Below are 922746 nucleotides of genomic sequence, written 5' to 3'. Positions count from 1 at the left end.
AGAACGCCAGCGCCGCGGTGGTCAAGCTGCACACCAGCGAAGCCGCTGCTCGCGCAGCGTTGGCCGAGCTGGCGCCAGGCCTGCGCATCATGAGCGCCGGCCAGAGCATCGAGATTCTCAAGGGCATGGGCTTGCCGCAGGACATTTCCAGCCGCTTCGGCCTGGCCGGAATGCAAGGCAGCCACATCATCGGCCATACCCGCATGGCCACCGAAAGTGCGGTGACCATGGAAGGCAGCCACCCGTTCTCCACCGGCGCCGACCTCTGCCTGGTGCACAACGGCTCGCTGTCCAACCACTTCCGCCTGCGCCAGGAACTCAAGCGCGAGGGCATCACCTTCGAAACCGACAACGACACCGAAGTGGCCGCAGGCTACCTGACCTGGCGCCTGCAGCAGGGCGACAGCCTGGCCCAGGCGCTGGATGGCGCCCTGCAAGACCTCGACGGTTTCTTCACCTTCGCCATCGGCACCCGCAATGGCTTTGCGGTGATCCGCGACCCGATCGCCTGCAAACCGGCGGTGCTTGCCGAAACCGACGACTACGTCGCGATGGCCTCGGAGTACCAGGCGCTGGCCAGCCTGCCGGGCATCGACAAGGCCAAGGTCTGGGAACCTGCGCCAGCCACCCTCTACGTCTGGGAGCGCGAAAGCGCCTGATCACCGAAGCCAATTACGGGAGACCTGCATGAAGACCATCGACCTTTCCAGCGCCTCGGTGCGCGTACTCAACCAATCCCTGCATGGCGAGGTGCAAGACCGCGAATGGCGGGTGACCCGCCCTGACGGCAAGCACAACCTTGCCGTGGGCATCAACACGGCAGTGTCCGTGGATATCGAAGGGCACGCCGGCTACTACTGCGCCGGCATGAACCAGAAGGCCAGTGTCACCGTGCACGGCAACGTCGGCGTCGGCGTCGCCGAGAACATGATGTCTGGCTCGGTGCGGGTCAAGGGCAGCGCTTCCCAGGCTGCGGGCGCCACCGCCCATGGCGGCCTGCTGGTGATCGAAGGCGACGCCGGTGCCCGCTGCGGAATATCCATGAAGGGCGTCGACATCGTGGTCGGCGGTAGCATCGGCCACATGAGCTGCTTCATGGGCCAGGCCGGGCGGCTGGTGGTGTGCGGCGATGCCGGTGATGCCTTGGGCGATTCGCTCTACGAGGTGCGCATCTACGTCAAGGGCAGCGTCAGCTCGCTGGGCTCGGACTGCATCGAGAAGGCCATGCGCGCCGAGCACCTCGAAGAGCTCAAGGAGCTGCTCAACCGCGCCGGCTTTGACGAAGACCCAAGCGCCTTCAAGCGCTATGGCTCGGCGCGCCAGCTGTACAACTTCAAAGTCGACAACGCCTCCGCGTACTGATCCAGGAGCATTCCCATGAGCGATAAATCCCAACCGGTACTGCGTGAGTCGGCCACCTTCGATCGCCTGACCATCCAGGAAATCCAGCGCGCCGCCGAAACCGGCATCTATGACATCCGCGGCGGTGGCACCAAGCGCCGCGTACCGCACTTCGACGACCTGCTGCTGCTTGGCGCCAGCGTTTCGCGCTACCCGCTCGAAGGCTACCGGGAAAAGTGCGGCACCGACGTGGTGCTGGGCAGCCGCTTTGCCAAGAAGCCGATCCACCTGCAGATCCCGGTGACCATCGCCGGCATGAGCTTCGGTGCGTTGTCGGCCAACGCCAAGGAGGCCCTCGGCCGTGGCGCGACCATCGCCGGCACCAGTACCACCACCGGCGACGGCGGCATGACCCCGGAAGAGCGCGGCCAGTCGCAGCACCTGGTCTATCAGTACCTGCCGTCACGCTACGGGATGAACCCGGATGACCTGCGCAAGGCCGATGCCATCGAAATCGTTCTGGGGCAGGGCGCCAAACCGGGCGGTGGCGGCATGCTGCTGGGGATGAAAGTCACCGAGCGGGTCGCCGGCATGCGCACTCTGCCGATCGGCGTCGACCAGCGCAGCGCTTGCCGTCACCCGGACTGGACTGGCCCGGATGACTTGGCGATCAAGATTGCCGAAATCCGCGAGATCACCGACTGGGAAAAACCCATTTACGTGAAAATCGGCGCCAGCCGCCCGTATTACGACGTCAAGCTGGCGGTCAAGGCTGGCGCCGATGTGATCGTCCTCGATGGCATGCAGGGCGGCACGGCGGCGACCCAGGAAGTGTTCATCGAGCACGTCGGCATCCCCATTCTGCCGGCCATCCCCCAGGCCGTTCAGGCCCTGCAGGAGATGGGCATGCACCGCAAGGTGCAGCTGATTGTCTCTGGCGGCATCCGCAATGGCGCCGACGTGGCCAAGGCCATGGCGCTGGGGGCCGACGCGGTGGCCATCGGCACGGCGGCGTTGATCGCCCTGGGTGACAACCACCCGCGGCTGGACGATGAGTTGCGCCAGATCGGTTCAGCCGCCGGCTTCTACGACGACTGGCAAAACGGCCGCGACCCGGCCGGCATCACCACCCAGGACCCAGAACTGGCCAAGCGTCTTGACCCGGAGGAGGCCGGCCGGCGCCTGGCCAACTACCTGCGCGTGCTGGTGCTGGAGGCGCAGACCATGGCTCGCGCCTGCGGCAAATCGCACCTGCACAACCTCGACCCGGAGGACCTGGTGGCGCTCACCGTCGAGGCCGCCGCCATGGCTCGGGTACCGTTGGCCGGCACCCACTGGGTACCGGGGCAAGCCCAGTACTGACCTTTCGGATACCGCCGGCCTTGTGCCGGCGGTTTGCATTTGCACAGGAGTGAAACCATGAAGCACCTGACCGTTGCTCTTTCGCTGTCGCTGCTGGCGCCGCTGGCCAATGCCGCACAGCCGACCCTGGATACCGGCAATACCGCCTGGATGATCTGCGCGGCGATGTTCGTGCTGTTGATGTGTATTCCGGGGCTTGCCTTGTTCTACGGCGGCATGGTGCGGGCCAAAAATCTCTTGTCGGTGTTTACCCAGCTGTTCGCCGTGGCGGGTGTGATCGGAATGCTCTGGGTGCTGTATGGCTACAGCCTGGTGGTCGACACCACAGGCATGGTCGAGGGCGAACTGACGGTGAACAGCTTCGTGGGTGGCCTGGGCAAGGCGCTGATGCTCGATATCGGCCATGACAGCCTGGTCGGGACCATTCCGGAAGGGGTGTTCGCGGTGTTCCAGCTGACCTTCGCCATCATCACCCCGGCGCTGATTGCCGGCGGCTTCGCCGAGCGGATGAAGTTCAATGCGTCGCTGTTGTTCATGGCGGCCTGGTTCACCCTGGTGTATGCGCCGATCGCGCACATGGTCTGGGGCGGACCGGGGGCGTTGATGGTCAATTGGGGCGTGCTCGATTTTGCCGGCGGGACTGCGGTACACATCAACTCCGGGGTGGCGGCCCTGGCTGCGGCGATCATGCTCGGCAAACGCAAGGGCTACCCGCACGTGGCGATGCCGCCGCACAACATGGGGTTTACCCTTATCGGCGCGGGACTGTTGTGGGTGGGTTGGTTCGGCTTCAACGTGGGTTCGGGGCTGGCGGCCAATGAAGGCGCCGGGGTGGTGATGCTTGCGACGATGATCGCCGCCTGTGCGGGGATTGTCGGCTGGCTGCTGACCGAGAAGCTCACTCATGGCCGGCCGACCGCGTTGGGTGCGGCCTCCGGGGCGCTGGCGGGGTTGGTCGGGATTACCCCTGCGTGTGCCTATGTCGGGCCGTTGGGGGCGTTGGTGATTGGCCTGGTGACCGGGGCGGTGTGCTTCTTTGCCGTGACCCGGCTGAAGCAGGCGCTGGGTTACGACGACAGCCTGGATGTGTTCGGGCTGCATGGGGTTGGCGGGATGGTCGGGGCGTTACTTACCGGCGTGTTTGCCGCGCCGTCGCTGGGCGGTTATGTGGAAGGGGTGACGCCGCTGGCGCAACTGCTGGTGCAGCTCAAGGGCGTGGCGTTTACCTTCGTCTACTGCTTTGTGGTCAGCTGGGCAATCCTCGGCGCAATCAAGCTGGCAATCGGCTTGCGCGCGACCCGTGAGGAGGAAGAGCAGGGCCTTGACCTGGCCGAGCACAATGAGCGTGCGTACAACCTTTGATCCGAACGCAGTGATTTGCGCACATCCTGTAGGAGCGGGCTTGCCCCGCGAACACCGGCCAAGCCGGTGCCATACCCCAGGGGCAACCGGGCTGGCCTCTTCGCGGGACCAGCCCGCTCCTACAGAGCAGGTGGCGTTACCTGGAGCCTGTGCTCAGCGCGGCGCCATCAAACAGCAGTCGCCAACCTGGCACTGGTTTGCCGACGACGATAGGCACTGTCACGGCTCGCCAGCCACCAGTACAGCGGCGAAGTGATCACCAGCCCGACCAGCCACGACAGGTCCGCACCGTTGATATGCTCGGACACCGGCCCGACATACAGCGGCGTGTTCATGAACGGGATCTGCACGATGATGCCCACCGCATAGGCCAGCAGCGCCTGCGGGTTGTAGCGGCCGTAGATACCGCCATCGACCTTGAAGATCGAGTCGATGTCGTAGTCACCTTTGTGGATCACGTAGAAGTCGATCAGGTTGATCGCTGTCCACGGCACCAGCACCACCAGCAGCACCAGGACCATGTCGACGAAGTGGCCGATGAAATCCGCCGAAGCGAAGATCGCCACCACACAGCACGCCGCCAGGACGATCAGCGACAGCACCGCACGGCTCTTCGCGGTCGGGATCCAGCGGTAGGCGAAGGTCTGGATCAGGGTAATGATCGACAAAACCGCGCCATACAAGTTGAGCGCGTTGTGGCTGATCACGCTGAGCAGGAACAGCACCAGCATCAGTGGGCCGATTGCGCCGGTGGCGAGTTTGACCGCGTCCATGGTGTCCATCCCGGCCGGGATTGCCAGCACCGCCACCGCGCCAAACACGAACGACAGGCTCGAGCCCAGCGCCGAACCGAGGTAGGTGGTCCAGAAGGTCGAGGACACCTTGACGTCCGCCGGCAGGTAGCGCGAGTAATCCGACACGTAAGGGGCAAAGGCGATCTGCCACAGCGCCGCGAGCGATACGGTGGCCAGCCAGCCGGCGAGGTTGAAGCCGCCGCGGGTGAGGAAGTCGTCACTCTGCACGTGGGTGAAGATATAGCCGAAGCCGACCACGATGCCGATGCCCAGCACCCAAGTGCCAATGCGGTTGAGCACATGGATGAAGCGGTAGCCGATGATACCGATGATGCCCGAACCCAGCGCGCCGACGACGATGCCCACCGGCACCGGAATTGACTCGGCCACCCCGTGCAGTGACTTGCCCGCGAGGACGATGTTGGAGGCGAAGAAGCCGATGTACATCACCCCGGCGATCACCACCACCAGTAGCGCACCGAGCGAGCCGAACTGGGCGCGGCTCTGGATCATCTGCGGGATGCCCATCTGCGGGCCTTGTGCCGAGTGCAGCGCCATCAGCACGCCGCCGACCAGGTGGCCGACGAGGATGGCGACGATGCCCCAGACCAGATTCAGGTGAAACAACTGCACGCCCAAGGCGCCGGTGACGATTGGCAGCGGCGCGATGTTGCCGCCGAACCACAGCGTGAACAGATCCCTTACCTTTCCATGGCGGTCCTGCGGGGGCACGTATCCGATCGTGTGTTTTTCTATGAGAGGTGCCGAATTGGCTGCACTGGTCATGACTGACTCCAAGGCAAGGAGGGGCATCGGGAAGGGCCCGGGTACGTGCCGGCAAGGGGCGACGTGTTCTTGTTGGAGGGATGATGCGGGCTGCGCGGGGATCGAGAAATTAGTAAATATGTGCTCATGAACCTTAAAAAACCTAAGGCTGACAAAAGGTTAAGAGGCGAGTGGTAGCAAAGAGCGGGCCAGCGCAGCGCAGCCCGCGCGGCTGCGGGCCTGGCGCTGTGTCCCGCGCGGAGGGGGGAGCCGAAAGGGTGCATGGGCGGACCCCATGCACCCTGATATTGCCTGGCGGCGGATCAGCCCAGCAGCCGCTGCACGGCGTAGGTGATCGCCAGGCCGCCGAACACCAGCCACAGGTTGAGAACCGCACCGGTGGCCAACGCCCGAGGCCCGGCCTGGCGGATCTGGCTCAAGCGGGTTTCCATGCCCAGCGCCGTCATTGCCATGGTCAAGGCAAAGGTGTCGAGCTGGTTGGCGCTGTGGACCACAGTGGTCGGCAGTACCTGCAACGAGTTGACCAGCACCAGTGCGATAAAGCCAAAGGCGAACCACGGCACGGCGACCTTGCCCTTGCCTTGCGCCAGGCCTGGCTGGCGCGAGCGGCTGATCCACACGCCGACCACCAGCAGTACCGGCACCAGCAGCATCACCCGGGTCATCTTGACGATGGTCGCGACATGCGTGGCCTCGGCGCTGACGTTGCTCGCCGCACCCACCACCTGGGCCACTTCATGCAGGGTGCCGCCGAAAAACAAACCGACGCCCAGCGTATCGAGCGGGATCCAGCCGCTATTGACCAGCAGCGGGTAAAGCAGCATCGACAGCGTGCCGAACAGCACCACGCTGCCCACCGCCATCGCGCTCTTGTGCGGCTGCGAGCGCAGCGCCGATTCGAACGCCAGCACCGCGGCGGCGCCGCAGATGGCACTGCCGGCGGCGGTCAGCAGGGCCGTATCGCGGTCCAGCTTGAACAGCCGCATGCCAACCCAGAGTCCGATCAGCAGGGTACTGCCGACGATCAGCAGCGACACCGTCAACCCCGACCAGCCGACCTGGGCGATTTCCTGCAGGCTGACCCGCAGGCCGAAGCCTGCCACCGCGATGCGCAGCAGGCCGCGTGCGCAGAAGTTGATGCCCGTGGCCCAGCTGTCGGGCACACCCTGGCGTAGGGCATTGGTGTACAGCATACCTGCCAGGATGCCGACGATCAGCGGGCTGATGCCCAGATTGGCCAAGGCGGGCAGGGCGGCCAGCTGGCTGACGGCCAAGGCGAACAAGGTTACAAAGAGGATGCCGTTGAGCCGCCCGCGGGTATCGCGGGTAGGCCCAAGGCTGGGGGTTGCTGGGACCGTGGCCATGTGTGTCCTCCGATCAAGGTAGGTGTGTATGGCCTTACGTTAATTCAGTTATAAGCTTATAAAAAATCGTCATTTGATATGCAAAATATCCGCTCAGCTGATACTTTGAATTCATGACCCCGGAACAACTGATAACATTCGCCACCGTTGCCGAGCACGGCAATATCAGCCACGCGGCCGTTGCCCTGCACCTGTCGCAACCGGCTGTGTCCGGTCAGCTCAAGCTGCTGCAGGAAGAATTCGGCGAACCGCTGTACCAGCGCGCCGGCCGCGGTGTGCGCCTGACGGCGGCCGGGCAGCAGCTGCTGGCCCACGCCGAGCGCTTGCGCGAGACCTTTCGCCAAGCCCACGCCTTGCGCGACGCACTGCGTGGACTCGAGCGCGGCACCTTGCGTATTGGTGCCAGCACCACCCCCGCCAGCTATCTGTTGCCGTACCTGATCGCCGATTTTCGTCAGCGTTACCCGGACGTGGTGGTGACCACTACCAACGGCAACAGCGCCGAGATCGTCGCCGCGCTGGATACGCTGGACATCGCCCTGATCGAAGGCCCGCCTGGCCAGGAATTGCCGTTGGGCACCGGCATAACGCCGTGGCGCGAGGATGAGATCGTGGCCATCGTGCCCGCTGCGCACCCGCTTGCCGATGTTGACGGCGCGCAGACGCTGGAAGCGCTCGGGGCCTATCCGCTGGTGCTGCGCGAGAGTGGTTCAGGGGTGCGTCAATTGGTCGAGCGTGCGTTTGCCCGCAGTGGCGTGGCGATGCGGGTCGGTCTCGAGATCGCCGGGGTGGAAGGGGTCAAGGAAGCGGTGCGGGCGGGGATGGGGGTGGGGTTCGTCTCGGCCATGTCCATTCGCCATGAAGATGGCATGCTGCGCCGGTTGCGCATTGCGCCTGAGCCGTTGACGCGGCGCTTTTCGATCTTGATGCCGCATGCGGCTACACCGTCACGGGTGGCGGCGCGGTTTCTCCAGCTGTGCGTGGACGTCTGAGCCGCAGGCGATGATCGGTGGGGCCGGTAAATGGCCTCGCTAGCGGTTGCGTGGAGTGTCCAAGGCCGGAGACCAGACGCCATGACCGCAGCGCTCGCAGGTGAGCGAGTCATGCGCCTGGTGATAGGCAGGAAAACCACAGCCCACGCAGCAATAGAGGCCGGCACCCGGCGGCGAGGTGTACTCCGGGCGATGCTCGAGGGGCAGTACCGACAGACCCGGCCGGGTGTCCTCTGGCCTGTAGAAATACAGACTGAGCTCTCCGTCGGTTTCCAACAGGCCCAGACGTACTTGGCCCAAGTGCTCCACACCTTGCTGACGCAACTCCATGAACAGCTCATTTGCGGAAATATTCATGTTGCGCAGCGAGTGGATCTCATACATCCCGTCCTTCGCTACCGTTATCGGCAGCCCGTCTATCCAGGCTTCGCAGGCTTTGTTGCGCTTCATGAGAAAGACAGTGCCGCGATACAGGAGCAGCAGCGTAACGAAGACCAGAGCCACCGGCAGCATTGGCACATCTTCGTAGAAGGTCACGTCGCCTGCGGCGGAGCCAAGCGTCAGGATCACCACCAGCTCGAAGCGGGATAGCTGCTTGATGCCGCGCCGGCCACTGAACTTGAGAAAGAAGAACACGGCCAGAAATGCCGCCAGAACGCGCAGTGCGACCTCCCAGAGAAAGGTCAAGGGCAACTCGCCCAACAACATCCGTTGCAGATCGAATGACGCCATTCGCTTACCCATTCCCTGTCATCCATTGGGTGGAGGGCTGGCGGTTCTGGTCAAGAGTCATCAGCCCATCCATGACTAAGACAACAGTGAACAGGGCTCGTCTCACTGTGAGGCGATCATTGTTGCAGGTCATCAGTCATAATCGGCCATCCGCCAAAGACAGGAATGTTATGAATCCTTACCTACAAGAAGTCATTGACCTGCACGTAATGATCGAGGCGCTCTTCGCTAAAGGGGACGGCCAGGTTGAAGCCATGCTCGAGCGGTTTCACCCCGACTTTTCCATGATCACCCCGACCGGTGTCCAGGTGAGCCTGCAGGAGGTTGCAACCCTGTTCACTCAACGTTCCGGCAGCCAGCCTGGACTGATCGTTGCGGTGACCGAGATGGAAACATTGGCACAGTGGCAGGAGGGCGCCGTCATCCGCTATCGGGAGACACACTACCTGCCTGCCCAGGATGCGAAGACGCGGATCTCGACTGCACTGCTAAGCCATCAAGGCGAGCGCGTTCTGTGGCGTCATCTCCACGAAACCTGGGCGGCTAATCCTGCATAGCAGTTACCGACTGACTGCTATCTCACATAACGGACTCTCAACAAGCGCCTGTGCAGTCCAGACCGAATCTGCGTCGACGAGCGCGAGGGCAGGGCGTCAATAAGGATTCAGTCGCTCTCCGGCAACGCCAGCTCAGTGAGTACCGGGTTTTCCGTCTGCCAGGCGGTCATGGCGAATCGCCTTGTGGGGGCTATCGTTGCTGGTCTGGGCGACGACTACCGACTGAGGGCGGTGCCATGAATACTAGTGACTTACTCGAGCAGTTACTCCGGGCCGGGCAACGCTCGCAAGCACAACCCGGGAGCGGCGGCAGGTCAGCGCAAGATGGCCTGGGCGGTTTGGGCGGTTTGTTGGGCGGTCTGCTTGGCGGCGGCGGTGCAGCGAGTGGCCGTGGTGGCCTGGGTGGTTTACTCGGTGGTCTGTTGGGTGGCGGCAGCAGCAGCGCTGGCAGCCCTACCCAGGGCCGCACTACCAGTGGCACCAACTACGCGGCCCTGGCGTCGTTGGGCATGATGGCGTTCAAGGCCTATCAAAGCTGGCAGCGCAATCAGGCGGCAGCCCCGCAACAGGCCCTGCGCACCGTCGATCAATTGTCCGGCTCCGAAGCCGAGGGTCACAGCCATGCCATCCTGCGTGCACTGATTGCGGCAGCCAAGGCTGACGGTCGCATCGACCCGCAGGAAGAACAGTTGATCCACGCTGAAATCAAACGTCACACCGGCGACCCGCAACTGCAGCAATGGCTGGGTCAGGAAGTCAGCAAGCCACTTGACGCTGCCGAGGTGGCACAGTCGGCTAATGACCCGGCCATGGCCGCGGAAATGTATCTGGCCAGCGTGATGCTGGTGGATGACCAGCAGGCTGCAGAGCGGGCCTACCTTGATGAGCTGGCCAGCGCACTGCACATCGATCCGGCATTGCAGGTGCACCTGGAACAGCAGGCCAAGGGAACCGTCTGACCGGGCGCAGATGCCTGCGTTCATCTGCGCCAACACGAGCAAGGCCCACGAGAAACCGGGAGGCCAGGTCAGCCCATACATCGCGGGGCGACGCCAGTCCTGGAATGAGAATGACGTCGGTCCTTTTGTTCCGAATTGGCAGTACCGTTTCCCTCTAACCTCGCCTGAGCCCGTGATGGACTCAGGCGCGGCGTAGAAGATTATTTCAGCTGGGCGACCAGTGCCTTGGCCACACCTTCGGAACTTGCCGGGTTCTGCCCGGTGACCAGCTTGCCGTCTTCGACGATGAATGGCGCCCAATCGGGGCCCTTCTGATAAAGCCCGCCCAAATGTTGAAATTCATCCTCGATAAGGAAGGGCACCACGTTGGTCAGCTCAACGGCGGCTTCTTCGCCATTGGTGAAACCGGTCACCCGACGGCCTTTGATCAACGGGGTGCCATCAGCCGCTTGCACATGGCGAAGCGCGCCAGGGGCGTGGCAGACGAAACCAATGGGCTTGCCAGCCCGCTCGAACGCCTCGATCAGACTGATCGAGGTTTTCGACTCAGCGAGATCCCACAAAGGACCATGCCCACCTGGGTAAAACACCGTGTCGAAATCTTTCTCGCTGACCGTATCGAGCCTGACGGTGTTTGCCAGCGCCTGTTGCGCAGCCGCGTCGTTGTTGAAGCGGTGCGTCATGTCGGTCTGGAAGTCGGGCAGCTCACTCTTTGGGTCAAGCGGAGGTTGGCCACCCGCAGGCGACGCCAGCACAACCTCGGCACCCGCGTCTTTGAACACATAGTAGGGAGCGGCGAACTCTTCGAGCCAAAAACCGGTCTTCAGGCCGGTGTCGCCCAGTTGGTCGTGCGATGTCAGTACCATCAGAACTTTCATTGAATTTTCCTCAAACGCTGCGGGTTGGTCTTCGGTATCGAGGTCGCGGGAAGCATAGCGTGCCATTGCTCCCCGCCGACCGCCTCAGAAGTCCTGGGAGGTGGGGCGAAGGACGATTTCATTGATGTCGACATCCGCCGGCTGCTCGATCGCAAAGGCAATGGCGCGGGCAACGGACTCCGCCGGGATGGCGTGCTTGTAGAATTCAGCGACAGCCTGTGCGCTTGCTTCATGACCGCTACCCAGTTTCAGCTCGGAATCAACCGCGCCCGGTTCGATGGTGGTGGTACGAATGCTTCTGCCCACCTCATGCCGCAAGCCATCCGAAATCGCGCGCACGGCATACTTGGTACCGCTGTACACCGAGCCGCCGGGGCTGAACACCTTGATACCGGCAACCGATGAAATGTTGATGAAATGCCCCGCGCCTTGCTGCTCGAACAGCGGCAGCGCCGCGGCAATGCCATACAGCACGCCTTTGATGTTGATGTCGATCATCCGATCCCATTCATCAACCCGCAGTTCAGAAATAGGCGCGATGGCCATCAGGCCGGCGTTGTTGATCATCACGTCCACACGACCAAAGATGTCCACCGCGTGCTGGACGAGGGCGACCAGGTCTTCACGGCGGGTCACGTCCACCTGATGCGCCGTGGCTTGCCCACCTGCGGCTGTGATGTCTTTGACGATCTCATCCAGACGGTCTTCGCGACGCGCCGCCAGTACGACTGATGCCCCTAGGCTAGCCAGGTGGCGAGCGGTAGACTCACCCAGACCGCTGCTGGCGCCAGTGATTACGACTACCTTGCCTTCGATACCCTTGCCCATTTCAGTAACCTCAGTGAGTGGAGATGGATCGATTATGAGTTGTCATTTAGTCACATTGAATGGAATATTTAGGATTTGAAAATTCCAAAATATGGATTTATACGATGCTGAACCGGCTAGAGATGGTCAGAGTCTTTCTGGTAGTCGCTGACTGTTCGTCCTTTCGCGAGGCCGCGAACCAGTTGGGAACCTCTGCGCAGAAGGTCACCCGGGCGGTGCAGGAGCTCGAGCGGCTGATGGGCGAGCCTCTGTTCCACCGGAGCACGCGACAGATGAGGATTACCGATTTCGGCAGAAGCCTGGCCCAGGAGGCCCGCGCTGCTGTGGACGGCTTCGATCAGTTGTTCGTGAGAGCGAACGACGATGGCGACGAAGCGATCATTGGACGGGTGGGGCTGACTGCCCCCCATGCGATCGGCAAGCTCTACCTGACGCGGTTTCTCGCTGAGTTGCGCAGACAGCATCCAAGGCTGAGCATCGACCTTTCGCTGGATGATGAGTTGACGGACTCGGTGGTATCGAAGATCGACATCGGGATCCGCGTGGGCACTGTCCGGGATCGCCGATTCGTTGCCCGAACGGTTGCGAGTGTTCCGTTGAAGGTCGTTGCCACACCGCAGTTGATTGCCAGTGCAGGCATGCCCTCGGACCTTGATCAGCTGAAAGCGCTGCCCTTGTCCTTGCTTCTGGATCGCAGGTCCGGGCGGGGTTGGCCGTGGATGTTCTCGAACGAAGCGAGCTTCGTGCCCGAACAACCTGGCTTCACCTGCGATGACCCGGAGACGGAGTTGGAGATGGTCCTTCAGGGTGGCGTGTTTGCCCAGATGCCGCTGTACCTCGCCCAGCCGCATTTGTCCCAAGGCACCCTTGTTGAGGTGCTGCCGGACTACGCGCCGCAGCCACTCGAGCTGGTGCTCTATCGGACACGTCCCGGGCAGGTGCCGCGGAGGATAAGGCTGGTGTATGACTTCTTGCTGGAGAAGCTCAGTGACCAGCGCTTGTTTCCAGGCGGCGTACCAACGTTTGGCAGTACGCGTTAGGGCCTGGCGTTGGCTACCGCTAAGGGGCGGCCGTCCTTGAGCTGGGCAAGCTGCAGGTCCAGCGCGGCTTCATCGGCGCAGAGGATAACCCCTGTGCGCGACAGCTCGGTGCACGCCGCCTCAGCGCCCTCAGCAGTCAACGCGCGGCAGGCCGGTAGGTATAACAACACGGTAAAGCCTGCCTCGTGCAGTTGCCGGGCAGTGGTCCGTACGCAGTAATCCAGGGCCAGGCCGCCAACAATCACCACGCTGACCTCATGCACCTTGAGGTATTCGATGACGCCGGTGGAGCGGCGTTCAGCGAGGTCGTGGTAGCACGCGCCGTAAGGGTGCAGATCAGGCTCGATGCCTTTCCAGACGAAGTAGTCATAGTCGATTGGCGCGGGCAGCCCTGCGAGCAATTCGAAACCCGGCGTGCCGGGCACGCAGTGACTGACCCAGGTGAGGTCGGCATTGGCCAGTGTCAGGGGTTGCAGCATCTGGCTGGCTTCGGCAACCACCCAGACGGCGTTGGCCGGGTGGGCGTCCTTGCTGCCCAGGCGCACGCTGGCGCGGCGGGCCATGGTGTTGAGTGCCGGGACGATCTGGTTGCCGCCGGGCACCGGCAGCTCCAGTGGCGCGTTGGCGGTGAAGCCATTCTGTGCGTCGACGTCGAAACTGGCGATGTTCATCATCAGGCTCCTTGGCTGGGTTGGCCCTATATTTTATCTGGCCGAAGTTGGGGCGACCTCAGCAGCTTTTACGGCATACGCCGCGTGAGTGGTGATGGATCTACGCCGAGAGGTAATCGTCCGCAGATTTGACGGTGGCATAGCCGAACTCGAAGGCAGCCATCATCGCCGCATGGGTCTGAGCCGCAGGCACACTCACACCGCCAAAGGTGAGGTCCAAGGTGGCACAGGCATCATGCAGCACAGTGACCGGATAACCCATGTCCGCCGCAGCGCGGACTACGGCGTCGATACACATGTGGCTCATGGCGCCGATGACTACCACTTCCTCTACATTGGCGGCATCCAACTGCTGCTTGAGGTCAGTTCCTCTGAACGCATTGATGTGGTTTTTTACAATCACTGGCTCATCACCGACAGGCGCGACCGCTGCCTGAATCTGCGCGCCGGCAGACCCTTTGGCAAAGATTGGAGCCGCCTCGGTTTCGGATTCATGGCGGATGTGAAAAACGGGAATACCGGCATCGCGCGCGTGGCTGATCACCCGGATAGCATTCGCGACAGCCCCTTCGATGCCGGTCAAAGGCAAATTACCGGTGGGCAGATATTCATTTTGCAAATCAACTACTACAAGTCCGCGTGTCATGAGCGATCTCCAGGCAAATTATCAACGTGATGGTGTCGTGGGGGCTGAAGCTGCTTGTGGGTAAATAAGGCCGCGTCCGCTGCGGCTAATCAGGCCTTGATCAGAATCTCATTCAGGTGCGGTCTTCCGGAACATCTATACGATAGCTGGGCATCGGCTTCTGCTGAGGAAGCGTTTTGATATTCAGGGGGAATAGTGTAGTGCGAGACGAGTTTGCCCGACGTTTTCCTGAGGTTCGTTTCAGGCCCGAAGTGCTCTATGTCAGCGCCGGCAACATAATCACCTCTGCCGGCACCGTGGCGGCAATCGATTGTTCTCGCGGATGAACCCAATGCGCAAGGCGAGTGGCGATGCGCATGCGGCTGATTCCCCGGTCAGTTCATTCCGAACTTTGCTAGCGTTGCTTGAAGCCCCAATAGCTCAATTGTGCTCACGCCGGATTCAATGCCGTGCCGAATGCCTTCTTCCTTGTCCTCTCGTGCGTGACTGAGTTGAATCACTTCCTCGACCCGGTGCTGCTCCACGACCACCAGGCCGTCACGGTCACCTACCAAAATGTCGCCCGGATTGATCAGAACGTTGCCTATCACCACGGGTACGTTGACTTTGCCAGGTTGGCATTTGTTAGTGCCTTTAATGCTCAAGCCGCGCGCAAAGGTCGGGAAACCCATTTCGATGATGGAATCGGCATCACGCACGGCACCGTTGATGACCAGGCCGACGATCCCCAGGCGTTGTGCGGCAAGCGTCAACAGGTCGCCCCAGGGGCCGGCTTCGGTGAAGCCCTTCGCATCTACTACCAACACGTCGCCGGGCTTGGCTTTGGTCAGTGCGTAATGGATCGCCAGGTTGTCATCAGGACGGCAGTCGACAGTGAGCGCCGGGCCGCAGAGCCTTAGGGAAGGGTTGATCGAGTGAATACAGCTGTCGAGGGCGCCTGATTGGCCTTGCGCCTCGTGAATGGTGGCCGAGCCGAGCTTTTTCAGTGCATCGATTTGTTCTTGTTGAATAGGCATGGCGATATCCATTTGTTCTGATCTGTTACACGACAAGACCATGGCTTGAGCAGTGGGCCGCCATGCTTGCGTGATGGGGGGACAAGCCAGTCACGGCTGCTGCTGAATACAATAAAAGTACAATGCCTGCCTTGCAAACAATTTCCGTACAATCGATCGATGTGCTGGCGATAATACGCGTCAGGGGGCGTGCCAAAGGCAGGCTCAGGCAGTTGAGATGATTGCTTTTGAGCGGTCGGACAGGGGGAAAGCAGAGGCATGGCTACTGAGCGAATTTATGAAACGCTGCGCAACCGCATCATTGCCGGGCAGTACGAGCCCGGCACTCAGCTCAAAGAAGAGCCGCTGAGTCGCGAATTCGGCCTGAGCCGAACGCCGGTGAGGGCCTCGCTCAAGCGTCTCGTGGAAGACGGCCTGGCCGTGGTTGAAGCTAACCGTGGGGTTTTCATTGCTGGGTGGACAGGGTGGGATGTGGAGGAAATGTTCAGCCTTCGCGAGCTACTGGAGCCGCATGCCGCCATGCTTGCAGCGCAGCGAGCAACACCGGATGACGTTCAGCAACTGCATCGGATCAATGAGGATATGGCACGAGCCATCAGCCAGGGAGGGGAGAGCATCCAGGTGCGAGTGCAGGCTGCGAACAAGGAATTTCACCATCAGTTGCTGGACGCTGCTCGCTCCCAACGGCTGAAGTCGATGCTGTTCACGCTCATCGATATGCCGGTGATCACCCGTTCCTTCTTCCTCTACGACACCGCTGATTTCGCCCGCAGCCTGCAGCAGCACCTGGACATTACCTACGCGGTGCAGATAGGTGATGGAGAGCTTGCGAGTCAGGCAATGAAGACTCACATCCGGATGGCTTACCGGCGCTTCATGGCGCATCGGGCGGAAAGCACAGTCGAAAAATAAAAATACAATCCAAGAACAATCCGGGTTATATTGGCTCCATAACAACAATGTTGGAGGAGCCATGCGCCCATTTCCCTTCAGTAAGGCCTTGAAGCTGCCCGCCTCGCGGCGCCTTGGCCTGTGCTACGCCTCTCTCACATGCCTGTCGCTTCCTCGGGCTGGAGCAGACAGCGATCATTTGTGTTCGTTTGGCTTCTGCCACCCTCAGGAGCAGGGCCAACGTTTTCGCTTATCACCCCATCCCCCTTCGTGATCTTCAGTCGGCGCAGCCACTGATGCGCGCCCGATTCTGAGAGATCCAAAAACCACTTAGCGCGCGGGAATACGCCCGGGGGCGAAGTGTTGCTGCACTAAACTGAAAGTTAAAGTTAGAAACCCGCAACCTTTAATAATAAGAGCAGGTGTAGGTATGAAAACCGGTATTGATATATCTGAAAAGCCGTCTCGGTTCCGCTGGGTAGTCGCGGGCTTGTTCTTCTTGGTTTACACCGTGGCGTCTGCCGATCGCGCAAACTTGGGCGTTGCACTTCCGTTCATTCGTGAAGAATATCCTATGACCAATGCCGAGGCTGGAGCGCTGTTGAGCGTATTCCTGCTGGCGTATGCATTGGCACAAATCCCATCGGGTTTCGCCTCCAGCAAATGGGGTGTAAGAAAGATCTTCTCGTTTTCGATGATTGCAACTTCGATCTTGACCGGCTTGATGGGCACCGTCAGCTCTGTGATCGGACTCAAGGTATGCCGTTTCTTGCTCGGTATCGCGGAAGGTCCCTTGCCGATCGGGATTGCTGCGACCATCAACAACTGGTTTCCGGCGAAGGAGAAGGGCACTGCAACCGGTATCTTCCTCGCTGCTGTGAAATTCGGCCCGGTGCTGGTACCGCCGCTGTGTGTCGCAATCGTTGCAATGTGGGGGTGGCGAGAAATCTTCTACTTCTTCGCCATTCCCGGTATTGTGCTGGCGGTCATGTGGTATTTCATGGTTGCCAATCAGCCTGTAGAAAGCAAGTTTGTGAATGCCAAAGAGCTGGAGTACATCACCGACGAAGCTAACAACTCCATCACCCAGCAAAACACCACGGTGGCTCGTGACTTCAAGAAACTGGATAAATTCATCCGCGTTTCTCCCGTCACCCCAATCAACACCAGCAAAGAACTGTTTCGCTCTTGGAATATTATTGGTTGCTCGTTGGGCTACAGTTTTCAGGTGGGTATCTCCATGATTCTACTTTCATGGATTCCTACTTATCTGGTCAGCGTTAAAAACTTCTCGATGATGAACATGGGGTTTGTGGCGGCTGCACCTTGGGTGGGTGCGATTTTCGGCAATCTGCTGGGTGGCATTCTTTCCGATCGCGTACTGGGCAAACGTCGCAAGCCAGGCATGATGCTCTCGGCATTGGCAACCGCCGGCATGATGTATGCCTTGATCAATTCACCAAATGACCCGCTGCTGTATGCCGGCTTGATGTTCTTGACCGGCACGCTGATCAGCGTTGGATATTCCTCGTACATGGTCTATCCGATGGGCCTGGCATCCAAGAAGGTCTTCCCGGTCGCGAGCTCAATCGTCAATACGGGCGGTCAGCTTGGTGGTGCCGCAGCACCTTTCCTGGTCGGTTTGTTGCTGGACAGCTATGGCTGGTCGCAAGTCTTCCTGTGCATGGCAATCGCTTCGTTTGTCAGTTTCCTGATTTTGCTGACCATCAAAGAGCCGGTGCCCGCGGCCTCCCCGGTGAAGGACACTTCTGATGAACCTGTGCAGCAAGCGCAAATGAAACCGTCCAATAGCTAATCGCCAACTCGGCGCTATTCAAGCTGTAGCTCAAGCGTGTGAAGTTTTTAAGAGGAACTTGAAATGACTGGATCGTTCAAGGCGCATGTGTGTCGCCTGGATCTTTGGATCAACCCTGTTTTCGATGAAACGCTGGCGCGCAATCCGGACGTTGTTGTTGAAGTGGCGTCGAGTGATCCGTCGTGCGCAGCCACCGAGAAAACCCTTGCTGACGCCCATGTTTATCACGTGTGTGCGGCGAAGGATGATCTGCCAAAACGCTGGTGGGTAAATTCGGATCTGATCGAGGCAAGCCCCAATCTGCTATGCGTTTCAGCCGGTGGTGCCGGGTATGACACAGTCGATGTCGAGGCCTGTACCAAAGCGGGTATCCCGGTGGTCAACCAAGCGGGAGCAAACGCTCATTCGGTGGCCGAACACACGTTCGCGCTGCTTCTTGCTGTTATCAAGCGGGTAGTCGAGTCCGATCGGATGCTGAGGACAGCGTCTGGCTTCAAGCGTGAAGACCTGATGGGGGACGAGATCCACGGTTGTACCATCGGCCTCGTCGGTATTGGCGAAATCGGAACTCGCACTGCCAGGATTGCTGCCGGTTTTGGCCTAAAGGTTCTGGCCTACGACCCCTATGTTGCCGAGGAGGACGTTCGCGCTCGGGGCGCTGAGCCGGTCAGCCTCGAAACGCTGTTGAAGCACAGTGATTTTGTTTCGCTGCACTGCCCTCTCACCGCGCAAACCCGGCACATGATCGGTGCTGAACAATTTGCAGTGATGAAGCCAGGGTCGGTCTTTATCTCTACGGCCCGCGGCGGTATTCATGATGAGATTGCGCTCTACAAGGCACTCAGCTCCGGACGCCTGCGCGGTGCTGGCCTTGACGTGTGGGAGGTGGAACCACCTCCCCACGAAGCGCCGCTGTTGAGCCTGGCAAACGTGGTTGCCACTTTCCACACTGCCGGGGTCAGCCACGGCGGGCGTCGAAACGTGGCGCGTTCATCCGCTGAGCAAATCCTGATGATGTTGGAAGGGGTGCGCCCCCCACACCTACTCAATCCTGAGGTCTGGGAGCGTTTCATGAAACGACGCGAACAAATCCTCGGTCACGCGAGCAAGCTTGAGTCGGTTTGAGCCAGGGTAGGGACTGGTGCGAATAGCCCTGCCTACCTCATGGCGCAATCCGTCAGAGATGGTTTTGCGGACAAAAGAAAGCCCGCTGCTAGGCGGGCAAGGTCTATCACACGTAGGGATAGCTAAAGACTGCCGAAACGGGCGTGAAAATTGAGTGAAAGAAAAGTCTTCACAGTGTGATGGCGGGTTAAAGCAACCACGCCGTTCAGAGGTGTGTACAGGCTTGCCGAAGGGCTAGGTGAATTAGCTTGCTGTAACCATCGTCGTTCATCGGCATGAAACCTGGACGGACAAGAAATTGCGTGTTGTTCTATGGGTGAGCGGCGGAGGCTGTGATAATGGGTGCAATCACAAGGGCCATGTCATGCTGACCATCTCCAATAACGTGCATCTGCCGGATGCCGACATCGAACTGACATACATCCGCGCGCAAGGCTCGGGTGGGCAGAATGTCAACAAGGTGTCCAGCGCCGTGCACCTGCGCTTCGACATTCCAGCCTCGTCGCTACCCGAGTTTTACAAGGAGCGGCTGCTGGCGCTGCGTGACAGCCGCATCACCGGCGACGGCGTGTTGATCATCAAGGCCCAGCAGTATCGCACCCAGGAGCAGAACCGCGCTGACGCACTGGCGCGTCTTGCCGAGTTGATCATCGCTGCCGGCAAGACCGAGAAGAAACGCCGCCCCACCAAGCCCACCCTCGGCTCGAAGACCCGCCGCCTCGAAGGCAAGGCCAGGCGGAGCAATGTCAAGGCGGGTCGGGGCAAGGTGGAGTTCTAGTGTTGGTGGTGGAACGTTGCTGGCAAGTCTCAGTTCTGGGAATGCCACTACCGCCTGAGTGAGATCATTAGGATGCGCATCGCCAGATGGCTCATCAGCAACTGCTCATGAATCCCTCGCAGAGAAAACGCCCAGGCGCGAAGGTAAGCCCAAGTGCTGAGGCCCGCCATGGCGAGCCTCTACCGTTAGGCTTGTGGATTGAATTTTCCCTAGCCTCATCAGCTCATAGGAAAGTAAGAACAAGGAGGGGGCCTCAATTGATGTTGGGGGATTCCCGGTAGATGCTGAAGGTGCAAAACGTTTTGAATCTGGCCCAGTTGATTGGAGGTTTCGCCATGCAACCGAAGACCGAAGGTACTGAAGAGAAGGGGCCAAGCGACGTCCCCTTCATCAACGACCCGGAAAAGCCCACCTCGCCACCGTTGAATGACGCTGACGCCACGGATGCTGCCGAGGCAGAAGAAGACATTCAGGACGACGGCGAATCAATTTAGCCAGGGGCCGATCAATAGCCCTACAACCTAGCCTCAAACCTTCAGCCATCAGATTGTTCTTCAGGCGGCACCTGACCTTCGGGCCAATCTGGAGCTTCAGTCTCCGGCTCTGGTACCGGTTCACCGGGATTGTGCGGGATTGGGTCTACGTAAGGATCGAGTGGTCGGGGGATATTGTCTTGCTTTGGATCGGCCATGGCGTTTACACCTCGTGGCATGAATGACTGTTCAAGACGTTAGGCTGCTGTCGGGAGCCCCCGTTCATTTTCATCAATCCAGTGGCGTTGGTCGAGATGAGTGGGAATGACTGGGGCATGCGCGGGGAGATGATGAGTCAGAGCTTCACGACGAGGGTCGATCAGCTCTGGACAGTGCCGTGCAAGTAAAGTCAGAGTTTAGCGGTATGCCGGGTCGCACCTTGGTTGATGATAATTTCCTACTGAACCGAGCGGCTGTTCGTGTTCATTGGAGCTTGGGTGGCGGGACGGTGCAGGTGCGACCCGGTAGGATCGTTGATCTGAATGATGTTGCCGCGCTGCCAGCCATCCGCGTCGGGATCAGTTGCCGGGATGGCGATATCTGCCCGTTGAGCTTTGGTTTTTATCGCATCTACATCCAGACGCCGATTTCGCTGTTCGACCATCGTCGCATCAGCCTGGCCATCTGCAGTGAACCCCATCATCAACTGCGGAACACCCACAGGCAGAGCTTTGTCCTGATCTGTGTGCCAGGTATGCCACGTCTTGCCATAAGTGTGCGCGAGCCGTTGCATTAGGGCATGTTCAGCTGGGGCAGGTATTCCGGGGGCGATCAGTTGCCCAGAGGAAACCTCATACCCATGGCTGTGCCACATGGCCTTTTCCTTGGTTGGCAGCTCAGCAAATAGTTTCTCGTCGATAATGTATTCGACGCCCATGATCTTCGCATCCTTCCTGTTGCCATCGAAGATAACGCACTGGATAACGTCCTCATTCAGGATCGAGCAGTAGTGGTGCGCCTCCATCTGCACGTCGGGATGGCCGTTGTAAAAGTGGAAGCCATCCAGGTAGGCATTGATGGCCTCAATGGGCGGTTTGGACTGCAGCGTCGCAGCACCGGCTTCCAGTAGCTTGGTCGTCGCTGACTCGGGCCTGCCCGGTGTATCCACCGGAGATCTTGTCTCTGGAGCGGCGCAGGCCCACAGAAGGCTGCAGGCGATAGGGAGAGATAGAGATTGCAGATGCTGTCGCATGAGAAAGGCTCTGGCTGATTTCAGTAGAGGACACTCTGGTTCTCTCGTTAGGACAGTCCAGCAGACGAATGGCTTATGCCAGTACAAGTTTGCGGGCAAAAGAAAGGTTCTTCACGGATTGGCAGGGACTATGGGGCTGGGTCTTGTGGGGTGGGGGCTTATCCATTTGATGTGGTGACTTTTCGGGCCCCTTCCGCCCTTACGGCGGGTCACTTTTTTTCTTGGAAAAAAGTAACCAAAAACCGCTCGCTCCGTCATCCGGCCCTCCGCTGCGCTGCGGGTCCCCTCGCTTCGGTCTTGCTCCGGGAGGACCGCGCTGTACGGCCCCTCCTGGGCCTCAGCGCTTTCCGGCCATCCATGGCCTCCACCTCCCTGCGCAAGACCTGCGCTCGGCCTCCTGAAGTCGCTGGTAGATCAAGAGCCAGATCAAGATCAAGATCAACAGCCAGGGCAACGGCTGGCGAATCGCTGCGCTCTCGCTTTGTTTATTTACCAGCGGTTTTGTGGGGTGGCTGGCAGGGCTGCGCCCTGCGATTTGAGTTGCCAATACCGGCCTCTTCGCGGGGCAAGCCCGCTCCTACAGGGATTGCGCCTTATTCACAATCTGCGCAATCCCTGTAGGAGCGGGCTTGCCCCGCGAAGAGGCCCGAATATTCACCACCCATGCCACTATAAAAAACAGCGCCAGCCCAGACGCCGCCCGTAACTTGGCGACTTCAGGAGGCCGAGTGGAGGTCTTGCGCAGGGAGGTGGAGGCCATGGATGGCCGGAAAGCGCTGAGGCCCAGGAGGGGCCGTACAGCGCGGTCCTCCCGGAGCAAGACCGGAGCGAGGGGATCCGTAGCGCAGCGCAGGGCCGGATGCAGGAGCAGGCGGTTTTTGGTTACTTTTTCCCAAGAAATCGGCATAGGGGGCAGCCCTCTAGCCGCGCCCCTGCCACACCACCCGGCATGCGGGTCCGCACCGGGCGGTTCGAGAACTCCAGATCAGATCAGGCGGGGTAACCCCATCCGGTCAAACCAGGCAACCGTCAGTACGCCATGAATCAGGCCGGCACTGTTATGCCATACCCTATGGCTCTGCGCCGCAGTCTGTGCAGCCAACTTGGGGCTGGCGCCCATCTTGCGCACTTCACGATAGATCGTTCTGCCGGTTCTCCATTGCTTGAGCTGGATCGCCCTGAGCCTTCGTCGTATCCACCCGTCCAAACGCCTCCACATCGCGGTGGTTTGCGACAAGCCGAAGTACGCTTTCCAGCCCAGTAGGTAAGGTCTCAACCCCTCAATCACCTGCTCCAGACTTCGACCACCATTACGTTTGGTCAACCCCCGGATCCGTTGTTTGAAGGTCTGTAACGCCTTGGTTGTTGCCCAGCGTCTGATCTTGCCTTGCGCTGACAGCCAGAAGCCGTACCCCAGAAACTTTCGACCAAACGCACTGCCAACCGCGCTTTTGCCTTCGTTCACCCGCAGCCCAAGACGACCGTAAAGGCGTCGGAGCAGTGCCATCACCCGCAAGCCGGCTTTGGGGCTTCGAACGTAAACGTTGGCATCATCCGCATACCTGACGAAGCGATGACCCCGTCGCTCCAGCTCCTTGTCCACCTCATCCAGCACCACGTTCGCCAACAGGGGTGAAAGCGGACCGCCTTGCGGCGTCCCCTGTCGGTCCACCACTATGTCCTGGCCGATCAGCGTCCCGCAGTTCAGGTAGGCACGGATCAGGCGCAGTACGCCACGATCAGTCACCGTCCTGCTCAGCCGGGCGATCAGCAAGTCATGCTGGACGCAGTCGAAAAACTGCTCAAGGTCCACGTCCACCACGATTCCACACCCCGAATGGATGTGTTGCTGCGCGGCCAAAACAGCTTGGTGCGCGTTGCGACCGGGGCGAAAACCATAGCTGTGCTCACTGAAACCAGGATCCAGCAAAGGCTGGAGGACCTGCAGCAGCGCCTGCTGGATGACCCTGTCCGTGACCGTCGGTATACCGAGCTTACGCTCGCCACCGCCCGGCTTTGGGATCAATACCCTACGCACCGGCGCTGGCCGGTATTCACCCGCCAGCAGTTGCCGACGGATCAGCGGCCACGCCGTTTTCAGGTGCTCTACGGTTTCGTCGATCGTGAGACCGTCTACACCTGCAACACCTTTGTTCGAACGCACCCGCTTGAGTGCAAGCAATAGATTTTCTCTGGTCAGGGCTGCTTGCAGCAGCCCTCCATCTGTGGGGTTTGGATCATGTCGCGGACAGCCAGCTTCAACGCTGGAGCCGCGCGCCAGGGATTCACCCCTCTTCGTCGACTCCCGCCCCGAGTTACCAGGCATCTGTTGCACGGCCGGCTGTATCTTCATGTCAAACCACTTTCCTTCTCGTTCGGCCCTTCGCTGTTAAACAGCTACTACGACCTCTGCTGACTTCTCGCTCCGGCTCACACCGTCGTCCTTTCGGACACAAGGCGAGATCTCCCCGGGTAAGAACGCCATCCTTCACCTCACAACCGCCGCATTTACGTATCCGGCCTTTAGGCCACAAGAGCTTCGCAGGCACTTGGCTGCTCGCCCTGACCGAATACGCCTCAGATGCGATTCGTGTACCTCGGCTCAAGGTTTATGCTCCACGCTTCCTCCCCACAGTCGGTCGCCCTTCTGCAGTTGCGCTTCGCTTCGCTCGCTGTGGCCAGCTCGCGGGAGGACTTGCACCTCCAGGATGGCGCCCATGCCGGGCGCACAAGTGACCCGCCGTAAGGGCGGAAGGGGCCCGCAAAGTCACCACATCAAACGGACAAGCCCACAATTCCTAGGCCCGTCAGCCAGCCAAGCCAATCCCGCAAAAATTTTTAAGAACCAAAAGAAAGCCCGCTGCTAGGCGGGCAAGGTCTATCACGTAGGGATAGCTTTAGTGTCCCGTAGACGCCGTGAAAATTGGGTGAAAGAAAAGTCTCTGTATTGTGATCATCGCGACATGCCTCCCGTAATGCTTATAGCGCTTCGGTTCCAGCGTAAGATACGTCTGAGACAAGCCTGACTCCGGGTGCTGGAAAGCAGATCTCAGATTGCAAATACTGCGGGGTTTGGGAGTTTTCAGATTTGTGAGGCCAGCGGCATGTATCCACGAACCCCAGATGGTCGCTATTTTGTAGTCAAAGGCAAGCTATGGCGCTGTAGCGATCCCGCGCTGTCCGATGCAGAGCGTCAGCGTTTGGTGGACGATCTCATGAAGGCACGGCGATCCGTGAAGCAAGCGAAAGCTTCGGATGATGCCAAGCAGCTTCGTGCCGCACGCTCGCAGGTAGACGCGGTTAAGATAGCGTTAGGAGAGAGGGGCTCTGTGTGGTGGAACGATGGCAGCCCAGATTTCAATCGTTGCCAGGCAATCAACACGCCCTACGCTGAATGGTACCGCTCCTTAGATACTCAACTATGCGCCAAGAAAACGCCCGGGTGCCAAGGTAAGCCCAAGTGCTGAGGCCCGCCGTGGCGAGCCTCGTAATATCATTCAAAGGATGGGCTTGCCGCCGGTCACGGCGTAGCGCGAACCGGAGATGTAACTGGCCTCATCAGACCCCAACAAAACGTAGATCGGGGCGACTTCAACCGGCTGCCCTGGCCGTCCCATCGGGTAGCCTGAACCAAAGTTCCTGACCGCCTCATCAGGCATGGTGGCCGGGATCAGCGGTGTCCAGATCGGGCCAGGCGCCACACTGTTGACCCGAATGCCCTGCTTGGCCAGCAACTGCGCGAGGCCGGCACTGAAGTTGGCGATGGCGCCCTTGGTAGCGGCATACGCCAACAGGCTGGGGGAGGGGTCATCGGAGTTGACCGAGCTGGTGTTGATGATCGAACCGCCCTTTGGCATCGAGGGCAATGCCCGCTGGCAAATGCGGAAGATGGCGGTGATGTTGGTATCGAAGGTCTTCAGCCACTCATCATCGTTGATTTCATCCAGGGTCTCATGAGCCATCTGGAACGCAGCGTTATTGACCAGAATGTCGATGCGGCCAAACTGTTCTACCGTCTTGTCGACGATGTCATAGCAGTGCTGTTTCTGTGCCAGGTCGCCGGGTAGCAGGAGGCATTGGCGGCCGGCAGCTTCGACCCAACGCGCGGTTTCCTGGGCATCTTCGTGCTCATCCAGATAGGCAATGGCAACGTCAGCGCCTTCACGCGCATAGGCAATCGCGACCGCGCGCCCGATGCCGCTATCGGCACCGGTGATCAAGGCGATTTTGCCTTCGAGCCGATTGTTGCCGATATAGCTCTGCTCACCGCAGTCTGGATACGGCTCCATCTTGCGTTGCGAACCTGGAACGCTTTGCGCTTGGGAAGGAAATGGTGGAGTAGGGTAGTCGCTCATAGTGGGAAGCTCCTGCTGTAGGCACGGCAAATGGGGCAGTACGGACGAGGCTAATTCAGCCTGCCAACGCCTTGATCAAGTGCTCATTGAAGGCGGGAATATCATCCGGCTGGCGGCTGGTAATCAGATTGCCATCCACCACCACCTGCTCATCCACCCACGTGCCGCCCGCGTTACGAATATCGTCCTGCAATGTCTTGTAGCTGGTCATCCTTTTGCCTTTGACCAGGCCGCAGGACACCAACAGCCAACCACCATGGCAGATGACTGCCAGCGGCTTGCCAGCCGAGTCATGGCTTTTCACCAGCTTCTGCGCGCCGGGGATCAGCCGAATCGTGTCGGAATTCTGCACGCCGCCAGGCAGGACCAGCGCATCGTAGAGGTCGAGCTGGGCATTATCGAAGGTTGCATCCACGGCGAACTCGTCGGCGGGCTTGTCATGATTCCAGCCGCGTACCGTGCCGTCTTTGTCACCCAGAATATCGACAACCGCACCGCTGTTTTCCAAGGCTTCACGGGGACCGGTCAGCTCTACTTGTTCAAAGCCATCGGTGACCAGAAAGGCCACACGCTTACCGTTCAGTTGGGCATTCATCATTTCATCTCCTACTTGCGATAAACCTCAAATAGGGGCCTATAGCGAGCACGGAAAGTTCCTGCGCAACGCTCAGTGGTGCCTCTTAGTGCGGCTACATTGACCTTTCGCATAACTGCAGCTCATCAAGTCGTCCTCGGAAATGTCGCTGTATGCAAGGCGAATGGGCCCGTAACCTTTTCCCTGGAGCTGGATACACCAGCTACGAACAATAAGAGGCTATTCAATGTCTGCATTCGCGTTTTCCGGTGTCAATTTGGCCATTACCACTCCGTTCGATGCGCACGGCAAGATTGACTACGCGCGTTTCGAGCAGTTGCTCGAACGTTATATCGCGGCAGGTGTGCATGGGGTTGTGCTGAGCTCCGGAACCGGTATGCATGTGTATCTGAGCAAGGATGAATCCAAACAACTGGTGGCCTTCGGCGCCAAGGTCATCAACGGTCGTGCGCGGGTGATCGCCCAGACGTCTGCGCTGCTGGTTGAGGAAGTAGTCGAGCGCACCCGCCATGCCAAGGATCAGGGTGCTGACGGTGTGATGGTGCTGCCACCGTTTTTCGAGGGGCCGACTGATGACCAGGGCATCGTCGATTTCTACTCCAGCGTGTCCGAAGCCGGCCTGCCAATCATCGGCTACAACGTGCCTCAAGCAGTTGGCGTTGAAGTGACGCCGTCGCTGTTCAAGAAACTGAGCGAGATTCCCAACTTCGTATCGGTGAAGGACAGTAGCGGCGACTTGGCAGCTCAAGCTTCGTTGGTACGCACTGGCCTGCCAACCATGAACGGTGCTGACCCCCTGGCACCCTACGCGTTGTTCGCAGGTGCAGCCGGGCTTATCTGGGGCGGTGCAAACATGGCGCCGAAGACTTGTGTTGCATTGGTCAATGCCGCCCACGAGCACAACTGGGAAGAGGTGCAGCAGATCTGGAAATCCCTGGCGCCGGTGATGTCGCTGATCTGGCAAGGTGACTACGTTCAGTCTGTTTACGCGGGTGCTGAGATCATGGGTTATGGCGCAGGTCATCCACGCCGTCCCTTGGCACGCCTGCCTGAAGAGAAAATTGCGATGCTGCGTGAGGCCTTGGACCCTCTTATGGAGCGCGAATTGGTGATGGCTTTGTAGGCCTCCCGTCCCAGCCTGCACCACCACTGGGCCAGTGCGTGAATGGGGATCAGGGCAGGCGCAAGGCTCGCTCGATCCCACCCAATAACAGGCTCTCCATTAACTCAAGCCCTTGAGTGTCCGGCAAGCCGCGCCCCTGCAACCACCCCGGCAGTTGATTGAGCAAAGTCGCCAGCACGTGCCCAGTCGCCGCCAGCGCTTCCCCCGACAACCGCGTCTGTGGTGCGATCAAGTGCAGCAAGCCGGCCTCATAACGCTTGCGCAATAGCGCCAGGCTGGTCTGCTGATGTTCGTCCAGGCAACACAGGTCGCGCTCGGCCAGGCGAAACTGCAATGGCCGCTCGGCATGCAAGTGCCAGTGCGCAGCAATCAGGCAGGTCAGCACCGGCTGGCCGCGCAACAGCGCCCGCCGGCCTTGCTCAAGGGTTGCCTGCTGCTCTTCGTACAACTCTTCGATCAGGTCGAAGAGCAGATCCTGCTTGCTCGCAAAGTGGTGATACAGCGAGCCGGGAGTCAGACCGACATGCGCCGCCAGCTCGCGCATGCTGACCTGGCCAAAGCCCTTTTCGGCGAACAGCGCCATGGCCTTGTCGCGCCGCTCTTCGAAGTTGGCACAGCGTAGGGCGGCGTTGACGGACATGGCGCGTACTCCTCAGTAGGTGAAGAAGCCGCGGCCGCTCTTGCGCCCAAGGTAGCCGGCGGCAACCATTTCCTTGAGCAGCGGCGCAGGGCGGTACTTGCTGTCGTTGAAGCCCTCGTGGAAGGCCTCCATGATCGCCAGCAGGGTGTCCAGGCCAATCAGGTCGGCCAACGCCAGTGGGCCAATCGGCTGATTGCAGCCCAGGCGCATGCCGGTGTCGATGTCTTCGGCGCTGGCCAAGCCTTCCTGGCGAACGAAGATCGCTTCGTTGATCATCGGCACCAGGATGCGGTTGACCACGAAGCCTGGGCGGTTGCCTGCGGTGATCGGTGTCTTGCCCAGCTTCTCGGTCACCAGCAGGGCTTGGGCGTAGGTGCTGTCGCTGGTCTGCAGGCCGCGGATGATCTCGACCAAGGCCATCATCGGCACCGGGTTGAAGAAGTGCACGCCGATGAACCGCTCGGGCTGCTCGATGCTGGCGGCCAGCTGGGTGACCGACAGCGACGAGGTGTTGGTGGCAATCAGGCAGTCGGCAGTGACATTGGCCGCCACCTGCTTGAGGATGCGCAGCTTGAGCTCGAGGTTTTCCGTGGCGGCTTCGATCACCAGTTGTGCGCTGCTCAGTGCCGAATACTCGGTGCTGGTGCGAATGCGCGCCCTGGCGGCTTCGGCCTTGGCGGCGTCCAGCGTGCCTTTGCTGACCTGGCGCTCGAGGTTCTTGGCCAGGGTCGCCACGCCGCGTTCCAGTGCGGCGTCGGAGACGTCGATCAGCAGCACTTGGTAACCGGCCACCGCACACACCTGGGCGATCCCGTTACCCATGGTGCCGGCGCCGATCACGGCAATGTGTTCAATGCTCACGTTGACTCGCTCCTCAAACGCGTTCGAAGACAACGGCGATGCCTTGGCCGCCGCCGATGCACATGGTGGCCAGCGCGTAGCGGCCCTGGATGCGCTGCAGTTCATGGATCGCCTTGGTGGCGATGATCGTCCCGGTAGCGCCCACCGGATGGCCGAGCGAGATGCCCGAACCGTTCGGGTTGACCTTCTCCGGGTCGAAGTCCAGTGCCCGGGCAACCGCGCAGGCCTGGGCGGCAAAGGCCTCGTTGGACTCGATCACGTCGAGGTCGCTGATGCTTAAGCCCGCTTTTTCCAGGACCTTCTGCGTGGCAGGAATCGGGCCCAGGCCCATCAGCGCAGGCTCGACCCCGGCGTGTGCGTAGGCCACCAGGCGTGCCAACGGCTTGAGGCCAAGACGGCGAACCGCGTCGCCGGTCGCCAGCACCAGACCGGCGGCGCCATCGTTGATCCCGCTGGCGTTGCCGGCGGTGACGCTGCCGTCTTTCTTGAACACCGGCTTCATCGCCGCCAGCTGTTCAGCGGTGACATCGCCGCGCACATGCTCATCGACCGAGAACTGCACGCTGCCCTTGCGGGTCTTCACCTCCAGCGGGACGATCTGGCTGGCGAAGCGGCCTTCGGCGATAGCGCGGGCGGCGCGCTGCTGGCTGCTCAGGGCCAGCTCATCCTGCATCTGGCGGGTGATGCCATGCTTGGCCGCGACGTTTTCGGCCGTGATGCCCATGTGGAAGTGTTCAAATGGATCGTGGAGCACGCCAACGGTGTAGTCGATGCCCTGCAGGTCGCCCATGCGCGCACCCCAGCGGGCCTGCTGCAGCAGGTAGGGGCCGCGGCTCATCGATTCGGCGCCGGCGGCCAGGGCCACGTCGGTGTCGCCCAGAAGCAGGCTTTGCGTGGCCGATACAATCGCTTGCAGGCCCGAGCCGCACAGGCGGTTGACGTTGAAGGCGGGGGTTTCCTTGGGGATCCCGGCGTTCATCGCCGCCACCCGGCTGAGGTAGGCGTCGCGTGGCTCGGTGGGAATCACGGTACCCATCACCACATGGCCGATCTGCTCGGCAGCCAGGCCCGAGCGCTCGATCGCAGCGCGGCTTACCGCCGTGGCCAGGTCAGCCAGTGGCAGGTCTTTGAGGGCGCCGCCGAAGCCACCAATGGCGGAACGGACGGCACTGACGACGTAGATTTCTGGGCTGCTCATGTGGGGCTCCGATTGCGAAAACATGGCGGGATGAGGCCTGGCTCTGCGAGAATGGCGGCCGTCTCCGATTGACACGAGTCTAGGCAAAGCCTGCGGCCCGGCCTATGTCGGATCTGCTCATTGAACCTGGCATTTTTTGCCACTCAACCCAGACAGCGAACCCCTGCCATGCGCGATAGCGATTCGGTCGCGGTGTACTTTCTCAACGCCATGTTGCACGCCCTGCGCGAACGGCCGCAGCTGCGCGATGAGCATTTACGTGCCGTCGGCATTGACCCGGCTGTGCTCGAGCAGGCCGAGGCGCGCGTGCCGGCCAAGGCCTTTGCGCAGCTTTGGCTGGTGCTGATCCATGCGCTCGACGATGAGTTCTTTTGCCTCGACCGACATGGCATGCCGCTGGGCAGCTTTGCCCTGATTTGCCGAGGGCTGATCCAGGAGCCAAATCTGGAAAAGGCCTTGCGGCAGTGCCTGGGCAACTTCGGCCTGTTTTTGCGCGATTTGCGCGGCAGCGTGAGCGTGCGCGGTGGGCGTGCGGTGATCAGCGTGCAGTCCTCGATCGAAGACCCATTGACTCGGGCCTATGCCGAGGAAACTTACTTGGTGCTGGTTGTCGGCTTGCTGTGCTGGCTGGCCGGTCGGCGCATCGTCATCGACCGCACCGAACTGGCCGTGCCGCGCCCGGCTCAGGAAGATGACACGCTGTTGTGGGGCGCGGACCTGCGCGTGGGCAGCGGGCGTACCGAAGTAGAGTTCGACAGCGCCTACCTGCGCCTGCCGGTGGTGCAGGACTTGCCCGCACTGAAGAGTTTCTTGCGTACCGCACCGCAAGGCCTGGTGATCCGTTTTCGCAACCAGAATGGCTTGGTGGCCGAGGTCTATCGGCACTTGCGCACGCGCCGCTACGGGCAGTGGCCGACGTTGACTGCCTTGGCGGTGTTGTTGGGCCGCAGTGCCAGTAGTTTCCGTCGCCAGTTGGAGCGCGAAGGGCGCTCGTATCAGCAGATCAAGGACGAGGTGCGCCGGGCCATGGCCTTCGAGCGCCTGCGTGAAGGCAGTTTGAGTATTGCCGAAATTGCCGAGCAGACTGGCTTTCAGGAGCCCAGCGCGTTTCACCGCGCGTTCAAGAAGTGGACGGGGCAGAGCCCGGGGAGTTACCGCTCGCACCTGATTAGCCGCGAGCGGTAAGCTTGACTCAGTCTTGCAGTGTCGCCGCCAGAGCCTTGACCCTTTGCAGGTCTGCGTTGGCGACCTTGGCCACGCCCGCGCCATAGTCGGCATCGGCCTTGTACAGGAACGACAGGATGATGTGCTTGCTGTCATCATCGGCCGCTGTCAGCGACTGGCCGAAGCTGTTGATCAGGTCGCGGCGGTCTTTGCTCGAGTACGCGCGGTACAACTCGCCCGCCTGTTTGAAGTTCTGGCTACGGGCGATGGCGTGTTGCTGGGTGCTGCCGGTCAGAGGCAAGGTGCTGGATCGCGATTCAGGCGAGGTGCTCAGGGGATGCAAACGGCTTGGCTGATAGTTGACCATTCCTTGGGTACGGCCAGAATTGGCCGCGCCATCCTGCAAGCCATTGTTGACGGCTGCCCGCGGCTGATTAATCGGCAAGCTCGCGCCGTTGGCCCCTACGCGGTACATCTGGGTGTCGGCATAGGAGAACAAGCGACCCTGCAGCAGGCGATCTTCCGACGGCTCGATCCCTGCTATCAGGTTCGACGGCGCCAGGGCGACCTGCTCGGTCTCTTGGAAGAAGTTGCCGACGTTGCGGTTGAGGGTCATCTGGCCAATCCGACGTTCGGGGACATCAGGCCAGATCTTGGTCGGGTCTAGCGGGTCGAAGTCGAAATCGCCAAGCTGCTCGGGACGTAGGGTCTGGATATACAGGTCCCACTTCGGATGTTCGCCACGGTCGATGGCGCTGACCAGGTCCGCAGTCATGTGGTTGAAGTCCTTGGCCTGGATTTTCTCGACCGCCTTAGGGTCGAGGTTCTCGCGGCCTTGCAGGGTCTTCCAGCGAAACTTCACATAAGTTGCCTCATCCTGGGCGTTGACGAATTTGTAGGCGTGCACACTATTGCCGTCCATATGTCGGTAGCTTTTCGGTGTGCCTTCGTTGGAGTACAGCAGGGTCAGGGTGCGGGTAGCCTCGGGCATGTGCGAGAACAGGTCGAAACGGCGTGCGTCATTGCCAAGATTGTTGCGTGGATCGGGCTTGAAGGCATGGACCATGTCGGGGAACTTGATTGCATCGCGAATGAAGAAGGTCGGGAAGTTGTTGCCCACCAAGTCCCAATTACCCGTGCTGGTATAGAAACGGGTGGCGAAACCGCGCGGGTCGCGCAGGGTTTCTGGCGAGTGCAGACCGTGTACTACCGAGGAAAAACGCACAAACACCGGGGTGCGCTCACCTGGGGTAAATAGCGGCGCGCGGGTCAGTGCAGAAAGGTCTTCAAAGGCGATGAATTCGCCATGGGCGCCGGTACCACGGGCGTGCACCACTCGCTCGGGAATACGCTCGCGGTCAAACCGCTGCAGCTTCTGGATCAGGTGCACGTCCTGCAACATTACCGGGCCGTTGGCACCGGCGGTTTGGGCGTTCTGGTCATCGCCGACCGGCGCGCCATTGGCGCGGGTCAGCGACGCGGCCTGCAGGCTGTTGCTGGCGAGCAAGACGGCGCAGAGTAGGGTGGCCAGGTGCAGGGGGCGTAACGTTGGCATTGGGGTAGACCCTTGTTGGATGGGGCTGCAATGCTAAGTATGATTTTTCACCCCTACCGCCCGTGTGCTCAGCGCGTGCTGTGCGATTTTTCGCCGCTGCGTGTCAGGCCGACACCATTGGCCTCCTGCCAATTCCGCGCATTGCCAGGAGACCAATGGTGCCATTCAGGCGGCCACTGCACGGCATCCAATCTCTTCATTTCAGCTCGGGCGCCGTAGCCGGGATAATGCGGTTTCAGCATCAGGAGTACCGATCAATGTCCAACGAACAGTTCATGCGCGAAGCCCTCGACCTGGCCCGCGCCAATATCCACGCCGGCGGCCGGCCGTTTGGCGCCGTACTGGTGTACCAGGGGCAGGTCCTGGCGCGCGCCGTCAACGAGATCCACAGCACCCAGGACCCGACCAGCCACGCTGAAATGCAGGCCATCCGCAAGGCCGCGCAAGCGCTCGGTCAGGCACGCCTGGACGGTGCTGAAATCTTCGCCAGCGGCCATCCGTGCCCGATGTGCCTGGCTGCAATGCACCTGTGCGGCATCAAGCGAGCGTGGTTTGCCTACGACAACAGCGAAGGCGAGCCCTTTGGCCTGTCGACTGCCGAAGTGTATGCGCAGATGGCTCGGCCGCCCCAGCAGCAGAGCCTGCCGCTGCGCTCGCTGAAACCCGCCGGCGAGGCGCATCTTTACCAAGAGTGGCAGCAGGCGACGAAGTCCTAACTGACAGGCATTGGGTCAGCGGCCGGTCCTGCCGGTATCAATCCCAGGCCGGCGAGGGAAGGGGATCAGTATGGCGGGCGGGGGCTAAGGTGATACAGCCCCGTTGACGCATGTGTGCTTTGACTGAAAAGCAAAAGTCAGCGTTCCAGGCGATCCCCTGGTGGACCCCTCAGAGCCTTACCGTACTCACGGTGATGTAACCCTTGTCGGGCACCGCGATGCGAATCACCGTCTCGTCATCCGGCACCTTGCGCTTGATCTTGATCTGCACGCCATCCACCGCTGCGGCACGCATATGATTGCGAATGGCCCGGCCAGTGGAGTCGAAGAAGGCTTCGCTGGCCAGCAGTTCGATGCGTTCGATCAGCTGGCGTGTGTGTTCGTCGGTGGCGCAGAAGAACAGCACCCCGGACAGGTGCGGGTCGTCGTCGGGGTTGCATATATCGTGGGCCAGCAGTTGGCGCAAGGTGTGGCGCAGCTCGGTGGTGCATTGATACTGGGAAAACATGGCGATGCCTCCTCTGCAACAGGTAGCTGCCAGACCACAGCGGGCTGGCGGCCGAAATGTCATCCAGTGGCGATCATGTTTTCGCAGGGTGGCAGGAGCAAGTAGGGCGATTCTGTTACCGCTGTGGGAATTTTCTTAATGAGTTCACCGGTAGGGGCAATCACACAGGCTGTGGGCGACGCAAAGGCTTTGGCGCAGGCCTGCCCGGCAACACCGCCGCTTGCAGATCCTTGCCTACCTGATGCTCGAACACCAACCCCTCATCGACCACCCGGTCCTCGACGATCTTGCCTGCGTCCAACACCACCACACGCTGGCAAAAATAACTCACCAGGCTCAGGTCATGGCTGATCAGCACAAACGCGGTACCGCTCTCTCGGCGTAACGCATCCAGCCGTTGCAACAGCTGCAACTGCAGCACCCGATCCAGATTGGACAAAGCTTCGTCGAGCACCACCAACTGCGGCGAGATCGCTAGCGCCCGAGCAATATTGGCGCGTTGCAACTGGCCGCCACTCAGCTGTTGCGGCAGACGCTCGGCGTGCTCGGCGCGCAAACCCATCTGTTCGAGCAATTGCAGCACCCGATCACGGCGCGCCGCCGGGTTCATGTCGCTCAGGTGACGCAGCGGCTCGGCGATGCTCCAGCCGATCGTGCGCTGCGGGTTGAACGCGCTGGGCGCATCCTGGAACACCAGCTGCACGGCACGCTGAAAGTCCCGCGCCGGCTCGCCGCGTAACTGGCTGACATCCTTGCCGGCAAAGCACACCTGACCCCGGGTCGGTCGCTCCAGGCCAAGCAGCAGCCTGGCGAGGGTGCTCTTGCCGCTGCCGCTGCTGCCCAGCAGGCCGATTGACTCGCCCGCCATCAGTTGCAGGTCGATGCCATCAAGCACTGGTAGCCAGCCGCGCCTGCGCAGGAGGCCACCGGTGCGATAGCCGTGGTCGAGATGGTGCACCTGAAGCAGGCTCATGGGTGACTCCCGGTCAGTATTCGATGGGCTTCGAGCAAGGTCTGCGCGCTGCTGCTCAGGGGATTGTCGAACAGCGCCTCGGCGCGCTGGCGTTCGACAATACAACCGGCCTCCATTACTACTACCTGCTCGGCGCAACGGGCCACCACGCCCATGTCGTGGGTGACCAACAGCACGCCCAGCCCATGCCGGTCGACCAATGTCATCAGCAGGTCGAGAAAACGCGCTTGGCTCAGGGCGTCGAGGTCACTGGTCGGTTCATCCGCCAGCAGAAACGGGCTCTCGGCCATCAGGGCCAGGGCAATCATCATGCGCTGCAGCATGCCGCCACTGAGCTGGAAGGCGAACGATTCGAGCACCCGCTGGCGGTCGCCGAGGCCGACCGCGTCCAGGCAGTCTTCCATCCGCTGGCGAGCGGCGGCGCCGCTGATGCCGCGCAGTTTCAACGTCTCCAGGCCATGGCTGGCCATGCTGCGCACTGGGTTGAAGGCGCTGCGCGGGTTCTGCAGGACCAGACTGGCCAGGCCACCGCGAACCTGCGCCGGGTCGATCAACTGGCCATCCAGGGTCAGTTCACCGGCCGTGCGCAGCAGCCCCTGCGGCAGCAGATCAAGCATGCCCAGGCAACTGAGCGACTTGCCTGAGCCGCTGCTGCCGACCAATGCGCAGACTTCGCCACGGCGTAGTTGCAGGTCTACCCCACGCACCAACGGGCCTGCTCGCCCGTTGATCTGCAGGCCGCGGATTTCCAAGCATGAAGCAGCCACTTAGCGCGTCTCCTGGGTCGGGTCGAGGCGGTCGCGCAAGGCGTCGCCAAGCAAGTTGAAGGCCATCACCGAGAAAAAGATCATCAGCCCCGGCAGCAGCAATAGCTGCGGATGGGTCCAGATGAACTCCTTGGCATCGTTGATCATTACCCCCCATTCGGCGGTCGGCGGAGTCACCCCAAGGCCCAGGAACGACAGCCCGGAGACGTGCAGCATCATGTGGCCGATGTCCATGGTGGCCAACACCAGCAACGGCCCGGCGATGTTCGGCAGTACATGCTGGCGCAGGCGGCTCCAGCGCGAGGCGCCGGCCAGGCGCGAGGCCAGCAGGTACTCGCGGCCGCGCTGGGCGATGACCAGACCACGCACCATGCGCGCGTACCAGGCCCAGTGGGAGAGGGCGATGGCCAGTATCACATTGCTCAGGCCAGTGCCCAGCAGGGTGACGAAGAAAAACGCCAGGACCAGGGTCGGGAAGGTCATGAACATGTCGCACAGACGCATCAGCAGCAGGTCGAGCTTGCCGCCGACGAAGCCCGCCACCCCCCCGATGAGCAGCCCCAGGGCCAGCACCAGGGCCAGCGTCAGCATCACGCTGCCCAGCGACAGCCGGGTCCCGACGATCAGCCGCGAGAGCAGATCACGGCCCAGGTGATCGGTGCCCAGCCAATGGCTGGCGTTGGGCGCGAGGAGGCGCTGGCCGAGATCGACCAGGTCCGGATCGTGCGGGGCCAGCCACTGGCCGAATAGCGCCAGGAGCACCAGCAGGCCGACCAGGACGCTGCCCAGCAGCAGGCTGTAGTTGCCTTTCAGTGGGGTCTGGCGAAGGAGGGCTACCACACTCATGCACTGACCCCCTGCAGACGGCTGCGTGGGTCGAGCCAGGCATAGCAAACGTCCACCACCAGGTTGCACAGCATGAGCAAGCCGGTCAGCAGCAAGGTGAAGCACTGCATTACCGGGAAGTCACGATTGAGAACCGCCGACACTGCAAAACGGCCGACACCCGGCCAGGCAAAGATGGTCTCGATCACCAGCGCGCCGCCGATCAGCTCGCCAATGTGCATGCCGGTAGCGGTTACCAGCGGCAGCCAGGCATTGCGCAGGATATGCCCGCGCCAGACGCGCCGCTCCGGCAGGCCACGGGCCCGGGCGTAGGTGACATGGCGCTGGCCGCTGGCTTCGAGCAGGCTGGCACGCAGCAGCCGGGCATTGATCGACATCGACATCAGGGCGATCGCCAGCACTGGCATGACCAGGTGCCCGGCGCTGCCACGGCCAAGCGGAGGCAGCCAGCCGAGCCACAGCGAGAACAGCGCGATCAGCACAAATGCCAGCCAGAAATTGGGCATGGATACGCCAAGAAACGTCACTGCGCGCACCGCATGATCGGGCCAGCGGCCCTGCCAGCGGGCGGCGATCAGCCCCAGCGGAATTGACAGCAACAGGGTGCAGGCGAGGGCCAGGCCACCCAGTTGCAGGGTCGCGGGCAGGTAGTACAGCAGGTCGTCGAGCACCGGCCGACCGGTCAGGTAAGAGATACCAAAATCCAGCTGCAGGGCATTGCACAGCCAGCTCCAGTACTGCACGTACAGCGGGCGATCGAGGCCCAGCGCCTGGCGGACTTCGGCGATGGCAGTGTCTGTCGGCGGGATATGCGACAGGCGCAGGTAGTCCAGTGCCGGGTCGGTGCTGCCCAGGTGCAGCAGCACGAATACCAGCAGCGACACCGCCAGCATCACCGGCACCAGTAACAGCAGGCGCAGAAGGATATAGCGCAGCATCGGTCAGTGCTCCCGGGTCGGTGTCATGGTTTCGAACGGCACGTCGAACAAGGTGCTGCCGAACTTCACGTTGCCCACGGTATTGCGGCGCACGCTGATCGCCGTGAGGTACGAAATCGGCAGGTAGACAGCTTGTTCGTGCAAGGTTGTGAGGATGAAGCGGTACTGCGCGGCACGTTGTTGTTCGTCGGTACTGGCCAATACCTGGGCGATGCGCTGGTCCAGCTCGTCCTTGATGGCCAGGCCGCGTTGCGCCATGTAGTCGGCGTGGCCGGCATAGCGCATGGAGCTGACGAACGAGTGCGGGTCGTAGGGCGCGCCCCAGGTGTCGGCGAAGATCATGCCGAAGTCACCGTCGCGCTGGCGTCGCACCAGCGCGCCATCCTCGACGGCGCGTAGCTCGATCTTGATACCGAGCTTGGCCAGCTCGCCTTGGAACACTTCGGCGAGGCTCTTCTGCAAGGCGCTGGTGCCGAGGAACACCAGTTCGATCGACAGCGGCTCGCTGTTTTTGCTGCGCACCGAAGCGCCCGCGGCGAGCGTCCAGCCAGCGCGGTCCAGTTCGTCGGCGGCGAGGGCAGGGTCGTAGGCGTAGGGCTTCAGGCCGAGGTCGGCGTAGGGCATGTTGGGCGCGAACAGGGTGTCGGCACGGGGCTCCAGGCCGTAGAGGATCTTGTCGATGATCGCCTGTTTATCCAGCGCGTGGTTGATGGCCTGGCGTACCGCCAGCTCGCGGGTCGGGCCACGGCCGGTGTTCATTGCCAGGGTGCGGGTGGCCAGCGGGGCAGACAGCGCAGTGGCGAAACCGTGCTCGCGCAGGCGCACGAAGGTGCCAGCGGTGATCTCGCCAGCGGCGCCCTGGATCAGCTCCAGTTCGCCAGCTTGCAGGGCTAGCGCGCGGCTGTTGGGGTCGGGGATGACCTTGACCAGGACTTCGCCGTAGGCGGGTTTCGGCCCCCAATAGTCAGGGTTGCGGGCGAAGCGATCAAACTCGCCGAGGCGGCTCTCGACGCGCATCCACGGGCCGGTGCCGGCGGGTTGTCCGGGTTTTGCCAGGGGCGAGGCAAAGCGCAACGGGCGGACCTGGGCCAGCTCCATCAACGTCGGGTAATACGGATGCTTGAGCACCAGGCGCAGGGTCAGCCGGTCGGGCGCTTCAACGTGGTCGAGGGTGGTCACCAGCTCCATCCAGCGGTGGCGCTGGCTGTTGGCCAGGACTGCATCGAGGTTGGCCTTGGCGGCCAGCGCGTCGAACGGCGTGCCATCGCTGAAGCGCACGCCATCGCGCAGGGTGAAGGTGTAGCTCTTGCCATCGTCGGAGATCTGCCACGCGGTGGCCAGCCAAGGCTGCAGTGATCCGTCTGCGCTGTAGCGCACCAGCGGTTCATAGACCATGGCCTGGGCGTACATCTGGTTCGGCGCATAGCCGCGTGGGTCGAGCGGGCCGGCGTTGACCGGCCACGAATAGACCAGCGTCGGGCTTGGCCCGGTCTCGCTGGCGGCGTGCGTGCACAAGCTGGCGGCCAGCAGGCATAGGCCCCAGAGGGCGGGCTTTCGTTTGTCTGGCTGCTGCTTCACACTGCGTCCCCCACTTCACGGAGGCCGTAGCCTAGAGAGGGGTGGGTATGATGTCTAGGCAGAAACTTCTTACTGGAAGTAACAAAATGCAACGGATTACCGTCACGCTGGATGAGGAACTGCTCGACGTTATTGATCGGCGGGTGGCAGAGCATGGTTACCAGGGGCGTTCGGAGGCGATTCGTGATCTGCTGCGCAATGGCCTGCAGGCATGCGAGCCCTTGGCCGAGACGGCGCCATGCGTGGCGGTGTTGAGCTATTTGTATGATCACGAGACCCGCGAGTTGCCCAAGCGCCTCAACCAGACCTTCCATGCCCACCACGACCTGACCCGCTCGACCTTGCATGTGCACTTGGATGCCGGGCATTGCCTTGAAGTATCGGTGCTGCAGGGGGCCAGTGGCGAGGTGGTCGAGTTGTCGCGGCAGTTGATGTCGGAGCGTGGGGTGGAGCATGGCCATGTGCAGGTCATGCCAGCGCCGGTCAAGGGTTAGCGGCTGGGCTGTTGCTGAGCAGTCCTTTTGCCACCGATGTTGCGCTAGGCAACCCATCGAGAAACGCTGATATCTGCTTGTTGCCCCGCAGGTGCACCACTGGAATCTGCGGCCCGATGGCCAAGCGATTCGCCTCGATGCCGGGCCGATAACCGCGATCAAAGGTCCAGACAAACTGCAGGAACGCCCGGTCCAGTTTTTCGCTGCAGCCCACCGGCAGATCAGCCCGTGGCCGGTTCAGCACACTGCGCAGAATGACCCGCCTGAGGCAGGTGACACGCGGTGTGCCGAGCCAGATGACCAGGTCCGCCCGCGGCAGCCTCAGGTCGAACGTGCGCCGCGAATAATTGCCCTCGCAGACCCAGGCCTCTGCCGCCACGGCGCTGCGCACCCGGGTGCGGAATGTCTCGGCATCGGGCTCCACCCAGCCCGGCTCCCAGAACAGCCGGTCCAGATGGATTACCGGCAGATCGAGGCGTTCGCCGATGGCGCGGGCCAGGGTCGACTTGCCGCTGCCGGCGTTGCCGAGAATCACGATGCGTTGCATGAGCGCGTCCTTGCTGCAAAACCGGCAATGGTAAAGGGGCGGGCTGGAAGTGAGAAGCTTTGGCTCTTGGCTGTAGAGCCGCGGCCGGCATAGGGCGCGCAGATGCATCGTTTTTTGTCTTATTAGCCATCGGTCCTACGGGTATGGATCAGATTTTCCCTATACCTTGTAGTCCATTTCCGAATCATCCTTTTACCGCGGTTATGCCATTGCAAGTGCTCTTGAGTGCGTCCTAGTCTCTGCCGGTCGTTGCCTTCAACGACCGGCTTTGACAGGCCGTCCAATCTCTAGAACACGTGCACGTCTATGGCGGTGGTACGTGGGGCACCTCGCGTGCGCCGAGTTTTCTAGAGTCCTCGGTCTGTCAACCCACGTATCACTGCCACCCACCTGTTTGACGGCAGGCTGATGGCGGTCCACTGACTCTAGAGGTGTACATGTTGAAGATCGTCCCCGATCCACCCCATTCCAATCCTCTTCCTCAATCCCTTGAAGACACGCTGGTCCAGGCCTCGGAGTTCGTGCTCTGTGCCTATGCCGTCGCCCATCAATCGATGTTGTTACTGGCCAAATCGCCGGGCTCGATCATGCTGCTGACCGTCATGCACGAACTGCAGTCGGTTCGCGCGCTGGTGGAGTCGGCGTTGGCGCAGGTGCAACTGCGAGATCAGGCGCAGATGCATACGCTGCATTGACTGGTTTCTTACCTTAACGAAGAGGTGTTAGTGAGGACCCTGGGGGCTGCTGCGCAGCCCATCGCAGGACAAGCCAGCTCCTACAGGATTTGTGCCGATTTCAAGCACGGCGCCGAACCTGTAGGAGCCAGCCCAGACACCAAAAAAACCAAGAGGATTGAACATGCACAATGAACCGCCAGTAGTCATTGGCAGACTGGGCTGGACCGTAGGCGCAGCAACCTGCCTGGACGGAGTCGTCGAAGGCAAACGACTGTTCCGGGTCGAAGCCGGCAACTGTTGCGATCACGCCCTGGAGCAAGCCTCCGTGCTGCTCGACAGCGCCCGTCGCGCCTCATTCATCGGCGTCATGGAGAACGACGCCGTATTGGTATGGGCTTCGCACTTCCTCAGCGAAATGGCCAAGGCGCTGATGGATGATGCGCATATGGGATTGAACAAGAACGTCTAGCGTGTCGCTCTCGACAGGCACTCCCTCACTTGGCCAGTGCCTGTCACGCCAACTCACTAGGCGCCGAACTAAACTTCAAACACCTTACTGCGCCGCTTGAGCACCAGGCTCAGGGCACGCCCACGGACTCACCCGAGCCGCGTGGTTGATCTGCCTGGCCAGCTCCTTGATGTTGCCCTGATGCGCACTGACCACGTCATCGATCGCGGCACCGGCAGGGGTCTGCAGCACAGTGCGGCAATTCAGCGTTGCGCCGCCGCCGCGCAGGCGCCACTTGGCATCGATCAGGGCGTACTGGCCAGGCACCGAGTCGAAACGCTGGACGATGATACGCACCGACGTCCTGCGCGCCGTATCGGCGCTATACAGCTGCTCGGCCAGCGCACTGCGCAGTTCGTCAGCCAGGCTCGCGCCCCACCACTGGGTTTCGAGAATAGCCAGGCCGCTGGCGCCCTGGCGAATGACGATCTGCGCCCGGTCGACTTGCGGCGGTACGCTGACGCTTTCGATGTCGATCTCGCTACCCACAGCATGCCGCGCGACGTCGGTGGGGGTGAGGGTATGAAATGCGATCGGATCACTACGGCACGCACTCAGTATCGACAGGGTCATCAGCGCGATGAATTTCAGGCGGCATGTCATGCTGTTCGCTCCTGCGCTCAGTTGCGGGGCGGGCCTTGCAGGTCGATCGGCGCCGCGTTGTTGGGTCGGCCGCGGATCAGCGACTCCGGGTTGCGTCCAAGATAATCGGAGAGTTCTCGCAACGAGCGCGACATGCGTCCAAGCTCGTCGAGGGTCTCGCTGAGTTTCTCCCGTTGCGGCGAGTCTTCGGCCAACGTAGAGCTGGCCGCTTGCAGGGTCTTGCTGACGTCCGCCAGGGTGGTCTGCACACTGGGCAGGGTGCGGCTGTTGAACTGGGTCAGGCCCTTGCGCAACTCAAGCAGGTTGCCGTCAAGGTTGCTGGCAATGCGCTCCACCGGCAGTTTGTTGATTTTTTCGACCATTGCCTGCAACTGCTCCTGGAGCATTTCCAGGCTGCCCGGCAAGGTGGGAATGGCGATGGGCCTGGCATTGAGGTCGAAGTCCACTTTGGGCGCTTTCGGGAAGAAGTCCAGGGCAATGTACAGCTGGCCGGTGAGCAGGTTGCCGTTGCGCGCCTGGGCGCGCAGGCCGTTGTCGACGAAGGTGCTGAAAATGTGCGCAGTGGCGGCGATGTCGTCGGGGTTGTGGTTGAGCGCCTTGAGCAGTTTTTTGTGCGCCTGGCCGAGACGTTGCGGATAGACCACGATGCCAACGTTGATCGGAAAACTGCGCTTGACCTCGTCGAAGTCGAGATTGACTGAGACCACCTTGCCAATCTCCACGCCGAGAAACTCGACCGGCGCATCGACCTTCAGTCCGCGCATGGCCTGGTCGAAGCGCAGGGTCAGGTATTGCGCGCGGCCGTTGGGTGGGGCCAGTGCACCTTGCTGGTCGGCGAACAGCTCGAAGGTCTTGTCTTCCGCGGCTACGGTGTCGTTGGGGCTGTAGTCCGGTGCCCGGAAGGCGATGCCGCCGACCAGCAGTGTGGTCAGCGATTCGGTCTTTACCGCAAAGCCGTTGGCGCCCACGTTGACGTCGATACCGCTGGCGTTCCAGAAGCGGGTGTTGTCAGTAACGTAGGCATCGTTCGGGGCGTGAATGAACACTTCGATGTTGACCCCTTTGCCATCGGCATCCAGTGCATACGCCACCACCTGGCCGACCGGGATCTTGCGGTAGTACACCGGCGAGCCGATATCCAGCGAGCCGAGGTCCTGGGTGTGCAAGGTGAAGCGCTTGCCGGGCTCGCCATAGGTGATCGGTGGCGGGTTTTCCAGGCCCTTGAAGTGCTTGGCACGGCTGTTCGATTGGCCGATGTCGGCGCCGATGTAGTCGCCGGAGAGCAGTGTGTCGATGCCCGAGACGCCACCTGCGCCAATGCGCGGGCGCACCACCCAGAACTGCGAGTCTTCGCGAGTGAAGCCTTCGGCCTGTTTGTCCAGTTTCACTGTGGCGTTGACGCTGCGTTGGTCATCGCTCAGTTCGACATGGGACACGTGGCCGATCACCACGCTGCGGTATTTGACTTCGGTCTTGTTCGCGGTGAGGCCGCTGCCAGTCTTGAAGTTGAGGGTAATGGTCGGGCCTTCCTGCAGCGTGTTGTGAATCACCAGCGAGATGCCCACCAGCACCGCAACAATTGGCACGATCCATACCAGCGAAACGCTGAAACGGCGCGTCTTGATCTCCGGACGGGCAGGTTCGCGGGGTGTATCAGGGCTGGCTGACATCGTCCGTGGACTCCTCCGAGGATGGTGCTGGCCAGATCAGCCGAGGGTCAAAGCTCATGGCTGCGAGCATCGTCAACACCACCACCATGCCAAAAAACAGAATGCCCGGGCGCGGTTCGATATCGCCCAAGGCCTGGAACTTCACCAGCGCTGCGACCAGGGCCACCACCAGCACATCGAGCATAGACCAGTAGCCGATCAGCTCGACGAAGCGGTACAGCTTCGAGCGCTCCTTGCACGCCCAGGCACTGCCGCGCTGGACTGTCACCAGCAGCAGCGAGAGGGCGACGAACTTGACCCCCGGCACGGCGATACTGGCGACGAAGATGATCAGGGCAATGTCCCATGCCCCATGCTCCCAAAATTCCAGCACGCCGCTCATGATGGTGCTGTCGGCGGCGTTGCCGAGCATGGTCGTATTCATCACCGGCAGCAGGTTGGCCGGCACGTAGAAGGCCAGCGCGGCCAGCAGGTAAGCCCAGCTGCGGGTCAGTGAATTGACCTTGCGCCTGTGCAGCGGGGCGTCGCAGCGCGGGCAATGCTGCGGCTGCTGGCGCATGTCGCAGGCCAGCCCGCAACTGTGGCACAGGCACAGGTCGAGCTCGCTGGCGGTTGGCGGGCGGCTCACAGGATCTCCCACAGGTCGCGGATGTCGCGCCCGGCGATGCGGATCAACAACAGGCTGAGCACCGCCAGGGCGAACAGGCCCAGGCCGGGTAGCACGTCGAGCATCCCGGCCAGTTTGAACACCGCGACCATGGCCCCGAGCAGGCACACTTCAAGCATGCTCCAGGGCCGCAACGTCTCCAGCCAGCGCATGCAAAGCTTGAAGCCTGGGGCGCGGCGGTCGGCCAAGGCAAAGCTCAGGACCCAGATGAGCAGGGTCAACTGGAAAGCGGGGGCGATGATGATCGAGATTGCCGCGACCATGGCCATGAAGGTTATCGGCCCTTGGCTCAGTGCCAAGACCGAGTCCCACAGCGTGGCGCTGTTTTTCAGGCCCTGCAGGCTGATGCTCATGACGGGATAGAAGTTGGCGAACAGCCACAGCACTGCCGCCGTGAGGCTCAACGCCAGGCGCTGGTCTACCGCCAGGCCGTTGTAGCGCTGGAGCACGCCTGCGCAACGCACACACAGGGCTTTCTGATGCTTGGCGAGCGGGGCTTTCTGGTACACACAGTCGCAGTGCTCGCAGATGATCAACTGGGCGGTGCTGGCCATGGTCGCCCTCGACGCAGGCGTGGGTGGGCTGGGTTCAGTGAATATAGAAGTGGTGGCTCAATCGGCAACTTTTCAGTGGGCTTTTATCGCGGGGAGTGCGTCCCTATTGCGTGGGTTGCTCAAGGCTTGGGGGTGCTTTGCGCCCCTTTTCGACTGGTCCGGCGCCCCGACTTGCCCCGCGAAGAGGCCAGTCCAGCCACCGTGGTGGATGGCACCGGCTTCGCCGGTTTCGCGGGGCAAGCCCGCTCCTACAGGATTTCGCTATATCAATGAGTTAGCGTCAGTTCTACTAGTGATGCGGTGAAGAACAACGTCGGCAACCCCGCCGCATACCCTGTAGGAGCGGGCTTGTCCCGCGAAGCGGCCAGTCCAGCCACCGTGGTGGATGGCACCGGCTTCGCCGGTTTCGCGGGGCAAGCCCGCTCCTACAGGATTTCGCTATATCAATGAGTTAGCGTCAGTTCTATTAGTGATGCGGTGAAGAAAACGTCGGCAAACCCGTCGCATACCCTGTAGGAGCGGGCTTGTCCCGCGAAGAGGCCAGGCCTGCCACCGTGATGTATGACACCGGCGCTGCCGGTTTCGCGGGGCAAGCCCGCTCCTACAGGTTTGTGCTAAATCAATGAGTTAGCGTGAGTTGGGAGAGGGCTGCCGCCATCAGTTCAGCGCGCTCTGCAAAAACGGCGCCGTGCGGCTCTGGCCAGACTTCGCTACATCCTCGGGCACACCGCTGACCACCACCTTACCGCCGGCAGTCCCTGCCCCCGGCCCGATATCGATCACCCAATCACTCTGCGCCACCACCCGCATGTCATGTTCAACCACCACCACGCTATGTCCGCCATCGACCAGGCGGTTGAGCTGTAGCAGCAGCCGATCGACATCCTGCGGGTGCAGGCCATTGGTCGGCTCGTCCAGTACATACAGCGTCGCGCCGCGGGCACTGCGTTGCAGTTCAGTCGCCAGCTTGATCCGCTGCGCTTCACCGCCCGATAACTCGGTAGCCGGCTGGCCGAGGCGCAGGTAGCCGAGGCCGATGTCCTGCAGCACCTGCAAACTGCGGCGGGTCGCAGGCTGTTCGGCAAATGCCTGCAGGGCCTGGTCGACGGTCATACCCAGCACATCGGCGATGGTCATCCCTTGCCAGGTCACGGCCAGGGTTTCGGGGTTGTAGCGGGCGCCGTGGCAGGTGGGGCAGGGTGCATACACACTGGGCATGAACAACAGTTCGACGCTGACAAATCCCTCGCCCTCGCAGGTTTCGCAGCGGCCCTTGGCGACGTTGAACGAGAAACGCCCGGCATCGAAGCCCTGCGCCTTGGCCTGGTCGGTGGCGGCGAACAGTTTGCGCACGTGATCGAACAGCCCGGTGTAGGTGGCCAGGTTGGAGCGCGGCGTGCGCCCGATGGGCTTCTGGTCGACCTTGACCAGGCGTTTGAGCGAGGCCAGCCCGGCGACGATCTGGCCGCTGCTGGTTGCTTGCGGTTGGTCTTCCAGGCTCTGCTCTTCCGGTTCGGCAGTCTGCTCGGGCTGGCCGAGGTGGGCGCCGACCAGTTCCAGCAGGGCCTGGCTGACCAGGCTGGACTTGCCAGAGCCGGAAATACCGGTCACGGCGGTGAAGCAGCCCAGCGGAAACTGCGCGTCGAGGTTATCCAGGTTATTGCGGGTGATGCCTTCCAGGCGCAGCCAGTCCTGCGCGGCTCTGGGCTGGCGTGGGGCAGATGCCTGGTCATTGAACAGGTAGGCGCGGGTGCGCGACTGCTCGATCTGTGCGAGGCCAGCAGGCGGGCCGCTGTACAACACCTGCCCGCCATGCTCGCCGGCGGCGGGGCCCACGTCGACCAGCCAGTCGGCGCGGCGCATGGTGTCCAGATCATGCTCGACGACGAACACCGAATTGCCGCTTTGCTTGAGCCGCTGCAGGGCGGCATACAGCGCTTCGCTGTCGGCGGGATGCAGGCCGGCCGAGGGCTCATCGAGTACATAGATGACGCCGAACAGCTGTGAATTGAGCTGGGTGGCCAGGCGCAGGCGCTGCAACTCGCCCGAAGACAGGGTCGGTGTGCTGCGCTCCAGCGCCAGGTAACCCAGGCCGAGATCGATCAGGGTATTGATGCGCTCCAACAGTTCAGCGGCGATACGCTGGGCGGCCAGGCGCTTTTCCAGCGACAGGTTGGGCGTGTGGCGCACATCCGGGCCGCCGCTGTGGGCCGGCTTGCCCTTGGCCGCGCGTTGCTGGCGCGCCTCGCGGGTCTGTTGATGGGTGAGCGTCGCACCGCTTTCGTCTGGGTGCTGCAGGTACGCCGGTGCGGCGACGGCGCGCAGGACTTCGGCCAGGTCCTGCAAGGGCAACTGCGACAGTTCGGCGATGTCCAGCTCGGCAAAGGTCACGCTCAACGCTTCGCGTTTCAGGCGTTTGCCGGCACACAGCGGGCAGGGGCTGGGGCGCATGTACTGGGCGACGCGCTTGCGCATCTGCGCGCTCTGCGAGTGCATGAACGTGTGCAGCACGTAACGTCGCGCGCCACTGAACGTGCCTTGGTAGCTGGGTTCGAGCTTGCGTTTGAGCGCAGTGCGGGTCTGTGCCGGGGTGAGGCCGGCGTACACCGGCACTGTCGGGGTTTCTTCGGTGTAGAGAATCCAGTCGCGCTGTTTTTGTGGCAGGTCGCGCCAAGGGATGTCGACGTCATAGCCGAGGGTCACGAGGATGTCGCGCAGGTTTTGCCCCTGCCAGGCCATCGGCCAGGCCGCCACTGCGCGCTCGCGAATGGTCAGCGACGGGTCGGGGACCATGGTGGCCTCGGTCACTTCATAGACCCGTCCCAGGCCCTGGCACTCCGGGCAAGCGCCCTGCGGAGTATTGGCCGAGAAGTCTTCGGCATACAGCATCGGCTGGCCGGCCGGGTAACTGCCGGCGCGCGAATAGAGCATGCGGATCGAACTCGACAGGGTGGTGACGCTGCCGACCGAAGAGCGTGCGCTGGGCGTGCCGCGTTGCTGCTGCAAGGCCACGGCCGGCGGCAGACCTTCGATGGCGTCCACGTCCGGTACGCCGACCTGGTCGATCAGGCGCCTGGCGTAGGGCGCAACCGATTCGAAATAGCGGCGCTGGGCTTCGGCGTAGATCGTGGAAAAGGCTAGCGAGGATTTGCCGGAGCCGGAAACACCGGTGAACACCACCAGCGCGTCGCGCGGGATATCGACATCGACGTTCTGCAGATTGTGCTCACGGGCGCCACGCACCCTGACGAAGCCGGATTGCTGCGGCTGGCTGGGGAAGGGCTTGGCGCGGGAGGGCATGACGTTGTCCTTGAGGGGAAAGGTTCTACCTTAGCGCGTTCTTAAGTGAACAGCATTAGGGCTTGCCCGGCGAAGAGGCCGGTCCGGCCACGGTGGTGGATGGCACCGCCTTTCGAAGGTGCGCTGCGGGCGGAGCAGACGCAACTCGTCAGCCGACCGTCAACGCTGTTGAACCTCGCCCACAGCATCTGACTCCACCACTGGCAAGTCCCTGTTTAAACCGGTACTGATGAGGTGCTGAATGAACGCTATCGAACTGCTGGTCAATGACCACAAGACCGTCAAGAAGCTTCTTGAAGAACTGTCCGCGACGACCGAACGCGCCCTGAAGAAGCGCGCCGAGCTACTGGCGCGCCTGGAACATGAGCTGCAGGTGCATACCGCCATCGAGGAAGACATCCTCTACCCGGCGTTGAAGCAGGCCGGCGACAAGGAAGACGCCAAGATGTATTACGAAGCCAAGGAAGAACACCGCACCGTCGACGCCTTGGTGCTACCTGACCTGCTGCACACTCAACCCGATACCCTGGAGTTTTCCGGGCGGGTGAAGGTGCTCAAGGAACTGCTCGAGCATCACATTGAGGAAGAGGAGAGTGAGCTGTTTCCGCGGGCCAAGGAGTTGTTCGACAAAGCGATGCTGGACAAGCTCGGGCAGGCGATGCAGGCCCAGAAGAAGCTGCTCAAAGGCGATCGGCGGGCTGCCTGAGTAGGCGTATCGAGGTCGCTGGAGGATTCCAGCGCTGCGCGTCCTTGCGCAGGCGGGCAGGGTGTAGGAATCAGAAGCTGTATTTGGCGGTCAGCATCATGTTGCGCGGGTTGCCATAGGTATCGCCGCCGTACTGCCACGAATTGGAGATGGACGAGTAGTACTTCCGATCAAAGATATTGTTGGCGTTGAGCTGCAGGTCCAGGTGCTGGTTTACGCGGTAGCCGGCCATGAGGTCGGTGACCGCGTAGGCGCCCTGTTCAAGCCGGTAGTTGCTGCCGTCCGCCACCTCGAAATCGTTGTACATGCGGCTCTGCCAGTACACGTTACCGCCAATGCGCAGCTTCTCCAGCGGGCCTTGGAAGTGGTAAGTGGTGGACAACTTGAACAGGTGCTCAGGCGTATCCGAGTCGTACTTCTGGTTGACCTTCTCCGGGTTGGCGGCATCCTTGATCGTGTGCAGGCGGGCGTAGGTATAGCCGGCGCCAATCTGCCAGTTGTCGGTCAGGGCGCCCTGCAATTCGAGGTCGATACCCTGGCTGCGGATTTCACCCGAGGCCTCGTAGCAGGAAAGCTGCGGGCAGTTCTCTACGAATATCTGCGTTGCACGGTTTTCCTGGTCTACTCGGAACACGGCCATGCTGGCGTTCAGGGCGCCGTCGAAGTACTCGCCTTTGATACCGATCTCGTAGTTCTTGCCCACGATCGGCTTGAGCGGTGAGCCCGAGGTGTCCTTGGAGGTTTGCGGGGTGAAGATGTCGCTGTAGCTCAGGTAGACCGAGTGATGTTCATCCAGTTCGTAGACCAGGCCGGCGTACTTGGTCACGTTGCGGGTGACTTTGTAGTCCGAAGCGTCATCGCCGCCATGCAGGTCATAGTCGTACCAATCGAGACGGCCACCCAGGATCAACTTCAGCGGGTCGGCCAGGCTCAGACGGGTCGTCATGTACACGCCATCCTGGGTGATGACATCGCGGATGTCGTCTGTGCGAACGAAGTCTGGCTTACCGCCATTGAGTGGCCAGTTGGTGTCATACGGGCTGTAGTCGTGCTCGGTCATATCGACCATGCGTCGACTCGCCCCGACCACCAGTTCATGGGTGCGTCCGAACGCTTGAAACGGGCCACTGGCAAAGGCGTCCACGCCTGCCTGTTTCTGATCGTAGGAGGCTTGGTAGACGGTCCGGCCCAGTGATTGATCCTGCGCCCAACGCGACTGATAGGAGCCCGAGAACAGGGCATCCTGCTCGGTGTAGTTGGCGTTGACCTGCAGCTTCCAGTCGTTGGCCAGACGCTGGCGAACTTCGGCGAACACGGTGTTGTTTTCCTGGTCTTTGTTCTCCCAGTCAGTGCCTGGGTTGTACGACCGCGGCAGGTCGAGGTGATGGCCGTCAAGGCCGACCATCGAGGCACCCCAGAAGTAATTGGTCTTGTCCTTTTGATTGGAGAAGCCAAAGGTCAGGGTCGTGTCCTCGCCCAGGTCTGCCTCGGTGACTGCGTAGAACAGGCCGTGATTTTCTTCGACGTTGTCGATGAAACTGTTGCTGTCGTTGTAGGACGCCACCACTCGCCCGCGCAGGGTGCCGCTGTCGTTGAGCGGGCTGGAGGCGTCGATCTCGCCGCGGTAGTTGTCCCAGCTGCCAGCGGCGCCGGTGAGGGTGACTTTCTGCTCGGCCAGCGGACGCTTGCGAACAAAGTTGATAGCCGCCGACGGGTTGCCGGAACCTGTCACCAGGCCGGTCGCCCCGCGCACCACTTCAACCCGATCGAACATCGCCAGGTTGGGCTGCGCCCCGATTACCCAGCCGGTATAGCCCGTGGGGATGCCGTCGTACATCAGGTTGTCGATGTCGAAGCCCCGCGCTGAGTAGGCTTGCCGGCCAGGGCCGCTGGATACATCAAGAAACAGCCCGGGGGTCGCCTTGACCACATCGTTGACGCTGGTCATTGCCTGGTCATCCATGCGCTGGCGGGTGATCACGGTTACCGCTTGCGGCGTCTCGCGCATGCTCATGGGCAGTTTGGTCGCGGTCGACATGGAGCCCGTGGTGTACGAGCGGGTGCCCTCAGTGGTGCTGCCCAGCGCGTCGGAACTGACCTCGATGGCACCGAGTTCCATGACTGCTGGGTTCGCTTGCGCCGCTTCCTTGGGCTTTGCGGCATCGTCAGCCATTGCCGGGGCCATCGTGGCCATGCAGATAGCAGCTGCCAGTAAATTGCGTGAGGGGCTGAAGCGGCGTTGCGAAGAGGGGCGCGACATGAGCAGCGGTTCCTGACCAATTGATAGCAAATAATTCTGCGTCTGAGAATGATTAGCAATTAGTGTGTCAGGATTTGTCGCAGCAAAAAAGACCAGCGCGCCAATTTTTTTGATGAATTTTTCACATTTGTGATGCAAATGGATGGTTTTTAGAGCTGGCTGGACGCCTGTGAGTGGCGATTTTGGCATTTTCGCGGGCAAAAGCAGCACCGCCCTCTGTGGCAAATTCTGTCCTGCACCAAACCTAAAAGTGAGCGCGATCGCTGTGGGAGCGGGCTTGTGTCGCGAAATGAGGGCGAAGCCCTCACCAGCTGACTCACAACCAAAAAAATTCCCAATGCGGGTAATCGCCAGTTGTCCTTACCAGACCTGCACGGTTGTTTGGCGCAATTGGAGAGATGAACCCAAGGTAGCCGTGACCGGATTGCAGTGGGCGAACGGATCGTATCTGGAGGTGATGCCGGTGAGGGCTGCGCCCTCATTTCGCGACACAAGGCCGCTCCCACAGTGAACGCGCCAACTTTCAGGTTTAGGCGCTAAGCGCCCCCACGTTCAAATCAACCCTGAGACCGATCAGCCGGACCAACGCTTGCACTGATCCGTTTGCCTACCTGTTGCGCCACTTCCGCCGCCTGCCCATCGCGCTGCTTGCCCTGGCGCGCCAAGCCCATCAACTGCGGAATCAGCATGCCTTCAGGCAAATGCCGCCAGAACCGCCCAGGCATGTGCAGGCGCAATGCGTCGGGGTTGAGCCGCGCCGGATTGAAGGTATGCCGGTAATAGGTACGCCACAGGTCCGCCCCCGGATCATCGGCATGCCGCGCCCACTGCCGCCACTGCTCAGGACAGAGCCGATGGTAGTCCAAGGCCTGGCCATCGAAGCGCACCGCATCACGGTCGGTGGCGATCAACCAGCGCTGCCGCCCCAGGCGATCGGCAAAGTGGCCGCTGGCGCTTTCGAGGATGTCATGCGCCGGCTCGTGGTAGGCCACCAGGTCCAGCTGCAATTGCGCCGCCAGCGCTTCGGGCAAGGGCACGAAGCGGACGAAGGCATGCAGATGATGCGCTTCGCGGCTGACCTGTTTGATCCGCCGGTGCAGTTCGCTGCCCAGGCGATCACCGGCGAGCATGGCCGTACGATCGCCATGGGCGACGCGCCAGAGCACTTCATAGAGCAGGTTCCAGCGCTGCTCGCCGCGATAGCGCGCGGCCTGTTCAAGCAGGGTCAGCAAGGCTGCGGGTACCTTCGCCCGAAACGGTCCGGGGCCCTCGGGCAAGGGCGTCGGCACTGCCAGCAAGTCATCCATGGGGCCTTGCGCCCAGCTCACCTGGGCAGGGTCGATGCCATGCCCGAGCAGGCGCCGCGCCTGTTCGCGCCAGGTGCTGAAATGCCCGTCGCAGTCGAGCGCAATCATCCCCACAGCCCCATCTGCACCGGCGCTTGTGGTTCACGCAGGCGCTCGCGCAGCAAACCGCTGCGCAGTTCAGACTGGGCAGGGCGGTAATCGCTGGTGACGATGAATGGCCGCGCCTTGTCCAGCACGCAGCGCAGCTGGATCAGGTCGTCGTAGCGGATGCGCCGTTCGCGACGTAGCGCCACCAGGCGCTCGACGCTACGCAGGCCAATACCCGGGATGCGCGCCAGCAGGGCCGGCTCGGCACGGTTCACGTCCAGCGGGAAAACCTCGCGATTGGCCAGTGCCCAGGCAAGCTTGGGATCGATGTCCAAGGCCAGGTTGGCGGCCTGGCTGAACAGCTCGCCAGCCTTGTAGCCATAGCCGCGCATGAGGAAGTCGGCCTGGTACAGGCGGTGCTCGCGCAGCAGCGGTGGTGCGGCCAGGGGGACGCTGTCGGGGCTGTCCGGGATCGGGCTGAACGCTGAGTAGTAGACGCGCTTGAGGCCATAGCCTTGATACAGGGATTCGGCATTACCCAGCAGGGTGCGGTCATCGGTGTCGTCGGCGCCCACGATCACCTGGGTACTTTGCCCGGCCGGGGTGAAGCGTGGCGCGCGTGGTTCGCCAGCAACGGCCAGCTGACCGCGGTGGATAGTGCCCATTGCCTGGCGAATGGTGTGCGCGTGTTTTTCCGGCGCCAGGCGCTTGAGGCTGGCATCGGTCGGCAGTTCGACGTTGACGCTCAGGCGGTCGGCCAGACGGCCAGCCTCTTCGATCAACAGCGGATCGGCATCGGGAATGGTCTTGAGGTGGATATAACCGCGAAACTCGTGTTCTTCACGAAGCAGCCGTGCAACCTGAATCAGCTGCTCCATGGTGTAGTCGGCCGAACGGATGATGCCCGAGCTGAGAAACAACCCACTGATGCAGTTGCGCCGGTAGAAATCCAGGGTCAAGCGCACCACTTCCTCGGGGGTGAAACGCGCGCGTGGCACGTTGCTCGAGCGGCGGTTGACGCAGTATTGGCAGTCGTACAGGCAGAAGTTGGTGAGCAGCACTTTAAGCAGCGAGACGCAGCGACCATCGGGCGTATAGCTGTGGCAGATGCCCATGCCGTCGGTGGCGCCCAGCCCGTCGCGACCGCGCGAGCTGCGCTTGGGTGCGCCGCTGCTGGCGCACGATGCGTCGTACTTGGCGGCATCGGCGAGGATGCCGAGTTTGGCGATGAGCTGCATGTGGGCTACTCGAAATACTGAATATTCATACAGTATTTGCAGATGGTGTTTGTTGCAAGTGCCTGTGGTCGTCTGGGTGAGCCTTTCGCGGGGAGGCGCCGTTCCTGGCAATGCCCGAGCGAATTGCTCAGCTAAGCTTGAACCCAGGTTAAATCTGACGGAGCACGGCATGGAGCCCCACGCAGAGCAGATCGAGGCCCGCAGCGCCTCGCAGGAGAAGACATGAACATCACGATCAAATCAAAACTGGCACTGGCCGGCATGACCCTGACTTTGGGTATGCTCAACGCCCAGGCGGCGGACACCAAGCGGGTCGATGTGCTGTTGGTGGGCGGTGGCATCATGAGCTCGACCCTGGCCATCTGGCTCAATGAACTCGAGCCGGGCTGGTCGATGCAGATGGTCGAGCGCCTGGACAAGGTGGCCGAAGAAAGCTCCAACGGCTGGAACAACGCCGGTACCGGCCACTCGGCATTGGCCGAACTGAACTACACGCCCGAGAAAGACGGCAAGATCGACATCAGCAAGGCGATAGAGATCAACGAGTCGTTCCAGATCACTCGGCAGTTTCTCGCCTGGCAGGTCAAGAGCGGAGTCCTGAAGAACCCACGCTCGTTCATCAATGCCACGCCGCACATGAGTTTTGTCTGGGGCGATGACAACATCCGCTTCCTGAAAAAACGCTATGAGGCGCTGCAGGCAAGCCCGTTGTTCCGCCCCATGCAATATTCCGAAGACCCAGGGCAGATCAAGCAATGGGTGCCGCTGATGATGGAAGGCCGCGACCCCAATCAGAAGCTTGCCGTGACCTGGACGCCGATCGGCACCGACGTCAACTTCGGTGAGATCACTCGCCAGTACGTGGGCTACCTGCAAACCCGGCCGAATTTCGACTTGAAGCTGTCGAGCGAGGTCGAGGACATCAGCCGCAACGACGATGGCTCCTGGCACGTCGAATACAAAAACCTCAAGGACGGCAGCAAAGCCGCCACTGACACCAAGTTCCTGTTCATCGGCGCAGGCGGCGCGGCGCTGCCACTGCTGCAAAAGGCCGGTATCGACGAAGCGAAGGACTACGCTGGCTTCCCGGTCGGTGGCTCGTTCCTTGTGACCGACAACCCAACGATTGCCAAGCGGCACATGGCCAAGGCGTATGGCATCGCCTCGACCGGTGCGCCGCCGATGTCGGTGCCGCACCTGGATACGCGAGTGCTCGATGGCAAGCAGGTGATCCTGTTTGGCCCGTTTGCCACGTTCTCCACCAAGTTCCTCAAAGAGGGCTCGTTGCTCGATCTGTTCGCCAGCATGTCTACCCACAATGTCTGGCCGATGATGCGCGTGGGCGTGCGTGAGTTTGATCTGGTGCAGTACCTGGTCGGCCAGGTGTTGCAATCGGACGATGATCGCTTTGACGCGCTGAAGACCTATTTCCCCAATGCCAAGCAGGAGGACTGGCGGCTGTGGCAGGCTGGCCAGCGGGTGCAGATCATCAAGAAGGACAAGGACCTGGGCGGGGTGCTGAAGCTGGGTACCGAAGTGGTCGCCTCCAAGGATGGCAGCATTGCCGGCTTGCTCGGTGCTTCGCCGGGCGCTTCGACGGCGCCTCCGATCATGCTCGACCTGATGCAGAAGGTGTTCAAGGACAAGATGGCCTCGGCGCCGTGGCAGGCCAAACTGCACGAAATCATTCCATCCTACGGGATGCGCCTGAATGATCATCCGGACGAGGTCGAGAAAGCGTGGGCGTACACCAATGAGGTGCTGCAACTGGCGGTACCGGTGAACGCTGCGACGCCTGTGGCAACGCCGTGAGGTACAGTTTCGGTACAGTAATGTGTATCTGAATAATTTCAGGTAACTGTATGGGTAGGGGTGGGGTGCCGCTCAGCTACTGTGCTTGCACCTCTTACCCCGATACAGCGAACTTCGCCATGCTTGCCTCATTCGACCTGCTGACAGCCTTTGTGCTCTTCGCTTTCGTTTCCTCGATCACCCCGGGGCCGAATAACACCATGCTGCTGGCGTCAGGGGTGAACTTCGGTGTGCGCCGTTCGATCCCGCATGCCATGGGGATCAGTATCGGCTTCATGGTTCTGGTACTGGCAGTCGGTTTTGGCCTGGGCGAGGTGTTCAAGGCATGGCCGCCGCTGTACACCATCCTGCGCTATACCGGCGCCACCTACCTGCTGTACCTGGCCTACAAGATCGCCACCTCCGGGCCGATTTCCGCCAGTGACCGTGGCACCGCCAAGCCGATGAGCTTCTTGGGTGCAGCGGCGTTTCAGTGGGTCAACCCGAAAGCCTGGGTCATGGCAATCGGCGCCATCACCACCTACACCCCGGCCCAAGGCTATGTGCTCAATGTGATCGTGATCGCGGCCGTGTTCGCCCTGGTCAACCTGCCTAGCGTGGGCGTTTGGGTGATGTTTGGCAGTGCTTTGCGCAATCTGTTGCAGAATCCGCGCTGGCTGATGCTGTTCAATGTCCTGATGGCCCTGCTGCTGGTGATTTCCCTGTACCCGCTGCTCTTTGTAGAATCGGCGTTTTCCTGAACCGATAAGTGCAGCTGACTGATGCAATTGATTCCCTGGTCCTACGAGTGCGCCGAAGGCTTCACCCTGCGCGGCTGGCGCTCGCCCGCCAGTGGTCGGCCGTTGCTGCACTTCTTGCATGGCAACGGTTTTTGCAGCCTGGTTTATCAACCGTTGCTGATGCGCCTGGGGGAGCACTTCGACCTCTGGCTGAGTGATGCCCAGGGGCACGGCGACAGTGATCACGGTGGCCCCTTCCTTGGCTGGAACCGTACGGCGGCGTTGGCGCTGGAGGCCTTCGAGGCAGGCCGCGGCGAGTACGCTGATGTGCCCCGGTATGCACTGGGGCACAGTTTTGGCGGCGTGCTCACGGGCTTGATCCTGGCCACTGAAGGCCAGCCGTTCCAGCGCGCGGTGCTGCTCGATCCGGTGTTGTTCAGTCGGCGCATGATTGGCGTAATGGGCGCGGCGACGATGTTTGGCTTGCACCGACGGCACGGCTTGGCGCGCAAGGCGGCAAGCCGCCGCAGCCACTGGCCTGACCGTGACAGCGCATTGGTCTCGTTGCAAGGCCGGGGCATTTTCAAGGGCTGGACCGATGAGGCGCTGCTGGCCTACGTCGAGCATGCCATTGGCGATCACGGCGAAGGCGTGGTGCTCAAGTGCCGGCCCAGCCGTGAAGTGGAAATCTTCAGTTCGTTTCCGCAGCGGATGTGGTCAAGCCTGGCCGCGATCAGCACACCGACCTGCATTCTGTATGGCGAGCAGACCTATCCCTTCGTGCCGCGTTCGGTGCAGCGACTGGCCGCGATCAATCCGGCGGTGAGCGCGCAGCAGGTGCCGGGTGGGCACTGTTTCATGCAGGAACACCCCGCAGCGACCGCGGAGCAAGTGCTAAGCGCACTGCGCAGCTGACGGCTACCTGGGAAACGCCGCTGTTCCTGTGGGAGCGGCCTTGTGTCGCGAAAGGGCTGCAGAGCAGCCCCGGCAATCTCAAAGCAGACGCAACGTGTGGAGTACCTACGCCGGATCGCCCTGCTAAAAAAGCTCACCATAGTTGGCAAAAATGTCCATTTCGCGACGACAGCTCTCATATTCTCGCGCGAACGACACGCTCGGATTACATACCCTGACGCTCCCCCCAGCAAGGAGCCCAGGCAATGAATCAGGCGGTAACCCCAGATCCGCAAATCGCCGTCGAAAATGCCGCGCGCAGCCGTCGCCAACGCTGGCTGCGCTACTCCCTGGCCGGCTGCGCAGGCCTGTTGGTCCTGGGCTACGCCACCTATTGGTGGCGGGATGGACGCTTCCTCGAGCAGACCGACGACGCCTACGTGCGCGCCGACTGGGCGCCGATCAGCGCGCGGGTCAGTGGCTACGTGGCCGAGGTTCAGGTGACCGAGAATGCCCGGGTCAAAGCCGGCGACGTGCTGGTGGTGCTGGATGCGCGCGATTTTCGTGAGCGCCTGCACAGTGCCCAGGCCCACCTGGCGGTCAGCGAGGCGGCGGTGCAGGTGCAGCGCATGCGCCTGCGCGGCTTGGCGGCCGAGCAGCGCGAGCAGCTCCAGGCCATTGCCCACGCCGAGGCCCAGCGCGGTGGCAGCCGCGGCGAAAGCCAGCGCGCCGAGGCAGACTGGCAGCGTTATCAGCGCCTGGCCGAGTGGCAGGCTGTCAGCGTTCAGCGCATGGAACAGGCCAAGGCCACCCGGATCCAGGCCCACGCCTTGCAACGTGGCGCCGACGCCGAGCTGGCCCGGCAACACGCGCGCAAGCAAGTGCTGGATGAGCAGGGGCTGCAGTTGCAGGCCGAGCTCGAGCAGCGTCAGGCCGACCTTGAGCAGGCCCGCTCCGCGCTTGAACTGGCTCGCAGCGCGTTGGCCGACACCGAGATTCGTGCGCCCTTCGACGGCGTGGTCGGCCAGCGCAAGGTGCGTCAGCAGCAGTACGTGACCCCGGGTCTGCCGTTGCTGGCGGTGGTGCCGGTCGAGCAGGCCTATGTCGTCGCCAACTTCAAGGAAACCCAGCTTGAGCATCTGCGCCCAGGGCAGCCGGTACAGCTCGCCGTCGATACCTTTGGCCAGCACTGGCACGGCAAGGTGGACAGCGTGTCACCAGGCTCCGGCGCTGTGTTTGCGTTGCTCCCGCCCGACAACGCTACCGGCAACTTTACCAAGATCGTCCAGCGCTTTCCGGTGCGTATCCAGCTTGATCCGACTGCGGGCGAGCGCCCTCCGTTACTGCCGGGGATGTCGGTAACCGCCACCGTCGACACCCGTGAGGCGGACAATGAGCGCTGAGGACAAGGTTTCCACCCGCGCCTGGGTGGCGGTGATCGGTGGTCTGTTCGGCTGCTTCATGGCGGGCATGAACGTCCATGTCACGAGTGCTGCGCTGCCGGAAATCGAGGGCGCGCTGGGCGCCAGTTTCGAGGAGGGCTCGTGGATTTCCACCGCCTACCTGGTGGCGGAAATCAGCATGATTCCGCTGACCGCCTGGCTGGTGCAGGTGTTTTCCCTGCGCCGGGTGATGCTGGTCGGCTCGGCGGTGTTTCTGGTCAGTTCGGTCAGTTGCGCCCTGGCGCCGAGCCTGCAGGCGATGATCACCCTGCGCGTGATCCAGGGGGCCTCGGGGGCAGTCCTGATTCCGTTGTCGATGCAACTGATCATCACCGAATTGCCGGCCAGCCGGATTGCCTTGGGCATGGCCTTGTTCAGCCTGTCCAACAGCGTCGCTCAAGCTGCCGGGCCGTCCATAGGCGGCTGGCTGACCGACATGTACTCATGGCGCTGGATCTTTCTTCTGCAGCTACCGCCCGGGGTGGCCTTGCTGGCGGCGGTGGCCTGGTCGATCAGGGGCGAGGCGGGTGACCGCAGCGCCCTGTGCAAGGCGGACTGGCTGGGCATCACGGCCATGGCCCTGGGGCTTGGCGCCTTGCAGATCGTGCTGGAGGAGGGTGGGCGCAAGGACTGGTTCGACTCGCCCTTCATCGTCGGCTTCAGCGTGCTGGCGGTGGTCGCCCTGGCACTGTTCATCCAGCGTCAGCTATGGGGCGAACGGCCGTTCATCAACCTGCGCCTGTTGGCCAGCTATAACTTCGGCGTGGCGAGCCTGGCCATGGCGATATTTGGCGCGGCCACCTTCGGCCTGGTGTTTCTGGTGCCCAACTACCTGTCGCAAGTGCAGGGCTACAGCGCCAGCGAGATTGGCAAGAGCCTGATCGCCTATGGCATGGTGCAGTTGCTCTTGGCGCCGCTATTGCCACGGCTGATGCGCTGGCTCAACGCCAAGCTGCTGGTGGCAAGCGGGTTCGCCATCATGGCCCTGGGCTGTTGGCTGGGGGCGCACCTGACCGCAGACGCCGGGCGCAATGTCATCATCCCCTCCACGGTGGTGCGGGGAATCGGCCAGCCGCTGATCATGGTCGCGTTGTCGGTGCTGGCGGTGAAGGGGCTGGACAAGGCTCAGGCCGGCTCGGCGTCGGCGCTGATCTCGATGCTGCGCAACCTCGGGGGTGCGCTGGGTACGGCGTTGCTCACGCAACTGGTGTCGCAACGCGAGCGCTTTCATTCAGTGCGGGTGGGCGAGAGCCTGACGCTGTTCGACAGCGCCTTGCAGCAGCGCTTGCCGGGCGGCATGCTCGACCCGCAGTCGCCGCAAGTGATGCAGACCTTGGCCCTGATCGACCAAAGCGTGCGCGAACAGGCGTACCTGATGGCCTATTCCGATGCGTTTTACCTGGCCTGCATGGCGTTGCTTGGCTGCGCCTTGGCGGCATTGTTGCTGCGCAGTCGCTAGGGCTATCGACCTGTTGCGCAGGCTCGGTCACTATCCACGGCTCACCGCTCACCGCTCAGAGGACCCATGATGAAGCGTCCCGCCATTGTGCCGCTCGCCGAAAACTACCGACACGGAGAGCGGATCGCTGCCCACTGCCATGACCGGGCGCAACTGATCCATGCGCTCAGCGGGGTGATCACGGTCAACTCACGCCAAGGCAGTTGGGTGGTGCCGCCGGGGCGTGGGGTGTGGGTTCCGGCGGCGGTGGAGCATGACCTGAAGATGGCCGGGGCGGTGCAGATGCGCACCTTGTTCGTAGATCAGTCAGCGCGGCCCGAGTTGCCGTTCGCGTGTCAGGTAATCGAGATTTCGCCGCTGTTGCGCGAGCTGATCATCTGCGCGATGGACATTGCTCCCGATCATCTCCCAGAGGGGCGTGATGCGCGGATCATGCAGTTGATTCTCGACGAGATCCGCGTGTTGCCGGTGTTGGCACTGCATGTGCCGAGCCCGGCCGATCGACGCTTGCTGGCGCTGTGCGATGCCTTGCGCGAGGTGCCGGGAGAGGACTGGAACCTGGCGCGGGCGGCGGCGCACAGCGGGCTCAATCCGCGCACGCTGACGCGGAGTTTTCAGCGCGAGACGGGTTTGAGTTTCGTGCAGTGGCTGCGCCGGGTGCGCTTGTTGGCCAGCCTGGATGCGTTGGCGGCGGGGCGCTCGGTGCTGGAGGTGGCGCTGGACTTGGGCTATGACAGCCCGAGCGCATTCAGTGCAATGTTTCGGCGCACGCTGGGTGTGTCGCCGTCGGGGTATTTCGGGCGCGATGGCGGCTAGGGCTTAGCCTGTGGTCATGAATGATCTTTTCTGGAGGTGATGCCGGTGAGGGCTGCGCCCTCATTTCGCGACACAAGGCCGCTCCCACAGGGACCCCTACAGACTGCGCATCATCATCGCGCCAGCCCCGAGCGCCGCTCGCGCAGCGCCTTGGCCACCTCGGCCTCGATCTCGTAGGCCGGACCTTCCAGCTCGTCGTAGTTGCGGGTATAGCGCCGGGCGAATTCAACTACCCCGAGCGCTTGATATTGCTGCACATGCTTGAGCTCATGCGCCCATAACGCAACGTTGTCTTCGGCATCACTGGCATGGCGGAAGATGATCGTGTCGATCAGCGTCACGGCATTCACATCGGGATTCTGCAGCATCGCATTGGCGGCGCTGACCTGCTGCGCGTCACCTACCCGAAAGCGTGCCGTGTCGAGCACGGCGAAGTCGTACCAGGCTTCCAGTTGGGCGCGGATATGCAGGGGGACCGGCTCGGTGCCCTTGGCTGCAGCCTCGTCGCGGGCCTGCTGGAGGGCGAAGGCAAGGCTCGAGGACGCCATGCGCTCGACATCCTTGAGGATCTGCCCGGTCTGGCCAGGGTCGATCGGGGCGCAGAAACACCCCAACAGGCAAACTTGGTACTGCCCGGGCGGGCAGGCGTTATCGGCCAGGGCGGGCAGTGCCAGTACCAGGCCCAGCAGCAGGCTAGCGCGTTTCATCCGCTACCCTGTCATGGAGGTTGCGACTTGCCTTTGGCACCTGGTCTCGAACCTCTTCGCTGGCCTGAATGCGGCAGGCGATCATACCATGGGGTTCGGATGCTCAATGATTGCTCAGCAATGGAGGTACCCGTGGCAGAACAACAGAAAGTGGTCCTGGTGATCGGCGCCGGTGATGCCACCGGCGGCGAGATTGCCAAGCGCTTCGCCCGTGAGGGGTATATCGCCTGTGTGACCCGTCGACAGGCAGACAAGCTGCAGCCGTTGCTGGATGAGATACGCGCAGGCGGCGGCCAGGCCCATGGTTTTGGCTCCGATGCGCGCAACGAGGAGGACGTGGCCACCCTGGTCGAGACCATCGAGCGTGACATTGGCCCGATCGAGGCGTTTGTGTTCAATATCGGCGCCAATGTGCCGTGTGGGATCCTCGACGAGACCCCGCGCAAGTTCTTCAAGGTGTGGGAGATGGCCTGCTTTGCCGGTTTTCTCACCGCTCAGGCGGTAGCCAGGCGCATGGTGACCCGCGAGCGCGGCAGCATCCTGTTCACCGGGGCCACCGCCGGCACCCGCGGTGCGGCCGGTTTTGCCGCGTTCGCCACGGCCAAGCATGGCTTGCGGGCGCTGGCCCAGAGCATGGCGCGTGAGCTGGGGCCGCGCAATATTCACGTGGCGCACGTGGTGGTGGACGGCGCGATCGACACCGCCTTCATCCGCGACAACTTCCCCGAGCGCTATGCCCTCAAGGACCAGGACGGCATTCTCGATCCGGCGCATATCGCCGACAGCTATTGGTTTTTGCATGCCCAGCCGCGCGATGCCTGGACCTTCGAGCTGGACCTGCGCCCGTGGAACGAGCGCTGGTAACTCCCTCAGTTTCACAAGGATCGAACCATGACCAAGTGTGTTGAATTCTTTTTTGATCTGGGCAGCCCAGCGAGCTATCTGGCCTGGACGCAACTGCCAGGCCTCTGCGCGCGGCGTGGCGCGCGTCTGGACTATCGACCGATGCTGCTCGGCGGCGTGTTCCAGGCGACGGGCAACGCATCGCCGGTAATGGTCCCGGCCAAAGGTAAATACATGCTGCTTGACCTGCAGCGTTTTGCCCAGCGCTATGGTGTGCCGTTGGGGCTACCGCCGGGTTTCCCCATCAATACGCTGGGGCTGATGCGCGGGTTGATTGGCACTCAGTTGCAGGCGCCGGAGCGCTTTGAGGTATTGCTGGAGGTGCTGTTCAAGGCGCTTTGGGTTGAACAGCGCGATCTGGCCGAGGCGGCGGTGCTGGATGAAACGTTGGATCGGGCTGGCTTTGATCCGGCTTGGTTCAGGGCGCTGGCCGGTGATGCTGCCGTCAAGGAGGCGCTCAAGCAGGTGACCGAGGAGGCGGTGACGCGCGGGGTATTCGGCGCGCCAACCTGTTTTGTCGAGGGGCAGATGTTCTTTGGCCAGGATCGGCTGGATTTTGTCGAGCAGGCGTTGCTTTAGCAGGCCAGGCCTCTTCGCGGGGCAAGCCCGCTCCTACAGGATTTGTGAGCACCTTGCCCCTGTAGGAGCGGGCTTGCCCCGCGAAGAGGCCGGCCCTGCCGATCAGCTGCGCCAGACCGGCTGCAGCGCCTCATCAAGCGCCCAATGCGCCTGACCCGGCTGCAGCCGCACGCCGCCGACCCAGCGCTCTTGGCCAATCAGTTCCAGGCCATACGCATGCCCGGCCAACACGCGCTCGCCCTCTGCGGTCAGGCTGATCGTTCGCTGCGGCCATTCACGCTGACTGGCGTCCTCGGCAATGAGCGGGCGCGCTGCATCGATCAGGGGCCGCAGCAGGGCATGGAACATCAGGTCACCCAGATAAGGCAGCGGCTCGCGCTCCATCATCAACACATCGAAGGCCTTGCCCATCGGCAGCGGCCCCCTGTCACGCAGGATCTGCAGGGTCAGGCGTTCGGTGAGGGACAGGCCATCGACACTGCCGGGCAGCTCTTGCAGTTGCCGTAGCAACGCCGGGCCGAGCAACGGCAGGGCGTCGTGGCGGGCATGAGCCAGCGCCGCGAAGGCCTGGGGAGAGGGTGCGCGATAGGCCGCCCACGCGTCACGCGCCAGCCTCAGCATTGCCGCCGTCACCGGCTTGCGCTGGGGCCACAGCCAGGCCAGCAGCTCCGGCGCCAACTGGCCGATGCCAAGAAAGCGCTGTACCCCGGGCACTTGGTCAATCTCGATCAGGCTGAGGTTGGCCGGGACCTCTTTGAGCTCAGCCAGCACGCGGATCAGAAACAGCTGGTCATAAGCATCGGCTTCGCACCAGAGTACCCCAGGCAGTTGCTGGCCGAGCCTGGCCAGGGCGGCATACTCATCATCCTGGCGCTGGCGCACCTGCCCGGCGTCGAGGTTGAACACCTGGCTGATGTAGCTGGTGCGCACTGCGCTATAGCTGGGTTCGTCCAGCAGCGGCACCGGCCCCATGCACAGCGGATCGGCGTACATGCGCAACTGCCCCTTGAACCCGGCCAGTTGCAGGCTGTGCTGGATATCGTTGCCGCAGCGCCAATGGCAGGTGTCGGGGGTGTCACTGGCGACAAAATCGGGATGGGCGAGGGCGAACGCGAGGGTGTCGCAGTGCGCCTTGAGCTTGGGCCAACTGGCAAAGCCCAGGTCGCGGGCGATCAGGTATTGCGCATCGGCCAGCTGGGCCGGGCGCTCAGGCGCAACGTTGGGCAGACGCGGGTCGCCCTCACCATTGCGCAGGCGGCGCAACAGCGCCTTGGCACGTTTACGTTGCTGTTCGAGATTGACCCGGCCGTTATCGGGCAGGTTTTTAGCTGGCATACGAACTCCTTGGCGAGCCTTGTCCGCTGTCAGGCTGGAGTCGTCATGAGCGATGTACCAAGCAGGTTCCTGGGCGCAGCCCTTTCCGCGGACGGGAGGCGTTGGAGCACGCCGTCGCAGACTATAAGGGCCTGTCGGCGATGATTCAAGCCAGGGCCAGCAGTCGCTCGAGCTGAGTGCGCTCCCAGATGCTCAACAGCTCTACCGGGTTGGTGCCGTAGCGCTGCCAGGCGCCGACGTTGCCGTCGACGCCCTGCGGGCTGCGACACGCGAGGCAGTGCGCCAGGCCCTCGCTGTCGAAGCACAAGGTCAGTTGCCAGCCAGCGCTGCGCACCTCGACCTGGCCATCGCCATGGCGGGCACAGACCAGCAGCGGATGCACGCCAAGCGCTGCATCGCGCAGGCACTGGTAGACCTCGCGGCTGGTCGGCACGGGCATGGCGTCGGTCAGAAGTTGGCCGGGGTATTGGCGCTGATGATTTCGGCCTCGTCCTGGCCGATGTTCTTGAAGCTGTGGGCGAGGGTGGTGGGGATGTAGTAGCCATCGCCGGAGTTGAGCACGCTCACCTGGCCATCGACCCACAGCTCGATGGTGCCACGGGTGACCAGGCCACACTCTTCGCCTTCGGCATGCACAATTGGCTCGCCGGAGTCTGCGCCCGGGGCGTACAGCTCACGGAGCATGCGCATCTGCCGGCCTTCGACACTGGCGCCGACCAGCAGCATGCGCAGGCCATTGCGGCCGAGGTCAGGCTGGTCGCCGCCACGAAAGACGAAACGCTCTTCACGCACCGGCTCGTCGAAGCTGAAGAATTCCGCCAGGGACATCGGAATCCCTTCGAGCAGTTTTTTCAAGGAGCTGACCGAAGGGCTGACGCGGTTCTGTTCGATCTGCGAGATGGTCGAATTGGTCAGGCCACTGCGGCGGGCCAGTTCCCGTTGGGAAAGGTTGTTGCGTTCACGCACCAGTTTGAGTCGTGTCCCCGTGTCCATAGCCGCCTTTTTAGGTGAAAGTCTTCAGAGGTGTAAAAAATAATTAGCGACGCATTAAAACACACTCTAGACGGCAGCGCGCTGTGCCTGTCAGCGCCGTGCTGCAGCGGGCATCGGCCATAGGCCGACCAGCAGCAACAGCAGTGCCACCGCCAGAAATGGCAAGCGCGGGTCAAGAGCGTAAACCAGAGTGCCAGCCAGCGGCCCGATCACTGCGCCCATGCCTTGGGCGGCGCCGATCGAGCCGGCGGTGGCGCCTTGCTCGGAGGCGTGCATGGCGTTGGCAGCCAGGGCGGAGAAGGCCGGGAAGACAAAGCCCATGCCAGCGGCGGCGATGAAGAAAGCCGCCCACAGCCATTCGGCGCTGGCCGCGAGCGAGGCCGCCGCGAAGCCCAAGGCTGAGATGCTGGCGCCGACGCGGATCATCTTCAGGGCTGGCCACTCAAGCCGACGCAGGAGAATTTGCGACAGCATCAAGGCCACGCCGACCGTGGTCAGCGCGATGCCTGCGACCTGGGCCGCTTCTGTAGAAGGCAGCCCCAAGCGGTCAAGTGCGAAAAAGCCGACCGTGATCTGCGATACGGTCACGCTGAGCATTGCACTGAACGCCACCAGTAATGGCCGGCGCAGGCGCGGGTCGCCGAGGCGAACCGGATTGGGCGCATGGTTGTGAGCCAGCGGTTGTGGCTTGAGCTTGAACAGCAACACCAGGAAAGCCGTTGCGGGCAAGATCGACATGATCCAGAACGGCATGCTCAGGCTGTGGCGGGCCAGCAGTGCCGCGACTGCCGGGCCGAGGACCAGGCCGACGGCATTGGCCGCGCCCAGTGATGCCATGGCGCGGGCGCGTTGCTGTGGTTCAACGTGATCAGCCACCAGGGCGTTGGCGGCCACCGGCAAGGCGGCATAAAAGGCACCGATCATGCCCCGTGCCAGCATCAGGCCGAGAAACGCCAGGGATGCGCCCGGCAGCCAGTGCAGGGCGCCGTCGATGAACAGGCACAGCAGCCAGTAGGCCAGGGTGAAGCCGGCGCTGCCCAGCAGCAATACCCGGCGTCGGCCGTAGCGGTCGGCGGCGCGTCCCCAGGGACGCGCCAGCAGCACCCAGACCACCCCGGCCACGGTCACTGCCGCGCCGGCTTGCCAGGTGGCCAGGCCCAGCAGGCGGGCGATCGGGCCAATGAGGGCAACGAAGGCCATCATCGACATGGTGCAGGCCATGTTCACCAGCAGCAACGGACGCAAGTCCAGGGTGCTGGCGGGTTTCAGGGAAGCAGGATCCTTTGCGGCAGTCATGGGCAGTCCAGGGCAGTACGACGAAATGAGCGCCGATCTTAGTAATAATTATTTACATCTGTCGACCCCGCCAGTGCTCATTCACCGCGACGCAGAGGCCCTGGCCACATGCTACGCAAGACGCCATCGCGCCGCACCAGTGCGTGCATCAGTGCCGCGCCGAGGTGCACTAGCACCGTGGCGAACAGCAGGTAGCCAGCCCAGCCGTGGGCCGTCCGCAGCACTGCATAGAGCTGCAGGTCATGGGGAACGATTGCCGGCAGCTGCAGGGGGCGCGGATAGCCGCCAGCCGAAAGCATCGCCCAGCCCAGCAGAGGCATGCCTAGCATCAAGGCATACAGCAGCACATGCGAGGCCCCGGCAGCCAGGCGCTGGAGGGCGGGCAGGTCAGCGGGCAGGGGCGGATGTGGCAGGGCCAGGCGCAGGCCGATGCGCAGCACCACCAGCACCAGCAATGCCAGGCCGGTAGCCTTGTGCAGTTCGACCAGCAGCGGATGGCGCAGTGACAGGTCGCCGACCATGCTCACGCCGATGAACAGCATGGCCAGGATGAGCACGGCCATCAGCCAATGCAGCAAGCGGGCGAGGGGGTGGAAAACAGTGGGTTTCATGGGCGGGTTCCTGTGCTCAGCGATTCACGGCTGCGGCGGTTGAATGACTCTGAGTAGGCCGCCGAGCGGGCTGCCAGGATCGGATCGTCAGAGGGCTCGATCCCGCTCGGCAGGATCAGCGGATCGAAGTTCAGGTCACGGCAGGCGCCTTGCTCGGGCGCATCGACGCTTTCGATGACCAGGGTGCCGGCATCGATGCTGCGCCGCTCTGCCGGCCAGGGATGGGCGGGGTCGTCGATCGGGTCACCGGGTTCGGCCAGGACCAGTCGCAAGGTCCAGCGCAGTGGGCCTTGCTCCAGGCGGCGTTGCAGGTCGTGCTGCAGATAGCGGTTGTCGTCGACCTGGGCGGGCAGGGCGGCGAATGGCGTCTGCGCTTCGACTTGCCAGCGCACCGGATGCGCGTTGCCGTTGGCGTCGATCAGGCGGAAGGCATTGATGCTGTGGTAGTTGGTGCTGGCGAAGCTGTCGCTGGGTTTATAGGACGCTGCCCACTGGCGAAACGCCGCGCTCTCCGGGTGAGCGGCGAAGAACGCTTGCATCCGCGCAGGGTCGGCCTTGCCGGTAGCCGGGTCGGGGGTCATCGCCAGGACCTGTTGGTAAAACGCCTGGGGCGTGCTGATCGCCAGAACCGGCGGGTTGTTCATGCCGGTGCGCCAGATCTGGCCATCGTCGCTGGCAAACTGCAGGGCCAGGCTGCGTACTGGCACGCCGGTGTCAGGCGTGGAGGGGTTGGCCCCGCCGATGGCGAAGCGGCCGATAACCGCCACCCGCGGCTGCTGAAACACCCGCGCGCTCGAGACTGAGGCCGCCAGCCCGCTGCTCTGGAAGTAACCCGCGACACACACGCCCTTGGCGTGGTTCTTGCGGTATCCCGGATGGTGGCCGGCCTGCGCTTCGAAGGTATCGATGATGCGTTGCGGGGTCAGCTCCGGGCTGCCGATCCAGCCGGCGGCATAGGCGAAACCGGCGCCCAGGGCGAGCAGGCCGGCACCGATCGCGGCCAGGCGCAATGCTTTGGCAGGGCCGTGCAGGGGAGTGGTCATGGTTCAGGTCCGGGTCAGTGAATGTGCGGGTACGACGCACCAGTGAGAAACTTATTCCACGCCAGTGGGAATAGATTTCGTGACCGCGCGTCTGCCCCTTACACTGACTGCCCACGGGGCCGGAACCTGACCATGCACGATCTGGACGAACACCAGTGGCGCGAGCTGCTGCAGCGCCTGCGCCGCTTTGCCTTGTGGCTGACGCGCGAGCCGGGCAGTGCCGACGACCTGGTTCAGGGGACTGTCGAGCGCGCGCTCAGCCGCGGCGACCAACAACGCGAGGCAGATGCCCTGCGCGCTTGGCTGTTCACCATCCTCTACCGATTGTTTCTCGACGGTAAGCGCCGCGAGCGTCTGCATCGGCGCTGGCTGGCCTGGTTCGGTGGGGCGCACGACAGCGGCGAACCGGTCGGCGACAACACCGAGAACATCATCCTCGCCCAGGCTGACCTGCAAGCATTTGCCCGGTTGTCGGCGGAGCAGCGCGCCTTGCTGTTGCTGGTCAGCGTCGAGGGCTTGAGTTACAAGGAGGCCGCCCTGGCCTTGAGCATTCCCATCGGTACGGTGATGTCGCGGCTGTCGCGGGCCCGTGCCGCGTTGCGTGAACTGACCGAGGGCAGCCCTAAGCCCCCGGCCTTGCGGAGACTGAAATGACACGCTTGATCCCTACCGAGGACGAGTTGCACGCTTACGTCGACGAGCGCCTGCAGCCTGCGCGCCGCGCTGAAGTACAGACGTGGCTGGCGGCCAACCCGACCGAGGCGGCGCGTATCGAAGCCTGGCGCGACGATACCCGGCGTTTGCGCGCGGCGCTGGCAGGCCTGGGCGATCTGGCGCCTGCGCCGCAGCTGGAACTCGGTCAGTTGCGCCGACGCTTGCGGCAACGGCGGCTACGGCGCCTGGGCACGGCCGCAGTGCTGTTGTTGACATTGGGTGTCGGCGGCCTGGGGGGGTGGCAGGCGCGGCAGGTGACAATGGTCGCCAACGATCTGCCGATGGCCGATGCGGTGCAGGCGCACCGGATGTTCGTGACCTCCACTGCGCTCGACATCCAGGCCAGCGACCCGGCCACGTTGCAGGCCTGGCTGGGCAATCACTTCAAGCGTGTCGGCCAGTTGCCTGACCTCGCCGGTTACGGTTTCCAGCCGGTCGGTGCGCGCCTGCTCAGCAATGAACAGGGACCGGCGGCGCTGCTGGTGTTCCAGGATGGTCAGGGCGAGCGGATCAGCCTGTTCATGCGCTTGCCCGGTGAGCGCTTCGAGAAGATGCCCAGCGGCCAGCGCACCGACGGTCAGCTAGAGGCGCGTTACTGGTCGCACGGCGCCTATAACTTCGCCCTGGTCAGTGCGGCGGATGACAGCCGCAGTGACTCGGTGCGCCAGATGCTTGGGGTCAGCCTCTAGCGATCAGGCGTGGGTGGGATGAACCCAAGGTGGTCGTGACCGGATTGCAGTGGGTGAACGGATCGTATCTAGAGGTGATGCCGGTGAGGGCTGCGCCCTCATTTCGCGACACAAGGCCGCTCCCACAAAGGCCGCTGTCTTGCACAAAACCTAAAAGCTGGCGCGATCATTGTGGGAGCGGCCTTGTGTCGCGAAAGGGTCGCGCAGCGGCCCCAGAATGCTCAGCCTTGCATTGCTTCAATCAATGCCCACAGACGAGGGTCATTGAAGTCGTCGATCACCAGCTGCGCGCCAGCCTCGTGCAAGCGCTGCGGTGATTGCGTAGTAGCAATGCCGACGGTAAAGATCCCGGCGCCACTGGCCGCCTTGACCCCAGGCAGCGAGTCCTCGAACGCCAACGACTGTGCGGCGTCGGCACCCAGGCGCTCCAAGCCGGTCAGGTAGGGCAGCGGATCCGGCTTGGGCCGGGCCAGCTCATCGGACACCAACACATGCTCGAAACGCTGCTCCAGGCCCATGGCCGCGAGCATGTGTTCGGCATTCAAGCGCGGTGCGTTGGTCACCACGCACACGCCGATCCCGTGCGCCTGGGCATGATCGAGCAGACGCAGCAGGCCAGGCATCGGCTGCAGATCGGGTGCCATTTCCCGGAACAACGCCTCTTTGCGCTCGGCCAGCGCCTGGCATTGCTCGCGGCTCGCCGCCGGAAACAGCTCGGCAAACAACTCACCATTGGAGCGACCGCTGACCTGGGCATCGAACTGCGCCTGGCTGAGCTGGCGGCCGTCATGCTCGTGCAGCAATTGGCGGAAAGCCTGCAGGTGCAGGGTATCGGTATCAGTGAGGGTTCCGTCGAGATCAAACAGCAGGGCAGTCAGCATCGGGTATCCAAAAGACAAAACGGCAATCCTCGGCATGATAGCCAAACCTGACGACGAAGGGGGCTGTTCAGTGCGCGCCAAAAAGAGTACAAATGTGCTCCATGGATAATATGACTCCCAAACGCCGTGCCATCCTCGCCTTTATTCGCGAGCGCATCAGCGAACACGCCCAGCCTCCGAGCCTTGCCGACATCGCCGAGCGTTTCGGCTTTGCCTCGCGCAGCGTGGCACGCAAGCACATTACCGCCCTGTGCCAGGGTGGCTACATCGAAGTCACGCCCAACCAGGCGCGGGGGATCCGCCTGGCCGAGCCACTGCGCCGGCCAGAAATTCTCGAGCTGCCGGTTCTGGGGCAAGTGGCCGCCGGTGCCCCGATCGGCCCTGACCTGGATATCCACGAGCAATTGCTGCTCGACCCGAGCCTGTTCCGCCGCACCCCTGACTACCTGTTGAAAGTACGCGGCGAGTCGATGGTCGACGATGGCATCTTCGATGGCGACCTGGTCGGCATCCGCCAGCAAGGCGATGCCCGTGATGGCCAGATCGTGGTCGCGCGGCTGGACGGAGAGGTGACCATCAAACGCCTGCAACGCACGGCTGCAGGGTTTCGACTGCTGCCGCGCAACCCCGCCTACGCGCCGATCGAGGTAGGTCCAGAGCGAGAGTTCTTCATCGAAGGGGTGTTCTGCGGCCTCCTGAGGCGTGACTGATGGGCGCGGTGGTCGATCTCGACGGCCTGCTCGACCAGCGCCGGATCTGGCGTGGCCGGCAAACCCAGTTACGGCCGCTGGGCCTGCAGCCGACCGGGCATGCCCACCTTGACCATCGCCTGGCCGAAGGCGGCTGGCCCGCCGCGGCACTCAGCGAGCTGCTTCTGGCCAACCCTGGCTGCGGTGAGTTGCAGTTGCTCTGGCCGAGCTTGGCGCGTCTCACCGCTGAAGGCGGGCGGGTCGTGCTGGTCGCACCGCCGTTCATCCCTTTTGCGCCCGCCTGGCAGGCGGCGGGCGTCGACCTGCGCTGGTTGGTCCAGGTCGAGGCCGACGCCAATGACGCTCTGTGGGCTGCCGAGCAGTGCCTGCGCTCTGGCAGTTGCGCGGCGGTCCTGTGCTGGCCCGAGCGCGCCGACGACCGTGCCTTGCGTCGCTTGCAGGTCGCTGCCGAAACCGGCCAGGCCCTGGCCTTTGCCTGTCGGCCGCAGCAGGCTGCGCACAACCCTTCACCGGCCGCCTTGCGTATCGCCATCGACAGCCGGCCAGCACAGTGGCGGGTGCTCAAGTGCCGCGGCGGCATGCCGCCTGCTGCGCCCATTGCCTGCCCGGCTTGGGGGTAGCGTGCCATGCTCTGGGCCTGCATTCTGTTCCCGCAGCTGGCGCTGGACAGCGTCCTGCGTGAACGCGACGATCCCGACACAGCGCTGGTGCTGATTGGCGGCCCGACCCAGCGTCGGGTGCTGCAATCGGTCAATCCAGCCGCGGCCGACCTGGGGCTGAGGGCGGGGCAAACGCTTACCGCCGCCCGGGCCCTGGCCGACGGCTTCACCTGCATCGAGGCCGACCCGGCGCGGGTCGCCCAGATCGAGCAACTGTTGGCAGCGTGGGCCTATCGCTTCAGTGCCCAGGTCAGCCTGCAGTATCCACGCGCCTTGCTGCTTGAAGTCGGTTCCAGTTTGCAACTGTTTGGCCCCTGGCCACTGTTCGAAGCGCGTTTGCGTGACGAACTGGATGCCTTGGGCCTGCGCCAGCGGATTGTCGTCGCCAGCAATCCGGTGGCGGCACGCATGCTCGCCAACGCGCATGATGGCCTGGCCGTGACCAGCGCTGATGAAACCGTTGCTGCACTGCGCAATTTGCCCATTGGCAAGATCGGACTGCCCAGGGATGCCGCCGAAGCCTTTGCCCGGATGGGCCTGCGCCGACTTGGCGAGCTGTTGGCCTTGCCGCGCGATGCGCTGGCCCGGCGGTTCGCCGCCGAGGTGCAACTGCACCTGGATCAATTGCTCGGTCTGCGCACGCTTGGCCTTGAGTATTACGTGCCGCCGGATCGCTTCGAGGCGCGGCTGGAGCTGAACTTCGATGTCGAGTCGCATCAGGCCTTGTTGTTCCCCCTGCGCCGGATGATTACTGACCTGGCGGCATTTCTGGGCGGGCGTGACTGTGGGGTGCAGCGCTTTGAGCTGCATCTTGAGCATATTGAAGGCCCGGACACGCTGCTCAAGGTCGGCCTGCTGGCGGCCGAGCGCGATGCGGCGATGCTCTTCGAGCTGGCTCGCGGCCGGCTGGAGCCACTGCGCCTTCGCGCACCGGTGCGAAGCCTTCGCCTGTTGGCCGAGGACCTGCCTGCGTTCGTTCCGCAGCACCAAGCCCTGTTTGATCCGCGGGCCAAGCAAGCGCAGCCATGGCAGCAACTGCGCGAACGCTTGCGTGCGCGCTTGGGCGATGATGCGGTGCAGGGCCTCTGCGCCGAGGCCGATCACCGCCCCGAGTGCGCCTGGCAACTGGGCGAGCAGGGTGCGTGCGGGCCGTTGCAGGTCTCCCCCGGCAGCCGTCCTGGCTGGCTGCTGGCCGCGCCGCAGCGGCTACCGGAGGGTTTCGTGCAGCGCCTGAGCCATGCCGAACGGATCGAGTCGGGCTGGTGGGACGGTGCTGATGTGCGCCGAGACTACTACCGCATAGAGACCCACGATGGCCTGCGTGGGTGGGCCTACCAGGACCTCGCCGATCCTGGACCGTTATGGCTGCAAGGCTGGTTTGCATGAGCAGCGTGGGCTATGCCGAGCTGCACTGCCTGTCGAACTTCAGCTTCCAGCGCGGAGCTTCGAGCGCTGACGAACTGTTTCGTCGCGCCCGTGAGCAGGGCTATGAGGCCTTGGCGATCACCGACGAATGCACCCTGGCAGGCATCGTGCGCGCCTGGCAGGCGGCCAAGGAGCAGCAATTGCGGCTGATCGTCGGCAGTGAGCTGCGGGTGCAGGACGGCCCTAAACTGGTGTTGCTGGCAGAAAACCTCAGTGGCTACCAGAGCCTGTGCGCGCTGATCACCCGTGCTCGGCGACGGGCGCAAAAGGGCAGCTACCAGGTGCTGGCCGAAGACCTGCAAGCCCACCGCCACGGCTTGCTGACGCTGTGGGTCCCTGATGACCTGGCCGACCCGCTGCCCGGGCAGTGGCTGCATGCGCTGTTCGGCGAGCGGCTGTGGTTGGCCGCGCACCTGCACCGTGGCAGTAACGATGCACTGCGTGTCGAGCAGCTGCGGGCACTGGCCGACCAGTTGCAGATCCGCGCCGTGGCCTGCGGCGATGTGCACATGCACAGCCGCGGCCGACGCGCCTTGCAGGACTGCATGACCGCCGTCCGACAGCACTGTAGCGTCGCCGATGCTGGCCGTTACCTGTACCCCAATGGCGAGCGCCACCTGCGCAGCTTGAGCCAGCTCGCCGAGCTTTATCCGTCGCAGTGGCTGGCCGAGAGCCTGCTGATTGCCGAGCGCTGCCGTTTCGACCTGAGTGAACTCAAGTATCAGTACCCCCGCGAGCTGGTCCCGCAGGGGCAGACGCCTGCCAGTTGGCTGCGCCACCTGTGCCAGCAGGGTTTGCCCAAGCGCTGGCCGGCAGGCGCCAGTGCCGAGGTGCAGGTGGTGCTCGACAAGGAACTCGCGCTGATCGAAGCGCTGGGCTACGAAAGCTATTTTCTTACCGTGCACGACATCGTCGACTTTGCCCGCAAGCAGGCCATCCTCTGCCAAGGGCGGGGTTCGGCGGCCAACTCGGTGGTGTGTTTCGTGCTGGGTATCACCGAACTCGACCCCATGGAGCACCACCTGTTGTTCGAGCGCTTTCTGTCGCGCGAGCGCAATGAGCCGCCAGATATCGACGTCGACTTCGAGCATGACCGGCGTGAGGAGGTGATCCAGTATGTGTTCCGCCGCTATGGCCGCCACCGCGCCGCGCTGACCGCGGTGGTCAGCACCTATCATGCCGCCGGTGCGGTGCGCGACGTCGCCCGGGTGCTGGGCCTGCCGGCCGACCAGGTCGACGCCTTGGCCAAATGCTGTGGTCGCTGGAGCGACCGCATCCCCGACGCCGAGCGCCTGGCCGAAGCCGGCTTCGAGGCGCAGAGCCCATCGCTGCGGCGGATCCTGGTCTTGGCCGGAGAGCTGATCGGTTTCCCTCGGCACTTGTCGCAACATCCCGGTGGCTTTGTCATCAGTGAGCAACCGCTGGACCAGTTGGTGCCGGTGGAAAACGCCTCGATGGCGGAGCGCACGGTGATCCAGTGGGACAAAGATGACCTCGACCTGATGGGCCTGCTCAAGGTCGATGTGCTCGCCTTAGGGATGCTCAGCGCCTTGCGCCGCTGTTTCGACCTGATTGCCCAGCATCGTGGCCGTCGTCTGACCCTGGCGAGCATTCCTGGGGAAGATCCTGCGACCTACGCCATGATCAGCCGCGCCGAGACCATGGGCGTGTTCCAGATCGAGTCACGGGCGCAGATGGCCATGCTGCCGCGGCTGAAACCGAAAACGTTTTATGACCTGGTGATCGAGGTGGCGATTGTCCGGCCTGGGCCGATCCAGGGCGACATGGTCCATCCGTACTTGCGCCGACGCCTCGACCTTGAGCCGGTGACCTATCCCTCGCCAGCGTTGAAAGCGGTGTTTGAACGTACCTTGGGCGTGCCGTTGTTCCAGGAGCAGGTGATGGAGCTGGCTATGGTCGCCGCCGACTATACGCCCGGTGAAGCTGACCAGTTACGCCGCAGCATGGCTGCCTGGAAGCGCCATGGCGGGCTCGAGCCGCACCGTCAGCGGTTGCTCACGGGCATGCTGCGCAATGGTTACGAACTGGCCTTTGCCGAGCGTATCTTCGAGCAGATCAAGGGCTTTGGCAGTTATGGCTTTCCTGAATCGCACGCTGCCAGCTTCGCCTTGCTGTGTTACGCCAGCAGTTGGCTTAAGTGCCACGAACCGGCGATCTTCACCTGCGCCTTGGTCAACAGTTGGCCGATGGGCTTCTACAGCCCGGACCAGCTGCTGCAGGAGGCCAGGCGTCAGCGCATCGAGGTGCGTCCGGTGGATGTGATGCACAGTGAGTGGGACTGCACGCTGGAGCCGCTGGAGCAGGGCGAGCTGGCCATCCGCTTGGGCTTGAGACAGATCCGCGGCTTTGCCGAGGTGGATGCGCGGCGGCTGGCGCAGGCCAGAGCGCAGCGTCCTTGGCGCGATGTCGAGGACCTGTGCCTGCGTGCCGGGCTCGACAGCCGCGCGCGTGCGCGGCTGGCTGATGCCGGCGCCTTGCGCGGCTTGGCCCGCGACCGGCATCAGGCGCGCTGGCAAGTGGCGGCAGTGCAGGCGCAATTGCCGTTGTTTGCGGATGTGCTGAGCTTGCCTGAACAGGCCGTGGCGCTCCCAGCGCCGACGGTAGGCGAAGACCTGGTGGCGGACTACGCCACGCTGGGTACTACCCTTGGGCCGCATCCGCTGAGCCTGCTGCGATCCCGGCTGCGGGCGCTAGGTTGTCGCAGTTCGGGCGAGTTGGCGGGCGTCGAGCATGGCGACAGCATTGCCGTGGCCGGTCTAGTGGTGGGCAGGCAACGGCCGCAGACCGCCAGCGGCGTGACTTTCGTCACCCTGGAGGACGAGGCGGGCATGGTCAACGTGGTGGTCTGGCGCGAATTGGCTGAGCGCCAGCGCCGGGCGCTGGTGGGCTCGCAGTTGCTCAAGGTTAGCGGACGGCTGGAGCAGGAGAATGGCGTCATGCACCTGATTGCCCGGCGCCTGGAGGACGTCAGCGGGCTGCTGCAGGGGCTGGATGTGCGCAGCCGGGATTTTCATTAGCGCTAACAGTGCTGGCCTCTTCGCGGGGCAAGCCCGCTCCTACAGGTTCTGCGTACTCTGTAGGAGCGGGCTTGCCCCGCGAAGAGGCCGGCACTGGCTCAGACCATCGCCAGCCGTTGCTTGCGCGTCGGCGGCGCAAACGCCTGGTCAATCGCCCGCAGGTCTTCTTCATTCAGTTTTAGCCCAGCCGCGGCCGCATTCAACTCAACATGCCGCGGATCGACCGCCTTGGGAATGGCGATCACGCCGTCATGCCGTGTCACCCAGGCCAGGCTGACCTGAGCCGGGGTTACCCCATGCCGCTCAGCGATTTCTGCCATCAGCGGATGCTTGAGCAAACGCCCTGCCTGGGCCAGCGGGCAATAGGCCATGATCGGCAGAGCCTGAGCCTGGCTCCAGGGCAGCAAGTCGAACTCGATGCCACGCTCGCTCGGGTTGTACAACACCTGGTTGGTCGCGCAGGCGGGATTGTCCAACTCACGCAGATCATCGACATCAAAATTGGACACGCCCCAATGACGGATCTTGCCTTGGTCGCGCAACCGCTCGAAGGCTTCGACGGTTTCCGCCAGGGGGTACTGGCCACGCCAGTGCAGCAGGTAGAGGTCGATGCAGTCAGTCCGCAGGCGCTTCAGGCTGCGCTCGCAAGCCAGGGGCACGCCGCGTTTGCTGGCGTTGTGCGGATAAATCTTGCTGACCACAAAGACCTGATCGCGGCGCCCGGCGATCGCCTCGCCGACCACTGCTTCAGCGCCGCCCTCGGCATACATCTCGGCCGTATCGATCAGGTTCAGGCCGAGCTCGATCCCTTGCTGCAGGGCTGCAACTTCGGCGGCCCTGCGCGTTGGGTCTTCGCCCATGTACCAAGTGCCCTGGCCGATGGTCGCAACGCTTGAACCTGCAAGTTTTACGGTACGCATGTCACCTCCTGTGGGGGGTATGGGTAAGCACGACGTCGAGCAGCGCCACGGCGGCGGCTGAGAGTTTGTGGTCATCCACGGCGATCACGCCAATGCGCCGCTCCACGCACGGTTCGACCAGGGCCACACAGCGCGCGCCCAGCTCCTGCATCTGCTCGATGCACAGCGCAGGCACCGCACTCACGCCCAGGCCGTTGGCAACCATGCGCCCGACCGTCGACAACTGATGGCTCTCGAACGCCACCGTCAGCTTGCCGTGCCCAGAGGCCACGTGCTGCTCAAGCAACAGGCGCACAGCAGATGGCCGCTGCAGGGCGATGAAGTCTTCGGCGAGCAACGCCTTCCAGCTGACCTGGGCTTGCCCGGCCAGTGGGGAGTCGGCCGGTACCACGGCGACAAAGCGATCCAAATACAGCGGATGAAAGCGCAGGCCGTCGAGGTTGTCCGGTTCGAAGCCGATGCCCAGTTCGACGCGCCGATGCCGGACCAGTTCCAGTACCTGCTCGTTGATCACGTCATGCACCGTGACGTTGACCCGTGGATAGCGCTGGCGAAATACCTTCAGTGACTGCGGCAGGAGGTTGCCGGCAAACGAAGGCATGGCCGCCACCGAGACCCTGCCTAACTGCAGGGTGAAGCGTTGGCGAAGCATCTCTTCGGTGTCGTCCCAGTCGGCCAGCAGCCGCCGGGCCAAGGGCAGCAGCACCTCGCCTTCGGGCGTCAGGCTGACGCTGCGGGTGGTACGGGTGAGCAGGGCGCCGCCGAGGTTTTCTTCGAGGGCCTTGATGGTCAGGCTCAGGGCCGGTTGCGATACATGCAAGTGCTCACTGGCTTGGGCAAAGCTTTGGTACTTGGCCACGCTGACAAAAGCGCGAAGCTGTTTGACGTTCATGCGACGCTGGACCTTTGTTTTGGAAAAGTAATCAATCAATGATTAAAACAAAATTAACAAATCAGTGGCCAGCGGTGAAGATGGCCGCACGCACCAACAACGATAAAGGCGGATCAGCATGGCCGGACTGGACAAGCGCGTTGCAACCTACCAACAGGCCCTCGAAGGCCTGACCGACAACATGACAGTACTGGCTGGCGGCTTCGGCCTGTGCGGCATCCCGGAAAACCTCATCGCCGAGATCAAGCGCCGCGGCGTGAAGGGCCTGACTGTGGTTTCGAACAACTGCGGCGTCGATGGCTTTGGCCTGGGCGTTCTGCTCGAAGACCGCCAGATCTACAAGATGATCGCGTCGTATGTCGGTGAAAACGCCGAGTTCGAGCGCCAGCTGCTCAGTGGTGAGCTTGAGGTCGAGTTGACCCCGCAAGGCACCCTGGCCGAGAAGATGCGTGCTGGAGGTGCTGGCATTCCGGCGTTCTACACCGCCACCGGCTACGGCACCCCGGTTGCCGAAGGCAAGGAAGTGCGCGAGTTCAACGGCCGCAAGTACATCCTTGAAGAGGCCATCACCGGCGACTTTGCCATCGTCAAAGGCTGGAAGGCCGACCACTACGGCAACGTGGTCTACCGCAACACCGCGCAGAACTTCAACCCGCTGGCTGCCACCGCCGGCAAGATCACCGTGGTCGAAGTCGAAGAAATCGTCGAGCCCGGGGTGCTGCTGCCCAGCGAGATCCACACCCCAGGGATCTTTGTCGACCGAGTCATCGTCGGCACCTTCGAAAAGCGTATCGAAAAGCGCACCGTCAAGGCCTGAGCGCCGTCCACAGAACAACAAAGAGATCCTGACCATGGCACTGACCCGCGAACAGATGGCTCAACGCGTCGCCCGTGAACTGAAGGACGGCTACTACGTCAACCTCGGCATCGGCATCCCGACCCTGGTCGCCAACTACGTCCCTGCCGACATGGACGTGATGCTGCAATCGGAAAACGGCCTGCTCGGCATGGGCGAGTTTCCTACCGAGGGCACCCTTGATGCCGACATGATCAACGCTGGCAAACAGACCGTCACCGCCCGCCGCGGCGCCTCGATCTTCGACTCGGCGCAGTCGTTCGCGATGATTCGTGGCGGCCATGTCGACCTGACCGTGTTGGGCGCCTTCGAGGTGGATGTCCAAGGCAATATTGCCTCGTGGATGATCCCCGGCAAGCTGGTCAAGGGCATGGGCGGTGCCATGGACCTGGTCGCGGGCGCCGAGAACATAATCGTCACCATGACCCACGCCTCCAAGGACGGCGAATCGAAATTACTCTCGCGCTGCAGCCTGCCGCTGACCGGCGCCGGTTGCATTCGCAAGGTGCTGACTGACCTTGCTTATCTGGAGATCGACAACGGCGCCTTCATTCTGCGCGAGACGGCGCCGGGGGTAAGTGTCGAGGAGATTATCGAGAAGACCGCCGGCAAGTTGATCGTGGCGGATGACGTGAAAGAAATGACCTTCTGATTTCATCTTGAAGGTCAGTAATGCTGGGGGCGCTGCGCGCCCCTTTCGCGACACAAGGCCGCTCCCACAAAGGCGAACCGCACCGTTCTTAAGACATGCGCTATCCCTGTGGGAGCGGCCTTGTGTCGCGAAAGGGGTGCGCAGCGCCCCCAGCAGTGCTGGCTTACATGATGAAATCCAAAGGTGACGCAAAGACCTTGAAAGGGATGGTGCTAAGACCTTGTTCAGTTATTGATTGTTAAATCGATAATTATTCTCAAAGGAGAATCGTTTTCGTATGAATGCCGGCCTTTCGGCAGCACAGGACAATCATCAAATCGAACAAGGAGTAAGGCAGCGATGTTCGCGCCACTAAGCCGTTCCATGACCCTCACCCTGGGTCTGTGCGCTACCGTCATCAGTGCGTCCAGCCAGGCCGAAGAGACCGAAGCGAGGTCTCAGGACGGGGTGCTGGAGCTAGGTTCCACCGAAGTCCTCGCCCAAGGCTTGGGCAGCACCACTGAAAACAGCGGCTCCTACACCACCGGCAGCATGAGCGCAGCCACGCGCCTGAACCTGTCGATCAAGGAAACCCCACAGTCAGTCTCGGTGCTCACCCGCCAGCAGCTCGACGACTTCCAGCTCGATACCCTGTCCGAGGCGATGGCCCGCGTCACCGGGGTGACCGTGCAACGCAACGACTCGGAGCGCCCGAGCTACTACTCGCGCGGCTATGCCATCAATAATTTCCAGATTGATGGGATGCTCAACACCTTCTCCGGGCTCAAGTCGGACTCCGACACGATCATCTATGACCGGATCGAGGTGGTACGCGGTGCCACCGGCCTGACTACCGGCGCGGGCGATCCGTCCGGCACGATTGCCATGGTGCGCAAGCGGCCGACTCATCAGCTGGCGGTCAAGACCGGGGTGAGTGCCGGCAGCTATGACAACTATCACAGCTATCTGGATGTCGGCGGCCCGCTCGGCTGGGACGGGCGCCTGCGAGGGCGGACGGTGCTGGCTTACCGGGACAGCAAGTCCTACATGAACAAGTACGCCAGCCAGCGTGAAGTGGCGTACGGCATCCTTGAAGCGGACCTGACCGACACTACCGTGCTGGCGGTGGGGTATGACTATCAGAACAAGCATGTCCAGGGCGCCACCTGGGGCACCGTGCCGTACTGGAACGCCGACGGCGGTAAGGCAAATCTGCCGCGCTCGACCAGCCTTACGGCGCCTTGGTCATCCTGGCCCCTGAAAGACCAGACCGCTTTCATCACCCTCGACCAGCAGTTGCTCAACGACTGGAAGCTCAAGGTTGCCTACACCCATCGGCAAAGTGACACCGATGGCAAGATGTATTACGGCGGCAACGGTTTCCCGGCGGCAGACGGCAGTGGCATGACAGCGTGGTCCACGCACTTTGCCGGTGAAGAGAAGATGGACGCACTCGACTTCAACGTGGCCGGGCCGTATCAACTGCTTGGCCGCAGTCACGATTTCATGATGGGCTATGGCATTGCCGAACGGCGCAATCGCTCACCCTTGTTCGCCGGCAACAACGCCCCCGCGGGCTACCTGCAGATCCCCGACTGGCAGCACCTAGGCGGCGTACCCAAGTTCAGCGACTACGACAGTGGTACCGACTCTTCGCGCAGCAGCACCAAACAGAAAGCCGGCTACATCGCCACTCGGCTCAACCCCACCGACCGCTTGCATTTCGTCCTCGGCAGTCGCTATGGCAGTTGGGAGAGCGAGAGCAAGTCCTGGCGTTACGACACCTCGATGAATGTGGTTGCGGGTACGCCGAGCAAGCAGACCCAGAATGACCAATGGACGCCTTACGCGGGCGTGCTGTATGACCTCACCGACCAGTACACCGTGTATCTCAGCTACACCGACATCTTCAACCCGCAGACGGCCAAGGATGTCAGCGACCAGTACTTGGAACCGATCGTGGGCAAGGTCTATGAGCTTGGCCTCAAAGGCAGCCTGTTCGATAACCGCGCCAACCTGACCACAGCAGTGTTTCGCAGCAAGCAGGACAACGTGCCGGAACTGGACGACTCGGTGCCGCTTGGCCCTAATGGCGAGCAGTACTACAAGTCCGGCGGTAAAGGGGTTGTGGTCGAAGGGTTCGAGGCGGAGATTGCCGGCGAGTTGCTGCCTGACTGGCAACTGAGCCTGGGCTATAGCTATACCCATGCGGCCACGGCGACCAAGCAGCGCAAGAATACCGAGCAGCCGTTGAACCTGGTGCGTTTCTCCAGCACGTACAAAGTCTTACCGCAATTGACCGTGGGCGGCAGTCTTGACTGGCAGAGCGCCACCTACGGCAGCGGCAATCGCCCGGTTGGGCGAAATGCTGACGGTGCAATCATTACAGCCAAGGACCGGATCAACCAGCAGGCCTTCGCTTTGGTCGGGCTGATGGCGCGCTATCAGGTCGACGAGCACCTGACGGCGTCATTGAACGTGAAGAACCTGTTCGACAAGCATTACTTCAACAACGTGGGTTTCTATAACGGCGTGTATCAGGGCGAACCACGCACGATGCTGCTGAGCCTGGACTGGACCTTGTAGCCGCGCGGGAATACCAGCGCTCATGTTGACTGCGCCCTGGCACTTAACGTCCAGGGCGCGGTCACAGCCCGGTATCTATTCAATCAGGAGCTGTAATGAAGAAGATTTCACTGTGTGTCGGCGCCGCCTTGCTTACCAGCCTGGTGGGTTGCGCCGCCAACGAAACCCTCGATACCAGCCGCCTGACCAAGGTCGACGAGAACCACGCCAACCTTGAAGCCAATGGCACGCGCTATACGCTTGACAGCTACATCATCCCATTCAACCAGCCGTACTTCATCAGCGTGCAGCGTGACGACGGCAAGCCGCTGAGCATTGCCGAGGCGGCGGCGGTTGCCCAGCCTTACATCGAGCCGCGTGGCTGTACGCAACCGCTGGCACGTCGTCCGGATCTGGACAAGAGCAACGCCAGCAAGACGCAGTGGATTGTTGGCGTTGAGTGCTGAGTTGCGGCCCTTTCAATGTCTTTGAACGTTCCGGCGCCCCGGCAAGGCCGTTCCCGCAAAGCCAAACCGTGCTGCTCATGAGCCGTGCGCTGTCCCCGTGGGAGCGGCCTTGTGTCGCGAAAGGGCTGCAGAGCAGCCCCGCTTTGTATTTAAATGCGCAGACGCCCCAGCGCCTGCGTTCGGTTGGTCCGCAGCAGGCACAGTTGCTGGTAGTGGTGCAGGGCGGCGAATGGGGGCAGGGTGATGATCGAAGTGTCGCGGTTCTGGCGTGATCCGGCGTTGCCCTTTGTCGAGGCTCGGCGGGTGGGTGATGGGCGCCAGGTGTGTTATGCCGCGCACTCGCATGAGAGCTTTTCTCTTGGGGTGATCACAGGCGGGCGCAGTACCTACGTCAGTGGCGCTAGCCATCGGGAAGTGGCCGCTGGTGCCACGGTGCTGATAAGACCAGGGGTAGTGCACAGCTGCAATCCGATCGAGGGTGAACCATGGTCTTACCTCATGCTGTTTGTCGACCTGCCATGGTTGCAGGGGCACGGTTTCGCGGTGCCTGAGGCAACGCTGAGTACATCGCCGACGCTCTACAGCAGATTGCTGCAGGTGTTCGGCAGTTTGTTCGATGCGCAGATGCCAGACCGTGAGGCTGCGCTGGCAGCATTCTTCCAGGCCCTGCCGGAGTATCTGGATGGCGCCGCAGTGCCAGGCATTGACGACCATCCGCGACTTGACGCCGCTGCTGCGTTTATCCGCAGCCACCGCCTTGATCCATTGACACTTGAAGACATCTGCGCTGCTGCCGGGCTGTCACGCGCTTACCTGATCAGAGCCTTCCGCCAACGCTTTGGCCTGACACCCCATAGCTACCTGATTGATCAGCGGGTCCAGCATGCGCGAGGCCAGTTGCGCCTGGGCCGAGCGATTGCCGATGTGGCGCTGGAGGCGGGGTTTGCCGATCAGGCGCATTTGCAGCGGGCATTCAAGCAGCACCTGGCCGCGACGCCTGGGCATTATCGTAAAGCTGATTGATTTAGTGGAACCCTGTAGGAGCGGGCTTGCCCCGCGAAGAGGCCGTAACAGCCAGCCGATCCCCTCAAACCAGCACCAGAAACAGCGCACTGGCAACCAACAGCCCAGCCAGCGTTCGATTGAACCAGCGCATATGCCGCGGGTTGCCCAGATACTGGCGAATCACGCTGCCGGCCCACGCCCAGCTCGCAATCGATACAAAGCAGATCGGCCCGTAGATCCAGGTGAACAACCAGAGCAATTGCTGCTCTCCACCGGTATAGGCACCCACGCCAGCTACTGCGGCCAGCCAGGCCTTGGGGTTGAGCCACTGCATGGCTGCGCCATGCCAGGCCGTAGGCGCGGGCCGCTGTCGCTCGCTGCCTAGCTCACCGTCGTCAGCGGCCAGTCGCCACGCCATGTACAGCAGAAACAGCACGCCACCCCAGTGCAACAGCCGACCGATCAGCGGCCAGCGCAAGAGCAGTTCGTGCAGGCCCAAGCCAACGATCACCAGCAGCAGGCAGAAGCCCAGGGTCGCGCCCGCGGCATGCTTGAGGCTGGCCCGCAAGCCATGCCGGGCACCGCTGCCCAGCGCAACCATATTGACCGGTCCGGGTGAAATAGAAGCCGCCAGGGCAAAGGCGGCCATGGACAATGAAAGGCTCATGGCGAGTGTCTCGTGTTGTCGAAGGTTGCCTATGTTGCTGCGCCAACGGAGCAGGGTATTGAAGAAAAATAGTTCTCCACGGATTGTGGGGGAGGTGATCTGCTGGCTGGCTTAGGAATTGTGGGCTTATCCATTTGATGTTGTGGCGCCACTGGCCTCTTCCGCCCTTACGGCCATCCCTTTCAAGGTCTTTGAAATTTGGTCTGGCTTGAGTGAGCCGGGGGCGCTGCGCACCCCTTTCGCGACACAAGGCCGCTCCCACAGGGATAGCGCATGTCTCAAGAACGGTGCGGTTCGCCCTTGTGGGAGCGGCCTTGTGTCGCGAAAGGGGTGCGTAGCGCCCCCGGCATTGCTGGCCTACATGATGAAATCCGACGTTAACGCAAAGATCTTGAAAGGGATGACCCTTACGGCGGGTCACTTTTTTTCTTGGAAAAAAGTAACCAAATCCGCCTGCTCCTGCATCCGGCCTCCTGAAGTCGCGAAGTTACGGGCGGCGTTTAGGCTGGCGTTGTTTTTGATAGTGGCATGGGTGGTGGATATTCCGGCCTCTTCGCGGGGCAAGCCCGCTCCTACAGGATTTGCGACGAATTCAAAATTTGCGCAATACCTGTAGGGGCGGCGGTGCGGCGATCCGACTTGTCCCGCGAAGAGGCCGGTACTGCCAATGCAAATCGCAGGGCGCAGCCCTGCCAGCCACACCACAAATCCGCTGGTAAATAAACAAAGCGAGAGCGCAGCGATTCGCCAGCCGTTGCCCTGGCTGTTGATCTTGATCTTGATCTTGATCTTGATCTTGATCTTGATCTTGATCTTGATCTTGATCTTGATCTTGATCTTGATCTTGATCTTGATCTTGATCTTGATCTTGATCTTGATCTTGATCTTGATCTTGATCTTGATCTTGATCTTGATCTTGATCTTGATCTTGCTCTTGATCTACAGCGACTTCAGGAGGCCGAGCGCAGGTCTTGCGTAGGGAGGTGGAGGCCATGGATGGCCGGAAAGCGCTGAGGCCCAGGATGGGCCGTACAGCGCGGTCCTCCCGGAGCAAGACCGGAGCGAGGGAACCCGTAGCGCAGCGGAGGGCCGTATGATGGAGCCGAGACCTTTTTGGTTACTTTTTGGGGCGTTTGCCAAAAAGTGACCCGCCGTAAGGGCGGAAGGGGCCAGTGGCGCCACCCCATCAAATGGATAAACACCCAATCCCCAGCCCCAGCCCCAGCCCCATCCTCCCCGCCAATCCGTGAAGAACCATAAATCCCCCCGGCTTTGCAGGCATGGCACATTGCTTACAGGTTTTGTAATAGTTTCCCGCTGTCAGAAAAACCTGCTTCGCTTGTAGGATCTGAGTCCGTAATTTCATTCAAGGTATGTATGAGCACCTTCTCGGAGCCCCCCAGTTCCTGGCCGTCCCGGCCATCCTTCCGCCGTCCCCGTGACGCCTCTGCCGTGAGTACCCGCTAATGGAATGGCTAGCCGACCCCACGGCCTGGCTGGGCCTGCTGACGCTTATCGTCCTCGAGCTGGTACTGGGCATTGATAACCTGGTGTTCATCGCCATTCTTGCCGACAAGCTGCCACCGCATCAGCGTGACCGTGCGCGGGTGATTGGTTTGAGCCTGGCGCTGATCATGCGCCTGGGCTTGCTGGCAAGCATCTCGTGGATGGTGACCCTGACCGAGCCGCTGGTCGATATCCTCGGCAAGAGCTTCTCCGGCCGCGACCTGATCATGCTGTTCGGTGGTGTGTTCCTGCTGTTCAAGGCCACGATGGAGCTGCATGAACGCCTTGAAGGGCATGTTGCGCAGACCTCCGGCACTTTGCGCCATGCTGCGTTCTGGCCCATCGTGGCGCAGATCGTCGTGCTTGATGCGGTGTTCTCCCTGGATGCGGTGATCACTGCCGTAGGCATGGTCGAGCACTTGTCGATCATGATGATCGCGGTGATCTTCTCGATTGGCATCATGATTGTTGCAAGCAAGCCGCTGACCCGGTTCGTCAATGCCCACCCGACAGTGATCATGCTGTGCCTGGGCTTCTTGATGATGATCGGCTTCAGCCTGACCGCCGAAGGCCTGGGTTTCCATATCCCCAAAGGTTATCTGTACGCGGCGATCGGCTTCTCGATTCTCATCGAATTGTTCAACCAGTTGGCCCGTGCCCGCCGCAAGCGCAGCCTGCAGGAGCATCGTCCGCTGCGTGAGCGCACCGCGCATGCGGTACTGCGCCTGCTCGGCGGGCGTCGGGTAGAAGCCGACGAGGTGGGTGAGGAGATTGCCGACATGGTCGAGGGCGGTGAGCAGCACGTGCTGTTCGACCGTCGCGAGCGGGTGATGATCAGCGGCGTATTGCACTTGGCCGAGCGGCCGATCCGCACGGTGATGACGGTGCGTACCGAGGTGGATGCGCTCGACCTGGCGCTGCCAGCCGAAAGCATTACCCAGGCGCTGGCCAACTCGCCTTACTCGCGTCTGCCGTTGATTCGTGATGGTCGCATCGAAGAACCGTTAGGCTTCGTGCACAAGAAGGAGCTGCTCAAGGAGCTGTTGGGCGGTCACCAGCCCGACCTCGAGCGCCTGGCGCACGCGCCGCTGAACCTGCTGGAAAGCTTCAGTATCCTCAACGCGCTGGAGCAGATGCGCAGCCAGTCGACGCACATCGCGTTCGTGGTCAATGAGTTCGGTGAGTTCACCGGCTTACTGACCATGACGGACATTCTCGAGTCGATTGCCGGTGAGTTACCCGACGCCAGCGAGGTCGAGGGGCCGGCGATCATCGAAGAGCACGATGGCTTTGTCGTCAATGGCGCCTTGAATCTCAGTCAGGTCCAGGCGCGGACCGGCTTCAGCGCCCGCGCCACCGAGGACTACCAGACCCTGGCAGGCCTGGTGATGAGCCTGCTCGATCGCCTGCCGGTAGTCGGCGACTGTTTGGCCTGGAACGGCTGGACCATGACCGTGATCGCCGTGGAGGAGCGTCGGGTGCGTCAGGTGCGTCTTACACCGAGTTGCGACGCTGGCGCAGCAGGTGCTTGAAGCCTTCAAGCACCAGCACCAGCACGGCCGCCCAGATCGGCAGGTAGGTCAGCCACTGGTCGGGGCCGATGGTCTCGCCCAGCAGCAGGGCGACGCCGACCAGCAGCACCGGTTCGACGTAGCTGAGCAGGCCGAACAGGCTGAACGGTAACAGCCGGCTGGCGAGTACATAGGCGATCAGGGCGCAGGCACTGATCGCCCCGAGCAGCGGAATCAAACCGTACAGCCCGGGATGCGCAGCCAGATCGGCACCTGACAGCGGGCCCTGGATCACGAAGTACAAGGCCCACGGCAGCAACAGGCACATGTCGCACCAGAGCCCACCCAGGTGATCGGTGCGGCAACGCCGGCGCAGGATGAAGTAGATCGGGTAGCCGGTCATCACCAGCAGGGTTTCCCAGGCGAAACTGCCGTTCTGCAACAGCTCGTGACCAACCCCCAGTGCTGCACAGCTGACTGCGACCTTCTGCAGTCGCGACAGGCGCTCGCCATAGACCAGCCGCCCGGTCATGACCATGGTCAGTGGCAGCAGGAAGTAGCCCATCGACACCTCCAGGCTGCGCCCGTGCAACGGCGCCCACAGGAATAGCCACAGTTGCACGCCCAGCAACCACGACGTACCGACCATGCCCAACAGCAGCAGTGGCGTCTGGCGGATCCTGGCGAACAATTCGCCGACGTGCTTCCAGTCTTTGCTCACCAGCATGAACAGGGTCAGGCAGGGCAGGGTCAGCAGGGTGCGCCAGCCAAAGATTTCCTCGCCATCGAGCGGCGTCAGGAGCGAGGTATAGAAGTACATCACGGCGAACAGACACGACGCCATGACCGATGAAACAATGCCTTTTGACACGAATGCCTCGGTTACTTGAGATGAGCGGTTGGATCAGCCGCGCATGATCTCAGGGCTCGCCTCCTGCGGCAACCGGGGTTTCCCGGCAAGGGCTTGCAGGAAGTCGTCCAGCGGCATCGGCCGGGCGAACAGATAGCCTTGCTGGAAGTCGACCTGGTGGCGCGCCAGGTAATCACGCTGGGTTTCGCTTTCCACCCCCTCGGCAACGATTCCCAGGCCGAGCTTGGCCGACAGCTCGATGATGCTGTCGAGAATGTGCTGGGACAACGCATCGCCGCCGATCATGGCCACGAAGCTCTGGTCGATCTTCAGGTAGTCGACCTTGAACTGGCGCAGGTAGTTGAGGCTCGATTGACCGGTGCCGAAATCGTCCAGGGCAATCATCACCCCCATTTCATGCAGTTTGTCGAACAACTCCAGGGCCGTCGGCGTGGCTTCGATCAGCTTGCGTTCGGTCAGTTCCAGGGTCAGCACCACCCGGCCCGGTGGGAAATGCTGGAGGAACATCCGGCAGTCATCGAGCAGGCGCAGGTCTCGGCAGTGATCCGCAGTGATGTTGACACTGATGTGAAAGCCGTCTTCGAGCAGGCTGGCGTAAGGCGCCAGGCCTTGTGCCGTACGCAGCATCAGGGCGCGGGTCATGGCGACGATCTGCCCGCTGTGCTCGGCGTAGGGGATGAACAGGTCGGGGCGTACCAGACCTTCGCGGGGGTGATTCCAGCGCATCAGCACCTCGGCACCGGCCCAGCGGTAGTCGCCCTTGCGTACCACCGGTTGGAAGTACGGCAGGAATTCATCTGCCTCCAGCGCGCGCTCGAGCTCAGCGCGCGACGACGAGGCGCGGCGGATCTGCCAGCGACTCACACCGCCCGCCAGGACGCCCAGCACGAGCAACAGGCTGAGCAGGGCAGGGTAGTGCGTACGCATCAGCTCTGCGTGTTTGCCTGGGCCATAACCGCCGGACACGCTGAACGGGTAGCGAAGCGACGCTTGTAGCACCGCTGCGCTGGCTGGCGGAAGGGGGATTCCCTGGTGGACGACGCCATCCTTGCCCATCCAGTGATCGCCGACCCTCAGTTGCAGTTGCTCATCCGGGCCGATCAGGCGCAGGGCGGTGAGCAGGTGATCACCGTCCACTGTGGTGATCGCGCTGTTCCCCCCGGCGCTGGCGCGGTAGACCAACAGGGGATGACCGGGCGTCACCGAGTTGCCATCCATCAGCCATAGACGGCCGTCGGTATAGTCAGCAGCGTTTACCGGCTCTTGGTAGTCGCCGAACAGCGAGTTGCAATAAAGGGTGTCGCGCTCGACCAGATTGGTCGAGCGCACGAAGGCATTACGGGTGACTTCACTGCGCAATGCCACCTGGATCTCTGCGCAAGGCCTCCCGGCAAGGGGCAGCAACGCTTGCGCAGCTGCAGACAGGCTGTCGAGGATCCGCTCGACGTGTTCGACCACCTGGCGCGCGGTGGCCTGACTGTTAGCCTGCAGCTCCCGGTCGATTTGCCAGTGCATGATCAGCAAACCGCACAGCATCGGCAACACGCCGATGACCCAGGGCAGCCAGGTGCGCCAGCTCCAGTGGGCGGGACGTTTAACCGAAAGCGGCATGCTGGCCTAGTCTTGTCAGAGAGAATGTCGCTGATGATAGCCGCTCGTCGGCTCAGCGCTAGAACTAATGCGCGACAAACCTATTTACGCCATATAGAATCCAGTTACGAATACAACAATAAGGTCTTCTTCGCTGGAAGATCAAACCGCCGAAAATGGATCCCTATGACATACCATGGGTTCAAGCTGATCATTGGTGCCTTCCTCGCCCGCAGCGTGCGCGGTATCCCCTGTTCGCCTCCTCGCTCGTCCGACATCCGATAGCAACTGACCACCTGTTATTACGCTGCAGATGAGGACACGAACATGGCTGATATCTTCGAAAACCCGATGGGCCTGATGGGCTTTGAGTTCATTGAGCTCGCCTCGCCGACCCCGGGTGTGCTGGAACCTGTATTGCAGATTCTCGGCTTTACCCATGTCGCTACGCACCGCTCCAAAGACGTGCACCTGTACCGTCAGGGTGACATCAACCTGATTCTCAATAACGAACCCAAGAGTATCGCCTCGTACTTTGCCGCCGAGCATGGTCCGTCGGTGTGTGGCATGGCATTCCGGGTACGTAATGCGCACGAAGCCTACGCGCGTGCCCTTGAGCTGGGCGCTCAGCCGGTGGAAATCGAAACCGGACCGATGGAACTGCGCCTGCCGGCGATCAAGGGTATTGGTGGGGCGCCGCTGTACCTGATCGACCGCCATGAAGAGGGCAGCTCGATCTATGACATCGACTTCACGTTCATCGAAGGGGTCGAGCGTCATCCGGTCGGTGCCGGCCTGAAAATCATCGATCACCTGACCCACAACGTCTACCGCGGACGTATGGCCTATTGGGCCGGCTTCTACGAGAAGCTGTTCAACTTCCGTGAGATCCGTTATTTCGACATCAAGGGTGAGTACACCGGCCTGACCTCCAAGGCCATGACCGCTCCGGACGGCATGATCCGCATCCCGCTCAACGAGGAATCGTCGAAGGGGGCGGGGCAGATCGAAGAGTTCCTCATGCAGTTCAATGGCGAGGGCATTCAGCACGTGGCGTTCCTTACCGATGACCTGCTCAAGACGTGGGACGCTCTCAAAGGGCTGGGCATGCCTTTCATGACCCCGCCGCCGCAGACCTACTATGAAATGCTCGAAGAGCGGCTGCCTGGTCATGGCGAGCCGGTCGATCAGCTGCAATCGCGTGGCATCCTCCTTGATGGCGCCTCGGACTCCGGTGACAAACGCCTGCTGCTGCAGATTTTTTCAGGAACCCTGCTTGGCCCGGTGTTCTTCGAGTTCATCCAGCGCAAGGGCGATGATGGATTCGGTGAAGGCAACTTCAAGGCATTGTTCGAGTCCATCGAGCGTGACCAGGTGCGTCGCGGCGTGCTCAGCACCGATTGAACCTCGGGCGCACCCCGCGCGCTGTCTAGGCGGCGGGGTGCCGCTGCTTGCTGCGGCCTCTAAAGATACCCCAGTAAGTAATCGCCGCAGTGAGCAGGCCTACCAAGGCTAGCGACGGCAACACCTGCAGGATCGATTGACGGGCTTCCCTGGCGGTATGTCCGTCTGCGTAGCCGACCTTGACGCTGTAGTCGTGACGGCTTGACTGCACTTCCTGGAAGAATTCCGTCTGCGAGGGTCGCTGCGCGTCGCGGCTGTCGCCCAGCGTCCAGATGAACTTGTCATCGAACTCTAGTAACAAGATCAGCTTGTCCTGAAACCCATGCAGTTCGTTGCGCAACTCGATGCCATAGCTGGTGGCAATAACGCCTGGATCGGTATTGGCGAGGCGGTATTCGACTACCACTCCATTGGGGGTCGAGGGCGAGTCGAAATTCAAGCGCAGGTTGCGGCCCGGGGCAAACTCGACGGGGTAGGGCGCAAGCATCGGCAATGTGCCGCAATATACCTGGTCACCTTCAGTCAACATCAATGAGCGGATACGTGGATCTCTAGCGGCCTGGTCGATCAGGTCGCCGCGGACCTTGTCGCATGCCGAGCCGCTGAAGCGGACGGCCTCGCTGGCGGCCGAGTGCAGGTTATCCAGGACCCGATCGATGACGAAGAGGGCTTCGTGCGCCGATACCCGAGCGTTTTCTTCAAGCTTTTTTTCCAGCTGATACATCATCACTGTCAACCCTGAAGCTACCGGTACCAGCCCGATGGCCAGAATCAGCAGCAGCTCGAGCAAGCTACGTCCCGCATGCATGAATTTCGACATCGGCTTTCAGCCCTCCGCTCCAGTACTGTCCATGGCCGGACAGCTTGCATCTGAGAGTAAGGAGAACCGAGTCTGCAGGCTGTAGGCTGTTTGCCGGTCAGAGAGGGAAAAAGTGGCCGCTGGCTGTCGAAGTCAAGCCGCCCGCTGCAAGGTTTCCAGCACCTTCTTGGCGACCAGTGCGCTGGATGCCGGGTTTTGTCCGGTGATCAAGCGGCCATCGCAGACAACGAACTCGGCCCAGGGATCGTCGTGCTTGCGGTACGTGCCGCCTTTGGCGGCCAGTTCGTTTTCGGTGAGGTAGGGCACCACCTTGTCCAGTTCCACCAGCTTTTCTTCGGTATTGGAGAAGCCAGTCACTTCACGCTCCCTGACCAACAGGGTGTTGTCGCTGAGCTTGATGTTCAGCAAGCCCACCGCTCCGTGGCAGACCGAGGCAATGACACCGCCCTTTTCATAGATGCGGCGCGCCAGGTCCTGCAGCGGCACATTGTTGGGGAAGTCCCATATCACGCCATGGCCGCCGGTGTAGTAAATGGCGCAATAGTCGTCGGCCTTGGCCTGGCCAGGACTGAGTGTGCTGCCCAGGCGGTTGAGGAACGCCTTGTCGTCATACCATTGCCAGTCCAGGTCAGGCGCCATCTCCAGGCTCTTGGGGTCGATGGGAACATAGCCGCCGTTTGGGCTGACAAAGTCGACGGTGTAGCCCTGGCCCTCTACCTCGGCGACAAAATGCACCGCTTCGCCCAACCACAGGCCCGTCGCGCGGTTGATCGTCGGGTACTTGGCGGTGTTGGTCAGCACTACCAGGATTTTCTTGCTCATGACCACGCTCCCATTGACAGCGAAGGGCCCGGGTAGCGCCGGGCGCAGAGAAAACCTCATCAGCATAGCTGTCGCGTGGGCTTACGCCATGCACAGGTAGCCAACACGTGCAGCCCTGCACAGCCTTGCTGGCTATCATTGCAGAAAGTCGTCTACAGGCAGATGATGCCTGCTGGGGCAGCAAGCCAGCTTTCTCAAGGATTGAAGTCCGTGGTCGATAAGGGTAATGAATTCGGCGCTCTCGCGCAGGTGGTCCATCTGGCGTCAGGTGAGTCCTGCGACGCCGTCAATGAGTCGATAAGTCGTTACGACTGGAGCAAGACGCAACTGGGCGCGCTCCCTCACTGGCCACCAGCGTTGCGCATCGCCGTCGACATGATGCTGCTCTCGCCATTCCCCTCTGCGCTGGTGTGGGGCACAGACCTCACGGTGATCCACAATGACGCCTACCTGAGCGTGCTGACGGGCCCTGATCCGGTCTTGGGCCGCGCATTCGACACGCTATGGAGCGATCACTGGCCGGCCATCGGGCCTTGGGTGTTCAAGGCGTTGGCGGGCAAGGCCGGCTTTGTCGACGACGCGCCGGTCAGCATCTGTTTGCCGTACGGCAGCGGCCATGCCTGGTATGCCTTCAGCTACACCCCGGTCAGGGATGACCAGGGGCAGGTGGCGGGTTTTCTGCACACTGTGATCGATACCACGGAAAGCGTTGAAACCATTGACGCCTGGAGAAAACGGGCGCTGGCCTTCGAAGAGCAGATCGCCCGCTCCCTGGCTGATCGTGATCACATCTGGCAGCTGTCGCACGATGCAATGATCGTGGTCAGCCCTGAGTTGCGTCTGCAGGCGGCCAACCCTGCCTGGTGCCGGATGCTCGGCTGGCACGAGGGGCAAACCACCGGCATGGCGATCATCGACCTGGTGCATCCAGCCGACCGGCTCGAAGTGTCCTCGGCGGCGCTGGATGTGCTGCAAGGGCGCGGCGCCGATCAGGTCGAAACGCGCTTGCGCCATCGCGATGGGCATTACCGCTGGTTCCGCTGGAGCGCGCGGCGGGAGGGCGATATGCTCACAGCCGTGGGCCGCGACATCAGCCAGGAGCGCGAGGACGCCCTGCGCCAGACCGAGACGTTGCTGCGCAACAGCCAGCGCATGGGCGCGGTGGGCCAACTGGCGGGCGGCATGGCCCACGAAATGAACAACCTGCTGTCGGGCATCGGTGGCAGCCTGGAGTTGCTGCAGTGGCGGTTAGTTCAGGGGCGTCTGGAGCGGATCGACAACTATGTGCAATTGGCGCGCGATTCGGTGCAGCGGGCCATGACCCTCACGCATCGCTTGCTGGCCTTTTCCAAGAATCAGCCACTGTCGCCCAAACCGCTGGAAATCAACCACCAATTGCTCGCTCTGGAGCCACTGTTGCTGCAGACGCTGGGCCCGGAGATGCACTTGCAATGGCAACTGGACGTTGCGCCTTGGCGAGTGCGTCTGGACCCTTGCCAGCTGGAGAATGCCCTGATCAATCTGTGCGCCAACGCCCGCGATGCCTGCGTGCCGTCGGGCACCCTGATCATTCGCAGTACCAACCAGCGCCTTACGGCTGGCGGTCCTGCCGACAAAGGCCTGCCGGCGGGCGACTACGTGACCCTGCAGTTTGATGATGACGGCCAGGGCATGACTACAGAAGATGTCGCACGGGCGTTCGAGCCGTTTTTCACCACCAAGCCCGTTGGCAGAGGTGCAGGGCTAGGGCTGTCGATGGTGTATGGCTTCGTGCACCAATCACAGGGGCATGTCTGGATCGAGTCAACCTTGGAGCAGGGCACTCGTGTCACCCTGATGTTTCCCCGCTGCCTGGAGGAGCCCGAGCAAATACCACTGGCCGAGCCTGTGCAGGCACTTGCTGCTGGGCGCGGTGGGCGGTTGTTGCTGATCGATGACGAAACCAATCTGCGCCATTTGATGAAAGAAGCGCTGGTCGACCATGGCTTTGAGGTCTGCGATGTAGCTGACGCCAACGCGGCGATGGCGCAGTTCCGGCATGGCGGTGAGTTCGACGTGGTGATCACTGATATTGGCCTGCCCGGCGGCTTTAGTGGGCGCCAGCTCGCCAAGGCCATGCGCATGCTCCAGCCGCAACAGAAGATCCTGTTCATCACCGGTTTTACCGACCAGCCTGTTGAGCAGCATCTTCTCAACGAGCCTGGTACGGCATTGATGCTCAAGCCGTTTTCCCTGAAGGTGCTGGTGGGCCAAGTGCAACAGCTGCTCACGGTGGAGTGAGAGGGTGTTCTAGCGCTTGCCGAGGATGCGCGCTACGCGTTCCTGCAGATGAGCGAGCTCGAAGGGTTTGCAAATCAGCTGCATGCCGGGTTCGAGAAAATCCTCGCGAGCCATGGCGGTTTCGGCATAGCCGGTAATGAAGAGCACGGGCAAGTCTGGCCTGAGTTTGCGGGCGATCTCCGCCAATTGCCGGCCGTTCATGCCAGGCAGGCCGACATCGCTGATCATCAAGGCGATCGGCTGCGGTGACTGCAACACCTGCAGCGCTTCGTTGGCATTGCTGGCCGTGCGACAAGACAGACCATCCTCAAGCAGCGCCTCGGACAGCAACTGACGAACGTGCCGGTCGTCTTCGACCAGCAGCACTTCGTGGCTGGCGCCGACGGCAGGCGTGGGCGCCGCAACAGCGGGCTTGGCTGGGGTGTTTTTGGGCTGGTGACGCGGCAAGTACAAATCAACCTGAGTGCCGTGCCCGCTCTCGCTGTGGAGGGTGACATGACCACGTGATTGCTTGCTGAATCCATAGACCATCGACAGCCCCAGGCCGATACCCTGGCCAACGGGCTTGGTGCTGAAAAACGGTTCGAGCGCGCGTTCCAAGGTGCTTTGCGACATGCCATGGCCAGTGTCGCTGATGCGCAGCCGCAAGTAGTCCCCGGTGTGTAGCTGCACGCCACTGACAGAGCTGCTATCAATGTGCTGATTGCTGGCCACGATGGTCAGTTTGCCACCGCTGGGCATGGCTTCGCAGGCATTGAGCAGGAGGTTGTCCAGCGCCTCCTGTAGTTGGCCACGGTCTGCTTCTACCGGCCACAAGTCCGAAGGCACGTGCAACTGCAACACCACTGAGGGACTCAAACTGGCGCGCAAGTTTTTCGGGTCGAGCATTTTGCGCAGGTTGACGCTGCGGCTCTCCAACGATTGTCTGGACGAAAACGCCAGCAGCCGATGAGTGAGTCGGGCGGCGCGGGCAACGGCTTCCTGGCCCATGTTCAATACCGTGGGGAGTTTTTCCATGCGGTCATTGCGCACGTGCCGTTCTATCAGCTCCAGGCTGCCGCCAATGCTGGTCAGCAAATTGTTGAAGTCGTGTGCGACACCGCCGGCCAGTTGCCCAATCGCTTCCATCTTGCGTGCCTGGTGCAACGCCTGGACCTCGTCGTGGCGTTGCTGAGCGTGTGTTTCCAGCTGCTGGTGCAGTTCAAGCAATTGGTCGCGGGCAACATATTGACGTCGACGCGCACGCAGCGCTGATTGGCTCAGGTTGAGCAGTTGGCTGTCGTTGAAGGGTACGTGCAGTAGTATCAGGTTGCCCAAGCGCTCTCGCGGCGGCCCGGTGGCGGCAACGTGACTGCCGCCGATGAGCACAATGGGCAGATCAGACCACTCTGGCTGGCCATCGATAAATGCCTGCAACGGTGATTGCTGGTCGTCCGACAAACTCTCCTCAGCGACGATTGCAACGCCCACACCCTCTGCCAGCCAGCCCCCCAAACACGCGATATCGCTGGTGCGCCGGCAACCAATTCCGGCGGCCGCAAGCATCTTGCTGGCGTCCTCGCCCATCCGTGCGGGGGCCAGAATCAACGCACGTTCGTCGAGGGGCAACGAAGCGGCCAAGGGGATTCTCCTGAAACAGTGGCAACAATGGGCATGGCGGGAATTACTCTGCCGTCTAACCACTGGACCGCGACCGCTCAGGCAGGGTTCAAAACTGTTTGTGGCAATTCGTCAGAGGCCTTGCTGGAGCAGCGGGTCATCCGGGTTTTGCCGTTCCAGCTCGGCCAGGAGTACCTGGACATTCTGTAACTGGCCAGTCTCTTTCCAGTAGCTGATCAGTAGCACCCGGGCTTTGCGATTTGCCGGCTGCCGAGCCAGCAACGTTTCCAACTGTTTTTGCGCTGCTTCGACCTGCTCCAGTTTATGCAGCGTCTCGGCCAGCGCGTAACGGTAGGTGTCGTTGTCGGGCTCAAGTTCGACAGCGCGGGAGAACGCCAGCAGGGCATATTCGGGTTGTTCGTGGCGGATCAGCCAAAGGCCTAGCTGGTGCTGGAGAAAGGCCGAGTCCGGGCGCAGTGCCAAGGCCTTGGCCAGTACCTGGCGAGAGGCATCGTGCTGGCCCTGGCGTTCCAGTAGGCGAACCTGGGTGGCCAAGGCGTCGAGGTTGTCCGGTTCTTGCGCCAGGCTTCTTTGCAGCGCTGCCTGTGCTTGGGTGTATTCGCTTTCGTGCAAGTAGAGTCTGGCCAGGTGGACCTGCGCTGCGGCGTCGTCGGGTTGGGTATGCAGGGTTTGCTGGTACTGTTCGAGCGCCTGCTGCAGTGGACCGAAGTACAGGCCGATGGCGTCGGGGTCAAGGCCGAGCAGGGCATCCACGGCGGCAAAGCGCACGCTCTGGTCGTCATCTTCCAGCAGTGGGCCGAGGACCAGGCTGCGTTGGGCGGCGGGCAGTAGCCGGCGGATGCTGGTGATGGCCGCGCGGCGCACCAGCGGATCGCCGTGTTGAAGGTCGTGCTTGGCCAGTTCGAGTGCTTTTGGCGAAGGGTAGTTGGGCAGTTCGGCATACAAGGCTGCCCGCCGAATGGGGGCCAGGTCGTCGCGCTGCAGCTGTTGGTAGAGCACTCGTGCAGCGCCGGGTTGGCCATTGTGGGCTTGGCGCAAGGCTTTGGCGTAGCTGTGCGGTGGCAGGTTTGGCGCGCTGCTGGGGGCGTCACTGCGCGACAGGTAGCCGATTACGGCCGATACCAGGATCAGGAGCAGGAGGGCGATCAGGTAGCGGCGGTGTCTGGGCATCGGGTGGTCCGGTGAGGCAGGAGGGGATGAGCTTGGGGCAGCTTGGAGGCAATTGCAATGTTGGTTGGAGTGGATGGCGCCGGGCTTTGGGGTTGTGGGGTTATTCATTTGATGGGCGATCGAGCAAGACTGGGCTGGCGTTGTTTCGACAGTGGCATGGGTGGTGGATATTCGGGCCTCTTCGCGGGACAAGTCGGATCGCCGCACCGCCGCTCCTACAGGATTTGCGCCGAGTTCAAAATCTGCGCCAATCCTGTTGGTGCGGCGGTGCGGCGATCCGACATGCCCCGCGAAAAGGCCGGTACTGCGCCGAATTCAAAATCTGCGCAAACCCTGTAGGAGCGGGCTTGTCCCGCGAAGAGGCCGGTACTGGCGATGCAAATCGCAGGGCGCAGCCCTGCCAGCCACCCCACAAATCTGCTGGTAGATAAACAAAGCGAGAGCGCAGCGATTCGCCTGCCGTTGCTGTGGCTGTTGATCTTGCTCTTGATCTACCAGCGACTTCAGGAGGCCGAGTGGAGGTCTTGCGCAGGGAGGTGGAGGCCATGGATGGCCGGAAAGCGCTGAGGCCCAGGATGGGCCGTACAGCGCGGTCCTCCCGGAGCAAGACCGGAGCGAGGGAACCCGTAGCGCAGCGGAGGGCCGGATGCAGGAGCAAGCGGTTTTTGGTTACTTTTTTCCAAGAAAAAAAGTGACCCGCCGTAAGGGCGGAAGGGGCCATTACAGCCACTACATCAAATGGATAAGCCCCCAATGCCAAAGCAAGCCCAGCCCAGCCGACAGATCCCCCCAACAGTCAGTAAAAACCCCAAAAAAAAGCCCCGCAGGCCAACGCCAGCGGGGCAAACGGTTGGGGGAGGAGCCAACCAAAGGAGTCGTTGAAACCGTCGCGCCGAATTACCTCGCGCTAGCAACCGTCTCAGGCTGCCAGCCGCCACCCAGAGCCTTGTAGATCGCAACAATGCCGCGATACAACTCCACCTCGCCTTGCGCCTGGGCATCCTCGGCACTCAGCCGCTCGCGCTCGGCATCGAGCAACACCAGATAATCCACCGTCCCTTCGCGATAGCGAACCGAGGCCAACTCAGCAGCCCTGCGACTGGCATCGCTCTGGCGCATCAGGGCCAGCAAACGCTGCTGGCGCTTGCCGTAATCACTGAAGGCATTCGACGATTCTTCCAGCGCCAGCAGCACTTGCTGCTCATAGCTCGCCAAGGCCCCTTCGGCATCCGCCTTGGCCCCGCGCAAGCGGGCGCGCACGCTACCCAGGTCGAACGCCGCCCAGGTGATGCTCGGGCCAAGCGCCCAGGCATTGGCGGCGGACGAACCGAGCTGCGAGCCGCGCGCTGCAGTAAAGCCGAGGAAGCCGCTCAGGCTGACCCGCGGGAACAGGTCAGCCGTCGCTACGCCGACATTGGCTGTGGCCGCCGCCAACTGCCGTTCAGCACTGCGCACGTCTGGGCGACGGCGCAACAGCTCACCTGGATCACCCACCGGCAGCGCCTTGACAATCGCAGGCAACTGCTTGGGCGACAGGTCGACGCTGAGCGCGTCGGGACGTTGCCCAAGCAAGGTGGCGATGCGGTTGCGGGCGCGTACCTGTTCAGCCTGCAACTGCGGCACTGTCGCTTCCACCGCCGCCAGGCGGGCATCGGCGCGGACCACGTCGAGCTCGTTGCCCACGCCCGCATCGCGCAGGGTCTCGGTGATGCTGCGCGAGTCTTGCTGGGTCTTGAGGTTGGCCAAGGCGATCTTCTCGCGCAGTTGTGCACCGCGCAGTTGGCCATAGGCATCCACCAACTCGGCAATCAGGCTGACCTGCAGCTGTTGCAGGTCGGCTTGGGCCGCGGCCTCTTGCGCCTCGCTCGCCTCGATCTGGCGCTGGATACGGCCGAACAGGTCGAGCTCCCAGGCCATGTCCAGGCCCAGGTCATAACGCTCGCTGTTGACCCGGCGTTCGGTCTGGCCAGGGATCTGGCCCTTGCCGAGGTCACTGCTGGCGCGGCTGCTGACCACTGGCAAGGTGTCGTTCTCGGCATCCTCGCGGATCGAACGGGCCGCCTTGAGCCGGGCAAACGCCACGCGCAGGTCACGGTTGCCTTCAAGCGAGGCCTGCACCAGCTGGTTCAGCGCAGGGTCGTCGAACTGCTTCCACCACACGCTTTCAAAGCGGCTGCGGTCGAACGCATTGGCCTGCTGCTCGTTGTCCAGGTGGGCCGGCGCAGTGGCCGGTGCCTGGTAGTCCGGGCCCACCGCGCAGGCCGCCAGGGCCAGCGCGAGCAGGCTCGGCGTCAAGGGTTTGAGCAGGTTCATGCGTGGTTCTCCAGCGGCTTGGCGTGCGCGGCCTTGCGGGCCTGGCGACGTTCGACGAAACGGCGGATCAGGAAGAAGAACACCGGGGTCAGGAACAGGCCGAACACGGTCACGCCGATCATCCCGGAGAACACCGCGACACCCATGGCATGGCGCATCTCGCTACCGGCACCGGACGAGAACACCAGCGGTACCACACCCATGATGAAGGCGATCGAGGTCATCAGGATCGGCCGCAGGCGCAGGCGGCAGGCTTCCAGTACTGCGGCCAGCGGATCGAGGCCCTCGGTCTGTTTGTCCTTGGCGAACTCGACGATCAGGATGGCGTTCTTGCACGCCAGGCCCACCAGGACGATCAAGCCGATCTGGGTGAAGATGTTGTTGTCGCTCCCCGACAGGATCACCCCGGTAATGGCTGAGAGCAGGGTCATCGGCACGATCAGGATCACCGCCAATGGCAAGCTCCAGCTCTCGTACTGCGCTGCCAGCACCAGGAACGCCAGCAGTACGCAGAGCGGGAACACCAGCAGCGCGGTGTTGCCGGAGAGGATCTGCTGGTAGGTCAGGTCGGTCCACTCGTAGGTCATGCCGTTAGGCAGTTCAGCCTCGAGCAGCTTCTCGATGGCAGCCTCGGCCTGTCCGGAGCTGTAGCCGGGTGCTGCGGCACCATTGATTTCGGCCGTGATGAAGCCGTTGTAGTGCATGACCCGGTCCGGCCCCGAGGTGTCGCTGACCTTGAGGAAGGTCGCCAGCGGGATCATTTCGCCAAGGTTGTTGCGCACCTTCAGCTGGCCAATCTGTTCGGCGTCGAGGCGGAACTGCTGTTCAGCCTGGACGTTGACCTGGTAGGTCCGGCCAAAGCGATTGAAGTCGTTGGTGTACAACGAGCCCAGGTAGATCTGCAGGGTATCGAAGATATCGTTGATGGCCACGCCATGGGTCTTGGCTTTTTCCCGGTCGATGGCGGCATCGACCTGCGGCACGTTGACCTGATAGCTGGTGAACAGGCCGGCCAGTTCAGGCACGTTGTGGCTCTTGGCGATGATGTTCTGGGTTTCCTGGTACAGCGCCTCGTAGCCCAGGTTGCCGCGGTCTTCGATCTGCAGGCGGAAGCCGCCGATGGTGCCCAGGCCTTGTACCGGTGGCGGTGGGAAGATCGCGATGTAGGCGTCCTGGATATCAGCGAACTTGGCGTTCAGCGCGGCGGCGATGGCCGCTGCTGACTGGCTTGGGTCCTTGCGCTCATCGAACGGCTTGAGGGTAGTGAACACAATGCCGCTGTTGGGGCTGTTGGTGAAGCCGTTGATCGACAGGCCCGGGAAGGCGATCGAGTCGGCAACGCCAGGCTGCTCCTTGGCAAACTCGCCCATGCGTTTGATGACCGCTTCGGTACGGTCCAGGCTGGCCGCATCCGGCAGTTGGGCAAAGGCCACCAGGTACTGTTTATCCTGCGGTGGGACGAACCCGGTGGGCGTCGACGAGAAGCCGAGGTAGGTGAGCACCATCAACCCGGCATAGACGAACAAGGCGATGCCGCTGGAACGGATAACCCGGCTTACCCCGCCGACATAGCTATTGCTGGCGCGCTCGAAGAAGCGGTTGAAGGGCGCGAACAACCAGCTGCCGAGCAAGCGTTCGAGCAGGCGCGAGAAGCGGTCCTTGGGCGCGTGGTGTTCCTTGAGCAGAACGGCGGCCAGCGCGGGCGACAGGGTCAGCGAGTTGAACGCCGAGATTACCGTCGAGATGGCGATGGTCAGGGCGAACTGCTTGTAGAACTGACCGGTAAGGCCAGAGATGAACGCCGCCGGGACGAATACGGCACACAGCACCAACGCAGTAGCGATGATCGGCCCGGTCACTTCGCTCATGGCCTTCTGGGTCGCCTCGAGCGGCTTCAGGCCCAGGCCGATGTTACGTTCGACGTTCTCCACCACGACAATGGCGTCATCAACCACGATACCGATTGCCAGGACCAGGCCAAACAGTGACAGCGCGTTGAGTGAGAAGCCGAACAGGTGCATCACGGCAAAGGTGCCGATCAGCGAAACGGGGACCGCCAGCAGCGGAATGATCGACGCGCGCCAGGTCTGCAGGAACAGGATGACAACCAATACGACCAGGATCAGCGCTTCGAACAGGGTGTGCACCACGGCCTCGATCGAGCCACGGACGAACACCGTAGGGTCGTAGGCAATGCTGAAGTCCATGCCTTCCGGGAAGCTCTTCTTCAGCTCGGTCATTTTCGCCCGGACGTCATCGGAGATCTGGATGGCATTCGAGCCGGGGCGTTGGAAGATCGGCAGGGCCACTGCCGGCTGGTTGTTGAGCAGCGAGCGCAGCGCGTATTGGCTGGAACCGAGCTCGATTCGGGCAACGTCCTTCAGGCGGGTAATCTCGCCATCGGCGCCTGCGCGGATGATGATGTTCTCGAACTCTTCTTCATTGACCAGCCGCCCCTGGGTGTTGATCGACAGCTGGAAGCTGGTCGAGCCGGGGGCGGGCGGTGCGCCCAGTTGCCCTGCAGCCACCTGGCGGTTCTGCTCACGAATGGCGGTGACCACGTCCGTGGCGGTCAGGTTGCGCGAAGCGGTCTTGTTCGGGTCGATCCAGACCCGCAGCGAATAGTCGCCCATGCCGAACAGCTGTACGTCGCCAACGCCGTTCAGTCGCGCCAGTTCATCCTTGATATTGAGGATGGCGTAGTTGGACAGGTAAAGCATGTCGTAGCGTTGGTCTGGCGAGGTCAGGTGCACGACCATAGTCAGGTCGGGCGAGGCCTTGTCAACGGTGATACCGATACGCGTGACTTCTTCCGGCAGTTTGGGCTGGGTGCGGGTCACGCGGTTCTGTACCTGCACCTGCGCGTTGTCCAGGTCAGTGCCCAGGGCGAAGGTAATGGTCAGCGTCACCTTACCGTCGGCGGTGGATTGCGAGGACATGTACAGCATGTTCTCGACACCGGTAATGGCCTGCTCCAGCGGCGCGGCAACCGTTTCACCGATGACCTTGGGGTTGGCGCCGGGGAAGTTGGCGCGCACCACCACGGTTGGCGGGACCACTTCCGGGTACTCACTGATCGGCAGCTGGAACAGCGAGATGGAGCCGGCAATCAGCAGAATCAGCGAGAGCACGGCGGCAAAGATCGGCCGTGTGATGAAGAATTTCGAGAAGTTCATCGGTGTTTTCCCTTAACCGCGCGGTGCCTGGGCACTGGCGACTTTGACACTGGTGCCGGCCACGCTCGGCGCCGGGTTGCTGGCCTCGAGGGCCTGGCGCTGACGGTCGAGGGTGGCGAGGGTCTGCTCGCTGGCCATGGCCGTTTCTTCAGGCGTTACCGGCGAGCCAGGGCGCACCCGTTGCAGGCCCTTGACCACGATGCGGTCTTCCTTGGCCAGGCCGCTACGGACGATGCGCAGGCCTTCGAGTTTTGGCCCCAGCTCGACGGCGCGGTAGGCAGCCTTGTTGTCCTTGTCCATGACCAGCACGAACTTCTTGCCAAGGTCGGTGCCGACCGCTTCGTCGTTGATCAGCACGGCGTCGTAGGTGGCGCTGCCGACCAGCTTGAGGCGGGCATACAGGCCGGGGGTGAACTGGCCATCGCGGTTGTCGAACACGGCGCGGCCGCGGATGGTACCGGTGCGCGGGTTGACCTGGTTGTCGACGAAATTCATCTGGCCCAGGTGCGGGTTGCCGGTTTCGTTGCTCAGGCCCAGGTACACCGGGGTGCTCTGGCCGCGTTGGCCGTCGCGAGCCAGTTGGCTGTACTTGAGGTAGACCCGCTCGTCGGCATCGAAATAGGCGTAGACCTTGTCGGTGGAGACCACCGAGGTCAGCGGCGTGACGTCGGCGGTGACGATGTTGCCTGCGGTGAACTCGGCACGGCTGACGCGGCCGCTGATCGGCGCGGTGACGCGGGTGAAGCTCAGGTTGAGACGGGCGAGGTCCAGTTGCGCCTGGATCGCCGCGACTCCCGCGCGGGCTTCGGTGGCGGCGCTGCTGCGCGACTCGGCCAGCTCGGCGGATATAGCATTGCTGTCGCGTAGGCGCTCACCGCGGCGAGCTTCGTTTTCGCTGCGCACGGCGGTGGCGCGGGCTTGTTGCACTTGTGCTTCGAGGCGGCGGACCTCAGCCTGGAACGGGCGTGGATCGATCTGGAACAACAGGTCGCCCTTGTTCACCTTGGCGCCTTCGGTGAAGCCGACCAGGTCGATCTGGCCGGAGACGCGCGGCCGCACCTCGACGGTTTCTGGGGCTTCAAGGCGACCGGTGAACTCGTCCCATTCGTTGATCGGTTGCTCGATCACTTTGGCTACGGTCACCTTGGGCGCGGCGGGCGCCTGTGCGACATCGGGGGTTTTACCGCAGGCAGCGATCACCAGCACTGCCAAGGCAGCGAGGGGATAGCGCAAGGGTTTGAGTGATTGTTCCATGGAGAAATCCGCCAATGTATGGATAGTGGGCGGATTCTGCTCGGCGCGCGCGCAAGGAACGAATCGAATGAGGCGAAGGTTATTATCACGCAGAATGATAGGTGGGGATTGCTCATCGATAATGGGCATGATTGGCAGCGGCTGCGAAGAGGCTTCTGTAGTGCGCGGGCTGACTTAATTGCATGCAGCGCACTTGCGGGGTTTGTTCTCTGCGCGACAGCTACTTTCAACGCGATAAGGTTGTCCTGTGAATACTGATGTTCGACACCCCGCAGCCCTGGCCATTGTCGGCCTGGGCGTGCTGCAGATCCTGGTCTGGGGCGGTTCTTTCTTCATCCTGGCGGTCATGGCCGAGCCGATCATGCGCGAGACCGGCTGGGCCAGTCAGTGGGTCTATGGCGCGCTGTCGCTAAGCTTGATGGTCTCGGCTTTGCTGGCGCCGTTGTCCAGCCGACTGGTGGCCCGTTACGGCGGTCGGCCGCAGCTGGCCGGTAGTGGTGCGGTAGTGGCGCTGGGGCTGCTGATCATGGCTACCAGCCATGGCCTGCCGCTGTTCCTGCTGGCTTGGGGGGTGATCGGCGTTGGCATGGCAATGGGTTTGTACGAGGCGCTGTTTTCTACCCTGGGTGCGCTTTACGCCGAGGGTGCAGGCCGGGCAATCACCGGTATCATACTGATCTCGGGCTTTGCCTCGACCCTGTCGTGGCCGGCAGTGGCCCTGGCTATCGAGCACTTCGGCTGGCGTCAGGCCTGCGTTGCGTATGCCTGCGTGTTGCTGGTAGTGGTAGCACCGCTGTACCTGAAAGTGCTGCCCAAGGGCGGCCAGCGCGAGCCAGCAAAGCGTGCCGCCAGCCATCAGGACGGCACGGTGGACCGACGGCTGTATCTGCTGTTGACGGCCATTTTCGCCCTCGGCGCGATCATCATGACTGCGGTGGCGGTGCAATTGGTGGCGGTGCTTCAGGGCCTCGGCCACTCGCTACCTGCCGCAATCGGCCTGGCGGCGATGCTTGGGCCGAGCCAGGTGGCGTCGCGTGTTCTGCAGATCATCGCCGGCAAGCGTCATCCGATCTGGACCGCGCTGATCTCGGTGAGCCTGGTCGCACTAGGGTTGTTGCTGGTGGCCTTCGCACCTGGCGTCACTGCTATCGGGTTGCTGATCTTTGGTTGCGGCAATGGCCTGCGGGCGATCGTGCGTGGCTTGCTACCGCTGGCCCTGATGCCGCCGGCCCAGTACGTATTGCTGATGGGGCGCATGTCGCGGCCATCGCTGATCGGCCAGGCCCTGACGCCACTGGTGGGTGGCTATCTGTTCGAGCATTTTGGCGCGATGGGCGTGCTCGCGACCTTGTGCGTGCTGGCGCTGGCCAACGTCGTGCTGGTACTGGTGGTGCTGCGTCAGGTGCGTAGCCGGTCAGCCTAGGCAAACTATCATCAGGACATAGGCAAATCCTTTTCCGCCCAGCCGCCGGCCAGGCTGGGGCTAAGGTAAGGTGGCAGGAATAATTCGAGCGCGCCGTGAACGGCGCCAGAGAGGTGCCTGTGGCTTCCTATACCCTGCGTCAACTGAAGTACTTCGTCACCACGGTGGAGGCCGGTAGTGTCGCTGAGGCTTCGCGTCAGCTGTACATTGCCCAGCCGTCGATCTCGACCGCGATCAAGAGCCTGGAAGAGAGCTTCGGCGTGCAACTGTTCATCCGCCACCACGCCCAGGGTGTCTCGCTGACGCCCAGCGGCAAGCGCTTTTACGCCAAGACCAAGTCGCTGTTGCAGATGGCGCACGAGTTCGAGCAGAACGCCCTGGCCGACAACGACACGGTGGCCGGGCAGATCGATATCGGCTGCTTCGAGACAGTGGCGCCGCTCTATCTGCCGCGCTTGATCGCGGGCTTTCGCGAGCGTTACCCGGGGGTTGATATCCGCTTGCGCGATGGCGAGCAGCAGGAGTTGATCCAGGGGCTGACGGCGGGCACGTTTGATCTGGCGTTTCTTTACGATCACGACCTGGACGGCACGATTGAGGCCGAACCGTTGATGCCACCGCAGAAGCCTTATGTGCTGTTGCCGGAGAAACACCGCTTTGCCGGGCAGGCGCAGGTGTCGTTGCGCGACCTGTGTCCGGAGCCGATGATCCTGCTCGACGTGGCGCCTAGCCGAACTTACTTTGTCAGCTTGTTCAATGAGCTGGGGCTGACGCCGAACATCGTCTTCAGTTCGCCGTCGATCGAGATGGTGCGGGGGATGGTGGGGCAGGGCTTTGGTTTTTCCCTGCTGGTGACCCGGCCGCATTCGGAATGCACCTATGACGGGCAGCGGCTGGTGATGGTGGATATTGCCGAGCCGGTGACTCTGTCGGGGCTGGCGGCGGCGCGCTTGAAGCGGGTTCAGTTGACCAAGCCGGCGCAGCTGTTCGTCGAGTTTTGCCGTGAGGAGTTGGCCAGGCTTTAGGGGGTGGTGGGGTGGAGTGTGCACCCAGGATATGGTTTTGCGTCACCTTCGGATTTCATCATGTAAGCCAGCAATGCCGGGGGCGCTGCGCACCCCTTTCGCGACACAAGGCCTGCGCAGCGGCCCCGGCGAGCTCAAGCCAAAGAAAAATTCAGAAAAATGCAGAGACCTTGAAAGGGATGGCCGTAAGGGCGGAAGGGGCCATAAGCGTCACCACATCAAATGGATAAGCCCCCCCCCGCTAGCGTCACCACATCAAATGGATAACCCCACAATTCACACCTGATCCGGCACCACTGCTATTACGTCAATCTCCATCAACCACTCCGCCTGGGCCAACCCCGCCACCACCAGCCCGGTAGAGATCGGGAACACCCCCTTGAGCCACTTGCCGACTTCCTGGTACACCGGCTCGCGGAAGCGCGGGTCGGTGATATAGGTGGTGGTCTTGACGATGTGCGACATGTCCGAGCCCGCTTCTTCAAGCAGTTGCTTGACGTTTTTCATCGCCTGCTCGGCTTGCGCGCGCGGGTCTCCCAGGCCGACCAGGCGGCCCTCGAAATCGGTCCCGACCTGGCCCCGCACATACACTGTGTTGCCAGCGCGTACTGCCTGGCAGAGGTCGTTGTCCAGCGACTGGTTGGGGTAGGTCACCTTGGTGTTGAACATGCGAACGCGAGTATGGGTAGGCATCAGTGGGCTCCGAGGGTGCTGACGTTACTGATCGAGGATTGAATGTCCTGGTCCTGCGCAGCGCGCTGATCGCGGTCGCGGTAGGCCAGATAGGTGCGTTGTGTGGCGATGTGCCCGGCGACATGCTTGGCGTCGTGCCACACGCCCCAGATGAACGACGAACCACGGCGCGACAACCACGGCAGGCCGAGGAAGTACACGCCTGGCTCTCTGGATACGCCGCGCTGATGCACCGGCTTGCCGTTGGCGTCGAAGGTATCGACCTGCAGCCAGCTGAAGTCGACGCCATAGCCGGTCGCCCAGATGATGCTGGTCACGCCGGCCTGGGTCAGGTCCAGTTCGAGGATCGGCTGGCTGATGCAGGCAGGATCGGCCAGGCGCGTGCGCGCCTCGGGCTCCTCAGGCAGATCGAGGCCGTTGCGCTCGATGTAGGCATCGGCAGCATCCAGCAAGGCCAGGTAGTTTTCATCGCCGCGGCGAATGTTGTCGGCCAGGTTGTCCTGGAAACGCACCTTGCCGTCTTCGAACGACTGGGTCAGGCCGACCAGGGTCATGCCTTGATGGGCGAGGGCGCGGAAGTCCACGGTATGGCCGCCGCGGGCGCCACTGACGGCGATGGTCACGTGCTCGCGGCCAGGCTTGGCAATTTCTGCATCCCATTCACCCAGCACGCCCAGCCACCAGCAGAAGTCGCGGTTGCGGTAGGCGCGCGGTGGGCGGTCGTGGGCGCCCACCGAGAGGTAGACCTGGCGACCTGCGCGCATCAGTTCTTCGGCGATCTGCACGCCGGAGGAGCCCGCGCCGACTACCAGCACCGCGCCCTCAGGCAACTGCTCGGGGTTGAAGTAGGCCGCCGAGTGGATCTGATGCAGGCCTTCATCCTTGGGCGCGATGGCCGGGATCACCGGGCGCTGGAAGGGGCCGGTAGCCGCGACCACGCGATTGGCGCGGATTGTCCCTTGGTTGGTCTCAATCGTGAAGCCTGGGCGGTCGGCGTTGCGGACCACCTTTTTTACCTCGACCCCGGTGCGCACTGGCAGGTTGTAGGTGCGCACATAACGTTCGAAGTAGTCGGCGACCTGTTCCTTGCCGGCGAAGGCGTCGGCGTCGAGGTCGAATTCCAGTCCTGGGAAGCGGTCGTGCCACACCGGGCCGTTGGCAACCAACGAGTCCCAGCGGCCAGTGCGCCAGGCTTCGGCGATGCGGTTACGCTCCAGCACCAGGTGCGGGACGCCGAGTTTGCTCAGGTGTTCGCTCATGGCAACCCCGGCCTGGCCTGCGCCGACCACCAGTGTGTCGATTTCGATCGTATTGAATGTCATGTCTGAGCCCTTCTTGGAAGGCGGTTGTATTCAGGTCGGTGGGTGAACCGCCTTTGCCTGGAGCCAGACTAGGGACGCGCTTCGAATGGCGAAAATACTATTTAGTTAAGGATTGCCGATAGTTTGGCGAAGGCCTTGTCGGGCGTGGGCTGCAGGGATGCTCTTGTGCTATTTCCACGCGTGGATTTGCGGCGTGGTGTGCTGTGCGGCAGGTTTTTGAATGTGTGCCGACAGGACCGGCCTCTTCGCGGGGCAAGCCCGCTCCTACAGGATTTGTGTCGAGCACAAAGACGGGATATTCCCGAATCCTGTAGGCGCGGGCTTGCCCCGCGAAGAGGCCGGTCCTGTCGACAAAACCCCAAATCGGCCGCCTGCATGCTGGCTACGCGCGGGCATAGTTTTTTCCTCTTCAAGGGCGAGGAAAAAGGTGGTTTCGTGGCCCCGCGGGTTCTGTTCAGAATGCCTGCAACTGCCCGCGAAAGTTGTCTTTCGCAGCGCTAAGCACACAACAGGAGCTGCACATGACCTTCTCTATCATTGGCCGTTGCCAGGAAACCGGCCAGGTCGGTATCGCCATCAGTTCGTCGAGCATTGCCGTGGGTGCGCGGTGCCCGTGGGTGAGAGCCGGTGTGGGCGCTGTCGCTACGCAGAACATTACCTTGCCGGCGCTGGGGCCGCAGATCCTCGATGCCCTCGAGCAGGGCCAACTACTGCCGGCCGCAGCGCTGGAGCGGGTGCTCAGCGCCAATGGCTGGAGTGAATATCGCCAGGTGACGGTGATCGACAGCCAGGGCCAGGTCGCGTTGTTCACCGGCAAGGAAGCCTTGGGCGTGCACAACGCGGTTGCCGGCGAGCAGTGCGCGGCAGCGGGCAATCTGTTGTCTTCGCATGAGGTGATCGAAGCGATGGTCGCGGCATTCGAGCAGGCGGGCGGGCATCTGGCTGATCGCCTGCTGGCGGCGATGCATGCGGCGGTCAAGGCTGGTGGCGAGGCCGGGCCCATCCATTCGGCGGCGCTGAAGATCGCCGGTGAGCTGACCTGGCCGCTGGTTGACCTGCGGGTCGACTGGGCCGAGCAGGACCCTATTGGTCAACTCGACGGCCTGTGGCAGGCCTACCGCCCGCAGATGCAGGATTACGTTACCCGCGCACTGAACCCCACCAGTGCGCCGAGCTATGGGGTGCCGGGCGATGAGTGAGCTGACCAGTCGCGAGTTGCTGGCACGCCTGATCGGTTTTGCCACCGTCAGCCGTGACTCCAACCTGCAGTTGATCACCTTCATTCGCGACTATCTGGCCGGGCTGGGGGTGCCCAGCGAACTGTTTCATAACCGCGAAGGCACCAAGGCCAACCTGTTCGCGACTATCGGGCCACTGGACCGTGGCGGCGTGGTGCTCTCCGGGCACACCGACGTGGTGCCGGTCGACGGCCAGGCGTGGACGCTCGATCCGTTCAGCCTGAGCGAACGCGACGGGCGCCTGTACGGCCGTGGCGCGGCTGACATGAAAGGCTTTATTGCGTCGGTGCTGGCGGCAGTCCCGGCGTTTCTTGCCCAGCCGTTGCAGACACCGCTCCACCTGGCGTTTTCCTACGACGAAGAAGTAGGTTGCCTGGGTGTGCGCTCGATGCTTGAAGCCCTCCAGCAGCGGCCACACAAGCCACGGCTGTGCCTGATCGGCGAGCCTACCGAACTCAAACCGGTACTGGGCCACAAGGGCAAGTTGGCCATGCGTTGCCAGGTACAAGGGGCTGCCTGCCACTCGGCGTATGCGCCGTATGGGGTTAATGCCATCGAGTACGCGGCGCGCTTGATCGGCAAACTTGGCGAGATTGGCGATGCCTTGGCCGAACAGCAGGATGCACGTTTTGATCCGCCGTTCTCCACCGTGCAGACGGGTGTGATCAAGGGCGGCAGGGCGTTGAACATCGTGCCCGAGGAATGCGAGTTCGACTTCGAAGTGCGCGCCTTGCCGGGCTTTGAGGCACAGGGTGTGGCCGATCAGTTGCAGACTTATGCCGAGGCTGAGCTGCTGCCGCGCATGCGCGCGGTGAATGCCGCCAGCGAAGTTCGGCTGCTGCCGCTGAGCGCCTATCCCGGTTTAGCCACGCCACAGGACAGCGAAGCGGCTCGACTGGTCGCGTTGCTCAGTGGTTCAAGTGAGTTTGGCACCGTTGCGTTCGGTACCGAGGGGGGGCTGTTCGATCAGGCCGGGATACCGACTGTGGTCTGTGGGCCTGGGAGCATGGAGCAAGGGCACAAGCCGGACGAGTTCGTCAGTATCGAGCAGTTGCAAGGCTGTGATGCGATGTTGCTACGCCTGCTGGAGTATCTCAAGAGCGGTTGATAAGGGGCGTCAGTACCGGCCTCGCAAAGAGGCCGACACTAGCGCTACATCAACTCAGGTCAGAAGCTCGCCTTGACCTGCAAACCCACCACCAGCGCGTTATCGATGTTGGTTCCGGAGAACGCCCCCGGCTCGATGATGTATTGCACATCCGGGCGCAGGTTCAGCCATGGCGTGGCCTGATAGCCGTAGCTCAACTCGATCAACTGCTCGGCACTGTCGATATCCGGGAAGCCCTGGCCGCTGGCCAAGGCAGCGTCTTCCAGCACATCGCGGCTACGCGGATTGGGCACCGCACGGCCATAGCCCAACGCCACGGTGTCCCGTGGACGCCCTTCGAACGGCTTGTACAACACCACGCCCGCGCCATACCACTTGGTGAACGGCGAGGCAGCCTTGCTCGATGCCGAGTACTGACCAAATGCATGCAGGCTGCGTCCCGGCGAGCTTGGGTCGTTCCACACGGCCTGGTCGATCAGCAGGTAATGACCGCCGCGGCCAGCCACTTCGTCGCTGCTGCCAATGCGTTTGACGTTGGAGCTGTCGTAGTAGTAACCCAGCTTGTACTCACCCGGCAGCTCGCCCTGCAGCTTGTACACGAGCTCCACCGGCACCACGGTACCTGTGGTGTGCTTGGGGCCCAGATGCCAGGCGCGGCTGGAGTTGCCGTTGCTCTCGGGGTCGACGTTGAACGCCGCAACCCGCAACTGCCAGGCCGAAGACAGGTCGTACTTGACCCGCGCACCGAGGTGGGCGTTGGGGTAGTTGGTCCAGCCACTGCCACCGGACATGTTCAGCGGGTGACCGCAGAAGCCGGCGTTCATGAAGTTGCAGAGAATGCCGCTGTCCAGCCCGCCGAGGTCGTTGCCCATGGCCATGTAGCCGAGCTTGACGTTCAACGCCGGGGTGAAGTTGCGCTCATAGCTCAGTTCGGTCAGGCGGGTGTACAGGCCACCGTAGTTTTCCTGGATGGGCAGACGGTTGCCGACCAGGTCTTCGGAGGCGCTGTTGCCACGCCGGTCGTTGATGCTCAACTGAACCTTGCCGCCGTTTTCCAGGCCGTACAGCTTGGACAGGTCGAACTGCACGCCGAGCTTGACGTTCTGCGAGTAACGCGCCGAGCGGTGCAGGCCGCCGTGGGCGTTGTAGGCGGTTTCACCACTGTAGTCAGCGGTGAACTTGACGCCGTCTTCTTCGAGCTGGTGACGCAGGCCGCCCCAGTCACCGGTGAGGGTGCTGCGGTTCATCAGGTCGGCTTCTGCCAGGGCGCTGGTGCTGGCCAAGGCCATCAGCAGGCCAGCGGTGAGACGGGTAGGGGTGAAGTGCAAAGCGGAGGACATTGCGCGGCTTTCCTGGGAATTGCAGGGTGTCATTGAGGGCCTCTTCGCGGGGCAAGCCCGCGAAGAGGTCAAGCGTGGTTTACGGCAGGGCGTAGGAAATCACGTAGTCGCCGCGGTCGGTCGACTGACGTGCGCCACCAGCGGTGATCACCACGTACTGTTTGCCAGTCTTGGGCGAGACATAGGTCATCGGGCCACCCTGACTGCCAACCGGCAGACGGGCTTTCCAGACTTCTTCACCATTGGCGCTGTTGTAGGCGCGCAGGTAGAAGTCCTGGGTACCGGCGATGAACACCAGGCCGCCTTGGGTGGACAGGGTGCCGCCCAGGGTTGGCAGGCCGACCTTGATCGGCAGGTGCATGCGGATGCCGAGCGGACCGGTGTCTTCAACCGTGCCGACCGGAACCTGCCAGGCAACCTGACGGGTCTTCATGTCGATGGCGGTGAGCGTACCGAACGGCGGCGCCTGGCACGGAATACCGGCGATCGACAGGAAGCGGTTCTTGTTCACCGCATACGGCGTGCCTTTGAGCGGTACCGCGCCCATGCCGGTGTTCAGCGCTTCGCCACCACCAGCGGCCTGGCCTTGGTTCTGCGACGGAATCATCTGGATCCACAGGCCCAGGCGCATGTCGTTGACGAAGATGAAGCCGTGCACCGGGTCTGTCGAGATGCTGCCCCAGTTCATGCCGCCCAGCGAACCCGGGAAGCTCAGCGACAGGTCGGTACCCGGCGCGGTGTACAGGCCGTCGTAGCGCATCTTCTTGAAGTCGAGACGGCACAGCAGCTGGTCATACGGGGTAGCGCCCCACATGTCCGACTCGGTCAGGGTCTGCGCGCCGATCTGCGGCATGCCGACAGACTTGGGCTGGGTTGGCGAGTACGGCTCGTTAGGAATGTTGCTCGGCTTGACCGGCACTTCGTCGACCTGGGTCAGCGGCTTGCCGGTGGCGCGGTCGAGGACGTAGATCTGCCCGGCCTTGGTGCCGATGACTACCGCAGGTACGGTCTGGCCGTCGTCCTTGGTGAAGTCGATCAGGCTCGGCTGCATCGGCAGGTCGAAGTCCCACAGGTCGTTGTGAACGGTCTGGTAGACCCACTTCTCGTTACCGGTGGTGGCGTCCAGGGCCAGTACCGAGGCACCGTAGGTGTGGTCCAGCTTGCTGCGCTCGACGCCGTAGATGTCGGTGGACGACGAGCCCATCGGCAGGAACACGGTGTTCATCGCCGGGTCGTAGGACATCGGCGCCCAGCTGTTCGGCGTGCTGCGCACATAGGTGCTGCCGTCGGCGGGTGCGTTGCGGTCTTCCGGGTTGCCCGGATCGAACGCCCAGCGCATTTGCCCGGTGATCACGTCAAAACCACGGATCACGCCACCCGGCATGTCGGTCTGGACGTTGTCGGCGATACGACCGCCTACCACCACGGTGGTGCCGGCCATCAGTGGCGCCGACGACAGCTGGTAGTAAGAGTCCGGCACGTTGCCCAGGCCGGCCATCAGGTTGACCTGGCCGTTGTCGCCAAAGCCCTGGCAGAACTCGCCAGTGTCGGCGTCGACTGCAATCAGGCGACCGTCGATGGTGTTGGTCAGCAGGCGGCGCTGGCAGTTGGCACCGGCGGCGACGCTGGCCACGGTGATCGGCGAGCTGTTGGGTTGGGTCGGCTGGGCCAGCGGCGCGCTAGCGTCGAAGTAGGCCATGCCGCGGCAACGCTGCCAGACCTTGGACTGGGCGTTGATAGCGTTCTTCCACAGCTCTTTGCCGGTGTCGGCATCGAGTGCGATCAGGTTGTTGTGCGGGGTGCAGATGAACACCTTGTTGCCGACCTGCAAGGGGGTCAGCTGGTCTTCCGCGCCGTTGCCGTCGCTCTCGGCCACGTCGCCGGTGTGGTAGGTCCAGGCGACCTTGAGCTTGTCGACGTTGTCGCGGTTGATCTGGTCCAGCGCGGCAAAGCGGCTGCCACCTTCGGTATTGCCGTAGTGCGCCCAGTCTTTCTGCGCTTTTTCAGGCTCGACCGGGGTCATGCCTGGGCCTTTGCCAGTAGGCGCAACGCTTGGGTGAGCGACGAACATGTTGCCTGCGGCGATCACTACCGCCACGCCCAGCACCGCGGCTACGCCATAGGCGCCACGACCGCTGTTGCCGCCATTGGCGCGCACCAGCATCGGGTAGACCAGGGCCACCACCACGCCAATCGCGGAGAACATGAACAGCCGCGAGAACAGTGGCCAGAACACCAGGCCAGTATCGGCCACGGCCCAGATCGCGGTGCCGAGCAGGAATACAGCAAACAGCCAGGCACCCGCGGTCTTGCGGCGGGCGATGAGGATACCGGCGATGGCCATGGCCAGGCCGCCGATCAGGAAGTACCAGGAACCGCCCAGGCCGGCCAGCTTGATGCCGCCAGCAGCCAGGAGGAGGCCGAGCAGGGCGATGACAACGCCCAGGCCGACCAGTATGAATCTCGAGGCACCAGAGGTGCGCGGTGTGTCGTTCATGCCAAGGATCTCGCAGGTGGAATGAGCACAGTTTAAGCCCTTAGCAAGCTAATTAACAAGTTGGTACATTATCCGATAGGGCTGATTGTCGCAGGGTTCAGCGTGCCAATATGCTCGTAAAAGCCTAGATCAAGCAGAGAATTTGTCAGTAAAAAGCCTGGTTCTCGATTTGTGAAAATTTCGCGAATACGACGTTGGTCTAGCTTCTGTAACCCGCCATTCAGCGAGCGAGGGACGGGTTCGGCTTGTAGAACAGAAACAACCTGGTCTCGGCCGTCTTGCGGTAGGCCTTGGCCCAGTCGGGCCGAACGGAGCGGTCGTGGAAGTACAGCGCACCGTGGGTGGGGTCCTTCAGTTGCTGGTTGAGCGCCTTGCGCGCGATCTCCTTGGCAACGTCGTAACGGTCCTTTTCCTCGACCTGGTCGGGGCGCCCGTCGCACCACCAGGAAAACTGGCAGCTCTTGCTCTCGACACCTTGCTTGACCACCCCACAGATGGTGTCGGGGAAGCCGTCATGCCCAAGCCGGTTGAGCACCACGCTGGCCACTGCGCTCATGTCCCGGGCGTCGGCTTGCTTGGCCTCCCAATAGATGGTGCGGGCCAGGCAGGTGATGCTGTCATCCATCGGGGCTTGGCCACGGGGGTCGACCGCCTTGACCTCGCCTGGAGAGAGGGTCTCGCTCTTTTTCGGCGGCGGCGCCTCTTCGACGACTTTTTCCTCGAGCGCTTGCGCCTTGTCTTCAGCCATGGCGGCCTGGGCGCTGTCGGCGGCGTGGAGCGGGCCTGCAAGCAGGGTCAGGGCCAGGCCGAACAGCATCCACGAGAGGCGCATGATTGTGCTTCCGAAGGGTGAACTGAGTCTCAGTCTAGCTGGAGGAAATCAACTCAGGGTCAAGCTCAGCATCAATGGCAGGGTCAGCGCGGCGACGACGGTCTGCAAGGCGATGATGGTCGCCATCAGGGGCGCGTTGCCGCCCATCTGCCGGGCCATGACGTAAGAAGAGGACGCCGTCGGCAGGGCCTGGAACAGCACCGCCACCACGGCGGCCTGGCCGCCCAAACCGAGCAGCCGGCACAGGCCCCAGGTGGTCAGCGGCAACACCAGGAACTTGAACAGCGACGCCGCCAGCAAGGGTCGCACCTGCTGGCCCAGGCGGGCGCCGCCCAAGGCTGCGCCGACGCACAGCAGACCGAGTGGCAACGCGGCCTGGCCGAGCGCCTTGACCGTGGGCTCGAGCCCCGGCGGCAGGCCGACGTTGCTGACCCGCAACAGCATCCCGCCCGCGCAACCGATGATCAGCGGGTTGGCAAAGATCGCCTTGAGGATCGTCGCCGGCGAACTGTGGCGGGCGCTGAAACGGGCGAACACCAGCACGCAGAGGAGGTTGACCAGTGGCACGATGGCGGCATTGGCCACCGCCGCCAGGGCAATCCCGGCGCTGCCATAGAGGCCGGCGGCCAAGGTCGCGCCAATGTAGTTGTTGAAACGCACGCCGCCCTGAAACACCGAGGTGAAATCTGCGCCGTCGTGGTTTACCGCGCCTTGGTAGAGCACCAGCAGGGCAGCGCCGAGCACGGTCGAGAGCATCAGCACGCCGACCATGCCCAGTATCGGCACGCCATCCAGGTTGGCCGTAGCCAGGCCGTGAAGAAACAGCGAGGGCAATAGTACGTAATAGCTCAAGCGCTCTGCGCCGGGCCAGAAACCCTCGGCGAGAAAACCGCGCACCCTTAACCAGGTACCCAGGGCAATCAGCGCGATGATCGGAGCCAGGGTGGTCAGCAGCAGGTCTAGCATGGGCGGGATTCCGTGGTCGGGTATCGGTAGTGACCACGCGGGCGAGGTCCCAGAGGGTAGGCCCCTAGTGTCGAGTTTTGCGCTGCGAGCAGCAAGCCTCTGGGCGTAGCAGGGCGCTGGAACCTGCGCTCAGCGCTGGCCAGGAACGCCTTCTGGCTGGGATCTACCACGGGCTGCCGGGATGCTGTGGGGTGCCTGTACGCAAGGCGTGCAGCGATACCACCAGGAGAGAGCCCCGATGCCCATTGACGTGAGTTTTATCTATTTCAGGAATTTCCGCTTCGACGGCAAGTTTCACATCCGATGTACCGGCAATGACCTGCATAAAGTCAGGAGTATTCGTTATGAGTTGAAAAGAACGGGGCCCGACGGGCTGCAACAGCTGGATGCTGTCAGGGCCAAGTCACATGCCCGCACAGGCTCTCTGGCTGATTATGGCTGCCCGGCAACCTTGAGCTGTGACGAGCAACCCGGTACCTACAGTATCCATCCGGTGATCAGGCTTACGGACAAGGAAATCATTGCACTGGACCTTCCCAGTGACGTCGATGGACTGATCCGCCCACCCGCGTTGACCCTTGAAATCGGGCCGGAAGAATCGAACAGGAGCGTGTTGGACAAGGTGCCGCTATATGGTGCCACCGGGCGACGCAAGCGTGCTGTGCAGCGCGCTAGCGACGAGGCATTTCCACTCGTAGGAGAGGGTGAGCGATATCCGCCTCTGGTGCTCAAGTTCACCACGGATGGCTACCAGCGCTTGCGGGAAGAGCTTGAGCCTGGGTCCAATTCATTGCTAGTGCGCCGCTGGCCCAAACTCAACCAGGTTCTTCAGCTGCAGCCTTTTCTCGACCCGCAGGAGCGCGGCAACGCAGCCTTGAGCGCGCTGAGTGACTACTACTGCCTCATCCAGCCCGACAGCATGCTCAATGACACCTTTATAGCCTTGCTCCAGACGCTGTCCGCCCTTGATTACATTGAATCCATCGAGTTCGCCACACCGCCAGTGGACACGCCGAACCCGCTGTTGATTGGCGCAGCCATACTTGCGACGTTGCTCACCGGCGCGATTGTCAAGGCGGGTAACAATGCCAATGAAAATGCCCGTCCAACGCCTGACTTCGAGGCCTTGCAGGCCTACCTGGATGAGCCGGGCAGGCGCTACAGGGGGATGAATATTCGTAAGGTTTGGCAGCAGCAGGCAACGGGCAAGGGCGCTCGGGTGCATTTTTCCGATGCAGGCCTGTATCCCGAACATGAAGAGCTGCGCAGTCACCCCAACCTTAAGATCGTCGGGCTCGAGCCCAATACCGATCCCGAGCACGGAACGGCGTCGTTGGGCATCTTGATGGCCAAGGCAAACGGGTTCGGAGTGACGGGCATCTGCCATGAAGCGGAGGTGTATTTCTACAACAGTGAGGCCCACGACTCGCATGGATACCCGCAGACGTTGAAAAACATGCTTGCGAATGTGAAAGCCGGCGACATCGTCGCAATCAATCGGCAGACCGCCAACATCAATGTGCTTGGCACCTTTCTGCCTACGGTGCATCAGCAGGCGTGGTGGGATGCGATTCAGGCCCTTACTCAACGCGGCGCGGTGGTGGTTGCAGCAGCCTGCAACGGCACTGGCGTAAGTGACCCCAAGGTGGGTACCCACAGAGGCTATGGTGTCGATCTTTCCCATTGCAGCTTCTTCGAAGACCACGGCGATGCCGGCGCTATCCTGATCGGCGCTTGCCAGTCATGGGATGGCAAACCTCATCAATACTCCAACCATTCCTATCGATACCGCATGCTCAACGCTTGGGGCGATAGCGTGGTTACCCTGGGCTACGGTGCTCTGCAGCATAAGCCCGATCACGTCAGAGACTACACCGACAACTATGCCGGTACCTCCAGTGCTACACCACTGGTTGCCGGGGCTTTGAGTCTGATCCAGTCGTATGCGATGGAGCAGCATCATGTGTATCTGAACGCCAATCAGCTGCACTTGCTGGTGATGCAGTCGGGTTACCAGGATGCGACCTTGCCCGATACCCAGGTGCTGCCAATGGGCAACCGGCCAAACGTGCACGCCGCGATGGTTCTGCTCGACCAGATCCTGGGGGGCGGCAGGTTCCATCCAAGGCGCGACGAACTCTGACCCGTAGCCGTGCCCCGCACAGTGCCGCCTGGCACGGCGCGGGCCAAGGCTCACACGCGGAACTGATCCATCAGCCCCTGCTGCTGATTGGCCAGGCTGTTGAGCGACTGGCTGACCCGCGCCGACTCATTGGCCTGGCCAGACAGCGACTCGGTCACGTCACGAATGGTCGCGACATTGCTGTTGATCTCTTCGGCGACCGCGCTCTGCTCTTCGGCGGCCGAGGCGATCTGCAGGTTCATGTCGCTGATTACCGTGACCGCCTGGCCGATGCGTTGCAGCGCGGTCACGGCCTGGCCGACCTGCTCGACACCGCCTTGGGCCTGGCGGTGGCTGCTGTCCATGGCGCCGACCACTTCACGGGTGCCGGCCTGCAATGCTTCAATCACCTGGCGCGTTTCTTCAACCGACTCCTGAGTGCGCCGGGCCAGGTTGCGCACTTCATCGGCGACCACCGCAAAGCCGCGTCCGGCCTCGCCGGCACGGGCCGCCTCGATGGCAGCGTTGAGCGCGAGCAGGTTGGTCTGCTCGGCAATCGAACGGATCACCTCAAGCACCGAGCCGATCTTCTCGCTGTTTTGCGCCAACCCTTCGACCTGGGCCATGGCGCCGCTCATGTCGGCGGCCAGGGCATCGATGCTGTCGGTGGTACGGCCAATCACTGCCAGGCCTTCGCGGGTGGCCTGATCTGCTTCGCGCGCGGCCTGCGCCGCCTGGGCAGCACTGCGGGCGACGTCCTGGGCGGTGGCGCTCATCTCATGCGACGCGGTCGCCACCTGGTCGACCTGGCGGTATTGCTGCTCCATGCCGGCGCTGGTCTGGCTGGCGATGGCGGCAGACTGGTCGGCGGTGCCGCGTGCGGCCTGTACCGAGCGTTTGACCTCGGCGATGGTCGGCTGCAGCTTGTCCAGGAAGCGGTTGAACCAGCCGGCCAACTCGCCCAGTTCGTCGTGCTTGTCGTACTGCAAACGGCGGGTCAGGTCGCCTTCACCACTGGCAATGTCCTTGAGCATGGCGGCCACACCGAGGATCGGCCGGGTCACGCCGCGGGCCATCAGCCAGACAAGCAGCAGGCCGGCAATCGCCGCCGCCAGGCCTAACCCCAATTCAAGCAAGGTGCCACTGGTGTTGAGCGTGTCGAGTTCTTGTTTCAGCGCTTCGGCCGGGCCGGTCAGGGCGTTTACCGGCACGTCGAGCAAGACCCCCCACGGCTTGGCGTCCGGAATCGGCGGGAATGCCGCAAGCACCTTCAGGCGTTGCTGGGCATGCACCACCTGCAGCCTGCCGTCGGCCAGCTTGCCTACCAGCGCCGCGCCCTGAGCCGGGTCGACCTGCTCCAGGCGATGAGCCAGCTTGCTCGCGTTGGCACTGTAGCCTGCGAGCAGCCCTGCCGGGCTGATGATGCCGACGGTAGTACGGCCCTCATAGAGGTTGCGGCTGGCTTCCTGGCTGAGCGCCTGCAGGCTGTTGAGATTGATGTCGATGGACAGGGTGGCGATCACCTTGCCCTTGACCGACAGCGGGAAGACGATGCTGGTCATCATCACCTGCTGGCCGTCGATGGCATAGAAGTACGGCTCGACCACGCAGACCTTGCCCGTGCTGCGCGGGCAGACCCACCAGGTATTAGCGGGCTGGCCACTGGGGCCGACCTCGGTGTTGGCCATGTCGTGCTCGGGGAGGGCCATTGAGGTCAACTGACCGGCGCGCGGCTGCGACCAGTACAGGGCAAACCGTCCGCTTTCGTTGCTGCCCAGCGCTTCCTGGCCGGCGAACAGGCTGTCCTTGCCATCCAGGGCACCCGGCTCGAATACCAGCGACAGGCCGAGCAGGTCAGGGTTGGCCTGCAACGCACTGCGCACCTGCTGGGTCATGTCTTCGCGCAGGTCGAAGGCATCGAGGTAGCGCTTTTCTGCCTGCTCGCGCAGGAACAGCACCTGGCGAGCGAAGCCGGCACCATACTGGTAGGCATCCATGAACTGTCGGCGGATGTTCAAGGCCTGGACCTCGCCTTGCGACTCGATACGCGCCTGGGCCGATTCAGAGAGCATCTTCATGCTGCTCGCCTTGACCAGGTCGGAGCTGTGGTCCATGCGGTACAGCGATAGGCCGACCAGCAAGGTGACGATGCTGGCCAGGCACAGGCCGGCGAGCAGGGTGATCTTCCACTGGATAGACAGTTGTCGCGAAGGCATTTGGGGAGAGTCCCTTGTAATAGGTCTGCAGACTATGTCGGCGCTGCTGGATTTTTCTTTATTCAAACGATCAACATAAATTTCCCGGCGCCGGTCGCGGTTTTTCTCGCCGCGCGCAAAGGCGCCGATTTGACATCTGCCGACCCGGCCCTCAGAGTGTGCGCCCTTCAGAACATCACCCCCTTGGTCCGGCCGCTGCCAGCGTGCAGCCTGTCGCCGGAACCGTCGCTTTTTGTCTGTCGTAACGAGGTAAACCACACCATGAATGCAGTCATTGCCGCGGTCGGCATCATGCTGATATTGAGCCTGTCCCGCGTGCATGTGGTCATCGCCCTGATCATTGGCGCGCTGACTGGCGGCCTGGTCGGTGGGCTGGGCATTGAAGGTACGTTGAAGGCGTTCAACGGCGGCCTCGGTGGCGGTGCCACCGTGGCGTTGTCGTATGCGCTGCTTGGTGCCTTCGCCGTGGCGATTGCCAAATCCGGCCTGGCCCACGCCCTGGCCGATCGCGCCCTGGCGATGATCGACCGCCAAGGCCACAGCAACGGCGGCAAGCTCAAGTGGCTGCTGATTGGCCTGATGTTGGTGGTGGCGGTGTCATCGCAGAACATTCTGCCGATCCACATCGCCTTTATTCCGCTGCTGGTGCCACCGCTGCTGTATGTGCTGACCCGGTTGCGCATCGACCGGCGGCTGATCGCCTGTGTGATCACCTTTGGCCTGATCACGCCGTACATCTTCTTGCCGGTCGGTTTCGGCAACATTTTCCTTAATGAGGTCCTGCTGGCCAATGTAGGACGGGCCGGTGTCGATGTCAGCTCAGTCAATGTCACCCACGCAATGGCCCTGCCGGCGGCTGGTATGCTTGCCGGTCTGCTGGTGGCGGTGTTGTTCAGCTATCGCAAGAAGCGTGACTACGATCTGACGCGGATCGAGCAGGTCGAGCAGGTAGGCGTCAGCTACAACCCGCTGAGCCTGCTGGTGGCGGGACTGGCGATCGGCGCGGCGTTCATCGTTCAATTGTGGCTGGATTCGATGATTATCGGGGCCATGGTTGGCTTTCTGATCTTCTCGCTGTCGGGCATCGTACGTTGGAAAGACTCCGACGACCTGTTCACTGAAGGCATGAAGATGATGGCCATGATCGGCTTCATCATGATCGCCGCGTCTGGCTTTGCCGAGGTCATGAAGGCCACTGGCGAGGTCAAGAGCCTGGTTGAAACGTCGGCGCAGTGGATCAACCACAGCAAGGGGATCGGCGCCTTGCTGATGCTGCTGGTCGGCCTGCTGGTGACCATGGGCATTGGTTCGTCGTTCTCTACGGTGCCGATCCTGGCGGCGATCTTCGTGCCGTTGTGCGTGCAGTTGGGCTTCGATCCTCTGGCAACCGTGTGCATCGTGGGCACTGCCGGGGCCTTGGGTGACGCCGGTTCACCGGCATCGGATTCGACCCTGGGGCCAACCTCGGGGCTCAACGTGGATGGCCAGCACCACCATATCTGGGACACCGTGGTACCCACCTTCATCCACTACAACCTGCCATTGCTGGCGTTTGGCTGGGTGGCGGCGATGATGCTCTGAGGCGCGCTGTCAGCCTTTGTGGGTGAGGGGCGTGATGCGGTTGAGGACGGTACTGCCGTCCTTGCTGCGGGTCAGGTAGATCGGCAGCACCTTGGGCAGGTTGTCGACCATGCGCTTGACTTCGCGGGTGTTGTACACGCCGCTGACGCGGATTGCACCAGTGCTCTCGTCAGCCAGCAGCAGCGGCTTGTCGAGGTAGCGGTTGATCACCGGCAGCGCCTGGGTCAGGCTCAGGTTATCCAGCACCAGTTTGCCGCTGCGCCAGGCGAGGCTGTTGTCGACATCGTCGCTTTGCGCCAGGGCTGGCTCGAAATCACCCCTGTGGTAGCTGGCCTGCATGCCGGGGCCGAGGCGGTAGCCACCGTCGGCGCCATGGCTGCTGACCAGCACCGAGCCTTCGATCAGGGTCACCTTGACCAGGTCGTCGTACTTCCAGACATTGAACTGGGTGCCGGTGACGCGGGTCTGGCCCAGCCCTGCGTGGACGATGAACGGGTGCGCGCTGTCGTGGGTGACTTTGAAAAAGGCCTCGCCTTTGCTCAGGGTAACCTGGCGTCGGTCCTTGTAGTTCAGGTAGCGCAGTTCGCTGTGCAGATTGAGTTCGACGACGCTGCCATCGCTCAGTTGCACCGTGCGCACCTGGTCAGCGGTGTCGAAGTGCTGATAATCATTGGGCAACCAGCCTTGATCCCAGCCAATCCAGCCTGCCAAGGGCAGGACGAGGAGGGCGATCGCTGCGGCTGAGGCCAGCGGACGCCAGTTGCGTGCAGCTGGCTGGCGGCGCTGTTGCGGGTTCAGCGTAATCACGTCTGCCTGGCGTGGCAGCAGGTCGGCGGTCTGCCAGATCTCCTGCATAGCCCGATACTCATCGAAATGCCGTGGGTCGGCCGCCAGCCACAGGTCGAAGGCCTCGCGCTCGCCCGCCGTGCAATCATCGGCGTGCAGACGCATGCACCAGTGCGCAGCGGCATCGGTGATGGCATCGTCTTCGTTGGGGATGAAGCGGTCGTGGTTCATTGCGGCTCCCGGTTTTGCGCATTCTACTCCTGCCAGGAGCTCGCGAGAACCGAGATAATGGCGAATGACTATCAGATGCGAGATATTTCGTCTGCTTTTCGCCGTAATCGGGCAGGGTGCCGGCGCCGTCTCCGGCAGCCCTGCGTCTTGGCTCATAGCCATCAAGCTGACGTTAGCTCAGCTCCAGCCAGATCGGCGCATGGTCGGACGGTTTTTCCATCGCGCGCAATTCATAGTCCACACCAGCAGCCTTCACCTGTGGCAGCAGGCCTGCGGAGGCCATGATCAGGTCGATGCGCAGGCCGCGCTTGGGCTCGTCCTCGAAGCCACGGCTGCGGTAGTCGAACCAGCTGAAACGGTCGGACACTTCTGGGTGCAGATGACGGAAGCTGTCGACAAGGCCCCAGCCCTTGAGGCGCTCCATCCACTCGCGCTCCTCCGGCAGGAAGCTGCACTTGCCGGTCTTCAGCCAGCGCTTGGCGTTGTCTGGGCCGATGCCGATATCGCAATCCTGGGGTGAGATGTTGACGTCGCCCATGACTACCAACGGCTGTTGATTGTCGAACTGGTTTTCGAGCAAGGCCTGCAGGTCGTTATAGAAGCGCTGCTTGGCGGGAAACTTGGTGGGGTGGTCGCGGCTTTCCCCCTGCGGGAAGTAGCCGTTCATGATGGTGATGGGGGTGCCATTGGCGTCGGCGAAGATGCCCCAGATGAACCGCCGCTGGGCGTCTTCTTCGTCGCTGGCAAAACCTTTGACCAGCGACAGCGGTGCCTGGCGCGAGAGCAGGGCAACACCGTAGTGGCCTTTCTGGCCGTGGTAATGCACGTGGTAACCCAGCGCCTGGACATCCGCCAGCGGAAATTGCTCGTCGCTGACCTTGGTTTCCTGCAGGCCGATCACGTCTGGCTGATGCTTCTCGATCAGTGCCGCCAGCTGGTGCGGGCGGGCGCGCAGGCCGTTGATGTTGAACGAGACGATCTTCATGGCAAGCCAATCCTGATAAAACCGGGGATGCTAGCGGACATCGGCCGCCACCACCAGCGTGGCGCCCTTCGGCCTGCGCTGCTAACGTGCGCGAAGAGGTGAACGAACTGCGCTGCGCCACCTCCAAGGCACTGTATGCCCATTCCATGGAGGATTGCCCGCAATGCCCGAAAACTCCCCCGCAGCGGCCACCACCTGTCTGCTCGACGCAGGCTACCGCCGTGAAGTGCGCTCGTTGCTCTATCAAGCGTATCGCCACGAGCCGACCTTTGCCTATTTGTTCGAAGCCCAGCGCCCAGGCTACGAGCGGCGTTTGCGGGTGATGGTGCGCGAATGGGTGCGCCAGCATTTCGCGTTGCAACTGCCTGCAATCGGGGTGATGGTCGACGACCGTCTGGTCGGGGTGGCGCTGATCGTGCCGCCCCTGCGCAGGCTGGGCGTGGCCGACAGCTGGCTGTGGCGCTTGCGGATGATCCTCGGCACCGGCTTGCGGTGCACGCGGCGCTATCTGGACTATCAGGCGGCGTTGGCCGGCTGCCTGCCATCGGACCAGGTGCATGTGCTGCCGCTGCTGGGGGTACACCCGCAGTACCAAGGGCAGCAGTACGGCGAGCAATTGTTACAGGCTGTGCACGACTGGTGCGCCGATGATCCTGGCACCCAAGGCGTGGTGCTGGATACCGGTGATGCCCATTATCTGGCGTTCTATGAGCGTCAGGGATACCAGGAAATCGGCGAAATTGCGCTGGGGCCGATTCGCGAGCGGGTGTTTTTTCATCCCAACCCTTTATCTTCCAAGCCAGTAATCGCGTGACCTGCGTGGTAGAGCGCTGCCATGAGCGGCGAGCTCTGGTAGCATGCCCCGCATGACGTATTCAGGAAGATTGACCTGGGGCCTGATCATCCTGGCCGCCAGTAGTACCGTATGGGCCCAGAGCGAATTGCTGGTGCGGGTGAAACCCGCCAACAAGGCGCTCAAGGCGAATGTCGAAGGTTATATCGGTAGCCTGGGCGACCGTGACGAAGAAGCCTTGCTTCGCTTCAGTCGCGGTGCCGAGGAGCAGGCGCGCAAAGCTGTCCAGGCCCTGGGTTACTACCAGGCGCAGATCGACACCGAGGTCAAGCCGCCTGCCGACAAGGACAAATCAGCGCAACTGATCATCCGCATCGACCCCGGTGAGCCGGTGCGCCTGCGCAACGTGACCGTACGCATCGAAGGCCCGGCCAGTGAGCTCAAGGCATTTCGCGTGCCGGACAGCAAAGCGTTACGTGCGGGCGAGCGGCTCGACCATGGCATCTATGAGGACGCCAAGCGGCTGATCCAGAATCAGGCGTCGCGCTACGGCTACTTCAGCGGGCGCTTCAGTCGTCAGCGCCTGGCGGTTGATCCCCAGGCCGGCGTCGCCGACATCGAACTGGTCTACCAGAGCGGCCCGCGCTATCACCTGGGCGCGGTGAAATTCGGCGGCGATACGCCGCTGGACGAAGACTTGCTGCAGCGCATGGTCTCGTTCAAGCCGGGTACCCCATACGACTCCGAACTGATCGCCGAACTCAACAACGACCTGCAATCGAGCGGTTACTTCGAAGGCGTGCGGGTTGATGCTGCGCCCACCGCGGCGGTGGCTGAAGAGATTCCGGTAGAGGTCCGCCTGGAAACCCGCAAGCCGCGGACCATGGGCTTGGGCCTGGGCTTCTCGACGGACGTCGGGCCGCGCGGCAAGGCCAACTGGACGCGTCACTGGGTCAACCCGCAAGGCCACAGTTATGGCTGGGAAGCCGAGTTGTCAGCGCCACGGCAAAACGTCGGCCTGTGGTACGACGTGCCGCTCGACCCACCGCTCACCGACAAGTTGCGCTTCGCCGGCGGTTACCAGAATGAAGAGATTGCCGGCACCGACACCGTCAGCAAGCTGCTCACCGTCGGTCCGGAGTGGCACAGCAAGCTGCCCAGTGGTTGGCAGCGGGTGATCTCGCTGAAGTATCAGCGCGAAGAATACAAGCTGGGTGATGACTCGGGCTTGAGCAACCTGTTGATGCCGGGCGTGAGTTTCTCCTATGTGCGCAGTGACAATCGGCTCGATCCGCATAACGGCTACCGTTTGCAGTTCGACCTGCAGGCGGCCAAGGAGGGGTTGGTCTCCGACACCAACCTGCTGCACGGCAATGTCCTGCTCAAGGGCCTGACCACCCTCGGCCAGAACCACCGTTTCTTGGGTCGGGTGCAGTTTGGCGGCAGCGCCACCAATGGCTACCAGAAAAATATCCCGCCCTCGCTGCGCTTCTTTGCGGGCGGTGACCAGAGTGTGCGTGGCTACGATTATCAGACCCTGTCGCCCAAGAACAGCGATGGCGACCGCATTGGTGGCCGCTACATGGTCGCCGGTAGCGCCGAGTACCAGTACTCGGTAACCGAAAAATGGCGTGTGGCGACGTTCATTGACCAGGGCAACGCCTTCAATACCCTGGAGCTGCCCAGCCTCAAGACCGGTGTAGGCATTGGTGTGCGCTGGGTGTCACCGGTTGGGCCGCTGCGGCTGGACCTGGCCAAGGCGCTGGACGACGATGGCGGTATTCGCCTGCACTTCTCGATGGGGCCTGAGCTGTGATGCGTGTGTTCAAATACGGTGTACTGGGCCTGCTCGGGCTGATTGTGCTGATCGCCTTGAGTCTGGCGTTGCTGCTCGGCACTCAGGCGGGCAGCCGCTGGGCGTTGGGGCTGGTACCGGGGCTGGAAGTGGAAAACTTCCAGGGACGCCTGGGCGGGACCTGGCAGGCCAGTCGTGTGAGCTGGCTCGACGGCGCCAGCCGAGTCGAGGTGCAGGCCGCGCAACTGGCGTGGTCACCGCTGTGCCTGTTGCGTGCGACCTTGTGTATCGAGCGCCTGCAGGCCGAGCGGGTCGACATGGCCTTTGCCCCTGGCGAAGCGGCGGCCGACAGCGGCCCGTTGCAGCTGCCGGCGCTGAACCTGCCGTTGGCGATCGAGCTCGGCGAGGTCAAGCTTGGCCAACTGCGCCTGGATGGCAGCGACCTGTTGGGCGACCTGCAACTGGCCGCCCACTGGACGGTCGAGGGCTTACGGATCGACCATCTGCAGCTGCAGCGCGACGACCTGCACCTGAACCTGCAAGGCAATCTGCAGCCGCAGGGCGATTGGCCGCTACAGCTTGACGGCACCGTGCAATTGCCTGCTGTGCAAGGCCAGGCCTGGCAACTGGCGCTGACCGCCAAGGGTGAACTGCAGAAGACCCTCAACCTCGAGGCCACCAGTAGCGGCTATCTCGACGCCCAGCTCAGCGGCCAGTTGCAAGCCCTGGCCGAGCAGCTGCCGGCCAAGCTCAGTATCCGTTCCGACGCATTCAAGCCCGCCGCTACGCTGCCCGATACCTTGCAACTGAATCAACTGCGGCTCGAAGCCGAAGGCGACCTGCTCAAGGGCTATCAACTGGCCGGTACGGCCAGCCTGCCCGCCGAGCAGGGGCCGATCGCCCTGAACCTGGCCGGTCGGGTCGATGCCAAGGGCGCTCAACTCGCTGCGCTTGACCTGAACGCCAGCGACGCGCAGCGGGTCAAGTTGCAAGCCAATGCCGACTGGCAGCAGGGCCTGGTGGCCGACGCGCAGATCGACTGGCAAGATTTCCCCTGGCTGCGTCTGTACCCGCTGGAGGAGGCGCCACAAGTCACCCTCAAGCGTTTCAATGCGCAGGTGGCCTACCGTGACGGCAACTATAAAGGCGCGTTCAACGGTGACCTCGATGGGCCTGCCGGCGCCTTCAACCTGACCAGCCCATTCGAGGGCGATCTGCGCCAGGTCCGCTTGCCCCAGCTGGCATTGACCGCAGGGCAGGGCAAGGCCGCTGGAAGCCTGGCCCTGCGCTTTGCCGACACCTTGGCGTGGGATGTCGACTTGCAGTTGTCGGCGCTCGACCCGGCCTATTGGCTGGCCGAGCTGCCCGGCACGCTCGCCGGCCCGCTGCGCAGCAAGGGTGAATTGAAAGACCAGCGCCTGCAACTGCAGGCACAACTTGACCTCAAAGGCCGTCTGCGTGGCCAGCCTGCGCTGCTCAAGGCCGAAGCCGAAGGCGCCGGTGACAAGTGGACCCTGGGCGCCCTGGCGGTGCAGTTGGGCGATAACCGCATCAATGGCAGTGGCAGCCTGCAACAGCGCCTGGCAGGCCGTATCGACCTGGATCTGCCGCGGCTCGGCCAGCTCTGGCCACGCCTGCAGGGGCAGGTAAAGGGACGGCTGGACCTGGCCGGGACCCTGGCAGCACCGCAAGGCACCCTGAACCTGCAAGGGCAGCAACTGGCCCAGGCCGAAAATCGCCTGCAGCGACTCGACCTGGATGCGCGCCTGGACAACGCCCAGCGCGCTCAGATCACGCTCAAGGCGGCCAATATCCGTCTGGGTGAGACCGCCCTGGGCAATCTTGACGTTACGGGCAAAGGCGACATCCGCCAACAGGCCATGACCTTGGCCCTAGCAGGGCCGCAGCTCAAGCTTGACCTCGCCCTCGACGGACAACTGGCCAAGGGCGACTGGCGCGGTCGTCTGGCCACTGGACGCATCCAGGCCGGCGGCCAGGATTGGCAATTGCAGGCGCCGGCACGGCTGCAGCGCCTGGCCAGCGGTCAGCTGGACTTCGGCGCCCATTGCTGGCGCTCGGGCCAGGCCAGCCTGTGTGGCGAAGACCAGCGCCTGGCGCCGGAGCCGCGCCTGCGCTATCACCTCAAGCAGTTCCCGATCGACAGCCTGGCCCAATGGCTGCCGAAAGACTTCGCCTGGCAGGGCATGCTCAATGCCGACGTCAACCTGGACATCCCGGCCAGTGGCCCCAAGGGCACGATTCGCGTCGATGCCAGTGGTGGCACGCTGCGGGTACGTGACGCCGAGCGCTGGGTCGACTTCCCCTACCAGGTACTGCGCCTGGACAGCACACTGGGCCCACGGCGGGTGGACACCACGCTCAACTTCCGTGGTGAGCGGCTCGGTGAGCTGATGCTGTCGACGCGCCTGGACCCGCTGGGCAAGAACAAACCGCTGTCGGGCGACTTCCGCCTGTCTGGCCTGGAACTGTCGGTAGCCCGGCCATTCCTGCCGATGGTCGAGCGTCTGGCCGGACAGCTCAACGGTAGCGGGCGCCTGTCCGGCTCGCTGTTGGCGCCGCAGGTCAATGGCAATCTTGCCCTCACCGGCGGCGAAGTCAGTGGTGCAGAGCTACCGGTCAGCCTCGAGGGGCTGTCCTTGCAAGCGCTGATCGCTGGCGAGCAGGTACAGCTGCAGGGTGACTGGCGCAGTGGTGCAGCTGGCCGAGGACAATTGAGCGGTAACCTGACCTGGGGCCAGGCGCTGGCGATGAACCTGCGTCTGCAGGGGCAACAACTGCCGGTCACGGTAGAGCCCTATGCCACGCTGGATGTCGCCCCCGACCTGAACATCAGCCTGGCCGGTGACAAGCTTGCGGTGACCGGCAAGGTGCTGGTGCCCAAGGGCGAGATTACCGTGCGCGAGCTGCCACCTTCGACCGTCAAGGTCTCGGAGGATACCGTCATCATTGGTCACCAGACCGAAGAGGGTGCGCCACCGATGGCCGTGGCCATGGATATCGATGTCGAGGTTGGCCAGGACAAGCTGTCGTTCAGCGGCTTTGGCCTGACCGCCAACCTGCGCGGCCATGTGCACATCGGCGATAACCTGGATACCCGTGGCGAACTCAGCCTGGCCGACGGCCGCTACCGCGCCTATGGCCAGCGCCTGACCATCCGCCGGGCCAGGCTGTTGTTTGCAGGCCCTCTCGACCAGCCTTACCTGGACATCGAAGCGATCCGCCAGGTCGATGACGTGATCGCCGGTATTCGCTTGAGCGGCAGCGCCGAACAGCCGAACACCACCGTCTTCTCCGAGCCGGCCATGAGCCAGGAGCAGGCCCTGTCCTACCTGGTGCTCGGGCGTCCGCTGGGGACTTCCGGAGAAGACAACAACATGCTTGCCGAAGCGGCGCTGGGCCTGGGCCTGGCGGGCAGTGCCGGGCTTACCGGCAGCCTCGCCTCGAACCTCGGTATCGACGACTTCCAGCTCGATACCGAAGGCTCGGGCAACAGCACCAGCGTGGTCGCCAGCGGCAACCTCACCGAAAAACTCAGCCTGCGCTACGGGGTGGGGGTATTCGAACCGGCCAACACCATCGCCCTGCGTTACAAGCTGAGCAAGATGGTCTACCTGGAGGCGGCCAGCGGGCTGGCCAGTTCGCTGGATATCTTCTACAAGCGGGACTTCTGATCGGCGCTGGGTGAGGCCTCAGCGCTGCTTGACGGCAGGCGTCGCGGTGAGCTGCCGCGGTGCCCGCACTGCTTACGAGCGCTAATGGCTTGCAGCTCATACGGGCGCTGCGGGTGATATTTCAGTAGGTGGCTAGAAAGGGATTGGTATTCTGTACCGAGTGTTCAATTGTCTCGCAACTCCACAGCTGTATGAATGGCTGGCTCGTAGAGGGCGGTCCAACCCAATGACTAATGGAGTGACACACCTGCTCAAGGCATAGCTGATAGTCGCCAGCCTCGGGGGTGCGTCCTAGTTTCAAAGGTTGCACGGGCGGCAGAGTGCGCTGGAAGTGCCAACTGCCATTTTCCAGTCGAGCATCATCGGGTATCTCCATGCCCGCTCCATTACCTCGAATCCTGGCTTCTTCCAACACCAAGCCTTCGCGGGTGAGGCGGTAGTCTTCCTCCCAGCGTATTTTCTCGATGCTGTGATTCCACGCTAGCGTGAAATGGGACATCGGCAGTTGCGCCCAAACGCCGTCATCCAACCCCAGGCACAAGCCGATCATGCATTCGCCGTCCTTGCGTGCCTGGACCTCCAGACATGCTGCAGTAATACCAAAAGCCCAAGCACGAAACCGATCTCGTCGGTCAGCGGCAGCGCCACGATCAACAAGGCCCCCGCGCCCAGACTCAACAAGCGCTCCCAGATTGCCATTTTCTGTTGCAGGTAACCGGTGGATGCAACTCCCCAGAGGCCTACTGCCAAAATGGTCTTGATCACCATGTAGGCCGTCATCCACAGATTATCACTCTGCAGCATCAGTGCCGGGTTATAGACCGCCATGAACGGGATGACGAAACCTGCCAGTGCAATGCGTACCGCCCACAGGCTGATCTTGAATCCACTTTCTTTGGCGATGGGGGCTGCGGCGAAACAGGCGAGAGCGACCGGTGGGGTCAGATCGGCGAGGATACCGAAATAGAACACAAACATGTGCGACACAATCAGCGGCACGCCCAGCTCCAAGAGCGCAGGGGCTGCGATTGAGCTGGTGATGATGTAGTTGGGAATGGTTGGAATACCCATGCCCAACACCAAGCAGGTGATCATCGTCAGTATCAAGGACAACAGCAGGTTGTCCCGGCCAATCGCTAATATGTAACCGGCAAAGGTTGAGGCAACGCCCGTGAGCGAAACGATGCCGATGATTACCCCCACCAGCGCGCAGGCGATCCCCACCGGAACCGCATGCCGTGCACCTTCGACCAACGCGTGCAGGCAGATGGTCAGGGTTTCGCGGCCGCCCTTGATAAACCAGCAGAACAACATCAGCGCCGCAACGACCGCAAAAATCACGCCGATACCGAGTTGAAAAAAGCCTGTGCATAGAATGCCCAGCGCAATCCAGAACGCACAGCGTAAGCCGAAGCTTTGCACCCTGAGAATGATCGCGGAGCCTAGAATGACAATGGCGGTCAAGGCTAACCCGACCATACCGGAGAACAGTGGGGTGCGCCCGGAAAACAGCAGGTAAACCAGCACCACTAGAGGAATCAGCAGGTACCAGCTTTCCTTTACCGCGCCGAATGCGCTGGGGCATTGGTCTTTGGGCAAGCCTTTGAGGTTGGAACGCTTGGCCTCCAGGTGGACCATCCAGAACACCGAGCCGAAATACAGCATGGCGGGTACCAATGCCGCTTTGGCAATATCCACGAACGGCACATTGATGGTTTCGGCCATTATGAAGGCAACCGCGCCCATTACTGGCGGCATTATCTGGCTGCCCATGCTGGAGGTAGCTTCCACGCCGCCGGCAAATGCAGCCCGATAACCAAAGCGCTTCATCAGCGGGATGGTGAATTGCCCCGTGGTCACGACGTTGGCAATTCCTGAGCCAGTAATGGTCCCCATCAACGCGGACGAAGCGACGGCAACCTTGGCCGGCCCTCCCAGCTTGTGGCCGAACAAACCCATGGCGAAGTCGGTGAACAGCTTGATCATGCCTGCTTGCTCCAGGAAAGCGCCGAACAGGATGAACAAGAAGATATAAGTAGCCGAAACGTAGGTTGGTGTTCCGTATAGCCCTTCAGTGCCGAAGGACAGTTGATTGATGATCTGGTCGAAACCATAGCCCCGATGGGCCAGTTCGCCGGGCAAGTATTCACCAAACAAGCCGTAGGCCAGGAATAACCCACAGATAATTGGCAGTGCAATGCCCATCACCCGCCGGGCGGCTTCGAAGATCAGAGCGATCAGCAGCACGCCGATCACCATGTCGGCTGGCGTCAGGTCGCCGGAGCGCTGGATGAGATCTGCCTCGAACACCCATTGATACATGGCGGTGACGATGCCAGCCACGCCGAGCAGCCAGGCCAGCGGTTGGAAGGGACGGGCCTTGCCATAGGCCGGATAGCTGAGGAATACCACCCAGAGCAGGAAACCGACGTGCACCGCGCGCAGCACTTGGCTTGAGATGGGGGAGAAGGCTGCGGTGACGATCTGGAAAATCGAAAACAGCAACGCTACGTAAAACAAGGTTTTTGGCCAGTCTCGCGGGTTCGCGGAAATACCCTGATGCTCACTCATTGATTGCCTGCCTCATGGCCACACTGGAAGGAATCGACGGCGCAGTGGCAATACAACCCACTGCGCTGGTGCAGCTACAGCGCGCCCTTTTCCTTGTAGTAGCGTTCGGCGCCTGGATGCAGTGCAATTGGCAGATTCTTGGCTGCGCTGTCCAGTTTGATGTCCTTGGCTGCCGAATGTGAGTTACCCAGCCGTGGCAGGTTTTCAAACAAGAGCTTGGTCATCTCGTAGACAACGTCGTCGGACATGTCTGCGCGGGTAACCAGTATGTTGGTGATTGCAACCGTCGGCACCGCATCGGTTTGTCCGTCATATGTATTGGCCGGAATCATTTCGCTCTGATAGGCCGCGTTGCCAATCTTCGTGACCACCTCAGGCGGGATCGCGACGTAGTTGAGGGGCATGACAGAGGCCAGGTCGCGAATGGCCGCCATGCCCAGCCCTGACGATTGCAGAGTCGCATCCAGTTGCCTGTTCTTGATCAGTTCGACGGACTCGGCAAACGGTAGGTACTGCACTTTACCCATGTCCTGATAAGTAAGGCCCGCAGCTTTGAAGATCGCACGGGCGTTCAGCTCAGTACCAGACTTGGGTGCTCCGACCGAGATCGTCTTGCCTTTGAGATCAGCCAGCGACTTGATCCCTGATTCCTTGCTGGCAACAATTTGAATGTAGTTGGGGTAGGCCCCGCCAAGGGCCCGCAATTTGGTCAGCGGTGTCTTGAAACCTGCCTCCTCCACGCCATTCTTGGCATCGGCAACCGAATCGCCCAGTGCCAATGCTAGCTCGCCTCGACCAGCCTGCAGCAGGTTCAGGTTCTCCACCGAGGCCTTGGTGGCTTGGACCGAGGTCTTGGCGCCGGCAATGCCATCGCTGTAGATCTGCGACAAGCCGACCCCGATCGGGTAGTAAACCCCGCTGGTTCCGCCGGTGAGAATGTTGATGAACACTGGCGCGGCCTGAGCTGTGGTGCTGACTACCAATGTGGTGGCGACCAGCAGGGCGAAGCGTGTCTTTACTCGCATGGGGGACTTCTCCGTCTTGTTATGTTTTTATGCAGAGTGATTGCACTGTAGTTGATGCAAGCGCCGAAGGTTGCGGGCAGTCGAGATCAACTCATACCCAGCCAGGCCGGCAGGACCAGTGAAATCCAAGGTACATAGGTAACCAGCACCAGAAACAGCAGCAGAATCATCAACCATGGCATCGCCGCTTTTATGGTCGCGGGTAATGACATCCCGGTCACTGCCGAGGTGACAAACAGGTTCAGTCCCACCGGCGGTGTGATCAGACCGATTTCAAGGTTGACGACCATGATGATGCCGAGGTGTATCGGGTCGATGCCCAGTTTCATGGCAATGGGGAAGAGAATCGGCGCCAAGATCAGTATTATCGCCGACGGCTCCATGAACGCACCGGCAATCAGCAGTACGATGTTGACCACCAGCAGAAAGGTCACGGGAGTCAGGCCCGCGTCGATCACCCAAGCGGTAATCTGTTGTGGAAGCTGTTCGGTGGTCAGTACATGGGCGAAAAGCATGGCGTTGGCGATGATGAACATCAGCATGATGCTTAGCTTGGCGGACTCCAACAAGACTTTGGGCGTTTCACGAAACGTCAGGTCCTTGTAGACGAACAAGGCAATAAACGCAGAGTAAACCGCCGCAACAGCCGCAGCCTCGGTTGGCGTGAACATCCCTGAATAGATGCCACCCAGAATGATGACCATCAGCAACAAGCCCCAGATGGCCTGGCGCGCCGTACCCAGCAGCTCGCGCAATGTTGCGCGCGGCAAGGCGGGCAGGTTTTTCTTAACGGCGACGATATAGATCGCCACCATCAGCGCTGCTCCCAGAAGCAGGCCTGGCACTACACCAGCGATGAAGAGCTTGCCGACGGATGTCTCAGTGGCAGCGGCATAGACTACCATTACGATCGAAGGCGGAATCAGGATGCCAAGCGTACCGGCGTTGCAGATGATGCCTGCACCGAACGCTTGCGGATAACCTGAACGGACCATCCCGGCAATAGCGATTGATCCCACTGCAGCCACGGTCGCCGGGCTGGAGCCGGAAAGGGCGGCGAATAACATGCAAGCCAGTACTGCGGCGATGGCCAGTCCGCCGCGAATATGCCCGACACAGGCATTGGCGAAGTCGATCAAGCGGCGGGCAACACCTCCGGTGGTCATGAAGGCGCCGGCGAGCAGGAAGAACGGAATGGCCAGCAGGGTATAGTGCTCCGAGGTTTCGAACAGCTTGATCGCCAGCGAACGTACCGAGTCGGGGCTGAAGAAAATGATTGTCATGGAGCCTGCAAGGCCGAGTGAGATAGCGATGGGCACACCGATGAACATCAGGACGAACAGGGCTACGAACAAGAAAGCAATGGTCATGGCTTGTCATCCTCGTGCTCGGCGAGCTTTAGCGCGTCAGCTGCTTCATCGGCCAGGCCAAGGCCAGTCTGGTAGTTGCGCAAGATGCGCACAAGGATTTCGGCGAAACGGATAAAAACCAGGGCAAACCCCAAGGGCACAATCAGCCCGATATGCCACTGCATGACGCCAAAGTGGCCCAGATCCTCGGCGCCGATACTTGCAATCATCAACGTCTGAATCCATTCAAAGCTGGCGACACTGAGCAATCCTGCATAGGTCAGGCAGCACAAGCAGGCCACGGTACCGATGAACTTCTGAACCGGCCGGCTGGTGAGCTTGACGAGTGCATCCACCCCGATATGCCCAGCTGTGCGCACGCCATAGGCCAGCCCGAAAAAGATCAGCCAGCCAAACAGCGCCTTGGTCAGCGCGGTGCTCCAGGTCATGGCTTGAGCCATTGCCATTATTTCGTCGCCGATGGCGAACAACGGGTCGCTTGCGCTGGGCCAGTGCTCGGCAAGCCAATAGAAAAGGCTGTAAAAATTGTTGATGATCACGTAAATGAACGTGACCAGCGTCATGGCGGCCAGAAGGAAGACGATAAAGGCTTCCTCGAGGTGCTCCCAGATTCGCCGAAGCGCTTTCATCGATGGCATCTCACGTCGAGTGGCGACTGGCAGACACCGCCCCAGCGGCATCTGCCTTGCGATCATTGAGCCTTGTTGGCGGCTTCGGCGGCCTGGATCAGTTCAGGGCCGATATCGCCTTCGAACTTTTTCCAGACCGGTTTCATCGCGTCTCGCCATTGTTCGCGTTGCTCTGGGGTCAGGACGATGATTTCAGTGGTTTTCGCCGTGAGGATGCGTTGCTTGTCACTGTCGTTGAGTTGCTCTGCTTCTTTGTTCACCTGAGCAGTGACTTCTACGACGATCTTGTCCAGTTCGCTGCGCACTTCCGCCGGTAACCCGTTCCAGAATCGGGTGTTGGTGATCAGCATGTAGTCCAGCACACCGTGGTTGGACTCAGTGATGTACTTCTGCACCTCATGCATTTTCTGGCTGTAGATATTTGAGTAGGGGTTCTCCGCCCCATTCACCACGCCGGTCTGCAACCCTTGATACACCTCGGCAAAACTCATCTTGCGCGGGTTGGCGCGGACAGCCTTGAACTGCTCTTCGAGTACAGCGGAGGCCTGCACCCGGAACTTCAGGCCACGGGCATCGGCGGGTACCTGCAGTGGCTTGTTTGCGGACAGCTGCTTCATCCCGTTGTGCCAATAGGCCAGGCCGGTAATATTCTTGCTTTCCATCGACTTCAGCAGCCCTTGTCCCTGTGGGCTCAACTGAAAGCGGTTAACCGCAGCGATGTCATTGAAAAGGAAGGGCAGGTCGAAGAGTTGCAGGGATTTGGTGTACTGCTCGAACTTGGCCAGGGAAGGCGCGATCATCTGCACGTCGCCAAGCAATAGTGCTTCCATCTCCTTGCCGTCGCCAAATAACGAGGAGTTCGGATAGACCTCGACCTTGACCTTGCCGGTCAAGCGTTCCTCTACCAGTTTCTTGAACAGCAGGGCGCCTTGTCCCTTGGGCGTCTGGTCCGCGACCACGTGCGAGAATTTGATGATTACCGGATCTGCCGCATAGGCAGGGCTCAGGGTTCCTAGCGCTAACGCGCAGGTGAAAACGATGGATAGAGATTTGAGCATCTAGAGAATCCTCTCATTTTTATTTTTCCCTCGGTGCTACGCCGTGCGCACATTGGCGTATCAGAACAACAGTCAGTTTAGGCAGAAAACCGTAAGTTGCAGGGTAATGACCAGCGCCCGATGAGTATCCGGTGTTCACATCGCCCAAGGTGATTCTGTAAACTGCGCATGGGTGCTAGCCGCGTAGGGTGGTGAGGCAGGTTAAAAGTAACGCCGGTCGGGCCGCCGCGCGCGAGTGACCTTGCCTATGCAAACAGTAGAATTGTCCCGTGCTCAGCAACTGGCCCAGCGAGCGTTTGCCAATCTAGAGCGCTTCCTCCATATCGAAGCGGTCAGCGGCGTCGTGCTTTTAATCACCGCCATAGCGGCGTTGGTCTGGGCCAACTCTCCGGCCGCTGGCAGCTACGAAGCCTTATGGCACACCGCCGTGTCATTCGGCATTGGGTCGCACGTTGTCTCGCAGTCCCTGCATTTTTGGATCAATGACGGCTTGATGACCATTTTCTTCCTGGTTGTGGGCATGGAAATCCGCCGCGAGATCCATGAAGGCGCCTTGTCCAGCCTGCGCCAGGCGACATTGCCTATGGCTGCGGCAATGGGTGGCGTAGCAGTCCCTGCGCTGCTCTACTTGGCATTCAATCATCAAGCACCGCAACAAAACGGCTGGGCAGTGCCCACCGCCACCGACATTGCGTTTGCGGTGGGCGTGTTGGCACTGCTGGGCAAGTCGATCCCGTCGAATATCCGTGTGTTCCTGCTGGCCCTTGCCATCATCGACGACATCATTGCCGTCCTGATCATCGCCTTCTTCTACTCGGGCGGATTGGATTACTCAGGATTCGCAGTGGCTGGAGTAGGGCTCGCAATGGTCATCGGCCTGCAGAAAATCGGAGTCGGGTCAGCCTATGCCTACATTCTTCCAGGCCTCGTGACCTGGGGCGGAATTTTGATGACGGGTGCCCACCCTACGCTGGCCGGTGTGATTCTCGGGATGATGACCCCCGTCGTCGCAATGCCGATGCGCGAGCGGCCACTGGACGCGATCGGACGATTTACCGGTGAGCTGATGGGTAGCGCAAAGGCACCGGAGCAGGGCGTCAACGAATTAATCGATCCACTCAAACGACTGCGCTTGGCTCAGCGCGAGCTTTTACCGCCGGTAGTTCGGATTCAAAGTGCACTACACCCTTGGGTGGCGTACGCGATCATGCCGCTGTTTGCGCTGGCCAATGCGGGGGTCAACCTGCAGGGCATTGACTTGTCCAGCGATGCGCCACATTGGGTGATGCTGGGTATCGGTATTGCACTCGTGGCGGGTAAACCGCTCGGGGTGCTGGGCGTGAGCTGGCTGATGGTCCGGCTGGGCTGGTGCACATTGCCAGCGGGTGTTACCTGGACCGGGGTCATCCTTATCGGCTTGCTAGCCGGCATCGGCTTCACCATGTCGATCTTCATCGCCACCCTGGCGTTCGCCGATGCCAACTTGCTCGGCGCGGCTAAGGTAGGCGTGCTTTGCGGATCGGTAATTTCTGCTGTTGTGGGTATCGCTTGGGGAATTATCAGAGTTCGCCGAAATCATTCAGACTGCGCCAAGACAATCTAACGTTGTACGCTGCTACAAATCTTTTGTGACTCTGGAGCTGCGGTGTAACAGGAGATGACAGATCGCTGCAATCTCCCGTTATGCTAAACGGCCGTTTGAGGAAACCATGAACTATGTCTGCCGACGAATATTGCCGATCTGGCGCAGGCTCAAGCCATATTTGTCGGCCAACAAACTGCGCGACAAGCCATCGGCGCTTTCTTGCTGGATCTGCTGATTGCGCAACTGGCGCATGAAGTGGTCGGGTTTGGGAATCTCCAGGGCGACACCGGCGAAACGTTTGATCAACGCATCCAGTGCAGCGGCCGGGAGGACGTCGGCAAGCTTGGTGCGTTCACGGTGCTTGGGGATGTACTTGGGTCGGCCGCCATAGACGCTGGTCAGCAGATAAGCGTTGTCGATGCCAATGCAGTCAATCAAGGACTGCAGCGAATGAGGCAATTGGGTAATGTCGATGCGCGCAAGGTCTGGCAGTTCCATGTGAGTCTCCCTCAGGGATGATGGCCTGGCGCTGCGTGGGCATCCATGGCTGGCCCAGGCAGCGGCCACCTGGCTCGGCAGGTGGCGGGGTTGATTGTCGAATAGCCGCAAACAGCCTAGCTAGGCGCCAAGCGGGCCGGCCCTTGTAGCTCCCGTGAGCACGCCGTGCAGGCAACGATGGCCGCTGTTGTAGGAAGAAGCCTCAGCGCCAGCTCGCAAGCCGCGATTTCTGGCCAGGCAGTCGCATAGTGGCGTCCATGGGTAGCATGACCCTCGATTGCGCGTGCAGTGGCTATGCAAGTGAGGTGGGGGGGGAAGGCTGCGTTTGCCAGGAAATGCTCGCCTGAGGCAGATAGCGATGTATCATTGCGCCGGCTCGTTGCGAGCCAAATGCCTCTGATGTTGCAAGGAACTATCGATGACACACGTGCAGCGCCTGAAATACTCGATCCTGATCATTGTCGTGGTACTGGGCATGATGCTCGGCCTGTCCTATCTGCAGAAGCAGGGGACGATCAGCGAGCAGACCTTCCAGTACGCGGCTATCGCCATTGCGGTGGTGGTCGTGGTGATCAATGGCCTCCTGCGGCGCAAGGTCAAGCCCTGAGGGAGGCGGCCGGCCCATCCTGGCCGGCCATGTGCTCAGCGTGCGAACGGTTGCTCAAGCACGGCCCGCGCCTGCGGGTTGAGGCTGTAGCACTTGTCGCTACCCAGGTTGATCACGCCTTCGGCACACAGTCGTTTGAGCACCTCGCGCACGCTCAGGAACGACAGCGGGATATCGAGCTGCTCGAGTTGTGCGTGAATACCACGTACGCCGATGCTGCGGCCGTTGCGGTCTGCCGCATGCAGCGCGTCGATCACCTTCAGGCGGATCAGGCTGGTGCGCAGGCCATAGGTGCGCAGCAGTTCGCGAATCAGTTCATTGCCCAGGCGCTCTTCGCCCTCGGCGATGCTGCGGCCGCTAGTGTTGCCGCCCGTGCTGCGAACGACCGCGAGTGACGGTTGTGGCTGGTACATGTGAATGCTCCTTTTCGTGGACTGTCCCGAATTCATGGTTGCCTCACTTATAAAGACGAATGAGATTGAAAAAACTGCAGCATCGGGCAAAAAAAAATCCCCTGGTGCTGTTGAAGACGTTGCAAGGCGCTGTTCGGCGTAAAATTTTCATCAAGCCATTCGTCTGAAGCGGGATGACTCCAGAAAACGAGGATTGCCCGTGAACACTCTTTCGCGCCCCAAAACCGGCCTGTGCCTGGCTGCCGTCCTGGTCGCCAGCAGCCTGGCTGCCCAAGCCCGCGATGCCGCCGGTGTAGCTACCGCCGAGATCCGTCGGACCAGCTTTGGCGTGCCGCACATCCTGGCCAAGGACGAGCGCGGGCTGGGCTATGGCGTCGGCTATGCGTACGCTCAGGACAACCTCTGCCTGCTGGCCAACGAGGTGCTCACGGTCAATGGCGAACGCTCGCGTTACCTGGGCCCAGAGGGCAAGACCGTTGAACAGCGCAACAACCTCGACAGCGACCTGTTCTTTACTTGGTTGAATACCCCGACCGCAGTGAGTGGTTTCCTGCAGGCCCAGCCACCCCGTGTGCGTGAGTTGCTCGAGGGCTATGCCAGTGGTTTCAATCGGGCCTTGGTCGAGCGCAAGGCCCAGGGCCTGCCGGCAGAATGCGGGGCAGGCGACTGGGTGCGACCGCTGACCAGCCTTGATCTGGTCAAACTGACCCGGCGCTTGCTGGCCGAGGGTGGTGCCGGTCAGTTTGTCGAAGCCTTGGTCGGTGCGGCGCCGCCCAAGCTGGCGGCGCAGCGCCCCGCGGCGGACTTCAGCGTGGCCCTTGAGCGCCAGGCCAAGTTCGCCATGGAGCGAGGCAGCAATGCCGTGGCGGTCGGCGCGCAACGCTCGGCCAATGGTCGCGGGCTGTTGCTGGCCAATCCGCATTTCCCCTGGGTCGGCGGCATGCGCTTCTATCAGATGCAACTGACCATCCCTGGCCAGTTGGATGTGATGGGCGCCGCGTTGCCTGGCCTGCCGGTGGTAAATATCGGCTTCAATCGCCACCTGGCCTGGACCCACACCGTGGATACCTCCAAGCACTTCACCTTGTATCGCCTGGAACTCGATCCGAAGGACCCGACCCGCTACCTGCTCGATGGCAAGTCGCTGCCACTGGCTCGGCAAACCTTGACCGTTGCGGTCAAGGGCACGGACGGCAAACTCAGCCAGGTCGAGCGTCAAGTCTATGCGTCCAGTTTCGGCCCGGTGGTGCAGTGGCCGGGCAAACTCGACTGGGATAACCGCCACGCCTACAGCCTGCGTGATGCCAACCTGGACAACACGCGGGTGCTGCAGCAGTGGGACCAGATCAACCGCGCCGAGAGCCTGGATGGCCTGCAGGCGTCGGTAGCGCAGTTGCAAGGCATTCCGTGGGTCAACACCCTGGCGGTGGACGCCGCTGGCCAGACGTTGTACCTGAACCAGTCGGTGGTGCCCTATGTGGACCAAGACCTGTTGAGCCAGTGCAGTGATCCGGCAGCGGGCTCGCGACTGGTGGTGCTGGACGGTTCACGCAGTGCCTGCCAGTGGAAGGTCGACCCGCAAGCGGCCCAGCCGGGGATCTTCCCCGCGCACATGCTGCCAAGCCTTGAGCGCCGCGATTTCGTGCAGAATTCCAACGACCCGGCGCGCATGGCCAATCCGGCGCAGCCTCTGACCGGCTTCTCGCCGTTGATCAGCCGTGACGATCAGCCGTTGGGCATGCGTGGCCGCTTCGCCCTCGAGCGCTTGCAGGGGAATGGCAAGCTCGACGTCGCGCAGTTGCAGCAGATGGTGCTGGATGATGAGGTTTACCTGGCCCGTCTGGTGCTGCCGGATTTGCTCAACTGGTGCAAGTCGGCTGCTGCTGATGTGGCGCCGGTGTGCACCAGCCTGAGCGCCTGGAATGGCAAGGCCGACCTCGACAGCGGAGTCGGCCTGGTGCATTTTGAGCACATCATGACGGCGCTGTCTGAGCATCCACAAAGCTGGCGGGTAGCGTTTGACCCGGCGGATCCGCAGCACACCCCACGCGGGCTCGCCGTGGAGCAGGCAGCGGTGGCCAAGCGGGTGCATGAGGCGGCGCTGGCTTCGCTGCAGCAAGTCGCCAATGCCGGGCTACAGGCTGACAGCCGGTGGGGACAGATCCAGCAGTCTGCCGATGGCACGCCGGTGCCGGGTGGGCCGCAGGCGCTTGGTGTATACAACGCCATGTACAGCGTGCCGGTGGGGCAGGGCAAGCGCTTGGTGGTCAGCGGTACCAGCTACCTGCAACTGGTCAGCTTTACCGATCAAGGGCCGCAGGCCCAGGGTTTGCTGGCGTTTTCCCAATCCAGCGAGGCGGCATCGGTGCATGCGGCGGACCAGACGCGGGCGTTTTCTGCCAAGCAGCTGGCGCCAATTCCGTTTACCGAAGCGCAGATCAAGGCAGATCCGCAGTATCGGCAGTATGTGATCAGCGAGCGGGACAAGGCAGCAGTGGCCAGCAGCCGTTGATGGGCTGAGCCAGTACCGGCCTCTTTGCGGGGCAAGCCCGCTCCTACAGGGTCAACGCAGGCCCTGTAGGAGCGGGCTTGCCCCGCGAAGAGGCCGGTATTGACCAACCCTGAACTGCCGCCTCAAGAAAACTCGAACGGAGCCAGCTGAAAGCCCTGTTCATCCACCTGCAACGCCCAGCCCCGCCGATCCCAGTCGCCCAGAACGATCCGTCGTGCCGGCGCGCCATCCACCATCAGCTTGTGAATCGCCGGCCGGTGGGTATGCCCATGAACCAGCGTACGCACGCCATGCGCCGCCATCACCTGCGGTACCTGCTCAGGTGTGACGTCGACAATCTCGGTGTTCTTCATGCGCGTCTGCGACTGGCTTTCGCTGCGCAGTTTGCGGGCAAGCTTGCGTCGCGTGCTCAGCGGCAGGTGCCGCAGGATCCACAAGGTGAGTGGATTGCGCAGGTAGCGGCGCAGCTTCATGTAGCCCACATCGCGGGTGCACAAGGTGTCGCCGTGCATCAACAAGACCGCCTCGCCGCCCAGCTCGACCACGCTCGGGTCGTCGAGCAGGGTGCAGCCCGCCGCCTTGCAGAAGTCCTGACCAATCAGGAAGTCACGGTTGCCATGCATCAGGTAGATCGCCGTACCGCTGTCGCTCAGCCGGCGCAAGGCCTGGCAGATCGACTGCTGGAAGGGCGTCATGGCGTCATCGCCAATCCACGCTTCGAAGAAGTCGCCAAGGATGTACAACGCCTTGGCATGCCGCGCGCGGCCGTCGAGCAGATCAAGAAACGCCCGGGAAATATCCGGGCGTTCTTCTTGCAGGTGCAGATCAGAGATCAGCAGAATCACTCAGATGATCTCTGCTTTCTCGATGATCACGTCGTCTTTCGGCACGTCTTGGTGGCCGGATTTGGAGCCGGTGGCAACGCCTTCGATCTTGTCGACGACGTCGGTACCTTCGGTCACTTTACCGAACACTGCGTAGCCCCAACCCTGCACGTTCTTGCCGCTGTGGTTGAGGAAATCGTTGTTCGAGGCATTGATGAAGAACTGCGCGGAAGCCGAATGCGGCTCCATGGTACGGGCCATGGCGATGGTGTACTTGTCGTTCTTCAGGCCGTTGTCGGCTTCGTTCTGGATGCTGGCACGCTTGTCACGCTTCTCGTTCATGCCTGGCTCGAAACCGCCGCCCTGGATCATGAAACCCTTGATCACACGGTGGAACACGGTGTTCGTGTAGTGACCAGCGTTGACGTACTCGATGAAGTTAGCCACGGTGATCGGGGCTTTATCGGCATCCAGTTCGATGACGATGTCGCCGTGGTTGGTGCTCAGTTTGACTTTGGACATGCTGAAACTCACTCTTTCAAGGCATTCGGAAAAAGGCTGCACAGGTGCGCGCTTAGACACCTGACGCTGGATCGGGCGGCCGCGGCACACGTGCGCGGCGGCCATTTTGCCGCAATCGCGACAATTAGCAGCGATAAATCGCGCCACTTTGTCGGCGCCCGGCTGTCAGCAGCTTGACTGCTTCGGCTATGATAGGCCCTTTGATTCAATCGGCCTACCCAGGCCGAACACGTGCATTCAAGGATCCTATGAGCAAGCCCACTGCCGACAACGCGCCCAACGCCGCTGCCAAAGGCGCTCCCGCCGTCCCTGCGAACTTCCTCCGGCCGATCGTCCAGGCCGACCTGGACTCGGGCAAGCACAGCCAGATAGTCACCCGCTTCCCGCCGGAGCCTAATGGTTACCTGCACATCGGCCACGCCAAGTCGATCTGCGTCAACTTCGGCCTGGCCAAGGAATTCGGGGGCGCCTGCCACCTGCGTTTCGACGACACCAATCCGGCCAAGGAAGACCAGGAGTACATCGACGCCATCCAGAGCGATGTCAAGTGGCTGGGCTTTGAGTGGACCGGCCCGGTGCGCTATGCCTCGCAGTACTTCGACCAGTTGCACGACTGGGCAGTGGCGCTGATCAAGTCGGGCAACGCCTACGTCTGCGACCTGACCCCCGAGCAGGCCAAGGAATACCGCGGCAACCTGACCGAGCCGGGCAAGAACAGTCCGTTCCGCGAACGTAGCGTCGAAGAAAACCTCGACCTGTTCGCGCGCATGAAGGCGGGCGAGTTCCAGGACGGCGAGCGTGTACTGCGTGCCAAGATCGACATGGCTTCGCCGAACATGAACCTGCGTGACCCGATCCTGTACCGGATCCGCCATGCCCATCACCATCAGACCGGTGACAAGTGGTGCATCTACCCCAACTATGACTTCACCCACGGCCAGTCCGACGCGATCGAGGGCATTACCCACTCGATCTGCACCCTGGAGTTCGAAGGTCATCGTCCGCTGTACGACTGGTTCCTCGACAACCTGCCGGTGCCGGCGCATCCGCGCCAGTACGAGTTCAGCCGCCTCAACCTGAACTACACGATCACCTCCAAACGCAAGCTCAAGCAGTTGGTCGAAGAGCAGCACGTGCACGGCTGGGACGACCCACGCATGTCGACCCTGTCCGGCTTCCGCCGCCGTGGCTACACCCCAGCGTCGATTCGCAACTTCTGCGAGATGATCGGCACCAACCGTTCCGACGGTGTGGTCGACATGAACATGCTCGAATTCAGCATTCGTGACGACCTCGACCGCACCGCGCCTCGCGCCATGTGCGTGCTGCGTCCGCTCAAGGTAGTGATCACCAATTACCCTGAAGGCCAAATCGAGAACCTCGAGCTGCCCCGCCATCCGAAAGAAGACATGGGTGTACGTGTGCTGCCGTTCGAGCGCGAGCTGTACATCGACCGCGACGACTTCATGGAAGAGCCGCCTAAAGGCTACAAGCGCCTGGAGCCTAACGGTGAAGTGCGCCTGCGCGGCAGCTACGTGATCCGCGCCGACGAGGCGATCAAGGACGCCGACGGCAATATCGTCGAGCTGCGCTGCTCGTACGACCCGGACACCCTCGGCAAGAACCCTGAAGGGCGCAAGGTCAAGGGCGTGATCCACTGGGTCCCGGCGGCCACCAGCGTCGAATGCGAAGTGCGCCTGTACGATCGCCTGTTCCGCTCGGCCAATCCGGAAAAGACCGAGGAGGGCGGCAGCTTCCTGGACAACATCAATCCTGATTCGCTGCAGGTGCTGAGCGGTTGTCGTGCGGAACCTTCCCTGGGCAATGCCCAGCCTGAAGACCGTTTCCAGTTCGAGCGCGAAGGCTACTTCTGCGCCGACCTGAAAGACACCCAGCCGGGCCGCCCGGTGTTCAACCGCACCGTCACCCTGCGTGACTCCTGGGGTAGCTAAGGAATCGCCGTGCTTAACATCTACAACACGCTGAGCAAGACCAAGGAAGCCTTCAAGCCGCTGGATGGCAACAAGGTGCGCATGTATGTCTGCGGCATGACCGTGTACGACTACTGCCACCTGGGCCACGGCCGCAGTATGGTCGCCTTCGATCTGGTCACGCGCTGGCTGCGCAAGAGCGGCTACGAACTGACCTACGTGCGCAACATTACCGACATCGACGACAAGATCATCAACCGCGCCAACGAGAACGGTGAGTCGTTCGAAGCGTTGACCGCGCGCATGATCGACGCGATGCACGAAGACGAGCGTCGTCTGAGCATCCTGCCGCCCGATCTCGAGCCGCGTGCCACCGACCATATTCCTGGCATGCACGCGATGATCCAGACCCTGATCGACAAGGGTTACGCCTACGCACCGGGTAACGGCGACGTTTACTACCGGGTGGGCAAGTTCGTCGGTTACGGCAAGCTGTCACGCAAGAAGATCGAAGACCTGCGCATTGGTGCGCGGATCGAGGTTGACGAAGCCAAGCAAGACCCGCTCGACTTCGTCCTGTGGAAGGGCGTCAAGCCGGGCGAGCCGAGCTGGGAGTCGCCATGGGGCCCGGGCCGTCCGGGCTGGCACATCGAGTGCTCGGTGATGTCCACCTGCTGCCTGGGCGAAAGCTTCGACATTCATGGTGGCGGTAGCGACCTGGAGTTCCCGCACCACGAGAACGAGATCGCCCAGAGCGAAGCGGCCACGGGCAAGCAGTACGCCAATGCCTGGATGCACTGCGGCATGATCCGCATCAATGGCGAGAAGATGTCCAAGTCGTTGAACAACTTCTTCACCATTCGCGACGTGCTCGAGAAGTATCACCCGGAAGTGGTGCGTTACCTGCTGGTGGCCAGCCACTACCGCAGCGCCATCAACTATTCCGAAGACAGCTTGCGCGACGCCAAGGGTGCGTTGGAGCGCTTCTACCATGCACTGCGCGGCTTGCCGCGGGTGGCTGCGGTAGGTGGCGAGGAGTTTGTCGAGCGCTTCAGCGTGGCGATGAACGACGACTTCGGTACACCGGAAGCCTGCGCTGTGCTGTTTGATCTGGTGCGTGAGATCAACCGCCTGCGCGACACTGATGTCCAGGCTGCCGCTGGCTTGGCCGCACGCCTGCGCGAGCTGGGTGAGGTGCTTGGGGTGCTGCAACTGGAGGCCGATGACTTCTTGCGCGCAGGCGCTGAAGGCAAGGTCGATGCGGCTGAAGTGGAGGCGCTGATCCAGGCGCGTCTGCAGGCACGTGCCGACAAGAACTGGGCGGAGTCTGACCGCATCCGTGACCAGATCACCGCGATGGGGGTGGTGTTGGAAGACGGTAAGGGTGGTACTACCTGGCGTCTGGCTGACTGATCCTGCCAGTGGGGCTGCTTTGCAGCCCATTCGCGACACAAGGCCGCTCCCACAGGGATCTCGCAACGCTCAGGCCTGCGCTACCCTCTGTGGGAGCGGCCTTGTGTCGCGAAAGGGCCGCAAAGCGGCCCCACTGTTTTACACGGCCAGCGGACAGTGCAGAACAAGCTTCGCCCCGCCTAACTCACTCTCGCCGATCTCCAGCCCAAACCCATGCAGGTCGACGATCGCCGCAACGATCGACAGCCCCAGCCCGAACCCGGGGTGGCGGTGGCCTTCGTCACTGCGGTAGAAGCGCTTCAACACTGCCGTACGCTCCTGTTCGGGAATCCCCGGCCCGCTGTCTTCTATGGCAATGTGCACGCCGCTGGCGTCCTGACTCGCCAGGATCCTCACTTGGCCATGCTCAGGCGTGAACTTGATCGCATTGCCCACCAGATTGGCCAGCGCTTCGAACAGCAGTTCTCGGTCACCGTGCAAGGCGGCCAGTTGTGCCGGCTGCTCCAGCACCAGGCGGATCGCCTCATCCTCTGCCAGCGGCAGATAGAAATCATGTAGCTCCACCAGCAGCGCATGCGGGTCTAGCTGGACAAACCCGGCGCGACGCTGGCGGTCTTCCAGCTCACTGATGCGCAGCAGGCCACGAAAGCGTGCCATCAGGGTGTCGGTCTCACCGATTGCCTGGTCGAGGGCCTCGGCCTGGGCAGAATCGTCACCGCTTTGCTGGCGGATCCGGTATAGCTGGGCGCGCAAGCGGGTCAGCGGCGTGCGCAGGTCATGGGCAATGTTGTCACAGACCCCCTTGACCTCATGCATCAGCCGCTCGATGCGGTCGAGCATGGCGTTGACGATGGCGGCGAGCATGTCCAGTTCATCGCGGCGGGCCGACAGCGGCAGGCGGTGGGTGAGGTCGCCAGCAACGATCAGCTCGGCGCTGGCCTGAACTGCACGGATACGCTTGAGCGGGCGGCGGCGCAGCAGGTACCAGCCGGCGAACCCCGGGATCAGGGTCAGGGAAATGCCCCACAGCAGCGCATCGAGAATGATCCGCGTGACCACGAACAGTGAGCCGTTGTCGCGCAACAGCACCAACCAGCGCCCGTCCTGGACCTTGATGGCGACAGCATCGCAGCTGTCGCTGATCATGCGCGGGTCTTCGCTGTCGAGGCAGTGCTTGAGTTCATGCACCTTGCCATCCAGACCCAGCTCTGGCGGGAGGCTGCGGATACGGCCGCCAATCGGCTTGAGCTCGGCGTCGAACAGGCCGTAGGCATCGAAGCTGCGCTCTTCAAAGGCCTGGCTGGCGATCAGTGCATCGTCCAGCTGCTTGCCGCTCATGTGGGCGAACAGATGCTGGCGTTGCAGCATGGAGTGACGGGTGAGCTTGTTCAGGTAGCTGGACACCTCGAAGTACAGCACGCCCATGAGGATGCTGCTCCAGGCTACGAAGAGAAAGCTGTACAGCGCCAGCAGGCGGCTGGTGGACGAGCTCCAGCCCTTAGACGGGTTCAGCAATGGCATAGCCCGAGCCCCGTACGGTACGGATCAGCGGCGACTGGCCGGGGGAGTCGATCTTCTTGCGCAGGCGGCCGATGTGCACATCGATCAGGTTGGTGCCAGGGTCGAAGTGGTAACCCCAGACTTCCTCGAAAATCATCATCCGGGTGATCACCTGGCCGGCATGGCGCATCAGGTATTCGAGCAGTTTGTATTCAGTGGGCAGCAGGTTCAGGGTCTGCTCGCCGCGCCGGGCCTCATGGCTGATCAGATCCAGTTCGAGGTCGGCGACCTGCAGGCGGGTCTGGGTCATCGGCACGCTGTTGCGCCGCAGCAATACCTCGACCCGCGCGGCCATCTCGTCGGAGGCAAATGGCTTGGTCAGGTAATCGTCTCCGCCAGCGCGCAGGCCGCGGACCCGTTCATCGACATCGGACAGGGCGCTGATCATCAGGATCGGCGTGGCGATCTTGAGATTGCGCAGGGTGGTGACGATGGTCAGGCCATCGACCTCGGGCAGCATGCGGTCCAGGGTGATCAGGTCATAACCACCGGCGATGGCCTTGGACAGGCCCTCACGGCCGTTGTCGGCCCACTCCACTTCAAGACCGTGGCTGGACAGTTCGGCGACGATTTCCTGGGCGGTGACGGCGTCGTCTTCGATGGTCAGTACGCGGGTCATGCTGGTTCCTGGGCGGCGAAGGGAGATTGGATTGTGCCAAAGAATAGACAACCGGCGATTTAAGAAAAATTCATCTGCGCGCAAACGCAGCGCGGGGCAAGCCCGATCTCCGCACAACCTGCTGTGGCAGGGGAGAGAACCGGCTTGCCCCGCGCTTTAAGCGCAAGCGCGATCAGGCGACTTTGACGATCCAGCCCGCTGGCGCTTCGACGTCACCGCTCTGGATGCCGGTCAGCTCGGCGTAGAGCTTCTGGGTCACCGGACCGACTTCGGTTTCGCTGTGGAATACATGCAGCTTGCCGTTGTACTGGATGCCGCCGATCGGGGTGATGACCGCCGCCGTACCGCACGCGCCCGCTTCAACGAAACGCGCGAGGTTGTCGATCTCGACGTCGCCTTCGATAACCTTCAGGCCCAGGCGTGACTCGGCCAGTTCCATCAGCGACAGGCGGGTGATACCCGGCAGCACCGAGGCCGATTTCGGCGTGACGAACTCGTTGTTGGCGGTGATACCGAAGAAGTTGGCCGAACCGACTTCCTCGATTTTCTTGTGGGTCAGCGGATCGAGGTAGATACAGTCGGCAAAGCCGGCTTTCTTGGCTTCGTAACCCGGTTGCAGGCTGGCCGCGTAGTTACCACCGACCTTGGCTGCGCCAGTGCCCTGCGGGGCGGCGCGGTCGTAGTCGGAGATGAGGAACTTGTGCGGGGTCATGCCGCCTTTGAAGTAGGAGCCGACCGGGATGGCGAAGACCGAGAAGATAAATTCTGGTGCGGTGCGCACGCCGATGTTGTCACCGACGCCAATCACGAACGGGCGCAGGTACAGCGCACCCTTGCCGTGCGGCGGGACAAAGCGCTCGTTGGCCTTGACCACCTGCTTGCAGGCTTCGATGAACTGTTCGGTTGGTACGCGCGGCATCAGCAGGCGGTCGCAGCTGCGCTGCATGCGCAGGGCATTCTGGTCTGGACGGAACAGATTGATGGTGCCGTCCTTGCAGCGGTAGGCCTTCATGCCTTCGAAGCATTGCTGACCATAGTGCAGGGCAGTCGAGCCCTCGCTGATGTGCAATACGTTGTCTTCGGTCAGGGTGCCGTTGTCCCACGCGCCATCGCGAAACACGGACAGATAGCGCTTGTCAGTCTTGATGTAGTCGAAGCCAAGCTTGTCCCAGTTAATCTCGTTACTCATGACACCCTCTTTGTCTTGCAGATGCCTGATCGCTCAGGCTGCTGTTATTTGCGCACCTCGCCACGATAATACATCCGTGGCGGATCGGAAACGCCCAGTCATAGATTCCGCCTCTTGGTCTAGCGCGAAGCAGGCGCCGCGGTGTATGGCACCGGCTGCGCCGGTGTTCGCGGGGCAAGCCCGCTCCTACAGGGTAAGCGCCATATTTACGGGCATTTACCGCGCCGCGCTGTCAGCCCCGCAGAAATCCTGTAGGAGCGGGCTTGACCCGCGAAGGGGCCCGCACAGACATGACAAAGGCCGACGCTCTAACCCAGCTGCAGATAACCGTTGAGCTGCAACCGATGAAGAAACACCAGATCATGGGAAACCACCACCAGCCCCCCGCGAAACGCCCCCAGCATGAACTCCAAAGCCTCGAGGGACGGTAAGTCCAGATGATTGCTGGGCTCATCCAGCAACAGCAGGTCCACTGCCCGCTCGCCATACAGCACGGCTGCCAGCGCCGCCTTGAGCCGTTCTCCACCGCTGAGCAGGGCGCTGGGCAAATCAATGCGGCTGGCGTCCAGGCCTAGCTGGGCAAGGCGGGTACGCAGCTCAGCCTGATCGAGCCCCGGGTTGGCCCGGCGCAGATGATCAAGCGTGCTGTGGTCGGCGGCGAGCACACTGCAATGCTGGTCGAGCAACACGCTTTCGCCGGTCAGGCGCACGCTGCCTGACGCCGGCTGCAGCGTGCCGTGCAGGACCTGCAGCAGGGTGGACTTGCCTGAACCATTGGCGCCGGTCACGGCCACCCTCTCGCCGCTGCACAGGCGCAGGTTGAGTGGGCCTGACTGGCCTCTGGGTAACTGCAGGTCGTGCACCGCCAATACTTCCCGGCCCGGATGCCGGTGTGCCGTGGGCACCTGCAGAATGATCGGCTGGTCGCGCCCGACTTGCCTGGCAGCCAGGCGCAGTTGCTCGCTCAAGTGTGCTTGAGCTACCCGCTGATCATGGCGCTGTTTGCCTGCGGTCGCCTCGCTGCGTTGCTGCTGGCGGTCAAGCAGGACCTTTGCCTGGTTAGCCTGCTTGGCATGGCGCCCGGCCCGGGCTTGATGGCGCTCCAGGCTTTCGCGCTGGCGTTGCAGGTCTCGGGCTTGCAGCTGACGCTGGTGCTTCAAGCGAGCTACTTCCTGTTGCGCACAGCGCTGTTGCTCAGCCTTGTGCGCTGCATAAAAAGCATGGTTGCCGCCATAGCTGCGCAAACCTTGCGGGCTCAACTCGACAATCCGCTGCATTTGTTCGAGTAGCGCGCGATCATGGCTGATCACCAGCAGGCCTTTGTGCCACCCCTCGAGCATCGCCAGCAGTTGCCGCCTGGCCTGGTGGTCGAGATGGTTGCTGGGCTCGTCGAGAACCAGGTAGTCGGCTTGGCTGATCAGTGCCCCGGCCAGCGCCACGCGCATCGCCTGGCCACCGCTGAGGCAGGCGGCCTCGCGTTGCAGGTCGATTGCTGCCAGGCCGCAGCGGGCAAATTGTGCGTGTAGTTGCTCGCGGATATCCCACCGCTCGCCCACCGTTTCGAAGTCCGCGGGATCGACACTGCCCGCTTCGATGCGCTGCAGCGCTGCCAACACACCGCCCACCTGAGCCAGGTCGGCCACACGGATGCCGGGCGTGATCAGTTGCTGCTGCAGGTGGTGCACCCGGCCATGGCGCAGGCAACGCCCGCTGCTCGGCTCGCGCATGCCGGCGAGGATCTGCCCGAGCAAGCTCTTGCCCACGCCATTGCGCCCGACCAGGCCGGTACGGCGCTGGTCGAAGGATTCATTGAGATCGGTAAACAGGGGGCGGCCATTGGGCAAGACCAGGGTGACGCTGTCCAGCGTCAGGATCGACGTATTCGTCATGCATAACTCCACTCATGCCGCGACATCCCCAGGCTGAAGCAGGGGGCTGAAGGCTGGCCGTCGAGGTGACGGCGGCATTAATGGCGCATTGGACGAATACCTCGTGAAGGGGAAGTGGCAGGGTAGTGGATGCCGGCGCGCGGGTAAAGCACCGCTCGGCTCAGCGCCGTAGCAGGCGTTTGCCCCAATCGCCAGCGTGGCTGCGGTTGCAGGCCTCTTCACTGTCGAAGCGCACATGCCAAGCGACATGGTCCAGGCGTATGCCGGCCTGATCGAGCGCCTGTGCCGTGAGGTCGAGCATGCGTGCCTTGGCGCTGGCGGCCAGTGCAGCGTTCTTGTCCGCCTCGCCTTGAAACACCCAGGTGATCCTCAGGCTGGCGGGGAAGTCGTCAGGCTCAAGCCGGTGGGTCAACCAGACGAAACCGCTGATTTCGCCCTTGGCGGTTTCGCAGGCGTCGGTCAGGCACACCACCAATTCACGCTCCAGGCGGGCGATGTCGCGCTTGCTCAAGGTGGCGGGGGCGAGTGGCATGAGGCTTCCTTACACAGATAAATGAACGTAGCCGCACTTTAACGCATTTGTCCTCAGCGTTCTGGATTGCCCAACAAGCACTGAAACGGGGCCGATAGCCGCCCCTCGATTGTGCGTCGCGCACGCCTGTGCCCCTTGCCAGAGCGGTTTCATCTTCATTCACCTGTCCAGTTGGCCCGCAACCTGCAATATCCAATCAGCAAATATTGATCAAGTGGTCAGGCCTCCCGCACGCACTGCCGGCGGCCGCTCCACCAGGCGGCCGTAAGGCCACGGATTTCAGGGGCTTCAGGATGTCTTTGGCGCAACAGCTGCACTATCAGGACGACGACGCGGGGTGGAGCGCTCACCTGCAACTGCGCTTCGTCCAGCGTGATGGCGTGACCCGCCTTGGTGCGCGCCGGCATTTTGGACCTCTTTTGGTGCAGCGACCGTTTTATCCGGAAGGAGCGCCATGCCATGTCTACGTCCTGCATCCTCCCGGTGGCATCGTCGCGGGCGACCGACTGGAACTGGACATTCATCTGGAGCCGGGCAGTCACGCCTTGCTGACCATGCCGGGCGCCAGCAAGTTCTACCGCAGCATCGGCCCGACTGCGCGCCTGCAGCAACGTTTTCACCTCCAGGCCGGCAGCACGCTGGAATGGCTGCCGCAGGACAGCATCGTCTTCTCCGGCGCGCGGGCCAGCCTGGATAGCCGTTTCAGCCTTGAGCCAGGGGCGCGCCTGCTGGCCTGGGAGACGCTGTGCCTGGGCCGCCCGGTGATGAACGAGCGCTTCAGCCAAGGTGCCCTCGACAGCCGCCTGCGAATCGAGCTGCCAGGCGACCCCGGCCTGCACGAGCGCCTGCGTATCGAGGGCGGTCAGCTGGCGAAACTGGGCGGCCATCCCTTGGTGGCGACATTTTGCGCCGCGCCGGCCGACCAAGCCCTGCTCGAACAGGTGCGGGGCCTGCTGGACGAATTGGGCAACCCTGCTGGGGCCACTTTGCTAGGCCAACTGCTGGTGATCCGCCTGCTCGATCATGACAACCAACATCTGCAACATACCCTGCAGCGCCTCTGGCATGTGCTGCGTCCGGCCGTTCTCGGCCTGACGCCATGCCCGCCGCGCATCTGGGCCACCTGAGAGAGACGCCGTGGAGCTGACCCCGAGAGAGAAAGACAAACTGCTGCTGTTCACTGCCGCGCTGCTGGCCGAGCGCCGCCTGGGCCGTGGCCTCAAGCTCAATTACCCGGAAGCGGTGGCGTTGATCAGCGCTGCAGTGATGGAGGGCGCCCGCGACGGTCGCAGCGTGGCCGAGCTGATGAGCCTGGGCCGCGAAATGCTCAGCCGCGAGCAGGTGATGGCGGGCGTCCCCGAGATGATTCATGACATCCAGGTCGAAGCGACCTTTCCCGATGGCACCAAGTTGGTGACCGTCCATGACCCTATCGTCTGAGGAGATGCGCATGATTCCCGGAGAAATCCAGGTCGCCGCCGGCGATATCGAGCTCAATGTGGGCCGCGCCACCGTCAGCGTCAGCGTGGCTAATCATGGCGACCGGCCGGTGCAGGTCGGGTCGCACTATCACTTCTACGAAGTCAATGACGCCTTGGTGTTCGACCGCCAGCCGACCCTCGGCTTTCGCCTGGACATCCCCGCCGGCACCGCCGTGCGTTTCGAGCCGGGCCAGGCGCGCACCGTGCACTTGGTGGCGTATGCCGGCAAACGCGAGGTCTATGGCTTCCAGGGCAAGGTGATGGGACCGCTGGAGGCGATGCTATGAGCCGTATTTCCCGCCGGGCCTACGCCGACATGTTTGGCCCGACCGTTGGCGACCGTGTCCGACTGGCCGACACCGCGCTGTGGGTAGAGGTGGAAAAGGACTTCACCATTTACGGTGAAGAGGTCAAGTTTGGCGGCGGCAAGGTGATCCGCGATGGCATGGGCCAAGGCCAGATGCTCTCGGCCGAGGCCATGGACCTGGTCCTGACCAACGCCTTGATCATTGACCACTGGGGTATCGTCAAGGCCGACATCGGCGTCAAGCATGGTCGTATTGCCGCGATTGGCAAGGCCGGCAACCCCGATGTCCAGCCAGGCGTGACCGTGCCGGTCGGGCCGGGCACTGAGGTGATCGCCGCCGAAGGCAAGATCGTCACCGCCGGTGGCATCGACTCGCACATCCACTTCATCTGCCCGCAGCAGGTCGAAGAGGCCCTCACCAGCGGCGTCACTACCTTCATCGGTGGCGGCACCGGGCCGGCCACCGGCACCAATGCCACTACCTGCACACCAGGCCCGTGGTACCTGGCGCGAATGCTCCAGGCCGCCGACAGCCTGCCGATCAACATCGGCCTGCTGGGCAAGGGCAATGCCTCACGCCCTGAAGCGCTGCGCGAGCAGATCGCTGCGGGCGCCGTCGGCCTCAAGCTGCACGAGGATTGGGGCTCGACCCCGGCGGCGATCGACTGCTGCCTGGGGGTGGCCGAAGAAATGGACATCCAGGTGGCCATCCATACCGACACCCTCAACGAGTCGGGCTGCATCGAGGACACCCTGGCGGCGATTGGTGATCGCACCATCCATACCTTCCACACCGAAGGTGCCGGTGGCGGCCATGCGCCGGACATCATTCGCGCGGCGGGACAGGCCAACGTGTTGCCGTCTTCGACCAACCCGACCCTGCCGTACACCATCAACACCGTCGACGAGCACCTCGACATGCTGATGGTCTGCCACCACCTCGACCCGAGCATTGCCGAGGACGTCGCCTTTGCCGAATCGCGCATTCGCCGCGAGACGATTGCCGCCGAGGACATTCTTCACGACATGGGCGCGTTCGCCATGACCTCTTCCGACTCGCAAGCCATGGGCCGGGTCGGTGAAGTGGTGCTGCGCACCTGGCAGGTGGCGCATCAGATGAAGCTGCGCCGCGGCCCGCTGTCGCCCGACAGCGATTACAGCGACAACTTCCGGGTCAAGCGCTACATCGCCAAGTACACCCTCAACCCGGCGCTGACCCACGGCATCGCCCACGAAGTGGGGTCGATCGAAGTCGGCAAACTGGCTGACCTGGTGCTCTGGGCGCCGGCGTTCTTTGCCGTCAAGCCGGCACTGGTGATCAAGGGCGGGATGATCGTCACCGCACCCATGGGCGATATCAATGGTTCGATCCCAACGCCCCAGCCTGTGCACTACCGGCCAATGTTCGGCGCGCTCGGTGCAGCCCGGCATGCCACGCGCATGACCTTCCTCTCACAGGCCGCAATGGACCGTGGCCTGGCCGAGGAGCTCAACCTGCGCAGCCTGATCGGCGTCGCTCATGGCTGTCGTCGGGTACGCAAGGCCGACATGGTCCACAACTCCCTGCAGCCGCAGATCGAAGTCGACGCGCAAACCTATCAGGTGCGCGCCGACGGCGAGTTGCTGGTGTGCGAACCGGCCAGCGAACTGCCATTGGCCCAGCGTTATTTCCTGTTCTGAAGGAGCAAGCATGATTGTCCTGACCCGCCGCATCAGCGAAGCCGACAGCGTCAATGGCGCTGTTACCGGTACTGTCACCCTGAATGTCGACAGCCGCATCAAGAGCCGCCTGCGGGTGACCCTCGACGATGGCCGCGATGCCGGCTTGATGCTCGAACGTGGTCACCTGTTGCGTGGCGGCGAACTGCTCGCGGACGCCCAGGGCACGCAGTTGATACGCGTGCTGGCCGCGCCTGAGGCAGTGTCCACCGTGCGTTGCGCCGACCCGTTACTGCTGGCCCGGGCGGCCTACCACCTGGGCAACCGCCATGTGCCGCTGCAAATCGAGACGGGCCTGCTGCGCTACCAGCACGACTACGTGCTGGACGACATGCTACGCGGCCTTGGCCTGAGTGTGGACGCCGAGCAGGCGCCGTTCGAACCGGAGGCGGGCGCCTACCAGAGCGCGCCGCATAGCCACAGCCATAGCCATGGCAACGATCATCCGTTCGTACGTTTGCCCGCCCATTCCTGAGGAAGCATTGATGAAAAAGACCCTTGCCCTGGCGCTGTTGCTGGTCGCGCTGCCGGCCTTCGCTCACCCCGGCCACGATGCCAACCCGCTGCACGACGGCCTCCTGCACCCACTGACCGGCCTCGATCACCTGCTGATGCTGCTCGGTACCGGCGTGCTGGCAGCCCTGACCGGACGCAGCCTGGCCTTGCCGTTGGCAACCTTGGCGGCGATGTTCGGCGGCGCTGTGCTTGGCCATCTGCTGGGGGGAGTAATCGGCATGGAGACAATGATCATCGCCTCTCTGCTGGTGGCCGCAGGCGCGTTGCTGGTGCCTGGCCGTCAGGCACTGCTGGCGCTGGCCATGCCGCTGTTTGCCCTGTTCCATGGTTGGGCCCACGGCGTAGAAGCCACGCCGAGTGCGTTCTGGCTGTTCAGCGCCGGCTTTGTCACCGTCAGCGCTGTGCTGCTGGCGGCCGGCTTTGCCATGGGCTGCCTGCTGCGTCGCCACAGTGGCCTGCAAAAAGCCTTCGGTGGCGGCCTGCTGGCCGGCGCTGCTGTCGTGCTGGCCGGTTGATGAACAGCGACCTGGCGCTGCTGCGCCTGCTGCAACTGGCAAGCCCGGGCTTGCCGGTCGGTGGCTTTACCTATTCGCAAGGCCTGGAGTGGGCGGTCGAAGCGGGCTGGGTGACCACCACCGCGAGCTTCTGTGACTGGCAGCGCGAACAACTGCACGACACCCTTGGTTATCTCGACTGGCCGGTACTGGCGCGCTTGTACCGCGCCTGCCAGGCCAACGACGCCGAGGCATTCAAGCACTGGAGCGAGTTTCTCCTGGCCAACCGTGAAACCGCCGAGTTGCGCCTTGAAGAGCGCCAGCGCGGATATGCCCTGGCGCGCCTGCTCGACGGCTGGCAACTGGGGCAGGACCCAGCCTGGCGGCCAACGCTTGAACTCAGCCAACTGGGCGGCATGGCCTGGCTTGGCGCGCACTGGTCGATCCCGTTGCGCCAGCTTGCCCTGGGCCTTGGCTTTGCCTGGCTGGAGGGCGCGGTGATGGCTGGGGTCAAGCTGGTGCCGTTCGGCCAGCAGGCGGCGCAGACAGTGCTGCGCGACCTCGGCGAGGCGCTGCCAGCGGTACTTGATCACGCCTTGAATCTGCACGACGAGCAACTGGGTGGCGGCCTGCCGCTGCTGGCGATTGCCTCGTCGCGTCACGAAACCCAATACACCCGATTGTTCCGTTCTTGAGGACTGCCAACATGCAAAGTTATCAGCAACCCCTGCGCGTCGGTGTCGGCGGCCCGGTCGGCTCCGGCAAGACCGCGCTGCTCGAAGCGCTGTGCAAGGCCATGCGTGATCACTACCAGATCGCCGTGGTCACCAACGACATCTATACCAAGGAAGACCAGCGCATCCTGACCGAGGCGGGCGCCCTAGAGCCGGATCGTATCGTCGGCGTCGAAACCGGCGGTTGCCCGCACACGGCGATCCGCGAGGACGCCTCGATGAACCTGGCGGCGGTCGAAGGCCTGGCGCGCAAGTTTGGCAACCTCGAAGTGATTTTCGTCGAGAGCGGCGGCGACAACCTCAGCGCAACGTTCAGCCCGGAACTGGCCGACTTGACCATCTACGTGATCGACGTCGCCGAGGGCGAGAAGATCCCGCGCAAGGGTGGCCCGGGCATTACCAAGTCGGACTTCCTGGTCATCAACAAGACCGACCTGGCGCCCTACGTTGGCGCGTCGCTGGAGGTGATGGAGCGTGATACCCAGCGTATGCGGCCGGAGCGGCCGTGGACCTTCAGCAACCTGAAGAAGGGCGATGGCCTGCAGGCGGTGATCGACTTTATTGTCGAGCGCGGAATGCTCGGGGTGCGTGGCTGAAATCTGATAGCCGGGCTGCTTTGCCGCCCATTCTAACCGGTGCGGTGATCCGACTTGCCCCGCGAAGAGTTCGGTCCAGCCACCGTGGTGTATGGCACCGGCTCTGCCGGTTTCGCGGGGCAAGCCCGCTCCTACAGGGGCCCGCTAATCAATGAGTTAGCGTGCATTCTGTGAGAGCGGTCTTGTCGAGGCGAACCGGTCGGAGAAGCGCGCGCAGCATTCCCGGCATTCTGAAAATCGCCAGCTATTGGCGCTGGCGCAAGAAGCAATTAGAATCACTCGCATTCAAGTAGCCAAGCCCCAGCGTGCCCTCGAATGCCTGACTCCGCCGCGGCACCTCAAACCTCTATCAGTTCACTCTACCGTGACCATCGCAGCTGGCTGGAAAGCTGGCTGCAGCGGCGCCTGGGCGACCGCTGGGCGGCGGCCGACCTGGCCCAGGACACTTTCGTCCGGGTGCTCGCTGCGCAGCAGGCGCACGCCTTGCCGAGCCTGCGCGAACCGCGCGCTTACCTACTGACGGTAGGCAAACGCCTGCTGGTCAATCACTACAAGCGGCGCAGCCTCGAGCGCGCCTACCTGGAGGCCCTGGCCAACCTGCCAGAAACGGTGATGCCATCACCTGAGCAGCGCTGGTTGCTGCTGGAAACCCTGCATGCGTTGGATGAACTGCTCGACGGCCTGCCGCGGCCGGTGCGCCAGGCGTTTCTCTGGTCGCAGCTGGAGGGTATTGACTACGCCACCATCGGCACGCGCCTGGCCGTTTGCGAGCGCACGGTCAAACGCTACATGGCCAAGGCCTACGAACATTGCCTGCTGGTGGAACTGTGAGCGCCCAGATCGATGCCCAGGCGCGTCAGCTCGCGCGTGAGGCTGCACAGTGGCTGGCCTTGCAGGATGCTGGTGAGCTGGACGCCGAGCGCGCCGCGGGGCTAGCTAATTGGCGTGCTCGCAGCAGCGCGCACGAAGCACTCTGGCAGAAGGCCGAAGCACTGCGCCAGCGCTTCAGCGCCATCCCCGCGCCACTCGCCGTGGCCTGCCTGGACCGGCCTGATCCGCAGCGGCGCAAGCTGCTCGGGCAAGCCTTGGCGCTCGGCGCACTGGCACCGTTGGCCTGGGTTGGCTATCAGCAGTTGCCAATCCAGCGCTGGAGCGCCGACCTGGCTACCGCCACTGGCGAGCGCCGTACTGTGCAGTTGGCGGATGGCAGTCGGCTGCAGCTCAATACCGCCAGTGCGGTAGACCTCGCGGTAGCCGACGGTCGCCAGCAGGTCCAACTGCTGCGCGGGGAGATCGCAGTCGACAGCAGCGGCCCGCTGCTGGTGAATGTTCCCCAAGGCCGGGTGCTGGCGCTGGGGGCAAGTTTCTGTGTTCGCCTGCAAGCGCAGGGGTGTCTGGTCTCGGTAACGGCAGGTGAGGTCAGCCTGCAACCTGTGCGCGGTGCCCACCTGCGCCTGCAGGCAGGCCAGCAAGTGATGCTCTCGGGCACTGGCGCCGGTGCGCTGCACGCTTTCGACGCGCAGCAGCCGGGCTGGCGCCAAGGCCTGCTGATCGTCGACAACCAACCGCTCGGCGACTTCCTGCGCGAGCTTGACCGTTATCGGCCGGGTTTGCTGCGCTGGGACCCCATGCTGGAACGGCTGGCAGTGACCGGCACCTTCCAGCTTGACGACAGCGAGCGGATCCTCGCGTTGCTGGCCGCCAGCCTGCCCGTAGAGGTGCATTACCGGACACGCTACTGGGTCACGCTGGCGCCGCGAAAAAAACTTGCCTGAGGGCTGTCCCCTTTATCAGCCTCGCTTGTCATCAGATGCATTCCTACCCAAAACAAGAGTGCTTCGGATGTCGCCCAACCCCTTGCTTCGCCCCCTCACTGTGCAACTGCTGCGCGCGGGTCTCGTGCTGGCCTTGGGGCTGCCCGGCGCAGCCTGGGCTGAAGAGACGTCGCGGCGCAGTTATCAGGTCCCGGCTGGGAGCCTGAGCTCAGCCCTGACCCGTTTTGCCGGTGAGGCAGGCGTCAGCCTCTCGGTGGACCCGCAACTGGTGGCCGGGCGCAGCAGTGCCGGACTGAGCGGCGAGTTTGCCGTGGAGGAGGGTTTCAACACGCTGCTGCGAGGTTCTGGGCTGGTGCTGCTGCCTGCCGGCAACGCAAGCTATACCCTGGTGCGCCAGGCACCAGCGGATGACGCGGCGCAGCTGCTGCCGACTACCACCATCAATGGCCAAGGGGTGACCACGGGCACTGATGCGTATGCCGGCGGCCAGGTCTCGCGGCGGGGCAAGTTGGGCATGCTCGGCGAGCGCGACTACATGGAAACACCGTTCAACATGACCTCCTACACCAGCGAAGTGTTGCAGGAGCAGCAGGCCAGGACATTGGCCGATGCGGTCGCCAACGACCCCTCGGTGCGCAGCACCAACCCCGCTGGCGGGCGCTTCGAGCAGTTCTCGGTACGCGGCTTGAGCCTGTACAACAGCGATGTCGCCTACGGTGGTTTGTATGGCGTGCTGCCCACCTATTCGATTGATATGGAGATGGTCGAACGGGTGGACATTCTCAAGGGCCCCGGCGCCTTGCTGGGCGGCCTGGCACCCAACGGCAGCGTCGGCGGCGGGGTGAACATCGAGCCCAAGCGCGCTGGCGACACGCCGATCACCGAGTTCACCGCGCTGTATGCCTCGGCCGGGCAGGGCGGCGGCCATGTCGACATCGGCCGGCGGTTTGGGGCCGAGCAGCGCTTTGGCCTGCGCTTCAATGGCGTGCGCCAGTCCGGCGATACCGAGTGGGACCACCAGAGCGTCGAGCGCGAGGCCGCGGTGCTTGGCCTGGACCTGCGTGGCGAGCGCACGCGGCTGTCGCTGGACGTCGGCCATCAGACGCGGGATGTCGATGCGCCGATGGAGCGGGTCGGCCTGGCTGCCGGGGTAGAAGTGCCAAACGCCAAGGATGTGCATGAGAATTTCGCCCAGCCCTGGACCTACTCCCGGGCCAAGGACACCTTCGGCGCCCTGCGTGGCGAGTACGACCTGAGCGATAACTGGATGGTCTATGGCGCTGTCGGCGCGCGCAAGGGCGACTATGACTTCCTCCGGCATGCCGTGGTGGTGGCCAACGACAGCGGACGCTTCACTGTCAGCCCACGCGCGTTTCAGCGTGAAGAAGAGGTGCGGACCGCTACTGTCGGTGCGCGCAGTTGGTTCAACACCGGCGCCGTCGGGCATACCCTCAATGTCAGCCTCAACCGCTTCGACATGACCTTCGACAACAGTGGCGCCCGCTACGCCAGCGGCATCAGCAACCTCTACGACCCGGTTACCCTGGCGCAACCTGCCGCCGCTGGCCAACCCGACAACCCGACCCACACCGAGAGTGTGCTTTCCAGCCTGGCCGTGGCCGACACGTTGAGTTTTGCCGATGACAGCGTGTTGCTGACACTGGGCGCCCGTCTGCAGCGGGTCGAAGTCGACAGTTCGGCGCCGGGCGAAGCAGATCAGGTCTATGACGAGCGTGCCACTTCGCCGGCGCTGGGCCTGGTCTGGCGGACCAGCGAGCAGCTGTCGTTGTATCTCAATTACATGGAAGGCCTGACCCAGGGCCAGGTGGCGCCGGAAACCGCCGCCAACGCCAACAAGGTGTTCGCGCCGTATCGCAGCAAGCAGCTGGAGTTGGGTGCCAAATACGACCTGGGCACCTTCAGCGCAACGCTGAGCGTGTTCCGCATCAACAAGCCGTCGTACTACACCGACGCGCAGAACAACTTGCGCGCCGACGGCGAGCAGCGCAACCAGGGCGTGGAGCTGAACCTGTTTGGCGAGCCGCTCGAAGGGGTGCGGGTACTGGGTGGGGCGATGCTGCTCGACGCCGAGCAGACCCGGACCGCCGATGGTCGCTTTGACGGTAACCGGGCGATTGGCGCACCGATCGTCAATGCCAACCTTGGCATGGAGTGGGACCTGCCTGCGGTGGCCGGCCTTACCCTCAGTGCTCGGGTCATTCATACCGGTAGCCAGTACCTGGATGCAGCCAACCAGCAAAAAGCTGATGCCTGGCAGCGCTACGACCTGGGCGCGCGCTACGCGCTAAAGCTGGCCGGCAAGGACGTCACCTTGCGCGCCAGCGTCGAGAACGTGTTGGACAAGGCGTATTGGGCATCGGCGAATGTGCCTGAGGGCACAGCGACTGGCTTGACCCTGTCCACCCCTAGAACGTGGCTGGTGTCGGCGACCGTGGGCTTCTGAGGCAAATGTCCTACTTGTAACGCGAATGTTTCTGACTGTGGCTGGATGGAATCGCTGGCAACCTTGGCAGTCCTATCTGTAGTGCCAGTTGTTCCAGGCGAATGGCTGTGCAACGGCATGACACCAAACTTCCCCCGAAGGAGATGACACATGAAAGCACTGCTACTGACGGCCCTGATGGCCAGCGCTGGCCTTGCCCAGGCGGCCCAGACGGTGGAGTTGACCTTGGCGGGGCCGGATGGCCCAGGCAAGTCCATCGGCACGGTGAGCATCGAGCAGAACAAGTACGGCACGTTGCTGACGCCTGATCTCAAGGACTTGCCGGCAGGCGTGCATGGCTTCCACCTGCACCAGAACCCGTCTTGCGCTCCCGCAACGGAAAACGGCAAGGCGGTACCGGCAGGTGCTGCCGGCGGCCATTGGGACCCGGACAAGACCAATGCCCACAAGGGTCCGTATGACGACAGTGGGCACCGGGGCGACTTGCCGGCGCTGTACGTCGGTGCTGACGGCAAAGCGACCTACCCGGTGCTGGCCCCCCGGCTGAAGGCGTCTGATTTCAAGGGCCATGCGCTGATGGTGCATGCCGGTGGCGATAACCATAGCGACCACCCCGAGAAACTGGGCGGTGGTGGCGCGCGGGTAGCGTGTGGTGTCGTGCAGTGATTTAAATGATTACTTCCGGGGGCGCGTTGCGGCCCTTTTCGACCGGTCCGGCGCCCCGCAAGGCCGCTCCCACAGAACGAACGCTAACTGATTGATTTAGCAGAACCCTGTAGGAGCGGGCTTGTCCCGCGAAGAGGCCAGTCCAGCCACCATGGTGAATGGCACCGGCTTTGCCGGTTTCGCGGGACAAGCCCGCTCCTACAGGGGGCCAATAAATCAATCAATAGTGTTAGTTCCGTGAGAGCGGCCTTGCCGGGGCGCCGGACTGGTCGGAAAGGGCTGCAAAGCAGCTCCAGAAGCCATCAGTTGGTTTAGCCTTGCAGCACCCGGAATCCATGGGTGCCATCGCGCTCCAACTGGGCAACCAGGCCAAACTCCCAATCCAGATACCCCTGCATTGCCTCACGCGGATTGTCGGTACCCTCATAAGGCCGACGATAACGATCGCTGCGCGGCACGGCCAGATGGCTTTCGCCACTTCCCAGCGGCAGGTCGGCAGCAATCCAGCGCGCGGTACCGCCCTCGAGCAGATACACCGGCGTGTGCGTCAGCGCCTGCAGGTCGACCGCGGCAAAGCGCGCCAGCAGGCTGCTACCGCAGGTCAGCACATACCGCTCGGCCACCGGCAGATGCTCCAGCGCGGCCGGTAACTGGGCGCGAATAGCCCAATGCGCACCGGGGATGTGCCGCTTCACGTAGTTGGCACTGGCGGTGAAGTCCAGTACCACCGTGCCAGGCTCCTTGAGCCAGGTCTGCAGCTGCTGAACGCTGATCTCAGTGACTTGCGCCAGGGCGGGCAGCGGTGCCTGCCACTCGCCAGTCTCGCTGAAATCTGCCGCCGATACGCCCTCCAGCACCGCCACCTGCCAGCCCAGCTGAGCCAGCCAGGATGCGCTCATATTGGCGCGCACGCCGTCATCATCGACCAGCACGATCCGCGCACCGCGCACACTGGCAACGTGATCCGTCTCCTGTACCAGTTGCCCTCCGGGGACCGAACGGCTGCCCGGCAGATGCCCTTCGAGGTATTCCTCAGGGGTACGTACATCGAACAGGTAGGTGGTACGCGCGGTTTCTGCCTGCCAGGCACTCAGGCCCTGGCGATCAAGGCGCAGCACACCGGCCTGGTCAGCTACCTTGCGCGCCTGCTGTGCGGCATTGCTCCGGGTGCTCTCGGATACCTCGGCAAAGCGCTGTTGTTGACCGTGCGCCAGTTGCTGACCGGCCAGGGTCCAGCCGATGGTGCCGTTGCGCAGGGCGGCTACCGGGTTGGCGATGCCAGCGTTGAGCAGCGATTGAGTGCCGATGATGCTGCGCGTGCGGCCGGCGCAATTGACGATCACCTGAGTGCATGGGTTGGGCGCCAGTTCTGCCACGCGCAGCACCAGCTCTGCTCCCGGTACACTGATCCCGCCGGGAATGCTCATGGTCTGGTATTCATCGAAGCGCCGCGCATCGAGCACCACCACATCGGCCTTGGCTTCAAGCAATGCCTGGACCTCTTCGGCAGCCAGGGAGGGGGTATGGCGTACGCTTTCGACCAGCTCGCCGAACGCCTTGCTCGGCACATTGACGTCGCGGAACAGTTCACCGCCGGCCTCGCGCCACCCCGCCAGGCCACCTTCAAGCAGGGCCACATCGCTGTAGCCCAGCGCCAGCAAGCGCTCTGCGGCGACGCTGGCCAAGCCTTCGCCATCATCGTAGACAATGATGCGGGTGTCGCGCCGCGGTACCCGGGCAAAGATTTCCAGTTCGAGCTTCGACAACGGGATGTTCGCGGCAAACAGCGGATGCTCCTGGGCGAACGGGTCTTCCTCGCGCACATCGATCAGGGCCAGTTCTTCCTGGGCGAGCAGGGCACTGCGGATAGCGTGAAAACTGCGAAGGGTGGCTGTGCTCATTGGGCAGGGTTCTCTTTGGACAGGTCCCAGATATTGGGCAGAAGGGTATTGGAATAGCCGGAAATAAACGCCTTTTCGCTGCCGTCCACCGCATACACGGCGCGATGTACCGCACCGATATTGGCGCCATAGACGTGAATGCTGATCGACACTTGATCGTCGAAGGCGTTATGCACCTGATGAACATCGCCAATGCGTGGCGACACCGCTTCGACATGGCCAGGGTCAAGGCGCACCGGCGCCCCGGCAGGCAGCAGGCCGTCCTGTTCACTGCGGGCGAACCCCTGGGAGTATTCGGCGCCGCGCAACATGCCGATCAGGCCCCAGACCCGATGGTCGTGGATGGGCGTGCGCTGACCAGGGCCCCAGACAAAACTGACCACCGAAAAACGTTGCCGAGAATCGCAATGCAGCAGGTATTGCTGATAGCGATCCGGGCTTGGCTGGGCGAGCGCTTCGGGCAACCAGTCATCTACCGCGACCAGGCTGGCCAGCAGGCCTTGGCCGCGGTCGAGCAGGGTGGCCTCGTCGGGGTTCTGCTCGATCAGGTCGGAAAGGGCGCCGATGAAGTGGCGCAGGCGCTCCAGGCGTAAAGGTTGGCTCATGGTTCAGGCTCGGCTGACGGTTTGCGACCACCCTAACAACTGGCTGAATATTCTCAAAATGCAAAATATTCATAAGCTAATATGCAAACAAAGCATTTACAGGTACGTATTTTTGTTTTGAAATCTACGCATGTCAAAGGCATGAGGTTATGCCTAAAACGAATTTCACAGGGCATCATTAACCAAGTTAGATTATAAAAAGTCGATTATTTAGATTCAAAAGGCATAGCCAAGCTATCCGAATCAAGCCCCCAAGTGACGAGACCGCACGCGCGGATCGGCCTGATATGCCCCAAGTGGCATCTGGAGACGAACGTGCGTTATCTGAAAAAATTGGCCGCCGGCGTGTTGGCCAGCTCGCTGAGTTTTGCCGCCGCCGCGCAAACCCTGGTGGTCGGCGACCAGAGCTTCAACACCCGTGCCGTGATGGAAGCCGCCGGCGTGCTCGAAGGCCTGCCTTATACCCTCGAGTGGAAGCAGTTCACCGCAGGCTCCCCGGTTGCCGAAGCGCTCAATGTCGGCAGCCTCGACATCGGCCTGCTCGGCGATGCGCCGCCGTTGTTTCTCGGCGCCCTGGGGGCGCCGATCAAGGTGATTGCGGTGACACGGCAGAACCTCGGCGGCGTGGCCATCCTGGCGCGCAAGGATTCCGACATCCATAGCCTGCAAGACCTGCGCGGCAAGCGCGCGGCGATCTGGAAGGGCTCCTGGAGCCAGCAGCTGCTGTTCGCTGCCCTGGATAAAGCCGGCGTCCCGCGTGACTCCCTGGACCTGCGCTATCTCAGTGCGCTGGACGCCTCGCATGCGCTGGATGGCGGTTCGGTCGACGTGATCGCCACCTGGGAACCCTATGTCACCCAACAGGAGCGCCAGGGTGCGCGCGTGTTGGCCACGGCAGAGGGGCTGATCCCGGCACAGAGCTTCGTGGTCGCCAACGCCAAGTCGGTGGACGACAAGCGCGCGCAGATCAGCGACTTCCTCCAACGCTTGAAGAAAGCCCGGGACTGGACCTTGAGCGATCCGGCCAACACCCAGGCTTATGCTGACGCCTGGGCCAAGCGCACCCGCGCCGACAGCGAGATTGCCCGGGTCTGGTTTGCCCGGGCGCGCACCGACGTCGCCGCACTCGACCCGCAGGTGATCACCAATGCACAGAAGACCGTGGACTTTTTCGCGGGGCTCGGCTTGATCAAGTCATACCCAGCCGCCAGCCTGTTCGACACCTCGTTCGCGGCGGCCCTGCTGCCTGCTGCTGCCCAGGCGCAACAGGCTGAGGTGATTCGTACCGCCCAGGCCCATACCGAATAATCCGCAGGAGCCGCACATGAGCAAGAGACAGATCAAGCTGGGCGCGCTGACCATGGGCTGCGGTGGCCCGGGCCGGCACAACCTGTGGCTTGACCCGCAGTTACCCGCCGATGCCAGCGTCAATATCGACTGGTACATCGACATCGCCCGGCAGGCCGAGGCAGCGCTGTTCGACCTGATGTTCATTGTCGACAGCCAGTTCATTACCCCGGGTTCGCCGTCGCACTACCTCAACCGGCTGGAACCACTGACCCTGCTCTCGGCGCTGGCCGTGAGCACGCGACACATCGGCCTGGTCGGTACCCTGACCACCTCGTACAACGAGCCCTACAACGTAGCCCGCCGTCTGGCCTCGCTGGACCTGATCAGCAAAGGGCGCGCGGGCTGGAACGTAGTCACCAGTGGTGACGCCGGCACCGCCGGCAACTACGGGCGTGACGAACACTACGACTACGACACCCGCTACGCCCGCGCCCAGGAGCATGTGCAAGTAGTGCAGGGTTTGTGGCACTCCTATGAAACGGACGCGTTCCCCCGCGACCGTGCCAGCGGGCGCTTTCTCGATCCATCCAAGCTGCATGCACTGAAGCACAAGGGTGAGCACTTCTCGGTGGTGGGGCCGCTGAACATCCAGCGCTCGCCGCAGGGCCAGCCGGTGATATTCCAGGCGGGTGATTCCGAGCAGGGCCGCGCGTTGGGCGCAGCCACCGCCGACGTGATCTTTACCCACGCCGCGAGCATCGAGCAGGGGCAGGCGTTCTATCGCGACGTCAAAGCCCGCGCCGAGCGCCTTGGCCGTGACCCGGAGCAACTGCTGGTGCTGCCCGGTGCCGAGATCTACGTGGGTGACACCGATGAGCAGGCACGCGAGATCGAGCGCCACTATCATCAGCTCGATCACAGCTTCGAGCTGGCACTCAAGGAGTTCGGGCGCAACTTTGGCTGGCATGACTTCAGCCAGTACGAACTGGACGCGCCGTTCCCGCAGAAGAGTCTGGAGGCTGCGCGCAGCAGCTTCTTCACCAATGCCAAGCGGATTGCCGATCAGGCCCGAGAACAAGGCTTCAGCCTGCGCCAAGCTGTCGAGTTCGGCCGCCAACTGCGCCCAGGGGCATTTGTCGGCTCGGCCGAAACCGTCGCGGCGAAGATGACCGAGTGGTTCGAGGCGCGCGCGCTCGATGGGTTCAACATCTATCTTGGCCACCCCGAGCAGTTCAAGCGCTTCACCGCAGAGGTGGTGCCATTGCTGCAGGCGCGTGGGGTGTACCGGACTGCCTATGAAGGGACCACCTTGCGGGAAAGTCTTGGCCTTGAGATTGAGCAATTCGCTTCAGTTTGAGACGCTTTTGTCGTTCTATTGATGGGACGATCAATGCCATTTCCTCCATCTACCGCAGTATTGCATTCATAGGTAAGGTTATCCCCAGTCAAGAGAGGAGACTTCTCATGAAAAAAATCCTGGGTATTCAGCAGAACCCGAATGCTCACTGGGTAGGCGATGGCTTCCCGGTGCGCAGCCTGTTCACCTACGACGACCTGGCCAAGCACATCAGTCCATTTCTGCTGCTGGACTACGCCGGGCCTCATCAATTTACCCCGACCGACGCTCGCCGCGGCGTCGGCCAGCACCCGCACCGTGGCTTCGAAACCGTGACCATCGTCTATCAGGGTGAACTGGAGCACCGCGACTCGACCGGCGCCGGAGGCCTCATCGGCCCTGGTGACGTGCAGTGGATGACCGCTGCCAACGGCATCATCCATGAAGAGTTTCACTCGCCGGCCTTCGCCCGCAGCGGTGGCGCACTGGAGATGGTCCAGCTCTGGGTCAACCTGCCGGCCCGCGACAAGCGCGCCGCAGCGGGTTACCAGACCCTCCTCGCCAGCGACATCCCGCTGCTGGCACTGGCAAACGATGCCGGTAGCCTGCGGGTGATCGCCGGCAGCTACCTGGGCCACGCCGGCCCGGCGCGGACCTTCACCGCGATGGACGTCTGGGACCTGCAGCTCAAGGCAGGGGGGCAGTTGCAACTGCCGATCGCCGACGGTCGTAACGCCGCGCTGGTGGTATTGCGTGGCAATGTCCGGATCAACGCTGAACGGGATGCCGGGCCTGCCAGCCTGGTGCTGCTGGAGCGCGCGGGTGAGCATGTTCAGCTCGAGGCACTCGACGATGCCGTCGTGCTGTTGCTCAGCGGCGAGCCAATTGACGAGCCTATTGTCGGCTATGGTCCGTTCGTGATGAACAGCCAGGCAGAGATCGCTGAGTCGTTTGATGACTTCCATGCCGGCCGCTTTGGGCAGATGGCAGGTCACGAAGACGCCGCCCGGCATTGACCTTCGACCGCCCGTCGTTTGCTCCAGCCAGTCGAACGAACGGTCGCCGGCCATCGGACATCTTCCACTAAGGTGCTAGAGGATTGCTGGTGCACAGATTGTCCTGGCGAATGGACCTGCGACAGGACATGCGCACTATCAATTGGCGTCTAGCCCCCAAACGGCGTAATTACACACAACAGGCCATCCTGGAAAGAGAGGGTCGTACCATGTCGTTGATTGGTGTTTCGATGCTGGAAATGCGGCAAATCATCGAACAGGCCTGCCTGCCTGATCGGTGTGAAGTGATTTGCCCTGACGGGACCAACCTGACCATTCGGCTGGGTGAGGGGCAGAGCCTCAAGGATTGCGTGACCCTCAAGGATGTCCCACTCGCTAGCCTCAACAGCTGCCGTGATCTGGCAGGGCTGGTTGCGCAACTGCGCGCCGAACAGCGCCTGGCCCATCACGTGAGCGCTGCCAAGGCAAGCGCCTGATCACCTCCCGGTGCCTCGGTCAGCCAAGGCTGGCCGGGCGCATCTGTTGTTCAGCGCAGCTCGAGTATCAGGTTTAATCCGCCATCACCGCATTTACTGTGGTCACCTACCACGCCACGGTAACTTCGCCCTTCCCAGGTAAAGGCCACACTGTGGGCGCAATCAAGTTTTGCCGGGATCGGTGGCGACACGTGCAGCCGCAGGGCAGGGCAACCGCGCAGGGTCATGGTGGCGACTTGTACCTGGCATTGAGCGCGGTGCGCCACCGGGCCGAGAAAGGTATCCCGAACGTAGTCCAGTTCCAGATTAGCGCTGAGCGCGCGGTAGCGAGTATTCATGGCTCATGATGCTTTTGGACGAACATGGGCAGCTCCTTGCGAAAAGGTGCGGACATGAAGGTTTTGAGAGTTTTAGCGGATAGTTGTTCAACTTGATTACAGGCAGTCCAAGGTTGAATCGCCCAGCCTGCAGCGCCCGGCATAGAACAAAGCCCGCAACACGCCGCATCACAAAGAGGCAGTTCGGGCGCTCGCTGCGCACCTTGAACACGATAGCGGTAGAAACGCAAAGCCCGCCATCAAGGCGGGCTTGCAGCTAGCAGCCTGGGCTCAACGGTTGGGGTTGAGGGTCAGGTGCACGTGGCGGTTGACGTCTTTGTACAGCAGGTAGCTGAACGGGCCTGGGCCGCCGGAGTAGCAGGCTTGCGGGCAGAATGCGCGCAGCCACATGAAATCACCGGCCTCGACCTCGACCCAGTCCTGGTTGAGGCGGTAGACCGCCTTGCCTTCCAGGACATACAGGCCATGTTCCATGACGTGGGTTTCCGCGAACGGAATTACGCCGCCCGGCTGGAAGGTCACGATGTTGACGTGCATGTCGTGGCGCATGTCGGCCATGTCGACGAAGCGGGTGGTTTTCCAGGCGCCGTCGGTGCCCGGCATTTCGATGACCTGGGCCTTGTCGCGGTGGGTGACGAAGGAGGCCGGCAGGTCCAGGCCTTCAACCCGCTGGTAGTGCTTGCGCAGCCAGTGGAAGGTGACGTTGGACTTGCTGTGGTTGCGCAGGCTCCAGACGGCGCCGGGGGCGATAAAGGCATAGCCGCCTGGGGTCAGGGTGTGGTTGGTGCCTTCCAGGGTGATGTCGAGTTCACCCTCGACGATGAACAGCACTGCTTCGGCATTGGTGTCCAGCTCAGGACGCTCGCTGCCACCCTCGGGCGCCACTTCAACGATGTACTGCGAGAAGGTCTCGGCAAAGCCAGTCAGCGGGCGGGCGATGACCCACATGCGCATCTTGTCCCAGAACGGCAGGTGGCTGGTGACGATGTCACGCATCACGCCCTTGGGGATCACGGCGTAGGCTTCGGTGAACATGGCACGGTCAGTCAGCAGCTCGGTCTGAGCCGGGTGCCCACCGTGGGGGGCGAAGTAGGAATGATTCGACATGGACAGTCTCGACTTGTTGTTCTCTCCCCGTGCCGGAAACCGCACCGGCCGGTGCGCCGCAGGGGATGCACGGACAGGATAGGGTCCGTGCATGGCCATCCACAAATTAAATGTTGAAATACCCGCTATTTGATTACTGAATGTGAACCTGGCGCCCGGCATGCTGTTCAGGCAGGTGATCACCCTGGCCGAACAGCTTGTGCCGTAGCGTGCCGTCCTGGTAGCCCTGGCGATAGCGGCCACGGCGTTGCAACTCGGGGATCAACAAGTCGACGACGTTGCGCAGGTCGTCTGGTTGTACGGCATAGGTCAGGTTGAAACCGTCGATGCCGGTCTGGTCCAGCCAGGTCTCCAGTTGGTCGGCAATGTCACTGGCCGATCCCACCAGTACCGGGCCACGACCACCGAGGCCGATGAATTCGGCGGCCTCGCGAACCGTCCAGCGGCGCGTCGGGTCAGCGGCGGTGAACGCTGCCAGCGCGGCGCGTCCGGCATCGTTTTCGACGTATTCGATCAGCGCATCCGGATCGAGCCCGGCGAAGTCGATGCCGGTCCAGCCAGACAGCAGGGCCAGCGCGGCATCGAGGTCGACATAGCGTCGGTACTCGGCGAACCGCGCTTCGGCTTCCTCGCGGGTGGTGCCGACGATCAACAGGGCCTGGGCATAGATCAGCACTTCGTCACGGCCGCGCCCGGCCGCCTCGCTGGCCTGACGCACGCCGTCAGCATAGCGGCGCAGTACCGTCGGCGATGGCCCACTGATGAATACGCACTCGGCATGTTGCGCGGCAAACGCCTGGCCGCGCGCCGAAGCGCCCGCCTGGAACAGCACCGGGGTGCGCTGCGGTGACGGTTGGCAGAGGTGCATGCCGGGCACCTGGAAGTGTTCACCGGCGTGGCGAATCGGGTGTACCCGCGAAGGCTCGATGTAGCGACCGCTATCGCGTTCGAGCACCACCGCATCGTCTTCCCAGCTTTTTTCCCACAATTTGTACAGCACTTGCAGGTATTCATCGGCCAGGTCGTAGCGTTGGTCGTGGCCGAGCTGACGGGGCAGGCCGAGGTTGCGGGCGGCGCTGTCCAGGTAGCCCGTGACGATGTTCCAGCCGACTCGGCCGTTAGTCAGGTGGTCGAGGGTCGACATGCGTCGGGCGAACGGGTAGGGGTGCTCATAGGTCAGTGAAAAGGTCACGCCAAAGCCCAGGTGCTCGGTCACCCCGGCCATGGCCGGGACCAGCAACAGCGGGTCATTTACCGGCACTTGCACGCCGCCGCGCAGGGCGGCGTGCGGCCCGCCCTGGTAGACGTCATAGATGCCCAGCACGTCGGCGATGAACAGTGCATCGAACAGGCCGCGCTCGAGCAGGCGGGCGAGGTCGGTCCAGTAATCCAGGCGATTGAACGCCACGCTGGTATTGCGCGGGTGGCGCCAGAGACCGGGGGACTGGTGGCTGGCGGCGTTCATGCTGAAGGCGTTGAAGCGGATCGGGCGCGACATGCGAGGCATCCTTTGGCGCGGGGCGTAAGTCAGGGCAGCACGGCGGTTGGGTAGACCGCGTCAGCCACGCTGAGCTTGTGCGGGATCAGCCCCAGGCCCTGGAAGGTATCGGCCAGTTTCTGTTGCTCGGCGACGATCTGCGAGGTAATCGCCACCGCGTTGTAGTTGCGGCGTTCGCTGGCCACTTCGAGGATATTGGCGTTGATCCCCAGTTGCGGCGCGAGCAGGCTGGCGACCTCGGCTGGCTTGGCGTTGGCCCACTGGCTGACTTTCGACAGTTCGCTGAAGAAGGTCTTGAGCAGCTCGCGGTGCTGGTCGGCGAAGCTGGCGGTAGACAAGTAGAAGGTGCGGTTGTTGGTCAGGCCACTGCCATCGCGCAGGTTCTTCAGGCCTGGCTGGGCTTCGGCGGCGGCGAGGAACGGGTCCCACAGGGTCGAGGCCTGGACGCTGCCCGACTGCAGGGCGGCGACGGCATCGGCAGCGTTGTTGACGTAGGCGGGGGTGATGTCCTGGTAGGTCAGGCCGGCTTGCTGCAGGGCCACGGCCAGCAGGTACTGGGCATTCCAGCCGCGTCCGGTGGCGACCCGCTTGCCTTTGAGGTCCTGGATGCTGGTGATGTGATCCTGCTCGCGCACAACCAGGCCGATGCCGCGTGGGTAGGGTTGCTCGGCGGCCAGGTAGACCACCGGCTTGCCGGCAGCTTGGGCGAACACCGAGGGCGCGTCTGCCGCATGGCCGAGGTCGATGGCGCCCGTGCTGAGGGCTTCGAGCAGTTGCGGCCCGGCGGCGAACTCGTGCCAGCTGACTTTTACCCCTTGTGGTGCCAGGGCTTTCTCAAGGGCGCCACTGCCCTTGAGGATGTTGACGCTGTTGAACTTCTGGTAGCCGATGCGCAAGGTCTTGGCGTCATCGGCGATGGCGTTGGACCACGGCAGGAGGGCACTGGCAACGCTGGCCAGCAGGCCGCCGAGCAGCAGGCGGCGAAGGGGGGAGAAGGCACGGTTGGACACGGGAATCGCTCCTGGGCGGGGGGCTGGGAATGTGTGATCCAGCGTAAGGAGATGGCCCGTTGCTTTCAATTTTTTAATTCCATTTGGTTAGATTGTTTTGTTCTTTTTATATCCTTTTGTGTTGGTAAGGGCGGCCTTATCTAAACGACTAACGTCAGCTCATTGATTCAGCGCTCCTACAGGGCACCTGCCGCATTCACCACTGTGTTCTCTGCGCGACGGCGCAGCCCAAAGGGGGTTAGCGGTGCTCTCCGGGGACTTGCCCAGCGAAGGCGCTCGACATTTTTTTCACATCCCCTTGCTAGGATCGCCACCATTCAGAGGAGTCAGTGGATGGTGCAGGTTTTGCGCATGCGTGGTGTACGCATACTGTTGGGCACGACTGCCGCGGTCGTGGTCAGCGCGCTGGGTTTTTTCGCCTGGCAGGGTTTCTATCCGGTCCAGGCCGGCGAGGGCTGGCAGGTCAAGGTCCTGCATACTTCTGTTGCCAAGGCCGCTTCGCTGCTACCGCTGGCTGACGGCAGCCTGCTGGTCAGTCGCGAACTGGACGACGGCCGCGGCAGCATTATCAAGATCACCGCGCAAGACGATCGGGTCGTGCTGGTCGAGGGGCTGTCCAAGCCCGATGGCATGGTGGCCGCCGAGGGTGGTTGGGTGTTCAGCCAGGAGGGCGGCCGGGCACCGGTCAGCCTGCAGCGAGACGGCCAGATCACGCCGTTGTTCGAGGGCGAAAGCGTGCAAGGCCTGTGGAACGACGGTGAGCACCTCTACGCGATCGAAGACCGTCGCGGCAATGGCCGGCTGATGCGCTATGACTGGCGCAGCGGCCAGCTCGACGTACTGCGCTCGGGCTTGAGCGAAACCGAAGGCCTGACTCGCTGCGACGATGGGCGACTGCTCTATACCGAAAAAGCGGCGGGCAAGATCCGCGCGCTCAGCGATGACGGCCAAGACCCGGTGGTGGTCGACAACCTGCGTAATCCAACCTTCCTGATGTGTGACCAGCGCGGCTTGTGGATCAGCGAGGACTCGACCCACCGCGCGCGGCTGTTGCGCATCGACGGCGACGGCCAGCGGCACACCATGTTGACCTTCCTCAAGGCGCCGCAGGCCATCGTCGCCGATGGCAGGGGTGGCTACCTGCTGGCCGAGGGCGGTCGTAATCGCGTCCTGCAGCTGACCCCGCCGGTCACCGCAGACACTGCCCAGATTACTTCCGGACAGCCGGCCAGGGTGCGTTGAGTGATTCTTCGGCGATCAGCAACAAGGACTGCGGTACCGGGCTCTGCGGATGCTGTGGCTCCTGCAGGCTGCTCAGGTTCAAGCCAGCCATGTCCAGCGCAGTGAGCCAGCTGGACAGGGTCCGGAAGTACCAAGGCATCGGCTGCCACTGGCCGCTATAACCGGCGAAGGTTTCTTCCCGCCAGCCGTCCTGGTAGTCGCCGTTGGCAACGCTCCAGGGGTGCAGGGTCTGAATCACCAGCGCACCGCCAGGCCCGAGCAGCCCGCGCAATGCCGCCAGTAGCGGGATGATGTCCTGGTGGAGCAGGGCGAAATTGGCGCTGATCAGATCGTAGCCCTTGCCAATATCCATGTCGCCATCGACCACCTGCGCGTAACTGGCCAGGTGCACCGGGTCCGCCCCTGCTGCCTGGGCGGCCGCTACCAGGGTGGCATCGCCATCCACGCCGACAGTTTCGATACCGCGGTCTGCCAGTGCCCGCAATAGCCAGCCCTCGCCGCATCCCAGGTCCAGTACCCGATCAGGTTGACGGCCGAGTATGGCCAGCAGGATCGCCTGGTCAGTGACCTGGCGGCGGCTCTCGATCGCGCCGCTGCGGATGGCAGTGATCCAAGCGTTGGCGTTGTGTTGCCAGCTTTGCTGAAGAGTGGTTTCCGGGGCGGGCATGGGGGATCCGGCGTCGAGGTGATGTGTGCCAGCTTAGACCCGATGCTGGCCGGTGACGATGCTCGCGACAAGCGCTGTCTGCCCCTCAGCGCTATACTCGCCGCCCGTTTCACAGATATCCGAGTATTCCGATGGGCCTTTGCACAACCGCCACACCCGAACCGCGCCGCCTGGGCGCGCCACTTATCGCCCTGGCCCTGCTGCTGGCCGGTGCTTGGTTTCTCAATCTCAACGCTGGCTTCAAGCAGGTACTGCTGCTGATCGTCGGCGCGGCGCTGGGCCTTACCCTCTATCACGCCGCCTTCGGCTTCACTTCGGCCTGGCGGGTGTTCATCACTGAACGGCGCGGCGCGGGCCTGCGTGCACAGATGGTCATGCTGGCCCTGGCCGTGTTGCTGTTCTTCCCGGCACTGTCGGCGGGCAGCCTGTTCGGCAACCCGGTGACCGGTCTGGTGGCACCCGCCGGGGTGTCAGTGGTGTTCGGGGCGTTCATCTTCGGTATCGGCATGCAATTGGGTGGCGGTTGTGCGTCTGGCACGCTGTTCACTGTGGGCGGCGGCAATGCGCGGATGCTGGTGACCCTACTGTTCTTCATCATCGGTTCGGTGACGGCCACGCATCACGCCGACTGGTGGTTCGCGTTGCCATCGTTCCCGGCAACCTCGATCGTCCAGGCCTGGGGCGTGGCGCCGGCCCTGCTGGTGAGCGTGGCAGTGTTCGGCCTGATCGCCTGGCTGACGGTGGTGCTGGAAAAGCGCCGATACGGCCAGCTCGAAGTGCCCGTGGCCAGTGAAAATCAAGGCCTGCGGCGCTTCCTGCGTGGGCCTTGGCCGCTGGTCTGGGGGGCGATTGCCCTGGCACTGCTGAACTACGCGACCTTGGCTCTGGCAGGGCGTCCGTGGGGGATCACCTCGGCGTTTGCCCTGTGGGGGGCGAAAACCCTCAGCGGGCTGGGCGTGGACGTCGGCAGCTGGGTGTTCTGGCAGGCACCGGCCAATGCCAAGGCCCTGGCCGCGCCACTGTGGCAGGACATCACCACGGTCATGGACATCGGCATCGTCCTCGGCGCGCTGCTCGCCGCAGGCCTGGCGGGGCGCTTTGCGCCGAGCCTGAAAATACCGTTGCCTTCGCTGGTCGCCGCCGTCATCGGTGGGCTGCTGCTGGGCTATGGCTCGCGGTTGGCCTACGGCTGCAACATCGGCGCCTACTTCAGCGGGATCGCCTCAGGGAGCGTGCACGGTTGGCTGTGGTTGGTTGCGGCGTATGCTGGCAACCTGATCGGTGTGCGCCTGCGGCCGTGGTTCTTTGCCGGTGAGCGCCGGGCACCGGCGTTGAGTGGCTGCTGATTCGCGCTAGTCCGACGGGGAGCATAATTGCTGCGCCTGGTGCAGAAATGATCTGCAGTAGCCCTAATTGCTCAATGCCTATGCACTGATTAGCCTGAATACATCGTTTATTCCTTCAGGAGATCAGGCATGACCACGCGAATCTTGCTGACCGACACCGGTAGCGCTGAGGTGATGCGGCTGGAGTCCCTGCAGCCGCAAGCGCCTGGCCCAGGCCAGGTCTGGCTCGAGCAGAGTGCAATAGGGGTAAACCCGCTGGACGTCCTGCAGCGCAAGAGTGGCGCAGGCTTGAGCCTGCCAAGCGGCCTTGGCCTGGAGGGTGCCGGGCGGATTACCGCCGTGGGTGAGGGCGTCGAGAACCTGCAGGTCGGAGATCGGGTTGCTTATGCCACTGGCCCCTTGGGTGGATACTCCAGCGGTCGCTTGTATCCTGCCGAGCGGCTGGTCAAGCTGCCGCCGTCGATCAGTGACGAGCAGGCGGCAGCTGTACTGTTCAAAGGGATCACCGCCCAGTATCTGTTGAAGACCACATACCCCGTAGGCCCAGGTAGCCAGGTGCTGATCTATGGTGCTGGCGGCGCCCTCGGCCAGTTGATGGTGCCGTGGGCCCGGCACCTCGGGGCGAGGGTGATCGGCGTGGTGTCCAAGCCCGACAGCGTCGAGCGCGCTGCGGCGGCGGGCTGCGAGCACGTGCTGGTGTTCGATGCCGAGCGGCTCGCTTCGCAGGTCCGGGCCCTGACTGACGGAAAAGGTGTGGACGTGGTGTATGACGGCGTAGGCAAGGTGTCATTCAACGCTTCGCTGGACGCCTTGCGCCCGCGCGGCCTGCTGGTGTCGTTCGGGGCCACCTCGGGTGCACCAGACCCCATCGAGGTGGCCACACTCAATACCAAGGGTTCGCTGTACTTGACGCGGCCATCGCTCGCGGCACACACGCACACTGTTCAGGCGTATCAACAACGTGCGACAGATGTGCTAGAGGCGGTCGTCAGCGGTATCATCCAGCCGCGCATCTGGCGGCGCTATCCGCTGGCCGACGTGGCCACGGCCCATGCCGACCTTGAGCAAGGGCGATCGCAGGGTGCGCTGATCCTGATCCCTTGATCGCCGCCAACGAGCCTTGCCATGGATTCTTTCGACAGTCGCCGAGCCGACGAACTTGCCACCCTGCTGGCGCTGCACGAGCACGGCTCGTTTGCGGCGGCCGGTCGCCAGCTGGAGCGTCACCCTTCGGTGCTGTCGCGCCGGCTTGGCGCGTTGGAGCAGCGCTTGGGCATCCGCCTGGTCGAGCGTACTACCCGTCAGTTACGCTTCACCGATGAAGGCGAGCGCCTGGTGTCACGTTTGCGCCAGGCTAGCCGGCTGATCGAGGAGGCTGAACAGGAGGCCGCCCAAAGCGCCGCCACGGTGCGCGGGCGCCTGCGCCTGGCGCTACCGGCAGCGATGGGCCGACGCTGGTTGAGCGGGCTGTTGGCCGATTTTGTCCTGGCTCATCCGCAGGTCATGCTAGAGGTTGAATATTCGGATCGTTTTGTCGATCTGGTGGGTGAGGGATTCGATGCCGCCATTCGCATAGGCGAGCTGGCCGACAACCGTCTGGTGGCAAACAAGCTCTGTGATCACCTGCGCATCCTCTGTGCGGCGCCAGCGTACCTGGCGAACCATCAAGCGCCGCAATGTCCAGCTGATCTGGAGACGCACAATTGTCTGGGGTTCAGTGGCTTGCGTTCATTTCCGGAGTGGCGCTTGACGGCGGGCGGACGGCAGCAAAGCGTCAAGGTCAGTGGTTCATTACGCGGCAACGACAATGAAGCGTTGCTGGAAGCGGCGCGCCGGGGTGTAGGGATTATTGCCGGGGGCGACTGGCTCATGGTCGAGGACCTGGCGACGGGCAGGCTTGTTCGGGTTTTGCCGCAGTGGCAGCTGGATGTGGCGGCGGGGATCTACTTCGTGCGGCCGTCAGCGCGGTTGAATACAGCGGCGCTGGGGGTATTCAAGGAGTGGCTGGAGCGACATTTCCAGGCGGGAGCGCCTTGGCGAATGATAGAGGAATGCTAGAAACTAGGTCAGATAAGATCTTTAACCTACTGATAAATATCGTTAACTTCCTTCGCTCCCTTTCCGGCCGGTCCGCACCCCGGCAAGGCCACTCCTACGGCATATCGCGCAGTCTTTGAGGCATGCACCGTCCCTGTGGGAGCGGCCTTGTGTCGCGAAAGGGCTGCGGAGCAGCCCCAGCACCCTCAAGACAGCCCAAGATGGCTGTGCATGCCCGCGAAGCCCTGAATATCCAATCTAACTAATTGATAAATAAAGGTTAACGCTTCGCCACAGCATGCTGCACACACTGCTCATAATACGTCTGCTTGATCGCAGCAGGCTTCAACCGCGAGCGACTGTTGTACGTCTGCTCGGTAATACCGAAGGCGGTCATGCGCATCCAAGGCTTGGCAAACTTGCGCGCCTGCAGCCGTTTGCGCGTCGCATACAGATTGACCCCGTTGAGCTTGGCCTGCTGCGCCTCTGCGGCAATCTGCGCGCCCCAGCCACAAACATGACGATCGTTCTTGCTCAACGCCCGGGCCTGGGCGCCAAAGGCGAGCGTGGCCAGCAGGCAGCCGGCCATGGTTGCTAGAAAAACCCGCATGCTGCTGTCCTAAGCTTATGAAGGAAAACGAAGTTTGCCTTCAGTTGATTCACTTGGGGGCCAGCAATTTGCCGTCAAATGAAGTGCACGTACAGCAGCACTTTAGCGGTCGGGTATTTCGCCGGGGCTACAGATAAAAACCGCAACGCATGTATGTGATCGTACAACTGCATGCGCTATCATGACGCTTGTCTTTCAAGGTGAAACACAAGGCAATGACAGAGCAGCAGGTACAGGCAAAGACCCGGCGCAAGCCGCGCAGTCTGGCCCAGGAACTGGTCACAGTGCTGACCGAACGAATTCGCAGTGGTCAGCTCAAGCGCGGCGACAAGCTGCCGACCGAGTCGCAGATCATGGCCGAAGAGGGCGTCAGCCGCACCGTGGTGCGTGAGGCGATCTCTCGGCTGCAGGCTGCAGGCCAGGTGGAAACCCGCCATGGCATCGGCACATTCGTTCTGGATGCGCCGGCGGGAGGCGGTTTTCGCATCGACCCGGCCACCGTGGTCACCTTGCGCGAGGTGTTGGCGGTGCTGGAGTTGCGTATCGCCCTGGAGATCGAGTCGGCCGGACTTGCCGCGCAGCGGCGTGACGATGAGCAACTGGCCGGCATGCGCGCAGCCCTTGATGAGCTCAACGAGGGTGTCGCGCATGCGTCCGATGCGGTGTCGGCGGACTTCCAGTTCCACCTGCGCATCGCCCATGCCAGTGGCAACCATTACTTCGCTGACATCATCAACCACCTGGGCACCAGCATCATTCCGCGCACGCGGTTGAACTCGGCGCGCCTCGCGCATGACGACCAGGCGCATTACATGAGCCGACTGAGCCACGAGCATGAGGCGATCTATGAAGCGATTGCCCGGCGCGACAGCGAAGGGGCGAAGATGGCGATGAGGATGCACCTGGCCAACAGCCGCGAGCGTTTGCGCCAGGCGCATGAGGCGGCTGAAGCGCAAGGGGCCTGAGGCTTGCCGGTACAGCCCATACGTCTTCAGCATCGACATGAAAAAGCCCCGCGCATGGCGGGGCTTTTTTATGGTTCTTCATGGATTGTTGGGGGCGATGATCTGTTGGGCATGGCTGGCTTTGGAATTGTGGGCTTAGCCATTTGATGTGGTGGCTTTTCGGGCCCCTTCCGCCCTTACGGCGGGTCACTTTTTTTCTTGGAAAAAAGTAACCAAAAACCGCTTGCTCCATCATACGGCCCTTCGCTGCGCTACGGGTTCCCTCGCTCCGGTCTTGCTCCGGGAGGACCGCGCTGTACGGCCCATCCTGGGCCTCAGCGCTTTCCGGCCATCCATGGCCTCCACCTCCCTGCGCAAGACCTCCACTCGGCCTCCTGAAGTCGCTGGTAGATCAAGAGCCAGATCAAGATCAAGATCAAGATCAACAGCCAGGGCAACGGCTGGCGAATCGCTGCGCTCTCGCTTTGTTTGTTTACGAGCGGATTTGTGGGGTGGCTGGCAGGGCTGCGCCCTGCGATTTGCATTGGCAGTACCGGCGTCTTCGCGGGACAAGCCCGCTCCTACAGGGATTGCGCCAAATTCAAAATCGGCGCTGTTCCTGTAGGAGCGGGCTTGTCCCGCGAAGAGGCCCGAATATCCACCCCAACTGCCACTTTCAAAAACAACGCCAGACCAGACGCCGCCCGTAAATTCGCGACTTCAGGAAACCGGAGCGACGCAGTGAAGGGCCGTATGATGGAGCAAGCGGTTTTTGGTTACTTTTTTCCAAGAGAACAAGTGACCCGCCGTAAAGGCGGAAGGGGCCAGAAAACCCCGCAATATCTTCAGCATCGACATGAAAAAGCCCCGCACATGGCGGGGCTTTTTCATTACTCAACGCTTACAGCGAAGCGTCGCTCCACTGGCCATTGACCAAGCGGCGCAGACCCAGCGGGTTGCCATCCTTGAGCGCCTCAGGCAGCAGCGCCTGTGGGTAGTTCTGGTAGCACACCGGGCGCAGGAAACGATCGATGGCCAAGGTGCCGACCGACGTGCCGCGTGCATCCGAAGTGGCCGGATACGGCCCGCCGTGGACCATGGCATCGCACACTTCAACGCCGGTCGGGTAACCGTTGACCAGGATCCGACCGACTTTCTCCTCCAGCAGCGGCACCAGCCAGGCAAACGCTTCGAAGTCCTCCGGCTCGCCGATCAGGGTTGCGGTCAGCTGGCCACGCAGGCCCAGCAGGGCAGCGCGCAGTTGCTCGTTGTCCTTGACTTCGACCGCCACAGTGGTTGGGCCGAACACTTCTTCCTGCAGCAGCGGGTCGGCATCGACCAGCAGGCGCGCATCAGCCTTGAACAGCTGGGCACGGGCTTGGCTGCCTTGTTGTGGCTGGCCTGCCAGATGCTCGATACCCGCGTGGGCCTGCAGGTGCTCAAGGCCGCTGACGTAGCTACGCAGGCCGCCGGCATTGAGCAGGGTCTGGCCCGCCTGAGCGTCCAGGGCTTGGCCGACACTGGCCAGCAGGGTGTTGAACTCAGGCGATTGCAGGCCGATCACCAGGCCAGGGTTGGTGCAGAACTGGCCTGCGCCGAGGCACACCGAACCGGCCAGCTCGCGGGCGATGGTTTCGCCACGTTTGGCCAGCGCACCCGGCAGGATGATCACTGGGTTGATGCTGGACATTTCGGCGAACACTGGGATCGGCTGCGCGCGCTCGGCAGCCATACGGCACAGGGCGTCGCCACCCTTGAGCGAGCCGGTAAAGCCGACGGCCTGGATTGCCGGGTGCTTGACCAGCCATTCGCCGACACCACCACCAAAGACCATGTTGAACACGCCTTTGGGCATGCCGGTACGTTCAGCCGCGCGGCTGATGGCACAGCCGACCAGGTCAGCGGTGGCCATGTGGCCGCTGTGCGCCTTGAACACTACGGGGCAACCCGCGGCCAGGGCCGCTGCGGTATCGCCACCGGCGGTGGAGAAGGCCAGTGGGAAGTTGCTCGCACCAAACACCGCGACCGGGCCGACACCAATACGCATCTGGCGCAGGTCGACGCGTGGCAGCGGCTGGCGATCAGGCAAGGCCTGGTCGATGCGCGCACCGAGGAAATCGCCACGGCGCAGAACCTGGGCGAACAGGCGCATCTGGCCGCTGGTACGGCCGCGCTCACCCTGGATGCGGGCGGCAGGCAGTGCGGTCTCGCGGCAGACGATGGCGACAAAAGCGTCATCCAGTTCGTCCAGCTCTGCAGCGATGGCGTCAAGGAACTCGGCGCGGCGCGCTGGCGACAGCTGGCGGAACTCGACGAAGGCCGCAGCGGCGGCACGTGCGGCCTGGTCTACTTCACATTCGGTGGCTTGGGCAAAGCTGAAGGGCAGGGCCTCGCCGCTGGTGGCATCGAGGCTCTGCAGGCGCTGTGGGCCGGCGGCGCTGCGCTGACCGGCGATGAAGTTGTGGCCAAGAATCTCAGGCATTGGGTGCTCCTGTGGAAAGGTAAGTGAACAGGCGTCGATACTTTTCATTCAGGTAAATCAGGTAATCGGCGCCGGGTTGAACAGGGTGATGTCGTTGTGCAGCTTGTGCTGCTCGGCCCAGGTCTGCTTGCGTCCGCTGGCCACGTCCAGGTAATAGTGGAACAGCTCCCAGCCGAGCTCTTCGATAGTGGCGCGGCCGGTGGCAATGCGCCCGGCGTCGATGTCGATCAGGTCGGGCCAGCGCTGCGCCAGCTCGGTGCGGGTGCAGACCTTGACCACCGGCGCCATGGCCAGCCCATAGGGCGTACCGCGGCCCGTGGTGAACACGTGCAGGTTCATTCCGGCCGCCAGTTGCAGCGTGCCGCAGACAAAGTCGCTGGCCGGTGTGGCACAGAAGATCAGGCCCTTGCGCTCGATCCGCTCGCCAGGGCCAACCACGCCCTGAATGGCGCCGCTGCCAGACTTGACGATAGAGCCGAGGGACTTCTCGACAATGTTCGACAGACCGCCTTTCTTGTTGCCTGGCGTGGTATTGGCGCTGCGATCAGCTGCGCCTTGTTGCAGGTAGCGGTCGTACCAGTCCATTTCGCGGATCAGGGCGTCGGCGACTTGCGGGGTTTCGGCACGGGAGGTGAGCATGTAGATGGCGTCACGCACTTCGGTGACTTCCGAGAACAGCACGGTGGCGCCGGCGCGCACCAGCAGGTCGGCGGCATAGCCCAAGGCCGGGTTGGCCGTGATCCCAGAGAAGGCGTCGCTGCCGCCACACTGCATGCCGAGGATCAGTTCGCTGGCCGGGACCGTCTCGCGGCGGCGCTGGTCGAGCTTGATCAGGCGCGCTTCGGCCAGCTCCATGATCTGCTCGATCATTTCGACAAAGCCCAGGCTGGCGTCTTGCAGGCGGTACAACCACGGTTCGCTGAGGTCGACCGAGGGATCGTCTTCATGCATGACCTGGCCGGCCTGCAGCTTCTCGCAGCCGAGGCTGATCACCAGCGCTTCGCCGCCAAGGTTTGGGTTACGGGCCAGGTTGCGGACGGTGCGGATCGGGATATAGGCGTCGCGGGCGTTGATCGCCACGCCGCAGCCGTAGCTGTGGGTCAGGGCGACCACGTCGTCGACGTTGGGGTATTTGGGCAGCAGCTCGTCACGAATGCGCTTGACCGCGTGGTTGAGCACGCCGGTCACGCACTGCACGGTGGTGGTGATGCCGAGAATATTGCGAGTGCCGACGGTGCCGTCAGCGTTGCGGTAACCCTCGAAACTGAAGCCATCCAGGGGCGCAAGTGGCGCTGGCACGGCATCACAGCGCGGCAGGCTGTCCAGCTCAGGGGCGGCGGGCATGGCCAGTTGGCTTTCCTGGACCCAACTGCCTTTACGCAGGTCTTCCAGCGCATAGCCGATGATCTGCCCGTAGCGACGCACGGGCTCGCCTTGCTTGATCTCGCCGGTGGCGACCTTGTGGCTCTGCGGGACGCCCTCGACCAAGGTGAGGCCATCGGCAAAGCGGGCGCCTTCGCCCAAACCACCATCATTGACCACCACGACCACGTTGTCGTCATCGTGCAGGCGGACGTAGCGGGGCGAGTCGGAATGTTCGATCAACTGCATGATTAGGCCCTTCTTATCGTTCTATCAGGCTTTGTACAAACGCCCGCACCTCGGTCAGCAGGTGCAGGCGTGTTCACTCAGTGGCGTGCGCTTGCCAGTTCGTTGCTGGCAGGCGGCGTCGGAGCGGGTTCATCGTTGGGCACGTCGCGTAGCTCGATCCGTTTGATCGGACCGACGATCACCAGGTAGCTGAACACCGCCACCAGAGCATTGGCGCCGACATACACCAGGGCCCATTTGAACGAGCCGGTGGCGCTGATGATGTAGCCGATGACGATTGGCGTGGTGATCGAGGCGATGTTGCCGAAGGTGTTGAACAGCCCACCCGAAAGGCCAGCGATCTGCTTGGGCGAGGTGTCCGCAACCACGGCCCAGCCCAGTGCGCCGATGCCTTTGCCGAAGAATGCCAGGGTCATGAAGCCGACCACCATCCATTCCGCGTCGACGTAGTTGCAGAAGACCATGGTGGTCGACAGCATCAGACCGCAGACAATCGGCAGCTTGCGCGAGAAGGTCAGCGAGTGGCCACGGCGCAGCAGCCAGTCCGACAGGACCCCGCCGAGCACGCCGCCAATGAAGCCGCAGATTGCCGGCAACGAGGCGATGATGCCTGCCTTGAGGATGGTCATCCCACGTTCCTGCACCAGGTACACGGGGAACCAGGTCAGGAAGAAGTAGGTGATGGCGTTGATGCAGTACTGGCCCAGGTACACGCCCAGGAGCATGCGGCTGGTCAGCAGTTGCTTGACGTAGCCCCATTTCGGGCCATCGTTGCCACGCTTCTGGTCCATGTCGACCAGGCCGCCATTCTGCTCGATGTGCTCAAGCTCGGCCGGGCTGATTCGAGGGTGCTGACGCGGGTTGTAGATGGTCTTCAACCAGACCATGGAGAACACGATGCCGAGCACGCCCATCACGACGAAGACGTGCTCCCAGCCGAAGCTGAACACGATCCAGCCCATGATCGGGGCGAACAGCGCGGTGGCGAAATATTGCGCCGAGTTGAAGATCGCCGAGGCCGTACCGCGTTCCGCTGTCGGGAACCAGGCCGCGACGATGCGGGCATTGCCCGGGAACGAAGGTGCTTCGGCGAAACCGACCAGGAAGCGCAGGGTGAACAGGGTAACCACTGCCCAGGCTACAGGCATGCCACCGACAAAACCTTGCAACAGGGTGAACAGTGACCAGGTGAAAATACTGAACGCGTAGACGTTCTTGGAACCGAATCGGTCGAGCAGCCAGCCGCCAGGGATCTGACCTGCCACATAAGCCCATCCAAAGGCAGAGAAGATATAACCGAGGGTTACGGCGTCAATGCCTAGGTCTTTCTGCAGGCTGGAGCCTGCGATGGCGATGGTGGCGCGGTCTGCATAGTTGATCGTGGTCACCAGGAACAGCATGAACAGGATCAGGTAGCGTACATGCGTTTTTTTAGTCGCTTGCATGCTGGGTACTCCCACTAATTATTTTTGTGCGGGCTAACGAGTTGTGACCGGAGCCAGGGTATCCCCGGCTCCGGTTCGCGGCTTTGGCAGGCCGCAGGGTCGCTTATTGCGGGCCCATCTTGTCCATCAGGGCGGCGAGCATTTCGTACTCTTCGCCGGTCAGGTCGGTCAGCGGCGTGCGCACTGGGCCTGCGTCGTAACCGGCGATCTTGGCGCCAGCCTTGACGATGCTCACGGCGTAGCCGGATTTGCGGTTACGGATGTCCAGGTACGGCAGGAAGAAATCGTCGATCAGCTTGTTGACGGTGGCGTGATCTTCACGGGCGATGGCGTGGTAGAAGTCCATCGCAGTCTTCGGCACGAAGTTGAACACCGCCGAGGAGTAGACCGGCACACCCAGGGCTTTGTAAGCAGCAGCATACACTTCGGCGGTTGGCAGGCCACCCAGGTAGCTGAAGCGATCGCCCAGGCGGCGACGGATCGACACCATCAGTTCGATGTCACCCAGGCCATCTTTGTAACCGATCAGGTTCGGGCAGCGTTCGGCCAGACGCTCGAGCAACGGAGCGGTCAGGCGGCAGACGTTACGGTTGTAGACCACAACGCCGATCTTGACCGATTTGCACACGGCTTCAACGTGGGCGGCAACGCCGTCCTGGCTGGCTTCGGTCAGGTAGTGCGGCAGCAGCAGCAGGCCTTTGGCACCCAGACGCTCGGCTTCCTGAGCGTATTCGATGGCCTGGCGGGTAGAACCACCGACGCCAGCGAGGATTGGCACCGAATGCTCGCAGGTGTCGACTGCGGTCTTGATCACTTGGCTGTATTCGCTGGCAGCCAGGGAGAAGAATTCACCGGTACCGCCGGCAGCGAACAGGGCAGTGGCGCCATAGGGTGCGAGCCATTCCAGACGCTTGATGTAGCCGGCCTGGTTGAAGTCGCCCTGGGCATTGAAGTCGGTCACTGGGAACGACAGCAGGCCGTGGGAGAGGATGGATTGCAGTTCAAGTGGATTCATTGTTATTGGCATCCTATGGCGCTTTTTGGGTGGAGAATCAATGTGAGAGGTAAGTTATCGTACAACTTGTACGATGACTAGCCCCCTGGTGCATTTTTTTTATTGGATTGGGGCTGAAGGGGGTGTTGGGTGGGCTGACGTCTTCGCGGGGCAAGCCCGCTCCTACAGGGGTGGCGGCGTTCTTAAGGCCCCTGTAGGGGCGGGCTTGCCCCGCGCAGAGGCCGGTTTCGCCAGCGTGAAACTGATGGTAATAGGGGGGGCGACGACTGGAGGGAGTCAGTCGTCGTATGTCTTGGTGGGAGGGGTAAAAAAGATCGCAGGGACAGGCACAAGCTCGCCACCCGTTGCTACGGGAAGTGTTCTGGGACCAGCAGAGGGTGACCGCAGAAGCGAGGGCGGCCTTGCGCCGCCCCGCGATCAAAACTAACGAAGCGTAGTGTCAGGCCGCCTGATGGCGTTTGCTGACCTGGGCCTTGCGGACCTGGGCGCGGCAGGCGTCGCCAAAGGCCTTGAACATCTTGATCGAATCCGGGTTTTGCGCCGCTTGCCATTCGGGGTGCCATTGCACGGCAAACAGGAAGGGCGAGATACTCGGCCCGTGGATTGCCTCGACCAGGCCGTCTTCGGCCACGGCGATCGGCTCGAGGCCTTCACCGAGGTTGCGCAGGCCCTGGCCATGCAACGAGTTGACGCGAATCTGGTCGGTACCCAACGCGTCACGCAGCCAGCTGCCCGGCTTGATCGTCACGTTATGGACCTGAGCGTATTGCACGTCGACCGGGTCTTCCGGGTTTTCCCGGTGATCGTTGAAGCCCGGCTCGGCGTAGACCTTCTGGTAGATGTCGCCACCCAGCGCCACGTTGATCTCTTGCATGCCGCGGCAAATACCGAAAATCGGCAGGCCGCGGGCGAGGGCCAGTTGCACCAGAGGGATATCGAACAGGTCGCGCTGTTTGTCCTGGGCCTTGCCAGGGGTCTCGTTGTCCTGGCCGTAGAGGGCCGGGTCGATGTTGCTGCCCGCGCCGGTCAGGTAGACGCCGTCAGCCAGGTCGAGGTAGCGCTCGAGGTCTTCGGTGCCACAGCAGGTGGGCACCAGGACTGGCATGCAGTCTGCGAAGTCGACCAGGGGGGTGATGTATTTGTGGGTCATGACCTGATAGTCATGGCCTTTGCGCTCTTGACTGCCCATGGTCATCAGGACGACGGGTTTGCGCAGGGAAGGTTGCTTGTTGCCAATGTTGCTGTTGGACATATGTCACCTTGGGACAGGTGCTTCCTGTCGTTGTTGTGCAGGCGCACGGCCTTGGCCTTGTATGCGACCTGGGGCTCCGAGCACTGCCGGCTCGCAGGGGAGACGATGCCGGTCGGGGCTTACTCATAGCTTGCCAGAGCCGTTTAATATGTCAAACGAGTGGCACACGGTTAAATGCCTGTTTTGGGGCGGTGTAGGGCGGCGGGGCCTTGGCTGGCAAGGGTTTGGCAGGGGATTTGGTAAATATATTTAACGATGCAGTTGGATCATTGCAGCGGCGCAATGATCCGGGCGTTTTTAGACAGTAAGGGCCTGTTCACCGGGCAAGATGCTCACAAATCCTTTAGGAGCGGGCTTGCCCCGCGAAGAGGCCAGCACTGTCTGCATCAATGCAGGATCTGCTTCAGGAAGGCCTGCGCCCGAGCCGTCTGCGGTTGGCCAAAGAACACCTGCGGTGGGCTGTCCTCGATGATCTGCCCACCTTCAAGAAACAGCACACGCTCCGCGACCTGCCGGGCAAAGCCCATTTCATGGGTCACGCAGAGCATGGTCATGCCGGTATCTGCCAGCTTCACCAGGACATCCAGCACTTCGGCGACCATTTCCGGATCCAGCGCCGAGGTGGGCTCGTCGAACAGCATGATCCGCGGCTTCATGCACAGTGCCCGGGCGATAGCCACGCGCTGCTGTTGGCCGCCGGAGAGTTGGCTGGGGTATTTGAGCGCCTGGCTCTCGATGCCGACCTTGCTCAGGTACATCCGCGCCCGCTCCTCGGCATCCTTGCGCGACAGCCCGCGCACGCTGGTGGGCGCGAGCAGGCAGTTGTCGAGCACGCTCATGTGCGGGAACAGGTTGAAGTGCTGGAATACCATGCCGATCTCACTGCGGATCTGCGCCGCTTGGCGCTGATTGCTGGCCAAGTCGACCCCAGCCACCTTGACCGTACCCTGTTCGGCGACTTCCAGACGATTGATGCAGCGGATCAAGGTCGACTTGCCCGACCCGGAGGGGCCGCAGAGCACGATCCGTTCACCTTCGCGCACCTGCAGGTCGATATCGCGCAATACATGGAAGGCACCGTAGTGCTTGTTCAGGCCCTCGATGCGGATCAGCACCGGGCGCGGGTCGGGTTCAGGGATGATGCTGGCGAGGCTGAGCGTGGCGGTCATAGTGTTGTTCTCCCGCTGGGATGGTTTAGTCGAAGCGTGCAGCGCTGTAGGGTGCCGGGTCGGTGAACGGTGCTTCGCCGGTGACCAGTTCGGCCAGCAAGCGGCCGCAGACCGGGCCAAGGGTCAGGCCGTGATGGGCGTGACCAAAGTTGAACCACAGGCCCTTGTGGCGGGAGGCTGGGCCGATCACCGGGCGCATGTCCGGCATGCACGGGCGGCGGCCGAGCCAGGGGGTGTCATCCAGGCGTTCGCCCAGGGCCGGGAACAGCTGTCGGGCCAGGGTTTCGCAGCGGTTGAGCTGGATCTCGTTGCCCGGCGCATCGCTGGCGGCGAACTCGATCCCGGTGGTCAGGCGCACGCCGCGCGCCATCGGCGCCAGTACGTAGCCGCCCTGGGTATCGCAGATCGAATGCTGCAACTGGGCGTCATCAAGGGTCGCGTAGTGCATGTGGTAGCCGCGCTTGATCCCCAGCGGGAAACGGTAGCCAAGGGGCGCATACAGCTCGGCGGACTGCGGCCCGAGGCAGGCCACCACTTCGTCAGCGCTGATTGGCCCGCGTTGGCTGTCGACCTGCCAGTGGCCGTCGACCTGACGCAGGCTGCGCGCATCGCCCTGGATAAACTGCCCGCCACGCTTGACGAAGAGTGCGGCGTAACCGCGGGTGAGGCCGCCAGGGTTGCTGACGGTCTTCGGGTCGAGCCAGTGGATACCGCCGATCACGTCGTTGCCCAGGCGCTGCTCGCGGGCCTGCAGTTGTTCGCGTTCGAGGATCTCATAGCGCAGGCCATAGCGGGCGAGGCCCTTGACCTCAGCCTTGGCCTGGGCGAACAGGGCCGGATCGCGATACACCTCGATCCAGCCCTTGGCCTGGACCACTGCAGTCAGCCCTGCGGCTTCGATCAGCGCATCGTGCTCTTCGACGCAGCGCTGCACCAGCGGCAGCATGTCGGCCGCCGCAGCGGCCAGTCGGCTGGGCGCCGACTGGCGCCAGTAGCGCAGCAGCCACGGCGCCGCCTTGGGCAAGTGCAGCAGGCTGTAACGCACGTCGGGCTGGCGGTTCAGGCCATAGCGCAGCAATGCGCCGACACTGCGCGGAAAAGCGTAGGGGATGACGCTGGAGCGCTCGATCAGCCCGGCATTGCCATGGCTGGTGCCGCTACCCGGCGTGTCGCGGTCGATCAGGATCACCTGGCGGCCGCGCGCTTGCAGGTGCAACGCGGTGCTGACGCCGACGATACCGGCGCCCAATACGATGGTCTGGCAATACATGGAGCGTATCCTTCGGTCAGTTCAGGTGGCGGCCCAGGCGGGCTTCCAGGTGTTTCAGGGTGCGCCGGACGATTTCCACGATCAGCAGGTAGAGCACGGCTGCCCACAGGTAGATCTGAAAGTCGAAGCTGCGTGAAAAGGCCAGCTTGGTCACGCCCATGAGGTCGTAGATCGTCACCAGCGAGGCAATCGCGCTGGCCTTGATCATCAGGATCAGTTCATTGCCCAAGGGGCCGATGGCCACCAGCAACGACTGCGGCATGATCACCTTGAAAAAAGTGGTCGAGCGTTTCAGGTTCAGTGCCCGAGCGGCTTCGTATTGCCCTGGGGCGATTGCCAGCAGACTGCCGCGGAAGATCTCTGCCTGGTAAGCCGCGGTGTTCAGGGTGAAGGCGAGCAGGGCGCAGTACCAGGCGTCGCGGAAGAACCACCACATGCCCAGGTCCTGCCAGAAGCTCTTCAGCGAGCCGAGGCCGTAATACAGCAGAAACAGTTGCGCCAGCAGCGGCGAGCCGCGGAAGAAGTAGATGTAGCCGGCAGCCAGGCGGTTTACCAGTGGCTGCCTGGACATTCGCGCCAACGCCAGCAGCAGGCCAAGTACCGCACCGAGCGTGAAGGAAATCGCCACCAGCTTGGCGGTTACCAGCAGGCCATCGATAAAGCGTGGCCCATAGCGCTCGAGCAGCTGCGGGTCGAGCACCATGCCCATCAGTTGTTCCAGGCTCATGCACGTGCTCCTTGCAGGTGGCGGCTGCAGCGCCGTTCAATGAAGGCGAAGACCCGCCCCGAGAGCGCCGAGAACAGCAGGTAGCCCAGGCAGGCGACGCCATAGAAGAACATCGGCTCCTTGGTGACGCTGACGGCCAGGTTGGTCTGGCGCATCAGGTCGACAAGGGAGATGGTCGATACCAGCGAGGTGTCCTTGAGCAGCGACAGCCAGTTATTGGACAAGCCAGGCAGAGCGATGCGGGTCAGTTGCGGCAGGACTACCTTGAAGAACCCGGTGCGCTTGCTCAGGCCCAGCGCAGCGCAGGCCTCCAGCTGACCCTTGGGCAGGGTCTTGAAGGCCGCCAGCCAGATTTCGCTGGAGAATGCGGCGAACACCAGGCTGAAGGCGATCATTGCGGCAAGAAAGGTATTGATCAGTACCTCGCCTTCATAGCCCATCGCGGCCAGCAGGTTTTGCGCGGCAATCTGGCAGCCGTAATAGATGATGAGCAGGGTGAGCAGTTCGGGCAGGCCGCGGAATACGGTGGAAAAGGTGGTTGCCCAGGCCCGTGGCAGGCGCTTGCGTGAACGCGCCGCCATGGCGACAACCAGACCCAGCGGCAAGCCGATCGGCAGACAGGCGAGGGCAAGCGACACGGTGACCAAGGCGCCGGCGAGCAGCGCCTGGCCCCAGCCACCGCTGGCAAAGGACAGCAAGGACAGTTGATCGAGCATGGGTGAATCCCCACTGAAAGAATGGGCCGACCCCGCCAACAGGCCAGCCCTGACAGGCAGCGTCAGTGACAAAGCGTGTGCACAGCGCCAGTCGGCAAAGGCTCAGTTATAGATGTCGAATTCAAAGTACTTGCTGGCGATCTTCTGATACGTGCCGTTGGCAACGATTTCGCCCAAGGCCTTGTTCAGACGCTCGCGCAGCGCCTGGTCATCCTTGCGCACGGCAATTGCCGCATCGGCCTTGGTCTGGTTGACGTCACCAAGGATCCTGCAGCAGTCCTGGCCGTTCTTCTTGTGCCAGTCGAGCAGTGGAAACTTGTCGGCGATCACCCCGTCCAGGCGCCCGGCAGCCAGGTCGGCGTTGGCCTCGTCCATGGTCGGGTAAAGTTTCACGTCGGCGCCGGCCTTGGCGTACACGTCTTCGGCATAGATGGCTTGGGTCGATGACGACTGGGCGCCAACGGTGTAGCCCTTGAAGTCCGTCTGGGCGTCGCTGATCGGGCTGTCCTTGGCGACGGCGACGGTCAGTGGAGTGCGGTAGTAGTGGTCGGTGAAGGCAATCTTCTTGCGCCGTTCTTCGGTATCGATCATTGAGGCGACGACGGCATCGTATTTGCGCGCCATCAGTGCCGGAATGATCCCTTCCCAGTCTTGCGCGACCAGCGTGCACTCGACTTTCATCTGCTCGCACAAGGCATGGGTGATATCGATATCGAAGCCATGCAGGGTGTTATCGGCATCGACATAGTTGAAGGGCGGGTAGGCGCCCTCGGTGGCGAACCGCAGGGTCTCGGCGCTCGCAGCGCCCGCCAGCAACAGGGCACACGCGCCCACCACAGTCATGGTCTTGTTCATCTCGCACCTCTAGGGTTGCACGCTTGCTATTGTTGTTTGTCCGCTGGCCACGAGGTGTAGCCGACGAATTCGTTATGTAGAGCGGCAGTTGCTTCCAGGCGTTTTTCAACATCAGGCCCGAGTTTCTTGCAGACCTCGTTGACCATCAGGTGGACCCACGACAGCATTGCCGAGGTGGATTCCCAGAACAGATTGAACTCGGTGGGGATGCGAAACACCTCGTCGGCGTTGGCCTCGGCCCATTCACAGAAGGTGTCGGTCACCAGTGTGACCGGGATGCCGGCCTGGCGTGCCTTCTGGCACAGCAGCAGGGCGTGGCGGGAATAGCGGCGCGCCTCGAACACCACCAGGGCGCTGTTGTCGGGGTTGCCCAGCAGCACTTCGCCGAAGTGGCCGGCACTGCCATCAACGGCCTGCACACCGTCGCGCAGGTAGTGCAGCAGATGGGTCATGCACTGGGCGACGCCGCGCTCGGTCTGAAAACCGGCGATAAATACCCGTGGCCGCTGCGCCAGACGTTCGGCGACCTGATGCCAGGCCTCGCTGCGGCTGTACTCATGCACGCGCACCAGGGCGGCGATTTCCAGTTCGAGGCTGCCAGCGCTTGCGCTGTCATCGTGGGTCTGGCGATATTCCTGCAGGCGGTCACCCACCAGCCACGGACCATCACCGAGATCGCTCTGCAGGTCCTGCTTGAGCGCCTTGAGGTGGGCATAGCCAAGCGAGCGGCAGAAGCGACCGACGCTGGATTCACTGACACCGAGCTTCTCAGCGATGCTGGCCGAGGTCTGGAATGGCAGTTCGTGGAGGTTGGCGAGCATGTAGCTGGCGATCGTCCGGCCAGAGGCGGCTGCGCTGTGCAGGCTGCTCTCGAGGCGTTGCTTGATCGACTGGCTCATGGCGTACTCCGGGGTGGGTGAGGCGTGCAATAGAAAATGGATCTTTTCTGTCACCAAGTCAACATTTGACAGATACCTGTCACATCCGTGAAAGTTTTTGTCATTGCCAACGCTGCGCTTCCAATAAAGTCAACAAAGGAGCTTCAGATGTCCGCACCTACCACCAGCCCCCTCGTGCGAATGCCCTTCGCCGAATTGCAGGGGCTGCTGCAAGCTATCTTCCAGCGCCATGGCTGCAGCCCATCGGTAGCAGAGGCGCTCGCCGACAACTGCGCCAGTGCGCAACGTGATGGCGCCCATAGCCATGGGGTATTCCGGATTCCGGGGTATGTCTCGACCCTGGCCAGTGGCTGGGTCAATGGCCAGGCCGAGCCGCAGGTGAGTGACGTCGCCTCCGGCTATGTGCGGGTCGACGCCGGCGGTGGCTTCGCCCAGCCGGCGCTGGCGGCGGCCAGGCCACTGCTGGTAGAGAAAGCACGCAGCGCTGGCATTGCGGTGCTGGCGATCCATAATTCGCACCATTTCGCCGCACTCTGGCCGGATGTCGAACCCTTTGCCGATGAAGGGCTGGTGGCCTTGAGCGTGGTCAACAGCATGACCTGCGTGGTACCGCATGGTGCGCGCAAGCCGTTGTTCGGCACCAACCCGATTGCTTTTGCCGCGCCGTGTGCCGACAGCGACCCGATTGTGTTCGACATGGCCACCAGCGCCATGGCTCATGGCGACGTGCAGATTGCCGCGCGCGAGGGGCAGCAGTTGCCGCCGGGCATCGGCGTCGACGCGCAGGGCCAGCCCAGCTGTGATCCCAAGGCGATTCTCGAAGGCGGTGCGTTGCTACCGTTTGGCGGCCATAAGGGCTCGGCGCTTTCTATGATGGTGGAGCTGTTGGCGGCGGCACTGACTGGCGGCAACTTCTCCTGGGAGTTCGACTGGGCAAGCCACCCAGGGGCGAAGACGCCGTGGACCGGGCAACTGCTCATCGTCATCGATCCAAGCAAGGCCGAGGGCGATCGTTTTGCCCAGCGCAGTCGCGAGCTGGTCGAGCAGATGCAGGCGGTCGGGCTGTCGCGGCTGCCGGGCGAGCGGCGTTATCGCGAGCGTGAGGTGGCGGCGCGCGAAGGGGTAGCGGTGACCGAGCAGGAGCTGCACGCGCTCAGGGCATTGCTCGCCTGAGCGAGCGTTGAGGCGGGGTCGTGCGCGTCTGCACAGACCCTCTTGCACTTAGGTGATGTTCCTTGAGGCCGACTCCGGGTATCCTCGCTGAAGCCTTTTTTGAACTGTTCTGATTCAAGGAGCTGTGCGCTGTGTTCAAACATGTCGATGCCTATGCTGGTGATCCGATTCTTTCGCTGATGGATACCTTCAAGGCCGATCCGCGTGCCGACAAGGTCAACCTGAGTATCGGCCTTTACTACGATGAAGCCGGCGTCGTGCCGCAGCTGGCGGCGGTGGCCGAGGTGGAAAAGCGCCTGGCCGGGCAGCCTCACGAGGCGTCGTTGTACCTGCCGATGGAAGGTCTGGCCAGCTACCGCCAGGCGATCCAGGCGCTGCTGTTCGGTGCTGACCACCCGGCCGTGACCGGCGGGCGTGTGGCTACCGTGCAGACGGTTGGCGGCTCGGGTGCGCTGAAGGTCGGTGCAGACTTCCTCAAGCGCTACTTCCCGCAGGCCGAAGTCTGGGTCAGCAATCCGACCTGGGACAACCACCGGGCGATCTTCGAAGGGGCAGGCTTCAAGGTTCACACCTACCCGTACTTCGACTCGGCTACCCGTGGCGTGGATTTCGCCGGCATGCTGGCAACCCTGCAAGGCCTGCCGGAAAACAGCGTGGTGCTGCTCCACCCGTGCTGCCACAACCCGACCGGCGTCGACCTCGATCAGAGCCAGTGGCAACAAGTGGTTGAAGTGGTCAAGGCGCGTCAGCTGATCCCGTTCCTCGATATCGCCTACCAGGGCTTTGGCGAAGGCTTGGTGGAAGACGCCTACGCCATTCGTGAAATGGCCCGGGCCGGCGTGCCGTGCCTGGTGAGCAACTCGTTCTCGAAGATCTTCTCGCTGTACGGCGAGCGGGTAGGGGGCCTGTCGGTGGTCTGCGACGATCAGGGCACTGCCCAGAGCGTGCTCGGCCAGCTCAAGGCGACCGTGCGCCGCAACTACTCCAGCCCGCCCAATTTCGGCGCGCAGCTGGTGGCTGGCGTGCTGGGCGATGCTGAACTGAATGCGCAATGGGTGGCGGAAGTCGAAGTGATGCGCAAGCGTATCCTCGAAATGCGCCAAGGTCTGGTTGATCTGCTCGGCGAACTGCTGCCGGGCCAGGACTTCCAGTTCTTCCTGCGTCAGCGCGGCATGTTCAGCTACACCGGTTTCAGCGTCGAGCAAGTGCGCCGCCTGCGCGACGAGTTCGGCGTGTACCTGATCGACAGCGGCCGGGTGTGCATGTCGGGCCTGCGTCCGGCCAACCTGCGCCGTGTGGCCGAGGCGTTCGCCGCAGTCCAGCGCTAACCGCCTTCGCAGCCCGCTCCACGTCCTGTAGGAGCGGGCTGGCCCCGCGAAGCGGCCAGCCCGATCACCGCGAATGCATGGCACCGGCTTTGCCGGTGTTAGCGTGCCAAGCCAGCGCCTGCACGCCTGGCACGGCTGCTTTGGCCCTATTTCACACCTCGCTTGTCATGACAAGTGCAACCGTCCCTCGGACGGGGCTTCGCAAGTGCCACCTTTCAGTGCACAATCGCGCCCCTCTTTTTCGGTTGAGGTGTGCGATACGTCTGTTTCGCCACTCTCAGCCTGTTGCAGTCTTGCGAGTGGAGTTGCACCCGGATGAACGAGCAGGCCCCTAGCGTTGAACAGCGCTTCGAAGAAACAACCACTGCCACCCTCGGCAGTTGGTCGCGTCACGATACAACCTGGATGCTGGGCCTGTTTGGCACGGCCATCGGTGCAGGCACGCTGTTCCTGCCGATCAACGCCGGCCTCGGCGGCTTCTGGCCATTGCTGATCCTGGCGATCCTGGCCTTCCCGATGACCTATTACGCACACCGCGGGCTGACCCGCTTTGTCCTGTCCGGGCGCGGTGGCGACATCACTGAGGTGGTTGAAGAGCACTTTGGGCTGAAGGCCGGTGCACTGATCACCGTGCTGTATTTCTTCGCCATCTTCCCGATTCTGCTTATCTATAGCGTGGCGCTGACCAATACCGTCATCAGCTTCATGGAGCACCAGCTGCACATGACGCCGCCACCGCGGATGCTGCTGTCGTTCGTGTTGATCCTCGGCCTGCTGGCGATCGTGCGCTGCGGCGAGCAGGCCACGGTCAAGGTCATGAGCCTGCTGGTCTATCCGTTCATCGTCGCCCTGGCGCTGCTGGCGCTGTACCTGGTGCCGCACTGGAGCGGCGGTATTCTCGACACCGCGATGCAGGTGCCGACCGGTTCGGCCTTCCTGCACACCGTGTGGCTGGCGATTCCGGTCATGGTGTTCTCGTTCAACCATTCGCCGATCATCTCGGCCTTCGCCGTCGACCAGAAGCGTCGCTATGGCGAGCATGCTGATGAGCGCAGCGGGCAGATCCTGTCGCGCGCTCACCTGTTGATGGTGGCCATGGTGCTGTTCTTTGTCTTCAGCTGCGTGCTGACCCTCGACAGCAGCCAGCTGGCTGAGGCCAAGGCGCAGAATCTGTCGATCCTGTCGTATCTGGCCAACCACTTCAACAACCCGGCCATCGCCTTTGCCGCACCGCTGATTGCCTTTATCGCTATCGCCAAGTCGTTCCTCGGCCACTACATCGGTGCCAGCGAAGGCCTCAAGGGCATCATCGCCAAGACCGGCTTGCGTCCGGGCGCGAAAGCGCTGGACCGTGTGGTCGCTGCGCTGATGCTGGTGGTGTGCTGGATCGTTGCCACGCTCAACCCGAGCATCCTTGGCATGATCGAGTCGTTCGGTGGGCCAGTGATCGCGGCGATCCTGTTCCTGATGCCGATGTATGCGATTCGCAAGGTGCCGTCGATGCGCAAGTACAGTGGGGCGATGTCCAACCTGTTCGTGGTGTTCGTTGGTCTGGTGGCGATTACTTCGGTGATCTATTCGCTGTGGGGCAGTCTGTTTGCCTGATGGCTGAGACTGGCTGAACAAGGTGCCTGGGTCGCTTGGAGCGGTCTGGGCATTTTTTTTGGCGGGGACGATGGGCTGGGGTTGGGGCTTTTAGGATGGGGGGCTTATCCATTTGATGGGGTGGCTTTTCTGGCCCCTTCCGCCCTTACGGCGGGTCTTTTTTTTCTTGGAAAAAAGTAACCAAAAACCGCTTGCTCCATCATACGGCCCTTCGCTGCGCTACGGGTTCCCTCGCTCCGGTCTTGCTCCGGGAGGACCGCGCTGTACGGCCCCTCCTGGGCCTCAGCGCTTTCCGGCCATCCATGGCCTCCACCTCCCTACGCAAGACCTCCACTCGGCCTCCTGAAGTCGCTGGTAGATCAAGAGCAAGATCAAGATCAACAGCCAGGGCAACGCCTGGCGAATCGCTGCGCTCTCGCTTTGTTTATTTACCAGCGGATTTGTGTGGTGGCTGGCAGGGCTGCGCCCTGCGATTTGCATTGGCAGTACCGGCCTCTTCGCGGGGCAAGCCCGCTCCTACAGGGATTGCGCAAATTTTGAATTCGGCGCGATACCTGTAGGAGCGGGCTTGCCCCGCGAAGAGGCCCGAATATCCACCACCCATGCCACTATCGAAGATAACGCCAACCCAGGCGCCGCCCGCAACCGGGGGAGCCAGGGCAACGGCAGGCGAATCGCTGCGCTCTCGCTTTGTTTATTTACCAGCGGATTTGTGGTGTGGCTGGCAGGGCTGCACCCTGCGCTTTGCATTGGCAGTACCGGCCTCTTCGCGGGGCAAGCCCGCTCCTACAGGTACAGCGCCGAATTCAAAATTGGCGCAATACCTGTAGGAGCGGGCTTGCCCCGCGAAGAGGCCCGAATATCCACCACACCTGCCACTATCCAAGACAACGCCAGCCCAGACGCCACCCGTAACTTGGCGACTTCAGGAGGCCGAGTGGAGGTCTTGCGCAGGGAGGTGGAGGCCATGGATGGCCGGAAAGCGCTGAGGCCCAGGATGGGCCGTACAGCGCGGTCCTCCCGGAGCAAGACCGGAGCGAGGGAACCCGGAGCGCAGCGGAGGGCCGGATGCAGGAGCAGGCGGTTTTTGGTTACTTTTTTCCAAGAAAAAAAGTGACCCGCCGTAAGGGCGGAAGGGGCCAGTGGCGCCACCACAGCAAATGGATAAGCCCACAATCCTTAAGCCAGCCAGCCAGCCAGCCAGCCAACCATCTCCGTCAACAATCCATCAATAACCATTGTTTTGAGACCCGAACCGTTCAATTGTCCACAAAAACTGTCGGGCAATAGAACAATTTCCATCGTACCCATAGGCTTGCGGGCCTCTTCATGCTTAACTCAGTGTCCTTTTCAAACACCCGCATAAGGATTCCGCTCATGGCTCAAGTGACCCTCAAAGGCAACCCGGTACAAGTCAACGGCAACCTGCCCCAGGCTGGCGCCCAGGCCCCGGCCTTTTCGCTGGTCGGTGATGGCCTGGCCGACAAGTCGCTGAAGGACTACGCCGGCAAGCGCAAGGTGCTGAACATCTTCCCAAGCGTCGACACCCCGACCTGCGCCACCTCGGTGCGCAAGTTCAACGCCCAGGCCAACGAGCTGGCCAACACCGTCGTGCTGTGCGTTTCGGCTGACCTGCCGTTCGCCCAATCGCGTTTCTGCGGCGCTGAAGGCTTGGAAAACGTCCAGAACCTGTCGACCCTGCGCGGTCGCGAGTTCCTCGAAAACTACGGCGTGGCTATTGCTGACGGCCCGCTGGCCGGTCTGGCCGCCCGCGCGGTAGTGGTGCTGGACGAGAACGATAAAGTGCTGCACAGCGAGCTGGTCGGCGAAATCGCCGAAGAGCCGAACTACGAGGCCGTCCTGGCTGTCTTGAAGTAAGACGACCCAAGGGGCGCTTTGCGCCTCTTTCCGGCCGCTTCGGCGCCCCGGCAAGGCCGCTTCCACAGGTTGGCGCAGCTCATCAGACTTGCGCAGTAACTGTGGGAGCGGCCTTGTGTCGCGATGGGCTGCGCAGCAGCCGCGACGGCCTCTGAGCAACACCCTGTAATGGCCTGGACACTGTTCCAGGCCGTTTTCATTTAAAGTTCATCGTTTTAGCAACGTCAGCCAAGGTAAATGCCGGGTAAAGCCACTTTGCTAAATCGATACCAGTGATTATCGTTCACCCTCCCAAAGTCGTCGTTTCCGAACAAGGTCTGTTCAACCCATGCAAGCTTCCGTCTCCCGCTCCCCTCGTCGCTGGCTCATCGGCCTGCTGATCCTGCTCCTGGTGGCCTTGTTGGCCTGGTGGCTGTGGCCCGCCGCATCGAGCCAAAAGGAACAGGCCGAGCGCACGGGCAAGAATGGTCGTCCAGGTTTCGGCGGCTCCACCGAAGCGGTGCCGGTTCGTGTCGAGCCTGTGCGCGTCGGTGACTTCCCGCTGTACTACAAGGCGCTGGGCACGGTGACGGCTAACAACACCGTCAATGTCCGCAGCCGCGTGGCCGGTGAGCTGGTCAAGATCCACTTCAAGGAAGGCCAGCAGGTCAAGGCTGGCGATCTGCTTGCCGAAATCGACCCGCGCACCTATCGGATCGCCTTGCAGCAGGCCGAAGGCACCCTGGCGCAGAACCAGGCGCAGTTGAAAAACGCCCAGGTCGACGTGGCCCGCTACAAAGGCTTGTATGCCGAAGACAGCATCGCCAAGCAGACCCTCGATACCGCCGAAGCCCAGGTAGCGCAGTTCCAGGGGCTGGTAAAAACCAATCAGGCGGCTGTCAGCGATGCGCGCCTGAACCTCGAATTCACCCAGATCCGCGCGCCGATCAACGGCCGCGTGGGCCTGCGCCAACTCGACCTGGGCAACCTGGTGGCAGCCAACGACACTACCGCGCTGGTGGTGATCACCCAGACCGAGCCGATCAGCGTTGCCTTCACGTTGCCGGAGACCGAGCTGACCACCGTCCTCGAACGCTACCGCGGTGGCGCTGCATTGCCGGTCGAAGCCTGGGACCGCAGCGACAGCAAGCTGCAGTCCACCGGCGTACTCGGCAGCCCCGACAATCAGATCGACACCACCACCGGCACGCTCAAGTTCAAGGCCCGCTTCGATAACAAGGATCAGGCTCTGTTCCCCAATCAGTTCGTCAACGTGCGCCTGCTCGCCGACACCCTCAAGCAGGTGGTGATGGCCCCAGCAGCGGCCATCCAGTTCGGCAACGACGGCACCTTTGCCTACGTGGTCAACGCCGACAACAAGGTCAATGTGCGCAAGCTCAAGGTAGGCGCCAGCGATGGTGAGCAGAGCGTGATCCTCGAAGGCCTGGCCGCCGGTGATCGCCTGGTGCTGGAAGGCACCGACCGCCTGCGTGAAGGCAGTGTGGTAGAAGTGGTCGAAGACAGCTCGCAAGTACCGACCACCCCCGGCCAGCACCTGCAAGGCCAAGACGCCAATGGCGCGATCGAAGCAAGCAAGCCGGGCAAGGCGGGCGCATGAACCTCTCGCGCCTGTTCATTCTCCGCCCGGTCGCCACCACGCTGAGCATGCTGGCCATCGTCCTGGCCGGCCTCATCGCCTACAAGCTGCTACCGGTTTCGGCGTTGCCGCAGGTCGACTATCCGACCATCCGGGTCATGACTCTCTACCCCGGGGCCAGTCCGCAGGTGATGACCAGCGCGGTCACCGCGCCCCTGGAGCGCCAGTTCGGCCAGATGCCCGGCCTGACCCAGATGGCCTCGACCAGTTCGGGCGGTGCGTCGGTACTGACCCTGCGCTTCAGCCTGGACATCAACATGGACGTTGCCGAGCAACAGGTGCAGGCCGCGATCAACGCCGCCAGCAACCTGCTGCCCAGCGACCTGCCGGCGCCACCGGTGTACAACAAGGTCAACCCGGCCGACACCCCGGTGCTGACCCTGGCGATTTCTTCCAAGACCATGCCGCTGCCCAAGCTCAACGACCTGGTCGACACCCGCGTGGCGCAGAAGCTTGCCCAGATCAGCGGCGTCGGCATGGTCAGCATCGCCGGCGGCCAACGTCAGGCGGTGCGGATCAAGGTCAACGTCGATGCCCTGGCCGCCAATGGCCTGAACCTGGAAGATGTGCGCACCCTGATCGGTGCCTCCAACGTCAACCAGCCCAAAGGCAACTTCGACGGCCCGACCCGGGTGTCGATGCTCGATGCCAACGACCAGCTGCGCTCTCCCGAGGAATACGCCAACCTCATCCTCGCCTACAACAATGGTGCGCCGCTGCGCCTGAAGGACGTTGCCGAGATCGTCGATGGCGCCGAGAACGAGCGCCTCGCGGCCTGGGCCAATGAGAACCAGGCGGTGCTGCTGAATATCCAGCGCCAGCCCGGTGCCAACGTCATCGAAGTGGTCGACCGGATCAAGCAACTGCTGCCGTCGATCACCGACAACCTGCCGGCCGGCCTCGACGTGATGGTCCTCACCGACCGTACCCAGACCATCCGCGCCGCGGTTACCGATGTCCAGCACGAACTGCTGATCGCCATCGTGCTGGTGGTGATGGTCACGTTCTTGTTCCTGCGCCGGGTCAGTGCCACGATCATTCCGTCGATCGCAGTGCCGCTGTCGCTGATCGGCACCTTCGGCGTGATGTACCTGGCCGGGTTCTCCATCAACAACCTGACCCTGATGGCCCTGACCATCGCCACAGGCTTTGTGGTGGACGACGCCATCGTCATGCTGGAGAACATTTCCCGGCATATCGAGGAGGGCGAGACGCCCATGCAAGCGGCGCTCAAGGGCGCGCGGCAGATTGGCTTCACCTTGATCTCGCTGACCTTCTCGCTGATTGCCGTGTTGATCCCGCTGCTGTTCATGGCCGACGTGGTCGGCCGGTTGTTCCGCGAGTTCGCCATCACCCTGGCGGTGGCCATCCTGATCTCGCTGGTGGTCTCGCTGACGCTGACGCCGATGATGTGCGCGCGCCTGCTCAAGCGTGAGCCCAAGGAAGAAGAGCAGGGCCGTTTCTACCGCGCCAGCGGCGCCTGGATCGACTGGCTGATCAAGCACTATGGGCGTGGCCTGCAGTGGGTGCTGCGTCATCAGCCGCTGACCCTGCTGGTGGCGGTCGGTAGCCTGGTGTTGACCGTGGTGCTGTACATGGCGGTGCCCAAGGGCTTCTTCCCGGTGCAGGACACTGGTGTTATCCAGGGTATCTCCGAGGCTCCGCAATCCACCTCGTTCGCCGCCATGAGTGAACGGCAGCAGGCGTTGAGCAAGGTCATCCTGCAGGATCCGGCCGTGCAGAGCCTGTCCTCCTACATCGGCGTGGATGGCGACAACGCCACCCTTAACAGTGGTCGCCTGCTGATCAACCTCAAGGCCCACGGCGATCGTGATGTGACCGCCACCGACGTGATCAACCGCCTGCAGCCGCAGGTCGACAAACTGGTCGGCATCCGCCTGTTCATGCAGCCGGTGCAGGACCTGAGCATCGAAGACCGCGTCAGCCGCACCCAGTACCAGTTCAGCCTGTCGTCGCCGGACGCCGACATGCTCTCCGAGTGGAGCGGCAAGCTAGTCCAGGCCCTGCAGCAGCGCCCGGAGCTGAGGGACGTCGCCAGCGACCTGCAGGACAAAGGCTTGCAGGTGTACCTGGTGATCGACCGCGACATGGCCAGCCGCCTGGGGATCAACGTTTCGCAGATCACCAACGCCCTGTATGACGCGTTCGGCCAGCGGCAGATCTCGACCATCTACACCCAGGCCAGCCAGTACCGGGTGGTCCTGCAATCGCAGACTGCGGCCAGTATTGGCCCGGCGGCGCTCGAGTCGATCCACGTCAAGGCCAGCGATGGCGGCCAGGTGCGTCTGTCGGCGCTGGCGCGCATCGAGCAGCGCCAGGCGCAGTTGGCGATCTCGCATATCGGGCAGTTCCCGGCCGTGATGATGTCGTTCAACCTGGCCCACGGCGTCGCCCTGGGTGAGGCGGTCCAGGCCATCGAGCAGGTGCAGCAGGAGATCGGCATGCCGATTGGCGTGCAGACCCGCTTCCAGGGCGCTGCCGAAGCGTTCCAGGCCTCGCTGTCGAGCACCTTGCTGCTGATCCTGGCGGCCGTGGTGACCATGTACATCGTGCTGGGCGTGCTCTACGAGAGCTACATCCACCCGGTGACGATTCTTTCCACGTTGCCCTCGGCGGCGGTCGGCGCCTTGCTGGCGCTGATCCTCAGTGGCAATGACCTGGGCATGATCGCGATCATCGGCATCATCCTGCTGATCGGCATCGTCAAGAAGAATGCGATCATGATGATCGACTTCGCCCTCGAAGCCGAGCGCAACCAGGGCATGACCCCGCACGATGCGATCTACCAGGCGGCACTGTTGCGCTTCCGGCCGATCCTGATGACTACCCTGGCCGCGCTGTTCGGTGCGGTACCGTTGATGCTCGCCACCGGTTCTGGCGCCGAGCTGCGCCAGCCGCTGGGCCTGGTCATGGTCGGGGGGCTGCTGGTCAGCCAGGTGCTGACGCTGTTCACCACGCCGGTCATCTACCTGTACTTCGATCGCCTGGCACGCCGCTGGCGCCCGGCCACTGACACGAAGCAGGCAGAGGCATGAACCTTTCCGGTCCATTCATCCGCCGGCCAGTAGCGACCATGCTGCTGAGCCTGGCGATCATGCTGCTGGGCGGTGTCAGCTTTGGTCTGCTGCCGGTGGCGCCGCTGCCGCAGATTGACTTCCCGGTGATCGTGGTGTCGGCCAACCTGTCCGGTGCCAGCCCCGAGGTCATGGCGTCTACCGTGGCCACGCCGTTGGAGCGCAAGCTTGGCGCCATTGCCGGGGTTACTACCCTGACCAGTAGTTCCAACCAGGGCTCTACCCGCGTGATCATCGGCTTCGAGCAGGGGCGCGACATTGATGGCGCAGCGCGCGAGGTGCAGGCGGCGATCAACGCCACCCGCAACCTGTTGCCGAGCGGCATGCGCAGCATGCCCACCTACAAGAAGATCAACCCGTCCCAAGCGCCGATCATGGTCTTGTCGCTGACTTCGGATGTGCTGCAGAAAGGCCAACTGTATGACCTGGCTGACACCATCCTGTCGCAGAGCCTGGCCCAGGTCAGCGGGGTAGGGGAGGTGCAGATCGGCGGCAGTTCGTTGCCGGCAGTGCGCATCTCGCTGGAGCCGCAATTGCTCAACCAGTACGCGCTGTCGCTGGACGAAGTGCGCACTGCGGTGGCCAATGCCAACCAGCGCCGACCGATGGGCTTTGTCGAGGATGCCGAGCGTAACTGGCAGGTCCGCGCCAATGACCAGCTGGAAAAGGCCAAGGACTACGAGCCGCTGGTGATTCGCCAGACTGACGGCTCGATCCTGCGCCTGGCCGATGTGGCTACGGTCACCGACAGCGTCGAGAATCGCTACAACAGCGGTTTTTTCAATGACGAGAGCGCGGTGCTGTTGGTCGTCAACCGGCAGAACAACGCCAACATCATCGAAACCGTCGAACAGATCAAGGCGCAACTGCCGGCCTTGCAGTCGTTGCTGCCGGCCAGCGTCAAGCTGAACATCGCCATGGACCGCTCGCCGGTGATCAAGGCCACCCTCAAGGAGGCCGAGCACACCCTGCTGATCGCCGTAGTTCTGGTGATCCTGGTGGTCTACCTGTTCCTCGGCAACTTGCGCGCCTCGCTGATCCCCAGCCTCGCGGTACCGGTGTCGCTGGTGGGTACCTTTGCCGTGATGTACCTGTGCGGCTTTTCCCTGAACAACCTGTCGCTGATGGCCCTGATTCTCGCCACCGGCCTGGTGGTGGACGATGCCATCGTGGTGCTGGAAAACATCTCCCGGCATATCGAAAAGGGCGAACCGCCCATGCGCGCAGCGTTTATCGGCGCCAAGGAGGTCGGTTTCACGCTGCTTTCGATGAACGTCTCGCTGGTCGCGGTGTTCGTCTCGATCCTGTTCATGGGCGGCATTGTGCGGGGCCTGTTCCAGGAGTTTTCGATCACCCTCGCGGCGGCGATCATCGTCTCGCTGGTGGTCTCCCTGACCCTTACGCCAATGCTCTGCGCACGCTGGCTCAAGCCTCACCAGCAGGAGCAGAACCGCCTGCAGCGCTGGAGCGACAGGGTTCACCAGCGCATGGTCAGCGGTTATGACCGCAGCCTCGGCTGGGTGCTGCGCCATCGGCGCCTGACCCTGATCAGCCTGCTGGTGACGATCGGTGTCAACATCGCCCTGTACGTGGTGGTGCCCAAGACCCTCATGCCGCAGCAGGACACCGGCCAGTTGATGGGCTTTATCCGTGGCGATGACGGCCTGTCGTTCACGGTGATGCAGCCCAAGATGGAAATCTACCGCCGCGCATTGCTTGCCGACCCCGCCGTGCAGAGCGTCGCCGGTTTCATCGGCGGCAACAGCGGCACCAACAACGCCATGGTCCTGGTGCGTCTCAAGCCGATCGCGGAACGCAAGATCGATGCCCAGAAGGTGATTGAACGCCTGCGCAAGGAGCTGCCCAAGGTTCCCGGCGGCCGCCTGTTCCTGATGGCCGACCAAGACCTGCAACTGGGTGGTGGTGGCCGCGACCAGAGCAGCTCGCAGTATCTCTACACCTTGCAGAGCGGTGACCTGGCCGCGTTGCGCGAGTGGTTCCCGAAAGTCACCGCTGCCTTGCGCGCCTTGCCCGAGCTGACCGCCATCGACGCCCGTGATGGTGCCGGTACCCAGCAAGTGACCCTGGTGGTCGACCGTGACCAGGCCAAGCGCCTCGGGATCGACATGGACATGGTCACTTCGGTACTCAACAACGCCTACAGCCAGCGGCAGATCTCGACCATCTACGACAGCCTCAACCAGTACCAGGTCGTGTTGGAGATCAACCCCAAGTACGCCTGGGACCCAAGCACCCTGGAGCAGGTCCAGGTCATTACTGCAGACGGCGCCCGTGTGCCGCTGTCGGCCTTCGCCCGTTACGAGAACAGCCTGGCCAACGACCGCGTCAGCCACGAAGGCCAGTTCGCCTCCGAAGACATCGCCTTCGACGTTGCCGAAGGCTATAGCCCCGACCAGGCCATGGCTGCGGTCGAGCGCTCGGTGGCCAAGCTCGGCTTGCCTGAAGACGTTATCGCCAAGCTCGGCGGGACCGCAGATGCCTTCGCCAAGACCCAGGAGGGCCAACCGCTGATGATCCTCGGCGCGCTGGTGCTGGTGTACCTGGTGCTGGGGATTCTCTACGAGAGCTACATCCACCCGCTGACCATTCTCTCGACCTTGCCGTCGGCGGGTGTCGGCGCCTTGCTGGCGATGTACGTCACCGGCGGTGAGTTCAGCCTGATCTCGTTGCTGGGGTTGTTCTTGCTGATTGGCGTGGTGAAGAAAAACGCCATTCTGATGATCGACCTCGCCCTGCAGTTGGAGCGCAACGAAGGCCTCAGCCCCGAAGAGTCGATCCGTCGCGCCTGCCTGCTGCGCTTGCGGCCGATCCTGATGACCACCATCGCCGCCATCCTGGGTGCCTTGCCGCTGCTGCTGAGCAATGCCGAGGGTGCGGAGATGCGCCAGCCACTGGGCTTGACCATCATTGGCGGCCTGGTCTTCAGTCAGGTCCTGACCCTTTACACGACGCCTGTGGTCTACCTCTACCTCGACCACCTGCGTCATCGATTCAACCGTTGGCGCGGTGTGCGCACCGACGCTGCACTGGATACCCCGCTATGAATTTTGCCCAGACTCCACTTCATCGTGCCCTGCAGCAGCTGGGCCGCGGGCGCGGCTCGCGCCTGATCGGCGCCAGCCTGTGCGCATTGCTGCTCAGCGCCTGTAGCTTGAGCCCGGACTATCAGCGCCCGGAGCTGAGCACTCCGGCGCAGTTCAAGCAGGCCGAAGGCTGGACCCAGGCCAAGCCGTCCGACGCCATTGCCCGTGGTGCCTGGTGGGAGCTGTACGGTGACGCCGGTCTCAATACCCTGGTCGAAGAACTCAACCGCAGCAACCAGACGGTCGCTCAGTATGAGGCGCAATACCGTCAGGCCAGCGCACTGATTCGCAGCAGTCGCGCCTCGTTGTTCCCCAGCCTCGACCTGTCGGCCGGCAAGACCCGCTCCGCGCAGGGCACCGGCAGCAGCAGTTCGAGCCTGTCGAACAACAGCAGCGGGATCCGCAACACCTACAATGCGCAGCTTGGTGTCAGCTGGGAAATCGACCTGTGGGGCAAGCTGCGCGAGACGCTCAATGCCGACGAAGCCAGCGCCGAGGCAAGCTTTGCCGATCTTGCGGCGATGCGCTTGAGCCTGCAGTCGGAGTTGGTGCAGAACTACCTGCAGTTGCGCGTGATCGACGAACAGAAACGTTTGCTTGAAGCCACCGTGGCAGCTTATGAGCGTTCGTTGAAAATGACCGAGAACCAGTACCGTGCCGGTGTTTCCGGGCCGGATGCGGTGGCCCAGGCACGCACCCAGTTGAAGAGCACCCAGGCCGACCTGATCGACCTGATCTGGCAGCGTGCGCAGTACGAAAACGCCATTGCCGTGCTGATGGGCAAGGCACCGGCCGATTTTGCCCTGGCCGACAGCAAGTCGATCCCGGCCTTGCCACAGATTCCCGTGGCACTGCCCTCGCAGCTGCTTGAGCGCCGTCCCGACATCGCCTCGGCCGAGCGTAACGTGATGGCGGCCAACTCCACTATCGGTGTGGCCCGTGCGGCGTACTTCCCGGACCTGAGCTTGAGCATGAGTGGCGGCTATTCCAGCAGCAGCTTCAGTAACTGGATCCAGCTACCCAACCGCTTCTGGTCGGTGGGGCCGCAATTGGCGATGACCTTGTTCGACGCCGGCAAGCGCAGCGCCGAGGTCGACCGCACTGTCGCGGTCTACGACCAGACCGTGGCGCAATACCGCCAGACCGTGCTCGACGGGTTCAAGGAAGTGGAAAACTACATGGTGCAGCTCAAGGTCTACGGCGATGAGGCCGGGGTGCGCCAGGAGGCTCTGGATGCCGCGCGCGAGTCGCTGCGCTTGACCGAGAACCAGTACCGCGCTGGGTTGATTGGTTACCTGGATGTAGTCAACGTGCAGGCCACCGCCTTGAGCAACGAGCGCAGTGTACTCAACCTGCTGCAAGGGCGGCTGGTTGCCAGCGTGCAGTTGATTGCGGCCCTCGGCGGCGGTTGGGATACCCAGCAGGCGTTTGCCGAACAAGAGTGATTATGCCTCCGGGGCCGCAACGCGGCCCCAGGATCTCTGCTAAAAAGTCAGTTCAGCAACGCCGGCTTTAGCGGGACCATGGTGTGCACTGTTCCGGGATATTGGATCCATTATGATTCGCTAAAACCCCGTGCGTTTCGGCAAAGCTTGAGTACAATCATCGGCTTTTGCCCGGGGCTTTGCCTCCCGCCGCTGGAACTCGACATGCTGATCGGTACCTACTCCTCCTCGCTGGTGTTGATCTCGCTGTGCGTGGCGATTTTGGCGTCCTACACCGCCCTCGACCTGACCGGGCGTATCGCTACGGCCAAAGGCCGGGCGGTGCACCTGTGGATGGGTGGAGGTGCACTGGCCATGGGGGTCGGCGTCTGGTCGATGCACTTCATTGGCATGCTCGCTTTCAGCCTGCCGATCAGTCTCGGCTATGACCTGGCTCTGACGGCGCTGTCGCTGCTGATCGCGGTGCTTTCTTCAGGCTTTGCCCTGTGGTTGATCAGCCAGCCAACGCTGCCCTGGCTGCAATTGGGCTTTGGCGCGCTGATCATGGGGGCCGGCATCAGCAGCATGCACTACATGGGCATGGCGGCCCTGCAGATGCAGCCGGGTATCGACTACGACCCGACGTTGTTCAGTGCCTCGCTGGCCATAGCGGTGGGCGCATCGGCGGCGGCCCTGTGGATCGCCTTCCGCCTGCGCAAACACACGCCCTATGTGCGGCAGATCCGCGGTGCGGCCGCCGTGCTGATGGGGATTGCCATCGTCGGCATGCACTACACCGGCATGGCCGCCGCGAACTTCCCGGAGGGAAGCTTCTGTGGCGCGCTCGATGGCGGGCTGAGCGGCTCCGGTCTGGATTATGTGGTGCTGATCACCACCCTTGCGGTGCTGGCCATGGCGTTGCTGACCTCGGTGCTCGACGCACGCATGGAAGCGCGTACCGCCGAACTGGCGCGCTCGCTGACGCTGGCCAACCAGGAACTGACGCAACTGGCGCTGCACGATACCCTCACCGGATTGCCCAACCGTACCTTGTTGGCGGACCGTATCGACCAGGCCATCGGTAAAGTAGCGGAGCAGGGTGGTTGCTTTGCGCTGATGTTCATTGATCTGGACGGTTTCAAACCGGTCAACGACGCCTTTGGTCACCACGTTGGCGACCAGTTGCTCAAAGCGGTTGCCACACGCCTGCGCGGCCACCTGCACAGTCAGGACACCCTGGCGAGGATCGGCGGCGACGAGTTCGTCCTGTTGGTCGAACTGCAGGAGCTGGAGGACGCCATGGACGTGGCGGTCAAGCAGGTCAACCTGGTATCGCGCCCGTTCCGCATTGCCGAACATGACCTGCAACTCACCGCCAGCTTGGGTATCGTGCTCTACCCCGGTAACGGTCTCGACCAGTTGGAACTGCTGCGCAACGCCGACGCGGCGATGTACCACGCCAAAAACGCCGGCAAGAACGGCTACAGCTTTTTCGACGTATCGATGAACAGCAACGCCCGTCAGCAGTTGCAACTGCTGCAGGACATGCGCGCAGCCGTGGAGCTGGGCCAGTTTCGCCTGCATTACCAGCCCAAGTACGACGCCGCCCTGCGCCAGCCCATTGGTGCTGAGGCACTGCTGCGCTGGGAGCATCCGCAACAGGGCTTGCTGCTGCCTGACCGCTTCATTGGTTTGGCGGAGAAGACGGGTTTGATCATCCCCATCGGCGAGTGGGTGCTGGATGAAGCGTGCCGGCAGATGCGCCAATGGATGCAGCAGGGGCACGAGGAGTGGCGCATTGCAGTCAACCTCTCGGCTATCCAGTTCTGTCATGCAGGCCTGGTCGACAGCGTTGCCCGGGCCCTGCAGAGTAATCAGCTGCCGGCTAATCGGTTGACCCTGGAAATCACCGAAACCACTGCCATGCGCGATGCCGATGCCAGTTTGACAGTGCTGCAGAAGCTCTCCGACATGGGCGTGGACATCTCCATCGACGACTTTGGCACCGGCTATTCCAGCCTGATGTACCTCAAGCGCCTGCCGGCCAACGAATTGAAGATCGATCGCGGCTTCGTCCGTGACCTGGAGCACGACAGCGATGACGCCGCGATCGTCTCGGCGATCGTCGCCCTCGGCCAAGCGCTGGGCTTGCGCATCGTTGCCGAAGGTGTGGAAACCGACCGCCAGCAAGAGTTCCTGACGCGTTTGGGCTGCGACTCTTTGCAGGGTTACCTGATGGGCAAGCCGGTGCCGGCGGAGCAATTCATGGCAGGGCTGATGGAAGTGCGAGAAAAGGAAGTCAAACCGGTTTAACCAGCATCACGCAAGGTAAACAACGGCACAAACGCCGCCATTTCATCCTCAACCGCCTCAATGATGCGTTCGACGTCAGCAGCCGCCATGATCGCGGAGCAGGGGATGCCGGCGATGGCCAGGACGGTTTCACCCGTGCTGCGATCGAACAGCCGGGCGATCATGCTACGCGGCGCGTCCATGTTGGCCTCGAAACCGAGCGGGTGGAAGTGCCAGCGCATCACTTGGCAGGCGTTGGGGAACGTCATCTTGTTCATTGCCAGCCTCCTTGTTCCAGTTATCGAACAGAGTGATCGCGAGGCGCCGCATCGGGCCGTCGGACTGTAACGATAGCATCTGCCAAGGCAGTGTCTCGCAGAAAACATGACAAATGTACGAATGCTTGACCTCGGTCACAGCCAGCCCTGGCAGGGGTGGCAATGGGGGGTTGCCTGGCAAACGTTTTCGTCTGGCGGCAGTAGTGGTCTGCCGTCGGCGACGATTTGCGTCATCGGCCTGCACGCTAGCGGCTTTCGGACCAACGGTCAGGCGTTGGGATCAGCCGAGCAAGCCAGCGGCGATGTTGATAGTGATGCCGAGGATCGCCGTGTTGAACACGAAACCCACCAGTGAGTGGGCCAGGACCACCCGGCGCATTGCGCGGTCGGCGACGCCGACATCCGACGTCTGCACCGCGACGCTGAGGGTGAATGAGAAGTAGTGGAAGTCCCAATAGTCTGGGTTGCGTTCGCCTTCGGCAAAGCGCAGCGGCGGTTCGGCTTGCTTGCTGGTGTAGAACAGGCGCGCATAGTGCAAGCTGAAGATACAGCCAATCAATAGCCATGAGCCGGCCACTGTCAGCACGGTATAGAGGTAATGCAGGGCCAGGGCAGTCCCCTCCAGGCTGCGACTGACGCCCAGTTGCAACACCACAGCAGCGAGGCTGGCGATCGCTGCGATGCACACGGTGAACAGTACCAGCCCCGCATTTTCGTCCTCGATCTGAGCGACATTGCGCACCTGGGCCAGGCTGGCCGTGCAGGTCAGCCAGCCAACCAGCAGCAGATAAAGCCAGACGCCCAGGTTCCAGCCGGCGAGCAGGTGCTGGATAAGATCCTCGGCAGGAATCAGCCAGCCGCCAATGATCCCCGCCACAGTGGCGATGCTCAGGCGGGGGTGGGTGCGGGTCAGGCGGTGCAGAGCCATGAGGCCTCGTTGGCAGCGTATTGTGAACTCCACTCTAGACCACCGTTGCGCGCTGTTCGTTGGATATGGTCTTTGTGGGTACAGCCTTGCGGCGCGCCGGAGCGGTTGCGATGGGCTGCGCAGCAGTCCCAGGATGTTTCGGGTACCATTAACCTCCTTGCCATCCATAAAATTCTTGAATATCAAGATGATGGCAGTGCATCGGGTCATATTGACCTATTGTTTCTGTTGTCCGGCCGACTTCGTCGAGTCGGCTGGACGCGCTTTACGCTCCCGTCCACCGCTGGAGCTCCGTTACAGGATTCACGTTTTGTCCGACTTCCTGCACAACCCTCTGCTGCAGTACCTGGCCCGGCTGGCACCGTCCAGCCAGTTGACCATGCGCTACATCCTTCAGGATGCCGCTGACCGGCTGGGCTTTGTCGATTGCGATATCGCTGATGTGCCATGGCACCGGCTCGAACCAGGCCATGTGATTGCCCTGGTAGCGGCGCTGCGCAGCGATGATTACGCGCCCAATACCTCGTCGCTTTACGTCAACGCGGTGCGCGGGGTGATGAACGAGGCCTGGCGCCAGGGCTTGATCGATCATGAGCAGTTGCTACGCATCCGTGAGGTCAAGCCTGCAACGGGCAGCCGGCTGCCGCCGGGGCGTAACCTGCGCCGCAGCCTGATTCGTGAACTGATGGACGTGTGTGCTGCCGACCCTCGGCCCCAAGGCGTGCGTGATGCAGCGATCATTGCCCTGTTGTACGGCACCGGCATGCGTAAATCGGAGTCGGTCGACATCGACATTGTCCAGGTGGATTTCGCCGGTCGCAGCCTGCAGGTGGTAGGCAAGGGTAATCGCCAGCTGGTCAAGTACGCCCCGGCCTGGGCATTCGAGAAACTGCAGGCGTGGCTGGATCTGCGCCGGGCGCAACTGGCCGAAGGTGAGGCAGACGACAGTTTTCTGTTCAATCGCATCCGCCGTGGCAATCACATCACCCGAGCACGGATCACCAAGCACGCCATTTATTACATCGCTCGGCAACGAGGCGCGCAGGTCGGTGCGAAGATCATGCCGCATGATTTTCGCCGGGCGTTCATTACCCGTGTAATCGAAGAGCATGACCTGTCGATTGCGCAGAAGCTGGCGCACCACGCCAATATCCAGACCACGGCGGCCTATGATCGGCGCGATGACAATGAGCGGCGGCGGGCGGTGGACCGGTTCGATTATTGATCGGTATGGGCAGTGCTGGCCTCTTCGCGAGGCCAGCACAGGTATCACATCACGCGACGTCTACGAGCACGATCTCGCTGTCCTCGATCGCCGTTACCGTCAATACCGCTTCCTGCTCAATGGCCAAACCGTCGCGGGCATTGACCCGCACCCCATTGACCTCGATTGCACCCTTGGCCGGAACCAGGTAGCCGCGGCGGCCCGCCTCGAAGCGGTATTCGGCGCTGTCCCCAGCCCGCAGGGTGGCGGCTACCAGGCGAGCGTCGGCACGAATGCGCAGGCTCTCTTCGTCGCCATCCCGGCCGCTGGCCAGCGTGACGAAGCCCTCACCACGCTCCCCTTTAGGAAAAGGTCGGGTACCCCAGGACGGTGCATCACCGACACGCTCCGGGACGATCCAGATCTGGAAGATCCGCGTATCGACGTTCTCCAGGTTGTACTCGCTGTGGACGATACCGCTGCCTGCGCTCATCACCTGCACGTCACCGACTTCGGTCCGGCCCTTGTTGCCCAGGCTGTCTTCGTGGGTAATGGCACCTTCACGCACATAGGTAATGATTTCCATGTCGCGGTGCGGGTGGGGTGGGAAGCCGCTGCCAGCCGCGATCAGGTCGTCGTTCCAGACCCGCAGGTTGCCCCAATGCATCCGCGCCGGGTCGTAGTATTCCGCGAACGAGAAATGGTGATGAGCATCAAGCCAACCATGATTCGCATGGCCAAGGCTGTTGAAGGGTCGCAGTTGCAGCATGATCGTGCTCCATGAGTGGTTGGAATGGGCCAATGATGCATGCAATAAAGATCGAAAATAAGCGTAAATATCGGTTAAAAATGATCGTATTGATAGATATGTTGGCGTGTTGTGCTTTATGCGATTCATCGCCTAATGGTCTGATCTGCAAGCATTAGCTGGCGATTTCTCGCAGATGCGGCGAACATTAGCCGCTGATTCAATTTTCAACGGAGTGACCGTGTCGCACCAGCCCCCAGCCCCCGTCCAATTGACCCCGCCCGCCCAGTTGCCCTGGTTTCGCCGCCTGGCTGCACGTTTGCTGGGCCGCGGCCTGACCCGGCTGCAAGCACAACACCGAGACTCCTGGTTTCTCGGCCAGGCCAGCGGCCTGCGTACGGGACATGCCGATGGTGTGCGCGAGGGTTTCGAACAGGGGCGAGTCGAAGGCTTTGACGCGGGCCGCCAGGTGCTGGTGATCCGCGACATCCGCCCGGAGCACGCCAGCGTGCCTGGTGAGGACGACAAGCTGTTCGAGGACTGGCGCCTGCCGCTGACGGCAGAGCTGAAAAAGCGCTTCAAGGCCGATGTCGCCCAGCGTCTTCCGGCCGAGGCGCAACCCAGCGCCGCGCAGTGGAAGCTGATCTTCAGCGATACCCCGTCGACCTGCGTCGTGGCCGGTGCCGGTGCCGGCAAGTCGACTTCGTTGGTACTGCGCATCCTGCTGCTGCGCCACTACTTGGGCTACGAACTCGATGCCATGACGGTGGTGACGTTCACCCGCGAGTCGCGCAAGGACTTCATCAAGCGCCTGCTGCAGGTGTTTGCCCTGTGGCAGGCCAATCTGCCCGCCGCCAATGCTCGCGAACTGGTGCGCACCTTTCATTCGCGGATCCTGCCGCTGGTGCGCAGCCTGCCAGGCTTCGGTCAACTGCGTGCATTCGAGACCCTTGGCAATGAGTTGCCAGCCGGTGGCGAGGCCGATGCCGACAGCAATCCGTTCGACCTGCGTCTGAACGACGCCCAGCGTCAGCAGCTGAACCTGTGCTACCGCGATGTGCTGGCCGCCAGCCCGCGTTTCGCTGAGCTGATCGCTAGCCTGCGCCGTGAAGCCCTGCAACTGAAACCGCTGGACCCGGACCATCCCGACGTACAGAAGCGCGTCCAGGTGACTCAGCTGGCCGCACAGCGCGATGAGGAATTGTGTGATGTGATCGAAGACCTGTGGTTCGCCGCAGGCGCCTGGCCAATCAAAGGTATCGAGCCGTGTCGCGAGACGGTGGAGATCCGCGGTAGCCGCTTTCATGTGCAAGGTCGGCTGGAAGGCTCGGATGCTTGGGTGGTGTTGGGCTTCGACCCCTCGGAGAGCGCCCAGTACCAGCGACCTGGCGCCAAGCTCGCGGTGCGTGCCGAATGGGCCGTAAAACGGACACTGTTTCAAGCTTTCTGCGATAAGCCACTGATTTGGCTGGATAACTACGCAGCAGCAAAACGCCTTGCGGCCTCGTTGGCTGGGGATGCAGTGGCAGGCCCTGGCTTCGAGTACAAGGTCAAGGGCGAACTGGCAGCGACGCCGTTACTGGACGCCTTTGTCAGTGCTGCAGGCTTTATCGAGAACCTGGGCTTGGATGTCGGGCGCGCGGTGTCCGCCATGAGCTTCCCACCGGGCGACAGCGACGCGCTGTTTTTCGAAGCACTGGCGATGTACTGGAAAGCCCTTGAAACGCACCTGATGGCACAGTCGCCACCGGTGATGACTTACAACCGGATGTTTGCCCTGTTCGGCGAGAACAACCCGGAAAACCTGCAACTGCTGCCCGACCCGCTCCTGCGACCGCTGGCGCACCTGATGATCGACGAGTTCCAGGATGTTTCGCCACAGATCGTCAGCTGGCTGCGCGCCAGTCTGGCCGAGATCCGCCGGCGCGGGCCTGCCATGCACGTGGGGCGCACCGCCCAGCATGCCTCGCTGCTTTGCGTGGGTGATGACTGGCAGTCGATTTATGGCTGGCGGGGCAGTTCGCCCAAGTACTTCATGGAGTTCACCAAGGCATTCCCATCGCCCGCCAACACCCGGGTGATGCTGGTGGAGAACTACCGCAGCCAGCAGCAAGTGATCGATGCCGCCGAGCATCTGGTCAAGGGCGCGCCCGCCATTACCGGCAAGAAGGCCAAGGCCAGTGGCTTGGCTGCAGAGCTGCCGGTGTCGCCGGTAAAAGTGTTTGATCGCGACGAAGCCGCGCTGGGGCAGACCTTGATCGAGCACTATCAGCGCGGCGAATCGGTGATGATGTTGTTTCGAAAAAGCATCGATAAGCTATTGATTTCAGAGCATATAAAGTCTGTAGTTAATGTGGATTCTAGCTTGCCTGTCGAGCAGCGCAGGCTGCGGCAACTGACTTATCACAGTGCCAAAGGATTGCAGGCTGACGCGGTGTTCATGCTCGGTGACTGCCAGTACCTGACCAGTTCGCCTTACAAGAATCAGGTCTACCGCCTGGCGGGACTGGGCCGTGCCGGGGATGCCCAGGCATTTGACACGGCGCAGAAAGAAGAGGTGCAACGCCTGGCCTACGTGGCAGTAACCCGTGCGGTCAGGCATTGCTATTGGCATGTTGAACCGGTCAGCGGCGAAGCAGCCAAGCTGCCCCGTGCGTCCAGTCAAGTGGATGGCCGGCAGGCCTTCTTCGAAGACCTGCGTGGCCTCTAGCACTCAAGGCAAGGTGGTCTGCAGGCCGCGGGTAAGGCTGTCGAGAAGTCCCTGTTCGACCACTTTCTGCTCGGCCAGCAAGGCGTCCAACGCCAACTGATACTGGGCTGAGTTGAGCTCGACCCGCTGCAGTGCACCTTGGCTATCGCGCAGCGACAGACCCAGTACATCCTGCAGGGTCTTGACCAGCGAAGACGAGAGCGAGGTGACGGGCTCGGCGTCCTTGTCGAGGCAATAGTCCAGGTAGTCGAGCCCGTCCCGCCAATAGTCGGTAACCGCCTCGAACTGCGGTGCATACTGCTGGCGAAGGGTGCGCTGCCAGCTCGGTTGCTCGATCATCCATGCGCGGCGAGCATCCCGGTCGAGGTCCAGGCGACGAATCTCTGCCGTAACGTTGCGGAGGATCTGGGGTGTGAGCTGTGCGGTCTGTTCATACAGCATGCCTGCGCTGGGCTCCGGGTAGTCCAATGCTGAGGCCAGCCGTTGGCGCAAGGCCAGGCGAATTTCTATGTCGTCCACCAGCGCATCGATCAGGTCGCCGTCTGGCACTGCCTGAACGTCGTCGAGCGGGTCAAGGGCTGGCAGATTACTTTCGTTGCCAGTGACCTGGGCTTCCTGCAGCGCGGCCTTGCGGATCGTGCGGCGCAAGGCGATCCGCTCGGCCAGGGTGTCTACCTGAGCACGTCGATACAGTTTGCCGTACAGCGCCAGCTGACTTGCGACCGGGCTGTCACTGATGCTGGCGTGGTAGGTCAGCAGGCGGATCTCCAGGGCGCTGAATGCATCGGCCCCGGCATCGCCGCAGGTCGGTGGAAAGGCCTGGGCCAGGTCATTGAGGTCTTGGCGCAGGGTGTCATCCTGTGCAGCCTGCTCTAGCAGGTTCCACACCCGACCGTTCAACGCTTCAGGCTGTCGCTGTGCTTCGGCGGAGTGGCTCAGGCGCTCCAGAACCCCGGCCAGGTCGCTGTTCTCGCTCTGTTCGAAGAGTGACGCCCAGAGCTGCTCTCGGGCGGTAGACGCGCCTGTGCGCCACAGGGTCTGCCAGTCTGGCATTTCAGCTTGGTGCTCGAAGACATTCACCCCTGTGGCGAGCAAGCGTGACCGGGTTTGCTCAATCATGTCGTTGTAGCTGAAGCGCCAGCGGCGGCCCGGCAGGTGCGCCGCGAGGTCTCTGGCAAAGGGGGTCCTGAGCACGCTGGCCAGGTCAGGCAGGGTGTGGATGCGATTGAACGACAACTCAAGGGTCCGCAACTGATACTGCGGCTGGCTCATCAAGGTGGTCAGGCCGTCGGGCCAGGCCTGCAGGTCACAATGGCTCATCGACAATTCGCTGAGACGGGCCATGTAACGTAGATCAGGTGCCGTCTGCAGTGGGTTGAAGTCAAGATTGAGTGCACGCAGGTGGATCATGTCCTGAAACCGTTGCGCTAGCGTCTGATCAAGCGCGATGCGGTTGTTGGAAAGGACCAGTTGCTCAAGCTGCAGGCTCCCCAGCAGGGTGATGTCGGCCTCACTGAGCTGGATGCTGTTTCGGCGCAGGTCGAGTCGGCGCAGCCGGGGCATCATGCGCAGGACATGCCGTGCCTCGTTCGACAGGGTCGTCAGCGTGGTTTGAGTGATCGACAGTTCAGTCAGCTTGGGCGTTGCTAGCAGCGCCTGGATCAATGCGTTGGCATCCAGCCGGGGGTTGCCGGTGACGTGCAATCTTTCAAGGTTCGGGAAGCAAGCGAGAAACTGTCCTTCAACCCGTTCAAGTACCTGCGCTTCAATGTTGAGTGAGCGAATGTGGGGAAAGCGCGCTGTCAGTGGCGGCAGTTCTGCGAGGCGCATGCGCTCCAGGGTCAGGCTGTCGCGAGTGTTACCGCCCTCGCGACGCCAGGCGTGCCGGAGCACTTCGGCGCACTGCTGGCGTTCTTCCCGCTCGAGGATGTCCGCCGCTGCATCCACCCAGCGTCTGAGGCCCTGCTCAAGCACGCTGCGCTCAGTCTCCAGCTGGCGGATGGCGTTGGCGATATCGTTTGTCTGGGCAAGCTCAACCTGCAGCTCACTGAGCTGATGGCTATCCAGCTCTGGATACAACATTTGCAGGCGTCGAGCTGGGGCGGTGCCGGTGCGCCTTGGCACCCCGCGACCGCTCAGTGGATAGCCCAGACGCCCATGGCTCAGGCGCAACGGCGAGCGGTAGCCGGGTTGAATGGGTTGCTGACCGATCAGCCGCGCCGCCTGCGCCCGGTCATTGGCGGCGGCCTCGAACAGCAACTCGCCACTCAGCCCTGGGTTGTCGGCTTGCAACCCCTCGATCAACAGGTCGCTGTCGGCAGTGGCCAGTGCTGGCTGGTACAGCCCAAGGATCGCCCGATCAAGACGCAGCTGCGCCTGCAAGCGACGTGCTTCCTCCAGGACGCGCAAGGGAATGCGTGCAGATGCAGACGCTATTTGCTGGCGCTCAAGCACAGACGCATGACTGACCACTTCTTCGATGATCAGCGACGGCAGGCCTGGGAACTGTCCGCTCAGTCGTGTTCCGGCAGCTGTCGGTGCGGGTTGCTGGCGCTGATAGAGGCTCTGGGTTATACCCTGACGTCGTTGCTCGAGGTGGTCTGCCAACCGATTCTGTAGCGCCTGGCTTCGCGCGTTGGGCGCTAGTGACGTGTCGCTGAAAACGGCCGGATCCTGCAGCTGAGCGAGGACAGCCTCTGCCAGCTCGCCGTTGTCCAGTTCGGTGCGACTGATCTGCACGAATACATCGCCCGACTGTGCAGGTAGCCGGCCATAGCGCGTGGCTTCCCCCCAGCGCTCGGGGCCATGGAATACTTCGATGACATGGTTTTCAGGCCAGCCTGGCAGTTCAACCAGTGCGGGTACGGCAAAGTTCTTGTAGGCGGCCAGCGGGCGGGCATGGCGTACATGCTCGATCATCAGGCGCGCCTGGCGTTCAGCCTTGAGCCGCGCCAGTGCATCTTCGAATGCGGCGGGCAGCTTCGTCCCGGACAGATACAGCCGTTGCAGCACACCGTCGTCGAACGGGCCGCTGCGCCAGGCATGCTCCAGTGCTTGCTGGCTGAGATCGTCATCAAGCCGGCCCAGGCGGCGCAGCAATGTTTGCCGATCCCACTCCAGCGGCGAGTCGTCGGCCAGTCGCCAGGCACCGGCGCCGTTATCGGCCAGCGGCGGGGCGTAGGCCAGCGGCGCCTGCGGGTGGCGAACTCGCCAGGTACCGTCGTGGTCTTGGAACTGCTCGCAAAGCGTGCCGTCGATCCGCGCGTAAGTGCGCCCGTCGATGTGGTACTGGCCGCGCGCATCCGGACTTTGCAGGGCGGGAATTTCAATCGGGCTTGCATAGCCCTGTAGCGTGGGATGCCACAACCGTTCGCGGTTACCGATACGAATACTGCGCATGGCATCGACGAAGCCCGATGCCTTGAGTGCCGCCCCCCCGCCGCCCACGGCGCCAACGACTGCCAGGTTCAGCAGCACTGATTGCAACTGCGCCAGCGCCTCGGCGTTGTCGCCTTCTTCCCAGGCCTCGATGCCATGGAACACGCTGCCCATGATCTGCGCTGCACCGATGGTCAGCATCAGTGGGTTGAGCACAGGCACGCACATGGCGGCAACGTTCAGCAGCGTCAGGCCGACCTCCAGCCAGTGCTCGAGGCGCTCGAGGCGTACCCTGGCATCAACATCGGCAGTGGGCACTGCGATTGTCCGGGCATCGGCCTTGATCCGCTCGACATGGCTGCGTTCCAGGTGCTGCCATGGCTGGCTGGGTAGCAGCTCGTCTGAGCTTTGCAGGTGGATGTGGGTTCGAGATATCAGTTCCTCGCCGCTTGAGTTGTCGGCGTTTGTGAACAACGCGCGCTTCAGGCGGGTCATCAGCTCGGGCTGGACGGCCCGTGGGGCGAGGGCTACGAAGTACTTGCGAAAAGCCTCATCAAGCAGCTTGCCGCGCATGTGCTGGAACACTTGCCCCAAAGAAATGAACTCCCTGAGCGGATCGTCAGCGCCTGGCAAGTAAAGGATGACCGGATCATCCTTGCCGTTTTCGGCCGGTGCTATCAGTAGCATTTCGTGGATGGGGATGCCGAACAGCGTGATTTGCCAGGTGCGCAAGGGACGTCGCGCGTAGTCGGGCGCTGGTGCATTACCGCAGAGCGCATGCAGGGCGGCCGAAGCAGGCAAGGAAATCAACTCCTTGAGCCTGGCGATGCGGGTTTGCACGCGGAATTCATCGCGGCGAGCCCGAATGGCCAGCGCCTGGATCTGCTCGGCGGCGGTACCGTGGTAAATACTGGCCAGGTGGTCTTGATAGCGCTGGCCCAAATCCAGATCCCGACACTGCTCGATGAAGTCAGTCAGGTTCAGCCCGGGCAGCGCGCTGAAGTCGGTGCGGCTGACTTGCAGGCCACTCAGGCGTGTGGTGTCGCTCAGGCCTTCGAAGTTGTGGAGCGCAGCTTCTAGCAAGCTGCGCAGTTGCGCTTGGCCGCGGGGGATGATCGGCAGTTGTTCGCTCGGCACGTTAGGGCCCGAGGGCAGGCCGCCTGGCTGCTGTACCTGGGTCGGTTGAAAACGGTACTGCGCCTGAGTTACCGGTACGTCAATCGCCAACCGCTGCTGCAGTAAAGGCGTGCAGAACGCACTGATGCCCTGAAGGTCGGCTAATAGCGCCTGCAGATCCCGGAGCGTTGCGTCGCGCTGGGCAATGGCCCGGCGCAGCGCTTGCTGGTCAAGCTCTGCAGCCGTGGTGAACCAGTGGTAGGGGTTGCCGTCCTTGTCCAGGTAGTCCTTTTGCAGACGTTGCACGAACTGGCCGATCTGGTCTTTGGGCAGTTGCTTGCTCCACGCAGGCAAACTCCTGGTGATCTGGGCGAGGTGGTAGGGAAGGGTGTGGGGCATGGTCGAGCTCCTGGTCTATGTGGTGGTCATGGAGCCAGACCGTCGCCGGGTTGGTGCGATACATAGGTAGCGCCGTGCAGGCGTCGCTGACGTGCAAGTCACCGTCGGTCAGGGGCCAGCAGGCGGGTGCTGCCTGAGCCATGGTAAATCGCCGGCCTGACTCGCAGGCGCCAGGCAACAGCCAGGGAGAGAGCCCATGCGTTCGCAGTTCAGTCCCAAGGACCACCTGCTCGATCTCGACGGTATCGAGATCGCCGTGCGCAGCTGGGGGCCGGAAGACGGTATTCCGGTCCTGGCCTTGCACGGCTGGTTGGACAACGCGGCCTCGTTCGAGCGTCTTGCTCCGTTGCTCGATGGTTGCTTCGTGGTCGCCCCGGACCTGGTCGGCCATGGTCGGTCGGACCACCGACGGCACGACAGCGGCTATTACCTGTGGGAGCACGCCGAAGACATGTTGGCGGTGGTCGACAGCCTCGGCTTCAGCCAGTTTCACGTACTTGCCCATGGCATGGGCAGCGGCATCGCGACACTGCTGGCCGCATTGACCAGCGGCATCGCCAGCATGATCCTGCTCGACGGCATGGGCGCGCCGTTTACCGTCGCCGAGGATCAGCGGGTGCAGCACCTGGCCAAGGCCTATCGGCTCAAGCGCCTGGTGCGGCGTAGCCGGCTGCAAGGCTTCAGCGAGCCGGACGGCAGTCAGTTCGACAACCTTGAGGCGGCGCTGCTGCAACGGCGCAGTCGCCTCGATGGGAGCTTGTCGGACGACGCTGCACGGCTATTGGCAATGCGTGATCTGCTGCAGGTCGGCGACGGCTATTGCTGGCGTCATGATCCGCGCCTGGTGCTCCCCGAGCCCATGCCCCTGACCGAACGTGAGGCGTGCGAGCTGCTCGGCCAGGTCAATTGCCCGCTGTACCTGATGCTTGGCCGCCAAGGGGTGTTTGCCGGCGACGGTTTCGCCCGGCGTGAAGCAGCCTTGCCGCGACAGGCGAAAGTCTCCTGGCATCCGGGCGGGCATCATTTGCACCTGGAGGCGCCCGATCGGGCGTTGGTCGATCAGATTCTGCGGGTCTTGGCCCGCCACGAACAGGGTTCACTGCAGCGCTTGGTCAACGAGTAAAACTGTCCTGCCGGCTGGCGAGTGGATATCCCCGCAAAGCCGATTATGCTTGAGCTTACCTTGCTGCGATCCGAGGCGGTTCGCTTCGTCGTGCTTCGCGCATCCGTGATCCAAACAAGCCCAAGGGCCAGGGTGCGGTGTTTTATCTATGAGGTACTCCGGCCTACAAGAACAAGACGGAGGCAACCCATGGCGGTAATCGACAGCACATCGGCGGGCAATACGCCCAAACGCGGCATCACCCGGGAGGAGCGTAAGGTCATCTTCGCTTCTTCCTTGGGCACCGTGTTCGAATGGTACGACTTCTATCTCTACGGCTCACTGGCAGCGATCATCGCCAAGCATTTCTTCGCCGGCGTCAACGAGACCACTTCCTTCATCTTCGCCTTGCTGGCATTTGCCGCAGGCTTTGCCGTGCGACCGTTTGGCGCGATCGTGTTCGGCCGCTTGGGCGACATGATCGGGCGCAAGCATACCTTTCTCATCACCATCGTCATCATGGGCTTGTCGACCGCCGTGGTCGGCTTATTGCCCAGCTACGCCACCATTGGCGTAGCGGCGCCGGTCATCCTGATCACCTTGCGCCTGCTGCAAGGGCTGGCGTTGGGCGGTGAGTATGGCGGTGCGGCTACCTACGTGGCGGAGCACGCGCCCAAGGGCAAGCGCGGGTTCTTCACGGCCTGGATCCAGACCACCGCGACCCTCGGCCTGTTCCTGTCGTTGCTGGTGATCCTTGCCTGCCGTACGGCGATGGGCACCGAGGCCTTCGAGGCATGGGGCTGGCGGATTCCGTTCCTGCTGTCGATCCTGCTGCTGGCGATCTCGGTGTACATCCGCCTGCAACTGAATGAGTCTCCGGTGTTTCTCAAAATGAAGGCGGAGGGCACATCCTCGAAAGCGCCGCTGACCGAATCCTTTGCCCGCTGGGACAACCTCAAGGTAGTGATCATGTCGCTGCTGGGCGGCACCGCCGGGCAGGCGGTGGTGTGGTACACCGGGCAGTTCTACGCGCTGTTCTTTTTGCTGCAGACGCTCAAGATCGATCCGCAAACCGCCAACCTGCTGATCGCCGGCTCACTGCTGATCGGCACGCCGTTCTTCATCGTGTTTGGCAGCTTGTCCGATCGTATCGGGCGCAAGAAGATCGTCATGGCTGGCTGTATCATTGCCGCTTTGACCTACTTCCCGATCTTCAAGGCGCTGACCGAGTACGGCAACCCGGACGTGTTCGTCGCCCAGGAGCAGAATCCGGTGGTAGTGGTCGCTGACCCGGACCAGTGTTCGTTCCAGTTCGACCCGGTGGGCAAGGCCAAATTCACCAGCTCTTGTGACCTGGCGAAAACCCTCCTGGCCAAACGCGCGATCCCTTATCAAAACGAACGGGCCGAGCCCGGCAGCGTGGCCCAGATCCGGATCGGCGAGCGGGTCATCCCCAGCTTCGATGGCAGCAGCCTGGCGGCGGCCGACTTCAAGGTCCGTAACGATGCGTTTACTGCCACCCTCGGCGGCGCGCTCAAGGAAGCGGGTTACCCCGAAAAGGCCGATCCGGACAAGATCCACTACCCGATGGTGCTGCTCCTGCTGACCATTCTGGTGATCTACGTGACCATGGTGTATGGCCCGATCGCCGCATGGCTGGTGGAGTTGTTCCCGGCGCGCATCCGCTACACCTCGATGTCACTGCCGTATCACATCGGTAACGGCTGGTTCGGTGGTTTCCTGCCGACCGTGGCCTTTGCCATGGTGGCCGCCACCGGGGACATCTACTACGGGCTGTGGTATCCGATTGTGATCGCAGTGATGACAGCGATCCTTGGCATCCTGTTCCTGCCCGAGACCAAGGACCGCGATATCACCTGACGTACCGGGGGGGGGGCAGTAACGACGCCTTCGCGGGGCAAGCCCGCTCCTACAGGATCACCTAAATCCTGTAGGAGCGGGCTTGACCCGCGAAGGCGTCAGTGATCAGCCCAAGTCGCCGCGCAGCGTAAAGGCATAGCCGGTGTCGACAGCCGAGGCATCGCCCCGGCTCCAGGTCTTTTTCAGTACGAACTCGAAGGTAGGTTCGTAAAGCCCGTCGCGCTGGACCGCACCGGCCAGCACTTCGACGTTGTACCAGCCATTGTCCAGCTCGATGATCGGTCGATTGGGTGCCTGATAACGCGCCAGCAGATCACCCAGGGTCTTGTTGGTGAAGTGCTGGAGAATGCGCCAGGTGAACAGCATCACTGCGCGGTTCTCCACCCTCAGCACGTAGCCGCCTCGGCGGTGCTGCAGGCGGCTGCCTGGCTCGAGCAGGGCGGGCGTCTCTTCGTCGACGCTGAAGATGATCGTGTAGGGCAGGTTTTCAATGCCAGCCAAGGGCAGCACGACACCTTCGAGCACCGCTCGATCGCCACTGTCGGTGTGGGTGAACTCGTAAGCGAGATCGTCGGGCAGGTCGTTTTCCTGTTTGAAGCGCGCCAGCAACTGGATGTCACCCAGCAGAAAATAGTCAATCAGGTCGTTGAGCACTTCGCTGAATTCGTAGCGCATGGTGGTTTCCTTGTTGTGGCTGCGCTGAGGGGCGTTGGGGCTGTAGCGGAACGCTCGGTGGGTGGCGTTGATCACTGGCGTCGCCCTGGCCGGCGATCAGGCACTCGCCAGCCAGCACGACAAATGACTCAATGACGCTGGGCGATCTGGATCAGGTTGCCGCAGGTATCGTCAAATACCGCGACGATGACCGGGCCGAGGTCGGTGGGTGCTTGACGGAACTCGACGCCGGCCTTGCACAGGCGGGCGTACTCGGCGTGGATGTCGCGCACGGCAAAAGAGGTGGCGGGTATGCCGTCCTGTTTGATCGCAGTCTTGAAGGCCTTGGCGGCCGGATGCGCGTCGGGTTCGAGCAGCAGTTCGACGCCATGGGGGTCGTTGGGTGAGGTGAGGGTAAGCCAGCGGTGCCTGCCCATGGGCACATCGTGTTTGGGTTCGAATCCGAGAACGTAGTGGTAGAAAGCCAAGGCCTTGGCCTGATCGTCGACAAGAATGCTGGTGACCACAATCTTCATGGGGCACGTCCCTCTGTGACGGGTATTATTTTTCTTAGAGTAAAGACGCTCTGGCGCAGTTCACCAACAATTACCCGCTAGCGGCCCCATCGCGGCGATCACCACGACGGGGCCGGGCCCCTCAGCCGGAGTGCGCGATATGCCCATCCTGCAGCTCATCAACCGGGTCTTCATCGCCCGGCATCGCGGTAATCACGCTGAAATCGCTGACTTCAACTTCGCCACCGCCGTAGCCCAGCAAGTGGAAAGAAAACGCCTTGCGCAGTGACGGGTTGTCAAAGCTGAACTCCAGCTCCATGGGTTCGCCGGCAGTGACTGCAATCTCATCGGGCAAGCCCAGCGGCACGTCTTGCTCGAACTCTTTGGCCTTGAGCTTGATGTAGGCTGTGTGTTGCGGATCCAGCGCGCGCACCTTGACCCGCACCCGGGTATGCGAGCCTTCGGGCATTTCCAGGTATTGCGCACCGATCAGGTTGTCCGCCCAGTCGTCGCGAATGCTTGGCTGCAGGGCAATCGCCGAGGGGCCGCCGAACTGGTAGCGCAGGTTGAGCGGCGTCTGAAGCAGCGATTGGTCGAGGCTGGCTGCCAGGTCACTGATCTGCTGGCCGATCATGCCTTGACCACGGCCCAGGTACTCGGCCTTGTCAGCGATGAATCCCTGACTGGCATAGCGCCGGCAGCGCTGCTGGAAATCGCACTCGGTCAGCACGCCCTGGCCATCGTGGTAGCGCAGCATGCCGTTGGTAAAGGCGATCATCTCGCGGCCTGTGTCGTAGTCGCGCAGCAGTGAGCGGCCGCCCAGTGCAGCCGGGATTGGCAAGGCGAAGTAGTCGAGCAGCGAGGTGGTGAGGTCGATGTGGCCGTAGGTGCCCTTGTTCAGGCGCGGTAATTGCGCCTGCTCTGGCGCGAGGATCAGGTTGAAACCCCAGGACGAGGCCAGGCGCACGCCGTCGATACCGTGCGATTCGTCGGAGGTAATCACTACCAGGGTGTCTTTCAGTACACCTTGGCGTTCGAGATTGTCGAGAAAGTTACCCAGTGCGTCGTCCAGGTAGGCCACCGCCGCCTGTTTGGGCGTGTCGTAACGCTGCAAATAATCGTCCGGGGCCGAGTAGGGCTGGTGGGTGCCGACGGTCAGCAGAGTGAGCATCCACGGTTGCTTGGCCTTGCGGAGCTGGCTGACATAGTCTTGCGCGCCTTCGAAGAACGCCCGGTCATCCTTGCCCCACGGGAACTCCAGGTAATTGTCGTTGCTGAACCACTCCAGCCCGTGCACCGACTCGAAGCCGATGTGCGGCATGATCCGGTCCTTGGCCATGAAACGCAGGCCAGCACCCTGCAGGTAGTGGGTGGCAAAGCCGGCCTGGCGCAGCTGCGCCGGCAGGCAGGCCTGGTTGCGCGCCTCCTGGGTCAGCAGCTCGACGCCCTTGGGGGTGCCGTTGGCCAGTTTGTCGTAGTCGCCGCAGAGCATGGCGTACAGGCCGCGGATGGTCTGGTGGGTGTGCAGAACATAGTCGGGCGTGTTCATGCCGCGCTCGGCCCAGCGGCTGAGGTTGGGCATCAACTCCTGGTCGAAGCGGCTGTGCAGCGCTTCTCGATTGGCCCGGATGTAGGCGCCGGGGATTCCCTCCAGGGTAATCACCAGCAGGTTGCGGGCACTGCCGGGCGCGTCGATCAGCTTCTGCCCATTGAGGTCGGACTGGGTCAGGCCGTTGCTGGACAGCGGCGGTACCGGCAGGTCATCACCGATCCAGCCGCTGGCCTTGCGTTGCAGATCGCCGACAGCGGCAGAGAGCAACTGGTGCGGCAAGTTGTACTGGCGCCATTGATCGGCGTCCGACGGCAGCAGGTGCTGACTGGCCCAGTGCGCACCGAGCAGCAGCACAGGCACTGCCCAGGCCGTGCGCGGCAATGCTGCGGCATTCTGGCGACGGGCGTGGTTGCGGGTCAGCAGCCAGGTCAGCAAACCGGCAGCAAGGGTCCACGGCAACCAGGGGTGGGCGAGGGCGCCACCGGTGGAGTTCTCCATGAACTGCGGATCGACCAGGTAGCCCAGGTCGGCCGCGGTAGGCAGCCGGCCGACGGCGCTGACCAGCTCGGCTGAAGCGATCAGGAGCACGCCCCAGGCCAGCAGGACGGGCAACGCCAACCACCAGGCACGGCGCTGTAACAGCAGGACCAGCAGGCTGCCGATCGCCAGGTCGGAAAGGTATCCGAGCGGATTGGACCAGCCCAGCAAGGCGCGTACGCCGAGGGGTATAAACAGCACCAGTGCTGCCAGGCTGATGAGCCGGGCGCGGGGGTGGCCGAACATGTTCTTCACAAAAGCGTCCTTCTTGCCATGAAACCGTCACACAAATCTGCTGAATGATAACAGGGACGGGGCGAGAAGGCCGGGCAGACAAGCCAGGTAACCAAAAACGCCGGCCCGAGTCGGGCCGGCGCTGGCCAAAGGGTCAGAAGTAGTAGGGGAATTTCAGGCTGAAGGTAAAGTCTGGCGCGTCGTCGGTAAGGCCGATCGACAGGTTGGGCACGATGGTCAGGTTGTCGGTCGCGGCCAGGGTCAGACCGACATTGAAGTTGGCCGCGTTGTAGTCGCTGCTGGAGATTGACTGCCAGTCGCCGCCATCGGGCCTGATCTTGCTCTTGCGGGCAAACTGGTCGGTGACCGAGAACGACATGCTCATCTTCTCGTTCAGGGCAAAGGCAATACCGGCGCCAATCTGCCAGGAGTCGCCGAGCTTCACATCACCGGGGACTTTACTGCCCTCCTGGGCACTGATGTCGCTGAACGAGTCCTGCATGTTGTAGGTGTAGGAGAGGCTGCCGAAGAGCACCGCCGGGTCGAAGGTCTTGACCAGCGAGATACCCGGTGTGATCGCCCAGACACCGTTACCGGTCGGCAGGCTCTCAGGCACTGACAAGTTGTCGTTGGTGGGGTCGCTGACCAGCTTGATGCCGTAAGGGTCATCGCCGGTCGGCGCCTTGACCCGCAGCGTAACCACCGCGTCAGGCAGACTCTCCGACTCATCGAGAAACTTGTAGGCCACGCCGAAGTTGATGTCGCCGATGGTGGGGTCGCGGGTGACGGTAGCATCGGAAGTCACCGGGCCGGCTCCACCTGCGCCGCCAGAAGAATACGTCGATTCGCGGTAGACAACCGGCACGTTTATGTCGAACTGCCAACGTTGATCGAGGTTGTAGCGCGCAGTCAGGTCAAGGGTCCAGTTGTCGGCCTTGATCCGGTCGAGGTTGATCTGGCCGAGAAAGATCGAGTCAAGCGCCAGGAACCCGTTGAGGGTCAACGCCCGCGTATCGTAGTGGGTGTAGGTAATGCCGGTTTCGACACTGAACTTGCCGCCACCAAAGAAGCCGCTGGCTTCGTCGTACAGGTTGGACACGCTCTGAGCGGGCTCGGAGTCGTCCTTGAGCGATTGGCCATAACCACTGCCAGAGGTTCCAGGCGCCCCGGAGGCCACCGTCTGGGCGCCCTTGACGCCTTCGGCGGGGGACTTGGTCAGGCGTTTGGGAGCAGGGGCTGCGGGGGCTTCTTCAACTTGCCGAACGCGTTGTTCGAGGACCATCAACGCATTCTGTTGAGCTTCGTAACGCTGTTTCAACGCCATGAGTTCTTGTTTTAGTGCTTCGACCTGAGGGTCCGGTGCTGCGTAAAGCAATGTAGCCGGGGTCAGGCTACTCAAACATACGATAGCTCTGATCGTTAACGATGAATGCATGGGGTTAGCCGTCCCTTCTGACTACATATGATGAGACTGAGCGTAGATCAATATCCTAGAGCGCGAAGACCTTTGAGCTGATCAAGGTTGCCGTTCATGGAGGCCGCAGTCGGCACGTTTTCCCGCATTACCACATTCAGTGAAGTGACGTTGCTGACCTGGTTGCCACCTCCCAACAACGTGGTGTTCTGCATCAGCCCACCCTGGGCCAGGCGCTGCACAGTGCTGCCCTGATTATTGTTGGCGACGATATCAAGCTGCACGCCGTTACCGGTCGAGGACACGCTCAATGAGCCCGCGCCATTGGCGCCGGTCAAGGTCGAACCTGCGGTCAGGATTTGCCCTTGGGCTGGGCTGGCGGGCGCTTCATTGCCCTTGCTGACATTGATGTCGACATTGTTGTAGGCGGTGTTGTTATCGCCGGCAGCGCGCACCACCTGGGTAACGCCTTCGGTCGTGTTGAGGCCACTGCCACCGGTGACAATGCCGGTGCCCGGATTCGCGCTAGCGTTTTGCGAGATCGCCGAGCCGGTTGCTTTGTCATCGATCATCGACACATAGAACTCGGGCTTGATCGTTGATTGCTGAATCTGCATCGAGGAGGTTGCGCCGATGACATCGCCCTGGGCATTTTGCCAAGTGCTGGTCATGACCACGCCGAAACTGACGATGCGCCCCGGCATCACGTAGCGGCCACGCAGGTTGGCCAACTCCTGGTCTTTCAATTCGATCGGCTTGAGTGTCTGGGCCTGGGTCGGCAGGCTGGTGGCCAGGCAAAGCACGGCTACCCAGATGGAGGTTTTCATTGGAGGCTCCCGGAGCGTCGTGCTCCTTATGATTAGAAGAAGTCGCTTTGGATGAATCCGAAATCCATCAACTCTGCGTCTTGCACCGGGCGGAAGTTGTCGATGCGGTTTTTCGCGGTCAGTGGTAGCGGTGGGTCGATCAAGACATTGTTCTTGTCGTACCCCTGGCCGATGACGGCGAAGATGATGCCGTTCCAGCCTTTGACAAACTCTTCAACCTTGAACCGTTTATGGCCGAGTACCGGATCACCGATATAGGCCCAGCCTTTGTCGACTTTTTGCAGGACGACAAAGTGTTTGTAGCCGCGGATGTCCATCAGGACCACCACGGGAATACGGATATCGTTCAAGCTTTCGGGCGTCACCTTGTAACCCCGTGCGCGCATGCCCAGGCTCTCTACGTAGCGCTTCATGTCGAGCATCGAGAAGCCTTGGGTGCGGACCAGGTCCTGATCGGCGTGGGCCAGCATGCCTTCGATGATCTGGTGCTCGTCCACGTCCAGCCAATAGGCCTGGCGCAGGATGGTTCCCAGTGCAGCGGCGCCGCAACTGAAGTCGGTTTTCTGTTGCACCAGGTCGGCAAACTTGCGTTCACGGATACTCTGGATGGGCTTGAACACCACGGCCCCTCCCGGCATCACCGAAAGTGGCATTTGAGCGGCTTCGCTCAGGCTGGCCATGCAAAGCAAACATGCCAAGGCGATAATACGCATGATCGAAAGCCTTCAGGTTCGGTTGAAAAAAGGCCCCCCGAAGGGGGCCTCCAGGCCAGGCCAATCAGAACGATTGGTTGGAAATGGCCAGCGAGTTGCTTTGCTGGTTGCCTACACCCGACGCCACGTTGACGCCGACGTTGCCGTTGCTGCCATTCACCGAACCGCTCAGGGTTGCGGTGTTGGTCACAGGGTTAGCCCAGCCGGTAGGAGTCAACACTTGGAAGGAGATCGTGTTGCTCAGGTCGTACGAGTTGGCCTCGCTGTAGCTTTTCGAGATGGCATCCGACGACTCGGAAGCCTTCTCGATGGCTTTTTCGAACGAAGAAGCGGCCGATTTTGCGTAGGCAGACTCATGCGCCTTGTCGTAGGAAGAATCCTGCGACTTGGTGTACGAAGCGTCAGTCGACTTGGCGTACGAGGAGTCATACGATTTCTCGAACGAAGCGTCGAATGCGTTCTCACGAGCGGCATCATACGAAGCGTCGAGGTCTGCACTCACCGAACCGCTGGACTCCGAGCTGCGAGTGCGGTCGCCACGGCCAAAGTTGACGGTGTTCGACCGGGCGGCTTCGTAAGAAGCATCCAGCGAGGCGGTCAGAGAACCGCTGCTGCTGGCGCTCGAGCTGCCGCTGACAGCGCCGCTGGCATCTGCGCTATTGGAGCCGCTGGCATCGAAGCTGTGTGAGCCACTGGCATCGGAGCTGTTGGACCCGCTGGCGCTCCAGCTGTTGGAACCGCTGGCATCGTAGCTATTGGAACCGCTTACGTTGAGGCTCGAAGACGAGCTTCTGTCCACGCTTGCATCGAAGGTGCCTTCACGAGAGGACGAGCCACTGGTGGAGGTAGTGAGGGTAATGGTGTCGAGACGGTAGGTCCGGTCGGCGTTGTTGGTCACGGTCAGACCAGGGCCATCCTGATCAGCTCGGGCAGTGGCGGTCGAGCTACCCACGCCGGCTGCGGCGTTGGCAATCGCCATAGTGTTTTTCTGTTGGTTCAGGTCGCCGCCGGCAATGTTGATGCCCAGGTTACCGTTGCCGCCATTGGCAGACCCGCTCATGACCGCGGAGTTTTGCGTCGACCAGTTGTTGACGGTGTTGCGGTTGCTGGTTTGCGTCACGGTGGCGGTGGCTGAGGCATCGCCGAAGACGAAGCTGTTATCCAGGCTCGCCTCGGAGGCTGCGTTGGCGATAGCCGCCGCGTTATCTTGCTGGTTGCCGCTACCTGCCGCGACGTTGACGCCGACGTTGCCGTTCGCGCCGTCACCAGAACTGCTCATTTCAGCAGAGTTCTCGGTGCCGTAGTTGGTGATGGAGTTGCCGACGCTGCGCTGCGAGTCTATCGCCCGGGCAGTTGCGCTGACTTCCAGCATCCGTACGCGAGGGTCATTGTTGTTATTGTTGTTGCCGTGGTTTCCACGACGATCGTTGTCAGCTTGTACAGCAACAGCCATGACCGCAGCAATTGCGAAAACCAGAGGCTTGAGTGCCATCGAGGGTTTCATGGTGATTCTCCGTACTGTGTTTTAGGTTAAGTGTTGTTATTACCTGCGTGGGTCAATCCGCGACCCGGACGCTCAGGGTGTTACCCATTCGGTTACCCACCCCTGCGCTCTGATTCAACTGAATCACCCCGCGGCTACCGGTGAATGCCTGGTCACTGGTAGTGACCTGGCGATAGCCAGGTGTAGAGTCAGTTGCGTCGGAGTTGTTGAGCAGCGCCACGTTCTGTTGCAGCAGGACGCTGTCGTCGATTGATTGCGGCTGGGCACTGACGCTGATGCGTAGTGCGTTGGCTTGCTGGTTGCTGGCGCCTGAACTCTGGTTGACGCCCAGGGCGCCGTTACCTCTGCTGAAGGCGTCACCCTGGATGCTCGACGTAGCCTCCATGTTGGGGTCGACGACTGTGTGCAGGCGCTGACGGATCTGGGTGCTGGCGCTGGCGTCCTGGCCAATGGCGATCGCCCTTGCGTTGGCCTGTTGCTGCAGGTCACCGGCGGCCTGGTTGACCGAGAGGTTGCCTTGGTACTGCTTGCCAGAGCTGTCGATGGTCGCGGTATTGATCACGGGAGGTTGGGCGAGGGCCGGTGCACTGCACAGCGTGGCCAGAATCAGCAGCGTATGCCTCATCTCATTGGCCTCCCTTGAGGATGTCGAGGGTGCCAAGGCCTTTTTGCAGGCTTGAATTGACCATGTTGGAGATGCCGTTGCCGGAGCCTGAGCCGCGCCCACCCGCCAGGTTGGGCAGTTGGGTCTGGTTGCCGATATTGCCGCCCAGGTTGTTGGTCTGTTGGGTAATCATCGAACTGATGCCCGCACCGCTGCTGATGCTGGCGAAGTCGCCGTCAGTCAGCTCGTTGGTCTGCTGAATGATCTGCGCGGACGGGTTGGCGTTGACGGTGACCGGGTTGGGATCGGGAATGAGCGGGGCGCGCACGGCGTTGCGTGTCTGCACGTCGCGGATGATCAAGATCCGGCCGTCTTGTTCGGCCTGAACAGGCAAGCTCAAGCTTGATCCCAGTGCACAGCCGACCAGCAGGAGGCGATAGATGCCTTTGTCCAGTTTCCCCACGATGGCAATTCCTTCTTCAGTGCGCTGTGCCTAGTCAGCGTTGCGAAGAAGAGAGCAGGAGCTGTGCCGCTTTTTGTTATTGCTTGGCAATCAACGCGTTACAGCTTCTTACGGGGATGCGGAGGGCTTTTGCTGTATCACTGATGAGACAGGTTTTCAGTGCTCAAGCGCCTGAACCGGCACTGCACTTGCTTGAAGGGCTTTTTGCGCAGGGTGTTTCACAGGCTTAACACTGCCCCCGAAACTGCGCGTTGCTGCGCAATTGCGGGGACTATGGCCCATGCACCTGTGTCGCTGGCTTAACACTCGGTGGGGCAAGCGGGGGATTTTTCCCCCAGCAAGCGCTGTACAGCGTTCAGTACAGCAGCGCTGCGCTGGGGCCAATCGCCGCCGATGACCTGTACAGGTTGCTGGTGGCGTTGCAACCAGGCAAGGCTGTCATTGAAAAACGCCTGGCGGTGACTCAGGTCGGGCTGGCAACGCTGGCCATCGGCGACCCAGCTGACGCCCGCAGGATCAAGCAACAAGTGCAAATGGTAGGTGCGATCGAGCAACGCCTGCTCGATCCAGGCCGGACAATCGTCAAACAGTGCCCGACTCCAGAGCAGGTTGCTCAGCAGGTGGGTATCGAGGATCAGCAGTTCAGGCTGATGGGCGCGGGCGGCGTCTTCCCAGGCCAACTGGCCTCGGGCGATCGCCGGGATGTCCGCATAGCAGGTGTCTCTGCCTTGTTCGTCGATAAAATGACGCACATATTCACCGACCAGTTCACCGCCGAAGTGCGCCTGGATCTCACCGCTGAGCCAGCTCTTGCCGCTGGACTCCGGGCCGCACAGCACCAGGACCTTCATGCCTTCACCAACGCCGGGTCACGACGCCATTCCAGCCAGCCGCGCACGGCAATCAGGGTGAGCACGGCGAACAAGCCAGCAGTGAAGTACAACTGCTGGTGCAGGTATTGGCCGATATAGACGACATCGACCACCATCCACAGCGGCCAGCATTGCAGGCGTTTTTGCGCCATCCACAGCTGCGCGACCAGGCTGAAGCCGGTGAGGGTGGCGTCGAGCCAGGGCAGGGCGGCGTCGGTCCAGTGAGCCATGGCGGCCCCCAGGGCGAGGCTAAGCAGCACGCCGACAGCCAAGCCAGCGAACACCGCCGGGCGCTCCAGCCGTGATACCTGGCGGGCATCTTCGACCCGCCCTGGGCGCTTCCATTGCCACCATCCGTACAGCTGCAGCACGGCATAGGCCAGTTGCAGCAGCGCGCCGGAATACAGCTTCACCGCGTAGAACAGCCAGGCATAGATCACTACCACCACCAGGCCGATCGGCCAGCACCAGGCGTTCTGTTTGACGGTGAGCCAGACGGCGATCACGCCGAGTACGGCGGCGATGAGTTCAAGGCCGGACATCGGCGATCCTTGGGCAGGGAAAGGGCGCGATTGTAGCGTGTGGGGTAGGGCGGTGTAAGGGGCATCCCTTCAAGGTCTTTGAGATTGAGTCCCACAGGTCTAGGGCATGCTTCAAGAGCGGCGCGGTTCGCCCTTGTGGGAGCGGCCTTGTGTCGCGAAAGGGGCGCGCAGCGCCCCCAGTATTGATGAGACCTCTAGACCCTGAATTGGCGTAGCAACTGTTCAAGCTCACTGCTCAATTGCGCCAAGGCGACCCCGGCATCGCTCGAATGCCGCGCCGCTTCTGCAGTTTCCAGGGATAGCCCGGCTGTATCGGTAACATTGCGGTTGATCTCTTCAACCACATGCGACTGCTGCAAGGTGGCGCTGGCGATGGAGGCATTGAGCGCGGTGAGGTTGTGCAGAACCTGGCTGATCGCATCCAGGCTTGAGCCAGCCTCGCGCGCCTGCTCGACCGTCTGGCGCGAGGCTTCGCTGCTGGTGTCGATGGCCCTGACCGCCGCCTCGGACTGGCCCTGCAGGTGCTCGATCATGGTCTGGATCTCGGCGGTTGACTGCGCCGTACGCTGCGCCAGCAAGCGTACCTCGTCGGCGACCACGGCAAAGCCCCGGCCCTGCTCGCCAGCCCGGGCGGCTTCGATGGCTGCGTTCAAGGCCAGCAGATTGGTCTGTTCGGCGATCGAACGGATCACCTCCAGCACGCCGCCGATCTTGTTGCTGTGCCCGGCCAGCTCACGAATCACCTGGACCGCCTGCTCAATGGTGGCAGACAGCCGATCGATCTGCTGCAGGCTGCCATGAATGGCCTGTTGACCATGGCTGACCTGATCCTGGGCAGCGCGCATCTCGCCTGCCGCCTGCTCGGCGTTCTTGGCCACGTCCTGCACGGCATAGGTGACTTCGTTGACCGCCGTCGCTACCTGGTCCATCTGCAGCGACTGCTGGGCACTGCGCTGTTGCGCCTGGGCCGCGTTGTTACCTACATGACCGGCAGACTGGCCGAGGGCATGGGCCGCGCCCTGCAACTGGCCGATCACCCCCTGCAGCTTGCCGTTGAAACGGTTGAAGTGTTCACCGAGAAAGGTGATTTCGTCGCGGCCGTGGGTATCCAGGCGGCGGGTCAGGTCGCTTTCGCCACTGGCGATGTTGCCCATCGCCTGCACTGCCTGCTGCAGCGGGCGGGCAATGCTGCGGGCGATGAGCATCACCAGCAGGGCCATCAACATGGCAATGCCCAGGCCCAGCAGACAGGCGTCGCGGACTTGGCGGGCGAACTCGGCCTGGACATCGTCGATGTATACCCCAGAGCCGATGATCCAGCCCCAAGGCTTGAACAATTGAATGTAGGAGGTCTTGGCCACGGGCTCGCTGGCCCCCGGTTTAGGCCAACGATAATCGACCGGGCCGGCGCCCTGGCTGCGCGCCAGGCTGACCATCTCGTTGAATACGGCAAAGCCATCCGGGTCGCGAATCGCCGACAGGTCCTGGCCATCGAGTTTGGGGTTGGCCGGGTGCATGATCATCCGCGGCGCCAGGTCGTTGATCCAGAAGTAGTCGTTGTGGTCGTAGCGCAGCTCGCGTACCACCTGCAAGGCCTGCTGTTGCGCAGCCTCTCGGCTCAGCGTGCCGGCGGCTTCCAGACCTTGGTAGTAGCTCAGGATGCCGGCGGCGGTTTCTACCACATGCTGGGTCTTTTCTGCCTTGGCCCGGTACAGGTCACCGTGAATCTGGCGCAGCATCAGCAACCCCAGCACCACAAGCATCGCCACGGCTACCAGCAGGATCAGCCACAGGCGCCGACTGATCGACATCGACCTCAAACTCTTCATCAACAGGCCACTCCGCAATTGTTGTTTTTATTGAGGTGCATCCAAGCACGCTTTGCCGCAGCCCTACACTCGACCAACGGCTAAGTGTCTGCCGCGACATTCCATGATGTTTGTGCGCATGCCTTAGTCAGGTCTCTCTGATAGCATCTCGGCCGCGCAAGATGAAACCTTTAGCCATTGCGAACTTTTCGACTGGCAATGCGACCAACAGACGCTGTAAAACAGCCGGGCCGTGTGCGGCACTACTCGTAAATAAAGAACAAGGGGCCTGCCCAGAGCAGCGCTCCATCGGGGGAATGATGGATTTTTGGAGTGCCTTTCAGGCAATCATCTTAGGCGTCGTCGAAGGGCTGACCGAATTCTTGCCGATCTCCAGTACCGGCCACCAGATTATCGTGGCGGACCTGATCGGCTTTGGCGGCGAGCGCGCCATGGCGTTCAACATCATCATCCAGCTGGGCGCGATCCTGGCCGTGGTGTGGGAATTCCGCCGCAAGATCCTCGACGTGGTGATGGGCCTGTCCAGCCAACCGCCGGCACGGCGCTTCACGGCCAACCTGCTGGTGGCATTCATGCCGGCGGTGGTACTCGGCGTGCTGTTCGCCGACTTCATCCACCATCACCTGTTCAACCCGATCACCGTCGCCGCAGCGCTGGTGGTGGGCGGGGTGATCATGCTCTGGGCCGAGCGCCGCGAACACCGCATCGAGGTCGATCACGTCGATGACATGCGCTGGACCCACGCCCTGAAGATCGGCCTGGTGCAGTGCCTGGCGATGATCCCGGGTACTTCGCGCTCCGGCTCGACCATTATTGGCGGCCTGCTGTTCGGCCTGTCGCGCAAGGCCGCTACCGAGTTTTCGTTTTTCCTGGCCATGCCGACCATGGTCGGCGCCGCGGTGTACTCGGGCTACAAGTACCGAGACCTGTTCCAGCCAGCCGATCTGCCGGTGTTTGCCATCGGCTTCGTGGTGTCGTTCATCTTTGCCATGATCGCCGTGCGCGCGTTGCTCAAGTTCATTGCCAACCACAGCTACGCGGTGTTTGCCTGGTACCGCATTGTCTTTGGCCTGCTGATCCTGGCGACCTGGCAGTTCGGCTGGGTCGACTGGTCGACGGCGCAGGGCTGACATGGCCAGAACGCAGGTGAAGTCGCAGGGTGACAGGAGCCGGGTGCAGGGCATACGTCATGTGCGCTTGAAGCTGTTGGCCCTGCTGGTGCTGTGCCTGCTGCCAGGCTTGGGCGCCGCGCAGATGGCCTGGAGCGGGCAATCGTGGCTGGCGTTGGCGGCGTATCCGTTGCTTAGCCTGATCAGCCTGCTGCTGTATTGGCAGGATAAACAGCAGGCGCGTACCCAGGCCAGACGGACCCCGGAGAAGGTGCTGCATGCCAGCGAGCTGCTGGGCGGCTGGCCAGGGGCGTTGCTGGCGCAGCAACTGTTTCGGCACAAGACGCGCAAGCTGTCATTTCAGCTGACGTTCTGGGGCATCGTCGCGCTGCACCAGATGGGCTGGTTCTATCATCTGTTCTGGGCCGGGCGCTGATAAATACAGTGCCCAGCCCATCCCTCACATTAATAGTCCCACCTGCAGCCGCTTGGGCAAGCGCCCGACCACCAGCTGATGTGAGCGCTTCAACAGCTCACACAGCTCCCCCCGCCCCATGGCATAAGGCGGTGCCACGCTGATCCAGCGCGCGCGTGCCAGATAAGGCGCCGGGCGCACCCCTGGGCGGTCGACGTAACCCAGAAACAACGCATCATCCACCTTGAACGACAACCCCGCTCCAGCCAGGTCGAGCACGGCGAACATCTTGTTGCCCGCCACCGAAAACACGCGGATCCCGCCCCACTTGTAATCTTCCCGCGCGCCCGGCAGCTCCAGGCAGAACGCCGCCACCTGTTCCGCGGTCATCTTCCGCTCAGACATAACGCTCTCCACACGCTTCAAACGAAGCCGCCAAATGATCAATCCACACCCGCACCGCCGGCAGCACGCCGCGTCGATGTGGGTACACCGCTTGCAGCCAGCCCCCAGGCAGCGACCATTGCGGCAACAGCCGGACCAGTTCGCCGCGCTCCAGCTCTTCTTCGCAGTACATGCTCGGCAGGGCAGTAAAGCCCAGCCCCGCCAATACGGCGGCCTTGCGTACGACAAAGTCATCAATCGCCAGACGCGGCTCGAGGGCCAGCTCCTGCTGGCGTCCGCCAGGGCCGATCAGGCGCAGGTGCACCAGGCGATCGGCTTCGGCGGCGCCAAGTACTGGCAGGCCAGACAGCTGCGATGGATCGTTCAGGCCTGCGGCAAACCCCGGCGCCGCCACCAGGTGCATCTGCGCCTGGCGCAGGCGCCGGGTGACCAGGGCCGGGTCTTCATCGCCCAGGTCGCGCACACGCAGTGCGACGTCGATGCCTTCGGAGATCAGGTCAACGCGGCGATTGAGCAAGACCATGTCCAGTTGCACCAGGGGGTGAAGCTCCAGAAAACGGCTGATCACCTGCGGCAGAAACGCGTGGGCAAGGGCAACCGGGCACGACACCCGCAGGCGCCCGCGCGGCTCGCTGGTCATGCTGGCCACCGCCTCATCGGCCATTTCCGCCTCCAGCAGCATCGCCTGGCAGTGGTGCAGGTAGCGCTCGCCGACGGCGGTCAGCTTCAACTGGCGAGTGGTGCGCTGCAGCAAGCGCGTGCCCAGACGCTCTTCCAGCTCGGCAATGCGCCGCGACAGGCGCGACTTGGGGATGCCCAAGAGACGGCCAGCGGCGGCGAACCCGCCGGCTTCGACTACCCGGGCGAAGTAAAACAGGTCATTGAGGTCTTGCATGTGACGGTCTCATTGTTCCATCTGTAGGACAAACTAATGCATTTTTGCTGACTTATCAGCTATTCGATTGTTCTATAGGATTCTCTCCATCGTGATCGCCCACTGCTGCGGTCTTCATTACAGGAGAGTCCCATGAAACTGTTGCACATCGATTCGAGCATCCTCGGCGACAATTCCGCCTCCCGCCAGCTCAGCCGCGAAGTGGTCGAGGCCTGGAAGGCTGCTGATTCCAGCATCGAAGTGGTTTACCGTGACCTGGCAGGCGATGCCATCAGCCACTTTTCTGCCGCCACCCTGGTAGCCGCAGGTACTCCAGAAGAAATGCGCGATGCCGCGCAAGCGTTCGAGGCCAAGCTGAGCCAGGAAACCCTGGACGAATTCCTCGCTGCCGACGCCGTAGTGATCGGTGCGCCGATGTACAACTTCACCGTACCGACTCAGCTCAAGGCCTGGATCGACCGCGTCGCTGTCGCCGGCAAGACCTTCCGTTACACCGAAGCCGGCCCAGAAGGCCTGTGCGGTAACAAGAAAGTGATTCTCGTGTCCACCGCAGGTGGCCTGCACGTTGGTCAGCCAACGGGCGCCGGCCATGAAGACTTCCTCAAGGTGTTCCTCGGTTTCATCGGCGTCACCGACCTGGAAATCGTCCGTGCCCATGGCCTGGCCTACGGCCCTGAGCACCGCAGCAAAGCTATCGACGCAGCCCAGGCGCAGATCGCAGGCGAGCTGTTCGCCGCTGCCTGATTGCCATACCTCTAAAAAAGCCGGCTGAAGCTTCACGCGTCAGCCGGCTTTTTTCATCCAGTTTTCATCTGCTACCGCACACCCTGGCTCTATGCTGGCGCTATCCTTCCGCCTCGCGGGGAGACGCCGCCGATGAACCGTACCTGCATGCTCTTGGTCTTGCTCCTGGTCGGCGTTCTGCCGCGAGCCGAGGCCGCTGGGTGGGTCGCGGGGCTGCATCGGCTGCAATTGGCCGACCCGCTCGACGCCCGACCCATGCAGGCACTGGCGTTCTATCCGACCCGCGCGGCAACCCACAGCGTCCGTATCGAAGGCTACCCGTTACGCGTCGCCGAAGAAGCGCCAGTGGCGTTGGGGTCGTTCCCGTTGCTAGTCGTGTCGCATGGCAACAGCGGCAGCCCGCTGGCCTTGCATGATCTGGCCACGGCACTGGCACGGCAGGGCTTTGTAGTGATCGCGCTGACCCACCCTGGCGATAACCCCCGCGACCCGAGTCGCCTGGGTACGCTGAGCAACCTCTATGGACGGCCGCTGCAGGTCAGTGCGGCAATCAGCGCTGCCCGCTCCGACGGGTTGCTTGGCCCGTATTTGAATGACGGCAAAGTTGGCGTGATTGGCTATTCCGCTGGGGGCGAAACCGCATTGATCCTGGCGGGTGCCCAGCCGGACCTCGATCGCCTGCAACGTTACTGTCAGGAGCGGCCCAGCGATGCCGACGCCTGCAAGACTCACGGGGTATTGATCGCCGATCGTAGCGAGCTCACTGCGCATGCCGACCCGCGCGTGGGCGCGGTCATGCTGATGGCACCGCTGAGCCTGATGTTTGGCCGCCATGCGCTGAGTGGCGTACACGTCCCTGCGTTGATCTACAGCGGCGACAACGATCAACTGCTGACGTTGCAGCACAACGCCGACGCCTTGGCGCGCAAGCTGCCGGTGACCCCGGATTACCGCCTGCTGGCCGGTGCCGGGCACTTCGTGTTCATGGCGCCTTGCGATGCCGAGCAACACGCGCGCATGCCGGCGCTGTGCAAGGATGCCGAGGGTGTCGATCGGCGCCAGATCCATCGCTCGTTGCAGCGCGAAAGCGCTGATTTCTTTACGCAGGCGTTGGGCGCGCCAGCGTCTGCTGAACGCTCAGCCGCGGCGGCGACTGCGAGCGAGCAGAAGCACCAGGCCAACCCCTGAGAGCGCGAGCAGGGCGGCGACGGCGAAGATCGAGGCATAGCCCAGGTACACGGCCGCCGCGCCCATCACCGGCCCGGCGATAGCCAGGGCCAGGTCGAAGAACACCGCGTAGGCACCCAGCCCGGCGCCGCGGCTGCTGGTGGGTACCTGTTTGATCGCTTCGACGCCCAAGGCCGGATATACCAGTGACAGGCCAACTCCGGTCAAGCCCGCGCCAATCAATGCAACTGCCGGCACTGGGGCCAGCCAAAGCAGGACAAGGCCGACCACTTCGGTTGCCATGCAGCTCACCGCCACCGCGTAGCCGCCAAAACGGTTGACTGCATTGACGAACAGCAGCCGCGAAATAATGAAGCAGATGCCGAATGCGCTCAGGCACAAGGCTGCCCCGGTCCAGCCACGTTCGAGGTAATAGAGGGTGACGAAGGTGGTCAAGGTACCGTAGCCAATCGACGCCAGCATCAAGCCCAGCCCGCACGGCGCCACCCGGACAAAGGCCGACCAGAACGGCAGGCGCTCGCCGCGCACCACGATCACGTCGGGCCGCGTGCGCAGGGCGAGCCAGCCGAGGCCGGCCAGCACTGCCAGCAGTGGTCCGAGTACGCTGAAGTCCAGGCCATCGACCAACAGCACGCCGACAGGAGCGCCAATGGCGATGGCACCGTACGAAGCGATGCCGTTCCAGGAAATCACCCGCGCGGTGTGCTCGGTACCCACTTGATTGATGCCCCAACTCAAGGTCGCGACGCCAATCAGCCCCTGGGCAATACCCAGCAGCAGGCGGCCCCCGAGCAGTAGCGCCAGGCTCACCCAGGGCAGGCTGGTGGTCCAGGCCGACAGCAGGGTCAGCAGGCCACAGCCGACGATGCCGCACAGCCCGTAACCGATCGCCCGCTTGCCTCCCAGGCTGTCCGCCACCCGTCCGGCAAAAGGCCGACTGAGCAGGGTGGACAGGTACTGCAGGCCGATGGTGACGCCGGCGATTATCGCGCCGAAGCCCAGTTGGTCGTGCACATAGCTGGGCAGCACCGCGATCGGCAAGCCGATGCAGAGAAATGCGATGAAGGTATACAACACGATCGAAAGGATCTGTCGGGTGATGCCGGTGGTATTGCTGGGGGAGGGTGCTTGCGCGGTCATGGGCTCTTTCGCTGGAAGGCGGTTGGGCGTGAAACCATGATGGCCGTTGTGCGGGAGAAATGAAAGCAGGCTAACTAATTAATCCTGAACGCGGCGCTTTCGACGCATGCGCTGTCGCAACTGTTTTGCACTAGGCCTCAACCTGGCGCGATCACTGTGGGAGCGGCCTTGTGTCGCGAAAGGGCCGCACAGCGGCCCCCAGGCAATCAGCCTTAAACCACGACGCCCTGACTGCGCAGGTAATCGTCGTAGGTCCCGCTGAAGTCGACCACACCTTCAGGCGTCAGCTCGATGATACGGGTAGCCAGCGACGACACGAACTCACGGTCATGGCTGACGAACAGCAGGGTGCCCGGATAGTTCTCCAGCGCCAGGTTCAGCGCCTCGATCGATTCCATGTCCAGGTGGTTGGTCGGTTCGTCCATTACCAGCACGTTGGGCTTTTGCAGGATCAGCTTGCCGAACAGCATGCGACCTTGCTCACCACCGGAGATGACCTTGACCGACTTGAGGATCTCGTCGTTGGAGAACAGCATCCGGCCCAAGGTACCGCGAATCATCTGCTCGCCCTGGGTCCACTGGCCCATCCACTCGAACAGGCTGACATCGTCTTCGAAGTCGTGGGCATGGTCCTGCGCGTAGTAACCGACTTCAGCGCTGTCGGTCCACTTGACCGCACCGGCATCCGGTTGCATCTCGCCGACCATGGTCCGCAGCAGGGTGGTCTTGCCGATACCGTTGGGGCCGATGATCGCTACGCGCTCGCCGGCTTCGACGGTGAAGCTGAAGTCCTTGAACAGGATCTTCTCGTCGAAGGCCTTGGCCATTCTCTCGATGGTCACCGCCTGACGGTGCAGCTTCTTGTTCTGCTCGAAGCGGATGAACGGGCTGACCCGGCTCGAAGGCTTGACCTCGGCCAGCTGGATCTTGTCGATCTGCTTGGCCCGCGAAGTGGCCTGCTTGGCTTTGGAAGCGTTGGCCGAGAAGCGGCTGACGAAGGTCTGCAGCTCGGCGATCTGCGCCTTTTTCTTGGCGTTGTCGGACAGCAACTGCTCGCGCGACTGGGTCGCAGCGGTCATGTACTCGTCATAGTTGCCCGGGAACAGGCGCAGCTCGCCGTAGTCCAGGTCAGCCATGTGGGTGCAGACGCTGTTGAGGAAGTGCCGGTCGTGGGAAATGATGATCATGGTGCTGTTACGCGCCGTGAGAATGCTTTCCAGCCAGCGAATGGTGTTGATGTCCAGGTGGTTGGTCGGTTCGTCGAGCAGCAGCACGTCCGGATCCGAGAACAGCGACTGGGCCAGCAGCACACGCAGTTTCCAACCCGGAGCGACTTCGCTCATCGGGCCGTAGTGTTGTTCCAGGGGGATACCCAGGCCCAGCAGCAGCTCACCGGCGCGCGAGTCGGCGGTGTAGCCGTCCATTTCGGCGAACTCGGTTTCCAGTTCGGCCACGGCCATGCCGTCTTCTTCGCTCATTTCTGGCAGCGAATAGATGCGATCACGCTCGGCCTTGACCTTGAACAGTTGCTCGTGGCCCATGATCACCGTATCGATCACGGTGAATTCCTCGTAGGCGAACTGGTCCTGGCGCAACTTACCCAGGCGGGTGTTCGGCTCCAGCATCACCTGGCCGCCGGACGGCTCCAGGTCGCCGCCGAGGATCTTCATGAAGGTCGACTTGCCGCAGCCGTTGGCGCCGATCAGGCCGTAGCGGTTGCCGTTGTTGAATTTGACCGAGACGTTTTCGAACAGCGGCTTGGCGCCGAATTGCATGGTGATGTTAGCGGTAGAAATCAAGTGCTTGTCCTGCGGGGGTTCCAGAGGTGTATTTAGGCCCTCGAGTCAGTTTTGGGCCAATTTTGGGCCAATTCGATTCGGGGCGGCAGCTTCTCCAGCTCCCTCCAGTCCGAGGAGGAGCTGATCCATTTCGCGTAGGTAGAGAGCAACATCTCGACGCTGTGGCCGAGCTGGTTTGCGATGAACGCGGGGTTCATCCCAGCCATAAGGCACATGGTTGCGTAGGTGTGGCGGGTGTCGTACTGCCGACGTTCACGGATGTCCAGCGCCTTGAGCGCTGCTTTGAAGTGGCGGATTGTAACACTTGGCTCGTTGATCCACAGCCCACCTTTGCTCGGTTGGAATACGAAAGGGCTATCAGGGTGCGCAGACTTAGACGCCATCCGGCGCAGTTGGGCCATTCTTCTCGCCTGCGCGAGTGCATTGAGAGCGCGCTCATCCAGAAGAATCACCCTCTGGTGCTTGGTTTTAGTCCGGTCTTCAGGTTTCGCTTGACGATGATGCGACGACTCGGCGTCGACGAAAGCCATCCCGCCGCCGTAGCAGCCGATGTCTTCACGCCGAGCACCGCAGTCGGTGTCGATCGTCACCGGGAAGCTTTGAGGCATATGCTCAGGGATGAGTAGAATGCGGGATGCTAAATTGGAGCGCTTCTCATGGAATGGCCAAGCTGCGTGCAAAACGCAGAGAAAGTAGTCAAAGCGCTAGGCTTCTGGCCAGGATTTCACGATGCAGAAATTATTTCGGTATCAGCGTCCAGAAGCGGGGTTGGGTCCCCGACTTCATCGTCCGCCCGATTGTGCGTCAACGTTCGCTACTACAAGGGAATTAACCAAGGGACAGAAAACTACGAAGCAGTTTGCTTCCAAAGTCTCTTGATCGAGTTGTTGTTCTACGATTTGCATTCCTTTTCTGTTGAAGACTTCAACCACCAGAATGTCATTGACTCAATTGAATTTGCGCGAACGGACGACCACGCGATTGAAGTCAGTATCAGCTCCATCTTCGGCTTTGGCGGAGTAATCAGATGCGCGCGGGTTGAGGTAGGGGATGTTACGACCCTGATTTGAACGCTATCTAGCCCTTGGCCAGCGCCTCAGCCTTCAGCGAGGAATACGCTACGCCATCCAGCGCGCTGTCCTCGTGGAACTTGTCGGGATTCTGCCACTGGTGAACATCAACGGCAGTACGGCGCACCCAAGTTCACCCAGGAAGGTCTCCCCAAGCTGCGCGGACACGCTCACGGCTTTCTCCATGCATGCGCCGCCCTCCGTGGTCGGATGCGGCATGGTGGTACGTGAACTTTTTTGTATAGCGTCGTCTACATTGGAGGGGAGATCCCCTTTCTGAGAGTACGGACATGCTCAAATCGAAAACATTGATCTCGGTGCTTACAAGCCTTGTTTTAATCACAGGCTCGGTCGGCGTATTCGCTGACCCCGGTAATGGAAAAGGGCAAGGAAACGGAAAGGGAAACGCTCAAAATTCTCAAGGCCACGGCAACCAAGGTAGCGGGGCGAAGGGAAAGAGTTCAGGACACAATGACTGGGATCACGGCCCGAGTATTGATCGCGGTGGCGTCCTGAACGTACTGAACAGCTACCACAATTATTGGAGTCCAGGCCCAGCATTACCGCCTGGCATCCAGAAGAACTTGGCACGAGGAAAACCGCTCCCCCCTGGCATTGCCAAAAAGCTCGACGGCAGACTTCTTGGCCATCTACCGCGCTACGATGGCTATGAGTGGCAACAAGCTGGAACAGACTTAATTCTCGTTGCCATTGCCACAGGCATAATCTACGAAGTGATAAATGGGGCGCTGAATTAGGCTTGGCGACCAATAGCCTCATCCCCCGGGTCCTGCTGAATCATCATCATGCGCTTCCGGTCGAACACCAGGGCCAGGCGTTGGTCAAGCGTCGAACTGAACGCCTGACAGGTCAACGAGGTGGCGATTGCGCGCAGCCTGCATCTCCGTCACGATGCGGGCGCCGAATGATCAGCTCAAGGATTGAGACCTATGAAAAGGACTTTGAAAGCAGGCCTTCTAGGAGCATTTCTGGCAGCCAGTGCCGCGTATGCTGATGTTGGACGAGAAGAAGCCCTAGATGAGGCGGTCCGTCAGTTTGCGGTGAAGGTAGAGGCCGAGTGGCATCAGTGTCTGAAGAATCCGAACACTCGCACGACGCACGACAGTGATCTATGCCTGTTAACGATGGTGCGCGTGAGTAACGAGAGGGTCGAACAGAAGTATCAGGAAAAAATGGTAAAAGCTCAGCATATGGCTGAGCATCCTGACAGACTTGCAACCTATGAGACGGTCCCGTCCATGCTGAAAGATTCTCAGACGCTGTGGAAGCAATATGTCAAAGCTGACTGCGACGGAATTTACGCAGAAAGTGCAGCTGGAACTGCTCGCTCAGGGTATGCCCTGTTTTGCCAATATAAACATGCGATCCAGCGTCTTCATGCACTGGATGAGTGGTTCTGACCACTCCCTTTGGGTTCGCCCTTTAACCATCAGCCGTTAATGGCGTTCTTTGCGGAGCAGGCATGAGCAATGTAACTCCAATTCACGGTACCTGATGCGAATCTCGGGCGACAGCATGGAGGGCGCTCAGGAGAAGGGGGCTGCTGGCACGGGCTACGCCCGTGTTCGCGGGGCAAGCCCGCTCCTACAGGATACGCGCTGCATTTACGGGGGTTGTTCTCCTGGTGTGGCAGCATTTTATGGGGCCGTGCCTGATCCCAACCCCTGGATTATCGATCTCCTTTGGAGCCCGACCTATGTGCCGGCTTTTTATGAGCCGCCCGTCGAGCCCAAGGCACTTCATGCCAAGCCAATTTTCCCAATCGTATGCGCAGATATCCTGCGCCTGATACGGGAGAACTGTCATGGCAATCGACCACAATGGCCCCGACGCTGCGTACCCTGGACCAGCCGAGGGAAGTCCAGATACAGGGCAATCTCACGGGTCTGGATTGGAAAAAACCGCATCCGAGCCTAAGCAGGGCGTCGGCGAGGCTTGGTCAGAGAAGCGGCCTGCGGACTGGAATCCTCCCCCGGGCAACCCGGGCTCTGATCAAGACGCACAAGTTCCGCGTGATAACGGCACTGCGCGTACTGAGGAGGCCAAAGCGCCGGACCCGACTGAGACCGGTGGTGAGGTCCCGCTGTCATCGGACGACGCTGCCCCCATCGAGGAAGAGATGAAAGATGTGGACACCAACAACTCAGTGTCCAGTGAGCATCCACAAAATCGATGAGCTCGTCATATGTCTCGTCAGGTCCTGATGAGGGACTGCATCCGAACGAGGTACGCAGCAATGACCAGTAATATGCAAGCCCAAGCCAGCACCAATCCAGACATGCCCACTTCACCAGATCCAGAGGTGGACCCCGACCGGCCAACCGTTCCTGATCCTGATGATGATCCGCTCATGAACGAGGAAAAGGGCGGTGACCGTCCTTTGGACGATGAAAACCCTGCCTTGGATGAGGATCTGCCCAAGGAATAAGTCACGCTGCATAGGCGTCAATATCAGCATAGGGATTGTGCACAATCGCATCTGGCGCGAAAAGGCGACGCGTTCATCGTGGGAGCCACTGTGCAGGTGGTTTGTGTTCATCTGTCTGAACTGCCTGCCAGGAGGACTGCCCAATGAATATCACTCAGAGGGTACCGCCATGACAGAGCAGAAAAACGACCAGAAAGACAGCCAGGTACCGGCCCACTCCACAGAAGAGGAGAGAGCACGGTTAAAGGATAAGAACAAAGACCAAATCCCGCCTGGCGCGGAATGACGACCGATCAGCGTCAGTCGTGGTGGGGCTGTAGAGCAGCCCCAGCGTACTCAAGCAAGACGCAATTGCAAAAGGCCTTGCCTGAATGCAGGCGCCCCCGACGATCGGTGAAGACTCTAATTTTTCGGGTAGACGCTGATCAGAGCAGAAATAATCGTACTGTCCTGATCATCCAGAGTGACCCGTGGATTTTGAGAAGAGCGGCTGATCTGGAACGCACCCTCAGCGGTTTTGAAGGCGCGCTCAATTGCCTGATTGCCTGCGCCGCTGTAGAGCACCACCTGGGTGCCGGAGATGTCTTTTAACAGCGCTAGTTGCTTGATCTGCACTTGAACGCCCGCCTTGGTCAAGGCCACCGCGATTTGTTTGGCGTACTGCAATGCTTCGGCATCGTTCTTGACAATGGTGAGCAGCACAGCCGGCTTTATTTTTTGCTCAGCCAGCTCGGATGCGAGGGTCTTGAATGCGGTTTGTGTCTGCTCAGTCAATTTTCGAGGTTGCAGGCTGGCTACAACCCGTAGCCGTTCCTCTTTTTCAGCTTCCAGCCGTGCTGCCATTTCAACCGTCTGCTGCCTGAGCGCTTCGCTCTCCAGCCTTGAGAGGGCCGCAGTATCATGGGCCTCGGCAATGGCCTGGCTGGCTTGCGCAGTGGATTTTTCAGCATGGCGGCTTTGAACTTCAGAAGCCATATGCGCCACGATGACTGCGCTGGCCGAAATTAACGCCGCGATGATTGCGGTCACCGAAGCAATGGTGTGTATAAGGCTGGCGGTATGGGGTGAAATGTCTGGCATGCGTCAATTCTTGATGGTGATTGATTTCAATGCTTCATCATCTTTTTTCGCTTTTTTGTAATGCGCAGTTTGGATAACGACAAGACGGAGTCTGTGGTGTGCGCTGTCAGAAGATAAAAGGCGAAGAAACATGACCCTCCATGGCAGAGTGCCATATTTCTTCGCGGCTAGCGATACGTCGGATTGAATTCGACAAATAGCCATAGCCTGCAAAGGTCGTCACCCGTCCTCTTTTATGGGCATTACAGACTCCAGGAGACGGGCTATTTCACTGCCCGCAATCGCTGATCCGTCGATCGACAGGTGTGTATTGTCGGAGTAGATCAGCTTTCCGTCGAGGGTCGGACCACAGATGCCCTGTGGGCAAAGTGATGTAGCAGGGTCGACGAAGTGGGTGGCGTCCATGCCTGCAACGGCTTGCTTGATGGCCTTATTGGTACGGAACGTTTCGCTGGTGCGTGGAGGGTAGGTAATAAAGTCATTGCAAGGTTGATGGAGATACGCAGGCCTGAGCAGGCATTCGGCAACGGACTTGTCTGCGGACAGGAATGGCTGGCTGCCGACGATTATCAAGGGCCTGGAACCCGCATCTGCACGCAGCGACTGCACGGCTTCAAAGATGAGCTTTTCGAATTCAGTGTCATTGTCAAAAGTGACTTTTTCGCCCGATTCCTTCACCAGAATGTCTTTGTATCCGGTCCAGTGCAGTGCGAAGATCATCGGCTTATTGTCGTTGGCCATCATGGTCATTGCCTGCCGATAACGTGTAAAGCAGTCGCGGCGTGGCTGATTATTCTCGAGTCGGGTGTACTGCCCCGAGAGAAAACAGCCATGGGTAAACAGCCCGAGCAGAGCGATCCCTTTTGGCTTCAGCTCCGTGTCGAGTCCGCTGGCATATTGAAGGGAAAAACTGTCTCCTAGGATGTACGCATCAAGACCATCCTGCTTGCCCAGCAGTCCATCAAGCGGGTAGCCATAACCGCCATAGCGCTCAGTACGATAGGTGGCCGGGTCGCTCTCGGCTACAACGTAGTTTTGGTTGATTCGTTGCGGCATACCATTGGTTGTCACGACATACCAAGAGGCGGTATACATGACGACCGCCAGTGCCACAGATGTCGCATACCGAGCCCTATTGGACGCTACTCGAGCAGGCATGAATCGGGTTTCAACCAACGTATACATCGCCCAGCCCGCAAGGATGGATGCCGCGCACAGTGAAACGCTTTCGACCAGCGAAATGTCACGGAAAATAAAATACTTATAAAAGACTGCAATCGGCCAATGTACCAAATAGACAGAGTAGGAAATCAACCCTATCCATACCACCGGTTTTGCGCGTAGCACGGCTCCCGCCTGTGCTCGACCGCAGTGGATGCACAGTGCTGCCCCAATGCACGGCGCGAGTGCATTCCACCCTGGGAACGCAGAAGTCGCGTCGAGCAGCAGCGCTGACCCTACTATCAATGCCAGCCCCAGCCATAGAAGACCGGACTCGGTGAGCGGACGTGCGCGGTACTTGCCGGCAAACACCATGAACCCGCCAATGGCAAGTTCAAACATGCGAAACGGTACCAGGAAATACGCAGCCGTTGCGTCCACGGTCAGCATGTACTGAGAGGCGAGCAGGGAGGCAGCGGTCAAGGCAACCAGCAGCCACACCAGAAATCGTTCTGAGACTTTCAATGACGCCCATACCACCACGGGCCAGACAAGATAAAACTGCCATTCTGCCGCGAGGGACCACGTATGCAGCAGTGGCTGCGTGTGCGCCGAGGCATCGAAGTAGCCCGAGTTGTTCCAGAAGAAAAAGTTTGAGGCGGAAAATACGGCATATCCTGCGGACGCCGCGAGTGAGGCGAAGGATGCCGGGTCCATCAGGATGCCGCCAGCGATGAGGCAGCATGCAACGGTGGCGATAAGTGCGGGATGCAAGCGGGTGAGTCGGCGTGCATAAAAATCGACAAACGAGAATCTACCCGAAGCGCAGCCCCCTTTGATAACTTCTGTAATGAGGTATCCGGATATAACAAAGAAGACGTCTACTCCGACAAATCCACCAGAAACACCAAGGTCGAAATGGAACAGTAAAACCAGCATTACAGCGAGTGCCCTGAGGCCATCAATGTCAGGCCGGTAGGCTATTTTTGTTTTTAGCGTGTTCATGGATATCCCTATCGGTGCTACGTTATGCGGGCGATAAAGGCGCAAGTTCCTGGGCGCCGGAAGCAGCGTGTTTTAAACGGTGTTTGCAAATAACGGTAATCAACGTGGTTGTAGGCGAGCAGTGTAGCTCGAAGTTTAAATCCTTGCGCGCGTTGCTGCCCGGCGATACTAGTGCTAGCCTCGCGCTCTTTTGGCGAGGGATCGCAATGACCAACACGCTGCTGACCGCCGCGCTTGCGGCTCTCTGCCTCCTGACCTGCTCATCGGCATCAGCCTGGTCCAAACAAGGCGAAAAGCTGATCTTCGAGGGTGGAGAGGTCAGTCACTGTTCAGCGTTAGCCATGGATGCAACCTCGATCATGCTTGGCAGGCAATCGAATGAGCCGCCTGTCTACCCGCATGATGAATATGAGGGACCCTCGGCGGCGACATTGACTTCGCGAGACATGTTATCCCGCATGGTGCTTACCTATCCGACACGTGATAACGAAGTCGAGAAGCACAAGGACCTCGAACACTTCGTCAACACAGTCAGGGGTATGTGCGTGAAGGCATACATTGAATCCGTGCCTCAGACCCCTGCCAATTAATCGTTCGTGGTTCGCGCCCATCCCCGTCGGACCTTTTGACTTTGCGCCAATAGGCGCTACTTGGCAGAGTCGTCGCCGCGGGTCTGCACCACTCGGAGAGCCAGGCAGGGCGACGAGGTGTTTTGGCGGCAGGCTGGAACGATTAGCCTCTTCGCCACTCTAGATAGACCGTCCCCCAGCAAGGGGCATGTAAGCGCTGGCTATAGCCATTCCAAGGAGCGGAAAACGATGAGTGTCACTTTACGCTGTCTCAACTGTGACAGTGAGCGGTTGGTCAAACCGGCCAGGCTGCACAAAAAGTCGATCATCAGTTGTCGCGACTGCGGCGAGATTGGTCATTACGGGGTGCTGGTGGAGGCGGCGGGCATGCGCCTGTTGGCCGATATCCAGCACAAGCTCGCTGTGCTAAAGGCCGGGTAAGCCATGCTCAGGTTCAGCAAATCGCCATTTTACCTGGTGAGCGTTCCGCTCATTGCCATGGGCGCCGCGTTCGCGGCTGTAGGCGTATCGGGTCAATCAGCCTTCGGTTGGACGGCGGCAGGGCTGCTGATGCCCGGCGCTGTCTTGCTGATCTGTGGCGCCCTGCGCCACCGTAGGCAGCAGCAGTCGCGCCACTAGAATGAGCCTTGCCGTCTAACGCACCTCACACGTCCACTTGTGATTGCAGCGATAGGGCGTGCGCGTAAACCTGACCTGTACCAGGCGAGTCAGGCCGCGCTTGGCCAGAACTTCAGTGAGTTTGGTGAGTGTCTCTGCTTCGATAGTCATCGCTGTTACCTCTTCAGATTCCCGTACTCATAGTTGTCGACTTGACGGGCGCTCGCAGAATTCAATCCGATTCATCCACGCTGGAAGACAAGGCGGCCACAAAGCGCATGCATGGGCCCGGCTGAATGGGTACAGTGCCAACCGAACCCGCCACCAGGAACGCCCCATGTCCAACGCCTTCACCCTCATGCAATCACCCGTCGGCACCCTGACCCTGGTCGCCCGTGGTGAGCGGTTGGCGGCAGTGCTGTGGGAGCACGAGCGGGCAAACCGGGTGCGTCTGGGCGAGCTCCACCGCGACGACACGCACGCGGTGCTGCAACAAACCGCGCGTCAACTGGGAGAGTATTTTGCTGGCCAACGGCAGCGCTTCGAGTTGGACCTGGACTTCGCCGGTACTGACTTTCAGCGTCAGGTGTGGGCGGCGCTGCTGACTATTCCGTTCGGCGAAACCCGCAGCTACAGCGACATCGCCCGACAGATTGGCAACCCCACCGCAGTGCGCGCGGTGGGCGCTGCCAATGGGCGTAACCCGATTTCGATCATCGCGCCGTGCCATCGGGTGATCGGCGCTTCTGGCAGCCTGACGGGTTTTGCCGGTGGGCTGCAGGCCAAACAGTATCTGCTGGCCCTGGAGGGCCGCGAGAGCCTTGCCTTGGGCCTGTGATGGCGCGCTCAGCTAAGCCACAGCGCCACCAGGCACAGCCCCAACGCCACGCAGCTCCCCGCCAACAGCGTGTAATGGTGGTGAGCACGCCGCGCCTGTTGCGTCACCTCGCGCAAGTACTGACCCGCTGGCGGGGCATCGGGGCGATGCCGCAGCCCTTCGACGAGGTCTGCCAGTCGGCCACGGATCAGCAGGCCGACCACGTACCAGGTGCAGGCATAACCGGTCATGGCCAACAGCAGGTATCTCATGCCGGCACTCCATCGAGCAGCACCACCTCAGCGCTCATACTGGCGGTGTCGAGCACTACCAGCCCTTCGCTATGCTCATCCAGGCATGCCAGCAGCTGTCCGTGCTCGTCCCAGCAGGCAGAGCTGCCCGCACCGACGAAGGTGTCCGCAGGGCCGACGCAATTGGCCATCAGCACGGGAATGCCCAGCCGCTTGGCCACCTGCGGGTAGTGCTCGAAGCCTTCCCGGATGCCTTTGGTGGTTTTTGCCACGCTGACCAGATAGACATCAGCGCCGAGCTGCCGGGCTTGTTCGGCATGTTCGAGAAACATTGACTCGTAGCAGATCGCCGGCGCGATCCGCCGTTGCGCGGCGGCGAATACCAGCGGTTGGTTGCCGGCCACAAAAAACGGCAATTCGTCCGCGTGCAGACGCTGCTTGGCGTACGCCAGCCGAGGCGCGCCCGGTCGCAACACCGACATGCCGATCTGCACGCCATCGGCTGCGGACACGGGCAGCCCTAGCGCTACACTGATGCCGTGGCGGTCGCACAGCGCCTGCACCGGATCGAGCAGCGATGAGTCGGCGGGCTGCGCCAGTTCGCGGGCAAGGGTCGGTTCGTAGCCGCTCAGGGACAGTTCGGGAAACACCACCAGGCGTGCGCCCAACTGCGCCGCGTGCTCGATGCATTCCAGGTGACGGCGCAGGTTGCCCGTCAGGTTGCCTTTGTCGGAGGCCATTTGCACGGCGCAGAGTTTCATCGTGGATCCTTCCTTGGCGGCGGTGAAGGGGGGAGGATACTATCGGCCAGATCGCTTGCACCAGTGCGATCTGGCCGCATTCAGCGTGCGCCAACTGCCTGACTGAACATGCTCAGGACGTCGGTTTCGCCGCAAAACGCTGGCGGAGTCAGTCGTCCAGCATGGCCTTTTCCGCATACCGGCGATCGCTGCTGCTGACCTGATGACCTGCACGGTCTAGGTAGCTTGTGCCATGCTGTTAGATGCCAGCACCACCAGTGCGGCACAGGCGAGGGCAGTACGCATGATGCAGCTGCGGGTGATGACTGCTTATTGCTCCATTCTACGTCTGGGCCTGGCGCAGTAGCAGAGGGCCGTTGCAATGAACCGTTTTCAGCGTGTAGCCGTCAACCGCACAGGCCGCGACTTGGCCGTGGGGGATATCCATGGACATTTCCAGCGTTTGCAGGCGTGCCTGGAGCAGATTGAGTTTGATCCGCAGGTCGACCGCTTGTTCAGTGTCGGCGACCTGGTTGATCGCGGCCCTTACAGCGAGCAGGCGCTGGAGTGGCTGGGCCAGCCCTGGTTTCATGCTGTACAGGGCAATCACGAGGCGCTTGCCGTGACCTACCTGCACGGTGGCCGGCTTGATCTGGATATGTACCGTGCGGCTGGTGGCGGCTGGTTTCTGGATCTGGCCAGCGCCGAGCAACTGCGCTTTGTCGAGATTTTTTCAACCCTGCCAGTCGGCATGGAGGTCGCCACGGCCAACGGTTTGGTCGGTCTGTTGCATGCCGACAGCCCGTTCGCGGACTGGTCGACCCTGCGCGCAAGCCTTGAGGACGATGACGATGACGAAGTGCGCGAAATTTGCCAATGGTCGCGACGGCGCTTGCGTGAGGGTGACACGCATGCGGTAGCCGGGCTGCATGCGCTGCTGGTCGGTCATACGCCGGTGCTGCAGGTAAAGCAGTTGGGCAATGTCTGGCACCTGGACACCGGCGGCTGGAGCAGCGGCCATTTCAGCCTGCTCGATATCAATCGCCTGGCCGTGATCAGCCCATTGCCAGATGAACGAGCACCGCACTGGCGAGCAGGATCAACATGACACCCGAAGCGCGTTCCAGCCAGGGCAGGGCGCGGGTAAACCGGCGCAACACGCGGCGGTTGCCAATGGCGGCGGCGACCAGCAGGTCCCAGAGCAGCACGATCGCGAACATCCAGCTGGCGTAGGCCAGTTTCCAGGCGCTGCTGCTGGCGGCGAGCATGCTGGCCAGGCTGGCATAGAACAGCGCGTTCTTGGGGTTGAGGATGCCCGAAGCGAAGCCCATGCCCAGGCTGGCCAGCCAGCCTTGGGTCGAGTCGGCGTTGCCCGCGTCAATCGTGCCCAGGCCACTGCGCCCGGCGTGGCGCAGAAACAACCCGCCGATGTACAGCAGATAGGCGCAGCCGGCCAATTGCAGGGCGATGAACAGTGCGCTGCCATCCTTGAGGATCGACACCCCGGCGAACGCTGCGCCAATGAACACGCCGTTGGCCAACGCGATACCCAGGCAGGCCCCGCTGGCGACCCGCCAACCTGCTTTGACCGAGGTGCGGGCGACCAGGAAGAAGTCTGGGCCAGGTGATAACAGCGCGAGAAAATGGGCGGTGGCGACGATCAGGAACTGCTCCATGGGCTGTGGCTACTCCGAAGTGGGAGGCCGCAGTCTGGTGCTTTGAGGCGTGGGGGTATTGAAGATTATTGCGTGGTTTTGTGGCTGCCTGAGAGGGCCTCTTCGCGGGTCAAGCCCGCTCCTACAGGGGGCAGGAGTCGATGGCTACCGACGCCCGCGATACTGCCCAGGGGTAACCCCGGCATGCGCCTTGAACACCCGCTGAAAATGGCTCTGGTCGGCAAACCCTAGCCGGTAGGCCACCTCGGCCAGCTCAAGGCCCTCACGCAGCAGTTCGCGCGACTGGTTGATCCGTGCGTTGAGCAGATACGCATGGGGCGTCAGCCCGGTGGCAACGCGAAACGCACGGATCAGTTGATAGCGCCCCATGCCTGCGGTGCGGGCAAGGCTGTCGAGGCTCAGTTCAGCCAGTTCGGCGCGCTCGATATCGGCGACAAGTTCGCGCAGTGCCGCGCCACTCAACCCGGGAGCAGGCGCGGCATCTGCCGTCGAACAAGCAGAAAAGTCATGGTCGCCGATGAACTCCACCAACGCCGCCTCCTTTTCTACCGCGCTGGCAGCGGAGAACAACAGCGCATTCAGTGCGCAGAACTGTCGGTACAGCGCGGCCGACCGACTGATACGCGCCGGTTCACCGCTGGCCCCCGCCACACTGCCCGACTCCAGGCGCAACCGCTGCAACCACTGCGCATCGATATGCACCATCTGGTAGCTCCAGGCCTGCCCCGGCTCCGGGTTGCAGGCATGGACACGTTGCGCCGGTACCAGCACCAGAGTGCCGGGTGTGAGCCGTTGCTCGCCCTTGCCCGCGCCGCTGAAGCGGCTGTAGCCGGCGTCGACGGCACCAATGGAAAAGGTCGGATGGCTGTGCGCCTTGTAGCAGGCACGGCTGTGACAGGCACGGCGGCTTTCAACGAAGGGCAGGGCCGGATCGTGCCAGATTTCACTGTGGATGGAATGCATGGATCGCCTGCCTGGCCTTGAGTACGCAAGCTGCAGTCTAACCGCCCAGCCACTGTTCCGGCCATTTGTCCCGTCACTGTGCTTGACGTCATGCGCCAGCAGCAGCGAGGCTGCGCCGGTCCTGAAGGAGAATAACAATGGACCTGTCGAGCCTGCTGCTGTTTATCCCCGCCTGCTTCGCCCTGAACATGGCGCCGGGCCCCAACAACCTGCTGTCGCTGCACAACGCCAGCCGTTACGGCCTGCGCACCGCCTGCGTAGCGGGTGGCGGGCGGATCATCGCCTTCAGTGGCATGATCGCCCTGGCCGCGGCCGGCCTGGCGGTGGTGCTGCATACCAGCGAATACCTGTTCCTGACGATCAAGCTGGTCGGTGCCGCGTATCTGTTCTACATCGCCTGGCAGCTGTGGCGGGCGCCAGTGGGCGAGGCGATGGTCGCCGCTGATCAGCCACGCGGCGCCTGGCGCCTGGCCCGCCAGGAGTTCTGGGTGGCAGCAGGCAACCCCAAGGCGATCTTGCTGTTCACTGCCTTCCTGCCGCAATTCGTTTCGATGGACAGCGCCACGCCCGTCAGCGAACAGTTCCTCTGGCTGGGCCTGCTGTTCCTGTTGCTGGAGTGGGCGGCGATCGCTATCTATGCCGGGCTAGGCGCGTACCTGCAACGCTGGTTCAACCAGCCTGGGCCGCGCCGCATATTCAATCGGGTGAGCGCGTCACTGCTCGGTTGTGCCGGCCTGGGCCTGTTGGCGGCACGTCGCTAGAACTGCCAACGAACGCCCAGATTGACGCCGCTGCTTTCCTGCTGGCGGCTGTCGAGGTTCGTGCTGTACTGAACCCCTGCGTGCAGGCTCAGGGCTTGGCTGACCTGGGCCACCACGCCGCTTTCTAGCTGCAGTGAGGTGTAACGGTAGTCGGTCTTGATCTGGTCGACGTCATCGAAGATCAGACTGTCGCGGCCGCCATCGCCGTGCCACAGGTTGATTTGCGCGTAGGGCTGCAGCAGACGATTGCCGGAGGTGCTGAAATCGCCTTGCAGGCGTGCGCCAACCCGGGCGGTCAGCTCCACCTGAGCCTCATGGGTGACCCGGGAAATGCCATCACTGGCGCTGTTCAGCGCGACTTTTTGCGCGATCAGTTGCGCCTGCGGCTCCAGGCTCCAATGCTCGGACAGGGTGAACGGCTGACCACCCTCCAGTGAGGCCGTCCAGACGTGACCATCAAGCGTGAGCGATTGGCCTCGACTGGAGCGTGCGCGGCCATCGAGATCGGTATATTGCAGCACCGCATCAAGGTAGCCACCTTGCCCGCCGACCAGTGTCCAGTAAGCACCGACACTGTCACCATCCAGTTTCAGGTCGCCCACGCTGCGGTCTTGCTGAGCCAAAGCGAAGCCTTTGACATCGGCCTCGAGCCGGCTATGGCTGACGTACAGGCCAACGTGCTGGCGCAAGCCGCTGTCACTGACATGCACGAACAGGTCCTGGCCCACTTTGAACCCATACAGGTCGCCATCCAGGCTCGGGCTGACGGTGCCCGTCCATTGCTGGCGCAAGGTGCCGCCGTAGGCTTGGCCCCAACTGCCGGAGAGGCCCCCCTGGCCGCCGAGCAGTCGTTGGTCGCCCTGGCGCTGATGGAAGGTGCCCAGGGCTTGCCGGGCGATGATTGCCGCGCCACGTGGCGCAACGGCGTAGACAGGAACCTCCGGACGGTACAACGCCAGGCTCTCGCCCGCTACGGGGGTTGGCAGGTCGGGCTGGCCGGGCGCAGGCGCGGCGATGGGCGGGGATACTGCGGGCTCGACCGGTTGCTCGGGTTGCTCGGGCTGTCCGGGTTGCTCAGGTTGCTCAGGTTGCTCAGGTTGAACCGGGTCCACTACGGCGGGGGGAGGCGCTGCCACCAGGGTCGAGCGCAGGTACCAGCTGTTTTCACTGCCAGCCGTGACGCCGCCCTTGAACAGCCGATAGTCAAACGCACCGGCAGAAAGAACCTGGGTCTGGACGAAGGCACTGGCGCTGCTGGTTGCCCCGTCCCGCGCTTCAACTACCTGGATACCGTCTGCGCCGGTCGCCGCGCCAGCGCCGCCCAGGTTGTTCACCAACAATGCGGTGCTGCCGTCGATGCTGCCCTGGCTGACAACCAGCCGATCGGACGCTGCACCATCACCTGCCAATACACTGTTCAGGCGTAATGTACCGTTGTCGCCGTGATAATTGCCCACGATCAACAAGCGGCCTTGAGCATCGTTACCCCGGCTCAAGTCGATCGTCCCTGCATTGTTCACTGTTGTCGCCTGACCCGCCAGGAAGGGCGCAACGCTACCCTGACGTGAAACCAGCGTGCTGCTGCCGTCAATCTGCAGCACGCCCGTGCCTGAGACTGAGTCGCCTAGCGTCAAGCTGTCATCCAGTGTGAGCTGGCTGGCGTTTATCAGCGAAATCTGTTCGAACAGGCTATACAGCGCGCCGCGCTCAGGTTGGCTTGCGTCGAAGGTCAAGCTGTCGATGCCTTCACCGCCGTCGATGGGCGTGGTCAGGGTCGCGGCCTGCAGCCCTCGGACCAGCGCAATGTCATCACCGCCGCCCAGATCGACCCTGCCGGCGATGCTGCCGCCGTCCCAGGTAAATTGGTCGTTGCCCACGCTGAGGAGGATATCGCCACCGATCTGACCACCGTGCACCAGCACCCGGTCATCGCCACCACTGACAGAAATATTGCCGCCGATGGTGCCGGCGAAAATCTCCACGTAGTCCCTGTCGAAGGCCGTGATGAGGTTCCGGTCGATACTGCCGCCGCGCATGATGAAGGTGTTCTGGTCCAGGCGCATGTTGACGTTGCCGATACGCCCGGCGTCCATTTCGGCGTAGTCACCGCTGTCAAAGGTGCCCACGATCCAACCGCCGTTCATGTAGAACGTGTCCAGGCCATCACCTTGATTGACACCGCCCTGAATGACGCCGCCACTCATCCTGAAGTCATCGATGCCCGCGCCCTGCTGGACATTGCCGCCAATCAGACCGGACGCCATGTCGATGCTGTCGCGTCCGCCACCGAAGGTCACGTTGCCACTGATCTCGCCGCTACCACCGGGGGGCAGTTGCAAGCTGTTATCGCCCTCAGTGTCTGTAAGCGATCCGGCCGAGCCGCTGTCGCAGACATGGCTGTCGTTGCCAGGTCCTGGGCTGAAGCTGCAGGCTGCCTGCGCGCCCGGTGTCGCCAGGCTCAGGAGAGGAAGGCTGGCGAAAGCGAGAAGAGTACGGACATTACCCATGGTGACCCCCAGTGCGCTCGGTTTTGGCCGAGTTGTATAGAGGTTAGTAGGCGGCTGGCAACTGACAAAACTGATGGGTGGCTATGTGCCACCCAGCTTTAGTCGCGGTAGAACACCTGTACCAGGTGATAGCCAAACTTGGATTTGATCGGGCCGTGGATTTCGCGCAGGGCCTTCTTGAAGATCACCTGGTCGATCGAACCGACCATCTGCCCCGGGCGCACTTCGCCGAGGTCGCCGCCGCGCTTGCCGGAAGGGCAGGTGGAGAACTTCTTGGCCAGCACATCAAAGGCCTCGCCCTTGGCGATACGTTGCTTGAGCTGTTCGGCTTCGGCAGCGGTCTTGACCAGGATGTGGCGGGCTTGAGCTTTCATGGGACACCTGTGTATCGGGCAAAAAAGGGGGGCATTATGCCTGATCGCGCAGCTCCGCGCGGTCGCGGAATTGCTCCAGTGCTTGCGGATTGGCCAGGGCATCGGTGTTCTTTACCGGCTGGCCATGGATAACATTGCGGATCGCCAGTTCGACCAGCTTGCCGCTGATGGTTCGCGGGATGTCCGTGACCTGGGCAATCACCGCCGGCACATGCCGAGGCGTGGTGTACTGGCGAATGACCTGGCGAATGTGTTGGCGCAGGGCGTCATCCAGTTGCAGTCCTTCGCGCAGGCGGACGAACAGCACCACGCGCACATCGTCCTGCCATTGCTGGCCAACGGCGACGCTTTCCAGTACTTCTTCGACCTTTTCCACCTGGCGGTAGATCTCCGCCGTACCGATGCGTACCCCACCGGGGTTGAGCACCGCGTCGGAGCGGCCGTGGATCACCAAGCCGCCGCTGGCGCTCTGCTCGGCATAGTCGCCTTGTGCCCAGACGCCGGCAAACTGGCTGAAGTAGGCGGCGTGATAACGGCTGCCATCGGCGTCGCCCCAGAAGCCCAAAGGCATGCTGGGGAAGTTGCGCGTGCAGACCAGCTCGCCTTTCTCGCCGGTCACCGGCTGGCCTTGCTCGTTCCACACCTCGACAGCCATGCCCAGGCCCTTGCACTGGATCTCGCCGCGACGCACCGCCAGCAGCGGGTTGCCCAGGACGAAACAGGAGACGATGTCGGTGCCGCCCGACATCGACGCCAGGCACAGGTCGGCCTTGATCTTGCGGTAGACGTAATCGTAGCTGTGCGGTGACAGCGGCGAGCCGGTCGAGAGGATCAGCCGCAGACGCTCGAGGCGATGGCTGACTGCCGGATGCACGCCGGCCTGCTCCAGCGCGGCCAGGTACTTGGCGCTGGTGCCAAAGGCACTGATCGCCTCGGCGTCTATCAGGTCGAGCAGGCGCTCGGGGCCAGGATGGAACGGTGAGCCATCAAACAACACCAGGGTGGCGCCCACTGCCAGGCCGCTGACCAGCCAATTCCACATCATCCAGCCGCAGGTGGTGTAGTAGAACAGCACGTCGTCAGCTTTCAGGTCATTGTGCAGGCCGTGTTCCTTCAGGTGTTGCAAGAGCACCCCGCCGGCGCGGTGGACGATGCACTTGGGCACACCCGTAGTGCCGCTGGAGTACAGGATGTACAGCGGGTGATCGAACGGTAGCGGGGTGAAATGCGGCTCGCCGCCGGGCTGGTAGAAGTCGTCCCAGACGCTGACGCGCGCTGCCGTGAACTGTTCGGGAGCGATCTGGCCGTGGGTATAGGGCACGATCAGCAAGTGCTCAAGGCCGGGCAGCTCGCTGACTACCTGGTTGATCTTGTCGGTCTGGTCGATGGCCTTGCCGGCGTATTGGTAGCCTGCGCAGGCGATCAGCAGCTTGGGCTCGATCTGGCCAAAGCGGTCGATGATGCCGTGTACGCCGAAATCAGGTGAGGAGCTGGACCAGACTGCGCCAATGCTGGCGCAGGCGAGCATGGCCACCAGGGTTTGCCAAGTGTTGGGCATCACTGCGGCGACGCGGTCGCCGGGTTGGATGCCGCAGGCTTGCAACGCACGCTGAAACCCCGCCACATGCGCTGCCAGCTGGGTATGGGTGAATGTCTCACGCATGCCGTCTTCGCGAATGGCGACCAGCGCGGGGCGGTCGTCGCGACGCGACAGCAGGTGTTCGGCGTAGTTGAGGGTTGCGCCGCTGAACCAGCGCGCCTCGGGCATGTGCGGGCCTTCTTCGAGCACCTGGCTGGCAGGGGTGTGCCAGCGCACGTGGAAGTACTCGGCCAGGGTCTGCCAGAAGGCCGCGCGGTGCTCGATGCTCCAGCGGTGCAGGGCGGCATAGTCGTTGAGCTGGAGATTGAAGCGCAGGTTGACCCGCCGGCGGAAGGCATCCATCCGGCTGGCTTCGATCCGCGCCGTCGTCGGGCGCCAGAGCACATCGTTCATGCGTTTATCTCCGGGCTTTGTGGGGGCATGGTCGGGCCTCTTCGCGGGGCAAGCCCGCTCCTACAGAATCGGCGCAAAACCTGTAGGAGCGGGCTTGCCCCGCGAAGAGGCCCGCCCTGATTCACTCTACTTTAGCCTTTTGTACGTCCTTGGACGCCGACCACACGCGATAGCGCACTTCGACCCCTTCCGGCACATACACCACCACCGGCAGCTTGCTGTTGTAGCGCAGCATGAAACCTTCGCCAACCACCGGCACGAAGGCTTCGGTCTTGTTCCCGTCCGGGCAGGCCATCAGCGTCGTTGCTGGGCCGCCGACCTTGTTCAGGCGGTAGTAGCTATAGCCCCAGCCATCCAGGGTCTGTTCTTCCAGGCTACCGGCCAGGCGCTGTCGATTGCAGTCGACCTGCAGCGTTTTGCCCGCCAGGATTTCCAGCTTGAAGGCCGATTCATCAGACTCCTCGGGCAGGTGGATCACCTGCCGGCTAAAGCCTTTTTCAGCCTCGGGGTAGGGCGCGACGTCCTTGAGTGTGGCGGCCTGCGCGCACGTGGCGGTGGCCATGGCCAAGGACAGCAACGCGGTTAATGGGAATGGGCGCATACGGCCTCCTTGCGAGTGTGAGAATTGCGCGAGCGTGCCAGGCCTGAGGCCCACGTTCACTGGGCCAGCCAGCCGCCATCGACGTTCCAGGCGGCGCCGCGGACCTGGCTGCCAGCCTCGCTGCAGAGAAACAATACCAGTTCGCCAAGGTGCTGGGGCGTGACGAAGGCGCGCGAGGGCTGCTTCTCAGCCAGCAGATCCTCCTGCGCCTGCAGCGGATCGACACCTGCAGCGGCACGAGCGTCGATCTGCTCCTGCACCAGCGGGGTCAGTACCCAGCCTGGGCAGATCGCGTTGCAGGTGACGTTGCTGGTGGCGGTCTCCAGGCCCACCACCTTGGTCAGGCCGATCACGCCGTGCTTGGCGGCCACATAGGCGGCCTTGCCGGTCGAGCCGACCAGGCCGTGGACCGAGGCAATATTGATGATCCGCCCCCAGTTGCGCGCGCGCATCCCGGGCAGGGCCAGGCGCGAACCGTGGAATACCGCCGACAGATTGAGCGCGATGATCTTGTCCCAAGCCTCGACAGGAAACGCCTCGACCGGCGCTACATGCTGGATGCCGGCATTGTTGACGAGGATATCGACGCTGCCGAACTCGCGCAGCGCGAAAGCGAACAAGTCTTCGATCTGCGCCACGTTGGAGAGGTCCGCCGGGTGATGAGCCACCTTGACCCCCTGCCGAGCGATCTCGGCCAGGGCTGGCTGCGCATCGCCGAAGCCGTTGAGGATGATGTTCGCACCGGCTGCCGCCAGCACCTGGGCAATACCCAGGCCGATGCCGCTGGTGGAACCGGTAACCAATGCAGTCTTGCCGTTCAGAGTCATGCAACGCTCCTTGGAATACCTAGGATTAACAACTGACGTTTCTCAAGCCCGTGGATCGAACGCCTCGCGCAACGCATCGCCAATGAACACCAGCAGCGACAGGATCAAGGCCAAGGCAAAAAATGCCGTAAAGCCCAGCCAAGGCGCCTCCAGATGCTGTTTGCCCTGGGTGACCAGTTCGCCCAATGAGGCGCTGCCGGCAGGCATGCCGAAGCCGAGGAAGTCCAGCGCGGTCAGGGTCGTGATAGCGCCAGTGAGCATGAACGGGATGTAAGTCAGCGTGGCGTTCATGGCATTCGGCAGGATGTGTCGCCACATCACCTGGCTGTCCGCCAGGCCCAGCGCGCGCGCGGCCTTGACGTATTCCAGGTTGCGCCCGCGAAGAAACTCGGCGCGCACCACGTCGACCAGCGTCAGCCACGAGAACAGCGCCATGATGCCCAGCAGCCACCAGAAATCCGGTTCGACAAAGCCGCTGAGGATGATCAGCAGGTACAGCACCGGCAGCCCCGACCAGACCTCCAGCAAACGCTGCCCGAGCAGGTCGACCCAACCGCCGTGATAGCCCTGCAAGGCCCCCGCGAGCACACCGATCAGCACGCTCACCACGGTCAGGGTAAAGGCGAACAGTAGCGATACCCGCGTGCCATAGAGCACCCGCGCGAGTACGTCGCGCCCCTGGTCGTCGGTGCCCAGCCAGTTGCTGGCGCTCGGCGGGCTAGGCGTCGGTACCTGCAGATCGTAGTTAGGCGTGTCGGCGCTGAACGGGATGGGCGCGAACAGCATCCAGCCGCCCTGGTCGGCGATCAGTTGGCGCACGTACTGGCTGCGGTAGTCCGGCTGAAACGGCAGTTGGCCGCCGAACTGTTGCTCGCTGTAGCGTTTGAGCGCCGGCACGTACAGCTCGCCCTTGTACGACAGCAGCAGCGGTTTGTCATTGGCCACCAGTTCGGCACCCAGGGTCAGCAGCAACAGCCCGGCGAACAGCCAAAGGGAAACCCAGCCGCGTCGGTTGCCGCGAAAGCGTTGCAGGCGGCGACGCGATACCGGCGAGAGCATCAGTGCGCCCTCGCGTCGAAGTCGATGCGCGGGTCGAGCGCGGTGTAGCAGAGGTCGCCGATCAGGCGGATCAGCAGCCCGGCGAGGGTGAAGATGAACAACGTGCCGAACACTACCGGGTAATCCCGCGAAACCGCCGCTTCATAGCTCATGCGGCCCAGGCCGTCGAGCGAGAAGATCACCTCGATCAGCAGGGAGCCGGCAAAGAACACGGTGATCAGCGCCTGAGGTATCCCCGCCACGACCAGCAGCATGGCATTGCGCAGCACATGCCCGTACAACACCCGCCGCTCGCTGAGGCCCTTGGCCCGGGCGGTGACCACGTATTGCCGGGAGATCTCCTCGAGAAAGGCGTTCTTGGTCAGCAGGGTCAAGGTGGCGAAGCCGCCGATTACCAGGGCGCCGACCGGCAGTACCAGGTGCCAGAAGTAGTCGGCAACCTTGCCCAGCAGGCTCAGTTGATCGAAGTTGTCCGAGATCAGCCCGCGCACCGGGAACCAGTTCAATGAGGTGCCGCCGGCGAACAGCACGATCAGCAGCAGCGCAAACAGGAACGAGGGCAGGGCATAACCAATCACGATCAAGGCGCTGCTCCAGGCATCGAAGCGGCTGCCGTGACGCACTGCCTTGCGGATGCCCAACGGGATCGACACCAGGTAAGTGATCAAGGTCGCCCAGAATCCCAGCGACAAGGTCACCGGGAGTTTTTCCAGGATCAGGTCGGTCACCTTGGCACCGCGGAAGAAACTGCTGCCAAAGTCGAAGCGGGCGTATTGCCCAAGCATCAGCCATAGCCGCTCGGGCGCGGTCTTGTCGAAACCGTATTGGCGTTTGATCTCGTCGATCAGCTTCGGGTCGAGGCCGCGGGTGGCCCGGGATTCGCTGTGCAGGGTCTCGGCCTTGGCACCTGGGGCGCCGCCGCCGAGCCCCTGCAGGCGCGCCACCGCTTGTTCAACCGGGCCGCCAGGCGCGGCTTGGACAATGGCAAAGTTGACCAGCAGGATCGCCAGCAGTGTCGGAATGATCAGCAGCAGGCGACGCAGGATATACGCGGTCATGGCGAGGTCTTCCGGCGTTCGGCCATCTGCTCGTTGGTCAAGGCGGTAGGGCTGAGCTCCCACCAGGTGTCCAGGCCTTCGTCATAGGCGGCTTGCACCTTGGGCAGGCCGAAGCGGTTCCACCATACGGTCGAGCTGCCCGGTGGATAGTAGTTGGGGATCCAGTAGTAGTTCCACTGCAGGACCCGGTCCAGCGCGTGGGCATGGCGGAGCATGTCGGCCTGGCTGCTGGCACGGACCAAGCCGTCGAGCAGCGTGTCCACGGCCGGGTCCTTGAGCACCATGAGGTTGTTCGAGCCTGGATCGTTGGCGGCCGCCGAGCCGAAATAGTTGTACTGCTCGGAGCCGGGCGAAAGTGTCACCGGGTAGCCGGTGACGATCATGTCGTAATCGCGCGCCATCAGCCGGTTGACGTACTGCGAGGCGTCGACGTTGCGGATGTTCAGGGTGATGCCGATCTGTGCAAGGTTGCGCTTCCAGGGCAGCAGCAGACGCTCCAGCCCCGACTGGCCATTGAGGAAGGTAAATTCGAGCGGTTCGCCCTGGGCGTTCACCAAACGGTCGCCGTCGGCTCGCCAGCCGGCGGCCTTGAGCAGTTCCAGGGCCTGCAATTGTTGCGGGCGAATGATTCCCGAAGCGTCGGTCACTGGCGCAGTGAAGACCTTGCTGAAGACTTCATCGGGTACTTGCCCACGCAGTGGCTCGAGCAGCTTGAGCTCTTCGGCGTCGGGCAGTTCACGCGCGGCCAAGGGCGTATTGGAGAACACACTTTGCTGGCGGATATACAGGTTGCGCATCATCTGCCGGTTGCTCCACTCGAAGTCCCAGAGCATGCCCAGCGCCTGGCGCGTGCGGCGGTCGGCGAACATCGGCTTGGCCAGGTTGAAGACGAAACCCTGAGCCACTTGCGGTTTGCCCGGGCCTAGATGCGCGCGTTGCAGGCGGCCATCGTCCAGCGGCGCGCCGTTGTAGCCGATGGTGAAGGCGGTGGCGGAGAACTCGCGGTTGTAGTCGAAGCCGCCCCCACGCAGCACTTGCCGCGCGACCTCGGTGTCACCGAAGAACTCGAGGCGGATGCGTTCGAAGTTGTAGCGACCGCGGCTGACCGGCAGCTCCCGCGCCCACCAATCAGGGTCGCGCTCGAAGGTGATGCTGCGGCCATTGTCGATCCGGCCAATGCGGTACGGGCCGCTGCCGACCGGCTTGCTGAAGCCGGCGCCGCTGGCGAAGTCGCGCGCTTGCCAATCGTGCTCGGGCAGCACTGGCAGGCTGGCGAGGTCCAGTGGCAAGGTCCGGCCATGTGGCTGCTTGAAGTCAAAGCGCACCCGCTGCGGGCTTTCTACGGTGACCTTGGCGACCTCGGCGAACTGCGTGCGAAACTTCAGGCTGCCCTTGCTCATCAGCAGCTCGAAGGTGAAGCGCACATCCTCGGCGCGCACCGGTTTGCCGTCAGCAAAGGTCGCGCGCGGGTCGATCTCGAAGCGCAGCCAGGCGTCTTCAGGGCCACGCTCCATGCGCCGGGCGATCAGGCCATAGACCGTGTAGGGCTCGTCAAACGAACGCACGGCCAGCGGCGCGTACAGCCAGCCGTCGACTTCAGCGACGCCGACGCCCTTGTCGATATAGGGGAGGATATGGTCGAACTGGCCAATTTCGAGTGCCGAGCGGCGCAGGCTGCCGCCTTTGGGCGCGTCCGGGTTGACGTAGTCGAAATGGCGAAAGGATTCGGCGTAGCGGGGTGCTTCGCCGTACACCGTCAGGGCATGGGATGGGGCTGCGCTGGCCGCACATGCATGGACCAGCAAGAGCGCGCCGAGCGCGCCCATGCCCCAACCCTGCAGCAGACGCAAGAAGGAATCAGTCCTGGCGGCTGGTCACTTCAAGCAGGTGGTAGCCGAACTGGGTCTTGACCGGGCCTTGCACGACATTGATTGGCGCGCTGAAGACCACGGTGTCGAATTCCTTGACCATCTGGCCTGGGCCGAACGAGCCCAGATCACCGCCCTGGCGGCTGGACGGGCAGGTGGAGTTGGCCTTGGCGACTTCAGCGAAGTCCGCGCCAGCTTCGATTTGGGTCTTGAGCTCGTTGCACTTGTCTTCGCTGCTGACCAGGATGTGGCGGGCGGTGGCTTTAGCCATGGGAAACTACTCCTTGAGTGAAAAACGCAAGCCTAGCGCACTTGCCGCTCGATTGTCTCGCTTGCCGCGTGCGCCAGACGCTCTGCGGCCTGGCGCAGCATGGCCTCGGTGGCGCTCCAGCCCAGGCAGCCGTCGGTAATCGACACGCCGTACTTCAAGGCACCCTTGCCCAGTGCCTGGCAGCCGTCGAACAAGTGGCCCTCGAGCATCACCCCTACCAGCGAGGTGTCGCCGGCCAGCCGCTGCTCGAGCACGTTTTCGAACACGGCCGGCTGGCGGCCTGGGTCCTTGCCGCTGTTGGCGTGGCTGCAGTCGACCATGATCCGCGCCGCCAGGCCGACCTTGGCCAGGCCCAGGCGCGCCTGGGCGACGCTGTCGGCATCGTAGTTCGGGCCCTTGTGGCCGCCACGCAGGACCAAATGGGTATCCGGGTTGCCCAGGGTCTCGATGACTGCCGGGAAGCCCTGTGCGTCCATACCGAAATGACGGTGCGGGTGTGCGGCACTGCGCATCGCGTCGCAGGCAATGCCGATACCGCCGTCCGTGCCATTCTTGAAGCCTACCGGCAGCTCCAGGCCACTGACCATCTCACGGTGGATCTGCGACTCGGTGGTGCGCGCGCCAATGGCAGCCCAGCCGAGCAGATCGTCGAAGTAACCCGCGGCCATCGGTTGCAGCAGTTCGGTGGCGATCGGCAGGCCACGCTCAAGCATGCTCAGCATCAAGCCCCGCGATAGGGCGATACCGGCGTGCATGTCGTCGCTGCCATCGAGGTGCGGGTCGTAGGCGAGGCCTTTCCAGCCGACCGTGGTACGTGGTTTTTCCACGTAGGCACGCATGACCAGCAGCAGTTGCCCATCGACCTCGCGGCTGAGCGCGGCCAGCCGATCGGCGTACTCCAGGGCTGAGCGTGGGTCATGGAGCGAGCACGGGCCGACCACCACCAGCAGACGTGAGTCGCGGCCTTCGAGGATGTTGCGGATGGCTTGGCGGTGCTGCAGGACTTGCTGGGCGAGTTCGCTGCTCAGCTGCATGCTGTGCTTGAGCTGGTGCGGGCTGGGCAAACGCTGGCTGACGGCGGTGTTGGCGGCGAGCGGTTGGGTCAGGGGCAGGGCGAGAGTGGAGGCTTGCATGGCGTGTATTCCCTGGGCGGACAGCGGGTTCAGGCCCGCGTGGTCGGCCCTATCGAGGTGTTCGACAGATCGTCAAATTGGGTTCTTGTGCGGCATTGCCACCGGAAATCGACCGAACGGAGGCGGCAGGCTGGCCCGAACGGGATTGGCTAAATCGCCAGGCAACGGTGTTTGCGTAGTAATAAGTGGCGTAGTTCATGGATGTGTCCTCAGTCTGAATCGGTAAAAGTGTGAAGGCCTGGAAACGCAAAACCCCCGGTCGGGGAGCCGACCGGGGGTTGAGTATTCTCGTATTCGGCGGCCCCTCGAAGAGTGGGCGCCGTTGGGGTATCAGCGGCGCCTAGTGGCTAAACCAATACCCAAAATAAAAGCCTGGAGCGGATGTGCAACCGACAGCGGCCAGCACGCAGCGCGCGGTGCGTGCGGTGTGGTGGGCGGTGTTGAGGATGCTGTGGGGCATGTTGCTCTCCAGTGAATGAGCCCGAGCTTACTGCACCTGCAACAGGTTGTTCAATGGGTAAATGCTATTGCATCAATCATTTCTACCGCAGCGAATGCTTCGCGGGACAAGCCCGCGAAAAGCTCCGCTGCTTCACGCCACTACAACGGGTAGTGCTTGAGCTCGCGGGCAATCAGCATGCGCTGGATCTCGCTGGAGCCTTCGTAAATCTGGGTGATCCGCGCATCGCGGTAATAACGCTCTACCGGATAGTCTTCCAGGTAGCCATAGCCGCCATGCACCTGAATGGCCATCGAGCACACCCGCTCAGCCATCTCCGAGGCGAACAGTTTGGCCTGCGAAGCCTCAGACAGGCACGGCTTGCCGGCACTGCGCAAGCGTGCCGCATGCAGGATCAGCAGCCGCGTGGCATTGACCTGCACCTGCATGTCGGCCAGCAGGTTGGCGATGCTCTGGTGCTCGTTGATCGGCTTGCCAAACTGGATGCGCTCGCGTGAGTAGACCAGCGCGGCCTCGAAAGCAGCGCGGGCGATCCCCAAGGCTTGCGCAGCGATGCCGATGCGCCCGCCTTCAAGGTTGGACAAGGCAATTGCCAGGCCCTTGCCGCGCTCGCCGAGGATATTGGCGGCAGGGATGCGGCAGTTGTCCAGGCTCACTGCGCAGGTATCAGAGGCGCGGATGCCCATCTTGTGCTCGCTGCGGTCGACCTTGAACCCCGGGTTGTCGGTCGGCACCAGAAACGCCGAGAGGCCTTTTTTGCCAAGCTCCGGGTCAGTCACTGCGAAGATGATCGCCAAGCCTGCGCGGCGGGCGTTGCTGACGAACTGCTTGGCGCCGTTGAGCACCCACTCACCGTCAACCAGCTCGGCCCGGGTCCGCAGGTTATGCGCCTCGGATCCGGCCTGCGGTTCGGTCAGGCAGAAGCAGCCAATGACTTCGCCGCTGGCCAGGCGCGGTAGCCAGGCCTGTTGCTGCTCGGGCGTGCCGTAGGCCAACAGGGGGCCGCAACCGACCGAATTATGGATGCTCATCAGGGCACCGGTAGCACCGTCCCCGGCGGCGATCTCCTCGACCGCCAAGGCGTAGGCGACGTAATCGGTGTAGCTGCCGCCGAATTCTTCCGGTACGACCATGCCCAGCAGGCCCAACTCGCCCATCTTGCGCACCACGCCATCATCGATCCAGGCGGCCTTTTCCCAGGCCTGTGCATGCGGCGCGATTTCGCCACGGGCAAAGTCCCGGGCCATGTCGCGGATCATGATCTGCTCTTCGCTCAGTTCCAGGTCTTGCATCTGTGTACTCCCAGGCTCACAGCCCTTCGAAGAATTGTTCGACCCGTGACCGCTGCAGGGCAGCGAGGCTCGGCGGATTCCAGCGTGGCTGCTTGTCTTTGTCGATGATCAGGGCGCGTACGCCTTCGATGATGTCGCCATGCTCGAACCACTGGCGGTCCAGTTTCAGCTCCATCGCGAAACAGTCTTCAAGGCTCAGATGGCGACCGCGGCGCAGCATCTCCAGGGTAACCGCCATGGCCAGCGGCGAGCGGCTTTCCAGCTGGTCGGCGGTGGCCATGGCCCAGGCGTGGCTGTCGCCAATGGTCACCGCGCGCAGTTGCTCGATGATGCTGGCCAGATCGGGCAGGGCAAAGAAGTGGTCGATCACCGGCCGTAGTCTGGCCAGGGGCGCGTCGTCGAGTACCTGGGTACCCAGCTTGGCGAGCAGGCCCTGGAGGTCCTTGAGCGGATGCTCGCCAAGGTTGATGCGCTCCAGGCCTGCATCGAGGTCGGCCAGTTTGTCGCTGGCCAGGTACCAGTCGGCGAGGCCACAGTACAGCGCATCGGCGGCCTGAATCTGGCTGCCGCTGACGCCCAGGTAGGTGCCCAGTTCACCGGGAATGCGCGACAGGAAATAGCTGCCGCCGACGTCCGGGAAGTAACCGATCGCCGTCTCGGGCATGCCCAGGCGACTGCGTTCGGTCACGATGCGCAGGTCGGCGCCTTGCGCCAGGCCCATGCCGCCGCCGAGGGTAAAACCGTCCATCAGCACCAGCACCGGCTTGCGGTAATGGTGGATGCACAGGTCGAGGGCATACTCTTCGACGAAGAACGTTTCATGCAGCGTGCTGCCGGCCTTGTAGCTGTCATACAGCGAGCGGATATCGCCGCCGGCGCAGAAGCCCTTGGGGCCTTCGCCGCGCAATACCACGGCCTGCACCTGCGGATCATCCGCCCAGGCATCGAGGCTGCGTCGCAAGCTGCGCACCATGTCCAGGGTCAGCGCATTGAGCCCGGCAGGGCGATTCAGGGTGAGGTGGCCAATCTGATTACGGACATCGGCCTGCACGTGTTCCGTGGCCGAGGTGTGAGCGTGCGCGGTCATCGCGTTCTCCCTGCTTTGTTATTGATTTTCCAAGTGAAGTTGGGCGGGCGCTGAAGGGTAATACGATCCTGTCATGCGAATATGCCCTGCACAATCGACAAATCTGCAGCGTCTGCGTGCATTTTTGCCATAAAGATGCGCCTTGCGGATAGGCTTTTGCCACCTGCTAGTGCGTCGTTTGCGGTATGCACGCTTCCCGCCGTAAGGGGCAGGTCTTTCAAGGTCTTTGAGACTTCGGCCTGAGTAAGCCGGGGCTGCTTTGCAGCCCTTTCCGACCGGTCCGGTGCCCCGGCAAGGCCGCCCCCACAAGGGCGAACCGCGCCGCTCTTGAGGCATGCGCTATACGTGTGGGAGCGGCCTTGTGTCGCGAAATGAGGGCGAAGCCCTCACCGGCATCACATCCAGATACGATCCGTTCGCTTACTCTAATCCGGTCACGACGGCCTTGGGCTCTAGATGTCGTTCACCTGCATCGCCACCTTCGGCTCAAAACCCGCTTGAACGCTTCGCCGCCAGCACACTCCATTACAGACAACTGCTGTATCTTCGAACAGACCTGCCCCCGGAAGCCCCGCCATGCTCATCAGCCTGCTGATCTTCCTGTTCACCCTCGCCGCCATGGAAGGGGTGGCCTATCTCGCCCATAAATACATCATGCACGGCTTTGGCTGGGGCTGGCATCGCTCACACCATGAGCCGCGCCAGGGATGGTTCGAGAAAAACGACCTGTACGCCGTGGTGTTCGCAGGCTTGGCGATCGTGCTGATCGCACTGGGTAATGCCGGTTGGTATCCGCTGCAATGGATCGGCGCCGGGATGACCGCCTACGGCGCGCTGTATTTCATCGCCCACGACGGCCTGGTGCATCACCGCTGGCCGCTGCGCCTGGTACCGCGAAGGGGTTATCTCAAGCGTCTGTACCAGGCTCACCTGATGCACCATGCGGTGCAGGGCCGGGAGGGCTGTGTGTCGTTCGGGTTTCTCTATGCGCCCTCGGTGGAGCGCCTGCGGGCGCAGCTGCGCGCGCGGCATGGCGGGCCATTGCGTCCTGCGCGCGAGGACGCTGCCACAGCCCCGGGTCACGCGGCGGGTAGCGATGCCGGTGGCGAGTAACGGCTCGCCACAAGCCGCAAGCCACGGCGGCGAGCTTCTCCAGCTTTGAGGTCGACAGGCGCCCATCCCAAGCGCGTGCACCCGCACGGCGAAGCTTGACCCCGATCTGCCGATAGACCAGCGCCGCCGTCGCCACTGCCCAGGCCGAGCGCCAGGGCAGGGCGTGCAGGCCGGCCTGGCCGCTGGCGTAGTACGGCTCGGCGTGCTCGACCAAGCGGTGCGCCAGTTGCGCCAGGGCAGGCCGATGGGCGGGATCGGTCAGGGCGTTGGCGGGGATGCCGGCTGCCTGCAGCCAGTCTTCGGGCAGGTAGCAACGGCCGACGTTGGCGTCATCGATGATGTCCCGGGCAATGTTGGTCAACTGCATCGCCAAGCCCAGGTCGCAGGCGCGATCCAGCACCCGCGGATCGCTTGCGCCCATGACCCGCGCCATCATCAGGCCGACCACGCCGGCCACGTGGTAGCAGTAGCCGAGGGTCTCTTGCAGGCTGAAGTAGCGCTGAGCGGTGACGTCCTGGGCAAAACCCTCCAGCAGCTCGAAGGCTTCCTGGCGAGGAATGGCGTGCTGCCGGGCGACCTCACGCAAGGCGGCGAAGGCCGCCTGATTGACCTCGGCGCCGCGACAGGCCGCGTCGGTCTGTTGCTGTAGCTCGTGCAAGCGCTGGCGGGCCTGGTCCGGCGCAAGGGCTACGGCGCCGTGGCCGGCCTGCTGACCGTCGATCACATCGTCGCAGTGTCGGCACCAGGCATACAGCAGCATCGCGCTACGGCGGGTCGCTGGCTCGAACAGGCGCGCCGCTGCGGCAAAGCTTTTCGAGCCCACGGCGATGCTGCGTTCGGCGTGGGCCAGCAAGGGGTCTTGCGCTGTGTTGCTCATGGGTGCAGGTCCTCCAGCATCAGGCCGGCCGTGGCCTTGGCCGAGGCAATCACCCCAGGCACCCCGGCGCCGGGATGGGTGCCAGCACCCACCAGATACAAGTTGGGCAACTGCGCGTCACGGTTGTGCGGGCGGAACCAGGCACTTTGGGTCAGCGTCGGCTCAAGGGAAAACGCCGAGCCCAGGTGCGCATTGAGCTGCTCGCGAAAATCCAGAGGGCTGAATGTGCGGCAGGTCACCAGGTCGTTGCGCAGGCCCGGGATGTAATAGCGCTCCAGGTAGGCCAGGATGCGGTCACGGTACAGCGGCGCCTGCACCGTCCAGTCGACGGGCGCATTACCCAGGTGCGGTACCGGTGCCAGCACGTAATGACTGGAGCAGCCCGCTGGAGCAAGGCTGGGGTCGGTAGCGCAAGGGGCATGCAGGTACAGTGAGAAATCCTCGGGCAGTGCCGGACCGTTGAAGATCTCCGAGATCAGATCTCGGTAGCGCGCCCCGAAGCACACGGTGTGGTGGCGCAGTTGCGGTTGCGCGCGGCTCAGGCCGAAATGCACCACGAACAGCGAATTGCTGAAGCGCTTGCCCTTGAGCCGCTGCCCTTCCTGCCGGCCGCGTGGGTGCTGGCCGAGCAGCTCGGCGTAGGTATGCACCACATCGGCGTTGGAGGCGACTGCATCGGCCTGCCACTGCCGGCCGTCATGGCTACGGGCACCGGTCAGGCGCCCGGCGTTGGTGTCGAACGTGGCCACGTCGGCGTTCAGTTCGAGCGTGCCGCCCAGATCCTGAAACAACCTGGCCAAACCCTGGACCAGGGCGCCGGTACCGCCCCGGGCAAACCATACGCCCCACTCGCGCTCCAAGGCGTGGATCAGGCTGTAGATCGAGGACGTGGCGAAGGGGTTGCCACCCACCAGCAAGGCATGAAAGGAAAACGCCTGGCGTAGCCGTTCATGGCGGATGAACCGCGACACCACTGCGTAGACGCTACGCCAGGCCTGCAACCGGGCCAGCTGCGGGCCGGCCTGGAGCATGTCGCGAAACGACAGGAAGGGCACTGCGCCGAGCTTCAGGTAACCCTCGTCGAGCACTGCTCGTGAATAGGCGAGAAAGCGCCGGTAGCCGTCGACATCGGCCGGTTCCAAGGCATGTATCTGGCGCTCCAGATGGTCTTGGTCATTGCCATATTCAAAGTAACTGCCGTCTTCCCAACACAGCCGGTAGAACGGGCTGACCGGCAGCAGCTCGACATAGTCCGCCATCGGTTTGCCGGCGAGGTCGAACAGCGCCTGGATCGCGGTCGGGTCGGTGATCACCGTGGGGCCGGCATCGAAGGTGAAGCCCTGGTCGTGATAGACGTAGGCGCGACCTCCCGGCTGGTCGCGTTTTTCCAGCAGCGTGGTGCGCACGCCGCCCGCTTGCAGGCGGATGGCCAGGGCCAGCCCGCCGAGGCCGGCGCCGATGACCAGCGCGGATTTGCCTTGGCTCATGAAGGGGTCTCGTCAGGGGTAGGGAAATGTCGTGGCGAATGCCGCAGCGCCGCCCGCAGGGCTTGGTCGACCGGCACCGGGGGTTTGCCACTGAGAATGCGCAAGCGGTCACGCCAGTGGCTTTGCCCTGCATAGAAGCGCGCGATCAGCGGCTCAGGCAGCCGATAGAAGCGTTGCATGACCTGCCAGCGCTGTTGCGGGCGCCCGGCCAGGAACAACATGCGGTTGAGCAGGCGGTAAAATCCTTGCTGCTGCCAGCGTTGCTTGAGGTAGTGCTGCAGGTCGCGGGACAACTGCGGCGCATCGTCCAGCGGTTGGCGCGCCAGCCAGTCAGCCAGGCGTACGGCCTCCGGCAGCGAATAGCCGGTGGTGCAATGAAACAAGCCCGCACGCAGCCCTGACAACGGCTGCCCGGCATGTTGCGCAGCCCAAGCGTCGAAGTCGCCGGCCAGGGTAATCGGCAGTACGCCTTGTTCTTCACGCAGCAGCTGTTCGCTGGCCCAGCCGCGTACGGTGAGGTAATCGCTGATGTTGGCGCGCATCTGCGCCGGTGTCGGTGCATCGCGCTCGACGTAGTGCGTGTCTTCGATCAAGACGGTATCGGCCGTGAACGGCAACACATAGACAAACCGATAGCCAGCACCTTGGGCCACACGGGCATCCATCAGGATCGGCGCGACCAGGCCATGCGGCTCGCGCAGGCGCAACAGCTGGCCGAGAAACGCCTGTTGGCCCAGTACCCGATGAGGACTGGCTTGCGCGCCGCGCCCGTCGATCACCAGCTTTGCCTGTAGCTGCTCGCCGTCGGTCAGGGTGACCTGGCCTGGGCCCAGCGACTGCACGGTGCACCCGGTGCGCAGGGCTGGCCCCAGCAGCGGCGTGATGACCTCGGCAAAGCGCTCACTGGTAATGCTCGCGTAACCACTGTCGAGCCTGCGCGACAAGTCTGGGAAGTGCACGTGATAGGCCGGCCAGCGCTTGACCACCAGCGGCTCCAGCCAATGTTGCTGGAGCGGGTCGAGGTCTTGCTGATGGAACGACCAGGTATGGTTGCCGCCCAGGCTGGTGTGCTGCTCCAGGCACAGCACATCCAGCTCGGGGCGCAGCTGCTGCAGCCGCCATGCGATCAGGCCATTGGCCAAGCCACCACCGGCGAGGATCAGGTCATGCGCCATGGTGATCCTCCGCCAGCACCGGCTGGCGGGTGCGCAGTGCGGTCTCGATGATATCGGCCGCTTTTTCAACGCCGCCGGCCGTGGCCAGTTCGGGTTCCAGCAGGGCCAGGCCCGGCATTGGCTCGTCGAGCAGACGGGTCAGCGCGGTGGCAATCGCGGCGACGCTGCTATGGCGCGAGAGTGCCAGGCCAAGCCGGTGATAGACCACGCGGGCGGCGACGCCTGGCTGGTCAAAGGCGATTGGCAGTACCAGCAGCGGCGTTGCTGCGGCGATGGCGTCCATCACGGTGTTCAGGCCGCCGTGGCTGACGACCACATCGGCGCGCCGCACAGCCCACTGCTGCGGCGCAAAATCGGTGACGACCGTGGCGCCCAGTTGCATCAAGCGTGCTTGCTGAGAGGTTTCCAGACCGCCGCAATGGGCCAGCAGCAGCTGCACGTCGAGCAGGCGACAGGCCTTGGCAATACGCGCGAACAGGCCGAAGCGGTGCCCCTGCAGAGTCCCCAGGCTGGCGAACACCAGCGGTTTGCGTGCATCGAACGACCAAGCGCCTTCGGCCTGCTCGGCGGCACTGCGCAGAGGCCCGACGGCATGGAAATGCGCTGGCAGCGCGTGCCGGGGAAAGTCAAAGCCGGCAAGGGTCTGGCTAATCTGGGCCAACGGCGAAAGGCAGTCGTGCAGCCCGCCCCGGGGTGGCAATCCCAAGCGCAGTGCGGCGGCTTGCAGCGCCTGGGTCAAGGGTCTCATCAGCCAGTCATGGACCTGGCAGCTGCCTTGGTAGAGCTTGAGGGCATGCGCGTCGCGGGCGAACTTGAACGGCATTACCGGCAGCGGCACGCCCTCTTCACGATTGACCGGCAAGGCGCAGGCGATCGAAATGAACGGCAGCTCGAGGGCTTCTGCGGCCAGTGCGCCGGCTGGCTCCATCTGGTCACACAACACCGCGTCCACGGTGTACGCGGTCAAGGCGTCCGGCAGCTGTGCGCTGAGCATGGCGCTGGTCTTGGCCAACTGGCGAATCAGCCGGCGCAAGCGCCATGGCCCGGCGGGGTTGGCCGCCAGCCGTAGCGTCTGCTCAAGGCTGCCCGGTGGGTGGCTATCCAGACCCAGCGGCTCGAAGCCGATGCGCGGGTCGTTGAGCCAGCGCTGGCTGTCGGCCTGCTGCATGAAGGTCACTTGATGGCCACGCTCCAGCAGCGTCGCGCCCAAGGCCTGCAATGCCTGGAAGTGGCTGGGGTAGGGCGGCGCGACTACGGCAAAATGGCTCATGCCGGGTCCAGGCGGTTGGCCTGCAGGCGCGCGCGGCGCAGCTCGGCCAGGTTGCGCGAGCCGGTACAAAAACAGACGATACGCAGTTGCCGCAGGATGACCTCGAAGTGCGCCAGCACCGCCTCGGTAGATTCGGTTGCCGCCTGCAATACCCCAGCGGCCTGGCCTACCAGGTCAGCCCCGAGCCGGATTGCCTTGGCCGCATCGATACCGTCGCTGATCCCCCCTGAAGCAATCAACGGCACGTTCGGCAACGCCCGACGCAAGGCCAGCAAGCACTGCGCGCTGGGGATGCCCCAGTCGGCAAAGGCCATCGCCACTGCGCGGTCGGCGTCGGTGTTGGCGCGCTGCGCTTCCACCGCCGCCCAACTGGTGCCACCGGCGCCCGCCACGTCGATCATATGCACTCCGGCCTCGACCAACGCTCGGGCGACTGTGGGCGAAATACCCGCGCCGACTTCCTTGACGATTACCGGCACCGGCAGCTCGGCGGTGAGTGCCGCGATACGCCCCAGCACGCCGCGCCAGTCCCGGTCCCCCTCCGGCTGGACAGCCTCCTGCAGCGGATTGAGGTGAATGATCAGCGCGTTGGCCTGCAGGCTATCGACCGCGCGCCGGGCCAGATCCAGCCCATCCGCCTCCCGCAGTTGGGCGGCGCCGAGGTTGGCCAGCAACGGAATGTCGGGCGCCAGGCGGCGTAGCTCACCGGTCAGCCCCTGATCGTTGCCGGTGCGCAAGCTGACCCGCTGCGAGCCTACGCCCATGGCAATGCCCAGCGTCTGGGCGGCTTCGGCCAGATGCTGATTGATCCGGCTGGCACGCTCGGCGCCGCCGGTCATCGAGCTGATCAGCAGTGGCGCGCGCAGATCCATGCCCAGCAATGACGCACCTAAGTCGATCTGCTCCAGCGCCAGTTCCGGCAGGGCGCAGTGCTCGAAGCGAATCGCCGACCAGCCTGGGTCCTGGCGCGGCCCCGCTGGCGTGGGCGCCAAGACGATATCCAGGTGGTCGTCCTTGCGTTGACTCAGGAAGCTTTTCTTCATGCCGGCTCCAGTGCCAGGGAATCATCGAGTGGCAAGCGGGGTCAGTGCTGGTATACGAGTTGTACAACGTAACTGTTTTGTACAGCTAAGCTCAAAACCAGTACCTCGTCAGGCAACGACCCACTGTCAGTCGTTCCCTCAACCTGCGGCCTGTGCGCCGCGCCGCTCAGCAGAGGCAAGGATGACGACTATCGCGCAACCGCTCCCGGCCGCCGACACAGGCCTCACTGAACATATCGCTCATTTGCAACACACCCTGGAAGCCCGTCTGGACGCGCTGTTGCCGCTCGGCCAGGAGCGTGACCTGCTTGCCGCGGCCATGCGTGACAGCACTCTGGCACCGGGCAAGCGCTTGCGTCCGTTAATGCTGATGTTGACCGCCGAAGGGCTTGGTGCGTGCCCGCGGGCAGCGCTGGAGCTGGGTTGTGCGGTGGAGATGGTACATGCCGCCTCGCTGGTGCTCGATGACCTGCCGTGCATGGACGATGCCGCCTTACGGCGAGGTCGCGCCACCTTGCACCGGGCATTTGGCGAAGACGTGGCGATTCTGGCGGCGATCGCCTTGCTCTCGCGCGCGTTCGGCTTGCTCGCGGCTATCGAGACTGTTGCGCCGGCGACGCGCAGCCGGCTGGTGGCGATCCTTGCCGAGGCCATTGGTGCCCAGGGGCTGGTCAAAGGGCAGTTGCAGGACTTGCGCGAGGGCAGCCAGGCGCGCAGCGCCGAACAGATCGCCGAGACCAACCGGCTGAAGACCGCGGTGTTGTTCGGGGCGATCATGGACATGGCCTGCCAGCTGGCCGGTTCACCGGTGGGGGTGCGCGAAGCATTGCTGAACTTTGCGGGTGAACTGGGCCAGGCATTCCAGCTATATGACGATTTGCGCGACCTTGATCCAGCGACGGGCAAGGACCCAGGCAAGGATGCCGGCAAGTCGACGCTGGTCGCGGTGTGCGGCGAGAGCCGTACCCGGGAGCAGTTGCTGGGCCACTTGAACACTGCCGAGCACTACCTGGAGCAGGCGTTCATGGGCGAGCAGGCATTGGCGAGCCTGTTGCGCAAGGTGTTTGGCCGTGTCGAGGCTGGCCGTTGTTGAGCGACTTCCCATGCCCTGCGGGGGCGGGCTTGGCCTCACCCCAAAGGGTGATGGTCGCCGCGCCCACTAACTGAAACAATCCCCACCATCCCCTCTGGCAGCGACCAAGACCGATGAGCAAAGACCGCCTGAAGTCGCCCGACTGGCATGCGCGCATGGCCCTGGCCATCGATGCCATCGGCACGCCTGGCTTCGTCGACGCGCTGTTCGCTGCGCTGACCTGCCTGGCCCCGTCACAGGCCATCACGGTGTTTCTCTATCCCCACAAAGGCCTGCCCTCGGCGCTGTTCGAAAAAGACGCAGAGGGCCCCTGGCTGCCCGAAGGCAATGTGCAGAAATACCTCGAAGGCTACTACCTGCTGTGTCCGTTTTACCGTGCCTGCATGGAAGGCATCACCCCTGGCTGCTATCGGCTGAGTGATGTCGCGCCGGACCACTTCAAGCGCAGCGAGTACTACCTCTCGTTTTATCAACACGCGCATCTGGAGGACGAGCTCAACTACCTCATTCCTCTCGATGCACACCTGACCATCGCAGTCGCCTTGGCCAGCACGCGGCGCCTGGCCAACCAGCAGGTGGCGGACCTCAAGTGCGTGGCGCCGTGGGTGCAGGCAGTGGTGCGTCGGCAGTGGGCGTATCTGAATGCCGAGGCGCTTGGCGGGCGTTTCGAGAGTGCCCTGGGGCGGCAGATCAACGCGGCGCTGAACAACTTCGGTTCGTCGTTGCTTACCGAGCGTGAATGCCGCATCGCCCAGTATCTGCTACGCGGGCATTCGACGCGGTCGCTGGCTGAGCGTTTGGGCATCAGCGAAGACACGGTCAAGAGCCACCGCAAGAACCTCTACAGCAAGCTCGACATTGCCAAGCAAGCCGAGCTGTTTTCGCTGTTCATCGATTCGCTGGCGCAGGCGCAGGAAGGGTTGAGCAAGGATCCGCTGGAGAGTTATCTGCGTAGGCGGTGAGGTTTGGGGCGAGCTTTCAAGGGCTTCGCGTGAACGCATGATTGCGTTGTCACGCGAGCAATGCCGGGGCCGCTGCGCAGCCCAATCGCGACACAAGGCCGCTCCCACAGGTACACCTCCAATCAGGAGGCATGCGCGGGACTTGTGGGAGCGGCCTTGTGTCGCGAAAGGGCCGCGTTGCAGCCCCAGCATTGGTGGCCTCAATACCGATAGCAGAGCCTTAGAACGTGTAGGCAATCCCGGCCTGCACCGTACGCGGCGCGCCCGGGTAGGCGTACGTGTTGAACGCGCCTTCGTCATAGCCCTTGTTGAAGACGTTCTTCACGTCCAAGTTCAGCCGCACATGCTCGTTGAGCTGGTAGAAACTGAGCAGGTCGACCACGGTGTACTGTTCCATGGTGTAGGTGACGGCGGCGGTCTGGCCCTCGCGGTCATCCACGTGCTTGATGCCCACGCCCAGGCCGAGACCCTTGGCCAGGCCATCCTGGAACTCGTAGGTGTTGAGCAGGCTGAAGCTGTTACGCGGGATGTTCGCCAGACGGGTGCCTTTGGCCAGGGTGTTGTCCTCGGTCACCTCGGCGTCGACGTAGGCGTAGCCACCGATCACCCGCCATTCAGGGGTAATGTTGCCGGCGATGTTGATGTCCAGGCCGCGGCTGCGTACTTCGCCGGCAGCGATGCTGTAGGTGCCGGTAGGATCTGCCGGATCGCGGGTCAGGACGTTTTCCTTGACGATGTGGTAAATCGCGGCATCCACGCTGAGCTGGCGGTCCAACGCTTCCCACTTGACGCCCAGTTCGTACGACTTGCCTTTTTCCGGGTCGAAGCCGCCACCTTGAAGGCTGGCACCACTGTTGGGCTTGAACGAACGCGCGGTGTTGGCGTACACCGCGACGGTGTCGGTCAAGTCATAGATCAGGCCGAAGCGAGGCGTCACGGCATTTTCGGCCTTGCTGAAGTCTCGAGTCGTGCTCAGGAAGTCGTCATAGTCATGTTCGAACCGCTCAAAGCGAACACCGGCCAAGGCCTTGAGGCGCTCGGTCAGGGCAACCTGATCCTGGACGAAGGCAGCCCAGGTCTTGAGGTTTTCTTTGTCATACGTCGTAGGGGTGGCGTTCAGGGCAGGGCGCGGCTGGCCCAGCACGGGGTTATAGATATCGATTAGGTAGGGGGCCGACGAACGCTGGATGATCGACTTGTAGTCGTAATCCTCGTACTCGATGCCGGTCAGCAACGTATGCGCAAATCCTGCGGTATCGAAGTGGCCAGTGAGGTTGAGCTGGTAGTCGCGGTCGGTCCATTCCAGCTTGCGGTAGTTGAAGTTGCGTTGCAGGGTGCGGCCGTCAGCGGGGGCGCCGTTGGCCTCGACCGCGTTGCCCTTGAGCGTGCCGTCCAGCCATTGCATACCACCGGCCAGGGTCCAGTTGTCGTTGAGCAGGTGCTCGAAGCGCAACTGGGCCATGTTGTTGTCGTTGTGCAGCAGGTTGTCGCTGCCTTTTTCCCAGATATTGGTGTCACGCGAGGCGCTGCCGCTTTGCGTCGTGTAGCGGGTCAAGCCACGGTCGAGTGGGTGGTTGTTGCGCATGAAATCGCCCTCGAAGACGATCCGCGTGCTGTCGGTGGCCTGCCAGCTAAGCACCGGGGCGACGTCATAACGCTCGCTCTCGACGTCATCACGGAAGCTCTCGCCGCCTTCACCCAGTACGTTCAGGCGGTAGGCCAGGCGCCCGTCTTCGCTGAGCGGGCCGGTGGCATCCAGAGTTGCGCGGTGCATGCCCTGGTCATCGAACTGGCTGCCCACGGTAACCTTGGGTTCGGCCAGCGGTTGCTTGCTGACAACGTTGAAGGTGCCGCCGGGATCGCCACGCCCGTAGAGGCTTGTGGCAGGGCCGCGGATCACTTCGAGGCGTTCGACGGTGTTGGCGTCCGGGGCATTGGGATAGCCGCGGTTGATCGGGAAGCCGTTGCGGTAGTACTCACCGGTGGTAAAACCACGCACGGTGACGGTGGTCAGGCCCTGGCCGCCGAAGTTGTTCGCCCTGCCCACGCCCCCGGCGTAGTCCAGCGCATCCTGCAAGCGGGTGGCGCCGGTGTCTTCGATGACATCCTTGGGTACCACACTGATCGACTGCGGGGTTTCATGCAGCGCGGTGTCGGTGCGTGTCGCACTTGCCGAACGTGTTGCCTTGTAGCCGACCACCGGGCCGTCGGCGCGTTCGCGCTCGCTGATGGCATCGATGTTGACGGCTTGCAGCTCCAGCGGCTCTCGGGTTTGCGAGTCAGCTAGCACGGACGGGGAGATTGCGTTTAGGAGGAAGAAAGAAACGAACGCACGGCGCATGGACGGTACGATCCTTGGAAGGGTGGGAAAGAGCGCGGATCATATCTGGTAAGGATTATCATTTACAGCTGTATTTGGTGTACCAGCGTACCAGTGTGCGAGCCAGGATTTTCGCGAAAGAGAGTACCGCGAAGGTGGAGGTCGCCGAGCACACTCGCTCAAGGGGAACACCACCTTCGCGGTCGATACAGAACTTGTAGGAGCGGGCTTGTCCCGCGAAAGCGCCCGTATGCCAACGCAAATCAAGACTGACTGCGCAACTTAGCCAAGTGTCATTGGCATCTCCCAATGCGGAATACGAAATGTCCTGAGCCCCCATCCATATAAACACTGCGTTTGCGTTATCTAATTATATTCGGAAACTTCCTACTTTCTCTTCGGAGCTGTCTGGCGGGTAACTTTTCTCCGCTCATGTAACTATCGCACTTGTTCCTTCAACTTCCAGATGTCTCGGCTTCAGCGCCTTCTAACGGGGGGATTCCATGTTTGCATCAACTAATTACGCGAGCAAGCCACGCAAGAAGGTCGGTCATGAGTAGCGTGAACTCGGCCAACTATCTGCTGATTGATGGCGTGTTGCGCCCCGATGCCTTGTCGACGTTGTATCAGCGCACCGAAGCCCTTGAAATCGAGCCGTTGTACCTGAAAACGCGCTGGGCTGCAGTGCACGACCTGGGGCCCATCCTGGTCTCGATTCAGGGCGCGACAAGTCTCATCGACGAAACACTCGACACTGCCGCCGGCCGACCTGATGCGAGCCTGCTGCACAGTGACGCATCGATCGGCAGCCTCGCAGACCACCTGCGATGCTTCATCGCCCCGCCTGATGTTCTAGGTGGTAACGGCTTGCTGCGGTTTGCCGACCCACTGGTGACACGCCATTGGCTCGACAGCTATCAGGGCGCCCACCTGGATGCGGTGCTTGGGCCGATAAGTACGTGGCACGTACCGGAAACAGTCCATGCCTGGGAGCGTTCTGAGCGGCCTGTGTGGCGAAGTTTTTCTCGTCAGGCAACTCACCCGGTGACGCTTGATAGCCTCGGCATGCTGGGTGAAAGCCAACTGAGCGCGCTTGATCAGGCCGCCCGCTGGACGCTCATCGAGCAACTGTACCGAAGCCTTTCAGAGAACTATCCACGACATTTGGCGCGCATTGATAAAGATCAGCTGAGCCACTGGTTCAACGAGCGGTTGGATCAAGCGCAAGCCTGGGGCCTTGGCAGCGAGCGCAGTGTTGCGATCTGGGTGGAATGCAGTCTGTGCTGGGGTGATGACTTCACCTCCAGCCCTGATGGTCCCTATCGGCAATGGCTGGCGCGCACGCCTGACGCTCACAGGATCGCCCCAGAACTGCGTATCCAGCAAATGGATATCTATTGCCAGTCGCTCGAACTTAACAAGGACGCGTGATGCACAAGACAGCTACAGAAGCCCAGTTAAAACAGGCTCGGCGTAATCAGCAATTTACCAACGTCCCTATCGGAAGCGGGCAGTGCCCCTGGAAGCACGCGGAGGTGGCGATCTTCCCGGTCCGTTATGCCCTGGACGAATCCCCCCTGGAAAAAGACAGCAACCAAGGCCCGCACGCGCTTCCCCGCGACTGGCCGCGCCCATCACCGGCCTTGCAAACCCGCAGCTACACCCTGCGCCAACTGCGCGACGGCTGGGTTTACGTCTGGAACGAGGTCGAGCAGACCTTCCATGAGTACCAGGTCAGCGGCTGGTATTTCACCCGGCACATCTGGACTGACGCCCAGTTGAATCAGGACGTGCGGCACAACCCGGGCGAAACCCATCAGTATCTGCTCTATTCACGCCGCAGCCGTCTGCGGATCGCCTATTCGCCTGTGCAGTGGACCTGGCGGATGTGCGAGTTGATGCGCAGCAGCGCGCCAGGGCAGCGCCCATGGATGCGCGAAGTCGATCTGCCGACGTTTTGCGTGAACGGCCAGGTTGCTCACGGCGACATGATCACCGCGCTGGGCAAGAGCGTCGCCGACATCCTCGTCACCGGCGAAACACCCCCTGACTTCACCAGCACGCTGTTGCCGACCATTGCTACAGAGCCAGACGCCCCTTTCAAGGCGGCGTTTGAAGAGGCCCTGGTGCGCGGCTGGGTACCCGAACAGGACACCGCCCTGTTTGTCGCCCTGGATGATCCGTTGGCGATCGTCGATGACCTGACCATGAACCTGACTGGGCGGCTGCTGGAGCAAAGCCAGTTTGAAAGCCAGCACCAAGATCAGCTGCAAAGCGCCATTACAGTACAGCGGCTGTGTGGTTTCGATACCGATGCGTTCACGCCCGAGACGATCACCGATCCATTTGAACGCCAGGCCTATGCCGATGACCTCTACACCCTGCTGTATGCCTACGATGCCCTAGAGAACACCAAGAATCTGGTGGATGCTGACTATGAATGGGTGGTGGAGGCTAGAGATAGGGGGACCGTCGAATCCGCACACGCTTTCAAGCGCACATGGGGGCATTTACCGGATCAAGCCAAATGGGGGGAGGCCCTCGAAGAGTGGAACGCCAAGCGCCTGTGGCGCGAAGACGTCCGTTTTGAAGAGATGCAAAAATACCTGACGCGGACCACCGCCGAGGCGCAACGCCTGAGTACTCATTGCCAGCGTAGTGAGCAGGATCTGCTGGCGTGGCTGAATCGGTTGCAGCCTTTTGCCGAAGTTATCTACTACGACACCTGCAACGAAGCGCAAGCCAGCCAACTGCTGAACATGGCGCATGCCCTCTACACCGTATTGGGCAATGGCGAGGCTGGCCAAGCGTGGTTGTGCAAGCAGGCTACCCGCCCCAGCACGTTGTTTGGCACGGCCCTGTTCAACTTCAATCCAGAACTCGCGACATTGTTCCGCACCGTGTCGCACAACTTCAGCACTACCGGCGCACTTGACGACCAAGGCCGCCAGGGCGATGGCAGCTCGCCGGCCCTTACGCTCACTTCACCAGGCGATGTCACCAGCGTCGCCACGCGCGCCAATGAACTCAAAGCGGTGCTGGATCTACAAGCCGTTCGCGACAGCAAGCTCTACAACGACATGAGCAGTGCCGCCAAACAGGCCATGAGCACCCTGATCCAGGTTGCCAACCATCAGGCCAGGGAGGCCTGGCACGGCCTGAGCGGCCTGTTGTTGCCGGCGATGAAGCACGAAGCCGCGCTGACCCTCGCGCTCCCTCAAGTGCTGATCTCCACCGAGATTTCCAGTAGCACCCGGCTGGCCTTCAACCCCACCTTCCAGCGTGACTACCAAGCCTGGTTAATGGAGGTCGTCACCATTGAAAGGAGGATACAAGGCGCCAAACGGGTCTTGCAGCGCCCGGGTAAAGTTCATGATCAGCGCGCCGCACGCCTTGCGTTGCCGGCACATGAAGAACAACTGAGACACCTGTTCATGAGACGTCCCAATCAGCTGGTCGCAACAGCGGCGGGGAAAACGCGTGTGCCGGTGAGCTTGGCGCAGCTCAACAGTTGGCTTGGCGACCTCGGCCAGGCCGAGGTACGCACGCAACACAAACTGATGGGCACCGAGGATTACCAGAGGCGCACCAGAGCCTGGATGGACCAGAACCTGGGCAATGCCCTGCCAGCCTTGTTGGTTGGGTTGAACGCCTGGAATCTCTACAGTAGCGCGCAGAAGGCGCAAAACGATGGGCGATTTACCGCCGATGAGTGGCGCACGGTGGCGGCCAATGCGGCTTACACGGGCAATGCGTTGGCAGCGCTGTGGGTGGGGCCTGCGTGGAGTCGGGCGGGGAAAATGTCTGCTGAAGTTGGACACAAGACTCGAAGTTTGGCTCAGGCAGCCTATAAAAACTGGCTTTCGCTAGTTGAAGAGGCGATCACAAAAGGCGAGGCGGCAAAGGCAGCAACCGCCAGTGAGTTTGCAGCGTTCTCCAAGCGCCTAATTTGGCGCACGATCACGTGGGCAACATTGGGAGCTGTCGCGACTGGGCTTGAGGCTTGGCAGGTTTACAAAGATGCCGATGCTGCTACCAGTGCAACAGAGAAGTCGCTGCTTGAATGGAAGTCTAAAATCCTCGTTGTAATGTCGCTTACCTCAGCAGGCCAACTTATTGGGGCAGGACTAGGTTATTGGTTACGCTATGCATGGGTAATGTCGACACCCGTAACAATCGCTTTACTGCTCCTCGGTATCGCCTATCTGTTGGTCACCATGGCCGCCAATCGCTACAAGCGCGAGGGTTTGCGGCTGTGGTTGTACCGGTGCAGTTGGGGGCGCGGGGCAAAGCCTGAATGGTTGGGAGAGGCCGGCCATTCCCAGCAGATGATCGCTTTATTGGAAATACTGCAGCGCCCCACCTTAACGGGAAAAGTGCTGTGCTACAATACCGAGCGGATGCCAACAAGATGGCTTGGCTTCTGGATTCAGATACAGGTGCCTAATGCACTGGCGGGTAAAGTGCTGACTTTAAAACCGGAGCTGGTTTATAAACGTTACTTTTCAAAGAATGATGACCTGCACATCCTGCAAGACAGCTTTTGCGGTCAAATGCTCAACGGCAACTGGGTCGATCCGAAGCAGCTAGGCAAACTGCCTAGCGTCCGCGCAAGCAACATCACTCCCGCTGACTTCAGCTACAGCACAAGCGATCAGCATCGTCTTTGGCAGGTCTGGATTAACGTGCCAATCGCCCACCCGACTATTGAAATGGAAATCAAATATCCAGCCGGGACATATCAGCGCGGTGATAGGCGCGGCTATATGTTCCGCTTGGCGCTAGGAGCGAGCACTAGCGAAGCCGATCGGCTTAATGATGCCTTTAGTGAAGAGCTCACGGAGGAAAGCGGCATTGTGCTGATCAATAATGACATCCAATCATTGCAGCTGATCGTCCCTAACGCAATTAATAGCGAGCCCAACGATGTTTAACCTTGTAAAGGCTCCGCAGTTGCCGCCACAGCTGAAGTGGAAATATGCAGGCGAGCCAGAGCTACTGATGTGGACGATACGCGCACGAAATTACAATACGTTCGTGGCTAACTGCATGTTTGCGTTCATGCAGGTGCTGATAGCAGGCGGAGCATACTTTGTGTTTTCTATTAACGCCTCTAGCGACTCTTTAATTGATCGGGTGATGTCCGGTCTAGGGGTTCATGTTTTTACATCCCTGATTATTCTTAGTATGACCCACCAGCGTATGAATTTTGCCTATCGCATCACTCAGTCAGGGGTAGAGTACTGTGAATGGAAGGATTTTCCAAAGTGGGCGCTGAAGACGATTAAATGGACGGCCGGTATAACAGCGGTCATTCTTATTTTTATGGCGACGATTGATCCGAGTTTTCTGCTTGGCGCACTGATCGGTCCAGGAGGGATGGGGCTGACGTACCTGGCCATGGCAAATTCAAAAAGCTATCAGGCCATGCACACTGAATACCATCACCACTTTCTCCACTGGTCGGAGCTGACGAAACTAACAATTGCAATAAATCGAGTGATGGCAGAGGTGCGCTACAGTGTACCGAAGGTAGGTTCCCCTTATATGACCACTGGTAGCCTTTACGTCTTTTTCAAACGACAAGAAAAAGACCAGGTCGTAACGACTTTAAAAAAGCATCTCCTCCCTAGTACCCCATCAGTCACGGGTAAGGTGGACGTCTTGAACTAGTGAATAGCGATCTGCGCATAGGTTTCGCAAAGCACCCGGCGGAGGCGGCTGAGGTGCTTTGTGATTTCGGAGGCAAGACAAAACCGGCAGACGTTAGCCAAGGCTCCCAAACGCAGAATGACGTTGGCAGGTCTGGATTAACGTGCCGATCGCCCACCCAATCATTGAAATGGAAATCAAATATCCAGCCTGGATATATCAGCGCGGTAATAAACGAGGCTATATGTTCCGCTTGGCGCTAGGGGCCAGTACTAGCGAAGCCGATCGGCTTAATGATGTCTTTAGTGAAGAGTTCACGGAGGGAAGCGGCATTGTGCTGGTCAATAACGACATCCAACCATTGCAGATGATCGTCCCTAACGCAATTGATAGAGAGCACTACGATGTTTAAATTTATGAAGGCTCCTGAGTTGCCTCCGCAGCTTCAGTGGAAGCATGCAAGCGAGCCCGAAGTGCTCGCGTGGAAAATTCGAGCACGAAATTACAATACTTTTATCGCCAATACGATGTTTGTATTCTGCTTTTCTATAATAGTGGCGGTGTCAATATATCAATATCTCGACATGAGGGATGATCCTGTTTTTGCCGGCGTGATGGCATTGATGTTATTCATTGTGGTGACTGTGGCATTGTTTTCAATGACCCATCAGCGCATGAATTATGCTTACCGTATTACACGGTTAGGTGTGGAGTATTGCAAGTGGAAAGATTTTCCGAAATGGGCGCAGATGACTGTGAAATGGATAACTGGAATTTCAGCGATTCTTTTCATCTTCATGGCCACCATTGATCCAACTTTTTTAATTGGCGCCTTGATCGGGCCTGGCGGTATGGGGCTGACATATATGGTAATGGCTAATTCTAAAAGTTATCGGGATTTACATACTTCATATCACAATAATTTCTACAAGTGGTCGGAGCTCACCAAAGCAACCATTGCAACCAATAGGGACATGGTAGAGGTGGCTTACAGTGTACCGAGGGCGGGCTCTGTCTTTATGATCACAGGAAGTCTCTACGTGTTTTTCAAGCGAAAAAATAAACAGCACGTGGTTGAAGTGTTCAAAGAGTATTTGCCGTCCGATGTGCTTACTGTAGTTCGTAAGGTAGATGTTCTACATTATTAGTAAAGTGGGGCTAGTTTGGTTGAGTGTATGGCTAGAGACTTGATCCGATCACTGCAGCTGATTGTCCCTGACGCAATTGATAGCGAGCATAACGATGTTTAATCTTGTAAAAGCTCCGAAATTGCCACCGCAGCTGAAGTGGAAATATGCAGGCGAGCCAGAGCTACTGATGTGGGCGATACGCGCACGGAACTACAATACATTCGTGGCTAACAGTATGTTCGCATTTATGCAGCTGGTGATAACAGGGGTCGCGTTCATTATTTTTTCAAATCACTCGTCAAACGATAGCTTTACTGTTCGGTTTTTAATCGCTTTAGGGTTTCATATATTTCTATCATTGACTGTTCTCGGTATGACCCACCAACGAATGAATTTTGCCTATCGACTGACCCGGTCAGGGGTAGAGTATTGTAAATGGAAGGATTTCCCAAAGTGGGCACTGGTGACACTAAAGTGGATGACTGGCATCGTAGCGATTATTTTTATCTTCATGGCGACGATTGATCCGAGTTTTCTGCTTGGTGCACTGGTTGGTCCAGGAGGAATGACGCTGACGTACCTGTCCATGGCAAATTCAAAAAGCTACCAGGCCTCGCAAACAGAATACCATCATCATTTTCTCCGATGGTCGCATCTGACTAAACTAACCATTGCCACCAATCGCGATATGGTGGAAGTCGATTACAGCATACCTAGACCAGGCAATCGTAGGACTACCTGGAGCCTTTACGTTTTTTTCAAGCGACAAGAAAAAGACCGGATTGTAACGACTTTCAAAAAGCATCTCCTCCCTAGTGCCCCTTCAGTCACTGGTAAGGTTGACGTGTTGAATTAATGAAAAAGGTAGCGAAGGGTTTACAGAGTAAAGCGGCATTGTGCTGAATAATAACGACATCCACTCATTGGGTTGATCGTCCCTAATTCAATTGACAGCGAGCGCCACGATGATTGCCCTCATGAAGGTTCCTGAGTTGCCTCCGCAGCTCCAGTGGAAGCGTGCAAATGAACTCGCGCTGTTGGAGTGGACCCTACGGGCACGGAATTACAATACATTCGTGGCTAACTGCATGTTTGCATTCCTGCAAATACTGATAGTGGGTGGTGCCTATATTGTGTATTCCAATTTCACGCCAGGCGAAGGGTTTATAGCTCGAGTTCTAGTCAGTCTAGGGTTCTATTTATTTATTTTCCTGACTGTACTCGGCATGACCCACCAGCGCATGAATTTCGCCTATCGTATCACTCAGTCAGGAGTGGAGTACTGTGAATGGAAGGACTTTCCAAAATGGGCGCTGACGACGCTGAAGTGGATGACTGGCATCACAGCGATTATAAAGTCATCTTCCACCTGATATTTCCGTTAACCTGTGTAAGGTAGATGTTTTGCATTGCTAACATTTTGGGCACTCAATCGGCTTGGCGCATGGGGCGCGCGCGCCACCCAACAGACACCGCCACAAAAAAGCCTGATTGCGCCCAGCTAAGGTGCAATCAGGCCGTTACTACCCGCCAGCCAATCAATGCGGCGCGCGATGAATCGTCTTCAGCAGATCCTCCGGGCTGATATGCCCAACCACCTGCGCCACGCCACTCCCCGGCGTCGGCAAATCAATGATGTGCGATTTCATCTTGCCCACCACATGCATCTCGCACGGCTTGCAGTCAAACTTCAGGGTCAGTACTTCATCTCCCTGAATCAACTGCATCGGCGCCACCTTGGTGCGTACCCCGGTAACTCCTTTGGCCTGCTTCGGGCACAGGTTGAAGGAGAAGCGCAAACAGTGCTTGGTGATCATCACCGGCACCTCGCCATGCTCCTCATGCGCCTCGTAGGCCGCATCGATCAACTGCACACCATGGCGATGATAGAAATCACGCGCCTTTTGGTTGTACACGTTGGCCAGGAACGACAGATGCGACTCAGGATAAACCGGCGGCGGGCTGGTCTCAGCCTTGCGCCCGCCACGTGGATGAGCCTTGACCCGTGCTTCGGTCAGCGCCTCGATCGCTTCGCGGCGCAGGGCCTTGAGCTGCGAGTTGGGGATGAAGAACGCCTGCGGCGCATCCAGCTCGATGGCACTGGCGTGGTACTGGGTGGTGCCCAATTGGCCGAGCAGGTCGTGCAACTGATCAAGCGCTTGCTGGGGCTTGTTGGCCTCGCCAAACGGTCCATCAAGGCCGACGCTGACCGACACGCCTTCCTCACTGGTTGCCGTCAGCTGCAGGCCTTGCTCGCGCAGCACGGCCTGCCAGGCAACCGCCACGCGCCGCTCGGCGGAGGTGCGCTGCAAGGCCTGCTGCCAGTTGTGGTCGAGGTTGCGCGACAGCGGGTGATTCGGCCGCAGGCGGTACATGCCGTCGGGCATCTCGTTGGGCTCGACGCGGTAGCGATAGCGCGCCTGGCCGTCTTCCTCGAACTCGCCCTTGAGCTCGGCGATGTTGGCCCGGAAGCCCACCACGTCGCGCTTGACCAGCACGTTGAGGCCGTCACCGTTGCTCAGTGGCACCTCGGTGACCACCTGCAGGTCGCGCTTGCCGACTTTCTCCACCACGCCCACGTGCAGTCCGGTGAAGGTGGGCGAGTCGAACGCGCCGATGTCGATCTTGCGGTCGCTGACGAAATAGTCGGTGCTGCCGCGGTGGAAGGTCTTGTCCGGGTCCGGCACGAAGAAGTGCTCGGTGCGCCCGCTCGAGGCGCGCGCCTTGGCCGGGCGGTCTTCGAGGATCGCGTCGAGCTCTTTGCGGTAATGGGCCGTGATGTTTTTCACATAGCCCATGTCCTTGTAGCGGCCCTCGATCTTGAACGAGCGCACGCCAGCGTCGACCAGGTCACGCAGGTTGGCGGTCTGGTTGTTGTCCTTCATCGACAACAGGTGCTTCTCGAAGGCGACCACGCGGCCCTGATCATCCTTGAGGGTGTACGGCAGGCGGCACGCCTGCGAGCAGTCGCCGCGGTTGGCGCTGCGCCCGGTCTGTGCATGAGAGATATTGCACTGGCCGGAGAAGGCCACGCACAGCGCGCCATGGATGAAGAACTCGATGGCAGCATCGGTCTCGCTGGCGATCGCGCGGATCTCTTGCAGGTTCAGCTCGCGGGCCAGTACCAGTTGGGAGAAGCCGGCCTGATCGAGGAACTTGGCTCGAGCCAGGGTGCGGATGTCGGTCTGGGTGCTGGCATGCAGCTCGATCGGCGGAATGTCCAGCTCCATCACCCCGAGGTCCTGCACGATCAGCGCGTCGACGCCGGCGTCGTACAGCTGGTGGATGAGCTTGCGTGCCGGCTCCAGCTCGTTGTCGTGGAGGATGGTGTTGATGGTGGTGAAGACCCGCGCATGGTAGCGCCGGGCGAACTCCACCAGTTCGGCGATTTCGCCGACTTCGTTACAGGCATTGTGCCGCGCGCCGAAGCTCGGGCCGCCGATATAAATGGCATCAGCGCCGTGCAGGATGGCTTCGCGGGCAATCGCCACGTCGCGGGCAGGGCTGAGCAGTTCCAGGTGATTCTTTGGAAGGGACATGTCGTTATTTTTTCGGGCTGTCACGGTTAGGCGCGCATTGTAGCGGTGAATTGGGCTGGCGGCACCTTTGGCCTGCCCGATGGAGCTCGGCACCGCTCGCGGTATTGCTTTGAACGCCCGCCCAAGCCCCCCGGTCGTACCTGAAAAACAGAACCCGACTGACCGTGAGGCCTGACCATGAGCGACACTCCACCGGACTACCCGGGCCAGGCAATTCGCCTGACCCTCAACGGCGCACCCAGACAATTGCAGGTGCAGCCCTGGTTGACCTTGCTCGACCTGCTGCGCGACCAGCTCGACCTGATCGGTACCAAGAAGGGATGTGATCACGGCCAATGCGGCGCCTGTACCGTGTTACGCAACGGCCGCAGGGTCAACGCCTGTCTGACCCTGGCGATCATGTGCGACGGCGATGAGCTGACTACCATCGAAGGTGTCGCGCAGGGCGAGACCCTGCATCCGCTGCAACAGGCCTTCATCCGCCACGACGCCTTCCAGTGCGGCTACTGCACGCCAGGGCAGATCTGCTCGGCGCTGGGCATGGCCGCTGAAGGACGCGCGCACAGCCGCGCCGAGATCAAGGAAGCCATGAGCGGCAACCTGTGTCGCTGCGGCGCCTACGGCAACATTCTCGATGCCGTGGAAGAAGCCTTGCCCCTGATGCAGACGCAGGGAGGGCCGCGCTCATGACCCCGTTCAACTACAGCAAGCCCGCCACTGTCGACGAGGCGCTTGGCCTGGCGGGGCCGCAGGCGCGGTTCATTGCTGGCGGCACCAACCTGCTCGACTTGATGAAAGAAAACCTCGTGCACCCCCAGCACCTGATCGACATCACCGGCCTGCCGCTCGACCAGGTCAGCGAGACCGAGGATGGAGGCCTGCTGATTGGTGCTCTCGTAAGCAATGCAGACCTCGCCTGGCACCCGTTGATCGAACAGCGCTACCCGTTGTTGGCCCAGGCCATCCTGGCGGGGGCGTCGCCGCAGCTGCGCAACATGGCCAGCACCGGCGGCAACCTGCTGCAGCGCACGCGCTGCTATTACTTCTACGACGCCAGTACGCCGTGCAACAAGCGTGAACCGGGCAGTGGCTGCCCGGCGCGGCATGGCCTCAACCGAATACACGCGATCCTCGGTGCCAGCGAGGCTTGTGTCGCCGTGCACCCCTCCGACTTGTGCGTGGCGCTGGCGGCGCTTGAGGCGGTGGTGCATGTACGGGGCAAGGCGGGCGGGCGGCAGATTGCCTTCGCCGACTTTCACCGGCTACCCGGCGATACGCCAGAGCGCGACAGCCAATTGGCCGATGACGAGCTGATTACCGCCATCGAGCTGCCCCCACCGCGTTTTACCCGCCACTGCCACTACCTCAAGGTCCGCGACCGGGCCTCGTACGCCTTCGCCCTGGTTTCGGTGGCTGCCGCTCTCGAGTTGGACGGCGAGCGTATTGTTGACCTGCGCCTCGCGCTGGGCGGCGTCGCGCACAAGCCATGGCGCGATCTTCAAGTGGAGCAGGCTCTGCGCGGCCTTCCGGCAAACCACGAGAGTTATGCCCGTGCCGCGACCATGCTGCTGGCCGGCGCCCAGCCATTGGCGCACAACGGCTTCAAGCTGCACTTGGCCCATCAGGCGATCATCCGCGCCCTCGCTACAGCCGCTGCCACGCCGGGAGTTGTCTCATGAAAACCTCAGAACGCGCCTGTGGGCGCGCCATGGACCGCGTCGACGGCCCCGCCAAAGTTACCGGCCAGGCCCGCTACGCCGCTGAATACCCGCAGCCGGGACTGCTGCAGGGCAGCGTGGTCTGCAGCAACGTGGCCAGCGGACGCATCCGCGACATCGATTGCCAGGCTGCGCTCGCCTTGCCGGGGGTGGTGGCGGTCTTGCACCACCTGAACCGACCACCTCTGCCGTGTGACGACGACCAGTACAGCGATGCCGATGCTGCTGACGGTTCGCCGTTCCGCCCATTGTTCAATGATCGCGTGTTGTACAGCGGCCAGCCCGTCGCCCTAGTGGTCGCCGAAAGCCTTGAGCTGGCGCGTCATGCGGGTTCATTGCTGCGCATCGAGATCGAAGCCAGCCCACATCAGACCGACCTGCTGGCAGCGCTGCCGCAAGCGCACACGGCCCCCGCTGACCTGCCCAAACCACGTGGCGATTTCCAGCAGGCGTTTGCCGCCGCTGCCATCAAGGTCGACGCCCGCTACTCGACGCCTGTCGAGCACCACAACCCGATGGAACCGCATGCCTCGACCGTGGTTTATCGCGAGGACGGCAGCCTGGAGATCCACGACAAGACCCAGGGCACGCAGAACTGCCGTGACTATCTGCACAAGGTGTTTGGCCTGCCGAAGAAAAACATTCGTGTGTTCGCCGCCTATGTCGGTGGCGCCTTTGGCTCGGGCCTGCGCCCGCAATACCAATTACCGCTGGCGGTGATGGCGGCCTTGCACGTGCAGCGTTCGGTACGGGTCAGCCTGACCCGACAGCAGATGTTCACCTTCGGTTATCGCCCGCGCACCTTGCAGCGACTCGAACTGGGAGCGGACCGCGAAGGTCGGCTGCAGGCCATCCGGCATCAGGCGACCGGGCAGACCTCGCGTTTCGAGGACTTCACCGAGCATGTGGTGGAGTGGAGCGGGATGCTTTATCGCTGTGACAATGTGGCCATGGACTATCAACTGGTGCCACTGGATGTCTACACGCCCCTGGACATGCGCGCGCCCGGGGCTGCACTGGGTTTGATCGGCCTGGAGTGCGCCATGGATGAGCTGGCCGTGCAACTGGCGCTTGACCCCGTCGAGCTGCGCCGGCGCAACTTTGCTGACAGCAATGGCAACGAAGGTAAACCTTACTCGAGCAAGGCCCTGCTGGATTGCTATCAGCAGGGCGCCGAGCGCTTTGGCTGGAGCAGCCGCGACCCACGCCCACGCAGCCGCCAGGAAGGACCTGATCTGATTGGCTGGGGCATGGCCGGCGGCGTCTGGGAAGCGCTGCAGATGAAGGCCAGTGCTCGCGCACGCTTGGATGGGCGTGGCCATTTGACTGTGAGCAGTGCGACTACTGATATCGGTACCGGCACCTATACCGTGATGACCCAGATTGCCGCTGACGCGATGGGTGTGGCGCCTGCCGATGTGACCTTCTTACTGGGTGATTCGGACCTGCCCACAGCACCGTTGCAGGGTGGCTCGTTCACGGTCTCGTCGGTTGGTTCGGCGGTACGCCAGGCCTGTGAAGTGCTACGGGCCAAGCTATGGATGGCGGCATGCGGGTGTTATCCCGAGCTGGCCCGCGACAAGGCTGAGCACATGGTCATTGTCGATGACCATCTGCAGGTCGGTCGGCGCCGTTATCTGCTGAGCGATGTATTGGCCTCGCTGCCTGGGGGGTGCCTTGAAGCCAAGATCGACGCCGAACCGGATTCCAGGCGTGAAGCCTTTGCCACGGCCACGCATTCGGCGGTGTTTGTCGAGGTGCGGGTGGATGAGGCGCTGGGTACTGTCCGGGTGAGCCGCGTGGTCAGTGCGGTGGCGGCAGGCAGGGTGATCAACCCCAAGACTGCGCGCAGTCAGATTCTTGGGGGCGTGGTCTGGGGGCTGGGCATGGCCCTGCATGAAGAGACGCTGAGCGATCACCCGCTTGGGCGGTTCATGAACCACAGCCTGGCGGAGTATCACATCCCCGTGAACGCTGATGTCGGCGAAGTGGAGGTGATCTTTGTCGATGAGCCGGATGACATCGTCAATGCGCTGGGCTCGAAGGGGGTGGGGGAGATTGGTCTGGTGGGCGTGGCGGCGGCGGTGGCCAATGCGGTTTACCATGCCACGGGCAAGCGTTTGCGGGATTTCCCGTTGACGGTGGAGAAGGTGCTCGGCTGAGCATCGCCTGGGGCTGCTTTGCAGCCCATCGCGGGGCAAGCCCGCTCCTACGGGTTTTGCGGTGCACGCACAAAGCGTGAACGACACCCCATCCTGTAGGAGCGGGCTTGCCCCGCGAAGAGGCCAGTCAATCCACACCCTCTAGAACTGATACTCCAGGCCCGCACCGGCATACCACGACCGACCTGGCGCCGCTTCGTAGAAGCGTCTATTCGTTATGTCACCGATGATTACGGATCCGACGTATTGGCGGTCTAGCAGGTTGTCTAGACGCACCAACTGGTGAAACGTCCAAGGTCCGTAGTGCTGTTCAAATCGCGTTCGCCAATTGAACACGACGTAGCTGGGCGCAGCCTTAAAATCGTTGCTGTCTTCGACATAGACCTGGCTTCGGTACTGACCTTCCAAGCCCATACTGATGCCAGCGCGAGGTTTCCAGATCAACTCGCCAAACAAGCTGCTGCGTGGCACACCGGGCAGGTAGTTGCCCTTTTCGATGAGGGTTCCGTTCTGTCTGAAGTCCTCGTCGTAGGTTGCATGAAGCAGGGTATAAGCGAGGTTCGCCTGCCACTGCTCGTTCAACTCTCGCTGCACACTGAGCTCCAGCCCACGACGCAGAGTCTTCCCCGCATTGTCATAGCTGGTACGACCATTATTGGACCCAGAGATTACGATCTCGTCCTGAGTCCTGATCTCGAACACCGCAGCATTGATCCGCGTACGCTCGTCGGGCTTGGCCTTGATACCCACTTCGTACTGGGTGCTGGTAGAAGGCTTGAGGCCAAAGTTGAAGCCCTCAACGGCACCCGGCGCATAGGCCATCTCAGCCTGAGTCGGTGTCTCGAACGCCTTGCCGGCACTGACGTAGCCGTGCAGTTGCGGAGTAAACGCATACATCACCGACAGGGTCGGGGTGGTGCGCTGGTACTTTTTCGAGCCGCTGGCGTCGCCATTGCTCAAGTAGTGGTCATTGACCTCCATCTCCATGCTGCTGTGACGCACTCCGGCGTCCACCGTCCAGCGGTCCAGCTCCCAGTGGGCCTGCAGATACGGGTCAAGGCTGGTGGCAGTGTCCTTCTCGTCACGGCGCAGTTCGCCCTTGACGCCCAAGGTGTCGCCGCTGAAATTCTGGTAACCACGCCGGTCATCGCGGCTACGGTCGTAGTCGGCGCCGGCGGTCAGGGTCAGCGCGCCGAAGGCGACATCGACCGGCTGAATCCAGCGCAAGGTGCCGCCGTGAAACTCGCGGTCGAAGTCGACTACACCACCGCCGCGCTCGTTCGGCGGGGTGCCTCTGGGAATCGACAGGTACTGAATCACACTGCGCTTGCCGGCGTACAGGTTGAACTGCAAGGTCGCATCGCCGAAGTTGCGCTCATAGTTCATCCCCACCTGTTGATGGTGGATGCTCTTGCGCGTGTTGTACTCCTCGGCCCGCGTGCTCACCGAGCGCGGATCGTCCTTGTAGCCTTCCCAGGTCTGGCCCAGCGGATCCTGCGTGCCATTCTGCTCCAGGCTGCTGAAGATCAGCGCAAGGCGGCTGTCATCATCAGGGCGGACATGTACCTTGGCAAAGGTCTGGTCACGGCGGGCAGCGCTGTGATCACGGTAGCCGTCGGTGTCCAGCCGCGACGCATCGAGGACAAACCCGGCCTGGTCGTTGCCACCTTCGCCATACACATGGTTCTTGTTGAAGCCATCGCTGCCGAAGGTGGTCTCAACGCCAACCTTGGGTGGCCCGGCGCCGTCGCGGGTGAACATCTGGATCACGCCGCCGGCGTTGCTGCCATAAATCGCCGAGGCAGGTCCGCGCAGGACTTCGATGCGGTCGGCGACGTCGAGGTTGAGCGAGGCTGCCTGACCCTGGCCGTCCGGGGTGCTGGCCGGAATGCCGTCGCTGAGCAGCTTGATCCCGCGGATACCGAACGCCGAGCGGGCGCCGTAGCCGCGCGACGAGATCTGCAAGTCCTGGGCGTAGTTCTGGCGGTTCTGCACCACCAGGCCAGGAATACGGTTAAGCGCCTCGGACAGGTTGACGCCCAGCTGGCCGTCGCTGATCTGCTCACGCTCGACGGTGTCGATGGAGTAGGGCAGGTCGAAGCTGGCGTTGGGCGCGTAGGTGCCGGTCACCACCATCGGTTCGAGGAGGGTGAAGGGTGGGGCCGTCTCGGCATGGGCGAGGGAGCACAGGCCGAGGGTTGGGAGTAAGACGCAAAGGTGACGCATTGAGGGCTTCCTGCTGTGTAACTTTGGAGATATCAGCCCTTGGCCGCCATTGCGGTCACTTCAACACGCATGCCTTCCACCGCCAGTGCAGCCACGCCAACCGCGGCCCGGACCGGCCATGGCTGGCTGAAGAAGCGCTGGTACACCTCGTTGAACGCCGGACGGTCGGCCATGTCGGTGAGGTAGATGGTCAGGTGCAGGACACGGTCCATCGAGCTGCCCGCGCGCTCCAACGCCACCTTCAGCGCCTGCAGGGTGCATTCGCTCTGTTCGACGATGCCGCCCAGTTCCAGACTGCCGTCGGCGCGGGTGGGGATCTGGGTGCTCACCAGCAGGCCGCCAAAGCCGGTCACGTCCGACGAAATCGACTCTGGATCCGGGTCCGGAATGTAGGTGATGTCTGCATTTGCCATGGGAATGTTTGCCTTGCAACGGAAGGAAAGCTGCAAGCGTACTTGAGCCGGCAGAGCCGGTCGAGCCGCCAGAGCACGCCCGCTCAGCCAGGAGAATTGAAATAGCCGCCATTGACGGTCAGAATCGCGCCCCATTTGGCCGAGCGCGCTGTGCCGGTCGTAGAGAAGGAACAACGGTTGAACGAACAGACTTTGTCGATGCGCCTCGAGCGGGTGGCGGCCCACGTGCCGGCCGGCGCGCGGCTGGCCGATATCGGCTCCGACCATGGCTACCTGCCCGTGGCATTGATGCTGCGCGGGCTGATCGAATACGCAGTGGCGGGCGAGGTGGCGCAGACGCCGTTTCATTCCGCTCAGCGCAACGTGCGCAAGAACGGCCTTGATGAACAAGTGACGGTGCGTCTGGCCGACGGCCTGGCGGCCATTGCGCCTGCCGACCGGATCAACGCGATCAGCCTCTGCGGCATGGGCGGCGAGACCATGTGCGAGATCTTCCAGCGTGGCAAGCAGCACCTCAATGGGCAGGAGCGGCTGATCCTGCAACCCAATGGCGGTGAGCGTGAACTACGCACGTGGCTGATGGAAAACGGCTACCAGATCGTGCATGAGGAGTTGTTGCGGGAAAACCGTTTCGACTACGAAATCATCGTCGCCGTGCCTGGGGTGGCAACGCACTATACGGTTCAGCAACTGTTTTTCGGGCCACGTCTGCTAGAAGAACGCAGCGAGCCGTTTCTGGCCAAGTGGCGGCGCGTGCTGCGCCAGCGCCAGCAGACCTTGGCGCACTTCGCCCATGCCCAGGAGGTTCCTCAGGACAAGGCGCGTGAGTTTGCCCGGCAGGTCGAATGGATCAACGCGGTGCTTGGCTGAGGGCGATGGTCGCCACGCCAGGCGCCTCACATCTGCGAGCAGTTGCCCATTTCGCGGAAGTTGACGTCGTGGCGCTGGCCTTGGTGGTCGACGTAGACCATGTGCGCCGTGCCCACCTGGCAATCGGCGATGTCGCTGGCCGGGGTGATCGAGATAACTTTGGCAACGTCCAGCGGCATGCCGTATTCGTAGGTTTGCGAAGCGTCTGACGGTGCTTGATCAGCGTACGCACCTACCGATGCAACGGATGCGAACAGTGCAAAAAGGGCGATTGAGGCTTTCATGTCTGGCTCCTTGTGAGGTATTACCAATGATGTATTCATTGGTGATCCACAATAAAGGGGCTATCCCGTGATAGATTCCTGCCCGGGACGTACGAATAAGACTGAAAGGAGCGGACCCTGAATGGACATGCTGCATGCCATGCGAACGTTCTCCCGCGTAGTGGAGTGCGGCAGTTTTGCGGCCGCCGCCAATGCCCTGGATATTTCCGCGGCGCAGGTATCACGGATTGTTGCCGAGCTTGAGAACCAGTTGCAAACCCGCCTGCTGCACCGCACCACGCGGCGTTTACGCATGAGCGAGGCTGGCGAGCGGTTTCTCGAGCGCTGCCGGCAGATCATGCTGCTCACCGAAGAGGCCATGGACGAAGCCCGTGGCGCCCACCTGACGCCGCGCGGTCGCCTGCGTTTTCACTCTACCCATGGCCTGGGCATGCTGATGATGCCGTTGGTGGCTGCTTACAAGGCAGCCTGCCCTGAAGTGGTGATGGAGCTGACCCTGTCGCAGCGCAATCCGGACCCGCTTGATGAGGGGCATGACGTGGTGATTACCGTCGGCCGCGGCTTGCCTGATTCGCAGCTGATCGCGATTCCGTTGGGGAGCATCTACAGCATCCTCTGTGCTTCACCGGAGTACCTCGCCCAACATGGCGTGCCGCAGCGCCCCGAAGACCTGCACGAGCATGTCTGCCTGCGCATGGGCGACCCGTTGTTCGAGGAGGACTGGGCGTTCGAGCAGTCAGCGGACAAGTGCGTGATCCTGCCTCAGGACACGTTCCTGACCAATGTGGCTGACGCCATGTTGCAGGCCACCGAACTGGGCATGGGCATTGGCTTGATCCCCTATTACTCGGCGAGCAAGGCGATTGCCGAGGGGCGGCTGTGTCGCTTGCTGGCGCCACACCGGCTGCGTCAGCGGGAGATTTATGCGATCTACCCGTCGCGGCATTATCTGGATGCCAAGGTGCGAACGTGGCTGGATCTGCTCAAGGAGCAGTTACCGCTGATGTTCAAGGCCCATGAAACCGTGGTGGATGATCCGCGTTATTCGCGTTGAGTGGAGTGTACCCCTCGAAACCTGTAGGAGCGGGCTTGCCCCGCGAAGAGGCCCACTGCCCCTCCCATCGATCAATGCCCATAGCGCCCGACAATGCTCTGCCCGCCCAGAGCATGATTCTGCAACGCATCCAGCAACCCCTGCCGATCCAACCCCTCCGGCAAACTGCCAGGCGCCAGGTCAGTAGCAATCAGCGTCAGCGCATAGTGATGCGGGTTGTCTCCCGCCGGCGGACAGGGGCCACGGTAGGTCAACATCCCGCGTGAATTACGCCCCACCGTCACCGCTTTGGTGGTCTGTCCGGCGCTGCCTTCTTCCAGGTTGCCGTGCTCCGCGTCGATGTTGTAGGCAACCCAATGCACGACCCCGAGGCCCTTGCCGCCATCAGGGTCAAACATCACCAGCGCGACTGACCGCGTCCCGGCCGGCAGGTTGCTCCAGCTCACCTGCGGCGTGCGCTCTTCACCACTGCCGCACGAAGTGTCTGGACCGACCTGTTTTAGCGCAATCACGCCGCCATCGGTGAACGAAGCCGACTCCAACGTCAGTGCACCGCTGTCAGCCTGTGCCGTCAGGGCGACAAGACTGAGCGCGGCAGCCAGCAAGCTACCTGGAAACGTCATGTAAGGGCCTCCAGCAACGAATTAGCGGCTGTCGCTGTCTTCAGCGGTGCCGCCCGAGCTGCCTGCGCCAGTTCCGGTAGCCTCACCGGTATTGTTCGAGCCACCGGTGGTACCGTCTGCGGCATCCGAGTCAGCACCGGTATCGCTGCTGTCGTTGTCCTTGCCACCTGGGCTGTTGACGCTGCTGCCGTCGCCTGCGGTTTCGCCTTTGGGGTGCTCGCCGTTGGCGTGCTCTGCGCTGGGCTTGGTGTTGTTCATGTCAGTGGCTGCGATGCTGGCGGTGGAGGCGATGCCCAAGCACATAGCAAGCAACAGGGGAAGCGGACGAATGCGGACCATGGTGAATCTCCTGTAAGGATGATCTTCATGCATTCGGCCGTTCGGGGCGGGGCAGGGTGCCCGTCAGGCGACGAGCGGTCGTCCGCGTGCTCCGCGAAGCGTCAGGCGCGTTCGGTCGAGGGCGTCGCTGCCTGGGTTTCTGCCATCGACGGATGCTCCTGCACCGCATGCATCAACTCCTCGGTCACGCGCAGCTCGGCGCCGCTGTTTGAGAATGTCGCCGACGGCGCAAAGGGCGCCGGATGCTCGGGCGCCGGACGCTTGCCGCGCCGCCAGAGGAAGAAGCTCACCATCGCCAGGTTGATCACGGCAAAGGCCCAGAATAGACCGACTTCGCCGTAGGAGGTCATCACCGGCGAGATGGCCAGCGGGGCCATCGCCGAGCCCAACGAGTTGATCAACAGCAAACCCTGGATCATCGGCACCAGCGCATCGGCGGGCGCGCGGTCGGCGGCGCTGCTGACCGCCACTGGATACAGGGCGAATACGCCACCGCCGAGCAGGAACAACATGGCCGGCAGCACCACCGAGTCGGAGGGCAGGAAGGCGATCACCACCGACAGCACCGTACACAGCGCGGCCAGCGCGATCAGCACATCCTGGCGGTCCTTGCGGTCTGACCAACGCCCGACCGGGTACTGCAGGAGCATGGCGCCGAGGATCACCCAGGCCATCATCGTGCCGACTTCGCCGACGTCCAGGCCGATCCGTTGCAGGTACAGGGGCAACAGCGCGTAGATCCCGGCAATGGCGACACCCGAGCCGAAGCAGCCGACCAACCCGGTCGGCGCGATGCCGAGCAATTGACGCGGTTTGAGCGGCTCGGCCTGGTCAAGCCGCGGCGACACCTGCGGCAGGATCACCACGGGCAGTACCGACAAGGTGGCGAGGATCCCGGCGACCATGAACGGAGAGGTACCGCCCCAGCCACTGATCTCGCCCAGCGCCGCCTGAGCCAGAACGCCGGCACCATAGAAGGCAATCATGTACAGGGCCAGCAGGCGGCCACGGATTTTCGCGTCGCCGGCCATCAGCAGCCAGCTCTCGATCACCAGGAACACCCCGACCGCTGCCCAGCCATTGATCAAGCGCAGAATCGACCACCAGGTAGTGTCGTAGAACAAGCCTTGCAGAAGGATGGTCGCGGCAATAAGCGAGGCGAAGCTGGTGTAGGCGCGGATATGGCCGATGCGCAGGATCAGCCGGTCGTTGAACATCGCGCCCAGGGTCAGGCCGATGAAATAGGCCGAGGAGACCAAGCCGATCATCGTCGCCGATTCGCCGGCGGTGCCCAGTTGCAGGGTGGTCAAAGAAGACATGAAACCATTGCCCAGGGCAATGATGAACAGCCCGAGCAGGGGTGCTAGCGCCTGGGCCAGCAAACGCGGAGACATACGTACCTCAAGGTAAGATCAGCGGAATGTGCGCCTTTTCTGACGCGCACGCGTACCCCGGCCATGCTGGGCCGGGGGCTACACGAGGTACCTGGGCAAGAATTGCTGCTGGCCAATGGAGGTCGTTGGCGGTCTTCAGGGGCAGTTCCGGTGCGGGAACTGCCTTATACGACCTCATTGACGGCATCGGGGGCAGGCCACCTTGCGAGGTGACTGGCGAAAAGGAGGCGCGATTCTAAGCCTTGCGCAGAATTTGCCAAGGGGGCTACCCCTGCGACCAGAGGCCGCAGGGTGGATTTCAGACGAACGTGGCCTGAACTCCACTGCCTTTGCAGATGTGCCGGCCTCTTTGCGGGCTAACCCGGCAGGGCCGCTCCCACGCCGATCGTGTATGCCCCTATCTGCAGGGCAAGCGCGGACATTGTGGGAGCGGCCTTGCCGGGGCGCCGGACCGGTCGGAAAGGGCCGCAAAGCGGCCCCGGCATTCTTAAAGTCAACAATATTAGGGCTAGCCAGCGCAGAGCCCGGCACTGGCATAATCGCTCTTTTCAGCCGATCAGTTGCTGATCGCCAAGGAGGGCACGTTACATGCTGGCTTCGTTGTTTGCCGTTCTGGCACCCGTGTTCATCGTCGCAGGCATCGGCTACGCCTGGGCGCGCAGCGGGATCGAATACCCCACCGAGTTCATCGCCAGATTAGTCATGACCGTCGGCACCCCGGCGTTGGTGCTGTCGACCCTGAGCCGGACCCAACTCGACCAGACCGCCTTCACCAGCATGGCCCTGGCCTGCATGCTGTGCATGGTCGGCATGGCGCTGGCCGGGCTTATCGTCAGCCGCCTCAGCGGGCTGCACTGGCGAGTGCTGCTGCCAGCCTTCATGTATCCGAATACCGGCAACATGGGCTTGCCGATCAGCCTGTATGCCTTCGGCGAGCACGGCCTGGCGCTGGCCGTGGCGTTTTTCCTGACCCTGTCGATCTTCCAGTTCACCATTGGTATCGCCATCTCGGGCAGCGCCACGTCGCTCAAGGCATTGCTGCGCAACCCCATCGTGATCAGCCTGGCCGGCGCCATGCCGATCATCTTCCTGCAGTGGGAACTGCCCACATGGCTGGCGAATACCGCCGACCTGCTCGGCGGCATGACCATCCCGCTGATGCTGCTGACCCTCGGCGTTTCGCTGGCGAGCATTCGCTTGCAGCATGTCGGCAGCGGGCTGCTGCTCGGCGGCCTGCGTATTGTCCTGGGCGGTGCGGTGGGTTGGGGCGTGGGTCAGGTGCTCGGCCTGGAAACCCTGGAAAAAGCCGTACTGGTGCTGCAATCGTCAATGCCGGTAGCGGTGTTCAACTACCTGCTCGCAGTCCGGGCCAATCGCTCGCCGGAGCAAGTGGCGAATCTGGTCATGTGCTCGACGGTACTGTCGTTTCTCTGGCTGCCGTTGGTGCTGGCGTGGTGGCTATGAGGGCACAGGTGCATAGCCCTCACGCTCAGCGGGTATCGATATTGACTACCACCGACATGCCCGGCCGCAACCGATGCGCCTCGACCTGGTCGGCATCAACGGTGACCCGCACCGGAATACGCTGAGCGATCTTGACGAAGTTGCCGGTGGCGTTGTCCGCCTGCAACAGGGCGAACTCCGAGCCGGTCGCCGGCGAGATCTGCTGTACGTGCCCACGCAGTTCGAGGTGGTCCAGCGCATCGACGGTAAAGGTTACCGGCTGGCCGATACGGACCTTGGCCATCTGGGTTTCCTTCATGTTGGCGATCACCCAGAGGGTGTCGGGGACCAGCGCCATCAGTTGCGCCCCTGAGTTGACATAGGCGCCCAGGCGCGTGCCGATCTGCCCCAGCTGGCCGTCGCGTGGCGCGATCACTCGGGTGTTGTCGAGGTCGATGCGGGCCAGCTCTACGGCGGCCTTGGCGTTTTCCACCGCCGCTTCCAGCGCGGCGCGGTTGACGATCACCGTTTCCAGATCCTGGCGGGCGATCTCCAGCGCGGCCTTGGCCTGGGCCAGGCTGGCGACTTTTGCAGCGTGGCTGGCGCGGCTGACGTCGAACTCGCGGCGCGATACCGAACCGTCGCTGACCAACGCCTGGTTACGGCGCAGGTCGGCCTGGCTCTGCTCGGCCTGCGCCGCAGCATCGGCAATGGCCGCCTGGCGCTGGGCAATGGTCGCTTGGGCGCTTTTGCGCTGCTGCAAGTTGTTGGCCAGTGCCGCTTGTTGCTGCTGGAGCTGGGCGATCGATTGGGCCAGGCGCTGGGTGTAGATGCGGTCATCGAGACGCACCAGCAGGTCACCGGCCTTGACGAATTGGAAGTCGTGCACCGGCACCTCGACGATGTAGCCGGCCAACTGCGGGCCGATGATCGTCACCTGGCCTCGCACCAGGGCGTTCTCGGTACTTTCGATGGCGCTGCTGAACGGCGGCAACCGCCAGGCGTAGAGCACCAGCAGGATCCCTGCCAGCGCCACACTGGCGAAGATCATCGACGACAGCACGCGGACCCGCCGCGTGCGGGTCGGGCTATTGGGTTCGCTCGGCGGCGTGACGCCTTCCGGGGTTTCGGCGATGGCAGTGGTGGAGGTGGTCGGTGTCTCTTGGGTCATCTGCTCGGAGCGCCGCTGGTGGGAGAGGAAGGGTTTGCCTGTCGGGACGTGTACCAGACCCACAGGCTACGGACAAAGATCCAGATCATGGTCAGCACCGCGATGCCGCCGATCAGCATGAACACATCGTTATAGGCCAGCACGTTGGCTTCACGGGTGGCAGCAGACGAGAGCAAGCGGGTACCGACCTCGCTGCGCAGGCTGGGGTCGGCGATCAGGCCGGCATAGCCGCTGCCGCCGCTTTGGATGCGCGCGGTGACCAAGGGTTCCAGGCGGCTCAATTGCTCGGCCAGGTGACTCGAATGGTATTTCTCGCGCACGGTCTGGAAGGTGCCGAGCAAGGCCGCACCGATCAGGCCACCGAGGTTGTTGCAGATACCGAACATCACCGAGAAACTCACCAGGTTGCGCGGGTTGGCCCGCACATGGCTGATGCCCAGCGTCATCGATGGGCCGAGGAAGAACGTGCTGCCGAAAGCCAGCATGAACTGGCTGAGGTACATCTGTGCGGGCCGGGTTAGATTGCTCGAGCTGCTGTCCATGAAGGCGCCGGTGGCCATCAGCGCCAGTGAGATGAACAGCGGCAATACCAGGTGCTTCGGGTTGATGGTCAAGGCACTGGTGGCCAGGCCGGCGACGGCGCCCAGCAGCATGATCCAGTACAGCTGGCGCAATTGCTCGGTGCCCATGTTCAGCGTTTGCAGAAAGCCCACCGCGCCGGTGGACTGCTCTGAGGTGACCATGCGGATCAAGATCACGCACAAGGCCAGGCGGATGACTGCAGCGCTGCCCAGCCAGCGAGTCATCAGCAGCGGGTTGCTGCGGTTGTGTTCTATCGCCAGACCGGCACAGATCAGCCCGATCGCCGCCGCCAGGGCAACGCCTATCCACGGCGCATCCAGCCACCAGTCGATACGCCCCAGCGACAGTGCGGCGCAGAGCAGGGCAGTGCCGCTGGCCATCAGCGAGAAGGTCAGGAAATCGAGCGGCTCAAAGGTCTTGAAGCGGTCTCCCGGTGGCAACTTGAGCAGCAGTACACAGCCGAGCGCGGTCAGCGCAAGGCCCAGTTCGAACATGTACAGCCCACGCCACTCGGCAATCTGCAGCAGGTCTTCGGAGAACACCCGGGCCAGCGGCACCGCCAGTTGCGACGCGCCGAGCCCGAGCACCATGGCCTTCAAGCGCCATTGCGCCGGGAAGGCCTGAATCATGTAGTACAGCCCCAAAGAGCTCAGGGCGGCGCCGACCATGCCGTGGGCGGCGCGCACGGCGACGGCCGAGTTGAGGTCGTTGACAAACAGGTGGGCGAAGGTGACCAGCGCGTAGAGCACCAGGAACACCTCGGTGAAGGCGCGCAGGCCGAACTCCTGGCGAAACTTCACCAGCAGCAGGTTCATCGACACGTTGGTCATGACAAATGCCGCGGGCAGCCAGGCCATTTCGGCGGTGGTTGCGCCCAGTGCGCCTTGCAGGAAGGTCAGGTTGGCAGTGACCAGCGCGTTGCCCAGGCCGCCGGTGATGGCCACCAACAAGCCGACCGCACCGTAGGCCAGGCGCGTGCCGGGCGCATGCAGGGGCGTCGATGGGGAGCCGGGCAGGGTGGGTTTTTCGTGAGGGAGCCACTGATGTGGGGTGTACTTGTCCATGACTGGTGCTGGGCCCGTCGTTCGTGTCGGGAAACTTTACGCGACATACAGAGGGAAGGAAATTTTTCAGACAGCGCCGGCCTCTTCGCAGGGCAGGCCCGCTTCGCATGGTGCCCACAAATCCTGTAGGAGCGGGCTTGCCCCGCGAAGAGGCCCGCCTATTCACCGCCCCCGGTTCAGCGGATTACGGGCCACGGCATGACCAACACAGCTATCTTTACCGCCAGCGGCCAGCTCGCCAACCAAGGCCGCGCTCACCTCCCATGACCCTGGAGACGCTACCATGACTGCCCCTGACGCACCCCGTCCGCCCTTGCCACCCTTCACCCGCGAGTCGGCGATCCAGAAAGTGCGCATGGCCGAGGATGGCTGGAACAGCCGTGATCCGAAGAAAGTCGCCACGGCCTACACCGTCGATACTCAATGGCGTAATCGTACCGAGTTCATCCATGGCCGGGACGAGGTGGAAGCCTTTCTTACGCGCAAATGGAACAAGGAACTCGACTACCGGCTGATCAAGGAATTGTGGGCCTTTAGCGACCATCGCATTGCCGTGCGCTACGCCTACGAATGGCACGATGACTCGGGTAACTGGTTCCGGTCGTATGGCAATGAGAACTGGGAGTTCGCCGATGATGGGCTGATGGCGCTGCGTTTTGCCTGCATCAACGATCTGCCCATTCACCCTTCCGAACGTAAATACCTGTGGCCGCTGGGGCGTCGGCCGGATGACCACCCGGGGTTGTCTGAACTGGGGCTTTGAGGGCTTGAGCTGCTGGCTTGTATCGGCATCCTAAGCGGACAGGCTTGAATGCAGTCAAGTGCGGGTAGAGGGGGCTTCATGGATTGACGGGGACGGTGGGGTTGGGGCTTGTAGGTTGGGGGCTTATCCATTTGATGTGGTGGGTTTTCGGGCCCCTTCCGCCCTTACGGCGGGTCACTTTTTGGCAAACGCCCCAAAAAGTAACCAAAAAGGTCTTGGCTCCGTCATCCGGCCCTTCGCTGCGCTACGGGTTCCCTCGCTCCGGTCTTGCTCCGGGAGGACCGCGCTGTACGGCCCATCCTGGGCCTCAGCGCTTTCCGGCCATCCATGGCCTCCACCTCCCTGCGCAAGACCTGCGCTCGGCCTCCTGAAGTCGCTGGTAGATCAAGAGCAAGATCAAGATCAACAGCCAGGGCAACGGCAGGCGAATCGCTGCGCTCTCGCTTTGTTTATTTACGAGCGGATTTGTGGGGTGGCTGGCAGGGCTGCGCCCTGCGATTTGCATTGTCAGTCCCGGCCTCTTCGCGGGGCAAGCCCGCTCCTACAGGTACAGCGCCGCATTCAAAATTCGCGCAATACCTGTAGGGGCGGCGGTGCGGCGATCCGACTTGTCCCGCGAAGAGGCCCGAATATCCACCACCCATGCCACTATCAAAAACAACGCCAGCCCAGACGCCACCCGTAACTTCGCGACGTCAGGAGGCCGGATGCAGGAGCAGGCGGTTTTTGGTCACTTTTTTCCAAGAAAAAAAGTGACCCGCCGTAAGGGCGGAAGGGGCCAGCAGCGCCAGCGCGCTCAAAGGGATAAGCCCGCAATTCCAAAGCCAGCCGGCCAAGCCAACGCAATCCAACACGCCATCTCTCCCAACAACCCAAGAAGAACTTGATGAAGGGCCAGGGGCACCGCAGAATCACGGTCATACCAGAACGGGAACGATCCTTGCTGATTGCTAGCAATATCCATGAAGGAGCTAGCAATGAACCACTCCCTGACAGCCCAAGCCCGTGGTGGCGTCCTCTGCACCCCACATCCCCGCGCCAGCGCGGCAGGCCTGGAGGTCCTTGATGGCGGTGGCACGGCCATCGACGCCATGTTGGCCGCCAGCGCGGTACTGGCCGCGGTCTATCCCCACATGACCGGCCTGGGCGGCGATGCACTGTGGTTGGTGCATGATGAGCAGATACGCACCATCATCGGGATCGGCCAGGCCGGCACGCGCTTGCCGGAGCAGGGCGCGATCAGCCTGCGCGGGCCCGCTTCCGTGGCGACCACGGCCGGTGCCATGGCCAGTTGGGCTCAGGCCAAGGCACTCAGCGAGCGCTGGGGATCAAACATGGGCTGGGCCGACCTGCTCACTGGCGCGGCCGAACTGGCCCGCGTCGGTGTCGAGGTGTCGGCCTCGCAGTTATTCTGGCAGGCACAACGCAGCAGCCTGATCGAGACTCTGCCCAGCCTCCATCCACTGTGCAAAAGCAACGGACACTGGTTGCAAGCCGGTGATCGCCTACGCCAACCCGCACTTGCCAACAGCCTGGAACAGCTGGCTCGGCGCGGGCCAGAAGATTTTTACCACGGTGAACTCGCACAAGCCTTGGTCGCAGCCTTTGCCGACTTGGGATGCGGGTTGACCGCCTCCGACCTGGCCGCCACCCGTGCCTACGCGCAAGCGCCAATCTCCATCCGCTACCGCAACGGCCGTCTGTACAACGTGGCACCGCCGACCCAGGGCCTGTACACCTTGCGCGCCATGGCCGCGCTGGATGCCCTCGATCTGGGGGAGAGCGGTACCCCGCGTTACTACCACTTGCTGGTCGAGGCGATCAAACAGGGCCTGTTGCAGCGCAACCAGCAACTGCATGACCCGCTCGTCAGCGCCTGGGATTTTCAGCAGAGCCTGGCCGAACCTGCAGCCATGCTCGACGAGCGGCGCGCGTCGCCGTGGGGCGAACCGGGCCAACCCGCCGATACCGTGTGGATGGCCGCCAGCGACAGCGCTGGGCGCAGTGCTTGCCTGATCCAGAGCCTGTTTCACGACTTCGGCTCTGGCTGCATCCTGGGTGATACCGGCATTCTCTGGCACAACCGTGCGGCGGGCTTCAACCCGGACCCTGCCCATGCCAATGCCTGGGCGCCTGGCAAACGCCCGGCACACACCCTCAACCCTTCGGCGTACCTGGCCGACGATGGCCGGCGGTGGTTTTTCGGCACGCAAGGCGGCGATGGCCAGCCGCAGACGCAGATGGTCCTGGCGACCCAACTGATCGATTTCCAGCAACCCCCGCACGCGGCGCTGCGTACGCCACGCTTCTTGCTCGGGCGCAGCTTCTTCGACAGCGCTGATAACCTCAAGCTCGAGGCCGATATTGGCGAGGCGGTACTGCATGGGCTGGCTGCCAAGGGCCACGCGATCGAGACCACGCCGGTGCTCAGCCCGCTGATGGGCCTGGCCGGGGTGATTGCGATTGACTCTGATGGCGCCAAGTGCGCCGCCTACGACCCGCGCAGCCAGGGCAGCGCCCTCGGACAGGCGGATTGACACGCCGTATTTGCCGCCGTCGCGGGCCGAGCGGATAATGCCGGCCCAACGCGTGTGAGGGTTTCGAGGTCTCGATGAAAGGCAAGACGGTCAGCAGCAAGCAACAGGAAGTCCAGCGCATCGCCGAGATGATCGCCAAGGCCATTGCCCAGCATCGGTTGCGCCCCGGCGCACGGTTGGTGGAGGCGCAGATCGTCGACACCTTGCAGGCCAACCGTAACCACGTGCAGGCGGCGCTGCAACGCCTGGCCATGCAGCGCATCGTCGACATCGAGCCGAACCGCGGCGCCACCGTGGCCCAGCCGAGCGCCCGCGAGGCCCGGGAGATCTTTGCTGCCCGGCGCGCGGTGGAGCGGGCGATTGTCGAGGCGATCAGCCCGGCACATATCGACCAGCACCGGGCGCGCATCGAGCAGCACATGCGCAATGAGCGCGAAGCCACGGCCAGCACCGACCGCCAGGCGATCGTCCGTGAACTCAGCGAGTTCCACCTGATGCTGGGCGAGGTCAGCGGTAATCAGGTGCTGGCCGACATTCTCGGCAACCTGATGGTGCGCAGTTCACTGATCGTTGCCCTGTACCAGCGAGGCGACAGCCCGCCGTGTGCCTCCGACGAACACCAGGCGGTGATCGAGGCGCTGCGTCTGGGTGATACTGAAACTGCCGTGCGCGAGATGATCGAGCATCTGGATGAGCTCGAGGGCCAGTTGGCCCTGGAGGAGTCTGCAGCGCCAGAAGTGAATTTGCGGCAGGCGCTGGCGGGACTGTGACAGGCGGTCTTGTTCAGTGTCTTCGGATTCATCGTTGAATCCAGCAACGCTGGGGGCGCTTCGCGCCCCATTCGCGACACAAGGCCGCTCCCACAGTGATCGCGCCAGCGTTTAGGTTCAAGGAGGATCGCGGAACCTGTGGGAGCGGCCTTGTGTCGCGATAGGGCCGCGCAGCGGCCCCAGCGGGCTCACGCCAGACGCAGGTTGTCAGGCGCAGCGATCATGGCCGGCCGAACCAGCTCCGCCGCCGGTCGGACGAAGGTCTGCCGGCCATGCTTGAAGCCCATCAGCGGCACAGCGATGCGGCCGACCACCTCGGCCGGCGACGGCGCGTCGAACACCACCAGGTCGGCCCGGCAGCCCGGCTCCAGCCCGTAACGATCCAGCCGCAGCAGGCGCGCCGACTCTCGTGAGATCCAGCCCAGGCACAACAGCAACTCCTCTGGCGTACCCAGCTGGGCAACGTTGGCGAACAGGTTGGCTTGGCGCACCAACGACGCGTCGCCGTAGGGGGTGAACGGGTTGCCAATGTTGTTGCTCGACAATGAACAGGTCACCCCGCACTGGTGCAACTGGGCCAACGGCGCCAGCCCACGGGGTTTGTTCTCGAACCGATCACGGCCGGTCAGAAACAGATCGGTCGAGGGCAGGCAGGTCACCTGCACGCCAGCCTCGGCCAGTGCCTCGCCAATGCTCAGCAGTTGCGCCCGAGGTAGCGCCGAGAGTTTGGTCGCATGGCCGACGGTGACCCGGCCGTGCCAAGCGTGCTGCCGAGTGCAGCGGATCACCTCAGGCAAGGTCATCCCGGCCAGCGCCAGGTCGAAGTCCAGGTGCAGGTCCAGGTCGCGGTCATAGGCTACGGCCAGTTCGAACAGCCGGCGAATCTGTGCGTGCGGATCAGCGTCGGTATACGGGCAACCCCCCAGCACTTCGGCGCCTTGCTCCAAGGCCTGGCAGAGCAGGGCCTCGGTACCAGGATTGTCGAGCATGCCCTCCTGCGGGAACACACAGATCTGCAGGCTCAGCGCCCAGGCGTAGTCAGCCTGCAAGCGGCGGATCGCGCGCAGGCCGGTCAGGCCGATGCCCGGGTCGATCTCGACATGGGTACGCATGTGCGTGGTGCCCTGGACAATGGCTTGTTCCAGCACCGCCGCGCCACGGGCATAGACGTCGGCCTCGGTGAAGTTCGCCTTGGCCAGGCGAGTCTGGGCAATGGCTTCGGCCAGGGTGCCTTCGCGCAATTGACAGCGCGACAGGATGCACGCCTTGTCGAGGTGGATGTGGGTTTCGACCAGGCCGGGCAATACCAGCCGCCCCGCGATGTCGATTACTTCTGCCGGACCACGCAAGCGCGAGACGAAGTGGCCGTCTTCGATCAGCAGCCGGGTCAGTGCCGGGCCTTCACCCAGACGCACATTGATCAGTTCCAGAGCACTCATGCTGCCGCTCCTGCGCCCAGATAGGCCGCTTCCAGTTCGGGGTCGCCGCGCAGCGTTTCAGCGCTGCCCTGCTTGACGATGCGGCCGGTCTCCAGCACGTAGGCGCGGTCGGCCACTTGCAGTGCCAGGTTGGCCATCTGATCCACCAACAGCAGCGTTACCCCTTCATCGCGCAGCGCCGCGAGTGCGTCGTACAGCTCGCCGATCATGGCCGGCGAAAGGCCCAGCGAGGGCTCGTCGAGCAGCAGGATGCGCGGCTTGGCCATCAGCCCACGGCCGATCGCGACCATTTGCTGCTCGCCACCGGAAAGCAGCCCAGCAGGGCTGTCGATGCGTTCGCGCAGGCGCGGGAAGCGGGTCAGGATCGCCTCGATTTCGCCCTCTGCATCGACCTTGTCCTGACGTACATTGGCACCCAGCAAGAGGTTCTCGCGCACGCTGAGCTGGCCGAACAACTGTCGGCCCTCAGGCACCAGGGCCAGGCCAAGACGGGCGATCTGGCTGGCATCACAGCTTTCGATACTGCGGTTATCCAGCACGATGCTGCCCGCGCACGGGCGGTGCAGGCCGGCCAGGCACTGCAGGATGCTCGACTTGCCGGCGCCATTAGCGCCGAGAATGGCGATCAGCTCGCCAGGGTTGACCACCAGGTCGACGCCCTCGACCACCGGCGCGGCGCCATAGTCGATCGCCAGGTTGCGCACATGCAGGACGGCATCGCGCGAGCCGGCCCAGGCTTGTTGCCGAGGTCGGGCCTGGTACTGGGTGCCGCCCAGGTAGGCAGCGATCACCTTTGGGTTGCTGCGCACCTGTTCGGGCGTACCCCAGGCAATCGGCTTGCCGGCGTCGAGCACCAACAGCCGCTCGGAGACCGCCATCACCAGCGGCATGTCATGCTCGACCAGGATCACGGCCAGGTTGAACTCGGCCAAGCGCTGCAGCAGCGTGGCCAGGCGATCGGTGTCCTGCCGGCCGAGCCCGGCGGCGGGCTCGTCGAGCAGCAGCACTTGGGGCTGGCTGGCCAGCGCACGGGCAATTTCCACCAGGCGGCGGTCGACATGTGGCAGGTCGTCGGCAGCAACGTGCAGGTTGCCGCGGTAGCCGACCAACGCCAACAGCTGCACTGCGATGGCCTTGCGGCTGGCCTGTTGCCGTGGCCACGGGCATTCGATGGCGCCGTGCTGCAAGGCCACCAGCAGGTTTTCCAGCACGCTCAGCTCAGCAAACAGCTGGGTGGTCTGGTAGGTACGGGCGATGCCGGCCCGGGCGATGCGCCAGGCGGGCTGGCCGGCGAGTTCGCTCGCCAGGGCAATCGAGCCGCTGTCGGGCGTGTAGAAGCCGCTGATCATGTTCAGCACCGTCGACTTGCCGGCGCCGTTCGGGCCGATCAGGCTGGTGATGCTGCCGGGCAGGGCGCGCAGGCTGACCTGCTGCGCCGCCTGCACGCCGCCGAAACGGATGCCGATGCCCTCGACCGTCAGGCCCTGCGGCGTAGCGGTATTGAAGAAAGCCTGCAACGCAGCATGATCGACCGCCGCGGTGACCGGCTCCTGCGCCGGCCGCCAGAAGCGTCGCGACAGGCTACCGAGCACGCCGCGCGGCGCCGCCCACAGCACCGCCAGCAGCAACACGGCAAACGCCAGCAACCGGTACTCGGCAAAGTCTGCCAGCAGCTCTGGCAGCAAGACGATCACCAGCGCCCCCAGTACCGGCCCGAACAGCGTCCCCGCACCGCCAACGATCACCGCCAGCACGAACAGGATCGACTGCGAAAACGGAAACGCCGCCGGGTTGATGAACATCAGCACCGGCGCGACCAACGCGCCCGCCGCACCGGCCAGGCCAGCCGACAAGGCAAAGGCCAGGGTGCGCGTCTGCACCGGATTGATCCCCAGCGAGCGCGCGGCAATTTCCGAAGCCTTCACCGCGCGCATGGCCAGGCCCCAGCCACTGCGCTGCAAGCTCCAGTAGAACACCAGCGCCACCAGCATCAGGGCGACCGCTGCGAGCGCGAGCAGCAGGCTCGGGTCGAGCGTGCCGAGCGCCGGCAGGGGAATGCCCATCAAACCGTTGGCGCCGCCGGTGACGCTGCGCCACTCGATCAGGCCGTTGTGCACGACCAGGGCGAAGGCAATGGTGATCATCGCCAGATACGGCCCACTGACCCGCAGTGCCGGGATCGCCAACACCCCGCCCGCCAACGCGCAACCCAGGCTTGCCAGCGGCAGGGCAAGCGTCAACGGCATGCCGGCGAGGGTCAGCAGCGCCGACAGGTAAGCGCCAATGGCATAGAACGCGATATGACCGAAGGACATCTGCCCAGACAGCCCGATCAGGATATTCAGGCCTACCCCGACCGTCACTGCCAGGGCGTACAAGGTCAGGATCAACAGCCAATAGCTGTCCAGGCCCAGCGCCAGGCCAACGCCGGCGACGCCGAGCAGGCCCAGCCCGAGGGGGACGAGAAGCGTGCGCATGGTCATACCTTCACCCACAGTTTGCGGCCGAACAGGCCATCGGGACGTACCGCCAGCGCGACGATCACCAGGGCAAAGCACAGCAACTGGGTAAACGCCGACCCGAAGTACAGCGTGACCAGGGCTTCCACCAGGCCGAACAGCAAACCCGCGGCGAACACCCCGCTGGCACTGGCAATACCGCCGAGGATGGCCACGGCGAACGCCTTCAGGCCAAACAGCGTGCCCATGTCCGCATGTACGCTGTACAGCGGGGCGATCAACAGGCCGGCGAGGGCGGCGAACACCGTCGACAGGGCAAACGCCGCTGCCACCACCCGGTTGACTTCAATGCCCATCAGCCGTGCGGCCCGCGGGTTCTGCACGCAGGCTTCCAGGCGCAGGCCCAAGCGGGTCCGCCGACGCACCCAATACAGCGCTGCCGCGACCGTTGCGCCAGCCAGCGGGATCGCCAGCTGGACGACGCTGAGGCTGCTGTCGCCCAGCTCCAGGCGCAGGCTGGCCAGGGCGCTGCCAAACTGCCGCGGCTCCTTGCCAAAGGTGAACAGCGCCAGGTTATCGAGCAGCAGCCCGCCGGCGACCGTTGCCATCAGCCAGGCGTCCGAGCCGCGGGCGTGAAACGGCCGCACCAGAAAGCGTTCGATGGCAAGCCCGAGTACCGCGCACAGCACCAGGGTGGTCGGCAGCGCCAGCCACAGCGGCCAGCCCCAGGTGACTGCCAGGCTGTAGCCGAGCACCGCGCCGACCATCATTGCGCTGCCCTGGGCGAAGTTGACCGTGCGCGACACGGCGTAGGTAAGGTGAAAGCCAAGCGCCAGCAGCGCATACATGCTGCCGAGGCCCAGGCCGCTGACCAGTGCGGTGGTGATCATGATCAAGCTCTCCAGTCAGGGCGCCACGGGCACGATGGTGTCACCGTCGAAGCGGCTGAACACGTAGTCGTCCGGGCCCAGGGCGTCGTGGCGGTCAGTGGTGAACGGCTGGTGATAGGTCTTGATCAGCCCGGCGTAGTCGCTGATGGCATAGAAACCGTCGCGTACCTGCACGCCATGGGTAGCCTGGGCCTTGTCGATGGCCAGGCCGACCAGGTGCATGGCGTCGTAGGCGTTGGCGATGCCCACTGCCGGGGTGACATCGGCGAGGCTCTTGACCTGCGGGTAGCGTTGCTTGAGTGCGCCGAGCAGGGCATCGCCGCGGGCACTGTTGTGCTCGCCAAAGACGAACGTCTGGATGAAGTGCACACGCCCGGCGTCAGGCCCGGCGAGCTCGCCGAAACGTCCGCCGGCTGGCCCCCAGTGGGAGACCACGGGGACCTTCCAGCCCATCTGGTCGAGTGACTTGACCACCTGCGCCGAAGGGCCGACGTTGCCCACCAGCAACAGGGTATCGACGCCGGCGTTTTTCAACCGGGTGAGTTGCGGGACCATGTCCAGGTCGCTGTCTTCGAAGCGCTCTGCCGGCGCCTGCGGCAGGTTGCGCCGGGCGAGGGCGGCGTGCAGCCCGGCCAGGTTCGACTCGCCCCACGGGTTGTTGGCCAGGATCAGCCCAGGCTGCTTCATGCCCTGGCGCAGGCCGTAGGCGACCAGCGCCTCGTCGACCTGCTCGTCGACCGCCGAGACGCGGAACACGTAATTATCCTTGGCGCCGTTTTCGGTGATCTTGGTGCCAGCCGCCCAGATGCCCATGAACGGTGTTTTCAGTTGGTTGGCCAGCGGCACGATGGCCAGCGACACCGGCGTATCCAGGCCGCCGAACAGCACGCTGACTTTTTCTCGCTGGATCAGCTCGCGTGCCGCCAGCATGCCTTTGGCCGGGTTGCTTTCATCATCGCGGCGGACCAGCTCCACAGGGCGGCCGAGTAGCCCGCCCTTGGCGTTGATTTCATCGATGGCCAGGGTCAGGCCTCGGGTCAAGGCCTCGCCCGACTTGGCCGACTGCCCGGACAACGCAGCAACCAGACCGACCTTGATCGGCTCGGCGGCCTGGACGCTGCCTGCACAGCAGGCGAGGGAGAAGGCTGCACAAGGCAGCCAGCGGCGCAGCAGGGACCGGGTAAGCATGTGTGGAACTCCTGATTGCTAGCAATTCGTAAAAATGTGCTAGCAAAACAGGTGCCACTTGGAAAATACTCATGACGCCCCCCGTGTTCTGGGGCTATCGCCGGATGACTCAGTGCCGTCACGTGCACTGGATCAAGGCAAAGGTTGGGGTCAACGCCCCGTTCTGGACAACCTCGGAGACACTCCATGACCGATAGCAACGCCGCTGTACAGATCATCCGCGACTTCCTTGCCGCTTCGATGGCGCCCGACCCGGTGCGGGCCGCCACTTACATGAGTGATGACGTGCGTATCACGTTTACTGGCGGTCGGCCGATGCCGACGCCGACCGACATCACTGCATTCAATGGTGCCCGCTATACCTGGGTAAAAAAGGAGCTGGGCCAGTTCGACTGGTGTGAACGCGAAGACCACACCGTGGTGTATTCCAACGGCACGCTGTACGGGCAGTGGCCGGACGGGCGGAGTTTTTCCGGTAACCGTTACCTGGATCGATTCGAGGTCAAAGCCGGCAAGATCGTGCGCATGGACGTCTGGAATGACAGCGCCGAATGGATCCTGGCGCCGGAGATTGGCAAGGCATGAGCCGCCTGTCCTGACCCCGGGGGCGCTCCGGCAAGGCCGCTTCCACAGCGCAGCGTTAGTCTTGAGGCATGCGCGGCCTCTGTGCGGGCAACTGTCTTGCACAAAACCTAAAGGTTAGCGCGTTCCCTGTGGGAGCGGCCTTGTGTCGCGAAATGAGGGCGCAGCCCTGACCGGCATCACCTGAACGTACGGCAGGCCCAGCTTCACTACGCGGTGTGTCTTTGCTCCAAGCGCTGGGCAAACTGACCCATCACCTCGACCACCCGCTGGGCGCCGTGATGGATGTCCTGAATCACCGCCCCAGCCTGGTTCGCCAGCTCAACCCCATGCTCGGTCTTGAGCGTGCTCGACTGCATGCTGGCCACCGCTTGCTTGGCCAGCTCGCGGTTCTGGGCGACCACTTCGCTGATCGCCACAGTGGCCTGGCTGGTGCGCTGGGCGAGGTTACGCACTTCATCTGCCACCACGGCAAAACCACGCCCTTGCTCACCGGCACGCGCGGCTTCAATGGCAGCATTGAGGGCGAGCAGGTTGGTCTGGTCGGCAATGCTGCGGATGGCGTCGACAATCGTGCCGATCTGTTCGGACTGCTCACTGAGCGCGCCGATCGCCTTGGCCATCAGCTCGAGTTCGTCGGCAATGCTCTGCACCACGCTCACTGTCCGCTGGACCACCGCAGAGCCTTGCTGGGTATGCACGTCAGTTTCCTGCGAGGTCGCGAAAGCCAGCAATGCGGCCTGTGATTCGGCAGCGCGCTGGTCAACTTCGCGGGTGATGTCGGTGGCGTACTTGACGATGCCATACAGCTTGCCCTGTTCGTCATACAGCGGGTTGTAGCTGGCTTGCAGCCAGACGGTGACGCCGCGGCTATCGATTCGCTGGAACACCCCAGCCTTGAACTCGCCACGGTTCAGCGCCGCCCAGAAGCTCCGGTAGGCTTCGCTGCCGCTCTGCGCGGGTAGGCAGAACAGGCGGTGATGCTGGCCCCGCATCTGCTCCAGGCGATAACCCATGACCTTGAGAAAATTACCGTTGGCGTTGATGACATGGCCGTCGAGGCTGAACTCGATCACTGCCATCGAGCGGTCCATGGCGTTGCGATAGCTGGCCTCACGCTGGGCGCGTTGCTTGAGCTGGTCGCGCTCGGTCTCGAGCAACGCCATCGACTCGCGCACGGCTGCCAGCTCGGCTTCGAGCGCGGCTTGGCGTGCCTCAGATTTTCGCAAGGCGTGTTGATGAGTGCGGGCGCGCATGAACATTCGAGGGGATCCGTCGGGCAGGGGCGGGCATTAAGCCACTACGCCTCGTAAAGTTGTACAGAAATTTATGCCTGTACAGGTTTTATCTGCCGGACGGTGGTTCAACAGCTATTTCCAGCCCATCAGCCATCGATTCTCATCGCGTAGAACCTGCCAGTCGAGTAGCTCGGTTCGACCGCTGTAAACGGCTTGCAGTTCGATTTGCAGCGGCGTGCCTTGCTCGTCACACAGCAGTTTGGTGACGATGAAGTGCTTTTCGCGGTTGATGGGGGCGCTCGCGGTCCATTTGGAGAGGGTGAGTTTGCGTGGATTGAACTTGTTCATGGTGGGTCCGGGCAGCCAAGCAGAGGGTCATGTACAGAATATTGTACTTGTACAGGCCGGTCTCTTCGCGGGTCAAGCCCGCTCCTACAGGGGATGCGGCGTGCTTGTGAGCGTTGTTCGCTGCATGAATCAGCCGCTGAACGGTGGCTGCGATTGCGCGGTGTCAGCCACCACTTCAGCGTTGGCCGAGCGCAAGACCGACGTGCGACGACGCTCGTACTCTTCATGCGTCAACCCTTGACGGGCCAGCGCCTCAAGCTGCAACTGGCGAGTCTCCTCGACCGTGTAGGGACGTAACTCGGGATGATTGGCACAGCCGCTCAGCAGGGTAATGCCGCTAGCGATCAGGGCAGTGAGTAACAGGCGGGCTGTGCTGTTCATCGGGAGGTCTCCTTGAGTCCAGTGGATTCGCGTGTGTCGAATCGATGGAGCAAGGTTAAGCGTCGGCCTTTGTCAGCAGAAATTGCCTGTATCAATAGTCACTATCGGCCTCGCCTGTGGGTTACTGGTCCGATAAATACGGAATCGAAGACAGCCCGGGTTTCCCCACTGACCAGAACGCGGTGAGCGCGCTGCTCAAGGTCCATTTCTAGCCGACGGGAAGTGTTCGATTATCGGGCACTAAACGTCTGGCGGCGCTAAACCTTCCCGCGCCGGGGCCGAACGTAATGGCGAGTACATTCCACCTGCCACCTGGATGTTTTGCCATGTCTTTGCGCCACCTCAACATTGCCACCCGTTCGTACCTGAGTTTCAGCCTGATCGCCGCCCTGGTGGTGATCCTCGGTCTGTTTTCCATCGACAAGATCGCCAGCATGCGCGAAGCGGTGGTGTACACCGAACAGGTGACCAACGTCGGTACCCGCAACCTGGGCGAGGTGCGCAGCCACATGCTTGGCCTGCGCATCATCACCCTGCGCATGGCCATCGCCCGCGAGCCAGCCCAGCTGGCGCCGACCCTGGCACGTCTGGAAGTGCTCAAAGGTCTGCTCGACGCTGGGATGCAAGGCTATGGCGCGGTGGTGCCGGCGGCAGGCAAGCCGGTGTTTGCCGAAATGCGCCAGTTGATCGACCAGTACCGGGTATTGCTCGACCAGTACAAAGGCCTCTCGGAGCAGAACCGCTTGCCGCAGATGCAGGCCATGCTCAGTGGCAACATGCAGGACATCTCCAACCGAATCGGCGAGCTCTACGACAGTCTGGTCAAGTTCAGCAGCGCGGCCGCCGCCGAGCATACCGCCCAGGTCCGCAGCGATTATGAGCGTGCACGCTACCTGACCTTCAGCGTGGTCGGCCTGGTGCTGGTGCTGACCATCGGCCTGGCCTGGTTGCTGACCCGCAGCATTGTCAGCCCACTGCGCGAAGCCATCCGGGTTGCGCAGAACATCGCCGAGGGCGATCTGTCGCATTCGGTGCAGGCCAGCGGTGGCGATGAGGCGACCCAGTTGATGCATGCCCTGGCCGCAATGCAGGCCAGCCTGCGCGATGCCCTGCGACTGATCGGCGACTCGTCGCAGCAACTGGCCGCGGCCAGCGAGCAGATGTCTGCAATAACCCGGCAGACCTCCAGCGACCTCGGCCGACAGAGCGATGAGATCCAGCAGGCGGCGACCGCAGTCACCGAGATGAGTGTGGCGGTGGAGGAGGTGGCGCGTAATACCGTGAGCACCTCGCAGATCTCCAGCCAGTCTGAAGATGCCGCGCGCCGCGGGCGTGAGCGGGTGGCCGAAGCGATCGGCTCGATCAACAAGATGAGCAACGATGTGCATGAGGCCTCGCGGCAGATCGAGGCGTTGTCGCTGCAGTCGCAGCAGGTCGGCAAGGTGCTCGATGTGATTGGTGCGATTGCCGGTCAGACCAACTTGCTGGCGCTCAACGCGGCGATCGAAGCGGCCCGGGCGGGTGAAGCCGGGCGTGGTTTTGCCGTGGTGGCGGATGAAGTGCGGGCGCTGGCGGGGCGTACCCAGAGCTCGACCTTGGAAATCGAAGAAATGGTCAATGCCATTCGCAACGGCACGGCGCGGGTGGTGGACGCGATGCAGAGCAACAGCCAGCAGGTCGGGCATACCTTGCAGGTGGCTGAGCTGGCCGGCCAGGCGCTGGATGAGATCAGCAGCGGGGCGACCACCATTCATGAGCGCAATCTGGTTGTTGCCAGTGCCACTGAGGAGCAGGCGCAAGTGGCCCGTGAGGTAGATCGCAACCTGCTGAACATCAGGGACCTGGCGCTGCAGACTTCCGAAGGGGCGGATCAGATCAGCGTGGCCAGCCAGGAACTGGCCAGTTTGTCGATCGGCTTGAACGAGATGATGAAGCGCTTCCGGCTGTGATTGGCAGTGACAGTTTCGGCCTCTTCGCGGAGTACGCCACGATGCTGTTCACTTAAGAATGCCGGGGCCGCCTTGCGGCCCATCGCGACACAAGGCCGCTCCCACGCCGATCGTGCAAGCCCCTATTTACAGGGGGAGCGCGGACATTGTGGGAGCGGCCTTGTGTCGCGATGGGCTGCTCAGCAGCCCCAGCACTCTTAAGTCAGCATCAGGGCAAGCCCCACGAAGAGGCCGGCATACCCCTACATTCCCCAGCTTTTCAACCCCCACAACACCGCCATGCCCACGCCCAGGGTCAACAACGTACTGCGGGTTCGCCAAGCCACCAGCCCCGCAACAATCGCTGCGGGGAGTTGCGGATTGCTCCAGTCCCATTGCGCCAGCCGGTCCTGGTAGACCACCGCTGGCAACACCAGCGCCGCCAGGACGCTGGCAGGCACATACGCCAGCGCCCGCCTGAACAGCGGCGGGATGCGCAGGGCGCCGTAGAATTCGATGAAAGACAGCCGCAGGGCAAACGTGCCCAGCCCGATCAGCAAAAAGGTGATCCATGGCGACAGCTCGCTCATGACGCCTCCTGTTCAGGGTCAACCGCTTGCGTGGTACCCGCGCGCAGTTGCTCGATGGTCACCCCGCTGATGACGCCACCCAGCGAAGCGACCAGCAAGCCCAGGTTGTAGGGCAGATCGACCGCCAGCACCGCCAGCACGCCACCCACTGTCGCGGCGCCGAGCGTGGCCGGGCTACGCAGGTTGGGGATCAACAACGCCAGGAATGACAATGGAATGGCGAAGCCCAATGACCAGGAATCAGGGATGCCAGCTCCCAGCCAAATGCCTGCGATCACCGCGAGATTCCAGCCAAACCACATGGTCACGGCAGTGCCGGCATAGTAGGGAAAGGCGAACCGGCCCAGTTCACCCGAGGCGAACTTCAGGCTGCACAGCGCAAAGCTCTGATCCGACAGCAGGTACGACAGTGGCCAGCTGTGGCGGCGAGGCAAGTGGCTGAGGTGCGGCGCCAGCGCCGCGCTGTACATCAAAAAGCGCAGATTGATCACCAGAGCCGTCACCACCATGGTGATCGGCAAAGCGCCGTTCTGCATCAATTGCATGACCACCATCTGGGCTGAGCCCGAATAGAACAGCAAGGTCATGCCGATGGCATCGAGCGGTGTCATGCCCATGCCGATTGCGGTGACGCCGGTGATCAGCCCGAACGGGACGATCCCGGTGGTTAACGGGAGGACACTCTGTGCGCCACGCACGAACGCTTGCCTCCCACTGAGATAGTGCATTTTGGTTCCTTGACGAAATACGGGCGCCAGTACCCGGCTGTTGTTGAAAATAATCTGCGTGGCAGCAGGTCACAACGTCAGATTTGTGGAATATTAGGCCTAAAAAAAATGAGCCTGAAACAATGCCTCTTGATTCCCCCCTACGCCATTCACTTCAGCTCAATGCCTTGCGCGCCTTTGAAGCCTCCGCCCGTCTGGGTGGTTTCGCCCGTGCCGCCAAGGAGCTCAAGCTGACACCTGGCGCCATTGCTGCGCTGGTCAAGGCGCTCGAGCGTGAATACGGCGCGGCGCTGTTTGAGCGTTATGCCAAGGGTGTCCGTCTCACGCCACTGGGCGAGACCCTCAAGGCGCAGTTCACCGAGGCCTTCGACGCGGTGGAGGAGGCGGCCCGCACCCTGCGCCGCCTGGCCGCTCCGCAGCGGGTGCACATCGTCACCTCGCCGGCGTTGGCGCAGCTCTGGCTCGGGCCGCGCCTGCCGCGTCTTACCGAGTTGCTGGCGCCCATCGAAATATCGGTGACCGCTGTTGATGAGCCGCCCAACCTCAAACGCAGCCCGTTCGATCTCTGCCTGTTCTACACCCCGGCGCTAGAGCGCGGCCAGCGCCGGCTCGCCGACGAAGCGCTGATCCCGGTCTGCGCGCCCGCGCTGGCGAGCCAGCTCAAGGCCCCGGAAGACCTGCTCGGGGTTCGCTGCATCGCGGACGTGGTCTGGAACGACTGGGAGGTGTGGACGGGGGCGGTGATGCCCGAGCGGCCGTTCATCGCCGGCGGCCCTGGCTTCTCGCTGTATTCGATTGCCGTGCAGCAAGCTTTGCTCGCGGCTGGCGTGCTGATCGGGCGGCGCAGCCTTGTTCAGCGCTACCTGGACAGCGGCGAACTGGTTGCGCCTATAGACTGTTCGGTGCCATTGGGCATGAGTATCGCCGCGTGGACGCTTCCGGTGGCCAGGGGCAATCGGGTGGTGGCGGCCGTGGAGGATGCGTTGGCGCAGTTGGCTTGATGGCGGTTCAGCGCTCAATACTGGTATCGTGCGCGGCAGTTTCCCGCCGAGGTCCCGATGTTCTATCTGCCACTCACCAGCGAACAGGCCGAGCGCCTCGCCAGCGAATCCGCCCGCGACGTCCTCAGCCGCGTCAGCCTGCTGGAATCAGCCACTGTGCTGTTCATCCAGAACCTGCCGCGCCAGCAAGGCACGCCGTCGGTCGAGACGCAGGAGCGACGCTTTGCCGAAATGCTGCGTATCGCTGATGAAGTCGAGGCCAGCGCGCCCAGCCAGTTCCAGCAGCAGGTGGCCAAGCGGTTCGATGCCGAGGCTTTTGCCATGGGCCTGGGCATGCTGGGGGAGAACGGCATTGGCCTGCTGAGCGACGAAATCCCGGTTGATCCGGCGGACATGCGCGACAGTGAAGGTGGCTGGAACTTCCGCTTTGCCGACAGCTATCGCCAAAGGGTCACGCCCTTGCAGCCGGTGAGCTTGCCCTCGTTGTCGAGCGATCTGCGCTTGAGCGACCAGCAAAATCGGCTGCTGCGCGAGTTTCTCTCGGGCGTGGACGAGTCGGTGGCCGTGCAAGGTTTTGCCGGTACCGGCAAAACCTTTCTGATCCATCAGTTCGCGCGCCTGCTCGACCCTCAGCGCACCTTGCTGCTGGCCATGACCGAAGGCCAGTTGCGCGCGCTGCAGGCACGGGTCAAGGATGCGTCGGCGTTCACCGCGCTGACCTTCGGCCAATTGGCCGACGACATCCTCAATCGCGACCTGACCAGTAACGGCTGGCGCTTGCGTGACCCTTACCGGAGCAAGCTGTCGTGGCGCCCGCAAGAAGCGCAGGTGGTGCAGTGGCTGGGCATCCCCGACATCGGCCCGCTGGCCGCGCGTGACGTGGTCGCCCTGTGCATCAAGGCGGTGCGCAGCTTCTGCCGCAGCGGCGACGCCACGCTGCAATTGCAGCACCTGCCGTGGATGGGGCCGGGCTTTTCGCCATTGGACCAGGAAGTGCTGCTGGAGAAGGCCCGCCTGTACTGGCAGCAACTGATCCGTCCGGCAGCACGGGAAATCCAGCTACCGGTGCGTGACTACCATCGGGTCAAGCTGCTGTCGTTGACGCTTGAAGTCATCGACAGCCAGTTCAGCCATGTCATCGTCGACGAGGCCCATGAACTGTCGGCGCCGATGCTCGCGGTGCTTGACCGCAGCCCGCAGGCGATCATCACCCTGGGTGACGACCTGCAGAACCTCAATGGCCTGAGTCCACACCATGGCAACTTCATCCGCCAACGCGTCATCGACCATTCACTGCGCGCCGGGCCAGCGATGGAAGGGGTGTTGAACCCCTTGATCCTGGCCCACCCGTCGCACATACAGGCTGCCTTCAGTGGAAGCGCCGAGCACTACACCCGGGTCAGTTTCTTCGACACGGTGACCGTCCCTGAGCAGCCTACGGCGCTGATTGTCGACGATGAATGGGGTTTGTTTGGCTGGTTCCAGCGCCTGACCCACCAGGGCGTGCCTTTCGTCCTGCTGCAGGGCGCGCGCAAGGAGTTCGAGCTGTTTGTCGAAGACTGCATCGAGTTGTATCGGCATGGCACTCGGCCACGGCACAACATGCTGTTCCGCTACGCCAGCTGGCAGGCGCTGGAGCAGGACAAAGGCGACGACAAAGCATTCGCTGCGGTGGCCACTATGTTGCGCAAGGGCTATTCACCGGAGCACTTTGCCAAGGCCAAGAGCCGTTACCGTTGGGACAAGGCGCCCAAGTTGTTCCTGGGCCGCGTGCGGGACGTGAAGAACATGGAGTTCGCCCGGGTGATGGTGTCGCCAGAGCTGATGGTGGCGCCGACGCCTGGCAACAACCGCAACGAGCGCGCGCGCATGCTGGCTGGGCTGTATACCGCGTGTTCGCGGGCTCGGCATGAGCTGATCGTGCCGGGGGGGATGCTGGATTGGGTCAAGGATCAGGTCAGGGATTGAGTGTTTTGGGGCTGCTGCGCAGCCCTTTCGCGACACAAGGCCGCTCCCACAATGGACCGCGTTGTGCCGGCAACTGTGGGAGCGGCCTTGTGTCGCGAAAGGGCCGCAATGCGGCCCCAAAATCTCAGGCTTGAATCAATTACGGTCCAGCCACACCGTTTGCACGTTGGTAAATTCACGCACGCCAAAGTGCGACAGCTCCCGGCCGAACCCGCTCTTCTTCACCCCGCCAAACGCCACGCGTGGATCCGAAGCGCAGTAACCATTGATGAACACACCCCCAGTATCCAGCGCTGCCGTCATCCGCTCGGCCAACGCTACATCAGCGGTATAGATGGTCGCCGCCAGGCCGAACTCGCTGTCGTTGGCCAGTTCCACCGCATGCTCGGCATCGCGAGCGCTGATGATCGCCGCCACCGGACCGAACAGCTCCTGCTTGAACGCAGTCATCGCTGGGGTAACCCCGGCAAACACGGTCGGCTCGTAGAAGTTGCCCACGCCGTCGGCCTTCTTCCCACCCAGTAGCAGGGTCGCGCCTTCGGCCAGGGTTGCCTGGACCTGGCCGTCGAGTTCGTCGCGCAGGTCATAGCGTGCCATCGGGCCAATGTAGGTGTCGTCTTCGAGCGGGTTGCCGACTTTCAGTTGGCGCGTCGCTTCGACGAACTTGCGCGTGAATGCTTCGGCGATGCTCTCTTCGACGATCAGCCGCTTCGCTGCGGCGCAGACCTGGCCGGTGTTCTGGTAGCGACCGATGACCGCGGCCTTGACCGCAGCATCGAGGTCGGCGTCAGCCAACACGATGAACGGGTCGGAGCCGCCCAGTTCCAGTACGCACTTCTTCAGCGCCGCGCCAGCCTGGGCACCGATTGCCATACCGGCACGTACGCTACCGGTCAGGGTCACGGCTGCGATGCGTGGATCGTTGATTGCCCGGGTGACGCCATCCGGGGTGACGTTGAGCACTTCGAAGATACCTTCTGGCAAGCCAGCCTGCTTGATCATCTCCAGCAGCAGATAGGCGCTGCCCATCACGTTTGGTGCGTGCTTGAGCACGTAGGTGTTGCCGGCCAGCAGGGCCGGCACCGCGCCACGCAGCACCTGCCACAGCGGGAAGTTCCACGGCATCACTGCCAGGATTGGCCCCAAGGGACGGTATTCGATACGGGCTTTGTCGATCTGGGTCGGCTCCGGTGCAAGCATCGCCGGGCCGTGCTCGGCGTACCACTGGCACAGGCCGACGCATTTGCTCACTTCGCCTCGGGCCTGGCTGATCGGCTTGCCAATTTCGCGGCTGATCATCACCGCCAGTGCTTCATGGTTGGCCTGCAGGGCATCCGCCAGGGCTACCAGGTACTCGCTGCGCTGCCCCAGCGACACCTTGCGCCACAGGTTGAAGCCAACCTTGGCGCGTTGCAGCGCCGCTTCCAGTGCGGCGTCGGTGTCGAATGGGTAGTGGCCGATCTGTTCGCCGCTGTGCGGGTCGACCGAGATGGCGTGGGTCAGGCTGCTGATCTGGCTCATGGCGGAGTACCTCGTTGTTGTCAGTTGGTGACGCTCAGACTAGTGGCGTGCATCCTTATTGAAAACTGAATAATAATGAGCGAAACATTCACGTTTGGAGAATGACCGTGGACCTGGTGCAACTGGAAATCTTCAAGGCCGTGGCCGAGCACGGCAGTATCAGCGCTGCCGCCCAACAGATTCATCGGGTGCCGTCGAACCTGACCACGCGCATCAAGCAGCTTGAAGAAGACCTCGGCGTCAAGCTGTTCATCCGGGAGAAGAGCCGCTTGCGCCTGTCACCGGCCGGCTGGAATTTTCTCGAGTACACCCGGCGGATTCTTGACCTGGTGCACGAAGCGCGGCTGACCGTGGCCGGTGAAGACCCGCAAGGGACGTTTGCCCTGGGCTCGCTGGAAAGCACCGCGGCAGTGCGCATTCCGGCCTTGCTCGCGGCCTATAACCAGCGCTTCCCCAAGGTCGACCTGGACCTTTCCACCGGGCCGTCCGGGACCATGCTCGAGGGGGTGTTGTCGGGGCGGTTGGTGGCGGCGTTCGTTGACGGTCCGGTGCTGCACCCGACCCTGGAAGGTATGGCGGTGTTCGAGGAGGAGATGGTGGTGATCGCGCCGCTCAACCACGCCCCGATCAGCCGCGCCCAGGAGGTCAACGGCGAAAGCATCTACGCTTTTCGCGCCAACTGCTCGTACCGCCATCATTTTGAGAACTGGTTCGTCCAGGATCAGGCCGTGCCGGGCAAGATCCACGAGATGGAGTCGTATCACGGCATGCTCGCCTGCGTCAGCGCCGGTGCTGGCCTGGCGCTGATGCCGCGGAGCATGCTCGACAGCATGCCAGGGCTGAGCACCGTCAGCGTCTGGCCGCTGTCGCCAGACTTCCGTTACCTGCAGACCTGGCTGGTGTGGCGACGCGGGACGGTGTCGCGCAGCTTGAGCATGTTCATCAAGCTGCTGGAGGAGCGTCGTGCGGGGGCGCCAGCGGGGTAGTGCATAGGGTGACCATCACTTATGGCGCGTGACTTGGTTACAGGCTGACTTGCGATTTGCATTCGCTGTACTGGCCTCTTCGCGGGGCAAGCCCGCTCCTACAGGTTTTATGCCGATCTCCTGGCCGGCGTAGAGGCCAGTACAGCGAATGCAAATCGCAAATCTCCTGGCCGGCACAGAACCTGTAGGAGCGGGCTTGTCCCGCGAAGGGGCCGGTACAGTCAGCCGCCAGCCTTGATCGCCAGCACATTGCACAGCGGATGCTCCACCACATGCGCCGTAGTCCCGCCGAGAAAGGTCTGCATGGCATCGTGGCGGTGGCTGCCCATGACAATCACATCCACCCGACTATGGCTGATGTACTGAGCAATCGCCCTGATCGCCGGCCCCTCGACAAAATGCCGCCGTTCCAGATCGATCTGATGATGATCACCCAGCCGATTGAACGCCGCACGCTGCGCTACCCGTATGCTGCCATCAAAGCCAGGCATGGTCACCGTACCCGCGCCAAAATCGGCAAGGTGGGTTCGCGAGGCGTCACAGACGTGCAGCAGGTGCAGCTCGGCGTTGCACTGCAAGGCCAGAGCGCGTGCGGCGTGGATGACCTGCTCGTCGAGGTGCTCGCCGGCGCCATGGTGATTGAGGTCGACTGCGGCAGCAATCAGTCGGGGCAGCGGCAAACGGATATCACTGACCAGGTGCACGGCGACCGGGCTGTCCTTGAGCAGTTGCCAGTCGAGCGGCGTCACCAGCAAGCGTTTGAGTACCGGCTCGTGCTGCACGTCCTTGATCAGCAGGTCACAGCCCAGTCGCTCAACCTGCTCCAATACGCTGGACAGCGGGTCGCGGGTGAGCAGCAGATCGGTGGACACATCCAGCCCGCCGTTACGCAGTTGCTCGGCCTCGTCGGCCAGCCACAGGCGATTGTGCGTCAGCAAACGCTCACGTTCGCTGCCATCGCTGAGCAGGCCGAAGGTGTCGACATCGTCGACCATGACATTGATATCCAACAAGGCGCCGCTGGATTCGGCCAACGCCGCCGCCCGCTGCAGGGCGGGCGTGTGGCGCATCTGTGGGCCGAGCACGACCAACATTCGCTTGAACTGGCTCATCTCACACCTCTACGTGTGGCAGCCCCCCGTTCATGCCGGTGCCGGTTCACCGGGCCACGCGGCCCGGTAATCCCTTGTTCAGTCTAGACGGTGTCTGCGCCTGGCAGGTCGCTGGGGCGATCGATGTCGCGCAGCACACCCGGATCATCTACCGCGATGGTGTGCACCGCCGAACGATTCGCCTGCACCACGACGCGCGCGCCCTGGTCGCCTTGCAGCTGGGCCAGTTCGGCCCAGAAGGCACGGCCAAACACCACCGGATGACCGGGTGTGCCGTGATAGGCCGGCCGGCAAATGCGCTGGCTTTGCGCATCGGCGAGCAGGGCGGCGAGGGTGGCTGGCTGGATGAACGGCATGTCGCCAAGCAGCAGCACCAGCGCCTGGGCGTCACTGGCTTGGCTGATGCGGGCGACGCTGGCGGCGATGCTATGGCCCAGGCCAAGGCGGCTGCTGCTGGACTGCAGAATGCGCACTTGGCGCGGTAACTCGGGGGGGATGGGATCGTCTTCACGCAGGGCCAGCCAGACCTCGTCGAGCTGCGTGCAGGGCAGGGTCAGGCTGGTTTGCAGCAAGGTCTGGCCGTTGCCCAGCGGATGATGGCGTTTATCGCCACCGAAGCGCTGGCTGCGGCCGGCGGCGAGGACGAGTGCGACTGCCGTGCAGGCCATGGTTGGGTCTCTGTGCAGTGGGGTTGTGTCATAACGGGCCTCTTCGCGGGGCAAGCCCGCTCCTACAGGGTTCGGTTGCGTTTGTCATGCTATCACCTGGTGCTCGGCTCAGCGCGCAGCAGCCTGCGGCACCTCGCGCCAACCGCCGCCCAACGCCGCATACAGGTTGACTTCCGCCACCAATTGCGCCAGTCGATCATTGATCAACCCTTGCTGGGCACTGAACAGCGAGCGCTGGGCGTCGAGAAAGGTCAGGCTGCTATCAACCCCACTGCGGTAGCGATTGTTAGCCAGGTCGTAGTACCGCTGGGTCGATGCCAGCAGGTCGCGCTGCGCCTGCACCTGGCGTTGATAGGTAGCGCGCGCGGCGAGCCCATCGGCAACCTCCTGAAAAGCGGCCTGTACGGCCTTCTCGTATTGCGCAACTTGGATGTCTTTTTGCAGACGCGCGTAGTCGAGACTTGCCCGCAGGCTACCGGCGTTGAAGATCGGCAGGTTGATCTGCGGCTGGAACAGCCATGTGCCGGAGCCTGCCTTGAACAGCCCGGACAGCTCGGGGCTGGTCGTACCGGCATTGGCGGTCAGGTTGATACTGGGGAAAAACGCCGCGCGCGCCGCGCCGATGCTGGCATTGGCAGCCAGCAGGTCGTATTCCGCCTGGAGGACGTCTGGCCGACGCTGCAGCAGTGCCGAAGGCAGGCCGGCGGGCAACTGCGCGATCTGATCGCTGGCCAGCGGTATGGCGTGCAGATCATCCGGCAAGCGTGCACCTAGCAGCAGGCTCAAGCTGTTGCGGTCCTGGGCGACCTGACGGCGGTAGCGCGCTACGGCGGCGCGGGTACTGTCGACGCTGGTGCGCGCCTGGATCTGGTCCAGTGCCGAAACGCTGCCCACCCGGCGCTGGCCAATGGTCAGGCGCAAGCTCTGCTGGTCAGCTTGCAGGGTACGCAAGGCCACCTCCAGCAGCTCCTGATCGGCGCGCCAGGTCAGGTAGGCGTTGGCGACGCTGGCCACCAGGCTGAGCTGCACGCTGCGTCGGGCCTGGTCACTGGACAGATAGGTCATCAGCGCCTGGTCGCTGAGGCTGCGCACCCGGCCAAAGACATCCAGCTCATAGGCGCTGATGCCCAGGGTCGTGGCATAGCTCGAGCTGATCACCCCCTCACCGTTACCGGTGGTGTTACGCGGCACATACTGGCGCTCGCCGGAGCCATCCAGGCCAACCTTGGGCAGTAATTCGGCGCGCTGGATACGGTATTGCGCGCGATAGGCCTCGACGTTCAGCGCCGCTACCCGCAGGTCGCGGTTATTGCTCAGGGCGGTATCGATCAGTTGCCGCAAGGCAGGGTCGCTGAACACCTCGCGCCAATCGTCGGGGACTGCGCCGCGCGTCGATTGGGCGTTGTAGGCCGGGCCTTGCGGGTAGTTGTCAGCGACCGGCGCGACAGGGCGCTGGTAGTCCGGCGTGAGGCTGCAGCCGCTCAGGCACACGGCGAGCACGACCTGGGTACATCTGCGCATCAGCGTTTCCCTTGCAGATTCAGGCGCCGGCCATCCATTTGGCCAGGCCATGGCGGCCACTCACGCCGAGCTTGGCGGTGGCACGTTTGAGGTAGGTTTCTACCGAGCTGTTCTTGACGTTCAGCTGCTGCGCCAGTTGCGGCACTGTGCCGCCCGTGAGCAAGCCCAGGCACACCTCCTGCTCCCGCGCCGACAGGCTGATGGCCTCCAGTACCAGGCGCTTGCCGAAGGCGTGGCGCAAGGAGCTGCTTTCCAGCACTGGCAGATCATCTCCCGCGTCTGCGACAACGCTGTGCCCAAGAATCTGACCATGGTGTTCTACCAGCGGCAGCAAGGTATCGGACAAGCTCTTGAGCAGCGACAGTTCGCTCAGGGAAAACGCCCGTTGGTTGGGCAAGCGGTGGAAGCAGATAACCCAGCGCCGATCACGGCTGCGCGATACCAGATGACACTGGTGGGCGCTCTGGCGGGCGTGCTCGGGATCAACGGGGGCCTTGAACTGGATCAGCAGCGGGTCCTTCATCTGCATGATGCTTTGCAATAGAGGAAGGCGCAGCGTATTGGCGGTCGGCGCCTCCGGGGCCAGGCCGGCCCTGCCCAGCAGCTTGATGCGGCTGACGCTGGCCTGGCGCGGGTCGAGGGTCCATTCGCTGAGGTCAAGCCGGTGGATCGGCACTTGGGCATCGACCAGGCGCAGCATCTGTTCGGCAAAGCGCTCATCGCCGGTACTGGCAATCAGTTCGCCCAATTGCAGATAGAGGTGTGGGTCGTGGCGGTGTGCGAGGCTGTCGTTCAGCTTCATCGGGGTCATCATCCTTGATTCTGGGCGTTACGGTGGGCGGTCTCGCGGTCGAGTCTCCTGGGAATGGGGTAGCGCCATTCAAGCTCGGCGCCTGGTCCGACGTCTGTAATGGAAATCGGGGACAGAAAATGCCAGTAATCAGGTGCGATGGGGTACGCAGAAAAGTAGGGCGCACGGCTTCGCGACAGCGGGTTGCCAGCCAATTGACGTCAGAAAGGCGAACGTTCACAGCCGTTCAGCGCCGATCCTGCCCCGCGTAAGCCACGCCCGCTGCTGGCCTATGGCAGATCGCTTACACGTTTTTAAGTGCTCGTTGATTGAGCCGTGAACTGTCCGGGTTTCGGGGGCCATACAGGCTCCGGTGAGGGTGCTTGAATCCGCGGATGATCAATCTGAAGGACCTGCCAAGCCATGCCTGTTGCCGAAACATTTGCCCTGACCACAGCCCAGCGTGACATCTGGCTGGACCAGATCAGCCACGGCGACTCGCCGCTGTACAACATCGGCGCCTATGTCGAGCTGGACGGCGGCGTGGAGGTAGCACGGCTGCGACAGGCGCTGGAGCATCTGCAGAGCCAGCACGACGCCCTGCGCACCGTGCTGGTCGCGGCCATCGAGGAGAGCGGGCTGCCCCGCCAGTATTTTGCAACGGCAATGGCGGTCGAGCTGCCTGAATGGGATGTGCGGGATAACCCCGATCCGCGCGCCGCCGCGCAGGCATTGCTGAACACGCAGATGCAACGGCGCTATGACCTGGACAACAGTGCCCTGGATTGCAGCCCTTTATGGCGGGCGATGCTGATCCGTGTTGCCGACTCGGCTTACCTGTTCGCCGTTCAGGCCCACCATCTGATACTCGACGGTTGGGGCGTCGATCAGTTGTTCAAACAGGTCGCCGACTATTACCGCCTGCTCGAACAGGGCCTGCCGTTGCCCGACGAGGCGCCGTCCTACCGTGCGTTTATCGACGACGACAACGCGTACCAACGCTCATCGCGCCAGGCCCGTGACCGCGATTACTGGCTGGCCAAGTACCAGCAGTTGCCCGATGCCTTGCTGCGCCCGCGCGAACGCGACACGGCCCTGGCCGGTGCACCCAGTGGCGCGCTGGAGCAGCCATTCGACAGCGCGCTGTTGGCACGCATGCAGCAATTGGCCGGCGAGCTGCAGTCCTCTGCCTTTCATGTGCTGCTGGCTGCCTTGCATGTGTGTTGCGCACGGACTTGGCAGCGTGATGAATGGATCGTCGGCCTGCCGGTGCGCAACCGTAGCAACGCGCGCTTCAAGGCGACCCTGGGACTGTTTACCCAGGTCAGTGCCCTGCGCATGGACTTTGGCCGTAGCCAGTCGTTTGCCGAACTGGTGCGCGGCATTCGCGACGCGCTCAAGCAGGACTTTCGCCACCAGCGTTTCGCCCTGAGCGAACTCAACCGCAGCCTAGGGGCATTGCGCGAAGAGCGTGCGCAACTGTTCGAGGTGGTGGTCTCTTACGAAGAAGATGGTAACGACTTGCGCTTTGGCGACATCCCCGCGCAGACCGTGATGGTCTGCAACAGCCATGAGCCAACCCCACTGACCGTGCACCTGCGCAGCAACAGCCAGAGCGCCAAGGCCTGCCTGCACCTGGTGTACAACCGCGCCTGGTTCAGCCAGCCCGAGGTCGAGGCGCTGGCGGCGCGCCTGCTGCATGTGCTGGAGCAGGGCTTGCGCCAGCCCGCGCTGGGCATCGGCGAGTTCGACGTGCTGACGGCTGGCGAGCACGCGCTGTTGCAGCGCTGGAACGACACCGCCGTGCCCGGTGGGGCAGAACAACTGATTCATCGGCGCATCGAAGCCCAGGCCAAGGTTCGGCCGCAGGCGCTGGCATTGGTGCAGGAGGGGCGCAGCCTGAGTTACGGCGAGCTCAACCGCCGCGCTGATGTGCTCGCCCAGCGCCTTGCCGCCGCGGGCGTGAGCGCTGATCAGCGGGTGGCAGTAGTCGCCCGCCGAGGCCTGGATACCGTGGTCGGCTTGCTCGCGGTACTCAAGGCCGGTGGCGCCTATGTGCCGATCGACCCGGCGCACCCGCGCGAGCGCCTCGCCTACCTGCTGGAGGACAGCGCGCCACGGGTGGTGCTGGTCCAGTCTGACCTGGTTGCACGTTTGCCGGCCCACGACCTGCCGCAGATCGAGCTGGACCTGTTCGACTGGACAACGCCTGCCGCGCGGCCGGTGGCCAGCCAGCGTTCGCCACACAACCTGGCCTACGTCATCTACACCTCCGGTTCCACCGGTCAACCGAAAGGCGTCATGGTCGAGCACCGGACCCTGGCCAACCTGATCGACTGGCACTGCGATACCTTCGATCTGCGCCCAGGCCGCCAGCAATCGTGCCTCGCCGGGGTGGGCTTCGATGCCATGGCCTGGGAACTCTGGCCTGCCCTGAGCAGTGGCGCCACCCTGCACCTGGCGCCGGCGCGCGAGGGCGCCGAAGACATCGACGGCCTGCTCCGGTGGTGGCGGGCACAGCCGCTCGACGTCAGCTTCCTGCCGACCCCGGTGGCCGAGCACGCCTTTGCCCAAGGCACGCCGCATCCCACCCTGCAAACCCTGCTGGTCGGCGGCGACCGTCTGCGGCGGCTGGCCCGTGAGCGCAGTTACCGGGTGATCAACAACTACGGCCCGACCGAAGCAACCGTGGTGGCCAGCTCCGGCGCAGTCGAGGCGGGCGGCCCGTTGCATATCGGCCGGCCGGTGGCCAATACCCGCCTGTACGTGCTCGACGAGCAGCAGCAGCTGCTGCCTGTCGGCGCCACGGGCGAGCTCTACGTCGGCGGTGCCGGTGTGGCGCGCGGCTACCTGAACCGGGCGCAGATGACCGCCGAGCGTTTTCTCTACGACCCGTTCAACCCGGCAGCCGGGGCGCGCATGTACCGCAGCGGTGACCTGGTGCGCTGGCTGGCCGACGGTACCCTGGAGTACCTCGGGCGCAATGACGATCAGGTGAAAATTCGCGGTGTGCGCGTCGAGCTGGCCGAAATCGAGGCGGCGCTGGCCAGCCATCCGGCGCTGCGCGAGTGCGTGGTGTTGCTGCGCGAAGGCCAGTTGCAGGCGTGGTTCATCGGCGAGCCTGCAGTGACGCCGTTGCAATTGCATGAGCACTTGCGCAGCCGCTTGCCAGCGGCATTGCTGCCGGTGGCGTATGTCCGCCTGAGCGCCTGGCCGCTCACGGCCAACGGCAAGCTTGACCGCCGCGCCTTGCCGGCCGCCGGCAGCGAGGCATTGGTGCAGCGCGTTCATGAGGCGCCCGAGGGCGATATCGAACAGCGCTTGGCGGCGCTGTGGGCCGAGCTGCTGCAGGTGGAACGGGTAGGGCGCCAGGACCACTTCTTCGAACTCGGCGGCCATTCGCTGCTGGCTGTGCAACTGATCGCACGCATGCGCGAGCAGGGCCTGCAGGCCGACGCACAGGTGCTGTTCGGCCAGCCGACCCTGGCCAGCCTTGCCGCTGCCGTGGTGTCAGCTCAGGCGCCGGGCGTGCCGGCCAATCGCATTCCCCCCGGCTGCCAGCGCATCACGCCGCAGATGCTGGTATTGACCGACCTGGATCAAGCAGCCATCGAACGTATCGTTGCCAGCGTGCCCGGCGGGGCGGCCAATGTGCAGGAGATCTACCCCCTGGCGCCGTTGCAGCAAGGCCTGCTGTACCACCATGTCACTGACCTGCGCGATACCTATCAACAGCAGGCGCTGTTTGCCTTTGCCAGCCACGAGCAGTTGCTGGCCTTTGCCGATGCCTTGCAACGGGTGATCGAGCGGCATGACATCCTGCGCACCAGCCTGGCCTGGGAAGATCTCGAGCAGCCCCAGCAGGTGGTCTGGCGCGAGGCCCGCATGGATGTGCAGACACTGCACTGCGAGCCGGCTGTGACTGACGTTGCGGCGCAGTTGCGCAGCCACTTCGACCCCGCCCAGACGCCGCTCGACCTGCGTCATGCGCCGATGATGGCGCTGGCCTGCAGCGAAGATCCCGGCGAAGGGCGCTGGCTGGGCTTGCTGCGTTTCCATCATTTGATCAACGATGCGGTGTCGATCCAGGTGCTGCTCGGCGAGCTTGAGGCGTTCATGCACGGGCGCAGCGAGCAGTTGCCCGTGTCGGTGCCTTACCGCGAGTACGTTGCACTGAGCACGGCGGCCGATCGCCAGGCACGGCACGATGCTTACTTCCGTGATCAGCTTGCCGCTGTCGAGGCGCCTGCGCCGATCCCTGGCCTGGGCGGCGTGCGGGTCGACGACGGCGACCTGCAGACCCTCAGCCACAGCCTGGCGGCGCCGCTCACCGAGCAACTGCGCGAGCACGTCCGGCAGCAGGGCGTCAGCCTCGCCAGCCTGTTCCATCTGGCCTGGGCGCAGGTGCTGGGTGCCTTGTGCGGGCGTGACGAGGTGACCCTGGGCACGGTGCTGCTGGGGCGGGCGATGGCTGGCCGGGGTGCAGAGCGCGCCCTGGGCATGTTCATCAACAGCCTGCCGTTGCGGGTAAAGCTGGCCCGGCGCAGTGTGGCTCAGGGGTTACGCGAGACCCATACAAGCTTGGCCGGGCTGCTCGCCCACGAGGACGCGCCGTTGCTGCTGGCCCAGCGTTGCAGTGGTTTGCCGACAGGGACACCGCTGTTCCACAGCCTGATCAACTTCCGCTCCTGCGCCTTGCTTGAAACCGAGGTGCTGCCAGGGGTGCAACTTGTCGAAGCCAGTGAAGTCCTCAGCCACGCGCTGGTGCTGACGGTTGATGATCACCAGCACGGCATCCAGGTGGCTGTTCGAGCCCCGCGTGCGATTGGCGCAGAACGGGTAATGGACTACCTGAGTACAGCGTTGAGCCAGCTGAACGATGCGCTCAGCCAAGGCGGCGGCAAGCCGCTGGAGGCGCTGTGCAGCGTACCGGCCAACGAACTGCAGCGCCTTTTGGGCGACTTCAACCCCGATGCAGACCGGCAAAGCCCGCTGGAGCAGACTCTGCCAGCGCTGTTCGAGGCCCAGGTACGGCGTACCCCCGAGGCGATCGCCCTGCAGACCGACATTACCGGTGTCGATTACCAGACCCTCAACGCCCAGGCCAACCGCCTTGCCCATCACCTCATCGCCCAGGGTGTCGAAGCCGATACCCGGGTCGCCGTGTGCGTTGAACGGGGCGTGTCGTTGATCGTCGCGCTGCTCGGTATCCTCAAGGCGGGTGGCGCCTATGTGCCGCTGGACCCAAGCTATCCGAGCGATCGTCTGCGCTTCATGCTCGAGGACAGCGCGCCTCGGCTGGTGCTGGTGCATGGCGCCACCCGCGGCCTGTTTGATCACCCTGCGGCGGCGCTGCTCGATCTTGACCACGACACCTGTGACGGCTATTCCGAGAACAACCCGCGTGTGCCTGGCCTCGGCCCAGGGCATTTGGCCTACGTGATGTACACCTCCGGCTCCACGGGCACCCCCAAAGGCGTGATGATCGAGCATCGAGGCTTGTGCAACCTCATGCACTGGGGCTCGATCATCTGCCCGCCGCAGCCCGGTGATGCCTTGCTGCAACGGGCGCCGTTCACCTTCGATGGTTCGGTCTGGGAGTTGTTCTGGCCGCTGGTCGCGGGCATGCGGCTAGTGTTGGCGCGCCCTGATGGCCATCGCGATCCGGGCTACCTGGTGCAGCTGATCCAGGCCCGCCAGGTGAGCACGGTGAAGTTCGTGCCGGCCTTGCTCCATCAGTTTCTACAAGAGCCGGGCGTCGAACGCTGCACCAGCCTGAAGGATATTTTCTGCGGTGGCGGCGAGCTGACCCTGGCGCTGGTGCGCAGCCTGCGTGAGCGTTTACCTGGCGTGCGTCTGCACAACGTGTATGGGCCGACCGAGGCGACGGTGGACAGCACCGCGTGGACCCTGCATGCGCATGAGCCGCTGCCTGATCTGCCGCCACCGATCGGCCGGCCGATCAGCAATACCCGCCTGTATGTGCTCGATGCCCACGACCGACCGGTGCCGTTGGGGGCCATCGGCCAGTTGCACATTGGCGGTGTTGGCGTGGCGCGGGGCTATCTTGGCTTGCCGGTGTTGCAGGCCGAGCGTTTCATCGCCAGCCCGTTTGTTCCCGGCGATCGGCTGTATCGCACCGGCGACCTGGTGCGCTATCGCCTGGACGGTGAACTGGAATTTGTCGGCCGTAACGACTTCCAGGTCAAGCTGCGAGGGTTGCGGGTCGAGCTGGGCGAGATCGAAGCGCTGCTGGCCGAGCATGCCGCCATCGGCCAGAGCGTGGTGGTGATGCGTGAAGAGCGGCTGGTGGCCTATTTCACCTGCCGTGACCGCGCTGCAGCGCCGGCCCTTGAAGTGCTGCGCAGCCATTTGTTGGCGCGCTTGCCCGAGTACATGGTGCCGCAGGCGTTTGTCGCCCTGGCTGAGCTGCCCTTGAGCGCGAATGGCAAGGTCGATCGCCAGGCCTTGCCGGCACCCGGTGCCGAGTCGGTGATCAGCCGCGAGTATCAGGCGCCGCGTGGCCCGCTGGAAACAGCGTTGGCCGAGATCTGGACGCAGGTGCTGAAGATCGAGCAGGTCGGGCGCGATGACAATTTCTTCGAGCTGGGTGGGCATTCGTTGTTGGCGGTGGGCTTGGTGGCGCGCATGCGCCAGGCGGGGTTGCATGTCGATGCACGCACGCTGTTCAGCCAGCCGACCCTGGCGGGGCTGGCCGCCAATACCCGGCTGGAGCAGGTTCAGGTAGTGATCCCGCAGACCACCATCCCCACCCTCGGCACCCGGCGGCGAATCTGAGCGGGTTGGGGCTGCCTTGCGGCCCTTTCGCGACACAGTTGGCCAGCACAACGCGGTCCACTGTGGGAGCGGCCTTGTGTCGCGAAAGGGCCGCAACGCGGCCCCAGCACTCTTGCACCCACCACCATCCTCCTTGTCCCCAGTTCCCATGTCAGCCCATCCGGTCTCGATCCTTTAGCTTCACGCCACTTCCGATTGGCAAAGCAGGATGCTTACCCGATGCATTTCAGCGAATTGATGGCTGCACTCTCCACCCGTCCGATCCGTCTTCAGCGTGAACAGCAGGACCTGATCGTCCTGGGCGACGACGAGTCGCTGGACGACACCTTGTGGGAGGCGCTGTCCAGGCACAAGCCTGCGTTGCTGGAGATGCTCGCAACGCGCGATGACGACTGGCTCAGCCCGGCGTTCCAGATCACTCCGGACATGCTGCCGCTGGTCCAGCTCGAGCAGGCAGCCATCGACCGCATCGTCGCCAGCGTGCCGGGCGGTGCCGCCAACGTCCAGGACATCTACCCCCTGGCGCCGCTGCAACGGGGCATGCTCTTTGAACACCTGTCGGCCAATGCGGGCGACCCGTACTTGTCGCAGGTCCAGCTGCGCTTCGCCAGCCAGGCGCGCCTGGAGGCGTTCGCCGAAGCGCTGCAGTGGGTCATCCAGCGCCATGACATCCTGCGCACCGCGCTGCACTGGGAGTACCTCGACGAACCGGTGCAAGTGGTCTGGCGCGAAGCGGCGCTGGTTCGCGAGGCCGTGCCGGTGGCCGGCGCCAATGCCCTGAACGAACTGCGTACGCGCTTCGATGCCCGTCACTACCGGCTGGACCTCAGCCAGGCGCCGCTGATGCAACTGATGCACGCGCGCGGCGAAGGCGAGCAGTGGGTCGCCTTGCTGCTGTTCCACCACACGGTAATGGACCACACCGCACTGGACATCGTCCGGCGCGAGATCCAGGCCTGCCTGGCCGGTGAACACCAGCAGCTCAGCGCGCCGATGCCGTTTCGCAACGTCCTCGCCGCGGCACGCCTGGCCCATGATGAAGCCGCCCATGAGCGGTTTTTCCGCGAGATGCTGGCGGACATCGACGCGCCGACCCTGGCGTTCGGCTTGGCCCATATCGGCGAGCGCCAGGTAGAAGAAGCCCGACACATGCTCGAACCGGCGCTCAGCCAGCGCCTGCGCGCCCAGGCCCGCCAGCTCGGGGTGAGCCCGGCGAGCGTCCTGCACCTGGGCTTTGCCCGCCTGATCGGGCAACTCAGCGGCCGTCAGTCGGTGGTGTTCGGCAGCGTCCTGTTGGGGCGCATGACCACCGGCGAAGGCGGCGAGCAGGCGTTGGGCATGTTCATCAACACCTTGCCGCTGCGTATCGACCTCGGCCCGCATGGCGTGCGTGATGCGCTGCTGGCCACCCACCTGCGCCTGAGCGCCCTGCTGGGCCACGAGCAGGCACCGCTGGCCTTGGCCCAGCGCTGCAGCGGTGTGGCCGCGCCGGCGCCGTTGTTCAACGCGATGCTCAACTACCGTCACAGTGATGTCGGCGATGCCGCCGAGGTCATTGCGGTGGCCGCGGGGATCGATATCGTCGGAGCCGAAGAGCGCACCGACTACCCGCTGACGGTCAGCGTCGATGATTTGGGCGACGATCTGCGCCTGACCATCCAGACCCTGCCAGAGTGGGGCGCGACGCGTCTGGGCAGGCAACTGCAGCAGGTCCTTGCCCGTCTGGTGGAGGCGCTGGAGGCGAACCCGGCAGCGTCGCTGCAAGGGCTGGCGGTGCTCCCGGATGACGAACGCGAGCAGCTGCTAGCGCGCTTCAACGCCACGCATGCCGCCTATCCGCAAGGGCAGACCGTGCATGCGCTGGTCGAAGCGCGGGCGCAGCATGCTGGGCAATCCGTGGCGCTGGTGCAGGCCGGCGAGGTGCTGACCTATGGCGAGCTGAACCTGCGCGCCAACCGCCTGGCGCATCAACTGATCGCGCGCGGCGTGCAGTTGGGTGATCGGGTCGCCTTGTGCCTGCCGCGCGAGGCTGAACGGGTCGTGGCGCTGCTGGCAGTGCTCAAGGCCGGTGCCGCCTATGTGCCGGTCGACCCGGCTTATCCAGCGGAGCGCATTGCCTACCTGCTGGCCGACAGTGCGCCGGCGCTGGTGCTGGCTATCTCGACTGTGGAGGGTTTGCCTGACGGTGCGCCACGGCTGGATCTGGACCTGCCCGGCGCTTACGCCGCTGCCGAGGGCAACCCGCAAGTCGTCGGGCTGGATGCTCGCCAGTTGGCCTACGTTGTTTACACTTCGGGCTCTACCGGCCAGCCGAAGGGGGTGATGGTCGAGCACCACACCCTGGCCAACCTGGTGCATTGGCACTGCCAGGCGTTCGACCTCGATGAACAGGCGCGCACCTCCAGCGTTGCCGGCTTCGGCTTCGACGCCATGGCCTGGGAAGTCTGGCCAGCGTTGTGCGCGGGGGCTGAGTTGCACCTGCCGCCAGCGCATATCAATAACGAACACGTCGACGAACTGCTCGACTGGTGGCTGGAGCAGCCGCTCAAGGTCAGCTTCCTGCCGACGCCGGTAGCCGAACAGGCCCTGCGCCGCGAGCGCCAACACCCGACCTTGCGCACACTGCTGGTGGGCGGTGATCGCCTGCGTCAGTTCGACCGTGATCCCGGCTTCGCCCTGGTCAACAACTATGGCCCGACCGAGACCACCGTGGTCGCGACTTCCGGGCAACTGGTCCCGGGTGGCTCGCTGCACATCGGCAAACCCATCGCCAATACCCGCGTGTATGTGCTGGATGAGGGCCGCCAACCCGTGCCGGTCGGTGTGACCGGTGAGCTGTACATCGGTGGCGCACAGGTCGCTCGTGGCTACTTCAATCGCCCGGAACTGACCGAACAACGCTTCCTCGCCGATCCCTTCAGCAGCGAACCACATGCGCGCATGTACCGCAGCGGCGACCTGGTGCGCTGGAACCCGGACGGTACCCTGGACTACCTCGGCCGCAATGACGACCAGGTGAAGATCCGTGGCGTACGCGTCGAGCTGGGTGAAATCGAGGCGGTACTGGCTGCCCAGCCCGGCATCCGCGACGCGGTGGTGCTGGTCCGTGGTGAGCGTCTGTTGGCCTGGTTCACCGAATCCGCGGCAGTAGACCTCGACACCCTGCGCCAGGCTGTGCAAGCCAGCCTGCCTGCGCACATGGTGCCGCTGGCCTTCGTTCGCCTCGACCAACTGCCACTGACCGCGCACGGCAAGCTCGACCGCAAGGCGCTGCCCGAGCCCGATCCGGCCATGTTGCTTGGTCAGGCCTATGCCGCGCCGCTGGGCGAGACCGAGCAGGCGCTGGCGGCGATCTGGGCTGATGTGCTTGGCGTCGAACGGGTAGGGCGCCACGACAACTTCTTCGAGCTCGGTGGCCACTCGCTGTTGGCGGTGACCCTGGTCGAGCGCATGCGCAAGGCCGGCCTGACTGCTGATGTCCGCGTGCTGTTTGCCCAGCCGACCCTGCTGGCACTCGCCGCTGCGGTAGGCAGCGGCCGTGAAGTGAGCGTGCCGGCCAACCGCGTGCCACCGGATGCCCAACGGATCATCCCCGAGCAGCTCAGCCTGATCGATCTGGACCAGCCGAGCATCGACCTGATCGTCGCCAGCGTGCCGGGTGGTGCCGCCAACGTGCAGGAAATCTACCCGCTGGCGCCGTTGCAGGAAGGCATCCTCTATCACCACCTCAGCGCCGAGCAGGGCGACCCCTACCTGTTGCAGACCCGCCTCGCCTTCGACAGCGTCGAGCGTCTGCTGGCCTGGGCGGGTGCCCTGCAGCAGGTGATCGACCGCCATGACATCCTGCGTACGTCGGTACGCTGGCAAGGGCTGGCGCAGCCAATGCAGGTGGTCTGGCGTGCGGCTGAACTGGCGCTGATCGAAGTTGACGACCTCCAGGATGACGCGCAGGCCTCGCGTATTGATCAGTTGCAGGCGCGCTTCGATGCCCGCCATCACCGTATGGACCTGTCTCAGGCGCCGCTGACGCGCCTGGTCTACAGCCTTGATCCGGCCAACCAGCAGGTGGTCGCGATCCTCCTGTTCCATCACCTTATCCTCGACCACACCGCGCTGGACGTGGTGGCTCGCGAAATGCGCGCACTGCTCTTCGGCGAGGGCCAGACGCTGCCGCCACAGGTGCCTTATCGTAACTACGTGGCTCAGGCCCGGCGGGATGATCAGGCCGCGCACGAGGCGTTCTTCCGCGCAATGCTTGCCGATGTCGAAGAGCCGACCTTGCCGCTGGGCTTTGCCAACGTGCAGGGTGACGGGCGCGGGATCGAGCAGGCGCAACAAATACTGCCCGGGAGCCTGGCAGGGCGTCTGCGCGAACAAGCGCGTCAGCGCGGGGTCAGCGCCGCCAGCTTGATGCACCTGGCCTGGGCGCGAGTGCTCGCGGTGCTGGCCAACCGCCAGGACGTGGTCTTCGGCACCGTGCTGATGGGCCGCCTGCAGGGGGGCGAGGGCGCCGATCGGGCGCTGGGCATGTTCATCAATACCTTGCCCCTGCGGATCGATACCGCAGCTACGGCCGCTGCGGCCGTGCGTGCCACCCACCAGCAGCTGTCGGCACTGCTCGGCCATGAGCATGCGCCGCTGGCCCTGGCCCAGCGCTGCAGCGGTGTGCTGGCGTCGGCGCCGCTGTTCAGCGCCTTGCTCAACTATCGCCACAGTGGCGGTGATGCAGCGCGTGAGGGTGAAGGCATCTGGGAAGGAGTACGCCTGCTTGGCGGCGAAGAGCGTAGCAACTACCCGCTGACCCTCAGCGTCAACGACCTGGGCGATGGCTTCAGCTTCAGCGTGCTGGCACTGGCCGACATCGGCGCGGCGCGCGTGGCCGCATGGATGACCACGGCCGTGGCGCACTTGGTGCAGGCCCTGGAACGCGCGGATGACACCCCGGTCGACTGCCTGCCGATTGTCGACGCCGATGCGCGCCGGCAACTGCTGGAGGACTTCAATTGCCATGCCCAGGCCTACCCGCAAGGGCAGACCGTGCATGCCTTGGTCGAAGCCCAGGCGGCGCGCGTGCCGGGCGTAGTGGCGCTGGTGCAGGCAGGACAGGTGCTGACCTATGGCGAGCTGAACCTGCGCGCCAACCGCCTGGCGCATCAATTGATCGCGCGCGGCGTGCAGCTGGGTGATCGGGTCGCCTTGTGCCTGCCGCGCGAGGCCGAGCGGGTGGTGGCGCTGCTGGCAGTGCTCAAGGCCGGTGCCGCCTATGTGCCGGTCGACCCGGCTTATCCAGCGGAGCGCATTGCCTACCTGCTGGCCGACAGTGCGCCTGCGCTGGTCCTGGCTATCTCGACTGTGGAGGGTTTGCCTGACGGTGCGCCACGGTTGGATCTGGACCTGCCCGGCGCTTACGCCGCTGGCGAGGGCAACCCGCAAGTCGTCGGGCTGGATGATCGCCAGTTGGCCTACGTGGTCTACACCTCGGGCTCTACCGGCCAGCCGAAGGGGGTGATGGTCGAGCACCATACCCTGGCCAACCTGGTGCATTGGCACTGCCAGGCGTTCGACCTCGATGAACAGGCGCGCACCTCCAGCGTTGCCGGCTTCGGCTTCGACGCCATGGCCTGGGAAGTCTGGCCAGCGCTGTGCGCGGGGGCTGAGTTGCACCTGCCGCCTGCGCACATCAGCAACGAACACGTCGACGAACTGCTCGACTGGTGGCTGGAGCAACCGCTCAAGGTCAGCTTCCTGCCGACGCCGGTGGCCGAACAGGCCCTGCGCCGCGAGCGTCAGCACCCGACCTTGCGCACACTGCTGGTGGGCGGTGATCGCCTGCGTCAGTTCGAGCGGGATCCCGGCTTCGCCCTGGTCAACAACTATGGCCCGACCGAGACCACCGTGGTCGCGACTTCCGGTCAACTCGTCCCGGGTGGCTCGCTGCACATCGGCAAACCCATCGCCAATACCCGCGTGTATGTGCTGGATGAGGGCTGCCAACCCGTGCCGGTCGGTGTGACCGGCGAGCTGTACATCGGTGGCGCACAGGTCGCCCGCGGCTACTTCAATCGCCCGGAACTGACCGAACAACGCTTCCTCGCAGATCCCTTCAGCAGCGAACCACATGCGCGCATGTACCGCAGCGGTGACCTGGTGCGCTGGAACCCGGACGGTACCCTGGACTACCTCGGCCGCAACGACGACCAGGTGAAAATCCGCGGTGTACGCGTCGAACTGGGTGAAATCGAGGCGGTACTGGCTGCCCAGCCCGGCATCCGCGATGCGGTGGTACTGGTGCGTGGCGAGCGGCTGCTGGCCTGGTTCAGCGAGTCTGCCGCCGTCGACCTCGACACCCTGCGCCAGGCTGTGCAAGCCAGCCTGCCTGCGCACATGGTGCCGCTGGCCTTCGTTCGTCTCGACGAACTGCCACTGACCGCGCACGGCAAGCTCGACCGCAAGGCGCTGCCCGAGCCCGACCCGGCCACGCTGCTGGGCCAGGCCTATGCCGCGCCGCTGGGCGAGGCCGAGCAGGCGCTGGCGGCAATCTGGGCTGATGTGCTTGGCGTCGAACGAGTAGGGCGCCACGACAACTTCTTCGAGCTCGGTGGCCACTCGCTGCTGGCGGTGACTCTCGTCGAGCGCATGCGCAAGGCCGGGCTGTCGGCTGATGTCCGCGTGCTGTTCAGCCAACCTAGCGTTGTCGCCCTGGCCGCGACGCTAGGCCAGGGCCGTCAGGTAGTGGTGCCGGACAACCGCATCCCGCCCGGCTGCATGCATATCACGCCTGACATGCTCAGCCTGGTCGCGCTTGACCAGGCCGCGCTCGAGCGCATTGTCGCCAGGGTGCCGGGCGGCGCTGCCAACGTGCAGGACATCTATCCGCTGGCGCCCTTGCAGGAGGGCATTCTCTACCACCACCTGAGCGCCGTCGGTAACGACCCGTACCTGCTGCAATGGCACCTGGCCTTCGACAGCCTGGCCCGCCTGCAGGCCTTCGCTGCTGCCCTGCAACAGGTCATCGCCCGCCATGACATCCTGCGCACTGCGGTGCTCTGGGAGGGCCTCGCGCAGCCGCTGCAAGTGGTCTGGCGCAGTGCCGAGCTGGCGGTTCAGGCCCTGGCGCTGGATACGCCCTGCGCAGAGACCCTCGAGCTGAGTCAGGCGCCGCTGTTGCGCTTGTGCTACCGCCAGGCAGCGGACACCGCGCGTATCGAAGCGACCTTGCAGTTCCACCACATCGCCATCGACCACACCGCGATCAAACAGGTGCTGGCAGAAATGCGCGATCACCTGCGCGGCCATGGCCAACCGCGCCAGGCCGCCGTGCCCTACAGCAACTATGTGGCCCAGGCCCGCCTGGGCATCAGCGAAGCCGAACATGAGGCGTTCTTCTGCGCGCAACTGGCCGACATCGACGAGCCGACCTTGCCCTACGGCCTGGCCGACATCGGCGCACCGGCTGCCAGCATCGAGCAGGCCACCGTTGCGCTGGATGACGCGCTGTACCAACGCTTGCGCAGCCAGGCGCAACAACTGGGTGTCAGCGCTGCCAGCCTGCTGCACCTGGCCTGGGCGCAACTGCTGGCGGTGGCCAGCGGCAAGCGCAGTGTGGTGTTCGGCACGGTGCTGCTTGGTCGCCTGCAAGGCGGCGCCGGTGCCGACCGCGCGCTGGGCATGTTCATCAACACCCTGCCACTGCGCCTGGACCTCGACGGCCTGGGCGTGCGCGACGGCGTACGGCTTACCCACCAGCGCCTGAGCGCGCTGCTCGCCCATGAGCACGCTTCGCTGGGCCTGGCCCAGCGCTGCAGCGGCGTGCTGGCGCCGATGCCGCTGTTCAGTGCCATCCTCAACTACCGTCACGGGGCCAGTGCCGACGAGCAGCAGGCCCAGCGCGAAGTGCTCGAGGGCGTCGAGATCCTGCCTGGCGGAGAGCACGGCCACTATCCGTTGAGCGTCAACGTTGATGACCTGGGCGACGGCATGCGCCTGACTGCGCAGGTCACAGCAGCGGTGGGCGCCAAGCGTATCTGCGCGCAATTGCAGCAGGTGCTTGGCAGCTTGCTGGAGGCTCTTCAGAGCCAGCCCGAACTGCCTGTGTGCCAGTTGCCGGTGCTGGCCGAGCAGGAACGCCAAGCGCTATTGCTCGGCAATAATCAGACTGCCGTGGCGCATGACCTGCAACAGCCCGTGCACGCCCTGTTCGAAGCCCAGTGCCAGCGCACGCCCGACGCGTTGGCGGTGGTGGCTGACGACGGCAGCCTGAGCTATCGCCAGCTTGATGAGCAGGCCAACCGCCTGGCCCATCATTTGATCAGCCTTGGGGTGAAACCCGACGATCGGGTGGCGATCTGTGTCGAACGCGGGCTGTCGATGGTGGTCGGCTTGCTGGCGATTCTCAAGGCTGGCGGTGCCTATGTGCCCGTCGATCCGAGCTACCCCGCCGAGCGCATCCGCCACATGCTGGCCGACAGCGCACCGCTGGCGGTGCTGGTCCAGGCTGCTACGCGGGCGCTGGTTGATGCTGCGCAGATACCGCGGGTTGATCTTGATCAACCCACCTGGAACAGCCTGTCGACTGACCGGCCAATCGTCGCCGACTTGACCCCGGCACACCTGGCCTACGTCATCTATACCTCCGGCTCCACCGGCGTGCCCAAGGGCGTCATGGTCGAGCACCGCAGCGTGGTCAATCTGGTCAACTGGAGTGCCAGCCTCTGCCCGCAAGCCGGCGAAGGTGCGCTGTTGCACAAGACCCCGATCAGCTTCGATGCCTCGGTCTGGGAGTTGTTCTGGCCGCTGTGCAGCGGCGTGCGGCTGGTGCTGGCGCGGCCGGATGGCCAGCGCGATCCAGAGTACCTGGCGCAGTTGATCGAAGCCCGCCAGGTCAGCGTGGTGCAGTTCGTGCCGGTGCTCCTGCAGCAGTTCCTCGCACAGCCCGCCAGCGCTGGATGCACCAGCCTCACCGATATCGTTTGCGGCGGCGGTGAGCTGACCGAGGCGCTCGCCGCCCAGGTGCGCAGGCAGTTGCCGGGCGTGCGCCTGCATAACGTCTACGGCCCCACCGAGGCCACGGTCGACTGCAGTGTGTGGACCTTGCCGACTGCAGCACCGCTGCCGCGCGGCAGCTTGCCGATCGGCAGGCCGATCGACAACACCCAGCTGTACGTGCTCGATACCCACGATCAGCCCGTCCCGTGGGGGGTAATTGGTCATCTGCATATTGGCGGCGTCGGTCTGGCCCGGGGCTACCTGGGCTTGCCCGAGCAGCAGGCCGAGCGTTTCATCGCCAGCCCGTTCGTGGCCGGCGAGCGTCTCTACCGCAGCGGCGACCTGGTGCGCCAGAGCGAAGACGGCAACCTCGTGTTCATCGGCCGTAACGACCAGCAGATCAAGATCCGTGGCTTGCGCATCGAGCCTGGCGAGATCGAAGCCAGCCTGGCGCGCCTTGACGGCGTCAGTGAGGCGGTGGTGCTGGTGCATGACGACCCGCTCGGCGGGCCACGCCTGGTGGCCTACCACAGCGGCGCGGTGCAGGCGCCTGAGGCCCTGCGTGAGGGGTTGTTGGCGCAGTTGCCGGACTACATGGTGCCGACGCTGTTCATTCACCTCGACAGCCTGCCACTGACCCCCAACGGCAAACTCGATCGCAAGGCGCTGCCGGCGCCGGATGTCGCGCTGGTGCAGCGTCGCCCCTATGAGCCTGCGCAGGGCGAGACTGAAACCTTGCTGGCACGCTTGTGGGCCGAATTGCTCGGCGTGGACAACGTCGGCCGGCATGACAACTTCTTCGAATTGGGCGGCCATTCACTGCTGGCGGTCAGTCTGACTGCGCGTTTGCGCCTGGAAGGCCTGCAAGTCGATGTACGCACCCTGTTTGGCCAGCCCAGCGTGGCGGCGCTGGCGGCGACCCTGGGCCACGATCAGCAGGTCGAGGTGCCGGCCAACCGCATCCCGGCCGATTGCACACGGATTACCCCGGCGATGCTCAGCCTGGTCGAACTCGATCAGGTGGCCATCGAACGCATCGTTGCCACGGTGCCGGGTGGTGCCGCCAACGTGCAGGACATCTACCCGCTGGCGCCGCTGCAGGAGGGCATTCTCTACCACCACCTGAGCGCCCCCGAGCACGACCCCTATGTGCTGCAATCACGGCTGAGCTTCGACAGCCTGGCGCGCGTGCAAGGCTTTGCTGGCGCACTGCAACACGTCATCGACCGGCATGACATCCTGCGCACCGCGGTGCTCTGGGACGGCCTTGCGCAGCCGGTGCAGGTGGTCTGGCGCAAGGCCGCCATGGCCCTGCTGGCAGTGCCTGAGGCAACCGCCTTGAGCGAGGCAGGTTGCGTCGCCGGGCTCGACCTGAGCCAGGCCCCGCTGATCCGCCTGCTGTATTGCCAGGACCCGGCCAGTGCACGTATCGAGGCCAGCCTGCAATTCCACCATATCGTGCTCGACCACACTGCCCTTGAGGTGGTCGCCGAAGAACTGGCCGGCCATCTGCAAGGCGCGCCGGCACCCGATCAGCCGTCAGTGCCGTACCGCAACTATGTGGCCCAGGCCCGTCTTGGCGTGAGCCAGGCCGAGCACGAAGCGTTCTTCCGTGAGCAACTGGGCGACATCGACGAGCCGACCCTGCCGTTTGGCCTGAGTGATGTGCAGGGCGATGGCCGTGACATGCAGGAGGTCAAGCAGGCGCTGCCCGAGCAGTTGGCACTGCGTCTGCGGCACCAGGCGCGGCAACTGGGCATCAGCGTTGCCAGCCTGTTCCACCTGGCCTGGGCACGCTTGCTCGGCGCTGCCAGCGGCAAGTCCAGCGTGGTCTTCGGCACTGTGCTGCTGGGCCGCCTGCAAGGTGGCGAGGGCGCAGAACGGGCCCTGGGCATGTTCATCAACACCTTGCCGCTGCGCGTCGACCTCGACGGAGTGAGCCTGCGCGAAGCCGTACAGGCGGTGCACCAGGGGCTCAGCGCGCTGCTCGCCCATGAGCACGCCTCGCTGGCCCTGGCCCAGCGCTGCAGCGGGGTGGCCGCGCCGCTGCCGCTGTTCAGCGCCATGCTCAACTACCGCCACGGTGGTGAAGCGACTGCCGAGCAGCGCCAGGCCTGGCAGGGCATCGAGGTGATCGAGGGCAAGGAGCGCACCAACTACCCGTTGAGCCTCAACGTCGATGACCTCGGCGAGGGCTTCCGCTTGGTGGCGATGACACCCGCGCAGGTTGGCGCCGCGCGCATCTGCGGGCAGATGTGCCAAGTGCTGGCGGCGCTGGTCGAGGCCCTGGAGCAGCAGCCGGACTTGCCGTTGCGACAACTGCCGGTGCTGCAGGCCGAGGAGCGTCAGCAGGTACTGCAGCGCTTCAACGATACCGACGTCGCTTACGATCTCGCACAGACCTTGCACGGGATGATCGAGGCTCAGGTCGAGCGCAGCCCTGAAGCGGTGGCGGTGCGGGCCGAGGAGGGTGAGTTGAGCTATCGCCAGCTCAACCACCAGGCCAACCAGTTGGCTCACCACCTGATCGGGCTTGGGGTAAAACCGGACGATCGGGTAGCGATTTGCGTCGAACGTGGTTTGTCGATGGTGGTTGGTCTGCTGGCCATCCTCAAAGCCGGCGGTGCGTATGTGCCGGTCGATCCGGACTATCCGGCTGAGCGGATTCGGCACATGTTGAGCGACAGTGCTCCGGTGGCGGTGTTGGTGCATGCGGCCACGCGCCATGTGCCTGACGCCGCGCTGGTGGTCGATCTGGATCAGCCGACCTGGCAGACGCAGTCGACTGCCAATCCTGATGTGATGGGTTTGACGCCGCGTCACCTGGCCTATGTGATCTACACCTCGGGCTCAACCGGGCTGCCCAAAGGTGTGATGAACGAACACGCCGCGGTGGTCAACCGTCTGCTATGGATGCAAGACGCCTATGGCCTCGATGCGCAGGACGTGGTGCTGCAGAAAACCCCGTTCAGCTTTGACGTGTCGGTGTGGGAATTCCTCTGGCCGCTGCAAACAGGCGCCAGGCTGGTAATGGCGCGCCCTGGCGGCCACCGTGACCCGGATTACCTGCGTCAGGTAATCCGTGCCGAGGCTGTCAGTACGCTGCACTTCGTGCCGTCGATGCTGGATGTGTACCTGGCCCACGGTGAAGCCTCGGCCGACCGCCTCAAGCGTGTGTTGTGCAGTGGTGAAGCGTTGCCCGGCAGCTTGGTCCGTCGCTTCCATCAGCAATTGCCGACTATCGAACTGCACAACCTGTACGGTCCGACCGAGGCGGCTGTCGACGTCAGTGCCTGGCACTGCATAACCGCGCCGGACAACACGCCAATCGGCAAACCGATAGCCAATACCACGCTGTATGTGCTCGACGAGCAAGGCCAACCGGTGCCGCAAGGTGTGGCCGGTGAGCTGTACATCGGCGGCGTCCAGGTCGCCCGGGGTTACCTGAACCGCGCCGAGCTGACCGCTGAACGCTTCATCGACGACCCGTTCAGCACCCGCCCGGATGCTCGCCTGTACCGCACCGGCGATCTGGCCCGACACCTGGCCGATGGCAACCTGGAGTACCTCGGCCGCAACGATGATCAGGTCAAGATCCGCGGCCTGCGCATCGAGCTGGGCGAGATCCAGGCCGGTCTGACCCGCATCACCGGGGTCAAGGAAGCCGTGGTCGTGGCCCACGAACAACGGCTGGTCGCGTACTACACCGGCACCCAACAACCAGTGGAGACCCTGCGCACGGCACTGCTCACGCACCTGCCGGAATTCATGGTGCCGGCGCTGTTCATGCACCTCGACACCTTGCCACTGAGCCCCAACGGCAAGCTCGACCGCAAGGCCCTGCCAGTACCAGGCGCCGACGCCTTGCAAGCACGTACCTACGAAGCCCCTGAAGGCGCCACCGAAATCCTCCTGGCCCAACTGTGGAGCGAAATCCTCGGCGTCGAACGAGTAGGGCGGCAGGACAACTTCTTCGAACTGGGCGGTCACTCGCTACTGGCCGTAAGCCTGACCTCGCGCCTGCGCCAGGCCGGTCTGGAGGCTGACGTGCGGGTGTTGTTCGGCCAGCCGACCCTGGCTGCGCTGGCCGCCGCCGTGGGCGGCGAGACATCGATCGTGGTGCCGGTCAATTGCATCGCTGCGGGCTGCACGCGCATCACCCCGGATCTACTGCCACTGGCCGAACTGACCCAGGGCGCTATCGACGGCCTGGTTGCAGCGCTGCCTGGCGGCGTTGCCAATGTGCAGGACATCTACGGCCTGGCGCCGCTGCAGCAGGGCATCCTTTATCATCACCTGGCCAGCGAAGGCGCCGACCCGTATGTGCTGCAGGCACGTTTCGCCTTCGCCGGGCAGGCCGAGCTGGACGCGTTCATCGCCGCGCTCAATCAGGTCATTGCCCACCACGACATCCTGCGCACCAGTATTCACTGGCAAGGGCTGGAGGAGCCGGTGCAACTGGTCCGGCGCGAAGCGCGGCTGCAACTCAGCCCGCCCGCCCGCGACAACCGGATCGACCTGACCCAGGCGCCGTTGCTGCACCTGAGCAGCAGTGTCGAGGATGGCCGCCTGCACGCGACCCTGCTGCTGCACCACATCCTGCTCGACCATACCGCCGTCGAGCAATTGGTCGCCGAGCTCGGTGCTGCACTGCAAGGCCAGCCGCCGCAACAGGCCAGCGTGCCGTACCGCAATTACGTGGCCCAGGCGCGGCTGGGCGCCGACAGCCAGGCCGACGAGGCGATGTTCAGCGAATTGCTGGGCGATATCGACGCGCCCACCGAGGCGTTCGGCCTGCGCGATGCACAGTGCGATGGGCGCGAGGTACATGACACACGCCTGGTGCTGGACGCCGGTCTGGCCAGCGGCCTGCGGGAACAGGCGCGGCAACTCGGCATCAGTGTCGCCAGCCTGGTCCATCAGGCCTGGGGGCAGGTACTGGCGCAGATGTCCGGCCGCGAAGACGTGGTGTTCGGCACCGTGCTGCTCGGCCGCCTGCGCGGTGGCGAAGGCGCCGAACGCGCGCTGGGCATGTTCATCAACACCTTGCCATTGCGGGTCACCCGCGGCGCCAGCGGCGTCGCCGACGGTGTCCGCCTGACCCACCAGCGTCTGGCGCGGCTGCTCGCCCATGAACAGGCCTCGCTGGCCCTGGCCCAGCGCTGCAGTGCGGTACCGGCGTCGCAGGCGCTGTTCTCCAGCCTGCTCAACTACCGGCACAGCGTGCCCGTCGCCAGCGAGCAAAGCGCGGCCTGGCAAGGTATCGAGCTGTTGGCCGCGCATGAACGCAGCAACTACCCGCTGGTGGTCAACGTCGACGACCTCGGCAGCGGCTTTGCGCTGACCGTACAGGCGGTGCCGCAAGTGGATGGCAGCCGCGTCTGCCAGCTGCTGCAGGCTGCCCTGACGCAATTGCTCCAGGCCCTGCAACAAGACCCGACTACGCCGCTGTACCAAGTCGGTTGCCTGTTGCCTGAGGAGCGCGAACAGGTTCTGCACCAGTTCAACGCGACCCAGCGCGACTACCCGCGCGAGCACGCCGTGCACAGCCTGTTCGAGGCGCATGCACAGACGGCCCCCGAAGCCGTGGCCGTGGTTCATGGCGACCGCCAATGGAGCTATCGACAGCTCGACGCCTACGCCAACCGTCTGGCGCATTACCTGCTGGAACTCGGCGTAGCGCCGGGGCAACGGGTGGCGATCCTGCTGCCACGTTCGCCTGAGCTGCTGGCGGCGCAGTTGGCCGTGAGCAAATGCGCGGCGGTATTCGTGCCACTGGACGCCAATGCTCCGGGTGAGCGCCAGGCGTTCATGCTCGACGACAGCCAGGCGGTGCTGCTGCTGACCCGCAGCGACGAGCCTGCGTTCGCCACGCTGCGCCGGGCAGAACTCGACCGGCTCGACCTGGCCGGCTACCCGGCTGATGCGCCAGGCGTTGCGCTGGATGCCGGCAGCGCGGCCTACATCATGTACACCTCCGGTTCGACCGGTACGCCGAAGGGCGTGCAGGTGCCCCACCGGGCGATCGTACGCCTGGTGATCAACAACGGCTTTGCCGAGTTCACTGCGCAGGACAGGGTCGCCTTTGCCTCCAACCCGGCCTTCGACGCCAGCACCCTGGAAGTCTGGGCGGCGCTGCTCAACGGCGGTGCCGTGGTGGTGGTCGATCAGGAACAGGTGCTCTCGCGCCAGGGCCTGCGCGAGGTGCTGCTGGAGCAGGGCGTCAGCGTACTGTGGCTGACCGCCGGGCTGTTCCAGCAGTATGCCGACGATCTGCTGCCGGCCTTGCGTACCTTGCGTTACCTGATGGTCGGTGGTGATGTGCTGGACCCGGCGGTGATCGCCCGGGTGCTGCGCGACGGCGCGCCTGCGCACCTGCTCAACGGCTACGGCCCGACCGAAGCCACCACCTTTACCACCACTCATGCCATCCGCGCTGAGGACCTTGGCAGCATTCCGATCGGTCGCCCCATCGGCAATGCCCGCTGCTATGTAGTTGACCGCTACCAGCAACCGTTGCCGGTGGATGCCGTGGGTGAGCTGTATATCGCCGGCGACGGCCTTGCCCTGGGCTACCTGGGCCAGCCACAGCTGACGGCCGAGCGCTTTGTGGATGATCCGTTCAGCCGTGAACCCGGCGCGCGCCTGTACCGCAGTGGCGACCTTGTCGCCTGGCAAGCGGATGGCAGCCTGCGCTACCTGGGGCGCGCCGATCAGCAGATCAAACTGCGGGGCTTTCGCATTGAACTTGGCGAGATCGAAGCGCGCCTGGGCCAGTGCCCAGGGGTGCGTGACGCGGTTGTGCTGCTGCGTGAAGACCAGCCGGGGGACAAGCGTCTGGTTGCCTACTTCACGCCAAGCGAGCCGGTCCCGGCCATTGCCGAGCTGCATGCGCAATTGCAAGGCCAGTTGCCGGATTACATGCTGCCGGCCGCTTACGTCTGCCTGGCGGCGCTGCCACTGACCGCCAACGGCAAGCTCGACCGCCGTGCCTTGCCACAGCCTGATCAGGAGGCGCTGCTCAGCCGTGCCTTCGCCGCGCCACAGGGCGAGGTCGAAACGGCCCTGGCGGCAATCTGGGCAGACCTGCTCAAGGTCGAGCAGGTCGGTCGCGACGATAATTTCTTCGAGCTGGGCGGCCATTCGCTGCTGGCCGTCAGCCTGGTCGAGCGCATGCGCAAGGCGGGGCTGTCGGCCGACGTACGGGTGCTGTTCGCCCAGCCGACCCTGGCCGCGCTGGCCGCTGCCGTGGGCACCGGGCGCGAAGTGCAGGTACCGGCCAACCGCGTGCCGGCCGATGCACAACGGATCACTCCGGACATGCTCAGCCTGATCGAACTGGATCAGGCGGCGCTCGACGTCATCGTCGCGACGGTGCCCGGCGGCGCTGCCAATGTGCAGGAAATCTATCCGTTGGCACCGCTGCAGGAGGGCATTCTCTACCATCACCTGAGTGCCGAGCAGGGCGACCCGTACCTGCTGCAGTCGCGCCTGGCCTTTGCCAGCGTGGCGCGCCTGCACAGCTGGTGCGATGCCCTGCAGCACGTCATCGACCGCCACGACATTCTGCGTACCGCGGTGGTCTGCGAAGGTCTGCTGCAGCCGGTGCAGGTGGTCTGGCGCCACGCGCAACTGGCGCTGACGCCGATCGGCGGGCTGGGCGACGGCGCGGTCATCGATGGGCTGCAAGCGCGCTTTGATGCGCGTCACCAGCGCATCGACCTGGCGCGCGCTCCGCTGATGCGCCTGATGTACGCCGAAGACCCGGCCAACCAGCGCGTGGTGGCGATCCTGCAGTTCCACCACCTGGCCCTAGACCACACCGCCATGGAGGTGATCGCTGGCGAAATGCAGGCCGTGCTCAGCGGGCGTGGCTCGCAACTGGCGGCACCCGTGCCGTATCGCACCTATGTCGCCCAGGCGCGGCTGGGCGCCGATGATGCCGGGCATGAAGCGTTCTTCCGCGACATGCTGGGCGATCTCGATGAGCCGACGCTGCCGTTTGGCCTGGCCGATGTGCAGGGTGACGGGCGCGGCGTCGAGGAGGTCCGTGAGCTACTTGATCCGGGCCTTGCCCAGCGCCTGCGCGAGCAAGCCCGCCAGCGCGGCGTCAGTGCCGCGAGCCTGGCTCACCTGGCCTGGGCGCGGGTGCTCGGCGTGCTGGCCAACCGCAGTGATGTGGTCTTCGGCACGGTGCTGATGGGCCGCCTGCAAGGCGGCGAGGGCGCTGATCGGGCGTTGGGCGTGTTCATCAACACCCTGCCGCTGCGTATCGATACCTCGGCCCCGGTTGCTCAGGCGCTGCGTGCCACGCATGCCCGCCTGTCGGCGTTGCTCGGCCATGAACATGCGTCGTTGGCCCTGGCGCAACGGTGCAGCGGCATCGCGGCGTCGGCGCCATTGTTCAGCGCCTTGTTCAACTATCGCCACAGCGCACCTGCGACGCCGCTGCCAGGTGATGACAGCCTGCAAGGCATGCACCTGCTCGGCGGCGAAGAACGCAGCAACTATCCGCTGACCTTGAGCGTCGACGACCTGGGGACTGGCTTTGCCCTCAGTGTGCTGGCCCAGGAGGGGATTGGCGCTGGACGCGTCGCGCAGTGGATGGCACAGGCCCTGGCGCAACTGGTGCTCGCCCTGGAACAGGCGCCGGAGACGCCCGTCGCGGCGCTGCCGATTGTCGACGCGGCCACCCGTCAGCACGTGCTCGAGGCATTCAACCGCACCACTCAGGCCTATCCGCAAGGGCAGACCGTGCATGCGCTGGTTGAAGCGCGGGCCGCTTGCGCGCCTGAGGCAGCGGCCCTGATCCAGGCGGATCAGGTGCTCAGCTATGGCGAGCTCAACCGCCGTGCCAACCGCCTGGCGCATCACCTGATCGGTCGTGGAGTCAAGCTCGGCGACCGGGTTGCCCTGTGCCTGTCGCGCAGCACCCAGCGCCTGGTCGGCCTGCTCGCCGTGCTCAAGGCGGGCGCAGCCTACGTACCGGTAGACCCGGCCTATCCGGCCGAGCGCATCGCCTACCTGCTCGCCGACAGTGCGCCGGTACTGGTGCTGGCGGAAGTCGACACCCTGGCACTGCTCGGCGACACGCCGCGGGTCGAACTGGATCGCGCCGCCTGGCACGACGAGCCAGGCCGCAATCCACAGGTCGCAGGCCTTGATCCGCAGCAGTTGGCCTATGTGATCTATACCTCGGGCTCCACCGGCCAACCGAAGGGAGTGATGGTCGAGCACCACAGCCTGGCCAATCTGGTGCACTGGCATTGCCAGGCCTTCGACCTGGACGGCCAGGCCCAGACCTCCAGCGTTGCCGGCTTTGGCTTCGACGCCATGGCCTGGGAAGTCTGGCCGACGTTGTGCGCGGGGGCTGTGCTACACCTGCCGCCAGTGCACATCGGCAGCGAACATGTCGACGAGTTGCTCGACTGGTGGCTGGAGCAGCCGCTCACGGTCAGCTTCCTGCCGACGCCGGTGGCCGAACAGGCCCTGCATCGCGAGCGTCAGCACCCGACCTTGCGCACGCTGCTGGTCGGCGGTGATCGCCTGCGTCAGTTCGACCGCGACCCCGGTTTTGCCCTGGTCAACAACTATGGCCCGACCGAAACCACGGTGGTCGCGACTTGCGGGCAACTGGTCCCGGGTGGCTCGCTGCATATCGGCAAGCCCATCGCCAATACCCGCATCTATGTCCTGGACGAAGGCGGCCAGCCGGTGCCGGTCGGTGTGTCCGGTGAGCTGTACATCGGTGGTGCACAGGTCGCCCGCGGCTATTTCAACCGCCCCGAACTGAGCGAACAACGCTTCCTCGCTGATCCGTTCAGCAGCGCGCCGAATGCGCGCATGTACCGCAGCGGCGACCTGGTGCGCTGGAACCCGGATGGCACCCTGGATTACCTCGGCCGCAACGACGACCAGGTGAAGATCCGCGGTGTACGCGTCGAACTGGGTGAAATCGAAGCGGTACTGGCCGCCCAACCAGGCATCCGCGACGCGGTGGTGCTGGTCCGTGGTGAGCGTCTGTTGGCCTGGTTCACCGAATCCGCGGCAGTAGACCTCGACACCTTGCGCCATGCCCTGCAGGCCAACCTGCCTGCGCACCTGCTGCCGCAAGCCTTTACCCGCCTGCACGCGTTGCCGTTGACCAGCCATGGCAAGCTTGACCGCAAGGCCTTGCCAGAACCCGACCTGGCCGCGCTCGCCGGCCAGGCTTATGTCGCCCCGCAAGGCGAGGTGGAACGCGCACTGGCAGCCGTTTGGGCGCAGATTCTCGGGGTCGAGCGGGTAGGCCGGCACGATAACTTCTTCGAGCTCGGTGGCCATTCGCTGTTGGCCGTAACCCTCACCGCGCGGCTGCGCCAGGAGGGCCTGCGTGTCGATGTACGCACCCTGTTCGGCCAGCCTACGGTGGCCGCCCTGGCGGCGACCCTTGGCCAGGACCGCCAGGTGCAGGTGCCGGCCAACCGTATCCCGGCCGATTGCACGCGGATCACTCCGGACCTGCTCAGCCTGATCGAACTGGATCAGGTTGGCATCGACCAGATCGTCGCCACGGTGCCCGGCGGCGCTGCCAACGTCCAGGATATCTACCCGCTGGCACCGCTGCAGGAGGGCATCCTCTACCACCACCTGAGCGCGCCCGAGCATGACCCCTATGTGCTGCAGACGGGCATTGCGTTTGCCAGCCGCGAGCGCCTGCTAGCCTTTGCCGACGCCTTGGCCAAGGGCATTGCCCGCCATGACGTGTTGCGCACCGCGATCCTCTGGGAAGGCTTGCCGCAACCTGTGCAGGTGGTCTGGCGTCACGCCGCACCGCGGCTGATCGAAGTCGCTGGCCCGCAGGCAGTGGCCCATCGCCTGCCGCTGGAGCAGGCACCGCTGATCGAGCTGGTGTACTGGCAGGACCAGCAAGGCCCGGGCCTGCTCGCCAGCTTGCGCTTCCACCATATCGTCCTCGACCAGACCGCACTGGAAGTGCTCAGCCAAGAGCTGGTCGGCGACTTGCAGGGGGCCCCGGCGCCCACGCAAGCGCCGGTGCCGTATCGCAACTACGTGGCCCAGGCGCGCCTGGGGGTCAGCCAGGGCGAGCATGAGGCATTCTTCCACGGGCAATTGGCCGATATCGACGAGCCAACCTTGCCGTTTGGCCTGAGCGATGTCCGCGGCGATGCCCGTGCGCTGGAAGAGGCCCAGCTGCGCCTGCAACCGGAGCTGGCGGCGCGCCTGCGGCGCACTGCGCGGCAGGCGGGCATCAGCGTCGCCAGCCTGTTCCACCTGGCCTGGGCACGCCTGCTGGGCGCGGCCAGCGGCAAGCACAGCGTGGTCTTCGGCACCGTCCTGCTCGGCCGTCTGCAAGGCGGCGAGGGCGCTGAACGGGCGCTGGGCATGTTCATCAACACCTTGCCGCTGCGCGTGGATCTGGCCGATGTCACCCTGCGCCAGGCAGTGCAGGCGACGCACCAGCGGCTCAGTGCGCTGCTTGAGCATGAACACGCCTCGTTGGCGCTGGCCCAGCGCTGCAGCGGCGTGGCCGCACCGGCACCGCTGTTCAGCGCCATGCTCAACTACCGCCATGGCGCCGAGGTCACCGAAGCGCAGCGTGAGGCCCTGATGGGGATCGACACGGGCGAAGGCTGGGGGCGCACCAACTATCCACTGAGCCTGAACGTCGACGACCTGGGGGAGGGCTTCCAGTTGGTGGCGCAAACTTATGGGGCAGTCGGCGCAGCGCGGATCTGTGCTCAGCTCCATCAGGTTCTGCAGGCCATGGCCGAAGCCTTGGAGCAGCAGCCGGACTTGCCGTTGCTACAACTGCCGGTGCTGCAGGCCGAGGAGCGTCAGCAGGTACTGCAGCGCTTCAACGACACTGACGTCGCTTACGATCTCGCGCAGACCTTGCACGGGATGATCGAGGCGCAGGTCGAGCGCAGCCCTGAAGCGGTGGCGGTGCGGGCCGAAGAGGGTGAGCTGAGCTATCGCCAGCTCAACCACCAGGCTAACCAGTTGGCTCACCATTTGATCGGTCTTGGGGTAAAACCTGATGATCGGGTAGCGATTTGCGTCGAGCGTGGCCTATCGATGGTGGTTGGCTTGCTGGCCATCCTCAAAGCCGGCGGTGCGTATGTGCCGGTCGATCCGGACTATCCGGCTGAGCGAATTCGGCACATGTTGAGCGACAGTGCTCCGGTGGCGGTGTTGGTGCATGCGGCCACGCGCCATGTGCCTGACGCCGGGCTGGTAGTCGATCTGGATCAGCCGACCTGGCAGACGCAGTCGACTGCCAATCCTGATGTGATGGGTTTGACGCCGCGTCACCTGGCCTATGTGATCTACACCTCGGGCTCAACCGGCCTGCCTAAAGGTGTGATGAACGAACACGCCGCGGTGGTCAACCGCCTGCTGTGGATGCAAGACGCCTATGGTCTCGATGCGCAGGACGTGGTGCTGCAGAAAACCCCGTTCAGCTTCGACGTGTCGGTGTGGGAATTCCTCTGGCCGCTGCAAACCGGCGCCAGGCTGGTAATGGCGCGCCCTGGCGGACATCGCGATCCTGAGTACCTGCGTGAGGTGATTCGTGCCGAAGGCGTGAGCACCCTGCACTTCGTGCCGTCGATGCTGGATGTGTTCCTGGCCCACGGCGAAGCCGCGGCTGACCTTCTGAAGCGTGTGTTGTGCAGTGGCGAAGCGTTGCCCGGCAGCCTGGTCCGTCGTTTCCATCAGCAATTGCCGACTGTCGAGCTGCACAACCTGTACGGTCCGACCGAGGCGGCTGTCGACGTCAGTGCCTGGCACTGCATAACCGCGCCGGACAACACCCCAATCGGCAAACCGATCGCCAATACCACGCTGTATGTGCTCGACGACCAAGGCCAACCGGTGCCGCAAGGCGTGTCCGGTGAGCTGTACATTGGCGGCGTCCAGGTCGCCCGTGGTTACCTGAACCGCGCCGAGCTGACCGCTGAACGCTTCATCGACGACCCGTTCAGCACCCGCCCGGATGCGCGTCTGTACCGCACCGGCGATCTGGCGCGACACCTGGCCGATGGCAACCTGGAGTACCTCGGCCGCAACGATGATCAGGTCAAGATCCGCGGCCTGCGCATCGAGCTCGGCGAGATCCAGGCTGGCCTGACCCGCCTCACCGGGGTCAAGGAAGCCGTGGTCGTGGCCCACGAACAACGGCTGGTCGCGTACTACACCGGCAGCCCACAGCCAGTGGACACGCTACGCACGGCACTGCTCACGCACCTGCCGGAATTCATGGTGCCTGCGCTGTTCATGCACCTCGACGCTTTGCCACTGAGCCCAAACGGCAAGCTTGACCGCAAAAACCTGCCAGCACCGGGCCTCGACGCCTTGCAAGCACGTGTCTACGAAGCGCCCGAGGGCGATACCGAAATCCTCCTGGCACAGCTGTGGGCGGAGTTGCTGGGGGTGGAACGGGTCGGCCGGCAGGACAACTTCTTTGAACTGGGCGGCCACTCGCTGCTGGCCGTAAGCCTGACCTCGCGACTGCGTCAGGAGGGCCTGGAGGCCGACGTCCGCGCGCTGTTCGAACAACCGACTTTGGCGAGCTATGCAGCCATCACAGACAGAATGGAGATCGTCCTGTGAGTATCAATCAACTACTGGAAACCCTCGCGGCCAATAACGTCCAACTGGCGCTCAAGGATGGCCAACTGGTGGTCCAGGGCAACCGTCAGGCCTTGACCGATGCCACGCTGGTGGCGCGGCTGCGCGAACACAAGCCGACCTTGCTGGCGATGATCGAAAGCGGTGAGTACGTTGCCGTCAAACCCGGTGTGGTGCAGGCGCCGGCCAATGGTATTGCGCCGGGCTGCAGCCACATCACCCCGGCCATGCTCAACCTGGTCGAGCTCGACCAGGCCAGCATCGACCAGATCGTCGCCGGTGTGCCCGGTGGCGCGGCCAACGTGCAGGACATCTACCCATTGGCGCCGCTGCAGCAGGGCATTCTCTTCCACCATGCCAGCGCAACCGGGCACGACCCCTACGTGATGGAGGTGCGCTTCGTGTTCGCCGACGAATCACGCCTGGCGGCCTTTGCCGAGGCCTTGCGCGGGGTGATCGCACGTCACGATATCCTGCGCACTTCGGTGCACTGGCAGGGGTTGGAGACGCCGGTGCAGGTGGTCTGGCGCAGCGCCGAGCTGCAGCTGTTCGCTTCGGCCGAGCAGGCCGGCGCGCTCGAGCTGATACAGGCGCCGCTGCTGCGCCTGGTACGTGAGGCGGCGCAAGCGGACGGCCGCCTGACCGCCTTGTTGCAGTTCCACCACATCGCCATGGACCACAGTGCCCTGGAAGTGGTACGCCATGAGCTGAGCGCGTTGCTGGCCGACGAAGGCCAGGGCCTGGGCGCACCGGTGCCGTTTCGCAACTACGTGGCCCAGGCCGTGCTGGGCGTCAGCGAGGCGCAGCACCAGGCGTTCTTCCGCGACATGCTCGGCGCCATCGAGGAACCGGCGCTGGCCTACGGCCTGCGCGATGTGCAGGGCGGCGCAGCGTTGCACCAGGAGCATGTGCTCGACTTGCCGCTGGCACTGTGCAAGGGCTTGCGCAGCCAGGCGCGGGCTTTGGGCGTCAGCGTCGCCAGCCTGTTTCACCTGGGCTGGGCGCGGGTGCTGGGTGGCTTGACCGGGCACCGCCAGGTCGTCTTCGGTACCGTACTCATGGGCCGTCTGCTTGGCGCCGAAGCGACCGAGCGAGCGCTGGGCATCTTCATCAATACTTTGCCGCTGCGGGTCGACCTTGACGGCACCGACCTGCCTGGCGCGGTCAAGACCACCCATCAGCGCTTGTCGGCATTGATGCGCCATGAGCACGCGCCGCTGGTGCTGGCCCAGCGCTGCAGTGGGGTGGCGCCGCCGACGCCGCTGTTCAATGCGTTGCTCAACTACCGTCATGGCGCCGTGGCCAGCCAGGACCCGCGTCGCGCTGCCTGGGCCGGTATCGAGATGGTGCACGCCGCCGAAGCCACCAATTACCCGCTGACGTTGAGCGTCGACGACCTCGGCGAAGCCTTCCGGCTGACCTTGCTGAGCAGCGCCGAGGTGCCCGGGCAGCGCGTCTGCAGCTATCTGCAAGAGACCTTGCAGAGCCTGCTGCAGGCTTTGCCCGAGGCACCGACGAAGCCCCTCATGGCGCTCGACATGCTGCCCGCCAGCGAGCGACGCGAACTGCTCGAAGCGTTCAACGACTACCCGGGAGGCCAGCCGACGGAGCTGGCCCTGCATCAGCGTATCGAGCACCAGGCCCTGCTGCGCCCTGAGCAAACCGCCGCGCGTTTTGCCGGATCGAGCCTGAGCTATGGTGAGCTGAACCGACGCGCCAATGCGCTGGCCCATCAACTGATCAGCCTTGGCGTACGCGCCGATGATCGGGTGGCGGTAGTGGCCCAGCGCAGCCTGGAGACCCTGGTCGGGCTGTTGGCGGTACTCAAGGCCGGTGCGGCCTACGTGCCCATCGATCCGGCGCATCCGGACGAGCGCGTGCGCTATCTGCTTGATGACAGTGCACCACGGGCAGTGCTCACCCAACAGGCCCTGCTTGGGCGCCTGAATGCGGTTGATGTGCCGCTGCTGGTCCTCGACCAGGCGGACTGGCCGCAGCACGAAAGCAACCCGCTGTTGGCTGGACTGAGCGAGCGCAACCTTGCCTATGTCATCTACACCTCCGGCTCCACTGGCCAGCCCAAAGGGGTGATGGTCGAACACCGCACCCTGAACAACCTGGTCGACTGGCATTGCCGCGCCTTCGACCTGTGCCACGGGCGGCACACCTCGAGCCTTGCCGGGTTTGGTTTCGATGCCATGGCCTGGGAGGTCTGGCCTGCATTGTGCGTTGGTGCCACCCTGCACCTGGCGCCGGTGGCCGAAGGCACTGAAGACCTCGATGCCTTGCTCGGCTGGTGGCGCGCGCAGCCGCTGGATGTCAGCTTCCTGCCGACGCCGGTGGCCGAATACGCCTTCAGCCACCAGCTTGAACACCCGACCCTGCGCACCCTGTTGATCGGCGGCGATCGCCTGCGCCAGTTCAACCGCAATCAGCGCTTTACGGTGGTCAACAACTATGGCCCCACAGAGGCTACCGTGGTCGCCAGCTCCGGGACCGTCGAAGCCGGCAGCGCGCTGCACATCGGTCGGCCGGTGGACAATGCCCGCCTGTACGTGCTCGACGCCGACCGTCAACCGGTCGCGCTTGGCGTTGCCGGAGAGCTGTATATCGGTGGCGGCGGGGTTGCCCGGGGCTACCTGAACCGGCCTGAGCTGACTGCCGAGCGTTTTCTCGCTGACCCGTTCGTCGCAGCGCCCGACGCGCGCATGTACCGCAGCGGCGACCTGGTGCGCTGGCTCGCCGACGGCACCCTCGAGTACCTCGGGCGCAACGACGACCAGGTGAAGATCCGCGGCGTACGCATCGAACTGGGTGAAATCGAAAGCCGCCTGAACGCCTTGCCGGGCATCACCGAAGCGGTGGTCGTGGCGCGTGAAGACCAGCCCGGACAGCCACGCCTGGTGGCGTACTTCACGTCCCAGACTGACATTGATCCGCATACCCCGGAGCGCCTGCGCAGCCTGCTGCAGGCGCACCTGCCGGCATACATGGTGCCGGTGGCCTTCGTTGAACTGCAGGCCATGCCGCTGACCGCCAATGGCAAACTCGACCGCCGCGCGCTGCCCAAGCCCGAGCGTTCAGCGCTATTCGAGCATCACTACCAGGCGCCGCAGGGCGCGCTGGAAATCGCCCTGGCGCAGATCTGGGGCGAGCTGTTGCACGTCGAGCGGGTCGGCCGCCACGACCACTTCTTCAACCTTGGCGGCCATTCGCTGCTGGCCATGCGCATGGTCTCCCAGGTGCGGGTGCGGCTGGGCGTGGAACTGACGCTGGCCGAGCTGTTCGCCAACCCCGAACTGGCTGCCGTGGCCGCGGTGCTGGCGCAGGCCGGGCGTAGCGTATTGCCGGCGATCGTGCCGGGGCCACGCGGTGAGCCGCTGCCGATGTCATTTGCCCAGCAACGGCTGTGGTTTTTGGCGCAGATGGAGGGCGGCAACCAGGCCTACAACGTGCCGATGGCCCTCGGCCTGAGGGGCGAGCTGGATGCAGACGCGCTGGAGCAGGCCTTGCTGCACATCGTCGAGCGGCACGAGACCTTGCGCAGCCGCTTCGTGCCGCGTGGAGACAGCGCCGAGGTGGTGATCGCCAACACGCCGGGGGCGGGCTGGTTCACCCGTGAGACGCTCGCCGCCGAGGCATTGTCGGCGCGCCTGCGTGAAGAAGCCAATGGGCCATTCGATCTGGCCCACGGCCCGCTGCTGCGGGCCCGCCTGATTTGCCTGGGCGCGCAGCACCACGTGCTGCTCCTGACGTTGCACCACATCGTCGCCGACGGCTGGTCGCTGGGGGTGTTGATCCGCGAGCTGACGGCGCTGTATCCGGCCCTGCGCGACGGGCGCCAAGCAGCGTTGCCAGCCTTGCCGGTGCAGTATGCGGATTACGCCGTCTGGCAACGGCGGTGGTTGGCCGGCGAGCAGTTGCAGCGCCAGGCCGAGTACTGGCGCAGCGCCTTGGAGGGTGCCCCGGCCTTGCTGGCACTGCCCAGCGACCGACCGCGTCCCGCGCGGCAGGACTTCGCCGGTGCGAGCCTGGCGATTCGCCTCGACGCGCGGCTGGGCGCGGGCCTGCGGGCGCTGGCCCAGCGTCATGGCGCCACCCTCTACATGACCTTGCTCAGTGCCTGGGCGGCGTTGCTGGCACGCCTGTCGGGTCAGCCTGAGGTGGTCATCGGCTGCCCGGTGGCCGGCCGTGGCAGTGCCGAGCTCGAGCCGTTGCTGGGGCTGTTCGTCAATACCCTGGCGGTGCGTATCGATACCGCGACTGCGCCCAGCACCGAGGCGTTGTTGACCCAGGCCCGGGCGCGCTTGCTGGAGGCCCAGGCGCACCAGGACCTGCCGTTCGAGCAGGTGGTCGAGATCATCCGCCCGGCACGCAGCCTGGGCCATACGCCGTTGTTCCAGACCACCCTCAACTGGCTAGCCGCCGATGGCGCGGCGCTCAGCCTGGGTGACTTGCAGCTCGAAACCGTGGGGCAGGCCGCGCAGGTGGCCAAGTTTGATCTGTCGCTGAACCTTGGCGAGCACGGCGAGGGCCTGATCGGTAGCCTGGAGTACGCGACCGCGCTGTTCGACGAAAGCACCGCGCGGCGTTTCTTCGGCTACTTCGAAACGCTGCTGCGGGCGATGGTTGGCAACGACCAGGCGCCACTTGCACAGGTCGAACTGGTGGCCAGCGAAGAGCGGCTGAGCCTGCTCCAGCGTAGCGCTGGCACGCTGCGTGCGTTCCCCCGCGGGCAGACCGTGCATGGCCTGATCGAGGCCCAGGTGGCGCGCACGCCAGACGCCCTGGCCGCCGCAGCGGGTGACCAGCACTTGACCTACGCCGCGCTCAACCAGCAGGCCAACGCCCTTGCGCAGCACCTGATCGGTCTGGGCGTCAGGTGCGAAGACCGGGTCGCCGTGGTCGCCCAGCGTGGCCTGGAAACCCTGGTCGGCCTATTGGCCGTGCTCAAGGCCGGCGCGGCGTATGTGCCGGTCGATCCGGCGCATCCCGATGAGCGTTTGCGCTACCTGATCGACGACAGTGCGCCACGGGTGGTGCTCAGTCAGCACGCCCTGTGCGAGCGTCTCAAGGGCCTTGCCCAGCCTGTGCTGCTGCTCGACCGGCCGGCCTGGCCGGCGCATGCAGCCAACCCTGTGGTAGCAGGGCTGGGCGCTGACAACCTGGCCTACGTTATCTACACCTCCGGCTCCTCCGGCCAGCCCAAGGGCGTCATGGTCGAACACCATGCCCTGGCCAACCTGGTGCATTGGCACTGCGAAGCCTTCGCGCTGACGGCGGGTGATCATACCGCGAGCATCGCCGGCTTCGGCTTCGACGCAATGGCCTGGGAGGTCTGGCCGGCATTGTCTGCCGGTGCGGTGCTGCACCTGCCGCCGGCCGCGCTTGGCAACCAGCAGCTCGACGCGTTGCTCGACTGGTGGCGCGGGCAGCCGCTGCAGGTGGCGTTCTTGCCAACACCGGTGGCCGAGCAGGTGTTCAGCCGCGGCCTCGCTCACCCGACGCTGCGTACCCTGCTGATCGGTGGTGATCGCCTGCGCCAGTTGCATAGCGACCCAGGTTTTGTCGTGGTCAACAACTATGGTCCCACCGAGACCACGGTGGTGGCGACTTCGGGCCGGGTCCTGCCCGGTGCGGCCGTGGACATCGGCCGGCCGATCGCCAATAGCTGCGCGTACCTGCTGGATGAGCAGGGACAACTGGTGCCGACCGGTGTCGCCGGCGAGTTGTACCTGGGCGGCGCAGGCGTCGCCCGGGGTTACCTGAACCGCTCTGAACTGAGCGCCGAGCGTTTCCTCGATGACCCGTTCAGCGCGCTGCCCGGCGCACGCATGTACCGCAGTGGCGACCTGGCACGCTGGAACGCCGATGGCACCCTGGAGTACCTGGGGCGTAACGATGACCAGGTGAAGATCCGTGGTGTGCGAATCGAGCTTGGCGAGATCGAAGCTCAGCTTGGCCTTCTAGAGGCTATCGACGAAGCGCTGGTGCTGGTCCGCGAAGACGTCCCGGGCCAGCCGCGCCTGGTTGCCTATTACACGCCCAAGGACCTGCCGGTCGGAGCAGTCGAACTACGTGCTGCGCTGCAACGCACGCTGCCGGGCTACATGCTTCCAGCGGCATTCGTCGCGCTGGCTGCCTGGCCGCTGACTGCCAATGGCAAGGTCGATCGCCGCGCGCTGCCGCAGCCCGAACGCGAGGCGCTGGCCAGCGCCGCCTTCGCCGCGCCGCAGGGTGAGCTGGAAGTCACCCTGGCCGCGCTCTGGTGCGAAATGCTCGAGGTCGAGCGGGTAGGGCGCCAGGACCGCTTCTTCGACCTTGGCGGCCACTCGCTGCTGGCCATGCGCATGGTCTCCCAGGTGCGTCAGCGTCTGGGCCTGGAGCTGGCCGTGGCGGACCTGTTCGCCGACGACAGCCTGGCAGCCATCGCCAGCCTGCTGGCCAGCGCCGAGGGCCCGCTGCTGCCGCCTATCGAAGTTGCCGCGCGAACTGCCTGCATGCCGCTGTCGTTCGCCCAGCAGCGCCTGTGGTTCCTGGCGCAGATGGCGCAGGCCAGCGCCGCCTATCACATCCCCCTCGCGCTGCGCCTGCACGGCGCGCTCGACCCTGGCGCGCTGGAGCGGGCGCTGCGCTGCCTGGTCGAGCGCCATGAAAGCCTGCGCAGCCGCTTTGTCACCGAGCAAGACCAGCCCTGCGTGGCACTGGCCGCAACCGCTACCGATTTCAGCCTGGCCCGCGACGAGGTGGGTGGCATCCAGCAGACCGGGCTTGACGCGCTGCTGCGCGAGGAAGCCCGGCGGCCCTTCGCCCTGGCGCAGGATCTGCCGATTCGCGGGCGTTTGTTGCAGTTGGACGAGCACCAGCACGTGCTGTTGCTGACCTTGCACCACATCGTCGCCGACGGCTGGTCGATGGGCGTGCTGCTGCGCGAACTGGGCGCTGTGTACCAAGCGTTCAGCGCGGGCCGTGGCGACCCTCTGCCAGCACTGACAGTGCAGTATCTCGACTACGCCGTGTGGCAGCGCCGCTGGCTCAGCGGCGACGTGCTGCAGCGCCAGGCCGATTACTGGACGCAGGCCTTGGCTGGGGCGCCGGCACTGATCAGCCTGCCGTACGACCGGGCACGCCCGGAGCATCAGGACTACAGTGGCGACAGTGTCGAGGTGAGCATCGAGCCAGGCCTTAGCGCTGAACTCAAGGCGCTCTGCCGACGCCACGCGGTGACGCCGTTCATGCTGTTCGTCGGGGCATGGGCGGTGCTGTTGACGCGCTTGTCTGGGCAGAGCGAGGTGGTCATCGGCGCGCCGGTGGCCAACCGCAGGCAGGCGGCGCTGGAAGGGATGATCGGCATGTTCGTCAACTCCCTCGCGCTGCGCCTGGACACCGCGGGTGCGCCGGATGTGGCCACCTTGCTGGCCCAGGTCAAGGCCGTTGTGTCGAGCGCGCAGGCGCATCAGGACCTGCCATTCGAGCAGGTGGTCGAACTACTGCGCCCGCAACGCAGCCTTGCCTACACGCCGCTTTACCAGGTGTCGTTGGACTGGGCCGCCCACTCCGAACGGCAGGCGTTGGCGCTTGGCGATCTCAAGGTGGAGTTGTTGGGCGGACAGGCAAGCATTGCCAAGTTCGACCTGAACCTGAGCATGGGTGAAGGGCCGGACGGGTTCGTCGGGGCCATCGTGTTTGCCACGGCCTTGTTTGATCGGGGGACGGTCGAGCGCTATGCGGGCTACCTGCAGCAGGTGCTGCGGACCTTCGTTGAAAGCGATCAGGCAATCCCGCAGCACACCTGCCTGACGGGTGCGCTTGAGCGGCAGCGCCTGTTGTCGGATTTTAACGACACCGAGCACCCTTATAACCTCGCGCAGACCTTGCACGGGATGATCGAGGCGCAGGTCGAGCGCAGCCCTGAAACGGTGGCGGTGCGGGCCGAGGAGGGTGAGCTGAGCTATCGCCAGCTCAACCACCAGGCCAACCAATTGGCTCACCACCTGATCGGTCTTGGGGTAAAACCTGATGATCGGGTAGCGATTTGCGTCGAACGTGGCCTATCGATGGTGGTTGGCTTGCTGGCCATCCTCAAAGCCGGCGGTGCGTATGTGCCGGTCGATCCGGACTATCCGGCTGAGCGGATTCGCCACATGTTGAGCGACAGCGCTCCGGTGGCGGTGTTGGTGCATGCAGCCACGCGCCATGTGCCTGGCGCCGCGCTGGTGGTCGATCTCGATCAGCCGACTTGGCAGACGCAGTCGACTGCCAATCCTGATGTGATGGGTTTGACGCCGCGTCACCTGGCCTATGTGATTTACACCTCCGGCTCTACCGGCCTGCCCAAGGGCGTGATGAATGAACACGCCGCGGTGGTCAACCGTCTGCTATGGATGCAAGACGCCTACAACCTCGATGCGCAGGACGTGGTGTTGCAGAAAACCCCGTTCAGCTTCGACGTGTCGGTGTGGGAATTCCTCTGGCCGCTGCAAACCGGCGCCAGGCTGGTAATGGCGCGCCCTGGCGGCCATCGTGACCCGGAGTACCTGCGTCAGGTAATCCGTGCCGAGGATGTCAGTACGCTGCACTTCGTGCCGTCGATGCTGGATGTGTTCCTGGCCCACGGCGAAGCCTCGGCTGACCGCCTCAAGCGTGTGTTGTGCAGTGGTGAAGCCTTGCCCGGCAGCCTGGTCCGTCGTTTCCATCAGCAATTGCCGACTGTCGAGCTGCACAACCTGTACGGTCCGACCGAGGCGGCTGTCGACGTCAGTGCCTGGCACTGCATAACCGCGCCGGACAACACACCAATCGGCAAACCGATTGCCAACACCACGCTGTATGTGCTCGACGAGCAAGGCCAGCCGGTGCCGCAAGGCGTGGCCGGTGAGCTGTACATTGGCGGCGTCCAGGTCGCCCGTGGTTACCTGAACCGCGCCGAGCTGACCGGTGAACGCTTCATCGACGACCCGTTCAGCACCCGCTCGGATGCTCGCCTGTACCGTACCGGCGATCTGGCCCGACACCTGGCCGACGGCAACCTGGAGTACCTCGGCCGCAACGATGATCAGGTCAAGATCCGCGGCCTGCGCATCGAGCTCGGCGAGATCCAGGCTGGCCTGACCCGCCTCACCGGGGTCAAGGAAGCCGTGGTCGTGGCCCACGAACAACGCTTGATTGCCTACTACACCGGCAGCCCACAGCCAGTGGACACGCTACGCACGGCACTGCTCACGCACCTGCCGGAGTTCATGGTCCCAGCGCTGTTCATGCACCTCGACACCTTGCCACTGAGCCCCAACGGCAAGCTCGACCGCAAGGCCCTGCCAACGCCCGGCGCCGAGGCCATGCAGCAACGCAGCTACCAAGCCCCCGAGGGCCCGATGGAAGTACTCCTGGCGCGGCTGTGGGCTGACCTGCTCGGCGTTGAACGGGTCGGCCGGCACGATAACTTCTTCGAACTGGGCGGCCATTCGCTGCTGGCGGTAACCCTGGTGGCGCGCCTGCGCGGTGAAGGCCTGGAGGCTGACGTCCGCGTGCTGTTCGCCGAGCCAACCCTGGCGGCACTGGCGGCCACGCTTGGCCAAGGTGCCTGCCTGGCCATCCCGGACAACCGGATCGGCCCCGACTGCCATCGGATAACGCCCGACCTGCTGGCCTTGGTGAGCCTTGATCAGGTGGCCATCGATCGCATCGTTGCCAGCGTCCCCGGCGGCGCGGCAAACGTGCAGGATATCTACCCGCTGGGGCCGCTGCAGGCAGGCATTCTCTACCATCACCTGGCCACCGACGGCGATGACGTCTATGTCCAGCAGGCCCGCTTCGCCGTGGCCGACCGGCAGCGCCTGGCTGCCTTGCAGCAGGCGCTCGACCGCGTGATCGAACGCAACGACACGCTGCGTACCTCATTGTTCTGGGACGGCCTGGCGCAGCCGGTGCAGGTGGTGTGGCGCCAGGCACGGTTGCAGGTCGTCGAGGGTCATGAGCAAGGTCCGCGACGCCTCGATCTGGGCCAGGCGCCGTTGCTGCGCCTGGTCCATGGACATGACCCGCTGACCGGGCGCATCACGGCCACGCTGTTGTTCCACCACCTGGTGATGGACCACATCGCCCTGGACGTGCTGCGCGCTGAACTGCAGGCGTTCCTGCTGGGTGAGCAACACCGGCTGCCGACGCCGGTGCCGTACCGCAATTACATCGCCCAGGTCGTGCAGGGTGCGAGCGACCAGCAGCACGAGGCTTTCTTCCGCCAGCAGTTGGGCGATATCGATGAGCCTACCGTGCCCTATGGCCCACATGCGGCGCCCCATGCCGAAGCACAGGCGCAGGCGCAGTGCTGGCTGGACGCTGATCTCTCGCGACAGGTACGCGAGCAGGCCCGCCAGGCCGGCGTCAGCGCCGCCAGTGTGCTGCACCTGGCCTGGGCGCAGGTCTTGGGGCAGTTGTCCGGGCGCGATAGCGTGGTGTTCGGCACCGTGCTGCTGGGGCGCCTGCAGGGCAGCGCAGGCGTGGAAAGGGCTCTGGGGGTTTTCATCAACACCTTGCCGCTACGCATCGACCTGGGCCGCCTGAGCGTGCGCGAGGCGCTGCTCGACACCCACCGCAGGCTTGCCGGCCTGCTCCTGCACGAGCACGCGCAACTGGCCCTGGCCCAGCGCTGCAGTGCCTTGCCCGCGGGGGCTGCACTGTTCAGCAGCCTGCTCAACTACCGCCACAGTGCGGCGCCGGTCGCCGATGATGGCAGCGCCAGCCAAGCCTGGCAGGGGATCGAACTGATCCACGCCGAAGAGCACAGCAACTACCCGCTGGCCGTGAGCATCGATGACCTGGGCGAAACCTTCGGTTTGAGTGCGCAGTGCGCACCGGGCATCGACGCGCGGCGTATCTGCGACTACCTGCTGGAGGCCGTCGCCAGCCTGGTTGCTGCCTTGGCCCAGACACCCGGGCAGGGCTTGCATACGCTGTCCGTGCTTCCGGGCAGCGAACGCCAGCGGCTACTGTTCGACTTCAATGCCACCCGCCGCGACTATCCGCGCGAGCAGACGTTGCAGCGCCTGTTCGAACAACAGGTGGCACGCCATCCACTGGCGCTGGCGGGACGGCATGGCGAACAGCGCCTGAGCTATGCCGAGCTCAATGCCCAGGCCAATCGCCTCGCCCATCATCTGCTCGGTGAAGGGGTGCAGGCTGGTGACGCCGTGGCAATCCTGCTGCCGCGTTCGGTGCAGTTGCTGGTTGCGCAACTGGCCGTGCTCAAGTGTGCAGCGGCGTATGTACCGCTGGATATCAACGCCCCGGCCGAGCGCCAGGCGTTCATGGTCGAAGACTGCGCTGCGGTGGCTCTGCTGACGCTGGCAGCCAGCCAGGTCGACTACCCGGCGCATCGCATCGACCTCGACCGCCTGCGCCTTGATGCACAGGCAGAGCACAACCCCAACCTGGCGCAGGATGCCGGTACAACTGCGTGTGTGCTGTACACCTCGGGCTCCACTGGCACGCCAAAAGGCGTGTGCGTGCCGCATCGGGGCGTCGCCCGGCTGGTGCTGAACAATGGCTATGCCACGTTCAGCGGGCAAGACCGCTTTGCCTTTGCCGCCAACCCGGCCTTCGACGCCAGTACCTTCGAGGTCTGGGGGGCATTGCTCAATGGCGGCCAGCTGGAGGTGATCGATCACCACACCCTGATCGACCCACCGCGCTTTGCTGCCGCCCTGCGCGCGGCTGAGGTCAACGTTTTGTTCCTGACCACGGCGTTGTTCAACCACTACGTGCAGGTGATCCCCGAGGCACTGGCCAGGATGCGCCTGCTCGCCAGTGGCGGCGAACGCGCCGATCCAGCGGCATTCCGGGCCATGCGTGAGCATGCGCCGGGGCAACAGCTGATCAACGCCTACGGCCCGACTGAAACCACGACTCTGGCCACCACCTGCGCGGTTCAGGATGTGCCTGAAGCGGCCAGCAATGTGTCCATTGGTCGCCCCATCGGCAACACCCAGGTGTACCTGCTCGATGCGCATCAGCGGCCGGTACCGCTGGGCGTGGTGGGCGAGCTGTACATCGGTGGCGATGGCGTCGCGCTGGGCTACCTGAACCGCCCGCAGCTGACTGCCGAGCGCTTCCTTGATGATCCATTCAGCGAGCGCAGTGGGGCGCGCCTGTACCGCACCGGTGACCTGGCGCGCTGGCATGAGGATGGCCAGCTCGAATGCCTCGGGCGCAATGACGAACAGGTGAAGATTCGCGGTTTCCGCATAGAACTGGGCGAAATCGAGCAGCAGTTGTTGCTGTGCCCGGGTATTGGCGAAGTGGCAGTCATGGCAGTGCCCTCGGAGCAGGGTTCACTGCGCCTGGTGGCGTGGTTCAGCCGTCTGGATCCTGCCTTGGACAGCGACGCATTGCGTGGTTGGCTGCGCGGCCGTCTACCGGAATACATGCTGCCGATGGCGTATATCGAACTGGCGCGACTGCCGCTGACCAATAACGGCAAACTTGATCGCAAGGCCTTGCCGTTACCGGCCGCCCAGGACCTCGCGCTGGCCGCCTACGAGGCCCCGGTGGGCGCGCTCGAACAGCGTTTGGCGGCGTGCTGGGCGCAGGTGCTGGAGGTCGAGCGGATCGGCCGCCACGACAGCTTCTTCGAGCTCGGCGGCCACTCGCTGTCGGCGATTCGTCTGGTCGGCGAGATGGCCAAGGACGGTCTGCAGGCGTCGCTGGCCGAGTTGTTCCAGCATGCCAGCGTCGCCCAACTGGCGGCATTGCTCGAACAACGCGAGGCGTCCGGCGATGACCATGGCCTGGTGATCGTGAGGGCACAGGGCAGCCAGCCAGCACTGTTCCTGGTGCATGAATTCAGCGGGCTGGACGTCTACTTCCCTGCGCTTGGCAGGCACATCGAGGGGGACTTCCCCATCTATGGCCTGGCCAGTGTCGGCCTCGGCGAGCCGCAATTGCGCACCATGGAGTGCCTGGCGGCGCGCCTGGTGCAACGAATCCGCGCGGTGCAGCCGCACGGCCCCTATCGCCTGGCCGGCTGGTCGTTCGGTGGGGTGTTGGCGTTTGAAGTCGCCGCGCAGTTGCTCGGTGCTGACCAGGCAGTGACGTTCGTCGGCCTGATCGACACCTTCACGTCGCGCCTGAGCGACCAGGGCAAGGCGCGCTGGCAAGGCCGCCATCTGCTTGAACGCGAACTGTTGCTGCACTGCAGCAGCTACTGGCAGTCACAGGGCGAGGAGGGCCGCGAGCAGTTGGCCCGGGTCGAAGTGCTGCGGCCCGAAGTGCAGGACTTTGCCGCACTGCTGGCCGACTGTCGGCAGCATCAGTTGCTCGGCGGTCTGGCCGAGGCCAGCGACGAGCAACTGCGGCACTACTTCGAGCGGCAATTGGCCCATGGTCATGCGCTGGCCCATTACCGTGTGGCGCCGCTGGGCATGCCGGTGCAGTTGTTCTGCGCCGAACAGCGCAATCCCCACATCACCGATGGCGGCGCGAGCTTGGGCTGGGCTGATGTGCTGGCGCCTGCGCAGCTGCGCTGTACGCCGGTACCGGGTGATCACAAGAGCATGCTGCAGTCGCCCAACGTCGAGGTGCTCGGCCGGGCTATCGCCCAGGCCCTGACCGAGCCGACGCCGCCGGCAACGGGCGTGGCGCCGAGCCAGGCGCTGGCCGTACAGAGTGGCCAGGCGGGGCATGCGCCACTGTTCTGCGTGCCGGGTGCGGGCGACAGCGTTACCAGCTTCATCGGCCTGGCCGAAGCCTTGGGGGCCAACTGGCCGTTGTATGGCCTGCAAGCGCGTGGGCTGGACGGCATCGGCGTGCCGCACAGCTCGGTGGAGGCCGCGGCGGAGTGCCATGTGCAGGCGATCGAAGCCCTGTACCCCACGGGCCCGCTGAACCTGGTCGGCCATTCGTTCGGTGGCTGGGTGGCACATGCCATGGCGGCGCGCTTCGAGGCCAAGGGTCGGGCGGTACGCTCCCTGACCTTGATCGACAGTGAAGCGCCTGGTGGCGGTAGCTGTGGCAAGCCATACACCCTCACCGAAGCGCTGGAACGGTTGATCGAGGCCTTGCAGCTGTCCACCGGCAAGGCCTTGGGCATCGAGCCGCTGGCCTTTGCCGACGCCAGCGACGCGCAGCAGCTGAGCCAGTTGCATGCGGCCATGGTACGGATAGGGTTGCTGCCACCACGTTCGACACCTCGGGCGCTGGACGGCGTGGTCCGCACCTTCGCCAGCGCCCTGCGTACGGCCTACCGGCCAACGTTGAGCTACAGCGGGCCGGCGAGCCTGGTATTGGTGGCCGATCCGACCCTGGATGCGGCGGGTAATCAACGCGAACAGGCCGACATGCAGGCCGGCTGGCACCGGCTGCTGCCGCAGTTGGCGGTGTGGCAGGGGCCAGGCAATCACTTCAGCATCCTCAAGGTGCCGGATGTGTTCAGCCTGGCCGCCTGGTGGCATGACGGCCAGGCACTGGTTCACGGCAACGTGGTGCAATGACCTTGTGCGCACAGCGGCGATCGGCCGCTGTGCGCACAAGGCTCGCGGTTCTCAAGGAATCAAGGTGGTTATGGACAAGAGCACATTTCGCAGGATTGGTTTCGGCATCGCTGCGGCCCTCGTCGCTGGGGTGACCCTGTACGCCGTGCAGGCACCGGCCAAGGCGCCGCAATACATCACCGCCACGGTCGAACGTGGCGACATCGAAAACGCGGTGCTGGCCACCGGCACCCTGGAGGGGATTCGCCAGGTAGATGTCGGTGCCCAGGTGTCCGGCCAGTTGAAGACGCTCAAGGTCAAGCTCGGCGACAAGGTGAGCGAGGGCGAGTGGCTGGCCGAGATCGACCCGCTGGTGCTGCGCAACACCCTGCGTCAGGCCGAAGTCGATGAGGAAAAACTGCAGGCCGAGCGCCGTTCGGCGATGGCCAGGCTCAAGCAGGCCAGGCGAGTTTACGAGCGCTACCGCGAGCTGCAGGCCGACGAGTCGATTTCGCGTCAGGACTTCGAGAGCGCCGAATCCGACTTCGAGGTGCAGCAGGCCAATGTGCGCTCGCTCGACGCACAGATCCAGAGCGCCAGAGTCGAGATCGACACGGCCAAGGTCAACCTGGGCTACACCCGCATCAGCGCGCCAATCAACGGCCATGTGGTGGGCATCGTCACCCAGGAAGGCCAGACGGTGATTGCCAACCAGCTGGCTCCGGTTCTGCTCAAACTGGCCGACCTCGACACCATGACGGTCAAGGCCCAGGTGTCCGAGGCCGACGTGATTCACATCACCCCGGGGCAACAGGTGTACTTCACCATCCTTGGCGAAGACAAGCGCTACTACGCCAAGCTGCGCGGCACTGAGCCTGCACCGCAGAACTACACCGAAAGCACCGACAAGAGCGGTGCGGGCGGGGCCAAGCAGAGCACGGCGGTGTTCTACAACGCCCTGTTTGAAGTGCCCAACCCCGAGCACCGCTTGCGCATCGCCATGACGGCCCAGGTGCGCATCGTGCTCGACACCGCGCAAGGCGTGCTGACCGTGCCAGTGGCGGCGCTCGGTTCGCGTGGCGCCGATGGCAGCTACGCGGTGCGGGTGCTGGACGCCAAGGGCTTCGCTCAGGTGCGTAACGTTCAGGCCGGGATCAACAACAACGTCAAGGTACAGATCAAGGACGGTCTGGCCGAAGGTGACCGGGTAGTGATCGGTGAGCCGGTGTCGGGCGAGGCGGGGGCGTGAGCATGAACATGACGGTCGAGCTCGACCCGCAACTGGCGGTGCCTGCCGGCAGCGGCCAACCGCTGCTGCGTTTGCAAGGCGTCAGGCGCAGTTTTGTTGCCGGCGACCGGGAGTTTCTGGCGCTCAAGGACATCGATCTGCAGATCGACCGCGGTGAACTGGTGGCGATCATCGGCGCTTCGGGGTCAGGCAAGTCGACGCTGATGAATATCCTTGGTTGCCTGGATCATGCCAGCGCCGGCAGCTATCAGGTCAGCGGGCAGGAAACCCGCGACCTCGACGACGACGCCTTGGCCGCGCTGCGCCGTGATCACTTTGGCTTCATCTTCCAGCGCTACCACCTGTTGCCCCACCTGGACGCCGTGCGCAACGTCGAGATCCCCGCAGTCTATGCCGGGACGCTGCAGGCCCAGCGTGACCAGCGCGCCCGTGACCTGCTCGGGCGGCTGGGTCTGGCCGGGCATCTGTCGCACCGGCCCAACCAGCTCTCGGGTGGTCAGCAGCAACGGGTGAGTATCTGCCGGGCCTTGATGAATGGCGGTGAAGTGATCCTTGCCGACGAGCCCACCGGTGCCCTCGACACCGCCAGTGGCAAGGAGGTGATGAACATTCTCCTCGAGTTGCATGGCGCCGGGCACACGGTGATTCTCGTTACCCACGACCCCAAGGTCGCCGCCAATGCCCAGCGGATCATCGAGGTCAGCGACGGCCAGATCATCGCCGACCGGCGCAATGTGCCGGAGGTTGCCCGCGCGCCTGCTCGCGAAACGGCGCCGCCAGCGCCCGCCAAGCGTCGGCTGGTGGCCAGCCTCGGCCTGTTCCGCGAGGCATTCAAGATGGCCTGGATCGCGCTGGTGTCGCACCGTATGCGCACTTTGCTGACCATGCTTGGGATCATCATCGGGATTACCTCGGTGGTGTCCATCTCGGCCATCGGTGAAGGCGCCAAGGGCTATGTGCTGAAGGACATCGAAGCGATCGGCAGCAACACCATCGACATCTTTTCGGGGAGCAATTTTGGCGACAGCCGGGCCAAGTCCATCGAAACCCTGGTGCCGGCCGACGTCGCCGCGCTGAACCAGCTGTACTACGTCGACAGCGCCACGCCGGTGATTGGCCGCAGCTTGCTGGTGCGCTACCGCAACCTGGATGTCGATGTGCAGCTCAACGGCGTCAGCGAACGTTACTTCCAGGTGCGCAACCTGCCGTTGTCGGCCGGGATCGTGTTCAGCGCCGACGATGCCCGCCGCCAGGCCCAGGTGGTGGTGATCGACCACAATACCCGCAAGCGCCTGTTCGGCAGCGCCGATCCGCTGGGGCAGGTGATCCTGGTCGGCAACCTGCCGTGCACGGTGATCGGCGTAACCGCCGAGAACAAGAACCTGTTCGTTGCCAGCAGCACCCTGAATGTCTGGGTACCGTACGAGACTGCCGCCGGGCGTGTGCTCGGCCAGCGTCACCTGGACAGCATCAGTGTGCGCATCAAGGACGGCATGCCGAGCAAACGGGTTGAAGAAGAGGTCAACAAGTTGATGCTGCAGCGGCATGGCAGCAAGGACTTCTTCACCAACAACCTCGACAGCATCATGCAGACCGTGCAAAAGACCAGCCGCTCGCTGACCCTGTTGCTGTCGCTGATTGCGGTGATCTCGCTGGTCGTGGGCGGTATCGGCGTGATGAACATCATGCTGGTGTCGGTCACCGAGCGGACCCGCGAGATTGGTATCCGCATGGCGGTGGGGGCGCGCCAGTCGGATATCCGCCAGCAGTTTCTGGTCGAGGCGGTAATGGTCTGCCTGATCGGTGGCGTGATCGGGATCGGCTTGTCGTACGGGATCGGTTATCTGTTTGCGGTGTTCGTCAAACAGTGGGAGATGGTCTTTTCGCCAGGATCGATCGTGATGGCGTTTGCCTGTTCGACGTTGATTGGCGTGCTGTTCGGCTTTGTACCGGCGAGGAATGCGGCGCGCCTGGACCCGATCGAGGCGTTGGCGCGGGATTGAGGCTTCAAATGGGGTCTGGCTTGAGTTTGCCGGGGCTGCTCTGCAGCCCTTTCCGACCGGTCCGGCGCCCCGGCAAGGCCGCTCCTACAAGGTTTCAGCCTTCGCCGTACATCCAGCGCATCAAAGAATGCCGGCCACTGATGCCCAGCTTGATCGCCGCCCGGCGCAAATAGCTCTCCACCGTGTTGGCCTTGAGCGCCAGGCGCTGCGACAGCTCCGGCGCAGTGTGGCCGGCCAGCAGCCCCAGGCAGACCTCACGTTCCCGCTGAGAGAGGCTCAGCCCCAATTGGGCCAGGCGCTCGACAAAGCGTTGCTCCAGGCTCTGCGGCGCTTGTTGCTCAGGGCTAATGGGTTGCAGGGCATTGATGTGCTTCTCGAGCATGGGCAGCAACAAGGGCGAGATATCTTCCAGGCGGCTGCGCTCCAGCGCCGAAAAGCCGTACGCCGAATCAGCACGCAGCACATGAATCGCGTAGCGGGAGTTGTCTTTGCGGCGGATCAGATGCTGCCGGGAGGGGTCGCGAAAATCCTCGTCGGCCCGCTCTTGCGAAGAGAACACCGTCTCGCTGAGCAAGCTCGACGTGGCATCGCAGGTCGTGGGCTCATCGTGCAGTTGGCGAATCTGTAGAGCGTCGATGTTCAGGTGAGCATGGATCAGCTCGTGTAGCATGCGTGGGAACTGGCGGCTGCCAGTGCTGGCAATGACTTTGCCGATTTGCGGGTAGAGCAAGTGTGAATTCATCGTGTCGTCCATGAGGCAGAAGTGCTGATATCCCGCCAGGGTGCAGGTCGCGATCCTGGACTGCAGCAAACGCGGCGGGAGTGCTTGGTATCCTAGTACAACGATTGGATGACGGTTAAATGAAGTCCTGATAGTGGCATTATAGTGGCCTTTGCGCGAAGGGTGTTCTCGACGCCATCCACTGATGCGCTCGGGTATGATGCCTGCCCCATCACTCCAAGAGGCCTGCTGCCATGTCCCTGAGCGCTGAACAGATCAGCGAATTCCGTGTATTCGCTGAACAATTGGCCGATGCCGCCGCGGTGGCGATCAAACCGTATTTTCGCGCCAGCCTGGATGTCGAGGACAAGGGTGGCCGGCTCTACGACCCGGTGACCGTGGCCGACAAGGCCGCAGAAGACGCCATGCGTGGGTTGATCGAAGCGCGCTACCCCGAGCACGGTATTCTCGGTGAGGAACAGGGCGTGGCCATTGGCAGCAGCCCGCTGACCTGGGTGCTTGATCCGATTGACGGCACCCGCGCGTTCATTACCGGGCTGCCCCTGTGGGGCACCTTGATCGCCCTCAATGACGGTCAGCGGCCGGTCGTTGGGGTGATGAACCAGCCGTTTACCGGCGAGCGTTTCGTCGGCACGCCGCAAGGCGCCTGGTTGGGTGACGCGCCATTGAAGACCCGCGCGTGCGCCGACCTGGCCTCGGCGACCTTGATGTGCACCACGCCGGACATGTTCGACACGGCCGAACGCAAGGCTGCGTTCGAAACGGTGGCCGGCGAAGCCCGACTGATGCGTTATGGCGGCGACTGCTATGCCTATTGCATGCTGGCGTCCGGCTTTGTCGATGTGATCGTCGAGGCGAGCCTGCAGCCCTATGACGTGCAGGCGTTGATGCCGATCATTGAGGGCGCGGGTGGGGTGATCACTGCCTGGGATGGTAGCTCGGCGCAACAGGGTGGCTGTGTGGTGGCGTGCGGTGATCCGGCGTTGCATGCGCAGATGGTGGAGCGGCTGCGTCACGCCATGTAAGGCCGATTGGGCGTCGGCATCGCACTTTTTCCGATTCCGGCGCTCTATGTCTGGTCAGGCTGGGTCGATTGGCGCCCCGGTCGTTGATCTCAGACCCGGTGCCAATGCTTGCCCCAGCCTTACGACCTTGCTCCCGCCTGCTTCTGGCAGGCGCCCTGATCGCCCTGTGCGCATGCACCCAGCAGCAGGGCCGCGATATCGTCAATCAGTTTGGTGAGGGCAAGCCCAGCGAACTGTTCCAGACCAGCGTCGACCGCATGGCCAGCCTGGCGATGCGTGACAACCTGCAGAGCCTGTACCGCTTGATGAACAAGTTGTACCTGCGCAATCCCAATCAGTGGAAACAGTCCGGCTACCTGGATGCAGCCACGGCCGAGCGGCAGATCCGCCTGGCCATCGAGCAGCGTCAACCGTTGGCCCAGCTCAGCGACCGGCGCGATCTGGCGGCCTTGAGTTATGCCTTGAGCCCTGAGTTTCGTGGGGATCGCGTCGGGGCCTTCATCTATGCCATCGGCAGCATGATGATCACCGCCCATGGCGGGCGCACCGAGTTCTACATGACCGATGCGATCGACCCGCTGTTCGTCAACAACGCTGCGCGCAATATCGAGAAAGCCACCTGGATGCTCAGCCAGCGCCAGGATGCCAACGGTGTGTTGCTGCTGTTTTCCAACGAAATCTCGGAGGAGGGCAGTAACCTGAGTTTTGCCGTGGAGTTCGGCAAGATCGTGGCGCGGCTGGACCTGCTGGCGCAGATGCTTGATGAGCGATACCGGCGTATTGGCCTGAATTACGCGCAGAGCTTGTTGTTTATCAATTTTTTACCGGTTCAGTGATATCCCCAGGGCCGCTGCGCCGCATTTACGGGCATTGTTTTCTGCGCGACAGCGTAGCGCCCCTTGGCGCTCAGAGCAGCGCCTGAATCGCCTGGCGGTAACGCTGCCCGGCCAAGCGCATGCTGTTGTTATGGGTTGCCCCAGGCACCAGCAGCAAGGTTTTCGGCTCTTGCGCCGCCTCGAACAGCTGCTGGCTGAAACGCGACGGGACATAGCGGTCGTCCTGGCCATGCACGAGCAGCACAGGCATGCCGACGTCCTTGATCTTGTCGATCGAATCGAATTTCTGTGACAGCAGCCAGCGCACCGGCAGGGCAGTATCGGCCACCACCGCGGCGACATCGCCCAGCGAGGTAAAGGTCGACTCCAGGATCAGCCCGCGGGCGGCGGCAGGTGCGCCGACCTGCTGGCCTTGGCGGGCCAGTTCGGCAGCCAGGTCGACCGCCACCGCACCGCCCAGTGAGTGGCCGAAGATCAGCCGTTTGGCGGGGTCTGGCTGCAACTGGGCGAACCGCTCCCAGGCAATCCGCGCGTCTTCGTAGACGGTTGCCTCCGACGGCAGTTCGCCGCGGCTCTGGCCGAACCCGCGGTAGTCCACGGCCAGCACCGAATAGCCCATGGCGTGCAGTTGCTCAATGCGAAACAGCTGCCCGGTCAGGTTCCAGCGTACTCCATGCAGATACAGGATGGCCGGAGCGTCAGCACGTTTTGCCGGCCACCACCAGGCGTGCAGGCTCTGGTTGTCGGTAAAGCTGCGCGGGCGCAGGTCGAGCTCCTGCACCCCAGCCGGCAGGCCGTGGAACCAGCTGGCATTGCCGGGCTCGATGCGGAACACCAGTTCGCGCTCTTTGTGCTGCAGCACGCTGCAGCCGGTGGGCAGGCCGATCAGCAGCACGGTCATGCACAGCCAGGTGAGCCAGCGGCGCTTGAGGTGAATCAGGACAGGAATTGGCATAGGTGGCGTTTTAGCAGAAGCAACGATGGCATTGTCAGAAAAATTCCGAATGGCGGGCCAGGATGATTACAAGCTGTGTCTGTGTCGTAGCGTTTCAGGTCAACCCCTACAGTTTCAGTGAAGTAAGGGCTGAAACCCATGATCTGCCGTTATGTGCTGCCACTGGCGACCGCCTCAACGGGTGGCGGCCGGCTCGTCGATCGATAACCCTGAGTAATGCTTTGCGCCGCACAAATGTCGTTGGACCCTGCACCCGCTGAGGCCTAACGTTGATGCAACGGCCCGGCATTGAGACATCGATGTCGAATAATTTTTAGAGCAGGTTTTTCTGCGCGCCGGGTTGACTCCACGTTCGGATTTGAACGACTGCCAAGCGTACTCGCACTGTCCTCATCGCCATCAAGGCGGGCCGGTGCGAAGTTTGAAATTGGTTATAAAGATAATAAAGAGGGTCGTATGAGCCACGCCGATGAAATTCTCTCGGTAAAAAACATCTTCAAGGTATTTGGTCCCAATCCGGACCTGGCCATGGAGATGCTCCGCAAGGGCGCCGACAAGAATGAGATCTTCAGCAAGACCGGCCACGTCGTGGGCGTGTTCGATGCCAGCTTTTCCGTCAAACGCGGCGAGATCTTCGTCATCATGGGCCTCTCCGGGTCGGGCAAGTCGACCATGGTGCGCTTGTTCAACCGGCTGATCGAGCCCACCTCAGGCAGCATCCACCTCAACGGCCGCGAAATCACCGGCCTGTCCGACAAAGAACTGCTCGACGTGCGCCGCAAGGAAATGGGCATGGTGTTCCAGTCGTTCGCCCTGATGCCGCACATGAGCGTGCTGCAGAACACCGCATTCGGCCTGGAGATCGCCGGGGTTGCCGAGCAGGAGCGCAACCGCAGGGCGTGTGAAGCCCTCAGCCAGGTTGGCCTCGCCGGCCATGAACACAGCTATCCTCACCAGCTTTCTGGCGGCATGCAGCAACGGGTCGGCCTGGCCCGGGCGCTGGCCAACGACCCGACCATCCTGTTGATGGACGAAGCGTTTTCCGCCCTCGACCCGCTGATTCGCAGCGAAATGCAGGGCGAGTTGATCCGCCTGCAGGCCGAGCAGCAACGCACCATCATCTTTATTTCCCACGATATCGAAGAAGCCATTCGCATCGGCCATCGCATCGCGATCATGGAAGGTGGCCGCGTGGTGCAGATCGGCACCCCGCAAGAGCTGATCAACCAGCCGGCCAACGACTACGTGCGCACGTTCTTCAAGGCGTTCGACAGCTCGCGGGTACTCAAGGCCGGCGATGTGGCGCAGTTCGATCCGCACGTGGTTTGCCGGGTCAACGGCAAGGCACCCAGCTTCAGCGCCGGTGTGCCATTTGGCTACCTGGTCGACGAGCGCGGGCAACTGCTTGGCGTGGTCGACACCGATGCCGACGGCGTCGCTGCACCTGAGCGCTACAGCCTGCATGAACGCCAGCCGGTGTATGTCGACACTCCTTTGCACGACGTGCTGGACATCGCCGCCACGCTGCCGTACCCGGTGCCGGTGCTCGACCGTGACGGTGCATTCAAGGGCACCGTGTCGAAGAACCAGCTGCTGCAGACCCTGAGCCGCCACTAAGCGTCCGCGCGCCCCTTGCCGAGGTAAGCCACGATGTCCGAATTCAGTCTTCTCGACCCGTTCCAGTCCGCCACCATTCCGCTGGGTGAGTGGGTGGAAGCCACCCTCAATTTTCTGGTGCATAACTTCCGTGATGTGTTCCGCGCCATTCGCTGGCCGATCGACCAGGTGCTCAATGGCATCGAGTTCATTCTGCAGAGCATCCCGCCGAGCATTGGCATCATCTTGTCGTCGTTGCTGGGCTGGCAGCTGGCTGGCAAACGCATGGCGGTCCTGTGCTTCGTCACCCTGACCCTGCTCGGCCTGATCGGCGTCTGGTCAGAGTCGATGACTACCCTGGCCCTGGTACTGACCTCGGTGTTCTTCTGCGCGGTGATCGGCATACCGCTGGGAATCGCCTGCGCCCGCAGCAATCGCCTTGAGCAGGTGGTGCGGCCGGTACTCGACGCCATGCAGACCCTGCCGGCCTTCGTCTACCTGGTGCCGGTGGTAATGCTGTTCGGCATCGGTAACGTGCCCGGCGTTTTGGTAACCATCGTCTTCGCCTTGCCGCCCCTGGTGCGCCTGACCAACTTGGGTATCCGTCAGGTGCCGGAAGACAAGATCGAAGCCGCACGGGCCTTTGGTTGCACCCCAGGGCAGATGCTTACCCGCGTGCAGTTGCCGCTGGCCACCTCGACCATCATGGCCGGCCTCAACCAGACCCTGATGCTGTCGCTGTCGATGGTGGTCATCGCCTCAATGATCTCGGTGGGCGGCCTCGGCCAGATGGTCCTGCGTGGCATTGGTCGGCTGGACATGGGCTTGGCCACGGTTGGCGGCATGGGCCTGGTGTTGCTGGCGATCTTCCTCGACCGCCTGACCCAGGCCATGGGCGCGCGGACCAACGCTGATCCGAGCGTGCGCTGGTATCACACCGGCCCGGTTGGCGGGATTCTGCGCCTGTTCGGCGCAGGGCAAGCAGGGCGGCGCAAGACTGCCTGAACCTGACACATTGAAACTGCCGCACTTGAACATAAAAACCAGAAGAAGGTACGCGACGATGTCCGAATTCCCGTTCTCCCGCAGCATCCTGCACTGTGCCACCGCGCTGACCCTGGTCGCCGCCGCGATGTGCGCCAACGCGTCCGCCGACAAGCCCGGCGAGGGCGTCAAGGTGACGCCGATCTTCCCGTCCATCGCCGAGGAACGCTTCCGCGGTGAAGTCGCCATGGAGGGCCTGAGCGAGCTGGGCTACAAGGTCCAGGAGCCGAAAGAGACCGAGTACGGGGTGATGATGGTGGCCCTGGCCAACGGCGACGCCGACTTCACCGTGCATTTGTGGGACAAGCTGCACGACAAGTTCTACCAGCAAGCGGGCGGTGATGATGTGATGGTCAAGGCCGGCGACATCATGCCCGGCGTGCTGCAGGGCTACCTGATCGACAAGAAGACCGCCGAAGCCCACAACATCAAGTACATCACCGACCTGCAAAAGCCCGAGATCGCCAAGCTGTTCGACACCGACGGCGACGGCAAGGCCAACCTGACCGGATGCAACCCCGGCTGGGGCTGCGAGCTGGTCATCGCCCACCACATCAAAGCCTATGACCTGGACAAGACCGTGCACGTTGACCAGGGCTCGTACTTTGCGCTGATGGCCGACACCATCACCCGTTACAAGGAAGGCAAGCCGATCTTGTACTTCACCTGGGTACCGCAGTGGATCTCCACGGTACTGGTCGAAGACAAGGATGTGGTCTGGCTGGAAGTACCCAAGACCGACCTGCCTGACGGCAACGATAACGTCGACACGATGTACAAGGGCAAGAACCTCGGCTTTGCCGTGGACAAGGTCGAGGCGGTGCTGAACAAAGAGTTCGCCGAGGAAAACCCGGCGGCCACCAAGTTCCTCTCGCTGATGCAGATCACCACGGCCGACGAGAGCGCGCAGAACCTCAAGATGCAACAAGGTGAGAAGAAGCCTGCCGATATCAAGCGGCACGCCAAGGAATGGGTTGCTGCGCATCGCCAGCAGTTCGACGAGTGGCTGAAGGCGTCCCGCGCCGCTGCGACGCAAGCGAGCAAGTAAGCCTTTCTCTCCTACCCGCCCCGGCGCTGCCGGGGCTCTGGCTGCCGGTGAGTTGAGCCAATGAGTCATTTTCAAAGCGTGCTGAAGAACACCAACCTGGCCCACCTCGACCCCAAAGGACGCACCCCGCTGGCGATGCCCTGTCGGCGGGTGGCGTTTGTTTTGCGCGAGCACTTTTCCATGATGGCCTTCACCGCCGCCATGGACACCTTGGTGACGGCCAACCTGATGAGTGCGACGCCGCTGTTCCAGATTCAGGTGGTGGGCGAGGGCGCCCAGGTGATGAGCGACCTGGGCATCGCCTTGCCGGTCAATACCCCGCTCGCCGAGCTGGAGGGGCAAGGGCTGGATGTACTGCTGGTGTGCGGCGGATTTCGCGTGCGCCTGGACAGCAGCCCGCTGTTGCGCGCCAGGCTACGTCACGCCGACCAACACGGGGCGTTGCTCGGCGGCCTGTGGAACGGCGCCTACTTCCTGGCCGAGGCCGGCTTGCTCAATGACCATGAGTGCGCGTTTCACCCCGATGGCCGGGCCATGATGACCGAGCTGTTTGCGCAGGTGCGGGTCAGCCGCCAGGCGTACGTACTGGACCGTCGGCGGATGACCTGCGCAGGGGCCAGCAGCGCCCTGGACATGATGCTTGGCCTACTCGAGCACAGTGGTGGCGAAGGCTTGCGCCGCGCTGTCGAGCAGATGCTGGCCTGCGACCGCTCGCGGGTCTTGAGTGGTCTGCCGGTGGCCGCGCCGGACATCGATCCGAGCTTGCCGCGCGCGGTACGCCTGGCGCTGGAACTGATGCACGCCAATATCGAAGATCCGATTGGTATCGATGAGATTGCCGTGCATGCCGGCTTGTCGCGGCGTCATCTGGAACGCCTGTTCCGTCGCCATGTGCAGGCAACGCCACCGCGGTATTACCTGGAGCTGCGCCTGACTCATGCGCGGCAGTTGCTGCAGCACACCAGCAAGTCGCTGACAGAGGTGGCGGTAGCCAGCGGGTTTGTCAGTTTTCCCCATTTCTACCGGCGTTTTCGCGAGTTGTTTGCCGTCGCGCCGCGGCAGTTCCGCGCACGCAGCCAGGGCTGGGCGGCGCGTCAGGAGCTGGCAATGCACTGAGCGCCAGGGCGGCAGAGACCTGCCGGGGCGCATTTCCTAAAGGGGGTGTTCGTTAATCGCACAACCGCCACGCTGCTGATGTCCGCTATCCGCCCGCGCTTTACTTAGGTCTGATTGCTCAACCCCCGCCTTTTGCTTAGTGTGTAGCCAACCCACCGGTTGTCACCTGCCCCTGTATTGGCCAACCGGCCGCCTTAGAATGACCGTGAACGACCGCAACCACGGGCCTAGTGCTCAGTAGGAAGCGGCGCCCAGAACAATAACAAGCCGAGTGTGTTGCCTATGGAAAGCCGCCTGTTGAGCGAGCGCAGCAGCATTTTTCACCATGCTGATCCTTATGCCGTCTCTGAGTACGTCAATCGGCATGTCGGCCAGCACTGCATCGGTCTGTCGCGCACCACCCATCCCCAGGCCAGCCTCAGCCACCGCAAGTTTGCCGAACTGGACCTGTGCCGGATCAGCTACGGCGGGAGCGTGCGCGTCACTTCGCCGGCGCTGGAGAGCATCTACCACCTGCAAGTCCTGCTCAATGGCAACTGCCTGTGGCGCGGGCCGCAGCGCGAGCACCATCTGGTGCCGGGCGAGTTGCTGCTGATCAACCCGGATGATCCGGTCGACCTGACCTACTCGCAAGACTGCGAAAAATTCATTCTCAAGGTGCCGACACTGCTGCTCGATTCCATCTGCGATGAGCAGCGTTGGTACCGCCCCAGTGGCGGTGTGCGCTTTTTGCGCAACCATTACCGGCTGGAGGAGCTCGATGGCTTCGTCAACCTGCTGGCGATGGTCTGCCATGAAGCAGAGGTGAGTGATTCGTTACCCCGCGTACAGGGGCATTACAGCCAGATCGTTGCGAGCAAGCTGTTGACCCTGATGAGCACCAATGTCCGTCGTGAGAGCCTCGGCGCCCCCGGGGCCAGCCTTGAGCGGATCCTCGACTATATCGAGCGCAACCTGAAGCTGGAGCTGCCGGCCGAGACGCTGGCAGAGCAGGCTTGCATGAGTGTGCGCTCGTTCTATGCCTTGTTTGATCGGCAACTGGGCACCACGCCCAAGCAGTACGTGCGCCAGCGCAAGCTGGAGCGGGTGCATGCGTGTTTGCTGGATCCGAGTTGTTCGGTACGCAGCGTGACCGAGCTGGCCATGGATTATGGCTTCATGCACCTGGGGCGGTTTGCCGACAGCTATCGCCAACAGTTTGGTGAGTTGCCTTCCGAGACGTTCAAGCGCCGTCATTGACTGGATTGCCTGTGCCGGCCTCTTCGCGGGGCAAGCCCGCTCCTACAGCGGGGGCGAAAACCCTGTAGGAGCGGGCTTGCCCCGCGAACACCGGCGCAGCCGGTGCCATGCATCACCCTCAGCCATGTGCGCGCCCTGCACAAAACGGATAGCACTCTGCACGATCCGGATATCCCGTCACACCCCCGCCACATAACCTGACCTGGCCTGAACAATAACAATTGGAGACCCTGGCCATGTCCCTGGGATTCGACTACCTCAATGCCATGCTCGAGGACGACCGGGAATCCGGCGTCTACCGCTGCAAGCGGGAAATGTTCACTGACCCGCGCCTGTTCGACCTCGAAATGAAACACATCTTCGAAGGCAACTGGATCTACCTGGCCCACGAAAGCCAGATTCCCGAAAACAACGACTTCCTGTCGCTGACCATGGGCCGTCAGCCGGTCTTCATTGCACGCAACAAGGACGGCCAGCTCAACGCCTTCCTCAATGCCTGCAGCCATCGCGGGGCGATGCTCTGCCGGCACAAGCGCGGCAACCGTTCCAGCTACACCTGCCCGTTCCACGGCTGGACCTTCAACAACAGCGGCAAGCTGCTCAAGGTCAAAGACCCGAGCAACGCCGGCTACCCCGACAGCTTCAACTGCGATGGCTCGCATGACCTGACCAAGGTCGCGCGTTTCGAGTCCTACCGCGGCTTCCTCTTCGGTAGCCTCAACGCCGACGTCAAACCGCTGGTCGAGCACCTCGGCGAGTCGGCGAAGATCATCGACATGATCGTCGACCAGTCGCCGCAAGGCCTGGAAGTGCTGCGCGGCTCCAGCTCCTACATCTACGAAGGCAACTGGAAACTCACCGCCGAGAACGGCGCCGACGGCTATCACGTCAGCTCCGTGCACTGGAATTACGCCGCCACCCAGAACCAGCGCAAGCAGCGGGAAAGTGGCGACGAGATCAAGACCATGAGCGCTGGCGCGTGGGCCAAGCAGGGCGGTGGTTTCTATTCGTTCGATCATGGTCACCTGCTGCTCTGGACCCGCTGGGCCAACCCTGAAGATCGGCCTGCCTACGAGCGCCGCGAGCAGCTGGCCGCCGATTTCGGCCAGGCCCGCGCCGACTGGATGATCGAGAACTCGCGCAACCTGTGCCTGTACCCGAACGTCTACCTGATGGACCAGTTCAGTTCGCAGATCCGTATCGCCCGGCCGATCTCGGTGAACAAGACCGAAATCACCATCTACTGCATCGCGCCCAAGGGCGAGAGCAGCGATGCCCGCGCCAAGCGCATTCGCCAGTACGAAGACTTCTTCAATGTCAGCGGCATGGCCACCCCGGACGACCTCGAGGAGTTCCGCTCGTGCCAGACCGGCTACGGCGGCGGCACCGGCTGGAACGACATGTCGCGCGGTGCCCAGCACTGGGTCGAGGGTGCCGACGAGGCGGCCCGGGAAATCCAGCTGGAGCCGCTCTTGTCTGGTGTGCGCACCGAAGACGAAGGGCTGTTCGTCCTGCAGCACAAGTACTGGCAGGAAACCATGCTCAAGGCGCTGGCCGATGAGCCGCAGTTGATCCCTGTGGAGGCCGTGCGATGAGCGATCTCTATGCCACCGTACGCGACTTCCTCTACCGCGAGGCACGCTACCTGGACGACGCTGAATGGGATCAGTGGCTGGAACTGTACGCCGCCGATGCCACGTTCTGGATGCCGTCCTGGGACGACAATGACCAGCTTACCGAAGACCCGCAGAGCGAGATCTCGCTGATTTGGTACGGCAACCGCGGTGGGCTGGAAGACCGTGTGTTCCGGATCAAGACCGAGCGCTCCAGCGCCACCGTGCCAGACACCCGTACCTCCCACAACATCAGCAATATCGAGATCGTCGAACAAGGCGATGGCCACTGCCTGGTGCGCTTCAACTGGCACACCCTGAGCTTTCGCTACAAGACCACCGACAGTTACTTCGGCAGCAGTTTCTACACCCTCGATTTGCGCGGCGAGCAGCCGCTGATCAGGGCCAAGAAAGTGGTGCTGAAGAACGATTACGTTCGCCAGGTCATCGACATCTACCACATCTGACCACAGGTCACGGCGAGCGCCGTTCGGTGTGCCCCCAGGCGCGCCGCGGCCGGGCTCGCCTGCGAGGTGCAACATGAGCTTCCAGATCGCACTCAATTTCGAAGACGGGGTGACCCGCTTCATCCAGGCCGATGGCCACGAAACCGTTGCCGACGCCGCCTACCGGCAGGGTATCAATATCCCGCTGGACTGCCGTGACGGCGCCTGCGGCACCTGCAAATGCAAGGCCGAGGCCGGGCGTTACGACCTGGGCGACAACTTCATCGAGGATGCCTTGAGCGAAGAGGAAATCGCCCAGGGTTACGTGCTGACCTGCCAGATGCGCGCCGAGTCCGACTGCGTGGTACGCATCCCGGCCTCGTCACAATTGTGCAAGACCGAACAGGCCAGCTTCGAGGCGGCCATCAGCGATGTTCGGCAACTGTCTGAAAGCACCATCGCCCTGTCGATCAAGGGCGAATCGTTGAGCAGTTTGGCGTTTTTGCCGGGCCAGTACGTCAACCTCAAGGTGCCCGGCAGCGAACAGACGCGCGCCTATTCGTTCAGCTCGCTGGCCAAGGATGGCGAGGTCAGCTTCCTGATCCGCAACGTGCCGGGCGGGCTGATGAGCAGCTTTTTGACCAGCCTGGCCAAAGCCGGCGACAGCATGAGCCTGGCCGGTCCGCTGGGCAGCTTTTACCTGCGGCCGATCCAGCGGCCATTGCTGCTGCTGGCTGGGGGTACCGGGTTGGCGCCGTTCACGGCAATGCTGGAGAAGATCGCCGATGCCGGTAGCGAGCACCCGCTGCACCTGATCTACGGGGTCACCAACGACTTCGACCTGGTCGAGTTGGACCGCCTGCAGGCACTGGCGGCGCGTATTCCCCACTTCACCTACAGCGCCTGCGTGGCCAACCCGGACAGCCAGTACCCGCAGAAGGGCTACGTGACCCAGCACATCGAACCGCGCCACCTCAACCACGGTGACGTCGACGTGTACCTGTGCGGGCCGCCGCCGATGGTCGAGGCGGTCAGCCTGTACATCCGCGAGCAGGGGATCACCCCGGCCAACTTCTACTACGAGAAGTTCGCAGCTGCGGCCTGAGTTTTCTCTGGGGCTGCCCGCATCGTGCGGGTGGGGGTGGCCTCTTTTTACTTTCGAATGCTGTGGCTTGGTCATCGCAGGACCTTGTAGGAGCGGGCTTGACCCGCGAATGCGTCAGCAGGGATCAGCCGCGTTGTCAGGGCCATCGCTTTCGCGGGGCAAGCCCGCTCCTACAGGGGCGGTGGGCTATCGGAGAGATGAGTATGAGCAACAGATTCCAAGGCAAGGTCGCCCTGGTCACCGGCGCCGCGCAAGGCATCGGCCGTGGCGTGTGCTTCCGGCTCAAGGCCGAGGGCGCGATGGTGGTGGCGGTGGACCGCTCCGAGCTGGTCCATGAACTGGCCGGGGAGGGCGTGCTGACCCTCATCGCCGACCTCGAACAACACAGCGAATGCGCACGGGTCATGGCCAGTGCGGTAGAGACGTTCGGTCGCCTCGACATCCTCGTCAACAACGTCGGCGGCACCATCTGGGCCAAGCCCTTCGAGCACTACCAGGTCGAGCAGATCGAAGCCGAAGTACGCCGTTCGCTGTTCCCGACCCTGTGGTGCTGCCACGCCGCGCTGCCGTACATGCTCGAGCGCGGTGCCGGCGCCATCGTCAACGTTTCTTCAATCGCCACGCGTGGGGTCAACCGCGTGCCGTACGGCGCCGCCAAGGGTGGAGTCAACGCGCTCACCGCGTGCCTTGCCTTCGAAACCGCAGGGCGCGGTATCCGGGTCAACGCCACCGCTCCAGGCGGCACCGAAGCGCCACCGCGGCGTATCGCGCGTAACCAGGATGAACAGAGCCCAGTAGAAAAAGCCTGGTACCAGCAGATCGTCGACCAGACCCTCGACAGCAGCCTGATGAAACGCTACGGCAGCATTGACGAACAAGTGGCCGCGATCCTCTTCCTGGCCTCCGACGAGGCCTCTTACATCACCGGCGTAACCCTGCCAGTAGGCGGCGGCGACCTCGGCTGAAGGCTGCCCCGGCAAGCGTTACCTCTCACAACAAAAACAACAGAGACAGATGCCATGCGAACCCTCGACGTTCACCCGATCATCGATAACGCCCGATTCTCATCGTTCCACTGGATGGTCATGGCCTGGTGTGGCCTGCTGCTGGTGTTCGACGGCTACGACCTGTTCATCTACGGCGTGGTCTTGCCGGTGATCATGAAGGAATGGGGCCTGACGCCCCTGCAAGCCGGCGCGCTGGGCAGCTATGCGCTGTTCGGCATGATGTTCGGCGCCCTGGTGTTCGGCAGTCTGGCCGACCGCATCGGGCGCAAGAAGGGCATCGCCATCTGTTTCGCACTGTTTTCCGGCGCAACCATTCTCAATGGCTTCGCCAGCACGCCGAGTGAGTTCGGTATCTATCGGTTCATTGCCGGGCTCGGCTGCGGTGGGCTGATGCCCAATGCCGTGGCATTGATGAACGAGTACGCACCCAAGCGCCTGCGTAGCACGCTGGTAGCGATCATGTTCAGCGGTTACTCGCTGGGCGGCATGCTCTCGGCCGGGGTGGGTATCTTCCTGCTGCCGCGCTTCGGCTGGGAGTCGATGTTCTTTGCCGCCGCACTGCCGCTGCTGCTGTTGCCGGTGATCCTCTATTACCTGCCTGAATCGATCGGCTTCCTGGTGCGCCAGGGGCGTACCGAGGAAGCGCGCACGTTGCTCAAGCGCCTGGACCCAACGTGCGATGTGCAGGCGGATGACGTGCTCCAGGCGAGTGATCGCAAAGGCAAAGGCGCCTCGGTGCTGGAGCTGTTCCGCGATGGCCTGGCGGTCCGCACGCTGGCGCTGTGGCTGGCGTTTTTCTGCTGCTTGTTGATGGTCTACGCGCTGAGCTCGTGGCTGCCAAAACTGATGGCCAACGCCGGCTACAGCCTGGGTTCGAGCCTGTCGTTCCTGTTGGCGCTGAATTTTGGCGGCATGGCCGGGGCAATTCTCGGCGGCTGGCTGGGTGATCGTTACAACCTGGTCAAGGTCAAGGTCGCCTTTTTCATCGCCGCGGCGGTGTCGATCAGCCTGCTCGGGGTGAACAGTCCGATGCCGGTGTTGTACCTGCTGATTTTCATTGCCGGGGCCACCACCATCGGCACGCAGATCCTGCTCTATGCCGGCGCAGCCCAGCTGTACGGCCTGTCGGTGCGCTCCACCGGCCTCGGCTGGGCCTCGGGGATTGGCCGCAATGGCGCCATCGTCGGCCCGTTGCTGGGCGGTGCGCTGATGGGCATCAACCTGCCGCTGCAACTCAATTTCATCGCCTTTGCCATCCCCGGCGCCGTTGCTGCGCTGGCCATGGCCGTGCACCTGCTGAGCAGCCGGCGGCACGGTCTGACCACGGCGGCACAGGCCTGACTCTTTCGACTGACGCAACTGGAGCCCTTGCATGACAAGCCCACTTATCGAACGGTTGGAGGCGATCATCGTCGACCTGCCGACCATCCGCCCGCACAAGCTGGCGATGCACACGATGCAACAGCAGACCCTGGTGGTGCTGCGCTTGCGCTGCAGCGACGGCGTCGAGGGCATCGGCGAGGCCACCACCATCGGTGGCCTGGCGTACGGCTACGAGAGCCCGGAAGGGATCAAGGCCAACATCGATGCGCACCTGGCGCCGGCGCTGATCGGCATGGCGGCCGACAACATCAACGCTGCCATGCTCAAGCTGGACAAACTGGCCAAGGGCAACACCTTTGCCAAGTCCGGCATCGAGAGCGCACTGCTCGACGCCCAGGGCAAGCGCCTGGGCCTGGCGGTCAGCGAACTGCTCGGCGGCCGGGTGCGCGACAGCCTCGACGTCGCCTGGACCCTGGCCAGCGGCGACACCGCACGCGATATCGCCGAGGCCGAGCACATGCTGGAAATCCGTCGTCATCGGCTGTTCAAGCTGAAAATCGGCGCCAATCCGCTGGAGCAGGACCTCACGCACGTAATAGCCATCAAGCGTGAGCTGGGCGACCGCGCCAGCGTGCGCGTCGACGTCAACCAGTATTGGGACGAGTCGCAGGCCCTGCGTGCCTGCCAGGTGCTGGGCGACAACGGCATCGACCTGATCGAGCAGCCGATCTCGCGGATCAACCGCAGCGGGCAAGTGCGCCTCAACCAACGCAGCCCGGCGCCGATCATGGCCGATGAGTCGATCGAGAGCGTCGAGGATGCCTTCAGCCTGGCCGCCGACGGCGCCGCCAGCATCTTTGCCCTGAAGATCGCCAAGAACGGCGGCCCGCGTGCCGTGCTGCGCACCGCGCAAATCGCCGAAGCCGCCGGCATCGCCCTGTACGGCGGAACCATGCTCGAAGGCGCGATCGGCACCCTGGCTTCGGCCCATGCGTTCTTGACCCTGCGCCAACTGACCTGGGGCACCGAGCTGTTCGGCCCGCTGCTGCTGACCGAGGAGATCGTCACCGAGGCCCCGCGTTACCACGACTTCCAGCTGCATGTGCCGCGCACTCCGGGGCTGGGCCTGACCCTCGACGAGACGCGCCTGGCGCGTTTCGCCCGCCGCTGAAACCGACTCAACGCACAGGAGAGACACCATGCTGTTCCACGTGAAGATGACCGTGAAACTGCCGGCCGACATGGACCCGGCCAAGGCCACCCAGCTCAAGGCCGACGAGAAGGAACTGGCCCAGCGCCTGCAACGCGACGGCACTTGGCGGCACCTGTGGCGCATCGCCGGGCACTACGCCAACTACAGCGTGTTCGACGTGCCCAGTGTCGAGGCGCTGCACGACACCCTGATGCAACTGCCGCTGTTCCCCTACATGGACATCGAAGTGGCCGGCCTGTGCCGCCATCCCTCGTCGGTGCATAGCGACGACCGCTGATCACCATCGACTCGCACAAGAACAATAGAGGTACGCAATCATGACCGTGAAGATTTCCCAGACTGCCGACATTCAAGCGTTCTTCGAACAAGCCGCAGGGTTCGGCAATGACGAGGGCAGTCCGCGCCTCAAACGCATCGTCCAGCGCGTGCTGCAAGATACCGCCAAGCTGATCGAAGACCTGGACATCAGCGAAGACGAGTTCTGGCATGCCGTCGACTACCTCAACCGCCTGGGCGGACGCGGTGAGGCCGGGTTGCTGGTGGCGGGGCTGGGTATCGAGCATTTCCTCGACCTGCTGCAGGACGCCAAGGACGCCGAAGTCGGCCTGACTGGCGGTACCCCAAGGACCATCGAAGGCCCGCTTTACGTGGCCGGGGCGCCGCTTGCTGAGGGTCAGGTGCGGATGGATGACGCCAGCGAGGAGGGCGTCGCGACGGTGATGTTCCTTGAGGGGCAGGTGCGCGGGCCCGACGGCAAGCCGTTGGCCGGGGCGACGGTTGACCTGTGGCATGCCAATACCCGTGGCACCTACTCGTTCTTTGACCAGAGCCAGTCCGAGTACAACCTGCGTCGGCGCATCGTTACCGATGCCGAGGGTTTCTACCGCGCACGTTCGATCGTGCCCTCGGGCTACGGCTGCGACCCGCAGGGACCGACCCAGGAATGCCTGGACCTGCTCGGCCGGCATGGCCAGCGCCCGGCGCATGTGCACTTCTTCATCTCCGCGCCGGGGCATCGGCACCTGACTACGCAGATCAACCTGTCTGGCGACAAGTACCTGTGGGATGACTTTGCCTACGCCACGCGTGACGGGCTGGTGGGCGAGGTGGTGTTCCGCGAAGACGGTGCACGCGGGGTGGCGGGGCGTTATGCCGAGCTGAAGTTCGACTTCCAGTTGCAGCAGGCACCAGACACCGAGGCAGAGCAGCGCAGTGCACGGCCGCGGGCGTTGCAGGAGGCTTGAACCGGCTGGGGCCGCTTTGCGGCCCTTTCGCGACACGAGCTCCCATAAGCCCCGCGCAGACCTGAGGCATGCGCGGTCTCTGTGGGAGCGGCCTTGTGTCGCGAATCGAGGGCAAAGCCCTCGCCCGCTACAACACAACTACCCGCGCCGGACACCAAGCCCGGCCCGATGTCTTGCGAGAGGTCCCATGAAAGACCTGTTCAAGGATTGCTCTCTGTCCGCCATTGTCGCCGGCCTGATCGCGACGATGATTTCCTACGCCGGCCCGCTGGTGATCATTTTTCATGCCGCCGAAGCCGCGCAACTTTCTCATGGCCAATTGTCGTCGTGGGTCTGGGCGGTCTCCATGGGCAGCGCCGTGCTGGGCGCAGCCCTGACCCTGCGTTACCGGGTGCCGGTCGTGATCGCCTGGTCGATCCCAGGTTCGGCCTTGCTGGTCACCGCACTGCCGCAAATCGGCCTGGAACAGGCGGTCGGCGCCTACCTGGTGGCTAACCTGGTGCTGCTGCTGATCGGCATCAGCGGTGCCTTCGATCACCTGATTGCACGCCTGCCAGGCTCGATCGCCGCTGGCATGCAGGCGGGGATCCTGTTCAGCTTTGGCACCGAAGTGTTCCGCGCCTTGCCGGTACAGCCGCTTCTGGTACTGGCAATGTTCGTCACGTATGTCCTGATGCGCCGCGTGCAGCCGCGCTACGCCGTGGCCGCAGTGCTTTGTGTGGGCGCCGCGATCACCGTGCTCAGCGGGCAATTGCGCAGCGAAGCGCTGGTGCTCGAGCTGGCCTCGCCACAGTGGATCGCACCGCAGTTCAGCCTGGCCGCGATGTTCAGCCTGGCCCTGCCGATGGTGCTGGTGGCCCTGACCGGGCAGTTCATGCCGGGCATGGCGGTGCTGCGCAGCGCCGGCTACACGACGCCTGCCAGCCCGTTGATCAGTGCCAGTGCAGTGGGCGGCGCCTTGCTCGCGCCGTTCGGTTGCCACGGGCTCAACCTGGCAGCGGTCACCGCCAGCCTGTGCACTGGCCGTGAGGCCCATGAAGACCCACGCCGGCGTTACATCGCGGCGCTGTCGGGCAGCGCCCTGTACCTGCTGCTGGGCATCGCCGGGGCAACCCTGATGTCACTGTTCGCGGCGTTTCCGGCCGCACTGATCGCCGCGTTGGCCGGCCTTGCCCTGTACGGGGCGATCAGTGAGGCACTGGCGCGCAGCCTGGCCGAGCCGCAGGAGCGTGATGCCGGCCTGTTCACCTTTCTGGTGACCGCTTCGGGGGTGTCTTTTCTCGGCCTGTCGGCGGCGTTCTGGGGCCTGTTGTTCGGCCTTGGCGCCCATGCACTGTTGCGCCTGCGTCGTCCACAACCACGCACGGCCCTGCGCCGCGCACCCTGAATCGGCTTAGCCGCCATTCAGGTTGTCTTGCCAACGCTTTACCCATAAAAACAAGATCAAGAGAGCTTCGTCATGAATCACACCCCTTGTGTCGCCCTGGGCATTACCTTGCTCAGCCAACCGCTGCTGGCCGCCGAAAGCGGATTCTTCGAGGACGCCAAGGCCAGCCTGAGCGCCCGCAACTACTACTTCAGCCGTGACTTCTCGGACATTGTCGGCGCCAATCAGCAATCCAAGGCAGAGGAGTGGGCCCAGGGATTCATCCTCGACTTCAAGTCTGGTTACACCCCGGGCACCGTTGGCTTTGGCGTGGATGCGCTGGGGCTGCTGGGCATACGTCTGGACAGCAGCCCGGATCGGGTCAACAGCGGTCTGCTGCCGGTACACAGTGATGGCCGCGCTGCGGGCGAATACAGCCGCCTGGCACCCACGTTCAAAGCCCGTGTGTCGAAGACCGAGCTGCGTATTGGCGAGCTGCAGCCCAACCTGCCAGTGCTGACGTTCAGTGATATCCGCCTGCTGCCGCCAACCTACCAGGGGGCCAGCATCAGCTCGGCCGAGTTCAACGGCCTGACACTGCAAGCGGGCCATCTGTCGTCGACCCATCTGCGTAACGAAGGTGGCGATGACAAGCTCAATGCAATGCTGGGTCATGTACCGATGCGCCAAGCCGCGAGCGATGCGTTCAACTTTGTCGGCGGCGATTATGCCTTCAATGCCAACCAGAGCAGTGCCAGCCTGTGGTACGGGCAGCTGGAAGATATCTACGAGCAAGGCTTTATCGGCCTCAAGCACAGCAAACCGGTGGGGGACTGGGTGCTCAGCGCCAACCTTGGCTATTTCACGGCGCGCGAGGACGGGGATGCATTGCTCGGCAGGATCGACAACCAGGCATTTTTCTCGCTGCTGACGGCAAGGCAGGGCGGCCACAGCTTTCATGTGGGGTATCAGGGGATTTATGGCGACAGCCCATTCCCGCGGGTATTTGCCAACATCACGCCATTGGGCAACGAGGTGCCGACCTACGAGTTTGCCTACACCGACGAGCGCTCCTATCAAGTGCGCTACGACTACAATTTCGCGGCCATGGGCGTTCCAGGGTTGACTGCGACTGTGCGCTACATAACCGGTAACAATGTCGACACCGGGCTTGGCTACGAAGGCAAGGACCGCGAGCGGGATCTGGATATTGGTTATGCGGTGCAGGGCGGGGTGTTCAAGGGGCTGGGAATTCGCGTGCGCAACGCCATGGCGCGCTCGAACTATCGCAGCGATATCGACGAGAATCGGCTGATTCTGGTGTACACCTGGCAGTTGTTCTGACGCTGCGGGGCTCGTCGGGGGGGCAATACGCCAACCCCTGATTTGCACTGCAACGGCTGATAAGGGTAGCGTGCCCAGACTCACTCTCTGGAACCCTCTCCCTTGGACTCAATCACCCAAGCCGTCCTCGGTGCTGCCCTTCAGGGCACCGTGCTGGGGCGCATCCAGGGCCGCCGTTCATTGCTTTACGGCGCCGCCCTCGGCACCCTGCCTGACCTCGACGTGATCATCCGCTACGCCGATCCGGTGTCGTCGATGACCTACCACCGCGGCTTCTCTCACTCCATCTTCGTCCTTACCGGCGTGGCCTTGCTGCTCGCCTGGCTGGTGGCCTGGCTCGGGCAGAGGCGCTGGCCGGACAAGGGCTACACCTGGCCGAGGCTGTTTCTGGCTTTCTGGCTGGTGCTGATCACCCATCCCGTGCTCGATGCCTTCACGGTCTACGGCACGCAGTTGTTCTGGCCACTGCCCTTGACTCCAGAAAGCTGGGCAGCGGTGTTCATCATCGACCCGGTCTACACCCTGCCATTACTGGCTTCGGTGATCTTTGCGCTGATCAAGGGCATGACCGGCAGGGCAATACCGCTGATGAGCGCAGCCCTGCTGTTCAGCACCGCCTACCTGGGGTTCGGCCTGGGTAGCCGGATGGTGGCGGAGGATCGCTTGCAAGCCGCACTGGACCAGCAGGGTATCGCCGTCAGTGAAGTTCGCGCCGTGCCCATTGCCTTCAATAGCCTGGTCTGGCGGGTGATGGCAAAAACCGCCGACGGCTATTACTACGAGGGCGTCAGCAGTCTGTTTGATCATCAGCCGCCAGAAATGCTCCGCCAGTCGCTCAACCTCGAGCTGGCGAAACCGCTGGCGAGCGCTGCGTTGCATGAGCGCCTGCGCTGGTTTACCGGAGACTGGCTGCGCTATGACGTGGTCGGCGATGCGCTGGTGGTGACTGATCTGCGCATGGGCATCCCCGGCAACTATACCTTCCGTTTCCAGATGGCCAGCCGCGACGGGCAAGGGCAGTGGATTGTCGGTACTCCCAGCGCCTGGTCCGGTACTGCAGCCAACTCGATGTTCAATATGCATGACCTGGGCTTGATCTGGCAGCGCATCCTTGACCAACAGCCGCCGCTACCGCTGGCCGAGTGGACCGCAAAGTACTTGCACCAGCGCTCAGCCGAGACCCGGCACTGAGCATGCGCTCGGCCGGTCAGGACCTGGTCAAGTGGCTGGCGATCGTGACCATGGTCGCCGACCACTTGCGGTTTCTGTGGCCGAGCGCGGACGGTCTGTTCATTGTCGGTCGCCTGGCCTTTCCGCTGTTTTGTCTGGCGCTTGCCTTGAACGTACGGCGTAGCGCCCCCGACGTGTGGCCCGGGCCCGGCAGTGGCCGTTACCTGGGCTGGCTGGTGGTGTTCTCGCTACTTTCCGAAGGGCCGTATCGCTGGCTCGATAACGGCTCGCAGACGCTCAACGTGATCCCGACCCTGGTCCTCGGCCTGCTGGTCGCCTGGGGCGTGCATCACCGCCAACGGCCAGCGCGCGCGCTCGCGGTGGCGGCGGGCGTGGCTGCAGCGCTGTTCGCTGATCATTTGATGTATGGCCTGCCGGGGGTGCTGCTGCCGGCGGCGATCGTGTTGGCTCTGCATCGTGGTCGTGGGGCCTGGTTGCTGCCATGCCTGCTGGCGGTGGCGGGTAACCTGACTAACAGTTGGTTGCGTGAGCACCCGCTGCAGCCGTTCGCCCTGATGGTCCTGCTTACCGCTGCGATGGCCATTCCCCTGGGGCTGCAGGTGGCGCGTCAGCAGCACCGGTGGGTGCCGCGTGCAGGACGCTGGGGCTATGCGTTCTATCCGTTGCACCTGCTGGTGATCAAGGGCTTGCAAGGGCTGAACTAAAGGGCCCTGTAGCAGCGAGCCAAGGCTGACTCAGCGTGCGATGCGCCCGGTGACGAAATGCCCTACATCATTGAACCCGGGCGTCGACGCATGCCCCGGCGTCACCAGTGAATCAATGTACGCTTCGTCCTCAGCGCTGACCTTCACCTGCAGGGCTCCCGCATAGGTATCCCACTGCGCCTCGGTCCGCGGTCCGACGATGGCCGAACTGACCAGCCGGTTGTTCAGCACCCAGGCAATGGCAAACTCGACGATGCCCACGCCTTTGGCCTCGGTGTACGCCTGAATCTTGCGGGCAATGGCCAGCGACTCTTGGCGCCACTCCACCTCCAGGATGCGCTTGTCCTGACGCCCGGCCCGGCTGCCAGCATCCGGCTCGGCACCCGGCGCGTACTTGCCGCTCAACACGCCGCGGGCCAACGGGCTGAATGGCACCACGCCCAGGCCGTGGTAAGCCGCGGCGGTCAGTTGCTCGGGTTCCGCCTGGCGGTTGACGATGTTGTACAGCGGCTGGCTTACCACCGGCTTGGGCACGCCAAGGCGTTCGGCCACGTTGCAGATCTCGGCGATGCGCCAGCCACGGAAGTTGGACACCCCCCAGTAACGGATCTTGCCCTGTTGGAGCAGGTCGCCGATCGCCCGCACGGTCTCGTCCAGAGGTGTCTTGTGGTCCTCGCGGTGCAGGTAGTAGATGTCCAGGTAGTCGGTTCCCATGCGCGACAGGGTTGCCTCGATGGCATTGAACAGGTGTTTGCGCGACAGCCCACTGCGGTTCGGCAGGCCGTCCGCCGGACCAAAGCCGCCCTTGGAGGCGACGATCCAGTCTTGCCGATGGCGGGCCACCGCCTCACCGACAACCTCCTCCGAACGCCCGCTGTTGTAAACGTCGGCGGTGTCGACGAAATTGATGCCCTGGTCCCAGGCCTTGTCGATGATGCGCAGCGAATCTTCGGTGCTGGTCTGCTCACCGAACATCATGCTGCCGAGGGTGAGGGCGGATACCTGAAGGCCGCTTTGGCCGAGGGGGCGGTAGAGCATGCGGAAGGTCCTTTGCGTGCTGGAGGGGATTGGACTTTTGTACACAGGTCGCTCGGGATTTGAAAGTGGCTGGCCGATTACCCGCGTCAAGGCAGCTAGTTGCATGCTGGTTGATCTGTTTGCTGCCTTGAGATCGAGCGCCAGCCGTGCGGAGCATCGCGGATAAATAGTATCGACGCACCGCAGCCCCTAAATTTGTTGCACCGCGTCGTCCTTGAAAGACCGATTTTTTAGTACGGCGACGATCGCAGTCTACCTCTTAAGCCCCCTCCGAACTGTCGCTGTGTGAAGAGGTTGGTAACATCTCTTTCACACGCCATTGAACGTGCCACAAATGTAGTAGTGGCGGTGCGGCGATAGTGCTCTCTCGCGATGTGGCGTGCGGGCAGAACTCGAAAGTCGCCAAAAAAATCAAGGGTATGCAAGTGGTCGCCTTTTAGAGCGGAGGCGCAACTGGATAGCTTAAATAGCCGGCGTTAAACACACTGTTTATCTTTTGCCCTAAGCATGGATTTTTCCTTCTTGTATGTGGGAAGTTTCTTACCCTGTATTTGCTTGTGGTGTCACCTCCGCTGGACAATACTGGAGGTGTCGCAATTCAGCGGCATTCGAGGAGAATAGAAATGAAAGAAGTTAAACTTGAATCCACCATGATCGCCAATCTCGCTCACCTTGTGAAGCGTACTTAACTCACTGCACTAACCGCTGAGGCGCAGAGCCGGCCTGCGCCTTAGTCAAACGCAGAGTGTGCATTATGATAAATAATAATTTCTTTATTTTGATCGGTGAGAGCGGCCTGATTGTTTGGGATTACGATGCTCATCGACAGTATGAGTTGAGCGAGAAATATGCGACTCGGTTGATTGAGATTCTGTACGGAAACAAGGGTGTGGACCTGCAGAATTCCATTGATCGCGATTATGTAGGATTAAAAGTTTTCAGTTTATCAAAGCGTTCAGTTACTCCGGGCTGGGGGTGGGATATTCTTTCTCGAATATTTCACCAAGGTACTCGTAATATTCCTTCGGATAACACGCCCGACAGCGAGCAAGCTTGGGCGGAGTGCTATATAGCCCATTGCGATGAAGTCTGGCGTCGGCCCTCGCCGTACGAGAACCACACTCGGTACAAGGGCAAGGGAATTTCCTTGAAATCCATTCAAGCTGTGACAGGGTTAGAGGAAGTCTTGGAGCGCCGTCAGACAGTCAGAAATTTTCTCGATCAAGCTGTCGATCTTGAAGTGGTCACTAAGCTACTTCACTACACACTGGGTTTTTTAGCGTCACGCCGGGCCTGCGAGAATAGTGGACTGCCAGCGAATCTGAGTTATCGGCGCGCGAGTCCGTCCGGTGGAGGACTTAATGCGACGGAGGGCTACCTCTATGCCAATAACATCACCGGCCTTGAACGGGGTATTTATTACTACGATCCATATCATCACACTTTACATCTGCATGAGGGGGCGCTGCCTGAACTGGGGAGTTTGCTATCAGGGCAACATTTTGCCAATGATTTACCCATGGGGATATTTCTCTGCTCCCGGTTTGATAAGCTCTGGTGGAAATATCCACATTCCCGCGCTTATCGCATGGCATTTATAGAGGTCGGGCATGTCGCGCAGACCTTTCAGCTTGCGGCTACCGACCAAGGATTGCAGACATGGCTAACGGGTGCAATCAATGAAGACAGGGTCGATCCTCTATTAAGAGTTGCATCCTCACCGGAAAGTGTTCTTTTTTTTGTGGGTGCAGGGCACAGTTGCGGGTCTATCACCCCAGCTTCGCTAGTCAATATTTTGATTGAGCCGCGGACCTGAGAGGGGTATCTCACGATGGAGAGGAAACTTAACCGAGGCGAACAGCTATTTCGTAATTGGCACACCACCAGTGCTGTTCGCTCTCGCCCCGACGATTATCACTTGACGACTGAAGACCTTGCTGACCCTGTTCCCGATCGCTGGTTCCCACCCGCATTAAATGCTGCCTTAGCGCTTGAAGAAATTCAGCGGCAACCTTCGGCGAGACGCTTGATTATTCATGTGAGTCATCTGGTTCACTTTCTTGACTACACAACTGAGCTTGAGCTCACTGTCGTCAACAACGCTATAGCTTTGATGACGCATGGCGGGATCTCACAAAATTTTACACGCTCTGATCACAGAGCCGCATTGATGCTCTATACCGATGAAGGTTATCACGCTTTGTTTTCAAGGCAAATCGCCGATCAGGTTGCCGAGCATTACTGTCTTGAACGTACTCAGCCGATGCGAGCTGCGCGCCTGCACCAATATATTGCTCAAGCTCCAGTGAACTTTCGCGAAATCACTGAGTTCTTGATCGCCTTCGTGTCAGAAACCATTATTACTAAGGAGCTTTCAATGCTGACCCGAGAGCAGTTGGTTAGCCCCATATTCAACATGCTGCGTGATCACTTGAACGATGAAGGTCGTCACTCAATTTTTTTTGCAGGCTGCTTTGCCAGAATCATACCTAAGCTAAATGCAACCGAAAAATTGTACGTTGCCCAAGCCCTATGCGAAATCATTCCCATTTTCTGCCGACCTGATGCCCTGTTTTTACAAAACGTCCTTAGTGATGAGCCTGAACTCTGCAAGGATATTTTGGCAGCACTCGAATGTACTGCTTCTGCACGAGGTCCGTCCGTTGCGTCCTTTACCTTACACGCAATACAGCGAACTGATCTTCTCGCGAATGCACACCACCGGCGCTTATTCAGGGAAGTAGGACTGATCCCTTGATCATTTCTTCTATACGAAGCTTCCAACGCCTGATTATCACACTGCTCTTGCTGATGAGCCTCTTGGGCGTCTTTCCTCTCGACGTCATCCTCCCGTCATTCCCGGCACTCTCTGCCGAGTTTGCAGTGCAGAGCGCCGACATCGCTTGGTCGGTCAGCTTGTTCGCGGTCGGTGTTGCGGTATCGCAGTGCCTGATTGGACCGGTATCGGATCGTGTAGGTCGCAAGCGTCTGTTACTGCTGGGTTTGATTACGGCGGCGGCAGGCGCGGTAGGCTGCGCGCTTGCCGAGACTTACGCTTCATTCATTTACTTCCGGCTGCTGCAGGCGGCGGGTTGTGGTTGCTTCGTGCTCAGCCAAGCGCTGGTTCAAGACCTTTTTCGCAACCAACAACGCACGGCCGTGCGGATTCTCCTGACCACTGCCAGCGGACTGTTCATCTCACTTTCGCCGCTGGCAGGGAGCGTGTTGCAGGCGCTGTTGGGCTGGCAGGGGAGTTTTCAGTTGTTCATTGGCTTGGCGGCAGGGGTATTTTTGCTGTCGGTGATGCTACTCAACGAAGCGCCGCTGCCGCAGCACCCCAGCAACCCACTGCGGAGTTACTGGGCACTGTTGAATGACTCCGCGTTCATGACTTATTCGCTGCTTTCGGCGTTGGCCTTCGCCTGCCACTTCTCATTCATCGTCATCTCACCCTTGCTGTTCATGGACCGCTTGGGCCTGTCCACTTACGCTTTTTCAATGGTCTTTATCGGCTACGGTATGGCTTACCTGCTGGGTGGCGTGCTTGCCAGCGCCTTGAATGGCAAGCTCGCGAGCCATGCCCAAATCAGCCTCGGGCTGATGTTGATCGGCTGCGCTGGGCTGGTGATGCTGGGGTGGGTTCACTTCAGCGGGCTGACGGTGGCCGGGGTGATGTTGCCGATGGTGATCTGCACTGCGGGAACCACCATCACCCGCGCAGTCGCCACTACCTGTGCGATGGATTTGCACTCGCAGCGTGCGGGCGCAGCAGCGGCGCTCAACAACACCCTATTGTTCGCGTTGGGCGGGTTGCTCAGCGGTCTTCTGGCGGTGGTCGAGGCCTCGCTGCCAAGCTCGCTGGCGGTTGGCTTTATCGCGACGTCTATTGGTGGGTGTTGGGCGTTCAAGCGTGTCGTGCGGCGTAGATATGGTCGTGCTGGCTGACGATCTGGGGCCGCGCTGCGGCCCTTTCCGACCGGTCCGGCGCCCCGGCAAGGTCGCTCCCACGAGCTGGGCATGCTCACTCTGGAGTTTCCTCAGCGCTGGCACTGACACACCTGTGTCATTCCTGCGCCAACTGTCCTGTTGCTGCATCAGGCGCAGCTGCGGCGGGACACCCCCTCTTTACCGTAAAGCCCTCTAGCACGCCGTTTTAGCCAGGCATACAGCCGTTGGCACAAGCGTTGCTCTCTCCGTTACAGGCACACCCATAACAATAACGGAGATCCGCCGATGACCCACTCAGGCCCGCACCGCCGGCCCCTGCCGACCGCCCTGATGAGAACCGCAGGCTGCGCCATCCTGGCCTTGGCCTGCCTGACCCCGATCCATGCCGCCGAAGTCGATGGCAAGCGCATCATCGAAGCCGACAAGGAACCGGGCAACTGGATGAGCCACGGGCGTACCTACGATGAGCAACGCTACAGCCCGCTCAAGACCATCACCGACGCCAACGTCAATCAGCTGGGCTTGGCCTGGAGCTACAAACTCGATCTGGATCGCGGCGTCGAAGCCACGCCGATCGTGGTCGACGGGGTGATGTACACCACCGGGCCGTTCTCGGTGGTCTACGCGCTGGATGCGCGCAACGGCAAGCTGCTGTGGAAGTATGACCCGCAATCAGACCGCCACCGCGCCGGCGAGGCCTGCTGTGATGCGGTCAACCGTGGTGTGGCGGTGTGGCAGGGCAAGGTCTATGTGGGGGTGCTGGACGGCCGCCTGGAAGCGATCGATGCCAAGACCGGCAAACGCGTGTGGTCGGTGGACACACGCAGCGATGACACACGCAGCTACACCATCACCGGTGCGCCGCGGGTGGTCAACGGCAAGGTGGTGATCGGCAACGGCGGCGCCGAGTTCGGCGTACGTGGCTATGTCACCGCCTATGACGCCGAAACCGGCAAGCAAGCCTGGCGCTTCTTCACCGTGCCCGGCGACCCCAAGCTGCCACCTGAAGACAAGGCCATGGAGATCGCCAGCAAGACCTGGCACGGCGACGCCTTTGTCGAGCAAGGCGGGGGCGGCACGGCGTGGGATTCGTTTGCCTACGACCCGGAGCTCAACCTGCTGTACATCGGTGTCGGCAACGGCTCGACCTGGGACCCGAAATGGCGCAGCCAGGCCAAGGGCGACAACCTGTTCCTGTCGTCCATCGTCGCGATCAACGCCGACACCGGCGAATACGCCTGGCACTACCAGACCACGCCCGGCGATGCCTGGGACTTCACCGCGACCCAGCACATGATCCTGGCCGAGCTGCCGATCAACGGCAAGCAGCGCAAGGTGCTGATGCAGGCGCCGAAAAACGGCTTCTTCTATGTGCTGGACCGGGCCACCGGTGAGCTGTTGTCGGCGAAGAACATCGTCCCGGTCAATTGGGCCAAGGGCATCGACATGAAGACCGGCCGGCCGATCTTTGATGACGAGGCGGCCGCTTACTGGAAAGACGGCAAGCGCAAGCTGGTAACGCCGGCCTTCTGGGGCGCGCATGACTGGCACCCGATGTCATACAACCCCAACACCGGGCTGGTGTATATCCCGGCGCACATCATGTCGGCCTACTACGAGCATATTCCCGAGGCGCCCAAGCGCAATCCGTTCAAGAGCGTGTACCAGCTGGGCCTGCGCACCGGGATGATGCCGGAAGGGCCGGATGGCCTGTTCGACATGGCCAAGACCTGGTCGGGCAAGCTGATTGCCTGGGACCCGGTCAAGCAGGCGCCGGCCTGGGAAGTGCCGTATATCACCATCTTCAACGGCGGCACGCTGAGCACGGCGGGTAACCTGGTATTCGAAGGCAGCGCCGATGGCCGGGTGATCGCCTACGCCGCCGACACCGGCAAGAAGCTCTGGGAATCGCCGGCAGCCAGCGGTGTGATGGCGGCGCCGATCACCTACTCGGTCGACGGTGAGCAGTACGTGACGTTCATGGCGGGCTGGGGCGGGGCGTTCTCAACCTTTGCCGGGGCCTTGTCGCTGCGTGCCGGAGTGCAGCCGTTCTCGCAGGTGCTGACCTACAAGATCGGCGGCAACGCCACCCTGCGCGAGCCGCCACCGCCGGCGGATGCACCCAAGCCACCGGCACTGACCGCCGATGCGCAAACCGTGGCCGCTGGTGCTGCCCTGTATGACGGTAACTGCGCGCAGTGCCACGGCATCCATGCCGTCAGCGGCGGCGTCCTGCCCGACCTGCGCAAGCTGACTTCGGACAAGCACCAGATGTTCCTCGGCATCCTTTATGGCGGCCGGGTGCCTGATGGCATGCCGTCGTTCGCTGATGCGCTCAAACCGGAGCAGGTCGAGCAGGTGCACCAGTACCTGATCAAGCGCGCCCACGACCTGCAGAGCGAAGGCAATGCCTGGCAGCGCTTCAGCGCCAAGCCCGCTGCCGTTTCGCCACTCGCCGACAACACCCCCAAGGAGTGACACGACCATGCATGACGCCATTTACCAGAACTACATCGACAACCGTTTTGTGGCCAGTGAGCAACTGATCGACGTGTTCAACCCGGCCAATGCCGAATTGCTCGGCAGGGTGCCCGAATCGCCCGCCGACCAGGTCGAACAGGCGATTGCTGCGGCACGCAAGGCGCAGAAGGGCTGGGCCGCCAAGCCGGCCATCGAGCGTGCGGGCTATTTGCGCCAGATCGCCAACAAAGTGCGGGCCAACGCTGATCGGCTGGCACGGATCATTACCCAGGAGCAGGGCAAGGTTGCCGGGCTGGCCCAGGTCGAGGTGAACTTCACGGCCGATTACCTGGACTACATGGCCGAGTGGGCGCGGCGCCTGGAGGGCGAGGTGCTGACCAGCGACCGCGCCAACGAGCATATCTTTCTGATGCGCAAGCCCTTGGGCGTGGTGGCGGGGATTCTGCCGTGGAACTTCCCGTTCTTCTTGATCGCGCGCAAGATGGCCCCGGCGTTGATCACGGGCAACACCATCGTCATCAAGCCCAGCGAAGAGACGCCGATCAACTGCTATGAATTCGCCAAGCTGGTGGCCGAGACCGACCTGCCAGCAGGTGTGTTCAACGTGGTCGGTGGTAGCGGCGCAAGTGTCGGCCACGGGCTGTCGAGCCATGCCGGCATCGACCTGGTCAGCTTCACCGGCAGCGTCGCCACCGGTGCGCGGATCATGGCTGCCGCGGCGCCGAACATTACCAAGCTCAACCTGGAACTGGGCGGCAAGGCGCCGGCGATTGTCCTTGCCGACGCCGATCTGGACCTCGCCGTGCGCGCCATCGTTGCCTCGCGGGTGATCAACACTGGCCAGGTGTGCAACTGTGCCGAGCGGGTCTACGTCGAGCGCAAAGTAGCTGACGCGTTCATCGACAAGGTCGCCCAGGCCATGGCCGCGACGCGTTTTGGTGATCCTTCCAGGCAAGCGGATCTGGACATGGGGCCGCTGATCAACCGCGCGGGCCTGGACAAGGTTGCGCAGATGGTGCGCACGGCGGTTGGGCAGGGCGCCCAAGTGGTAACGGGCGGGCAGGTGGCTGACCTCGGGGCCGGGTTCCATTACCAACCGACGGTGCTCGCCGGTTGCTCGGCGGACATGGAGATCATGCGCAAGGAGATCTTCGGGCCTGTGTTGCCGATTCAGGTGATCGATGACCTGGATGAAGGGATCGCGCTGGCCAACGACAGTGAGTATGGCCTGACCTCGTCGATCTATACCGGCAACCTGAATGCGGCGTTCAAGGCTTGCCGTGAGATCGATTTTGGCGAGACGTATATCAACCGGGAAAACTTCGAGGCCATGCAGGGCTTCCATTCCGGCGCGCGCAAGTCAGGGATCGGCGGGGCGGATGGCAAGCATGGGTTGTATGAGTACACCCGCACGCAGGTGGTGTATATCCAGGGCTAGGTAGCGGCAGTCGCGGGGCATGCCCTAAGGTTGTTCACTTGAGAGTGCCCGGGCCGCTTTGCGGCCCATCGCGACACAAGGCCGCTCCCACAAAGTCCGCGCATGCCTCAAGGCTGGCGCTGTGGGAGCGGCCTTGCCGGGGCGCCGGACCGGTCGGAAAGGGCTGCGCAGCAGCCCCAATAGCATGGGTCAATCGGTCAGGTTCGGCTGCACGATCCCGTGCCGCTTCATCTTGCGGTACAGGGTCGAGCGCGAGATGCCTGCCGACTCGGCCGCTGCACTGATGTTCCAGTGCTCTCGACGCAGCACGCTGAGCAGATGCCGCGCTTCGGCATCATCGACCTGATCGTCCAGCCGCAACGGTTGGCCAAGCAGGCGCTTGCCTTGGCTGGCAACCAGCTCCTCAGGCAGGCAATCGCTATCAATCAGCCCATCCTCAGCCAATGCCACCGCATAGCGCAGGCTGCTGAGCAACTGGCGGACATTGCCTGGCCACGGATGCTGCTCCAGGCAGCGCCGCGCACCCTCACTCAAGCGCAGCGACGCCGCCTGCGGTATGCCAGCAAGCAGTCGCTCGATGAGTTGACTGCGGTCGGACCGCTCGCGCAGCGCCGGCAAATGCAGGCGCATACCGCACAGGCGGTAGTACAGGTCCTCGCGAAAGCGCTTGTCGGCGATCATCGACGCCAGGTCCTGGTGCGTCGCTGACACCACCTGGATATCAACTGCCACCGGCGTTTCGGCACCCAGCGGCTGCAACTCGCGCTCGGCCAGCACGCGCAGCAGGCGGGTCTGCAGGTGGGCGGGCATGTCGCCGATCTCGTCGAGAAACAACGTGCCGCCGTTGGCCAGTTCCAGCTTGCCCTTCATGCCTTTGCGGTTGGCACCGGTGAAGCTGCCGCTGCGATAGCCGAACAGCTCGCTTTCGATCAGCGACTCGGGAATCGCCGCGCAGTTGAGCGCGACGAAGGGGCCGGCATGGCGCCGGCTGGCCTGGTGTACGGCGCGGGCGAAAGCCTCCTTGCCCGTGCCTGTTTCGCCGGTGATCAGGATACAGATGTCCTTGTCGAGCACCTTGCGCAGGCGCCGCACGCTTTGTTGCAGTTGCGCATCGCTACCGGCCAACTGATCCAAACCGGGGTGGATCGGCGCGCAGGGCGCCGGGGCGGGTGGCGGACGCAGGCCGTAGCCGGCCGGCACCCGCAGGCCCACCTCGATGATGTGCTCGCTGGCAAGCGCCCGCAGTTGTGTTCCGCGCGCGCCACCGCGAGTCAGGTCAAGCAGTTCGTCGATCGATGCCGGCAGCAGTTGCTCGATGCGCTGGCCCAGCAGACCGCCTGCGCAGGTCAAAAACGCCGCGCGGTTGGCGCCGATCACCCGGCCGCTTTCGTCGAGTGCGAGCAGTTGTTCGTTGGCCAGGTCAGTGATGTCGTCACGCGGCTTCAGGGCCAGCGTCAGGCGGTCACGGTAGCGCTGGCGGAAGTGGGTGTTCTCGATCAGCCGGGCGTACAGGGTGACCAGGTGCAGGGTCAGGTGCTGGGCCTGTTTGGGGCCTTCGTTGTGCAGGCAGGTGGCGTTCAGGCAGCCGAGCAACTGGTTCTGGGCGTCGAAGATGGGCGACACCGAGCAGCTCAGGCGGGCATTGGCGGCGAGGAAGTGCTCCTGGCGGTGGATGGTCAGCGCTTGCGCCGAAGCCAGGGCAGTGCCGATGCCGTTGGTACCGGCGATCGACTCATCCCAGCGGGCGCCGACGATCAGCCCGGCCCGCGAGTAACGCTCATGATCGGCGGGCAGGCGCGCGTCCAGGGTGATGCCGTCGGCGTCACTGAGCAGCACCGCGAAGCCGGCATCGACCACCCGCCGGGCGAGGCCGTTGACGCCTTGCCCGGCAATGCTCAGGTAGGCCTCGTGCTGGGCCTGGTGCTGGCGGATCTCGGCGGCGCTGAGGACGTTGTCGACATGGCGCAGGCTGGGGTCAAGGTGGTGTTGGTTGATGCTGCGATACCACGACTCGGCGATTACCGTCTCGGGCGCAAGGCCACGTTCGGCGAAGTGGCAGTCGATGAAGGCGGCCAGTTCTCTGGCGCGGGTATCGGCGGTGTGCGCAGACATGGGCGCTCCCCGTATTATTGTTGTCTGGGGCCGGTGCGAATGCCGGGCTAGAGGGAAACCATAGCTGGTTGCGGCGGGGGATGCACTGACCTCTTCGCGGGACAAGCCCGCTCCTACAGGATATGCGCCGCATTCTGGCCGGAAAGGGCCGCAACGCGGCCCTGGCGGTGTAGCGGGTAAAACGTCTCTTTCAGCCAGCTCGTGCCGCAGTCAGCGCCCCGGCGCGGGTCGCGCGCAGTGCCACCAGGCTGCCCAACACGATCAGACCGGCCAGCGAGTACAGCGCGGCATCGGTCGAGCCGGTCTGGTCCTTGATAAAGCCCACCAGGTACGGGCTGAGGAAGCCAGCCATCTGCCCGACCGAGTTGATTACCGCCAGGCCCGCCACAGCAGTACCGACACTGAGCAGCGCAGTTGGCATGGGCCAGAACATCGGCAGACCGGTCAGCGCACCCATGGTCGCAATCGACAGGCCGAGGATCGCGATGACGGGGTTGCCGGCGAAGTTCACCGCGATCAGCAAGCCGAGCGCGCCCATCAGCATCGGCACCACCAAGTGCCAGCGGCGTTCATTGCGCAGGTCAGCCGAGCGGCCAACGACAATCATGAACACCCCGGCCAGCAGGTACGGAATAGCGCTCAGCCAGCCGATCAGCAGTGGGTTGTCAAAGCCCATGCCCTTGATGATCGAGGGTAGCCAGAAGTTGATCGCGTAAACACCGCTCTGGATGCAGAAGTAGACAAATCCAAAGGTCCAGATCAGCGGGTTGGTCAGCACCGGCAGCACGCCGTCGCTGCGCGTGGCCGGCTTGCTCGCCGCATCGGCTTCAAGGTCGGTGGCGATGATCTGGCGTTCGGCCGGGCTCAGCCAGGGGGCCTTCTGGTAACCGTCGCTGAGCAGTTTCATCGCGAGGAAACCGAGTGCCACGGTCGGCAGACCCTGAATCAGGAACATCCACTGCCAACCTGCCAGGCCGTGCTGGCCGGCGGCGAAGTGCTGCAGGATCCAGCCGGAGAACGGCCCACCGAGCAGGCCGGAGACGGGGATCGCAGACATGAACAGGGCCATGATCCGGCCGCGGCGATCAGCCGGGAACCAGCGCGAGAGGTACAGCACCACGCCAGGGAAGAAACCGGCCTCGGCGGCGCCGGTGAGCAGGCGCAGGGCGTAGAACTCGGTTGGTGTAGTGACGAACAGCAGGCAGGTCGAGAGGCTACCCCAGGCGATCATCATCAGCGCAATCCAGCGCCGAGGGCCAAAGCGGTTGAGCGCCAGGTTGCTGGGCAGGCCACACAGGACGTAGCCGATGAAGAAGATCCCGGCGCCGAGGCCGTAGACGGTTTCGCTGAATTTCAGCGCGTCGAGCATCTGCAGCTTGGCAAAGCCGACGTTGACGCGGTCCAGGTAGTTGAACAGGTAGCAGATGAAAATGAACGGGATCAGCCGCAGCGTGATCCGCCGATACAGCGCATTGCGAGTGACTTCGTGGCCTTGGTCAGGGGCAGGGGTGTGTGCCATGATCGTGATCTCTGTTGTTATGATTGTCGCCGCTTCGCCTGTGTCGGCGCTTGCCCTGACGAGTCTCGGGGAGCACGGCGCGGCTGTCTTTGTGCTTTTGCACAGCGCAGGCCGCAGGTCGCTGTGCCACGGCCCAAATCCTACCACCGCAAGGATTCTTGAATGTTCGAACTGGACCATGACCTGGCACAGGACATCGTCGATCGGGCGATGGCCATCCTGCCGTGCAACGTCAATGTCATGGACAGCCAGGGCCTTATTCTCGGCAGTGGCGAGCCGGAGCGGATCAACACCCGCCACGAAGGCGCGCAACTGGTGCTGGCCAACGGGCGCATCGTCGAACTGGACGTCGACGCCGCGAAGTGCCTGAAGGGCGTGCAACCGGGCGTCAACCTGCCGCTGATGCTTGATGGGCGCTTGATCGGCGTGCTCGGGCTGACCGGCGACCCGCAACAGCTGCGCACCTTTGGCGAGCTGGTGCGGATGACGGCCGAGATGCTCCTCGCCCGGCGTCATTTGCAGGTTGAACAGCAGTGGCGGCGTCAGCGCTGTGATGACCTGCTGGCGTTGCTGCTGGGGAGCAGTGGCGACTCCACACGGTTGCTCGATGAAGCCCAGCAACTGGGGCTCAAGCCGCAATTGGCGCGGGTACCGTACCTGTTCGAGCTGGAGTCGGGGCCGCCCGCTGAAGCATTGTCGGCGTGGCTGATGAGCCGCTATCCCGACAGTTGGTGTGTCAGCCCTGCGCGGCAGTCGCTGCTGTGGTGTCGACCGGCCGGGGTGGTGCTGGATGACCAGCGTTTGCTCGAGCGCCTGCAGCGCCACGGCTGGCAGGTGCAGCGGGTCGCCCTGGGGCAGGCGGCGCAGAGCCTGGAGCAGTTGCGCCGCGGCTACCGGCGGGTGCGTGACCTGCTTGCTTATGGCCGCGAGGTGCTGCCGAGCGAGCGCTTGTTGAGCCTGGCCCGCTATCGGTTGCCGGCGTTGCTCTGGCGTCATCGCAACGATGATGCGCTGGACGAATTACTGGAGCCGCTGCAACGGATTCGGGCCAAGGACGCCAGTGGCCAGTTGCTTGCCACCCTGCGCGCGTGGTGCGCGCATGACGGGCAGAGCCAGGCCTGCGCCGATGCGCTGGGTATCCATCGCAACAGTTTGCGTTATCGGTTGGAGCGGATTGCCGAGTTGGGCGAGGTGGACCCACAGCGGCTGGAGGGGATGTTGAGCCTGTACCTGGGGTTGCAGTTGTTGCCGGTGGAGTGAGTCGGTGGCGTGGGTATCAGTGGCGGCCTCTTCGCGGGGCAAGCCCGCTCCTACAGGGTTGAGGGGCTCGCCAAAGGCATTTGCCCAATCAAGCTGGTCGCGATTTTGTGCATCCGACTGAGGCCCAAGGCCTGCGAGGCTGTCAGCATGCACCTATCTGGATCAGGAGAATCCCCATGAAAATCGTTATCGCCCCCGATTCGTTCAAGGACAGCCTCGATGCCGCCGGTGTCGCCAGGGCGATTGCCAGTGGCCTGGCCGAGGTGTGGCCAGATGCCGAGTACGTCGAATGCCCGATGGCCGATGGCGGCGAGGGCACCATGGAGACGATCCTTGCCGCGAGCCAGGGTGAGTTGCGCCGGCAAACGGTCCGTGGCCCGCTGGGCAGCCGCGCCGAAGCAGGCTGGGGCTGGCTCGCCGAGAGCCGCACGGCGATCATCGAAATGGCCCAGGCCAGTGGCTTGCAACTGGTGCCGACCGGCCAGCGCGATGCCTGCCGCAGCAGTACCTGGGGTACTGGCGAGCTGATTGCCAGCGCGCTGGCCGCCGGCGCACAGCGGATCGTCCTGGCCATCGGTGGCAGTGCCACCAACGATGGCGGTAGCGGCATGCTCCGCGCCTTGGGCCTGCGTCTGCTCGACGCTGATGGCCAAGCCTTGGAGGAAGGCGGCCTGGCCCTGGCCCGACTGGCCCGTATTGACGCCAGTGACCTTGACCCACGGTTGGCGGAAGTGCAGGTCGAAGTGGCGGCCGATGTCGATAACCCGCTGTGCGGTGCGAACGGCGCTTCGGCGATTTTCGGCCCGCAGAAAGGTGCCAGTGCGCAACAGGTGCAGGCCCTCGACCAGGCCCTCGGCCACTTTGCCGACCACTGCGCGCAGTTGCTCGGTGAGGATGTGCGGGACTTTCCCGGTTGTGGCGCTGCCGGCGGCATGGGTTTCGCTGCCAAGGCGTTCATGGGCGCGCGCTTCCGCCCTGGGGTGGAAGTGGTGGCAGAGCTGGCCGGCCTCGATGCGCTGGTGCAGGGCGCCGACCTGGTGATCACTGGCGAAGGCCGTTTCGACGCGCAGACCCTGCGTGGCAAGACTCCCATGGGTGTGGCGCGGGTCGCCAAGCGGCACGCGGTGCCGGTGGTGGTGCTCGCCGGGACCTTGGGAGAAGGCTATCAGCAGCTCTACGCCCACGGCATCGATGCTGCGTTCGCCCTGGCCAGCGGGCCGATGACCCTGGAGCAGGCCTGTACCGATGCACCGGCCTTGCTCCACGCCCGGGCGAGTGACATTGCCCGGCTCTGGCACTGCGCCCGGCAGGGTTGAGGCTCAATTTTGCTGTTCGGGCTCGGCATCCAGGCTGGGGGCCGGCTCGGTTTGCCCGGCCAGCACCAGCATGGCCAGCAACGCCGCGCCGACGCCTGCCAGCGGTAGGTAGGCCAAGCCCACCCGCTCGATCAACCAGCCACCCAGTCCCCCACCCAGCGCGGTGCCCAGATTGAAGGCGGCAATGCTCAGCCCGGACGCCACGCCAGTGGCCTCTGGTGCGAGCGCCTTGGCCAGGTTGAGCAGGCGCAAGGTCGACAGGGTAACGATGGCAAAAAACACCGCCCCCAACACCCCCAGCAGCACCAGTACTGACCCTGCAGACTGTTGCATGACATACAGCAGGGCCAGCGTCGCGGTCAGCAGGGCCAAGGCGATCATCAGGCTGCGGCCGGGCTCGAAGCGATCCGCTGCGTAGCCGCCAAGCAGGTTGCCAAGGATGGTGCAGCCGCCAAACATCAGCATGCCCAGGCCAAGCAAGCGCAGCCCACCCTGGGTGATCTCAAGCAGAAACGGCGACACATAGGTAAAGAACGAGAACACCGCGACGCTGACCAGCATGGCCACTGCGGCCGCCATCAGCAGTGGCCGCTGGCCAACAGCCCTCAACCCCGCCAAACGGCCGCCATCCGCAACCCGCAGCGGCTGCGCCGCCCGCGGCATCAGCCACATCAACCCGAGCAGGCTGAAAATCCCCAGCACACCGAGTACGACGAAGATTGCCCGCCAGGTCCAGAAGCTGCCCAACACCGTGCCCAGCGGCACCCCCAGTGCCAGCGCCAGGGTCAGCCCGAGCCACACCAGCGAAAGCGCTCGCCCGGCCCGCGCCGGGTCTACCAGCTTTACCGCAACGTTGGACGCCACCGCCATGAACACCCCATGCGCCAGGCCGATAACGAAGCGCAACAAGTGCACCAGCAGTAACTGATCAAGGCTGGCCAGCAGCAGGCTACCGAGGCTCAGTACGGCGAGCGTCAACAGCAGCACCGAGCGGTCACGCCAGCTCACCAGCAAGGCGGTCAGGATCGGCGCGCCAATGGCCGCGCCCAGGGCATAGGCAGCAATTGCAGAGCCCACCGAGGTCAACGAGCTGCCGAGGTCGTCGGCCATCGCCGAGACCAGCCCGGCGACGATGAATTCGGACAAGCCGAAGGTGAAGGTACACAGCGAAAACACGTAGATGACAATAGGCATTGCGGTATCCGACTCATCCATGAGTGACGTAACAGGTTAATCGGCGCCTGGAACCGCTGCTGCACGGTGTTTGCACCAGGCGTGCTCGTCCTGCCAAGTGCTGCAGGTGGCGCCGATAGTGGGCAGTGGGGCCGTGCTTGGGAAATACAATAAATGTCTTTATGTGATACCCAGTGTTAACCCCTGTGGCGACGGGGGATGCTCCTTGCGGTTGCCCCACAGCTACTGTAAATCCTTGAATTTCAAAGCCAACTAATACTTTTCGACTATCACCGTGGGGTCGAAAATAATATTTTACTCAGCGCAGGCTCTCGCCAATTCTCGTCGCGACTTATACGAGAGGGGCGGGTCGATGTTGGTTCACACGGATAATGACTACGCTGCCGTCAAGGACGCCGAGGGCGAACTTCGACAGCAGTTCGGGCAACTGCCTGATCAGACTTTTTACACCGGCAAGTTGCAGGCGGCCTGGGAGCGCGCCCGCGGCGGCGCCTACTATGCCGACCTCGGCCCATTCAGCCTGGCCGCTTTCGAGCAGCTGCCACCCACGCCCAAGGCCAGCCTCAAGGCTCGGCCACTGGACTTCTGCACGGTCAGCCTGGGCCAGGCGGCCAAGTACTACGCCACCACCGGCACCACCGGCGAGCCGACGCCGACGCCACGTTTGAAGCAGGACATCATCTGGAACGCCATCAGCGTCGCCAGCCACTGGCAATCAGTGTTGCAACGTGGCGCGCGGGTGGCCAACCTGATGCCTTCGGACATCGTCCCGGTCGGCGACCTGATCGCCAATGTGTGCGAATACCTGGATGTCTCTCACGTGCGGCTGTATCCGTTCACCACGGGTATCACCGACTGGGAGCGGGTGTGCACCACCTTCGCCACCTATCAGCCCACCGTGCTGTTTATCGCCCCAGGCGTATTGGTGCAGCTGACCCGGTATCTCAAGCAGCGCGAGATGCTCGATGGCTTTGCCCAGTCGGTGCGTTCGATCATGCTGCTCGGCGAGGTCAATACCCTGCCGTTTCGTGAGCGCTTGGCGCGCTGGTGGCAGTGTGAGGTGTTCGACGCCAGCTACGGCAGTACCGAGACCGGCACCCTGGCCGCAGTCGGCGAAGACCGGGTCATGCGCCTGGCCACCGCCACCAACTACTTCGAACTGCTGCTGGCGGACGGTCGTCTGGTGCCCCCCGCACGCGCCCTGACCGGCCGTCTGGTAGTGACGCCGCTGAACCTCTATGCGCGGCCACTGTTGCGCCTGGATACCGGTGACAGCGTCACGATCACCAGCGAATGCACCCCCGGATTGCTCAGCCCGACCCTGCTGGTCAACGGTCGCGACCATGACAGCATCGTCGTCAGCGGCGTGCCCTTGGAAATCCGTGCCGTGGAGGAGGTGGTCTACGGCAATTGCGATGCCACTGGCTACATGATCGAAGTCGACCGTGACAACGACACGGCCGCGTTGATTCTGGAACGCGACGTGGTCTGGGACAGCAGCCAGGAAGCCGCCCTGCAAGCGCGCCTGCAAGCGCATTCCGAAGCACACATGCGCCTGCGCTGGAGCCGCATCCTGTTCGTCAACAACCTCTCGGCGCTGAACAAGAGCGGCGCCTCGCAGAAGAGCTGGAAGAAGACCAACCTGCGCTTCGTCGGGGGCCAGCCATGAGCGAGCCTGTGCTGCAACCGCCACGCTTTCCCCAAGGCCAGGGCCAGGGCAACCATCAGCCCGATCTCTGGTGCACCTACGCGGCCGTCCGCAGCCTGGCCTGGATCGAGCGCCTCGACAGCGCCGATGTGCCGCAACTGCAAGGCTACATTCAGTCGCGGCGCAACCGCGATGGCGGCTACGCCTGGAGCAAGGGCATGCCCTCGGATGCCTGGGCGACGTTCTATTGCAGTGAGACCCTGAAGGATCTCGGCCTCGCCATAGACCGCCGTGAGGCCACTGCCGAGTGGCTCCACACCCTGTTTGACGGCGACGCCTACGCCATGTGCCCAGGGCAGACTGCCGATGCCTGGGCCACCCACTATGCGCTGCGCACCTTGCTCGAGGTCTGCCAAGGCCAGGTGCAGCATGCCGAGGCGCTGTATAGCTGGCTGGAAGGCTTGCAATGCGCCAACGGCGGCCTGAGCTGGTCGGCTGATTTCGCCCAACGCGATGTAGCCGATAGCCGGGCCTGCTTCTATGGGGTGATGGCCGCGCGCGCCCTGCAGCGGGCCGGTCTGCGTGCGCCGGCCTGGGACCGGGCGCGGTTGATCGCCTGGTTGCAGGCGCAACAGACGGCGGAAGGTGGCTTTCGTTTCAGTGAGTCGGCAGATTCTCCGTGCCTGTGGGCGACCTACCGCGCCACCGCGAGCCTGGCCGAACTCGGCGCGCAACCCCTGGACAGACCGCGCTGCGTCAGCTGGATCGAAGGGCTGCGTGGCCCTGCGGGCGGCTTCGTACGTTGGCACGGTTATGACTGCGAGGATGTCTGGGCGGTGTTCTGCGCCGTCGGTTCGCTCAAGGCACTGGCCGAGCCGGTCGAGTACCTGGCTGGCCCGGTCGCGGCGTTCATCGCCACCTTGAGCCTGCCGCAAGGTGGTTATACCTACCGCGAGCTGGGCGGCGCCGCTGATGTCTTGAGCACCGCTTCGAGCATCCTCGGCGAGGCCCTGACAGGCACCGATCGCGCCGCTGCAGTGCGCTGGATCGAAGGCTGCCAGATGCCCAACGAAGCCGGGATCATGTACATGCCCGGGCGCGGCGCCGAGGTGCGCTGCACCGCTTGGGGCCTGGCTGCCGGGGCATTTGCCGAGCAGCCGCGGGCACGCCAGGCCATAGGCCGCTGGTTGGCCTCGTTGCAGAACCCGGACGGCGGTTTCGGTTTTTGGGAAGGGCGCGGCTCGGACATGGTCTCCACCGCTTCGGCGGTAGCGATCCTGCAACGCCTGGACGACAACGCCGGGGTGGACCTGGACAGCCTGCAGCGTTTCATTGCCCGTTGTCGCCGCGACGAGGGTGGACAAGTGGTCCATGCCGGCTACCCACGCGGTCAGTCGTCATTGCGTGCAGGCCTGCAGGCCTTGAGCTGCCTCGCCTACCTGGGTCACCAGGTTAAGCATGAGGCCGCGACGCTATTGGCTGCACACAAGGTACGCCAGGGCGGATTTGCCAATCAGGGCCAACGCATCCCGGACCTGCTCAGCACCTACCAGGCCGTGGCCTTGTCACTCGCGCTGGAACTGCCGGTGGATACCGCGCACTTGCGCTTCTTCCTCGACAAGGTGGCTACCGAGCAGGGTTATGCCTGGTCGCCGCTGTACCTCGAAGGCCAGAACGCCATGTCGGCATGCCTCGGCCGGCTGCTGCTGGCGTGGGTCAATGGCAGCCGCCAGCAGCTACCCAACCTTCACCTGTCGTAAGGAACGGCACATGCCAACCATCACCGTCGCTTGTGCGCCCCTGGCGCTGATCGAGCGCAAGCGTATCGCCCTTGGTTTTACCCGCGTGCTGAAAGGCCTGGGCGCTGACCCTGCGCATTGCATGGTGTTTTTTGCACCGTTGCCGCTGGACTGCGTGTTCAGCGCAGGCATGCCCTTGCCGAGCGTCGACCGCCACGGCAAACCGGCGCAGTTTCATGTGCGCATCACGCTCTCGGAAGAACGCGACGGCGCCGCCCAACAAGCGCTTGCAGACGGCTTGTACAGCGCGCTGCGGGGCAGCTACAGCGATGCATTCATCTACCTGCAATTCGACCCGATCGCGCCTGAACAGGTGTTCTACAGCGCGGGTACCTCACTGATCAACGCAGGCTCTCAACAAGGAAGCACAGGCTCGTGAATACCCTTTCCATTGAACAGCGCATTCGCCACACCCTTGAGCAACTGCTCGGTCCGGACGTCAACAGCATCGACCGCCAGGCGAGTTTTCGCGACTTTATCGGTGAGCGCTTCGACAGCCTGATGGCTGTTGAGGTGATTACCGCAATCGAGGACTGCTTCGCCATTGAAGTGGACTACCTCAGTGACGACGTTCGCTTCTGGTTCGAGACCCTGGACAAGATGGAGCGTTTCGTCGCGCAAAAAGTCGAGGATCAACTCACCCTGCAGGCGCGCGCGTGAACAACCACCTGGTGTTTCACACCTCAGGCTCGACCGGGACGCCGCGCCAATGGCTGCGCAGCCGGGAGCAGATGGAGGACGAGGCGCGGCTGATCTACCAACGCTGGGCGCCTGGCGTCAGCGAGATCATCGCGTTCGCCCCAGCCAGCCACAGCTATGGGCAGATTCTTGGCGAGACCGGCGCACGGGTGATGGGCGTGCCGGTGCAGTTCTGTTCGCTCGAGCAGCAGCGCTTGCCGCAACTGGAGGGCAACGGGCACTGCGTGATCCTGGCCATCGCCAGCACCTGGCGGCTGTTGCCGGGCTTGCTGGCGAGGCTGGCCGGCCGCCAGGTGCTGGTGCTGCACAGCGCGTCGCTGCTGCCACCTGATGCACTGTCGACGGTGCACCAGCATGCGGGGCCGCAGGTGCGTTTCGTCGAGCTGCTTGGCGCTACCGAAACCGGCGCCATGGCCTTTCGCGAATGGCAGGCGAGCAGTAGCGCTGATCAGCCGTGGAGCTTGCTCGACGATGTCGAATTGCTCACGCCGGTTGGCCAGGCGGCGCCGCTCGAAATCGCCAGCCCGCGCATCGCCCTTGAGCAGGGCCAGGACCACGCGGCGAGCAGTCACCGCTGCGACGACGTGGTCCAGGTGCTGGACGCGCGCCGCTTCCAGTGGCTGGGGCGGGCCAGCAGCCTGATCAAGGTCAATGGCCTGCGGGTCGACTTGGCCAGGCTCGGCAGTGAACTGGGCATGCGCCTTGGCTGCCCGTCGCTGGCCTGTGTGCCCGTGCGCGATCCGCTGCGCGCCGAGGCGTATCACGTGCTGTTCAGTTCGCCGTCATTGACCGAAAGCGCGGTATTGGACGCCTTCAGGTCGCTGCCGCCGGGTACGCCAAGGCCGGTCGCGGTGCGCCGGGTCGAGCAACTGCCCCTGTCTGCCACTGGTAAGCCGCAACCCTGGGCGGCTTCATTTACTGTCAAGGAATACACCAATGTCCCCTGTTAAAACCGAAGATGCCATCAACACCTACCTGGCCGATTGCGGCGCCGACCCCTCGCTTGGCCAGGCGCAGCCAGACTACCTCGCGCTAAGCCTGCGTGAACGTCACGCGCGGCTTGAAACCCAGCCGGCCCTCGCTATCGAATGGGCGGCGCAATACGAGCAGTGGTACAAGCATGCCGACAACGACTACCGCTGCCTGGTCAGCACACGTGCAATAGAGGCGCCATGGTACCGCCTGGGCGTCAAGGACACGGTCGATGTTGCCGGCTTGCCGACCCGCCTGGGCCTGCGCAGCTACCGGCATTACCCGGCCCGCAGCGCCGAAGCGTTGACCAGGCTCGACCCGCGGGTCGGCCTGACCTGCAAGGTCACCACTACCGAGTTGAACATTGCCTTTGGTGGCGGCTGTCGTAACCCGCGCTTCCCCAGCATCGACGCCTCAGGCTCGAGCACCGGATCGGCGGTGTCGGTCGCGGCAGGGCTGTGCGATATCTCGCTGGGTACCGATGTACTCGGGTCGGTGCGCTGGCCGGCTTCGCATTGCGGCATGGTCGGGCTGCGCATGACGCACAAGGCGCAGAGCCTGGCTGGCGTGTTTCCGCTGTCACCACGCATGGATGCCCTTGGCTGGGTGGCGCGCAGCGCCGACGACCTCGATTTCATCTTGCCGCTGTTGGGCATCGAAGGGCTGCTCGGCGAGCAGCAGCCACTCAAGCAACAGTATCGAGTCGGCTTCCTCAGCCATGTGCATGAACCAGGCCTGACCAGCGCGCAGATGCTCGCCATGCTCGACCAGGTCCGCACGGCCGTGGCTGACCTGGACATGCCTCAGTGCGAGGTCGCGATGCCTGAATTGTGGGCCAGCCGTGGCGATGCCTGGCAGTTGTGTGCCCGTGATGCCTGGCTGGCCTCGGCGGCCTGGCAGCAGACCTTCGATTGTGAACTGCACTGGTCGACGCGCAGTGCGTTGGCGGTCGGCGCTGGCGTCAGTGACAGCGAATACCAGCAGATCCACCAGCGCATGGATCAGGTCCGGGACGGTATCGATGCCTGGTTCGATGCAGCCCAGGTCGACTTCGTGGTGTTCCCGATGGACCCGAACCGGCCGTTTGACCGGCGTGACCCGCAGCCCGGTGATTCGACCATTCCGTCACCGGCAGACAGCGACTATTCGCAGAAGATCAGCTTCACCCCGCTGGCCAGCTTCAGTGGCCTGCCGGCGATCACTGTACCGATCACCCAGAGCACTGACGGCAAGGCCGCACTGGCCGTACAGATCATGGGCCGGCGCGACAGCGAGCGGCAGTTGCTGGATATCGCCAAGCGCCTGCAGGCGCTGGTTGGCGAGGTGCCGGCCGACCGGCAGGGCGCATAGGAGAAGCGATCATGTGTGGAATTACCGGTTGGGTGGACTTCACCCGCGACCTTTCGCAAGACTTCAGCACCCTCGGTGCCATGACCGATACCCTCGCGCTGCGTGGCCCGGATGCCAGCGGTAGCTGGCGCCACCGGCATGCGCTGCTGGGCCATCGGCGACTGGCGATCATCGACCTCGCTGGCGGCGTGCAGCCGATGACTTACCGCTTCGCCAGCGGTGAAGAAGTTGCCCTGGTGTACACCGGCGAGGTCTATAACCACGATGCCTTGCGCGAGCGCCTGCGCCTGGCGGGCCACCAGTTCCAGACCCGCAGCGACACCGAGGTGGTGCTGCACGCCTACCTGGAGTGGGGCGAGGACTGCTGCGACTACCTGTCGGGCATGTTTGCCTTCGCCGTGTTCGACGCCCGCGACGGGCACTTCATGCTGGTGCGCGACCGCCTTGGGGTGAAACCGCTGTATTACGCCCGACAGGGCCAGGGCGTGCTGTTCGGCTCGGAGATCAAGGCGATTCTGGCCCATCCAGGCTTCACCAGAGCACTGGATGTGGTCGGCCTGGTGGATGCTTTGAGCCTGTCGCGGGCCACCGCGCGTACGGCGTTTCGCGGTATCAGTGAGTTGCCGCCGGGGCATTGCTTGTCGTGGCGGCCGCAGGGGCAGGTGAAGCTCAGGCGCTATTGGCAGCTACAGCGGCGCGAGCACCAGGACAGCGTCGCGGCGACCGTCGAGCGCACCCGCGAACTGCTCGGCAATGCGTTGGGCGAGCAACTCTACGCGGATGTGCCGGTGTGTTCGCTGCTTTCCGGCGGGCTCGATTCGACCATCCTCACCGCCATGGCTCAGCGCAAGCTGCACGCTGAGCAGGGTGCCACGGTCAATTCGTTCTCGGTCGACTTCGTCGGCCAGGCCGAGCAGTTTCAGGCAGATGCCTTTCGCCCGGAACGCGACGAGCCGTATGCGCTGGCGGCCGCCGAGTTCATCGGCAGCCGGCACCAGACGATCCTCATCGACAACCGCGAACTGGTTGCCGACCCGGCCCGTGAAGCGGTGTACCGGGCCAACGATTCGGCGGCCACCTTCGGCGACGTCGATACCTCCTTGTACCTGCTGTTCAAGGCCATCCGCCGGCACTCCACGGTGGCGATTTCCGGCGAAGCGGCCGACGAGGTCTTCGGCGGCTACGCCTGGTTCCGCGACCCGCAGGCGATTGCCGCTGCGCGCATGCCGTGGCTTTCGCGCATGCAATTGCTGCAGGCCGACCTGATCAATCCGGACTTCAACCGCCAATGTGATTTTGCCGCCTACCAGGACAGTGCCTACCATCAGGCGTTGGACCGCGTCGAACACCTGCCCGGCGATAGCCCGCAGGAGCGGCGCATGCGCGAGATCAGCCACCTGCACTTGCATCACTGGTTGCCGATCCTGCTCGATCGCAAGGACCGCCTGAGCATGGCCGCCAGCCTGGAAGTGCGCGTGCCGTATACCGACCATGAACTGGTGGAGTACGTGCATAACGTGCCCTGGTCGATCAAGGGCAAGGATGGCGAGGAGAAATGGCTGCTCAAACAGGCCTGCGCCGAATTGCTGCCGCCGTCGGTGCTGCAGCGCAAGAAGAGCCCGTATCCAACGTCGGCCAACCTGGCCTATGAACGCTACCTGCGGGCGCGGACCCAGCAGCTGCTGAGCACGGCGGACAGCCCGGTGTTTGCGGTCATCGACCGCGGTCGGCTGGCCGCGCAGCTGAACCAGGCGCAGGGGTACTTCAACTCGCAGCTGCGTCGCAACAACCTGGAAACCGCACTGGCGTTGGACGCCTGGCTGCGGCTCTATGGGTTAACGGTGTAGTTCGCGGTTGACGATGCTCTCCTGGGTGGCCAGGTCCAGGAGGGTGTCGCTGAAACGCTTGGGCGCGCCGAAGTCGAGCATCGAGATGAAGCTGCCCAGGGCAGGGGAGGCGTTCTGGCTGTTCCAGTTCATGTACAGGCCCATGCTCGGGTTGGCCTGTTCATTGACCGGACGGATCGGACGGAACAGCACCCGGTCACGCAGGGTCGAGTGGGCGATGGATTCGGGCACCAGCGCAACGCCAAAACCGCAGGCGACCAGGCCGATCAGGGTGTGAATCTGCGAGGCTTCCTGGACCACCCTGGGGTAGAACCCGGCCGCTTCGCACAACGCCATCAGCTGGCTGAAGTAGCCATTGCCCAGCGCTTGCGGGGTAAAGACGAAATCCTCTTCGGCAAAGTCGCGCAGGTCGACCATCGACTGCCGGGCACGCTCATGATGGGCGGGCAGGGCCATGACGATCTGCTCGTTGAGGATCAGCCGCGACTCGATGATATCCGGCGGCATCGGCAGCTTGCGCATGAAGGCAATATCCGCCTCGCCCGCCATCAACGCCGCGGCCTGAGAGGCAGATGGCATCTCGCGGATGGTCAGCTTGACGTTCGGATAAGTGTCGCGAAAACGCCGCAGGGAGTTGAGCAGCGATTCGTAGTAAGCGATGGAAATCGCCGTGATGGTCAGTTTGCCGCATACCCCTTCGGACACGTTGCGCGCGTACTCGATGCCCTGTTCGAGCTCCTTGAGGGTGCGGTAGGCGGTTTCCAGGAAAGCCATGCCGGCCGCTGTGAGCTTGACCCCGCGCTTGTTGCGCAGGAACAGGCTGAAGCCAAGCTTTTCCTCAAGGCGGTTGATCGCTTGGCTCAGGGGGGGTTGTGCCATGTGCAGGCGAATCGCTGCCTTGTGAAAGTGCAGCTCCTCGGCCACGGCGATAAATTGCCTGAGCAAACGTGTCTCGATCATTCTCGCTTCCTCAACATCGAGTCGAACTGGTGCAGGGTGTACAGCAGGCGCCGGTGATGCCTGCAAGCGCGCCATCATAGAGTGTGGCTCGACCGTGCAGAAGCCTCTAGGACGGGGCTTTGCCTATCTGAATGGGCAGCTCCTGAAGCCTCGGTCACGCGAATGGTGACCTCCGGTGATATCCAGGAGATATCAAGGTTGCATGCTTTTAGTATTAAGTCATTGATTTTTTTATTGTTATCGTTTGTGAATAAGAATTCGGGGGATTCGACGATGTCATTCACAAACAAAGTCGCCATTATCACCGGCGGCGGCCAGGGCCTGGGACTGGATTACGCCAAGGCGCTACTGGCCCGCGGCGCACGCGTGGTGATCAGCGACCTGGGGACTGACCGCGCTGGCGAGGGCGAGGATCAGGCACTGGTCACTGAGGTGGTGCGCAGTCTGCAAGCCGAAGGCGGCGAGGTGATTGCGCACATCGGCCGGCTGGATGACGAAGTCGGCTGCCAGCAACTGGTCGAGCTGGCGATTGCCCACTTCGGCGCGCTCGACATCCTCATTCACAATGCCGGTTGGGTCGGCTACCAGGACATCGAGGACCAGCAAGAGGCTTTTCTTGAGCGCGCCTTGGGCATCAGCGTGCATGCGCCGGTGTGGCTGGCCAAGCATGCCTGGAAGCACCTCAAGCGCTCTAGCGCTGCGCGTATCGTTCTGACCACTTCCGACCGCGCCATGTACCAGCGCTACGCGCAGCCTGGGCTGGTGGCGTATGCCGCCGGCAAGATGGCTCAGGTCGGCATCATGAACGCACTGAGCATGGAAGGCCTGGAGCATGGCATCCTGGTCAATGCGATTTCACCCGTGGCCAAGACCCGCATGTGGGGCGTAAGCCAGCCGCCTGAAGACCTCAAGCCCGAGTGGGTTACCCCAGGTATGCTCTATCTGGCCAGCGACATGTGCCGCGATACCGGCTATATCCTGCGGGCCAGCAATGGCCAGTTCACGGCCACCCGTTTTTGCGAGAACAGCGGCGTGACCTATCCGCGCGACTTGGCCCGGGTGCAGGCCGACAGCCTCGACGAAGTAGCGGCACGCTGGAGCCGGATCAAGGAATGCCACTACCAGCCGACCAAGGTCGCCCGCACCCGCGCCGACCTCGGTGAGAGCCCGGTGTGGGATGCGCGTAATGGCGTGTTGTACTTTGTCGACATCTCCGGTGGCCGTATCAACCGGCTAAACCGTGAGGGCGATGTCGATCAGGTCTACGCGTCTGCCGCACGCATCGGTGCGTTGGCGCTGACCGACCAGGGCAACCTGATGTTTACCGAAGACGCCAGTGTGGCCCTGCTCGACGTCGCCGAGAGCAAGGTCCGCCAGTACTCGCCGCCGGTGCATCATCGTTCCAGCTACCGCTTCAACGACGGTGCCTGCGATCCGCAAGGCAATTTCGTTACCGGCTTGATGGACGAGGGGCCGAGTGGCAAGACCGGCGCGCTGTACCGCTTCGATCACGAACTGCACCCTCAGGTGATCCAGCGCAACCTGTCCTTGCCCAATGGCCTGGCCTGGTCCGAGGATGGGCAGACGCTGTTCTTCGTCGACTCCGTGGCACGCTCCATTTACCGCGCGGCCTATTCGGCGGACGGCAAGCTGGGCGAGGTCACCTTGTTTGCCGAAACGCCGGCCGAGCTTGGCCGTCCGGACGGCATTGCGCTGGACCGCGAAGGTGGCCTGTGGGTGTGCCAGTTCAATGGCAGTTGCCTGTTGCGCTATGACCGCAACGGTTACCTGAGCGACCAGGTGCTGATGCCCGTGCCACGGCCGACCAGCTGCTGTTTTGGTGGGGAAGGCCTGGATACCCTGTACATCACCACCGCACGGTTTGGCATGACGCCGGCGCAACTGGTCGACTATCCCGATGCCGGTGACCTGTACATGATTCGCCCGGAAGTGCCCGGCATTCGCCGCCATCTGTTCAAGGAATGAGCGTGCGCGCTTGGTTGGCCGGCAACATCGCCAGGTCGCCGAAACGCTGCGCGGCATCGATGTAGCGCAGCGCTGACTTGGCGTCTTTCCAGCCGATATAACTCATCAGTGACTTCAACTCCCAGCCGTTGGCCGTGGCCCAGGTGGCGAAGCCGCGGCGCAGGGAGTGGCCGCTGTACAGCGCCGCCGGCACCCCGGCGCGCTCGAGCATGCCGCGCAGCAGCGCCACCAGGCTATTGCTGTTGAGCGGCGCATCGCCCAGGTTGCCCCAGCGGTCGAGCTTGCGAAACACTGGCCCGTGGGCGATACCGGCGACTTGCAGCCACTGCAGGTAGGCGCTGACCGGGCACAGCGCCTTCAGCGCCGGGGTACGGTGCTGTACGCCCAGCGCCTCGCGGTCGCCCTTGCTGCGTGGCAGGAAGAGGGTCAGGCCGACGCCGGCTTCAGCCTGGATATGCTCGATGCGCAGGCGCGCCAGTTCATCTCCGCGCAGGCCTCGCCAAAACCCCAGCAACAGCAGTGCCGCATCGCGCCGGGCGCGCAGCAGGGTGGGCAGGTCGTGGTTCTGCTCGGCCAGGCTGGCGTCTTCTTCAAAGCGGGCAACGGCAGTTTGCAGGTGCTGCAGCAGCAACGGTGCGGCCTGCTTGGGCGGCGCCGGGTGCAGGGTGCGGATACCGCGCAGTACCTGGCGCACCAGCGGGGCCTTGGTCGGGTCGGGAAAGCCTTGGCTGACGTGCCATTGGCTGAGTGCGGCCAGGCGTTGGCGCAGGGTGCTCACGGCATGCTGTTCGGCGTGCTCGACGAGGTAGCGGGCGATGCTGTCGGCGGTGGCCGGCAGAAAACCGCCCCAGCGCACTTCGAAGTGCTCGATGGCGGCCTGGTAGCTGCGCCGGGTATTGTCGCGAGTGGCGGCGCGGACGTAGCGCTCGATATCGGTCATGGCGGCGACGCAGCTGTGGTATGAGCTGACACGATAAACCAGCGGGGGCTTCAGAGAAACCTGTAGGCGCCGCAATTACAGGCTTTGTTCTCTATACGAAAGTGCATTCCTGCGTATTCGCGCTTTTGAACGGCGGGTAGTCGTGAAGCTGAGCAACCGACAACGGCCGGCTGAAGTGGTAGCCCTGGGCGATGTCGCAGCCTGCCAGCTTCAGGCATACCACCTGGTCACGGGTCTCAACGCCCTCGGCGACCACCTCCAGCCCCAGGCGCTTGGCGAGAATGATGGTCGATGACACGATCGGGCTGTCGTCATAGCTGTTACACAGTGGGGCGATCAACGCGCGATCGATCTTCAGCTTGCTCAGGGGCAGCGATTGCAGGTGAGCGAAACCGGCATAGCCGCGGCCGAAGTCATCCAGACTGACGCCAATACCGGCGTCACGAAGATCCTGCAGGTGGCCCAGTGCGGTGCCCTCGGGATCGAGGACGGTGGTTTCGGTGATTTCCAGCTCCAGGCGCTGTGGATCGATGCCGAGGCGGCGCAGATCGGCAAGCAGGCGCTCGCTGAAATCGCCCTGGCGCAGTTGCAGGGCTGAGACATTGACCGCCAGGCGTGCATCGATACCGCGCACGCGCCAGTTCACCAGCTCTTCACAGGCCAGGCGCAACACTTCCCAGCCCAGCTCGACGATGAACCCGCTGCGCTCGGCAACGTCAATGAAACGGTCCGGATACAGCAAGCCGAACTCGGGATGATCCCAGCGCACCAAGGCCTCGTAGCCAAGGACCTGAAGGGTGTCGAGGCGAATCTGCGGTTGGTAGTGAAGGACGAACTGGCGCTCCGCCAGCGCAGTGCCAAACGCCTGTTCGAGGGTAAAGGCGTGGATGTCGGTGACATTCAGCGACGGGTCGAAAAAGCGGTACTGAGCGCGGCCGGCCTGTTTCGCCGAATACATCGCGGCGTCCGCGCAACGGATCAGCGCATCGATGTCCTGGCCGTCCCGCGGACAAATGCTGACACCGACGCTGGGGCTGGTATTGACCTCCTGGCCGTCGAGTGAATAGGTGGCAGAGAGCTTTGCGACCAGGCTACGTACCCAACTGTCGATCTGCTCTTCGCTGCGCTCGCCGGCCAGCAGCACAACGAACTCGTCGCCGCCGAAGCGCGAGGCTTCGTCACCGTCTTCCAGCAGACGCTGGATGCGCCCGGCCACCGCTTGCAGGAGCAGGTCGCCGATCCGGTGGCCGAGCGAGTCGTTGATCGACTTGAAACGGTCCATGTCGATGAACAGCATCGCCAGCAGCCGGCGTTTGCCGCGTTGCCGGGCGAGGGTCTGGGCCGCCACTTCGACGAACTGGCGGCGATTGAGCAGACCGCTCAAGTGATCGGTGGCCGCAGCATGACTGCTGCGCCGGTGTTCGTCCTCGAGACGGCCGATCAGCTCCTGGTTGACCTGCTGGGCCTGCTCGAGCGCGCTGAATGCCTCTTGGCGCTTGCCCAGCAGGCGCAGGCTCCAGGCCAGGCTGGCGAGGATCATCAGGGTCATGCTCAGGTTGAGCCAGAACTGGCGGGTATAGGTCAGTGCCGAGGGACTGAGAATTTCATCGTGGCGCTGGCTGACCACCACGCTGAAGCCGCGGTCGGCGAACCGTCGATACAGGCTCTGGTAAGGGCCGTCGAACGCGTACTGGGTCAAGACACCTGCCTCTTGAGGGGTGTCCGGCAGTGTAGGAACGAGCGTATCCGCTGCCACCACCACACCGCTGCTGTCGATGCGCAGGCGCTCCTGGCCATCGTCCTGAAGCAGTCGTACCAATCCGCTGCGGCCAAGATCGATATGCTGGAACAACACTGCCAGGTAACCGATATCCAGCTGCACGACCAGGATGCCGTCGATCTCGCGCCCCGGCAGGTTGGTCAATGGCAGCAGAAAGGGCAGGCGCCAGTCGGGCAGTGCTGAAGGGTTGCTGTTGGGCGCGATGCGCGGCAAGAACGGCTTGAAACCGTAGCGCGAGACATGCGTCTTGAGTTGCTCCAGCCAGTCCTCGGGCAAACGCTGGGCTTCGTCGGCATGGCTGGCCGAGACCAGCTGGCCGCGTCGGTCATAGAGGCTCATGCGCTTGAATACCGGGTCTTCGGCGAGGATCCGCGCCAGGTTGAAGTTGCCTTGGCGCAGGGCCTTGATGTCATCCTGGGTGACGCGCCCGACCGCCTGTGCGCGGTCGACCAGTTGCCGCAGGCTTTCGCCAACGATACTGGCCAGATTGAGGTGTTCAGCGGCCTTGGCCGTTAGCGCGTCCTGGCGCGCAGCGTTTTTCTGGGTGGCGTGCAAACCCCAGAGAAACGCCAGGGTGACGGCGCAGAGCATCAAGATCAGAAGCGGCAGAAGGCCTGCGGAGGAGGGTGTGCGGCGGATCACTGCGGTTTTCCCGACCCTGGGTGGTGCTGGGAAAATACGACAGGTAGATGACAGCGGGATGACTAAGTGGCATTTAGCCTTCATCTGTTGATGACAGCGGGCCAGAGGGATGCAGCCCCTCTGGCCCTGTGGGCCTCATGCTTTCACGAATGCCAGCAAATCAGCGTTGATCACCTCGGCATGGGTAGTCGGCATGCCATGCGGATAGCCCTTGTAGGTCTTCAGGGTGCCGTTGGCGAGCAGCTCGGCTGAACGCGGTCCGGCGTTTTCGTAAGGTACGATCTGGTCGTCATCGCCATGCATCACCAGTACCGGGATCTTGATTCGTTTGAGGTCTTCGGTGAAGTCAGTCTGCGAGAAGGCAACAATCCCTTCATGGTGGGCCTTGGCCGAGCCCATCATGCCTTGGCGCCACCAATTGAGCACGACGCCCTCGGATGGCTTGGCGCCCGGCCGGTTGTAGCCATAGAACGGGCCCGCCGGCACATCATGGTAGAACTGCGCACGGTTGCTGGCGACCTGGGTCTGGAAGTCATCGAAGACCGACTTGGGCAGGCCTCCCGGGTTGCGCTCGGTCTTGACCATCAGCGGCGGTACTGCCGCAATCAACACCGCCTTGCTGACAGGGTCCTCGGGGTGGCGGGTGATGTAGCGCACCACTTCGCCGCCGCCGGTGGAGTGGCCGACATGCACGGCGCCGTGGATGCCCAGGTGCTTGACCACTGCAGCGACGTCGTCGGCGTAGTGATCCATGTCATGACCGTCCCAGACCTGGCTGGAGCGCCCGTGGCCGCGGCGATCGTGGGCCACGACCCGGAAGCCGTTGGCGAGGAAGTAGAGCAACTGGGCGTCCCAGTCGTCAGCACTCAGCGGCCAGCCGTGGTGAAAATGGATGACCGGGGCGTCACGCGGGCCCCAGTCCTTGTAGAAGATTTCGACGCCGTCTTTGCTTGTGACGAATCCCATGCTCGCTTCTCCTGTCTCAACGGGTTGCGTGCTGACCGGAGCGGCCGGCTGCTTTTCCAGCGTAGGTAAGGATGGCGGGTGTTCGACGGTATCGGATGAGTGGTGTGGGTCCTATTTGAAGCCTGTTACCGCATGCGGCACATAGGGGGCCTCCAGACGCGCCACCTCTTCATCAGACAATTCCAGCTCCAGCGCGGCAATGGCGTCATCCAGATGCCCTGGTCTGGATGCGCCGATGATCGGCGCTGACACCGGGCGCTGGCGCAGTACCCAGGCCAGCGCCACCTGCGCCATGGCAACCCCTCGCTCACCGGCGATCTGCTCGACCACGTCGATCACCCGTCCATCCTCGGCTTCAGTGCCTGCGTAGAAGGACTTGCCAGAGATGTCGGTGCGGGTGCGCTCGGTCTCTTGGCCGTTGGGTCGAGTCAGCCGCCCACGGGCCAGCGGGCTCCAGGGCAGGAGACCGACACCTTGATCGAGGCACAGCGGGATCATTTCCCGTTGTTCTTCCCGGTAGAGCAGGTTGAGGTAGTTCTGCATCGAGACAAACCGGCTCCAGCCATTGGCAGCTGCGACCTGCTGAGCTTTGGCAAACTGCCAGGCATACATCGAAGAGGCTCCGATGTAGCGGGCCTTGCCAGCCTTTACCACCTCGTGCAGGGCTTCCATGGTCTCTTCGATGGGGGTGTGATAGTCCCAGCGGTGGATCTGGTACAGGTCGACATGATCCGTGCCCAGCCGGGTCAGGCTCGCGTCGATGTTGGCAAGAATCGCCTTGCGTGAAAGGCCCTGCTCATTGGGTCTGGTTGAGCCTTCCCACATGTTCGCCGGGTAGAACACCTTGGTGGCGATGACCACCTCATCACGGCGGGTACATTCCTTGAGGAGCTTGCCCAGGATGATTTCCGAGGTGCCTGCCGAGTAGCTGTTGGCCGTGTCGAAGAAGTTGATGCCCTGGTCTACCGCGTGGCGGATGATCGGCCGGCTTTGCTCCAGGCCCAACGTCCACGGGTGGGTGCCGGCATCCGGCTCGCCGAAGGTCATGCCGCCCAAGCAAAGCCGAGAGATGTCGAGGCCGGTGTTTCCGAGTTTGACGTACTGCATCTGGGTGTCCTCTTGGTCATTGTTGCTCGGTGTCTGCCGAGCCATGGCGCAAGGTTAACGTCGACGGTCATCCGCGCAAATTCCCGCTATGTGCAGGCGATACCTGCAAAAATTCACAAGCGCAGCAGTGGCTTGACCTGTTCGATCAGAAAATCCGTCACCGCCTTGATGCGCGGCGTCCGGCGCACGTCTTCATGGACCGCCAGCCAGATCTCGATGCTCATCGAGTTGTCATCCTCGCCGGCAGGTTCCAGGCCGTGTTCGCGGGCCATGAACGCTGGCAGGCAGGCGATGCCGACACCACCGGCAGCCGCTTGGGCCTGGATGCGCAAGTCGTTGCTCTGCAGTGCGAACGGCCGACCGGCGGCCTGCTTGAGCAGCCAGAGCTGCTGCGGTGATTTTGCCTGGGACTCGTCATAGCCGATATACAGGCGCGGCTCAGGCCGGAGCAGGTAAGCGGCCGAGGCATACAGCCGGTAGTCGAGATGGCCGAGCAGACTGGCCACCAGCGTCGGTTCGGTCGGCCTGGCCAAGGCAATCGCGACATCCGCTTCACGCCGTGCCAGGGAGGCGCGCGACTTGCTGCCGACCAACTTGAGCTGCACATGCGGATAGCGCCGGTAAAGCTCGCCGAGCCTGCGCGCCACCATGCTGCCCAGCAGCGCGGGCGGGGCGGCAATCACCACTTCGCCTTCGACGGCCTGTTGGTCAGCACTGGCAAAATGCTCCAGCGCAAACGATGAAGCCAGCATCTGCTCGGCGAATTCGCCCACCCGGTGACCTTGTTCGGTGACGGCATAGGCCCTTGGCCGCCGGTCAACCAGCTTGAGTTGCAGCGAGGTTTCCAGCGAACTGATGCGCCGAGCGACGGTAGCGTGATCGACCCCCAGGTGTTTCGCGGCGGCCGACAGCGAACCGGCGGTGATGAAGGCAGAAAAGTGACGCAGGTCTTCCCAATCGAACATGACAGGCCTCTGGAGTGAGGCCTGATGATAACCGCATGTAAGACGATTGGGTTGGGAGTGGTCAGCCGGCAAGCTTAGGAATTGTGGGCTTATTCCCTGATGTGGTGGCTGCAATGGCCCCTTGCGCCCTTACGGCGGGTCCCTTCGCTCCGGTCTCCTGAAGTCGCGAAGGTACGGGCGGTGTCTGGGCTGGCGTTGTTTTTGATAGTGGCATGGGTGGTGGATATTCGGGCCTCTTCGCGGGGCAAGTCGGATCGCCGCACCGCCGCCCCTACAGGTACAGCGCCGAATTCAAAATTTGCGCAATCCCTGTAGGAGCGGGCTTGCCCCGCGAAGAGGCCGGTACTGCCAATGCAAATCGCAGGGCGCAGCCCTGCCAGCCACCCCACAAATCCGCTCGTAAACAAACAAAGCGAGAGCGCAGCGATTCGCCAGCCGTTGCCCTGGCTGTTGATCTTGATCTTGCTCTTGATCTACCAGCGACTTCAGGAGGCCGAGTGGAGGTCTTGCGCAGGGAGGTGGAGGCCATGGATGGCCGGAAAGCGCTGAGGCCCAGGATGGGCCGTACAGCGCGGTCCTCCCGGAGCAAGACCGGAGCGAGGGAACCCCGAAGCGCAGCGTAGGGGCCGGATGCAGGAGCAAGCGGTTTTTGGTTACTTTTTTCCAAGAAAAAAAGTGACCCGCCGTAAGGGCGGAAGGGGCCAGAAGCACCAGCACATCAAATGGATAAGCCCCCAACCTACAAGCCCCAGCCCCCAGCCCCCAGCCCCCGGCAATCCGTAAAGAACCTTGTATTTGATACCGACATCCTCGCCGCGACCGCTAATTCCACCCTAGAACGCGCATCACATGCGATAAGCCGTGATTATTGAATGTCAGAATCCCCTTGAAACCCTAGCTAAAAAACATCAAAATCAGTACGTAATTACATAGTACGTACCACATTACGAAATCGTAGGAGCAAGCATGGCCCGGGGCGGTATCAACAAGGCAGTAGTGCAGCAGGCGCGGCAAGCCCTGATCGCTCGCGGGGAAAACCCCAGCATTGATGCGATACGTATCGAAATGGGTAATACGGGCTCGAAAACCACCATCCACCGCTACCTCAAGGAGCTGGAAGCGCAGCAACCAGCTGCTCCATTGGCAGCCACCAGCCTCAATGAGCAGTTGGCGCGACTGGTCGCACAATTAGCCACACAGTTGAAACAAGACGGGGAGGCGCATATCGCCGAGGCCCAGGCGCAGTTCGACGAACAGTGCGAGCAGCTCCAGGCACAGCTGCAACTGGCGCAACAAGCACTGGCTGCCGCTCACCAACAGCAGCAGATCCAGGCCAGCGCGCTTGCGGCTGAATCAGAAAAACTCACGTCCACCTTGAGCACGTTGCAGGCCGAACAGTTACGCAGTGCCAGCCTTAACCAGGCGTTGGGCGAACTGCAGGTGCGCTTGACCGACAAGGACGAACAGATTCGCTCGCTGGAAGACAAGCACCGCCATGCCCGCGATGCCCTTGAGCACTACCGGGCCGCGAGTCGCGAGCAGCGTGAACAGGAACAACGCCGGCACGAGGCGCAGGTGCAGCAGTTGCAGGTTGAACAGCGCCAATTGCAGCAAGGGATGATCATCAAGCAAGAGGAGGCTACCCGCCTGCATCGGGATAACGAACGCCTGCTTGGCGAGAGCCGGCAGTTGGCCGCCGAGCGCGCGCTGGGCCACGAGCAACTGGAACAACGGGATGCCCAGGTGCAGGGGCTGCGTTCGATTCTGGCCCAGGCGCAGGGCGCCAGTGAGGAAATGCGCCGGCAACTGGACGTGCAAGCGCAGCAGCTGGAGCAGAAGCGAGAGATTTGTAACGAGCAGACCCAGCAATTGGCCTACCTGAAGAGCGAGCTGAAGAGCCGCGGCGCAGCGCTAGTGGCGTGTCAGGCGCGCCTTGCCAGCGAGATGCCGAAAGAGATCGATCCCAGATAAATCAAACTTTGCGACCTGGCTGGTTTCTTCCGTAGACATTAACCGGAGGCGATACCATGGCCACGCAAGCGCAACGCCCAAGCGGGCAGGACGATAAAGGTCCACATTCTTCAGAGCATTCGAGCAAAAACGATGAGCTGGGATTTGATCCTGATTCACCCGATGTGGATGATCCACAGGTAGATCCGCAGGGGCCGGCCAAGCCCCCGCGGGATGTCGAAAAGGAAGGTTGAACGGATGTCAGTGATGGCATCTTCACGGGCTTGCACCGTAAAGATGCCCTCATTGATTAAATGAAAATCAGCCCTCAGCCTGCTTGGCCGCTTCGACCCCTGAACTGGATAGCTTGATCGGATACTGAACGCTGATCTGGTGCTCAGTATCAACGGTGACGCTGCCATCGTGGATAAGGCCTTCATCCTGCAAGGTCTTGAGCATGCCAGCCACGACTTTTTCGCCGCGATAGTTATCCAGTACTTCCTTGCCCAGCCCCTGCGGATGCGCATGGAGCAAACGGGTGAGTACTTCCGAGCGGAGTGGATCGTTACTCATGGGTAGCTAGCCTCGCTGGTTCAGATTATTTACCGTGTTTGGCCTGGAGCTGCTTGGCATGTTCCAGGTGTTTTTGCAGCGTTGGCAGTGTGTCGCTGGCAAACGCCTTCAGGTCGGGCTTGTCGGAAGAGCTTGCCTCTTTGCTGAACAATTCCACGGCCTTTTCATGGGCATCGACCTGGTTATTGATGTACGACTTGTCGAACGACTCATCGCGCCATTCGAGTATCACTTTCTTGACCTTGTCGGTCAGTGCGGCTTCATCCGGCACGCTGATATCGTGTTTGCGGGCGATATCCCCGAGCTTCTGGTTAGCCTTGGTATGGTCGGTGACCATCTCTTGAGCGAAGGCCTTGATGTCGGCGTTCTGGCTTTTTTCCTGGGCCAGGTTACCCGTGACCACTTCGGCAATACCGGCTTCGGTTGCAGCATCGACGAAGTCGTCCGAGCTTGCGGCCAGCGCATGCGCCGAGGCCATGCCCATCGCAACGCACAGCCCGACGCGTTTGAGGAACAGGTTGTTCATGTCTATCTCCTTCTCGATGGCGCGACGTCAATGTCGCGTACGGTTGAGCGCAGCGCTTGGGCAAAGGTTTAATTTTTCTGCGCACGCAGCCCACTCAGGCAACGCGGCGGAACGTTGCCCGCAGTCTGTGCTCAGACATTCAAAGCTGACCTGGAGGAGCAGGGCATGAGCATTGATCGCAGTATTCCCGAGCTTGCCGCCTGGTATGCCCAGTACGACGATGAGAGCTACCGGCGCGAGTCACCCGATGCCTACCACCATGAGCTGATCCGCACTGCCGAGGCGCTGCGCGACGACGGCAACCTCGATTGGGACGATTGGCTGGCGCTCAAGGCGCTGGCTGACCAGGCCCATGTGCGCGCGTTGGAGGAGGCGGTGCAGGCCCATGTCGATGATCCCGACACATGAAGGCCTTGAAGATCGCCACCTTCAACATCAATGGTATCCGCAGTCGCTTGCCCGGCCTGCTGGCCTGGCTGGAACGCGAGCAGCCTGACATCGCCTGCTTGCAAGAACTCAAGGCGCCAGACAAGGACTTTCCCCGGGAAGCAATAGAGGCCGCGGGGTATGGCTGCCTGTTCCACGGTCAGCCGTCCTGGAACGGCGTGGCCATTCTGGCCCGTGGCAGCGAACCGCTCGAAGTGCGCCGGGGCTTGCCCGGTATGGAGCAGGACAGCCAGAGCCGCTACCTGGAGGCCGCAGTACACGGTGTACTGGTTGCGTGCCTTTACCTGCCTAATGGCAATCCGCAGCCGGGGCCGAAGTTCGATTACAAGCTCGACTGGTTCGAGTGCCTGATCGAGCATGCCCAGGGATTGTGCGCCAGCGCTCACCCTACGGTGCTGGCCGGCGATTTCAACGTGGTGCCGACCGACCAGGACATCTACAACCCTCGCTCCTGGCTCAAGGATGCCTTGCTTCAACCACAGTCGCGCGCCTGCTACCAGCGCTTGCTGGCGCAGGGCTGGACCGATGCCGTGCGCCACCTTCACCCTGACGCGCGGGTATACACTTTTTGGGATTATTTTCGTAAGCATTGGCAACGCAACGCCGGTCTGCGCATTGATCACCTGCTGCTCAACCCCGAGCTTGCCAAGTATCTGAAGGCTGCCGGGGTGGATGCCTGGGTGCGCAACGAACCCAAAGCCAGCGACCATGCGCCCACCTGGATCGAGCTGGGCTCACGCAAACGCCGCTAATACCTGCTGGCGATAGCTAAAGGTGCTGTTATCGTCAATCAGCCGACACCTCGCGTACCTGCCAACGCACCGCGCTGACACCTTTTTCCAGGCTGACCCGGCCAACCAGGCGTTCAAGCTGAACGGTTGCCTGCGGGTTGCCGAGTAGCTCGGCGCGTACTTCCAGACGCTGCGCGTCGGCCAGGTCTTCACTGTGCAGGGACTGCAGGCGCAAGCCAGGATCGCTGAGGGTGTGCAGCATCAGGCTGCGCACCTGGATCTCGTCCTCGCTGCGACAGACGATACGCACTTCAAAACGTTGCTCGACCTCGGTGGCCGGCAGTACTTCCTGCTGGTCGAGGCGTTGGGCGATATCTCTCAAGAGGATGTTCGCGCAGAGCACCACCAGGCTGCCCAATGTGGCCTCGAGCAGCAAACCCATGCTGCACAGCACGCCGACGGCGGCAGTACACCAGAGCGTGGCGGCAGTATTGAGCCCGCGCACATTGAAACCGTCACGCATGATCACTCCGCCACCGAGAAAGCCGATCCCGGAGACGACATATGCGGCAATCCGCGAGGCATCGGTTGGGGCCATTCCCGGGACCGCCTGAGTCATCAGCACAAACAGACAAGCGCCGGTGCTAACCAGCGCGTTGGTGCGCAGGCCGGTCAGGCGCTGACGCAGTTGACGCTCTGCGCCGATCAGGGCACCGAGCAGAAGGGCCACGCTGACGCGCAGCAGAAATACTTTCCAATCCATAGCAAACCTCTTCCACGGGCCACTGATGTGCCCGCTCAAGCGCCATCCAGCGACGGCGTGGAGAAAAACAGAGTGCGCAGGACCACCTGACCGTGCGCCTTGAAGGCGGTGGTTCAGAAAGGAAGGAGGGGAGAGATCGACCCATGCGGGCCGTGATCAACCACCGTCTACCGAGTGCGGCGAGACCGTGGCAGAAGGACTGCCGGACTAGCTCGCCGTGTGGACCTGTCGCAATCGACTGGGGCTACTGTCCAATGCAGGACTCCTGTGATGGGATGCATAATTGCGGGGCGCACGTTACGCCGCGCCCTGGGCGAGGTCAATGGCAGAAAGATGACAATCGCTTAATAGAGACGCTTCCTACATCTGCCTGGGCTGATACGGACTGCGGGCAGTGGTAATCTTGCGCCTTTCGTACCCACTGCGGATTTTCCCATGCTGTTCAATCTCGCCATCCTGTTCGGCACCCTGCTGGCCATGGAGGGCGTCGGCACGCTGGCACACAAGTACATCATGCATGGCTGGGGCTGGTGGCTGCACCGCTCACACCATGAGCCGCACCTGGGCGTGCTGGAGACCAACGACCTGTATCTGCTGGCGCTGGCGTTGATTGCCACCGCGCTGGTGGCCGTGGGCAAGGCCGGCTACGCGCCGTTGCAGTGGGTCGGCGGTGGTGTTGCAGGCTATGGCGTGCTTTATGTAGTGGCGCACGATGGCTTCTTCCACCGGCATTGGCCGAACAAGCCCCGGCCGCTCAATCGCTACCTGAAACGGCTGCACCGCGCGCATCGCCTGCACCATGCGGTGAAGGGGCGCCAGGGCAGTGTCTCGTTCGGATTCTTCTATGCGCCGCCGCTGCGCGTGCTTAAACGCCAGTTACGCGCGCGGCGCTGTGGCGCAGAGAAGACAGCCCGTCAGAACAGCGTTATTCAATAATCTGGCGTGGCGTCGCGCCTGGGCTGGCCTCGGCCTGCAGGCCGCGGCTGACCCACCAGCCAAACCCCGCCGCAGTAAAGAACATGATCAGGCTATAGATTGCCGCAGGCACCGCCATGGTTGCGTTGTTCAGCAACGACGGGCTCAAGGCCAGGGCAATCGCCAAGGTGCCATTGTGGATGCCAATTTCCATGCCGATCGCGATCGCCTGGCGCTTGGGGATCTTCAGCACGCGCGGCACCCAGTAGCCGAGAGCCAGGCTCAACAGATTGAACAGCAGCGCAGCGCCACCCACCAGCGGTGCGTAGTCGACTACGGTCTGCCAATCCTTGGCCAACGCCAGGACGATGGTGAACGCCAGAAACAGCGCCGCCACCAGCTTCATCGGTTTATCCATGCGGCCGGCAAAGCCAGGCGCCCAGCGCCGAATCATCATGCCCAGGGCCACCGGCAGCAGGACGATGGCGAACACTTGCATGACCTTGGCAAATTGCAGCGGGATCGCCTGGTCAGACTCCATGAACCAGATCAGCGAAAGATTGACCAGCAGCGGCATGGTCAGGATCGCAATCAACGAATTGACTGCAGTCAGGGTAATGTTCAAGGCCACGTCACCATGCGCCAAGTGGCTGAACAGGTTGGCCGTGGTGCCGCCCGGGGATGCTGCGAGCAGCATCAGGCCCACCGCCAGCGCCGACTCCAGGCCAAAGCCATTGGCAATCAGGAAACACACCAGCGGCAACAGCAGAAGCTGGCAGGCCAGGCCGATTACCACCGGTTTGGGGTATTTCACCACTCGGGCGAAATCGGCCAGGGTCAGCGACAGGCCAAGACCGAGCATGATGATGCCCAAGGCAATGGGCAGGACGGCGGTAAGCAGGGGGGAGGCGGTCATGGGCGCTGTCTCGAACGAAGGATTCCGAGCAGTGTAGGTGGCGGTCGAACGATAGCTAATCGCAATAGGCCATGTCTTGGTAAAGTTTTGTTATTGCGCTGGGCCGCAAAGCCGCGCAACAGCAGCTGCGAGTCGCGTTGCGATCAGGCGCGGTGCGCAGTAGGATTCGCGCTTTTGCCGAGGATTCGCCTGTCATGCCGTTCCAGCAAGGTCTGCTTGCCACCCCCGTGCCGGCTCACGCCCGTCACCTGTTTTTCACCCTGCATTCGCCCCAGGCACTGCCTGCGGTGCTCGATGCCTTGCAGTCGCAGGTCGTTGGCCAGCAGTTGATCGTTGGCGTTGGGGCTCCCTTGGCCAAGGCACTGGGCCGCGAGGTCGAGGGCCTGCGCGGATTTCCGCAACTGGACGCGGCGGTCGAAAACCCGAGCACGCAACACGCACTGTGGCTGTGGCTGCGGGGTGAAGAGCGCGGTGAGCTGTTTCTCCGTGCCCAGGCACTGGAGCAGATGCTAGCACCGGCCTTGAGCCTGGTAGACAGTGTCGATGGCTTCTTGCACCGTGGCGGGCATGATCTGACGGGCTATGAAGATGGCACGGAAAACCCGGTGGATGCCGACGCGATTGAAGCGGCCATCGTCGCTGGCGAGCAGCCGGGCCTGAGCGGCTCCAGCTTTGCCGCCTTCCAGCTGTGGAAGCACGACCTGCAGTACTTCAAGTCACTGCCCCAGGGCGAGCAAGACAACATCATTGGCCGCCGCCTGAGCGACAACGAAGAGCTGGAAGACGCGCCCGAGTCGGCCCACGTCAAGCGCACTGCGCAAGAAAGCTTTGACCCTGAGGCGTTCATGGTCCGCCGTTCGGTGGCTTGGACCGATGCACGCGGCGCCGGCCTGGCCTTTATCGCCCTCGGCCACAGCTTTGACGCCTTCGAGGTGCAATTGCGCCGTATGAGCGGCTTGGAAGATGGCGTGATAGATGGCTTGTACCGGTTCAGTCGGCCACTCACCGGCGGCTACTACTGGTGCCCGCCCCAGGTTGAGGGCATGCTCGACCTGAGCCTGCTGCTGGGCTGACGCCTAACATTCAGATACAGAATCACCTGCCAGGGTGGGTATGAGCGACTAGCCTTGAAAGTTTCCGATTCATGACGGGAGCTTTTCCATGTACGGTCGTCGTGATGTCCTACGCACGGGAGCGGCCTTGGGCCTGATGGCCGCCAGCCCGTGGCTGTATGCCGAATCCGCCCCTGGCCTGCTTACGCGCAAGATCCCCGCCAGTGGCGAAGCGCTGCCGGTGATCGGCGCGGGCACCTCCGGCAGCTTTGAGGTCGAGCCCGGCTCTGCGCAATACCAGCAACTCCAGCAGGTGCTCAAGGCGTTTTTCGAGGGCGGTGGCAAGGTCATCGATACCTCGCCGAACTACGGCGGGGCCGACGCGATCCTGGGTCAGTTGCTGGAGGAGGGTCGCTGGCATCGCCAGTGTTTCATTGCCACCAAGATCGCCGCCGACAGCGCGGCCGCCGCCCAGGAGCAGTGGGCCGGCACGTTGAAGAGCCTGCGTACGGACAAAGTCGATCTGCTGCAGATTCACAACCTGCGTGACTGGCAGCGGCAATTGCCCTATGCCCGCGAGCTCAAGGCGCAAGGCAAGACCCGCTACGTCGGCATCACTCATTACCTGGCCAGCGGTCAGGATGATGTGACCGAGATCGTTCGCAAAGAACCGCTCGACTTCATTCAGATCAACTATTCAGTGAATGCCCCCGACGCGGCCAAGACGCTGCTGCCGCTGTGTCACGACAAAGGCGTGGCGGTCCTGATCAATCGCACCTTCGATGACGGCCGGCTGTTCGCCAAGGTCAAGGATCAGCCCCTGCCTGGCTGGGCTGCAGAAGCTGGAATCAGCAGCTGGGCACAGATGTTCCTCAAGTTCGCCATCAGCCATCCGGCGGTCACCACGGTGATTCCGGCGACTGGCCGACCGGACCGTCAACTCGACCAGCTCAAGGCCGGCCTTGCGCCCTTGTTAAGCGAAGCGCAGCAGCAAGCGCTGATCCGCCAGTTCGCGTGACGTCATGAGGCAATGGCGGCGGCGCCTGGCGCTGGGGTTGAACCTGCAGCCCGGTGAGGCTGCACCGGTTGTCGCCGGCCTTGCGCTGTTCTACCTGTTGTTCACCGGCTATTTCATGCTGCGTCCAGTACGCGAAACCATGGGAATAGCCGGGGGTGTCGACAACCTGCAATGGCTGTTCAGCGGGACGTTCATCGCCACCTTGGTGTGTTTGCCACTGTTCGGCTGGCTGGCCTCCAAGGTTAAGCGCCGGCGCATTCTGCCATGGACCTATGCGGTGTTCGCCAGCAACCTGTTGCTGTTTGCCCTGCTGTTCGCCCGCGACCCTGACGATATCTGGCAGGCGCGGGCTTTTTACATCTGGCTGTCGGTGTTCAACCTGCTGGCGATTTCCTTGGCCTGGAGCGTGCTTGCCGATTTGTTCTCCAGCGAACAGGGCAAGCGCCTGTTTGGCCTGTTGGCGGCCGGTGCCAGCCTGGGCGGGCTGAGCGGACCGTTGCTGGGTGCGCTGCTGGTGGCGCCATTGGGCCATGCCGGATTGCTCATACTGGCGTGCCTGTTCTTGCTCGGCAGCATCGCCGCGGCGGTGTACCTGCAGCGCTGGCGTGACCGCAACCCGTTGCCCGCCATGAGTGAACATCCTGCGTCCAAGCCGCTGGGTGGCAACCCTTTCGCCGGGGCCAGCGCAGTCATGCGCTCGCCCTATCTGCTCGGCATTGCGCTGTTCGTGATACTGCTGGCCAGTGTCAGTACCTTCCTGTACTTCGAGCAGGCACGCATTGTCAGCGAAACCTTTACCGACCGTACCCGCCAGACCCAGGTGTTCGGCTTGATCGACACCGTGGTCCAGGGGCTGGCGATCCTCACCCAGGTGTTCATCACCGGCCGGTTAGCCCGGCGTATGGGGGTTGGGGTGCTGTTGCTGGCGGTGCCCTTGATCATGGCGGCAGGGTTCATCTGGCTGGCGTTGGCGCCAGTGTTCGCGGTGTTCGTTATCGTCATGGTGGTACGTCGGGCCGGTGAATATGCCTTGGTGCGACCTGGGCGGGAGATGCTCTTCACCGTGTTGCCGGCTGAAGACAAGTACAAGGCGAAAAATTTCATCGACACGGTGGTCTATCGCGGCGGTGACGCGTTGAGTGGCTGGGTCAAACGTGGACTGGATGTTATGGGCGAGCATCCGCAGTTGGCCATGCTTTTCGGCGCGCTGCTGGCGCTTGGCTGGGGCATCACCGGCGCCTGGCTTGGCCGTCGCCAGCGCGAATTGGAGTAGGGCGCCCTGCCAATCCGTCACGCGCCTGATCCTTATCCATTTGCGCACCAAATACACGCCAAGCCCATATTTAACGCCACCGGTCCGATGCCTTCGGAAATAAAGCGAATCAGCGCTTATCGCCGTACTCCCATCCTATGTACGGCACCTTGCTGTGCATTTCCGAATCCGCAGCCACATTGAGGTTCACGACCATGGCCAACAAAGAAAGCAACAAGACTGGCAGTCAGGGCGGTTCCAAGAACCCTGGCAACTTTGCCAACGACAAGGCAAAAGCTTCCGAGGCAGGCCGCAAAGGCGGGCAGTCTTCTGGTACCACCACTGACCGCAGCGAGTCTGGCCGCAAAGGTGGCCGCTCGTAATTCGTAAGCAACCACACGCAGTGCCGGCCTCCGGCGCTGCGTTTTTTTGACGCTGGAGGACGACCCATGCGTACAGCGCCCATGATCTGCCTGTTGAGCAGCCTGGTTCTGCTTGGCGGTTGTTTTGATCGCGACACTGACCACCCGGCCAAAGACGCCGACCCTAGCAAGCCATCGCTACAAATGCAGAAACCTGATGATCTGCCAGCTCCGCAACCTGCTCCTGGCCCTGAGCCGATGCCGCAGGACAGCAAAACCCCGTAATCGCGCAAGGAGTCAGGCATGACTGTCATGACCCGCAACCTCGCCCCAATGATCTCCACGCCCTCTGAACAGTGCCTCGCGCAGCGCTACCGGTCATTGCTGCAAGGCGATGCTGAAGGCACCGATGTGTGGCTGTCTGAACAACTGCACCAGGCAGGCGCCCTGAACGACGATTTGCCTGACTCCCCAGATCAACTCATGCACTGGAGCGCTCTGCGTGCGACGCAGGTAGCGGGCGACTATGCCACCTACCTCGAGCAACGGCGCGGCGGTGCGCTCAGGCGCTACTTCGCCAACCGCGCTCATGCCTTGTGGTACCTGCAACAGGTCGCGCCGACCAAGGCCGTCGATGGCGCGTGGTTGCACGGCACGCTCAAGCACTGGCACGACCCGCGCTACCACGGCCTGATCAGGACCTATCTCGAAGAACTTGGCGACGGTGACGCGCGCTGCAACCATGTGCTGATCTACCAGCGCTTGCTCAGCCGTGTGGGTTGCCTGGAATCAATGCCCCTGGACGACACGCGGTACCTGCAAGGCGCCGTGCAGCTGGCGCTTGGACAATATGCCGAACAATTCCTGGCCGAAGTCATCGGGTACAACCTCGGCTACGAGCAACCGCCGCTGCACTTGCTGATCACTACCTACGAGTTGGCGGAGCTGGGCATTGATGGCCATTATTTCCAGCTTCACGTGACCATCGACAACGCGGCCAGCGGCCATGCCCATCGCTCGATCCAGGCCTTGCTGCAGTTGTGCCCGCCGCAGGACCAAGAAGCGTTCTATGAACGGGTACGCCACGGGTATCGGCTAAACGACCTGGGCACGCCTGCCACTGAACTGATTGCCAGTTTCGATCTTGAGGCCGAGCTGATGGCGGCACTCGAGCGCAAGCGCGAGTTTGGCCAGTTCATGCATTCGGACCATTGCAAGCTCCAAGGCCGTACCATCAACCAATGGCTGGCCGACCCCCAGGCAATTGGCGGATTTGTAAAGGCGTTACAGGTGCAAGGCTGGATCCAGCGCAATCGCGACCCCGCGCAGAGTCGCTTCTGGAAACTGATCGAGGGGCCGTCAGCGGCGATGTTCGGCGTGTTCAGCGCGTACGAGAAGCAGCTCTGGCACGACTGGATTGCCGGTGATTGGCAAGGGCCGAAAGTGCGCAGGGTGTTCCCCGGTAGCTGGCAGGCTGAGCTGGCGGCCGGCGAAACGGTACGTCTGCAGCCAACGCACGAGCCCATCGAAGCCTTGCTCGAGCGCATGGCAGGCAACCGCCACGCCTTGCCTGATGGCCTGGCGGCTACGCGTGCCTATATCGCTGCCACCGGCCTGGCCGAAGAGGGGGTTCACTGATGCAACCGACCCCGCAACAAGCACAGGCTGACCAGGCGTTGTTTCAGTTGGGACAGCGCCTGAGGGCGGACGGCTATAGCTTCACCTGTGTGACCCCGGCCACCCATGCCCGTAACAATGCTCGTCCAGGGGCGGAGCTGGCGCACACCTTGCGCGACGTGTTCGGTTGGAGTCGGCCGTTTGCTCAAGCACTGCTTTCAGCAGATGAACTGGCCCAGTTGAAGGCTGCGGATGTGCTCCAGGCAGACGGTGAGCGACTGCGCAGCACGGTACGTTGGTCTACCTTGGACGACCTGCTGCTGGTGCATTCGGCCTATCCCACCGACGCTAGCGATGCGGTGTTCTTTGGCCCGGACAGCTACCGTTTCGCTCAGGTCATCCTCGACCATTTGCAGCGCAGCCCGGAGCCTGTGCGCCATGCGGTGGACATCGGCTGTGGCAGTGGCATCGGTGCGCTGCTCATAGCCCGTGCCGCGCCGCACGCGCAAGTCAGCGCCGTCGATATCAATCCGCTGGCGTTGCGCTACACCGCTATCAATGCTGCCCTGGCCGGCTTGACCAATGTGTCGGTCGAACCCAGTGACCTTCTTGCCGGCCTCAGTGCCAGCTTTGACCTGATCGTCGCCAATCCGCCGTACATGCTCGACACCCAGCAGCGCCAATACCGCCACGGCGGTGGAGAGCTGGGCGCGGCGTTGTCGGTGCGCATTCTCGAGCAGGCCTGCCAGCGTCTGAACGTCGGCGGCACACTGCTGTTGTATACCGGGGTGGCGGTAGTCGACGGCACAGACGCCCTGCTTGAGGCCGCCCGCCTGCGTCTGGCCGGGCCCAAGTGGAGCTGGGTGTACCGCGAACTCGACCCGGACGTGTTTGGCGAGCAGCTGCTTGAAGCGGGGTATCAGCAGGTAGAGCGTATTGCGGCTGTTGCCCTCAGCGTCAGCCGAATTGGCTGATCATGTACCGCCCTTGCACATTCGGCATCGAGGAAGAGTACCTGTTGGTTGACCTTGGCAGCGGTCGGGTGCTGGCCTCACCGACGGCTACGGTGGTCAGGCGCTGCCGTGAAGTGCTGGGCGAGTATTTTGCCGATGAGATGTTTAACAGCCAGATAGAAGTCGCATCGCCCGTCTTCGCTAACGTGTATGAGGCGCGCAGCTTTCTCGGTGAAAGCCGCCAGCGCCTGATCGCGGCATTGGCCGAGGAGGGGGTCGGCCTGTATTGCGCGGCCAGTCACCCCAGTGCCGACGCCCTGCGCCAGCAGCCGCGTCGATTGACCCACTACCGGCAGATCTTCGACGACTATCAGCATGTGGCCCGAAGTAGTTTGTTGTCTGGCTTGCATGTGCACGTCGGGGTGCCGCCTGGCTGCGATCGGATGCAGTTGATTAACCGGGTGCTGTATTGGGCGCCATTGCTGCTCGTGCTGAGCACGTCATCGCCGCTGTGGGTCGGCCATGATACGGGCTACATGAGCTATCGCCGGGTGATCTGCGCGCAATTGGTCGGCTTATGAGCGTTATCGCGCTTTGCTTCAGCGTAGCGGCGCATTGGCCAAGGACGGTGCGCTCTGGTGGGCGCTGCGCCCGTCACATCGTTTTGCCACGGTGGAATTGCGTATCTGCGACGGCTGCCCACGGCTTGAAGTTGCGCTGTGCATCGCCGCGCTGTTCCGCCACCTGGTCGAGTGCTGCGCAGTAGCCCATTACGCGGCGACGCCGGTGAACCGCGAGCTGCACTGGATCACCCAGGAGAACTACTGGCGGGCCATGCGCTATGGGCGTCATGGGCAATTCATTGGCGTACATGAGCAAGCGCAAGTCACGGCGCAGGGTTGGCTGGCGCAGTTGGGCACGCAACATCCACCGCAGACTGCGGATGCCGAACGGGCACTGATGCTGGCGCAGCGGGTCCTGCAGGACGGAACCAGTGCTGATCGGCAGTTGCTCTGTTTGCGCGAGGCGCGGGCAGCGGGGCTGGATGTTCGCCAGGGGTTGCGGGCGGTGGTGGATCAGGTGTTGGAAGAAGGGGCAGGCAAGGTGTGATCCCTTGGCCGCGGGTGAAAGGCAGTCGATGCCGCAGGGCAGGCCAACTAAACCTTAACGGCGCCACGCAGTCAGTCCCAGTAAGTGCCCGCGAAACTACCGGGACAAGGAGGTGGCTGATGAAACTCTTCTGCCTGCTGCGCGGCTGCCAATGGCGCGCTGTGCTCTGTGGCGAGGCCGCTGGCTTGCAATGCCAGTGCTGCGAACGTTGTGGTGCGTTGCGCTATTGCCAATCTGACCAACCTGTGAAGCCTAGTAGGAGCTGACCGTCATGGCCCGAGCTATCTGGAAAGGCGCGATCAGCTTCGGCCTCGTGCACATTCCCGTTTCACTCAATACCGCTGTGCGTACCGAGCGGGTCGACTTCGATTGGCTCGACAAACGCAGCATGGACCCGGTTGGCTACAAGCGGGTGAACAAGACCACCGGCAAGGACATCGACAAGGACAACGTGGTCAAGGGCGTGGAGTACGAAAAAGGCCGCTATGTGATCATCAGCGAGGAAGAAATCCGCAACGCGCGGCCGGAAGCCACTCAGACCATCGACATCTTTTCGTTTGTCGAGGCTACCGACATTCCTCTGCAGCACTTCGACACGCCTTACTACCTGAGCCCTGACCGGCGCGGCGGCAAGGTTTATGCCTTGCTCAGGGAAACCCTGGAGAGTACCGGCAAGGTGGCCTTGGCCACGGTCGTATTGCATACCCGCCAGCACCTGGCCCTGTTGCGCCCGCTGGAAGACGCCTTGGTGATGATAACGCTGCGCTGGCCAGAGGAGGTGCGCGGTATCGACACGCTGGAGCTGGACAAGAGCGTGACCGAAACCAAGGTCGACAAACGTGAGCTGGACATGGCCAAGCGCCTGGTACAGGACATGAGTGGGCCGTGGAGCCCTGATGACTACCATGATGCGTTTCGGCAGACGATCATGGACCTGGTGGAAGAGAAGGCCAGCAAGGGCAAGATCAGCGTGGTAGAGAAGGGCGATGGCGAGGCGGCGCACAAGGGAGCCGATATTCTCGACCTGACCGAGCTGCTCAAGCGCAGCCTGGGTGGCAAAGGGGCGACTGCGGCACCGAAGAAGAAGGCTGCTGTCAAGGAAGAGCCAGAGAAGAAGCCGGCCAAGCGTACGCGCAAGGCGTCATGAGTGGGACTGGTGGTGCAGCCCTTTAGCAGGTACTAAGGGGCTGCCTCCAATCCCGCCAGATAATCCCCAAAACCTTCCCGTGCGCGGCTGTCCCGCCGGCTGCTGGTGGCCACGCTGTGCTTGGCCGTCCACACGATCTGCGCCCCATTGGCCTCCAGCGCCCGTACCAACTGCACATCCTCATGCGCCGGCAATGGCGCAAAACCGCCGACCTGTTCATAGGCGCGGGCACATACGCCGAGGTTTGCGCCGTGAATATGCCGGTGCCCTTCACAGGCATCATATCGGCTCCGATACAACTGGCGCAGCGCGGCCTTCTGCCAGGGCTGCCAATGCTCGATGTGCACCGTTCCACAAACCACATCGGCAGCACAGGCCAGTTGCCACAGCAGCCAGTGGCTGGGTACGCGACTGTCGGCGTCGGTACACGCCAGCCAAGACGCCCCGCGCTCCAGCATCAGCGCTGCGCCTGCCCGCCGGGCGCCGCCGACGTTGCCCGCCGCCACAGCCAACGTAGCCACGCCATGCCGACGGGCCACGGCCTCACTGCCGTCGCTGCAGCGGTCCAGCACCACCAACACCTCGACCCGGTGGCCGGCTTGCTCCGCTTGCGAGGCAGCCGCCATCACCGATTTCAAGCAACGCCCGAGCCGCCTGGCTTCGTTATGTGCGGGGATGATCACTGCAATCATGCGCACCTCTCATCCAGGTCGACCACGCTGGGCTGGCACGACCAGTACTCCAGCAAAAAATCTGCCTCTTCATGACGGAACACCCGATACAGGGGCAGATGCTTGGCCAGCAGGTCGTGCACTGCTCGGCCATCTTGCGGGCAGCCAGCGATCGGATGGCGCCAGTGGCAGGCCAACAGACCGCCATCGTCGTCAAGACTGGCCACCGACTGCTCGATCACTTGCAGCCAATCGGTAGGATTCAGGTAATAGCCGACCTCGCTCAGGACAATCAGGTCGAAGCTCTGCCCCGGCCAGTCGGCGGGCAGGCGGCCAAGTTCGACGCTGGCATGGCTGACCGCGCTGAGCCGCTCGCGGGCAAGGTTCACCGCGGTTGGGTCGAGGTCCTGACAGAGCAGGCTGGCGCAGCGGTCGGCCAGCAACACGCTCAGTTCGCCATTGGCGCAGGCGGGCTCGAACACCCTTTCATAATACTGGCGCGGCAGGCTGGCCATCACCAGTTCGCGCTTGCGCCGTTCGTACCAGCGTGTGCGAAACGCCCATGGATCATCGTTGTCGGCGTATAACTCGGCAAAATACTGCGCATCAAGGCTCATAGGAACACCAGTTCGAACGGTTGCAGAAGGCACTCCAGCAAGTGCTGTGGCAGGACCGGGGGGCGGCCTTCATCGGACTCCATCTGGCTTGCATGGGCGCTGATGGCCTGGCGTTTGCGTGCCAGGTTGACCTCATCAAGCTGGATGCGGTGTGCCCGTGCCCAAGGCAAGCGTGGGTCATCGGGAGTTGCCCAGTGCCAGGCCCACACCGGCACTTCGCCCAGTTGTGCCTTGCGCGCCAGGGCTGCCTGCGCAGCTGCGCGGCCAACTGCCTCGTGATCGCAGTGGCCATCGCCACGCCAGGTGGTGAGCAGCAGGTCATCGGGCTTGAGCAACTGGTTCAGGTGATTGACCAGAAACGCCTCATCCCTGGGCAGTGCGCCGTCCTTGAGGTTGAGCCGCCGCCAGTCGAGGGCATTGAGGTCGAGATCCAGCTGCTGCAAAGCGTGGCGGCTTTCCAGTGGGCGCTGACGGCGCAGGCGATGCTCTGTCCAGTGGGCCGAGTGCGGATGGCTGCCTTCACCGTCGGTGGCCGAGATCAGCACCAGGTCTTGCTCGCGGCCCCGAAACCCGGCCAGCAGGCCGCCGGCCATGAGGATCTCATCATCCGGATGCGGAGCCACCAGTACTAACCGGCGCCCCGGTGGGCACAGCTGGCGCGGGTCGAGCCAAGTCGCTCGGGACAAGTGCGCGGATTGCTGCCAGTCGGCCCACGGCGTGCCCGTACTGGCCTGAATCAGGTTTTCAGTCATAGTTGCCAGGCTCCCGCCGGCCTCTGTGCCAGCGCTTGTCCAAGGTTGGCCAGGTCACGCTCGGCATGGCTCTGACGCAGGTAAACCGGAAGGTCGGCGCTAAGCCGGGCGAAATGGCTGTTGCGACAGAACGGCGTAGCCCCCAAGGCCCGGCCGACATGCGCGATCACCGTGTCGACCGCCTGCTCGACCTGGGCGCGCACGCGCTGCACTTCAAAGCTGGCATCGGCCTGCGGTTGCCGGTCGATCCACGCCGCGCATTCGCGCAAGGCGGCGCGGGCGCCATAGAGCGCGGCATCGACACTGCCCAGGTGGGCGTCGGCATGTGGGTCAGGGCGCGACGTGCGGCGGTGTTCGAACAGGTACCCGGCCAACGCTTCGGCGCCGCCATACCAGCAGGCAGCGATACCGCCACCGCCATGCCAGAAGCCAGGCCGGGCCAGGTATTGGCCGGGCTGGCCAACGGCTATGCCCGGTGCGTCCTCGAACTCGATGTCGGCACTGGCGGTGGTCGCCATGCCCACCGCGTGCCAATGATCGGCAATGATGCGCTGGCCGGGTTGCGACAGGTCGATGGCGACCAGTTGCGGGCGCTCGTCATCGGCCCACGCAGTGATCAAGCCGCGATCAACCTGCAGCGCGCCCGAACACCAGGCCTTGCGCCCGCTCAAGCGTACTTTCTCGCCGTCGCGCGCCGTGATGTGGACACGGGCGTCGGGCGGTTCGGCGGCCCAGACACCCCAGATGCCAGTACCCGCGAGGTGTGACGCGCTGCATTCTGCAAGGATGGCCAGCGCGTCGGTGTGGCCCTCGTAGAGCTTGGCCAGCGCCAAGTCACAGCCGGCAACCCGGGCCAATATCTGCCAGCGTTGCAGGGTATGACCGTGGCCTGGTAGCGGTAGCTGGTCGAGTTGATTGGCCTGCAAGGCGTGCATCAGCAGGGGAAGCTGCTCGTCGAGCCTCAGGGGCTGTTGCCGTACGCTGAACGCCTGCAACAACTGTTCGAGCTGCGTGTTATCGAGTTGTTCAACAATGCCCATTTTCAAGCGAGCCCCATTTGCTTGCGCATCCGCGCAGTGATCGATTGACGCGTCTTGGCCAGGTCTGCCCAGGGATCATCAATCTCGGCCAGGCGCTCGCTGATCGTAGAAATCGTCCATTGGTTGGCACCTTTAAGGTCCGTCAGCTCTTCGCGCCAGATGGGCACCGACACCGGCAGGCCTTCGCGCGCCCGCAACGTGTAAGCACAGGCCGTGGTTGCGCCTTTGCCGTTACGCAGGTAATCGATGAAGATGCGCCCGACCCGGTTTTTGGGACCGGACACCGCGCTGAGGCGATCAGGGAAAAGCTTGGCCAGGTAGTCGACGATGGCGTGGCTGAAGTCCTTGACCTCGTCCCAGCCTGCACGCCGGGTCAACGGCACGACCAGATGCATCCCTTTGCCGCCGCTGGTCTTGAGGAACACCTTGAGGCCAAGCTCGTCAAGCAGGGTCAGGGTCAGCTGGGTAGCCTCGATCATCGCTTTCCAGGGCAGCGCCGGGTCGGGGTCGAGGTCAAGCACGAAACGGTCGGGCTTGTCGAAGTCCTTGTCGGTAGCGTTCCAGGTGTGCAGCTCGAGCATGTTCATCTGCACGGCGCCGAGCAACGTTTGCGGGCGATTGATGACCATCGCCGCCTGGCCGGCCTGGGCTTTGTCATAGCTGACGACATCGGGAATGTGCAACTGGCCGGCATTCTTCTGAAAGAACAGCTCTCCTGCGAGGCCTTCGGGTGCCCGCACCAAGGCTACTGGACGGTCCTTGAGCTGGGGCATGATCCACGGCGCGACTGCAGCGTAGTACTCGGCCACTTCGCGCTTGGTGACGCCGCTACTGGCGTCGATTACCCGCTCTGGGTGAGTCAAATGCAGGTCGCTCAAGGTGTTCTGCTCCTTTTTCGCCGAGGCCGCGGGCGCGGCGCGCTCTAGGTCGATGGCCTTGGCCGGCTTGTCGTCGCGCAGGCCGTGGAACACCGAGTGACGCACAAGGCCTTCGCGGGTCATTTGGGCGTAGCCGACCTCGGCCAACAGAGTCGGCTTGAGCCAGTGCACACCGCGCGCCTCGGCGCCGGTGGGCGGATCAGCCAGGCTTGGCTTGGCGATCTCGAGTGGCTTGAGACGGGCATGGATGCTTGCCAGCGTGGTGACGGTAAACCCTGTGCCAACCTTGCCCGCGTAGCGCAATTTGCCGCTGTCGCTGTCATGCAAGGCCAGCAACAACGCGCCGAACCCGCTGCGGCTGCCCTTCGGATCGGTGTAGCCGACGATCACGAACTCTTGGCGCTGCTTGCACTTGAGCTTGATCCAGTCGCTGCTGCGCCGGCCGCTGTAGGGGCTGTCGACGCGCTTGCCAATCAGGCCTTCGAGTTCCAGGCGACAGGCGCTATCGAGCAACGACTCCACGGGCTCATCGAAATCTGCAGAAAACTTGAGTACCTCGCCGCGATCTTTCGCCAACAACGTGGCGAGCTGTTCGCGGCGCTCCAGCAGGGGCGCCTGGCGCAGGTCGCGACCATTGAAGTACGGCAGGTCGAACAGGTAATAGGTGATCTGCTGGTCTTGCTCGGTATCGAAGGCGTTTTGCAGCGCCTGAAAGTCGGCCACGCCGTTGTCACCCGCCACTACCATCTCGCCATCTAGCCAGGCCGACTCGAGCTTGAGCTTGCGCAGTGCCGCGACCTGATGCGGCATCTTCGCGCTCCAGTCGTGGCCGTTGCGGGTAAACAGCCGTATGTCATCACCGTCAATCCGGGCGAGGATACGGTAGCCATCGAACTTGACCTCATAGCGCCAGTCACCGCCAGGTGCTGAGTCCACCAGGGTGGCCAGCTGGGGCTGGATGCGATCGGGCAGATCGGCCTTGGCGGCAGTTGTGCGACGGCGGCTGGCGGTGGGTTGCTTAGCCGGCTGTTCGGCCGGTTTGGCGCGCCGCGAGACCAGTGTGCGATCACTGAGGACGCTGTCGGGCTGGGCGTCGACGATGCTGTATTGCGCCTCGCTGCGGGCCTCGCCGTCGTGCGACTTGACCAGCATCCACTGCTCTTTCTTGCCTGCCAGGTGAGTGCGAAACAGGTTCCATACACCGGACAATTTTTCCCCTTGCAGACGAAAACGCAGCTTGCCTTTGGCATAGCTGGTGTGCGGATCACCTTCGGGCTCCCACACACCGCGATCCCAGACGATGACGTCGCCGGCGCCGTAGTGGCCCTCGGGGATGGTGCCTTCGAAATCGGCGTAATCGAGCGGGTGGTCTTCAACATGCACGGCCAGCCGGCGCACCTTGGGGTCCAGCGAGGGGCCTTTGGGGATTGCCCAGCTTTTCAGTGTGCCGTCGAGTTCCAGGCGAAAGTCGTAGTGCAGGTGGCTGGCATCGTGTTTCTGGATGCAATACTGCAAGGCATGCTCCTGCTTGCCGTGCTGGCGCTTGCCTGCCGGTTCCGGGGTTACATTGAAGTCACGCTTGCGCTGGTACTCCTGCAGGGGTTTGGCCATGACGGGCTCCGGGACGATTCGCGGGTCTCTAGAGGTGGGAGAGGGCGGTGCTGGGCAGAGTTCAATCTGTTACGGAGGCTGCCTTTGGGCAAAAACTCTGAATCATTGGCGGGGCTTGGCAGTCGACCGAATGAACCCACTTGCCGGAGAACCGAAATGGCTCAGCCAGACGATCCGAAACACCGTCCTCAGGTTGAAATCGACGACACCGAGGACCGCATGGGCAGCGTTCATGAGCTGGATTTCAGCGACCGTAACGATGAGCGCCAAGGGCGCGTCGGTGATGAGCGCTCTGCTCGCGAAGTCAATGAAGAGTTCCCGCCACGGCGGGTCGCCGAGAGCGGCATGAGCGGCGGCGAGGCGCTCAGCGACAGCCTGCATGAGGACAACGTGACCATGGACGACCTGAGCCCTGACACCTTGTATGACGAGAGCGGCGCACGTGATCCGCATGAGCCGGGCGGCGAGGGTGGGCCGGCCGATCAGGAGCTGCGTCGGGTCGATGCGAGTGAGATTGGCGGTGGGTTTGGCCTGGATGAAGCGGAACTGGCGCGTTCAGCGCCTTTGGATGGCGAGCCTTGGGCTGACCGGGTGTCGCCAGTGGAAGGGGATGACGAAGACGAGAGGAATTGATCATGACAGAGCAAACCTGCGCCTGCCCGACGTGCAACTGCCGGGTCGATGCCAATGCGGTGCAGCAGGGCGGCAAGGCCTATTGCTGCGAAGCCTGTGCGCGCGGACACCGCGACGGTGAGCCGTGTCGCATGGGTGATTGCGAGTGCGGCAAGGCCGATAAGGCCGAATTTACATAAGCTTGCGGTGTTAGGGCTGGCCTCTTCGCGGGGCAAGCCCGCTCCTACAGGTTTCGGGGCGTTCTTGAAATCTGTAGGCGCGGGTTTGAACCGCAAACACCGGCAACGCCGGTGCCATGCTTACGTCGTCAATGGGTCTGCCAAATGCCATTGTTACGCTCACAATCGGAACGCGCCTGGCCCAGGCTGGGCGTATCGTAATAGTAGGTGACCACCCGCGCATCCTTGGGCAGCGCAGGCTTGGTCGATGGCTCATCGCGTCCCGCTGAATCGGGGTTGGCCAGCGACTCTTGGGTCACCGGCGCAATACAGCTACCAACGCTACCATCGGCACACCGGTCAACCTTGCGTTTCTCAGTATTGAGCATCTCCTTGCTTTCGTTGCTGCACGACCAGTTGATGGTATCAGCCGGCAAATTGCTGAAGCTGTAGCAGGTATGTCCCTGTACCGGCTTGACCGCCTCACTGGACGAGCGGGTCGTTACATCACAGGCCTCGGCCAGCACCTGGGTGCTGGCGCAACTTGCCAGCAACAGCAGCAGAACAGGGACACGCATGGCATACCTCCCGGGCCTGAGGCCCTTGTTCAGGTCTTGCGCAATGTCGCTTCACCTTGCTGACGCATGGCCTTGGCGCGCTTTTCCAGGACCAGGTAGGCAATCAACGCCAGCAGCAGGGGGATCAGGTAGTACAAGGTGCGATAGCCCAGCAGCGCCGCCACCAGCGTGCCTTGGCCGATCTGGCCGTGGAGCAGGGCAAGGAAGACGGTCTCCAGTACGCCCAGTCCTGCCGGGATGTGCGCGACAACACCGGCGATACAGCTGATGAGCAGAATGCCCAATACCGAGGGATAGAACAGGTCATGCGGCAGCAACCAATAGATCAACGCCGCCATCAATGCCCAGTTGCTTGCGCCAAGCGCCACCTGGCACAGCGCCAGGCGTAGCGATGGCAAGGTGATCTCGTGGTCGCGAAATTGCCAGGTGCGTCGCTTGGCGAAGCCGCAGGCAAGCACATAACCCGCGACGATCAGCAGCAACAGAACGCCAATCAATTGTAGCCCGCTGACGCCCACTGCCCAGGTCTCCGGTAACTTGACCTGGCGTGAGGCGAACACCGCGCCAGCCAGCAGCATGTAGCCCATCCAGTTGGTCAGCAGGCCGAGGGTAAGGATCTTGGTGATGGTCGCGGTATCCAGGCCCAAGCGGCCATACAGGCGATAACGCAAGGCCACACCACCGACCCAGGTGGTGAAGTTCAGATTGAACGCATAGCAGACAAAGGCTACCGGCAAGACCTGGCGTATCGGCAGCGTATGACCGGTATAGGCGCGGGCCAGCAAATCGTAGCTGGCGAATACCAGGTAACTGCACAAGGCCAACACCAAACCAATCACCAATGTGCTCGGCTTGTAGGCAAGCAATGACTGACGCACCTCGTTCCAGTCCAGGTTGCGTGCCAGCGTGTATAGCAGCAGCGGGATGAGGATGAGGAACGCGACCGTGAACAGCCGTTTAGCCCAGGTATGCCATCGCTTGGTCTGCATCAGGTCTTGCCCTCGTGAAGGTCAACGTGCGTTTCGGCTTCCGGTTGCAATGATTGCAGGTGGGGCCGATGGGCCGGGAACCAGCCGGCAACCCGCGGGAAGAAACGCGTAAGGTGGAAGCCCATGAAGATCAACGGCGCGCGCCACCAGTAGCCACGAATCATGCGCTCCAGCGTGACCGCCTTGCATTGCTCCAGGGCCAACCCGTTGAGGTGCTCGTAAAGCAACTGGTTGAATGCGCGATCACGAATCAACAGATTCGCTTCCAGGTTGAGCGACAGGCTGAGCGGATCAAGGTTGCTCGAACCGACCGTCGACCACTCGTCATCCACCAGTGCCACCTTGCCGTGCAGGGGCCGCTGGCAGTACTCATGAATGCGCACGTTGTCGCGGAGCAGGTAGTTGTAGAGCAGCCGTGACAAGGCTCGCACCCAGCGCATGTCTGGCTGACCCTGAAGGATCAGGGTGACCTCGACGCCACGCCGGGCGGCATTGCGCAATTCGCGCAGCAAACGGTAGCCGGGGAAGAAGTAGGCATTGGCGACAACGATGCGTTGCTTGGCCTTGCGGAACTCAATCAGGTACTGCTGTTCGATGTCGGTGCGGTGCTGGGTATTGTCGCGCTCCACCAGTACCGCGCTGGCCTGGCCGGCGGGTGTTGTCACCGGCTGCACCTGGCTTGACGGTTCCAGCACTGGCGCCATCAGGCGCCGACTGGAAGCGTGGACCTGCGCCACTACCGGCCCGACCACCTCTACCGCATAGTCCTGTTTGGCCATCGGGCCGAACTCGCCCAAGTGATCGAGGCAGTAGTTGATCCCGCCAATAAACGCCCGCGCACCATCGATGACGACGATCTTGCGGTGCAAACGGCGGAACAGGTTGGTACGCATGCCCACCAACCGCGGTTGCGGGTCGAATGCATGAAAGCGCACGCCCGCTTCGGTCATGGCCGATATGTACTGCGGGGTCAGGTCTGCCGTGCCGTAGCCATCGACGGCGACCTCGACACGCACGCCACGCCCGGCGGCCTCGATCAGCACCTGCTGAAGCTGCTTGCCGACCTTGTCTTCATAGATGATGAAGGTTTCCAGGAGTATCTCTTCCCGTGCCTGGGCCATGGCCTCGAACACGCGCGGGTAATATTGCTCGCCATTGATCAGCAGCTCTACGCTGTTACCGTCTGTCCAGGGTGTTTTCAAAGGCTTATCTCCGCGGCCAAGGGAGCATGGTCTGAAAGGTGCGACCATGGATATTTACTCAACACCTGCGCGCTGCAAGGCATTGCATTGCGCAGATAGATGCGGTCCAGGCGCAGCAGCGGCATCCGCGCCGGGAAGCTGCGCGCCGGCGTACCGAAGCGCTCGCCAAAGGCCTCTACCAGACGCTGGGAGAGCACTGCGTCGGCTTTGAGCCGCCAATCATTGAAATCGCCCGCAATAATCACCGGCGCCTGCGCCGGCAGGCTGTCGAGCAGTTCAAGCAGCAATTGCACCTGGCGCTGACGATGTGCCTCGCGCAGGCCCAGGTGCACACATACCGCATGGACCTCGCGATGGCCGGCTACCTCGAGGCGGCAATGCAGAAGGCCCCGCTGTTCGTTGCCATCGATTGACACATCCAGATTGCGGTACTCAGTAATCGGATACTTGGACAGCAGGGCATTGCCATGATCACCGTGCGGGTACACCGCATTGCGGCCGTAGGCAAACTGCGGCCACATGCTATCGGCCAGAAATTCGTATTGCGGCGTCTGGGGCCAGCCGGGGTGACGTTCAGCATGTTGTTGGTGGCTACCGTGCACTTCCTGGAGAAACACCAGGTCGGCGCCGGTGGCCCGCACCGCCTCGCGCAGTTCAGGCAGGATGAACCGCCGATTGAAGAAGGTGAAGCCTTTGTGCACGTTGATCGTCAGCACATTCAGGCGATGCACCGCAGTGCTCGAGTGGATGATCTGCCCAGGGGCGGGGAAGGTCGAATTCACAGGTGAACCTCCGGTTCCACGCCGGGCTCGGTGACCAGCTCCCCGTCCAGCTTGAGCTTGGACAGCATGCGCCGCGCATCGAACGGCGCATGCACCTTCTGATCGTTGTCAAAGTAGCAATACACATCGCGGGAGCGACGTTTGCGCGGCCCCTGTTCAACCACTAAATGGGCATCGTCCGGTTGTTCGCCACGGCTCCAGGCCTCGATACGCATGCGCCAACGACGCAGGGCGCGGGCGGTGTAGCCACTGCTGTAGAGCTCGACGTCGCCGTGCAGACGCATGTAGATGAAATCCGCCGTGACATCCTCTATATACGGCCATTTGCCAGCACTGTCGGCAACAACCAGCGCGACGTTGTGGGCACGCAAGAGTTTGATGAACGACTCACACAAGAAGCTCTCGTTGCGAATCTCGACGGCGTACCGCAGCCGCGCATCGCCGGTGATGTCCGTACCTCCATTGCCTTGCAGGCGTTCTGCGCATTGCCCGGCCAGACGCCGAGCTGCCTTGCGATCAGTGGGCAGCAGCCCGAGAAAATCGGCAAAGCGTGCTTCGTCGTAGGTCATGTTCGGGGGAAACTGCCAGAGGATCGGCCCCAGCTTGTCGCCCAGCAGCAGCGGGCCAGAGGCAAAAAAGTTGGCCAGCGGTTCATCAATGTCCTTGAGCCTTCGCACATGGCTGATGTAACGCGGACCTTTGATCGAAAACACGAAGTCGTCGGGCGTTTGTTCGGCCCAGTGGCGGTAGCGATCGGGCGTCTGCAGGCTGTAGAACGAGCCATTGATCTCGATGCTGTTGACCGCCCGCGAGGCAAATGCGAGTTCGCTGTCCTGGCGCAAGCCTTCGGGGTAGAAGTCCTTGCGCCAAGGGGCGTAACGCCAGCCTGAAATACCGATACGGATCTCGCTCACACTACCTCCTTCAATCCAGGGAACGGGAATCAGGCGATCCATGAATTGCGACTGTCGCGAGCGCTCAAGGGTTCATCAGGATTTGACCAGCGGCCCGGCACCAGAGGGGCGCATGGGTTGAACTTTGCCGCCACGCACGCTTCCACCGCAGGGAGGGAATGCACGTTGCCTGCGCAACTTGCGTGGAGAACACCCCGATTTCAACGACACGGGGCAGCGGGTGATCAATACTTCAACGACCATCATCACGTTTCTGAGGTGTTTCTGATCCCGAACACGCAGAACCGCGACAGCGACGACCTGCACGTCAAGCGGAGGCAAGCATGACCAGGCATATCATCCACTTCACCGGCCCGATCAATTCGTCTACCTGCGGCAATCTGATCAACAGTTGCTCGAAGATCCTTCAGCAGAAGCCCGATGTCATTCAGTTGAATGTCGCCACCATGGGCGGGGAATGCAGCTATGGCTTCACCCTGTACAACTTCCTGCGGTCCTTGCCGGTGCCGGTGCATACGCACAACCTGGGGACGGTGGAGTCGATGGGCAACATCATCTTCCTGGCAGGCGCCCATCGCACGGCGTGTGCATTGAGCAAGTTTCTCTTTCACCCGTTCCACTGGACATTACACGGGTCGGTGGACCATGCGCGGATGGCTGAGTACGCGATGAGCCTGGACTATGACCTGCGCCTGTATGCCGAGATTGTCGCGCAGCGTACGCAGGGGGCCAGCGAAGTCCTGGACGTTGACAAGTACCTGATGGCTTATCCACGAATTTTGGGCCCGGAGGAGGCGCTGGAGAGCGGGATGATCCATGCTATCGATGAGCGGCCGATCGATTCGCAAGATATTCAGTGGAGTGTTCACGCCTGAGGCTTGCGTGGTGGGAGCAGCCCCGAGAAGTTGCCACAGTAGGCTTGTACCGTTCGTCAGCTCGATGCGATCCACAGTGAGTCCTGACCGAAATGAACCGCTCGTAGCGAGTGGAAAAAAACAATTCATGCCAAGGAGATCCGAGCATGCGCGCATTGACCTATCACGGTTCCGGGGATGTACGTGTCGACACCGTACCCGACCCGGCGATCCAGGAGAATGACGACATAGTGCTACGGGTGACCGCCACGGCCATCTGCGGCTCAGACCTGCACCTGTACCGTGGCAAGATTCCCGCCGTTGAGGCGGGCGATATCCTTGGGCATGAATTCATGGGGGTCGTCGAGGAAGTCGGCAGCGAGGTGACCTCCGTCAAACCGGGTGATCGGGTGGTGATCCCCTTTGTGATCGCCTGCGGCAACTGTTTTTTCTGCCAGCACGATCTGTTCGCCGCCTGCGAAACCACCAACACCGGCCGCGGTGCGATCCTCAACAAGAAGGCCATCCCGCCGGGCGCGGCGCTGTTCGGTTATAGCCACCTGTATGGAGGCATCCCCGGCGGGCAGGCCGACTATGTGCGTGTGCCCAAGGCCAACGCAGGGCCATTCAAGGTCCCCGGGCACCTTGCAGATGAGAAGGTGCTATTCCTCTCGGATATCCTGCCCACCGCCTGGCAAGCAGTGCTCAATGCCGAAGTCGGCCAGGGCTCGTCACTGGCGATCTTTGGCGCAGGCCCAGTGGGGCTGCTGTCGGCAGCCTGCGCGCAGATGCTTGGGGTCGAGCAGATCTTCATGGTCGATGAGTGCGGTTATCGCCTGGACTACGCACGCGCCGCTTACGGCGTAATCCCCATCGACTTTTCTCACGACGACGACCCTGCCGACACCATCATTCGCCAGACCAAAGGCATGCGCGGCGTGGATGCCGTGATCGATGCGGTCGGCTTCGAGGCCAAAGGCAGCACCGCCGAGTCGGTACTCACTGCGCTCAAGCTCGAAGGCAGCAGCGGCAAGGCTTTGCGCCAGAGCATGGCGGCCGTGCGCCGCGGCGGCGTGGTCAGTGTGCCAGGGGTATACGCAGGCTTTATTCACGGTTTCCTGTTTGGCGATGCGTTCGACAAGGGCCTGACCTTCCGCATGGGCCAGACCCACGTACACCGTTATCTGCCAGATCTGCTCGAGCATATCGAAGCCGGCCGTTTGCGTCCTGAAGCCATCATCACCCATCGGCTGGCGCTGGAAGACGCGGTGCGCGGCTACGAAATTTTTGATGAGCAACAGGAGCGCTGCCGCAAGGTGATCATGGTCCCCGGCGAGGCAGCCGATGCCGTGCTCAGTCCCCATCCTTAAGAGAACCCTATGTCGGAACGCATCATCACCTCAGTCAACAGCGAAGACCTGCACCCCCCGGAGCAGGGACCGCTGTTTGAAACGCCACGGGAGCGCCTGGAGTTCTACCGCCGTGAGATCCAGTACGAAACCACCATTCTGGCCAACCGTACGGATGCCTTCCTGGCGGCCCAGTCGTTTCTGGTGATCGCGTTCATTTCCTGCATGGGCAATCTCAACCCGAAGTGGGGAGGGCAGTTTACCTTGATCGTGCCACCGTTTCTGGCGCTACTGGGTGTAGTCAGCTCTCTCAACGCATGGCCTGGCATCAGAGCGGCTTACGGCATCATTGACCACTGGCACTTCAAGCAGAGTCAGCTGCTGCACAGCGAGCCGAGTATCGGTAGGGCGTATGACGATTGGCCGTTGTTCAGCGAAACGGAGTCCAGCCACCGCGGCTATCGCAAGTCGCTGATGTTCTCGATTCGAGCACCGTGGTTGTTCCTGGTGTTCTGGTTCGTTCTGGGCGGTTATTGCCTGTTCCTGCAGCTCGATCCGGCCGGTAGCTAGGAGCAGGCTATTGGCCACCTGACCACTCGTTCAGCGTGTTGCAAAAGTTTTGAATTTTCACGCCAAGCCCTGATCCATTGCTTGTCATCCATGGAGAAGAGGAGGCCCCTGAGATGCCAGCACCACAGCTTTACATCATCGATTATCGGCTGCATGACCAGCAGCGCAGCTTTATCATTCGGCTGGAAAGGATGGATAACGCTGAGGCTTGGCACTGGGCCAGTTGCGATGCCGGTATCGGTATTATTCCCAAGTTTGGCCGGGAAAAAATTCGCAAGGTGAGTAGGCCCATGGCCGAGCGATACGGGATCAGCGACGTGAGTTGGCGGTTGTCGGGGACTCGGCCGGCGGCGCCACCGGTCACTGAGGATGATACCCAGACTACCCGACCTACCGTATAAACGTGGGGCCGCTACGCGGCCCCGACGCACGTCTATGCATCAAGCTCCAGACTCAGGGTCACTCGCCGGTACCCCTGGCCGATTCTGGTCTTCATCGGTGAGATTGGGGTCGGCATCCGGATCGTCGACCTGGTCATTGCGTCGATCCGGCTCCAGCTCCGGCCAATCATCTTCGACGTTGCCGCCACCTGCCTTGAGTGTATTGCGCATATCACCTTCCTCCGGTTCATTGATCACTCTCATCTATTGAGAACAAACGCTAGCGCAGATTGATCCAACGCTGGCCTCAACCCCCGACCAGCGGGCATCAGGTTGAATGGTCGCGCGCGCCATTAACGTCGCCGGCTGACGGATAAACGAAGCGTTTGGCGAGGAAGCCGTAGAGCAGATAGCCAAAGGCGAGCACCAACAAGCCACCGAACAAGGCCTCCATACCGCAGGCATACAAGGCATACAGCGAATAGCCGACGGCAATCAGCAGAACGAGCAGGTTGCGCGAGTACACCGCTGGTGACACTTGCGCCTTGTACATGATCACCAGCAGCCCGGTCAGCGCCGTGACGTAGGGGATCAAGTTGGTCACTGCGGCAAGATTCACCAGCTTGCTGAACTGCGCACTGGCATTGGGTGAAACGGTCGACACGGCCATTACTGTCTGAAGCAGGCCGCACACGATCATGCCAATGACCGGTGCGCCCAGCCTGTTGACCTTGCTGAACAGCTTGAGGAAAAGATTTTGGTCAGCGGTCATCTTGGCGGTCTGGGCCAGGGTGAACTGCCAGCCCAGCAGCGAACCGATACAGGCCATGACCGCCAACGCCATGACGATATCGCCCACCAACGGGCTGAACATCTTGGCGTAGACCAGGGCGAAAGGCGCTGAGGAGTTGGCTAGCTCCGGATTGGGGATGATGCCTTGAATGACCGTGGTCGAGAGTATGTACACCACAGCCGCGCCCAGGGTGCCGAACAGGCACGCCAGCGGCACATCGCGCTTGGGGTTCTCGACCGCGTCAGACGCTTGCGCGGCCGACTCCATGCCAAGAAATGCCCACAGGGTCAGCGGTATGGCCTTGCCAATGGCATCCGATAGCGGCAATTCATTTGGGTTCCAGGCAGCCTGGAGCAGTTCAGGCTTGAACCAGAACCAGCCGATGATGCTCAACCCCGCCACCGGGATGATCACCCCCCAGACGGTGATTGCGCCGATCTTGCCGGTGATGTTGGGGCCGCCGAAGTTGGCCACGATGGTCAGCCAGATCAACCCCACCGTGCCGAAGAACAGTGGCATGGCGCCGGTGCCCAGCCAAGGCACGAACGCCGTCATATAGCCCACCGCCGATATCGCCACCGCGACGTTGGCGATTGCCAGCGAGAGAAAGTACAGGTAGGAACAGAGGAAGAAGCCTGACTTCGCGTGGGCTTGTTCGGTGTAGGCCGACAAGCCTCCCGAGCGCGGGCCGAAGATCCCGCACTGGGCGAAACAGTAGGCAATCGCCATCGAGCCGATCGCGGTGAAGATCCATGACAGCAGTGACACCGCGCCCAACTGCGCCATGTTGGTCGGCAGCATGATGATGCCAGAGCCCATCATGTTGACCGTCACCAGCGTCGTCAGCCCCATCAGGCTCATCTTCTTGCTTGAATCAGTCATTGCCAATGCCTGCTCAAAGCTGCGGCCCGAGGTTGGGCTGCTTCCAGCATAGCCGGGTTTCCAACGTGCTCAGTATTGCCTGGAAGGTCATGAGTGAAACTGAATGGCAGACCTTAAAGTTAACAGTGGTAGACCTTATTGAGGATAAGGTTAAATTTCGTGAGCTTTAACGCAATCGTACAAAATCATAATGCATGGTATGGTTAACCTTATTCAGCTTAACGTTAATTGTGGTTAACCTTATGGATGATTTTTTCCCTGTCGCCTGCGCCGATACGCTCGGTAAAATCGGGCTTTTGGTCAAAGCCAGACGCCTTTCATTGGGTCTACGCCAGGCAGACCTCAAAGCGGCTATCGGCATCTCTGCCCACACGTTGCGCAAGATCGAGGGCGGCTCAGAGTTGGTTGACCTTCGCTCGTTCATGCTGGTGCTGTGGCGACTGGGCCTCACGGAACAGGTTTTCGCATCGATGCAGGGCATCGAAAACACCTCGGAAATCACCCGCTACGCCAATCATGACGGTGCACACCAAAGCCTTGCATCGAAGCGAGTACGCTTGGCGAAGGCCAAGCCGGAGGACTTCTGATGTCCCGTGCCTACATCTATATGGAACACCCCGACACGGGCGAACTGCTGACCCTGGGCAGGCTGACCCTCAAGGGCAAGCTCGGAGAATTCATCTATGCGCCTGACCACGTTGCGCGAGGCCGGTGGGTGCCCGACCCGATCAACTACCCATTACGCGCTGAAGCCTATACCGGCATCGCCAAGAACCGCGGCATACCGGGCTTTATCAATGACGCCATGCCCGATGGCTGGGGCGAGCGCGTGCTTCATCGCGCGTTCGGTCCAGAGCTCGCGCCTATCGACTATTTGCTCAAGTCGCCAAACAATGACCGCATCGGAAACCTCATGGCCGGGATCTCGCCGGTACCTGCACCGGGCTTGGGGGACGGCGCGATTCCAACGCTGAAAGGGCTGACCAAGTTTGTCGAGGCGTGTGAGGCGGTATACGACGGTCAGCTGGATGAGCAATCGATCAAGACCCTCAACATTCGCCAACAGCGATCATCCCTCGGCGGTGCACGACCCAAGCGAACCCTGCAAGATAACGGCATGCTGATTCTGGCCAAGCCGCGCGACCGCTTTGACCAGTACGATCTGCCGTCGATTGAATACGCCTGCATGACCTTCGCTGCTTCTAAAGGCATGAGCGTCGCCAAGACAGCCCTGCGCATTGAAGAGATCCCGACGTTGCTGGTCCAGCGCTTCGACCGTACCCCCCTTGCCGAGGGGGCACGGCGCATCCCTATGCTTAGCGCATTGACCTTGCTCGACTCGGAGTGGAACGATCAATACCACCGTGACTGGCGGTACGCCTCAGTCGCCGATGAAATGCGCCGTCGCGGCGTACCGGACACAGATCTGCACGAGCTTTTCAGGCGCATGTGCTACAACGCGCTGGTAGGCAACGGCGACGACCACCCGCGCAACCATGCTGTGCTTTGGCGGGGAGGCCAGTGGCGTCTTTCTCCGATGTTCGACGTGTTGCCGCTGCTTGATGAGGGGCCAGCGCAAACCTTGGCGATGGCGGTAGGCCGAGAGGGCACCCGGATCAGCCGGTCCAATCTTCTCAGCCATCACAAGCACTTCGCGCTGAGCCTGGACGCCGCCGAGCAGGTGCTGAATGACGTCGCGAGTTGGGATGAGGAGCTGAAGGTGTATTACGGTCAGTGGCTCAAGGGAGAAGAACTGCGTGTTGCGCGCGAAGCGGTGAGTTCAGAGCGACTGCGTAAATAGCAGCCCGGTTGCCCCGCGACAGACAAGGCTATCGGCAAACAGAAGGGAAGACAGACCATGCAAGGAAGGGTTGGCTTGGCCGTGATGAGCATCGCGCTCGTGACATCAGCTGCAGTGGCGGGCGAGCTTGCGCGCACCGAACAACTCAAGGCATTCAAGGCGGCGGGGTTCGGTACAGGAAGCTCGGAATGCGAACAAGAGGAGGCGGGCAGCTATACCCCCGCGACGATCGAGCTGGTGCGCGACATCAACGACGATGGGCGACCTGATGCGCTGATTACCGAGGGCAGCGTAGCGTGCTATGGGGTTGCCGGTAGCGGATTCTATCTGGTCAGTCAGCAGGCCGACGCAGACTGGAAATTGCTGGCCAGCGGGAGTGGTGTGATCGAGTTTCTACCTGAGAAAGGGGCTGACGGTTGGCCTGATATACAGATTGGAGGTCCCGGTACGTGTTTTGCGGTGCAGCGTTACGACGGAAAGGCCTATCAGTTTCATCATCGTGCGGGCTCGGGGTGTGATGAATAGTAAGCGGGCGCTCTAACATTCGAGCCGAGTGGATACTTAACTCAACTAAATAACCATTTAGTTGAGTTATTACTCTTTCTTATAACAAGGAGGAGGGCGACACTCTACGAAAAAGGGGCCGGCGTGGCAACTTCGTTGCTGGAAACGCCTCTCTCATGGTGCGATGGACCCATACCTCAGGTGTGATCTGGGACGAGATAATACCTCGCCAAACCGAGATTCCTCGCACATGGCACATATGTTAGATCAGGCCGATTCATGTGAATGCGTGCTCAACCTGGTCAACTCAGTCAAGCGCAAACCAGGGTTAAGCTTGGCGAGGCCTGGCCGTGAAACATCCGCAACCGGGCTCGGCGAACGCTCCGGGCCAAACCCAGGCAAAGTACCCAGAACAACGGATTTGCAGACACTACAGCGTGCACCAGGATGTTGTCCGGTATGCGCTGGTACCAGCCAAGGTTGACTCGGGTATCCCTGGTTTCAATGCCGCGTTGCGTGACTGAGGCCGGTTCGGTCAGTTTGCGCTCGGTGGCGGTCGGTTGCCTCGCGGCGAAGAGCAGCAGCAGCCAAGGGCCAAGATGAATATTAATTGTGATGCAACACGCCGGCATCTGGATGCGGACGGTGAACTGAAACGAACTGCACAGCGATCAGGTGCGTGCAGCAGTTGGAATGCGCTGGTACCAGGCAATGTTGACTCTGGGGATCTGTGGACAGACGATTGCGAGCAAGCCCAGCTGAGGATTTGCTCATGGTGAAATGGTAGAAGCCGAATTCGCGGTATGACGAACAGGTGGTGTTTGAGGGATACGGTTGCTGCGGCTTTTGGCCAAGAGCGATTGAAATGGGTGTGACGTGGCTTCGATTCTGGTGGGCAACCGGGGCCACGGCGCAATACGTCGTTACGCATAATGTATATTATGTTAAATAGTTAATGGCAGCATTGCACAGCCAGTGTTCATTTTCACGATCCTGTGAGCTTTCTTCCAAAAACCTGTGTTCCCTTCAGATTCATAGGCCTGCGGTGCACCTCTCTCGTCTGGTCTAGATCCACAAATCGCAAACCTGTGTGGGCTAAGGAGACGCGTCTTACCGGCTACAATCTCTAGTAACTGCACAATTTTACGATGCTGGTGCCCCGCATGGTGTCGCCGTTTGTCCCTTTTCCCATCTTCTGCCCCTACGACCAATGGCGTCCAATTGGGCTCAGTCAATTTCCTGAAAATACCGATGTGACGGCCAAGCTCGAGGGTGTGGTGTCATCAAGTCTCCCATTCATCAGCGTCTGGTACTGTCAGCGTTACCTTGCCTGGCTTGCACATAGCTGGAGACCAGAGCAAGCTACTGAGGCGTATTACTTCGAAACCATTCACCTTGAGCGCTTGTTGAACTGGTGCTTCTCTCAAGGGCTATCGCTGCTGGATCTGAAGCCCCTCGAGATCGAGCGTTATGTGGCATTTTTTTGCAATCCACCTGCTAGCTGGTGTTTGCCGAGTTCCAGTTTAAAGTTCGTGCCAAATCCACTGCTGAATTACGGAGCTTGGCCAGTAAACCAATACTGGCGCCCATTCTTATCAGCGTCTCGTGATGTTTCACGCCAACTGGGCTTCGCTCAGATCGTGATCAACCGGTTTTATAAATTCTACTATCAAGACGTTTCAGTTCTTGAATTTGAGCCTGCGCTTGCAGGCTTGTTTGCTAAGCATAAGCCGAATTTCAAAAAAATGACTGAGTTTGAAATGGATTGGTATATGAATAGCCTCGCGCATCTCCCATATGGTGAAAAATACAAGCTCATCACTATGGTGTATTTCGCACTTGCTAGGTATTCACGAAATTCAAGAAGGCGCTTAATGGGAAGCACTAGAAGCCCTGGGCTACTGAACCAATTTTATAGAAATTCCGCAGGCGAATGGATCGAGACACTGCCTGGCGGCTCATCTCGAGCTTTAGGAGGTCAATTTAAGCTAATTTTTGAGCAGTATCTCATGCATTTGGAGCTGGATCCCGAAAAACCCTTACCTCCTGCCAGGCTTTTCGCCACCTCTCCAGAAGGGAAATTTGCAAGAAAATGCCGCGTAAATTTGGTAGAGCTTGCTATGGAAACTGTCGACCCAAGGGTTAGAAAAGCAGTCGAAAAATACCAGAGTCTTTCTTTTTCGACTTTGCGTAAGTCGTCAGTAACAACTCCAATAGGTGACCCCAGAGGGTGGTTATTCTGAATAGCGCCAGACGAGCTCTGCGCTTTTCATATTCAACAGGCACAAAGAGGAAGGCGTGCGCCCTCCTCTTTGCTAAGGTCGTGAGCCTTCAGCTCTTTTTGAAGAGCTGCTTGAACTCTTCAGTCGACATTATTTCCTCATCCGGAATAGGTTTCAGGGCGTGTAGGCTTGGCTGCTTCATGATCATTGACTTCGAGATCTTGTGAAGAATAGCTTCTGTTGTTCCGCCCATTTGCTTAGGGCGATTGGAGCGGTGAATGATCTCAATCCCCGCCTCTAGGGCCATTTGCTTAAGCCGTGCAGACGTAAAGGCGTGATCCACATCAAGCTGGAAGATGTGGTAACCGTTGGTTTGATTTGCTCCATCATTATCACCATGCACAGCCGAATCGAGCGCGTCGGTCAAAGCGTCGACCTCTGCATCTTCTGGATTATCAGCGAATGAAACAGCGCTTCCAAGGACGGCACCAGAGGTGGTACGGACAACAACAGCTACCCAAGGACGCCCAATTGAACCGTCATCCCTTCGAACCAGCTGATCCACTTGCGTACTGTCAAGAACTGCAGTGATGTCCTCGACCGGATTGACTCCCTTCAAGACCAATCCAGAGCGGCCAGCTTTCGCATGAGTGAGCAGCACATTGATTTTCTGAAGCTCAGCATCAGATGCATTGCTCTGCAATGCGACTTCGGCATGAACCTGCCATGAACGACGCGCTTCCCAAATTGGCTCATGAAATGAAAAACGTTGGTCAGGGCTCAGCTTGTACCTCGAGCTCCAATCTGGCCCAAGGTACAATCTCTGTGGCGGATTGCTTGTCAAAGCTGCGATTACCGCGTTCACTCCATGACGCTCCAGGTACGCGTCCACGCTTGGGAGAATCTGAGCTGGCAGGCATTCCTCTAGCGCCGCTATGCACTTGGGCAACACCTCGCCTGGGAGCTCGAACAGCTCAGCAGCACGGCATTGGCCAAGCTCTTGGTCAAGAACGATGAACTCTGCATCGGACAGATGCTGCTCAAGCTCTTGATCATCCTCTTCGAGTTTGAGTGCCCTGTAGGTGTGGTAGCCAAGGAGCGCAGCCATGACTTCTTGGAGTTTCGCGTGCCCTACTTCAATGCCTACAGCGAGCAGTTCAGCTTTAGCGTGTCGAGCAGCATGGGTGAGTATGTTGGCCATCTCATGATCCTCTGGCGCTGTCTTTGCTGCTGGTCGCTTTATCTGTCGCAAGACAGCTGAGTCACAAGATGGGAAGTGATGGGTGAAGAACCTCTTTGAGTCGACCAGAGCTGAGGTGAGGCAACCTCACTTGACTGTAGCTCAGTTGCGGTAAGTGGAGCATCCAACTCGATGTGTGGCTAGGTACGGATGAGAAGTTAGCAATTTGCTAACGCCGATGTTTCACCATTTGCTAATTAGTTGGTGAGTATCAACACCATCATTTATAATTCGGCTCCCTCACCGATTCAGGTTTCATGGGTGCGCAATGAAATTGCTATTCCGCCTTTGGGATTTCTGCTTTCCAGATCGAAGGTCAGAAGCCGAGATAGCGCGTGAGCGTCAGTTCATCGAGGCGGTGAACAGCCTCAAGACGCTCAGGGTGACTGACCGCGGCATGATGTCGATCGATCCAGAGGAGATTCGCGACCAGATACTAGAGAGTCGCGAAGCCTTGAAGCATCTGGTTGATCCAGTGCATAGAAAGGCCCCCGGGGCTCCAACTAAAAGCTGATTGTGTAGGTCTTGGCGTGCCCCGCTGGGGACGGCTGTCGTAAACAGCGCCACCGGCTGGCACCGGCGTCCCTGCCCGCTGGGCTTCCATCCTCACGCCTCCGGCCGGAGGCCTGCGCGCTCCGCTTGCCATCGAGCCACCCTAGCCCGCCATCTGACCGTTGATTCGAGCGCCGGCCTGAGGAGAGACTTCAGCCCCGGATTTTATGTCCTTGACGTCCGACAACTTCAAAAAGGCATTCTCGCGGGTAGACCTCCAACTGCTGTCCACTGGCTTCGAGTAGCTTCTCTTTCAGCCAGGCTGCATCGTCTTTCGAGAACGAGTACCCCATCCATTCGAGCTCCATCTCGAAGCCACCAGGTTTGAGGGTGCGGATCGTTACCAAGATATTCCCGCTTTGGACGCCCGTAAGCTCGGGGCTTGCATCGGTATAGGGCACTTCACCCGTGGCGCTCAGATGCCAGTCCGAAATCAGTCGGAATTTTCGCTGCAGAACGGTATCGTCTTCTCGAACGGCTGCCGTGGTGGTTTCTGGTTCAGTCTGATCATCGAAAGCGATGGCCTCGGACAGAGAGAAAGCCAGCTCGTATGCGACTTCGGCGCTGAAATTCAGGCCGTAAGAGTCGAATTCGATCCGAACTGCGCCCTCACCTGCAGTTTTGATGGTGCAGGCGTAGTGCTCACCAAGCTCTCTGTCGCGCCAGCAGAGCATTTCACGTTTGAATACTTGATCTTTTGGTGCGGTGGTGTTTCTCAAGTTCATTAAACTCTCAGTAAAGACTTTGTCTATATAGTTATAAACGGTTCGATTTATCAGAACTTGAGGTGGAACAGAGAATATTTTGAAATTTTTTTAGCGTGCCCCTTTCGGGGTGGGCTGTTGTGAACCAAGCCACCCGTCGCGCGGGCGTCTTGGCCCTTCGGGCTGCCATCCGCACGCCTACGGCCATTGGTCTGCGCGCTCCGCTTGCATGAGCGCGCAGCTTTCTCAATCATTCTCGGGCATCTTCTGAATCACCAAGGCCGGGGTCGCGACTTTTCTGAGTATCATCGCCAGGAGTGGCGTAATCATCTCGAATCAAAACATCGAGTTTATGGCGGTCACATTCGAACCTATGATCTTCCGAATCGAAGGATTTAGCCTTTTGACCAGGCTTGTCCTTATACTCTAGCATCATCAGTGATTTGTTGTGGTATATACCCACTCCGACAATCAACCCGATCACCCTGTCAGATATTACGACTGCGCGTGGCTTGGAATGCCCAACCTTATATTCGACTCCCCTGTATTTCATAGCGCCCTCCTCTCATGGCGGCAACATCTGCGATTGCGGTATCAGCGTAGCTTTGAGTTACGCACGCACATGATTTTCCAGACGAGCGGAACTCAGGTGAAGGGGCACTTAGGTGGAGGAAGGCTTGGTTGCTGACCAACATTTAGCAATTTGCTATTTGATAGAAATTAAGCAATTGGTAAATGTTCGGTTTCAAAACGGGCCCTGCTCTTTCTTCGCATTGCTCAACGCATCTGATATGTTATCTTTGCGACATCGTCGAAGACCCCAAAATAATTTCAGTAGAAATGCCCAGGTGGTCTGGATATCCCCTTTCAGTAAAAGACAGTCAATGCTCACATCAAACGCAGTATTCCAACGGCTCAGCGGCGCTGATGAATCCGGCAGTGTTCGAATGCCTCAAAAGCAGCTCGACGCGACCCTGTATATGTTCCAGGTCGACATGCTTGCAGTAAACCTCGAAGCATACTCAGCAGATCCCGCCCGGGCTCGCGCCAAGTACCCATGGGCAACCCGGTTTGCCATGGGTCATCCCCTCGCCCCCTGGCAGCGGTCTGCAGTTTGGACAGAGGAGCAGCAGGTACGGTTTATCACATCGATCTGGATGGGTTCAGACCTTGGGTCGTACTTGGTGAACGGATGGTATGAGTTCGCCGAAGGCGGTGCTTACGAGCTGAACAGCGAGGGTTTGCTCGATGGCCAGCAGCGGCTCACAGCTCTGGAAGGTTACCTACTTGGGACATTTGGTGTACCCGATGCGGATGGGTGTGTGCGGTATTGGGCGGAGGTCGGAGACAAGGAGCGTAAGCGTTTCTTGGCGATGCCTTTCGCTCAAGCCCGGGTGCATTCTGGTGATGAGGCTGCGCTACGTAAGGTTTACGATCTTCGAGCCTTCGGTGGAACACCACATACTGAAGATCAGCGCGCTTCAATGTAGCCCGTTTATGAATGGTGGCGCCGATATGGCCGCCACCCTTTGCATTTGTCTCTTGAAGTAGTCAAGGCTCCCAGACTGGCAGCGTCGACTTGCCCGGCTTATCTATTACGATTGCCAGGCTCTGTTTTGCACGCGTTGCTGCTACGTAGAACGCGGCCGCAGACATAGCTTCAAGGCACGCTTCCTTCTGGATGAAAGCTGCGATGGGCCCTGTAGGCACGACTAGCACACGCTCGAACGTAGCGCCTTTAGAGACCTTGAAATTCATGAAGTCGAGGGTGAACTCCCTCCCCGATGCCACTGTGGCACGAAGGCATTGCGGCCGGTACCGCTCTACGTATTGGTCAACGTGCTTCGAGTGCACTAGGAACACACCGTCATGGTCAGAGACCTCGTGGTTCTCCGAGGTTGTGCCAGGAAAACCCCAAGACTCATCAAAAATGGTGTCAGAGAACGTTGCGATCTCCGTCCGACACCGATAGGTGACCGTCGCGTAGTTGATACTCAACAGTCCACCGTGCTCTCGCTCCTGAAACCATTCGAGAGCGCCGGCATAGCCATACTGCTTATTCTTCTGTCCCCTCGGGTTGGTCGACAGCACGGCCTGGCGAACATCACCGACCATGCGAACGTCGATTCGGGACTGCAGCAGATCATGGATGATCTCCCAGTCGTACCCACTCAGATCCTGAACCTCGTCGATCAGAATTTCGTCGTAGAGATGCTCTAGGCGACGAAGCAACGCAGGTGTTTCTGCCATTAGCTCGCGCGCCAGGCGGCCGAGCTCGCAGCCGTAGACCTGGTTGCTTTCATCCATGAACCTTTGCTTGCCCTTGGCGAACCTGTAAGGGCGCCCTTCGAAATTGAAGCCCCCTACCCGTTCACCGGGGAATTTCACCGGCAGGAACGGCTTCGCAAAGTGGCGAAGCAAAAACGTGTACCAACCCAGCACCTCGATGTTGTGGAGATCACCAGCCTGTGCTCGTAGACGTTGGGAAAGCTCTTGCTGATTTGTCTGGGTAAACGTGGCGACAAGGACGCGGCGATCACTGGGCAGTCCTTTGCAGTGATCTACGAGGCCCTGGGTTTTTCTCCCGCCGGCGACCGCGAGTGTCAGATGGTTAGGCATCGTGAATAAACTCCGCCGCGGCCTTCATATAGGGAGGTGGGCTGAGGGCTTCGTCAGACTCGGCGATTCGAATCGCTCCCTCCGTTTTCTCACGTTTCATCCACGTTGCCAGGTCGGCTGCATCGGTGATGCCGAGAGTTTTGCGCAGCTGAGGTTCGCCATTGGCAGTAATGAGTTGAGGCTCAAGAGTCGCGCCGTCGGCTACCGCCCCAATGAAGAGATCTCTGCGCTTTGTTTCCAGCCACTGCTCAACAGGCTTACGGAGCTCAGTCGGGTCAATGCCATCATTGTCGCGCATGACGGCGACTGGCTTGTTGATCGCAGCGCAGAGCTCAAGGCATCGTGCCAGTGCAAGTCCACGCATGCTGATGACATCAATGCCATGGGCCATTGGTCGAGCGCCAAAACAGTCTTCGTAGACACGTTCAAAAATGATCTCGTCAGATGGCCCCTCTACCAGGACGACCTTTTTCGCTAGCACGAGGCGGAGGGTGTCGTAGCCTGGAAGCTTTTGAAAGTAGCTCACCGTTGTCGGATCGAGCTCCGTGATTTTGGCCGCGCTGCTGCGGTGGAGTAGTAGCAACGCGTTAAGGCCGAGTCGATTCAACACGTAGGTGCTATGAGTTGGAATGAAAAGCTGCTGCTCCTCCGTGGCCAGGTCTTCGATACGGTTGAGAAGTGTCGTTAGGCTGGTGTGTGAGAGGTGGTTTTCCGGCTCCTCGATCATCACGATTTTCACGCTTGAAGAGTGCCGCTTCATCGCGAGGGAGATCTTGATTGCGGCTTGCTGCCCTTGGCCAGCCATCGCGAATGGAAGGCCATCGACGTGAGGAGTGACCACGCTATCCCAGGATGTCCTGGACGTTTGATCCATTGCCAGCGCCATAGGCTCAGACTGCAGCGCAGCGCCAAGCCCCTCGAGCCGCTTGTTCACCGGCGCCAGCGCTCCTTCAGTCATGGATGCTTTCACGCCTCGATAGTCCAGCGAGATTTGCGCTTTCTCGGCTGACTCCAGGTGATCGCTCAGGATTTGTCGAAGGTGGTAGTCAACCCCAGCAGCGGACTTGACCGTCAGAGAATCGATCGTGGCCACCGACAGCGCCCGCGGGCGCCGAGTGAGCTCGTTGTCAGCAAACGACCGCCATTCATAGGTGTAATACTCAACGGGCAGCAGGAGTGAAGGATCCTTGAGCCACTGATCCAGCTCGTCCTGGTATTCCTCGTTCGGGAAAATGGAGAGGAATACCCCTGGGCACACGTTGGTCGGCACGTCCGCATTCACCGCACCGAGTAGTACCTGCAGATCAGCTATGTCCTGCAGGTAAAGCTCGATCAGAATCTCTGGGAGCTTGGGCGTCTTCCCTGCATTCCGGAGTGCCAGAAATTCAGCCACCATTTGAGTGTTGAACCAGTGCGGGTTCAATTCTTCGAGGATGCCCCGTCCACCTATACGGCCGTTCAGCGCCAGCGAAATGGCTTCCATCAATGTGGACTTCCCAGCGTCATTGTCACCGACCAGGATGTTTACGCCCGGGTTGGGCTTGAGCTCGAAATCTTTGTAGATGCGGTACCCACGGATACGGATTTTTGTGATCACAGTCGACGTTCCTTGGCGAAGTGCGGTTGCATGGCGCTTTGATGGCCACGCGTCCTGATGCTATAAGCGAAGCGCTAACGTTGTCGACTCCGTCACGTTCTGTACGTCCCTCGCCACCCCTTCCGGCACTCCACGCCCAGGATCTGTGTATGACCACTCCGTACTATCCAAGCCATCGAGTCCAAGGGCGCGACGTGTAAAAATTGGACTTGGAGCTGGTCGTTTGTAAATCACCAGGAGCGCAAGATCATTTTTGGCGCATGGGATATCCACATAAGTGGCGGTCGTTCACTCATCCTCAGCGAGGATTGGGAAATCGAGAATGGGCGTCGTAACCATGGTTATCCGCAGAGCGTGGAGCATCTCAGGCTGGTTGGCGAGGAAGGATACGAACTCTATACGTTCAAGATTACACACTCAGATGAGCGCCAGGATGAGGACGGTGCGGGCCCTGCAAAGATCAAAGATTTTGAGCGCTCCATCATTCGTAAGTGGCTACTGAAGCAGGATGGCGAGTGGTTTGCGTGCGACGAGCCACCGATTCCAGCACTCCCTGAAGAGGTCAGTCAGCCCGAGTTGTACCTTGAGGGCGCCGTCCGAGAGGTCAAGGTTAATGCCTATGAGCGTAGCGCTCAGGCTAGGGCCGCATGCATTGATCACCACAATGCGGTTTGCGCTGCGTGCGAATTCGACTTCGGACTGGTTTATGGCGAGGTTGCCGAGGGGCTCATCCATGTCCACCACATCGTTCCTCTGAGTACGATCGGCGCCGAGTACAAGCTTGATCCGATAAAGGATCTGATCCCGCTGTGCCCGAACTGCCATGCGGTGGTGCATCGTGGATCCGAGGTCATGAGCATTGAAAAGCTCAAAGAGCACCTAGCCGAAGCAAAGCGGCGCTCTGCCCTAACGGCCCGACCTCAGGCTTGTAACGCGGTTTTTAGAATGTAACGTGACCGATGTTACATTCCAGAAACTACGTTACAACCCCCTAGCCTCCGGCTTCAGCACGAGAATCAGCCCCCCCCTCAGCTTGGCAAGCTTATTGGTCAGCCATCGCCGCGACATATCCGGCGATCTGGAGATTCTCGATCAGCCATAGCGCCTCTTCTATGCTCATGGGAAAGGCTCTGTTGTCGATGCTGATACATGGAAGGCCTACGTCTTCATCAAGTGCGATGAGTACGCGGTGATAGAGAGAGGCGCTTGCAGATGGTGCATTGCTCTGAAAGTACGCAGAAGCGATGAACTCGTAACCTCTCTTGTTGCCGGTATAAATGTCCATGGGCTTTGCGCCAGCGCACCCTGCCCGTTCGTGGATAAATTTATGCCATTCTAGTGAGGCTGCAAGCAGCGCTAGAGTCGCTTCATCAAAGTGCTGAAACCCTAGCTCATAGTTGGTCGCTAGCAGTATGGTGAGATTTTTGGCGATTTCAGCACAGTTTTGTGCTGAAAGATGATGATGTGAGCCATCCATGTCCAGTATCACATGTTTTTTTGAATTTTTAACAGCTACAGGGAACTTGCCGCTTAACCCATATCCGTGCCATTCAAATTTGCGGAGGTTTTTGAAGGCCTCGCCGCCAACCGACTGCTCATGAAAATTAAAACTTGGGCGGCAAGAATTTTCGACCACGGCGGAAGGGTCGGAAACGTTATGTCCGACAGCCGCTTCTACCTGGGCTTTGAGGTATCCAGCAATCCAGAGTTGTTCCACCAACCTAGAGGTCTGAGCTATATCCAGTTGAACGATTTTGCTGTCATAAGAAATCACTGTTCGATTCGAGTCGATACCTGCGGCTATTTGTACCGCGTGATAATTCTGAGTGCCGGGGGGCGAGTGAAGGCCACGGAAATAGCCAGCAAAAAAATATTCATGCTCTGTCCGCCAGTACACGTGGCTTCTCAGCATGTCCTCTTCCTCGGAGGTCGTTCGTATCTCTATCAGTCCATACCATAACTTATAGTTTTTAAAGATCAGCGCTGCTTGCCGGCACGCTTCAGTATCGGATGTTCCAGCTAAAACTTTGACTGTTTCTGCAAGAATGCAAACCAGCATCCCACATTGTTGGGCGGTTAGATCATGCGCGAGGCCATCCATAAGAAGGCGGGCATGGTCGTCTTCGAAATCTATCGATACTACAGCACAGTTAGAGGGTGTGTTTTCATCAATTTTCGTCTCGGAATGATGTTCAGGGGTACCGCTGGCCCAGGCTTGCTTTTGCATAAGTATCTCAATAAGCTCATTTATTATAATTACGGCTCAAACCTCCTAAACCTTTAGCCGGAAATCAAAAATAGTTAAATTAAGCTGTCTTGTATGAGCAAAAGAGACATTGCGACTACGAAACATTAGGCACGTAAGCTCAGTCGGAACTGGCCGCATCCCGATGTGCCTGAAGATGAGTCATCTCCCTCCCCCATTCCTCGACGAATTTCTCCAAATCATCTAAGTATGGGCCCGCGGCAACTCGGGTAGACCCAACGCTGGCTTGGGCAAATCGCTCCCGCCAGGGCATCGGGATCGTGTGCTCGTCAACGACCAAGCGGCCTGAAGATCGAGGAGAGGTAGTGACCAGGTCGAGGAGATGTTTGCAGGACAAGGCCACGTCGCAAAGGTCGCGCTCGATCAGATCCAGCTCCTGGAGGACAGCTGCCGCTTTAGGGTCGCCAGGGCGGAGATCGGATAGAGCCCAAAGCAGCCGCCGCAGTTGACGCTCGCCTACTGTGGAATCGGCCATGGTTTTACTCCTCTTCGCTCAAGCTGGCTTTCGCCTGGTTGGCGTTGATGGCTTTGGCTGCCGCCTTCCCTCCTCGCTTGGTAAGGTCAATTCCGACGACCTTGATGTCAGCAACACCGGGATACTTAGGAGCCAGGGACTTCCATTCATCTTGCAGAGCGATGACGAGATCGTCAAAAGCTAGTCGGCCCTTCGAGGTCACCCAGAGCTCTCTGCTTCCTTGATTCACCACAAGGAAAATCCCACACGTAGACCGTGTGTCACGCAGGTAATCACCACCCAGTTGGTTCTCCAGCCGTTCGAACAACCGCGAGCCAGGCCATTTGTCCGCAAGCTTGAGTTCAATGGGCACAGGCCCATCAAATCGGGTGCTATGCAGTCTGAAATCCGGACGTTTGTCGTCTGCGAGCTGCTCCTCTTGTGATATGACGTAGCGGCCTGCTGCACGCTCTCTACACCAGTTTCCGATGTGTTTTCTAAGCGTATTCTCTTGACTAGCTGGCAGCAGGAGTTCTGCAATGCTTGAGTCACCATTCTCAAGGTCGTGCTTCAAATCTTGAAGGCGGTCAATTGCAAGGCTCCACAGCTCGCGGTGGCTAGCCGGTATCTTTTCAAGCCGGTTCTGGAAGTCGACAACATCCGCTGGCTCCCAGGGCGTGGATTTCGAATCAGCTGTAGCCCTTTGCTCTGTGTAAAACGCGCTCCATGCTCGAAGGCGTGGTACAGGATGCTCTCGGGCAATCTTCTCAAGCGCGAGGAAAGCTTCGTGGCCAGTGGTGTCCCGAATGATGTTTAGGAGTCCATTTCTTGCGTCCTGAGCGTCATCGCGCAGGCCAGGTGAGTAAACGCCCTTTCCTAAGCGATTGATGTCGTCTTCAACCCTAATCTGCTTGCTCGCTAGTAGATACAACTCCGCAGCGTGGTGAGGGGCTTTGTACTGTTGGCGGCAGCGGCTTCCGTTGCGGTTACCTGCGATAACCGTCAAGCAGAGCATCACGAGCCTCGTCTTGTCCTCGTCGAATGTCATTGCTTCAAGGTGTTGCGCTAGAGCTGGGATTGCAACGATTGGCTGCGTCCCGATCCAAGCAGCAAACCAGGTTGCCGCTATCTCGGGCTCGCTACAAGGGAGGGGCATTACACTGGCCAGCCTCGAGATCGCGTCATCAGCAATGGACGAATCGTTCAAGATGCTCAGCGCCAGCTGCAGGCCCGTGACGCTTCCGACTGGGTTCTCCAACCGCGAGATCAATGACGGGGCGATATGGTCGAACATCCAGTCACCACCCCTTCGTACCTTTTCCAGTATGCAGTGGTGGCGCGAATCACTTGGAGCAGCACTCAGTTCGCTTTCAATTTCCTGGAGAGCGAGTGTCGCAACGACATCAGAATGGTAGGAGAACAGACTCGATAGCCAGGTCGGAAAGCTGTAGAGATCGAGCAAGCCAAAACGCGCTGCGACATCAGCCTCAGCGACTGTCATCTGAGAAAAGAGAGTTGGGAGCTCTTTGGCCTCTATCGCGAGCCCAGTTAGGCCGAGCGACACAGTCGCTGATGGTACAAGGGCGTGCCCTCCTTCGCTTGGCAATTTCTGAGGCGCAGTCCTCCAGAATTTGATGGCTCCTTCCCGGAATGCCTTGGCGATCGGCTCTCCAAACTCTGGAATGAGGGACGCCCAATCACCCTGTGACTTCTTGCCCGTACCTGTGACCAGTGAGCGCATATGAAGGTCAAGGGTATGTTGGGCATTGGTGATAGCGCCTGGTGTGGCGGAGCCAAGTAAGCTTATAAGATTTCTGGCCAAATGCTCCTTCCAGGCCTCCCACTCCTCTTGCTCCTTGGCTGCTTGACGTTCCTGCTTCTCCTTCAGCTCCGCTTGACGACGCTCAAACCTGGTCATCTCGCTGGACTGAGGTTTGCTGATGAACTCCAGTTTTGAACAGAGCTCTAGACGGCCATCGCACGCGGTTTCGAGTTGCTCGTGCCAGGAGCCTGGACGACCGGCTTCCTGGTAGATGTGAAACGCCAGACTCAATGCCATGAGTTGGTCATCGAGTTCTGTTTTCTGGGTAATGTCAGCGCATGCACGCTCGAAATTCTGGGTGTTGTATGTCCAAATATGCTGGAAACCGCCGAGATCCCAAGTGTCGGCAATAGCCTTCTCCGCGCTTTTACGCGTTTCGATGACATCATGCCAGAACAGCTGATGATCCATCTCCGGCCACGTTGGTACGACTTCCCTCACCTCAGTGATCGCACTCCTGTCTGCAAGGTCGTTGTAGCTGTCTAAGCGAGAAAGCTTTCGCAGCACAGAAAGCACGCGCGGTGCCATAGCCCTCGCATCGTTGGCTTTCAGGAGGCGCAGCGCGGCCTGAGCTGCAGGTTCTGCCAGCCAGGAGAAACGTTTAGAGATCTCGCAGTAGCCGCGATCAATTGCGGGAGCCTTGTCAAAAAGCTCATCGACGCCCTCAAGGAATAGGTGGAGGAACTCTGTTGGGCATGCGTCTATGATCTCGGAGATCGCGAAAGCGAGCTCATCGCTGCTGCTGTAGGTTGGCTTACGTGCAGAGCGTGCCAGAGAGTCCAAAAGCCACTGAGTCCACACCTCGTCCATCGGCAGGTCTTCTATCAGCTCTGCCAAGCAGTCACGCCCGAATTTGGAGGTTCGCGCCAGCATCTCTATTCGCAGGCTAGCGACGTCATCTGCAGAACCTGCCTCTTTGACTGCGCGGATCGCAGCCACCTTTACGCGGGCGTCCCTGGTGTTGAGGGCGTACTCCCTGGCTTCAGGAGCTAGGACATCCATCTTGGCCTGGGCAACCATCTCAAGCAGGAATGAAACGATGTGGCTGTGCTCGCAGTATTCGGCAAGAAGCTCTTTTATGACGTCCGCGAGATCAGTGTGCGCGAACAACTGCACGGCCGTGTGCTCAGTGACTGTCCAATCATGTGCAGGTCGGGCCAGCGCCTTACACACCTGCTGAAGAATTACGCGCCTAGAGTCTCTCGGGAGATGTTTGGGATCACCGTCCTCAAAGAAAATCTCTGGAGCGACACGGATGGCCCGCTCTCGGATGCGCTCATCAAGCAAGGCGAGCCACGGCAACACAGGTCGCATCGTTGGTTCTATGACCTCACGGCCATACTGGGTCTTGAAAAATAGGCCTTCGATTTTGACGCGAGAAGCTTCGTTCAGGAGTTGATGGTGTAGCCACTCCGCAGTGAGGTACTCCCGGACGGAGCGATGGTGAAAGCGCGTAGTGCCATAGATGCCTTCATCGAAGATAGGCCGGCTGAGCAGCGCCTCGCATTCAGTCTCAGTCCAATCGCCGAGAATCCCATCTAACGGCATCCCTCGGGTGTTTCGGTTTCCATCAGGAATTCGAATAGCGGATGTTTGGGCCAACGTAGTAGCCAAGGCGACCAGTCTGGCACCGCGGCGGAGCTTGTTTGGAGCTATTGGCTTCGCATGCGATCTATTCGGGTCGTGCTCTAGGAGCCGCCTTTCAATGCTGCTGAGCATCAGCTCGTAGCGAGATCCAATCTTAACGTTAGATTTCCAGAAGATGACGAGCTCCAGGAAGTCCAACGGACGCGTTGTGAGTGCGTTTGCTTCGGTTCGCTCAATAGCAGTTCTGAAGCTGTCAACATCCTCGACGCCTGTAGCTCTCAAAAAAGTATCAATCTGCTCGCCCTGGATGTCATCTAGGGTGACAAGCATGAATGGGCTTGCGGTGTCTGTACCTTCAGCTGCGTCACCGGAGCTGGGTGCGAACGGAAACTCTCTTTGGCAGAGCGCAAGATCAGTTTTAGGGCGCCAGGCGGATAGCCTGCTGGTGATAACGATGTGAGCGTTCTCACCAGCCTTCTTTGCGTACAAGCCAATCTTTCGTATGGCTAGCTCGAAATCGAGTGGGCTTCGCAGCTTCGCCTCATCAACTGAATCCAGAAGGATCCATCCCTCCGCTCCTGAGATGCACCAGCTAATGAATTCATCATGGGTGCCCTCTTCGAAAGCGCCCTCGAAGAAGTCTTTGACGTGCTCTATCCGCAGAAAGAATGCCGGCTTTCCTTCGCTCCGGAGCTGGCGAGCGACATTCTTAATCTCCTCGGTCTTACCTGAGCCTGCCTCGGATAGCAGAATCACACGGTGATGAGTTAAAAGGTCAGGCCAAAGGAGATTTCCTGCTCTGCTGTGCCTGGCATTCAGGTCTGCGTCGTCGCTGACGTCTGCATCCAGAACAATTTTCGAGAAGGTACGATTGAGTTGAGTGAAGGCGTCCGAGTGCCCGTTCATAGGTGGATCTCAAGCAGGTCAGGTGCAGTCCCGAACTGGGCTGCAGAGGCTCTGCCATCCTACCTGAATTGGCGCCAGCATCGGTGCCCTCCGCAGTTGTGCAACCAAGTTCCGTGAGCGCCAGCTTGGTCGACTCAACTACACCTGCGATGGGGGCTACGCGCTTTCCTTGGTACCGCAGCGTACGCTAATGGCGAGTCGGAGACAGGCCCCCGAGCGCTTCGAGTTGGTAATCGGTGACTGTCTGAAATGCGTGCTCAGCCTCGATACGAAGACGCTCCACCTCAGCCTCAGGCTTCCCATCCGCTTTCGCTTGATCGTATCGCTTCATGGCCTCTATGGCCTGCTGATAGAGAGGGTCATCAGGGAGGGCTGGTTGCTGATTTTTTCGCTGCATATTCTTAATCTCATATTGCTTCTGCGCTGCGAACGGAAGGTGCGGTGTTGCCTCTAGATGCGAGTGACCATTTTCCAGCCATGATAGGCTACAGGCAGGATACGTAGCCCCCTATCAAAATGGCCAAAAACGCAGAGAACGAAGCATGACGCTCAAAGCCTCCTTCGCCAACGTGCTTCGTGCACTGCGCAGCAAGCGTAATATCACACAGCGGGACTTTGCTGACACGACCAGCCGCACCTACCTATCAAAGCTTGAATTAGGGAAATCAAGCATCACTCTGGACAAGCTTGAACAGATCAGCAGTCGGCTCGAGCTGAGCCCGTTGACGCTTCTCACGCTGACACTAAGCGAGGACACTGGAAGGTCAGCATCGGACTTGATGTCAAAAATGCGAGCCGAGCTTGATGAGCTTCAGCATGATGGTGGCTTGCCTGGACTGAGCATCAAGCTGGAAGATTCAAGCACAATTCAATTGCCTGGTCGCCGCCAGTCCCGCGCAGTTAAACCCGGGGAGCAGACTTCAGTGCAGACCGAGTTGGCCTTCACGTACTAACAGGCTCAGACAACGTGAATGCTAGCGTTGGGGTGTTTGCTGTTACCAAGCAGGCCGTAGTCAGCATGACGTATCAACCAGCGTGACCAAAGACTTGGCCGACCTTCACCGCTGACGCTAGTGCACCTGCCGGCGTAAAGTGCCGGCTTTGTGCAGCTGGAAGTCGATCACGGTCTGATACAGATGATCAGCTTCAAGGCGAAGGCGCTCAATTTCTGCTGCAGGCCGCGCTTGAGCCTGTGCTTCGTTGTAGGCCCGAATTGCTTCCAGCGCTTCCCTTAGCAATGGTTCGCCTGCTTCCGCCATTCCCAGAAGTGTTCTCTTCATTTTTGGAAGCTCAAGGTCACTATCACCACCACTATTGCAAACGCTGTCGCGGGGAAATCCTAGACGATGGGCAACAGTTGGCTGACGATCAGCACTGATAACGGTCGCGGATCACCCGATCATAATAAGCTCCCACAGATCCGGCGCTCATTAACCCTCGATGAACCTCCGGAGGTACACCGCAGAAGTCATAGGTACGACCTTGCTTGAACGCGATCTTCATTCTACGAGTGTCTGCGTCGTAGCCAACGGCTGTGATGGCTGAAGATCGAACAGGTACCATTTGCATGACTTCCTCTCTCCCATGTGTGGCCATCTCTAATGACGTTGATACTAGCCGAGTACATACTCTCACAGCCATCGCGATCTGCTCGCAGACCACCCTTGAAAATTTCGCCTTCGTATGCACTAGCAGTCCCTAAGCAAGGCATTGCCGATGAGCTGGGTAGCTCCATGGTTCGCAACAAGGAGCCGGCCTTCCAAATCTTTGGCGTAGACGACTCCAGGCACTGCAGCAGTAAAAGTCCTGAGTAACGCTGACATCCTGTCGCGCTCCGCTTCGGCAGAGCGGCGTGACTCGATGTCCATGAGGATCCCAGGGAAGCGTACAGCTTGGCCTTCAGAGTTGAGCTCGGCGCGGCCATTGGCCTCAATCCACCGATAGCTGCCATCCTTTTGCCGCACTCTGTACTCACACCGGTATGCTCCACCACGATTCATCGCTTCCTGGATGTCAGCGGAGACAAGATCACGGTCATCAGGGTGAATTGAGGAGAATGCCTCTTCGATCGGAATGCCGACCATGCACCTGTCCGCCGGCAGCCCGAATGATCGGGAAAAACGCTCACCGGCGGTTACTCGGTTTTCGGGAATGTCCCACACCCATGTTCCGATGATGGCGCCAGCATCGAGTGCCAGCTGCAGGCGCTCAGAAGCGGTCGTTGGAAACGCTTGTTCATGATTGGGTGATGCCGGAGCATCAAAGGTACCTGAAGTCCCAGGGCCTTCGCGATCCATAAATTACCCCTTCTCTTACGCGCATGAGCGACGAGCCACTGGATACGGTATTAGAGCGTGATGATTGAGCCTGGGCGAGTCAGACTCTCATTGCTTCCGCTCTGTTAATGAATGAGTTCCTCGGCAATCACCGCCAGCTGGCTCCCGACCTTGTCCTTGAGAACCTCAATGAACCGGGTGATCTTAGCGTCAGTGAACTGCCGTGATGTGTACACCGCGTACACGTTCCGCTCTTCAGTAAAGTAATCGGGAAGCACACGGATCAGTTTTCCCGCCCGCAGATCGTCGATAGCTGCAAAACCCGCCAGCAAGCCGATACCCGCACCGCTTCTGACAGCGACAGACATGGCCTCCATGTCATTCACACTGAAGCCTGGCCCGCTGGGGATGAACTTTGCATCGCCCATTCGCCTCTTGAGCTGCCACTCATCTCGCGCGTAGTCCACGGTGCCCAGCAAGAGACATTGATGATCAACCAGGTCTGCAGGTGCTTCGGGCGCTCCATGGTTCGCCAGGTAATCGGGCGAGGCCACCAATACGCAGTGGCTGACTCCTATTTTCTGGCTCACATAGCTTGAGTCTGGCAGCACCCTAGCGATCTGAATCGATACGTCCAACTGGTCTTCCAGTAGATTCGGCATGCGCTGCGAGAGCATCAAGTCGACCGTTACGTCACCAAACGCCTTGCGGTACTCCAGTGCGGCCTCAGTAACAAGGTGTCGACCTAGGCCAGGCACACAATGGACGCGGAGAGTGCCTCTTGGTTGGAGCAATGCGTTGCTCGCCTCTGCTTCAGCGTTTTCGAGGTCGGCCAGGATAACGGTACAGCGCTCGTAGAATCGTCTTCCCGCATCGGTGACCGACAAGCGCCGAGTGGAGCGCTGGAGCAGGCGTGTATCGAGCATCTGCTCGAGCGCCGACACCGCCCTCGACACATTCCCCACCGTCGAGTCCAGGTGATTGGCCACTGCAGTGAAGCTACCCATCTCAACGACCTTCACGAACACCGACATATTAGAAAACTTGTCCATCGCCCTCTTCCCTTAGGCCGGCTCATTCAGCTTTCACTGTGTGCAAATCGGTGCGCTTTTTAAAGCTATTTTACCTTTCTGCACAACAATCATTCCCTTCAGCTGGGCTAAATCCTTCTCGGCGACCTCCATAGACTCAATTCCACGGGCCGGCGCCAGCCACCGTCTACCAAGTCCTGCGTAGCTTCGCAGTGCAGGTCAACCAGAGAACCCTATGAAGGTCACAGCCATGAATACACCCTACGACTCGCTCTACCTTTTCATCGGCGGCGAATGGATCGACACAGAAGGCCGTAAAACGGCGACTGTCAGAAATCCAGCCACTGAAGAAGTCATCGGTCAGGTGCCGCTGGCTACTGCTGACGAGCTTGATCTGGCCCTCGAGACGGCGAAGCTCGCGTTTGAACAATGGCGCAACACGGTTCCAGCTGAGCGTGCCCGGGTTCTCAAACGCGCTGCCGACCTGATCCTGGAACGTGCGACACACATTGCTGCGCAGATGACGCTGGAGGAAGGCAAGCCTCTTGGCGAGGCCATGGACGAAGTTACCCGGGCAGCGGAGTATTTCGAGTGGTTCGCCGAAAGCGCCCGGCGCATCGATGGCCGTGTGGTACCGGCCAACCGCCCCGGTGTGCTGCAACTGGTCAAGCGCCAGCCAATAGGGCCCGTGGCTGCTTTCACGCCCTGGAACTTCCCGGCAATTACGCCGGCGCGCAAATTGTCTGCCGCGCTTGCCGCCGGTTGCAGTGTCATTCTCAAACCTGGAGAGGAAAGCCCCTCCACTGCCCTCGCCCTTGCTCGTGCCTTGGATGATGCCGGGCTGCCGAAAGGTGTGCTGCAGGTCGTGTTTGGCGTGCCTGATGAGGTATCGAGTCAGTTGATCGCTTCGCCCATTATTCGTAAGGTGACCTTCACGGGCTCTGTGCCCATCGGTCGTCTGTTATCGAGTCGCGCAGCCGAAGGCGTAAAGCCGATCACGCTCGAGCTGGGTGGTCATGGCCCAGTGCTGGTGTTCGACGATGCCGACGTGGAGCGAGCCGCAGTGGAGGGCGTCGCCAACCGGTTCCGCGGTACCGGCCAGGTCTGCATCTCTTCAACCCGTTTCCTGGTTCAGCGGAGTGTCTACCCGCAATTCGTCGATCAATTCGTGTCCGCGACCAAAGCACTGCGGGTCGGCAACGGTATGCACCCTCATACGCAAGTCGGGCCGCTCGCCAACCTGCGGCAGTTGAACAAGATGGAGGAACTGGTGGCTGATGCTGTCGCCAAGGGAGCCCAAGTGTTGGCCGGTGGCGAAGCCTTGCCTGGGCCAGGTTTCTTCTTTGCACCCACCGTGTTGGCCGACGTGCCGATGGATGCCCGCATCATGCACGAGGAACCATTCGGCCCGATCGCAATCTTGATGCCATTCGAAGGGCTGGCGGATGGATTGGCTGAGGCGAATCGCTTGCCCTATGGCCTGTCCGCGTATGCGTTCACCACCAATGCACGGACGGCCATCGATGTTGCCGATGGTTTGGAGGCCGGCATGATCGGGATCAATCAATACCGCATCGTCGCCACAGAGCTTCCCTTCGGCGGCATCAAAGAGAGCGGTCACGGCTCGGAAGGCGGCATCGAAGGTATCGAGCACTACCTCACCAACAAATTCATCAGCCAGGTTTGAGGAGCCGCCTCCATGACAGGTCTCAACTTTACAAGCCCTCGTGAGGCGGCCAGGGCTTTCACGCCAAAACTGTCGGAATTCATTGACTCGACCCTTTACCCGCAAATTTGGGGTGACGCCTCTTTGTCGCCACGCGACCGAAGCCTCATCACCATCGCGGCACTGATTGCTGGTGGTCACTCCGATGAGTTGCCGGCCCATCTGCGGCGCGCCATTGCCAACGGTATTACGCGTGAGGAGCTTGCTGGAGCCATTACCCACCTCTCCTTCTATGCAGGATTTCCTGCAGCGATCACTGCATCCGCCGTAGCCCAATCCACCCTCGTTGACTCGGAGCCTTTGAAGCCATGAAAGCGATCACCTTTGAAACCTTTGGCGGCCCTGAAGTCCTCCAGGTGAGTGATGTGCCCGTGCCGGAAGTCCGACCCGCCGACCTACTTGTACGCGTGCACGCTGCCGGCGTTAACCGAGCTGATTTAACCCATCGCACCGGTGGCTATGGACGCCCCAATTTCGGCGACTCGTTGATCATCGGCTTGGAGATCTCCGGTGAGGTGATTGAGGTCGGAACTGAGGTGTCAGGCTATCAAGTCGGCGATCGCGTGATGGGGGTTGTGGGTGGCGGCGCCTATGCTGAAATCGCGCGTATTGATTACCGCATGGCGATGCCGATTCCTGCTGAGCTCGACTACGTGCATGCGGCAGCCATACCGGAAGTTTTTGTGACCGCTCACGAAGCGATGATCCACCTGGCTAAGCTGAAACAGGGCGAGTCGGTACTCATCCATGCCGCTGCTGGTGGCGTTGGTTCAGCAGCTGTGCAGCTTGCTTACGCCACAGGCGCCAAGGTCTTCGCCACCGCCGAGGTTGGAAAGCTATCCCGAGTCGAGAATCTGGGCGCCGATTTCACCATCGATTACAAAACGCAGGACTTTGCCCAGGTCGTCGCGCAGCACACGGACGGGCAAGGTGTGGATGTCATCATCGATTTTGTAGGTGAGCCCTACTTCAAGAGGAACATCAAGTCGCTCGCCAAAGGTGGCCGCCTGGTACAGGTCGGTATTCTGGGCGGCGGGGGTGATGTCGGCCTCAGGCTGGAGGACATTCTGTATCGCCACCTTCAGATCATTGGCACGGTGATGAAGTCACGCACACAGTCTGAAAAGCATGCGATGGTAAGACGCTTCCGAGAATACTGGCTCGATCGGTTCGAGGGGGGAGGTAGTCTCGAGCCCGTGGTCGATAGCACCTTCCCATTGGCGCGAGCCGCGGATGCTCACCGAAAAATAGAGGCTTCACTCAATGTCGGAAAGATCATCCTGACAATGCCTGTCACCTGATTCGGTTCCTTCACTCAGTTTTCACGGAGGATGGGAGGCAGTGAAGCCATCCCTACGTGTGATAGACCTTGCCCGCCTAACCGCGGGCTTTCTTTTACCTATGGCCGCGCTTGGCTGGTGAGGCAGGAGCCTCTCGGAGCATCGACAAGCAGTTGGAGCAGTTGCTCAATCCACCCTCGCGCATCCTGTTCGTACCCTTCACGCCACCGGCTCGACCAGTCTTGAGGAGATCCGTCCTCCTCCCATTCGGCCAATGCGAGGCCATTGACGATCTCCATCTCAAACCAGAGTGACTGCCACCCTTCAGCGTCTGATACCAGGGCGGGGACTTTCCATACAAATTCCGTCCGAGCCACGAAGCTCGACCAGCGCATCAGATCTTGAGGTGCTTCCTGGGCCAATGCGATTAGCGCCGAGACTGTCAGCACGGGGTTACTCCAAGGACAACGAAGAGACTGCTCGACATTCTGCCAGAGATAGCTCTGCATGCACCTCGAACTCGGAGGGGCAGTGTCTTAGATGAACTGACCTCGCTTAGCAAAGTCGAAAGCGTCACGCTCAGAATGGACGGAGCCTCGACTGTGTTGATTAGATTGACCACCCTTTCGTTGGTGATACTGCTGGCTGCCTGTACGCAATACCGCTACATCAACCCAGAGAAACCGGACGGTCTGGATTGCCTGAAGAAACTGGATGCCAAGGTGATTGCGTGCGAAACCGATGTCAAAAATCAGCAGGACAATTTTGATTCGCTGTACGAGACACAGGCACGCTCCACGCAGCAGTGCGAGCACTTCAACACTCTCAATATGCCCAATGCATGCTCCCCGCCCCCAAGTCCCACCAAGGTAGCCAATTACTGCCGCTCTGGTTATCGCGAGAAATTTGTGGAGTGCGGCGGTAGGGTCGAAGAGGTCAAGTAGAGGCGCCTGAAGATCGGCCCATGGGCGTGCCCCTTCGGTGGACGGCTGTCGTAAACCGCACCCTGCCGTTGGCAGGTTACGGCCCTGCCGGGCTTCCATCCTCACGCCTTTGCCCATCCATGGGCTGCGCGCTCCGCTTGCGGTGTCACATCGCAAAGATGTTCATTGCGCGATGCTACCCGCTGGCTGATGCAGGCTAGTAACGTCTTTTACCCTAGTGTGGCGGCAAATTCTTCGGGCGTTGGGCTCTCTCCCCATTGTGGGACAGTACCCGGCAGCACCAACCATGGCTGCTTCCGACGTGTCCAAATATGTGCAACCGGTTCGAAACGCTCCGAGCCCTCCAAAACGCCGGCTCGCACCACGCGGATACCGGGCGCTGCCGAGGTCTCGTTGAACAGCCGGGTATGACATACGCCGCAAGCATGCTGGGTGGACGTTTGCCGCTGGTGTTCATGCTCAAAGATCGCCGCTTCTCCCGCCACCTCAACAGCTGAAGCCGCGCACAGCACGTGCAGACCAAAAGCGCTGCCGCTCCAGCGCTGGCAGTTCAAACAGTGGCAGGCATAAAGTGGCGGCAGTTGCTGCGCTGCGATTTCAATGCTGACTTGCCCACAGCGGCACTGGCCGGTGATTCTCATGCGTTAACTCCTTAGAATGGCGCCTGGAAATGTTCAGGGTGCATGATCCCTGTTCACAGGCTCGGCTAGAAGAGCAAATAAGGAGCAACTGTTGGCTAGGAATGTATGAGCGGTCTTGAATGGGAAAGCCAGCGTGTATTTCTCGCCGTGTTGCGCTCTGGCAGCCTGAGCGGCGCGGCGAAATTGTTGGGTATCGCCCAGGCCACTGCTCGCCGACGCCTCGACCATCTTGAACACGTTCTCGGTGTGAGTCTGTTCACCCGCACACCTCAAGGTCTGACTCCTACTGCCGGAGCGCAGCGCCTGATCGAACATGTGGAGGCTATGGATCTGGCCGCGCAAACCCTCAACCGCATGGCCAGCGCTGAAACGTCCGTGGATCACGGCACGATTCGGCTGGCCTGTGGCGAGTTGCTTGGCGTCGAGGTGCTGCCCGGGCTGCTGCGCCCTTTCCATTACGAACACCCCGGGCTCAAACTTGAGTTAAGCATAAGCGACGCCCTCGAAGATATCGCCAGGCTGCAATCGGATATCGCGGTGCGGCTGTTGCGGCCTAATGAAGCAGATATCTCCGTGCGGCGTGTTGGCAGTTTGCGGATTGGCATTCATGCCAGTGCCGAGTGCCTGGAGCGCTACGGTAACCCAGCCTCCCTGCTTTCGCTGCGCCAGCAGCCGCTGATCGGGCCGGACAGACGCTCAGCGGATTTGCGTCGGTTTGTCGACGCCGGTCTGTGCGATGCCGACCAACATTTCGCCATCGCCTCTGATCATCATCTTTCTCAACTTGCTGCTCTGAAAGCGGGCTTGGGCTTCGATCTTTGCCCGACGCAGATAGCAACATCCCACGGCCTAGTACACGTGCTGCCACACGAATTTAGCTTCGAGGTCGACGTGTGGATCGCAATGCACAACGACTTGCGCAAAATTAACAGAATCGTGCAGGCATTCGATTTTCTAGGTGAACAGTTGCGTCAGTATCTAGGGGTGGTAGCTCAGTGAGCTGGGTAAGTGGTGGCATCCACTGCTAGGGTTCGCCGGCGGCGTAGGTCTGCAACATTCATTCGCGAACGACCGCTTTCGACATAGCGTTTTCGTCTCAGCGCCAGCTCAGCGCTCTCCATAGTGATCCCGTTTGGGGACATTAACCCATAAAAACGCTCGTAATGATCCCATTTGGGATCATTACGAGAGGCGCTGCTGAAGAGGCCGCTTTCCTCGACGTATGCGCTCGATAAGCGGAAAATAGGTGGGTTATCGACACGCCGGAAACGGCACCGGAGACGTGCCCTACCCCATGAATTCCAAGGTTCTTCAGCTCCCGAAAAATCTCCACGGCCGAGATTTTGTTGTGGGAGACATCCACTTCAAAACCACAGATCTCCACCGCGGTCTGCACGCGTTCGGCTTCGATAAAACCAAGGATCGGCTGATCGCTGTAGGGGATGTCATCGACCGCGGGCCTGGTGTGTTGGATGGGCTAAAGCTGCTCGGCGAGCCCTGGTTCTTCAGTGTCCAGGGTAACCACGAGCGAATGCTAATCGACGCATATGAAGCCAATCCCGAGGCTCGCTATTCTGCGCATGGCGCGGGCTGGTGGATGACGATCGCTGATGAGTCAAAAGCGATGATCATCGAGAAGCTTCGGAGTCTTCCGGTCGTGATCGAGGTTGCGTCGAATCGGGGCGTCGTCGGCGTTGTGCACGCAGATGTGCCGGCGGGCATGGCCTGGCCGACCTTCCTGGAGCAAATCGACAATCCCGCGATGGAGGAGATCGCCCTATGGGGGCGAGATCGGATCGTTAAGCACCATCGTGAAGGCGTCCCGGGAGTGTGGCGAGTCTGTACCGGGCATACGTGGATTCCGCGGCCTCTGAGGTTAGGCAACGTGCTGGCGCTAGATGTCACGGGTGGGGCCGACGGTTCGCTGGCCATCTACAGCATCCAGGAAGACAAGATCTTCATTGATGGTGTTGCCACGTCGATCGACCAGGCTGAGTGCTTGAGCGAGCAGCTCCAGGAGCTTGAGCAGCGTGCTGTAGCTCTCAAGACGACAGTGAACAGCAACAAGCTCATCGAGACACAGGTTCTGGCTGCGGAGCTGGAGTCCGTGGTGAAGCTGGTCAATTCAATGTGGCTACACGTTCGTGAAGGCGTTGAGGAGCAGCAACGGCTCGTTAACGCGCTGCATGGGCTGAGCCTTGCGACTGGCGAGCGTCGGGGCGCCAAGCTCGACGAGCTAAGTGCCAGGTATGAGAACACGCAGATTGAAGGGCTTCTTCGGCGATTGTTAGGTTAAGAAGGTTTTATGGAATACGTGATGAGCATCAGCCAGGCGCGTCGACGTTTTCGTCGAGTGCTCAAGCTCGCAGAGAAAGGTCATACGTTCATTTTGACCCGGTGTGGTAAGCCGGTATGTCGGTTGGAGCTCGACGAGTAGGCATACAGAGCTTTCCAGGGCGTGCCCGTTGGGTCGGCTCTCGTGAACCAAGCCGCCCGCTTCGCATTCGTCTTGGCCCTTCGGGCTTCGATCCTCACGCCTTGCGCGCTCCGCTTGCCGGAGGACTGACTGCCTAAATTTCAGATGAGTGATTTGGGCAGCAATTCTCCGACGACGTTGTCCATTATGGACTGAGTTTCTGCCTGCGAAAGCCAGTGTGCATTGGTACCGATCATATCCTGTAGTTCTGTCATCTGATCGCTGCAGGAGATGAAGTATCTCATCGAGCAACGGGCTATCTGCTCCGACAAGTCATAGCTCAGATCCGCTCCGGCGCCCGTCGCAACACCTAGTAGATATTGACTCGATGACAACGGAAGCACGACGTGTAACACCTCGTCTCCCTTATCGAGGAATGACTTGAAGGCCCTTTCCCCTTTGACGTGGAAAAGCACGATCGAATCGCCTAGGGGGAGATTGCATGCTTCAAAGGCTTTGACTGAATACTTCAAGCACGCCAAACGGGCTGCTCGCACGGACGGTGAAACCGCATCCGTCAAAATTTTCACGTGGCTTTGCTTCACAATCTCCGTGATCTGGGGGAGGAATGCTGGCAGCGCATTGCTGATCTTGGCAGCAAAAGCTTCAACTAGAGGCCGAAGCACATCCTGGAGTCTTGTTTGATTGAGACGAAGGATGAGCTGCAGCTGTTCGTACGTAATTCCTTGCTCCGCCAGCGCCCTGTCCAGCATTTCTGACCCAGGGGTAAGGTGCTTTTCGAGAAGCAAGGCCAAGGTGTGAGGATCCGCAAGTTGCAACATGATTTGGCTGGTGCAGTCTTTGAATAGCCCACCCATGTTCTCTCTGACATGCCTACTACGCACTTCGAAATGCGCCAGCATTTCCGCTATGAGGCTGGCATCACCTGCATCTACAAATCCTTCCCGAAGCCTCTCAACGAGAGGCGCGTAGACATGCTGTTCAGCCTCACTGATTTTGTCATCGAGCTCGGTCTCGGCCTCGACGGCATAGAAGTAGCGCTCTAGTCCTACATCAGCGATGTTCGCCGGACGTGGTGGCCGACCATGCTCATACACCCAGGAACGGACAATCTTGCCGTTCGAGGGGATGCGAAATCCTTTTTGCAGAAACCGCGGTATGAAATGTTGTCGGACTCCGGACACTGCTCACCCCTGCTAGAAATTGTGCAAACCAACCATAGCGGGCTGTCGCTACGGCCGCAAACCTTGCCATTGAGCTAACCCTAGGCCACTGCCTTGCGTTACTGTCCGCCATGCAGCGCGGATCGCCGAGAACGCGCTTGCATGGCCACTCAATTTCAACCAAGGGCGCTCCATGCTTCACAAGATCAAAGCTGCAAGGCACCAGGCAAAGTTCTCTCGCAACGCATGCGCATGGTTGCTTATCGACGACATTGGCATTGAGAAGTGGCTCGCTGAGCACTTGGCGGATGAACAGGTGTCATTTCTGGGCCTTTCGCTCATCTGGTTAATTAATGACGCGGAAGAGGCGTTGGCAAAGCGACGATTCACGCCCGGAGAAGACGGGTCATCAACTGTCGTGCCGCTTCTTGTATGCAGTGATGATATGGATTTCGGCTGTACGGTGCTCGTAGCCGAACAGGTCGTCCAAGGAGGCAGCCTCACTTGGATTCGCTTCGGATGGAGCCTTTCAGAGGGACTGGAAGTGGGCGCACAAACGCGCTGGATCAGTGGCAGTCAGCCCGTAGAGTTTGCTCTTGGAGACTTCCAGTGTGCGCTGGAAGATTTCGCAAGAATCCTGTCAGACCATCCTTAGCCAACTACCCAGAGTCAGGCGCAGCGTGAGCTGCATTTCACCGACCTTGGTGCGTACGGAATATTGGTCGAGCGATACTCAAAGCTTTGAGTACCCAGCCTAACCTGGACTTGAGCCGTTGAAAGATGCTGATTCGCTCAGAGCGACGCACGGCCTCTAGTCGCTCAATTTTAGAGATCATCCTCGCGATGCTTTCCCTAGCACGCTGCCGACTTCCTGTCCTTTTCATTGGTGCCTCGGAGATGGTGTGGATGGTCTCGCGAGCTTCACCCTAGCATTTTGGGAAACGGCGCGCCTACCCCCCATGGGACACAATGATTAGTCCTAGCGCGGAAAATCTGTATATGCATACAGCATTCTTTTCCCTCCTGGGAAATTTGATACTCACAGCCCGCTGCCGTCTCATATCTGCCCAGAAAAGGCAGATAAATTAGCCTGCAAGGCCCGTGGTTTGGGGCTTACGATAAATTATGGGGCTTTGACGGCAAGTCCGGTTCCGTGCCGTTCTACCAGCGCCCGCGATGCAAAATCTGCTCAATCGGTGTGCGTTTCTCCGTAATTGATAGATATACTGTATATACATACAGTTTTTTTTTGATGTGAACCGCTCCTACACGGTCTGACCTACTTCTTAGCGCCAGCTTGGTTTTCTGGACACTTATACGACTTACGCAAACACTGCTGCTCGATCCCTCAGCATCGCACAATGACCAAACAGGTAGGCTCGGGTAACCTCAAGGGAACGAATTTCCAGGACATCTCAATGCCGCTCACTACCATCGCTAAGCTGTTGCAGGAGGCAAGGCACGTTGTCGTTTTCACCGGCGCCGGCGTGTCCGCCGAGAGTGGGATCCCAACATTCAGAGATGCATTGACCGGTCTCTGGTCTCGATTCGACCCTGCTCAATTAGCGACCGCCGAAGCGTTCCGTGCGGATCCTGGTCTGTGCTGGGGTTGGTATGAGTGGCGGTAAGCGTCCGGCGAACTCACCTTCCGCACTCCAGCATTAAGGGCGATGGTGTCCGCGTATTTTTAAGCGGACGTGATCGCCCTTATCGCTAGGATTTCCATGCGCCAACGAAGCTCTTATCCGAAACCGTTCAAAGCCCAGGTCGTTCAGGAATGCCTGCAACCTGGCGCATCCAATTCCAGTGTTGCCATCAGCCACGGCATCAATGCCAACCTCATCCGCAAATGGATGCCGCTCTATCGAGATCAGCCCTCAGCGGCTTCACTACCGGCATTCGTCCCACTAAAAGCCGCCCCTAAACGGCCGGCCGAGGCGTCAGTGATCATCGAGTTGCCCATGGCCGGCCAAGTGATCACAGTGAAATGGCCAATCTCAGATCCCGAGGGCTGTGCGCAATTTATCCGGGCTGTCGCTCAATGATCCGCATCGATGCGATTTGGCTCTCCACCGAGCCGATGGACATGCGCGCCGGCACCGAAACGGCATTGGCCCGGGTGATTGCGGTGTTCGGTGCGGCAAAGCCGCACTGCGCTTATCTGTTCGCCAATCGCCGGGCTAACCGGATGAAAGTGCTGGTGCACGATGGCGTCGGCGTCTGGCTTGCCGCGCGGCGACTGAATCAAGGCAAGTTTCACTGGCCCGGCATTCGCCATGGCAGCGAGATCGAACTCGACAGCGAACAACTCCAGGCCTTGGTTCTGGGCCTGCCGTGGCAGCGTGTCGGTGCAGGCGGTGTGATCAGCATGCTGTAACCGCCGAGCATTTGGCCGGTCTACTTGTCGTCGCATCGCGCCTGCTCTGGCACAATCGGCGGCATGACTTTCTCGCCCAACCTCGACCAGATGACCCCGGAACAGCTTCGTGCCTTGGCGGCACAGGCGTTGCAGTTGCAGTCTCAGGTCGAGGCGATGAGCAGGAAGATCCAGAACGATGAAATCCTCATCAAACAGTTCAAGTTCGAAATTGCCCTGCTCAAACGCCACAAGTTTGCCAAGCGCAGCGAGCAAATCAGCCCGGCACAAGGCAGCTTGCTGGATGACCTGCTCGACACAGACCTTGAAGCTATCGAGGCCGAGCTAAAACAGCTTCTTCCCGCGTCGTCACAGGCCGAACCACGGCAATCCCCGAAACGTGCGCCCTTGCCGCCGCAGTTTCCACGCACGGTGATTCGTCACGAACCAGAGAACACGCTGTGCGCCTGTGGGTGCCAACTTCAACGCATCGGCGAAGACGTCAGCGAGAAACTGGATTACACGCCGGGCGTGTTTACCGTCGAGCAACATGTGCGTGGCAAAATGGGCCTGCCGTCAGTGCGAAACACTGATTCAGGCACCGGTGCCCGCGCAGGTTATCGATAAAGGTATCCCGACCGCTGGCCTGCTGGCCCACGTGATGGTGGCCAAGTTTGCCGATCACTTGCCGCTCTACCGGCAGGAGAAAATCTTTGGCCGCGCCGGGCTGGCCATTGCTCGCTCGACCTTGGCCCAGTGGGTCGGGCAAACCGGCGTGCGGCTCCAGCCGTTGATCGATGCACTGCGTGAAGCGGTGCTGAACCAGGGTGTGATTCACGCTGACGAAACACCGGTTCAAATGCTTGCGCCAGGCGAGAAGAAAACCCACCGGGCCTATGTCTGGGCCTACAGCACGACGTCGTTTTCGGCGCTCAAAGTCGTGGTGTACGACTTCAGCCCAAGCCGTGCTGGCGAACATGCACGCAACTTCCTAGGCGACTGGAACGGTAAGCTGGTTTGCGATGACTTCGCTGGCTACAAAGCTGGTTTTGAACAAGGCATCACTGAAATCGGCTGCATGGCTCACGCCCGTCGCAAGTTTTTCGATCTGCACACGGCGAACAAAAGTCAGCTGGCCGAACAAGCACTGCACTCGATCAGCGGCTTGTACGAGGTCGAGCGCCAAGCGCGGGACATGAATGATGAAGATCGGTGGCGAATACGTCAGGAGTTGGCGGTACCGATCAGCAAAACACTGCATGAGTGGATGCTGGCCCAGCGCGATCTGGTACCCAACGGATCGGCCACGGCCAAAGCCCTCGATTACAGCCTGAAACGCTGGGTAGCGCTGACGCGCTACCTGGACGATGGGGCTGTGCCCATCGACACCAACCAGGTGGAGAACCAGATCCGGCCTTGGGCGCTGGGCCGCTCGAACTGGTTGTTTGCCGGGTCGCTGCGCAGCGGTAAGCGGGCGGCTGCAATCATGAGCCTGATCCAGTCAGCGCGCATGAATGGGCACGATCCGTACGCCTATCTCAAAGACGTTCTGATGCGGCTGCCGACCCAGCGGGCCAGTGAAATCGGGCACTTGCTACCGCATCAGTGGGAGCCTGCCGCCGTTTCATAGGCAGAGCTGTGCGACCACATCATCTGATGACATGACTTGGGCATATTCGGTGCCCAGTATGGCCAAGGTCAGTTCATAGACGGTTGAGGCGTCCCAACACGTTCCTTGCGGCCCGATTACGGGTACAGCAGTCGTGGCATCCGCAGGAAGAATAATTTCGTACCCAAGCGCTTTCCCGGCTCGGATAGTGGCATCCATGCTGTTATGAACCACAACTCCGGTCAAAACAATGCCTTTTACTTGCATGCTTTTGAGAATGGCATCCAATTGGGTTCCTATGAATGCGCAGTTCTCACGCTTGATGATGACAATCTCGCCCTCTACCGGAGCCACTTCTTTCTTGATCCCATTCCAGGGGCCATGAACGTGATAGCTGGAGGTGGGATTCTCTTCATCATGCTTCACATGAAGGACAGGCCAGCCATTTGATCGCCAGTGCCGCAGAAGGCGCTGGATTACGGACAAATAGCCAGGGTGGCTTTTACCATTCCAAACAGGCTGATCGATAGCATCCTGAACATCGAGGATAATCAGGGGGATGCTAGGCGTGTCCTTCATGTGGGGTCGTCTCCTTACGATGGACGCTTAGTGTGCTGCAGCGTATTCCCGTCAACAAGCAGCGCAGTCTCGCTAGGGTACCGGTGCTGACAAAGAGGCCACTAAGGAGGGGCTGCTACCCCGTCAGTGGACTCCGGCCCAGCTCACGCAAGGTGAATTGGGCGGACGCTTACGAGTGGCGTAGGTTGAAAGTGCTCCAAGCGCAGCCGAATGCAGCTCATCTCGCGATAGCAGAACTCGCTAAGCACGTTCCTAAGCTGACAGTCGTAACCCAGAATGTGGATGACCTGCATGAACGGGCTGGGAGCCAGGACGTGATTCATCTCCACGGTAGCCTTCATTCACCTAGGTGCATTGACTGCGGCAATGCCCACATGGCGCCCCTTTCTTCTGATGACTTACCCGTGGATGGTTGCCGTCTTGAGCCACCGCGGTGCGATGCATGTAACGGATACATCAGGCCCGGAGTCGTATGGTTCGGAGAAATGCTTCCGCACGCAGCCTGGAGCGCGGGTTTTGCTGCCTCAGGTGCTTGTGATTTGTTCTTCTCGATCGGTACGTCCGGTGTCGTGTATCCAGCCGCGGAGTTGCCCCTACGCGCGTTAGGAGCAGGCGCGAAAGTCATACACGTCAATCCTGCTCGTGTAGAGGTCTGCAATCAGGAGCTTTGGCTCCAAGGTTCTGCCGCAGACATGATGAAAGCACTCCTAGAGCAAGCTTTTGGGTGATACGTGGTCGACGTTTATCCTCCGGCCCGCGGCAAAGGGTAAGTCTACAGAGACTCTAAGGCTTCAGATGCCCAGGTCATCATCAATTCGCCTCCCCACCAGTTCACGAGGGAGGACGTCAGCGGGCACTAGCAGCAAGAGGCGGTCTGCGAGGTAATCGCTGTAGCACGCCAGAATCGTAACTCTATTGGGCAGATCGTCTGGGCCTGGCGCTTCGATGCCCGCCTCCACCTGAGCGCTCTTAACTATCCTGAGAATGTCCTCGCCTAGCCATTGCCGTTCGAGATACTCCTTTTGGCTGCGGGCGGGTCTCGGCCCGAAGGAACGCAGCAGATCAACCACGGTTTCGAGAAGTCTTTGGGGGCCCAGGTGTTCCAACGCAGCTTTCCAGAGCACTCCTTCTTGGGCCATTGTGAATCGATTACGAAGCATTAGTGGTACAGGATCCTTCTGATGAGAATTTTTCTAGATTGCGAATTCACGCAGCTCAATGCCACAGCAAAGCTGATTTCGCTGGCGCTGGTAGCAGAGGACGGCAGGGAATTTTATGTCGAATTGCTCGACACATGGCACCTCGATGACTGCAGTGATTTCGTAAAGGAGATCGTTCTCCCTCAGCTGTGGGGTGGTGACCATAGCTGTCCTATTCTCGATGCCCGCGACAGGCTAATAGCGTTTCTGCGCTCATTCGACTGCATGATCACGGTAGTGACTGATGCCCCAGAGTACGACTGGGAGCTGTTCTGCGAACTCGCTTACAACGAAGGTAAGTGGCCGCAAAACGTGTATCCGGCGCCCACAAACGCGCTCACCCTCGAGCCCCTGAACGACGGATCAGAACTCCCTCATCATGCTTTGCTAGATGCTCGGATCATCGCAGGCATGTTTGTCGCGTAGGCCCTGAGTGGGCGCCAGCAATGTCTCGTCATCCAAAGCCGTTGGTATGCCGCTGCCAATTTTGATCAGGTCGCCAGCATGCTCTCGAGCAATGGCATCAAGCATTTCTTGATTCAGAAAAGCTGGGCGCTCACGAGCCATTTTGAGTTCATAAGCATCGAGTGGTGGGCCCTGCTCTGTCGCAGACTTTTCACGTGTCATTCAGGGTGCCAATGGCTGAAACGAATCGGCGCTACCGGGGCGGTAGCCTCTGAGCGACGGAACTATACCCTATGGCAGAAGCCAAGCAATCCACCCTGGTGAGAGCACAAATAACCTTTTAGAAATTAAGGTTATTTACATGTTGTTTGGGGGCAAAAATGAAGCCGGGGCCTTACAGGCCCCAAAAAAACGACCAGCATTGCTCGGGGGGCGGAGCGACCTGGTCTCTGACTTTACTGGAGAAAATCAGCTCAAAGCATTGGCTTCGCCCAACAGCGAAAATCGAAAAAGCAAAATCGAGAACCTGTTAGCTGGTGTGGCGCATGCCAGGTGCGCGGTGGCTGGGGCACCGCTGCTTTGCTTTTGACTTCAAACTATAAAGCTCCGGTTCTAAAAAATAATTTCAAGGGGGGGTACGAAAAAAATTCAAAACCTTCGGTTTGTGGGCTTCTCACCCCTACTGAAATGGTCGCATCTGTCACGTCAGACGCTTAATCACAGGAGAATGGCAGAGCGCTCCACCTCGGATTTGAGGTGGTCAGGCATGTTGTTCGCCACGTTCATATCAACCGGTATCCCCAGCATTTCCTCCAGCTTCGATTCAAGAGCCAAGATGTCGAAGAGAGAGATCTTCCCTGCCCGCTCAGCCGGTATGGTTACAAGGAGGTCGAGGTCGCTGCCCTCTCTGTCTTCACCGCGGCAAACGGAGCCGAATATCCGGACGTCCACGAAACCGTAGGACTCGACAGCTTGCTTGATCTCATTGGTTTTCCCCCGGATAGCATCGGACGGCCTCACGCTGGGCGACCTCTCGTGCTCCATGTACTCGAATCGGCGCGCAGTACGTCGATGAGTTCACGTAGTCCTGGAGGCATTTGTCGCCGACCTGGATAGTACAGGTAGTAAGGTGCCCCAAGCGGCGACCAGTCAGGTAACACTACCTGCAGGCGCCCAGCGTCCAGGTGCGCTCGAATCCGCTCTTCGGGACAGTAGGTGATACCCCGATCGGCGAGCGCCATCTGAATTCCGAACTCGGTTTCATTGACGCACAGCTGACCTGGCACATCGATCACTCGTCGATCGCCAATCTTGTCGAAATCCCATCTATAGATCACACCCTGTCCTGTTCGGATCTGGATGCACTTATGGTTGAGCAGGTCATCCGGGGTTTCCAGCCGAGGCGCCCGGTTAATGTACCGTGGGGACGCTGCGGCTACCCATCGGATATGGTCACTGATAGGCACTGCGATGAAGTCTTCAGGGATGGTCTCTCCGTAACGCACACCCGCGTCGAATCCCGCCGCAAGGATGTCCACCATACGGTCGTCGATTGCGATCTCTACAGATACATCCGGGTAAGCGTCGAGGAAGGCAGGTAGAGACTTGGTGAACAGCAACTTGGCGCCGTCACTTAGCACGTTTATCCGCAGACGTCCGGAGGGTCGATCACGATGCTGATCGACCTCAGCCAGCGCGCCCCCAATCTCCTGGAAGCCCACTGCGAGCCGTTTTGCCAGGGTGCTACCCGCTGCCGTCGGAGACACGGTTCGGTTAGTGCGGTTCAGCAGGCGCACCCCTAGCCGCGCTTCTAGATTGCGAATTGAGTGGCTCAGTGCAGAGGTCGTCACGCCCAACTCAATTGCCGCTTTCGTGAAGCTGCGATGCCCCTCCACTACCAGAAATGAGTTCAAGTCGGCCAGGTCGGATCGGGAGAGCTTGGCTGTGGGAAGTACAGGCATAAAGTCATCCAGTGATGAGCAGGATTCAACACAGCATTGATAAGGCCTAAACCTAATGCTGCCTTTGAAAAGCTAACATAAATCCAGCTCAACACTGATAATGAATGAAGGTATCTGCTGTGTTTCACGTATACACCCTTGCCGGAGCTCTCTACTTGATATGGCGCTTTGTGCTGCCACTCCCTATCGCCAAAACCTGGTGCGTAATCGGGGCGATGGTGCTTCTCGGCGTATCTCAGTACCACGCACTCCAGATCCTCACGTTCGGTACGATGTTCTCCCCAGAAATGCCGCGCATCTTGGTCATCCTGCTTGGTTGGGCGTTCTGTACGTTTGTGCTGCTCGCTGTCTTCACGTTGTTGCTGGACGTGTGCAACCTGGTGATCAAGGCAATTCGTAGCGCTCGTAGCCTCGCCACAGCACGCAACAGACTTGGCGCAGCGGCGTTCGCAGTGCTGTTGTCCGGATACGGTGTTCACCAAGCCATTCAGGTACCACCCATCAAACGCGTCAGCGTCGAGATCCCAAACCTGCCAAGGGGGCTTGATGGCATGCGCATCGTGCAACTGTCGGATCTGCATATCAGTCGGTTGTTCGACGCACCGTGGACGGAGGACGTGGTTGCCAAGACCAATGCGCTCAATGCCGATCTGGTTGTGATCACCGGCGACCTGATCGATGGGACACCTGAGGCCAGGCAACGCGACGTGAAAGCTTTGGGCGGCCTGCGTGCCGAGTTGGGCGTGATCGCAATCCCTGGCAATCACGAATACTACTTTCAAGAAGGTCGTTGGCGGCAGATCTTCGAACAGCTAGGCATGAAGGTGCTGGTCAACGAGCACGCGATTGTCGCCCGAAATCAAACGCAGTTGGCAGTTGCCGGCGTCACTGATGAGGTCGCATCCAATTACAGGGGTGCGGCTCCTGACCTCGGTCAGGCCATTACAGGCATTCCAGAACGTACACCTATTGTTCTGCTGAAACACCGCCCGCAAAGCGCCCGGGAGTCGGCGGAAGCTGGGGTGTCACTTCAATTATCCGGCCACACGCATGGCGGCATGATCCTGGGCCTGAATCATATCGCTCGTTATGCGAACGACGGGTACATATCGGGCATGTACCAGGTCGGGAGCATGACCCTATACGTCAGCAATGGCACAGCGCTGTGGAACGGCTTCCCTATCAGGCTCGGTATCCCGCCTGAAATCACCGAGCTGACTTTGCATTCCTCTCAACAACCTTGAAGGTGCCCAATGAATCATCCAGCCATTCGTAGCGGCAGTGTTGCCGTGATTACAGGTGCTGCAGCAGGTATCGGTTTCGCGATCGCGCGTCGACTTTGCGATGAAGGTATGAAGGTCGTGTTGTTCGACAAAGACCAGGCAGCCCTTGATGGCGCTGTCAGTAAGCTGTGTAACGTTAACCCACCTGCGAAGCTACTCTCTGTAACGGGTGACGTCGCTTCCGCGGAGTCGTTGCAGCAGCTGTACGATCACGCAACACTATTCGGTGATGTCTCGTTGGTCGTGAACAATGCTGCCATCGCCAACCGTGCTGGGCCGTGGCACGACATCAATCAGTGGCGGCAAACCATGGAAGTCAACTTTTGGAGTGTGTTGACCATCCAGCAACTCTTTACTGAGTATCTCCTCAGCAAAGACACCCCAGCCGCTATCGTGAACGTGGGTTCCAAGGAGGGCATCACTACACCTCCAGGCAATGCGGCTTACAACGTCTCCAAGGCCGCTGCGAAGGTACTGACAGAGCAGCTGGCTCACGAGCTTTACGAGCGCACCCGGAATCGCGTAACTGCCCATTTGCTGATTCCCGGCTACACCTACACGCCGATGAACTTCCCTGGCATGGCTGAGGGCTCTACAAAGCCAGAGGCTCCATGGACTGCCGACCAGGTCGCTGAGCGTATGCTCGAAAGCATGGCTCGAGGGGAGTTCTACCTGTTCTGCGAAGACAATGAAGTGACGCGCGAACTCGATCAGCGCCGCATGCAATGGTCGGCAGACGACATGATTCAGAACCGCCCTGCTCTTTCTCGTTGGCATCCAGCTTTCGCCGAGCAGTTCAAAGCCTACATCGCCGACCTGAAGTAACAGCTACCTCTCACTCATCGAGATGCCGACTCGTTCTGGTCACCTGGGACGGGTGCAGACCATCTCACGCTCAAAAAAAGGCAATTCCATGAATACTCAAGTCGCGCCCCCTGCCCGCGATGCTAGAAAAATTCACACGCCTCACGGGGTTGCCGCAGCAATTCTGGCTCTAGGCACTGGCGGTCTATTTATCGGTACCGGCGAATTCGTCTCCATGAGCCTGCTGCCCGATATCGCCAAGTCCAACGCCGTCTCGATCCCCACCGCAGGTAGCTACATCACCGCCTACGCGCTGGGCGTTGTGGCAGGAGCCCCACTCATCGCGATTCTTGCCGCGCGCTGGTCAAGGAAGTTGCTCCTCATCGTGCTTTTGGCCCTCTTCGCCTTGGGCTATGCCGCGAGTGCATTAGCTTGGAGTCACGCGTCGCTGCTAGTTGCGCGCTTCATTGGAGGACTACCGCACGGGGCCTACTACGGTGTGGCGTGCCTTGTAGCTACGGCTCTGGTCGGTGAGGATAAGAAGGCGCAAGCAGCAGGCTATGTCATGGCAGGCCTGGCAGCCGCGAATGTCATTGGAGTGCCGGTGGCAACCTGGATCGGTCAGAATATGGGATGGCGAGCGACCTTTGGCGCGTTGGCAGTGGCCGGCGTCATTTCCATGGCTTTGTTCTGGTACTTTATTCCGACCATTCCCAAGGACGAGCAAACCAGTCCCGCAGCAGAAATGGCTGGTCTAAAACACCTGCAAATATGGTTGACGCTAGCCACAGCCTCGATCGGCTTTGGCGGTATGTTCGCCGTCTACAGTTACATCACCCCCACGTTGACTGAAGTCTCGGGCTTTAGCATTAACCAAGTGCCCATGGTGCTTGCTTTGTGGGGGCTTGGAATGATCGCCGGCAACTTGATCGGCGGGCGCCTAGCTGATCGTGCTTTGATACCAGCGATTTTCTACATCATGGTGTGGAATGTGCTGTTCCTGGCGCTCTTCTCAATCTTTGCATCTTCATCGGTCGCGACCTTAGTCACCCTATTCATGGTTGGTTGCGGTTTTGCTCTCGTGCCGGCGCTTCAGGTGCGCTTGATGAATGTAGCGGGACGAGCACAGACATTGGCGGCAGCGCTGAACCACAGTGCATTCAACATTTCGAATGCCGTTGGCGCCAGCCTGGGAGGATGGGCGATCGCCGCGGGTTGGGGGTGGGCATCGACCGGCTGGGTTGCGAGCTTACTGGCACTCATAGGCGTGCTGCTCATGGCGTTGTCTGTAGTGCTTGAACGTGCTCGATTGAATTAACCCCTCCAAATCGCCCTCGTCTCTTATGGCTCGGACAGACACTGCTTCTGCCCGGGCCTTGATCGGTCTAGAGCTCTACAACGATCTTGCCTACCTGGCTGTTCGATTCCATGTAGCGGTGCGCTTCCACGATCTCATCGAACTTGAACACCCTGCCGACAATCGGACGCAAGCTGCCATTCTCCAGGCCCTCGGTGATGAACGCCTTGGCCTGGTTCAGCCTCGCCTCATCCTGGGTAACCTCGAAAAGCTGGTAACCGCGGATGGTTAAGTCTTTGCCGAGCAGCTCCATCACTGGCACGCTGATGTCAGACGTTTCTAGTGCACCGTACTGGAAGAAAATCCCGAGGAAAGACAGCGACCGCAGTATGTTTCCCACCTCAGGGCCACCCACGGGGTCAAAGGCCATGCGTGCACCCTTCCCGTCTGTAATGCGAGCCACGGCGGCGACCAGATCCTCTTCAGCGGTGGCAATCACGTGCACTGCCCCTGCGTCCACAAGCGCTTGGCGCTTCTCCGAGGTGCGGGTCAGAGCTACCGGAATAGCGCCGAGTGAATTGGAGATCTGAATAGCTGCCAGCCCCACACTGCTCGATGCAGCCCTGATCAGCACAACATCACCTTTCTGTAGCTGGCCGATATCCACCAACGCGCCATAAGCGGTGACGTACTTCATCCAGGTAGCAGCAGCTTCTACTGAAGACAGCCCTGCTGGCTGCTTCACCAAGGCATGCGCCGGCGCGACAACGGTTTCGCCGTACATACCGTAATCCGCAAATGAGAAGGCTGGGATCACATTCACTTCATCACCGACGGCAAACTCGCTCACGCCCTCTCCGACCGATTCAATCGTACCTGCTGCCTCATAGCCCAGGGCCGCGGGCATGTCTGGAGTAAAGGTGTACTGGCCGGAGCGGTACATCGCTTCCGCGCGATTGAGTCCAAGCGCCTTGACCTTGATCTTCACCTCACCTGGGCCTGGAGCCCTAACATCAAGCTCATCAATCTGAAGAACCTCAGGGCCACCAAGACGGTGGAATCGAACAACCTTTGACATGTCTTTGTTCCTTTTGCGAATGCTCAAAGGGCAAATTTACGGAGCTGCAAGCCGGAGAAAAAGACACGCACGAGTTACAGACTGGTATCCCTGAAATTACCAATCAAGGCTGGGTCAAGCCCTTTTCAGCCATTAGCGACCGCAGCCACGCTACGAAGGCCTTGACCGCTGGAGGCATCAGCTCGCGGTGGGGGTACAGGATCGAGACACGCTTTGAAGGTACTGGACAGTGCTGCATCACCCGCACCAGCGCGCCGGAATCAAGATGAGCCTGAACATTGAGCGCGGGGCCCTGGATCAGGCCGAAACCCGCCAGGGCTGATGCGACGAAGCCTTGAGTGTCATTCACATTGATTGCTGATTTGACCCGAACGGTCTGGATTTCTTCGCCGTCAACGAACAACCATTCCAAAGTGCGAGGATTGCTGCCGGAGAAGTAGTTGACCGCAAGGTGTTTGCTCAGATCACCTATCTGCTCGGGTAAACCATGTCGCGCGAGATACGCTGGAGATGCGCACGTCACCATGGGTAGATAGCCAATACCGCTGGCAATTAGGCTGGAATCTTCCAAGGCGCCAAGCCTCACGACGCAATCAACGCCTTCGCTGATGAGGTCGATTGGCTTATCACTGGTACCCAGCGTCAACTCGATCCCAGGATAGCGTTGCTGGAAATCCATCAGTGACGGAATGATGAGCAGGTGGCCCACCGACACAGGCAAGTCGACCCGCAGCTTCCCGATCAATCGCTCTGGACGATCGCTCAGTGAAGACATCGCCTGGCCGACATTGTCGAGGATGGCCTTGCACCGATGGTAAAACGCCTCTCCTTCTGGGGTCATGCTGAGACTGCGTGTAGACCTGTTGAGCAGTCGTCCATCAAGTCGCTGCTCAAGGAGCTGGATTGACTTTGACACCGCCGGCCGGTGCATGTGAAGCGACTGTGCAGCGTTGGTAAAACTACCCGTCTCCACAACACTCACGAACACTTGCATCGCGTTCAGTACATCCATTCATGGCTCCAGGTAAATGGTTCGAACGCCGCAGCTTACCGATGCTGTTCAGATAGGCAATCCAATCACAGTGCTAAGCGTGAAATGCCGCTGGCGCCTGTTCCGAGGATGCGAATGGTCACCTGGTTGGGGGCATCGACCTTCTGGGTTGCGCGCTTCCTGGCACACTTGGGCGTATTACTCATGAGGGTTCTGTCGTGATCGAGCGTGTGCTGTTGGACTAACAGCTTTCTAGCGTTCCCACCAATCGTCCTCATCTTTCGCAATTCTGTATCCAGTGAAATAGCTTTCAATCTGACAGTCGAGAGAAATGGTAACGGGCGATGTTGATGGGTCTAAGAGCGCGGCTTGCTGGCGCGCCCATTCCGCCCATGCTTCGACCTGGTCAGCTTCTGCCTGGCAGTCTCTGACCACCGCGTCGACAAAAGACCGCAGCCTTTTGGCTTTTTCCCAGTGCTCGAGGTTGTGCACCAAGCGCTTACGCAGGCGCCGTTGTTGCTCCGACTTGATCGAGTCAGCCTTGCGGATGAGCTCCTCCTCCTCGTCGCGGCGCCTTTTCTCCTCCCATTCTTCGCGAGATACCTTGATTCTCTGGGTGAGAGCCTCTAAGCCCGGGATGAATAGGTGGATTTTGTCCTCAATTCTTCCTGTTCTCGCGTCGGAAAATGTTTTCTGCGGCCCGTAGTCTGGGCTTTCCCTGAGAATCAAGGTCAGCTCTCCAGTAGAGAGAAACTCATACCTAGGCATCCCCATTCGTGAGAGGTCTAGAGTCCAGACTTTTTTCGGCTTTGGGTCTGGTGGCGGCGGTGGCAGCTCTTGCTTCAGCAACCTTTCTCGCAGTGTGACGTAGACCGTTTCTCCGTCGAAGGTCACCGTCGTCTGCTGTTTGGATACGGCCCACCTACAGCCATTGGTCTCGGTGTGCTTGATCAGCGTGTCCAGGAGGATTGCGGCGCGATCGATGAGTGCTGGTGAGATCCTGGTGTTAAGCACGTTGTCTTGCTGGAGCGCCAGCCTTCCTTCAATCGCTTTGGCTTTCTGTGCCGTCTTCCGCCAGCGGTTTACGAGTGGATGTGGATCGACAAGACTGTCAGGGATCGTGACTTTGGGTGGCGGAGGTATTTCGTCGGTTACGGACGCCAGTTTTTCAGGTAACAAGGTGCGGTCTAGCACACGAAATGACACCAGCTCGTTAGAGGTTGGTGGAGCAGGCTTTTTCGGTCGTTTCGTTACTGGTTTTGCCCAATGGCCGCGGCGAGGGACAGCGATACCCGCCCTTCTGCAGGCTTTACCCAGCGCAACGTCTGAGACACCAATTTCTCGTGCGAGCGTCAGGACAGGTGTCGACCAAACCTTCTCAAACAGCTCTAGGGCCGGGAACGAGACCATCTTGTACATATGACCGCCTGCCGCCAATGCTTGCGAATTCTCAGCGTAGGTCATTCACGCGGTGTGAGCTCACGACAACGCTGCTGAAGAAAGCCATCGGATGATGTCTTTTGGCCATTGCGCTGCTTGTGCGCCGCACTATGATGGCTCTCAGCCCACTGCAGTGGCGCTTGAACTCGACTGGCATCGCAATGGAGTACGACATGCCCTTAGCCCCCTCTTTGATTGGCGACCTCTGGAGCTTCCGTACCGCGCGTACGATGTTGCCCATTCTGGTTTGGTGCGCTAAGCACCGACGCACCATTTCCTACAGTCATCTAGATGCGGAAATCGTCCGTCGCGGCTTGGGTGCTCATACACACGCCGCTGCCTATGGCCGCGCCGCTGGCCTGGTAGGTGATGCGCTTTACGAGCTTGAAGAGGAACTTGGGCTTGAACTCCCGCCGCTGAATGCGCTGGTGGTCAACAAATACTCCCGCAGGCCCGGTAGCGGGTGTAACGCGTACTTGGATCAGTTTGTTCCCAGCCGCACCTTCGCGCAGCTCAATGATGACGACCAATGGGCTGTCCTTGAGCAGGCTTGGGACAAAATCTACAACTGCAGAAACTGGGACGCTCTCCTCGATTATCTCGAAATGGAAGCACTTGCTGGCGCGGTGCCCTCCGAGTACGAGGATGACCACGAGCAAGTGATCATCCCCGAAACGGGTGGCTTTTCGGGCGGTGAATCGGAACATCATCGGCGGCTCAAGGAGTATGTCCTACGTCACCCAGATCTTGTAATTGAGTCGGATGCGCACGATTGGGAGGGAGCCGTTGAAGTCATGCTCCCGTCCGGCGATTGCGCTGATGTGATGTTCCACAATGGGCCATCGATGCTTGCTGTGGAGGGTCAAATCTTTCATCTCCTCGGCCGCTGACCTGTCCCGCGGCATTTTCCAATGCGTCAAATACCGGGCTGTTGGAATCGCATGGCAACGTGCATTGCTGGAGGTTCCTAATGCGAGCGCTGTTCGAGTTGTTCAGCAAGATCTGCCTCTCCAACCCGCGATACTGGCAGAGCGATTGGATGTAAGGGTTGTAGTGGTGCCGACTGACCTAACCGCAGCGATGGATGACGAGTCATTGGTTCTTCTGTCCGCGTAGCTGCACAAGCGACGGTTAGCTTACTCAAGGGCCAAGGGGCACTGAGGCGTCTATCAGAAAATGGAGTGCTCTATGGAGCGTAAGGACTTGGTCGTTCCCGAACAACAGATGGTGATAAGCAGGAAGGATGGCCTACTCCCGCATCTTGAAGGAAAGGTCTTCCATGTCACTACGTCCCAAGGGTACGAGAAGATCTTGGAAACTGGCGCACTGCTGCCGAACACAGGAGAGCATCGCTCTCCATTCGGAAATAGCAGCAATGGGTATTTCCGTCTCAAGGGCTGCGTATCATTTTTTGACTATCGCAGATCGGGCTCCCCCGAATGGCTCGAGCACTACGATAAGTGCCTGCCCACCATGCCGCTGACCGCAGCATCACCCATAGTCGTCCTGTATCTCAATGACGACGAGCATGGCCTTCTAAAGACGTGGGAGGGCTGGAAAACTGATCAGCTGTGGTCGCAACGGGTCGTCCCGCATATAGAAGTGGGCTATCCGGGCCCTGTAGAGCTGCGCAGAACACATGGCCATCTGCTCGTAACGCTGAGCGCGGCGGGAAATGAGGATCCTCTTACTGAGATAGCAGCTGCTTACCTGTTGGACAGTTCTCGTTGAGTGATCACAGATTGGATTGAGCGTCTGTCCAGGCGGTGGCTTCACTGCGGATGTGCCTTGCTAAACATGCTCGCGCTTTGGTAATTTCATCTGCAGGGTTGCCGTGAACCTCCCTGCTGCGTGGGAAATCTCGGTTCTTCGCTTCCCACATAACTCCCTGTGGCCGGCTCAGCAAGCAGCATGTTCAGCGAAGTGCGTATGCGCTATCAAGGCCATGACAGTGGAGTCATGCGACTATGTTTACCACCGAATCTATCCTGAGCGCCTTCAAATCAATGGAGGTTGCCGATGTGCCGCAGAATCTTACTCACGCTCAAACCCTAGATTTTAAAGCGAAGCTATTCGGGTTCGCCCATTACTATCATCTCAAAACAGATCTCGAAAAAGCGCCAGCAGACAGGGCCGCTCACATCCATGACGCGCTCATGCGAAAGATTTGTGCTGCTCGGCTTCCAAATCCGCAGGCTAGCCATGTCCGAATGGTCGCGCATGATGATGAGGATGTAGGTTTCGATTCTTACTGGATCGGATGGGATAAGCGAGGCGATGAAGTCCGTGAGGCGAGGGCTGGGTTTGGTAGGTCTCGGATAGAAGCGTTTCGTGCGCGCAACCCTGAACCGCTCTACCTTCTCGGCGATGCCCAGGAACTGATCGCATGGCTTAAGGGTTGGCACTCAAACGCAGCAGTGCCAGTTGAATTGGCCAAAGAATTTTTTCCGGACATTTTTGATCAGAAGCACCTCGTGGCAGAAAACCCTCCCTACGAGCTGATCGACGAAAAGGTCAAAGCTGACATGCTGCGCCGCGGACTGAAACGCTAAGCTCGAGATTGAGTGCGGCAAGGAAGGGGGGCGATCCCCCTTCCTCTCGCAGATCATCAGCGTCAAATCTTTGCCTGCCCCCCGTCTACGAACAGTTCAGCTCCGTTTACGAAGCTTGAGTCATCGCTTGCGAGGAACACTGCGGCGTTGGCAATCTCGATGGGCTCTCCGACTCGCCCCAATGGTACCTGCGAAGCTAAGTAGTCGAGCAGGCCTTGCTGTTGTTCTGCATCTGGGCCAGCCAGGTCGACCAGGCCGGGAGTGCGAGTCGCGCCCGGACTGAGGGTGTTGACCCTTACTGCGCGATCCTTGAGATCCAGAATCCAACTACGAGTAAAGGCGCGGACAGCGGCCTTCGATGCTGAGTACACGCTGAACGCTGCGGTACCCGAGCTGCCAGCGGTAGAACCCGTAAGAATGATCGATGCGTTATGCGCCAGCAGCGGCAGCGCTTTCTGAACAGTGAACAGCACGCCTTTCACGTTACGGTCAAAGGTATCGTCGTAGTGGGCCTCGGTAATCTCGCCCAAAGGCAGCATGGAACCACCGCCGGCGTTGGCAAACAACACGTCGAGCCGCCCATGGTTCTGATTGATGCGGGCGTACAGAGCATCGAGCTGATCGAGCTTCGTGGAGTCGACGGCAATACCGGTCGCATTGCCCACCAGCTCCACCGCTTTGTCCAATTCAGCCTGGCGGCGTCCGGTGATGTAAACGTGGGCGCCCTCTTCAGCAAAGCGTTTAGCAGTGGCCAGACCGATGCCGGTAGTGCCGCCAGTGACCAGTGCGATTTTGCCTTCAAGTTTTTTGCTCATGATGTTTCTCCCGTTGAGGTTGTGATCTGGTGTGGGAGAAGCGTATCGACCGCAGGCTATTTTCAAAATAGAATCATTTGAAAGTCATCATTGCAGATTTGAAATGGCAAGGATTCCGGATTTTGAAGGACTGGCTATGTTCGCCAAAGTGGCTGAAGAGGGCTCTTACGCGGCGGCCGCCAGGGCCATGGGTGTGTCGGTACCTACGGTGTCCCGGGCCGTTGCACGCTTAGAGGAGCGCCTTGGCGCTCGTCTGTTTAACCGGACATCACGCCAACTCTCTATAACCGAGTTTGGCCAGCGCATGGTTGATCAAGCGAGTGCGTTGTATCGCCAGGCTGAGGAAATGGAAAGCGAAGCTCAGGAGCTATCTGTGCAGCCGCGGGGATTGGTGCGTTTAGCCGTACCAATGTCGTTCGGCTTGCGTTGGGTCGCGCCGTTGCTTCCCGAGTTACTGGAGCGTTACCCAGGACTTGAGCTGGATCTACACCTATCGGATTCAACAGTCGACCTGGTAGCTGATGGTTTCGATGCCGCATTGCGGATCGCTGCCCTCCCCGATTCCTCACTGGTTGCCCGGCGGATTTGCTCAGTAACCCAGTACCTGGTAGCAGCACCGTCGTACCTGGATCGGCATGGCCATCCAAGTCATCCTCGTGATCTCGTAGATCATGCGTGCATGAGCTACGCCTATCGAGCGCGAAGTCAGGTATGGCGCTTCACCCATGAGGATGGCAGCGAGCATGATGTATCACCTCGTGGCCCGCTACGCGTTACCAGCGCGGATGCATTGGTCGCGCCCTTGCTGACAGGCGTGGCGATAGCTGAACTTCCGGAATTCATCGCCGCCGAATTCCTAGCCGATGGACGTCTACAGCACATTCTGCCCCAGTGGCACATGACGAAGGGTGGTCTGTATTTCGTAACCCCGTCTGCGCGAACGCGGCCCAGAAAGATTCAGGCTCTTTCCGATTTCTTCGCTGAGCATCTTTCGAAGCCTGCCTGGCAGCAGTAACTGCCGACCTGGCGATCGGTTTTTTGATAGAGGATTCGGTAGGAGTACGTTTGTTCTCCTACGCCAGAAGCTCAACCGCTGCAGTTTTCTGCCCTATTCCGTCGGGCTATCCGTATCGCTTGAAGCCCGCAGTTCCTCGATCTCAGCTTCTGCGCTTGCGAGCTTCTGAACCAATTCCCTTTCCCTCTGCTGTCCCTCGATGGTTTCAGAGCGTGCTTCGCTTGCCTCTCTGGTCTTGATTTCGAGTTGGTGAGCCAGCAGCTCTTTGGCTCCTTCCGCGCGAGCAGTCGCTGCATTCGCGATGCCCAGGTCGCCTCTCAGATGTTCGATAGCATCACGATGCTGGTTCGCTTCCTTGGCGTGCTGGCGGTTCTCAGCGATCAAGCGTTCGTTGTCGCGGATCATTCGGGTGGCATCTTCCTGCTTAACCATCAGTGTTTGCTGGAGGACGGCCACCTCTTGCTGCATCTGGTAAATCTGAGATTCGTGACGGCTCAGATCTTGATCACGTTGCTCCTTCACCGCTACACGGTAGTGCTCAAGCGCTTCCCTGGCATGCGTGTGCTTCTCCTCCAGAGATTGGATTTGGGCGTCCTTCTCTTGGAGGCGAACCTCAAGGTCGCTGCAGCTCTGGCTGATGCGGGCGTTGCGGGTAATCTCGGTTTGAAGGCTGGATTGAATGGTTTTGAGCTCTTCATCCTGGGTTTGTAGTGCTGACTGGAGCTTGGTGACCTCCAGTTGCGCTTGTTCCAACTGGCTTTGAAGTGTACTGCTCTCAACCTTCATGGCCTTGCGTTCCTGTGCGAATGCAGCTCGCTCATGCGCTAAAGCTTCATTCCCCTCCTCTAGTAAGCGCTCGAGCATCTTGCCCACCAGCTCCGTGAGTTCATCACTTAGGCGCGAAGGGGAAGCTGAAGGTCGAGGGTCATGCGACTCGATTTCCTTCAAATATCGCTGAATTGTGGTCTTTGAGCCGGTATTTCCTAGCTCAATGCGGATTGCGTCAATGCTAGGGTTTTGCCCTCTGGACAACAGGGCCTCCCGAGCTTTCCGCACGAGTACCAGGTTAATGCCGCCTCTAGCCATTTCTGCTCCTACGATTTCGTACTGTTTTACGTTTCATGTAATTACATGGCACTTTACCATAAAAACCGCTAACAAATTTGAGCATTTCTAATAAGACATAATCGAGGTTTATGGCTTGTCAGACATAAGGTCAGGGGTAAAATGCCCTGAAAGCCGGTACAACTGGCAAAGCAGATCCACCGCAGGCTTGAAGCGGGGAAATAGCGTGGTTGAAGTGCGCAATAAAGCAGATAGGTATCTAGGAGCGAGCGTTCGTCAGAACACGTCGAAGAGCTATGCGGCCGCCCTCTCCCACTTCGAAGTGACCTGGGGTGGGTTCTTGCCCACGACCACCGAGTCAGTGGTGCGGTACATCGCCGAGTACGCTGACCAGCTAGCGTTCAGTACCCTCAAACAACGCCTGGCAGCACTCGCAAACTGGCATCAAAGCAACGGCTTCCCTGATCCCACTAAAGCCCCCAAGGTCAGGCAGTTGCTGAAAGGCATCCGGGCGCTACACCCCGTGCGACAGAGGCAAGCGGCCCCTCTAGCGTTGCTGCATCTTGAGAAGGCAGTGGCGCACCTCGAAGAAGAGGCTGCCCAAGCAAGAGCCGCCGGCAACATGGCTGCTGTGCTCAAGTCCACCCGTGATGTCGCCTTGCTCACAATCGGTTTCTGGAGAGGGTTCCGCGGGGACGAACTGGCTAGACTCACGGTCGAGAACACGCATGCCGAGCGTTACGTTGGGATCAGGTTCTATCTCGGGTCTTCCAAAGGAGATCGGCAGAACATAGGTCGGGAGTACAAGACCCCCTCGTTGAGCAAGCTGTGCCCGGTCGAGGCATATCTGAACTGGATCGAAGTAGCAGGTTTAACCCGCGGTGGTGTTTTCAGGGGTATCGATCGCTGGGGCAACATCAGCGATCGCCCTATCGCGGCTCACAGCTTGATTCCTCTCCTTCGCGACACCCTGAATAGGTGTGGCCTGCCGTCGGAGATCTACAGTGCACACTCAATGCGGCGTGGATTTGCTACTTGGGCAGCAAGCTCCGGCTGGGATATTAAGACGCTGATGGAGTACGTCGGCTGGAGCGACATGAAGTCAGCATTGCGATATGTGGAACCGGCTCAGCAATTTGGGGGGCTGATCAGGAAGCTGGAGGAGTAGGCAAAAGAAGCTCGACTTGAGAGCCAGCTCCCGTGCAAGCAATTAATGGTTCGGCATTAAAGTTACCAAATCACGCACCAGGTGATAACGATCATGTCAAGATAAGGTGGGCGTGCCCTCTCGGAGCCGGCTGTCGTGAACCAAACCCCCGGTGTGCGCCGTGGTCTCAGCCCTGCGGGCATCCATCCGTCACGCCTATGCGAAAGAATAGGTCAGTATTGGTTCCTGCTGCTGCAGGTTCTTTTCGTGGTGCTCTGGGCGATCGGCAAAAAGGATCCACCTCACTCTGAGCCCCCGGTGAAACAGGCGCCAGTGAGCACCCTGGAAACTGTCTCATCACCAACACCCCAACCACTTCAGGATTCTGCCCCAGGACACGTTAACGCGGACAAGCTGAAGACGAACAATCCAGACGGCCTGCCCTATAGGCTCGCTTGCACTCACCAGTCCATGTACACCATCACATGGACATTTTGCGCTCAAAGCGGAACATCACTTCGTCCAACCAATGACGGTACGCCGCCGGCGTGGCAGGGATCAACAGATTCCGCTCCTCCAGATTTTGCTGAGAGCGGTGCGGCATCGAGATGCTGTTGGTCGCAGTGGCAGGGGGCTCAGCGAAGAGCTTGTGGTCAACGCCATACAGGCCTATCTGGAACCAGCCGCCCTTCCCCTCGCTCAGCAAACTGAACGCAGCCTCGGCCCCTTTTCTGACCTGGGACGGTGAAAGGTAAAAGGAGTCCATGAAATTTCTTGAGGCGGACGCATTGGCGAGGGAAACAGAGATCGAGCAGAGCCCGCTTTCATGATGCCGCCACTTGATCTCTGAGGTATCGATCCCTGTCTGATCGGCAGTGTCGAAGTCCTTGTAGCCGCCTTTGAGCGAACCCAGGCCGGCCTGGCAAACCTTCAAGAAGAAAGCCTCGTGCTGTGCATGCGCGGAGCGGAGCGTGCCGGCAGTTTCAGGCTGCGGGAGGAAAACTACTTCCAGACGGGCCTCGTGATCATAGCCACCCCACCGACCATTGCCATTCCTTTGCTGCAGGCGCTGCACGAACTCTTGCTCAGAGATGGCCTTACGGTTCACGGACATTTGATTCAAGCCCTGAACAATGCCGTCCGAGAGCTGGTACTGATCGGTGAAGGTCACCCGGAACAGGCCATCAAGGTAGTCCGATACTTCCCAGGACAATGCCTTCTGGCGTTCTTCCATCTCCACGGTTTCGAGGAAGGCCAGGATCGGTTTGCCTGCAGCTTTTGCACGCCGAAACTCCTGCTGGGTCACAGACTCCCCTGTCTCCGTCTGATAGCCAAAGTTCGCGCCTAGGATCAGCAGGACGACATCAGCCTGGTCGACCTCAGTCATGCACGCATGCTGTGAGGAGTACGGGCGCGCCCCAAAGTCTTCGCACATGACTGGCGTGTGCCCCAGCAATGTTATGGCTTTCCTGGCTGCTGCTCGGTACTGCTCAAACCCACTGACGACGGAGCTTACAAACACCTTCATTGTGATCCCTCAGAGCTGACGACTTTGGCAGACCCTCTGTATGTTCTCACAGGCGTGACTCCCAAGTACCCTACCCAGCAATATGAGCACTCACTACACTGGGACGGCTTGTACTTTCTCACAACCGGCAGTGACTTCAACAGGCATAGCCGTGCTCAATCCGGGTCAGCACCTCGATCACCTGCTCCAAGTATTCCTCGTTTTTCACATAGTCGATTGCTGTCTGGCCACCGAATAATTGATTGGGCGTAGCCAACCACACCGCCGCTTTGGCTTTGTCACCGAACACCTCCTCAGCCTTCAGCCACACCACATCGACATCCTGCATTCGCCATCCCCCGCTTGTGATTTTTCCCGACGTACTAACCCGATCGCCCCCCCCGGCCTGGAGAGGCGGCCCAGAGTGCGCATCAGCAGCCCTCGCCCCACCAAGAGTAAAAGTTAAGCTGCGACGCGAAACACACCGCGATGAAGAGCAGGCGAATCGCACCGCGGACGCGAAAATCTTGGCGCAGGCGGTGAAAGATCTGAGGATACCTAGCGCCTTGACAGTTTCACGAGAGCTGCCGCACCATTCGGCCACAGGTACGCCTACAGGTGCCTGAGCCGCCCGCTGGCCAAGTGAGAACACTGTAAGCAAAAATCTGACGAATTCCCAAAAATCTAGGGCCTGAGCGGGCCAGTGCTCCGTATTGGATTATGGGATAGCCATGTCTAAATCACTAGCTTCCTTACAACCCCTCACCCCTGAGCTCCTGAAAAAAATCAAACGCGAAGCCAAGCTTCTTAAGCGCAAAAGCCAAAAGACTTTGCGGCATAGAGCATGCCTGGGCATCGTCGCGCAACGTTATGGTTTCGAGTCATGGAAGAGCTGCCAGGAATCATTCCAGGAAGCCTTTAAATCGTGGCGCGACCATGGAAGAGAGCTCTGTGCAGCAGCAGTGGCTGAAAAGAGCCGGTCTTACTACTTCGTTCAGATGCATGATGACTTTGAGCGCAGCTATTTTAGTCACTGGGTGGGATGGTCGGATGACGGGTATGAGCTTCGGGTGCCATCTAAGGTCAATCCCGCTTGGTTTATCCGCGTTTTCAGGGAATCGAGGGAAGAAACGCTTTACGTGATCGAGACAGAGGAAGACTACAACCGCTGGACGCTTTTCTGGCATGGGCCAGCACTGGTTGAGTGCGAGCTCATGCTATCGGAGGAACCTCGATTCTTGAGTCCTGAACCCTCGTATAGCCGTCCTCGCTTGACGTAAATCGCAACGAAGAGAAAGGCCCGAATCACTAAATTCGGGTCTTTCATCATAACAGTCAGACCAGGGCAACGGTTTAGGCAAGTTGTCTTCGATTACGACTCCTCAATGCGCCTCAACACCTGCCTATCAATGCGATGGCAATTGGGCAATCAGTCTGCGCACCAATGGCTGCGTCGGTGATGGCCTTTGGCTAGAATACAGTCCATCGAGGACAACGCTGGCGACTCCATGATTTTGGCAATCGCCCCCAGAACGCAAGGAAGATCCCATCAAAGGCGGGGAACGTGAATTTAAACTGCATAAAAGTCCTCGGGCACGCGCAAGCTCTCTGGTGAGAGGCACTATTCGATAAAGAATGACTTGATCCGAAGAGAGACATCGAAACAGTCAGCAGATTAAGAAAGCAGTGCTATATCAGCGAAAAAGCAAACCTTTCAACGTGAACGCCAAATGGCTCACGCCTCAGACAATAAGAACAAAGGTCTGCGATGGAAGGCTTAGCTTTATTAGTTAGTGCTCGGGAACACTGGTAATATGTGCGCGTATATCGTCACGCCCTACTTCATGGTAATGACACCAGTAGTCATTCCACAGAATAATCGCCCACAAAATGAATAACCTTATGAGCTTTATTCATCAATTGGCGCAGCCTGCGCGCTTGGATGCTTCTCGAGCGATCAGGGAAGACTGTGTCTCCATGAAATCAGACGGTGAGGTCTAGCAGCCACTTATTGACTGTCTCCATTGTGCGCCTCTCCTGCTCTCCTTCCATCACAAATCCTTCGACGATGCTGGCATCTGGGGCATGCTCCGCAAGCACCTGCAGGCTGTCTCCAAGTCCATAGCCCCCGTGAGTGACGAAGGGAACAACGGTCTTACCTGCAAGATCGTGAGCAGACAAAAACGAACGGATTACAGGTGGTGCGGTTTCGCCCCAGATGGGGAAGCCAAGAAACACGATCTCATATCTACCGATATCCGGCATTACTTGCTGGAGCTGAGGCTTGAAGCCATCAGCCGTTTCGTCCCGAGCTTGGGCGACAGTTTCCAGGTAGTCAGCTGGGTAGGGCTGAACTGGGTTTATCTCAAAAATATCGGCTTTTTGGGATCGCTGGATCAGGCCTGCTACCACCCTTGTGTTCCCTGAGCGGGAGAAATATGCGACGACGGCTTTCGCGCCAGTAGGGTTCGTGGCGCGTGAGCTGCTTACCTCCTGGCCTGCACCAGAAGCCATTAACGGGAGGCTCGCAATGGCCGCAATCACTTTGCGGCGAAGTGGATCAGATACAGTCATGGTTTTCCTCGCATCCAGAGAGATGTCACAGCTCCTACGAGTAGGACGGAACAGGTTTTCATTGATGTCCACGTCGCTCGGCTGGCTTATGGCAAAGCCACAGTTCGGGTAAAAGGCACAGGGGCGATAGCGTACTCTTCGTAAAAATTGGCGCACTCCGTTCACAAGGTCTAGCTCAGTGATGCTGCTCGGCGATTCGATATCCACCGCGCCCCGGCGAGATCACCGTTGCCCTAATGCCATGAGGTTTGACGCCTGCGTGAGCCCCTCTGAAATGATCAACACGGCACTTGGCACCTGTGATTACTACGACCTTTCCGGCAATATTCTCTCGACTCACCTGATCAACCCCTGCAGGGTCATAAGTCACTAAATTCTAGGTCGCTTGGTGTAGCTCAACAATCGGCAAATTACTTTAAGACCTCATGAGCATCGCTCACCAATTACCGGGGATCACTGCTTCAGAGAGCGACGGGGGTATGCTTTTCGTAAAGATTGATGAATCTCTCTCACAGGGGTACACAGAGTTCATCGGCTAATAAATGTACAGAATCTGACCTACAGTGATGTTCTAACTCTGAACTGGGAGAGGAACATGACAGATGTAACGGTTGTGATTGGCGCTGGCTCCATCGGCCAGGCAATTGCTCGAAGAGTGAGCGCAGGCAAGCATGTTGTACTGGCAGACCTACGCAAGGAAACCGCTGACGCAGCTGCCAAAGTGCTCAACGACGCCGGCTTTGAAGTCAGCACGGCAGTCGTTGATGTTTCCTCTCGTGAATCTGTAAAATCCTTGGTTGATACCGCCACGGTCATTGGCGATATCACTGGGGTGATCCATGCCGCTGGAGTCTCCCCCTCCCAGGCTCCACCAGCAACCATCCTTCGAGTGGATTTGTATGGCACTGCGCTGGTTCTGGAGCTCTTCGGTAACGTCATTGCCAAAGGTGGATCTGCCATCGTCATCGCTTCGCAGTCCGGTCATCGACTGCCGGCGCTGACACCTGAGCAAAATAAAGCCCTGGCCCTCACGCCCGTTGAAGAGCTACTGACGCTTCCGATGCTACAGCCCGAACAGGTGACCGACCCGCTGAACGCCTACCAGATCTCCAAACGCGGCAACTCCCTGCGCGTGGCCGCAGAAGCTGTTCGATGGGGTAAGCGTGGTGCTCGCGTCAACACAATCAGCCCAGGCATCATCTTCACCCCACTGGCTCGTGATGAATTGAATGGCCCACGCGGCGCTGGGTATCGAAGCATGATCGAATCCTGCGCGGCCAAACGCGGTGGCACCCCTGATGAGGTAGGCGCCGTTGCCGCTTTGCTGATGGGCCCCGAAGGGACGTTCATCACTGGCAGCGACTTCCTCATGGATGGTGGCGTAACTGCACAATACTGGTGGGGCGAAAACCAGTAAGCCAAGCAGTCAGCAGGAGGACTAACGTTTCTCCTGTTGGCGAGCCCACTCGCGTACAGCTTCAGCGAACATCCTCAAGGCCATTGGTGGATGACGATTAGCCGGGTAGTAAAGACAGGCTCCGCCGTAGTAAGGCCCCCACTCCGGCAGCAGATGTATCAACCTTCCAGTTTGCAGGTGCTCTTCCACCTGAAGCTCAGGCACCCAAGCAATGCCAATCCCGGCGAGCGCAGCCTCGATCATCAGGTTGATGTTGTCCATCGTCATCGGGCCGTCTACATCAATGCTGGCAGATCGACCCAGGTGATCGAGATCCCACCGGAATAACGTTCCGCTCGCAAACCGAAATCTGATGCATCGATGCACTTTGAGGTCGTGCGGGGCCTTCGGCGCAGGATGACGGGTGAGGTACTCGGGTGAGGCCACAGCTGCGAATCGAATGTCAGGCCCAAACCGCACAGCAATCATGTCTCGCGGTACGTCGTCATAGAGCCGTATGCCAGCATCGAATCCATCAGCAACGATATCCACCAATCGACTATCGGCGACGCACTCGATGTGTATCTGGGGATTGTCTTGCAAGAACTGAGGCATGACGTGGCGGATCAGCGGTTTGAAGGACGATTCCGACGCACTCAACCGGATAGAACCGGACGGTGTACTGCGCTCAGAGGTAACGTCATTCACTGCGCACTCCAAGTCTTTCAGGAGTGGCTGAACTCGAAGAAAGAGCTCCTCTCCCGCTTCAGTCAGGGCTACAGACCGCGTAGTTCGGTTGAACAGGCGGAGTTCAAGTCGGGCCTCCAAACCTCTCATAGAGTGGCTAAGGGCGGAAGGCGAAACCCCCAACGCTTTCGCCGCTCCGGTGAAACTCTTCTGCTCAGCTATCGCGACGAAAGCGGTCAGCTCAGGGACTCCAGCTCTGATCATTGATGAATTCCCCTCACCTACCCATGAAATGAAATGCTAATTGTTGAGCAAGCCACACGAGTTTAGAGTTTACATGTCATCTACATCTTTGCGAAGGAGACGAAACATGTTGAAACGTCAGCTCGGCAAAAGCGGATTGGAAGTGTCCGCCCTGGGGTTGGGATGCATGGGTATCAGCTATGCCTACGGCCCGGCCTTGGAGAAGAAAGCAGCTACCGCTTTGATCCGAGACGCCTTCGATAAAGGGGTGAATTTTTTCGACACAGCTGAAGCCTACGGGCCATTCACCAATGAAGAGTTGCTCGGGGAGGCCTTGGCTCCAGTTCGCGACCAAGTGGTAATCGCTACTAAATTTGGCTTCAAGAATGGCTTGCCGGCTGATGGGCTGGATAGCCGTCCAGAAAACATCAAAAAGGTGGTCGAGCAATCACTGCGGCTTTTGAAAACCGACCGTATCGAGCTTCTCTACCAGCACCGAGTCGATCCCCAGGTGCCAGTGGAAGATGTCGCCGGCACAGTCAAGGAATTGGTTGAAGCGGGTAAAGTCCTCCACTTCGGTATGTCAGAGGCCGGGGTAGACGCCATTCGCCGGGCGCATTCAGTGCTGCCCGTTGCAGCGCTCCAGAGCGAGTATTCCTTGTGGTGGCGCGAGCCAGAAAAGGACATTCTTCCCACCTTGGAAGAGCTCGGAATTGGCTTTGTACCGTTCAGTCCGCTTGGCAAGGGCTTCCTTACCGGGGCTATCGATACCAACACCAAATTCGCAGATGACGACTTCCGCAATGTGGTGCCGCGATTCACCGAGGAGAGCCGTGCAGCCAACGCGAAGCTGGTGGAAGTGCTCGGGGTCATTGCTGATAGCAAAGGCGCCACCCGTGCTCAGGTAGCGCTGGCCTGGCTGTTGGCTCAGAAACCTTGGATCGTCCCAATCCCAGGCACTACCAAACTGCATCGCCTCGAGGAAAACATTGCTGCAGCCACTCTCAGCCTGAGTAGCAGCGACCTGGCCTCCATTGCGACCGCTCTTGAGCACATCCAAATTGTTGGCGACCGCTACCCGGCGCACCTTCAAAAAAACGTCAACCGTTAAAAACTTCCGTAAGACGTGCCGCCGGCATCCCAGCGGGAAGCCGGCGGTGTCGTTTCTCGCACTTTTGCCGAGGGTCACACTCTCCATGTCACAGACTAAGCCCCTTTCGGCAGGCAATCAGCACTCGGACAAACAAAGCCTATGGATTCTCGCGATCCTCAGCGCATTGATGGCTTTCGCGTCTATCTCCACCGATCTGTACCTGCCTGCCATGCCAGCAATGGCCCAATCGCTACATGCCAGCGCTGCGCAACTGGAGCTCACTATCTCGGGCTACTTGGTCGGCTTCAGCCTAGGCCAACTGCTATGGGGCCCAATCGGCGACCGCTACGGTCGGCGCCTACCTATCGCCCTCGGCTTGCTTCTGTTCATCGCGGGCTCTATCGGTTGCGCATTGTCGACCGCAGCTCCCGTCATGATCATTTGCCGTGCCCTCCAGGCAATCGGGGCCTGTGCAAGCGTGGTTCTGGCACGAGCAATGATCCGTGACCTCTATGAGGGGCACCGTGCAGCACAAATGCTTTCTACGTTGATGACGGTGATGGCCATCGCGCCCTTGTTGGGCCCAACCGTTGGCGGAGCGCTTCTGAAATTTGGATCCTGGCATTTGATCTTCTGGACGCTGGCCGCATTCGGTATCGCTACTTTGGCCGCGCTGTACTCGCTGCCTGAGACGCTACCCATAGAGCGACGAAATTATGAGCCTCTGGGGGGGCATGGAGGCGTTACATCCAGCTGATGATGGATCGGCGAATCATCGGCTACGCCACAGTCGGCGGATTTTTCTACGGAGGTATGTATGCCTACATCGCGGGAACGCCTTTCGCATACATTGACTACTACCACATTTCACCACAGTCCTATGGCCTGCTGTTTGCTCTGGGTATTGCGGGAATCATGATGGCCAATCAGGTCAATGCCAGGCTCGTGAAGCGCGTGGGTGGTGACCAGCTTATGCGCTTAGGGGCGGTAATGGCGGCAGTGGCGGGAATCTGGTTGTTGGTTGACTCTTGGAGCGGCTTGGGAGGGCTAGCCGGGCTGGTAGCTCCTTTATTCGTCTTTTGCGCGGCGGCGGGCTTGATTATCGCGAACTCCATCGTCGGGGCACTCAATAGCTTCCCAACCGTTGCAGGTGCGGTTTCCGCACTAATCGGTGCGTTGCAGTATGGCACCGGCATTTTGGGGTCAGGATTAGTCGGAGCTTTAGCAGATGGTACACCTCGCCCAATGGCCTTGGTGATCGCTGCCTTTGGTGTCGCAAGTATGCTGTGTGCATTCTGGCTAGTTAGATCAACACCACAGGCGCAAAAAGAACCGGCCCAAATTTAGGGCCGGCTCGTTGGCTGGACTTGAAGCGTCCAATTATCAGACTTTTCGGCCTTCGACCGGGTAACCAGGATCGGTGAACCCGTGGGTCGAGGAATGGCCAGGTACTACAAGGGAATTGACCAGTTGCTCGTCATCCGAGCCCAGTTCCAACGTCAAAGCATCCATGTAGCTGTCCCAGTGAACTTCGGTTCGAGGGCCGGCGATAGCAGAACTGATCAATTCATTTCTCAGCACCCAGGCAATGGCGAAAGCGATGGGGGTTGTTCCGCGCGCCGCCGCGTGTTCTGCAACGGCTTGAGCAACCTGCAGAGATTCGGATCGCCATTCAGTCTGCTGGATCCGCTTGTCACCCCGACCAGCTCGAGTATCTGGTGCCGGAGCAGCATTCACTGAATATTTCCCGCTGAGCACTCCTCTGGCCAATGGGCTGTAGGGCACAACGCCAATGCCATAGTGGCCGGCGACCGGCAACTGCTCGACCTCGGCGACACGGTTCACGATGTTATACAGAGGTTGACTGACGGTTGGCCGCTGTATGCCAAGAGCGTCAGCAAGTCTTACCATTTCCGCGATCCGCCAACCGTGGAAGTTGGATACGCCGTAGTAGCGTATCTTGCCCTGACGAATCAGGTCGTCAATCGCTCGCATCCCCTCCTCCATCGGCGCGTCGGCCAGGGCGCGATGGAAGTACAAAATATCGATGAAGTCCGTACCCAGGCGCTTCAGACTGGCCTCGACATTCTGGATGATCCACTTACGCGACTGGCCCTGTTGGTTGGGGCCTGCGTCTGCAGACGATGGATATCCAAACTTGGTAGCCACAACCCAGTTATCGCGGGATGCGGCAATGGCTCGACCGGCCACCTCCTCAGAACGGCCAGCATGGTAAGCGTCAGCGGTATCGATGAAGTTAATGCCGGCAGCACCCGCTTTGTCGATGATGCGCTTGGAGGTTGCCTCATCGGTCTCGCCGCCAAACATCATTGCACCGAGGCACAGCGGAGATACCTTCAAGGCGCTACGACCCAGATATCGATAATTCATGACAGATCCTTGATAGCTTAGAAACCGTATCAACCCTAAGCCAAGCCGGACTGAAGATTAAGGTGCCAAAGAGGGAAACGGCCATGAATCCATTTCATGAGTCTCTATCAGAGAAGCGGAGTGCTTCCACCACTAAGCTCAACGCTCGAGACGATTGCCTTCGACTGGGGTAGTAAATGTGCAGTCCTGGGAATGTAGGAAACCAGTTCTCAAGCACCCAGACGAGTCGACCGGCAGCAACATGCTCGCGGACTAATTCCTCTGGCAGGTAGGCTATCCCGCAACCATCAATGGCAGCAGCAAGCATTGGATAAGTACCATTAAAGGTAAGCTGGCCGCTCACCCTTACCTGCACCTCGCTCTCACCATCGCTGAGTTCCCATGGATAGCAACCGCCATGGGTGGGCAGCCTAAGATTGATGCAGTTGTGCTCGCCTAGATCACTGGGCGAAGCCGGCATAGCCCGCCCTTTAAAGTAATCGGGCGAAGCTACCATCGCCATCCGCAAATCGGGCCCGATCCGGACAGCAATCATGTCCTGGGCGATCTGGTCGCCCAGACGAACTCCAATGTCATAGCGCTCCGCTACAATGTCCGTCAAACCATAGTCGGTTGTGATCTCGATCTTGATGTCCGGGTACTGGAGCAAGAGATCTTTCAAACGAGGCCACAACACAGCATTTGCGGCGTAATCAGTCGCGGAAATGCGCAGGTTGCCACGGGGAGCATCCCCCAATTCGATGACCTCCGCGATCTCGGCATCAACTTCCGCAAAGAGGGAGGAAAGCTTCTGGAACAGCTGCTCACCGGCTTCGGTAGGGGTAACGCTTCGGGTTGTCCGTGTGAGCAATCTCACCCCTAAGCGGGCCTCCAGCGTTCGTATGGTATGACTTAACGCAGATTGAGATACCCCGAGCTGAGCAGCTGCCCTGGTGAAGCTTCGCTCACGAGAGATCGCGAGAAACGCCTGAAAATCGCCGTAGCCTTCACGTGCCATTGATACTCGCCTGCTGAGGTAAACGTGAACAGGATACCGGCGCCGAGAGTTTCGGTCGCTCTAGAATTCATGAGCAAGGCTCATGAGCCCATGCAGCTTGTGCGTCTTAATCCATGGATCGAAGTTGTCTACCATTTGACCAGCGACTCATTTGTCCAATTTCGAGGTACGCAATGATTACCATCGGCTATGCAGCGCAATCCCCACAGAGCCCGCTGGCTCCTTGGACATTCAACCGCCGTGACCTGCGGCCCAACGACGTCGCCATGGAGGTGCTGTACTGTGGCGTCTGTCACTCTGACCTCCATACCGCTCGCAATGATTGGGGCTGGACGGTTTACCCCGCTCTACCGGGCCATGAGATTGTCGGGCGCGTGACCGCTGTAGGTAGCGATGTCAGCCGCTACAAGGTCGGAGACGCCGTTGCAGTCGGCTGCATGGTTGACGCCTGCATGACGTGTGACCAGTGCCGCAAGGGTGAAGAGCAACTCTGCCGTGAAGGCAATACCAATACCTACAACGGCAAGGATCGCGTCACCGGCGAGAACACGCTCGGCGGGTACTCGAAGCACCTGGTCGTGCGGGAAGATTTCGTTCTGCGCGTTCCTGAAAGCCTCGATCTATCCAAGGTGGCGCCGCTGTTGTGTGCAGGCATCACCACGTATTCGCCATTGCGCACCTGGGACGTGGTTCCTGGCAGCCGGGTCGGTGTAATCGGCCTTGGTGGCCTGGGTCATATGGCAGTCAAACTGGCAGCCGGCATGGGCGCCGAAGTCACCGTAATCAGCCGAAGCCGCGACAAAGAGGCTGATGCACTGGCCCTTGGCGCCAAGCGCCTATTGTCATCGAGCAACCCCCAAGAAATGGCCGCAGCTGCTTCCAGCTTCGATCTGATCATCGATACGGTTCCGGTCAAGCACGCGCTGGATGCCTACGTGGCCCTGCTGGATGTCGATGCGACCCTGGTGATGGTTGGCCAGATCGGGCCGATGGAAGAGCAGAACACTGTACCCATGATCCTGGGTCGCCGCCGCGTAGCGGGCTCGCCGATTGGTGGCATCCGCGAGACTCAGGAAATGCTCGACCTGTGCGCCGAGAAGAACATCCTGCCCGAGTGCGAAATGATCCGCATGGATCAGATCAACGAGGCGTTTGACCGAATGGAGCGCGCAGACGTGCGTTACCGCTTCGTCATCGACATGAGTTCGTTGCAAGCAGCGGAAGCGAACTGACGGTTACCGCATCACCAAGTTCGCAGGCCGGCATTGGGCGGCCTGTGGACGCTTCGACTCTCTACCTGGGAATGTCCGATGAAGCTGCTTACCGCAACCACTTTCGCAACCCTCCTTCTCTCAGCAGCAGTGGACGCTGACGAAGCTCAGCCACGCCGAGATCCCAGGCCCTCTCCTGACGTGCTCGAGGTCACTCCACAACTCTACAAGTACACGACCGACCTTCTCTTCGGCGAAGTTTGGAAGCGTGAAGAGTTGATTCCAAGAGACCGGAGTCTGATCACCCTTGCCGCCCTCATTGCAAGTGGTCAAATTCCGCAGCTCACTGGCCACATCCGGCTTGGTTTGGACAATGGTCTCAAACCCAGCGAGATCAGCGCCGAGATCACCCACTTGGCATTCTATTCGGGCTGGCCGAACGCCATGTCGGCTGCCAGCGTCGCCAAGCAGATTTTCAGCGAGCGGAAAATACCTGCGGAGCAAATCGTACCTCCCGCCGGAGAGCCATTAACTCTTGATCCAGAAAGCGAGGTGAAACGCAGGGCAGCGGTAGAGGCTGGAGTTGGTGGAGTTGCACCAGAACTGGGCCGGTATACGAATGACGTGTTGTTCGCAGACTTATGGCTGCAGAGCAACCTCAGCCCGCGAGATCGCAGCTTAGTTACGGTGGCGGCCTTGATTGCCCAGGGGCAAGCAGCACAGCTCCCCTTCCACCTCAACCGTGCCATGGACAACGGACTCACTCGCGCCCAGGCTGCCGAAGTCGTCACCCATCTTGCGTTCTATGTGGGCTGGCCAAAAGCGATGTCTGCAGTACCGGTGCTCAAGGAAGTTTTCACAACTCGTGAGCAAAACGGTTAACCCTCACAAGCTGCTTCGCTTCACACCATTCGAGACCCGGAGGATATCCGCGATGACTGCCATTGCGATTTCAGCCGGGGTCTTGCTTCCCAGGTTCAGGCCAATAGGCGCGTGAATCCTTCCCAAGCTTGCATCATCTAACCCACCAATCCGAGACAGTCGCTCGAATCGCTTCTCACTTGTCCGATGTGATCCCATGGCCCCGATGTAAAACGCTGGCGTGCGAACTGCCTCTAGCATGGTGAGATCATCCAGGCGCGGATCATGAGTGAGGGCGACAACTGCGGTCGCAGAGTGGCAGCCCCCATTGGCGATATAAACTGCCGGCATGATCTGGTACACCTCTACGCCGGGCATAGAGAAATTCTCCAGAATTTCCTCGCGTGGATCACAAAGGATCACCTCATAGCCGAGCGCCAATGCAAAGCTCGCGCAGAATTCTGCTACAGGTGAAAGACCCGCCAGTAGAAGTCGCTGAACCGCTCCGACGCGAATGCGAACATGCTCGACCCCGACGTCAACGCGCGGAGCATGCATGCATCCTTCGCTAACAGTTCGAACGCCTGTTTCTAGAAGCACCTCCCGAGTGATGAGATGACGACCTACAAGAGCGGATTCGATAGCTTGAAGATGGTCGTCTACATCAGTGCTGGGATCCAGGTACTCCACCAGCACATCCAGAACGCCGCCGCATGGCAGGGCCAAGGTGGGGGCTAGGCCCCCATCCCCATAACGAATGACTTGGCTCATTGGGCGAAAATAGTCATTGCCCACGCGCTCCAAGAAATCGTCCTCGACACAACCTCCAGAGAGAGACCCTCGGTGCTCACCAGTGCTCAAACATGCAAGTGTGGCCCCTGGGCCTCTTGGTGCAGAACCGTAGGTAGAAAGCACCGTGCAGAACCAGACCGGCTTCCCTTCTGCCAACCAGGCCCGAGCCTGCTGAACGACTTGGAGGTCTAACTGCTTCATGTACTGCCCCTCAAACCGTCATCAACTTTTCCTTGGTAATAGGTAAGCTGCGAATTCGTTTGCCGGTAGCATGGTAAACAGCGTTAGCCACTGCTGCCGCAAGGCCCGTCACACCGATCTCGCCGATTCCTCGTGCGCCAAACTCACTCAGGTTGTAGTCGGGATAGTCCAGCAGGGTCACGTCGATATCCGGCAAGTCGCCGTGGACAGGCACCACGTATTCTGCATAGTTGTTGTTGACCGGCAATCCACTGCGAGGATCGTTTTCAGATGCCTCGAACAACGCCATGCCCAGGCCCATGATGATTGCACCCTCCACCTGGTTCCGAGCGGCCAGGGGATTGACCACCTTGCCTACATCGATGGCACTGACGACCCGCGCTACCCGCAACCTGGAAATGCCCGGATCCCAACGCACCTCCACGAAGTGGACACCGAAAGAACGGTACGAATAGTCACCACCTTTGGCGCCGCTCTGGAAGTTACCCTCTGCACGACCTATACGCTGATGACGCAAGACCTGAGCAAAGCTGACGCGTTGATCGCCATGAACAAGGCTGCCCTCCTCAACCTTCAAGCTCTCGGCATCCGCGCCGGTCAAAAGTCCACCTTCCATCACTGCGTACTGGCGCAACTTGTCGAGTGCCGCTCGAGTGGCTCCAGCAATTGCGGGGAGGATACTGGCCGTAGCCCACGAGCCACCCGCCAATGCCCCTGGTGGAAAGGTCGAGCTACCCAACTCGACCTCGATGCGCTCGAACGGCAGACCGGTAAGCTGCGCAACAGTTTGTGCAACCACTGTGTACGTACCGGTACCAATGTCTTGCTGCCCGCATTGAACCAACGCACTGCCGTCTGAACGGACGATCACTCGAGCATCGGTAGGCACCTGGTAGGCCTCCCAGTTACAAGCCCCCATGCCATAGCCGATCAGCTCGTCCCCATTACGCATTGCACCGATAGCTGGGTTACGTGAGTGCCAGCCAAATCGCTCAGCAGCTACATCGATGGCTTCGAGCAGATGATTGCTCGACCATTCCAGGTTCAAGCTCTCATCGCGGGCGGCCAGGTTCATCTTGCGAAACGCCAACGGATCCACACCACGCATCAAGGCTAGTTCGTCGATGGCGGACTCAAGAGCGAACAGTCCTGGGGCTGCACCAGGCGCTCGCATCGATGTCGGCGTGCCGCGATTAAGCGGGCTGTTCTTGTGATTGACCAGCACGTTGGCGCAAGAATAGAGACTGCGAGTAACCCCGCCACAGGCCTCAGTGTAAGCGTCCGTGGTTGAGGTACTGTTGAAGGACTCGTGACGAATTGAGACGAGCTTTCCACTGCCATCGGTGGCCAATCGGACACGTTGAATCGTCTCCGGGCGGTGACCAGTAGTGGTGAACATCTGAGCTCGAGGCAACATCAACTGCACCGGGCGCTTAACAACTTGAGCAGCAGCGCAAGCCGCTATCGAATGCGGCCAAGGCCAGAGCTTGCTGCCAAAGCCTGAACCAATAAAAGGCGCATGCACTTCGACCCGGTCAGGGGGCAGATCAAAAACGTTGGCTAGCACATTGCGGTGATTCACCACCCCTTGGGTGCCCTCGTAAACATACAACTTCCCATCACGCCAGAAAGCCGTGGTGGCGTGCATTTCCATGGGACTATGAGTCTCCACAGGCGTGGTGTAGGTCTGGTCAAACCGTGTTACTGCCGTTTCCCATGCCGCATCCGGGTTTCCACGGCTGTGGCCGCGACCTCCTTCACGAGCTCCTTTCTGTTTGAGAGCATCCGATAGGCTTGTGATAGCCGGAGCCTGTACGTAGGTCACCTTAACCCTCAGCGCTGCCGCACGAGCCTGCTCGAAGGTGTTAGCCACTACCAAGGCAACGAACTGCCCAGGATAAGAGACTTTGTCATCCTCAAAAGGCAGCCGGCGCTCGTCGACCTTTGCAGCATTGAGGATGTCATTGAAAGTCATCGGAACATTGGGAGTACGGTGTAGCGTGGGGAAATTACCATGATGCAGCACGGCGACCACGCCGGGCATAGCCCGAGCTTGCTGATCGTCGATGGTCACGATGCGACCGCTCGCTATCGTACTGTACACACCATAGGCGTAGGCCAGATTTGGCAATGGGTGGTCAGCCGCATAACGGGCAGCGCCTGTAACCTTTTGCCGACCATCGATACGTTTAGAAGGCGTGCCGATAATGGATTGGCTCATAACGTCAGGCTCCTATGCAGTCAGATCACGAAGATTTCGAGTCACGACCTGTTGGCCGAGCGGAATCTTGAAAGCATTGTGTTCATAGGGTTTAGCCCCCTGCATCGCTCGCTCTCCAACACGGGTGAACAAGTCCATGTCTGCCCGTTGACCTATCAACGCCTGCTCAGCCTCAATAGCTCGCCAAGGCTTTGTCCCAACTCCACCGAGGGCAATCCGTGCGTCAGTGATGCGGCGTCCATCCATCACCACGACGACTGCACTTGATGCTAGAGCGAACTGGTAGGAATCACGGTCACGCAGCTTAAGGTAGGCGGAACGATTATCTTTGAGTGGCGCATTCAGGGTCACATGGGTAATGAGTTCATGAGGCTGCAGCGCATGCTCCAACCAGGGCGTGTTGCGAGGAAGCAGGTGGAAATCGGCGAACGGGATTTCTCGGACGCCGTTGGGCCCTTGCACTGTGACCTGCGCACCAATGGCGACCATAGCTACGCACATGTCGGAGGGGTGAGTGGCGATGCATTGATCGCTTGTACCAAGCACTGCATGAACGCTGCGGTTATGGCCACCGATAGCCGAACAACCTGAGCCTGGCTGACGTTTATTGCAGGGTGAAACCCCATCACGGAAATAATTGCATCGCACTCGCTGCATAACGTTACCTGCGGTCGTGGCCTTGTTTCGCAATTGGGTCGATGCACCCGCCAGGATGGCCTGAGAGAGTACAGCGTACTGTTCTCGAATTAGAGGATCACTTGCCAAGGCAGTATTGGTAACCAGGGCGCCGATACGAACGCGCCCATCAGCAAGCCTCTCAATCTGCTTGAGCGAAAGATGGTTGATATCAACCAAGCGCTCAGGCTGCATTACGTCCAGTTTGACCAGATCCAGGAGGGTGGTGCCGCCTGCCAGATAAAACGACTGCCCAGGGGCAGCATGGGTATTTACGGCTTGGGCAGTCGACTGGGTGCGGGAATAATCGAAAGTGCGCATTAGACTGTCCCTCCCATTTTTCCGCGAGCAGACTGAATCGCCGCCAAGATATTTTTGTAGGCGCCGCACCGACAAATATTGCCGCTCATGGCTTCCTTCACGCTGGCATCATCAGTACCGATAGTGGGATCCTTGAGAATCGCCACCGCACTCATAATTTGTCCCGATGTGCAGTAGCCACACTGGTACGCGTCATGCTCCCAGAAGGCTTCCTGTACGGGGTGAAGAACGTCTCCCTGGGCCAGTCCTTCAATGGTCGTGATCTTGTCGCTGTCATGCTGCAGCGCAATCGAGAGGCACGAGTTGATTGCCACTCCATTGACCATGACAGTGCATGCGCCGCACTGGCCATGGTCACAACCTTTCTTGGTACCGGTGAGCTGGAGACGATCACGTAGCACGTCCAGCAGGATCGCGTTCGCCGGGACGTTAAGCTTGTGGAGTTGACCGTTCACTGTCAGTTGAACACGTTTTTCACCGGCCTTGGGTGCGCCTTCGTCATCGACGGGGGCTAGCTGTGCTGCAATCACGCGCTCAGGTATCCAGGTCGATACTGTGGCGGCAGCGATGCCTGAGACGCCGAACTTTAGAAAATTACGCCGTGACGGAGCGACGCCTGCTACCACTTCTCTATCGGATTTATCTGAGCTTTTGGTATCGGTCATCAGGATTCACCTTTGAACGTGCGTCGATACGGTCATCACGACGCCAAGAGATTCATGGGGTTTTGGCATAGTCTTCGTTGGACACATGCTCCAGCCACTGAACAGCGCTGCCGTCTTGCAACTCGGCAATTGCGACGTGGCTCATGCCTGTCGTGGCTGTCGCCCCATGCCAGTGCTTGACGCGAGGTGGGATCCACACCGTATCGCCGGCACGTATAACCTGGATCGCATGACCCTGCTGTTGCACCAGGCCAACACCGCCAGTGACAATCAACGTCTGCCCCAATGGGTGGGTATGCCAAGCAGTACGGGCTCCCGGCTCAAATGTCACGGTTCCTCCACTGACCCGTGCGCCGCCAGTCCCTTGAAATCGGCCATCAATACGAGCGCTACCAGTGAAAAAATCGGGAGAGCCTGCTGTGGAGGGCTGTGCGCCTGCAGGGGAGACTGTAACAACCGGTAGCTCATCAGCACTGGCATTGATCGCAAGAAGCAGTAGTAATGCATGAGCCAACGGAAACCGAGTAGTGAATTTCAACCTGCTGGGTGTGTATGGATAGGTGTTGGAAATGGTTTCAAGCATAGGGGAGTCCTCAAGGGAGAAGGCCTATTGGATTGAATCACCATAGACAGACACTGAATGTAGCGGTAACCACTTCAAGTGATTAGTAGCTAGAATTCACATAACCTCATGAACTGGTCTCATCAATGCTCCGGGAAAATGCCAACGACCTGCTAGCCTTTTTAGCAGTTGCTTATGAGCGCAGCTTTACCAAAGCTGCTGCGAAACTTGGTGCTCACAATCTGCTCTAAGTCACACGATTCGTGGCCTGGAGGCTCGGTTAGGACTGCGCCTGCTGACTCGCACAACCCGCAGTGTTTCTCCTACGGAAGCAGGTGAACGCTTGATGGAGCGCGTTGGGCCGCGCTTCGATGAGATTGAGCATGAGCTCGCTCAGCTGAGTGATCTGCGCGACAAGCCGGCGGGAACAATTCGAATCAACGCCATGGATTTCTCACTAGAGCTGATTCTGCGACCGGCCTTGAAACGGTTTCTGCCAAACTACCCTGACATTTCCGTGGAGGTGTGCTGCGACTACAGCTTCGTAGATATTGCCGCCCATGGATTTGATGCTGGAGTACGTTTGGGCGAGGACGTGGCTGAGGGGATGATCGCTACACGTATCGGCCCAGACACCTGCATGTCGGTGGTGGGCTCACCGGCATACTTCACTGATCGTCCAATTCCTCAAACACCACGCGACTTGGTACACCACAAATGTAACAACTTGCGTCTACCAGTGAATGGCGGCCTATATGCCTGGGAATTCCAAAAAGGCCAGGAGTCGATGAATGTCCGGGTGTCGGGGCAGATCACCTATAACGGTGTCTACCAACTGGTAGGAGCAGCACTTGATGGATTTGGGTTGAGCTACGTCCCAGCCGAACTAGCTGCCCCTCACATTGCAGAAGGCCGGTTGATCCACGTGCTTGAAGACTGGAGCCCAAGCTACCCTGGTTTTCATCTGTATTACCCAAGCCGACGCCAGGCCTCCCCTGCCTTTGCATTGCTGGTAGAAGAGCTACGGTACCGAGTCTCGGGACTAATGAGCGACGCTCATAAGGCCTATCAAAGTCTTCGTACTAATCGTCTGTTGCGATACACCCTATGATCGACGATCCGAATTTGCGGGCTTATAGGAAGTGTTGCTCCTGACTGCTGCGTGTAGTCAGAGCAGCGCCAAGAATTAGTACGCGCCAGGATCTGCGAGTCCGGTGCAACTGAAGGTGAGTGTGCAGTGACTCAATCTAGCAACCAGGCTAACAACACCCGCTTCGCCTGCGTGGGATGCGGCGCTTGTTGCCGTGGTAGGTTTGTGCCTCTGACCCTAAGCGAGACGCTTGCATGGCTCCGCCGTGGGCATTCCGTTGCCGTGTTGCTGGAGGCGTTCGATGATTCAGCCTGGCCCTACGGGGCACCTGAATTCGGCTACCACAAATTGCGGTCAGCTTCTGTGCAATGTGGGGCAGGCGCACTGCAAGTCATAGCAATCTTCGCGGGCAACGTGATTCCTCAATGTCCCAACCTAGGGGCTGACGATCTATGCTCGATCTATTCCGAACGGCCTCTGGTCTGCCGCATCTACCCCATGGAGATCAATCCGTTCATTCCACTCTCACCGCTTTCAAAAGACTGCCCACCTGAGAGCTGGGATCAAGGAAATCTCCTGGGCTCTGACCGGGAACTGACAAATCAGATTTTGCAGTCACGCCAGGCGGATCGAGACGATGGCCAACGCAAGGTTGAGATATGCGAAGCACTGGGATTGACAGTGGCGGCTTGGAAAGGAAACGGCTTCACCATCTACATGCCCAAAGTTGAGACTATGTTGGCCGCCATCGAGAGCCTTGGTGAACAGGACTCAACAGAGCCATCATGGCGAATCAAAGCAGAGGATGTCGAGCTGCAAGAAGCGCTCGAGCATCGCTCATTTGCTTTGGAAAAGGCCGACAGCGCCGATTTCATATTCCATCAGCTATAAATGCCCTGCGCCTGTCTTACGCCTACAGGCCCAAAAGGTCGCGTAACTTCGCCTCAGAGGTGTTGGCACGGAATCCAGGCCCACCTCGCTGGAAGGCAACTGCTTGAGCCAAGCCCCCGACCACTACGGGTGCACACCCGGCATCGCGAACCAGCTGCGTGGCCACCTGCAGGGCGCTTGCGTCATCACCTGCAATAGGAACACCAAGCGTTGGCCCTCTCCCTTCAAATGAGGCCTCTACAGAACTTGCATCCACTGCACTGAAGGCGCGCACAACGTTCGCGCCGGGGAAATACTTCGCAGTGGTGACTGCCATGCCATTCGCCATCGCCTCTTGGGCAATTTCGCTCCGACTAGACGCGGATGGATTGCACGCATCCAGCAAAATCTTACCTTGTACTTGCCCATGCAGGCTTTTCGCCAAATCTGGTATGGCTTCGTAGGGTACAGCTAACAGCAGGATATCTCCGAACTCCGCTGCCTCCTTGGGCATGCCGAATGAGGCGTGGGCGCCCAGCGGTTTCACCCACGGTTGCAATTCTTCAGGATTGCGGGTGGAGAAAAACACTTCATGGCCTGCTTTGACCCAGCATCGGCCAACCGTACCACCCAGCCATCCTGCGCCGATCACTCCAATTCGCAACGGTCTCGAAATCCCCCCACCGCCGCCGCCACCAAACCCTAAGCTTGGGGCTGCCGCAAACACCGTCATAGCCATCAATGCTGCCCGCCTTGTCAGAGCCATAACTTTCCCCTCGTCGCAGAAAAAAGGATTTGAAGTGAGCTCCAGCCTGCATAGCTGGACTACACGGTTGCCAAATTACTTCTTGGCCTGAGAGTCCACCTGGGCTATGCGTACCTGGTCACCCGTGCTCAGGCCATCTGGAGGATTCGCAATTACTTGGTCAGCCAGACTAATCCCATCAGCAAACTCCAAGTAGGTACCGTGGTCGCGGTTCACCGAAACCTTCTTCAGCTGCACGACTCCATCTTCGTCGACTGTGGCTATCTGCATGCCGTTCTTACCTACGATCAAAGCGCTCGGTGGCAAGCTAACGGTAGAAGGTGCAAGGCTGCCTTCGAACTGAACGGTCGCGAAGGAACCCGGCAGCAAATGACCTTCAGAGTTGTTCACACTCAGCTGAACCAGCATAGCGCCTGTTTCTACATCAACCGCTCTGGATAAGGACTGCACAGTCGCATCAAATGTCTTTCCGGGTTGCTCAGGCACCCTAAGCTTGGCATGGGCTCCAGCTTGCACCCAGGCAAGCTGACGCTGAGGAACGCTCACGTAGACACGAAGCCGGCTGATGTCGGAAACCACGAACAGCTCGCTACCCGCTGTCATGCCAACGTTGATCAACGCCCCCACATCCGTATTGCGCGCAGTCACCACGCCATCGAACGGAGCGATGATCCGTGTATAGCCCTGGAGGGCCTGGAGCCGATCCACATTGGCCTGAGCTTCGTTGACTTGAGATCGCTTAGTTGCCAAATCACCAAGGCGCTCCTCGACCTCCTGGCGTGAAACTGCCTGGCTTTCGCTGAGCTCCTGCCAGCGTTTTGCGGTGGAGCTGGCCAAAGTCATTTCACTTCGAGCAGTTACGAGCTGGGCTCGAGCCTGACGCAGCTGCTGATCAAGATCAGGCGCATCAATCTCTCCCAAGAGCTCTCCCGCCTTGACGGGTGATCCAATGTCCTTGTTCCAGCGTTTCAGGTAGCCACTCACTCGTGCATAAAGCGGTGCACGTGACCAAGCCTCGATTCGCCCCGGAAGCTGAAGAGTGGCAGGCGTCACCACGCTAGGTGCGACAAGAGCAACAGTCGCAATCCGTTTACGCTCAGACTCTTGACCAAGCTGTTCGGCCTGGGAATGGCGACTCATGAGCCCGAATACGACGATAGCTCCGACAGTCGCGACCACACCCAAAATGAATAGGGTGCGGCCAAGTCCGCTGGTATTTGCAGGCGCTCTCACAGTCATATCAAATCGCTCCAGGAACAAGGTTCTGCTGGGGTGCAGTACGGAAATCGTGGCGGTGAACCAGGCTGAACAGCACAGGTACGAATAACAGGGTCGCAACAGTCGCAAACAACAACCCGCCGATCACTGCGCGACCAAGGGGGGCGTTTTGCTCACCGCCCTCGCCCATGCCCAGCGCCATGGGAAGCATGCCCAGGATCATTGCCAAAGCAGTCATCAGCACTGGCCGTAGTCGTGCTATGCCTGCTTCCAACGCGGCAACCGTTGCGTCTCTCAATTCCTCCAAACGCTCACGAGCAAAACTGATGACCAGCACACTGTTCGCCGTAGCAACGCCCATGCACATGATCGCGCCAGTGAGCGCTGGGACAGAAAGCGTGGTGCCTGTCGCGAAGAGCATCCAAACAATGCCTGCGAGTGCCGCAGACAATCCTGAAACGATCACCGCTGGATCGAGCCACGACTGGAAGTTGATAACGATCAGCAGATAAATGAGTACGACTGCGCCAAGCAGACCGAACAGCAGCCCGGAGAATGCTCGATCCATGGTCTGTACCTGACCCATCAAATTGACGGTGCTGCCGCGAGGCACTTCCCCAGACATCTCTGAAATGATCTTGCGAATGTCCTTGGCAACCGCTCCGAGGTCGCGATCCTGGGTAGCAGCGTGGATCTGCACCATGGGCTGCACGTTGTACTGGCTAACCATCCCGCTACCGGTTGTTCGCTCAAAGTCAGCCACAGCACCCAGGGTTGTGATATTCGCAGAGCTTCCATTTCCGACTGGCAGATTTGCAAGGGCAGACAACGAGTCCAATCTTGGCTGAGGGGTTTGAAGCACAATTGGATAGCTCACACCATTCGCTGGGTTCAACCAGTAGGTAGGTGCAACCTGGCTACTGCCGGCCAAGTTCACCACCAAGCTGTTCGTCACGTCACGGGTGGTCAGATCGAGCAATTGAGCTTGAGTACGATCCAGATCGACATTGAAGACAGGCGCCTTGTTGGACTGCAGGATTCTCGCATCAGCTAAACCGGGCACCGTCCGAATTTTCTTCAGCAATTGCTGGGCGTACTCGAAATTCGCATCCACATTGTTGCCCCGTATTTGGATGTCGATTGGCGCAGGGGCACCAAAGTTTAGGATCTGGCTGACGATGTCCGCTGGAGGAAACGAGAACGTGCTGTCCGGGAAGCGTTCAGGCAAAACCTCCCTCAGCTTTCTCACGTAGTCCTCAGTAGGCTGATGAGCAGGACGCAAAGCAATCTGGAAGTCGCCATCCTGAGAGCCCATAACACCCGTGTTGTTGTACGTCAGGTTGATGTTGCTGGGCGGCAGGCCAATGTTGTCCACCAAGGTAGTAATTTCTTCAGCTGGAATGACGCTGCGAATAGCCTCTTCGATCTCAGCGAAACGGGACGCGGTTTCCTCTACTCGGGTACCTACCGGCACCCTGACGTGCATCAGCACTTGGCCAGAGTCCACGGATGGAAAGAAGTTGCTGCCAATGAAGGGCACTAATCCGAACGACAACGTGACGATTGCCATGAAGCCCAAAAGGAATGCCTTACGTCGGCGCAGAGCAGCTTCAAGGACACTCTGATAGCGCTGGCGAAGCCGTTCAAACCGGACTTCGAAGCCCCTTTGGAATCGAACCAATGGATTGCGCGACGGGCTTTGAGGTTCACCGTGCGACTGGTGTGGTTTGAGTAGGTACTTGGCCATGGTCGGAACGAGCGTCCGAGACAGAATAAACGAGCAGATCATGGCGAAGATCACTGCCTCTGCCATCGGAACAAACAGGTACCGTGATACCCCCTCCAAGAAGAACATCGGGACAAAGGCAATACAGATACAAAGGAGTGAGACAAAGGCTGGAGTGACGATTTGACGAGCACCATCAAGGATCGAAGTCTCGACATCCTTACCCTGCTCGAGGTGCCAGTTCACGTTCTCGATGGTCACCGTTGCATCGTCCACCAGAATACCGATGGCCAACGCCAAGCCACCCAAGGTCATCAAATTGAGTGTCTCACCTAAAGCCGCGAGGATGGTGAGCGATCCCAGGATGGCTAGAGGAATCGATACCGCGATGATTACAGTGGAACGCCAGCTCCCGAGGAACAGCAGAATCATCACACTGGTGAGTGCTGCCGCAATAGCGCCTTCGAGGACTACCCCTTTGATTGCTGCGCGCACGAACAGGGATTGATCATTGATGGGCTGAACATTCAACGCCTCTGGCCAACCTGGCTTGAGGGTTTCAATCTGTTGGCGTATGCCGTCAACGATGGCCAAGGTCGAAGCCGAGCCATTCTTGAGCACCGACATCAGCACCGAACGACTGCCGTCGACATGCACGATGTTGGTTTGCGGTGCATTACCATCGTGCACATCAGCAACATCACGAAGGTAAATGGTACTGCCGTCGACGACCTTCACCGGCAACATACCGAGCTCATCGATGGCAGAGGGAGCACCGTTGAGCTGCATCGTGTATTCCAGCTCACCGATTTTCTGGGTACCGATAGGCACTAGGATATTGTGGGCAGCGAGTGCAGCAGAAACGTCCTGGGCTGATAACCCTCGCGCCTGGAGCGCTTCTGGGTTGACGTCGATCTGCACCTGGCGCTGTTTGCCACCGTATGGCAGGGGCATAACTACACCGGGCACTGTGATCAACGGGGTGCGGACGGTGTTCATGCCAAGATCGAAAAGCTGCTGCTCCGATAGGCCCTCACCTGAAAGTGCCAGTTGAAGGATCGGCACAGTAGCGGCGTTGTAGTTGAGGATTACTGGAGGCTGGATACCAGCCGGCATCTGCCGAAGCGCGACCTGCGATGCAGCAGTGATCTGAGCATTCGCTACCGCAATGTCGACGCCTGGTTGGAAGAAAATCTTAACAACGCCAACACCTGGATAGGTATTGGACTCAATGTGCTCGATATCGTTGACCGACGCCGTAAGTAAGCGCTGAAAGACTGTTGAGATACGCCCGGCCATTTGATCAGGGGGTAAACCAGTGTACTGCCACGCTACGGCAATTACAGGGATCCGAATCTCCGGAAAGATATCCGTTGGCGTTCGTGAAGCCGTTAGCGGGCCGATAATGAGTACCAGCAACGCCATCACGACAAAGGTATAGGGGCGACGCAAGGCCACCATCACGGTACGTATCAGCACTGACGGCTCCGATTTCTTATTGAGCTAAAGTTGAAGTCGTATCAGCTGCCTGGCTGACAATGTCCCAAGGCCCGTTGGATATGCCTGAACGCCGGGGTGAGCTCGTCCGCAATGGATCGGGCTCGCCTCGTGGGGATGAGAGTGTTGTGTTCTCGAACAAACAGCGGATCACTGAAGTAGATCCGCAGCTTCGCTAAGGTATTACTCACCGCTGGCTGAGTGATCTTAAGCCGTTCAGCTGCGCGGCTCACACTGTGCTCGTGATAAATCAACCAAAAAGCCAGGAGACTGTTGAGGTCTATGTCATGCAGCAAATCGGCATCAACGACCATGAGACTTGGCCATCTGGGGAATAAAGCTACCGAAACTAAGGCTCGCCCCTTTCTGTATAAGATCATCCAGCAGCGCCGCCATCGCCGCGCCTTCAAATGAACTTTCCATCAAGGCCTTGCTTTCCCAATAGCCGCTGAGCCACCAGCGAGACTCATCTTGAGAGCTTTGGACAAGCACGTAGTCGTGGCAACCAGAATATTTCTGGAGACGCAGTACATGAGCTTGAGCGAATTCCGCAAAAGCGTGAATACATCCTTCGGGCAACTGGATTTCGATGGTGTTGACGCATTCGATGGCCATAGCTCGACCCCGCTTTGTGAGATAGCGCGAATCTAGCCCTAGACTAGGGGAGCGACTACCACGCGGAAACGAAATATGCCTATGAGGCTGGTTCATCAATAGCGCAAAACCAGCGTTTTTCCTGGCCTGCAGCTACGTGAGCAGAGAGGGGCGATACAATTTGAAAAGATTGGCGGGTTTGAATGGGCACGTCAAGGGCCTCGCAAAGAAGCGATTGGCCTACGAAATGGACGCGCCTCCTAAGCTTGGTCACAACGCGGCACGCGGGCATCAAGCTATGCCCGCGTGCGGTCATGAGCAAGGAGTTATTTTTCAGACATCGACAACAGCCCATCGTCCAGCCGGGCACCTTGAATGTTGATGGACGCCAACTGCGTATCGATTTCACGCAGGTCGTCGTCGGTAAGCTCCAGGTCGACAGAAAGGATGTTCTCGTTCAGGTACTCAATCTTGTCCATACCTGGGATTGGCACAATCCAGGGTTTCTGGGCCAGCAGCCATGCCAATGCAATCTGTACCGGGCTGGTCTTCTTCCGTGCAGCAAGGACTCGAAGCATCTCAACCACGGGCATGTTCGCTCGAATGGCCTCTTGGGTGAAACGAGGGAAGCTTGCTCGAAGATCTGTGGAGCTATCAAACTTCGTGTCGGCAGTAATGGTGCCAGTCAAGAACCCAGTACCAAGGGGGCCCCATGGGACAAAGCCAATACCCAGTTCCTCACAAACGGGGATCACCTCCGCCTCCGGCTCGCGAGTCCAGATCGAATACTGATTCTGAACAGCCGCCACGGGATGAACTGCATGTGCCCTTCGGATAGTGGATGCACCCACCTCCGAAAGACCGTAGTGAAGCACCTTGCCCTCGCTGATGAGGTCTTTCAACGTCCCAACCACATCTTCGATTGGGACATTTGGGTCTACGCGGTGCTGGTAGAAAAGGTCTATGTAGTCGGTCTTCAAACTGATCAGCGAGGCCTCGGCCACAGCGCGAATGGTCTCCGGACGACTGTCCGTACCGACAATTCCACCGTTCTCAAGCTTGAATCCAAATTTGGTTGCGATGATTGCTTGCAGCCGCCGCCCTACGAGAGCTTCACCGAGAAGCCGCTCATTGGTGTAAGGCCCGTAGGCCTGGGCTGTGTCGAAGAAGTTGATCCCCCGATCCTGAGCAGCATGGATCACTCGGACGCCATCATCCTGGCTAACCGCTTTGCCCGTGCCGAAGCTCAGATTCATCACACCCATGCCCAGAGCAGAAACCTCCAGACCACTGTTACCCAATTTACGCATCTTCATGCCATCACCTCTATGGTCGGCGGTAAACTTCATGAGTTAAGTGTGGATCCAGAGGTGATATCGCTCTACCCGAGCCTTGCCCGAACTATCGTGATTTTGCTTTTATCTTTTGACAGCATTTCCTACCCGAGTGATGGTCATGAACACCGAACCCGTCCCTGAGATGACCTCGGCTAACCGCCTCGACAGCTATCCCGCAGGCACGAAAATCAGCTCGACTCAGGGCTTGGCGTGGCGGGACGTGCAGATGTCCACGTTTGCTCTGACCACGTTGTCGGAAACCTTCACCATGCCAGCTGTCATTGAGCCCCTGATCGTCTGGGTGACATCTGGGGTTGCAGATACCTGTGAACGAGCCGAGAACGGAGAATGGGCCAGCACTCGAATCAGCGAAGGGTCGCTGTTCATTACCGCTGGAGGCGCCCCCTACGAGTTCAACTGGACACGGTTTAGCGCCGAGCCTGTCGAGGTGGTGATGGTGCTTCTGGACTTGGCGCTTTTCGAAGAAATACTGCAGTCGGTGTTTGGCGATAGAGCCAACCAGGCGATGCTCCAGGATGTTTCCGGCGTGGCTGATGACGCTTTAGTATCCCTGCTGCAGGTACTACGAGCAGAATCAGAACGCTCAGACGCAAACCGACTGTTCACTCGAGGAGTCGCCCAGGCCATATGCGTCCACCTCGCTCGTCAGTATGTAGAAATAGATGCGGAGGCTCACAAATCAGCCCCTGCCCTCCCCCTGCACAAGCTACGTCGCATCACGGCCTGGATGACCGACAACCTAGCAGAACCTTTCAGCTTGAGGGCTTTGGCCCAGCAGGCAGGCATGAGCGAGTATCACTTCAATCGGCTCTTCAAACGAGCCATCGGTCTAGCCCCCTCGCAGTACCAAATAAAGCTACGCTTGGAGGAAGCAAAGCGAATGCTGAGAGAAACAGACAAAAGCATCGTGGCAATCTCTAACGAGATCGGCTACTCAAATCCTAGCCATTTTTCACATCTGTTCCGAAAAGATTCCGGACTCTCACCTAGCGACTACAGACGTCAGCGCTAGTGGCGATTGGTTCGGCGCTTCTCCCTACTATTCTTTCACGCCGATTCACTGCTGCATTTCTACAGTATTAACTGCTGTACGCTGGCTATGTCTGCCCAAGGATCATCGCCGGCAAGCTCATCCAGATGCTCTTGAAGATTGGTGATGTTCCACCGCGCTGCCGACTTCAGCTCCACCAGCTCTTCCAGGTAAATCGGGAGATACAGATAGTCTTTCACGAGCCCTGGCCGCATCCTGCGTCGAGATCATTCAGCCAGCCGATCTGGCTTGATTCGATGCTGAAATGAATAAGCCCGCCCCGGTCTCCGGCGCGGGCTTTTCATTTGCCAAGTCTTGGCGAGTGTCAGGCCGGCAAGTCAGTCCTCGTGAGGTGATGTCTGCGCCTGCAGGATCTTCTGACACAGCCCTAGATCCAACCACTTGCCGACTAAAAGGCGGTTTCCTTGATCACGCCGGCTTCAACGAAGCCAAGTCGCTCAGCCGACCTGTCCCACCTGATTGTCCGTGTGCGCTAGGTCGACGTCGAAAGATTGGATGATGGTTGTCACAGCAGACGGCTGAAAAAAGCCTGCCCCGGCTCGCCCAAAGCTGCGCGCAGTGGCCATGTCAGATGGGGATGGGGTTGGGCAGGATCGAATCGATGAGCTCGCTCAGTAAGCGCTTTGGATGAGGCATCAAAAGTCCACGCGGGATCGCCAGCTCCCCAGCTATGCGATCCCTCCTTTCACTTGCGGTGTTAGAAAATCGACACCGTGTAGGTTATGTAGATCCTGTTTTCATCCAGGTTGCGTTGCGAGGGGTAGGTGCTTCGAAGGGTTGCGTTGCGCCATGAAACGCCCAAGCCCCGCAGTGCTGGACTCTGGAAGGCATAGGAGACCGAGAAGTCTCGCTCCCACTCCTGCTTGTCACCGGTGGTTGTCTTGATCTGATCACCGCGCTGGTAGGCGAGCGACGTGGTCAGGCCAGGGATGCCATAGGCTGCAAAATCAAGATTGTACAAGGCAACCCACGAGCGCTCTCCTGCTTTCTGAAAGCGAGCGCCGGTCTGCCGATCGGTGATCAGGTAGGTAGAGGCCCCGTCTTGCTGGTTCACGAAGGGGAAGTCGCTGTCGCCACTCAGGTGCTGATAGCCCAACCCGATGGAGTGACCGGAAAGCGTATAGGTGAACAGTGCTGCCATTGCCCGGTTATCCACCTCACCTTCGTTGCGGTAGCCCGCACTGCGGTAGCCCTCGGCCCGCCCTGCCACGCTACCGTTTTTGCCCGAAGAACTGCTATCGAAGTACCTAAGGTCGGTTTTGAATGAACCAACTGGAAGTGGTGTGTTGTGAACCAAGCCTACGAAGTGCTGCCGGTAGAAGTCCTGGAGCTCGCCATAGTAGTACTGGAGCGTCAGCTCTTTGCTGAGGCTGTAGTCGACGCCAGCGAAATTGAACTCATTGCTGCGCTTGCCCGATGCGCCACCCGCGCCGGAAATCGCCATCCCCTCACCATTCGATGAGTTGCGACTTTTGACACGTTGAATCTGGCCGGCGGTGAACGTGAACTTGTCCAGGTCGCGGGAGGTTGCCTGGACGCCCTGGAAGGTCTCAGGCAGCAGGCGTCCATCGTTGAACACCAAGACAGGCATCTTGGGACGGAGCGTGCCGAGCTTCACCTCGGTCTTGGCGAATCGAAGCTTCCCGGTCAAGCCAAGCGAGCTGAATTCGTCCACCGCACGGCCATCACTGTCGGTCGGGAACAGCTGGCCTGCGCGGTTGGTGCTTTGCGGGTTGTAATGAGTACCCTTGCCAGAGTTCAGCTTCAGGCCCAACAGGCCCAGCGCGTCGATGCCGACACCCACAGGCCCCGTGGTATATCCGGACGTGAAGTCAAAGACGAATCCCTGCCCCCATTCTTCCAGCTTGGAGGGTTTGATAGTGCCATCTCGCAGGTCTTGATTAAAGTAGAGATTCCGCATGTCCAGTCGAGCATGAGAATCTTCAACAAATCCTTCCGCAAAGCTCGCAGACGGCAATCCCATCAAGGCAAACACACTAAAAACAATATGCTTAGGGCGCGACATGGATTTCTCCTAATTATTATATTTGTGGCGGAAATATTTTATTTGGCACGCAGCCAGCTCCCAGCCGACGCATCGCTGGCAATTGAGGAAGTAGTAATACCTATATGAAAACTAACTTAAATAAGTAGAGGCGCCTGGCAGAGACGCCCGTTGTCCGAGGCTGATGATATAAAGCGCAAAGATAACCGAGGCACCGATCAGGACTGGCAACGCCAACCACCAGAAGAATGTCGACGTATCTCCAGCTGCCGCGATGATCCAGGCGCCCATAGTTGATCCCGCAATCGAGCCGAGCCTGCCGCAGGCCATCGCCCAACTGACGCCGGTCGCCCGGGCGGTCGTCGGATAGATGTTTGCAGAGACAAGGTTCAGCCCGTTTTGCGCGCCGGCAACGCCGAAGCCGATCAGGAAGACCGCCCCTGCCAGCAGGTAGAGGTCATTGACCAAGTAACCAGTGGCCGCAATTACCAGCGCCGCCCCGAGGTAGGACGTCGCCAGTACACGGTAAGGGCCGAGTCGATCCATCAACAGCGCAAGAATAATCGCACCTACCGTCCCGCCGATGGGCACCATGGCCCCGATCCTGGATGCGTGAACGATGTCATAGCCGGCATCTTTGAGCAGCGATGGCAACCAGCTGGTGATGAGGTAGAACACGAAGAGCGAGCAGAAAAACGCGCTCCACAACAGCACCGTTTTGACGGCCCTACCCTCGATGAACAGCTGAGAGATCGAGGTTTGAGTACGAGCCGACGTTTCATCTGGAAGGATGACCCGGTCACGCCAGTCTTCACCTGTGATCCGCTCAACCACTTTACGCAGGGCGTTCTGCTGTTGTGGGCGCGATGCCATGAACCGCGCGGACTCAGGGAGGAAAATGGCCAGGAATGGAAGCATGGCCAATGGCACCACCCCACCGAGTATCAGCACGCCCCGCCACCCGAAGACTGGAATGATCTGGGCAGCAAGCAGACCACCCAACGCGAGGCCTGCAGTGAACCCGCTCCAGCTCAGGGTCACCATGATCATCCGCCGCCGGGCAGGGGAATATTCCGAGGTCAGCGTGATGCAGGTGGGCATGGCCCCGCCCAGACCGAGACCGGTGAGGAAGCGAAGCACTGTCAGAATCTCGACAGAGGGGGAGTAGGCTGAAATGAGCGTGCACATCCCGAACAGGAAGACAGACAAGAGCAGTATGCGCTTGCGCCCCAAGGCATCGGCTATCGGGCCGAAGAAGAGGCTACCGATCATCAACCCGAACAGTCCCGCACCGAACACCGGTGCAAGCTGTACAGGTGACAGCCCCCACTCTTCTCGCAGAGCTGGGGCAATGTAGCCAATGACGGCGGTATCGAAGCCATCCACCAAGACGATCATAAAGCACAGGGTCAGGATGATTACCTGATACACCGATATCTTGGCACCGTCGATAATATCGCCGATGCGAACGGAACTGCTCATGCTGTATTCCCCTATTATTAGGCTTGTTTAGGGTTTATCTAGAGAACAACTGCGGCGTTATTTTTTGCTTTTCAGAATGTCCAAAGCGACATCAACGATCATGTCTTCCTGACCGCCGACCATCTTGCGACGACCGAGTTCGACGAGTATGTCCACGGTGTTCAAGCCGTAGCGTTTAGCCGCGATCTCGGCGTGACGCAGGAAGCTGGAATACACCCCGGCATACCCCAGCGCCAACGTTTCACGGTCTACGCGAACGGGGCGATCCTGGAGTGGGCGCACGATGTCGTCAGCGGCATCCATTAAGGCGTAAAGATCAGTGCCATGATTCCAGCCAAGTCGCTCGGCAGCGGCGATGAACACTTCCAGAGGCGCGTTACCTGCACCCGCGCCCATGCCTGCTAGGCTCGCGTCGATGCGATCACAGCCCTCCTCCACCGCCGTGATGGAGTTGGCTACGCCCAGGCTGAGGTTGTGGTGCGCATGCATGCCCGTCTGCGTTTCCGGCTTGAGCACGTTCTTGAATGCACGCAAGCGATCCCGGATGTCCTGCATGTTCATTGCACCGCCGGAGTCGGCCATGTACACGCAAGTAGCGCCGAAGCTCTCCATGAGCTTGGCCTGAGCGGCCAAGTGCTCGGCAGGGATCATGTGGCTCATCATCAGGAAGCCAACGGTATCCATGCCCAGCTCCCGGGCATACTCGATGTGCTGTCGGGAGACATCTGCCTCGGTGCAGTGAGTCGCCACGCGCACTACGCGGGCACCGGCTGCATAAGCGGCCTTCAGGTCGTGAACGGTTCCAATCCCGGGCAGCAGCAGTGTGGCGATCTTGGCATGTTGCACCACGTCGGCCACTGCTTCGATGTACTCCAGGTCGGAGTGCCGGCCGAAACCATAATTGAAGCTGGATCCGCTGAGACCATCGCCATGGGCGACCTCAAGCGAGTCAACTTTCGCCTTGTCGAGCGCGCTGGCGATCGCCTGGGCGTTTTCGATTGTGTACTGGTGACGGATCGCATGGCTACCATCGCGCAGCGTCACGTCAGAAATGTACAGTTTCTTGTTGGTGCTCATAATCAGGCTTCCCCTTGGCGGGTTTGCGCAATGCGCTCGGCACATGCCATAGCGGCAGAGGTCATGATGTCGAGGTTGCCGGCATACGCCGGGAGGTAATGGGCAGCACCCTCCACCTCCAAGTACACCGAGACCTTCAGGCCGCTGCGTGGGCCCAAGCCTTGGACGTTCACCGGGGCGTAATCTGGGATGTCTTCGAACTGCACCTTCTGCTTCAGTCGATAGCCAGGGACGTAGCTCTGAACCACCTCCACCATGTCAGCGATGGAACGCTCGATGGCATCTTGATCGGCCCTTTCAGCCAGCACGAAAACGGTATCGCGCATGATCAACGGGGGCTCAGCAGGGTTCAGGACGATGATGGCCTTGCCTTTGTCCGCACCACCCAGCTTCTCGATTGCGCTGGAAGTGGTTTCCGTGAATTCATCGATATTGGCGCGGGTGCCAGGGCCTGCCGACTTGCTCGAAATAGACGCTACGATTTCGGCGTAGTGAACCTTGGTCACCCGGGAGACCGCCGCCACCATCGGGATCGTTGCCTGACCGCCGCAGGTGACCATGTTGATGTTGGAAGCGCTTAACTCGGCGTCCAGGTTGATCGCAGGAATCACATAGGGGCCGATCGCAGCCGGGGTGAGGTCGATGACGCGAACGCCACGCTCCTGCAGCAGCTTGTTATGGTGAGCATGCGCCCCTGCACTGGTGGCATCGAAGACGATCTTGATGTCTTGGAAACCTTCCAGGGCGATCAGGCCATCAATACCACCTGCGGTAGTGGCCACGCCCATCCGCTCAGCACGCGCCAGGCCATCAGATTTTGGATCGATGCCAACCATAGCACCCATTTCCAGATTCTGGCCGTTGCGCAGAATTTTGATCATCAGGTCAGTGCCGATATTGCCCGACCCGATGATGGCGACCTTTACTGGCTTACTCATTTCTGGTTCCTCTTTAAGCCCCCACACCTCGCGGTATGGCGTCGGAAATTCCCGTGGTCAGGCTTGGGAGCGCTTGCGTTCAGCCAGCGTTTTCCCGCCCGCTGCCCATTGGGTTTCGGGGATTTCCTGAATCAGCACCCGCACGCTTTCGATCGGCGCGTTCAAGCTCTTGGCAATGGCGTCCGTCACATTGACGAGCAACTGATGCTTGAGCTCTTCACTGCGGCCTTCAGCGATATGGATCATGGCAATAGGCATGACACGCCTCCTGAATCAGTGGGAGTTGGAACCAACGAAGCGCATCGAGACGCTGCCCAGGTGCTGATAACGCACGCTAATGTGGTCTCCCGCCTCGACTGCGATGGCTTCGGTCATGCCGCCGGTCATGATGAAGGTACCGGCAGGGATCTCCTGACCCTTGGCACCCAGCATGTTGGCAAGCATGGCCACGCTCTGCGCTGGATGGCCCAGTACCGCTGCGCCTGCCGCAGTGGCGATCACTTCGCCGTTCTTCTCAAGCACGACACCCAGGCACTTGAGGTCGATGCCGATTGGGCTGCACATCTGACCACCGGTGACGTAGCGGGCGGACGAGGTGTTGTCAGCAATCACACTTTTGAGGTCAAAGCGGAAGTTCTCGTAGCGAGAGTCGATGACCTCCACTGCCGGAAGAATGAAATCAGTTGCCGCCAGTACATCGCCGATGTGGCAGCCAGGCCCTTTTAGGGCGTGCTTGAGGACGAATGCAATCTCGGCCTCGACCTTGGGATGGATCAGTCCGCCCACATCGATAGCGGCGCCATCAAGGCATGAGCCGTAGTCGGTCAGAAAGCCATGAATAGGATCGCTGACGCCCATTTGCTTCATCTTGGCAAACGAGGTCAGGCCCATTTTCAGGCCCGCGATGCGAACACCACGCGCCTCTTTGCGACGGCGAATTGCGTCCTGAATTGCGTAAGCATCTTCCCAATCCATGTCGGGATGGGCATCGGTGATCTTGGATACGGCTTCGCGTTTCAGCTCGGCATTTTCCAAGTGTTCAGCCAGTTGTTCGATGGTGGCAGTAGAAAGGTTCATAGTGTTTTCCTTCAAACAAAGCGGACAGAAGCAGACCCGATACCACCGAGACTGATACGCAGCTGATCACCGGCCTGAACCGGCACCATCGCAGCAAGCGAGCCAGAGAGGATGACCTCCCCGGCCTTGAGGCCAATGCCCAACTTGCCCAGAGTGTTTGCCAGCCACGCCACGGCGTTGGCTGGATGGCCAAGAGCCGCTGCACCGGCGCCAGTGGCGACGATCTCACCGTTCTTTTCCAGGGTCATGCCCACGCATGCCAGATCCACATTGCGAGGATCGACAGCGCTGTCACCAAGCACGAATGCGGCAGCGGAAGCATTGTCCGCGACGGTGTCCTGAATCTGGATTTTCCAATCCCGAATCCTGGAGTCGACGATCTCGAAGCAAGGCATGACCGAAGCCGTCGCGCGCAGTACATCCGCGACCGTCACGCCGGGCCCCTGCAGGTCTTCTTTCAACAGGAAAGCGATCTCGCCTTCTGCCTTTGGGGCGATCATGGAGCTCGCCTCGATCGCACCGCCATCGCTGTACAACATGTCGGAGAGCAGGTGACCGAAGTCAGGCTGATTCACCTTGAGCATGTTCATGACGACCTTGCTGGTGACGCCAATTTTCTTGCCGATGACCTTTGCACCGGTGTCCAGACGCGGCTGGATCATCGCCAACTGGACGGCATACGCCTGTTCCAGCGTCATGTCCGGATGGCTGTCGGTCAACGGCGCCAGAGGCTCGCCCGATTGCAGTGCCTGGTGCAGCTGCTGGCCGATTTTTTGAATTTCAGGAGTGCTCATTACTCGATCCTCAGAGGCGCACGCAGACGTTGCGAAGTTCGGTGTAGAACTCAAGCGAGTGCACACCACCTTCGCGGCCGATGCCTGACTGTTTGGAGCCACCAAAGGCGGTGCGCAGGTCGCGCAGGAACCACGAGTTGATCCAGCAGATACCGACTTCAAGAGCGGCGCCCATGCGATGGGCAGTTTGAAGGTCGGACGTCCAGACGCTCGACGCCAGGCCATAAGGCGTGTTGTTGGCCAAGGCGACCGCTTCCTCCTCGGTGTCGAAGGGCGCGATGTGGCAGCACGGGCCGAAAATTTCCTCCTGAACGACCGAGGAAGTCTCTGGCAAGCCAGTCCAGATGGTGGGTTCAACCCAGGCGCCCTCGGCGAGGTGAGCTGGAACGTCCGGTACACCGCCGCCGTGAACAACGGTGGCGCCGTCTTTCTGCGCCTGGCGGTAGTACGAGAGCACCTTCTCACGGTGACCGAGCGAAATTACTGGCCCCATGGTGGTGCCCGATTCCTTGGGATCACCGACCGTGATGCCTTGGGCATGCACTTTTAAGGCCGCGACGAAGCGATCAAACAATGGGCGCTGCACGTAGATGCGTTCGGTGCCCAGGCAAACCTGACCACTGTTTTCAAACACAGCGCGACCCAAGCCCTTTACAGCCTTTTCGAGGTCAGCGTCAGCGAAGACGATGCCAGCGTTCTTGCCGCCCAATTCCAGAGAGACCGGGCGAATGCCATTTGCTGCCGCCTTCATGATGACCTCACCAGTACCGGTCTCGCCGGTGAAGGTGATGCCGTCAACGCCAGGGTGGCTGGTGAGGAATTCGCCCGCTGAGTCACCGCCAAAGCCATGCACTACGTTGTAGACACCTGGCGGGATACCCGCCTCGTTCATCACTTCCGCGAGCAGCGTCGCGGTGGCGGGTGTTTCTTCGGAGGGTTTTACGATGACGGTGTTACCGCAAGCCAGCGCGGGGCCCACCTTCCAGGTCATCAACAGCAGCGGCAGGTTCCAGGGGCATACCACGCCGATGACACCGCGCGGAGTGCGCACGGCGTAGTTCACCGCCTTGCCACCGTCAGGGGTGTCCATGACGAAGCTTTCCGCTGGAACGTTCTTGATCAGATCCGCGAAGACTTTGAAGTTCGCGGCACCGCGCGGGATGTCGAGGTGCCCAGCGAGGTGGTGAGGTTTACCGGTGTCGGCAACTTCAGCGGCTACGAACTCATCGTAGCGGCGTTCGATGCCGTCAGCGACCTTGTGCAGCAGAGCAGTACGCTGCGCGACGGTCAGCTGACTCCACGGGCCCCGCAGCGCGGCTTTGGCTGCCTTGACTGCCGCGTCGACGGTGGCTTTGTCAGCTTCATGGACACGACCAATCAGGCTGTTATCGGCAGGATTGCGGTTCTCAAAGGTGCGCACGCTGCTCACCCATTCGCCGTTGATGAAGTGGCGGAATTCACTTACAGGCATGTTGAATCCTCTTGTTATTAGGTGTTGAGTACGGTGGCTTCAGGATCACCAGCAGTGAGGTAGTCCCACATGCGTTCGTAGATCCGGCCCGAATTGGTTGCGCGTTCTGCGCAGGCTTCGGCACTGAGGGAAGGGGCGTCGACCAGGCCGGCGCTCCTGATGAGCAATTCGATCCTCGCGGCATCTTCGAGGTACCACGTCAGGGTCAGCGCCTCGACCAGGCTTGCCCCGGCGACAATGGCTCCATTGCCACGCATTACCAGCGCCTTGCCTTCGCCGAAGAGGTCAGCAAGGCGGGAGGCCTGTTCGTCGCTGCGCAGCAGCTGGACGTCATCCCAGAGCGGAATGCCTGGCTGGAAATAGGTGCCCATGCCATGGCGTGCGTGGGGTGTCAGCCTTGCGGCAGACAACGCCATGACTTGGGCAGGCATGCTGCGCATTACTGCGCGAATATCTGCTCGTCTGCGATAGATTTGCTGGTGGATACGAACCTCGCCCAGCACGCCTTCAGGAAGGTCACCGTTCACAGTAACAACAACTCCGTCTTCGCCGGATTGGATAAGCCCCATCGGCTTGGCCGCGCAAACAAGAAAGTGATCTGCATCGAGACGAACGCTGCAATGGCCGTAAGCATGTACCAGGCCGGCACGACCTAGAGCACGGGCAGCCATACGCAGCTCAACCTGATTCTGCTGGGTGGGTGCAGGTTGGGCGCTCATGATTTGAATTCCGGGATATCAGGTTTCGAGCCCCACATGCAGAACGACTTGGGGACAGCAGGAAACTTACGAGGGTGATGTGTGAGCGATGCCTCTGGTGTGATCGTGCTCACGCCGGTGGAGTACTCGTAGGTCATACCGTCGGGGCCCTGGAAGTAGAGGAACACAGCCCCCGACGTTGGATGCCTTCCTGGGCCGAACAGAATCTTGATGCCCCGGTCGAGCAGGAAGTAGTAGGCCCGCATCACGTCGTCCACACTTTCCACTTGGTGGTTGATGTGCTGCACGCCCGAGTACTTGGACGGGAACAACGCGATTTTGTGGTGCACATCATCGATGCGCAGCAGCGGCGCATCGCCGATCCAATCACTGACCTTGGCGTTGGCGATCTTAGTCCAGAACGCCTCATCCCGACGCGCATCAAGCGTACGCAGACCGATGTGGCTGAATCCAGTTACACCGGCGTCACGGCTGGGGAAATAGCGTGGGCCGCTAGCATGAGGCTTGAGTACGAGCTCGATGGTGTTACCGCTGGGGTCTTTGAAGCGGATGAAGTCATCGACGTAGCGCACTTCACAGTCGCTGCGAGAGGCATGCTCGACGTGGAATTCGTTCGCTTCCAGGAGCACGGCGGCGCTTTCCAGCTCATCCTTGGTACAGACTTCGAAAGCGGAGGTGGTTTCACGCGGATCGCCCTCGTAGTAGCACAGGGTGTGATCACGATTGTCGGACTTAAAGTAGACCGCGCCATTGGCTTCGCGCGCGACTTCCAGCCCAAGAATGTCAGTGGCGTAACGTCGAGCATCATTCAGGTTCGCAGTGCCCAAGCGCACGTAACGAATGTCGTGCAGATTGATCATGACTTTGACCTTTGATTTATTTTTGTCTGGACACATCCTCCCGTTAACGTATAAATAACAAAAGCAAATTCTATTTATTCAGTCTATTTGATTTGGTTATACAGATGCGCACTGACCTGAACCTGCTTCGCCTGCTGCTGGCCATCTATGAACACGGGAACGTAACGCTCGCAGCGAAACAGCTGGGTATCAGTCAACCGGCCGCCAGCGCCTCGCTCGCACGCCTGAGGCAATCCCTGGACGACCCGCTATTCATCCGATCCGGTGCAAACATGGAGGCCACGCCGCGTGCTCAAGCGATCATCGACCGCACGCGTGAGGTTATGGAGATCATCGATACCGAAATTTTGAGCAGCCCGACCTTTGATCCGAGTACCAGCGACCACGAATTCACGCTGTGCCTCAGCGCCGTGGGCGAAGTGGTGTTTCTACCGGCGCTGTTTGAGCGGGTCAGGCGTGAAGCGCCCCATACGCGAATCAAGACGATCAGCTTGGCACCAGATCAGCTTGCAGGCGCTTTGCGGGAGGGGACGGTTGATGCCGCGTTGGGCTACTTCCCTGATTTGACCGGGCCGAACATCTACCAGCAGCGCCTGTTCTCTCATGACCTGGTCTGCATGGTAAGAGCCGGACACCCAATCAAAGGCGAGCGCCTGAGCCTGGAGGCATTTTGCGAAGCAGACCATCTGCAGGTGCGCGATGGGAGCCGCAGCCAGGAGATGTTCGAAACCTACCTGAGCGAGCAGCATGTCCAACGTAAAATCGCACTTCAGATCTCGCACTACATGAGTGTCCCTTCAATTATCCAGAGCTCAGACCTGGTGGTAGTACTGCCCCGCACAGTAGCCCGCCTCTATGCCAACGAAGCGAAGGTCAGAACCCTTGAAGCCCCCTTGGAGCTGCCCACCTACGATTTAAAGCAGTATTGGCATGGCCGCCTGCATCACTCCCCGGTCAACGTATGGCTACGCCACCTGGTTGCGGATGTCTTCACGTCGGCCTAGGAAATTCAAATGACCCGCAGGTGCACGGACTTTTCGAAAGAAGTAGCCCAGCTTGCCAGAGCACTGGCCCTGGAATGTTGTGCCTACTAAATGAGATGGTCACCCGGCCCCCTGTGAAGCCTAAGCTTTCACAGGGTGTTTCATTCCGGAGGCCGTCATCATGAATACCGTAACCCTGATGGGTGTCGACATAGGCAAACATACATAAAACATTTCTCATAAGACTCGTGCGACTTTAGATTGGCATCCAGTTCCAATCACTCGCCGATGACGAAAAGATACCCTCTCGGCTCAAGCCATAAGCCTTATCCCAACACCTCTTACTGATTTTAGGCGAAGACGGCATTTTAACGCCGCAAGCACCTTCCTAAGGTAGCTCAACTGAACCTCTATTATCTTAGTGCCCGGGTCAAAGTCGTAACCCCACACACATTGCAGCAATTCTTTACGCGTTACGATGTCGCCAGCTCGCTGAGTCAACAAGGCCAAAACCCGGAATGCTGTGGCCTTGACTGATGCAGTTCTGATTCCAAAGATGGCTTCTTTCGATTTAGTATTCAATCGTAGTCCGCAATACTCTACACTTTCGCTAATACTATTTGGCTTCATCTCAACCTCAGCGTATAAGGCTCGCCCTATTCCTGGCCTCACTGAAGTCAACTTGCAGTCACGGCTTAGCCAAAAACGGGATGAATAGCAATAAGATCAATTCATAGCCAAAATATCATAAAACCAAACGCGTGCATTGTGAATGCCTAAAATGCATCATTCTGAGCCATTTCAGAACTCAGCAAGTGCAACTTGGCGACCTCCATATCACATTCGATAGTCAAACATAGCCATTGAATCAGTTCCGCCGGAAATTCAACTCCATCAAGACCAGCAGATCTTAAAAATTATTTGCCCACCCCCTAAGTAAATAAAAAGCCCTGAAAGACATCGTGTCTTTCAAGGCCCCTTAATGATCGCTTGAAGAATTAGTTTGGCGTGGGCATTGCGAATTCCGCACCCTTATCATTGCCAGTCCAGCGTTGCATGATGCTCTTCTGACGGGTGTAGAAGCGAACGCCTTCTTCACCATAAGCATTCATATCGCCGAACAAAGAACGCTTCCAGCCGCCGAAACCATGCCATGCCAGCGGCACAGGGATTGGAACGTTGATGCCAACCATACCAACCTCGATCCGACGACCGAACTCACGAGCCACGTTGCCATCACGAGTGAAGCAACTTACGCCGTTGGCAAATTCATGCTTGTTGATCAACTGAATTGCAGCTGCAGCGTCTGGCACTCGGACACAGGCCAAAACCGGGCCGAAAATTTCTTCCTTATAGATGCGCATTTCGGGGGTGACGTTATCGAACAACACACCGCCCAGCCAGTAGCCGTTCTCCTCGGCGGTGCCGGCTTTCTGAGCAGAAATGTTTCGACCATCCACCAGCAACTCGGCCCCTTCGTCGATGCCTGACTGAATGTAGCCGCTGATGCGGTCGAGCGCTTCTCGACTCACGATCGGGCCCATTTCAGACGTTGACTGCAGGCCATTGCCGATGTCCAGTTTACGGGTGCGCTCAGCAAGCACTGGCAGCAAACGGTCGGCCACATCACCTACCAGGACTGCGACCGAGATCGCCATGCAGCGTTCACCAGCCGAACCATAAGCAGCGCCGATCAGCGCATTCACAGCCTGATCGATGTCCGCGTCAGGCATCACCACCAAGTGGTTCTTCGCACCACCCAGTGCTTGAACTCGTTTGCCACGCGCTGCGCCAGTGGCATAGATGTGTTGCGCAATTGGCGTCGAACCAACAAAGGAAAGGGCTTTGACCTCATCGTTCTCCAGGAGCGCATCCACAGCTGGCTTCTCACCTTGAACGACGTTGAAAACGCCATCTGGCAAGCCTGCTTCTTGAAGCAGCTGAGCGAGAAGCAGCGAAGGCGTTGGGTCGATCGGGCTTGGCTTCAAGATGAAGCAGTTGCCAGTCGCCAAGGCCACCGGAAACATCCACATAGGCACCATCACTGGGAAGTTGAACGGCGTAACGCCGGCCACCACACCGAGTGGTTGACGAAGCACCCAGTTGTCCATCCCACGAGCAACCTGGTCGCTGAAACCGGTCTTCAGAAGCTGCGGAATACCACAGGCAAATTCAACGATGTCGATGCCACGGGCAACTTCGCCACGAGCATCATCCAGCACTTTGCCGTGCTCCAGGGTAATGGCCTTCGCCAGTTCGTCGCTGTGCTTATGGAGCAGTTCCAGGAAGCGGAACATGACACGCGCCCGGCGTGCAGGAGGAGTGTCTGCCCAAGCAGGGAACGCGGCACTCGCGGCAGCTACCGCTGCTGCCACTTCATTCTCGCCCCCCAGGATCACCTTGGCACCCACCTTGCCGGTGGCAGGGTTGAACACTTCACGTACAGAAGCGCCCTGGGGCTCAACCACTTTGCCATTAATCCAGTGGCCAATGACTGGGATGGAGTGCTGATCTTGACTCATGGTGACTGCCTCGTTGTCGGGTGTGTGGCCATAGTCTGTGCCTTGCATTGATCAGATAGAAGACCGATACGGCGACTTCACTTTTCAGTAAACTGAACAATCCACCATTAAAGGAGTGCGATTATGGCGTCCGACCAGTTGGGATCCGTACTGGGCGACATCCATCTGCTAACCGTATTGGCGCAGACAGGGAGCTTCACTAAAACCGCTCAACGACTCGGTGTGTCCAAAGCTTCCGTGAGCGCCAGGATCAGCAACCTTGAGAAAACGGTCGGCCTGCCATTGGTGCGAAGAACGACTCGACAAGTCAGTCTTACAGAGGTGGGGCACAATCTGGTGGCAGACACCACCCCCGCTTTTGAGCGGATCGGTGCAAGTGTTTGGGCAGCCAAAGATCTGGTGGGCGCGCCGAGGGGCACCATACGTGTCACGGCCCCAGTGGCCTTTGGAAGGCAACACGTAGCCCCGCTGATCCCTGCATTCCTCGCGCAGAACCCGGAAATCAAGATTGAACTGGAGTTGGTCGACCGCCTAGTGAACCTGCTTCATGAGGGGTTCGACGTGGCGATCCGTCACACAAGTAGCCCCCCTGAATCTTGCATCGCTTGGCCACTGTGCCGAACCCGCTCAGTGCTCGTTGCCAGCCAGGGTTACCTCGATACCCACGGTGAACCGCAACATCCCCGCGACCTGGCCGATCACAACTGCGTGCTCTATTCCGGGGAACGCGCCACCGGGGTCTGGACATTCGTCAAGGAACGGGTTCGACCAAAGCCAGCCCCTATTTCCGTACCAGTGGACGGAACCTTTCGAGCCAACAACAGCGAGGTCATGCGAACGGTTGTCGCTGGCGGACTGGGTATAGGCATGTTGCCGGACTTCAGCGCCAAAGGGCCTGAAGGTGAGGACTTGGTGGAGGTCTTAGGTCAATGGCGAGTGCAAGGCTACTTCGGCTCTCACCTCTTTGCGATACGCCCGTGGTCAGCACATGTTCCCCAAGCTGTTCAATGTTTCGTCGCGCACCTCCGTGATCACTTCAGCGCTACGGACACCGCCGATCTGCTCTGATCCATGCAACTCACCGACTGACCTCCCCCTTCCCACTCCCACTCCTGCTCCTGCTCCTGCTCCTGCTCCTGCCCACGCTCCAACCCTCATCCCCCGGCCCAAGCCATTGTTTACTGCAATGGCCGGCTCGCCGGAGCGCTGTTTCCAGGGCTGTTTACAAGTTTGACATGCAAATGCCTCAAATTGAGCGATTTTGTAAATATTAGTCAAAGCAACCCTCGATAGACCATGACGAAATAAATATATACATCAATTGGTTACGTAGGTTTAGCTCAAAATGAGGCTTTTTACTGCATTGACAGCAAATGACTACATTGATACTTATATTTGCATCGAGAGGGAGTTGCCATGGCCACAAAACAGATAAAAACCGTTGGCTCCAAGGTGCATCGAAACTTCGGAAAGGCTTGCCTGAAGTTCTGTACGTATTTGGGGAATCTCACAGCACTAGCAGGTCTTGCCTACAAGCCTGTAGTCGTTCAGGCCTGCCTGCCTGGCGACTTTGGCCACAGTGATAAGCCGCAACACCCGCAGTCGAGCACTGAAAGGGTCTCGGCTAATCACACCGATACTCGACCGGTCTTCGGCATCGTTACCCGTGGAGTTCGCCAGAGCCACTTCTACGGAAAAGCTATCGGCGCATTACAACGAATTCGCCTTGAGCACGTTGTGACTACGGACATGGGAGCTCTGATACTTCAGACCTCATATCACCGTTCCTGCCGCGAGATCACCCAATGACTGATGCCCGATACCAAGCTGCTCCTGTCGGAACAGTCGATGCGCATATGCACCTTTATGCTCCCGGCCTGCACAAGGGGTCGACCCCGTTTTCAGTCCCACATGCCGAGCTTCCCGCTTATCAGGCAGTAATGAAGCATGTCGGAATAGATCGCGTGGTATTTGTTCAGTCAATGCTCTACGGCGACGACAACTCAACCATGTTGAGCGGCCTTGAGGCGTTAGGTGATAGTGCTCGCGGCATTGCAGTTACTCAGGCTGACGCAACCGACACACTTTGGGATCAGTTGGCCTCTCACGGCGTTATCGGGCTGAGAGCATTCATGCTCAATGGCGGCTTCCTCTCGTGGGATGAACTTCCTCGACTCTCCGCGCGCCTAGCAGAAAGGAATTGGCAGCTTCACCTTCAACTCGACGGTCGCGAACTCGCTGACCGGGCAGCCCTGCTCTCCGACATTCAATGCCCATTGGTGATTGATCATGTGGGTAAGTTCCTGTCGCCAGTCGAGCCTGAGGCGCCTGCATTCAAAGCGCTTCTTAACCTGCTCGCTGCGGGAAAGACCTGGGTCAAGTTGTCCGGACTCTATGAGACTTCATTGACTGGTGGCCCAGGCTACGAAGATACCGCCCGCTTGGCCCGCATCGTGGCAAAGGAAGCACCGAACAGGGTTCTTTGGGCCTCCAATTGGCCCCATCCTAATCTCCAACCTGCACCGGATGACCGGGCATTGGTAGATCTCGTCCGTCGCATTGTGCCCGGCGAGGCAGAGCAGCAGCTGTTGTTTGTACAAAACGCAGCAGAGCTATTTGGTTTTAAAGGAGCGTCAGCATGAACTTCGAAGGTAAGTCCTTCATTATTACCGGAGGCGCAGGCGGCATTGGCCTGGCGTCGGCGCATTTCCTGGCAAGCCGGGGGGCCCGCCTTACCCTCGCAGGTCGTGGGCCAGCCCCACAGGGACTGCCTAAAGGCGCCATCTACGTATCTTGCGACGTTAGCTCGCGCTCCTCTGTTGAGTCGCTGGTAGCAGCTGCTGTTGAAGCTCACGGCGTACCGGACGGCGTGGTAACCAGCGCCGGGATCGATCGACATCATGATTTTCTTGAACTGCAGGACGAAGAGTTTTCGGAAATTCTGAACATCAACGTCCTGGGTTCATTCCGAGTAGTCCAGACCCTGGCTCGGCTGTGGGCCAAGTCTCCCCGCAAGGCACAAGAAAGCTATTCGGTAGTGCTGGTTTCGTCGATCAATGCCGTGATCGCCACCCCAACGCACACCGCATACGCGACCTCAAAAGGCGCGATCGCACAGATGACCCGAGTTATGGCAGTTGAGCTCGCGCCGTATGGGGTTCGCGTCAACGCCATGGCCCCCGGCACTGTTCGTACCGCAATGCTTGATGACTTGGTCAGGCAAAAACCCAATGCCCTGGACTCGATTTATGCGCGCACGCCAATGGGGCGAGTTGCTGAATCCGAAGAAGTGGCCTCCGGCATTGGATTCCTGCTCAGCGATCACTCCAGCTACATAACCGGACAGAGCCTTTACGCAGACGGTGGTCGGACGATTCAAAACCTCACGCTGTAAAGCCAAGCGCTTTCAGTGAGCACCTTTCAACGGAGAATAAAAAATGCATCAGCAAACTGTCCGGCTAACCATGGCCCAAGCGCTCGTGCGCTATCTCGTCAATCAATACATCGATGATGATGGTGTTGAGGTTCCTTTGTTCGCCGGTTGCTTCGCAATCTTCGGTCACGGCAACGTTACGTGCCTGGGCGAAGCACTGGAAGCTGCAGGCGACTCCCTGCCTACCTGGCGCGGCCAAAACGAGCAGTCCATGGCGATTGCCGGCATAGCCTACTCCAAAGCCAAGCGTCGTCGCCAGATCATGGTTGCAGCCTCCTCCATCGGGCCTGGCGCAACCAACATGATCACTGCAGCAGGCGCCGCTCACACCAATCGCCTTCCGCTGCTGTTGCTGGCAGGTGATGTATTTGCCGCTCGCCGCCCAGACCCGGTTCTGCAGCAAGTTGAACATTTCAACGACGCCACCCTCACCGTGAACGACGGTTTCAAGTCGGTATCGCGTTACTGGGATCGTATTACCCATCCAGGGCAGATCTTGAACTCCCTGCCACAAGCAATTTCGGTGATGCTGGATCCAGCGACCTGCGGCCCGGCATTCATTGGCCTGTGCCAAGACGTTCAGGAAATGGCATTCGACTATCCCTTGGCGTTCTTCAAGCGCACAGTCCATCGCATTCCACGCCCGCGTCCTGACCGGGCCTCCATCGCTGAAGCTGCGGCAGTGTTGTCCGCCGCGAAGCGCCCACTGCTGTTGGCAGGTGGTGGTGTCCGCTACTCGAAAGCGGATGCCGAAGTGCTGGCCTTCGCTCGTCGTCGAGGTATTCCGGTCGCCGAAACCATCGCGGGCAAAGGTACCGTGATCCACGGCGATCCTATCGGCTTGGACATGCTGGGCGTACTGGGTTCGACCTCTGCGAACGCGATGGCCGCACAGGCCGACGTGGTATTGGCCATCGGCACTCGTCTGCAAGACTTCATCACCGGTTCGTGGACTGTCTTCTCTCCTGAAGCTCAGATCGTGGCGATCAATACCGCGCGATTCGATGCCGTGAAGCACCAAAGCCTGGCAGTAGTTGGCGACGCCCTGGAATCCATCGCGGAACTGGACAGCGCCCTGGGGCAATGGAAGGTCGATGGCTCCTGGCTGGAAGAAGGTCAACGTCGCATGATCGAGTGGAATGCGATGGTCGACACCTACCAGGCACCTGACAACTCGCCAATCCCATCCTACGCACAGGTTGTAGGCGTGGTGAATCGCCTCTCCAAACCTGAAGACATGGTTCTGGCTTCTGCCGGTGGCATCGTGGGTGAGCTGACCAAAGGCTGGCGTTGCAAAGGCAACTACAAGTTCGACCTGGAGATGGGTTCCTCCACCATGGGTTACGAAATTGCTGGTGGTTGGGGCGCAGCTATGGCGTGCGCCGATGAGGGCGAAGTCTTCGTCATGCTCGGCGACGGTTCCTACATGATGATGAACTCCGACATCTACTCCGCCGTACTGGCTGGACACAAGATGACCATCATCGTCTGCGACAACGGCGGCTATGCCGTTATCAACCGCCTGCAGACTGGTAAAGGCAACAAGCCATTTAACAACCTGATCGCCGACTGCCGCGTGCAGGAGCCTTTCTCGGTCGACTTTGCCGCCCACGCTGCCTCAATGGGCGCAGCAGTTCGCCAGGTTGAAGCCTTAGATGGTCTTGAGGACGCATTGAACTGGGCTCGCCAGCAGACTAAGACCACCGTGATCTCCATCAACGTGGCCAATGACCGCTGGGTACCTGGCGACGCTTGGTGGGATGTCGGCGTACCTGAAGTCAGTGAGCGCGCCGAGATTCGTGCGGCCCGAGAGCAGCATGTCGAAGCACGTAAACGTCAGCGTAACGGAGTCTGATATGACCAGCCATGGCAACGCTTTCAAGCAAGGCTTGCGTGATGGCCGACAAATGGCTGGCTATTGGGTCAGCCTGTGTTCGCCAGCCTCAGCCGAAATCATGGCGCACTCAGGTGCGGACTGGCTGCTGATCGACATGGAGCACTCGCCAAACGAGATCGCCTCGATCGGTGATCAACTGCGCGCCGTGGGCAACACCGCATCGGTAGTGGTGCGCCCTCCAGAGTCGAATCAAACGGTCGCAAAGCGACTGCTCGATATCGGGGTGAAAACGATCATGTTCCCCATGATCGATACCCCAGAGCAGGCAGCTGAAGCTGTCTCCTGGACTCGCTATCCACCGCATGGCTGCCGGGGAATTTCGGCAGTGGTTCGGGCAACGGGTTATGGACGGCACGCCGAAGAATATGTCAACCGCCAGCTGGACGATATCTGCGTGATCGTCCAAGCGGAAACCCCGAAAGCACTCGCGAACATCGAAGCGATTGCGGCAGTTGAAGGGGTAGACGCGATCTTCATTGGCCCAGGCGACCTCGCGGCTTCTATGGGATACACCGGAAAAGCAGGCGCGCAGCCGGTTCAGGATGCCATCAAGGAAGGTCTGGCCCGCATCAAGTCGGTTGGATGCGGTGCCGGGGTTCTCAGTTACGGCGTTGAATCCGCAACTACCTCCTTCGGACAAGGAGCGGATTTTGTCGCCATCGGCGCTGATACCTGGCTACTGGTTCGCGAGAGCAGCGCCCTGCTCAAGCAAGTGAAAGCTGCACTTCCTTCGACAACATCACTGAACGAGATCGGTTGGCCTTGCTAGGCCCACCAGATAAGGAATCGACCATGCATAACAAAAATAGCTTCCTGCCACGTGGCGTAAAGCTGGGCATCAGCCCACTCAGCTGGAGTAACGAGGTGCTCTTAGACCTCGGTGCTGATATCTCTCTTGAAACCTGCCTCGCCGAAGCCTCCGCAGCCGGTTTCCAGGGCATTGAACTGGGTCGCAAGTTCCCTCGGCAACCTGAAGAGCTGCGCAAGGTTCTCGGCGCCCACGACCTGAACCTGATCTCCGGTTGGTACTCGGGTTTCCTAGCCGATCACGAGCGCACCGTTGCCGAAGAGAAGGTCGCCGTTGCCGAGCATGCCAAATTGCTCTCTGCGATGGGTACCAACGTCATGGTGTATGGCGAATGCGGCTCGATGGTTCCAGAGGCCCCACTCGACGTTCCTATGTCTGGCCGCATCCAGTTGGATGCTGATCAGATGCAGAAATACGCAGCCAAAATGGACGAGTTCAGTCGCTGGCTCGAAGGCGAGTACGGCCTGAAGCTCTCCTACCACCACCACCTGATGATGGTGGCCGAGACGTGGGATGAAGTCTCGCGCCTGTTCGACAACGCACCAGCAACAGGTCTTCTGCTGGACACGGGCCATGCCCATGCTGCCGGCTTCGATTACATGAAAATGGTAGAGCGCTTCGGCGATCGCATCAACCATCTTCACCTGAAAGATGTCCGTGCCAACATCCTCAATAAAGTTCGCACGGAAGACTTGGATTTCAACAAAGCTGTCCGCAGCGGCATGTTCACCATTCCAGGCGATGGAGCTGTCAACTTTAAGCCGCTGTTCCGGTTTGCTCAAGAAAGTGGTTATCAGGGATGGATGGTGGTCGAAGCAGAGCAAGATCCATCTGTAGCGATTCCTGGGCCAACGGTTACTCGTGCGTTCGAGCACATTAAAGATCAATTCGAAAAGCTAACTGCAGTCGCCTAACCAGCCGACATTAACCACCGTAAGACAAGAAAATTGGAGATATATTTATGGCCAAGAAAAGAATCGGCGTTGGGCTTATATCGGCTGGCTGAATGGGTCGACTGCACACTCGTGGTTATCGTGGGATCAAAGAATTCTTCCCAGAACTGGATGTTGAAATCGACCTGGTGATGGTTGCTGATCCAGTAGCATCCAGTGCTCAATATGCAGTTGATCGCCTGGGCTATCGCTCTGCTACCAGTGACTACAACGATATCCTCAACAACCCAGAGATCGATGTAGTCTCGATCTGCTCGCCCAACTTCCTGCATCGCGAAATCGCCGTTGCTGCAGCGAAAGCCGGCAAGCCTTTCTGGATTGAAAAGCCAATGGGGCGCTCCCTAGCCGAATCTACCGAGATTGCACAGGCTGCTGCCGATGCAGGGGTCGCCACTTCCGTAGGCTTCAACTATCGCCACGTCCCATCCATTCAGCACGCTCGTGAGCTCGTCAAATCGGGCGCACTTGGTCGCATCAACAGCGTGCGCGCAGCGTTCCTCGCAGACTATGCCTCCGATCCCGACACCGCACTCAGCTGGCGCTTCATTCGTGAACACTCTGGCCCGGGCGTTCTGGCCGATCTCATTTCTCATGCTGTGGATCTGGCTCAATACATAGTTGGCCCAGTGACCGAAGTCACCGCTCTGACTGAGACGTTCATCAAAGAGCGTCCTCTTCCGTCGCAAGACGGCGCCCAAGCCTTTGCCAAAGGTGGTTCGGGCCCGCGCGGTACCGTCGAAACCGATGACTATGCAGCGCTGCTTACCCGCTTCCGAGATGGTGCAGTGGGCACCATCGAGGCATCCCGCGCCCACGTAGGCCCGCATGCCGAGTACACCCTGGAGATCTACGGCACTGAAGGCTCGGTACGCTGGAACTTCCACGACATGAACGAACTGCAGATCGCGACCCGAAATGAGCTGGGATATCGCACGGCCCGTGCAGCTCCTGGTCACGGAGAGTTCGCTCGCTTCCAACCAGGCGTAGGCCTGTCGATGGGCTTCGACGACCTGAAAACTATTGAGGCATATCAATTTGTGCGCTCGGTTGTAGAAGGCGTGCAGTACGCACCATCTGCCGAGGAAGGGCGCCAGGCAATTGCCGTTGTAAAAGCAGCCGAAGACAGCATGGAGTCGGGTAGCTGGGTGAAAATTGCTGGCGTTGACACTCAGTAATTCCAAGTAAGAGGGCTCGCTCGCGTGCCCCCCCCCCTTGCGCAGTTCTTGCTGGCTCGCCTGTTAGCCAGCAAGTCTTATTTTACGACATAAAGCGCATGTCGACCGGTCGCACGCGGTGCGACTTGGTAGCTCATGAAAACGCTTTGGCAAGAACACATCAGGAGCGAAGAATGTCTGGTCTCAATGAGCGACATAAAGATTCAGTAGCGATTATCACTGGTGGCGCTCAAGGCGTCGGGCGTGCAATCGCCAACCAGCTGGTCAATGAAGGATGCCGTAAGCTGGTTATCGCGGGCTTAGATCGCGATAAGAACGCAACTACGTTTGCCGATTTTGAAGAACGCGGCTGCGAGGTCGTCTTCGTTGCCGCCGACCTGCAGAATGTCCAGTCCTGCTTGAACCTGGTTGAAGTGGCAGTCAATACCTTCGGTAACGTCAACGTTCTGGTGAACGCTGCAGGATCTGGTGCTCGCGGCTCCCTGGTGGAGACTACGGAGGAGACGTGGGAGCACCTCATGGGCGTTAACGCCCGCGCTCCATTCTTCATCATGCAGGCTTTCGTTAAACATCGCCTCGCGAAGGGTGGCGGCGGCTCGATCGTAAACATCGTTTCTCTTTGTGCACACTGCGGCCAGTCTTACTTGGCGGCCTATTCAGCATCCAAAGGTGCCTTGGCAACGCTTACTAAGAACGTCGCAAACGCATATCGCTTCGATCAGATTCGGTGCAATTCCATTTCGCCTGGCTGGATGGATACGCCGGGTGAAGATGCCACTCAACGCCGCTTCCATGGTGCCACAGACGGCTGGCTCGAGCGCGCGGAGGCAACTCAACCAATGAAGCAACTCTGCAAACCTCACCAGCTTGCTCACTTAGCGAGTTACATGCTCAGCAATGAAGCTGGTGTCATGACGGGGGCCATGATTGATTACGACCAAAATGTGAACGGCGCTTATCCGGAGTGAACCTGGACACACGCATCAAGCGGCTCTATCGCCTTATCAAAATCTCTAGTGCGCCATTAAATAGTAATTAATAACAATAGCAGGAGAAATCCAACATGGCCCATGTCAGCATACAACCGGCATCGTTATCCAATGTCCACCTCCCGCCCTTGCAAGATGGAGCTCACAACCGCCGACTGACGATGATCGCAGTAGTAGCCACTTTTGGTGGATTACTGTTTGGTTATGACACAGGCGTACTCAATGGCTCTCTGTCGTTCATCACCGATTACTTCGGCCTGACCACCTTCCAGCAAGGGAGCATTGCTTTCTCCTTGTTAACAGGCGCAACCCTGGGAGCGTTAATTGCCGGTTCAATTTCTGATCGAATTGGCCGCCGGAAGATGATCTTGGTGCTGGCCCTAATGTTCCTCGTGAGCACATTGGGCTGTGTGCTCTCTCCGTCCTACCACGCTCTGATTTTCTTCCGATTCATTTTGGGCCTGGCAGTAGGGGGAGCCTCGGTTACAGTTCCAGTCTATCTTTCAGAGGTCGCCCCTTTCGAGCGACGAGGTAGTACCATCGGATGTAACGATGTGATGATCGTGAGCGGACAGTTCCTCGCCTTTCTATTAAATGCAATCATCGGCAACCTGTGGGCAGACAACCCGGAAGTTTGGCGTCTGATGCTTTCGATTGCTTTGGCCCCCGCTGCAGTGCTGTTCTTGGGGATGTTGACCATGCCGGAGAGTCCACGCTGGCTTATCTCCAAAGGTAGGAATGATGAGGCTCTGGCTGTACTCAAGACAGTCCGATCGGCCGAGCGAGCTGAAGCTGAAATGGCCGAAGTGGATCGCCTTGCCAAGATGGAGGAACGCAAAGTGCGCGGCACTTGGTCGGACATTTTGAATGAACCCTGGCTGTTCAGACTGCTGCTGGTCGGTATCGGCTTGGCCGCTTTCCAGCAACTGACAGGCATGAACTCGGTGATGTACTACGGCACTCAGATCCTCGAGCAAGCCGGTTTCAGCCGCAACAGTGCGTTGGCATTCAACGTCCTGAACGGCCTGGCGGGTACTGGTGGCATGTTAATTGGCCTGAGCGTTGTGAACAAAGTCGATCGTCGAAAGATGCTCACCTACGGCTTCTTGGCAGTTGCTTTGCTGCACGCGCTGATCGGCACTATCGGCATCCTCGTTCCGTTTGAAAACCCACTGCGGCCGTACCTGCTCACGGTAGGTATCGTCGGTTTCGTCTTAGTCGTACAAGGCACATTAGCTCTGGTCTCCTGGGTCGTTCTTTCAGAGATCTTCCCACTGAACGTTCGTGGCCTGATGATCGGTTTGAGCGTGGCCGTGCTCTGGCTGACCAACTCCATCGTATCTCTCGTGTTCCCGTCGGTGGTGCACGCGATGGATTTCGGAACATTCTTCCTATTCACAGTGACCTGCTTATTCGGGGCACTGTTTATTCAGGTGTGCTTGCCTGAAACACGCGGGAAAAGCCTTGAAGCCATTGAAGAGGAGAACATGGCCAGACAGAAAAACCTTTAACTGACGGAACCAATCCAGGTTGCTCTTACGTTATGGGCATTTCGCGAGAGCAACCTCGGATCTTAACATCTCTGCCACACCAGGACTTAACCCAAAGAAAACCGAGAGTACATTTCGATGGGGAGGATATTTTGATCGGGAATTTTTTGACCCTCAACAATATCCTTGAGAATGTGCGCCATCATTCGCAGCATTTTCTGCCTATCTTTGGTCAGCGTGTAGTCAATAACACCAGACTTTATTAACGGTTCGGTAACTGAGTTTATCTCATGAGCAACAAATATTGTCTTGCCGTCTAGCCCATGCTTTTTCAACGCATCTGCCAGGCCTTTGTTACCCCCTGCAGCGTTGTAAATGCCGTCCAAGGCACCATGCTTCTGAATCAGCTTCATCGTCTCTGTGTATGTACCGTCATCGGTATCACCACCGCTGACAACTTCAAGGACATTGACCTTTGGAAACTGGTGCCGCATCAATGATCTGAAACCTATTTCGCAGTCTTCATGGTTCGAGTAGGAATAGTTAGCGACCACGACAGCGACATTCGGAGCGTCATAGGCTTCCAGGTGTCGACCAATCAAAAATGCTGCGCTCTGGCCTGCCGCTCTGTTGTTTATTCCTATATAGGCATGCCTTACGTCTGCATTCAGGTCGGTGACCAATGAAACAACAGACAGATCTTTGGCTATGCAGTCTCGAAGGACTTCATGAATTGATGAGCTATTTCTGCTGATGATGCCAATCCCATCGGCAGTTCTTGCTGCCTTGCGAATGGAGGCAGCAACTTGCTCATCGTCGAATCCGACACAAGCAACTACATCTATTTTTATTTTTGATCGCGCGAGCTCTGCCTCAAGGCTCCTGGCGCAATCAATAAGGGAGTCAGTGAACGCGCCCCCAGCCTGGGCGATGAGTTTGAAGCTGTAATGCCTCATTTTCGCCGCCTCAAGCTCCTTGATCGCTGCATCAACAGCTTTGATGGTTCGCGGATGAACGCCAGGACGGTTATTCAACGCTCGATCAATGGTTGCACGACTAAGATTCGTCAATTCCATCAATCGCTTAACGCTTGGTCTGCCTTTCATGTCAGCCCCCCACATCACGGTTTACAAGAGATTAGCCGAGCTTTTGGAAAATTGAAACGCCTCATAATGAGGCATCTTACAAATAGAAATGACTCATTTACACAGATACCATGAGGCAAAATGACGCACCATAATCATTTTGCATCAAGGACATCCCTAAGATGTCCGCATCACTAGGACGCATCACCAGAGGTTCACTACCAATGATAAGAAATCGGAATTGGATAACTGCCGTGCTCGGCAGTGTCTTTTTACTGCTCGGCATTGCCCTTGCCGCAGGCGGCGGCTATCTCATCTCCCTAGGAGGATCTTGGTTCTATCTGCTGGCCGGCCTGGCTTGGGCGGCAGCAGGTTATGCAGTCATCAAAAAACAGGCACTTGGACTGGTTATCGTCCTGACCCTGCTGCTGGTAAGCCTGATCTGGGCTTTCTGGGAAGTCGGCGCAGATTTCTGGCAGGTAGTGCCGCGCGTCATCGTGTTCCTGGTGGTGGCCATTGTCACCGCAGCCGTTTCCCCACTGCTTCTTCGTGGCGGTAACCGCCCAGCACTGCCCAATAAAGCAGCTGCCGGTTTAGCCATATCCCTGGCGGTAGCTCTCATGGGCGTGTTTGTAGGCATGTTCCGTCCGCACCCCGAGGTCGTCGCTCAAAGCGATGTTCCCGCCGAAGTGATCAACCCTACTGCTGGCGAAGCTGACGGCGATGATTGGGTCTCCTGGGCTCGCAACCAGAGCGGCCATCGCTATGCCCAGTTCACTCAGATCAACAAGAAGAACGTTACCGAACTCAAGGAAGCCTGGACTTACCGCACTGGCGACTTGGCGCTCAATGGCGCCGAGTACCAGGTCACTCCTTTGAAAGTTGACGACACACTGTATCTTTGCACGCCATTCAGCAAGGTCATCGCGCTCAATCCAGAATCCGGTAAAGAGCTCTGGAGATTCGACCCAAAGATGGCCACCGGCCAAGGTGAAGGTGACGGCGGCAAGGGCTGGCAGCGCTGCCGTGGTGTAGCCTACACAGAGACGCCGACAGCCAACCCGGAAGAAGCTTGCCAGGCACGTATCGTTCTTACGACCATCGATGCTCGCCTGTTTACCCTCGACTCGAAAACCGGCGAGGTCTGCCCGAACTTTGGCGAGAACGGCAGCGTAAACCTCTACAAGGGCTTGGGCCCACGCGCACCAGGCACTTACTTCCCAACTTCGGCGCCAACCGTTGCCGGCGACGTTGTAGTTGTCGGTGGTTTGATCGGTGACAACGACAACGTTGGCCAGCCCTCTGGCGTCGTCCGTGCGTACAACGTGCGCACGGGTGCAATCACCTGGGCATGGGATCCAGCCAACCCTAAACGCGGCACCCCGCTCCCAGAAGGCGAAGTCTATGCACCGGAGTCTCCGAACTTCTGGGGCACAGCTGCATATGACCCAGAACTCGGCCTGGTTTACATTCCCACCGGAAACCAAACCCCCGACTTCTTCAACGGTAATCGCCACGACTATTCGGATGAGTATAACGACTCGATCGTCGCGATCGACGTAAAGACTGGCGTGGACAAGTGGCATTTCCGCACCACTAACCGCGACATGTTCGACTATGACGTCTCGACTCAACCAATCTTGTACGACCTGCCGAAACCGGACGGTTCTGTCACCCCAGTAGTCATCCAGATGACCAAGCGTGGCGAGATCTTTGTTCTGGATCGCCGGGACGGTACTCCGGTCTTCCCGGTTGAACAGCGTCCAGTTCCAACCGACGCCATGCCGGGCATGAAGCCTGCTCCAACGCAGCCATTCTCTGCGCTGTCGATTGGCGCCGCTCCACTGAAAGAATCGGACATGTGGGGCGCGTCGATTTTCGACCAGCTGTACTGCCGGATCCAGTTCAAGAAAATGCGTTGGGAAGGCCCATTCACTCCGCTCTCTGACAAGCAGCGCACCTTGATCTGGCCAGGCTACTACGGCGGCATGAACTGGGGCGGCGGCGCCTTGGATCCATCCACTGGCACCTTGATCGTGAACGACATCCGCATGGCCATGTGGGCTCGCTTCATGAAACGCGAGGACGCTACCAAAGCGGGTCTGGTCTCCTCCGCAGAGGGCGAATACTCGCAACAACTGGGTACTCCGTGGGGCGTTGAGCGCTCGATGTTCCTGTCCCCACTCGGAACACCATGCTTCAAGCCGCCGTTCGGTTCGATGACCGCAATCGACCTGCGCACTGGCAAGACCAAATGGCAGGTACCAATGGGCACCTTGGAAGACGCACGTATCCGCAATAGCTTCCTGCCCAAAGACGGCGTCATCTCTGGCCTTCACATTCCAGTAGGCATGCCAACCCTGGGCGGCCCAACCGTCACCAAGGGCGGCCTGACCTTCTTCCACGGCTCGCTGGATTACTACATTCGCGCGCTGGACAACGATACCGGTGAAGAGCTGTGGCGCTCGCGCCTGCCAGTAGGCGGCCAGGGTGCCCCAATGACGTACATGGGCAAGGACGGTCGACAATACGTAGTAGTGGTAGCAGGTGGCGCCACCCGTACCGGTACAAACGCTGACCGTGGCGATTACGTAATCGCCTATGCACTGCCTGAAGCACCTTAAAACAAGTAAGTAAACCAACACTAATACAGGATGCCAAGCATCCTGTTTTAGCGTCGCGGGCGCATTTTATCTAATCGCTAATAAAACAAACTTCAAAGTTAACAATAAAACAACAAAGAGGAATTAGGGATGGGCCAACACAAACTCGTTGGATCACTGGGCTCTCTCACGCTCATCGCAATGGCAGTGACCACACAAACCCATGCGCATGATGCATTTTCTGCCACTTCGCCCTGGATGTCCGGCGACTGGGGAGGTACCCGTACCGACCTCATCGAGAAAGGGTACGACTTCACCATTGACTACGCGGGCGAAGCGGCCAGCAATATCCAGGGTGGCTACGACAAAAGCACTACGGCCCGCTACAGCGATCAATTTGCCTTCGGCATGCACCTCGATCTCGAAAAAATCCTGGGATGGTCGGATGCGGAATTCAAACTCACAGTGACCGAACGAAGTGGCCGCAGCCTTTCTGCTGACCGGATCGGCGACCCGCGCGCAGGCCAGCTGAGCGCAGTGCAAGAAGTCTATGGACGGGGCCAAACCTGGCGCCTCACCCAGATGTGGTTCAAGCAGCAATACTTCGATAAGTCGCTGAGCGTGAAGTTCGGTCGCTACGGGATCGGTGAAGACTTCGGCGTTGCGCCATGCGACTTCATGAACTTGGCACTTTGCGGCCCGCAGGTTGCCAACTGGGCTGGCGACGTATGGTTCAACTGGCCCGTCAGCCAGTGGGGTATGACCGTCAAATACAACTTCATGCCTGACCTTTTCCTCCAGGTTGGCGCATTCGAGCAGAATCCTTCGTACCTGGAAACGGGCAATGGATTCAAGCTGAGCGGTAGCGGCACTAAAGGCGCGATCATACCCGCCGAGCTAGTCTGGTCGCCGAAGGTGAATGGTCTACCTGGTGAATACCGGCTTGGCTATTTCTACAGCACCGCCAAGGCGAATGACATTTACGAGGATGTTAACGGGCAGTCCCAGGCCTTGACCGGCAACGACTTCAAGCGTCATTCCAGCAAGCACTCAGCCTGGCTCTCGTTCCAGCAGCAGCTCACCGCTGATAGCAGCGACGCAAGTCGAGGCTTGACGCTGTTCGCCAGCGCTACCATCCACGACAAAGCTGCAAGCTTGATCGACAACTCCCAGCAAATCGGCATTGTGTACAAAGGGCCTTTCGACGCTCGACCCAAAGATGATATTGGCTTGGGCATAAACAGGATTCACGTCAACGATGACGTAAGGAAGCGCGCAGAAGAGCTCAATGCGCTGAACGGCGTGAGTGACTATGACAACCCTGCGTTCAACCCTCTTCGTCGGACGGAGTACAACGCCGAGCTTTACTACGGGTACAAGGCTACCAATTGGCTGACGCTGCGACCGAACCTGCAGTACGTCAAGAGCCCTGGAGGCATCCATCAAGTGGATGATGCAGTGGTCGCCGGCCTGAAAATCCAGGCTTCTTTCTGACCTGATTCCTGCGGCGCTCTCCGGCGCCGCAATTCAGAATCCTAGGGCAGAGTGTGATGCCTCAATCTGCCCCAAACAGGCGCCGTATGCCTCCAGAGAGGTGTGCTTCCATGGCTCGTCGAGCCCGTTGCGGGTCACGTTCGCGAATGGCCGCCTCGATCTCCCGGTGCTCGTCAAGCACCTGGGATGTGCGAGCAACAGTTGGCTTGATAGACAGATCTCGAATCAGCCGGATGCTGAACCGCATTTGGCTGGCAACTGAATCCATCGTTTGAGCATAGAAGCGGTTGCCGCTCGCACGTGCGATGGCAATGTGGAATGCCAGGTCTTCCTCTATGCCAGAGAGCCGGTTCGCGAGTGCTTCACTCATTTTTTCATGAGCTAAGGAAATCTGAGCGATGGCCTCTTCATCGGTTGATTCAGCAGCGAGTGCTGCCGACTCGATCTCGATGTTCATTCGAAACTTCAGAAAGTCGCGAACGTCAGCGATGCTCGCTAATGCTCCGTAGACCGCCGCAGGCGCTGACTCCACTGATGGAGCACTCACGTAATGCCCTGAGCCCTTGCGCGAATAGATTTTCTCCTCGCTACGAAGCTTGTCCAAAGCCTGTCGTAAGACCGGCCTCGAGACTCCGATCTGTCGTGCGAGCTTCTCTTCGCTTGGAAGGCGTTCGGCGGGCGCAAACTCGCCATTGGTCAGCATCCCTAGCAGCCTTGTGTACGCCTGACTACTTAGGGAAGGAAGTTGTTCGTCCTGGTTCATACCTGTCATTCAAATAAGGATCCCGGTGTCAGAAAGGTGACATCCGAAGAGGATGTTACGGATTGAGACATCAAAAGACAGCTAGGTGCATCCAATGACAGCAATAACGGCCTTGGGAAACTGACCTTGGGGGCGCCCTGCCTTCATTCTGGCAGCTAGGCCGCCTTGACACCAGCTGCCAGAATAGATTATTACATGTTTTGACAGATTGCGAATAGCTGTCAATACTCGTTTAAAGCAGTTATCCAGATGCTTCCTGAGTCGATAACAGCGCAGTCAGAGGCGCAAACTGCCCCCCCACGCAGGCGGTGGGCTAGCAACTCAAGTCACTCATTCGGTGGGTAATCAGCGGCATCCCGAGAATCAGCCACAACAGGTTTACACAGATTCGACAGGTCGACACAGCCAGACGACTCCCCCTGACGTCCATACCACAACAAATCACACAGGCACGTCTATGTCCCAAATCACCGCAGTACGCACCCTACGAATCAAAGAGCACCCAAATCTGATCTGGGTCGAGATCGAAACAGCAGACGGCCTTGTCGGGCTGGGTGAGTCCTTCCGTGGAGCTGCAGCCGTTGAAGCTGTCCTTCACGACCAATACGCTCCTCTTCTCATTGGTAAGGACTCAGAGCAGATTGAGGCCATCTCCTACCAGTTGATGACGCCGTACCTGGGATACAACAGCAGCAGTGCTGAAGTTAGGGCTGCGAGCGCCGTAGACATTGCCCTGTGGGATCTGTCAGGACAGCGCCTGAACAAGCCAATTCACGCCCTGTTGGGTGGCCGTGTACGAGACAGCATCCCTGTCTACAACACCTGTGCCGGCTATCGCTTTAATACTGCCGGCAGCGTGCGCAGGGACATCGGCTCCGGCGACCTCAGCTCCGGCCCCTACGATGACCAGATCGCGTTTATGCGCGACGCCGGAGCTTTGGCGGAAAGCCTGGTGGAGGAAGGCTATCGAGCCATGAAAATTTGGCCATTCGATGTGTTTGCTCCAGCCAGCAATGGCCAGCTCTTGACTCTGGATCAACTCAAGCAGGGCCTTGAGCCTTTCCGTAAGATCCGCCAAGCGGTTGGCGACCGCATCGAAGTCATGTGCGAACTCCACAGTTTGTTCGGCACCCATGCAGCGACGCGCATCTGCCAAGCTCTGGAAGAGTACAACGTCTATTGGGTGGAAGATCCACTCAACAAAATGGACAACGCCCAAGCCCTGGCTGACCTTCGCCGTCGTACCAGGGTGCCAATTTGCGGCAGTGAAACCTTGGGGAGCGCCAAGCAATACAATGACCTGCTGGCCGCAGATGCGATCGACATCGTCATGCTTGACCTCGCTTGGTGTGGCGGCATCAGCGAAGGTCGCAAGATCGCCACGCTGGCTCAGATCCACGCCAAACCGCTCGCGCCTCACGACTGCACAGGGCCGGTTACATTGATGGCCGGGCTGCACCTGGCGGTGCACGCTCCTACAGCCATCTTCCAAGAGGTCGTTCGCGCAACCCTGGCAACGTGGTACCGCGACCTGGTCACTGAACTGCCGGTCATCCAGCACGGCGCAGCCCTAGCCCCGACCGCTGCCGGCCTCGGCACCAAGCTGACCTCAACCCTGAAACGCAGGGATGACCTGATCATCAAGGAAAGCGGCAAGCCACGGCAGATGGTGTACTAACCAACCCGGCCAGCAGGCGACAGCACATGCCGCCTGCTTGGATCAGCATGAACTGTGAGTAACTGATGCCTTTGCCCACCTGGCAACAGGCACCCCATTGCGTCGATTAGTGGATAAGAAAATAAATGACCGCCCAGGAAGCATTGCCGCTTGTGCCGACAAAAGGCGCCTTGATCAAACTGCAAGCGGCGTTGGCTGTAGGTAGCTTCGCGATTGGCACCGGCGAATTCACGATTATGGGGTTGATGCCAGAAATGGCTCAGAACCTCAGCTTGACCGAGCCAGAGGTTGGCCATGCGATCAGCTCCTACGCGCTCGGGGTGATGGTGGGAGCCCCTCTCCTGTCCATCTTGGGCTCAAAGCTCCTGCGCAAGCACATGCTTCTCCTCCTCATGGCTATGTACGCAATCGGCAATATGGCTACGGCCTTCGCTCCGTCTTACTTAGAGCTGGTGGCTTACCGATTTATTAGCGGCCTGCCCCATGGGGCGTTCTTCGGTATCGCGTCGGTCGTCGTATCCAACATGGTACCGATGAACCAACGGGCCAGCGCGGTCGCTCGGGTGTTTTCAGGCCTCACCCTGGCCATGCTTCTAGGCAACCCCATTGCAACCTACCTGGGGCAGTTCTACGGATGGCGATCAGCCTTCGTTATGGTGGGTTTGATCGCGCTATTCTGCATCGCTCTCGTCTGGTGGTACTTGCCACTCAAACGCGACGAGGCTCGTGGCAACCCTCGGAAAGAGCTTAAGGCGTTCACGCACCCTCAGGTCTGGATGGCGCTGCTCATCGCCGCTATCGGGTTCTCTGGGATGTTCTGTGTCTCCAGCTACCTGGCGCCGACAATGATCGAGGTCACCAGAACCTCGCCCGAATGGATTCCGGTTGGCTTGGCCGTGTTCGGCATCGGCGGAATTATCGGAAACACAGCCGGAGGAAAGCTATTCGACTCGATGGGTTTTCGCGCAGTTGGCTTTATCCTAGCGTGGTCGATCGTAGTGCTCGCGCTCTTCCCACTTCTGGTATCTACGCTTGCTGGCGTGGTGCTCAGCATAGGCCTGATCGGCACCATGATTGCCTTGGCAGCTCCGATACAGATTAGGCTGATGGATATCGCTCATGAGGCTCCAAGCTTGGCTGCGGCCTCCAGTCATGCCGCATTCAATCTGGCGAACGCGCTCGGCCCTTGGCTGGGAGGTATGGCGATTACAGCTGGGCTTGGATGGACTTCGACTGGTTTCATAGGCGCTCTTACAGGAGTTCTGGGGATTGGTTTGTTTTTCGCCGCAAGGCGAATGAAAGGCGGACAGTGAAATCAGAGTGACCTGCGTAGCCCACTTGACAGCCAGTACCAATACTACGCCCGCCAAGTGCAATGCGAAACTGTGAGCGCGACCTCGCGCACGGATTAATGAACACCTCTTCCCCTGCTACCAAAGCATATGCTTTGTTACACTCAAAGGCATTGTGCCACCACCCCTCTCAAGCTACGCTCGAAGGGCCAGACATGCATTCGGCCCAAACACAATTATGAGCATGAGTGAGATAGGGAAATGTCGATTCCAAAAATAACTAAACTGCTAATCAAGAATTTCGGGTGTATTGGCCCTGAGGGGATTGCAGTTGACATTGACAAAATTGTAGTTCTTGTCGGCGCTAACAATTCAGGAAAAAATACAATCCTCCGCGCGTTCGAGGTAGTTACAGAGGGTCAAAAGCTCACCCAAGATGACTTCTACAATCGCCAAATTATTCCGGGCGCTTTGCCTGAGATTGAACTGCACTCTGTAGTTATCGAAGATAACAAACCTGGAGTTGAGTGGTGTGCGGTTGCCCCAAATGATACGTGGGTAGTAAAAGAACGATGGACTTGGGCCGGGGCCAATATCGACCCCGTCCGTATTGGCTACAATGTCAATCTAGGTCGCTGGCCTGAAGCCGCCGACAAAGAAAAGATGCCATGGGGTATGAAGTCACTGTCGAACTCAAGAAGGCCAAAGCCTCATCGAGTCAATACATTCGATAACCCAGGAGCGCAGAGCAAGGCCATCACTTCTTTGCTCAAAAGCCTCCTTACATCACTAGGCAAAAGGACATCGAGAAGAAGCCAGTCTCTTACAACATAAAATGGTCGACCCTGGTTATTTGCCCATGCTGTTTCCACGATAAGCTCATCTGATTGGCCGTCCCCTTCCAATGGACGACCGTTTTCGGATAGAAGGTCTGCTACCAACGCTGATTCCACTTTCCCTACCTAATTCGTTTTTTGAGCTACATATTCAATCGCTTCATTTCGGTATGTGGGGCTCAGTGAAGGGCGCCCGTGAGCTCAGCACTACCACCGTCCGGCGACCAATCACACACTACATAAGTGCTACCGTTCACTGTATGAAATAGATAGTACGCACCATACTCGATATGCTCGCGTAACGGAGATGCTCGGATTGTTGACCCATCATGGAATCGCCCGCGACAATCGCGATAAACGATTCCAACCAGGCAATTGATTGCCACATCGTAAATCGCACAGCAGAGAAAGCCCGTTATAGCGGTGCCGAAACTCGTGGCCATCGCCCGCTCCACGTTGGCAGGCACAATCCCAGGTGGTGTTTCTGTTGGTGACTGCTGACTAGCTAAAAGTTCAAGGTTGCTGGACATCTCAGTGCACCTGGCGAAATGGATGGATAGTTCTATGAGCCAGCGGAGGGTGAGGTGGTGATCGTCGATGTCTGCAACAGCATCGCCCAAGACTCCTTTTTCGAAGCAGAAGGCAAGGAACCGTTGAAACCGGATCCGAAAGGTTTCCTCGCTCGGTTTTTGCCTGATGTGTATGTGGTGCCCGGCGAGTTCGCCAGCAGCTTTGACAACTGGGGCACTCAGAAGCTTATCGAAAGCGACGTGCTGAAAGCCCCAGTTCAGCTTCTTCATCGGCCCAGCCTAATGTGCATAGACTTCGCCAAGACCGCGAGCGACGATGGGTTCGATGTGACCAGCGAGATGTTCTGCCCGTTCTTCATTCCGCAGTCGGTTTCGACGAGCTCTCCCTTGCCCCGCGACTTCATGAGCGAATGGCAGAGCCTCGACCAGAAGCACCACCATTACCGGCTTTGTGAGCACCTGGTTACGTTGATGGGTGGAGAGATCTTTGAAAGCTATGACATGGAGCAGGAAGTGAAAAAGGCTGGGCTGGAGGAGCTGCTGGACTGGGCAGGGGCCGCCTAGGTACTTGAATGACGAGGAGTCGAATCGAGATTCCCAAAAGCTCAGCTGGCCATCAAGTTGGAAGCCCATAGGTCTTGAATTCTTCGGGGTAACGCTGACGACTCCTGGCACCTTCTACTTGGGCCTCACTATGAGGCTTGGAGGTGTCTACGAAACCAGGGGCGATCCACACCATCAAAATCACAGTCATCTATTTTGGCAAGTACCGATTAAACTTCCGCACCTATCATTTGTCTAATCACCGCGAACAAGGTGATATCCATGCAAAATTTATTATTGCTCGAAGCTGCCGTTGATTCACTCTAAGCAGCTAATTAAACTGCCCCATTAGATATCAACAAGATGATAGAGCATTAACGCCATTTTGATTTTACGCAAAGGATCATCAGGATGAATAAACTCGTAATCTATCCACGTTTCAGTGGGCTGATTCAGTTTTGAATTGAAACATTTATGTGCCTGCATGGCCTCATCGGCCTTTTGGATGACAGCGGTGAAATCTTTGTTCCTGACAAAGATTATCAAAGCTGTGCTGGTGTCTCTCCACGACAAATACGAAAGAAGTTAATTGATCGCACTTTCAAAACCGGACGGGCCTGTCCAGAATTTACACTCCCCAACGAAACAAGTATTTCCTTCATTCCTTACAAGAATGTCAGTTTTGCCGCGCTTATTGAAGGTTTCGCCAGTAACGACGCCATTAACCGCAGCCTCCAAACTCACGAGCATATGGTCTCGCAGCCCCTCCTCATCTTTCTCAGAGTAAGTCGACGGCAAGCGTTCAAACATCTTCCCAACGCCGTCGATGCATACAGTCGGCCCGGCTCAACGGGCATGATCCGTATGCTTACCTGAAGGACGTACTTACTCGCCTGCCAACGCACCGGGTGAACGGGATTGATCTACTTTTGCCCCATAACTGGACTCATCCTTCATTCCAGGAGCCCGTGTTGCCTGAGATCGCTCTCGTTGCCTGAAGGCATCAATCCAGAGGGTTGAACGAGCGGTTCATGGCTACAACCTCGCCATGACTGGCGTTGGCCCCGAGCTTTGCAAAGTGCTTGGGCAACTCATCTCGCTTCGCTGCTGCCTGCCCTTTAACAGCCATCGAAAGCGCTTTCCGCATAGTCGCCGCGTCATAGTCGCAGCAGTAACTTGGCGTGGATGGTTGTTGCCTCCAGGACTCCTCAAGTGAACCTCCATCGACCGGGTCGAAGCCAGCTTCACTCACCAGAGACATTACTGTTTCTTTCGCTTTGGGATCGTCACCTGCCACAGCTGCTGCCAAGCGTCCTGGACTACCCTTCGGAAGGCCTAGCTCTGCCAATGTATAAGCCAGCACGTTGTTGAAGCCCTTGATCACAGGCCGTCCAATCTGTTTGGCAACCCAGACGCTTTCAGTCATTCCGTCATCAAGTTCTGCAATGCGGGGGTCACGCAACACAGGATAGTAATTGCTGGTGTCCACCACTGGGACGCCGTCAGGTACGGAGCTGAACAGATCAGAAGGAAGGGCACTCAAAGCAGGCAGCGGTATGGACAGCACGACCAAATCGACGCCGTTAACCGCGCCCCTAACATCAACAGGTTCGGCGCCTATCTCTTCGGCAAATGCGCGCACGCCGTTGACGCCTTTCGAATTCGCGACGCGGATATCATGACCGGCAGCTTTAAGCTTACGAGCGATGGTGGCGCCGATGTTACCAGTCCCAATGATGCCAATTTTCATACCCAAAGCCTCATAATCTTGTGTCTTGAACCGATTCTAAAGCCCTGATGTAATAATGGTAAGTACCTACCAAAAGGTGGGTAACTCACCATTGAGAAAGAAATGGAACGAGACTGGAATTGCAGTGATCCGCAAAACCGCCGGAATTGGGCTGAGGCAACTACCGAGACCCTTCGCGTGTTGGAGGGGAAGTGGAAGATCATCATCCTGTGCCAGCTTTTCGCGGCGAAGGGGGCACTTCGGTTCTCGGATATAGAGAAGCTAATCGAAGGGATCAATCAGAAGATGCTGATTCAACAGCTCAAGCAGCTAGAAAGGGACGGCATCGTGTTGCGGACGGTGTACCCGCAGGTGCCTCCTAAAGTGGAGTACCAGCTCACGGATATCGGCCACGCACTCGGGCCCTCAATACAGGCATTGATAGAATGGGCGGAAATGAGGCGCGACCAAGCCTGAGCGCAACCGTGCTTCGAAGCACTCACACGCCTAAGCGTCCGGCGCCCCTCGACTCTCGAGATGGGATCGCCGGACGCTTACAGCCATCACATCGTGAGCACTTTTCTTTCACTCAATTTTCACGGTGCTTGAGAGAACCTGAAGCCATCCCTACGTGTGATAGACCTTGCCCGCCTAGCAGCGGGCTTTCTTTTGCCCGCAATTCCTCTTCGAAACCCGGCCATTCGTCCTGTGGGGTGTCCGCTTCTAAGACCTAGGTTGTCTTCTAGGAACAATACCTAGAGGTACGCTCATGCGACAGTTGATCCAATCGATGTCCCTTCCCCTCGCCTGCACCCTACTGTGGGCTTGTTCCGCTCACGAAACAAAGTCGCCTGTAGAGACACCCGGCAGACCTGTATCAGCCACAACCCAGCTGCTTGAAGCCGGTGCAGCGGCGCTACAGTCCAAGCCGCCCATTGAGGCCATCAATGCCTACCTAGATGGCTTTCATTTCTATAATGGGCATCCCGGTGTTCAGATGGAGGCGCATCACTTCTGCTCCATCATGAATGAGGATGTCATCCAGTGCGTCATCTTCGACGGCAACACAAAGGATGCGAAGATCATGGGCGTCGAGTACATCATCGACGAGAAGCTTTTTGCCGGGTTACCAGCCAAAGAGCAGGCCATGTGGCACAGCCATGGCTACGAGGTCTCTTCTGGGCAACTAATCGCCCCAGGTATTCCTGCACCAGCTGAACATGCTCTGATGAAGCGACTTGCGCATACATATGGAAAGACATGGCACACCTGGCACACCGATCAGGACAAAGCGCTGCCTGTGGGTGTGCCGCAGTTGATGATGGGCTTTACCGCAGATGGGCAGGCTGACCCGGCGATGGTCGAACAGCGCAATCGGCGCCTTGGTATGGATGCTGCGAAAACCAGAGCTGAGCGGGCTGACATTCGTATTCCTGAGGCTGATCCCCATGCGGATGGCTGGCAGCACGGTAACGTCATCCAAATCAGCGATCCAACTGGCGCCCATGTACATCGCCCTTCAACAGCTACACCAGCCACTATAAATAGCCGATCCAGCCAATAGCCGCCTGCAACAGCTTCCTGTGGAGGGGGCCTGGGCGTGCCTCCTCCGGGGGAGCGGCTGTCGTGTACCGTACCCTGGCGCTGCCAGGGTACGGCCCTACCGGTCTTCCATCCTCACGCCTCTGCCCACCCATGGGCTGCGCGCTCCGCCTGCGGTAGGAGAAGCAAGTGGCTGCTGATGCAGCAAGGGTTGGCTCGTCATGCAAAATAAGGCCTATAGCAGAGGCAGCGACTCTTGAGCGTCCGCAATGGGGCGTTAATGGTCAATCGTGAATTACGCTTTCGCCTCTAGCCATGTGGACGGCTGGTCAAATCGAACGCAAGTGGCTGGTTACGTCGAATGCAAACGGTTGAACAGCATCGATGAAAATCACTGGTCACGTGCAGGGCAACTTCCCACTCCTGGCATGCAGGGGATCGGCCGGATGTAGGCCATCTGTTAATGGCGTTTCACTGCGGGCCCACCAAGGGCGTGTAGCTGATAGTCGGTGACAGCCTGGAAATGATGTTCAGCCATCAACCGCAGGCGTTCCAGCTCTGCTCCAATAACCCCTTCAGCCTGGGCTTGGTGGTACAGCTTGAGTGCTTCCACAGCCTCGGTGTACATGGGGTGGTCGGGCATGAGCACCTTACTCAGATCTCTGTTCACGATTTCTCCCTTTCGCCACGGCTATCCCGACACTACGCCATGCCACCAAGGCGTGTGTTCAGCCTACCACTGGTGGTCAGCTTGGACAGAGTGGGCATACATCAATGCTTCGTCCGCGAGCTCCAACATATCGGCCAAAGATTCCTGAATCTACCGCATGCGTATCACGTAGTGCATATGCGTGATGTAAAAGTTCCCTATGATGTTTCTTCGGCGCGAGGAGCAGTGCTTGGGTGTCGTTAAGCAGCTGCCGCCACTCTAGGAGCGACATTACCGGCAGATTGGTGCCTGTCATGGCGGCATCTCCTTTTACTGTATGTGCATACAGTATTCTGAAAAAGCCCGGCTGCATAGGTAGTGTGGACGAAATGCGCCTGCGATGAGAACAGATCAGTCACTGGAACGAGGTACGTTTTCGCTGGGAGTGGCGATGCGTCGCCCAGATGGAGAGAGTGTTCGAGATGAGGCGACGCCACGCCGCAATGGGGAATGTAGCGCGGAGATTTGACACGCTTCGATGGCGCTCGATTTCGACGTGTTATGTTTGGGCTATCACCCAAGGAGCGGAAGCATGGATCAGATAACCCAACTCGACATCAGCATCGGGCGAGTGTCGCGTATCGCGGACGAGCTCGAGCAGCAGGTAGCACCGTGCCCCGCATCCCGATTGAGATTTGTAACCTGGGTCACCGACTTGGTAGGCAATCCGTCAAGGTTGGCCGAAATTGAGCAGGCCTTGCCGAGCATCCCACAATGCCTGGTTTCGGCTTACACAGCCTGGGTTCACGCAGCGGTATGCGATAGCCCTCGCCCGATACTATTCACGTCCTTGTCACATGCAGTGCCGGAACGTTAACTACCCCTACGTATGATAGAAGCTCCCTTGCCAGCCTAGCAGCGGGCTGTCTTTTGCCCGCAATTCCTAGTCTCCCCCTGTCTCTCAGCCTGCTATATAACGTCAGAGGTGGGCATCAATGAGTAAGCGTCTGCCGAACACACCTTCAGAATCCCCAGATTAAGGGCGATGGTGTCCACCTAAAAATACGTGGACACCATCGCCCTTAATTCAAGGAACACCATGCGTCAGCGCACCTCTTATCCCAAACCCTTCAAGGCCCAAGTTGTCCAGGAATGCCTGAGCCCCGATGTATCCATTGCCAGCGTGGCGCTGCGGCACGGCATCAACGCTAATCTGGTTCGCAAGTGGATACCTATCTATCGTGACCGGCAGGCTTCTGGCTTGCCTGCATTTGTACCGTTTAAGCTTGAGACCGCTGCGGCGACGCCTGCTCGGCAGGATCAGGATGTAGCCCGCATCGAGATTTCTTCGGGGCAGCGAACAGTCACTGTGAGCTGGCCGATCTTCGATCCGGACGGCTGCGCACGCTTCATCCGCAGCCTCTCCCAATGATCCGCATCGACGCCATCTGGCTCGCCACTGAGCCCATGGACATGCGCGCCGGTACGGACACAGCATTAGCCCGTGTGGTCGCGGTGTTCGGTGCGGCGAAGCCGCACTGCGCTTATCTGTTCGCCAATCGCCGCGCTAACCGCATGAAGGTGCTCGTACATGATGGCGTTGGCATCTGGCTGGCCGCGCGCCGCCTGAACCAAGGCAAATTCCACTGGCCTGGCACTCATCGAGGCCACGAAGTTGAACTCGACGCCGAACAACTTCAAGCGCTGGTGCTGGGCCTCCTGGCAGCGGGTGGGTGCTAACGGTGTAATTACGTTGCTCTGAATCGGCTCTTTTAGCTGTGGCAGGTGTGCTGCTTTGGTAAAATCCAAGGCATGACTTCCTCGCCCAATCTCGACCAAATGACGCCCGATCAACTGCGTGCACTCGCTGCGCAGTTGCTGTCGAAGGTCGACACCATGGGCCGAGAGAGCCGTCGCGACAAGACCGTCATCGAGCAGCTCTCTCACGAATTTGCCGTCCTCAAACGCCACAAGTTTGCCAAGCGCAGTGAGCAAATCAGCCCGGCGCAAGGCAGCTTGCTGGATGACTTGCTCAGCACCGATCTCGAAGCCATTGATGCCGAGTTGAAAGCACTTCGTCCCGCCCCTGCACCGGACGAACCACGCCAACAGCCTAAACGTGCGCCGCTGCCGCCGCAGTTCCCTCGTACCGTCATTCATCATGAGCCAGAGAACACTCAATGCTCCTGCGGCTGCCAACTTCAACGCATCGGCGAAGACGTCAGCGAGAAGCTGGACTACACCCCCGGCGTGTTCACGGTTGAGCAACATGTACGTGGCAAGTGGGCCTGCCGCCAATGCGAAACACTGACTCAAGCGCCGGTACCGGCACAGGTGATCGACAAGGGCATCCCCACTGCCGGCTTGTTGGCCCACGTGATGGTGGCCAAGTTCGCCGACCACCTTCCGTTGTACCGGCAGGAAAAGATCTTCGGCCGTGCCGGCCTGGCGATCCCGCGCTCGACGCTGGCTCAGTGGGTCGGCCAAACCGGTGTACAACTGCAACCGCTGGTAGATGCACTGCGCGAAGCCGTGTTGGCCCAGCGAGTCCTCCATGCCGATGAAACACCGGTGCAGATGCTGGCCCCGGGCGAAAAGAAAACGCACCGAGCGTATGTCTGGGCCTACTGCACGACACCGTTCTCGGTACTGAAAGCGGTGGTCTACGACTTCAGCCCCAGCCGTGCAGGCGAAAATGCGCGCAACTTCCTAGGCACTTGGAACGGTAAGCTGGTGTGCGATGACTTCGCAGGCTACAAGGCTGGCTTCGAGCAGGGCATCACCGAAATCGGCTGCATGGCCCATGCCCGGCGCAAGTTTTTCGACCTGCATGTGGCGAACAAAAGCCAGTTGGCCGAACAGGCGGTGCACTCCATCGGCGGCTTGTATGAGGTCGAACGGCAGGCCAAGGACATGAGCGATGAAGATCGCTGTCGATTACGCCGAGAAATGGCGGTGCCCGTCGCTGAAAAGTTGCATGAGTGGATGATCGCTCAACGCGCACTTGTGCCCGAGGGCTCAGCCACGGCCAAAGCTCTGGATTACAGCTTGAAACGCTGGGTAGCGCTGACGCGCTACCTTGATGATGGTGCTGTGCCCATCGATAACAACGCCTGCGAAAACACGATAAGGCCGTGGGCGCTTGGTAGGTCGAACTGGCTATTTGCTGGATCGCTGCGCAGCGGTAAGCGGGCAGCGGCGATCATGAGCCTGATCCAGTCGGCGCGCATGAATGGGCATGATCCGTATGCGTATCTCAAGGATGTACTAATGCGGCTGCCGACGCAGAAGGCTAGTGAGATCGAGCAGCTACTGCCACATCAGTGGATGACGGGCTGACTTGCGCAAGGCGTATTCCCCGTACGCTTACATCAATGAGCCGCTTTGTTTACCTGGAACTGATACCTCGCTTGGTTCAACTCTGCCTCAGCCAGCCTAAGCTCTTTCTTGATACCCGTCCCCATCAAAACCAGGGTGGCGATCTTCTCGCGGGAAGCCGTCAGTTCCGCCCCAGAAGGGCGAGTTCGCTCTCTAGCAAAAGGCACTGCTGTTCCAACAGCTCCTCCCGTGAGAAGAAAGCAAGCGATAGTCGGCGGTCTCGGGCTTCGTCCTAGCGCTCGTCATTGGACAGGGTACAAATTTTCTCTTGAAGATCTTGCCGCGATATACTGTATGCATCAACAGTACCTCGACCTGATGCGCTGCGCCACCATTTAGCACCGCCACCTTGGTTTGCGACGTGATTCTAAACGGCACAGGTCTACGCTTGATCAATGGCGATAAGCACAGATGCAGGAGCCGCACATGTCACTAAAGTCGTCATTCGCCACCGTGCTTCGGGCGCTGCGCAACAAGCGAAACATCTCGCAGCGGGATTTCGGCGATACGAGTCGGACGTTCCTCTCCAAGCTAGAGGGTGCTCGATCAAGCATCACGTTAGACAAGCTCGAGCAGGTGAGTCAGCGGCTGGAGCTGAGCCCTCTAACGCTAGTCACCCTCACTTTGAGCGAGCAAACAGGTAAACCCGCAGCCGACCTCATTGACGGCCTTCGTCGGGAAATAGAGTCCCTAGAACAAGATGGAGCCGTATTGGTCTCAAGAACTCAACCCGCGCTGGTGCCTCCACTTCTGGACACTCCTCACAGGTCGTAAGGGCGCTGCCAGCGGAGACCCGCTCCCTTCCCCTTAAGCTAGAAGCCGCACGTCGCTTACTTGGTGTAGGTTAATTTGAGAAGCTGATGGAGTGATCTGCCGGATTGCTGGTCTCGGCCAGCTACACCTATGCAGTCAGCAAAGACTCGGACGGCGACCGCCTGAACACCGAAGTGCCTAGCGATATCCTGAAACTCTTCACTAGCTATCGCCTGCAGTGCGTGCCGCAATTGAAGGTGGGCGGTGGTGTTCGTTGGCAGGGTACCGAATACTACAAAGGCGAAGGCTAGGTGATTTCCGAGGACTACGGCGACAACCAGCGAGCGTCCATAGGTGGTGCAGCGGTACGTGGCTGGTAATGTTCATGGCGGCTATAGCGATCGGAACCATGGACGTCTTCAACTAAGCCGCGCATGCGACTCCAGCCCTCACAAGAGTTGGGATGTTCTGATGGTCGTTTGAACATTTGGGTGAGCTACTCAGATCCACGACCGCCGAGCTTAAATAAATCTTGGATACGCCCCTCGGCACCTGCCGAAATTTACCTCAACATCAGCTACATCAAACCGTTGCTATAGCCCCCAGCAGCCATGGTCAATCAAAGCGAAGCTTCCGCGGAGCGACTCTTTTACCGAGAATTGTCTTCAATAGACGCTTGCTTTGGGTCGTTAGCGGCGGGTGGGTCAATGAGGCAAACCTTGGCTTTGATAGCCGCACGGTCGAGCCCTCGCCAGCGTTACGCATTACCAGCGACGTTTGCGTCGTTCAGATCTTGCGCCCTATTGCGGTACTCGCACTCATACTCCGCTTCAGCGCGCGTGGAGTAGTTAAAGCTCAATCGAATTTTCTCTTGAGTATCGTAGAGATCATAGCCGTCACTTAGTGCGGTTGGAAAACCGGTGCGCCTTGGAAAAAGCTCCTTTTCCCGTGGCACAGCAGGAACCACTACAAAGCGCGTCTGCATGATCATTCCCCCCTCCGTAAGTCATTAGTATTAGTAGGATTATGTGAAAGCATCAAGTGAGACCATCGCTTTTCTCACAGACACCGCCTGGCACTATTCAGCTAGCAGCACCGCCTCACGCGGGCTACGCTTTCCTGACGAATATTCTGAGGAGCAAGTCATGCGACAGCGGGGGGAAGTATTCTGGGCCTGGGCAGATCCGAACCTGCATCACAGGACGCATCAGGAACTGCTTGACGATGGAGCTTCTCTGGACGTCCAGGTTCGCCTGTCACGTACCGGCGACACCCAACTCTTTATAGGTATCTATGAGTCGACAGGCGCGATGAGATACGAGGAAGCATATGACAAGCGTCCTGGAGAAACGATGAGTCGAGCGATGGCATGGGCTGCAGGTCGAGGTAGAGTAGTTGCGAATGAGCAGAAACCTGCTCGCGAGGTGCGAAGCCCTTGAGGGGCTAACAACGTAATCCAGGGCAAAGCTGGGCGGTGAATGGAAAAAATTTCTCAGTTCGAGGACGACATCGACCGGCTAGGGCGCATTGCAAGCGAACTTGAGAGGCAGATGGCCCTTGTCCCGAATCCGGGCTGCGACTCAGTGCATGGCTTGCCGATTGGACATTAAAGTACCCCCCGGATTGGTTGAGATGGATCAGTAATTACCCCACCTTCCACAGGCGCTAGAAACCACCTACTCCAGCTGGATTAAAGCCGTGATAGCTAAGCTTTCAAAGCGCCGGCGCCTCAACAACCAGGGGGTGTTGGTTTAAACGACCGGGACACTCCTGCGCCAGTTTGGTGGCCATCAACCAATTATCGCCTTCGAATGCCCACACTTAGAGAATGGTGTAGTCTCCCGCCACTTTTGACCTCCCTCTTCCTCACAGCCGGTCATTTCTCTGGAGAGCAATACGTGAAATGCAACAATGGCGCTGCCGCAATTCAGGCATGGCGTAACCGTTTTCTAAGGGATGGCGCCCTCGCGGAGGACGAGTATGACTCCGCTTGTCGCAGTGCCGAGGAGCTGGAACGTTCTGGCATCATCAGCGATATAGAGTGGGTTCACCTGGTCAAGCAAGCCAATGCAGAACTTCTGACCTTTAACGACTGACTCACTGCGTAGGCATCTACGTAGACCCAATCCCGCACAACCCCGGTGAGCCGGTACCAGAGCCGGAGATGGAAGCTCCAGATTGGCTCGAAGGTCAGGTGCCGCCTGAAGAACAAACTGATGGCTGAAGGTTTGAGGCTAGGTTGTAGGACTGTTGATATCCACTTTTCCCTCGGGGCGGGGGTACAGCACCTTCAGCTCTTGAGGGCGCGCTGCCGGAGTGAGGGTAGCCTTGCTAGATTTGCCCTCCTCCATGATGTGAAACACAGGGATTCCTCGGATCAGTAAGTAATCGCTGACGATTCTCCGATGACAGCGCCACCATACTGCTTCAGCGCACATGATCACGCACTGGTGCGTTTTGCTTACGGTAATCAACTCTCCTAGCCCCTCAGCAAAAGCCGGGGAAAACGCGTAATCCGCATAGTTGTGAAAGCTGCGATTCTCCCAGTACGCATTTGCATTTTCTTCAATCGTTGTCGACTTCTTGCGCAACCCGCCTAGCTTGGGTAGTTGACGGTAGGTGATCCCACACCGGTTCAATGAGTCAGGAAGCAGATCGATGTTGTATTGAGGATTCGTTCGGGATTTCGGCACTGTACGTATATCAACCACACACTCGACCTTGATGCTGTCTAATAGCCTCACGAATTCGTCGAAGGATCGGTTTGAGTGACCAATCGTATAGATCACAGAACTGCTCATACTCCACAGCCTCCTATGAATGACGATCAAGAACATCATGTCGCCACAACCTTGTGTTCCATGCCAATGCTCACGTCATCGTGGGCACGTTGACCTATCGATGGGCATCCGCGCTTCGCATCAGATCTGATGATTCGATACTACTAGGGCCATGATTGTTCAGCACTTCTCACAGAAGCATTGCATGCCCCGCCGCCCGACATATTGCTCTGAACTTTGCTGCCCATAATGCCTTCACCTGCATACCCATTATTCATCCATGCGGCTGCAGGAGTTAATCCCGATGAGAGCACTGATCTACCACGGAGCCAACGATGTCAGAGTCGATACCGTCCCTGACCCAGTCATCCAGGAGGCGGATGACATCATCCTAAGGGTGACCGCCACCGCCATTTGCGGCTCGGATCTGCATTTGTATCGGGGCAAGATCCCGCAGACGGAAACCGGCGACATTTTCGGCCACGAGTTTATGGGCATTGTCGAGGACGTCGGCAAAGGCGTGACCAACCTGCAAATTGGTGACCGCGTGGTGATCCCCTTCGTGATCGCCTGTGGCAGTTGCTTCTTCTGCCAGCACGATCTATTCGCCGCCTGCGAAACCACCAACACCGGGCGCGGTTCGATCATCAACAAGAAAGTTATCCCACCGGGCGCCGCCCTGTTTGGCTATAGCCACTTGTATGGTGGCGTGCCGGGAGGCCAGGCCGATTACGTGCGGGTGCCCAAGGCCAATGTCGGGCCCTTCAAAGTACCCACCACCCTGGGCGACGACAAGGTGCTGTTTCTCTCCGACATCCTGCCGACCGCCTGGCAGGCGGTCATCAATGCCGAGATTGGCCAAGGTTCTTCCGTCGCCATTTACGGTGCTGGGCCGGTCGGCTTGCTCAGTGCCGCCTGCGCCCGAATGCTCGGTGCCCAGAAGATCTTCATGGTCGATGACAACGACTACCGCTTGGCCTACGCCCAGGATGCCTACGGCGTTATCCCGATCAACTTCGAGCAGGATGACGACCCCGCCGACAGCATCATTCGCCAGACGCCGGGCATGCGTGGCGTGGATGCGGTCATTGATGCAGTAGGTTTCGAGGCCAAGGGGAGCACCACCGAAACGGTAATGACCGCGCTGAAGATCGAAGGCAGCAGCGGTAAAGCCTTGCGTCAGAGCATTGCAGCAGTTCGACGCGGGGGGGTGATCAGCGTTCCGGGAGTCTATGCCGGCTTCATCCACGGCTTTCTGTTCGGTGACGCTTTCGACAAAGGGCTGACGTTCAAGATGGGCCAGACCCACGTACAGAAATACCTGCCTGAGCTGCTCGAACACATTGAGGCCGGGCGCCTGCAACCCGAACTGATCGTCACCCACCGTCTCGCTCTGGAAGAAGCGGCTCTGGGCTACAAGATGTTCGACCAGAAACAGGACAACTGCCGCAAGGTCATCCTCGTTCCCGGGGCTGCTGCCGGAACCTTGGGCCCTGATTACGTGTAAGGCACGGGAGACAATATGAACGATCTAGCCATGTACTTCTGGATCGCGGTCGCGGCGATTCTCCTGCTTGTTGACTTGTGGGCCATTGTCAGTGTGTTCAGAAGCGACAAGTCCGATGCAACCAAGGCGCTCTGGGCACTACTGATCGTGGTGTTTCCCCTTGTGGGGCTAGCTATCTGGGGGATCGCCGGCCCGCGCGGGATCAAGCGCGGCACAGGGCCGACATCCGATGAGCACAGCAAAGGTTGAGCACCCTGCATTCGACTGACCGAAGGAGTTCACAAAATGATTGATCAAGCGACAGGCATGAAAAACGGCGAACGCTATCGTGTGGAAAATGTCGAGCGTGCTCATCAATTCCCGGGCTTTTTTCTCGACGGCAAATATTACCTCTGCCCAGAGCTTTTGACCGCAATAGGTTGGCTAGAAGGTACTCGTTTCATTTACGACAGTCTGGATGCCAAGGGCGAGCCCGTATTCCCGAATCGGGCGGCGGGCACCATTGAGGGGCTGATCCTGACATTGGTCGATGGCACATCGCTCGAGCTTTGCAGAATCGAGGCCAGTGAAACCATCGCGCCCCTTGATGACGGCAAACAAAACCTGGAATCGGCAGATTCTACTAACGCCTATCCGATCAAAGGCCCCTTGCGAGGCAAAGTTGTGGTCATCACGGGCGCCTCCAGTGGGATAGGCCGGGCAGCTGCGCATGCGTTTGCCTGCAAAGGTGCTCGCCTGGTGCTGGCGGCGCGCGATGAGGAAGCGCTGTTCGACGTGTTGGACGAGTGCACCGATTGCGGCACGGACGCCGTGGCAATCACCACCGACGTGACCCGCAGTGACCAGGTACAAGCGCTGGCCGAGCAGGCCGCCGCATTTGGTCATGGAAGGATCGATATCTGGGTCAACAACGCCGGCGTTGGCGCGGTCGGCAATTTCGAGGACACGCCATTGGAGGCACATGAACAGGTCATTCAAACCGATCTGGTCGGTTACCTGCGCGGCGCCCATGTGGCCCTGCCCTACTTCAAGGCGCAGCGCAGCGGCACTCTGATAAACACCCTGTCACTGGGCAGCTGGGTTGCCCAGCCCTACGCAGCGGCGTACTCGGCAAGCAAGTTCGGCCTGCGTGGCCTGACCGACGCGCTGCGGGGAGAGTTGACGGAATTTCCCGACATCCATGTCTGCGACATCTACCCAGCGGTCATGGACACGCCGGGTTTCAGGGATGGCGGCAACTACACCGGCCACGCCCTCACCCCGCCTGGGCCGATCTATGATCCCGAATTGGTGGCAAAGGCCATGGTGGCATGCGCTATTTCCCCTCGTGCGCACACCACAGTCGGCGCCGCCGCCCGCGTCACCCATCTGGCCAGCTTCCTGGTTCCAGGACTACCGCTGCTTTCCGGATGGCTGACACGCTGGGGCTTAAACCGCAGTCCCAGTGCAGCGATTTCATCGGGCAACCTGTTCGAGCCACCCAGTGGGCGACGCAGCGTGGACGGCGGCTGGAGAAACCACAATAACAACAAGCCTTTGTTGGTGAGTGCGGCAGTCCTCGGCATCATTGCCGGGTTAGTAATTACCCGCACGCAACGGCGGCGCCGCTGATTCGAACCACTCAGCATCGCGCAGGAACTTTGCCTGCCGGTGCCGGCCCTTATATGAGTTCTATCGATACGAGGAGATGAACGATGAGTGCACAACTGAACGGCAAGCGCGTGGCCTTTCTGGTCACCGATGGCTTCGAGCAGGTAGAGCTGACGGGCCCGCGTGAGGCCTTGGAAAAAAGCGGTGCGGTGGTCGATATTCTAGGTGAAAAGGAAGGTGTGGTTCGTGGCTGGAACCATGATAAGCCCGCCGACGAATTCGCCGTTGATGCGACGTTCGACGGTGCCGACCTCGACCTCTACGACGCATTAGTGCTGCCAGGTGGCGTGCAGAATTCCGACACCATCCGCCTGATCCCCGGTGCGCAAAAGCTGGTGAAGAGCCATGACGCGGCTGGCAAGCCGCTGGCCGTCATCTGTCACGGTGCCTGGCTGCTGGTGTCCAGCGGTTTGGCCAAGGGCAAGCGGATGACCAGCTATAAGACATTGCAGGACGACATTCGCAATGCGGGTGGCAATTGGGTGGATGAGCAGGTGGTGGTGGACGGCAACCTGATCACCAGCCGCCAGCCGGACGATATTCCGGCGTTCAACGAACAATTGATCAAAGCGCTGGCTGGCTGAGCCCAGCGTTCTGCTTCGCGCCCTCCGGTGAGGCTTCAAGGCGTTTGGAGGGCGCGGGTCACGCCAGCTGGATGTAGACCGAATAGGTGCCCAGCAAGACCCAGAAGCCGAGAAAAATCCAAGGCGTGCGCAGGGAGAAGAGCAGCGACTTGCGGTGCCCCGCCTGCGAGGTTTCAGCTTCGCAGAACAGCGGCGACTCGTCATATGCCAACCCCATCATGGGCTCACTGCGCAGCAGGTGCTTTGCTTAAGCTGCCAGTGCTCGATGATCCGAAAGGCCGCGCGAATGCCTGGCCAGGCGTTTAGTGAGCTCAGCACGCCGAGCAGTGCGAGAAACGCCGGCACCATCAACGTGAACATCTCGCCCCAACCCTGGTTCAGATTGCCCATCGACGACACGAACGCGATGACCAGAAACGACTGTGCCGCAAGATAAGCATCGGTACGGTTGGCCAGGATGGTGGTCTCGTACTGGATCTCGCGCCGATAGAAATCCAGGCGCTCTTTGGGGGTACCGAACATCCTGGCCTGCTGCTGATCGATCTCATGTTCGGGGGTGGTGGGCGTGATAATTCGAGGCACTTGGACGCTCCAGATAGATATCAAGCCTTGCACGTAAAGCGCAAGACTGGTCAGCGGTAGAGTTATCCAACCCCTCGAGAATTCAATGGAGAGAGGGGGTGACCGCCCGTCGCGCAATCCCTGAACTTATCTCAACGCTGAGCTTTCGCACCTCTCGAACGGTTATGACCATTCTCAACTGCAGGAGCTTCCTCGATGAGCGACTACCCCACTCCGCCGTTCCCATCTCAACCGCAAAGTGTTCCCGGTTCTCAACGCAAGATGGAGCCCTATCCGGACTGTGGGGAGCAGACCTACACCGGCAACAATCGCCTGGAAGGCAAAATCGCCTTGATTACCGGCGCCGATAGCGGCATTGGGCGCGCAGTAGCTATTGCCTACGCTCGGGAGGGCGCTGACGTTGCCATTTCCTACCTGGATGAACACGAAGATGCGCAAGAAACCGCGCGCTGGGTTGAGGCTGCTGGCCGCCAATGCCTGTTGCTGCCAGGCGACCTAGCGCAGAAACAGCATTGCTACGACATCGTCGACAAGACCGTGGCGCAGTTTGGTCGTATCGATATTCTGGTCAACAACGCCGCGTTCCAGATGGCTCATGAGGGCCTGGACGAGATTGACGATGATGAATGGGTTAAGACCTTCGATACCAACATCACCGCCATTTTCCGGATTTGCCAGCGCGCGTTGCCCTCAATGCCCAAAGGCGGTTCGATCATCAACACCAGTTCGGTCAATTCCGACGACCCATCCCCCAGCCTGTTGGCGTATGCCGCCACGAAGGGGGCCATTGCCAATTTCACTGCAGGCCTGGCCCAATCACTTGGCAAGAAAGGCATTCGGGTTAACAGCGTGGCGCCCGGCCCGATCTGGACACCGCTGATACCTGCCACCATGCCCGATGAAGCCGTCACGAACTTCGGTTCGAGCTACCCGATGGGGCGGCCAGGGCAACCTGTGGAAGTAGCGCCAATCTACGTCTTGTTGGGCTCCGATGAAGCGAGTTACATCTCGGGCTCACGATATGGGGTAACCGGCGGCAAACCCATCCTCTGAAGGCATTGCTGAGGCCAGATATCACTGGCCTCAGTGCTTCTTCTCCCCTTCATGCCGCGCTGTTTTCTGCGCGGTCGAGTCATGATCAGTTCCTAACGAGCCATCCGGTCGATGCGCATCGTTGTCGCGTTCTTGTTCACCCTGAGTTTTTGAGGGGGCCTGCGGTCTATGCTCGGCGTCGGTGTGCTTTTTCATGCCCTGCCCTACCCTTATATCTATCATTCAAATAGCGGTTCGGAGCATGGCCCCGTGTTCCCTAAAGTGATGTCAGTACGAGCAATAAAGTTCAGGTCAAGAAACCAAGCGAACCTGCGCTAAACCGGTGAACCATTTGCCTGACTGATACGTCCACCGCAAAAGAACAACGAGTCGACACCAAGATGGCAAGTGACCCCGTACTGGCCGTGCTCGGCTATCTCAAAGACCACCACCTGGTACTCACCACTGCCGAGTCGTGTACAGCAGGCTGCATGGTCGCTTTGCTGGCGGCCTTCCCAGGTACGGGCGAGGTACTGGAAAGCGGCTATGTCGTGTATTCGCCCTCCGCCAAGAAGCGGCTGCTAGGTGTGAGTCCGGAAACCATCGAACGGTACGGGCTGACCAGCGAGCCAGTTGCCTGGGAAATGGCGCTAGGGGCACTGAAAGACAGCGATGCCAACGTCGTTATTGCAACGACGGGGGTAGCGGGGCCTAGCCCAGCATCAGGAGTTTTACCCGGCACGCTGTGCTTCGCGTGGGCGTTCGCCGGCGAGCCGATTGCCGTGTTTACCCGTACCCAGCGATTTTTTGGAGAGCGAGCGCAGGTCATGCACGACGGCGCCGTCTATGGGCTCACCCGCCTGATCCATTATCACGAGCGCTGGCTACGTGGGGAGCGCGCCTGAGGGGTATAACTGTGTCTGAGGATGAACTGGTGTCGAGACAGCACCCTGTCCAGGAAGACATGGCCATGCAACAGCGCGTTTGGCGCTTCGAACGTGTGGGTTGGTACGTGCTGGTGGTCATTGTCTTACTTGGGTTGGCCGGCGTCTTCGGCAACGGCCCGCTCAGCAATGCCCAGGTCACAAGCGCAGATGGCCGTTTGCATGTCGAGTATCAACGCCTCAGCCGTAGCGGCACGACTGACTCCCTGCGCATCACGGTTCGCGGTAGCGCCCGAGAACCCATCATGGTGCTACTCGATGGTTCACTACTGCGCGAAGCCAGTATCGAAACCCTGCAACCCCAACCACAAGCCTCATTCTCACAGGGCAAGGCCATTCTGCTGAAACTGGGTACCAGCGAGGATGGTATTGCCACGCTCTACCTCAACGTGCGCAGCGAGTATGTGGGCACTCTTGAAGGTATGGTGCGTGCAGGCCCATCCAGTGCAGTCCACTTCACCACCTTCCTATTTCCTTGAGGAGCGAGTGATGGATTCGATCCTCCGCGCAACCGGCATGTACGTCGCATTGATGCTGTTGTTTCGTATCGCTGGCAGACGCTCACTGGCCGATCTGACCACCTTTGACTTCGTCCTGTTACTGATCATCGGCGAAGCGACCCAACAAGCTTTGCTGGGCGATGACTTTTCCTTCACCAATGCCATGTTGGTCATTGCGACGCTGATAGTGCTGGATGTCGGACTGTCACTCGCAAAACTCAATTCCAAGCCCTTGGCGCGGCTGCTCGACGGCCACGCCACGCTGGTCGTCGAGAATGGACGTTTTCTCCACCATCGCATGCGTCGAGCTCGGCTCACGGAAGACGACATCCTCGAATCGGCCCGGGACAGTCAAGGGCTCGAAAAAGTTGAACAGATCAAATTTGCCATCGTCGAGCGCAATGGAAAGATCTCGATCATACCCGACGAGTGATGACGCCCTTCCGCCCGCGCTGATTAAGTGACGAGGATTGCATGATGAGGTTCGATAGAGGGGATGGACACACAACCGCGCCGAGTAGTGAGCCACTCTCGCATCCGGGGGGTGTCGAAGATTTGACCCTCTTCCATCATCACCAGAACGAGCGTTTGAGACATGCGATAGCTCCCGCACTGCGAGCAATGGCGCTCCTCCCAACCAGCAACACATTCAACGGACTCAGCATGTCCGGCGCAAATCAGACAAGTCATGAAGCCTCCTTTTGGTCTTGTTAGTAGGAGGGTTGAAGTCAGGCGACTGGCGCCTGTGACGCTATTGAGATTTCGATGGCCATTTGAAATTCCTTTTATTGTGAATCCGTGAAAAGCGCGCGAGCTGGAAACTGAGACGAACTCTGCATTCGACGGCTATGTCCGAACAGGACAACCTACCTCGGAGGCGTCGCGTGGAAATTACATCGGTCGATGGATGGCAACACGGGGAGCCTCAGCGGGATGAAGGCGGCTGGTTGTTGCTGGAGGAGTACGGAGCGCTCGGCGATGGGCGCTCTGTAGCCTTGATTGGCCTGGATGGATCCATCGACTGGTGGTGTGTCCCCCATATGGATTCGCCTCCGCTGTTCGACCGATTACTCGCGCCCCATTCAGGTGGGTTCTTTTCCATTACGCCTTGCGAAAACTACCGCGCAGAACGCCGTTACCTTCCAGACAGTAATGTACTGGAGACACTGTTCGTTACGCCCAATGGCCGTGCCCGACTCACCGAGTCACTCAACAGCGGGCCAGCGGGCCGTTTGCCATGGGCCGAACTCGCCAGACGCATTGAGGGTATCGAAGGGCAAGTCGATTTCAACATCGCCATCGACTTTGGCACCCAAGCCGACACCGTCAGCCCCTACCTTGCACCGAACGACAACGGCTGCGTTTTCCATGCCGGACACATACTCGGTATGTTCATCCACGACGCCCAGGTGCGTATTGATCGCAAGGACGATTTGGGCGTCAGGGCATTCGTCAGCGTTGGCCAAGGACAAAGAACCGTACTGGCTATCGTCGCGGGACGGAATGAGCCGTTGGTGCTTCCCCCGCTCGAACTCATCGACGAACGTATCGATGGCTCTCACCGTGAGTGGCAGCAATGGTCGAAAGGCATGATCTACGAAGGCCCGTTCAAATCGTTGGTTGTCCGCAATGCGCTGGCATTGAAGATTCTGCTGTCCTCACCGAGCGGCGCGATCATGGCGGCGGGCACCTCGTCGCTGCCTGAGCGGATAGGCGGGAACAAGAACTTCGATTACCGCTTCGCCTGGATCCGGGATGCCGGATATACCATCGAAGCCTTCCTCGCTATCGGCGCGCAGCCCGAGGCCAAGGCAGCCTTTACCTGGCTGTTGAATCGGCTAGGTGAACATGGCCCACGTGTATTTTATACACTCGACGGTGCCATCGGCGATTGCACCCGCCCGGTAGACCTGCCGGGTTACAAAAACTCGCCACCGGTGGTGGGCAACGACGCCCGCGACCAGCTCCAGCATGGAATATTCGGCGACATATTCGAGACCGCCCGTTGCTTTATCGACAGCGGAAATATCCTTGACGCGACAAGCGCGACGATCCTCTCAGGGCTGGCCGATCAATGCGCTGACAGCTGGAGACAGGCCGACGCCGGTATATGGGAGCTGCATGAAAAACGGCATTACACCTTGTCCAAGATCAGCTGCTGGCAGGCGCTGAGTCGGGCCATAGAGTTGGCAGATGGCGGCCACCTGCCGACCACCTGCCGTGAGCGGTGGCACCGTGAGCGTCAGCGTATCCAAACGTGGGTAGATGAGCATTGTTGGAACGAGAAACGCCAAACCTATGTGTTCTATGCGGGCAGCGACCGCCTGGACGCGTCCATCGCACTCGCAGTGCGTTTCGGCTACCCCTCAGGGCCACGCTTGCATAGCACACTCGAAGTCATACAGGCGGAACTGGGGACAGGGCCCTTTCACTACCGATTCAGTCAGGCCAGTGAAGAGGAAGGTTGCTTCCTCGCCTGTACTTTCTGGCTCATCGAAGCTTGGGCACTGATAGGTCAATGCGACCGCGCAGAAGACGCCTTCCACCGTGCGGTAAACGGCCTTGATCACGGCGTCGGCATTTATTCCGAAATGGTTGATCCATCCACCGGCCAGTTTCTTGGCAATCTGCCGCAGGGCTTGACCCATCTCGCGGCATTGCGCGCCGCACTGGCGATAGGGGGGCAAGGGCCAGAGCGCTAAAACAGATCGGCCTTACGCCAGTCATCATGATCGTTGAACCCTGCTGTTTTGGGCCACTCAACTCCTAGGAAGTCAATATTTATCCGCCCGTGACGAGGTGCCGCCATGAATGCTATTGATCTGCTGATTCAAGACCATAAGGTAGTCAAGAAACTGCTGGAAGAACTGTCATCGACCACTGAGCGGGCCGTAAAAAAACGCGCTGATTTGCTGCACCGCATCGAACAAGAGCTGCAAATCCACACCGCGTTGGAAGAGGACATTCTCTATCCAGCGATCAAGGAAGCCGGCGGTAAAGAGGAGGCCAAGATGTACTACGAGGCCAAGGAAGAACATCGGACAGTGGACTCACTGGTACTCCCTGACCTGCTCCATACCGAAACAGGAACGCTCGAATTCGCTGGTCGAGTGAAGGTGATGAAGGAGCTGCTTGAGCATCACATCGAGGAAGAGGAAGGCGAGCTCTTCCCCACCGCGAAGAAGCTTCTCGGTAAAGATCAATTGGAGGAGCTAGGACAAGCCATGGAGGCCCAGAAAAAGCTGCTGAAGGGCGAGCAGCGTGCCGCTTGAATCGCCGCTTGAATCAAAGGCGCTTTGCCGGATCAGCGATCTGGCAATGGCGTCATGAATTGACGATTGGAACAGGTGCCGATGGAGAACTGGATCGAATTGCTGGAATGGCCTGCCATGGCGGTCACGGTATTGGCAGCCTGGTGTATCGGTTCACACCGTCCTAGACGACGCATGGTGGGTTTCTGCTGCTTCATCGCGAGCAACGTACTATGGTCAGTGTGGGGCTGGCAGGCTGAAGCTTGGGCATTGATTGTGCTGCAAGTAGTGCTTTTCCTCATGAATCTGAGGGGGTGGAGGAAAAACAAAAACACCTCGAAGAAAGCTCAGAGGGCGACGGCTACCCCCCAGGCGAATTGACTCGATCAGCCACGAAGAAACCTATTTCTGACAGTGCCGGCGGCAGAATCATTGACTAGAAAAAACGTAAGGTGATCCTGCCTTCGATGACCTAGAAACGCCTCGGTAACGAAGCTCTCGATGATTGAGTCGAATGCTGTCCTTGCTTGGGGAGCGCCTGCTCTATCGCCACGGTCAGCTCGTCGAGAGACCAAGGTTTGAAAAGGTAAGTTACTGGGGGGGTGACTTGCGAAGCATCCAGTTGATAGCCCGAGGTGAGGATGGCTGGTAACCCAGGCCACTTCTCATGCGCCATCGAGATGAATTCCATTCCCTTAATACTGCCGGGGACTCCATGGTCTACGACCATCAATGAGCACTCACCTTTCAGGCCCATTAGATGTATCAAGGCATCTTCCGCATTGCCAAAAGCCTCGCAGGCTGCTCCCAGCTCCACAAGGATGTCCACCAAGAGCGTTCGCAAGGTTTCATCGTCCTCTACCACAACGACTGTCATCCCTGACAGTGACAAACCCTCTACATCGAGTTTCATCAGCCTCTCCTGTCCATAGCGGAAGAACTGAGTGTTCCACTCGTGGCTGCATACGTCGATGGCGGCATATGGCCATGCACCATTCAAACCTCATCGCCTACCCAAACATGGCTCTGGGTCTCTCGCAAAAAGATCTCCAGGGTCTTTGGGCCTATGCCTTCAAAGGACAAAATCCAAAGCTTGAAATCTTCATTGCTGAGGTCGCCAGCTTGCAGCGCCTTAAGTTGAGCCGCCCACTCTTCTTCCAATCTGCTGGCCAGTGCATGAAGACGCCGGGCGGTGGACTCATCGTAACGAGCATAACCCCCCTGGCCGAGCAGACGGACAAGGGTCGAATGCGAGCAGCGAGCAAGTTTGCCCGGTGTGTCGGCTCCGTGCTGATAGACCAGGACTCGATAGGTCTGAACAGCAACGCTTGAGCGTATGCGTTTTCCCATCAGGAAACTGGCGAGCAACCACCTGAACAAACCGTCGGCGCTCGTGACGTCAATGCCGAGATCACGAGCTGTGACAATGGTCACCCCTTGGTTCGACGCGGGTCAGCCGAACGAGGGTAAGTGCGCTCCTCTTCAATCGTGCCATCTGCTTTATGAATTTTCACAGAGGCTGTTTTGCCCTCAAAGAAATCTGGCAGCATGCTGACCACTTCCAGCTTCGTCGCAGCTCGTTTCGATGCCCGGTCAGCACCGACTTTCTTCAACTCCCATCCATTCGAGGTCGGGCTTACGTGATAGTTATCCATAGTCTTCTCCTCCTAGCTAAATTGACTGGCCGTCGTCCTGGACATCCTCTTCAGCTTCCGCTGCATCCGTGGCGTCAGCGTCATTCAAGGGTGGCGAAGTAGGCTTTTCTGGGTCATTGATGAAGGGGACATCGCTTGGCCCCTTCTCTTCGGTGCCCTCGGTCTTCGGTTGCATGGCTAAACCTCCAAGCTAATGGATCGGGTGTCCATCACTAAGCGCCCTCAGAAGGCCTCGAGAATTTCCCGACATCGATAGGCTGTGGAACGAATTCAGGGCCCTGACCAGCCACCCGCCATTTCACTTGGGCTATGCCGTATCGCTCGGCTACGGTGCGACCAATCAGCTTGATTTTCTGCTGACTGAATCTGGGGATGATGCCGACGCCTGCATCGCAACTGGCCCAATGCCAGGCGACGGCGTTGTCCATTTTTTCTAGGCGAATGATGAATGTCCGGTGATCGCCGTGCAGTTCATAGTCGACCACGAACAGTTGCTGTCCAACCATGAGAATCCCTCCCTGTAGTCATTCTCCTCAGAGAGGATGGAGGTAGGGAAAATTCATTTTGGAAGCCGGACGGTGGGCCAGAATAAGACAGCCCTACGACGAGTTGCGCGGCTGACCTAGTCAAAATGCCTCTTGCGTTTGCCACACACCTGAATGTCCGTTGAGGAATGGAACATTGAAACTCATGCATTCGGGATGTTGAGACTTGGACATCTGTTGCTACGGCTCACACGATTACCATGGTCGCTCGGATGTTGGTACATGCAAAAGTTGGAGCGATTGTGCTGTGGTCTGAACTGAGCCGAAAATGAACATTCGCAATGGCTACGAACGAGGCAGGCTCACTGGATAAGGCTCGTAAGGAAAGGAAGTGAAATGCTGCGAGTCAACAAGCTTAGAGATCACTTGAAATGGTGACCATGGAGCCTGCGAAACTCTGTCGGAGTCATGCCCTTCAGTGCCTTGAATTGCCGGTTGAAGAAGGCCACCGAGGTGTAGCCGACCTCTCCAGAAACCAGGGCAATCACTGAACCGCCTTCCATCAACAAAGCGCACGCGCGCCCTATCCTGAGCCTGGCGATGTAATCGAGAGCACTGCACCGGGTATGCCGCTTGAACATCCGATGGAATGCCGAAACGCTAACGCACGCCATGTCGGCGAGCTCCGGGATAGAAAGCTGTTGAGCGAAGTTCGCATGGATGTGATCCAACACTCGGTGAAGCCTTGAGTCGTCTGTAATCGGTGCTGTCAGGGAGTCATCATTGGCGACTATGCGCTGAGCACCATCATCCTGAGTCAGCCTGATCAGGACGTGGAGCAGCGCGACCAACCGCTCCGGATCGTTCTGATCCACCATATCTTCGATGATCGGGCGCAGTTCCCGAGCCGCCTTAGGGCTGAAAGTCATGGCGCACTGTGCAGCCGCGAGAAGATTGCCGATCTGGGCCATTTCAGGAAACAGCGCCACGAGTGAGGTAGCCCAGGCTTCGGAGAACCAGATTACTAGAGCGTGATGCGGCTTGCTGTCCTCGATCAGCTCAGCTGAGCACCAGCTATGGGGCACGTTAGGCCCCACCAGAGTGAGGTCGCAATCATCGTAGAGCTGCACATCACTGCCGATATAACGGTGACCACGGCTGTTTAGCGTGAGGGTGAGCTCGTATTCCGGATGGTGATGCCACTCGAAGGGAATCTCGTCCGGAAGACGACGGTTTAGCAGCGTCCAAGAGGCGGTGGGCGCGGTCGGAACCTTCTCATAGCAGGGCTTCATAGCGACTCGATCCGACCATGCAAGAGTGTCTAAACGCCATAATCGTATCATTCAACGCTTCTTGACGCACTCCCAGGCAGGGTGAAACGGGCGCATCCTGCATTCACTCGTTTCTAAAAATAAAAACCCATAGAGGACTTTGCGATGCTCACCAACTGCTCCCCTTCTCTCCCCTGGCGCTTAAGCGCCTTCTGTCGCCCCGTAGACTTTCAAGAAGCCTAGCTGCACCTAGCGCACTCTTTCTCAGATACACCCAAAGATCTTCGACAAGAAGTTCTGAGGAGTCGTATTACCTAAATTTCCTTTCCTACTACAAAAGATATAGGGAGTGGATGCCATGCAAGCTGTTTATCCCGCTGACGCCGGAACTATCGGAATTTCCAATAACAAAGTTCAACGATTGAGCTTTTTCGTTTTTACGCTGTTCTTCATTTTCGGCAGTATCACCAGTCTGAATGACGTGCTGATACCAAAACTCAAAAGTTTATTCAGTCTCAGCTACACCGAGGCGATGCTCGTTCAGTCGTCGTTTTTCATGGCCTACTTCATCGCTTCGATTCCGGCTGGGGTGTTGATTTCCCGTATCGGCTACATGCGTGCGGCGGTGGTCGGTTTGCTTACCATGGCAGCGGGCAGCTTGCTGTTCATCCCAGCTACTAACGCGGGCTTGTTCGCAGCGTTCCTCGGCGCGCTATTCATTCTGGCAACCGGCGTTACGGTTATTCAAGTTGTGACCAACCCTCTGATCAGCCTGCTAGGCCCAGCGCGTACAGCCCACAGTCGAGTCACCTTCGGTCATGGATGGAACGCCCTAGGCACCACTATCGCTCCCTTTCTAGGCGCGATTCTGATTCTTGGCAGTCTCAATGCCGTTGATCCTTCGACCCTCGCCCCTGAGGCGTTGAAAGCCTTCCTCGTGGAAGAGGCGGAAGTGATCAGTAACACCTACGCTGGCATCGCTGCAGCACTGTTCGTCGTTGCCGGCATCGTGTGGGTGCAGCGTAAACAGATCCCTGCCTGCTCCAATCCGAAGCCTTCGAATCCACTGGCTGCCCTGAACCTGCTCAAGCGCCCGCGCTTCGCGTTCGGTGCTGCCTGCCTGTTTTTCTATGTCGGAGCAGAAGTAGCCATCGGCAGCCTGCTCACCAACTTCCTGATGCTCGATAGTACCTTCGGTTTCGATGCCGAAATGGCCGGTAAGCACGTGGCTTATTACTGGGGGGGAGCCATGGTGGGTAGATTCATCGGGACGGTGCTTCTTCGTCGGTTCGCTCCTGGGCTCCTCCTCGCTGCCGCAGCAAGCGTGGTGATCCTCCTTATCGTCATCGCCGCCACTTTAACGGGTTTGATCGCAGGCCGGGCAATTCTGGCGGTAGGCCTGTTCAACTCCATCATGTTTCCAACCATTTTTGCACTGGCCTCGGAAGGCCTAGGAACGCGGGCTGCTGAAGGTTCCGGGCTGATTTGCTGCGCCATCGTTGGTGGAGCGGTTGTCCCCCCGCTGACTGGCTTTGCAGCTGACATGAGCACCCTCGCGTTCGCGCTCATGGTACCCGCTGCCTGCTACGCCGCTATCGCACTGTACGGGCTCTACACGCGCCGTTCAGAAGCATCCACTTCTCAGGTTCACCACTGATAAATACAAGAGGAAGACAAGTATGAAATGGGGATTGATTGGTGCCAGCAACATCGCAAAAACATGTGTGATCGGAGCGATTCGCGCAGTAGGTGACGAAGTCGTCTCGGTACTCAGCTCTGATGAAGGGCGAGTTCAGCAGTACGCTCAGGACAACGATATCAACCACTACACCAACGACATCGATCAATTGCTGTCGAACCCCACAGTGGAAGCTGTCTACATCTCGACCAAGAACAACTTGCACAAGGAGCAGGCGCTCCTGGCAATAGCGGCTGGCAAGCACGTCATGTGCGAAAAGCCACTGGCATTGACCGTCGAAGATGCTAAGCAGATGGTCGATGCCGCTGAGAAAGCCGGCGTGGTGTTTGCAACCAACCACCATCTACGCAATGCGGCCACCCACACTGCCCTGCGCCGAGCCATTCAAGCTGGTGAAATCGGCAAGCCGCTGGCAGCCCGGGTATTCCACGCCGTCTCTCTGCCGCCGCACTTGCAGGGCTGGCGAATCGAGCACGCCGCTGATGGAGGTGGCGTGATATTGGACATCACCGTCCACGACGCCGACACCTTGCGCTACGTACTGGGCGATGATCCTGTCGAGGTCACGGCTCTGACTCAGACCGGCGAGATGAGCAAAACCGGTGCACCAGATTCAGTCATGGGCGTGATTCGTTTCAAATCCGGCCTGCTTGCTCAGTTCCACGATTCCTTCACTGCCAAATACAGCCAAACCGGGCTGGAGATCATCGGAACCGAAGGGACTCTGGTTGCGCGTGACGTCATGACTCAACGACCGGTTGGCGAGATTGAGCTAATCAATGCCGAGGGCAGCCGGAAGTTGGCTCTGGAGCACCACAACCTCTATGAAACGGGTTTCCGGCAATTCAGCAAAGCAGTCGCTGATCATTCCCAGCCTGCCGCGACTGGCCTGGATGGCATTTGGTCACTGGCCACAGGCATCGCCGTGGTTGAAGCCGCTGCTACGGGTAAAACCGTACCTGTAAGCGTCTGAGGTTTGGAGGTAGATATGAACGAGTGCCCAGACATTCTGATCATTGGCTCGGGGATTGGGGGAGCTACCGTGGCCTCAGGTCTCGCTCCCACCGGGGCTCGCATCGTGATTCTCGAAGCGGGAGGCCATCTGACTCATCGACCTGAGCATTGCGATCAGCGTGCAATTTTCCAGAAGCAGTTCTTTCGTCCCAAAGAGCTGTGGTACGAGGAAAATGGCAGCAGTTTCAGTCCAGGCAACTACTACAACGTCGGTGGTAACTCGAAGTTCTATGGTGCCGTGCTCGCGCGGTATCGTAAGGAAGATTTCGCCGAGATGGTTCACCAAGAAGGCGTCTCCCCAGCCTGGCCGTTCACCTACGAAGAAATCGAGCCTTGGTACAGTCGGGCCGAGTCTCTATACAGAGTTCGGGGGGACGCACGCCAGAATCCTACGGAGCCAGCCCACTCTCGCCCCTACGACTATCCTCCAGTTCCAGACGAGCCAGCTATCGCCGAGGTTCGCAATCGGCTCAAAGCCAATGGCTTAAGACCTTACTCGCTGCCTTTGGGAGTGGACATTGATCGTTGGCTGAGCCATCGCGCAACACCTTGGGATGGCCACCCCCATTGTGATGAAGGTAAGTTCGACGCGGAGACTGCGGCGCTGAATGGTGCCCTAGAGTACGACAACGTCTGCCTCATCACTGGCGCTCGCGTGACCGCGTTGAAGGTAAACAAGAAGCATGGCCCGATTAGCGCCGTGGAGTTCATGAAAGATGGTGCTCTCCATCAAATCCGTGCGCGCACTGTCATTCTCAGCACAGGCGCAGTGCAGTCCGCCGCGTTACTGCTCCGCTCTGCCGATAAGAACCATCCGACTGGCCTGGCCAATAGCTCCGATCAGGTAGGCCGCAATTTCATGAACCACAACGCATCGGCGGTGATCGGCTTCAGTCCGACCTACGTTAACGACTCGGTCTACCAGAAGACGTTTGCTCTGGACGACTTCTACCTGTCAGACGGTAACGGCGGCTTCCCGCTGGGCAACATTCAACTGTTGGGCCGGGTATCTGGCCGCATTCTGAAGAGCAACATCCCGCACGTGCCCGAGTGGATCCTCAGCAAACTCAGCCGCCACTGCATTGATTTCTACGCTATGAGCGAAGACCTACCGTCTCCTGATAACCGGGTGACCGTGCAAGGGGATCGGATCGTTCTGAAATGGGAGCGGACGAACTGGGATGCTCACCTCGCGCTGGTAACGAAGTTCAAGAAGGTGCTGAAAGCAGCCGGCTTCCCTGTGGTGCTGACGCGCCCGTTTGACAAGCGCACGCCTTCCCATCAAGGCGGCACGGTGCGCATGGGCAATGACCCTGCCACTTCACCGCTGGACACCTACTGCCGGGCCTATGATCACCAGAATCTTTTTGTCGTCGACGCCAGCTTCATGCCCACATCAGCAGCGGTGAACCCTTCCCTAACCATCGCCGGCCAAGCCCTGCGAGTGGCCTACCACATAGCAAACGCCGACCTCAAGGCCACAGCTATGCTCGAGCCAGAATCGGTGCCCAGCTAAATCTTGCAAGTAAATAACCTTTGCTGCGCTCCGGAGCATATCCACTGTCTTGGAACTCACCTGTGATCTCCGGCCAGCTCCCGAAAACGCACAAGGAGTACACTTGTACTCCTTGTGCTGTTCACTCTTAAGACTTGAGCTTGACGGGCTCGGGCAGTTCTTTCAGCCAGTATGCGAAGGTGAAGGGCGACGTAAGGTGTGTCTGAATCATAGAGATGATTCTCAGGGCCCTACCTTTTCCGCCCGGGCTGAAAGCCAAAATTTGCGCCGGTGCATGGGTGTTAATAACTGGAGCGTCAGCTTCCGACAGAAACTGCTGAAGGATTGCATCCGCCAAGCTACATCTGGCAGGAGGGGTTGAGTCCTTCTGCCTTACGGGCGGTTTGAATTCGATCACTTTACCCATCATGGCTGGCTAATCTCACCTTCCGGGCCTTCGGGCGGACTGAATTTGATCAGCGTTGGCTATCAGCGCCTTGGTTACAGCTTGGCTGATGATTTCGTCAACGCCTCCCAGCGTCTTAATGCGTCCTTCTCTTGCAGCCCCTCCCGAGCTTATTTTGCCAGTACGAGGGTTCAGGTATGGTTTCGTGAATGGATCGGACATAGCAGCACTACCTCCACTGAAACAGTCCAACTCTACAAGCATAGGCTTGTGAAGCCGCCAGGGTTGTTTTGCCGCCGAATGGATCAGCGTCGTTGTCCTTGCTGATCAACCGCCTACACCGCTAGCGTAGAGCCAAGGCCTAAAAGCGGGATTTCGACATCATGAGCCTGCCAGGTGCTGATCAGCGGTGCTCCTGAAAACTGCCATCCACTACTCAGCCGGCATAAAACAACCGCCAAACGGCGGTTCTTCAAGGTCTTGCTCGGGGTCTCTGGCTCTCCTCGGCGGGATTTGAATTGCCAAAAAAGATGTCTTTTCCTGGATAAGGTTTTGTTGCCAGACACATACACAGCTAGGTTGTTTACGGGCTCAGTGGATGTCAACATTCGAACGAGCAATTCCGCCTTACGAGACCCAACAGCCGTTAGCTCGATACCTATGTGCCTAAACCAAAAGCCGCAAAAATTAGGCACTTTACCTACGGTAGCCCACTTAACATAGGGGCTTGGGGCCTTGTCAAATCTGCAAAAGCAGCATTTCAGGACATGTGGACACAGTGAATCTAATGCCCCTTGGATGTGTGCTCACGCTCAATCCCTGGCTTGGAGGTGGAGCATGACGAGCTGAACACATGGTCACCAAAAAAAATCCGCAGCAGCAGAGATTGGCTGAAGGCTCACCCTTGAAGGCAGGCCAACCTGCCTCCACCTACTTTGGATTACCGATCTACCTCACCCACAAGGAACCGTGATGACCATCGAGAGCTGCAAGCAAAACCTTCTAGAGGCCCTCAACGACCGTGAGAACAGCGTCATCGCGCTCTCTGGTAAATGGGGCACAGGTAAGACACACCTTTGGAGGCAGATCCGAAATGACTCTTCAGATGAAGCGGTCAAGAGCTCTGCTGCAGTATCGCTGTTCGGGGTAAAAACTATAGGTGATCTGAAGATAAAGGTAGCGCAGGCTCTCCTTCCGAAGCTGAAAGAAGATAGCCTATTGGCTGCACAGGTAAGCGCGGCAGTCTCTGGGGTAAAAAAGCTGGCTCAATCAATTCACCGCGGCTTCAGCGCCCTAGACGATCTACCTCTCCTGGCTCTGCCAACCCTTCTCAAAAACAAATTCCTGATCATCGATGATATTGAGCGCAAGCACCAAAAGCTCAGCATTGACGAGATTCTCGGGTTCATCGACGAATGCGTGCAAACCTATGGCTGCCGAATCCTTGTCGTATTGAACGATGACAAGCTCAAAGACAAGGAAATCTGGGAGCAATTCAGGGAGAAGGTAATCGACCAAGAACTTCGCTTGGACACCAGCCCAGCAGAAGCCTTCTCCATCGCTCAAAGGATTATCTACACCGACTGGGCTGATGACCTCCGACCTGCAACGGTAGCATGCGGTATTACTAACATTCGCATCCTTTGCCGGATCATACGCGTGGCAAACCGCTTGCTTGAAGGGCATAGCGAGCTTTCCCAAGACGTACTCACTCGGGTTATACCATCAATTGTTCTACTGAGCGCTATTTACTACAAAGGGCTGGTCAACGGCCCAACATTTGAATACGTGCTGAACCATAACGCTGCTGTCTCAGCAATGACCAAGGCAGTTCGTTGCCAGAGTGGTGATCAAGATGAAAGTGAAGATGACGCGCTTCAGGGCCAATGGGACTCCCTGCTCCGCGAGTTAAAGCTATACAACGGTGGTGAATTCGAGCAGCTGGTAGTCGATGTCCTCCAGACAGGGTTACTCGACACCAAGAAGGTTAGTGATCAGATTGAGCGCTATTTAGCAGATTGGAGAGTGCTGAACGCTCGAAACAAGGTTTCGACGTTCTTTCAAAATTACAATTGGCACCCCAGTAAGACTGAGCATCAGATTACTGACGAGCTTCACCATTTGCTTCCCGAAGTGGAATTCATCGAGGCACCAACCCTCAGCTACCTGATCGACATTGCTCAGGAGCTCACGGGCAAAACAGACCTCGGCCGACAGCTATTGAATGCGTGGTCTGCCGCTCTGAATAAGGCACATCCGAACGGCCTAGAGTGCTCTCCATGGGAGTTGACGAGACCACTGCGGCCCGAGGTAGAAGCTGTTCTCAACGCTGTCTACTCTCGCCACACGAATGCTACAACGCTTGTTGATGCATGCCACCTCATCCGTAAAAGCAGAGGGTGGAATACCGCTGAGGAACATCTGTTCAAAAATATAAGTCCAGCGGACTACGAAATCGGAATTCAAATGGCAAGCGGCAATGACCTTGAAGCGATTATGTATCAGAGTATGCAGTTCGTAATCCACAAAAACTCTTATGAACCGCATTTTGGTGATGTCGCAGATCGTTTTGTTATCGCCTGCAGGAACATTGTGGCCAAAGAGCCAAAATCCAGAATGACCGGCCTGATCCGGAGATTCTTCAAGAGCCGAGACAAGGAGACTCTGTTGTAGTCCCTTCGACTGCAACAGCTGGGTAGGCTCATCATAGCCCAATGCCCAGGCCGAACTTGGAGCAACTGGATTCGAGGTATGATAAAATTAAGAATATACGGCTAGTCCGCCACGCAGAAAGCGCCGCGAATGCCGGGCAGGCCACTCAAGATCACGCCAGCATCCCCCTTACACCTCGTGGGCTCAAGCAAGCAATAGAGGTCGCGAAGTCATTCTCCAAGGCCCCGCAACTCATCGTTGCCTCCCCTTTTGACAAAGCTCAGGCCACGGCGAAGATAACTGCCGCGGCGTTTTCCCAAGCCAAATTTGAGACGTGGCCTGTCCAGGAATTCACTTACCTTGAGCCTGCGCGCTGCGTTGACACCACCGTTACTCAGCGAAAGAGCTGGGTAGACGCATACTGGTTGAGGTCAGACCCAGCCTTCTGCGACGGCGTCGGCGCCGAGTCCTTTTCAGCTTTTGTTGCCCGAGCACAGTCCTTCCTGGTTTACATTGAGGCACACGAAACTCAGGACATCGTTGTGTTCAGCCATGGGCAGTTTATGAATGCTGTCGCGTGGTTGCTTGAGCGCAAGCTCAATGTTTTGGATGGCAGGGCGATGGTCGACTGGCGTAGGTATGAGATAGAAAACAACATTCAGAATTGCTGCGGATTCTCTCTATGCAGGAAGGCCAACGATGTGGTCTGGACTCTCGGGCAGCGGCTATCACTAGGGGACTTCCGATAACCTCCCACTCTCAAAGCTCACAGCCCCATATCGAGCTCAATACGAAGGGGTTTAGCGCCCTCTGATATTCGCTTCGGAGGTAGGGCCTGAAGTGACTTGTGGGCGAGATACCACCGGTAGCACTCAAGGACTGCCACATGCTTAGGAATCTCATCAAAGGCAGTCCAGCTCAAATCTGTGACTTTGAGGGCTCCTTGGAGAGCCTGCAGATCCTCCAAGCCGAGCCATTCGCGGCGGAGGTACCGCAACGAGTTTCAGCGTGGTCTTTTACCGTGGTCGCGGAGCAGATCAGCGACAACCTCCTGCAAGCCATCTCGCCCGAAGTGAGCATAGGCTGCCTGCCAGGTTAGCCCTGCATTGAGGCAGTCAACCTAGCGCCCATTTTTCATCCCCTATCCACCCTTCCGCTGGCTTCAGAGCCGACGAGATGGACGTTCGCGCTTCGAGGGCTTCATTGATGGTGCACTATCCTTGGATAGCCTCAAATGGTCTCGGGATGTGCGTGCTGATCTTATGCCAGCGAGTGGGCTTAATTTGGATGCCGGGTGCGTTAGCGAGCGAATTGGTGCCAATAAGTAGGGTGATAGGGGTGAGAATCTCTCCCCCCTATTCAAGGCTGAAGGGGGTTCAGTCGCCGAGCAATTTCTTTAAAATCCACGTTGCGTAAGGTACTGCCGCTAGTCCCAGCAGTTCAGTCTTAAATTCGCCCAATTGCTGCCAAGTGAAGGCCTGTACGGCGAGTCCTGAAATGATCACAATGGCTACGAATGCCGGCCATGCTTTGGCGAAGAGCCGAAGCAAGCCCATTTTTGAGAGCGAATCCATGATCAGAGGAAACTGACGGCGGTAGTCTTTGCCGATGTAGAAGATGTACAGGCTAGACACCGCACCGATACCCACCAGCACCGAGCTACTCACGTCGATTGTCGCCAATGCCCAACACAGCGCGAGTAGCTGACTACCCAGCCAACCGAGCTGCTTGATGTACTCATTGGCAGTTTTCATTTCTGGGATGGGAAGCTGAGGATCATATGACGAACCGAACATGTGTTTTCCTAACGTTCAGGCGAGCCCCATGCTCGCACTCAGTCCATCGTAATCGTGCAGGACTCGTTCACCTAACCAAAACATGGCGCCGGAATTTCACCGTTCAAGCACGGCTAACATAGAGCACTCTCTCTTTAGTCTGGCATGTATAGGCACGACCGATGCCTTAACCGCTAGTGAGTGGGCGCCTGCATCTCGGGTCAGATCGTCTCACGAATCTTCTTCACCTGAAACGCGGCCTCAGGCAGAGGTGGTTACGCTATCAGCCAGCACACAGATCACGTCAATTTTAAGGCTCAGAAAAGACGCCACCGCAGCCTCTCATATGTGAAAAGACAGCCTCAGATGATCTAACCCGTTCAATCCATCCGGGTGCATGGTTGCCTCTGGCCTGGATCGGATGCCGATGGAGCCCCATTGCCAACCACCATAACGCTATAATAAGTATCTTTTTTGGCACTCGAGGGAATATATGAACGCACCTGTATCGTCTCAGGGGTCGACGCAAGCGGAAGCTCTTGCCATTGTGAACCGTCTCGTGGCTACCCGAAATGATGTCGAGTTGCTTCAGCACCTGGAAGGGGTTGGCAAGGACGAATTCGCCCTTATGGGTGAGCTTGTCCAAGTGTATTGCTCAGCAGATGCCTTGTGCCGTGGCCTGATCGCGATACTGCGGAAGAAGCGGGAAGGCTCCGCAAGTGACTTTGCTTTCAAGCTAGTCGATGCTGATGTCTTGATCCACATGAGAAAGGAGGCTCAGCAGACCATCCTGAGCATCGATACTGTGGGTATCATTTCAGCGATTGAAATCCTTGAGATGCACCGGGACTTCAGGCACACCTTCTCCCACTGGGTCGTCAAAAAGTACAGAGCTGGTAACTACTTAGTGGCGTTCACTAAAAATAAAAAAGAGGGGGAAAATCGAGACGGTATCGCGCTGACGGGTGGGCAAGCCAAGCTGATGGTATTCCCAGTCGCAGAGCTTCTGATCGAGCTGGATAAACTCAAGGGACACTGCGAATTTTTGGCGGAGCTTCATCAGTACATGGAGTGAGCACCAATAAACCGGCTAGACCTTTCCCCACAGGGTAGCTGAACAGACATTAGGGCGTCTTCTAACGCCCTGATGACAAGCGAAGGTCTGGGGTCGTACCCTGCATGCTTCAGGCGCTCGAATAGCATTATTTCGCCGGGGCACTGGGCAGACTTGGTCGCGTTTGCAGAGCACAGTCGTTAAGAAACCGTGCGTCTGCGCACCCACTGGCATCAAAGGTCGCGTAGGCCGCCAACAAGTCTTCATGAGCTTTTTCGGCAAATTCGGCTGGCTTGCACGTATCGCCGATCCAGTGTCGCGCTTTTTAGCGCAGGAATACCCCTTCGATGTTCATCACCGCCATCCTCTCATCCTGATAATCGCCCTGCAGCCAAAGCGGCTCTGCAGCCTCATGAAGGGTTGCTGCTTGAGGACAGCCAAGCCTGCAAAGCTTTGTGCACCTGCTGCCTTGGGATGAACTCCTGTTCCAACCTGCCTTTTTGGCTTTTCACCAAATGGCAGAACAACTCGCTCTCAGATGCCGTGAGTCCGGGCGGCACGGTATCCTGCGCTCGGACGAGCTCCTTCACAGCCGAGCCTCGTTTGTGTTCATCAAAGAGAGCTTTAGACATCAACAGTGAAGTGACCTGGCCATGCTTGATCCGGGCCCGCGCGAGCATACGCAGTCCCCAGGTGTCCATGTCCCCCCAGTAGGCCACGTCCTTGTCCTGATGCCTGAATGAGTCGAGCCACGCTAAGTCGAGACCACATCCCAAGACCGCGACTGTTCCTGGCACATCAACTAGCTGGTGAAGGCATTTTTCATTCTCTACCACCAGAAGCCTGCAGCCAGGCAACGCCACCTGGGCAAGCTCTGAAGTTGTCACCCTCTGCCGCTTGAAGGGCAACAGGCCATCCTCCAAAGGCACCACCAGTACCCAGTGATTTGTCTCATCGTAGGCGTCCAGGAAGCCACACAAGCTTTGCTCTGAGGCCTCTCCTTCAAACAGGACATCCAGGAACTTCCTCAGGATCAGTTCATTCCGCTCGAAGAACTTGGTATCTACGCCATACCCAGAAAGCAGTCGCAAAGGCTGCCCCTTTGCACAGCCTGGAGTGAGTTGGGAAGCCAGCACTGCAGCCTGTACGACCTCCTCGCTGGGCTTACCCTTCCATAGGAGTCGTCGCTGAATGAGAAGGGAATGGAAGTGCTCCGGGACACGTTCGACCAGATATCCCAGGGCCTCAAACTCCTCCATCGTAGACCTGTCCTCTGTCGCGGCCACCCATTCTGAAGGTGTGCGCAGGCACCATTTACTCGGGACGAGAATAGTGTCAGCCCCATTTCTGTAGGAAACACTCGACCACTCAACTTTGCCCACCTTCACGGCACGCCAGGCCTCCACATGCCTCTGAACCTCAGCTATCCGAGCATTGAAACACCGAGATGGAGGTTTACCGATATTCAGCGCCCACGGCCAAGAGGCGGGATTGCGAAGCTGCTTGGAACGAATACCTGGCTTAAGCCATAGCTGTATCAGCCTCAGCCGCAGATCTTCAGGCGACTTCATACGTTTCACCCAGGCTCAGGCGTCACCGCCGGCATCGTCTTTGCTCCCCTTGGCTTTTTTGCTGCTGTAGTAGTTTTCAAGCTCCTCCCAACTCATAGACACCATTTTCGAAGCGCCGTCTTTTTTGTGAACGATGATGGCTGATCGGGTGTGAAGCCGGAGAAGCTGCAGCTCCTTGTTGGGGGTTACGAAAATCGGGTGAAGTCCGAACTCATTCAGGGCCGCAATTATCCTAGCGGCGACGCTCACAGAGGTTCTAGAAAAGGCTTCGTCGAGCACCACGGTGCTGAAAATCGGCTTGCTTTCACCGATAGGGCACAATGCATACCCGAGAGCAGCTGTGAGGATGTAGGACGCGATGATCTCCTTCTCTCCGCCGCTATCACCATACGAGCCCTTCCTACCTGCGGTGGCCTCTCGCGTGACGCTATCTACCACAGCGACGGAGAACTCCAGCCTGTACCTTGGATCAAGTATGGCCCGCGCGCCTGTGGTCTTTTTTCGCTCAGAGGCATTCCTGAGATTTTCAACCACATTCCTCAGCGCTCGGTAGTGGGTCTCGCCGACATCATCCTTGAAGCGAGCGGTATTAAGCCTCCGTTGCGCGGACTGCAGAGCAACCAGATCCTTGTGGACGACCTTGCTTGTAACGAGGCGAAGGTACTTTCCTGATTGGAATTCGACGCGGCGTAAGGTGTTGTTCAGCTCCTCGATCCGCTCCTCAATCATCACGACTTCTTGCTCAACAAAGCTCAAAAGCTGAGTGACGCCATCATCGGAGGAGCGGTTCAGGTAGGTGAGGAAGCGTTCGACTTTCTCGGGTAGGGCCTCTGTAGTAAGGATGGTCAAGCGATCAAGGTATGCAGGCACGTCAGCCACTTCGAGACCGACTTCAACCAAGGCACCGCTGTCCACAGACTTGGCGTCGGCCATTTTCCTGATCAATTCGTTCTCAAGCTTTTCGAGCTGATCACGAGAGTCTTCGATAACTCTTGAATGGTCGTGATAGCAGCTCAGCTCCATCTTACTGAGATCTGTAAGCTCTTCGGCGCTGACGGTAGGAAGGTACTTGGAAAGGATCTCATGCTGCTCAGGAGAAAGCCCCACTTCCGCTTGCTTCAGCGTTTCGTTGACCTTCTCTACAGCTATTCTGAGCCGGTCAAGCAACCTAGTATAAGCATCACGCGCCTCGAGAAACGACACCTCTAGGGTCTCAGCCCTTTGGTTACCCTCATCCAACTGTGATTTGGCAATAGAGATGTCTGTGCCGGGGCGAGTCAGGTATTCAAGCTGCCCCTGGAGATCGATAACCTGACTTTCGGCGCCATGGAGATCGATGAATTCAAACTCAACATCGTTGATCAATTGATAGGCAGTGCTCGCTTCCTCGAGCTCACCCAGACGATCCCTTGCAGCACAAAGCGCTTCATGGGCATGTTCCAGCTGGTCGTCAACCTTCACTATTTCCTGGCTCAGGTACGTCAGCCGATCCCGATTATCGAACCCTGTGAACCAGTCAGAACTCAACAGGCGCTGATCCCGCTTCTCGAAGAAAAGGGGCTGTTCTGACGTCATCCCTTCTTTGGTCATTGCTTGCGGAGTGGCCAGCAACGCGTCCGAGCTATCAACGCAATGGCGATCTAACTCGGCCAGCAGAACTTCTAAAGCTTTCTTGTACGGATGCCGCTTGAGAATGAGCTTTCGTGCGAAGCCGTCAGGCAAGATCTCGCCCCTAGGAGTATCGAGATCCACGTCAAGCACTCTTACATGCAGGTGGTTGTCGCGGCCGTTGATCCAACGCAGCGCTGCTTTAGCTTTGTCAGCCGGAACAAGCACGCGAAGCCTATGTCCACCGATCGCGCGCTCGATCGCCCCCCGCCATTCCTGCTCTTCAGCCTTCACCTGGATCAGCTCTGCGGCGAAGGGTAACAGTGCTTCATCCACCTCCAAGTATTCCGCTAGCTGAGCACGAAACTGATGGTACCCAGTAGGCAGGTTTGAACCTGGGCGCTGCTTGACCTCCTCAACCTCCTGCTGGAGGCCTTCGAGACGACCGCGAATATCCGACTCGTTTATCCCAATCTGAAATGCCTCGGAGCGTTGCTCTGTAATCTGCTGTGCCAAAGCCTCACAACGCTGATGAGCCAGCTCTTTGTTTTGCTTCAGCCCAGCTTCAGATAGTTCCTCGCTGAGGCCTAGCCTGCGCATCCGTGACCGATATTGGCCAGAAGTGGTTGCTCGGACACGCTTGGTAGCTATCCACTCCTCCACACGCCTTTGTAGTTGATCGATGCTAGCGCCTCCCTTCTGTAGGTAGGCTTGCAGGAAGACATCACATTGCTGCTTCAGCTCGTTGCGCTGATCACCGAGGCGGTGCGTTACGAAGAGAGCCTTCTCTGTTTCCTGTTCCAGCCCCCGCCTCTCTTCCGACCAGAGATGATGCGATTGCTCGGCGAACCATATTGGCGTTAGATCCCTGACAAGCCTCAGCTCTGCGAGCGATTTCTCTTGCTGCTGGTGGCGAGCCCACAGCTCAGCGATAGGTTTAAGCTTCTGCTGCTGAGCCCGAGCAAGCTCCAGCTCCTGGTGGATGATGTTGAGGTCGTCGAAGCTTTTCACCACTTCGTCTGCACGCTTGAAGGCAGCCCGGTCTTCCAGCACTAGGTCTCGAAATATCGCGTCGATGTCGGTGAGCTGCTTGATGCCGGCTGCTCGGTTCAACAACGAGAGAGCGTTGTCACTGACTTGGAACTGGGCCCGGACACGCGCCATGTAGTCCCTTCGAACAGAATGAACCCAAAAACCTTGGGTGTTCCTCTCAAGCAGCTCCAAGCCACGCCTTCCCTCGTCGTGAAAAGTCACGAGCCAAGACTCAAGGCTTTGTTCCGGGTTGGTGCAGAAAATCCAGTTTTTCTCTAGCTCAGCTGTTGCGGAACTGGTGCCTTCGAAGAAGAACACGGCACCAAGGCGCACCAGTTGCTCTCCTCGCGCGAAGGTGGCACAGATCCCTGACGTCGTTTGCCCGGGCCGGCTGCCCTTCTGCTTGAGATTTTGCCCGTCGCCCAGAGACGGCATCCCTCTCACATAAGAAACCAAGTCCCTATCACTATCATTGCCTCCTGTAGAGGCAGTGTTGTAACGCGGATTCAGGCAAATCAACGTCATAAACCCATCGATGATCGTTGTTTTCCCACTACCAGTTACACCAACTAATGATGTCCCACCGGGGTGAATGGGTGCTGGGTGCATACCGTTGAAGCTGCCCCAGTTGAATATTTTCAACTCCCTCAGAACATATCCAGTTGGGCTCCTCACTAGACTATTCATCGGTGTCCTCTCCTTCCTCACACGTTGGCGGGAGCTGATCGGCACTGAGGTCGTGAATTTCCAGCCACTGGAGCAATGCCGCCAAATTTTCGGGGTTTGCCACGTGGGCAATCAACGGACGGATGGTGAAATGATCGCTTTGCTCACTCATTGAAATGAGATGATGCTTTCTCAGGTGAGTAAGCAGCCTCACTGCCCTTTGACGATCTTTGAAGTCTGAACCAGGCTCCCCGAGATAGGCTCGCAACTGTGTGATGACGTCATCGACTGTCATTTGAGGGATAGCCGACCCAACCCCGCTTTCCATTTCGCACTCGATCAAGTGTTGTCGAAGAACAGCGATCAGCAGTGTCTGCTCTAGGTTGAAGGGGTACCGCCTGATGAGAGGATGCGTCCAAGCCTGCGCGATCTCACCTGACTCACGGCGCACCCTGACAAAGGCAAGGCCTCGAAATTCGTCATACTGAACATCAAGATCGAAGGGTTCGAAGATTTGCTCCACTTGCTCAGCATTCGCCAATGCCGCACGGTAGAGGCGCTTGTAATCGGACTCTTCAATAAATCCGTTTTTGAACAGTTCCTGAACCACCTCTCGAATGACCCGGGGTGTTCGCTGGTCGTCACCTTCCAGATCTGATTCATCGATCTCCAAGTCATCATCCGGCTCCGGTTCCTGATCCGAATCCTCATCGCGCTCTTCGCCCTCTTCCGGACTACCTGTCAATTCATCAAAAATGCTTGGCATGTCAGAGCTCCCATTTGATGTCGCGAAGCTTCTCGCTCTCAAGTTGGGTGAAGGGCAGATGGAAGCGCCACTGACGATCATCTTTGTCAGTCAGATCAAAAGGAGCGGTCTGATCCTCGTACACATCAATTCCAGCCTCCCGGGCCATGGTGATCCATATCGTGAAGCACTCAAGATCATGGGTCGGAGGAAGGAACGAGGCCAGCTCCGCAAGAGAGAGTGGGCGCTGCTGCTCGGCCAGTATTCTCAAGGTTTCTCTGATGAATGCATCTCGATCTAGCCCATCGAAGGACTGCCAGAACTCATCGTCAATCTCCTCCAGATCTGCTGGCCGCCGACTGAGATCAAGCTCTGGAGCAATTTCTCCGGAGATACCTTTGAAGCCCAATCGCTCAACCGCCGGCACTTTAACCAGGGCCATGCCCAACGGAGGTAGCGGAACTTGCAAGTGCCGCACTGATTGGCGACTCCAATCAATGTTCACGGCCATACTGAAGAACTCATTGAGCAGGTGCCCGACGCGGTGGTGTTCAGCAACGAGCCCTGTCTTCATGAAGCTTTTGACGTCTCGCTCGCTCCGTGCCCTGGCTTGTAGCACCAGCTCTGTTTCTCTGAGTAGCCTCGGCACCAACCGCAGCAACTCGACCTGCTGGGTTTTCGTCAGCGCTTTGGAAGCAGCTGGATGGCGCATGATGTTCTGCAGGCGATGCCGCATACGCTCAAGCTCGAGCGGAGCCCATAGCTGCTGCTGGAAACTGTCGAAGACTCTGCCTTCTGGCGTATTGAGCAAAGCCTCCTGGCCATCCAACAGGTTGTCAACGATCTCTCCCCGGTTAAACCTCTCACTGATGATCGATTGGCGCAGCCTTCGGTCGGCATCCCGCCAGGAATCCTCCACCCTTCGAAAATCCGCTAGCAAACTGATAGCGAGGGAGTAGACCTCAATGATGCCCTCAATGGCCTTCTCTTCATCAAGTACCGGGATGAGCCCTGCCTTGGCTCGCTCTAGCTCAGCCAACAGTTCCTTGATACGCCGCTTTAGTGCAAGCTTCCTGCTCTTCACATCCGAATTGAGGTGCGTCTCGAGATTCTCGATTTCACGCTGCACGACTGACAACCGGGAGGCGGTTGACGTCATGAAGCGATTTTCGAGAGATTCAGTGAACCGAAATGCGGATTCCAAGAAATCAGTTGCGTAGATTCGCCCGTTCCGCTCAACGATGAGCCGGCGCTTGATCCACTCCCTGAGCTCTCGGTTTGCTTGGTGAAGCTCAGCCCCACGCTCGATCTTGTAAAACTCAGGATCGGAGCAATTTGCGAAGGTATCAGCCAGAGATCTGAGTGCGTCGCTCATCTCAACGCCGTCACGGCCAGGCTCGAAGAGGATACGAAGGCTGGCCAGGAAAAAAGGAGCTCGCGGCGAGGCGAGAATCAACCACGCTGGATTGTGTGTGCGAAGCCCAACCAGATGCTCGGCACGCTGTTGTAGGTTCTCTTCCATGGGATAAGCACCCCACAGGCGAAACGCGGCGAAATGGTTGTGTCGCACGCGAAATAGGCCACCGCTGCACTATTTGCAGCCTGAAAGCTTAGCTGCTTCTTGAAATTGAGCAACGCTACGGCATCGCGCTGCCAGCCAGACGGTCTATCCGCTGATGAACGGAATGTAATCACCTTCCAGCGGGCAACAGCTAAGCTAAAGAAGCATGGCAAGACACCTGTAGCAGCACCAAGAGAGCCAAAGGGGTTAAGGTGAACTCTGTAGTGGCTCAATCGTCCTATGGCAGATTAGGAGGCGCCCAGTAGACAGCTGGTGCATATGAAGAAGATGAGCGACATGGTAGTATCACCGCGACATCATAGGGAAATGGCGTCTGCAACCCCGCCGGCCATGAGCAGCTTCCGGGGTTATCGAGCCCATGACAAGCACGGTCTGTCGTGTCCCTATGCCCATAGGAGATGTGAACGTGAATCTTGTCGAGCCTCTATGCCTGCATTGAACAACCCGATTCGGTGGCTTCCGATCAACAACCCAGACAATCCTAAAGAACCGCATGCTGTCGTAGTCAGCGTGGTTCCCATGACCTGGACGCTTGTCAAACGCTGGATCACTGATGTTCAACCCTTGGTCGAGGAGCACTACCACATCTGGGAGGGGGCTGAAAAAACCTCTACAACTCGAGCAGATATCGGCTGGAACTGGAGAAATATCTGGCTCGGCGCGCTGAGCTTTTCACTTGTTAGCCATTTGCCAAAGGTGAAATCCGGCCGGGTGAAGTCGATGTGCATCGTGGTTGAACAGAATGGTGCTCAATTTCCAATTGGCATGCTGACTGCAGTCCCTAAACTTCACTCACAAGTCGATGAGTGGGGTATACGTGGCTTCACTTGGTACTTAGCTGATGCCCCATCTGAGGTTTATGAAGAAGTCCTGAAGCGCCCCTACGTTTTTGGCGTAGCAAAGGCACTTCTGGATTGTGCCGTCCAAGCCACTTTCGATAATGACGGCAGTGGAGAGATGCTCCTCCATGCCGCCTCCCAAGGCGGTGAGAAGCTTATCGACTTCTATGGGAGTAAGTGCGGCATGACTAGGCTCGAAAAGTGCGACAAAGTCGTAACCAAGTTCAGAAATCATCCCCGCGACGAGTTCTTTCATTGGACAGCTGAGGATGCACTGCAGTTCTGCGTTAAAAATGACAGAAAGAGAGCTTCTTTGCCCACCGCAGCTTCTGCGTTAGTCTAGATCAATAGGCAGCTAAATCCATGACGCAATCAGAACAAACTCTGCAACTATCACATATAGCCGACGCGGTGGCGAGTGTGACTGGCGAACGTCTTGACATTGACGACGTTGAAGAAGTATTGCGCCTGCAAGAAATCGCTGTGGAACTGGCCACTTCTCCTAACGACGAGCGCAACAAAAAAATTCTAGCGGAACTTTCTAGAATGACGCTTGACGAGGATGAAGCCAGTGCGTGGCCGCATGGCGGCGCCCCTCTACAATACCGCGACGACATTCCCAGTGTTGGGCTAGATGACCCTATGCTTGACGATCTCAACGAAAGTTGGAACTCTATCGCTTCAGTTGGTACTGCTTTAACCCCAAGCCCTCAAACTCCATTAGCCACTCCAAAGCTTAGAGTAATCGAGGGAAATAAGAATAAACGCCCTGTTGTTGTTCACTCCTCTTCTCTTGGCAAGCTTATGCCATACGTAGCAATGAGGCCGCTAGAGTTTTCTCTTGACCATGTCGTTGTCGCGGCAAATTCATTTACACTCTTCGCGCCGGACACAATCGACTTGAAGTTTTCAAATGAAGAACTGGACACAAACCTAAATATAAGGGCGTGGTCTGCAGCGTTAGCAGCTGCAGAAAATCGATTGAATGATTTTAAAAAGCGTAGATTTTTTCATTTCCTACCACTTTTCAAATCATATAACCCTCGATATGAAATAAATACTTTCGGTGAAAACTCGAAAGAAATGATAGCTATTTCCGGCTCCCTAAGAACAAGCATGAGGTACGTGGTATCCGGAAATAATGTATTCATTAAGATACACAAATCCAGCCAATGCCACGATAGCTACAGCGTGAAAGAAAAAATCACTCTAAGAGACACTCCGCTTCTGGCCTCGTGGCTTGCTGAGCAGTTTGAAGATGACCCTGAAGTTGGCTCCGGGCTGGTTCATTCGCTGAACGAGCACCTGTCAGCCCAAAGCAGCTAAAAGCTCTGTCGAAGAAGCAGCGAGCTGGTCAATCCCCAACTGCATTGCAGAATCAGAAACGCCCGAACCCAACAGCCTGGCTTCGGGCGTTTTTGCAATCAGACGCTAAAAAACACTGTTTACACGTGCTTAAGGTCTCGCAGGATGGCATCCCCTGCCCGGAGAGACAGAGCAGCCATCGTGAGAGTCGAGTTCACGGTGCCCGCCGCCGCCATTGCAGCACCCGTCGCAAGGAACAGGTTCGCGTGGTCATGAGTCCGCAACCAGCCATCTACAACGGAGTCCTTGGGATCAAGCCCCATGATGGTTCCGCCAGTAATATGGTTGTTCGGGGTGAAGAACGATGTCATCTCGATCTCGGTACCGCCGAGCGCCTCAGCAATTCGTTTCAAATGCTCGCGAGACAGCTTCGCGGATTTGCGAACGTACTCACCCACGTCGTAGGTCACTTCAGGATGCGGGATGCCAAGCGCATCACGGTGAGTCTTCGACAGCACCAGACGGTTATCGGGATGAGCGAGCGTCTCATGGTTGACGTACATGTCGACACCGTGAGCAGTCCTGCGACGAATCTCTTCGTCCAGCTTACGACCTACCAGGCCCATCGACAGAGCCTTCATACCCGCGCGCGAGTTCTGAGCCGTGTTGTTGTACCCGATCTGGATGGCAGAGTAATCCGCGCGGAATGGGCCATCACGGTAGTTCGTGATGGAGCTCATCTGCACCGAACCACCGCCCGACCAAATCGGCTCCGCCGACTGGAAGCTCATGCCGATGCCAGGGTGATCCATCATGTTACGCCCAACCTGGTCAGACGAGTTGGCAATGCCGTTTGGATTGCGATCGTTTGCAGCGAGCAGGAGGAGCTTCGGCGTTTCGATACCGTTGCCCGAGATCACGAAGGTCTTGGCAGTAACACGGAACGAGCGCTTGTCCGGGTCGTAGTAGTTCATCGCCACAACCCGATTACTAGCATCGGTTTCGATCGAGTACACCACCGCGTTCGCGATGACCTTTGCCCCCAATGCTTCCGCTTTCCAGACGGAGTAAGCCCCGTGGTACATCGCACCGATCGGACAGATTGGCATGCAGTTATTGTTACCGCAGCATTGAGGTCGCCCGTCATACGGCCGGCTGTTGCGAGCCTGTGGAACCGGGGTATTGTCGTAGCCCAGCTTCTTGACGACCTCCGTGAATTTGCGATCGCCTGGGCCATATGGCATCGACGTCATCGGCCATGGATGTTGGCGTGGTGCGGAAGGAACAATTTCCTCACCGTTCGGCCCCATAACACCCATTTCAAGTTCGGCCTCGTAGTAGTAAGGCTCCAGCTCATCGTAAGTGATGGCGTAGTCCCGCCCTACCCCGTAGAGACTCTGCATACGGAAGTCGTTAGGCAGATAGCGCCAGCTCGATCCAGCCCAGTGCCAGGTAGTCCCGCCGACACCTTTGATGATCCCTTGTTTGTAGGCTGTAGTGCTGATGGATCATTTCGAGGACGAGCACGGTGTCGTCCTGCAACGTGATGATGTGATTAGCACTATGAGGAGTCACTATCTCCAGCATCTTGGAGAACACCTCCGCGAGGTAGCTGCGGTCACAGCGATTGCACGAAGGTTTAAAGGACGCCTTCCTATGGCAGTCGCCTCAGGCGGATCGAAGGAAATCGTTAAAGCATCACTTCAGGTGCTTGGGCTCACCCCTCTCTTCGACACCATTGTCACTTTCGACGATGTAGGTGAAGCCAAGCCCAAACCTGATCTGTTCCTCGAGGCAGCTAAGCGACTCAACATTCCCAACGAACTATGCCTTGTATTCGAGGACAGTGTGCAAGGTATCGAGGCGGCTTCCCGTGCCAACATGCCCTGCTGTGACATCCGAAAGCTATGAAACCCTGATACGCAAGCTCTTCCCTGAAGCACCTTGCGATGCACAACAGCAGATCCCATTGCGCGGTCGCTGTCGAGTATCACTCCGAGTCCAGGCCGAGGTGGGCCCGCTCTACCTTGGCAGATGGTCGGCTCAAAATTGCGGCTCCTAGCCGCACTTCCCTGCTGACCGGGCTGGCACTGTTCTGACGGAGTTCAGTGCCATGTGGCCATCACCCCCACGCGGGTGGTGGCCATTTTTTTCTTTGCTCAGCCTCGGAATCTGCTGTTTCGCAGTATCACGAAAAGCACATGATCAGGGGGGCTATCACGTCCGGATCGACCAGCTTCATAGCCTCGCCGACAACCCAAGTTCCTACCGGCCACGCCACCTGCAAAACCATCAGAATCGTGAAGGTCAGAAACGCCCGGAGCAGAAACTCATGGGTCATTTTGATGCCCGTCACTTTCCGGTTCACCTTGGGGTAGTTGTTAAGCACAGCGTGAGAGAGCTCCTTGGCCAACGCTGCCTTCGGTGATCCTTTTTTCCAGCTACGAGCTAGATCCGATGGGCTCACCACATCAAAGCCATCGACTTTAAGCGTTTTGAACGCCCAGCCTCCTGCCCTCAACAGATATGCAACCGCCCAGGCGAATACAAACAGACCAAGACAGCTCAGCCACTTGCTTGATTTGTCGTTCCACAAGCTAGGTATCAAAGACACCAAAACCGGTATCAGCGCCGTGATCGCAGCGAGGTAAATACCGGCTTTAGCATCAGCCCCTTTACGTCGATCGACCTCCGCATCAAACAGTCGACGGGCCTCTTCTAAAACCACATCACTGTCTCGAGACCAATCACCATCGCGCACGGACAACGCCATGCTACGGCGCCACTGATCGTCTCCCTGCTGCTCATCTAGCGACAGAGGAATGATGGTTGGCCAGAGCCACCGGAGTCGCTGCTTAAGCATGAACAACTGCTTTCCCCGTCAACTCATCAACGATTGCAGAAGCGATTGGATACCCCGTGAGGTTCTCAATCCAAGCCCACTGGCCGTTAGGATTTATCTCCAGGAACCAGAGCTTGCCGGAGCGATCACAGATCAAATCAATGGCCCCATAGCGCAGACCAAGGCGAGCCACTAGCTCGATGCACTGCCCTTGCACGTGTTCAGGGAGCACAATTTTTTCGTGCCGTAGATCAGGACGACTGCCTTGGCGCCAATCAGTTTCAGTTTCGGGATTTTCCTGAGACCAGATCGCCGTAGCAAAAACTCGCTTACCAACCACCGTAACCCGCACATCGTATTGCTTCAGGACTTCGGCCTGGACAATGAAGGGGGTCAACGCGATGGCTTCGGCCTGGTCGTCATCAATCTGCCCGAGTCGAGAGGTGAAGATGACACGCTCAGTTTCCCCAGTGAGCACAGCTTGGCGAAGCGGCTTGCCAATGGCCTGGCCTCCCTCAGTAATAACCCGGGCCGATGAAATGTCATTTGTAATCAAAGCTTGGGGGACATGGAAGCCAATTTCATGGGCCAGCAGCAACTGCATCGGCTTGTCTTCAGTCATGAATATCTTGGCGGGAGAATTCAGCCAGCGCCCCTCCAAACGCGAATACAAGCTTTTGAGAAAGCTGCTCCACTCTGCCTCGATATAGGCGCGCTCCCCTGCATCCTCTACCTGGTCAGATACTGATGGTGCGCCTGGCCGACGGAAATAGGCGGCTGAAATCTGAGAACCCCGGACAGTCTCCCCGCCCAGTGAAATTGACCAAGCATCACGCGGATGCCCCGCCATCGTACACAGCGCCTGCGGGAGCATCTCGGTGTTCAGTCGCATGTGTGGTTCACCGCGCCGGCGGAGCTCTGCCACGACATAGTCCATCGTGATGTCACGACGATTAGTAACCAGCAGCAACATGGTGCGTGTCCAGATCAGTCTGAGTAGTAGCGAGTGTCGAGCCCGAACGTTGGATCGCCATTGTCGTCACGCTCCAACTCGACATTGGTCTTGGTGATCAGCTCGAGAATATGATTGGCCTCGCACCGATCATCGCGCTCGGTGTTTGCATCTGTCTTGGTCACCAACTGCAGCAAGTGATTGCTTGAGTCAAAATCACGCAGTTCAACGGAGGACTGCCCGCGATAGGGAGAGGGATCGTCATCGTCGCTCTCGACCTTTTGGTAGGTTTTGGTCAGGAGCTCAACCTGCCAGCACGCCTCATCATCTTGTTCTGCGTTGACCTTGGTCTTGGTCATGAGCTCATTCAGAGCCCCATCGGCAATGATCGGCACTACTCCCGCCGGCGAGTCGACCGCCCACATGCGGAGCTCAGAGGAGTAGTAGCCGGGAATCGTATCTTCCCCTGTCCTTGGTGTGGCGAACCTCGAAAGAAATGGCGAGGTTCCAGGCACATTTGCTGATGCTCCCAAGCTGGCTTCTCCTATGCCGGCGAGTCGCGAAAGGCGACAACAGATCGACAGTACCATTTGGCCACCATGGCGGTAAATGAGACTGTCAATCCGATGGGAGAAATTGATGTCATGAGGCTGGTGGACGAAACAGGCGACGAGTCCCTGGCTAGAAATGAAGCTTGGGCTGACGCACATACAGCCTCCAAGCTGCGGCTGAACCTTATCGCTACTCTCATGCAGTGCATCGCATTAATCGAAAACAGAGGCGAGTATTGGTGGACGCCTAACTATTCCCTGAAGGGGCGAAGGCTTTCTTCGGTTTTAGCTGCACTCGCGTATAGCCTAGTTTTTTCAAAGCCAGCCGCTCTACATCCTTTGGTCTAAGCTCACGGAATTTGACAGAAACCTTCGATAGTTAACCCTGGATCAGCTTATCCAACTCGAAAACCAATTGCGAACAACCGGCGGTATTCGGCAAGGCGTGACATTGAGTGGATCCTATACGAGATAACTGACTTTAAAAGTACAGCGGCATCATCCCGCTAGCCAGTTAAACATTACCGTGAGCACCCGCGAGAAAGCACTCAATATGCAAGCCGGCACTCAAGCTGCCGGCTAAGCCCCTTCACATCTGTGCTCAGGCAATTAGTCCTCTCATGCCCCCTCAACTTCTGGCAGAGGGGTCATATCCTTAGCTAAAGGCGCTTCCACAACTCTATTTGCGATGCCAGCTTCGAAATCAATCTCGTAGTCGTAGGAAACCCGTTCAAGATTGCGACGCTGTTTCAACAGTTTGCGGAATTCAAGCTCAATTTTCTTGGTGTTTTTCGCCTTCAGAACATAGGTGGACAAGCGATTGAAAAATGCTGGAGCAGCAACAAGTGAAATTGCGCAAAAAATCTTCTGGATAGGGCCTTGCGCGATGAAGGGCGCGTAGTTAGCCCCGATAGCTACAATTACCCCCAGAGCCGTTAGCGAATAGACGAGCACTTTCGTTCTTTTCTGTACCGATTGTGTAGCTGTGCCCAAAAGATCTTCTAAATCATTTTTTTCGCGTTGAAGTGTTTCCTTGGCCTGGGCCTCCAATTGCTCTCGAATTGACGCCGCATCAGCTTGAGCTTGCCCAAGCGATCCTTCGAGCGCCGCGATTTGAGCATACTGATGGCGGCTAGTAGCTTCCGCATCACCAACAATCTGATCTTTGTCAGCTTTGGCTTCTGCCAGCAGACGCTCGTGATGCTCCTGATCTTGAGCCCTTTGAACCTCGTATCGTGTCTTGAGGCTCTCCTCAATCTCACTCTGAAAATCAACGAATGCTCGCTCAGCATCAGCCAAGTCACGGATAACAACACTATCGCTTAATAGATAGACGGCTTGGTGTTGAGAGGCGCGAGAGTTCGTCATCATTTCGATGAACGCATCCGCTCTGTCGCCTCCCACATCCTTCAAGAAGCCGGTAACACGGCTGAGTAGATCGTGGTTAGGCTCAAGCGCAGAGGCGCAATTCGCTAGCAGTTTTTCATGACTGACCTCAGCAGAGGATGTACCGCCATAGATCACCAACATGAGGCCTGCCAGGTAACGATCGGTAATCACAGGAGGCACGTAGCTTTGCCGATATTCGCAGTGCCTGATGACGAAATCCGTTGCTACGGTCGCCACAAATCTGTTTTCGGTAACGAAAATATGCCTGCAATCGTGGAAGAAGCTCCGGGAAGTTATCCTGCCCGCGCGCTGCCTCAGGATGCCACTTATAGCCCGAGCATCCCTGTATCGGGCTTGAGCGCCGTAGCTCCCAAGCCTACTGGTAAGCTGATTCACCAACTCATCGCTGAAGTAATTAACACCCTGCTCTGGATGGCGTACAACCATGATCCCTTTGCGCATGATGGCGCCGTCAACATCCGAGCAGATGGATTGAGCGTACGATCGGAAGGATGCCGAAGAGTAAATGCGGCGGTGCGTAACTCGAGGGCGTCCGCTGAGGTCTCCGCTGTGAACCGCTAGTGCAGCTCTCAGGTTATCTTGAATCTCATCGACATGCTCTCGAAAAATGCAGAGCTGGACGCCCTTCTCTTTCAACTTTTCGAGCAGCAAAGTGATGTGCTGACCAGCGATGACCTCGTCAAGATCAAGATAAGACATAACGAGAGGGCCATCGAGATAAAGCTTAAGGCCCGATAGCTGAATATTCTCACCGGGTTCTCTCAGGTTGAGAACAAATTCAGCGATGATGGCACCCGAGGCGATGTTCAGAAGCTTCTGATAGACGTCTGGGTTGTGGTGGTAAGCATGGAGCACATAAGCGGCGCCAATTATTTTGACCCGATTGACGTTTTGGGCCTCTTCAGAAAGCTCATGCTCTTGGGCCTCTGTCACGCTTTGCGTACGACCCGGTAAGGACAGAATTTTCGAATCGCTGGCAACCCTATGATTCGGGTTGATCAGCCTCACCTGGAAGTCAGAGGTCACTAGCTGATTCAAAAAAAGCTTCTGGATGTACTGATGTTCAAGCTCTAACCCGCTTTTGCCCATGATCGACTCGGCAAAACGAGCGACATCGTCCAAAATGTCTTGGATGTCGGACTCAGATACCCCATCCGCATGGACTTCTTGGGTTTCGGCGTAGTAATGGACGCATCGATTGCGTCCCATCTGGCGTTCCGTTGCCAGCTTGGCACGGACAAGCCGAGGCATCAGCTCCTCCATGGCCCAAGGATGGACATCAATACCGTAAAGCCTGGCGAGTTCGTCCCGTAAGTGATCTGGGTTGACGATTTGCCCCGATTTATCCTTTGCAATTGGCGCAATTAGCGGAATGAGACCGCCAAGAATGTCGTTCTGCGCACCCGACTGGGCTAGGTACGCATATGCCACCAACGGACGCTCAAAATCGAATCTCATTCTTCCGGCCTCACTCCGTCTATTACTTCCTTGCATAATCACCTTGGCGCACAAACAGCAGAAACGCTCAAACAGAGCGACACACCCAATTTTCTCGCACCTTGGTAAGGTGGGCTGAATAAAGGCTCATAGCCATCATACCATCATATTTCGCACCTTCGCTCGCTCTCAGGCCTGTCCAACCAGACGGCGCTAGCCTGCGTCAACAGCGCTTTCCAAGGGTTCCAGGGTTAGCAGGGATGAGTTGAAGTGCTGCAGATGGCCGCCCAAGCTCACGCCAGCTGCGCCGCTAACACGAAAACGCAGAACATGACTGCTTGTCCCCGAACTGCGTGTTCACTCGGGCTCTCAATTGACCGGCAATTCTAAGTCAATGAGCTAGTGGTCTCCAGTAGTCTTGAACCTAGAACGTTAGCCTAGATGGGTGTGTCGATTCAGATTCAATGCGGGGAATGTGGGAAGCCCGCCAGGGTTTACGGTAAAAATATCGACATGCACCCCGTGATTACCTCGACAGAAATGCCAACTACCCAACCAATGGTTTGCAGGCCATGGAGTCTAGTAGCAACGCGCTGAGGCCTAGCGAAGGGTTTCGATATCTGAGATACATGATTTTGCAGTACCATGCTTCTGAGAAGCCCATGATCGGTCAGGGAAATCCGAAAAAACACTATGTTTTTACGATGACTGATCTCAATCCTAACCATTGGAAATTAAGGCCTTCACCGCCGCTACAAATAGGAAAAAATCCGCAGAAACAACGAGCTCAGAGCTGGGATAGGTATGCAACCTAGTTCACTGCTTACAAGCATCAATGGCTCTTTCGGGACATTGCCTCCCCATTGCGCGCATAGGAACGCTTCAGGCAAGCGGAGCGCGCAGGCCGAACCGGCCGAAGGCGTGCGGGATGGAAGCCCGAAGGGCCGAGGCCCGTGAAATGCGGGGCTCGGTTCACGACAGCCTGGCCGCGCAGCGGCACGCCCAAGCTACCAATCTCAGGCAAGATCGCTTACTTATGGAGCTTACTGAAACGCTCAATCACGACACTAGGAGCAACGCTCGGCCAGGCTTCCAAATTCGCTGATTTGCGCCAAAAATCAATAGCGCACCACAGGAAGAACAAGCCTGGAATTGCCCCACCTATCATTGAATAGCAGTGCAGAACGGGCATGGCTCCTGACGTCGGATGCTCTGCGAGCACTGGCAGAAGTGCAAGAATAAATACAGCAACATAAGCCGCCGCAAACCAAATAGCCCCATGAACCATCATGTATACCGGCGTCGCCAAACGAAGCTTGGTCAAAGAACGGATCCGCCCACCGCCTTCTTTGAACGCATAGACCACGCCGGTACTTTTTAACTTGTTCCTGGATTTTTTGTAGACGCAATAAAAATCGTAGTGCTTACCCGACTCGATTTCTTCGTAGAGCTTAATCGGAATGTCAGTGTTCGGAATGAGAACACCATCGATCTTCATGATTACCCGAACGCTTCCTTCTTTACGCTCAAATACTCGAATGTCTTCAAGCGTTCCCGAGACTTTAATGTAATCAGCGATTGCCACGATATAACTCCTGTCAAGAAAACTCCCAGCACCCAGCAATAGGCAGAGGGAGACCGCAAGCAACTCCGACCTGAAGCCACTTTTTTGAAAACTTAGATTTAGTGGGCATCTCCGCGAAGCGGCGCGCCCAAAAACAATGTGCCAGCCTACACCACTGTTTTCGACCCACTTCCATCGTGTGCTGGACACAAGGTACGAACCCACCTACCAGGCACTTGCTTACCCGACGCTCCGCAATCCTCACAGGTTCGCAGAGACAGCTGAGCAGCAACACTCACCGCACCATGGCAGTAGTCATCGCCCCCGTCATAGAAAAAATGGAGCTCGCCGAATTTGGACTTGATCTGCCCAACCGTCACCGGCACCACACCTGGATGCCGATCAGAGCGTTCCTGCAGCGTGTCGCACAGCGCCAAGAGGATCCCTCTCCATCCTGGACTGCAGTAGATATCGTCCACTTCAGGATCAGAGAACAACCGCGGGTACCGGGCCCTGAATTCTTCGATCAAAATCTCTGGTAGCGCAGCTGGCAACGCCATAATTCTCACCTAGCTAGAAGAGTCTCAAGCCACAGCCATCTGCAGGAAATCCCGCAGAGAGTTCCGACCGCCCTCTCGACGAAAAGCAGCCATCACATAGCGGCTACCCTCCACAGTGGTCAGCACCCAAAACCGCCCTTCCTTCTCCAGCCGATTGACCTTTGCCGTCTGAACGACACGACCATCAGCATAACGGCCAGCAGGGTCGTCACCTTCAAATCCAAACACTACGCCTCCACCTGCCCGAGACATGATGAAAGCATCTGTTAGGTAGGCGGTTACAGGCTCAGCGAACCCTTGCTCCATCGCCCGGGCGATTCGCCGCAGATCGAAGTCAGAGTGCCGCTTGCCGTGAAATTGAAGCTTGAAGGATGTGGCCATTGGGTGTCCTTACAACCTGGATTCTTAGCATGCAGCTGAGGAGCGCTCCATACGCAGTGCTGCATGCTTAAAAGAAAGAGAAGATGGTTTTGAGGGTGGCTTTCTGACGACGACCCGGGCCTAGCAGCACGTAGACAGTGTTCCTCGTCGCCGCGAAAACCCCATCTACGAATGAGGCACACATCGTCGACCGAACCCAACCACCAGGCGGGAACCGACCCTCACTGTCGTCAACAACGCAGTGGGCAAATACGATCAGAGGCACCAGGCCTACTGCCTTTACCTTGGCCAACTCATCCTCGGTCAGGTCAGGCTCGAACAGCGTCCAGTCTTCGACGATGCAGTACGACCTACGTGGGAAGCGCTCGACAACCAGAGCACGAGCAGCTTCAAGAGAGAGCTCAAGGCCGGCAGCCGGGACATGGTTATCTGATAGGAGCTCGCTGTCGACAGAGCTTTCGAGCTTACCTTCGCTCATTGCAAGCTCCTTTTCGCGCTCAGGGCATCGTACAAAACCCGCATCTTGGTGAGCGACGCTACATCCAGATTCGTACGGTACGAATCGTGGTAAACAGAACCACCGTCAACCGTAACGACGCAGACGCTGTCACCATCCTGGTCATCTCCGATCGCCAGGCTCTTTACCTTCTCCATCCGCCATGCACCGCTACCGTTCATGTTCGCTGGGGTGACAACCTGGATCTCTTTGACGAAAACCTCCTCGTCCTGGGCCTGAAGGACTTGCTGCAATTTCAGCTCGTCATTGACCATGAGCTCAAACTCATGGCCCTTACCCTGCCCGACCATCACAACCGAGAGATGGAACCAGTGCTTTCGGAGCATTCGGGTCACGGCATGCCAGTGAGCGAGGCCATGGCCAAACATACCTGGTACGCCTGCCAAATCATTGTCGTCTGTTCTGAACATCGATCGTCTCGGTGAAGCCATCGCTTGGGCGACGCATTGAAAATTTCGGGTTATTGCCCTAACGCAGCTCTGCGTGGCGGCTCCGACTATTCCGTATCAGAGGTGGACGTGCAGGGGCACAAATGGCGCTGCTGCGAACCCGTGTACCCGAGAGGCTTAACCCTGGGCGATTCGGTGCATACAGGGCCGCATGAGCCTGTCGTAAAGGTTTTCCATAAATTGGCGGCTGGGCACTGAGCTCGAGATCAGACGTCCGCCCCGCCTCGCTCGACCAATCCGGCAAAACGTGCAGAACAGGGAATATATTCCATGGATTGAATTTAATCAATGTGGCTCTATCCTCAGCTTTGGGGAGCCGTCATGCCACTGAGAGAGTCATTAGCCGCAGTCCTCCGGCTCGTGAGGGCTTCGCGAGGCCTCAGCAAGGATGACTTCCAAGGGCTCGTCGATCCCAAGCACGTGTACAATCTCGAAACCGCTAAGAGCGGCGTAACCATTGATACGCTGGAAGCAATCGCTTCAGTGCTTCAGGTCGATGCCCTCACCCTCCTCACCGTCGCAGCAAGCCTTGAGCGTGGCCAATCGCACAAGGATTTGCTCGTGCACCTCGAAGACGATGGTCAGCAACTGGCTGAACTTGGTGTGTTAGCGAGATGGCTCGGGGAGTTTGAAGACGGATCGCTGGTCACCACCAAGCCTGGACGCAGGACACCTCCGGGGACGGTGGAGGCTATTTTGGAATGTCGCGAACAAGGACTGAGCCGAAAAGATACTGCAGATAAAGTGGGAGTATCTACTACCACCGTGGGGAGGATTTGGAATCGAAAAGCAGAGTAAATACTCTCGACATTAACAGACGTTGGTATCTTGCTGCTAAGTTTGCTCTTGACACCTTTAGGATCTTGAACTGTTAGCCTTTGTACTGGCGATAGCCTGCATTGCTTCTGCACGGCCTGGATCTATAAGCCGCACAATATCAATGGCCGTAAACTCGTATTGCTCGGAGAGAGAATCCAGTTCAGTTAAAAAAGAGACCGCTTTCGATACTTCCGGATCGCGCAGTAGAGGCAGTAAAGACTCATACTCCTTTGTAATCTGATTCGTGATAGAGAGTAGCTCTTCAATACGATCCATTTCTTTCACCCTTATAAATCAAGACTCAATGTGCTCGACAGCAGAACACATTGAATGCTGGTCGGATTTTGGCTTCAGCGTCGTATCACCCGAACCGCACTCTTCATCAGGTTGAGTGTAAATATCAACCAATTCCTTGACCGCCCTGGTATTGACTGCAGCAACACCACTCAAAAGCATGTCAATTGATCCTGCATATCGCCTCAAAAGCAGGTCAGCAACCTCGACGTAAGAATAGCCATATTTAACCCTAAGATCCTCCAGCTTTCTAAAAAACTCAATATCCTGGGCGTATTCAGGTTCCTTCCTTCGCTCCTCAAGTCCACGAAAGACCTTTTCAAATTCGTATTCTAACCGCCGGGCCTCGATGAGAGGATGGGAGCGTGCCATGATAAAACCTTTTCCGTTCGACTATACCTATGACCAGTGTAGCCCAAAAGCCATAGCTGATCAGAATCACTGGGGCGCCTGTCAAATAAAATTTACGTAAGATAAATTACCAAAAATCAACAAGTTAAGCAGAAAACTGAGCGTGTACCCAAGAAAGCTTGCTACCGCCAGTCCGATTTTATGAAGGTGCTACCACAGGTAATTCACTGGTGAAATCTACTCATGAAGCGATGAGACCGGTCTCGAATTTTTACCACATTCGTAACGATCAACCATCCAATGCCGTAGCTCATCTGCCGTTGCAGCTGTCAATAAATCGAAATTATTTGATGCATCGAAAGCGCTATGCTCAGCATGTCAATTTTCAATTAATATTTGAGATTCGCGAACACAGCATTTAAACGAGAGATTAATTTAGGTGTCTATTTAGCTGAGAAGGTTAAGATCGGGTAAAATCAGTAGAGAGGATTAGGGGGGGGGGGGCAGAATAAACTTACCCTTACTATCTCAACGCCCAAATCACCTGCTCCAATTCCTCTGCACCGAGAGTTCGATATGCCAATGCTATCATTTCCTCCCTCACTCGCCGAGCGTGTACACCAAGCCCTACCCTCCTAATCTCATTACGATCTACTGGAAACGGAAGAGAATACGGTCTGCATACGCCACGGATCGTCAGAGCTTCATCGAAAGAGATCACATTGAAAGCTACTCCGAGCATCCAGTAAGCAACAGCTATCTGACGTGGAGTCGCCCATGAGTAATGAGGAGGGGCATCAGCAAAGGACGTATCAGGAGTGAGGTTAGCGCTATTACCTTTACGCTGAGGAAAGAAGAAGGAACAGGCAAATCCCGGAGCCGTTCGCCAAGCAGGATCACAGAGCCAGACGCCAAGCAAAAACTCCAGAACTGCCTTGGTAGGCTTTTGAGTCTGGATGGGCTGGATATCTCCTAGCACCCAACTCTGAACCCTAGCAGTCATCCTCAACAGCATTTCATTATCCGCGATGGCCTGCTCGCCGTTGCTGATTAGAGGAAAGCTGACTAGCAACCGAGAACTTGGGCTACTTACATACTCAGTGTACGCACGCCATGCCTTGTCCAGCGGTGAATAATGAGGCGTAGAAAGGCTAAGCAACATCACTGGAGACTCATGATCGCAGCAGATACACATACCGAGTTGGCGCCAAGCAGACCGCCAAGCTGGCAGATCAAGCTTCCTAATATCCGCTTTCAGACACTCTGGGCAGTAGCTAGTGCTCTGACGATATGGGAGATAGCCATCTGTGGGCAATCTAAAGCTCTGAAAAACACCCTCATAACGATCGTTAAAGCAGCTCCGTATAGCCGGAAACTCATATAGTGAGTCCGGGTCTACCGACAGTTGAGCGCATTGGTGTGAGAAAACATCAAAAGCATTGAGCTCTGCGACGCTCATGTTCTCGACGGACATTCTTCCCATCCAGGAAGAAAACGACTCACCATTAATAGGGAATAGCTGCTCAGCCTCAAAATTATCAGCTTCATTAAAACGTAACGTACCAGCGTCTGCCAAAGACAAATGCACCAGCCTGGATGCATAACCAATAAGGCCCTTAGATTTGGAATGAATCGATTTTATCTCTTCTTCTGATATCTCCGCACCTTGATCAGAAGCTGCTAGTAATTTGCGACGAATATCGCGGATGAACATTTCAAAGTCGCGATCATTCTCCATCGGGGACAACTCAAATGAGCGCACCATCGTATTAGTCAGCGAAACGGCATGATCAATTTCCCGAGCAGCGCCTTGCTCCGCAAATACGACAATTGGAATGCATGGGCAGCGAGCAACAAGCTCCTGCATTGCCAATAAAGATTGAGATGAAGAAATAAGACTAGGCAAGACCCATTCGTGTGCGTCACGAATAATTATTAAATCGTAATTTCTTTCTAAAAGCAAATGCCAGTAGGCCTCATCAAGGGCTGACTTCCCTTTATGCTTTCTTATCTCTTCAGAAACCTCTGCAGGAAGTTTCAGTGAATATACAAGATCCGAAGAAAACAAGGTAACCGATTTCTGAGGGTGACGCTCAATTGATAAAACCCTTAGTTGCTGAGACTTAAAGTGGCGCTCTAGTTGATAAGAGAGCGCAGATAAACCTGAGCCCAGAGCCCCACTAATCAAGTATAAGTTAGTGCGGTCATTATCATTCCCCACTGCTGCACCATTGCAAATGGAGCCAACCAGTGCAGAGAGAACAATTTCGTTTCCCGACAAGTTAGACCATTGAGCTTCAGTAAACGCACCTAACCTATTCAGCATAATGAAACACCACACCATAAACCAGACTATTGAATCACAGTATAGCGATCCAAGTAGGACTGCGTATCCATTTGGTTTTTCAGGACGACATCGACCATGTACAGACTCTGAATATTTATGTACTCAAGGCCGGACTCGATTGCCATCCGCGATGCTTCCTTGAGAATGGTGACAACAGACCTCAACGGTGAATACTTCTCCTCAACACCATCCCTATATACTTTGAGAACTGATAATTCCAAAAGCTTTTTACAGAAGTCAAAATCAATGATCGACTTTTGCCGGAGTGGCATTTTCGCTACAAATCCTTTCACAAAAGCGATGAATGACTTATCACACTTCAATTCCGGAAGATGAGCTGAGCGCAAACTAAAACGACTAGCAATTGTATCATCTGCTTTTAGAAGTGTTTCGAGATTCTCCTTGTCCGCAAGCAAGCAGAAATTTAACGCCCAGTATGGGCCAGCAAATCCTTTGACCGCGGAAAGATTAAGCTCGCGACCTCGATCAGTAAACCCCTTAAGCAGTAGTTGCGCTTCATCCAGCACAACTCCGCCCACATTATTTTCCCGAATCAACCTCTGTCCTCTCGCAATATCATTGTAGCTCAGCGTGAGCGGTTTCTTGCGCTCGCCGAACTGAATCCCTATCTCCATTTGTAGCAACTTAGTCAAGTTCAAATTAGCAGTGTTGCGAACTAAATCTATATAAACAACCTTTCTTGCCCAGTCTGAGTTTGATGCACAGCTTTGTTGCGCCATTACTGCTCCAATCGTACTCTTACCTTGACCAGATTTAGCTGTTATAGACATACACGGATTATCAATTAGCCTGGGAAGAGCAACGAGCCTTTTATAGCTATCCATTGCGATCATAGCCTCCGGACGCATAATGAAAACATCCCGCATGCAGGAGATCATGCGTTCTTCTGCGGTTTGTTCCAGGAGGAGCTCATGATCAGCTTTCATAGATCAAACCCTTCTAGCGGTTCAACATCTGCTGCGTCGAAAATAGGCTCGGCCTTCGATTGCGTTTTTGACTTCTTGGGAGTAGCTTTGGCAAAAGGCCCGACCATCTCACTTTGTTTAGCGTTTGCTGCATTACGAGCTCCTTCCAGAGCTTCCTTATGTAGCGCTTTTTTGACGTCCTGTTGACTAAGGTGGATCCGCTCACCTGCCGGAGTTAATTCCCCAGCCTTAAGCTGTTTATATTGCTTTGCCTTCCATGCAAGCATTGATATGGGGCCAAATTTACCAGGCGGATCAACACTTTTGAAGGGCCTAAGGTAGTCCAAATCTGGCCCAAGGCGCTCAATGGGCATCCATCTATCATTATGTAGAACCCATGCGCGATCAATATCTGAGTTATCAACTTTAACCCTGACGTGTGCTCCGGAATGCCCGTAGTATGGCCCAGGGTGATAACGCAAGATTCCATGAATGATTATAGCATCCTTGCGAACTTTTACCCGGTGCTCATGGTACATACCAATAATAAAATCTAACGGATCTTCAAACCTCGGAGGTGTCAGAATTTCTCCGTTGTGTTCACCAAATCGACTGAGCCAGAGATCGTTAGAGGTCATCCCATCAGAGCCACCCTTCTCATGCCTTCGACAAATCTCAGTCACCACCATCATAAATATTTGGTCAAGGTAATAAATTGCGGTTTCTTCAATTTTTTTTCCACGCCGTTTTTTCCCAGAAGATGGCACAGCCCCTTCTAAGGTCTGTATAAAATGACGATTTATTATACCGAGCCCCCTCTCGATCGAGCCACCACTCTGCTTGCGTTTTCTTCTCATATGCTTGACGTTGTGGATCTCACAAGCAACTTTGACCGTTTTGGCATTGAGGTCTGGCCCTCCATCAACCATGAGGGCAGAAAAGCGACCATACTGGATCCATTTATAAATATTCTCATCGAGCCCTAAGGCTCGGATTAGATCTTCTTTGGGCTTTATCGCCATGTCTAAGGCTTGTGCTAACGTCCACCTACTGGGCGCCCCGAAATACAAAGCGAAACCGAGAAAAGATCGACTCCATTTGTCTTTTATAAGCATGAGATACGGTCGACCGAGCACCATTTCCGTTTGTCTGCACCTCGCATGCATATCCAGCGGACTACCGTCAGCCTCGACCACTTCAAGAGGCCCAGATACTTTCAGACCAAACGGGTAACTTCCAAATTTGTCTTGCGCCGCCTCTTCCCCTTCTTTAGCTTTGATTCGTTCACGCTCATCGAGAATTGTGCGCAAGCGCCTGCGCAAGGTGGCTCTTGACGGAGCATTTGCCTTTCCCAGCCCTGAGATAATAGAGTCAATAACCCGCTCTTCATTCGCCCCTGGGCCTGTGTAATCTGACTCGGCGGTGGATATTATATACTCCTCCACGTAAGGAGAAAATTTCGTGCTACCCTTCTTACGACCTGGTTTCCCTGGGACAAAGGCTGTCCAGTCACCGATAATAATGTACCTATCTCTCAACCTTCCAATCATGGTGGCTTCAATTTTAAGTTGCTTCTTGACATACTCTATACCTTGCCTTCCAGACATCCACTCATCAAATACTGCCTGACGCTCCAGCGCTAACGACTTTTCGTCTTCAGTATAGGGCGACTCAATAACCACGCTATCCTCAACAACCGGAGTAGCAGCTAAGGTTTCATCCCTAAGCTTACTCAAGGCCTCATCAGAGGCCGCCGCAATATTTCCTTCAGACGTCTCAACAGTTTCTCCCGTTGTTGAGTTTACGACGACCAGAAAATTCTTCATTGCATCAAAGCTTTTGACGATGAATATTCCCGGCCTATCTCGCAAGGCAACAAGGCTCTCAGGTCTATACTTCATCCTTGACATCTCCTGCGCCCGGGCTAGCAAAGGGCTCATTCCTAATACTTTGCAGCCGGCTCTTTACAAGAGAGTCTGATGGACTGTCCATGCCTAGCTGATAGCAAAACCAGCTCACATCCTGATAGAAAACGTTAAACGATCGCCCATAATCCCCGTTATCTTGCTCATTAAGCACGATAATCAAGAAATTTACGATCGCGTCGATAATATACTGAGAGTCACTTTTGACTGCGCGACTAACGTACTCAGTCAAATACTCAGCGAAATTCGAAAACATTGGCTCCGAGTCGGAGTCAGGAGACTTGTCTTGATTAATAACCTCTCGAACATGCTCTCGAAAACGATCTGCAGGACGCGCCTCAGCAATGACATGCTTTGATGGTAAGCAGCACGCTTTGCCGTCCAGTAGCCGGCAGATTCGCAGTTCGTCTTTTTGGGAGTCGGTTCTAAGGACGTAGCACAGATCCGCGCTACGGGTGGTGTGGACAAAGGAGCCGATGCTTAACATGACGCCTACCCTCGAGAGTCTCCATCCCTTAAGCCTAGGCATGATGCATGAGCCGACCAGCGCCACTTGTCTAAAAAAACACAGATTTGTAAACTATTGATTTTATTGAGATACATTTCAACAATCTGTGTTGTTTTGAGGCCAAAAAAACACAGAATTTTGTTTTCCCATAAAAAAAATGTATTTAATACAGATAGTTAGTGCTGGCTCACTGGTTAGTAAAAATGAACAGCCAGTTACTAACCCCGGTCGGTTTTGCACAAACCTCCGTTCGATGGAAAATCAGCTCGTCGCATCACTATCTTCAAATCCTCCCTTAGGTTGCACCGTCACGAATCTCCGTTTCTCCACCTGACGCTTTGAAAACTGGCTAACACCAAAGAGCGTTGCGCGTGGTCGGTCAAATGGACATCTCAGATGTAGAGCCCATCTTGGAAAACGTCGAAAACATGATCCGAGAGAAATGGGATTGGGCCCTTCCCCGCTCGCTCCTGATGAAGTCATTTGCCTCAAGCCATCTCGATCTCCAAGCAGCAGTCACCACAGCACGACTTCTCAGTCCGGGGACGTAAGTAGAGACGAATGCCAGTCACGATTCGTTTCCAGAGGATCAACATCGGTTATACTTCTTAATCATTTTTCACCCTTATCTTCGCTGACACACGAGATCGCATGAACACATCCCCTGCACTGCAAACGGGCGCCGACAGCAGCAAGGCCACTGCGCCGACAGACCTGAATGATCTGGTTGGCTACGCCTTGCGCCGCGTGCAGATGAAGGTATTCCAGCACCTCGTCGAGTGCCTGATCCCATACGACCTGCGACCTGCACAGTTTTCTGCGCTGGCAATCATCGCGCAGAACCCTGGCCCTACGCAGGCGGAGCTGGCCAAGGCATTGAACATCGAGCCACCGCAGGTGGTGCCGCTGCTTAACAAGCTTGAAAAAGCAGGCCTGGCCTTGCGCGTGCGCAGCAAGGCAGACAAGCGCTCCTATGGCCTGTACCTGAGCAAGGCGGGTGAAAAACTGCTGAAAACGTTGTATGGGGTAGCAGAAGAAAGCGACCGGGCCGCCACTGCCAATCTGGATGATGACGAGCGCCGGCAGTTGCTTGCACTGCTACGCAAGGCCGATTAGGCCGTGTACGAAGGCGCTAGGAGTACGTTGGGAAAATGCCCTGCAAGGAATGGGGTCAGATCTGATTTTCTCTCACAGGTCATTCACAAACGGCAGCGGTAGCTCGGTCTTTTGCAGGCATTGCAGTCGGTACTCAAAACGCAACCACAGGTGGTCAAAGAAGTACGCCGCCGTCTGACGTTTGCGCCGGTAGAACGGCTGGTCCGCCTGCATCAGCGCCAAGCGTGCCGCCCGGGCCCAGGCATGGCCGAGCAACACCATCGCTAACGCTTGGAGGAAGTCACCCGCGGCCCGGTAGACATATTCCCTGTCTTCGTGCTGCAGAAGCCCATGCACCCAAGCGCGCAATCCGTCGCTGGCGACGCGCAGCTGCTGCGCCCAACGCCTACCTTCGGCGTCAGTCGCCACGCCCGCGTCTTCCAGCACGTGGTCGAGCAGCGCTTCCAGCGCCTCACCCCGGTCGCCCAGCACCTTGCGCACGAGCAGGTCGTTGGCTTGGATCTGGTTGGTTCCCTCGTAGATCATCGCCACGCGGCTGTCGCGGAGAGTCTGCTCGATACCCGACTCGGTGACGTAGCCGTAACCGCCAAACACCTGCAATGCGTCACTGGCCAGCTGAAACCCTTGTTCGGTGAAAAAGGCTTTGACCACCGGCGTGAGCAAGCCGATGCGCGCCTCCAGGGTGTGGCGGGCTGCACCTTGCGACTGCTCGGCAAGGTCGAGCAGATGGGCGCTCCAGTAGCCGATGGCACGCATGCCTTCGGTCAGCGCCCGAGACTGCCACAACACCTGACGCACGCTCGGGTGGAAGATCACAGGATCCGCAGGGGCGGCCAGAACCCCTTCGGGGCGGGCCACGGCGCGCATTTGCACACGTGCCTGCGCATAGGCCAAGACACGCTGGCCGGCGCTTTCGGCGTGGGCCAAACCCTGCAGGCCGACGTAAGTACGGGCACTGTTCATCATCACGAATAACGCCGCCAGGCCGCAATGCGCTTCGCCGATAAGCCAGCCCTGGGCCTGATCGAAGCTGAGACTGCAGGTGGCGCTGGCGTGAATGCCCATCTTGTGTTCGATGCCCGTACAATGAACACCATTAGGCTCGCCTTGCTCAGTCAACTTGGGCACCAGGAACAACGAAAGCCCACGGCTGCCTGCTGGGGCATCGGGCAGACGTGCCAGCACCAGGTGCACAATGTTGTCCGTGAGGTCGTGATCACCTCCAGAAATGAACACTTTGTTGCCCGTCAGCCGATATCCCCCCGCTTCATCCGGCCATGCCTGCGCGCGCAGCAGGCCCACATCGCTACCCGCCTGGGGTTCGGTCAGGCACATGGTGGCCAGGCATTCACCGCTGACAATCTTGCCAAGCCAGGCCTGACGCAGCTCGGCAGAGCCAAATGTGCGCAGGCACGCGTAGGCACCGTGGGCGATGCCGCTGTACATGGCCCAGCCATGGTTACAGGCATAAATCACTTCGTGCAGCGCCGCGCCAAGCAGCAGCGGCAGGCCCTGGCCGCCGTGCTCGACTGTACAGGTCAGCCCTGGCCAACCGCCTCTGACGTAACGCTGGTAGGCCTCGCGAAAACCGCTTGGCGTAGTCACCTGGCCCGCATGGAAGCGGCAACCTTCACGGTCGCCGCTCATGTTCAAAGGCAGTAACTGCTGCTCTGCAAATCGTGCGCCCTCCTCCAGCAGCTGGTGGGCCAACGCGCTGTCGACGCCGGCGAAAGCCTCCGATTCAGCCCAGGCCGCCGGTGCTTGCAGCCAGTGATCGATCACGAAACGAATGTCTTGCAGCGGAGCGCGGTAGGTAGACACGTGAATCTCCTTTTCAGGTCTTGGCCAGTGGATTTTCCAGGAGCAAGGCCATGCCCTGGCCACCGCCGACGCAGGCCGATACCACGCCATAGCGCTGGCCACTGGCGCGCAGTTGCCGCGCAACGCTGATGGCCAGGCGCAGGCCAGTGGCGGCCAGCGGGTGGCCCAGGGCGATAGCGCCGCCACAAGCGTTCAGCCGTTCAGGCGCAATGCCCAGTGATTGCTGCACGGCTACTATCTGCGCGCCCTGGGCTTCGTTAATTTCGAAGCAGGCGATGGCGTCCAGCGCCAAGCCTGCCCGCCCCAGCAGCAAGCGGATGGCCGGCACCGGGCCCAGCCCCATCACCTCGGGCGCCACGCCCACCACGCTGCTGGCCCGCAACCAGGCCATCGGTGTGCGCCCAGCCAGCTGGTCAGCCGAACACATCAGCACCGCCGCTGCGCCATCCACCACCGCACAGCTATTGCCCGCCGTTTGCACCCCCTGCGGGTAAATCGGAGCCAGTTGCTGCAAACGATCGAACGCGGTCGCTCGCGGGTGGCTGTCCTCAGTGACGGCCTCAACGCCACGTGGCAGTCGGAGGCTACGTGGCAACAAGCCCGGTGCTTCGAACACTTCATTGCCAACGCTGACGCACTCGTCGGCAAACCACCCTCGCGCCCGCGCAGCCATGGCCCGTGCGAAACTCTGGGCCGCCCAGGCGTCTACTGCCGCCCGGGGGATGTGGTATTGCCGGGCGATGTTCTCGGCAGTCTGGATCATGCTGATGCCCACGGCGGGGTCGAACAGGGCTTCCCAGAGAAAGTCCTTGAAGCCGACTTCGCCGCCCAAGCGAAAACCCCCACGGTGGGTGTAGGCGACGATCGGATTGCGTGACATCGACTCGGCCGCCACGCACAGCACGGTGCCCGCCTCCCCCGCCTGGATTTGCTCACCTGCTTGGCGCAGCAGTTCAAAACCGGTTGCGCAGATGCGTTGCACCATCAGTGCTGGCACCGCCTGGTCGACGCCGCAATACAGCCCAATATGCCGCGGCAGCATGTAGGCGTCGAAGTCGGCCTGGGCCATGGAGCCGGCCAGTACGCTGTCGACGTCGCGCCCCTCCAGCCCGGCGCGCTGCAACACCGCGCGGCCGGCCTTGATGCCCAGGTCGGTAGGCGAAACCAACCCGAATGCGCCATTGAGGTCGACCCAGGGTGTGCGGATGCCATCGAGCAACGCGGTCGCAGCAAACGCGCGAAACTGCCCCCGGGCCGTCATGGCGCGTCTACGCGCGAGGGCCCTGGCCCGGCATACAGGCTGTCGATCAGGCCCTGGCGTAGTTGCAGGACCGCACGCTGGTTGATCGAGCCCTTGTCGGTGATCTCGCCGCGGTCGATGGACGGCGCTTCGTCGGCCAGGCCCGCGAACTGGATAAAGCTGGCGTTGCCCGTGGCGCCTCGGTTGAGGCTGGCCAACAGGCTGGACAGCCAGTCCCGCACGGCAGGCGATGCCAGGACCTGGGCGTCGCTGGCCTGGGCACCAAGCCCGGCCAGCTGCCGGCATTCGGGCAACCGCGGGAAGATCAGCAAGCCCAGGCATTCGCGGTCCGGTCCCAGCACTACGACGTCCAGCACGTACGGGGCACCCTGCAGGATCACCTGGGTGCGCATTGGCCCAACGCTGACGAAAACCCCGGAAGACAACTTGAAGTCTTCGGCAATACGCCCGTCGAACATCAGCCCCAACTGCGGATTGTCGGGGTCGCACAGGCGCACGGCATCGCCGCTGCGGTAGAACCCTTCATCGTCGAACGCCTCTTCGGTTTGTTGGGATGAGCGCCAGTACCCCGGCATCACGTGCGGCCCGCGAAACCTCGCTTCAAGCTTGCCGTCCACCGGCACCAGCTTGACCTCGCACCCCGGGGCCGGCAGGCCAATGTAGCCGGCGACCGACAGCGGCCCCGTGGTGAACGTGCACGAAGGCGAGGTCTCGGTCATGCCCAGCCCCGCCATCATGCGGATGCGTTCGCCACAATGGGCCACGGACACGGCGTCAAGCCGATCCCAGACGGCCTGGGACAACCCGGCACCGGCAAAGAAGAACAGCTTCATGCGCTGGAAAAAACGTTCGCACAGGCTGCTGTCCTGCTCCAGCGCCTTGACCAGCTCTTCCCAGCCCTTGGGCACGGTCAGGTAAGCCGTGGGGGAAATGTCCTTGAGATTGTGCAGGGTCTGGGCGAAGCCTTGCGGCGTCGGCTTGCCATCGTCGATATACAGCGTGCCGCCGTTGTACAGCACGATGCCGACATTGTGGCTGCCACCAAAGGTGTGGTTCCACGGTAGCCAGTCGACCAGCACCGGCGGCACTTCGGCGAATTCCGGGAAGGTTTGCAACAGCATCTGCTGGTTGGCGCAGAGCATGCCTTGGGTGGTGACCACGGCCTTGGGCAGCTTGGTGGAGCCGGACGTGAACAAAAACTTGGCCAGACTTTGTGGGCGCAACGCGGCAAACGCCTGGTCGGCGCAAGGGTGTGCGGCGGTGGCCAGCACATTGGCGAACGGTGTGCTCGCCCTGCCTGGCAGTTCGCCCTCGCCCAGCACCAGTTTCACCGAGGGCTCGAACACCGCATCGATGGCTCTGCCATAGGCAGCGTCGGCCGCGAAGACCAGGCCGGGTTGCAGGGTCTGGACGATATGGCGCAGTTTGCCAAAGTCCTGAGACAGCAGTGAATAGGCCGGCGATACCGGGCAATACGGGATCCCGGCATACAGTGCGGCCGAGGCCAATTGCACATGCTCGAGGTCGTTGCCCGAGAGGATCACCAGCGGGCGCTCGGCGCTCAGGCCTTGATCCAGCAACCAGGTGGCGATGCATCGAACCCGCTGCAACATGGCGGCGTAAGTGATGTGCTGCCACTCGCCATCAGCACCACGGCGGGCGACGAATGTTTGCTCGCCGCGCTGTTCGGCCCAATGCAGCAAGCGCTCCATCAGCCGTGCCGGGTAAGCGTCGAGTGTTTCCACAGGGTCCAGGTAGAGGATGTCGCCTTGCTGGCGCACCTGTACCTGAGGCTGCCCGATCTTGACGGCGCGCAATGGCGCACGCTGGGCAACGGAGAGGGTTTCGCAAACCATGAAGGCTACCTCTGCCTTAGTGCGCCCAAGGGCCGAGAGGCCCCCAGGTGCATTCGCTATTGTTGTTGTGAGTGCGTGGATTAGATCGGGTAGTGCCGGGCGCCTTGTTGCACGGTGACCCAGCGCAACTGGGTAAAGGCGTCGATGGCCGCCGTGCTGCCGAAGCTGCCGTAGCCACTGGCCTTGACCCCGCCGAAAGGCATCTGCGCTTCGTCATGCACGGTCGGGCCATTGATATGGCAGATGCCCGACTCCAGGCGCTGGGCAAGGGCAAGGGCGCGCTGAGTGTCCCGGCTGAAAATCGCCGCGCTCAGGCCGAACTCGGAGTCGTTGGCCAGGGTCAGCAGTGCTTCGTCACCACTGGCGCGCAGCACCACGGCAACGGGGCCGAACGACTCTTCGCGATACAGCTTCATGTCGGCGTTGACGTGGTCGAGCAGCACCGGCTGCATGACGCTGCCCGCACGCTCACCGCCGGCCACCAGGGTCGCGCCCTTGTTGATGGCGTCATCCACCAGTGCCTGTATGCGCTCACCGGCCCCGGCATCGATCAATGAACCCAGCGGCGCATCGCTTTGCTCAGGGTCCGCTGCGCGCAAGCGACGGACTTTTTCACCGAGCTTGGCGACAAACGCATCAGCCACGGCCTGGTCGACGATCAGCCGCTCGGTGGACATGCAGATCTGACCCTGGTTGAAGTAGGCGCCAAACGCTGCGGCATCGACCGCAGCATCCAGGTCGGCATCGGCCAGCACCAGGAACGGTGCCTTGCCGCCCAATTCGAGCACCGCAGGCTTCAAGTGACGCGCCGCCAGTTGCCCAACGATACGCCCGACATGAGTAGAGCCGGTGAAGTTCACTCGGCGCACCGCCGGATGCGCGATCAGCCGCTCGACCAGCGCCGGCGCATCGTGCGGGGCGTTGCTGATCACGTTGACCACGCCATCTCCCAAACCGGCCGCCTGCAACACCTGACCGATCAGGCCATGCACCGCCGGGCTGGCTTCGGAGGCCTTGAGTACCACGGTGTTGCCGCACGCCAAGGGCATGGCGATGGCGCGTGCGGCCAAAATCACCGGTGCATTCCACGGCGCGATGCCTAGCACCACGCCGCAGGGTTGGCGCAGGGCCATGGCAAAGCTGCCGGGCACGTCGGAAGGGATGACGCTGCCCTGGATCTGGGTGGTCATCGACGCCGCTTCGCGCAGGATGTTGGCCGCCAGCATTACGTTGAAACCGTACCAGTTGGCCTTGGCCCCTGTTTCCCCGGCCATGGCCAGGAATTCGTCACGCCGGGCGTCCAGCGCATCAGCCGCCTTCAGCAAGCGCGCGCGGCGCTCGCTTGGCCCCAGCGCTGCCCACGCGGGGAAAGCCGCCTGGGCCGCTTCGACCGCCGCATCGGCGTCGGCCAGGGTGGCCGCAGCCACCACCGACACCACGTTGCCGTTGACTGGATGGCGACGTTCGAACGTGCCGCCGTCGCTGGCCGCACGGGCCTTACCGCCAATTAACAATGGCACCTCGAACATCGGGCATTCCTCTTTTTCTGATTATTCGGGAATGAACGCCAAGATCACTCAGCGCTTGTAGGCTTGCAGGCCCGGCTTGATGCTTTTGTCGTCGAGGAACTGCTTCAAGCCCTGCGCGCGCCCGTGCTCCGGGTCACGCAGTTGCGCCTGGTCGAGCTTGGCGTAGAGGTAGTCCTCGTTCTGCTCCCAGGTCAACTCGCGGCAGCGCTTGAAGCCGTTTTTGGCAGCACGCAGCACCACCGGGTTCTTGTCCAGCAGGTCCTGAGCGAGCAGTACCACTTCGTCGCGCAGTTGCGCCAACGGCACGCTTTTGTTGACCAGGCCCATTTGCGCGGCTTTCTGCCCGTCGAAGGTCTTGCCGGTCATGATGTAGTACAGCGATTCACGGTGGCCCACGGTGTCGGCCATGGCCTTGCTGACCAGGTTGCCCGGTGGGATGCCCCAGTTGATTTCAGACAAGCCGAAGGTGGCCTCATCGGCGCAGATAGCCAGGTCGCAAGCGACCAGCGGGCTGAAACCGCCGCCGAAGCACCAGCCGTTGACCATGGCGATGGTCGGCTTGCTGTAGAAACGCAGCAGTTTCCACTGCCACTCCGAAGCATCGCGGCGGATGCGCTCCTGAAGAATCTCCGGGCCGGCGTCCACCTCGCGGAAGTACTCCTTGAGGTCCATGCCCGCGGTCCAGGCACTGCCTTCGCCGGTCAACACCAGCACACGGGCGTCGGCGTCCTGCTCGACGGTTTCCAGCACATCGCGCATTTCACGGTTGAGCGTAGGGCTCATGGCATTGCGCTTTTCCGGACGGTTGAAGCTGACCCAGGCGATGCCTTGCTCGACGGTGACTTTCACGGTCTGCCAGCGGTTCTCGTATTGGCTCATCACACACCTCTTGTACTGATTGTTCGTTGTGGTTGGCCGAACATTAGCCCGGCCATTTAGTTAAGTCAATTAACCATTAACAGAATTATCTATTTAACTTCGAAGGCGTCGTAGACGACGGCATTGCCCAAGCGCATGGCACTGCCGACGCCCACCGTGCGGTTGAGCCAGGCGTATTGCGGGGCCGAGGTTTCAAAGTGCATCGTGATACGGAACTGGTACAGGCTGGGGTCGACATCCTCGCCAGCGGCGACTTTTTTCATTACCTCTGGCGGGCCGAAGCGGTAGCCCTCGGTACGCAGGTAGATCAACGCGCCATCATCGGTTTGTAGCAGGTAACGGGTGTCGATAATGGCGACGCCCTCTGGGGTGACCACCTGCCAGTCCGCGCCATTGTTGAGGATGGTCCCCTTGAGCCGGGGCCCCTCGAAATGCCCGCCCGTGATAGGAATGATCCGCCGTTTGCCCTGGCCGCTGGTGCTGCCCAATTCCCAGATGGGTGCCACCAGGTCAACGCTGAAGCGCGCCAGCGGCTCGAACTTGAGCGGCGGCGGTTCATAGCTCGCGGCTTGGGCCAGTGCGGCGCAGCTGCTCAAGCACAGGGCGGCAAGCCCTTTACGCAGGCTCATGGCGCCACCCCTTGCGAAGCCGCTGCCTCGCTGTGCGGTGCACGCCGCCCCAGCAGCGCCATCGCCGCCACAGCCGCTACAACCAAGCCCGGCGAGGCTGCCAGCAACAAGCCCCCTACCCCGGCACCAGCGGCGAGGATCTGGCCGGCCGCCAAGGGCCCGGCCATCGACCCCAGCCGGCCCACGGCCACCGACGCCCCTACTCCCGTAGCGCGTACTTGTGTCGGGTATAGCGTGGGAGCCAGTGCATACAGCACCAACTGGCCGCCGATGGCGCAATAGCCGGCGGTAAATCCGGCCAGCAGGATCAAGCCAAAGGTTGTGGACAGGCCCAGGCCCGCCAGTGAGACGAGCATGCCGGCGTAGGCGATCAACACCGCACGCCCGGCGTGGCCACGGTCCATCATGCGTCCGGTCAGGAATGACCCCGCCGCGCCGCCCAGGTTGAACAGGATCTGCACCGCGCCGGCCTGCGGCCGCGAATAGCCCTGGCCGATCAGCAGCGAGGGCAGCCAGTTGAGCAACATGTACAGCACGGTCAGGGTAAAGAAGCATGCCAGCCACAGCAGCAACGTGCGGCTCGCCCGACCAGGCCCGAACAGTTGCGCTGCCAGCCCGTTCTGCGTGCCGCTGGTGGCGGCCTGGGCGCGAAACGCCTGGGACTCCGGCAGCCAGACCATCAGCACGAAGGCAATCGCAATGGGCGCGAAGCCGCCCACGTAGAACACCGTGCGCCAGCCCTCGTCCAGGCCCGCCATGCCAATCACCGAAGCGATGGCGCCACCCAGTGGCACGCCGCAGTAGGTCAGGCTGACCGCCGTGCTGCGCAGGCGCTCGTGGGCGGCTTCGCTGGCCATGGCGATGAGGATCGGCAGCGCCGCCCCCAGCCCCAGTCCGGTCATCAGCCGCGCTACCAGCAGCGATGGATAGTCCCAGGCATGCGCGGTGGCCAACGAGAACACCCCGAACAGCAACACGGCCATGATGAGGATGCGCTTGCGTCCCATGCGGTCCGCCAGCCAGCCACCGACGAAGGCGCCCGGCAACAGGCCGAGCAAGCCGGCACTGAACACCCAACCCAGCATGGCGGGGGTCAAGGCGAATTCCTTGGCCAAGTGTGGCGCGGCAACGCCGGTGGCTTGCAGGTCGAGCCCCTCGAGCAGCGCGACGAGAAAACACAAACCGATCGTCAGTACCGGCCGGTGCGAATGTGCGATTGAACCACTCATGTGCAGCCCTCTTGTTGTTATGCGATTAGGAGTCAGAGCCTGAAGGTCGCACGTACCGACACCAGCGAGGCGTCGTCGCCCCCGGCATCGCGGATGGCGGCGCCTATGTCGTAGTACTTCAGGTCGAGGTCGAGCGTCAGGTTAGGCGTCGCCAACCATCGGCTATTGACGCGGTAGATGGTGCCCACGTGTCGGCCGGTGCCGCGGGTATTGGCGAGGATGCTCATGCCAGGCATGTATACGCCGTCGTTGGTGTTCTGTTTCCACACCTCGAAGATACCGGGTTCGAAGCGCAGGGCGCGCCAGGGTGAAAAGCCAAAGGTCGGGCCAATGACGATAATGTTGCTCAACGTGGTCAGGCTGGCCTCGCCGTACACGCCGTTACGTGGGTACAACGGGTCGAAGGTGCCAACCTTGCCATCGCCCAGGTCGCTGTCGCCGCTGGCGGCGTCCAGGCGCATGGCCAGGCGTGGCGCCCACGGGTGGTTGAAGGTGTAGCCGGTGTCGCTGGACACCGCCCAGGCACGAATGGAAGCGTTGCCCAGGTGCCCGCTCTGGCCGGCCAGGTCCCAACTCCAGTCGAGAGCCTGGTAACGGCCGAACACGCGGGTGCCGAACGTGTAGCGTTGTTCATCACCCGTTTCACCCGCCAGGGCGCGGTCGTCGGTTTCGAGGCCGAAGGCGAACAGGTCGATGTTCCAGGCATGGGTCAATGGCAGGGTGCCGTACAGGCCATAGAACTTGACCCCATTGTTACTGCCGTCATCCCAGCTGTCCTCGCCGGTCGTCACCGGCCGTACCGCGAAGGCATCGAGCTTGCGCCCATCCTTGAGGTTGAGGCTGGCGCGCAACCCGTCGAAGGTCTGGCGGATGTTGGGGGAATCGCGGTACGTGACGAACACCTGGTTGCCGTACGCCATCTCCTGGCGGCCGACACGGGTCGTGAAGCGCCCGCCGTCAATGTCATGGTTCAGGTCGATAAACGCCTGGCGCACTTCATTGCGGCTTTCGTCGTTCGGCGAGTACAGGTCCTTGCCGAACGCGCGGGTGTTTTCGATTTGCACAAAGGCACGCAGCGCATCGTCGAACAGGTGCAGGTCGGCGTGGGCTTGCAGGCGTTGCATCAGGTAGGAATCGTCCTTGAAACCGCGCAGGCCGAAAAAGGGCTTGTCCAGTGAATCGGCGCGATAGCGCGCTTCCGCGCCCAGTTGCAGCCATGCGCTTTCCGACAGGCGATGGTAACGCAGGCCATCGAAGGGGTCGCTGGCTTTGCCTGGGTCATCCAGGAAGCGGTAATCCTCGACCCAGCGCGGCGCGCCAGGCCGCCCTGGGCGGCTGTCCTCCAAGGGGCTCGCCGCCTGTGAAAGCTGGGCGATTGATAACAGCGCCAGGGACAGACATGCCCCCGTCAGCGGCTTCGTCATCAGAATATCCTTTCTTGTTGTTGTGAAAATGGATAACTCTGTTAACGATTATTTTGTTTAACGATCATGCCGTCAATAGGCGTCAGCGCTTATCGCCTACGACGAGGTTCGATCACCGTTCGCTGATCGAACACTTTTTAAACCCCCTATCTAGGCGCATTGTCTGGAGTAGCCCGAACAGAAGCGTTTCAGCCGAGATCCTCGCCGGTTTCCAATTCTTGACAAGATAATTAAATGTAAAAATTATGTAGCGCATCCTTCCGACAATAATAAAGAGAAAACCCCATGCCCCCCTCCAAGCCCTTGCTCGCTTTCAGCCTGCTGCTGCTCGGCGCAAGCCAAGCATTCGCCGCCCCAACCGTTAAGCAACCCAACATTCTGCTCGTGGTCGCGGATGACCTGGGGTTTTCCGACCTGTCTGCGCTAGGCAGCGAGATCGCTACCCCGCACTTGGACAAGCTGCTTGCCGCCGGGCGCCTGATGCTCGACTTCCATGCCTCACCCAGCTGCTCGCCCACCCGCGCCATGCTGATGTCCGGCAACGATCCGCACCTCTCCGGGGTCGGCATGATGGCCGAATCGCGCGGGCGCCTGCCGGCGGGCAGCGAGGTGCAGCCGGGGTATGAAGGTGTACTGGGTGCCAATGTGGCCACGCTCGCCGAGCTGTTGCGCGACGCGGGTTATCGCACCTACATCGCGGGCAAGTGGCATTTGGGCATGACCTCTGCGCAGCAGCCGCAAAACCGCGGCTTCGACCAGGCGTATGTGCTGCTGGAAGGCGGCGCGGCGCACTTCAAGCAAACCAACATGGGCCTGTTGCCAAACTACAGCTGGAGCTTTCGCCACAACGGCGAACCCGTGGAGCTGCCCAACGACTTCTACTCGACCCGCTGGTTCACCGACCGCCTGATCGACGTCATCGACCAGGGCAAGGCAAGCCAAAAGCCTTTCTTCGCCTTCGCCGCCTACACCGCACCGCACTGGCCGCTGCAGGCGCCCGACGCATACCTGGCGCAGTACCGTGGCCGCTATGACCAAGGCTATGAACAGATCGCGCGCGAGCGGCTGCAGCGCCAGCGCAAGGCCGGGCTGGTGCCTGCCGACTTTCCGATGGAGCCACAACTCGAAGGCGTGCCCAGCTGGGCGTCGCTGAGCCCGGAGCAACGGCAGCAGTCGGCACGCACCATGGAGGTGTACGCCGCGATGGTGGCCGCGCTGGACGCCGAGGTGGGCCGCCTGGTGGACCACCTGCGTGAAACGGGCGAGCTGGACAACACCCTGGTGTTGTTCATGTCCGACAATGGCCCGGAAAACGCCAACCGCGTAGACCCGGAATGGGTCAAACACAATTTCGACAACCGCCTGGAAAACTACGGCCGGCCTGATTCGTTCCTGATGATCGGCTCGGCATGGGCCCAGGTCAGTGCCCTGCCCAGCCGCCGCTACAAAATGACCACTTACCAGGGCGGTATCCGCGTACCGGCCTTCGTCCACTACCCGGCAACGATAAAACCCGGGCGCAGCGAAGAACTGGCCAGCGTGCGCGACATCATGCCGACCTTGCTACAACTGGCCGGCGCTTCACTGCCAGGGATCAAGTACCGCGACCGCGATATCGTGCCACCGCAAGGCACGTCGGCCCTGGCTTACCTCGAAGGCCGGGACAAGCAGATCCACCCCCGCGACGAGGCCATGGGCTGGGAGATCAACGGCAACGCCTCACTGCGCAAGGGCAACCTCAAACTGCTGTTCGACACCACCGACGCAGCACCGGCGTGGCGCTTGTACGACTTGAGCAAAGACCCAGGCGAACACCATGACCTGGGTGCACAACAGCCCCAGCAGGTGACCGAACTATTGCGCGACTGGAAAAGCTATGCCCAGCGCAACAACATTGTCATCACGAGCGAGGGCCGGCCTGTTTCCCCTGCGCTGGTCAGCAAGCCATGACACCCCGGCTGCTCGGGGGCGCGGCACTTGCCCTCGGCGTGCTCGCCGCTGCCTATGCTGCATGGCCAGCAGCCCCTGCTCCTGCGCTGTTGTGCGGCAGTTACAGCGGTGTGCCCGCGCCCCGCGAGGGGCCGTGGCGCGATGGCATGGTGCGGGTACCCGGGGCAACCTTCAGCTTCGGCTCAAGCCGCTTCTACAGTGAAGAAGGCCCGCCGCACCCGGCCAAGGTCTCGGCCTTCTGGATCGACGTGCACCCGGTCACCAATGCCCAGTTCGCCCGCTTCGTGCAGGCGACCGGCTACGTCACCCAGGCCGAACAGGGCATCGATGTGCAAGCCGCCCCCGATCTGCCGGAGACACTGCGGGTGCCGGGGGCTATGGTGTTCAAACAGGGTGCCGAGGTATTACGGCCTGGCTGGCAGTTCGTTGCCGGGGCGAGCTGGCGCCACCCGTTGGGGCCCGACAGTCATTGGCGTGAGCGGGCAAACCACCCGGTCGTGCAAGTGACCCTGCGCGATGCGCAGGCCTACGCCCGCTGGGCCGGCCACGCACTGCCCAGCGAGGCGCAGCTGGAATACGCCATGCGCGGTGGCCTGCAGGATGCGGACTTCAGCTGGGGCGCTAGCGAGCACCCTTCGGGCAAACCCATGGCCAATACCTGGCAGGGCCAGTTCCCGTATCACAATCAAGCGCTCGATGGTTTCACCGGCACCTCCCCCGTGGGCTGCTTCGTGGCCAATGGCTTTGGCGTGTTCGACGCAGGGGGCAATGTCTGGGAGTTGACCCGTAGCGGATACCGCCCCGGGCATGATCAGGCCCGCGATGCCGGCCTCGATCCACCCGGCCCGGCATTGAGCGACAGCTACGACCCTGCGCAACCCGGTACGCCGGTGGCGGTGATCAAAGGTGGGTCACACCTGTGCTCGGCAGATGCCTGCATGCGCTATCGGCCTTCGGCCCGGCAACCGCAGACGCTATACCTGGCGACGTCCCATGTGGGGTTTAGGACGGTGCGGCAGGCGCAGGGCGACTGAAGCACATAACGTGCATCCGCTTTGGCTGCGACCACGAGCGCTCACCGCTCAACGCAGCCAAGCAATGGATCCATCGAATTGAAGACAGACAACCAGTTCGATAATCGAACGATTTTATCTTTCGAGGTTGTGTATATATATTATTGATCTATAGGGTTTTTATAGATGTAATCTGAATCCAGTCTTGAGTATCACTGGCTTTCTACCTAGTACCGCTATTGATTTCTGGATCCCCAAACAGTTTCTATCGCACCCAGGGATTCGGCAACACAGCCGCTTCCCACAAAAACAAGAAAGGTGCCTCCATGTCCGAACCGCGCAAAGCCGTCATCCTGCGGCTGCCTGCTGATACCTGTCCCCTTGTCCCTGCCCTCCTCACCACTTGCGAGACGCATCCATGAGCCAATGCCTGAAGGCGGTGGTCAACGATCAACCCATGCGTCCGTTCCAGTACCTGGCCGTAGGCGTGTGTATCGCGTTGAACATGATCGACGGTTTCGATGTGCTGGTGATGGCGTTCACCGCGTCCTCGGTTGCCAGCGAATGGGGCCTGAATGGTGCCCAGGTGGGCATGCTGCTCAGTGCCGGGCTGTTCGGCATGGCAGCAGGTTCGCTGTTCATCGCACCTTGGGCTGACCGCTTCGGGCGCCGGCCGTTGATCATGTTCTGCCTGGTACTGTCCGGTATCGGCATGCTGCTGTCTGCCCACAGCCAGACGCCGACACAACTGGCCCTGCTGCGCGCGCTGACCGGGCTAGGCATCGGCGGCATCCTGGCCAGTAGCAACGTGATTGCCAGCGAGTACGCCAACAAACGCTGGCGGGGCTTGGCGGTGAGCCTGCAGTCGACAGGCTACGCACTGGGGGCCACGTTTGGCGGGCTGCTTTCCGTGTGGCTGCTGACCCACTACGGCTGGCGTTCGGTGTTCACGGTCGGGGGCTGGGTCACCCTGGCCACCCTGCCGGTGGTGATGCTGTACCTGCCCGAGTCGCTGGACTTTCTGCTTGCCAAACGCCCGGCCAAGGGGGTGGCCAAGCTCGATCGCCTGGCCGTCCAGCTTGGCCAGCCGGCGCCCGGGGCGTTTCCAACGGCAACTCAGGACACCGAGCAGGCCCCGCGCAGTGCGCTGGTGCAACTGCTCAACGGCGTGTCGCGGCGCACTACCCTGTTACTGTGGGCGTTGTTCTTCCTGGTGATGTTCGGTTTCTACTTCATCATGAGCTGGACGCCGAAGCTGCTGGTGTCTGCCGGGTTATCGGCACAACAAGGCGTCAGTGGCGGCGTGTTGCTCAGTGTCGGCGGCATCGTCGGCGCGACGCTGATCGGCCTGCTGGCCTCGCGGTGGCGGCTGTCGACGGTGCTGAGCGTATTCATGCTGGTCACGGCCGGCCTGCTGGTGCTGTTCGCCTGCACCGCCACCTCGGTCACCGCGGCGCTGGCCCTGGGCTTGCTGATCGGCCTGGCCTCCAACGCCTGCGTCGCCGGGCTGTATGCCCTGTCGCCGATGCTCTATGGGGCATCGGTACGGGCTACGGGGGTGGGCTGGGGCATCGGCATCGGCCGCATCGGCGCCATCCTGTCGCCCACCGTGGCCGGGCTGCTGCTGGACGGCGGCTGGCAGCCACTGCACCTGTACGGGGTGTTTGCGGTGGTGTTCGTGATCGCGGCGGCGGCGCTGCTGCTGTTCCTGCCCAAGCACCAGGTGCAGCAACCCGGTGCCTTGACCCAGGCCTGAAGTTTCTTCAACCGCGACTTCAAAGACCCATGCGCCGCGCAGAGGTCACTCTGCACGGGCCGCTGCGCCAACTGCACAGCTGGCACCCAGTGCGTTAACATGGCGGCCTCTTTTTCGAGGTCGCCTGCAATGAGCAAACACGGCCAGACCATCCTGGTCGCACTGCGCAAGATGATCGCCTCCGGTGAACTAGCCGGGGGCGAGCGCTTGATGGAAGTGCCCACCGCCGAACGTTTCGGTGTTTCCCGCATGCCGGTGCGCATGGCCTTCAGAACACTGGAGCAGGAAGGCCTGCTGGTGCGCCATGGCGGCAAGGGCTTCCAGGTGCGCACGCTCACGGCCGAAGACCTTAGCGGGGCGGTCGAAGTGCGCGGTGTGCTCGAAGGCCTGGCCGCACGCCAATGCGCCGAACGCGGGCTTGAGCCGCAGGCCATGGCCACGCTCAAGCGCTGCCTGGATGAAGGCGATGTGATCTTCGACAAGGGTTACATCACCGAGCAGGACCTGGCAGCCTTCCACGACCTGAACGTGCGTTTCCACCAGGTGATCGTGGCCGGCAGCGGCAACCCGGCGATTGCCGAGGCACTGGCGCGCAACGACCACCGCCCCTTCGCCTCGGTGTCGGCCCTGGCCTTCGACCGCGACAACATGGCCCGCGAGTACCGCCGCTTCAACTTTGCCCACATGCAGCACCATTCGCTGGTCGATGCCCTGCGCAACCGCCAGGGTGCGCGCGCTGAAAGCATCATGCGCGAGCACGCCAATGCCACGCTGCGCTACGCCGAAGTGTTCGGCGCAGCGAGCGTGGCAAGTGGCGTGCAAGTGATTACCAAGGGCGACTAGCGCCCGTTACAGGTCCAGTACCAGTAACGGCGTCCGCGCCCGCGAGCAGCACGGCGTGAACTGGTCGTTGGCCGCTTGCTCGTCTTCGGTGAGGTACAGGTCGCGATGCTCCGGTACCCCTTCCAGCACGCGGGTCAGGCAGGTGCCGCACACACCTTGCTCGCAGGAGATGGCAATCGCCACCCCGTGGCTCTCCAGCACCTGCACCACGGTCTTGTCCGCCGGCACCTCGAACACCTGCCCAGTGCTGCTCACCTTCACCGAAAACGCCCCGTCATTGCTGGAGTCGACAGGCGCCGCCGCAAAGTACTCGCGGTGCAATTGCGCCTGCGGCCAACCCTGGCCACGGGCGCTGTCCAGCACATGCTCCATGAACCCACCAGGGCCGCACACGTACAGGTGGTCGTGCGCACCCGGCTGCGCCAGCACGCGGGCCGCGTCCAACCGGGTTTGCGGGTTTTCATCGAAGTGCAGGTGTACCCGGCTGGCGAACGGCGCAGCGGCCAGGCGCTCGATGAACGCCGCCCGCTCGCTCGAACGCGTGCAGTAATGCAGTTCGAAATCATCACCCTGCAACCACAATTGCTCTGCCATGCACAGGATCGGGGTAATGCCGATCCCGCCAGCGAACAACAGGCTGCGCGCCGCGTTGGGCGCCAATGCGAAGAGGTTGCGCGGCTCGCTGATCAGCAAGCGCTGCCCCGCCGCCACCTGTTCGTGCAAGCAACGCGATCCACCGCGTGAAGCGGCGTCGTTGAGCACGCCGATCAGGTAGCGATGACGCTCCTGGGGGTGATTGCACAGGGAATACTGACGTACCAGGCCACCGGGCAGGTGCACATCGATATGCGACCCCGCGCTGAACGCTGGCAAGGGTTGGCCTTGGGCGCAGGTCAATTCGTAGCTACAGATGCCTTCGGCTTCGGTGGTTCGGGATGTCACGACAACTTCAATCATGGCGCACCTTCCATTGACGTCCACCGGGGGTGGCCGTGCAACACATCGACAAGGGAGTTATTGGGCGGATGCAATCAGCGGTGCGGCCGCAGGGGCTTGTTCCTGGGCGATCAGGCGTTCCAGAATGCGCCGCGACTGCACGCCGCCTGCGTCGATGTTGAGCTTGAGCAGGCTGCGCTGCGGGTTGGCCAGCAGGTTCGCCTGCTGCTGCTCAAGCATCTCGAGGTCTTCGCTGAAGATCTTGCCCTGGCCTTCGCGAATGCTGGCAGTCAGCGCCTGATCCTGAGGGTTGAAGTTGCGGGCCATGCCCCAGAAGTACCAGATCGAGGTCTCGGTTTCGGGCGTGATGAAGTCAACCACGATGCTCGACGCCTTGTGCGCCGGGGCGGCGTGGTAGCCACCCTTGCCGGCGAGCGCTACCCCCACTTCGATCAGCACATGGCTGGGCGGGGTGAAGCGGCAGATCTGCCAGCGGTCCACAGGCTGATCGTCGGGCAGGTTGTTGCCGCGCAGGGCCATGCGCCAGAACGGCGGTGCCATGATGTTTTCCATGTGCCGCGCGGTGACCACTTCATCGCCATCAACCGTGGTCACCGGCGGCGCTTCGTCGATTTCCTTCTGGCCAATGCTGGAGGCATGCACGTAGGTTTCATGGGTCAGGTCCATCAGGTTGTCGATCATCAGTCGATAGTCGCAGTTGATGTGGAACAACCCACCGCCGTAGGCCCACTCTGCACTCTCGGCCCACTCCAGGTGGCAGAGCGCGGCAGGGTCGGCCTTGTCCTGTTCGCCGGGCCAGACCCACACGAAGCCGTAGCGCTCCAGGGTGGCGTAGGTCTTATTGCACGGGAAGCCGCGCACCCGCTGGCCGGGCATTTCGACGGTCTTGCCGTCGCAGCCCATCACCAGGCCATGGTAGCCACAAACCAGGTTGCCGTTCTCGACGTAACCCAGCGACAACGGCGCGCCCCGGTGCGGGCAGAAATCTTCCACGGCGCAGACGCGGTTCTCCTGGCCGCGGTAGAACACCATTTTTTCCCCACAGATCTGCCGGCCCAGCGGCTTGCCAGTGAGCTCATCGGGGGTGCAGGCGACATACCAGGCGTTTTTCGGGTACATGGAACTCTCCAGCTTTGTTTTTGTGGATCCATTAACGTGCAGTTATGACTGAAATGTCAATCATAAACCCGATATCAATGTATTTGTGGATCCACAAAAAGCAAGCTGGTGGTCAGATTTCCTGGGCACCACCAATGGCTCGCAAACGCGTGCTCGCTGTCATCAGAGCGCATAAAGTCCCACAATCACTCAAAGCGCGACTGCCACCTCCAAGAGCCGTAGGAAACATGGCCGCCCTGCTCTGCGAGGGGCTGAACTGGCTAGGCTCATGATCGACAATACCCATGCTGGGCGGTACGTCGGGAATCAGTTTCTACCGTAAGCTCGAGCAAAGGAAATCGGCAGTACAACGAGCGGGGGTACATGACACCTTCGAAAAAGCAATGAGCTTACCTGGTGCAGGCGGCCCCAAACCGCTCAGTTTTGAGGTTGAATTTGCGCGCACCATTGTCTCAAAAGCTCGGAAAAAACTGAGGCCGCCTCTGATAGTTGCCTATCTGTCGGGGATGTCAATCCGATCGGAGCACGTAGCAGCGTGCTGCGAAAAGGGAGCTGAACAATTAGCCCCATCCGAATATCCAGGTCGACAACGCCCCGCTGTACAAACCAGACACCGTCGTAATCCTGCACGTACACACGCGAGAAAGTCTCACTCAGTGATTCCTGTATCTGAAACCCCTCTACCCCGCCCTTTGATAGTAAAAAATTGTCTACGCTGATTCGCACCAGTGTTCCGTGCGGCGACACCACGAGCGTGTAGGGACGCAGATCATTAAGGTCAAGATGCCGATGCTGGGCAAGCGGATGGCCGCTGCGCACCACTAGCACCAGATTTTCTTCGTAGAGTGCCTCGAACACTACGCCCACCATGTCCCGTCCGATCAGGCGCCCAACGATCAAATCGAGCTCACGGGTGCGCAGCTTGCCTACCAGGTAATCGTAAATACCGGAAGCGACCTGCACCTGGATGTGCGGGTATCGCTGACGCATCTGCTCTACGACAGGTGCAAGCATGTAACCAGCTGCAGTTGGTAATGCACCAACCTTCAGAACCTGAGGTGCTTGGGGCGCATCTTTCACGTCCTCCATGGCCAGCCTGAAGCTGGCCATGGTCTGAGTGGCGTGCTTGCTGAACGCCTCCCCCGCTTGTGTCAGTTGTATGCCTTTTCGCCCGCGCACCAGCAACTGGGCATCCAGTTCCTGCTCCAGCTCCTTGACGCTTTTGGATACTGCCGACAGCGTGATGTGAAGAAGCTTTGAAGCCGTCACAAGACTGCCAGAGCTAACGACAGCGAGGAACACCTTGAAGTGACGGAGGCTGATGGGGGATGGCTTCATACAACAACTCCTTATTGATCAACCTGCAGGTTAATCAACGGTGGCTTTTATATCAATTTAATGAACCAGCCGTTTGATTTAGCATCGAGCCACCCCACCAACTCGGGGTGTGATTAAGGTGCCGATCAATGACACAACAAAAAACGTCGCGACTAGGCGTCTCTAGCGCTTCGCTACCCACCCTTTCCCCAGAACATCTCGTGGAGCACTTGGCGCGAGAAGGCTACCAAGGCGTGGAATGGCGGGTGGCGAGTATCGATGGCCTGGATAGCGGACGCCCATGGGATGCGCGAAGCAATAATCGCTGCACCGTGGCGCCTACGCCCCAGGCCGTCGATCGTATCTATCGGAACTGCCAGTCGCATGGTCTCGAGATCTTCGGGCTTAGTCCTTACCTGGAGGTCGGCGACATTGAAAATGCTCGGCTCCTGATCGACCTTGCAGCTCGAGCGGGTCAAGCACGGCTTCGACTCTGGGGGCCTGGCTACCAGAATCAGCGCTACGCCGTGGGCTACTCCAGAATGCGCCGCTTCCTCGATGACATCGTCCCGCTCGCCGAAGAATCGGGCATTCAGCTCGCCCTTGAAGTCCACCAGCGAACCATCTGCTCAAGCCCTTCGCTTGCGATGCGTGTCGCTGAGCACTATCCCACGCAGCAGCTAGGCATCATTTACGACCTTGGCAACCTCGCAATCGAGGGGCGTGAGGACGTGCAGTTATCCCTCGACCTGATGGGCGATCACCTCGCTCACGTACAGGTTAAAAATGTGGCGTACGTCCCCCAGGCTCCGGGCGAAGGCTGGAGCTGGGAATGGTGCGCGCCGGATGAGGGGGTGCTGCCGCTTCGATCCATGCTGCAAACGCTGCATAAAAACGGTTTCGACGATTGGATCTCGATTGAGGATTTTGACTCGAGCCATACCGACATAACGAAGCTGTCCCGGAACCGGGATCTCGTGCGTCGCTACATGAAAATGAACCCCGTCGATTCCGAAACAGGCCTTGAGGTACCGTGCCAATGATTACATCAAATGAAAATCGCCGTGTTGCACTCGTTACCGGCGCTGCTGGAGAGCTGGGGCGCGCAATCTGCGTTCGCTTAGCCAGAGATGGGTTGCACATTGCAGCAGTTGATATCGACCTGGAGTCAACTCAGGGCTTTCTGAAGGAGCTTCAACTGGCGCCCGGCCAAAGTGCAGTTGCAGTCCAGGCTGATCTCGGCATCCCCTCATCGATCAGTGAAATGGTCGACCAGGTGGGTCAGCAGTTCGGGCGCATCGACGTCGTGGTCAACAACGCTGCCGTCAACCATCGAGGCTCTATCTATGACTTCGACGTAGCGAAGTGGGATCACATGATGGCCGTCAACCTTCGCGCTCCAGCTCTGATCTGCCAGCACGTCGCACCTTACTGGCAGCGTCAAACCGGTGGTCGAGTAATCAATATGGTTTCGCGGTGCTGGGTCGCCGGCGGCCCTCCAGCTTATGTGGCATGCAAGGCTGGTTTGGTAGGTCTGACACGATCGATGGCTAGAGAATTGGCCCCACACAACGTCACGGTGAATGCCATCGCGCCAGGCCTTTTGCCCTCCGCATTCACACTGGATGGGCGTGATGCAGAGAGCTTTGAGCGTATGGCGCAGGGATCAATCAGCAATACACCGCTAAAGCGCTTGGCCAAGCCAGAAGACATCGCTGGAACAACTTCTTATCTGGCATCCGAGGACTCCGCATTCGTAACCGCCGAAGTCATCCATGTCTGCGGCGGCAGCCAGCTTGCGCCATTTGGCAGTCGCTGAGTTTTCCTGAAAAAGATAATTACAATAAAGGTCTCACCATGCATTCAGATGCCACGAACCACCGTCGCATGGCCCGCAGGGCTGCCTTTGGCAGCTTCTTGGGTAGCGTTGTAGAGTATTACGACTTCTTCATTTACGGCTCTGCCGCAGCCCTGGTTTTCAGCACCCTGTTCTTTCCCTCCAACGATCCTATGGCAGGAACGCTTGCTGCGCTTGCCACCTTCGGCGTTGGCTACATAGCGCGTCCAATCGGCGCATTGGTTTGCGGGCACCTGGGTGACAAATGGGGCCGTAAACAAGTGCTGATGATGACGCTGCTGTTGATGGGTGTAGCTACGTTCACCATTGGCCTTCTGCCTACCTATGCATCTGTCGGCGCGTGGGCACCCGCGCTATTGGTATGCTGTCGATTGCTTCAAGGGTTCTCTGCAGGTGGCGAGCAGGTGGGTGCAAGCTTGCTGACGATGGAGCATGCTCCGGGTAAGAGTAAGGGGTTCTATACAAGCTGGTTGATCAATGGCGCCTCCATGGGGTCTATCCTCGCTACCTCCGTGTTCATCCCACTGTCGATGTTGAGTGAACAGCAGCTACTGGACTGGGGGTGGCGCATTCCGTTCTTGCTCAGTGCAGTAATGGTCGTGATCACTTGGATCATCCGCCGGGGAGTGGAAGAAAGTCCCGAGTTCAAAGCAAGCAAACCAGCGAATGACCTTCCGCCTGTCGTTGAACTCATGCGCAACGAACGTCGCGCCTTCTTTACGGTATTTTGCTGCGCATTGATCTGTTCAGTTTCCTCCCTTGTGATGATATTCGGGCTGTCCTGGGCCACTAACAATCAAGGTATTGATCGCCCATCCATGCTTGCTGCGATTGCAGCGAGCCAGGCAGTGGCCTTGGTTTGTCAACCTTTGTTCGGTTTGCTGGGAGACCGAATCGGGCGCAAGACAATTTTCACGGTTGGCGCATTCGCTTGTAGTGGGGGGGTGTTCTTCTTCCTGTGGTCAATCACCACCGGGAACATCGGCCTGATCATCTTCAGCACTGTTGTACTCAAATCTGTGCTTTACAGCGCCCCCAATGCGCTGTGGCCATCGTTCTACGCAGAGATGTTCAGCATTCGTGTGCGCTATACCGGCGTCGGTCTTGCGACTCAGCTGAGCTTCATCGTTGCCGGCTTCTCGCCAAGTCTGTGCTACGCGCTGATGTCCAACGGCAGCGATTGGATTCCGGTCGCGTGCTTCATAGGGGGCCTCGCTTTGATAGCGGCAATCGCAGCCTTGTCGTCAAGGCCTGCCAGCCTTACCGCTTCAGCTCCTACTTGCAATCTGCACCCGCAATCGCAGCACTGACCTGGAAGTGCTGGGCTACCAGCACATTCCTTTTTCAAGAGAGAATCCTATGCAATTCGCAATTATCGCATTTGACTTTGAAGGCGCCCTGGAGCGCCGTATCCAGAGCCGAGATGAACACGTGAAAAGGCTAAAGACTTTGGCAGAGCAGGGCCAGTTGGTCAGCGGTGGCGCTTTGCTTGATAAGGATGGCAAGATGATTGGCTCTAATGTCCATTTGACCTTCGACACCCGCGCCAGCCTGGATCACTGGTTGGCATCTGAGCCATACATCGCACATCGTGTGTGGGAAACCGTTCAGGTGTCTGAAATCAAACTGTTGACCATTTAACAGCCGCATGGGTCTTGATCAGAGTTGTCACAGATTGTGAAACAGTAAAATGAGCTTTGTACCCACGTAATATCCATAGATATTATCCGGACTAGCTGAGCTTCCCGTATCACCCGATCACAGCTGCCGAAATTGAGTCATCGAGACGGGTTACATACGCCAAGAGCGACTTTCAAATAATTATCACGCCTGAAAGTTCAGTTTTTGCTATCCCTACGTCTGATAGACCCTGCCCGCCTAGCAGCGGGCTTTCTTTTTGGCTGCGATAGCCGCGGGGCGAGCCCCTAGCCAGCGCTAAGCATTACCAGCAACGTTTGCGCCGTTCAGATCTCCCGGTCGATTGCGGTATGCACACTCATACTCAGCTTCAGCACGCGTGGAGAAGTTAAAGCTCAATCGAATTTTCTCTTGAGTATCGTAAAGATCATAGCCGTCACTTAGTGCGGTTGGAAAACCGGTGCGCCTTGGAAAAAGCTCCTTTTCCCGTGGCACAGCAGGAACCACTACAAAGCGCGTCTGCATGATCATTCCCCCCTTCGTAAGTCATTAGTATTAGTAGGATTATGTGAAAGCATCAAGCCAGACCATGGCTTTTCCCAGGGGCACAGCCGGGCACTATTCAGCTAGCAGCACCGCTTCACGCGGGCTACGCTTTCTTGACGAAGATTATGAGGAGGCGGTCATGCGACAGCGGGGAGAAGTATTTTGGGCCTGGGCAGATCCGAACTTGCACCACAGGACACATCAGGAGCTGCTTGACGATGGAGCATTCCTGGACGTTCAGGTTCGCCTGTCCCGTACCGGTGACACTCAACTCTTTATCGGGATCTATGAGTCAACAGGCGCGATGAGATACGAGGAAGCATATGACAAGCGGCCTGGAGAAACGATGAGTCGAGCGATGGCATGGGCTGCAGGTCGAGGCAGGGTAGTTGCGAATGAGCAGAAACGTGCTGGCGAGGTGCGAAGCCCTTCAGGGGCTAACAACGTAATCCAGGGCAAAGCTGGGGGGTGAACGGATAAAATTTCTCAGTTCGAGGACGACATCGACTGGCTAGGGCGCATTGCAAGCGAACTTGAGAGGCAGATAGCCCTTGTCCCGAATCCGGGCTGCGACTCAGTGCCTAGCTTGGGCAGTTGACGGTAAGTGATCCCACACCGGCTCAATGAGTCAGGAATCAGATCGATGTAGTATTGAGGGTTCGTCCGGGATCTCGGCATCGTACGTATATCAACCACACACTCGACCTCGAAGCTGTCTTCCATGACTTTGGGTTCCATGCCAATGCTCATTTCATCGTGGGCGCGCTTACCTATCGTTGGGCATCCGCGCGCGCATCAGATCTGATCATCAGATCTTGCTCGGGCCATGATTGTTCAGCACTTCTCACTCAAGCATTGCATACCCCGCCGCCCGACACATTGCTCTGAACTTTGCTGCCCATAATGGCTTCACCTACATACCCATTATTATCCATGCGGCTGCAGGAGTTGATCCCGATGAGAGTACTGACCTACCACGGAGCCAACGATGTCCGAGTCGATACCGTCCCTGGCTCCGCCATCCAAGAGGCGGATGACATCATCCTCAGAGTTCCCGGGGCTGCTGCCAGAACCTTGGGCCCTGACTACGTCTAAGGCACGGGAGACAAGAATATGAACGATCTAGCCATGTACTTCTGGATCGCGGTCGCGGCGATTCTCCTGCTTGTTGACTTGTGGGCCATTGTCAGTGTGTTCAGAAGCGACAAGTCCGATGCAACCAAGGCGCTCTGGGCACTACTGATTGTCGTGTTTCCCCTTGTGGGGCTAGCTATCTGGGGGATCGCCGGCCCGCGCGGGATCAAGCGCGGCACAGGGCCGACATCCGATGAGCACAGCAAAGGTTGAGCATCCTGCATTCGACTGACCGAAGGAGTTCACAAAATGATTGATCAAGCGACAGGCATGAAAAACGGCGAACGCTATCGTGTGGAAAATGTCGAGCGTGCTCATCAATTCCCGGGCTTTTTTCTCGACGGCAAGTATTACCTCTGCCCAGAGCTTTTGACCGCAATAGGTTGGCTAGAAGGTACTCGTTTCATTTACGACAGTCTGGATGCCAAGGGCGAGCCCATCTTCCCGAATCGGGCGGCGGGCACCATTGAGGGGCTGATCCTGACATTGGTCGATGGCACATCGCTCGAGCTTTGCAGAATCGAGGCCAGTGAAACCATCGCGCCCCTTGATGAAGGCAAACAAAACCTGAAATCGGCAGATTCTATTAACGCCTATCCGATCAAAGGCCCCCTGCGAGGCAAAGTTGTGGTCATCACGGGCGCCTCCAGTGGCATAGGCCGGGCCGCTGCGCATGCGTTTGCCTGCAAAGGTGCTCGTCTGGTGCTTGCTGCACGCGATGAGGAAGCGTTGTTCGAGGTGCTGGATGAGTGCACAGATTGCGGTACTGACGCTGTGGCGATCACCACCGATGTCACAAAAAGCGATGAGGTCGAAGCACTCGCTGCACGCGCGGCCGAATTTGGCCATGGATGGATAGACATCTGGGTCAACAACGCCGGAGTGGGCGCAGTGGGCAATTTCGAAGATACCCCCCTCGAGGCCCATGAGCAGGTCATCCAAACCGACCTGATCGGATACCTGCGCGGCGCGTACGTGGCCCTTCCCTACTTCAAGGCACAGCGCAGCGGCATTTTAATCAACACGTTGTCACTGGGTAGTTGGATCGCACAGCCCTATGCGGCTGCCTACTCTGCAAGCAAGTTCGGCTTGCGTGGCCTTACCGATGCACTACGCGGCGAACTGGTAAAATTTCCCGCCATCCATGTTTGCGATATCTATCCCGCAGTCATGGACACACCGGGTTTCAGAGATGGGGGCAACTACACCGGCCACGCGCTCACACCGCCAGGGCCGATCTACGATCCGGAATTGGTGGCAAAGGCCATGGTTGCCTGCGCTATTTCCCCTCGTGCGCATATCACTGTGGGCGCCGCCGCCCGCTTCGCCCACCTGGTCAGCTTCCTCATACCGGGACTGCCACTGCTTTCAGGCCGGCTGACGCGATGGGGCCTAGATCGCAGCCCGAGTAGCGAGATATCGTCTGGGAACCTGTTCAATCCACCTAGTGGTCGGCGCAGTGTACAAGGTGGTTGGCGAACCCAGAAAGTCAAAACAACACTGTTGGTGGGCGCTGCCTTGCTGGGAATTATTGCTGGTTTTGCCGTCTCCCGTTCGCAACGCAAGCCTCGCTAGACCGCTTGTCGTTCAAAATCGGCATTCAGTTCAACAGTGGCTTCTCCAACCGTTCGAACTGAAGTGAGCGTTCTTAACTGCAGGAGCTTCCCACCATGAGCGACTACCCTACTCCTCCATTCCCATCCCAACCGCAAAGCGTGCCAGGTTCGCAGCGCAAGATGGAGCCGTATCCAGACTGTGGTGAACAGACCTATACCGGCAACAACCGGCTTGAGGGTAAAGTCGCGTTGATCACGGGTGCAGACAGCGGCATCGGTCGGGCCGTGGCCATTGCGTATGCCCGTGAAGGCGCAGACGTTGCTGTTTCCTATCTGGATGAGCACGAAGATGCGCAAGAGACTGCGCGCTGGGTTGAAGCTGCTGGCCGTCAGTGCCTGCTGCTCCCCGGCGATCTGGCGCAGAAACAACACTGCTACGACATTGTCGACAAGACCGTGACGCAGTTCGGTCGTATTGATATTCTGGTCAACAACGCCGCTTTCCAGATGGCACATGAGGGCCTGGACGAAATTGACGACGATGAGTGGGTGAAGACCTTCGATACCAACATTACCGCCATTTTCCGTATATGCCAGCGTGCGCTGCCCTCGATGCCAAAAGGCGGCTCGATCATCAATACCAGCTCGGTCAACTCTGACGACCCGTCACCCAGCCTGTTGGCATATGCCGCCACCAAAGGTGCGATTGCCAATTTCACCGCAGGCCTCTCCCAACTGCTGGGCAAGAAAGGCATTCGAGTCAACAGCGTGGCACCCGGCCCGATCTGGACACCGCTGATTCCTGCCACCATGCCAGATGAAGCCGTCAGGAACTTCGGCGCGAGCTACCCGATGGGTCGTCCTGGCCAACCGGTTGAAGTCGCACCGATCTACGTCTTGCTGGGATCGGATGAAGCCAGCTACATCTCCGGTTCGCGCTACGCTGTGACCGGAGGCAAACCAATCCTCTAAGCGTGCTGATGAGGCTTGCTATTGCGAGCCTCAATGCTTTCTCATTCCTTCATCTCGTGCTGACTGCTATGCGCTTATGCGCTCGATTGGTGATCAGTAATTGATGAAGAAATTGGGTCAATGCGCACCGTCGACGCGTTTCTCGTCAGCCTGAGGCTTCAAAAGTGACTACGTGAGACCCACCTTCTTTGAGCTTCGACTCGCCTTCGGTATCTATCTTTCTGCTGTGATGGTTTGAGAATGTGAGCTCGCTCGACCTTCGCCGTCAGTGAAGACATCACGGTTAGCCGATTTCAGATCAGATATCCGAGAAAAGACTGGCGATAACACGGTGAACCATTCGCACATCAAATGCGTCCACCGCAAAAGAACAACGAGTCTACACCAAGATGGCAAGTGACCTCGTACTGGCCGTGCTCGGCTATCTCAAAGACCACCACCTGGTACTCACCACTGCCGAGTCCTGTACAGCAGGCTGCATGGTCGCTTTGCTGGCGGCCTTCCCAGGTACGGGCGAGGTACTGGAAAGCGGCTATGTCGTGTATTCGCCCTCCGCCAAGAAGCGGCTGCTAGGTGTGAGTACGGAAACCATCGAGCGGTACGGGCTGAGCGAGCGCAGGTCATGCACGACGGTGCCGACTATGGGCTCACCCGCCTGATCCATTATCACAAGCGCTGGCTACGTGGGGAGCGCGCCTGAGGGCTAAAACTGTGACGGATGATGAACTGGTGTCCAGACAGCACCCTGTTCAGGAAGACATGGCCATGCAACAGCGCGTTTGGCGCTTCGAACGCGTGGGTTGGTACGTGCTGGTGGTCGTTGTCTTACTTGGGTTGGCCGGCGTCTTCGGCAATGGCCCGCTCAGCAATGCCCAGGTTACAAGCGCGGATGGCCGTTTGCATGTCGAGTATCAACGCCTCAGCCGTAGCGGCACGACTGATTCCTTGCGCATCACGGTTCGCGGTAGCGCCCGAGACCCCATCATGGTGCTACTCGATGGTTCACTACTGCGCGAAGCCAGTATCGAAACACTGCAACCCCAACCACAAGCCTCGCTCTCACAGGGCAAGGCCATTCTGCTGCAACTGGGTACTAGCGAGGATGGTAGTGCCACGCTCTACCTCACCGTGCGCAGCGAGTATGTGGGCACCCTTGAAGGTATGGTGCGTGCAGGCCCATCCAGTGCTGTCCACTTCACCACCTTCCTATTTCCTTGAGGAGCGATTGATGGATTCGATCCTCCGCGCAGCCGGCATGTACATCGCATTGATGCTGTTGTTTCGCGTCGCCGGCAGACGCTCACTGGCCGACCTGACCACCTTTGACTTCGTCCTGTTACTGATCATCGGCGAAGCGACCCAGCAGGCTTTGCTGGGCGATGACTTTTCCTTCACCAATGCCATGTTGGTCATTGCGACGCTGATAGTGCTGGATGTCGGACTGTCGCTCGCAAAACTTAATTCCAAGCCCTTGGCGCGGCTGCTGGACGGCCACGCAACGCTGGTCGTCGAGAATGGCCGTTTTCTCCACCATCGCATGCGTCGAGCTCGGCTAACGGAAGACGACATCCTCGAATCGGCGCGAGACAGTCAAGGTCTCGAAAAAGTAGAGCAGATCAAATTTGCCATCGTCGAGCGCAATGGAAAGATCTCGATCATTCCCGACGAGTGACGACGCTCTTATGCCTGTGCTGATTCAAGTGACGAGGATGGCATGATGAGGTTCGATAACGGGGACGGACACACTACCGCGCCGGGTAATGAGCCACTCTCGCATCCGGGGGGTATCGAAGATTTGCTCCTCTTCCATCATCACCAGAACGAGCGTTTGGGACATGCGATAGCTCCCGCACTGCGAGCAATGGCGCTCCACCCAACCGGTACCACATTCAACGGACTCAGCATGCCCGGCGCAAATCAGACAAGTCATGAAGCCTCCTTTTGCTCTTGTTAGTAGGAGGGTTGAAGTCAGGCGACTGGCGCCTGTGACGCTATTGAGATTTCGATGGCCATTTGAAATTCCCTTTATTGTGAATCCTTAAAAGCTCACGAGCTGGAAATTGAGACGAACTCTGTATTCGACGGCTATGTCCGAACAGGACAACCTATCTCGGAGGCGTCGCGTGGAAATTACATCGCTCGATGGATGGCAACACGGGGAGCCTCAGCGGGATGACGGCGGTTGGTTGTTGCTGGAGGAATACGGAGCGCTCGGCGATGGGCGCTCTGTAGCCTTGATTGGCCTGGATGGATCTATCGACTGGTGGTGTGTACCCCACATGGATTCCCCTCCGCTGTTCGACCGATTACTCGCGCCCCATTCAGGTGGGTTCTTTTCCATTACGCCATGCGAAAACTACCGCGCAGAACGCCGTTACCTTCCGGACAGTAATGTACTGGAGACACTGTTCGTCACGCCCAGTGGCCGGGCCCGGCTGACCGAGTCCCTCAACAGCGGGCCAGCGGGCCGTTTGCCATGGGCCGAACTCGCCAGACGTATAGAGGGTATCGAGGGGCAAGTCGACTTTGACATTGCCATCGACTTCGGCACCCAAGCCGACACCGTCAGTCCCTACCTTGCACCGAACGACAACGGCTGTGTCTTCCATGCCGGGCACATTCTCGGCATGTTCATCCACGACACCCAGGTGCGTATTGATCGCAAGGATGATATGGGCGTCAGGGCATTCATCAGCGTTGTCCAGGGACTGCGAACCGTACTGGCTATCGTCGCGGGCCGGGATGAGCCGTTGGTGCTTCCCCCGCTCGAACTTATCGACGAACGTATCGATGGCTCCCACCGTGAGTGGCGACAATGGTCGAAAGGCCTTATCTACGACGGCCCGTTCAAATCGCTGGTTGTCCGCAATGCGCTGGCATTGAAGCTTCTGCTGTCCTCACCAAGCGGCGCGATCATGGCGGCAGGCACCTCGTCCTTGCCTGAGCGGATAGGCGGCAACAAGAACTTCGATTACCGCTTCGCTTGGATCCGGGATGCCGGCTATACCGTCGAAGCCTTCCTCGCTATCGGCGCGCAGCCTGAGGCCAAGGCAGCCTTTACCTGGCTGTTGAATCGGCTAGGTGAACATGGCCCACGTGTGTTTTATGCACTCGACGGTGCCATCGGCGATTGCACCCGCCCGGTAGACCTGCCGGGTTACAAGAACTCGCCACCGGTGGTGGGCAACGACGCCTGCGACCAGCTCCAGCATGGGGTGTTCGGGGACATATTCGAGACCGCCCGCTGCTTTATCGACAGCGGCAATATCCTCGACGCAACCAGCGCGACGATCCTCTCTGAGCTGGCCGATCAATGCGCCGATTGCTGGAGGCAACCCGACGCCGGTATCTGGGAGCTGCACGAACAGCGTCATTACACGCTGTCCAAGATCAGTTGCTGGCAGGCGCTGAGCCGGGCCATCGAATTGGCCGATGGCGGCCACCTGCCGACTACATGCCGGGAGCGCTGGCAACGAGAGCGGCAGCGTATTACGGCATGGATCGAGGAACATTGCTGGAGTGAAAAGCGCCAGGCTTACGTATTCTACGCAGGCAGTGACCGTCTCGATGCGTCGATCGCACTTGCAGTGCGCTTTGGCTACCCCTCACGGCAGCGCCTGAGCAGCACACTCGAAGCCGTGGAGTCGGAGCTCGGTACTGGCCCTTTCCACTACCGCTATAGCCAAGCCAGTGAAGAAGAAGGCTGCTTCCTGGCCAGTACCTTCTGGCTCATCGAAGCCTGGGCGCTGCTGGGGCAATGCGAGCGCGCCCAGTCGGCGTTTCACGGTGCGGTGAACGGCCTGGATCATGGCATCGGCATCTACTCCGAAATGATTGATCCCGCTACCGGTCACTTTCTCGGCAACTTGCCACAGGGATTGACCCACCTTGCGGCGCTACGCGCTGCCCTGGCACTTGGCGGCGAAGGGCCAAAGGTGATTGGGGCGCGCACCAGCCATCACAAGCGTTGAACCCCATGGGTCAACTACGACTCAACTCACAAGAATTCACTATTTTCCCGACCGCGATGAGGTGAGCGTATGAATGCAATTGACCTGTTGATTCGAGATCACAAGGTGGTGAAGAAGCTACTGGAAGAGCTTTCATCAACCACGGAACGTGCCGTCAAGAAGCGCGCTGAATTGCTTCACCGGATTGAGCGGGAACTGCAAATCCATACTGCCTTAGAGGAAGAAATCCTCTATCCGGCGATAAAACAGGCCGGTGGCAAGGAGGAGGCGAAGATGTATTACGAAGCCAAGGAAGAGCACCGTACTGTCGACTCACTAGTGCTCCCAGATCTGCTTCATACGGAAACCGGCACACTCGAATTTGCCGGACGAGTGAAGGTGATGAAAGAGCTGCTTGAACATCATGTCGAGGAGGAGGAAGCCGAGCTGTTCCCTACTGCGAAGAAGCTTCTAGACAAAGACGAACTTGAACAGTTAGGCCTCACGATGGAGGCGCAGAGAAAATTGCTCAAGGGCGAGCAGCGGGCAGCTTGATTTCAGAGCGCTTCGCCGGACTCGGTTCAATCGGCCTGGCAAGCGCGTATTAGCTTAATGATTGGGACTGCCTCTGATGGAGAACTGGATCGAATTGCTGGAATGGCCTGCCATGGCGGTTACTGTGCTGGCAGCCTGGTGTATCGGATCGCGCCGTCCCGGACGGCGCAAGGTGGGGTTCTGTTGTTTCATTGCCAGCAACATACTGTGGTCAGTCTGGGGCTGGCACGCAGAAGCTTGGGCGTTAATCGTGCTGCAGGTAGTGCTGTGCCTCATGAACCTCAGGGGCTGGAGAAAGAACAAAAGCAATTCTGAGAAAGCACACCGCAGAGGTGATTCACGGCCAGGACACTGGAAGAACTCAGACGGGGAAAAGTCGTTGTTCTCAAATTCGCATGGGCAAATCAACCCCTAATTTTTGGTATTGAGTTCCATGCCTCCGGCCGCCTCCCCGCAACAGTTCCATGCCAGGTTGCGCCCCATAGCCAGACCCAGCATTTGAGGCTGTAGCCCCTTCATGATTTTCTAGCGTTGCTGAAGCATTCCAGCCACTTTTTCAACCAGCAGGCGGATGTCAAAAGGCTTCGTTATGATTGCAGTGGTCGGCGTGAGAAATCCACCCTTCAGCACAGATGCTTCAGCGAAACCGGTGACGTACAGAACACGCAAATCAGGAATCAATTCACGAGCAGCATCAGCCACCTGGCGACCATTCAGCGCGCCTGGCAGACCGACGTCGGTGACCAGCAAATCATAGATACGACCCGTCCGCAGGACGTTCAAGGCGCCGGTTCCGCTTTCGGTTTCTTCGACGTCGTATCCAGCATCTAGCAGCGCTTCAACCATGGACATTCGCACAATTGGCTCATCGTCAACGACCAGCACTCTGCCCCCACCCTCGCTTGGAGTCTCGCGGTTTCTTGAGTGGTCTCCCTCATCGACCTCCAACTGTCCCTCGAAGCGAGGAAGCATGAGGCGAATCGTGGTGCCCACACCTTCTTTGGAATGAACATCCACCTGCCCTCCAGATTGGCGCACGAATCCATGCACCATGGAAAGTCCGAGTCCGGTGCCCTGCCCTAATGGCTTCGTGGTGAAGAAAGGGTCGAAGATGCGCTTGATATCACTCTGAGATATGCCTGTTCCCGTGTCTGCCACCGCAATCACAATGTATTCACCAGCGGTAAGGTCAGCTCGGAGCGCTGCTTCGGCTTCGAGCTCTATGATTTCCGTGCTGATAGAAATTGCCCCGATACCATTGGGCATGGCATCCCGAGAATTTATCGCCAGGTTCAACAGCGAACTTTCCAACTGCGCCGGGTCAATCCGAGCCAATCCAATTTCAGGCTCTAGCTGTGTGATGACCGTAATCGCTGGCCCAACTGAGCGATTGATCAGATCCCTCAGGTCTTCGATCAAAACATTGATGTCTGTAGGACGGGGATCCAATGTTTGTCTTCTCGAAAACGCCAGCAGTCGCTGAGTGAGCGAGGCGGCGCGTTTGGCGCTGACCTGGATGCCATTGAGCAGTAGCTCGCTGGAATCCGAATTGCCTTGCCTCAATCGACGGGAAAGCAGATCCGCACTCCCTAGAATGGCAGCCAATATATTGTTGAAATCATGCGCAATGCCGCCGGTGAGTTGCCCGAGCGCCTCCATTTTCTGCGCTTGGCGCAACGCTTCGTTGGCCTGGGAAAGCTCTTCGGTGCGTTGGGCTACCCTATCTTCAAGTGTCGCCTTCGCCTGTTGCACCTGGCGGTACAGTTGAGCGTTGTCGATGGCTACCGCCGCCTGCGCCGCTAACGCTACCATCAGCTGTTCATGTCGCTCAGTAAAACGGCCTGGCTCGGGGTGGCCAAAGAACAACCCACCGAGTACATCCCCGCTTCTGGATACCACCGAGATAGCCAGATAGCTGCGCACAGGAAGATGCCCTTTGGGCATGCCGCGATGGGGTTCAAACTGGCCATAACGAGGGTCGGCCAGGATGTCCGCAGAACGAACAACGCCCTCGTTGCGAAAAGTAGGTGCAAACACGGGGGTGGCGCGGGGATGGCCCAATGTCTCAAATGCCGAGCGATCCGCGCCCGACAGTGTATAGAGCTTTAGATGAGCGCCGGTCGCATCAACTTCGTTGGCAAAGTAGGAACCGAATGCCGCACCAGTCAGGGCCATTCCGGAATCGGTCAGATTCTGGACGATGCGTTCGAGATTGAGATCACTAGCGAATACGGCGTTGATGTCCCGAAGGATGCCGAGCGTCCGGCTTTCCTCCCTCAAAGCCTGTTCAGTCTCGACTCGATTGGTAACGTCGAAGCCTTCACAGAAAATTCCGGTCACGCCCCCACTGTCGTCAAAGATAGGCTCGTAGACGAAATCAAGATAGCGTGTGGCTTTGCCTTCCGAGCTCCAGGAAAGCGAAATCGGCTGACCTGTTGCGACGAAACGTTCACCGGTTGAATAGACCGTGTCGAGCCAAGAGAAATATCCTTGACCCTGCAAATCAGGAAAGACTTCCCGTATCGAGTGATTCAGATAACCTCGGTCACCGAAACTTCGTCGAAAGGCTTCGTTGACAAACTCGAACACGTGCTCGGGGCCTCGGAGAATGGTAATGAAGCCCGGTGCCTGATCGAACATTCGTCGATCACGACCTAATGTGATATGCGATGGAACGGGCTATTGCCGAAGGGTGCACCTCCTGTCCTTGCACGAGGATTCCACTCACCTCCCCGGCTGCACCTCTCACAGGACTCAGGCTAAACGCCCAAGGTTTCTCGCGATCGAGCCTAACTGGAAATTCCGAATCGGATAGGAGCAGTAAGGCACCTTTTTCCACTACGGCATCAAGCTGCGACGCTACGCGCCCCCAAACCGCCGTCCACACCGCATGAGCGGGCTGGCCAAGCGCCTCAGGATGACGATGGCCCATGGCTGGAATCCACGCATCGTTATAGAGCACCGCACGATCAGGCGACCACAGAAGCGCTGATGGCAGATCTGAGGTAAGCAGAAATGCAAAAGCATGCTGCAGTGCATCCGACCACTGAGCTCTATCGCCAATGGCAGTTGAGCGCCAATCGATGAGGCCCCACGGTTCGGACAAATCACCTCGCGTTGCGAGGCTTGTGCTTATAGTTGATTGATGATCGCCGGCGCTCATGGTTGCCCAAACCTTCAGATGGAGTACTTAAATTTAAACCATGATCAGGCGTTGAGCCTGGCTGTCAGGCAGTTTGCGCTCCAAACACCTGGCGGCTGAAGAGAGGTGAAGAAGGCGGGATCCAGCCACCGTACGGGCAACAGCTACTGTCTATCCAAATTTCAGATGTGGCGCAGCTTGCACTACGCAAATGTAAAAAAAATTTCCCAGCGTCAGTGTGGTCAGAAAAATGTGACCCCTTTTGGACACCAATCATGAAATTCGCCCAGTTCTGCCAATGGCTTGCAAATCACTCTGGCAAGCCGATTACATTCCTGATCGCGGTGGTACTGATCGCCATGTGGGCGGCTTCAGGCCCCTGGTTTCATTACAACGATACCTGGCAATTGATCATCAATACGTCTACCACGATCATCACCTTTCTGATGGTTTTCCTAATCCAGAACACTCAAAACCGTGACAATGACATCATCCATGTAAAGCTGGATGAGCTCATCCGGGCCACGAAGTCAGCAGAGCGCTCAGTGCTTGATTTGGAGGCACTGGACAACCGGCAAATACACGAGCTCAGGAAGGAGTACCGTGCGATGGGAAGTGCATGCGAAAGCCGCCCTGCTGACCCTACCGAACCATCAACAGGAGAGGCCCTGGGCGACACCCTGCAGCGCTAGATACGTCTCAGTACCCGCCCTCCTGCTATTTGAATCGGTTGCTGTTTTCGGTGTGGAAGCGCTTGGTCTATCGCGACGATGAGTTCTTCAAGAGACCAGGGTTTGAAAAGATAGATAACGGGAGGTGTTACCTCTGAAGCATTCAGTTGATAGCCGGAGGTGAGGATGGCAGGCAACCCGGGCCATTTTTCATGGGCCATGGAGATGAACTCCATGCCTTTAATGCTGCCAGGAACCCCATGGTCTACAACCATCAAGGCGCACTCACCTTTCAAACGCATGAGGTGCATCAAGGCATCTTCGGCATTGCCAAAAGCGTCGCAGCCTGCTCCCAGCTCCACGAGGATATCCACCAAAAGTGTTCGTAAGGTTTCATCGTCCTCTACCACAACGACCGTCATCCCTGACAGCGACAGCCCCTCGACATCGAGTTTCATCAGCCTCTCCAGTCATAGCGGAAGAATTGAGTGTTCCACTCATGGTTGACTACGTCGATGGCGGCATATGGCCATGCAACATTCAAACCTCGCTGCCTACCGGCAACTGACCCTGGCCCTCTCTCATAAAGATCTCCAAGGTCTTTGGCCCTATCCCTTCGAATGACAGGAGCCAACGGCTAAAACCTTCATTGCTGAGGTCGCCAGCTTGCAGCGCCTCAAGCTGAGCTCCCCACTCGTTTTCCAATATGCTAGCTAGCACATGCAGACGCCGGGCAGTCGACTGATCGTAACGGGCGTAACCTCCCTGGCCGAGCAAACGGACGAGTGTCGAATGCGAGCAGCGAGCGAGCCTACCCGGTGTATCCGCAGCTTGTTGGTCGACCAGTACTCGATAAGTCTGCACTGCGACGCTTGAGCGAATCCGCTTTCCCATCAGGAAACTGGCGAGCAACCACCTGAACAACCCGTCGGCGCTTGTGACATCAATGCCGAGATCACGAGCTGTGACAGTGTTCACCCCTTGGTTCGACGTGGGTCAGCTGAGCGGGGGTAAGTGCGCTCCTCTTCAATCGTGCCATCTGCTTTGTGAATCTTGACAGAGGCCGTTTTACCATCCAAGAAATCCGACAGCATGCTTACCAGTTCTTGTTTCGTCGCAGCTCGTTTGGATGCACGGTCGGCACCGGCTTTCTTCAACTCCCATCCATCTGACGTCGGGCTGAGGTGGTAATTGTCCATAGTGTCATCCCTTTTTTATATCGATTGGCCATCGTCCTGAATGTCTTCTTCCGCTTCAACTGCGCCCGCCTCATTCAGAGGCGGCGAACTAGGCTTTTCCGGGTCATTGATGAAGGGGATGTCGCTTGGCCCCTTCTCTTCGGTTCCCTCGGTCTCAGTCTGCATAACTGATTCTCCAAAACTGATCCATTGCATAGCGCTACGTGCCACTAGCCCCTTCCGAGAACTTCTTGAAATCTATAGGCGGAGGAACGAATTCCCGCCCCTGACCCGCTAGCCTCCACCTGACCTCGGAAACGCCATAGCGCTCGGCCAAAGGACGGCTCACCAGCTTGATATTGTGCTGACCAAACCTTGGGATGATGCCGACACCGGCATCGCAGCTCGCCCAATGCCACGCGGCGGCGTTGTCCATCTTCTCCTGACGGATAATAAACGTGCGTCGCTCACCGTGGAGTTCGTATTCAATTACATACAATTGCTGTCCAGCCATGAGAATCCCTCCCTATACTCATTTTCCTATGAGCAAATGAGGATAGGGAAAATTCAGTTCGGACGCCGAGCGGTAAGCCATGCAAGCTAAGGGGGCATGGCCGTTGTGAAGGGGAACGGAAATATGCACTCCATCCCTCGGGCCGTTCGAGAAAAGCTGTGTTCCCCCTAATGATCAGAAACGCTGATCTTCCTGCCAGACCGGACGAATTGTTGCCACCGGAGCGGTGTTTCTGCTCTTGCTCGCCGTGTCGGAAACCTTGCATATGCAAACTGGCGCTCGATCTGACAACCCCGTATTCTGAGCCCGAAATTTCGGGAGGATGTAATGAATAAGCTGTTGTTACCCGTCGCCATTTTCCTAAGCGTCCTGCTGGTCGGAAAAGTTTGCGAACATTATGGTATGGATTCGACGTTGAAGATTGGCTTGCTGTGCCTGGTGGCTGCTGCGGTTCAGATGGGGCTCTCTCGCTACCAAAAGTCGCGGCAGAGCAAAATCTGAGCCTTGATCGACCCCAGCTAGTCAACATTCAAAGGATGGAACTTATCCAACGCGCCCACCCCCTAAGCCTTTGCGGTAAGCCTATCGCCACTGACTAGGAAGGTTTGATCAATCATGAAAAGCGAACAGCTCGAAGGTGTTGCAGAGAAAGTTGCTGGCAAGGCGCAGAGTGCAATAGGCCGGTTGATTGAAGATCCGGCCCTGGAAGCTGAGGGTGAAGGCCGTCAGGCCTCAGGCCAGCTCACCAAAACCTATGGTGATGCGGTGAACAATGTCTCCAACTTCGTCCGAGAAAAACCGATCACCGCGCTCGCTATTGGTGCTGTGCTGACCTTGGTCGTGAGCCGTCTGCTGCGTCGGTGACACTCAGACAGTCTGGGTCGAGGGTTGAGACATTCAGAACCCGCTGACCCAGACCATTTGCCCTGCACCCTCCTCCCTGAAAGCCCTCAAAGCAGTCGATAAATTTCAGCAACCACCTGCAGGGTTGCCTCTTCTATCGCACCCTCGTTACGGCACAACACCCATCCCTGATCCGCAATCGTTCGCTCGAACGCAGTGGTGCAGGCCACATGCTCTGCCATGTGATGAATGACCGTACTACCCAGTCCCCGCGTTCGGGCTGCGGCCCGCGCCCACGAAATTTCAGGGGCAGTGACAACCCCGACATGCAGGTCTGGCACCTGGACGTTTCGATCAAGGTTCAACTGCAGAATCTGTGAAAACGGTATGAGCCGGCGAAATGCGGCATCAGAGGGGTACCAGCGATCGATCAGGATGATGCTGCCGGCAGGCTGCTTGGGCAGCACGTGCTGGGTAATCCAGGCGCGACTGTCAGCGAAACGCTTGCAAACCTCCCATTCCAGTTCCTGGGTGGGATTTCTGACCAGTTCGTTGACCAGGGCCATTGTTGCACCACGGTAGGGGTCGCTTTTCTGCTCGCTGAGCCGGATGACCTTCTTGTTGTCAGCCCTCAGCACTTTGGTGATGGCCTCCAGCAGGGCGGTTTTACCGGCGCCCTTGGGGCCGTCCAGTGAGACAAACAACGAACGATTCATTTTTCACTCGGCAGAAGCAGCTGCAAGTCGGTGTGTTTTGCGGATATTGAAGAGGGTGACGGTACGCATTAATGCGGTGCAGGTCTATCAATGCAGGTTCAAGTCTCCGATGGTAGAGGTCGCAAGAGCACATTTGTACTCCATCGGGTTTTCTCGGACTAGGCCAGGCGCCCGCCCCCTTTTTGCGCCAGCCTCGGCTTATCTACCCACGCTGTCGAAACAGCCATCGTTTCAGGCCGAATGCGGGCTTGCTGAAAACGTCTTTCAATTGTGATGCGGTAATCAATTGCGCTGACGGCGCAAAAGTCAGTGCAGCCCTTAGCGCGGGCCAACAGTGTCTTGGAAGCTGTCCAGGTGCTCGCAGACCATGATCAAGTCGTTCATCGCGGGCCTGGGTTGAAGGTAAGCGCTTGAAGGGATGTTCACCGCAGGCCAACTCATAAATCACGCACGCCACGGCATACATATCGCTGCCAACAGTCAGCGCTCCGCCTTCCAGTACTTGCGGGGCAGCATATCCAGGTGTCCAGGCATTGAAGCGGCCGCGGTTCAACTGTGGCAAGCCAGGCAGAACGCCTTGCTCGGCCTGACTCAGGCCGAAGTCGAATAGCCGCACGCCCTCTTCACACACCATCACGTTGCTTGGCTTCAGGTCGCCGTGCAGCACACCCTTGGCGTGGCAGTACGCCAGCGTATCGAGTAGCGGCACCACGACCTTGCGCAGCTCTTGCCAAGTCAACCCGGTGGGGCGCTCACAGAGCAGTTTGTCCAGGGTCAAGCCACGCATCAGCTCCATGGTGATAAAAGCGCGTTGAAACTGCGTATCCACTTCAAAGCTGTGCAAGCGCACGATGTTTGGATGGCGCAAATGCCGAGCCATGGCGAACTCGCTGTAGAGCAGCGCGCTGGCGTCAGGCGCGTCTGAGAACTCATCGCGCAAGACTTTGAGGGCCAGGTAGGGATCAGGCTCGCCGAATTGCTCATGCAACAAGTCCCGCGCGCGGTAGACCAGCCCCATGCCGCCGGCCCCGAGCAGGCGCTCTATGCGATAGCGGCTGGCCAAAAGTTGCGGCAACTCGCCCGCTGGCGTTCGTGGCTCCGAGTGGGGACGACTCTTTGAACGTTTGCGGCGCTTGTCTACCACCTCAGGTGCCGCGCAAGGCGAGGCTACTTTGGCTTCAGCGAAGGCAGGACTGGACGGTTTGGCGGACGCTCCCTCGCTGCCCGGGCTGTTATCGAAAGCTGAGCGGTGTCTGGTCATTGGCGGATCACCACGGCCGTCAGGTTGTCCCTCGCCCTGCCCCGCAAGGCGCTGTCGAACAGGCGCTTGAGCGCCAGCTGTGGGGAAGCCAGACTCAAGGCGGTGCCCAGTGTGTCGCAGCCCAGCCCTTGATACAGGCCGTCGCTGCAGAGCAGGAAGGCATCGCCGGGGTAGACCCGCAACTCCAATATATCCAGCGTCAAGTGTTCGCAGCCGCCCACCGCTCGAGTCAGGGCAGTTGCTGCTGGATGTGCCTGGGCCTGTTCGGCGCTCATCTGCTGCTCGTCGATCAAACGTTGCTGCAGCGAATGGTCTTTGGAAAGCTGGTACAAGCGCTGGCCGCGCCAAAGATAACAGCGGCTGTCGCCCGCCCAGATACAGGCCGCACGATTACCTTCCAGCAGTAGTGCAACCACGGTGCTACCCATGATGCTGTCACCACGGTCGGCGGTAATGGTCAGTTCCTGGCCCAGGCGCCGGTTGAGCCAGTGCAGGCACTGACGCAGACCGGTGAGCCGCTCATCGAAACTGCCCTCGGTCGACATTTCGGCGAGGCTGGCAACAATCAGTTGACTGGCTATGTCGCCCCCCTTGTGCCCGCCCATACCGTCCGCAACCGCCCAAAGACCATGCTCTGGACAATTGAGGAAGGCGTCTTCGTTGCGCTGGCGAACCTTGCCTGGTTCGCTACGGGCAGCGCTAAGCCAAGGTCTGCTGGCCAGCCTCAAAGCTGCGCCGGCATGTGGAAGGTACGCAGGGTGCGCACGTCGAACGGGTTCGGTGCGCGCTGGCTCGCCAGCAGGTAGTTGGCACGCAGGCCGCCCACCTCGGCCTTGAGCACCAGTACGTCGCGGCCTGTAAGGGACTCGGTCTGCATCAAGTCAAGCAGACGGAACAGTGACCACGGACCGGTGTTTTTCTCGATGCCGATCGGCCGTCCGGCCATTTGTTCCAGTACCAGACTGGTCCGGCCGTTCTCGGTATCAGTTGGCCACTTGAACGACATGGGTACGATCGGGCCATGACGGTAGTCCAGGGTCTTGGCGCCAAACCGGAACTCCGAGCGACTGACGCCAGGATCCAGGGTGTACGGTTCGAGTTTGAACTGGACTTGCGGCTCCAACGGGTTTTCGTTGAAAAAGCTCTGCCGGATCACCCGGGCAGCAGCCACCTGGTCGAGGTAGACCCTGGACATGGGCAGGCTGACGCCATCGACGCTGCGTAAACGATAGTTGCCCTGATCACCGTCGACGAATGGCCGCATGTAGCTTTCAAAAAAGCGGTCGACGATGCCTTGGGTCTTGAAGAACTCCCGAAAGTCATTGATCGCGACATCGCTGGTGCTGTGGGCTTGAAACGGGTAGCGCTCACTGATGGCCTTGTCATAAAAGCCATACAGCTCGCTCTGATAACGCTGATTGAGGTACAGGTAAGAGTCGTTGAGCACCATGCCCCAGGTGTCTTGCGCGAGTATGTTGAACCACACATTCAGCGGACGTGGCAGGCGCGCGGAGGCGTTGCGCAGATTGCTCAGCGCATCGCGCTGGCCGTTCATGCGCGTCTTGGCCAATTCGAACGCCGCTTGTTCGGGCGCGCTGGCACGAGACAGCGCGGCTATCTGCAGTTGCAGCTCACTCAGCGCCTGCAGTAAAGGAGCCAGGTTCGCCGCAGGCCCACCGCTCTCATCCAGCAAGCGGTGCAGCGGCTCGAAGCGACGCTGCAGAGCCATCTTGGCTGTATCTGGCACATCCCTGGCCAGGGCTTGCTGAGCTTTGCCCGCAGCTACGGCAACGGTATCCAGCGCCCTATTCTTCGGGGTGACCTGATCCGCCTCGCCGCGTTGGTCATTGGCGCCGACGTCTACAGCCTGGAAGCGGGTGTGTTGACGCACCTCGACCAGCAATTGCACAACCGGCGAGTTGGCCGAGATGAGCCCTGCGAGCTGATCAGCGCCCTCCCCTGCATCGCTGAAGGGGTGCAGGCCAACCTGGCCGATGGCTTCGCTCCAGTAGTTCGCGTAATCACGGAAATACAGTTGCTCGAGCGCTACCATCAAGCGGCGCAGATCCACGGCACTGATCCCGCCGCCTTCGCCGAGCACCCAGTTGTCACGCAAGATATCGTTCACCAGAGCGGCACCGTGAACCGAAAAGTACTGCTGATATCCCTGCCGCGTGTAGAAGCCAGGGATGGCATGGTCAGTTCCGAATAACAGCTCGCCCTGCCCACCCAAGTGCTGGCTCAGGCGATACTCCGGGAGGCTGCGAGCCTGTTCCCGCAGCACCCGATACACCACGTTGGTCCGTGACTCACTGCGCAAGGCCTGACGAGCCTGCGCCACCAGCGAATCGTTGAGCGGGTAGCTGAACGGCAGTTTCAGCAGGCGTTGAAAGTGCGCGTCAAGGCCGCTCTGCACATCGGCGTTGCCGGGGTAGCTCACCGACCACCCCGTGGCTACCCAGTCCTTGAGCCAGGACGGGTCACGACGTTCCTGCATGTTCAGCATCAAGTAGGCACGCAGGCTGTTCAATAGGCGGTCGCGGTCACGCATGTTGGTGCGTACCTGCCCTTCCAGCATCTGCGCCACCCTGGGCAGCAGCTGCGCGTCCAACTCACGCTGATAGGCGCCGAGCACTACCGGGTTGCTAGCTTCACCCTGGTACAGGCCGAGACGTTCGCTTATCGGTACATCGACCTTGGCCGGAAACACCATGGTGGCTGCGTAGGAGGTATCGAGGGTCCTGAGTACAGCCATCGCATCGCTGCGGGCGTCAAGAGTGCTACGTTGCTCGTCCCCGCTACGGGCCAGCGTACGCAGATTTTCCAGGCGCTCGTAGTTGGCGGTAAAGCCACTGGCCCAGAGCAGGCCAACGACCGCGAGCGCCACCAGCGCAGTGCAATACCAGGCACGCTGGCCCCAATGAATGCGACTGCGCTCACGCGAATCCAAACCGGCCAGATCGGCCTCGGGGAAAATAACCCGACTCAGCAAATGGTGAATGAAGCGGGAGTTACCGCTGCGCAGCGTCGGCAAGGCACCGCTGGCCGTGTCCATTTTGGGATCGCTGCTGGCGGGATTGTCGACGCGTTTTTCCGTCAGGTGCGGCGCACTGGTCAAGTAGAAGCCACGCAACTGGCTGGGCCGCTGGTAGCGATTGCCTGTGAAGGCCATATCAACCAACAGGCAAAGGCGTTCACCAATGTTTGCCAACTGGTATGGAAAATCGAGAATGCGGCCACGGCGCTCGGTGTTGCGCTCTTGGTGCATGCGCGTGATCACCTGGCTGTTAAGGCGCAGCAATAGCTCCTCGAACGCCTGTCGCAATACCCCGGCGTCAGTGCCATTTTGTTCCTTGCGAAAGCTTGTACCGAGCACCTGATCACTGTCCTCACGGCTCAACTGATCGAAAAACTCATCAAAACCCGGCAGGCAGTCCGCCTTGCTCAGCACCAGGTAAACGGGGGCGTCCACATGCAATGTCTGGTGAATATCCTGCAATCGCGCCCGTACTTGGCGCGCCAAGGCTTCCAGATCCTGCTCAGTGCCACTCTGCAGCACGTCAACCGGGACGGTCACCAGCACGCCATTGAGCGGTCGCGCACGCCGGCGCTTGCGCAACAGATTGAGCAAGGTCCTCCAGCCACTGCTGTCGATTTCAGGTTCAAGCTGGGTCAGATAACGGCCGGCGGTGTCGATCAGCACGCCATGGTCGGCAAAGTACCACTCACAATATCGAGTGCCTTGGGTGTCGCGGGTCAGCTTGCGCTCAATCTTGTTGAGCGGGAAATCCAGCCCCGAAAAATCAAGAAGGCTGGTCTTGCCGCTATGCTCTGGCCCAATCAGCAGATACCAGGGCAGATCATTGCGCCAGCGTTCGCTACGCCCCCGATAGAGGCTCGAGATCTTCAAGGTGCGCATGGCATCCTTGAAACGGCTGCGCAGTTGTTTTTGCTCGTCGCCGATCCGCTCATCACGGCGCTGGCGCGCCTGGCCATCTTCGCTGTCCTGTAGCGCCTGGCGGTGGATCCCGGCGCGCCAACTGACGTAGACCATGCTCAGGCCCCAGCTCAACAGCAGCACACTGATGGTCAGCAGCCGCCCACTAGCGCTTGCCCAAAACCTGTGGTCATCGACTGCCAGCAACGGCCCGAAGGTCCACACCAACAGCGCCAGAGACAGCACCAGCAAAAGCGTCCAGACCCACGTCCTGCGCAGGAATACGCCGACTTTCTCGAAAAAGTTTTTCATCACACGTCCTTGCATCACTGGGGCTGGACCACGCTCGGGGCAAGCGGTTGATAAAACTGAAGAGCCGACTCGCGTTGTTTTCCTAGCACCCAGGCGAATCCGGAATACATGACCAGCAGGCTGACCACCGTGAACACCCCGATCATCCACAACGGTACAACGCGCACCAGCCGGCGGCGCGTGTCGTGCAACCCCTGCCAGTGCGGCGACAGCTCGCGCGACACATCGCCCCGCAGCTGACGGATCTGTCGGTACAGCGCGTCACGGATACCTTCGAGCTCAAGCATGCCGCGGGCCAGGATTCGGTACTTGCCCTCAAAGCCCAATGCCAAGCACAGATACATCAGCTCAAGCATTGATAAATGCTTGGCCGGGTTCTTCGACAGTCGTTCAAGCAACTGGAAGAACTTCTCGCCACCAAAGGTCTCATTGTGAAAAGTACTGAGCAGGCTCATCTGCGACCACTCGCTTTCATTGCCCCACGAGGTGCTGACCAAGGCCTCGTCGACAACGGTGCACAGGATGTAGCGGGCAGCCATGACATCGCTGCTTTCGGCGCCGTTATGCAAAGCGCGTGCTTCGAACAGCTTGAGACTTTCACTCAGTCGCTTGTTGAGTGCATTCAAGTCTTCGCGGGCATCGCTGTGTTTGAGGCGCACGACTTCAGAAAGCAGGTCAGAGGCCGCTGACACCAACGCGTTCAGGCTGATGCTGAAGGTCTGGGCCGGGCATAAGCGCGCGGCGTAGATCATCCGCTGCTCCAGCTGTTCAAAGCGCGGTGGCGCATTGAAGTCGGTCAGTGGGCATTGCGCAGGGTTATCGCCCTGGCGATCAAGCAGGATGGTTTTGTCGTCCTGATGGTATTGCGTATCCGTGGTCATGTCGGTCAGTTCCTGATAGCCCAGAATTTCAGTTCTAGCTCGGCGAATTCACCCGATACGTGGAAAGCGAAGCCGCCGGAATGCTCCAGCTGCACCAGGTCATCGGAACTGAGTTCGAGGATGAAATAGGTTTTGTTGGCGTGAAAGGCGATCTGGCGTGGCGCCACCGGTAACGGTTTGACCTTGATCCCCGGCAGGTGCAAGTTGACCAGCTGGCGAATACGCTCGACTGGGCCAATCTTGAGATGTGCGGGTAGCCGGTGACGCAACTCTTCAGAGTCACAATTGGCGCTGGCGGCCAGGACAAACGAGGCCGAGCCAAGCAGTTTGTGGTCATGCAGCGGCGATACGCTGATTCCGTACTGACGCGGTTGCAGCTCAAGCTCGATGGCGTGCTGTTCAAGCACCATCGACAACACCTGGCGAATCGCATCCATCAGGGTACGAAAGCTCGCACCCTGATCGCTGTGCTGGTAGCGGCTGTCCAGGCGTGGCCGTTTACTGTCACTGGCAAACGTCGCCAGATCGCCGAGCATGGTCAACAGCGTGCGATACAGCTGTTCCGGATGCACCTGCTCCATATTCAGGTAGTGCCGCAGGAGCAATTCTGTGCGGTTGATCAACTGCAGCATCATGAAGTCGCCGACTTCGGCACCGCCGATCTTGCCGTTGGAGCGAATCCGTTCCGCGATGGCGTCACCCCGGTTGCTGAGCATGCTGATCACTTCTTTCAAGCAGGACAGCAGGTAGCTCGAAGCATGGGTATGAACGAAGGTCGGCACGAAGTCCGCAGCGAGGCTGATTACCCCGTCTGGCGTGGTGTCCTGCACTTCGCAGAGTTTGAGCTTGATAAAGGCCTGATCGCTGCGCTGCTCGCCGAGCAGGAGACGGAAATCCGGCCGCGCGCAGCACACCTGGCGACTGGAATCATCCCCCGCATTGGAGTCGGCCACCTCTGTCTCATAGACCGTGTAGCGCGCCAGGACGTCGAGCTGCTCGGCCCGGCGCGACTCGATATGGTTACCGGTCACCAGGGGTAAAGCCAGGTAGACCGGGGTACTGCCTGTGTTCGGCGGCACATCCAGGACCAGTGGTTCGGCGTTGCTATCCAACTCGAACAGGCTGCCGTCGGGCAGGATGCCGGATGCCCGGCTGATCACCAGTTTGCCCATGTTGAGAAACTGCAGATCAATATCCAGCGTCAGAAAACCCCAGCTGTAGCCACCCAGCAACTGGGTTCGGGTTTTCATCTGGTAGTCGTAGTAGCGATCGTTATGCTGGAAGTGCTGCGGACGCAGCAACATGCCTTCCTGCCAAATGACTTTATGCACATTCATGACGGCTCATCCGTTCTGGCGAGCCGTGCATTGCTCGGGCGAATGCCGTCCTGGTCCAAGGTAAGATCGGCGTCGGTCTGCGCCTGCGGGCTGAGCTGAATGACATGGCGCCACTGGGTTTGCGCCAAGTCGCGGTAGGCCGCCAGGACACCGACATAGCGGCTACCTTGCTTGACGCTGAGCCTGAGTTCCACAGATTCACCCGGACGCAGTTCAAGTTCTTCACTGGCCACCATATCGGGCGCCAGAGACTCCTTGGCACGCTCGTAGAGGCTGAAGAAGTCGGCATTGTCGAAGGCCACCGGATGCTTGAGTTCGATCAGGCGCACCACTATCGGCGAAGGACGACCGTTGAGGTCGGGATTGAGCTGATCACCAGCACTCAGCTTGAGGTTCAGCTTGGTCATGCTCGAGTAAGGCGACAGCGACGAACAACCCGTCAGCAGTGCCAGACCGAACGATGCGACCAGCGCCTTGAGTAATAGGGTCGAGCGACGAGGCATGTTTGTCATCCTAGGTCTCCGGTTTGCAGAGTGGCGATCAGCCGAATCTGTTCTTCATAAGCCTGGGCGAAGTCACGGGCCAACAGCCGTTCGCTCCAGTCATCGTTCTGGCGCAGTGCCCGGTGGTAGCGCTTGTACGCTCGCCAATGGCTGCCTGAAGTGGTCAGCAGCGGCTTGTGGTCGCGCTCGAAGCGCAGGGTCAATTGCTCCGGCGAGACATGCTCCAGGGCGTTGCGCATTGCCGTACGGCTGGCGGCCAGAAGTGCCACCTGATGCGCTTGCAGATCACGGAATGCGCCTGATATCGCCTGCTCAGCAGGCAACTTCCCTGACTTGCTGCCCCGCAGCATCACGCCCAGCACTTCACCGGTGTCCATGGCTAACTTGAGTGGGTTGTTACTGCAGCCCTGAACGGTTGTCAGGGCCAGACGCAGTTCGTTTTTCAGCTCGTTGCGCGTACGCAGGCTCTGTTGCAGGCCACCGATGCACTGGCTAAGCAAATGGGCGGCATGGATTGCCAGGCCCTCGCGACCATGGCTATCAAGGCCATCGCAATCGACCCCCAGCGCCGCCCCAAAACGCTCCCAGAAGCCTTCGTTGGGGTCTTGGAGCAATGGCGCTACCGGCGCCGAGGCCTCGGGCTGCGCCACCAGTTCCGGTACCAGCAGGTTTTCCATGTCAATGCGCGCATAGTCCGCGCGTTGATGTGGCGCCTGTTGTGCAGCATCGAGCGCCGTCAGCTCGTCGAGGGGCGAGCACACGCGCTCTTGCTGATCCAGAGCGCAGAGCGGGTCAAGCGCAAGAAACGCATCATCCGGAATAGTGCTGCCGGCAGCCTGCGGACGACCTACCTCGACGTCCATATGAGCCGGGGTGCGCAACAGGCTCGCGCGAATCTTGAAATCCCCCAGTACATACACGCTACCGTGCTCGATACGCTGCGCTTCGCCCTTCCTCAAGCGGTCGCCGCTGTCGCCTTTGTGGATACCGTTGCTGCTGGTATCGGTCAGGAAGAACACGCCGTCGCGGTAGTTGATGAGTGCGTGCTGGCTGGACAAATGACGTTTGCGGTCAGTAATCACCCAGTCGCAATGCTCTGCGCGGCCGATGATTCCACCGGCCTCTGTGAAAGTCTTGCGGGTCAACGCCAATGGCAGGCATTGCCCGGTGTCGAGCATTTCGAAAAGCAGTTCCATGATGATGCTCCTTGCGGTCACTTGCCGCGATTCAACGCCTGCGGATCACCCAGTGGGCGATAGGTGTTGTCATTGAATTTGTAATTGCCGCTACAACCGCTCAGGCCACTGAGCACAACAAGCGACAGCAGGACGGCTAGGCAGTGACGTACAGGCATCAAAAGGTCTCCATGCAAGGGGAATACACAACGCGCCGACCGTTCTGGAGGGCGCCACGACAGGCGCGAAAAAACGCTTGGACCGGGCATCTCACGCTACCCCTGCAAACCGCCAGGATTGATGTTCAGCCGGCCTATTCGGTACAGAAGCGTACGTCGCGGCAAGCCCAGCTCGCGGGCAGCCAGGGTCTGGTTACCGTCGTGCCTGCGCAGGCAGTCGAGCAACAGTCGACGTTCGACTTTTTCCAAACGCTCGCGCAGGTTCAGTTCAGGCTCTGACGACAGGCCTTCTGGGTCCAAGGCAAAATGCTCGGGGAGCAGCTCGCCGTCTTCACACAACAACACGGCGCGCTCCACCACCCCCTTGAGCTCACGTACGTTGCCCGGGAAGGTGTAGCCCTGCAGGTGATTGAGGGCTGCGTGCGACCAGCTCACAGGGTCGCGCTGAAGGAAGGCACAGGCCTTCTGGGCAAAGTGCCGGGCCAGCGTGAGGATGTCGCCATCGCGCTGGCGCAACGCCGGCAGCTCGATAGGAAACTGCGCCAGGCGGTAGTACAGGTCTTCGCGGAACAACCCTTGACTGACCAGTACAGCCAGGTCGCGGTGAGTCGCGGCGATGATGCGCACGTCGATCTTGTGCGTTTCGTTGCAGCCCAACGGACGGATCTCGCCCTCCTGCAGTACACGCAGCATCTTGGCCTGGAGGGGTAACGGCATGTCGCCGATCTCGTCCAGCATCAGGGTTCCACCATGTGCCGCATCAAACAGTCCCAGGCGGTCGCGCTCAGCCCCCGTGAAGGCGCCCTTGCAGTAGCCGAACAGCTCACTTTCGAGCAGGTTCTCTGGCAACGACGCGCAGTTCTGCACGATGAATGCCTGTGAGCGGCGTGGACCGTAGTCATGAATGGCACGCGCGACGACTTCCTTACCGGTGCCGGTCTCGCCAAGGAGTAATACGGTATAGGGGCTGTGCAGGACCTTGCTGATCAGTCGGTAGGTCTGACGCATGGCAGTGCTGGTACCGATCAACCCGTAACCGCTGGCTACGATCGGCGTTTTGGCTACAACAGCTACCTCAGCCGCAGGGCGGCGCAGACGTTGCAGTAAGTGCACTTGTCCGAGCACGAACGCGCCCAATTGCCCCATGGAACCGGCAAAGCCCTGTAAGTCGACTGGGTCGTGGCTAGCGCATAGCAACAACCCGGCGACGACCTTTTGAGCGTTGATCAACGGCACGCATAACAACGACCGCCACGGCGTGCCCCGACTTGACAGAAAGCTGGTCTCGTACAGGCTTTCGTTCAGACTGGCCAAGCTGACCACGCGGTTCTGACACAGGACAAACTGCAGCAGTTGCTCGCCGTTATAGTCCGCCGGCAGGCTCGCCGCTTCCCGTGGCTGCAACACACCGCCCAGGCACTCTGCGCTCAGCCCCAGCCGTGTATGGGTGGCATCCAGCAGGTACAGTTGGCTCAGCTCGCAGCTACTGAGCGCGGCCACCGCGCACACGAAGTCGCCCAGCAGCGTGTCGCTATCGGCCGCCCGGGAGAGGCTGGCAAACTGCGTCAGTAACGCCTCGGCGTAACTCAGGGGTTGCGGTATATCCGTGAACATGACAGCCACCTCAGGCGAACTCGCAGGTCACGCCGCCGCCGCTGTCGAGCGTTGCATGTACCTGCGTGAGGTTGTCGCCGCATGCCATGGCATCCAGCAGGCGGTCCGCCACTCGCGGTAATACGTGCAGCTCAATCAAGTGGTCGATCAGGCGTGCACCGCCTTCGCTTTGAGTGCAGCGCGCGGCCAGATCATCGACGAGGGTCTGGCAGTAGCTGAAAGCCAATTGACGACGATTCAGGCGCGCTGCCAAACGATCCAGTTTGAGCTCGATAAGCTCGCGCAGTACCGGGCCGCCCACCGGGTAGTAAGGCACTACGCGCATGCGCGCCAGCAGTGCCGGCTTGAAGTGTTGGCTGAGTCGTGGGCGGATGGCCGCTTCAAGCATTTCGGCACTTGGCCGTGCGTCGTTCGCGCATAGCCCGGCGATGCAGTCACTGGCCAGGTTTGAGGTCATCAGAATCAGGGTATTTCGAAAATCGATCTGCCGCCCTTCCCCGTCATTGACCACGCCTTTGTCGAAGATCTGATAGAACAGGTTGAGCACATCCGGGTCGGCTTTCTCGACCTCATCGAGCAGCACCACCGAATACGGCTTCTGCCGCACCGCCTCGGTGAGCATGCCTCCCTCGCCATAACCGACGTAGCCTGGCGGCGCGCCGATCAAGCGAGACACGCTGTGCTTCTCTTGAAACTCGGACATATTGATGGTGGTGATGAAGCGATCACCGCCATACAGCAGGTCAGCCAATGCCAGGGCAGTTTCGGTCTTGCCGACCCCACTGGGGCCGACCAGCAGGAATACTCCAACCGGGGCATCCGGATTGTTCAGACCAGCCGCGCTGGCACGCATCGAACGGTCCAATGCCAGCACCGCCTGTTCCTGGCCGCGAATACGCGCGCGCAGCTCTGTGGTGAAGCTTGCCAGCTTGGCGTTGTGCTCGCGGGCCAGTTGTGCAATAGGGACCCCGGTCCAGGCACTGATCACTTCCGCGACCAGCCGCGGGCAGACTTCAAAGCTGACCAGACGCTCAAGCTGCTGGGCTTCACTGAGTGCGCTCTGGGTTTCGCTGAGTGCCGCATCCAGTGCCTCGACAGTCTCTACCTCTGGCTCATCGCCAAGCGGATGACCAGCATCACGAACCGTGGCCCGTTGTTGACGCAAGGCGAGCAGGCGTTCGGCCAAGGCACGCTGCTTGGCCCATTGGCCTTCAAGCACTTGCTGCTCGGTCTCAGCCTTGGCTAGACGGGCATCCAACTCGTCCAGGGTGTTTTGATCGATCGCCAAGCCGGCATCGCCATCGCGGCGTAACGCTTGCCGCTGACGAGCGTCTTCAGCCAGCTCGCCACGCAAGCGCTCCAGGCGCAGCGGTGGCGCCGCCAGGCTGATTCGCACACGGGCGCACGCGGTGTCGAGCACATCGACGGCCTTGTCCGGCAACTGGCGCCCGGTCAGGTAGCGAGCGGACAGCTCGGCGGCAGCCACCACCGCGTCGTCGCGCAGGTAGACGCCATGACTTTTTTCGTAGACATGAGCCAGACCGCGCAGGATGGTCAGCGCCTCGCTAACGGTCGGCTCATGCAGCTGTACCGGCTGGAAGCGCCTGGCCAGGGCCGGGTCTTTCTCGAAATACTTCTTGTATTCAGCCCAGGTGGTGGCGGCAATGGTGCGCAGCTCGCCACGGGCAAGTGCCGGCTTGAGCAAGTTTGCGGCGTCGTAGCCACCCGCGTTGCCACCGGCACCGATCAGCGTGTGTGCTTCGTCGATGAACAATATGATCGGTTTCGGCGATGCCTTGACCTCATCGATCAAGCACTTGAGACGACGCTCGAACTCGCCTTTTACGCTTGCACCGGCCTGTAACAAGCCCATGTCCAGCGACAGCAGCTCGACACCGATGAGTGCCTGCGGCACCTCTGCGGCGACAATGCGCGAGGCCAGGCCTTCAACCACGGCGGTTTTGCCAACGCCGGCCTCGCCGACCACGATCGGATTGTTCTTGCGCCGACGCGAGAGAATATCGACCATCTGGCGTATTGCCCCATCACGGCACAACACAGGGTCAAGCTTGCCCTCGCGTGCCTGCTGGGTCAGGTTATGGGTAAAGCGCTGCAACAATGATTCAGTGACTGTCGTCGGTGTGTCACCTGCCAGTTCGGATTTCTGCGCGAGGGCAAAACTCTTCAGGCGATCGATATTCAATCGGGCCAACAGGGCCTGGTAGCGAGTTCCGGCATAGCGCATCGGGTTGCACAGCAGCGCGAGCATCAGCGCGGCTTGGTCGACCCGGGTCTGGCCAAGTTCCAGATTGGCCACCAACAAGGCATCCTGCAACCACTGTATCAACTCCGGGGCAAAGACCGGATTGCGGGTTGCGCTGTGCTCTATTGGCGACTGCAGTACTGCACGCAGCTCGCCGGCATCCACTTCAGCGTCCTGCAATGCACGGACGATCAGCCCCTGCGGGCGCTCCAGCAGCCCCAGCAGCAGGTCCTCGACCAGGATCTTGCTGCCACGTCGGACAACGCAACGTTCGGCGGAGCTTTCCAGGTCACGGCGCGTTTCGGCGTCCAACGCCTGGATAAGTTGCTGCAGGTCTACATTGATCATGAACGTCTGTCCTTAATGAATTTTGCTGCCCAGAATCACTACACCGTCGGCATGCTCGGGGCCGAGCCAACTGGTCCACCCCAGGCGGCAAGCGTTCTGGTCACCAATGCACAGTTCGCGTATTTGTTCCTGGCGCAACACCAAGCGAATGTCGTAGTCCAGCGGGTCGCGCAGGGTGAATCGCACCAGTGCGCACAGTGGCTGGTAGCCAAAACCGATCGGCAGGAACTCGTGAAAGCGTTGCCAGTCCAGTTGGCGGATATGGATGCGGAACTTGCCGCTGCGATCGCGAACCTGCTCACCGAGCACCAGGTTTTCAGCCAACTGACTGTTGGCTCGGCCCAGGTGGTTACGTTGATCTGCGAGAATCTCCACGCGGCGCTCGAGGCACTGCTCAATCACCAATTCGGCATGTTTGAAGTAATACCGCAGCACGGCCTCGATCAATGCAGCGGAGTGGGCGCGCAGGCTGAGCAAGCCCAGGTAGGGCAGCAGGCGTTTCCAGTTCAGCTCCTTCGCTTGCCGAATCTCTTCGCCACCAAGGCCGATCAAGGCGAACAGCTGCGCCGAGAACGGATCGAGCGCACCACTGGTAAAGCTCGCGTGGTAGCGATACTTGCGCCAGATCGGCAACATCAGCCGCTGCAGTCGATGATGGAACAGGTCGAGGAAAGCGCGGGTCGGGTTACCCTCTTCGCTGTCGCCCAGTGCTTGCTCACCGTAAAACGCCGGCAGCGGCGAGCCGGAGCCAAACAGCCCGATCAGATTGAAGCGCAGGCGTGCACGCATCTGTCCGTGCTCTTGAAAAAACTCCACCCGATCGACATCGCTGCAGGGGAACCCCAAGCTCGGGTTGGCCTGAAACTCCAACTGCTCGAAGAGCTCTTCTTCACTCAAGCGCGGATGAAAAGCGCGCAGTTGCTCGATCACCAGCAGCACCGACTGAAAGAGCGAGTATTCACGAATCACTCGGGTCAGCCCGCTTAAAGCAGGGGCTGTAGTCCCATGCGGGGTGTCCATTGATACACCTCTCCTTGTGTACTTTTTACCCGTAGCTCGTGGTACGAGTTGAGGCTGGCGTAGAGCGCAAAAAACTCATTGAGTACCGAGGCGAAGACAAACAGATCGCCTTCGCCGATGTACCCTTGCGGATCGATGGTCAACTCGGTCAGCAAGCCGCGGAGCGGCAAACCCCGATGCAGCCGGTCGACATGCTCGTGGCGAATCGACTTCAGCCCGCCGAGCAGACTTCTGCTGACTTTCTCCAGGTGCTGGTCGTAATAACGCGGTAAGTCGTAGGTTGCGAGAATCACCTTGAGCGCATCGAGGTTGGCCAGCGACAGGTAGTTCAGCGACATGTTGCTGATCAGCTTCCACAGGAAGTCACGATTCAACGGTGGCGCGTAACTTGGAGTCACTGCAGTGATATTGCGGAAGCTGAGAAATTCCGGGGTTTGCTCGCAGGGCAGCTTGATGTCACCCAGATTGAGCCGACGAGGCAGATTCTGGTTGGTACACACCAGCTCGATGGAGAGGGTTTCAGAGAATTCGCTGTGACGAGTGCCGAAGCTCAGGTAAGTGTCGAGGCCGTCATGCATCAACGAGGCGCGCTGGCGAATGCTGTAGTGGGCATGTCTCACCGGGACATCAAAACTGGGGTCGTGCTCGAAAGACTCGAAAGGTACGTACTTCTGATAACCCAGCCCGCCTGGCGCCCAGCCAGTCACGCTCTCCACGGAAAATACCCCGCAGTGTTCTGGCGCAAACGTGGTCGGCAGCAGCATGTATTCGTCTTGTTTGCCGTCGAGCCTGATAGGCAACGCATCGTGCTTGAACAGATTGACGATCGGAGTGCAATACAGCTTTACGTTATCGACGGTCGGCCGCAGGCGCTGGATGCCGCTCTTGCGGATGTCGAAGCGCAGTTCCAGGCCGCGCACCTGTGTGAGGGTATCCGCTGCCAGCGACTGGATTCGGTCCAGCCCACTGAGGTCAACGAACAAGAACTTGTCCTGGAAGGCGAAGTACTCCTGCAGGTAGCGGTATCCGCGAAAGGTATTCAACGGGTACGGGATTAGCGCCTCTTCTTCGGCAAAACCTACCGGCTGCACGCTGTTGCCCGGCATCTTGAACGTCATGACGCTGCCACTGGCCTCGAGCAGCGGCTTGCCGTCCGCGTCCAACGGCACCAGTTCAATGCCTTCAAGGTTACGCAGCAAGCTCAGGTAGAGCATCTGGCTGATGTAGCGCTCGCCTGCCAGGTGAAGACGCAGGCGGCTCAGGTTCAGTTCGCCGAGATGACCATCGCAGCCCATTGTCAGGCGCAGGCTCAGTAGCGCGCCGTCGCCCTTTAACGAGTAGCTTAGCGACGTCAGGTCCAACGGCAGGACTTCGGTTGGGTAGCATGTTCTAAAGCGGCAGCGCACCCCATCGACGGGCAAGCTCTCCACCGGCGTATCGCGCTCTACACGCAAGGCTGCGCCGGACTGTTTCAGCGGATCGAACTGCAACATGCTGAACGCTGGTAACGGCCGCATATAGTTCGGCCACAGCAGGTGCATGAGCGAATGGCTCAGCTCCGGCAGTTCGTCATCAAGTTTCTGTCGCAAGCGCCCCGTCAGAAATGCAAAGCCTTCGAGTAAACGCTCAACATCAGGGTCGCGCCCAGCCTGACCCAGAAAGGGTGCCAAGGCTGGGCTACGCTCGGCAAAACGGCGACCTAACTGGCGCAGTGCGGTAAGCTCGCTTTGATAGTAGTGGTTGAAGGACACTGCCGGTTCCTGTTGTTCTTGTAAGCGAAGGTTGTGACGTGGGTAGCCGATGCTTCTGGCTAGCCTTGTCGTCGACTTAACTGACCGAGACCTGGCCACTGCCATCCAGGCACGCCTTGAAGCGGACCTGGCGTTTGCTGCCATCAATTTCCAGCAGGCCCTCAATGTTGAAGTTCAAGCGCAGTTGATCACCCTCACCCGGTGATGAGATGACGCGCACTTCGCTGAGCCGCGGCTCATACGCTTCTATGAAGGATTCAATGGCCAGACGCGCCTGACTCAAGGCGTCGTGCAGACTCAGGCGCATATCGTTGAGGTCAGGCAGCCCATAATCGGACAGCGTTTGCACGCTGCCCGCACGGGTACTGAGCATCTTGGCCAGATGGGCAGCCACCGATGCCATGGCGCAGCTTTCGCGGCTCCAGCCGAGACGTGTATCGGCTTCACCGCTGAGGCGTTCGAAAAGGCTGCCGTATCCGATCATGACTGAGCTCCTGGTTACTCTTTGTCCAGTTTGCCAACCAGCGACAGGGTGAAGTCGGCGCCCATGTACTTGAAGTGCGGTCGCACGTTCAGGCTGACGCGATACCAGCCGGGCTCGCCGTCGACGTCGCTGACGACGATCTGCGCAGCACGCAGCGGACGCCGGCCACGGACTTCAGCGCTGGGGTTTTCCTGGTCGGCGACGTACTGTCGAATCCACTTGTTGAGTTCAAGCTCAAGATCGGTACGCTCTTTCCATGACCCGAGTTGCTCGCGCTGCAGCACTTTCAAGTAATGAGCCAACCGGTTGACAATCATCATGTACGGCAGCTGAGTGCCAAGCTTGTAGTTCAGCTCCGCAGCCTTGCCTTGGGCAGTGATGCCAAAGAACTTCGGTTTCTGCACCGAGCTTGCGGAGAAGAACGCCGCGTTATCGCTGCCTTTGCGCATGGTCAGCGAGATGAATCCCTCCTCGGCCAGCTCATATTCGCGGCGATCGCTGACCAATACTTCAGTGGGGATCTTGGTCTCGATCTCGCCCATGCTTTCAAAGTGGTGCAGCGGCAGATCTTCAACCGCACCCCCGCTTTGCGGACCGATGATGTTCGGGCACCAGCGGTACTTGGCAAAGCTGTCAGTCAGCTTGCTGGCAAATGCATAGGCGGTGTTGCCCCACAGGTAGTGCTCGTGATGATTGGCAACGGTTTCCTTGTAGACAAAGGTCTTGACCGGATTTTCTTGCGGGTCGTAGGGGCTTCGCAGCAGGAATCGCGGCACAGTCAGACCGATGTAGCGGGCGTCTTCCGACTGACGAAAGCTCTGCCATTTGGCGAATTGCGGGCCCTCGAAGTGATCCTTCAGGTCTTTCAGATCCGGCAGGCCGGTGAAGCTTTCGAGGCCAAAGAACTTCGGCCCGGCGGCGGCAATAAAGGGCGCATGGGCCATGCAGGCCACGTTCGAAACGTACTGCATCAACTTCACATCCGGCGAGGCTGGCGACATGAAGTAATTGGCGATGATTGCGCCGACCGGATGCCCGCCAAACTGCCCGTATTCCGCGCTGTAGACATGTTTGTACAGGCCAGATTGCATCACTTCCGGCGAATCCTCGAAGTCCTCCAGGAGTTCTTGCTTGGACACACTGAGCATTTCAATCTTGATGTTTTCGCGGAAGTCGGTGCGATCAACCAGCAGTTGCAGCCCGCGCCAGGCTGACTCCAGGGATTGGAAATGCCCATGGTGGAGAATTTCGTCCATCTGCCGACTGAGCTTGGTATCGATCTCGGCAATCATGCGATCAACCAAGGCTTTCTTGACCGGCTCGGCGTTGTTCTGAGGCTTGAGCAGCTCTTCGATGAACGCCGACACTCCCCTTTTGGCGATAGCGTAGGCTTCGTCGTCGGGACTCAGGCGGGTTTCAGCGATGATGCTATCGAGAATGCTGTATTCGCGGCGCTCGTTGTCAGTCTGTTGTGCGGCACTATTGCTCATTTGGTGGTCTTCCTTGGCTGATGGGGTCAGGCTTGCGGCGCTGCGGCGTTCAGCCCGAGCTCTGTGAGCACGCGACCGCGCGACTGGTCATCGGCGAGCACGCTTTCGATGGCTTTACGAAATGCAGGGGCGTTGCCCAGCGGGCCCTTGAGGGCCACCAGCGCGTCGCGCAGCTCCATCAGTTTTTTCAGCTCCGGCACTTGCTCGACCAGGCTGGCCGGATTGAAGTCCTTCATCGAGTTGACGCGCAGCGTGACCGCCAGCTCTTCGCTGTCGCTTGCGTCCTGAAGCCGGTTAGGCACGCTCAACGTAAGACTCAGCTCCTGCTTGGCGAGCACTTCGTCGAAGGTCACCTTGTCGATACTGATCGGCTTACGGTCTTCTACCTTGCGCTCGTCCAGGCGCTGGGTGTAATCCCCGATTGCCAGCAGCTTCAGCGGTAGTTCAACCTCTTCCTGAACACCTCCGGTGGCGGGTTTGAAGGTGACATTGATGCGTTCCTTGGGGGCTACCGAGCCTTCTTTGGCCATGGCTTTTCTCCTTGCGGTTGTTGGCCCTTGGGCCTATTCGAGTACCACTTCAAGATCGAGGTGGCACAACCTGCGATAAATCTCTTCCTTGCGTTCTCGCACTGCATGGTTCTGCGGCAACAACTCACAACAGCTGTGCAGCAGGTGTAATACTTCCAGCACAAGATCCGGCTCCCAGGCAGGTATGCCGGAGCGCTGTAGCTCTTGATCCAGGGTTTCGAGCTGGGTCTTGACCAGTTCGAATTTCTTTGCGGCAAAACACAGACGTGCCAGGGCCAATTGCCAGAAAAAGCGCACTCGCCCGCCGTGAGCGTGTTGCAGGCCCTGCTTGAGCACTTGCACCGCTGCCTTCAGGCCATCCTTCCGGAGGATCGGCAGCACACTGTCGAGCGCTTCTTCCCAAGCGGGCTGCGTAACGATCGTTTCCGCCTTGCGTGGCGCGCTGGCGCTTTGCAGCTGGGGCATGACCTGGGCGCTGATCCAACTGCGGGTAGCCGGATCGGCGAATGGCGCACCATCGTGAAAGCGCAGCTCTACGACCCCGGGCAGGCGCTTGAGAAGGAGCGCGAAGTGCAGTTCCACTTCACGCATCGCCTGGTCGGCGTTCAACGCTTGCAAGCACTCCCAAGCCATGCGCTGGCCATCGAACCAGAACGGTGCCCGGGCCAGGCTGGCTTCGAGCTCGACCAGCAGATCGGCGTATTGGCCACTGGCGAACCGCTCTTGATAAAGTTTCAGCTTGTCGACCGGCAACCCGCGTAACGCAGTGATCTGCTCGGAATTTCGCTCGGGAACGGTATCAATGGGAAGCCACAGCAAGGTGCGATTCAAGCGCAGCGCGCGCACGTCGATGGCTTTCTGCTTGAGCCACCAAGCACAGAGTGGGCGGGCGTTTTCCTGCAGCGAGCGCAACAGCTTGTGGGCTTCCTTCTCATTGTCGACCGGAGTGCCGGGCGTGAGAATTTGGCTGGCGACCTGCTTGACCTGCGCTACCACCATGCCCACGGCCCCGGGCTCTGGCTGATTATCGGCGGCGCGCTGCACCATGCTCGACAGGCGTCGACAGACCGGCAGCAACAAAGGCACGTCATCACCCAGATGTTTGGTGAGAATGGCCTCGAGCCCTTCAAGGTGTTCGACCAAGCGGCGAAACAGCGGCAACTGCCCTTTGATCGCAACGTTTTCATCCAGTACCTGATCAAGACGAGGTACCAGCCAGCTGATGGCGGCAGCCCGGGTTCGCAATTTAACGGGGTGAACATGCTGCCACTGCTGCTCACACAGCGAGCGCAACAAACCGATGCCAGCCAGCAGCCCCGGAAATGACTCGCGCTGATACAGGGCCCAGGTCAACCAGGCTGCAACCCGCAAATCCTTGGATTGGGTAAGGAGCAAGGCCTCGCTGGAGGTCTGCACTTTGTGCCAGTCTGGCTGGCCGCTTTCGTGCAGGGATTGAGCCTTGCCCAACTCATTTTCCAGCGCCTCGAACTCACTCGAAAAGCGAACGTCCTCGCCTGCAAAACTGTCTTTGCAAATGGGCGACTGCGCGAGCTCGAGATAGTGAGCTGATAGCTTGCTTGAAAAGGTCATCGTACTTTCCACTAGCGCCGATTTCAGCGTCTGGATTTTATTGAAACGGGAATATCAACTGGCCGCCATTTCTTTCGATGAAACGGCAGGCTCATTCGTGCAAACCAACAGTTGGATAAGTTACATGGCGGGAAAAAATTTACCAGTCAGACGACTCTCTGCATTGAGTAGGAAACGTCTGAATATAAAAAAGGCAGATAAACAGAGGCTGTAAACATTTATTGCGCCGTAACATTTAGACTCACAGCAAGGTCAATCTGCAACATGCGCTTTATACGTTCAGCTTTATGTCTTGGCGCCGACTCGGATCAGCGCCGGTGACGCCGTTCATAGTGTGTGTCCTCGAAGAGGCAGCAATGGTTAGCCTTTTGAGTGGCTCACCACAATTTGAGAGTAGAGAGGGATGGAATTTAACTCCGTGGGATTTGAATTTATGATTAGCCCGCATACTCCCTCCCGCCTTGATTCATGGGCTCGACAGGGTTCCGCATTCCACATCAACTAGGCGCGTAGTAGGTCCATTGGCCTTAAAGCGCTCAGTTACTACACTCGGCCAGCGGTTACGTGAGCGGCGTTTAGCAACGCTGTAGGTGAATTCCTGGATTCGATCCTGAGGGTAGAGCATGGGTTCAATTATGAGTACTGCAGCATCTCCGGCGCTTAAATAGTTCTTACCGCCCGCCTCGTTTTTAGCCTGCCTTATCCGCGCCAAGGTATGCTTGAAGCTGTCGCTCATTTTGAATCGTACGGCCAACTGGCTTTTTACGAACTCATCCGACTCACTATGATTGCCGTACTCGTCAAAGTAAGGCCCGTTATTCATATAAGCACGTATGTACTCCCAAAAACCTTTTTGCATCGCCAGTGTTTTTCCAAAGGGTGCCCCGAGACTGATCATTACCGCTGTTTCTGGTTGACCAAATTTCCACACTCGGATTTCAAGCGAAGCGCTTTGCATAGCACCCATTGGCATACCTACTAACTGAAACTCAGTAGCTATGGCGATTATCCCATCCCAAGGGCTGTGATACAGTTCGCCATCGTGATTAAAGTACACTTCTTGGCTGCGGCGATTGAATAGAATTGGCAGCGGTAATGGCCGTAGCGTTTCCCATAAAAATGGCACCACAAACAAAGGCATACCTGTAGTAAATGTCAAATAGGTGATATCAAACTCGCCTCGCATAGCTGCTAAAACTCCAATCCCAAGCATTGCACAACCACCAATCCCACCTGATACTCCGGTCAGCAGACCACGGTCAAAATCACCACCTGCTTGTAAAGTTAAGTATTGATCAGTGTGCTCATCGACGATAAACAGCTCCATCGGCTGTTCCCCCGTCGATTTATTCGCCTCAAGAACCACTGTAGACGCAGAATCATTATGGTGCTGCCGTGACTTATTCATATTCATGCCCAGTGGAGTCTAAATGATTTCTTTCAAGTTGACTCTTTCGATTCACAAGCCGTATTACTCTTAGCACCTGCCTCTGCGGCCTCAAGCTCAAGATCAACTAGGCGCGTAGTAGGTCCATTGGCCTTCAAGCGCTCAATCACTAAACTTGGCCAGCGGTTACGGGAGCGTCGCTTTGCAACGCTGTAAGTGAACTCCTGAATTATCCCCAGCGGGTAGAACATAGGCTCGATTATTAGCAATGCAAAATCATCGGCACCCAGGTAATTCTTTCCTCCCGCCTCCTTTTTTTTCTGCCTTATCCGCGCCAGGGTATTCTTGAAGCACTCGCTCATTTTGAAGCGTACTGCCAACTGGCTTTTCACAAACTCATCTGACTCACTATGATTGCCGCACTCGTCAAAGTAAGGCCCATTATTCATATAAGCACGAATGTACTCCCAAAAACCTTTTTGCATCGCCAGTGTTTTTCCAAAGGGCGCACCAAGCTTGACCACCAACGCCGTTTCTGGCTGTTTAAATTTCCACACTCGAATTTCTAGCGAAGCGTTTTGCATAGCCCCTATTTGCGCACCCACTAGCTGAAACTCATTAGCTATGGCGACTATGCCATCCCAAGGACTGTGGAATAATTCACCATCGTGATCGAAGTACACTTCTCGGGTGCGGCGATTGAATAGGATTGGCAAGGGTAGCGGCCGTAGCGTCTCCCATAAAAATGGCACCACAAAGAAACAAAGGCCGAGACCAAGCATGATGGAATCGAAATCACCTTGCAGTCCCGACATGACAGCTAACCCTACTGAAGCGCAGCCAGTAACACCCCCTAACACCCCCGTCAGTAAGCCACGATCAAAATCACCGCCTGCTTGCAGAGTCAAATAAGACTCAGTGTGTTCATCGACGATAAACAGCTCCAGCGGCTGTTCCCCTGTCGAATTATGCGCCTCAAGTACTATCGTAGGCGAAGATTTATCACGGGATTGTATTGGCGTATTCATATCCATGCTCGCTCCACAACTTTCACTCCGGGTAACGTTAGTCCTTCTCGTGGCGAATAGATTAATTCACCTTCTATACGTCTCAAGTCTCTGACGCCGTCTTCATGGTAGACACGACGATAAACTGTATTACCGGCTGAGACCGAAATGCGTGTACCGCTGTGCCGTGAAAAGTCGTTACCTGTCCACTCGACCTTTTTGACTACATCGGCGTGGTAGCCGAGGGTGTCCCCCCAAATCTCCTGCCCCTTGAAATAAATCATGGCTTCGGTTAGCGTTACATTTTCCCCAGGAAGACTCAACATAAGGTACGTGGAGGTGATTTGCCCGTGATAAGGATGCATTTCTATAAGTGGGTACGCCTCTAAATTTATGGGAAATAGAACAGGGTAGAGCTCGTCCATGGTGAGAATGTAGCTGTTTGCCCAACGAATATCCGGACGAATCCCAAAGCAGGTGTTTTTCACCCATTTTTCCAACGGTGAGTCAGCCGTATACAGCCGGGCAAGAACGCCACTTACTATTAAAACAAAGAGACCTAGTAATTTGGCTCCTAAGTGGGGTACCACGTTGAGCCCCCTGGCAATAGTTGCGGTATCTCCAGCTATCACCGCAGCCCGGGCGGCTCGCAGTGCTCGGAAGGCCTGGACTTGAATCTTCATACTAGCTAACGAAGCACCGACTACTGTTAAGTTAGCAGTCACGGTGTCAAAATCGCCCGCATTGTAGGCCTCAAAGGCTTCCACCCCATAAAGCACGACATCAAATGCCAGAAAGACGCTTTGCATTAGAGTGGCAAAAGCGCCGAACCCCAAAGCCTTTGTTAAAAGCAGCTGAGATGAAGCTGTTGTGCCGCCGCTATGTCGGATGGTTAATATCCAATTAACTTCAACCACTCTCTGAGGTATCGCAGCAGCGGCCGCAGCTATACCAGCCACAGCGCCAGCGGTATTAAGCCTAGTTTTGAAGTTTTTGGTTCCGGAATACTGATCCGCCGACCACACAAAATTCACCCCCGCCACCAACGTCACCAAGCACTTAATCGGCGCCTTACTCAACGCACCTTTCAAATCAAACACACCGCTCAAATCAGCCCCCAACGCAAGGTTGACCGGCACCGGCGGCAGTTTGGTACTCACCGGCACCAAGTGCATAAACGGAATACTCTCGCTCACAGCACCCGCCAAGGGAGCCACGTTGAGCCTTGCAGGCAATGTATTGCGGGTACCAATAAGGTCGCTGTACCACTCCCCCATTTGCCGTGGTGTAACGCCCAATGTCTGAATGCGTTGACCACTGCGCGCCAACGCCGCAGCCATGTATATGCGCCCTGCCGTACTCGCGGCATTCTCCGCTTGGTGCAAATGCAGTGCGGCCGCAGGCGCCAGGGACAGAAACAGCACTTCCATACTGGACGCAGGCGCATGGTGACTGAGCTTCTCGGCTGTTTTATTGATCGCATCGGCATAAGCAAAGGCTTTCGCCAATTGAGTGACGCCGTCTTTCAACGCTGGACCATTGTCTCGGGCGATATCGCCGAGATCGACCAGATACTTTATTTCGCCAAGGCCAAGCCTTTTGGGTAACCCCAGCAACGCCCAAAGCAGCCAGGGCTTACCCAGCGCATTACCTTCAAGGCTTAACGTGATGGCTTTGGCACCCGTACTGGTGTTGGCCGGGCCCAGGCAGGCCGCAGCGAAATGAGCTTCCAATGCCTCGCGGCTGGCGGGCTGAGTAATGTCGAAGTGACCGCAGGCGGTATCCATACTGGCCGGACCCGTCACTTGCAACGTATCGAACCAATCGACCCAAAGCTGCGAAAGCCGACGCATGTCGACGGTATAGCTGTTCTCCTGGAAGTCCTGGTCTTTCCAGGCGCGGGTCAGTTCTGCGTAACGCGTGATCGAGGGCAGTTGCTCTCTTAATTGCGCGTCGCTATCACTCAACGACTTCAGAACACCGGCAATGGCCCATTCTTCGGCGTGATGCGCCTGGTAACTGTCAAACCCTGCTTTGCGGGCGCGCATCAATGCGGCGAGATCAAGCAGCACACCCCATGCGTCATCGATGACCGCGTAAGTGTGTTGCTCGCAACGCTTCATCTGTTTGAGCACTTTCAGCCAGTTGGATCCGCGTTCCGTTTCAGGCTCACTGCTCCAGCCGTAGCGCGCTGTATCGCGGTATTCGCCGATATGTTTCTTGATCGTGTCAATCTGGCCGCTGAACGGCGCCACGCCCGGGACAAAACTGCGCATGATGCGCTGGCGCACAGCGGCGTCATGTTTGGCAGCCTGATACTGCGGCTCACTCCATCGCACTGGCGACCACACCAGACCGGCAGGCTCGCCTGCCCTGAGCAGCAGGTGGGGTTGGGTCCGCGTATCAATCACCCGCCCTGCCCGTGGGGTTTGCGTAAGTTGGGCTGATTCGACCTGATACTCGACTAACTTGGCTGGCGTGCTTTCCCAGACGTAGAGCCAACCATCGCGCAGCAAGCGTGAGGTGTAATCAAGGTCTCGCCCGGCCATGTCGGGATGGCGGGGACCCAGTTCGGGAAACTGACCATTCACTGCTGGCAGGCCAAAGGCACTGACATCGATAGCTGCGGTGGGGCCCAGGGCATAGCGCAGCGGCAAGACAGCTGCAAAAAGTGGGCAGGTTCCGTAAGGCGCCTGATTGTCTGGGTTCATGAATGTGCTTCCGTGTTGGCTGGCAAGCTGAGTGCCTGCAAGAGCGCGTCAGGCAAGGTGATTTGTGCCGCTAAGCCGCTATCCGCCAGGGCACAATCACGCGTTGGCATTTCGTTGGTCCATGCACACACTGCGACACCGTCGCAGCGCAACCAGACGCTACCCACGCCAGACCAAAAACCGGCAGGCCATTGAGCACCTGCCAATCGTGCGCGATCGAGTACGGGACCATCGGCCAGGCGTAACCAGAATTCGCGTTGCTGTTCATCCAATATGCGCAAACGGCGTTGCAGGACCTGCAGCAAGTGCTGGGCGCATTCAGGCGAGGCCAGCCATACACCGCGCTGCAAGTCATGCCCGCCCCACCAGGCGGCATGCGAGGCACAGCCAAGCGAGGCATCGAGCAAGAATGGACCGGCACCGGCAATGGCTTCATAAGCTGTGCCCTTGAGCAGTGGCCGTGGATTGTCCGGGCCGTAGTGCTCGTTCAGCCAATCGAAGGCATCGTCATACTGGGCACCGTCCAGCAGCAGAAACCCGTTGTCAGGAGGCATCGATGTCATGCTTGCGTCTCCTCGGTTACCGCCTGTTCTGCGGCGGCATCGCACACGGGGCAAATGCCGGAGGTCGCTTCACGAAAAACGGCATTTTGTTTGAGCAGCGCTTCCATGGGGATGGTCTTCACGAGCTTTGACGGGGCTGCTTCAGAGACCACCGATAGCGCAGCGGGAGTACCCACTGTCGGCACGCCGCCGACGACGATTGGGACACTGCTGAAAACTCCGCCTGGCCCAATCACTATGTGCTGGCCACCGCCTTTCAAGGTGATGCTCACCCCAGCGTCGACTATCAGGTTCGCCCCCGCCTTCAGGTGCACCTGCTGGCCAGCCTCGACGGCCAGTAGTTGGCCGACACGGGTATGACTGCTTTCAGCTACCTGCAGATAGTCGTTGGCTTTGAGCTCGGTTTTGCGGTCAGCACCGACGCTGCGCTGATCTTCTGCCTCAAGCAGCGCAATGCTGTTGCCCTTGATGGTTTCGTGACGCTCGTTACCTACCTGCAGCCGACTGTCATGCTCGACCCGCTGCTCCATATCGCGCTGCGCGCGAAGGTAGATCAGTTCCTGCCCCGCCCGGTCTTCAATCGACAGTTCGTTGTAGCCACCGGTGTGCGGCGAACTGTGGCTGCGCAGCACGGTTCGGGTCTTGTGGTCCGGCAAGGGGTACGGCGCGGGCATCAGCGTGTTTCGCACGCAACCGGTAATCATCGGCTTGTCGGGATTGCCTTCGAGGAAGGTCACCAGAACTTCCATACCGACCCGCGGAATGGTGACCGCACCGTAACTCTGCCCTGCCCAACTCGATGCGACCCGCAGCCAACAACTGCTTTTGTCGCTGCCCAGCTCGGCGCGGTCCCAGTGGAATTCGACTTTTACCCGCCCGTATTCATCGCAGAAGATCTCTTCCCCCGCGGGGCCAGTCACCCTGGCTGTCTGGCTCACCAGCGGCGATTCACGGGTGACCAGCGGCGGACGGTAGAACACATCCCAGGGGGTGCCAGTGAAGGTGTTGCGATAGCCTTGGATAAACCCATCTGCCGAATCGCTGTCGCTGGTGACCGACTCTTCAAGCACCTGCGGCTGCTTGCCTTCATGCATCACGCTGAGCAACAGCCACAAGTCATTGCACGCCTTGCGCGGATGCTCGACCAGCTCAAGAAAGTGACCGCTGCGCAACGTCGGCTGATCGCTGTGGCCCTCGGCTAACTGATAGTCAGTGCGGTGTCGCTCCAGCGCGTGGCGGGCGAGTTGCTTGCCGCGCTGTTCATTGGTAAGCGCTGCCGGGTAGATATAGTCTTCGAGCGTCGGGCGGTACTCGGCGCTGAACTGGCTCTCCAGCAACAATCCCGGACGTTGGAAGTCGTAATCCCGGCGCACGGCTGCGCTGGTTCGCGTTCTGTAGCGCTGAGTGAATTGCTTGATCACCGGATGATCGGCCACCAGTCCACGCCCTTGCTGATAGGGCGTTGCGCCGAGTCTGGGAAAGAAGGTCTGATCATCGGTGAAAACCAGCTGATGGCCATCCGGGCAGTGCTGGTGATGCCAGGCAATGCCGTCTTCGCTGCACAGCCGCTGGAGGAAGGCAAAGTCGCTTTCTCCATATTGCGTGCAGTATTCGCGCTCCGGGCTGGTGCTGACATGGAAGCTGAAGGCATCGGCGTGGATCCCGTGGCCCTTGAGTACTTGAGCGACTATCTGCGGCACCGTCATCTGCTGGAAAATCCGCTGGTTGTAGCTGAACTGCAGGTAATGCAACGCAGGCACAAGGCTCAGGTGATAACGGGTCAAACGTTTACCAGCTTCCCCCACGAGCACGTTTTCAATGCGCCCATGCAGGCCTTCACCCTTGAGCCCGAAGCGCAGAAACGCCGGCTGAGCGAGTAGGCTTTCCAGATCGAAATCGGGGTACTCGCTGACCACTTCGATGTCGATTGCATACAGACTGCTGATTGCTTCGGTGCCGGCGAACCCCAGTACCTTGAAGTCATTGCGCACCGTGGGGATCAAAAGATCAAAATGTGCAGTATTGGCGGATACGAACATGTAGTTGTCCTCCTAAGATGGCGCAGGAGTCAGGAAGTGACCTCATTGCTGAAGGTGCGACAAACGTTTGAAGGCCCCTCACCCACATCCGCCCTCTTACGGGAAGCAGGTAATCAACAGGGCACCATTTCATCGCCAAGGGATAAACAAACAGGCTCGACAGTTACATGATCTGGAAGTGGGTACTTATCAGACCGCTCCGAAGCGAAAGTAGGAAGTTTCTGGAACTGGAGTCCTGGACCAGGATTTAGTCTTCGTGGCCTTCCTGTTTGCAGTAGGCGCCATCGACCATAGAGACGAGGAAAAGCAATGAAACGCGTCAGGCTGATACGCCATGGCGAGAGCGCAGCCAACGCAGGCGCAGCCTCTCACGACCACGCAACCACCCCCCTCACTGCCAAAGGTATGGAACAGCTATTGCACCCTCGTTACGGCATAACACCCATCCCTGATCCGCAATCGTCTGCTCGAACGCGGTGGTACAGGCCACATGCTCTGCCATGTGATGAATGACCGTACTACCCAGCCCCCGCGTTCGGGCTGCGGCCCGCGCCCAGGAAATTTCAGGGGCAGTGACAACCCAGACATGCAGGTCTGGCACCTGTACATTTCGATCAAGATTCAACTGCAGAATCTGTGCAAACGGGATGAGCCGGCGAAAGGCCGCATCAGATGGGTACCAGCGATCGATCAAGATGACACTGCCGGCAGGCTGCTTGGGCAGCACGTGCCGGGTAATCCAAGCGCGACTGTCAGCGAAGCGCTTACAGACCTCCCATTCCAGTTCCTGGGTGGGATTCCTGACCAGTCCTGACCAGTTCGTTGACCAGGGCCATTGTTGCACCCCGGTAGGGGTCGCTTTTCTGCTCGCTGAGCCGGATGACCTTCTTGTTGTCTGCCCTCAGCACTTTGGTGATGGCCTCCACCAAGGGCTGGTTTTACCGGCACCCTTGGGGCCATCTAGTGAAACAAACAGAGAACGATTCATTCTATAGCTGCAGGTCGGTGTGTTTTACGAGTTTTGAGCAGTGCGACGGTACCCAGTAATGGAAGGCGGGTCCATCAATTCCAGCTCTAAGCTGGTCAAGCCCGCAAGAGTACATTTGTACTCCTGCGCGTTTTCTGTGATAGGGCTAGACGCTCTACCCCCTTAATTCAGGGAAAGTGAGCACTTCTTTAACCAAGCTGTCGAAACAGTCAACGTTTCAGGCTGAATGCAGGCGTGCTGAAAGAGCCTTTCAATTGAGATACGGTGATCAACTGCGCTGACGGCGCAAAAATCAGCGCAACCCTTAGCGCGAGCCAGCAAGACCCCGGGAGCTGTCCAGGTTTTCACCTAAAGCCCCATTAAATGAAACTATTCTATCGGCTGTGGCCCTCCAGTCGGCAAGTCGATCATATGAATTTATAAACCAGCTTAAATTTCCACAAAGATTCCCAAAGGCCGAATTGATCTGCATCACTTCCCCAAACATAATCTCACCTGAGAAATATTTTGGTGCAGCCAGCAGACTACTAATAATCAGCGACATTCGGCTGTAGCTTTCCGTGAACAATGAAAGGCGCATCTTGACTCTTATTATTCGACGCATGTTTTCCAAGCTGACATCAAGTTTTTGACTAATCAAATTTCTCTTAGCTATGCGACATACACCATCCGCCTGATCGTAAGAGTCATTGCGGAAACTGATCAAGAGATAGCGTAAGTCAGCCTCCGAGCATTGCTTATTATTATTAAGCCCAACTAGCGTAAACCCGATCTTTTGACTGATGTAGGTTCCAGCTGATGCGTAGATAAATGCAATCCAGAACATGTAGGCTGGAACATTAACACCCAATAGCTCAGCATGCCCCGAAATACTAATCAGCACAATGGTAAAAGATACCACGCTCGATATGGTGTATAGTAACCCGCACGCCAAATCGACGGTGTCAAATGTGAATTTATTGATGTCTTCGGCTAGGCGCTGATCCGGATTATCAACATACCGCTCTATATCGTCAGGCCTAACTGATTCAACAACCCAGATTTCTAGATAATAGTTAGTCAGCCAGCGCCGCCATCTAAGCGCAAAAATATCCACCCAGCATGTAATTGCCACTGACCTCAACGCGGAGAATAGTATGAAAACCAAGAATAATACAACTAACTGATAGAAAGAACCCGCATCTAGACCATGAATGGCATTGTAGAAATGCTTATACCATTCGTTAATAGCCAGAGCCACTACTACTGCCATTAAAGATAATACAGTCAGAGCAACTAGCGAACACCATGCAAACAGCTTCTCTTCACTTTTCCAGTATAGCGAGATCACCCTGTAGGTGCCCCTATGGAAACTTTTGTCTAGAGTCGTCAATACGCCCTCCGATAAGCGTGACATTCATGAATACCCCGTCAGACTAGCTATAACAGTTAGACACTTGTCAAAAAACACGATCTTGGTAAAACCCCAGCGGGGTCATCAAAAGCAAAAGCAAAAGCAAAAGCAAAAGCAAAAGCAAAAGCAAAAGCAAAAGCAAAAGCAAAAGCAAAAGCAAAAGCAAAAGCAAAAGCAAAAGCAAAAGCAAAAGCAAAAGCATGAAACCCTACATTAGATTAAAAACAATAACAACTAACGCCTTAGACCAAATCAGCTTCAATTATAAAAATATGTAGGCTTCCATTGTCACGCCACCATTTAACATATTCAAAAGCCCCAGAACCCTGAGCAGACCAACAATTCAAAGCACCCAGAACCCAAGACACCCGAGGCTTGCTGCAAGGCGCAGACGTGCTATATGCCAACTATTTAGAGTACTTATATGCTGCTGCTCAGCAGCAGCATAAGCAGAAGATGCATTGAGTAGTTCAATCATACTGCCAACTCCTGAACGATAACGGCCTTTGACTACCTGCAGCGCAAGAGTTGCCTGTTGTACCCAGTCCGCGGTGCTGTTTAGCGCTTGTGTCTCGACGAGCAGAGACTGATAACTGCTCCACAGTTCCAGCGACACCTGCTGCTGGGTATTAGCTAAGTCTGCTTCGTAGGATTGCAATCTTGCCCGAGCGGCCTCGACCTGGTAAGCACTCTCGAACCCGTCGAACAGCGGAATGGTGAGTTGCAAACCCACGCTGTTATTACGGGCGTGGCTGTCACCGTAGTAGTCCATTGTCTGACGGGTCCGTACGTCAGACAGGGAGGCAGTGAACGACAGGCTGGGGCGTCCTGCTGCCTGCCGCTCTTTGACCGCCGCATGAGCCGCATCTCGCTTAGCATGTGCAGCAATTAGCGAGGGATGATCCGAACGAGCCTGTTCAAACAGTGCATCTAGACCTTTGACGAAAGTTGGGTCAGGACGCCGAGCTAGCTGACTTGCCAATGTCAGCGTGGTCTGCGGCGGTAATCCCATTCGCAGTGCAATCTGGCCCATGGCTTCCCGTAACGCCCCCTGCCCACGAACTTCACTCAGACGCGCCTGTGTGTACGCAGTGTTAGCCTGAAGGTAATCAGATAGTGCAGCAGCGCCAGCCTCGTACTTGGCGCTGGCATCCTTGAGATTCTCGGCCGCCAGCTTGGTGACTTCCTGCGCAGCACGCTGGCCGTCTTGGGCAGCCAGGGCGGCGTAGTAGAGCTGGGCCGCCTGCATGAGTGCTGCCTGCAAACTGCTTTCCTGGTTGGCATTGGCTGCGATTAATAGTTGCTGCGCGTTGCTTAGCCCCGCCTCTCGCCGGCCAAAGTCGAAGAGTACCCAGCTCAAATCTAGACGGCTTTCGATTTGACGCTTTCGCCCCTGATTCGAATGATCACTACTCCGGGTGTAATGAGTGTCGCTGTATGCACGGCTCAGTGTAGTGCTGGCATCAAGTCTCGGCAGATAAGCTGCTTTCGCAACTCCGATTTGTGCCGAGTGCGCCATCGCTTCGGCCCAAGTTTGACGTATTTGTGGATCGTGGCAGAGAACCCTGGCTATCATTGCTTCCAATGTCAGTTGGGACGGCAGCTGAGTTTGGCCGCAGCCCCATGTTTGGCTATCAGAGCCGCCACTAAGGGAAGCCAACTCACCGTCCTCCACTGCGAACAACTCCAGTCCGTCAGCCACTTGCGTCCAGCCGCAAAGCAAAAGGAGCAAGCTGAAAAGAGAGGCGCTTGTACTCATCCAGGCTGCCTCTCGAACAACCCCAACTGGTCACGTGAGCAATCGAAAACAATGCGCCCCGCTTCTAATTGAATCACTCGATCCGCAGATGCAATCGTCTCTGCTCGATGGGCAATGATGAGTCTGATTATCTCTAGTTTTTTTATCGCCGTGTTGACACGTTGCTCGCAAGCCACATCCAAATGGCTGGTTGCTTCGTCGAGGATAAGAATGTCCGGTCGTATATAAAGCGCCCTAGCTATTAGCACCCTCTGCTTCTGCCCGCCTGAGAGTACTGTGCCCATATCCCCGACCAATGTGTTGTACCCCATCGGCATAGCTAAAATTTCATTGTGGATATCTGCTTTTCGAGCACACTCCTTGGCCCACTCCACATCCGGGCTAGGCTCAAAAAATGAAATGTTTTCCATCAGTGAACCCGCAAAAAGGCAGTCGTCCTGCATCACGGTCCCAATTCGGCCACGCCATTCATTTAAGTCCAGATGGCGCAATTCGTTTCCTGCCATGCGGATCTCACCATGCGTGGGACACAACACACCTAACAGCAGATTGACCAAGGTAGTTTTACCGCATCCTGAAGCTCCGGTGATCGCTATGGATTCGCCCGGCGAAATGTTTAAGTCGATCCCGTTAAGCACCATAGGTTCATCTTCTGAGTAACGGTAGCTCAAGTTTTGCAGTTGAATATCCATTGGTTGCACCGCCCAGCTCGCGAGACTTACAGCAGTGGGGGGGTCTTCTGGTGGATGCATGACAATGTCGGCCAGTCGCTCTCCCTGTAACCGCACCATACGCAGCTCGAATAATTGATCGACCAGCCCACCTACGCGACTTACAAATTGACCCTTGTACGCAATAAACGCCATCAGCGCTCCGATAGTGAACTGATCATTCATGACCATCGAAGCACCCAAGCCGATGGCGAACAGATTCTCTAAACCGAATATCAGAGCATTGAGCTGCGTATAAAGCAGTTGGAGCTTATGTGTGCGCAGTCCAGCATTGATTTGCGCTACCAGCAGACCTAACCAAGTGGCCCGGCGCTCGCCCTGGCGTCGAAACAACTTGAGCGTCCTTATTCCACGCAGAGTTTCAAGAAAGTGGCTTTGCTGTCTAGCCACATGAATAATCTGCTCCTCACTGGCGCGACGCAGCGGGCGATACCACGCCAAACGCACCATGATATAAAAGGTCATCGCTAGTACTGCGAGCGATGCCAACAATGAGCTGTAGATGAACATCAGCACAAGTGTGGCCACGGTCATTAGGCCATCGAGTACTGCCGAGAAAAAAGCGGCAGTCAGAGTATGCTGGATCTGGTCGACAGCTCCGAAGCGCGAGGCGACATCGCCCAGGTGACGTTTTTCGAAGTACTGAATTGGCAGGCGTAGCAGGTGGCTGAACACGTTTGCCCGCCATTGGACACTCAACAGTGTACTCAAATGCATCATTACCCAAGCTCGAGTAGCGCTGACGAGCTGCTGCATTAGCAGCAAAAGACCAAAACCAATCATTAGCGTTGTCAACAGGTCTCGGTCTTGGGTAATCAGCACATTATCCAAGGTCCATTGCAGCAAAAATGGACTAATCAGAGAGAATACTTCCAAGGCCAGAGCTAGCAATAACACCTGTGCCAGTGAACGGTAAAGACCACTAATACGGCCGATCATCTTCATCAGAGCAATTTTTGGCCTGGCCTGCTGTTTTTCGAAGTCAGGCGCAGGCCATACTTCGAGGGCAATACCGGTAAAAGATTTGCTGACCTCAGCCAGATTCAGCTGAAGCGAACCCAGCGCTGGGTCATGCACGGTCACACGCTGACCATTGACAGCCTTGAGCACAACGAAATGATTGAGATTCCAATGCAGCACGCAAGGCAGCTTGAGATTGCCCAGATCCTTCAATTCGAGGCGTACTGCGCGGGTACCGAGCTTAAGGCGTTCGGCCGTCTGGATTAGCTGTTTTAGGGTAATACCCTTGAGCGAAACACTGAAATTTCTGCGCAGCTCCATCAGAGTTGAATGATGCCCGTGATATCCCGCGATCATTGCTAGGCAGGCTAGTCCGCATTCAGTAGCCTCTGTCTGCAAGATAAGCGGGAGGTGACGCCCTAGTCGTATGGAGAGAGTATCAAGATAGTTCATGCGCACGCTCCTACAATTTCCCAGTCAGACTGTAGAGCGGCTCTAGCATCCACTCATAGAGTTGACGGGTTTCCTGAAGAATGTCGCCCTCGACCAGCATGCCGATTTGCAATGGTTTCAACTCGCCATAGGCCATAACCGATTGGTTACTGATGTCAACGCGGATACGGTAGATCTGCTCGCCGTTGATGCCTAACCCAGGCACGCTTCCAGTCATGCTGGCAAGCTCCGTTGCCGAAACGGTGGCCTTGGACAACGAATGGATCCGGCCCTCATGCTGGCCAAACTTCTGGTATGGATAAGACTGATAACGAAGCAAAACAGGGTCACCCACTCGGATAAAACCAATCGCCTTACTGGGAGCATACAACTCCGCCTGCAAACTGTCGTTTTCACTAACAAGGCTCATCAGCGCTTGCGCACTGTCTACTGTCTGGCCCGGTTTAACCAAGATAGCGGTCGTCACACCTTGCTGCGGAGCAGTTATGAAAAGTGAGCGCATGGCTTCACTTTCAATTATTGCCTGTTTTACAGAAGACAAAGAGCGACGAATATTGGCCAACTGATTTTCATGGAGTGCTGGGAGCCCTGAAAGCTCGTGCTGACGCTCGATCAGTTGTTGTTTCAGGGTCGTGGCTTGACGTATGAGCCCTTGTAAAGACTGACGCTGCCCAATAAGCTCAGCCTGACGCTGCTGCAACTGGTCCATGGAAATGAAGCCTTTGTCCATCAGGCCCTGATATCGCTCCGCTCCATTGCTGGCCAGCTTTACAAGCCGCTCTTGGCTAGCTGTCTGCCGTGCAAGTATTGCTAGCTCAAGACGAAGACTGTGTAGCTTGCTTTGCAGACTTTTCCGCTGCTCAACCTGTAGGTATTTTTGCTTGGACAACTCGTCATCGAGGGAGTAATACTGCATCCAGAACTGCTCACTGAGCTTCGCGTGGATAGGCCCAGAATCGCCTGTGCGTTCACTGGAAACGCGAAAAAGCCTCTGACCTTGGACCACCTGCTGGCCTTCCTCTACAAAACTTTCCAACACCACTCCATACTGTGGAGAATATATTTTTTGTTGCCCAGAGGATGGTACAAGCTGTCCCGTCACCGTACTGCGCCTAGTGTAACTACCATAACAAAAAAATGTCACAACAATCGCCGCGAGCACTACTGCAAGCAGCGTCAACATCGTAAATGAAAGAGGACGAACTAGCACGACTTCACTTTGCCAACCTATCTGTCGCGTGCCTATAGCCTCATCACGAAAAAAAGTTATGTTATCTGTCACCCTACCATCCTTTAACCCGATGACTCTTTTCCATCTAATCCTGTCAGCCATACATGGTCGAGTAGCGCTGAGGCTTTCGTCGCCAACGCCTATCAAACACTAAGAATGAGTGACTCTATATACCTACCAGGCCTCCAGTCGAGCTTCTGGGTCGGTATCTCATAATTTTCTTTATAGAGTAATCTTGATTCCGGCGCACCCATGAAACCTTATGCAGTCCGACATTACTCAAAACGTATTTGACGCATGCAGCCGCCTCTTTTACTACGCCGTAAGGAAAACAGAAATCGATTATCCAGGTGCGCCCGCCCTCGTTCCATTCAGAAGGATGAAGAAAGAAATTTGGATCAGTGAGCAGCCGTTTCTCAGTATCATCCGCTAGATGAGCCCATATGAAGTACCCCCTAGGCTTACCAACCCTATCGAACAATATTGCAATTTGATCGTGCTCAATGGCTGGGGCGATCCAAAAACCAAATGTGCGAATTTGGAAGTTCACAGAGCGATTACAGCTTGTCATGATTGTACAAACATGCCCCAATGCTTCGGATCGCATCTTTATCGAAGTACTCGAACACGTTGATAAAAGATCATATCGTTCCTTCATTGAAATCAACCCCTATGCCGTCATAGAACGATAACGCCTGTACAAAATCACTGCACCTGTTATCAACCTCCCAAGCCTGCTCAAGTAAAGCTTGTGGATCACAGGAATTAAGTGCTTTGAATCTACTGCTTTTAGGGTCAAACCAGATACAAATCTGCGAACCAAACCAAAATGGAATCAATAACGTCCGCTCATTGGCCAAATTGATTTTTGCAGCGGCAATCGCTTCGCCTGCCAACTCATGACAAAGATCAGCCATATTTTCTGCAGTTTCTTTTTCCACCTCACCTAAGCGCGCACCAAGCTCTAGAAACAAGCTAGAAATACGGTTCAACCTAACTGCATTAATCTTTACAGCGAACAGAAAACCCCTATAGTTAATACCATTATTTTTGGCCTGCATTGCAATCAAATCAAATAAATAGCTGTAGGTGCTACATAAGTGCTCGATTAATTTGGGATCGCACCCGAGCCATGACAGATCATCACAAGAAGCCTGACCCACTTGAACTTTAATTAAGCACATATAAAGCCTGGCTGACCAGCGCTCATATCCGCGCCACTGACTTGAGGAATGGACTTGACTGATTGAAAAATCATCTAACTTCAGTACCTCATCAAGGACCTCTGCGAAGTCTACAAACTCTGATGCAGCCTGAACTACTAGAAGAAGCTGGAATGGTAACCCCGTTTGCGCAACCCGATAAAGATGAAGAGATCTTTCATAAGCAGTGAAAAAATTAGACTCGACGAGAACCAGAAGTCGCTTCGCATCCTCTCCACTCACAACATTATACTTGAACATATAGTAGCAAATATCGCGGAGAGCCTGCAGTACTGGCGCGTACTCGGCCTCATACTTATCAACATCTAACTTATCACGTATCGCATTGTCGGTAAAAATACGAGCACCGCTTAAGTCAAGCCAAGCACCATCCAGAGAAACATTAGAAGCGCTGACATTGGAATGAGCTAAATATTTGGCGCGCGCGGCAGAAAACTGCTCTGCATAACGAGTTGAAAGTTCAATAAATCCATGTTTTAGCTCATCAAATGAGCTGCAGCCAAGTTCTTCCTGAGACTCTCGAGGTAGAAATTCAACGATTTTCTTAATTACTGCTTGCACACGTAAGGCATCCTCACCCATAGGTAAATTTCTATCCTGTTTGAAATAGACCGATCTTATAAAATGAGCTGGCCGCACCGCAGGTTCACGCACTAACAAACCGCGCTTCACTTGCCCGCGCCAGCACTCATAGCTGAGACCGGTATCCATCACAGCCAGGGTTCTTACCGATCCAAATGGAAGCGCGATATTTATTATTTCGGACCATATAGTTTCATACAAGGCAGCGATTAGCGCTAAATTCCCGTCACCATGAGCAGCATTAGTATCATGACCTACTAGAAGGTTAGGGCCTAACCCCTTAAGCTGCCATTTACCATCGAACCCGCAGCGCCCACCTCCTCCGTTTGTAAGAATTCCATCACCGCCATATCTTTCTGCGAAGAATGTCTTGATACTAGACGCCCTTGGCGGGATAGTCTCACCTGAACTGACAAGATAACTATACCCTTCCTTAATTTCTTCCGGAGTTTCTGCCTCAGCCACCAACTCATTAAAGTAGATAATCTTGCATCCATCTACCTTGATCGCCTTAAAGGCTGCAAAAACTTCTGGCATATCAACAAGCTGATTTGACCTCATGACTCCACCCTGACGAATAAATGGTGATTCAGCCGAACCCCGCTTATGCAAGAGTATCGGATATCAACATAAAAACGATCCTACACCTGTAGGGGTTTCGGAAAAAAATATCTATGCAAAAATACTAGTCCAATCTATAAAGGAGTCATGTATGCGTGAAATAACCTTAGAAGAAGCAGCCTCGGTCAATGGCGCTCAGGGGATTCCGGGCGCTGTTGCCGGAGCCATTTCTGGCGGCGCCGGATATGTTGGGGGACTAACTGGAAATGGCCAATTCAATACTACTGATTTTGCTGCCTCCGTAGGTGCCGGCGCACTGCTTGGTGCCGTCACCGGAGCGAATGGCGTAAGTAAAGCGGCAACGCTAGGTGGGGCAGTTGCTGGATTTGGAGCAGGTGTTATTGTAGGTAATGCTTCTAGATTGGAAAGCGGCGGCGCATAGGAACTATTGTTATGAGGTCGTTAACGAAATTAGCGACCTCCTGACATATTATTGTCTACTTGACGTCTAAGCCCAATCGTTACCCAACATGTAATCCGACCACTTCAAAGGTAGAACATGCAGACAATCATCAGCTATCTCTTGACCGCACTAGCACTTGGACTCACGCTTAAATTCTTCAGAGCATATTTTCTAGCTAAATTTAACTTGCACATTGCTGACAAGTGGTGGGCAACGTTTATCTTGCCGTTCGCAATTGCAGCAGTAACCATACTTGCGCCGAAGCTAAAAATGCTGTTGGGATGTAGCTAATTATTACCGCACTTCAGTAAAGCCAAGGTGTACCCCTATGATAAATAGCAACGTGGCCATCACCGGTGGTAGAGGCATGATGACCCCGAAAAGATATCCGATTTGCAATTTATCTTACCAGGCTACAGCGCCAGCATCTCGACCTCAATGAACATCGCTTTAGATTGATCACTGAGCTTTGCCACATACCTTACAGGCACTTTCAAAACACATCAATACATCTGCATACTTACAATGACACCATTCACACCATACCTACATCTGCCCCAAGCATCATTTGCATCATGCATCCATTAGCTTTAACGCCAGCAAAGCCAATTCCACTCGACTGTGCAACTGGTACTTCGCGAGTATTTTTGAGACATGATCTCTTACGGTATAAGGACTAATACCCAATTGCTTCGCTATGCACTTGTTAGAGTTGCCATCCAAGAGCAAAATAACAACCTCTTTTTCTCGCCTAGTTAGCTTCATCCCACCACCATAGATAACTAATCATTTCATCAGGAGGCTAATCTAACATGCAACGCCATCAGTGTTAACGTAAACACCTATAGGAAGACTCTGACGCACCTGCGTGAAATTTCAACATGCATCGCGCTCAGCCATGTCGCGCTACAAAACCTTTAACCGTCTGACTCTGATAACCTGTGATCTACAGAGGTGAATAGTAACCGTTGAAACGCGATGCGAAGGGAAAAGCAATGAAACGCGTCAGGCTGATACGCCATGGCGAGAGCGCAGCCAACGCAGGCGCAGCCTCTCACGACCACGCAACTATCCCCCTCACTGCCAAAGGCATGGAACAGGCACGTCAGGTCGCACGTTCGGTTATCCGCGCACCCGAGCTGATCGTTGTCTCGCCGTTTTCCCGCGCTCAAGTGACGGCAAGCTTCACCGCCGCCGCGTTCCCTGCAGCCGCGCTGGAAACCTGGCCGATCGAAGAATTCACCTACCTCGCGCCAGCACGATGCGTGAACACGACCGTTGCCCAACGGCGTGGCTGGGTCGATCAATACTGGACCAAAGCAGACCCCTCTCATCACGATGGAGAAGGCGCTGAGTCGTTCCTGGACTTCGTTGATAGAGGCCGAACATTTCTGGATCGCCTTGCCGCCCATCCCGCGCAGGACATCGTCGCGTTTTCGCATGGGCAGTTTCTTAATGTTCTCGCCTGGCTGATCGAGCGCAGATCGGTGCTGATTGACGGCCGGGCCATGACCGATTGGCGTCACTACGAGATCACTCATCACGTGCCGAATGGCTGCGGATATCAGCTGTATGCCGAACAAGACGATGCAACCTGGCGCCTGAGTCATTCGATCAGCGTGGAGGGCGTGATCGAAGCGACCCAGCGCCAGCTTGAGGCTGAGCAAACGCCCGCCGAAGACGCCCGTTCGGCCAAAGCACAGGGATGTCCTGCCACATCAGCAGGCTAACGCTGCGCAGAGCGCGCCAGCCCGTTATGGTAAGTGTCGGTTCAATTGCCAAGGACGCGCTCATGACACTCTTCTGTCGCTTAAGCCTGCTGACCCTGGTGGCAGGCATGCTGCTCGGCGAAATCACTATTGCCAGCGTAGGCCTCGTTGCCCTGTGCACGGGCGCGGTGATTATCGACATCCGTAGCGACCGTCGGGCTAACGCATCGTCAGAGCCTGAATTTCTGGCTTAAGCGGCTTTTTGTTAAGGGGGTAACCGGGCTGGCCTCTTCGCAGGGCAAGCCCCACTGCCGGTCAGTCAGGACTTGGTCGCCTGGTTTGGGGCTGCTTTGCAGCCCTCTCGCGACACAAGGGCGCTCCCACACAGATGTGCATACCACTGTCTACAGTGGTAAGCACGAAAAGTGTGGGAGCGCCCTTGTGTCGCGAAAGGGCCGCAAAGCGGCCCCAGCTTCTTAACTGACTGACATTGGGGCGTCAGTAGACACTCCGGTAAATCGCCGCCACCTGTGCTTCGCTCATGTCCCGCGGGTTGCTATCAATCAACCGCTTCAACCCCGTCACCACATCCGCTGCCATCAGCGGGATCGCTGCCTCATCAATCCCCAGCCGGGACAACCGCGTTTCCAACCCGCTGTCGCGCACCAGCGCTTCAATGGCCTCGACAAACGCGTGCGCTGCCCTGCCCTCGTCGGCAAACACCACTCCAGGCAACAGGTGCCCGGCCAGCTCCGCATACTGGCGCTGCGCCGCCGGCAGGTTGAAGCGAATCATCGGCGCCATCACCAGCGCATTGGCGTGCCCATGCGGGATGTGAAAACGCGCGCCCAACGGATACGCCAGCCCGTGAATCGCCGCCACCGAGGCGTTGACGAAGGCCATGCCGGCCATCAACGATCCCTGCAGCATCGCCGAACGTGCAGCGACGTCACTGCCATCTGCCAAGACCTTGCGCAGGTTGCCCCCGAGCAAGCGCAGTGCGGTGGTGGCCAAACCGTCAGCAATGGGGTTCTTGCGCGTGCGGCTGGTGTAAGCCTCGATGGCATGCACTATCGCATCGAGGCCGGTGGCGGCCGTGATCGCAGCGGGCAGGCCAAGGGTCAGCTCAGGATCGAGCACGGCCACGTCCGGCATCAGTTGCGCCGAATACACCGCCTGCTTGCGTTGTTGTGCATCGGTGATCACCGACACCCAGGTCACTTCCGAGCCGGTTCCCGCCGTGGTCGGCATCAGCACCAGCGGCAGGCGCTGGCCGCGCGCCTTGTCGGTGCCATAAAGGTCCACCAGCGGCTGTTCGCTGTTGATTAGCAATGCCACCAGCTTGGCCGCATCCAGCGAGCTGCCACCGCCCAGGCCAAGCACGCCGTCGGCTTCAAACGCTCGTCCCTGGCTGACCGCCTGCTCGACCACTGCGGCCGGAGGGTCCGCCAGCACCTGATCGAACACGCTGACGCTGCAGCCCGCTGCCTGCAGCGCTGCGCAGGCCTTGTCGGCGAAGCCGAGCTTGACGATCCCCGGGTCGCACACCAACAGGACGCGGCGAGCGCTTAGCCCGGCGAAAACCTGACCAATGCTGTTCAAGGCGCCCGCCTCGCAAACAATACGCGGCACACTTCTGAATTCATGATTCATGACGTTCTCCTCATAGCACCGAGGCATAGATAGCGCGGGCGTCATCCCGGCTGACCGGGCGTGGGTTGTTGATTAGCAGGCGTTCGACTTTCATGGCGTCGTCACTCAGCCGGTCCAGGTCCGCTTCGCTCACACCCACCTCGCCAAGACGCTGGGCAAACGGCATGCGCTGGACCAGCGCAGTCATGAACGCAATAAACGCCTCGCAGGCCTGCGCCGGGTCGTCAAAGCGCTCGCCCGGCAGCACTGTCGGCGCCAACTCGGCGTACAACGCTTGCGCCACGCTGCGGTTGAAGTTGAGCACTGGCACCAGCACCAGCGCATTGCTCAAACCATGCGGCACATGGAAGTGCCCGCCCAGCGGATAGGCCAGCGCATGTACCGCTGCCACCGGCGCGTTGGCGAAGGCCATACCGGCCAGCATCGAGCCGAGCAACATGTTCGAGCGTGCTTGCAGATCGCCGGGTTCGGCCAGCACTCGATCAAGGTTGCCGCCCAACAGGCGCAAGGCCTGCAAGGCGAGGCCGTCGGACAACACATTCTTCTTGTGCTTGCTGGTATAAGCCTCGATGGCATGCACCATGGCGTCAACACCGGTCATGGCACTTACCGCCGCGGGCAGGCCGACGGTCAGCCGCGCATCGAGCAAGGCAATGTCCGGGTACAACAGCGGGCTGACCACGCCCTTCTTCTCGTGACTGGGGGTGGTGACGATGGCCACCGCGGTGACCTCCGAGCCGGTGCCCGCAGTGGTCGGTACCTGGATCAACGGCAAGCGCGGCCCCTTGGCCAGGTTGATGCCATAGATGTCGGCCAAGGCCTGTTCATGGCCACAGAGCAGTGCCACCAGCTTGGCCGTGTCCAGCGAGCTACCGCCGCCAAGGCCGATCACTGCCTGGGCACGGCACGCGCGCCCCGCCGCCACTGCGTCGAGCACCGACGCTTCGGGCGGGTCGGCCTGCACATCGCTGTACAGCGTTACTTCGACACCGGCATCACGCAGCGCCTGCATCGGCGCATCGAGCAGGCCAGCGCGCTGCAGGCCTGGGTCGCTGACCAGCAGCACGCGCTCGGCACCGAGTTCGCGACACAGGCTGCCGAGACGCAAGGCGCCATCGACTTCACAGATCACACGGGGGGTGGTTTCAAAGGTAAAGGTCGACATGGCGGCTTATCCTGCTCGCACGCTGCCGCGCTCGATGCGGTACAGCGCATCGACCAGGTCAGCGGAATGGGTGTCATCGGACTCGGAGATCAGCACGCACAGGCCTTCCTGTCCGAGCTGGGCGATCACTTCACTGAGGCGGCGCGACAGCACCGGCGCCACGCCCTCGAACGGCTCGTCGAGAATCAACAAGCGGTTGCCCGGCATCAGGGCGCGGGCCAGGGCCACCAGCTTCTGCTGGCCGCCAGACAACTGCATGGCCCGGCGATCACGAAACTGAGCGATTTCCGGGATCAGGCCATACACCCACTCGAGGCGCTCGGCACTGCCCGGCAACTTGTTGGCCCACACCGGCAAGAGGATGTTTTCTTCCACTGTCAGCGCCGGAATCAGCCGACGGTCTTCGGGCAGGTAACTGATGCCAGCCGCCGCGCGCTGGTGACCCGGCTGCGCGCAGAGGTCGTTGCCGGCAAAATGAATAGAACCGGAGGTGGCGTCGAGCAGGCCCATCAAGGTTCGGATCAGGGTGGTCTTGCCAGCACCGTTGTGGCCGATCAGACCGACCATCTGCCCCGCACCCACCTGTAGCGAGACGTTGTGCAGGATCGGTACCGACTCGATGGCCACATTGAGGTTGCGAATGTCCAGGCTCATGCGTTTGCCCCCTTGTGTGCCCGTTGACCGCCAGTGACCAGCTGCTGGACCCGGGCGTTGGCCAATACCGTTTGCGGCGGACCGTCGGCCAGCACTTCACCGCTGTAGAACGCGAGGATTCGCGACACGTAGCGGCGCACCACGTCCATGTCGTGTTCAACAAACAACACCGTCACCTGGTGACGCGACACCACCTGCATCACGGTATCCATCAGTTGGGTCTTCTCCTCGGCACTGACACCGCTGGTGGGCTCGTCGAGCAGGAGCATCTGCGGATCACCGATCAGCGCCATGGCGATGTCGATCAGCTTGCGTACGCCTTGCGGCACGGCGGTGACTTTGTTGTCGGCCCAGGCGAGGATGCTGAATTCACTGAGAATCGCCTCGGCACGGGCAATTCGTGCGCCATTGCGCAGCGGGCGCAACAACGACGGGAACGGCGACTCGGCGGCTGCCAGGGCAATCAACAGGTTGTCCAGTACAGTCAGCTCTGGGAACAGCTGCGCCACCTGGAACGAACGGGCCATGCCGGCGCGGGTAATCGCTCGCGGCGTGCGACCGATGATCGACTGGCCGTTGAAGAGGATTTCGCCGCGGCTGGGCTTGAGGTAACCGGTCACCATGTTGATGAAGGTGGTCTTGCCGGCGCCATTGGAGCCGATTACCCCGACCACTTCGCCCTTGCTGATGCTGACGTTGACGTCCTTGGCAGCGCTGACGGCGCCGAATTCCTTGCACAGCCCACGGGTTTCGAGAATAGCGCTCATGCCTTGGCCTCCACTGCCTTGGTCGCACGGGCCTGGCCACTGAACAGGCTCCACAGGCCCTTGGGCAAGAAGACGATGATCGCCAGCAAGGTGATGCCCAGAATCATCTGCCAGCTGTGCGGCACCAGCTCGATGGCGTAAGTGCGCACCACCGCAAACAGGACGGCGGCGATGATTGGTGCTGCGACGTGTGCCGTACCGCCAAGCAAGGCGATGAAGACGAACTCGCCGGAGGTGATCCAGTAGGCCATCTCCGGATCGATATGCCCGGCGGCCAAGGCCATGAAGCCGCCGCCCAGCGCCGATACCGCGGCTGCGGCGACGTAGTTCATGTACAGCACCCAGCGTGGCGACTGGCCGAGGTACTCGACCCGCACTTCGTTCTCGCGGATCGCCTCGCACATGGCGCCGGCGCTGCTCCGTCCATAGCGGTGCAGCAACACTGCGAGCACGGCAGACACCGCCACGATGATCACGAACAATGCCAGCGGCGCCTGGCCCGCGGCCGGGCTCCAGCCGAACAGGGTCCAGGCCTTGACGTTGAAGCCGTCGGTGCTGCCCAGGGCCGGGCTTTTCACCAGCATGCCGTAGAGAATCATCGAAAACGCCAGCGACAGCATGGCGAAAAAGATCTCCCGGTAGCGGGTCATCAGCAGGCCAAGAATCAGCGCCAGCGCCACCGCCGCGCCGATACCCATGAGCAGCAAGGTCGGCAGGTCGCTGAGCCCCAGAAAGTGCCCGCTCATGCCTACCGCGTAACCACCGATGCAGAAGTACAGGCCCTGGCCAAAGGTGACCAGGCCGGCGCGCATCTGCATCACCACGCCTTGCACCACCATCGCCTTGGCCAAGGCCATGGTCAGCAAGAACACCAACCATTGCGGGGCAATCACCCCAGCGCCGGCGAGCAGCACGGCGACGCCGAGCAGAATCAGTTCGGTTTTATCCAGGCGCATCAGATTTTCCTCGCAAGCACGCGACCGAACAGGCCCTGCGGACGTACCGCGAGGACCAGCGCCATCACGCCATAGATCACAAAGAGTTCGAATTGCGGCGCGTAGTGCACCGCCGCGGCTCGGCTCAAGCCGACCAGCAGCGCGCCAAGGGCGGCGCCTTCGATGCTGCCCATGCCGCCGATCACCACCACGGCGAACGCCAGCACGATGATCTCGACGCCGATGCCGGGAGCCACCGAAATCGCCGGCGCGGTCAATGCGCCCGCCAGGGTGCCGAGCACCGTGCCGAGAACAAACACCAGGGTGAACACCCGGCGCACGTTGACGCCCATGGCCAGCGCCACTTCGCGGTCGTGGATCACCGCGCGCAGCACCTTGCCTTGGTGGGTGCGCTCCAGCCACAGCCACAGGCTCAGGCCGAGCACCAGCGAGACGCCGACCAGCATCAGGTCATAGTTGGAGACTTTCAGTCCGGCCAGCACGCTGCGGCCCATTTCTGCGTAAGGCTGGTAAGCGAAGTACGGGTTGACGCCCCAGATCATCTTCATGGCGTCTTCGAGAATCAGCAGCAAGGCGTAGGTGATGATCACCATCAGCACTTCATCACGGCCGTACATGAAGCGCAGCAGGCCGCGCTCGATCAGCAGCCCGACCACCAGGCCCGCGGCCAACGCACAGCCGAGCATCATCAGGTAGCCGACCCACACCGGCCCGACCCCGTTGTTGAAATACCAGCCGACCAGCGAGGCGGCGGCATAGGCGCCGATGGCGTAGAAACTGCCATGGGCCATGTTCAGGATACGCATGACCCCATAGATGACGGTCAGCCCTGCCGCAACCAGGAACAGCCACGAGGCATAGATGGCGCCGTCGATCAGCACCGCGTAAAGACTCAGCATAAGGTTCTACCTTGGCAAGAGTGGCGACCGCCAGCGGCCGCCACGTTCAGTCAGGTGTGCAACGGGCTCAGTTGCACTGCGCGCCAGGGAAGCCGGCCTTGATCCAGTCATGCGCGCTGGTGCCGTCAGGCGGGGTCACGCACTCACCGGCAAAGGCAATCACGTTCTGTACGCTGCCCTTCTTGTTCGCCGCGTCGTAGTGGTATTCGCCGTAGGCGATACCCTGCATGGCCTGGTGGCCACCAGCGCGGGCCATCTGTACGGTGCCGGAGACCGATTCGAAGGTGGCACCCTTGAACGCCTTGGCGATTTCCACCGGCGCCGGTACTTTGCCGGCCTCGGCCTTGGCGTTTTCTGCGGCGAACTTCAGGCCGAGGATGGCCTGGGCCATCTTGCTCGCCGGGTAGGTCGGCGCCGCCTTGTAGGCCGCCTGATAGGCCGCGGTGAACCAGTTGTTCAGGGCGTTCTCGGGGGCGAACGCGCCGAACGGGCCGCGACCGCCAATGATCATGCCGTTGGGCGCCTGATCCTTGTAGCGCGCCAGGGCCGATTCACCACAGGTGAGCACGGCGGTGGCGTCTTCGAGCAGGCCGCGCGAGTTAGCCTGGAGCACCAGGGCCTCCATGTCGCCGCCCCAGAAGCTGGAGTGGATGATTTCTGGACGCTTGACCGACAGCGCCGAGATTTCCGCGCCGTACTGGCCCTGGAATACCTTGGGCATCTGCGATTCGACCACCTGGCTCTTGGGCATGACCTGCGCCATGGACAGGACAAAGTCGTTCCAGCTGTCCTGGCCCCAGGCGTAGTTCTGCTGGATGCCACCGACGCGCACGGCGTCCGGGCGGGTCTTGGCCAGGTAACGAGCGGCGCCGATGTTATCCACGGCCGCGTCGAGGCTGGTGCGGAAAACAAACTGTGGGGTCTTGTCTTCGCTGAACAACTGCGAGGTGCCGCAATCGTAGAACACGGTCATGGCGCCCAGCTCTTCGGCCACCGGCGCAATCGCCAGGCAGTCACCGGAGGAAATGTAGCCGACCACCGCATCGACCTTCTGCCGCTGCACCAGGTTGCGGAACTCTTCTACCTGCTTGGCAGCGCCACCGGCCTCATCGATGATCACCATCTCGATCTCGGCGCCATTGATGCCCAGTTTGTCGTACGGCGCGGGTAGCTTGCCCTGGTTGAGGCCGTCTACCAGAATCTTGGCGGCATTGGCCGACGGCTCGCCGAACGGGCCCGCTGCCGGGCCAGACAAGAAGGTCACCACACCGATGCGGAACTTGCCGTTGTCAGCGGCCGTTGCGCCGCCAGTGAATCCTGCGGTGAGCCCCGCCGTGGCGATCGCCAGGGCCAGAGGCAGTGCTTTGCGGTAATGCGGGACGCTTTTCTTATAGTTGTTCATGGTCACTTCCAGTGCAGGTTGCGGTAGCTAAGGGGCGGGCCCCTCGGGATTACGGATTTGCGAGCGTTGCCGACGCAGGCGGGTGGCCGGGTCGGGCAGCAGGTCCTGGGCCGAATACACCGACCACTCGCCCAGCATCAGCTTGGCCGGCGGGAAGTCGTCGTTGCGCAGCGGGGTGCCGATGGCCTGGGCCTGAAGGATCTGGTGGGTCAGCGGATCGATCCGCGAGACAAACCCCGGCGGGTCTTCCGGCAAGGCAATCTCCAGCCCTTCGAGGGCATCGACCAAGGATTCGGTGTCGGTGGCGCCACCGGCCTTCTGGCTGGCCTTGGCCAGGACCATGACGCCGGTATAAGCCCCTTGGGCGGCGTAGGTCGGGTAGCGCCCGGTGAGGGTGTGGAAGCGCTGCACGAACGAATCATTGCGCGGCGTCTGCGGCCAGTTGTTGTGGTGTCGTGCGGAGAGGATCAGGCCAGGCGGCGCCTGCTCGCCAAGCGCGACCAGGAAGTCGTAGTTGCCGCCGGTGTCGAAGTTGGCCAGGCGCGAGGTCTCGAACAGCCGGGTGCCGGCCGCCTGCTTGACGAACGCATGGAAGTCGCCGCCCCACAGGGCCGACACGATGATGTCCGGCTTGGCCTGTTCCAGCGCGGCGATGTAGGCCGAGTAGTCCGGCTCGTAGAGGCGTGGCCAGAGCTCGGTGACGTCCTCGAACTGGACGCCCAGTTGGCGCAGCGCTTCGTGCAGATCGTCACGCGAGACATGGCCGTATTCGTAGTCGGGGCCGATGAAGGCCAGCCGTTTCCAGCCTGTGGAAGCCTGCAGTGTCTTGAGGTAATGGGCGCCGGCAGCCATCGACGTCCAGGTGTCATTGGTCACCCGAAAATAGTAGCGATGGCCGTTTTCCAGGGTCATGCGCGAGGAGGCGTGGTCAGTGCCAATCATCAGCACCTTGTCTTGCTTGGCCAATTGGCTGACGGACATCGCCACCCCGCTGGAGACCATCCCGCACAGTACCTGTACTCCGTCCTTGCGAATGAACGCGCGGGCCAGGCTAGTGCCGTAGGAGGCCTTGGACTGGTCGTCGTCGATGATCACCCGCAGCCGTGGCAACTGCTCACCGGCGTCACGTTGCCCCTGCAGCTCGCTCAGGGCGACCTGGATGCCGGCGATGCTGTCCTGGCCATAGATCGCCGCCCGCTCGGTCATCGGGTACAGGCAGCCGAGGGTCAGGTCGGCTTGCCCGGCAGCGGCGCCAAGCTCGACGCGTCCGGCCTGCGCGGTACCGGCGTGGGCCAGCAGCAGGCCGCTCAAGGCGACGACGGCAGTCAGGTGAGAAAACGGCAGTTGCATAGAATCCCTTGGGGCGTTCGGGGACGCCTCTTGTTTGCTTAGCGAAATGGGCTATCGCAAAGGCTGTGCCAGCCTTTGTCGTACGCAGCATGAAATAACACGAAAGCGCTCTGCAACGGCGCTTTGCGTCTATCAGTCGGTGTGCTGGAGAACGCCGCAGCGGGTGCGGGAGCGGCGTCTTGAGCGGGGTGTTGAGCGGTTAGCGCTCAGCCTGCGCGCGCGGTTGAGCGGTTAGCGCTCATCGCCGCTGGCGAGGCCCAGGCGCTGCAGGCGGCGCTTGAGCGCATGCCGGGAAATCCCCAGCAGGTCGGCGGCCAGGCCCTTGTGGCCGGCGCTGCGACTGAGGGCATCGCTGACCAGTTCACGTTCGGCCCGTTCGAGGCGGTCGTCCAGCGCGGACAGAGCGCTTGGTGCGGGCTCAAGCGCCTGCATCTGCGCGGGTAACTGGGCGCTGCCAATGGCCTGGCCAGGCAGCAGGATGGTCAGGCGCTCGATGAGGTTTTTCAGCTCGCGGACATTGCCCGGCCAACGGTGTTGCACCAAGGCATTTGCGCTGTCAGGGAGAAACGTGATCGGGTCGACATGCTCTTCCTGCGCCTGGTGCACAGCAAAGTGCTGGGCCAGCTGCAGGATGTCCGCACCGCGCTCGCGCAGCGCCGGTATATCAAGGGTGATGACGTTGAGGCGGTAGAACAGGTCTTCGCGAAAGCGCCCTTGGCGGACATCCTCGGCTAGGTCGCGGTTGGTCGCGGCCACCACGCGCACGTCAGCCGTGCTGGCCTGGCTCGCGCCTACAGCGCGGTAGCTGCCGTTTTCCAGAAAGTGCAGCAGCTTGGCCTGCAAGGCCAACGGCAGTTCGCCGATCTCGTCGAGAAACAGCGTGCCCTGATGGGCCTGGGTCACCAGGCCGATGCGCTTTTGGTGGGCGCCGGTATAAGCGCCTTTTTCCGAGCCGAACAGCTCAGCTTCGATCAACTGCTCCGGCAGGGCCGCGCAGTTGACTTCGACAAACGGCTGCCCCGCGCGCGTGCTGTTGGCGTGCAACGCCTGGGCTACCAGCGTCTTGCCGGTACCGGACTCACCCAAGAGCAGGATCCGTGTGGCAGAGCTGCGCGCGATGCGTTGCACGGCTGCCTTCAAGTTGGCCATTGCCAGGCTCTGCCCGAGCAAGGCGCCCTGCTCTTCAACGGCGCTGACAATTGCCGTCGGCACCTCGAGGGTGGCGTGGATGGTGGCCAGCAAATCGTCCAGTTCAAACGGTTTGGTCAGGTAGTCAGTAGCCCCGCCTTTTACCGCTTGCACCGCGGCGCGGGTGTCGCCATGGGCAGAGATCATGATCACCGGCAAGTTCGGCCGGCATTTGCGCAGGCCCTCGAGGGTGGCGATGCCGTCCATGCCAGGCAGGCCAAGGTCGAGCAGGACGATATCGACCTCGACCGTGCTGTCAGCCAGCAGCGCCAGCGCCGCCTCGCCGCTGTATACCGCGCGAGGCGTCATGCCCTCGCTACGCAGGGCGTAGCTCAGCGAGCGCACCAGCGCCTGTTCATCGTCGACGATCAGTACATGTAATTCAGGCATCAGTCACTCACTTCAGATAAGTCGCTGCGGGCGCGGGAAAGTCCACGCTCACCACGGTGCCTACGCCCGGCGTACTGGCGAGCTCCATGCGCGAGGCATTGGCTTCCAGCAATTGCTGGCAGATGCTCAGGCCCAGCCCGGTGCCACGCGCCTTGAGGGTGAAAAACGGTTGGCGTACCTGCTGCAGGGCAGCCTCGGGAATGCCGCAGCCCTGATCGACCACCGTCACGCCGACGCGCTCGCCCCAGGCCAGGCCACTAATCACCACACACTGGCCTGGAGCGCTGGCCTCGACAGCATTGAGGCAGAGGTTGAGGAGAATCTGCTGGGCCTGATCCGGATCGACCCACAGTTGCACGCCTGCTTGGCAGGTAGCGGAAACATTGACACCCTTGGCTTCGGCTTCCGGCGCAAGCAACCGTGTGGTGCGCGCCAGCAGCCCGGGCAAGTCCACCACCTGGGCGATGGCCGGGTGTGGCCGGCCATATTCGAGCAGGTCGCTGGTGACATGAGACAAGCGGTCGATTTCCTGGCAGAGATCACTCAACAGCAGGCGCCGTTCCGCTTCCTGTTCGCGCCGCAGGAGGGCTTGCACGGTGGTCTTCATGGTCGCCAACGGGTTGCGCACCTCGTGGGCGACGCCGGTGGCGAACGTGCCGAGCACGGCAAGGTTCTCCGCGCGCACGGTGCGTTCCATGACATCCGCCAAGCGCCCGGCCATGACATTGAAGGCACGGGTGACCCGGCCGATTTCATCATTGTGCGGTTGTTCGGGCAGGCGATAACCGAGGTCACCCGACGACAGTTGATGCGCGCCCTCCACCAGCGAACCCACCCGCGAGCGCAACTGCCGTGACAGGGTGAAGAACACAATCAGGATAAAACCGATAAAGCCGACGGCAGCCAGGTACAGCCACCAGCGGGCGTCGTCCAGCGGTTTGAGCACCGCCCCAGGCTGGACACTGAACACCACCTGCCAGCCCGGCAGGATCATCGGCCCTTCGCGCACATCGCGGGGGGCCTCGACCTGACGCCCGGTGGCATCGATGAATGCCCCACCCGGCACCCGCAACAGTGGCGTGACGATGCCATTGAGGCCGGCGCTGACCAGCAGCTCGGTAATCGACGCCAAGCGCAGGTGCAGGCCGATACTGACGCGGTGATCAAGGCGGCCGCTACGGATAGTCTTGCGAATGAGCAGCCAACCCGAGCGCCCGGCCTGCGGCAGCGCCGGGCCGATCACCTCGACATCGCCAACCCGCTGACGCGCCAGGCCGTCGAGCGACCAGCCTTCGCGCCCCCAATACGGCGCGCCTGAGGCGGCTTGGCCGGGCATGACCTTGAGCAGGCGCTCGTGCTCGTCAAAAAACAGCACGCCGTAGAGAAACGGCAGTTCGCTTTCGAGCTTGAGCAATGCATCGACATCCCCGGCCGGGTGCGCCTGGTCAGCGATGAAATCCGGCATGCTGGGGTGATTGGACAGGGCTGATAGCTGATAGAAGCGGTCGTCGAGAAACGACGAAAGCCGGTTCGCTGTGGACACTGCCTGGGCATCGAGGCGTTCACCGGTCAGGCGATTGAGCAGGTCTTTGGCCAGTTGCTCATAGAGCACCGCCAGGGCGATCAAGGCCACGCTCATGACCACGATGGACAACAGGGTATAGCGTGCAACCAAGCTACGACGAGGTCGCGCCAGCCGTCGCCAGAACGTATTCGCGGAGAGTTCGATATCCATGGAAGTTGTAATTATTGTTCATGTGATGTCGAGGGAGCATAAGGACCTGAAGGGGTGATGTCTATGCTCTGTTGGGCGCGTCAAAAAGCGAAGGGCCGCAACGCGGCCCCTCTTGTTCAACTAAACAGCATGACGCCATTTATTTGTTCAACCAGCCCTCGACCTCATCACCGCCGTACTGCGCTTTCCATTCCTTCAACAGCTTGTGATTACCACCCTTGGTTTCGATCACTTCGCCGTTATGCGGATTCTTGTAGACCTTGACCTCGCGCGCCTTGCGCGTGGCTTTCTCGGGCGCCGCAGCCACTGGCGCGCGGCGCGCGGCTTGCGGATCGAGGATATTGATGATGTCTTTCAGGCTGAAGCCGTATTTCTCCAGCAGCGAGCGCAGTTTGGTTTCAAACTCGATCTCTTTTTGCAGCTCGGAACTGCCCTTCATGGCCTCGAGCTCGGCGAGCTGGGCGGCCAGGGTTTGTTCAAGCTTACGGAATTCTGCCAAACGCGACATAAAGTCTTATCCTTTAAGGGGGAGGTACAGGGCACAATGAAAACATTCTAAGGGATGAATGTCGCGGTTAAATGTAAAAACGAAACAATTAAATGTGCCACAGGTAGGTCGCTGGTCTTGTTTCAGTGTTTCGGCTACCCTGCCTTGGTTTTTACCGGAGCACCGCAATAGTGCTGCACTACCGCACCGAGCGTGGCGCTAGTTCAATGACAACGCCTGTCGCCACCTTCACACAGGGTTCGCTAAATCATCACGTACGGGTGATGGCGTTCACCAGTGGGTTAAGCCTGCTAGCGATTTTTCTGACCGACATCCTCACCCTTGCGTATGTGGCAATGCTGCATGACGAGCAACTGATTGCCGCGGTCGGGATCGCCAAGACCCTGGCATTCTTCAATTCGAGCCTGGTGGCGGGCATCGTGGTTGCTGCGGGTACGATGATCTCGCGCAGGGTGGGCCAGGGCCGCCGGGCATCTCTGCCCGCCCTGGTCACGCATATGCTGGTGCTGACCGGGCTGGTTTCAGCCATGGTGTCAGTGCTGCAATGGCATTACCTGGGCTTCTTTGCACGGCTGATCGGCATCAATGCGCCCTCCTCTGCAGTTGCCGGGCAGTTCATCGGCATGACCCTCGTTGCATCGGTGCTGATGGCGATCACCCAGGCCGCGGCGCAGGCGCTGCGGGCGCACGGCTACAGTGGCCGGGCGCTGGCGGTGGTGCTGAGCACGGCCGCCTGCCTGGCAATTGTCGATCCGATACTGATCTTCGGTCTCGACCTGAAGCTGCTTGGCGCCGGCGTGTCGTGCCTGGTGGCAGGCATCGCAGGCTGCCTGATGGGCATGTACCAGCTTGATACGCAGGTGGGCCTCAGCCTGCGACTGCGTTGGCGCCTGCTGCGACTGTATGGCGCGCGGATCGCGCGCATTGCCCTGCCGTTTACCTTTGCCAGCTTGGCAGCGCCCGTCGCACTGACTTTCACCATGGCCCAACTGGCGCTGTTCGGCATATCGGTGATGGCAGGGATGGCGGTGATGGACAGGGTCTTGCAGATCACCTACTGCCTGTATTTCGCGCTACCCAGCGCGTTGGTGCCGATCCTCGCGCAAAACCTCGGCGCGCAGCGCAATGCCCGGACCCGTGCGGCGCTGCACAGTGCAAGCCAACTGGTGATGGTGTATGGCCTGCTCGCCTGGGCGGTGCTGTTCTTCGCCGCGTCCTGGCTCGGGCATGCCTTCGAGTTGTCGGGGCCAGGGCAAATCCTGATCGGCAACCTGTGCCGCTTTGGCCCGGGGTTGTGGATCGTGATCGGCCTGGACTTCATTGCCATTTCAGTGTTCATCAGCCGCGGTCAGCTTGGCTGGATCGTCTTCTATGCCTGGCTTCGAGCATCCGTGGGCACGCTGCCGTTCGTTGCCTTCGGTGCAGCGCACTTTGGTGCGAGTGGGGTCATCCTGGGAATGTGGATCGGCAACGCGCTGGTTGCCCTGGCGTCGATCGCCACCGCCATCTGGATCAACCGACGCGGCTCATACTGGGCGCACGAACCCTAGATCTTTTGCAATAATCAGCCCCCTCGCCGTTTTTTCGAAGCGGCCCCCCTTACACAGACACGAAGTTGGTTTATGTCACAGGATCACGACAGCGAATCGTCCAGTACGCCTTCTACCAAGCGTCGCCGTGCGCCCAAGGGTGAGCTGCGCCGGGCGGCCCTGCTGGATGCGGCCACGGCCGTATTCGCCAAGGATGGTTATGCTGCTGCCTCGATGCGTGATGTCGCAGAGATCGCCGGGATTACCACGGTGGGGCTGCTGCATCACTTTCCCAACAAGGTATCGCTGCTACGGGCTTTGATTGATCGTCGCGATCAGCGAGTCACCGCGCAATTTGCCGAACTGGAGAGGTTGCCAACGCTGGATAACTTCCTCGCCTTCGTGCGCATGAGCATGAATTTCAGCGTGCAGAGCCTGCTTGAGTGTCAGGCATCGATGATGATCGGTGTAGAGAGCCTGTCGGACAAACATCCGGCCTGGCCCTGGTACCAGGAAAAGTTCGCCTTGACTCACGCGCATGCGCAGGCACATCTGGCGTCATTGCTTGAGCAGGGAGAAATACACGCGGATGTCGACGTGCAGCTGCTGGCGACCGAGATCTTTGCCGTCATGGACGGTTTGCAGATCCAGTGGCTGCGCGCGCCCGAGCAGATCGACGTCGAAGCGGCCTTCGACGCCTACCTGCAACGCCTCGCCAATGGCATCAGGGCATGACAAGCCTTCCGGGGTGGTTTGACATCCCGTCCGGCTTGGGCCGAAGAGGCTGCTGAGCAGCCCCCAACCTGATTGAAGGTTGACTACCGGTTTCAGTACGCCTGCGACTCGCTGACCTGTACGGCCGCACGCAGCGGTGCCGGCAGCGGGTTGCTGTCACGGGTGGTCAGGTGTTGTGGCATCAACGTGAGCAGTGTGCGCTGCAGCGTCAGGTTCTCCGAATCCGGGCCAACCCAGACCTTGAACTTGCCGGCATCGACATCCCAACTGTCGGTGTTCTGTACGAAGTAGGCCAGCGAACGCGAGTCGATCGGCAAGCTCACGGTCTTGCTCTGACCCGGCTCCAACCACACCTTGGTAAAGCCCTTGAGCTCTTTGTGCGGTCGCTCGACCTGCGCATCGATCGGCTGAATGTACAGCTGCGCAACCTCAAAGCCCGCTTTGTCACCGGTGTTGGTCAAGGTGAACTTGACGTCGATGGTGTTGCCCGGCGTCATGACATTGGACGACAGCTTCAGGTCCGAATAGCTGAAGGTGGTGTACGACAATCCAAAGCCGAACGGGTACAGCGGCTTGGCGTGCTTTTTGTCGTAACCGCGATACCCCAGGTAAAGGCCTTCGCTGTAGTTGATCTCGGTCAGCGCGTTGTCACCGCGGTAAGCGGCAGGGTCCGGATACGAGGCGTAGCTCGGGTTGTCCTCGATGCGCTTGTCGATGGTCACCGGCAGCTTGCCAGACGGGTTGACCTTGCCATACAGGATCTCAGCCAGGGCCTGACCGCCCTGTTGGCCGGGGAACCAGGCGTGCAACGCAGCGCCAACTTTCTTGGCCCATGGCTGCATGTCTGCCACGCCTCCGCCGTGCGTGACGACGATGGTATTCGGGTTGGCTTTGGTCACGAAGTTGATCAGCTCAGCCTGCTGGTCTGGCAATTGGTAACCATGGTCGGAGCCCTCGCCTTCGTTTTCGTAGTTGGTGCCTGCAGCAATCACCACGGCATCATAGTTGGCCAGGTCCTGCGGCGGGCGCAACGACGCCCAGCTCATCTGCACACCCGCCAGGCCGCCCAGCGCCGGCGTGAAGTTACCCTGCACACGGCGGTACTCGAGCTTCACGGTGTAGGACTTGCCTGCCACCAGCGCAGCGCTCGTGCCAGAGCTGGTCAGCGCGTTGACCACGTCGGAGGAGTACGGCACACCGTCGCTTTCCACCACCAACTTGTCATTCACCCAGAGCTTGTAAGGGCCGTCGGCACGCACCTTGAAGACATGGGCACCGGAAATGGTCGGCTTGATTGTGGCAGTAAAGCGCGCAGAGAACGCGCCAGCCGTCGGGCTGAAGCCAGACACGGCGGTGGTGCCGGCGCTGGTCTCATTGGTGCTGGTGGTCCAGTTGAGGTTGACGCCCGGCTCCACGCGGGTAACCAGCGGGTCGCCGCTGAGGCTGCTGTTGCTGAAGTATTCAGCTTTCACCCCGGCGTTGCTGACGCTGCTCTTGGTCGAAGTGGGCTGGTACCAGACTGATGACTTCGGGTTCAGGCTCAGGGCTGACAGGTAAGTGACGTTGGTGCTGCTTGACGCCAACTGCTGCAGACCGCTCAGTTCGCTGACATAGCTGTTGGGCGGCGAGTTGGCTGTACCAAAGGGCGACGCTGGCGCCTGGTTGGCCCAGTCACCGATCACGGCCACCTTGGCCGTAGGCGCCAACGGCAGCAACGGTTTGCCGGCCGCGGTAGTCGTGTTACGCAGCAGCACGATCCCTTCGCGTGCCGCGTTCAACGACGCGCGCTGGCCGTATTCGGTGTGCTCGAGGGTCTGCGCGGAGTTCTGGTGCTCCTGGAAGTCATAGCTGACCACCGCGCGCAGATTGCGCTTGACCTTGTCGTCGATGACATTCTGAGTCAGCTGGCCACTCCAGACATAAGGCAGCAGGTTGGCCTCAGTGAACTGCAGCCCCGAGGGCATGTCCAGGTCGGTGCCGGCCCACGCGCCCTTGAACGCATTGTGAATGGCGTTGAAGTCGCTGATCACGGTGCCCTGGTAGCCCCACTCGCCTTTGAGCACTTCAGTGATCAGGTGATGGTTCTCGCAGGCATAGTCGCCATTGACCTTGTTGAAGCCGCACATGATCGAGGCCACGTTGGCGTTCTTGACCATCGACTCAAAGCCCGGCAGATACATCTCGCGCAGCGTCCGCTCATCCGCCACAACATTGACCGCCTGACGGTTGGCTTCCTGCTCGTTGGCCAGGTAATGCTTGCCGCTGGCCTGGATACCTTGGGCCTGGATGCCGTTGACGATCGCAGGGGCCAGCACTGCACCCAGGAACGGGTCTTCCCCGCTAACGTACTCGGCCGAGCGGCCGTTGTATGGCGTGCGGTACAGATTCACCCCAGGCGAGAGCATCTGCTGACCGCCGGAAATACGCGTTTCGTACGCGATGGCCAGGCCGAACTCTTTGGCCCGGTTGATGCTCCAGGTCGCCGCCAATGCCGACTGCGACGGGTACTGCGCGCCAAAGGTGGCGTTATTGACGTGCACGCCCATCGACGAATCGTAGGCCACGGTGCCCTTGATCCCCCACTTGAGCAACGAGGGGATCATGTGGCCATCGTTGACCCGGGTGAAGTTGATCTTCTCGGATTGGTTCATGTTGTCGAGGATGGAGCTGACGCGGGCCTCCACTTCGTTGCCGACAGCAGGTGCAGCAGCAAAGACGCCCGAAGCCTGCATCACGCCAAGCGCTAGCAGGCTCAGGCCCAGGGTCTGTTTGAAATGCTTCACGGATCGAATCCTTAAGAACGGGGTGGGAGGCAAATATCCACCGGCCTCACGGCTGGTTGACCTGCGCCGGCGCGTCGCTGGTGTCTACCGCACTGTCGACGAAGGCATTGGCATCCGTCGTGGACTGGGCAATACGGCTCACCCCGGAGAGTTGTTCGCGTTGGGTATCCAGTTGCTCGCGTGCTTGTTGATAAGCGCTGGATTGCGTTGAGGCGTCTGCGGTTTCTGCAAAGGCAGACACGTGAGTTGCCAAGAGCGTCGAACAGGCGAGCGACAGCAATAATCTATTCATCGAATAGTTCTCGAGAGAGGAAAACAGGAGTAATCAGACCGGAAACAGAGTCAGGCCGGCGGGTAAGTCTGAGCAGTTGCGAGAAAAGTTCAAGCGCACTGAAAAAATCAGCTGAACATCACCAGAAAAAGCCTTGGAATTACTAATAAATAAAGAACAAACACACTAGTTACGCGCACCGCAAAAGCCTTCCTGAAGCGATAAGCGGACAGAACAAGCCTGGAAACTCATACTATGAGCAATTTTCATGCTTTTTTGTGTCGATATGAGCAATAAATAACTATGCACTAAACCTAGTTGCAATTAGGTTTAGAGGCCTGCTAAACTCTCGACGCCCCAGCAAATACCTGCATTAAACTCACTACAAACAGTCAGAAACATACACTGTTGCGCCTGGAAAAATAACGACGTATTCTCCCGGCCATCTTAAAACATAGTAAGTCGTAATGCGCCGCTATATAGCCAGCACTTGCACAAAGCCATCATTATGAATCTAAACATACCCTCTGCCGATACACTATGTGAGTGGCTGATCAATGCTGGCGCATTGCAACCGGCCGATAGGCACCGTGCGGCCCGACTGGGTGTAGCTCAGGGTATCGGCGAGGACGAAATACTCCGCACACTGTTACGTTTGGGCGCGGTTAAAGATCAACAGATGGCCACGGCCTACGCTCAATTGCTCGAAGCCCCCAGGCTCGCAGATCAGCCGGTCGAGACGGCGCCAATTGCCAGCGAGCGCTTCGCTCGCCAGTACGGCGTTGTCACCCTCAATAACAGCGGTAGTCAACTGCGTGTGGCGGCTGCCGTCCCACCTTCGGCCTACGCCCTCGCCGCGCTGGGCTACCAGGCAGGCAAGCCGGTCGAACTGGTGGTTGCCACCCACGATGAAATCACCGCCTTGGTCGAACAGGTCTACGGTACGGGGCGTTCGGCAATGGGTGCACTGATCCAGACCCTGGATGACGATCGCGTCGCCGAAGGCGACATCGAGCAACTCAAGGACATGGCCTCCGAGGCGCCGGTGATCCGCTTGGTCAACCTGATGCTGCAGCACGCCGTCGACCGCCGCGCCTCGGATATCCACGTCGAACCGTTCGAAAGCCAGCTGAAGGTGCGCTACCGGGTCGATGGCGTGTTGGTCGAGGGCGAAGCGCCGCCGAGCGGCTATGCCGCTGCAGTGATCTCGCGGTTGAAGATCATGGCCCGCCTGGACATTGCCGAGCGGCGCCTGCCCCAGGATGGCCGAATCATGCTGCGTATCCAGGGCCGCGAGCTGGACCTGCGCGTGTCGACCGTGCCCACCAGTTTCGGCGAGTCGGTGGTAATGCGCCTGCTGGACCGGCAAACCGTCAGCTTCGACTTCGCCAGCCTGGGTATCGACGGCCAGACCCTGCATACCATTGAACAATTGCTGGCCCGCCCGCATGGCATCTTCCTGGTGACCGGACCGACCGGCTCAGGCAAGACCACTACGCTGTACACCGCGCTGTCGGGCTTGAACACTGCCGAACGCAAGATCATCACCGTTGAAGACCCGGTTGAATACCAACTGACCGGTATCAACCAGATTCAGGTCAAGCCAGCGATCGGCCTCGGTTTTGCCACGGCCTTGCGCTCGATCGTGCGGCAAGATCCGGACGTGATCATGATCGGTGAAATGCGCGACCTGGAAACCTGCCGCATTGCTATCCAATCGTCCCTCACCGGCCACCTGGTACTGTCGACGCTGCACACCAACAGTGCAGCGGCGAGTATCACCCGCCTGTTGGACATGGGCGTCGAGGGCTATCTGCTGGCCTCAACGCTGCAAGGCATTCTTGCCCAGCGCCTGGTGCGCAGGCTCGACCCCGCCACGCGCATCGCCTTCGAGGCCCCGGCCGAGCTTATCGAACGGCATCAGTTGGCACGTTACACGCAACAGCGGCCGATTATCCTCTATCGCCCCGACGAGCAAGCGCCAGGCGGCGGCTACCATGGGCGCAGTGCGATCACCGAATTGCTGGTGATGGATGAAGACCTGCGCGGCCTGCTCATGCGCCAGACAGATGCTGCGACCCTCGAAGCCAGCGCCCGCCAGAAGGGTCTGGTGACCCTTTATGAAGAAGGCCTGCGCCAGGCGCTGGCCGGCATCACGTCGCTCGAAGAAGTGCTGCGTGTCACGGGGGGCGACTGACATGCCGGTGTTCTCCTACAGCGCACTGGACAGCGCAGGCCGCACGCTACAAGGCGAACTGGAGGCCGGCGACCATGACAGCGCCGTGCACCAGTTGCAACGCCGTGGCCTGTTGGTCCTGAAGCTCAAACAGGGCAACCAGCTGCTGCGTCCAGGCAAGGCGCGCAGCGTGTTCAAACCAATCGAGCTGATCACCATCACTCAACAGTTGACGACCTTGATCAGCGCCGGCCAACCGCTCGACAGAGCGCTGGGCACGGTGCTCAAGAACGTGCACAAGATCGCCGCGCAAGCTGTCCTGGAGCGGGTTCGCGACCAGGTCAAGGCCGGCGTGCCTTTGTCGCAGGCGCTCGAAGAACATCCAGGCAGCTTCTCGCCGTTCTACACCAGCCTGGTGCGTGCGGGCGAAGCCGGCGGTGTACTCGAAGTGACCCTGGCCCAGCTCAGCGGTTACCTGGAACAAAGCCACTCACTGCGCGGCGAAGTGATCAACGCGCTGATCTATCCGGCCTTCCTGGTGATCGGCGTGATCGGCTCGTTGGCGCTGTTGCTGGCCTACGTAGTGCCGCAGTTCGTGCCGATTTTTCAGGATTTGGGCGTGCCGATCCCACTGGTGACCCGGGCGGTGCTGGCCTTGGGCGAGTGGGTCAGTGCCTGGGGCATGGCCAGTCTGTTGACGATGGTCGGCGCCAGTTGGCTATGGCTGGCCGCCCGGCGCAATCCGCAGCGACGCATCGCGCAAGACCTGCGCCTGTGGCGCAACCGCGTGTTCGGCACGCTTGTGCAACGGCTGGAAACCGCGCGCCTGGCGCGCACCCTGGGCACCCTGCTGAGCAACAGCGTGAGCTTGCTCGGCGCGCTGGCGATCGGCCGTGAAGTCAGTGCCAACCATGCACTGCGGGCGCACGTCGGCGACACCACCGAACAGGTCAGGCAAGGCAGCAGCCTGGCCCAGGCGTTGGCGGCCGACGCACTGCTACCTGAGTTGGCCCTGCAGATGATCGACGTCGGCGAACAGTCGGGCACGCTCGGCGCCATGCTGCTGAAGGTCGCCGATGTCTACGACCTTGAGGCCAAACGCACTATCGACCGCCTGCTGGCGGCGCTGGTGCCCACACTGACCATCATCATGGCCGTCATGGTGGCGGCAATCATGCTCGCCATCATGCTCCCGCTGATGAGCCTGACCAGCAATATCTAGGAACCCTCTCATGCGCTCCAAGCCAACACCCAACGCCCGTCAAGCGGGCTTCACTCTGCTCGAAATGCTCGCTGTCATCGTCCTCTTGGGAATTGTCGCGACCATCGTTGTGCGCCAGGTCGGCGGCAACGTCGACAAGGGCAAGTACGGCGCCGGCAAGGCGCAGCTGGCCAGCCTGAGCATGAAAATCGAGAGCTTTGCCCTGGATGTCGGTGCGCCGCCGGCGAGTCTCGAACAACTGCTGCACAAGCCGACCCATGCCAGCCGCTGGGCCGGGCCCTATGCAAAACCGTCAGACCTGCTCGACCCGTTCGGACATCCCTTCGCTTATCACTACCCCGGCAGCCACGGCAGCTTTGACCTGATCTTCCTTGGCCAGGACGGCGCGGCCGGTGGCGAAGGCGACAAAGCCGACTTCGGCAACTGGGAGTAAGCATGACAGCTGGCCGGCCTCGCCAACGCGGTTTTACCCTGTTCGAGCTGCTCGTTGTCATCGTGCTGGTCGGCCTTGCCTCGTCGATCCTCGCGGTCGGCGTAGGCCGCGGCATGCTGCTAGCGAACGAGCGCAGCGCGCTCGCGCACATGGTTTCGGCCTTGCGCAGTGCACGCGTGCAGGCGATCGCCAGCGGGCAACCGGTGCGGGCCCACTTCGACTTGCGCGGGCGTCGCGTGCAGGCGCCCGGGCGCAAGCCAGAGGCCTGGCCAGAAGACTTCCGCGTACGCCTGCAGACTGCCCGCGGGCTGGGCACTGCGTTTGAGTTCTACCCTGACGGCGCGGCCAGTGGCGGCAATATCCTGATCAGCCGTGGCCTGGCGCGCTGGCGGATCGATGTCGGTTGGCTCACTGGCAGCGTGCAACTGCGGGAGCTGCCATGACCCGCCAGCGCGGCTTTACCCTGCTGGAGATGCTTGCCGCCATTGCCTTGCTGGTGGTCGCTTCGACAATCCTGCTGGGCGCCTTTGCCCAGAGCAGCCGGTCACTGTTGCAGGTCGAGGGCAGTGATCGCCACAACGCGGCCGCGCGCTCGCTGATGGACGATTTCGACCTCGCCGAACTTGCTCCGGGCCAGCAACGCGGCACCTGGCAGGGGATCGACTGGGTGCTGGAGGTTGCCCTCGAGCAGGCACAGCCGAGGCACTTCGACCTCTATCGGCTGGACCTGACCCTCAGCGACGACGCACGCACATCGCATTACAGCACCCTGCGTGCCCGCGCCGCTGGAGCTGTCCGTTGAAGCGCCAGGCAGGTTTCACCCTGGTGGAAATTCTTGTGGTGATCAGCCTGATAGGGTTGCTGCTCGGGCTGGTGGGCGGTGCACTGGTCGCGGCCAATCGCGCCGTGGCCAAGGCCGAACGCTACAGCGACAGGCTTGACGAGCTGCGCGCGACCCAGCGCTTCTTGCGCCAGTCGCTGGGGCAGGTACTGCCGTTGAGCGCATCTACCGGTCAGGGCGCGCACACCACGACATTTGAGGGTAACCGCAACAGCGTGGAGTTCTTTGCCCCCCTGCCCAGTTCCGTCGGCGGAGGGTTATACCGCCAGCGCCTGTTGCGCCGCGATGACCGGCTAGAGCTGCAATTGGCCAGGCTGGATGGCCGTCGCCTGCAGGCCTGGAGCGAACCGCAACGTTTGCTGAGCGGAGTCAAAAGCCTGCAGCTGAGTTACCGCGGCTACTCCCCGCTCGGCAAGCCGACCGGCTGGCTGACCCAGTGGCCTTGGCCTGAACGGCTGCCGCAGACGCTCCGGGTGGACGTGCAAATGAGCGACCGCAAAGCATGGCCGCTGCTGCAGGTCAATCTGCTGCTTGACCTCTCGGGCGACGGTGGTCGGCCGTGAATCGGCAACGCGGCGCGGCCCTGCTACTGGTGCTTTGGGTCGTCGGCCTGCTGAGCATAGTGCTCGCTGGCCTGGCGATTTCCGTCCAGCTCCAGCAGCGTCAAGCGCTATGGCAGGGCAACCAGACCCAAGCTGCCTTCGCCGCCCAGGCAGGGTTCAATCTGGCCGTGGCCAACTTGCTGCGCAACGACCCCACACGCTGGCTTGCCGACGGCCAGCAGCATCCCCTGCGCTTCGCCGACTGCATGCTGCGCGTCAGCGTCATGAGCGAGCGCGGCAAGCTCGATCTTAATGCGAGTCCCGCATCGAGCCTGGAAAAGCTGCTGCGTGCCAATGGCGCCAGCCGCGCGACCGCCAAATCCATCACTCAGGCCCTAGGGAAGAGGCGCAACGAGGTACCCCTGCGAATGCTCGAAGAATTCCGCGAACTGCCCGGCATGACCTACGCGGTGTACGCCCGTGCCCTGCCCTTAATTACCGTCTGGTCGGGCAATACCCACCCTGACCCGAGCCTGGCGGCGCCGGCACTGGCCAAGCTGCTCGGACTGCCTCGGTACAATGGCCCGGCGCTGGATCCCGGACAGATCCTCACCGTCAGCAGTGAAGCCAGCCTGCCGAGTGGATTTACCGCACATCTGAAGGCCACCTTCGTCCTGTTACCCGCGCATGCCGGTGGCAAGCCCTATCGCGTACTGAGGTGGCAGGATTGAACAGGCTCAGTCATTACGCGGCACTGCTGGTCAGCTACAAGCAGCTCGGCCAGGCACGCTGGCACACCAGCCAGCCCAGACGCTGGCTCAGAGCATGGCTGGCGGAGCTGGTCGGCATGCTCCCGGCCAAGCTGGCCAGGCGCATCGGTGCGGGCAATACGCCTCAACTGCTCGTCTGGCCGCTGCCAGCGCGGCATCAGCAAGGGCGGCCGGCCGTGCTGGTCCTGCAGGCATCACAGGTCATGGCACAACGTATAGGCCTACCCCTCGCCGCCACTCGCAACCTCAGGCAAGTGCTGGCTTATGAGATCGACAGGTACACGCCCTACAGCGCCGAGCAGGTGCACTTCGTCGCTCGCGTCGTGCACCGCCAACCCCCTTTGGCCCAAGTCGAACTGGTAGCGATTGCGCGTGATGCACTGGCACAGATGCTCGCCGCCTGCCGCCAACGCGACGTGCACCTGGTCGCCATCGATGCCCTCAGCCCCAGTGGCGAGCGCCTGTTCATCGACTTGCTGCCGGCCGGCAGCGGCAGCCCGCAGCTGCGCACAGGCCTTGATCGCTGGCTTTGGCTGGGCTGCGCAGCCTGCCTGGTGGTACTCGCTGCGGCCTGGCTCGATCGGCGTCAGCATACCGTCGACGCGATGCAGCAGGCAGTCACCGAACAACGCCAAGCCGTCCAGCACGTCCAGCAATTGCGCCAGACCCTCGATAGCACACTGGGCGCCTCCAGCTACCTGGCGACCCTGAAAGCCCAGCGCCCTACCCTTACCCGGCTGCTGGCCGACCTGAGCGCCTGCCTGGCTGACGACACCTGGGTCGAGCAACTGGAGGTTCGCGACGGCAATCAGGTGACCTTCTCTGGCCAAAGCGCACACGCCAGCGCCTTGCTCGGCCAGGTAAAAGCCTGCACTACGCTCGAACACGCCCAGTTCCAGGGGATCATCCAGGCCGACAAGGCCAGCGGCCGCGAACGTTTCGCCATCACCGCACAGCTCAGGCAGGAGGTGGCGCATGCGTCCGTTCACTAGCCGGGAGCGCAAGCTCGCCGCCCTTGGCCTGCTTGGCCTGCTGGCCTGGGTAGTGTGGTACGCCGTGCTCGAATGCCTGTTACTTGCGCCGCTGAGCAGCCTCGACGAGCAGGCTCAGACCTTGCGTGAGCAACAACGGCGCTATGCCGGCCTGCTCCTCCAACAGCCCCTGCTCCAGGCTCAGCTTGAGCACAGCCGGAATGACCCCGCCCAACGCAACAGCTTGTTGCCAGGTGAAGACCCCAATGCCGTTGCAGCCGATCTCATGCAGTACGCCGTCGAGCGGGTCAATGCCCAAGCACAGCGCGGCCCCGGCTGCGCTATCACTCAGCGCATGCCAATCGTCCCTGCCGAGCAGGATCAGGTCGAGCCTTATCGCCAGGTCAACGTGAGCCTTACCCTGGCCTGCGCCATCGAACCCTTGGCGGCCCTGCTGCATAGCGTGGAGTACGGCCAGCCGAGCCTGTTCATTGACCAATTAAGCATTCGTCGCACGGCGGCCGCGCCCGCCCAGGGCCCTGCCGGGCGCCTGGAGGTACACCTGCTGATTCGCGGTTATCTGCGCGCGGCAGTGCCGCAAGGTGGCGACTCATGAAGTTGCGCAGATCAAGCCTGCTGCTGCTTGCGGCCCACGTCGGCGCGCTCGCCGCAAGCGCCTGGTTGCTCGGCGCCGCCAACAGCCCCGAATGGCTGCCGGCCCACCCACCGGCGCAGACAGTGAATGCCGCGCCACCTGCGCCGTTGCCAGCGCTGGACGAGGCAGCACGCTCGCTGACCTGGACCCAGCCGATCTTCAGCCCCCAACGCCAGCCCGACCCCCACCCGCCAGGCCAGCAGACCCCGGCATTGGCCCACTTGAGCCTGACTGGCGTGGTGCTCGATGGCTCGTCGCGCTGGGCCTATCTGCGTGAGGGCAGCACGCCTGCCAGCAAGGTCGCCCTGGGCACCACGCTGGACAGCGGCTGGACCCTCAGCGAACTCACCGCACTGAGCGCGACGTTCACCCGTGCCGGGCAACGCCACACCCTGAGCATGCCACTGCTGCGCCTGCCGCCGCCGTCCAAGGCCTCCGCCATCACTCTTCCGCGTATCGAAACCCCATGACCAAGCAACTTGCCTCACGCCCCCCTCTCCTGACACTGCGCGCGCCATTACTCGGCCTGAGCGTTGCCCTCGCCCTGGCCGGATGCGCTAGCGTGCCTGGCAAGCTGCACAGCGATCCTGAGCTGCTGCAACAAGCGCTGCACGGCGCCGGCGACCCGCTGCCGCCTGCAACTGCGACCATGAACCCTGCCCCGAGCGCAGCTAACCCTGGCTCGACGGCGCCCAGTGCGGCGCCTGGCCGGCAGATCATCAAGGGTAACCAGCGGTTTATCCGTCCACCAGCGGCCACCGCGGCGAAGCGCGGGGCCGAGCAAGGCGATATCGTCTTCAACTTCACCGACCAGCCCATCGAGGCGGTGATCAACAGCGTGATGGGCGATCTGCTGCATGAAAACTACAGCATCAGCCAAGGGGTAAAAGGCAACGTCAGCTTCTCGACCTCCAAGCCGGTCAATCAGCAGCAGGCTTTGTCGATCCTGGAAACCCTCCTGTCGTGGACCGACAACGCCATGATCCGCCAGGGTGATCGCTATGTGATCCTGCCCGCCGACAAGGCCGTTGCCGGCAAGCTGGTGCCCGAGGTTGCAGTCGCCCAGCCGGCCACGGGGCTTGCCGCCAGGCTCTACCCGCTGCGCTACATCGGTGCCAGCGAAATGCAGAAGCTGCTCAAGCCCTTCGTGCGCGAAAATGCCTTCCTGTTGGTCGACCCGGCGCGCAACGTGATCAGCCTGGCCGGCACCCCGGACGAACTGGCCAACTACCAGGACACCATCGATACCTTTGATGTCGACTGGCTCAAAGGCATGTCAATCGGTGTCTACGGGCTGCAACGCGCCTCGGTAGCCGAGCTGATGCCGCAACTGCAGAAGCTGTTCGGCCCCGACAGCGGCATGCCGTTGTCCGACATGGTCAAGTTCATGCCCAACGAGCGCACCAACTCGATCGTCGCAATTTCCTCGCAACCGGAGTATCTGCAAGAGGTCGGCGACTGGATCAGGACCATCGACGAAGGCGGCGGCAACGAGCCACAGCTGTTCGTCTACGACGTGCGCAACATGAAAGCGGCCGACCTGGCGCGTTACCTGCGACAGATTTATGGCTCGGGGCAGATCGCCGACGACAAGGCGGCAAAGGTCGCCCCGGGGCTCAAGACCACCAGCCTGGGTTCACTTAACGGCAGCACTTCTGGCCAGGGCCTGTCTGGCTCTGCCATGCACACCCAGGCCAGCGCCGAGGACGACGCGTCCAGCGAGGGCTACGACGACTCGGTTGAACAGAGCGCCGACAGCTCGATGGCGGCCGGCGACAGCGACGCGGGCGAAGGCGCAGCCAAGAGCCTTGAGGAGTCGGTGCGGATCACCGCGCAAAAAAGCAGCAACCAGTTGCTCGTGCGCACCCGGCCCGCCCAGTGGAAGGAGATCGAATCGGCCATCAAGCGCCTGGACAGCCCGCCGCTGCAGGTGCAGATCGAAACGCGCATTCTCGAAGTCAAGCTCACCGGCGATCTTGACCTGGGCGTGCAATGGTACCTCGGCCGCCTGGCCGGCAACTCGTCGAGCAGTACAGTCGCCAACGAGAGCGGTAGCCAGGGTGCCTTGGGCGCAGGTGGTGTCGCCTTGGGCGGCAGCTCGATGTTCTATTCGTTTGTCAGCAGCAATCTGCAGGTGGCGTTGCGCGCATTGGAAACCCGTGGCCTGACCCAGGTGCTGTCCGCTCCCTCACTGGTGGTGCTGAACAACCAGCAAGCGCAGATCCAGGTCGGCGACAATATCCCGATCAGCCAGACCACGGTCAATACGAGCAACTCCGATACCACCCTGAGCAGCGTCGAGTACGTGCAGACCGGGGTCATTCTTGATGTGGTACCGCGAATCAATCCCGGTGGTCTGGTGTACATGGATATCCAGCAACAGGTCAGTGACGCTGACGACAGTGCCGTGACCACCACCCAACCCAACCCACGCATCTCCAGCCGCGCGGTGTCGACCCAGGTGGCGGTGCAAAGTGGCCAAACCGTCCTGCTCGGCGGCCTGATCAAGCAGGACAACGCCCAGGCCGACACCCGTGTCCCAGGGCTGTCGCGCATCCCGGGCCTGGGATGGCTGTTCGGCAATAGCTCGAAGAGCCGCGACCGGACCGAGCTGATCGTGCTGATTACGCCCAAGGTGGTGAACAACCCTGAGCAGGCCCGCCAGGTCACTGCCGACTATCGCCAGCAGATGCAGATGCTCAAGTTACAAGCACAAAGCGCCCAATAATTGCTCTAAGATACCGCCTCAAACGTTTCAGCGTATTTCAGTAAGGAATTGGATGTCTATTCACGAACCCTCTCCGCTAGCGCAGGCGAACACCTCGGTCGGCAAGATGGAGGCCGCCATGGCGCTGGGCAGTTTCGCCATCGGCACCGGCGAGTTCGCCATCATGGGGCTGATGCCGGATATCGCCAGCAACCTGCAGTTGAGCGAACCGCAGGTTGGCCATGCGATCAGTGCCTACGCCTTGGGCGTAGTGGTCGGCGCGCCGGCGTTGGCGATTCTGGGTGCCAAGTTACTGCGCAAGCACATGCTGTTGTTGTTGATGGCGCTGTATGCGCTGGGCAACCTGGCCACAGCGTTTGCCCCGTCGTTCTCCGGCCTGGTGGCCTTCCGCTTCATCAGCGGCCTGCCCCATGGCGCGTATTTTGGCATCGCGGCGGTGGTGGCCTCGAGCATGGTGCCGAGCAACCAGCGCGCAGGCGCCGTGGCACGGGTGATGATGGGCCTGACCTTGGCCATGTTACTGGGCAATCCGGTGGCGACGGTGCTGGGCCAGTTGTTCGGTTGGCGCTCGGCATTCGTGCTGGTGGGGTTGATCGCCCTGGCTACTATCGCGCTGGTCTGGCGCTTTGTCCCACAACGTGATGATGAAGCGCGCAGCGATCCACGCAAGGAGCTGCAGGCGTTTCGCCTGCCGCAGGTGTGGATGGCCCTGGCGATTGCCTCGATCGGCTTTGCCGGGATGTTCTGCGTGTTCAGTTACCTGGCACCGACCATGCTCGAGGTGACCAAGGTAACCCCGCAGTGGATTCCCTTTGGCCTGGCGGCATTCGGCGTGGGCGGTATCGTCGGTAACGTCGTGGGCGGCAAGCTGTTCGACCGGCTGGGGTTCCGCGCGGTCGGGCTGGTGTTGATGTGGTCGACGGTGGTGCTGGTGTTCTTCACGTTTGCAGCGAGCTCGCTGTGGACGATCCTGCTGGGCATTGGCCTGGTCGGGACCATGATCGCCTTGGCGGCGCCGTTGCAGATCCGCTTGATGGATATCGCCCATGAAGCACCGAGCCTTGCGGCAGCGTCCAACCATGCCGCCTTCAACCTCGCCAATGCGCTGGGGCCGTTGTTTGGCGGGATGGCGATCAGCGCCGGGCTGGGCTGGACCAGTACCGGTTATATCGGCGCTGCAGCTGCGCTGGTTGGCCTTGGGGTGTATCTGGTCGCCCGGCGGATGAAGGGTGGCGCCTGAAAGCTGAGCGCCAGCTTCAGGATGTGTTCGGGGAGCACCGGCTTTGCCGGTGTTCGCCAAGCAACCCCCGCTTACAGGGTATGCGTCGCTTTCACCGGCAAACGCCCACTGGCGCGCTTGAGCGTCTCGCTCGGCAACTCTTCGAACAACTGCCGATAGCTGTCGGAAAATCGCCCCAGGTGCCAGAACGACCAACGCATTGCCACTTCAGCCACAGTCAGTTCGCCCCCACGCAGCAGGTCGCGCCGCGCGCCATTGAGCCTGCGCAAGCGTAACCAGTGCGCTGGCGGCATGTTGGTGAAAGCCTTGAAGGTCTGCTGCAACTGACGCACCGACACCCCGGCAACCTGAGCCAACTCCACCAGGTTGAGCGTTTCATCAGGACAGTCAGCGGCCCAGTCACTGACCCGGCGCATGACCGCCCGCGCCTCCCCGCGTCGACCTAGCGCATCACCCTGCAGTCGCTGGCTGGCGTTATCCAGAATGAACAGGCAGTCCTCAAGCAGCTGCTCGGCCAGTGCCCTGCCCTGCAACGGGCAATCGGCCTGGCCCAGGCGCGTCAGGGTGGCGCTCAGCCAACTGCCGAACAGCGCGTTCTGGACGCTGTCCAACGGCACCATGAACAACCCTTCCAGGCGTGCCACGTCGAGCCCATGTCCCTGCACAAAGCCACGGTCAAAGACCACTGCCACCTCGTGGTAATTCTCCGGGGTAATCCAGATATTGCGGCTCTCTTCGTTGAGCAGGTAGAGGCTGTTTTCGCTGCGGTCAAAGCAGAACGTCAGCGACCCGCTCGGGGCACTGAAGAACTGCTCCACGCGGGTATTCAAGCGCTCTTCGTAAACCTCCACGCCGTCAAGGCCAAGGCAGCGCAACTGGCCATTGAAATGGCCCGGCGACATTTGCCGATACTGCTGCTGCCAACCGGGGGTGGCACGCACTTGCTCGGAGACGTCGCTGGTGTGGAAAGCCTGCACTTGCGAGGCGTTGGGCGTTGTCACGCGAAATCCTTTATGCACTCTTTTGGTGCATTTACCGGCGAAAGAAGTGGATAGATCAACCCTGCGGGCTGCCCCCAAGATAGCCCGCAGTACGTCGCCTGGGAAGATTCCCTGAGCACATGTGCCATAAAACCCAACCAAGAGGTCTGTATGAACGCCCCCTTCGATCAGCTTTCCACCTGGCTGAAAGAACACCGCATCACCGAAGTCGAATGCGTGATCAGCGACCTGACCGGCATTGCCCGGGGCAAGATCGCGCCCACGGCCAAGTTCCTCCACGAGCGCGGCATGCGCTTGCCAGAGAGCGTCCTGCTGCAGACCGTTACCGGCGACTACGTCGATGACGACATCTACTACGACCTGCTCGACCCTGCCGATATCGACATGATCTGCCGCCCCGACCCGGCCGCGGTGTACCAGATTCCGTGGGCAATCGAACCGACCGCAATCGTCATCCACGACACCTTCGACAAACAGGGCAAGCCGATCGAGCTGTCACCGCGCAACGTGCTGAAGAAGGTCCTCAAGCTCTATGCCGACAAGGGCTGGCAGCCGATCGTCGCGCCGGAGATGGAGTTCTACCTGACCAAGCGCTGCGAAGACCCGGACCTGCCCCTGCAGGTACCCATGGGCCGCTCGGGGCGGGCCGAGAGCGGCCGGCAGTCATTTTCCATCGACGCTGCCAACGAGTTCGATCCGCTGTTCGAAGATGTCTACGACTGGTGCGAGATCCAGGGCCTGGACCTCGACACGCTGATCCATGAAGACGGCCCAGCGCAGATGGAGATCAACTTCCGCCACGGCGATGCGCTGGACCTGGCCGACCAGATCACCGTGTTCAAGCGCACCATGCGCGAAGCCGCGCTCAAGCACAACGTTGCCGCAACGTTCATGGCCAAGCCGATTACCGACGAACCCGGCAGCGCCATGCACCTGCACCAGAGCGTGATCGATATTGCCACCGGCAAGCCGATCTTCGCCAACGATGACGGCAGCATGAGCGAGCTGTTCCTGCACCACATCGGCGGCTTGCAGAAGTACATCCCCAAAGTGCTGCCAATGTTCGCGCCGAACGTCAACTCGTTCCGCCGCTTCCTGCCCGATACCTCGGCACCGGTCAACGTCGAGTGGGGCGAAGAAAACCGCACCGCAGGCTTGCGCGTGCCGACCTCGAGCCCGGAAGCGATGCGGGTCGAGAACCGCCTGCCGGGCGCGGACGCCAACCCTTACCTGGCGATTGCGGCGAGCCTGCTGTGCGGCTACCTGGGGATGGTCGACCGGATCGACCCGAGTGCGCCGGTCCAGGGCCGGGCCTACGAGCGGCGTAACCTGCGCCTGCCGATCACCATCGAGGACGCCCTGCAGCACATGGAAGACTGCGAAATCATTCAGCGCTACCTGGGCAAGCAGTTCGTCCAGGGCTACGTGGCGGTCAAACGCGCCGAACATGAAAACTTCAAACGGGTGATCAGTTCCTGGGAGCGTGAGTTCCTGATGCTCAGCGTCTGACCCCAAGCACTCGCGACAAGACCCCAGAAAAAATCCAACGAGGTGTCGACATGCGTCATTTGCAAGCCCTGATCCCCGCCGCATTTACCCTGCTGTTCGGCGCGACCGCCCAGGCCCAGCCGAGCGTCAGCGTGTACAACTGGACCGATTACATTGGTGAGACCACCCTGGCCGATTTTCAGGCCAGCAGCGGGATCAAGGTGGTCTATGACGTGTTCGACTCCAACGAAACCCTGGAGGGCAAGTTGCTGGCCGGCCGCACGGGCTACGACGTGGTGGTGCCTTCCAACCATTTCCTGGCGCGCCAGGCCAAGGCCGGCGCCTTTCTGCCTCTGGACCGTGACAAGCTGCCCAACTTCAAGCACCTCGACCCCAAGCTGCTCAAGCAACTGGAGCAGAACGACCCCGGCAACCAGTACGCGGTGCCCTACCTGTGGGGCACCAACGGCATCGGCTACAACGTCGACAAGGTCAAGGCTGCACTGGGCATCGACAAGATCGACTCCTGGGCGGTGTTGTTCGAACCCGAAAACCTGAAAAAGCTGCAACAGTGTGGGGTGGCCTTCATGGACTCGCCCGATGAGCTGTTCCCGGCGATGCTCAACTACCTGGGCATGGACCCGCGCAGCGAAAAAGCGGACGACTACAAGAAGGCCGAGGCGCAACTCTTGAAGCTGCGCCCCTACATCACCTACTTCCACTCGTCCAAGTACGTCTCTGACCTGGCCAACGGCGATGTCTGCGTCGCCTTCGGCTACTCCGGCGATGTATTCCAGGCGGCCAACCGCGCCGTGGAGGCAAACAACGGCGTGAAAATCGCCTACAGCATTCCCAAGGAGGGCAGCAACCTGTGGTTCGACCTGCTGGCCATTCCCAAGGATGCGAGCAACCCCGAGCAGGCCCTGGCCTTCATCAACTACCTGCTCGACCCGCAAGTGATTGCCAAGGTCAGCGCCACGGTCGGCTATGCCAATGCCAACCTGCAAGCCAAGGAGCACATGGACCCGGCCCTGGTGAACAACCCTGAGATCTATCCGCCCCAGCAAGTGCTGGACAAACTGTATGTCTCCAGCACCCCGAGCCCGGCGATCATGCGGGTCATGACGCGGTCCTGGAGCAAGATCAAATCCAACCGCTGAGGCGAGCACCAGCCATGTCCCTTGATACTCGACACACCGCCTCCTATTACGCTGCCACCGCGCGCGCGGCGGTGCGCTACCCTGCGCTGGAAGGCGACCTGAGCGCCGATGTCTGCGTGGTCGGCGGCGGCCTGACCGGGGTCAATACCGCCCTGGAGCTGGCCGAGCGCGGGCTTTCGGTGATTCTCCTGGAGGCCCGGCGCATTGGCTGGGGCGCCAGCGGGCGCAATGGCGGCCAGCTGATTCGCGGTATCGGCCATGACGTCACAGGCTTTGCCCGCTACGTCGGCCATGACGGCGTGCGCTACCTCAAGCAAGCCGGCCTCGACTCGGTCGAGTTGGTGCGTGAGCGCATCGCCCGCTACGACATCCAGTGCGATTTACGCTGGGGCTTCTGCGAGCTGGCCAACACTGCGGCACAGTTCGAGGCATTCAAGGCCGAGCAAGACGAACTGGCCAGCCTCGGCTATCGCCATGAAACCCGCCTGGTCGGCGCCGAACAGCTCCATCAAGTGGTGGCCAGCGATCAGTATGCCGGGGGCCTGGTGGACATGGGCTCGGGCCACTTGCACCCGCTCGACCTGGTCCAGGGCGAGGCACAGGCCGCGGCCGATCTGGGCGTACGCATTTTCGAAGAGAGTGCGGTACTGCGCATCGAGCATGGCAGCACGGTGACCCTGCACGGTGCCCACGGCAAGGTCCGCGCCAAGAGCCTGGTACTGGGTTGCAACGCCCACCTGGATGAACTGGAGCCGCGCCTCACCGGCAAGGTGCTCCCCGCGGGCAGTTACGTAGTGGCCACCGAGCCGCTGCCCGAGCCGCTGGCCAAGGCCCTGATCCCGCAGAACATGGCCCTGTGCGACCAGAAAGTCGGCCTCGATTACTACCGCCTGACTGCCGACCGTCGGCTGCTGTTTGGCGGCGCCTGCCACTACTCCGGGCGCGACCCGAAGGACATCGGCGCGTACATGTTGCCCAAGCTGCACAAGGTGTTTCCACAACTGGCCGAGGTGCGCCTCGACTACCAGTGGGGCGGGATGATCGGCATCACCGCCAACCGGTTTCCGCAGGTCGGGCGCCTTAACCAGCATGCCAACGTGTATTACGCCCAGGGCTACTCCGGCCATGGCCTGAACGTCACCCACTGGACCGCCAAACTGCTCGCCGAGGCTATCGCGGTTGGTCACAGCCAAGGGCTGGATGTGTTCAGTGCGGTACCGCACCTGACCTTCCCCGGCGGCAAGGCCCTGCGCTCGCCGCTGTTGGCACTGGGCATGCTCTGGTACCGGCTGCGGGAAGCGTTGGGCTAAGCCACTATCAGCGCGTTACAGAATGGCCTGCAGCCCTTTGTCCGCTATGACGTTGAGAAGTTTCAAGGCAGGCCCCGCAGGCCGTGTTTCGCCCTGCTCCCATTTGCGTACCGTGGAAGCACTGGTGTGCAAATGCAGGGCGAACACCGGCTGACTGAAGTTCAGCGTCTCGCGCAACCGACGGATATCCAGCGCACTGAAATCGCGAACTGCAGCGGGACAGATCGCTTCAAAGTCACGCAGGGTTATCTTGCTGACAGCACCCGCCGCTTCGAGGGCGGCGAGGTCTTCGCGCAAGGACTCAATCAATTTGCTGGTCACAGCACACCTCCATCAATACACCTGCCCTCAGCGCCTTTTGCAAATCAACTGCAGACAGTTCAAGAAATACTTTGCCGGCAAACTGCAACGCTTTTTGCTCACTCAAGCTGATAGACGCTTTGTCACTTTTGGCAAAACCGTACAAGAACACATAGCGCTTCCCAGTACGGGCCGCCAGCAGGGTTCGGTATCCTCCCCGCTTTCCACCTGCATTGGCTGCTATACGCTTCTTGAACAGGAACCCGCCAAGACTCGCATCAACCAAACCATTACACATCTCTTCGACCGCGCTACACAGCAAGGCGTCAGTCAGCATGACGCTGGCTTGCCATCGCGCGAAATCCTTGCGCTTGTAGACATCCATGACTCAACCACCCAAACCATACCCTTAACGGGCATAGTTTTCCATTTTTTCGCTGCGGCTGAACAGTCGGCTCATGGAGCATTATCGGTAGGAATACTCGACACACTGGCCAAGCGCTCGACACCTGCTAGCGTTGTGGGGGCCGTCCCCACTATGGATGCCTTCATCATGAAACCACTGCCGCGCGCCACTCTGCTGTGTGCTGCCCTGCTGGCCCTGGCCGCCTGCTCCAGCAACCGTGTCGATCCGAGCCAGTATTCCGGGTTTCTCAAGGACTACAGTCGGCTCAAGCCCGCTGAAAGCGTCTCCGGCCAGCCGGTGATGCGCTGGGTAGACCCTGGCATCAAAGCCAGTGACTATTCCCAGGTGTTCATCGAACCGAGCCAGTTCTACCCCAAGCCGCAACCGACGGCGGTGATCTCCGCACAAACCCTGCAGGCGATCACGCGTTACTTCAATGACGCCATGCGCCGTGAACTGGGCAGTGTGATGACCCTGGCCAAAGCGCCAGGGCCCAATACCATCGTGGTCCGCCCTGCCATCACGGCGGTGTCAACCCACACTGAGGGCCTCAAGCCGTATGAGGTGATCCCGATCGCACTGGTCGCCGCCGCAGTGAATACCGCCGCGGGAGGCCGCGACCAAGCCGTGGACATCGCCGTGGAGGCGGCTTTCCTGGACGGTGGTAACCAGAAGGTACTCGCCCAGGTCGTGCGCAAAGGCAGCGGCAAACAGCTGGAAAACGATACCCAGCAGTTGACCCTGGAAGACGTCAAGCCGGTGCTTGATGGTTGGGCCAGCGACATGCGCAAAAGCTTTGTGGCGTTGAAAGACAAGGCGCGCTGAGGCCAGCGCCATGGCATGACTGCGACCTGCCAGCACCAACTATCGCGGGTTCAATAGCGATGGTTGGTGCTGTTTAACGCGAGGCCGTTGATAGCCGATCAGGCAAAGAAGCTGTAGAAGATTGCCGACAGGGTAATTAGCCCTACCAGCGTCACGAACACATTCGACAACGTGCCCGAGTACTTACGCAACGACGGCACTTTGCGCACCGCGTACATCGGCATCAGGAACAACAGGCAAGCAATCACCGGTCCGCCCATGCTCTCGATCAGGCGCAGGATGCTCGGGTTGAGTGTCGCCACGATCCAGCACGCTACCACCATGAATGATGCAGTAACCCGTTCCAGGCGTTTGCCCGGCCAGGCCTTGCCACGCCCACGCAGGCTCTTGACGATCAGGCCCTGGAAGCCTTCGCTGGCACCGATGTAGTGACCGAGGAACGACTTGGTAATCGCCACCAGCGCAATAAGTGGCGCCACGAAGGCTATCACCGGCGTCTGGAAGTGGTTGGCCAGGTACGACAGGACGGAAATGTTCTGCGCCTTGGCCGCAGCAAGGTCGGCCGGGCTCAGCGCCAGTACGCAACTGAAGCAGAAGAACATCACCGTGACAACCATCATCAAGTGGGCAACACTCAGGGTGCGGCCGCTCTTGCGGTCAGCATCTGCGCCGTAGCGGTGCTTCTGGTCGACAGCGAATGCCGAGATGATCGGCGAATGGTTGAACGAGAACACCATGACCGGAATCGCCAACCACAAGGTCAGCAGCAGCTTCGAGGCACTGATGCCTTCGTTGGCCTGGGCCAGGAAAGCACCATTCCAGTTGGGAATCAGGCTCACGGCCAGCAACAGTAGCGAAGCGACGAAGGGATAGACCAGCACGCTCATGGCCTTGACGATGATCTGCTGACCGCAACGCACGATGACCATCAGCCCGCAGATCAGCAGCAATGCCAGCAAGGCGCGCGGCGGTGCAGCCAGGTGCAGCTGGTTTTCGAGGAAGCTGGTGAGGGTATTGGTCAGGGCAACGCTGTACACCAGCAGAATCGGGAAGATGGCCAGGAAGTAGAGCAAGGTGATCAGCTTGCCCGCACCCGTGCCGAAATGCTCCTCGACCACTTCGGTGATGTCTTCATTGCCGCCTTTGCGGCCAGACAGAACGAAACGGGTCAACGCCCGGTGCGCGTAGAAGGTCATCGGAAACGCCAGCAAGGCCAGGATCAGCAGTGGCCAGAAGCCGCCTACCCCGGCGTTGATCGGCAGGAACAACGTCCCTGCGCCGATCGCCGTGCCATACAGGCCCAGGGCCCAAGTAGTGTCGTGGCGGTTCCAGGTGGTCGAGCCGGTCGGCAACGCCGCGGCAGCCGAATCCGCACGAACAGTCGTGGTGCTGTGTACATCGGTCATCAAATATCGCCTTTTTAGTTGTTTTTGTCGCTGGTACAGCGGGTACTGCGGGTGCTTGCGCAGGCGCGGGATTACCCGCACCTGAAGGGAATGCTTGCTCGGTAACTCAGCACTCGACAAACGCAACGGCAAGGCCGCCGCGCGAGGTTTCCTTGTAGTTGGCGTGCATGTCGGCGCCGGTATCTCGCATGGTGCGGATAACCCGGTCCAACGAGATGAAGTGTTCGCCGTCACCGCGCAGCGCCATCTGCACAGCGTTGATGGCCTTGACCGCCGCAATCGCGTTGCGCTCGATGCACGGCACCTGAACCAGCCCGCCAACCGGGTCGCAGGTCAGGCCGAGGTTATGTTCCAGGGCAATTTCTGCGGCATTTTCCAACTGCGGCGGGGTCGCCCCGAGTACTTCGGCAAGCCCGGCCGCCGCCATCGAGCAGGCCGAACCCACTTCACCCTGGCAGCCAACTTCCGCGCCGGAGATCGACGCGTTCTTCTTGCACAGGATGCCCACCGATGCGGCAGCCAGCAGGAACGCGACCACGTCGTCGTCGCAGGCCTCGGGGTTGAACTTCATGTAGTAATGCAGCACTGCGGGGATGATCCCCGCCGCCCCATTGGTCGGTGCGGTGACCATGCGCCCGCCAGCGGCATTTTCTTCGTTGACCGCCAGCGCAAACAGGTTGACCCACTCCATGGCGCTCAAGGTCGAACCGATCACGTTGGGCTTGCCCACCTCTTGCAGGCTGCGATGCAGGCGAGCGGCGCGGCGCTTGACCTTGAGCCCACCCGGCAGAATGCCTTCGTTGCGCAGACCGTTGTCGACGCATTCGCGCATCGCCGCCCAGATCTTCAGCAGGCCGTCACGAATCTCGGCCTCACTGCGCCAGGCGCGCTCGTTGGCCATCATCAACTGGCTGACGCTCAGCCCATACACCTTGCACAACTCAAGCAGTTCAGCAGCGCTGGAGAACTCGTACGGCAGGCTGGCCTGATCGCCGCCAGCCTGCGGCGCATCGATCTCGGCTTGTTCGACGATGAAGCCACCACCCACGGAATAGTAGGTCTGACTGAACAGGCTGCCCTGCCCGTCCAAGGCCTCGAGGGTCATGGCATTGGGGTGGTACGCCAGGTTCTCGTTCAGAAAGAGCATGTCGCGGGTGTAGTTGAAATCGATCGGCTGGCGGCCGTCGAGCATCAGGCACTGCTCCTGCATGAGCTGATCAATGCGTGGCTCGATGGTGTGCGGGTCGATGCGGTCTGGCCATTGCCCCATCAAGCCCAGCAAACAGGCGCGGTCTGTCGCATGGCCGATCCCGGTGGCAGACAGCGAGCCATACAGGCGGACCTCGACACGGGTTACCCGCGCCAGCAAGCCATCCTCACCCAGGGCCTGGGCGAATGTCGCAGCAGCACGCATCGGCCCCACGGTGTGGGAGCTTGACGGCCCGATGCCGATCTTGAAGAGGTCAAAAACACTGATAGCCATACTAATGCCTGGCCATGGCGCGCTGTCATGCCGCGACACGGCTCTCTGGGAAAATTGAACGGTACTGCAACTTTGCGAGATACTGCGCCGTACCCCCATCGTTGACCAACGAATTCTCCTAAGCAAGCCTTTAGCAGGACTAAACAATGAGAAAGCAGCTCACGGGCCAGATGTTTGTCTGGCTGCATGTGTTCTCCTGTGCGGCGCGGCATTTGTCGTTTACCCGCTGCGCCGAAGAGCTGCACATCACCCCAGGCGCGGTCAGTCAGCAAATGCGTCAACTGGAAGAGCGTCTGGGCTATCGCCTGTTCCAACGCAAGGCACGCGGTGTCGAGCTGTCTGCCGAGGGTCAGCGCCTGGCACAAACGGTAGCCGACGCCTACGGCAGCATCGAAGCGGAGCTGCTGCGGCTGGACGCCGGCGAAATCCGCGGCACCTTGCGGGTGCGCTCGATCCCCTCGTTTCTGGCCAAGTGGCTGACGCCGCGGTTACCGCGCTTCCAGCAACGCTATCCGGATATCGAGCTGCGCCTGGTGGCCGAAGACAGTAACCAGGCGCTGCACCCGGACGATTTCGACCTGGCCATCGACCTCAACGACGGTAGCTATCCCGGGATGCTGTCGACGCCGTTGCTGGACGAGCAGATCTTTCCGGTCTGCTCAGCGTCCCTGCTGCGCGGACGCCCGCCCCTGCATGGGCCGGCCGACCTGGTGCACTACCCGTTGCTGCACGACATCACCGCCTGGCGCGGTAGCTCGGAGTACGCTGAGTGGGAGTTCTACCTGGAAGGCATTGGTGCGGGGAATCTGGATGTGCGGCGCGGGCATACCTTCAACCGTAATCACCTGACCATCGAAGCGGCGATCGCCGGTGTGGGTGTGGCGATTGCCCGGCGCACGCTACTCAACGACGAACTGGAGCGCGGGGCCTTGATCGTGCCGTTCGGGGTGCCGATCGCCAACCATAAACGCTACGTGCTGCATTATCCGCCGGGCGGGCTGACCCAGCCGGGTGCGCGTGCGGTGCATGACTGGCTGGTAGAGGAGGCACAGGTATTTCGGGCGTTGCATCCATTTGGCAACGTTTGAGCCAAGGGTGCGCGGTGTGTCAGACATGGCCTCTTCGCAGGGCAAGCCCGCGCCTACAGGGTTTTACTAAATCAATGAGTCAGCGTTAGTTCGATAAGAGCGGCCCTGAACCGCGAAGAAGCCCAGGCTGCCAACGTCAATAGGCCTGCTTCCCGGTAAACGCATTCAACGTACGCACCAGAATCACGAAGTCCAGCCACAGCGACCAGTTGTTGATGTACTCGATATCCGAATCCACCCGCTGGATCATCTGCTCGATGCCCTTGGTTTCGCCCCTGAATCCGCGCACCTGGGCCAAGCCGGTCATGCCCGGCTTGATGTTGTGCCGTGCGAAGTAATCGACGATGTCCTGCGAGTACAAGGTATCGTGCTGCAGGGCGTGCGGACGGGGTCCCACCAAGGACATCTGCCCGGTCAGTACATTGAACAGTTGCGGCAACTCATCCAGGCTGGTTCGGCGGATAAAGGCACCGACCCGGGTCAACCTTGGATCATTCTTCTGCGCCTGCTTGACCACGCCGCCTTCTGGCTGATGCACATGCATGCTGCGGAACTTCCAGATCCGGAACGATTCGCCGGTCCAGCCCATGCGCTCCTGACGAAAGAAGATCGGCCCAGGGCTGTCGAGCTTGATGGCAATAGCTACCGCCAGCAGCACCGGCGAAGCACACAGCACGATGAGTGCGGCCAGTACCCTGTCCTCGAGATTTTTCAGGAACAGGCTCATCCCGGTCAGCGGCGTTTCCGACAAGGTCAGTACCGGAATACCGGCGATCTCCCGCACGCTGTGATTGATCAGGCGCAATGAGAATATGTCCGGCACCCAGTTCACCGCGATGCAGCGGTCGAGCAACTTCAGGTATACCTCTTTGATCACTTCGGAGCCGCCGAGCGGTGTCACCAGATACACCGTTCGAATCGCGTGTTGAGTCACCAATTCGTCCAGCTGCGAAATATGCCCCAGCACCGGCAGGCGCAACGTTGTCTCTGGATTAGCGTGTTCGTTGTCTTGCGCAGGCTCAATGAGCACGCAACCCACCACCCGCTCACCGAACCACGGGTTGTTGCTGATTTTCAGGTGGAGGAAATTGGCCAGGTCGCCCGCACCGATAATCAAGGCGTTCTCACGGCGATTGGCGTTCAGCAGGAAGCGCTGTTGCACTTCACGCACGGCATAGTGGAGAAACAGCTGGGCGAAATAGCCGATGACGAACAACTTGCCCACCAACAAGCGCGAATAGGTTTCGCTCTGCTTGGTCAGAAACGCCATGACCACCAGGAAGCAAAAGGTCGCAGACCATGCCTTGAACAGCCTGAAGGCCTTGATCGTGAGGCCGACGTTACTGCGATAAATGGCGTAATGGTCGTAGATCACGCCCAGTGCGCCGATCAACAACAACAGCATGATCACATAGTCAGAGGTGATGAAGCCGAACTGGTCGTAGATCAGGTACCAGGCAATACCAATCACGGCGATACCATCAAGGCCGGCCTGCACGGCGTTGCTGACGCCGCTCCTGCGCTGGAGTAATGAACGACTGCTTCTGGGCTCGAAAACCATTATCAAACCTCATCACTGTGAGCGTAACCAAGGCTTAGTCATCACATCAAAACGCTAAAACACGCACCCTCAACCCAGGCATGACGCTTGGGTGGTTATCTACCTGCCAGGTAAACGCCTTTGCGCACCTGTACACGGCGGTTCAAGGGCGCCATACAAGAATGAGCATGCAGTCTGCGTATGCGAGGGTTATCTGCCATATAGTCGATAGCGCATGAACCGGTAGTTCGAGATCGAAAACGGGGTACTGATGCTTGCATCCGCAAGACCCTCCCATGATCCTTCCAGCACTGTCGACGCTGTAGCCGACCCGGTGTAACGCGGGTGATCCACAAGCGATTGATATCACTGTAGCAGTACCCTGTAAGCAGTGCGGAGCGAATCCCCCCGCCCATCGTTTTTGGCGGTTTTGCCCGATTTACGGGCATCTCAACTACGCTGTGACGTATTTCTGGCGTCATCCGCTGATGCTTTTGCGTAGCGCAGCGTGCGTATCAGGAACAGCGGATTGCCGATGACATACCGCTTGAACAAGCGCTTGGGCTCGCGCAACAAGCGGTAGGCCCACTCCCCGCCCAAGCGGCGCAGCCACGGCGGCGCCCGGTTGACCTTGCCACCGAGAAAATCCAGGATCGCCCCGCCGCAGACGATCAGGCATGGCCTGCCGCTGGCCGCCAGCCTCGCCGCAACAACCTCCTGCTTGGGCATGCCCATGCCCAGCACGATCAAATCTGGTTGCAGCCTTTGGGCAAGGTCTAGGTAGGTGTCGACCTCGGCAAAACCATGCTGCAGCGACACTGTCTGCACGCCGAAGCGAGCCTCGCAGCAGCGCACCGCTTGGCTCAAGAACGGCTCTTGCGTCCCCCAGAACGCCACCCGCCGCCCCCTGAACGCCGCCAGCAGCTTGGGAATGAAGTCGGTGCCATTCATGTTCAGTCCGGGCTCCAGGCCTAGACGGCGGTACAGCAGCGCCATGCCGGAACCATCGCGCAGTAGTACGTCCGCCGCCGCCAGTGCCTTGCAGTAATCCGTATCGGCCACCACCAGGTTCAGCGCATGGGCATTGACGAAGCCAAGCACAGTCGGTGTGTCGGGCGTCGATAAGCTAGTGAGCAGGCGCTGCTCGGCTAGCGGGTCACTGACAACATGCAATCCTGTGATGAGTGTCTGCCAGCGTGTGTGCCACGTCCATTCGCTCATTGGCCGTCATCTCGCTTCGAGCGCACCCAGTCGACCTGGCGCTTGACCAGAAAACCCAGGTACAAGGGGATCTTCTTCGCCGCATAAAAGGGTGCGTAGAGCAACACTGAAAACGGGATCAGTTCACGCGAGAATCGCCCCCACGCCAGCAATACAGCGGCGATCAACAGCACCATCGCAGCCGTGGCGATCAGCGCCGGTGCCCACCAGCCGAACAGCAGGCACGCCAACCAGGTAACGCTGAATACGCCCATCAAGAGCAATGCCAGCAACGCCAGCGGCGGCACCAGCAGGTCCACGGCCATGGCCAGCAGCTGTCCATTGCGCCGGGCAAGCGACTCGACGATCAACTTCGGCCCCTCGGCGAGCAGCACCCCCAGGTGGCCGTGCTCCCAGCGAGTACGCTGACTGGTGAGGCCCTCTTCGTTGCTTGGAAACAGACTGGTGACCTGCGCACGCGGGTAGAACAGCGGCGGCTTGCCGTTGCGGCAGGCATCCAGGCCCAGCTTCAGGTCTTCAACCAGATGCCCCGTGGCGAGTTCGCTCGCGGCCAGATCGGCCCACCTGAAGGCCATGCCAGTGCCCATCAGCTGACACGGCAAACCGACCCGCGCCCAACCCCGCGGACGCACCAGATTTTTCACCCGCCAGGCAAATTCGGCCACCTGTACTTTCAGCCCCGCCCCGGCAGGCGCGAGCATCAGATTGAGCGCTTGCACCGGCCGTGCGACTTCTACGCAGCAGCGCGCCAAGGCGTCGATGGAGCCTGCGCTGACCTGGCAATCGGCATCGATGATGATCACCACCTGCGGGGGCGCGTCAGCCAGATGGCGCACACCGAAGTCCAGCGCATAGCCCTTGCCACGCAACTGCGCATGCGCGCGCTCGACCACCTGCGCGCCAGCCGCACGGGCCAGGGCTGCGGTCTGGTCGGTACAGTTGTCGGCCACCACCAGCATCTGGTCGCCATCCACCAGTTGCGGGCGAATGCTCTCCAGTGTCCTGCCGATAACCGAGGCCTCGTCATGCGCGGGCAGCAACACCGCCACCCGCGGACGCGGGCCCTTGGCCACCGGCAGCGCGCGTGCGGGCAGGCAGGCCAGCAGCACTTGGACGAACAGCACGAGTACCGGCAGCAGCGTCAACAGCGCCAGCGTACCCAGCAGCCAGCTCAGCAAGGTCATCATGCGCAGGCCTCGAAATAGGCGGCCAACTTGGCCGCTTCGGTGTCGATGTCATGGCGTTCCAGCACACGCTGGTACGCCGCGTCACCCATCTGCTGCAACACTTCAACCGGTTGCGCCAGGCAGTCGGCCATGGCGACGGCCAACTCATCCACCGCGCCAGCGGGGAACAACCAGCCGTTCTCACCCGGGCGCACCAGCTCCGGGATGCCGGCCACATAAGTGGTCAATACTGGGCGGCGCAAGGCCATGGCCTCCATGATCACTACCGGCAACCCCTCGGCAAAGCTCGGCAAGACCAAGGCGCGGGCGGCGAGGATTTCTTCGCGCACCTGCGCACTACTGATCCAGCCGGTAATGCGCACCTGCGCCTGCAAGCCATATTCGGCAATCAAGGCTTCGATCTGCCCGCGCATTTCGCCGTCACCGGCCAGCACCAACTCGAACGCCACTGACTGCGCCGCCAGTTTGCGTGCGGCTTCAAGCAACAGCAGCTGGCCTTTTTGCTCGCACAGGCGGCCAACGCAGACCAACCGCGGCGCCGCCGGCGGGGCAACCGCCGCGACGTCATGGAAGCTGCGTTCCAGCCCGCAGTGCACTACCTTGACCTTCGCCCAGTGCGCATGCGCCACCCAGCGATACAGCTGGCTACGCCCATAGGAACTGACCGCCGCAACAAACGCCGCGCGGCGGACTTTCTCGCCCATGTGCAGGAACTGCGGTTTGTCGAACTCCTCCGGCCCATGCACGGTAAAGCTGAAGCTGGGCCCACCCAGAACGTTGGCGAGCATGACCACCTCGGTCGAGTTGGTACCGAAATGAGCGTGTACATGATCGGCAGCAAATGCCTGCAACCACTGCACCACGCGGCAGGCCTCGGCCAGGTAGACCAGATGGTAAGGCAGCGTCCGGTCGGCGCGCAGGCCCATGCGCAGGGTCAGCCACAGGGCTGAAAAAAACCGCCGTGGCTGAGCGCGAAGTACCTGCAGCATGGGCACCAACAACCCTTTGACGCCGTCTTGCAGGACGTAACGGGTCTTGTCGCGCTCGGCAATGTCTTCGCTGTCCTGCAGCTCGCCATCCCAACCGCGCAAGGCGATACGCTGCACCTGCACGCCCTGGCGCTCCAAGGCGAGAATCTCGCGGCGAATGAAACTGTGGCTGACCTTGGGGTACTGATTGATGAAATAAGCTATGCGCATAGGAACCCGAATCAATGCCTGAGGAATGAATGAATCAGGCCCACCGCGGCGATCTGCAAGCCGTTACCGCAGGCTGTCGATCACTGACGGCTGGCTACCTGCCGTTGCACCTACGCTGAGTACGTCCTCATAGATCGCCTGGAGCTCAAGGGCTTGGTCGCTGAACAAGGTGATGCTGTCCTTGAAGGTGTTGCGATGCTGGGCAAACCGCGCCTGGTTCTGCAGTACGTCGGACAACGCCTGGCGCAGGTAACGCTCATCGGCACTCAACGGGATGATGGTGCCGTTGACGCCATCGACGATGTCTTCGACGGTGCCGCCCGCATGGGTGCTGATCACCCAGACATCCCGCACCAGCGCTTCACGCACTGCCAGGCCGAAGGTCTCTTTCCATTGAGTCGGGAACAACAGCACATCGATGCCGGAGAAGAACTCGTCCATGTTGGCCTGGGTGTAACCGGGGATGATGCTGACCGTGCCGGGAATCTTGATGCTGTGCCGGTTGAACGAGCGAAAGCCCATGTGCAGCAGGTTATCGACCACCTTGAGCTCATAATCGGTGCGGTCGAGCGTGGCAAACGCGCGGATGATCAGGTCGATTCCCTTGACGGCAGTATTGCCCCCGACAAAGCCGAACCTGAGGATCTTGCCGGGCTGTTTCTGGTAATTGGCGCCGGGTGCCATGATGCCGTTGCGGTTGACGCGGATCTTCGCTGCATCAAAACCATTGGCGATATACAGGTCCTTGGCGAAGCGGCTGGGGGCCAGCAGCAGGTTGGCCTTTTTCAGGGTGACGGCCATCAACTTCTGGCGGTAATCGTTGAGCGGCGCGTCGTCCACACATTTGGCGCACACATCGAGGCGGATCGTGGTTTGCCCACAGTAGCGGCCATGGTTGTTGATCATGAACTGGCGACCACAGATCCACCAGGCATCGTGCAGGGTCACCACGAACGGGATGCCCGCCTTGGCGCAGCAGTCGGCCAGCTGCGCGCCAAAGCCCTGGATGGAGTGCAGGTGGACGATGTCTGGGGCGACGCTCCTGAGCACCGCATCGAACACCGGCACGGTCGAGAGGTTCTCGAAGATCTCCCGGGTGGCGATGTTTTCCGACAGGCCCATGCCGAACACCGCCGCCCCATGGGCTTCGTACCGGTGCAGGGTATAGGGGGTCTGCTCGGTAGAGGGCAAGGCGGTAAAGATGAACTGCTGCCAGCGCGAGGTGGTACCGATCAGGCGTGTCATCTGCTCGGCAACCACCGTGGCGCCACCAAAGCTCCTCGGCGCGAAGAAGATGTTCGCCGACAGTATGCGCCGGGGGCGCCCGCTTGCCGGGGCCGGGAAGATCTCGGCGAGTTGCCCTGCATCGAGGCTGGGGGCATGCGCTGAGGCTTCCAGCAGGCTGACCTGACTGGCCCCGGCATCCTGCATGGCCATCGCCAGGGCGGGTGTCGCGGCAATTGCGCGATCACAGGCGAGCAGCGCCTGCCGGTAGAGGTCTACGGCAGCGACGACGCTGGGGATGGCTGCTTCGCTCACTGCCGCCAGGTCATCCCTGCGCAGGTACGCCTGGGGATCGAAGATCATTTCATCCGCGTCCCAGTAGGTGGTCACCTTGAGCCGCTTGGCCTCGTCGATCAGGCGCAGCACTCCAGGCACCGCTGGCAGACGATGGAAGATCACCGCCGAGCACGTCTGCAGCGCCGTCAGGGCAGCATCCGGCGTGCGCCAATCGACGGCCTGGCAACGGTAGCCAATGTCTTGCAGCAGGCGCTGAATCTGGCTGGGGCGGGCTTGCAGCTGCAGGTCAGCTTCGAGCTCGCTGATCAGCACCACGTCACGCGGGAACAGCAGGTTGGCGGCAACGTTGGGCGCCGGCAACGGCAGGCTCGCGCCCCTGCCATCCGGGCTTTGCCAGAACAGCCCCAGGCCTTGCCTGGTCAACTCGCGGCAGATCTTTCGCAAGGTCGGGACAACCCCGGCCTTGCGCACGTAGGCTCGCAAACGCTGATCAGCCCGAGGTTCGGTGGTCAGCAGGCGGATGATCACCGCCAGCTTGCTTGTCAGCGACCTGGCCGTGGCCGTGGGCTCGTCCTGCGGTAGGCGCAGCGCCGCGCCGAGGCGCTGGCGATGGCCCTGCAGCTGGCGTTGTTCATCGCTGCCGGGCAACGCAGCGGCGAGCCGGGCGAAGACATCATCCAGCAACTCATGCCGGCGACGGTACATCGCACGCTTTTTCGGCGCGATATCGTCGGCCGAGCGCCGTGCCGCGGCCAGCGGGATGCTGAAGAAGTCCTCACGCTCGGAAGGCGCGCCGCCATTCTCCAGCCAGATGACATCGTAGTTGCCGGCCAGCTCCTGGGCCTTTTCGGCACCGAAGTAGGCATGCCGATGATGCCGATAGGCATCGCCGACGGCATAGATGCGCGCAACGCCAATGCTTCTCGCCAGGCTCTTCAGCGCTTCGATCAAGAAGCTTCGCGGCCGCAGGCCTTCGAAGTCTTTGGTCAGGTCACGGTAGATCGCCAGCGAACGTTCGCTGTCGATGCCTTTGTGAATCCCCTGCACCGCGCCAATCACCAGGTACAGCTGGCCCTGGGTGCGGCACAGGGTAAACGCCAGGGAAGCCACGCGCACATCGTCCTGGAACAGGTTGAGGACCAATTCTCCTTCGCGCTGGAACCAGACCGGCCGGTCCAGCACCAGCCTGCACCCCGGCGAGTATTCCGACAGGTCACACAGCACCACGGCCTGCTCGCGGCCCAGCAGCAACAGCGACGGCAGGTAACGGGCCACCTCTTCGTAGTGGGCCGCAACCACGCCCAGGCGCAGTTCGGCATCCCAGGCCTTGCTGATGTAGGGCCACTGCACCACGCCGATACCGTCATGGCCCAGCTGAGCAAAGCGCTCCTGGCCCAGCGCGCTGTTCATGCGTTGCATGAACTGGCTCAGCTCCGGCCATTGCTTGAGCATCTGGGTCATCAACTTGCGCTTGTTGTTGAGCGCCCGCAGGGAATATCCCGGTTGCAATGTGAACACGCTTTTCGCGATTGATCCGAGCATCATTGGCATCTCACTTGTACTCGATCAGTACCGTTTTGCCGGCGACGAACCTGTTCAACAGAAACTTCACCTGGCCGAGCATCTCAGGGAATTTTCCAAGTACCAGAAACACCGCCTGTAGCCAGTTCTCACGCGCCGACCGACCACCAGAGCGGGCCAGTCGCATGGCTTGCAGCGGGTAGACCAACAACAACAACAACAGCCACTCCCCTCCCAGCAGGACACTCAACACGACAATCGCCAACGGAATGACCAAGCCCCACAGCCACGCCCGGCGTGATTCACGTTGCCAGTGCCGCTCGGGCGCCGCGCCGTGCATCGAGGCACCCTCGGCAAAGGCGTAACCGGTACGCAAGCTGCGCCGCCACCACTGGCTGAAACGGGTCATGGCAGCATCGTGCAGGGTCATTTCCTCAGCCAGGCGCCAGATCTTCCAGCCGCCTGCCCGCAGGCGCACGCACAACTCCGGCTCTTCGCCGGCAATCAGCCCCGGGTTGTAGCCGCGCATGGCCATGAAGGCGTCAACGCGCATCAGTGCATCGCCCCCGCAGGCCTTGGCTTCACCGACCGGCGTGTCCCACTCCAGGTCGCACAGCAAGTTGTAAACCGAATGTTGCGGGAAGCGTTCGCGGCGTCGACCACACACCACCGCGACCGCAGGGTGTTCTTCCAGAAAGGCCTGCGCCCTGCCCAGCCAGCCCGGCGCCACCTCGCAGTCACCGTCGACGAACTGCACATGACGCAGGCTCGGCATCAGCTGGAGCAAGCAGGCAAAGCCCTCGTTGCGCGCACGCGCTGCGGTGAACGGTGTGTTCAGGTCCAGTGCCAGCACCTCGACGCCATGCGCCCGTGCCCGTTTCACCGAGCCATCGGTGGAGCCTGAATCAACGTAGACCACCTGGTCAGCGTTGCCTGCCAGCGAGGCCAGGCAACGCTCGAGGCGAAGCCCTTCATTACGGCCGATAACTACCACTCCGATGCCTGTCACCATGCGCCTCACCCATTGTTGAACGCCATGACTCAGTTACTGCGACGCACCCTTGCCGGCTCGGCAACACTGCTGGGTTGTTCGGCCTTAGGGCGCTTGACCACCGCCGGTACGCCCACGGCCAGGCAGTTGTCGGGCACATCGATCAACACCACTGCGTTGGAGCCGATCACCACATTGTTGCCAATCCGAATATTGCCCAGCACCTTGGCCCCCGCGCCGATGTCGACGTTGTTGCCAAACACCGGAGCGATCGGCTCACTGACGTTCTTCAGGCCCACTACCACGCCGTTGCGAATCCGGCAGTCATCGCCGAATCGAGCATAGCCACTGATGACGATGCCGCCGAAATGGTCGATGACGAAGTTGCGGCCAACTACCACTTCGCAAGGCAGCTCGATGCCGGTCAGAATCTGCACCAGCTTGAACAGCACCTTGTAGACGAACGAAAACAGCTTGCGCAGCGGCGCCGGGCGCACGCCATAGCGCCAACGGCCAAAACGGTACACGAGCATGACCCAGAAGCCCTGGGCGCCCCAATCACCGTTGTATGCCCGCAAGTCTGCGCGGATATTCTCGAACATGGCGTCACCTACCGTGTGGGTTGGCTTGCAAATCGGGTGGCGAACAACAGCTTCCAGGTGGCAGCGTTGTGCTGCCAACAGGCGCGTATAGCCGCCCAGCCGCGTCCCTTCAACAGCGCCTTGAGGGCCAGAACCAGATCACCCAGGCACACTAGTAGCATATGCAAGATCAGCCCGGACACACCGTGGTGTTTGCGGAAATACAACAGTTCGCTTTCAATCTGGTAGGCAGAAATCTGTCGACTGGCCGCCTCCAGTTCGGCAACCGACTTGGAGCTTTCTCCGCCAATGTGCACCACCGTGGTGTGCGGGTAGAACACCACCTTCCAGCCGGCCTGCTTGACCCGTTTGCAATGGTCGACTTCTTCGAAATAAAGAAAGTAGCGCGGATCGAACAAGCCGACCTGATCGAGCACTTCGCGTCGGACCAGGTAAAAGCAACCGGGCAGCCAGTCACATTCGCGCACGGAGGCATGATCCCAGGACATTTCGTCGACCATCTTCAAACCCGGGAAAAACCGCCCGAGTCCGGTGCGCGAGACAAACACGTTCAACGGCGTCGGAAAGTATCGGCAACTGGGTTGCAGGTCGCCGTCACGGCCCACCAGGCGCACACCGAGGACGCCGCAGTCAGGGTGAGCATCCATATAGGCGATGGTTTTCTCCAGGCTGTCGGCAGCCACAAACGCATCGGTATTGAGCAGCAGCGCGTACTTGCCCTGCAGGTGTTCAAGCAATTGATTATTGGCCCGGCCAAAACCTACGTTTTTCTCGTTGCTCAGCAGCAGCGCCTCGGGGCAGACCTTGGCCAGGCACTCGATAGAGTTGTCGACAGAGGCATTGTCCACCACCAGGTAGCTGGCGAGTGCTTCACCGTCGGCCTTGCGCAACGCATCGAACATGGGTTGCAGCAAGCCTGCGGTGTTGAAATTGACCACCATCACATCGACCGGTTTTCTATCCATTTTTACTGTCCCTGAAGAAGAACTGCCCCCGCTCTGCGGCCAGGGTGGGTTCGAGCTCAGGGTCATAGGCGCCTTCTCGCTGTTTGACCAGGTCTATCCACGGATACGCTGCGCAGCGTTCTTCGACCCGCTTGACCAGCTCTTCAACGGTGCAGATGACCTTTGCCGGGTTGCCGCCGACTACGGTGCCGGGAGGCACGTCCTTGGTCACCACGGCGCCGGCAGCTACCACTGCATCCGGGCCGATGGTCACCCGCGGCATGACGATCGCGCCGTGGCCGACAAAGCAGTTGTCCTTGATATCGATAAAACCGACCGAATCGAGCTGTTTGCCGTAGCGCACCTCGATCAGGGCGACTACCGCGTCGTGGCCGATCAGGGTGCAGTCCGACAGCCCCACGTTGCTGCCCAAGCGCACCAGCGACGGGTCGGTGATATTGCACCCGCAATTGATATGCACGTTGCTGCCCACCGAGTGAAACTTGCCCCAGCGAGACAAGTAGGCGCCCCAGTCACGCGCGTTGGGGTGGAACAGCTTTTTATAGGCCGCGCCGCCTCGCCCGGTTGAGTTGACAAAGTAGGTCACTGAGCTCCGTAGCCATCCAAACATTTTGCTTGCCTCGCAAAAAAGCCATCCTGGACTGTGTTTGAGGCGGATTCGGTCTCGTTGTCATTGGTGCTGACCGTATCGCACTCAACCCGTAAATCAACTGCGCAACAGCATCTAACCGTGCCCTTCAGACCAGCGCTCCGCGCGCCGACTTCATCCTGTCGTTGAGGTGATCGGCCAGGCGCACGGCAAACTGCAGCAGTGGCATGGTCGGGTTGGAGGCGCCGCCGGTGGCAAAGATGCTGCTACCAGCCACGTACAGATTGTCGGTACCAAATACCTTGCAGTTGCTATCGACAACGCCGAACTCAGGCGAAGAGGCCATGCGCGTGGTGCCCATATGGTGCGCATGCGGTGTCATCTTCAAGGCCTGGGTGCCGTCGTAGACAAACTCGTTGAGCTTGACGAAGCCCACCCCGTGCTCGGCGAACTGCTTGGCCAACTCGCCACCGATGCACTTGATGGTGTGTCGGTCGTCATCGCTGACCACCCAGTTGACGTTGACCTTGGCCACACCGAGTGCGTCTTTTTCGTCGCGCAGGGTGATCCGGCTTTGGCGGTTGGGCAACTGCTCGATCATGGTGCTGATGACGCCGTCACCCGGGCAACTGAACTTGGCAATGAACTCGATTTTGCTGGCCACACCCATTTCACAGGCCAGGTTCTCCAGAAAATGCTTGACCTCGGCGGTCCTGCCGTAGGTCTGGACGTCCGCCAGCAATGACGTCGAGACGTTGCCTTTACCGGCGTGATACTCAGCCACAAAGGCATCGCTGGTGTAGTACTGGTGAGGCTCGGCGTCCTGCCCTTGGGCGAGGATGAAGGTGCCCATGTCGACATTCATGTGCTCCATGAAGCAACGCCCAACCATGCCGTCGGGTGTCACCACGCCGGCGCTGCGCAGCGATTCGCTATTGAGCAGTTGCCGGGCATTCTCGATCGCCCCGGTTGCCAGCACGAAGTGCCCCGCCACCAGGCGTTCACGCTGCAGGTTGTAGTCAGACACGAGCACTGCAGCCAAGCGGCCGGTACCCTGATCGAAGTCAAGATCGACGCAGTTGCAGTTGATGAATACATCCAGTCCCGGCGTTTCTTTGAGCGCTGCAGCGTATTTCTGGGCAAAGCGCGTCGGCGGGCTGAGCAGGAAGCGGTCAGCTTCGAAATCTTCGCCGCCCAGGCTTGCGTTCATCGCCTGGAAATCTGCGCCTTGCGGGAGGTCGACAATGTCCATGGCGGCCGGCAGATAGCGCTCGACCTCGGCATAGGGGATGGGCCAGCCAGGCATGTTGCCAGGCGGCGACACGGCGAAATCGGAAGCGACAAACGGTCGACAGCGCCCCGCCCAATGATTGGAGGTGCCACCCAGAAAGCGTAGGCGGGTTTCGTCGGGGTAAAGCTCAAGACCGGTCGAGGTGCACGCGTAGAACGCCTGCGACTGCACCGAGTACTCGTGCCCGCCGCCCTCCAGCAGCACCACGCGCCAGCCGGCACCTGCCAGGCGCAAGGCCAGGGTGATGCCGGCCGGGCCGGCACCGATGATGCAAAAATCATAATCGTCGCGCAGCGCTTTCTCTGCCTGATAGTCCTTGATCATGCGTGCCCGTCCTTGAAGTACTGGGCAGGCAACACCCAGCCGTTGATGACGACAAACCCCGACGCGGCGGCAGGCTTGCGTGCAACGTTCGCAGCGACCCCGAACACCGCCCCACCAACGCCCAACACGACGCAACTGCGCAGAAAGCCTCTACGACCCAGCAACGGACTACAGAACTGAAGCTTCCCCATGATCGCAAGACCTATGCCATATGAATTATTAGAGTCTCAGTTGTTGCCCCACTCCACTGTGTACAACTATTTGCAGCAGCAATGAGCGTGCCGAGAAGCCTTCAAAGCCAGTTGAAAAAGCGCGTGGCACCGGCGCCACAGAGTGCACCGACCGCCATCATCGGCAACACCAGCAACTCGCGCTTGAGGCTGAACATGTCCAGCTTGCAATTGACGTAGATGATCAGCACCAGCGTTGGCAACGTATGCAAAGCGACCCCCCAGATCGCATATTCGACCCCGCCAATGGCCAGCAACAGCGGCAACAACCCCCACAGGGAAACCAGCCGGATAATATTGTCGATTGCCTGGTACTTGGTCAGGCCGAGGGCGATCCACATCTGGTGCGAAACGGTGTAGCGCATCGTGAAGAACGACAACGACAGAATAGCCAGCATGGAGCCGGCGCCCGCATATCGCTCGTCATACATCCAGCCGATCAGCAGTGGGCTGGCGGTCAGCAGCACGCCGCAGGCAAACAGCATGATCAGGTCCACCACCAGCTTGAAACGGTAATACAGCGCCTTCAACCGCGCCGTGTCGCCCTCCCGGGCAGCTTCGCTGAATGCCGGCAATGCCACCGAACCGCTCAACCTGAGCAAACCGAGCTGCAGCGCCCCGAGGATCAGCACGGCAATCGAGTACACGCCCAGTTGCGCCGCAGTCATGCTTGCGCCGAACCAGATTCGGTCGCCATACATGGCCAGCACGCCGACCATCGACGACAGCAGGATCCAGCGGCCAAACACGGTCATCTCCTGCAGCACGGTACGGTCCCACTGCAGGCGACAGCGCGGCCCTTGCAATGCCACATGGCCAAGTACGGTGCTGGTCAGTGCCGAGACCAGTCCGGCGATCACCAATGACCAGATCGAGCGGGTCAAGTAGCCAATGACCAGCATCGTGATCAACCCCGTCAACTGCGACGCCAGCTCGATCAGTACCACCCGCTTTTGTTGGAAAGTTCGTACAGCGACATCTATCTTGGTCGATTGAAAGCCACCGATGATCGCCGACAAGGCCGTCACCGCCAGTACCCAGGGCAGGATCGGCGCAGCATAGGTGGAGTCGGCCGGCCACAGGTTGGCGAGCTGGGCCAACCAGGCGCCCAAGGCGAGCAGCAGGGTCAACCCGAAGAGGATGAAGCCGCGCACGATCTGCACGGTCCAGGCGGTATTGAGAAACAGCGGATCGTCGCCGCGCGAGCTCTGGATGATGTTCTGTCGCAGGCCGACATCGGAGAGCAGGTGCAATAGCACGGAAACAGTGCTGGCGATGATCATCACACCGAACATTTCCGGCAGCAGCAACCGGGCCATTATCAGGTTGCCACCCAGCCGCATCCCTTGCGAAGCCACCAGCGAGACTATGTTCCATGCGCCTGCCCAGATGGCACGGCTGCGCAAACTCACAGGAGTAGTCACATCAATCGACGGCATGACTTCAATCTCTGACTGAATGGCTAGAAGTCACTATAGTTTCAATTAGCCATGATGCGAGCCTTCGTCAACCAAGGGACAGGTGCCATAGCCAATGCCAGAACATTTTCGCGCACTGATCGTCATCCTCTTCCTGGCTGGCGTGGTTTTTGCCATTGCCCGGCAACCGGCACTCGACCTGATCCCTGAACGTGATTTCAAGCGGCGGCGCAACTTGTGGTTGCTGTTGACCCTGGTAGCGTTTTTTTCGCACAGCTTCTGGGTCTACGCGGCGGTGGCGGCAATCATCATGTTCATCGCCCAACGGCGAGAACGCAATGTGATGGCGTTGTACTTCATGCTGTTGTTCGTGATCCCTCCCGCGTCGGTGCAGATACCGGGCTTTGGCGTAGTCAATTACCTGATCGATATCAACCATATCCGCCTGTTGTCGCTGTGCGTTCTGCTGCCCGCAGCGCTGGCGCTGAGCAAACAGGAGGATACCCGGCCCTTCGGGCGCACCTGGCCCGACAAACTGCTGGCTGCCGGCGTGCTGCTGATGGGCCTGCTGTACCTGCGCGAGACCACCCTTACCGACACCTTGCGCCAGGCGCTGTACCTTTATCTGGATGTTTTCCTGCCGTATTACGTTGCCAGCCGCGCGCTCAAAGACCTCAACGACTTCAAGGACGCGCTGCTTGCCTTCGTCCTCGCCGCTTTCGTCCTGGCGCTTGTTGGCGTGGCGGAGTTCGTCCGTCATTGGCTGTTGTACAACGCTCTGCTCGACGCCATGGGCGTGCAGTGGAGCATGTCCAGCTACCTCAGCCGCGGCGGCTCGTTACGCGCCAGCGCGACGACCGGCCAAGCGATTGCGCTGGGGTACGTGATCAGCGTTGCCATTGGCCTGTATCTGTTCCTCCAGCACTACGTACGCAGCAGCCTGTATCGCTACCTGGGCGCCCTGCTCCTGGCAGCCGGGCTGATTGCACCGCTGTCGCGTGGCCCGTGGATCGGCGCTGCCGTGATCATCGCGGTGTTTGTCGCTTGCGGCCGGGGCGCGGTCAAGCGCCTGAGCATTCTGGCGCTGGCCGGGGTACTGGCCCTGCCGCTGCTCACCGTGGTGCCCGGTGGGCAGAAAGTACTCGACTTGCTGCCATTCATTGGCAACGTCGAAAACGAAAACATCACCTACCGCGAGCGCCTGCTGGATAACTCGTGGATCGTCATCCAGCGCAACCCCTTGTTCGGCTCGTTCGATTTTCGCAACACCCCTGAGATGCAATCGATGATTCAAGGTGAAGGGATCATCGACATCGTCAATACCTACGTCAGTTTGGCCCTGCGCATCGGCCTGGTCGGGCTGGCCTTGTTCGTGGGCTTTTTCGTCAGCGTGCTGCTGGGGATTCGCAGGGCCATGCGCGTGTTTCCTGACCACGACAGCGAGCATCGCCTGCTCGGACGGGCGCTGCTCGCCACCCTGCTGGGGATCATGCTGATTATCTTTACCGTCAGTAGCATCACGGTCATCCCGATCGTCTACTGGTCGGTAGGTGGGTTAGGCGTGGCCTATATCCAGATGGCGCGCAGGCTCAGGCTAACTCAGGCTGCCGAAATGCCTCCTTCCAGCCTCCAATCCAGGTAATGCCATGACTTCAACTTCCCTGCGCCCGTTGCTGCGGGCTTCGGCATTGTTAGGCCTGGTGCTAATACCGCTGACGGCCTGGACATCAGACTGGAGCGTCAGCGTCAATGAGGAAAACGGCCTGCCCAGCATGACCCGCGGCGGTGGGCTGGGAATGGCCTCAAGGTTTGACTTCTGGGGGGCAGACTGGCGTTGGACCGGCTTCTACACGCAGTTCAAGATCAATGCGCCCTACGACTACAGCCTCGTCGGCAAGAACAAGGACCTGGATTTCGACCTGAGCGCAGCCATCCACAAAAATCAGCCACAAACGCTCAGCTGGACCTTCGACCTGGACGCCCACAGCGCACAGCGCAACGTCATCGGCGGCGGCCTGGTATTCAACTTTGATCCTGGCTTGATCGCTGGAGAAATGGGCGCCCCGGTACTACTGCCCGACAACCGCGGTTGGTCCTGGGGCAGCAGCGCCAAGGGCCGGCGTCTCGAGATGCGCTTCGAGCCGCCCTTGGCACGGGTATTTTTTGAACGTGGGGATACCAGCGAGCTGCGCGCATTCTTCTACACAAACCCGATCCTGCCGGGCAGGCAGCAGGTCAAGGCTGTGCTCAATGTAACCGGTGATATCGCCCTCGCGCCGACGCCAAGTGAACGCTTCGGCTTGGCCGACCCCAGCCGCTGGCCTGACGACCAGCTCGACTGGCGCACCTCACCGGTCGACCTGTCGTTTCTCAATAACGACGAAAAACCGGCCGGCAAGCGCGGGTTCGTCAAGGCGGTTGGTGAACAGCTGATGTTTGCCGACAACACGCCCGCACGCTTCTGGGGCACCAACCTGTCGGCCTATGCGATCTTCAATACCAGCGACGATGCGATCAAGCAGCAGGCCAAGCGCTTGTCAGCGCTGGGTTTCAACCTGGTTCGCCTGCATCATCACGACTCGCCCTGGGTAAGCCCGAACATCTTTGGCGACGGCAACACGCTCGGTGACACCCAACAGCTCAGTGCCGAGTCGTTGCGCAAGATCGACTGGTGGATCAAGTGCCTCAAGGACGAGGGTATCTACGTCTGGCTCGACCTGCACGTAGAGCGCGCCCTGATGGCCAACGACAACATCTATGCCTTCGACGAGTTGGCAAAGGGTGAAGACCGCGCCGGCCTCAAGGGCTACGGCTACGTCAACGTCACCATTCAACAAGCAATGAAGCGCTTTGCCGAGCAGTACCTGACCCACGTCAACGCCTACACCGGGCTGACCTACAAGGATGATCCGGCGATTGCCGCCGTATTGCTGACCAACGAAAACGACATTACCCAGCACTTTGGCAACGTCTTGCTACCCGACAAGAATGTCCCCAGGCACAGCCAGCTGTACATGGACGCTGCCAAGGCCTTCGCTTTGCGACATGACCTGCCCGCAGAGCAGACCTGGCGTGCGTGGGAACAAGGCCCGTCGAAGCTGTTTCTCAACGATCTGGAGCGCAGTTTCAACGCAGACATGATCGAGTTTCTGCGCGGCCTGGGCCTCAAGGCGCCGATCGTGACTACCAGTACCTGGGGCCTCAACAGCCTGACGTCGCTACCGGCACTGACTGCCGGTGATCTGATCGATACGCACAGTTACGGTGGCAGCGGCCAGCTGGAGAGAAATCCCTTGACCAGCGATGGCCTGATCAACTGGTTGGGCGCCGCGCAGGTGGTCGGCAAGCCGATGACGGTGACCGAATGGAATGCACAACCCTTCCCCACCCCCGATCGCCACTCACTGCCCCTGTATATCGCCGGCACCGCCAGCTATCAGGGCTGGGATGCGATGATGCACTACGCCTACAGCCAGCAGGCCTTCAACAGCGCCTGGATAAGGGCGGACAACTGGCACGCCTACAACGACCCGGCGCTGATCGCCACCCTGCCTGCAGCCGCCCTGCTCTATCGCCGTGCCGATGTGCATGAGGCGCAGACCCGTTACGTATTCGCGCCGACAGCCGAAATGTTGTTCGGCCGTGCCATCACGCCGAACAACTCGGCGCTGCTGCGCACGGCGATGGAGAAAGGCAAACTGCAAATCGCCATGCCGGCGACCACGTCATTGCCCTGGTTGCAACCCAGCGTCATTGCTGAGGGCGCGCAGGTGCTGCACGACCCTGAGCAGTCCCTGCTCGACGCCAATGCCGACGAGTCGGTGTCTGATAGTGCAGAGATCAGGCGCAACTGGCAACAAGGGCTGTACACCATTGATACGCCGCTGACCCAGGCCGCCACCGGCTGGCTGGGTGGCCGCTCGATCAGCCTTGCGGACATCCAGCTGCAGGTGAAAACGGCGTACGCCAGTGTCGTGGTGCAGAGCCTGGATGCCAAGCCGTTCAGCCAGTCACGTGAGCTGTTGGTGTCACTCGGCACCCGCGCTGTTCCGCGGCCGGACGACATGACGCCGTTTTACGTCGAGCCCCTCGAAGGGACGTTGATCATCAAGGCGGCACCGGGCTTGAAGGTGTTCAGTCACAGCGCCCACGGGCCGGCGAAAGCGTTGCCCGCTACCTATCAGGATGGGCGATACACCATCACCCTGGACGGCAAGCACATGTCCAATTGGTTGTTCTTGAAGTAGCAGTACCTGTTGCCAGTACCGCCGCCTTGATAGGGGGCATTTCGCCATCTACCCTCTTATCAGATCCCTGTCCCCGCGTCCGTTCACCTACCCATCAGCTGGTCGTTTTCACCTGTCTTTCAAGGACAATGCGCAGGCTCGCATCGCTGCGACTGTACAACAACAGATTCCAGGAGAAGTGGATGAAGTTTCTAGTTGTCGGCGGCGCAGGCTACATAGGCTCACATATGGTCAAGCATCTGTTGAGCGCGGGTCACCAAGTGCTGGTTGCAGACACTGCAGCTACCCGCTCAGGTATCCAATGGGTCGACCTGGACATTGCCAACGGGCCCGCCCTGGATGCACTGTTTGCCGAGTATCACTTCGATGCGGTGTTTCATTTCGCCTCGTTCATCCAAGTGGGCGAGTCGGTGAGTGACCCCGGCAAGTACTACCAGAACAACGTCGCAGCGACCCTGACGTTGCTCCAGGCGATGATCCGCGCCGGGATTCGCACCTTGATCTTCTCCTCCACCGCCGCCGTCTACGGTGATCCGCTACAGGTGCCGATCGATGAAGAGCACCGCAAGTCGCCGATCAATCCCTATGGCCGCAGCAAATGGATGGTCGAGCAGATGCTGGAAGATTTCGACCGTGCCTATGGCCTGAAGTCCGTGTGCTTGCGCTACTTCAATGCCGCAGGCGCTGACCCTGACGGCATGCTGGGCGAATGCCATGAGCCAGAAACCCATCTGATCCCGCTGATCCTGCAGGCTGCCGCAGGCCGGCGTTCGACAGTGACGGTGTTCGGTCGTGACTACCCCACGCCCGACGGCACCTGCATTCGCGACTATGTGCACGTCGCCGACCTGGTCTCGGCGCATGCCTTGGCGGTCGACTATCTGCTGGCGGGCGGTGCCAGTACCGCGTGCAACCTTGGCAACGGCCAGGGCTTTTCGGTGCAGCAGGTGATTGATACTGCTCGCTTGGTAACCGGACGCGAGATCACCCTCAGTGAAGCGCCACGCCGCGCAGGTGACCCACCACGGCTGGTGGCCGATGCCAGCAAGGCCAAGGCGTTGCTTGGCTGGCAAGCGCAATTCGCTTCCCTCGAACAGATTGTCAGCCATGCCTGGAACTGGGAACAACAATACCCCTGGCAGTGACTGCCAAGGGTAGTGCAGATGCTTGACCAGCAGACGACCGCTCAGTAGTACGAGCGGTTTTTCTGCTCTGCTTTGTTCAATACAGCCCCGATCAGGTTGGCCGTTGCCAAGTGATAAAGGCAATCCTCGATTTCTTTCTTGCTGTTCACGCCGTTCGCCACCACTAACAGGACACAGTCGAACTTGGGCAATACGGTGATGGCGTCATCTGAGCTGAGCAAGGGCGGCAGATCGAAAATACAGATGCGCGAGTCATAACGTTCACGCAGGTCGCTGATCAGGTTGCTCACCTTGGGCGAGGACAGCATCTCGGTCGACAGCGGGATGGGCTCTCGGGTCGGCAGTACGACAAAGCGCGGCAGCGTCGGATTGACCAACACGTCTTCCAGCCCGGCTTCATTGCGCAACAGTTCGTTGAGCGCCTTGTCCATGGGCAAACCGAGGCTACTGCCGACCCGCGGCCGACGCAGGTCAAAGTCCACCAGCAAGGCCGTCTTGGTCGTGTGGTGAGCGATGCTCATGGCCAGGTTGATCGCCAGCACCGTCTTGCCCGCCTCAGGCGTTGGTGAAGTAATCGCCAAGGTACGCCAGCCGTTCTCCTCCATGGTCTGCAGGACCTGAGTGCGCAACAGGTCGAACGCCCAACTCATGTTCGAGTTCTTGTTGTAGGCCACGATTCGATGACGCTCGAGGTGCTCTGCGCGCAGGGGCACCACCTTGGTATTGATGTAATCGAACTGGCCCAACGCCTCCGTGTGCTCGAGCGAAGGCGCTGGGCCTGCGTCCGCCGCTGCGGAGGTAACGGGATGAATGTTCTTACCAATAGTCGGCGTACGTCTGTCCATCGCTGCGTTCCCTATTCAAACCGAGCCATAGCTTTAAATAGCAGAAGGTCCAACGGCATGTAGAACACGTGGACCATCACCAACAGGATAGCCACCAGGAGCAAACCGGCGATCACCATCAACACCCGCCAGCGTTTGCGCCGCGCCATCTCCGCCTGGGTCGAGATAAACGGTACGGCGACCAGCACACGGCGCCCCAGCACACTCTCCAGCGCGCCGACCCCGCGTACGCGCTGATTGAGCATCTCCAGCAGCATCACCAGCGCACCGCCACCGACCGGCGCCAGAACCAGGCCCAGTGCGGCAATTTTCTTGCGGTTGGGTTTGACTGGTTTCTCGGGCATCAATGGCGGTTCCAGCAGAACAAAGCGTTCGGCCTTGTTTTCCTGCTCGAGGGTCTCGGTAATTTTCGCGCCCATCTCCTTGGCGCGGATTTCCTCGTATTTCTTGCGGGCGTTGTCGTGGTCGCGCATCAGCGTGACGAGGCCACGCTCCACTTGCGGCGCGGCGAGGATCTCCGCCTCGTAGCCTTCCATCTTCTTCACCAGCTCGCGTTTTTGCTCCGCCAACGAAACGATGCGCGACTGTACTGCGCCAATCTTGGTTCGCACTCGGGCGACATCCAGGCTTTCGGACGAAGCGGCGACACGGCGACCGCCAGTGGCTTCGAGTGCGTCGATCTTGCGCTTGACCGCCACCACGTCCGGGTGCGCTGCTGTGTACTTGGTCATCAAGCGGGCGTATTCGGCTTTGAGGCTGGGCAGATCCATCGGTTTGTCGGCAGCGGCGACGCGCTGGCCGTCAGCCTTCAGGCCCAGGCCGGCATTGGCCGCCGACAGTTCAAGCTCCAGGTAGCGCAGTTCTTCCTGGGCGCTTTTGTAATCACGGTCGACTTCCCTGAACTCAAGCTCGGCGCGCGACAGCATGCTCATGCGCAACCCCTGGTTCTCCGGCAGGGCGTTGCCGTTCGACTGCTTGAAGTCGGCCAGCTGGTTTTCCAGGCTGGCCAGCTCGACGCCGAGTTTATTCGCCTCCTGGGTCAGAAACTCGGTGGTTTCACTGGCCCGCTCGGTGCGTTGCTTGACGTTCTCGTTGAGGAACAACGTCACCAGTTCACTGGCGACCTCCTTGGCCACTTCCGGGCGCCGGTGCTCGAACGACACGCTGAAGGCCACCGTGGTTTCGCCGCGGCCCTTGACGAAGGTACTGAGGGTATTGACGACGATCGCACTGCGCATCTGGTCGATTTTTTCCGACTCGCTGAACTGCCTGCCCTTGTCCGTGAAGAGGCTGTATTTGTCGATGATCCGCAGCAGGTTCTCGCGGGTCATGACGCGTTGGCGAATCACCTCGATACGCTCATCGGCAAAGCTGTTGTTGTTGGCCGAGACCAGCTCTGGAGAAATCTGCTGCGACTCTACCAGGATGGTCCCCGTCGACTGGTATAGCGCCGGGACGCTGACCGCAACCGCCACAGTCACTGCAAGAATGACCGCCATGGTCACCCCCAGCAGCACTGCCCGATCCTTGATGATGGCGATGTAATCGTTGAAGGACAGCTCGTATTCAGACTTCATAGAGGCCACCAATCCGAAGTTCAGAGGTCGGGAAATCTATAGGTCAGGGTCATGCCGACAATCGTACCGGTCGCATCCGGCAAGCCATCTCGCTGGCGCTCCCGGTACATCAACGATAGGCGCACATCGCAAACAGGCGACAAGTCTCGACGAGCCCAGACACTGTAGGTCTGCAGGGTATTCGGGGTCTGTCCTTTACTGTCTTGCCACGAAGCCTCGACGCCGACACGCGTGAGTTCGTTTACTGCATAACTCCAGGTACCACTCACCGCGTCAATTTCAACGAAGCCGCCCTCGGCGCTGGCCACCGTACTGCGTTCAGCGCTCAGCCGCGCATCGGCACGATCACCGGTGTACTCCAGCGACACCCCACCTTCACCGCGGCGCCCGCCCTGTGAGCCGGATACATGGTTGACGCCCAGGTTCGCGACCCCTTGGAGTCGCTCGGAGAACTGGTACTTCACCCCGACGGTGGGCGCGTAGCTGTTAAGCGAAGACAAGGTACTGTCGTCATCGGGCTCATAACGCCGGGCGGTGATGCCGGTGAACAGTTGGGTGCGCTCACTCCAGGCGTAGGTCAGGGTCACGACGCTTGCCAGTTCGTCATAGCCGGTCAGCGTGTCGATGTCATAGCGGGCGCGGTTGTAGCTGGTTTCATTGGCCAGGGTGGTGCGTTCAGTAAGCGCGCTGCTCCAGTTGCCTGCGAGCGTATAAAGCTTCTGCGTGCCGTCGGTAGTGACCACGCCGGTTTCCAGCACTTCGCCGGAGAGCGTCGAGCTTTCGACATACTTGGCCAGCAGACCATAACCACCGGTTTCGGTCTGGCGCTGCCAGCCCAGGCTCAGGTTGGGATCCTCACGATCGGAGACGATATTCGTGTCGGATGAACGCAGCACATGCAGGCCGAGACCAAAGCGTAACTCATCGCGACCGTAGGTCCCGACAAGGCTGTACTCGGGGGCGATGATGGTACGCACCACGCTCTTCTCGTCCGACGTCAACAGCAACGGGTTGCTGTCATACTCGACCGTGGTCGGCACCTCCACCGAAGACAGCCAGATGGCTGCCTGGGCCGCACCCGGGTACGGCAAGATCAGGATTGCCGTGGCAACACCGGTGTTTCGAAGAAGAGGCATGATCGGTCTGAAAACGTCAGGCGCGCTCAAGGTACGACCAGCGTATCGCCGGCCTGCAGTTGGATATTGGTAGACATGTCACGTCCTGACACCAAATCCTTGTAGCGCACTGGCAATATCCTTTGCGTGTCGCCGCTGCGCCGCACCACCTTGATGGCATTTTCATCGGCGAATTTGTCCAGGCCGCCAGACATGCTCAACGCCTGCAGCACCGCCGTGGGCCCTGCCATGAGTACCGGTCCCGGTTTGATCACTTTGCCCTGCACGTAGACCAGGTTGCCAGCAATGCTGGTGACAACCACGCTGACGTTAGGCTCAGACAGGTATTTTTCGAGTTTGCTGGCGATTTTTTGCGCAACAGCCGTGACATCGAGCCCGGCTACATCAATACGCCCTGCCAGCGGGAAGGTAATACTGCCATCGGGAAGTACGGTGGTTTCCTGACGCAGGCTTTCTTCCTGCCAGACTGAAACCATGACTACGTCACCTGGGCTGAGCACGTAGGCCGCACCCTTTTCATCCGCCGTGCTGGCAGTCGACCACATCACGAGCACGCAGACCACAGAACATATCAAACGCACCATGAGGGTCCCTCCGGCATCTAGCCGTGCTAAGAGCACTGAATGAGAACAGCAGACAACCTCTCGCTCCACTCGCTGCGGTACAACCGCTGCGATGGCCTCGACATTCCTGGAGGCCGGTAGCCAGTGGAATATAGCAACGCTTGGGGAATTAACAAGCTGCGGGCTGCGGGTAAGACATAGCATCAACTTCCTAGCGTCAATTTACCGTCAGAACCACAACTTTTATTACCTGTTAAACAACACCCCGCACACTCAAAACGTTAAAACAAAACGCTTATATTTTTCGTCTGTTGGCGACCGCAATAAAACCAATCACCGCAAATGCAAACAGCCAACCGGCCGTCGCCAGAGGAATAACACTCGCCTGGCTCATATACGAATCAGCCGCGCGCGCCGCACCACTCAATAGTACCAACAAGAAGATGGATTTTATAAACAAAGTCGTGCGCATGGATCCCTCCTGGAAAGAGGATAAACACGGTGGCTGGGGGGTGAATCATCGCTGTTGAAGTGAGCTTATGGGCACATTGATATTACGTCAACGATCCGACACCATAATATAAATCAATCGGCAGACAGTCTTTACGTCAAAATACCGACAGGTCGATTCTGCAGTGGTTTTCCTTAGCCAAAAATTAGGCTAAAACACTCAATTGTCTGCCTAAAGTCTATATTTCCGGCTAACGTGCAGCTCTGACTTGGATCCACCAAGGGCCGTCATCACTACGATTTTCAGTGAACTGCGGGACTGAAGTGTTTCACTGACGAGAAGCCTAATGCCAATGATTGGTCTTTGCGGGCTGTATTGACGCCTTTTGTATCGAGTCAATCGCAGGGCAGCCCACCCTCATGCAACCAACGCTATCGCGTTGACTTGACTCAACCCTGCAGGAGCGGGCTTGTCCCGCGAAGAGGACCGCACGGACGCCCATAGATAAGCCTAAAAACGACAGGCCTCGCGAAGAGGCCATAAATACGGTGGGTAGAAAGTGTTGATCGCTACGCTAACCGGGAAACATATCCAAGGTGCGCTCAACCTCATCGATGTCGATGGTAAAGCCGTCCCCGTCCGGTGTGCCCACAACAAAACCAAAGTTCTGCTGGTCACGATCGGTGAGATATTTGAAGTAACTGACAAAACGGTTAGGCGGCTGCAAGGTCAACAACGACCCGCCAGGCTGCAATACATTGACGCCATGCACCAACTGGCTGCCCTCGACGCCGATCACTACTTTCGCCCCGGCGCAGGCGGCGATGATACTGGGCACATCGGTCTTCAGCGGATTGACCACGCGAAAGCCACGGTGCGTGCGCAAGTGCTCGGCAACGGCCAGCTCATTGCGCAAGAAACGCAGGTCGCCATCGCCGCCACGCAGGATGAACACGCCAGGGTGCGTATCGTACTGGACGTGCGACAGCAATTTTTCACCCATGGCGCTGTAGCGCAAATGACGACTGCGGTTATTACTGAGGTCGTCGAACACCACCACCTCGCGAAAAAACGCTGTACGCATACGCAGCGGCTTCATCCCCAGCCAGTCTTCATAAGCGGGGGCTTGGGAAAACAGCGGGAACTTGGCTGACGGCGCGGTCGTAACCGGTACACCTTCATTGGCGGCCAATGCATAGGTGACGCAGTCTTCCATCAACCAGGTACCAAACCATGAATTGCCGTTTTGCGTGCAATACACCGCCGCCCGCTGAATTTCCTGGTCAACGATGATCCGCGGCAGGTTGGTTGACTTCAACGCCAACCAGAGGCTGGCATTGTCCTTGTACAGTACGCCGTCAATGAGCCAGACATCCTTGATCAGGTAGCCACGGGTAGGTCCGTGCTGCACCGTCAGCCCACCTTCCATGGTGCGCGCAGGATGCACGTAGGGAAAAAACCGCTTCGCCTCCCAACCGGTCACCCGCTCCAACTGGTTGGGCAAATAGAAAGCGGACGGCGAAACCGTCGTTTCCCCCGGAGCAATATCCCAGCTTTTCGTCGCCAGGCTTTTCAGATTGATCTCTGCCGTCAGCCCAAGGCGCTTCCTTGCCATGTACAGGTAAGCGGCAAGGGTCCACTTGGTTCGATTGGCGGCAGGTGCCGGGCTAAAGTTCGAGATGCTGCCCATCAAGCGTTCTCCCAGGGTGTCACGGTGGTTAATCGGGCGCACGGCGCCCCCTCCCTGCCTGCCTTGGCGAGTCCTTCAACTGGTCAATACCCGCTCCATCTTGGGAGGGGGCTGGAAATTGGCGTAGCGACTGCGCAGGGTTTCCAGGAAACCTTCGGCCGAATGCGTGGCGCCATACAAATAGATCTTGTGCAGCCCGCCAAACACCATTTCATGATAACGACTGGCAACTTCCTCATCGCTGGCGCCTTCAGGCACACCCAAATGAAGTGTCAACTTGTTGTCTTCCACGGCGAACAGGGGTGTTTCCCAAAGAAACGAAGCCGTGCCGGTCTTGGGCAACCGAACAAACATACAGGCGTGATTACCCATGACGTCGACATCGCCACCGCGTCTTCTTTTCCACTTCAGCAGGCCATCATCAGGCCGCGCCAGGCACAAGCCGATGTCGTAATAATCAAACCCCTGCTCCAGCGCCCATTCAAGTGCCATGAAGGTGGTAATCGAGTTAACTTCACGGAGCTTTTTCGCGTCTGAAAAAACCGCCTCGCAGTAGCCAAAGCGCAGTGTGCTCCAGTAGCGCTTGCCGGCCCGCGTCAACTCGCACCCCAGATGGCAGGCGACTACCTCGCCGTTCAGACTGATCAGGTCGAGCCGCCCGACCCCCTTGGCGATCCGGAACACTTCATCAGTCTCGATCTGCGCCGCGTGGATGCCCTGCCTGGCGGTCGCATAGGGCCGTAGAAACTGCGTGTCGGCCATGGCGATCTCTTCATCCGACAGGGTCTGGCGCATGCTGTAGAGCGGCCGATTCTTGCGAATACTGCGGCGTAACTCGCTGTCGTAGCGCGCCGTGATCTCATCAAGGGTGCGCCCCAGCGGCACCACGGCACTGAGGTAGTGCGGCACATTCAAGGCACCGGTAGTGGGCATTTCGCTGACCACCACCACATGGTTCGAGGTTGCAGGCTGCGCTGCCTGCTCGGCCTCCACGGCATTACCCTGCCCCTTGCCACCGATCAGTAGCTTGGCCATCTCCCGCTGCTGCTTGCGGCCGATGTAGAGAATTTCGTACGGGCTAGCCTTCTTGAGCCGAAACCGGGTGACTTCCCAGCGCCAGAAGCAGGCACGCCCAAGCAATTCGCGTAATTTGCTTGAAACAAGTCGCATCTCGTAACGCGCTGAGGGAGAGATGAATTTTCGAGCGACAACCGCCAACTTCTCTTTCATTTCTTCACCGACATCCTTTGAAATTGTCTATGGGGCAGATCAGAAAAAGATAATGGTGAGACCCTACAATTCGCGCTTAAACCCTTGATGTATATAACATCATGGCCAGCGCCTTCACCCTCACATTTGGTAACAATTAAAGATGCAAGGGCACGCCTTTGCAAGCGGCATTTTGACAGCATCGGATAGAGATTTTATGACGTCAAATTTCTCGCAAAACCGTTATTTGAATAATTACGGATTAATTGGACAGAGGTGCTCTGCGTTGCATCGTTAAGTGGCGTTTGCGCCTGGTGTAGTGCGATCACGCGACACCTATCTACCACCGGCAAGCGGCGGATATGGCATTTGCTCAGGGCCCCCTGAATGGAGCTTTGACAATGTCAAACATAGACCACGAAAACCCGCATCAACACCTGCTGCAACGCCTTTTGCCCAACTGGAGCCAGCACGCTTCGGTTGAACAGTGGCAGTCCTTGCACGCGGCCGTGCTTCCCGCTCAGCATCTGCCAACCACGCCAGCGGCGTGGTTCGCCAATGCCGCACCGCATCTGCGCGAAGCGGTCTACGCCAGCCAAGCGCGGCTGGACCGCTCGCAGCAAGCACTGGCGCGCTCGCTACGTGGCTTGCAAGGCATCGCCGAATTCGCCGAGCCACGCTTGGCGCAATGGCTGCTGGACGAGCATCAGCTGTCCGCCCCGCCCCGCAGCACTGAGCTGATCCACATCCACCCGGTGTACACCTGGGGTACCTACGTCAACCATCATGAGCGCCGCAGCCTGCTTGAAGCTGCCCTGCATAACTTCGACCCCGCCGTTGAATTCAGTCCAGACAGTGCGCTCGCGCTGGCCGGCGACGCGCACATCGAAAAGACGGTGGTCATCGGCAAGACCACCCTGGGAGACAGCGAAACGCTGGTGGACATCGCGCTCGACTCCGAGCACTACACAATCAAGCCTTTGCCACTCGCGCCTGCAGACTTCGCCCACAGTTGCCGGGTACTGAATATCGGTCAGCGTTATCAAGACCACCTCACCGCGCTGTTCGCACCGCCACCGGTGAAGCAACAGGCACAAGCGGTTCTGCAAGATCAACTGCGCCTCGCGGCAGACCTGGCCTTGCTCCGCCATCAGCTCGACGGCATCGCCGTGGACAAGGTACACGCCTTGATAACCGAACCGACAAGTCTGGCGTGCAGCCAATTGAGCCTGTTCGGCATCACCCTTCATGAAGCGCTCATACTCGACCTCGACGAGGCGGGCCTGCTCCTGTACCTGCCAGGTTTCGATTTATCGCTGCGCCAGTTCAGCGATCTGGCAGCGCTGCATGAGCAACTGTGCGACGACCTGCTGCAGCCCGCCCAGCGCAAGGCGTTCATGGCGTTTGTCACGCGTGACCAGCAGGGGCTATTTTTCAGCCGTTTACAACAGAACCTGGACAGCCAAGGTTCATCGGCTGCCGATCAAACTTGGCCACGACGCGCGGGTGCAGACCTTCACCTGGTGCAGGTGCCCATCGCCGACAACCTGTTCGACTTCCTCCACCAGGACTACCTGGCCAGGCTCAAAGGCGAAGCTCGCCAGCTCGCGGTGCCCACCGCCGACGCGGACGAACAGGCACGCAAGCGCCGGCTGGCCGCATGGGAAAATCTAGGCCTGAATACACTGATGCTGGCCGGGTTCTTCGTGCCGGGCGTTGGCACCTTGATGACCGCAGTGGTGGCCTACCAACTGCTCGACGAGGTGTATGAAGGCTACCAGGCGTGGAGCGTAGGTGACCGCCAGCTAGCGCTGCGCCACCTCGAAGCGGTTGGCCTGAACCTGGCACTGATCGGCGGGTTGCACGGGGCGGGCAAGCTGCTGCCAAGGCTGTTCAACAGTTCGCTCATGGAAAGCCTTGAGCCGATTCGCACCGCCGCTGGCGAACAGCGACTGTGGCACCCCGACCTTGCACCCTATGCCAGCGACGTCGTGCTGCCTGAAGGCCTGCAAGCCAACCTCACCGGGCAATTCGAACACCAGGGTCGCAGCTTCATCCGTATCGACGATCAGCTGTACCAGCTACGTCAGGATGCCACCCTGAACCGTTGGCGCATCGTCCATCCAACTGACCCCGAGGCCTACCAACCGCTACTGGAGCACAACGGCGAGGGTGCCTGGCGCGCGGAACACGAACAGCCCCAAGCCTGGACGCCGACCTATCAGGCGCGCCGCCTGCACCCCGACTTCGCAGCTTTGAGCGATGTCGACCTGCACCAGGCGCTGCAAGTCAGCGGCACGCCAGAGCAGGCCCTGGCTGCTGCTCACCTGGCCAGCCAGCCAAATCCGCTGCTGCTGATGGACAGTCTGTCGCGCTTGCACGCCCAGCGCCTGGCCAGGGTCGGCGTGGCCGAGGCAGGACAACCGGACCTGCAGACAGCGTTTCAGCGCATTTATCTGGAAAGCCAGGCAGCCGACCCGCTGGCAGATCGACTCGCTGCTGAGCATCCGCTACTAACGCCGCCTCTGGCAGCGCGCCTGACGCGCCGACTTGACCCCGCAGCACGCGCCGCACTGCTGGACGGTGCTCAGTGGCCAGCGTGGCTGCTCGATGACGTCAACCGGATCGTTGCAGAGCTGCCCCTCACTCAAGCACTGCAGGACGTTTGGCTGGGCAACTTGATGAGCCAGGACAGTGAGCGGCTCCTGCTAGCATGCCTTGAACGTCTGCCCGCCTGGCCAGCGACCCTGCGTCTGGAAATACGCGCAGGCGGCCCGCAAGGGCCAGTGCTGGAGGCCATCGGCGAGAGTCAGGCACAGGCGCCCGCGGTCATTATCAAATCGACGAACGGCTACGAAGTTTATCGGGGTGATCGCCCGGCACCCGGCCCTATCGATACAGACCTGTGTCAGGCCATCGTCGACGCCTTGCCCGATGCGCAACGGCAGGCCCTGGGGTGGCGCGCCGGGAGTGCTGAAGAGGTGCGTACACAGGTACTGGCGCTGGTTGCGCAAGATCGACAAGGCATGGCCCGCCAACTGTGGGACACGCCCCGCCCGCGCTGGGGCAAGGGCGGCCTGCGCGGCGGCGATCCGGCCCGCGGTTACGATCGGACATTTCTGCGCAGTTCGTTAGCCACGCGCTATCGGCGGCTGTTTCCGCGGACCTCGGAGCTGGAATATCAGCGGCTGCGCGCAGGCTGGCTCGGTCGACGGCTGTCGCCAGAGTTGGAAATAGAACGGCTGGAAAACCAGTTAGGCAGTTTGCGCCGCGAACTCAACGCCTGGGCTGGCACCCGTGCACAACGCCAACCCGTGTGCCAGCGAGTCGAGAACGCCTGGCGGCGCAACGAGATCGTGCCAGTTGGGGCGGGGCGCGCGATCATTGCCCTAGACCTCGGCGGGCTGGATCTGGCCAACGAAGACCTGGCCAGTCTGCCCCTGCCTGACGGCCTCGGCCACGTCAATGAACTGCGTCTGTCATCAAACCCCCGCGTCAGCCAGATCCCACCCAACCTGATCGCGCGCCTGCCCACACTCAATCGGCTGATGCTCTCCAGCAGCGGCTTTGAGCAGCTGCCGCTGCTGCAAGATCCCGCGGCACTGCAATGGCTGGACCTGGACGGCAACCCGCTGCGCTGGGATGCGGCGGCGCAGGCCACGTTCGACAGCTACGTGAACCTGCGGGTGCTGGATTTTTCCGGCTGCCCACTGGGACAAACCCCCAACCTGACCCGGCAGCCAGGGCTGAGCACGGTGTACATGACCGAGTGTGGGTTGAGTACCCTGCCACAGGGCCTGCAAGGCCTGGGTGATCCATTGGTGTTGGATTTCGCGCGCAATCCGCTCACGCACTTGCCTGCCGCCTCTACCCTGCCGGCCCGGGTCGGCAGAGCCCTGCACCTGGAAAGCAATAGCCTGAGTGCACAGGTGATGGCGCAAATCGAGGCGTACCACACGGCCAGCGGGATCGACCTGCTGGTTGCCGACATCGAGTATGAAGCGCTGCTCAATGAAGCAGGCGGCGATCGCCTGGCGGTGTGGCAACGCCTGCCCTTGGCGTACCGGCGAGATCTGCGCAGGTTGCTCAGGAGCCGGGTATTCACCCGTGGCCTGCCGCAGAGCGTTGATGAAACCTGGCGCCGGTTGACGCGTATGGACCAGGATATCCCTTACCGACAACGGGCCCTGGCGCAACCGGCTGTGAGGCTGCTCGACCTGCCGATTGCCTACACCTGATTCATTGCGCCCAATGCCGCTGACGGACCTCGCGGCCAGCCAGCCAGGCCTGCAAGGCTTGCGCTGGCATCGGCCGGGCCATCAAGTAACCCTGGCCCTGGTCGCAGCCGGCATTGCGCAAAAAGTCATATTGCGCCTGGGTTTCGATACCTTCGGCAGTGATGCGAAAGCCCAGCGCATGGCCCAGGTCGATAATTGCCCGGGCCACCGCCACCGCATCGTCATCTCCAGGCAAGTCCTTGATGAACGCGCGGTCGATCTTCAGGTGGTCAATGGGCAGCGCTCGCAAATACGCCAACGAGGAGTAGCCGGTACCGAAGTCATCCACAGCCGTCGCCACCCCCATGGCCTGCAACTGGGCCAGTACCGCAGAGGCCTGTTGCTGGCTTTCCATGAGCAGGCTCTCGGTAATTTCCACTTCCAGCAGATTCGGCGCCAGCGCATGACACTGCAGAGCCTGGGCCAGGCTGGTGACGTAATCGCTGCGTTCGATCTGCAGGGCTGCCACGTTGATTGCCATCGGCCCAGGCAGACAATCGGCGTCGCGCCACTCGGCCAATTGCGCGCAGGCCAATTCCAGCACGCGCTCGCCCAAGGGAATGATCAGCCCGGTGCGCTCGGCGAGGGGAATGAAGTCTGCAGGCGACACCAGGCCCTGTTGCGGATCGCGCCAGCGCAACAGCGCCTCGACGCCCTCCACGCGGCCACTGAACAAGTCCACCTTGGGCTGGTACCACAACTCGAATTCATTGTCCTCCAGGGCTCGGCGCAGGTTGCGCTGCATGTCCAGGCGCTGCTGCAGGCGTGCGGTCATCTCCGGAAGGTAGGGCCGCCAGGCGTTGCGCCCGGCCTCCTTGGCCGCGTACATGGCAGTGTCGGCATGGCGCAGCAGGCTGTCGACGCACTCGCCATGTTGCGGGCACCAGGCCAGGCCGAGGCTGCCGGTCACCAGCGCGGCGCTGCCATTGAGGTCGAACGGCCGCTGCAGGCAGCGCAACAGCGCCCGCACCTGATGGCTGACCTGGCCCTGACTGCCTTGCAGCATGAACACGAACTCATCACCGCCCAGCCGGCAGACGCGATCCTGGCTCTCCAGCGCCTGCAAAAATCGCGCGGTGGCCTGCTGCAAGAGCAGGTCGCCCATGGCATGCCCCAGGCTATCGTTGATCTGCTTGAAGCCGTCGATATCGAGCATCAGCACTGCCAGGCCATGGCCTTGGTCAATAGCACTGGCCAGTTGCCGCTGAAACAGCACCCGGTTGGGCAGGCCGGTAATCGTGTCGTAGTGGGCCAGGCGCTCAAGCTGGGCCTGTGACTGGCGCAACTCGCGATTGCGCTGCTGCAGCAGCCGGCGGCTGCGGTTGAGCTGGGTGACAAACAGGCTGAACAGGCCTGTGCAACTCAAGGCAAACAGGAACAGCGGCGAGGCAAACAGCCCCAGCGCCGGCCAGCCGTCACGCGGCGCGGCGACCAGTTGCCAGCGACCACCGGGTACGTCCACGGTCTGGCTCAGCAGTGGCGCTTCGAACAAGCGCGCATCGCCCCAGATCAACGTGTCTGCCGCGCCCCGCCCATCGGCACTGCGCACCGCGACGTCGATCTCAAGCTCCGGACCGAGGCCGGCAGCGCGCAGCAGGCGGTCGATATCAGCGACGGTGGAGACATTGCCCCAATAGAACTTCACCCCGCGCTTGCCGTTGACGAACACCGGCCGCCGATAGATCAGTGCCTCACCACCCTGGTGCAGACGCACGGGGCCGGCGAGCACCGGTTGCTGCTGTTCACGCGCAGACTGCAACGTTACAAACTGCTCTGGCAAGCGCCGGTAGTCCAGGCCGATGATCGTCAGGTTGCCCTTGAGTGGATACACATCACTGATGACATCGCCCGGCGCTAGTGACACATGGCGCATGTAGGGTACCGACGCCAGCGCTTCACGGGCCATGCCATGAAAATGCTCGGCGCTGATCGCGCCATCGGCGGCAATCAACTGGGCAATGCCTTCGGTCTCGCCAAAGGCGGCACGCAGCTGCGCTTCCAGCGCGCCGCGCACGCCGGCCAGATGGGCGGCGACGGTTGCGACCTGCTCGGTCTGTTTGCGCTGCACATCGAGCCGACCGAGGACCAGCGACAGACCGATGCCGACCACAGCGAAACCAACCGGCAGCAGGCGGTTGGCAGTCCGACGCAAAGCGCCCGCAGGCGGTCGCGGTTCATCAAAGGAAAAGGGGTCTGTTCTCATGGGCCCGCGTCGAAGGTCGATTGCCTGGTTATCGGCGCAGGTTTGGCAATATTGAGCCAGACTGGTGTTTTTCTCGCGGCGGGTGCATGCTCGCAAGCTGAAGCGTTTCACCTAGCCAAATACGTGAGGTGCAGTACCCATGGACCGTCTGCTCGATTCGCTGTTTCCGACCGCCGATGAAATCCCCGAGGCCTGGCGCCTGGGTCCGCCGCTGGAACAGCGCGACTACCTGGTGAATGGCCAGCTAAGGCAATGGCCCGGCCCCTTGGCCACGGTGCGCAGCCCGGTCTGGCTCAAGCACGGTGACCACGAGGAGCAAGTCATTCTCGGCAGTGCGCCGCTGCTTGACGCCGACACCGCCCTCACCGCGCTGGACGCGGCAGTCCAGGCCTACGACAAAGGCCGCGGCGCCTGGCCAACCATGCGCGTTGCCGAGCGGATCCAGCACGTCGAAGTGTTCCTGACGCGGATGCGCGAACAGCGCACGGCGGTAGTCAAATTGCTGATGTGGGAAATCGGCAAGAACCTCAAGGATTCGGAGAAAGAGTTCGACCGCACCTGCGACTACATTGTCGACACCATCAACGCACTCAAAGACCTCGATCGGCGCTCCAGCCGCTTTGAACTCGAACAAGGCACCCTCGGCCAGATCCGCCGCGCGCCGTTGGGTGTGGCGTTGTGCATGGGCCCCTACAACTACCCGCTGAACGAGACGTTCACCACCCTGATCCCGGCCCTGATCATGGGCAACACCGTGGTGTTCAAACCGGCCAAGTTCGGCGTACTGCTGATCCGGCCACTGCTGGAGGCCTTCCGTGACAGCTTCCCGGCAGGCGTCATAAACGTTATCTATGGCCGCGGCCGGGAAACCGTCAGTGCCTTGATGGCCAGCGGCAAGGTCGATGTATTCGCCTTCATCGGCACCCACAAGGCCGCCAGCGACCTGAAAAAACTCCACCCGCGCCCGCACCGTCTGCGCGCAGCGCTCGGCCTGGACGCGAAGAACCCAGGCATCGTGTTGCCCCAGGTCGACCTGGACAACGCCGTCGAGGAAGCGCTGACCGGTGCGCTGTCGTTCAATGGCCAACGTTGCACGGCACTGAAAACCCTCTTTGTCCACGAGGATGTGATCGATGCATTTCTCGACAAATTCCAGCGCAAGCTCGCCGCGCTCAAGCCGGGCATGCCTTGGACGCCCGGCGTGGCGCTGACGCCTCTGCCGGAACAGGGCAAGGTCGACTATCTCGATGGGCTGGTCGCCGATGCCACGGCCAAGGGCGCCCGGGTACTCAATGAAGGCGGCGGACAGAGCCGTGGCTCGTTCTTCTACCCTGCCCTGCTCTACCCAGTCAGTGCCGACATGCGTGTGTACCATGAGGAGCAGTTCGGCCCGCTGGTGCCGGTGGTGCCTTACCGTGACCTGGAGACGGTGATCGAGTACGTGCTCGACTCCGACTACGGCCAGCAGCTGAGCTTGTTTGGCAACGACCCTCAGACCATCGGCACGTTGGTCGACACCTTCGCCAACCAGGTCGGGCGGATCAACCTCAACGCCCAGTGCCAACGTGGGCCGGATACCTACCCGTTCAACGGTCGCAAGAACAGCGCCGAAGGCACCTTGTCGGTACATGATGCGCTGCGCGTGTTTTCCATTCGCACCCTGGTGGCGACCAAGTTCCAGGAAGCCAACAAGCAATTGATCAGCGAGATCATACGAAATCGTCAGTCAAGTTTCCTGACCACTGACTACATCTTCTAGGCGAGCGATTGCTTATCGGGAAATAGCATTGGCGAAAACCGCGAAGCTGTACAAACATACAGCTTCGTTGTCAAGTATCGGGCTCTGCCCGACTGTTGATCGCCCATGCAACTTCTCCAGGAGATGACAAACATGGCAGCCAAACCCATTCCCGAAGGGCAGCACAGCATCACGCCCTATCTCGGCATCAAGGATGCCGCCAAGGCCATCGAGTTCTACAAAGCGGCTTTTGGTGCCATCGAGATGTTCCGCCTGGACGGCCCCGATGGCCGCGTCGGGCACGCCGAACTGAAGATCGGCGACTCTTCGCTGATGTTGGCCGAACCCTGCGGGGAAAGCGGCGGCCTGACCGCCAGCCAGTCGCTCAACGGCGTTGCCGTGGGCCTGCACCTGTACGTCGAAGACTGCGACAAGGTCTACGCCCAGGCGATTGCCGCAGGTGCCAGCCAGGTGAGCCCGCTCAAGGATCAGTTTTATGGCGACCGCAGCGGCACGGTGAAAGACCCATTCGGCAACCTGTGGTTTGTCTCGACCCACAAGGAAGACCTCTCGCCCGACGAAATCCGCGCCCGTGCGGCGGAGATGTTCGGCGGCAACTGAGCCTCAGGCAGCACGCCACAAGCTTCAAGTTGAAAGCGCGGCGGCTTTGCTTGAAGCTTGAGGCTTGTAGCTTGGAGCTGCTTCATGCGAATCATCGAAAAAAACGCCACCCTGGTGCGCAGCCTGACGGCAGCGGAAGAAGAACTGCTGGCCGGTTTCGCCGCCGGCAGCCTGAGCGGCCCGGCTGTGCTGCAGGCCAACCAGATGTTGATGAAGGTGCGCAGCGCCAATCAGTGGCTGGCCTGCGATTGCCGCAAGGATGCCTTGCCGGTACTCAACATCGCCCTGAACGGCGACACCGGGCGGCTGGTCCTGCGCAATAACCCGGATACCCCCGAACACGCCTCCGGCTGCCCATTCACCAAGGATGAGCGCGAGGCCGACGAACGCCGTAACGAAAGCAGCCCGCCACCGGCATGGCTGGCGCCGGATACGCCGTTGCGCTTGATCGGCGACTTCCGTAAAGGCGCCGAGGCTGGCAGTGGCGGCGAAGTGGGTGATCGGCACGAACAGCAACACCTGCTGTCGTTGCTGTTGACCTGGATCGAGATCAGCGGCCTCAACGTCTACGCCACCCACCTGAAGAAGGACCTCACCGCGCAGTTCGCTGAATTGCGCAGTGTCGCCAGCCGCTATCCGCTACTGGAGCGGGTGCCAGCCAGCAACTACCTGGAAACCCGCCTGGACATGAAGCACATGATGATGCTCAAGTCCCGCCTGCGGGACGCCACGGTGTTTGGCAACCATCGTCGCCACGGCCTGTTGCTTGACTGCGTCGACCAGGTCAAGGGGCGCAAGCTGTTCAATGCGCGCAGCGAGGATGGCTTCGACTTTCAGGGGCACCACTTGTACTGGGGCGGCAGCCGCACCAGCGGGCCGTTACTGGCCCTGGCGCTGTACTCGCCGGCCACCGCCGGCAGCCACTTCTATGAGTTGATCCACATCGCCAGCGTGCCGGTGCTGTCACGGGCGCAGCTGTTCCCGGTGTATCGCGACGAAGAGCGCGAACCGCTGAAGGCACTGGTGTCGCTGATCGACTGGATGGCCAGTAAAGGCGTCAAGGTGCTGATGCGCCGGCCGGTAATTGGCGGTCAGGTCATGGATGAACTGGTACTGACGTCAGACCAGGATCGAGTGTTGTCGGTGTCGTTGCTCGAGCAACCGGTCGGACCGGAGCCTGAGACCGAGCATTTCAAACGCTATGCCGACTTCAAGAGCCTGGAGACGTTTCGCAAGTACGTGGCTGGGTTTTTCATGCGCGAGCGGTGACCGCCAACCGCCCGCCCTGAATCAGAACGCCGCGCGGAAGATCGCCTCGATCTCGACCTGGCTGGCCACCCGTGGGTTGGTCAGTCCGCACGCGTCCTTCAAGGCATTGCTCGCCAGCAGCGGCACATCCTGAACGCTGGCCCCCAACTCGGCCAGACCAGCAGGAATTCCAATCGCCGCAGCCAAGTGCTCGATGGCCGCAATGGCCGCACCTGCGCCTTGCTCTGCATCCAGCCCACACACCTTGATACCCATCGCCTTGGCCACATCGCGCAGGCGCGCAGCGCTGACCTTGGCGTTGAAGCGCTGCACATGGGGCAGCAGCACGGCATTGCACACGCCATGCGGCAGGTCATAGAAACCGCCCAACTGGTGCGCCATGGCATGCACGTAGCCAAGCGAGGCATTGTTGAAGGCCATGCCCGCGAGAAACTGCGCGTAGGCCATGTTCTCCCGGGCCTGCAGATCGCTGCCGTCGGTAACAGCCTGGCGCAGGTTATCGCTGATCAAGCTGATGGCCTTGAGCGCGCAGGCGTCGGTGATCGGCGTCGCGGCCGTGGACACGTAGGCTTCGATGGCGTGGGTCAAGGCGTCCATGCCGGTGGCCGCCGTCAGGCCCTTGGGCATCGCGGCCATCAGCGCTGGATCGTTGACCGATAGAATCGGCGTCACGTTGCGGTCGACGATCGCCATTTTCACGTGGCGCACCTCGTCAGTGATGATGCAGAAACGGGTCATTTCGCTGGCGGTGCCGGCCGTGGTGTTGATGGCGATCAGGGGCAACTGCGGCTTGCTTGAGCGATCGACACCCTCATAGTCGCTGATCTGCCCACCATTGGTGGCGCACAGGGCGATGCCTTTGGCGCAGTCGTGCGGCGAGCCGCCCCCGAGGGAAATGACACTGTCGCAGCGCTCGCGCTGCAGAATCGCCAGGCCGGCCTCGACATTGGCGATGGTTGGGTTCGGCTTGGCGCCGTCGAACACCACCGCATCAATATCGCGCACGGCCAGCAGGCCGGCGATATGTTCGGCAATACCCGCGCGGGCCAGGCCTTGGTCGGTGACGATCAACGCCTTGCGCAGGCCGTAACCGGCAATCGCGGCCATCGCCTCCTCCAGGCAACCGATGCCCATGATGTTGACGGCGGGAATGAAGAACGTGCTGCTCATGGGCTGATCCTCGTGGCATGTCTGTCTACCGCGAGGATCTGCCTGAATGCGGGAGCGGGTGTTGATCCACGGCAATAACGCAGTCAGTAATGGCTTCCTGCGCATTGGCGACGACCAGCGCTCACGCCTTCAGCCCAGGAACAGTCGATACGCCGGGTTATCCGTCTCATCCCAATAGCGATAACCCATCTCATCCAAAGCCCCCGGCAACCCGGCCAGCTCATCCCCCGGCACTTCCAGCGCGGCGAACACGCGCGCCTCGGCTGCACCGTGGTTGCGGTAATGGAACAAGCTGATATTCCAGCGCTTGCCCAACCGCTCAAGGAAGCCGAGCAAGGCGCCCGGCCGCTCGGGGAACTCGAAGCGCAGCACCCGCTCATCGCTACCCGCTGCAGCGTGCCCACCCACGGTATGGCGTACATGCAACTTGGCCAGCTCGTTGTCGGTCAGGTCGAGGACCTCGTAGCCCTGCCCGCGCAAGCTGGCGAGCAACTGTTCACGCGGGTCAGTCAGCGGATGCGTCTGTACCCCGACAAACAGCCGCGCTTCCTTGCCGGGGTAATAGCGGTAGTTGAACTCGGTGATCTGCCGTTTGCCCAGCGCCTGGCAGAAGGCGCGAAAGCTGCCTGGCTGCTCGGGGATGGTCACGGCGATGATCGCCTCGCGCTGCTCGCCCAACTCGGCCCGTTCGGCCACATGCCGCAAGCGGTCGAAATTGACATTGGCACCCGAATCGATTGCCACCAGCGTCTGCCCGTGTACGCCATCGCGGGCCACGTACTTCTTGATTCCGGCCACAGCCAGTGCGCCGGAGGGTTCAGTGATCGAGCGGGTATCGTCGTAGATGTCCTTGATCGCGGCGCACAGTTCATCACTGCTGACGGTGATCACTTCATCGACGAAGTGCCGGCACAATTCAAAGCAATGCGCGCCCACCTGGGCCACGGCCACGCCATCGGCAAAGGTCCCGACTTGCGGCAGGATTACCCGTTCGCCGGCAGCCAGGGCGGCTTGCAGGCAGTTGGAATCTTCCGGCTCGACGCCGATCACCTTGACCTCGGGGCGCAGGTATTTGACGTAGGCGGCGATGCCCGCCACCAGACCACCACCGCCGACCGGCACGAAGATCGCATCAAGGGCGCCAGGCTGTTGCCGGAGGATCTCCATGGCTACGGTACCTTGGCCGGCGATCACGTCGGGGTCGTCAAACGGCGGCACGAAGGTTGCGCCGTCGCTGTCGGCCAGTTGCAAGGCGTGGGCCAGGGCATGCGGGAAACTTTCGCCGTGCAGCACCACATGGCCACCGCGCGAGCGCACCCCTTCGATCTTCAGGGTCGGCGTGGTGGTCGGCATGACGATGGTCGCCCGCATGCCCAGGTGCGCCGCAGCCAGGGCCACGCCCTGCGCGTGGTTACCGGCCGATGCAGTGACCACACCGCGCTCGCGCTGGGCCTGGGTCAGCCGCGCCAGGCGGGTGTAGGCGCCGCGGATCTTGAACGAGAAGGTCGGCTGCAAGTCTTCTCGCTTGAGCAACACCTGGTTGCCAAGGCTGGCCGACAGCGCGGGGGCGGCGTGCAAGGGAGTTTCGATGGCCAGGTCATACACCGGCGCAGCAAGAATGCGCCGAACCTGCTCTGTCAGCAGTTGTTGCGGCGTGGTGGCGGTACGCGGGGTGACGCTGAGATTGGTCATCAATGACTCCTGGTTGTTGTACTTGCCCAGGAGTCAGAGAGAAAAAACCCGCCTCCAGGGCGGGTTAGGTGCACGTACGCGCTAGCCCGCCAATCCGATAATGGCGGTAATAATAATGCTCACGGCGTGACGTTGCGGGAAGGTATTCATGGGCAAGGAACTTATCCTGCCAGCACGTAGGAAGTCAACACTTGAGCTCTTGTGCCGAGAGCGGCACATCGAACACCTTGTCAAAGCCCCACTGGAAGACGAACGCATAGACGAAGAAAAACACGAACAGTGCCAAGTTGGTCAGCAGCGCAGCCCACAGGCTGATGTCCAGCCACCACGCCACCAGCGGCAGCAGAAGCACTACCAGCCCGCCTTCGAAGCCAAGCGCGTGCAGCACCCGGCGCAGGAGGGTACGGCTACGCTGCTGCTGGCGTGCCTCCCAGCGCTCGAAGGCCCAGTTGTAGCCCATGTTCCAGCTCATGGCGATGCCCGACATCAATACCGAAAGCGCGGTCGAGTGGGCCATGCCTGCGTCGAACATGAATGACAGCGCGGGGGCCACGCAGGCAACGGCGATGATCTCGTAACAGATGGCCTGGACGATCTTGCGGGCCTTGCCTTGCATGTACTGCTCCTCGGGAGATAGGCCAGGAACGGTACGCCGGTTGCCCTGGATCTTCAACTGACAGAGTGAAGGCCAGCAATGCCGGGGGCGCTGCGCGCCCCTTTCGCGACACAAGGCCGCTCCCACATTTACAGCGCCGCCTTTGAGGCATACGCGGAATCTGTGGGAGCGGCCTTGCGTCGCGAAAGGGCTGCGAAGCAGACCCAACGAACCCAAGCCAGACGCTACTTCATAACCGTGCAAACGCCGGTCCGCACAGTCAACTCATCAACCCGCAGGCAGACGAATCCTGAACTGCGCCCCACCCAGCGTGGACTGTGCCACGGTCAAGGTCCCACCCTGCCCTTCGATCGCCCGCCGGCTGATCGCCAGGCCCAGGCCAAAACCGCCAGTATTGCGATCACGGCTGCGGTCCAGTCGATAGAACGGCTGGAAGATCCGCTCGCGCTCTTCGAGCGGAATCCCAATCCCATCATCCTCGACGGTCAACAGGCAGGCACCGTCCTCCTCAAGCCGCAGGCGCAGCAGCAAGGCCACGTCGCAATAGCGCATGGCGTTGCGCACCAGGTTCTGCACCGCTCGAGCGGTCAGGCGCGGGTCGAGGACGAAGCGCGGCAGGTGGCTTTCGGCGCGAACCTCCCACTGGATACCGCGACCATCAAGCTCTTCAGCAAAACCACCGAGTACGCTGTCGACCAGCTCCAGCAACGACACCTCGACCCGTTCGCGGGCCTGCTCGACATTTTGCAAGCGGCTGTAGGACAGCAACTCGAGCACCAGATCATCCAGCTCGCGCACATGCCCGACCAGCTCCAGCAGGCGCTTGCGGCTGGCAGGTGGCACTTCGTCAAACAGCAGCACCAGGCCGAAGTCGAGCCGGGTCAACGGCGTACGCAACTCGTGCGACACCGCATTGAGCAGTTCGCGCTGAGCATTGACATGCCGCTCGAGGTCGCCGGCCATGGTGTCGAACACCCCGGCCAGCTCACCGATGTTCGAACGCGCAGAGATATGCGTTCGTTCGGCCATCTGCCCCTGGCCCAGGCGCCGTGCCGTTTCCTTGAGGCGCTCCAGATCACGCCAGTGCGGCCATACCCAGACCAGCATGCAGCCGAGCATGGCCGCGACGATCAGCACGGTTACGCCCCAGGACAAGACGTTGATATCAACCGGATCAGGCGGGTTATGAAAACTCACCAGCCACTCTTGATCGAGCGGCGCCAACGCGGTCCGGTAATAGCCCCACTCGCCGAGGCGCACTACCTTCAAGCCCTGCTCCAGGCGGGTCCGCTCTGCCACCGACAGCTCAGCCTCATCCCAGCGCAAACGCTTGACCTGCAATGGCGCAAAGGTCTCTGCCAGTTCGCTCTCGACCGCGGGCCACTGCTCGCGGGGCACCTGCTGGAACTGCCGCACGATCAACGACTGAACTCCCTTGGCCTGGTCCAGGTTGTAGGCCATGAAGCGATCATGGAAGGCGCCGACGATGGCGTCGGGGATCAGCAGCAAGGCCCCGGCATAGGCGACGATGATCAGCAGGTACAAGCGCACCAGAATTTTCAGCATGATCGGTTCAGAACTCCCACTCGATCCGGCTGAACAGGTAGCCCTTGCCCCAGACAGTCTTGATCTTGCGCGCCTCGCCTGCGCTGTCGTCGAACTTGCGGCGCAACTTGGAGATGGCCACGTCGACCGAACGGTCGGTACCGTTGAACTCGATACCGCGCAACTGCTGCAGAATGCGGTCGCGACTGAGCACTTCGCCGGCATTGCGCGCAAGCACCACCAGCAAGTTGTACTCGCCACTGGACAGCTCCACCTCGGCGCCGCGCCAGGTCACGCTGCGTTCAGCGAGGTCGATGCGCAGCCCGCCGACCACAATCAGGTCGCTCTCCAGGCGCGGCTCATTGATGCTGCTGCGGCGCAGCAAGGTGCGCACTCGCGCCAGCAACACCCGTGGCTCGCAGGGCTTGGTCACGTAGTCGTCGGCGCCCATCTCCAGGCCCAGCACCTGATCATGGCTGTCGTCGCGGGCCGTCAGCATGAGAATCGGCAAGCCCTGCGACTCTTGGCGTAGTAGCCGGCAAACCTGCAGGCCATCGAGGCCAGGCAGCATGAGGTCGAGCACCACCAGGTCGGGTTTCTGTTGGCGAAACGCGTCCAGCACCTGGTCGCCGCGTGCGATTACCCGGACAAGAAAATCATTGCGTTGCAGGTAACTGGCGATGAGTTCGGCCAGGGCGCTGTCGTCTTCGACCAGGAGAATGTTCGGCATAGGTGGCTTGACACAAGGAGGATGGCTGGCAGGATATAGAATCGTGCGCGTGGTCAGCGTCATTCCTTACACTTTTTCACACTCCTCCTACAGTGCTTCACACCCTTGGCGCACAAGACTGCTTTAGCATACGCCGGGTCATTCTCGGAAGCTCCGTATGTCTACCTACTTGCCCTCCCGCCTGCGCCATCTGGCGCCACTGGCGCTGCTGACCCTTTCACTGGCCGGCTGCAACGATGCCGCCGAGCAGGCACAAACGGCCCCTGCCCCACAGGTGCGGGTCGAAACCGTGCAGGCCCAGCCATTACAGATCAGTACCGAACTGAGCGGGCGCATCCTGGCGCCGCGCACCGCTGAAGTTCGCGCGCGGGTGGCCGGTGTGGTGCTCAAGCGGGTGTACCGCGAAGGCAGCGACGTCAAGCAGGGTGAGGTGTTGTTTCTGATCGATCCGGCACCGTTCAAGGCCGATTACGACAGCGCCCGCGCCGCCCTGGCCAAGGCCGAGGCATCGCGCTACCAGGCGCGCCTGCAGGAGCAGCGCTATCGCCAGCTGGTCGACGACAAGGCGGTCAGCCGCCAGGAATACGACAACGCGCGGGCCGCCTTTCTCCAGGCTGACGCCGAGGTCGCCGCCGGCAAGGCAGCGCTAGAGCGCAGCCGTCTGAACCTGGGCTATGCCACGGTTACCGCGCCGATCTCCGGGCGGATCGGTCGCGCGCTGGTTACCGAAGGGGCGCTGGTCGGCCAGAACGAAAGCACGCCGCTGGCGACTATCCAGCAACTGGACCCGATCCACGCCGACCTCACCCAGTCGACCCGCGAGCTCAACGCCCTGCGCCGGGCCTTGCGCGCCGGCGAGTTGAGTCAGGTCGGCGACGGCCAGGCCAAGGCTACCTTGGTCCAGGACGACGGCAGCACCTACCCGCTGCCGGGCAAGCTGCTGTTCTCCGATATCAGCGTCGACCCAAGCACCAACCAGATCACCCTGCGCAGCGAGTTCCCCAATCCCGACCTCGACCTGCTGCCGGGCAGCTACGTGCGTGTACGCCTTGAGCAGGCGGTACAGCCCGAGGGCATCAGCGTGCCGCAGCGGGCTATTTTGCGCGACAGCGCCGGCGTACCGAAGGTGCTGGTGGTCGACCGGCAAACGCGCATCAGCGAACGTCAGGTGGTGCTCGGCGGCGCGCAGGGCGACCGCTGGATCGTCAGCGAGGGCCTGAGCCCAGGCGAGCAGGTGGTGGTCGAGGGCTTGCAGCATGTCAAAGCCGGCGACCAGGTCCAGGTCGAGTCCGCCGCGCTTCCCATCGTCCAGCACAACGGCCAGTGAGGGCCTGATTCATGCCGCAGTTCTTCATTGACCGCCCGGTATTTGCCTGGGTGGTCGCGCTGTTCATCCTGCTCGCCGGTGCACTGGCGATTCCGCAGTTGCCGGTCGCGCAGTATCCCAACGTTGCCCCGCCCCAGGTCGAGATCTATGCCGTGTACCCGGGCGCCTCGGCGGCGACCATGGATGAGAGCGTGGTCAGCCTGATCGAGCAAGAGCTCAACGGCGCCGACAACCTGTTGTACTTCCAGTCGCAGAGCAGCCAGGGCAGCGCCACCATCACCGCGACCTTCCAGCCGGGCACCCAGCCCGACCTGGCCCAGGTCGATGTACAGAACCGCCTCAAGGTGGTCGAGTCGCGCCTGCCGCGGCCGGTGACCCAGCAAGGCCTGCAGGTGGAGAAGGTCTCTACTGGCTTCCTGCTGCTGGCCACGCTGACCTCCGAAGACGGCAGCCTCGACGAAACTGCCCTCAGCGACATTCTTGCGCGCAACGTGATGAACGAAATTCGTCGCCTGAAGGGCGTCGGCAAGGCGCAGTTGTATGGCTCGGAGCGGGCCATGCGCATCTGGATCGATCCGAGCAAACTGATCGGCTTCAAGCTCACGCCTGATGACGTCGCCCAAGCCATTGCCGGGCAGAACGCCCAGGTCGCGCCCGGCAGCATCGGCGACCTGCCCAGCCGAGCGACCCAGGAGATAACCGCCAACGTGGTGGTCAAGGGCCAGTTGAGCCTGCCTGAAGAGTTTGCTGCGATTGTCCTGCGCGCCAACCCCGATGGTTCCACGGTGACCATCGGTGATGTCGCCCGGGTCGAAATCGGCGCTCAGGAATACCAGTACGGTACGCGCCTTAACGGCAAGCCCTCGACCGCCTTTGCCGTGCAGCTGTCGCCCGGCGCCAACGCCATGGAGACCGCGACCCTGGTGCGGGAAAAAATGGCGCAGCTGGCACACCTGTTCCCGGCCGGGGTCAGGTACGACATCCCCTATGACACCTCGCCGTTCGTCAAGGTCTCGATCCAGCAGGTCATCACTACCCTGTTCGAGGCGATGCTGCTGGTGTTTGCGGTGATGTTCCTGTTCCTGCAGAACATCCGCTATACGCTGATCCCGACCCTGGTAGTGCCGGTGGCGCTGATGGGCACCTTTGCCGTGATGTTGGCACTGGGCTTCTCGATCAACGTGCTGACCTTGTTCGGCATGGTCCTGGCTATTGGTATCCTGGTCGACGATGCCATCGTGGTGGTGGAAAACGTCGAACGGATCATGGCCGAAGAAGGCCTGCCGCCCAAACAAGCCACGCGCAAGGCCATGACCCAGATCAGCGGGGCGATCGTCGGCATTACCCTGGTGCTGGTGGCAGTATTCCTGCCGATGGCCTTCATGCAGGGCTCGGTGGGGGTGATCTACCAGCAGTTCTCGGTGTCCATGGCCGTCTCGATCCTGTTCTCGGCGTTTCTCGCCCTGAGCCTGACCCCAGCGCTGTGCGCCACCCTGCTCAAGCCGCTGGGCAAGGGCCATCAGCCTGCGCGCAAGGGCTTTTTCGGCTGGTTCAATCGCCGTTTCGACGTCATGAGCAGCGGCTACGAGCGCTGGGTTGGCCACGCACTCAAGCGCAGCGGCCGTTACCTGCTGGTCTACGGGGTCCTGCTGGCGGCGTTGGGCTATGGCTTCAGCCAACTGCCAACGGCCTTCCTGCCGACCGAAGACCAGGGCTACACCATCACCGACATCCAGTTGCCACCCGGTGCCAGCCGAGCGCGCACGGAACAGGTCGCGGCACAGATCGAAGCGCACAATGCCGGTGAGCCGGGGGTGGGCAACACTACCTTGATTCTGGGCTTCAGTTTCTCTGGCAGCGGGCAGAACGCCGCTCTCGCCTTTACTACGCTCAAGGACTGGTCCGAACGCGGTGCCGACGACAGTGCCCAGTCGATTGCCAACCGTGCCAGCGCAGCGTTCAGCCAGTTGAAGGATGCCGTGGCCTATTCGGTGCTGCCACCGCCGATCGATGGCCTTGGCGAGTCGACCGGTATCGAGTTCCGCCTGCAGGACCGTGGCGGCCTCGGCCACGCGCAGCTGATGGCAGCGCGTGACGAGTTGCTGGCCAATGCCAACCAGAGCAAGGTGCTGGTCAACGTACGCGAGTCGTCGCTGGCGGAGAGTCCGCAAGTGCAGCTGCAGATCGATCGCCGCCAGGCCAATGCGCTGGGCGTGTCGTTCGCCGACATCGGCGCGGTGCTGAACACCGCGGTCGGCTCCAACTACGTCAACGACTTCCCCAACCAGGGCCGCATGCAACGGGTGGTGGTGCAGGCCGAGGGTGACCAGCGCAGCCAGGTCGAGGACCTTTTGAAGATTCATGTGCGCAACAGCAGCGGCAAGATGGTTCCGCTGGGCGCCTTTGTCCAGGCCCAGTGGGTCAGCGGCCCGGTGCAGCTGACGCGTTACAACGGCTACCCGGCGGTGTCGATTTCGGCTGAGCCGGCCGCGGGCTTCAGTTCGGGAGAGGCCATGGCCGAGGTACAGCGCCTGGTCGACCAACTGCCGACCGGCACCGCGCTGGAATGGACCGGGCTGTCGCTGCAGGAGCGCCTGTCCGGCAGCCAGGCACCGCTGTTGATGGCGCTGTCGCTGCTGGTGGTGTTCCTCTGCCTGGCCGCCCTCTATGAGAGCTGGTCGATCCCCACCGCGGTACTGCTCGTGGTGCCCCTGGGCATCCTTGGCGCAGTGCTCGCGGTGACCCTGCGCGGCATGCCCAACGACGTGTTCTTCAAGGTTGGCCTGATCACCCTGATTGGCCTGTCGGCGAAAAACGCCATCCTCATCATCGAGTTTGCCAAGGGCCTGGTCGACCAAGGCCACGACGCCTTCGATGCCGCGCTGCAGGCCGCGCGCCTGCGCCTGCGCCCGATCGTGATGACCTCGCTGGCGTTCATCCTCGGCGTAGTCCCCCTGGCCATCGCCAGCGGCGCCAGCTCCGCCAGTCAGCAAGCGATTGGCACCGGGGTAATCGGCGGGATGCTCAGCGCGACACTGGCGGTGGTATTCGTGCCGGTGTTCTTCGTGGTGGTGATGCGCTTGGCCGGGCGCAAGAAGGCCGAGCCGCCTGCTGAGACAGCCAGCGAAGTCTGACTGGACAAGCTATGGGCGACATGGGAGGGTTCCTGGATTGAATGCCAGGAGCCCTTTTTCATGTCTGCGACGCTGCCCCCCTGCTCCATCCTCATCCTCGCCGGTGGCCGGGGCCAGCGCATGGGCGGCCGGGACAAGGGCCTGCTGGCCTGGCAAGGCATGCCACTGGTCGCGCATGTGCAGCGGGTGGTGCGGCCGCTGAGCGACGATGTGGTGATCTCCTGCAACCGTAATGAGGAGGCCTATCGGGCCTATGCCGATCAGCTGGTGGGCGATGCCGAAGCGGACTATCCGGGACCGTTGGCTGGGGTGATTGCCGGCCTTCGGGTGGCACGGCACGCGTGGGTGGTGGTGCTGGCCTGTGATGCGCCGCGGATCGAGCGGGGGTTGATCGAGGACCTGCTCAGGCTGGCGGTAGCCCACGACAGCCCGGTGATGGTCCGCCAGAGCGGGTTCTGGCAGCCGCTGTTCAGTGTCTTGCCACGGCGAGTGCTGCCGATGCTGGAGCAGGCTTGGCAAGACGGTGAGCGGAGTTTGCAGAAGACGCTGCTACGCGAGCCGGTGCAGGGGTTGGCGTGTGCTGAAGACGATGCGCGCTTGAGTAACTTCAACACCCCTGAGTGGCTGGAAGATTGACCTTGAGGGTGAGGTGCATGACCCGCCAGAAAGTGGGTGACCAGCACCTGATAGCCATAACCCGTTTCCCCCAACACTGGGGCCCCCAGCCCACCCACACACTGCAAAAACCGCTCCGGTAAAAATCCTCGACCCCACGCCCCACAAGCCCTGCAGGCCAGAATAAGAAACCTGGCACGGGTGTTGCCGATACCCCCTCAGACGCCCCAACCCCTTGGGCCCGTTTGCAGGAGGGTTTGACTCATGCACCGACCGATACCCCACCCGCTGGCAGTGGCGATCTTCGCCGGCATGCTCCAGCTCCCGGCCCACGCTGCATTGTATGCAGTCGACCCCGGGCCCTATCTCCACGAAACCGGCGGGTTCGCCGCCTGGTACCAGGACAGCCATGGCCGCACCCTCGATCTGTGCCTGTCCAAGGCGGTCAGCTCCCGCGTGGCCGGCGCGCCTGGCGCACCGTCGTACATGTGTACGTTGCTGCCGGCACCCGGCGTGTTCGACGACACCCAGCCACTGGACTTCCCGACCAACTTCCCCGATGAAACCTTCTGGTTCACCGCCGATGCGGCCATCGTCGATGCTGCACGCGGGATCGACCTGAGCTACGGCACCGCGATCGAGGCGGCGTTCGGTGCCGAAGAGCCGGCTGAAGGTGACCAGGTCAGCTTCGCCCGGGTCCGCATCCGCGTCGATGTGCCGGTCGCCGGCACCTACGTGGTCACCCACCCCTACGGCGTTGACGTGTTCGACGTCCCCGCTGCCGGACGCCGCGCGATCAACATGACCCGCGACATTGGTATCGGCACGCCAGGCACCTACACCGGCGCGCTCAAGGGCGATGTCGGGCCGTTCCTGCGCAGCGTCAACGGCCCGTACACCGAAACCAACCCGCTGACCGCCGCCAGCGAACGCTTCATCGGCGACCCCAACCTGGAAGAGGCCGTCACCGGCAGCCCGTTCAACACCAACTTCGTGCGCATCGAAGGGCCCAACGGCATCGACCTGCGTACCGAGCTGTTCTCGATTTCGGGCAAACTCTCCACGGTTGAGCGTCCGACGCCATTGATCCCGCTGCGCAGCACCTACTCGCGGAGCACCGACAACGGCGACCTGCGCGCCCAGCAGGATGTGTTCGTCATGGCGCCGCCACCGCCCGCCACCGTCACCCTGACCAGCCAAAGCCCCAGCCTGAGCTTGACCGAGGCCAACGGCACCGGCAGTTGGTACGCGCAATCGGCCCTTAACCCGACCCTGCCCACCAGCCTGGTGATCAACGCCGACAACACCGCCGCCATCGCCAGCAGCACGCCAACCAACGCCACCCTGGCATTGACCGACCTTGTCGTGATCAGCCGTGCCGAGTACAGCCTGGCAAGCGGCCAACTGACCCTGGTTGCCAGCAGCAGCGATGAGACGTCACCCCCGGGCCTGAGCGCCACCACCGGCAACGGCGCCCTGATCGGGGCGCTGGCGGGCAATGGCGCAGTGAAAACCCTGACCACCGGCCTGTCGCCGATCCCCCCAGCGTCGGTCACCGTGACCAGCGCGCACGGCGGCAGCGACAGCGAAGACGTGGTGCTGGTGCCATGAACAGACAACGGCCCCACCTCCAAGGAGGCATCATGAACACATGGTCACGCCGAGCGCTGTGCGCTGCCGGGCTCTCCTTCACCCTCACCGGCGCGGCCTGGGCCGCGCTTACCGAAGTCGACCCGGGCCCCTACACCCTGGCCACCGGGCGCTATCCCATGTGGTACAAGGACGCCAACAGTCTGGCCCTGGAACTGTGTCAGTCGCGTGCCACCAGTTCGCGGGTACCTAGCGCTCCCGGCGCGCCGTCCTACATGTGCGTCCTGCTGCCCGAGCCGGGCATCTACGATGACAACTTGCCGCTGGTGTTCCCGGACAACTGGCCGCCAGAGATGTTCTGGTTCGCGGCCGAGACCGAGATTCCGCAGGTCGGCAACAGCGGCTACGAGCTGGAAGTCTACGTGGCGGCAATTGAAGCGGCGTTCGCCGCCGAGAACCCGGTGGATGGTGACCAGCAGAGCTTTGCCCGCATCCGCATCCGTGCCTCGGTACCCCGCGCCGGGACCTATACCATCACCCACCCCTATGGTGTCGAGACCGTCACGGTGGCCGCCGGCGGACGCCGTGCGATCAACCTCACCCGCGACATCGGCATCGGTGCACCGGGCGACTTCAGTGGCACGCTCAATGGCAATATCGGCCCGTTCCTGCGCCGCGCTGCCGGTCTGCTCACCGAGGTCAACCCTGATACCGGCGCCACCGAAACCTTTGTTGGCGACCCGAACCTCACCGAAACGGTCACCGGCAGCCCGTTCGACACCAACTTCGTGCGCATCGACGGCCCGCCCGGACGCATCGAAACCAACCTGTTCAGCGTGTCTGGCAAGGTTCTCGACCCGCGTGAGCAGACCCCGGTGGAACTGCAACGCGCCACCTATCAACGTAACGCTGCAGGAACGCGCGTCGAGGTCTTTGCCAAGGCACCGAACAGCGCCAGCCTGTGCCTGCGCAACAGCCTCGCGCTGGTTGGCTCGCCACCCTCGCCTTGCCAGTTCAGCATGCTGGCCGACAACAGCGGGCTGTTCTTCAACCATCAACTGACCCAGGCCGCGCCGCCACCGGTGGTGGTGGTCACCGCCAGCAGTGCTACCGGCACCACCCGCCCGACCGCCTTGTCGAGCAAGCTCAGCGATGTGGTCAAAGTGCGCACCGCTCGCTATGACTGGACCAACAAGCGCCTGCTGATCGAGGCCAGCTCCAGCGATGAAGTACAGGTTCCTGACCTGGTCGCCCAGGGCTACGGGCGGCTGTCCAAGTCCGGCACGCTGCAAACCCTGACCGTCAATGACCTGACCCAACCACCGGCAACCGTGACGGTCAAGTCGGCCCATGGCGGCAGTGATGTCGAGCCGGTGGTTGTGCTCGGTAGCGCCCCGGTCGAAGCCGCCAACCAGCCTCCGCTGGCCCAGGCCGACAGCGGCAGCACCAGTGTCGGCGTACCGCTGAGCCTGAACCTGCTGGCCAACGACAGTGATCCGGACGGCAACGTGCCGCTGGCCATCACCGAGCTGACCCAGCCGGGCACCGGCCTCGGTGCAGTCGTGCTCAACGGCACCACCGCCATCACCTACACCCCACCGCCTGGCGCTGCTTCGCCACTGGTGGCTACCTTCAGCTACCGCGCCCAGGACAGCAAAGGGCTGCAATCCACACCGGCCACGGTGACCATCAACGTCGCGCCCAACCAGGCACCGGTAGCCGTCGCCGAGACCGTCGCCACCCTGGGTGTACCGCTGACCATCAACGTACTGGCCAACGATACCGACACGGAAGCCAACGTACCGCTGACGGTTGCCAGTGTCAGCCAGCCTCCGGCGGGCCGCGGCGCGGTGACCACCAACGGCACGACGGTCACCTACACCCCACCCGCGACGGTCACCACGGCGTTCACCACGACCTTCAGCTACGTGGTGCGTGACGCAATCGGCGCGCTGTCGACCCCAGGCACGGTCACCGTCCAGGTATCCCCACGGCCGGCGGCGGAGAACTTCGCGGTTACTGCGGCCACTGTCGCGGCGCGTTCCAACAACCGCTTCAACTGGGATATCAGCGGTACCTCGTCGGTGACCACCGGCAACACCATCACCGTGCAAGTGACCAGCACCACCGGACTGGTGACCTTGGGCACGACCACGGTACCGGTGACCGGACGCTGGCGTCTGACAGTCAGCAACAGCACCACGGTGATCCCGACGACCACCCCGACGGCGACCATCCGCAGCAGCCAAGGCACCACCCGTACCGTGCCGGTAGTCGTGCAGTAAGCCAGGGAGAACGCCATGAACCGCTTGTACCCACTGCTGTTGTGCCTGGCCCTTGGCGGCCAGGCCGCCTGGGCCGAAGACCTGCTGGACAACGCCGACCTGGTGGCCGGCAACGACCTCGGTGAACCCCTGGTGATCCGCCTGCTGCCGGTGGGTGCCGGCCAGGTGGCAGTGATCGAGCAGCAAGGCACGGGCAACCGCGCCACCCTCGACCAGAACGGTCAGGCCCTACTGGGCCGGATCGTTCAGGCCGGCGGTGCGCAGGAGGCGTTCATCCTGCAGGAAGGTAATGACCTGATGGCCTCGATCAGCCAGCAGGGCAACGGCAACAGCGCGTCGATCCGCCAGAGCGGCAGTAGCAACAGCGCATCGATCGAGCAGATCGGCAACGCCAACAGCGCCAGCATCGAGCAGGCCGGCACGGGGCTCAACAGCGCCGTGACCCAGGCTGGCAATGGCCAACACGTTCAGATCACCCAATATCGATAGACCTGGAGGCACCACCATGTTCAAGCTCGCACCTTTAAGCGCCGCGATTGTGTTGGCTCTGGCCGGCCAGGTCATGGCCGATGACAGCACCTCGACGCAGAACCAGCAGGGCAACGAAAACATCGCCGAAGTGTCCCAGACGGCGGCATCGTTTGCCTCGGCAACCCAGAACCAGACTGGCCGCGGCCATAACCACCTGGCCGTGCAGGACACCAGCACCAGTCACATTCTGCAAAGCGCCACCGGCTCGTACAACGCAGGTTATGCCGAGCAGTTGTTCGAGAACGCCAGCCAGATCACCCAGCAGTCTGCTGGCACCTTGAACGACAGCCTGGCCAGCCAGTCGCTGGGCGAAGGCAACCAGTCGTTGCAGATTCAACAAGGCACTGCCAACAGATCGACGGTATTCCAGGACAGCCAACTCGGTAGCCAGGCGACCACCCAGCAACGCGGCCAGCGTAACGAAGCAGTCGTCGAACAGGGCGTTGCGGGCAGCAACAACCGTGCGCTGATCGATCAGGACGGCAGTGACAACTTTGCTGCAGCCGAGCACCTCAATCAGCTTGACGGCAATGTCCAGATCTACCAGGAAGGCAAGCAGAACTGGGCCTACGGCGATCAGCGCGACGGTATTGGCGGCAGCATCAACATCAACCAGCACGGCACCGGCAACTCCATGGAAGTCTGGCAGGACGGTCAGACCGACAGCCAGGCCAACATTTACCAGAGTGGCCAGCTCAACGAAGGCTACATCGATCAGAGCTTCGGTCAGGCCAACTCCGCCAGCCTCAACCAGACCGGCAAGGCCAACGCCAGCTGGTCTGATCAGTTCGAGACCAACCAGTCGGTCACCAGTATTTCCCAGAACGGTAACAACAACCTGCACTACACCTACCAGATGGGTGATAACCACAGCCTGAGCATTACCACCACCGGCAATGGCAACAAAATCACTGCCAGTAACTGGAAGGGTGACAAGCTCGGCGGTCAGTTCGGCACCGGCCAGCGCGCCGAGATCAACCAGACCGGCTCGCTCAACAGCGTCAACCTGACCCAGGACGGTGCCAACCAGCTCGCCCGTCTGAACCAGAAGGGCACTGGCAACCAGATGCAGACCAACCAGATCGACAGCAACAACGAGCTGTACTTCGAGCAGAACGGCAGCGACAACGTGCTGGTTGCCGATCAGCGCGGTACCGACAACTACGCCAGCGGCTTGTCTGCCGGCAGTGGTAACAGCATCAACCTGACGCAGTCTGGCACCAGCAACGAGAGCTACACCAACCAGCTGTATGGCAGTGGTAACGAGGCCACTATCAAGCAGGCCGACACCTTCAACGTCGCCTACGTGACCCAGGGTGGCAATGCCAACCAAGCGTTTGTCGACCAGAGTGGCGCCAATCAGAACGCCACCATCAACCAGTTCGGCAATGCCAACATGGCGACCGTTACTCAGCAGTAATCAGTTCCCCCTTTGGACCGCGGCGCTCACTCCCTGGCGTCGCGGTTCTTTTTTTTGGTGCTGTGCGGATTGTTGGGGGAGATGATCTGTTGGCTTGGCTTGGCTTGGCTTGGCTTGGCTTGGCTTGGGGATTGTGGGCTTATCCACTTGATGTGGGTGCGCCACTGGCCCCTTCCGCCCTTACGGCGGGTCACTTTTTTTCTTGGAAAAAAGTAACCAAAAACCGCCTGCTCCTGCATCCGGCCCTTCGCTGCGCTCCGGGTGGCGTCTGGGTTGGCGTTGTCATCGATGGTCGCATAGGTGGTGGATATTCGGGCCTCTTCGCGGGACAAGCCCGCTCCTACAGGAACAGCGCCGATTTTGAATTTGGCGCAATCCCTGTAGGAGCGGGCTTGTCCCGCGAAGACGCCGGTACTGCCAATGCAAATCGCAGGGCGCAGCCCTGCCAGCCACCCCACAAATCCGCTGGTAAATAAACAAAGCGAGAGCGCAGCGATTCGCCAGCCGTTGCCCTGGCTGTTGATCTTGATCTTGCTCTTGATCTGCCAGCGACTTCAGGAGGCCGAGTGGAGGTCTTGCGCAGGGAGGTGGAGGCCATGGATGGCCGGAAAGCGCTGAGGCCCAGGAGGGGCCGTACAGCGCGGTCCTCCCGGAGCAAGACCGGAGCGAGGGAACCCCGCAGCGCAGCGGAGGGGCCGGATGCAGGAGCAAGCGATTTTTTGGTTACTTTTTTCCAAGAAAAAAAGTGACCCGCCGTAAGGGCGGAAGGGGCCAGTAGCACCAGCACATCAAATGGATAAGCCCACAACCTACAAGCCCCAGCACCAGCCCTGCTCGCTTCAGAGGGCGTACAATGCCAGGCAAACAGCCCCCGGCACACCACCATGATCCAATCCGACCTCGACCTGTTCGGCCCCCAGCCACAACGCCTGGCCAGCCACACCGTGCTGTTGCCCGGCTTCGCCCTGGCCGAGGTCGAAACACTGCTCGACGCCCTGCGCCCGGTACTGCGCGCCGCGCCGTTTCGGCACATGCGCACACTGGGCGGCCTGCACATGGCGGTGGCCCTGACCAATTGCGGCAGCCTGGGTTGGGTAAGTGATGCAAGCGGTTATCGCTACAGCCCCACCGACCCGGTGAGCGGCCAACCCTGGCCCGCCCTGCCCCAAGTGCTGCTGCAAATCGCCGAACGTGCGGCGAGTGCCGCAGGCTTTGAAGGGTTCGTGCCGGATGCCTGCCTGGTCAACCACTACTTGCCGGGTACCCGCCTAAGCCTGCACCAGGACCGAGACGAGGCCGACTTCGGCCAGCCTATCGTGTCGATTTCGTTGGGGTTGCCAGCAGTGTTCCTGTTTGGCGGGCTGCAGCGCTCGGATCGTACCCAGCGAATCCCCCTGAACCACGGCGATGTGCTGGTCTGGGGTGGCGAGGACCGCCTGAGGTTTCACGGCGTGCTGCCGATCAAACCGGGTGCCCATCCGCGGATGGGCGAACGGCGAATCAATATCACCTTGCGCAAAGCCGGACACTCGCATCCAACCTGACTGCACGGCTGATATTGATCGCCATGGCAACTCGCCACGTTACTTATCAGGCAGCTGTTGCACGTTGAGGTTGTCCAGCACCAAGACACTGTCGTCTTCTTCGGTATCTACCGCGACGCTGATCACCTCAGGGCCATCAATTATCAGCTCCTTGGTGCCATAACGCATCTCGCCCGGGCCCTCCTCGGACAACTCTTCGCCCTCACCAGCGATCGCCGTCGATACACCGCAAAAGCTGTTGCAACCCCAGGTGAACGTCACCAATCGACGCCCCGCCCCCTCAAGAACGAACTTCACACTGGAGTCCATTTCGAGGTGTTTGCCGCTGATCAGGCCCTTACTTGCCTCGTGCGGCTTGTCGCTTACCCCGCGCTTGGTCCTGTCCAACTGAAACTCGACGCCCTGCGAGCTGACCTTGGCCTGCTGGCCGAGCGCAAGGTCTTCAAAGTCGATGGAAGGCGTGGGTGTCGGTTGACCCGCAGCTTGATCCTGCGGGCTGTAGGCAAATGCCAGCAGACCACTCTTGTCGGCGGGGAACGTCACCCGCACGATCGGTATCAGTTGTGTGTATTTCTGCTGATAGCGGATCTGGTCATACTGCGCCTTCGCCAGGGCTTCACGTTCGCCTTCAAGGTAAAAGAACGAATGTACCGCAAGCTCGCCACCCTGCCCCCTTTGCCAAACAGGCAGGAGCACTTCGTTATTGATCGGCCAGAGCGCCTCGGACATGCCCGCACGCGCCTGCAATGCTGTCTGAAACCGTTGGGCTGCCTCGCGTGGTTGGCCGCGCAAGTCCCAGCCGCACACCCGATAGTTATTGGCCTGAGGGTATTTTTCAAGCCACTGCTGGGCGGTATTCACACCCAGGGCCTGGCAGGTATTGGTAGTGTCCTCGAAGCCAGTGATAGGGCCGCAGCCTTGCAGGGTTGGGCGCTGATTGGTGTTGGCGTTGATGGGAAACGTACATAGCACATTCAGCGTGGAGATCTTGCCCTCAGGCACGGCCTGGGTAGGGTAAAGAATGAGGCCATTCTGGTTGCCGAAAGGTCTGCCGAAGTTATTGTCCCGGCGTACCCAGGAGAACGCGACGCTGCCCTTTTCGAGCTGGCTGTCAGTAGGCTCCCAAGGCAAAAATCCGATGCTGCTGGCGGTGGTACGCATCGTGATGCCGCTACACAAGTAGCCGGGTTTGTCAGGCCCGCCACAATCTTCGGTAACGCTGTCATACCAGCGCTTGAGCTCAACGGCCGCAACGTTGCCACGTGCGTTCAGTTCGGCAAGAGTAGACGCTGCCGCAGAAGTCGAAGTGGCCGATACTGCAGTCGAGCTTGCCAAACAACCCACGCTAACTGAAAAGAGCAGACAACAAACCTTCCACATGATGTAGCACCTTGTTTAGTCAGGAAGACACTACGGGTGATTAACCCGCGTCAACCGCACTCAGCGCTACTGGCAAAAATGATAGGAACAGCTGAAGTAGACGGCCGTTAGTTAAGTTGCACCGTGCATCCTCTTCTCTTTCATTGTTGCTGATACTGACTCAAGAACTTATCTACCGTTGCAGCATCGCCACTGCCCTGCACCTGCCACAAGCGCCGTTCGATGCCCTGCGCCAGCAGATGCCCCACCGCCGCCTCGATCGCCGACAGCACGCACAGTTGCGCTGGTTCATTGGTGGTGTAACCCACCTCCGCTTCCAGCAGCTTCTTGAACTCGATGAACTTGAACACCCCGGCACTGCGCCCGACCGAGTAGATGGTCTTGCTGGTCATGACGTTGGCCAACACCTGGCCGGTGCGTACGTCGACCGCGCGCAAGTTGACCGTGACTTGGTCGACCCGGTACTCGCGCGAGATATCGATGCCCAGGTAGCGCGCGCCTTCGCCGCCGCTGCGCACGTTGGTGTCGTAGGCGATGATGCCGCCTTCGAGCATCAGATTGGCCGCCTGCAGGGGCGGCAGTTCGCCCGAGATGTTCTCGGCAACATCAGGTTTTTTCTGCGATGCACGGATGATCTTGCGTTCGGTCAGCAGGTTCTGCAGGCCTTCGCGCTCCAGCACCACGAACCAGCCGCTGGCACTCAGGGCATCCATCAGCATGCTTGCCGCACCCTGGGTGACGCTGGTGGAGAACGAACTGGCCGGGGTCGGTTTGTACTGCCCGGTCTGGTCGCGAAAGCCATACACCACCGCCATCAGGCGGCCCTTGGGCCGGGGCATATTGATCAGGTCGTAGTAGGTCGAGGCGCGCGGGGTCAGGGTCGGCGACTCCGAATCCTGCTCGGCCGACATCGGATCGCGCAGGCTGCACCCTTGCAAGGTGGCGAGGATCAACAGTGTGCTCAGCAGACGTTTCATGGTGGTTCTCCCCTAGTGCTGGTCCCTTCCCTCTCAGGGGTTCAGGCCGCTGACCTCGATGAGCGAGACTTCGCCGGTGGCGCGGTCAGTGACGCGAATGCTCAAGGCACCCGAGTCGTCGATCACGTCGATGAGAAAGGCGTCGGTAGACATGCTGCCGGTGCTGCCATTGCTGATGTTGTCGAGCAATTGCGAGAGCATCCGCGACTCGAGCTGGTTGCTGAACCGCTCCAGGGCCGAGGTACCGGCGAACGAGCTGCGATCCTTCAGGTCCGGGTCGTCGTAGTCGTTCTGCGCCTGGGCGTTGTTCAGCAACCAGGCGCCGTTCAGTGGATTACCGCCAAAGGCCGGATTGACCGGGGTGTAGACCAGCTCGGTGGCCTGAGCCTGGCTGGCCAGGGCCGCTGCCAGCAGGCAGGCGCCAAGACTGCGTGGAAGGTGCTTGTTCATAGCTCGTCCCTCTCCAGATCGGTGGTGTCTTGCAGCAGGCGTTGCAACTTGCGCTCGATGATCTGCTGCTTGACCAGGTCGGCGGCCGCGACGGCCTCGTCGGTGAGTTGATTGGTATTGGGTGGCAGGAAGCGCCGGTACAGCACGTCGCTTTCAAACTCCACCGTTACCAGGCTGCCCCAGCGGGCATCCGGTCGTTCCCGCACTACCAGGTTGAAGTCCAGGCGGCTGGTGGCGCGCAGGCGGTCGCTGAAAGCGTTGTAAAAGTCATGGCCGATGTGCGAGATGGTGTTGTCGACGATAAAGCCCATCATCTCGTCCTCAGGGCCGGCATGGGCCGCGCCGTGATTGAGCAGCAGGCACAGGGCATAGGCGAAAATTCGCCGGTGATGGGTCATGGCGCTTCTCCCTTGCCGCTGCGTCGAGCGCTACCGGTGCCACCCTCGGCAAATGCCTGTTCGGCGACGAACTGCCAGTCGCTGTAGCGCTCCAGGCCCTCGAATGCTGCCCACTGCGCATCGAAACCACTGCGCTTGAGCGGGGCGTCGTCGGCGCGGCTGTAGACGCCGGTGATGCGCCCATCGATCGAGCGCAGCAGGCCCCAGGTTTGATCGATGGCGATCGGGTCGGGGTAAAGCCTGCGGATATGGCGCCTGGGCGAAGGGAAGCGGTTGTCTTCGAGCAGCTCTTCCAGCGCCTGTGGGTATTGGGCCAGGCCTGGCGAAGCGCGGTAGTAGCTGCGCAGCGCCTGGGCGTACTGGCCACCGACCCACAACAGTTGCCGCTCGCGTTCGCGCAGGGCGCTGGTCGACCACAGGTTTGCGCTCGCCGCCAGGGCCATGCTGCTGACTGCGATCAGCCACAGCACACCCAGGTAGGTGAAGCCGGCACAAGCCTTACCACTCTGCATAGAGGCTGCCATCACGCGCCTTCCCGGTTGCACCGCTCTTGATATCGGCGACGCCGCCCGCCACGCCCTCTGGCGGCGGCAGCAATTGCCAGGCGTCACTGCGTTCGGTAATCGGGTCGACCGGGGTGTTGCGCAGGTAGCGCTGCTCGACCAGTTGCTCGAGCGATTCTGGGTAGTGGCCGGTGTCGCCGTAGTAGTGATCGAGCGACTCGCGCAGCACCGCCAGGCTCTGGCGCAGGGTCGCTTCACGCGACGCATCGAGGCTGTTGAAGTAGCGCGGCATGGCGATGGTCATCAGGGTGGCAATGATTGCCATGACCACCAGCAACTCGATCAGGGTGAAACCTTTGCTGCGTTTCATCGCCGTCACCATTGCCCGTAGGGAATCTGGTTGAGGCCCTTGCCGCGAGCCTTGGAATACACGTCAAAGACATCCTCGCCTTCACGTGGGCTGTCGGCGCTGCTGTCGTAGGCGCGCAGGCCCCAGCCGCCCTGGTCGTCGTCCTTGACCTGCACCAGCGGGTCATGTGGGATCCGCCGCAGGAAGTAGAACTTGGCGCCTTTGGCACTGCGCACATCGCGCACGCCGTCGACCAGTACCTGCAGGTTCGGCGGGTAACCGCTGGCGTTCAGGCGCTTTTCGATGTAGCCCGCGTCGAATGCACGCTTGTAGGCATCGATGGCATCGCGCACCTGGTACAGCGACTCGCGCAGCTGCTGCTCCTTGCCACGGCGCACGACTGTTTCAGTCAGCGGGGCGGCCATGGTGGCGAGCAGGCCGAGCAATGCCAGGGTCAGCACCACCTCGATCAGGCTGAAACCACGCTGCTGGCGTTTCATGGCTGCGCGGTCCGGTTGATGGGCGCCTGGGTGGCCGGGACCACGGCCATCTGGCCGTTGACCAGCGGCGCGCTGCCAGGTGCATCACTTGGCACGTCGCTGGGCAAGGCACCGGCCGGCAGCGGCAGGGCCAATTGACGTACCTGCATGGCCGACTCGGTGCCGGTGGCAAACTCCATGTCCGACGGGCTCTGGTACGGCAGGTTGCGCACGATGCGCGGGGTAATCGCCAGGACCAGCTCGGACTTGGTCATGTCGTCCTTGTTGCTGCCGAACAGCCGCCCCAGGCCTGGGATATCACCCAGCCCGGGGATCTTGTTGCCACTGGCGTTATGGTCGTTGCGCACCAGGCCGGCCAGCACCTGGGTCTCACCGTCATGCAGGCGCAGGCTGGTCTGCGCGTTGCGCGTGTCGACCTGGACCGGGATGGTACCCTGGCGGGTGGCCTCCAGCGGGGTGGCGTTACTGACTTCGAGGGCAATTTTGATCGCCACTTCGTTGTTCAGGTGCACGGTCGGCTGGACCTCGAGCTTGAGACCGACATCCAGGTAGGTGATGCTTTCGGTGATGACCGGGCCCTGAGTCGACGGCACCGAGGTGGCGCTGATGATCGGTACCCGCTGGCCGATGTGGATGCGTGCCTGCTCACGGTTGCTGACACGAATCACCGGGCTCGCCAGGGTGTTGATGTCTTTGTCCTGGGCGTTGATCTTGGCCTGCGGAGCCGGAGAAATGCTGATACGGCTGGAGTTGATCCCGCGTAGCTGGTCGAGAATGCTGACCGACTGCCCTTCGTTGTTGAGTACGCCAAAGGTATTGGGCCATTGCAGGCCGAGGTCGAGGATCCGCGACCGGGCCACTTCCATCACCTCTACCTCCAGCACCACCTCAGGGTTGGACTGGTCTTGCGATTGCAGGAGCTTTTCGGCCATGCGCACAGCGTCGGGGGTGTCGCGCATGGTCAGGGTGTTGAGGCGCTCGTCGACAAACACGTCGCGGGTCTTGAGCATGGTCTTGACCATGTTCAAGGCGGTGTTGGCCTCGATGCTGGTCAGGTAGAACGTGCGCATGACCAGTTCTTGGTAGTCCTTGGTCTTTTGCGGCGAGTCGGGGTAGATCAGCAAGGTGTTGTCGTTGACGATCTTCTGGTGCAGCTGGTTCTGCTCCAGCAACAGGGCCACGGCGTCCTCGATGCGCACCTCACGGACGAAGATGGTCGCTTTCATGTCCGGACGCAGGTCTTTGTCGAAGATGAAGTTGATCCCGGCAACCTGCGCCAGCACTTCGAAGATGGTCTTCAGGTTGGCATCGCGAAACTCCAGGGTCACCGGCCGCTCGAGCTTGCTGCGCAGTTGCGGGAACGGCGTGGCCGTGCGCGCCTGGACGTTTTCGATGTCGCTGCGCAGGATGATGCCCTTCTGGTTTTGCGGATCGAGCCGGAGCACTTCGCGCATGTAGCGCTCGGCGCCAAACAGGTCGCCCTGGCGCAAGGCCGCCTGGCCGAGGGCGACGCGCTCGTCGAGGGTGCGGATCAGCTCGATCTGGCGGATGCCTTCCTGGGCCCTGCGGTTGTTCGGTTCCAGGGTCAGCACGCGGCCGTAGCCGATCCGCGCGCCAGCGAAGTCATGTCGGCTACGGTCGCTGTCAGCTTGGGTCAACAAGGCTTCGACCGAGGCCTGGCGGCCCTGCGCCAGGGCGATGTTCAGCTTGGTGTCACGCGGGTCATCGCGCAGGGCCTCTTCCAGGCGGCTGATACCGGCTTCGTATTGACCCTCCTTGATCAGCTCCTGGCTGTCTTTGCGCACGGCACTGGAGCCGCACCCAGCCATGGCCACGCACAGCGCGAGGAGCATGAACGGAGCAGGCTTGCACGACTTCGAAGGCTTCATGGTGCGCTCCCGACAGACAGGGTCTGTGGCTGGTGCAATGGCAGGTAGACCAGGCCCAGCTCGGTGGCCGAGACATGGTCGAGGCGGTAGGTGTCGTCAATCACGTCGCCTTGGCGCACGACGTAGAGCTTTTCCCCGCTTTGCAGAAAGATCTGCAGGTCGTCGCGATCGCCCATGCGCCCGATGAACTGGAATGGCAGCGTGGGCGCGGCCGGGGCGGCGGCCACCAGCGGGGCGCTGATGACAGGTTGTTCGGTGACCGTGGCCACGGCTTGCGGTTTGCTCCAGCGTTGCGCCGGGAACAGGTCGCGGGATGGGCCTGCGGCTTTATCGCGGGGCAAGCCCGCGCCCACGTTTGCATCACTGCCCGCACGGCTTGCGTGGGGGCGGGCTTGCCCCGCGATGGCCTCCACGCGCTCCTGTGACTGGCCAAACCAGTGCCCAGGCGCCCACGCCACGGCTGCGCTCAACCCGAGAAAACCGGTCCACAGCAGTGCACGCGAGCTGTTCATGACGACCTCGACAGGTAAAGGGTCATGCGCAAGCGACCGTTAAGTTCGCTGTCACCGATGCGCTTGCGCTGCAGTTCCAGGTCTTCCAGCACCAGGGTCGGCAGTTGCCCGAGCAAGGCCTGGAGAAAGCCGCGAATCTGCGGATAGCTGCCGCGCAGCGGCAAGACAATCTGGTAACGCGCCAACTGCGTCTTGGGATCGACGCCCAGGGCGTATTCGCCGCGGGCCAGGCTGATCCGCTCGGCGCTGGCCAGGCGGTACAGACGCTCGATCAATGCACTCGCCTCAGGCTGGCCCGGCAGTTGCTCGCGCAGGGTGTCCAGCGCCTGCTGCTCGGGCTTGACCGCGATCTTCAGTTCACCGCGCTGCAAGCGTTGCACCTGCACGCTGGCATCCGCTGCGCTGGCACGCAGTTCGCGCACCGCTTGCCATTGCGGCAGCACGCTGGCCAGGCCGAGGGTCAGCGCCAGACCGCTGACAAGCGCTGCGCCAAGACCGACGCGGCCCAGCCGGCGGACGTGTTCGTGCAGGATCAGGCTAGGGACGCGCATGGCCGATCTCCCAGGTAGCGGTGAGGTTGAAACGCACGGGATGCTCGGCCTGGCCCGCCACCACTTCGTGGTTGAGCAGCGACACATCGCGCAGTTCGCTACTGCGCTCCAGACGCTGGTGGTACTGCAGCATCGCTTCGAGATCACGCGCCTCGGCGGCGATGCGCAGCTGGCCCTTGCGCGCATCCGGGGTAATCGTGAGCAGGGCGACGTCTTCCTGGGGCATGGCCTCGAGCATGGTGAACAGCTGCTCCCAGGGCCGCTGCAGTTGTTGCGAGACACTGCGCATCTGCGCCAGCTGTTCAGCCTGTTCGCGGCTGGCGGTGCTGTTTTGTGGCGCGGCGCTGAGCGGACGCCGACCGAGCTTGAGTTCCAGGCTGTGTACGCGCGCCTCGAGCTCACCCTGTTCGCTTTGCAGCTGCTGCTGGAGCAGGAGCAGCACGGCCAGCACGGCACTGCCCAAGGCCAGCAGCGACCAGGCCAGCGCGCTGCTGCGCCGGGGTTGGAATTCCAGGTCGAGGCGGCGCATCTCAGGCCACCGCCTGCCACATGGCGCACAGCGGATCGCTGTCGCCTGCGGCTTGGCACAGTTGCACAGCCGCGAGTTGCGGCAGTTCGGTGCGACCCGAGGCATGCAGGTAGACCCGTGGCAGGTGTTCGCCATACAGCTCGCACGTGCGCTCGATCAAGGCCTGCAGGGCCTGGTCTGTGTCGGCGCAGCCCTGCGCCAGGACTTGCTGCCAGGCACCGCCGGCGGCCAGCAGCAGGACGCTGCGGCGAGGTTCGGCGAGCACGAAGAGAAAATCGCCCTGCTCCAGTTGGGCGCTGCAGCGGTTGAACGCGGCCATCAGGTACGGCTGGACCGAGTTCAGCCGCAGCCGATGCTGCCGGCCGAGCGTCTGCAAGCCTTGCAGCAGTACCTCTGGCAGTGCCGTGGCAATCCGCGCGGTAGCGGCCGGCTCAGGCGAGAGGACGATGCGCCAATCGGCCAGCGACTGCCCATAGAGGTTTTCAAAGCAGCCCTGGGCATACGCTTGCAGCTCGCGCGGATGGCCGATGGCATCACTCCACGGCACCAGGCAGAAGCGGCTGAAGCGGGCCGAGAGCAGCACCTGCAACTGGCCGCCGCGCAGCGCATGCTCGTCGAGCAGCACCGCCAGCGTCTCAAGAGCGGCCGCCCAGGCCGGCTGGGCCGCGTCGCTGGTGAAACCGCGACTGCCCAGCCATTGGTGTTGTTGTGCGTGCCAGCGACCCAGGCCGACACCCTCGGCGCCGAGCACGGCGCAATAGCGATCAGGCGATAAATGTGACACGGTTGATCTCCTCAAGCGTGGTACGGCCCTCGCGGACCAGGTCCAGGGCGCTGGCGCGCAGCAGGCGCAGGCCGCGCTGGCAAGCCAGGGTCTTGATCTGCGCCAATGGCCGGCGCTCGACGATCATCTGGCGCAGGTCATCGTCCAGGTGCAGCAGTTCGGCAATCGCATTGCGTCCGCGGAAGCCACTGCCACGGCACTGGCCGCAACCCTGGACACTGACGAACTGCCAGCCGGTGACCGCCTCACGGCTCAGGCCTGACGCCGCGAGCAGCTCGTCGTCCGGTTCGCTGGGCCGTGCACAGTGCGTGCAGGCCAGGCGAATCAGGCGTTGGGCGAGGACGGCGTTGAGCGCGGAAACAAAGCTGTAGGGGTCGACCTGCATCTGGCTGAAGCGGCCGATCACATCGAACACGTTGTTGGCGTGAATGGTGGTGAATACCAGGTGACCGGTGAGCGCTGACTGCACGGCGATCTGCGCGGTGTCCGGGTCGCGGATCTCGCCCACCAGGATCTTGTCCGGGTCATGGCGCAGGATCGAGCGCAGGCCGCGGGCAAAGGTCAGGCCCTTTTTCTCGTTGACCGGGATCTGCAGGACGCCGGGCAGCTGGTATTCGACCGGGTCTTCAATGGTGATGATCTTGTCCACGCCGTGGTTGATCTCGCTGATCATGGCGTAGAGGGTGGTGGTCTTGCCGCTGCCGGTCGGGCCGGTCACCAGGATCATCCCGTAGGGTTCGGCGGCCAGCCGGCGCAGGGCACGCAGGGTCTCCTCCTGAAAGCCCAGGGCCTGCAGCTGAACACCGCTGACCTTGTCTGACAGGTCTTGCTTGTCGAGCACTCGCAGCACGGCGTCTTCGCCAAAGATGCTAGGCATGATCGACACCCGGAAGTCGATCTGCCGCTCGCCTACGGCGACTTTGAAGCGCCCGTCCTGGGGCACGCGTTTTTCGCCGATGTCCAGCTCGGCCATGACCTTGATGCGCGAGATCACCTGCTCGGCAAATGCGCTGCCGCTGGCCTTGCCGGCGCCATTGAGCACGCCATCGATACGGTACTTGATGGTCAGGCCCTGGCCGGTCATGCCCAGGTGGATATCGCTGGCATGCTGCTTGAGGGCGTCGTACAGAGTCGAGTTGACCAGCTTGACCACACGGCTCTGGTCTTCGCTGATGCTGGTCAGCGACAGGCGCTGCAGTGGGTCGGTCTCGATGCCGGGCTCGCCGTCCTGATCGAGGGCGTCGACTGCGTGGAAGCTTTCTTCGTGACGGGCGAGAAACGCCGCCAGATCACCGGCATGGGCCAGGTACAGCGGTGCATCGTGCAGGTTGTCGTCGATCCAGGCCAGCCGCGCCGGGTCGAACGGGTCGGCAAATACGCCGATGATATCGGCGCCGCGCTGGACCAGGACGAACTCACGCTTGAGGCACTGGGCCAGGCTGACCTCCTCGAATATCGGGGTCGAGGCAAACAGGCTGGCGCTGTCGAGTGCGGGGTAATGAAGGGTGCTGGCCAAGCGTTGGGTGAAGACTGCCGGGGTGTCACAGGACAGGCGTTCCAGGCAGCTCAGCAGGCGTTCGTCGCTGGCTTCGAGGCGGGCCTTGGCCAGCAGGTCGCGGGGGTAGCCGGTAATCTGCGCCGAGACCTTCGCGGACAAGTCCGGCGCAACCGGCTCGGGGGTGTCGATGCTGCTGGTGGATTGATCCATGGCCTGCGACTCCGCTCAGGGGCGCGTCGCAGGTGGCTCGGTAGAGGCCGGGGTGGCTGCGGGCGCCGCTATTCCCCGGTGAGCAGTTGGTCGTCGTCGGATCCGGGCGGCCTGGCGCCATTACGGCGGCGATCGGCCAACACCCAGCTGCCATCGAACAACTGCATGGGGAACATATCGTTCCTGTTATGGCGTCGTTCGACGAACCCCTCGGCCGGGTTGTCAGTGGCCCTGCGCTGACGCTCGATGCCCGTCAGGTCGGATACCGCGCGGGCCAGTTCCACCAACGGGAACGGCTTGAACAGGACATGGGTCACGCCAAGTTCGGCGGCCCGCTCACGGACCTCGGCGGTCGGGTGGGCGGTAATCAGCACGAAATGGCACTGCCTGTTCTTGCGCACGGTCTCCAGGACCTGAAACCCCTCCATGTCGGGCAAGCGATAATCCAGCACGATCACGTCCGGTTGGATTTTCTCAGCCAGCTCAATGCCGCTGAAACCGTCGTGGGCAACACCAACTTCCAGCCCTTGTGCTTGCAGGTAGGCCTGCAGGTTCAGCGCGAGGGTCTGTTCGTCATCGACTACCAATACTCTGTTCACCAAGGTCGACTCCTGAGAACTGCCCGGTTTCCCGGTCTGCGAAGTGCGGCCTTGTAGAGGCTTGAGCAGGCTTCGTGCCAGGCATGAAAAGTCATGTTGCACCACTGTAGGTCATTGATTTTATTGGGCTCTTTGGGAGCCTCTGAAACAGGCATGCACCTGGTTCCCCATATCCGGGGAGCCTGATGGCAGTTTGCCTAGCCGGCAATCCCCACACTTGGGGACTCTACGCCACAGCGTATCAGTCTGATCGCTCGACTTGCGCAGACTCACGCAAACGTTGGCGTACCGACTGACGCGCCTTGGCCTGAAGTTGCTCGGCAAGCGCGACCCTGGCCAGTGCCAGGCCCTGTTCCGGTATGACAGAAGTGTTATCACTTTGGTTCTGCGCTCCTTGCAGTGTTTGTCGATTGGCCTGATAGAACGCCTCGACTTCAGCGGCGCTCGGCTCATCGACCGCGCTGAGTTGCGCGTAAGCGCGCTGTGCGGCCATTTCATGACGAGTGTAGTCGGCAAAGTCTGCCCGATTGAAGCCCGCCTCGGCCAGGCGCTGCTCGAACACCACGGGGCTGCCGAAGGCTTGCTCGAGTTGACCGATCTGCGCCGATACCGCCTCGTCACCGACGACAATGCCGCGGCGCTGGGCTTCCTGCCAGAGGAGCTCTTTGTCGATCAGTTCGTCCAGCGCCTGCTCGCGCAGGCGCTTGTACAGGTTCGGGTTGCGGATGCTGGTGACGGCCCGCCCCTGGTCCTGCAAGTATTCGGTGAAATAGCGCTCGAGGCGCATGACACTGATTTCCACGCCGTTGACCCGCGCCGCAGCCAGGTCGGCGCGGCTGAGCGGGACCACCGCCATCAACAGGCACAACAACAGGATACGCATGGCAACCTCCGTTCAAGGGCTGTCCGGCAGCGGCCGGTACGGGGCAACGTGGGCAAAGCGTGGCCCGGGCAGGCCCACTGCGACGACATGGGCGCCGGCCATGCCCTGGCGGCGGCCGGGGCCGAAGCCGAGCAGCGGGGTCAGCCCGGTATCGACGTCATGCAAGCCTTCGAGAGCGCTGACCAGGCGCTCGCGGCTGGCATCGCGACCGACCTGCTTGAGCGCCTCAGCGAGCAGGCGCAGGGCGCACAGGGTGTTGACCTGCAAGGCCGCCTGGCGGGCATCCAGGCCCTGGCGTTGCTGCAACGCAGCCAGGCTGGCGCGGCCGGCTTCGGTCCAGTCGCCAGGCACCACCGGATAAGCCAGAAACAGCCGTTGTGACCACTGCGGCGCAAGCTGCGGCAGGGCTCCGGCAACCTGCCCGGAGGCGGCCAACAGATAAGGCGTACGGCCAGCGCTGGCCAAGGCCTGAGTCAACGCGATCAAGGCTTGGCCGCGGCCAACGAAGACAATGCCCTGGGCGTCCGGCGCCTGGCCGGCGAAGGCCAGCGCGGGCGGCAGGTTCCAGCCGGCGCGCTGCAACCGTTGCCGCACGGCCTCGGCCAGCAAGGCCTGATCTTGCTCGGCGTACAACACGCGCAAGCTGTCGCTGGCCAGCCCGAGCGCATCACGGGCATGGGTAGCCACACTCAATAACTGCTCGCTCAAGCCTGGCATGGGGTCGAACATCTGTGGGCTGTCGCCACTGCGCGGGGAGCTGCCGATCAAGGGCACGCCCCGTCGCTCAAGCTCAGCGGCCAGCCGTGCATCAAGCAACGGCGCCAGCGGGCTGATCAGGGCGAAAATGCTCTCGTCGTCAAGCAACCGCTGCAGCGCCAGCCCGGCGCTTGCAGCGTCCTCGCCCGGGTCGAGCACTACCAGTTGCAGGCGTCGGCCATGAATCCCACCCTGCTGATTGAGTTGGGCCAGGCCGTCATCGAGCACCGCACGCACTACCCTGCCCGCCTCTGCCAGCGGGCCGGAAGCCGGTAACAGCGTGCCCAGACGCAGCACATTCGGCTCGACACCAGGGTCTCGCTCATCGCCCAGGCGCTTGAGGTAAGCGGTCAGGTTGCGCTGGTCAGCCAGGCTCATGTCGAAGCGCGGCATCGCCGGATCGAGGCGGTTGCCGGCGGGATCAAGCCCGTGCTGGATGGCCCGGGCCAGACTTGCATCGGTATACGCGGCATAGCTGCGGCCATTGGCCTGACGCAGCCCCTGGCCAACGCTCAGGCGCTGCCACTCCAGGCTGGATGGGCGTACACCGCCCTCGCTGCGGCCACGCCCATCGCGGCCATGACAGCCGGCACACGGCAGAACGCTGGCCGGTACGCTCATGTCACCGACGCCAACCCGCGCCACCACCTGGGCGTCGCCACTGGCCACGCCCTCGCGGTACAGGCGCTTGCCTGCCTGCTCCGCAGGGGTCAGGTCGAGGGCCAGTGCCGCACTGCACAACGACAGCCCCACGCACAGTGCCCATAGTCGGCCCATGGCGCTCACCGCCCTGCCAGCGGTTGGGTCAACAGCTGCATGCGCTGGGCAATCGCTGCCGGCGGCGCGTCAGGGCGGATCTTGCTCCAGCGTTTGCTGGCGACGTCGCCGACGATCAGTTGGGTCGAGTGTTGCTCAGGGCTGGGCAAGAACTGCCCCAGGCGCCCCAGCACCAGGTCGACGCTGGCCTTGTCGCCGGTCAGAAACAGCCAGTTCGGGCCATCCACGCCCTGCTTCTCGGCAAATGCCTTGAGCACCGCCGGGGTGTCGTTGAGCGGGTCGCTGCTGAGCGAAATGAACGTCACCTGGCTGGCCAGTTCCGGACCCATGGCTTCACGTACTTCGCGCAGCTTGCGGGTGATCAGCGGGCAGGCATCGTTGCAATGGGTGAAGATCACGTTGAGCATCACCACCTTGTCCTTGAGCACATCGCTGTAAAAGCGCAGCTCGCGGCCATTCTGGTCCTTGAGCAGCGTGTCGGTGAACCAGCTCTGCGCATCGCGCGTACCGCCGCCGCTGGTCATCGCCTGCGGCGCCGGTTGCGGTTGGGGTTGCGCGGCGCTCGGCGCATGGCCTTCATGGGCAAAGGCGACGTTGCACAGAATGCACAGGCAGCCGATAAGGGTCAGCCAGTCGAGACCGCGCATGCCGGTATTGCGGGTAGTGAGGCTGCTCATGGCTGGATCTCCTGCGCGGCGGGCTGTGACTGAGCGGGTGTGATCGCGATTGCGGTGCTTTTGGCATGCACACGGCGCGCACTGAGGCGGTTGATCTCGGCCACCAGCACGGCCGGATCGGTGAAACCGTAGAAACGCGTCCAGTGGCCACTGCGGCCATCGCCAACGATGATCAGTGGCGGGTGCTGGGTGAGGTCGGCACTGAAGCTGCCCAGGCCCTTCAAGGTTTCGCTGATGGCATACGGCGAGCCAGTCAGCCAGCTCCAGCCCGGCCCGTGCTGAAAGGCCTTGGCATAGTCGGCCAGGCGTTTGGCGTCGTCGCGTTGCGGGTCGACGCTGATCGACACCAGCTGGATCTCGTCGCCTACGCGACCGCCGAGCTGGGCCTGGACCTTGGCCATGATCGACGACACCACCGGGCACACCGTGGTGCAGCTGGTGTAGATGAAGCCCATCACCACCAGGTGTTCGCCGACCAGGTCTTGCTCGAGGCGCACCGGCATGCCCTCCTGGTTTTGCAAAGCGACGTCGGCAAAACGCACGCTGGCCTTCTCCTGATGCGCGGCCGGCGGTTGCGGGGCATGCCCGCTGTGGTCATGGCCGGCATGCGCCCAGGTCAGGTTGCTGGCGAGCAGCAGGCTCAGGGCAAGCAGTTTGCTTGGGCTGTTCATCGCACACTCCTGGCGTTCCCTTGGGAAGCGGTGGGCGCTGCGGCCGGGAGGACGCGCAGGCTGGTGTAGTTTTCTTCGGCAAACTTGCGCCCCAGCGACGGCGACTGCACATGCAGGTACCAGGCGCCGGGCTCGGTCAGCTGCAAGGAGGCCTGGTAGACGCCCTCACCCACCTCGATCAGTGGCAGGCTGCGCGGCAACGACGAGGGCGCCAGGAAGTAACGCAGGCTCAGGTCTTGCAGGCCCAGGCGTGGCTGGCCGTCGTCACCCAGAATGCGCACGCGGGCGACAAACGGGTTGTGCTGCAAGGCCGGCTGCTCGTTACCGATGAATTCGGCGTGAGCGCCCTTGTGCCGGCTCGCGCCCGGCACGGCGGCGATGTCGGTGCTGAAGCAGTGAATGATCTGTGGCTGGTTGAGCAGGAAGGCCACGTCGAACTTGCCGGCTGCCGGCATTTTCACCGTCGAGCCGTACACCCCCGGGGCCAGTTCGCGCAGGCTGCGGTCGATGACGATCGCCGCGCGAGCCTGATGGCCGCGGTTGTTGTAGCCCGACATCGGCGCGTTCATGCCCTCGGCATAGAAGTAGGTGGTGTTGTCCACCGGGTTGACCACGAATACCGAATTGTCGTCACGGGCTACAGACAGCCCTTGTGCCAGCGGCAGATCACCCGCCTGGCGCGGCGCGGCGGGGCCCGCCTCGAAGCCCTGGACGATCGGCTCGCGACCATCACCCAGGCTGCTCAGGTTGATCATGCTGACTTTCGGCGAAGCCAGGCCACGCACGTAGGCGTAGCCCTTGGTGAAGGTCAGCTGATAGGGCTCTGCCGCGACCGGGATGCGGTGGATCAGTTTGTCGGTGCTGGCGTCGATCACCAGCGCCTGGTTTTCCAGGGTGTTGAGCACCATGCCGTAGCGGCCATCGCTGCTGAAGCGCATCGGCCCCAGGCCCTGTTCGGCCTTGACGGTATGGCGCAACTGATGGCTGTGGGCGTCGATCACGCGCACCGTGCCTTCCTCGCCATCGGCGACGTAGACCGCCTGGGACAGTGCCGAATAGGCCACCGACAATGGGTGCGGGCCCACCTCGATGGTTTTCACCAGGCGCATCTCGGCGATATCGATGACGCTCAGGGTGCCGCCATCGCGGTTGCTGACAAAGGCGAACCGCGAGTCACTGCTGAAGGCGATCTCGTGGTGGCCGGAGCCGGTGGCGAAGGTTTTCAGGGTACTGCGGCTGGGCACGTCGATCACCGTTACCCCGCCCATGGCTGGATCATCGCTGTTGTTGCCGACCCACAGCCGGCGCTGGTCCGGCTGCAGGGCTACGCGCAGCGGCATCGCACCAGCCTCCAGGGTAGCCACGCGGCGGAAGGTCTCGGTATCGATCACCGCCACCTGGCCACGCTCGGGGATGGACACGAACACCTGCTTGTCATCGACGGTGGCGGCCCAGTCCATCGGTCGCCCGGGCAGGTCGATGCGGGCCAGGGTGCTGGTGACACCACCGACCGACACCGTCGGGTCGATCACGGTCAGGCTCGGATCCTTGTTCAGCACCAGCAGAAAGTAGCTGTTGAGGTCGAGCAGCGGCCGGGCACCGATGCTGCTCTTGAGAAACAGCGCCACGCGGGCCTTGCAACTGCTGTCGCGATCGCCGGCCGGCGCCGACTGGGCCGGGTCGAGCCAGGCCCCCGGCGCCATCCCGGACAGCGGCAAGCCGCTGTTCTGGTCGCTGACCTTGAAGCGCACGTTGGCAAAGCTGCCTTCACGCAGCTCGCCGCCGTCCATGGCCTTGGCCTCGAACTCGACAGTCACGCCGTCGCGGCTGAGCCGGTGCAGGCCCTGCGCGTCTGCCGCTTCCTGGAGCAGTTCGCGGGGGTCGCACCAGAGTTTCTCGTAGGCAACCCCCAGGCCGATCAGCGCCACTCCCAGCAGTACCCCCATGTAAGCAGGGCGAGTCTTTTTATTCATGCTCGCATCCCCTTCCGTTATTGCGCCGGGGCCGTTGCCGGCGGCGCTTCGTTGGTTACCCGCAGGATCCCCCACAGCCCCGAAACGTTGCCGTAGGCGGCATAGTCACGGAACAGGTAGTCGCCCGGCACACCGTTGGCGCCCCCCGCACTGGGCAGCATGAAGCTGAAATGCGCGGCCGGCAGTACGCTCTCCTGGGCACCGATGTAGATCGACATCGGGTTGTAACCGAAGCGCACCGAACCGATGCCCGGCAGGTTCATCGGGTAGCCATCCAGGTCGTTTTTCTCGGCCTGGTAGGCGTGCAGTGGCCACAGGTGGCCGTCCAGCTGGTAGGTGATGCCGCGGCTGCCGCCACTGGGCATCAGCACGTGGCTGCGCGCCGGTTGACCCGGTTTGGCCCAGAGCACCGGGGTCTGCGGATCGCCGCCGACCAGGGCGTTGCTGTAGGCCATGTGGGCATTGGGCACATCGGCGAAACCAAAGCCATCGGCATGTCCGAACGGTGCATCCGGGGCCAGGCCAAAGCGCAGCCACAGCGGTTCGGTCTTGTAGTTCATGGCCATGTTGCCGTTGTCTTTCGGATCGCCTGGTACGCCGTTGCCTTCGGTAGCGATGCCTTCCACCGGCCGACCATCAGCCCAGCGCATGTTCATCGAGCGCTGCCACATCGTGACGAAGTCGCGGTAGTCAGGCTGACCGCTGACCTTGACTGTGGCCTGGGCGCGACTGGCAGTGTCTTCGGTCCAGGTTGCAGCCTGCGGCAGGATGCTCATGCCACCGACCAGGCCTTTCTGCGGCTGCTTGATGACGTCCGACGGGGTCAGGTTGAGGCCGCCGAACTCGATTGCCGTGGTGTTGATGTTGTCCACCGTGCGGCCCAGTTGCAGCACTGGTTTGTTTTCCCGCTCCAGGTGGCCGGCGTAGTACTGGTACACCTTGGTCGGGTAGGCGCCACTGCTGCCATTGCGCGGCGGTACGGTCTGCACCGGGTTGAGGCCGACGTTGGCACCGTCCGACTTGGTGATGTCATAGCTGAGCAGTTGCGCGTGCAGGCCGACGTGGCTGGACGGACGCATCAGGTTGTTGTTGAACGCCGTGGAGCCTTCGCTGCCGTTGCGGTCACGCTTGACCACGTTCTGCATCACGGCGGTGCTGGGCAGGTCCGGCATCATCAGCGGCAGGCGGTTTTCCAGGGTGACGCTGATGCAGTCACCGGCGTTGGCCCGCAGTACCAGTGGCTCGACCGGAACACCTGCCTTGAGCTTGCCGGTGCTGGTGTCGAGGTCGGCCTTGCGCACGTAGAGCACGGCGGTCGGGTCATGCAGTGGCGCGCTGTGGCCGCCGACAGTAAAGGTGGTGCCATCCTCTTCGTCGACCACGGTGACCTGCGGGATGCTGGTCTTGCGGCTGTTGAAGACCAAGGTGCCGCCGTTGGCCTTGAGCGGGCCGCCGACATGCTGGCCGATACCGGCCGGGTCAGTGATGCTCACGCCATGGCGGTTCTCGAGGATGTCGTTGGCCAGGGCTGCGACGATCTCGTAGCTGCGCTTGACCGTGGTGCGGCTGCCGATGCCATTGGCGTTGGCAGTGGTTCTCGGGCAGATGCCGTCGAAGGCCACGGTGTTGCGCATGGCCACCGGTTGCGGGTTGTTCGGCAGCGGAAACAGGTCGGCACGCTGCGCGGTGTAGTTGCGCATGATGCCCCAGATGCCGTTCCAGTAGCCTTCCAGGGCGGCGTCGAGCGAGTACAGGTAGTCGCCGTTGGTGGCCGCCGAACTGGAGATCATCGACACCGGCGCCATGAAGCCAAGCTGCTCGGAAATACCGATCATCTGCGAGGCTTTCCAGCCCGAGTTGGAGCTCATGCCGAAGCCCGAGCCGTTCTGCAGCCACTTGACGCCGTGCAAGGTGACGTTGTGCTCCTCTTCGTGGCCGCCGGCATGCATCCGCAGCCGTACATTGTCACCCGAATAGGTGCGCAGCAACGGCGTGAACGGGTCGCCTGGCTCGGCGCCCTTGTTGATGTGCGGCGGGAACAGCGTGGTCCCGCCGGTAGGGCCGACTGCCGAGGTGATCGCCGAAGGCGCCAGGTTCATCGCCGGGATGGCCCGATCGGTACGGGTTTGCAGGGCATAGCTCAGGTCTCCGGCCAGGCCGTCGGCCTGCATGCCGCGCTTGCCGTCCGGGCCGACCTTGTTCGGGTCGAACACGCGCAGGGCCAGGGGTTCGTTGCGGTAGTTGACGACGAACATGCCAGGGTCATCCACCGAGATTGCCTGCGGGCAAGGACGGCTCGGACAGCCTGGGCTGAGCCCGCCACGCGACTCCACCACCGATTCGAGCAGGTTCGACGCCGCCTGCCGTACAGGCGGGTTGATGGCAAAGCGGAAGCTGTCGCCGGTCGCCGGATACGCCTGGCCGTTGGGCACGCCATCCGGGCCGGCGCCGACGTACACACCCGCTTCATAGGCGTGCTGGAAGTCGCTGTACTCGAGGAAGAACTCACGGTAGCTGTCGTTGCGGCCATCGCCATCATGGTCGCCGGTCTGGATCACCGCCTGCCATGAGGTCGGCCCGCCATCCTGGCGCGTGGCCGGGTTGTAGAGCTTCTCGCCGGTTTCGGCGTGGTACCAGGTGGAGCCGGCAGGTTCGGCCAGTACGGTGGCATACAGGCCCAGTTGCTGGTGGGTCGATGGGCCAAGGTGGTCGTGGGTAAAGATGGTACCCAGGCCGCGGTCGACGTTGTGCACGTTGACCAGCGGGTCGGCGAACCAGCGTTGCATGGCGGTACGCGCGCCGAGCCAGTCAGCCCGGCCAAAGCGGCCGAAGTACGGGTGCTGCTTGGCTTTCGGGCAGGCGGCAGTGCCGTCACGGGCATCGCCTTCAGAGCAGCCATTGAAGCTGCGGATGGCATGGATACGCTCGACCACGCTGCCGGGCGAGAGAATCCCGTCTTCGTAGTTCCAGCCGTTGGCCGAGCCGTCGGCGGCGGTCAGGTCCCACTTGGGCAGGTGGATGTGCTGGCCGATGACGTCGGTTGGCGTGCGCACCTGGTAGTCGTCCATCTCGTAGAACGACGGGATCAGGTTGGTGTGCTGGTACATGGTGCAGTCGAAGGTGTTCATGCGCATCACCAGCGGCTCTGGCGGACGCTGCTTGGTGATCACCGGCCAGGCGTCTTCCCAGAGGGTGAGGATACGGGCCTGCGGGAAGTGGTAGCCGACCTTGTTGTAGACCGCGTCGAACTGGATGTTGGCGCCTTTGTAGATGCGCGGGCGATCCGCGCTGAAGGTCGAGGCGCCGCGGAAGTTCAGGCCAGTGAGGCTTTCACCGCTGAAGAACTCGCCAGCACCGGAAGACTGGGTCAGGCGCTTGCCACGGTCATCCATGCAGGGCTCATAGAACGGCGCGCCGGCGGTAGGCAAGGCGCCGTTGGTGCGGAAGTTGCGCGCCACCGGCTGGCTGCCGGGGATCAGCGCATAACTGGCGTGCTCGGCCTTGGCGTGGAACTGCATGGCGGCCTGTTCGACCTCGGTGCCTTCTTCCGGCATGTAGATCGGCTTGGCCTTGTGCACGACCTTGGAGAAGTCCAGTTTGGTTGTGGTAGCAACCGCCTCGCCGCCGGCTGAAATGCCGTCCAGCGTATGCCGACCGAGGCCGCCGTCCCAGCCGTCGACCTGACCGGCATCGAGGTTGGCCCAGAGCGCGTTGCCACTGTTCTTCAGCTGCTGCGCAAGAACGGGATCGAGCATGTCCAGCGGTGGCGTTGGTGGACGTTGACCGACGCTGCTCTCCATGCCGCCGATCCAGAACGGATAGCCGGGGTTTTTCAGGCTGCCGTCGGCATTGCGGTTGGTTTCGCTGCGATCGACCAGGGCCAGCGAACCGATGGCGCGCGGCGCAGCGGCGTCATGGCCATGGTCGTCGTCGCCCTCCTCCTCGTTTTCTTCGTCATCGTCGTGCTCGGCAACCAGCTGTTCAGACAGCTTTGGCACCACGACGACCTTGCCTGGCATCGGCGCCATGGCCTTGCCGGGCAACGGGACGATGGCCGGGATCGGCGTACCGGCGATGATTTCGCCGTCGGGCAGCGCCCTTGCGCCAGCCGCCGGCTTGCCGTTGCGCAAGGCGAACGGCGTGCTGTGATAGCCGTTTTGCGCCTCGCCGCTGACTTCCAGACGGGTGCCCTCTTCGAACACGTCGTGCACCCGCCACATGGCCCACATGCCCTGGGCAAAGTGCGGGTAGAAGTGGCAGTGGTAGATGGCGTCACCGGCAACCCGGTTGCGGTTACCGGAACCGCCGTTGGCGATCTCGTAGGTGTAACCGATACCCGGGCCTATCCCCTGGGCGTCGATATAGTCGGAGTTGTCGTCATTGGGGTTGAACAGCCACTGGTGACCATGCAGGTGGAAGATGTGCTGCTCGTGGCCATTGTGGGTATTGCGGAACTTGGTGAAGTCGCCAATGTAGCTGTGATGGACGTTGGCCGGCTCCGAGGGGTACAAGGCCATGGTCGCCTTGACCCCGATGGCGTTGGCGGGCGGGGTCTCGCCTGGGCGAATGTGCTCGAGGCCTACGTTGGCCGGGATGTCCACCAGGGTGCCAACGTCGCCGACCGTGTGCGAGCTCAGGAAGAACTCTTCATACGCGCACGACAGGCAGTCGTGCATCGGGCCTACGCCAAGGCGGTTGGCCACCACCTCGGCACCCATGCCGCCGGAGCCGTAGTTGATCATGAACGAGTCGCGGGTCGGTTCCAGCACATGGCCCATGATCGGGTCTGCCCAGTAACCGGGGAAGGCCTGGGTGCCGGCGACTTCATCGGCGAACTGCGAGCCGAAGTCGCGGAACGCTTCCAGCCGATTGGGCAATGCCGGGTTGCGCTTGTTGACGCTTTCCAGCGGATAAGTGCTGCGCGGGAAGCTGCCATCCGGGTTGGGGCCCATGACCACCGCGTCGGTCTCGCTGCTGAGGATCTCGCTGCCATCGATCATGGCGATGATCGGCTTGCCGGCCTTGCCTTCGCTGATCCACGGCTCGACTTGCGGGTAACGTGCGTCGTAGTTGACGACGGGCTGGCCGGTAGGCGCGCGGCCGGTACTGGCCAGGCGCATTTCCTCTTCGGTGAGGGTGTTGCGGTAGGTACGGCCGCCCTTGGGTACCACCACCACCTGGCCGAACAGGCCGTTGGCGACGTTGCCTGCACCACCTTGGCCGCCAAAGGTAGCGCCCTGGCTGGTGGCGGCGAAGGCGCCCTCGCGCTCGGCGTAGAGGGTGTAGCTGCGGGTACCGCCGGGGGCGACCAGGAAGTTGCCGTTGCGCCCGGTGTTAGAGGCGATATCGCTGATGCCGTTGACCGCCTGCATACCGTTGACCTGGAAGCCGACGTGGCGGTCAGCGACCTGCTCGTCGGCTACAAAGTGCTCGCCGCCTTCGTTTTCGAATTCGGGGGCCTCGTTTTCGTTCTCTTCGCCTTCGTCTTCTTCAACCTCGACCACGTTTTCTTCGTGGTCGATGCCATGCTTGTTGGGGTTGGCCTGATAGGCCAGCAAGTTGGTCAGGTTGACCGTCAGGCAGTCACCGGCGGCAACGCGCAAGACGATCGGACGGGGCCGTTTGTCTGGGCGCAGGGTGACCTTGCCGGGAACGGCGGCGCCGCCTTTGCTGAGCGGGACATGGTTTTCGTCGACGACATCATGGCGCAGGGCGAACATCATGCCGTTGGCATTTTGCGCACCGAGGCGGTTGAACATCAGCGGTTGGTCCAGCGCGACGACGTTGGCCACCAGGTTGCGCTGGCATTGCACCGCCGCCTCGCTGGTCGCCTGCCAGCCGAACAGGGCTAGCACGAGTGATGTCAGGACAGGGCCTTTGAGCGGGGTCTTCATGCTGCACCTCCGGGGGACACAGGGACTCTGCGTGGAGGAGAGCAAGGCGCATGCCAGGTATTTTATTGTTTTATTTCAATGGGTTGGGAAGGTAAGCGAAACGGATTGGGGAGGATTCCCCGGTGGTATTCCCCAGAGTGGGGGATACAGGTGGCGGGGTGGGTGGATGGCACCGGCTTTGCCGGTGTTCGCGGGGCAAGCCCGCTCCTACAGGATTTGTGTACGCCTCGACCTGTAGGAGCGGGCTTGCCCCGCGAAGGGGCGGGTACTGCCAAGACAAATCCCCTCAGCGAATCTGATGCTTGTGCAGCAGCCGATAAAACGTAGGCCGCGACACCCCAAGCACCTTCGCCGCAGTGCTCAAGTTGTCCGAATGCCGATTCAGCACGTCACACAGGGCCTGCCGTTCAGCGCGGGCCTTGTAGTCTTCCAGGGTACCAAGCGGCTGCTTCTCCAGCTCGATCACCTGCAAGCCAAGATCCTGCGCCTCGATCTGCCGCCCCTCGGCCAAGACCAGCCCTCGCCGCACCCGGTTGGCCAACTCGCGGACATTGCCCGGCCACTCATGCCGGCCCATCGCCGACAGGGCGTTGTCACTGAACGAGCGTGGTCGTCGGCCTGTCTCCAGGCTGTAGAACTGGGAAAAGTGACTGGCCAGCATCGACAAGTCGCCATGCCGGTCACGCAACGGCGCAGTGACCACCTGCAGCACGTTCAGCCGGTAATACAGGTCCTCGCGAAACTTGCCACGCTCAATGGCCTGTTCCAGGTCCACGTGGGTTGCGGCCAGCACTCGCACATCCACCGGAATAGGCTGCTCGCCACCGACCCGTTCGATGTGCTTCTCCTGAAGAAAGCGCAACAGGTTGGCCTGCAGTTCCAGCGGCAGGTCACCGATCTCGTCAAGAAACAACGTGCCACCGTTGGCTGCTTCGATCCGCCCGACCTTGCGCTGGTGGGCACCGGTAAAGGCGCCCTTCTCGTGACCGAACAGCTCGGACTGGATCAGGTGCTCTGGAATCGCCCCGCAATTGATCGCAATGAACGGCCGCTCGCGGCGTTGCGACTGGCGGTGCAGAGTACGCGCCACCAGTTCTTTGCCGGTACCGCTCTCGCCCCGGATCAACACTGGCGATTCGGTGGGCGCCAACTTGCCGAGCAGCTTGCGCAGTTCACGAATCGGCCGGCTGTCGCCGAGCAGCTCATGCTCAGGCTGATCGACCCGCACCGTGCCTTTGCCGCGCAGGCGGGCCATGCCGAAGGCGCGGCCCAGGGTGACCTGCACCCGCGAGACATCGAACGGCAAGGTATGAAAGTCGAAAAACCACTCGCAGACAAAATCGCCGACGTTCTGCGTGCGCAGTTCCTCGGCACTGAGCACGGCAATCCATTCGGTATTGCTGCGCTTGATCATGTCCTTGACCGCATCGGGGTACTGCAGATGCGAGGCCTGTAGGCGCAACACACCGACATCACAGGGATGCTCCAGCGCCGCGCCAAGGTTGCAGCTGCGTACGTCCCACCCCGCGCTGCGCAGGCCAGGCAACAGGCGGTGACAGTCGTCGCACGGGTCGACGATCAACAGGCGGCGTTGCAATACGGGTTCGAGCATGACCGTTCCTTGGCGCCAATTATTGGTTTTTCAAATAGAAACAGTACGTTGCAGCGCCCGAATTAACAGTAGCAACGAACTTGACGGTGCCCACTACCGTTGGTCTGCCAGATCTGTGCGGGGTAAACGCTGGGGGGATAGTTATAAAGTTGTCGCCGTCATATCGCCTCGGCAAAGCTTAGAAACATTTGCCTGAAAAAAAATCAGCGGGTTTGTGACTTAACCCCAACCTTGGAGCATCAGTACAGATAACCCCGCCCTGCACACCTTTGAATCTTTACGCAGCGCGGAATTACTTTCGCTGTTTGGGACCATAGAGAGACCGAACCATGAATGCCCCGCTCCGTGTCAACGAAGCACTGCTGATCGCCGACCACGCCTTCGAACCTTTCCAGTGCGTAGCCTGGGATGCACCCAACGGTACTGGTGAGTTGAGCCTGGCAGTGATCGACCGGACCAGCACGCGTATCGGCAGCAAGCAAGTCTCCTCACGCATCTATTCCGACCCGGCGCAATGGGCCAGCCTGATCGAGGAAGTGCGCGCCGAACTGTGTGAAAAAGGTTACGACCTGCAACCCTGGTCGATGCCGAAGTAATCCGGTGCAGGATTGCCAAGTGTGTGCCCTGCCGCGCACTTGGCAACTTTCCTAATGCCAGTCTTGGCAACTTTGCAGTATTGCGACATTCAGTCGCAGCACTGACACTCCCTTCTTTTATATATATCAGCGCAGCAGCCTGAACTGCTCGATGTGCTGATACTCGGCCTGCAATTGCGCGGCGAGCAATTGCGCCCGCCCTAGCCGCACTGGCGCCAATTCCATGTCTACCAGCCAGGTTTCGCACGGCATCGGCTGCAGGGCCTGCCAACGCTGCAGGCGACCATCGGTAAATACCAGGCAGCGTTGAGCCTCTTGCGGGTGGCGTTTTTGCCTGGCCTGGAGCCAGTCACGGGCCTGCTCCAGGGCGGCGATCAGCGGCGTGCCACCGCCGGCGCCGAGCGCCTGCAGCCAAGGCTGCAGGGCTGCCGAGGCCTTGAGGCCATGGCGTTGCCATTGCGGACCAGCGCCGCTGGCGGTGAGCAGGGCCAGGCGTGCACGCTGCCGATAAGCCTGGTCGAACAACTCAGCCAACACCCCTTTGGTCTGGGCCAAGGCCTGGTGACGCCGGGTCGAGGCCGACGCATCGACGATTACCAGCCACAGCTCTGCAGGTCGCGCCTGGCGCTGCTGCCAGCGCAGGTCGTGACGCTGGCGCGGTTTGCCGTTGAGCAGCGTCGCCAGCCAGGCGACTCGCCCCTGCGCGGCAGCCTTGGCGCGCCCGCGAGGTGCGCCCGCCAGCTTGCCAAGACGGGGTCTGGCATCCGCCGCCATGCTGCTGCGCTGGCGGATGCTCAGGGCTTTTTTGCCCAGTTCGGTACCTCACGGCGTGGGCCGCTGCCGACGGCTTGCGGCGCCATTGCACCCCAGTCGCCCTGGCCACCCTCAGGCTTGGCATCGGCACCGCCTTCAGGGCGAGGCGCGCTCGGCTGCTGGCCCGGTGGCGACTCGCGGCGCCGATGGCGCAGGGCAAACTCGGCGACCGCCTGCACATCTTCTTCCTCGATCTGCTCGCAGCCACGCCAGGCGGCGTGTGCACGGGCAGCGCGCAGCCAGACCAGGTCGGCGCGCAGGCCGTCCACTCCGGCGGCGAAGCAACCCTCGGTGATCCAGGCCAAGGCCTGGTCATCCAGGGCAATCTGCTCCAGGCGCTGCCGCGCGGCCTGGCAGCGTTCGCGCAGTGCCTGCTGGGCGGCCGCCCACTGCACACAGAAGCCCTGCGGGTCGCTGTCAAAGGCCAGCCGGCGGCGAATGATCTGCTGCCTGGCCGTAGGCTCAGGCAGGCCATCGAGGCAGACATTGAGGCCGAAGCGGTCGAGCAGTTGCGGGCGCAGTTCGCCCTCCTCCGGGTTCATCGTGCCGATCAGGACAAACCGCGCATCGTGCCGGTGCGAGATGCCATCACGTTCGACCCGGTTGGTGCCACTGGCCGCGACATCCAGCAGCAGGTCTACCAGCGGATCGGGCAACAGGTTGACCTCGTCGACGTACAACACGCCGCCGTGCGCCTGAGCCAGCACGCCGGGCGAGAACTGCGCCTTGCCTTGGCCGAGTGCTGCATCCAGATCGAGGGTGCCGACCACGCGCTCTTCACTGGCACCCAGCGGCAGGGTAACGAACGGTGGACGCTGTTCGGTGCTACCGAGCAAATCGGCCAGGCCGCGCGCCAAGGTACTCTTGGCCATGCCGCGTGGCCCTTCGATCAACACACCGCCGATCTTCGGGTCGATGGCGGTCAGGCACAGCGCCAGCTTGAGCGCATCGGCGCCGACTACGGCCGCCAGGGGAAACTGCAGGGGTTCACTCATCAATGGTCTTCCTCGCCTTCGAGCAGTTGCTCCTCGAGGGCTTCGCGGTAGCTGCCCGGTGTTTGCCAGAGGCCGCGCTGCTGGGCCTCGAGCAGACGCTCGGTGAGGTCACGGAGGGCCTCGGGGTTGTGCTCGCGCATGAAATCACGGGTCGCCGGGTCGAGCACGTAGGCATCGGCCAGGGACTGGTAATGGTGGTCGTCGATCAGGTGAGTGGTGGCGTCGAAAGCAAACAGGTTGTCGACAGTCGCCGCCAGCTCGAACGCGCCTTTATAACCGTGACGCTTGGCGCCGTCGATCCACTTGGGGTTCAACGCGCGCGCGCGAATCACGCGGTTCAGTTCTTCCTTGAGGGTGCGGATACGCGGCCGATCGACCTGGCTGTGATCGCCGTGATAACTGGCCACCGCGTCACCGGCCAAGGTCTCGGCGGCAGCCAGCATGCCCCCCTGGAACTGGTAATAATCATTGGAATCGAGCAGGTCGTGCTCGTGGTTGTCCTGGTTCTGCAGCACCGCCTGGACCTGGCTCAGGCGCGTGGCAAACTGCGCCCGCGCGGGAGTGCCTTCGTCGCTGCCGCCGTAGGCATAACCACCGTAGTTGAGGTAGACCTCGGCGAGGTCTTCGCGGCCCTGCCACAGGCGTCCGTCGATCGCGTTCTGCACCCCGGCACCATAGGCCCCGGGCTTGGCGCCGAAGACCCGCCAACCGGCCTGGCGCGCCGCCTGTTCGGCGGGTACGCCCTGGGCGAGCAAGGCTTGCCGCTCGCCACGCACACGCGCCGCCAGCGGGTTGAGGTCGTCCGGCTCGTCCAGTGCAGCAACCGCTTGCACGGCGGCATCGAACAGGCGGATGAGGTTACCGAAGGCATCGCGGAAGAAGCCCGACACCCTCAGGGTCACGTCAACCCGCGGCCGGTCGAGCAGGCTCACCGGCAGGATCTCGAAGTCGTCGACCCGCTGGCTGCCGCTGGCCCACACTGGCCGTACGCCCATCAAGGCCAGGGCCTGGGCGATGTCGTCGCCGCCGGTGCGCATGGTCGCTGTGCCCCACACCGACAAACCGAGCTGACGCAGATGATCACCGTGATCTTGCAGGTGACGCTCAAGGATCAGGTTGGCCGAGGCAAAGCCCAGCCGCCAAGCCGTGGTGGTGGGCAGGTTACGCACATCCACGGTATAGAAGTTGCGCCCGGTAGGTAGCACGTCGAGGCGACCACGGCTGGGCGCACCGCTTGGGCCGGCCGGGACGAAACGCCCGGCCAGCGCCGCCAGCAGGCCGTCAAGCTCGGCCGCACCACAGGCGTCGAGATTGGGTGCCACCGACTCGACCAACTCCTCTAGCACTTCCAGCACCGGCTGCCAGTGGTGCTCTGCCGGGAGCTCTGCGCGCCCCAGCGGGGCCCGCTCGATCAGGCCCAGGGCGAACTGCTCAAGGCGCTCCCGGGTATCGCCAAAGGTGCGCCAGGCACTGTCACCCAGCGTCTGCAATAGCGCCGGACGTGGCCCCGGCCATGGCTGGCCGAGGTCGCAGTCGAGCGGGTCGAAGCCCAGTTCAAGTGCCTTGGCCAAGGCGCGGATCAGGCTGGCGTTGCCGCCCTTGCCATCGCCACGTTCAACCCGCAGCAACGCCAGCAGGGTGTCGACCCGCAAACGGCCTTGTGGTGATTGGCCGAACACGTGCAGGCCATCGCGAATCTGCGACTCCTTCAAGTCGCACAAATAAGTGTCGAGGCGCGGCAACCAGACGGCGGCATCGTCCAGCTGCCCTTCGAGCTGCAGCTCACGGTCGATATGGTTGGCCTTGAGCAGCACGAGGATGTCGCGTTGCAACTCGCGGGCGCGGCGCGGGTCGAGCAGTTGCGCCTCGTAGTATTCGTCGGCCAACTGCTCAAGGTCGCGTAGCGGGCCGTAGGTTTCGGCACGGGTCAGCGGCGGCATCAGGTGGTCGATGATGACCGCCTGGGTGCGGCGCTTGGCCTGGGCGCCCTCGCCTGGGTCGTTGACGATGAACGGATAGATGTTCGGCAGCGGCCCCAACAGCGCGTCCGGCCAGCACTCGGCAGACAAGCCGACACCCTTGCCCGGCAGCCATTCGAGATTGCCGTGCTTGCCGACGTGAATCAGCGCATCGGCAGCGTAGGCGTTGCGCAACCAGAAGTGGAAAGCCAGGTAGCCATGGGGCGGGACCAGGTCCGGGTCGTGGTACACCGCGCTGTGATCAACCTGATAGCCGCGCGCCGGCTGGATGCCGACAAAGGTCAGGCCAAAGCGCAAGCCGGCGACCATCAGGCGCCCGCCGCGGAACATCGGATCTTCCTCGGGCGAGCCCCAGCGCTGCAGCACCGCCTGTTGGTTGGCCTCGGGCAGCCGGGCGAAAGCGTGCTGATAATCGGCCAGGCTCAGGCTCTGCGCACAGGGGCGCTGGTCGAGGTGATCAAGGTCGTTGGTCACGCCACCGAGCAATTGCTGGATCAGGGCAGTGCCGCTCTCAGGCAGATCGCCCACGGGGTAGCCTTCGCTGCGCAGGGCCTGGAGGATATTCAGCGCAGCGCCTGGCGTGTCGAGGCCGACACCGTTGCCGATGCGACCGTCGCGGGTCGGGTAGTTGGCCAGCACCAGGGCCACGCGTTTCTGCCCGTTGGGCAGGCGCGCCAGCTCAACCCAGCGCCGCGCCAGCTCGGCGACGAAATCCATCCGCTCTGGATGCGCGCGGTAGCAGACCACATCAGCCTGGCTGCGCTCACTGCGCCAGGCCAGATCCTTGAAGCTGATCGGCCGGGTAATGATCCGCCCGTCCAGCTCGGGCAAGACGATGTGCATGGCCAGGTCACGGGCACCGAGGCCCTGCTCGCTGGCCTGCCAGCCCTGCTGGTTGTCCTGCGCGCAGATCGCCTGCAGTACCGGAATATCGCGGCGCAGTGGCCGCAAGTTGGGCCGGTCGGGGCTGGACATGGCGAAACCGGTGGTGTTGATCACCACCTCGGCGTCCACCTCGTCCATCCATGCCTCGACCTGATCGAGGCAGCCGGGCTCCTTCAGACTGGCCACGGCAATCGGCAGCGGGTTGATCCCGGCCGCTTGCAAGCGCTGGCAAAATACGTCGATGAAACCGGTGTTGGCCGCCTGCAGGTGCGAGCGGTAAAACAGGATCGGCGCCACCGGATGGGCCGGGTCCCACTGGCTGAACCAGTCCTGCAGCGAGGCGTCGGCCTTGCTTGGGTGATAGACCAGAGTGCGCGCCAGCGGCTGCGGCTCCTGCCAGGGGTAGTCGCGATCGAGGCACAGGCTGGCCAGGCAGTTGAACAGGTTCAACGCATTGGCCTTGCCGCCCTGACGCAGGTAGTGCCAGAGCCGCTCGGACTGCTCCGCGGGCAGCGTGCCCAGGCCGCTCAGCTCAGGGTCGGGGCGATCATCGCCAGGCACCAGGATCAGTTGGACGCCACGGCTGGCCAGCTCCACCAGTTGCTCGACGCCGTAGCGCCAGTAGCCCACGCCGCCGTGCAGCGACAGCAACACCACCTTGGCATGGCGCAGCACCTGATCGACGTAGAGGTCGACCGAGGCGTGGTTCTGCACCTGCATGGGGTTGGCCAGGCGCAGGCTGGGGTAGTCGTCCGGCAACTGCTCGGCAGTGTCTGCGAGCAGTGCCAGGTGGGAATCACCGCTGCAGAGAATGACCAGCTCGGCCGGTGTCTGGCCGAGATCGGCAATACTGTCGTTCGGCACGAAACCGCCGGGCTGGGTCCGCAGCAGGTGCATGGGTCAGGCGCCCAGCGCCTGACGCAGGCGCGCTTCGAGCTGGCTGGCGTCGAGGTCTTGGCCGATCAACACCAGGCGGGTAATGCGCGGCTCTTCGGCGCGCCAGGCGCGGTCGAAGTGTTTGTCAAAGCGCGTGCCTACCCCCTGGATCAACAGGCGCATCGGCTTGCCGGGAATAGCCGCGAAGCCTTTGGCACGCAGGATGCCGAATTCGGTCACCAGCTGGGTCAGGGCGTCGAGCAACAGGCTTTCATCGGCTTCAGGCAGGTCGATGGAGATCGAGTCGAAGGCGTCATGGTCGTGATCATCGTGATCGTCGCCATCATGGTGCGAGTCGTGGTGGGTACGACGGCCATCGATGTGCGCCTCGGACTCGGCGCCCACGCCCAACAGCACGTCCAGAGGCAGGCGACCGCTGCTGGCCTCGATCACCTTGACCGCCGCTGGCAGCTCTTCAGACACCTCGGCGCGAACCTTGGCCAGGCCATCGGCGTCGATCAGGTCGGCTTTGTTCAGCACCACCAGGTCGGCGCTGGCCAGTTGGTCGGCGAACAGTTCGTGCAGGGGCGATTCATGGTCCAGGTTGGGGTCGAGCTTACGCTGGGCATCGACCTGGTCCGGGTAGGCGGCAAAGGTCCCGGCGGCGACGGCTGGGCTGTCGACCACGGTAATCACCGCATCGACGGTGCAGGCGTTGCGGATTTCTGGCCACTGGAAGGCCTGGACCAATGGCTTGGGCAGGGCCAGGCCGCTGGTTTCGATAAGGATGTGGTCGAGGTCACCACGGCGGGCTACCAGTTCGCGCATTACCGGGAAGAACTCTTCCTGGACGGTGCAGCACAGGCAGCCGTTGGCCAACTCGTAGACGCGGCCGTTGGCTTCTTCCTCGGTGCAGCCGATGCTGCATTGCTTGAGGATTTCGCCGTCGATGCCCAGCTCGCCGAATTCGTTGACGATGACCGCGATGCGTCGGCCCTGGGCGTTGTCGAGCATGTGCCGGAGCAAGGTGGTCTTGCCCGAGCCGAGGAAGCCGGTAACGATGGTGACGGGAAGTTTGGCCAGTGTTTTCATGTCTCGGTGCCCTTGGCAGGATGGCGCGGGCATACCGGACGAAAGCCGCTGGCTATCAAAGCCCGGCTCGTTCGCCACCGGATCACCCCGCCCGGATTAAAGTCGAAATCGCTTCGAGGCAGGTCTCCTGGCTTGCACCGCACCGGCGCCGGGCCGGGTGGATGACGCCTTCCCGCGCGGTGCGCAGTGGCTGTGTCGATCCTGATCAGTGCCTACAGTTGCGGGGGCAGCCGCGGCGTGTACCGCGTTCCCGTCTTAGCTTCGGCCAACGCCGAAGAACCTCGAAGCGGCAAGGCTACGCAGTGCGGCTGTAAGCTGCAAGGGCCACGCTGCAAGTTGTGCCCGTGTGCGTTTTCAGGTCTGGCCTATTCGCGGGGCAAGCCCGCTTACAGGTTCTGCATTACCCGAGAGCACAGGGTCCTGTCGACACAACCAGCAAACATCTCACCTGTGATTGACTGGAAATCGCCCCCGTGATTTGCTAGCGCCTTGCGTTCAGGTGCCCCTTCACGGGGTGAAACGGGAAACCGGTGCGTCGCAGGCCTCTTGTCAAGGCCCGACAATGCCGGTGCTGCCCCCGCAACGGTAAGCGAGTGAAGCGTCTAAACCACTGTGCCGCGTCGTATGGCATGGGAAGGTGATGCTTGCCAAGGAGCGCGCTCCTCCTCGCCAGCCCGGAGACCGGCCTGCGTATCAACACCAATAACACCCCGCGGAGGGCGGGCGCTGTCGCATTGCCCTGGATGAATCACGTCCGGGGCTGCCGCGCTTGCCCGTTGCCTACAACAAGCAGAGGAAAAGCGTCATGCCCATCACCAGCGCCAAGCACAGCATCGCCACTCCAGCCAGCCTCAGTCAACGCGTGGTCATCGCCGCCGGCGCCAGCCTGCTCGGCCTGTGCCTGATCTACTTTGCCGGTTTCTCGCACGTCGAGGCCGTGCACAACGCCGCTCACGACACCCGCCACAGCGCCGCCTTCCCCTGCCACTGAGTACGCTCGCATGATCAAGCGCATTGCCCGTACCGCGGGCTTCAGCGGCCTGCTGGCCGCACTTTTGCTGACCCTGCTGCAAAGCTTCTGGGTCAGCCCGTTGATCCTCGAAGCGGAAACCTTTGAAAGCGCAGCCCCTGTCGAGCAGCACACGCACGGCAGCGAAGCGGTCGCCGCGCATGAGCACAGCGCCGAAGCCTGGGCACCGGAAGATGGCTGGCAGCGCGTGCTGTCGACCACCGGCGGCAACCTGGTGGTGGCAGTCGGCTTCGCGCTGATCCTGGCCGCGCTGTACAGCCTGCGTGAACCGAACCGTGTAGCCACTGGCGCGCTGTGGGGGCTGGCTGGCTTCGCGGTGTTCTGCCTGGCACCGACACTGGGCTTGCCGCCTGAGTTGCCAGGCACCGCTGCAGCCGATCTCGGCCAGCGCCAGACCTGGTGGATCGGCACCGCCGCAGCCACGGCAATCGGCCTCGCCCTGCTGGTATTCGCCCAGCACTGGCTGCTCAAAGTAGTCGGCGCGCTGCTGTTGGTCGTGCCCCATGTAATCGGCGCTCCGCAGCCAAGCGTCCACGAAAGCCTGGCACCCGAGGCACTGGAAACGCAATTCAAGTTGGCTTCCTGGCTGACCAACGCGGCATTCTGGGTCGCCCTGGGCCTGATCAGCGCGTGGCTGTTCCGTCGCGGCCGCCAGGCCTGATGCACTGCGCTCCTGCCCTGCCGGCGCTGTATGCCGGCTTTGGCTGCCGCCGGGGCTGCCCGGTCGATGTCCTGGAGACCCTGCTGCGGCAAAGCCTGGCGACCCTGCAGTTGCCGCTGAGCGCCCTGCGCGGCATTGCCAGTATCGATCTGAAAGCCGACGAGGCTGGCCTGCTCACCCTGGCCAGCCGCCTCGCCCAGCCTCTGGTGTTGTTCAGCGCCACTCAATTACTCACCTTTGAAGGGCAGCTGAGCCATCGTTCACTGGCCGCCTTCAACCACAGCGGCTGCTGGGGCGTGGCCGAGAGCACGGCGCTGGCCCTGGCGACCCAGGCGCACGGCGCAGCGCACTTGGTGCTGCCGCGCCAAACCTGCGCGCAGGCTACCCTCGCCCTGGCCTGTGGTCGATAATCGCTTCTACTTTACCTGCAAGGATTCCCCATGACGGTCTACTTCATCGGCGCCGGCCCCGGCGACCCGGAACTGATCACGGTCAAGGGCCAGCGCCTGATTCGCCAGTGCCCGGTGATCATCTACGCCGGCTCCCTGGTGCCCGCCGCGGTGCTCGAAGGGCATCGCGCCGAGACGCTGATCAACAGTGCCGAACTGCACCTGGAGCAGATCATCGCGGCCATTCGCAGCGCCCATGACAAGGGCCAGGACGTCGCCCGGGTGCACAGCGGCGACCCCAGCCTGTATGGTGCCATTGGCGAGCAGATTCGCCATTTGCGTGAACTCGGTATCGACTACCAGATCATTCCCGGGGTCACCGCCACCGCCGCCAGCGCAGCATTGCTCGGTTGTGAACTGACCCTGCCTGGCGTTGCCCAGACGGTCATCCTCACCCGCTACGGCGACAGCTCGCCGATGCCGGACGGGGAACAGCTGGCCGACCTCGCTCGGCATCGCAGCACCCTGGCGATCCATCTGGGCGTGAAAAACCTGCCGCGAATCGTCGCCGAGCTACTCCCGCACTACGGTGCCGACTGCCCGATCGCCGTGGTCCATCGCGCTACCTGGCCAGACCAGGACTGGGTCAAGGGAACGCTGCAGGACATCGTCACCCAAGTCGCAGCGAAGGACTTTCGCCGCACCGCGCTGATCCTCGTCGGCCATGTGCTTGGCGATGCGCCGTTCAGTGATTCGGCGCTATACCGCGCGGGCCACGCGCACCTGTATCGAGCTGGCGACTAGCTATTGCCAGCACACCTTGTGCAGAGCAGACTCCGCTGACCTTCTCGCGAATCGGAGTCATCCCCCATGCTGGAACTACGCCCCAATTGCGAATGCTGCGATACCGACTTGCCCGCTGACAGTCCGGACGCGCTGATCTGCTCGTTTGAATGCACCTTCTGCCGTCCCTGTGCCGAGCAGCGTCTGCAAGGGCATTGCCCAAACTGTGCAGGGCAATTGCAGCCACGACCAACGCGCGTGGGCAAGGCCTTGGCCAATAACCCCGCCGTCACCCAACGCACGTTGAAAGATCACCCCGCCTGCACCTGAGCCTGCTTCCCGGCAGGCCATTAGCGCCTGCCGCGTCCTACACCCCGGCCTCTAATTTTGTAAGGCTTTTCAACAGAACCTCCGTGTTAATTCAACACGTTTATACTCGCCATTACCAAGTGTCGTTAATCGACGTATCTTGCGCGCTGTCCGGCAAACCCTACAGACGAGTTCCAGGGTGATTCGGGAAACGGACCCTTTTTCCGACAGGAGTTACCAATGACAACCGTGCTCATGGTCGATGACCACCCTACCGTACGCATGGCGGTGCGCATGCTGCTGGAGCGCGAACGCTTCCAGGTGATCGGCGAAGCCAGCAACGGCATCGAGGCGGTGCAGATGGCCCGCACGCTGGCCCCCCAGGTAGTGATCCTCGACATAGGCCTGCCAGGCCTGGATGGCATGGAGGTGATCAAGCGCCTGCAACTGCTGGAGCCGGCACCGAAGATCATGGTCCTCACCGGCCAACCCGCCGACCTCTATGTACGCCGTTGCCTGGATGCCGGTATCGCTGCGTTCGTCAACAAGGACGAAGACCTCGATGCGGTCGTGTTCGCCCTCAAGGCGCTGGTCAAGGGGTACTCGACGTTTCCGCAGATGTCGGTCAACAGCAATTCGCTGGAAACCGAGAACGTGCGCCTGGGCAGCCTGTCCAACCGCGAAATGGAGGTACTGCGTCGGCTGACCCGCGGTGAAAACAACAAATCCATCGGCGAACGGATGAACCTCAGCGCCAAGACCATCAGCACCTATCGCGGGCGGATAATGGACAAGCTCAAGTCCGAGTCGTTGGTAGAGATGGTCGACCTGGCCAAGCGCAATAACGTCAACTGACGCCCGAGCCATGAAAGGCGTTCTTTCGACCCTGGTGCTGGTCTCACTGCTCGGCGCGGCTGCACCCACGCTCGCCGACAGCGAAGTCCGCCAGTTGCTCGCGCGCTCGACCAGCGCCGCCGCGCCGCTGCGCCTCGACCCCGAAGACCGCCGATGGCTGGATCAGCGCAAGGTGCTGATCCTGGGCAGCTCACGCCCCGATTACCCACCCTTCGAAATCAATATCAGCCAGGCCGACTACGAAGGCCTGAGCGCCGACTATGCCGGACTGATCGCCGAACAGTTGGGCCTGCCCGTGCAGGTGCAGCGTTTTGCCAGCCGCGAGGAGGCCATTGCCGCTTTGCATGCAGGCCAGATCGACCTGCTCGGCAGCTCTAATGCGTTCGAGGCTGCAGACGCTCAACTTACCCTCAGCCAGCCATACGCCGATGATCTACCGGTGATCGTCAGCGCCCAAGCGCGACCCCTGCGACAGATCGACGACCTGGCCGGGCTGCGTCTGGTCATGGTCGATCACTACCTGCCGGCCGAGATGGTCCGCGCGCAGTACCCGCAGGCACAACTGATTCTCCTGCGCTCGACCCTGGCGGCGCTATCCGCCGTGGCCCTGGGTGAAGCCGACGTGTACCTGGGCGATGCGATCAGTACCGACTACCTGATTGGCAAGAGCTATCAGGGACTGGTCAGGATCGACCACTTCTCGCCACTGGCCAGCGGCACCTTCGCCTTTGCCCTGACGCGTGACAATCCACAGCTGCTGCGCCTGATGAACAAGGCCCTGGCGAAAATTACCGACAGCGAACGGCTGAACATCCTGCGGCGCTGGAGCAGCGGCAATACCAGTCTGCTGCTGGAGCGCCGAGTGGCCGCGCTGACCCCGGCCGAGCAGCAGTGGATCGAGCACAACCCCAAGGTCCGGGTGCTGGTGACGCCCTCGCTCGCACCCTTGACCTTCAATGATGCCGAACAACGGCCGAGCGGCGTGACCTTCGACCTGCTCAAACAGATCAGCCTGCGCACCGGGCTTGATTTCCAGATCAACGAGGTTGACGCCGTGCACGCCATGGTCGATCAACTGGCCCGCGGCGAGGCGCAGATGATTGGCGCTATCGGCTATGGCCCTGAGCGTGCCGCACGGCTGCGCTACAGCCGCCCTTACCTGGTCAGCCCCCGGGTCATGGTGACCCGCAGCGACAGACCGGCAAGTACCGCGCGGACGCTGCTCGACAGCGGCCGCATCGCCGTGCTGCGCGACTCGCCACTGCGTGCCGAACTGCAACAGCAGCACCCGCGAGCGAAGCTTATCGATGTCGACTCGCCGCTGGGCATGATGGAAGCCGTGGTCAACGGCAAGGCCGATGTGGCCCTGAGCAGCCACATCAACGCCAGTTATTATCTCAACCACGTGTTCCCCAACACCTTGCAGATTGCCGGCCTGTTTGGCGAGGAGCCGGCGATGGCGGCCTTCGCCATCGCCCCTGACCAGCCCGAGCTGCATGCCATTCTCGACAAGGCGCTGCTGAGCATTCCCCCCGAGGAACTCGACCAATTGGTCAACCGCTGGCGCAGCAGCACCGTGGTCAGCGACAGCCCCTGGCGCAACTACCGCAACCTGGTCTTGCAGGTACTGGTGCTGGCCGGGATATTGCTCGCCGGTGTGGTGTTCTGGAACAGCTACCTGCGCACGCTGATCCAGCAGCGCACCGAGGCCCAGCGCGCTCTGCAGGCCCAGCTGCTATTGAGTCGCGGTCTGCTCGAGCAATTGCGCCAGGCCAAGGAAGACGCAGAACAGGCCAGCCAGGCCAAGAGCACCTTCCTGGCCACCATGAGCCATGAAATTCGAACGCCGATGAATGCAGTGATCGGTCTGCTCGAGCTGGCCCTGGCGGATGGCGGTAGCGGTCGCAGCGACCCACGCACCCTGCAAACTGCACATGACTCGGCAATCGGCCTGCTCGAGCTGATCGGTGACATTCTCGATATTTCGCGCATCGAATCGGGCCATATGACCCTGCAACCGGTGCCGACTGATCTGCTCGAGCTGGTACGCGCGACCCTCCGCGTCTTCCAGGGCAATGCCCGCAGCAAGGGCCTGCAACTGCGCGCCGAGCTGCCCGAGGGGACGGCGTGGACCCTGGCCGACCCCTTGCGGCTCAAGCAGGTGCTGTCAAACCTGTTGAGCAACGCGATCAAGTTCACCGAGCGCGGCGAGGTGGTTGTCAGCCTGGTAGTGACGCCACAGCCACAGGGTGACGGGCTTGAGGTCAGGTTACGCGTGCAGGACAGCGGCATTGGCATCAGCCCTGCCAATCAGGTGCAACTGTTCAATGCCTTTGCCCAGGTCGACGGCCCACGGGCACGCCAGGGCGCCGGGCTGGGCCTGGTGATCAGCCGCACCCTGGCCGAGCTGATGGGCGGTACGCTGCAACTGCACAGCGTCGAAGGCGTCGGTACCCAGGTGCAGGTCGACCTGCCCTTGATGTCATGCGCGGCGCCGGCGCAGATCGAACCCGAGCAGGCGGCCCAACCGCGCTCACGCGGCCCGTTGAACGTGCTTGCCGTCGACGACTACCCGGCCAACCTGCTGCTCCTGGAAAAGCAGCTGAACACCCTCGGCCACCGGGTTACCCTGGCCGCCAACGGCCAGATCGCCCTGACCCTGTGGCAAGCCGGCCAGTTTGATCTGCTGATCACCGACTGCAGCATGCCGGTGATGGACGGCCATGAACTCAGCCAACGGATTCGCGCCCTCGAGCAGGCCAACGGGCGGCCCGCCTGCCGGATCCTCGGGGTCACCGCCAATGCCCAGGCTGAAGAACGCGACCGCTGCCTGGCCAGCGGCATGGACGACTGCCTGTTCAAGCCGATCGGCTTGCGCATGCTGCAAGCGCACCTGCCGCTGGAGCCCCAGTTCAAGGCAGCCACCGAGGCCACGCCGAGCGGCTTCGACCTGAACGAACTGCGCCACCTGACCCAGGACGACGAAAAACTCATCAAGCGCCTGCTGGAGCAGTTGGCGCAGAGCGCGAGCGAAGACCTCAACGCTTTGCGCGCTCTCGGCCAGAGCCCCGAAGACAACGCCGTACGCGCCCTCACCCATCGCATCAAGGGCGGTGCCAAGATGCTCAAGGTCAGGGGCGTCGTACGTGACTGCGAGGCGGTTGAGCGGGCGGTGGCTGAACATCAGTCGAGCAGCGCCGCCCTACAGCGTCTGGAGGCGAGCCTGCAAACCCTGCTGCGCGAGCTGCACGACGGCCTCAGTGCAATTGCAGCGTCGAGCTGATCTGGCTGATCGCATCGACTACATGCCGCGAACCTTGCTGAATCTCCATGATCACCGTGCCGGCCTCATTTGCCAGCTCCACACCTCGGCCCGTGTGCGACAGGCTGGACTGCATGCTGGCCACGGCGTTCAGCGACAGGTCATGGTTCTGGCGCACCACATCGACGATTTCCAGGGTGGCCTTGCTGGTACGCGCAGCCAGGTTGCGCACTTCATCGGCCACCACCGCGAACCCTCGGCCGTGCTCGCCGGCGCGGGCGGCCTCGATCGCGGCATTGAGCGCGAGCAAGTTGGTCTGGTCGGCAATGCCGCGGATGGTCAGGACGATCTTGCCGATGATTTCCGACTGCTTGCTGACGGCGTCGATGTTGCGTGCCGCATCGTTAAGCTCCTGGGAGATCTGCTCGATGACCTGCACGGTCTGCTGCACCACTTGACTGCCTTTGCGCGCACAGGCGTCGGTCTGCACCGAGCTTGCGTGAGCCGCTTCAGCGGCACTCTGCTGGGTACTGACCTGGGCAGTGATATCGCTGGCGAACTTGACCACCTTGTACAGGCGGCCCTTGCTGTCGAAGATCGGGTTGTAGGAGGCCTCCAGATAAACCAGCTGCCCCTGCTTGTTGATCCGCTCGAAGCGGTGCGAATGGTATTCGCCACGGTTGAGTGACAACCAGAACTCGCGGTACTCGGCGGACTCGCGCTCATGCGCCTGGCAGAACAAGCCATGATGGCGGTCGACCACCTCCTCCAGGCGGTAGCCCATGGTAGCGAGGAAGTTCTGATTGGCCGTGATCACCCGTCCCTGAGGCGTGAATTCGATGACGGCCATGGAGCGACCAATAGCGTTAAGCAGGCTCTCGCTCTCGTGCTCGTGATTTATCCGCCGAGTGATATCGGAAGCGACCTTGATCACGCTGGTGACCTGCTGCTGGTCATTGAGCACCGGCATGTAGCTGGCCTCCAGCCAGACTTCACGGCCCGCCTTGTCGATCCGCTCGAACGTACCGCTGATCGCCTTGCCCTGACCCAGCTCGCGCCACAACTGCTGGTATTCGGCGCTCTTGACGTAATCCGGCTCACAAAACAGGCGGTGGTGCTTGCCGCGGATCTCGTCCGCGCTATAGCCCATGGCGCTGCAAAAGTTGTCGTTGGCACAGAGGATGGTGCCATCGTGGGAGAATTCGATCATCGCCATGGAGCGACTGATCGCCGCCAACTTCGCCTCCATTTCCGCCAATTCCTGGCGGCAGCGCTGAATCTCGACGAGGTCGGACTTGCGATGGTAATCGAACATGACGCCGGGCTCCTTTATGCACGGGATGCCCAGAGCATAGATCGCCGCTGGCGCCATGCAAGCGATCTGCCATCACTTTAGAGCTAGGCTATTTCGCCGCGGTTAGCGTCAAGGTCGCAGACGGTATCGCCAGGCTTCAGCTACTTTCCCGAACCACCAGCTCAAAGCCCAGGTCCTGCTGTTGCGCCGCCGCACGTTTGCCATCGAGCATTGCCAGCAAGGCCTGTGCCGCTGCGCGACCAACGGCAGCCCGCGGCGTGCGGATAGAGGTCAACGGCGGGACCATGTACGCTGACGCCGGCAAGTCATTGAAGCCGACCATCGCCACCTGCTGCGGTACCTCGATGCCTTGGCGCAAAGCCTGCAGCACTGCCCCTTGGGCGAGGTCATCATTGCAGAAGAAAATCCCGTCGACCTGCGGCGCCTGCGCCATCAAACGGCTGAACAGCTCGCCGCCCAAGCCGATCGAAGAAGGTTGCGAGGCGAGCTGTTCCAGCTCCGGCGCCTGCAGGCCGGCCTCAAGCAACGCCTGGCGAAAGCCCTGTGCCCGCTGCATGACCCGCGGATCGAGCTGTGCGGCAATGAACCCGAGGTGGCGCCGGCCACGCTCGATCAGGTGACGAGCGGCGGCATAACCGGCTTGTTGCTGGGAAAAGCCCACCGACACCGCCTCAGCATCACCGCCCAGTTCCATCATGTGCACGCAGGGTACGCGGCCTGCACTGAGCAACTGCCGCGAGGCGTCGGTGCGATCAAAACCTGTGAGCAACATTCCACAAGGTTGATACGCCAGGTAGTTGCGAATGAGGTTTTCTTCTTCGTCGACATCGTAGTGATAGTTGCCGATCAGCACTTCGAGGCCGCGTGGGCGCATGACTTCGTGGATGGCTTCAAGCGTGTCGATGAACAGTTGGTTGGATAGCGACGGGATCAACACCACCACCGAGTGGCTGCGTGCCGAGGCCAAGGCACGGGCTGCGGGGTTGGCGATGTAGCCCAGGCTGGCAGCGGCCGCGAGGACCTTCTCTACCAACTCAGGGGCAACCGTGGCTACCCCGCGCAAGGCGCGCGACGCGGTAATGGGGGATACGCCGGAGAGCCTGGAAACTTCTGCCAGGGTGGGACGACCAGTAGTGCGGGAGCCAGTGCGAGACATGAGTGTTGTAATTTTACTACTTGCCAAGAATGGGGAACGGCCACTAAGGTAGCGCTGTCCCAGGACACAGGCAATGTAATCTTTGTAGCAGCCCTGTGCCAAGCGGCCATACTGCGTGAGACAAGACTAATAACATCCGGGAGGATGGTGCCACGATCACTCTTTGCCAGAGTCGGGACAGCGCTATCTTACCCAGCAGGAGGTACTGATGAACTCTCCCCTATCCGCGATTGTGGTAATGGGTGTGGCGGGCTGCGGCAAGAGCAGCATCGGCGCAGCTATTGCCGCCAGAAGCGGCGGCCGTCTGATCGAAGGCGATGCTTTTCACCCTGCCGCCAACATCAAGAAGATGAGCGCTGGCGTTCCATTGGACGACGATGATCGTGCCGGCTGGTTGATTCTCCTTGGTGAGGAACTGCAGGCCACGCTCAAGTCGGGGGAACGCCCGATCCTGACCTGCTCGGCGCTCAAGCGTCGTTATCGCGATGCCCTGCGCCATGCGGTACCCGACCTTGGCTTCGTGTTTCTCGAGCTGACCCCAGCCGAAGCCGAAAAACGCGTACTCGCCCGCCCCGGCCACTTCATGCCGGCCAGCCTGATCGAAAGCCAGTTTGCCGCGCTTGAGCCGCCGCACGGCGAACCGCTGACCTTGCCGCTGGATGCCACCCGCCCCGTGGCTGCCTTGGCTGAAACCGTCAATGACTGGTTAAAGCCCTGCGGTGAGCGGACCCTGGCGCGGACCGCCTGAGCAGGCGGTTTTTCCGGCTCACCGAAGACAGCGCTACCTCGACGCCTGACGGCGTCTAAAGTTCACTAAAGCTACGCCTAAAAAAAAGACAAGACCGAGGCTCAAGACCCATGTTCGGACTGGCTACTGATACCTTCCTGCTACTCGATGCGCTGGTGACCATCATCGGCCTCATCCTGCTGATCACCCACTTCAAGGTCCATCCCTTCGTTGCCTTGACCCTGGCCGCCGGCTTTCTCGGGCTGACTTCGGGGATGCCCGTGGTCAAGGTCATGAAGTCGTTCCAGGATGGCTTTGGCGGGGTGCTCGGCTTTGTCGGCATCGTCCTTGCGCTGGGCACCATGCTCGGCAAGCTGATGGCCGACTCCGGCGGTGCCGACCAGATCGCCCAGACGCTGATCCGCGCCTTTGGTAAACAGAAGGTGCACTGGGCGATGATGTTTGCCGCGTTCCTGGTCGGCATCCCGCTGTTCTTCGAGATCGGCTTCGTGCTGCTGATCCCGCTGGTGTTCATCGTCGCCCGGCGCACCGGCGTGTCGCTGGTGAAGATCGGCATCCCGCTGCTGGCCGGGCTCTCCGTGGTACACGGCCTGGTGCCGCCGCATCCTGGCCCACTGCTGGCGATCGGGATCTTTCACGCCGACATCGGCAAGACCATCTTCTATGGCCTGCTGGTGGCGTTACCCACGGCGGTGATCGCCGGGCCGCTGTTCGGCAATTTCATCTCTCGCTATATCCCTGGCAACCCGTCGCAAGAGCTGATGGACCAGATTGCCCGCGAATCAGACCAGCGCAACCTGCCAAGCTTCAGCGTGACCCTGCTCACGGTGCTGCTGCCGGTGGCGCTGATGCTGCTGAAGACCTTCGCTGACGTGGTCCTGCCGGCAGAACACATCGTCCGTCAGTGGATGGACTTGATCGGCCACCCGATCACCGCCCTGCTCGCCGCCCTGCTGTTGGCGTTCTACACCTTCGGCTCGGCGCGTGGCTTCAACCGCCAGCAGATCATGAAGATGCTCGACCAGAGCCTGGCGCCCACCGCCGCGATCGTGCTGATTGTGGGTGCCGGTGGCGGCTTCAAGCAAATGCTCGTGGATACCGGTGTGGGCAATGTGATCGGGCAAATGGCGGTGCAGGCCGAGATCTCGCCGATCATGCTGGCCTGGCTGGTCGCGGCGGTGATCCGTATTGCCACCGGCTCGGCGACGGTGGCCACGATTACCGGCGCCGGCATCGTCGCACCGGTGATCGACATGGTGCCGGGAGTCAACCGTGAACTGCTGGTGCTGGCCACTGGTGCGGGATCGCTGATCCTGTCGCACGTCAACGATGCCGGTTTCTGGCTGGTCAAGCAGTACTTCAACATGACCGTGGCCGAGACGTTCAAGACCTGGAGCATGATGGAAACCATTCTTTCGGTGGTTGGCATCATCTTCATCATGCTATTGGCGCAGGTGGTGTGACCGTTGATCGGGGTGATGGCACCTTGATCAACGGCCAATGGCCCAAGTGAGGTAATGGCAGTAGTGCGCTATTGCGGGGCTTGCCCCGCGATGGCCACGGCCTACGATTATCTCTACGCAAAGGAGCCTGCCCATGAAACGAGTCCTCCTGCTTGCCGCCCTGCTCGCCTCGCCCTTGGCAATGGCCGTCGGTACCGGCACTACCCATCCAGACGACCCGCATAATCCGGCCCCTCAGCCGGGTGTCGACAGCACGCTGAACCCCATCGAATCGCCGGTGCCGCGCGACACCGACCCGCGTATCGAAGGCAATGACCCGGACAGCCCACCCGCCGAGCAGAACGACAACCGTGACCTGCCAGGCATGGACGGCACCGGCTCGGAAGGTACCGGCAGCCAGGGCAGCACCGGCAGCAAGCCTTGAACCTAGCTGGCCAGCCGACTCCGCCTTAGGGTTACCACTGTCGTTTGTCAGGCCGGCTCAGCCCAAGCTTCTCGATCTTGTAGCGCAACATGTCGCGCGACAGCCCCAGCATGCGCGCCGACTTGGTCACGTTCCAGTCGGTGCGGTCCAGGGTGCGGCAAACCAGGTCTCGTTCCATGTCCGGTAAACTGGTGCCGGCCTCTGGCTCGTGCCGTGGCGCTGGCACTTGCGCTTCATACAGGCTGCTGACGGGTTGTGCAGGTTGCGCCAAGGGCTCGTCGACCAGGCTCAGGCAGAGGTTGAGCTGGTGCGCGCCAATCACCTGTGAAGGCGCCAGCAACACCGTCTGCTCAAGCATGTTGCGCAGCTCGCGCACGTTGCCCGGCCAGCTGTAGCCAAGCATCAACGATTCGGCTTCGGCCGAGAAGCGCAGGTTAGGCTTGCCATAACGGCGTCCGTGGTGGGCAAGAAAATGCCGCGCCAGCAACAGGATGTCCTGACCGCGGGCATACAGCCGGGGCACCGTCAGGGCAATGATGCGTAGGCGAAAGAACAGGTCGCGGCGAAACTTGCCCTGCTGGACCATCTGCTCCAGGTTGCAGTTGGTGGCGCTGATCACCCGCAAGTCGACCTTGCGTTCCTTGACCGCGCCAATCCGGCGGATGCTGCGATCTTCCAGCAGCTTGAGCAGCTTGGCCTGCAGCACCAGGTCCATCTCGCCGATCTCATCAAGAAACAAGGTACCACCGTCAGCCGCCTCGACCAGGCCCACGCGGCGGTCCTTGGCATCGGTGAAGGCGCCCTTCTCATGGCCGAACAGCTCGGCCTCAAGCAGATTGGCGGGTATCGACGCACAGTTGAACTCGATGAATGGGCCCTTGCTGCGCAACCCGTCAAAGTGCAGGGCGCGGGCGACCAGCTCCTTGCCAGTGCCGGTCTCGCCTTCGACCAGCACCGGTGGCAAGTCATCGCTGGCCATGCGCCGTTCGGCATCGAGCAATTGGCGCAGGGTGTGCTTGAGGTTGTGCATCGCCGCCGATTCGCCAATCAACGCCTGCAGCCCGGACTTCTGCGCCTCGCGCTCCTGGTAGAACGACAAGGTGCGCTCCATTCGCTCGGTGGCCAGGGCCTTTTCCAGCATCAGCTTGAGCTCGGCGAGCACCACCGGTTTGGTCAGGTAGTGGAATGCTCCCTCTTTCATGGCCAGTACGGCGTCTTCGACGTTGCCGTAGCCAGTCATCATGATCACCTTGAGTTCCGGCGCCTGGACCACCAAGGCACGCAGCAGGTCGTGACCGCTCATGCCCGGCAACGAGTTGTCGGTCAGCACCGCATCCGGCTGGGCGCGGCCGATCTGCTCCAGCGCTTGCTCGGCGCTGTGGCACACCGTCACTTCAAAACCTTTCAGGTTGAGGTAGGTGCGGATATTGTCGGCGAGGATCTCGTCATCCTCGACTACCAGGATGCTGTGCTGCATGGTGTTCTCCCCTTGCAATATTGAAGATCAGGCTGACCTGGGTTCCTTCCTCTTCGCGACTGCTCAGGCTGACCGAGCCGCCAAACCGTTCCATGATGCGTTTGACCAGAACCAGGCCCACGCCCAGTCCGCCCTGCTTGGTTGTGAAAAATGGCTTGAAGACCATGCGTTCCTGTTGCTGGCTCATGCCTTTGCCGGTATCGCTGAGCAGCAGTTGCACCTGCTGCCCGTCCAGCTGGCTGACCTGCGCAACAAGCCGGCCGCCCTTGGGCATCGCTTCCACCGCATTGGCGAACAGGCTGTTGAGGATCTGCGTCAATTGCAGCGTCTGGCTCGCCACCCACAGCTGGTCCGGCCCTTGGTAGCTGAACTGCACCGCGTTGCGTTCGATCTGCTGGGCAAAGGCCAGGCGAGTGTCTTCGATCACGGCCACCAGTTCGACCGGCTCGGCCTCATCACTGGTCGGGCGCAACGACACCAGCAGCTCGCGCACCCAACGCGACATGCGATCGACCTGGCTGATGATGTCGCTGATGTTCTTGCGCGCCGGATTGCTGGCGATCTCCTCGGCCAGCTCGGCACTGGAGCGGATGTTGGCCAAAGGGTTACGCAGGCTGTGGGCGACCGCCGAGGACATCTCCCCCAGGGCCACGTAGGTCTCGCTGGCAACCAGGCGCTCCTGCTGGTGATGCAGAAGCCCTGCGGCGCGGCGGACGATCCAGAACAGGCCGAAGTAGATCAAGGCCCCGCCAACCAGGGTCGACGCCCAGATCAGCACATAGCCACGTTGAATACGCCGGATCAGGTCGACCGGCTCTTTGTAGATCTCGACCATCGACAGCACCTGGCCGCCGTGGCTGTCGAACATGGGAATGTAGTTCTCGATGAACAGGTGCTGCGGCGCACGCTGGAATTTCTGCTCGTCACGGCTCTCATCCGCCTTGTGGTAACTGGCGGAAACCGGCTGACGAGACAGAAACGCCTGATCCAGGCCGTCGTCTTCGGTGATGCGCTTGCCGATCAAGTCGGGGTTGGTCGACCAGACGATGGTCCGGTCATGGGCATAGACATTCGCCAGCAGGGTGTCGGGCAGGTGTTCAACGTGGTCGAGGAACTCTTCGCGGGTCGACTTGGCCAAGGCCGGGCTGACCTGCAAATGCACCGCATCCAGGCGCGGATCGAGCAGCTCGCCCATGGTCGTGCCCGGTGGCAGTTGCGAATGGCGGACTTCGGCCTGAGCCATGGCCTGGATGAACTGGGCGGTGAGCATCGCGTCACGCTCGACGCTGTCGCGCACCACGAAGCGGGTCGAGACATAGCCCAGACTACCCGCGACCGACGTGATGATCAGCAGGCTGATCAGGGAAAACCAGCGCAGTAGATTGAACTGGCGCAATGGTAGAGCCAGTTCGCTGCTGGGCGGCGGGGACTTGCCTGGGGCGGTATCGTCCAGCGTCTGCATAGCGTCGTTCTCGCCCGAAGGCCCGTGTGGAGAGAGTGCACACCGGTGATACGGACCGTAGCACGGCGATGTCATTTTGCCGCTACCGCCCTGGATGGACCTGCTGCCTAATTTCATCCAGCAAGAAGCCAGCCAACTCATCCAAAAACGGGTAATCCCATGTTTATCAACGCATTAGGATTCTTATATGAATCAGTTTCTAGCTTGGAATCCCCATTTATGGGTAATACCCCTGAAAAACATCAATATTGTTTAAATACATAGAGATAGGCTCTAAACATGAGCCATTTTCTTATTCATTGACTACCCGGAAATTAAGCGAGACCCGCGTGCCCTGGCCCGCATGACTGCTCAGCCGAACCGAACCACCAAAGCGTTCCATGATGCGCTTGACCAGCACCAGCCCGACCCCGAGCCCGCCCTGCTTGGTGGTGAAGAATGGCTGGAAGGCCATGCGCTGCTGTTGCTCGGTCATGCCCCGGCCGGTGTCCGAAAGCCGCAAGATCAGGCTGCGCCGATCACGCCGGACCACTTCGACCCGTAGCGCACCACCCTGCTCCATCGACTCCAGGGCATTGGCGATCAGGCTGTGGAAGATCTGCCCCAACAGTGCCGGCTGGCCCAGTACCCGCACCGCGGGCAGCGGCGTCAGCTCAAGATTGACCCCAGCGCGCAGCAGCGGCACCGCAAACGCCTGCAAGCTTTCCTGCAAGGCTTGCGCAAGGTCCACCGGCACCGCGTCATCATTGAGTGGGCGCAGCGACTGCAACAGCTGGCGGACCCAATGCGACATACGATCAACCTGGCCGATGATCTCGTTGATGTTCTTCTGCGCCGGTCCCTCCTCGAACACCAGGGCCAGCTCGGCGCTGGACCTGATGCTGGCCAGCGGATTGCGCAGGCTGTGGGCGACCGCCGAGGACATTTCGCCCAAGGCCACATAGGTCTCGTTGCTGATCAGGCGCTTCTGCTGCACGGCCATCACTTTCGAAGCCCGCCGCATGATCCAGTACAGGCCGCCATAGACCAGCCCGGCACCCACCGCAATCGCCAGCCAGATCAGCATCAGGCCATGTTCGATGCGCACGATCAGGTCGTGCGGTTCCTTGTAGATTTCGACCATCGCGGTTACCCGCTCGCCGTCGGAGTCGAACAGGGGTATGTAGTTCTCGATGAACAGCTGCTGGGGTGGCGTGACGAATTTGCGTTCGCTGCGGGCATTGTCAAAGTCGTGGTAACTGGCCGACACACGCATTTTGTATTCAAAGGCCCGCTCCAGATCGTCATCCGACTCGATCATCTTGCCGGTCAGGGCCGGGTTGCTCGACCAGATCACCGTACGGTCGGGCGCGTAGATATTGGCCAGCAACACGTCTGGCAGGTGGGCAATGTGATCAAGAAACTCACCGCGGGCCTTGCGCCGGGCCTGCGGGTCGACGTCAGGCATGGCCTGGTCCCGGCGCGGATCGAGCAACTCGCCCATGCTGCGCACGTTGGGGATGGACACATGGCGCACTTCGGCATCGGCAATGGACTGGATGAACTGCGCGGTCAGCAGCGCATCGCGCTCGACACTCTCGTCGATGATGAACCGGCTGGAGATCAGGCCTAGCCCTGCGGCGACCGAGACGATGATCGCCAGGCTGACCCAGGCATACCAGCGCAGCAGGTTGAAAGGCCGACGCACGGCGCTAGCGTCACCGACGGCGGGCACTGCAGGTGGGTCGGAACGGGGGGCGACGTCCATGGCGGACTCCACTGGGCACCTGTAGGTTATAGCCCAGAGTTGGGGAAACCAGGATGACACTCCCCAGATTTCACCCATCGATTGCCGGGGCCGCTGCGCGCCCCTTTCGCGACACAAGGCCGCTCCCACAGATGTCTTGCGCATGACCTGAGAACGGCGTGATCTCTGTGGGAGCGGCCTTGTGTCGCGAAAGGGGCGCGCAGCGGCCCCGGTGAGCCGACACCAGCCATCATTCCCAAATGTTTGCCCTACAACGGCGAATCGTCAGCCAACCCCTGCAGCTGTCGATAGTCGCGCAAAACAGTAGGCACATAGCGGCGGGTTTCGGCAAACGGCGGCACCACCCCACCACGGCTGCGCACGGCATCGGGGCCCGCATTGTAGGCCGCCACTGCCAACGTGATGTCGTTATCGAAGAGTTTCAGCATGCGCTTGAGGTAGCGCGCCCCGCCCTGCACATTGGCGGCAGGATCGAGCACGTTCTTCACGCCCATCTCCTTGGCCGTGTCCGGCATCAGTTGCATCAGGCCGACCGCACCTTTGGGCGAGCGGGCCTTGGGGTTGTAGCCAGACTCGGCCTTGATCAGCGCATGCAGCAACGCCGGTGGCACGTCATGCAGACGGGCGGCGGCGGCCACCTCGTCGGCGTACGGTCGACCGAGGATCAGTTGCGCATTGACAGGGCCCACCGCGACGGAAACTTCGCTGATCACCCGCTCATAGTGCCGACCCGGTCGGTGTACGTTGGATAACACATAGCCGCCCTTGGCATCGATGGAAATAAACACATCGGCCTGCGCCGTGCTTGCCATCAGTCCGATCAGTCCCAGGATGATTCCACGCATGTCGGCTGCCTCCCGTCGTGGCCCCCGATGTGGGGGAAATGCCCCGGAAAACCCGGGGTTTTGTTCCACGACGCAAGCACTGTGCCGCTTGCCATGGCGCATGGCGCAAGGCCCCGTGGCAGACGTGCACGGCTGTTGCATGGCAATTCTGCAGACCTGCTCACATGCACTGGAGGGCTTTATCATGCAGCGCAGATCCTTGACCCAACGTGGCTTCACCCTGCTCGAACTGCTGGTGGTGCTGGTAGTACTCGGCCTGCTGGCCGGCATCGTCGCGCCCAAGTACTTCAGCCAGCTCGGCCGCTCCGAAGCGAAGGTAGCCCGAGCGCAGATCGAGGGGCTTGGCAAGGCCCTTGACCTGTATCGGCTCGAGGTCGGCCATTACCCCAACAGCGAGCAAGGCTTGCAGGCACTGGTCGCAGCGCCCAGTGGCGAGCAGCGTTGGACCGGGCCGTACTTGCAGAAGGCCGTACCCCAAGACCCTTGGGGCCGGGCCTATATCTACCGCCAGCCCGGGGAAAACGGCGGCGAGTACGACCTGCTGTCGATGGGCAAGGACGGCCAACCCGGCGGCGATGGCGAAAATGCTGAAATCACCAGTTGGCAGTAGGGAGAACAGCCATGCGCTATAGCCTCAAGGTTCTCGGCCGGCAAGGCATCGTGCTGTTGCAGGTCGATGCCCACGACACCGATCAGGCTCGCCGCCAGGCCGAGGCGCAAGGTCTGCGAGTGGTCAGCATTCGCGCCCAGGCCGGCAGGCTGCCTGCGATGCCCTGGCGGCGCGCGCCGACGTTCGACCTGGTCCTGTTCAGCCAAGAACTGGGGACCCTGCTCAATGCCGGCCTGCCGCTGATCGATGCGCTCGAGAGCCTGGCGGAGAAGGCCCCCAGCGGCCCATCGCGCAAGGTCCTCGAACAGTTGGTCAGCCAGCTCTACGAGGGACGCTCGCTGTCCCAGGCGTTGGCCCAGCAACCGCGTGTGTTCCCGACCCTGTACGTGGCACTGGTACAGTCCAGCGAACGCACGGGCGCCCTCGGCGATGCCCTGGCACGCTACATCGGCTATCGCCAACGGCTGGACCTGGTTAGGCAAAAACTGGTCGGCGCGTCGGTTTATCCCCTGCTGCTGCTGCTGGTGGGCGGCGGTGTGGTGCTGTTTCTAATGGGTTATGTGGTGCCGCGGTTCAGCCTGGTATTCGAGGGCATGGGCACCGAGTTGCCTTGGCTGTCACGGGTATTGATGGAGATTGGCTTGTTCCTGCATGCGCAGCAGTTGCCGCTGGGCGTCGGCACGCTCGCGGCCATTACGGCCTTGGCGCTGCTGCGCAAGCATCCCGCGTTTCGCCGCTGGGTCGGCCGCCAGACGCAACGCTTGCCCGCGCTGCACCAGCGGTTGCTGATGTACGAACTGGCACGCTTCTATCGGTCGCTGGGGATTTTGCTGCAAGGGGGTATTCCGATCCTGACGGCGATGGGCATGGCGCGCGGCTTGCTCGGCAGCACGGCCGCCCAGGGCCTGGAACAGGCCAGCCGCCGAGTCGGCGAGGGACTGCCGTTGTCCGATGCGCTGGAGGCGGGAGCATTGGTCACGCCGGTGTCGCTGCGCTTGATCCGCGCGGGGGAACAATCCGGCAATCTTGGCGAAATGCTCGAGCGTTGTGCGGATTTTCATGATCAGGAAATCGGCCGCTGGGTCGAGTGGTTCGTACGCTTGTTCGAGCCGTTGCTGATGACGTTTATCGGCTTGCTGATCGGGCTGATCGTGATCTTGATGTACATGCCGATCTTCGAGTTGGCTTCCAGTATCCATTGAGGGCGTCGCGGTTCAAGGCCCTCACAAATCCTGTAGGAGCGGGCTTGCCCCGCGAAGAGGCCTGAACTGACACCCTAGGTGTTCAGGCACAACTCATATCTTAAATCGCATGCACCACCAGCAAATCAGTCAATACCTGCGCCAACGACTTCACCATCACATCCGCCGTCGGCCGGTGGACAATGACAATCTCGTAGCTGTCCACCTCCGGCAACCCCTGCAACGCGCCCAGCACGCGATGCTCGCCGGTCGCCGCCCGCGGTGGCAGCAGGCTGATGCCCATGCCATCGGCAACCGCCGCCTGGATGCCACTGATGCTCGAGCTGGTAAAACTGATCCGCCAGCGCCGGCCCATCCCCTCGATGGCGCTGATCATGTCCTCCCGATACAACCCACGCGGCGGAAACGTCACCAGCGGAATCGGATCAAGCTCGAACGCCGGTAACCGCGCACTGTCGATCCACTGCAAGCGCTCCGGCCAGCAGGCCACCCCTTCGCGGCTGTTACGCCGCTGCTTGAGCAAGACCAGATCGAGCTCACCATTGTCGTACGCCTGGCTGAGGTCGCGGCACAGCCCGCTGGTCACCTCGAGCTTGAGCTGCGGGTGACGCCGGCTGAAATCCGACAAGGCATTGGTGGTGCGGCCGCCAACAAAATCTTCCGGCACCCCAAGGCGCACGGTGGTGCCGACCAGGGCACCGGCCAGGGCTTCGAGCATCTGGTCATTGAGGGCCAGCATGTGCCGCGCGTAACCAAGCAAGGTCTGCCCGGCATCGGTCGGCAATACGTCGCGGTTACCGCGCACCAGCAGCCGGTGGCCGACCATGTCTTCCAGGCGGCGCACCTTCTGGCTGATGGTCGACTGGGTCGAATGCAGGCGCGCCGCCGCCGTGGTAAAGCTGCCGCAATCGGCCACCACGACAATGGCACGCAGCAGGTCGAGGTCGAACAGGGCCCTATTCGATTTAACGCTGATAGACATCTGACTATTCAACTTCCAAATAACAGGTGCCCACTTCTAGCATGACCTACCCTTCGCGGCCACCACTCGCGACTTATTCGACGGCCTCGAACGGTAAGCCGACGTAGTTCTCGGCAAGGGTCACCAGGCCTGCAGGCGAGTTGAGGAAGTACTCCCGGTCGGCTTCCTGCATCTTGCGGTCCCAATCATCCATGTGCTCGCCGAAGTCATGCAGCAGCTGGGTCATGAACCAGCTGAAGCGTTCGCCCTTCCAGACACGGCGCAGGGCCAGTGGTGAGTACTGCTCGAGCAGGTCGGTGCGCCCCTCGCGGTAGACCTTGAGCAGGATCCGGAACAGGTAATTGACGTCCGAAGCGGCCAGGTTGAGGCCTTTGGCGCCTGTTGGCGGGACGATATGGGCAGCGTCGCCGACCAGGAACAGCCGGCCATACTGCATCGGCTCGACCACCAAGCTACGCAGCGGTGCGATGCTCTTTTCCAGCGACGGCCCGGTGACCAGGCGCTGGGCGACCTCTTCAGGCAAGCGTGCCTTGAGTTCATCCCAGAAGCGCTGGTCGCTCCAGGCTTCGACACGGTCATCCAGCGGCACTTGCACGTAATAGCGACTGCGGGTTTCGGAGCGCTGGCTGCACAGGGCAAAACCTCGGGCATGGTTGGCGTAGATCAGCTCATGATTGACCGGCGGCGTGTCAGACAACACGCCGAGCCAGCCAAACGGATAGACCCGCTCATATTCTTTCAGCACGCCCTGCGGAATGCTCTGGCGCGAGACGCCGTGGAAACCGTCGCACCCGGCAATGTAGTCGCAGTCGATGCGCTGTTGCCGGCCGTCCTTTTCAAAGGTCAGGTAGGGGCGCTCGCCCTTGAGTTCGTGGGGCTGAACGTTGCTCGCCGAGTAGATGATCGGCGCGTCGCAGGCCTGTCGGGCCTGCATGAGGTCACGGGTCACCTCGGTCTGGCCGTAGACCATGACGGTCTTGCCGCCGGTCAGTGCCTTGAGGTCAAGCCGGTGCCGGCGACCACCGAACAACAGCTCTACGCCTTCATGAACCAGGCCTTCGCGGTCCATGCGTTCGGCCACCCCAGCCTCGCGCAGCAGGTCGACGGTGCCCTGCTCAAGTACCCCGGCGCGGATCCGCCCAAGTACGTAGTCAGGGGTCTGGCGTTCGACGATCACGGTGTCGATGCCAGCGTTGTGCAGCAACTGGCCGAGCAGCAGGCCAGACGGACCTGCGCCGATGATTGCAACCTGAGTGTTCATTGTTGTTATCTCGTTATGTCGATGCGGGCCGCCTCTGGCAGTGGCCGCGCATCTGCTGTTAGGGTTTGCCCTTGCATTTTTACTGGCAAAAACAGCAAATAAAATGTGATATCCCATCGATAAAATGCACTTTTACAAAATGCGTTCGATTAACGGACAGGTACTGAAGATGAAATCCACGCTGCCCGGCGTGCCGTTGTTCCAGCTCTATGGCGAAAACCAGGCATGGCCCGGTACCGACCTGCTGCACTGTGAGTCGATCGAGGCGCGCAGCCGCCTGCACCATTGGGAGATCAAGCCGCACCGACATGCCGACCTGTTCCAGTTGCTGTATGTGCAACGCGGTCAGGCGCAGGTCGAGATTGAAGGCACGCGCCGCGAGATCCGCGAGGCGGCCTTGCAGGTGGTGCCGCCGTTGACCGTGCATGGCTTTCGCTTCAGCGCTGATATCCAGGGCCACGTACTGACGTTCGGCCCGGCACTGGTGGCCGACCTTGAACAACGCCTGGGAGCGCCACTGGCGGTGCTGGCTTCAGCCGAGTGTTACCCGCTGGGCAAGGACCGTCAGCGTTTGCACGCACTGATTGATACCTTGCAGCAGGAGTACCAGGGTAACGCTCCGGCACGCGCGGCCATGCTCCAGGCGCTGGTGACGGCATTGATGGTGTGGATCAGCCGCCGCCAGCAATTGGGGCAGCCACCGCGCAACCGCGACGAGCGCGATCAGCAACTGCTGGGGCAGTACTTGCGGCTGGTGGAGGCGCATTATCGCGAGCATCTGTCAGTCGAAGACTTCGCCGCGCGCATTGGCATCAGCAGCGTGCAGCTCAATCAACTGTGCCGTGCCCTGGCCGGGCAGACGGCACTGCAGGTCATTCATCAGCGTTTGCTGCTTGAGGCCCGACGCAACCTGCTCTACACGCGCATGGGCATCAGCCAACTGTCCGATAGCCTGGGCTTTAGCGACCCGACCTACTTTGCGCGGTTTTTCAAGCGGCTTACCGGGCAGACCGCCAACAGTTATCGCAAGTCGGCGGAGAACACCTGAGCGCCCAGCACTGGGGCGCCCCAACAGACCGCTTGACGTATACGTCAAGCTGGCCGTAGGTTTACCGCTATCACTCACTCCGAGCCCGCGCATGAGCACCCAGACCTACAGCATCTCCGACTTGTCCCGCGAGCTGGACATCACCACCCGCGCCATCCGCTTCTATGAGGAGCAGGGCTTGCTCAGCCCTGAACGTCGCGGCCTCGAGCGCATCTACAGCGCGCGCGACAAGGTCACCCTCAAGCTCATCCTGCGCGGCAAACGCATCGGTTTTTCCTTGGCCGAGTGCCGCGAACTGATCGAGCTTTATGACCCCAGCGGCGGCAACTTCAAGCAGCTCAACAGCATGCTCGCGAAAATCGCCGAACGCCGCGCCCAACTCGAACAGCAGATGCTCGACATCCAGCAGATGCACCTGGAGCTGGACACCGCCCAAGAGCGCTGCGAGCACGCCCTGGCCGCTACCCTCAACCCGCACGACGCCACCCGTTGACCTGCCACAGGAACCGCGCCATGTCTTTACCTACTCACGTACGCCTGGTCGAAGTCGGCCCGCGCGATGGCCTGCAGAACGAGGCCCAGCCCATCACTGTCGCCGACAAGGTGCGCCTGGTCGACGACCTCAGCGAGGCTGGCCTGAGCTATATCGAGGTGGGCAGCTTCGTATCGCCCAAATGGGTACCGCAGATGGCCGGTTCCGCCGAAGTGTTCAGTGCCATCAAGCAACGTGCGGGCGTTACCTACGCCGCGCTGGCCCCCAACCTGCGCGGTCTCGAGGACGCCCTGGCGGCAGGCGTCAAGGAAGTTGCGGTGTTTGCCGCGGCGTCCGAGGGATTTTCCCAGCGCAACATCAATTGCTCGATCAGCGAGAGCCTCAAGCGTTTTGAGCCGATCATGGACGCCGCACAGGCGCATGGCATACGGGTGCGTGGCTATGTGTCCTGCGTGCTCGGCTGCCCCTATGAGGGCAAGGTCAACGCCGAACAGGTCGCGCCCGTCGCCAAGGCCCTGCATGACATGGGCTGCTATGAAGTGTCCCTGGGCGACACGATTGGCAGCGGCACCGCCGGTGACACCCGTCGTTTGTTCGAGGTGGTGGCGCAACAGGTACCCCGCGCGCAGTTGGCCGGGCACTTCCATGACACCTATGGCCAGGCACTGGCCAATGTCTACGCCAGCCTGCTCGAAGGCATCCACGTCTTCGACAGTTCGGTGGCAGGCCTGGGTGGTTGCCCCTACGCCAAGGGCGCGACCGGCAATATCGCCACTGAAGACGTGCTGTACCTGCTGCAAGGGCTGGGTATCGAGACCGGCATCGACCTCGACCGGCTGATCGCTGCCGGCCAGCGCATCAGCCAGGTGCTGGGTCGCGCCAACGGCTCGCGGGTAGCAAAGGCGCGTAGCGCACAATGAGTCACACTAATGTCATCAATGTGTGGGGCTGGGTGTTACCGCCCCACAGGTGCTAGCGATAAATCGGGTATCAGGGAAACATTTCGACAGATTTTCCGGTCGCGCATTTTTCCCTGAAATCTGCAATCCTTTGATTTTAAAGGGTTTTGCAAAGTTGGCACGGCATCTGCTTTATCTCTGGCATAACAAGAACAAAAACGTGATACCCAATAAAAACAACAGGTAACGGCTCTGATATAACAAGAACAACACGGCAGAGGCGTAGCAAGCAGATTTTTTTGGAGTAGACGTGCCTTCCAGGGGGAATAGCCCCCGCGGCCTGACAAAGAACAATAAAACTACCTTGAGGTAGCTACGGTCAGGATCGGATCAGCAATGATGAATGCAGGTCAGCGCTCAAAAAAATACGGTTGCTCTTGACCCCGAATGGGGGTCGCTCGCGGCACCGAGACAGGCTAACAAAAACAACAAAGGCCAAGTCTCGAATAATAAAAAAAGAGCAGTCAGCAACGATTTGAGGGGAGCTTCGGCTCCCCTCAGTGCTTCTCACTCCCCTCCTCCTGCTTTTTCTGATCATCCTCGCCCTCGACCTTGTCCACCAGCATCGGCATCGTGCTCAGCACCAGCAGCGCCATTACCGTGCTGATCAGCGCCGTGGCTTCGCGCCCCATGCCAGCTGCCGTACCGATCGCCGCAGTCATCCATAAGCCAGCTGCAGTGGTCAGCCCTTTGACGTGGCTGGGGTCTTTGCCATTGCCTTTGAGAATGGTGCCCGCACCGAGAAAACCGATACCGGCGACGATGCCTTGGATGACCCGGCTCAGCGCTTGTGCATCGGCACCGGCCATGCTCGGCGCCAGTACGAACAGGGCCGCGCCCAACGACACCAGCATGTGCGTGCGCACCCCGGCCGACTTGCCCTTGTGTTCGCGCTCAAAGCCCAGCACTGCGCCCAACAACGCCGCCATCAACAAGCGCAGGAGAATGCGGGTGACCTCCTGCTCGTTGGTCACATCGGCAAATTCGGCTTGAATGGTTTCCCAGACGGTCTCCCATACTGTTTCCATCACATCGTTCCTCGGCATCCTTCTAGGGTTGACCTCGGGCGAGGCCACGGAGTGCCGTTGCCGGGTGCATTTGCGTGTTGCCAGTGCCCCATCAATTCTGGGGGCGCTGCGCAGCCCCGGCTTACAGCCTAATGCAGCAACCCGGGTTACCGCGCGGTCATAACCCATGAAGCCACCCGGAGGCCAACCCCCATGCCTATTGAAATTGATGAAAGCAGCCGTTACTGCACCTTGATCGGCGACCACGTACGAATCCAGGGCACCGGCCCTGAAGTCGAGATCTTCACCGATGAGCAATTGCGCATGTCCGTGGCGGTGCTCGCGGGCGAACGGGTGCCTATCACCGAAGCCGAGGCTGATGCGTTGACGGTCATCGGCGCAGTGGATAGTCGCAAGCATCTGAAAGCCAGCGAGCCAGGCTCGGTCATCTAAGGGCTGGAGGGCGCTGCACGCCTATCTGATACGGTTTTTATCGCCACAGCTGAGTCTGTGCTGCAAACAGCTCCACGCCCATAGTGCGGGGGTCTGTTGGAGCCTGATGAGCATGCGACATGAGCGATAGAATGCCGTACCCGCTAATTGAAGTTGCCACGCCCGTCGCCCACCCGAGCACAGGCTACAAGGGCGGCGCTATCCACACCCGTAGTTTCAAGGGGCTTTACCGGACCCTGCGGATCAGCTTCGCCGGTGCGTTGTTCGTGCTGTTCTTCGGCACTGCCTGGCTGAACTGGAACGGTCGCCAGGCAGTGCTTTGGGACCTGTCGGAAAGCAAGTTTCATGTGTTCGCCAGCACATTCTGGCCACAAGATTTCATCCTGCTGTCAGCGCTGCTGATCATCTGCGCCTTTGGCCTGTTTGCCGTTACCGTGTTCGCCGGTCGGGTCTGGTGTGGGTACAGCTGCCCGCAGAGCACCTGGACCTGGCTGTACATGTGGTGCGAAAAGATCAGCGAAGGCGACCGCAACCAGCGCCTCAAGCTCGCCGCCAGCCCCTGGAGCCTGACCAAGCTGGCACGACGTACCGTCAAACACGCGCTGTGGCTGGCCATCGCCGTGCTGACCGGCCTGACCTTTGTCGGCTACTTCACGCCGATCCGACCACTCGCCGCAGAACTGCTCAGCTTTCAGCTCGGGGGCGTTGCACTGTTCTGGGTACTGTTCTTTACCGGCGCCACCTACCTCAATGCCGGCTTCCTGCGCGAGGCGGTGTGCATGCACATGTGCCCCTATGCACGTTTTCAGGCAGTGATGTTCGACAGCGATACGTTGGCTGTGGCCTATGATCCGCAACGTGGCGAACACCGTGGCCCACGCAAGAAAGGCAGCGACCCACGCGCACAGCAGTTGGGCGACTGCGTCGACTGCACCCTGTGCGTGCAGGTCTGCCCGACCGGCATCGATATCCGCGATGGCCTGCAGATGGCCTGCATCGGCTGCGCCGCCTGCGTCGATGCCTGTGACGGGGTGATGGACAAGATGGGCTATCCGCGCGGCCTGGTGGGTTATATGTCCGAGCACACCCTGCAAGGCGGTAGCCACCGCTGGCTGCGGCCGCGGCTGTTGGGCTACGCCACGGCGTTGCTGGTGATGGTTGGCGCGCTGGTGCTGGCCCTGCACTGGCGGCCGATGGTTTCACTCGACGTGATCAAGGACCGCGGTTTGTTCCGCGAAAACGCCTTGGGCCAGATCGAGAACATCTACCTGCTCAAGGTCATCAACAAGACTCCACAGCCGCAGCGCTACCACGTGCGCCTGGTGAACGGCGAAGGTTTTACCTTGCAGGGCAAACGCGAGTTGCTCATTCCGGCAGGCGAAATGAACGAGCTGCCGGTGTCGGTGGCGCTGCTCGCCGAGCGCCCCGTCAGTAACACTCGAGACCTGATCTTCGAAGTCCAGGACAGCGACGAACCATCAGTGCGCAGCAGCGCCCGCAGCCGTTTCGTCGCGCCGCTGAATCGCTGATCCCTTACACTGCCTCCTCACCTTGCCTGCCGAACGCCAATGAAACGCTACGAACGCTTCGCCGACGACATTGCCGAACTGATCCGCTCCGGGGTGCTTGGCCCTGGCCAGCGCGTGCCCTCGGTACGCTACGCCAGCCAGACCCACGGGGTCAGCCCGTCCACGGTGTTTCAGGCTTACTACTTGCTGGAACGGCGCGGTCTGATCCGTGCCAGGCCGCGCTCGGGGTATTTCGTCAACGCCCATGCACCGCACCAGTTCTGTGAGCCGCAGGCTCTGGAGCCGGTCAGCGAATCGACCGATGTCGATGTCAGCGGGCTGGTGTTTTCCATTCTCGATTCGATGAAGGACCCGCACACCATCCCGTTCGGCTCAGCCTTCCCCAGCCCCACGCTGTTCCCGCTACAGCGCCTGTCCCGCTCGCTGGCCAGTGCCAGCCGCGCCATGGACCCGCGCATGGTGGTCACAGACCTGTCACCGGGCAATCCACAGTTGCGTCGGCAGATCGCCCTGCGCTACATGGTCGGCGGCCTGATGTTACCGATGGAGGAGCTGCTGATTACCAACGGTGCGCTGGAAGCCCTGAACCTGTGCCTGCAGGCGGTCACCGAGCCGGGCGACCTGGTGGCGATCGAGGCCCCGGCGTTCTATGCCTGCCTGCAGGTGCTCGAGCGGCTCAAGCTCAAGGCTGTGGAGATCCCGGTGCATCCGCGCGAAGGCATGGACCTGGGGGTGCTCGCGCAGACCCTGGACAAGCACCCGGTCAAAGCGGTCTGGTGCATGACCAATTTTCAGAACCCGGTCGGGGCGAGCATGCCAGATGCCAAGAAGCAGGCGTTGGTCGAACTGTTGCGCCGCCACCAGGTGCCGCTGATCGAGGACGATGTCTATGCCGAGCTGTACTACGCCCAGCAGGCGCCCAAGCCGGCCAAGGCCTACGATACGCAAGGACTGGTGATGCACTGTGGTTCGTTCGCGAAAAGCCTCGCCCCTGGCTACCGTATCGGCTGGGTCGCCGCCGGACGCTTTGCGCAGAAGGTCGAACGCCTCAAACTGATGACCTCACTGTGTGCCTCGATGCCGGCCCAGGCGGCCATCGCCGATTACCTGCAACATGGCGGTTACGACCGGCACCTGCGCAAGCTGCGCTACGCACTGGAAGGCCAGCAGGCCAGCATGCTGGCCGCCATCGCACGCTACTTTCCGGCGCAGACGCGGGTCAGCCAGCCGTCTGGAGGGTACTTCCTGTGGCTGGAGCTGCCCGATCAGATGGACGCCCTCAAGCTGTTCAACATGGCCCTGGCGCAAGGCATCAGCATCGCCCCAGGGCCGATCTTTTCGCCAACCCAGCGCTTTGCCAACTGCATCCGCCTGAACTACGGCAGCCCCTGGGGCAACAGCTCGGAGCAAGCCATGGAAACCTTGGGGCGGATCGTCCGGTCGTTCTAGCTTACCTGGGTGCTGCAGGGTAGAGTTGCCGAGTCACGGCCTGCGCAGGATGCCCGCATGTCCACCCCGGAAACGCACGAACTGCGCCAGCAGCTTACGGCTCTGCAGCGACGCAATGAGCAACTCGAGGCGCAGTTGGCCGGCAGTCAGCTGGCCGACGCAGAGCTCTATCGGTTTGTCTTCGACAACATGGAACTCGGCTGTTGCATCATCGAACTCTTCGACGGCCCCCACGGCCCCTTGAGTGATTACCGCCACGTATTGACCAATGCTGCGTGCTTCACCCAAGCCGGCATCGATCCTTTGGGCTGTAGCGCTCGCAACCTGCTGACCACTGAGGCCGACCACTGGATCAGCCATTACCGGGAGGTTCTGCTTAGCGGTGAACGCATCGAGTTCGAACAGGAACTACGCACCACCGATCGCATACTGGCGCTCACCAGCTTTCGCATCGAACCTGCAGAGAAACGTCTGGTTGTGGCGATGTTCAAGGATATCACCGCGCAGCGGCGTGCCGAATCTGCCTTGCTGAGGCTCAACCAACAGCTCGAACAGCGCTCCACCACTGCTTTGGCTGAAGGCAGGCTGTTTGCTGAATTGATCGATCACACCATCGCCAATGTGCATGTGATCGACAGCAACTTCCGCTGGCTGGCGATCAACCGCCAAGCCCGGGTCGAGTTCGAAAACCTGTATGGCCACAGGGTGAAGGTCGGCGACTTCATGCCGGCTGCCATGAGCCACCACCCGCTCGACAGCGCGTTCATTTTGCCGCTGTGGCGGCGTGCACTCTCGGGGGAAACCTTTACCGAGGCCGGTCCGTTCGGGTTGAACCCGCCTCGCTACTTCGAGCTACGTTTTCACCCATTGCGTGACCAGAACGGTACTGTTCAGGGGGCGTATCTGTTCGCCTACGACATCAGCGAACGGGTAGCCGACCAGAAGCGTCTGCGGGAGGCCGAGCAAGCCCTGCGCCAGGCCCAGAAGATGGAAGCCGTCGGTCAGCTCAGCGGCGGCATCGCCCATGACTTCAACAACCTGCTGGGCGGCATTCTCGGCGCCCACGAGTTGATCGAGCAACGCCTTGCCCAAGGCCGTTACGAAGGCCTCTCGCGCCTGCTCGACACCGCCAACGGCTCCGCCCACCGCGCCTCTGCCCTGGTCCACCGCTTGCTGGCATTCTCCCGCAAGCAGACCTTGCAGCCGCAACCTACCCAGGTGGGCATACTGGTCGACGGCATGGAGCAGCTGATCCTGCGCAGTATCGGCCCAACCATCGAGTTGCGTAGCGAGTTTGCTGCGGGCATCTGGCCAACGTTCATTGATCCGCCGCAATTGGAAAGCGCCCTGCTCAACCTGTGCATCAACGCCCGCGATGCCTTGCCCATGGGCGGCACGATTATCATCCAGGGAGAAAACGTCGTGTTCGATACGGCCCAGGCCAGCGCACTGGACCTGCCGCCGGGCGAATACATGTGCCTGGCCGTCAGCGATAACGGCCATGGCATGTCGGCAGACGTCGCGCAGCGAGCGATCGACCCATTCTTTACCACCAAGCAGTTGGGTAAAGGCACCGGCCTTGGGCTTTCCATGGTGTACGGGTTTGTCCGCCAGTCGGGCGGCCAACTGCATATCGACAGCCAGCCAGATCAAGGTACCTGCGTGCGCCTGTACCTGCCGCGGCATCTACAGGCGATAGTACCGCGCCCATCGCCGATCGGCACCCAAGCGAGCCCTGTTGCGCACCGGGCGCAACGGCTGATCATGCTGGTCGAGGACCAACCCACCATGCAGATAGTGCTGCGCGAGGTGCTCGAAGAGCTAGGGCACCGGGTGCATGCGTTCGATAGTGGTGCTGCCGCCGTCGCCGCCCTGAGCGAGGGCGTGCGGCCCGACTTGCTGATCAGCGACATCGGCTTGCCGGGTGGCCTTAACGGCTATCAGGTGGCAAAGACTTGCCTGCAACTGAATCCGCAGGCGCTGATTCTCTACATCACCGGGTATGACCCCACCAGCCTGCAGACCGCCGGCGCGACTGGCGATGCCCAGTTCCTGGTCAAACCCTTTGAACTTGCCGTACTGGTCGAACGCGTCGACCAGTTGCTGCAGGCCTGAAGCGGTGTGTACTCAGCGTCCGCCACCGAGGTCGATAAAGCTGCCAGTGGAGTAAGAGGCCTTGTCGGACAGCAACCAGAGGATCGCCTCGGCGACCTCTTCGGGCTGACCGCCGCGGCCCATTGGCAGCCCCGGCTCTAGCTTGCTGACCCGCTTGTCCATCCATTTCCCCTTGGCAAATGATGGCACAAGGCTATCGCCTACCCACTTCCATTGACAACTAGTGGCCTGACGACGCCGGGCCGGCCTTGGCGGTAAATGGCGGCTTGGCGAACCACACCAGCAGTATCAAGCCGGCGAAAATCCAGGTCATCAGGGTGAAGTAGTCGACGGTCGACATCATGTATGCCTGGCCATTGAGGATTTGCTCCATCTGCGCATAACTCTGCGCATTGGCCCCACCGAGCTGCTCCAGCGTGTGCCGGGTGACCGGGTCGTACTGGCTGATGTGCTCGCTGAGCTGGGCATGGTGCTGGTCGGCGCGCCGGATCCAGATCCAGGTGGTCAGCGACGCGGCAAAACTGCCGCCGAGCGTGCGCAGGAAGGTCGCCAGCCCCGAACCATCGGCAATCTGATTCGGCGGCAGGTCCGAGAGCAGGATGCTCAAGGTCGGCATGAAGAACAGCGCCACGCCGATACCCATGAACAGCTGCACCAGGGCGATGTGCTGGAAGTCCACCTCACTGGTGAACCCGGCGCGCATATAGCAGCTGGTGCCGATCGCCAGAAACGCCAGGCCGGCCAGCACGCGCAGGTCGAAGCGGTGCGCGTATTTGCCGACAAAGGGCGACATCACCACGGGTAACAGACCGATCGGTGCCACTGCCAGGCCCGCCCAGGTAGCGGTATAGCCCATCTGCGTCTGCAGCCACTGCGGCAGGATCAGGTTGATGCCGAAGAAGCCCGCATAACCGCCCACCAGCACCAGGGTGCCAATGCGGAAGTTACGGTGGGCGAACAGCCGCAGGTTGACCACCGGATGACGGTCGGTCAGCTCCCAGATGATGAAGATCGCCAGGAATACCAGCGAAATCAGGCTACCGATGATGATGAAAGACGACTCGAACCAATCCAGGTCGTTGCCCTTGTCCAGCACCACCTGCAAGGCGCCGACACCGATGATCAGCGTGATCAGGCCGATATAGTCCATCGGTTGGCGGCTGGTGACCACCGGCCGGCTGCGCATCTGCTGGCGCACAACGGCTGCGGCGAACAGGCCGATCGGCACGTTGATGAAGAAGATCCACGGCCAACTGTAGCTGTCGGTGATCCAGCCGCCGAGAATCGGCCCGGCAATGGGCGCGACCACCGTGACCATGGCCAGCAAAGCCAAGGCCATCCCCCGTTTGGCCGGTGGATAAACTGCAATCAACAGGGTCTGGGTCATCGGGTACAGCGGGCCGGCGACCACGCCTTGCAACACGCGAAAGCCCACCAGCTCTGGCATCGACTGAGCAATACCACAGAGAAACGACGCCACCACGAACAGCAGCGTGGCCCAGATGAACAGCTTGACCTCACCAAAGCGCCGGCTCAACCAGCCAGTCAGCGGCAAGGCAATGGCGTTACTCACGGCGAACGAGGTGATGACCCAGGTGCCCTGCTCGTAGCTGACACCCAGGTTGCCGGAAATGGTCGGCAAGGCGACGTTGGCGATAGTGGTGTCGAGCACCTGCATGAAGGTCGCCAGCGACAGGCCGATGGTGGTCAGCAACAGGCTTGGCGGGGTGAACTGCGCGGGTGCGTTGTTGCTCATCGTACGGCCGTCTTGCCCGAGGCGCTGTTGGCGTGGATCAGTTTGGCGATCATCTGGTCGGCCTCGACCAGCTGGCGGTCATACACCTGGGTGGTGTAGCTGGCCTGCTGTGGCGGCTGCTGGGCCAGGGACGGGCCGCTCTGGTCATGCAGGTCGACTTCGACCACGGTCGACAGGCCGATGCGCAGGGGGTGGTCCTTGAGTTGCTCCGGGCTCAGGTGGATACGCACCGGCACGCGCTGAACGATCTTGATCCAGTTGCCGGTAGCGTTCTGCGCAGGCAGCAAGGCGAAGGCACTGCCGGTACCGGCGCCGAGGCTGTCGACAGTGCCGGTGTACTTGACGTCGCTGCCATACAGATCAGCGTTGATCTCGACCGGCTGGCCGATACGCATATTGCGCAGTTGGGTTTCCTTGAAGTTGGCGTCGATCCACACCTGATCAAGCGGGATCACCGCCATGGTCGCGGTACCCGGCTGCAGGCGCTGGCCGAGTTGCACCGTGCGCTTGGCGACATAGCCGGTTACCGGCGCCACCAAGGTGGTACGGGCGTGGTCGAGATAGGCCTGGCGCAGGTCGGCGGCGGCAGCCATGACCTCTGGGTGCGACGACACCACGGTGTCGTCGATCAGCGCCGTGCTGGTGTTGAGCTGCTGACGGGCGTTATCCAGAGCGCTCTGCGCCGAGCTCAGGTCATCACGGGCATGCGAGATTTCTTCAGCGGCAATTGCACCGCTGTCGGCGAGCACCTTGCGCCGGTTGTAGTTGTCACGCGCCTTTTTCAGTTCGGCAGTGCGGCTCTGCAACTGCGCTTTGAGTGCGTCGACGTTGCTGTACAGCCCGCGCACTTCACGCACGGTGCGCGCCAGCTTGGCTTCGGCAGCCTGCAAGGCGACCTCGCTGTCGGCAGGATCGAACTGCAGCAGGACCTGGCCGGCATGCACCAGGTCGCCATCGTCGGCGCCAATACTGGTGACGGTGCCGGTCACCAGCGGCGTGATTTCGACCACGTTGCCATTGACGTAGGCGTCGTCGGTGCTTTCGTGCCAGCGCCCGACCAGGCTGTACCAGGCCCAGGTGCAAGCGCCGCCAAGAATGACCAGCACCAGCAGGGCGAGCAGCCAGGTCTTGCGCTTGGCCGAGGCCTCGGGCACTGGCGTGGAGGGGGATGTGTCCGCAGGAGTAGCCATGACAGTACCTTGGATAAGTCGTAACAGGGATCAACGATCGCCGAAGCGGCGGATCGTCAGGGGGTCGCCAGCGCTCAGGAGCACCTTGGCCAGCAAACCTTCGAGGGTCTTCAGCTCCTCGGCTTGCAGCACGCCGACCAGTTCATTCATTGCCGCCGCGCCGATCACGGGCAATTGGTCTGCCAGGCGCTGGCCATCGGCAGTCAGTGCCAGACGCACTTGGCGCCGGTCGTCCGGGCAGCGGTTGCGCAGGATCAGCCCCTTGGTTTCGAGGCGATCGAGCATGCGCGTCATCGAACCACTGTCCAGGCCCAGGTAGCGGCACAGTTCGGCCGGGGTATCGACCTGGTATTGGGTGACGATGATCAGCACCTTGAATTGCGCGGCGGTAACGCCTTCGTTCTCCAGGTGCCAGTCGAGGATGCGGTCCTTGAGGATCGCAGCGCGGCCCAGCAGCATGCCGATGGCGCAGGTCTGGAAGTTTTCCGAGTTGAAATGAGACATCGGCAGCGGCTCAGGCAATTGTGTGTAAATATTACTGCCTAGGCAGTGAATGTCAAAGCCTTGATTAGCACGCTACGTAAAGAACTGCCTTGAGGGGAGAATGGCCTTTCGCTTGACCGATTGTTTTGGCAGGAACCAGTCCTGCAGGCGCGGGCTTGCCCCGCGAAACCGGCGAAGCCGGTGCCATACACCAAGGTGTCTGGACCGGCATCTTCGCGCAGCGATGGCTGGCTAAGCGTCAGGCGATCGCCGCATCCACCAGCACTTGAGCCTCTGCAACCAGACGCTGCAAATGCGCCTCGTCGATAAAGCTCTCGGCATAGATCTTGTAAATGTCTTCAGTGCCGGATGGCCGTGCAGCGAACCAGCCATTGGCCGTCATCACTTTCAGCCCGCCAATCGCCTGGCCGTTACCCGGCGCATGACTCAACACCTGCACGATCGGCTCGCCCGCCAACTCGGTGGAGGTGACCTGCTCCGGGGCCAGCTTGCTCAGCAAGGCCTTCTGGCGCACATCGGCCTTGGCCTCGACCCGCGTGGCGTATGGCTTGCCCAAGGCATCGGTGAGGTCAGCGTAGGCCTGGCTTGGATTGCGCCCGGTACGCGCGGTCATCTCGGCCGCCAGCAATGCCGGAATCAGGCCGTCCTTGTCGGTCGCCCAGACCGATCCGTCACGACGCAGGAACGAAGCACCCGCACTCTCCTCGCCACCAAAGCCCAGCGAACCGTCGAACAACCCTTGGGCGAAGTACTTGAAGCCGACCGGCACTTCGAACAAGGTGCGCCCCAGGCGCGCCGTGACCCGGTCGATCAGCCCGCTGCTGACCACGGTCTTGCCCACCGCGGCGTCGCTGCGCCATTGCGGACGGTTGCGGAACAGGTAATCGATGGTTACCGCCAGATAATTATTAGGCTGCAACAAGCCATCGGCGGTGACGATGCCGTGGCGGTCATGGTCCGGGTCGCAGGCAAAGGCCACGTCGAAACGCTCACGCAGGCCGATCAGGCCTTGCATCGCGTAGGGCGAGGATGGGTCCATGCGGATCTGGCCGTCCCAATCGACGGTCATGAAGCGGAACGTCGGATCAACCTCGGTGTTGACCACTTCCAGGTTCAACCGGTAGTGATCGGCGATCGCCTGCCAGTAGCGCACCCCTGCCCCGCCCAGTGGATCGACGCCCAGGCGCAGATTGGCGCTACGGATGACGTCGAAGTCGATGACGTTTTCCAGGTCGGCCACATAGCTGCCAATGTAGTCATGCCGATGGGTGGTCGGCGCCTGCAGTGCCTGGGCATGCTCCATGCGCTTGACGCCCGCCAGGCCGGCAGCCAGCAGTTCGTTGGCCTTGGCCTCGACCCACTTGGTCACGTCGCTGTCGGCCGGGCCACCATTGGGCGGGTTGTACTTGAAGCCGCCACTTTGCGGAGGATTGTGCGATGGCGTAATGACAATGCCGTCGGCCAGGCCGCTCTGGCGACCGCGGTTGTAACAGAGAATAGCGTGCGACACCGCCGGGGTCGGGGTGTACTCGTCGTCCTTGGACAACATCACCTGCACCCCGTTGGCAGCCAGCACTTGCAGCGCACTGGCCGCCGCCGGCGCAGACAGCGCGTGGGTGTCGGCGCCAATGAACACGGGGCCGTCGATGCCCTGCGCTGCACGGTAAAGGCAGATGGCCTGGGTAATGGCCAGGACGTGGTCTTCGTTAAAACTCAGCTCCAGGGAGGTCCCCCGGTGCCCCGACGTCCCAAAGGCCACCCGCTGGGCTGCCACCGACGCATCGGGACGGCCAGTGTAGTAAGCGGTCAGCAGGCGGGGGATATCGACTAACACGCTGGCTGGAGCCGGCTTGCCTGCCAAAGGACTGAGCGTCATGCAAAAACCTCGAGGTCAACGAATGTAGGGGGTTGGAACACTCAGTGTACTGGGAGTTGCAATGCCGTGCGATAAGACGTCCCGGGATTATTCGCAGGCCGTCTGCCACCAGCCAGGAAACATCTGCTGCACCCGCGGCTCGGCGAAGCGCTCATCGATCAGCAGCAGCACGCCGCGGTCCTGGTCACCGCGAATCACCCGCCCGGCAGCCTGGATCACCTTGCGCACGCCGGGGTACAGGTAGGCGTAGTCAAAGCCTGCGCCAAACTGCCGGCCGAGGCGCTGCTTGAACTGCTCATTGATCGGGTTGACCTGAGGCAGCCCAAGGGTGGCGACGAACGCACCGATCAGGCGCGTGCCAGGCAAGTCGACACCTTCGCCAAACGCGCCACCCAGCACGGCAAAACCAATGCCCTGGCCATCCGCCACGAAACGCGCCAGAAACGCCTCGCGGGCCGCCTCATCCATCCCGGCGGCCTGCTCCCAGCGTGGTAGCTCTGGGTAGCGTTCAGCCAGCAACCCGGCAACCTGTTGCAGGTATTCAAAGCTGCTGAAAAACGCCAGGTAATTGCCCGGCCGACTGCGGTATTGCTCGGCGATCAGTTCGACAATTGGCGCAAGCGAGGCATGGCGCTGCTGATACCGCGTCGATACCCGGGTGATGATGCGCACATCGAGCTGCTCGGCACGAAACGGCGCCGCCACGTCCAGCCAGGCGGTGTCGGCGGGCATTCCCAGCAGGTCGGTATAAAAGTGCCGTGGGCTCAAGGTGGCGGAGAACAAGGTGACACTGCGCGCGGCAGTCATCCGCGGGCCAAGCAGGCGCGCCGGAACCACGTTGCGCAGGCACAGGGTGGCCAGACGCCGCTTGCCCGAGCCATTGCGCACGCTGACATCGAACAGGAAGTGCTCGTCGAACAGCTCCGCTACCCGGCTGAACTGCAACGCCTGGTAAAAGAACTGCAAGATCTGTGGATCAAGGCCGACCGGCGCCTGATTGAGCCGCTCCTGGATCAACCCGATGCACTGCTGCAACGCACTGACAAAGGCATCCGGCAGGCGCTCACTGGCCTGGTACGGGGCGCGCTGCTCCTTGTACAGCGCGTTCCACTGGCGGTTGAGCCGGTCGAGTGCGCTACCCAAGCCCTCCGGCTTGCTTTGGCGCAATGCCAGCAGCTGGCCCTGGTCGAGGCTGGCGCTGTACATCCCGCGCCCCCGTTCAACCAGGTTGTGCGCCTCGTCCACCAGTACCGACACCCGCCATTGGTTGGCCTGGGCCAGGCCAAACAGCAGTGCGTGAGCATCGAAGTAGTAGTTGTAGTCGGCGACCACAACGTCGACCCAGCGGGCCATTTCCTGGCCCAGGTAGTACGGACAGACCTGATGAACCAGAGCCACCTCACGTAGCGCCTCGCGGTTGAGCACGGCTACCCGTGAAGCGGCTTCACGCGCTGCGGGCAGACGGTCGTAGAAGCCTCTGGCGAGGACACAGGATTCACCGTGGCAGGCGCTGCCCGGGTATTCACAGGCCTTGTCCCGCGCGATCAGTTCCAGGGTGCGCAAGGCCGGCTGCGCGCTGGCCTCGGTAATCTGTTCGAGGGCATCCAGGGCCAGCGCCCGGCCGGGCGTTTTCGCGGTGAGGAAGTACAGCTTGTCGAGCCGTTGCGGCACCATCGCCTTGAGCAACGGAAACAGCGTGCCCAGGGTCTTGCCAATGCCGGTGCTGGCTTGAGCCATCAGGCACCGGCCGGTACTGACGGCCTTGTACAGGGTCTCTGCCAGTTGGCGCTGGCCCTGACGGAACTGCGCATAGGGGAAGCCCAGCGCCAGCAGGCCGCGGTCGCGCTCGGCAAGCCGCTGCTCCTGGCTCTGTGCCCACGCCAGAAAGCACTGGCACTGTGCCTCGAAAAAGCCTTGCAGGTCGGCGGCGCTGTACTGTTCGCTGATCAACGTCTGCCGGTCGCTGTCGACGTCCAGGTAGACCAGCGCCACCTCGATGGTCGACAGCTGCCGCGCCTGGCACAACAGCCAGGCATACACCTTGGCCTGGGCCCAATGCAGTTGGCGGTGATTGGCCGGTTGCCGGGCAAGATCGCCGCGATGGGTCTTGATCTCTTCGAGGCGATTGCGCACAGGGTCATAGCCATCGGCGCGGCCGCGCACCTGCAGGCTTTGGTACTCGCCCTGCAACGCCACCTCGGACTCATAACCAGGATCGCGGCGAGCCACCACCCGGCGATGGCCGGCGATACCCTCCTGGGCCGTGGGCGAAGGCGTGAAGCGCAGGTCGAGGTCGCCGATCTTGGCGCTGAACTCGCACAACGCACGCACCGCCACCGAATAACTCATGCCGGCTGCTCGCGCCAACGCACATGGCAGACAGTGACCGGCAAACCGTGCTCGCGGCAGAACGCCAGCCAGCGCAACTGGTTATCCTGCAGACGATCACCCGGGCCCTTGACCTCGACCATGCGGTAGCTGCCCTGCTCCGGCCAAAACTGAATCAGGTCGGGCATGCCCGCACGGTTGTTGCGAATGTCTTGCAACAGGCGCAGGAAGCACTGTTTGAGGTGCATCGCCGGCAAGCAGGCCAAGGCCGCCTCCAGCAACTGCGGGGTCAGCATCGACCAGAATACGAAGGGCGACTGCAGGCCCTGCTTGGCTTCGAAGCAGGCGCGGATGGCCGGGCCATGTGTGCCTTGGTCGAGTCGGGCCAGGCAGGCATCGAACAGCGCCGCGCGGCGTTGACGAAAATCAGCGTCGTGGAGGTCCTGCGGTGCACCCTGGAAGGGGTGGAAGAACGCGCCTGGGATCGGCGCGAAAATCGGCTCCCAGCAGAGCAGACCGAACAGGCTGTTGAACAAGGTATTTTCGACGTAATGCACCTGCCCGCCGTCCTCGGCCAGGTGCAGGCGGACTGCTTCTTCAACCCCCAGTACGGCCATCTGCGCCGGCAGCTCCAGCTCAATCACGGTCACTTCGCTGGTGCGTCGACGCGGCGTCGGCGGCCCGCCCAACTTGCGCGCCAGGCGCGGCAACATGCGCTCCAGCGCCTGCACCTCGAGGGCATTGGCCGGTGCACTGGCGATCTGCTCGGCAAGCTGTTGAGCTCGTAGCCACTGCTCGCTGCGCTCCAGTACCCGCACCTGACGGATACGCGCTTCGGCATGGCTGCTCTGGTCATACACCGTCAGCGCCAGTTCCCAGTCAGCCAGGCGTTCGCAGCGCTGACCGATGCTGAACAACAGCCGGGAGCGACGCCTGGCCAGCCACGGGTTGTCGCTGTGCAGGCCCTCCAGAGCCGCCACCAGCACGCCCGGCGCCTCGCCCTGCTCCAGGCGCTCGGCACACTGATGCAAGGCCATTGCCAAATCGACCTCGGCACGCCGGCGCAGAGCACGCGAGTCATCGCTGAACGGGACTTTTTCAAAGCGCAGCACGCCCAGGTCGGCCAAGACGAACTCCGACCAGTCCTGGTAGAGGTTGCCAAAGAACAGCAGGCGCAGGCGATCGCACAGCGGCTGCAGACGCCAGTGCACAATCTGCAACGGGCGCTGGGCAAACCATTCAGCTAATGGCCTGGGAGGCAACTGCAGGGGCTGCAACTGCGCCAGCAGGTCGGCCTTGGCCGCACGCGGTCGGCTCAGCTGTGCGGCAAAGCAGTCGGCCAGTTCTTCCTTGCGCAAAAGACCAAACAGCTGCTCGAGCGAAAGTGGCGCACGATCACAGATCCAGCCAAGCGTCAGCAGCGGCTGCAAGGCGTCGAGCGGATCACCGATCTCGGCATAGTTGAGCTTGTCGCTGCGAAACAGCTCGCCCTTGCGCATGACCATGCGTACCAGCATGGCCTGGGCAGCCTGCGGCAAGCGCTGGAACTCAGCGAGAAAAGTCTGCTCAGAGGCATCGAGCAGGTCGGAATAACGGTGAGCGACCCAGGTCAGTACGTGACGAAAATTGTGCAGGTAGTAGAACGGGTCATCGACGGAGTGAGCGATCACGGTACGAGGTCAGGCGCAGGAGACAGGCACTGGTTATACATACAGATACCCACTACATGCAAGCGGTCCAGATCAATGGTCACGACCGTCGGGCACCATCAGCCGAAGCGCCAGATCACGGCGCGCCAGATTGACCAGCATGCGCCTGGCCGGCTGCCCGACCTGGCGCGCATAGATGGCTTTCAGCTGCTTCAGGCTCAGCCCACTGATTTCCATCAGCCACTGGGTTACCCCTGACGGGCTAGGGTTGCCTCGCAAGGCTCGGTGCAGATGCGGCACAGCGATGAGCATGCCGGGATGAAAGCATTCGATAAATTCCGCAAGTCCGCGGCCGTGATTGGCAAATGGCGCGCAGAGCAGGCAGATCAACTGATTGTGATTGAGGTCCAGGGCTTGCAGAAAGCGGGTCGAACCTCGCTCGAACGGCAGTACCGTAGCGACTTTGCCGCGCCGCCTCAGGCCCAGGCGAAAATCCCTGCCCTGTGCTTTGCGCAGCAGCATGCGGTCCCGTAACAGGCGCAATTGCGCCAAAGCATCCGCCTCGAAGTAGCCGGCTAAAGGCGCATCGCAGGCCGTTACGGAAAAGTGCAAGTCCAACATGCGCTCCAGCTGGTCATCCACGCCTTCAGGCTGGAGCAGTTCATCCACGGTAATCACGCGCAGCAGGTGCTGCCCGCCGGCTTGAGGCGGCACGCCGCAGGCTGCAGCCAGCGGCGCTGCCACCAGGTCATGCAGCCGCCGCAAGGGCTCGGCCCAGCTGGCCAGGTTCACCCCGCTGGCACTCAAGCCAGGCTCACCGGCAAGCCGCAGGCATCGGCGGCACCAGGCCAGATAACGCTGGCGCTGGCGCTGCGGGATGATCGTAACCAGCGCGGCCACCCCATCGTGACCCTCCAGGGTGCGGTCAAGGGCTTCTGCCAGTTGCAAGTGCAGCCGGCTGCCGAAGATGGCTTCTGGGCGGCCCTGATTGAGGTGACCAAACAGCAACAACGACTCGCGCGTTTGCGCCCACTCGGCAGCGCTGGTCACTGGCCGACTGCTGAACGGCACCAGCGCATGCCCTTGGATCATCAGCAGATCGATCCGTGGATCATCCTGCATGAACAACTGGCTAAAACACCGCTCATGGTGCTTGAGGCTGTCCGGGCCGCTAATCGGCAGTGACGTTACCAGCACACGCATCCGGAAGGTGGCCGGCGCACGCTGGGCGATGATCAACTGCGCGGCACGTAGGCAGGCCAGCAACAGCGCGCTTTTGCGGTCGGGACCGTGGACAACCACCAGTTGAAACTGTCCGACGTAGTCCACCCCACCTGCTGCCACCAGCAAGCGCTGAATCAGCAATTGCAACGAGGCACGCTGGGCCTGGGTCAGATGTTCCAACAATCTTTCCAGCACTTGCCGGTAGATGAAGTGCATAGCTTGATCATGGGTGTTACTCATGGGGCACTCCCTGTTTCTGAGTACTTTTCAATACTTAAGCGGGCGAAATATCAATAAGCGTTTCTATTTATAAGAAATTTCCCACAAACAATTGGGAAATGACGAATTGCCTCTGTCGCCACACCATTGAACGCCGCTGAAACCAGCGAGCCTGCCGCACCCCCCTCTCCCAACTGCCGCCATGCCTGCCTATGCTCATCCACTCGTTCCTTTGCTTAAACTCATTGGGCAGCGCCCATCTTATCGAACGGACAATAGCTACAGATAAGGTTAAATAAACCTTTCAGCAATGATTTAGCTGAGAAATTGCCGAGAGGCAAGCGCAAATGTAAAAGCGGAGAATTCGTTATTCAGACAGGAAATTTCGACGAGAGAGCGCTCTGTAAGAAAATTAACTTACTTGCGTAGGAAGGATCTGACTAATACCTATCAACTGACAATTATCACGTTCACTGAACGAACTGTGGCCGCTACGCTCTCGCAACACACAGCGCCTGTGGGCAACTGCCTTGCACTAAATCTCAAGCTGGCGCGATCTCTGTGGGAGCGGCCTTGTGTCGCGAAATGAGGGCGAAGCCCTCACCATCTGACGCACAACCACACACATTCCCAGTGGGTAATCGCCGGTTTCCTTACCAAGGATGAACCCAAAGTAGCCATGGCCGGATTGCAGTGAGCGAACGGATCGTATCTGGAGGCGATGCCGGTGAGGGCTGCGCCCTCATTTCGCGACGCAAGGCCGCTCCCACAGAGGCCGCGCATGCCTCAAGAGCGGCGCGGTTCACCTTTGTGGGCAACTGCCTTGCACCAAACCTCAAGCTGGCGCGATCTCTGTGGGAGCGGCCTTGTGTCGCGAAAGGGCCGCGCAGCGGCCCCAATGGACTCAAACCAAAATGTCAGATGACCGCAATGGTCAAGGCACCCGCACGCCTACTCAAGCCTGCCCCATATCCAGCACCACCCGTCCACCACAAGGGCATTCATCCATGTAGCGATGCGCCGCCACCACCTGATCGAACGGATACACCTTGATGATCTGCGGCGTCAGCAACTGGTCAGCCGTGAACTGGTTGATATCGCGCAGCGCTCGCTGCAAGGCGACCTGATCCTGGCTGATCCCCAACTCCGGCTTGCCGATGAAGTTACCGATGCAATGCACGTAGAACTGGATATTCTTCTGGAACGCCGCACACGCCGGAAACGGCGTCTGGTTGCCGCCCTGCAGGCCATACAGCACCAGGCTGCCACGTGGCGCCAGGACATCGCCGAGCAGCGACATCTGCGGCCCACCCAGGCCATCCAGGACCATGTCGACGCCACGCCCATCGGTGTACTTGCCAATCTGCATGAGCAGATCCTGCTCTTCGGTGACAATCACCTTGTCCGCGCCCAGGCTGAGCAGGTAGTCGCGCTGGTCAGCTTCCTTGGTTGCAGCGAACACCTTGAGCCCCAGTGCCTTGCCCAACTGTACGAAGGCCGGCCCCGCGCAATGGCTGGCATCGGTGACCAAGGCCGTCTGCCCGGCCTTGGCCCGAGCCAGGTCGACATAGGCGAAATAGGCGATCAGCAGCGGCGTGTAGTGCACGCTGGCCTCGATCGGCGTGAGGATCTCGGGGTAGCGGGTAATGGCGGTGCGCGGCAGTACGATGACATCGCCGTACACCGGGTGATCGTTGGCGCTGGAAGCCGGGAAGCTCGCCACCCGGTCGCCTACCGCAATGTCATCGACGCCTTCGCCAACCGCAGTTACCACCCCGGCCATCTCGTGACCGATGCCTGCCGGCAGGCGCGCCTTGGACGGTGCCAGGTTCTGCCGCCAGAGCACGTCATACCAACTGACGCCAATCGCTTCGACGCGAATCTGCAGCTCGCCGGCGGCAGGCGAACGGTCGCCTTGCTCCTCGCAGCGCAGCACATCGGCGGCGCCGAAGGTGTGGAATCGGATCATGCGGGACATCGCAAACCTCGCCAGTGTGAAACTTGTATTACCACGAACTTTATCCGGGCTTTTGTCGATTAACCATCAGTGGCCATTAATAGTCGACATGCCTGGCATTGATTGGGCTCCAGGCAAATTCATGCATTGGCTCCCACAAATCGGTGCAGGTTACCAGCCTTTGGCCTTAAGATTCACCCCTGCCCCACCTTTGGCGAATAGGCTAAACGCATCGATGAACCGTAACGACCTGCGTCGTGTAGACCTCAACCTGCTGATCGTGTTCGAAACCTTGATGCACGAGCGCAGCGTGACTCGCGCCGCCGAGAAGCTGTTCCTCGGCCAGCCAGCGATCAGCGCGGCGCTGTCGCGCCTGCGCAACCTGTTCGACGACCCGCTGTTCGTGCGTACCGGGCGCAGCATGGAGCCGTCGGCGCGGGCTCATGAAATTTTCGCCCTGCTCTCGCCCGCGCTCGATTCGATTTCCACCGCGGTCAGCCGCGCTGCCGAATTCGACCCGGCCACCAGCACCTCGGTGTTCCGCATCGGTCTGTCTGACGACGCCGAGTTCGCCCTGTTGCCGCAGCTGCTCAAACGCATCCGCGCCGAAGCGCCCGGTATCGTCCTGGTGGTACGCCGGGTCAACTACCTGCTGATGCCGACGCTGCTCGCCTCCGGCGAGATTTCGGTGGGCGTCAGTTACACCAGCGACCTGCCGGCCAACGCCAAGCGCAAGGTGCTGCGCCGCAGCAAGCCCAAATTGCTGCGCGCCGACAGCATGCCCGGCAGTATCAGCCTGGATGATTTCTGCGTCCGCCCGCATGCGTTGGTGTCGTTTGCCGGGGATCTGTCCGGTTTTATCGACGAAGCCCTCGACGAGATCGGCCGCAAACGTCACGTGGTGCTGGCAGTGCCGCAGTTCAATGGCCTGAGCAGCTTGCTCACAGGTACGGATATTGTCGCCACCGTGCCGGATTACACGGCTGAGGTATTGACTGCTGGAGGGGGTGTGCGTGCGGAGGATCTGCCCATCGAGGTGAACAGCTTCGAACTGCACATGGCCTGGCGGGGGGCGCAGGATAATGATCCGGCGGAGCGTTGGTTGCGGTCGCGGATTCAGATGTTTTTCGGGGATCCGGATAGTCTCTAACCGACGTCCACTGAGCTCCAAAAAATCTATTATAAACAAGTAGTTGTGTAGAAACTCAGTCCAATACCGTCTGTCCAATTCCATTGGAATCCGAAGCTCGCGGGGGCATAATTGGGGGCAAATCTCGCTTTGTTAAAAACGGTGCCCCCACCGATGCCCCCAGATGAAGCTCTCCTTTTTCGACGAAAACTCAGCGATGCCTTTATCCACTCGCTGTCCGAACCTGGCAAACACGCTGACGGAGAAATCCCTGGTCTTTACCTGGAGGTGAGGGCATCTAGCAAGGTCGGAAAACCGCCTTCCAAGGTCTGGCGCCTGAAGTATCGGCTGCACGGTAAAGAAAACCGATTCTCCATTGGCGCGTACCCGGACATCGGCTTAAGAGCACTCGACCCCTTGCACCCCATACATAACAAACCACGGTAATGACTTGATAACACAGGTCTTCCGGACCTGCTTTCGCTGCAACGAAGCTTCACGCGTACGGACGCATCCTGGCAAACGTCACTTCAAAAGTCATGGCCCTGGCCAGGCCTCCCCGGCACTCTGCCGACCGATTCCCTTCCTTTGTATAGCTATCCACAGAGAGGCGGCTCCCTGCACTGCCCCTTGATCACCTCGACACCCCATTCCGGCAGAGGATCGTGGTAGCCGCGCAGGCCGCAGGCGTACATGTCTTCGTGCTCGTTCAGGCCATAGAGCCGAGCCGCCTCGGTAAACTCGAGCATCTCGCACAGCTGGTCGGCGTCCACTTCCCCCCGCCGGTGGGCGGCCATGGCCATCTCAGCCAGGACGGCAGCTCGGTTATCTGGATCGGTGGTCAGGGCGAACTGGTCGTTGAGCTCGTCCAGCCAGGCCCGCGGTAGTCGGCTCATCATTCTGCCTTGCACCACCACGACTGCGCGTACACCACGCCGCCGATCTCCTCGATGCCGTTTATGTTCATGCCGAGTTGGGCCATGCCGTTGACCTTGGCATCGTGCAGCCGGGGTATCACGTCAGGCCCAGGGGTCGGGTTGAATACCCAGGCCTGAGTAGCGACCCGGCCCAGTGGCTCACTGTGATTGTCGCCGATGTGGATGTCTGCCCGGAGCGGCGTGATCTTCCTGAGCTGACTGGTGGGGATGGCCACGCCATTCACGCGGCGGCGACCGAGGAGGAAATACACAGGGTACCAACACTGTACAAAAATACAGCACCTTATAGGCGAAACCTGGTACGGGGAATTGCCGATCAGCAGGTCAGTGCAATGGTGGCAAATCCTTGCCACGAGCCTTGGCTATGACCCGGAACTGGTAGTCGGAGACCGCCTGGAACAGAGATTCAGCCAGCAGGCGGAGCCGTTCAACCTCCTCTGGTGGAGCGCTACAATCCTGAGCCTCGTGGTAGGCACGGAATGCGTCCACTGCCTGCTGGATCAGCGGCTCGCCGGCCTCACCATTCCTACGAAAGTGCGCTTGTCCATTACCATGCCCAGGCTAGTTTCCCTGCGAATATTAGCCTCTTTCGTGAAATTTGGCTGAGACACAACGCATCGCGAAGCCGTCTGTTTGGCTTCACCCCTTACTATGTTCTGGGGATGACGGTCCCGTCCCGCGCTTGATGCCACGCGGCCCCATGATGCCCCAGATAGCCAGGCCGACGATGGGCAGTGCCAGTAGTAACAGCGCCCACAGCGCTTTGGTCGCATCGGCTTTGTCACTGCGAAAGACACTGACAATGGCCCACAGATCGACAAGTAGAATGATCACCGCCACGGCGATCCAGAAATACGTCACAGGCTCGGTCATGACCGCCTCTCCTATTCCAAATGACAGGCCACGAAAACCATGGCCTCGTATAAAAGGGAAGCCTGCGTGCCGTTCAAAGTTCAGGCAGCTTTATCCCGCGTAGATGAATGGACGCCACGCACACTGAACCAACTTTGCCCGCCACACGTCCATCGCAAAACAGCATTCGGATGGCCCACTATGTCTAAAGATCCAGTATTCGAGGCGCTTGACTACCTAAGGACCCACAATTTTGTCCTGACCACTGCCGAATCATGCACAGCTGGCGCCATGGTCTATTGCTGGCGGCAGTACCGGGTACCGGCGAAGTACTTGAAAGCGGTTACGTCGTTTATTCGCCCAGCGCCAAAAGAAGGCTCCTAGTAGGCGTTAGCCAACAAACCATTGAACGCTACGGGCTCACCAGCGAGGCAGTGGCCTGAGAAATGGCATTGGGTGCGTTGAAGGAGAGCGACGCCACGGTTGCCATCGCCAGCACCGGTGTCGCAGGGCCAGAGCCGCAAGACGGCATTGCACCGGGCACTGTCTGCTTTGCCTGGGCATTCGCCGGCGAACCGCTTGCCGTTTTCACCCGGACGCAGCGTTTCTTTGGTGACCGCGCAGACACCATCCGCCAGGGAGCATTGTTCGGGTTGTCACACCTGGTGCACTACCACCAACGCTGGCTGCGCGGTGAGCGCGCCTGAGGGCTAAGGCCGTGCGCGAAGACGAGCTGATCTCAAGGCACCACCCGGTCGAGGAAGACATGCCCATGCAGCGCCGTGTATGGTGCTTCGAGCGGGTTGGATGGTACTCGCTGGTGCTGATCGTGTTGCTTGCCCTGGCCGGATTGTTTGGCAATGGTCAGCTCAGTGACGCCCAGGCCGTGAGTAGCGACGGCCGTGTACGGGTCGAGTATCAGCGGCTCAGCCGTACAGGCAGTACCGATAGCATGCGAATCACAGTTCGCGGCGCCCCCGGGAAGCCGGTCATACTGCTGCTGGGCGGAACCTTACTGCAGGAGGCCAGTATCGAGACCCTGCAGCCCGAGCCGAAGGTGTCGCGATCTCATGGCGAGTCACTGCTGCTGGAACTTGGCACCAGCGAAGCCGGTGTGGCCACCCTCTACCTGACGCTGCGCAGCGACTATGTCGGCACCTTTGAAGGCAGTGTCAGGGCAGCCCCGAGCAGCGCGGTACATTTCACTACCTTCCTGTACCCCTAGGAGCGTGACATGGACTCCATCCTTCGTGCAGCAGGCATGTACATTGTCCTGATGTTGCTGTTTCGTGTGGCTGGCAGGCGCTCGTTGGCCGACCTGACCACGTTCGACTTCGTGCTGTTGTTGATCATTGGCGAAGCGACTCAGCAGGCTTTGTTGGGTGAAGACTTTTCCTTTACCAACGCTGTTCTGGTGATTGCCACGCTGATAGTGCTGGATGTTGGTCTGTCGTTGGCCAAGTTGAATTCCAGACCTTTGGCACGTCTGCTCGACGGCCATGCAACGCTGGTGGTGGAACACGGACGCTTTCTTCACCAACGCATGCGCCGGGCACGGCTGACCGAGGACGATATCCTCGAATCTGCACGCGACAGCCAAGGCATCGAAACCGTCGAGCAAATCAAATTCGCCATCGTCGAGCGCAATGGCAAGATCTCGATCATACCTCAGGAATGATCTGCTCTGGTTGCAGCAGGTATTCCAGCAGGCTGCTTGCACAGGCGTTAATGCCTTCCTGCACCACCATCTCGAAACCATGGGTGTTTTCTGTGGGTATGGCGATGCAGCCGGCTCGGGCGTCCGTACCGGTACTGAGCACTGCGCTTGCATCGGACGCAAAATCAACCAGCAGTGCGACTTGGGGGGTGTAACCAGCCCGGTGCGTGGCCGCGATCAGGGCCTGTACCACTTGGCGGGAGTAATAGCCCTTCTGGTCACCCGTGTTGATGATCGGGTCGGCAGACAGCCTGGTTCCGTACTCCTCCAGCACCGGACCGACCTCGACGGCAATGGTGGTATCGCCCGGCAGCCTGGACGCCGCATACATAGCGCCCGCGTTGGATTCTTCCTCCAACGTCGTCAATACGAACCACACATCCTGGCGCAATTCGCTGCGCCTTAGCTGTAGCTGATGAGCACAATGGATCACCGCAGCCAAGGGCGCGCGATCGTCAAGAAAATGCGCCGCAATGCTGTCGTGGACCTTGAACGGTTGCCGCCAATGGCGGCTCAGCACCACCCGCGTACCTGGCCGTACGCCGACTGCCTCCAACGCCTTCTTGGGTTTGCGCGTGACCACATGGAGGTCAGACCACTGCACCGCTCCAGCCAACACGTCACGCCCGCTGGCGGTCTGCCCACTGCTGTGCATCGACCCGAAAGACAGGACGCCGGGAAGCATCTGTCGATCACCCAGGATGTCCACCGGGCAGACGCCAAAGCTGATTGGCTGCGCGCCGCCGAGTGCCAGCACTTCGAGCGTGCCGTCCGGCCTGACGTTCTTTACGATCATGGCAATTTCGTCCAGGTGAGCCATGACCTTGATCGACGCGTCGGGCTTGGCATCGCCAGCGGCGCGGATCACCCCGAGCAGGTTGCCGGCGTTGTCGGTATGCACATCGTCGCAGTACGCCCCAAGCGCATCGCGACATACCGCCCGCACTTCATCTTCTTGGCCGCCTGGGCCGCGGGCCAGTAACAAGGCTTCTAGCAGCGGCATGATTTCCATGGGGCTACCTCTGTCTTTTGAAATAGCCAGGGCGACGACCCTGGCCTTGCCTGCCAGCAAGCAACGCCTCAGGCGCTGCTTGTGCCGCTGTTGGAGAATTTCTTGACATCGATAGGCAGCGCGACAAATTCGGGCCCTTGCCCTGATGGCCGCCAACGTACATTGGCAATACCGTAACGCTCCGCCATGGGCCGGCTGACCTTCTTTATCTTGTGCTGACCAAACCTGGGAATGATACCTACCCCCGCATCGCAGCTCGCCCAGTGCCAGGCTTCAGCGTTGTCCATACACTGAAGCCGGATGATGAAGGTGCGGAATTCTCCATGTAGCTCATATTCGATTACATACAGTTGCGGTCCTGCCATGGGACTCTCCTCCATTGTTCAGGCTAATGGAGCGGGCGAAAGCAAAAAAAATTCAGAAATTTTGACTGACTGGTCATTACGCGTTTCGCATTGCGATCGCGAAGGCGCTATGCCTTCGCGAAGCTCGCCATGAAGCCGGGCTAGACACCCGGTCCCAGGTCGTGGCGATCAGGACTGTTTCTTTTCCTCGACCTCAGCCAGACGCTGTTTGATGTGCTGGGTCTGTTGCGCCTGCTCCTTGATCGAGGTAGGCGTTATTACTTTGTCCACCGCCTCGGTTTCCGGCTCCGGCTGTTTGAGCACCGGGCCTGGCACCTGTTCGCCGCGTTGCGCCTGTTCAGAAGCAAGCGGCTGAGGGACCTTGTCGCCTGTGTTGTCATCGGTGCGCTTCATTGGGATTTCCTCATACTGTTGAAGTCCATTTCAGAAGAACCCGAAGGCAGGCAAAAAGTTTGTTCCGTTTGCCTCAACGGCCAACTCGCCCGACGCGTCAGCGGGTTGGCCAACGCCGCACCGTGGAGCAACGCTGGAGCTTGGTAGCCCTGGTGTTTACGGTCGTGATCATCGTGCTGCTGGTGGGGCTCTCGCTGTGGATCATGTACTACGTGCATTACAACATGCTGGGTTTGTGAAATCCGATCGACCTGCGGCGCCTCATTGACGTCCAAGCACATGACCTGCTTATCACTCCAGGGCAACCAAGGAGGCTAACCGCCAATGAATGATCGACTCATCGCATTGTTCACCGACACCACCGTATTCGGTATCTCCATTCTCAATGTATTTGTAGCACTGTGCGTGGCACTGCTTACGTTTCTGGTAGCCCGCGCTGCCATCAGTTTTCTGTTGCGCCGGGTCCGGCACTGGTCCGAGCACGATGGCGCGTTGAGCCAGGTACTGGCCAAGGTGTTGTCAGGCACCAGCAACTTTTTGCTGTTCCTCGCCTCGTTGCTGGTGGGCCTGAGCATGCTCGACCTGCCGGAGCGCTGGCTGACTCGGGTCAGCAGCCTGTGGTTCGTGGTTGCCGCCTTGCAGATCGGCCTGTGGGCCAACCGCGCCATTGGCCTGGGGTTGAGCCGCTATTTCGCCCGCCACAATGCCACCGGCCTGAACCAAGGCAGTGCGTTGGCCACCCTTTCGGCCTGGGGCGCGCGGGTGCTGCTATGGTCCGTGGTGCTTCTGGCAATGCTGTCGAACCTGGGGGTGAACATCACCGCTTTTGTCGCCAGTCTGGGCGTGGGCGGGCATCGCGGTAGCCTTGGCCGTGCAAAACATCCTCGGCGATCTGTTCGCCTCGCTGTCGATTGCGGTGGACAAGCCCTTCGAGGTCGGGGACTTCATCGTCATCGGGCCGCTGGCTGGCACCGTCGAGCACGTTGGTCTCAAGACCACGCGCATCCGTAGCCTCGGTGGCGAGCAGATCGTGATGGCCAACGCCAGCATGATCAGCAGCACGATCCAGAACTACAAGCGCCTGCAAGAACGGCGGATCGTGTTTGAATTCGGCCTCTCTTATGACACGCCTACCGAGGCGGTGAAAAAAGCGCCGGCCATCGTCGAAGAAGCCATCAAAGACCAACAGCAGGTACGCTTCGACCGCGCACATCTGCGCGGCTTCGGCAAGGAAGCGCTGGAGTTCGAATGTGTCTATATCGTCAAGGACCCAGGCTACAACCTGTACATGGATATTCAGCAGGCCATCAATTTTCGGCTCCTGGAGCGCTTCTCCACAATAGGGGCCAAATTCGCCGTGCCGGTACGCGCAATCAAAGTCACCGCCTTGCCAGAGGAAGCCAACCGGCTGGGGCAGGGCCGTGAAGGGCGCGGCCTCAGTGGCGCTTGAAAGATGGTGTGAGGGGGTATCCGGCCCCCTCCCCGCCGGCCTGATTCAAACCGCGCCAGCATACAGATCCATCCTCAGATAAGAAGCAATGGCTCAGTGGCTGAAGGCCCCCCTGCCGGAAGGTTTTACGTTCAACCTGAGCGGGGCATTTCGGCGCTCGGCTGTCGAGCGAGCATGAGCCGTATCAGGGCGTCGTTGTCGACCGGTTTGCTGAGCAGAAAACCTTGCACTTCATGGCACTGATCATCGCTGAGCAGGGCCAGTTGCTCGGCGGTTTCAACGCCCTCGGCGGTTACCGTCATGCCCATGGCATTGCCCAGATTGATGATGGCCTGAACCACGCTGCGGTCACTCGCGCTCTTGCCTAAGGATTGAACGAAACGTTTGTCGATCTTGATACTGTCGAACGGGTAAGTTCGCAGATAGCCCAGCGAAGAGTAACCGGTGCCGAAGTCATCCATGTTCAACCGAACGCCCAGCTCCTTCAGTGCGTTCATGGTCTGCAAGGCGCCTTCGACGTCGTTGAGCATCACGTTTTCGGTGATCTCCAGTTCCAGGCGATGGGCAGGCAACCCTGTCTGGCGCAGCGCCTCGGCGACATCACGTACCACGTCGCTACGGCTGAACTGCGCGGGTGACATGTTGACCGAGACCATGATTGCCACTGGCCAGGCCTTGGCCTTGGTACATGCGTCGTGGATCACCCAGTTGCCCAACTGCACGATCAGGTCGGATTCCTCGGCCAACGCAATAAAGCGATCAGGGCGTAACAAACCTTGACGCGGATGCTGCCAACGTACCAGCGCTTCTACCGAGGCGACCGTTGTGCCATCGACCTTGTAGCGCGGCTGGAAATGCAGCACGAGCTCATCACGGCCGATGCCTTCGCGCAATTCGCGTTCAAGCACGCGCTTTTCCAGCAGCGCCTCGTTCATCTGCGCAGAGAAGTAACGCCAAGTGTGTTTGCCAGCAGACTTGGCGCTGTACAGCGCAATGTCTGCGTATCGGATCAGGTCACTGGAGGTGCCCGGGTACTCCGCTGACAGTGCCACACCCAGGCTGACCCCGACCTGCACCGAATGGCCCTCAGCCAATATGGGTTGTTGCAACGACTCCACGACGCGAGCACAAAAGCGGTCCATGTCGCCGCGCTGCCCGGGGCGCGAGAGCACGATGATGAATTCGTCTCCCCCCAAGCGTGCTACCAAGTCAGTGTCGCGCGTTATCTCACCCAGGCGTCTCGCCACCTCGATCAGCACAGCGTCACCGGCCGGGTGGCCCAAGCTGTCATTGATGGGCTTGAAATTGTCGAGGTCCAGCAAGATCAGCGCGATGGCTTGGGGCACAGCGCCTTGCCCCGCTTGTTCCAGGAATCGAAAGAGCTTGTTGCGGTTTGGCAACCCCGTAAGGGCGTCGTGAAGCGACAGGTGTTGTATCTGTGCATGGGCGGCAACCTCGTCGGTGATATCGCTGCTGGTGCCACGAAACCCTTTGCAGACACCACTATCGAAGCTTGCCCGTGCCGCAATGCGGCAAATACGCTGCTGGCCCAGGTGATCATGATACTGGCAGCGCAAGCTGCCCGTAGCGTGGCTGGCAGCCAGGCCGTGCAGCCAGTGTTCAAGCTGCGCGGTGTCGCAATCGAGCAGCTCGGTAATCGGTCGATGCCGCCAAGCGTCTGCCTTGTGCCCGGTGAGTTCAGCGAACCGCGCCGACAGATAGCTCAGGTGCAAGTCGGCATCGGTTTCCCAGATCCAGTCGGATGACGCTTCGGCCACAGCCCGAAACCGCTCCTCGCTGGTCTCGAGCGCCGCTTTGGACGCCGCGAGTTGTTCATGGCTGCGGTCCATGCCCGTGCTGGCGCGGATGGCATAACGGGCAAACAGCGTCATCAATAAGCCAATGAGCACTCCCGCCAAGGCCAGCGCAGGCACCACGGTGGACACCAGCTCACTGCCCGGGCGTTCGATGTTCCACGTCAGCGTATGATCACTGCCCTCAAGCGGCAGCGTACCCTTCGCCCCGTCCGCGGCCATGCGATCCGTGACGGCGAAGCCAGACAGGCCAGCAGCACGGCCCAAAGGCTCGAGCAGGCTGGTATCGAGACGCCGGACAAATACCAGTACCGCACGGGGCGCCGGTAGATGATGCGGCATTGAGGGCGGCTGGATTACCGCAGCCGTGTACAGTGCCGGCTGCCCACCAAACTGGAAATAGCCTGAAGTGGCTTGTTGCTTGGCAGCAACCTGCCGCGCCTCGCTGAGGATCAGGTCAGCCTGGGGGCTGTATTGGGCGAATGATGCATCGCTCAATTGGCCATCGACCATGGCGTAGCGGCTGCCGTCATCATCGAGTACGAACACGCCCACATAACCGTCAGCGGTAAACAGCGTGGGGCCAACGTTATCTTCATCAAAAGCCCACTGCACATCGACCCCGCGGCCTAGATGGTCAAATGCAGACTGCCAGATGGCGTGGGTAAGGATATAGCTGCGCTCATTTTTTTGTAGCTGGGCCATTGCAGACTCAGCATGAAAACGGCTTTGCGCCATTTCGCGTTGATCAAGCGACCCGGCAATCCGGTAGAGAGCCCCCAACCCGACAATCAGTACCACCATCAACAGGCCGGTAAACACGACGATCAGTTGCCGGACCACATGGCTGCGCGTCGACAGATCATTGTCAGAAATCGGGTCCATTCAGTCACCATCAGCAGGGATTCTTTCAATTGACTGCCCGATCTAGAAGAACGATCGGTAAAAATGACAACCGGTGGCCTGCGCATTGCACATGCCCACCGCGGATGCCGAACAATCAGATGGAACAGCCAGGGCATAACGGCTGCCTAATGGAAGGCAAATCTACTGCATAGGAGCCACCCCATGGCAGCCCCCCAACGAACACGTCCCGTATGTCGATGATGTCCCTCAGAACCCAGGTGAACCCGCGCCCAAGCCCGACCCTGGCCAACAGGCTCCCGATTCGCCTGACGATCAGGTGCCCCCCGAAGAGCAGTCCGATGGCTGATGCGCTTGGGCAATGCCCACGCCATAACCCATTGAAACCAGGCAGAGGTGTCAGCCATGATCGATAAAGCAACGGGTATGAAGCCAGGGGAACGCTATTGCGTCGAGAACGTTGAACGTGCGCATCAATTTGCAGGCTTTTTTCTGGACGGCAAGTATTATCTGGGGCCCGAGCTGCTGAGCGCCGTTGGCTGGCTCGACGGGCAGCAGTTCATCTATGACAGCCTGGATGCCGAGGGTGAACCGGTATTCCCCGATCGGCTTGCCGGTCGCATTGAAAACCTCACGTTGAAGCTGGTCGACGGGACGGCACTCGAACTGTCGAGAATCGAGGCTGATGTATCTGCTTCCAGTGTGGACGATGAAATGCCGGAGGCTGATCACCCCTTAAGCGAGCCAAACGGCAAAACGTTCACGGGACCACTGCGTGGAAAAGTGGTGGTTATCACCGGTGCATCCAGTGGCATTGGCCGCGCTGCAGCGCATGCGTTTGCCTGCAACGGGACACGCCTGGTCCTCGCTGCACGCGATGAAAACGCCCTGTTCGAAGTACTCGATGAATGCACCGAGTGCGCTACCGATGCCGTTGCGGTGACCACCGACGTTACCCGAAGCGCGGATATGCAGGCGTTGCCAGCGCGCGCCGCCGAATTCGGCAAAGGCCGCATCGATATATGGATCAACAATGCAGGTGTGGGTGCCGTGGGGCGCTTCGACCAAACACCCCTGAAGCCCATGAGCAAGTGATTCAGACCGATCTGATCGGCTACTTGCGCGGCGCCTATGTGGCCTTGCCTTACTTCAAGGCGCAGCGAAGCGGCATCTTGATCAATACCTTGTCGCTGGGAAGCTGGGTCGCTCAACCTTATGCCGCTGCTTATTCCGCCAGCAAGTTTGGCTTGCGTGGCCTGACCGAAGCACTGCGCGGCGAGTTCGCCGAGTTTGCAGATATTCATGTCTGCGATATCTACCCCGCCGTGATGGATACCCCAGGGTATCGTGACGGTGGCAACTACACCGGGCATGCACTCAAGCCGCCAGGGCCAATCTATGACCCCGAGCGCGTAGCCAAGGCGATGGTGAACTGTGCGATAACACCGAGGGCATCCACGACGGTGGGGAGCGCAGCCCGCATAGCACACCTGGCCAGCTACATCGTTCCAGGGCTTGGCCATATGGCAGGCTGGCAGGCCCGTCTCGGATTGAGCCGCAGCCCCGCCGCCAGTGTTTCATCGGGAAACCTGTTCGCCCCGCCAAGCGGCGAGCGCCAGGTACATGGCGGATGGCGTGAAGGCCAGCAAAAAGCCCCCGTCGGGTGTCGCCGTGCCGTTGCTGGTGGGCGCCTGCGCCTACGCGCTGCTGCGCAACCGCACTGAAAGATAACGCTCATTGTTCATCACGCGTCTCGCCCGGCGAGACGCGCACTACCCTGGAAAACGCCCCATGCACGCAATCCAAGCCTTCCGCGCTGTCTTTCCTGTTGCCTGCAGCCTGTTTGTCTGGGGCTGCGGCAGTGTTGTCACGCAGTCTCCCGTAGAGGCACCTGGAAGGCCCGAAACCGCAGGCACCCAGCTGCTTGAAGCAGGCGCTGCGGTGCTTCAGGCCAAGCCCCCGAGCGATGCCCTCAATGCCTACCTCAACGGGTTTCATTTCTATAATGGTCAGCCAGACGCACAAATGGAGGCCCATCATTACTGCGCTGTCCTCAACGAGGATGTCATTCAATGCGTGATCTACGATGGCACTACCAAAGACGCGAAGATCATGGGCGTCGAGTACATCATCGATGCCGGCCTGTTCGCCAAACTGCCTGCCGCTGAAAAGGCCATGTGGCACAGCCACGGTTATGAAGTGTCATCCGGGCAGTTGAGCGCACCCAACATCCCTGCAAGCGCCGAACACGCTTTGATTGAGCGGCTGGCCCATACGTATGGCAAAACCTGGCATACCTGGCATACCGATCAGGACAAGCGTCTGCCCTTGGGCGTGCCGCGATTGATGATGGGGTTCACGGCAGATGGGCAGGCCGACCCAGCCATGGTTCGGCAACGTAACCAGCGACTGCAGCTGGATACTCGCAGGAGCAAGGCCCAACGAGCGGATATACCGAATCCCCCTTGTCGACCCCGCAGCCAACGGCTGGGAGCATGGCACAATCATTCAGCTCACTGACCCGACCGGCCAGCATGTGCATAGCCCTGCCGCGTCCCCGACGCCAAACGATGCCAACAGCCGCTCAAGTCCTTGAGCCGTGTCAGGCGATCAGTGCCGGTAGCTCTCGTGCCAGCAGTGCGGCAGCAGCGGGCTTGAGCAGGGACGGTGCCAGTTTGTCGCGCTGCACCCACTTACACGCCACGATCTCGTTTTGCGGCACGGGGTGGTCTCGCTCATCGATCTGCATCGTGAAGATGTGATGAACAATATCGCCCGCACGAAGGGTACACAGCGGTACCAGGCGCTCTCGGCAAATGCCTGTTTCCTCTTGGAGTTCGCGAATGGCCGCATTCAGCGCGGCCTCGTGCGGCTTGACGCCGCCCCCTGGAAAATTCCATTTGCGCGATTTGCGGCGCACCAACAAGACCTTGGCCCCACGAAAGCACAGCACGGTTGCTCTTGACCTGAGCTTGCCTGGCTTGGACATGCCCGCCTCCTTTCACCATTCTCATATGACGATGGACTGGTTCCTCATCGCGCAGGTTCAACCAATAGCGTGTTGACGTTGCCTAATACATTGATGCCAAAGCATTTGAGCGCAACAGATTGCCGACTTTATCTTTGGTGCAACTCATCGGCAAATGTCCACATCACCCGAGACAATCGCACCGCGCCTACCGTCCGAGTTGAACACAGACTTTCCTGTGTGCTGACATGAGGTGAAAGATCATGGCTAACAATCAAAGTAACCGTGGCAATCAAGGCGGCACTGCTCAAAACAACCCAGGCAATTTTGCAAACGATAGGGAAAAGGCGTCCGAGGCCGGGCGCAAAGGGGGGAAAGCTTCAGGCGGCAACTTCGCCAATGACCGTGAACGTGCATCCGAAGCCGGCCGCGTTGGCGGCCAGCACAGCCACGGTGGTGGTCGCAAGAGTGAATGACCTCGCGTGACCGAGGCCAGGTCAGCATGCTGACCTGGCTTCACGCTGGCATGGCTGATCAGCTCGGGTCGTTGGCGTGGGCTGATCAGTGCCCTCTCTCATCGACGCGCTGGAGCCTTGTAATTAAATAGGCACGCTCTTCTTTCCTGCGCTGCTAGATCGCAAGCTGGCACGGGACGCTTGGACCGGGCAAATGGAAGGACCCGCGCAACAACCCGTTCAAGCAGGTAATTTACTGCATGCTTTCACCACGGTGAGCGAACGGCGCCCGTCATGCAAACTCCTTGCAGCACCCCATGCTGGCGATTCAGCCGTGTTTTTGCAGCGCCTCTATCAATTGCGCCTTGGACATGCTCGAGCGCCCCTTGATGTTTTTGCTGCGGGCTTCCTTCATCAGGCTTTCCTTGGTCTGGATTTGCAGTGAAGATCCCGAGGTGCGTGCGTGGCCCTCTCGGATTTTAGCTGCGCGCCTGGCCGAATCTGAGCGCGCGGTCTTCTTCTCGCTCGCCGGCGTGTGCTTGCCCGAACCGCCCTTTTTGTCTCCGCCACCGGACTGTTTGTTGACAGTGGCCCAAGCGCGGGACTCTGCTTCATCTTTGGAAACGCCTTTGTGCTCATAGCTTTCTTCGATGTGTTCAGCTTTGCGTTTTTGCTTCTCGGTGTATTTGTCTTTGTCTCCACGGGGCATGACCGTCACTCCTGAAAGGCTCTAGGTGAACGGTTGAACACCTGCCCTTCGGCAGAGTGCCGAAAACTGGACAAACGGCTGCACCAGATACCTTTCCCTAGGGGATCTGATTTGAGGAATATTCAGTCGCCTATTCGCTTCTGTTGCATGCCCAACCCGTATGCAACTGAGGGTTGAATAAATCGATGCGTTAAGCGCTCATACGTTTCAAATTTTCGAACACATTCCATAGCACCCACTGAGGCGCACCCAGTCACATGTTAAAGGGTATTATGTGGAGAGCGCCGCGATGCAGTCTGATGAAGCGAATGAACTGAAACGATGCCGAGCCCTTGCTCTTGAACAGAATCAACGGATGTTCGGCGAGGCGCATAGACGCATCCAGCAAGCGGAACAAATGTTGACTCACCCCCAATTGGATGCGGAGCAGTTCGAACGCTATAAAAGACTGAAAGCTTCAGCCCTGCAGTGCTACGCAGAAGCACTAGAACACCTCGCTATTATCGACGGGGACTTCCCTGAGCCCCCGGCCAGCAACGACGTTGCGCACACCCTGACGCCGGCACCGGCCGCCACGAACGACGAGCATTATCACGTGCGTACGCTCGCGTTCAACGATTGAACAAGGGCCGTCCTTACACGCCTGTTTTTTTGCGCGTCGGGCTGAACTAGACTGGCCGCTTTTGTCCTTCCGATGAGAATCCTGCTATGAGCGCTGACGACAACAAAACCGCATTACCGCAGCGCAAAGGCGTCGTGCCAAGCGAGCTGACATTTCCGGTGGTTGGCATCGGTGCGTCGGCGGGGGGCATCCAGGCGCTCAAGAAATTTCTCGAGAACATGCCAGCCGATAACGGTATGGCATTCGTGGTGGTGCTACATCTCTCCCCCGATCACGAAAGCGTCATTGACAGAATTCTCGCTTCGAGCACCAAAATGCCCGTTCAACAGGTGACCGGGCGTTGCGAGATCAAGCCTAATCACGTGTACGTGTTGTCGCCTGCCAGGCAATTGGCGATGAACGATGGCTACCTGCAGGCCAATGTTGCAACCAGGCCTCAGGGGACTCATGTCGCCATCGATTTGTTCTTTCGAGACCTGGCAGACGTTCACAAGCACCGCGCATTTTGTTTGGTACTATCGGGAACCGGTTCGGACGGCGCGGTGGGTTTGTCGCGAATCAAAGAGCAAGGCGGCGTGACGCTTGTGCAAAACCCGGAGGATGCGGAATTCGATGGCATGCCACGGGCCGCTATCGAAACGCAGTTGGTGGATGTCATATTGCCAGTTGCCGAAATGCCACAAAAACTGCTCGATCTGTGGCGCAACGCTCAAACGATTCGACTGCCCGCCTCCAATGCCGTCCAGCCTTGCGACGCCGTCGTGGTTTCCCCCGAATATGACGATGAACACCTGCTGGGGCAAATACTCGGTGTGCTGCGCAACCGCACCGGGCATGATTTCAAACACTACAAGCGCGCGACGGTGCTGAGGCGACTCGAGCGTCGCCTGCAGGTGACCACGCAAGCTGACCTGTCCGCCTACCTCAATTACATTGAAGCGCATGTCGAAGAAGCCAAAGCGCTACTAGGCGACATGTTGATTGGCGTCACCAATTTCTTTCGAGATCGCGAAGCGTTTGAAGCCTTGGAACGAAGCGTTCTCGGCGAAATTTTTGCACGAAAGCCTCAGAACCCTTCCCAGCGAGAAGAGATTCGCATCTGGTCGGCAGGTTGTTCGAGCGGTGAAGAAGCCTATAGCCTCGCGATCTTGGCAATGGAGCATCAGTCGCTGGAAAACAGCGAGCGCAAAATTCAGCTGTTCGCCACCGACGTGGATGAGCGCGCCATTGCCAAAGGCCGTGCGGGGCAGTTCTCCGAAGCCATTTTGACCGACGTCCCACCTACGCGTTTACGCCATTACTTCGTCAAGGAAGGATCGCACTACCGGATCAACAAGGAAGTGCGCGATGCCGTATTGTTTGCCAAGCACAACATCCTGGCGGATCCGCCGTTCTCGCAAATCGACTTGATTGTCTGCCGCAACTTGATGATTTACCTGGACCGCGAAGTTCAACGTGAAATCCTTCAAATGTTCCATTTCGCGCTTCGCACCGGTGGCTACCTGTTTCTGGGCTCATCCGAGTCCGCCGATGTGTGTCCTGAACTGTTTGTCGCCATTGATAAGCGCAATCGTATTTATCGCGCGAAGCTCAGCAGTACGGAACGGCGTTCGCCTACCATTCCACGTGCAGGCTATGTGCGCAGCGGCATCGATGAGTCAGTGCCAGTGGTGCCCAAGCGTGCCGGGAAAATTTCCTTCGCCGATATCCATCGGCGTGCACTGGAAAGCATCCAGCCGCCCAGCCTGGTGGTCGACGGCAATTTGGATATTCTGCACTTGGACAACGGGGTGGGGCGCTTTTTGCGTTATGTCGCCGGTGAAGTTACCCGTAATCTGGTCAATTTGATCGACCCTGCGCTGCGTCTGGAGTTGCGCACCACGCTTTACCAGGCCCAGCAAAGCGGTAAGCGCGTGAGCTCGCGTGTGGCGACACTCGGCGACGAACGTGTACGCGTGCTCATTGAGCCATACCGCGACGAAGCCACCGATCATGACGTGTTCCTGGTAGTCTTTCAGGTTGGCCCGCCGTCTTCGCCTGAGCGGCATGAGGCATCGTCGAGCGCGGACGACCCTGCCTTGGCCGTGCTGGAAAAGGAACTGCATCAAACCAAACTTCAGCTTCAGGAGACCATTGAACAGTCGGAAGTCTCGAGTGAGGAGCTCAAAGCCTCGAACGAGGAAGCCCAAGCCATCAACGAAGAGCTGCGCTCAGCCACGGAGGAATTGGAAACCAGCAAGGAAGAGCTGCAGTCGATCAATGAAGAACTCTTGACCGTCAACTACGAGCTGAAGACCAAAGTCGAAGAAACCGACAAAGTCAACGACTACCTTAGCAATTTGATAGCGTCCACCGACATCGCGACCATTTTTGTCGATAAAAGCATGCGCATTCGCTGGTTCACGCCCCGTACCACCGACATTTTCAACATGTTGGCCAGCGACACGGGCCGCTCCTTGCTCGACATTACCCACCGGCTGGATTATCCGCAGCTGACCGACGATGCGGCGGCTGTATTTGAAACGTTGAATATCATCGAACGCGAAGTCCCCAGCAACAACCAGCGCTGGTATATCGCCCGCTTGCTGCCGTACCGGTCAAACGAAAACCTGATCAATGGGACGGTCCTGACGTTCATCGACATTACCAAGCGCCGCGCCGCTGAAGAAAGCCTGCGACTGGGGCAGGAACGCATGCGCTTGGTAGCGGAAAGCACTCACGATTTCGCCATCATTGTCATGGACGAACACGGCATGATCAGCGACTGGAACACGGGCGCAGAGATGATTTTTGGTTATGTCAAAGAGGAAGTTATCGGCAAATACTTCGAGCTGATCTTCTCCGCCGAAGACCGCGCCAGCGGCGTACCGGCAGAGGAGCTGCGCAAGGCCCACCTGGAGGGCCGCTGCTTAGACGAGCGTTGGCATGTGCGTAAAGGGGGGGAACGCTTCTACTGCAGTGGCGAAGTCGCCACTTTGACAAGTGACTCACTCACCGGTTATGTAAAAATCGCCCGCGACCTCACTGGCCACAAGCGCATGCAAGAGCAGCAAAGCCGTATCCTTAAAGAAACCCAGACCAGCAGTCACATGAAAGACGAGTTTTTCGCCGTGATGTCTCATGAGCTGAAGCACCCGTTAAACTTGATACAGCTCAATGCTGAAATCTTGCGACGCGTACCCGCAGTTCGGGCAGCGGAGCGCGCCAGCAAGGCCGTGGATACCATCAGTGATGCGGTTGCCAGCCAAGCGCGAATCATTGACGACTTGCTGGACGTCGCCCGTATTCGCACAGGCAAACTGAAACTCAAAAAGCAGCCGGTTGAAATCACGGCCATCCTGGAAGATATCTTTGCCGTCGCCTCCAGCGAATGTCCTGAAGGCCGCCTCACGCTCGAGATCGAGTCTGAGGCCAGGGGTGACTGCTGGGTGAACGGCGATGTCACGCGCCTTGAACAAGTGATTTGGAATTTACTCAACAATGCCCTGAAATTCAGCGCAGCGCATCCCGTCATCCAAATTATTGTCAAGCAAGTGAACGACACGGTGAAACTGCAATTTGTCGATAACGGGGTCGGGCTGACGAAACAGGATCTGGATCGTGTATTCAACCTGTTCAGTCAAGCCACGCATCAGCATTCCACGCACAAGCGGGAAGGCCTTGGCATTGGCTTGTCTTTGGTTCGTCAGCTGGTTGAAGCCCATGGCGGAAGCGTTGCGGCCACTTCCGCAGGTATCGGCCTTGGATGCACCTTCACCGTCACTCTGCCGCTCTGTGCTCAGTCATCGGTCAATGGGCCTTCCCAGAGTCCGGTGCAAGCTGCGCGGTTGCATGGCATCAAGATTTTGCTCGTCGACGACTCGACCGAAATAGTGGACATCATGAGACAGTTACTTGAAATGGAAGAAGCTGTGGTAACAGCATTTCATGATCCCTTGCAAGTGGTCGAGCACGCCAAAGCTACCCACTACGATGTCATTATTTCGGACATTGGCATGCCGGGTATGGACGGGCATCAACTGGTTGGTGAACTGCGCAAGATCAACCATTTGCAGAAGACGCCTGCCATCGCTCTTTCGGGCTATGGTGACAAGGTATCCTCTACTCTATCCGGATTTGATCAGCACCTGACCAAGCCTGTGCAGTATGAGGTACTGATAGAAACTATCGAAGGATTACGCATTTCGTAAATTCATATGTTATTCCACTGAGGCTCAGCCGTGAGCACCGCCGAACCGCAACGTACTCTATCGCCAGGGCGGCCTACGGGTCGCGCCGTGGCCCCACTTCTACAGAAACAGCTACGTGCACCACGTCTACTGCCGTCCGTCCTGCGAGTTGAATCCGTGCATCTGCAATCAAACCGGCAATTTCACGGGCGGATTTAAGGACCTGTGAATCAACCGCCTGCAGCGCAACACTTTTTTTGGGCTCGCGATAGCTCGTAAGGCTCAAGCTCAGGAGGTCTCCAGCTAACGTGCACCTGCAGACATCTGGTAGAAACGCGCGCTCTATCAGCTGGAGAATTTCTAGATTAGATAGCCCATAAAGGTCCATGATCATTCCCTCAGGCGTTTTAATTTTGAGGTTAAACTCCTATGCCTGTTAAAAAATTCTGCCCTGCTGCGAGACCTTACCGGGAGCGTTTTTCTTCAATGACCATGTCCTTTATCCGTTCGGAGGCAGATGGTATCTGCACCTAAACTTAAGAAGCGGGCGAGGCTCAGGAGTGCCTGCAGCTAAACAAGTGGCGTACGAACTCGTCGAAGTCGGGCTTCAGTTGTACGCCTTTCATCAGAATGGGGCGTCTGTTCACCCGCTTCGGGAGGTAAGCGCTCTTGATCCTCCCAATCCATCGATCGCGATCGGCCTTACCCTGACCCGGCCTTTCTGCATCAGAACCGTAACCGTCCGGCGAACTCACCTTCCGAACTCCAGCTTTAAGGGCGATGGTGTCCGCGTATTTTTAAGCGGACGCGATCGCCCTTATCGCCAGGATTTCCATGCGCCAACGAAGCTCTTATCCGAAACCGTTCAAAGCCCAAGTCGTTCAGGAATGCCTGCAACCTGGGGCCACTGTCTCAAGTGTCGCCATCAGCCACGGCATCAATGCCAACGTCATCCGAAAATGGATGCCGCTCTATCGAGACCAGCCCGCAGCGACTTCACTACCGGCATTCGTCCCGCTAAAAGCCGTACCTAAACGGCCAGCCGAAGCGTCAGTGATCATCGAGTTGCCCATGGCCGGCCAAGTGATCACAGTGAAATGGCCAACCTCAGATCCCGAGGGCTGCGCGCAATTTATCCGGGCTGTCGCTCAATGATCCGCATCGATGCAATCTGGCTGGCCACCGAGCCGATGGATATGCGCGCCGGCACCGAAACCGCATTAGCCCGGGTGATCGCAGTGTTCGGTGCGGCGAAGCCGCACTGCGCCTATCTGTTCGCCAATCGTCGGGCTAACCGGATGAAAGTACTGGTGCACGATGGCGTGGGCGTCTGGCTTGCGGCGCGGCGACTGAACCAAGGCAAGTTTCACTGGCCCGGAATTCGCCACGGCTGCGAGGTCGAACTCGACAGCGAACAACTCCAGGCGTTGGTACTGGGTTTGCCGTGGCAGCGAGTCGGTACGGGTGGCGTGATCAGCATGCTGTAATCGCCGGCCATTTGACCGGTCTGCTTGTCGTCGTTTCGGGCCTGCTCTGGCACAATCGGCGGCATGACTTTCTCGCCCAACCTCGACCAGATGACCCCGGAACAGCTCCGTGCCTTAGCGGCACAGGCGCTGCAGTTGCAGTCCCAAGTCGAGGCGATGAGCAGGAAGATCCAGAACGATGAAATCCTCATCGAACAGTTCAAGTTCGAAATCGCCCTGCTCAAGCGCCACAAGTTTGCTAAGCGCAGCGAGCAAATCAGCCCGGCGCAAGGCAGCTTGCTGGACGACCTGCTCGACACAGACCTTGAAGCTATCGCAGCAGAACTGAAACAGCTCCTTCCAGCTTCGCCACAAGCCGAGCCACGGCAATCTCCGAAACGTGCGCCATTGCCGCCGCAGTTTCCACGCACAGTGATTCGTCACGAACCCGAAGACACTCAGTGCGCCTGTGGCTGCCAACTTCAGCGCATCGGCGAAGACGTCAGCGAGAAGCTGGATTACACGCCGGGCGTGTTCACTGTCGAGCAACATGTGTGTGGCAAATGGGCCTGCCGTCAGTGCGAGATACTGATGCAGGCGCCGGTGCCGGCGCAGGTTATCGACAAAGGTATCCCGACCGCAGGCTTGTTGGCCCACGTGATGGTGGCGAAGTTTGCCGACCACTTGCCGCTGTACCGGCAGGAGAAAATCTTTGGCCGCGCGGGGCTGGCAATCGCTCGTTCGACCCTGGCCCAGTGGGTCGGACAAACCGGTGTGCGGCTCCAGCCGCTGGTCGATGCACTGCGTGAAGCCGTTCTGAACCAGGGCGTGATTCACGCTGATGAAACGCCGGTGCAAATGCTTGCGCCGGGCGAGAAGAAAACCCACCGAGCCTATGTCTGGGCCTACAGCACGACGCCGTTTTCGGCGCTCAAGGCGGTGGTCTACGACTTCAGCCCAAGCCGTGCTGGCGAACACGCGCGTAACTTCCTGGGCGACTGGAACGGCAAGCTGGTTTGCGATGACTTCGCTGGTTATAAAGCTGGTTTTGAGCAAGGCATCACTGAGATCGGCTGCATGGCCCACGCCCGTCGCAAGTTTTTCGATCTGCATGTGGCGAACAAAAGTCAGCTAGCCGAACAGGCGTTGCACTCGATCAGCGGCCTGTACGAGGTGGAACGCCAGGCGCGGGACATGAGTGATGAAGATCGCTGGCGAATACGTCAGGAAATGGCGGTACCGATCAGTAAAAAATTGCATGACTGGATGTTGGCCCAGCGCGACCTGGTGCCCAACGGATCAGCCACGGCCAAAGCCCTCGACTACAGCCTGAAACGCTGGGTAGCGCTGACGCGCTACCTGGACGATGGTGCTGTGCCCATCGACAACAACCAAGTTGAAAACCAGATACGGCCATGGGCACTCGGGCGCTCGAACTGGTTATTTGCCGGGTCGTTGCGCAGCGGCAAACGAGCAGCTGCAATCATGAGCCTGATCCAATCGGCGCGCATGAATGGGCATGATCCG

General features: G+C 60.7%; 769 protein-coding genes, 31 pseudogenes and 2 riboswitches (2 of these 802 running past the window's edge). Of the genes and pseudogenes, 377 read left to right on the top strand and 423 right to left on the bottom strand.

The window, feature by feature from the left end; genetic code table 11:
* The 4 genes in view from J3B00_RS17960 to J3B00_RS17945 are tightly spaced (at most 57 nt apart) and all read left to right on the top strand, a layout consistent with a single transcriptional unit that may run on beyond the window.
* Window positions 1–659: the 3' portion of a glutamine amidotransferase family protein gene (locus tag J3B00_RS17960; protein WP_209869600.1), read on the top strand. The gene continues 247 nt to the left of window position 1, outside the view; the window shows 659 of its 906 coding nt (coding positions 248–906); the start codon falls outside the window, past its left edge; it ends in the stop codon at window positions 657–659.
* 28 nt (window positions 660–687) lie between these two features.
* A complete protein-coding gene (locus tag J3B00_RS17955) occupies window positions 688–1362 on the top strand; it encodes a protein glxC (protein WP_209869596.1) in 675 nt (224 codons plus the stop codon).
* Between the two features lie 15 nt (window positions 1363–1377).
* A complete protein-coding gene (locus J3B00_RS17950) occupies window positions 1378–2703 on the top strand; it encodes an FMN-binding glutamate synthase family protein (RefSeq protein ID WP_209869593.1) in 1326 nt (441 codons plus the stop codon).
* A gap of 57 nt (window positions 2704–2760) precedes the next feature.
* Window positions 2761–4065 carry an ammonium transporter gene (locus J3B00_RS17945; RefSeq protein WP_209869590.1) on the top strand — a complete coding sequence of 435 codons (1305 nt, stop codon included), beginning with the start codon at window positions 2761–2763 and terminating at the stop codon, window positions 4063–4065.
* A 167-nt stretch (window positions 4066–4232) separates the two neighbouring features.
* Here J3B00_RS17945 and J3B00_RS17940 read toward each other — a convergent pair whose 3' ends face one another.
* Both J3B00_RS17940 and J3B00_RS17935 read right to left on the bottom strand, forming a co-directional pair.
* Window positions 4233–5645: a cytosine permease gene (locus tag J3B00_RS17940; protein ID WP_209869587.1), complete on the bottom strand. Its 1413-nt coding sequence runs from the start codon at window positions 5643–5645 to the stop codon at window positions 4233–4235.
* Between the two features lie 302 nt (window positions 5646–5947).
* On the bottom strand, window positions 5948–7009 hold the full coding sequence (locus tag J3B00_RS17935; RefSeq protein WP_209869584.1) for a YeiH family protein: 1062 nt from the start codon (window positions 7007–7009) through the stop codon (window positions 5948–5950).
* Between the two features lie 113 nt (window positions 7010–7122).
* Between J3B00_RS17935 and J3B00_RS17930 the strand changes: the two genes are divergently transcribed.
* Window positions 7123–8001: a LysR family transcriptional regulator gene (locus J3B00_RS17930; RefSeq protein WP_209869582.1), complete on the top strand. Its 879-nt coding sequence runs from the start codon at window positions 7123–7125 to the stop codon at window positions 7999–8001.
* A gap of 39 nt (window positions 8002–8040) precedes the next feature.
* On the opposite strand, the gene J3B00_RS17925 is transcribed toward J3B00_RS17930, so the two are convergent.
* Entirely contained in the window at window positions 8041–8733 is a 693-nt protein-coding gene (locus J3B00_RS17925) for a DUF421 domain-containing protein (RefSeq protein WP_209874967.1), read from the bottom strand.
* Between the two features lie 170 nt (window positions 8734–8903).
* On the opposite strand from J3B00_RS17925, the gene J3B00_RS17920 reads away from it, so the two are divergent.
* A complete protein-coding gene (locus J3B00_RS17920; protein WP_209869579.1) occupies window positions 8904–9290 on the top strand; it encodes a hypothetical protein in 387 nt (128 codons plus the stop codon).
* A 236-nt stretch (window positions 9291–9526) separates the two neighbouring features.
* The gene (locus J3B00_RS17915; protein WP_209869575.1) at window positions 9527–10249 is read left to right on the top strand and encodes a tellurite resistance TerB family protein; all 723 of its coding nucleotides are present in this window, start codon (window positions 9527–9529) and stop codon (window positions 10247–10249) included.
* A 200-nt stretch (window positions 10250–10449) separates the two neighbouring features.
* On the opposite strand, the gene J3B00_RS17910 is transcribed toward J3B00_RS17915, so the two are convergent.
* Together J3B00_RS17910 and J3B00_RS17905 are read right to left on the bottom strand one after the other, a co-directional pair.
* Entirely contained in the window at window positions 10450–11127 is a 678-nt protein-coding gene (locus J3B00_RS17910) for a type 1 glutamine amidotransferase domain-containing protein (protein ID WP_209869572.1), read from the bottom strand.
* A gap of 84 nt (window positions 11128–11211) precedes the next feature.
* Window positions 11212–11955, bottom strand: a complete 744-nt coding sequence (locus J3B00_RS17905; protein WP_209869569.1) for an SDR family oxidoreductase — start codon at window positions 11953–11955, stop codon at window positions 11212–11214.
* Window positions 11956–12014: 59 nt separating this feature from the next.
* Between J3B00_RS17905 and J3B00_RS17900 the strand changes: the two genes are divergently transcribed.
* Entirely contained in the window at window positions 12015–12995 is a 981-nt protein-coding gene (locus J3B00_RS17900) for a LysR family transcriptional regulator (RefSeq protein WP_245362582.1), read from the top strand.
* Here the strand turns inward: J3B00_RS17900 and J3B00_RS17895 are convergent.
* Both J3B00_RS17895 and J3B00_RS17890 read right to left on the bottom strand, forming a co-directional pair.
* A complete protein-coding gene (locus J3B00_RS17895) occupies window positions 12992–13666 on the bottom strand; it encodes an isochorismatase family protein (protein ID WP_209869566.1) in 675 nt (224 codons plus the stop codon). The genes J3B00_RS17900 and J3B00_RS17895 overlap by 4 nt on opposite strands.
* A gap of 100 nt (window positions 13667–13766) precedes the next feature.
* Window positions 13767–14312, bottom strand: coding sequence for a cysteine hydrolase family protein (locus tag J3B00_RS17890; RefSeq protein WP_209869563.1), 546 nt, complete (start codon window positions 14310–14312; stop codon window positions 13767–13769).
* Window positions 14313–14515: 203 nt separating this feature from the next.
* On the opposite strand from J3B00_RS17890, the pseudogene J3B00_RS26720 reads away from it, so the two are divergent.
* Window positions 14516–14626 (top strand): annotated as a pseudogene (locus J3B00_RS26720) (GlxA family transcriptional regulator); the annotation flags it as partial.
* Between the two features lie 60 nt (window positions 14627–14686).
* On the opposite strand, the gene J3B00_RS17885 reads toward J3B00_RS26720, so the two are convergent.
* On the bottom strand, window positions 14687–15340 hold the full coding sequence (locus J3B00_RS17885; protein ID WP_245362581.1) for a 4-carboxy-4-hydroxy-2-oxoadipate aldolase/oxaloacetate decarboxylase: 654 nt from the start codon (window positions 15338–15340) through the stop codon (window positions 14687–14689).
* Between the two features lie 246 nt (window positions 15341–15586).
* Here J3B00_RS17885 and J3B00_RS17880 point away from each other — a divergent pair, with 246 nt between their 5' ends.
* From J3B00_RS17880 to J3B00_RS26910, 6 genes and pseudogenes are all read left to right on the top strand, one after another.
* The gene (locus tag J3B00_RS17880) at window positions 15587–16240 is read left to right on the top strand and encodes a GntR family transcriptional regulator (protein ID WP_209869559.1); all 654 of its coding nucleotides are present in this window, start codon (window positions 15587–15589) and stop codon (window positions 16238–16240) included.
* A gap of 409 nt (window positions 16241–16649) precedes the next feature.
* Window positions 16650–18035 carry an MFS transporter gene (locus tag J3B00_RS17875; RefSeq protein WP_209869554.1) on the top strand — a complete coding sequence of 462 codons (1386 nt, stop codon included), beginning with the start codon at window positions 16650–16652 and terminating at the stop codon, window positions 18033–18035.
* A gap of 63 nt (window positions 18036–18098) precedes the next feature.
* A complete protein-coding gene (locus J3B00_RS17870; RefSeq protein ID WP_209869551.1) occupies window positions 18099–19160 on the top strand; it encodes a hydroxyacid dehydrogenase in 1062 nt (353 codons plus the stop codon).
* A 364-nt stretch (window positions 19161–19524) separates the two neighbouring features.
* Complete coding sequence (arfB, locus tag J3B00_RS17865; protein ID WP_209869548.1) at window positions 19525–19938, top strand: alternative ribosome rescue aminoacyl-tRNA hydrolase ArfB; 414 nt, start codon at window positions 19525–19527, stop codon at window positions 19936–19938.
* 281 nt (window positions 19939–20219) lie between these two features.
* Window positions 20220–20432: a hypothetical protein gene (locus tag J3B00_RS17860; protein WP_209875190.1), complete on the top strand. Its 213-nt coding sequence runs from the start codon at window positions 20220–20222 to the stop codon at window positions 20430–20432.
* A gap of 305 nt (window positions 20433–20737) precedes the next feature.
* Window positions 20738–20818, top strand: a pseudogene (locus tag J3B00_RS26910) (DUF4113 domain-containing protein); the annotation flags it as partial.
* Window positions 20819–20868: 50 nt separating this feature from the next.
* Here J3B00_RS26910 and J3B00_RS17850 read toward each other — a convergent pair.
* Together J3B00_RS17850 and ltrA are read right to left on the bottom strand one after the other, a co-directional pair.
* Window positions 20869–21663, bottom strand: coding sequence for an OBAP family protein (locus tag J3B00_RS17850; RefSeq protein WP_209869541.1), 795 nt, complete (start codon window positions 21661–21663; stop codon window positions 20869–20871).
* A 985-nt stretch (window positions 21664–22648) separates the two neighbouring features.
* Window positions 22649–24016, bottom strand: coding sequence for a group II intron reverse transcriptase/maturase (gene ltrA, locus J3B00_RS17845; RefSeq protein WP_209864306.1), 1368 nt, complete (start codon window positions 24014–24016; stop codon window positions 22649–22651).
* 751 nt (window positions 24017–24767) lie between these two features.
* Here ltrA and J3B00_RS26715 point away from each other — a divergent pair.
* Window positions 24768–25130: a hypothetical protein gene (locus tag J3B00_RS26715; RefSeq protein ID WP_245362580.1), complete on the top strand. Its 363-nt coding sequence runs from the start codon at window positions 24768–24770 to the stop codon at window positions 25128–25130.
* Window positions 25131–25160: 30 nt separating this feature from the next.
* Here the strand turns inward: J3B00_RS26715 and J3B00_RS17840 are convergent, their stop codons facing one another.
* Both J3B00_RS17840 and J3B00_RS17835 read right to left on the bottom strand, forming a co-directional pair.
* Complete coding sequence (locus J3B00_RS17840; protein WP_209869537.1) at window positions 25161–26018, bottom strand: SDR family oxidoreductase; 858 nt, start codon at window positions 26016–26018, stop codon at window positions 25161–25163.
* A 55-nt stretch (window positions 26019–26073) separates the two neighbouring features.
* Window positions 26074–26613, bottom strand: coding sequence for a type 1 glutamine amidotransferase domain-containing protein (locus J3B00_RS17835; protein WP_209874958.1), 540 nt, complete (start codon window positions 26611–26613; stop codon window positions 26074–26076).
* 226 nt (window positions 26614–26839) lie between these two features.
* On the opposite strand from J3B00_RS17835, the gene J3B00_RS17830 reads away from it, so the two are divergent.
* Window positions 26840–27736, top strand: coding sequence for a dihydrodipicolinate synthase family protein (locus J3B00_RS17830; protein ID WP_209869534.1), 897 nt, complete (start codon window positions 26840–26842; stop codon window positions 27734–27736).
* 49 nt (window positions 27737–27785) lie between these two features.
* On the opposite strand, the gene J3B00_RS17825 is transcribed toward J3B00_RS17830, so the two are convergent.
* Genes J3B00_RS17825 through J3B00_RS17815 form a run of 3 tightly spaced genes read right to left on the bottom strand, consistent with a single transcriptional unit; the run spans window position 27786 to window position 30435 of the window.
* Window positions 27786–28376: a TetR/AcrR family transcriptional regulator gene (locus J3B00_RS17825; protein WP_209869531.1), complete on the bottom strand. Its 591-nt coding sequence runs from the start codon at window positions 28374–28376 to the stop codon at window positions 27786–27788.
* 12 nt (window positions 28377–28388) lie between these two features.
* Window positions 28389–29237: a 3-hydroxybutyryl-CoA dehydrogenase gene (locus tag J3B00_RS17820; protein WP_209869528.1), complete on the bottom strand. Its 849-nt coding sequence runs from the start codon at window positions 29235–29237 to the stop codon at window positions 28389–28391.
* 13 nt (window positions 29238–29250) lie between these two features.
* A complete protein-coding gene (locus J3B00_RS17815; RefSeq protein ID WP_209869524.1) occupies window positions 29251–30435 on the bottom strand; it encodes an acetyl-CoA C-acyltransferase family protein in 1185 nt (394 codons plus the stop codon).
* A gap of 168 nt (window positions 30436–30603) precedes the next feature.
* On the opposite strand from J3B00_RS17815, the gene J3B00_RS17810 reads away from it, so the two are divergent.
* Window positions 30604–31620 carry an AraC family transcriptional regulator gene (locus J3B00_RS17810; RefSeq protein WP_209869521.1) on the top strand — a complete coding sequence of 339 codons (1017 nt, stop codon included), beginning with the start codon at window positions 30604–30606 and terminating at the stop codon, window positions 31618–31620.
* Between the two features lie 7 nt (window positions 31621–31627).
* On the opposite strand, the gene J3B00_RS17805 is transcribed toward J3B00_RS17810, so the two are convergent.
* Window positions 31628–33154: a catalase gene (locus tag J3B00_RS17805; RefSeq protein WP_209869518.1), complete on the bottom strand. Its 1527-nt coding sequence runs from the start codon at window positions 33152–33154 to the stop codon at window positions 31628–31630.
* A 257-nt stretch (window positions 33155–33411) separates the two neighbouring features.
* Here J3B00_RS17805 and J3B00_RS17800 point away from each other — a divergent pair, with 257 nt between their 5' ends.
* Window positions 33412–33870 carry a nucleoside deaminase gene (locus J3B00_RS17800; protein ID WP_209869515.1) on the top strand — a complete coding sequence of 153 codons (459 nt, stop codon included), beginning with the start codon at window positions 33412–33414 and terminating at the stop codon, window positions 33868–33870.
* 169 nt (window positions 33871–34039) lie between these two features.
* On the opposite strand, the gene J3B00_RS17795 is transcribed toward J3B00_RS17800, so the two are convergent.
* From J3B00_RS17795 to nikA, 6 genes are all read right to left on the bottom strand, one after another.
* Window positions 34040–34378, bottom strand: coding sequence for a hypothetical protein (locus tag J3B00_RS17795; RefSeq protein WP_209869512.1), 339 nt, complete (start codon window positions 34376–34378; stop codon window positions 34040–34042).
* 160 nt (window positions 34379–34538) lie between these two features.
* Window positions 34539–35351, bottom strand: coding sequence for a nickel import ATP-binding protein NikE (gene nikE, locus J3B00_RS17790; protein ID WP_209869508.1), 813 nt, complete (start codon window positions 35349–35351; stop codon window positions 34539–34541).
* Window positions 35348–36118: an ATP-binding cassette domain-containing protein gene (locus tag J3B00_RS17785; RefSeq protein WP_209869498.1), complete on the bottom strand. Its 771-nt coding sequence runs from the start codon at window positions 36116–36118 to the stop codon at window positions 35348–35350. Before J3B00_RS17785 ends, nikE begins: the two co-directional genes overlap by 4 nt.
* Window positions 36119–36964 (bottom strand): nickel ABC transporter permease subunit NikC, encoded by an 846-nt coding sequence (gene nikC / locus J3B00_RS17780; protein ID WP_209869494.1) that lies wholly within the window; start codon window positions 36962–36964, stop codon window positions 36119–36121.
* Window positions 36961–37902, bottom strand: a complete 942-nt coding sequence (gene nikB / locus J3B00_RS17775; RefSeq protein WP_209869486.1) for a nickel ABC transporter permease subunit NikB — start codon at window positions 37900–37902, stop codon at window positions 36961–36963. Before nikB ends, nikC begins: the two co-directional genes overlap by 4 nt.
* Window positions 37903–37905: 3 nt before the next feature.
* Window positions 37906–39480, bottom strand: a complete 1575-nt coding sequence (gene nikA / locus J3B00_RS17770) for a nickel ABC transporter substrate-binding protein (RefSeq protein WP_209869485.1) — start codon at window positions 39478–39480, stop codon at window positions 37906–37908.
* 86 nt (window positions 39481–39566) lie between these two features.
* On the opposite strand from nikA, the gene nikR reads away from it, so the two are divergent.
* A complete protein-coding gene (gene nikR / locus J3B00_RS17765) occupies window positions 39567–39974 on the top strand; it encodes a nickel-responsive transcriptional regulator NikR (protein ID WP_209869484.1) in 408 nt (135 codons plus the stop codon).
* On the opposite strand, the gene J3B00_RS17760 is transcribed toward nikR, so the two are convergent.
* Entirely contained in the window at window positions 39964–40521 is a 558-nt protein-coding gene (locus J3B00_RS17760; RefSeq protein ID WP_209869481.1) for an AAA family ATPase, read from the bottom strand. The genes nikR and J3B00_RS17760 overlap by 11 nt on opposite strands.
* 437 nt (window positions 40522–40958) lie before the next feature.
* On the opposite strand from J3B00_RS17760, the gene J3B00_RS17755 reads away from it, so the two are divergent.
* A complete protein-coding gene (locus J3B00_RS17755) occupies window positions 40959–41216 on the top strand; it encodes a hypothetical protein (RefSeq protein WP_209869478.1) in 258 nt (85 codons plus the stop codon).
* Between the two features lie 163 nt (window positions 41217–41379).
* Entirely contained in the window at window positions 41380–41667 is a 288-nt protein-coding gene (locus tag J3B00_RS17750) for a DUF3077 domain-containing protein (protein ID WP_209869473.1), read from the top strand.
* A gap of 84 nt (window positions 41668–41751) precedes the next feature.
* Here the strand turns inward: J3B00_RS17750 and J3B00_RS17745 are convergent, their stop codons facing one another.
* The 5 genes from J3B00_RS17745 to uvrA all read right to left on the bottom strand — a co-directional run bounded on the left by J3B00_RS17745 (window position 41752) and on the right by uvrA (window position 48500).
* A complete protein-coding gene (locus J3B00_RS17745; protein ID WP_209869471.1) occupies window positions 41752–42309 on the bottom strand; it encodes a PqiC family protein in 558 nt (185 codons plus the stop codon).
* Window positions 42310–42326: 17 nt separating this feature from the next.
* A complete protein-coding gene (locus J3B00_RS17740; RefSeq protein WP_209869468.1) occupies window positions 42327–43979 on the bottom strand; it encodes an MlaD family protein in 1653 nt (550 codons plus the stop codon).
* Entirely contained in the window at window positions 43963–44607 is a 645-nt protein-coding gene (locus tag J3B00_RS17735; RefSeq protein WP_209869464.1) for a paraquat-inducible protein A, read from the bottom strand. Before J3B00_RS17735 ends, J3B00_RS17740 begins: the two co-directional genes overlap by 17 nt.
* Window positions 44604–45200, bottom strand: coding sequence for a paraquat-inducible protein A (locus J3B00_RS17730; RefSeq protein WP_209869460.1), 597 nt, complete (start codon window positions 45198–45200; stop codon window positions 44604–44606). The genes J3B00_RS17735 and J3B00_RS17730 overlap by 4 nt, the downstream gene beginning before the upstream one ends.
* Window positions 45201–45857: 657 nt before the next feature.
* Window positions 45858–48500: an excinuclease ABC subunit UvrA gene (gene uvrA, locus J3B00_RS17725; protein ID WP_209869431.1), complete on the bottom strand. Its 2643-nt coding sequence runs from the start codon at window positions 48498–48500 to the stop codon at window positions 45858–45860.
* Window positions 48501–48741: 241 nt separating this feature from the next.
* Between uvrA and J3B00_RS17720 the strand changes: the two genes are divergently transcribed.
* Window positions 48742–49206, top strand: coding sequence for a hemerythrin domain-containing protein (locus J3B00_RS17720; RefSeq protein WP_209869428.1), 465 nt, complete (start codon window positions 48742–48744; stop codon window positions 49204–49206).
* 70 nt (window positions 49207–49276) lie between these two features.
* Here the strand turns inward: J3B00_RS17720 and J3B00_RS17715 are convergent, their stop codons facing one another.
* From J3B00_RS17715 to J3B00_RS17705, 3 genes are all read right to left on the bottom strand, one after another.
* Entirely contained in the window at window positions 49277–51466 is a 2190-nt protein-coding gene (locus J3B00_RS17715; RefSeq protein ID WP_209869425.1) for a TonB-dependent siderophore receptor, read from the bottom strand.
* Between the two features lie 557 nt (window positions 51467–52023).
* Entirely contained in the window at window positions 52024–52887 is an 864-nt protein-coding gene (locus tag J3B00_RS17710) for a TIGR03915 family putative DNA repair protein (protein WP_209869422.1), read from the bottom strand.
* Window positions 52878–54098, bottom strand: a complete 1221-nt coding sequence (locus J3B00_RS17705) for a putative DNA modification/repair radical SAM protein (RefSeq protein ID WP_209869419.1) — start codon at window positions 54096–54098, stop codon at window positions 52878–52880. Before J3B00_RS17705 ends, J3B00_RS17710 begins: the two co-directional genes overlap by 10 nt.
* A 222-nt stretch (window positions 54099–54320) precedes the next feature.
* Between J3B00_RS17705 and mqo the strand changes: the two genes are divergently transcribed.
* The 6 genes from mqo (at window position 54321) to J3B00_RS17675 (ending at window position 61240) form a co-directional block, all read left to right on the top strand.
* Window positions 54321–55910, top strand: a complete 1590-nt coding sequence (gene mqo, locus J3B00_RS17700; protein WP_209869416.1) for a malate dehydrogenase (quinone) — start codon at window positions 54321–54323, stop codon at window positions 55908–55910.
* Between the two features lie 119 nt (window positions 55911–56029).
* Window positions 56030–56650 (top strand): LysE family translocator, encoded by a 621-nt coding sequence (locus tag J3B00_RS17695; protein WP_209869412.1) that lies wholly within the window; start codon window positions 56030–56032, stop codon window positions 56648–56650.
* Between the two features lie 21 nt (window positions 56651–56671).
* Entirely contained in the window at window positions 56672–57544 is an 873-nt protein-coding gene (locus J3B00_RS17690) for an alpha/beta hydrolase (RefSeq protein ID WP_209869409.1), read from the top strand.
* Window positions 57545–57789: 245 nt separating this feature from the next.
* Window positions 57790–58926, top strand: coding sequence for an HlyD family secretion protein (locus tag J3B00_RS17685; protein ID WP_209869406.1), 1137 nt, complete (start codon window positions 57790–57792; stop codon window positions 58924–58926).
* Window positions 58916–60424 carry an MDR family MFS transporter gene (locus J3B00_RS17680; RefSeq protein WP_209869402.1) on the top strand — a complete coding sequence of 503 codons (1509 nt, stop codon included), beginning with the start codon at window positions 58916–58918 and terminating at the stop codon, window positions 60422–60424. The genes J3B00_RS17685 and J3B00_RS17680 overlap by 11 nt, the downstream gene beginning before the upstream one ends.
* Before the next feature lie 69 nt (window positions 60425–60493).
* The gene (locus J3B00_RS17675) at window positions 60494–61240 is read left to right on the top strand and encodes a helix-turn-helix transcriptional regulator (protein ID WP_209874955.1); all 747 of its coding nucleotides are present in this window, start codon (window positions 60494–60496) and stop codon (window positions 61238–61240) included.
* Between the two features lie 113 nt (window positions 61241–61353).
* On the opposite strand, the gene J3B00_RS17670 is transcribed toward J3B00_RS17675, so the two are convergent.
* A complete protein-coding gene (locus J3B00_RS17670) occupies window positions 61354–61947 on the bottom strand; it encodes a DUF4157 domain-containing protein (protein WP_209869399.1) in 594 nt (197 codons plus the stop codon).
* A 132-nt stretch (window positions 61948–62079) separates the two neighbouring features.
* Between J3B00_RS17670 and J3B00_RS17665 the strand changes: the two genes are divergently transcribed.
* Entirely contained in the window at window positions 62080–62811 is a 732-nt protein-coding gene (locus J3B00_RS17665) for an SDR family oxidoreductase (protein ID WP_209869395.1), read from the top strand.
* A 27-nt stretch (window positions 62812–62838) separates the two neighbouring features.
* On the top strand, window positions 62839–63429 hold the full coding sequence (locus tag J3B00_RS17660) for a 2-hydroxychromene-2-carboxylate isomerase (protein ID WP_209869391.1): 591 nt from the start codon (window positions 62839–62841) through the stop codon (window positions 63427–63429).
* Window positions 63430–63531: 102 nt separating this feature from the next.
* Here J3B00_RS17660 and J3B00_RS17655 read toward each other — a convergent pair whose 3' ends face one another.
* The 6 genes from J3B00_RS17655 to J3B00_RS17630 form a co-directional block, all read right to left on the bottom strand.
* Window positions 63532–64764, bottom strand: a complete 1233-nt coding sequence (locus tag J3B00_RS17655; RefSeq protein ID WP_209869388.1) for a DUF1835 domain-containing protein — start codon at window positions 64762–64764, stop codon at window positions 63532–63534.
* Between the two features lie 145 nt (window positions 64765–64909).
* Complete coding sequence (locus J3B00_RS17650) at window positions 64910–65203, bottom strand: hypothetical protein (RefSeq protein WP_209869385.1); 294 nt, start codon at window positions 65201–65203, stop codon at window positions 64910–64912.
* Window positions 65204–65211: 8 nt separating this feature from the next.
* Window positions 65212–65757, bottom strand: a complete 546-nt coding sequence (locus tag J3B00_RS17645) for a cupin domain-containing protein (RefSeq protein ID WP_119139313.1) — start codon at window positions 65755–65757, stop codon at window positions 65212–65214.
* Between the two features lie 90 nt (window positions 65758–65847).
* Complete coding sequence (locus J3B00_RS17640; protein ID WP_209869381.1) at window positions 65848–67053, bottom strand: MFS transporter; 1206 nt, start codon at window positions 67051–67053, stop codon at window positions 65848–65850.
* A gap of 77 nt (window positions 67054–67130) precedes the next feature.
* Window positions 67131–67664 (bottom strand): cytochrome b, encoded by a 534-nt coding sequence (locus tag J3B00_RS17635; RefSeq protein ID WP_209869379.1) that lies wholly within the window; start codon window positions 67662–67664, stop codon window positions 67131–67133.
* Window positions 67661–68707 (bottom strand): catalase family peroxidase, encoded by a 1047-nt coding sequence (locus tag J3B00_RS17630; protein ID WP_209869374.1) that lies wholly within the window; start codon window positions 68705–68707, stop codon window positions 67661–67663. Before J3B00_RS17630 ends, J3B00_RS17635 begins: the two co-directional genes overlap by 4 nt.
* Before the next feature lie 132 nt (window positions 68708–68839).
* Here J3B00_RS17630 and J3B00_RS17625 point away from each other — a divergent pair, with 132 nt between their 5' ends.
* Together J3B00_RS17625 and J3B00_RS17620 are read left to right on the top strand one after the other, a co-directional pair.
* Entirely contained in the window at window positions 68840–69361 is a 522-nt protein-coding gene (locus tag J3B00_RS17625) for a sigma-70 family RNA polymerase sigma factor (RefSeq protein ID WP_209869371.1), read from the top strand.
* Window positions 69358–70110 carry an anti-sigma factor gene (locus J3B00_RS17620; protein WP_209869368.1) on the top strand — a complete coding sequence of 251 codons (753 nt, stop codon included), beginning with the start codon at window positions 69358–69360 and terminating at the stop codon, window positions 70108–70110. The genes J3B00_RS17625 and J3B00_RS17620 overlap by 4 nt, the downstream gene beginning before the upstream one ends.
* A gap of 221 nt (window positions 70111–70331) precedes the next feature.
* On the opposite strand, the gene J3B00_RS17615 is transcribed toward J3B00_RS17620, so the two are convergent.
* Window positions 70332–70991, bottom strand: coding sequence for an HAD-IA family hydrolase (locus J3B00_RS17615; RefSeq protein WP_209869366.1), 660 nt, complete (start codon window positions 70989–70991; stop codon window positions 70332–70334).
* 92 nt (window positions 70992–71083) lie between these two features.
* Here J3B00_RS17615 and lexA point away from each other — a divergent pair, with 92 nt between their 5' ends.
* From lexA to J3B00_RS17595, 4 genes are read left to right on the top strand one after another with little or no spacing between them, the layout of a single operon-like run.
* Complete coding sequence (gene lexA / locus J3B00_RS17610; protein ID WP_209869364.1) at window positions 71084–71701, top strand: transcriptional repressor LexA; 618 nt, start codon at window positions 71084–71086, stop codon at window positions 71699–71701.
* Window positions 71701–72321 carry a translesion DNA synthesis-associated protein ImuA gene (gene imuA, locus J3B00_RS17605; protein WP_209869362.1) on the top strand — a complete coding sequence of 207 codons (621 nt, stop codon included), beginning with the start codon at window positions 71701–71703 and terminating at the stop codon, window positions 72319–72321. Before lexA ends, imuA begins: the two co-directional genes overlap by 1 nt.
* Before the next feature lie 6 nt (window positions 72322–72327).
* Window positions 72328–73746, top strand: a complete 1419-nt coding sequence (locus J3B00_RS17600; RefSeq protein ID WP_209869360.1) for a DNA polymerase Y family protein — start codon at window positions 72328–72330, stop codon at window positions 73744–73746.
* Complete coding sequence (locus tag J3B00_RS17595; protein WP_209869359.1) at window positions 73722–76823, top strand: error-prone DNA polymerase; 3102 nt, start codon at window positions 73722–73724, stop codon at window positions 76821–76823. Before J3B00_RS17600 ends, J3B00_RS17595 begins: the two co-directional genes overlap by 25 nt.
* A gap of 98 nt (window positions 76824–76921) precedes the next feature.
* On the opposite strand, the gene J3B00_RS17590 is transcribed toward J3B00_RS17595, so the two are convergent.
* Both J3B00_RS17590 and J3B00_RS17585 read right to left on the bottom strand, forming a co-directional pair.
* Complete coding sequence (locus J3B00_RS17590) at window positions 76922–77743, bottom strand: aldo/keto reductase (RefSeq protein WP_209869356.1); 822 nt, start codon at window positions 77741–77743, stop codon at window positions 76922–76924.
* Window positions 77731–78635, bottom strand: a pseudogene (locus tag J3B00_RS17585) (LysR family transcriptional regulator). Before J3B00_RS17585 ends, J3B00_RS17590 begins: the two are co-directional and overlap by 13 nt.
* A gap of 118 nt (window positions 78636–78753) precedes the next feature.
* On the opposite strand from J3B00_RS17585, the gene J3B00_RS17580 reads away from it, so the two are divergent.
* The 5 genes from J3B00_RS17580 to J3B00_RS17560 all read left to right on the top strand — a co-directional run bounded on the left by J3B00_RS17580 (window position 78754) and on the right by J3B00_RS17560 (window position 84177).
* Window positions 78754–79452, top strand: coding sequence for a CoA transferase subunit A (locus tag J3B00_RS17580; protein WP_209869352.1), 699 nt, complete (start codon window positions 78754–78756; stop codon window positions 79450–79452).
* Window positions 79453–79486: 34 nt separating this feature from the next.
* Entirely contained in the window at window positions 79487–80143 is a 657-nt protein-coding gene (locus tag J3B00_RS17575) for a CoA transferase subunit B (RefSeq protein ID WP_209869349.1), read from the top strand.
* A 339-nt stretch (window positions 80144–80482) separates the two neighbouring features.
* The gene (locus J3B00_RS17570) at window positions 80483–82708 is read left to right on the top strand and encodes a TonB-dependent siderophore receptor (protein WP_209869346.1); all 2226 of its coding nucleotides are present in this window, start codon (window positions 80483–80485) and stop codon (window positions 82706–82708) included.
* A 95-nt stretch (window positions 82709–82803) separates the two neighbouring features.
* Window positions 82804–83154, top strand: a complete 351-nt coding sequence (locus tag J3B00_RS17565) for a hypothetical protein (protein WP_209869343.1) — start codon at window positions 82804–82806, stop codon at window positions 83152–83154.
* Between the two features lie 243 nt (window positions 83155–83397).
* Window positions 83398–84177, top strand: a complete 780-nt coding sequence (locus J3B00_RS17560) for an AraC family transcriptional regulator (protein WP_209869341.1) — start codon at window positions 83398–83400, stop codon at window positions 84175–84177.
* 64 nt (window positions 84178–84241) lie between these two features.
* Here J3B00_RS17560 and J3B00_RS17555 read toward each other — a convergent pair whose 3' ends face one another.
* The 3 genes from J3B00_RS17555 to J3B00_RS17545 all read right to left on the bottom strand — a co-directional run bounded on the left by J3B00_RS17555 (window position 84242) and on the right by J3B00_RS17545 (window position 85820).
* Window positions 84242–84826 carry a LysE family translocator gene (locus J3B00_RS17555; protein ID WP_209869339.1) on the bottom strand — a complete coding sequence of 195 codons (585 nt, stop codon included), beginning with the start codon at window positions 84824–84826 and terminating at the stop codon, window positions 84242–84244.
* A 417-nt stretch (window positions 84827–85243) separates the two neighbouring features.
* Window positions 85244–85390: a hypothetical protein gene (locus J3B00_RS17550; protein ID WP_209869337.1), complete on the bottom strand. Its 147-nt coding sequence runs from the start codon at window positions 85388–85390 to the stop codon at window positions 85244–85246.
* 28 nt (window positions 85391–85418) lie between these two features.
* Entirely contained in the window at window positions 85419–85820 is a 402-nt protein-coding gene (locus J3B00_RS17545) for a hypothetical protein (protein WP_209869335.1), read from the bottom strand.
* Between the two features lie 472 nt (window positions 85821–86292).
* On the opposite strand from J3B00_RS17545, the gene J3B00_RS17540 reads away from it, so the two are divergent.
* Entirely contained in the window at window positions 86293–87864 is a 1572-nt protein-coding gene (locus J3B00_RS17540) for a TerC family protein (protein WP_209869324.1), read from the top strand.
* On the opposite strand, the gene rarD is transcribed toward J3B00_RS17540, so the two are convergent.
* Together rarD and J3B00_RS17530 are read right to left on the bottom strand one after the other, a co-directional pair.
* A complete protein-coding gene (gene rarD / locus J3B00_RS17535) occupies window positions 87827–88714 on the bottom strand; it encodes an EamA family transporter RarD (protein WP_209869321.1) in 888 nt (295 codons plus the stop codon). The genes J3B00_RS17540 and rarD overlap by 38 nt on opposite strands.
* Window positions 88715–88747: 33 nt before the next feature.
* Window positions 88748–90325: a cyclic diguanylate phosphodiesterase gene (locus J3B00_RS17530; RefSeq protein WP_209869318.1), complete on the bottom strand. Its 1578-nt coding sequence runs from the start codon at window positions 90323–90325 to the stop codon at window positions 88748–88750.
* Window positions 90326–90631: 306 nt separating this feature from the next.
* Here J3B00_RS17530 and hppD point away from each other — a divergent pair, with 306 nt between their 5' ends.
* Window positions 90632–91708 carry a 4-hydroxyphenylpyruvate dioxygenase gene (gene hppD, locus J3B00_RS17525; protein ID WP_209869315.1) on the top strand — a complete coding sequence of 359 codons (1077 nt, stop codon included), beginning with the start codon at window positions 90632–90634 and terminating at the stop codon, window positions 91706–91708.
* Between the two features lie 25 nt (window positions 91709–91733).
* Here the strand turns inward: hppD and J3B00_RS17520 are convergent, their stop codons facing one another.
* Both J3B00_RS17520 and J3B00_RS17515 read right to left on the bottom strand, forming a co-directional pair.
* A complete protein-coding gene (locus tag J3B00_RS17520; RefSeq protein WP_209869311.1) occupies window positions 91734–92528 on the bottom strand; it encodes a CSS-motif domain-containing protein in 795 nt (264 codons plus the stop codon).
* Window positions 92529–92660: 132 nt separating this feature from the next.
* Window positions 92661–93350, bottom strand: a complete 690-nt coding sequence (locus J3B00_RS17515) for a type 1 glutamine amidotransferase domain-containing protein (RefSeq protein ID WP_209869308.1) — start codon at window positions 93348–93350, stop codon at window positions 92661–92663.
* Between the two features lie 249 nt (window positions 93351–93599).
* Between J3B00_RS17515 and J3B00_RS17510 the strand changes: the two genes are divergently transcribed.
* Window positions 93600–95630: a PAS domain-containing protein gene (locus J3B00_RS17510; protein ID WP_348635984.1), complete on the top strand. Its 2031-nt coding sequence runs from the start codon at window positions 93600–93602 to the stop codon at window positions 95628–95630.
* A 9-nt stretch (window positions 95631–95639) separates the two neighbouring features.
* On the opposite strand, the gene J3B00_RS17505 is transcribed toward J3B00_RS17510, so the two are convergent.
* The 5 genes from J3B00_RS17505 to mexE form a co-directional block, all read right to left on the bottom strand.
* Entirely contained in the window at window positions 95640–97250 is a 1611-nt protein-coding gene (locus J3B00_RS17505) for a response regulator (protein WP_209869302.1), read from the bottom strand.
* A gap of 111 nt (window positions 97251–97361) precedes the next feature.
* On the bottom strand, window positions 97362–98420 hold the full coding sequence (locus J3B00_RS17500; protein WP_209869298.1) for a tetratricopeptide repeat protein: 1059 nt from the start codon (window positions 98418–98420) through the stop codon (window positions 97362–97364).
* Between the two features lie 897 nt (window positions 98421–99317).
* Window positions 99318–100733: a TolC family protein gene (locus tag J3B00_RS17495; RefSeq protein WP_209869294.1), complete on the bottom strand. Its 1416-nt coding sequence runs from the start codon at window positions 100731–100733 to the stop codon at window positions 99318–99320.
* On the bottom strand, window positions 100730–103909 hold the full coding sequence (locus tag J3B00_RS17490; RefSeq protein WP_209869291.1) for an efflux RND transporter permease subunit: 3180 nt from the start codon (window positions 103907–103909) through the stop codon (window positions 100730–100732). Before J3B00_RS17490 ends, J3B00_RS17495 begins: the two co-directional genes overlap by 4 nt.
* A gap of 12 nt (window positions 103910–103921) precedes the next feature.
* Window positions 103922–105163 carry a multidrug efflux RND transporter periplasmic adaptor subunit MexE gene (mexE, locus tag J3B00_RS17485; protein WP_209869288.1) on the bottom strand — a complete coding sequence of 414 codons (1242 nt, stop codon included), beginning with the start codon at window positions 105161–105163 and terminating at the stop codon, window positions 103922–103924.
* Window positions 105164–105461: 298 nt separating this feature from the next.
* Between mexE and J3B00_RS17480 the strand changes: the two genes are divergently transcribed.
* Entirely contained in the window at window positions 105462–106586 is a 1125-nt protein-coding gene (locus J3B00_RS17480) for an MFS transporter (protein ID WP_209874952.1), read from the top strand.
* A 119-nt stretch (window positions 106587–106705) separates the two neighbouring features.
* On the top strand, window positions 106706–107611 hold the full coding sequence (locus tag J3B00_RS17475; protein ID WP_209869285.1) for a LysR family transcriptional regulator: 906 nt from the start codon (window positions 106706–106708) through the stop codon (window positions 107609–107611).
* 276 nt (window positions 107612–107887) lie between these two features.
* Here J3B00_RS17475 and J3B00_RS17470 read toward each other — a convergent pair whose 3' ends face one another.
* Together J3B00_RS17470 and J3B00_RS17465 are read right to left on the bottom strand one after the other, a co-directional pair.
* Entirely contained in the window at window positions 107888–108304 is a 417-nt protein-coding gene (locus J3B00_RS17470) for a RidA family protein (RefSeq protein ID WP_209869282.1), read from the bottom strand.
* A complete protein-coding gene (locus J3B00_RS17465) occupies window positions 108304–109626 on the bottom strand; it encodes an NAD(P)/FAD-dependent oxidoreductase (protein ID WP_209869279.1) in 1323 nt (440 codons plus the stop codon). The genes J3B00_RS17470 and J3B00_RS17465 overlap by 1 nt, the downstream gene beginning before the upstream one ends.
* Window positions 109627–110147: 521 nt before the next feature.
* Between J3B00_RS17465 and J3B00_RS17460 the strand changes: the two genes are divergently transcribed.
* Window positions 110148–110825 (top strand): DUF1028 domain-containing protein, encoded by a 678-nt coding sequence (locus tag J3B00_RS17460; RefSeq protein ID WP_209869276.1) that lies wholly within the window; start codon window positions 110148–110150, stop codon window positions 110823–110825.
* On the top strand, window positions 110818–111972 hold the full coding sequence (gene argE / locus J3B00_RS17455) for an acetylornithine deacetylase (RefSeq protein ID WP_209869272.1): 1155 nt from the start codon (window positions 110818–110820) through the stop codon (window positions 111970–111972). The genes J3B00_RS17460 and argE overlap by 8 nt, the downstream gene beginning before the upstream one ends.
* Window positions 111973–112031: 59 nt before the next feature.
* Here argE and J3B00_RS17450 read toward each other — a convergent pair whose 3' ends face one another.
* The 4 genes from J3B00_RS17450 to J3B00_RS17435 all read right to left on the bottom strand — a co-directional run bounded on the left by J3B00_RS17450 (window position 112032) and on the right by J3B00_RS17435 (window position 117607).
* Window positions 112032–113312, bottom strand: a complete 1281-nt coding sequence (locus J3B00_RS17450; protein WP_209869268.1) for a carbohydrate porin — start codon at window positions 113310–113312, stop codon at window positions 112032–112034.
* Window positions 113313–113391: 79 nt separating this feature from the next.
* On the bottom strand, window positions 113392–115809 hold the full coding sequence (locus tag J3B00_RS17445; protein WP_209869265.1) for a glucose/quinate/shikimate family membrane-bound PQQ-dependent dehydrogenase: 2418 nt from the start codon (window positions 115807–115809) through the stop codon (window positions 113392–113394).
* Window positions 115810–116029: 220 nt separating this feature from the next.
* A complete protein-coding gene (locus tag J3B00_RS17440; RefSeq protein ID WP_209869263.1) occupies window positions 116030–116641 on the bottom strand; it encodes a cell wall hydrolase in 612 nt (203 codons plus the stop codon).
* Between the two features lie 48 nt (window positions 116642–116689).
* Entirely contained in the window at window positions 116690–117607 is a 918-nt protein-coding gene (locus tag J3B00_RS17435; RefSeq protein WP_209869259.1) for an AEC family transporter, read from the bottom strand.
* Window positions 117608–117845: 238 nt separating this feature from the next.
* Between J3B00_RS17435 and J3B00_RS17430 the strand changes: the two genes are divergently transcribed.
* The gene (locus J3B00_RS17430) at window positions 117846–119750 is read left to right on the top strand and encodes a S8 family serine peptidase (RefSeq protein ID WP_209869256.1); all 1905 of its coding nucleotides are present in this window, start codon (window positions 117846–117848) and stop codon (window positions 119748–119750) included.
* Between the two features lie 50 nt (window positions 119751–119800).
* Here the strand turns inward: J3B00_RS17430 and J3B00_RS17425 are convergent, their stop codons facing one another.
* On the bottom strand, window positions 119801–121945 hold the full coding sequence (locus J3B00_RS17425) for a methyl-accepting chemotaxis protein (protein ID WP_209869253.1): 2145 nt from the start codon (window positions 121943–121945) through the stop codon (window positions 119801–119803).
* A gap of 261 nt (window positions 121946–122206) precedes the next feature.
* Between J3B00_RS17425 and J3B00_RS17420 the strand changes: the two genes are divergently transcribed.
* On the top strand, window positions 122207–123526 hold the full coding sequence (locus tag J3B00_RS17420) for a Na+/H+ antiporter NhaC family protein (RefSeq protein ID WP_209869250.1): 1320 nt from the start codon (window positions 122207–122209) through the stop codon (window positions 123524–123526).
* A gap of 9 nt (window positions 123527–123535) precedes the next feature.
* On the opposite strand, the gene J3B00_RS17415 is transcribed toward J3B00_RS17420, so the two are convergent.
* Together J3B00_RS17415 and xthA are read right to left on the bottom strand one after the other, a co-directional pair.
* A complete protein-coding gene (locus tag J3B00_RS17415; RefSeq protein ID WP_209869247.1) occupies window positions 123536–124543 on the bottom strand; it encodes a FecR family protein in 1008 nt (335 codons plus the stop codon).
* A 172-nt stretch (window positions 124544–124715) separates the two neighbouring features.
* Window positions 124716–125528: an exodeoxyribonuclease III gene (gene xthA, locus J3B00_RS17410; RefSeq protein ID WP_209869244.1), complete on the bottom strand. Its 813-nt coding sequence runs from the start codon at window positions 125526–125528 to the stop codon at window positions 124716–124718.
* A 163-nt stretch (window positions 125529–125691) separates the two neighbouring features.
* Here xthA and J3B00_RS17405 point away from each other — a divergent pair, with 163 nt between their 5' ends.
* Genes J3B00_RS17405 through J3B00_RS17395 form a run of 3 tightly spaced genes read left to right on the top strand, consistent with a single transcriptional unit; the run spans window position 125692 to window position 131808 of the window.
* Window positions 125692–126342, top strand: coding sequence for a GNAT family N-acetyltransferase (locus J3B00_RS17405; protein ID WP_209869241.1), 651 nt, complete (start codon window positions 125692–125694; stop codon window positions 126340–126342).
* 52 nt (window positions 126343–126394) lie between these two features.
* The gene (locus J3B00_RS17400) at window positions 126395–128137 is read left to right on the top strand and encodes an autotransporter assembly complex family protein (protein WP_209874950.1); all 1743 of its coding nucleotides are present in this window, start codon (window positions 126395–126397) and stop codon (window positions 128135–128137) included.
* Window positions 128134–131808 (top strand): translocation/assembly module TamB domain-containing protein, encoded by a 3675-nt coding sequence (locus J3B00_RS17395; RefSeq protein WP_209869239.1) that lies wholly within the window; start codon window positions 128134–128136, stop codon window positions 131806–131808. The genes J3B00_RS17400 and J3B00_RS17395 overlap by 4 nt, the downstream gene beginning before the upstream one ends.
* Window positions 131809–131929: 121 nt before the next feature.
* Here the strand turns inward: J3B00_RS17395 and J3B00_RS17390 are convergent, their stop codons facing one another.
* The 6 genes from J3B00_RS17390 to J3B00_RS17365 form a co-directional block, all read right to left on the bottom strand.
* Complete coding sequence (locus J3B00_RS17390; protein ID WP_209869236.1) at window positions 131930–132358, bottom strand: DUF1850 domain-containing protein; 429 nt, start codon at window positions 132356–132358, stop codon at window positions 131930–131932.
* Complete coding sequence (locus J3B00_RS17385; protein WP_209869232.1) at window positions 132355–134379, bottom strand: TRAP transporter permease; 2025 nt, start codon at window positions 134377–134379, stop codon at window positions 132355–132357. The genes J3B00_RS17390 and J3B00_RS17385 overlap by 4 nt, the downstream gene beginning before the upstream one ends.
* Window positions 134380–134453: 74 nt before the next feature.
* On the bottom strand, window positions 134454–135404 hold the full coding sequence (locus J3B00_RS17380) for a TAXI family TRAP transporter solute-binding subunit (protein ID WP_209869229.1): 951 nt from the start codon (window positions 135402–135404) through the stop codon (window positions 134454–134456).
* Window positions 135405–135490: 86 nt separating this feature from the next.
* Window positions 135491–136774, bottom strand: coding sequence for a C4-dicarboxylate TRAP transporter large permease protein DctM (dctM, locus tag J3B00_RS17375; RefSeq protein ID WP_209869225.1), 1284 nt, complete (start codon window positions 136772–136774; stop codon window positions 135491–135493).
* Complete coding sequence (locus J3B00_RS17370; RefSeq protein ID WP_209874946.1) at window positions 136771–137403, bottom strand: TRAP transporter small permease; 633 nt, start codon at window positions 137401–137403, stop codon at window positions 136771–136773. Before J3B00_RS17370 ends, dctM begins: the two co-directional genes overlap by 4 nt.
* Before the next feature lie 62 nt (window positions 137404–137465).
* Entirely contained in the window at window positions 137466–138461 is a 996-nt protein-coding gene (locus J3B00_RS17365; protein ID WP_209869221.1) for a TRAP transporter substrate-binding protein, read from the bottom strand.
* 247 nt (window positions 138462–138708) lie between these two features.
* Here J3B00_RS17365 and nhaA point away from each other — a divergent pair, with 247 nt between their 5' ends.
* On the top strand, window positions 138709–140064 hold the full coding sequence (gene nhaA / locus J3B00_RS17360; protein WP_209869218.1) for a Na+/H+ antiporter NhaA: 1356 nt from the start codon (window positions 138709–138711) through the stop codon (window positions 140062–140064).
* Between the two features lie 111 nt (window positions 140065–140175).
* Here nhaA and J3B00_RS17355 read toward each other — a convergent pair whose 3' ends face one another.
* Window positions 140176–140544 carry a Mor transcription activator family protein gene (locus J3B00_RS17355; RefSeq protein WP_209869215.1) on the bottom strand — a complete coding sequence of 123 codons (369 nt, stop codon included), beginning with the start codon at window positions 140542–140544 and terminating at the stop codon, window positions 140176–140178.
* A 418-nt stretch (window positions 140545–140962) separates the two neighbouring features.
* On the opposite strand from J3B00_RS17355, the gene J3B00_RS17350 reads away from it, so the two are divergent.
* Window positions 140963–141151, top strand: coding sequence for a hypothetical protein (locus J3B00_RS17350; RefSeq protein WP_209869211.1), 189 nt, complete (start codon window positions 140963–140965; stop codon window positions 141149–141151).
* A gap of 35 nt (window positions 141152–141186) precedes the next feature.
* Here J3B00_RS17350 and J3B00_RS17345 read toward each other — a convergent pair whose 3' ends face one another.
* Window positions 141187–141564 carry a fe2+ zn2+ uptake regulation protein gene (locus tag J3B00_RS17345; protein ID WP_209869207.1) on the bottom strand — a complete coding sequence of 126 codons (378 nt, stop codon included), beginning with the start codon at window positions 141562–141564 and terminating at the stop codon, window positions 141187–141189.
* 199 nt (window positions 141565–141763) lie between these two features.
* Between J3B00_RS17345 and J3B00_RS17340 the strand changes: the two genes are divergently transcribed.
* Window positions 141764–144076, top strand: coding sequence for an acylase (locus J3B00_RS17340; RefSeq protein ID WP_209869203.1), 2313 nt, complete (start codon window positions 141764–141766; stop codon window positions 144074–144076).
* A 122-nt stretch (window positions 144077–144198) separates the two neighbouring features.
* On the opposite strand, the gene J3B00_RS17335 is transcribed toward J3B00_RS17340, so the two are convergent.
* Together J3B00_RS17335 and J3B00_RS17330 are read right to left on the bottom strand one after the other, a co-directional pair.
* Window positions 144199–144921: a UDP-2,3-diacylglucosamine diphosphatase gene (locus tag J3B00_RS17335; RefSeq protein WP_209869200.1), complete on the bottom strand. Its 723-nt coding sequence runs from the start codon at window positions 144919–144921 to the stop codon at window positions 144199–144201.
* Window positions 144922–145422 (bottom strand): peptidylprolyl isomerase, encoded by a 501-nt coding sequence (locus tag J3B00_RS17330; RefSeq protein ID WP_209869196.1) that lies wholly within the window; start codon window positions 145420–145422, stop codon window positions 144922–144924.
* A gap of 248 nt (window positions 145423–145670) precedes the next feature.
* On the opposite strand from J3B00_RS17330, the gene J3B00_RS17325 reads away from it, so the two are divergent.
* Both J3B00_RS17325 and cysS read left to right on the top strand, forming a co-directional pair.
* Complete coding sequence (locus J3B00_RS17325) at window positions 145671–147374, top strand: glutamine--tRNA ligase/YqeY domain fusion protein (RefSeq protein WP_209869193.1); 1704 nt, start codon at window positions 145671–145673, stop codon at window positions 147372–147374.
* A 9-nt stretch (window positions 147375–147383) separates the two neighbouring features.
* Window positions 147384–148766, top strand: coding sequence for a cysteine--tRNA ligase (gene cysS, locus J3B00_RS17320; protein ID WP_209869189.1), 1383 nt, complete (start codon window positions 147384–147386; stop codon window positions 148764–148766).
* A gap of 138 nt (window positions 148767–148904) precedes the next feature.
* Here the strand turns inward: cysS and J3B00_RS17315 are convergent, their stop codons facing one another.
* The 5 genes from J3B00_RS17315 to J3B00_RS17295 form a co-directional block, all read right to left on the bottom strand.
* Window positions 148905–150287, bottom strand: a complete 1383-nt coding sequence (locus J3B00_RS17315; protein ID WP_209869186.1) for a HAMP domain-containing sensor histidine kinase — start codon at window positions 150285–150287, stop codon at window positions 148905–148907.
* Window positions 150265–150945 (bottom strand): response regulator transcription factor, encoded by a 681-nt coding sequence (locus J3B00_RS17310; protein WP_119138746.1) that lies wholly within the window; start codon window positions 150943–150945, stop codon window positions 150265–150267. Before J3B00_RS17310 ends, J3B00_RS17315 begins: the two co-directional genes overlap by 23 nt.
* Window positions 150946–151117: 172 nt before the next feature.
* A complete protein-coding gene (locus J3B00_RS17305) occupies window positions 151118–152134 on the bottom strand; it encodes a branched-chain amino acid aminotransferase (RefSeq protein WP_209869182.1) in 1017 nt (338 codons plus the stop codon).
* Between the two features lie 308 nt (window positions 152135–152442).
* The gene (locus J3B00_RS17300; RefSeq protein WP_209869179.1) at window positions 152443–154023 is read right to left on the bottom strand and encodes an ABC-F family ATP-binding cassette domain-containing protein; all 1581 of its coding nucleotides are present in this window, start codon (window positions 154021–154023) and stop codon (window positions 152443–152445) included.
* Between the two features lie 160 nt (window positions 154024–154183).
* Window positions 154184–154555, bottom strand: a complete 372-nt coding sequence (locus J3B00_RS17295; protein WP_209869176.1) for a hypothetical protein — start codon at window positions 154553–154555, stop codon at window positions 154184–154186.
* Window positions 154556–154848: 293 nt separating this feature from the next.
* Between J3B00_RS17295 and J3B00_RS17290 the strand changes: the two genes are divergently transcribed.
* The 12 genes from J3B00_RS17290 (at window position 154849) to sodC (ending at window position 165307) form a co-directional block, all read left to right on the top strand.
* Window positions 154849–155682 (top strand): urease accessory protein UreD, encoded by an 834-nt coding sequence (locus tag J3B00_RS17290; protein WP_209869171.1) that lies wholly within the window; start codon window positions 154849–154851, stop codon window positions 155680–155682.
* Between the two features lie 10 nt (window positions 155683–155692).
* Window positions 155693–155995, top strand: a complete 303-nt coding sequence (locus tag J3B00_RS17285) for an urease subunit gamma (RefSeq protein WP_209869166.1) — start codon at window positions 155693–155695, stop codon at window positions 155993–155995.
* A 10-nt stretch (window positions 155996–156005) separates the two neighbouring features.
* The gene (locus J3B00_RS17280; RefSeq protein ID WP_209869162.1) at window positions 156006–156323 is read left to right on the top strand and encodes an urease subunit beta; all 318 of its coding nucleotides are present in this window, start codon (window positions 156006–156008) and stop codon (window positions 156321–156323) included.
* Window positions 156320–158023, top strand: a complete 1704-nt coding sequence (gene ureC, locus J3B00_RS17275) for an urease subunit alpha (protein ID WP_209869150.1) — start codon at window positions 156320–156322, stop codon at window positions 158021–158023. The genes J3B00_RS17280 and ureC overlap by 4 nt, the downstream gene beginning before the upstream one ends.
* Before the next feature lie 10 nt (window positions 158024–158033).
* Entirely contained in the window at window positions 158034–158537 is a 504-nt protein-coding gene (gene ureE / locus J3B00_RS17270; RefSeq protein WP_209869148.1) for an urease accessory protein UreE, read from the top strand.
* A gap of 10 nt (window positions 158538–158547) precedes the next feature.
* Window positions 158548–159093, top strand: a complete 546-nt coding sequence (locus tag J3B00_RS17265; protein ID WP_209869145.1) for a HupE/UreJ family protein — start codon at window positions 158548–158550, stop codon at window positions 159091–159093.
* Complete coding sequence (locus J3B00_RS17260) at window positions 159093–159767, top strand: urease accessory UreF family protein (protein ID WP_209869141.1); 675 nt, start codon at window positions 159093–159095, stop codon at window positions 159765–159767. Before J3B00_RS17265 ends, J3B00_RS17260 begins: the two co-directional genes overlap by 1 nt.
* A gap of 11 nt (window positions 159768–159778) precedes the next feature.
* On the top strand, window positions 159779–160402 hold the full coding sequence (gene ureG, locus J3B00_RS17255) for an urease accessory protein UreG (protein ID WP_209869138.1): 624 nt from the start codon (window positions 159779–159781) through the stop codon (window positions 160400–160402).
* Between the two features lie 315 nt (window positions 160403–160717).
* A complete protein-coding gene (locus J3B00_RS17250) occupies window positions 160718–161233 on the top strand; it encodes a sigma-70 family RNA polymerase sigma factor (protein ID WP_209869135.1) in 516 nt (171 codons plus the stop codon).
* The gene (locus J3B00_RS17245) at window positions 161230–162177 is read left to right on the top strand and encodes a FecR family protein (RefSeq protein WP_209869131.1); all 948 of its coding nucleotides are present in this window, start codon (window positions 161230–161232) and stop codon (window positions 162175–162177) included. The genes J3B00_RS17250 and J3B00_RS17245 overlap by 4 nt, the downstream gene beginning before the upstream one ends.
* 67 nt (window positions 162178–162244) lie before the next feature.
* The gene (locus tag J3B00_RS17240) at window positions 162245–164641 is read left to right on the top strand and encodes a TonB-dependent receptor (RefSeq protein WP_209869127.1); all 2397 of its coding nucleotides are present in this window, start codon (window positions 162245–162247) and stop codon (window positions 164639–164641) included.
* Between the two features lie 150 nt (window positions 164642–164791).
* The gene (sodC, locus tag J3B00_RS17235; protein WP_209869124.1) at window positions 164792–165307 is read left to right on the top strand and encodes a superoxide dismutase family protein; all 516 of its coding nucleotides are present in this window, start codon (window positions 164792–164794) and stop codon (window positions 165305–165307) included.
* A 311-nt stretch (window positions 165308–165618) separates the two neighbouring features.
* On the opposite strand, the gene J3B00_RS17230 is transcribed toward sodC, so the two are convergent.
* Window positions 165619–167208: a rhodanese-related sulfurtransferase gene (locus J3B00_RS17230; RefSeq protein ID WP_209869120.1), complete on the bottom strand. Its 1590-nt coding sequence runs from the start codon at window positions 167206–167208 to the stop codon at window positions 165619–165621.
* Window positions 167205–167813 (bottom strand): cysteine dioxygenase, encoded by a 609-nt coding sequence (locus J3B00_RS17225; protein WP_209869117.1) that lies wholly within the window; start codon window positions 167811–167813, stop codon window positions 167205–167207. The genes J3B00_RS17230 and J3B00_RS17225 overlap by 4 nt, the downstream gene beginning before the upstream one ends.
* Window positions 167814–168128: 315 nt before the next feature.
* Here J3B00_RS17225 and J3B00_RS17220 point away from each other — a divergent pair, with 315 nt between their 5' ends.
* From J3B00_RS17220 to J3B00_RS17205, 4 genes are all read left to right on the top strand, one after another.
* Window positions 168129–169121, top strand: coding sequence for an ABC transporter substrate-binding protein (locus J3B00_RS17220; RefSeq protein ID WP_209869114.1), 993 nt, complete (start codon window positions 168129–168131; stop codon window positions 169119–169121).
* Window positions 169122–169137: 16 nt separating this feature from the next.
* A complete protein-coding gene (locus J3B00_RS17215) occupies window positions 169138–170460 on the top strand; it encodes an LLM class flavin-dependent oxidoreductase (RefSeq protein ID WP_209869111.1) in 1323 nt (440 codons plus the stop codon).
* A gap of 107 nt (window positions 170461–170567) precedes the next feature.
* On the top strand, window positions 170568–171455 hold the full coding sequence (locus tag J3B00_RS17210; RefSeq protein ID WP_209869108.1) for a pirin family protein: 888 nt from the start codon (window positions 170568–170570) through the stop codon (window positions 171453–171455).
* A 209-nt stretch (window positions 171456–171664) separates the two neighbouring features.
* A complete protein-coding gene (locus J3B00_RS17205) occupies window positions 171665–171931 on the top strand; it encodes a DUF1652 domain-containing protein (RefSeq protein WP_209869105.1) in 267 nt (88 codons plus the stop codon).
* 50 nt (window positions 171932–171981) lie between these two features.
* Here the strand turns inward: J3B00_RS17205 and J3B00_RS17200 are convergent, their stop codons facing one another.
* The 4 genes from J3B00_RS17200 to J3B00_RS17185 form a co-directional block, all read right to left on the bottom strand.
* Window positions 171982–172269 (bottom strand): hypothetical protein, encoded by a 288-nt coding sequence (locus J3B00_RS17200; protein ID WP_209869101.1) that lies wholly within the window; start codon window positions 172267–172269, stop codon window positions 171982–171984.
* Window positions 172270–172539: 270 nt separating this feature from the next.
* The gene (locus J3B00_RS17195) at window positions 172540–173376 is read right to left on the bottom strand and encodes a bifunctional allantoicase/(S)-ureidoglycine aminohydrolase (RefSeq protein WP_209869097.1); all 837 of its coding nucleotides are present in this window, start codon (window positions 173374–173376) and stop codon (window positions 172540–172542) included.
* Between the two features lie 133 nt (window positions 173377–173509).
* The gene (locus J3B00_RS17190; RefSeq protein WP_209869092.1) at window positions 173510–174874 is read right to left on the bottom strand and encodes an LLM class flavin-dependent oxidoreductase; all 1365 of its coding nucleotides are present in this window, start codon (window positions 174872–174874) and stop codon (window positions 173510–173512) included.
* Window positions 174875–174903: 29 nt separating this feature from the next.
* The gene (locus tag J3B00_RS17185; RefSeq protein WP_209869088.1) at window positions 174904–175884 is read right to left on the bottom strand and encodes an aliphatic sulfonate ABC transporter substrate-binding protein; all 981 of its coding nucleotides are present in this window, start codon (window positions 175882–175884) and stop codon (window positions 174904–174906) included.
* Window positions 175885–176217: 333 nt separating this feature from the next.
* Here J3B00_RS17185 and J3B00_RS17180 point away from each other — a divergent pair, with 333 nt between their 5' ends.
* A complete protein-coding gene (locus tag J3B00_RS17180; protein ID WP_209869085.1) occupies window positions 176218–177126 on the top strand; it encodes a hypothetical protein in 909 nt (302 codons plus the stop codon).
* Here the strand turns inward: J3B00_RS17180 and J3B00_RS17175 are convergent.
* A complete protein-coding gene (locus tag J3B00_RS17175) occupies window positions 177095–177793 on the bottom strand; it encodes a methyltransferase domain-containing protein (protein WP_209869080.1) in 699 nt (232 codons plus the stop codon). The two genes, J3B00_RS17180 and J3B00_RS17175, sit on opposite strands and share 32 nt — an antisense overlap.
* Before the next feature lie 131 nt (window positions 177794–177924).
* Between J3B00_RS17175 and J3B00_RS17170 the strand changes: the two genes are divergently transcribed.
* The 3 genes from J3B00_RS17170 (at window position 177925) to J3B00_RS17160 (ending at window position 181197) form a co-directional block, all read left to right on the top strand.
* The gene (locus tag J3B00_RS17170) at window positions 177925–179139 is read left to right on the top strand and encodes a YeeE/YedE family protein (RefSeq protein WP_209869077.1); all 1215 of its coding nucleotides are present in this window, start codon (window positions 177925–177927) and stop codon (window positions 179137–179139) included.
* A gap of 129 nt (window positions 179140–179268) precedes the next feature.
* Window positions 179269–180243, top strand: coding sequence for a quinone oxidoreductase (locus tag J3B00_RS17165; RefSeq protein WP_209869072.1), 975 nt, complete (start codon window positions 179269–179271; stop codon window positions 180241–180243).
* 21 nt (window positions 180244–180264) lie between these two features.
* On the top strand, window positions 180265–181197 hold the full coding sequence (locus J3B00_RS17160) for a LysR family transcriptional regulator (protein ID WP_209869069.1): 933 nt from the start codon (window positions 180265–180267) through the stop codon (window positions 181195–181197).
* A 259-nt stretch (window positions 181198–181456) separates the two neighbouring features.
* Here J3B00_RS17160 and J3B00_RS17155 read toward each other — a convergent pair whose 3' ends face one another.
* Entirely contained in the window at window positions 181457–181786 is a 330-nt protein-coding gene (locus J3B00_RS17155) for a hypothetical protein (RefSeq protein WP_209869066.1), read from the bottom strand.
* Window positions 181787–182001: 215 nt separating this feature from the next.
* Here J3B00_RS17155 and J3B00_RS17150 point away from each other — a divergent pair, with 215 nt between their 5' ends.
* On the top strand, window positions 182002–182751 hold the full coding sequence (locus tag J3B00_RS17150) for a FadR/GntR family transcriptional regulator (protein ID WP_209869061.1): 750 nt from the start codon (window positions 182002–182004) through the stop codon (window positions 182749–182751).
* Window positions 182752–183363: 612 nt separating this feature from the next.
* The gene (locus tag J3B00_RS17145; RefSeq protein WP_209869058.1) at window positions 183364–183663 is read left to right on the top strand and encodes a hypothetical protein; all 300 of its coding nucleotides are present in this window, start codon (window positions 183364–183366) and stop codon (window positions 183661–183663) included.
* Here J3B00_RS17145 and J3B00_RS17140 read toward each other — a convergent pair.
* The 11 genes from J3B00_RS17140 to J3B00_RS17090 form a co-directional block, all read right to left on the bottom strand.
* Complete coding sequence (locus tag J3B00_RS17140) at window positions 183632–185212, bottom strand: aldehyde dehydrogenase (NADP(+)) (RefSeq protein WP_209869055.1); 1581 nt, start codon at window positions 185210–185212, stop codon at window positions 183632–183634. The genes J3B00_RS17145 and J3B00_RS17140 overlap by 32 nt on opposite strands.
* 57 nt (window positions 185213–185269) lie before the next feature.
* On the bottom strand, window positions 185270–186823 hold the full coding sequence (gene garD / locus J3B00_RS17135) for a galactarate dehydratase (RefSeq protein ID WP_209869053.1): 1554 nt from the start codon (window positions 186821–186823) through the stop codon (window positions 185270–185272).
* 77 nt (window positions 186824–186900) lie between these two features.
* On the bottom strand, window positions 186901–188268 hold the full coding sequence (locus tag J3B00_RS17130; protein WP_209869051.1) for an MFS transporter: 1368 nt from the start codon (window positions 188266–188268) through the stop codon (window positions 186901–186903).
* A gap of 103 nt (window positions 188269–188371) precedes the next feature.
* On the bottom strand, window positions 188372–189283 hold the full coding sequence (kdgD, locus tag J3B00_RS17125; protein WP_209869049.1) for a 5-dehydro-4-deoxyglucarate dehydratase: 912 nt from the start codon (window positions 189281–189283) through the stop codon (window positions 188372–188374).
* 439 nt (window positions 189284–189722) lie between these two features.
* The gene (locus tag J3B00_RS17120) at window positions 189723–190535 is read right to left on the bottom strand and encodes a type 1 glutamine amidotransferase (RefSeq protein ID WP_209869047.1); all 813 of its coding nucleotides are present in this window, start codon (window positions 190533–190535) and stop codon (window positions 189723–189725) included.
* A gap of 386 nt (window positions 190536–190921) precedes the next feature.
* Entirely contained in the window at window positions 190922–191704 is a 783-nt protein-coding gene (locus tag J3B00_RS17115) for an amino acid ABC transporter ATP-binding protein (protein ID WP_281075727.1), read from the bottom strand.
* A gap of 25 nt (window positions 191705–191729) precedes the next feature.
* A complete protein-coding gene (locus J3B00_RS17110) occupies window positions 191730–192974 on the bottom strand; it encodes an FAD-binding oxidoreductase (RefSeq protein WP_209869045.1) in 1245 nt (414 codons plus the stop codon).
* A 16-nt stretch (window positions 192975–192990) separates the two neighbouring features.
* Window positions 192991–193701, bottom strand: coding sequence for an ABC transporter permease subunit (locus J3B00_RS17105; protein ID WP_209869043.1), 711 nt, complete (start codon window positions 193699–193701; stop codon window positions 192991–192993).
* A complete protein-coding gene (locus J3B00_RS17100; protein WP_209869041.1) occupies window positions 193698–194417 on the bottom strand; it encodes an ABC transporter permease subunit in 720 nt (239 codons plus the stop codon). The genes J3B00_RS17105 and J3B00_RS17100 overlap by 4 nt, the downstream gene beginning before the upstream one ends.
* Window positions 194418–194519: 102 nt before the next feature.
* Complete coding sequence (locus tag J3B00_RS17095) at window positions 194520–195272, bottom strand: transporter substrate-binding domain-containing protein (RefSeq protein ID WP_209869039.1); 753 nt, start codon at window positions 195270–195272, stop codon at window positions 194520–194522.
* A 26-nt stretch (window positions 195273–195298) separates the two neighbouring features.
* Window positions 195299–196171, bottom strand: coding sequence for a MurR/RpiR family transcriptional regulator (locus J3B00_RS17090; RefSeq protein WP_209869037.1), 873 nt, complete (start codon window positions 196169–196171; stop codon window positions 195299–195301).
* A gap of 147 nt (window positions 196172–196318) precedes the next feature.
* Between J3B00_RS17090 and J3B00_RS17085 the strand changes: the two genes are divergently transcribed.
* The 9 genes from J3B00_RS17085 to J3B00_RS17045 all read left to right on the top strand — a co-directional run bounded on the left by J3B00_RS17085 (window position 196319) and on the right by J3B00_RS17045 (window position 213727).
* Window positions 196319–197344, top strand: a complete 1026-nt coding sequence (locus J3B00_RS17085; RefSeq protein ID WP_209869035.1) for an Ldh family oxidoreductase — start codon at window positions 196319–196321, stop codon at window positions 197342–197344.
* Between the two features lie 131 nt (window positions 197345–197475).
* Entirely contained in the window at window positions 197476–198672 is a 1197-nt protein-coding gene (locus J3B00_RS17080) for an amino acid aminotransferase (RefSeq protein ID WP_209869033.1), read from the top strand.
* A 315-nt stretch (window positions 198673–198987) separates the two neighbouring features.
* On the top strand, window positions 198988–200277 hold the full coding sequence (locus J3B00_RS17075) for a serine/threonine transporter (RefSeq protein WP_209869031.1): 1290 nt from the start codon (window positions 198988–198990) through the stop codon (window positions 200275–200277).
* A 1377-nt stretch (window positions 200278–201654) separates the two neighbouring features.
* Complete coding sequence (tpx, locus tag J3B00_RS17070) at window positions 201655–202155, top strand: thiol peroxidase (protein WP_209869029.1); 501 nt, start codon at window positions 201655–201657, stop codon at window positions 202153–202155.
* Window positions 202156–202483: 328 nt separating this feature from the next.
* A complete protein-coding gene (locus tag J3B00_RS17065; protein ID WP_209869027.1) occupies window positions 202484–203752 on the top strand; it encodes an MdtA/MuxA family multidrug efflux RND transporter periplasmic adaptor subunit in 1269 nt (422 codons plus the stop codon).
* Window positions 203749–206847, top strand: a complete 3099-nt coding sequence (locus tag J3B00_RS17060) for an MdtB/MuxB family multidrug efflux RND transporter permease subunit (protein WP_209869025.1) — start codon at window positions 203749–203751, stop codon at window positions 206845–206847. The genes J3B00_RS17065 and J3B00_RS17060 overlap by 4 nt, the downstream gene beginning before the upstream one ends.
* Window positions 206844–209951 carry an efflux RND transporter permease subunit gene (locus tag J3B00_RS17055; protein WP_209869023.1) on the top strand — a complete coding sequence of 1036 codons (3108 nt, stop codon included), beginning with the start codon at window positions 206844–206846 and terminating at the stop codon, window positions 209949–209951. Before J3B00_RS17060 ends, J3B00_RS17055 begins: the two co-directional genes overlap by 4 nt.
* A complete protein-coding gene (locus tag J3B00_RS17050; RefSeq protein ID WP_209869021.1) occupies window positions 209948–211435 on the top strand; it encodes an efflux transporter outer membrane subunit in 1488 nt (495 codons plus the stop codon). The genes J3B00_RS17055 and J3B00_RS17050 overlap by 4 nt, the downstream gene beginning before the upstream one ends.
* Before the next feature lie 204 nt (window positions 211436–211639).
* The gene (locus J3B00_RS17045; RefSeq protein WP_209869019.1) at window positions 211640–213727 is read left to right on the top strand and encodes an EAL domain-containing protein; all 2088 of its coding nucleotides are present in this window, start codon (window positions 211640–211642) and stop codon (window positions 213725–213727) included.
* On the opposite strand, the gene J3B00_RS17040 is transcribed toward J3B00_RS17045, so the two are convergent.
* Both J3B00_RS17040 and J3B00_RS17035 read right to left on the bottom strand, forming a co-directional pair.
* Window positions 213724–213984 carry a DUF1652 domain-containing protein gene (locus tag J3B00_RS17040; RefSeq protein ID WP_209869017.1) on the bottom strand — a complete coding sequence of 87 codons (261 nt, stop codon included), beginning with the start codon at window positions 213982–213984 and terminating at the stop codon, window positions 213724–213726. The two genes, J3B00_RS17045 and J3B00_RS17040, sit on opposite strands and share 4 nt — an antisense overlap.
* 280 nt (window positions 213985–214264) lie before the next feature.
* Window positions 214265–214912, bottom strand: coding sequence for a DUF1345 domain-containing protein (locus J3B00_RS17035; RefSeq protein WP_209869016.1), 648 nt, complete (start codon window positions 214910–214912; stop codon window positions 214265–214267).
* A gap of 310 nt (window positions 214913–215222) precedes the next feature.
* On the opposite strand from J3B00_RS17035, the gene J3B00_RS17030 reads away from it, so the two are divergent.
* Window positions 215223–216137 carry a tyrosine-type recombinase/integrase gene (locus tag J3B00_RS17030; protein WP_209869015.1) on the top strand — a complete coding sequence of 305 codons (915 nt, stop codon included), beginning with the start codon at window positions 215223–215225 and terminating at the stop codon, window positions 216135–216137.
* Between the two features lie 49 nt (window positions 216138–216186).
* Here the strand turns inward: J3B00_RS17030 and J3B00_RS17025 are convergent, their stop codons facing one another.
* Window positions 216187–216885, bottom strand: a complete 699-nt coding sequence (locus J3B00_RS17025) for a pirin family protein (protein WP_209869014.1) — start codon at window positions 216883–216885, stop codon at window positions 216187–216189.
* 175 nt (window positions 216886–217060) lie between these two features.
* Here J3B00_RS17025 and J3B00_RS17020 point away from each other — a divergent pair, with 175 nt between their 5' ends.
* Window positions 217061–219574, top strand: coding sequence for a UvrD-helicase domain-containing protein (locus J3B00_RS17020; protein WP_209869013.1), 2514 nt, complete (start codon window positions 217061–217063; stop codon window positions 219572–219574).
* Window positions 219575–219577: 3 nt separating this feature from the next.
* Here the strand turns inward: J3B00_RS17020 and J3B00_RS17015 are convergent, their stop codons facing one another.
* Window positions 219578–224467: an NEL-type E3 ubiquitin ligase domain-containing protein gene (locus tag J3B00_RS17015; RefSeq protein WP_209869012.1), complete on the bottom strand. Its 4890-nt coding sequence runs from the start codon at window positions 224465–224467 to the stop codon at window positions 219578–219580.
* A gap of 196 nt (window positions 224468–224663) precedes the next feature.
* Here J3B00_RS17015 and J3B00_RS17010 point away from each other — a divergent pair, with 196 nt between their 5' ends.
* Window positions 224664–225590 carry an alpha/beta hydrolase gene (locus J3B00_RS17010; RefSeq protein WP_209869011.1) on the top strand — a complete coding sequence of 309 codons (927 nt, stop codon included), beginning with the start codon at window positions 224664–224666 and terminating at the stop codon, window positions 225588–225590.
* Between the two features lie 189 nt (window positions 225591–225779).
* Window positions 225780–227450, top strand: coding sequence for an MFS transporter (locus J3B00_RS17005; RefSeq protein WP_209869010.1), 1671 nt, complete (start codon window positions 225780–225782; stop codon window positions 227448–227450).
* Between the two features lie 105 nt (window positions 227451–227555).
* Here J3B00_RS17005 and J3B00_RS17000 read toward each other — a convergent pair whose 3' ends face one another.
* From J3B00_RS17000 to J3B00_RS16945, 12 genes are all read right to left on the bottom strand, one after another.
* The gene (locus J3B00_RS17000; protein ID WP_209874940.1) at window positions 227556–228125 is read right to left on the bottom strand and encodes a hypothetical protein; all 570 of its coding nucleotides are present in this window, start codon (window positions 228123–228125) and stop codon (window positions 227556–227558) included.
* A 128-nt stretch (window positions 228126–228253) separates the two neighbouring features.
* On the bottom strand, window positions 228254–228640 hold the full coding sequence (locus J3B00_RS16995) for a VOC family protein (RefSeq protein WP_209869009.1): 387 nt from the start codon (window positions 228638–228640) through the stop codon (window positions 228254–228256).
* A 121-nt stretch (window positions 228641–228761) separates the two neighbouring features.
* The gene (locus J3B00_RS16990; RefSeq protein WP_209869008.1) at window positions 228762–230963 is read right to left on the bottom strand and encodes an LTA synthase family protein; all 2202 of its coding nucleotides are present in this window, start codon (window positions 230961–230963) and stop codon (window positions 228762–228764) included.
* Window positions 230964–231096: 133 nt separating this feature from the next.
* Window positions 231097–232377 carry a hypothetical protein gene (locus tag J3B00_RS16985; RefSeq protein WP_209869007.1) on the bottom strand — a complete coding sequence of 427 codons (1281 nt, stop codon included), beginning with the start codon at window positions 232375–232377 and terminating at the stop codon, window positions 231097–231099.
* A gap of 47 nt (window positions 232378–232424) precedes the next feature.
* Window positions 232425–233183 carry a hypothetical protein gene (locus J3B00_RS16980; RefSeq protein WP_209869006.1) on the bottom strand — a complete coding sequence of 253 codons (759 nt, stop codon included), beginning with the start codon at window positions 233181–233183 and terminating at the stop codon, window positions 232425–232427.
* Window positions 233184–233215: 32 nt separating this feature from the next.
* A complete protein-coding gene (locus J3B00_RS16975; protein ID WP_209869005.1) occupies window positions 233216–233896 on the bottom strand; it encodes a C39 family peptidase in 681 nt (226 codons plus the stop codon).
* 64 nt (window positions 233897–233960) lie between these two features.
* Window positions 233961–235400 carry a heme utilization protein gene (locus J3B00_RS16970; RefSeq protein ID WP_209869003.1) on the bottom strand — a complete coding sequence of 480 codons (1440 nt, stop codon included), beginning with the start codon at window positions 235398–235400 and terminating at the stop codon, window positions 233961–233963.
* A 52-nt stretch (window positions 235401–235452) separates the two neighbouring features.
* Window positions 235453–236025, bottom strand: coding sequence for an adhesin (locus J3B00_RS16965; protein ID WP_209869001.1), 573 nt, complete (start codon window positions 236023–236025; stop codon window positions 235453–235455).
* Window position 236026: 1 nt separating this feature from the next.
* Window positions 236027–236467: a hypothetical protein gene (locus J3B00_RS16960; RefSeq protein WP_209868998.1), complete on the bottom strand. Its 441-nt coding sequence runs from the start codon at window positions 236465–236467 to the stop codon at window positions 236027–236029.
* 299 nt (window positions 236468–236766) lie between these two features.
* The gene (locus J3B00_RS16955) at window positions 236767–237318 is read right to left on the bottom strand and encodes an AAA family ATPase (RefSeq protein WP_209868996.1); all 552 of its coding nucleotides are present in this window, start codon (window positions 237316–237318) and stop codon (window positions 236767–236769) included.
* Window positions 237315–237881, bottom strand: coding sequence for a nicotinamide riboside transporter PnuC (pnuC, locus tag J3B00_RS16950; protein WP_209868994.1), 567 nt, complete (start codon window positions 237879–237881; stop codon window positions 237315–237317). The genes J3B00_RS16955 and pnuC overlap by 4 nt, the downstream gene beginning before the upstream one ends.
* A 194-nt stretch (window positions 237882–238075) precedes the next feature.
* Window positions 238076–239710, bottom strand: a complete 1635-nt coding sequence (locus tag J3B00_RS16945) for a methyl-accepting chemotaxis protein (protein WP_209868992.1) — start codon at window positions 239708–239710, stop codon at window positions 238076–238078.
* 299 nt (window positions 239711–240009) lie between these two features.
* Between J3B00_RS16945 and J3B00_RS16940 the strand changes: the two genes are divergently transcribed.
* Together J3B00_RS16940 and J3B00_RS16935 are read left to right on the top strand one after the other, a co-directional pair.
* Window positions 240010–240840 carry an undecaprenyl-diphosphate phosphatase gene (locus tag J3B00_RS16940; RefSeq protein WP_209868990.1) on the top strand — a complete coding sequence of 277 codons (831 nt, stop codon included), beginning with the start codon at window positions 240010–240012 and terminating at the stop codon, window positions 240838–240840.
* A 1-nt stretch (window position 240841) separates the two neighbouring features.
* A complete protein-coding gene (locus J3B00_RS16935) occupies window positions 240842–241255 on the top strand; it encodes a DUF1294 domain-containing protein (protein WP_209868988.1) in 414 nt (137 codons plus the stop codon).
* Between the two features lie 24 nt (window positions 241256–241279).
* Here the strand turns inward: J3B00_RS16935 and J3B00_RS16930 are convergent, their stop codons facing one another.
* On the bottom strand, window positions 241280–241639 hold the full coding sequence (locus J3B00_RS16930; RefSeq protein WP_209868985.1) for an MmcQ/YjbR family DNA-binding protein: 360 nt from the start codon (window positions 241637–241639) through the stop codon (window positions 241280–241282).
* Complete coding sequence (locus J3B00_RS16925; RefSeq protein ID WP_209868983.1) at window positions 241632–242534, bottom strand: LysR substrate-binding domain-containing protein; 903 nt, start codon at window positions 242532–242534, stop codon at window positions 241632–241634. Before J3B00_RS16925 ends, J3B00_RS16930 begins: the two co-directional genes overlap by 8 nt.
* A gap of 132 nt (window positions 242535–242666) precedes the next feature.
* On the opposite strand from J3B00_RS16925, the gene J3B00_RS16920 reads away from it, so the two are divergent.
* Window positions 242667–243278: an FMN-dependent NADH-azoreductase gene (locus J3B00_RS16920; protein ID WP_209868981.1), complete on the top strand. Its 612-nt coding sequence runs from the start codon at window positions 242667–242669 to the stop codon at window positions 243276–243278.
* 132 nt (window positions 243279–243410) lie between these two features.
* Window positions 243411–244466, top strand: a complete 1056-nt coding sequence (locus tag J3B00_RS16915; RefSeq protein ID WP_209868979.1) for a dienelactone hydrolase — start codon at window positions 243411–243413, stop codon at window positions 244464–244466.
* Here the strand turns inward: J3B00_RS16915 and J3B00_RS16910 are convergent.
* The 3 genes from J3B00_RS16910 to J3B00_RS16900 all read right to left on the bottom strand — a co-directional run bounded on the left by J3B00_RS16910 (window position 244416) and on the right by J3B00_RS16900 (window position 247857).
* Window positions 244416–245606, bottom strand: coding sequence for an MFS transporter (locus J3B00_RS16910; protein WP_209868977.1), 1191 nt, complete (start codon window positions 245604–245606; stop codon window positions 244416–244418). The genes J3B00_RS16915 and J3B00_RS16910 overlap by 51 nt on opposite strands.
* A 212-nt stretch (window positions 245607–245818) precedes the next feature.
* The gene (locus J3B00_RS16905; RefSeq protein ID WP_209868975.1) at window positions 245819–247405 is read right to left on the bottom strand and encodes an ABC-F family ATPase; all 1587 of its coding nucleotides are present in this window, start codon (window positions 247403–247405) and stop codon (window positions 245819–245821) included.
* 32 nt (window positions 247406–247437) lie between these two features.
* Window positions 247438–247857 (bottom strand): integrase, encoded by a 420-nt coding sequence (locus J3B00_RS16900; protein ID WP_348635983.1) that lies wholly within the window; start codon window positions 247855–247857, stop codon window positions 247438–247440.
* A 204-nt stretch (window positions 247858–248061) separates the two neighbouring features.
* Here J3B00_RS16900 and J3B00_RS16895 point away from each other — a divergent pair, with 204 nt between their 5' ends.
* The 4 genes from J3B00_RS16895 to J3B00_RS16880 all read left to right on the top strand — a co-directional run bounded on the left by J3B00_RS16895 (window position 248062) and on the right by J3B00_RS16880 (window position 250924).
* Window positions 248062–248475, top strand: a complete 414-nt coding sequence (locus J3B00_RS16895) for an Imm50 family immunity protein (protein ID WP_209868973.1) — start codon at window positions 248062–248064, stop codon at window positions 248473–248475.
* 290 nt (window positions 248476–248765) lie between these two features.
* Entirely contained in the window at window positions 248766–249233 is a 468-nt protein-coding gene (locus J3B00_RS16890) for an anti-virulence regulator CigR family protein (RefSeq protein ID WP_209868971.1), read from the top strand.
* A 192-nt stretch (window positions 249234–249425) separates the two neighbouring features.
* Window positions 249426–249896, top strand: coding sequence for a lysozyme inhibitor LprI family protein (locus tag J3B00_RS16885; protein ID WP_209868969.1), 471 nt, complete (start codon window positions 249426–249428; stop codon window positions 249894–249896).
* 836 nt (window positions 249897–250732) lie between these two features.
* On the top strand, window positions 250733–250924 hold the full coding sequence (locus J3B00_RS16880; protein ID WP_209868967.1) for a hypothetical protein: 192 nt from the start codon (window positions 250733–250735) through the stop codon (window positions 250922–250924).
* A gap of 402 nt (window positions 250925–251326) precedes the next feature.
* Here J3B00_RS16880 and J3B00_RS16875 read toward each other — a convergent pair whose 3' ends face one another.
* The gene (locus tag J3B00_RS16875; protein WP_209868964.1) at window positions 251327–252004 is read right to left on the bottom strand and encodes a hypothetical protein; all 678 of its coding nucleotides are present in this window, start codon (window positions 252002–252004) and stop codon (window positions 251327–251329) included.
* Window positions 252005–252223: 219 nt separating this feature from the next.
* Entirely contained in the window at window positions 252224–254170 is a 1947-nt protein-coding gene (locus J3B00_RS16870; RefSeq protein WP_209868962.1) for an acyltransferase family protein, read from the bottom strand.
* Window positions 254171–254376: 206 nt separating this feature from the next.
* Between J3B00_RS16870 and J3B00_RS16865 the strand changes: the two genes are divergently transcribed.
* Both J3B00_RS16865 and J3B00_RS16860 read left to right on the top strand, forming a co-directional pair.
* The gene (locus tag J3B00_RS16865; protein WP_209868960.1) at window positions 254377–254760 is read left to right on the top strand and encodes a hypothetical protein; all 384 of its coding nucleotides are present in this window, start codon (window positions 254377–254379) and stop codon (window positions 254758–254760) included.
* 228 nt (window positions 254761–254988) lie between these two features.
* Window positions 254989–255180, top strand: coding sequence for a hypothetical protein (locus J3B00_RS16860; protein ID WP_209868957.1), 192 nt, complete (start codon window positions 254989–254991; stop codon window positions 255178–255180).
* Window positions 255181–255393: 213 nt separating this feature from the next.
* On the opposite strand, the gene J3B00_RS26840 is transcribed toward J3B00_RS16860, so the two are convergent.
* A complete protein-coding gene (locus J3B00_RS26840; RefSeq protein ID WP_281075707.1) occupies window positions 255394–255528 on the bottom strand; it encodes a hypothetical protein in 135 nt (44 codons plus the stop codon).
* A 166-nt stretch (window positions 255529–255694) separates the two neighbouring features.
* On the opposite strand from J3B00_RS26840, the gene J3B00_RS16855 reads away from it, so the two are divergent.
* A complete protein-coding gene (locus J3B00_RS16855) occupies window positions 255695–256195 on the top strand; it encodes a methylated-DNA--[protein]-cysteine S-methyltransferase (RefSeq protein WP_209868955.1) in 501 nt (166 codons plus the stop codon).
* A gap of 8 nt (window positions 256196–256203) precedes the next feature.
* On the opposite strand, the gene J3B00_RS16850 is transcribed toward J3B00_RS16855, so the two are convergent.
* Both J3B00_RS16850 and J3B00_RS16845 read right to left on the bottom strand, forming a co-directional pair.
* Window positions 256204–256446 carry a hypothetical protein gene (locus J3B00_RS16850; RefSeq protein ID WP_209868953.1) on the bottom strand — a complete coding sequence of 81 codons (243 nt, stop codon included), beginning with the start codon at window positions 256444–256446 and terminating at the stop codon, window positions 256204–256206.
* Complete coding sequence (locus J3B00_RS16845; RefSeq protein WP_209868951.1) at window positions 256443–257186, bottom strand: carbon-nitrogen hydrolase family protein; 744 nt, start codon at window positions 257184–257186, stop codon at window positions 256443–256445. The genes J3B00_RS16850 and J3B00_RS16845 overlap by 4 nt, the downstream gene beginning before the upstream one ends.
* Before the next feature lie 361 nt (window positions 257187–257547).
* Between J3B00_RS16845 and J3B00_RS16840 the strand changes: the two genes are divergently transcribed.
* A complete protein-coding gene (locus tag J3B00_RS16840; RefSeq protein WP_209868949.1) occupies window positions 257548–258273 on the top strand; it encodes a metallophosphoesterase in 726 nt (241 codons plus the stop codon).
* Here J3B00_RS16840 and J3B00_RS16835 read toward each other — a convergent pair.
* A complete protein-coding gene (locus tag J3B00_RS16835) occupies window positions 258221–258841 on the bottom strand; it encodes a LysE family translocator (protein ID WP_209868947.1) in 621 nt (206 codons plus the stop codon). The two genes, J3B00_RS16840 and J3B00_RS16835, sit on opposite strands and share 53 nt — an antisense overlap.
* A 144-nt stretch (window positions 258842–258985) precedes the next feature.
* Window positions 258986–259804: an AraC family transcriptional regulator gene (locus J3B00_RS16830; RefSeq protein WP_209868944.1), complete on the bottom strand. Its 819-nt coding sequence runs from the start codon at window positions 259802–259804 to the stop codon at window positions 258986–258988.
* 137 nt (window positions 259805–259941) lie between these two features.
* Here J3B00_RS16830 and J3B00_RS16825 point away from each other — a divergent pair, with 137 nt between their 5' ends.
* Window positions 259942–260565 (top strand): LysE family translocator, encoded by a 624-nt coding sequence (locus J3B00_RS16825; protein ID WP_209868942.1) that lies wholly within the window; start codon window positions 259942–259944, stop codon window positions 260563–260565.
* On the opposite strand, the gene J3B00_RS16820 is transcribed toward J3B00_RS16825, so the two are convergent.
* From J3B00_RS16820 to J3B00_RS16765, 12 genes are all read right to left on the bottom strand, one after another.
* Complete coding sequence (locus J3B00_RS16820; RefSeq protein WP_209868940.1) at window positions 260562–263072, bottom strand: autotransporter outer membrane beta-barrel domain-containing protein; 2511 nt, start codon at window positions 263070–263072, stop codon at window positions 260562–260564. The two genes, J3B00_RS16825 and J3B00_RS16820, sit on opposite strands and share 4 nt — an antisense overlap.
* A gap of 98 nt (window positions 263073–263170) precedes the next feature.
* Complete coding sequence (locus J3B00_RS16815; RefSeq protein WP_209868938.1) at window positions 263171–263446, bottom strand: peptidylprolyl isomerase; 276 nt, start codon at window positions 263444–263446, stop codon at window positions 263171–263173.
* 34 nt (window positions 263447–263480) lie between these two features.
* Window positions 263481–265439, bottom strand: coding sequence for an acetoacetate--CoA ligase (locus tag J3B00_RS16810; RefSeq protein ID WP_209868935.1), 1959 nt, complete (start codon window positions 265437–265439; stop codon window positions 263481–263483).
* 121 nt (window positions 265440–265560) lie between these two features.
* Entirely contained in the window at window positions 265561–266040 is a 480-nt protein-coding gene (gene eco / locus J3B00_RS16805) for a serine protease inhibitor ecotin (RefSeq protein WP_209868933.1), read from the bottom strand.
* Window positions 266041–266096: 56 nt separating this feature from the next.
* Window positions 266097–266867 (bottom strand): 3-hydroxybutyrate dehydrogenase, encoded by a 771-nt coding sequence (hbdH, locus tag J3B00_RS16800; protein ID WP_209868931.1) that lies wholly within the window; start codon window positions 266865–266867, stop codon window positions 266097–266099.
* Between the two features lie 42 nt (window positions 266868–266909).
* Window positions 266910–267926 (bottom strand): ABC transporter permease, encoded by a 1017-nt coding sequence (locus J3B00_RS16795; RefSeq protein WP_209868929.1) that lies wholly within the window; start codon window positions 267924–267926, stop codon window positions 266910–266912.
* A complete protein-coding gene (locus J3B00_RS16790) occupies window positions 267926–268984 on the bottom strand; it encodes a microcin C ABC transporter permease YejB (RefSeq protein WP_209868927.1) in 1059 nt (352 codons plus the stop codon). Before J3B00_RS16790 ends, J3B00_RS16795 begins: the two co-directional genes overlap by 1 nt.
* Window positions 268981–270810, bottom strand: coding sequence for an extracellular solute-binding protein (locus tag J3B00_RS16785; protein ID WP_209874935.1), 1830 nt, complete (start codon window positions 270808–270810; stop codon window positions 268981–268983). The genes J3B00_RS16790 and J3B00_RS16785 overlap by 4 nt, the downstream gene beginning before the upstream one ends.
* A gap of 31 nt (window positions 270811–270841) precedes the next feature.
* A complete protein-coding gene (locus J3B00_RS16780; protein ID WP_150630034.1) occupies window positions 270842–271123 on the bottom strand; it encodes a peptidylprolyl isomerase in 282 nt (93 codons plus the stop codon).
* Window positions 271124–271155: 32 nt separating this feature from the next.
* The gene (locus tag J3B00_RS16775; RefSeq protein WP_209868925.1) at window positions 271156–272256 is read right to left on the bottom strand and encodes a 3-deoxy-7-phosphoheptulonate synthase; all 1101 of its coding nucleotides are present in this window, start codon (window positions 272254–272256) and stop codon (window positions 271156–271158) included.
* Between the two features lie 600 nt (window positions 272257–272856).
* On the bottom strand, window positions 272857–274008 hold the full coding sequence (locus J3B00_RS16770) for an acyl-CoA dehydrogenase family protein (protein ID WP_209868922.1): 1152 nt from the start codon (window positions 274006–274008) through the stop codon (window positions 272857–272859).
* 16 nt (window positions 274009–274024) lie between these two features.
* Window positions 274025–275095 (bottom strand): enoyl-CoA hydratase/isomerase family protein, encoded by a 1071-nt coding sequence (locus J3B00_RS16765; protein WP_209868920.1) that lies wholly within the window; start codon window positions 275093–275095, stop codon window positions 274025–274027.
* A gap of 576 nt (window positions 275096–275671) precedes the next feature.
* On the opposite strand from J3B00_RS16765, the gene J3B00_RS16760 reads away from it, so the two are divergent.
* Window positions 275672–276208: a sterol desaturase family protein gene (locus J3B00_RS16760; protein WP_209868917.1), complete on the top strand. Its 537-nt coding sequence runs from the start codon at window positions 275672–275674 to the stop codon at window positions 276206–276208.
* A gap of 52 nt (window positions 276209–276260) precedes the next feature.
* On the opposite strand, the pseudogene J3B00_RS16755 reads toward J3B00_RS16760, so the two are convergent.
* The 5 genes and pseudogenes from J3B00_RS16755 to fni all read right to left on the bottom strand — a co-directional run.
* Window positions 276261–277085 (bottom strand): annotated as a pseudogene (locus tag J3B00_RS16755) (phytoene/squalene synthase family protein); the annotation flags it as partial.
* Window positions 277082–278572, bottom strand: a complete 1491-nt coding sequence (locus tag J3B00_RS16750) for a phytoene desaturase (RefSeq protein ID WP_209868915.1) — start codon at window positions 278570–278572, stop codon at window positions 277082–277084. The pseudogene J3B00_RS16755 and the gene J3B00_RS16750, both read right to left, overlap by 4 nt.
* A complete protein-coding gene (gene crtY, locus J3B00_RS16745; protein ID WP_209868913.1) occupies window positions 278569–279747 on the bottom strand; it encodes a lycopene beta-cyclase CrtY in 1179 nt (392 codons plus the stop codon). The genes J3B00_RS16750 and crtY overlap by 4 nt, the downstream gene beginning before the upstream one ends.
* A complete protein-coding gene (locus tag J3B00_RS16740; protein ID WP_209868911.1) occupies window positions 279737–281017 on the bottom strand; it encodes a glycosyltransferase in 1281 nt (426 codons plus the stop codon). Before J3B00_RS16740 ends, crtY begins: the two co-directional genes overlap by 11 nt.
* A complete protein-coding gene (gene fni / locus J3B00_RS16735; protein WP_209868909.1) occupies window positions 281014–282060 on the bottom strand; it encodes a type 2 isopentenyl-diphosphate Delta-isomerase in 1047 nt (348 codons plus the stop codon). Before fni ends, J3B00_RS16740 begins: the two co-directional genes overlap by 4 nt.
* A 181-nt stretch (window positions 282061–282241) precedes the next feature.
* Between fni and J3B00_RS16730 the strand changes: the two genes are divergently transcribed.
* Together J3B00_RS16730 and J3B00_RS16725 are read left to right on the top strand one after the other, a co-directional pair.
* Entirely contained in the window at window positions 282242–283153 is a 912-nt protein-coding gene (locus J3B00_RS16730) for a polyprenyl synthetase family protein (protein WP_209868907.1), read from the top strand.
* A gap of 113 nt (window positions 283154–283266) precedes the next feature.
* Window positions 283267–284115: a helix-turn-helix transcriptional regulator gene (locus tag J3B00_RS16725; RefSeq protein ID WP_209868906.1), complete on the top strand. Its 849-nt coding sequence runs from the start codon at window positions 283267–283269 to the stop codon at window positions 284113–284115.
* Between the two features lie 220 nt (window positions 284116–284335).
* Here J3B00_RS16725 and J3B00_RS16720 read toward each other — a convergent pair whose 3' ends face one another.
* A complete protein-coding gene (locus tag J3B00_RS16720; RefSeq protein ID WP_209868903.1) occupies window positions 284336–286456 on the bottom strand; it encodes a TonB-dependent siderophore receptor in 2121 nt (706 codons plus the stop codon).
* A 531-nt stretch (window positions 286457–286987) separates the two neighbouring features.
* On the opposite strand from J3B00_RS16720, the gene J3B00_RS16715 reads away from it, so the two are divergent.
* From J3B00_RS16715 to J3B00_RS16685, 7 genes are all read left to right on the top strand, one after another.
* Window positions 286988–287866, top strand: a complete 879-nt coding sequence (locus tag J3B00_RS16715) for a DUF4123 domain-containing protein (protein ID WP_209868901.1) — start codon at window positions 286988–286990, stop codon at window positions 287864–287866.
* A complete protein-coding gene (locus tag J3B00_RS16710) occupies window positions 287866–291369 on the top strand; it encodes a T6SS effector BTH_I2691 family protein (protein WP_209868898.1) in 3504 nt (1167 codons plus the stop codon). Before J3B00_RS16715 ends, J3B00_RS16710 begins: the two co-directional genes overlap by 1 nt.
* Complete coding sequence (locus J3B00_RS16705; RefSeq protein ID WP_209868896.1) at window positions 291362–292108, top strand: hypothetical protein; 747 nt, start codon at window positions 291362–291364, stop codon at window positions 292106–292108. The genes J3B00_RS16710 and J3B00_RS16705 overlap by 8 nt, the downstream gene beginning before the upstream one ends.
* A 142-nt stretch (window positions 292109–292250) precedes the next feature.
* Window positions 292251–292499 carry a hypothetical protein gene (locus tag J3B00_RS16700; protein WP_209868894.1) on the top strand — a complete coding sequence of 83 codons (249 nt, stop codon included), beginning with the start codon at window positions 292251–292253 and terminating at the stop codon, window positions 292497–292499.
* The gene (locus tag J3B00_RS16695; RefSeq protein WP_209868892.1) at window positions 292492–293235 is read left to right on the top strand and encodes a hypothetical protein; all 744 of its coding nucleotides are present in this window, start codon (window positions 292492–292494) and stop codon (window positions 293233–293235) included. The genes J3B00_RS16700 and J3B00_RS16695 overlap by 8 nt, the downstream gene beginning before the upstream one ends.
* A gap of 94 nt (window positions 293236–293329) precedes the next feature.
* Window positions 293330–294073 carry a hypothetical protein gene (locus J3B00_RS16690; protein WP_209868889.1) on the top strand — a complete coding sequence of 248 codons (744 nt, stop codon included), beginning with the start codon at window positions 293330–293332 and terminating at the stop codon, window positions 294071–294073.
* 109 nt (window positions 294074–294182) lie between these two features.
* Window positions 294183–294590 (top strand): hypothetical protein, encoded by a 408-nt coding sequence (locus J3B00_RS16685; RefSeq protein ID WP_209868887.1) that lies wholly within the window; start codon window positions 294183–294185, stop codon window positions 294588–294590.
* A 165-nt stretch (window positions 294591–294755) separates the two neighbouring features.
* Here the strand turns inward: J3B00_RS16685 and J3B00_RS16680 are convergent, their stop codons facing one another.
* Window positions 294756–296756 carry a U32 family peptidase gene (locus J3B00_RS16680; protein ID WP_209868885.1) on the bottom strand — a complete coding sequence of 667 codons (2001 nt, stop codon included), beginning with the start codon at window positions 296754–296756 and terminating at the stop codon, window positions 294756–294758.
* Between the two features lie 177 nt (window positions 296757–296933).
* On the opposite strand from J3B00_RS16680, the gene J3B00_RS16675 reads away from it, so the two are divergent.
* Genes J3B00_RS16675 through J3B00_RS16665 form a run of 3 tightly spaced genes read left to right on the top strand, consistent with a single transcriptional unit; the run spans window position 296934 to window position 300636 of the window.
* Window positions 296934–297446 (top strand): (2Fe-2S)-binding protein, encoded by a 513-nt coding sequence (locus J3B00_RS16675; protein ID WP_209868883.1) that lies wholly within the window; start codon window positions 296934–296936, stop codon window positions 297444–297446.
* Window positions 297443–298435, top strand: a complete 993-nt coding sequence (locus J3B00_RS16670) for a xanthine dehydrogenase family protein subunit M (RefSeq protein ID WP_209868881.1) — start codon at window positions 297443–297445, stop codon at window positions 298433–298435. Before J3B00_RS16675 ends, J3B00_RS16670 begins: the two co-directional genes overlap by 4 nt.
* Window positions 298432–300636, top strand: coding sequence for a xanthine dehydrogenase family protein molybdopterin-binding subunit (locus J3B00_RS16665; RefSeq protein WP_209868879.1), 2205 nt, complete (start codon window positions 298432–298434; stop codon window positions 300634–300636). Before J3B00_RS16670 ends, J3B00_RS16665 begins: the two co-directional genes overlap by 4 nt.
* Window positions 300637–300777: 141 nt before the next feature.
* On the opposite strand, the gene J3B00_RS16660 is transcribed toward J3B00_RS16665, so the two are convergent.
* On the bottom strand, window positions 300778–302862 hold the full coding sequence (locus J3B00_RS16660) for a TonB-dependent receptor (RefSeq protein ID WP_209868876.1): 2085 nt from the start codon (window positions 302860–302862) through the stop codon (window positions 300778–300780).
* Between the two features lie 32 nt (window positions 302863–302894).
* Complete coding sequence (locus tag J3B00_RS16655) at window positions 302895–303275, bottom strand: RidA family protein (protein WP_209868873.1); 381 nt, start codon at window positions 303273–303275, stop codon at window positions 302895–302897.
* Window positions 303276–303452: 177 nt separating this feature from the next.
* Between J3B00_RS16655 and J3B00_RS16650 the strand changes: the two genes are divergently transcribed.
* Window positions 303453–304145, top strand: a complete 693-nt coding sequence (locus J3B00_RS16650) for a class I SAM-dependent methyltransferase (RefSeq protein WP_209868871.1) — start codon at window positions 303453–303455, stop codon at window positions 304143–304145.
* Between the two features lie 26 nt (window positions 304146–304171).
* Here J3B00_RS16650 and J3B00_RS16645 read toward each other — a convergent pair whose 3' ends face one another.
* Window positions 304172–304429 carry a DUF2790 domain-containing protein gene (locus tag J3B00_RS16645; RefSeq protein WP_209868869.1) on the bottom strand — a complete coding sequence of 86 codons (258 nt, stop codon included), beginning with the start codon at window positions 304427–304429 and terminating at the stop codon, window positions 304172–304174.
* A 121-nt stretch (window positions 304430–304550) separates the two neighbouring features.
* On the opposite strand from J3B00_RS16645, the gene J3B00_RS16640 reads away from it, so the two are divergent.
* The gene (locus tag J3B00_RS16640) at window positions 304551–305483 is read left to right on the top strand and encodes a LysR family transcriptional regulator (protein ID WP_209868867.1); all 933 of its coding nucleotides are present in this window, start codon (window positions 304551–304553) and stop codon (window positions 305481–305483) included.
* Window positions 305484–305554: 71 nt separating this feature from the next.
* Here the strand turns inward: J3B00_RS16640 and J3B00_RS16635 are convergent, their stop codons facing one another.
* The 3 genes from J3B00_RS16635 to J3B00_RS16625 all read right to left on the bottom strand — a co-directional run bounded on the left by J3B00_RS16635 (window position 305555) and on the right by J3B00_RS16625 (window position 307839).
* Window positions 305555–306106 (bottom strand): YbhB/YbcL family Raf kinase inhibitor-like protein, encoded by a 552-nt coding sequence (locus tag J3B00_RS16635; RefSeq protein ID WP_209868863.1) that lies wholly within the window; start codon window positions 306104–306106, stop codon window positions 305555–305557.
* Between the two features lie 21 nt (window positions 306107–306127).
* Window positions 306128–306445 carry a hypothetical protein gene (locus J3B00_RS16630; protein ID WP_209868861.1) on the bottom strand — a complete coding sequence of 106 codons (318 nt, stop codon included), beginning with the start codon at window positions 306443–306445 and terminating at the stop codon, window positions 306128–306130.
* A gap of 101 nt (window positions 306446–306546) precedes the next feature.
* Window positions 306547–307839: an MFS transporter gene (locus tag J3B00_RS16625; protein WP_209868859.1), complete on the bottom strand. Its 1293-nt coding sequence runs from the start codon at window positions 307837–307839 to the stop codon at window positions 306547–306549.
* A gap of 588 nt (window positions 307840–308427) precedes the next feature.
* On the opposite strand from J3B00_RS16625, the gene J3B00_RS16620 reads away from it, so the two are divergent.
* Complete coding sequence (locus tag J3B00_RS16620) at window positions 308428–309303, top strand: AEC family transporter (RefSeq protein WP_209868857.1); 876 nt, start codon at window positions 308428–308430, stop codon at window positions 309301–309303.
* A 25-nt stretch (window positions 309304–309328) separates the two neighbouring features.
* Here the strand turns inward: J3B00_RS16620 and J3B00_RS16615 are convergent, their stop codons facing one another.
* Complete coding sequence (locus tag J3B00_RS16615) at window positions 309329–310453, bottom strand: HlyD family secretion protein (protein ID WP_209868855.1); 1125 nt, start codon at window positions 310451–310453, stop codon at window positions 309329–309331.
* Window positions 310450–312099: an MFS transporter gene (locus J3B00_RS16610; protein ID WP_209868852.1), complete on the bottom strand. Its 1650-nt coding sequence runs from the start codon at window positions 312097–312099 to the stop codon at window positions 310450–310452. The genes J3B00_RS16615 and J3B00_RS16610 overlap by 4 nt, the downstream gene beginning before the upstream one ends.
* 283 nt (window positions 312100–312382) lie before the next feature.
* Between J3B00_RS16610 and J3B00_RS16605 the strand changes: the two genes are divergently transcribed.
* The 3 genes from J3B00_RS16605 to J3B00_RS16595 all read left to right on the top strand — a co-directional run bounded on the left by J3B00_RS16605 (window position 312383) and on the right by J3B00_RS16595 (window position 316169).
* Window positions 312383–312862, top strand: a complete 480-nt coding sequence (locus J3B00_RS16605; RefSeq protein ID WP_209868850.1) for a nuclear transport factor 2 family protein — start codon at window positions 312383–312385, stop codon at window positions 312860–312862.
* Window positions 312863–313839: 977 nt separating this feature from the next.
* Complete coding sequence (locus J3B00_RS16600) at window positions 313840–315399, top strand: gamma-glutamyltransferase (RefSeq protein ID WP_209868848.1); 1560 nt, start codon at window positions 313840–313842, stop codon at window positions 315397–315399.
* Window positions 315400–315473: 74 nt separating this feature from the next.
* Window positions 315474–316169 carry a GntR family transcriptional regulator gene (locus tag J3B00_RS16595; protein ID WP_209868846.1) on the top strand — a complete coding sequence of 232 codons (696 nt, stop codon included), beginning with the start codon at window positions 315474–315476 and terminating at the stop codon, window positions 316167–316169.
* Between the two features lie 188 nt (window positions 316170–316357).
* Here the strand turns inward: J3B00_RS16595 and J3B00_RS16590 are convergent, their stop codons facing one another.
* The 4 genes from J3B00_RS16590 to J3B00_RS16575 are packed head-to-tail and all read right to left on the bottom strand — an operon-like array spanning window position 316358 to window position 322145.
* Window positions 316358–317608, bottom strand: a complete 1251-nt coding sequence (locus tag J3B00_RS16590; RefSeq protein ID WP_209868844.1) for an amidohydrolase family protein — start codon at window positions 317606–317608, stop codon at window positions 316358–316360.
* Window positions 317605–320085 carry an ATP-binding cassette domain-containing protein gene (locus J3B00_RS16585; protein WP_245362576.1) on the bottom strand — a complete coding sequence of 827 codons (2481 nt, stop codon included), beginning with the start codon at window positions 320083–320085 and terminating at the stop codon, window positions 317605–317607. Before J3B00_RS16585 ends, J3B00_RS16590 begins: the two co-directional genes overlap by 4 nt.
* A gap of 2 nt (window positions 320086–320087) precedes the next feature.
* The gene (locus J3B00_RS16580; protein ID WP_209868839.1) at window positions 320088–320957 is read right to left on the bottom strand and encodes a branched-chain amino acid ABC transporter permease; all 870 of its coding nucleotides are present in this window, start codon (window positions 320955–320957) and stop codon (window positions 320088–320090) included.
* 15 nt (window positions 320958–320972) lie between these two features.
* Window positions 320973–322145, bottom strand: a complete 1173-nt coding sequence (locus tag J3B00_RS16575) for an ABC transporter substrate-binding protein (protein ID WP_209868837.1) — start codon at window positions 322143–322145, stop codon at window positions 320973–320975.
* A gap of 186 nt (window positions 322146–322331) precedes the next feature.
* Between J3B00_RS16575 and J3B00_RS16570 the strand changes: the two genes are divergently transcribed.
* Window positions 322332–322730, top strand: coding sequence for a nuclear transport factor 2 family protein (locus tag J3B00_RS16570; protein ID WP_209868835.1), 399 nt, complete (start codon window positions 322332–322334; stop codon window positions 322728–322730).
* 206 nt (window positions 322731–322936) lie between these two features.
* Here J3B00_RS16570 and J3B00_RS26835 read toward each other — a convergent pair whose 3' ends face one another.
* The 3 genes from J3B00_RS26835 to J3B00_RS16555 all read right to left on the bottom strand — a co-directional run bounded on the left by J3B00_RS26835 (window position 322937) and on the right by J3B00_RS16555 (window position 324694).
* Complete coding sequence (locus J3B00_RS26835; protein ID WP_209868833.1) at window positions 322937–323989, bottom strand: methyl-accepting chemotaxis protein; 1053 nt, start codon at window positions 323987–323989, stop codon at window positions 322937–322939.
* Window positions 323990–324097: 108 nt separating this feature from the next.
* On the bottom strand, window positions 324098–324313 hold the full coding sequence (locus tag J3B00_RS16560; protein WP_209868831.1) for a TIGR02450 family Trp-rich protein: 216 nt from the start codon (window positions 324311–324313) through the stop codon (window positions 324098–324100).
* 129 nt (window positions 324314–324442) lie between these two features.
* On the bottom strand, window positions 324443–324694 hold the full coding sequence (locus J3B00_RS16555; protein ID WP_209868829.1) for a hypothetical protein: 252 nt from the start codon (window positions 324692–324694) through the stop codon (window positions 324443–324445).
* Window positions 324695–325020: 326 nt separating this feature from the next.
* Between J3B00_RS16555 and J3B00_RS16550 the strand changes: the two genes are divergently transcribed.
* The gene (locus tag J3B00_RS16550; RefSeq protein WP_209868827.1) at window positions 325021–326643 is read left to right on the top strand and encodes a methyl-accepting chemotaxis protein; all 1623 of its coding nucleotides are present in this window, start codon (window positions 325021–325023) and stop codon (window positions 326641–326643) included.
* A gap of 242 nt (window positions 326644–326885) precedes the next feature.
* Here the strand turns inward: J3B00_RS16550 and J3B00_RS16545 are convergent, their stop codons facing one another.
* Together J3B00_RS16545 and J3B00_RS16540 are read right to left on the bottom strand one after the other, a co-directional pair.
* A complete protein-coding gene (locus J3B00_RS16545) occupies window positions 326886–327212 on the bottom strand; it encodes an AzlD domain-containing protein (RefSeq protein WP_209868825.1) in 327 nt (108 codons plus the stop codon).
* Window positions 327209–327940, bottom strand: coding sequence for an AzlC family ABC transporter permease (locus J3B00_RS16540; RefSeq protein ID WP_209868822.1), 732 nt, complete (start codon window positions 327938–327940; stop codon window positions 327209–327211). The genes J3B00_RS16545 and J3B00_RS16540 overlap by 4 nt, the downstream gene beginning before the upstream one ends.
* A gap of 122 nt (window positions 327941–328062) precedes the next feature.
* Here J3B00_RS16540 and J3B00_RS16535 point away from each other — a divergent pair, with 122 nt between their 5' ends.
* Window positions 328063–328941: a LysR family transcriptional regulator gene (locus tag J3B00_RS16535; protein ID WP_209868820.1), complete on the top strand. Its 879-nt coding sequence runs from the start codon at window positions 328063–328065 to the stop codon at window positions 328939–328941.
* A 57-nt stretch (window positions 328942–328998) separates the two neighbouring features.
* The gene (locus J3B00_RS16530; RefSeq protein ID WP_209868818.1) at window positions 328999–330909 is read left to right on the top strand and encodes an AAA family ATPase; all 1911 of its coding nucleotides are present in this window, start codon (window positions 328999–329001) and stop codon (window positions 330907–330909) included.
* Window positions 330910–331044: 135 nt separating this feature from the next.
* Here J3B00_RS16530 and J3B00_RS16525 read toward each other — a convergent pair whose 3' ends face one another.
* Window positions 331045–332430, bottom strand: a complete 1386-nt coding sequence (locus J3B00_RS16525) for an aldehyde dehydrogenase family protein (protein ID WP_209868816.1) — start codon at window positions 332428–332430, stop codon at window positions 331045–331047.
* A gap of 107 nt (window positions 332431–332537) precedes the next feature.
* On the opposite strand from J3B00_RS16525, the gene J3B00_RS16520 reads away from it, so the two are divergent.
* A complete protein-coding gene (locus J3B00_RS16520; protein ID WP_209874932.1) occupies window positions 332538–333416 on the top strand; it encodes a LysR family transcriptional regulator in 879 nt (292 codons plus the stop codon).
* A 221-nt stretch (window positions 333417–333637) separates the two neighbouring features.
* Here J3B00_RS16520 and J3B00_RS16515 read toward each other — a convergent pair whose 3' ends face one another.
* The 4 genes from J3B00_RS16515 to J3B00_RS16500 form a co-directional block, all read right to left on the bottom strand.
* On the bottom strand, window positions 333638–334528 hold the full coding sequence (locus tag J3B00_RS16515) for a universal stress protein (RefSeq protein WP_209868813.1): 891 nt from the start codon (window positions 334526–334528) through the stop codon (window positions 333638–333640).
* Window positions 334529–334611: 83 nt separating this feature from the next.
* Complete coding sequence (locus tag J3B00_RS16510) at window positions 334612–335196, bottom strand: nucleotidyltransferase family protein (RefSeq protein ID WP_209868810.1); 585 nt, start codon at window positions 335194–335196, stop codon at window positions 334612–334614.
* A gap of 108 nt (window positions 335197–335304) precedes the next feature.
* Window positions 335305–336717: an efflux transporter outer membrane subunit gene (locus tag J3B00_RS16505; protein ID WP_209868808.1), complete on the bottom strand. Its 1413-nt coding sequence runs from the start codon at window positions 336715–336717 to the stop codon at window positions 335305–335307.
* A 19-nt stretch (window positions 336718–336736) separates the two neighbouring features.
* Window positions 336737–337519 carry a helix-turn-helix transcriptional regulator gene (locus J3B00_RS16500; RefSeq protein WP_209868806.1) on the bottom strand — a complete coding sequence of 261 codons (783 nt, stop codon included), beginning with the start codon at window positions 337517–337519 and terminating at the stop codon, window positions 336737–336739.
* Window positions 337520–337930: 411 nt separating this feature from the next.
* Here J3B00_RS16500 and J3B00_RS16495 point away from each other — a divergent pair, with 411 nt between their 5' ends.
* The 5 genes from J3B00_RS16495 to J3B00_RS16475 all read left to right on the top strand — a co-directional run bounded on the left by J3B00_RS16495 (window position 337931) and on the right by J3B00_RS16475 (window position 384636).
* The gene (locus tag J3B00_RS16495; protein ID WP_209868803.1) at window positions 337931–344305 is read left to right on the top strand and encodes a non-ribosomal peptide synthetase; all 6375 of its coding nucleotides are present in this window, start codon (window positions 337931–337933) and stop codon (window positions 344303–344305) included.
* A 219-nt stretch (window positions 344306–344524) separates the two neighbouring features.
* Window positions 344525–366904, top strand: coding sequence for a non-ribosomal peptide synthase/polyketide synthase (locus J3B00_RS16490; protein WP_209868801.1), 22380 nt, complete (start codon window positions 344525–344527; stop codon window positions 366902–366904).
* Window positions 366901–381405: a non-ribosomal peptide synthetase gene (locus tag J3B00_RS16485; RefSeq protein ID WP_209868798.1), complete on the top strand. Its 14505-nt coding sequence runs from the start codon at window positions 366901–366903 to the stop codon at window positions 381403–381405. Before J3B00_RS16490 ends, J3B00_RS16485 begins: the two co-directional genes overlap by 4 nt.
* A gap of 70 nt (window positions 381406–381475) precedes the next feature.
* Window positions 381476–382633 carry a macrolide transporter subunit MacA gene (gene macA, locus J3B00_RS16480; RefSeq protein WP_209868796.1) on the top strand — a complete coding sequence of 386 codons (1158 nt, stop codon included), beginning with the start codon at window positions 381476–381478 and terminating at the stop codon, window positions 382631–382633.
* Window positions 382634–382635: 2 nt separating this feature from the next.
* Window positions 382636–384636 carry a MacB family efflux pump subunit gene (locus tag J3B00_RS16475; protein ID WP_209868794.1) on the top strand — a complete coding sequence of 667 codons (2001 nt, stop codon included), beginning with the start codon at window positions 382636–382638 and terminating at the stop codon, window positions 384634–384636.
* Window positions 384637–384730: 94 nt separating this feature from the next.
* On the opposite strand, the gene J3B00_RS16470 is transcribed toward J3B00_RS16475, so the two are convergent.
* Complete coding sequence (locus J3B00_RS16470; RefSeq protein ID WP_209868792.1) at window positions 384731–385378, bottom strand: helix-turn-helix transcriptional regulator; 648 nt, start codon at window positions 385376–385378, stop codon at window positions 384731–384733.
* A gap of 233 nt (window positions 385379–385611) precedes the next feature.
* Here J3B00_RS16470 and hisN point away from each other — a divergent pair, with 233 nt between their 5' ends.
* Together hisN and J3B00_RS16460 are read left to right on the top strand one after the other, a co-directional pair.
* Entirely contained in the window at window positions 385612–386403 is a 792-nt protein-coding gene (hisN, locus tag J3B00_RS16465; protein WP_209868790.1) for a histidinol-phosphatase, read from the top strand.
* A 104-nt stretch (window positions 386404–386507) separates the two neighbouring features.
* Window positions 386508–387239, top strand: a complete 732-nt coding sequence (locus J3B00_RS16460) for a hypothetical protein (RefSeq protein ID WP_209868788.1) — start codon at window positions 386508–386510, stop codon at window positions 387237–387239.
* A 70-nt stretch (window positions 387240–387309) separates the two neighbouring features.
* Here J3B00_RS16460 and J3B00_RS16455 read toward each other — a convergent pair whose 3' ends face one another.
* Window positions 387310–388194: an alpha/beta hydrolase gene (locus J3B00_RS16455; protein ID WP_209868786.1), complete on the bottom strand. Its 885-nt coding sequence runs from the start codon at window positions 388192–388194 to the stop codon at window positions 387310–387312.
* Between the two features lie 456 nt (window positions 388195–388650).
* Here J3B00_RS16455 and J3B00_RS16450 point away from each other — a divergent pair, with 456 nt between their 5' ends.
* From J3B00_RS16450 to J3B00_RS16370, 17 genes are all read left to right on the top strand, one after another.
* Complete coding sequence (locus J3B00_RS16450) at window positions 388651–389811, top strand: glycine betaine/L-proline ABC transporter ATP-binding protein (protein ID WP_209868784.1); 1161 nt, start codon at window positions 388651–388653, stop codon at window positions 389809–389811.
* A gap of 33 nt (window positions 389812–389844) precedes the next feature.
* The gene (gene proW, locus J3B00_RS16445) at window positions 389845–390795 is read left to right on the top strand and encodes a glycine betaine/L-proline ABC transporter permease ProW (RefSeq protein WP_209868782.1); all 951 of its coding nucleotides are present in this window, start codon (window positions 389845–389847) and stop codon (window positions 390793–390795) included.
* Window positions 390796–390853: 58 nt separating this feature from the next.
* A complete protein-coding gene (proX, locus tag J3B00_RS16440; RefSeq protein ID WP_209868780.1) occupies window positions 390854–391882 on the top strand; it encodes a glycine betaine/L-proline ABC transporter substrate-binding protein ProX in 1029 nt (342 codons plus the stop codon).
* A 60-nt stretch (window positions 391883–391942) separates the two neighbouring features.
* Entirely contained in the window at window positions 391943–392998 is a 1056-nt protein-coding gene (locus J3B00_RS16435; RefSeq protein ID WP_209868778.1) for a helix-turn-helix domain-containing protein, read from the top strand.
* Between the two features lie 282 nt (window positions 392999–393280).
* Window positions 393281–394237: an AraC family transcriptional regulator gene (locus tag J3B00_RS16430; RefSeq protein ID WP_209868776.1), complete on the top strand. Its 957-nt coding sequence runs from the start codon at window positions 393281–393283 to the stop codon at window positions 394235–394237.
* Window positions 394238–394473: 236 nt separating this feature from the next.
* Window positions 394474–395832 (top strand): benzoate 1,2-dioxygenase large subunit, encoded by a 1359-nt coding sequence (gene benA / locus J3B00_RS16425; protein WP_209868773.1) that lies wholly within the window; start codon window positions 394474–394476, stop codon window positions 395830–395832.
* On the top strand, window positions 395829–396317 hold the full coding sequence (gene benB, locus J3B00_RS16420) for a benzoate 1,2-dioxygenase small subunit (protein ID WP_209868771.1): 489 nt from the start codon (window positions 395829–395831) through the stop codon (window positions 396315–396317). Before benA ends, benB begins: the two co-directional genes overlap by 4 nt.
* A gap of 73 nt (window positions 396318–396390) precedes the next feature.
* On the top strand, window positions 396391–397401 hold the full coding sequence (gene benC / locus J3B00_RS16415) for a benzoate 1,2-dioxygenase electron transfer component BenC (protein ID WP_209868769.1): 1011 nt from the start codon (window positions 396391–396393) through the stop codon (window positions 397399–397401).
* Window positions 397402–397604: 203 nt separating this feature from the next.
* Window positions 397605–398366: a 1,6-dihydroxycyclohexa-2,4-diene-1-carboxylate dehydrogenase gene (locus tag J3B00_RS16410; RefSeq protein WP_209868767.1), complete on the top strand. Its 762-nt coding sequence runs from the start codon at window positions 397605–397607 to the stop codon at window positions 398364–398366.
* A gap of 54 nt (window positions 398367–398420) precedes the next feature.
* Complete coding sequence (locus J3B00_RS16405) at window positions 398421–399749, top strand: MFS transporter (RefSeq protein ID WP_209868765.1); 1329 nt, start codon at window positions 398421–398423, stop codon at window positions 399747–399749.
* 31 nt (window positions 399750–399780) lie between these two features.
* The gene (locus J3B00_RS16400) at window positions 399781–400902 is read left to right on the top strand and encodes a muconate cycloisomerase family protein (protein WP_209868763.1); all 1122 of its coding nucleotides are present in this window, start codon (window positions 399781–399783) and stop codon (window positions 400900–400902) included.
* A gap of 28 nt (window positions 400903–400930) precedes the next feature.
* Complete coding sequence (catC, locus tag J3B00_RS16395; RefSeq protein WP_209868761.1) at window positions 400931–401221, top strand: muconolactone Delta-isomerase; 291 nt, start codon at window positions 400931–400933, stop codon at window positions 401219–401221.
* Window positions 401222–401261: 40 nt separating this feature from the next.
* Entirely contained in the window at window positions 401262–402188 is a 927-nt protein-coding gene (gene catA / locus J3B00_RS16390; protein ID WP_209868758.1) for a catechol 1,2-dioxygenase, read from the top strand.
* A 187-nt stretch (window positions 402189–402375) separates the two neighbouring features.
* Window positions 402376–403575 (top strand): benzoate/H(+) symporter BenE family transporter, encoded by a 1200-nt coding sequence (locus J3B00_RS16385; protein WP_209868756.1) that lies wholly within the window; start codon window positions 402376–402378, stop codon window positions 403573–403575.
* Between the two features lie 72 nt (window positions 403576–403647).
* Entirely contained in the window at window positions 403648–404898 is a 1251-nt protein-coding gene (locus J3B00_RS16380) for an OprD family porin (RefSeq protein WP_209868754.1), read from the top strand.
* Window positions 404899–405000: 102 nt separating this feature from the next.
* Window positions 405001–406089 carry a metal-dependent hydrolase gene (locus J3B00_RS16375; protein WP_209868752.1) on the top strand — a complete coding sequence of 363 codons (1089 nt, stop codon included), beginning with the start codon at window positions 405001–405003 and terminating at the stop codon, window positions 406087–406089.
* 2 nt (window positions 406090–406091) lie between these two features.
* Window positions 406092–406793 (top strand): TraX family protein, encoded by a 702-nt coding sequence (locus tag J3B00_RS16370; RefSeq protein ID WP_209868749.1) that lies wholly within the window; start codon window positions 406092–406094, stop codon window positions 406791–406793.
* Between the two features lie 30 nt (window positions 406794–406823).
* On the opposite strand, the gene J3B00_RS16365 is transcribed toward J3B00_RS16370, so the two are convergent.
* On the bottom strand, window positions 406824–407831 hold the full coding sequence (locus tag J3B00_RS16365; protein ID WP_209868747.1) for an aldo/keto reductase: 1008 nt from the start codon (window positions 407829–407831) through the stop codon (window positions 406824–406826).
* 754 nt (window positions 407832–408585) lie between these two features.
* On the opposite strand from J3B00_RS16365, the gene J3B00_RS16360 reads away from it, so the two are divergent.
* From J3B00_RS16360 to aldA, 5 genes are all read left to right on the top strand, one after another.
* Window positions 408586–409647, top strand: a complete 1062-nt coding sequence (locus J3B00_RS16360) for a SagB family peptide dehydrogenase (protein WP_209868745.1) — start codon at window positions 408586–408588, stop codon at window positions 409645–409647.
* A gap of 15 nt (window positions 409648–409662) precedes the next feature.
* Window positions 409663–410589, top strand: coding sequence for a diiron oxygenase (locus J3B00_RS16355; protein ID WP_209868742.1), 927 nt, complete (start codon window positions 409663–409665; stop codon window positions 410587–410589).
* Window positions 410590–410642: 53 nt separating this feature from the next.
* Window positions 410643–411776: an MFS transporter gene (locus J3B00_RS16350; protein ID WP_209874929.1), complete on the top strand. Its 1134-nt coding sequence runs from the start codon at window positions 410643–410645 to the stop codon at window positions 411774–411776.
* A gap of 333 nt (window positions 411777–412109) precedes the next feature.
* Complete coding sequence (locus J3B00_RS16345; RefSeq protein WP_245362834.1) at window positions 412110–414257, top strand: PQQ-dependent dehydrogenase, methanol/ethanol family; 2148 nt, start codon at window positions 412110–412112, stop codon at window positions 414255–414257.
* A 7-nt stretch (window positions 414258–414264) separates the two neighbouring features.
* Window positions 414265–415698: an aldehyde dehydrogenase gene (aldA, locus tag J3B00_RS16340; RefSeq protein WP_209868739.1), complete on the top strand. Its 1434-nt coding sequence runs from the start codon at window positions 414265–414267 to the stop codon at window positions 415696–415698.
* Between the two features lie 189 nt (window positions 415699–415887).
* Here the strand turns inward: aldA and J3B00_RS16335 are convergent, their stop codons facing one another.
* Together J3B00_RS16335 and J3B00_RS16330 are read right to left on the bottom strand one after the other, a co-directional pair.
* Window positions 415888–417810, bottom strand: coding sequence for a sigma-54-dependent Fis family transcriptional regulator (locus J3B00_RS16335; protein ID WP_209868737.1), 1923 nt, complete (start codon window positions 417808–417810; stop codon window positions 415888–415890).
* Window positions 417811–418000: 190 nt separating this feature from the next.
* Window positions 418001–419329 carry an MFS transporter gene (locus tag J3B00_RS16330; protein WP_209868735.1) on the bottom strand — a complete coding sequence of 443 codons (1329 nt, stop codon included), beginning with the start codon at window positions 419327–419329 and terminating at the stop codon, window positions 418001–418003.
* A gap of 162 nt (window positions 419330–419491) precedes the next feature.
* Here J3B00_RS16330 and J3B00_RS16325 point away from each other — a divergent pair, with 162 nt between their 5' ends.
* Window positions 419492–420589: a sugar diacid recognition domain-containing protein gene (locus J3B00_RS16325; protein ID WP_209868733.1), complete on the top strand. Its 1098-nt coding sequence runs from the start codon at window positions 419492–419494 to the stop codon at window positions 420587–420589.
* 176 nt (window positions 420590–420765) lie between these two features.
* A complete protein-coding gene (locus J3B00_RS16320) occupies window positions 420766–421905 on the top strand; it encodes a glycerate kinase (protein WP_209868731.1) in 1140 nt (379 codons plus the stop codon).
* 3 nt (window positions 421906–421908) lie between these two features.
* On the opposite strand, the gene J3B00_RS16315 is transcribed toward J3B00_RS16320, so the two are convergent.
* A complete protein-coding gene (locus J3B00_RS16315) occupies window positions 421909–423099 on the bottom strand; it encodes an MFS transporter (protein ID WP_209868729.1) in 1191 nt (396 codons plus the stop codon).
* Between the two features lie 352 nt (window positions 423100–423451).
* Here J3B00_RS16315 and J3B00_RS16310 point away from each other — a divergent pair, with 352 nt between their 5' ends.
* From J3B00_RS16310 to asnB, 7 genes are read left to right on the top strand one after another with little or no spacing between them, the layout of a single operon-like run.
* Complete coding sequence (locus tag J3B00_RS16310; protein WP_209868727.1) at window positions 423452–424768, top strand: phenylacetate--CoA ligase family protein; 1317 nt, start codon at window positions 423452–423454, stop codon at window positions 424766–424768.
* Window positions 424765–426507, top strand: coding sequence for a prenyltransferase/squalene oxidase repeat-containing protein (locus J3B00_RS16305; RefSeq protein WP_245362574.1), 1743 nt, complete (start codon window positions 424765–424767; stop codon window positions 426505–426507). The genes J3B00_RS16310 and J3B00_RS16305 overlap by 4 nt, the downstream gene beginning before the upstream one ends.
* A gap of 10 nt (window positions 426508–426517) precedes the next feature.
* Complete coding sequence (locus tag J3B00_RS16300) at window positions 426518–426925, top strand: hypothetical protein (protein ID WP_209868725.1); 408 nt, start codon at window positions 426518–426520, stop codon at window positions 426923–426925.
* Window positions 426922–427206: an acyl carrier protein gene (locus tag J3B00_RS16295; RefSeq protein WP_209868723.1), complete on the top strand. Its 285-nt coding sequence runs from the start codon at window positions 426922–426924 to the stop codon at window positions 427204–427206. The genes J3B00_RS16300 and J3B00_RS16295 overlap by 4 nt, the downstream gene beginning before the upstream one ends.
* Window positions 427203–428195 carry an AMP-binding protein gene (locus tag J3B00_RS16290; RefSeq protein ID WP_209868721.1) on the top strand — a complete coding sequence of 331 codons (993 nt, stop codon included), beginning with the start codon at window positions 427203–427205 and terminating at the stop codon, window positions 428193–428195. Before J3B00_RS16295 ends, J3B00_RS16290 begins: the two co-directional genes overlap by 4 nt.
* A complete protein-coding gene (locus J3B00_RS16285; protein WP_209868719.1) occupies window positions 428182–429567 on the top strand; it encodes an amidase in 1386 nt (461 codons plus the stop codon). The genes J3B00_RS16290 and J3B00_RS16285 overlap by 14 nt, the downstream gene beginning before the upstream one ends.
* Window positions 429568–429578: 11 nt before the next feature.
* Window positions 429579–431414 carry an asparagine synthase (glutamine-hydrolyzing) gene (gene asnB / locus J3B00_RS16280; RefSeq protein ID WP_209868716.1) on the top strand — a complete coding sequence of 612 codons (1836 nt, stop codon included), beginning with the start codon at window positions 429579–429581 and terminating at the stop codon, window positions 431412–431414.
* On the opposite strand, the gene J3B00_RS16275 is transcribed toward asnB, so the two are convergent.
* Window positions 431403–432374, bottom strand: coding sequence for a LysR family transcriptional regulator (locus J3B00_RS16275; protein WP_209868714.1), 972 nt, complete (start codon window positions 432372–432374; stop codon window positions 431403–431405). The two genes, asnB and J3B00_RS16275, sit on opposite strands and share 12 nt — an antisense overlap.
* A gap of 162 nt (window positions 432375–432536) precedes the next feature.
* Between J3B00_RS16275 and J3B00_RS26695 the strand changes: the two are divergent.
* Window positions 432537–433244, top strand: a pseudogene (locus J3B00_RS26695) (SDR family oxidoreductase); the annotation flags it as partial.
* 63 nt (window positions 433245–433307) lie between these two features.
* Window positions 433308–434360 (top strand): SMP-30/gluconolactonase/LRE family protein, encoded by a 1053-nt coding sequence (locus J3B00_RS26690; protein WP_245362831.1) that lies wholly within the window; start codon window positions 433308–433310, stop codon window positions 434358–434360.
* On the opposite strand, the gene J3B00_RS16265 is transcribed toward J3B00_RS26690, so the two are convergent.
* The 5 genes from J3B00_RS16265 to J3B00_RS16245 all read right to left on the bottom strand — a co-directional run bounded on the left by J3B00_RS16265 (window position 434350) and on the right by J3B00_RS16245 (window position 440760).
* Window positions 434350–435300 (bottom strand): site-specific integrase, encoded by a 951-nt coding sequence (locus J3B00_RS16265; RefSeq protein WP_209868702.1) that lies wholly within the window; start codon window positions 435298–435300, stop codon window positions 434350–434352. The two genes, J3B00_RS26690 and J3B00_RS16265, sit on opposite strands and share 11 nt — an antisense overlap.
* A gap of 91 nt (window positions 435301–435391) precedes the next feature.
* Window positions 435392–437722: an EAL domain-containing protein gene (locus tag J3B00_RS16260; protein ID WP_209868700.1), complete on the bottom strand. Its 2331-nt coding sequence runs from the start codon at window positions 437720–437722 to the stop codon at window positions 435392–435394.
* Between the two features lie 135 nt (window positions 437723–437857).
* Window positions 437858–438688: an alpha/beta hydrolase gene (locus J3B00_RS16255; RefSeq protein ID WP_209868698.1), complete on the bottom strand. Its 831-nt coding sequence runs from the start codon at window positions 438686–438688 to the stop codon at window positions 437858–437860.
* A gap of 111 nt (window positions 438689–438799) precedes the next feature.
* A complete protein-coding gene (locus tag J3B00_RS16250) occupies window positions 438800–439795 on the bottom strand; it encodes an aldo/keto reductase (RefSeq protein ID WP_209868696.1) in 996 nt (331 codons plus the stop codon).
* A 113-nt stretch (window positions 439796–439908) separates the two neighbouring features.
* Window positions 439909–440760: a LysR family transcriptional regulator gene (locus tag J3B00_RS16245; protein ID WP_209868694.1), complete on the bottom strand. Its 852-nt coding sequence runs from the start codon at window positions 440758–440760 to the stop codon at window positions 439909–439911.
* A gap of 966 nt (window positions 440761–441726) precedes the next feature.
* On the opposite strand from J3B00_RS16245, the gene J3B00_RS16240 reads away from it, so the two are divergent.
* Window positions 441727–442731, top strand: a complete 1005-nt coding sequence (locus J3B00_RS16240; RefSeq protein ID WP_209868692.1) for a DNA-binding protein — start codon at window positions 441727–441729, stop codon at window positions 442729–442731.
* A 56-nt stretch (window positions 442732–442787) separates the two neighbouring features.
* A complete protein-coding gene (locus J3B00_RS16235) occupies window positions 442788–442964 on the top strand; it encodes a DUF6021 family protein (RefSeq protein WP_209868690.1) in 177 nt (58 codons plus the stop codon).
* A 67-nt stretch (window positions 442965–443031) separates the two neighbouring features.
* On the opposite strand, the gene J3B00_RS16230 is transcribed toward J3B00_RS16235, so the two are convergent.
* Window positions 443032–443283, bottom strand: a complete 252-nt coding sequence (locus J3B00_RS16230) for a hypothetical protein (RefSeq protein ID WP_209868688.1) — start codon at window positions 443281–443283, stop codon at window positions 443032–443034.
* Window positions 443284–443308: 25 nt separating this feature from the next.
* The gene (locus tag J3B00_RS16225; RefSeq protein ID WP_209868686.1) at window positions 443309–443809 is read right to left on the bottom strand and encodes a DUF4142 domain-containing protein; all 501 of its coding nucleotides are present in this window, start codon (window positions 443807–443809) and stop codon (window positions 443309–443311) included.
* A gap of 165 nt (window positions 443810–443974) precedes the next feature.
* Here J3B00_RS16225 and J3B00_RS16220 point away from each other — a divergent pair, with 165 nt between their 5' ends.
* On the top strand, window positions 443975–444217 hold the full coding sequence (locus J3B00_RS16220; RefSeq protein WP_209868684.1) for a hypothetical protein: 243 nt from the start codon (window positions 443975–443977) through the stop codon (window positions 444215–444217).
* Complete coding sequence (gene xth, locus J3B00_RS16215) at window positions 444214–445008, top strand: exodeoxyribonuclease III (protein WP_209868682.1); 795 nt, start codon at window positions 444214–444216, stop codon at window positions 445006–445008. The genes J3B00_RS16220 and xth overlap by 4 nt, the downstream gene beginning before the upstream one ends.
* 34 nt (window positions 445009–445042) lie before the next feature.
* Here the strand turns inward: xth and J3B00_RS16210 are convergent, their stop codons facing one another.
* On the bottom strand, window positions 445043–445750 hold the full coding sequence (locus J3B00_RS16210; protein WP_209868680.1) for an MgtC/SapB family protein: 708 nt from the start codon (window positions 445748–445750) through the stop codon (window positions 445043–445045).
* A 435-nt stretch (window positions 445751–446185) separates the two neighbouring features.
* On the opposite strand from J3B00_RS16210, the gene J3B00_RS16205 reads away from it, so the two are divergent.
* Entirely contained in the window at window positions 446186–446686 is a 501-nt protein-coding gene (locus J3B00_RS16205) for a sterol desaturase family protein (protein WP_209868678.1), read from the top strand.
* On the opposite strand, the gene J3B00_RS16200 is transcribed toward J3B00_RS16205, so the two are convergent.
* Entirely contained in the window at window positions 446676–447581 is a 906-nt protein-coding gene (locus tag J3B00_RS16200) for a bile acid:sodium symporter family protein (RefSeq protein WP_209868675.1), read from the bottom strand. The genes J3B00_RS16205 and J3B00_RS16200 overlap by 11 nt on opposite strands.
* Window positions 447582–447775: 194 nt before the next feature.
* Between J3B00_RS16200 and J3B00_RS16195 the strand changes: the two genes are divergently transcribed.
* From J3B00_RS16195 to J3B00_RS16155, 10 genes and pseudogenes are all read left to right on the top strand, one after another.
* Window positions 447776–448654 carry a Dyp-type peroxidase gene (locus tag J3B00_RS16195; protein WP_209868673.1) on the top strand — a complete coding sequence of 293 codons (879 nt, stop codon included), beginning with the start codon at window positions 447776–447778 and terminating at the stop codon, window positions 448652–448654.
* A gap of 88 nt (window positions 448655–448742) precedes the next feature.
* On the top strand, window positions 448743–449651 hold the full coding sequence (locus tag J3B00_RS16190) for an aldo/keto reductase (protein ID WP_209868670.1): 909 nt from the start codon (window positions 448743–448745) through the stop codon (window positions 449649–449651).
* Between the two features lie 4 nt (window positions 449652–449655).
* On the top strand, window positions 449656–450924 hold the full coding sequence (locus tag J3B00_RS16185; protein ID WP_209868668.1) for an MFS transporter: 1269 nt from the start codon (window positions 449656–449658) through the stop codon (window positions 450922–450924).
* A 194-nt stretch (window positions 450925–451118) separates the two neighbouring features.
* The gene (locus J3B00_RS16180) at window positions 451119–451286 is read left to right on the top strand and encodes a KGG domain-containing protein (protein ID WP_209868666.1); all 168 of its coding nucleotides are present in this window, start codon (window positions 451119–451121) and stop codon (window positions 451284–451286) included.
* Between the two features lie 66 nt (window positions 451287–451352).
* Window positions 451353–451550, top strand: a complete 198-nt coding sequence (locus J3B00_RS16175) for a hypothetical protein (protein WP_209868664.1) — start codon at window positions 451353–451355, stop codon at window positions 451548–451550.
* Window positions 451551–451568: 18 nt separating this feature from the next.
* Entirely contained in the window at window positions 451569–452903 is a 1335-nt protein-coding gene (locus J3B00_RS16170) for an iron-containing redox enzyme family protein (protein ID WP_209868662.1), read from the top strand.
* Window positions 452903–453856: a class I SAM-dependent methyltransferase gene (locus J3B00_RS16165; protein ID WP_209868659.1), complete on the top strand. Its 954-nt coding sequence runs from the start codon at window positions 452903–452905 to the stop codon at window positions 453854–453856. Before J3B00_RS16170 ends, J3B00_RS16165 begins: the two co-directional genes overlap by 1 nt.
* 2 nt (window positions 453857–453858) lie before the next feature.
* Window positions 453859–454945, top strand: a pseudogene (locus J3B00_RS16160) (carboxylate-amine ligase).
* A 119-nt stretch (window positions 454946–455064) separates the two neighbouring features.
* Complete coding sequence (locus J3B00_RS26830) at window positions 455065–455211, top strand: PSPA7_2676 family Cys-rich small protein (protein ID WP_281075654.1); 147 nt, start codon at window positions 455065–455067, stop codon at window positions 455209–455211.
* Between the two features lie 5 nt (window positions 455212–455216).
* The gene (locus J3B00_RS16155) at window positions 455217–456092 is read left to right on the top strand and encodes a Ku protein (protein WP_209868657.1); all 876 of its coding nucleotides are present in this window, start codon (window positions 455217–455219) and stop codon (window positions 456090–456092) included.
* A gap of 32 nt (window positions 456093–456124) precedes the next feature.
* Here the strand turns inward: J3B00_RS16155 and J3B00_RS16150 are convergent, their stop codons facing one another.
* From J3B00_RS16150 to ligD, 5 genes are read right to left on the bottom strand one after another with little or no spacing between them, the layout of a single operon-like run.
* On the bottom strand, window positions 456125–456784 hold the full coding sequence (locus J3B00_RS16150; protein WP_209868654.1) for a glycosyltransferase: 660 nt from the start codon (window positions 456782–456784) through the stop codon (window positions 456125–456127).
* The gene (locus tag J3B00_RS16145; RefSeq protein WP_209868652.1) at window positions 456781–457380 is read right to left on the bottom strand and encodes an SAM-dependent methyltransferase; all 600 of its coding nucleotides are present in this window, start codon (window positions 457378–457380) and stop codon (window positions 456781–456783) included. Before J3B00_RS16145 ends, J3B00_RS16150 begins: the two co-directional genes overlap by 4 nt.
* Window positions 457377–458132: a PIG-L family deacetylase gene (locus J3B00_RS16140; protein ID WP_209868650.1), complete on the bottom strand. Its 756-nt coding sequence runs from the start codon at window positions 458130–458132 to the stop codon at window positions 457377–457379. The genes J3B00_RS16145 and J3B00_RS16140 overlap by 4 nt, the downstream gene beginning before the upstream one ends.
* Complete coding sequence (locus J3B00_RS16135) at window positions 458129–459172, bottom strand: acyl-CoA dehydrogenase family protein (protein ID WP_209868648.1); 1044 nt, start codon at window positions 459170–459172, stop codon at window positions 458129–458131. The genes J3B00_RS16140 and J3B00_RS16135 overlap by 4 nt, the downstream gene beginning before the upstream one ends.
* A gap of 2 nt (window positions 459173–459174) precedes the next feature.
* Window positions 459175–461661 carry a DNA ligase D gene (ligD, locus tag J3B00_RS16130; protein WP_209868646.1) on the bottom strand — a complete coding sequence of 829 codons (2487 nt, stop codon included), beginning with the start codon at window positions 461659–461661 and terminating at the stop codon, window positions 459175–459177.
* A 156-nt stretch (window positions 461662–461817) separates the two neighbouring features.
* On the opposite strand from ligD, the gene J3B00_RS16125 reads away from it, so the two are divergent.
* A complete protein-coding gene (locus tag J3B00_RS16125; RefSeq protein WP_209868644.1) occupies window positions 461818–462294 on the top strand; it encodes a phosphotransferase system, HPr-related protein in 477 nt (158 codons plus the stop codon).
* Between the two features lie 2 nt (window positions 462295–462296).
* Entirely contained in the window at window positions 462297–462473 is a 177-nt protein-coding gene (locus J3B00_RS16120) for a metallothionein (protein ID WP_209868641.1), read from the top strand.
* Between the two features lie 128 nt (window positions 462474–462601).
* On the opposite strand, the gene J3B00_RS16115 is transcribed toward J3B00_RS16120, so the two are convergent.
* From J3B00_RS16115 to J3B00_RS16095, 5 genes are read right to left on the bottom strand one after another with little or no spacing between them, the layout of a single operon-like run.
* Window positions 462602–463030 carry a hypothetical protein gene (locus J3B00_RS16115; RefSeq protein ID WP_209868638.1) on the bottom strand — a complete coding sequence of 143 codons (429 nt, stop codon included), beginning with the start codon at window positions 463028–463030 and terminating at the stop codon, window positions 462602–462604.
* 29 nt (window positions 463031–463059) lie between these two features.
* Complete coding sequence (locus J3B00_RS16110; protein WP_209868635.1) at window positions 463060–464019, bottom strand: lysylphosphatidylglycerol synthase domain-containing protein; 960 nt, start codon at window positions 464017–464019, stop codon at window positions 463060–463062.
* Complete coding sequence (clsB, locus tag J3B00_RS16105) at window positions 464019–465221, bottom strand: cardiolipin synthase ClsB (RefSeq protein ID WP_209868633.1); 1203 nt, start codon at window positions 465219–465221, stop codon at window positions 464019–464021. Before clsB ends, J3B00_RS16110 begins: the two co-directional genes overlap by 1 nt.
* Complete coding sequence (locus J3B00_RS16100) at window positions 465218–466003, bottom strand: endonuclease/exonuclease/phosphatase family protein (protein ID WP_209868631.1); 786 nt, start codon at window positions 466001–466003, stop codon at window positions 465218–465220. Before J3B00_RS16100 ends, clsB begins: the two co-directional genes overlap by 4 nt.
* Window positions 466000–466917, bottom strand: coding sequence for a DUF72 domain-containing protein (locus J3B00_RS16095; protein ID WP_348635955.1), 918 nt, complete (start codon window positions 466915–466917; stop codon window positions 466000–466002). Before J3B00_RS16095 ends, J3B00_RS16100 begins: the two co-directional genes overlap by 4 nt.
* A 196-nt stretch (window positions 466918–467113) precedes the next feature.
* On the opposite strand from J3B00_RS16095, the pseudogene J3B00_RS26685 reads away from it, so the two are divergent.
* From J3B00_RS26685 to J3B00_RS16070, 5 genes and pseudogenes are all read left to right on the top strand, one after another.
* Window positions 467114–467229: pseudogene (locus tag J3B00_RS26685) on the top strand (low affinity iron permease family protein); the annotation flags it as partial.
* A gap of 11 nt (window positions 467230–467240) precedes the next feature.
* A complete protein-coding gene (locus J3B00_RS16085; RefSeq protein WP_209868627.1) occupies window positions 467241–467792 on the top strand; it encodes an ATP-dependent Clp protease proteolytic subunit in 552 nt (183 codons plus the stop codon).
* A gap of 146 nt (window positions 467793–467938) precedes the next feature.
* On the top strand, window positions 467939–469141 hold the full coding sequence (locus tag J3B00_RS16080) for a zinc-dependent alcohol dehydrogenase (protein ID WP_209868625.1): 1203 nt from the start codon (window positions 467939–467941) through the stop codon (window positions 469139–469141).
* Window positions 469142–469150: 9 nt separating this feature from the next.
* On the top strand, window positions 469151–469690 hold the full coding sequence (locus J3B00_RS16075; protein WP_245362572.1) for a hypothetical protein: 540 nt from the start codon (window positions 469151–469153) through the stop codon (window positions 469688–469690).
* Between the two features lie 113 nt (window positions 469691–469803).
* Complete coding sequence (locus J3B00_RS16070) at window positions 469804–470091, top strand: DUF6555 family protein (protein ID WP_209868623.1); 288 nt, start codon at window positions 469804–469806, stop codon at window positions 470089–470091.
* Between the two features lie 39 nt (window positions 470092–470130).
* Here the strand turns inward: J3B00_RS16070 and J3B00_RS16065 are convergent, their stop codons facing one another.
* A complete protein-coding gene (locus J3B00_RS16065; protein ID WP_209868621.1) occupies window positions 470131–470301 on the bottom strand; it encodes a hypothetical protein in 171 nt (56 codons plus the stop codon).
* 97 nt (window positions 470302–470398) lie between these two features.
* Complete coding sequence (gene potE / locus J3B00_RS16060; RefSeq protein ID WP_209868619.1) at window positions 470399–471745, bottom strand: putrescine-ornithine antiporter; 1347 nt, start codon at window positions 471743–471745, stop codon at window positions 470399–470401.
* 242 nt (window positions 471746–471987) lie between these two features.
* On the opposite strand from potE, the gene J3B00_RS16055 reads away from it, so the two are divergent.
* From J3B00_RS16055 to J3B00_RS16040, 4 genes are all read left to right on the top strand, one after another.
* Window positions 471988–472332 (top strand): helix-turn-helix domain-containing protein, encoded by a 345-nt coding sequence (locus tag J3B00_RS16055; RefSeq protein ID WP_209868617.1) that lies wholly within the window; start codon window positions 471988–471990, stop codon window positions 472330–472332.
* Entirely contained in the window at window positions 472332–473546 is a 1215-nt protein-coding gene (locus tag J3B00_RS16050; protein WP_209868615.1) for a type II toxin-antitoxin system HipA family toxin, read from the top strand. The genes J3B00_RS16055 and J3B00_RS16050 overlap by 1 nt, the downstream gene beginning before the upstream one ends.
* A gap of 84 nt (window positions 473547–473630) precedes the next feature.
* Window positions 473631–474071 carry a hypothetical protein gene (locus J3B00_RS16045; RefSeq protein ID WP_209874920.1) on the top strand — a complete coding sequence of 147 codons (441 nt, stop codon included), beginning with the start codon at window positions 473631–473633 and terminating at the stop codon, window positions 474069–474071.
* 1127 nt (window positions 474072–475198) lie between these two features.
* Window positions 475199–476293, top strand: coding sequence for a hypothetical protein (locus J3B00_RS16040; protein ID WP_209868613.1), 1095 nt, complete (start codon window positions 475199–475201; stop codon window positions 476291–476293).
* 88 nt (window positions 476294–476381) lie between these two features.
* Here J3B00_RS16040 and J3B00_RS16035 read toward each other — a convergent pair whose 3' ends face one another.
* Window positions 476382–477473 (bottom strand): hypothetical protein, encoded by a 1092-nt coding sequence (locus tag J3B00_RS16035; protein ID WP_209868611.1) that lies wholly within the window; start codon window positions 477471–477473, stop codon window positions 476382–476384.
* A gap of 307 nt (window positions 477474–477780) precedes the next feature.
* Here J3B00_RS16035 and J3B00_RS16030 point away from each other — a divergent pair, with 307 nt between their 5' ends.
* Window positions 477781–478026 carry a hypothetical protein gene (locus tag J3B00_RS16030; protein WP_209868609.1) on the top strand — a complete coding sequence of 82 codons (246 nt, stop codon included), beginning with the start codon at window positions 477781–477783 and terminating at the stop codon, window positions 478024–478026.
* Window positions 478027–478216: 190 nt separating this feature from the next.
* Here J3B00_RS16030 and J3B00_RS16025 read toward each other — a convergent pair whose 3' ends face one another.
* Window positions 478217–478789, bottom strand: coding sequence for a hypothetical protein (locus J3B00_RS16025; RefSeq protein ID WP_209868607.1), 573 nt, complete (start codon window positions 478787–478789; stop codon window positions 478217–478219).
* 229 nt (window positions 478790–479018) lie between these two features.
* The gene (locus J3B00_RS16020; protein WP_209868605.1) at window positions 479019–479321 is read right to left on the bottom strand and encodes a hypothetical protein; all 303 of its coding nucleotides are present in this window, start codon (window positions 479319–479321) and stop codon (window positions 479019–479021) included.
* Window positions 479322–479445: 124 nt separating this feature from the next.
* Between J3B00_RS16020 and J3B00_RS16015 the strand changes: the two genes are divergently transcribed.
* Window positions 479446–480258, top strand: a complete 813-nt coding sequence (locus J3B00_RS16015) for a DUF262 domain-containing protein (RefSeq protein WP_245362571.1) — start codon at window positions 479446–479448, stop codon at window positions 480256–480258.
* A gap of 61 nt (window positions 480259–480319) precedes the next feature.
* On the opposite strand, the gene J3B00_RS16010 is transcribed toward J3B00_RS16015, so the two are convergent.
* On the bottom strand, window positions 480320–481387 hold the full coding sequence (locus tag J3B00_RS16010; protein ID WP_209868603.1) for a UvrD-helicase domain-containing protein: 1068 nt from the start codon (window positions 481385–481387) through the stop codon (window positions 480320–480322).
* Window positions 481380–482984 carry an AAA family ATPase gene (locus J3B00_RS16005; RefSeq protein ID WP_209868601.1) on the bottom strand — a complete coding sequence of 535 codons (1605 nt, stop codon included), beginning with the start codon at window positions 482982–482984 and terminating at the stop codon, window positions 481380–481382. Before J3B00_RS16005 ends, J3B00_RS16010 begins: the two co-directional genes overlap by 8 nt.
* 354 nt (window positions 482985–483338) lie before the next feature.
* Between J3B00_RS16005 and J3B00_RS16000 the strand changes: the two genes are divergently transcribed.
* Entirely contained in the window at window positions 483339–483935 is a 597-nt protein-coding gene (locus J3B00_RS16000) for an HNH endonuclease (protein ID WP_348635954.1), read from the top strand.
* A 91-nt stretch (window positions 483936–484026) separates the two neighbouring features.
* On the opposite strand, the gene J3B00_RS15995 is transcribed toward J3B00_RS16000, so the two are convergent.
* The 4 genes from J3B00_RS15995 to J3B00_RS26675 all read right to left on the bottom strand — a co-directional run bounded on the left by J3B00_RS15995 (window position 484027) and on the right by J3B00_RS26675 (window position 490416).
* The gene (locus J3B00_RS15995; protein ID WP_209868599.1) at window positions 484027–485211 is read right to left on the bottom strand and encodes a hypothetical protein; all 1185 of its coding nucleotides are present in this window, start codon (window positions 485209–485211) and stop codon (window positions 484027–484029) included.
* A gap of 139 nt (window positions 485212–485350) precedes the next feature.
* A complete protein-coding gene (locus J3B00_RS15990; protein ID WP_209868597.1) occupies window positions 485351–485725 on the bottom strand; it encodes a hypothetical protein in 375 nt (124 codons plus the stop codon).
* Between the two features lie 4 nt (window positions 485726–485729).
* Window positions 485730–490019, bottom strand: coding sequence for a hypothetical protein (locus J3B00_RS15985; protein ID WP_209868595.1), 4290 nt, complete (start codon window positions 490017–490019; stop codon window positions 485730–485732).
* 187 nt (window positions 490020–490206) lie between these two features.
* Window positions 490207–490416 carry a hypothetical protein gene (locus J3B00_RS26675; RefSeq protein ID WP_231386188.1) on the bottom strand — a complete coding sequence of 70 codons (210 nt, stop codon included), beginning with the start codon at window positions 490414–490416 and terminating at the stop codon, window positions 490207–490209.
* A 145-nt stretch (window positions 490417–490561) separates the two neighbouring features.
* Between J3B00_RS26675 and J3B00_RS15980 the strand changes: the two genes are divergently transcribed.
* Window positions 490562–490972, top strand: a complete 411-nt coding sequence (locus J3B00_RS15980; RefSeq protein WP_209868593.1) for a helix-turn-helix transcriptional regulator — start codon at window positions 490562–490564, stop codon at window positions 490970–490972.
* Between the two features lie 117 nt (window positions 490973–491089).
* Here J3B00_RS15980 and J3B00_RS15975 read toward each other — a convergent pair whose 3' ends face one another.
* The 4 genes and pseudogenes from J3B00_RS15975 to J3B00_RS15960 all read right to left on the bottom strand — a co-directional run bounded on the left by J3B00_RS15975 (window position 491090) and on the right by J3B00_RS15960 (window position 493347).
* The gene (locus tag J3B00_RS15975) at window positions 491090–491299 is read right to left on the bottom strand and encodes a hypothetical protein (protein WP_138217796.1); all 210 of its coding nucleotides are present in this window, start codon (window positions 491297–491299) and stop codon (window positions 491090–491092) included.
* An 88-nt stretch (window positions 491300–491387) separates the two neighbouring features.
* Window positions 491388–491582: a KTSC domain-containing protein gene (locus J3B00_RS15970; RefSeq protein ID WP_281076067.1), complete on the bottom strand. Its 195-nt coding sequence runs from the start codon at window positions 491580–491582 to the stop codon at window positions 491388–491390.
* 149 nt (window positions 491583–491731) lie between these two features.
* Window positions 491732–492316: pseudogene (locus J3B00_RS15965) on the bottom strand (PAS domain-containing protein); the annotation flags it as partial.
* Between the two features lie 104 nt (window positions 492317–492420).
* Window positions 492421–493347 carry a LysR family transcriptional regulator gene (locus J3B00_RS15960; RefSeq protein ID WP_209868588.1) on the bottom strand — a complete coding sequence of 309 codons (927 nt, stop codon included), beginning with the start codon at window positions 493345–493347 and terminating at the stop codon, window positions 492421–492423.
* Window positions 493348–493576: 229 nt separating this feature from the next.
* Here J3B00_RS15960 and J3B00_RS15955 point away from each other — a divergent pair, with 229 nt between their 5' ends.
* From J3B00_RS15955 to J3B00_RS15940, 4 genes are all read left to right on the top strand, one after another.
* Window positions 493577–495013, top strand: coding sequence for an NAD-dependent succinate-semialdehyde dehydrogenase (locus tag J3B00_RS15955; protein WP_209868586.1), 1437 nt, complete (start codon window positions 493577–493579; stop codon window positions 495011–495013).
* 12 nt (window positions 495014–495025) lie between these two features.
* On the top strand, window positions 495026–495364 hold the full coding sequence (locus J3B00_RS15950) for a carboxymuconolactone decarboxylase family protein (RefSeq protein WP_209868584.1): 339 nt from the start codon (window positions 495026–495028) through the stop codon (window positions 495362–495364).
* The gene (locus tag J3B00_RS15945) at window positions 495361–496353 is read left to right on the top strand and encodes an NAD(P)H-quinone oxidoreductase (RefSeq protein WP_209868581.1); all 993 of its coding nucleotides are present in this window, start codon (window positions 495361–495363) and stop codon (window positions 496351–496353) included. Before J3B00_RS15950 ends, J3B00_RS15945 begins: the two co-directional genes overlap by 4 nt.
* A 581-nt stretch (window positions 496354–496934) precedes the next feature.
* Entirely contained in the window at window positions 496935–497276 is a 342-nt protein-coding gene (locus tag J3B00_RS15940) for a hypothetical protein (protein WP_348635953.1), read from the top strand.
* Window positions 497277–497485: 209 nt separating this feature from the next.
* Here the strand turns inward: J3B00_RS15940 and J3B00_RS15935 are convergent, their stop codons facing one another.
* Window positions 497486–497917: a GFA family protein gene (locus J3B00_RS15935; RefSeq protein ID WP_209868577.1), complete on the bottom strand. Its 432-nt coding sequence runs from the start codon at window positions 497915–497917 to the stop codon at window positions 497486–497488.
* Between the two features lie 105 nt (window positions 497918–498022).
* Between J3B00_RS15935 and J3B00_RS15930 the strand changes: the two genes are divergently transcribed.
* Together J3B00_RS15930 and J3B00_RS15925 are read left to right on the top strand one after the other, a co-directional pair.
* The gene (locus J3B00_RS15930; protein WP_209868575.1) at window positions 498023–498916 is read left to right on the top strand and encodes a LysR family transcriptional regulator; all 894 of its coding nucleotides are present in this window, start codon (window positions 498023–498025) and stop codon (window positions 498914–498916) included.
* Between the two features lie 295 nt (window positions 498917–499211).
* Window positions 499212–500213: a metallophosphoesterase gene (locus J3B00_RS15925; protein WP_209868573.1), complete on the top strand. Its 1002-nt coding sequence runs from the start codon at window positions 499212–499214 to the stop codon at window positions 500211–500213.
* A 281-nt stretch (window positions 500214–500494) separates the two neighbouring features.
* Here the strand turns inward: J3B00_RS15925 and J3B00_RS15915 are convergent, their stop codons facing one another.
* Window positions 500495–501538 carry a DUF4238 domain-containing protein gene (locus tag J3B00_RS15915; RefSeq protein WP_209868571.1) on the bottom strand — a complete coding sequence of 348 codons (1044 nt, stop codon included), beginning with the start codon at window positions 501536–501538 and terminating at the stop codon, window positions 500495–500497.
* Between the two features lie 172 nt (window positions 501539–501710).
* On the opposite strand from J3B00_RS15915, the gene J3B00_RS15910 reads away from it, so the two are divergent.
* The 5 genes and pseudogenes from J3B00_RS15910 (at window position 501711) to J3B00_RS15890 (ending at window position 505503) form a co-directional block, all read left to right on the top strand.
* A complete protein-coding gene (locus J3B00_RS15910; protein WP_209868569.1) occupies window positions 501711–502172 on the top strand; it encodes a hypothetical protein in 462 nt (153 codons plus the stop codon).
* 763 nt (window positions 502173–502935) lie between these two features.
* A pseudogene (locus tag J3B00_RS15905) lies at window positions 502936–503142 on the top strand (Sir2 family NAD-dependent protein deacetylase); the annotation flags it as partial.
* 99 nt (window positions 503143–503241) lie between these two features.
* Window positions 503242–503562, top strand: a complete 321-nt coding sequence (locus J3B00_RS15900; RefSeq protein ID WP_209868566.1) for a transposase — start codon at window positions 503242–503244, stop codon at window positions 503560–503562.
* Window positions 503559–503894 (top strand): IS66 family insertion sequence element accessory protein TnpB, encoded by a 336-nt coding sequence (tnpB, locus tag J3B00_RS26670; protein ID WP_245362570.1) that lies wholly within the window; start codon window positions 503559–503561, stop codon window positions 503892–503894. The genes J3B00_RS15900 and tnpB (J3B00_RS26670) overlap by 4 nt, the downstream gene beginning before the upstream one ends.
* 63 nt (window positions 503895–503957) lie before the next feature.
* Window positions 503958–505503 (top strand): annotated as a pseudogene (locus J3B00_RS15890) (IS66 family transposase).
* Here J3B00_RS15890 and J3B00_RS15885 read toward each other — a convergent pair.
* Window positions 505498–506061: an isochorismatase family protein gene (locus tag J3B00_RS15885; RefSeq protein WP_209868564.1), complete on the bottom strand. Its 564-nt coding sequence runs from the start codon at window positions 506059–506061 to the stop codon at window positions 505498–505500. The pseudogene J3B00_RS15890 and the gene J3B00_RS15885 overlap by 6 nt on opposite strands.
* Before the next feature lie 170 nt (window positions 506062–506231).
* Between J3B00_RS15885 and J3B00_RS15880 the strand changes: the two are divergent.
* Both J3B00_RS15880 and J3B00_RS15875 read left to right on the top strand, forming a co-directional pair.
* A pseudogene (locus J3B00_RS15880) lies at window positions 506232–506789 on the top strand (Sir2 family NAD-dependent protein deacetylase); the annotation flags it as partial.
* Between the two features lie 453 nt (window positions 506790–507242).
* A complete protein-coding gene (locus J3B00_RS15875) occupies window positions 507243–507686 on the top strand; it encodes a 3'-5' exoribonuclease (RefSeq protein WP_209868561.1) in 444 nt (147 codons plus the stop codon).
* Here J3B00_RS15875 and J3B00_RS15870 read toward each other — a convergent pair.
* The 3 genes from J3B00_RS15870 to J3B00_RS15860 all read right to left on the bottom strand — a co-directional run bounded on the left by J3B00_RS15870 (window position 507648) and on the right by J3B00_RS15860 (window position 509626).
* A complete protein-coding gene (locus tag J3B00_RS15870; RefSeq protein ID WP_209868559.1) occupies window positions 507648–507887 on the bottom strand; it encodes a hypothetical protein in 240 nt (79 codons plus the stop codon). The two genes, J3B00_RS15875 and J3B00_RS15870, sit on opposite strands and share 39 nt — an antisense overlap.
* A gap of 495 nt (window positions 507888–508382) precedes the next feature.
* The gene (locus J3B00_RS15865) at window positions 508383–508685 is read right to left on the bottom strand and encodes a nucleotidyltransferase domain-containing protein (protein ID WP_209868556.1); all 303 of its coding nucleotides are present in this window, start codon (window positions 508683–508685) and stop codon (window positions 508383–508385) included.
* Window positions 508682–509626, bottom strand: a complete 945-nt coding sequence (locus J3B00_RS15860; protein WP_209868554.1) for a LysR family transcriptional regulator — start codon at window positions 509624–509626, stop codon at window positions 508682–508684. Before J3B00_RS15860 ends, J3B00_RS15865 begins: the two co-directional genes overlap by 4 nt.
* 119 nt (window positions 509627–509745) lie before the next feature.
* Here J3B00_RS15860 and J3B00_RS15855 point away from each other — a divergent pair, with 119 nt between their 5' ends.
* From J3B00_RS15855 to J3B00_RS15845, 3 genes are all read left to right on the top strand, one after another.
* Window positions 509746–510870 (top strand): metallophosphoesterase, encoded by a 1125-nt coding sequence (locus J3B00_RS15855; protein WP_209868552.1) that lies wholly within the window; start codon window positions 509746–509748, stop codon window positions 510868–510870.
* 9 nt (window positions 510871–510879) lie between these two features.
* Window positions 510880–511734: an SDR family NAD(P)-dependent oxidoreductase gene (locus tag J3B00_RS15850; RefSeq protein ID WP_209868550.1), complete on the top strand. Its 855-nt coding sequence runs from the start codon at window positions 510880–510882 to the stop codon at window positions 511732–511734.
* A gap of 88 nt (window positions 511735–511822) precedes the next feature.
* Window positions 511823–513031, top strand: a complete 1209-nt coding sequence (locus J3B00_RS15845) for an MFS transporter (protein ID WP_209868548.1) — start codon at window positions 511823–511825, stop codon at window positions 513029–513031.
* Window positions 513032–513098: 67 nt separating this feature from the next.
* On the opposite strand, the gene J3B00_RS15840 is transcribed toward J3B00_RS15845, so the two are convergent.
* From J3B00_RS15840 to J3B00_RS15830, 3 genes are all read right to left on the bottom strand, one after another.
* Window positions 513099–514088 (bottom strand): zinc-dependent alcohol dehydrogenase family protein, encoded by a 990-nt coding sequence (locus J3B00_RS15840; protein WP_209868546.1) that lies wholly within the window; start codon window positions 514086–514088, stop codon window positions 513099–513101.
* 103 nt (window positions 514089–514191) lie between these two features.
* Entirely contained in the window at window positions 514192–515100 is a 909-nt protein-coding gene (locus tag J3B00_RS15835) for a LysR family transcriptional regulator (protein ID WP_209868544.1), read from the bottom strand.
* A 231-nt stretch (window positions 515101–515331) separates the two neighbouring features.
* Window positions 515332–516498 carry a hypothetical protein gene (locus tag J3B00_RS15830; RefSeq protein WP_209868542.1) on the bottom strand — a complete coding sequence of 389 codons (1167 nt, stop codon included), beginning with the start codon at window positions 516496–516498 and terminating at the stop codon, window positions 515332–515334.
* 194 nt (window positions 516499–516692) lie between these two features.
* Here J3B00_RS15830 and J3B00_RS15825 point away from each other — a divergent pair, with 194 nt between their 5' ends.
* The 3 genes from J3B00_RS15825 to J3B00_RS15815 all read left to right on the top strand — a co-directional run bounded on the left by J3B00_RS15825 (window position 516693) and on the right by J3B00_RS15815 (window position 519071).
* Entirely contained in the window at window positions 516693–517409 is a 717-nt protein-coding gene (locus J3B00_RS15825; protein ID WP_209868540.1) for a hypothetical protein, read from the top strand.
* A 298-nt stretch (window positions 517410–517707) separates the two neighbouring features.
* The gene (locus J3B00_RS15820) at window positions 517708–518250 is read left to right on the top strand and encodes a hypothetical protein (RefSeq protein ID WP_209868538.1); all 543 of its coding nucleotides are present in this window, start codon (window positions 517708–517710) and stop codon (window positions 518248–518250) included.
* A 236-nt stretch (window positions 518251–518486) separates the two neighbouring features.
* Complete coding sequence (locus J3B00_RS15815; RefSeq protein ID WP_209868535.1) at window positions 518487–519071, top strand: hypothetical protein; 585 nt, start codon at window positions 518487–518489, stop codon at window positions 519069–519071.
* 62 nt (window positions 519072–519133) lie between these two features.
* Here the strand turns inward: J3B00_RS15815 and J3B00_RS15810 are convergent, their stop codons facing one another.
* Window positions 519134–519886 (bottom strand): SDR family oxidoreductase, encoded by a 753-nt coding sequence (locus J3B00_RS15810; RefSeq protein WP_209868533.1) that lies wholly within the window; start codon window positions 519884–519886, stop codon window positions 519134–519136.
* Window positions 519887–519989: 103 nt separating this feature from the next.
* Here J3B00_RS15810 and J3B00_RS15805 point away from each other — a divergent pair, with 103 nt between their 5' ends.
* On the top strand, window positions 519990–520901 hold the full coding sequence (locus J3B00_RS15805) for a LysR family transcriptional regulator (protein WP_209874911.1): 912 nt from the start codon (window positions 519990–519992) through the stop codon (window positions 520899–520901).
* Between the two features lie 93 nt (window positions 520902–520994).
* Here the strand turns inward: J3B00_RS15805 and J3B00_RS15800 are convergent, their stop codons facing one another.
* On the bottom strand, window positions 520995–521987 hold the full coding sequence (locus J3B00_RS15800; RefSeq protein ID WP_209868530.1) for a DNA-binding protein: 993 nt from the start codon (window positions 521985–521987) through the stop codon (window positions 520995–520997).
* Between the two features lie 205 nt (window positions 521988–522192).
* Between J3B00_RS15800 and J3B00_RS26905 the strand changes: the two genes are divergently transcribed.
* Window positions 522193–523134: a tyrosine-type recombinase/integrase gene (locus J3B00_RS26905; protein WP_209868528.1), complete on the top strand. Its 942-nt coding sequence runs from the start codon at window positions 522193–522195 to the stop codon at window positions 523132–523134.
* 460 nt (window positions 523135–523594) lie between these two features.
* Here J3B00_RS26905 and J3B00_RS15790 read toward each other — a convergent pair whose 3' ends face one another.
* The gene (locus J3B00_RS15790) at window positions 523595–524641 is read right to left on the bottom strand and encodes a DUF4062 domain-containing protein (RefSeq protein ID WP_209868526.1); all 1047 of its coding nucleotides are present in this window, start codon (window positions 524639–524641) and stop codon (window positions 523595–523597) included.
* 136 nt (window positions 524642–524777) lie between these two features.
* Window positions 524778–524969 (bottom strand): MbcA/ParS/Xre antitoxin family protein, encoded by a 192-nt coding sequence (locus J3B00_RS15785; RefSeq protein WP_209868523.1) that lies wholly within the window; start codon window positions 524967–524969, stop codon window positions 524778–524780.
* Window positions 524970–525351: 382 nt separating this feature from the next.
* On the opposite strand from J3B00_RS15785, the gene J3B00_RS15780 reads away from it, so the two are divergent.
* Window positions 525352–525900 (top strand): hypothetical protein, encoded by a 549-nt coding sequence (locus J3B00_RS15780; protein WP_209868521.1) that lies wholly within the window; start codon window positions 525352–525354, stop codon window positions 525898–525900.
* Between the two features lie 703 nt (window positions 525901–526603).
* Here J3B00_RS15780 and J3B00_RS15775 read toward each other — a convergent pair.
* Complete coding sequence (locus J3B00_RS15775) at window positions 526604–527194, bottom strand: flavodoxin (RefSeq protein ID WP_209868519.1); 591 nt, start codon at window positions 527192–527194, stop codon at window positions 526604–526606.
* A gap of 595 nt (window positions 527195–527789) precedes the next feature.
* On the opposite strand from J3B00_RS15775, the gene J3B00_RS15770 reads away from it, so the two are divergent.
* Window positions 527790–528611 carry an SDR family oxidoreductase gene (locus J3B00_RS15770; RefSeq protein WP_209868517.1) on the top strand — a complete coding sequence of 274 codons (822 nt, stop codon included), beginning with the start codon at window positions 527790–527792 and terminating at the stop codon, window positions 528609–528611.
* 21 nt (window positions 528612–528632) lie between these two features.
* On the opposite strand, the gene J3B00_RS15765 is transcribed toward J3B00_RS15770, so the two are convergent.
* Window positions 528633–529541 carry a LysR family transcriptional regulator gene (locus J3B00_RS15765; RefSeq protein WP_209868514.1) on the bottom strand — a complete coding sequence of 303 codons (909 nt, stop codon included), beginning with the start codon at window positions 529539–529541 and terminating at the stop codon, window positions 528633–528635.
* 106 nt (window positions 529542–529647) lie between these two features.
* On the opposite strand from J3B00_RS15765, the gene J3B00_RS15760 reads away from it, so the two are divergent.
* The 3 genes from J3B00_RS15760 to J3B00_RS26655 all read left to right on the top strand — a co-directional run bounded on the left by J3B00_RS15760 (window position 529648) and on the right by J3B00_RS26655 (window position 531960).
* The gene (locus J3B00_RS15760; RefSeq protein WP_209868512.1) at window positions 529648–530631 is read left to right on the top strand and encodes an aldo/keto reductase; all 984 of its coding nucleotides are present in this window, start codon (window positions 529648–529650) and stop codon (window positions 530629–530631) included.
* 85 nt (window positions 530632–530716) lie between these two features.
* On the top strand, window positions 530717–531370 hold the full coding sequence (locus tag J3B00_RS26660; protein ID WP_245362568.1) for an MFS transporter: 654 nt from the start codon (window positions 530717–530719) through the stop codon (window positions 531368–531370).
* 2 nt (window positions 531371–531372) lie between these two features.
* Window positions 531373–531960: an MFS transporter gene (locus J3B00_RS26655; RefSeq protein WP_245362567.1), complete on the top strand. Its 588-nt coding sequence runs from the start codon at window positions 531373–531375 to the stop codon at window positions 531958–531960.
* A 36-nt stretch (window positions 531961–531996) separates the two neighbouring features.
* On the opposite strand, the gene J3B00_RS15750 is transcribed toward J3B00_RS26655, so the two are convergent.
* Both J3B00_RS15750 and J3B00_RS15745 read right to left on the bottom strand, forming a co-directional pair.
* Entirely contained in the window at window positions 531997–533004 is a 1008-nt protein-coding gene (locus J3B00_RS15750; RefSeq protein ID WP_209868509.1) for an aldo/keto reductase, read from the bottom strand.
* Window positions 533005–533098: 94 nt separating this feature from the next.
* Window positions 533099–534001, bottom strand: coding sequence for a LysR family transcriptional regulator (locus tag J3B00_RS15745; protein ID WP_209868506.1), 903 nt, complete (start codon window positions 533999–534001; stop codon window positions 533099–533101).
* A 173-nt stretch (window positions 534002–534174) separates the two neighbouring features.
* Here J3B00_RS15745 and J3B00_RS15740 point away from each other — a divergent pair, with 173 nt between their 5' ends.
* Together J3B00_RS15740 and J3B00_RS15735 are read left to right on the top strand one after the other, a co-directional pair.
* Window positions 534175–535233 carry an NAD(P)-dependent alcohol dehydrogenase gene (locus tag J3B00_RS15740; protein ID WP_209868504.1) on the top strand — a complete coding sequence of 353 codons (1059 nt, stop codon included), beginning with the start codon at window positions 534175–534177 and terminating at the stop codon, window positions 535231–535233.
* Window positions 535234–535311: 78 nt separating this feature from the next.
* Entirely contained in the window at window positions 535312–536094 is a 783-nt protein-coding gene (locus tag J3B00_RS15735) for a carboxymuconolactone decarboxylase family protein (RefSeq protein ID WP_209868503.1), read from the top strand.
* 3 nt (window positions 536095–536097) lie between these two features.
* Here the strand turns inward: J3B00_RS15735 and J3B00_RS15730 are convergent, their stop codons facing one another.
* Genes J3B00_RS15730 through J3B00_RS15710 form a run of 5 tightly spaced genes read right to left on the bottom strand, consistent with a single transcriptional unit; the run spans window position 536098 to window position 541486 of the window.
* Complete coding sequence (locus J3B00_RS15730) at window positions 536098–537066, bottom strand: XdhC family protein (protein ID WP_209868501.1); 969 nt, start codon at window positions 537064–537066, stop codon at window positions 536098–536100.
* A gap of 10 nt (window positions 537067–537076) precedes the next feature.
* Window positions 537077–539287 carry a xanthine dehydrogenase family protein molybdopterin-binding subunit gene (locus tag J3B00_RS15725; protein WP_209868500.1) on the bottom strand — a complete coding sequence of 737 codons (2211 nt, stop codon included), beginning with the start codon at window positions 539285–539287 and terminating at the stop codon, window positions 537077–537079.
* Between the two features lie 12 nt (window positions 539288–539299).
* Window positions 539300–540283, bottom strand: a complete 984-nt coding sequence (locus tag J3B00_RS15720) for a xanthine dehydrogenase family protein subunit M (protein WP_209868498.1) — start codon at window positions 540281–540283, stop codon at window positions 539300–539302.
* The gene (locus J3B00_RS15715) at window positions 540283–540948 is read right to left on the bottom strand and encodes a (2Fe-2S)-binding protein (protein ID WP_209868496.1); all 666 of its coding nucleotides are present in this window, start codon (window positions 540946–540948) and stop codon (window positions 540283–540285) included. Before J3B00_RS15715 ends, J3B00_RS15720 begins: the two co-directional genes overlap by 1 nt.
* A gap of 52 nt (window positions 540949–541000) precedes the next feature.
* Window positions 541001–541486, bottom strand: a complete 486-nt coding sequence (locus tag J3B00_RS15710) for a cupin domain-containing protein (protein WP_245362823.1) — start codon at window positions 541484–541486, stop codon at window positions 541001–541003.
* 170 nt (window positions 541487–541656) lie between these two features.
* Here J3B00_RS15710 and J3B00_RS15705 point away from each other — a divergent pair.
* A pseudogene (locus J3B00_RS15705) lies at window positions 541657–542543 on the top strand (LysR family transcriptional regulator); the annotation flags it as partial.
* A 204-nt stretch (window positions 542544–542747) separates the two neighbouring features.
* The gene (locus tag J3B00_RS15700) at window positions 542748–543491 is read left to right on the top strand and encodes a YkgJ family cysteine cluster protein (RefSeq protein ID WP_209868494.1); all 744 of its coding nucleotides are present in this window, start codon (window positions 542748–542750) and stop codon (window positions 543489–543491) included.
* 22 nt (window positions 543492–543513) lie between these two features.
* Here J3B00_RS15700 and J3B00_RS15695 read toward each other — a convergent pair whose 3' ends face one another.
* The 6 genes from J3B00_RS15695 to J3B00_RS15670 all read right to left on the bottom strand — a co-directional run bounded on the left by J3B00_RS15695 (window position 543514) and on the right by J3B00_RS15670 (window position 550587).
* Window positions 543514–544209, bottom strand: a complete 696-nt coding sequence (locus J3B00_RS15695; RefSeq protein WP_245362566.1) for an NAD(P)-binding domain-containing protein — start codon at window positions 544207–544209, stop codon at window positions 543514–543516.
* Between the two features lie 102 nt (window positions 544210–544311).
* Window positions 544312–545475 (bottom strand): efflux RND transporter periplasmic adaptor subunit, encoded by a 1164-nt coding sequence (locus tag J3B00_RS15690; protein WP_209868490.1) that lies wholly within the window; start codon window positions 545473–545475, stop codon window positions 544312–544314.
* Between the two features lies 1 nt (window position 545476).
* Window positions 545477–548641 carry an efflux RND transporter permease subunit gene (locus J3B00_RS15685; protein ID WP_209874905.1) on the bottom strand — a complete coding sequence of 1055 codons (3165 nt, stop codon included), beginning with the start codon at window positions 548639–548641 and terminating at the stop codon, window positions 545477–545479.
* A gap of 59 nt (window positions 548642–548700) precedes the next feature.
* Window positions 548701–548991, bottom strand: coding sequence for a LysR family transcriptional regulator (locus J3B00_RS15680; RefSeq protein WP_209868489.1), 291 nt, complete (start codon window positions 548989–548991; stop codon window positions 548701–548703).
* Window positions 548981–549292, bottom strand: coding sequence for an antibiotic biosynthesis monooxygenase family protein (locus J3B00_RS15675; RefSeq protein ID WP_209868487.1), 312 nt, complete (start codon window positions 549290–549292; stop codon window positions 548981–548983). Before J3B00_RS15675 ends, J3B00_RS15680 begins: the two co-directional genes overlap by 11 nt.
* A gap of 305 nt (window positions 549293–549597) precedes the next feature.
* Window positions 549598–550587, bottom strand: a complete 990-nt coding sequence (locus tag J3B00_RS15670; RefSeq protein ID WP_209868485.1) for an aldo/keto reductase — start codon at window positions 550585–550587, stop codon at window positions 549598–549600.
* A 139-nt stretch (window positions 550588–550726) separates the two neighbouring features.
* Between J3B00_RS15670 and J3B00_RS15665 the strand changes: the two genes are divergently transcribed.
* Entirely contained in the window at window positions 550727–551641 is a 915-nt protein-coding gene (locus J3B00_RS15665) for an AraC family transcriptional regulator (protein WP_209868482.1), read from the top strand.
* 59 nt (window positions 551642–551700) lie between these two features.
* Here the strand turns inward: J3B00_RS15665 and J3B00_RS15660 are convergent, their stop codons facing one another.
* The 11 genes from J3B00_RS15660 to J3B00_RS15610 all read right to left on the bottom strand — a co-directional run bounded on the left by J3B00_RS15660 (window position 551701) and on the right by J3B00_RS15610 (window position 562103).
* Complete coding sequence (locus J3B00_RS15660; RefSeq protein ID WP_209875187.1) at window positions 551701–551859, bottom strand: hypothetical protein; 159 nt, start codon at window positions 551857–551859, stop codon at window positions 551701–551703.
* Between the two features lie 518 nt (window positions 551860–552377).
* Window positions 552378–553706, bottom strand: a complete 1329-nt coding sequence (locus J3B00_RS15655) for an OprD family porin (RefSeq protein ID WP_209868480.1) — start codon at window positions 553704–553706, stop codon at window positions 552378–552380.
* Window positions 553707–553817: 111 nt separating this feature from the next.
* On the bottom strand, window positions 553818–555167 hold the full coding sequence (locus J3B00_RS15650) for an aromatic acid/H+ symport family MFS transporter (protein WP_209868478.1): 1350 nt from the start codon (window positions 555165–555167) through the stop codon (window positions 553818–553820).
* A 57-nt stretch (window positions 555168–555224) separates the two neighbouring features.
* Window positions 555225–556244, bottom strand: a complete 1020-nt coding sequence (gene dmpG / locus J3B00_RS15645) for a 4-hydroxy-2-oxovalerate aldolase (RefSeq protein WP_209868476.1) — start codon at window positions 556242–556244, stop codon at window positions 555225–555227.
* A gap of 2 nt (window positions 556245–556246) precedes the next feature.
* A complete protein-coding gene (locus J3B00_RS15640; RefSeq protein ID WP_209868475.1) occupies window positions 556247–557182 on the bottom strand; it encodes an acetaldehyde dehydrogenase (acetylating) in 936 nt (311 codons plus the stop codon).
* A 57-nt stretch (window positions 557183–557239) separates the two neighbouring features.
* The gene (locus tag J3B00_RS15635; protein WP_209868473.1) at window positions 557240–557440 is read right to left on the bottom strand and encodes a 2-hydroxymuconate tautomerase family protein; all 201 of its coding nucleotides are present in this window, start codon (window positions 557438–557440) and stop codon (window positions 557240–557242) included.
* 15 nt (window positions 557441–557455) lie between these two features.
* The gene (dmpH, locus tag J3B00_RS15630; protein WP_209868471.1) at window positions 557456–558259 is read right to left on the bottom strand and encodes a 2-oxo-3-hexenedioate decarboxylase; all 804 of its coding nucleotides are present in this window, start codon (window positions 558257–558259) and stop codon (window positions 557456–557458) included.
* Window positions 558260–558270: 11 nt separating this feature from the next.
* Entirely contained in the window at window positions 558271–559053 is a 783-nt protein-coding gene (gene dmpE / locus J3B00_RS15625; RefSeq protein ID WP_209868468.1) for a 2-oxopent-4-enoate hydratase, read from the bottom strand.
* A gap of 10 nt (window positions 559054–559063) precedes the next feature.
* Complete coding sequence (locus tag J3B00_RS15620; protein WP_209868466.1) at window positions 559064–560524, bottom strand: 2-hydroxymuconic semialdehyde dehydrogenase; 1461 nt, start codon at window positions 560522–560524, stop codon at window positions 559064–559066.
* 17 nt (window positions 560525–560541) lie between these two features.
* Window positions 560542–561243 carry a class II aldolase/adducin family protein gene (locus J3B00_RS15615; RefSeq protein ID WP_209868463.1) on the bottom strand — a complete coding sequence of 234 codons (702 nt, stop codon included), beginning with the start codon at window positions 561241–561243 and terminating at the stop codon, window positions 560542–560544.
* Entirely contained in the window at window positions 561240–562103 is an 864-nt protein-coding gene (locus tag J3B00_RS15610; protein WP_209868461.1) for a VOC family protein, read from the bottom strand. The genes J3B00_RS15615 and J3B00_RS15610 overlap by 4 nt, the downstream gene beginning before the upstream one ends.
* Before the next feature lie 104 nt (window positions 562104–562207).
* Between J3B00_RS15610 and J3B00_RS15605 the strand changes: the two genes are divergently transcribed.
* A complete protein-coding gene (locus J3B00_RS15605; protein WP_209868458.1) occupies window positions 562208–563107 on the top strand; it encodes a LysR family transcriptional regulator in 900 nt (299 codons plus the stop codon).
* A 977-nt stretch (window positions 563108–564084) separates the two neighbouring features.
* Here J3B00_RS15605 and J3B00_RS15595 read toward each other — a convergent pair.
* Window positions 564085–565608 (bottom strand): CoA-acylating methylmalonate-semialdehyde dehydrogenase, encoded by a 1524-nt coding sequence (locus J3B00_RS15595; protein ID WP_209868453.1) that lies wholly within the window; start codon window positions 565606–565608, stop codon window positions 564085–564087.
* A gap of 123 nt (window positions 565609–565731) precedes the next feature.
* On the opposite strand from J3B00_RS15595, the gene J3B00_RS15590 reads away from it, so the two are divergent.
* The 10 genes from J3B00_RS15590 to J3B00_RS15545 all read left to right on the top strand — a co-directional run bounded on the left by J3B00_RS15590 (window position 565732) and on the right by J3B00_RS15545 (window position 576374).
* Entirely contained in the window at window positions 565732–566676 is a 945-nt protein-coding gene (locus J3B00_RS15590) for a LysR family transcriptional regulator (RefSeq protein ID WP_209868451.1), read from the top strand.
* Between the two features lie 348 nt (window positions 566677–567024).
* Window positions 567025–567417 (top strand): hypothetical protein, encoded by a 393-nt coding sequence (locus J3B00_RS15585; RefSeq protein WP_209868449.1) that lies wholly within the window; start codon window positions 567025–567027, stop codon window positions 567415–567417.
* Window positions 567414–568250, top strand: a complete 837-nt coding sequence (locus J3B00_RS15580; RefSeq protein ID WP_209868446.1) for an amidohydrolase family protein — start codon at window positions 567414–567416, stop codon at window positions 568248–568250. The genes J3B00_RS15585 and J3B00_RS15580 overlap by 4 nt, the downstream gene beginning before the upstream one ends.
* A complete protein-coding gene (locus J3B00_RS15575; protein WP_209868444.1) occupies window positions 568247–569002 on the top strand; it encodes an SDR family oxidoreductase in 756 nt (251 codons plus the stop codon). The genes J3B00_RS15580 and J3B00_RS15575 overlap by 4 nt, the downstream gene beginning before the upstream one ends.
* A gap of 43 nt (window positions 569003–569045) precedes the next feature.
* Window positions 569046–570896: a 3D-(3,5/4)-trihydroxycyclohexane-1,2-dione acylhydrolase (decyclizing) gene (gene iolD / locus J3B00_RS15570; RefSeq protein ID WP_209868441.1), complete on the top strand. Its 1851-nt coding sequence runs from the start codon at window positions 569046–569048 to the stop codon at window positions 570894–570896.
* Window position 570897: 1 nt separating this feature from the next.
* Window positions 570898–571707 carry an HpcH/HpaI aldolase/citrate lyase family protein gene (locus J3B00_RS15565; RefSeq protein WP_209868439.1) on the top strand — a complete coding sequence of 270 codons (810 nt, stop codon included), beginning with the start codon at window positions 570898–570900 and terminating at the stop codon, window positions 571705–571707.
* A gap of 23 nt (window positions 571708–571730) precedes the next feature.
* Window positions 571731–572660, top strand: a complete 930-nt coding sequence (gene iolE, locus J3B00_RS15560; RefSeq protein WP_209868437.1) for a myo-inosose-2 dehydratase — start codon at window positions 571731–571733, stop codon at window positions 572658–572660.
* A gap of 92 nt (window positions 572661–572752) precedes the next feature.
* Window positions 572753–573874, top strand: a complete 1122-nt coding sequence (locus J3B00_RS15555) for a Gfo/Idh/MocA family oxidoreductase (protein WP_209868435.1) — start codon at window positions 572753–572755, stop codon at window positions 573872–573874.
* 173 nt (window positions 573875–574047) lie between these two features.
* Window positions 574048–574842, top strand: coding sequence for an SDR family oxidoreductase (locus tag J3B00_RS15550; protein WP_209868433.1), 795 nt, complete (start codon window positions 574048–574050; stop codon window positions 574840–574842).
* A gap of 95 nt (window positions 574843–574937) precedes the next feature.
* The gene (locus J3B00_RS15545) at window positions 574938–576374 is read left to right on the top strand and encodes a sugar porter family MFS transporter (RefSeq protein ID WP_209868430.1); all 1437 of its coding nucleotides are present in this window, start codon (window positions 574938–574940) and stop codon (window positions 576372–576374) included.
* Window positions 576375–576460: 86 nt separating this feature from the next.
* On the opposite strand, the gene J3B00_RS15540 is transcribed toward J3B00_RS15545, so the two are convergent.
* Window positions 576461–577459 (bottom strand): LacI family DNA-binding transcriptional regulator, encoded by a 999-nt coding sequence (locus J3B00_RS15540; RefSeq protein WP_209868428.1) that lies wholly within the window; start codon window positions 577457–577459, stop codon window positions 576461–576463.
* 161 nt (window positions 577460–577620) lie between these two features.
* On the opposite strand from J3B00_RS15540, the gene J3B00_RS15535 reads away from it, so the two are divergent.
* Both J3B00_RS15535 and J3B00_RS15530 read left to right on the top strand, forming a co-directional pair.
* Entirely contained in the window at window positions 577621–580062 is a 2442-nt protein-coding gene (locus J3B00_RS15535) for a membrane-bound PQQ-dependent dehydrogenase, glucose/quinate/shikimate family (protein WP_245362565.1), read from the top strand.
* 180 nt (window positions 580063–580242) lie between these two features.
* A complete protein-coding gene (locus J3B00_RS15530; RefSeq protein WP_281076065.1) occupies window positions 580243–581535 on the top strand; it encodes a carbohydrate porin in 1293 nt (430 codons plus the stop codon).
* A gap of 61 nt (window positions 581536–581596) precedes the next feature.
* On the opposite strand, the gene J3B00_RS15525 is transcribed toward J3B00_RS15530, so the two are convergent.
* Entirely contained in the window at window positions 581597–582298 is a 702-nt protein-coding gene (locus tag J3B00_RS15525) for a FadR/GntR family transcriptional regulator (protein ID WP_281075616.1), read from the bottom strand.
* Between the two features lie 457 nt (window positions 582299–582755).
* On the opposite strand from J3B00_RS15525, the gene J3B00_RS15520 reads away from it, so the two are divergent.
* The 6 genes and pseudogenes from J3B00_RS15520 to J3B00_RS15495 all read left to right on the top strand — a co-directional run.
* Window positions 582756–583976 carry a mandelate racemase/muconate lactonizing enzyme family protein gene (locus tag J3B00_RS15520; RefSeq protein WP_209868421.1) on the top strand — a complete coding sequence of 407 codons (1221 nt, stop codon included), beginning with the start codon at window positions 582756–582758 and terminating at the stop codon, window positions 583974–583976.
* A gap of 125 nt (window positions 583977–584101) precedes the next feature.
* On the top strand, window positions 584102–585289 hold the full coding sequence (locus J3B00_RS15515) for an MFS transporter (protein ID WP_209868419.1): 1188 nt from the start codon (window positions 584102–584104) through the stop codon (window positions 585287–585289).
* 240 nt (window positions 585290–585529) lie between these two features.
* Complete coding sequence (locus J3B00_RS15510; RefSeq protein ID WP_209868417.1) at window positions 585530–586102, top strand: AAA family ATPase; 573 nt, start codon at window positions 585530–585532, stop codon at window positions 586100–586102.
* A 589-nt stretch (window positions 586103–586691) separates the two neighbouring features.
* Window positions 586692–587198 carry a hypothetical protein gene (locus J3B00_RS15505; protein WP_245362564.1) on the top strand — a complete coding sequence of 169 codons (507 nt, stop codon included), beginning with the start codon at window positions 586692–586694 and terminating at the stop codon, window positions 587196–587198.
* A gap of 453 nt (window positions 587199–587651) precedes the next feature.
* On the top strand, window positions 587652–588053 hold the full coding sequence (locus J3B00_RS15500) for a hypothetical protein (protein WP_209868415.1): 402 nt from the start codon (window positions 587652–587654) through the stop codon (window positions 588051–588053).
* Window positions 588008–588175: pseudogene (locus tag J3B00_RS15495) on the top strand (transposase domain-containing protein); the annotation flags it as partial. The gene J3B00_RS15500 and the pseudogene J3B00_RS15495, both read left to right, overlap by 46 nt.
* 5 nt (window positions 588176–588180) lie before the next feature.
* Here J3B00_RS15495 and J3B00_RS15490 read toward each other — a convergent pair.
* Window positions 588181–588936 (bottom strand): annotated as a pseudogene (locus J3B00_RS15490) (NAD(P)-binding domain-containing protein); the annotation flags it as partial.
* Window positions 588937–589029: 93 nt separating this feature from the next.
* Between J3B00_RS15490 and J3B00_RS15485 the strand changes: the two are divergent.
* Window positions 589030–589383: a helix-turn-helix domain-containing protein gene (locus tag J3B00_RS15485; RefSeq protein WP_209868410.1), complete on the top strand. Its 354-nt coding sequence runs from the start codon at window positions 589030–589032 to the stop codon at window positions 589381–589383.
* Window positions 589384–589675: 292 nt separating this feature from the next.
* Window positions 589676–590470 carry an OBAP family protein gene (locus J3B00_RS15480; protein WP_209868408.1) on the top strand — a complete coding sequence of 265 codons (795 nt, stop codon included), beginning with the start codon at window positions 589676–589678 and terminating at the stop codon, window positions 590468–590470.
* A gap of 438 nt (window positions 590471–590908) precedes the next feature.
* On the opposite strand, the gene J3B00_RS15475 is transcribed toward J3B00_RS15480, so the two are convergent.
* Complete coding sequence (locus J3B00_RS15475; protein ID WP_209868406.1) at window positions 590909–591118, bottom strand: hypothetical protein; 210 nt, start codon at window positions 591116–591118, stop codon at window positions 590909–590911.
* Window positions 591119–592196: 1078 nt separating this feature from the next.
* On the opposite strand from J3B00_RS15475, the gene J3B00_RS15470 reads away from it, so the two are divergent.
* The 4 genes from J3B00_RS15470 (at window position 592197) to J3B00_RS15455 (ending at window position 595539) form a co-directional block, all read left to right on the top strand.
* Window positions 592197–592529 (top strand): transposase, encoded by a 333-nt coding sequence (locus J3B00_RS15470; protein WP_135291777.1) that lies wholly within the window; start codon window positions 592197–592199, stop codon window positions 592527–592529.
* The gene (gene tnpB, locus J3B00_RS15465; protein WP_209868404.1) at window positions 592526–592837 is read left to right on the top strand and encodes an IS66 family insertion sequence element accessory protein TnpB; all 312 of its coding nucleotides are present in this window, start codon (window positions 592526–592528) and stop codon (window positions 592835–592837) included. The genes J3B00_RS15470 and tnpB (J3B00_RS15465) overlap by 4 nt, the downstream gene beginning before the upstream one ends.
* A gap of 72 nt (window positions 592838–592909) precedes the next feature.
* Window positions 592910–594436 (top strand): IS66 family transposase, encoded by a 1527-nt coding sequence (locus J3B00_RS15460; protein WP_209868402.1) that lies wholly within the window; start codon window positions 592910–592912, stop codon window positions 594434–594436.
* 917 nt (window positions 594437–595353) lie between these two features.
* Window positions 595354–595539: a hypothetical protein gene (locus tag J3B00_RS15455; protein WP_209868400.1), complete on the top strand. Its 186-nt coding sequence runs from the start codon at window positions 595354–595356 to the stop codon at window positions 595537–595539.
* A 446-nt stretch (window positions 595540–595985) separates the two neighbouring features.
* Here the strand turns inward: J3B00_RS15455 and J3B00_RS15450 are convergent, their stop codons facing one another.
* Window positions 595986–596219, bottom strand: coding sequence for a hypothetical protein (locus J3B00_RS15450; RefSeq protein WP_209868397.1), 234 nt, complete (start codon window positions 596217–596219; stop codon window positions 595986–595988).
* Window positions 596220–596373: 154 nt separating this feature from the next.
* Here J3B00_RS15450 and J3B00_RS26650 point away from each other — a divergent pair, with 154 nt between their 5' ends.
* Both J3B00_RS26650 and J3B00_RS15445 read left to right on the top strand, forming a co-directional pair.
* Window positions 596374–596667 (top strand): hypothetical protein, encoded by a 294-nt coding sequence (locus J3B00_RS26650; protein WP_245362820.1) that lies wholly within the window; start codon window positions 596374–596376, stop codon window positions 596665–596667.
* 459 nt (window positions 596668–597126) lie between these two features.
* The gene (locus J3B00_RS15445) at window positions 597127–597324 is read left to right on the top strand and encodes a hypothetical protein (RefSeq protein ID WP_209875184.1); all 198 of its coding nucleotides are present in this window, start codon (window positions 597127–597129) and stop codon (window positions 597322–597324) included.
* Between the two features lie 138 nt (window positions 597325–597462).
* On the opposite strand, the gene J3B00_RS15440 is transcribed toward J3B00_RS15445, so the two are convergent.
* Complete coding sequence (locus tag J3B00_RS15440; RefSeq protein WP_245362563.1) at window positions 597463–598068, bottom strand: DUF488 domain-containing protein; 606 nt, start codon at window positions 598066–598068, stop codon at window positions 597463–597465.
* Window positions 598069–598312: 244 nt separating this feature from the next.
* Here J3B00_RS15440 and J3B00_RS15435 point away from each other — a divergent pair, with 244 nt between their 5' ends.
* The 4 genes from J3B00_RS15435 (at window position 598313) to J3B00_RS15420 (ending at window position 601749) form a co-directional block, all read left to right on the top strand.
* Window positions 598313–599515: a zinc-dependent alcohol dehydrogenase gene (locus tag J3B00_RS15435; protein WP_209868395.1), complete on the top strand. Its 1203-nt coding sequence runs from the start codon at window positions 598313–598315 to the stop codon at window positions 599513–599515.
* Window positions 599516–599530: 15 nt separating this feature from the next.
* Complete coding sequence (locus J3B00_RS15430) at window positions 599531–599764, top strand: PLD nuclease N-terminal domain-containing protein (protein ID WP_197885007.1); 234 nt, start codon at window positions 599531–599533, stop codon at window positions 599762–599764.
* Between the two features lie 36 nt (window positions 599765–599800).
* On the top strand, window positions 599801–601126 hold the full coding sequence (locus tag J3B00_RS15425) for an SDR family oxidoreductase (protein WP_209868393.1): 1326 nt from the start codon (window positions 599801–599803) through the stop codon (window positions 601124–601126).
* A gap of 83 nt (window positions 601127–601209) precedes the next feature.
* Window positions 601210–601749 carry a type 1 glutamine amidotransferase domain-containing protein gene (locus tag J3B00_RS15420; RefSeq protein ID WP_209868391.1) on the top strand — a complete coding sequence of 180 codons (540 nt, stop codon included), beginning with the start codon at window positions 601210–601212 and terminating at the stop codon, window positions 601747–601749.
* Between the two features lie 58 nt (window positions 601750–601807).
* Here the strand turns inward: J3B00_RS15420 and J3B00_RS15415 are convergent.
* Window positions 601808–602331, bottom strand: a pseudogene (locus J3B00_RS15415) (hypothetical protein).
* 195 nt (window positions 602332–602526) lie between these two features.
* Between J3B00_RS15415 and J3B00_RS15410 the strand changes: the two are divergent.
* Entirely contained in the window at window positions 602527–603384 is an 858-nt protein-coding gene (locus J3B00_RS15410) for an SDR family oxidoreductase (protein ID WP_209868389.1), read from the top strand.
* Between the two features lie 30 nt (window positions 603385–603414).
* Here J3B00_RS15410 and J3B00_RS15405 read toward each other — a convergent pair whose 3' ends face one another.
* Window positions 603415–603579: a hypothetical protein gene (locus J3B00_RS15405; protein WP_209868387.1), complete on the bottom strand. Its 165-nt coding sequence runs from the start codon at window positions 603577–603579 to the stop codon at window positions 603415–603417.
* A gap of 185 nt (window positions 603580–603764) precedes the next feature.
* On the opposite strand from J3B00_RS15405, the gene J3B00_RS15400 reads away from it, so the two are divergent.
* From J3B00_RS15400 to J3B00_RS15375, 6 genes are all read left to right on the top strand, one after another.
* Window positions 603765–604268 (top strand): CinA family protein, encoded by a 504-nt coding sequence (locus J3B00_RS15400; RefSeq protein WP_209868385.1) that lies wholly within the window; start codon window positions 603765–603767, stop codon window positions 604266–604268.
* A gap of 65 nt (window positions 604269–604333) precedes the next feature.
* Window positions 604334–604786 carry a hypothetical protein gene (locus J3B00_RS15395; protein WP_209868382.1) on the top strand — a complete coding sequence of 151 codons (453 nt, stop codon included), beginning with the start codon at window positions 604334–604336 and terminating at the stop codon, window positions 604784–604786.
* Window positions 604787–604796: 10 nt separating this feature from the next.
* On the top strand, window positions 604797–605240 hold the full coding sequence (locus J3B00_RS15390; RefSeq protein WP_064614492.1) for a YetF domain-containing protein: 444 nt from the start codon (window positions 604797–604799) through the stop codon (window positions 605238–605240).
* Between the two features lie 514 nt (window positions 605241–605754).
* The gene (locus J3B00_RS15385) at window positions 605755–607509 is read left to right on the top strand and encodes a glycoside hydrolase family 15 protein (RefSeq protein WP_209874900.1); all 1755 of its coding nucleotides are present in this window, start codon (window positions 605755–605757) and stop codon (window positions 607507–607509) included.
* Window positions 607510–607614: 105 nt separating this feature from the next.
* Window positions 607615–608079 carry a hemerythrin domain-containing protein gene (locus J3B00_RS15380; RefSeq protein ID WP_209868380.1) on the top strand — a complete coding sequence of 155 codons (465 nt, stop codon included), beginning with the start codon at window positions 607615–607617 and terminating at the stop codon, window positions 608077–608079.
* 81 nt (window positions 608080–608160) lie between these two features.
* Window positions 608161–608439, top strand: a complete 279-nt coding sequence (locus J3B00_RS15375) for a hypothetical protein (protein WP_064615205.1) — start codon at window positions 608161–608163, stop codon at window positions 608437–608439.
* A gap of 91 nt (window positions 608440–608530) precedes the next feature.
* Here J3B00_RS15375 and J3B00_RS15370 read toward each other — a convergent pair whose 3' ends face one another.
* The 6 genes from J3B00_RS15370 to J3B00_RS15345 all read right to left on the bottom strand — a co-directional run bounded on the left by J3B00_RS15370 (window position 608531) and on the right by J3B00_RS15345 (window position 611490).
* The gene (locus J3B00_RS15370; protein WP_209868378.1) at window positions 608531–608971 is read right to left on the bottom strand and encodes a response regulator; all 441 of its coding nucleotides are present in this window, start codon (window positions 608969–608971) and stop codon (window positions 608531–608533) included.
* Window positions 608972–609054: 83 nt separating this feature from the next.
* Window positions 609055–609492 (bottom strand): DNA methylase, encoded by a 438-nt coding sequence (locus J3B00_RS15365; protein ID WP_209868375.1) that lies wholly within the window; start codon window positions 609490–609492, stop codon window positions 609055–609057.
* Window positions 609489–609713 (bottom strand): DUF2188 domain-containing protein, encoded by a 225-nt coding sequence (locus J3B00_RS15360; RefSeq protein ID WP_209868373.1) that lies wholly within the window; start codon window positions 609711–609713, stop codon window positions 609489–609491. The genes J3B00_RS15365 and J3B00_RS15360 overlap by 4 nt, the downstream gene beginning before the upstream one ends.
* Before the next feature lie 16 nt (window positions 609714–609729).
* The gene (locus J3B00_RS15355) at window positions 609730–609888 is read right to left on the bottom strand and encodes a hypothetical protein (RefSeq protein ID WP_209868371.1); all 159 of its coding nucleotides are present in this window, start codon (window positions 609886–609888) and stop codon (window positions 609730–609732) included.
* A 37-nt stretch (window positions 609889–609925) separates the two neighbouring features.
* On the bottom strand, window positions 609926–610219 hold the full coding sequence (locus J3B00_RS15350) for a DUF6555 family protein (RefSeq protein ID WP_209868369.1): 294 nt from the start codon (window positions 610217–610219) through the stop codon (window positions 609926–609928).
* Window positions 610220–610620: 401 nt separating this feature from the next.
* The gene (locus J3B00_RS15345; protein ID WP_209868366.1) at window positions 610621–611490 is read right to left on the bottom strand and encodes an AraC family transcriptional regulator; all 870 of its coding nucleotides are present in this window, start codon (window positions 611488–611490) and stop codon (window positions 610621–610623) included.
* 337 nt (window positions 611491–611827) lie between these two features.
* On the opposite strand from J3B00_RS15345, the gene J3B00_RS15340 reads away from it, so the two are divergent.
* The 5 genes from J3B00_RS15340 (at window position 611828) to J3B00_RS15320 (ending at window position 619484) form a co-directional block, all read left to right on the top strand.
* Window positions 611828–613126, top strand: coding sequence for a sugar MFS transporter (locus J3B00_RS15340; protein WP_209868364.1), 1299 nt, complete (start codon window positions 611828–611830; stop codon window positions 613124–613126).
* Between the two features lie 22 nt (window positions 613127–613148).
* Entirely contained in the window at window positions 613149–614141 is a 993-nt protein-coding gene (locus tag J3B00_RS15335; RefSeq protein ID WP_209868362.1) for a Gfo/Idh/MocA family oxidoreductase, read from the top strand.
* 15 nt (window positions 614142–614156) lie between these two features.
* Window positions 614157–615698 carry a GMC family oxidoreductase gene (locus tag J3B00_RS15330; RefSeq protein WP_209868360.1) on the top strand — a complete coding sequence of 514 codons (1542 nt, stop codon included), beginning with the start codon at window positions 614157–614159 and terminating at the stop codon, window positions 615696–615698.
* 1357 nt (window positions 615699–617055) lie between these two features.
* A complete protein-coding gene (locus tag J3B00_RS15325; RefSeq protein ID WP_209868358.1) occupies window positions 617056–618756 on the top strand; it encodes a P-loop NTPase fold protein in 1701 nt (566 codons plus the stop codon).
* Between the two features lie 86 nt (window positions 618757–618842).
* Complete coding sequence (locus J3B00_RS15320; RefSeq protein ID WP_209874898.1) at window positions 618843–619484, top strand: histidine phosphatase family protein; 642 nt, start codon at window positions 618843–618845, stop codon at window positions 619482–619484.
* Between the two features lie 627 nt (window positions 619485–620111).
* On the opposite strand, the gene J3B00_RS15315 is transcribed toward J3B00_RS15320, so the two are convergent.
* Window positions 620112–620531: a hypothetical protein gene (locus J3B00_RS15315; RefSeq protein WP_209868355.1), complete on the bottom strand. Its 420-nt coding sequence runs from the start codon at window positions 620529–620531 to the stop codon at window positions 620112–620114.
* A 472-nt stretch (window positions 620532–621003) separates the two neighbouring features.
* Here J3B00_RS15315 and J3B00_RS15310 point away from each other — a divergent pair, with 472 nt between their 5' ends.
* Entirely contained in the window at window positions 621004–621585 is a 582-nt protein-coding gene (locus J3B00_RS15310) for a hypothetical protein (protein WP_209868352.1), read from the top strand.
* A gap of 389 nt (window positions 621586–621974) precedes the next feature.
* On the opposite strand, the gene J3B00_RS15305 is transcribed toward J3B00_RS15310, so the two are convergent.
* The 4 genes from J3B00_RS15305 to J3B00_RS15290 are packed head-to-tail and all read right to left on the bottom strand — an operon-like array spanning window position 621975 to window position 628708.
* Window positions 621975–623135: a Wadjet anti-phage system protein JetD domain-containing protein gene (locus J3B00_RS15305; RefSeq protein ID WP_209868350.1), complete on the bottom strand. Its 1161-nt coding sequence runs from the start codon at window positions 623133–623135 to the stop codon at window positions 621975–621977.
* A gap of 15 nt (window positions 623136–623150) precedes the next feature.
* Window positions 623151–626462 (bottom strand): ATP-binding protein, encoded by a 3312-nt coding sequence (locus tag J3B00_RS15300; protein ID WP_209868347.1) that lies wholly within the window; start codon window positions 626460–626462, stop codon window positions 623151–623153.
* The gene (locus J3B00_RS15295; protein WP_209868345.1) at window positions 626455–627207 is read right to left on the bottom strand and encodes a DUF4194 domain-containing protein; all 753 of its coding nucleotides are present in this window, start codon (window positions 627205–627207) and stop codon (window positions 626455–626457) included. Before J3B00_RS15295 ends, J3B00_RS15300 begins: the two co-directional genes overlap by 8 nt.
* 1 nt (window position 627208) lies before the next feature.
* Window positions 627209–628708 (bottom strand): DUF3375 domain-containing protein, encoded by a 1500-nt coding sequence (locus J3B00_RS15290; protein ID WP_209868343.1) that lies wholly within the window; start codon window positions 628706–628708, stop codon window positions 627209–627211.
* A gap of 486 nt (window positions 628709–629194) precedes the next feature.
* Here J3B00_RS15290 and J3B00_RS15285 point away from each other — a divergent pair, with 486 nt between their 5' ends.
* Together J3B00_RS15285 and J3B00_RS15280 are read left to right on the top strand one after the other, a co-directional pair.
* Window positions 629195–629950: a hypothetical protein gene (locus J3B00_RS15285; RefSeq protein ID WP_209868340.1), complete on the top strand. Its 756-nt coding sequence runs from the start codon at window positions 629195–629197 to the stop codon at window positions 629948–629950.
* Between the two features lie 20 nt (window positions 629951–629970).
* Window positions 629971–630933, top strand: a complete 963-nt coding sequence (locus J3B00_RS15280; RefSeq protein WP_209868338.1) for a hypothetical protein — start codon at window positions 629971–629973, stop codon at window positions 630931–630933.
* Between the two features lie 119 nt (window positions 630934–631052).
* On the opposite strand, the gene J3B00_RS15275 is transcribed toward J3B00_RS15280, so the two are convergent.
* Complete coding sequence (locus J3B00_RS15275) at window positions 631053–632315, bottom strand: GMC family oxidoreductase (protein WP_209868335.1); 1263 nt, start codon at window positions 632313–632315, stop codon at window positions 631053–631055.
* Window positions 632316–632415: 100 nt separating this feature from the next.
* On the opposite strand from J3B00_RS15275, the pseudogene J3B00_RS15270 reads away from it, so the two are divergent.
* Window positions 632416–632796, top strand: a pseudogene (locus tag J3B00_RS15270) (HAD-IA family hydrolase); the annotation flags it as partial.
* A 304-nt stretch (window positions 632797–633100) separates the two neighbouring features.
* Here J3B00_RS15270 and J3B00_RS15265 read toward each other — a convergent pair.
* The 8 genes from J3B00_RS15265 to J3B00_RS15230 all read right to left on the bottom strand — a co-directional run bounded on the left by J3B00_RS15265 (window position 633101) and on the right by J3B00_RS15230 (window position 641536).
* Complete coding sequence (locus J3B00_RS15265) at window positions 633101–633775, bottom strand: hypothetical protein (RefSeq protein ID WP_209868331.1); 675 nt, start codon at window positions 633773–633775, stop codon at window positions 633101–633103.
* On the bottom strand, window positions 633768–634727 hold the full coding sequence (locus J3B00_RS15260; RefSeq protein WP_209868328.1) for an MvdC/MvdD family ATP grasp protein: 960 nt from the start codon (window positions 634725–634727) through the stop codon (window positions 633768–633770). The genes J3B00_RS15265 and J3B00_RS15260 overlap by 8 nt, the downstream gene beginning before the upstream one ends.
* Window positions 634728–634741: 14 nt before the next feature.
* On the bottom strand, window positions 634742–635296 hold the full coding sequence (locus J3B00_RS26645; protein WP_245362561.1) for a hypothetical protein: 555 nt from the start codon (window positions 635294–635296) through the stop codon (window positions 634742–634744).
* A gap of 579 nt (window positions 635297–635875) precedes the next feature.
* On the bottom strand, window positions 635876–638125 hold the full coding sequence (locus J3B00_RS15250; protein ID WP_209868326.1) for an ATP synthase F0 subunit B: 2250 nt from the start codon (window positions 638123–638125) through the stop codon (window positions 635876–635878).
* A gap of 1009 nt (window positions 638126–639134) precedes the next feature.
* Window positions 639135–639689 carry a hypothetical protein gene (locus J3B00_RS15245; RefSeq protein WP_209868323.1) on the bottom strand — a complete coding sequence of 185 codons (555 nt, stop codon included), beginning with the start codon at window positions 639687–639689 and terminating at the stop codon, window positions 639135–639137.
* A gap of 563 nt (window positions 639690–640252) precedes the next feature.
* Window positions 640253–640609, bottom strand: coding sequence for a hypothetical protein (locus tag J3B00_RS15240; RefSeq protein ID WP_209868321.1), 357 nt, complete (start codon window positions 640607–640609; stop codon window positions 640253–640255).
* 67 nt (window positions 640610–640676) lie between these two features.
* Window positions 640677–641087 (bottom strand): hypothetical protein, encoded by a 411-nt coding sequence (locus J3B00_RS15235; RefSeq protein ID WP_209868318.1) that lies wholly within the window; start codon window positions 641085–641087, stop codon window positions 640677–640679.
* The gene (locus J3B00_RS15230) at window positions 641084–641536 is read right to left on the bottom strand and encodes a hypothetical protein (protein WP_209868316.1); all 453 of its coding nucleotides are present in this window, start codon (window positions 641534–641536) and stop codon (window positions 641084–641086) included. Before J3B00_RS15230 ends, J3B00_RS15235 begins: the two co-directional genes overlap by 4 nt.
* A gap of 459 nt (window positions 641537–641995) precedes the next feature.
* Here J3B00_RS15230 and J3B00_RS15225 point away from each other — a divergent pair, with 459 nt between their 5' ends.
* On the top strand, window positions 641996–642373 hold the full coding sequence (locus J3B00_RS15225; protein ID WP_209868314.1) for a hypothetical protein: 378 nt from the start codon (window positions 641996–641998) through the stop codon (window positions 642371–642373).
* Window positions 642374–642430: 57 nt separating this feature from the next.
* Here J3B00_RS15225 and J3B00_RS15220 read toward each other — a convergent pair whose 3' ends face one another.
* The 5 genes from J3B00_RS15220 to J3B00_RS15200 all read right to left on the bottom strand — a co-directional run bounded on the left by J3B00_RS15220 (window position 642431) and on the right by J3B00_RS15200 (window position 648213).
* Window positions 642431–642670, bottom strand: a complete 240-nt coding sequence (locus tag J3B00_RS15220; RefSeq protein ID WP_209868312.1) for a hypothetical protein — start codon at window positions 642668–642670, stop codon at window positions 642431–642433.
* A gap of 18 nt (window positions 642671–642688) precedes the next feature.
* Complete coding sequence (locus J3B00_RS15215) at window positions 642689–643060, bottom strand: hypothetical protein (protein WP_209868310.1); 372 nt, start codon at window positions 643058–643060, stop codon at window positions 642689–642691.
* Window positions 643061–643562: 502 nt separating this feature from the next.
* On the bottom strand, window positions 643563–645365 hold the full coding sequence (locus J3B00_RS15210) for a TniQ family protein (protein WP_209868308.1): 1803 nt from the start codon (window positions 645363–645365) through the stop codon (window positions 643563–643565).
* A gap of 26 nt (window positions 645366–645391) precedes the next feature.
* A complete protein-coding gene (locus J3B00_RS15205; protein WP_209868306.1) occupies window positions 645392–646333 on the bottom strand; it encodes a TniB family NTP-binding protein in 942 nt (313 codons plus the stop codon).
* A complete protein-coding gene (locus tag J3B00_RS15200; RefSeq protein ID WP_209868304.1) occupies window positions 646330–648213 on the bottom strand; it encodes a hypothetical protein in 1884 nt (627 codons plus the stop codon). Before J3B00_RS15200 ends, J3B00_RS15205 begins: the two co-directional genes overlap by 4 nt.
* A 1183-nt stretch (window positions 648214–649396) precedes the next feature.
* Between J3B00_RS15200 and J3B00_RS15195 the strand changes: the two genes are divergently transcribed.
* Entirely contained in the window at window positions 649397–649861 is a 465-nt protein-coding gene (locus J3B00_RS15195) for a MarR family transcriptional regulator (protein ID WP_209868302.1), read from the top strand.
* 72 nt (window positions 649862–649933) lie between these two features.
* Here the strand turns inward: J3B00_RS15195 and J3B00_RS15190 are convergent, their stop codons facing one another.
* From J3B00_RS15190 to J3B00_RS15155, 8 genes are all read right to left on the bottom strand, one after another.
* Window positions 649934–651682, bottom strand: a complete 1749-nt coding sequence (locus tag J3B00_RS15190; RefSeq protein WP_209868300.1) for an acyl-CoA dehydrogenase family protein — start codon at window positions 651680–651682, stop codon at window positions 649934–649936.
* A 13-nt stretch (window positions 651683–651695) separates the two neighbouring features.
* Window positions 651696–652943: a thiolase family protein gene (locus tag J3B00_RS15185; protein WP_209868297.1), complete on the bottom strand. Its 1248-nt coding sequence runs from the start codon at window positions 652941–652943 to the stop codon at window positions 651696–651698.
* Window positions 652940–654799 (bottom strand): feruloyl-CoA synthase, encoded by a 1860-nt coding sequence (locus J3B00_RS15180; protein ID WP_209868295.1) that lies wholly within the window; start codon window positions 654797–654799, stop codon window positions 652940–652942. Before J3B00_RS15180 ends, J3B00_RS15185 begins: the two co-directional genes overlap by 4 nt.
* An 80-nt stretch (window positions 654800–654879) precedes the next feature.
* Window positions 654880–656328 (bottom strand): aldehyde dehydrogenase, encoded by a 1449-nt coding sequence (locus J3B00_RS15175; protein ID WP_209868293.1) that lies wholly within the window; start codon window positions 656326–656328, stop codon window positions 654880–654882.
* Between the two features lie 48 nt (window positions 656329–656376).
* Window positions 656377–657207 carry a p-hydroxycinnamoyl CoA hydratase/lyase gene (locus J3B00_RS15170; RefSeq protein WP_209868291.1) on the bottom strand — a complete coding sequence of 277 codons (831 nt, stop codon included), beginning with the start codon at window positions 657205–657207 and terminating at the stop codon, window positions 656377–656379.
* 89 nt (window positions 657208–657296) lie between these two features.
* Window positions 657297–657836: a DUF3237 domain-containing protein gene (locus J3B00_RS15165; RefSeq protein ID WP_209868289.1), complete on the bottom strand. Its 540-nt coding sequence runs from the start codon at window positions 657834–657836 to the stop codon at window positions 657297–657299.
* Window positions 657833–659065 (bottom strand): 3-(3-hydroxy-phenyl)propionate transporter MhpT, encoded by a 1233-nt coding sequence (gene mhpT / locus J3B00_RS15160; RefSeq protein ID WP_209868287.1) that lies wholly within the window; start codon window positions 659063–659065, stop codon window positions 657833–657835. The genes J3B00_RS15165 and mhpT overlap by 4 nt, the downstream gene beginning before the upstream one ends.
* A gap of 32 nt (window positions 659066–659097) precedes the next feature.
* Window positions 659098–660489 (bottom strand): alginate export family protein, encoded by a 1392-nt coding sequence (locus J3B00_RS15155; protein WP_209868284.1) that lies wholly within the window; start codon window positions 660487–660489, stop codon window positions 659098–659100.
* Window positions 660490–660774: 285 nt separating this feature from the next.
* Between J3B00_RS15155 and J3B00_RS15150 the strand changes: the two genes are divergently transcribed.
* The 4 genes from J3B00_RS15150 (at window position 660775) to J3B00_RS15135 (ending at window position 666051) form a co-directional block, all read left to right on the top strand.
* The gene (locus J3B00_RS15150; protein WP_209868282.1) at window positions 660775–662439 is read left to right on the top strand and encodes an arylsulfatase; all 1665 of its coding nucleotides are present in this window, start codon (window positions 660775–660777) and stop codon (window positions 662437–662439) included.
* Window positions 662436–663473, top strand: coding sequence for a formylglycine-generating enzyme family protein (locus tag J3B00_RS15145; protein ID WP_209868280.1), 1038 nt, complete (start codon window positions 662436–662438; stop codon window positions 663471–663473). The genes J3B00_RS15150 and J3B00_RS15145 overlap by 4 nt, the downstream gene beginning before the upstream one ends.
* Before the next feature lie 397 nt (window positions 663474–663870).
* Window positions 663871–665208, top strand: coding sequence for an MFS transporter (locus J3B00_RS15140; protein WP_209868278.1), 1338 nt, complete (start codon window positions 663871–663873; stop codon window positions 665206–665208).
* 129 nt (window positions 665209–665337) lie between these two features.
* On the top strand, window positions 665338–666051 hold the full coding sequence (locus J3B00_RS15135) for a GntR family transcriptional regulator (RefSeq protein ID WP_209868276.1): 714 nt from the start codon (window positions 665338–665340) through the stop codon (window positions 666049–666051).
* 6 nt (window positions 666052–666057) lie between these two features.
* Here the strand turns inward: J3B00_RS15135 and J3B00_RS15130 are convergent, their stop codons facing one another.
* The 3 genes from J3B00_RS15130 to J3B00_RS15120 form a co-directional block, all read right to left on the bottom strand.
* Window positions 666058–667008, bottom strand: a complete 951-nt coding sequence (locus J3B00_RS15130) for a PDR/VanB family oxidoreductase (RefSeq protein ID WP_209868274.1) — start codon at window positions 667006–667008, stop codon at window positions 666058–666060.
* A 57-nt stretch (window positions 667009–667065) separates the two neighbouring features.
* Entirely contained in the window at window positions 667066–668127 is a 1062-nt protein-coding gene (locus J3B00_RS15125) for an aromatic ring-hydroxylating dioxygenase subunit alpha (RefSeq protein WP_209868272.1), read from the bottom strand.
* A 417-nt stretch (window positions 668128–668544) separates the two neighbouring features.
* Window positions 668545–669465 carry a LysR substrate-binding domain-containing protein gene (locus tag J3B00_RS15120; protein ID WP_209868269.1) on the bottom strand — a complete coding sequence of 307 codons (921 nt, stop codon included), beginning with the start codon at window positions 669463–669465 and terminating at the stop codon, window positions 668545–668547.
* Window positions 669466–669593: 128 nt separating this feature from the next.
* Between J3B00_RS15120 and J3B00_RS15115 the strand changes: the two genes are divergently transcribed.
* The 4 genes from J3B00_RS15115 to J3B00_RS15100 are packed head-to-tail and all read left to right on the top strand — an operon-like array spanning window position 669594 to window position 672943.
* On the top strand, window positions 669594–670487 hold the full coding sequence (locus tag J3B00_RS15115) for a sugar phosphate isomerase/epimerase (protein WP_245362560.1): 894 nt from the start codon (window positions 669594–669596) through the stop codon (window positions 670485–670487).
* On the top strand, window positions 670484–671263 hold the full coding sequence (locus tag J3B00_RS15110) for an SDR family oxidoreductase (RefSeq protein ID WP_209868268.1): 780 nt from the start codon (window positions 670484–670486) through the stop codon (window positions 671261–671263). Before J3B00_RS15115 ends, J3B00_RS15110 begins: the two co-directional genes overlap by 4 nt.
* A 38-nt stretch (window positions 671264–671301) precedes the next feature.
* Window positions 671302–672612, top strand: a complete 1311-nt coding sequence (locus J3B00_RS15105) for an MFS transporter (RefSeq protein ID WP_209868267.1) — start codon at window positions 671302–671304, stop codon at window positions 672610–672612.
* A gap of 49 nt (window positions 672613–672661) precedes the next feature.
* Entirely contained in the window at window positions 672662–672943 is a 282-nt protein-coding gene (locus J3B00_RS15100; protein ID WP_245362559.1) for a YciI family protein, read from the top strand.
* A 294-nt stretch (window positions 672944–673237) separates the two neighbouring features.
* Here J3B00_RS15100 and J3B00_RS15095 read toward each other — a convergent pair whose 3' ends face one another.
* Window positions 673238–673471, bottom strand: a complete 234-nt coding sequence (locus J3B00_RS15095) for a hypothetical protein (protein WP_209868265.1) — start codon at window positions 673469–673471, stop codon at window positions 673238–673240.
* Window positions 673472–673625: 154 nt separating this feature from the next.
* On the opposite strand from J3B00_RS15095, the gene J3B00_RS26640 reads away from it, so the two are divergent.
* The 7 genes and pseudogenes from J3B00_RS26640 (at window position 673626) to J3B00_RS15055 (ending at window position 678820) form a co-directional block, all read left to right on the top strand.
* On the top strand, window positions 673626–673958 hold the full coding sequence (locus J3B00_RS26640; RefSeq protein ID WP_245362558.1) for a hypothetical protein: 333 nt from the start codon (window positions 673626–673628) through the stop codon (window positions 673956–673958).
* Window positions 673959–674599: 641 nt separating this feature from the next.
* A complete protein-coding gene (locus J3B00_RS15080; RefSeq protein WP_197885007.1) occupies window positions 674600–674833 on the top strand; it encodes a PLD nuclease N-terminal domain-containing protein in 234 nt (77 codons plus the stop codon).
* Between the two features lie 36 nt (window positions 674834–674869).
* Entirely contained in the window at window positions 674870–676195 is a 1326-nt protein-coding gene (locus J3B00_RS15075) for an SDR family oxidoreductase (protein WP_209868262.1), read from the top strand.
* A 95-nt stretch (window positions 676196–676290) separates the two neighbouring features.
* Window positions 676291–677148, top strand: coding sequence for an SDR family oxidoreductase (locus J3B00_RS15070; protein ID WP_209868261.1), 858 nt, complete (start codon window positions 676291–676293; stop codon window positions 677146–677148).
* A 389-nt stretch (window positions 677149–677537) separates the two neighbouring features.
* A pseudogene (locus J3B00_RS15065) lies at window positions 677538–677848 on the top strand (CinA family protein).
* Between the two features lie 65 nt (window positions 677849–677913).
* On the top strand, window positions 677914–678366 hold the full coding sequence (locus J3B00_RS15060) for a hypothetical protein (protein ID WP_209868260.1): 453 nt from the start codon (window positions 677914–677916) through the stop codon (window positions 678364–678366).
* Between the two features lie 10 nt (window positions 678367–678376).
* Window positions 678377–678820, top strand: coding sequence for a YetF domain-containing protein (locus tag J3B00_RS15055; protein ID WP_209868259.1), 444 nt, complete (start codon window positions 678377–678379; stop codon window positions 678818–678820).
* 24 nt (window positions 678821–678844) lie between these two features.
* On the opposite strand, the gene J3B00_RS15050 is transcribed toward J3B00_RS15055, so the two are convergent.
* Window positions 678845–678985 carry a hypothetical protein gene (locus tag J3B00_RS15050; protein WP_209868258.1) on the bottom strand — a complete coding sequence of 47 codons (141 nt, stop codon included), beginning with the start codon at window positions 678983–678985 and terminating at the stop codon, window positions 678845–678847.
* Window positions 678986–679334: 349 nt separating this feature from the next.
* Between J3B00_RS15050 and J3B00_RS15045 the strand changes: the two genes are divergently transcribed.
* From J3B00_RS15045 to J3B00_RS26900, 3 genes and pseudogenes are all read left to right on the top strand, one after another.
* The gene (locus tag J3B00_RS15045; protein ID WP_209874889.1) at window positions 679335–681119 is read left to right on the top strand and encodes a glycoside hydrolase family 15 protein; all 1785 of its coding nucleotides are present in this window, start codon (window positions 679335–679337) and stop codon (window positions 681117–681119) included.
* Between the two features lie 69 nt (window positions 681120–681188).
* Window positions 681189–681653 (top strand): hemerythrin domain-containing protein, encoded by a 465-nt coding sequence (locus J3B00_RS15040; RefSeq protein WP_209868257.1) that lies wholly within the window; start codon window positions 681189–681191, stop codon window positions 681651–681653.
* 76 nt (window positions 681654–681729) lie between these two features.
* Window positions 681730–681954: pseudogene (locus J3B00_RS26900) on the top strand (hypothetical protein); the annotation flags it as partial.
* Window positions 681955–682178: 224 nt separating this feature from the next.
* Here J3B00_RS26900 and J3B00_RS15035 read toward each other — a convergent pair.
* The gene (locus tag J3B00_RS15035; protein WP_209868256.1) at window positions 682179–684293 is read right to left on the bottom strand and encodes an ATP-binding protein; all 2115 of its coding nucleotides are present in this window, start codon (window positions 684291–684293) and stop codon (window positions 682179–682181) included.
* A gap of 777 nt (window positions 684294–685070) precedes the next feature.
* Here J3B00_RS15035 and J3B00_RS15025 point away from each other — a divergent pair.
* Window positions 685071–685487: a low affinity iron permease family protein gene (locus J3B00_RS15025; RefSeq protein WP_245362557.1), complete on the top strand. Its 417-nt coding sequence runs from the start codon at window positions 685071–685073 to the stop codon at window positions 685485–685487.
* Here J3B00_RS15025 and J3B00_RS15020 read toward each other — a convergent pair.
* The 4 genes from J3B00_RS15020 to J3B00_RS15005 form a co-directional block, all read right to left on the bottom strand.
* Entirely contained in the window at window positions 685484–685924 is a 441-nt protein-coding gene (locus J3B00_RS15020; RefSeq protein ID WP_197885014.1) for a response regulator, read from the bottom strand. The genes J3B00_RS15025 and J3B00_RS15020 overlap by 4 nt on opposite strands.
* A gap of 516 nt (window positions 685925–686440) precedes the next feature.
* On the bottom strand, window positions 686441–686665 hold the full coding sequence (locus tag J3B00_RS15015; RefSeq protein ID WP_209868254.1) for a DUF2188 domain-containing protein: 225 nt from the start codon (window positions 686663–686665) through the stop codon (window positions 686441–686443).
* A 15-nt stretch (window positions 686666–686680) separates the two neighbouring features.
* A complete protein-coding gene (locus tag J3B00_RS15010) occupies window positions 686681–686830 on the bottom strand; it encodes a hypothetical protein (protein ID WP_209868253.1) in 150 nt (49 codons plus the stop codon).
* Window positions 686831–686864: 34 nt separating this feature from the next.
* On the bottom strand, window positions 686865–687158 hold the full coding sequence (locus J3B00_RS15005; protein WP_209868252.1) for a DUF6555 family protein: 294 nt from the start codon (window positions 687156–687158) through the stop codon (window positions 686865–686867).
* Between the two features lie 327 nt (window positions 687159–687485).
* Between J3B00_RS15005 and J3B00_RS15000 the strand changes: the two genes are divergently transcribed.
* Both J3B00_RS15000 and J3B00_RS14995 read left to right on the top strand, forming a co-directional pair.
* Window positions 687486–687659, top strand: a complete 174-nt coding sequence (locus tag J3B00_RS15000; RefSeq protein WP_209868251.1) for a hypothetical protein — start codon at window positions 687486–687488, stop codon at window positions 687657–687659.
* Between the two features lie 114 nt (window positions 687660–687773).
* The gene (locus J3B00_RS14995) at window positions 687774–688022 is read left to right on the top strand and encodes a CsbD family protein (RefSeq protein WP_209868250.1); all 249 of its coding nucleotides are present in this window, start codon (window positions 687774–687776) and stop codon (window positions 688020–688022) included.
* Between the two features lie 86 nt (window positions 688023–688108).
* On the opposite strand, the gene J3B00_RS14990 is transcribed toward J3B00_RS14995, so the two are convergent.
* From J3B00_RS14990 to J3B00_RS14885, 22 genes are all read right to left on the bottom strand, one after another.
* A complete protein-coding gene (locus J3B00_RS14990) occupies window positions 688109–688717 on the bottom strand; it encodes a dTMP kinase (RefSeq protein ID WP_209868249.1) in 609 nt (202 codons plus the stop codon).
* Window positions 688718–688919: 202 nt separating this feature from the next.
* On the bottom strand, window positions 688920–689978 hold the full coding sequence (locus tag J3B00_RS14985) for a serine/threonine-protein kinase (RefSeq protein ID WP_209868248.1): 1059 nt from the start codon (window positions 689976–689978) through the stop codon (window positions 688920–688922).
* Entirely contained in the window at window positions 689975–690700 is a 726-nt protein-coding gene (locus tag J3B00_RS14980) for a PP2C family serine/threonine-protein phosphatase (RefSeq protein WP_209874886.1), read from the bottom strand. The genes J3B00_RS14985 and J3B00_RS14980 overlap by 4 nt, the downstream gene beginning before the upstream one ends.
* Window positions 690701–690702: 2 nt before the next feature.
* On the bottom strand, window positions 690703–694227 hold the full coding sequence (gene tssM, locus J3B00_RS14975; protein WP_209868247.1) for a type VI secretion system membrane subunit TssM: 3525 nt from the start codon (window positions 694225–694227) through the stop codon (window positions 690703–690705).
* 14 nt (window positions 694228–694241) lie between these two features.
* On the bottom strand, window positions 694242–695108 hold the full coding sequence (gene icmH, locus J3B00_RS14970; protein WP_209868246.1) for a type IVB secretion system protein IcmH/DotU: 867 nt from the start codon (window positions 695106–695108) through the stop codon (window positions 694242–694244).
* Between the two features lie 5 nt (window positions 695109–695113).
* A complete protein-coding gene (gene tssK, locus J3B00_RS14965) occupies window positions 695114–696445 on the bottom strand; it encodes a type VI secretion system baseplate subunit TssK (protein WP_209868245.1) in 1332 nt (443 codons plus the stop codon).
* Entirely contained in the window at window positions 696442–696948 is a 507-nt protein-coding gene (gene tssJ / locus J3B00_RS14960; RefSeq protein ID WP_209868244.1) for a type VI secretion system lipoprotein TssJ, read from the bottom strand. The genes tssK and tssJ overlap by 4 nt, the downstream gene beginning before the upstream one ends.
* Window positions 696949–696953: 5 nt before the next feature.
* The gene (gene tagH, locus J3B00_RS14955; protein WP_209868243.1) at window positions 696954–698144 is read right to left on the bottom strand and encodes a type VI secretion system-associated FHA domain protein TagH; all 1191 of its coding nucleotides are present in this window, start codon (window positions 698142–698144) and stop codon (window positions 696954–696956) included.
* Window positions 698145–698161: 17 nt separating this feature from the next.
* On the bottom strand, window positions 698162–698302 hold the full coding sequence (locus tag J3B00_RS14950) for a type VI secretion protein (RefSeq protein ID WP_209868242.1): 141 nt from the start codon (window positions 698300–698302) through the stop codon (window positions 698162–698164).
* Window positions 698303–698398: 96 nt separating this feature from the next.
* Window positions 698399–699916 carry a sigma 54-interacting transcriptional regulator gene (locus J3B00_RS14945; protein ID WP_209868241.1) on the bottom strand — a complete coding sequence of 506 codons (1518 nt, stop codon included), beginning with the start codon at window positions 699914–699916 and terminating at the stop codon, window positions 698399–698401.
* 10 nt (window positions 699917–699926) lie between these two features.
* Window positions 699927–702527 carry a type VI secretion system ATPase TssH gene (gene tssH, locus J3B00_RS14940; protein ID WP_209868240.1) on the bottom strand — a complete coding sequence of 867 codons (2601 nt, stop codon included), beginning with the start codon at window positions 702525–702527 and terminating at the stop codon, window positions 699927–699929.
* Window positions 702528–702539: 12 nt separating this feature from the next.
* A complete protein-coding gene (gene tssG / locus J3B00_RS14935) occupies window positions 702540–703547 on the bottom strand; it encodes a type VI secretion system baseplate subunit TssG (RefSeq protein ID WP_209868239.1) in 1008 nt (335 codons plus the stop codon).
* Complete coding sequence (tssF, locus tag J3B00_RS14930) at window positions 703511–705298, bottom strand: type VI secretion system baseplate subunit TssF (protein ID WP_209868238.1); 1788 nt, start codon at window positions 705296–705298, stop codon at window positions 703511–703513. The genes tssG and tssF overlap by 37 nt, the downstream gene beginning before the upstream one ends.
* Before the next feature lie 76 nt (window positions 705299–705374).
* Window positions 705375–705782 carry a type VI secretion system baseplate subunit TssE gene (gene tssE, locus J3B00_RS14925; protein ID WP_209868237.1) on the bottom strand — a complete coding sequence of 136 codons (408 nt, stop codon included), beginning with the start codon at window positions 705780–705782 and terminating at the stop codon, window positions 705375–705377.
* A gap of 14 nt (window positions 705783–705796) precedes the next feature.
* Window positions 705797–707272 carry a type VI secretion system contractile sheath large subunit gene (tssC, locus tag J3B00_RS14920; protein ID WP_209868236.1) on the bottom strand — a complete coding sequence of 492 codons (1476 nt, stop codon included), beginning with the start codon at window positions 707270–707272 and terminating at the stop codon, window positions 705797–705799.
* Window positions 707273–707298: 26 nt separating this feature from the next.
* On the bottom strand, window positions 707299–707802 hold the full coding sequence (gene tssB / locus J3B00_RS14915; protein ID WP_209868235.1) for a type VI secretion system contractile sheath small subunit: 504 nt from the start codon (window positions 707800–707802) through the stop codon (window positions 707299–707301).
* Window positions 707803–707835: 33 nt separating this feature from the next.
* Window positions 707836–709392 (bottom strand): type VI secretion system protein TssA, encoded by a 1557-nt coding sequence (gene tssA / locus J3B00_RS14910; RefSeq protein WP_209868234.1) that lies wholly within the window; start codon window positions 709390–709392, stop codon window positions 707836–707838.
* A 466-nt stretch (window positions 709393–709858) separates the two neighbouring features.
* Entirely contained in the window at window positions 709859–710719 is an 861-nt protein-coding gene (locus J3B00_RS14905; RefSeq protein ID WP_245362556.1) for a hypothetical protein, read from the bottom strand.
* 113 nt (window positions 710720–710832) lie between these two features.
* Window positions 710833–711813 carry a hypothetical protein gene (locus J3B00_RS26630; RefSeq protein WP_245362555.1) on the bottom strand — a complete coding sequence of 327 codons (981 nt, stop codon included), beginning with the start codon at window positions 711811–711813 and terminating at the stop codon, window positions 710833–710835.
* Window positions 711804–714497: a toxin VasX gene (locus J3B00_RS14895; RefSeq protein WP_245362554.1), complete on the bottom strand. Its 2694-nt coding sequence runs from the start codon at window positions 714495–714497 to the stop codon at window positions 711804–711806. The genes J3B00_RS26630 and J3B00_RS14895 overlap by 10 nt, the downstream gene beginning before the upstream one ends.
* The gene (locus tag J3B00_RS14890) at window positions 714494–715060 is read right to left on the bottom strand and encodes a DUF4123 domain-containing protein (RefSeq protein ID WP_209868232.1); all 567 of its coding nucleotides are present in this window, start codon (window positions 715058–715060) and stop codon (window positions 714494–714496) included. The genes J3B00_RS14895 and J3B00_RS14890 overlap by 4 nt, the downstream gene beginning before the upstream one ends.
* A complete protein-coding gene (locus J3B00_RS14885; protein ID WP_209868231.1) occupies window positions 715057–717099 on the bottom strand; it encodes a type VI secretion system tip protein VgrG in 2043 nt (680 codons plus the stop codon). The genes J3B00_RS14890 and J3B00_RS14885 overlap by 4 nt, the downstream gene beginning before the upstream one ends.
* Before the next feature lie 309 nt (window positions 717100–717408).
* Between J3B00_RS14885 and J3B00_RS14880 the strand changes: the two are divergent.
* Window positions 717409–717513: pseudogene (locus tag J3B00_RS14880) on the top strand (histidine phosphatase family protein); the annotation flags it as partial.
* On the opposite strand, the pseudogene J3B00_RS26625 reads toward J3B00_RS14880, so the two are convergent.
* Both J3B00_RS26625 and J3B00_RS14875 read right to left on the bottom strand, forming a co-directional pair.
* Window positions 717491–718087: pseudogene (locus tag J3B00_RS26625) on the bottom strand (dTMP kinase). The pseudogenes J3B00_RS14880 and J3B00_RS26625 overlap by 23 nt on opposite strands.
* 304 nt (window positions 718088–718391) lie before the next feature.
* A complete protein-coding gene (locus tag J3B00_RS14875; RefSeq protein ID WP_209868230.1) occupies window positions 718392–719459 on the bottom strand; it encodes an SbmA/BacA-like family transporter in 1068 nt (355 codons plus the stop codon).
* A gap of 82 nt (window positions 719460–719541) precedes the next feature.
* On the opposite strand from J3B00_RS14875, the gene J3B00_RS14870 reads away from it, so the two are divergent.
* The gene (locus J3B00_RS14870) at window positions 719542–719697 is read left to right on the top strand and encodes a hypothetical protein (protein ID WP_209868229.1); all 156 of its coding nucleotides are present in this window, start codon (window positions 719542–719544) and stop codon (window positions 719695–719697) included.
* 126 nt (window positions 719698–719823) lie between these two features.
* On the opposite strand, the gene J3B00_RS14865 is transcribed toward J3B00_RS14870, so the two are convergent.
* The 4 genes from J3B00_RS14865 to J3B00_RS14845 all read right to left on the bottom strand — a co-directional run bounded on the left by J3B00_RS14865 (window position 719824) and on the right by J3B00_RS14845 (window position 726980).
* Window positions 719824–721239 carry a TolC family protein gene (locus J3B00_RS14865; RefSeq protein ID WP_209868228.1) on the bottom strand — a complete coding sequence of 472 codons (1416 nt, stop codon included), beginning with the start codon at window positions 721237–721239 and terminating at the stop codon, window positions 719824–719826.
* The gene (locus J3B00_RS14860) at window positions 721236–723383 is read right to left on the bottom strand and encodes a peptidase domain-containing ABC transporter (RefSeq protein ID WP_209868227.1); all 2148 of its coding nucleotides are present in this window, start codon (window positions 723381–723383) and stop codon (window positions 721236–721238) included. Before J3B00_RS14860 ends, J3B00_RS14865 begins: the two co-directional genes overlap by 4 nt.
* Before the next feature lie 10 nt (window positions 723384–723393).
* Window positions 723394–724629 (bottom strand): HlyD family efflux transporter periplasmic adaptor subunit, encoded by a 1236-nt coding sequence (locus J3B00_RS14855; RefSeq protein WP_348635982.1) that lies wholly within the window; start codon window positions 724627–724629, stop codon window positions 723394–723396.
* Window positions 724630–725255: 626 nt separating this feature from the next.
* A complete protein-coding gene (locus tag J3B00_RS14845) occupies window positions 725256–726980 on the bottom strand; it encodes a hypothetical protein (protein WP_209868224.1) in 1725 nt (574 codons plus the stop codon).
* Between the two features lie 151 nt (window positions 726981–727131).
* On the opposite strand from J3B00_RS14845, the gene J3B00_RS14840 reads away from it, so the two are divergent.
* The 4 genes and pseudogenes from J3B00_RS14840 to J3B00_RS14820 all read left to right on the top strand — a co-directional run bounded on the left by J3B00_RS14840 (window position 727132) and on the right by J3B00_RS14820 (window position 729406).
* Window positions 727132–727422, top strand: coding sequence for a hypothetical protein (locus J3B00_RS14840; protein WP_209868223.1), 291 nt, complete (start codon window positions 727132–727134; stop codon window positions 727420–727422).
* Window positions 727423–727539: 117 nt separating this feature from the next.
* The gene (locus J3B00_RS14835) at window positions 727540–727734 is read left to right on the top strand and encodes a hypothetical protein (protein ID WP_209868222.1); all 195 of its coding nucleotides are present in this window, start codon (window positions 727540–727542) and stop codon (window positions 727732–727734) included.
* Between the two features lie 704 nt (window positions 727735–728438).
* Window positions 728439–729047: pseudogene (locus tag J3B00_RS14825) on the top strand (histidine phosphatase family protein); the annotation flags it as partial.
* Between the two features lie 188 nt (window positions 729048–729235).
* Window positions 729236–729406: a hypothetical protein gene (locus tag J3B00_RS14820; RefSeq protein ID WP_209868219.1), complete on the top strand. Its 171-nt coding sequence runs from the start codon at window positions 729236–729238 to the stop codon at window positions 729404–729406.
* Between the two features lie 244 nt (window positions 729407–729650).
* Here the strand turns inward: J3B00_RS14820 and J3B00_RS14815 are convergent, their stop codons facing one another.
* From J3B00_RS14815 to J3B00_RS14765, 11 genes are all read right to left on the bottom strand, one after another.
* Window positions 729651–730805 (bottom strand): iron-containing alcohol dehydrogenase, encoded by a 1155-nt coding sequence (locus tag J3B00_RS14815; protein WP_209868218.1) that lies wholly within the window; start codon window positions 730803–730805, stop codon window positions 729651–729653.
* Between the two features lie 10 nt (window positions 730806–730815).
* Complete coding sequence (locus J3B00_RS14810) at window positions 730816–731970, bottom strand: iron-containing alcohol dehydrogenase (protein WP_209868217.1); 1155 nt, start codon at window positions 731968–731970, stop codon at window positions 730816–730818.
* A gap of 6 nt (window positions 731971–731976) precedes the next feature.
* Window positions 731977–732624, bottom strand: coding sequence for an ATP-binding cassette domain-containing protein (locus J3B00_RS14805; RefSeq protein ID WP_209868216.1), 648 nt, complete (start codon window positions 732622–732624; stop codon window positions 731977–731979).
* Entirely contained in the window at window positions 732621–733391 is a 771-nt protein-coding gene (locus J3B00_RS14800) for an ABC transporter ATP-binding protein (protein WP_209868215.1), read from the bottom strand. Before J3B00_RS14800 ends, J3B00_RS14805 begins: the two co-directional genes overlap by 4 nt.
* On the bottom strand, window positions 733388–734347 hold the full coding sequence (locus tag J3B00_RS14795) for a branched-chain amino acid ABC transporter permease (protein ID WP_209868214.1): 960 nt from the start codon (window positions 734345–734347) through the stop codon (window positions 733388–733390). Before J3B00_RS14795 ends, J3B00_RS14800 begins: the two co-directional genes overlap by 4 nt.
* Window positions 734347–735246 (bottom strand): branched-chain amino acid ABC transporter permease, encoded by a 900-nt coding sequence (locus J3B00_RS14790; RefSeq protein ID WP_245362553.1) that lies wholly within the window; start codon window positions 735244–735246, stop codon window positions 734347–734349. The genes J3B00_RS14795 and J3B00_RS14790 overlap by 1 nt, the downstream gene beginning before the upstream one ends.
* 67 nt (window positions 735247–735313) lie before the next feature.
* Window positions 735314–736648 (bottom strand): ABC transporter substrate-binding protein, encoded by a 1335-nt coding sequence (locus J3B00_RS14785; RefSeq protein WP_209868213.1) that lies wholly within the window; start codon window positions 736646–736648, stop codon window positions 735314–735316.
* Between the two features lie 27 nt (window positions 736649–736675).
* Complete coding sequence (locus J3B00_RS14780) at window positions 736676–737998, bottom strand: ABC transporter substrate-binding protein (protein WP_209868212.1); 1323 nt, start codon at window positions 737996–737998, stop codon at window positions 736676–736678.
* Between the two features lie 231 nt (window positions 737999–738229).
* Entirely contained in the window at window positions 738230–739576 is a 1347-nt protein-coding gene (locus tag J3B00_RS14775; protein WP_209868211.1) for a sigma-54 dependent transcriptional regulator, read from the bottom strand.
* Between the two features lie 7 nt (window positions 739577–739583).
* The gene (locus J3B00_RS14770) at window positions 739584–741311 is read right to left on the bottom strand and encodes a HAMP domain-containing sensor histidine kinase (protein ID WP_209868210.1); all 1728 of its coding nucleotides are present in this window, start codon (window positions 741309–741311) and stop codon (window positions 739584–739586) included.
* Window positions 741312–741450: 139 nt separating this feature from the next.
* Window positions 741451–741819, bottom strand: coding sequence for a histone-like nucleoid-structuring protein, MvaT/MvaU family (locus tag J3B00_RS14765; protein ID WP_209868209.1), 369 nt, complete (start codon window positions 741817–741819; stop codon window positions 741451–741453).
* Between the two features lie 263 nt (window positions 741820–742082).
* Between J3B00_RS14765 and J3B00_RS14760 the strand changes: the two genes are divergently transcribed.
* Window positions 742083–743369, top strand: a complete 1287-nt coding sequence (locus J3B00_RS14760; RefSeq protein ID WP_245362552.1) for an MATE family efflux transporter — start codon at window positions 742083–742085, stop codon at window positions 743367–743369.
* Between the two features lie 72 nt (window positions 743370–743441).
* Window positions 743442–744083: a TetR/AcrR family transcriptional regulator gene (locus tag J3B00_RS14755; RefSeq protein ID WP_209868207.1), complete on the top strand. Its 642-nt coding sequence runs from the start codon at window positions 743442–743444 to the stop codon at window positions 744081–744083.
* A 92-nt stretch (window positions 744084–744175) separates the two neighbouring features.
* On the opposite strand, the gene J3B00_RS14750 is transcribed toward J3B00_RS14755, so the two are convergent.
* Together J3B00_RS14750 and J3B00_RS14745 are read right to left on the bottom strand one after the other, a co-directional pair.
* Entirely contained in the window at window positions 744176–746815 is a 2640-nt protein-coding gene (locus J3B00_RS14750) for a glycoside hydrolase family 3 C-terminal domain-containing protein (RefSeq protein ID WP_245362814.1), read from the bottom strand.
* A gap of 97 nt (window positions 746816–746912) precedes the next feature.
* Window positions 746913–747158, bottom strand: a complete 246-nt coding sequence (locus J3B00_RS14745) for a hypothetical protein (protein WP_209868205.1) — start codon at window positions 747156–747158, stop codon at window positions 746913–746915.
* 487 nt (window positions 747159–747645) lie between these two features.
* Between J3B00_RS14745 and gspE the strand changes: the two genes are divergently transcribed.
* The 12 genes from gspE to J3B00_RS14685 all read left to right on the top strand — a co-directional run bounded on the left by gspE (window position 747646) and on the right by J3B00_RS14685 (window position 758715).
* Window positions 747646–749334 carry a type II secretion system ATPase GspE gene (gene gspE / locus J3B00_RS14740; protein WP_209868204.1) on the top strand — a complete coding sequence of 563 codons (1689 nt, stop codon included), beginning with the start codon at window positions 747646–747648 and terminating at the stop codon, window positions 749332–749334.
* Between the two features lies 1 nt (window position 749335).
* Window positions 749336–750535, top strand: a complete 1200-nt coding sequence (locus J3B00_RS14735; RefSeq protein ID WP_209868203.1) for a type II secretion system F family protein — start codon at window positions 749336–749338, stop codon at window positions 750533–750535.
* A gap of 10 nt (window positions 750536–750545) precedes the next feature.
* The gene (gene gspG / locus J3B00_RS14730) at window positions 750546–750968 is read left to right on the top strand and encodes a type II secretion system major pseudopilin GspG (RefSeq protein WP_209868202.1); all 423 of its coding nucleotides are present in this window, start codon (window positions 750546–750548) and stop codon (window positions 750966–750968) included.
* A 2-nt stretch (window positions 750969–750970) separates the two neighbouring features.
* Window positions 750971–751411 (top strand): GspH/FimT family pseudopilin, encoded by a 441-nt coding sequence (locus tag J3B00_RS14725; RefSeq protein WP_209868201.1) that lies wholly within the window; start codon window positions 750971–750973, stop codon window positions 751409–751411.
* Window positions 751408–751770: a type II secretion system protein gene (locus tag J3B00_RS14720; protein WP_209868200.1), complete on the top strand. Its 363-nt coding sequence runs from the start codon at window positions 751408–751410 to the stop codon at window positions 751768–751770. The genes J3B00_RS14725 and J3B00_RS14720 overlap by 4 nt, the downstream gene beginning before the upstream one ends.
* Window positions 751767–752372, top strand: a complete 606-nt coding sequence (locus tag J3B00_RS14715; protein ID WP_209868199.1) for a prepilin-type N-terminal cleavage/methylation domain-containing protein — start codon at window positions 751767–751769, stop codon at window positions 752370–752372. The genes J3B00_RS14720 and J3B00_RS14715 overlap by 4 nt, the downstream gene beginning before the upstream one ends.
* A complete protein-coding gene (locus tag J3B00_RS14710; RefSeq protein ID WP_209868198.1) occupies window positions 752369–753082 on the top strand; it encodes a general secretion pathway protein GspK in 714 nt (237 codons plus the stop codon). Before J3B00_RS14715 ends, J3B00_RS14710 begins: the two co-directional genes overlap by 4 nt.
* Entirely contained in the window at window positions 753079–754113 is a 1035-nt protein-coding gene (locus J3B00_RS14705; protein ID WP_209868197.1) for a PilN domain-containing protein, read from the top strand. The genes J3B00_RS14710 and J3B00_RS14705 overlap by 4 nt, the downstream gene beginning before the upstream one ends.
* Window positions 754097–754708: a type II secretion system protein GspM gene (gspM, locus tag J3B00_RS14700; RefSeq protein ID WP_209868196.1), complete on the top strand. Its 612-nt coding sequence runs from the start codon at window positions 754097–754099 to the stop codon at window positions 754706–754708. The genes J3B00_RS14705 and gspM overlap by 17 nt, the downstream gene beginning before the upstream one ends.
* Window positions 754705–755217, top strand: coding sequence for a general secretion pathway protein GspN (locus J3B00_RS14695; RefSeq protein ID WP_209868195.1), 513 nt, complete (start codon window positions 754705–754707; stop codon window positions 755215–755217). Before gspM ends, J3B00_RS14695 begins: the two co-directional genes overlap by 4 nt.
* Window positions 755214–757475 carry a type II secretion system secretin GspD gene (gspD, locus tag J3B00_RS14690; protein ID WP_209868194.1) on the top strand — a complete coding sequence of 754 codons (2262 nt, stop codon included), beginning with the start codon at window positions 755214–755216 and terminating at the stop codon, window positions 757473–757475. The genes J3B00_RS14695 and gspD overlap by 4 nt, the downstream gene beginning before the upstream one ends.
* Before the next feature lie 106 nt (window positions 757476–757581).
* Window positions 757582–758715, top strand: coding sequence for an MFS transporter (locus J3B00_RS14685; RefSeq protein WP_209874874.1), 1134 nt, complete (start codon window positions 757582–757584; stop codon window positions 758713–758715).
* 71 nt (window positions 758716–758786) lie between these two features.
* Here the strand turns inward: J3B00_RS14685 and J3B00_RS14680 are convergent, their stop codons facing one another.
* Window positions 758787–759716 carry a helix-turn-helix domain-containing protein gene (locus J3B00_RS14680; protein ID WP_209868193.1) on the bottom strand — a complete coding sequence of 310 codons (930 nt, stop codon included), beginning with the start codon at window positions 759714–759716 and terminating at the stop codon, window positions 758787–758789.
* A gap of 150 nt (window positions 759717–759866) precedes the next feature.
* On the opposite strand from J3B00_RS14680, the gene J3B00_RS14675 reads away from it, so the two are divergent.
* The 3 genes from J3B00_RS14675 to J3B00_RS14665 are packed head-to-tail and all read left to right on the top strand — an operon-like array spanning window position 759867 to window position 763674.
* Window positions 759867–761225, top strand: coding sequence for a glutamine synthetase family protein (locus J3B00_RS14675; RefSeq protein WP_209868192.1), 1359 nt, complete (start codon window positions 759867–759869; stop codon window positions 761223–761225).
* Between the two features lie 50 nt (window positions 761226–761275).
* Window positions 761276–762364 (top strand): polyamine ABC transporter substrate-binding protein, encoded by a 1089-nt coding sequence (locus J3B00_RS14670; RefSeq protein WP_209868191.1) that lies wholly within the window; start codon window positions 761276–761278, stop codon window positions 762362–762364.
* A 14-nt stretch (window positions 762365–762378) separates the two neighbouring features.
* The gene (locus tag J3B00_RS14665; RefSeq protein WP_209868190.1) at window positions 762379–763674 is read left to right on the top strand and encodes an FAD-binding oxidoreductase; all 1296 of its coding nucleotides are present in this window, start codon (window positions 762379–762381) and stop codon (window positions 763672–763674) included.
* A 15-nt stretch (window positions 763675–763689) separates the two neighbouring features.
* Here J3B00_RS14665 and J3B00_RS14660 read toward each other — a convergent pair whose 3' ends face one another.
* Window positions 763690–763995, bottom strand: coding sequence for a helix-turn-helix domain-containing protein (locus J3B00_RS14660; protein WP_209868189.1), 306 nt, complete (start codon window positions 763993–763995; stop codon window positions 763690–763692).
* Window positions 763976–764359, bottom strand: coding sequence for a type II toxin-antitoxin system RelE/ParE family toxin (locus tag J3B00_RS14655; RefSeq protein ID WP_209868188.1), 384 nt, complete (start codon window positions 764357–764359; stop codon window positions 763976–763978). Before J3B00_RS14655 ends, J3B00_RS14660 begins: the two co-directional genes overlap by 20 nt.
* A gap of 168 nt (window positions 764360–764527) precedes the next feature.
* Here J3B00_RS14655 and J3B00_RS14650 point away from each other — a divergent pair, with 168 nt between their 5' ends.
* Window positions 764528–765205, top strand: coding sequence for a DUF3313 domain-containing protein (locus J3B00_RS14650; protein WP_209868187.1), 678 nt, complete (start codon window positions 764528–764530; stop codon window positions 765203–765205).
* A gap of 98 nt (window positions 765206–765303) precedes the next feature.
* On the opposite strand, the gene J3B00_RS14645 is transcribed toward J3B00_RS14650, so the two are convergent.
* Both J3B00_RS14645 and J3B00_RS14640 read right to left on the bottom strand, forming a co-directional pair.
* Entirely contained in the window at window positions 765304–766611 is a 1308-nt protein-coding gene (locus J3B00_RS14645) for a serine/threonine transporter (protein WP_209868186.1), read from the bottom strand.
* Between the two features lie 106 nt (window positions 766612–766717).
* Window positions 766718–768094, bottom strand: a complete 1377-nt coding sequence (locus tag J3B00_RS14640; RefSeq protein WP_209868185.1) for an L-serine ammonia-lyase — start codon at window positions 768092–768094, stop codon at window positions 766718–766720.
* A gap of 146 nt (window positions 768095–768240) precedes the next feature.
* Between J3B00_RS14640 and J3B00_RS14635 the strand changes: the two genes are divergently transcribed.
* Complete coding sequence (locus J3B00_RS14635) at window positions 768241–769182, top strand: LysR substrate-binding domain-containing protein (protein WP_209868184.1); 942 nt, start codon at window positions 768241–768243, stop codon at window positions 769180–769182.
* A 136-nt stretch (window positions 769183–769318) separates the two neighbouring features.
* Here J3B00_RS14635 and J3B00_RS14630 read toward each other — a convergent pair whose 3' ends face one another.
* The 13 genes and pseudogenes from J3B00_RS14630 to J3B00_RS14575 all read right to left on the bottom strand — a co-directional run bounded on the left by J3B00_RS14630 (window position 769319) and on the right by J3B00_RS14575 (window position 783802).
* On the bottom strand, window positions 769319–770743 hold the full coding sequence (locus J3B00_RS14630) for an undecaprenyl-phosphate glucose phosphotransferase (RefSeq protein WP_209868183.1): 1425 nt from the start codon (window positions 770741–770743) through the stop codon (window positions 769319–769321).
* A 429-nt stretch (window positions 770744–771172) separates the two neighbouring features.
* On the bottom strand, window positions 771173–771943 hold the full coding sequence (locus J3B00_RS14625; RefSeq protein WP_209868182.1) for a WecB/TagA/CpsF family glycosyltransferase: 771 nt from the start codon (window positions 771941–771943) through the stop codon (window positions 771173–771175).
* Window positions 771940–773130, bottom strand: a complete 1191-nt coding sequence (locus J3B00_RS14620; RefSeq protein ID WP_209868181.1) for a glycosyltransferase — start codon at window positions 773128–773130, stop codon at window positions 771940–771942. Before J3B00_RS14620 ends, J3B00_RS14625 begins: the two co-directional genes overlap by 4 nt.
* Complete coding sequence (locus tag J3B00_RS14615; protein WP_209868180.1) at window positions 773127–774329, bottom strand: glycosyltransferase family 4 protein; 1203 nt, start codon at window positions 774327–774329, stop codon at window positions 773127–773129. Before J3B00_RS14615 ends, J3B00_RS14620 begins: the two co-directional genes overlap by 4 nt.
* 63 nt (window positions 774330–774392) lie before the next feature.
* A complete protein-coding gene (locus J3B00_RS26895) occupies window positions 774393–775760 on the bottom strand; it encodes a glycosyltransferase family 4 protein (RefSeq protein WP_348635981.1) in 1368 nt (455 codons plus the stop codon).
* 723 nt (window positions 775761–776483) lie between these two features.
* Window positions 776484–777395 (bottom strand): annotated as a pseudogene (locus tag J3B00_RS26890) (DUF535 family protein); the annotation flags it as partial.
* 7 nt (window positions 777396–777402) lie between these two features.
* Window positions 777403–778383 carry a glycosyltransferase family 2 protein gene (locus tag J3B00_RS14605; RefSeq protein ID WP_209868178.1) on the bottom strand — a complete coding sequence of 327 codons (981 nt, stop codon included), beginning with the start codon at window positions 778381–778383 and terminating at the stop codon, window positions 777403–777405.
* Between the two features lie 29 nt (window positions 778384–778412).
* Window positions 778413–778964: a serine O-acetyltransferase gene (locus tag J3B00_RS14600; protein WP_209868177.1), complete on the bottom strand. Its 552-nt coding sequence runs from the start codon at window positions 778962–778964 to the stop codon at window positions 778413–778415.
* An 8-nt stretch (window positions 778965–778972) separates the two neighbouring features.
* Window positions 778973–779929: a glycosyltransferase family 2 protein gene (locus J3B00_RS14595; protein WP_209868176.1), complete on the bottom strand. Its 957-nt coding sequence runs from the start codon at window positions 779927–779929 to the stop codon at window positions 778973–778975.
* The gene (locus tag J3B00_RS14590; protein WP_209868175.1) at window positions 779922–780539 is read right to left on the bottom strand and encodes an acyltransferase; all 618 of its coding nucleotides are present in this window, start codon (window positions 780537–780539) and stop codon (window positions 779922–779924) included. Before J3B00_RS14590 ends, J3B00_RS14595 begins: the two co-directional genes overlap by 8 nt.
* A gap of 127 nt (window positions 780540–780666) precedes the next feature.
* Entirely contained in the window at window positions 780667–782133 is a 1467-nt protein-coding gene (locus tag J3B00_RS14585) for a GMC family oxidoreductase (protein ID WP_209868174.1), read from the bottom strand.
* Window positions 782130–782324: a hypothetical protein gene (locus J3B00_RS14580; protein ID WP_209868173.1), complete on the bottom strand. Its 195-nt coding sequence runs from the start codon at window positions 782322–782324 to the stop codon at window positions 782130–782132. Before J3B00_RS14580 ends, J3B00_RS14585 begins: the two co-directional genes overlap by 4 nt.
* Before the next feature lie 101 nt (window positions 782325–782425).
* Window positions 782426–783802 (bottom strand): oligosaccharide flippase family protein, encoded by a 1377-nt coding sequence (locus tag J3B00_RS14575; protein ID WP_209868172.1) that lies wholly within the window; start codon window positions 783800–783802, stop codon window positions 782426–782428.
* 94 nt (window positions 783803–783896) lie between these two features.
* Here J3B00_RS14575 and J3B00_RS14570 point away from each other — a divergent pair, with 94 nt between their 5' ends.
* From J3B00_RS14570 to galE, 3 genes are all read left to right on the top strand, one after another.
* A complete protein-coding gene (locus J3B00_RS14570; RefSeq protein ID WP_209868171.1) occupies window positions 783897–785423 on the top strand; it encodes an O-antigen ligase family protein in 1527 nt (508 codons plus the stop codon).
* A 4-nt stretch (window positions 785424–785427) separates the two neighbouring features.
* A complete protein-coding gene (locus tag J3B00_RS14565; protein ID WP_209868170.1) occupies window positions 785428–788028 on the top strand; it encodes a cellulase family glycosylhydrolase in 2601 nt (866 codons plus the stop codon).
* A gap of 182 nt (window positions 788029–788210) precedes the next feature.
* Window positions 788211–789173 carry a UDP-glucose 4-epimerase GalE gene (galE, locus tag J3B00_RS14560; protein WP_209868169.1) on the top strand — a complete coding sequence of 321 codons (963 nt, stop codon included), beginning with the start codon at window positions 788211–788213 and terminating at the stop codon, window positions 789171–789173.
* Between the two features lie 41 nt (window positions 789174–789214).
* On the opposite strand, the gene J3B00_RS14555 is transcribed toward galE, so the two are convergent.
* The 7 genes from J3B00_RS14555 to J3B00_RS14525 form a co-directional block, all read right to left on the bottom strand.
* Window positions 789215–790018: a CpsD/CapB family tyrosine-protein kinase gene (locus J3B00_RS14555; RefSeq protein ID WP_209868168.1), complete on the bottom strand. Its 804-nt coding sequence runs from the start codon at window positions 790016–790018 to the stop codon at window positions 789215–789217.
* Between the two features lie 11 nt (window positions 790019–790029).
* Complete coding sequence (locus tag J3B00_RS14550) at window positions 790030–791595, bottom strand: lipopolysaccharide biosynthesis protein (protein ID WP_209868167.1); 1566 nt, start codon at window positions 791593–791595, stop codon at window positions 790030–790032.
* A 20-nt stretch (window positions 791596–791615) separates the two neighbouring features.
* Complete coding sequence (locus J3B00_RS14545; protein ID WP_209868166.1) at window positions 791616–792731, bottom strand: hypothetical protein; 1116 nt, start codon at window positions 792729–792731, stop codon at window positions 791616–791618.
* A 26-nt stretch (window positions 792732–792757) separates the two neighbouring features.
* A complete protein-coding gene (locus J3B00_RS14540; protein WP_209868165.1) occupies window positions 792758–793315 on the bottom strand; it encodes a polysaccharide biosynthesis/export family protein in 558 nt (185 codons plus the stop codon).
* 274 nt (window positions 793316–793589) lie between these two features.
* Window positions 793590–793766 (bottom strand): hypothetical protein, encoded by a 177-nt coding sequence (locus J3B00_RS14535; protein ID WP_209868164.1) that lies wholly within the window; start codon window positions 793764–793766, stop codon window positions 793590–793592.
* A 553-nt stretch (window positions 793767–794319) separates the two neighbouring features.
* The gene (locus tag J3B00_RS14530) at window positions 794320–795435 is read right to left on the bottom strand and encodes a glycosyltransferase family 61 protein (RefSeq protein ID WP_209868163.1); all 1116 of its coding nucleotides are present in this window, start codon (window positions 795433–795435) and stop codon (window positions 794320–794322) included.
* A gap of 75 nt (window positions 795436–795510) precedes the next feature.
* Window positions 795511–796665: a hypothetical protein gene (locus J3B00_RS14525; RefSeq protein WP_209868162.1), complete on the bottom strand. Its 1155-nt coding sequence runs from the start codon at window positions 796663–796665 to the stop codon at window positions 795511–795513.
* 380 nt (window positions 796666–797045) lie between these two features.
* Here J3B00_RS14525 and J3B00_RS14520 point away from each other — a divergent pair, with 380 nt between their 5' ends.
* On the top strand, window positions 797046–800882 hold the full coding sequence (locus J3B00_RS14520; protein WP_209868161.1) for a leucine-rich repeat domain-containing protein: 3837 nt from the start codon (window positions 797046–797048) through the stop codon (window positions 800880–800882).
* Between the two features lies 1 nt (window position 800883).
* Here the strand turns inward: J3B00_RS14520 and J3B00_RS14515 are convergent, their stop codons facing one another.
* Window positions 800884–803124: an EAL domain-containing protein gene (locus J3B00_RS14515; RefSeq protein ID WP_209868160.1), complete on the bottom strand. Its 2241-nt coding sequence runs from the start codon at window positions 803122–803124 to the stop codon at window positions 800884–800886.
* 139 nt (window positions 803125–803263) lie between these two features.
* Between J3B00_RS14515 and J3B00_RS14510 the strand changes: the two genes are divergently transcribed.
* The 3 genes from J3B00_RS14510 to J3B00_RS14500 all read left to right on the top strand — a co-directional run bounded on the left by J3B00_RS14510 (window position 803264) and on the right by J3B00_RS14500 (window position 806752).
* Entirely contained in the window at window positions 803264–804883 is a 1620-nt protein-coding gene (locus tag J3B00_RS14510; RefSeq protein WP_209868159.1) for an NADP-dependent glyceraldehyde-3-phosphate dehydrogenase, read from the top strand.
* Between the two features lie 132 nt (window positions 804884–805015).
* Window positions 805016–805483 carry a VOC family protein gene (locus tag J3B00_RS14505; protein ID WP_209868158.1) on the top strand — a complete coding sequence of 156 codons (468 nt, stop codon included), beginning with the start codon at window positions 805016–805018 and terminating at the stop codon, window positions 805481–805483.
* Between the two features lie 84 nt (window positions 805484–805567).
* Window positions 805568–806752, top strand: coding sequence for a hypothetical protein (locus J3B00_RS14500; protein WP_209868157.1), 1185 nt, complete (start codon window positions 805568–805570; stop codon window positions 806750–806752).
* A gap of 21 nt (window positions 806753–806773) precedes the next feature.
* On the opposite strand, the gene yiaY is transcribed toward J3B00_RS14500, so the two are convergent.
* The 5 genes from yiaY to J3B00_RS14475 all read right to left on the bottom strand — a co-directional run bounded on the left by yiaY (window position 806774) and on the right by J3B00_RS14475 (window position 812505).
* Window positions 806774–807922: an L-threonine dehydrogenase gene (gene yiaY / locus J3B00_RS14495; protein ID WP_209868156.1), complete on the bottom strand. Its 1149-nt coding sequence runs from the start codon at window positions 807920–807922 to the stop codon at window positions 806774–806776.
* A 129-nt stretch (window positions 807923–808051) separates the two neighbouring features.
* Window positions 808052–809614, bottom strand: coding sequence for a threonine ammonia-lyase, biosynthetic (gene ilvA / locus J3B00_RS14490; protein ID WP_209868155.1), 1563 nt, complete (start codon window positions 809612–809614; stop codon window positions 808052–808054).
* A gap of 184 nt (window positions 809615–809798) precedes the next feature.
* Window positions 809799–810230, bottom strand: a complete 432-nt coding sequence (locus tag J3B00_RS14485) for a PACE efflux transporter (protein WP_209868154.1) — start codon at window positions 810228–810230, stop codon at window positions 809799–809801.
* Between the two features lie 267 nt (window positions 810231–810497).
* Complete coding sequence (locus J3B00_RS14480) at window positions 810498–811796, bottom strand: ATP-binding protein (protein WP_209868153.1); 1299 nt, start codon at window positions 811794–811796, stop codon at window positions 810498–810500.
* Window positions 811797–811803: 7 nt separating this feature from the next.
* Window positions 811804–812505: a response regulator transcription factor gene (locus J3B00_RS14475; RefSeq protein ID WP_209868152.1), complete on the bottom strand. Its 702-nt coding sequence runs from the start codon at window positions 812503–812505 to the stop codon at window positions 811804–811806.
* A 157-nt stretch (window positions 812506–812662) separates the two neighbouring features.
* Here J3B00_RS14475 and J3B00_RS14470 point away from each other — a divergent pair, with 157 nt between their 5' ends.
* The 7 genes from J3B00_RS14470 (at window position 812663) to J3B00_RS14440 (ending at window position 823407) form a co-directional block, all read left to right on the top strand.
* The gene (locus J3B00_RS14470) at window positions 812663–813832 is read left to right on the top strand and encodes an efflux RND transporter periplasmic adaptor subunit (protein ID WP_209868151.1); all 1170 of its coding nucleotides are present in this window, start codon (window positions 812663–812665) and stop codon (window positions 813830–813832) included.
* A gap of 11 nt (window positions 813833–813843) precedes the next feature.
* Window positions 813844–816966: an efflux RND transporter permease subunit gene (locus tag J3B00_RS14465; protein ID WP_209868150.1), complete on the top strand. Its 3123-nt coding sequence runs from the start codon at window positions 813844–813846 to the stop codon at window positions 816964–816966.
* 60 nt (window positions 816967–817026) lie between these two features.
* Window positions 817027–817602: a molybdenum cofactor guanylyltransferase MobA gene (gene mobA / locus J3B00_RS14460; protein WP_209868149.1), complete on the top strand. Its 576-nt coding sequence runs from the start codon at window positions 817027–817029 to the stop codon at window positions 817600–817602.
* A 243-nt stretch (window positions 817603–817845) separates the two neighbouring features.
* Entirely contained in the window at window positions 817846–819192 is a 1347-nt protein-coding gene (locus J3B00_RS14455; RefSeq protein ID WP_209868148.1) for a hypothetical protein, read from the top strand.
* Between the two features lie 32 nt (window positions 819193–819224).
* The gene (locus J3B00_RS14450; RefSeq protein ID WP_209868147.1) at window positions 819225–821456 is read left to right on the top strand and encodes an Ig-like domain-containing protein; all 2232 of its coding nucleotides are present in this window, start codon (window positions 819225–819227) and stop codon (window positions 821454–821456) included.
* Window positions 821457–821471: 15 nt separating this feature from the next.
* On the top strand, window positions 821472–821945 hold the full coding sequence (locus J3B00_RS14445; RefSeq protein WP_209868146.1) for a curlin: 474 nt from the start codon (window positions 821472–821474) through the stop codon (window positions 821943–821945).
* A gap of 16 nt (window positions 821946–821961) precedes the next feature.
* On the top strand, window positions 821962–823407 hold the full coding sequence (locus tag J3B00_RS14440) for a curlin (protein WP_209868145.1): 1446 nt from the start codon (window positions 821962–821964) through the stop codon (window positions 823405–823407).
* Window positions 823408–823433: 26 nt separating this feature from the next.
* On the opposite strand, the gene J3B00_RS14435 is transcribed toward J3B00_RS14440, so the two are convergent.
* On the bottom strand, window positions 823434–823739 hold the full coding sequence (locus J3B00_RS14435) for a hypothetical protein (protein WP_209868144.1): 306 nt from the start codon (window positions 823737–823739) through the stop codon (window positions 823434–823436).
* Between the two features lie 552 nt (window positions 823740–824291).
* On the opposite strand from J3B00_RS14435, the gene alkB reads away from it, so the two are divergent.
* Entirely contained in the window at window positions 824292–824951 is a 660-nt protein-coding gene (gene alkB, locus J3B00_RS14430; protein WP_209868143.1) for a DNA oxidative demethylase AlkB, read from the top strand.
* A 39-nt stretch (window positions 824952–824990) separates the two neighbouring features.
* Here alkB and J3B00_RS14425 read toward each other — a convergent pair whose 3' ends face one another.
* The 21 genes from J3B00_RS14425 to J3B00_RS14325 all read right to left on the bottom strand — a co-directional run bounded on the left by J3B00_RS14425 (window position 824991) and on the right by J3B00_RS14325 (window position 849323).
* Window positions 824991–826331: a hypothetical protein gene (locus J3B00_RS14425; protein WP_209868142.1), complete on the bottom strand. Its 1341-nt coding sequence runs from the start codon at window positions 826329–826331 to the stop codon at window positions 824991–824993.
* 140 nt (window positions 826332–826471) lie between these two features.
* A complete protein-coding gene (locus J3B00_RS14420) occupies window positions 826472–827308 on the bottom strand; it encodes a CsgG/HfaB family protein (protein WP_209868141.1) in 837 nt (278 codons plus the stop codon).
* A 33-nt stretch (window positions 827309–827341) separates the two neighbouring features.
* The gene (locus J3B00_RS14415; protein WP_209868140.1) at window positions 827342–827758 is read right to left on the bottom strand and encodes a curli assembly protein CsgF; all 417 of its coding nucleotides are present in this window, start codon (window positions 827756–827758) and stop codon (window positions 827342–827344) included.
* A complete protein-coding gene (gene csgE, locus J3B00_RS14410; RefSeq protein ID WP_209868139.1) occupies window positions 827755–828156 on the bottom strand; it encodes a curli production assembly/transport protein CsgE in 402 nt (133 codons plus the stop codon). Before csgE ends, J3B00_RS14415 begins: the two co-directional genes overlap by 4 nt.
* Window positions 828153–828680 carry a type II secretion system GspH family protein gene (locus J3B00_RS14405; protein ID WP_209868138.1) on the bottom strand — a complete coding sequence of 176 codons (528 nt, stop codon included), beginning with the start codon at window positions 828678–828680 and terminating at the stop codon, window positions 828153–828155. Before J3B00_RS14405 ends, csgE begins: the two co-directional genes overlap by 4 nt.
* Window positions 828655–829029, bottom strand: a complete 375-nt coding sequence (locus J3B00_RS14400) for a type II secretion system protein (protein ID WP_209868137.1) — start codon at window positions 829027–829029, stop codon at window positions 828655–828657. Before J3B00_RS14400 ends, J3B00_RS14405 begins: the two co-directional genes overlap by 26 nt.
* A 5-nt stretch (window positions 829030–829034) precedes the next feature.
* The gene (locus J3B00_RS14395) at window positions 829035–829508 is read right to left on the bottom strand and encodes a type II secretion system protein (RefSeq protein ID WP_209868136.1); all 474 of its coding nucleotides are present in this window, start codon (window positions 829506–829508) and stop codon (window positions 829035–829037) included.
* Window positions 829505–831397 carry a secretin N-terminal domain-containing protein gene (locus tag J3B00_RS14390; RefSeq protein ID WP_209868135.1) on the bottom strand — a complete coding sequence of 631 codons (1893 nt, stop codon included), beginning with the start codon at window positions 831395–831397 and terminating at the stop codon, window positions 829505–829507. Before J3B00_RS14390 ends, J3B00_RS14395 begins: the two co-directional genes overlap by 4 nt.
* A complete protein-coding gene (locus J3B00_RS14385; protein ID WP_209868134.1) occupies window positions 831394–831909 on the bottom strand; it encodes a hypothetical protein in 516 nt (171 codons plus the stop codon). The genes J3B00_RS14390 and J3B00_RS14385 overlap by 4 nt, the downstream gene beginning before the upstream one ends.
* The gene (pilO, locus tag J3B00_RS14380; RefSeq protein ID WP_209868133.1) at window positions 831906–832460 is read right to left on the bottom strand and encodes a type 4a pilus biogenesis protein PilO; all 555 of its coding nucleotides are present in this window, start codon (window positions 832458–832460) and stop codon (window positions 831906–831908) included. Before pilO ends, J3B00_RS14385 begins: the two co-directional genes overlap by 4 nt.
* Window positions 832447–832989, bottom strand: a complete 543-nt coding sequence (locus J3B00_RS14375) for a pilus assembly protein (RefSeq protein ID WP_209868132.1) — start codon at window positions 832987–832989, stop codon at window positions 832447–832449. Before J3B00_RS14375 ends, pilO begins: the two co-directional genes overlap by 14 nt.
* A gap of 1 nt (window position 832990) precedes the next feature.
* Window positions 832991–833773 carry a hypothetical protein gene (locus tag J3B00_RS14370; RefSeq protein ID WP_209868131.1) on the bottom strand — a complete coding sequence of 261 codons (783 nt, stop codon included), beginning with the start codon at window positions 833771–833773 and terminating at the stop codon, window positions 832991–832993.
* Window positions 833754–835430, bottom strand: a complete 1677-nt coding sequence (locus J3B00_RS14365; protein ID WP_245362810.1) for a GspE/PulE family protein — start codon at window positions 835428–835430, stop codon at window positions 833754–833756. Before J3B00_RS14365 ends, J3B00_RS14370 begins: the two co-directional genes overlap by 20 nt.
* 119 nt (window positions 835431–835549) lie before the next feature.
* Window positions 835550–836083: a response regulator gene (locus tag J3B00_RS14360; RefSeq protein ID WP_209868129.1), complete on the bottom strand. Its 534-nt coding sequence runs from the start codon at window positions 836081–836083 to the stop codon at window positions 835550–835552.
* 238 nt (window positions 836084–836321) lie between these two features.
* Window positions 836322–836963 (bottom strand): SurA N-terminal domain-containing protein, encoded by a 642-nt coding sequence (locus tag J3B00_RS14355; protein ID WP_209868128.1) that lies wholly within the window; start codon window positions 836961–836963, stop codon window positions 836322–836324.
* A gap of 12 nt (window positions 836964–836975) precedes the next feature.
* Entirely contained in the window at window positions 836976–838496 is a 1521-nt protein-coding gene (locus J3B00_RS14350; RefSeq protein ID WP_209868127.1) for an ABC transporter substrate-binding protein, read from the bottom strand.
* A 5-nt stretch (window positions 838497–838501) separates the two neighbouring features.
* On the bottom strand, window positions 838502–839173 hold the full coding sequence (locus tag J3B00_RS14345) for an SCO family protein (protein WP_209868126.1): 672 nt from the start codon (window positions 839171–839173) through the stop codon (window positions 838502–838504).
* Window positions 839170–839844, bottom strand: a complete 675-nt coding sequence (locus tag J3B00_RS14340) for an SCO family protein (protein WP_209868125.1) — start codon at window positions 839842–839844, stop codon at window positions 839170–839172. The genes J3B00_RS14345 and J3B00_RS14340 overlap by 4 nt, the downstream gene beginning before the upstream one ends.
* Window positions 839841–841817, bottom strand: a complete 1977-nt coding sequence (locus tag J3B00_RS14335) for a cytochrome D1 domain-containing protein (protein WP_209868124.1) — start codon at window positions 841815–841817, stop codon at window positions 839841–839843. The genes J3B00_RS14340 and J3B00_RS14335 overlap by 4 nt, the downstream gene beginning before the upstream one ends.
* 17 nt (window positions 841818–841834) lie before the next feature.
* Window positions 841835–847711: a manganese-oxidizing multicopper oxidase MnxG gene (gene mnxG / locus J3B00_RS14330; RefSeq protein WP_209868123.1), complete on the bottom strand. Its 5877-nt coding sequence runs from the start codon at window positions 847709–847711 to the stop codon at window positions 841835–841837.
* Window positions 847712–847997: 286 nt separating this feature from the next.
* A complete protein-coding gene (locus J3B00_RS14325; RefSeq protein WP_209868122.1) occupies window positions 847998–849323 on the bottom strand; it encodes a sigma-54 dependent transcriptional regulator in 1326 nt (441 codons plus the stop codon).
* Window positions 849324–849652: 329 nt separating this feature from the next.
* Between J3B00_RS14325 and J3B00_RS14320 the strand changes: the two genes are divergently transcribed.
* On the top strand, window positions 849653–849919 hold the full coding sequence (locus tag J3B00_RS14320) for a hypothetical protein (RefSeq protein WP_013972506.1): 267 nt from the start codon (window positions 849653–849655) through the stop codon (window positions 849917–849919).
* Window positions 849920–850045: 126 nt separating this feature from the next.
* Here J3B00_RS14320 and J3B00_RS14315 read toward each other — a convergent pair whose 3' ends face one another.
* The 4 genes from J3B00_RS14315 to cobW are packed head-to-tail and all read right to left on the bottom strand — an operon-like array spanning window position 850046 to window position 856559.
* Window positions 850046–850693 (bottom strand): VWA domain-containing protein, encoded by a 648-nt coding sequence (locus tag J3B00_RS14315; protein WP_209868121.1) that lies wholly within the window; start codon window positions 850691–850693, stop codon window positions 850046–850048.
* A 20-nt stretch (window positions 850694–850713) separates the two neighbouring features.
* Entirely contained in the window at window positions 850714–851727 is a 1014-nt protein-coding gene (locus J3B00_RS14310; protein ID WP_209868120.1) for an AAA family ATPase, read from the bottom strand.
* Window positions 851727–855488 (bottom strand): cobaltochelatase subunit CobN, encoded by a 3762-nt coding sequence (gene cobN / locus J3B00_RS14305; RefSeq protein WP_209868119.1) that lies wholly within the window; start codon window positions 855486–855488, stop codon window positions 851727–851729. Before cobN ends, J3B00_RS14310 begins: the two co-directional genes overlap by 1 nt.
* Before the next feature lie 3 nt (window positions 855489–855491).
* A complete protein-coding gene (gene cobW, locus J3B00_RS14300; protein WP_209868118.1) occupies window positions 855492–856559 on the bottom strand; it encodes a cobalamin biosynthesis protein CobW in 1068 nt (355 codons plus the stop codon).
* Between the two features lie 99 nt (window positions 856560–856658).
* Window positions 856659–856858: riboswitch (cobalamin riboswitch) on the bottom strand.
* A 181-nt stretch (window positions 856859–857039) separates the two neighbouring features.
* A riboswitch (cobalamin riboswitch) is annotated at window positions 857040–857264 on the top strand.
* Window positions 857265–857364: 100 nt separating this feature from the next.
* Here cobW and J3B00_RS14295 point away from each other — a divergent pair.
* From J3B00_RS14295 to J3B00_RS14265, 7 genes are all read left to right on the top strand, one after another.
* Entirely contained in the window at window positions 857365–857550 is a 186-nt protein-coding gene (locus tag J3B00_RS14295; protein ID WP_209868117.1) for a CbtB-domain containing protein, read from the top strand.
* 10 nt (window positions 857551–857560) lie between these two features.
* Window positions 857561–858250 (top strand): CbtA family protein, encoded by a 690-nt coding sequence (locus J3B00_RS14290; RefSeq protein ID WP_209868116.1) that lies wholly within the window; start codon window positions 857561–857563, stop codon window positions 858248–858250.
* Window positions 858251–858267: 17 nt separating this feature from the next.
* Entirely contained in the window at window positions 858268–858660 is a 393-nt protein-coding gene (locus J3B00_RS14285; protein WP_209874871.1) for a cobalamin biosynthesis protein, read from the top strand.
* A 30-nt stretch (window positions 858661–858690) separates the two neighbouring features.
* A complete protein-coding gene (gene cobM / locus J3B00_RS14280; protein ID WP_209868115.1) occupies window positions 858691–859443 on the top strand; it encodes a precorrin-4 C(11)-methyltransferase in 753 nt (250 codons plus the stop codon).
* Between the two features lie 66 nt (window positions 859444–859509).
* Entirely contained in the window at window positions 859510–859752 is a 243-nt protein-coding gene (locus tag J3B00_RS14275) for a DUF1272 domain-containing protein (RefSeq protein ID WP_209868114.1), read from the top strand.
* A 219-nt stretch (window positions 859753–859971) separates the two neighbouring features.
* A complete protein-coding gene (locus tag J3B00_RS14270) occupies window positions 859972–860586 on the top strand; it encodes a response regulator transcription factor (protein WP_209868113.1) in 615 nt (204 codons plus the stop codon).
* A gap of 10 nt (window positions 860587–860596) precedes the next feature.
* Complete coding sequence (locus J3B00_RS14265) at window positions 860597–863869, top strand: transporter substrate-binding domain-containing protein (RefSeq protein WP_209868112.1); 3273 nt, start codon at window positions 860597–860599, stop codon at window positions 863867–863869.
* On the opposite strand, the gene J3B00_RS14260 is transcribed toward J3B00_RS14265, so the two are convergent.
* Together J3B00_RS14260 and J3B00_RS14255 are read right to left on the bottom strand one after the other, a co-directional pair.
* The gene (locus J3B00_RS14260; RefSeq protein WP_209868111.1) at window positions 863844–865163 is read right to left on the bottom strand and encodes a PAS domain-containing methyl-accepting chemotaxis protein; all 1320 of its coding nucleotides are present in this window, start codon (window positions 865161–865163) and stop codon (window positions 863844–863846) included. The two genes, J3B00_RS14265 and J3B00_RS14260, sit on opposite strands and share 26 nt — an antisense overlap.
* A gap of 136 nt (window positions 865164–865299) precedes the next feature.
* Complete coding sequence (locus tag J3B00_RS14255) at window positions 865300–866319, bottom strand: LacI family DNA-binding transcriptional regulator (RefSeq protein ID WP_209868110.1); 1020 nt, start codon at window positions 866317–866319, stop codon at window positions 865300–865302.
* Between the two features lie 208 nt (window positions 866320–866527).
* Here J3B00_RS14255 and J3B00_RS14250 point away from each other — a divergent pair, with 208 nt between their 5' ends.
* From J3B00_RS14250 to J3B00_RS14240, 3 genes are all read left to right on the top strand, one after another.
* Window positions 866528–867067, top strand: coding sequence for a gluconokinase (locus J3B00_RS14250; RefSeq protein ID WP_209868109.1), 540 nt, complete (start codon window positions 866528–866530; stop codon window positions 867065–867067).
* A gap of 110 nt (window positions 867068–867177) precedes the next feature.
* Entirely contained in the window at window positions 867178–868530 is a 1353-nt protein-coding gene (locus J3B00_RS14245; protein WP_209868108.1) for a GntP family permease, read from the top strand.
* Window positions 868531–868657: 127 nt separating this feature from the next.
* Complete coding sequence (locus J3B00_RS14240; protein WP_209874869.1) at window positions 868658–868954, top strand: hypothetical protein; 297 nt, start codon at window positions 868658–868660, stop codon at window positions 868952–868954.
* 31 nt (window positions 868955–868985) lie between these two features.
* Here J3B00_RS14240 and J3B00_RS14235 read toward each other — a convergent pair whose 3' ends face one another.
* From J3B00_RS14235 to J3B00_RS14220, 4 genes are all read right to left on the bottom strand, one after another.
* The gene (locus tag J3B00_RS14235; protein WP_209868107.1) at window positions 868986–870431 is read right to left on the bottom strand and encodes a sigma-54 dependent transcriptional regulator; all 1446 of its coding nucleotides are present in this window, start codon (window positions 870429–870431) and stop codon (window positions 868986–868988) included.
* Entirely contained in the window at window positions 870400–871893 is a 1494-nt protein-coding gene (locus tag J3B00_RS14230) for an ATP-binding protein (RefSeq protein ID WP_209868106.1), read from the bottom strand. The genes J3B00_RS14235 and J3B00_RS14230 overlap by 32 nt, the downstream gene beginning before the upstream one ends.
* Before the next feature lie 292 nt (window positions 871894–872185).
* The gene (locus J3B00_RS14225) at window positions 872186–873640 is read right to left on the bottom strand and encodes an ATP-binding protein (protein WP_209868105.1); all 1455 of its coding nucleotides are present in this window, start codon (window positions 873638–873640) and stop codon (window positions 872186–872188) included.
* Between the two features lie 248 nt (window positions 873641–873888).
* Window positions 873889–874485, bottom strand: a complete 597-nt coding sequence (locus J3B00_RS14220) for a lytic transglycosylase domain-containing protein (protein WP_209868104.1) — start codon at window positions 874483–874485, stop codon at window positions 873889–873891.
* Between the two features lie 184 nt (window positions 874486–874669).
* On the opposite strand from J3B00_RS14220, the gene gspG (J3B00_RS14215) reads away from it, so the two are divergent.
* The gene (gene gspG / locus J3B00_RS14215) at window positions 874670–875095 is read left to right on the top strand and encodes a type II secretion system major pseudopilin GspG (RefSeq protein ID WP_209868103.1); all 426 of its coding nucleotides are present in this window, start codon (window positions 874670–874672) and stop codon (window positions 875093–875095) included.
* 11 nt (window positions 875096–875106) lie between these two features.
* Window positions 875107–876297, top strand: coding sequence for a type II secretion system F family protein (locus tag J3B00_RS14210; RefSeq protein WP_209868102.1), 1191 nt, complete (start codon window positions 875107–875109; stop codon window positions 876295–876297).
* 100 nt (window positions 876298–876397) lie between these two features.
* Here the strand turns inward: J3B00_RS14210 and J3B00_RS14205 are convergent, their stop codons facing one another.
* Entirely contained in the window at window positions 876398–877279 is an 882-nt protein-coding gene (locus tag J3B00_RS14205; protein ID WP_209868101.1) for a LysR family transcriptional regulator, read from the bottom strand.
* A 73-nt stretch (window positions 877280–877352) separates the two neighbouring features.
* Window positions 877353–878540: a 4-hydroxybenzoate 3-monooxygenase gene (pobA, locus tag J3B00_RS14200; protein WP_209868100.1), complete on the bottom strand. Its 1188-nt coding sequence runs from the start codon at window positions 878538–878540 to the stop codon at window positions 877353–877355.
* 169 nt (window positions 878541–878709) lie between these two features.
* On the opposite strand from pobA, the gene J3B00_RS14195 reads away from it, so the two are divergent.
* From J3B00_RS14195 to J3B00_RS14185, 3 genes are all read left to right on the top strand, one after another.
* Window positions 878710–879588 (top strand): helix-turn-helix domain-containing protein, encoded by an 879-nt coding sequence (locus J3B00_RS14195; protein WP_209868099.1) that lies wholly within the window; start codon window positions 878710–878712, stop codon window positions 879586–879588.
* A 91-nt stretch (window positions 879589–879679) separates the two neighbouring features.
* Window positions 879680–880081: a MerR family DNA-binding transcriptional regulator gene (locus tag J3B00_RS14190; RefSeq protein WP_209868098.1), complete on the top strand. Its 402-nt coding sequence runs from the start codon at window positions 879680–879682 to the stop codon at window positions 880079–880081.
* Window positions 880082–880101: 20 nt separating this feature from the next.
* Window positions 880102–881001 carry a hydroxymethylglutaryl-CoA lyase gene (locus J3B00_RS14185; RefSeq protein ID WP_209868097.1) on the top strand — a complete coding sequence of 300 codons (900 nt, stop codon included), beginning with the start codon at window positions 880102–880104 and terminating at the stop codon, window positions 880999–881001.
* Between the two features lie 536 nt (window positions 881002–881537).
* Here the strand turns inward: J3B00_RS14185 and J3B00_RS14180 are convergent.
* Entirely contained in the window at window positions 881538–882068 is a 531-nt protein-coding gene (locus tag J3B00_RS14180) for an MgtC/SapB family protein (protein WP_209868096.1), read from the bottom strand.
* 192 nt (window positions 882069–882260) lie between these two features.
* Between J3B00_RS14180 and J3B00_RS14175 the strand changes: the two genes are divergently transcribed.
* The 4 genes from J3B00_RS14175 to J3B00_RS14160 all read left to right on the top strand — a co-directional run bounded on the left by J3B00_RS14175 (window position 882261) and on the right by J3B00_RS14160 (window position 887593).
* The gene (locus J3B00_RS14175) at window positions 882261–882500 is read left to right on the top strand and encodes a DUF3203 family protein (protein ID WP_209868095.1); all 240 of its coding nucleotides are present in this window, start codon (window positions 882261–882263) and stop codon (window positions 882498–882500) included.
* Between the two features lie 119 nt (window positions 882501–882619).
* Window positions 882620–884029 (top strand): cytochrome c oxidase accessory protein CcoG, encoded by a 1410-nt coding sequence (gene ccoG / locus J3B00_RS14170; RefSeq protein ID WP_209868094.1) that lies wholly within the window; start codon window positions 882620–882622, stop codon window positions 884027–884029.
* Window positions 884030–884068: 39 nt separating this feature from the next.
* Window positions 884069–885478, top strand: coding sequence for a GntR family transcriptional regulator MpaR (gene mapR, locus J3B00_RS14165; protein ID WP_209868093.1), 1410 nt, complete (start codon window positions 884069–884071; stop codon window positions 885476–885478).
* Between the two features lie 57 nt (window positions 885479–885535).
* Entirely contained in the window at window positions 885536–887593 is a 2058-nt protein-coding gene (locus tag J3B00_RS14160; protein ID WP_209868092.1) for a PAS domain-containing sensor histidine kinase, read from the top strand.
* Window positions 887594–887605: 12 nt separating this feature from the next.
* Here J3B00_RS14160 and J3B00_RS14155 read toward each other — a convergent pair.
* The 9 genes and pseudogenes from J3B00_RS14155 to J3B00_RS14115 form a co-directional block, all read right to left on the bottom strand.
* Window positions 887606–887746: pseudogene (locus tag J3B00_RS14155) on the bottom strand (SDR family oxidoreductase); the annotation flags it as partial.
* A 67-nt stretch (window positions 887747–887813) separates the two neighbouring features.
* A complete protein-coding gene (locus tag J3B00_RS14150) occupies window positions 887814–889349 on the bottom strand; it encodes a DHA2 family efflux MFS transporter permease subunit (protein WP_209868091.1) in 1536 nt (511 codons plus the stop codon).
* Window positions 889346–890539 (bottom strand): HlyD family efflux transporter periplasmic adaptor subunit, encoded by a 1194-nt coding sequence (locus tag J3B00_RS14145; protein ID WP_209868090.1) that lies wholly within the window; start codon window positions 890537–890539, stop codon window positions 889346–889348. The genes J3B00_RS14150 and J3B00_RS14145 overlap by 4 nt, the downstream gene beginning before the upstream one ends.
* 30 nt (window positions 890540–890569) lie before the next feature.
* Entirely contained in the window at window positions 890570–891043 is a 474-nt protein-coding gene (locus tag J3B00_RS14140) for a MarR family transcriptional regulator (protein WP_209868089.1), read from the bottom strand.
* 238 nt (window positions 891044–891281) lie between these two features.
* Complete coding sequence (gene pgm, locus J3B00_RS14135) at window positions 891282–892919, bottom strand: phosphoglucomutase (alpha-D-glucose-1,6-bisphosphate-dependent) (protein ID WP_209868088.1); 1638 nt, start codon at window positions 892917–892919, stop codon at window positions 891282–891284.
* 87 nt (window positions 892920–893006) lie between these two features.
* Complete coding sequence (locus tag J3B00_RS14130; RefSeq protein ID WP_209868087.1) at window positions 893007–895268, bottom strand: ATP-dependent DNA helicase; 2262 nt, start codon at window positions 895266–895268, stop codon at window positions 893007–893009.
* Window positions 895265–896917 (bottom strand): VRR-NUC domain-containing protein, encoded by a 1653-nt coding sequence (locus J3B00_RS14125; protein WP_209868086.1) that lies wholly within the window; start codon window positions 896915–896917, stop codon window positions 895265–895267. Before J3B00_RS14125 ends, J3B00_RS14130 begins: the two co-directional genes overlap by 4 nt.
* A gap of 72 nt (window positions 896918–896989) precedes the next feature.
* Complete coding sequence (locus tag J3B00_RS14120) at window positions 896990–898360, bottom strand: hypothetical protein (RefSeq protein WP_209868085.1); 1371 nt, start codon at window positions 898358–898360, stop codon at window positions 896990–896992.
* Between the two features lie 934 nt (window positions 898361–899294).
* Window positions 899295–900317 carry a zinc-dependent alcohol dehydrogenase family protein gene (locus J3B00_RS14115; protein ID WP_209868084.1) on the bottom strand — a complete coding sequence of 341 codons (1023 nt, stop codon included), beginning with the start codon at window positions 900315–900317 and terminating at the stop codon, window positions 899295–899297.
* A 214-nt stretch (window positions 900318–900531) separates the two neighbouring features.
* Here J3B00_RS14115 and J3B00_RS14110 point away from each other — a divergent pair, with 214 nt between their 5' ends.
* Window positions 900532–901446, top strand: coding sequence for a LysR family transcriptional regulator (locus J3B00_RS14110; RefSeq protein ID WP_245362549.1), 915 nt, complete (start codon window positions 900532–900534; stop codon window positions 901444–901446).
* Between the two features lie 153 nt (window positions 901447–901599).
* Window positions 901600–901830 (top strand): annotated as a pseudogene (locus J3B00_RS26620) (Arm DNA-binding domain-containing protein); the annotation flags it as partial.
* A 191-nt stretch (window positions 901831–902021) separates the two neighbouring features.
* On the opposite strand, the gene J3B00_RS14105 reads toward J3B00_RS26620, so the two are convergent.
* From J3B00_RS14105 to J3B00_RS14095, 4 genes and pseudogenes are all read right to left on the bottom strand, one after another.
* Window positions 902022–902324, bottom strand: coding sequence for a hypothetical protein (locus J3B00_RS14105; RefSeq protein WP_209868083.1), 303 nt, complete (start codon window positions 902322–902324; stop codon window positions 902022–902024).
* Complete coding sequence (locus J3B00_RS14100; protein WP_209868082.1) at window positions 902321–902614, bottom strand: hypothetical protein; 294 nt, start codon at window positions 902612–902614, stop codon at window positions 902321–902323. Before J3B00_RS14100 ends, J3B00_RS14105 begins: the two co-directional genes overlap by 4 nt.
* Before the next feature lie 73 nt (window positions 902615–902687).
* Window positions 902688–902911, bottom strand: a pseudogene (locus J3B00_RS26615) (hypothetical protein).
* Between the two features lie 91 nt (window positions 902912–903002).
* The gene (locus tag J3B00_RS14095) at window positions 903003–903236 is read right to left on the bottom strand and encodes a PLDc N-terminal domain-containing protein (RefSeq protein ID WP_064492737.1); all 234 of its coding nucleotides are present in this window, start codon (window positions 903234–903236) and stop codon (window positions 903003–903005) included.
* Between the two features lie 180 nt (window positions 903237–903416).
* On the opposite strand from J3B00_RS14095, the pseudogene J3B00_RS14090 reads away from it, so the two are divergent.
* The 3 genes and pseudogenes from J3B00_RS14090 (at window position 903417) to J3B00_RS14080 (ending at window position 904893) form a co-directional block, all read left to right on the top strand.
* Window positions 903417–903922 (top strand): annotated as a pseudogene (locus J3B00_RS14090) (CinA family protein).
* Between the two features lie 65 nt (window positions 903923–903987).
* The gene (locus J3B00_RS14085; protein WP_209868081.1) at window positions 903988–904440 is read left to right on the top strand and encodes a hypothetical protein; all 453 of its coding nucleotides are present in this window, start codon (window positions 903988–903990) and stop codon (window positions 904438–904440) included.
* A gap of 9 nt (window positions 904441–904449) precedes the next feature.
* Window positions 904450–904893, top strand: coding sequence for a YetF domain-containing protein (locus J3B00_RS14080; protein ID WP_209868080.1), 444 nt, complete (start codon window positions 904450–904452; stop codon window positions 904891–904893).
* Here J3B00_RS14080 and J3B00_RS14075 read toward each other — a convergent pair.
* From J3B00_RS14075 to J3B00_RS14065, 3 genes are all read right to left on the bottom strand, one after another.
* Complete coding sequence (locus J3B00_RS14075) at window positions 904877–905944, bottom strand: peptidase M42 (RefSeq protein ID WP_064492740.1); 1068 nt, start codon at window positions 905942–905944, stop codon at window positions 904877–904879. The genes J3B00_RS14080 and J3B00_RS14075 overlap by 17 nt on opposite strands.
* Window positions 905945–906012: 68 nt before the next feature.
* Window positions 906013–906309 (bottom strand): DUF6555 family protein, encoded by a 297-nt coding sequence (locus J3B00_RS14070; protein ID WP_209868079.1) that lies wholly within the window; start codon window positions 906307–906309, stop codon window positions 906013–906015.
* 168 nt (window positions 906310–906477) lie between these two features.
* Entirely contained in the window at window positions 906478–906702 is a 225-nt protein-coding gene (locus J3B00_RS14065) for a hypothetical protein (protein WP_064492742.1), read from the bottom strand.
* A gap of 125 nt (window positions 906703–906827) precedes the next feature.
* Between J3B00_RS14065 and J3B00_RS14060 the strand changes: the two are divergent.
* Together J3B00_RS14060 and J3B00_RS14055 are read left to right on the top strand one after the other, a co-directional pair.
* Window positions 906828–906941, top strand: a pseudogene (locus tag J3B00_RS14060) (cytochrome o ubiquinol oxidase subunit IV); the annotation flags it as partial.
* 85 nt (window positions 906942–907026) lie between these two features.
* A pseudogene (locus tag J3B00_RS14055) lies at window positions 907027–908152 on the top strand (mechanosensitive ion channel family protein).
* 131 nt (window positions 908153–908283) lie between these two features.
* Here the strand turns inward: J3B00_RS14055 and J3B00_RS14050 are convergent.
* Complete coding sequence (locus J3B00_RS14050; RefSeq protein WP_209868078.1) at window positions 908284–910851, bottom strand: EAL domain-containing protein; 2568 nt, start codon at window positions 910849–910851, stop codon at window positions 908284–908286.
* A gap of 384 nt (window positions 910852–911235) precedes the next feature.
* On the opposite strand from J3B00_RS14050, the pseudogene J3B00_RS14045 reads away from it, so the two are divergent.
* Window positions 911236–912482: pseudogene (locus J3B00_RS14045) on the top strand (SDR family oxidoreductase); the annotation flags it as partial.
* A 139-nt stretch (window positions 912483–912621) separates the two neighbouring features.
* A pseudogene (locus J3B00_RS14040) lies at window positions 912622–913426 on the top strand (OBAP family protein).
* Between the two features lie 6 nt (window positions 913427–913432).
* On the opposite strand, the gene J3B00_RS14035 reads toward J3B00_RS14040, so the two are convergent.
* The gene (locus J3B00_RS14035; protein ID WP_209868077.1) at window positions 913433–913819 is read right to left on the bottom strand and encodes an NUDIX domain-containing protein; all 387 of its coding nucleotides are present in this window, start codon (window positions 913817–913819) and stop codon (window positions 913433–913435) included.
* A gap of 266 nt (window positions 913820–914085) precedes the next feature.
* Here J3B00_RS14035 and J3B00_RS14030 point away from each other — a divergent pair.
* Window positions 914086–914274, top strand: a pseudogene (locus tag J3B00_RS14030) (general stress protein); the annotation flags it as partial.
* A 307-nt stretch (window positions 914275–914581) separates the two neighbouring features.
* Here J3B00_RS14030 and J3B00_RS14025 read toward each other — a convergent pair.
* Window positions 914582–914962 (bottom strand): termination factor Rho, encoded by a 381-nt coding sequence (locus J3B00_RS14025; RefSeq protein WP_209868076.1) that lies wholly within the window; start codon window positions 914960–914962, stop codon window positions 914582–914584.
* Window positions 914963–915251: 289 nt separating this feature from the next.
* On the opposite strand from J3B00_RS14025, the gene J3B00_RS14020 reads away from it, so the two are divergent.
* From J3B00_RS14020 to J3B00_RS13995, 5 genes are all read left to right on the top strand, one after another.
* Entirely contained in the window at window positions 915252–915584 is a 333-nt protein-coding gene (locus J3B00_RS14020; RefSeq protein WP_209868075.1) for a hypothetical protein, read from the top strand.
* 86 nt (window positions 915585–915670) lie between these two features.
* Complete coding sequence (locus J3B00_RS14015) at window positions 915671–919774, top strand: CheR family methyltransferase (RefSeq protein ID WP_209868074.1); 4104 nt, start codon at window positions 915671–915673, stop codon at window positions 919772–919774.
* 813 nt (window positions 919775–920587) lie between these two features.
* Window positions 920588–920908: a transposase gene (locus J3B00_RS14005; protein WP_034111071.1), complete on the top strand. Its 321-nt coding sequence runs from the start codon at window positions 920588–920590 to the stop codon at window positions 920906–920908.
* A complete protein-coding gene (gene tnpB / locus J3B00_RS26610) occupies window positions 920905–921240 on the top strand; it encodes an IS66 family insertion sequence element accessory protein TnpB (RefSeq protein ID WP_232893846.1) in 336 nt (111 codons plus the stop codon). Before J3B00_RS14005 ends, tnpB (J3B00_RS26610) begins: the two co-directional genes overlap by 4 nt.
* A gap of 63 nt (window positions 921241–921303) precedes the next feature.
* Window positions 921304–922746: the 5' portion of an IS66 family transposase gene (locus J3B00_RS13995; protein WP_209868072.1), read on the top strand. 93 nt of this gene lie beyond the right edge of the window; only the first 1443 of its 1536 coding nucleotides appear in the window; the start codon lies at window positions 921304–921306; the stop codon falls past the right edge of the window.

The sequence above is a fragment of the Pseudomonas sp. BP8 genome, assembly GCF_017875955.1.
Taxonomy (GTDB): Bacteria; Pseudomonadota; Gammaproteobacteria; order Pseudomonadales; family Pseudomonadaceae; genus Aquipseudomonas.
Note: the sequence above shows the minus strand (reverse complement) of the source record. Positions and strands in the feature narration are given on the sequence as shown.

What these genes read in the sequence shown, in the direction of transcription:
- J3B00_RS16025 (WP_209868607.1), bottom strand. Translation starts at nt 478,789, where the DNA reads ATGAACTTGAGAAACACCACCGCACCAAAAGATCAAGTATTCAAACGT.
- J3B00_RS14110 (WP_245362549.1), top strand. Translation starts at nt 900,532, where the DNA reads ATGAACCGTAACGACCTGCGTCGTGTAGACCTCAACCTGCTGATCGTG.
- uvrA (WP_209869431.1), bottom strand. Translation starts at nt 48,500, where the DNA reads ATGCCCTCCCGCGCCAAGCCCTTCCCCAGCCAGCCGCAGCAATCCGGC.
- J3B00_RS17730 (WP_209869460.1), bottom strand. Translation starts at nt 45,200, where the DNA reads ATGGCCAGCACCGCCCAGTTGATCATCTGCGAGCACTGCGACTGTGTG.
- J3B00_RS16985 (WP_209869007.1), bottom strand. Translation starts at nt 232,377, where the DNA reads ATGCATTCATCGTTAACGATCAGAGCTATCGTATGTTTGAGTAGCCTG.
- J3B00_RS14260 (WP_209868111.1), bottom strand. Translation starts at nt 865,163, where the DNA reads ATGTTCGATTACCATCGCAAGTCCGACCTCGTCGAGATTCAGCGCTGC.
- J3B00_RS15205 (WP_209868306.1), bottom strand. Translation starts at nt 646,333, where the DNA reads ATGAAAGCTGATCATGAGCTCCTCCTGGAACAAACCGCAGAAGAACGC.
- catA (WP_209868758.1), top strand. Translation starts at nt 401,262, where the DNA reads ATGACCGTGAAGATTTCCCAGACTGCCGACATTCAAGCGTTCTTCGAA.
- J3B00_RS17390 (WP_209869236.1), bottom strand. Translation starts at nt 132,358, where the DNA reads ATGATCGGCTTGTGCCTGGGGTTGGATGACGGCGTTTGGGCGCAACTG.
- J3B00_RS16080 (WP_209868625.1), top strand. Translation starts at nt 467,939, where the DNA reads ATGCGCGCATTGACCTATCACGGTTCCGGGGATGTACGTGTCGACACC.
- J3B00_RS16945 (WP_209868992.1), bottom strand. Translation starts at nt 239,710, where the DNA reads ATGAAGAGTTTGAGGTCGATGTCGATCAGTCGGCGCCTGTGGCTGATC.
- J3B00_RS15745 (WP_209868506.1), bottom strand. Translation starts at nt 534,001, where the DNA reads ATGGCACGTGAAGGCTACGGCGATTTTCAGGCGTTTCTCGCGATCTCT.
- J3B00_RS15055 (WP_209868259.1), top strand. Translation starts at nt 678,377, where the DNA reads ATGGATTCGATCCTCCGCGCAGCCGGCATGTACATCGCATTGATGCTG.
- J3B00_RS14245 (WP_209868108.1), top strand. Translation starts at nt 867,178, where the DNA reads ATGTTCGGACTGGCTACTGATACCTTCCTGCTACTCGATGCGCTGGTG.
- J3B00_RS16035 (WP_209868611.1), bottom strand. Translation starts at nt 477,473, where the DNA reads ATGGCCAACATACTCACCCATGCTGCTCGACACGCTAAAGCTGAACTG.
- J3B00_RS15460 (WP_209868402.1), top strand. Translation starts at nt 592,910, where the DNA reads ATGACTTCCTCGCCCAATCTCGACCAAATGACGCCCGATCAACTGCGT.
- J3B00_RS15540 (WP_209868428.1), bottom strand. Translation starts at nt 577,459, where the DNA reads ATGAAAGGCAGACCAAGCGTTAAGCGATTGATGGAATTGACGAATCTT.
- J3B00_RS17120 (WP_209869047.1), bottom strand. Translation starts at nt 190,535, where the DNA reads ATGTCCAACAGCAACATTGGCAACAAGCAACCTTCCCTGCGCAAACCC.
- J3B00_RS26690 (WP_245362831.1), top strand. Translation starts at nt 433,308, where the DNA reads ATGCTCTATCTGGCCAGCGACATGTGCCGCGATACCGGCTATATCCTG.
- J3B00_RS15120 (WP_209868269.1), bottom strand. Translation starts at nt 669,465, where the DNA reads ATGAAGCCATCCCCCATCAGCCTCCGTCACTTCAAGGTGTTCCTCGCT.
- J3B00_RS17890 (WP_209869563.1), bottom strand. Translation starts at nt 14,312, where the DNA reads ATGACACGCGGACTTGTAGTAGTTGATTTGCAAAATGAATATCTGCCC.
- J3B00_RS17915 (WP_209869575.1), top strand. Translation starts at nt 9,527, where the DNA reads ATGAATACTAGTGACTTACTCGAGCAGTTACTCCGGGCCGGGCAACGC.
- J3B00_RS26830 (WP_281075654.1), top strand. Translation starts at nt 455,065, where the DNA reads ATGAAACTCTTCTGCCTGCTGCGCGGCTGCCAATGGCGCGCTGTGCTC.
- J3B00_RS16365 (WP_209868747.1), bottom strand. Translation starts at nt 407,831, where the DNA reads ATGCTCTACCGCCCCCTCGGCCAAAGCGGCCTTCAGGTATCCGCCCTC.
- J3B00_RS15585 (WP_209868449.1), top strand. Translation starts at nt 567,025, where the DNA reads ATGGCCACAAAACAGATAAAAACCGTTGGCTCCAAGGTGCATCGAAAC.
- J3B00_RS16450 (WP_209868784.1), top strand. Translation starts at nt 388,651, where the DNA reads ATGAGCCACGCCGATGAAATTCTCTCGGTAAAAAACATCTTCAAGGTA.
- nikB (WP_209869486.1), bottom strand. Translation starts at nt 37,902, where the DNA reads ATGCTGCGCTATATCCTTCTGCGCCTGCTGTTACTGGTGCCGGTGATG.
- J3B00_RS14115 (WP_209868084.1), bottom strand. Translation starts at nt 900,317, where the DNA reads ATGTCCCGCATGATCCGATTCCACACCTTCGGCGCCGCCGATGTGCTG.
- J3B00_RS16875 (WP_209868964.1), bottom strand. Translation starts at nt 252,004, where the DNA reads ATGCCAGACATTTCACCCCATACCGCCAGCCTTATACACACCATTGCT.
- J3B00_RS14500 (WP_209868157.1), top strand. Translation starts at nt 805,568, where the DNA reads ATGCGAATCATCGAAAAAAACGCCACCCTGGTGCGCAGCCTGACGGCA.
- J3B00_RS15315 (WP_209868355.1), bottom strand. Translation starts at nt 620,531, where the DNA reads ATGTTCGGTTCGTCATATGATCCTCAGCTTCCCATCCCAGAAATGAAA.
- J3B00_RS16895 (WP_209868973.1), top strand. Translation starts at nt 248,062, where the DNA reads ATGGAATGGCCAAGCTGCGTGCAAAACGCAGAGAAAGTAGTCAAAGCG.
- J3B00_RS17430 (WP_209869256.1), top strand. Translation starts at nt 117,846, where the DNA reads ATGCCCATTGACGTGAGTTTTATCTATTTCAGGAATTTCCGCTTCGAC.
- J3B00_RS16635 (WP_209868863.1), bottom strand. Translation starts at nt 306,106, where the DNA reads ATGACGTTTCCAGGTAGCTTGCTGGCTGCCGCGCTCAGTCTTGTCGCC.
- J3B00_RS15960 (WP_209868588.1), bottom strand. Translation starts at nt 493,347, where the DNA reads ATGGACAAGTTTTCTAATATGTCGGTGTTCGTGAAGGTCGTTGAGATG.
- J3B00_RS15360 (WP_209868373.1), bottom strand. Translation starts at nt 609,713, where the DNA reads ATGGATAACTATCACGTAAGCCCGACCTCGAATGGATGGGAGTTGAAG.
- J3B00_RS15805 (WP_209874911.1), top strand. Translation starts at nt 519,990, where the DNA reads ATGGCAAGGATTCCGGATTTTGAAGGACTGGCTATGTTCGCCAAAGTG.
- J3B00_RS15400 (WP_209868385.1), top strand. Translation starts at nt 603,765, where the DNA reads ATGGCAAGTGACCCCGTACTGGCCGTGCTCGGCTATCTCAAAGACCAC.
- J3B00_RS14530 (WP_209868163.1), bottom strand. Translation starts at nt 795,435, where the DNA reads ATGGGCAGCATCTCGAACTTTAGCCCGGCACCTGCCGCCAATCGAACC.
- J3B00_RS15930 (WP_209868575.1), top strand. Translation starts at nt 498,023, where the DNA reads ATGAGCGGTCTTGAATGGGAAAGCCAGCGTGTATTTCTCGCCGTGTTG.
- J3B00_RS16500 (WP_209868806.1), bottom strand. Translation starts at nt 337,519, where the DNA reads ATGAAGCTGAACGACAGCCTCGCACACCGCCACGACCCACACCTCTAT.
- J3B00_RS16580 (WP_209868839.1), bottom strand. Translation starts at nt 320,957, where the DNA reads ATGATCACCACCGCACTGGTCAGCGGCCTGGGCCTCGGCAGCATGTAT.
- J3B00_RS15860 (WP_209868554.1), bottom strand. Translation starts at nt 509,626, where the DNA reads ATGCCTGTACTTCCCACAGCCAAGCTCTCCCGATCCGACCTGGCCGAC.
- J3B00_RS14385 (WP_209868134.1), bottom strand. Translation starts at nt 831,909, where the DNA reads ATGAACAGCTCGCGTGCACTGCTGTGGACCGGTTTTCTCGGGTTGAGC.
- J3B00_RS17175 (WP_209869080.1), bottom strand. Translation starts at nt 177,793, where the DNA reads ATGCCCGCCCCGGAAACCACTCTTCAGCAAAGCTGGCAACACAACGCC.
- J3B00_RS17130 (WP_209869051.1), bottom strand. Translation starts at nt 188,268, where the DNA reads ATGCAAGCGACTAAAAAAACGCATGTACGCTACCTGATCCTGTTCATG.
- J3B00_RS17450 (WP_209869268.1), bottom strand. Translation starts at nt 113,312, where the DNA reads ATGTCCTCCGCTTTGCACTTCACCCCTACCCGTCTCACCGCTGGCCTG.
- icmH (WP_209868246.1), bottom strand. Translation starts at nt 695,108, where the DNA reads ATGACCACGGATACGCAATACCATCAGGACGACAAAACCATCCTGCTT.
- J3B00_RS15685 (WP_209874905.1), bottom strand. Translation starts at nt 548,641, where the DNA reads ATGGTGGCCTTGCGTCGCCCCTATACCTTTGTCGTGATGGCGTTGCTG.
- J3B00_RS16725 (WP_209868906.1), top strand. Translation starts at nt 283,267, where the DNA reads ATGAGCAAAGACCGCCTGAAGTCGCCCGACTGGCATGCGCGCATGGCC.
- J3B00_RS16885 (WP_209868969.1), top strand. Translation starts at nt 249,426, where the DNA reads ATGAAAAGGACTTTGAAAGCAGGCCTTCTAGGAGCATTTCTGGCAGCC.
- J3B00_RS16870 (WP_209868962.1), bottom strand. Translation starts at nt 254,170, where the DNA reads ATGAACACGCTAAAAACAAAAATAGCCTACCGGCCTGACATTGATGGC.
- J3B00_RS17115 (WP_281075727.1), bottom strand. Translation starts at nt 191,704, where the DNA reads ATGACCGCCACGCTCAGCCTCGCCAGCATCATCCCTGAACCCGACCCG.
- J3B00_RS16995 (WP_209869009.1), bottom strand. Translation starts at nt 228,640, where the DNA reads ATGAAGATTGTGGTCACCAGCATTCTTGTCGACGATCAGGCCAAGGCC.
- J3B00_RS14655 (WP_209868188.1), bottom strand. Translation starts at nt 764,359, where the DNA reads ATGGATGTCTACAAGCGCAAGGATTTCGCGCGATGGCAAGCCAGCGTC.
- J3B00_RS14735 (WP_209868203.1), top strand. Translation starts at nt 749,336, where the DNA reads ATGCCGGTGTTCTCCTACAGCGCACTGGACAGCGCAGGCCGCACGCTA.
- arfB (WP_209869548.1), top strand. Translation starts at nt 19,525, where the DNA reads ATGCTGACCATCTCCAATAACGTGCATCTGCCGGATGCCGACATCGAA.
- J3B00_RS14510 (WP_209868159.1), top strand. Translation starts at nt 803,264, where the DNA reads ATGGACCGTCTGCTCGATTCGCTGTTTCCGACCGCCGATGAAATCCCC.
- J3B00_RS17660 (WP_209869391.1), top strand. Translation starts at nt 62,839, where the DNA reads ATGACCAAGTGTGTTGAATTCTTTTTTGATCTGGGCAGCCCAGCGAGC.
- J3B00_RS14885 (WP_209868231.1), bottom strand. Translation starts at nt 717,099, where the DNA reads ATGTTCGTATCCGCCAATACTGCACATTTTGATCTTTTGATCCCCACG.
- J3B00_RS16495 (WP_209868803.1), top strand. Translation starts at nt 337,931, where the DNA reads ATGCCTGTTGCCGAAACATTTGCCCTGACCACAGCCCAGCGTGACATC.
- J3B00_RS14895 (WP_245362554.1), bottom strand. Translation starts at nt 714,497, where the DNA reads ATGAACCCAGACAATCAGGCGCCTTACGGAACCTGCCCACTTTTTGCA.
- J3B00_RS14835 (WP_209868222.1), top strand. Translation starts at nt 727,540, where the DNA reads ATGCAGACAATCATCAGCTATCTCTTGACCGCACTAGCACTTGGACTC.
- J3B00_RS14400 (WP_209868137.1), bottom strand. Translation starts at nt 829,029, where the DNA reads ATGAAACGCAGCAAAGGTTTCACCCTGATCGAGTTGCTGGTGGTCATG.
- J3B00_RS16355 (WP_209868742.1), top strand. Translation starts at nt 409,663, where the DNA reads ATGGAGAGGAAACTTAACCGAGGCGAACAGCTATTTCGTAATTGGCAC.
- J3B00_RS17305 (WP_209869182.1), bottom strand. Translation starts at nt 152,134, where the DNA reads ATGAGTAACGAGATTAACTGGGACAAGCTTGGCTTCGACTACATCAAG.
- argE (WP_209869272.1), top strand. Translation starts at nt 110,818, where the DNA reads ATGAGTGAGCTGACCAGTCGCGAGTTGCTGGCACGCCTGATCGGTTTT.
- J3B00_RS17425 (WP_209869253.1), bottom strand. Translation starts at nt 121,945, where the DNA reads ATGCCTTCGCGACAACTGTCTATCCAGTGGAAGATCACCCTGCTCGCC.
- J3B00_RS26645 (WP_245362561.1), bottom strand. Translation starts at nt 635,296, where the DNA reads ATGGTACTGTCGATCTGTTGTCGCCTTTCGCGACTCGCCGGCATAGGA.
- J3B00_RS16670 (WP_209868881.1), top strand. Translation starts at nt 297,443, where the DNA reads ATGACCCCGTTCAACTACAGCAAGCCCGCCACTGTCGACGAGGCGCTT.
- J3B00_RS16840 (WP_209868949.1), top strand. Translation starts at nt 257,548, where the DNA reads ATGAACCGTTTTCAGCGTGTAGCCGTCAACCGCACAGGCCGCGACTTG.
- J3B00_RS15135 (WP_209868276.1), top strand. Translation starts at nt 665,338, where the DNA reads ATGAGCAAACACGGCCAGACCATCCTGGTCGCACTGCGCAAGATGATC.
- J3B00_RS14985 (WP_209868248.1), bottom strand. Translation starts at nt 689,978, where the DNA reads ATGACCAGACACCGCTCAGCTTTCGATAACAGCCCGGGCAGCGAGGGA.
- J3B00_RS16790 (WP_209868927.1), bottom strand. Translation starts at nt 268,984, where the DNA reads ATGACCGCGTATATCCTGCGTCGCCTGCTGCTGATCATTCCGACACTG.
- galE (WP_209868169.1), top strand. Translation starts at nt 788,211, where the DNA reads ATGAAGTTTCTAGTTGTCGGCGGCGCAGGCTACATAGGCTCACATATG.
- J3B00_RS16845 (WP_209868951.1), bottom strand. Translation starts at nt 257,186, where the DNA reads ATGAAACTCTGCGCCGTGCAAATGGCCTCCGACAAAGGCAACCTGACG.
- J3B00_RS14635 (WP_209868184.1), top strand. Translation starts at nt 768,241, where the DNA reads ATGAGAAAGCAGCTCACGGGCCAGATGTTTGTCTGGCTGCATGTGTTC.
- J3B00_RS17500 (WP_209869298.1), bottom strand. Translation starts at nt 98,420, where the DNA reads ATGCCCAGACACCGCCGCTACCTGATCGCCCTCCTGCTCCTGATCCTG.
- J3B00_RS17110 (WP_209869045.1), bottom strand. Translation starts at nt 192,974, where the DNA reads ATGTATTGCCAGACCATCGTATTGGGCGCCGGTATCGTCGGCGTCAGC.
- J3B00_RS14180 (WP_209868096.1), bottom strand. Translation starts at nt 882,068, where the DNA reads ATGGAAACAGTATGGGAGACCGTCTGGGAAACCATTCAAGCCGAATTT.
- csgE (WP_209868139.1), bottom strand. Translation starts at nt 828,156, where the DNA reads ATGACCCATCACCGGCGAATTTTCGCCTATGCCCTGTGCCTGCTGCTC.
- J3B00_RS17200 (WP_209869101.1), bottom strand. Translation starts at nt 172,269, where the DNA reads ATGAATACTCGCTACCGCGCGCTCAGCGCTAATCTGGAACTGGACTAC.
- dmpH (WP_209868471.1), bottom strand. Translation starts at nt 558,259, where the DNA reads ATGAACCTTTCTACTGCCACCATCGAACAACTGGCTGAACACTTGGAA.
- J3B00_RS16325 (WP_209868733.1), top strand. Translation starts at nt 419,492, where the DNA reads ATGTTCGAACTGGACCATGACCTGGCACAGGACATCGTCGATCGGGCG.
- J3B00_RS16910 (WP_209868977.1), bottom strand. Translation starts at nt 245,606, where the DNA reads ATGACCGCGCAAGCACCCTCCCCCAGCAATACCACCGGCATCACCCGA.
- J3B00_RS15590 (WP_209868451.1), top strand. Translation starts at nt 565,732, where the DNA reads ATGGCGTCCGACCAGTTGGGATCCGTACTGGGCGACATCCATCTGCTA.
- dctM (WP_209869225.1), bottom strand. Translation starts at nt 136,774, where the DNA reads ATGACCATTGCTTTCTTGTTCGTAGCCCTGTTCGTCCTGATGTTCATC.
- J3B00_RS15575 (WP_209868444.1), top strand. Translation starts at nt 568,247, where the DNA reads ATGAACTTCGAAGGTAAGTCCTTCATTATTACCGGAGGCGCAGGCGGC.
- mhpT (WP_209868287.1), bottom strand. Translation starts at nt 659,065, where the DNA reads ATGAGTGGTTCAATCGCACATTCGCACCGGCCGGTACTGACGATCGGT.
- J3B00_RS16525 (WP_209868816.1), bottom strand. Translation starts at nt 332,430, where the DNA reads ATGAGCCAGATCAGCAGCCTGACCCACGCCATCTCGGTCGACCCGCAC.
- J3B00_RS15550 (WP_209868433.1), top strand. Translation starts at nt 574,048, where the DNA reads ATGTCTGGTCTCAATGAGCGACATAAAGATTCAGTAGCGATTATCACT.
- J3B00_RS15620 (WP_209868466.1), bottom strand. Translation starts at nt 560,524, where the DNA reads ATGCCTGTAAGTGAATTCCGCCACTTCATCAACGGCGAATGGGTGAGC.
- J3B00_RS15325 (WP_209868358.1), top strand. Translation starts at nt 617,056, where the DNA reads ATGACCATCGAGAGCTGCAAGCAAAACCTTCTAGAGGCCCTCAACGAC.
- J3B00_RS16615 (WP_209868855.1), bottom strand. Translation starts at nt 310,453, where the DNA reads ATGACCCAAGAGACACCGACCACCTCCACCACTGCCATCGCCGAAACC.
- xth (WP_209868682.1), top strand. Translation starts at nt 444,214, where the DNA reads ATGAAGGCCTTGAAGATCGCCACCTTCAACATCAATGGTATCCGCAGT.
- tssC (WP_209868236.1), bottom strand. Translation starts at nt 707,272, where the DNA reads ATGAGCAATAGTGCCGCACAACAGACTGACAACGAGCGCCGCGAATAC.
- J3B00_RS15105 (WP_209868267.1), top strand. Translation starts at nt 671,302, where the DNA reads ATGCATTCAGATGCCACGAACCACCGTCGCATGGCCCGCAGGGCTGCC.
- J3B00_RS16605 (WP_209868850.1), top strand. Translation starts at nt 312,383, where the DNA reads ATGACTGCCCCTGACGCACCCCGTCCGCCCTTGCCACCCTTCACCCGC.
- J3B00_RS14270 (WP_209868113.1), top strand. Translation starts at nt 859,972, where the DNA reads ATGACAACCGTGCTCATGGTCGATGACCACCCTACCGTACGCATGGCG.
- J3B00_RS14520 (WP_209868161.1), top strand. Translation starts at nt 797,046, where the DNA reads ATGTCAAACATAGACCACGAAAACCCGCATCAACACCTGCTGCAACGC.
- J3B00_RS16190 (WP_209868670.1), top strand. Translation starts at nt 448,743, where the DNA reads ATGTACGGTCGTCGTGATGTCCTACGCACGGGAGCGGCCTTGGGCCTG.
- J3B00_RS17755 (WP_209869478.1), top strand. Translation starts at nt 40,959, where the DNA reads ATGTTGAAGATCGTCCCCGATCCACCCCATTCCAATCCTCTTCCTCAA.
- J3B00_RS15115 (WP_245362560.1), top strand. Translation starts at nt 669,594, where the DNA reads ATGACACAACAAAAAACGTCGCGACTAGGCGTCTCTAGCGCTTCGCTA.
- J3B00_RS15280 (WP_209868338.1), top strand. Translation starts at nt 629,971, where the DNA reads ATGACGCAATCAGAACAAACTCTGCAACTATCACATATAGCCGACGCG.
- J3B00_RS15640 (WP_209868475.1), bottom strand. Translation starts at nt 557,182, where the DNA reads ATGAGTAAGCCAGTAAAGGTCGCCATCATCGGGTCGGGCAATATCGGC.
- J3B00_RS15900 (WP_209868566.1), top strand. Translation starts at nt 503,242, where the DNA reads ATGCGCCAACGAAGCTCTTATCCGAAACCGTTCAAAGCCCAGGTCGTT.
- J3B00_RS17740 (WP_209869468.1), bottom strand. Translation starts at nt 43,979, where the DNA reads ATGTCAGCCAGCCCTGATACACCCCGCGAACCTGCCCGTCCGGAGATC.
- J3B00_RS16975 (WP_209869005.1), bottom strand. Translation starts at nt 233,896, where the DNA reads ATGCGTATTATCGCCTTGGCATGTTTGCTTTGCATGGCCAGCCTGAGC.
- J3B00_RS14505 (WP_209868158.1), top strand. Translation starts at nt 805,016, where the DNA reads ATGGCAGCCAAACCCATTCCCGAAGGGCAGCACAGCATCACGCCCTAT.
- J3B00_RS17400 (WP_209874950.1), top strand. Translation starts at nt 126,395, where the DNA reads ATGACGTATTCAGGAAGATTGACCTGGGGCCTGATCATCCTGGCCGCC.
- J3B00_RS17685 (WP_209869406.1), top strand. Translation starts at nt 57,790, where the DNA reads ATGAATCAGGCGGTAACCCCAGATCCGCAAATCGCCGTCGAAAATGCC.
- J3B00_RS15355 (WP_209868371.1), bottom strand. Translation starts at nt 609,888, where the DNA reads ATGCAACCGAAGACCGAGGGCACCGAAGAGAAGGGGCCAAGCGATGTC.
- J3B00_RS17150 (WP_209869061.1), top strand. Translation starts at nt 182,002, where the DNA reads ATGACAGAGCAGCAGGTACAGGCAAAGACCCGGCGCAAGCCGCGCAGT.
- J3B00_RS15985 (WP_209868595.1), bottom strand. Translation starts at nt 490,019, where the DNA reads ATGAACGGGCACTCGGACGCCTTCACTCAACTCAATCGTACCTTCTCG.
- J3B00_RS17460 (WP_209869276.1), top strand. Translation starts at nt 110,148, where the DNA reads ATGACCTTCTCTATCATTGGCCGTTGCCAGGAAACCGGCCAGGTCGGT.
- J3B00_RS17850 (WP_209869541.1), bottom strand. Translation starts at nt 21,663, where the DNA reads ATGCGACAGCATCTGCAATCTCTATCTCTCCCTATCGCCTGCAGCCTT.
- J3B00_RS17280 (WP_209869162.1), top strand. Translation starts at nt 156,006, where the DNA reads ATGATTCCCGGAGAAATCCAGGTCGCCGCCGGCGATATCGAGCTCAAT.
- J3B00_RS15545 (WP_209868430.1), top strand. Translation starts at nt 574,938, where the DNA reads ATGGCCCATGTCAGCATACAACCGGCATCGTTATCCAATGTCCACCTC.
- J3B00_RS17060 (WP_209869025.1), top strand. Translation starts at nt 203,749, where the DNA reads ATGAACCTCTCGCGCCTGTTCATTCTCCGCCCGGTCGCCACCACGCTG.
- macA (WP_209868796.1), top strand. Translation starts at nt 381,476, where the DNA reads ATGGACAAGAGCACATTTCGCAGGATTGGTTTCGGCATCGCTGCGGCC.
- tssA (WP_209868234.1), bottom strand. Translation starts at nt 709,392, where the DNA reads ATGACCTTTTCAAGCAAGCTATCAGCTCACTATCTCGAGCTCGCGCAG.
- J3B00_RS14640 (WP_209868185.1), bottom strand. Translation starts at nt 768,094, where the DNA reads ATGGCTATCAGTGTTTTTGACCTCTTCAAGATCGGCATCGGGCCGTCA.
- J3B00_RS14070 (WP_209868079.1), bottom strand. Translation starts at nt 906,309, where the DNA reads ATGGCAGGACCGCAACTGTATGTAATCGAATATGAGCTACATGGAGAA.
- J3B00_RS14785 (WP_209868213.1), bottom strand. Translation starts at nt 736,648, where the DNA reads ATGAACAACTATAAGAAAAGCGTCCCGCATTACCGCAAAGCACTGCCT.
- J3B00_RS17675 (WP_209874955.1), top strand. Translation starts at nt 60,494, where the DNA reads ATGAAGCGTCCCGCCATTGTGCCGCTCGCCGAAAACTACCGACACGGA.
- J3B00_RS14475 (WP_209868152.1), bottom strand. Translation starts at nt 812,505, where the DNA reads ATGCCGAACATTCTCCTGGTCGAAGACGACAGCGCCCTGGCCGAACTC.
- J3B00_RS16680 (WP_209868885.1), bottom strand. Translation starts at nt 296,756, where the DNA reads ATGTCCCTTCCAAAGAATCACCTGGAACTGCTCAGCCCTGCCCGCGAC.
- benC (WP_209868769.1), top strand. Translation starts at nt 396,391, where the DNA reads ATGAGCTTCCAGATCGCACTCAATTTCGAAGACGGGGTGACCCGCTTC.
- J3B00_RS17250 (WP_209869135.1), top strand. Translation starts at nt 160,718, where the DNA reads ATGCCTGACTCCGCCGCGGCACCTCAAACCTCTATCAGTTCACTCTAC.
- J3B00_RS17065 (WP_209869027.1), top strand. Translation starts at nt 202,484, where the DNA reads ATGCAAGCTTCCGTCTCCCGCTCCCCTCGTCGCTGGCTCATCGGCCTG.
- tssH (WP_209868240.1), bottom strand. Translation starts at nt 702,527, where the DNA reads ATGATCAATGTAGACCTGCAGCAACTTATCCAGGCGTTGGACGCCGAA.
- J3B00_RS17230 (WP_209869120.1), bottom strand. Translation starts at nt 167,208, where the DNA reads ATGAGCACAGCCACCCTTCGCAGTTTTCACGCTATCCGCAGTGCCCTG.
- J3B00_RS15110 (WP_209868268.1), top strand. Translation starts at nt 670,484, where the DNA reads ATGATTACATCAAATGAAAATCGCCGTGTTGCACTCGTTACCGGCGCT.
- J3B00_RS17385 (WP_209869232.1), bottom strand. Translation starts at nt 134,379, where the DNA reads ATGAGTGAGCATCAGGGTATTTCCGCGAACCCGCGAGACTGGCCAAAA.
- tssB (WP_209868235.1), bottom strand. Translation starts at nt 707,802, where the DNA reads ATGGCCAAAGAAGGCTCGGTAGCCCCCAAGGAACGCATCAATGTCACC.
- J3B00_RS16655 (WP_209868873.1), bottom strand. Translation starts at nt 303,275, where the DNA reads ATGGCAAATGCAGACATCACCTACATTCCGGACCCGGATCCAGAGTCG.
- J3B00_RS14250 (WP_209868109.1), top strand. Translation starts at nt 866,528, where the DNA reads ATGAACTCTCCCCTATCCGCGATTGTGGTAATGGGTGTGGCGGGCTGC.
- J3B00_RS17265 (WP_209869145.1), top strand. Translation starts at nt 158,548, where the DNA reads ATGAAAAAGACCCTTGCCCTGGCGCTGTTGCTGGTCGCGCTGCCGGCC.
- J3B00_RS16250 (WP_209868696.1), bottom strand. Translation starts at nt 439,795, where the DNA reads ATGCAGTACGTCAAACTCGGAAACACCGGCCTCGACATCTCTCGGCTT.
- J3B00_RS17825 (WP_209869531.1), bottom strand. Translation starts at nt 28,376, where the DNA reads ATGTCCGTCAACGCCGCCCTACGCTGTGCCAACTTCGAAGAGCGGCGC.
- J3B00_RS26895 (WP_348635981.1), bottom strand. Translation starts at nt 775,760, where the DNA reads ATGCAGGATGCCGGGGCCAGTCAGGTCAGCCTGCTGGAAGCCTCAGCG.
- J3B00_RS16940 (WP_209868990.1), top strand. Translation starts at nt 240,010, where the DNA reads ATGGATTTTTGGAGTGCCTTTCAGGCAATCATCTTAGGCGTCGTCGAA.
- J3B00_RS26835 (WP_209868833.1), bottom strand. Translation starts at nt 323,989, where the DNA reads ATGTTCATGCGCGCCCGCACTCATCAACACGCCTTGCGAAAATCTGAG.
- J3B00_RS14255 (WP_209868110.1), bottom strand. Translation starts at nt 866,319, where the DNA reads ATGTCTCGCACTGGCTCCCGCACTACTGGTCGTCCCACCCTGGCAGAA.
- J3B00_RS16330 (WP_209868735.1), bottom strand. Translation starts at nt 419,329, where the DNA reads ATGGCACACACCCCTGCCCCTGACCAAGGCCACGAAGTCACTCGCAAT.
- J3B00_RS16575 (WP_209868837.1), bottom strand. Translation starts at nt 322,145, where the DNA reads ATGCTTACCCGGTCCCTGCTGCGCCGCTGGCTGCCTTGTGCAGCCTTC.
- J3B00_RS16430 (WP_209868776.1), top strand. Translation starts at nt 393,281, where the DNA reads ATGGAAAGCCGCCTGTTGAGCGAGCGCAGCAGCATTTTTCACCATGCT.
- J3B00_RS15565 (WP_209868439.1), top strand. Translation starts at nt 570,898, where the DNA reads ATGACCAGCCATGGCAACGCTTTCAAGCAAGGCTTGCGTGATGGCCGA.
- J3B00_RS16645 (WP_209868869.1), bottom strand. Translation starts at nt 304,429, where the DNA reads ATGAAAGCCTCAATCGCCCTTTTTGCACTGTTCGCATCCGTTGCATCG.
- J3B00_RS16405 (WP_209868765.1), top strand. Translation starts at nt 398,421, where the DNA reads ATGCGAACCCTCGACGTTCACCCGATCATCGATAACGCCCGATTCTCA.
- J3B00_RS17795 (WP_209869512.1), bottom strand. Translation starts at nt 34,378, where the DNA reads ATGTTTTCCCAGTATCAATGCACCACCGAGCTGCGCCACACCTTGCGC.
- J3B00_RS16175 (WP_209868664.1), top strand. Translation starts at nt 451,353, where the DNA reads ATGCGTACAGCGCCCATGATCTGCCTGTTGAGCAGCCTGGTTCTGCTT.
- J3B00_RS17680 (WP_209869402.1), top strand. Translation starts at nt 58,916, where the DNA reads ATGAGCGCTGAGGACAAGGTTTCCACCCGCGCCTGGGTGGCGGTGATC.
- J3B00_RS17010 (WP_209869011.1), top strand. Translation starts at nt 224,664, where the DNA reads ATGCGTTCGCAGTTCAGTCCCAAGGACCACCTGCTCGATCTCGACGGT.
- J3B00_RS17580 (WP_209869352.1), top strand. Translation starts at nt 78,754, where the DNA reads ATGGCCGGACTGGACAAGCGCGTTGCAACCTACCAACAGGCCCTCGAA.
- J3B00_RS17100 (WP_209869041.1), bottom strand. Translation starts at nt 194,417, where the DNA reads ATGCTCGATCAACTGTCCTTGCTGTCCTTTGCCAGCGGTGGCTGGGGC.
- J3B00_RS15450 (WP_209868397.1), bottom strand. Translation starts at nt 596,219, where the DNA reads ATGATCATGCAGACGCGCTTTGTAGTGGTTCCTGCTGTGCCACGGGAA.
- J3B00_RS15420 (WP_209868391.1), top strand. Translation starts at nt 601,210, where the DNA reads ATGAGTGCACAACTGAACGGCAAGCGCGTGGCCTTTCTGGTCACCGAT.
- J3B00_RS14565 (WP_209868170.1), top strand. Translation starts at nt 785,428, where the DNA reads ATGACTTCAACTTCCCTGCGCCCGTTGCTGCGGGCTTCGGCATTGTTA.
- J3B00_RS15370 (WP_209868378.1), bottom strand. Translation starts at nt 608,971, where the DNA reads ATGAAACTCGATGTAGAGGGTTTGTCACTGTCAGGGATGACAGTCGTT.
- cobM (WP_209868115.1), top strand. Translation starts at nt 858,691, where the DNA reads ATGACGGTCTACTTCATCGGCGCCGGCCCCGGCGACCCGGAACTGATC.
- J3B00_RS16125 (WP_209868644.1), top strand. Translation starts at nt 461,818, where the DNA reads ATGGCTCAGCCAGACGATCCGAAACACCGTCCTCAGGTTGAAATCGAC.
- J3B00_RS17570 (WP_209869346.1), top strand. Translation starts at nt 80,483, where the DNA reads ATGTTCGCGCCACTAAGCCGTTCCATGACCCTCACCCTGGGTCTGTGC.
- J3B00_RS15395 (WP_209868382.1), top strand. Translation starts at nt 604,334, where the DNA reads ATGCAACAGCGCGTTTGGCGCTTCGAACGTGTGGGTTGGTACGTGCTG.
- J3B00_RS15020 (WP_197885014.1), bottom strand. Translation starts at nt 685,924, where the DNA reads ATGAAACTCGATGTCGAGGGGCTGTCGCTGTCAGGGATGACGGTCGTT.
- J3B00_RS15240 (WP_209868321.1), bottom strand. Translation starts at nt 640,609, where the DNA reads ATGGCCACATCCTTCAAGCTTCAATTTCACGGCAAGCGGCACTCTGAC.
- hisN (WP_209868790.1), top strand. Translation starts at nt 385,612, where the DNA reads ATGTCCCTGAGCGCTGAACAGATCAGCGAATTCCGTGTATTCGCTGAA.
- J3B00_RS16535 (WP_209868820.1), top strand. Translation starts at nt 328,063, where the DNA reads ATGCCTCTTGATTCCCCCCTACGCCATTCACTTCAGCTCAATGCCTTG.
- J3B00_RS15130 (WP_209868274.1), bottom strand. Translation starts at nt 667,008, where the DNA reads ATGATTGAAGTTGTCGTGACATCCCGAACCACCGAAGCCGAAGGCATC.
- J3B00_RS17225 (WP_209869117.1), bottom strand. Translation starts at nt 167,813, where the DNA reads ATGAGCCAACCTTTACGCCTGGAGCGCCTGCGCCACTTCATCGGCGCC.
- J3B00_RS17920 (WP_209869579.1), top strand. Translation starts at nt 8,904, where the DNA reads ATGAATCCTTACCTACAAGAAGTCATTGACCTGCACGTAATGATCGAG.
- J3B00_RS14080 (WP_209868080.1), top strand. Translation starts at nt 904,450, where the DNA reads ATGGACTCCATCCTTCGTGCAGCAGGCATGTACATTGTCCTGATGTTG.
- J3B00_RS16880 (WP_209868967.1), top strand. Translation starts at nt 250,733, where the DNA reads ATGACCAGTAATATGCAAGCCCAAGCCAGCACCAATCCAGACATGCCC.
- J3B00_RS15730 (WP_209868501.1), bottom strand. Translation starts at nt 537,066, where the DNA reads ATGAAGCAGTTAGACCTCCAAGTCGTTCAGCAGGCTCGGGCCTGGTTG.
- J3B00_RS26655 (WP_245362567.1), top strand. Translation starts at nt 531,373, where the DNA reads ATGGATCGGCGAATCATCGGCTACGCCACAGTCGGCGGATTTTTCTAC.
- J3B00_RS16170 (WP_209868662.1), top strand. Translation starts at nt 451,569, where the DNA reads ATGACTGTCATGACCCGCAACCTCGCCCCAATGATCTCCACGCCCTCT.
- J3B00_RS14415 (WP_209868140.1), bottom strand. Translation starts at nt 827,758, where the DNA reads ATGAACAAGCACCTTCCACGCAGTCTTGGCGCCTGCCTGCTGGCAGCG.
- mexE (WP_209869288.1), bottom strand. Translation starts at nt 105,163, where the DNA reads ATGGAACAATCACTCAAACCCTTGCGCTATCCCCTCGCTGCCTTGGCA.
- J3B00_RS15980 (WP_209868593.1), top strand. Translation starts at nt 490,562, where the DNA reads ATGACGCTCAAAGCCTCCTTCGCCAACGTGCTTCGTGCACTGCGCAGC.
- iolD (WP_209868441.1), top strand. Translation starts at nt 569,046, where the DNA reads ATGCATCAGCAAACTGTCCGGCTAACCATGGCCCAAGCGCTCGTGCGC.
- J3B00_RS15290 (WP_209868343.1), bottom strand. Translation starts at nt 628,708, where the DNA reads ATGGAAGAGAACCTACAACAGCGTGCCGAGCATCTGGTTGGGCTTCGC.
- J3B00_RS15995 (WP_209868599.1), bottom strand. Translation starts at nt 485,211, where the DNA reads ATGCAAAAGCAAGCCTGGGCCAGCGGTACCCCTGAACATCATTCCGAG.
- J3B00_RS16675 (WP_209868883.1), top strand. Translation starts at nt 296,934, where the DNA reads ATGAGCGACACTCCACCGGACTACCCGGGCCAGGCAATTCGCCTGACC.
- J3B00_RS17565 (WP_209869343.1), top strand. Translation starts at nt 82,804, where the DNA reads ATGAAGAAGATTTCACTGTGTGTCGGCGCCGCCTTGCTTACCAGCCTG.
- J3B00_RS15840 (WP_209868546.1), bottom strand. Translation starts at nt 514,088, where the DNA reads ATGTCAAAGGTTGTTCGATTCCACCGTCTTGGTGGCCCTGAGGTTCTT.
- J3B00_RS15820 (WP_209868538.1), top strand. Translation starts at nt 517,708, where the DNA reads ATGGAGCGTAAGGACTTGGTCGTTCCCGAACAACAGATGGTGATAAGC.
- J3B00_RS15350 (WP_209868369.1), bottom strand. Translation starts at nt 610,219, where the DNA reads ATGGTTGGACAGCAACTGTTCGTGGTCGACTATGAACTGCACGGCGAT.
- J3B00_RS15975 (WP_138217796.1), bottom strand. Translation starts at nt 491,299, where the DNA reads ATGAAGAGAACACTTCTGGGAATGGCGGAAGCAGGCGAACCATTGCTA.
- J3B00_RS16225 (WP_209868686.1), bottom strand. Translation starts at nt 443,809, where the DNA reads ATGAACAACCTGTTCCTCAAACGCGTCGGGCTGTGCGTTGCGATGGGC.
- J3B00_RS17925 (WP_209874967.1), bottom strand. Translation starts at nt 8,733, where the DNA reads ATGGCGTCATTCGATCTGCAACGGATGTTGTTGGGCGAGTTGCCCTTG.
- J3B00_RS17105 (WP_209869043.1), bottom strand. Translation starts at nt 193,701, where the DNA reads ATGAGCCTGGAACAACTGATGGGCATGGTGCTCGACCCGCAGCTGCTC.
- tssG (WP_209868239.1), bottom strand. Translation starts at nt 703,547, where the DNA reads ATGGACACCCCGCATGGGACTACAGCCCCTGCTTTAAGCGGGCTGACC.
- J3B00_RS14995 (WP_209868250.1), top strand. Translation starts at nt 687,774, where the DNA reads ATGAAAAGCGAACAGCTCGAAGGTGTTGCAGAGAAAGTTGCTGGCAAG.
- J3B00_RS15935 (WP_209868577.1), bottom strand. Translation starts at nt 497,917, where the DNA reads ATGAGAATCACCGGCCAGTGCCGCTGTGGGCAAGTCAGCATTGAAATC.
- J3B00_RS16140 (WP_209868650.1), bottom strand. Translation starts at nt 458,132, where the DNA reads ATGACTGAAAACCTGATTCAGGCCAGTACGGGCACGCCGTGGGCCGAC.
- J3B00_RS16180 (WP_209868666.1), top strand. Translation starts at nt 451,119, where the DNA reads ATGGCCAACAAAGAAAGCAACAAGACTGGCAGTCAGGGCGGTTCCAAG.
- tagH (WP_209868243.1), bottom strand. Translation starts at nt 698,144, where the DNA reads ATGGAACTGCTTTTCGAAATGCTCGACACCGGGCAATGCCTGCCATTG.
- J3B00_RS16285 (WP_209868719.1), top strand. Translation starts at nt 428,182, where the DNA reads ATGTCCCCTGTTAAAACCGAAGATGCCATCAACACCTACCTGGCCGAT.
- J3B00_RS17090 (WP_209869037.1), bottom strand. Translation starts at nt 196,171, where the DNA reads ATGAGCCAGTCGATCAAGCAACGCCTCGAGAGCAGCCTGCACAGCGCA.
- J3B00_RS14395 (WP_209868136.1), bottom strand. Translation starts at nt 829,508, where the DNA reads ATGAAACGCCAGCAGCGTGGTTTCAGCCTGATCGAGGTGGTGCTGACC.
- J3B00_RS17025 (WP_209869014.1), bottom strand. Translation starts at nt 216,885, where the DNA reads ATGCTGCAACTGCGACCCTTCAACAGCCTTGGCCATGCGAATCATGGT.
- J3B00_RS14265 (WP_209868112.1), top strand. Translation starts at nt 860,597, where the DNA reads ATGAAAGGCGTTCTTTCGACCCTGGTGCTGGTCTCACTGCTCGGCGCG.
- J3B00_RS14185 (WP_209868097.1), top strand. Translation starts at nt 880,102, where the DNA reads ATGTCTTTACCTACTCACGTACGCCTGGTCGAAGTCGGCCCGCGCGAT.
- J3B00_RS17600 (WP_209869360.1), top strand. Translation starts at nt 72,328, where the DNA reads ATGCTCTGGGCCTGCATTCTGTTCCCGCAGCTGGCGCTGGACAGCGTC.
- proW (WP_209868782.1), top strand. Translation starts at nt 389,845, where the DNA reads ATGTCCGAATTCAGTCTTCTCGACCCGTTCCAGTCCGCCACCATTCCG.
- J3B00_RS17020 (WP_209869013.1), top strand. Translation starts at nt 217,061, where the DNA reads ATGCGGCGAACATTAGCCGCTGATTCAATTTTCAACGGAGTGACCGTG.
- J3B00_RS14190 (WP_209868098.1), top strand. Translation starts at nt 879,680, where the DNA reads ATGAGCACCCAGACCTACAGCATCTCCGACTTGTCCCGCGAGCTGGAC.
- J3B00_RS14860 (WP_209868227.1), bottom strand. Translation starts at nt 723,383, where the DNA reads ATGAACTATCTTGATACTCTCTCCATACGACTAGGGCGTCACCTCCCG.
- J3B00_RS16435 (WP_209868778.1), top strand. Translation starts at nt 391,943, where the DNA reads ATGAGTCATTTTCAAAGCGTGCTGAAGAACACCAACCTGGCCCACCTC.
- J3B00_RS15735 (WP_209868503.1), top strand. Translation starts at nt 535,312, where the DNA reads ATGAAGCTGCTTACCGCAACCACTTTCGCAACCCTCCTTCTCTCAGCA.
- J3B00_RS14065 (WP_064492742.1), bottom strand. Translation starts at nt 906,702, where the DNA reads ATGAAGCGCACCGATGACAACACAGGCGACAAGGTCCCTCAGCCGCTT.
- J3B00_RS16345 (WP_245362834.1), top strand. Translation starts at nt 412,110, where the DNA reads ATGAGAACCGCAGGCTGCGCCATCCTGGCCTTGGCCTGCCTGACCCCG.
- J3B00_RS16760 (WP_209868917.1), top strand. Translation starts at nt 275,672, where the DNA reads ATGCTCATCAGCCTGCTGATCTTCCTGTTCACCCTCGCCGCCATGGAA.
- J3B00_RS17140 (WP_209869055.1), bottom strand. Translation starts at nt 185,212, where the DNA reads ATGCCTGAGATTCTTGGCCACAACTTCATCGCCGGTCAGCGCAGCGCC.
- J3B00_RS17530 (WP_209869318.1), bottom strand. Translation starts at nt 90,325, where the DNA reads ATGCCGCTTTCGGTTAAACGTCCCGCCCACTGGAGCTGGCGCACCTGG.
- J3B00_RS15510 (WP_209868417.1), top strand. Translation starts at nt 585,530, where the DNA reads ATGTCGATTCCAAAAATAACTAAACTGCTAATCAAGAATTTCGGGTGT.
- J3B00_RS16300 (WP_209868725.1), top strand. Translation starts at nt 426,518, where the DNA reads ATGCCAACCATCACCGTCGCTTGTGCGCCCCTGGCGCTGATCGAGCGC.
- mobA (WP_209868149.1), top strand. Translation starts at nt 817,027, where the DNA reads ATGTCTGCGACGCTGCCCCCCTGCTCCATCCTCATCCTCGCCGGTGGC.
- J3B00_RS16610 (WP_209868852.1), bottom strand. Translation starts at nt 312,099, where the DNA reads ATGGACAAGTACACCCCACATCAGTGGCTCCCTCACGAAAAACCCACC.
- J3B00_RS16070 (WP_209868623.1), top strand. Translation starts at nt 469,804, where the DNA reads ATGCCAGCACCACAGCTTTACATCATCGATTATCGGCTGCATGACCAG.
- J3B00_RS16785 (WP_209874935.1), bottom strand. Translation starts at nt 270,810, where the DNA reads ATGGGCGCGCTCGGCGCGCTCTTGCTGGTCCATGCATGTGCGGCCAGC.
- J3B00_RS17495 (WP_209869294.1), bottom strand. Translation starts at nt 100,733, where the DNA reads ATGAACCTGCTCAAACCCTTGACGCCGAGCCTGCTCGCGCTGGCCCTG.
- J3B00_RS16315 (WP_209868729.1), bottom strand. Translation starts at nt 423,099, where the DNA reads ATGCCTATTGTCATCTACGTGTTTTCGCTGTGTACCTTCACCTTCGGC.
- asnB (WP_209868716.1), top strand. Translation starts at nt 429,579, where the DNA reads ATGTGTGGAATTACCGGTTGGGTGGACTTCACCCGCGACCTTTCGCAA.
- J3B00_RS16935 (WP_209868988.1), top strand. Translation starts at nt 240,842, where the DNA reads ATGGCCAGAACGCAGGTGAAGTCGCAGGGTGACAGGAGCCGGGTGCAG.
- J3B00_RS16860 (WP_209868957.1), top strand. Translation starts at nt 254,989, where the DNA reads ATGAGTGTCACTTTACGCTGTCTCAACTGTGACAGTGAGCGGTTGGTC.
- J3B00_RS16045 (WP_209874920.1), top strand. Translation starts at nt 473,631, where the DNA reads ATGAGCATCGCGCTCGTGACATCAGCTGCAGTGGCGGGCGAGCTTGCG.
- J3B00_RS16730 (WP_209868907.1), top strand. Translation starts at nt 282,242, where the DNA reads ATGACGACTATCGCGCAACCGCTCCCGGCCGCCGACACAGGCCTCACT.
- J3B00_RS15100 (WP_245362559.1), top strand. Translation starts at nt 672,662, where the DNA reads ATGCAATTCGCAATTATCGCATTTGACTTTGAAGGCGCCCTGGAGCGC.
- tnpB (WP_232893846.1), top strand. Translation starts at nt 920,905, where the DNA reads ATGATCCGCATCGATGCAATCTGGCTGGCCACCGAGCCGATGGATATG.
- J3B00_RS14345 (WP_209868126.1), bottom strand. Translation starts at nt 839,173, where the DNA reads ATGAGCAGCCTCACTACCCGCAATACCGGCATGCGCGGTCTCGACTGG.
- J3B00_RS17180 (WP_209869085.1), top strand. Translation starts at nt 176,218, where the DNA reads ATGGTGCAGGTTTTGCGCATGCGTGGTGTACGCATACTGTTGGGCACG.
- J3B00_RS15060 (WP_209868260.1), top strand. Translation starts at nt 677,914, where the DNA reads ATGCAACAGCGCGTTTGGCGCTTCGAACGCGTGGGTTGGTACGTGCTG.
- J3B00_RS14840 (WP_209868223.1), top strand. Translation starts at nt 727,132, where the DNA reads ATGCGTGAAATAACCTTAGAAGAAGCAGCCTCGGTCAATGGCGCTCAG.
- J3B00_RS15250 (WP_209868326.1), bottom strand. Translation starts at nt 638,125, where the DNA reads ATGAGATTCGATTTTGAGCGTCCGTTGGTGGCATATGCGTACCTAGCC.
- J3B00_RS17190 (WP_209869092.1), bottom strand. Translation starts at nt 174,874, where the DNA reads ATGTCGCGCCCGATCCGCTTCAACGCCTTCAGCATGAACGCCGCCAGC.
- J3B00_RS15675 (WP_209868487.1), bottom strand. Translation starts at nt 549,292, where the DNA reads ATGGCCATCGAATGCGTCAACACCATCGAAATCCAGTTGCCCGAAGGA.
- J3B00_RS15850 (WP_209868550.1), top strand. Translation starts at nt 510,880, where the DNA reads ATGAATCATCCAGCCATTCGTAGCGGCAGTGTTGCCGTGATTACAGGT.
- J3B00_RS14195 (WP_209868099.1), top strand. Translation starts at nt 878,710, where the DNA reads ATGAAATCCACGCTGCCCGGCGTGCCGTTGTTCCAGCTCTATGGCGAA.
- J3B00_RS15175 (WP_209868293.1), bottom strand. Translation starts at nt 656,328, where the DNA reads ATGTTCGAGGTGCCATTGTTAATTGGCGGTAAGGCCCGTGCGGCCAGC.
- J3B00_RS16490 (WP_209868801.1), top strand. Translation starts at nt 344,525, where the DNA reads ATGCATTTCAGCGAATTGATGGCTGCACTCTCCACCCGTCCGATCCGT.
- J3B00_RS14290 (WP_209868116.1), top strand. Translation starts at nt 857,561, where the DNA reads ATGATCAAGCGCATTGCCCGTACCGCGGGCTTCAGCGGCCTGCTGGCC.
- J3B00_RS16705 (WP_209868896.1), top strand. Translation starts at nt 291,362, where the DNA reads ATGTTTAACCTTGTAAAGGCTCCGCAGTTGCCGCCACAGCTGAAGTGG.
- J3B00_RS14720 (WP_209868200.1), top strand. Translation starts at nt 751,408, where the DNA reads ATGACCCGCCAGCGCGGCTTTACCCTGCTGGAGATGCTTGCCGCCATT.
- J3B00_RS15665 (WP_209868482.1), top strand. Translation starts at nt 550,727, where the DNA reads ATGAACACCGAACCCGTCCCTGAGATGACCTCGGCTAACCGCCTCGAC.
- J3B00_RS16695 (WP_209868892.1), top strand. Translation starts at nt 292,492, where the DNA reads ATGTTTAAATTTATGAAGGCTCCTGAGTTGCCTCCGCAGCTTCAGTGG.
- J3B00_RS15260 (WP_209868328.1), bottom strand. Translation starts at nt 634,727, where the DNA reads ATGTTGCTGCTGGTTACTAATCGTCGTGACATCACGATGGACTATGTC.
- J3B00_RS14210 (WP_209868102.1), top strand. Translation starts at nt 875,107, where the DNA reads ATGCGCTATAGCCTCAAGGTTCTCGGCCGGCAAGGCATCGTGCTGTTG.
- J3B00_RS16925 (WP_209868983.1), bottom strand. Translation starts at nt 242,534, where the DNA reads ATGCAAGACCTCAATGACCTGTTTTACTTCGCCCGGGTAGTCGAAGCC.
- J3B00_RS15650 (WP_209868478.1), bottom strand. Translation starts at nt 555,167, where the DNA reads ATGAGCAGTTCCGTTCGCATCGGCGATATTATCGACGGTGCCAAGATA.
- J3B00_RS17440 (WP_209869263.1), bottom strand. Translation starts at nt 116,641, where the DNA reads ATGCGCCTCTCGTGGATGCTGTTCGGCCTGGCCCTGACCCTGCTTGCA.
- J3B00_RS16560 (WP_209868831.1), bottom strand. Translation starts at nt 324,313, where the DNA reads ATGAACAAGTTCAATCCACGCAAACTCACCCTCTCCAAATGGACCGCG.
- J3B00_RS17695 (WP_209869412.1), top strand. Translation starts at nt 56,030, where the DNA reads ATGCTTGCCTCATTCGACCTGCTGACAGCCTTTGTGCTCTTCGCTTTC.
- J3B00_RS14800 (WP_209868215.1), bottom strand. Translation starts at nt 733,391, where the DNA reads ATGAGCGCTATTCTCGAAACCCGTGGGCTGTGCAAGGAATTCGGCGCC.
- J3B00_RS15235 (WP_209868318.1), bottom strand. Translation starts at nt 641,087, where the DNA reads ATGAGCGAAGGTAAGCTCGAAAGCTCTGTCGACAGCGAGCTCCTATCA.
- J3B00_RS17050 (WP_209869021.1), top strand. Translation starts at nt 209,948, where the DNA reads ATGAATTTTGCCCAGACTCCACTTCATCGTGCCCTGCAGCAGCTGGGC.
- J3B00_RS17155 (WP_209869066.1), bottom strand. Translation starts at nt 181,786, where the DNA reads ATGCGGGTTTTTCTAGCAACCATGGCCGGCTGCCTGCTGGCCACGCTC.
- J3B00_RS16235 (WP_209868690.1), top strand. Translation starts at nt 442,788, where the DNA reads ATGGCCACGCAAGCGCAACGCCCAAGCGGGCAGGACGATAAAGGTCCA.
- xthA (WP_209869244.1), bottom strand. Translation starts at nt 125,528, where the DNA reads ATGAAGATCGTCTCGTTCAACATCAACGGCCTGCGCGCCCGCCCGCAC.
- J3B00_RS14120 (WP_209868085.1), bottom strand. Translation starts at nt 898,360, where the DNA reads ATGAGTAACACCCATGATCAAGCTATGCACTTCATCTACCGGCAAGTG.
- J3B00_RS14540 (WP_209868165.1), bottom strand. Translation starts at nt 793,315, where the DNA reads ATGGTGCGTTTGATATGTTCTGTGGTCTGCGTGCTCGTGATGTGGTCG.
- J3B00_RS14525 (WP_209868162.1), bottom strand. Translation starts at nt 796,665, where the DNA reads ATGAAAGAGAAGTTGGCGGTTGTCGCTCGAAAATTCATCTCTCCCTCA.
- J3B00_RS26675 (WP_231386188.1), bottom strand. Translation starts at nt 490,416, where the DNA reads ATGCAGCGAAAAAATCAGCAACCAGCCCTCCCTGATGACCCTCTCTAT.
- J3B00_RS15170 (WP_209868291.1), bottom strand. Translation starts at nt 657,207, where the DNA reads ATGAGCCAATACGAGAACCGCTGGCAGACCGTGAAAGTCACCGTCGAG.
- ltrA (WP_209864306.1), bottom strand. Translation starts at nt 24,016, where the DNA reads ATGAAGATACAGCCGGCCGTGCAACAGATGCCTGGTAACTCGGGGCGG.
- J3B00_RS15375 (WP_064615205.1), top strand. Translation starts at nt 608,161, where the DNA reads ATGGAGAACTGGATCGAATTGCTGGAATGGCCTGCCATGGCGGTCACG.
- J3B00_RS15425 (WP_209868393.1), top strand. Translation starts at nt 599,801, where the DNA reads ATGATTGATCAAGCGACAGGCATGAAAAACGGCGAACGCTATCGTGTG.
- J3B00_RS15780 (WP_209868521.1), top strand. Translation starts at nt 525,352, where the DNA reads ATGTCTAAATCACTAGCTTCCTTACAACCCCTCACCCCTGAGCTCCTG.
- nhaA (WP_209869218.1), top strand. Translation starts at nt 138,709, where the DNA reads ATGCAAACAGTAGAATTGTCCCGTGCTCAGCAACTGGCCCAGCGAGCG.
- gspG (WP_209868103.1), top strand. Translation starts at nt 874,670, where the DNA reads ATGCAGCGCAGATCCTTGACCCAACGTGGCTTCACCCTGCTCGAACTG.
- J3B00_RS17650 (WP_209869385.1), bottom strand. Translation starts at nt 65,203, where the DNA reads ATGCCCGTGCCGACCAGCCGCGAGGTCTACCAGTGCCTGCGCGATGCA.
- J3B00_RS15220 (WP_209868312.1), bottom strand. Translation starts at nt 642,670, where the DNA reads ATGGATCGTATTGAAGAGCTACTCTCTATCACGAATCAGATTACAAAG.
- J3B00_RS14050 (WP_209868078.1), bottom strand. Translation starts at nt 910,851, where the DNA reads ATGGACCCGATTTCTGACAATGATCTGTCGACGCGCAGCCATGTGGTC.
- J3B00_RS14905 (WP_245362556.1), bottom strand. Translation starts at nt 710,719, where the DNA reads ATGGAGCTGTTTATCGTCGATGAGCACACTGATCAATACTTAACTTTA.
- J3B00_RS15870 (WP_209868559.1), bottom strand. Translation starts at nt 507,887, where the DNA reads ATGACACGTGAAAAGTCTGCGACAGAGCAGGGCCCACCACTCGATGCT.
- J3B00_RS14105 (WP_209868083.1), bottom strand. Translation starts at nt 902,324, where the DNA reads ATGATGAGCCGACTACCGCGGGCCTGGCTGGACGAGCTCAACGACCAG.
- J3B00_RS17555 (WP_209869339.1), bottom strand. Translation starts at nt 84,826, where the DNA reads ATGAGCCTTTCATTGTCCATGGCCGCCTTTGCCCTGGCGGCTTCTATT.
- J3B00_RS14480 (WP_209868153.1), bottom strand. Translation starts at nt 811,796, where the DNA reads ATGCTGAAAATTCTGGTGCGCTTGTACCTGCTGATCATCGTCGCCTAT.
- J3B00_RS17640 (WP_209869381.1), bottom strand. Translation starts at nt 67,053, where the DNA reads ATGACTGCCGCAAAGGATCCTGCTTCCCTGAAACCCGCCAGCACCCTG.
- ureC (WP_209869150.1), top strand. Translation starts at nt 156,320, where the DNA reads ATGAGCCGTATTTCCCGCCGGGCCTACGCCGACATGTTTGGCCCGACC.
- J3B00_RS17875 (WP_209869554.1), top strand. Translation starts at nt 16,650, where the DNA reads ATGAAAACCGGTATTGATATATCTGAAAAGCCGTCTCGGTTCCGCTGG.
- J3B00_RS14085 (WP_209868081.1), top strand. Translation starts at nt 903,988, where the DNA reads ATGCAGCGCCGTGTATGGTGCTTCGAGCGGGTTGGATGGTACTCGCTG.
- J3B00_RS15140 (WP_209868278.1), top strand. Translation starts at nt 663,871, where the DNA reads ATGAGCCAATGCCTGAAGGCGGTGGTCAACGATCAACCCATGCGTCCG.
- J3B00_RS15010 (WP_209868253.1), bottom strand. Translation starts at nt 686,830, where the DNA reads ATGCAGACTGAGACCGAGGGAACCGAAGAGAAGGGGCCAAGCGACATC.
- J3B00_RS16595 (WP_209868846.1), top strand. Translation starts at nt 315,474, where the DNA reads ATGAAAGGCAAGACGGTCAGCAGCAAGCAACAGGAAGTCCAGCGCATC.
- J3B00_RS14025 (WP_209868076.1), bottom strand. Translation starts at nt 914,962, where the DNA reads ATGCCCCGTGGAGACAAAGACAAATACACCGAGAAGCAAAAACGCAAA.
- J3B00_RS15615 (WP_209868463.1), bottom strand. Translation starts at nt 561,243, where the DNA reads ATGAGCGCCCAACCTGCACCCACCCAGCAGAATCAGGTTGAGCTGCGT.
- benA (WP_209868773.1), top strand. Translation starts at nt 394,474, where the DNA reads ATGTCCCTGGGATTCGACTACCTCAATGCCATGCTCGAGGACGACCGG.
- J3B00_RS17005 (WP_209869010.1), top strand. Translation starts at nt 225,780, where the DNA reads ATGGCGGTAATCGACAGCACATCGGCGGGCAATACGCCCAAACGCGGC.
- J3B00_RS14675 (WP_209868192.1), top strand. Translation starts at nt 759,867, where the DNA reads ATGAACGCCCCCTTCGATCAGCTTTCCACCTGGCTGAAAGAACACCGC.
- J3B00_RS15485 (WP_209868410.1), top strand. Translation starts at nt 589,030, where the DNA reads ATGGAACGAGACTGGAATTGCAGTGATCCGCAAAACCGCCGGAATTGG.
- J3B00_RS17240 (WP_209869127.1), top strand. Translation starts at nt 162,245, where the DNA reads ATGTCGCCCAACCCCTTGCTTCGCCCCCTCACTGTGCAACTGCTGCGC.
- J3B00_RS15305 (WP_209868350.1), bottom strand. Translation starts at nt 623,135, where the DNA reads ATGAAGTCGCCTGAAGATCTGCGGCTGAGGCTGATACAGCTATGGCTT.
- J3B00_RS14375 (WP_209868132.1), bottom strand. Translation starts at nt 832,989, where the DNA reads ATGCGCCGCCTCGACCTGGAATTCCAACCCCGGCGCAGCAGCGCGCTG.
- J3B00_RS16850 (WP_209868953.1), bottom strand. Translation starts at nt 256,446, where the DNA reads ATGAGATACCTGCTGTTGGCCATGACCGGTTATGCCTGCACCTGGTAC.
- J3B00_RS15680 (WP_209868489.1), bottom strand. Translation starts at nt 548,991, where the DNA reads ATGGTCGTTGATGCCGATTTGCTGCATGACATAGACCTCAACAGTCTC.
- J3B00_RS15530 (WP_281076065.1), top strand. Translation starts at nt 580,243, where the DNA reads ATGGCAGTGACCACACAAACCCATGCGCATGATGCATTTTCTGCCACT.
- J3B00_RS16690 (WP_209868889.1), top strand. Translation starts at nt 293,330, where the DNA reads ATGTTTAATCTTGTAAAAGCTCCGAAATTGCCACCGCAGCTGAAGTGG.
- potE (WP_209868619.1), bottom strand. Translation starts at nt 471,745, where the DNA reads ATGACTGATTCAAGCAAGAAGATGAGCCTGATGGGGCTGACGACGCTG.
- J3B00_RS15185 (WP_209868297.1), bottom strand. Translation starts at nt 652,943, where the DNA reads ATGACGGCCCGGGGGCAGTTTCGCGCGTTTGCTGCGACCGCGTTGCTC.
- J3B00_RS17815 (WP_209869524.1), bottom strand. Translation starts at nt 30,435, where the DNA reads ATGAGCAGCCCAGAAATCTACGTCGTCAGTGCCGTCCGTTCCGCCATT.
- J3B00_RS14450 (WP_209868147.1), top strand. Translation starts at nt 819,225, where the DNA reads ATGAACACATGGTCACGCCGAGCGCTGTGCGCTGCCGGGCTCTCCTTC.
- J3B00_RS16210 (WP_209868680.1), bottom strand. Translation starts at nt 445,750, where the DNA reads ATGGATTGGAAAGTATTTCTGCTGCGCGTCAGCGTGGCCCTTCTGCTC.
- J3B00_RS14235 (WP_209868107.1), bottom strand. Translation starts at nt 870,431, where the DNA reads ATGCAGCACAGCATCCTGGTAGTCGAGGATGACGAGATCCTCGCCGAC.
- J3B00_RS14580 (WP_209868173.1), bottom strand. Translation starts at nt 782,324, where the DNA reads ATGGGGAAGCTTCAGTTCTGTAGTCCGTTGCTGGGTCGTAGAGGCTTT.
- J3B00_RS16410 (WP_209868767.1), top strand. Translation starts at nt 397,605, where the DNA reads ATGAGCAACAGATTCCAAGGCAAGGTCGCCCTGGTCACCGGCGCCGCG.
- J3B00_RS14790 (WP_245362553.1), bottom strand. Translation starts at nt 735,246, where the DNA reads ATGCTGAGTCTTTACGCGGTGCTGATCGACGGCGCCATCTATGCCTCG.
- J3B00_RS17560 (WP_209869341.1), top strand. Translation starts at nt 83,398, where the DNA reads ATGATCGAAGTGTCGCGGTTCTGGCGTGATCCGGCGTTGCCCTTTGTC.
- J3B00_RS16570 (WP_209868835.1), top strand. Translation starts at nt 322,332, where the DNA reads ATGACCGATAGCAACGCCGCTGTACAGATCATCCGCGACTTCCTTGCC.
- J3B00_RS17720 (WP_209869428.1), top strand. Translation starts at nt 48,742, where the DNA reads ATGAACGCTATCGAACTGCTGGTCAATGACCACAAGACCGTCAAGAAG.
- J3B00_RS17870 (WP_209869551.1), top strand. Translation starts at nt 18,099, where the DNA reads ATGACTGGATCGTTCAAGGCGCATGTGTGTCGCCTGGATCTTTGGATC.
- J3B00_RS15095 (WP_209868265.1), bottom strand. Translation starts at nt 673,471, where the DNA reads ATGATCATGCAGACGCGCTTTGTAGTGGTTCCTGCTGTGCCACGGGAA.
- J3B00_RS16585 (WP_245362576.1), bottom strand. Translation starts at nt 320,085, where the DNA reads ATGCGCACGCTTCTCGTCCCCCTCGGGCTGGGCCTGCTCGGCGTCGCC.
- J3B00_RS14420 (WP_209868141.1), bottom strand. Translation starts at nt 827,308, where the DNA reads ATGAAACGTCTGCTGAGCACACTGTTGATCCTCGCCACCTTGCAAGGG.
- J3B00_RS17465 (WP_209869279.1), bottom strand. Translation starts at nt 109,626, where the DNA reads ATGACATTCAATACGATCGAAATCGACACACTGGTGGTCGGCGCAGGC.
- J3B00_RS16030 (WP_209868609.1), top strand. Translation starts at nt 477,781, where the DNA reads ATGAAATTGCTATTCCGCCTTTGGGATTTCTGCTTTCCAGATCGAAGG.
- J3B00_RS15285 (WP_209868340.1), top strand. Translation starts at nt 629,195, where the DNA reads ATGCCTGCATTGAACAACCCGATTCGGTGGCTTCCGATCAACAACCCA.
- J3B00_RS17205 (WP_209869105.1), top strand. Translation starts at nt 171,665, where the DNA reads ATGTCGTTGATTGGTGTTTCGATGCTGGAAATGCGGCAAATCATCGAA.
- J3B00_RS16815 (WP_209868938.1), bottom strand. Translation starts at nt 263,446, where the DNA reads ATGAAAGCTCAAGCCCGCCACATCCTGGTCAAGACCGCTGCCGAAGCC.
- J3B00_RS17885 (WP_245362581.1), bottom strand. Translation starts at nt 15,340, where the DNA reads ATGGATATCGCCATGCCTATTCAACAAGAACAAATCGATGCACTGAAA.
- J3B00_RS15040 (WP_209868257.1), top strand. Translation starts at nt 681,189, where the DNA reads ATGAATGCAATTGACCTGTTGATTCGAGATCACAAGGTGGTGAAGAAG.
- J3B00_RS16010 (WP_209868603.1), bottom strand. Translation starts at nt 481,387, where the DNA reads ATGCCTAACCATCTGACACTCGCGGTCGCCGGCGGGAGAAAAACCCAG.
- J3B00_RS15750 (WP_209868509.1), bottom strand. Translation starts at nt 533,004, where the DNA reads ATGAATTATCGATATCTGGGTCGTAGCGCCTTGAAGGTATCTCCGCTG.
- J3B00_RS17880 (WP_209869559.1), top strand. Translation starts at nt 15,587, where the DNA reads ATGGCTACTGAGCGAATTTATGAAACGCTGCGCAACCGCATCATTGCC.
- J3B00_RS15830 (WP_209868542.1), bottom strand. Translation starts at nt 516,498, where the DNA reads ATGTACAAGATGGTCTCGTTCCCGGCCCTAGAGCTGTTTGAGAAGGTT.
- tnpB (WP_209868404.1), top strand. Translation starts at nt 592,526, where the DNA reads ATGATCCGCATCGACGCCATCTGGCTCGCCACTGAGCCCATGGACATG.
- J3B00_RS14015 (WP_209868074.1), top strand. Translation starts at nt 915,671, where the DNA reads ATGAGCGCTGACGACAACAAAACCGCATTACCGCAGCGCAAAGGCGTC.
- J3B00_RS14950 (WP_209868242.1), bottom strand. Translation starts at nt 698,302, where the DNA reads ATGCCTGTACGTCACTGCCTAGCCGTCCTGCTGTCGCTTGTTGTGCTC.
- J3B00_RS15595 (WP_209868453.1), bottom strand. Translation starts at nt 565,608, where the DNA reads ATGAGTCAAGATCAGCACTCCATCCCAGTCATTGGCCACTGGATTAAT.
- J3B00_RS14795 (WP_209868214.1), bottom strand. Translation starts at nt 734,347, where the DNA reads ATGCGCCTGGATAAAACCGAACTGATTCTGCTCGGCGTCGCCGTGCTG.
- J3B00_RS16835 (WP_209868947.1), bottom strand. Translation starts at nt 258,841, where the DNA reads ATGGAGCAGTTCCTGATCGTCGCCACCGCCCATTTTCTCGCGCTGTTA.
- J3B00_RS17035 (WP_209869016.1), bottom strand. Translation starts at nt 214,912, where the DNA reads ATGGCTCTGCACCGCCTGACCCGCACCCACCCCCGCCTGAGCATCGCC.
- J3B00_RS17470 (WP_209869282.1), bottom strand. Translation starts at nt 108,304, where the DNA reads ATGCCTACCCATACTCGCGTTCGCATGTTCAACACCAAGGTGACCTAC.
- fni (WP_209868909.1), bottom strand. Translation starts at nt 282,060, where the DNA reads ATGAAGAAAAGCTTCCTGAGTCAACGCAAGGACGACCACCTGGATATC.
- J3B00_RS15580 (WP_209868446.1), top strand. Translation starts at nt 567,414, where the DNA reads ATGACTGATGCCCGATACCAAGCTGCTCCTGTCGGAACAGTCGATGCG.
- J3B00_RS14355 (WP_209868128.1), bottom strand. Translation starts at nt 836,963, where the DNA reads ATGCGTATCCTGTTGTTGTGCCTGTTGATGGCGGTGGTCCCGCTCAGC.
- nikE (WP_209869508.1), bottom strand. Translation starts at nt 35,351, where the DNA reads ATGAGCCTGCTTCAGGTGCACCATCTCGACCACGGCTATCGCACCGGT.
- J3B00_RS17435 (WP_209869259.1), bottom strand. Translation starts at nt 117,607, where the DNA reads ATGCTAGACCTGCTGCTGACCACCCTGGCTCCGATCATCGCGCTGATT.
- J3B00_RS17940 (WP_209869587.1), bottom strand. Translation starts at nt 5,645, where the DNA reads ATGACCAGTGCAGCCAATTCGGCACCTCTCATAGAAAAACACACGATC.
- J3B00_RS16155 (WP_209868657.1), top strand. Translation starts at nt 455,217, where the DNA reads ATGGCCCGAGCTATCTGGAAAGGCGCGATCAGCTTCGGCCTCGTGCAC.
- nikC (WP_209869494.1), bottom strand. Translation starts at nt 36,964, where the DNA reads ATGAGTGTGGTAGCCCTCCTTCGCCAGACCCCACTGAAAGGCAACTAC.
- crtY (WP_209868913.1), bottom strand. Translation starts at nt 279,747, where the DNA reads ATGGCGCATGACCTGATCCTCGCCGGTGGTGGCTTGGCCAATGGCCTG.
- J3B00_RS15815 (WP_209868535.1), top strand. Translation starts at nt 518,487, where the DNA reads ATGTTTACCACCGAATCTATCCTGAGCGCCTTCAAATCAATGGAGGTT.
- imuA (WP_209869362.1), top strand. Translation starts at nt 71,701, where the DNA reads ATGGGCGCGGTGGTCGATCTCGACGGCCTGCTCGACCAGCGCCGGATC.
- J3B00_RS14340 (WP_209868125.1), bottom strand. Translation starts at nt 839,844, where the DNA reads ATGAACAGCCCAAGCAAACTGCTTGCCCTGAGCCTGCTGCTCGCCAGC.
- J3B00_RS17350 (WP_209869211.1), top strand. Translation starts at nt 140,963, where the DNA reads ATGACACACGTGCAGCGCCTGAAATACTCGATCCTGATCATTGTCGTG.
- J3B00_RS15275 (WP_209868335.1), bottom strand. Translation starts at nt 632,315, where the DNA reads ATGCAGAGTCTCTACGGGGTAGGGCGGGACTACGCCATCACTTACGAT.
- J3B00_RS14150 (WP_209868091.1), bottom strand. Translation starts at nt 889,349, where the DNA reads ATGAGCAACAACGCACCCGCGCAGTTCACCCCGCCAAGCCTGTTGCTG.
- J3B00_RS16150 (WP_209868654.1), bottom strand. Translation starts at nt 456,784, where the DNA reads ATGATTGCAGTGATCATCCCCGCACATAACGAAGCCAGGCGGCTCGGG.
- J3B00_RS14670 (WP_209868191.1), top strand. Translation starts at nt 761,276, where the DNA reads ATGCGTCATTTGCAAGCCCTGATCCCCGCCGCATTTACCCTGCTGTTC.
- J3B00_RS15670 (WP_209868485.1), bottom strand. Translation starts at nt 550,587, where the DNA reads ATGAAGATGCGTAAATTGGGTAACAGTGGTCTGGAGGTTTCTGCTCTG.
- J3B00_RS15150 (WP_209868282.1), top strand. Translation starts at nt 660,775, where the DNA reads ATGCCCCCCTCCAAGCCCTTGCTCGCTTTCAGCCTGCTGCTGCTCGGC.
- J3B00_RS17085 (WP_209869035.1), top strand. Translation starts at nt 196,319, where the DNA reads ATGTCCGCACCTACCACCAGCCCCCTCGTGCGAATGCCCTTCGCCGAA.
- J3B00_RS15500 (WP_209868415.1), top strand. Translation starts at nt 587,652, where the DNA reads ATGTGCCTGCATGGCCTCATCGGCCTTTTGGATGACAGCGGTGAAATC.
- J3B00_RS15195 (WP_209868302.1), top strand. Translation starts at nt 649,397, where the DNA reads ATGAACACATCCCCTGCACTGCAAACGGGCGCCGACAGCAGCAAGGCC.
- J3B00_RS15910 (WP_209868569.1), top strand. Translation starts at nt 501,711, where the DNA reads ATGCTTCACAAGATCAAAGCTGCAAGGCACCAGGCAAAGTTCTCTCGC.
- J3B00_RS17615 (WP_209869366.1), bottom strand. Translation starts at nt 70,991, where the DNA reads ATGCTGACTGCCCTGCTGTTTGATCTCGACGGAACCCTCACTGATACC.
- J3B00_RS14160 (WP_209868092.1), top strand. Translation starts at nt 885,536, where the DNA reads ATGTCCACCCCGGAAACGCACGAACTGCGCCAGCAGCTTACGGCTCTG.
- J3B00_RS14600 (WP_209868177.1), bottom strand. Translation starts at nt 778,964, where the DNA reads ATGTTCGAGAATATCCGCGCAGACTTGCGGGCATACAACGGTGATTGG.
- J3B00_RS26715 (WP_245362580.1), top strand. Translation starts at nt 24,768, where the DNA reads ATGTATCCACGAACCCCAGATGGTCGCTATTTTGTAGTCAAAGGCAAG.
- J3B00_RS16545 (WP_209868825.1), bottom strand. Translation starts at nt 327,212, where the DNA reads ATGAGCGAGCTGTCGCCATGGATCACCTTTTTGCTGATCGGGCTGGGC.
- J3B00_RS14615 (WP_209868180.1), bottom strand. Translation starts at nt 774,329, where the DNA reads ATGCGCATAGCTTATTTCATCAATCAGTACCCCAAGGTCAGCCACAGT.
- J3B00_RS15990 (WP_209868597.1), bottom strand. Translation starts at nt 485,725, where the DNA reads ATGGCCGATTCCACAGTAGGCGAGCGTCAACTGCGGCGGCTGCTTTGG.
- J3B00_RS16930 (WP_209868985.1), bottom strand. Translation starts at nt 241,639, where the DNA reads ATGTCTGAGCGGAAGATGACCGCGGAACAGGTGGCGGCGTTCTGCCTG.
- J3B00_RS17620 (WP_209869368.1), top strand. Translation starts at nt 69,358, where the DNA reads ATGACACGCTTGATCCCTACCGAGGACGAGTTGCACGCTTACGTCGAC.
- J3B00_RS14765 (WP_209868209.1), bottom strand. Translation starts at nt 741,819, where the DNA reads ATGTCGCGTTTGGCAGAATTCCGTAAGCTTGAACAAACCCTGGCCGCC.
- J3B00_RS16965 (WP_209869001.1), bottom strand. Translation starts at nt 236,025, where the DNA reads ATGAGGCATACGCTGCTGATTCTGGCCACGCTGTGCAGTGCACCGGCC.
- J3B00_RS16110 (WP_209868635.1), bottom strand. Translation starts at nt 464,019, where the DNA reads ATGCAGACCAAGCGATGGCATACCTGGGCTAAACGGCTGTTCACGGTC.
- J3B00_RS16370 (WP_209868749.1), top strand. Translation starts at nt 406,092, where the DNA reads ATGCGCTCGGCCGGTCAGGACCTGGTCAAGTGGCTGGCGATCGTGACC.
- J3B00_RS14095 (WP_064492737.1), bottom strand. Translation starts at nt 903,236, where the DNA reads ATGACCGAGCCTGTGACGTATTTCTGGATCGCCGTGGCGGTGATCATT.
- J3B00_RS15310 (WP_209868352.1), top strand. Translation starts at nt 621,004, where the DNA reads ATGAACGCACCTGTATCGTCTCAGGGGTCGACGCAAGCGGAAGCTCTT.
- J3B00_RS17040 (WP_209869017.1), bottom strand. Translation starts at nt 213,984, where the DNA reads ATGAACAAGATGACGTTCCCCAACGCCTGCCAAGTGATGCGCTGGCAC.
- J3B00_RS16780 (WP_150630034.1), bottom strand. Translation starts at nt 271,123, where the DNA reads ATGGCTAAAGCCACCGCCCGCCACATCCTGGTCAGCAGCGAAGACAAG.
- J3B00_RS16200 (WP_209868675.1), bottom strand. Translation starts at nt 447,581, where the DNA reads ATGACCGCCTCCCCCCTGCTTACCGCCGTCCTGCCCATTGCCTTGGGC.
- J3B00_RS15635 (WP_209868473.1), bottom strand. Translation starts at nt 557,440, where the DNA reads ATGCCTATTGCCATGATCCATATCGCTGAAGGCCGCAGTGAAGAGCTC.
- J3B00_RS15525 (WP_281075616.1), bottom strand. Translation starts at nt 582,298, where the DNA reads ATGAACCAGGACGAACAACTTCCTTCCCTAAGTAGTCAGGCGTACACA.
- J3B00_RS16350 (WP_209874929.1), top strand. Translation starts at nt 410,643, where the DNA reads ATGAGCCTCTTGGGCGTCTTTCCTCTCGACGTCATCCTCCCGTCATTC.
- J3B00_RS16320 (WP_209868731.1), top strand. Translation starts at nt 420,766, where the DNA reads ATGAAAATCGTTATCGCCCCCGATTCGTTCAAGGACAGCCTCGATGCC.
- J3B00_RS16120 (WP_209868641.1), top strand. Translation starts at nt 462,297, where the DNA reads ATGACAGAGCAAACCTGCGCCTGCCCGACGTGCAACTGCCGGGTCGAT.
- J3B00_RS16775 (WP_209868925.1), bottom strand. Translation starts at nt 272,256, where the DNA reads ATGCAAGCCTCCACTCTCGCCCTGCCCCTGACCCAACCGCTCGCCGCC.
- J3B00_RS15760 (WP_209868512.1), top strand. Translation starts at nt 529,648, where the DNA reads ATGTTGAAACGTCAGCTCGGCAAAAGCGGATTGGAAGTGTCCGCCCTG.
- gspM (WP_209868196.1), top strand. Translation starts at nt 754,097, where the DNA reads ATGCGTCCGTTCACTAGCCGGGAGCGCAAGCTCGCCGCCCTTGGCCTG.
- J3B00_RS16385 (WP_209868756.1), top strand. Translation starts at nt 402,376, where the DNA reads ATGAAAGACCTGTTCAAGGATTGCTCTCTGTCCGCCATTGTCGCCGGC.
- cobN (WP_209868119.1), bottom strand. Translation starts at nt 855,488, where the DNA reads ATGCACCTGCTGCGGACCCAGCCCGGCGGTTTCGTGCCGAACGACAGT.
- J3B00_RS15515 (WP_209868419.1), top strand. Translation starts at nt 584,102, where the DNA reads ATGACCGCCCAGGAAGCATTGCCGCTTGTGCCGACAAAAGGCGCCTTG.
- gspG (WP_209868202.1), top strand. Translation starts at nt 750,546, where the DNA reads ATGCGCTCCAAGCCAACACCCAACGCCCGTCAAGCGGGCTTCACTCTG.
- J3B00_RS16715 (WP_209868901.1), top strand. Translation starts at nt 286,988, where the DNA reads ATGAGTAGCGTGAACTCGGCCAACTATCTGCTGATTGATGGCGTGTTG.
- J3B00_RS16630 (WP_209868861.1), bottom strand. Translation starts at nt 306,445, where the DNA reads ATGGTCCGCATTCGTCCGCTTCCCCTGTTGCTTGCTATGTGCTTGGGC.
- J3B00_RS15800 (WP_209868530.1), bottom strand. Translation starts at nt 521,987, where the DNA reads ATGGCTAGAGGCGGCATTAACCTGGTACTCGTGCGGAAAGCTCGGGAG.
- J3B00_RS14275 (WP_209868114.1), top strand. Translation starts at nt 859,510, where the DNA reads ATGCTGGAACTACGCCCCAATTGCGAATGCTGCGATACCGACTTGCCC.
- J3B00_RS14405 (WP_209868138.1), bottom strand. Translation starts at nt 828,680, where the DNA reads ATGGCAGCCTCTATGCAGAGTGGTAAGGCTTGTGCCGGCTTCACCTAC.
- J3B00_RS14760 (WP_245362552.1), top strand. Translation starts at nt 742,083, where the DNA reads ATGGCGTTCACCAGTGGGTTAAGCCTGCTAGCGATTTTTCTGACCGAC.
- J3B00_RS16765 (WP_209868920.1), bottom strand. Translation starts at nt 275,095, where the DNA reads ATGACCGCGCACGCTCACACCTCGGCCACGGAACACGTGCAGGCCGAT.
- nikR (WP_209869484.1), top strand. Translation starts at nt 39,567, where the DNA reads ATGCAACGGATTACCGTCACGCTGGATGAGGAACTGCTCGACGTTATT.
- J3B00_RS26640 (WP_245362558.1), top strand. Translation starts at nt 673,626, where the DNA reads ATGCGACAGCGGGGAGAAGTATTTTGGGCCTGGGCAGATCCGAACTTG.
- J3B00_RS16145 (WP_209868652.1), bottom strand. Translation starts at nt 457,380, where the DNA reads ATGAGCCTTGATGCGCAGTATTTTGCCGAGTTATACGCCGACAACGAT.
- J3B00_RS17545 (WP_209869335.1), bottom strand. Translation starts at nt 85,820, where the DNA reads ATGGCCTCCACCTCCCTACGCAAGACCTGCGCTCGGCCTCCTGAAGTC.
- J3B00_RS14755 (WP_209868207.1), top strand. Translation starts at nt 743,442, where the DNA reads ATGTCACAGGATCACGACAGCGAATCGTCCAGTACGCCTTCTACCAAG.
- J3B00_RS15835 (WP_209868544.1), bottom strand. Translation starts at nt 515,100, where the DNA reads ATGGATGTACTGAACGCGATGCAAGTGTTCGTGAGTGTTGTGGAGACG.
- J3B00_RS15945 (WP_209868581.1), top strand. Translation starts at nt 495,361, where the DNA reads ATGAAAGCGATCACCTTTGAAACCTTTGGCGGCCCTGAAGTCCTCCAG.
- J3B00_RS15330 (WP_209868360.1), top strand. Translation starts at nt 614,157, where the DNA reads ATGAACGAGTGCCCAGACATTCTGATCATTGGCTCGGGGATTGGGGGA.
- J3B00_RS14390 (WP_209868135.1), bottom strand. Translation starts at nt 831,397, where the DNA reads ATGAAGCCTTCGAAGTCGTGCAAGCCTGCTCCGTTCATGCTCCTCGCG.
- J3B00_RS16600 (WP_209868848.1), top strand. Translation starts at nt 313,840, where the DNA reads ATGAACCACTCCCTGACAGCCCAAGCCCGTGGTGGCGTCCTCTGCACC.
- J3B00_RS16165 (WP_209868659.1), top strand. Translation starts at nt 452,903, where the DNA reads ATGCAACCGACCCCGCAACAAGCACAGGCTGACCAGGCGTTGTTTCAG.
- J3B00_RS14990 (WP_209868249.1), bottom strand. Translation starts at nt 688,717, where the DNA reads ATGAATCGTTCGTTGTTTGTCTCACTGGACGGCCCCAAGGGCGCCGGT.
- J3B00_RS14685 (WP_209874874.1), top strand. Translation starts at nt 757,582, where the DNA reads ATGGAGGCCGCCATGGCGCTGGGCAGTTTCGCCATCGGCACCGGCGAG.
- J3B00_RS17170 (WP_209869077.1), top strand. Translation starts at nt 177,925, where the DNA reads ATGGGCCTTTGCACAACCGCCACACCCGAACCGCGCCGCCTGGGCGCG.
- J3B00_RS14035 (WP_209868077.1), bottom strand. Translation starts at nt 913,819, where the DNA reads ATGTCCAAGCCAGGCAAGCTCAGGTCAAGAGCAACCGTGCTGTGCTTT.
- J3B00_RS14005 (WP_034111071.1), top strand. Translation starts at nt 920,588, where the DNA reads ATGCGCCAACGAAGCTCTTATCCGAAACCGTTCAAAGCCCAAGTCGTT.
- J3B00_RS14605 (WP_209868178.1), bottom strand. Translation starts at nt 778,383, where the DNA reads ATGGTGACAGGCATCGGAGTGGTAGTTATCGGCCGTAATGAAGGGCTT.
- pobA (WP_209868100.1), bottom strand. Translation starts at nt 878,540, where the DNA reads ATGAACACTCAGGTTGCAATCATCGGCGCAGGTCCGTCTGGCCTGCTG.
- J3B00_RS15295 (WP_209868345.1), bottom strand. Translation starts at nt 627,207, where the DNA reads ATGCCAAGCATTTTTGATGAATTGACAGGTAGTCCGGAAGAGGGCGAA.
- proX (WP_209868780.1), top strand. Translation starts at nt 390,854, where the DNA reads ATGTCCGAATTCCCGTTCTCCCGCAGCATCCTGCACTGTGCCACCGCG.
- J3B00_RS17905 (WP_209869569.1), bottom strand. Translation starts at nt 11,955, where the DNA reads ATGGGCAAGGGTATCGAAGGCAAGGTAGTCGTAATCACTGGCGCCAGC.
- J3B00_RS14225 (WP_209868105.1), bottom strand. Translation starts at nt 873,640, where the DNA reads ATGGACGTCGCCCCCCGTTCCGACCCACCTGCAGTGCCCGCCGTCGGT.
- J3B00_RS14725 (WP_209868201.1), top strand. Translation starts at nt 750,971, where the DNA reads ATGACAGCTGGCCGGCCTCGCCAACGCGGTTTTACCCTGTTCGAGCTG.
- J3B00_RS15770 (WP_209868517.1), top strand. Translation starts at nt 527,790, where the DNA reads ATGACAGATGTAACGGTTGTGATTGGCGCTGGCTCCATCGGCCAGGCA.
- J3B00_RS15215 (WP_209868310.1), bottom strand. Translation starts at nt 643,060, where the DNA reads ATGGCACGCTCCCATCCTCTCATCGAGGCCCGGCGGTTAGAATACGAA.
- J3B00_RS17445 (WP_209869265.1), bottom strand. Translation starts at nt 115,809, where the DNA reads ATGAACGACACACCGCGCACCTCTGGTGCCTCGAGATTCATACTGGTC.
- J3B00_RS16890 (WP_209868971.1), top strand. Translation starts at nt 248,766, where the DNA reads ATGCTCAAATCGAAAACATTGATCTCGGTGCTTACAAGCCTTGTTTTA.
- J3B00_RS17630 (WP_209869374.1), bottom strand. Translation starts at nt 68,707, where the DNA reads ATGACCACTCCCCTGCACGGCCCTGCCAAAGCATTGCGCCTGGCCGCG.
- J3B00_RS17055 (WP_209869023.1), top strand. Translation starts at nt 206,844, where the DNA reads ATGAACCTTTCCGGTCCATTCATCCGCCGGCCAGTAGCGACCATGCTG.
- J3B00_RS14465 (WP_209868150.1), top strand. Translation starts at nt 813,844, where the DNA reads ATGCCGCAGTTCTTCATTGACCGCCCGGTATTTGCCTGGGTGGTCGCG.
- J3B00_RS17590 (WP_209869356.1), bottom strand. Translation starts at nt 77,743, where the DNA reads ATGCGTACCGTAAAACTTGCAGGTTCAAGCGTTGCGACCATCGGCCAG.
- J3B00_RS26840 (WP_281075707.1), bottom strand. Translation starts at nt 255,528, where the DNA reads ATGACTATCGAAGCAGAGACACTCACCAAACTCACTGAAGTTCTGGCC.
- J3B00_RS14075 (WP_064492740.1), bottom strand. Translation starts at nt 905,944, where the DNA reads ATGGAAATCATGCCGCTGCTAGAAGCCTTGTTACTGGCCCGCGGCCCA.
- ilvA (WP_209868155.1), bottom strand. Translation starts at nt 809,614, where the DNA reads ATGACCAATCTCAGCGTCACCCCGCGTACCGCCACCACGCCGCAACAA.
- J3B00_RS14445 (WP_209868146.1), top strand. Translation starts at nt 821,472, where the DNA reads ATGAACCGCTTGTACCCACTGCTGTTGTGCCTGGCCCTTGGCGGCCAG.
- J3B00_RS17325 (WP_209869193.1), top strand. Translation starts at nt 145,671, where the DNA reads ATGAGCAAGCCCACTGCCGACAACGCGCCCAACGCCGCTGCCAAAGGC.
- J3B00_RS16040 (WP_209868613.1), top strand. Translation starts at nt 475,199, where the DNA reads ATGCTGGTGCCCCGCATGGTGTCGCCGTTTGTCCCTTTTCCCATCTTC.
- J3B00_RS14425 (WP_209868142.1), bottom strand. Translation starts at nt 826,331, where the DNA reads ATGTGGAAGGTTTGTTGTCTGCTCTTTTCAGTTAGCGTGGGTTGTTTG.
- J3B00_RS14770 (WP_209868210.1), bottom strand. Translation starts at nt 741,311, where the DNA reads ATGGATATCGAACTCTCCGCGAATACGTTCTGGCGACGGCTGGCGCGA.
- J3B00_RS16515 (WP_209868813.1), bottom strand. Translation starts at nt 334,528, where the DNA reads ATGAGCCAGTTCAAGCGAATGTTGGTCGTGCTCGGCCCACAGATGCGC.
- J3B00_RS17750 (WP_209869473.1), top strand. Translation starts at nt 41,380, where the DNA reads ATGCACAATGAACCGCCAGTAGTCATTGGCAGACTGGGCTGGACCGTA.
- J3B00_RS16335 (WP_209868737.1), bottom strand. Translation starts at nt 417,810, where the DNA reads ATGTCTGCGCACACCGCCGATACCCGCGCCAGAGAACTGGCCGCCTTC.
- J3B00_RS14590 (WP_209868175.1), bottom strand. Translation starts at nt 780,539, where the DNA reads ATGTTTGGATGGCTACGGAGCTCAGTGACCTACTTTGTCAACTCAACC.
- J3B00_RS17290 (WP_209869171.1), top strand. Translation starts at nt 154,849, where the DNA reads ATGTCTTTGGCGCAACAGCTGCACTATCAGGACGACGACGCGGGGTGG.
- J3B00_RS17895 (WP_209869566.1), bottom strand. Translation starts at nt 13,666, where the DNA reads ATGAACATCGCCAGTTTCGACGTCGACGCACAGAATGGCTTCACCGCC.
- J3B00_RS26650 (WP_245362820.1), top strand. Translation starts at nt 596,374, where the DNA reads ATGCGACAGCGGGGGGAAGTATTCTGGGCCTGGGCAGATCCGAACCTG.
- J3B00_RS14695 (WP_209868195.1), top strand. Translation starts at nt 754,705, where the DNA reads ATGAAGTTGCGCAGATCAAGCCTGCTGCTGCTTGCGGCCCACGTCGGC.
- J3B00_RS17045 (WP_209869019.1), top strand. Translation starts at nt 211,640, where the DNA reads ATGCTGATCGGTACCTACTCCTCCTCGCTGGTGTTGATCTCGCTGTGC.
- J3B00_RS15050 (WP_209868258.1), bottom strand. Translation starts at nt 678,985, where the DNA reads ATGTCCCAAACGCTCGTTCTGGTGATGATGGAAGAGGAGCAAATCTTC.
- J3B00_RS14665 (WP_209868190.1), top strand. Translation starts at nt 762,379, where the DNA reads ATGTCCCTTGATACTCGACACACCGCCTCCTATTACGCTGCCACCGCG.
- J3B00_RS14890 (WP_209868232.1), bottom strand. Translation starts at nt 715,060, where the DNA reads ATGACATCGATGCCTCCTGACAACGGGTTTCTGCTGCTGGACGGTGCC.
- J3B00_RS16400 (WP_209868763.1), top strand. Translation starts at nt 399,781, where the DNA reads ATGACAAGCCCACTTATCGAACGGTTGGAGGCGATCATCGTCGACCTG.
- J3B00_RS14630 (WP_209868183.1), bottom strand. Translation starts at nt 770,743, where the DNA reads ATGGTTTTCGAGCCCAGAAGCAGTCGTTCATTACTCCAGCGCAGGAGC.
- J3B00_RS15955 (WP_209868586.1), top strand. Translation starts at nt 493,577, where the DNA reads ATGAATACACCCTACGACTCGCTCTACCTTTTCATCGGCGGCGAATGG.
- J3B00_RS16530 (WP_209868818.1), top strand. Translation starts at nt 328,999, where the DNA reads ATGTTCTATCTGCCACTCACCAGCGAACAGGCCGAGCGCCTCGCCAGC.
- J3B00_RS16980 (WP_209869006.1), bottom strand. Translation starts at nt 233,183, where the DNA reads ATGAAAACCTCCATCTGGGTAGCCGTGCTTTGCCTGGCCACCAGCCTG.
- J3B00_RS17715 (WP_209869425.1), bottom strand. Translation starts at nt 51,466, where the DNA reads ATGTCGCGCCCCTCTTCGCAACGCCGCTTCAGCCCCTCACGCAATTTA.
- J3B00_RS15380 (WP_209868380.1), top strand. Translation starts at nt 607,615, where the DNA reads ATGAATGCTATTGATCTGCTGATTCAAGACCATAAGGTAGTCAAGAAA.
- J3B00_RS15470 (WP_135291777.1), top strand. Translation starts at nt 592,197, where the DNA reads ATGCGTCAGCGCACCTCTTATCCCAAACCCTTCAAGGCCCAAGTTGTC.
- J3B00_RS16625 (WP_209868859.1), bottom strand. Translation starts at nt 307,839, where the DNA reads ATGTCTCCGCGTTTGCTGGCCCAGGCGCTAGCACCCCTGCTCGGGCTG.
- J3B00_RS14470 (WP_209868151.1), top strand. Translation starts at nt 812,663, where the DNA reads ATGTCTACCTACTTGCCCTCCCGCCTGCGCCATCTGGCGCCACTGGCG.
- J3B00_RS15145 (WP_209868280.1), top strand. Translation starts at nt 662,436, where the DNA reads ATGACACCCCGGCTGCTCGGGGGCGCGGCACTTGCCCTCGGCGTGCTC.
- J3B00_RS14550 (WP_209868167.1), bottom strand. Translation starts at nt 791,595, where the DNA reads ATGAAGTCTGAATACGAGCTGTCCTTCAACGATTACATCGCCATCATC.
- J3B00_RS15025 (WP_245362557.1), top strand. Translation starts at nt 685,071, where the DNA reads ATGAAATTCGCCCAGTTCTGCCAATGGCTTGCAAATCACTCTGGCAAG.
- J3B00_RS15925 (WP_209868573.1), top strand. Translation starts at nt 499,212, where the DNA reads ATGAATTCCAAGGTTCTTCAGCTCCCGAAAAATCTCCACGGCCGAGAT.
- mnxG (WP_209868123.1), bottom strand. Translation starts at nt 847,711, where the DNA reads ATGAAGACCCCGCTCAAAGGCCCTGTCCTGACATCACTCGTGCTAGCC.
- J3B00_RS16865 (WP_209868960.1), top strand. Translation starts at nt 254,377, where the DNA reads ATGACCAACACGCTGCTGACCGCCGCGCTTGCGGCTCTCTGCCTCCTG.
- J3B00_RS17165 (WP_209869072.1), top strand. Translation starts at nt 179,269, where the DNA reads ATGACCACGCGAATCTTGCTGACCGACACCGGTAGCGCTGAGGTGATG.
- J3B00_RS17000 (WP_209874940.1), bottom strand. Translation starts at nt 228,125, where the DNA reads ATGCGCTACGAATTCAGCGAAGTGCTCAACGACCTGATTGACTATTTT.
- J3B00_RS14515 (WP_209868160.1), bottom strand. Translation starts at nt 803,124, where the DNA reads ATGAGAACAGACCCCTTTTCCTTTGATGAACCGCGACCGCCTGCGGGC.
- J3B00_RS15810 (WP_209868533.1), bottom strand. Translation starts at nt 519,886, where the DNA reads ATGAGCAAAAAACTTGAAGGCAAAATCGCACTGGTCACTGGCGGCACT.
- J3B00_RS15740 (WP_209868504.1), top strand. Translation starts at nt 534,175, where the DNA reads ATGATTACCATCGGCTATGCAGCGCAATCCCCACAGAGCCCGCTGGCT.
- J3B00_RS16795 (WP_209868929.1), bottom strand. Translation starts at nt 267,926, where the DNA reads ATGCTCTCGCCGGTATCGCGTCGCCGCCTGCAACGCTTTCGCGGCAAC.
- J3B00_RS14845 (WP_209868224.1), bottom strand. Translation starts at nt 726,980, where the DNA reads ATGAGGTCAAATCAGCTTGTTGATATGCCAGAAGTTTTTGCAGCCTTT.
- J3B00_RS15825 (WP_209868540.1), top strand. Translation starts at nt 516,693, where the DNA reads ATGCCCTTAGCCCCCTCTTTGATTGGCGACCTCTGGAGCTTCCGTACC.
- tssE (WP_209868237.1), bottom strand. Translation starts at nt 705,782, where the DNA reads ATGATCGGATACGGCAGCCTTTTCGAACGCCTCAGCGGTGAAGCCGAT.
- J3B00_RS17935 (WP_209869584.1), bottom strand. Translation starts at nt 7,009, where the DNA reads ATGGCCACGGTCCCAGCAACCCCCAGCCTTGGGCCTACCCGCGATACC.
- J3B00_RS16825 (WP_209868942.1), top strand. Translation starts at nt 259,942, where the DNA reads ATGGACCTGTCGAGCCTGCTGCTGTTTATCCCCGCCTGCTTCGCCCTG.
- J3B00_RS15885 (WP_209868564.1), bottom strand. Translation starts at nt 506,061, where the DNA reads ATGAAGGACACGCCTAGCATCCCCCTGATTATCCTCGATGTTCAGGAT.
- J3B00_RS16555 (WP_209868829.1), bottom strand. Translation starts at nt 324,694, where the DNA reads ATGAACAGCACAGCCCGCCTGTTACTCACTGCCCTGATCGCTAGCGGC.
- J3B00_RS14775 (WP_209868211.1), bottom strand. Translation starts at nt 739,576, where the DNA reads ATGCCTGAATTACATGTACTGATCGTCGACGATGAACAGGCGCTGGTG.
- J3B00_RS16660 (WP_209868876.1), bottom strand. Translation starts at nt 302,862, where the DNA reads ATGCGTCACCTTTGCGTCTTACTCCCAACCCTCGGCCTGTGCTCCCTC.
- J3B00_RS16810 (WP_209868935.1), bottom strand. Translation starts at nt 265,439, where the DNA reads ATGAACGATGTGCTCTGGCGCCCGACGACGGCGCGGATCGAAGCCAGC.
- J3B00_RS16620 (WP_209868857.1), top strand. Translation starts at nt 308,428, where the DNA reads ATGCTGGCTTCGTTGTTTGCCGTTCTGGCACCCGTGTTCATCGTCGCA.
- J3B00_RS14350 (WP_209868127.1), bottom strand. Translation starts at nt 838,496, where the DNA reads ATGGGCCGACTATGGGCACTGTGCGTGGGGCTGTCGTTGTGCAGTGCG.
- J3B00_RS15605 (WP_209868458.1), top strand. Translation starts at nt 562,208, where the DNA reads ATGCGCACTGACCTGAACCTGCTTCGCCTGCTGCTGGCCATCTATGAA.
- J3B00_RS15720 (WP_209868498.1), bottom strand. Translation starts at nt 540,283, where the DNA reads ATGCGCACTTTCGATTATTCCCGCACCCAGTCGACTGCCCAAGCCGTA.
- J3B00_RS15845 (WP_209868548.1), top strand. Translation starts at nt 511,823, where the DNA reads ATGAATACTCAAGTCGCGCCCCCTGCCCGCGATGCTAGAAAAATTCAC.
- J3B00_RS14645 (WP_209868186.1), bottom strand. Translation starts at nt 766,611, where the DNA reads ATGACCGATGTACACAGCACCACGACTGTTCGTGCGGATTCGGCTGCC.
- J3B00_RS14780 (WP_209868212.1), bottom strand. Translation starts at nt 737,998, where the DNA reads ATGCAACTGCCGTTTTCTCACCTGACTGCCGTCGTCGCCTTGAGCGGC.
- J3B00_RS17900 (WP_245362582.1), top strand. Translation starts at nt 12,015, where the DNA reads ATGGAATATTTAGGATTTGAAAATTCCAAAATATGGATTTATACGATG.
- J3B00_RS16115 (WP_209868638.1), bottom strand. Translation starts at nt 463,030, where the DNA reads ATGCGTGTCCCTGTTCTGCTGCTGTTGCTGGCAAGTTGCGCCAGCACC.
- J3B00_RS16475 (WP_209868794.1), top strand. Translation starts at nt 382,636, where the DNA reads ATGAACATGACGGTCGAGCTCGACCCGCAACTGGCGGTGCCTGCCGGC.
- J3B00_RS15520 (WP_209868421.1), top strand. Translation starts at nt 582,756, where the DNA reads ATGTCCCAAATCACCGCAGTACGCACCCTACGAATCAAAGAGCACCCA.
- J3B00_RS17690 (WP_209869409.1), top strand. Translation starts at nt 56,672, where the DNA reads ATGCAATTGATTCCCTGGTCCTACGAGTGCGCCGAAGGCTTCACCCTG.
- kdgD (WP_209869049.1), bottom strand. Translation starts at nt 189,283, where the DNA reads ATGAATCCACTTGAACTGCAATCCATCCTCTCCCACGGCCTGCTGTCG.
- catC (WP_209868761.1), top strand. Translation starts at nt 400,931, where the DNA reads ATGCTGTTCCACGTGAAGATGACCGTGAAACTGCCGGCCGACATGGAC.
- J3B00_RS16540 (WP_209868822.1), bottom strand. Translation starts at nt 327,940, where the DNA reads ATGCACTATCTCAGTGGGAGGCAAGCGTTCGTGCGTGGCGCACAGAGT.
- ureE (WP_209869148.1), top strand. Translation starts at nt 158,034, where the DNA reads ATGATTGTCCTGACCCGCCGCATCAGCGAAGCCGACAGCGTCAATGGC.
- J3B00_RS17930 (WP_209869582.1), top strand. Translation starts at nt 7,123, where the DNA reads ATGACCCCGGAACAACTGATAACATTCGCCACCGTTGCCGAGCACGGC.
- J3B00_RS14335 (WP_209868124.1), bottom strand. Translation starts at nt 841,817, where the DNA reads ATGAATAAAAAGACTCGCCCTGCTTACATGGGGGTACTGCTGGGAGTG.
- J3B00_RS16740 (WP_209868911.1), bottom strand. Translation starts at nt 281,017, where the DNA reads ATGAGCCATTTTGCCGTAGTCGCGCCGCCCTACCCCAGCCACTTCCAG.
- J3B00_RS17760 (WP_209869481.1), bottom strand. Translation starts at nt 40,521, where the DNA reads ATGCAACGCATCGTGATTCTCGGCAACGCCGGCAGCGGCAAGTCGACC.
- J3B00_RS16240 (WP_209868692.1), top strand. Translation starts at nt 441,727, where the DNA reads ATGGCCCGGGGCGGTATCAACAAGGCAGTAGTGCAGCAGGCGCGGCAA.
- J3B00_RS15335 (WP_209868362.1), top strand. Translation starts at nt 613,149, where the DNA reads ATGAAATGGGGATTGATTGGTGCCAGCAACATCGCAAAAACATGTGTG.
- J3B00_RS17355 (WP_209869215.1), bottom strand. Translation starts at nt 140,544, where the DNA reads ATGGAACTGCCAGACCTTGCGCGCATCGACATTACCCAATTGCCTCAT.
- J3B00_RS14745 (WP_209868205.1), bottom strand. Translation starts at nt 747,158, where the DNA reads ATGAATAGATTATTGCTGTCGCTCGCCTGTTCGACGCTCTTGGCAACT.
- J3B00_RS17595 (WP_209869359.1), top strand. Translation starts at nt 73,722, where the DNA reads ATGGCTGCAAGGCTGGTTTGCATGAGCAGCGTGGGCTATGCCGAGCTG.
- J3B00_RS14140 (WP_209868089.1), bottom strand. Translation starts at nt 891,043, where the DNA reads ATGTCTCATTTCAACTCGGAAAACTTCCAGACCTGCGCCATCGGCATG.
- J3B00_RS15035 (WP_209868256.1), bottom strand. Translation starts at nt 684,293, where the DNA reads ATGTTCGATCAGGCACCGGGCTTCATTACCATTCTCCGAGGCCCCGAG.
- J3B00_RS15610 (WP_209868461.1), bottom strand. Translation starts at nt 562,103, where the DNA reads ATGATCAATCTGCACGACATTCGTTACGTGCGCTTGGGCACTGCGAAC.
- J3B00_RS14315 (WP_209868121.1), bottom strand. Translation starts at nt 850,693, where the DNA reads ATGGCGGCGGATGCCAGACCCCGTCTTGGCAAGCTGGCGGGCGCACCT.
- J3B00_RS16820 (WP_209868940.1), bottom strand. Translation starts at nt 263,072, where the DNA reads ATGGGTAATGTCCGTACTCTTCTCGCTTTCGCCAGCCTTCCTCTCCTG.
- gspE (WP_209868204.1), top strand. Translation starts at nt 747,646, where the DNA reads ATGAATCTAAACATACCCTCTGCCGATACACTATGTGAGTGGCTGATC.
- J3B00_RS14810 (WP_209868217.1), bottom strand. Translation starts at nt 731,970, where the DNA reads ATGTCGACCTTTACCTTTGAAACCACCCCCCGTGTGATCTGTGAAGTC.
- J3B00_RS17910 (WP_209869572.1), bottom strand. Translation starts at nt 11,127, where the DNA reads ATGAAAGTTCTGATGGTACTGACATCGCACGACCAACTGGGCGACACC.
- J3B00_RS17295 (WP_209869176.1), bottom strand. Translation starts at nt 154,555, where the DNA reads ATGCCACTCGCCCCCGCCACCTTGAGCAAGCGCGACATCGCCCGCCTG.
- tpx (WP_209869029.1), top strand. Translation starts at nt 201,655, where the DNA reads ATGGCTCAAGTGACCCTCAAAGGCAACCCGGTACAAGTCAACGGCAAC.
- J3B00_RS15535 (WP_245362565.1), top strand. Translation starts at nt 577,621, where the DNA reads ATGTCCGCATCACTAGGACGCATCACCAGAGGTTCACTACCAATGATA.
- cobW (WP_209868118.1), bottom strand. Translation starts at nt 856,559, where the DNA reads ATGAAAACACTGGCCAAACTTCCCGTCACCATCGTTACCGGCTTCCTC.
- J3B00_RS16550 (WP_209868827.1), top strand. Translation starts at nt 325,021, where the DNA reads ATGTCTTTGCGCCACCTCAACATTGCCACCCGTTCGTACCTGAGTTTC.
- J3B00_RS14325 (WP_209868122.1), bottom strand. Translation starts at nt 849,323, where the DNA reads ATGCTCGAACCCGTATTGCAACGCCGCCTGTTGATCGTCGACCCGTGC.
- J3B00_RS17420 (WP_209869250.1), top strand. Translation starts at nt 122,207, where the DNA reads ATGAATGCAGTCATTGCCGCGGTCGGCATCATGCTGATATTGAGCCTG.
- J3B00_RS15210 (WP_209868308.1), bottom strand. Translation starts at nt 645,365, where the DNA reads ATGCTGAATAGGTTAGGTGCGTTTACTGAAGCTCAATGGTCTAACTTG.
- J3B00_RS17260 (WP_209869141.1), top strand. Translation starts at nt 159,093, where the DNA reads ATGAACAGCGACCTGGCGCTGCTGCGCCTGCTGCAACTGGCAAGCCCG.
- J3B00_RS15080 (WP_197885007.1), top strand. Translation starts at nt 674,600, where the DNA reads ATGAACGATCTAGCCATGTACTTCTGGATCGCGGTCGCGGCGATTCTC.
- J3B00_RS17945 (WP_209869590.1), top strand. Translation starts at nt 2,761, where the DNA reads ATGAAGCACCTGACCGTTGCTCTTTCGCTGTCGCTGCTGGCGCCGCTG.
- iolE (WP_209868437.1), top strand. Translation starts at nt 571,731, where the DNA reads ATGCATAACAAAAATAGCTTCCTGCCACGTGGCGTAAAGCTGGGCATC.
- J3B00_RS15695 (WP_245362566.1), bottom strand. Translation starts at nt 544,209, where the DNA reads ATGGCTATGACGGTGTTTGCGGCAGCCCCAAGCTTAGGGTTTGGTGGC.
- J3B00_RS16195 (WP_209868673.1), top strand. Translation starts at nt 447,776, where the DNA reads ATGCCGTTCCAGCAAGGTCTGCTTGCCACCCCCGTGCCGGCTCACGCC.
- J3B00_RS15785 (WP_209868523.1), bottom strand. Translation starts at nt 524,969, where the DNA reads ATGCAGGATGTCGATGTGGTGTGGCTGAAGGCTGAGGAGGTGTTCGGT.
- J3B00_RS16255 (WP_209868698.1), bottom strand. Translation starts at nt 438,688, where the DNA reads ATGGGATTCGTCACAAGCAAAGACGGCGTCGAAATCTTCTACAAGGAC.
- J3B00_RS17300 (WP_209869179.1), bottom strand. Translation starts at nt 154,023, where the DNA reads ATGACGAATACGTCGATCCTGACGCTGGACAGCGTCACCCTGGTCTTG.
- hbdH (WP_209868931.1), bottom strand. Translation starts at nt 266,867, where the DNA reads ATGACTCTGAACGGCAAGACTGCATTGGTTACCGGTTCCACCAGCGGC.
- J3B00_RS15390 (WP_064614492.1), top strand. Translation starts at nt 604,797, where the DNA reads ATGGATTCGATCCTCCGCGCAACCGGCATGTACGTCGCATTGATGCTG.
- J3B00_RS14815 (WP_209868218.1), bottom strand. Translation starts at nt 730,805, where the DNA reads ATGAATCATGAATTCAGAAGTGTGCCGCGTATTGTTTGCGAGGCGGGC.
- J3B00_RS15300 (WP_209868347.1), bottom strand. Translation starts at nt 626,462, where the DNA reads ATGAATAGTCTAGTGAGGAGCCCAACTGGATATGTTCTGAGGGAGTTG.
- J3B00_RS14865 (WP_209868228.1), bottom strand. Translation starts at nt 721,239, where the DNA reads ATGAGTACAAGCGCCTCTCTTTTCAGCTTGCTCCTTTTGCTTTGCGGC.
- J3B00_RS17860 (WP_209875190.1), top strand. Translation starts at nt 20,220, where the DNA reads ATGCTGAAGGTGCAAAACGTTTTGAATCTGGCCCAGTTGATTGGAGGT.
- J3B00_RS14650 (WP_209868187.1), top strand. Translation starts at nt 764,528, where the DNA reads ATGAAACCACTGCCGCGCGCCACTCTGCTGTGTGCTGCCCTGCTGGCC.
- J3B00_RS15725 (WP_209868500.1), bottom strand. Translation starts at nt 539,287, where the DNA reads ATGAGCCAATCCATTATCGGCACGCCTTCTAAACGTATCGATGGTCGG.
- J3B00_RS17365 (WP_209869221.1), bottom strand. Translation starts at nt 138,461, where the DNA reads ATGCTCAAATCTCTATCCATCGTTTTCACCTGCGCGTTAGCGCTAGGA.
- J3B00_RS17345 (WP_209869207.1), bottom strand. Translation starts at nt 141,564, where the DNA reads ATGTACCAGCCACAACCGTCACTCGCGGTCGTTCGCAGCACGGGCGGC.
- J3B00_RS14625 (WP_209868182.1), bottom strand. Translation starts at nt 771,943, where the DNA reads ATGAGCGAATGGACGTGGCACACACGCTGGCAGACACTCATCACAGGA.
- J3B00_RS15340 (WP_209868364.1), top strand. Translation starts at nt 611,828, where the DNA reads ATGCAAGCTGTTTATCCCGCTGACGCCGGAACTATCGGAATTTCCAAT.
- garD (WP_209869053.1), bottom strand. Translation starts at nt 186,823, where the DNA reads ATGCAGTTGATCGAACATTCCGACTCGCCCCGCTACGTCCGCCTGCAC.
- J3B00_RS15230 (WP_209868316.1), bottom strand. Translation starts at nt 641,536, where the DNA reads ATGTTCAGAACAGACGACAATGATTTGGCAGGCGTACCAGGTATGTTT.
- J3B00_RS15480 (WP_209868408.1), top strand. Translation starts at nt 589,676, where the DNA reads ATGCGACAGTTGATCCAATCGATGTCCCTTCCCCTCGCCTGCACCCTA.
- J3B00_RS17540 (WP_209869324.1), top strand. Translation starts at nt 86,293, where the DNA reads ATGGAATGGCTAGCCGACCCCACGGCCTGGCTGGGCCTGCTGACGCTT.
- pgm (WP_209868088.1), bottom strand. Translation starts at nt 892,919, where the DNA reads ATGACGCTCAGTCCTTTGGCAGGCAAGCCGGCTCCAGCCAGCGTGTTA.
- J3B00_RS16135 (WP_209868648.1), bottom strand. Translation starts at nt 459,172, where the DNA reads ATGGGCATTGTTGAACAACTCGATAACACGCAGCTCGAACAGTTGTTG.
- tssK (WP_209868245.1), bottom strand. Translation starts at nt 696,445, where the DNA reads ATGAATGTGCATAAAGTCATTTGGCAGGAAGGCATGTTGCTGCGTCCG.
- J3B00_RS17670 (WP_209869399.1), bottom strand. Translation starts at nt 61,947, where the DNA reads ATGAAACGCGCTAGCCTGCTGCTGGGCCTGGTACTGGCACTGCCCGCC.
- hppD (WP_209869315.1), top strand. Translation starts at nt 90,632, where the DNA reads ATGGCTGATATCTTCGAAAACCCGATGGGCCTGATGGGCTTTGAGTTC.
- J3B00_RS15775 (WP_209868519.1), bottom strand. Translation starts at nt 527,194, where the DNA reads ATGACTGTATCTGATCCACTTCGCCGCAAAGTGATTGCGGCCATTGCG.
- gspD (WP_209868194.1), top strand. Translation starts at nt 755,214, where the DNA reads ATGACCAAGCAACTTGCCTCACGCCCCCCTCTCCTGACACTGCGCGCG.
- sodC (WP_209869124.1), top strand. Translation starts at nt 164,792, where the DNA reads ATGAAAGCACTGCTACTGACGGCCCTGATGGCCAGCGCTGGCCTTGCC.
- ligD (WP_209868646.1), bottom strand. Translation starts at nt 461,661, where the DNA reads ATGGCCAAACCCCTGCAGGAGTACCAGCGCAAGCGTGACTTCAATGTA.
- J3B00_RS15165 (WP_209868289.1), bottom strand. Translation starts at nt 657,836, where the DNA reads ATGAGCCTGCGTAAAGGGCTTGCCGCCCTGTGCTTGAGCAGCTGCGCC.
- J3B00_RS16380 (WP_209868754.1), top strand. Translation starts at nt 403,648, where the DNA reads ATGAATCACACCCCTTGTGTCGCCCTGGGCATTACCTTGCTCAGCCAA.
- J3B00_RS17160 (WP_209869069.1), top strand. Translation starts at nt 180,265, where the DNA reads ATGGATTCTTTCGACAGTCGCCGAGCCGACGAACTTGCCACCCTGCTG.
- J3B00_RS16230 (WP_209868688.1), bottom strand. Translation starts at nt 443,283, where the DNA reads ATGAGTAACGATCCACTCCGCTCGGAAGTACTCACCCGTTTGCTCCAT.
- J3B00_RS16855 (WP_209868955.1), top strand. Translation starts at nt 255,695, where the DNA reads ATGTCCAACGCCTTCACCCTCATGCAATCACCCGTCGGCACCCTGACC.
- J3B00_RS16275 (WP_209868714.1), bottom strand. Translation starts at nt 432,374, where the DNA reads ATGATCGAGACACGTTTGCTCAGGCAATTTATCGCCGTGGCCGAGGAG.
- J3B00_RS14820 (WP_209868219.1), top strand. Translation starts at nt 729,236, where the DNA reads ATGACACTCTTCTGTCGCTTAAGCCTGCTGACCCTGGTGGCAGGCATG.
- J3B00_RS16750 (WP_209868915.1), bottom strand. Translation starts at nt 278,572, where the DNA reads ATGAGCCAAGGCAAATCCGCGCTGGTCATCGGCGCCGGCCTCGGCGGG.
- J3B00_RS14455 (WP_209868148.1), top strand. Translation starts at nt 817,846, where the DNA reads ATGCACCGACCGATACCCCACCCGCTGGCAGTGGCGATCTTCGCCGGC.
- J3B00_RS16970 (WP_209869003.1), bottom strand. Translation starts at nt 235,400, where the DNA reads ATGAAACCCTCGATGGCACTCAAGCCTCTGGTTTTCGCAATTGCTGCG.
- J3B00_RS14230 (WP_209868106.1), bottom strand. Translation starts at nt 871,893, where the DNA reads ATGCAGACGCTGGACGATACCGCCCCAGGCAAGTCCCCGCCGCCCAGC.
- J3B00_RS15000 (WP_209868251.1), top strand. Translation starts at nt 687,486, where the DNA reads ATGAATAAGCTGTTGTTACCCGTCGCCATTTTCCTAAGCGTCCTGCTG.
- tnpB (WP_245362570.1), top strand. Translation starts at nt 503,559, where the DNA reads ATGATCCGCATCGATGCGATTTGGCTCTCCACCGAGCCGATGGACATG.
- J3B00_RS15435 (WP_209868395.1), top strand. Translation starts at nt 598,313, where the DNA reads ATGAGAGCACTGATCTACCACGGAGCCAACGATGTCAGAGTCGATACC.
- J3B00_RS16665 (WP_209868879.1), top strand. Translation starts at nt 298,432, where the DNA reads ATGAAAACCTCAGAACGCGCCTGTGGGCGCGCCATGGACCGCGTCGAC.
- J3B00_RS14750 (WP_245362814.1), bottom strand. Translation starts at nt 746,815, where the DNA reads ATGCAGGCTTCGGGCGTCTTTGCTGCTGCACCTGCTGTCGGCAACGAA.
- J3B00_RS14805 (WP_209868216.1), bottom strand. Translation starts at nt 732,624, where the DNA reads ATGAGCCTGGACATTCGCAACCTCAATGTGGCCATCGAGTCGGTACCG.
- J3B00_RS17215 (WP_209869111.1), top strand. Translation starts at nt 169,138, where the DNA reads ATGAGCAAGAGACAGATCAAGCTGGGCGCGCTGACCATGGGCTGCGGT.
- J3B00_RS17330 (WP_209869196.1), bottom strand. Translation starts at nt 145,422, where the DNA reads ATGTCCAAAGTCAAACTGAGCACCAACCACGGCGACATCGTCATCGAA.
- J3B00_RS17515 (WP_209869308.1), bottom strand. Translation starts at nt 93,350, where the DNA reads ATGAGCAAGAAAATCCTGGTAGTGCTGACCAACACCGCCAAGTACCCG.
- tssM (WP_209868247.1), bottom strand. Translation starts at nt 694,227, where the DNA reads ATGAAAAACTTTTTCGAGAAAGTCGGCGTATTCCTGCGCAGGACGTGG.
- J3B00_RS17520 (WP_209869311.1), bottom strand. Translation starts at nt 92,528, where the DNA reads ATGTCGAAATTCATGCATGCGGGACGTAGCTTGCTCGAGCTGCTGCTG.
- J3B00_RS14585 (WP_209868174.1), bottom strand. Translation starts at nt 782,133, where the DNA reads ATGATCAAGGACTATCAGGCAGAGAAAGCGCTGCGCGACGATTATGAT.
- J3B00_RS16245 (WP_209868694.1), bottom strand. Translation starts at nt 440,760, where the DNA reads ATGTTCGATTGGGAAGACCTGCGTCACTTTTCTGCCTTCATCACCGCC.
- dmpG (WP_209868476.1), bottom strand. Translation starts at nt 556,244, where the DNA reads ATGAGCACCAACAAGAAACTGTACATTTCTGACGTGACGCTGCGCGAT.
- J3B00_RS16205 (WP_209868678.1), top strand. Translation starts at nt 446,186, where the DNA reads ATGCTGTTCAATCTCGCCATCCTGTTCGGCACCCTGCTGGCCATGGAG.
- J3B00_RS15790 (WP_209868526.1), bottom strand. Translation starts at nt 524,641, where the DNA reads ATGAAGGTGTTTGTAAGCTCCGTCGTCAGTGGGTTTGAGCAGTACCGA.
- J3B00_RS16220 (WP_209868684.1), top strand. Translation starts at nt 443,975, where the DNA reads ATGAGCATTGATCGCAGTATTCCCGAGCTTGCCGCCTGGTATGCCCAG.
- J3B00_RS14175 (WP_209868095.1), top strand. Translation starts at nt 882,261, where the DNA reads ATGCCTATTGAAATTGATGAAAGCAGCCGTTACTGCACCTTGATCGGC.
- J3B00_RS16085 (WP_209868627.1), top strand. Translation starts at nt 467,241, where the DNA reads ATGACCAGGCATATCATCCACTTCACCGGCCCGATCAATTCGTCTACC.
- J3B00_RS17800 (WP_209869515.1), top strand. Translation starts at nt 33,412, where the DNA reads ATGTCCAACGAACAGTTCATGCGCGAAGCCCTCGACCTGGCCCGCGCC.
- J3B00_RS17310 (WP_119138746.1), bottom strand. Translation starts at nt 150,945, where the DNA reads ATGACCCGCGTACTGACCATCGAAGACGACGCCGTCACCGCCCAGGAA.
- J3B00_RS14130 (WP_209868087.1), bottom strand. Translation starts at nt 895,268, where the DNA reads ATGAGTTATTCGGTGGCGGTGCGTGCGTTGTGCGAGTTCAGCGCCAAG.
- J3B00_RS16050 (WP_209868615.1), top strand. Translation starts at nt 472,332, where the DNA reads ATGTCCCGTGCCTACATCTATATGGAACACCCCGACACGGGCGAACTG.
- J3B00_RS14295 (WP_209868117.1), top strand. Translation starts at nt 857,365, where the DNA reads ATGCCCATCACCAGCGCCAAGCACAGCATCGCCACTCCAGCCAGCCTC.
- J3B00_RS17015 (WP_209869012.1), bottom strand. Translation starts at nt 224,467, where the DNA reads ATGCCCCACACCCTTCCCTACCACCTCGCCCAGATCACCAGGAGTTTG.
- J3B00_RS15005 (WP_209868252.1), bottom strand. Translation starts at nt 687,158, where the DNA reads ATGGCTGGACAGCAATTGTATGTAATTGAATACGAACTCCACGGTGAG.
- benB (WP_209868771.1), top strand. Translation starts at nt 395,829, where the DNA reads ATGAGCGATCTCTATGCCACCGTACGCGACTTCCTCTACCGCGAGGCA.
- J3B00_RS15200 (WP_209868304.1), bottom strand. Translation starts at nt 648,213, where the DNA reads ATGAAGTATAGACCTGAGAGCCTTGTTGCCTTGCGAGATAGGCCGGGA.
- pilO (WP_209868133.1), bottom strand. Translation starts at nt 832,460, where the DNA reads ATGCGCGTCCCTAGCCTGATCCTGCACGAACACGTCCGCCGGCTGGGC.
- J3B00_RS15075 (WP_209868262.1), top strand. Translation starts at nt 674,870, where the DNA reads ATGATTGATCAAGCGACAGGCATGAAAAACGGCGAACGCTATCGTGTG.
- J3B00_RS15715 (WP_209868496.1), bottom strand. Translation starts at nt 540,948, where the DNA reads ATGACCGATACCAAAAGCTCAGATAAATCCGATAGAGAAGTGGTAGCA.
- J3B00_RS15440 (WP_245362563.1), bottom strand. Translation starts at nt 598,068, where the DNA reads ATGATGTTCTTGATCGTCATTCATAGGAGGCTGTGGAGTATGAGCAGT.
- J3B00_RS14555 (WP_209868168.1), bottom strand. Translation starts at nt 790,018, where the DNA reads ATGGACAGACGTACGCCGACTATTGGTAAGAACATTCATCCCGTTACC.
- J3B00_RS17315 (WP_209869186.1), bottom strand. Translation starts at nt 150,287, where the DNA reads ATGCCATTGCTGAACCCGTCTAAGGGCTGGAGCTCGTCCACCAGCCGC.
- J3B00_RS16020 (WP_209868605.1), bottom strand. Translation starts at nt 479,321, where the DNA reads ATGAAATACAGGGGAGTCGAATATAAGGTTGGGCATTCCAAGCCACGC.
- J3B00_RS17075 (WP_209869031.1), top strand. Translation starts at nt 198,988, where the DNA reads ATGAACGAGCAGGCCCCTAGCGTTGAACAGCGCTTCGAAGAAACAACC.
- J3B00_RS17835 (WP_209874958.1), bottom strand. Translation starts at nt 26,613, where the DNA reads ATGAATGCCCAACTGAACGGTAAGCGTGTGGCCTTTCTGGTCACCGAT.
- J3B00_RS16955 (WP_209868996.1), bottom strand. Translation starts at nt 237,318, where the DNA reads ATGAAGGTCCTGGTGCTGTGCGGCCCGGAGTCCAGCGGCAAGAGCTGG.
- J3B00_RS16055 (WP_209868617.1), top strand. Translation starts at nt 471,988, where the DNA reads ATGGATGATTTTTTCCCTGTCGCCTGCGCCGATACGCTCGGTAAAATC.
- J3B00_RS16590 (WP_209868844.1), bottom strand. Translation starts at nt 317,608, where the DNA reads ATGAGTGCTCTGGAACTGATCAATGTGCGTCTGGGTGAAGGCCCGGCA.
- J3B00_RS17705 (WP_209869419.1), bottom strand. Translation starts at nt 54,098, where the DNA reads ATGCAGCTCATCGCCAAACTCGGCATCCTCGCCGATGCCGCCAAGTAC.
- J3B00_RS16505 (WP_209868808.1), bottom strand. Translation starts at nt 336,717, where the DNA reads ATGCGCAGATGTACCCAGGTCGTGCTCGCCGTGTGCCTGAGCGGCTGC.
- J3B00_RS17830 (WP_209869534.1), top strand. Translation starts at nt 26,840, where the DNA reads ATGTCTGCATTCGCGTTTTCCGGTGTCAATTTGGCCATTACCACTCCG.
- J3B00_RS17415 (WP_209869247.1), bottom strand. Translation starts at nt 124,543, where the DNA reads ATGAACCACGACCGCTTCATCCCCAACGAAGACGATGCCATCACCGAT.
- J3B00_RS14945 (WP_209868241.1), bottom strand. Translation starts at nt 699,916, where the DNA reads ATGTTCACGGATATACCGCAACCCCTGAGTTACGCCGAGGCGTTACTG.
- J3B00_RS17635 (WP_209869379.1), bottom strand. Translation starts at nt 67,664, where the DNA reads ATGAAACCCACTGTTTTCCACCCCCTCGCCCGCTTGCTGCATTGGCTG.
- J3B00_RS16265 (WP_209868702.1), bottom strand. Translation starts at nt 435,300, where the DNA reads ATGACCGATATCGAGCGCTACGTCCGCGCCGCCACTCGCGACAATACC.
- J3B00_RS15070 (WP_209868261.1), top strand. Translation starts at nt 676,291, where the DNA reads ATGAGCGACTACCCTACTCCTCCATTCCCATCCCAACCGCAAAGCGTG.
- J3B00_RS14595 (WP_209868176.1), bottom strand. Translation starts at nt 779,929, where the DNA reads ATGGATAGAAAACCGGTCGATGTGATGGTGGTCAATTTCAACACCGCA.
- J3B00_RS16710 (WP_209868898.1), top strand. Translation starts at nt 287,866, where the DNA reads ATGCACAAGACAGCTACAGAAGCCCAGTTAAAACAGGCTCGGCGTAAT.
- dmpE (WP_209868468.1), bottom strand. Translation starts at nt 559,053, where the DNA reads ATGAGCACTCCTGAAATTCAAAAAATCGGCCAGCAGCTGCACCAGGCA.
- J3B00_RS17950 (WP_209869593.1), top strand. Translation starts at nt 1,378, where the DNA reads ATGAGCGATAAATCCCAACCGGTACTGCGTGAGTCGGCCACCTTCGAT.
- J3B00_RS16915 (WP_209868979.1), top strand. Translation starts at nt 243,411, where the DNA reads ATGAACCGTACCTGCATGCTCTTGGTCTTGCTCCTGGTCGGCGTTCTG.
- J3B00_RS15015 (WP_209868254.1), bottom strand. Translation starts at nt 686,665, where the DNA reads ATGGACAATTACCACCTCAGCCCGACGTCAGATGGATGGGAGTTGAAG.
- J3B00_RS17370 (WP_209874946.1), bottom strand. Translation starts at nt 137,403, where the DNA reads ATGAAAGCGCTTCGGCGAATCTGGGAGCACCTCGAGGAAGCCTTTATC.
- J3B00_RS14320 (WP_013972506.1), top strand. Translation starts at nt 849,653, where the DNA reads ATGAATGCCCCGCTCCGTGTCAACGAAGCACTGCTGATCGCCGACCAC.
- J3B00_RS17210 (WP_209869108.1), top strand. Translation starts at nt 170,568, where the DNA reads ATGAAAAAAATCCTGGGTATTCAGCAGAACCCGAATGCTCACTGGGTA.
- J3B00_RS14535 (WP_209868164.1), bottom strand. Translation starts at nt 793,766, where the DNA reads ATGCGCACGACTTTGTTTATAAAATCCATCTTCTTGTTGGTACTATTG.
- J3B00_RS16640 (WP_209868867.1), top strand. Translation starts at nt 304,551, where the DNA reads ATGGACATGCTGCATGCCATGCGAACGTTCTCCCGCGTAGTGGAGTGC.
- J3B00_RS17810 (WP_209869521.1), top strand. Translation starts at nt 30,604, where the DNA reads ATGCGCGATAGCGATTCGGTCGCGGTGTACTTTCTCAACGCCATGTTG.
- J3B00_RS17380 (WP_209869229.1), bottom strand. Translation starts at nt 135,404, where the DNA reads ATGCGAGTAAAGACACGCTTCGCCCTGCTGGTCGCCACCACATTGGTA.
- J3B00_RS16770 (WP_209868922.1), bottom strand. Translation starts at nt 274,008, where the DNA reads ATGCAAGACCTGGAACTGAGCGAAGAGCAGATCATGATCCGCGACATG.
- J3B00_RS14310 (WP_209868120.1), bottom strand. Translation starts at nt 851,727, where the DNA reads ATGAGTGAACCCCTGCAGTTTCCCCTGGCGGCCGTAGTCGGCGCCGAT.
- J3B00_RS16360 (WP_209868745.1), top strand. Translation starts at nt 408,586, where the DNA reads ATGATAAATAATAATTTCTTTATTTTGATCGGTGAGAGCGGCCTGATT.
- J3B00_RS15950 (WP_209868584.1), top strand. Translation starts at nt 495,026, where the DNA reads ATGACAGGTCTCAACTTTACAAGCCCTCGTGAGGCGGCCAGGGCTTTC.
- J3B00_RS15555 (WP_209868435.1), top strand. Translation starts at nt 572,753, where the DNA reads ATGGGTCGACTGCACACTCGTGGTTATCGTGGGATCAAAGAATTCTTC.
- J3B00_RS17955 (WP_209869596.1), top strand. Translation starts at nt 688, where the DNA reads ATGAAGACCATCGACCTTTCCAGCGCCTCGGTGCGCGTACTCAACCAA.
- J3B00_RS14485 (WP_209868154.1), bottom strand. Translation starts at nt 810,230, where the DNA reads ATGCAAGGCAAGGCCCGCAAGATCGTCCAGGCCATCTGTTACGAGATC.
- mapR (WP_209868093.1), top strand. Translation starts at nt 884,069, where the DNA reads ATGAAACGCTACGAACGCTTCGCCGACGACATTGCCGAACTGATCCGC.
- ureG (WP_209869138.1), top strand. Translation starts at nt 159,779, where the DNA reads ATGCAAAGTTATCAGCAACCCCTGCGCGTCGGTGTCGGCGGCCCGGTC.
- J3B00_RS16685 (WP_209868887.1), top strand. Translation starts at nt 294,183, where the DNA reads ATGATTGCCCTCATGAAGGTTCCTGAGTTGCCTCCGCAGCTCCAGTGG.
- J3B00_RS15180 (WP_209868295.1), bottom strand. Translation starts at nt 654,799, where the DNA reads ATGGTTTGCGAAACCCTCTCCGTTGCCCAGCGTGCGCCATTGCGCGCC.
- J3B00_RS16185 (WP_209868668.1), top strand. Translation starts at nt 449,656, where the DNA reads ATGAGGCAATGGCGGCGGCGCCTGGCGCTGGGGTTGAACCTGCAGCCC.
- J3B00_RS17095 (WP_209869039.1), bottom strand. Translation starts at nt 195,272, where the DNA reads ATGAACAAGACCATGACTGTGGTGGGCGCGTGTGCCCTGTTGCTGGCG.
- ccoG (WP_209868094.1), top strand. Translation starts at nt 882,620, where the DNA reads ATGAGCGATAGAATGCCGTACCCGCTAATTGAAGTTGCCACGCCCGTC.
- J3B00_RS15690 (WP_209868490.1), bottom strand. Translation starts at nt 545,475, where the DNA reads ATGACTGTGAGAGCGCCTGCAAATACCAGCGGACTTGGCCGCACCCTA.
- J3B00_RS16305 (WP_245362574.1), top strand. Translation starts at nt 424,765, where the DNA reads ATGAGCGAGCCTGTGCTGCAACCGCCACGCTTTCCCCAAGGCCAGGGC.
- J3B00_RS17805 (WP_209869518.1), bottom strand. Translation starts at nt 33,154, where the DNA reads ATGCCAACGTTACGCCCCCTGCACCTGGCCACCCTACTCTGCGCCGTC.
- J3B00_RS16455 (WP_209868786.1), bottom strand. Translation starts at nt 388,194, where the DNA reads ATGCCAATTCCTGTCCTGATTCACCTCAAGCGCCGCTGGCTCACCTGG.
- J3B00_RS16310 (WP_209868727.1), top strand. Translation starts at nt 423,452, where the DNA reads ATGTTGGTTCACACGGATAATGACTACGCTGCCGTCAAGGACGCCGAG.
- J3B00_RS14620 (WP_209868181.1), bottom strand. Translation starts at nt 773,130, where the DNA reads ATGATGACCTTGCTGAGCTGGCTGCTGGGTACGCTGGCGCTGTTGACG.
- J3B00_RS14575 (WP_209868172.1), bottom strand. Translation starts at nt 783,802, where the DNA reads ATGCCGTCGATTGATGTGACTACTCCTGTGAGTTTGCGCAGCCGTGCC.
- J3B00_RS16720 (WP_209868903.1), bottom strand. Translation starts at nt 286,456, where the DNA reads ATGCGCCGTGCGTTCGTTTCTTTCTTCCTCCTAAACGCAATCTCCCCG.
- J3B00_RS14220 (WP_209868104.1), bottom strand. Translation starts at nt 874,485, where the DNA reads ATGCGTGGAATCATCCTGGGACTGATCGGACTGATGGCAAGCACGGCG.
- J3B00_RS17745 (WP_209869471.1), bottom strand. Translation starts at nt 42,309, where the DNA reads ATGACATGCCGCCTGAAATTCATCGCGCTGATGACCCTGTCGATACTG.
- J3B00_RS16065 (WP_209868621.1), bottom strand. Translation starts at nt 470,301, where the DNA reads ATGCGCAATACACTCAAGGCAGGTGGCGGCAACGTCGAAGATGATTGG.
- J3B00_RS17840 (WP_209869537.1), bottom strand. Translation starts at nt 26,018, where the DNA reads ATGAGCGACTACCCTACTCCACCATTTCCTTCCCAAGCGCAAAGCGTT.
- J3B00_RS14145 (WP_209868090.1), bottom strand. Translation starts at nt 890,539, where the DNA reads ATGGCTACTCCTGCGGACACATCCCCCTCCACGCCAGTGCCCGAGGCC.
- aldA (WP_209868739.1), top strand. Translation starts at nt 414,265, where the DNA reads ATGCATGACGCCATTTACCAGAACTACATCGACAACCGTTTTGTGGCC.
- J3B00_RS14570 (WP_209868171.1), top strand. Translation starts at nt 783,897, where the DNA reads ATGCCAGAACATTTTCGCGCACTGATCGTCATCCTCTTCCTGGCTGGC.
- J3B00_RS14545 (WP_209868166.1), bottom strand. Translation starts at nt 792,731, where the DNA reads ATGCCTCTTCTTCGAAACACCGGTGTTGCCACGGCAATCCTGATCTTG.
- J3B00_RS16470 (WP_209868792.1), bottom strand. Translation starts at nt 385,378, where the DNA reads ATGAATTCACACTTGCTCTACCCGCAAATCGGCAAAGTCATTGCCAGC.
- J3B00_RS14205 (WP_209868101.1), bottom strand. Translation starts at nt 877,279, where the DNA reads ATGTCTATCAGCGTTAAATCGAATAGGGCCCTGTTCGACCTCGACCTG.
- J3B00_RS26660 (WP_245362568.1), top strand. Translation starts at nt 530,717, where the DNA reads ATGTCACAGACTAAGCCCCTTTCGGCAGGCAATCAGCACTCGGACAAA.
- J3B00_RS14020 (WP_209868075.1), top strand. Translation starts at nt 915,252, where the DNA reads ATGCAGTCTGATGAAGCGAATGAACTGAAACGATGCCGAGCCCTTGCT.
- J3B00_RS15405 (WP_209868387.1), bottom strand. Translation starts at nt 603,579, where the DNA reads ATGAAAAAGCACACCGACGCCGAGCATAGACCGCAGGCCCCCTCAAAA.
- alkB (WP_209868143.1), top strand. Translation starts at nt 824,292, where the DNA reads ATGATCCAATCCGACCTCGACCTGTTCGGCCCCCAGCCACAACGCCTG.
- J3B00_RS15765 (WP_209868514.1), bottom strand. Translation starts at nt 529,541, where the DNA reads ATGATCAGAGCTGGAGTCCCTGAGCTGACCGCTTTCGTCGCGATAGCT.
- J3B00_RS16510 (WP_209868810.1), bottom strand. Translation starts at nt 335,196, where the DNA reads ATGGCCTGCACGGCAGTCGCACTCGTCCTCGCCGCCGGCCGCAGCCAG.
- J3B00_RS15125 (WP_209868272.1), bottom strand. Translation starts at nt 668,127, where the DNA reads ATGTACCCGAAAAACGCCTGGTATGTCGCCTGCACCCCCGATGAGCTC.
- J3B00_RS26630 (WP_245362555.1), bottom strand. Translation starts at nt 711,813, where the DNA reads ATGGATATGAATACGCCAATACAATCCCGTGATAAATCTTCGCCTACG.
- J3B00_RS17575 (WP_209869349.1), top strand. Translation starts at nt 79,487, where the DNA reads ATGGCACTGACCCGCGAACAGATGGCTCAACGCGTCGCCCGTGAACTG.
- J3B00_RS14440 (WP_209868145.1), top strand. Translation starts at nt 821,962, where the DNA reads ATGTTCAAGCTCGCACCTTTAAGCGCCGCGATTGTGTTGGCTCTGGCC.
- J3B00_RS17195 (WP_209869097.1), bottom strand. Translation starts at nt 173,376, where the DNA reads ATGTCGAATCATTCCTACTTCGCCCCCCACGGTGGGCACCCGGCTCAG.
- J3B00_RS15655 (WP_209868480.1), bottom strand. Translation starts at nt 553,706, where the DNA reads ATGTCGCGCCCTAAGCATATTGTTTTTAGTGTGTTTGCCTTGATGGGA.
- J3B00_RS16920 (WP_209868981.1), top strand. Translation starts at nt 242,667, where the DNA reads ATGAAACTGTTGCACATCGATTCGAGCATCCTCGGCGACAATTCCGCC.
- J3B00_RS15410 (WP_209868389.1), top strand. Translation starts at nt 602,527, where the DNA reads ATGAGCGACTACCCCACTCCGCCGTTCCCATCTCAACCGCAAAGTGTT.
- J3B00_RS16460 (WP_209868788.1), top strand. Translation starts at nt 386,508, where the DNA reads ATGCTTGCCCCAGCCTTACGACCTTGCTCCCGCCTGCTTCTGGCAGGC.
- J3B00_RS17655 (WP_209869388.1), bottom strand. Translation starts at nt 64,764, where the DNA reads ATGCCAGCTAAAAACCTGCCCGATAACGGCCGGGTCAATCTCGAACAG.
- J3B00_RS17490 (WP_209869291.1), bottom strand. Translation starts at nt 103,909, where the DNA reads ATGAACTTCTCGAAATTCTTCATCACACGGCCGATCTTTGCCGCCGTG.
- J3B00_RS16075 (WP_245362572.1), top strand. Translation starts at nt 469,151, where the DNA reads ATGTCGGAACGCATCATCACCTCAGTCAACAGCGAAGACCTGCACCCC.
- J3B00_RS17625 (WP_209869371.1), top strand. Translation starts at nt 68,840, where the DNA reads ATGCACGATCTGGACGAACACCAGTGGCGCGAGCTGCTGCAGCGCCTG.
- J3B00_RS15430 (WP_197885007.1), top strand. Translation starts at nt 599,531, where the DNA reads ATGAACGATCTAGCCATGTACTTCTGGATCGCGGTCGCGGCGATTCTC.
- lexA (WP_209869364.1), top strand. Translation starts at nt 71,084, where the DNA reads ATGTGCTCCATGGATAATATGACTCCCAAACGCCGTGCCATCCTCGCC.
- J3B00_RS17645 (WP_119139313.1), bottom strand. Translation starts at nt 65,757, where the DNA reads ATGGACACGGGGACACGACTCAAACTGGTGCGTGAACGCAACAACCTT.
- J3B00_RS15345 (WP_209868366.1), bottom strand. Translation starts at nt 611,490, where the DNA reads ATGAAGCCCTGCTATGAGAAGGTTCCGACCGCGCCCACCGCCTCTTGG.
- J3B00_RS17405 (WP_209869241.1), top strand. Translation starts at nt 125,692, where the DNA reads ATGCCCGAAAACTCCCCCGCAGCGGCCACCACCTGTCTGCTCGACGCA.
- yiaY (WP_209868156.1), bottom strand. Translation starts at nt 807,922, where the DNA reads ATGAGCAGCACGTTCTTCATTCCCGCCGTCAACATCATGGGCATCGGT.
- tssJ (WP_209868244.1), bottom strand. Translation starts at nt 696,948, where the DNA reads ATGCCTCGTCGCTCGACCCTATTACTCAAGGCGCTGGTCGCATCGTTC.
- pnuC (WP_209868994.1), bottom strand. Translation starts at nt 237,881, where the DNA reads ATGTCCGGCCTTGAACTCATCGCCGCCGTACTCGGCGTGATCGCCGTC.
- J3B00_RS15875 (WP_209868561.1), top strand. Translation starts at nt 507,243, where the DNA reads ATGAGAATTTTTCTAGATTGCGAATTCACGCAGCTCAATGCCACAGCA.
- J3B00_RS15970 (WP_281076067.1), bottom strand. Translation starts at nt 491,582, where the DNA reads ATGGTACCTGTTCGATCTTCAGCCATCACAGCCGTTGGCTACGACGCA.
- J3B00_RS15265 (WP_209868331.1), bottom strand. Translation starts at nt 633,775, where the DNA reads ATGCTTAAGCAGCGACTCCGGTGGCTCTGGCCAACCATCATTCCTCTG.
- mqo (WP_209869416.1), top strand. Translation starts at nt 54,321, where the DNA reads ATGAACATCACGATCAAATCAAAACTGGCACTGGCCGGCATGACCCTG.
- J3B00_RS16830 (WP_209868944.1), bottom strand. Translation starts at nt 259,804, where the DNA reads ATGCATTCCATCCACAGTGAAATCTGGCACGATCCGGCCCTGCCCTTC.
- J3B00_RS15155 (WP_209868284.1), bottom strand. Translation starts at nt 660,489, where the DNA reads ATGACGAAGCCGCTGACGGGGGCATGTCTGTCCCTGGCGCTGTTATCA.
- eco (WP_209868933.1), bottom strand. Translation starts at nt 266,040, where the DNA reads ATGCGCCCATTCCCATTAACCGCGTTGCTGTCCTTGGCCATGGCCACC.